This is a genomic window from Sphingobium sp. B2 (assembly GCF_007693735.1).
Lineage (GTDB): Bacteria > Pseudomonadota > Alphaproteobacteria > Sphingomonadales > Sphingomonadaceae > Sphingobium > Sphingobium xenophagum.
In genome coordinates this window covers 3,505-874,274 of record NZ_VDBZ01000001.1, presented here as the reverse complement: position 1 = coordinate 874,274, position 870,770 = coordinate 3,505, and the positions used below count along the sequence as shown (strand labels likewise).

Genomic DNA, 870,770 nt, shown 5'->3' with positions numbered 1-870,770 from the left:
GGGGGGGGGGGGGGGGGGGGGGGGGGGGGGGGGGGGGGCGAGTGCCCGCCCCGACCGCAGGGAGATGAAATGTCCGTGCGGAGCTAGGCTGCATGGGTGCCTCCCGTTGCCGCGCGTCCCAGGTTCTTCAACCTGAGCGCGTAACCGTGGCCCCACTGGTTTTCGATCCAGACGCCCCGAGCCAGTTTCCGGCGCAAACGGCACATCGTCACTTGCAGGCTTCTCATGTTGTCGCGCTCGTCCCAGTAGGGAGCCGCGCGCGATGCAATGGAGCGATAGGAGACGACCCGACCTTCACGTTCTGCAAGGACAGCCAGGATTCGCTCTTCCATCGGGGTGAGATGGACAGACGACAGCGAACGCATCCGAGCGCGCCGCTTCGCTACCGTGAATTCTTCGACCGCCTGCCGACCGAGCGCCCACTCCCTTCGCCGGAGGAGCGCGCCGAGCCGGCCAACGCCCTCCTGTGGCGCCATGGAACAGTGCAGGACGTCGTCGGCTCCGCGTTTGATCAGATCCGCGCTGACCTCGGATGATGCGTCGTTGAGGACCGGGACAATGATCTTCCCAGGAAGGAGCGCACGCACGTCCCGAAGAATCGTATAGATGCGGCGCCGATCATCGCCGCTGATAAGCAGCACGGTGAACGCGTGATCGGCCTGACAGAGATAGCGGACTGCGTCGTGGCTATAGTTGAACTGTTGTTGGCACTCCACCAAGCCGTTCAGCCAGGCGCGGCGTCGGTGACATGTCTTGTCCGCTATTTCGACGAGCCGGAATGTCTCGCCATCATCTATGAGCGATTCCGGTAGCTCGAATAATCGTGATGCGACCGCCCGCTCGATATTGCGGTTCGCAAGAACGCGGGCATGATGCGCAGACAGCGAGACGGACATTCTAGGCCCTCCGTTCGCGCTTGCTGCAGGCAATTGCCGGACGAGACTGACCGCAATTCACCACGCTCGGATCACCCAGATGATGCCGCACCACAGCAAACCGCTCAGCGGCACTCCAAACACCAGGCCTTTGACAATCGAGGCTGCCAGATCGATTTGTTCGTCGCCGACAATCGCGTTCGCCGACAGTTCGAGTTCGGCCTCAGGATGGCGCCACGGCGAGGTCATTGCACAGCCTGCCTGCGATCGACATTCAGCGCAGCATCCTGCAGCGGTGCTGGCACCACGAATTCAACGTGGCGCCCCCGCCAAGGCCGGCAAAGGCTGGGCGCGCCGTGATGGTATCCTTGCTGCCAGAAGGCGCCGGCATCGCGGGCAAGCTTTCTCTGTTCGTCGGTCTGGACTCCCTCCACGACCACGGTCGGGGCAAGAGACTCAGCCAGCCCGACCAGATGCTCAAAGGCTCGCCGGTCGGTGTCGGTGCAAGCTGCCCGATGAAGAAAAAGCGCGTCGATCTTCACGATGTCCGGCCGGAGCGCCAGCAACGTCCGGATGGAGCTATGCCCCACGCCGAAGTCGTCGATCGCGATCGTACAACCAAAAGCACGAAGCCGATCGACAAATGCAACGGCTTCGCTGATCGAAGGAAGCGGCGCGGTTTCGGTGATCTCGACGATCAACCTGCTGGCAAGCGAACGGTCACGAGCCAGACGCGCGAACACTTCGCTCCACCAGAAGCTGCACCTCGCACTCCGAGCGGAAATATTGACGGCGAGACAAACGTCTTGGGAAGACGCTTCCAGTTCGTCGAGCACGTGGGAGACGACGACGCAATCAAGCGCCATAGTCAAGCCTAGCCGCTCGATGGCCTGAAGGCCAATGACGGGCGACATTGGCGTGCCATCGTCATTAACGGCGCGCAGCAGGGCCTCACGATAGAGCATGTCGCAGGCGCTGTCGGCATTCCGTACAGGTTGCCAAGCCAGCACTGGCCCCTCTGCCATCGCCGACAGAAGATCAGCCGCCAAGGCCATATCACTTTCGAACACGGGAGCGGCGGTGGCGGTTACACCAAAGCCGGAGATTCCATTCCCGACGGCAGCGAGTTCGAGGGCTTCATCAGCGGAACGCAGCAGAACAGCATCCCGCTCAGCGCCCTCGGCGGCAAGGTTCGCCGCAGGAAACCCCACCGAAATCACCGGAACAACGGACGCCTTCCCGCATGGAATCGGCGTCGTACCCAATGTCACGCAGCAAGCGTGAACGAGTGACCGCACATCCACCGTGCTGGACCAGAAGATTGCTTTCAGCCTGCCATCGCCATCTGGCAGCACATGAGTGCGCGTCGCCGCGTCCTTCCGCCCGCCCAGCGTAAGCAAGGCGTTGCAAACTTCCGTGACCGCTCGGTCAGCGGCCCATTGCCCGTATACAGCACCTATCTGGAAATAATTGTCGATCTGCAGAGCCAGGTGAACTTCATTTTCGACGGCGGCCCGGCTGTAGCGGGCAACGCGCCCACCATCTTCAGTCCGGGGATGGTGCCCATACCCATTATCTTTGGAAATATGCGCCTGAGCCATCGGGTGCCCCCACCTCCGGAGGACCCAGTTCCTCCGTGCGGGTTACAGACTGTCTCTTATACACATCTAGATGTGTATAAGAGACAGATATTGCGGCCCGGATGTGGCCTGTCTCTTATACACATCTAGATGTGTATAAGAGACAGGTCCCGAGGAGCGCGATATTGCGGCCCGGATGTGGCCTGTCTCTTATACACATCTAGATGTGTATAAGAGACAGGTCCCGAGGAGCGCGATATTGCGGCCCGGATGTGGCCTGTCTCTTATACACATCTAGATGTGTATAAGAGACAGGTCCCGAGGAGCGCGATATTGCGGCCCGGATGTGGCCTGTCTCTTATACACATCTAGATGTGTATAAGAGACAGGTCCCGAGGAGCGCGATATTGCGGCCCGGATGTGGCCTGTCTCTTATACACATCTAGATGTGTATAAGAGACAGATTATATAGCGCATTTGCGCCGCCGCTGCCCTGCGAATCGCCTGTTACACTGTTGGCTAAAGTGTATCGGCTCCCCAAACGTCGACAGCCGCAAACGCACTGCGCAATGGACTGAACCGCGCGAAAACTGCTGCGTGGCGGAGGGAAAGCCCGGGAACAATGGAGACTCTCCGTTTTCCTATTATCAGAACCCGGCCAGCACAGCTTCGTTGCGAAGCGCTCCCGTGAACTCGGAATAATTCTCGCCAGTGAGCCGCGGAATTCTGCTGCCTGGCACCACGCTGATGGCTTGGGCTGTCAAGGCGCATTGTGTAACGCCTGCGTCTTTCCCGCTCGTCTGGCCGCACAGGGGCAACGAGGCAGCGTGAGGTTCGCGTTCGTTGATTGATAGGTCTTATGGACTTTCAGATACTTACCGCGCTCGTGGCAACCCGGCGACGAGCGGACCACGTGGCGTAGCATTGATCCAGCAAGTCGCGTCGGTCTCGGATAGATGATGGCCTGATGACACACGAATCGAAGTGTTCGCACAGATGGACAGCATGTGAGGTCTGCGAAAAAGGCAAATCACGAGAATTCATTCAGAATGCCGCTCGGAACCAGACAGCGATCGCCTGCATCGCCTACACTACTTTATAACTTTCCCGCTATCTCTATCTGACGATGCGACCTGTCTTTCTTCGCCACCCTACTCCCACTTTAAATGGTTGTTGATTCTGCAGTTATTCTGCGTCTCTTAATCATCCCCGTTGCGCCGTGCAGATCGTTCGGTGCCTGGAAACGGGGAAGACGATGGGCGCACTGCCGCATCAATCCGAAGCAAATGCCCGCGGCGCACGCATGCTGCGCACGGCGCTCGGCAGCACCATTGCCGGGTGGCTGGCCGATCCCGCGGTCATCGAGGTCATGCTCAACCCCGATGGTCGCCTCTGGGTCGACCGCCTCGGCGGCGGGATCAGCGACACCGGCGAAACGCTCGCGCCGGCCGATGGCGAGCGCATCATCCGTCTCGTCGCCCACCATGTCGGAGCCGAAGTCCACGCCCGTGCGCCGCGAGTCTCCGCCGAGTTGCCCGAAACGGGAGAACGCTTCGAAGGCCTGCTTCCGCCGGTCGTCACCGCGCCTGCCTTCGCGATCCGCAAGCCTGCGGTCGCGGTCTTCACGCTCGCCGACTATGTCGCCGCCGGCATCATGGCGGAGCATGATGCCGAGGTCCTGCGCTCGGGCGTCGCCGACAGGCTGAACATCCTCGTCGCCGGGGGCACGGGGACCGGCAAGACGACGCTGACCAACGCCCTGCTTGCGGAGGTCTCGCGGACGTCCGACCGGGTCGTGCTGATCGAGGACACGCGCGAGTTGCAGTGCTCCGCGCCCAATCTCGTGGCGATGCGCACCAAGGACGGCGTCGCCTCCCTCTCCGATCTCGTACGCTCCTCGCTGCGCCTGCGACCCGACCGCATTCCCATCGGCGAGGTGCGCGGCGCCGAAGCGCTCGATCTGCTCAAAGCCTGGGGCACCGGCCATCCCGGCGGGATCGGCACGATCCACGCCGGCAGCGCGCTCGGTGCGCTGCGGCGGATGGAACAGCTCATCCAGGAAGCGGTGGTGACAGTGCCGCGCGCCTTGATTGCCGAAACCATCAACCTGGTCGCCGTCCTCGTGCGGCACGGCACGGCGCGCAAGCTCGTCGAACTGGCGCGCGTGGACGGCCTCATCCCTGAGACGGGCGATTACCGCCTTGTCCCCATTATCTCTTGTTCCGGAGAACTCTCATGATCCTCCCGTCCCTGTGCGGAGCGCGCGACCGCACGATCCATGCCTTCGCATTTGTCGCCGCCGCCCTCCTCGTATCGACCACCGCTCATGCGTCGGGATCCTCGATGCCGTGGGAGGCGCCGCTTCAAAGCATCCTTGAATCGATCGAAGGGCCGGTGGCGAAGATCATCGGTGTCCTGATCATCATCTCGACCGGACTCGCTCTTGCATTTGGCGATGGGTCGAGCGGCTTTCGCAAGCTGATCCAGATCGTGTTCGGCCTGTCGATCGCGTTCACCGCGTCGAGCTTCTTTCTGTCGTTTTTCAGCTTCGGCGGTGGAGTGCTGGTCTGATGCTGGAGCCAGCCGAACCGATCGCAGGCTTCTACGCCCCCGTTCACCGCGCGGTGACCGAGCCGATCCTGCTGGGCGGAGCCCCACGCGCGCTCGCCATCGTCAACGGCACTCTGGCCGCCGCCATTGGTCTCGGCTTGCAGCTCTGGATCGCCGGCATCGCGATCTGGATCGTCGGGCACGTGCTGGCCGTGTGGTCCGCGCGCCGCGATCCGCAGTTCGTGGACGTGGCTCGGCGCCACCTGCGCTATCCGACGTGGATGCGGCCATGATGAGCTTGCGCGAATATCGCAATCGCGCTGCCCACCTGGCGGACTTTCTGCCCTGGGTCGCGCTGGTCGACGAAGGTGTCGTGCTGAACAAGGACGGATCGTTCCAGCGCACGGCGCGCTTTCGCGGACCCGACCTCGACAGCGCCACGCCCTCCGAGCTGGTCGCCGTGACCGCTCGGCTCAACAACGCGCTGCGGCGTCTGGGATCTGGCTGGGCGATCTTCGTCGAGGCGCAGCGGGCGCCCGCGCTCGATTATCCCGACGACCCGTTCCCCGATCCGGTTTCCGCACTGGTGGACATGGAGCGGCGCGAACAGTTCCGTGAGGAAGGCGCCCACTTCGAGAGTGCCTATTATCTCACGCTGGTGTGGTTGCCGCCGGCCGAGGAAGCCGCGCGTGCCGAAAGCTGGCTGTTCGAGGGCCGCTCGGGGGCCGGTGTCGATCCGCGGGAACTGCTCAAAGGGTTCACCGACCGCAGCGACCGGGTGCTGGGCCTCGTCGAGGGCTTCGTTCCGGAAATCCGCTGGCTCGATGACAGCGAGACACTCACCTATCTCCACAGCACCGTCTCGACGAAGCGCCAGCGGGTCCGGGTGCCCGAGACGCCCATGCACCTCGATGCGCTGCTCACCGACGAACCGCTGACCGGCGGGATCGAGCCGCGTCTCGGCGACCATTATCTGCGCACGCTGAGCGTCGTCGGCTTTCCCAGCGCCACTTTCCCGGGGTTGCTCGACGAGTTGAACCGCCTCGCCTTCGAATATCGCTGGTCGACCCGCGCGATCATGCTGGACAAGACCGATGCCAACCGGATGCTGACCAGAATCCGGCGGCAATGGTTCGCGAAGCGCAAGAGCATCGGCGCCATCCTCAAGGAGGTCGTGACCAACGAACCATCGACGCTGGTCGACAGCGATGCCGCGAACAAGGCGGCCGATGCCGACATCGCCCTGCAGGAGCTTGGCGCGGATTATGCCGGCATGGCCTATGTCACCGCGACCCTGACGGTATGGGATCGTGATCCGGCCGTTGCGGCCGAAAAGCTGCGGCTTGCCGAAAAGATCATCCAGGGCCGCGACTTCACCTGCACGATCGAGGGCATGAATGCGATCGAGGCATGGCTCGGCAGCCTGCCCGGCCACGTCTATGCCAACGTCCGCCAGCCGCCGCTTTCCACGCTCAATCTCGCCCACATGATCCCCTTGTCAGCGGTGTGGGCGGGGGCGGAACGGGACGAGCACTTCAATGCTCCCCCCTTGCTCTACGGCAAGACCGAAGGCTCGACCCCGTTCCGTCTTTCCCTCCATGTCGGCGATGTCGGTCATACCCTCGTGGTCGGCCCGACGGGTGCGGGCAAGTCCGTCCTGCTCGCGCTCATGGCGATGCAGTTTCGCCGCTATGAAGGCGCACAAGTGTTCGCGTTCGACTTCGGCGGTTCGATCCGCGCCGCCGCGCTTGCCATGGGCGGCGACTGGCAGGATCTCGGCGGCAGCCTCTCCGACGATACCGACGCGGGCGTCCAGCTACAGCCGCTTGCCCGGATCGACGATCCCGCCGAACGTGCATGGGCGGCAGAATGGCTCGCCGCGAGATTTGCCGAGGAAGGCATCGTCGTGGACCCGCAGGCCAAGGAGCATATCTGGTCGGCGCTCGGCTCGCTCGCATCCGCGCCGCCGTCCGAACGCACCCTCACGGGCCTCGCGGTCCTGTTGCAGAGCCAGCAGCTCAAGCAGGCCCTGGCCCCCTATTGCGTCGGCGGGCCGTGGGGCCGGCTGCTCGATGCCGAGGCCGAGAAGCTGGGCGAAGCATCAATGCAGGTGTTCGAAACCGAAGGGCTGGTCGGCGCAGGCTCGGCCGCTGCGGTGCTCTCCTATCTGTTCCACCGGATCGAAGGACGGCTCGACGGTTCGCCGACGCTCATCATCATCGACGAAGGCTGGCTGGTTCTCGACAGCCCCGCGTTTGCAGCCCAGCTTCGCGAGTGGCTGAAAACACTGCGCAAGAAGAACGCCAGCGTCATCTTCGCGACGCAGAGCCTTGCCGACATCGAGACCTCGAGCATCGCGCCCGCGATCATCGAATCCTGTCCGACCCGCATCTTCCTGCCCAACGAGCGCGCCGTCGAACCCCAGATCCTGCGTGTTTATGAGCGCTTCGGGCTCAATGCGCGGCAGATCGAGATTCTGAGCCGGGCGACCCCCAAGCGCGACTATTACTGCCAGTCACGCCGGGGCAATCGCCTGTTCGAGCTGGGCCTGGGCGACGTGGCGCTCGCATTCACTGCTGCCTCTTCCAAGACCGACCAGCGCATGATCGCCCAGCTTGTCGAGATCCACGGCCGCGAAGGGTTCGCCGCCGCATGGCTTGCCCATCGCGGTCTCGACTGGGCCGCCGACATGCTGCCCGAGCCACATCCGCTGACAGCGTTCCAACAGGCCGGCGGCGTGCCCCCGTCCGCGTTCCAGGAGATCCAGCTATGAGCCGCAATTCGCTTCGCCGCGCCCTGATCGTCGGGGCGCTCGGTCTTTCGCTCGGGGGCGGCGTCCTGCTTCCCTCGTCGGCTTCGGCGCAGTTCGGCGGGATCGTCTACGATCCCACCAATTACGCCCAGAACGTGCTGACCGCGGCGCGGTCGCTCCAACAGATCAACAACCAGATTCAGCAAATCCAGAACCAGGCGACGTCGCTGATCAACGAGGCCAAGAACCTTGCAAGCCTGCCGACGTCGACAATCGCCGCGCTGCAAAGCCAGGTGCAGCGCACCCAGCAACTGCTCGGACAGGCGCAGCGCATCGCCTACGACGTCCAGGACATCCAGAACGCCTTCACCGCCCGCTACAAGGGAACCGCGCTTTCCGGCGGCGCGGCACAGATGGTCGCCAATGCCGATGAGCGCTGGAAGGACAGCGTCGGCGCCTTCGAGGACGCCTTGCGCGTTCAGGCCGGCGTCGTCGGCAACATTGAGGGCGCGCGCAGCGCGATCAACACTCTCGTGGGCGCCAGCCAGTCCGCGCAAGGCGCGCTGCAAGCCGCGCAGGCCGGAAACCAGCTCCTTGCGCTTCAGGCGCAGCAGCTCGCTGATCTGACCGCTGCGCTCACGGCGCAGGCCCGGGCGCAGACGCTCGACGCCGCGCGCAGCGCCGCGACAGAAGCCGAGGGACGCGAGCGCTTCCGCCGCTTCCGCAAGGCGAACTGACATGAGCCGGACGGTGAAGATTGCGGGTGCTTGCGTACTGGGCGGCATCCTGCTGGCCGTTGCGGTCGTCTCCGCCCGCCGAGATGCGTCGCGGGAGACGGTCATCGTCCCGGTGCTGGACGAGACTTCGGATGAGCGGTCGACGGCTCACATGGCACGTTGCCGGACCACAACGGCGCCCGACGCAGCTTGCGATGCGGCCTGGGAAGCGCGCCGCCGTCACTTCTTTGGTCAGGACGCCCGGCCATGAACGACACTTCCGTGATCGACCAGTTCCTGGCGGTCTTCACCAGCTACGTCGAATCCGGCTTTGGCCTCCTCGGCGGCGAGGTCGGCTTCCTGTCATCGACCCTGATCGTGATCGACGTGACCATCGCCGCGCTGTTCTGGGCATGGGGCGCGGATGAGGACGTCCTGCAGCGCCTCGTCAAGAAGACGCTCTATATCGGCACGTTCGCCTTCATCATCGGCAATTTCTCGAACCTCGCGACCATCCTCTTCGAGAGTTTCGCGGGACTCGGGCTCAAGGCGTCCGGCGGCGCATTGGCGATCGGCGATTTCATGAAGCCCGGCACGGTCGCTGCGACCGGGCTCGATGCCGGCGGCCCGCTGCTCGATGCGACCGCCGATCTTGTCGGGCCGGTCGGCCTGTTCACGAATTTCGTCCAGATTCTCGTGCTGCTGATCGCCTGGCTGATCGTCGTGCTGGCCTTCTTCGTTCTCGCGATCCAGGTCTTCATCACGATCATCGAGTTCAAACTGGTGACATTGGCCGGCTTCGTCCTGGTGCCGTTCGCCTTCTTCGGTCGCACCGCCTTCATGGCCGAGCGCGTGCTGGGCCATATCATCTCGTCCGGCATTAAAGTGCTGGTTCTCGCTGTCATCACCGGCATCGGCACGACCCTGTTCAGCCAGTTTGCGGCGCTTCAGGGCGTGGCCGAGCCCGATCTCGAACAGGTGATGACGATCGCGCTCGCCGCGCTCACGCTGCTCGGCCTCGGCGTGTTCGGCCCGAGTATCGCTAACGGCATCGTCAGCGGCGGTCCCCAGCTTGGCGCAGGCGCAGCAGCCGGCACGGCAGTCCTCGCCGGCGGCTCGCTCGCCGCCGGCGTCGCGGGCACCCGGCTTGCCGCGGGCGCTGCTGGTTCGGCCGCTGCTGCCGGTGGGCGGATGGCAGCCTCCACCGCGCAGGCCGGTGCCCGTGCGGCTGGCTCCGCTGCCGGCGCTTACAGCGTCGGTTCGCTTGGCAAGACTGGAGCCGATGCAGTTGCGGGCGGCGTCGCAGCTGCGGGCGAGGCGGCCGTTCGCGGTGCGGCAAATACCGTGACCTCGCCCTTGCGCGGCGCTGCATCCAAGGCGTCGGAAGCCCTCAAGAGCAACTTCCGCAGCGGCGCGCGTTCCGGGCTCGGCGTGATCGAGCCGGAAGGCGCCGGGGGATCGTCCACGCGGGCACCTTCAGAATCGACCGCCGCGGCGCCGACGGCCCCACCCAAATGGGCCAACGACATGAAGCGGCGCCAAACCATCGCCGGGGCCGGAAGCATGGCCGCCCATACCCTCAAGAGCGGCGACAGCCACGGCGGCGGAGCCGGTCCCGACATCTCCGAAAAGGATTGATACGCATGTTTCGACGCCCCTCCATCCGCTACGGGCAATCGCCAGAGCCCGTCACGCCCTATCAGCGCGCCGCCCAGGTCTGGGATGACCGCATCGGCTCAGCCCGCGTCCAGGCGAAGAACTGGCGACTCGCCTTCTTCGGTTGCCTGGCGCTGTCGGGCGGCCTTGCCGCCGGCCTCGTCTGGCAGTCCGCGCGCGGGCACATCGTCCCCTGGGTCGTTCAGGTCGACAAGCTTGGCGAGGCGCAGGCCATCGCGCCGGCCGAAGCGGGCTATCAGCCGAGCGACCCGCAGATCGCATTCCATCTCGCCCGCTTCATCGAACAGGTCCGCTCGGTGCCCTCGGACCCGATCGTGCTGCGACAGGCGTGGCTGCGCGCCTACGACTTCACGACGGATAGGGGCGCCTTGGCGCTCAACGACTATGCCCGGGGCAACGATCCGTTCGCCCTGGTCGGAAAGGTGCAGATCGCGACCGACGTGTCGAGCGTCATTCGGGCGTCACCGGGCTCGTTCCGCGTGGCGTGGACCGAGCGCCGCTACCAGGATGGCTCGCTGGTCGAGACCTCGCGCTGGTCGGCAATCCTGACGGTCGTCGTGCAATCGCCGCGCACGCCCGACGATCTGCGCAAGAATCCTCTCGGCATCTTCGTCGATGCCCTCAACTGGTCGAAGGAACTCAGCCAATGACCCTGTCGAAATCCGCCGCGCGACGCGCACTCGCGCTGATGCTGTCTGGCGCTCTGCTCCTGCCGATGGCAACGCTCGACATGGCGATCGCCGCCGATCGCGCGACGCCGGGCGCGAGCAAGAAGACGAACGGCAGCGCCGTCTCGCCTCGCCCGCGATCCTCTGGGACTCGAAAGCCTGCCGATGCGCCGGATCCGCGCACGCGGGTTGGACGCGCCAACGTCGCCGCGCGTGTTCAGCCCGAGCGGTCGGGCTATCAGAACGCGATCCAGCAATATGCCTATGCCGATGGCGCCCTCTATCAGGTCTATACCGCGCCCGGCCAGGTGACCGACATCGTCCTGCAAGAGGGCGAGGAGCTGGTCGGGCCGGGGCCGGTCGCTTCGGGCGACACCGTTCGCTGGATCATCGGCGATACGGTGAGCGGCCAAGGCGCGAGCCGCCGGGTTCACATCCTCGTGAAACCGGTCCGCCCCGACATCTCGACCAACCTCATCATCAACACCGACCGGCGCACCTATCACGTCGAACTGCGGGCAACACCGTCCACCTATATGGCTTCGGTTTCCTGGACCTACCCGCAGGATGCGCTGATCGCTCTGCGCACGGCCAATGCGGAACGGGCGAGGACTGCGCCGCTCTCGTCCGGTCTCGACATGCGCTCGCTCGACTTTCGCTACCGGCTTTCCGGCGACAAGCCGGACTGGCGTCCGCTGCGGGTTTTCGACGACGGCAGGCAGGTCTTCATCGAGTTCCCGGAAACGGTGACGCGCGGTGACATGCCTCCCCTGTTCGTCATCGGCGAAAAGGGCACGGCCGAGCTGGTCAATTACCGGGTCGCCGGGCGCTACATGATCGTCGATCGGCTTTTCGAGAAGGCCGAGCTTCGTCTCGCCAGCGGCAACCGGCAGCGTCACGTCCGCATCGAGCGTGACGCTCCCCGGCGGAGGGGCCGGTCGTGAGCGGGCCGGAACGGGAGCACGAGCGTCCTCCAGTGATGGAAGCCACCTCCACCGTGGCCGCCCCTGTCGCGGGCGCAGCCGCGGCGTTCAGCCTCAGGAGCGAGCCGCCGCGCGTCATGCGCCTGTCGCGCAAGGCCCTCGCCGTGATCGGGGGTGTCGCGGGATTGGGCATCGGCGGCGCGCTGATTTTTGCGTTGCAGAGCCCGCGGCGTGAAGCGGCGCAGAACGTCTACGACACCCAAAGCCGCAACAAGGCGGACAGTGTGACCTCGGCGCCCAAGGACTATTCGCAGGTGCCCAAGCTCGGTCAGCCGCTTCCCGGAGATCTCGGCCGACCGATCCTTTCAGCGCAGAACAAGGGCGAGTTTGCGCCGGTCCCGCCTATGTCGCCCCCTTCCGGCGGGGCGCCGGACCCGCAGGCGACAGCGGCCGACCAGGCGCGTCAGCGGATCGGTCAGGAGCAGGACTCCGCCCGCACGAGCCGCCTGTTCCTCGGCGGCGCCAATGCCGCAACGGCCGCGGCATCGTTGGAACGGACGGTCGGCGGGCCGGGTCCGGCGCCGACAAGTCCGAACGACGCTGCCGCACCCGCGGGCAAGCGCGGGTTCATGACTGCCGGCGCCAATCGCGCCACGGTCAGCGACGAGCGCGTGATTGCGCCGGTCTCCCCCAATATTCTCCAAGCGGGCAGCGTCATTCCTGCGGCGCTGATCACCGGCATCCAGTCGGACCTTCCCGGCCAGATCACCGCGCAGGTAACCCAGAACGTCTACGACAGTCCCACCGGGCGGATCCTCCTCATTCCCCAGGGATCGCGGTTGATCGGCGAATATGACAGCGAGGTGAGCGCGGGGCAAAACCGCGTTCTGCTGGCCTGGGATCGCCTCATTCTCCCTGGCGGACGCTCGATCCTGCTCGACCGGCAACCCGGAACGGATGCCGGCGGCATGGCAGGCCTCCACGACCGGACCAACTACCACTGGGGCAACATGCTCAAAGCAGCGCTCATCTCGACCTTGATGGGTGTCGGTACGCAGCTTGCCACCGACAGCGACGACGAGCTGGTGAAGGCGCTGCGGTATGGAACGCAGGACACGATCAACCAGACCGGACGGCAGGTTGTCCAACGCCAGATTAACGTGCCGCCGACATTGACCGTGCGCCCAGGTCATGTCCTTAGGGTTCTGGTGACGCGCGACATGGTACTCGAACCGCTCCAGTCGGGAGCGCGACGATGAGCCGCCTTCGTCTTGGTCCCATTATCGAGGACAAGCCCCTCAAGCTGACGATCGAGCTGCCAGGTTCACTCGCTCGCGATCTTGGCGCCTATGCAGCGGCTCATGCTGTCGAAAATGGCCTTGAACACCCCATTGTGATCGAGCGGCTGATCCCGCCAATGCTGGAGAGGTTCATCGCCACCGACCGCGGCTTTGCGCGCGGAAGGAACAGCCGGAAGACGTGATGGGATCGGCAGGAGCCCTCAGCTGCGAAAAACACGGCAAGTTTCGGACGAGCGGGCGAGCGTTATGATCAGCCGCTGTCGTATCCGAGTTCGATGTTCGGGTCGACTTTACCCCGAGAACGCTTGAACCGCGCGGAAAAACGATCCTCCTCGGCGTCGTCCATCAGGATGCCCGTGCTCCAGCTCTCTCCCCATTGCTCAAGATACCACGCGGACAAAGGATAGGCAGGACCAAGATCCCAGGCAGGGCTTCTGCCCTCAAGCCAATCCTGCCAATCATGTCGCTGCAGCAGCATCGGCATATGCCCGCTGACCTGCGCGATCAGGGAATTGGCGGGGATCAATATCCCCGCGCACCCGCTCGAGACGTCGGCAGCGCACACCCCTGCCCATGCGGCCAAGGGCTCATCCCAAAGGCCGGCCCAGGCGCGGGTTCGTCCTCCGGCATCTCCGACCGGATAGGCGACCGCCTCAACAACGATCAGGCAGCGCGTGAGAAGGTCGGGGGCAACGAGCGAGCCGCTGCGGGGTGCAAGATCTCGCGCGAACACTGTTTCGCGATGCTCATGGCGATCACCTGTGACGAAACAGGACGAAGGTAAGCCCCACTCGAGCATGTCGAGACGCCGGCCGCCGTCGCAAGATGTCACGACAAGGGCGCGCTCGCCGGGCCAGATATCGCCGTGCCAATGCAAGGCAGAGGCCGGCTGTGCGTCGAAGGCTGATGCGATCTCGGCAAGACCACCCCGGCAGCGAATCAGCTTTGTCATGGCTGCATTATATAGTCGGCCGACGTCTTCGGACGAGACCGATGGCTGCGGGCGCGCGGCCGTCCTGCTCGGCATGTCTCTCGCTCGCGCGTTGAAGATAGCCGTTAAACATGATAAGCGTATAACAGCTTGTGGAGTTTCAATTATGGGCGAAGTTACTCGCTGGACCGTCAACGTGGCACCAGAGACCGATATCGAACTGCGAACCTACCTGGCGCAGCGCGGGATGAAGAAGGGCGATCTGTCCCGGTTCATCGAGGAATCGGTCAAATGGCGGTTGCTCGACCTGACTCTCGCCGAAGCAAGAGCGGGATTCGATGATCTCCCGGTCGAAGAGCTGGAAGACCTTATCGAGGAAGCGGTTGGCGACGCGCGCAAGAACTGACCGATGCGCATCGTCACGGTGCGCCAGTTCCTGATGCTCACTCGGAAACCTTCAGCGCTCGGCCACTGACCCACAACGTCGATCGCTGAGGCGGCGTCACATTTGCGGATCGACCTTATTCGGCGACCGGCATAGGCAGAGCCAATTCCCGCCTGCGCCGCCCCCGCCAAAACGACCGCAGAGTTAATAAACCCTACCCTTGCATTCGAGATGATCGAGTGTATATTGTGGTCACATATGACCACTTTGCACAAGAGTCGAATTGATGCTGACCATCAACCTCAAGGACGCCAAGGCGGGATTTTCGGGACTTGTCGATGAAGCCATCAAGGGTGAAATCGTGACGATCACCCGCCACGGCAAGCCGGTGGCGGCACTTGTGTCGCTCGAAGCTGCCGAAATCGCGCGCAAGGCGATCGAGCGTGATCGCTCCAGTCTCGTATCCTACCTGAGAACCTTCCCGGGCGGAGACTTTGAGCGCAACCGCAAGCCCTCCCGGGATGTAGCGCTTTGAGAGGCTTTCTGCTCGACACCAATGTCGTCTCGATGCTCTCGCCGTCGCGGACCGATACGTCGGCATCTTTCCTCGAATGGCTGGGCGATCGCGATCGGGAAGGACAAATCTTCCTGTCCGTGATTACCGTCCATGAGGTCGAGAAGGGCATTGCCCTGCTCGATCTCAAGGGAGCAACCGCGAAGGCACAGGCGCTGCGCATCTGGAACACCGGTCTCGTCGCAACTTACGACGACCGGATACTTTCGTTCGACGCTCCTGCAGCAGCGATCGGCGGTCGGCTCGAGGCCAAAGCTGCGGCGGCCGGTCATGATCCCGGGATGGCGGATGCTGCCATCGCCGGCATCGCACAGGCCCACGATCTGGTGATCATTACCGCCAATACGAAGCACTTCGTCCCGTTCGGAGTTCCGGTCTTTTCACCGGACGAGGTGATCCGGTCGAATTGATCAATCGGTCTCATATCCGAGACTGATATCGGGATCGGCCTTCCTGCGAGAACGCCGGAAGCTCGCGGCAAAGGCTTTCTCCTGTTCTCCAAATTCGGCCAGGGAAGCGCATGTATCGACCCTGTACCTGAGTAGATGGGAACGGCACCGTCGGCAATCGCTGCTTCCGAAGCCGGGAATAGGAAACTCGAACTCTCCCGAACCATTGAGCAAGTCCGCAATATCGCATTCGGACCGATGCGTCGTGGCCACGGCCGAGATGCCGCGCGCAGCATTCGTCAGATGATCGACATGCCAGTGAGGACGCTTCCCACGACGATAATGATGGCGCAGGCGCGATCGGATACCACCGGGGCCTCGTGCGCTTCCCGAGTAGACATACAAGCCCTCGCCAAGTGAAATGCCGCTGCCGCGCCAAATGAAGTGCAGCGGCGCATCCAGCTCGATCAAAAGGGCATAGGCACCGGGAGTCGTCGGTGCCGAATCGTCCGCGCCCGCAAGGAATGCGAGATCGGCACCCAGCAGTTCCACGATTTTTGCCTGTAGCTCGTCCTGCCTCATTCCTGCACCTCTACGCTGCTGCCTGTCTTTCTTCGCCAGCCTGCGACGATGACAAATCCTTGTTGCCGCCGATGATTTCATGCGTCTCTTGATTGCCCCCGAGGCCGCCGCGCGGTGCCGCGGCCATGGGGACGCAGATGATGACATACCGATTTTCACGCGGTGCCACGACAGCCGCTTCCGCGCTGGCCTGTCTGGCGCTCGCCCTTCCGGCTCATGCCAACAACTATGGTGAAAGCCTTGGCTGGCAGTTCCGCACTTCCGCCGACCGGGTCAACCAGGCAGCGATCCTCGACCTGATCGAGAAGCGCAAAGCCGGTTCCTATGCCGCGCCGGTCTATCAGACCACGATCGAGCGCCAATTCAACTGCGGCATTTCCTCGACCGCGACCGGCAATGCCGACACGCAGACGGCGCTTGCCAATTCCCCCTCGGTGTCGGGTGCGACCGCCACGTCCACCGGCAACGCGAGCGACAGCGGAATCGCCGGTCGGTCGGATCTCGCGAGCAGCACGGATCAGGCCAACAGCGGATCGATCGCTGCCGGCGTCACTGGTGACTCAATCGCCACCGGGTACGGATCGGCGACGCAGGCGCTCAATTCCAGCCAGACCAACAGCGGCGACCAGACTGCCAGTGTCAGCAGCTCGACCGCCTGCAAGTTCGGAGCGCTCAACTGATGGGCGCCGAGGCAAATGCTCGCCGTTTGGCCGGGAAGCGGGGCGCGGCCTGGCCGCGCATCTTGGGGGTGTCGCTCCTGGCGCTGGCCCTGCCCGGCTGTGCGGCGATGGCCGGGCAGCGGCTGGCGCCGGGCGAAGCGCGCACGCTGACCGGACCGGCGGTGCGCGACAATCGCACTCCGATGGACGGCGTACTGCAATGCTTTGCCGGCCACATGGCCGCACGCGGTGACCGTCCGCTAGTGATCGCCGTCGGCGATGTGCGGGATTACACCGGCAAATATTCGGTCAACGAGGGCAATGCGATCACCCAGGGCGGCGCGCTCATGGTCGCTTCCGCTCTCGGCAAGCTGCAAGGACAGGTCCGGATCGCCGAGCGCTTCGACCCGACGATCGGCGAACGCGAGCTGGGTTATACCGATCGTCGACAGCTCGGCGACGGCAACGTCCATGCACTGCCTGGTCCCGCTGGCGCGCAATCGGTCTCCTGGCTTCCCTATTTTGGGGGCAGCATCCAGGCGTCCGACTACTACATCGTCGGCGGGATCACCGAACTCAACTACGACATCCGTTCCGGCGGGGCGGAGTTCGCGGTTGGCAATGTCGGCCCCAAGCACCGGACCTACACCCAGAGCGTCGCCATCGACCTGCGGATCGTCGACACCCGCTCGCTGGTGGTGATGCGAACCATCAGCCTCACCAAGCAGTTCACCGGCTACGAGACCGGCTTCGGCATCTTCCGGTTCTTCGGTTCAAGCCTGTTCGACGTGAACATCGGCGCCAAGGGCCAGGAACCCCTCCAGCTCGGCATTCGCACCGCGCTTGAGGAGGCGACCATGCGCCTGGTCGGTGCGGTCTCGAAGGTCGATCCGGCGCCGTGTATGTCTCAGGCGAGCTGGGCCGCCGCGCCTGTAGCCGCTTCGGCCGCGCCGCTGGCGGAGGCTCGCGGGGTTCTGTCGCGGAATGCCGCTGCGCTCAACGGTCCTGCTCCCATCCCGAGCAGGTCGAGCGAAGTTGTCGCGATCGCATTCGATGTCGGCTCGAGCGAGCTTGGCGGCAGCGCGCCGGCCCTGCTCGACAGGATCGTGACTGTCTCGTCGACGGGCGTCATCACCCTGACCATCGTCGGCCGCGACACAGAAAACCTCGATCCTGCCAAGCGCGAGGCGCTGACCGACCGGCGGATTGCCGCGATTATGGCAGCGCTCAGGCAACGCGGAATAGCTCCGGCCGCCGTCACGATCGACTGGCGACCGGTCGCCACCGACCCCTCCATCATTCCTGACAGTCCCGGCCTGCAGCGCCTCGCGCGCCTGCGGATCGGGACCTGATCAAAGCGACGGAGGCGCCCACCCCCACACGGATTCGGATTCCAAACCCTCAGTTGCAACCCCCAGAACAGGACAATTCTCATGCCCAATGCTTTTTCTTCCCGGCCGCGGCTCCTCCTCGGCAGCGCGATTGCCGTGCTTGCTACCTCAGCATCTTTGCCTGCGCTCGCGTCCTCTCCCGGGGTCTCTGCCACGGGCGCCCGTGTCGTCGCGAGCGATCAATCCCAGATCGGCGCCCCGGTGACGGCGAGCGCAAGCGACCCGGTCATCACGACGACGACCGTGCCGACCGACGCCCGTATCGAGGTCTCCTTGAACGCGATTGCGGCCACGGCGCGCGGCAACCAGGGCGACAACAGCCAGTCGCCCGACGCCCTCGATCTGGCTTCGGCCGAGGGCGGCACCTGGTTGTCGACCGGCTCCTTGGGCGTCGAGGCGTGGGCGCCCGCCCTTGTCGCCTCGTTGCAGCGCACCCAGACCGCGCCCGTTACGGCAGACGTCACTGCATCGCGGATCGCCGCGGACAATGGTCCGGTGACCGGCAGCTCCGTCACCGTGGGCGACAACCGCCAGGAAGCGGTGGCGCTCGCGAATGACGTCACGAATGCGCTGTCGCTGACCGGGATCGTCGGCAGCAACGGCGCCGGCATCGCCAGCCGCCAGTCGCTCGGAACGGCCTCGCGCGTTGCGGCGAGCATGACCGGCAAGACCGAGCTGATCGCCCAGAAGGACGACGCAAGCGCCCTCGGCCTCGACAACAATCTTCAGCGCTCGATCGCCTATGGCAACACGGCCGACAACGCCTTGAACGCCGACGTCGTCACCATCGTGGCGCCCGAGAGCTGGGGCCTGGCATCGCTCGTTCCCTACCAGGGATCGTCCGAGGTGGCGGCAGCCTATGGCGTGCTCAGCGACCAGTCGGCCCAGAGCATGGTGAATGCCGTCACCAAGGGCGGCTATCGGCTGCTGGTCCGCCAGCTTGCCACCGGCTCGGAGATGAGCGCGGACGGCAATGCGATCCTGGCCGCCGGTTACGGCAGTCAGTCGGCCAACAGCGCCTCGCTCGATGCGGTCAATATCGGCGCGGACTATGGCGTCGGCGCCATCGCCAATGTCACCAACGTCCAGCGCGCCAAGAGCGGCGTCACTGCCGAAACCGGCGGAAGCACCAAGGTCTGGCTGGTCAGCGATCCGGTCGATTCCCGGGTGACCGCCGACGGCAACAGCATCCAGGCCATCGCGACCGCCAACCTCGCAACGGGCAATCGGCTCGACGTCCGCGCGACCTCCATCGGCGCTGGCGAAAGCGGCCCGGAGGGCGGTGTGGAGGGCGGCGACTACATCGGCACCGCCCGGCTCGACTATGGGCGCACGCTCACCGTCTCGGCGCCGTTCAGCGTCCAGAATGCGCAGACCTACCTCGCTCCCGTCTCGGCGATCGTGCGGAACAGCATGACCCGGATTACCGACGGCGACATCTTCGTCGCATCAAGCGGCTCGGCCAGCGACAACAGCGTGGCGGCTTCAGCGACCGGCAACAGCGGCGCGAGCAGCCTCACATTGGACGCCGTCTCGCTTTCGACAGCGGCCGACCTCAACTCGGGCCAGTTCGGCGAAGGCGACATCTCTGCGATGGTCGGTTCGGCGAGCGATCGCACCGGCGCGAGCGTGGTTGGGCTGAGCGAGGTGAACGGCTCGAGCCTGACGGTCGGCCGCAATAGCGTGCAAGGCTCGGCAACGGCGAACATCGCCGACAACAGCATGGAGATTTCTGCCACGCAGCTCGCCAACGTCAGCGGCCATGATGACGCACAGGCCGGAGTCGATGGCGGCGACGCTTCCGCCGCAGCCGACTACGCGCTCGCCAATCACCAGCTGCTGGGAACCGCGCGCACCGTCTCGATCGCCTCGGACGTGGTCGGCCATTTTGCGGCGACCGGCGCTTCCGTCGCCGAGTCTTCGCTCTCGATCGCCGACAACAGCCAGTTGTCGATTGCCAGGGGCAATGACGCCGCGAACCGGCTCGATCTCAACGCGACCAATCTCCGCGGCGATCAGCTGGCTCCGGGGACTGCCCTGTCGTCGTATCAGGTGGCTGCCGCCAATGTCGCCGCGACCTCCGACCTCCTGCTCGAGCTGACCGGCACGGCGCAGCATTCGGCCCTCGCGCTTTCGAATAACCGCAATACCGCGTTCGCGCAGATCAATGGCGTCGACAACGCCATGACCATTGATGCGGTCCATATCGGCGCTCTGAGCGGCGACAACGCCGCAGCCGATATCTGGGCTGGCGCGCCGGGCACCGTGGCTGGCGATCATGTCCTGGCGAACAACCAGTCGGCTTCCGGCGAAGCAACCGCCACCGCGCTGACAGCGGCGAGCAATCCTGTTTCGCGGCGGGCGCTGCTCGAAAGCACCTGGTCGGCAACCGGCAATACGACCGTCGCGCAGGCGGGGGCCAACCAGGCGAGCAACACTGTCGCGGTTACCTCCGTTGCGGATCGCGAGGCCAGTGCGGGCGTGCTCAACTCCCAGCAGAGCAATGCCGGCGTCCACGCCGTCGCACGCGCAGATCTCGGTCACAGCGCGAGCGCGCTGACGAGTTCGCAGGCGACGATCGATGGCAATGCCACGGCTGCCGTCGCGCGGGGCAACAGCGCGGACAATCGCCTGACCCTTACCGGCGGTGCCGGCGGCTCGCTGCCCGCCGAGGCGTCTGCCTTCCTCGGTTCGCACGCACAGGCGAGCGCCTCGGCAATGGTGCTCAATGCGCAGACCAATTCCGGTGCGGTCGCGGCCCGGGCCGAAAATGTGCTCCATCAGACCGCGCTGAACGGCGGCGTCTACCAGAGCGGGATCGCGCTGAATGGCAACAGCGTGAGCGCCGCGGCGTCCGGTAACAGCGCTACCAACGCCGTGGCGCTCGCCTCCCTCGACCGGCTTCCCACCGCAAGCCTCGCCAATGTGCAGATCAACAGCGGCCCGGTGAGCGCCCAGGTCATCGGCGCCACCTTCCGCTCGGTTTCTGGCGGCCTGACGTCGAGCAGCCTCACGGCGAGCGGCAATATCGTCTCGGCATCGGCGGCGGGGAACATCGCGACCAACGCGATCACCTCCGCTCGCTGATCCGCCGCGGCGGGAAGGCCAGAGCCCCAGGCTGTCCGCCGCGCGCGGGAAAGGCCGTCACACTCCCCCTGGTGTGGCGGCCTTTCATCGCTGCCGAACGGACTTATTTCACTTCCCCAATTAACCCGATTGCCATCGTCATTTGGAGATCGTCTGGCTCACGTGGCTCGGACCCGCTAAGTCCCGCCTGCGAAATGTCATACTAACATCGAATCTGACGAGGCAAAGACTGTGGCGCTAGGACCGGACGAAGCACATCGGCCAAAACGGAAGACGCCGTATAATGATCGATCGGACCTCGACAAACTGCAGGCCCAATGGAACAAGCTGTCGGGACTTCACCTGCGCGATGAGCCGTCTGCTGCTATCGTTAGATGCTCAACTGCGGCAGAGATTGCGGCGAATTATGCGATTCGGCATGAGTGGGCGCGACAAACCGAGTTTGATGGTGTGATCGTCGATCAGTTCCTAATGTGGGCTAATGGCCTTCGCGGGAAGGTTGAGCGGCTATTTGTCCCGATCTATTTCGCACGACCGAAAAAGAGCAAGACGGCTAAGGCCTTGGTCGCGTCGGCAGAGAAGATCAATAAGATACGCAACGAGGTGGTGCACCAAGGTCGATTCAGCAATGCCAATGAGGCCGGCGAAGTAATCGCCGAGGCGAAGCGTTTCATCGACATGATCGTTGGCCTCTCACAACCTGGTTTCGATATTCAGGACCGACCGAGATCGTGAGACGGGGTATGGCCCAGTTATTGCGCCATTCTTAAATTCGTTATCGACGACAGCACTGAGTTTGCCCAGATGGTATTGCATTCAATGTCGCCATCGCGCTCGAACCAGTGCGTCGCGCCGGGAATGAGATCAAATGGAATGGGATTCGTCGCCAGCGGATTGTGATAGACCTCGAGTTCCTGGCACCAGGCTTCGCCCCAAGGCCAGAGCGCCTCATATTGGGCGCTGAGAACTGATAGCTCGAAGGGGATCGCGTTTACCGCACCCGGCGTTCTATCGAAGAGGATGCCACGTCGAACCATATCCAAGCCTGGCGGGCGCCATCCCGCGAGGAATCCCATTCGATTGAATTTCGAGAGCGTCGCCGCGTTGCTGAACAGAACGACCGATAGGTGAGCAAAGGCGGGATCACGAAAGATGCCGGCTGGTATGCGGTCCTTCCCAATAAGATGAGTGATGCGCGTGCCGATAGCTCGCCGGTCAGCGCCTTCGCCTTCGACATCCGCCCTGACACCGTAGAGGTATGTGGGCAATGCTTCGCGGCTCCAAACCATCGAGCCCGATTCGTGAAAATCAGCTATCGCGATGGCGAATGGCTGGTCCTTAACATGGGGCATCTCGTGATAATCGCGCTGAAGCTTGCTCCGAAGAGTCTTCGCAAACCTTTCCGCAGGTGCTCCGGTAAGCCGCTCGGTACGATGTTCCGGTGCGTGGACCCACGGGCCAATCCCGCCAGAACGGGGCACGGACGAATTGGCAGTTACCGCCTCCACCCAACAGGAAGCGCCGTCGCGCTCAATGTAGAAATCAGGGGAGACATGATCTTGGCGGACCACCAACCCCTGCTCGCGGAAGCACGCCAGCAGGTACAATTCGAACATACGCGCAGCGAAACTGTTGGTCTGGAAATCCCGGACGAAGTTGGGGTCCGGATTGGGAAGCGCAAGATAGCATTCGCCGACTGCGATCAAGGCTGGGAGGTGGGTTACTGTACCGATCAGCAAATCGAACTCGGGCGAGGTCCCACCCGATCCGGTCTTGAGAAGCTCTGCCCGGCGCCGGACCCCGGGTGGCAGCGGCTCAGCGTGCTCGGCGGATAGCATGTTGATCCCGATGCGGTCGAGCGCCGCCCCCGGAGATGGCAAGTTCGACGTCTGGTCAGCCACCACCCAGCAATGATCGACGCGTCGGCGCAGCGTGAGAGCTTTGAACGTCTGCGATTGTGGATCAAACAGGATGCAACCGCTCGCGCTTCCGTCGGCGAGTTTATAACAACCCACCAGGTCAAGAGGCTCGAAGTTGGGTCCACGATCGAGCGAGAGCGCATAGAGATTGAACTCGCGCTCGCTGATCGGCTGGATCAGACATGCCCGGTCTCGCACCATATCGATCAGGCCTGCTCCGCCAGTTCGGCGAGCAAACAGTTGATATAGCTGCGGGTGAAATTGCAGTAGAGATGCGCTTCCCGGATGGATGGAGAGAGATCACGCCCCTTGCGCCCCGCGAATGGTATACCAGACGAGGGTGTCCAGTCATTATCCATATTCATTGAGTCGTTCTAATCGAGGGTGCACGTACCCCTCCATGCGGTGCTACGGTTCGATTGCGGAGCAAGGGCGACGGTCTGAGGGTTCGCCGATGCTAGGCTGCAAGCACGTTTGATAGCATCGGTACTGGATCGTTTCGCCGAACAACTGTCGAAGAGCCTTCAGACCCCAGGGCAAGCGTAAGCCGACTAGCCTCACCCACGCCTAAAACGGGCATACGGCGCGCAAGAAGTTCGGCAAGCGCGGCGTCTTCGACGGCCACAATAACTTGCCTTCCGCTAGCCACGAGTTGGGCTAGCACCTCTGCTAAGTTGACAGTTCTGAAATCGTCGACATGCTGAACCGGGTCGTCAAGCAAGATTGAGCGCCATCGGCTCCACGCTAGGGAAAGGTTGATCGATAACAGGAAGGCGAGTCCGGTCGCTCGTCGCTGACCACTTGAAAACAGGAACTGGGGATTGAGGCCATCGCCCACCTGCAGCGACAGGAATCGTCTGAGATCGCCCCGAATCGAATATTCGATGTCCTGCCACACCGGATGCGGTCGCAGCCGCCCGTATAGCTCCGCCATCAGCGGCAGCACGCGTTCGAGCCGAAGATCAAGCGTCTCCGAACCGGCGCGGCGGGCGGCGTCGTGGAGCGCGCTGGCAATTGTTTCGGCCCGCCGCGCGCGGCCAGCCCGGTCCTGGGCGCGTGCGAGACGCACGCGCGCCTCCTCTGCCTGTGAGACACCGGTCTCCAGTTGACTGTTCTGGCTGAGGGTACTCAGCACGCGCAGGGCGTGGCGCGCGGCCTCAAGCTCCGCAGCGACCTCGTCGCGCGTGTCGAGGACCTCGGCCTTACTGGCATTGGGTGACAGGCCGACACCGCTAAGCAGCAGGCGGCGGGTCTCGAGCGCCCGGCGCTGGCGGTTGGTGCGATCGATCAGCGCTACGAGGGATTTCTGCGCCTCGGCGATTCTCCGCTCAGCGTCGGCAATCGCCACGCGGCGCTTAGTTGCTTCGGCCGCAAGCTCGCTCGCCTGCCTGTCAATTCGCTCGATCGTCTCAGCAGCTTTGGCGAGCCCGACGGCGAAGGAGGTTGCATCGTGATCGGCGGCGCACAGCGGACAGCTTTTCTCGACCAGTCCAATGCGGGTGCCGATGCTTCTCAACTCGTGGAGCTGAGCTACGAGCTCAGCGGTCTCGCCGACGGTCGAGCCTTCGGCTGGTTCGGGAAGTAGGTCGCGGTCAGCCTTGGCGATTTCGACGTCGCCCTTCGCCTTTTCGATTGCGGCTTCGCTCTCTGCCAGCGCAACCGAGTCGCTTTCATACTCTTCCCAGCCCGATAGGATTGACGCCAGGTCGCGGGCGTATCGCTCGCGGACCGCCACGAATTCGCGGCCGGGCGAGATGAGCTGATCCGGCACCGTGGGGCCGAACTGGAGCAGCCGCGACATCGTCGAGCTAGCCTCGGTTATCGCGGCCTCGGGTGCGAGCGCCGCCCGGGCGTCATCGATCTTCCTGTTGGCCTCAGCGACCGCGTTGTTTGCCGCCACGACATCCGCCTTTGCCTGATCGCTGCGCTTGCGCGCGATCGAAGCCAAGCGGTTGCCTCGCTCCGCCCAGGCATCAGCGTCCATCGCCCCGATCGCCTGTCGCAGCTTCGCATATCGCTGCGTCTCAGAAAGATCGAGGCTGAGGCTGGCAATGTTCTCGTCGCGTATGATCGATGCCGCGCAGAGTTGGAGCAACGGCGAAGGCGGTGCCATTCCGGCGTTCACCATGCCAGCCTCGACGCGCAGCAGCAGCTCGGGGGAGGGATCCTCGATCGGCGTCCGTCTTAGAACTATGGCTTCTGCGCCGTCGCGCAAGGTGACCTCGACAAAGCGCTCGCTGGGCGACGGACCGTCACCCTTCCACCAGATGTAATCCTCTACGCTCTCGCCGCTGGCCTTCATGTCGCCGTATTTGCTGATGTGGCCGGTAAGGGCGAACTCGATCGCGTCGAAGAGCGTGCTTTTTCCGACTCCGTTGCGTCCGTCGATCACGGTGAAGCCGGCGGCTATGGGCACGTCTACTTTGTCGCGGAAACCGCGGAAACCGCTGATCAGGATGCGCTCAATCTTCACGCTCGGTCCTCCAGCAGTTGCATTACGACACCCTCTTCCGCGCCGGAGAGGAACGCCGCCACGATATCGGCATCGAGCTCGGTGCTCCGCGACTGAATCTCCAGCCGCATGTCGATGGGGTCGAGCGACGGTGCAGCGCGAAACGGCAGCAGCGGAAGGAGCGCCGCGCGAGCACCCCCGGCGCCGACCACACCAGCTTTGGTGATCTTACGCATCGCCTCAAGGTCCTCCTCGATCTGACCGAGCGCGAGCGATTCGGCGAAGTCTGCGGCGCCGCGCGAGATCAGCACAAGATACGCATTCCAAGCCTTCTGCCGGGCGGCCTGCAGTGCATCACGGTGTCTCATGGCGACGCGGTCGCGGTCTATCTTCCACGACGCGACGAGTTGCGCCGGAGTTTCGTAGGCGACGACGAATCCGAGGATGGTCGCGTCCTCGAACGCCAGCGTCTCCAGCGTGGCGAGCCGGTCGTCCGCCGGTATCTCGGCGAAGCGCGTGGAGAAACCTGCCTCGGCAAGAACTCCAGCGCAGTCGTGCAGCGTCTCGTTCATAGTGTCGCCTCGAAAGTGGCTCTCGTCATCCAGCTCGGCCCCGCGCCGCGCGCGATCGAACCGTCCGGCCGTCGCGCGAGATCCGCGGGCAGCCCGACGTCGTCCGCACCGACAGCCACGACCACATCCGGAGCAGCGACGGGTGGCATGTCCCACCTATATTCACCTTCGAGGGCGTGTAGGAAAGACCCCGAGCCGCGAATTACGCGCACGACCCGACCGCCGACTTTCCAATATGGACCATCAGCTGTCCCGCCCGCCTCGCGGATCTGCAGCAGCGTCAGACCGACTGCAGGCTCGTCGTGCGGCATCGACTGCCTCGCCGGCTTGCTGGGCTTGCAGCCGAGCAGGTCCCGGCGGACCTGCCAGAGCGTGTCGTTGTCAAGATCGGGAGCTTCGAGGCTGGGGGCGGACGGCGGATGGCCGACGAGCAGCTCGTATGCGGCGACGCCCTTCGCGATAGCGCGGTGGATGAAGACCTTAGAGAAGGATAAGCGCAGTTCGTCAAGGAAGTCCGAACCGGAAGTCTGGAGGTGGAATGCCCCCTTCTTGGCGCGGCCAGCTAGGGCGGCGAGGTCGGGCGCTTTCGACGCGAAGTTTGCGGTTGTCGACGGGTCTACCACCAGCACCGAGGCTGGCGAGACGGCACCGAGCGTTTGGGCGATTACCTGGTTAAGGTAGTCCCAGTCCGTCGAGTACCCGACGATCAACAGATCCTTGTCGAGCAGCGCGTTTTGCAGCCAAGTCTCGCTGCTGGCGATGCGCGCGACGACTGGCGGCGCGGTGAGCTGACCCGGTGCCCAAACGGTGTTCTGCCGCTCTTGTACCCAGCAGCCGTGAATCTTCAGCATTGGGGCCGCACCGCCAGGGGGTGATGCAACCGCTGTTCCGTCGATTCCGGTGAAAACTTGGCCGAGCAACGACTGGCCCGCGGTTTCGACGAGGACGTCGACGTTCGTTGTGACAGCAGCCTGCAGCCCGCGCGAAAGCAAAAGGTCAGCGACTGCAATATGGCCGGGATTAGGCTTCGCCGCGAACACGTCGGGATCAATGAACTCGTTCAGATAGACGCCCAGCTCGCCCTTTTGGAAGAACAGTTCCGCTTGGTCCTCGATGTCGACGGGCAGCGGAGGTCGCAGTCCACCATAGCGGGCGTCGTACTCAGTCTTGGCGACCGCCGCGATCGCTGCGGCGCTCGGAAGATTGCTAGGTGCGGCCATCGAGAGGCCCGCGCCGGCAATAAGGACCAAGCGGTTATTCAGTATGCCGTCTAAGGCCAGCGCAAGCGCATCTTGGTTAGTAGTCGGAGTCACTTCTCGTGACTAACCGCATCGCGCCATTCGCGCTAGATGTTCGAAGCGTTCTTTCTGATAGTAATCGGACCGAGCCAGCTTGTCGTGAGACTCAGACACAACTGCCCGCGGGCGACTCCGAACGAGCGTCAGTTGCCGATCTGGGCGGAACGATGAACTTCAAATTGTTATAGGCGCTCGGGCATAGTCTGCAAAACCCCGAGGGTTCCGATTGGATCATTAGCCAAATAGTCAATCGGAAGTGCTTTCGAACCCAACCCACATGCGCTTTACGACCGAAGGCAGGCATGTATCCTGCCGCCAATTGGCCGACCGACTAGCAAGCGCGCTGCTGGATCATTGGTGACACGGGCGGACTGCTAATGAGTCGAGTCGGCCAGAGGAAAACATCTACCGGCTGCTCGTTTGACAACGCCATTGATCGCGTGGTCAAGTGACGAAGGACTGTCGCGGGGGTCGGCCAGCGCCAAGTGACACGCGCGACAGACCTATCGTCATACGGGATCATGCCTATGCTAGGCTGCGAAGCGCTCCACCTTCTTAAGCCCGGTTGACGTTTCGGATTGCGGCGTCAGGAAGCGCGTCAGAGCCGCCTTCCGCGAGCTGCGATCAAGAGCATAGTGCGTGTGAGACAACTCGGCCCCGTCGAGCAGCGCCTGGATGTAGCCCGACACCGTATCTGCCGCCATGACCAGCGCCGCATCGAGCGTGTGGACATAGCGGCTCGTGATCGAGCCGGTTGCGTGACCGAGAAGCGCGGCGATCGTGATTTCGGTGAAACCCAGATCGTTCGCCATGCTGGCAAAGCTGTGGCGCAGCACATGGGCGGTGACGTCCTCCAGCTCCGTTCCGGCGAAGATCTTTTCCCAGTGACGCGGAAAGCTGCCGAATGACCTTTCCGGGTTCCGTTCTCCGGGAAAGACGAATGGACTATCGTCTTCCATGTCGAGCGCGTCGAAGAATTCGAGGACCGGCAGACCCATCGGCCGAACGGATTGGCCTTCCTTCGTGTCCTCGAAGCGTAATGCGCTTCCTGCGAGGTCGATTTCCTTCTTCTGGATTGCGACGATTTCGCCGCGCCGACACCCGGACATGGCCAGCACACGAATGATCTCGACGGTTCGCGTATAGCGGTCATCTTCGGCTGCCTTCGAGAGAATGCGGCCGAGAGCGCGATACTCGTCCTCGTTCAGGCGGCGGGTCCGCGCGACGTCCTTCGGCTTGCGTACCCCGTGCGCGGGATTGACCTCGATGATTCCCAGCTCGTCCCGTGCATAGGTGAAGATACCGCCCAGCAAGCCGACGGTGCGGCTCGCCGCCCCGGCGCCTCCGCGGACAACCGATTTCCCGCGAAGCTTCTTGGTCTTCTCGCTCAGGCGGGTCTTCCCGGACATGATGTCCTTCATCATCGTCGTCACGTCAGCCTTCGTGACGTGAGTGACCTGCTTCTTGCCGAGCAGAGGAACGATGTGGCGCTGTATCCGACCAAGATCGGTGACCTTCGTGGTGGCCTTTTTTGGACGCCCGCCCTTGCCGAGTATGCGGCCGGCCTCGAGTTCCGCGATATAAAGCTCGCACAGTTCCTTGACTGAAATTGCCTTGCGGGCGCTGTTTCGGTTCTCGAGGGGATCATTCCCTTTTGCGACTTCGGCGAGCGCCTGGATCGCGAGCGTCCTGGCTTGCTCGGCGGTGATCTGCCCGTGCCGGCCGAGTTTCATCCGCCGCCGCACGTTATTCACGTTCCGATAGTCGACAAAATATGTCCGCGTACCCGATGGCAACACGAACGCGCCGAAGCCCTTCAGCTCGCTGCACCAGATGGTATATTGGCGCGCCCGCGGCTCGGATTTCTCGACAATTTGCTTAGTCAGTTTTGGCATAGACACCTCGCTAGAGCGTGCTCAAAAAACTCACCAAAATCTCACCACTGAAATGAAAACAGTGGCGCGGTCATGGGTAGCGTAGAGAGCCTTTCACGTCAATAAAATACTGTAATAACAGTATGTTAGCGTGCTCTAGCGTTGAATAGATTTGCCTGTCGTAGCACTGTGTTTCTAGCTCCGAAGGCAAAGGCCAGTGGTTCGAATCCACTTGGGTGCACCACCCCATCAGGGGGCACGCAATTTCCCTGCATTCGCTGGCCTAGGCCCGATAGCTTCGAACCCCCGCCGCCATGCGCCGGGCCAGCACTTCGGACAATAGCAGGGCGGTCAGCGACAGCAGGATCGACGCGATGGCCAGCCGCGTGACAACGGCCTCCGCGCCGGGCGCTTGCAACGCTGCGTAGATGGCGATCGGCAGCGTGCGGGTTTCGCCCGGAATATCGGACACGAAGGTGATGGTCGCGCCGAATTCGCCGATCGAGCGGGCAAAGCCCAATATCACCCCCGCCAGCACGCCGGGCAGCGACAGCGGCAGGGAAATGGTCAGGAACACCCGCAACGGTCCGGCCCCCAGCGTCCGGGCCGCGCCTTCCAGCCGTCGATCCACCGCCTCGATCGAAAGGCGGATCGCCCGCACCATCAGCGGCATGGCCATGATCCCGGCGGCCAGTGCCGCGCCGGTCCAGCGGAACAGCAGGGTGATGCCAAACCAGTCCGCCAGCCAGCGCCCGATCGGGCCATTCGCACCGAACAGCAGCAGCAATAGCCACCCGGTAACGACCGGCGGCACCACCAGCGGCAGATAGACCAGCGCGTCCAGCAGCATCCGGCCGGGGAAACGCCACCGCGCCAATATCCAGGCCAGCGCGAACGCAATCGGCAGCATCGCGCCGACCGCAACCGCGCTGACCTTGATCGACAGGGCGATGATCGGCCAGTAATCGGGCGGCAGGTCCAGCATCACGTCATGCTCCTGTGCTGGGTCCGGCTGGCGGCCATCATGGGAAATCCATCTGGACGATATGCGCGGACAGGCGCTCCGCCTCCGCCAGGTCGTGCGTGACGTACAGGATCGGCACGCCCACCTCGTCCCGCAACCGTTCGACCAGCTGCAATATGTCGGCGCGCCGCGCGCGGTCGATCGACGCCAGCGGCTCGTCCATCAACAGGCAGGATGGGTGCGTCAGCAGGGCGCGGCCAATCGCCACGCGCTGCGCCTCCCCCATCGACAGGGTCGATGGCCAGCGATCGAGCAGCCCCGCTATGCCAAGGAAGCGGGCCATCTCCTCCAGCGCCTCGGCGGCATCGGGCGAACGACGCACACCGTAGAGAAGATTGCCGCGCACCCGCAGGTGCGGGAACAGCCGGGCGTCCTGAAAGATATAGCCCAGACGCCGATGTTCCGGCGCGACATTGATGCCCCGTGCGGCGTCGAACAACGGCACGTCACCCACATGGATATGGCCGCCATCGGGCCGCAACAGCCCGGCGACCATGTTGAGTATGGTCGTCTTGCCCACGCCTGACGGGCCGAGCAGCGCCGTCACGCCCTGCCCGGCATCGATCCTGCACGCGATCCGCCGGTCACCCAGGTCGCGCCAGACGTCGATGCGGAAGGTCGACGCGGTCGCAGGCGGCGATGGATCGGGACGGGCTGGCACAGCGGGGTGGGAAACGGACATTGCCGCCCTTGTGCCCCGATCCGCTCAGCCGATGCAAGCGCGCAGCGATGGCGTCGGGCGATCCATCGCGGCGTCAGCATAACACCCCGCTCAGCCGGGCGCAGCGGCCGATCCCGCCAGCAGCCCGCCATCGATATTCACCTCCGTCCCGGTGATATAGGTCGCCTCGTCGGACGCCAGCATGACCGCGACCGTCGCGACTTCATCGCTCGCGCCGAACCGCTTGAGCGGCGTATCGGCGACCAGCGCCGCCATCCGCGCCTCCCGATCCGGGCCATCGCCGATCATGCTTTCCCACATCGGCGTCAGGATCGCGGCGGGGTGGATCGAATTGCAGCGGATAGCCCAGCCCTGCTGCGCGCAATAGAGCGCGACCGACTTGCTATGGTTGCGGATCGCCGCCTTGGACGAGGCATAGGCCGCCGCCAGCGGAATGCCGACCAGCCCCGACCGCGACGAAATGTTGATGATCGATCCGCTGCCCTGCGCCTTCATCGCGCCGATCGCGTATCGACAACCCAGAAAGGTGCCGTCCAGGTTGACGTGGTGGACCGCCCGCCAGTCGGCCAGCGTCGCATGTTCAGGATCATGGGCGACCATGCCCTGCTCGAACCCGGTCACCCCGGCATTGTTCACCATGACGTCGATCGCAGGAACTGCCTCGGCCAGCCCCGCCCAGTCCGCCTCCTCCCGCACGTCCAGTGCGATGAAGCGGCAGCCGATTTCAGCCGCAGCCGCAGCCCCGGCCCCCTCATCAATATCGGTCAGGATGACGCTCGCGCCTTCGGCATGAAAACGCGCCGCGATCGCCCGGCCAATGCCGCGCGCAGCGCCGGTGACGACGCAAATCTTGTTGGTCAATTTATGCATGATATTCTCGAAACAGAGCCAGATGGGCGGATTGCTCCGCTGCTATAGGTCGTGCCGCTTCAGCGGTTACGCTGGTTCATTTCGATAACTCCTGTTGCCAGTCAGACTAGGCGGATCGCCGCCTTGGCGCAACAGGCTATGGCCCTATGTTCCCAAAACCTGCCGCTCATGCGCGATCAGCCATGTCTTGGCCGCCAGTCCGCCGGCAAAACCCGTCAGCGCCCCGTTACTGCCCACCACCCTGTGGCATGGCGCAAGGATCGACAGCGGGTTGCGGCCATTGGCGGCCCCCACGGCGCGCGATGCGGTCGGCTGGCCGATGGCGCTGGCGATCGCGCCATAGCTGCGCGTCTCCCCGAACGGGATCGCCAGCAAGGCCGCCCACACCCGTTGCTGAAAGGCCGTGCCGCGCATATCCAGCGGCACGTCGAAATGCTGCCGCGCCCCGGCGAAATAGTCCGCCAGTTGCGTCGCGGCCTGCCGCAGGACCGGATGGTCGGGCCGTGCCGCCGTCACCGGCAGGCGTACCCGCGCGGGATCGTCATCCTCCCACAACACCGCCACCAGTCCGGCGTCACTGGCCACCAGCGTCAATGTGCCGACGGGCGAAGGAAACAGGGTCGTCGCAAGGGTCATGAAACAGTCTCCCTATCGGTCCCACCCCATCTAGCAAGGGGCAGGCCCAAATGCCTCCCGCCCCTTGCGATCAAAGCCGCCTTATTTCAGACCACCGCCCATGGCACGATAGAGTTCGACCATATTGGTCGCACGGGTCAGCCGCGTCGCTAGCAGGCTTTGCTCTGCGGTGAACAGCGCACGCTGCGAATCCAGCGTCGTCAGGAAGGGATCGACCCCGGCCCGGAAACGCGCGTCCGACAGCGTATAGGCGGCCCGCGCCGAATCCCGTTGCGATTTCTGGGCTTCCATTTGCTGGGTCATCGTCCCCCGCCTTGCCAGCGCGTCCGCGACTTCGCGAAAGCCCGTCTGGACGCTCTTTTCATAGGTCGCCAGCATCGCGTCATAGGTCGCCCTGGCATAGGCCAGATTGCCCTTATTCTTGCCGAAGTCGAAGATCGGCAGCGAAGCCGACGGTGCGACCGACCAGAACTGGCTGCCCGACCCGAACAGGTTGGACAGGCCCAGGCTCAGCGAACCGAACGCCGCCGTCAGCGAGATATTGGGGAAGAAGGCCGCCCGCGCCGCGCCGATATTGGCGTTGGCGCTGCGCAACTGATGCTCCGCCGCCGCAATGTCGGGCCGCCGCAACAGGACGTCGGACGATATGTCGGCGGGCAGATTGTCGATCGTCGCGCCTGCCGCTGGCAGCGCATCGGGCAGGTCGCTGGCCGGGACCGTCGTACCCGCCAGCAGATTGAGCGCATTCTGATCCTGCGCCACCAGCGTCAGCGTCTCGGCGATCGTCGATCGTGCCGAATCATAGCTGGTCTGCGCCTGCCGTACCTCCAATTCGGACGCGATCCCCTTGGCAAAGCGCGCGCGGTTCAGTTCCAGCGTCTTGCCGAACGCGCTTTCCAGATCGCGCGCGATCCGCAACCGTTCCTGGTCCGCCGCCATCGTCAGCCACGCATCGGCCACCTCCGCAATCAGCGCGGTCTGCGCTGCGTTGCGGGTTTCGACGCTGGCGAAATATTGCTCCTGCGCGGCCTTGCTCAGATTGCGGACCCGCCCGAACAGGTCGATTTCCCACGCCGAAACACCGACCTGTGCCTGATACACGTCCGTCCGGCCCGACCCGGCGAGCGAAAAGGGCGAATCCTGATAGGTCGCATTGCCGCCCGCCGTCACGCGGGGCAACAGGTCGGCGCGCTGTACCCGATATTGCGCCCGCGCCTGCTCCACATTGGCCAGCGCAACACGCAAATCGCGATTGTTGGCGAGTGCCGTGTCAATGACCCGCGCCAGCCGCGCGTCGGTGAAGAAATCGCGCCATGCCGTATCGGCCGGGACGATCGCCGCCCCGTCCGCCGCGCCATAGGCCGGCCCCTGCGGGCTGGTCGCCGGAACCGGCAGTGCGGGCCGCACATATTTGGGCGCCATGTCGCAGGCGGCCAGCGCCAGCGACAAGGTAATGGCGCCCAGCGCCTTGACGTTACGCATCTCTTATGCCTCCTGCGGCGTGGCGGGCGTTGCCTGCTCTTGCGCCGCATCATGGGTCTTATGTTCACGGAACAGCCGCTTCACCACGGTGAAGAATACCGGCACGAAGAAGATCGCCAGCACTGTCGCGGACAACATGCCCCCGACCACGGCCCAGCCGATCGCATTCTGGCCACCGGCCCCTGCCCCGGTCGACAGCGCCAGCGGCAGCACGCCGAAGATGAAGGCAAAGCTGGTCATCAGGATCGGCCGCAGACGCAGCTTGCCTGCCTCCAGCGCAGCCGCGCCCGGCGACATGCCCTCACGCATCTTCTCTTCGGCAAATTCCACGATCAGGATCGCATTCTTCGCCGACACGCCGATCGTCGTGATCAGGCCGACCTGAAGGTAGATGTCGTTGTTCAGCCCCGCCAGCGTGGCCGCGATCACCGCGCCCAAAACGCCCAGCGGCACCACCAGCATCACCGCGATCGGCACCGACCAGCTTTCATACAGCGCAGCCAGGCACAGGAACACGATCAGCATCGACAGGGCATAGACATAGGGCGCCTGCCCGCCGGACGTGCGTTCCTCATAGGAAATGCCGTTCCAGCTATAACCGATGCCGGCGGGCAATTTGGCGGCATATTCCTCCATGGCCTTCATCGCCTCGCCGCTCGACACGCCGGGCGCGGGCGCGCCCTGTATGTTCATCGACGGCACGCCGTTGAACCGCTCCAGCCGGGCCGGACCCGTGACCCATTCCGTCGTGGAGAAGGCCGACAGGGGCGCCATGACGCCGCTGCTGCCCCGGACATGCAGCGCCCCGATCGAATCGGGGGTGGTGCGGAACGGCGCGTCGGCCTGCACGAACACGCGCTTCACCCGGTCGCGATCAATGAAGTCATTGACATAGGCGCTGCCCAGATTGGTGCTGATCGTGTCGTTGACGTCCGCCTGCGCGATGCCCAGCGCACCCGCCGCCGCCTGATCGACGGTCAGCTTCAACTGCGCGCTGTCCTCCAGGCCATTGGGCCGCACCTGCGCCAATCGCTTGTCTTGCATCGCCATGCCCAGCAACTGGTTGCGCGCCTCCAGCAACTTTTCATGGCCCACACTGCCAAGGTCCAGCAACTGGAAGTCGAAACCCGACGCATTGCCCAGTTCCTGCACCGCTGGCGGCACGAACGCGATGACCATGCCTGCGGAAATCTTGTGCAGGGCCGCATTGGCGCGCTCGGCGATCGCCATGACGCTATTGTCCTGCCCCTTGCGCAGCTTCCAGTCCTTCATCGGCACGAAGGCGATACCGACATTCTGGCCCTGCCCGACAAAGCCGAAGCCGGAAATGGTAAAGACCGCCGCGACATTGTCCTTTTCCTGCGTCAGATAATAGTCGCGCACCCGGTCCAGCGTCCGCTCCGTCTCCTCGATCGTCGCGCCGGTGGGCAGCGAAATCTGGTTGATGATGCGGCCCTGATCCTCTTCGGGCAGGAAGCCGGTCGGCAGGCGCAGGAAGATGACCGCCATGCCCACCGTCACCAGGCCAAAGACCAGCATGGTCCGGCCCCAGCGCCGCTCGACCTTCTCGACGCCCTGCCCATAGCGGACAACGCCCTTGTCGAACGTGCGGTTGAACCAGCCGAAAAAGCCCTTCTGCGTCGCATGGTCATGCCGGGCCGGCTTCAGGATCGTGGCGCACAGCGCGGGCGTCAGGATCAGCGCGACCAGCACCGACAGGATCATCGATGAAACGATGGTGATCGAAAACTGGCGGAAGATGACGCCGGTGGACCCGCCAAAGAATGCCATGGGCAGGAACACCGCGGACAGGACGAGGCCGATGCCGATCAGCGCGCCGCTAATCTCGTCCATCGACTTTTTCGCCGCTTCCTTGGGACTGAGGCCTTCATCCTGAATCAGCCGCTCGACATTTTCGACGACGACGATCGCGTCGTCGACCAGCAGGCCGATCGCCAGCACCATGCCGAACAGGGTCAGCGTGTTGATGGTAAAGCCCGCCGCGTGCAGGATCGCGAGCGATCCCAGCAGCACGACCGGCACGGCAATGGTGGGGATCAACGTCGCGCGCCAGTTCTGAAGGAACAGGAACATGACGACGAACACCAGCAACACCGCCTCGATCAGCGTGTGGATAACTTGTTCGACCGACAGTTTCACAAAGGTCGAATTGTCGACCGGGAAGTCATATTTGACCCAGGACGGGAAGTTCCTCGACAGCGTCTTGATCTGCGCCTTGACGTCCGTAACCGTGTCCAGCGCGTTGGCGCCCGGCGCCAGCTTGATGCCGAAACCGGCGGCCGGATGGCCGTTGAACTTCGCGCCAAAACTGTAATTTTCCGATCCCAGTTCGACCCGCGCCACGTCGGACAGCAGGACGACCGACCCGTCGCTGTTGCTGCGCAGGCGGATGGCGCGGAATTCCTCCGGCGTGCGCAACCGCGACTGGGCGGTGACGGTGGCGTTGAGCGCCTGTCCCTTGGGCGATGGCGTACCGCCGATCTGGCCCGCCGACACCTGCGCATTTTGCGCCTGGATCGCGGCCTTCACGTCGCCCGTCGTGACGCCCAGATTGGCCATCTTGTAGGGGTCCAGCCACACCCGCATGGCATATTGCGCACCCAGCAACTGGGTATCGCCAACCCCGGTGACGCGGCTGATCGGATCTTGCAGCGATGACGCGATAAAGTCGCCCGCATCCTGCTGGTCATGGATGCCGTCATCGGAATAGACCGCCATCACCATCAGGAAGCTGGCGGTCGATTTGGTGACGCGCAGCCCCTGTTGCTGCACTTCCTGCGGCAGGAGCGGCGTCGCCTGCGCCAGCTTGTTCTGCACCTGCACCTGCGCGATGTCTGCATCGGTGCCCTGCTCGAACGTCAGGGTGATGTTCAGGTTGCCCGCGCTGTCGCTGGTGGACGAAAAATAGCGCAGATTGTCGATGCCCTTGAGCTGTTGCTCGATGATCTGGGTCGTCGTGCTTTCCAGCGTCTGGGCATTGGCACCCGGATAGCTGGTTGCGATGCTGACCGTGGGCGGCGCGATTTCAGGAAATTGCGCGACGGGCAGCGCCCTGATGGCGAGCAGACCCGCCAGCATGATGACGATGGCGATGACCCATGCAAAGATGGGCCGGTCGATAAAATAGCGGGCCATGATTTACTGCGCCCCGCCGGTGGACGCCGTAACCTGCTGTGGCGCGCCGGGCTTGACGACCGTGCCGGGGCGCAGATTGAGCAGCCCTTCGACGATCAAACGGTCGCCCGGTTTCAGCCCGCCGGTAACGATCCACTTGTCGCCCACCGGGCGGTCGACCGTCACCTGGCGCAATTCCGCCTTATTGTCCTTGCCAACGACCAGCGCCGTCGCGCGGCCGCGGGCGTCGCGGCTGATGCCCTGCTGCGGCGCCAGGATGACCTGACGGCGCTGACCTTCCACCACCCTGGCGCGCACATACATGCCTGGCAGCAACAGCCCGTCGGGATTGGCGAAGGTCGCGCGCAGCGTCACCGCGCCCGACGTCGGATCGACCGACACTTCGGAAAATTGCAGCCTGCCCTCGATCGGATAGGTGCTGCCATTGGGCAGCAGCAACTGGATGCGCGCGCCGTCCACGCTGCTGACGCCGCCCTTCTTCATCGCCTGCTTCAGGTCGATGATCTCCGCAGCGGACTGGGTGACATCGACATAGACAGTGTCGGTGCGCTGGATCGTCGCCAGCGGGTCCGCCTGCCCGGCCTGCACCAGTGCGCCCGGCGTGAACAACGAACGGCCGATACGACCGGAAATGGGGGCGCGAATGCGCGTGAAATTCTGGTTCACCTGCGCCGATTGCAGCGCACCTCGCTGCGCTGCAACATCGGCGCGCGCCTGTTGGGCGGCGGCGTCGGCATTGTCATATTCCTGACGGCTGACGGCATTGATGCCGACCAGATCCTTGTAGCGCTGCGCCTGCAGGCTGGTGGCCCGGATCGCTGCATTGGCCCGCGCCAGCGCACCCTGCGCCTGCGCGACGGCGGCGCGATAGGGGGCGTCCTCGATTTCGTAGAGCAGTTGCCCGGCCCGCACCATGCCGCCCTCGGCAAACAGACGGCGACGGATAACGCCGCTGATTTGTGGCCGAACTTCGGCGGTTTCCACCGCTACGATCCGTCCCGGCAGCTCATTGATCAGCGGCGCGGTGCCGGTTTCGAGCGTTACGACGCCCACGGCGGGTGGCGGCGGCGCAGGCGGCGGACTGTCCCCGCACGCACTCAGAGTCAGCGCCGACGCGCACGCCAGCAGACCGATGAACTTCCCCTTTTGCATCGCGCATATTTCCGTTTTGATAGGATACTGATCGGAATGAACGTTCATTCCGCTTGCGCCGCAGGTAGGATCATGCCAATGTGAATTCAAGAGAGAAAATGTCTAGGAGGGCAAATTGGTTGCAACGCAGCAAAAACAGACCGTACCGGAAAGGTCGGGTAAGGAGCGGATCTTGGAAGCCGCCCGAACGCTGTTCGACAGCCATGGCTTCCATCAATCCTCCATGGCCGAACTGGCCGTAGCAGCCCAGGTTTCGGTCGGGCAGATCTATCGCCTGTTCAAGGGCAAGGAAGACATCATCGCCGCCATCGTACAGGCGGATTATGACGAACGCTGCATGCATATGGATGCGCTGCGCTCGCGGCTCGACGCTGGCGAACTAACGGTCGAACAGACGTTCGAGGAATTGCTGCTGCATGTCGTCGATGAAAAGGACGAAGCGCTGTCCTTCGACATCCTGGCCGAAAGTTTCCGCAACCGGCCGGTCGGGGATATGATCGCGGCGATGTGTGTGCGGTTTCGCGGCTATATTCGCGACTTTGCCTGCGCGGCCAATCCTGACCTGTCAGGCGAAGCGCTGGACGGCGCTGAGGAAATTGTCCTCGCCTGCCTGTTCGGCCTTGGCCATCGCAGCCTTTCGCGCCCCAGCCTCAGCGCAACCGACACCGCCCGCCTTTCCGCACTGATGATCGTCGCGGCGCTGCGCGCCATCTGCTAGACAAAAGCGGGGCGCCGGACCAGCAGCGCCCCCGGCTATTTCGCCTCGACCCCTTCGGGCAGGACAATCGCCGACCAGCTTTTGGCCGGAACCAGATAGCGGGCGGCCAGCGCCTGCAACTGGGCTGGCGTGACAGTCAGCATATCCTGCGCCATCGTCTGCATTGCCGCCACATAGCGCGCATCATGGGTCGCGCCTTCCATCTGGTTCATCCAGAAGGCATTGCCCGTCCCGGCCCGCATCAGCATCTGCCGCATCGGCGCGACCGCGCGCTGCAATTCATCCTCGCTGACCGGCGTTTTGGCCAGATCGGCCGCGGTCGATTTCACCACATCGTAGAAATAGGCGATCCTGTCGGGCCGCACCTGGCTCGTCACCAATATATAGCCGCCACTCTCATAGGAAAATGGCCAGCTATTCTGGACGCTGGGCGAATAGGCCGCGCCCTCGGTCGATCGCAGCCGGTCGAACAGCCGGTCATTGAAAATCTGGGTCAGTATCTCCAGCTGGCGCGCTTCCTTTTGCAGGGTGAAGCCGCCCGATGTCGGCCATGCCATGACGGCGGCGGCCTGTTCCTTGTCGCCCTTGTGCCGTAATACGATCGGGGTTTCGACATGGGCAGGAAAGCGCATCGCCAGGTTGGCAGCGGGCACGGGCGTATCGGCGCGGGGCGGCAATGCGCCCAGCGTCTGCGCCACTGCCGCTATCGCGTCGTCCGGCTTTACCTGCCCGAAAATCTGCACCTCTATCGGTCCGGACGCCAGAATCGGTTCCCATGTCGCGCGGAAGGCCTGCGGCGTCAGCGCGTTGATTTCGGCCAGCGACGGGGTGCGAAACCGCACATCCTTGTCATGCAGCAACCAGCCCAGATCACGCCCCAGCACGGCGTCGGGCGAACGGGTCATGGCGTCATAGGCGACGGTCGCGCCTGCCTTGACCCGTGCGATCGGCGCCGGGTCCCATCCGGGCGCACCCAGCTTGGTCGCGAACAGGCGCAACTGGTCCTTATAGTCGGCCGGGCGCGTCACCGCCTGCAATTCGAACGCATCTTCGTCGATGGAAAAATCCATGCCCATGCGGCGACCATTGGTCAGGTCGTCCAGCTCGCGCTGGCCCAGCGTGCCGATGCCACTGGCCACCAGTGCATAATCCCCCGCCCAGCTCGCCACCGGCTTGACCGGGGAGAAGGCCTGCTGGCCATGCCCGAAGCGGACGTTGATCCGCACCTTTTCCGTCTCTGCATCATTGGCGAACAGGGTCAGCTTCACCCCGTTGGAAAAGGTGATGCTTTCCATCCCGGCGAGGCCAATGGGCGTGCGGGAAACGACCGTGGCCGGCGCACCCAGCTTGGGCAGGTCGGCCATCGTCACGATCTTGTCGGCCAGCCGCGCATTGGTCGCCGCCTTGACCGGCGCGGCGACGGCTGCCGCCAGCTTCGCGTCCAGACCCGGCTGCGCCGTGCCCGTCACCAGCAGGGCGCGGAACACGCCTGCCGAAAACAGCCGGTTGGTCGATTCGACGATCTTGGCAGGCGTCATATTCGCCTTGCCAGAGCGGAAGATGCTGAGGGCCGCGTCGGGGCTGACCGTCGTTTCGCGAATATCGACCGCACTGATCAGGTCGCTCGCCTGCTTTGCGCCCGCCTCCGTATCGGCATTTTCGACCTGGATCGCCAGCGCCGTATCCATCTGCGCATATTCGCGGTTGATTTCGGTCTGGCTGGGCGGCGTGGTCTTGGCGTCCTCCACGATGCCGCGGACATCGGCCAGCGCCTTTTGCCAATTCTCGCCCACCGGGATGATGGTCATGAACGTACCGTCAACCGATCGGCTGACATCCTGCTGCTCGACACTCGATTGCAGGAAGCTGCCACCGCTGCGCGCCGCCTGCTCCAGCCGGCGGCTGATGATCTGCAACGCCAGCATGTCGGTCAGCTTGTCCTGATTGTAGAGGATAGTGTCGGCGCGCGGCTTCCACGGGCGCAGCCAGGCAAGCGTCAGGCCCAGCGGCACGCCCGGCTCCACTGCAACGCGGGTGGCGGGGAATTTGGGATCGGGCGCGCCGAAGTCGGGCATGGGCGCGCCCTTGCCGGGCACGGACCAGCCGCCAAACTGGTCCTTGATCAGCTGTTCGGCCAGCGCCGGATCAATATCCCCCGCTATCGCGATCACGGCGTTTTCCGGGCGATACCAGCGCTCGTGAAACGCCGTCATCTTGGCCGCCGTCGCGGCGTTGAGCGTCGCCACCGTGCCGATCGGCGCACGATCGGCCATGGGTTGCCCGGCGAAGAAATGCTCGCGGCTGACGTCGGAAATCCGCGTCTGCGGCCCGTCGCTCTCGCGCCGTTCGGCCAGCACCACCGCGCGCTCGGCATCGACCGCGCTGTCGACAATATTGGGATCAGCCATCATCCCCGCCAGAATCTTCAGGCTTTCGCCCAGGCTCTGCGGCGTCGCCTGCGGCAGGTCGAGCGCATAGCTGGTGCCGGTCGGCGTCGTCTGCGCATTGCTGTCGCTGCCGAATGTCACGCCCAGCCGCTGCCAGATACGCTTGGATTCGCCATCGGGGACATGGCGTGACCCACGAAAGGTCAGATGCTCCATGAAATGGGCATAGCCCTGCTCGTCGGGCCGCTCCATCAGCGATCCCGCGTCGATCCGCAAACGAACGGACACCTGCCCCGGCGGCACGCCATTGCGACGGATCGCATAGCGCAGGCCGTTGGACAAAGTGCCGAACCGCCATGCGGCATTGATCGGCACATCGCTATTTTCGTAAAGCCACGGCCTCACCTTAGGCGCGAGCGCGCTTGACGTGGCAGCAGGGGCAGATTCCGTCCGGGCCGCCAGCGGCGCAGGCGCCCCCGACAGCAGCAGGGCAAGGACAGTCAGCGAAGCGGCGGCGCGCCGGGGGAAAAATCTCATAGGCCGGGGAGCCTAACGGGATTTTCCTGAATGGCTACTGACAAAGATGGTCATGGGACGCCGCAAAATATCGTTCGCTTCGAGCGTGTCGGAATATGTTTTCCGACCACGCTCGAAACGAACGGAAGACTGCATCAGCGCGGCGCGCCGGTGCGCTGGACCGCGCCCTTGTGCGCGCCGACGCCACCGCCGCTGCGGCGACGGCGGAAGGGCCGCTTCTCGCCACCCTCGGCATCGGTGCGATGCGCCCGGTCGGGGGTGCCGCGCTGCTGGCGCTGGCCATCCTGATATTTGCGCTGCCCTTCGGCGCGACGCGCCTGCTGCTGCGGCGTCTGGCTCGGTCCCTTCTTGGGGGCGGCAGGCTTGGGCAGGTTCCGCACCGCTTCCATGAAATTCTCCGGCAGCGGTTCGATCGCCAGCTTCACCCGCGTCGCGCGTTCGATCGCCTTGAGATAAGGCCGCTCATCGTCCGCCACGAAGCTGATCGCAACGCCTTCGGCCCCGGCGCGCGCGGTGCGGCCAATGCGGTGGACATATTGTTCGGGCACATTGGGAATTTCGAAGTTGATGACGTGGGACACGCCCGACACGTCGATGCCGCGCGCGGCGATGTCGGTCGCCACCAGCAGCTTCACCTTGCCCTGACGGAACGCCTGGAGCGCGGTGGTGCGCTGGCCCTGGCTCTTGTTGCCATGGATGGCGAACGCCTCGATCCCCGCGCCTTCCAGGAAACGCACGACGCGGTCGGCGCCATGCTTGGTGCGGGTGAAGATCAGCGCGCGGTCAATATCCTCGCTCTTCAGGATCAGGTGGAGCAGCGCCTGCTTCTCGGCCTGATTGACGAAGGTGGCGCGCTGTTGGACGCGCTCTGCGGTGGTCGATTGCGGCGCAACGCTGACCTTGACCGGATTATTGAGGAACTGGGCGGCCAGCGCCTCGATTTCCTTGGGCATCGTGGCCGAGAAGAACAGGTTCTGCCGATCGGCGGGCAGCATCTTGGCAATGCGCTTCAATGGCTGGATGAAGCCCATGTCCATCATCTGGTCCGCTTCATCGAGCACGAAGATTTCCGTGTCCTTGATGGTCAGCGCGCGCTGGTCGATCAGGTCGAGCAGACGGCCCGGCGTCGCGACGACGATGTCGACGCCCCCGGCCAGCGCCCGGATCTGCTTGCCGATGGGCACACCGCCGAACACGGTTTCGACCGACAGTCTCAAAAAGCGGCCATAGTCGCGGAAGCTCTGCGCGATCTGCGCGGCCAGTTCGCGGGTCGGGGCCAGCACCAGCATCCGGCAGCCCTTGATCGGCGTCGGCTTGGGGTTGCGGGCAAAATAATCGAGGCTGGGCAGCGCGAAGGCCGCGGTCTTGCCGGTGCCGGTCTGGGCGATGCCGCACAGATCCTTGCCGTCCAGCAGCACGGGAATCGCCTTTTGCTGGATGGGCGTGGGTGTCACATAATTTTTGGAGGCAAGCGCCTTGGTGATCGGCTCGGCCAGACCAAAATCGTTGAATTGCATTTGGAAAACTCACAAGTGGGCCTTTACGCCAACTTGCTCTGCGGACGCAGGAAGGGCGCGAGGCGGGTTACGAAACGACCCGCGTGAAAAGGGAAGCCTCAAGCTTGGCGCAGACTCTCATTGGCCGGTCCGTGATCCTATTGCGGCTGTTCCAGCCACCCAGGTTGCGGACGATCACGCTGCCAATCGCTATGGAACCATCATGGTCCCTCTGCTGCGCTGCAACGCATATGGCGAAGATGCAGGCAAATAGCAAGCGGCCGCGCGATGTAGCGCGGCCGCTTGCCCTTGGGAACGCGCCTTCGCACGCCCATGGGGTTCAGTATATGCCGCTCAACCGCCTTACAGCGCGACCTCGGCATGCTTGGACTTCATCTCCTTGGACACGTCACCGCCGAACATCATCTTGAACACGCCCGTCAGCGACAGGTCGGCCAGCCAGATTTCCGCCGTGCCAAGGTCGAAGCGCAGCATCAGCAGGTTGGGGTCGTTGCGACCGCCCTCATACCAGGCCTCAACCTGCTTGGACCAGTAGCGGTCGATCACCGCCGGGTCGGTCTCCTCGACCAGCGTGCCGTTGATGCAGGCGAACAGGCCATGATCCTTCGCCGCGAACTGGGCCATGGCGGGGCCGCCGGGGGCCAGGCGATTGTCGCGCGATGTATAGAACCAGAAGCAATGATCGGCATCGGGATCTAGCTGGGCCGTCATCGGCAGGCTATGGTCCTGACTATTGCTCAACCCCACCATGACGAAGGGGCTTTTGCTCATATCGCTCCAGAAATGTTCGCGAATATCCTTTGGCGTCGTCATTCTATCTCTCCTGCTGGGTCATTCCCAACAATCGACGGGTGCCAGCGAAGTTCCCGCAGCGCTTGATCTTGCGCCTGCAAATCGCCACATAGCGGCCATGCTGATAGAGACCGAACTGACGCCCAATCCGGCAACCATCAAATTCCTCCCCGGCCAGGCGGTCATGGGCGATGGAACGCGCGATTTCGCAACCCCTGAAGAGGCGGAGGCATCGCCCCTCGCCAACGCGCTGTTCGGGCTGGGCGATGTTACCGGGGTCTTTTTCGGCGGCAATTTCGTGTCGGTGACGATCGCGCCGGGATCGGAATGGCGGGACGTGAAGCCGGACATACTGTCGATCCTGCTCGACCATTTTTCCGCCAACATGCCGCTGTTCGCGCCGGGATCGGCCGCGGGCATAGCCGTGCCGATGGATGACGACGCCCTTGGCGACGATCCGGAAGATGCTGAAATCGTCGCGCAGATCCGCGATCTTATCGACACGCGCGTCCGCCCCGCCGTCGCCAATGATGGCGGCGACATTGTCTATCGCGGCTTCGACAAGGGCACCGTATTCCTCAAGATGCAGGGTGCCTGCGCTGGCTGCCCCTCGTCCAGCGCGACGCTGAAAAGCGGGATCGAACAACTGCTCAAACATTATGTCCCCGAAGTGACGGAAGTCCGCGCGGTCTGATCGGGTCAACCTTCCCTTTCCACCATTTGGCAAATCGCGACAGATCGACTAACCGCAAGAAGGAAGGTTGAGGGGGGTAAGGTTTGCGCCTGCTGGTGATCGACACCGCGACACAGGCTTTGTCCGTCGCGCTGCTGGAAGATGGGGCGCCCGTTGCGCGCTTCCATCAAATTGTCGGGCGCGGCCATGCCGAAGCCCTGTTGCCCGCCATTGCCGCCCTGCCCGGCGGTGGTCGCGCCGATGCCATCGCCGTTAATGTTGGCCCTGGCAGCTTTACCGGGGTTCGCATCGGCATCGCCGCTGCCCGCGCGCTGGCGCTGGCCTGGCAACTGCCACTACGCGGATATAGCGCGCCGTCGCTGATCGCGGCGCAAGCGGCGCAACTCCATGCTGGTGACGGACCGATTGCGGTCACCATCACTGGTGGCCATGGCGAACTATTCTGGCAATGCTTCACCGCCGACGGGCTGAGCGCGACCAGCCCGGTCGCCTCGACCCCCATCGCCGCCCTGGCGACGCAGCTCGACATCGACACGCTCTACGGCACCGGGGCCGAAGCATTGGTGACCGCGCGCGGCCATGGCGCCGCGGTCAATCTCTATCCCGACGCAGCGGACTATGGCCTGATCGCCGCCCAGCCCGCCCTGCCCGCAACGCCCATTTATGGCCGGGGCGCAGACGCGCAAACCATGGCGGAGCGCGCCGCGTCATGATGCCGGGTCTTGTCCTCGATACCTACGACCAGAGCGAACGCAATGCGATGGCCGATGCGATGACGGTGATGGAGGCCGCCTTCGATCCGGTTTTTGGTGAGGCATGGACATTGCCGCAACTGGCCGGCGTCATGATGATGCCCGGCACCTGGCTGACGATCGCGCGCGTGGACGCGGCGGCGCTGGGCTTCGCGCTGGTGCGATCCGTGCTCGACGAATGCGAATTGCTGCTGCTCGCGGTCGACCCCGCCTGGCGTGGACGGGGCGTTGGCGAAGCGTTGCTGCGCGACAGTTTGCGCACGGCGCGTCGCAGAGGCATTACATCCATGAACCTGGAAGTGCGCGCCAGCAACAACGCCGTGCATCTCTATGAGAAAACAGGCTTTGAATACGTGCATCGCCGCCCCGGTTACTATCGCGGCAATGATGGACAACTTTACGATGCTCTAAGTTTTCGCATCGACATGCTTGCTTGATGCCAAATGCTCTTGCGAAATTATCCGGCAAGGTTTAGCGAACACGTACCGTTCCTGAAATGAATCTCGTAGGACGGGTCGCGCAACAATAGCCTTACAGGATACAGGACAATGGAAATAGAATCCGCACAGAGCGAACTGCTCATTACTTTGACATCGGACATTGTCGCCGCGCATGTCTCCAATAACAGCGTGTCTGTATCTGACGTTGCTGCTCTGATCCAGAATGTCCACGCTGCCTTGTCGGGCCTGAGCGAACCGACTGCCGTGCCGGACGTCAAGCCCGAACCTGCGGTTTCGGTCCGTTCGTCGATCAAGCCGGACTTCATCATCTGTCTGGAAGATGGCAAGAAGCTCAAGATGCTCAAGCGCCACCTGATGACCCATTATCAGATGACGCCCGAAGACTATCGCGCCAAATGGGGCCTGCCCGCCGACTATCCGATGGTCGCCCCCAACTATGCCGAACAGCGCCGCTCGCTGGCCAAGAAAATCGGCCTGGGCACCAAGCGCCGCCGTAGCGGCAGCGCCGCAAAGTAATCCGCCCGGCTGACGGAACGGTCTTGTGTAAAGGGGCGCATGCAGCCATGTGCCCCTTTACGCGACAGGAAAAGCCGCTAGGCTTCGTCTGACTGTCCGCACCTCTAAAGCCAGCGAGACTCCATGAACCGCAAGATCGACGTCGAATCCCTGTGTCACGAAAAGGGGCTGCGCATCACCGAACAGCGCCGGGTGATCGCCCAGGTGCTGAGCGATGCGACCGACCATCCCGATGTCGAGGAATTGCACAAGCGATCCGCTGCGATCGACCCAGGCATCTCGATCGCCACCGTCTATCGCACGGTCCGCCTGTTCGAAGAGGCCGGCATTCTGGAACGCCATGATTTCGGCGATGGCCGCGCCCGTTACGAAGCTGCGCCCGAATCGCATCACGACCATCTGATCGATGTCGAAACCGGCAATGTGATCGAATTTGTCGACCCCGAACTGGAACAGTTGCAGAAGCAGATCGCGGAAAAGCTGGGCTTCCGGCTGGTCGATCATCGCATGGAATTGTACGGCGTCGCCCTCGACCGGAAGAATTGACGCGCTGCTGCCGCTTCGTCGCTGGTCGCGCATAGCCGCGCTGATTGCCAGCCTGCTGCTGTGCCTGCCTCCCCACCTGCTCTGGCGCGCCCTTCGTCGCCCGTCGCCCTGGCCGCGCCGCTTTTTGGGCGTGGCCGCGCGCGCCGTCGGCGTGCGGGTGCGGATCACGGGACAGCCGCATGGCGGCGACATGTTCCTGCTGGCCAACCATGTCAGTTGGATCGACATATTGGCCATGGGCGGCGCCACCGGCGCGGCCTTTGTCGCGCATGACGGCATTGCCCGCTGGCCGGTCGTCGGCTGGCTCGCGGCGCAGAACAACACATTGTTCGTCGCCCGTGAGCGGCGCGGCGCGCTGTCGGGCCAGATCGACGCGCTGCGCGCCGCCATGCTGGGGCATCAGCCGGTCGCGCTATTTCCCGAAGGCACGACCAGTGACGGCAGCGGACTGCTGCCGTTCAAGCCATCGCTTCTGGCCGTGCTGCTGCCCCCGCCGCGCGCGGTGCTGATTCAGCCGGTGCATATCGACTATGGCGCGGCGACATCCGCCATCGCCTGGCATGGCGACGAACCGGCGGGCGCCAACGCATGGCGCGTTTTGGGGCGCAAGGGACGGCTGGACGTGACGCTGCGCTTTCTGGCCCCGTTCGATCCCGCCGATTGCGCCGATCGCAAGGTCATAGCGGCAACGGCACGCGGGGCGATCGCGGCCAGCATCGCGCAAAATGCGTCCGATAGCGCCGCATCGCAGCATCGGCCTTCCGCTACCCCCCTGCCGCCTGTATAGCTGGGCCATGAATCGTCCCCTACCGCCCAAGACTCCAGCCACCTTCCACGTAAAATCCTTCGGCTGCCAGATGAACGTCTATGATGGCGAACGCATGGCCGAGATGCTGGGCGAGCGGGGCATGACCGCTGCTGCGGACGGGAATGACGCCGATCTGGTGATCCTCAACACATGCCACATCCGCGAAAAGGCGGTGGACAAGGTTTATTCCGACATTGGCCGGATGACGCGCGAGGATGGCAGCCGCCCGATGATCGCGGTCGCTGGCTGCGTCGCGCAGGCCGAGGGCGGCGAAATCAGCCGCCGCGCCCGGACGGTGGACATCGTCGTCGGCCCGCAGGCCTATCATCGCCTGCCCGATCTGATCGCAAAGGCGGGCCGCGGCGAAGCGGCCGTCGATACCGACATGCCGGCGGAATCGAAATTCGGCGCCCTGCCCGCCCGCGCCAAGCAGGCGCGGCCCACCGCCTTTCTGACGATCATGGAAGGGTGCGACAAATTCTGCACCTATTGCGTCGTCCCCTATACGCGCGGCGCGGAAATCAGCCGGTCATGGGACGCGATCCTGGACGAGGCGAAGGCGCTGGTGGATGGCGGGGTGAAGGAAATCACGCTGCTGGGCCAGAATGTGAACGCCTGGACCGGCAAGGATGACGAGGGCCGGGCACAGGGCATGGACGGTCTGGTCCGGGAACTGGCGAAGATCGATGCGCTCAAGCGTATCCGCTATACGACCAGCCATCCCAACGACATGAGCGACGGGCTGATCGCCGCCCATGGCGACGTCGACAAGCTGATGCCCTTCCTCCATCTGCCCGTGCAATCGGGCAACGACCGCATCCTCAAGGCGATGAACCGCAGCCATAGCGTCGAGGGCTATCTGCGCCTGATCGAGCGCGTCCGCGCAGCCCGCCCGGACATTGCCCTGTCCGGTGACTTCATCGTCGGCTTCCCCGGAGAGACCGAGGAGGAATTTGCCGACACGCTGCGCATCGTCGACGCCGTGGGCTATGCGCAATGCTATTCGTTCAAATATAGCCCCCGCCCCGGCACGCCAGCAGCCGACATGGACGGGCAAATACCCGCCGACGTCATGGACGATCGGCTCGTGCGGCTACAGGCGGCGATCAATCGCCATCAGGTCGGCTTCAACGCCGCCACGGTCGGACGCCGCACCACTATATTGCTGGAACGCGCGGGCCGCTATCCCGGTCAATTGATCGGCAAGACGCCCTGGCTGCAATCCGTTCACGTCACCGCCCCCGACCAGGCGATCGGCGATATGATAGAGGTCGACATCATCAGCGCCGGTCCCAATAGTCTGGCCGGCGAAATTGGCAGGAGGAAAGCCGCTTGAACCAAAGCCTCGTCATTCCCGCAACAGCGGGACGCCATCTCTTCGATCTACGGCTCTGGCCGATCCTAACGAGATGCATGACAGGCAAGGGAGGCTTTTGAATGGGCAAGAAACCGCATCAACCCCGCACCGACATCGCCGAACGCGCGCGGCTCGAAGTCACGTTCGAAAAGCCGCATCTGCTGGGCACCCTGTTCGGGCAATATGACCAGAATCTGGTCGCCATCGAAAATCGGCTGGGCGTCTATATCGCTGCGCGCGGCAACAAGTTGCAGATCGAGGGCGAGGCGGAAGCCGCCGCCCGCGCGCGCGACGTCATGACCGGCCTCTATAACCGCATCGTCGCCGGGCAACAGATTGACACAGGCGCAGTGGAAGCCGTGATCGCCATGTCGTCGGAACCCACGCTGGACGGCATCATCCGCCATGACGTGGCCGAACCGCCCACGGTGATGATCCGCACGCGCAAGAAAACCATCGTCCCCCGCTCCGCCACGCAGGTCACCTATATGGAGGCGATGAACCGGAACGACATCATCTTCGCGCTGGGGCCGGCAGGCACGGGCAAGACCTATCTGGCGGTGGCGCAGGCGGTCAGCCAGCTCATCACCGGCACGGTCGACAAGCTGATCCTCTCGCGCCCCGCGGTCGAGGCGGGCGAGCGGCTGGGCTTCCTGCCCGGCGACATGAAGGAGAAGGTCGACCCCTATCTCCGCCCGATCTACGACGCGCTTTACGACACGCTGCCCGCCGAACAGGTCGAGCGGCGCATCGCGAGCGGAGAGATTGAGATCGCCCCGCTGGCCTTCATGCGCGGGCGAACGCTGGCCAACGCCTTCATCGTGCTGGACGAAGCGCAGAATACCACCATCGCCCAGATGAAGATGTTCCTCACCCGCTTTGGCGAAGGCAGCCGCATGGTCATCTGCGGCGATCCCCGCCAGGTCGATCTGCCGCTACCGGGCGCTTCGGGCCTGGCGGACGCGGTCGCGCGACTGGACGGAGTGGAGGGCATCGCGATGGTGCCGTTCGGCATCGGCGATGTCGTGCGTCATCCGGTCGTCGGGCGGATCGTGCAGGCTTATGAGGGGCCGGATGCGTAAGCAAAAAAATCCGTTCGCACTGAGCGAAGTCGAAGTGCCCAACCGGGCGGAGCGAGGTGCCTTCGCTCCGCTCTGGCAAAGGCTTCGACTTCGCTCAGCCCGAACGGAGGAAAGTTCGTTCCATGATTGACGTCGCCGTCCTCCATGACACTGGCTGGCCCGATACGGACTGGGAAATGCTCGCCCAGCGCGCCGTGTCTGCGGCCATCGCCCACAGCCCCTTTGCGGCCTTCGCCACTGATGCGGCGACCTACGAAGTCGCGGTCAAGCTGACCAGCGACGAAGAAGTCCATGAACTCAACCGCGCCTATCGCGACAAGGACAAGCCGACCAACGTCCTGTCCTTCCCGATGGTGCAGGCCGACCTGCTGGAAAGCACGGCCAATACGGACGATGGCGAAATATTGCTGGGCGACATCGTGCTGGCGGAGGGGGTCTGCGCCGCCGAAGCAGCCGACCGGGGCATCTCCATCGCCGATCATGCTGCGCATTTGATTATCCACGGGACTTTTCATTTGCTTGGATATGATCATATGGACGACAATGAAGCCGAAGTCATGGAAGCGCTGGAAGTCGCGGCGCTGGCCAGTCTTGGGCTTTCGGATCCCTACGGGGATAATATTCTATCAGGGGTGTAGGACGAACTATGGCTGAGGGCAGCCCAAAGGACGGCAACGGTTCCAAGGAATCGGACAGTAGTAATGAAGGCGGTTTATGGAGCGGCATAAAGTCGCTTCTGTTCGGCGATAACGAATCCACGACGCTGCGGCAGGAACTGGAGGAAGCGCTCGACGAATATGACGAGGAGGAGCAGGACGAAGGCGCAACTGCGCCCGCCAAGGGCGACCTGTCGGCGATCGAGCGCCAGATGGTCCGCAACCTGCTTCATTTTTCCGAACATACCGTCGATGACGTCGCCGTACCGCGCGCCGACATCATCGCGATCGAGGAGAAGGCGAGTTTCGCCGATCTTGCCGCGTTGTTCGCCGAAGCGGGCCATAGCCGCATCCCGGTCTATCGCGACACGCTCGACACCATCGTCGGCATGGTCCACATCCGCGATGCTTTCGCGATCCTGGCGGGCAAATCCCCCGTCCCCGACACGCTGGCCCCGCTGATCCGCCAGCCGCTCTATGTCCCCGAAAGCATGGGTGCGCTCGACCTGCTGGCCGAAATGCGTGCCAAGCGGACCCATCTCGCCATCGTGCTGGACGAATATTCGGGCACCGAAGGGCTGCTGACGTTCGAGGATCTGGTCGAGGAAATCGTCGGCGATGTCGAGGATGAGCATGACGATGCCCCCGAAGCGATGCTGGTGCCGCTGCCCGGCGGGCTGTGGGAGGCGGATGCGCGCGCCGAACTGGACGATGTCGCCGAAGAGATTGACGAGAAGCTGGGCGACATTGACGAAGATGTCGACACGCTGGGCGGCCTCGCTTTCATCATCGCTGGCCGGGTGCCGGAACCGGGCGAGATACTCGACCATGAACAGAGCGGCTGGAAACTGGAAATATTGGCCAGCGATGGCCGCCGCGTAAGCCGCCTGCGCCTGCACCCCCCGGTGGAAGCGCTTATGGACGATGAGGATTGAGGCGCATCCGAGAACTCAAAATCCGTTCGGGCTGAGCTTGTCGAAGCCTTGTCCTTTTCTTCGGGGCACTACAGCCGTTCGACACGCTCAGGACGAACCGAACTTCAGCAGGCCCACCCCCTCTCTCACTCCGGAATGGACGCGCCAAACAGCAGCATAGGCTCGCCTGCGGGCGACAGCGCGATCTCGCCGCCTGCATTGGTCACCAACTGCCGTACCATCCATGCCGCTGCCGTGCGCGAAGCCAGTCCTTCGGCGGGCAGCGTCCCTGCCAGCGCCGCGCGCAGATCGGGGTCCAGCACGACCTTTGGCCCTTCGCCCCGCACGACAATCTCGGTCACGCCGGGCCGCTTTTCCGCGCCAATATCCAGCTGCCCGCCCCGCACCAGCGCGTCGCCGACGATCAGCGCCAGGTTCAGCAGCACCTTGACCGGCAGCTTGCCCAGCATCTGTTCCTCGACCATCCAGCCGATCTTGACCCGGCCCGTCCCCGCGAACATCCCCTCGATCGCAACCCGCGCCTCATGCGGCGGCACCGCGTCGCCAAAGCCCCCGGCCGAACCGAATGCCAGGCGGAAGAATTTGAGCTTGTTGGCGGATGTGCGGGCACTGTCGGCCAGCAGGTCCAGGCAGCGCTGACGCATGTCCGGGTCGGTTTCGTCCGCCATCAGTTCCAGCCCGTTATTCAGCGCGCCGACCGGACTCAACAGGTCGTGGCACAGGCGCGAACACAGAAGGCTGGCAAATTCGATGCTGTCGATGGGGTGGGTCATGTCAGGGTCTGCACCGCCGATTTTGTGGAAACTAAGGATGGCCTGATTGGCTAATGCGCTGCTGCGCCGGGCGATGCAACCCCGCCGCGCGCCCTTTCGCTCATACGACCTGCAACGTCGTCGGGGCGAAGCACACGCCGCCCGCGCCATCCCCCTGCGCCACCCAGAGCCGCGCCTCGCCCGCCGCGACGATCAGCCACAGGCTGCCATCCGGCGCTGCGCAGGCCGTATCGGTGGCCGATGGTACCGCCACACCGGACGGATGCGAATGATAATGACCGATGATCGGCGGCCCGCCCGCCCGCGCTGCCCGGTGCGCAGCGATCAGCGCCGCCGGGTCCAGCTCGAAATGGCGCGCGGGGTCCGGCGCGACGTTGGCAGCGGGCGCGATGGCCGCGATTCGCTCCGCCGTGCCGAACAACAGGCCGCACACCTCCGCCCGGTCCGCCGCCGCAATCGACCGAATCTGGTCCAGCAGCGTCCTTGATATTGCAATCGCCATGCCTACATCCCTACCCAATGGGTTCGGGGGTTTCCATCATCGAAGCGACAATCGCGCAGGCGCAGGACGGGATGCGGCTCGACCGGGCGCTGGCCGACCTGCTACCCGACCTGTCGCGCGAACGGTTGAAGGCGCTGATCAACGACGGCCATGTCCGCTCGACCGGCCAGCCGATCAAGATCGGCACCACCATCAAGGTCGCGACCGGCCAGTCTTTCGTCATCACCCTGCCCGCGCCCGTAGCGCTGGACAATGTGGCGCAGGATATTCCGCTCAACATCGTCCATGAGGATGCGGACCTGATCGTGGTGGACAAGCCCGCCGGGCTGGTCGTCCATCCCGCCGCGGGCAATCTGGACGGCACGCTGGTCAATGCGCTGCTGCATCATTGCCAGGGTCAGTTGTCGGGCATTGGCGGCGTCGCCCGCCCCGGCATCGTCCACCGCATAGACAAGGACACGTCCGGCCTGCTGGTCGTCGCCAAATCGGACAAGGCGCATGACGGGCTGGCGCGCCAGTTCAAGGATCACAGCATCCAGCGACTCTATGCCGCGATAGTCTATGGCCACCCCCAGCCCGCCACCGGCACGGTCGACGCCTGGCTCGGTCGTTCGGACGCTGATCGAAAGAAGATGGCGGTTCATCGCGAAGGGCGCGGCAAACATGCCGTCACCCATTATCGCACCGTGGAACGGCTACGCGACGCGGCCATGGTGGAATGTCGGCTGGAAACCGGCCGCACCCATCAGGTCCGCGTCCATATGCACCATATCGGACACCCCTTGATCGGTGATCCGGTTTACGGTAGAGAAAGAAAAGGTTTCAAATCAATACTGGAAACGCTGGGTTTCAAAAGGCAGGCATTGCACGCAAAAAGCCTGGGGTTCATACATCCGGTAACGGACGAACGGCTTATGTTCCAAAGTGCACTCCCTGCCGATATGCAGGAACTGTTAAGCCTGCTCCACGTATAGAGATGAACAAGTTTGCGACGGTGTTTGTGACGCCTCTTCTGGGTCCGACCGCGCATGAAAGGGAAAGGTGAAGCGACATGGCCAAGACGAGCAATGTCCCCGCGGTTCCGGCGCTGGGCGGTGAAGCCAGCCTCAACCGCTATCTGTCGGAAATCCGCAAATTTCCGCTTCTGACCCCTGAGCAGGAATATATGCTCGCCAAACGGTATGAGGAGCATCAGGATCCTGAGGCTGCGGCCCAGCTGGTAACCTCGCATCTGCGCCTCGTGGCGAAGATCGCGATGGGCTATCGCGGCTATGGCCTGCCGGTCAGCGAACTGATCTCCGAAGGCAATATCGGCCTGATGCAGGGCGTGAAGAAGTTTGAGGCTGACCGCGGCTTCCGCCTGGCGACCTACGCCATGTGGTGGATTCGCGCCTCGATCCAGGAATTCATCCTGCGCAGCTGGTCGCTTGTGAAAATGGGCACCACGGCATCGCAGAAGAAGCTGTTTTTCAACCTTCGCCGGATGAAGAACAATATCGAAGCGTTCGAGGATGGCGATCTGAAGCCGGAAGATGTGACCAAGATCGCGACCGATCTGGGCGTGTCCGAGCAGGATGTCGTGTCGATGAACCGCCGCATGGCGATGGGTGGCGATACGTCGCTCAACGTCCCCATGCGGGAGGATGGCGACGGCCAGTGGCAGGATTGGTTGCAGGACACCGATCCGTTGCAGGACGAGCGCGTGGCCGAGGAGCAGGAACGCACCCAGCGCCACGAAATGCTGGTCGAAGCGATGACGGACCTCAACGATCGCGAAAAGCACATCCTGGCCGAACGGCGTCTGGCCGAAGAACCCAAGACGCTGGAGGAACTGAGCCAGGTCTATGGCGTATCGCGCGAGCGCGTCCGCCAGATCGAGGTGCGCGCCTTTGAAAAGCTGCAAAAGGCGATGATGCGCATTGCCGGTGACAAGCTCAGCCACATGGCGCGCTTCGCCGCCGCCTGACGCCAGATACAGGCTAACCGGAAAAGGCTTCGAAGCGATTCGGAGCCTTTTCTGTTGCCCAGGGTCCATCGGACGGCAACTGGCGTCTTGTTGGCCCCTTGCACGTCGGTCATATGGCGGTGATCCGGCTGACGCGCGAAGGGGATGTAGCTTGATGTCGACTGCATTGGCCCGGCGTCTGGCGACCGGCAAAATCCATTATGGCTGGGTCGTCCTTGCCACCACCTTCCTCACCATGCTCGTGGTCGCAGGCGCGGTCGGCGCGCCCGGCGTGTTCATCGTGCCGCTGCAACGCGAATTTGGCTGGACCGCCGCCGACATTTCCGCTGCGCTGGCCATCCGCTTCCTGCTGTTCGGCCTGATCGGCCCCTTTGCCGCGGCTTTCATGAACCGCTTTGGCGTGCGCCGGATGATGCTGATTTCGCTCGGCATCGTCACGATCGGCCTGCTGCTGTCGCTGGGCATGAGCCAGTTGTGGCAATTGGTGCTGCTATGGGGCGTGATCATCGGGCTGGGCACTGGCCTCACTGCCATGGTGCTGGGCGCAACCGTCGCCACCCGCTGGTTTTCGGACCGGCGCGGGCTTGTCATGGGGCTGCTGTCCGCCAGCACGGCGACTGGCCAGTTGGCTTTCCTGCCGCTGCTCGCCGGAATGACCGACACTTTGGGCTGGCGCTCTGCGGTGCTGCTGGTGTGCGGCGCGATCCTGCTGGCGGCGCTGGTCGTACTGCTGCTGATGCGCGATCGCCCGTCCGATCTCGGCCTACCACCCTATGGCGCCAGCGCTATCCAGCCGCCGCCGGTCCAGACGATCGGCTTTTGCGCGTTGCTGATGACGCCGATCACGGTTCTGCGCGACGCGGCCAAAGTGCCGACCTTCTGGTTCCTCTTCCTCTCCTTCTATATTTGCGGCGCGAGCACCAACGGTCTGGTCCAGACCCATTTCATCGCCCTGTGCGGCGATTATGGATTGGCGGCGATCGGCGCGGCGTCGATGCTGGCGATGATGGGGCTGTTCGATTTCGGCGGCACGCTGGCGTCCGGCTGGCTGTCGGACCGATTCGACAATCGCTGGCTGCTCTTTTGGTATTATGGCCTGCGTGGCGCGTCGCTGCTCTATCTGCCGTTCAGCGACTTCTCGCTCTACAGCCTGTCGCTGTTCGCCGTCTTTTACGGTCTCGACTGGGTCGCGACCGTGCCGCCCACGGTCAAGCTGACCGCCCAGCGCTTCGGGCCGGAACGCGCCAACATCGTCTTTGGCTGGATCTTCGCCGGCCATCAACTGGGGGCCGCCAGCGCGGCGATGGCGGGCGGCCTGTCGCGCACGGTCTGGCACAGCTATATGCCTGCCTTCGTTGCGGCGGGGCTGTTATGCCTGATCGGCGCGGGGCTGGTGCTGATGATCAACCGGGGTCGCCCCGCCATCTTGCAGGGCGCTTGAAACACAAGGCCGGGGCGCGTTACGCTGGCGGCATGACCGCCAAAACCCCCTCTGCCCGCCGCCGTTCCCGCTGGATCAGCATCCCGCTCAAACTGTTGATCGGCTTCGTCATCCTCTCGCTGCTGATGGTGACGCTCTACCGCTTCGTGCCCCCGCCAGTGACGATGACGATGCTGCTCGATCCCAATGGCATCACCAAGGACTGGGTGAGCCTGGACGAGATTGACCCGGACATGGCGCGCGCGGCGATCGCGGCGGAGGACGGCAAATTCTGCGCCCATCACGGCTTCGACGTCGACGCCATCGCCAAGGCGGCAATCCATAATGCAAGCGGCGGTCGCGTGCGCGGCGGATCGACGATCAGCCAGCAGACCGCGAAAAATGTGTTCTTGTGGCAGGGCGGCGGCTTCATCCGCAAGGGGTTCGAAGCCTGGTTCACCATGTTGATCGAGGCGATCTGGGGCAAGCGGCGGATCATGGAAGTCTATCTGAACGTCGCGGAAACCGGCATCGGCACCTATGGCGTACAGGCGGGCGCCATCCGCTATTTCAAACATGGCGCCGAACGCCTGACCCGCGCCGAAGCCGCCCGCATCGCCGCCGTCCTCCCCCTCCCCAAACGCCGCGCCGCCATCGCCCCCAGCGGCTTCACCCGCCGCTATGGCAACACCATCGCCGCACGGATCGGCGTGGTACAGCGCGACGGGCTGGATGCTTGCCTGCGTTAAGACCGGAGCGCAAAAAAGGGGCGGATTGCTCCGCCCCTTTCTGACTGGATCTTATCCTCTTGGCTTAGAAGCCAACGATCAGTGAAGCACTGATCGCGCGCGGCGAGCCGAAGTTCACGAATGACGACGACGAACTGGCCAGCGTGTCCAGACCACCGCTGAACGAGCCGACATAGAATTTGTCGAACAGGTTGCTGACGTTGAACTGGATCGCACCCTTTTCCATGCCCAGGCTGGCAAGCGAATAGCGCAGGTCGAGATCGACGATGGTATATCCGGCAAACTTCGCACCCGGGAAGATCAGTTTGGTGACGCCCGTGCTGGTCGTCGCCGTCTGGATTTCGCCATTGATGTCGTTCAGGAAACGCGAGCTGGTCCGCTTTGCCTGAACGCCCATGGTGAAGTCGCCCAGATTGCCCTGAAGGCGACCACCGAACAGATATTTCGGCGCTTCACGCTCACGCTTGCCTGCGGTGCGCAGGAAGGCATCGCCATTCTGCACATAGCAAAGGCCCGCAAGCTGAATGTCGCTGTCAGTAACACAGCTGCCCGTGATCGAGTCGTTCTGAATTTCCGACTTGATGTACGAACCGAACAGATAGGCGGTCAGTTCCTTGACCGGGCTGTACGAAATGCTGCCGTCAATGCCATATTTCTTGACCGGACCAACGTTGGTCGTCGTGCCGTTGCCGTCAATGTCATATGCGGTAATCAAGCGATTTTTATACTTGGAATACCAACCCGTAATCGCCGCCTGGACCTTGGGAGTGGTGTAACGCAGGCTGGCGTCAAAACTATCCGACGTTTCAGCAACGCGCTTTGCCTGAGTGCTGCCTGCCGGGAATGAGAAGGCGTTATACAGAGCATCCGTGCTCGGCACCGACAGGTTCTTGGCATAGCTGCCCGCGATGCTGATTTCCGGCGTGACCTTGAACGTTGCGCCAAGGTTGGGCAGGAACTTGTCATATTTCAGCTTGCGCGACTGCGGCAGCGCGGAACCCGTTGCCCGGCCCGTAGCATCATTGAAGCTATAAGGGTTCGCGGCCGCATATGCTGCGATCTGGTCGCTGGGCACGCAGTTTACGAAACCACCGGTGCTGGTCGTGAAGCAATAATTGTTCAGGTCACGCGTGAAGAACGGCACGCGACCGCCAATCAGCACGGTCAGAGCGTCATCGAAAAACTGACCGCGATATTCGCCGGCGATCTGGTGGAGCGTGGCATAGGAAAGGCGATCACGCTTGGTCAGCGCATTGCCCGCCGCGTCGGTCAGCGGATCGTTGATCGAAAAAACGTCAGTTGGCGAGCCGTCGGCCTTCAGCAGGCCAGCATAGCCGGTCTGACGATGGCGCGCGCGGTCGTAGCTGTAGGACAGACGAACACGGTTGCTGTCATTGATGTCGTAGGCCAGGTTGGCGATGCCGACCCAACGGCGGGTATTGGTCTGGCTCGGCTGAAGAACGGTAACCCTGCCAAGAACGCCGTCACCGTTAAGGTCGCGACCAAAGTAGAAGGAGCCGTTATAGTTGCCAGTGAAGGGCTGTCCACCCGACATGAAGGATGTTTCATTGGCGCTGGTCGTACCACCGCCATTGGCCTTCACATATTGATAAGCACCATCGATCGAAAGCGTCAGGCGTTCGGCCAGCGTGAACTTGGAGTTCAGGCGAACATTGCCCGTGTTGGACGGGTTGAAACGTCGTTCGAAGTCGGTGCCACACGCATTGGGGGTGCTGGTTGTGCTGAGCGTGCAAGGATAGCCGCCGCTGATATTGTAGAAGCGTCCCGACTTGTCGCCGGTAAAGGCACTGGCGCGGAATGGCGAACCACCGAAATTGTTGCGGTTCTGGTTGTAGTGACCGGCGATCGAGATGAAATCGCCGTTGTCGCCAATATCCTGCCAGATCTTGGCATTATATTGCTGCTTATACACATCGCCGTAATTGGCATAAGCCGCCACGTTCTTGGCCCGTGAAGCGGAGAACCAGGCCTTCGTACCATGGCCGGTAATGTCGCCCGTGTTGATGACACCGAACATACGGAAATAGGGGCGGTCGCCCGAACCGTTGGCGACGATGTTACCATAGCTTACGCTGGCGAGGACGCCATAATCGTCGCTGGGTTCCAGCGTGTTGATGTTGACGGTGCCGCCAACCGCTGCGGCGGTCGGGCTGTCGACATCGGTAGAGCCCAGGTTTACGTTGACATTCTCGATCAATTCGGGGTCAACCTGCTGGTTGGTATATACCGCATAATTGCCGGAATCGTTGAGGGGGATACCGTCGAAAGTTTGCGAGATACGATCCGCACCGAAGCCGCGGATCGTGAAGTTACCACCGCTCGAACCCCAGGGATCGTTGTTGGTGAAGCTGACGCCGGGGACCAGGTTGATGATTTCATTGATCGACTGGCCAGGGCGCTGAGCCTGAATGATTTCCTGACCCAGGACGACCTTCGCCTTGGGCGAATCGGGTATCTTGACGCCAGCGATGCCTTCGCTGACCCGTGCGCCCGTGACGATGATGCTATCTTCAAAATCGGCAGAACCCGTCGACTGGGCGAAGGCTGCGGAAGGAGCGGCTACGGCGATCATCGCGGCGCTGCACATCAGAAACTGTTTCATGTGACCCTTTGTCCCTTGTTCAGGAGCGGCGCTGACACGCCATACTGTTATGCTCTTGCAAGCCGGAGCCGCCTGTGACGGCCTCTGGCGACGCCCCTGTGATGCTATGGCTGCACTTTTGTTACAATGTGCAACATACTCTGTCACAGGTGCGAACAGATGAGCGGGATGGCGCGAGATACACGGCGCCCGCATCACTCAAACCATTGCTTTCATTATATTTTATATAAGTTTTTACCTGCTATTTGACGGTGGTGCAATTTTGCAACGCAGCAGGAATATTTGTGTCAGCGTGGAACCGGACCAACAAAATGGGGCCGACGGTCACCCGTCAGCCCCATTTTTGTCTCCGGCCTGGCCTTGCGATCAGGCGGCGTCCTCGGCTCGCTTGCTGTTTTCGCTGAATACGCGAATCGGTTCCTTCTTGCCCGCGACGACATCCTTGTCGACCACCACCTCGCCCACGCCCTGCATGGACGGCAGGTCGAACATGGTGTCGAGCAGGATCGCTTCGAGGATGGAGCGCAGCCCGCGCGCGCCGGTCTTGCGTTCGATCGCCTTCTTCGCGATCGCAACCAGCGCTTCGTCGGTGAAGCTGAGGTCGACATTCTCCATCTCGAACAGCTTGCCATATTGCTTGACCAGCGCGTTCTTCGGCTCGCCCAAAATCTTGACCAGCGCCGACACGTCCAGATCCTCCAGAGTCGCGATGACCGGCAGACGACCGACAAATTCGGGGATCAGCCCGAATTTCAGCAAATCTTCCGGTTCGCTCTGCCGCAGCAGCTCGCCCGTCTTGCGCTCTTCGGGTGCAGCGACATAGGCGCCAAAGCCGATCGACTTGGCCTCCAGACGATCACCGATGATCTTTTCCAGACCAGCGAACGCGCCGCCGCAGATGAACAGGATATTGGTCGTGTCGACCTGCAAAAACTCCTGCTGTGGATGCTTGCGCCCGCCCTGCGGCGGGACGGAAGCGGTGGTGCCTTCCATCAGCTTCAGCAACGCCTGCTGCACGCCCTCGCCCGACACGTCGCGGGTGATGGAGGGGTTTTCCGCCTTGCGGCTGATCTTGTCGATCTCGTCGATATAGACGATGCCGCGCTGCGCCTTCTCGACATTATAGTCCGACGCCTGAAGCAGCTTGAGGATGATGTTTTCCACATCCTCGCCGACATAGCCCGCTTCGGTCAGCGTCGTCGCATCGGCCATGGTGAAGGGCACGTCGAACGTCTTGGCCAGCGTCTGCGCCAGCAGCGTCTTGCCGCATCCGGTCGGGCCGACCAGCAGGATGTTGGACTTGGCCAGTTCGACCTCGCCCGGCTTGCTGCCATGGTTCAGCCGCTTGTAATGGTTATGGACCGCGACCGACAGTACGCGCTTCGCCCGGTTCTGGCCGATCACATAATCGTCCAGCACGTCGCAGATTTCCTGCGGGGTCGGCACGCCGCCATCCTTCTTGCCGACGAGACCGCCCTTGGTCTCCTCGCGGATGATGTCGTTGCACAGCTCGACGCACTCATCGCAGATGAACACGGTCGGCCCAGCGATCAGCTTGCGCACTTCATGCTGCGACTTGCCGCAGAAGGAGCAATAGAGCGTGCTCTTGGAATCGGAGCCGGTAAGCTTAGTCATTCGCCAATCTTTCTTCCCTGCCGGTTCAACAATCACCAAAACCGCATTCCGGCGCGGGTAATCTGGTCCATAGTCATCCTAGACCGTGGCGCGCCGGTTTCACAAGGGGTGAAAGTAGCGCGCCCCGGTAAAGATGGGCTTTAAGTCTCGCTCGCTTCGGGCAGCGCGGGCCGGCTGGTGAACACTTCATCGACCAGACCGAAGGCCTTGGCCTCGTCCGCCTCCAGGAAGGTGTCGCGGTCCATCGCCCGCTCGATCTCTTCCAGCGACCTGCCGGTATATTGGACATACAGGTCGTTCAGGCGACGGCGGATACGCAGGATTTCCTTGGCCTGGATCTCGATGTCGCTCGCCATCCCCTGCGCGCCGCCCGATGGTTGGTGGACCATGATGCGGGCATTGCCCAGCGCGATCCGCTTGCCCGGTTCACCGGCCGCCAGCAGGAAGCTGCCCATCGACGCCGCCTGTCCGATGCACACGGTGCCGACCTGTGGCCGGATATATTTCATCGTGTCGTGGATCGCCATGCCCGCCGTCACCACGCCGCCGGGCGAGTTGATGTACATCCAGATGTCCTTCTTCGGATTTTCCGATTCGAGGAACAGCAACTGGGCGACGATCAGCGAGGCCATATGATCCTCGACCTGGCCGGTCACGAAGATGATCCGCTCACGCAACAGGCGCGAAAAAATGTCGAAGCTGCGCTCGCCACGGTTCGACTGCTCGATAACGATAGGAACCAGCGCGGCCATGGGATCATGCATGATGTTGGTCATTGTACTCTTTCAGTCAGGTGCTTTTGCCCACCCCTACATCGGCACAAACGGCAAATGGTTCAAGGGGGGCTTGCAGGAAGGAAGCCGGTTCAGTCGCGCCGGGCGAAGTCGGACGGCGCGCGAAAACCAAGATAGGACAGCCGCCGCACCTCCCGCCGCCCGCGCACCACGGTGTCCAGGATAAGCCCGCACATGGCCGACAGGGTGGCAAGGATCATCAGGCCGGTGACCAGGATGGCGGTCGGGAAACGCGGCACCAGGCCGGTATGCATATAGGTCACGATCAGCGGCGCGGCCAGCCCCAGCCCCAGCGCGACAAGGAACGCGGCGATCACGCCGAAGAACAGGATCGGCCGCTCGATGCGATAGAGGGTGAAGATGGTGCGCAGGATGCGAAAGCCGTCGCGATAGGTGGAAAGCTTGCTGACCGATCCTTCGGGCCGCGCGCCATAGGCGGTGACGACTTCGGCGACCGGCATGGCGAGTTCGAGCGCATGGACGCTGATCTCGGTCTCGATCTCGAACCCGGCCGACAGCACCGGAAAGCTTTTGACGAAGCGGCGGGAAAAGACGCGATAGCCCGACAATATGTCGGTAAAACTGCGCCCGAACAATTGCTTGAGTAGGCTGGTCAGCGCCCAGTTGCCCAGGCGGTGGCCGGGGCGATAGGCCTCTTCCGCCTCCGACTTGCGGCAACCGACCACCATGTCGAGATTATCGTCGAGCATGGCGGCAACCATCGCAGGGGCGGCGGCGGCCTCATAGGTCGCGTCGCCATCAGCCATGATATAGATGTCGGCATCAACGTCGGCGAACATGCGGCGCACGACATGACCCTTGCCCTGCTGGGTCACGCGGCGGACGATCGCGCCAGCGCCGCGCGCCAGTTCGGGGCTGCCATCGCTGCTGTTATTGTCGAACACATAGATGTCGGCATGGGGCAATGCGCGGCGGAAATCCTGCACCGTCTGCACGATCGCGCCGGCTTCATTATAACAGGGCAGGATGACCGCGATGCGCGGGACTGCCAGCGCGCTGTCGCTGGTCATGGCGGGATATTCCTTCATCGGCCTTCGCATCCTGCTGCCTTCCGTGCCCGAAGGCATGGACCGACAGGGTTAATATTTCCTCTGCCATGGCGCAGGCGAAATGAAAAGCGCCCGCGCCTCCTGTCGGAAGCCGGGCGCTTGTCCATCGCTTTTCAGCCGGGCTTATTCAGCCTTGGCAGCAGCCTTCTTGGGAGCAGCCTTCTTCTTGGGCTTTTCCTCGGCAGCGGCCTCTGCGGCCGGCGCGTCCGCTTCCGCCGCAGCAGGGGCTGCCTTCTTGGCGGCGGCCTTCTTCGGCTTGGCCGGGGCTTCCTCGGCTACCGCTTCGGCTTCGGCGGCAGGTTCGGCAGCGGCCTTCTTGGACGCGGCCTTCTTCGCCTTGGGCTTTTCGTCATGGTCATGGCCGCAATCGGGGCCATGGACGTGGGGCTTGATGTCGCCATCTTCGGCTTCGATCGCCGCTTCCAGCTCTTCCTTGGTCACGGCGCGGTCGGTGACTTCGGCCTTGTCGAACAGGAAGTCGACGACCTTGTCCTCATAAAGCGGCGCGCGCAGCTGGGCTGCGGCCATCGGGTCCTGACGGACATATTGCACGAAACGCTCACGGTCCTGCGGGCCGTACTGCTGCGCGGCCTGCATGATCAGGCGGTTCATTTCCTGGTCGCTGACGGTCACGCCATTGGCCTGGCCGATTTCGGAGAGGAGCAGGCCCAGGCGAACGCGACGCACGGCGATGGCGCGATAATCGTCCTTCTCGGCTTCCATTTCGGCGATCGCGGCGGCCGGATCTTCCTCATGACTCGCTTCATGCTGAAGCTGCTGCCAGATCTGCTCGAATTCGGCCTCGACCATGCTGGGCGGCACGTCGAAGTCATGGGCCGACGCCAGCTGGTCAAGCAGCTTGCGCTTCATGTGGGTGCGGGTCAGGCCATTATGTTCCTGCTCGATCTGGCCCTTGAGCAGATCCTTGAGCTGGTCCAGCCCTTCCAGGCCCAGCGACTTGGCGAAATCATCGTCCAGCTTGGGCTTGTCGCCGTCCAGGATCGACTTCACCTTGATGTCGAAGGTCGCCAGCTTGCCGGCCAGGTGCGCCGCGCCATAATCTTCGGGGAAGGTCACTTCGATGACCTTTTCCTCGCCCTTCTTCACGCCGCCCAGCTGTTCCTCGAAACCGGGGATGAACTGGCCAGAGCCGAGCTTGAGCTTGATGTCTTCAGCAGCGCCGCCTTCAAAGGCTTCGCCGTCGACCTTGCCCAGAAAGTCGATGACCAGCGTGTCGCCGTCCTGCGCGACATGATCGTCGCCCTTTTCTTCCAGCGCGCCCTGCTGCGTGGCGATGCGGCCCGCGGCCTCATCGACCTGCGCATCGGCGACTTCGACGGTCAGCCGTTCCAGCTTGATGCCTTCGATGCTGGGCGCCGCGATGTCGGGCAGCACTTCGAGCGCGACCTTGATTTCCGCGTCCTTGCCGAACTCGAACCCTTCGTCCAGCTCGACCGAAGGCTGCATCGCGGGACGCAGCTTCTGGTCGGCGATCAGTTTCTGGATGCTTTCCTGAATGCTGTTGTTGAGCGCGTCGCGCTGGAGCGCTTCGCCATGCATTTTCTTGACGAGATTGGCGGGCACCTTGCCGGGGCGGAAGCCGGGCATCCGCACCTGCGGAGCCATGGCTTTCACTTCCTTGTCCACTCGCGCGTCGATATCCTTCGACGTGATGGTGACAGTGTAGGCGCGCTTAAGGCCTTCGTTCAACGTCTCGACAGTCTGCATCTCTTCTCTCAAACGCTTTCTTCAGCTGAATTTCGGTGGCGCTGCCGCAGGTGGCATACTGGTGCGGGCGAAGGGACTCGAACCCCCACATCTTGCGATACCAGAACCTAAATCTGGCGCGTCTACCAATTTCGCCACGCCCGCATCGGTCGCCGGTCGGCGCGGCATAGAGAAAAGCGTGGGCAAGGGCAAGGGATAGTGAGTCGGGTCGCGGAACCGGGGCGACGACCCATGCGTAACCTCTCCACCCCCTTAACAGAGAGAAGTAGATATGGCCACCCAGCCCGACCCCACACCCAACCCCGATGGCGTGCCCCCGCCGGACATTATCGACCCGCAGTCGCCGCCCGAAACCCCCGCCCCTGCGACTCCGCAGGAATTGCCGGTGACGGAGCCGGACGAGATCGTGCCGGTCGGCCCCGATTATGATCAGCCAGACAGCGCGCCAGCCGAAGTGCCGCCGGATTGAGCGCAATTTTCGGCCGAGAGGCCAACATATCCACAATTTTTATGTCACTTTGCGGAACCTTTTTGGTTGATCGTTAAAATATGATGGCCCCGCCGCTGGACAGACCCCTGCAAGCATGATTGAATTGTTACAAATAGAAATGACGGAGAGGCGCGGCTGACAAAATAGGGGGTCGACGTGCATAGGGTTCGCGCAAAACTGGATTGGTTCAAAACCGTCATCCTGCCACAGGAAGCAGCATTGCGCGGTCGTTTGCGACGCATTTTGCCCTCCACCCATGAACTGGACGACATGGTCGCCGAAGTCATGACCCGCGCCTATGCGACGGAAAGTTGGGAAAATGTGACGACAGGCCGCGCCTATCTTTTCACCATCGCCCGCAACCTCGTCATCGACACCGCCCGCCGTAACAAGGTGGTCAGCTTCGAAACCATGGCCGACCTGGAACTGCTGGGCGGCGAAAATACGATCGAGGCGCAATTGAACGCCCGCGAAGCGCTGCGTCAGGTGCAGGTCATCGTCGAGTCGCTGCCTGCCCAGTGCCGTCGCGTGTTCATTCTTCGCCGCATCCACGAAAAATCCATGCTGGAAATAGCGGAGGAGATGTCCCTATCCGTTTCTACTGTTGAAAAACATCTGGCCAAAGCCATCGCGATAGTTATGCGGGCCTGGGCAGAACGTGAGGAAACGGATTTCGAACGTGCAGGGGTCGGAGCCAGGATCAAGCTGCGGGACCAGGGCCGCGATCGAAGCGGAAGCAGCGCGCCTGCTGGCTAGGCTTAACAGCGATCCCAGCCCACAGGACGAAGCCGAAATTTGCGCATGGGTAGAGGCTGACCCCAGCCACGCCGTTGCGTTCGCCCGTGCCGAAGCAGCATGGGAAGCGGCCGAGCGACTAAAAAGCGCCGCCGCCGAAGTCACCCTGCCCCCGCTGGCGCAGATCGTCAGCGAAGAACAGCAGCGCCGCCTGTCGCGCAACGTCATGGTCGCCGCCGCCGTTGCGGTCATGCTCTTCATCGTCGCCGCCATCGTCACCGTCCGCACGTTCAGCGGGGTGGAGCGTTTCCAGACCGGCATCGGCCAGATCCGCGACATCGCGCTGGAAGATGGATCGACCCTGCACCTCAACAGCGACAGCGAAGCCGAAGTCCGCTTCACCGACAATGGCCGCAAAGTGCGTATCCTGAAGGGCGAAGCCTCTTTCGATGTCGCCCGTGACGCCGGACGCCCGTTCGACGTCGAAGCACGATCGGCGGTCATCCGCGCGGTCGGCACCGCCTTCAACGTGCGGATGCGCCCCTCGATCGTCGAACTCACCGTCACCCACGGCACCGTCACCGTCCATTCGGGCGACAATGTGCAAAAGCGCGTCAGCGCAGGCAGCGGCGCGGTGATCCAGCCGCGCACCATCGCGCTCACCCGGCTGGACCCCAAGCTGGTTGGCCAGCGCACGGCCTGGCGCGAACAGATGGTCGAACTGGACGGCGAAACCATCGAGCAGGCGGCCGGCGAGTTCAACCGCTACCGCACCGCGCCGATCCTGATTGGCGATACGCGGGTGTCGGCGCTGCGAATCGGCGGCCGCTTCCGCATCAGCGACAGCCGCGAATTCCTCTCTGCCCTGCAACTGAGCCTCCCCATCCGCGCGGTCACGGGCGAGGATGGCTCGGTCATGCTGCTCTATCGCGACGAAGAGCCGGCGATGGCGGACAATGGGGTCGGCTTGTGACGCGCAGGGCGGACCAATATAAAAGCGTGATGCCTACATCTTGATCCGTTCGTTTCGAGCGAAGTCGAGAAACGTGGTGAGCAGGTTTCTCGACTTCGCTCGAAACGAACGGATGTGGGGATTTCGCCCGGGACGCATCAGTTTCAAAACCCGCTCGGGCAATAGCCTGCCCTACCCCAACAACTCCCGCACCATCTCCGGCACCAGCACACTCGCCGGTCCCAGCCGGCTTTCCTCGAAATAATAGCTGCCCGCCGACGGATCGAGATTGAGTTCCAGCGTTCGCGCACCGACATGGCGGGCGGTCTGGACGAAACCTGCCGCCGGATAGACCGCGCCGGACGTGCCGATCGACACGAACAGGTCCGCGCGCCGCAGCGCATCGTCGATCGCGTCCATCTCATAGGGCATTTCGCCAAAGAACACGATGTCGGGCCGCAGCCTGGGCTTGCCACAGCCATCGCATACCGATCCGGGGGGCAGCGATCCGCTCCATGCCACCGCCTTCCCGCACGCCGCGCACAGCGCCGATCGCAGCGCGCCATGCATATGGATCAGCCGCTTCGCCCCAGCCCGTTCATGCAGGTCATCGACATTCTGCGTGACGATCAGCAATTCGCCCGGCCATGCCCTGTCGAGCGCCGCCAGCGCCACATGCGCGGCATTGGGCGCCACCTCGTCCAGCTTCGCGCGCCGCTCGTCATAGAAGCGATGCACCAGCGCGGGATTGCGCGCGATCGCTTCGGGCGTGCAGACATCCTCGACGCGATGCCCTTCCCACAATCCGTCCGGCCCGCGAAAGGTGGCAAGCCCGCTTTCGGCGGAAATCCCCGCGCCGGTGAGAATGACGACATTGCGTATGTCCGGGTTCATGTCGCCCAGCCTAGCCAATGCGCCGCGTCAACGCCATGCTCCTGCTTATCGAAGTCTTTACCCCGTCCGGGCTAGACCCCGACGCATTATTAAAGCCGGAACATGCCCCATGCGTTTTGCCCAGACCCTGCCCATGATCGCCGCCTTCGCGCTGCCGCAGCCGGCCTTTGCGCAGGTCGCCGTCGCCGATAGTGGCGATACCGGCTGGATGATCCTTTGCGCGCTGCTGGTGCTGCTGGCCGCATTGCCGGGGCTGATGCTGCGCCATGCGGGGCTGGTCAATGTGCGCAATGCTCTGTCGGTGATGACGCAAGGCGCGGCCGTGATTGCGATCGTGTCGCTGGTCTGGGCAATCGCGGGCTATTCCATCGCCTATGCGCCCGGCAGCGCATGGCTGGGCGGCGGCGCGAACCTGCTGCTCGCCAATCTGGGCCAATTGCGCGACGGGATGACCGTACCCGAATCCGCCTTCGTCCTGTTCCAGATGGCGCTGGCCCTGCTGGCCGCCAGTCTGCTGATCGGTGCAGTCGCGGAACGGGCGCGGCTGGGCTGGCTGATCGGTTTCGCGCCGCTCTGGCTATTGCTGGTCTATGCGCCGACCGTCCATGCGGTGTGGGGCGGCGGCTGGCTCGCCGACCTTGGTGTGCTGGATTTTGCGGGCGGGCTGGTCGTGCATGGCGTTGCGGGCTTTTCCGCGCTGACGCTGGCCCTGATCGCCGGGCGGCGGCGCGAAGCCTCCGACCCCGGCCATTCGCCCGTACTCGGTCTGGCGGGCGGCGCATTGCTGTGGATCGGCCTGTCGGGCGTGGTCGGCGGCTGGGCGCTGGGCGCGACCGATGACGCCGCGACCGCCATACTGAACTATCATTTTGCCGCCTGCGCCGCCGCGCTGCTCTGGGCCTTGCTCGACCGGCTGCTGGGCGCGCGCACCAGCGCCACCGGCATCCTGTCCGGCGCCCTGGCGGGCATCGCCGCCATTTCCGCCAGCGCTGCTTTGGTCGGCACAGGCGGCGCGATGATGATCGGCGTGATTGCAGCAATTGTCTGCCGCATCGGCGGCGGGCTGGCGGCGCGCTGGATCGACGATCCGGCGGGCGTGTTCGTGGTGCACGGACTGGGCGGCCTCACCGGCGTCCTGCTGCTCCCCATCTTCGTCCTGCCGCTGCTGGGCGGGGTCGGCTATGAAGTGCCGGTCAGCCTGAGCGCCGCGCTGCTCAGCCAGCTTGCCGGTCTTGCCATCGTCGCGCTCTGGGCGATGATCGGAACGGCCATCGCTGCGCTGATCGTGTCGATGGTGCTGCCGATGCGCGTGGGCGCGCAGGAAGAAGCCGACGGCCTCGACGCCAGCCAGCACGGCCAGCAGGGCTGGGATTTCCGCTAAACGCCATGACCGTTGCCGTCGCCATTTTCGCCCATCAGGAAGAAAAGCGCATCGCCACCTGCCTTGGCTCGCTGCCGCTCGACCGGGCGGATACGCTGTTCCATGTGCTGGTCAACGGCACCACCGACGCCACCGTGGTGCGCGCGCGGGAAGCGGCGGGCGGGCGGGCGAACGTCATCGTTCATGACATTGCCGCAGGCGGCAAGTCGCGGACCTGGAACCATCTGGTCCATGACCTGCTGAACGGTAGCGAGCAGGCCGTCGTCTTTCTGGATGGCGACGCGGAGATACAGAGCGGGTCGATCGACGCGCTGGTGGCGGACCTTGCCGCCCACCCCCATGCCAATGCCGCCGCCGGTATGCCGGTCAATGGCCGGATGGCGCAAACCTATCGCCGCAATCTGCGTGCGGAGGGCGGGCTGTTTGGCGATCTCTACGCGCTGTCGGGGCGCTTCGTCGGTGCGATCCGCATGCGCGGCCTGCGCCTACCTGACGATCTGATCGGCGATGATGGGCTGGTCGCGGCCTGGGCGCATACCGATCTGCAAAAGGATAGCGGCTGGGACGTTACCCGTGTGATCGCCTGCGACGGCGCGGGCTTTGCCTGCGAACAGGTCAGCCTGACCCGCCCGTCCACCTGGACGATGCAGTATAAGAGGCTGATTAACTATTCGGTCCGCTTCTACCAGAACCGGATCGTGTCGGACATCATGACCCGGCAGGGACCGGACGGCCTGCCCCCGCGCCTTTCCAGCCTCTACCCCGACTGGCTCCCCCGCTTCCGCCCGCGCGGCGGCATCAGCGCCTGGTTCGACCGCAAGGCATTGGCCCGGATGCGGGACGCGCTCTAAGCCCCGCCGCCCGCCTGGGCTGGCAAACGGGTTAGCGATCCTTGCCCGCCAGTTCCTTGTTCACGAACAGCGCCAGGCCGGTGACGACCGCACCCGACAGCAGATAGGCGCCAGACGCCGCAAGCCCGAACTCCGCAGAAATCGCCAGCGCGACCAGCGGGGCAAAGCCCGCCCCCACCAGCCAGGCAAGATCCGACGTCAGCGCCGACCCGGTATAGCGGGTCGCGGTACGGAAATTGGAGGCTACCACGCCGGACGACTGGCCAAAGCTGAGGCCAAGCAGGATGAAGCCCAGCACCATGAAGGCGACCTCGCCCAAATCGCCGCCATTCAGCAGCAGCGGCGCGGCGACCGCGAAAAAGCCGATGCCGACCGCCGAAAAGCCCAGCAACCGACGCCGACCGATCATGTCGGCGACGAAGCCGGACACGATAATCGCCAGCACGCCGACAAACGCGCCGATCACCTCGATCACCAGAAAGCGCTCCAGCGGCTGGTCGGTGTAGAGCGCGATCCACGACAGCGGAAACACGGTGACCATGTGGAACAGCGCGAAACTGGCCAGCGGGGCAAAAGCGCCGATGACGATGTTGCGCCCTTCGCTGCGCACGGTCGGGATGACCAGCGATGGCTGAAGCTCACGCTTTTCGTAAAGGCGCGAAAACTCCTCCGTCACCACGATCCGCAACCGCGCGAACAACGCCACCACATTGATCGCGAACGCGACGAAGAAAGGATAGCGCCAGCCCCAATCGAGGAAATCGGCGCGCGACAAAGTCGACAGGAAGAAGGCGAACAGGCCCGCCGTCACCATCAGCGCCAGCGGCGCGCCCAGTTGCGGCATCATGGCGTACCAGCCGCGCTTGCTCTGCGGCGCGTTGAGCGAGAGCAAGGATGCAAGACCATCCCAGGTGCCGCCCAGCGCGACCCCCTGCCCCGCGCGGAACAGCGCCAGCAGAACGGCCGACCAATGGCCGATCGTCGCATAGCCGGGCAGGAACGCGATAGCCGCGGTCGATCCGCCAAGCAGGAACAGCGCGATGGTCAGCTTCACCCCGCGGCCATAGGCGCGGTCGATCGCCATGAAGATGACCGACCCGATCGGCCGGCTCACAAAGGCGAGCGCAAAGATGGCGAAGGACCAGAGCGTGCCCTGCAGCGGCGACAGATAGGGGAACACATGGGCGGGAAAGACGATGCAGGACGCGATGGCATAAACGAAAAAGTCGAAAAATTCCGACGTCCGCCCGATGATGACGCCAATGGCGATCTCGGTCGGCGCGATTTTCTTGTCGCCATGCGCATGAAGATTGCGCACGTCATGCTCCGCCTGCGTCTTGTTGGGCGTTGTCGTCGCGGATGTCATGGCGTGAAAAGGGCCTTCATGCTGCGGGAACGATTGTTCGCCCTACTTCGTTGCATGGCGAATCATCGGCTTGTCAAATAGACCCATGCCCTATTTCGCAACCGCACAGGGATAGGACAAAAGGTCCAATGTCGCCCCGGTAACTTCCTGACTAGACGGAGGCCATGATCGCTCGACCGCCCGCCAAAAGCCGCGCAATTCTGCGCCGATTCGCGCCCGTTCTGCTGCTGCCGCTGGGGGCGTGCAACTGGGTGGTCATGGCCCCGTCGGGCGACGTTGCAATGCAGCAACGCGACCTCATCCTCATCGCCACCGCGCTGATGCTGCTGATCGTGGTGCCCGTGATGGGCACGATCGCCTGGTTCGCCTGGAAATATCGCGCAAAGGCGCAGGCCGCCGATTATGATCCCGACTGGGACCATTCGACCAGCCTGGAATTGCTGATCTGGTCCGCGCCGCTGCTGATCATCATCGCGCTGGGTGCGGTCACCTGGACCAGCACCCATCTGCTCGACCCCTATCGCCCGGTCGAACGGCTCGACCCACAGCGCAAGGTCGATCCAGCGGCAAAGCGCCTGCAGGTCGAAGTCGTCGCGCTCGACTGGAAATGGCTGTTCATCTATCCGGAACTGGGGATCGCCACAGTCAATGAACTGGCCGCGCCGATCGACCAGCCGATCGAATTCAAGATCACGTCCGCATCGATCATGAACAGCTTTTTCGTGCCCGCGCTCGCCGGGCAGATCTATGCCATGCCGGCAATGCAGACCAGCCTGCACGCGGTCGCCAACCGGCCCGGCACCTTCGACGGCTTTTCCGCCAACTATTCGGGCGCCGGCTTTTCCAACATGCGCTTCAAATTCCACGCCATGGACCAGCGCGGCTTTGACCAGTGGGTCGCCCGCGTGAAGGCCAGCGGCCAGAGGCTGGACCGCGCCACCTATGTGAAGCTGGAACAGCCCAGCGAAAAGGTAAAGCCGATCTATTTCGCCAGCGTCGAACCCCGCCTGTTCCACGCCGCGCTCAATATGTGCGTGCAACCGGGCAAGCGCTGCATGGACCAGATCATGATGACAGACGCCCAGGGCGGGGCGGGCAAGGAATCGGCCCGCGACACGGCTGGCCTGCGTCATGACGGCACCATCGACGTGGGCGGCTATCACCCGGTCGAACCCGGCAAGAAGGGGGAGATCGCCCAGCCCGCAGGCATGACGCCCGCCGCCGAACGCACCCCCGCCGAGCGCGGCAACCAAGCGCCGGGGCAGCAGGATCATGAGGGGCATGGGGGTGGCCATGGCATGTGATGTTCATTCCTCCCCTGCAAGGGGAGGGGGACCGGCGGAGCCGGTGGAGGGGTGTCGCCCTCACGATAGGGCGACACCCCTCCGTCAGGGCTTCGCCCTGCCACCTCCCCTTGCAGGGGAGGATCAATTCCGAGCCAACACCCCCTTCCCCCTTGCAAGGCCCTAACGTCCATGTCCCCGCATCCCGCCTCCGAAAATAGCGGCATCTGGAAGCTGATCTTCGGTCGGCTCGACTGGAGTTCGCTCCCGCTGCATGAGCCGATCGTCGTCGGCACCTTCGTGATGGTCGCGCTGGGCGGCGCGGTGGTGCTGGGCCTCATCACCAAATATCGGCTGTGGGGCATGTTGTGGCGCGACTGGTTCACCACCGTGGACCATAAGCGCATTGGCATCATGTACATGGTCCTGGGGTTGATCATGTTCCTGCGCGGCTTTGCCGACGCGATCATGATGCGGCTTCAGCAGGCGATGGCCTTCAATGGCTCCGAAGGCTATCTGAATTCCCATCATTACGACCAGATTTTCACGGCGCACGGCGTCATCATGATCTTCTTCGTCGCGATGCCGATGATCACGGGGATCATGAACTATATCGTCCCGCTCCAGATCGGCGCGCGCGACGTCAGCTTTCCTTTCCTCAACAATTTCAGCTTCTGGATGACGACGGCGGGCGCCATCATCGTCATGATGTCGCTGTTCGTGGGCGAATTCGCCCGCACCGGCTGGCTGGCCTATCCGCCCTTGTCGGGCATCGCCTATTCGCCGGGCGTGGGCGTCGACTATTATATCTGGGGCTTGCAGATAGCGGGCATCGGCACGCTGCTATCGGGCGTCAACCTGATCGCCACCATCGTCAAGATGCGTGCGCCGGGCATGACGATGATGAAGCTGCCCATCTTCACCTGGACGTCGCTCTGCGCCAATATCCTGATCGTCGCCGCCTTCCCGGTGCTGACCGCCGTGCTGGCGCTGCTCAGCCTCGACCGTTATGTCGGCACCGCCTTCTTCACCAACGACATGGGCGGCAACCCCATGATGTATGTGAACCTGATCTGGATCTGGGGCCATCCGGAAGTCTATATCCTCATCCTTCCGCTGTTCGGCGTGTTCAGCGAAGTCACCTCCACTTTCTCGTCCAAGCGCTTGTTCGGCTACAGCTCGATGGTCTACGCCACGATCGTCATCGCGCTGCTCAGCTATCTCGTCTGGCTGCACCATTTCTTCACCATGGGTTCGGGCGCCAGCGTCAACAGCTTCTTCGGCATCACGACGATGGTGATTTCCATCCCCACCGGGGCCAAGCTCTTCAACTGGCTGTTCACCATGTATCGCGGGCGCATCCGCTACGAACTGCCGATGATGTGGACGGTCGCCTTCATGCTGACCTTCACCGTGGGCGGCATGACCGGCGTGCTGCTCGCCGTTCCGCCGGCGGATTTCGTGCTGCACAATTCGCTGTTCCTGATCGCCCATTTCCACAATGTCATCATCGGCGGCGTCCTGTTCGGCCTGTTCGCGGCGATCAACTATTGGTGGCCCAAGGCATTTGGCTTCCGGCTGGAAACGACATGGGGCAAGCGCAGCTTCTGGCTGTGGGTCGTGGGCTTCTGGGTCGCCTTCATGCCGCTCTATGTGTTGGGCCTGATGGGCGTCACCCGCCGGATGCGCGTGTTCGATGATCCCAGCCTGCAAATCTGGTTCCAGATCGCGGCGCTGGGCGCGGTGATGATCGCGGGGGGCATCGCCTGCATGCTCATCCAGTTTGCCGTCAGCATCAAGAATCGCGACCAGTTGCGCGACACGACCGGCGATCCGTGGGACGGGCGCACGCTCGAATGGGCGACCAGTTCGCCCCCGCCCGACTATAATTTCGCCTTCACCCCGGTCATCCATGATGGCGACGCCTGGGCGGACATGAAGAAGCGCGGCTATGAGCGTCCGCTGACCGGCTATGCCCCCATCCACATGCCGTCCAACACCGGCACCGGCATCATCATCGCGGGCCTGTCGGTCGCCTTCTCGGTCGGGATGATCTGGTACATATGGTGGCTGGCGGGCCTGTCCTTCGTCGCCATACTGGCGGTCGCGATCGGGCATACGTTCAACTACAAGCGCGACTTCACCATCCCCAAGGATGTGGTCGAGCGTACCGAGGGCGAGCGCAGCGCGCTGCTCGCAACACAGGGCTAAGCATCATGGCCACACGATCCGCAATCGACCCCGCCTTCCTCGACAATGACGGCAATCCGCTCTTCCATCTGGGCGAAGATCCGCATCATCCCGAAGGGTCCAGCACGGCGCTGGGCTTCTGGATCTACCTGATGAGCGATTGCCTCATCTTCGCCTGCCTGTTCGCCATCTATGCCGTGCTGGGCGGCAATTATGCGGCGGGGCCGGGACCGCGCGACCTGTTCGACCTCAATCTCGTCGCGCTCAACACCGCGATGCTGCTCTTCTCGTCCATCACCTATGGCTTTGCCATGCTGGCGATGGAGAAGGACAAGGTCGGCCCGACGCAGGCCTGGCTCGCCATCACCGGCCTGTTCGGCCTGGCGTTCCTGAGCATCGAACTCTACGAATTTGCCCATCTCATCCATGAAGGCGCAACCCCGCAACGGTCGGGCTTCCTGTCAGCCTTCTTCGCGCTGGTCGGCACCCATGGCCTGCACGTCACCTTCGGCATCATCTGGCTGGTGACGCTGATGGTGCAGGTCGGCCAAAAGGGTCTGATCGCCGCCAACCAGCGCCGCCTGATGTGCCTGTCGATGTTCTGGCATTTCCTCGACGTCATCTGGATCGGCGTCTTTACCTTCGTCTATCTCATGGGGATGCTGCGATGAGCGCGCACGATCACGGCCACGATCACGACCATGGGTCTGGCAGTCACGGCACCATGGGCAGCTACATGATCGGCTTTGGCCTGTCGGTGCTGCTGACGGCCATTCCCTTCTGGTTGGTCATGAACCAGACCTTCGCCAATCCGCAGGTCACCGCCTTCGTCATCATGGGCTTTGCCATGGTGCAGATCATCGTCCACATGATCTACTTCCTGCACATGAACACCCGCTCGGAAGGCGGCTGGTCGATGATGGCGCTGCTCTTCACGCTGGTGCTGGTGGTTATCACCCTGTCCGGCTCGATGTGGGTCATGTATCATCTTAACAACAATATGATGCCCCATATGGAGCATGACATGAGCCAGATGCCGTGACATCGCACAGCCAGGGCCGGGCGGGTTTCCCCGTCGGCCTGACGCTGATCGCCGCCTTGCTGTTTGCGGGGCTGTGTGCATTGGGCGTGTGGCAAGTGGAGCGGCTGGCGTGGAAGCGTGACCTGATCGCCCGCGTCGACGCGCGCATCCACGCCGCGCCTGTCGCCGCGCCGGGGAGCGCGACGAACGCCGACGAATATCGCCGCGTGCGCGCCACCGGCACCTTCCTGCACGACCGGGCGACGCTGGTGCAGGCTTCCACCGTGCGCGGCCCCGGCTTTTGGGTGCTGACCCCGCTGCGCCGCCCCGATGGCTCGATCCTCCTGGTCAATCGCGGTTTCGTGCCGCACGACGCCCGCACCCGCTACGCCCGCCCGGCAGGGACGGTCCGCATCACCGGCCTGCTGCGTCTTACAGAGCCGGGCGGCGGCTTCCTGCGGTCGAACGATCCCGCCGCCGACCGCTGGTATTCGCGCGATGTCGCCGCCATCGCCGCCGCGCGCACCCTGCCCGCGACCGCCGATTATTTCATCGACGCCGACGCCGGGCCACAGCCCGACGCCCTGCCCGTCGGCGGCCTCACCGTCATCCGCTTCCCCAACAATCATCTTGTCTATGCGCTGACATGGTTCAGTCTGGCCGCCATGGTCGCGGGCGCCTATATCCTCCTCATGCGTCAAAGCCGCCGTCCATGACCCTGCGCCTGCCGATCGCCGCCCGCTGGCTGCCCAGCCAGTGGCCAGCCGACGCTGCCGGGCGCAAGAATATGGCGCTGCTGGTGCAGTTGCGCTGGATCGCGCTGGCGGGTCAGGTCGCTACCATCCTGATCGTCCATTACGGCATGGGCATCCGCCTGCCGATGGTGCCGATGCTGGTCGTCCCCTGCATCGCGGCCGGCGTGAACCTGGCCAGCCTCGCCATATTGCGGCGGCGCACCGACATCACCCATGCCGAACTGTTCCTAGCGCTGCTGTTCGACGTCCTCTCGCTCACTGCCCAACTCTATATGAGCGGCGGCGCGACCAATCCGTTCATCTCGCTCTATTTGCTCCAGGTCGCGCTGGGCGCGGTGCTGCTCCATCGCTGGAGCGTGTGGGGCATCGTCGCGATCTCCGTGCTGTGCGCCGCCGGTCTCGCCTTTTTCTACCGCCCGCTGGACCTCAGCGACGCGCTGGAGGGCCGCCTGTTCGATCTGCACATCATCGGCACCTGGGTCTGCTTCACCATGATCGCGGTGTTGCTGGTGCTGTTCATGACCCGCGTCACCCGCAACCTGGCGGCGCGCGAAGCCTATCTGGCGCAATTGCGGCAACAGGCGGCGGAGGAAGAGCATATCGTCCGCATGGGCCTGCTGGCGTCGGGCGCGGCGCATGAACTGGGCACCCCCCTCTCCTCGCTCGCGGTCGTACTGGGCGACTGGCGGCACATGCCCGAAATCACCACCCACCCCGCACTGGTCGAAGAAGTGGAGGAAATGCAGGCCGCCGTCACCCGGTGCAAGGCGATCCTGTCAGGCATATTGCTGTCGGCGGGCGAAGCCCGTGGCGAAGCGCCGCAGGTCACCAATGTCCGCGCCTTCATCGACGGCATGGCGCAGGGCTGGCGCGCCGCCAATCCGGGGATGCCGCTGCGCTGCGATTTCGGCCCGCACGATTATCCGCGGATCGTCGCTGATCCCGTCATCCGGCAGGCCATCACCAACCTACTCGACAATGCGCGGGAGGCGGGCGCAACCTATATTGACCTGCTGGTCGGGCGCGAAAGCCAGTGGCTCAACATTGCCGTGCGCGACAATGGACCGGGGTTCGACGCGGACATGCTGGCCGATTTCGGCAAGCCCTATCGCTCCAGCAAGGGGCGCCAGGGCGGCGGGCTTGGCCTGTTCCTGGTCGTCAATGTCGTGCGAAAGCTTGGCGGCTGCGTTAGCGCCAGCAATGGCGCGGATGGCGGCGCGCTGATATTGCTGCGCCTGCCGCTTGGCACGCTCGCGATCGGGGAGGATAGCGATGACCGATAACCGCCTGCTCATGATCGTCGAGGATGACGACGCCTTCGCCAAGACGCTCAAACGCTCGTTCGAGCGGCGCGGCTATACCGTGCTGATCGCCGACAGTCAGGAAATGGTCGTGCAATTGCTGGCGGATCATGATCCGGGCTATGCCGTCGTCGACCTCAAGCTGGGCGGGCAATCCGGGCTGGTCTGCGTCCAGGCGCTCCATGCCCATGATCCCGACATGCTCATCGTCGTACTGACCGGCTTTGCCAGCATCGCCACCGCGGTAGAGGCGATCAAGCTGGGCGCCACCAACTATCTCGCCAAACCGTCCAACAGCGACGACATCGAAGCCGCCTTCGCCCGGTCCGGCGGCGACACCGCCATCCCGCTCGCCCCCCGCCCGACGTCGATCAAGACGCTGGAGTGGGAACATATCCATGAAGCGCTCAAGGACAGCGAGTTCAACATTTCCGAAGCCGCCCGCCGCCTGGGCATGCACCGCCGCACCCTGGCCCGCAAACTCGCCAAGCGCCAGATCGGCTGACGCCCAATCGGTTGACGGCGCATTTCCCGCGTGGCAATGGGCGGTCGAACGCGGGTGTAGCTCAATGGTAGAGCAGCAGCTTCCCAAGCTGACGACGGGGGTTCGATTCCCCTCACCCGCTCCAATCCCACCATCGCGAAATGCCGTGCCCTCGCTTGTGTGGGCGTTTTAGCCCCGGTGCATCATCGCCCCCCTCAATAAGGCGCATCCCCGTCCCGCGCCGGGATCGCGCCGCGACGCCCGATATTCCATCCCGCCAACCGGTGCCCCGCCAGCGCCGCGTCCACGGGGGCAGCGCCCGTCAGCCGCGCATGGAGATAGCCGCCGTTGAACGCATCGCCAGCACCGCTGGAATCGATTACCGGCACCATCTGCGGGACCGGCACGACAACGCCATCGACCAGGCAGCCGTCACCGCCCAGCTTCACCACCACCTCACGCCCCTGCCCCGCGCCCCAGCGGGCGGCGGCGTCCTGCGCGTCGTCGGCTGCGCCCATCTCCACCTCGTCCGCCAGCGTCGGCAACCCCATGTCGCTGACCGCAATCGCCCGGTCGCGCCAGTGGCAGGCGGTTGCGGCATCGCTCCACAGCCGGGCGCGATAATTGCCGTCGAACGCCACCTTGCCGCCCCCGGCCCGCACCCTGGCGCACAGGTCCAGCAACGCCTCCCGCCCCGCGTCGGGCAGGATGGCCAGCGTGATGAGCGAGAAATAGAGCAGGTCGGACTGCGCCGCCTGCGCCACCATGTCCGCGCTGCCGGGCAGATCGAACATCCGCCGCGCGGCCGCCTCCCCCCGCCAATAATGGAAACTGCGCTCGCCGCTCGCATCCGTTTCGATCGCGTACAGGCCCGGCAGCCGGTCGTCTGCGCGCAGCACCAGCGCGGTGTCGACCCCTTCGGCCTCCCATGCCGCGCACAGCTCCGCGCTCATCGGGTCCGTGCCCATGGCGCTCGCCAGCCGCACCCTGTCGCCCGACCGGGCAAGATGGATCGCGGTGTTGATGACATCGCCGCCATAGCCCAGCGTCCAGCCGTCGCCCGTCCCCCGGCTCAGTTCCAGCATCGCTTCCCCGATGACAGTGACGCTCGCCCCCGCTACGCTGACCATATTCCATCCCGTTCCATCTGACGCCGGTTTCGTGCGGAGCGACTGCGCGCAAGTCAAGCCATCAACGGCAAACGGCTTGTTTGCGGTAACAGGGAACTTTCACGCGACACGGACGTTTTGCCTGTGGCAAGGACGCTCTTGATCCATTCGACGTCCGCCTTCGGGGAATTGATGATTAGTGCTGTGCCTGGACGTCCTGACAACTGCTTTGAACTATTGGTCCAGAGTGTTACCGATTACGCCATCTACATGCTCGATCCCACCGGCGTCATCGTCAGCTGGAACGCAGGCGCGCGCCGGTTCAAGGGCTATGAAGCGGACGAGATTATCGGCCAGCATTTTTCCCGCTTCTACACGGCGGAGGATCAGGCGAGCGGCGTGCCTGCCCTTGCCCTCTACACCGCTGAACATGATGGCCGTTTCGAAGCGGAAGGCTGGCGCGTGCGCAAGGGCGACACCCGCTTCTGGGCCAGCGTCGTGATCGATCCGATCCGCGATCCCAGCGGACAATTGCTGGGCTTTGCCAAAATCACCCGCGACATGACCGAACAACGCTCCGCGCGCGAAGCGTTGCGCCACAGCGAGGAACGCTTCCGCCTGCTGGTCGACAGCGTCACCGATTATGCGATCTACATGCTCGATCCCGTCGGCACGGTAACCAGTTGGAACCGCGGCGCGGAACGGTGCAAGGGCTATAGCGCCGACGAGATTGTCGGTCAGAATTTCTCACGTTTCTATAGCGAGGAGGACCGCATCGCCGGCCTCCCCTCCCGCGCGCTGCACACCGCCGAACAGGAGGGCCGGTTCGAAGCGGAAGGCTGGCGCATCCGCAAGGACAGCACCCGTTTCTGGGCCAATGTAGTGATCGATCCGATCCGCGACCCGCTGGGCCAATTGCACGGCTTTGCCAAGGTCACCCGCGATCTGACCGAACGACGCGAAGCGCAGCGCGCGCTGGACGAAGCGCGCGACGCCATCGTCCAGACGCAGAAGATGGACGCGATCGGCAAGCTGACCGGCGGCGTCGCGCATGATTTCAACAATTTGCTGGCGGTGATCGTCGGCAGCCTGGATCTGGCGCGGCAGCGCATGGCGAGCGGCGCGGACATCAGCCGCTATCTCGACAATGCCATGGCCGCGGCCGAACGCGGCGCGACGTTGACCCAGCGAATGCTGGCCTTCGCGCGCAAGCAGGAACTCAAGCTGCAATGCGTCGATTGCATCGCCCTGGTGCGCGACATGGCGGACCTGCTCCAGACGACGCTGGGGTCGGGCATCACCATCGAAACCCGCTTCCCGCTCGCCATGGTCCCCGCTCATGCTGATCCGACGCAACTGGAACTGGCTCTGCTCAACCTGGCGGTCAATGCGCGCGATGCCATGCCGGGCGGCGGGCTGATCATTGTCGAGGCAGCGGAAATCGCGGTCGATGCCGGCGAACGGCCCGATCTGGCGGCCGGTGCCTATATCCGCCTTGCCGTCACTGACGCTGGCGAAGGCATGGACGAAGCGACGCTGCAACGCGCGCGCGAGCCCTTCTTCACGACCAAGGGTGTGGGCAAGGGCACCGGGCTTGGCCTGTCGATGGTCCATGGTTTTGCCCAGCAATGCGGCGGATCGCTGACCCTGTCGAGCGAAGTCGGGGTTGGCACTACCGTCGCCCTGTGGCTGCCCGTCGCCAGCGCCGATACGGCCGAGCCCGCGCCCGCCCGCTTTCAGATGGCCGACGACATCGACACGCCGATGGTCATATTGGCGGTCGATGATGATGATCTGGTGCTGATGAACACGGCGGGGATGCTGGAAGATCTGGGCCATACCGTGTTTCAGGCCAGCAATGCGGTGGATGCGCTGCCCTGCTGGAACAGGGCGCGATCGACCTTGTCGTGACGGACCATGCCATGCCGGGCATGACCGGCGCGCAACTGGCCGACGCGATCGAGGCCTGCTTCCCCGGCCTGCCGGTCATCATCATCACCGGCTTTGCCGAATTGCCCCCGCACGCCAGCGCCCGGCCCCGGCTGGACAAGCCGTTCAAACAGGCCGATCTCGCCCGCATCGTGAAGGCCAGTCGCCCTTCGCGCGCCGGCGATCCGCTGCTCGACGCTACGGTCACGCCGCACGGCGGCTGACACTTTTGGCGGATAGGGGCTTGCAAGCAGCCTGCACTTCGCCAATGGAATAAAAATTCCAACAAAATCGCAGGATTACATGGACACGCCGCTTGCGCCCACACCGACATCGCATTTCTTCACGTCGTTGCGCACCCGGCTGCACTATCTCGACTGGGGCAATTCATCGGCGCCAACGCTGATCCTGGTCCATGGCGGCTTCGACCATGGGCGCAGTTGGGACTGGACGGCGCGCGCGCTGGCGAAGGATTATCATGTCGTTGCGCTCGACCTGCGCGGCCATGGCGACAGCGGCTGGTCGGCTGACGGCGCCTATATGATGACCAATTATGTCTATGATCTGGCGTTGCTGGTCGATCTGCTGGACCGATCGCCGATCAGGATCGTCGGCCATTCGCTGGGCGGGTCGATTGCGCTGCGCTTTGCCGGCCTGTTCCCCGACAAGGTGGACAAAATCGTCGCGATCGAAGGATTGGGCCTTTCGCCCCACCGGATACAGGAAAAGGCGCAGGAATCAGAGCCTGACCGCTGGCGCAACTGGATCGAATCCCGGCGCGCCAGCGCCCGCCGCACTCCCAAACGCTATCCCACGATAGAGGCCGCGGTCGGGCGGATGCGCGAACGCAACGAACATCTCTCGCTGGAACAGGCGCTGCACCTCACCATGCATGGCGTCAATCGCAATGAAGATGGCAGCTACAGCTGGAAATTCGATCCCTATCTCAACGGCGCTGCGCCACAGGCCGGATCGGACGACGATCTGCCTGCCTTCTGGCGACAGATCAGCGCGCCGACCCTGTTGTGCCTGGGCCTCGACAGCTGGGCGTCCAACCCGGTCAAGGACGGTCGCGCCGCGCATTTCACCAACGCCCGGCTGGTCGAATTTGCCGATGCGGGCCATTGGCTCCACCACGACCAATTCAACCGCTTCATCGCGGAATTGCGCGCCTTTTTGTGACTATTAGGTCCTCCCCTGCAAGGGGAGGGGGACCGTTCGCGGAGCGAATGGTGGAGGGGTGTCGCCCTATCGATAGGGTAACACCCCTCCGTCTGGCCTCCGGCCATCCACCTCCCCTGCAAGGGGAGGATGCCGTTACGCCACAAACCCCGCTACCGCCGCCTGATACTCCGCTTTCAGCCCGGCGATAAAATCGCCCGCTGGCTGCACCTTGGTGATCGCGCCGACCCCCTGCCCGCATCCCCACACATCGCGCCATGCCTTCTTGTCGGTCATGGCACCGGCGAAATCCATGTCCGCCGCCTTGGGCAGCGCGTCCGGGTCCATGCCCGCCGCCACGATGCTGGGGCGCAGATAATTGCCATGAACGCCGGTGAACACATCGGAATAGATGATGTCGTCGGCCTGGGATTCGACGATCATCTGCTTGTAGGCCGCATCGGCATTGGCCTCGCTCGTGGCGATGAAGGGCGATCCCATATAGGCCAGGTCCGCCCCCATCATCCGCGCCGCCGCGATCGAGCGGCCCGTCGCAATCGACCCGGACAGTGCCAGCGGCCCGTCGAACCACTGGCGGATTTCCTGCACCAGGGCAAAGGGCGACAGCGTCCCGGCATGCCCCCCTGCCCCGGCCGCCACCGCGATCAGGCCGTCCGCGCCCTTCTCTATCGCCTTGCGCGCGAACCGGTTGTTGATGACGTCATGCAGCACGATCCCGCCATAGCTATGGATCGCCTCATTCACCTTTTCCTGCGCGCCCAGCGACGTGATGATGATCGGGACGCGATATTTGACGCACAGCGCCAGATCCTCCTCCAGCCGGGGATTGGTCTTGTGGACGATCAGGTTGACGGCAAAGGGCGCATCCTTTTCCGTCAATTCGCTGGTCAGCCGTTGCAGCCAGCTTTCGAACACGCCCGAAGGCCGGGCATTGAGCGAGGGGAAGGCGCCGACAATGCCTGCCCGGCACTGGGCGATGACCAGGTCGGGCTGGGATATGATGAACATGGGCGATCCGATCAGCGGCAGCGACAAACGGCCTTGAAGCGATGTCGGCAGGGTCATGATCGTAGCTCTCCTTCTTTGTTCGCCATTCGCGCTATCACTCGCAGCGTCGCAGAAAAAGGCCAAATCAACTGTATTGATGATATAATACAGTCATGCTATGACAGGCCATAATCAATGGTCCGTTGGAGATGGACGATGTATAGCGAGAGTGATCTACAGGATGCCGTAGCGGCGGGGGTTATCCCCGCGCAAAGCGCGCAGGCGCTGCGCGATCATGTCGCCCGGCTGCGGTCCAGCCCGGTGGTGGATGAAGAATCCTTCCGCCTGCTGACCGGCTTCAACGATATTTTCGTGGCGATCGCCGGCATCATCCTGCTGGTCGCGGTCGGCTGGCTGGGCAACAGCATCCGGCTGGGCGCGCCGGAACATCATCCATCGCTGATGTCGGGCCTGCTGGTCGCGGCAGCCAGTTGGGGCCTCGCCGAATATTTCACCCGCCAGCGGCGCATGGCACTGCCCTCCATCCTGTTGCTGGCCGGCTTCGTCGGCGGCGTCGCCTTTTCGCTGGGCGCGCTGGCGGCGCAACTCTTCCCCGATGTCGGCGACCGGGCAGGCGCGCTGATCCTGTCGGGCGTCGCTGCGTTCAGCGCGCTGGCCGCCTTCGCACACTGGCGGCGCTTCATGGTGCCGATCACCGTGGCGGCAGGCGCTGCGGCGGCGGCTGGCGTCGTCGCGGGCCTCGTCATCGCGGCGATCCCGAACAATGTCACCCTGCCCTTCCTGCTGCTGCTGGCTGGCGGGCTTGCCATCTTCGCCTTCGCCATGTGGTGGGACATGTCGGACCGCAGCCGCATCACCCGCCGGTCGGACGTCGCCTTCTGGCTGCACCTTACCGCTGCGCCGATGATCGCCCATTCGCTCTTCCACCTGCTCGGCGTATTCGACGGCGACGACATCAGCGTCGCAAAGGCGGTGATGGTCATCGCCCTCTATGTCGCCTTCGGCCTTGTCGCTCTGGCGATCGACCGGCGCGCGCTGCTGGTATCCAGCCTCGCCTATGTTCTCTTCGCCCTCTATGCCCTGTTCAAGCAGGCAGGCGCAGTCGAACTCTCCGCCGCCTTCACCGCGCTGGTGATCGGCTCCTCGCTGCTGCTGCTGTCGGCGCTCTGGCACCATGCCCGCACGCTGGTGGTCGGCGGCCTGCCCCCGTCCCTGATCGACAAGCTGCCCTATCTCGACCGCGCACCGGCCTGAAAATCCTCCCCAAAGCCTGCCTTGGGGAGGGGCCAGGAGGACTTACCCCTCCACGATCCGCAATAATTTGCGCTCGACTGGGGCCAGGATATTCTGCAAATCCTGGCCTCGTTTCAATATATTGCCCGCTTCACCGACCAGCGCCCACATGCCCTGCCGGTTGCGCAGCGCCGGGCGCTTTTCGATGCGATATTCGGGGCGTTCGGCGGCGCGGCGGAACGCGCTGAAAATCGCGGCCTCACGCCCCATGTCCATGGCATAGTCACGCCAGTGCCCGGCGGACACCATCCGGCCATACAGGTCCATGATCCGCTGCAATTCCTGCCGGTCGAACCCGACCTGCCCCGCTCCACCCTTGGGAAACGGCGTCACATTGGACATCAGGCCCGGTCACGCGCCTTGAACAGCGACTCGTCGTCGGGCAGCTTGGGCCGCTGTTGTTCCGCGATCAGCTCCGCCAGCCGCTTCTGCAACTGTTCGACTTCGCACTGGAGCAGTTCCAGCTTCTGCTTTTCCGGGTCGAAACAGTCGGAGCAAGGGGTGCCATAGGGCACGAAATCGCGCTGATAAGCGGTCACGTCGACCAGCATCGCCCGCGCCGGTATGCCCACCATCGTCGCGCCTTCGGCCACATCCTTGGTCACCACCGCATTGGCCCCGACCCGCGCCCGCGCGCCGACCGTCACTGGCCCTAGCACCTGCGCGCCCGACCCGACGATCACGCCATCGCCCAGCGTTGGGTGCCGCTTGCCCGCAATGCCATTGGCCGGATCGGTCCCGCCCAGTGTCACATTCTGGTACAGCGTCACATCGTCGCCAATCTCCGCCGTCTCCCCGACCACGGTAAATCCATGGTCGATGAAGAAACGCTTGCCGATCTTGGCCCCCGGATGAATGTCGTTCCCGGTCATGAAGCGCGAGAAATGATTGACCGCGCGCGCCAGGAAAAAGAGCCGCGCCCGATACAGGCGATGGGCCACCCGGTGAAAGGCCAGCGACCAGACGCCAGGATATAGCAGGATTTCCGCACGGGACCGGGGCGCAGGATCGCGCGATTTGACCGAATCCAGATAGGCAATGAGGGCGCGTACCATCCACATATCCCCGAACCGGGCGCGCCTGTCCGCACGCCGCTATAGCTAAATCGAAAACCAACATAGCGACCCAGGTCCGATTTTTCCAGAGACGGCGCTATTTCCCCTTCGCCACCGCAAATAGGAACTTGCTTGCCGCGCGCCGATAAGCCAACTATATAAGTAGACAATCAGACCAAAGGCAGACGGATGATCGACGCTCTCACGGCCCATTTCGGCGAAATCCTGCCGTTCATCCTGGTCGGCTTCGGCGCGCAGATGGTCGATGGCGCGCTCGGCATGGCCTATGGCGTCATCTCCAGCACGCTGCTGCTCACGCTCGGCGTGCCGCCCAGCCGCGCCTCGGCCAGCGTCCATGTCGCGGAAACCTTCACCACCGCCGTCTCGGCGATCAGCCACATCCTGCACAAGAATGTCGACTGGAAGCTGTTTTCGAAGCTCATCATTCCCGGCGTCATCGGCGGCGTGACGGGCGCCTATGTCCTGTCCAATATCGACGGCGCCGTCATCAAACCCTATATCCAGGCCTATCTCGCTGCCATCGGCCTCTATCTCGTCTGGCGTGGCTTTCACCTGCCGCCCAAGCAGAAAGACCCCAAATGGGTGACACCGCTCGGCCTGACGGGCGGTTTCATGGATGCGACCGGCGGCGGTGGCTGGGGGCCGATCGTGACCTCCAACCTGTTGTTGCAGGGGTCCAGCCCTCGCCATACGATCGGCACCGTCAACACGGTCGAATTCTTCCTGACCCTGTCGATCAGCCTCACCTTCCTCATCCATCTGGGGTGGCAGGCCTTCACCACCTACACGCTCGGCCTGTTGATCGGTGGCGTATTGGCCGCCCCGGTCGGCGCGATGCTCGCCAAGCATATCCCGCCGCGCCTGTTGTTCACGGCGGTCGGCTTTATCCTGACCCTCACATCCATTGTCGGCCTCGCCAAATATCTTGGATATATCGGCTGAAACACTTATATTCGGCTTTCTGATCGAGGAAGCCGATAGATGTCCAACTACCTCCCCACCCTCAAGCAGCTGCAATATCTGGTTGCGCTGAAGGAACAGGGACATTTCGGCAAGGCGGCCGACAGCTGCTACGTCACTCAGTCCACATTGTCGGCGGGCATCAGGGAACTGGAATCGCTGCTGGGGGTCACGCTGGTGGAGCGCACCCGCCGCGTCGTGCGCTTCACCGCGCTTGGCGATCGCATCGTGGAAAAGGCGCACCGCGTGCTGCGGGAGGCGGAGGAGCTGTCCGCCATCGCCGAAGCGTCGGGCAAGCCGCTGTCGGGCGAATTGCGCATGAGCGTCATCCCGACGATCGCGCCCTTCCTGCTGCCGCGCCTGTTGCCCCGGCTGCGCGCCGACCGGCCCGAACTCAAACTTTATCTGCGCGAGGAAACGACCCAGGCGGCGATCGAATCGCTGCGCCATGGCAATGTCGATTGCGTCCTGCTGGCCCTCCCCTTCGCCACCGGCGAACTGGAAAGCGAAATCCTCTTTCAGGACCGCCTCTATGTCGCCTTCCCGCGCGACGATCCGCGCGATCCGCCCGACTGGATCGGGCCGGAGATGATCGACGAGAGCAAATTATTGCTGCTGGAGGATGGGCATTGCCTGAAGGACCATGCACTGGCCGCCTGCAACCGCCCCGAACTGCGCGCCAGCGCGATCATGATGGGCACGTCGCTGCACACGCTCATTCAGATGGTCGACAATGGCCTGGGCGTCACCATGCTGCCCGAAATGGCGATCGCCAGCGGCATATTGGAACATACCCAGATCGTCGCCCGCCCGCTCCGTTCCGACCGGGCATGGCGTGACATCGCGCTGGTCTGGCGCAAGAACAGCCCGCGCGAAAAGGAATTTCACCTCCTCGCCGGCATTCTGCGCGAAGCGTCCGATCCGCCGACGATGGTGGAGGCGGCCTGAAACCTCCGTTCGTTTCGAGCGAAGTCGAGAAACGTCGCGCGCGGATTTCTCGACTTCGCTCGAACCGCATGGTCGCCTAACCGATCCAGCCCTTCGCCTTCGCCTCATCCTCCGCCCGCGCCTCGACCCATCCCGCCGCGCCGTCGGCGAAATGCTCCTTCTTCCAGAAGGGCGCCTGCGACTTCAGCCAGTCGATCAGGAAGGCGCAGCTTTCCAGCGCGGCGGCGCGGTGGCGCGATGCCGTGCCGACGAACACGATGCGCGCCCCCGGCTCCAGCCGCCCGAAGCGGTGGATGACGCTCAGGCCCAGCAGCGGCCAGCGCGCCATCGCCTCGTCGCAGATGCGGTCGACCTGCGCCTGCGTCATCGCCGGATAATGTTCCAGTTCCAGCGCGACCAGCCCGCCGCCCCCGCGCACCACGCCAGTAAAGCTCGCCACCCCGCCGCCGCCCAGGGCTTCGAGCGCGGCCAGTTCGGTCGCGACATCGAAATCTCCGGCCTGCACCGCGACCCGCTTCATCCCCCGGTCACCGGCGGAAACAGCGCCAGTTCGCGCGCATCGCCGATCGGGCTGTCCAGCGCCACGAACCGCTGGTCCAGCGCCGCCCGCAACCGCGTCGCATCGCCCAGCGCCTCGGCATGGCCGCCGCCCCGCGCCGCCAGCATCGCCACCAGATCGGCAATGCTGGTCCCCGCGTCGGGCCGCGCCACCTGCTCCTCATCCAGCCCGATCCGTTCGCGGACCCAGGCGAAATAGACGATCGTCAGCATGATCCGCGCTCAATCCATATGCTTGATGCCGACGCGCAGATAATCCCAGCCGGTTATCAGCGTCAGCAGCGCGGCAGCCCACAGCGTCACGATGCCAACCGCCTGGACAAAGGGAAATTGCGGCACCGCCCCCGCCAGGATCAGCGCGCCCAGCGCAATGATCTGGAAGGTGGTTTTCCACTTGGCCAGCCGCGACACCGGCACCGACACCTGAATGCCCGCCAGAAATTCGCGCAATCCCGATACCGCGATCTCGCGCAGCAGGATGATCATCGCGGCGACGATATGGATGCCCGCTATGTCGCGCGTCGCGCTCAGCATTAGGATGACAGCCGCGACCATGATCTTGTCGGCGATGGGATCGAGGAAGATGCCCAGCCGCGACACCGCGCCCTGCGCGCGCGCCAGATAGCCGTCGAAATAATCGGTAATGCCCATCAGGCAATAGAGCGCGAAGGCCAGCGCATAGCCCGTGGTCCAGCGCGCGCCCATTTCCGCAGGCCACAGCAGGGCGACCAGCAACGGCACCGTGACGATGCGCGAAAGCGTAAGCAGATTGGGCAGCGTCAGCATCGCCGCCGACTGCCACAGTCCGGCCCAACGCACAAGGCGCGACACAGGGGCGCGACGCATGATTGCGGCAACGGGATTGGACAGCGGCACCGCCAGCGGCTAGACCCCGCTCCGGTCGCTAACGGTAAAGAAGCCCCCTTCATCCATGAAAGCCTCTCTCAGGCTCTTGAACAAGCGCCGTTTCCTGCCGCTTTTCATCACTCAGTTGCTCGGCGCGTTCAACGACAATCTCTTCAAGAACGCGATGGTGCTGTTCGTCGTCTATCAGGTATATAACGACGAACGCTCGGAAACCTGGTTCAGCGCGCTGGCCACCGGCATCTTCATCCTGCCCTTCTTCCTTCTGTCCGCCCTGTCGGGACAATTGGCCGATCAGCGGGACAAGGCGGTCATCATCCGCTGGGTCAAGGGCGCGGAAATCGCGATCATGCTGGTCGGCGCGACTGGCCTCGGCCTCATCTGGGCGGGCATCGCCGTCCACACGCTGGCCATCCCGCTGCTGCTGCTCGCGCTGTTCGCCATGGGGGTCCACTCGACCTTCTTCGGCCCGATCAAATATGCCATCCTGCCCCAGCATCTCCATGACGACGAAGTGCTGGGCGGCACCGGCCTGGTGGAGGCCGGCACCTATATCGCCATTCTGGCGGGCACGATCCTGGCTGGCCTGATCCCGGTGGAGGTCGCCGCGGTCGGCATCGTCATCACCGCGCTGATCGGCTTTGTCGCCGGGCGCAGGGTGCCGTCCGCTCCGTCCCTGCTGGAACGGACGCCGATCGATTTCCACATCATCCGCTCGTCGATTACGCTGGTGCGCGGCACCATGCATATCCGCCGCCTGTTTCTGGCGATCATGTCGATCAGCCTGTTCTGGGCGGTCGGCTCCATCCTGTTCATCCAGTTTCCGCCGCTGGTCAAAAATGTGCTGACCGCCGACAAATCGGTCGCCAGCCTGTTCCTCGCCATCTTCTCGATCGGCATCGCCATCGGCTCGATCGCGATCAACCGGCTGCTCTGCGGCCATGTCTCGGCCAAATACGCCCCGGCATCGGTGATCGGCATGGGCGCCTGCATCGTCGCCTTCCATGTCGTATGCGCGCTGTGGACGCCCGCCCCCGCCGGGCAGATGCTCTCGTTCAGCGACTTCCTCGCCCATCCCATGGCGATGCCACTATCCGCCTGCCTGCTGGGCGTCGCGACCTTTGGCGGCATGTTCGTCGTGCCGCTCTACGCCTTCCTCACCACCACTGTCGAAAAATGCGAAGCCGCGCGCACCGTAGCGGCCAACAATATCGTGAACAGCGGCATGATGGTGGTTGGATCGGTCATCGCGATCGGCCTGACGATCGCCGGCCTGTCAGTCGTGAAGCAACTGCTGCTCGTCGCCCTGCTCTGCCTGCCCTGCGCCTGGCTGGCATGGAAACTGCACAAGGCGTGCGACGGCCCCGTCTGTGCCTGATGCGCTCAGGAAATGAAGCTGTAAAAGGCCGTGAAGAAGGCGCAGAAGCTCAATCCGAACAGCTTCCAGTCGCTATCGTCATCGCCCCGCTTTCGCTTGGCCGCTGGCGCCTGCTCGACAACGCGCAGCACATGCTGCGGCAACCGCTGGCGAAAGGGGTGGCGGGCGGATTCGGTCGTCAGGACAAGGGGGCGTGTTCGCATGATGATGGGTTAACGCATTATTTACCATTTGGGCCATTGCGAAAGATGGTTAACCTGCCCCTGTCCCGGTGCGGGACAGACTTGACTGTATCAGGCGAATAATACAGCATGGCTGAACCGATGACCGATCCGTCCAGCACAGCCGATCCCGCCGCGCCGCCGCCGCGCGAATTCGGCGCAGGGCCGCCCAGCGCCTTCGCCCCGCCAACTCCCTGGCGGCGGCGGTTGCAGATATTGGGCTGGATCATCGCGGCTGGCCTGGCGCTGCTGATGCTGGTGATCGGCTGGCTCGCCGTCACCGCCCCCCTCTCCCGCTCGCTCCGGCCGATCGCGCCGCCCAGCATCAGCCTGATGTCGACGGACGGCCACCTCATTGCCCGGCGCGGCGCGGTGATCGACACGCCGGTCACCATCGCGCAGCTTCCCGCCCATGTGCCCCAGGCTTTCATGGCGATCGAGGATCGGCGCTTCTACAGCCATTGGGGCATCGATCCGCGCGGTATCGCCCGCGCCGCCTGGCACAATCTCTGGTCGGACGGATCGTCGCAGGGCGGCAGCACCATCACCCAGCAGCTAGCCAAGGGTGTGTTCCTCTCCAGCGACCGCACCATGGGCCGCAAGGCGCGTGAGGCGATGATCGCCTTCTGGCTCGAAGCCTGGCTGACGAAGGACCAGATCCTCGAACGTTATCTGTCCAACGTCTATTTCGGCGACAATGTCTATGGCCTGCGCGCCGCCGCGCTCCATTATTTCAACCGCGCGCCCGAACGGCTGACCATCCCGCAGGCCGCGATGCTGGCGGGCCTGCTCAAGGCGCCATCCCGCCTTGCCCCCACCAGCAATCTGAAGGGCGCGCGCGCCCGCGCCGCGCTGGTGACGCAGGCGATGGTCGACGCTGGCTATATCAGCCAGGCCGAACGCAATGCCCTGCCGCCTGTCCGCCTCAACGTCCGCGAAACGCCCGACGCCACCACCGGCACCTATTTTGCCGACTGGGTGCTGCCCGACGCCCGCGACCGGGCGGGCGCGGTCTATGGCCTGTCTCTTATACACATCTAGATGTGTATAAGAGACAGCGCCTGTCCGCCTCAACGTCCGCGAACCGCCCGACGCCACCACCGGCACCTATTTGGCCGACTGGGTGCTGCCCGACGCCCGCGACCGGGCGGGCGCGGTCGATGGCGAACAGAAAATCGACACCACGCGCGACTGGCGCATCCAGCGCCAGGCCGAAGCCGCCGTCCGCCGCGCGCCGCTGGGCGGAGCGCAGGCCGCACTGGTCGCGATGAAGCCAGACGGCAGCGTCGTCGCCATGGTCGGCGGCAAGAATTACGCCAAAAGCAGCTTCAACCGCGCCGTGCAGGCCAGGCGCCAGCCCGGATCGACCTTCAAGCTGTTCGTCTATCTCGCCGCCTTCCGCGCAGGCATGACGCCGGAGGATATGATCGACGACACGCCGATCACCACGGGCAGCTATCGCCCGGCCAATCATGGCGGCAAATATCGTGGCCGCATCAGCCTGCGTCAGGCGTTCGCCGCCTCCAGCAATGTCGCCGCCGTCCGCCTGACGCAGAAGGTCGGCGTCGACAATGTCATCAAGGTCGCCCGCGATCTGGGCGTCACCGCGCCCCTGACCGAGGATTTGAGCCTCGCGCTCGGCACATCGGAAATCCCGCTCATCGAACTGGCCGAAGCCTATGCGGCGGTTGCGGCGGGGTCATATCCCGTGCTTGCCCATGGCCTGCCGCCCGAAGAACGGGGCTGGTTCGAACGGTTGATGGCGCGCCAGCGGGCCTTCGATGACGATGAACTGGCCATGATCCGCGACCTGCTCTCCTCCGCGGCCAATCGCGGCACTGGCAGCGCCGCAGCGCTACGCACCAGCACCTTCGGCAAGACGGGCACGACCCAGGACAGCCGCGATGCCATCTTCGTTGGCTATGCCGGTGGTCTGGTGACGGCAGTGTGGATCGGCAATGACGACAATAGCCCGCTCCCCGGCGGCGCGGCAGGCGGCGGTATCCCCGCGCGCATCTGGCGCAATTTCATGAGCGGCGCGATCAACGAAGCGGTGGAGGACGCCCCGGTCGAAACGCAGGATGCCGACCTCGTCAACGCCATCGCCAATATCAGCGTGGAAACCGGCATCGGCAATGTCGGACTCGGTGTCGACGAAGGCGGCATGACCGTGAATGTCGGCCCGGCCCAGATCCGCCTGCCCACCGACCAGCCCGCCCCGCCAGCCGACACGCCCCCACCGCGCATCGCCCCCACACAACCGCAGCAGGGCGAGGATGGCGGGCCTTAACTCCACCTTCAGGGTCGATCGACATTCAGATGATGACGAGCCGAAAATGGTGGTTTTTCGTGACCCGGAGCGCAGCCTACTAAAAGTAGGTGAGCACCGGAAGCACGGAAAATCGCCATTTGCAGGCCGTCAGGGCTGAATGTCGGTCGATCCTAAACCGCCTGCGCGGCCGCCCATCCGCTAGCCCACGCCCATTGGAAATTATAGCCGCCCAGCCAGCCGGTAACGTCCACCGCCTCGCCAATCGCGTACAGGCCCGGCACCTTGCTTGCCTCCATCGTCCGCGATGACAGGCCCGCCGTCGCAATCCCGCCGACCGTGACCTCGGCCTTGGCATAGCCCTCCGTCCCCGTCGGCGCGAACGGCCAGTCGTGCAGCCGCACGCCCAGTTGCCGCAGCGCCTTGTCGGACAGGTTGCCCATCTCGCCCTGTACCCCTGCCCGCTCCAGCAGCGCATCCGCCAACCGCTCGGTCAGCGCCTGCGCCACTATCTTGCGCAAACTTGCGCGTGGCCGTTCGCGCTTCGCCTCGATCAGCCAGTCCGCGTCATGGTCGGGCAGGAAATCGACATGGATCGGGGTGCGATGCTGCCAATAGGAGGATATCTGCAACATCGCCGGTCCCGACAGACCGCGATGGGTGAACAGCGCCGCCTCCCGAAACCGCACCTTGTTCCAGCGGACCATGACGTCCGCCGATACGCCCGACAGTGCCTGAAACAGCGCCTCGTCCGCCCCCAGCGTGAAGGGCACCAGCGCCGGGCGGGGCTGGATGATCGACAGCCCGAATTGCCGCGCGACGTCATAGGCAAAGCCGGTCGCGCCCATTTTTGGGATGGACGGCCCGCCCGTCGCCAGCACTAGCGCGGGCGCGCGATGTTCCACTCCGCCGACCGTCACCCGATACAGGCCATCGCCATGCGCCACGTCCGCAATCGGCTGCCCCAGTGCCATCGTCACCCCGCCCTTGGCGCATTCCTCCTCCAGCATCGCGACAATCTGTTTGGCCGACCCATCGCAGAATAATTGCCCCAGCGTCTTTTCATGCCAGGCGATGCCATAGCTATCGACCAGCGCGATGAAATCCTGCGCGCCGTACCGCCCCAGCGCGGACTTGGCGAAATGCGGATTGGCCGACAGATAGCGGTCGGCCGCCGTGTCGATATTGGTGAAATTGCACCGTCCGCCGCCCGAAATCAGGATTTTCTTGCCCGGCTGATCGGCATGATCGACCAGCAGCACCCGCCTGCCCCGCTGGCCTGCGACCGCCGCGCACATCATCCCCGCCGCACCCGCACCCAGGATGATCGCGTCCCAATCGGCCATCATCGACCCCGCTTCCCGCGCACCAGCGCCTCGTCCAGCGCCGACAGGAATCGCGAACGGTCAGTCTTGCCAAAGGGCGGCGGCCCGCCAATCTGTTCGCCCCCGGCGCGCAGATCCGCCATGATCGCCCGCGTCGCAATCGCCGCGCCAATCGAACTCAGCGTGAAGGGCTTGCCATTGGGCGCAATCACGATCGCACCGGCTTTCAGGCATCGGTCCGCCAGCAGGATGTCGGCCGTGATGCACACCGCGCCCGCATCCGCCCGCTCGGCAATCCAGTCGTCCGCCGCATCGAACCCGTCGCTCACCACCACCCGGTCGATCAGGTCATGGGCGGGAACCCGGATCGGGCTGTTGCTCACGATCGTGACCGGCACGCCATGACGAAAGGCGACCTTGTAAATCTCGTCCTTCACGGGACAGGCATCGGCATCGACCAGAATCTTCATGGCTCCGGGCGATAAGCGCGGGGACGGCACTTCACAATGGCCCGATTGAAGCGCCCTGTGTTCCCGCGCAGGCGGGAACCCAGTCCCGCCGTTTGAACTGCGTTCCCGCCTACGCGGGAACACGCTGCCTTTGGTCGTGGCCGGAGCTTATTTCCCGCTATGACCATTCCCCGCCTTCACCCCACGCCCATCCTGCCCTACATGGGACGGCAATGAGCGCCCCCCTGTACAACAAAGATATTTTGCGGCTCGCCGCCAGCATCCCGCACCATCACCGCCTGCCTGCCCCGCAGGCGAGCGTGGAGCGGCGCTCCCCCACCTGCGGGTCGCGGGTGACGGTGGATGTGGCGATGGCCCACGGTCGCCTGTCCGACATCGGGCTGGACGTAAAGGCGTGCGCGCTGGGACAGGCATCCGCCTCGCTGATGGCCGCGCAGGCCATCGGCATGAGCGCCGACGAACTGGCCGAGGCGCGCGACAAGCTGACCGCCTATCTGTCGGGTGCCAGCGACGATCTCGATTTCTGGCCCGGCCTTGCCGTGCTCGCCCCGGCGCGCGGCTACCCCGCCCGCCATGCCTCGATCCGGCTGGGCTTTGAAGCCATTGCCGAAGCCGCCCGGATGGCCGACGCCTGATGGCCAAATCCGCCGCTCCCATCACCGCGACCGAGATATTGCTCTCCGACGGCGTCCTCCTGCTGGGCGCGGCGTTGCTGTTCGTCATCATCTTCCGCCGCTTCGGGTTGGGCGCGGTGCTGGGCTATCTCGTCGCGGGCGCGCTGGTCGGGCCGCAGGGGCTGGGGCTGGTGGGCGGCGGCGAATCGAAGCTCGCCATTGCCGAAATCGGCATCGTCCTGCTGCTCTTCCTCGTCGGTCTGGAACTGCATCCCGCCCGGCTGTGGCGGTTGAAGCGGGACATATTCGCCCTCGGCCTGGCGCAGGTGGTGCTGTGCGGCTGCGTCCTGACCGCGATCATCTTCTATTTCACCGGCTTCACCTGGGGCGCGGCAATTGCGCTCGGCCTGCCGCTCGCCCTCTCCTCGACCGCCCAGGTCCTGCCGGGCCTGAAATCCAGCGGCCGCATCAACTCGCCCTTCGGTGAAAAGATTTTCTCGATCCTGCTGTTTCAGGATCTTTCCATCGTCCCGCTGATCACCATCGTCGCCGCCCTGTCCCGCAACCCCGCTGATGCAGGCGGACCGCCCGGATGGATGACGGCGGCCTATACCGTCGCGGCGATCGCGGGCCTGGTTCTGGCCGGTCGCTTCATCCTGCGCCCGCTCCTGTCCCTTGTCGGACGATTGGGCGAGCGCGAACTGTTCGTCACCGTCGGTCTGTTCACCGTGCTGGCCGCCGCCGCGCTGATGCACAGCCTGCATCTTTCCACCGCCCTGGGTGCCTTCGTCGCGGGCGTGATGCTCGCCGATTCGCCCTATCGGCATGAAATAGAGGCGGACGTCGAACCGTTCCGTTCCATCCTGCTCGGCCTGTTCTTCCTGGCGGTCGGCATGGTGCTGGACCTCGCCACCGTCGCCGCCAATCCCGTGTTCGTCATCGGCATGGCGCTCATCCTGGTCGCGACCAAGGCCGCAATCATCACCGGCCTCGCCCGCCTGTTCGGCATGGACTGGCGACCCGCGCTAGGCGCTGGCCTGCTGCTCAGTCAGGGCGGCGAATTCGGCTTCGTCCTCTTCGCCCAGGCGCAGGGCGCGCTGCTGATCGCGCCCGAAGCCGCCAGCCTGTTCAGCGCCATCGTCACCTTCTCCATGGCGACCACCCCCTTCCTGATGCTGTTCGCCCGCCGGTTTGAATTCGCCACGCCCAGTGCCGGCGCCGATCTGCCCGACCCGGACGAAGCGCCGCGCGGCACCGCGATCATCGTTGGCTATGGCCGCTTCGGCCAGACGGTCGCGCAAATGCTGATCGGCCATGGCTTTGCCGTCGTGTCGATCGACAAGAAGCCCGCCCAGATCGAAACGTCGCAGCGGTTCGACACGAAAGTCTATTATGGCGACGGCACCCGCATCGACCTGCTGCGCCGCGCCGGCGCGGAAGAGGCCAGGCTGATCGCTTTCTGCATCGACGATCCCTTGCTCGACAGCCGCACCCTTGAACCCATTGCCGAAGCCTTCCCGCAGGCGGCGCTGATGGTCCGCGCCTTCGACCGGCGGCAATTGCTGGCCTTGCAGAACATCGATCTCGCCGCCGTGGTGCGCGAAGTCTATGAATCGGCCATCTGCATGGGCGTGCAGGCGATGGAGGCGCTTGGCGTCCCGTCGGAGGAAATCGAGGAAGTCGAACGCCAATATCGCGCCAACGATCAGCAAAGGCTGGCGCTCCAGATCGAACATGGCACGCTGCTGGCGGCCAAGGATCTCATGTATCGCCCCGGCAGAGGCATGCGTCTGCTCTCGCGCGGCGACGGAGAAAAGCCATGATCGCCATATTCGCCGCCCTGTCTGCCGCCCTCGCCATCGGCGCGGGCGCGTTCGGCGCGCATGGCGTTGCCGATCCCAAGGCGGCGGAATGGCTGCGCACCGGCGGCCTTTACCAGCTGGTTCATGCCGTCGCCGCGCTGGCGATCATGGGCGTGGCGCGCGGTGCCGCGGCGCTTTTGCTGGTTGGCGCGGCGATCTTCGCCCTCACCCTCTACGCCATGGCGCTGGGCGCGCCCAAATGGCTGGGCGCGGTGACGCCCATTGGCGGCCTGTTGATGATCGCTGGCTGGCTCTGGGCGGCATGGACCTTCGGGCAACGCTGACGCGCGCCCTTGCCCCGGCCATCTACCCGGCCTAGATTGACGTCATGGCCGACCATCACCACCATCATCACGAACCCACCGGCACCCGGTTGGCCGACGCTGCGCGCGCCACGCTGGAAACGCAGGGCGAACAATGGACGCCCATGCGCGCGGCCATTTTCGATGCGCTGGCGGCGGAGGACAAGCCCGCATCGGCCTATGACATTGCCGACACCGTGTCGAAGGCGCGCGGCAAGCGGGTCGCGCCCAACAGCGTCTATCGCATCCTCGACCTGTTCGTGACCAACAATGTCGCGATGCGGGTGGAAAGCGCCAACGCCTATATCGCCAATGCCCATCCCGGCTGCCACCATGACTGCATCTTCCTGGTGTGCCGCACCTGCAAGCAGGCAACCCATGTCGATGATGACAAGGTGACGAACGAAGTCCGCGCCGTTGCCGAACAGGAAGGGTTCAAGCCTGAACGCCCGGTGATAGAAATTTTGGGAACATGCGCCAAATGCGCTGCATAAGTGGATCGTTGCGCTTCGCGACGGAACGGCCTAGCGCCCTGACGAGTCTATGTCTTTCATGAACGATCGCCCCCAAACCCCGTTGCTCGACCAGGTGATCTGGCCGTCCGACCTGCGCGCCCTCAAGCCGGAGCAGCTGCGGCAACTTGCCGACGAACTGCGGCAGGAAGTGATCGCCGCTGTCGGCGTCACTGGCGGCCATCTGGGATCGGGGCTTGGCGTGGTCGAATTGACGACCGCCATCCACTATGTGTTCGACACGCCCAATGACAAGCTGATCTGGGACGTCGGGCATCAATGCTATCCCCACAAAATCCTGACCGGACGGCGCGACCGCATCCGCACCCTGCGTCAGGGCGGCGGCCTGTCGGGCTTCACCAAGCGCGCCGAATCCGATTTCGACCCGTTCGGCGCGGCGCATAGCTCCACGTCGATCAGCGCGGCTCTGGGCTTCGCCATCGCCAACAAGATGCAGGACCGGCCGGGCAAGGGCATCGCCGTGATCGGCGACGGCGCGATGTCGGCAGGCATGGCCTATGAGGCGATGAACAATGCGCAGGCGGCGGGCAATCGCCTGATCGTCATCCTCAATGACAATGACATGTCGATCGCCCCGCCGGTCGGCGGCCTGTCGGGCTATCTCGCGCGGCTCGTGTCCAGCCGCGAATTTCTGGGCCTGCGAGACCTTGCCAAGAAGCTGGCGCGCAAGCTGCCCCGCCCGCTCCACAATGCCGCGCGCAAGACTGACGAATTCGCTCGCGGCATGGCGATGGGCGGCACCTTGTTCGAGGAACTGGGCTTTTACTATGTCGGCCCGATCGACGGCCACAATCTCGACCAGTTGATCCCCGTGCTGGAAAATGTCCGCGACGCTGCCGAAGGGCCGTGCCTGGTCCATGTCGTCACGCAAAAGGGCAAGGGCTATGGCCCCGCCGAAGCGGCCGATGACAAATATCATGGCGTCCAGAAATTCGACGTCATCACCGGCACCCAGGCCAAGGCTCCGCCCGGCCCGCCCAGCTATACCAATGTCTTTGCCCAGGCGCTGATTGCCGAGGCGCAGCGCGATCCGGCCGTCTGCGCCATCACCGCCGCCATGCCGTCCGGCACAGGTCTCGACAAATTCGCGACCGCTTTTCCCGACCGCTGCTTTGACGTCGGCATCGCCGAACAACATGCCGTCACCTTTGCCGCAGGCCTCGCTGCGCAGGGGATGCGGCCCTTCTGCGCCATCTATTCGACCTTCCTCCAACGCGCCTATGATCAGGTCGTCCATGACGTCGCGATCCAGAATCTGCCCGTCCGATTCGCCATCGACCGCGCGGGTCTGGTCGGCGCGGACGGATCGACCCATGCGGGCAGTTTCGACGTCACCTATCTCGCCACCCTGCCCAACATGGTGGTGATGGCGGCGGCGGACGAGGCGGAACTGGTCCATATGACCCATACCGCCGCTTGCCATGACAGCGGGCCGATCGCGCTGCGCTATCCGCGCGGCAACGGCACCGGCGTCGCCATGCCCGCCGTTCCGGAGCGTCTGGACATCGGCAAGGGCCGCATCGTGCGCGACGGGCGGCAGGTCGCCATCCTCTCGCTCGGCACAAGGCTGGAAGAGGCGCTCAAAGCCGCCGAGGCTCTGGAAGCGCGCGGCCTATCCACCACCGTCGCCGACCTGCGCTTTGCCAAGCCGCTCGACGAAGCGATGATCCGCCGCCTGCTCACCACCCATGAAGTCGCCGTGACGATCGAGGAAGGCGCGATCGGCGGCCTTGGCGCGCATGTGCTGACGCTGGCCAGTGACCTTGGCCTCATCGACAATGGCCTGAAACTGCGCACCCTGCGCCTGCCGGACTTGTTTCAGGATCAGGACAAGCCCGAAAAACAATATGCCGACGCGCGCCTGGACGCCGACGCCATCATCGACACGGTGCTGACGGCATTGCGCCACAACAGCGTAGGAACCGAAGCGCGGGCCTAAAAAACCTCCCCTGCAAGGGGAGGGGGACCGTTCGCGAAGCGAATGGTGGAGGGGTGTCACCCTCTCGATAGGGCGATACCCCTCCGTCTGGCCTTACGGCCATCCACCTCCCCTTGCAGGGGAGGATTTCCGGGGGTCTGCCGCGCAACAAAAAAGGGGCCAATCGGCCCCTTTTCCATTCCCTATCACTGCGGCGTTGCGGCTCGTGCGTCCTGACCGTCGCCTTCGGGGGCGGCGATAATGTCGCGGGTGGTCGCACCCTTGTCGACCACTTCGGTGCCCGGATCGCCAGCGGTCGAGCGGATGCCCGCCGCCGCATTGGCGCGACCGGCGGCGTTCAGCGTCGACGTTTCGGTCGCGCTGCGCTGCGCCGGGCCACCGAACATCGCTTCCATCGCCGCCTTGCTCGAATCGACCGCATTGGACGAAGGCGAGCCGGGCGCGGGCGGCACCAGCGCGAAGTCTGGCGGGATCACCAGCGGCGCCTGACGCGACACTGCAAATTCATCGGGACGTTCGCGGTTGAACAGCCCGCCGCCGCCGCCGCAGGCCGACAGGGTGGTGAGCAGACCGGCGGCAAGGATCAGTTTAAGCTTCACTTCAAAGTCTCCGTATTTGCGCCCTTGTCGCGCAGCAGCAACGCCCGCGCAAGCAGGATCAGCACGCCGATGGTGATCGCTGCGTCAGCCAGGTTGAAAATCAGGAAGGGCCGCCAGTCGCCAAAATGCAGGTCCGCATAATCAACGACATAGCCCAGCCTTATCCGGTCGACGATATTGCCGATGGCGCCGCCCAGGACCAGCCCCAGCGCCGCGACATCCTGCCGCGCCTTTTCGCGCCACATCCACACGCCCACAAACCCGGCGATCAATATGGTCATGCCCACCAGCCCCCAGCGCATCAGGTCGGTGTCGGCGTGGAAGAAGCCCATCGACACGCCGCGATTTTCCAGCCAGCGCAGGCGGAAGATCGGCAATATCTCGATCCCCAGATCCGCCCGGCTCTTGAGCGCCAGCGGATAGGTGACGGCATATTTGATGAGCTGGTCGAGCGCCAGCGTCACGATCGCGACGGTCAGGCCCAGCGGGCGGTGGTTGATAGGATTAGTCATCGATCAAACCCAGCGACTGGAAAAAACGTGCTCCCGCGAAGGCGGGAGCCCAGATCGGACGGCACGACTAGGCTCCCGCCTTCGCGGGAGCACGTTGTTCCATGCCTATTCATGGCGCAACCACCGCGTCACACCGGCCGCACAGCGCGCCATCCTCGGTGACTTCGGGCAGCAGGCGCCAGCAACGGCCGCATTTATGCCATTCGCTGGGACGGACGCTGATGCCGTCGCCCTCGCCCATCGTCACCCGCGCGACGATCGCCACTTCGGCGAAATCGACATCGCCCACGGCCAGCACCTGCCCCATGGTGACATCGGCCTCGAGGCTGGAACGCACGATCTTTTCGCGCCGCAACGGCTCGATCGCCTCGTTCACCTGTTCGCGCTGGCTGCGCAACTCGGTCCATTTCTCGTCCAGATGCGCGTTGATCCAGTGATGGTCGATCTCCGGCCATTCCAGAAAATGCACGCTTTCCTCGTCACTTGGGAAGCGGCTTTGCCATACTTCCTCCGCGGTGAAGGGGATGATCGGCGCGGCATAGCGGACCAGCGCATGGAACAGCGTATCCAGCAATGTGCGATAGGCGCGGCGCTTGGGGTCCGACGGCGCGTCGCAATAGAGGCAGTCCTTGCGAATGTCGAAGAAGAAGGCCGACAGGTCGCTATTGGCGAAATCGAACAGCGCGCGGGTATAGCGGCTGAATTCCAGCCAATTCTCGCTGTCCGCCGCCTTGTCGACAACGCTGCGCAATTCCGCGTCCAGCGTCGCCAGCCGGTGGAGCATATAGCGCTCCAGTTCCGGCATTTCGGCGTAGGACACGGCTTCGGTCTCTTGATCATAATCGGAAAGAGCGCCCAGCATGTACCGGAAAGTATTGCGCAATTTGCGATAGGCGTCGGACGATCCGGCCAGCACTTCCTTGCCGATCCGCACATCATCGAAATAGTCGGTGCTCGCGACCCATACGCGCAAAATGTCCGCGCCGCTTTCGCCCATGATCTTGAGCGGATCGACGACATTGCCAAGGCTCTTGGACATTTTGCGCCCGGTCCCGTCGAGCGCGAAGCCATGGGTCAGCACTGCCTTGTACGGTGCCTGCCCGCGCGTGCCGCAGCTTTCGAGCAGCGATGACTGGAACCAGCCGCGATGCTGGTCCGATCCTTCGATATACAGGTCGGCGCGCGCGCCCTCGCCATAGCGGGCCTCCACCACGAAACTATGGGTCGACCCGGAATCGAACCACACATCGAGAATGTCGGTGATGACCTCATAGTCGGCCAGATCATGCTCCGGCCCCAGCAGCGCCTGATGATCCGCCCCGAACCAGGCATCCGCGCCGCCCGCCTTGAACGCTTCGACGATGCGGGTATTGACCGCCGAATCAACCAGATACTGCCCACTCTTGCGATGCACATAGAGCGCGATCGGCACGCCCCAGGCGCGCTGGCGGCTGATCACCCAGTCGGGACGCCCTTCGACCATGGACCGGATACGATTGGTCGACCGCTCCGGTACCCAGCGGGTATTCTGGATCGCATCGAGCGCCACGCCGCGCAGCGTCGGCCCGTTGGTCGGCAGCGCCGTCGCCAGCGCGCCGGTAACCGGCTCCAGCGGCGGCAGCGGATAGTCCATCACCTGACCGCTCGGCTTGTCCATCGGAATGAACCATTGCGGCGTGCAGCGATAGATGATCCGCGCCTTCGACCGCCAGCTATGGGGATAGCTATGCCTGAACTCGCTGGCCGACAGCAGTGCGCCAGCCGCGCGCAGGTCGTTACAGATCGGGCCGTCCGCACCGTTGAACTTGGTGTTGATGACGCTGCCCTGCCCCGGCAACCACTCCCAATCGTCGCGATAGAAACCCGCATCATTGACCGCAAAGACCGGGTCGATGCCCAGCTTCTTGCAGGCGATGAAATCCTCCTCGCCATGATCGGGGGACATATGGACAAGGCCCGTACCCGCATCGGTGGTGACATGATCGGCGGGCAGGAAGGGACGCGGGCGGGCGAAGAAGCCGCCGAGCGCGTGCATCGGATGGCGGGCGACTGCTCCGGCGAGGTCGGTGCCTTTGAAAGTCTTCAAGATTTCAAAGGCTGCAATACCATGATCGGCAACCTGAGACGTCAAATTCGGCACTAACCGATGATAAAAATCTTCCCATAAACCAGCAGCAACCAAATACCGGCGCCGAACATAATCTTGATGCCCAATTTCAACTAAGCCGTATTCAATCCCCTCCCCAAACGCGATCGCCTGGTTCACCGGGATCGTCCAGGGCGTCGTCGTCCAGATCACCGCGTGCGCGCCAACCAGTTCCGGCGCATTGGGCGCTTCCACAATCTCGAACGCCACGTCGATCTGCGTCGACGTAACATCCTCATATTCCACCTCAGCCTCGGCCAGCGCGGTCTTTTCGACCGGGGACCACATCACCGGCTTGGCCCCGCGATACAGCTGGCCGCTTTCCGCGAATTTCAGCAACTCGCCCACAATCGTCGCTTCGGCGTCGAACTTCATGGTCAGATAGGGATCGGCCCAGTCGCCCATCACGCCCAGACGCTTGAACTGCTCCTTCTGCACGCCCACCCATTTGTCGGCATAGGCGCGGCACTGGGCGCGGAACTCGGCGGCGGGCACCTCGTCCTTGTTCAGCTTCTTCTTGCGATACTCCTCCTCGATCTTCCATTCGATCGGCAGGCCATGGCAGTCCCATCCGGGCACATAGGGCGCATCCTTGCCCAGCAGCGATTGGCTGCGGACGATGATGTCCTTGAGCACCTTGTTCATCGCATGGCCCATATGGATGTCGCCATTGGCGTAGGGCGGGCCGTCATGCAGGATGAAGCGTTCGCGCCCCTTGCGCCGCTCGCGCAGCCGGTCGTACAGACCCATCGCCTCCCACTTGGCCGCAATCGCGGGTTCCTTCTGCGCCAGGCCGGCCTTCATCGGAAAGTCGGTGACGGGCAGGAAAACGGTGGACTTATAGTCAGGTGCGTCGGTCATAATGGGTCCGGTATCTGCTAATGACCGTTCGCCCTGAGCGAAGTCGAAGGGCTCGACCGACCGATAGGGAGGTCACTTCGCTCCGCTCAGTAGAAGGCTTCGACTTCGCTCAGCCCGAACGGGTGAGAAAACAAGCCGCCATTAAGCGACGTAAGGCGTTCCCGCAAGGATTTGCCGTGCAGCCTCGCAGTCCAGCGCGATCTGCGCCATCAGCGCGTCCAGCCCGTCATATTTCGCCTCCGGCCGCAGGAACGCGATCAGTTGCACGGCAATGCGCTGGCCATACAGGCTTTCGGCAAAATCGAAGAAATGCGGTTCCAGCAATTCCTTGGGCGGGTCGAAGGTCGGGCGGATGCCCAGATTCGCCGCCCCGTCCAGCACGCGCCCGTCCGGCAAAATCCCGCGCACCGCATAAATGCCATAGGCCGGGCGCAAATAGCTGCCCATATCGACATTGGCGGTGGGAAAACCGATCGTCCGGCCCAGCTTGTCGCCATGCTGCACCTCCCCCTCGATCGCAAAGGGCCGGGTCAGCAGCCGGGTCGCGGTGGCGCAATCGCCCGCCTGCAACGCCGCGCGGATGCGGCTGGAGGAAATCACCGCCCCGTCCGCATCGGTCACCGGCGCAACCGCCTGCGCCCACATGCCCCATGGCGCGCCCAGTTCGGACAGGAGCGCCACGGAACCGGCGCGCCCCTTGCCAAAGGTGAAATCCTGCCCGGTGACGACCCCCGCAATGCCCATATCGGCGGCCAGCAGGCGCACGAAAGCCTGCGGCCCAAGCGCAGCCAGTTGGGGGGTAAAGGCGAACACCATCATCGCGTCCGCCCCGGCTGCGGCGAACAGGGCCGCCCGCTGATCCAGCGTGGTCAGGCGAAAATGGGGCGTATCGGGCCGGAACAACCGCATCGGATGCGGATCGAAGGTCGCAACGATGACCGGGCGCCCCTCGGCACGGGCGCGGTCTATCGCATGGCCGACCACGGCCTGATGCCCGGCGTGAAACCCGTCAAAATTGCCCAGCGCCATGATGGCCCCGCGCAAATGCGCCGGGACCGGGGCGCCGCTAGTCAGCCGCTCCATGGCGCGGCCTATAGGGATGCGCGGGGGGCGTGGCAATGCGGCATCAGGCGCGCCGCAGGGTCACGAAGCTGTAGCCGGGCCGTCCGTCCAGCGCGCCATGCGCTTCCCGCGCCACTTCCACCCAGTCCGCCGGATCGGGATAGGCGATGCTGGCATCCCCCACCGCGTCCAGATGCACTTCGGTCAGCTCGATTCGATGGGCGACGTCCAGAAACAGTCGATACACTTCCGCCCCGCCAATCACCATCACGCCCGGCGCATTGGCCAGCGCCAGCGCGCCCGCGACATCATGCGCAACCTCCGCCCCTGCCCCGCTCCATGTCCGGTCGCGAGTCAGGACGATATGGCGACGCCCCGGCAGCAGTCCCGGCAGGCTGTCGAACGTCTTGCGCCCCATGATCATCGGATGGCCCAGCGTCAGCGCCTTGAACCGCTTGAGGTCCGCCGGCAACCGCCAGGGGAGATCGCCATCCCGCCCGATCACGCCATTGTCGGCGCGGGCCAGGATCAGCACGATCTCGCTCACAGCGTCAGCCGCGTGACATGCCCCATCTTGCGCCCCGGCCGCGCTTCATGCTTGCCATAAAGGTGCAGATGGTTGGCCGGATCGGACAGGATCGTCTGCCAGTCATGCGCCGTCTCGCCGATCAGGTTGCGCATCTCCACCCGGCGCGCCGCCAGCGCGGTGTCGCCCAGCGGAAGGCCGCAAATCGCACGGACATGATTTTCAAACTGGCTCGTCACCGCACCCTCGATCGTGCCATGCCCGCTATTATGGACGCGCGGCGCCATTTCGTTGAACACCGGGCCATCGGCACTGGCGAAAAATTCGCAGGTCAAAACACCGACATAGTCCAGCGCATCGGCAATCTTGCGGGCCAGCGCACGGGCGGCAGGCACCTGCCCCTCGATCAGCGGCCCGGCGGGCGTGATCGACGTGTCGAGGATGCCGTCGACATGGACATTGGCCGAACTGTCCCAGAAGCGCACCTCACCGTCCGCCCCGCGCACCAATATGACCGAAAATTCCTCGGCAAAGGTCACGAAGCCTTCCAGTATCGCGCTCTGCCGGCCGATCGCATTCCATGCGCCGACCGCATCGCCCGGCTCATTGATCCGCGCCTGTCCCTTGCCGTCATAGCCCATGCGATTGGTTTTCAGGATCGCGCGGCTGCCGACCTGCGCGATCGCCGCCTCCAGATCGTCCAGATTCTCGACCGGCGCAAAGGGCGCGGTCAGCCCGCCCAGATCGCACACGAACCGCTTTTCCGCCAGCCGGTCCTGCGCCACGCGCAACGCCTGCGCACCCGGACGCACCAGCCCATGGCTGGCCAGCACCTCGACCGCCGCCGGGTCGATATTCTCAAATTCATAGGTGACGACATCGACGCCATCGGCAAAGGCCGCCAGCGCCGCTGCGTCCTCATAATCGCCCCGCGTCCAGCGCGGCGACACGTCGGCGGCGGGGCCGCTCTCCTCCGGCGCGTAGATGGCGGTGCAATAGCCAAGCTGCGCGGCGGCGATGGCGATCATCCGGCCCAATTGGCCGCCGCCTAGGATGCCGATGGTCGAACCGGGCGCGATGGTCGTCATGGGGCCGCTCAGTCCTCCACCGTTTCGGCGACCGCATCGGTCTGCTTCGTGCGCCAGGCGTCCAGTCGCCCGGCCAGTTCGGGATCATTGGTCGCCAGGATCGCGGCGGCCAGCAGCCCGGCATTGATCGCGCCCGGCTTGCCGATCGCCAGCGTCGCCACGGGAATGCCGCCGGGCATCTGGACGATCGACAGCAGCGAATCCATGCCCTTCAGCGCCTTCGATTCGACCGGCACGCCCAGCACCGGCAGGCGCGTCATGGACGCGCACATGCCCGGCAGATGCGCCGCCCCGCCCGCGCCCGCGATGATGACCTTCAGGCCACGGCTCACCGCGCTCGTCGCATAATCATACAGCCGTTGCGGGGTGCGGTGCGCCGACACCACCTTGCATTCATGGGGCACGCCCAGCGCGTCCAGCGTTTCGGCGGCATGGCGCATCGTGTCCCAGTCGGACCGCGACCCCATGATGATGCCGACCTCGATTGCCCCGCTCATGCCCGTGCTTCCCCTCATGGCGCGGCCTTCACGGTGCCGCCCGGAAAGCAAAGCCCCTTAGCGACCGGGTCGCCGGGGGGCAATGTCGTATTTCCTCCCCGAACCCGGCGTGCTCCCGCGCAGGCGGAAGCCTAGTCCCGCCGTTTCAACTGGGCTCCCGCCTGCGCGGGAGCACACAGCCCTTACCGTTCCGACAGATAATAGCGCTCGATCGCGCTCAGATCGTCGGCCAGTTCGTAAACGATCGGCTGACCCGTCGGAATTTCCAGTTCGGTAATCTCGTCGTCGGGAATGTTCGACAGATGCTTGACCAGCGCGCGCAGCGAATTGCCATGGGCGGAAATCAGCACCCGCTTGCCTGCCTTCAGGTCGGGCGCGATGCGGCTTTCCCAATAGGGCAGCACGCGCGCGATCGTGTCCTTCAGGCTCTCGGTCGATGGAATGGCGATGCCCGCATAGCGGCGGTCCTTGCTCAGGTCGAACTCGCTGCCCGCCTCCAGCACCGGCGGCGGAATGTCGAAGCTGCGGCGCCAGATCTTGACCTGCGCGTCGCCATGCTTGGCCGCCGTCTCCGCCTTGTCCAGGCCGGTCAGCCCGCCATAATGGCGCTCGTTCAGGCGCCAGTCCTTCTCCACCGGCAGCCACAGCCGCCCCATTTCCTCCAGCGCCAGGTTCAGCGTCTTGATCGCGCGGGTCTGGAGCGAGGTGTAGCATTGGTCGAAATCCAGCCCCTTGGCCTTCATCAGCTGCCCCGCCGCCCGCGCTTCGCCCACGCCCTTCTCGGTCACGTCCACGTCCCACCATCCGGTGAAGCGGTTTTCCAGATTCCATGACGACTGGCCATGACGGATAAGGACGAGTGTGGGCATCGGGCATGTCTCCTGCACAAGAGCGGACAATATGAGTTCCCATCACGGAACGGCGGCATAATTCTCCAACCCCATCTCCGTTCGGGCTGAGCTTGTCGAAGCCTTCTCCTTCTCTTGAAGAAGGGCGGCCCTTCGACAGGCTCAGGGCGAACGGGGGTGGATAGGCCGTGATTATGCAACGATCCCCATAGCGGCCAAAATCGACCGCGCAAGCTTGTCCAGCCCGCCTGTACCCCCACATTGCAGTCGACAGGGCGATGGGCTAGCCATGGCAGATCGGGCAGAAGGAACACCCACTTGGCATTTGTGAAGGGCGCGTGGCGCATATTGGTCGCGATCAAGGACGGACTGGTCCTGCTGTTCCTGCTCCTCTTCTTCGGCGCGCTCTATGCCGCCCTTTCCTTCTCGCCAAAGCCCGCCGCCGGCATCAGCGCGGGCGCTCTGCTGCTCGACCTCAACGGCACCATCGTCGAACAGCCGGCGGAGGTTGATCCCTTCGCGCTGCTGTCGGGGTCCGGCCCGCAGATGAAGGAATATCGCCTGTCCGACATCGTCACTGCGCTCGATGCGGCCAGGACGGATGGCAAGGTCAAGGCGGTGGTCCTGAACCTCGATGGCTTCATGGGCGGCGGTCAGGTCGCCATCGCCCGCGTCGGCCAGGCGCTCGACGCCCTGCGCGCCGCGAAAAAGCCGGTGCTGGCCTATGCTACCCTCTATACCGATGACAGCTATCTGTTGGCCGCCCATGCCAGCGAAGCGTGGAGCGATCCGCTGGGCGGCGTTGCGATCATGGGCCGGGGCGGATCAGGCCTCTATTATAAGGGGCTGATCGACAAGCTGGGCGTCAACACCCATGTCTATCGTGTCGGCACCTACAAGAGCTTCGTCGAACCCTTTATCCGGGCCGATCAGTCCCCCGAAGCCAAGCAGGCCAATCAGGCGCTGGCCGACGCGCTGTGGCAAAACTGGCGCGATGATGTCGCCAAGGCGCGGCCAAAGGCGAAGATCGCCGCCTATGCCGCCGACCCGGTCGCCGCCGCCCGCGCCGCCAACGGCAATATGGCGCAGGCCGCCCTGTCCGCGGGCCTGATCGACAAGCTGGGCGACACCACCGCCTTTGGCACGCGCGTCGCGGAGATTGCGGGCGAAGCCTCCGATGCGAAGGCGGGCGGTTTCGCCACGATCGACCTTGCCGCCTATGTCAAGGCGCGCATGCCCGCCAATGACGGCCAGATCGGCGTGCTGACGATCGCGGGCGACATCGTCGATGGCGAAGCCGGTCCCGGCACCGCAGCGGGCGACACCATCTCCGACCTGCTGCTGACCGCGCTCAATGAAAAGGATCTGAAAGCCCTCGTCGTCCGCGTCGATTCGCCCGGTGGATCAGTCATGGCCTCGGAAAAGATCCGCTCCGCCATTCTTCAGGCCAAGGCGGACGGACTTCCCGTCATCGTCTCCATGGGCAATGTCGCGGCCAGCGGCGGCTATTGGGTGTCCACCCCCGCCGACATGATCTTTGCGGAACCGGACACCATCACCGGCTCGATCGGCGTGTTCGGTATTCTGCCCAGCTTTGAAGGCTCGCTGGCCAAGATCGGCGTCACGACGGACGGCGTCGCCACCACGCCCCTGTCGGGCCAGCCCGACCTTGCCGGCGGCACCTCCCCGCAATTCGACGCGATCATGCAGATGGGGGTAGAGGACATCTACCGCCGCTTCGTCGGCATCGTCGCGCAATCGCGCCACAAGACCCCGGCACAGATCGACGCGATTGCGCAGGGCCGCGTCTGGGACGGCGGCACCGCGCGCCAGAACGGCCTTGTGGACCGCTTCGGCGGGCTGGAGGACGCCATTGCCGAAGCCGCCCGCCGCGCCAAAATCGACCCCAAGACCGCCCGCGCCTATCGCATCGAAAAAGTGCCCGACAAATGGGCCGCCTGGATCGAGGCGATGGTGCAGCGCGACGCGGACGACGCAGGCGCGCCGCGCGACATGCTGGCCCGCCAAGCCATGGTCCAGCGCAACTGGGCGATGCAGGCGGTGGCCGACGTCAAGGCCCTAGTCACCGGCGCAGGCGTCCGCGCCGACTGCCTGGAATGCCGCAGCTACGGTGCACCGAAGATGCGCAGCGCAGCGGAAGAACGCGGCATGATGACGCTAATCGCAGGCCTGTGGCGCTAACCCCCTTCTCCCCACGGGGGAGAAGGATATGCAGCCTTACCGAACGCAGTGAGGTTAGGCGCAGTTGGAAGAGGGGGCTTCGACGCAGGTGCGGCGCGCGCCCTTGAAGGCCATGACCAACGCTCAAGCGAGGGGCGATCTCAGCCCCCCTCATCCCGATAGACCGGCAACCCCAGCCCGCGCCATATCGCCAGCGCGCGCAAGCCAAAGCCGGTCAGCGCCGCGATGACGCCCGCGATCGGCACGTCCAGCCCCAGCATCCGCAACCCCACGAACAGCCCCGCCGCCACCGCCGCAGCCGTCACATAAAGTTCCGGCCGCAACAGGATCGACGGTTCCCCCGCCAGCAGATCGCGCATGATCCCGCCGACGCAGCCGGTCACCACGCCCATCATCCCGGCGACGAAGGGCGGCACGCCGAAGCTCATCGCCTTGGCCGCGCCGAACACCGCAAAGGCCGCCAGCCCGATCGCGTCCAGCCAGTCGAGCGCCCGCTCGCTCCAGAAGCGGCGCGGCGTACACCACACGATCACCGCCGCGCACATGCAGGTGATGGCGGGCGCGGCATCCACGACCCAGAATACCGGCGCCCCGATCAGCAGATCGCGCAACGTGCCACCACCCACCCCGGTCACCAGCGCGAAAAAGGCGAAGGTCACCAAAGTCTGCCGCAACCGCGCCGCCGCCAACGCGCCCGACGCGGCAAAGACGAAGGTACCGACGATGCTGAGCGTTTCCAGCACCGGGCCGATCGATGTGGCGAGGAGGGGCGTGGACGGGAGCATGGCTATATACTTACATCCGTTACAGTATTTCCGTGTTCCCGCGCAGGCGGGAACCCAGTTCGGACGGCGGGCCTGGGTTCCCGCCTGCGCGGGAACACGCTGCTCAACTATGCCATGCCCCCTATTTCCGTCCCTTTTCCCCCGCCAGCCGGCTCATCAATATCGCCGCGCGCTTGGCCTGGCGCTTCATGCTCGACAGGTCGGCCTGTTCCGCCGGGCTGTGATCGCCGGTCGACGTCACGCCCAGCCCCACCAGCCCGTCCGTATCCTGTGCGACGAAACTGATGTCGCCCGCGCCGCGCTTCAGCGGATCGAGTTCGGGCATCTGCGCCAGCCCCAGATCGGCATTGACCCGGTTCAACCGCGCCAGCAGCGCGCGATTGCCAGCCGTGGGCGCCATCGACGGATAGCCCATGTCGAATGCAATGCGCGCCGATGTGCCCGGCAGATGCCCCGCCCCGACGATCGCCTCCATCTTCGCCCGCACCCGCGCGGTCTGCTCCTCGCTCAGCGTACGGAAATCGCCCTTTGCCACCGCGATGGGCGGGATGATGTTGGTCTTGCCGGTCACCGCGATCCGTACGCCGTCCTTGTCCACATCGGCGCTCTGCCCGCCGCCGATCAGCCCGACATTGAAGGTCAGATTGGGTTCGGGCAGTTCCTTGCGAAACGCCACGATGATCCGCGCCAGTTCATAGATCGCGCCATCGCCCGCGCTGGCGGAAAAAATCCCCGAACTATGCCCCGACTTTCCGCTCGCGGTCAGCGTCCAGCTATTGGAGGATCGCCGCGCGATCGACCCCATATCCTTGCCGTCCTCCTGGGACAGCCCCTCGAAATCCAGCGCCACATCGGCCCGCTTGCCCGCAGCAATCAGGTCGGACCGCGCGATGCTGATCGGATCGCCCGAATCCTCCTCGTCCCCGGTCAGCACGACCTCGATATTCGCGCCCTTCAGCGTGCCGGCCGCCTGCATCGCCTTCAATGCCAGCAGCATCGTGACGACCCCGCCCTTGTCGTCCGCCACGCCCGGCCCACGCGCCAGATCGCCTTTGCGCTCGAACGTCTGAAACGGCGAATCCAGCTCGAACACGGTATCCAGATGCCCGATCAGCAGCATCTTCGTGGTCCCGGCCCGTCCCTTATGCACCGCGATCAGATGCCCGGCCCGCTTGGCCGCATCCATCGGCTGCCATGTCACGACAAAGCCCAGTCTCTCGAACTCAGGCCGCAGCATGTCGGCCACCGCCTTCACCCCGGCCAGGTTCATCGAACCGCTATTCTGGTTCACCAGTTTTTCGAGCAGGCCGATCGCGGGTTCATAGCCCGCCTCCACGCTGGTGCTGATAGTTCGCGGTTGAACAGCCCGCGCCGCCCCGGCGGGCGACAGCGCCGCCCCGGCGGGTGCCCCCGCCATCAGCATCGCCCCCGCGATCAGGCCTGCCCGCATCCTCACTTGGCCAGTTCCGTCTCGATCGCCGCGACTAGCGCCGCGTCGTCCGGCGCGGTCGTCGGCGCAAAACGCGCCGCCACGCTGCCATCCTTGGCGATCAGGAATTTCTCGAAATTCCACAGTATTTCAGGCACCGGATTGGGGGTCATGCCATAGCCTTTCAGCTTCTCGCGAAACGCATCGCCCTCGCCCTGCGCTTCCGGCACGGCGCTGGTCAGCGCGGCATAGAGCGGATGCTTGTCCGGCCCGGTGACCACGATCTTCTCGAACATCGGGAAATCGACGCCGAAATTGGTGGTGCAAAATGTCGCGATCTCGTCGTTCGTCCCCGGCTCCTGCGCGCCGAAATCATTGGCGGGAAAGCCTGCGACCACCAGCCCCTTGTCCTTATAGTCGGCGTACAGCTTTTCCAGCCCTTCATATTGCGGCGTCAGCCCGCATTTGGATGCGACATTGACCGCCAGCACCACCTTGCCCGCATAATCGGCGAGCGATGCGTCCGCGCCCTTGATGGTCTTGAGCGGGATCTGCTGAATGTCCGTCATCTCGTCGTCTCCTGTGAAATTTGCGTGGACCTTGCCACTATATCGCCGCCCCGAACAGATGCCCCGCGCCCGCCGTCACCGCCATCGCCAGAGCGCCCCAGAACAGGGTCCGGCCCATTGATCGCACCACCTGCGCCCCGCCCAGCCGCGCGCCGACATAGCCCAGCAGCGCCAGGCACAGCAGGCTCAGGCAGACAATCGCCATGATCGCGCTGCCCGCAGGCGCTATCGCCGCGACCAGAACCGGCGGCGCGGCGCCCATGGCAAAGCTGCCCGCCGACGCCAGCGCCGCCTGCACCGGACGGGCGGTCGCAATATCGGAAATGCCCAGCTCGTCGCGGGCATGCGCGCCCAGCGCGTCAGCCTCCATCAACTGTCGCGCCACTTGCCCCGCCAGGTCGGGCGTCAGGCCACGCTCGACATAAATGTCGCGCAGTTCCGCCCATTCCTGTTCGGGTTGCACGGCCAATGCATGCCGTTCCTTGGCCAGGTCGGCGCGTTCGGTATCCGATTGCGCGCTGACGGACACATATTCTCCCGCCGCCATCGACATCGCCCCCGCGACCAGCGCGGCAACGCCGGTCAGCAGGATCGCCTGCCCGTCCGCACCGGATGCGGCGATCCCGGTCATCAGGCTGGCAGTGGACACGATCCCGTCATTGGCCCCCAGCACCGTCGCGCGCAGCCAGCCGACCCGATTCACATAATGAACGGCATGGTGCGACTGGTCGATTGCCGTGTCCATTGGTCAGCCCCCCTTGCGATCAAATCCCATAACTGCCGTTCGCTTCGAAGGAAGTCGAGTGTCCCATGATACGTGCTCCCGCGCAGGCGGGAGCACGACAGACTACCCCGCCAAACCCTCGGCCTTCTCCGCCAGTTCCAGCCAGCGCATTTCCGCCGCCTCTTTCTCGGCCCGCGCCTTTTCGATCGCGCCGGTCAGCGCGTCGAACCGCTTGCGTTCGCGGGTGTAAAGCGCCGGGTCCGCCAGCATATCCTCGTCCCGCGCGATCGCCGCCTCCAGTTCCTCGACCCGCTTGGGCAGCAGTTCCAGGTCGCGCTGGTCCTTGTAGCTCAGCTTTGCCGACACGGGCTTTGGCGGCGGGGGCGCGGCGGCGGCCTTCTTCTCGATCTTGACGGCCTTGCGCGGATCGCGCTTGGCGATCCAGTCGGCATAGCCGCCCACGATCACATCGACCTTGCCCGATCCGTCCAGCCCCAGCGTCACCGTCACCGTGCGGTCCAGAAAGTCGCGGTCATGGCTGACGATCAGCACCGTGCCGTCATAATCGGCAATCACTTCCTGCAACAGGTCGAGCGTTTCCAAATCCAGGTCGTTGGTCGGCTCGTCCAGCACCAGCAGGTTGGATTCGCGCGCAAATTCGCGCGCGAACAGCAGGCGCGAACGCTCCCCACCCGACAGCGTGCCCACCTTCGCCTCGGCAAGGCTCGGATCGAACAGAAAGTCCTTGAGATAGCCATGGACATGCTTGCGCACGCCCCGCACATCGATCCAGTCGCCCCCCTCGGCCAGCACTTCGCGGACCGTCTTGTCGCCCTGCATCAGGCTGCGCTGCTGGTCGATGAAGATCATGTCCAGCGTCTTGGCCTGGCTCACCGTACCGCTGTCGGGCTGCAATTCGCCGGTCAGCATCTTCAGCAAGGTCGTCTTGCCCGCGCCATTGCCCCCGACAATGCCGATCCGGTCGCCGCGCTGCACGCGCAGCGACAGATTGTCGATGATGGTCCGCTGCCCGAACATCTTGCTGGCATGTTCGACCTTGATGACGCTTTTGGTCTTGCTGTCGTCGCTCGCCACCGCGATCTTGGCGACGCCCTGCGGCCCGTTCATCGCCGCGCGCGTCTCGCGCATTTCCCACAGCTTGGCCAGCCGCCCCTGGTTGCGCTTGCGCCGCGCGGTGACGCCCCGCTCCAGCCAGTGCGCCTCGATCTTCAGCTTGGCGTCCAGCTTCTCCGCCGCCCGCGCCTCTTCGGCATAGACCGCCTCCATCCACTGTTCGAAACCGCCAAAGCCGATCTCGTTGCGGCGCATCTGCCCCCGGTCCAGCCACAGCGTCTGGCGCGTCAGCCGCGTCAGGAAGGCGCGGTCATGGCTGATGACGATGAAGCCGCCATTATAACGCGCCAGCCAGTTTTCCAGCCAGTCGATCGCCGCAATGTCCAGATGGTTGGTCGGTTCGTCCAGCAACAGCAGGTCCGGTTCGCTCGCCAGCGCACGGGCGATCGCCGCCCGCCGCCGCTCGCCGCCGCTCGCCGTTTTCGCCTCGCGCGACAGGTCGATCCCCAACTGGTCGGCAATCGCCTCCACCTCATGGGCGGGCGGCGCAAATTCGCCCGCCAGCGCGAAATCATGCAGCGTCGCAAACGCGCTGACGTCCGGGTCCTGCTCCAGCGTGATGATCCGCGCGCCCGGCTGCACCGACCGCACGCCTTCATCGGCCTCGATCTGACCGCCCAGCAGCTTGAGCAGGGTCGTCTTGCCCACGCCGTTGCGCCCGATCAGCGCCAGCCGGTCGCGCGCGCCGACATGAATGTCGATCCCGCGAAACAGCCAGTGGCTGCCCTGCGAAAGGCCAAGATTTTCGAACGAAAGAAGAGGTGCTGCCATGCCCGTGCAGCTAGTCGCAAGATCACGATGGAGCAAGCATATCCTCCCCGGCACGGGGAGTGAGACCGCCGCCAAGCGGTGGTGGAGGGGGCGTGCATCAAGGCGCGTCCCCTGCGTCACCGACACGGAGAGGACACGGAACCCCAACCTGTCTGACGGCTTTCAACGCATGTCAGCGTCCATTCATCGCAGCCGTCCCACCATTACGGCATCCAAACAGGAGTGTTCCCTTCATGAAATCCGCCCTCGCCATCATGGCGCTCGCCGCTTCGTCGCTCCCGATGGCCGCCATCGCCCAGACCAGCGTGACCCTTGCCGAAACCGCGCCGGTGGTCACCCTCAACGTCACCGAAAGCGTCGAGGGGTCGCCCGACATCGCCACCGTGGGCACCGGCGTCCAGACCCGCGCGCCCACTGCGCAGGCGGCTATGCAGGACAATGCCGCAAAGACGGAAAAGCTGATCGCCGCCCTCTCCCGCGCCGGCATCGCCAAGAAGGACATCCAGACCAGCGGCATCAACCTGTCGGCGCAATATGATTATAACCAGCGCGACGGCGAACCCGCCGGCCCGCGCTTCATCGGCTATGAAGCGTCCAACCAGCTCAGCGTCAAACTGCGCGACATCAGGAAGGTCGGCCCCCTGCTCGACGCCATGGTGGCCGCGGGCGCGACCAACATCAACGGCCCGACCTTCGCGATCGACAATCCCGCGCCGATGCTGGCGCAGGCGCGCGGCGCCGCGCTCAAGAGCGCGAAAGCCCAGGCCGATTTCTACGCCCAGGCCGCTGGCTACCGCTCCGCCCGCCTCCTCTCCATTGCCGAAAGCAACAGCGGCGGCCAGCCTCCCATGCCCATGCTGCAAAGCGCCCGCTTCAAGGCCGATGCCGTCGCCACCACCCCGGTCGAACCCGGCCAGGTCAGCGCGTCGGTCACGCTTACGGTGCAATACGCCCTGGAGAAGTAAAAACCTCAATCCTCCCCTGCAAGGGGAGGTGGCAACGCGAAGCGTTGACGGAGGGGTGTCACCCTCTCGATAGGGCCTGTCTCTTATACACATCTAGATGTGTATAAGAGACAGGCAATACGCCCTGGAGAAGTAAAAACCTCAATCCTCCCCTGCAAGGGGAGGTGGTAACGCGAAGCGTTGACGGAGGGGTGTCACCCTCTCGATAGGGCCTGTCTCTTATACACATCTAGATGTGTATAAGAGACAGGCAATACGCCCTGGAGAAGTAAAAACCTCAATCCTCCCCTGCAAGGGGAGGTGGTAACGCGAAGCGTTGACGGAGGGGGGTCACCCTCTCGATAGGGCAACACCCCTCCGTCTGGCCTGCGGCCAGCCACTCCCCCGCCGGGGGAGGATGAAATAGCGCAAACACCTCATCCTCCCCCATTCACCACCTGTTCAATGCCTGTCGCCTATGCCATGCCCATGACAATGATGCGCAAAAGCCTGATCGCCGGAATCATCGCCATGGGGGCCGCAATCGCACTGGTCCCGGTCGCCGACGCTGGCGGACGCCGCGACGAGCAGGACGCCGCGCGCCGGGCCATGCTCGACGGGCAGGTCATGCCCTTTGCCATGATCAAGCGCCGCGTCGATTCGCAGATGAACGGGGCCAGCTATGTCGGCAGCGAATTCGACCCTTCCTCCAACCGCTACCGCCTGAAATATGTGAAGGACGGAAAGGTCATGTGGGTTGATGCGGACGGCCGGACAGGCAATATCATCGGCTGGGCGCGCTGACCGCGCCTGACACAGAAAAGAAACGGAACAGCCCATGCGTCTGCTGATCGTCGAGGATGAACCAAGTCTGGGCCAGCAGCTCAGGAACACGCTGGAGGGTGCTGGCTATGCCGTCGACCTCGCCACCGATGGCGAGGATGGGCATTTCCTCGGCTCCACCGAAAATTACGATGCGGTCGTGCTCGACCTGGGCCTGCCGACCATTGACGGCCTGACGGTGCTGGACCGCTGGCGCAAGGAAGGCCGCGCCTTCCCGGTGCTGGTGCTGACCGCGCGCGACAGCTGGTCGGACAAGGTGGCGGGGCTGGACGCGGGCGCGGACGACTATCTCGCCAAACCCTTCCAGTCCGAAGAACTCATCGCCCGCCTGCGCGCGCTCATCCGCCGCGCATCGGGCAATGCGTCGAGCGAACTTACCGCAGGCGACGTCCGCCTCGACACCCGCTCAGGCAAGGTGACGCTCAGCGGCGATCCGGTAAAGCTCACCGCGCAGGAATATAAATTGCTCTCCTACCTGCTCCATCACAAGGGCAAGGTGGTCAGCCGCACCGAATTGATCGAACATATTTACGATCAGGATTTCGACCGCGATTCCAACACGATCGAAGTGTTCGTCACCCGCATCCGCAAAAAACTGGGCGCCGACGTCATCACCACCATCCGCGGCCTGGGCTACAGCCTGGACGAGCCGGGGCGCTGATACCAAACCCGACATCCGTTCGGGCTGAGCGAAGTCGAAGCCTTCACCTGAACGCAGTGAAGGCACTTCGCTCCGCTCAGTGGACCCCTTCGACTTCGCGCAGGGCGAACGGTAAAGTGGGATACGCATGACCGATCCCATCACCCCTCCCCCCGTCCGCTCCACCGGCTCCATCAGCCGCCGGATGATCGGCATTGCCGCGCTGTGGATCAGCGTGCTGCTGATCGGCGGCGGCGTGGCGCTGGACCGGGTGCTGTCGGACGCCATCACCCGCAATTTCGACGACGGCATGAATTATGTGCTGACCGCGATGATCGCCGCGTCGGAAATCGGCCCGGACGGCGAAGTCCTTTTCAACCGCGAACTGGCCGACCAGCGCTTTCTGGAACCCAATAGCGGCCTCTATTATCAGGTGAGTGCGAAGGGGCATGAGGATTGGCGCTCCCGCTCGCTCTGGGACCGCGCGATCAAGGTGCCGTTCGACCATCATGACCGCCGCCTCCACGTCTATGACAGCAAGCAATTCCCTGGCGAGGATTTGCGCATCATGGAACGCAGCGTGGTCCTGCCCGGATCGAACACGCGCTGGATGTTCATCGTGGCGCAGGCGCGCGCGGGTCTGAACGCCCAGATTCGCACGCTGCGCACCACGCTGGTGCAAAGCTTCGCGCTGCTCGCGCTTGGCCTGTTCGTGCTGGCCACGCTCCAGACCCTCTATGGCCTGCGCCCCCTGCGCAAGGTGCGGCTGGAAATCATCCGCATGCGCGACGGCCTCAAAAGCCGCGTCACCGAACCCATGCCCGCCGAAGTGCTGCCCATGGTGGAGGAACTCAACGCCCTGCTCGCCCACAATGAACGGCAGGCGGAAGAAGCGCGCACCCATGCGGGCAATCTCGCCCATGCGCTCAAGACCCCGCTGACCGTCATCATGAACGCGGCGACGGCCCAGTCGGCCGATCTTGGCGAAACCGTGATCCGCGAAGCCACGACGATGCGGCGGCAGGTCGATCATCACCTCGCCCGCGCCCGCGCCGTCGGTCGGCGGGGTGCCGCCCAAAGCCGCGCCGACGTGTGGGCCAGCCTCACCGCCGTCGAACGCGCCGTCGCCCGCCTCTATTCCCACGTCCGCGTCGACATGGACGGATCGAAGGACGCCGCCGTGCGCGTCGAGCGGCAGGATCTCGACGAAATGCTCGGCAACCTCGTCGAAAACGCCGCCAAATATGGTGGCGGCAGCGTGTTCGCCACCGTCCAGCGCGCGGGCGACATGGTCGAAATATTGGTCGAGGATGACGGCCACGGCATCCCGGCGCAAGAACGCACCCGCATATTCGACCGCGGCGTCCGCCTCGATTCCGGCAAGCCCGGCACCGGCCTTGGCCTCGCCATCGTCCGCGACGTGGCGGAAATCTACGGCGGCACCGTCACCCTCGAAGAAAGCGAGGATCTGGGCGGCCTCCTCGTGCGTCTAAGACTACCAGCGGCCTAACACCCCTTCTCCCCACGGGGGAGAAGTTGGAAGAGGGAGCGGGGCGCCAACGTCACCCTTGCCATCCACCCCAGCCCCTGCGAAGCAATAGCATCGCACGCATCACCCACCCCCGGCCAGAACAGGAACCCCATGCGGCGGCACCTCTACCTCATCGCCGGTTTCGCCTCGCTGGGCCTGGGCACCATCGGCGCCTTCCTGCCGCTACTGCCCACCGTCCCCTTCATGATCCTCGCCGCCTTCTGCTTCGCCCGCTCCAGCCCCGCGCTGGAGGCCAGGCTGCTCGACCACCGGATTTTCGGCCCCCATATCCGCAGCTGGCGAGAACGCGGCGCGATCAGCCGCCACGGCAAGAAAGCCGCGCTCGCCGCCTTCGCCTTCAGCGCCACCCTGGCCCTCTTCCTCTCCCCCTGGCCCTGGTACCTCCTCCCCCTCACCGCCGCCCTGATCGGCGGCACCTGGATCTGGACCCGCCCGGAGGCGTGAGGGGCACAGGCTAGCACCGAAGGCCGGACATCAATTCAACCGTCATGCCGGACCTGATCCAGCATCCAGGGCAGCTACACACCGCCCTGGATCCCGACTTCCGTCAGGATGACGACGGCACTGAACCCTTCTCCCCACGGGAGAGAAGGATACAAAGCCTTACCGATCGCTATGAGGTAGGCGACGTTGGATGAAGGGAACCGGCACTGGCGGCGCACACTACCAAGAGGCCACCACACCCACCTTCGTCACCCTCCGACCGGCGCAGCGCCCGCCATGACCCAAGAGGAGCGACAATAAATTCCTCCCAAGGGGAGGGGAACCACGAAGTGGTGGAGGGGTGTCACCCTATCGAGAGGCTGATACCCCTCCGTCTGGCCTGCGGCCATCGACCTCCCCGTACAGGGGAGGATGATCGGGAACGACCAGTTATTGCTTCTCGAAGCTATTTTAAGCCTGCCCGATAGCGGGCACACTTCCCATATGCTTTAACAGGCTGCGGAAAAAGGCGCTTGCCTTGATGTGGCATTGCTGATTCCAGGATCCCGTAGAGGGATGTTGAAGGGATCGGGATGCGCGGCGGTGATGAACGGAGCGAGGGGCTGTTCTCGTACGTGAGTTGCGAGGCTCGGGTGCCGGCGAACCATGCTCTTCGCGCGATCCGGGCGATTGTCGATGAAGCGCTCGAAGTGCTGTCCGCGGACTTCGACGGCCTGTATTCTCGTATCGGGAGGCCGTCGATCCCACCCGAGAAACTTCTTCGGGCCTTGCTCCTGCAGGCCTTCTATTCGATCCGCTCGGAACGCCAGTTGATGGAGCAGATGGACTACAACCTGCTCTTTCGCTGGTTCGTCGGCCTGGCGATGGATGCGCCGATCTGGGATGTCACGGTCTTCACCAAGAACCGCGAGAGGCTGCTGTCCGGGGACGTTGCCGCCAAGCTCCTGTCGGCCATCATCAACCAGCCACGCGTGCAAGCTCTTCTTTCGGACGATCATTTCTCGGTGGACGGCACGTTGATCGAAGCGTGGGCAAGCGCGAAAAGCTTCAGACCCAAGGATGAAGGCGGCCCCGGAGATGACGATGACGCCGGGTTGGCTTCCAGCCGCAGCGAGCAGGCAGCAGCGCCGACCGACCGTAATGCCGAACGCGATTTTCGCGGCGAGAAGCGCAGCAATGCAACCCATGCATCGACCACAGATCCTGATGCCCGACTATTCAAGAAGGCGCGCGGCCAGGCAGCGAAGCTGTGCCACATGGGCCATGTCCTGATGGAGAACCGCAACGGCCTCGTCGTCGATGCGATCCTCACCCACGCCACCGGCACCGCCGAACGCGAGGCCGCGCTGACCATGTTGGGCCGCATGGAAGGACGCCACCGGATTACACTGGGCGCGGACAAGAACTACGACACCGCCGCCTTCGTCGCGGCGCTGCGCGAGATGGAGGTCACCCCGCACGTAGCCCAGAACAACACCAACCGGCGCTCCGCCATCGACAGGCGCACGACACGCCATCCCGGCTACGGCCTCTCCCAGAAAATCCGCAAGCGGATCGAGGAGGTGTTCGGATGGACGAAGACCTGCGGCACCATGCGAAAGACCCGCCATCGAGGCCAGGACCGCGTCGGATGGTCCTTTACGCTCACCGCTGCCGCCTACAACCTCATCAGACTGCCAAAACTTCTGGCCGCGGCCTAATCGTGTCGCTCACGTCACCACGACCGCGCCAACGTGGCCGGTATCTCCGAATTTCACCCTGAAACGAGCGACAGACCAGTCCCCCTCCTTCGAACGCAGATCGACGGTGACCACTGCGGCGCCTTTTTCCGCAGCCTGTTAATGCAGCAATGGGCAGATCGAGAAACATAATTGTAGTGGCCGCAATGTCCTTCGCGCCCGCATTTCTTAGCGGTTGCACTTCCCCCATTTCCGATCCCGTAATGCTCCGCGCCATAGAAAGCGAGACTCAGTCATTGATGACAGATCGTCCGCTCAGCCCGTCGGATGAATGGGTAGATATTCCGATACGAAGGGTGCCACCAAAGATCGCTAGCCTCAACCCGAAGGCGGTGACAGTCCATCATTGGGGCGTCGATATCATCGTGAAGCGAGGCCTTGATGGTGGCTACGGCTATGCGGTTCCGAAAAGACAGCAAAACCTACCAATGCCAGAAGAATGCTATTCCGACCTTGGGCAAGGCATCTTCTGGCACGGACCCTGTTGATCCCTGTCATTTCGCATAACGACCGGAAGCGCCCGCACATTCCTCCCCTGCAAGGGGAGGGGGACCACGAAGTGGTGGAGGGGTGTCGCCCTATCGAGAGGCTGATACCCCTCCGTCTGGCCTACGGCCATCCACCTCCCCTTGCAGGGGAGGATGATCGGGAACGACCAGAAATTGCCTATAAGCAGGAGGTTTCGTTTGTCTGCTTGCGGACGTCGAAATGAGATGACAGGCTGGCATCATGCAACGTCTTCGTTCGTTTTTCCTTCCACTACTGCTTATTGGCTGTTCTTCCTCGGTCGATGAACATCATGATGAGATAATGAACAGCGTAGAGAATACGCTTGTCATACCTGCGGACGCTCATCCATGGGAGGAGTATGCCCGATACTATGCGGCAGAGCCTGATGGTAAGATCGTGGGCATATTCGTTGTCCCTGATGATCGAGACCGTCAGAATGAGTTCTATAACCTTTCTGCCGGTCAACGCCGCTGGGTGGACGATTATAGAAATTTGCCATCTATAATGGACGGTGGTTGTGATGTGCTGACCGTGACGCTCGACGCAAAATCTCGAAAACGGGAAGGCCCATTCTGTAACGGCGAGGCTTGACGGCTGCTATTCTAAAAACTCTGCGGAAACCCGACAGTCCGCTCCCGTTTAGAGTTTCGGACGCCGAGAGGCGTCGGAAAGTCGGCGGTGCCCGAACCCGCGGGCCCCCTGCGATGGTCTATGGGGATTTCGACTTTGGGCGGCTCTGGGCGGTGGCGGGCGCGGTGGATAAGCGGACGTATTTGAAAGCGGACGGTCTGCTTTCCGGCGGTCGCGAAGGTCGCTCACAGTCGGACGGTCCGCTTTCGGGCAGTTGGCGTCCGCTTTTCGACAGGTGGGAAGCAGACTCCGGCCTTCCCGGGAGCGCGGTCGTCACGGGGTCTGTCGATGATGTGCCGTGCCGGGTCACGACGCCTGTCTCTCGGATGATGCTGCGAAGCATGGGGGCGCGCGAGGCTGGTACCGGCGTTCCAAGATCTCGATGACGATCATGCGTCCACCGCAGCACGAGCACGGCGGCCGGGCATCTGGCGGTTCGGCGGGCATGTCATCGACAGCAGGCGGCGCGACCGCGAGCAGTTGGCGGGCCCGTTCGAGACTGTCCTTGCGCGTACCGCTGGCGAGCAGGCCATAATGACGGATGCGGTGAAAGCCCTTGGGCAAGTCGTGGAGCAGGAAGCGGCGGATGAACTCGTCGGCACCAAGCGTCATCACCTGCTGCCGGTCGGCGCCGCCGCGGCGATAGTCCTTGTAGCGGAAGGTAACGCCGTCCTCGTCGAAGCGGAGAAGGCGGCTGTTCGAGATGGCGACGCGGTGAGTGTAGCGCGACAGATAGGCGAGGACCGCTTCGGGCCCGGCGAATGGCGGCTTGGCATAGACCACCCAGCGCTTTTTGCGGACCGGCGACAGGTGGCGCAGGAATGCGCGCCGTTCGGTGAGATGCGCCATGCTGCCGAAGAAGGCGAGCTGTCCGGCATCGTAGAGCGCGAGCAGTCGTGTGAGGAACAGGCGGCGGAACAGCGCGCCGAGCACACGTACCGGCAACAGGAACGCCGGACGCGCCGAGACCCAACGCGTGCCGTCGAGCGCGATGCCGCCGCCGGGGACAATCATGTGGATGTGCGGGTGGTGGGTTAGCGCCGAGCCCCATATGTGGACGACCCCCTCTTACAAGGTCTTTCTTGGGCATTAATTTGATCAGATCGCTTGCTTCCATATGTCCGGCCTTTTTGCGCGCTCGAGTGAACGCTGGCCAAGATGGTTTCCGCGACGTCGGTTCCAGCCAAGTGTGCGACCTCGAAGGCCATTGGGGCTACCGGATTTTCCTACGTCGGGATCGATCGATCACACCATCTGCTTTTTCCTTGCAAGTTCGGGCATCGGCTCAGCGCGGTTGCATCTCTTTGCTCCCCGCGTTGGCTGACCTCTATGCGGCGACGGCTATCTCGACCGGTGCAGTCTTGCCGGCGTAGCTTTGGCCGGTAACCATCAGCTTCCAGGCTATGCGAGCCATCTTGTTGGCGAGAGCAACGGCGACGAGTTTGGGAGCCTTGCGCTTGAGCAACTGTTCCACCCAAGGCGCGAAGGCATTTTTGCTGGTGCCCGCGGCGACGTGCCTGACGACCGCTGTGGCGCCCGCCACCAGGACGCTGCGCAACCCTTCATCGCCTGCGCGGGTGATGCCGCCATGCCTGACTTTGCCGGCGGTGGAGTGATCTTTCGGTGTCAGGCCGATCCAGGCAGCGAACTGGCGCCCTGAGGCAAACCTCTCTGGTGCCGGCGTCTTCATCACGAGCAATGCGGCGCCGATCGCTGCGATACCGGGGATCTTCGCTAGGCGATTGCAGTGAGGCTCAGTTTTCTGCCAGGCTGCCAGCTTGGCATCGACCTCCGCGATTTTTGCCTGAAGCTGCTTATATTCTTCCGCGTGGGCCGCGAACAATTCGCGGGCCAATGAAGGAAGGCTGTTGTCGGCTTGCAGCTGATCAAGCAATCGACCGAGATGATCGATACCCCGGGCGGCCGTCAGCCCGAACTCTGCAGCAAAGCCGCGGATAGCGTTCGAGAGCTGCGTCTGGTTGCGGATCAACCGGTCACGCACACCCATCAGCATCAACACGGCCTGCTGATCGGCCGTCTTTACTGGCACAAACCGCATAGTCGGTCGGCTCATTGCTTCGCACAGGGCCTCGGCGTCGGCTGCGTCATTCTTCCCACGCTTGACGTACGGCTTAACCAGCTGTGCGGCTATCAGCTTCACCTCGTGACCGAATGAGGTGAGCAGGCGCGCCCAGTGATGCGAGGCACCGCACGCCTCGATCGCCACGACGGTCGGCGGCAGTTTTTCGAAGAACGTCACCATGTCCTTCCGACGCAGCTTGCGACGAAGAACGACCTCCTCGGCCGCATTCACTCCATGAAGCTGAAAAACACTCTTCGACGTATCCATTCCGATTCTGATAAGCTGTTCCACGGGCGGCTCCCTTGTTTGAGCGTTGACAACTCATTCTGGCACATTCGATGCCGCTGGGGGTCGTCCACTCCAACAGGTGTGGAGCACGGCGGTGATGCCGATCCGTGCGCCGAGATGCTTCGGGTCCGCGGCGATGATCTGCATCGTCTCCGACGCTGCGCGGAACAGCAGATCGTAGATCAGCGCCTTGTTGTAAAAGGCGATGGCACCGACCTCGGCCGGCAGGGTGAAGACCACGTGGAAGTAGCCGACCGGCAGCAGGTCGGCCTCGCGGTCGGCGAGCCACGTGCGCGCGGCAGCGCCCTGGCACTTGGGACAGTGCCGGTTGCGACAGCTGTTATAGGCGACACGCCAATGGCCGCAGTCCTCGCAGGCCTCGACGTGGCCGCCCATTGCCGCCGTGCGACACTGTTCGATCGCCGACATGATCTTGAGCTGGTGCAGGCTCAGATGCCCGGCATGGGCCAACCGATACGTCGGCCCTGCAGTTCGGAAGATATCGGCGACCTCGATGGAGGTGCGCACCTCGCCTCAACCGTCGGGCGTTCCCCCGCTCGGGATCATCAGCCGGTCGAGCGGACTGGTCACCGCGCGCATCGTCTTGGTCGCTACCTGGGTGTAAAAGGCGGTGGTGTTGAGCTTGGCGTGACCAAGCAGCGCCTGGATGACGCGGATATCGACACCGTCTTCGAGCAAGTGCGTGGCGAAGCTATGCCGCAGGGTATGCGGGCCGACCCGCTTGGCGATATCGGCTGCCTCGGCCGCCTCGACGACGATGCGATACAGCTGCCGCGTGCTGATCGGCACTGTTGCGTTCTGGCCCGGGAAGAGCCAACCGTTCGGAAGCATGATCCCCTGCTGCCGACCAGCGCGCCACCACTCACGTAGCAACACGAGCAAGCCTTCGGGCAGCATGGCGTTCCGGTAGCGCCCGCCTTTGCCGCGCTCGATCCGTAGCAGCATGCGCTTGCTGTCGACGTCGCTGACCTTGAGCACCGAGACCTCGGAAACGCGCAGTCCGGCACCATAGGCGACCGACAGTGCCGCCTGATGCTTGAGGCAGGTCGTGGAATCGAGCAGCCGCTTCACCTCGGCCAAGGTCAGCACCACCGGGATCTTACGAGCATGCGCGGTGCGGACCAGCTTACGCGCGAGTTCGGGTCGGTCGAGCGTGTGGGTGAAGAAGAACCGCAGCGCCGCGACGATGCTGTTCATGGTCGGCGCCGGAACGCCGGCGTCCTGCTGCTCGATCTGGAACCGCCGGACATCCTCGGCGGTCGCGGTGTGCGGCGAGCGCCCCAGCCAGGTCGCAAACCGCCCGACGTCGCGCAGGTAGTTGCGCTGCGTCTCGCGTGAGAACCGGCGCATCGTCATATCGTCGATCAGCCGCTGGCGTAGCGGGCTGATCGGGCCAACCGGAACAAGCTCGTTCATCGTTCGACTCCTCATGTTGAAGGAGCCAAAAGGGTCGGCCCATTACGGGCACTGCTCAATCCAGGCGGGACGTTCTCGTTGTCATGGATAGCTCACCATGGGCACCACTCCCGCGCAGCGGGTTCGTGCATCCACCCCAGCCCGACATACGGCCCCAGCTGGCACCAGCCCCACACCTGTCCTACACCCCCGCCACCTGCTACACTCGCGCCCGGCTCTTTCCCATCGTCCACCCCAGCACGTCCGCGAAATCCCCCACGCGCGACATGGGCGAAGTTTGCGAAGTTCCGCGCCGCGCCAAACCACCGGCCCGCGTAACATTCTGCCCGCAGCACGCACGAAAATATCACGATCACCGGGAAATATGCGAAGTTAAGCCCCGCACATCCTATTTATCCGTCGCGCCCCAGACGTCCTGCGCCTTCACATAGCCGCGTTGTCCCTTCACGTCGAAGCTGCACCAGCCGCCCGAACAGTCGGACAGGCGCCCAACCACGCCCTTTTGCGCGCGAAACAATGTCCGCGCACTATCGCTGGCCGATTCGCGCATCGGCGCTTCGGCCGCGCGCACCACCCCGGTCGGCGTGTCGCTCAGCAGGCGGACATGCATCCACCCCTGCGCGCCGTCCGGGTCCTCGACCTTGCGCCACAGGCCCAGCACCTGCACCACCTTCACCGGCAGGTCGCGGCGGCGGTAGATCCAGTTGGACGGGTAATCCAGGCTCGGCCCGACCCGCATCCGCGCCTCCGGCTGCGAAATCGAGGCCCAGTACGGCACAGGCTTGCCCGCCGCGATCGCTGCGCCGCCCGCTGCGCCCAGCGCCATGACCACGCCCGCGCCCAGCAAAATGCGCTTCATGCCCGCCCTGTTTTTCCTGTCACCCATGGCCTTCCCATAGCCGCTGCGCCGCCCCCGCGACAACTGCTGACTTGCCCGATCCACCATAAGCGCTTGACCGATGGCGCGGCCAGGCATAGCGGCCTTGGCATGGCCAAAAAACCGCGCCCCGCCAAGCCGCGCGTCATCGTCACGCGACGCCTGCCCCCCAATGTGGAGGCGCGCATGGCCGAACTGTTCGACGCCAGCTTCAATGTCGGTGATCAACCGATGAGCCGCACCGAACTCGCCCGCGCCATGGCCCAGTGCGACGTGCTGGTGCCCTGCATCAGCGACCAGATCGACGCCACGCTGATCGCCGCCGCGCCGGACCGGCTGCAACTCCTGGCCAGCTTCGGCAGCGGCGTCGATCATATCGATCTCGCTGCCGCCCGCGCGAAGGGCATCATCGTCACCAATACGCCCGGCGTCCTGACCGAAGACACCGCCGACATGACGATGGCGCTGATCCTGTCGGTCCCCCGCCGCCTGGCCGAAGGGGAGAAGCTGGTGCGCAGTGGCGAGTGGCGCGGCTGGAGCCCGTCGGGGATGCTGGGCCACCGCATCGGCGGCAAGAAGCTGGGCATCATCGGCATGGGTCGCATCGGCCGCGCCGTCGCCCGCCGCGCCCGCGCCTTTGGCCTGACCATCGCCTATCACAACCGCCACCGCCTGCCGTTCGAGGTAGAGCAGGAACTGGAGGCGGAATGGGTGGGCGACGTGGACGGCCTGCTCGCCGCCTGCGACATCGTGTCGATCCACTGCCCGCTCAACGGCGACACGCGCGGGTTGATCGACGCACGCCGCATCGCACTGATGCGGCCCGACGCCTATCTCATCAACACCTCCCGCGCCGAAATCACCGACGAAGCGGCGCTCATCGCCGCGCTGGACGAAGGCCGGATCGCGGGCGCAGGGCTGGACGTCTACACCCACGAACCCGCCGTCGATCCCCGCCTCTTCGCCCTCTCCAATGTCGTGCTGCTGCCGCATATGGGGTCCGCCACCTTCGAAGGCCGCGACGCCACCGGCGCGCGCGTCATCGCCAACATCCGCAGCTGGGTCGATGGCCACCGTCCGCCCAACCAGGTGCTGGAAGGCTGGGTCTGACCACGGAACCGCTGGTCCCGCCGCTCGTTCGGAAAGTATCGCCTTTCCAACGTCAGGGACATATTACCATGTTGAAACTCGCCCTTATCTCGCTCGTCATCGCCGGCGTCCTCGCCATTCTGGGCTTTGGCGGCGCGGCTGGCACATTTGTCGGCATCGCCAAGATCCTGTTCTTCATCGCCCTCGCGGTCTTTGTTCTCTTCCTTGTCCTGGGCATGCTGGCTGGCAAGGGCATCAAGGACGCGATAGACTGAACCGATGGATATAGCTGGAGCAGAAACAGGCGCGGCTGTGGACGAAACGGGTCGATTGATCCGCGACGCAGCCGGCTTCCTGCTCCAGCGCGATCTGGGCGGCAGCTACCGGCTCGTGCTGCTGCGTGTCCCGGTCGATCTGGTCGAAAAGCGGGTCCGGGTCCGCGGCTACCACGCTGGCGACGACATCGTCGAAGCGGACGGCGTCGCCCCGGCCTGATCCACCCGCCTGATCCTCTTGCCAAACCGGCCGGGACGCGCGATCCCCTGTGCCATGCGCAAGATCATCGCCCTCCTTCTCGCCGTCGCCACACCAGTTCTGGCCCACGCCCAGACGCCCCATGATGCCCTTGGCAAGGTTATGGACGATCATTGGGCCTGGTGGCTGTCGGCCCATCCGGTCGATGCCACCGCGCGCGGCGTGCGCGACTATGACGATCGCATCTACGACATTTCGCTGGCTGGCCGGGCCGCGCAGATCAAGGCGGAACAGACCTTCGTCGCCCGGCTCGACGCGATCGCCGACAGCGGCCTTGGCCCCGCCGACCGGGTCAACCGCGCCGTGCTGTTGTGGATGCTGCGGGACGACATCGCCGGGGAAAGCCATCCCGCCGAACGGCTGATGCTGTTCACCACTTATTATGGCTGGCATCAGGGCTTTGCCAGCATGAGCGACGGCCTGCCCTTCTACAATCGCGCAGACTATGACAGCTATCTGAAGCGCCTTTCGCTCTACCCCCGGCAAAATGCCGACGCCCTTTCCATCACGCGGCAGGCGATCAAGGGCGGTTATGTCCAGCCCTGCTCGGTGCTGGGCAACTATGCCGCCAGCATCAGCGGCATCGTCGCGGGCAAGCCGCAGGACACGCGCTTCTACGAGCCCTTCACCCGCGCCAGGCCCCGCGACATCGGCGAAGCGGACTGGGCCGCGATGCAGGCCCGCGCCGCCGCCCTCATCCGCGATGTGGTCGCGCCCGAATATACCAAATGGCACGATCTGTTCGTGAAGGACTATCTGCCCGCCTGCCGCAAGAGCGACAGCGCCTCCACCCTGCCCGGCGGCGCGGCATGGTATGCCAGCCGGGTTCGCGCCCATACGACGACCGACCTTACCCCCGACCAGATCCACGCCATCGGCCTGTCCGAAGTCGCCCGTATCCGCGCCCGCATGGATGACGTCGCGGCCAAGGCGGGCTATCCCAGCCGCGCCGCCTTCATCGCCCATCTGCGCACCGATCCGCGCTATTATGCCAAAACGGCGGAGGAACTGCTGCAAGTCGCCGCGCGGCAGGCCAAGACGATTGACGGCCTGCTGCCCCGCTATTTCGGCACGCTGCCGCGCCTGCCCTATGGCCTCAAACCCATCCCCGCCGCCGAAGCGGAAGGGACGACGACCGCCTATTACATGCCCGGCGCGCCTGAAAGCGGCATCGCCGGCACCTATTATGTCAACACGTCGAAGCTGGACCAGCGCCCCTATTGGGAACTGCCCGCGCTCACCGCCCATGAAGCGGTGCCCGGTCATCACAACCAGATCGCGCTGCAACAGGAATTGCCGCTGCCGCCATTCCGCAAATATCTGGCCAGCTTCACCGCCTATGTCGAAGGCTGGGCGCTCTACAGCGAATATCTGGGCGAGGAGATGGGCCTCTATGACACGCCCGAAAAGATGATGGGCCGCCTGTCCTATGAAATGTGGCGCGCCTGCCGTCTGGTCGTCGACACCGGCATCCATGCCAAGGGGTGGGACAAGGCCCGCGCGGTCGCCTTCATGAAGGATAATAGCGCCCTGTCCGACGCCAATATCGACGCGGAGGTTAATCGCTATATCAGCTGGCCGGGACAGGCGCTCGGCTACAAGCTGGGCGAGATCAAAATCCGCGAATTGCGGGCCAGGGCAGAGGCCGCGCTGGGGCCGAAATTTAACCTGCGCGCCTTCCACGACGCTGTACTGGCGCAGGGCGCAGTGCCGCTGACGGTGCTCGACAGCCAGATCGACGCCTGGATCGCCACGCAAAAGGCGCGCTAGTCTGCGCCTCCCCTTGTCCGAATTGGCAATTTTTGCTGCGCTGCGGCGACTTGCCAATACCCCTCCGTTCTACTACCGGGGGGCCAACAGCTCCCCAGACCGGGCATAAGTCGGCAAGTGGCGCTGCGCGTCGAGTCCGTACACTTTATGACGTTGGGAAAGAGATGAGCATTTACCTGGATTATCTGGCCGAAATCGACAGCCGCAAGACACAGGGACTTGCGCCCAAGCCAATCGACGATGGCGTCTTGCTTGGCGAAATCATCACCATCATCCAGGACGCAGCAAGCGAACATCGCGCCGACGCGCTCAAATTCTTCATTTACAACACATTGCCCGGCACCACGAGCGCTGCTGCCGTCAAGGCTGCTTTCCTCAAGCAGATCATCCTTGGCGAAGTGACCGTGCCGGAAATCACCCCGGCCTTTGCGCTGGAACTGCTCAGCCACATGAAGGGTGGCCCTTCGATCAAGGTGCTGCTCGACATTGCGCTGGGCGATGATGCCACCATCGCGGCTCAGGCGGGCGACGTGCTCAAGACCCAGGTTTTCCTCTACGATGCTGACATGTTCCGCCTGCGTGACGCTTACGCGGCGGGCAACGCAGTCGCGAAGGATGTGCTGGAAAGCTACGCCAACGCCGAATTTTTCGTAAAGCTCCCTGATGTCGAGGGCGAGATCAAGGTCGTCACCTTCATCGCGGGCGAAGGCGATATTTCGACCGATCTTCTGTCGCCGGGCAATCAGGCGCATTCGCGTTCCGACCGCGAACTGCACGGCCAGTGCATGATCTCGCCGGATGCGCAGCAGCAGATCCAGGCGCTCAAGATCCAGCATCCCGACAAGCGCGTCATGCTGATCGCCGAAAAGGGCACGATGGGCGTCGGCTCCTCACGCATGTCGGGCGTCAACAATGTGGCGTTGTGGGCCGGCAAGCAGCAGAGCCCCTATGTGCCCTTCGTCAACTATGCCCCCGTCGTCGCGGGCACCAACGGCATTTCGCCCATCTTCGCGACCACCGTGGACGTGACCGGCGGCATCGGCATCAACCTTAAAAACTGGGTGAAGATGACCGGCCCGGATGGCAAGCCCATCCTCAATAATGACGGCAATCCGGTGCTGGAGGAAAAATTCTCCGTTGCGACTGGCACGGTGCTCAAAATCGACGTCAAGAACAAGAAGCTGACCGACGAAGCCGGCAACGAACTGGTCGATGTCGCGTCCGCCTTCACCCCGCAGAAGATGGAATTCATGAAGGCGGGCAGCAGCTACGCCATCGTGTTCGGCAAGAAGCTTCAGACCTTCGCTGCTGAAACGCTGGGCATCGAAGCCCCGCTCGTCTTCGCCCCGAACAAGGAAATCTCGGTCGAAGGCCAGGGCCTGACCGCCGTTGAAAAAATCTTCAACCGCAATGCCGTTGGCGTCACGCCGGGCAAGGTGCTGCACGCCGGTTCCGACGTGCGCGTCAAGGTGAACATCGTCGGGTCGCAGGACACGACCGGCCTCATGACCGCGCAGGAACTCGAAGCTATGGCGGCCACCGTCATCTCGCCGCTGGTCGACGGCGCTTATCAGTCGGGCTGTCACACCGCATCGGTCTGGGACAAGAAGGCGCAGGCCAATATTCCCAAGCTCATGTCCTTCATGAACAATTTCGGCCTCATCACCGCGCGCGACCCCAAGGGCCGCTATCATGCGATGACCGACGTCATTCACAAGGTTCTGAACGACATCACTGTCGATGACTGGGCCATCATCATCGGCGGCGACAGCCACACCCGTATGTCGAAGGGCGTGGCCTTTGGCGCGGACTCCGGCACTGTTGCCCTGGCTCTTGCCACCGGCGAAGCGACCATGCCGATCCCGCAGTCGGTCAAGGTCACCTTCAAGGGCAAGATGCAGCCCTATATGGACTTCCGCGACGTCGTCCACGCCACCCAGGCGCAGATGCTCGCCCAGTTCGGCGGCGAAAATGTGTTCCAGGGCCGCGTCATCGAAGTCCATATCGGTACGCTGCTGGCCGATCAGGCGTTCACCTTCACCGACTGGACGGCCGAAATGAAGGCCAAGGCGTCGATCTGCATCTCGCAGGACGAAACGCTGATCGAATCGCTGGAAATCGCCAAGTCGCGTATCCAGATCATGATCGACAAGGGCATGGAAAATGCCGCCGGCACGCTGCAGGGCCTGATCAACAAGGCGGATGCGCGCATCGCGGAAATCCGGTCGGGCGTGAAGCCCGCACTGGCCCCCGACCCCAACGCCAAATATTTCGCCGAGGTCGTGGTCGATCTGGACCTGATCAACGAACCGATGATCGCCGACCCTGACGTCAACAATGCGGACGTGTCGAAGCGCTACACCCACGACACCATCCGCCCGGTTTCCTATTATGGCGGCACCAAGAAGGTCGATCTGGGCTTCGTCGGGTCGTGCATGGTGCACAAGGGCGACATGAAAATCCTGGCCCAGATGCTCAAGAATATCGAGGCGAGCGAAGGCAAGGTCGAATTCAAGGCCCCGCTGGTCGTCGCCCCGCCGACCTATAATATCGTCGACGAGCTGAAGGCCGAAGGCGACTGGGACGTGCTCAAAAAATATGCCGGCTTCGAATTTGACGATGTCGCACCCAAGAGCGCTGCCCGCACCAGCTACGAAAATACGCTGTACCTTGAGCGCCCCGGCTGCAACCTGTGCATGGGCAATCAGGAAAAGGCCGCCAGGGGCGATACCGTCATGGCCACCTCCACCCGCCTGTTCCAGGGCCGCGTCGTAGAGGACACCGACGAGAAGAAGGGTGAATCGCTGCTGGCGTCCACCCCGGTCGTCGTTCTCTCCTCCATATTGGGCCGCACGCCCAGCATGGATGAGTATAAGAGCGCTGTCACCGGCATCGACCTGACCAAGTTCGCGCCGCCCGTCGCCCACTGATCGGGGGTCTGGCAGACAATCCTCCCCTGTAAGGGGAGGTGTCGGCACGAAGTGCTGACGGAGGGGTGTCACCCTAACGATAGGGCGACACCCCTCCGTCTGGCCTGCGGCCATCCACCTCCCCTTGCAGGGGAGGAAATATTTTGTTCGACACGCCAATGATGGCGAACCCGATAGTCTCACGTCGACAGCGGATACCCGACCTCAGCTGCCTCCCAAACATCTGCCTTGACCGACTTGGCAATTGACTTGGCACCGCTAGTTCCTATCTCCCTGCTACATCGGGACATACCTGCTTCGACCCATGGTTGGGGCGCCTCCTGCCCTCAGGCCGTCCGGCTTTTGGGCGGATCATGCGTCATCCTCCCGACCGGGCCGATGCTACCGCGAGGAGACGCATTTTCATGACCGCCATCGGACAGGACACATTGGGCACGCGCGACATTTTGCATGTCGAGGGCAAGGACATCGCCTTTTACTCGCTCAAAAAAGCGGCGGCGAAGCTGGGCGACGTGTCGCGCCTGCCCTTCTCGATGAAGGTGCTGCTCGAAAATCTGCTCCGCTTCGAAGATGGCGTCACCGTCACGATCGAGGATATTCAGGCCATCATCGACTGGCAGAAGGACAAGGGCAAGGCCGAGCGCGAAATTCAATATCGCCCAGCCCGCGTGCTGTTGCAGGATTTCACCGGCGTCCCCTGCGTCGTCGATCTCGCCGCCATGCGCGACGCGATGAATGCGCTGGGCGCCGACGCCAGCAAGATCAATCCGCAGGTGCCTGTCCACCTCGTCATCGACCACAGCGTCATGGTCGACGAATTCGGCACGCCCAAGGCGTTCGAACAGAATGTCGAGATTGAATATCAGCGCAATATGGAGCGCTACGACTTTCTGAAATGGGGCAGCAAGTCCCTCGCCAATTTCTACGCGGTCCCCCCCGGCACCGGCATCTGCCATCAGGTCAATCTGGAAAATATCGCGCAGGCCGTCTGGTCGTCCGTCGATGCGGACGGCAATATCGTCGCCTATCCCGACACCTGCGTCGGCACCGACAGCCACACCACCATGATCAACGGCCTTGGCGTGTTGGGCTGGGGCGTGGGCGGTATCGAGGCTGAGGCGGCGATGCTTGGCCAGCCTGTCTCCATGCTCATCCCCGAAGTCGTCGGCTTCAAGATGGTCGGCCAATTGAAGGAAGGCGTCACCGCCACCGATCTGGTGCTGACCTGCACCGAAATGCTGCGCAAGAAGGGCGTGGTTGGCCGCTTCGTCGAATATTTCGGCCCCGGCCTTGCCAGCCTGTCGCTCGCCGACCGCGCGACCCTTGCCAACATGGCGCCCGAATATGGCGCGACCTGCGGCTTCTTCGGCATCGATGACAAGACGCTCGACTATATGCGCCTGACCGGCCGCAGCGACGAAAATCTCGCGCTGGTCGAAGCATATGCGAAGGAACAGGGCTTCTGGATCGATCCGTCGGCTGAGCTGGTGTTTACCGATACGCTGGAACTGGACCTTGCCACCGTCGTCCCCAGCCTGGCCGGTCCCAAACGCCCGCAGGACCGCGTCTCGCTGCCGCAGGTCGATGATGTGTTCAACGCCGATCTCGCGAACGTCTACAAGAAAGCGCAGCAGCGCGTGGCCGTAGAGGGCAAGGATTTCGACATTGGCGACGGCGACGTGACCATCGCGGCGATCACCAGTTGCACCAACACGTCGAACCCCGGCGTCATGCTGGCCGCGGGCCTGGTCGCCAAGAAGGCGAACGAACTGGGCCTCAGGCCAAAGCCCTGGGTCAAGACCTCGCTCGCCCCCGGCAGTCAGGTTGTCACCGACTATCTGGAAAAGGCGGGCCTCCAGTCGCATCTCGACGCCATCGGCTTCAATCTGGTGGGCTATGGCTGCACCACCTGCATCGGCAATAGCGGCCCGCTGGCCCCGCCGATCAGCGCCGCGATCAACGACAATGGTCTGGTCGCTGCCGCCGTCATTTCGGGCAACCGCAATTTCGAAGGCCGCGTGTCGCCGGACGTGCGCGCCAACTTCCTGGCCTCTCCCCCGCTCGTCGTCGCCTATGCGCTCAAGGGCACGGTGATCGAGGATTTCATCACTACCCCGATCGGCGTCGGCAGCGCCGGGCAGGACGTCTATCTCAAAGACATCTGGCCCACCAATGACGACATCGCATCGACTATGGCGACCTGCGTGGACCGCGCCATGTTCCAGGCGCGCTACGCCAACGTCTATAAGGGCGACGCCCATTGGCAGGCGATCGACGTTACCGGATCGGACACATATCAGTGGCGTGCAGGCTCCACCTATGTCGCCAACCCGCCCTATTTCGAAGGGCTGAGCATGACCCCGGCCCCCGTCACCGACATTATCGAGGCCAAGCCGCTGGCTATATTCGGCGACTCCATCACCACCGACCATATCTCGCCCGCAGGCTCCATCAAGGCATCCTCGCCAGCAGGCAAGTGGCTGTCCGAGCATCAGGTCGCGCAGGCCGATTTCAACAGCTATGGCGCGCGGCGCGGCCATCATGAAGTCATGATGCGCGGCACCTTCGCCAATATCCGCATCAAGAATCTGATGCTGGACGGCGTCGAGGGGGGCATGACCCGCTACAAGGGCGAAACCCTGCCCATTTATGACGCGGCGATGAAGCATAAGGCGGACGGCACTCCCCTGGTCGTCATCGGCGGCAAGGAATATGGCACCGGATCGTCACGCGACTGGGCGGCCAAGGGCACCAATCTGCTGGGGGTTCGCGCGGTCATCGTCGAAAGCTTCGAACGCATCCACCGCTCCAATCTGGTTGGCATGGGCGTGCTGCCGCTTCAGTTCAAAAATGGCGACACGCGCGACACGCTGGGCCTTACCGGTGACGAAAGCTTCACCATCACCGGCGTTGGGAAGCTCAAGCCCCGTCAGGATGTCGAAGTCGCCGTGACCCGTGCCGATGGCTCGACCTTCACCTTCACCGCGCTCTGCCGGATCGACACGGTCAACGAACTGGAATATTTCCTGAACGGCGGCATCCTGCAATATGTGCTGCGAAAGCTGGCTGCCTGACCGGCTGACTGCCTGACACCTCCATCCCGCGCCGATATTTCGGCCGGGATGCGCGGTTTTCAGGCTCAGGGCCGTGCGGTGGCGCTTGCGTCCCGCACCGACTTGAACTCGGACCCCGGCTTCCATTGCGGCCAGCGGGTCGACGTCGCAAGGTCTTGGCCGATCGCCAGCATCAGGTCCACATCCTGCGCCGCGCCGTCCAGTTTCCATGTCGCGTCGACTGCATCACACGCCTGATGGTAGCATTGGCCGGTATAGGCATCGACCCAGGCCTGTCCCGCCGCCCGACCGCCCTCGACCAGATCGGACGCGCCCGCAATCCCCATCATCAGCAGCACCGGCACGCCCCGCTTGGCCATGGAGAAATGATCGGCACGGTAGAACAGCCCGCGTTCGGGCAGGCTTTCGGGCGTCACGACCCGGCCCTGCGCAGCGGCAGCCTTGGCCAGGTCATCCTCCAGCGTCCCCTGCCCCTTGCCCACCAGAATGACGTCCTTCGCCTTGCCAGCGGTCTGGAGAATGTCGATCGTCAGGTTGGCGACGGTTTTGTCGAGCGGCCAGACCGGGTTCTGGGCATAATGTTCCGAACCCAGCAGCCCCCGCTCCTCCGCCGTCCAGGCCGCGAACAGGATGCTGCGGTCCGGCGCGGGGCCAGCCTTGAAGGCGCGGGCAATCTCGAACAGGCCGGCGATGCCCAGCGCATCGTCATTGGCCCCGGCGCGATAGATCCGCCCCTGTGCGTCGGGCGCACCCTTGCCATAGGCATCCCAGTGCGCGCCGTACATGACCGTTTCGTCAGGCCGTTTGGCACCGGGAATGCGGGCAAGGACATTGGCGCTCTTGATGACGTCCTGCGTCACGGGGAAAGCGGCGGAAAAGCTGGCCCCCTTCAACTCCACGGGCCGAAAGCCTTTCGACCGCGCCTTCGCGCGCAAGCCTGCAAGGTCCAGACCCGCGCCTGCAAACAGCCTGGCTGCTGCCCCGCCCTCGATCCAGCCCTGTAGCTGGAGGCTGGTCAGCTTGTCGGGGGCGCGGACCAGATCATAATTTTCGCCGCCCGGACTGACGACCACATTCCAGCCATAGCCAGCGCCGGGCGTGTCATGCACGATCAGCGCGCCAACTGCGCCGCGCCGGGCCGCTTCCTCGAACTTGTAGGTCCAGCGGCCATAATAGGTCATTGTCCGGTCGCCGAACTTGCCGGCTGCGTCATCGCCCTTCGCCGCTTCGAAATCCGGATCGCTGATCAGAAAGACGGCGTCCTTGCCTTTCAGGTCCTGTCTCTTATACACATCTAGATGTGTATAAGAGACAGTCATCGCCCTTCGCCGCGTCGAAATCCGGATCGTTGATCAGAACGACGGCGACCTTGCCTTGCAGGTCCGCGCCCTTGAAATCATCCCAGCCGCGTTCCGGGGCAGAGACGCCATAGCCAACGAACAGCAATGGCGCGCTGCTGATCGCAACCTTGTCGCGCGGCTGGAGGGTGGAAAGATAGACGTCCTTCCCCGCGGTCCATGCCGTCGTGGCGCTTCCCTGCCTGACGCCCAGCACCTCCGCCTGGCCCAGCCGGGTGTGGAGCAGAGGCACGCTCTGCACCCATTGCCCATCCGGCCCGCCCGGCTCCAGCCCCAGCGCCTGAAAGCGGCCGACCAGATAGCCGATCGTGCGCTCCTCCCCAACGGTGCCGGGGGCGCGGCCTTCGAACAGGTCGGACGCCAGAACGCGGACCGATTGTTCGAGTTGCTGCGGCGCGACCGTCTGGGCGTGAGCGGGAAGGGCGAGGAGGCCAAGAGCCAGTAATGCACGGGTCATGGCACAGGCTTACCCGCTACCAGCCCTAAGCGAAAGGCCAGTGACGGGCGAAAGGACTGTCAGAATTCGATGTCGAGTTCTTCCATCTCGTCCGGTTCGATCCGCGCTTCGTCAATCCATTCGCGCATGATGTCCCACCCGTTGATCGTCTGGCAATAGGCCGCCGCCTTCATGGACACCGGCACGGCATAGGTCAGGAACCGTTCGGCCACCGGCGCGAACATCGCGTCGGCGACAGTCGGCTTGTCACCGAACAGCCATGGCCCGCCATAGCTGTCCAGACATTCGGCCCAGATCGTCTCGATCCGTTCGATGTCGGGCTTGGCGCCCGGAAAGATCGGGAATTTGGCGTGGCGGACCTTCAGGTTCATCGGCAGGGCGGAGCGCAGATTGGCGAAACCGGAATGAATTTCCCCCGACACCGACCGGCAATGGGCGCGGGCGATCCGGTCGGCGGGATACATGCCTGCATCGGGATATAATTCATGCAGATATTCCGCGATCGCGAGCGTGTCCCACACGCTCGCCCCTTCATGGGTCAGGCGCGGCACCAGTACGGATGGCGAGAGCAGCAGCAATTCCGCGCGATTTTCCGGATCATCAAGCGCGACCAGCTTTTCCTCGACCTTCAGGCCCGCAATCCGGCAGAGCAGCCAGCCGCGCAGCGACCAGGACGAGTAATTTTTACTGGATAGAGTGAGCTCAGCAACGGGCATGACATTCCCTCCGGTCGGCCTTAACCTACATTTATGATGATGCGGTGCAACATATAATCCGTGTATAGCGTTTTATACCAGAACCGATTCGGATGGACGGATTAAACAAGGCGCGCTTATAATCATGCGGATGCTATACAGTGGTTATCAGGCGTGGAACGATATGCTGGCGCCGGCACGCTTCGGGGCGCAGGTTGCGCTGGGGATGCGCGACAAATTGGGGCCGATGGCCGACTGGGCCATGCCTCGGCGCATGTTCGCGCTGATGGACGTGTTTCAGGGCGCGCGGGTTACGCACAAGCGGCCGCCCTACGCCATTACGTCGGTACGCAGCGGCAATGCCGATGTCGCGGTGCGCGAAGAGATCGTCCTCGACCTGCCCTTTGGCGACCTGCTGCACTTCGTGAAGGATGAGGTAGACACCGCCCAGCCGCGCGTGCTGGTGGTGGCGCCGATGTCGGGTCATTTCTCCACCTTGCTGCGCAGTACTGTGGAGACCCTGCTGCGGGACCATGACGTCTATATTACCGACTGGAAAAATGCCCGCGACGTGCCGCTGGCGGCGGGGCGTTTCGGCTTTGAGGATTATGTCGATTATATAATCCGCTTTTTCCAGACGATGGGGCCCGGCGCGCATCTGCTGTCGGTATGCCAGCCCTGCGTTCCCGCGCTGGCGGCGGTGGCAGTCATGGCGGAGGATAAAGACCCCGCGACCCCCAAGTCGATGACGCTGATGGGCGGGCCGATCGACACGCGAGTCGCGCCCACTGTGGTCAATGATCTGGCCAACGACAAGCCGATCGACTGGTTCGAGAAGAATCTGATCTCCATCGTCCCCTTCCGCTATGCCGGGCGCGGTCGCGAAGTCTATCCCGGCTTCGTGCAACTTTCCGCCTTCATGGCGATGAACATGGAACGGCACGGATCGCAGCATCGCGAACTCTATCAGCTTCTGGCCGACGGCAAGACGGTCGAGGCGGACAAGATCAAGAGTTTCTACGAGGAATATTTCGCGGTCCTGGACATGACCAAGGAATTTTACCTGGAGACGGTCGATCTGGTGTTCCAGCGCACCTTGCTGGCCAAGGGCGAATTGATGCACCGTGGCCGTCCCGTCAATCCGGGCGCGATCCGCAAGACCGCCCTGCTGACGGTCGAGGGCGAGAAGGACGATGTCTGCGCCGTGGGCCAGACGGCGGCGGCCCATGCGCTCTGCACCGGCCTTCGTCCGCACCTCAAGCGCCACCATTTGCAACCGGGCGTTGGCCATTATGGCGTCTTTTCCGGCAGCAAATGGGAAAAGCAGGTCTATCCGCAGGTGCGGAACATGATCCTGTCTATGAACTGACGGCCGCGTAACCGGCAAGCGTTGAATAGGAAATGCGGGGCTTAGCTTCGCATATTTCCCGACAATCATGATATTTTCGTGCGCAACGCGGACAGGATGTTACGCATCCTGCCATGGCTGGCGCATGCGAAACTTCGCAAACTTCGCCCATATCGCTTATGGAAAATTCGGGTGACGTTTGCCGGTCGGCCATGCGGTGCGCGCGGCGGATATGGCGTGTGAACGATGGGAAGGAGCCGGGCGCGCTTATAGCAGGCGGGGCAGGTGTAGGACAGCGAGCGTCCTCCCCCCTTTTTCCAACTGCGGCATAGCGCGCGATGGCTTGACGGTTTTTCTCCACTTCCGTTCGTTTCGAGCGAAGTCGAGAAACACCGAGCAGGTTTCTCGACTTCGCTCGAAACGAACGGGGCCGGGTTGGGGCGGGTATAGGACAGTGAGCGTTCTCCCCCCTCTTCCAACTTCGCCTAACCTCACTGCGTTCAGTAAGGCTCCGTATCCTTCTCCCCCGTGGGGAGAAGGATACGGACGCGGCCCTACCATTCATATGCCTTGGGCAGCGCGCCCTCCTGCGGCGTCGCATAGCGGTCGCGCAGCTTTGTCTGGCGGTTGTCGATGGGTTGCGGCACGCCGTCGATCCACACCGCGATTGGCGCGGATGTCATTTCCAGCGGATCGCCATCCCACAGGACGACATCCCCTGCCCGCCCCGGCTTCAGTGAGCCGATCCGGTCGCCCAGCCCCATCGCTTCGGCCGGGGCGCTGCTGATGGTGCGGAGCGCCTGCCCCCAACTGAGGCCCGTGGCGCCCGGCACCTTGTTCAGCGCCACCATATTGCCCGCCTGCTGGGTCGCGAGGCGCAGTTGCAGCCCCTCGTCCCGGTCCATCAGCCCCATGGAGACGATGACGCCTGCCTTCACCATCCGCCCGACATTGCTCTGGGTCGCGGCCAGCTTTTCAAAGCTGGAGGGCAGGTCGTCGAGGCCGCCCGCGATCACCGGCACCTTGGCCGCCGCGATTTGCGGCGCGACGATCCAGCCATCGGCAGCGCCCGCGATGATGAGTTTGAGCGCAGGAAAATCCTGACGCAGCGACAGGACGGTCACTATGTCGCGCGCGCTTTCGACATGGACCATCAGCGGCATCGCCCCGGTGACGACGGGCACCAGCGCCTGCGCATCGACCCGGTTGAGCAGCGCATCCTTCGAGCGCCCGTCATAGCTGGCAGGCGCCTTGGCAAACTCCTGCGCCTCGCGCAGCATCGTCTTGAAGGTCAGGATAGCGGCGGGACGGCTGCCGCCCGCATCCTTGGCCCCCTCCTCACCCAGTTCGACATATTGGAAGGCGCGCGCCCTGGTGATGGGGTTCATGTCCGCGCCAAGGTCCACCACCGCGCCCTGCCCGGCGAAAATACCGATGCCGGTCGACGGGACGACGACGGCGCGGGTAATGCCCGCGGTGCGGCTGATCGCGATCGGGTTGGCGAGCGGGTTGATCGCCGGAGCGACGTCGATCGCGGCGGAAAAGGGCGACCGCGCGCTGGCGTCATTGGTTTCGTTGACCGCAGGCACCTCTACCAGACCGACGCGCGAGTATCCCGATACCAGACCCGGCGTCACCCATTTGCCGCCCGCGTCGATGGCCTTGATGCCCGGCGGAATGGCAATGCCCGCGCCAGCGGCCGTCACCTTGCCGGCGCTGATCAGGACAGTACCGTTGCGAATGGGCTCAGAGCCATCGCCAATGGCGAGGGTCGCGCCGGTGATGGCGAGGGACTGGGCAAGCGCGGGGGTAGAGAGCAGCGCAAGAGCCACGAAGGCTGCGCGAGCGCTTCTCGACTTCGCTCGAAGCGAACGGATGTTGGATGCCTTCATCATTTCACGTCTCCCGCGCCGATCTGGCCGAGTTCAAAATCGCTGACCGGGCGCAGTTTGGGATTGGCGCTGTCATAGAGCAGCGCCCCATCGATCCACACCTTCTCCGGCCTTGTATAGGTGCTGAACGGGTTGCCGTTCCACAGCACCACGTCCGCCATCTTGCCGACCTTCAGACTGCCGGTCTGATCGGCAATCCCCATCGCCCGCGCGGGGTTGATGGCGAGCCAGGTCCACGCCACCTCGTCAGCGATGTCGATGCCCATCCGGCGGCCAGCCCCCAGCGCCTTGGCCGCCTCCTGATTGAGCCGCTGTATGCCATTTTCATCATCGCTATGGACGATGGTGCAGGCGCCTGCCCGGTGGACCAGCGGGATATTCTCCTTGATCCCGTCATAGGCTTCCATCTTGAAGCCATACCAGTCGCCCCACAGCGCCGCGCAAATGCCATTGTCGCGCAGCAGGTCGGCAATCTTGTACGCTTCGACCGCATGGTGAAATGCCGTGACCTTGTACCCGAACTCCTTGCTCATATCGATGACATTGGCCATTTCGTCGGCGCGGTAGCAGTGGTTATGGACCAGGATCTTGCCTTCCAGCACATCAGCCAGCGTTTCCATGCCAAGGTCACGGGTCTGATCTTTTCCGGCGGCGCGCTTCTTCTGATATTCGCGTGCCTTGATCCAGGTCTGGCGATTGACCGCCATATTGCCCATGCGGGTGGAAGGCTCCCGCCCCTTCGAGCCATAAACCCGCTTGGGATTTTCGCCGCACGCCATTTTTAGGCCATAGGGCGCACCGGGGAATTTCATCCCCTGCATCGTGCGGGCGGGGACGTTTTTCAGCGTGACGCTGCGCCCACCGAACAGATTGGCCGATCCGGGCAGGATTTGCAGGCTGGTGACACCGCCATTGGCCAGTGCCCGGCCAAAGCCCGCATCCTGCGGCCAGATACTATGTTCGGCCCATACATGGGCAGTGACCGGCGACGTCGCTTCATTGCCGTCGGACAGCGCATCCACGCTGGGGCTGGGATAATCGCCCAGATGGCTGTGTATGTCGATGACGCCAGGCGTCACATATTTGCCGGTGCCGTCGAACAGGGCGATGTCGGCAGGGATTGGCGTGTCGGGCCCGCCGATCGCGGTCACCTTACCATCGGACAGGAAGATGACGCCATTGTCGATCCGGCCCCCCTCCCCGTCGAAAATGGTCGCGCCCCTGATCGCCGTGGCGACGCCGGGATAGGCCCTGTAGGTCGAGGGATAGGGGTTGTCCGGCTCGGCCGAACTGCCCTGTGTCGGGGCGGGCGCGTCCCTGTCCTTCTTCGCACCGGCTGGAGTAGCCGCGCTGGCGAGCAGCGCGGCGATCAGGATCAACCTCATGGACGTTCCTCCGCGCCAATCGTGTCGAGATGCATCAGCCGCGTGATCATTGGCGAAACCAGCAATACGATCACGCCGACCCCGATCGAAAACCAGCCGATGCGACTATAGACGTCCAGCACCTGCGCCACGCCGTTTGCATCGCCGCTGCCGGTCGCGCGGGCGATCAGGCCAGCGATGAAATTGCCCGCCGCCATGGCCAGGAACCATGTGCCCATCACCAGCCCGACCATATTGGGCACCGACAGCCGCGTCATCGCCGACAGGCCGACGGGGGAGAAGCATAGCTCCGCCATGGTGTGGAACAGGTAGATGAGGATGACGAACAACAGCGGGGTCAGATCCTGCCCCGCCATCGCCGCGCCCGCCACCAGCACCAGAAAGCCCGCGCCGCACAATATGAGGCCGATGCCGAATTTGGCGGGGGATGAGGGTTCGAGGCGGCGCTTGTCGAGGAAGGTCCACAGCACGGCGAACAAGGGCGCCAGCAGGATGATGAAGATGGAATTGACCGACTGGAACATCGACGCGGGAATATCCCATCCCAGCACGGTGCGGTCGACATTGCGATCGGTAAAGATGTTGAGCGACGATCCGGTCTGTTCAAACAGACCCCAGAATAGCGGGTTGAGCGCGATCAGGAACAGGGCGGCGAACATGCGGTCGCGATCGACCTTGCCCAGCGTGCCGAGCGTGCGCCAGACGATGTAGATGACCGTCAGCGCCGCGAAGGCGAGCAGCGCATAGCCCAGCAATTCGGCATAGCGGATGACGAACCAGATCGCGACGACGCCCAATATCGCGCCCAGATAGATGGTCCATTCCTGACTGACGCCTGCAACCGCTGGCGCGCGCAATTGCTGCGGCGCGGGCGGCTCCCCCTTGCCCAGCAGCCAGGGGGTCAGCCAGACGAACATTACAAGACCCAGCAACATGCCGACCCCGGCCGCGCCAAAGCCCCAGCCCCAGCCCATCGTTTCCCCCAGCAGGCCGCAGACCAGCGGGCCGATCGCCCCACCCGCATTGATGCCCATGTAGAAAATGGAGAAGGCCGGATCGCGGCGGGCGTCATCGCGCGGATAGAGTTCGCCCACCAGCACGGAGATATTGGCCTTCAGAAAGCCGGTGCCGACGATGATGCTGGCCAGCGCCAGATAGAAGCCGTTGAGATAGACCGGGTCTTGCCCCCCCGGCCCCTCCGTCACCGCGATCAGGAAATGGCCAAAGGCGATGAACAGTCCGCCCGCGAACACCGCCTTGCGCGGCCCCAGGAAACGGTCGGCCAGATAGCCGCCGATCACCGGGGTGATATAGACCAGCGAGGTATAGGCTCCGTAGAGCAGATAGGCCCTGTCCTCCCCGAACAGGAAATGTTTGGTGAGGTAGAAGATCAGGATGGCGCGCATCCCATAGTAGGAAAAACGCTCCCACATCTCCGCGAAAAACAGCAGGAACAGGCCGCGCGGATGGCCAAGCCAGGTCTTGCCCGCTGCCGCCGCGCCAGAAATTGAGGTCGCCATCAGCTACCCTTGTCTTTTATGTGTGCCGGTCCGCCGAACGGGGACCAGAGGATGGCGCGAGACTAGAGCCTATTTCGCATCTGTCAAAAGCGCAGGCGGCCCTTGCGTCAAAGCGGGTGCCGCGCCATCTGGATGCGATGTTCAATGACCGCTCGACCCCGCTCACCCTGCTCCAGACCCGCCGATCGGGCAAACCGCGCGACCTGATCGCGCCCGGCCCGGACGATGCGCAACTGCGCCAGATATTGGAGGTGGCGATCCGCACGCCCGACCATGGCAAGCTGGCGCCATGGCGTTTCGTCATCGTGCCGCTGGAAAAGCGCGCGGCGCTGGCCGACCTGCTCGAAGCCGCCTATCGCGCCGAAAAGCCCGATGCCGGTCGGCTGGAGATCGAGGCGATGCACCAGTTCGCGCATCAGGCGCCGACATTGGTGGTCGCCCTGTCCGCCCCGGTCGTAGGCAGCAAGATACCGGCCTGGGAACAGATATTGTCGGTGGGCGCGGCGGTCATGAACCTGCTCAATGCGACCCATGCGCTGGGCTTTGCCGGGGGCTGGCTGACCGGATGGCCGACCTATAATGACAATGTGCGCGCGGCCTTTGGCAAGGATGGCGAAAGCATCGCCGGATTCATATTCATCGGGACGCCCGGCAAGCAGCAGGAAGAGCGGCCAAGGCCAGATTATGACGACATCATATCGATCTGGGACAGATAGTTACGCAAACGACCCGATTCAGCGCAAGCAACTGGCTTGCGCGCATCGCTGTATTATGGCACTGATGCAGTTATGGCCGACGATTCCAAACCCGTCTATCTCCGCCTGCGAGAGATAATTGCCGCATCCATATTGGACGGTGAATTTAGCGATGGCGACATGCTGCCATCCGTCCGCGCCTTTGCCGCGCAGCAGGGGGCCAATCCGCTGACGGTCGCCAAGGCCTATCAAAGCTTTCAGGATGATGGGCTGGTCGTGGTCAAGCGTGGCGTCGGCATGTTCGTCGCCGATGGCGCAACCCGCCGCCTGCGCGTGGCGGAGCGGGCCTATTTTCTGGAAACCGTCTGGCCCCCGGTCGCGGCGCAGATCCGGCGGCTGGGCCTGCGGGTCGAGGAACTGGACGCGCAGAAGGCGTAAGCGGGCCGCGCGCTTTTCCTGTCGTTCCGGGCCCATTCTCCAACGGAACAAGGGACACGCAACGCGACAACGCGACGCAAGGCGGAGGATTTTACAGCGCCGCCAGCGCGTCCACCGCCTCCTGCCGCCCCGCAAAATTGGTAGCCGCAGCCTGCCCCAGCGCCAGCTTCGCATCATCCTTGCGCCCGGCGGCGGCATAGGCCTGCCCCAGATGGAGTTGCAACACCGGGTGGCCGGGCGCCAGCGCCACCGCCTTTTCCAGCAGATCGACCGCCGCCGGCCCCTTGTCGCCGGTGCGCAGCAGCGTCCAGCCATAGATGTCGGCGGTCATCGGGTTGGCGGGCATCAGGCGATAGGCATGGGCGGCATAGGCCAGCGCGGACGGGCGATCCCCCATTTCCAGCGCGGCGCGGGCGAGGTCGGCCATCAGCACCGCGTCGCCATTCCCGGTCTGCGCCCGTACCGCCTGCAACAGGCGCAGCGCAGTGCGCCAGTCCTGCCGCTGCATGGCGACGGTGGCGGCAAGGCGCTGGGCTTCGGCGTCATTGGGATGCTGGATCAGGAAAAGCTGCACGACCTGCGCCGCGCGCACGGCATTGCCCGCCTGCCCCCATGCAGCGGCAAGACGCATGGCGGCGGCCCGGTCGAACCGGATATTGGCAGCAACCTCATAGGCGCGGGCGGCGTCGGCCGGGCGGCCCGCTGCGCCCAGCGCGTCACCGTGGATCAGCCAGGCGTCGGGCGCACCGGGATTGGCGCGGCTCAGCGATTGGGCGCGCGCCAGTGCTTCATCGGTGCGGCCAGTGCTCAGCAGCGCCCGGATATAGGGGATATTGTCGCGCGCGGTGGCGGTGCTGGCGGGCGGCAGCCCGCTGGCCAAAGCCGCGTCGCGGGGGCTGGCGAAGGAATCAGCAGCAGCACGCACCGGCCAGGCGGCGCGGGCCAGCATGTCGGCGGCCATCGCCCGGTCGCCCAATCCCTCCTGCGCACGGGCGGCCAGCGTCAGCACATAGGGATCGGCATCGCGCTGCGCGACGATCGGCGCCAGCATCGTGGCGGCGGCGGCATAATCGCCGGTCAGATATTGGGCGCGGGCCAGCAGGGTGCGGGCGGTGCGATTGTCGGGCTGCGCCGCCACCAGCGGGGCCAGCGCCTCGGTAGCAAGGACGGCGTTGCCCTCCTGCAAGTTCAGCACGCCGCGCAGCAGGCGAGTGGCCGGTTCATCGTCCAGCTGGCCCTGGGTCCGGTCCAGCAGCGAACGGGCCAGATCCGCCTTGCCCGCGCGCGCCGCCATCACCGCCTGCATCATCCAGGCGCGGGCATTGGCAGGGTCCAGCGCCAGGATGCGGCGCGTGAGGGCAAGCATCGCGCTGGCGGACCCGGCATCGGCCAGCGTCGCGGCATATTGCTCCATCGTCGGGATCGAATCGGGCCGAACCGCCAGCGCCCGGTCGAACCAGGGTAGCGACGCCGTCAGGCCATATTGGGCGCGGGTCAGCTCCCCGCGCAGCGTCAATGCCCGCGCATCGGCAGGGTTCAGCGCCACCGCCCGATCAGCCGCCGCAATCGCCCCCGCCTGATCGCCGGTCGCCAGCCGGAAGCGGCCAAGCTCGACCCAGTTTTCCGCATCATCAGGCGCGATCGCCAGCGCGTTGACCAGCGCTTTTTGCGCCCCCGCCATGTCCCCCTGCGCCATGGCGGCCCGCGCGATGACACGCGCAGCCATGTCCAGGTCGCTGTCGGGCACATCGGTGGCGCGCGCTTCCTTCAGCGCAGCGGCGGCATCGCCCTGCAACAACAGCGCCTGCGCCATGACGGCGCGGGTCTGCGACGGCGGCGCACCCAATGCGCGCGCGCGGGCCGCTTCGACCTGCGCCCCTGCCCCGTCGCCCAGTTCCACCAGCGCGCGCGCCTGCGCCTCCCGCGCGACCACGGATCGCGGCGCGCCCTTGATCGCATTCATCAGTTCGATCCGCGCCGTGCGCGCGTCACCCCGGTCGAGCGCCGCCAGCCCGCGCGCCAGCGCGGCGCTGCCGTCCCGTTCATGCACGCGCCATTGCCACAGACCCGCCACGCCCAGCAGCAGGACGATGATCCCGGCGATCAGGAAGATGCGCGTCCGGCTCATGCCTGCATCTGATATTGTTTGAGCAGATCGTAGAGGGTCGGGCGGCTGATCCCCAATATCTTCGCCGCGCCCGATATATTGCCGTCGGTGCGGGCGATGGCGCGGCGGATGGCGCGACGGTCGGCCATTTCGCGCGCGGCCTTCAGGTTCACGACCTCACCCCCGGCGGCGCGTTCCTCGTCCAGGTCCAGGTCGGCCGCCGTCACCAGCTTGCCATCGGCCATGATGACGGCGCGCTTCATGCGATTTTCCAGTTCACGCACATTGCCCGGCCAGGGCCAGGCGTCGAGCGCAGCCAGCGCGTCCGGGGCCAGCCCCTTGACCTGCGGGTTCATCTCTCGCGCGAAGCGCGCCAGGAAGTGGCGGGCCAGCAGCGCCGGATCGCCGGGCCGGTCCTTCAGCGCGGGTATGCGGATGACGATTTCGGCCAGGCGATAATAGAGATCCTCGCGAAAGCTGCCCGCCGCGATCATCTCCTCCAGATTCTGGTGGGTGGCGCAAACGATGCGGGTATCGACCGCTATCGGGTTGCGACCGCCGACCCGTTCGATCGACCGCTCTTGCAGGAAGCGCAGCAATTTGACCTGGAGCGCCAGTGGAATGTCGCCCACTTCGTCGAGGAACAATGTGCCGCCCTGCGCCTGTTCGATCTTGCCGGGCGTCGTCTTGACCGCGCCGGTGAACGCGCCCTTTTCATGGCCGAACAGTTCCGATTCCAGAAGCGTCTCCGGGATCGCCGCGCAATTGATCGCAACGAACGCCCCGTTCCGGCGTGGGCTGGCATCATGCAGCCCCTGCGCCAGCAACTCCTTGCCAGTGCCGCTCGCCCCCAGCAGCAGGACGGAAACCTGCGCGCTCGCAACCCGCTCGATCGTGCGGGCCACCTTCATCATTTCGGGCGCAGCGCTGATCAGGCGGCCCAGCACCCGCCCATCATCCGGCGCGGTGTCGGCCAGCCGGGCATTTTCCCGCTCCAGCGCATGAACATGAAAGGCGCGGCGGACGATCATGCCCAGTTCGTCAATATCGACCGGCTTCTGGTAAAAATCATAGGCGCCGCCCGCAATCGCATCGAGCGCGCTTTCCCGCGCGCCATGGCCGGACGCGACGATCACCTTGGTATCGGGCTTGATCCGCAATATCTCCGCCAGCGTCGCAAAACCCTCGCTGGTGCCGTCCGGGTCCGGCGGCAGGCCAAGGTCCAGCGTCACGACATCGGGCGTTTCCGCGCGCAACATCTCGATCGCTTCGTCCCGGTCGCCCGCTATGAACAGCCGATAATCCTCATAGGCCCAGCGCAACTGGCGCTGGAGACCGGGATCATCCTCGACGATCAGCAATTTGGGGCGGGTGTCGCTCATCAGGCGGCTCTCTCTTGTCTGTCGTTCCGGGGGGCGAGCGGCAGGCGCAGGGTGAACCGGCTGCCGACGCCCATCTTGCTTTCAACGTCGATCCGCCCGCCCATGGCCTGCGCCAGCGCGCGCGCCTCGAACGCGCCAATGCCAAAGCCGCCCGCCTTGCTGGAGGAAAAGGGCTTGAACAGATCGCGGCGGATATATTCCGCGCTCATGCCCCGGCCATGGTCGATAATCTCCACCAGCACGTCGCTGGCATCGGCGGACAGGCGCAGATCGACCGGGCTGTCGGGCGCGCTGGCGTCGATGGCGTTCTGAAGCAGATGGGTGAGTATCTGTTCGACCCGCGCCGGATCGGCCAATGCCAGCGGCGCGGTGCCAACGACATTGACCGGATGCTGGCGCGCGCGGGTGCGGGCGACCTGATCGGCCATGTCGCGCAGGGACAGCGGACGAGGCTCCTCCGCCTTGCCCTTGTTATGCTGCGACAGGCGGGCGAGCATATCGTTCATCTTGCCGACCGATTCCTGCAAGGTCAGGATCATGTCGGCGCGGAAATCCGGATTGTCGGCATGGCGCTGCGCATTGCGGGCGAGCAGCGAAAGCTGGCTCACCAGATTTTTGACGTCATGGATGATGAAGGCGAACCGGCGGTTGAACTCCTCGAACCGCTGCGCATCGTCCAGCGCCTGCTGCCCCTGCGCCTCGCTGATATAGGTTGCGGCCTGCCGCCCGGCAGCGCGCAGCATGTCGAAATCCTCCCAGTCGAGCCGCCGGTCGATCGGCGGGCGGGCCAGCAGGATGGCGGCGATCAGGCGGCCATAATGGACCAGCGGCACCAGCGCCCAGGCGCGCCGGTCCTGCGTCAGCCAGTCGGGGAATATCAGCGCGCCATCGCTGGCGCGGGGCTTGCCAAGATCGATGATCCAGCCGCTCCTTTCCCATGCCGCCACCATGTCAGGCGTCAGCGCAGCGCCATCGGGCAGGCCGCCGTCCCAGTTCCAGTGCGCCTCGAACGTCAGCGCATCCTGTTCGTCGCGCAGCATCAGCATGGCGGCGGGCGAATCGGTGATGTCGGCCACGGCCTTGGCCACGCGCTCGCCCAGTGGCGCGGCATCGTCGCCGGGGCGGCCGATCGTCTCGCCAAAACGCATCCATTCGGTGCGATAGTCATAGCGATGCTGGAAGAAATGCTTGGCGACCTGCACCTTCCACAGCGCGCGCATCTGGGGCGATGGCAACAGCACCAGCGCGGTGACGGCGGTGAAGAATACGGCGCCGATTTCCACCACGCGGGCATAGGGGCCAGCGATCAGTTCGATCAGGATCGCCGCTGCCGTCAGGACGATGACGTAGAGGGCGATGGCGAAGAGCGAGAGCGACTGAAAGGTCAGCGTTCGCGAAAGTTGCAGGCGGCCCGCCATATCCTTGTGCATGCCCACCGCGATCACGGGGGCCAGCAGCGCCATCAACACGCCCCGCAGGGCGTAAAGTTCGCTGACCCTGGCCGGCGCGAAATAGCAGAGCACATAGAGATTGAGGTCATAAGTCCACATCGCCGCCAGCGCGCCGAGCAGCAGCGCCACCCCGACCCGCTCACGCGAGGGCCAGTTGGTGTAGAGATGATGGACCAGCAGCAGGCTGCCGATCGCGGTCATCATCCGCAGCACCAGCGACACGTTGACCAGCGCGCGATGCATCTCGCTGTCGGGCGACAATTGCCGCCAGATCAGATCGGTCGATGTCTGGAGCAGCAGCAGCCCGGCAACAGCGGCGTAAAGCGCGCTGATCGCCAGAATCGGTCCCGCCCGGCCCACCGGCCCGCGCCGCAGCATGACGAACATCGCCAGCAGCCAGGCGGCATTGCGGATGCTTTCGCCGATGCCGCTCAGCGGTTTGGAAACACCGCCAAAAGATATGTAGAGCGCCCAGCAGCTGGTAAGCAGCAGCGCGACCGCCAACATGCGCGGTTCAACGGCCTCTTCCCGCCGCCGCAGGATGAAGATGCCCAGCGCCGCAAACAGCACGGCCGCCAGCGCATGGCCCCAATCGCCGACAAATTGAAGCAGCGTGCCCATATCGAGCGCCTCAGCGCGCGCCGTCGGGCCAAAGGACAACCCGCAGCGTCTGGATCAGGATCAGCAGGTCCAGGAAAGGTGTGTAATTTTTGGCGTAGTAAAGATCATATTCCAGCTTGTGCCGGGCATCCTCGATCGACGCGCCATAGGGATAGTTGATCTGCGCCCAGCCCGTGATGCCGGGCTTCACCATATGGCGCTCGGCATAATAGCGCAGATGCTGTTCCAGATCCTCGACGAACTGGCGGCGTTCGGGGCGCGGGCCGACGAAGCTCATTTCGCCCTTCAGCACGGTCCAGGTCTGGGGCAGTTCGTCGATCCGCAATTTGCGCAGCCAATAGCCAAGCCGGGTGATGCGCGGATCGTCCTTTTCCGCCCAGACCGCCTGTCCATCGACTTCCGCATCGGTCCGCATGGTGCGCAGCTTCACGATCCAGAATTCCTGGCCGAACAGGCCGACACGCTGTTGCCGGTAGAAAGCCGGCCCCTTGCTGTCCAACTTCACCAATATCGCCGCGATCAGGATGACCGGGCCGGTCAGCGCCAGCAGCAGCGCACTGGCCAGAATATCGAACAATCGCTTGGCGAAGCTGGATATGCGGCGACCGGCGGAAAAGCCGTCCGAAAAGATCAGCCAGCTGGGATTGACGCTGGCGAGGTCAACGCGCCCCGTCTCCCGCTCCAGAAAGGTCGACAGATCGTTGACATGGACGCCGGTGGTCTTGATCCGCAAAAGGTCCGCCATCGGAATGGCGTTGCGCCGTTCCTCCAGCGCCAGCACCACTTCGCTGGCGTTCAGGCGGACGACGAAATCGGACAGGTTATAGATGGCGCTGCGGTTGATCGCTTCCTGCACCACCTGCGGCCCGTCATTCATGGCGATATAGCCCACGACGAGATAGCCAGCGCCCTTCTTCTTTTCCAGTTCGCGGATGCGATCGGCGCGATTGCCAGCGCCCAGCACGACCAGCCGCCGCTTGAACGCTTCGCCGCCCAGCATCGAGCCGAGCACCAGCCGGACCGCCAGCAGCAGACCCATCGCCAGCCCCATGGCGTAGAGCGAATTGGAGCGCCACAGCGTCATGCCGGGCAGCAGGAAATAGAGGACGGAGAGGAAAATGACGCCCAGCGACACCGCGACCAGCAAGCGCGCAAAGGCGAATCGGATGGATTGCAGTGCTTCGGTGCCATAGACGCCGACCGCGATCATGCCGGTCTGGATCGCGACGGCGAAGCTGAGCAATGGGCCCATGCGGGTCATCACATGATCGATATCCATGCCGATCTGGCGCGCGCGCAGTATCCAGCCGCCCTCCGCCGCGCACAGCAGCAGCACGAAATCGAGCAGCCCCAGCAGCAGCACGGCATGCGGCACATAATGTTTGAACAGCCTGATCATCGTCGCACTATCGGTCCCGGTGGTGTCGGACTTGGCCTTACAATGACTGTAAGAAAATCCGACAGGGCCATACCCTGCCCGAAAATGGCAAAGAAATCCTGAATCTGTGCGCCGATCGCGGTCAACCCATGTTGAGCCATGGGGATTATCGGCTCTTAAAAGTCTCGCCTTCGCCCCGATCGGCTCCGTCGCAGAATTATGGGCGACCCCCGACTGTGAAGGGACCGGCTTTGTGTGATGGGATGGGGATGGCGCACGCGATGATTGCGCGCTCCACACGCTTTACAGCTTCAGCGCATCGCGCCGCTATTGATCCGCCGCTTTCGATCCGTTGCCGTCGCGTAATTTGTCCGCTGCATTCTTGGCCGCGTCACCGACCAGCTTGGCCGCATCATCGACCGATTGCGCGGCGCTCGTCACGGCTTCGGCCTGGCGATTATCGCGACGATCGTTGGTCAGATAGAAAAAACCGATGGCCAAAATCAGCGCGAGCGCAACCAGCGCAAACACGACCCCGCTGCCACGCGATGGCTCGGTGGTGGTGAAATGAGTCGGCGGATCGTCCCGTTCTAAGGGGGTATCGCCCATAGTGCGTCTCCTTATGCGAGCTACAACGGGCAAGGTCGGGCGATCGTTCCGGTCAGTCCTCCAGCGGGCCATGATCGCGGCCCCGGCTGAGCCGATCAACATCATCCATGATTTCGTCCAGCACCGCCGTTTCGGTCGTTTCCTGGCTGCGGCGCGATGGCAGTTCCCCGCTTTCGAGGATCTGCTCCAGCGCGGCGCGACCGCGGGCCACGCGGCTCTTGATCGTACCGACGGCGACGCCGCAAATTTCGGCGGCTTCCTCATAGGCGAAACCGCCAGCGCCCACCAGGATCAGCGCCTCGCGCTGCGGCTGGGGTAGCTGTAGCAGCGCGCGCTGCATGTCGCTCAGTTCGACATGCTTATCCTGCGACGCAGGTGCCGCAAGGATGCGATCGGCGGTCAGGTCGTCCCAGTCGCCACGAAAGCGCGAACGGCGCATTTGCGACAGATAATGATTGCGCAGGATGATGAAGGTCCAGGCGCGCATGTTGGTGCCAGCCTGAAAGCGCTGCCGCGCCGCCCAGGCCTTCAACAGGGTTTCCTGCACCAGATCGTCCGCCGTATCGCGGTTGCCCGACAGCGACCGGCCAAAAGCGCGCAGATGCGGAATGACCGCGGCAAGCTCACGCTTGAAGTCGGCGTCCGACAGTGGCGCCCGGTCTTCGGCCGACACAATCTCTGCGCCGATAGCGTCGTGGCTGTCGCCAACATGATCAGTCATGGGTACGCCCCCCTTGCTGGTTGCCGTCCTCATCCCATGAACCGACATCGTCAAAGCCATAAATGCGCCCGCATCCTAAATCATGTGCCGTCAAAAAGCAGTTTCCGCAATCCGCGCCGTCAGCGCCAGAGAACGAAGAGCATCACGATGACGGCGAGTGCCAGCGAAATACCCAGCACATACCGCACGACATGCTCCGTCGACCCGCTGCGCGCGTCTTCGGTCGCGATATGCTTTTCAGGTTCAACCATTGCCCGTCTCCCGATCGTTACGCCTCATTAACGCCAGCGATGATCGGGAGTTCCAACATTGCGTCATAAAGGCGGCGCCGTTCAGGCCGGCGCGGTCGCCTCGTCAAAGAATAAAGCCTGCGAAATCGCTGCCTTGACGGTCGATCGCTGGAACGGCTTGGTGATCAGGAAGGTCGGTTCGGGCCGTTCGCCCGTCAGCAGCCGTTCCGGGAAAGCGGTGATGAAGATGACCGGCACGGAGAATTCGGCAAGAATGTCCTTCACCGCGTCGATGCCGCTGCTGTCGTCGGCCAGCTGAATGTCCGCCAGCACCAGCCCCGGACGATCGGCCAGCGCTTCACGCACCGCATCCTCCGCCGTTACGGCGATGGCGGTGACGTCATGCCCCAGATCGCGGACGATGGTTTCGATGTCCATCGCGATGATCGGCTCATCCTCGATGATCAGCACCTTGGCGCGTGTCTGCGCCTCGATCTCGCCCAGCGCTTCTTCGACCAGCGCTTCCACATCGGCGCTGCTCATGTCGATCAGATAGGCTACATCGTCGATGGTGAAGCCTTCCAGCGCAGTCAGCAGCAAAGCCTGACGCGGCAGCGGGGTCAGGCGGGCAAGGCGCGCCTGCGCAATCGCTTCGCGGCTGCCGCCGACCGACATCGGAATATCTTCCAGATGAGAAGAGGACCAGATGGCGTGGAAGGTACGATACAGGCCCAGACGAGGATCGACGTCGGACGGAAATTCTTCCGGCGCGGCGACGATCGCTTCCAGCGTCGCGCGGACATAGGTGTCGCCATGCGCCTGGCTGCCAGTCAACGCACGAGCGTAGCGCCGCAGGAACGGAAGATGGGGGTGCAATTGCTGTCCAAGCGACATCGTCAAATCTTCTCCCTGCCCAAAATGGGCGTAAAATCCCGAAGCATCGGTGCCTGCCTATGGCGGCATGGGAAAGGATGGAATGTCACTGCCGTCATGGCAACCCCCTGCCCCCAAACATAGCCAAAAGCGCGGCCGTAGAAAAAATGCTTCACTCGCCGGAACCATCAACGGGCAGATTTGTTTCGCAGCCATATGGATTTTTCGATTTTATCGTGAATTTTGTATCAATCGCGTAGAACGGCGAATTGACGTTCTATAAGAATCCCGCAAATACGGGCAGACTGGCGTGTCGGATATTGCTTCAGAGGGGCTCATTTTGGTTTCTTCATCGACGGAACGTAAGGCGGCGGGAGGGGGCAAGCCAGATGGCGTGACCAGCCCGGACAGCGGCCAACCTGCCGCTTCGTCACGCCGCAAGCGTGCCCCCAAGGAAGATGGCCATGTGTCCCAGGCGCTCCGCACCGTGTATCAGCGCGCCGTGGATGAAGATATTCCCTCCGAAATGCTCGATCTGCTGAGCAAGCTGGACTGATACAGCCATGAACGGGGGCAGCCTTCCTCCGGCCGCCCGCACCGGAGCCGCCCGATTGCCGGGCGTGCCGTTTGCCGGTCTGCTCCGGTCAACGGGCGTCAAGATGTTCCTCATCCTGACGCTGGCCCTTTTGCCGCTGGGGCTGATCGCGCTGATCGCCTCGCTTCAGGCGATCCGCACCGCCGATCTTGAAAAGGACGCCCTGCTCCGCGTCGCCGTGACGCAGAGCGCGCGCAAGCTGACGGCGGATCTGCTATCGGACCGGACGGCACTGGAACTGACCGTCAACACCCTGGCCAACGACGGTGGCGACCAGAGTATCTGCCAGCGGCTGGAGCTTTTCCTGACCTCGCATGACCGCGATGGCGGGCTGTTTTACATCTACGACCGGCGCGGCAGGCGCCTGTGCGGATCAGCCGCGCCGGAACCGGCTGGCATCGTCTTTGGCGCCCGCTTCAAGGGCAGGGCTGCGCAACTCCTGCCCGCATCGAACGTGCTGGTAAGCCGGGTCCGCAGCCGCAATGGCAAGCTGGTCGGCCTTGCCTATTATTCGCAGGCGCATCTCGAAAGCGTCGCCGATCCTGCAACCGCCTTGCAGAACCGGCAGCTCACCCTGCGGCAGGGCGACGCGCGCATGGTCATCAGCCGTCCCGGCGGTGCGCAGATCGCTGGCCGCGCCAGCAGCCTGTCGGCGCGGCTCGACCCGCCCGACATGGTGCTGACCATGACGGTGCGCGATCCGCCGGCGACCCTGGCGCGGATGCTCTCGCTTTTCCTGCCGCTCGTCATGTGGTTTGCGGCGGCGGCGGTCGGCTGGTTCGTCGTCAATCGCCTGTTGATCCGCCCGCTGGTGCTGCTGCGCCGTTCGGTTGCGGCCTATCATCCGGGCGAAGTGCTGGAGCCGCTGCAAAAGGTGCGCACCCCGGCGCAGGAAATTGTCGCGCTGGGCGAAACCTTCCGCGAAATCAGCGAAGATGTCGCCACCCATGAAGCGGAAATGGCGCAGGGGCTGGAAACGCAGCGCAAGCTGACCCGTGAAGTGCATCATCGGGTGAAGAACAACCTTCAGATCATCGCCAGCCTGATCAACCTGCACGCCCGATCGGCCCATGATCCCGAAGCGGTGGAAGCCTATGCCTCGATCCAGCGGCGGGTCGATGCGCTTTCGGTCGTCCACCGCAATCATTTCGCCGAGCTGGAGGATAATCGCGGCGTGGGCGTGCGCCCGCTGATCAGCGAATTGTCCGCCAGCCTGCGCGGCACAGCGCCCGCGCAGGCGCGCCGCTTCGGCATTCAGATCGACGCGGACGACCTGCATATCAGTCAGGATGTTGCCGTGCCGATCGCCTTCCTGCTGACCGAACTGGTCGAACTGGCGATGATGCTGGACCCCCAAGGCACGATGCGGATCGCGGTACGGGCGGTGGCGGATCGCGATGATCGTGCGCTGCTGAGCGTCCGGTCGCACGGGCTGCGCGGATCGGACGCGATGACGGTCCATCTGGCCGAACGCTATGGCCGGGTGCTGACCGGCCTGTCGCGCCAACTCCGCGCGCCGCTGGACCATGACGCCGAAGAGGGCGGCTACAAGATCGAGATCAGCGTCATTCCGTGAAGTTTGAATGCCTCACCTTGCCCCGTTTGGGACTTTCACGCCAAAATCATCACGCTCAGGCGCGTTGGTAATCGCGGCGGAAATCGGCGGCGAAGGCAGCGAACTGCCCGGCCGCGATCGCGTCGCGGATTGCCTGCATCAGCGATTGGTAGAAATGGATGTTATGCTGCGTCATCAGCATCGCGCCCAGCATTTCTCCGGCCTTCACCAGATGATGGAGATAGGCGCGGCTCCAGGTCGTGCAGACCGGGCAGGTGCAGCGCGGATCGAGCGGCCCTGTATCTTCGGCAAAGCGCGCATTGCGGATGTTGAGCGGTCCCGCCCAGGTAAAGGCCTGTCCGTTGCGGCCCGACCGGGTCGGCAACACGCAATCGAACATGTCGATGCCGCGCTCCACCGCCCCGACAATATCGTCTGGCTTGCCCACGCCCATCAGATAGCGCGGCTTTTCCTGCGGCAGCATGTCCGGCGCGAAATCCAGCGTGGCGAACATCGCCTGCTGCCCTTCCCCCACCGCCAGGCCGCCCACGGCATAGCCGTCAAAGCCGATGTCGATCAGTTGCTGGGCCGATTGCCGCCTTAGCCCTTCGTCCAGCGATCCCTGCTGGATGCCGAACAGGGCCGCACGTTCCGCATGATCGCCGCCAGCATCAAAGCCGTCGCGCGAACGTTTCGCCCAGCGCATCGATCGTTCCATCGAGCGTGCCGCCTCGTCATGGGTGCAGCCATTTTTCGTGCATTCGTCGAACGCCATCACGATGTCGCTGTCCAGCAACCGCTGGATTTCCATCGACCGTTCCGGGGTCAGCATATGCTTGGACCCGTCGATATGGCTGGAAAAGGCGACGCCCTGCTCGCTCATCTTGGTCAGTGCGGACAGGCTCATGACCTGATAGCCGCCGCTGTCGGTCAGGATCGGCCGGTCCCAGCCCATGAAACCGTGCAGGCCGCCCAGCCGCGCCATACGCTCTGCGCCAGGACGCAGCATCAGATGATAGGTGTTGCCCAATATGATGTCCGCCCCGGTCGCGCGCACTTCGGCCGGGCGCATCGCCTTGACCGTGGCGGCAGTGCCCACCGGCATGAAGGCGGGCGTACGGATCTCGCCGCGCCGCATCTGGATCGCGCCAGTGCGCGCCTTGCCGTCAGTAGCGGCGATGGAAAAGGAAAAACGGGGCTGGGTCACGCGCGCCGTTTATGAGCGAACGGGCGCTGGCACAAGGGTTCAGCCCGCCTTGCGCACACCTTCAAACAGCATCAGCGCATCGACGTTGAAGCCTTCGACCCGGCGATAGGGACCGATGAAGCGCAGGCAGTCCGCCGACAGGCGCAACGGCCATGCCGCACCCGTCGCATCGTGGAGGGCCAGCGTGACAAATTTGGAGTCCTGATCGCGGTCGTTCATTCGACCGTTGCTAATTAATAAAGGTTAACAAAGGCCTGAGCGACGATCAACAGAGGCCATGGCAGGTCGATTTGTTGCATTTCCACCACAGCGAGTCGCATTCGGGCCGATTTGTGACGACGCGTTTGCAACAGTGCTGAGCAAAAATAGTTAACGCTCTGTTCATTGATGGAGGGTTCATTGCATCCTCCCTGCGAGCCTGTTCTGTTCAGTCGTAATAGAAAAACGGGGACGCACATGATTGATTCAGGACGGTTTAATCCGGCAAGGGACGTGGTCGAGACCGCGAGTGAGGAGCATTTTGCGCCTGACACCGATCAACCCGCCTTTTCCGTAGCGGAAATTGCGGTTCCAACCAGCCGCTCCACCCTGTTCGATCTGGGCCAGATCGACGTGCGCTGGGACGAGGAGCTGGCAACATTGTGGGCCTTCATGACTCCGCATGAACGACCCAATTCCAATCTTGGCCTGATTCGCGACACGATGGCGTGGCAGCGCGAAAGCAAGCGCGTCTATGGCGGTGCCGACGGCAGCGGCCGCGACGGTCCGCTCAAATTCATGGTATTGGGGTCACGCTTTCCCGGCGTATTCAACCTGGGCGGCGATCTGGAGATGTTCGCCGAGTGCATCCAGCGCCGCGACCGCGCCACCCTGCTCAGCTATGGCGTCGCCTGTTGCGAGATCGTCGATCGCATCTGGCACTGCAACGACATGAGCATCATCAATATCGGTCTGGCGCAGGGCGACGCGCTGGGTGGCGGGCTGGAGGCGCTGATGTGCTTCGACGTCATCATTGCCGAGCGTCAGGCCAAGTTCGGCCTGCCCGAAGTGCTGTTCGGCCTGTTCCCCGGCATGGGCGCCTATTCGATATTGTCGCGGCGCGTCGGCCCGGTGCTGGCGCGCGAGATGATTGCCGAGGGGCGCATCTACAGCGCGGACGAGATGTGCGAGATGGGCATCGTCGCCAAGGTCGTCGAAACGGGCGAGGGTGAAGCGGCGACCGCGCAATGGATTCGCGACCATCGCGCCCATCATGCCGGTTATGTGGGCATCAACCGGGCGGGTCGGCGGGTCAATCCGCTGACATTGGCCGAACTGACCGATATTGTCGAAACATGGACCGACACGGCGCTATCCCTGTCCGACCGCGACCTGCGGATGATGCGTCGGCTGGCGTCGGCGCAAACCAAGCTGCGCTGAAGCAGCCCTGCGGCGGCGGGTCAGGCCTGCCGCTGCGGCCGCTTGCGGATGACGGGGTCGGGGCGCTCCGCCCCTTCCAGCGGGCCGGCGGCAATCATTTCCGCAACTCGCTCGCTCGTCACCGGGCGACTGAACAAATAACCCTGCACGTTGGTAAAGCCAGCCTCGCGCGCATGGAGTAGCTGATCGGGCGTTTCGATCCCCTCGGCCACCGTGTCCATCGCCAGATCCCGCGCCAGATTGCCGATCGCGCGCACGATCGCCCGATCCTCCGCATTGGAACTGACCCCGGCCATGAAGCTCTGGTCCACCTTGAGCGTGTCGAAACGGTAGGAGCGCAAATAGGAAAGCGAACTATAGCCGGTGCCGAAATCGTCGAGCGCCAGCCGCAGGCCGATGCGCTGCAATTCGCGCAGGATCGTGTTGGTCTGGCCGCTGTCGTCCAGGAAGATCGATTCGGTGACTTCCAGTTCCAGCCGCCGGGCCGGTAGCCCCGTCTCCAGCAGCGCCGCAATGACATTGCCGGGCAGCTCGTGCGACTTGAGCGAGGCGGGCGAGATGTTGATGGCGATACGTACCTCGCCCGGCCAGGAGGCCGCAGCGATACAGGCTTCGCGCAGCACCCAGCCGGTCATCGCCTCGATCATGCCCATGCTTTCGGCGATCGGGATGAATTCGCCGGGCGAAATCGGTCCCAGCACCGGATGATCCCAACGCAGCAGCGCCTCACAAGCGTCGATATGGCCGCTTTCCAGATCGACGATCGGCTGGAAGAGCAATTTGAGTTCGTTGGTCTCCAGCGCGCGGCGCAGCCCGGTTTCAACCTCATGGACACGGTTGAAGCGTTCCTTGAGCGACCAGTTGAAGCTGGATGCGCGGTTGCGCCCTTCCCGCTTGGCTTCATAGAGCGCGAGGTCTGCATGCTGCATCAACTCGTCCATGTCGCGCCCATCCTGCGGCGCGACCGCAATGCCGATGGAGGCGGTCACCTGGAGATGATTGTCCGACAGGTCGAAGCCATGGCCGAAATAAGTGATGATTTCCTGCGCGATCGCCGCTGCGGTCACCCTGTCCGTATCGGGGCAGATGATGACAAATTCGTCGCCGCCAAAGCGCGCGATCCGGCCCCGGCCCTGCACGACTTCGTCGAGCCGCTCCGCCACGGCGCGCAGCAACTGGTCGCCGACCATATGGCCCAGCGAATCGTTGATTTCCTTGAAGCGGTCGACATCCATCCACAGGATCGCCACGGCGTCATTGCGCTTCTGGCTGGTTTCGAAGATGTCGCGCAGCCGCATCTGCATCGCCATGCGGTTTTCAAGGCCGGTCAGGCTGTCGAAGCGCGCGAGTCGTTCGAATTTTTCCGCGAGCAGCGATTTGTCGCGCTTGCCGATCAGCGCCTGGACGACGATTCGGTGCGTGGTCGAACTGATTTCGGCAAGACCCAGTACCATGGCGACCATGGCGATCGACAGGACACGATAGCCGGTCGATCCTTCCATCCACAGTCCGGTCGCGGTTGGCAACAGGGCCAGGCACACCTGCCCGATGGCGATCTGGACGCGGCCTGCATTGCGGCCGGAGATACCGCCGGCATAGCCCGTCGCCATCGACACGCTGAGCATGTGGATGACCGGATTGCCCGATCCGATCAGGGTGACAAAGCCCATCAGCCCCAGCAACCCGGCATAGGCCCAGGCGCCCAGCTCATAGGCCAATTCCCAGTTGCGCGACGCTACGGCAGTGCCGCGAACCAGCTGGCGATGAAAGAAAATGGCGGAAACGACGCGAAGTGCGGCAACGACGCACACGGCGATGACGACCGCGTGGATCGCGGCAAAATCGCTCAGGCTGCTGATGGCGATCCCCACGGCGGTGCCGGTGGCCGCGCCGATGGTCAGGGATGCAGGAGACGCATAGAGGGATTCGACCAGGCTCTGCCGCACGTCGGCTTCCTGGCCCGTCCGCTGCGCCATGCGCTTTTCCAGCAATGTCCTCAAAGCGCGCAAATTGGCGGGTCTCCGGTTCCCTGACCCGGTGTCGCATTTTCCCTTTATTTTTTGGTTAATGCCGCAGCAGCAGAGACAGAAAGGGAGAAGCGCGGCTTGAACGGGCCAGTCGGGCTGATATGCCACCCGCATCTTAGCCCATAGCCTGGAGCCTGCCCGATGCACCTGCTTGATCGACCCGTCTGGCACGCGCTTCGCAGCGGTTGGGCGGCGCTGGCGCAGGGCGATGGAGACGCGCTGCGGATCGATCCCGCCTATGGCCCCTTTGCGGCGAGCGCGGATGACGATGCGGACAGGCTGACCGCACTGGCGGCGCTGGCGACCGGCAAGAGCGAGATGTGGCTGGTCGGGCAGGATGTCGCGGTCGCGCCGCCGGGCATGACCATCGCGCGGACCGCGACGCTGGCACAGATGGTCGCCAAGGAGGTCATCCCTGCCCCCGCCCCGCCGCTTGAATGGAAGGTGCTGGACGAAGGCGATGCGGCGGATATGCGCGCGCTGTCACTGTTGACACGGCCCGGCCCATTCGGCCCGCTGACCCACAGGCTGGGCCGCTTCGTGGGGGTACGCGACCATGGGCAACTGGTCGCCATGGCGGGCGAGCGCATGCGCCTGCCCGGCTTTACGGAGGTCAGCGGCGTCTGCACCCACCCCGATTTTCGCGGACGGGGCCTGGCGGGCGCATTGATGCGGATCGTCATGCAGGCAATGCTGGACCGGGGCGAGACGCCCTTCCTGCACGCCTATGCCGCCCATGACCGGACGATCGCGCTCTATGAGACGCTGGGCTTTGCAGTGCGCGCGCAACTGCCGATGACGGTGCTGGTGCGCTGACCGATAGAAAAGGCCGGTGGATCGCTCCACCGGCCTCTTCCTTGTCATAGCGAAAGCGTTGGACTTAGAAGTCCATGCCGCCCATGCCGCCCATGCCGCCGCCGGGCATGCCCATCGGCGCCTTGTCGTCGGCAGGCACTTCGGAGATCGCCGCTTCGGTGGTGATCAGCAGGCCAGCAACCGATGCCGCGTCCTGCAGGGCCGCACGAACGACCTTGGTCGGATCGATCACGCCGGCTTCCACCAGGTTTTCATAGACGTCCGTCGAAGCGTTGAAGCCACGGGTTTCGTCATTTTCGCGCAGCAGGTTGCCGGCAACCACGGCACCGTCAACGCCCGCATTCTGGGCGATCTGGCGCAGCGGCGCTTCGATCGCCTTGCGGATGATGTCGATACCACGGGTCTGGTCGTCGTTCGCGCCCTTCATGCCAGCCAAAGTCTTGGTGGCATAGAGGAGAGCGGTGCCGCCACCGGGGACGATGCCTTCTTCAACGGCCGCACGGGTGGCGTGCAGGGCGTCGTCGACGCGGTCCTTGCGTTCCTTGACTTCGACTTCCGAAGCGCCGCCAACCTTGATGACGGCAACGCCGCCAGCCAGCTTGGCCAGGCGTTCCTGGAGCTTTTCACGGTCATAGTCCGAGGTGGTGTTCTCGATCTGCTGACGGATCTGGTCGGTGCGGCCCTTGATCGAGTCATGGTCGCCAGCGCCATCGACGATGACGGTGTTGTCCTTGTCGATGGTGACGCGCTTGGCCGTGCCGAGCATCGCCAGCGTGACGTTTTCCAGCTTGATGCCCAGGTCTTCCGAGATCACTTCGCCCTTGGTCAGGACAGCGATATCTTCCAGCATCGCCTTGCGACGATCGCCAAAGCCAGGGGCCTTGACCGCTGCGACCTTCAGGCCACCGCGCAGCTTGTTGACGACCAGGGTCGCCAGCGCTTCGCCTTCAATGTCCTCGGCGATGATCAGCAGGGGGCGACCCGACTGAACGACCGCTTCGAGGATCGGCAGGATCGACTGGAGGTTGCTGAGCTTCTTTTCGTGGATCAGAATGTACGGATCAGCCAGCTCTACAGCCATCTTTTCCGGGTTCGTCACGAAATAGGGCGACAGATAGCCACGGTCGAACTGCATGCCTTCGACGACGTCCAGCTCGAATTCGAGACCCTTGGCTTCTTCAACCGTGATCACGCCTTCCTTGCCGACGCGCTCCATGGCTTCGGCGATCTTTTCGCCAACCACGGTGTCACCATTGGCCGAGATGATGCCGACCTGGGCGATTTCCTTGGTCCCGGCGACGGGCTTGGAACGGGCCTTGAGGTCTTCGACAACCTTGATGACGGCCAGATCGATGCCGCGCTTCAGGTCCATCGGGTTCATGCCGGCGGCAACCGACTTCATGCCTTCGCGGACGATCGCCTGCGCCAGAACAGTCGCGGTGGTCGTGCCGTCACCGGCAATGTCGTTGGTCTTGGACGCGACTTCGCGGACCATCTGGGCGCCCATATTCTCGAACTTGTCCTTCAGTTCGATTTCCTTGGCGACGCTGACGCCGTCCTTGGTGATGCGGGGCGCGCCAAAGCTCTTGTCGATGACGACGTTGCGGCCCTTGGGGCCCAGGGTCACCTTGACCGCGTCGGCCAGGATGTCGACACCGCGCAGGATGCGCTCACGGGCGTCGCGGGAAAATTTTACGTCTTTTGCAGCCATGGGAAAAACCCTCTTTCTTGCAAATGGGAATAGTCAGGAAAAGGATCGGGTTAGGCGACAACGCCCAGAATGTCCGATTCCTTCATGATCAGCAGGTCTTCACCGTCGACCTTGACTTCGGTGCCCGACCACTTGCCGAACAGGACGCGATCGCCAGCCTTGACGTCGAGCGGGGTAACCTTGCCATCTTCGGCCTTCGAGCCGGTGCCGACGGACACGATCTCGCCTTCCTGCGGCTTTTCCTTGGCGGTGTCGGGGATGATGATGCCACCGGCGGTCTTAGCTTCCGCTTCGATACGGCGGACGAGAACACGGTCGTGCAATGGACGAAATGCCATGTTGATTGCCTTTCCCTTCTGTTTGGGATCGGTCCGGCGCGCGATCCGGGGATGAATCCCCCCGAAAACCGCACTCGCCTTATCCTGCTCCCGATAAACTGCGTCGCTGTTAGCACTCCTTGAAGGAGAGTGCTAGCGCGCCCTCATATGGTGCAACCAAAAGGCGGGTCAAGGATTAGTAGCGAAATTTTCGCGGTGATTTTTTCGGGCGACATGTCCCGTCTGTTGCGCATTCCGGCGAGATATGTCGCCAGCGCATTCTTTGATGGCGGTCGCATCGCTTTTCCGCGGTCCTCGTTGTCCTGTCATAACAGGAAAGGACAGAGGATGCATTTCGGCACAATCGTCGTCGCGGTCGACATCAACGATCCGGAAAATGCAAAGGCCGCCATTGCCAGGGCTGCCGCCATCGCCGGGCCGCAGGGGAAGCTGCACCTGCTCAACGTGCGCTACCACCTGCCGTCGCGCTATTCCGATCTGCTGGTTGGCGATTTCGATCAGCGGGAAGAAGATGAGGCCATGGCCGCGATGCGGCAATGGTCCATGCAGGCCGGACTGACCGAAGAGCAGGTCAGTTTTTCCACCCGGCGCGGCAGGGTGCGCGACGAAGTCATCAGTGAAGCGGAACGAGCCGGCGCGGATCTGATCATCATCGGATCGCATCAGCCATCCATGTCGTCGAAGCTGCTGGGATCGAACGCATCGGCCATCGTCCATCAGTCGCCGGTCAGCGTGCTGGTGGTGCGACATAGCGGCGGATAGAAAGGCGCAGCGGTTGCGGCACGGCGTTTGGCTTCCTACCTCCCGCGCGTAGAACAAGCTGGAGCCTGCGCGCATGACCGACACCTATACCCCGCCTGCCGTCTGGACGTGGGACAAGGCCAATGGCGGCCAGTTCGCCAATATCAACCGGCCCATTGCGGGCGCCACCCATGACAAGGATTTGCCGGTGGGGCAGCATCCCCTGCAACTCTATTCGCTGGCGACGCCCAACGGGCAGAAGGTCACGATCCTGCTGGAGGAATTGCTGGCGGCGGGGTTCAGCGCTGCCGAATATGATGCCTGGCTGATCAGGATCAGCGATGGCGACCAGTTTTCCAGCGGCTTTGTTGCGGTCAATCCCAACAGCAAGATCCCGGCGCTGATGGACCATAGCGTCTCCCCGCCGCAGCGCGTGTTCGAATCCGGCGCGATCCTGCTTTACCTCGCCGAAAAATTCGGTGCCTTCCTGCCGACCGATCCGGCCAAGCGCACGGCAGCGCTCAGCTGGCTGTTCTGGCAGATGGGCAGCGCGCCGCTGCTGGGTGGCGGCTTTGGCCATTTCTACGCCTATGCGCCGGAAAAATACGAATATCCGATCAACCGCTACGCGATGGAAGTGAAACGGCAACTCGATGTGCTGGACCGGCATCTGGCGGACAATGACTATATGGCGGGCGATGAATATAGCATCGCCGACATGGCCATCTGGCCATGGTATGGCGGCGTCGTGTTGGGCCGCGCCTATGATGCGGTCGAGTTTCTGGACGCGGGCAGCTATACCCACGTCCTGCGCTGGGCCAGGCAGATCGACGTCCGCCCGGCGGTGGCGCGCGGACGGATCGTCAACAAGACAAGCGGCCCGCTGAACGAGCAATTGCACGAGCGCCACGACGCGGGCGACTTTGCAACCAGGACGCAGGACAAGGTGGAGGGGGCGGCCTGACGCCCCCTCGCCTACCCCCGCATCAATAGCCGACGGTAAAGCGCTGGCGGCTGTGGCGCGGCGTTTCGATTTCATCGACCAGCGCGATGGCATAATCGGCAAAGGATATGCTGCTTTTGCCATCGGCGTCGCTCAGCAACTGGTCGGCGCCCAACCGGAAGCTGCCGGTGCGCGGGCCGACGAAGAAGAAGACCGAGGGCGACACATAGGTCCAGTCAATGTCGTCGACGCCGCGCAGATAGTCCAGGAACGCCTTGCCCCGGCTGGCTTCGGGCAGATATTCCTTGGGAAATTCCGGCGTGCTGATCAGCGGCACGCCCGGCGCCACCTCCAGACTGGCGGCGCCGCCCACGACCAGATAGCGCGGCACGCCCGACTGGCGCACGACGTCCACCAGCGAGGCTGGATCGGTATCGGAAAACATCACCGCGCTGACGACGACATCATGGCCGGTAATCGCAGCCACCAGCTCTTCGGGATGGTTGACGTCGCCCGCAACCGCAGTGATCGCGGCATGCTGCACCGCCTTTTCGGGATGACGGGCGATTGCCGTCACCTGATGCCCGCGCCGGGCGAGTTCCGCGCTGATTTCCTGCCCCGCACGACCCGTGCCGCCGATGATCGCTACTTTCATATCCATCTCCATAAGTGGTTACCAATGGAAACCAGATAGATAATTGGCTATCAGGGGTGCAAGAAGGCACTTTGCCTTCACCTGGTTACGTCGAGGATACCGCCCATGAGTGCCACGCCAACGCCGCGCATCGGCGACGCCTATAATCCCAACTGCCCGACGCGGCACATCCTCGACCGGATCGGCGACAAATGGGCGGTGCTGGTGTTGCTGAGCCTGAAGGATGGCCCCGTGCGCTTCAACCTGCTGCGTCGCCGGATCGGCGCGATTTCGCAAAAGATGCTGTCGCAGACGTTGAAGAGCCTGGAGCGCGACGGCCTGGTCAGCCGCGCCGCCTTTGCCACCGTGCCGGTGACGGTGGAATATCGGCTGACCCCGCTGGCAGGCGGGCTGATCGGCATATTGGACCAGATCACCGGCTGGGCCGAAGCCCATGTCGGCGACATCATGGCCGCCCGGCGCGCGCATGATGCAGGGGTGGAGGCGATGGCGGCTTAGGACCGCTCGGAACGAACGGCTGTCGGCTTCATCCCGCCGCCTTCACAATCTCCGCCCATTCCTCTTCGCTGATCACCTTGATCCCCAGCGCCGCGGCCTGCTTCAATTTGCTCCCCGCCCCCGGCCCGGCGACGACCAGATCGGTCTTGGCACTGACCGATCCCGCCGCCTTCGCGCCCAATCGTTCGGCCTGCGCCTTGGCCTCGTCGCGGCTCATCGTTTCCAGCTTGCCGGTGAATACCACGGTTTTGCCGGTGACGGCGCTGGCGGTGGTTTCCACGACATAGGGAGGCGGCTTGACTTCGGACAGAAGATCGTCCCAGGCCGCAACATTATGCGGTTCATGGAAGAAGTCGGCGAGCGCATGGCCCACCGCCGCGCCGACATTTTCCACTCCGATATGGTCGGCGATCGCCTTGTCGCGTTTGGCCGACGTGTCAAATGGCTGGTCGCGCAGAGTCATAATCTCTTCCGCCAAAGCGCGCACGGCCGGCAGCGTCGTATAGCGCTTCATCAGATCGCGCGCCGTCACCGCGCCGACATGGCGGATGCCAAGGCCGAACAGCAGCCGCGCAGCGTCCGGCGCACGCTTCGCCTCGATCGCGGCGAGCAGATTATCGACAGACTTTTCCTTCCACCCTTCCCGGCCGATCAGGTCGGGGCGGTGGCGCTTCAGGCGGAAAATATCAGCCGGTTCGGTAATCCAGCCAAGGTCCAGAAATTCCTGGATCGACTTCTCCCCCAGCCCCTCAATGTCGAGCGCGACCCGGCTGACGAAATGGCGCAGCCGCTCGAACCGTTGCGCCGGGCAGATCAGGCCACCAGTGCACCGATAATCGACCTCGCCCTCCTCGCGCACCGCCTCGCTGTGGCAGATCGGGCATTCGGGCTTGAACATATAGGGCGCGCCGGGGCGATCACGGTCGAGATTGTCGACCACCTGCGGGATGACGTCGCCCGCGCGCTGGACGATGACGCGATCGCCGGGCCGCACGCCCAGCCGGGCGATCTCGTCGGCATTATGCAGCGTGACGTTGGAGACGACGACGCCGCCGACCGTCACCGGGGTCAGACGACCCACCGGAGTCAGCTTGCCGGTGCGCCCGACCTGAATGTCGATCGCCTCCAGCGTCGTCTGCGCGCGTTCGGCGGGAAATTTATGCGCGATCGCCCAGCGCGGTGCCTTCGCAACGAAGCCCAGCCGTTGCTGCCAGTCGAGCCGGTCAACCTTATACACCACCCCGTCAATGTCGAAGGGCAGGTCGGCGCGCGCACGCTCGATGCTGCGATAATGGTCGAGCAGGGCTTCGAGCGTGTCGACGCATACCAGCCGGTCCGACACCGGCAGACCCCAGGCGGCAATCGCCTGCATCACGCCCAGTTGCGTGTCGGCGGGCAAGGCGCTGTGTGCGCCCCAGCCATGCGCCAGGAAGCGCAGCGGGCGGCTGGCGGTGACGGTCGCATCCTTCTGCCGCAGCGATCCGGCGGCGGCGTTGCGGGGGTTGGCGAACTGGCGCGCCTTGTCCGGATCGTCCGCTTGCTCCAGCAGCCGGGCGTTGAGCGCGGTGAAATCCGCCTTGGCCATATAGACCTCGCCCCGCACCTCGAACAGGTCGGGGATCGCGTCGCCCGTCAGCCGCTGGGGTATGTCGGCAATGGTGCGGACGTTCGCCGTGACATCCTCCCCCGTCGCGCCGTCGCCGCGCGTCGCGGCGAGCACCAGCTCGCCCTTCTCATAGCGCAGCGAACAGGACAGACCGTCAATCTTCGGCTCGGCGGTCAGTGCGACCGGCGCATCGTCGGGCAGCGCCAGGAAGCGACGCACACGGGCAAGAAATTCGGCAATGTCCTCATCGGCAAAGCCATTGTCGAGGCTCATCATGCGGACGGCGTGGGGGATTTTCTTGAGCGCGGAGGTGGGGGCCGCGCCCACCTGCGCATTGGGCGAATCGGCGCGGACGAGGTGCGGGAACTGGGCTTCCAGCGCGTTATTCTCGCGGATCAGCGCGTCATAGTCCGCGTCGCTGATTTCCGGCGCGTCCTGATCATGGTAGAGCCGGTTATGCCTGGCCACTTCGCGCGCCAGACGCATCAGACGGTTGGCAGCTTCGGCTTCGGAGAGAGTGGCGGGATCGGTCATAGGGGTGGACATAACCGCTGTTATGCTCCGGTGAAAGCGGGCGCGCGCTGTTTCAGATGCCCGCCACCGGCACCGTCTCGAACCGCTGTCCGAAACCGGCGATGATCGGGCGGGCCTTGGCGATGGCGGCCTGCACGGCGGGCAGTTTGAGCGAGGCCATGTGGTTGTCGCGATTGTCCCACACTTCGGTGATCCACAGCGCGTCGGGGTTGGCGGTATCGAGCGCAATCACATAGGACAGGCAGCCGGGCATCCCGGTCGTGCCTTCGCGCAGACAGGTCAGCAATGCGTCGCGCTTGCCGGGTTTGGCGATCATCTGGCCGATCAGGCCGTAGCGCGGCTGGGCCGATTGCGCGGTGGCGGGGATGGCGCTGGCGGCCATGGCGGCGGCGGTCAGGCCCAGCATGTCTCTGCGGTTATGGGTCGTCATGCTTTCCCCTGCCATGCCATTGTCCGTGTTCCCGCGCAGGCGGGAACCCAGTTCGGAGCTTGGGACTGGGTTCCCGCCTGCGCGGGAACACCGGCACTAAACCCGCTCCAGCAACCGTTCCGCCTGCGCGCGCGCTTCCGCAGTAATTTCCGCGCCCGACAGCATCCGCGCGATTTCCTCGCGCCGTTCCGCGTCGTCCAGCGCATGAACGCCCGTCCGCGTCACTGTCCCATCGCTGGACTTGGCGATCAACAGATGCCCCGCCCCGCGCGCCGCGACCTGCGGGCTGTGGGTGACGACCAGTATCTGGTTGCTGCGCGCGAGACGCGAGAGCCGTTCGCCAATGGCGGACGCCACCGCGCCGCCCACGCCCCGGTCGATTTCGTCGAAGATCAGCGTATCCGCCCCGCCCTGCTCCGCCAGTGCGACTTTCAGCGCCAGGATGAAGCGCGACAATTCGCCACCCGACGCGATTTTCGTCAGCGGGGCGAAAGGTGCGCCGGGGTTGGTCGAAATCTCGAATTCGACCCGGTCCATGCCCTGCCCGCTCCATTGCCCCTCATCCAGCGGGGCGACCACGGTGCGGAAACGGGCGGCGTCCAGCTTCAATGGCGCGAGTTCCGCCGCGACCGCCGCGTCCAGCTTGCCCGCGGCTTGTTGGCGCTCGTCCGACAGCCCCTGCGCAGCGGCGCGATAGGCCGCCGCCTTCTTGGCGACGTCCGCCTCCAGCGCGGCGATATGCTCCTCCCCACCCTCGATCGCGTTAAGGCGCGCGGCCATATCGGTGCACAGGTCGGCCAGATCATCGGGCTGCACCTGATGCTTGCGCGCCAGGCCGCGCAGGTCGAACAGCCGGGTTTCGATGTCGTCGAGCCGGGCGGGATCGAAGCTCAATGCTTCCGCGACCTCGGCGAGCCGGTCCTCCGCCTCGCCCGCTTCCACCACCGCGCGGTCCAGCGCTTCGAGGACAGCAGCCAGTCGCTCATCCTCCGCGGCGATCCGGTCCAGCCGCCGCGCGGCCTGCCGCAACTGGGCAAGGCCACCGTCGGAGCCGGTCAGGCAGTCGGCAATCGCCGACAGATCGTCGGTCAGGCGCGCGCCCTTCTGCATCGACGCGCGTTCTTCCGCCAGCGTCGCTTCCTCCCCCGGTTCGGGGCGAAAGCGGGTCAATTCATCGACGGCATGGGCCAGATAGTCACGGTCGCGCGCCGCTGTATCGACGGTCGCACGGGCTTCGGCCAATATGCTCGCCGCCTTGCGCCAGGCGCCATATGCCGCGCCGACCGCGCCTGCATCGCAGCGGCCATAGGCATCGAGCAGCGCGCGATGCCCCCGCGCGTTGAGCAGACCGCGATCGTCATGCTGGCCGTGAATTTCCACCAGACACCCGCCCAGTTCGCGCAACAGCGCCGCCGAGCAGGCTGAATCATTGACGAAGGCGCGGCTCCCGCCATCGGCCTTCACCGTCCGGCGGATCAGCAGCGGCTCGCCCGGCTCCATTTCGATACCATTGTCCGCCAGCAGCATCGCGGCGCGATGACCGGCGGGCGGTGGGTCGAAGGTCGCGGTGACGCTGGCCTGCGCCTCGCCAGTGCGGACCAGCCCGCTATCGGCGCGGGCGCCGAGCGCCAGTCCCAGCGAATCGAGCAGGATGGATTTGCCCGCCCCCGTTTCCCCGGTCAGGACGGACAGGCCAGCGCCAAAATCCAGGTCCAGCGCCTCGATCAGCACGACATTGCGGATGGACAAGGCGCTCAGCATGACGCGCTTCTACCCGTCAATGCACAAAAGGGGAACAGGCAAGAAAGGCGACTACGCCGTGCCGCCATGTTCCTGCATCAGCTTGTAGCTGCGCGTATACCATTTGGTGCCGGGATAGTTGGCGCCCAGCACGGCCGCGGCCTTGCGCGCTTCGTCGGGGATGCCGAGCGAAAGATAGGATTCGACCAGCCGCTCCAGCGCTTCGGGCGTGTGGGTCGTGGTCTGATATTTATCGATGACGGTGCGGAAACGCAGCGTGGCGGCAAGCCACTGGCCACGCCGCTGGTAGAAACGGCCCACTTCCATTTCCTTGCCGGCCAGATGGTCGTTGACCAGATCGACCTTCAACCGGGCATCGGCGGCATAGCGTGTGTCGGGATAGCGGCGGATCAGTTCGCCCAGCGCGTCGAGCGCCTGCTGCGTGATTTTCTGGTCGCGGCTGACATCGGCAATCTGCTCATAATAGCAGAGCGCGATCAGATAATAAGCGTAGGGCGCGTCCTTGTTGCCGGTATGGATCGACAGGAAGCGCTGTGATGCCGAAATGGATTCGGCATAGTCACTGTTCATATAATAGCTGAACGCCGACATGAGCTGCGCCCGGCGCGCCCAGGGCGAATAGGGATGCTGACGCTCCACTTCGTCGAACAGCGCGGCGGCGAGCTTATACTGGCCGCGATCGAGCCGGTCCTTGCCGCTATTGTAGAGGGTCGACACGTCACGGGCGACATATTGCGTGTCGGCCTTGTTCTTGGACGTCGCGCAACCTGCAAGCAGGGCGGCAAGCAGAAGCGGGGCGGTGGCCGCGCCGATGCGCGTTACGGTTTTCATCAGCATGGGGCGGGTCATAGCCGAGCGGATCGCTGCCGCCAAGCGGCAGAATGGAGTCAGGATCAACAGGCGGTCCGTGCAGGCAGATCGAGCCGCGCCACGGCGCCGCCATTCGCGCCCGGCGTCAGCGAAAAGCGCCCGCCCAGTTGCGCCGCCAGCGCATTGGCGATGCGCAGCCCCAGCGATTCGCTGGAATCATGCTGAAAGTCCGGGGCAACGCCATGACCGTCATCGACGATGCGCAGCGCCAGCGCGCCCTCCACTTCCTCCAGCATCACCGCCACCTTGCCGGGCCGGTCGGGCAGGCCATGTTCGATCGCATTGCTCACCGATTCCGCGACGATCAGCGCCAGCGGCACGGTGACGGACGGCTCGATCGCCAGCCCGTGGGGCGCTGTCACCGCAACATCAATGTCGGTACGGCCACTCGCTTCCAGCACGTCGGCAGACAGCGCGGTCAGGAAGCCGCGAATGTCCTGCCCCTTGCCTGACGGATCATAGAGCGCACGGCTGATGCGGCCCACCAGCGCCAGCCGTGCCGATGCATCGTCCAGCGCCTTGCGCGCCACATCATGATCGACATGGCGACGCTGAAGCGCCAGCATGGCCGCGACGACCTGAAGATTGTTGGATACGCGGTGCTGGAGTTCGTGGAACAGAAGCTCCCGGTTTTCCGCCAGCGCACGGCTGCGCTCGCGCTCCACCGCCAGATGAAAATTGGCGCGCTGCATGAAATGAATCAGCATGATGTCGACGGCCACCACGCCGATATAGAATAGCATGGCGACGGCCACCGCCGGGTTCATGACGAAGCTGTAGAATGGCGCGATAAAGACATACCAGGATAGCAGTCCGCAGAATATCGCCGCAAAAATGCCCGGCCCGATTCCGAACAGGAAGGATGACAGAATGACCGCCGGGAAGAAGGTGACGAACGGATAGCCATTGGGCAGCAGCGGTTCGGCCGCAATCCGCAGCAGCAGCGCCGCGCCGGAAAAGAGCAGCGTCAGTCCATAGGCATAGGCTGGCCGGTCGAGGACGAGCGGAAGGCGTTCGACAAAGCGCGCATTGCTCCGCTGCATGGATGTTCCCCAAATGATCTATCGTTACAGTAGCAGAACTTTGATTCTATGCCTTGATCGAAATTAGTCCATTGCGCGCCCGACATAAAAAAGGGCGCCCGGCTGAACCGGACGCCCCATTTTAACCTCAGTTCGTCGGATAGACGATCAATCCTGGGTCAGGAAGTCAGGCAGACCGCCCGGCGCCGGGCCGTCTTCATTGCCGCCTTCGCTGCGTTCCCGACGCGGACCACGATCGCCACCGTCGCGGCGCGGGCCGCGACCGCGATCACCACGACCTTCGCCGCCTTCGCGACGTGGGCCACGATCACCGCCGCCATCACGGCGCGGACCACGATCACCGCGCGGCTCGCGCGCTTCGCGGGGAGGACGCGTATCCTCCAGTTCTTCGCCGGTTTCCTGATCGACGACGCGCATCGACAGGCGCACCTTGCCGCGCGGGTCGATCTCCAGGACCTTGACCTTCACTTCCTGGCCTTCCGACACGACGTCGGTGGGCTTTTCCACGCGCTCATTCTTCATTTCGGAAACATGGACCAGACCGTCCTTGCCGCCCATGAAGTTCACGAACGCACCGAAATCGACAATGTTGACGACCTTGCCGTCATAAATCTTGCCGACTTCCGCTTCCTGCGTGATGCCCAGGATCCACTTGCGTGCAGCCTCGATCTGCGCCGGATCGGACGAGCTGATCTTGATCAGGCCTTCATCGTCAATGTCGACCTTCGCGCCGGTTTCGGCGACGATCTCACGGATGACCTTGCCGCCGGTGCCGATGACTTCGCGGATCTTCGACTTGTCGATCTGCAACGTCTCGATGCGCGGGGCATGGGCCGACAGTTCGGTCCGGGTCGAAGCCAGCGCCTTGCTCATTTCGCCAAGGATGTGGGCACGGCCTTCCTTCGCCTGGGCAAGCGCGGTTTCAAAGATTTCGCGCGTGATGCCCGCAATCTTGATGTCCATCTGCATCGTGGTGATGCCTTCGGACGTACCGGCCACCTTGAAGTCCATGTCGCCCAGATGATCTTCATCACCCAGAATGTCGGACAGGACGGCAAAATTCTTGCCTTCCAGGATCAGGCCCATGGCGATGCCGGACACCGGGCGCTTCAATGGCACGCCTGCGTCCATCATCGACAGCGAACCGCCGCAGACAGTCGCCATCGAGGACGAACCATTGGATTCGGTGATGTCGGACAGGACGCGGATCGTATAGGGGAATTCGTCCTTGCTGGGCAGCACGGGGTGCAGCGCACGCCAGGCCAGCTTGCCATGACCCACTTCACGACGACCCGGCGCGCCGAAGCGGCCGACTTCACCGACCGAATAGGGCGGGAAGTTATAGTGCAGCATGAAATTTTCATAATGCAGGCCGGTCAGGCCGTCGATCATCTGCTCGGCGTCCTTGGTGCCCAGCGTGGTGGTGCAGATGGACTGCGTTTCACCGCGGGTGAACAGGGCCGAACCATGGGTGCGGGGCAGGAAGCCGACCATCGCTTCGATCGGACGGATCTGCGTGGTCGTGCGGCCGTCGATGCGCTTGCCGTCCTTCAGGATGGCGCCGCGCACGATTTCCGCTTCCAGCTTCTTGGTCAGCTTGATGCCGGCCATGACGGTCTGGGCGTCGAGACCATCGGCAACGAACGACGCCTTTGCCTTGGCGCGGGCTTCGTTCAGCGCGTTGGAACGCGCCGACTTGTCGGTCAGCTTGTAGGCGGCGGTGATGTCCTTGCCGATCAGCTTCTTCAGCTTCTTCTTCAGGTCATCGAGATTGTCGCCCTGCGGCATGTCCCAAGGATCCTTGGCCGCCTTTTCAGCCAGGCTGATGATGGCGTCGACAATCTTCTTGCTCGCGTCATGCGCGAACAGGACGGCGCCCAGCATGACTTCTTCCGAAAGCTCCTTGGCTTCGGATTCGACCATCATCACCGCGTCGTAGGTGGCGGCGACGACCAGGTCGAGTTCACCGGCCTTTGCCTCGTCCAGCGACGGGTTGAGCTGATATTCGCCATCCTTGTAACCGACGCGGGCCGCGCCGATCGGTCCCATGAAGGGCACGCCGGACAGGGTCAGCGCAGCCGACGCGGCGATCATCGCCACAATGTCCGGCTCGCTTTCGCCGTCGAACGACAGAACCTGGGCGATGACGTTGATTTCGTTGTAGAAACCTTCGGGGAACAGCGGACGGATCGGACGGTCGATCAGGCGGGAAACCAGCGTTTCCTTTTCGGTCGCGCCGCGCTCACGCTTGAAAAAGCCGCCGGGAATGCGGCCGGCGGCGGAATATTTTTCCTGATAGTGAACGGTCAGGGGGAAGAAATCCTGGCCTTCCTTCACGCTCTTGGCGGCGGTCACGGCGCACAGCACCACGGTTTCGCCATAGGTCGCCAGCACGGCGGCGTCAGCCTGGCGGGCGATGCGGCCGGTTTCGAGGGTCAGCGTCTTGCCGGCCAGCTCGATCGATACTTTCTTGACATCAAACATAGTTTTTTCCTTCGCCCGCGTCGGCCCTATTGCCGGGCGGGGCCTTTGGCGGAGCCGGTGAGGCTCCATGGGTGAGGAGCGAACTCCTCATATCCGTTCGCCCTGAGCGAAGTCGAAGGGCTTAGCTGAGCGCAGGCGAAGCAAACTTCGCTTCGCTCAGCAGAAGGCTTCGACAGGCTCAGCCCGAACGGTGTGGGGAAGTGTCCCCCGTATCATGAACGCCGTGCCGGATTGCCCGACGCCATGTTTCAGAATCAGAAACGGCCCCGCATGGGGGCCGTCCCGTTGAAGGTCCGCGTTACTTGCGCAGGCCCAGCTTGGCGATCAGGTCGGCGTAGCGCGCCTGATCCTTCTTCTTGAGATAGTCCAGCAGCGAACGACGCTTGTTGACCATCATCAGCAGACCACGACGGCTGTGATTATCCTTGTGGTGACCCTTGAAATGCTCGGTCAGGTTGGTGATCCGCTCGGTCAGGATCGAAACCTGGACCTCTGGCGAACCCGTGTCACCCTCGGCGCGGGCATATTCCTTGATCAGCGCTTCCTTGCGCTCGGCAGTAATCGTCATCTATTCGTCATCCTTCGACATCAGGTTGAAACCGCGCACCACGATGATCTGATGATCATCCGACCGGACCAGCGCGACGGGGATAGTCCCGTCCATCGCCAGATGAAGGCCAGTGGTGGCAGTGATCCCGGTCAGAACCTTCCCCTGTCGGAGCATCAGGGCCTGATCGGGCGAGACGGGGAGAGCCGGGATGTCGTCCAGCCCCGCCGTCAGCGGCAGCATAAGGCTACCGATGGCGCGCTCGTTAGCAGCATGACGCAATTTGTCCAGCGAAATCGCGGAATCGAGGGTAAACGGCCCCGCCTTGATCCGGCGCAGCATGGTCACATGGCCGACCGTGCCGAGCGCCAGCGCAATGTCGCGGGCAAGGCTGCGGATATAGGTGCCCTTGGAAACATGGGCGGTGAGGGTGATGGCCTCAATCCTCTCCCCCTCTCCAAGCTGCGCTAGCCCGCCATGCGGGCAAGCTGCGCTATTCTCTCCCCTTCGGGGAGAGGAGATTTGCAGGCGATGCACCGTCACCCCCCGCATCTTCATTTCCAGATCCGCCCCGGCACGCGCCAGATCATAGGCCCGCTGGCCATCGATCAGGATCGCGCTATAGGCCGGCGGCGCCTGTTCGATCGGCCCGGTGAAGCGCGGCAACACCGCCTCCACCTGTGCCAGCGTGGGCCGCTGATCGCTGGTCGCGATCACCGCGCCTTCCAGGTCGAGCGTGTCGGTCTGCGCCCCGAACGCCACGGTAAAATCGTAAATCTTGTCACTGTCGAGCATCCGCCCGGCGAGCTTCGTCGCCTCGCCGATCGCGATCGGCAGCACGCCGGTTGCCAGCGGATCGAGCGTGCCGCCATGGCCGACCTTGCACTTGCCAGCCCCACCGTCGCGCAACGCGCGCTTGACCGCGCTGACGGCCTGGGTCGAACCGAGGCCATGGGGTTTGTCGAGGATGATCCAGCCGTGCATGGACGCGCGCCTACACCGCGGCAGGCCGCTTGTCAGCCGCCCATCTGTTCCCGATAATGGCGGCGGCAGAGTGCGACATAGCGATCATTGCCGCCAATCTGCGTCTGCGCGCCGTCGCGCACCGCCTGCCCCTGCCCGTCCACGCGCAGGTTCATCGTCGCCTTGCGCCCGCAATCGCACACCGTCTTGATCTCGCTCAGCGTGTCCGCCAGCCCCAGCAGGTGGGCGCTCCCTTCGAACAATTCCCCCCGAAAATCGGTGCGCAGGCCATAGCAAAGCACCGGGATGTTGAGATCGTCGCACAGCGCGGCGATCTGCCATACCTGCGCGCGGGTCAGGAATTGCGCTTCGTCGATCAGAACGCAGGACAGGGGCGTCGCCGCATGCTGGCGCGCAACGGCAGTGAAAATATCGACCGCCGGATCGAACAGATGCGCGTCCGTTTCCAGCCCGATGCGCGACGCAATGCGGCCATGCCCAAAGCGATCGTCGATCGCCGCGGTCCACAACATCGTCGCCATGCCGCGCTCACGATAATTGAAGTCCGATTGCAGCAACGTCGCGGATTTGCCCGCATTCATCGAGCTATAATAGAAATAGAGCTTTGCCATGCCCGACGCTTAGCGGATGGTCGGCGCGACGCCAGAGAGGAAACGGACCAGCGCATCGGCCAGCGCGATCCTCTTGTCCGAAAAACTGTGATCGGTCGGCCAGACCATCAGCCGCGCATTGGGATTGGCCCCCTGCGCATCCGCCGCCACCGTGCGCGCCTCGGCCCCCAACCCCTTCTCCGCGCCAAGGATGGTGAGCGGACGACGCCCATAGCCCGCCAGTCGGCGGCCAAGGTCGAACTTCTCACCATTGCCCTTTATCTCGGCGGTCAGGCTGTCATAGGTCGCGCCATGCAGCGGCGGCAGGTCGCTCTCCACTTCCGCCTTCCACGCCGCTTCGCCCTGCGCGCTCGTCAGCGCGGCGACGGTCTGCGCAGGGTCCCACGGGTCGATCAGGAACAGCCCGGCCACGCGGGGTTCGGCGGCGGCAATGTCCGCCGCCATAAAGCCGCCCATGCTATGCCCGGCCACCACGATCGCGCTGGTGTCGATGCGATATTTGGCGACGGTCGCGGCTTGCTGGAGGAATTGCAGCGCGGCAAAGGCATCGTCTGACGCATTGCCGAAGGAGAAATTGCCCGGACTGCCCCACGACCCGCGATAATGGAGCGTCAGCACATTCCATCCGGCCCGGCGCGCGGCCTGCGCCAGGTCCAGATTCTGCTCGTTACCGGGAAAACCGTGAAGCAACAGCAGCGTGGGATGCAGCCCGGCCCCGGCGGCGGTGTACATGACGGCGTTCATCGCGCCATCGCCCGAAGGCAGGACGAAGGCGCTCATGCCGGCCGGATGGGCGGCGTCCGGAGCGGGATCGCTGATGACGGCGGGGTGGATCGCGGGATCCTTGGCGGCGGCGGGGGTGATGGCGCCCAATGCTGCCGCCACGCCAAACAGCCACATCATCCGCATCGCTCGATCCTCATTCTTGCACATGCGCGGACATGCCATCACATGCCGGTCCGCCTTGGGGAGTGCCATCATGACGAAGAACAATGTGGGCGGCAATCAATCCGCGTCATCATCCTTGACCAGATCCTGCGCAACCTTGGGATCGCGCAGCAACTTGTCGATATGGCTGCCCTCGTCAAAACTGTCGTCGGCCAGAAACTTGATCTTCGCGGCATATTTGAGCCGCGTGCGCGCGGCGACCTCGCGCTGGAAATAGGCGGTGTTGGTCCGCAGCGCCTTCAGCACCACTTCCTCGTCCCGCCCCAGCAGCGGCTTGATGAAGGCGGTCGCGTGGCGCAGGTCGGACGACATGCGGACTTCCGTGACACTCACGACATGCCGCGCCAGCACATCGTCATGCACATCCCCGCGTTGCAGGATGTCGGACAGAATGTGGCGCACCTGCTCCCCTACGCGGAGCGCACGAACGGACGGGCCTTGGGTTTGACTGGACATATATAAACCTCATGGCCCCGACCAAAGCCGGGGCCATGTCTTTCCTATCACAGCGTGCGGACGCGTTCCTCGACCTCGAACAGTTCGAGCGTATCGCCCGGCTTGATGTCGTTGGTGTCCTGCAACACGGCGCCGCATTCCATGCCGGCGCGCACTTCGGACACATCGTCCTTGAAGCGGCGCAGCGAGTGGATGACCGTCTTGGACACGATGACATCGTCGCGGGTAAGGCGCGCATTGAGCCCCTTGCGGATGACGCCTTCCTTGACCAGAAGCCCGGCCGCCTTGTCCTTCTTGCCCGCAGGGAACACCTGCAACACTTCGGCGCGACCCACGATCGTTTCGATGCGTTCGGGGGCCAGCTGACCCGCCATTTCATTGCGCACTTCTTCGAGCAGGTCGTAGATCACGTCATAATAGCGCAGCGAGATTTTCTCGCGGATCGCCAGCGGACGCGCCTTGGCATTGGGACGGACGTTGAAACCGATCAGCGGCGCGCGGCTGGCCGACGCCAGCGTAACATCGCTTTCAGTGATCGCGCCGACGCCCGAGCTCAGGATACGCACCTTGATCTCGTCGGTCGAAATGCGGTTCAGCGCATTGACGATCGCTTCGACCGAACCCTGCACGTCGCCACGGATGACCACCGGATATTCGATGACCTTTGTGCTCAATGCCGAGAACATATTTTCAAAGTTCGTCGGCACCGATGCGGTGCGCTTGCGGGTGATCTGTTCCTGACGATAGGCGGCCACCTCACGGGCGCGCGCTTCATTCTCCACGACCGTCATCTGGTCGCCTGCCATCGGCACGCCCGACAGGCCCAGCACCTCGACCGGGACCGAAGGACCGGCGGACTTGACCTGCTGGCCCTTGTCATTGACCAGCGCACGCACCTTGCCGCTTTCCGCGCCGATGACGAACGTGTCGCCGACCTTGAGCGTACCGCGACGCACCAGCACGGTGGCGACAGCGCCACGGCCCTTGTCCAGCTGCGCCTCGATCACATTGCCTTCGGCAGCGCGATCGGGGTTTGCGGTCAGTTCCATGAGCTCGGCCTGGAGCAGGATCTTCTCGATCAGCTCGTCCAGCCCGGTCTTCTTGAGCGCCGACACCTGCACGTCCTGCACGTCGCCGCCCATATCCTCGACCACGATTTCATGTTCGAGCAGGCGCTCACGCACCTTTTGCGGGTTGGCTTCGGGCTTGTCGCACTTGTTGATCGCCACGATCATCGGCACGCCGGCCGCCTTGGTATGATTGATCGCCTCGATCGTCTGCGGCATCAGCCCGTCGTCGGCCGCCACCACCAGAATGACAATGTCGGTCACGTTCGCACCGCGTGCGCGCATTTCCGAAAAAGCCTCATGGCCCGGCGTATCGAGGAAGGTGATGATGTCGCCGCCCTTGGTCGTCACCTGATAGGCGCCGATATGCTGGGTGATGCCACCGCTTTCGCCCGCGACCACATCGGTCCCGCGCAGCGCGTCGAGCAGGCTGGTCTTGCCATGGTCGACATGGCCCATGATCGTCACGACAGGCGCGCGCACCTTGAGCGATTCGACAGGATCGACATCGCCTTCAATGCCGATTTCGACGTCGGCTTCGGACACGCGCTGGATGCGGTGGCCGAATTCCTCGACCAGCAGTTCGGCGGTATCCTGATCGATCGACTGGTTGAGCGTGACCGCCTGACCCATCTTGAACAGCGACTTGACCAGGTCCGCGCCCTTTTCGGCCATACGGTTGGCCAGTTCCTGCACGGTGATGACTTCTGGCACCACCACGTCGCGCGACTGCTTTTCGCGCGTCTTGGAGCCACCGGCATAATGGGCGCGGCGTTCCTTTTCACGCGCGCGCTTGAGCGCGGCGAGGCTGCGGGCGCGGGCGCTGTCGTCATCGGCCAGCGCCTTGGTGACGGTCAGCTTGCCGGCCTGGCGGCGATTATCCTCGCCCCGCTTGGCGCGTTCGGGCTTGGCCGGTTCGGGCCGCTTGATCGGGGTGACCGGCGTGAAACGACGCGGCGGCGGCGGCGCGGCAGTGGTGGCTGCGGGCTGCTCGTCCGTCGGCGCAGCCGCTTCGGGCGCGGCGGCGCTGTCCTGCGGCGCAGTGGCGGCGGGTGCTTCGGCTGCGGGCGCCGCCTCGGGAGCCTTGGCTTCTTCGACAGCAGGCGCGGAGGCGGCAGCTTCGGCAGCCTGGCGATTTTCCTCGGCCCGGCGCTTTTCATCCTCGGCAGCCGCTATGCGCTCGGCCGCTTCGCGACGGCGCGCTTCCTCCAGCGCGTTCATGCGCGCTTCTTCTGCTTCGCGCAGCAGCTTGGCCTGCAATTCCTGACGCGACATCAGGCTTTGCGGCGGCGACTGGCGCGCGGGGGCAGGCTGCGGCGCGCGCTGCTGCTGCGGCGGCGGGGCGGCGGGACGGGGCGCTGCGGGCGCGGGAGCGGCGGGCACCGGATCGGCCTGTGGCGCAGCAGCGGGCGCAGCGCCGGCGGCTTCGCCCGGCTTGCCCAGGACGCGGCGCCGCTTCACCTCAACCACGACCGTATTCTTGCGGCCATGGCTGAACTGCTGCTGCACCTGGCCGGATTCCACGGTCCGCTTGATGCCCAGCGGCTTGCGGCCCAGAACCGGCTTGTCTTCCTTGCTGTCACTCATACGACTGAACTTAACCCTTCACTTCATCACCGGCCGGTGCAGGCACCGACGCATCATTCCATGCAATCTCGGCACCCTGCGCAGCGGAGGATCGCTCCTCCGCCTGCGCGGGCGCCTCGATAACGCAACCCAGATAGCTTTCCAAGCGGCCCAGGGCCGCACGCAGGCGCAATGCCGCGCGCGAGTCGGTCACCGCAACATGGACGACATTATCGCGCCCCATTGCCATAGATAGGGCCTCGCGGTCCACAGGCAAGACGATACCTGCAAGATCGCTGCCTTCCGCTTCCTGCCCAACGCGCAGCGCCTGGTCCAGCTTGCGATTGCCATCGGCCGCCGCATCGGCGGCATGGAGCAGCAATTTGACCAGCCCCTTGCGGCACGCAGTATCGATTTTTTCCGAACCTGTGAGCAGCATGGAGGCGCGCGCCTCCAGCCCCAGACGGCTGAGCAGATCCTGCCGCAACGCCTGTTCGATCCGTTCGGGCAGGTCCGCCCCGATCTGAAGCGCCCCGTCCTTGAAGGAACGCGCGATCGCACCCTTGAGCTTGCCCTTGGCGAGCGCGGTTTCCAGCTCGGCCCGGCTGACGCCGATCCAGGCGCCCCGCCCCGGCGCCTTGGCGCGGACGTCGGGCAGCACCTGCCCGTCCGGTCCGATCGCCAGGCGGATCAGCGTTTCAGGGTCGGCGCGGTCGCCGGTCAATATGCATTTGCGTTCGGTCATGCGTGCCCCTCCGCCAAAACGGATGGACTGGCAACCCCAACGCTATTGGATAGGCCTAAACGCTCATCGGGGAGTGTCCGCAGCAATGGCGTCCTCCCTATGAGAGGGCGCTGGTGCGCGGTCGGCCAAAAGCTGCCCGCCCGCCGCGTAATTTTCCAGGCTCAGTTCGGTGATATTGATCTGCACGGCAGCCGCCGGCTTCCCCAGCCGCTCAACGAGCGACTGGGTGATGTCGGCGACCAGCGCGGCTTTCTGCTCGCGCGTGACGCTACCGGCCAGACGGATATCAACGAACGGCATGGCGGATCAGGCTTCCTCGTTCTCGAGCCCCGACGCGGATGCGTCATCTTCAAACCAATGCGCGCGCGCGGCCATGATGATCTCATTGCCCTGCTCGTCCGACAGGCCATAGGCGGCCAATATGCCACCCTTGTCCTCGGCGCTTTCGGTCTTGCGGCGGCGCTGGTCGACGCGCTTCTTCTGCACCAGTTCGTCGGTGGCAAGGTCCGCCAGATCGTCGAGCGTCTTGATGCCCGCCTTGCCCAGCGTCACCAGCATCGCTTCGGTAAGGTGCGGCATGTCGGCCAGGGCATCCTCGACGCCCAGAGCCTGCCGTTCTTCCCGCGACGCTGCTTCGCGCCGTTCCAGCGCCTCAAGCGCGCGGCTCTGCAATTCGCCCGCCAGATCATCGTCAAAGCCTTCGATCGAGGCCAGTTCGTCGATGCTGACATAGGCGACTTCTTCCAGCTCACCAAAGCCCTCGGCCACCAGCAGCTGCGACAGCGTCTCGTCCACGTCCAGTTCGTTCTGGAACATTTCGGACCGGGTGACGAATTCCTTCTGCCGCTTCTCGCTGGCGTCGGCTTCGGTCATGATGTCGATCGCCTTGCCGGTCAGCTGGCTGGCGAGGCGGACATTCTGGCCGCGACGACCGATGGCGAGCGAGAGCTGATCGTCGGGAACGACGACTTCGATCCGCTCTTCTTCCTCGTCGATCAGCACGCGGCTGACCTGGGCAGGCTGAAGCGCGTTGACGACGAAGGTTGCCGTATCTTCCGACCAGGGGATGATGTCGATCTTTTCGCCCTGCATTTCCTGCACGACGGCCTGCACGCGGCTGCCCTTCATGCCGACGCAGGCACCGACCGGATCGATGCTCGAATCGCGGCTGATCACGCCGATCTTGGCGCGGCTGCCCGGATCGCGCGCGGCGGCCATGATGGTGATGACGCCATCATAGATTTCGGGCACTTCCTGCGCGAACAGCTTTTTCATGAATTCGGGGTGCGCGCGGGACAGGAAAATCTGCGGCCCGCGATTTTCGCGGCGCACGTTCAGCACGACCGACCGGATGCGATCGCCAACGCGGACGACTTCGCGCGGGATCTGCTGGTCGCGGCGGATGACGCCTTCGGCCCGGCCCAGATTGACGACAACATGGCCGAACTCGACCGATTTCACGACGCCGGTGATGATTTCACCCACGCGGTCCTTGAATTCCTCATACTGACGCTCGCGCTCGGCATCGCGGACCTTCTGGAAGATCACCTGCTTGGCCGACTGGGCGTCGATGCGACCCAGGTCGATGGGGGGCAGCGGATCGACGATGAAATCGCCGACGACTGCGCCCTTCTGCAACTTTTGCGCGGCCTTGATGTCGACCTGCTTGAAATAATCCTCGACCACATCGACCACTTCGACGACGCGCCACAGACGCAGGTCGCCGCTGTCGGGGTCCAGCTTGGCGCGAATGTCATTCTCGGCGCCGTAACGCGCCCGCGCAGCGCGCTGGATCGCGTCCTCCATCGCCTCGATGACGATCGCCTTGTCGATCATCTTTTCGCTGGCCACCGAATTGGCGATGGCGATCAGTTCGGCCCGGTTGGCGGAAATGGCGTTTGCCATGGAAAGAACCCTTATCCTTCGGTTTCGATATCGTCCGCACCCTCGGCAGAGAGCGGCATGGTAGCATTAATCAGCGCGTCCGTCAGCACCAGCTTGGCAGTGTCGATCAGGCCAAAGGGAATGACGACATGCCCGACCTTGGTATCCTTGAACCCAATATTCTCGCCCTCGACCGGGCCAAGCACGCCCTTGAACGTCTTGCGATTGTCAATCGGCTCGGTCACCGTGATCCGCGCTTCGAACCCGCCCCATTCGACAAAATCGTGCAGGCGGGTGAGCGGACGGTCGATCCCCGGCGAACTGACCTCCAGCCGATAGGCTTCCTCGATCGGATCAACCTCATCGAACAGGTCCGACAGGCGGCGCGAGATCGTCATGCAATCGTCGATCACCAGCTGCCGCGTTTCCCGACGCTCGGCCATGATCTGAAGCGTGCGCTCATCGCCCTGCCCAAACAGCTTCACCCGCACAAGGTCAAAGCCCAAAGCCTTGACCTCCGGTTCGATCAGCGCAGTCAGTGCGGCGATGTCCGCCATGCAATCTCCAGACTATATAAACCCGCCGCTGCCGCAGGCGATGTGCCTGCGACCCTGACATGTTTGACGATGTAAGGAAGCAGGCGTCATATAGGCAGGCCGCCGATAATCTGCAACAAATTTAATCTTCACACATTTCCGTTCGGGCTGAGCTTGTCGAAGCCTTGCACTTTCTTTCAGAAGCACAACGGCCCTTCGACATTTGATTGAGGCACGTGACTCGATCAAACGGGGCGAACGGAGACCATATGATGAAGTCTGTTACGCTCGCTACCCTGCCCCTTATCCTCATTGCCTGTTCGGCCGACAATGCCACCGGCCAGAATGCCGCCACGCCGGACAAGCCGTTCAAGGTCGCGACCATCGCCGACTTCGACGCCCCCTGGGCCATGACCTTCCTGCCCGACGGGCGCACGCTGGTGACGGAAAAGGCGGGCGAGATGATCCTGTTCGATCCGAAAAACGGCACCAAAATTCCGGTCGCGGGCATCCCCGCCGTCGACAGCGCTGGTCAGGGCGCGCTGATGGACGTCGTCCTCTCCCCCCATTTCGCGCAGGACAAGATGGTCTATTTCAGCTTTTCCGAAAGCCGCGACGGGGTGAAGGGCGTGGCGCTGGCCAAGGGCGCCTTTGCCCAGGCCAGCGACGGGACAACCCGGCTGGACGGCGTTCAGGTCATTTTCCGCGCCAGCCCCTATGTCGATGGTAATGGCCATTATTCGGGCCGCATCGCCTTTTCGCCGGACGGCAAATATCTCTTCTTCACCAATGGCGAGCGGCAGAAATTCGATCCCGCCCAAGACCCCAAGGCCACGCTGGGCAAGGTGCTGCGCCTCAATCTGGACGGCACGCCCGCGGCGGGCAATCCGCTGGCCGCTCAGGGGTTTAACCCGGCGATCTGGTCCTATGGCCATCGCAACCTGCTCGGCATCGCCTTCGACAAGGATGGGCGCTTGTGGGAACAGGAAATGGGGCCGAAGGGCGGGGACGAAGTGAACCTCGTCAAACCGGGCCTCAACTATGGCTATCCCAAAGTGTCGAACGGCGACCATTATGATGGCAAGCCGATTCCCGACCATGCACCGGGCGACGGATTTGAAGCGCCCAAGGTCAGCTGGAACCCTGTCATCTCACCGGCCGGGCTGCTCTATTATACCGGCGACCTTTTCCCGCAATGGAAGAACAGCCTCTTCATCGGCGGTCTGTCGAGCCAGAGCCTGGTCCGCGTGAAGCTGGACGGCGATAGCGCTGCCAAGGCGGACCAGTGGAACATGGGCGCCCGCATCCGCGAAGTGGAACAGGGACCGGACGGCGCGCTCTGGCTGCTGGAGGATGGCGACCGGGGATCGCAGGGCCGGATGCTGAAACTGACGCCTGCGGGGTGAAACGCCACATGTTCGTCATGCTGACGAAAGTCAGCATCCAGGGCGGCACAAACCCGCCCTAGATGCCGGGTCAGGCCCGGCATGACGACGGATAATTACACCAACCGGCTCTGCTTGACCGCCGCTTCGATGAAGCTGGCGAACAGCGGGTGCGGGTCGAACGGTTTGCTCTTGAGTTCCGGGTGGAATTGCACGCCGACAAACCAGGGATGGTCGGGCCGCTCCACGATTTCGGGCAGCGTGCCGTCGGGCGACATGCCGGAAAAAATCAGCCCGCCCTTTTCCAGTCGCTCGCGATAGCCGGCATTGACCTCATAGCGATGGCGATGCCGCTCGCTGATCTCGTCCGCGCCATAAATGCCCGCGACCACGCTGTTGCCGGTCAGTTTCGCGGGATAGGCGCCAAGGCGCATCGTGCCGCCCAGATCAGTTTCGGCGGTGCGCTTCTGCAAGCCTTCCGCGCTCATCCATTCGGTGATGAGGCCGACGACCGGCTCCGACGTTTCGCCAAATTCGGTTGTCGAAGCATCCGCTATGCCCGCCGTATTGCGCGCACCCTCGATGCAGGCCATCTGCATCCCCAGGCAAATGCCGAAAAATGGCACATTGCGTTCACGCGCGAATCTGACGCTAGCGATCTTGCCTTCCGACCCGCGCACGCCAAAGCCGCCGGGGACCAGAATGCCGTGCATCGGCTCCAGGAACGCGGCGACATCGTCGCCCTTCTCGAACAGTTCGGCGTCGATCCACTTGATCTTCACCTTCACCCGATTGGCAAAACCGCCATGGGTCAGCGCCTCGTGCAGCGATTTGTAGGCGTCGGGCAGGCCGACATATTTGCCGACCACGCCGATCGTGACCTCGCCTTCCGGATTCTGCTGCCGGTCCATAATGTCGTCCCACCGCTCCAGCGACGGCATTGGCGACCCTTCGATGCCAAAGGCGCGCAGCACTTCGGCGTCCAGACCTTCGGCATGATATTGCGCAGGCACCGCATAGATGCTGCTGGCGTCGAGCGCGGGGATGACGGCTTCGGGCCGCACATTGCAGAACAGCGCGATCTTGCGCCGTTCGCTTTCGGGCAAAGGCTGTTCGCAGCGGCACAGCAAAATGTCGGGCTGAATGCCCAGCGACGTCAGTTCGCGCACGCTATGCTGGGTCGGCTTGGTCTTGAGCTCACCTGCCGCCGCAATATAGGGCACCAGCGTCACATGGACGAAGATCGACTGGCCCCGGTCCAGATCATTATGCAGCTGGCGAATCGCCTCCATGAAAGGCAGCGATTCGATGTCGCCCACCGTGCCGCCAATCTCGCACAGCACGAAATCAATATCGTCGGTATCGGCCAGCGCGAACGCCTTGATCTCGTCGGTGACGTGCGGAATGACCTGCACCGTCGCGCCCAGATAGTCGCCGCGCCGTTCCTTGGTGATGATCGTCTGATAGACGCGGCCCTGCGTCACATTGTCGCTCTGGCGCGCGGAAACGCCGGTAAAGCGCTCATAATGGCCCAGATCCAGGTCAGTCTCCGCCCCGTCGTCGGTCACATAGACTTCGCCATGCTGATAGGGCGACATCGTGCCCGGATCGACATTCAGATAGGGATCGAACTTGCGGATTCGCACGCGATAGCCCCGCGCCTGCAACAGCGCTGCCAGGGATGCAGCCATCAGGCCTTTACCAAGCGAGGAGACCACGCCGCCGGTGATGAAAATATACCGCGTCATGGGAGAAGAGGCCTAGCCTTTCAGAACAACAAAGAGCAAGCGCGCGAATCCACGCGCGCTCAAAAAATATTGGAAATGTCGGTGAACGGGTTAGTTGGCGAGCGGAACGGCGCTGTTGCCTGCCGCATTCGCCGCACCCGCCAGCGGGTCAGCGCTGGTGGCCGGCGCGTTCTGCGTGACCGGCGCCTGCTTGACCAGCGACGTGTCGATGTCGCTGGGCGCATGACGCACCGACGCGATCACCGCCATGACAATGGACAAAGTGACGAAGATCGTCGCCAGCACCGTGGTCGATCGCGTCAGGAAATCCGCCGCGCCGCGCGCCGACATGAAGCCCGCCGGACTACCGCCAACGCCCAGCCCGCCGCCTTCCGACTTTTGCATCAGGATGACGGTTACCAGCAGGGCGGCGATGATCGCCTGCACGACGAGAAGAAAAGTGAACATGCGACGGGTTCTGTCCGGAAATGGGATATGTTGCCGCGCACATAGCGACGAAGCGTCGCGGGGGCAACCATGGGTATCGGACTCGATTCCAAATCCGTTCGCCCTGAGCGAAGTCGAAGGGCTCTGCTGAGCCGCGGGCGAAGCTGCTTCGCTCCGCTCAGCACAAGGCTTCGACTTCGCTCAGCCCGAACGGATGTTAGGTTATCCCGCAGCGGCGATGATCGGCGCGAACTTGTCCGCCGTCAGGCTGGCCCCGCCGACCAGCCCGCCATCGACATCGGCGATTCCCATCAATTCTGCGGCATTGTCACCATTCATCGATCCGCCATAGAGAATACGCATCCCCGCTGCCTCGTCGCCGATCCGGCTGGCCAGCGCATCCCGCAACGCCCGGTGCATCGCGTCGACCGCCTCCATCGTCGGTATCCGCCCGGTGCCGATCGCCCAGATGGGTTCATAGGCGATCGCCAGCCAGTCGGCCGCCGCGCCTTCTGGCAGCGACGCCAGCAACTGCGCCGAAACGACCGCTTCAGCGTCGCCCGCGTCGCGCACGTCCAGGCTTTCACCCACGCACAATATCACCTTCAGGCCCGCCGCCTTTGCCGCCAGCGCCTTGGCCGCGACATCAGCGTCGCTCTCGCCCTGTTCCTGCCGCCGCTCGCTATGACCAACGATTGTCCAGCCGGCCCCCGCTTCGGCCAGCATCGCGCCGGACAGGCAGCCGGTATGGGCGCCGCTGGCGTTCATGTGGCAATCCTGCGCCCCAATAAAGGCTCCGCCCCGAACCTGCGCCGCCGCCGCGATCAAAGTCGCTGGCACGCATAGTCCAACATCCACCCCCTGATGATTGGCCGCGATGCCGCCAATTGCTTCGACTTCGCCCAGATGCGCCTTAAGGCCGTTCATCTTCCAGTTGCCGACGACAAGTTTACGCCTGTTCATGGATTATATTTCCCCATATTTGTTTTTGCTGCACGCGTGGTCGCGATGAACGGGGCGGGTGCATTTGTCCAGACTGGCTGCGCCAGACATTGCATGACCGTGGGCGCTTGCCGCCGCGCCTATACCGCCTTAAAGCGACCGCCATCACGCCCGCTGTTCGGACATTTTCATGCTTGCTGTCTTTCGCCGCTTCATTCGCTCCCGGTTCGGCGCGGTCTTTGCGATCCTCTTCCTGGCCGTCATCGCCGGCGCCTTCATTCTGGGCGACCTGTCCAACGGCCAGTTCGGCAGCACCCTGCGCGGCAGCGGGGGCACGGCGGCCAAGGCTGGCGGCCACAGCCTGTCGCAAAGCGAAGTGCAGGATCGCATCCAGCGCGTCTATGAAAATGCCCGCAGGTCCAATCCCGCTTTGACGATCGGCGAATTCTTCGCGCAGGGCGGCGCGACACAGGTGTTCGACCAGTTGGTCGCATCGCTGACGCTGCGCGCCTTTGCCGATGATCAGGGCGTGCATATTTCCAAGCGGCTCGTGGATGCCCAGATTGCGCAGATCCCCGCCTTTCAGGACGCGGCGGGCAATTTCAGCCAGGATAATTTCCGTTCGCTGCTGATCCGCGAACGCATCACCGAACAGGCGCTGCGCGATGACATCAGCCGCGAAATTCTGGAGCGCCAGTTGCTGGGTCCGGTGGGCCTTGGCGTCAAGCTCTCCGACTCGCTGGTGCTGCCTTACGCATCGCTGCTGCTGGAAGCGCGGCAGGGTACGATCGCCGCGATCCCGGCGGTCGCCTTTCTGGACGACAAGGTGCCGACCGACGCGCAACTGACCGATTATTACAAGCGCAACGCGGACCGCTTCACCATCCCCGAACAGCGCCGCATCCGGTATGCGGTGATCGACGCCCAGCGGTTCGCGCAGGCATCGCAGCCCAGCGACGCGGAAATCGCCGCCGCCTATAATCAGAACAAGGCCGCCTATGCCGCCAAGCAAAACCGCAGCGTCGAACAGCTGGTGCTGCCGACGCAGGCCGGTGCCAAGGCGATCGCTGACAAGGTGAAGGGCGGCACCGCGCTGTCCGCCGCCGCAAAGGACGCCGGCCTTGAAGCGCTGACGGTGACCGATCAGAGCCAGGCCGCCCTCACCGGGTCGGCGGGCAAGGCGGTTGCCGATGCCGCCTTTGCCGCCAAGCAGGGCGACATTGTCGGTCCCGTGCGTGGACCGCTTGGCTGGATCGTGCTGCGCGTCACCGCAATCACGCAAACCCCGGCCCGTCCGCTTGCCGCGGTACGCAGCGAGATTGTCGAGACATTGCGCGCGCAGAAGGAAAAGGCGCTGCTCACCGAACTGACCGGCAAGCTGGAAGATCAGATTGCCGATGGCGGCACCTTCGATGAAGTGGCCAAGGATAATGGCCTGAAACTCGAAACCAGCCCGCTGCTGCTCGCCACCGGCAAGCAGGTCGAGGATTCGGCCTATGTCCCCTCCCCCGACCTGCAACCGCTGATCGCGCCTGCCTTCGCCATGAGCGCGGATGACGACGCGCAGCTGGTGCCGATCACCCCGGACAAGCGCTATGCGCTCATCGCTCCCACTGACATTGTCGCGGCCGCGCCGCCGCCGCTGGCGAAGGTCAAGGCGCTGGTGCAGGCGCAGTACCAGCTCAACCAGGGGAATGAGAAAGCCAAGAAGGTGGCCGAGGAGATTCGCGCCAAGGTCGCCAAGGGCATGAAACTGGCCGATGCCGTCGCCGCTGTCGGCGTCAAGCTGCCCGCGCCGCAGGTGCTGGGCGGCCGCCGCGCCGACATCATGCGCGGTGAACAGCGTCCGCCCGCGGAAGTCGCCATTCTCTTCTCGATGGCCCCCAACACAGTCAAGACCCTGCCGATCGGTCAGGATCGCGGTCAGTTCGTCGTCCAGTTGAACGCGATTCAGCGCGGCGATGCCAAGGATCAGCCTGAACTGCTGAAACAGGTGCGCGATCAGCTGAGCGAAGTCGTCGGCCAGGAATATGGCCAGCAGTTCGAGCGCGCGGTCGAAAAAGAGTTGGGCGTGACCCGCAATGCCAAATCTGTGGCAGAAGCCCGCACGGCGCTGACCGCCACCAATAGCGGCGGCCAATAATATGGGCGCAACGGGCGGGGACGGCATCGCTTTCGCGCGAGCGGCGCTGGCGCGGGGAGAATCGGCGCTGGTGTGGCGGCGTCAGATTGCCGACACCGACACGCCCATTTCCGCCGCGCTCAAATTGTTCGAGGCGGATCGCGGCGACTTCCTGCTTGAATCGGTGGAGGGCGGCGCGGTGCGCGGTCGCCACAGCCTGATCGGCCTCGCCCCCGACCTCCTGTTCCGCGCCGATGGCGACAAGGCGCAGATCAACCGCCAATGGGCGACCGACCGCACTGCGTTCGAGCCGCTGGAGGCCGACGCGCTGACGGCGTTGCGGGCGCTGGTCGCCGAATGCCGCGCGGAACTTGATCCCGCCCTGCCCGCCGCGCTCGCCTGCCTTGTCGGCTATTTCGGCTATGAGACGGTCGGGCTGGTCGAAAAACTGCCCCGCCCCGCGCCCAATCCCATCGCCCTGCCCGACATGCTGTTCGTGCGCCCGACCGTGATCCTGATATTCGACCGGCTGGCCGACGCCCTCTATCTGGTCGCGCCGGTGTGGAAGGGCAGCTTTACTGATGCGGAAGGCGCTGCTGATCGGGCGATCGACGCCGCGCTCGAACGGATCGACGCGACCGCTGCGCGCCTCGCCGCTCCGCTGCCCGCCACCCCCGCCCCGGCGGACATGGCCGACATCGCGGTAACCCCGGTTCTGGAGCCTGGCCGCTATGCCGCCATGGTGACCAAGGCCAAGGACTATATCGTCGCGGGCGATATTTTTCAGGTCGTGCTGGCGCAGCGCTTCACCAGCCCGTTCAGCCTGCCGCCGATCGCTCTCTATCGCGCGCTGCGGCGGATCAATCCATCACCCTTCCTTTATTATCTCGACCTGCCCGGCTTTGCGCTGATCGGATCGTCGCCGGAAATATTGGTTCGTGCTCGTAACGGCGAAGTCACGATCCGCCCGATCGCAGGCACCCGCCCGCGCGGCAAAAACGCCGTAGAGGACGCCGCCAACCGCGAAAGCCTGTTGTCCGATCCAAAGGAACGGGCCGAACATCTGATGCTGCTGGACCTTGGCCGCAACGATGTCGGCCGTGTCGCAACGGCTGGCAGCGTGACGGTGACCGACAGCTACACCGTCGAATTCTACAGCCATGTCATGCATATCGTTTCCAATGTCGTTGGCCAGCTGGCGCCGGACAAGGACGCGATCGACGCGCTGTTTGCAGGATTCCCGGCGGGCACCGTATCGGGCGCGCCCAAGGTCCGCGCGTGCGAGATCATCGCCGAACTGGAACCTGAAACCCGCGGCGCCTATGCCGGTGGCGTCGGCTATTTCAGCCCGGACGGCAATATGGACAGCTGCATCGTCCTGCGCACCGCCGTGCTGAAAGACGGCGTCATGCATGTGCAGGCAGGGGCCGGGATCGTTGCGGATTCCACCCCCGAATATGAACAGCGCGAATGCGAAGCCAAGAGCGGCGCGCTATTGGCGGCAGCGCGCGAGGCGGTGGCGCTGGCGCGCGAAAGCGGCTTCGGGCAGTAAAATCCTCTCGTCATCCCAGCGAAAGCTGGGATCTCCCTTCTTTTGCTCAAGCGCCGAAAAGAAAAATGGGATGCCAGCCTTCGCTGGCATGACGTATTTAGCGGAGCAATGTCACCGGCACGCCCGTCCGCCAATTGCGCCGCGTTCCGCCTGATCCAGATGGAAATGATCGCGGTGCGCCTTGTTATAGTCGGGCGACAGCACGGTCGAAAACAGGTCGCACGCCCCGTCCCGCACCGCGCGCAGAAACTCAGCGTCCTTGGCCTTGCCGTCCCAATCGTTCAGCACGCTGATCTGCCGCCCGTCCGCCAGGACAAAGGCAGCGATGTCGATCGCATCGGCGGTCGCATGTTCGCTGAAATCGCCAGCGCTGCGCCCGTACATCCGCCGACAGCTATAGCTGCCAAAATGCCGCAGCGACGCGACCGGCTGGCCATAGATGCGCTGCGCGGCAGGCTGGACCACCTGCCACTCCCATAGCTTGAGCGCAGCCACCACCGGGCAGGAAGGCGCGACCGCCGCCGGGGCGTAGGCCAGCGCCCCGCGTTCGGCTTTCAGCCGTACGGCATCATCATAAACGCACTGCCCCGACCCGCCCGGCTCCATCGCGCTATAGGACACGCCCGCCTGTTCCAGCAGCGCCAGACATTGCGCCCGCTCCCCCGTCAGCGCCGCCAGCTTGCGCCCGGTAAACAGGCCAATCGGCTGATCAAGGTCGATCTTTGTCCAGGGCAGGTCCTGCGGCCGCTGCCGCAGCACGGCATAGGCCAGCAGGATCAGGCAGAGCAAAACGCCCCAGAACAGGATGTGACGCAGGAACAGGTGGATTTGACGCATCCCCTAACCACGCCGGACCTGCCAGAAAGGTTCCGATGTGACGGGATAGCCCAGATGATCCGGGATGCATAAATGCTGTTCGCCGTCGCGATCTTCCACCCATGGCCGTACTTTTTCAACCGGGTGGGCGGCGGCATGGGCGATCATCTCGGCATGGCTTCCCGCCAGCGCCAACCGCTCCAGATTGCGCCGGGTGGGAAAGATGATACGCCCATCCCCCGCATCGCATCGCGCCAGCGTGGCGGTGGCGCTGCTCCAGAACAGATGCACATTCTCCGTCGCGTCGGCGACGGCTTCCTGCGCGTCGGGCGCGCGCGCGATGTAAAAGCGCGTGTCATAGACCCGGATCGCCTTTTCAAACGGTGCCGGATGCCATCGGGCAAAGGGCGTCAACTGATCGAGCGCCAGCGTCAGGCCATGGTTGTCGAGCAAATCGCCCAGCATCGTCCCGGCCAGCAACCCCTGCCGCAACGACAATACCGTCGGCCCGTCGACCGCGTCCGCCAGATCCCCGTTCAAGCCCCCGATCAGGCCAACACCCAGCCCGCTTTCCTCGATCGTTTCGCGGATCGCCGCGATCCGCGCCGCGGCCTCATCCTGTTCAAGCCCATGATCGATCCGTGCCGCCAGCGCATGGTCATGCGCGTCCACCCCGCCGCCGGGAAAGACCAGCGCGCCCGCGGCAAAGGCCATGGTCGATGCCCGTTCCATCATCAATATGTCGGGCGGCCCATCGGGTCGATCGCGCACGATCACTACCGTCGCTGCGGGGCGACCTGCATCATCTTCCATTGTCATGCCCTTGCTCTACGCCCGGCGATGCCAGCCGGTAAAGCCCGCGCCAGCGATCTTCTCATGCCCCTTGTGCCAATTCCAGAAACTGGCGCAATGTCGGCGTCTCATCCTCCCGCCGCCACGCCAGCCCGGTATCCAGCATCGGCGGATCGCCAAGATCGGCATAGACCACGCCCGCCCGCGCCAGATTGCGCAGTGAAGCCGGAACCAGCGCTATTCCCAGCCCCGCCGACACCAGGCTGATGATCGTCTGCATCTGGATCGCCTGCTGCACGATATTGGCCTGCGCGCCGCGCGCCGCATAATAGCCGGTGACCAGATCGTGAAAGGCGGGCGCCACCGCGCGCGGGAACAGGATCAGCGGCAGCGACACGATCGCCGCCGCATCGATCGCCCCTGCCTCTACCCATTGCTCCGGCAGCGCCGCGACCAGCGGCTCGCGGATCAGGCGACGATAGCACAGGTCCGGCGGCAAGGGCGCATCAGCGGGCGGGATCAATATGCCCGCATGCGCCTGCCCCGCCAGCAATGCGGGGATCTGCACGTCGCTGGTCGCCTCCGTCAGGCGGATTTCAACCTGCGGGAACAGCGCGGCATAGCGGCGCACCAGCGCGGGCAGCACGCTATAGTCTGCGGTGCTGACAAAGGAGAGCGCCAGATGCCCGGCCCGCCCCTCGCGCAACTGCCGCGCCGCATCCGGCAGCGCGTCGATCGCGGCGATCGCCGGGCGCACCTGCTCCAGCCATTGCGCCCCGAACGGGGTCAGCGCGACCCGACGCTTGGTCCGCGCGAACAGCGGCGCGCCCAGTTCGCGCTCCAGCATCAGGATCGACTGGCTGAGCGGTGGCTGGGTCATATGCAGCCGTTCCGCCGCCTGCCCGAAATGCAGCGTTTCGGCGACCATGACGAAATGCCGCAACTGGCGGATGTCCATATTTCATATGTCCTGCGACCTAATGGGGCATCAATAATATATTTCACACCCAAACCCAACGGGTATAGAGCCGCTCGCGAGGATTATCTTTTCAGGGACATCGACCATGCCTGCCTATCGCTCCAGAACCACCACCCATGGCCGCAACATGGCGGGCGCGCGCGGGCTGTGGCGCGCGACGGGCATGAAGGATGAGGATTTCGGCAAGCCGATCATCGCCGTGGTCAACAGCTTCACCCAGTTCGTCCCCGGCCATGTCCACCTCAAGGATCTGGGCCAGCTGGTCGCCCGCGAGATCGAGGCGGCAGGCGGCGTCGCCAAGGAATTCAACACCATCGCGGTCGATGACGGCATCGCCATGGGTCATGGCGGGATGCTCTATTCGCTCCCCAGTCGTGATCTGATCGCCGACAGCGTCGAATATATGGTCAACGCCCATTGCGCCGACGCGATGGTCTGCATCTCCAATTGCGACAAGATCACGCCCGGCATGTTGATGGCCGCAATGCGCCTCAATATCCCCGCCGTGTTCGTTTCCGGCGGGCCGATGGAAGCGGGCAAGGTCATGATGCGCGGCAAGGAAGTGGCGCTCGATCTGGTCGACGCCATGGTCGTCGCCGCCGACGAAAGCTATACCGACGAAGAAGTCAAAACCATCGAACGTTCCGCCTGCCCCACTTGCGGGTCATGCTCTGGCATGTTCACGGCCAATTCGATGAACTGCCTGACCGAAGCGCTTGGCCTCTCGCTGCCCGGCAATGGTTCGACGCTCGCCACCCATTCCGATCGCGAACGACTGTTCCGTGAAGCGGGCCATGTCATCGTCGATCTCGCCAAGCGCTGGTATGAACAGGATGACGCCACCGCCCTGCCGCGCACCATTGCCAGCTTCGCCGCGTTCGAAAATGCGATGAGCCTGGACATCGCCATGGGCGGCTCGACCAACACCGTGCTTCACCTTTTGGCCGCTGCCCATGAAGGCGGGGTCGATTTCACCATGGCCGACATCGACCGCCTGTCGCGCCGCGTCCCCTGCCTGTGCAAGGTCGCGCCCGCCAAGCAGGACGTGCATATGGAGGATGTGCACCGCGCCGGTGGCATCATGGCGATACTGGGCGAACTGGAGCGCGCGGGGCTGGTCGACACCTCGCTTCCCACCGTCCACGCCCCGACGATGGCCGCAGCGCTCGCCCGCTGGGACATTGGCCGCACCAACAGCGATGAAGTCCGCGCCTTCTTCCGCGCGGCGCCCGGCGGCGTCCCGACCCAGACCGCCTTCAGCCAGTCCGCTCGCTGGGAAGAGCTAGACCTGGACCGCGAAACGGGCGTGATCCGCTCCGCAGACCATCCCTTCTCCAAGGATGGCGGCCTTGCCGTCCTCTATGGCAACCTTGCGCCCGAAGGCTGCATCGTCAAGACGGCGGGCGTGGACGACAGCATCCTCACTTTCCACGGCACGGCGCGCGTCTATGAAAGTCAGGACGCCTCGGTCGCGGGCATTTTGGGCAATGAGGTCAAGGCCGGCGACGTCGTCGTCATCCGCTATGAAGGGCCAAAGGGCGGGCCGGGCATGCAGGAAATGCTCTATCCGACCAGCTATCTGAAATCCAAGGGACTGGGCAAGGCATGCGCCCTCATCACCGACGGCCGCTTTTCGGGCGGCACGTCGGGCCTGTCGATCGGCCATGTCTCGCCCGAAGCAGCCGAAGGCGGCCTGATCGCCCTCGTTCAGACCGGCGATCCGATCGTCATCGACATTCCCAATCGCGTCATCAAGCTGGACATTGATGACGCCGTGCTGGCCGAACGCCGCGCCGAAATGGAAAAGATGGGAGCAAAGGCGTGGAAACCCTTTGGCCGCAAGCGCGACGTCTCACCGGCCCTGCGCGCCTATGCCGCCATGACCACCAACGCCGCCAAGGGCGCAGTGCGCGACGTCAGCCAGATCGAATGATCAGAATATCCTCCCCTTTAAGGGGAGGTGGCTGGCCGCAGGCCAGACGGAGGGGTGTCCTGCTATCGATAGGGTGACACCCCTCCGTCATCGCTACGCGCTGACACCTCCCCTTACAGGGGAGGATTTTCATGCAGGACTTGCAATGGGTATCAATCGCTTCCCGATATGGCGGGCCTCACCCCACCTGCGCCAGCCAGTCCGCCAGATTATAATGGTTGCTCACCCGCGCGATCCTGCCGTCGCGCATCTCGAAAAACGCGCCGACGCGCAGCCGGTATCGCTGCCCGGCTGCCGCTGGCAAATCGCCGTCGGTCACCAGATATTCGCCCTCCAGCATGAACTCCGCCGCCGCCCGCGTGCCATCGGCCGATGTCAGGAACACAGGCTCGATCACCGTCTCGCTATAGCAGCGGTTCATATGGTCCAGAAATTCGGCAAAGGCCGCCTTGCCGTTGCGCACTGCGCCCTGGCTCGGTTCATGCACCACATCGTCGGTCAGCAGCGCCAGCATCGCGGCGCTGTCCCCGCGATTGAAGGCGGCATAATAGTCGCTCAAAACCCTATCGCTCATGCCCCTTGCCCCAATCTTTCCCCATGCCAGCGCAGATGATCCGCCATGAAGGTGGAGATGAAATAATAGCTATGGTCGTAGCCGTCCCGCACCGTCAGCGTCAGGTCGATCCCCGCCGCGTCGCAAGCCGTGCGCAGCAGGTCCGGGCGCAGTTCCTTGTCCAGAAACCCGTCCGCTCCACCCTGATCGACCAGCAATGCATCGACCCGCGCGCCATCCTCGATCAGCGCGACCGCATCATGCTTGCGCCACGCCGCCTTGTCATCGCCCAGATAGCCTGACAGCGCCTTCTGACCCCATGGCACCTGGCTTGGCGCGACGATCGGCGCAAAGGCCGACACCGCCTTGAACCGATCCGCCAGCGTCAGCCCGATCGTCAGTGCGCCATGCCCGCCCATCGAATGGCCCATGATCGACTGCCGCCCCATGTCGGCGGGAAATTCCGCTGCGATCAGCGCGGGCAGTTCTTCCGTCACATAGGACCACATCTTGTAATGCGCCGCGAAGGGCGCCTCGGTCGCATCGACGTAAAAACCAGCGCCCAGCCCGAAATCATAAGCGCCATCGGGATCGTCAGCCACGCCTTCGCCACGCGGCGACGTGTCGGGCGCGACGAAGATCAGCCCCAGTTCGGCGCAGATCGCGCGAAACTCGCCCTTCTCGGTCACATTGGCATGGGTGCAGGTCAGGCCCGACAGATACCAGACCACCGGCAGCCTCGCCCCCGCCTCATGCGGCGGCACGAACACGGAAAACACCATGTCCGTCCCCGTGCTGGCCGATGCATGGCGATACACGCCCTGCACGCCGCCAAAGGCGCGATTTTCCGAAACGGTCTCCACGCCGTTCAATCCTTCGGCCCGACATTGGGCGCATAGGCGCAAATCTTGTTACCGTCCGGGTCACGCAGATAGGCGCCATACATATTGCCGGGCGAATTGGGCCGGAAGCCCGGCGCGCCTTCGCTCGTGCCACCTGCCGCAACGCCATTGTCGTGAAAGGCGTCCACCTCGGCATAGCTTTTCGCGGCAAAGCCCAGCGTATGGCCGTTGGCAGAGGTCGCGGACGCGCCATCGGCGGGTTTGGCCACCACCACCGCGCCGCTGGCCGACGGATAGATCAGGCCATTGGGATAGGGGGCCGCAGCATAGCCCAGCGCCCCCATGGTCGCGTCCCAGAAGGCGCGCGCCTTTTCAATGTCGTTGGTGCCGAAATAGACATGGGTAAACATGGATCGCTCTCCATTCAGAACACAACGACGCTGCGGATGCTCTCGCCCGCATGCATCAGGTCGAACCCTTTGTTGATCTCTTCCAGGCTCAGCATATGGGTGATCATCGGGTCGATCTCGATCTTGCCGTTCATGTACCAGTCGACGATCTTGGGCACATCGGTCCGGCCCTTGGCCCCGCCGAACGCGCTGCCCTTCCACACCCGGCCAGTGACCAGCTGGAACGGGCGGGTGCTGATTTCCTTGCCCGCTTCGGCGACGCCGATGATGATGCTTTCGCCCCAGCCGCGATGGCACGCCTCCAGCGCGGTGCGCATCACCCCGGTATTGCCGGTGCAATCGAACGTATAGTCCGCCCCGCCATCGGTCAGCGCGACCAGATGCTGGACGATGTCGCCCTCAACCTTGTTGGGATTGACGAAGTGGGTCATGCCGAAACGGCGGCCCCATTCTTCCTTGCTGTCATTGATGTCGACGCCGATGATCATGTCCGCGCCGACCAGCTTCGCGCCCTGAATGACGTTCAGGCCAATGCCGCCCAGGCCGAAGATGATGACGTTGGACCCCGGCGTCACCTTGGCGCTGTTCACCACCGCGCCCACGCCCGTGGTCACGCCGCAGCCGATATAGCAGCTCTTGTCGAACGGCGCGTCCTCGCGGATTTTCGCGACCGCGATTTCGGGCAGCACGGTGAAGTTGGAGAAGGTCGAACAGCCCATATAGTGAAAGATCGGCTGGCCCTTGTAGGAAAAGCGCGTCGTGCCATCGGGCATCAGCCCCTTGCCCTGCGTCGCGCGGATCGCGGTGCACAGGTTGGTCTTGCCACTCAAACAGCTTTTGCACTGGCGGCATTCGGGCGTGTAGAGCGGGATGACATGATCGCCCGGCTGCACGCTCGTGACGCCCGGTCCCACCTCGCGCACGATGCCCGCGCCTTCATGCCCCAGGATCGACGGGAAAATGCCCTCGCTATCGAACCCGTCCAGCGTGTAGGCGTCGGTATGGCAAATGCCGGTCGCCATGATTTCGACCAGCACTTCACCTGCTTTTGGCCCCTCCAGATCGACCTCGACAATCTCCAGCGGCTTTTTGGCTTCAAAGGCGACGGCGGCGCGGGTTTTCATGGGGAAAGCTCCTGTTCTGATACGGCTCCGCCCTAGCAATATCCCACCCGCGCGATAAGGAGGGATTGTTGCAATTCATTATTTCATATCAGGGATAATCCATGCGCGGCTGGGATGGGATAGACGAATTTGTCGCCGTGGCGACCACCGGCAGTTTCAAGGGCGGCGCGGATGCGCTCGGCCTGTCCACCACCCATATGAGCCGCGCGATCGCCGCGCTGGAAAATCGGGTGCAACGCCCGCTCTTTCACCGCACGACCCGCACCGTCCGGCTGACCGACACGGGCCGCCTCTTCTACGACCATTGCAGCCGTATCGTCACCGAACGGGACGAAGCCATTGCGCTGATCAGCGAAGGGGCGGAACCGCAGGGCGACCTGCGCATCACCTGCTCGACCGCCATGGGGGAGCGCTTCATCGCCCCCATCGTCCGCGCATTCGCCGCGCGCTATGTCAAACTCGCTGTCACGATAGAGCTGACCAACCGGTTGGTGGACCTGATCGGCGAGGGGTATGACATGGCGATCCGCACGGGAACGCTGGCCGATAGCCGCCTGATCGGCACGCGCATTGCTTCGCGCACCCTCTATACCTGCGCCGCCCCAGCCTATCTCGCGGCGCGCGGCACGCCCAACGCCATTGCCGACCTTGCCCATCATGACTGCCTGATCGGCACCACAACCAGTTGGCAGTTTCGCTCCTGGGGCCGGATCGAAACCATCCGCCCGCGCGGCCGCTGGCGCTGCAACAGCGGGGAAGCGGTGGCGCAGGCCGCCATCGCAGGCATGGGCATATGCCAGCTGCCCGAATTCTACGTCCTGCCCCATATCGCGTCCGGCGCGCTGGTGCCGCTGCTCGCCAATTTCGCGATGGAGGATGAACCGATCTGGGCCGTCTATCCCCAGCGCCGACACCTCTTGCCCAAGATTACCGGCCTGCTCGACCTGCTGCGCAGCGAATTGCCCGTTGCACTGGCCCGGCGCGACTAACCCTCGTGCCGGAACAGCCGCGCCACCTGCACCGCAATCTCGCGCGGGGTCAGGCGACCGGGCCGGAACCAGTCCGCCGCGGCATTGAGTTGCGACAGGAGCAGATTGCGATAGATCGACCTGTCGATCCCCGCCGGTAAGGGCAGGTCGGCCACGATCGCCCGGAACAGCCCCTCGAAACGGTCGCGCCGCGCCACAAGCTGCATGCGCACATCGTCGGGCACTTCGCGAAAATCATTCATCATCGGCGTCGTCAGCGAATCGGGTGCCAGTTGCACCTCCAGCAGCGCGACGCACGCCGCTTCCAGCCGGGCCCACGGATCGGCCAGGCCCGCCACCGCGGCTGCGATCCGCGCCTCCGCTTCATCGAGCGCGCCATTATGCAGTTCAACGAACAGCGCGTCCTTGGATTTGATATGGTGATAGAGCGATCCGCCCAATACCCCGGACGCCTCGCCAATGTCGCGCATCGACGTGCCACGATAGCCCTTGCGCGCGAACAGCTGCGCCGCGATCGCGAGTATCTCCTCGCGCCGGGACCGCCCGCCTTCCTCGCTTCCCGCCTGCTTGCTCATGCGCGCTGGCCTAGCACAAAATGCCGCCCCGGATCATCCCGGCGTCACGGCAGCAGCAGCGACGAATCGCCATAGCTGTAGAAACGATAGCCCGCCCCGATCGCATGGGCATAAGCCGCCCGCATCCGCTCCGTCCCCATCAGCGCGCTGACCAGCATGAACAGGGTTGATTTGGGCAAATGGAAATTGGTCATCAACCCGTCGACCGCCCGGAACCGATAGCCCGGCGTGATGAAAATCCGGGTTTCGTCGGCAAAGGCACGGATGATGCCATCCTCGCCCGCCGCGCTTTCCAGCAGGCGCAGGCTGGTGGTGCCAACGGCAATCAGCCGCCCGCCCGCTGCCCGCGCAGCATTCAGCCGCTCCGCCGTTGCCGCCTCGATCCGGCCCCATTCGGCGTGCATCCGATGATCGTCGGTATCGTCCGCCTTGACCGGCAGGAATGTCCCCGCGCCCACATGCAGCGTCAGCGTCTCGGTCGCGATGCCGCGCTCCGCCAGCGCCGCCATCAATTCCGGGGTAAAATGCAGCGCAGCCGTGGGCGCTGCCACCGCACCATCCTCCCGCGCGAACATCGTCTGGTAATCGGCCCGATCGCGCTCGTCGGTCGGGCGCTTGCTGGCAATATAGGGCGGCAATGGCATCCGCCCCGCCCGCTCCAGCAATATCTCCACCGGCTCCTCGCCCTCGAAGCTCAGCGTCACCCCGCCATCATCGTCGCGCGGCCCGGCAATGGCCGTGACCCCCGCGCCGAAATCGATCCGGTCACCGTCACGCACCCGCTTGGCATTGCGCAAAAAGGCCTGCCACTGGCGCAGCCCCAGCCTTTTGTGCAGCGTCGCCCCGATCCGCGCATTGCCGCGCATCCCCTCCAGCTGGGCAGGAATGACGCGCGTGTCGTTGAACACCAGCACATCGCCCGCCCGCAACAGCGAGGGCAGGTCACGCACGCTCAGGTCAGCAAAGTCGCCCTGGCCCGGCACCAGCAGCAAGCGCGCACTATCGCGCGGCGACGCAGGCCGCAGCGCAATATTCTCCGGCGGCAGGTCGAAATCGAAAAGGTCTACGCGCATGGTACGGGATGTTTCGTTTGACTGAACCAACCACCGTTCGTGTCGAGCGAAGTCGAGACACGCTCGCGCTGCGCCAGCCGCTTCTCGACTTCGCTCGAAGCGAACGGAAATAGGTGACTTACTTGACCGCTGGCGGCGCGCCAATAATCGACGGCGCAACCGGGGCGACGGGCGCGGTCACCGGCGGCTTGCCGTCGCTCTCGATCGATGCTTGCAGGATCACGGTCGGGTTGGCGGGCGGTTCGCCCTGCGCAATCGCATCGACATAATTCATGCCCTCGATCACCCGGCCGAACACCGTATATTTCTTGTCGAGCTGCATCCTGGGCAACAGCACGATGAAGAACTGGCTGTTGGCGCTATCCTCGCTCTGGGCGCGGGCCATCGACACGGTACCGCGCAAATGGGGCATCGGGTTGAACTCGGCCTTCAGGTCCGGCAACGTCGAACCGCCCGTGCCATCGCCCTTGGGGTCGCCGCCCTGCGCCATGAAGCCGGGAATGACGCGATGGAATTTCAGGCCATTGTAGAAACCCTGCCGGGTCAGTTCCTTGATCCGCTCGACATGGTTGGGCGCGATGTCGGGGCGCAGCTGGATACGCACCCGCCCGCCGCTCGACAGGTCCAGATCCCAGATATTCTGCGGATCGGCCGGCACCACCGCAGGCGGCAGCTTGGGGGTCAGGTCGCCGCCCAGCGACTTGGCATTCTCCGCCGCCCGCGCCGCAGCCTCCGCCTTCTTCATTTCATCGCCCTTGCTACCGCCGCCCTGGGCATAGGCCATGCCGGACGCAGTGAGGGCGATGCCGATCGCCACGGTCTTGAGCGCGCAGGTGAAACGCATGGGACTTACTTTCCTCAATATCTTGGCCGTCCTGATAGCGCGCTGATCGCGATTGGCAACTGAACGCAGGCTGAGCGAGCTTATACGCTGCCCTTGCGCCCCAGTTTTTCTACCCGCGCCACGACTTCGTCGCGCACCACCGGCCCCACAAATTTATGGATCGGCCCGCCATAGAGCGCGATTTCCTTGACCAGTCGCGACGCGATCGGTTGCAGGCACACGTCCGCCATCAGGAATACCGTTTCGACGCGGGCGTTGATCTGCTGGTTCATCCCCGCCATTTGATATTCATATTCAAAGTCGGCGACCGCGCGCAGCCCGCGAATGATGACGCTCGCGCCCTGCGATTCGGCAAAGTCCATCAGCAGCGAGTTGAAGCCGACGACCACAATGTCGGCGTCGATCGCCGCGCATTCGCGCCGGACCATCTCCAGCCGTTCCTCATCGCTGAACATGGGCGACTTGCTGATGTTGGTCGTCACCCCGATCACCAGCCGGTCGACCAGCTTCGCGCCGCGCCGGATGATGTCCATATGCCCCAATGTAATCGGGTCGAACGTGCCGGGATAGACACCTATGCGCTGCTTGCTCATGCCGTTTAGCGATCCCTTTCCACGATATAGTCGGCTATGGCGCGCAGCAGGTCGGCTTCCGCGCCATAGCCATGCAGATGCGCCTTGGCCTGATCGACCAGCATGTGCGCCTGCGCCCGCGCCCGATCGACGCCCAGGAGCGACACGAAGGTTTCCTTGCCCGCCGCCGCATCCTTGCCCAGCGCCTTGCCCGCCAGCGTCGCGTCGCCCTCTACATCCAGCAGATCGTCGGCAATCTGGAACGCCAGCCCGATGTCGCGCGCATAGCCATGCAAGCCGGTGCGCGCATCGACCGGGATGCGGGCCATGATCGCGGCGGCATCGACGCAAAAGGCGATCAGCGCCCCGGTCTTTAGGTTTTGCAGCCGGGTGACGGTGGCCAGGTCGAACCGGGCATGTTCCGCCTCCAGGTCCATCATCTGCCCGCCCGCCATGCCAGCAGGACCGCTGGCCAGCGCCAGCGCGCGCACCAATTCTATCCGCACGAACGGGTCGGGATGGGTTTCCTCGTCGGACAAGATCTGGAACGCCAGATCGTGCAGGCAATCGCCGGCCAATATGGCCGTCGCCTCGTCAAACGCCTTGTGGACGGTCGCCTTGCCCCGGCGCATGTCGTCATTGTCCATCGCGGGCAGATCGTCATGCACCAGCGAATAGACATGGATGCACTCGATCGCCAGGCCGACCCGCAGCGCCGATTCGCGCGACAGATGGAACAGGTCGCTGGTCGCCTGCACCAGCAATGGCCGCAACCTTTTGCCGCCGCCGATCGCGGCATGGCGCATCGCCTCATACAGTCGCGCCCGTGGATCGTCCGGCACGCCCAGCAGATGGTCGAACGCCCGGTCGATCGCGGCCGCGACTTCTGCCGCGCGCGCCTTGACCAATGCCCCGGCGGAGGCCGTCTCTCCCCCGAACATGCCGCTCATTCCGCGCCGAACGGCTGCGCGCCGGTCACGGCACCACTAGCATCTGTCGTCAGCTTGGCGATCCGCGCCTCCGCCGACGCCAGCCGCTCCGTACAGCGTTTGCGCAATTCCTCGCCCTGCGCATAGAGCGAGATCGACTCGTCGAGCGGCACGTCGCCGCTTTCGAGCCGCCGCACGATCGTTTCGAGCGCGCGCAGCGCATCCTCGAAAGAAAGATTGGCCGGATCAAGGGCCGAATTGGAAGGGGCCGTGCTGCTATCGTCTGCCATGTCCCTGCATTGACCGCCACTGCCGCCCCGGTCAAGCCATCACACCGGCTTTCGTGCCCGCTTTCATGACTGTCATCGTGTCGTCATGACGTCATATGATAGCGATGGGGGATTAAGCGCAGTTTTGCGTTGACGCAGGTTGTTGCAGGTGCACATAGAAGGACCGCTATGAAATTTTACATTCCCCTGATCGCCGTTGCCTCGCTCACTCTGCTGAGCGCCTGCAACAAGAATGACGAACCTGAAGTCGTTGGCGGCCCTGCCGATCCGATGGCTGCCGAACTGGCCAACGCCGCGCCTGTCGAGCTGCCCCCGTCGGTCAAGGCCAACAAGCAGTTCCGGTGCAAGGACAACAGCCTGATCTTCGTCGACTATATGAGCGACGACAAGACGGCCCAGCTGCGCACTGAAAAGGGCGGCCCCGCCACCACGCTGAAGGCGGAAGAAGTCGGCAAGCCCTTCACGGCCGAAGGCTTTGAAGTCAGCGGCGCGGGCGACGAAGTCACCATCACCGTGCCCGGCAAAGGCGCACAGGCCTGCCACGTCTAAGACGCACGCAGCTTCCTCATTCCCGGGCCGGACCTTTCCCCAAAGGTCCGGCCTTTTTCTTGTCCCACACATCTTCTTCCCGCTGGGTGGGCGAAGTTGGAAGAGGGGGTTCGACGCTATCGACAGCATCCGACACCCCTACCATTGTGAATCCCGCTTGGCCCCGCTAAAGGCGCGCACATGTCCAGCACCGCTCCCCACATCACCCCGGAAATCGTCGCCGAACATGGCCTCAGCCCGGAAGAATATGACCGCGTTCTGAAAGCGATCGGCCGCGAACCGAACCTCACGGAACTGGGCATATTCTCGGTCATGTGGTCGGAACATTGCAGCTATAAAAGCTCCAAGATCCACCTGATGAAGCTGCCAACCACTGGCCCGCAGGTCATTTGCGGCCCCGGCGAGAATGCAGGCGTGGTCGATATTGGCGATGGTCAGGCGGCGATCTTCAAGATGGAGAGCCACAACCACCCCAGCTATATCGAACCCTATCAGGGTGCAGCGACCGGGGTCGGCGGCATTTTGCGCGACGTGTTCACCATGGGCGCGCGCCCGGTCGCCAATATGAACGCGCTGCGCTTCGGTCGGCCCGATCATCCCAAGATGCGCCACCTGATCAGCGGCGTCGTGCGCGGCATTGGCGGCTATGGCAATTGCGTCGGCGTGCCCACCGTGGGCGGCGAAGTCAATTTCCACCCGGCCTATGACGGCAATATCCTGGTCAACGCCATGACCGTGGGCATCGCGGACACCGACAAGATTTTCTATTCGGCAGCATCCGGCGTGGGCAACTCCATCGTCTATGTCGGCTCCAAGACCGGCCGCGACGGCATCCATGGCGCGACCATGGCCAGCGCCGATTTCGGCGACGATGCCGATGCCAAGCGCCCGACCGTGCAGGTCGGCGATCCCTTCACCGAAAAGCTGCTGATCGAAGCCTGCCTTGAACTGATGGCGTCCGACGCGATCGTCGCTATTCAGGATATGGGCGCGGCGGGCCTCACCTCCTCCAGCGTCGAAATGGCGTCGAAGGGCGGCGTCGGCCTGCTCCTCAACATGGATGCCGTGCCGCAGCGCGAAACCGGCATGACTGCCTATGAAATGATGCTCTCCGAAAGCCAGGAGCGCATGTTGATGGTCTTGAAGCCGGGCCGCGAAGCCTTTGCCGAAGCCATTTTCCACAAATGGGAACTGGATTTCGCGGTCATCGGCGAAGTCACCGACACGGGCCGCATGGTCCTGGTCCATCATGGCGAAACCGTGTGCGACATTCCGCTGGCTCCGCTGGCGGACGACGCCCCGCTCTATGACCGCCCTTCCATGCCGGTGGACGACTATAAGGCCTGGTCGGGCGTCCAGCCGCTCGGCGACATCCCCGAATCCACCGACATCGGCGCGGACCTCATCACGCTGATGGGCAGCCCCGACATCGCCAGCCGCCGCTGGATCTGGGAACAATATGACCATATGGTCGGTGCGGACACCGTCCAGCGCCCCGGCGGCGATGCGGCCGTCGTTCGCGTCCACGGCTCCAGCAAGGGCATTGCGATCAGCACCGATTGCACCCCGCGCTATTGCTATGCAGACCCCTATGAAGGCGGCAAGCAGGCGATCGCCGAATGCTATCGCAACCTGAGCGCGGTCGGCGCAAAGCCGCTGGCCGTGACCAACTGCCTCAACTTCGCCAACCCCCAGCGCCCCGAAATCATGGCGCAGCTGACCGGCTGCCTCGACGGGATGGGCGACGCCTGCCGCGCATTGGACTTCCCGATCGTAAGCGGCAACGTGTCCCTTTATAACGAAAGCAAGGCGACCGGCGGCGGCAGCGCGATTCTGCCTACGCCCGCAATTGGTGGGATCGGCTTGCTGGCGGATGTCGATGTGATGGCGACGGTCGCGTTCAAGAATGAAGGCGACGCCATCTGGCTGATCGGGGGGCCAGAAGGCGCTTTGGGCACGCATCTGGGCCAGTCGATCTGGCTGCGCGAAATCGCCGGTCGTGAAGCGGGTGAAGCACCCAAGGTCGATCTGGCTGCCGAGCGCGCCAATGCCGACATGATCCGTACCCTGGTCGCATCGGGCTCGGTCAATGCCGTTCATGATATTGCCGATGGCGGCCTGATCGTCACGATCGCCGAAATGGCGCTGGCGGGCAAAATCGGCGCGCAGCTCGACGACACGCTCTCCACCGCCGCCGCCTTTGGCGAGGATCAGGGCCGCTATGTCGTCACCGCATCGCCAGGCATCGACATTCCGGGCGCAATCCGCATCGGCACCACCGGCGGATCGACCGTCGCCGGCGTCCCCCTCACCGACCTGCGCGCCGCCCATGAAGGCTTCTTCCCCAAGCTGATGGACAGCGAACTTTAATGACAGGCAGGAATATCGACGCGATCAGCGCCCAAGTTCGGGATCATACACCCTGACTGTGGGCTATCGCGTCACCCGTCCAAACAGAATCTGATAGCTATCATTGCCGCCTTCAGCCTCGAATGCGGCCATCACCCGCCGCAAATCGCCCGGCGATAGCGGCGCGCGTCCTTCGCCCGGCACCACCGCGCCAATCCCGCGCAAATGGGCGATCAGCCCCCGCGCGCCGCCGCAATCCAGCGCATACTCCTCGTCAAAGGCGAAGGCGTCGCCAAAGCGCGCCAGCATCGCGCGCAAATCGTCCAGCGTCGGATAATCCGGCACGCCAGCCACCAGCCCGCAGCGCGCGTGCGCGGCCCGCCAGCGGGCAAAGCTGCCCTGCCCCATGGTCGAGAAAATCAGGCTGCCGCCCGGCCGCAACAGCTCCGCCAGCCGCGCAATGCCGCTCGCCAGATCATCGAACCATTGGAACGCCAGGCTGGACATGATCAGGTCGAACCATGGCCCGTCGAAGATCGGCGCTTCCCCGTCCATCGTCAGGAACCGCCCCGCGACATGGCCTGCGGACGCGGCCTGTTCCAGCATCCCTGGCGACAGGTCGGTCACGACCATCTCTGTGCCCGGCCAGCGCGCCTGAATGTCGCGCGTCAGGAACCCGGTGCCGCAACCAATCTCCAATATCCGCGTGACCCCATCTGGCTTTTGCCGCTGGGCAATGTCCGCCACCAGCGCCGCCGCCAGCCGCTGCGGCCCGGCATGGTCATCATAATGCGCCGCCGCCGCGCCGAAGGCGTCGCTGATCCGTTGCTTGCGCCATTGCCTGGAGCCATCAATCATGGCTACGCGCCTTGGCAGAGGCTTGCGCCGCTGACCAGTCCCCTTCAAGGAAGCGTCATGACATCCCCCCGTATCCCCGCCATGGACGTGCTGCGCGGTTGCGCGGTGATGGGCATCCTGTGGATGAACATCACGGCCTTCGCCCAGCCCCAATCTGCCTATTTCAACCCGGCGGCATCGGGGCCGCTCGGCATTGGCGACATCGCTTTCTGGATGAGCAGCCTGATTCTGTTCGACGGCAAGATGCGCGCGCTGTTCGCCATGCTGTTCGGCGCGTCGATGCTGCTGCTGATCGACCGGGAGGAAATGGCCGGGCGTGACGGCCGCCGCAGCCAGATGATCCGCGCAGGCTGGCTGTTCGTCATAGGCATGGTCCATTATCTGCTGCTCTGGTGGGGGGACATATTGGCGATCTATGCGGTCGTCAGTCTGGTGGCGCTCGGCTTCGTGCGACAGGAACCCATGGCGCTCGTCAAAAGCGCTTTCCTGATCTTCCTTTTTCACTTCCTGATCTGCGCCGCCTTCCTCGCCACTCTCTATGCCTGGGGCCATGCCGCCGCCTTGCCCGACGCGGGAACGGCCACGCGCAACGGCTTTGCGACCTTCATGGCATCGCTGGCGGACCCGGCCAGTCCCGGCGTCCGCGCGGACATCGCCACCTATCGCAGCGGCTTCGGTACGATCCTGTCGCACAAGCTCGCTTCTTTCCCCGGCGAATGGCTCTGGGGTTTCATGTTCACCGCCCTGGACGTGCTGGGCTTCATGCTGCTGGGCATGGCGATGCTCAAGGGCGGCTTTCTCACGGGCCGCTGGCCTGCTGATCAATATTGGCGCACCGCGCGCCATTGCTTCCTCATCGGCCTGCCGCCGATGATCGGCCTTGCCATCTGGATCATCGCCAGTGGCTTTGCCCCGTTACATGCTTTCGGCACCGTCCTGCTCTGGTCCTTCCCCTTCCGCATACCGCTTGCCGTGGGCTGGGCCGCGCTCATCCTGTGGCTGCTTGCCCGTCATCGCGATCACCCGCTGGTCGCCCGCCTGGCTGCCACCGGGCGAATGACGCTCAGCAATTATCTGGGGTCCACCCTGCTCATGACCTCGCTCTTCTATGGCTGGGGGCTGGGCCTGTTCGGCCATGTCCGCCCCGCCCTGCTCCTGCCCTTCGTGCTGGGCGCCTGGGCGTTGATGCTGCTCTGGTCGCCGCTTTGGCTGTCGCGATTCGCCGTTGGCCCGGCGGAATGGCTCTGGCGCAGCCTGATCCGCGGCCAACCGCAAAAGATTCGCAAGAGCAGCTGATTACTATTGCGACCTATTATCATCTGCGCTATCTCTCTCACTATCAGGAGAGTGTCTCGATGGTCGTCTGTGTTTGCAATGCCATTCGTGAAAAGGACTTGAAGGAAGCCGTGCGCGATGGCGCCGACACGCCGTGCAGCGCCTATGCCCGCTTTGGCCGTCGCCCCAAATGCGGCCAGTGCGTTCCCTTCGCCCGCACGATCATCGCCGCGGAACGCGCCTCGGCCTGATAGCATTGCAAATCATCCGCACTTGCCGATCGCGAAGCCGGCGCAATAGCGGACGATAAAATGGCGGAATATCAAGGTTTTTTGGCTTAACAGCAACGAACCCGACGCCTATAGTCCGGCGGTAATCCCCCCAAGCCGGAGTATCCGCCATGAAAGGCGACCCGAAGGTCATCGACTATCTGAACGAGGTCCTCAAAAATGAGCTGACCGCGATCAATCAATATTTCCTCCACTATCGCATCCTCAATCACTGGGGCGTCGAAAAGCTCGCCAAGTTTGAATATGAGGAATCAATCGACGAGATGAAGCACGCCGACAAGTTGGCGGAGCGCATCCTCTTCCTCGACGGCCTGCCCAATTTTCAGCTGCTTGGCCGCCTCAAGATCGGCGAAACGGTCGAGGAAATATTGAAGGCCGACCTGGCGCTGGAATATGAAGCGCTGCCCCCGCTCAAGGATGGGATCGCCTATTGCGAATCGATTCGCGACTATGTGACCCGCGACCTGTTCCAATATATCCTCGAAAGCGAGGAAGAGCATATCGACACGCTGGAAACCCAGTTCGAAATGATCGAGCGGATGGGCATCCAGAATTATGTCCAGCTACAGAGCAAGCCAGCCGAAGGCTGACCCATGCCGTCGGGGAGGGGGCGCCGTCCCCTCCCCCTTAGAGCAAAGCCTCCAATATCCCGATCAGCGGCAGGTCGGCGGGCGGCATGTCCAGCCCGTACATCTGCGCAGGGCGCACCCATTGCAGCGCGGTTGCATGGCGCGCCTGCGCCACCCCTTCCCATTTCCGGCAGACATAGAGCAGCAGCAGCAAATGCCTGTCGCCCAGCGGCTCGCTCGCAAAGGTTGCGGGCGCCAGGCAACTGGCATGGGTGCGGATACCCAGCTCCTCCTCCAACTCGCGTATCAGCGCCGCTTCGGGCGTTTCACCGGGTTCCAGCTTGCCGCCGGGAAACTCCCATAGCCCTGCCATCGCCCGACCAGGCGGTCTTTGCTGCACAAGAACGCGGCCATCCGCGTCGATCAGGGCGGCGGCGACCACCCATAAGGGCGAAAAACTGTCCATAAAGGTCCGATGAAAGGGCTTTGTTAACCGTGCGTCTTTTACAGGTCTATGCGGGACTGTCTGTAGCGAACTGGAAGCCATATGCGCGGGTTCATCGAAATTATCGCCCGCCTGGGGCTCATACGGTGCGAACGTGGGGCGACCGCGGTCGAATATGGCCTGATCATCGCCATGGTCGTGCTCGCCATGATCACTGCCCTGACGAACGTCGCAAACAAGACGACAGGCATGTGGAACAACGTGGCCCATGAAGTAACGTCCCGTTAACCATCAATATCTGACAGCCGTTTGATCCCCATTAACCGTTTTTCAACTGACCTTCTCTAATTCGTTCCTTGCTGACCACATCAATTTGAGCGGGGCGGCCGGGTAGTTAAACGCAGTTTCAAGACAAGGAGACATCACATGCAGTTCATCCGTAAGATGCTGAAGAACGAAAAGGGCGCGACCGCCATTGAATATGGTCTGATCGCGGCACTGATCGCTGTCGCCGCCATTGGCGCGATGACCAGCCTGGGTTCGAAGCTTGGCAATACCTTCAACAACGTTTCGGGCAACCTCAATTAAGCCCGACACATTGTCGAAACAGGGGGCGGCGAAGGCAACTTCGCCGCCCCTTTTCGTTCGGCTTTACCAGGTGACGATCTTCACGCGCTGCCCCGGGCGCAGCGATGCGTTCGCCGCCAGCGCGTTGATCGTCAGAAACCGTTCCAACTGATAATCGCTATAGGCCATGCGCCGGCTGAGCGACTGGACAGTATCGCCCGCCTTGACCGTCAAGACATCGACCCGGCGGGGCTTGATGGCAGCAGCTTCCTGCGGTGACAGGCGCTGGACCGACTGGACCATGGTGTTGAACGGGCCGATGCCCTGTCCCGCTGCTGTCAGCAACAGAAAGTGGTAGGCCTTCCCATCGCCAAAATCATAAGCGAAAACAGTCGCATCCACTGCACCCGACTGGCTGTTGGCGCGCACGGTGCGCCACGCGGCGGGCAGACCGTTGATCGTCGTGCGGCGCGCCTCACCTTCCGGCACGCTGCCATTGGCGCCGCCCAGTTTCGCAAAGACATTGTCGATATAGGCCGCCAGGTTGCCGGTATAGGGCGCCGCGCCAAATTGCGCCTGCCCGCCCGATCCCGTCACCGAAACCGCGTCCGCGCTATTTTCCATACCGAAGCCGGTCGGCGCGGTGAAGCTCAGGCGAAGGTCGGGATGACGAAAGCGGTTACCCTCTATCACGCCCTGCCGGGGATCATCGCCATAGAGCAGGCCGTCAAGCGCATCGAGGAAGGCGTCCCGGTTGCGCACCACGCTCTTCGATCCGCTATTCGCGGCGCCTTTGGACGCGCGCGCGACGCGCGATGCAGGGTCAGGATGGGTGCTGGCCCATTCCGGCATGGTCCGCGCACTGCCCGTAACCCGCGCATCCAGATTGCTCTGCGCCGCCAGTGACGCCAGCATCCCCGATAAAGCGCGCGGATCGTAGCCGCCCGACGCCAGGTAACGAATGCCCAGATCGTCGGCCTCATATTCCTGCGCGCGTGAAAATCGCAGCGTCAGCAACTGGCTGCCCGTGCCGATCCCTTTCTGAATCAGCCCGGCAAAGCCCGAATCGCCCAGCAACGCACCAGTCAGAACGCCCAGCAAGGCGCCGCCGATCGCATTGCGCTGCGCCGCCTGTTGCCGCCGCTGGCCATGGCGGGCCGCGACATGGCCGACTTCATGCCCCAGCACCCCGGCCAGTTCCGCCTCATCATTCATCAGCGCCATCAACTGGCGCGTGACATAGACATAGCCGCCGGGAATCGCGAAGGCGTTGTTGACCGGCGAATTGAGCAGCGTGACGGTAAAATCGCTCTGCGCGTTGGACAGGCCGGATTGCACCGCGATGCGACGTCCCACGGTCTCGACATAGCGCGCCTGCGGCCCTGCATAGGCGCCGCCAAATTCCTTGAGCAGTTCGGGATGCTGCTTGGCCCCGCTCGCCTTGTCCTGCGCGCTGATCGACGACGTGGTGCGTATGGCACGCTGCTGGCCCACAACGGCAGGCGCAGCCGCCAGCGCGGCCATGCCCACTCCGGCGCATGCCAGAGACAACTTCCAGTTCATCCCCTGAATTCCTCCTCGATTACCGCATCGTAACGAGAAGAAAGGCCGGAGCGTTCCCCGTCAAGCGTCGTTCAAGCGCCGATGGCGAGAAATTTGTCCGCCCTGTCGGTGCGCAGCGCCGACGCATCCATCCCGTCGAGCGCCGCCAGTTCCGCCTCGATCGCCGCGCCCAGGCTGGCAATCGCCTCGACCGGATCGCGATGCGCCCCGCCCACTGGTTCGGGCACGATCGTGTCGATCACGCCCAGATTTTTCAGATGCTGCGCCGTCACCTGCATCGCCGTGGCCGCATCGCTCGCCTTGTCGGCGGTGCGCCACAGGATCGACGCGCAACCTTCGGGCGAAATCACGGAATAGACGGCATGTTCGAACATCAGCACGCGATTGGCAGCAGCCAGCGCGATCGCGCCGCCAGAACCGCCTTCGCCCACCACGGCCGACACCATCGGCACCCCCAGCTTCAGGCACGCCTCGGTCGACCGCGCAATCGCTTCGGCCTGCCCGCGCTCTTCGGCCTGCACGCCGGGGAAAGCGCCCGACGTATCCACCAGCGTCACCACCGGCAGGCCGAACCGGTCCGCCAGTTCCATCAGGCGGATCGCCTTGCGATAGCCTTCGGGCTTGGCCATGCCGAAATTGTGCCGCACCCGGCTGGCGGTATCGTCGCCCTTCTCATGGCCGATCACCATCACCCGCCGTTCGCCCAGCGTGGCAAAGCCGCCCAGTATCGCCTGATCGTCGGCAAAGGCGCGGTCGCCCGCCAGCGGCAGGAAATTGTCGAACATGCCCGCGACATAATCCTTGAAATGCGGACGTTCGGGATGACGCGCCACCTGCGTCTTTTGCCAGGGCGTCAATTTGGCATAGGTATCGGCCAGCATTTTCGCCGCGCGCTGTTCCAGCGTCGCGATCTCGCCGTCGATATTGATGTCGCCGACGCTGGCAGTGGCGCGCAGTTCGACAATGCGCGCTTCCAGTTCGGCAACGGGCTTTTCAAATTCCAGAAAGCTGACCATGGCGCATGGCGTTAGGGCGATGAAGCGTCGTCGTCAACGCGCGGCTGCGGCATTTTCGGCACCATCTGCCCCAATGGGTGGCGGCTGTTGACCAGTTCGACGAGGCGGCGGCTGTCCACATGGGTATAGATTTGCGTGGTGCCGATGTCGGCATGGCCCAGCATCGACTGGAGCGCGCGCAAATCCGCGCCGCCCTCCAGCAAATGGGTGGCGAAAGCGTGGCGCAGCACATGGGGGATGACCCGTTCGGGCGCTATCCCCGCCGCCGCCGCCAGCGCCTTGACGATCTGGTACAGCCGGATACGGCTCAAATAGCTTTTCCCCGACGGAAACAGCCAGGCGCTTTCGGACGGCACATGTGTCAGCCAGCTTGCAACCGCGGCCCGCGCCCGGTCGGAAATCGGCACCAGCCGCTCGCGCGCGCCCTTCCCCTTCAAAATCAGGAAGGGCCGGTCTGCCGCCAGCGCCCGGCGCGGCAGGGAGACGAGCTCGGTCGCGCGCAGGCCGGACCCGTACAGCAGCTCGATCAATGCCGACAGCCGCAGATCGCCGGGCGCCGGATGCGCCACCGCCAGCCGCTCGGCGATCAGCGCGAACAGCATATCGACTTCCGCGCTCGACAAAATCTTGGGCAATGGCCGCCGCATCACCGGGCGCGGCAGCGCGCTGGCGGGATTATCCGCGCGCAGCCCTTCTTCTTCCAGGAACCCGTAAAAGGCCCGCAGCGCCGATGCCTTGCGCGCCACGGACGATGCCGCCAGCGTCGCCCATTCGCCCGCCAGCCTGCCCAGCGCCTCCTTGCTGGCCCCGGCCAGGCCGCCAATCAGCGCACCCGCGCCGTTCAGGTCGGCGCGATAGGCCAGCAAAGTGTTGCGCGACGCGCCCCGCTCCGCCGCCATCATTTCCAGAAAACGGTCGATCAGGGCATCATCGTCACCCATCAAAGCCGCGTGATCGCCTCCGCCGCGATCATTCGCGCTTCAGGGTCCAGCCCGACGCGATGAAGCGCGGCGACGATATGATAGAGATGCTCCGGCGGCAGGCGATTCCAGTCGCTCCCCTGCATCCCCACCGCCGCCAACAGCGCGACCGTACCCTTTTCACCATGCTGGGCCGCCGCGCCAATCGCGCGCGCCCAGCGGCTGTTGGCGGCCAGATTGACGCCATTGTCACGCGCCAGGCTCGCCATGTCATTGGCCGACAGCCGCGCCAGACCCGCCAGCGCCGCGATCAGCATCCGGCCCTTCTGCGGCCCCGCTTCGCCAATATAGCTGGTTATCCGGCCTTCGTTGATGTCGACCACCGGGCTTGGCGCACCAACGGCGAGCAGCCCCCAGAATTGCGCCGCGCCATCGCCATTGATCTGGCCCAGCGCCCGCGCCCAGCGCGCCGCATTGCGATCATAACCGGCGGTCATCATCGCCGCGACCAGATTGGCGGCATCGCGCGCGTCGGCCTGCGCGACCGGCAGGGCCGCCGCTGCCCGCGCGGTCGCGATCAGCCCGACATAGTCAGGCCGTGCGCCATTCTGCCACCATGTCTGCATCGCGCCGATCCGCGCGCCCACCGTCGCACCGGTATAGGCGGTGCGCAGCGCGTCGATCCGGTCGGCAATCTCCGTCGGCGCATCGCCATCGGCCGCCAACTGGCTGTAGAAATCAACCAGCGCCGCGTTGGAAAACACGCCAAGCCGCGCCGCGATGTCGACCGCAGGCTGGCGCTGCACCGGCGCCAGCGCGGGCGCACGCGCTTCCCACGCCCGCACATGCGTTCCGACCGTGCCATATAGCGCGTCGGGAATCTCGACATTCAGCGCAGTCGCCAGACCAAAGCGCCAGGCGGTCAGCCGATCGACCCCGTCCCATTCTATCTTCACCGAACGGCGCGCATTGAAGCCGGTGCCGACCAGCTTTTCCGCTAGCCGATAGTCGACGCCGCGCACCACGCCGCGCCGCTGCGCCTGGTTGAGCGCACCGCTGGCTGACCCCTGATCGCCCGACAAGGCCGGGCAGATCGCCCGCGTCATGTCCCAGCCCGGCTCCTTGCTGAAACGCAGCGCCCCTTCCGACAGCGGGCATAGCCCGGCCGGGTCCGCGCTGGCCAGATAGGTCTGCATCGCGATAGCATAGAGGCGCGGGGAATAGCGGTCGGGATCAACGCTCTGCACCAACAGCCGGGCGCTGTCCGCCTCCCCCATGCGCAGCAGCAGCCAGGCGCGCTCGGCCACCCAGTCCGCCCCGTCAATATCGCGCGGCGTATCCACCGCCGACAACAGCGCCCGCCGCAGCAGGATCGCGGCCCAGCGCGACATGATCGGCGCATGGGTCTGCTGCATCAGCGTGGCGAGGAATTTGCCCGACTGGTTGCCAAAGGCGTTCGGCTCCATCCCGCGCGTCGCGGGCGTCAGCGGGCCGATGCGGTCCAGCGAGCGGCGCGCCGTTTCGGGCAAGTCATATTTGGCCTTCTGCGCCGCCAGTTCTTCCGGCGTCAGTTCCTCTTCGGCGGCATTGGCCGCCTCATCCGGCAGCAGCGCCAGGTCGGGCGGGGTCGCGGGATTGAGCGCGGGGGCTGGCACGCCGCCGGGCGTTGGCGCGGGCGCGGGGCGCGCGGGGGCTGGCGCTGGTGTTTCGGGCGCGTCGCCAAAACCGGGCGGCAACAGCGATTCGGGCGCCTGCTGCGCCACGACGGGCAGCGCCAATGCCAGCGCAAAGCTGCCGAAAGCCCATTTCGCCTTACCCCCGGACCTGCGCATGGGCGTTACTGGCCCAGCTTCTCGGCGGGGATGACTTTCTCGACACGCTGCTGCGGCTGCTCGCCACCGCGCGACCACAGGAAGGCCAGCAGCGCGACGACCAGCACCACCAGGATGATGGGCAGGATCGGCAGGCGCGTACCACGACGGCGGCCAGCGCCCTCAAAACTGCTCAAATTGCGGTTGTTCTTCATGAGTCCTTGCTACGGCTGGTCCCGCCATCATGCGAAACGACAGGGAAAGATGCGATTTGCCTCTGTGACGGCTGGCTGTATAGCCCCGGTCGCCATGCAGCGAAACAGCAAATTCCCCGCTACTCACGCCAAGCGCGGTCCCATCGTCCTGGTAGGCATGATGGGCGTGGGCAAATCCACCGTCGGACGGCGGCTTGCCGCGCGGCTTGGCGTCGCTTTCGTCGATGCCGATGAAGAGATTGAAAAAGCCGCCGGGCTCTCCATTACGGAGATTTTCGCCCGCTATGGCGAACCCCATTTCCGCGACGGCGAACGCCGCGTGATAGCCCGGCTGATGGACGGCGCGCCCAAGGTGATCGCGACCGGCGGCGGCGCTTTCATGCAGGATGACACGCGCGCGCTGATCCTGGATCAGGCGACCGCGATATGGCTGGACGCCGACATCGACGTGCTGGTCGATCGCGTGTCGCGCCGCGAAGGCCGCCCCCTGCTCAAGGATCGCGATCCCCGCACGGTGCTGACGGATCTGGCCGCAGTGCGCAATCCGGTTTACGCGCTCGCCCCCATTCATGTGAAAAGCATAGCGGCGCCCCACGACATCACGGTCGACCGCATCATGGAGCATCTGACGGCATGGCAATAGTCCCGGTCGCGCTCGGCGCGCGCAGCTATGACATCATCGTGGAACAGGGCGCGCTCGACCGCGCTGGCGCCATCCTGGCCCCTTATGCGCGCAAGGGCCGGATCGTCATCGTCACTGACGCCCATGTCGCCGCCGCCCAGCTTCCCCGGCTCGACGCCAGCCTGCGCGCCGCAAATGTGACGCTGGAACCGATCATCCTGCCGCCGGGCGAACAGACGAAGAGCTGGCGGCATCTGGAACAATTGCTCGACGCGCTGCTGGCGCTGGAGATTGAGCGCGGCGATCATGTCGTGGCCCTTGGCGGCGGCGTGATCGGCGATCTCGTCGGCTTTGCCGCCTCCATCCTCAAGCGCGGCTGCCACTTCATTCAGGTGCCCACCACGCTGCTGGCCCAGGTCGATTCGTCAGTCGGCGGCAAGACCGCGATCAACACGGCGGCAGGCAAGAATCTGATCGGCAGCTTCTACCAGCCCGCCCTTGTCCTGATCGACCCGTCGACGCTCGACAGCCTGCCCCAACGCGAAACCCGCGCGGGCTATGCCGAAGTCGTCAAATATGGCCTGATCGACGATCCCGATTTCTTCGGCTGGTGCGAAGCCAATGCGCAGGCGTTGCTGGCCGGTGATCCCGAAGCCCGCACCATCGCGATCAAACGCAGCGTCCGCGCCAAGGCGGCGATCGTCGCCGATGACGAGCGCGAAACGTCAGGCCGCCGCGCCCTGCTCAACCTTGGCCACACATTCGGCCACGCGCTGGAGGCCGACACCGGCTTTTGCGATACGCTGCTGCATGGTGAGGGCGTCGCGGCCGGCATGGCGCTCGCCTTCCGCTATTCCGCGCATCTCGGCCTTTGCCCCCAATCCGATGCCGATCGCGTCACCGCGCATCTCAAAGCCGTCGGTCTGCCCCACAATCTCGCCACCGCCCACGTCACCGCCAACGGCACGGCGCTGGTCGGCCATATGCTCCACGACAAGAAAATGGCGGCCGGCACCCTCCCCTTCCTCCTCGCCCGCGGCATCGGCCAGACATTCCTGTCAAAAGATGTCGTACTGGACGACGTGGCGGCGTTTCTGGACGCGGATCGATCAGCCTGAAGACTGCCGCGCTCTTAGAGGGCGCAGAGCGGTTGGACGGGAAGCGACCAGAAGCGCCCGCACATTCCTCCCCTGCAAGGGAGGGGGACCACGAAGTGGTGGAGGGGTGTCGCCCTATCGAGAGGCTGATACCCCTCCGTCTGGCCTACGGCCATCCCCCTCCCCTTACAGGGGAGGATGATCGGGAACGACCATTTGCCGACGCTAAGCAACTTCGCAATTCGGCTCAAAACCGGACGCTCGAAAGCATTGCTGTTCATCACAGCCCTCCGCATAATAAGCTCATGAAAAACATCCAGATCATTGACGGTGCGCTCAATGCGACCTTCAGCCTGTTTCAAGCCACTGACGATGAATTTGGTGCGATTTTTGTCGGGAATAGTGACATGGCAATCATTGAGGACGTGTTTGCGCGTCTTGGGGACGCCGAAGCGGGCCGCGTTATTTCGCCTCTGTGGGATCGCCCCATTCTGAAGAGCGAAGCGCAGGGGATACATGGAACGCTATTCTACGACTATGATGACCGGCGAGAAATCTTCCCGCCATCAATGCGTGAGGTTGATTGGGATGAGCTTTCTATCAATCAGGCGCAAAGAGAACTGTTTCGCGCAAAGCGGTAAGGCTGCTTCCACCTGAAACTGCGAGCGAAGCCGCCAGTCCACTCCCACCCATCACCGCCACCAACAAAAAGGGCGCCTCGCGGGCGCCCTTTTCATTTCTGCCTTTGTAAGGCCGATTACTTCTTCAGCGTCAGGCCGCCAAAGCGCTTGTTGAAGCGCGCCACCTGGCCGCCCTGATCCAGCTGACGCTGGCCACCGATCCATGCCGGATGCGACTTGGGGTCGATGTCGAGCGCCATCTTGTCGCCTTCCTTGCCCCAGGTCGAACGGGTCTGGAACGTCGTACCGTCGGTCATCTGGACGGTGATCATGTGGTAGTCGGGGTGAATATCGGCCTTCATGGCGTCGTGCTCCGTAATGTGCCGGTTCCGACCGGCTGTGGATGCGGGAAAAGTGCGAAGGCGCGCCGTTAGCGGGTTTGACGCCTTGTGGCAATAGTCCGTCATCCCGGCGAAAGCTGGGATCTTACTTTTCCTCGGATGCGACAGAGGAAGCGAGACCCCAGCTTTCGCTGGGGTGACAGGAATAGTTCAATCCTTGGGCGGGTCGCTGATCATCGCGACGAACTGTGCTTCCGCGGCCAGCTTGTCGCCCAGCATCGCCTTGCCCGCAAATTTGCAGATCGCGCCACGATTCTGGGTCACTTCGACATGCAGGTCGAGCAGACAGCCTGGCTCCACCGGCGACCGGAATTTCGCACCGTCGATGCTCATGAAATAGACGAGCTTGCCCGAATCGGCCAGGTTCATCGATTCCACCGCCAGCACGCCCGCCGCCTGCGCCATCGCTTCGACGATCAGCACGCCCGGCATGATCGGCCGGGTCGGGAAATGGCCCTGAAAAAAGGGTTCGTTCACCGACACCGCCTTGATCGCGTGGATCGACTGATTAGGCACCAGCGACACCACGCGGTCGATCAGCAGCATCGGGTAACGATGCGGCAGCGCGGCCATGACCCGACGGACATCCATCGGGCCACGCGCGCTGATCGTTTCAACCTCTCCCGTCATTATCTATCAGCGCGACTTGGGGGCCTGCGCCGGGTTGGCAGGCGCGGCAGCCGGGGCTGCGGCCTGACCCTGACGGCCCGGCTGCCAGCCGGCCGGCGGCGTGATCGACACGCTGGGCACCAGTGCGTTGATTTCGGTCACGACGGCATCGGTAATGTCGACGGTCGGCTGATAGGACACGGTCGCATCGGGGGCCAGCACCAGATCGACCTTCGCCTTCGCCATCGCCGCCTTCAGCGCGTCGGACAGCTTGGCCGTGATCTGTTCTTCGACATAGGCGTTGGCCAGCGCGATCGGCTGGCCCATGCGCTGCAGTTCGGCCTGGGCGCTCTGCTGCGACTGCTGGAACGCCTGATACTGGGTCTCGATCGCCGGGGTCGGCTTGTTGCCCGCTGCGGTCAGCGCCTTCTGGATCGCGTCGCCCTTCGTCTTGAGGTCGGCGTCGATCGCAGTCTTGCGCGCGTTGAACGCATCGATCTGCGGCTTGTAGGTCGTCTGCATCTGGGTGCGGGCGACGGTATAGGCGGCGCTGGTGCCGACCGCGCGCTGCAGGTCAGCGACGGCAATGCCCATCTTGGACTGGGCTGCGGCCGGAACGGCGGTCAGCGCAATGGCGGTCATCGGCGCGAAAACGAGCGCCGCAGCCTTGATAATGGTCTTCATCAGAATTGAGTCCCTACGTTGAAGGTGATGAGCTTGGTGTCGTCCCCTGGTTCTTTCAGCAGCGCCTTGGCGATGTCGATACGGAACGGGCCGAAGGGCGAGTTCCAGTTGACGCCAAAGCCGACCGACAGGCGCGGCTTGAGCGTGTCGCCGAGATATTCTTCCTCGAAATTGCCGCCCGAGAAGGTGAAATTGGTGCCGCAGACCGGCGCCCGCGCCGTGCCGGTGGCGCGTACCCGCGTCGATCCGGTCGGTGCGTTGGTCGTTGGGTCGCAATAGCCGGCGAAGCTGCCATTGCCATTGATCAGCACCGGATCCTTGATGCCGGCCACCGCGCCCGCATCGACAAAGATCGAAGGCCGCAGCCCCATTTCACGCGCGCCCGATCCCAGCGGTATCTCCACTTCGGCCCGCGCCTGGTAATAGATGCGACCTCCCAGCGCGTCGTCGGTGATGTTGTTCCGGCCAGCGACCCGGTCATAACCGGTGATGTTGTTGTTCTCATCGGTCGTGGCCTGGAGGAAGTAACGCTTCACCCGCGGACCCACGCCGCGGATGTTGAAGCCGCGAAACTGTGGTTCGCCAAGGAAGAACCGATCAACCAGCCGGATGCGCTCGGTCGGGTTGCCGTCCGGGTCGAGCCGTTCGCCTTCCAGCGAATGAATGTAGCCGCCTTCACCCGACAGGGAGAAGATGAAGCCCGCGCCCAGCGGCCAGAATTTGGAGGCGTTGACGCGCGTGCGGACATATTTGACGCTGCCGCCCAGACCCGCGAAATCCTGGCTTAGCACCACGTTGTTGCCCCGCGTCGGGCGGATGCGGTTGTCGCGCGTGTCATAAATCAGCGAGTAGCCCAGCGACGATGTCGTGCGCTTGCCAATCGCGTCGCACAGATAGCGACCGGCGAGCAGCGGATCGCAACGCTCGGCCAGCGGACCCGCGCCATCGGGATCGGAATAATAGGTCGCCCTGTCGAGCGTCACATCATCGAAATTGAGGCTGTAACGCAGCGCCAGCGACATATATTCGGTGATCGGCACGCCGGCCCGGATCTGAAAGCCGGTCGTCGTCTGTTCATAGGTCGTATCGCGACTGTTGGTCCCGTTGCCCAGGAACCGGAAGCTGTTGAGATCACGGCGATAGATGTCGCCGCCCAGCGCGATATTCTTGTCCATGAAATAGGGTTCGGTGAACCCGACTTCGACCGACTTGCTATAGGCCGAATAATTGACCGACGTGCGCAGTTCCTGGCCCTTGCCCCGGAAATTGCGCTGGGTAATCGACGCGGACACGATGAAGCGTTCCAGCGACGAGAAACCGGCCGACAGCGACAATTCGCCGGTCGATTTTTCCTGCACATTGGTTTCCAGGATGATCCGGTCAGGCGCGGAACCGGGCTTCTGCTCCACGTCCAGCTTCTCCTGGAAGAAGCCGAGCGAATTGATCCGGTCCTTCGACCGCTTGACCAGGAAGCTGTTGAAGGCGTCCCCTTCCGCCAGACGGAATTCGCGGCGTACCACCTTGTCCTGCGTCAACGTATTGCCGTTGATGTCCACCCGCTCGACATAGACGCGCGGCGCATTGGCGATGCGGAAATTGATCCCCATCGTCAGCGTATCCTTGTCGCGCTGGAAATCGGGCGACACGTCTGCGAACGCATAGCCGAACAGGCCGGCAGTCTCGCTCAGCGTATCGACCGTATCCTCGACCAGCTTGGCGTTATACCAGTCGCCCTTCTTCATCGGCAGGCGCTTGGTCAGCCCATCGCCCGACAGGTCGCGAATGTCGGATTCGACCTTCACATCGCCAAATTTGTAGCGATCGCCCTCTTCCACCACATAGGTGATGATGAAGTCCTGCTTGTCCGGCGTCAGTTCCGCCACGGCCGAAATCACCCGGAAATCGGCATAGCCTTCGGTCAGGTAGAATTGGCGCAGCTTCTGCTGGTCATAGGCCAGGCGATCGGGATCATAGCTGGTGCCCGACGAAAAGATGCGGAACCAGCGCGACTGCTTGGTCACCATCTGGCTGCGCAGTTCGCCGTCCTTGAACTTGTCATTGCCGATGATGTTGATCTGGCGGACCTTGGACTTGGGCCCTTCGGTAATTTCAAAGACAATGTCGACGCGATTCTGGTCGAGCTGCACCATCTTGGGTTCGACGCTGGCGGCAAAGCGGCCCTGACGACGATAGAGTTCGATGATGCGGGCCACATCAGCGCGGACCTTGGAACGGGTGTAGATCTGACGCGGGGCCAGCTTGATTTCGGGCCGGATCTTGTCGTCCTTCAGGCGCTTGTTGCCTTCCAGCACGATGCGGTTGATGACCGGGTTTTCCTTCACCTCGACCGTCAGCGTGCCATTGTCGTTGCGGATCTGGACGTCGGCGAACAGTTCGGTCTCGTACAGGTCGCGCAGACCCTGATCGAGCGTTTCCTGGGTGAAGGGCTGGCCGACGCGCAGCTTGGTGTAGGACAGGATTGTGTCCGGCTCCAGCCGCTGGGTGCCGGTGACATTGATTGCGCGGATCGTACCCGCCGGTGCCGGGGCAACGGGCGGCGCTAGCGTCGGTGCACCGGCCGAGGGAGCGGCCTGCTGCGCCTTTGCCGGAACCGCTGTCAGCCCGGCGATCATCGTCGTCGCCAACAGGGCCGTGACGACCGGGCGCTGCCTCTTGCTGCTCATCATCGCTGTCACCCGCATCACCTCAAACAGTATAAAATTGTTTCCGCCGACACAGACGACGCCAAACCGCGCCTCCCTGCCCCATGCGCGTCAGCCGATCAAGCCGGACAGGCTTTTCCAAAGCCCGAAAGACGACAAATCGTTGAAAGTCACCAGCACCATCATGGTCAGCAGCGCCGCCAGGCCAGATTTATAGGCCCATTCCTGCACCCGTTCGCTGACCGGCCGCCGTTGCACCGCCTCTATCCCGTAAAACAGCAGATGCCCGCCATCCAGCATCGGGATTGGCAACAAGTTGATGAACCCCAAGTTAATCGAGATAAGCGCGACGAAGAAGATGAAGCTTTCCAGCCCCATCGTCGCCGCCTGCCCGGAAACCTGCGCGATCTTCAACGGGCCGCCCAATTCCTTGACCGATCGGCCACCACTGATGATCTGGCCCATCGTCTCGACCATGGTGCGGACGATCTGCCCTGTCCGCTCCACAGCGACCACCGGTGCACGCAACAGGCTTACCGGCTCGACCACCGGATCGCCGGGGGCCAGCCCCAACCGGCCGATCTGGAACTTGTTCCCAAAACCGTCATCCTCGGTCACGCTGCCGATCTTGCCGTCCTTGGCGAACGTCCTGCCATCGCGCTCGATCACCATGGCGACCGCTTCGCCGGGACGGATCTGGGCATAGAGGCGAATATCGTCGAAGGTCGTCATCTCGCGCCCGCCCAGCGACACGATCCGGTCGCCCGGCAATATCCCCGCTGCCGCCGCCGCGCTGCCCGGCTGCACCTGTCCCGCAACCGCCGGAGTCCGGCTTTCGCCATGCACGAAGGCGAACGTCGCCAATATCAGGATCGCGAACAGGAAATTGATCGCCGGCCCCGCCGCCACGATCGCCGCGCGCTGCCACAGCGGCTTGGCGGGAAAGCTCTGCGCCCGCTCGGCGGCGGGCAGTTCCAGCCAGGCCGGGTCAGTCATGCTGGCCGCGTTCATGTCGCCCTTGAAGCGGACATAGCCACCCAGCGGCAGCGCCGCGACACGCCAGCGCGTGCCGCGCTTGTCGACCCAGGCGAACAGTTCCGGCCCGAAGCCGATCGAAAACGCCTCCGCCTTCACCCCGCACCAGCGCCCGACCAGATAATGGCCCAGCTCATGCACGAAAACGAGCGGCCCGATGACCGCTACAAATGCCAGAACAGTCAGCAGAAAACCGGGATTGTGGATCAAACCGTCAATCTTTCCATCACATCGCCCGCCACGGCACGCGCACCGGCGTCCGCCGCCAACACGTCTTCAATCGTGGAGGGCGTCGGCGCGCTATAGCGGTTCAATACTTCCTCCACAATCATGGCGATATCAAGGAAGCCGATCCTGCCGCCCAGAAACGCCGCAACCGCCGCCTCATTGGCAGCGTTCAGGATCGCGGGCATCGCCCCGCCAGCCGCCGCCGCTTCGCGCGTCAGGCGCAAAGCGGGGAAGCGATCCTGATCGGGCGCCTCGAAATCCAGCCGGCCGATCCGGGCCAGGTCGAGCGGCTGGCACGGCGTCGCGATCCGCTGGGGCCAGGCGAGCGCATGGGCGATCGGTATCCGCATATCGGGCGATCCCAGCTGCGCCAGCGTCGATCGGTCGCGATATTCGACCATCGAATGGATCACGGACTGCGGGTGGACCAATATCTCGATCCGGTCGAGGCCGACGGGGAACAGATGCGCCGCCTCGATCAGCTCCAGCCCCTTGTTCATCATCGTCGCGCTATCGACGCTGATCTTGGCCCCCATCGACCAGTTGGGATGCGCCACCGCCTGCGCGGGGGTGATGTCGGCCATCTCCGCCCGGCTGCGGGTGCGGAACGGCCCGCCGCTGGCGGTCAGCGTAATGCGCGCGACATCTTCTAAAGAACTACCGGCAAGGCATTGGAAAATCGCATTATGCTCACTGTCCACGGGCAATAATGTCGTGCCCGAAACGCCAGCCGCCGCCATCATCAGCCCGCCCGCCGACACCAGCGATTCCTTGTTGGCCAGCGCGACCGTGCCGCCCGCCTTCAGCGCCGCCATGGTCGGTCGCAGCCCTGCGCACCCCACGATCGCCGCCATCGTCCAGTCCGCCCCGGCCCCCGCGACATCGACCAGCGCCTGCTCGCCCGCCGCCGCCTCGATCCCCGACCCGGCCAGCGCCTCCTTCAGCGCGCCGTACAGCCGCTCCTGACCGATGACCGCCACCTTGGCGCCCGCCTCCCGCGCCAGCGCCGCCAGACTGTCCAGGTCACTGTTCGCCGTCAGCGCCACCACGTCATAGGCGTCGCGATCCCGCCGGATCAGGTCCAGCGTCGATTGGCCCACCGACCCAGTCGCGCCGAAAATCGAAACCTTCCGCGTCATCGCAGCACCAGCATCAGATAGAGCAGGGCCGCCAGCGGCGCGGCGGTCACCACCCCGTCCAGCCGGTCCAGCACGCCGCCATGACCCGGCAGCAGCGATCCGCTATCCTTGACTCCCGCCCGCCGCTTCATCGCGCTTTCCAGCAAATCGCCCGCCTGTGCCGCCACCGCGAGCAGGCCGCTTGCCGCCGCCAGTTCGATCGGCAGCCCGGCAAAACGGTGCAACAGAAACCCGATCAGCAACGCCGCCACTACGCCGCCACCCAGCCCGGACCAGGTCTTCGACGGGCTGATCCGCGGCGCCAGCTTCGGTCCGCCGATCGAACGGCCCGCAAAATAGGCCCCAATATCCGTCGCCCACACCAGGGCCAGCGCCCAGAGCGCCAGCGTCAGGCCAAAGATGTTCGGCCCCTGCCCGCGCAGGAACAGCAGCGCCATGACCGGCAGGCAGACATACAGGACACCCAGCGCCAGCCGGACGGATCGGGTCGCCCCGATCACGAACAGGAAAGCCGCAACCAGCAGGCCGATCGCAAACCAGGACAGGCCAGCGGCCAGCGGGCATAATATCGCCAGCGGCACCGAAACCGCGTACATCGACAATTTCTTGTGATCGGCCGATGCGCCGCTCAGGTCCGCCCATTCGGCCTGCATCAGCACGCCAGCCACCGACAGCAGCGCCCAGAACAGCAGCCCGCCAGACAGCAACGCACCCAGCGCCACTGCAATCAGTACGACGCCCACGACGGCGCGGGTGCGCAATTCACTGCCCATGCCGCTCACAGCCCGCCGAAACGGCGGTCCCTCAAACGGAAAGCATCCAGCGCCTGCGCCAGCGCCTGAGCGTCGAAATCGGGCCACAGCATGTCGGTGAAATACAACTCGGCATAGGCCGCCTGCCACAGCATGAAATTGCTCAGGCGCTGCTCGCCCGACGTGCGGATCAGCAGGTCGAGCGGCGGCAGATCAGCCGTGTCGAGCGCCGCATCAATATCGCCCACGCCAATCGCGTCGGCGGCAATCTCGCCCGCCGCGACCCGCTGCGCCATAGCCTGGACCGCACGCACCATCTCATCCTGCGCGCCATAGTTGAGCGCGATCGCGATGATCGGCCCGCTATTGCCCGCGGTGCGCGCGACCGCCTCATCGATCAGCGCGACCAGAGAAGGCTCCAGCGCCTTGTAATTGCCGATGATCCGCAACCGCACGCCATTGGCATGAAATTCGTCCAGATCCGCCTTGATGAAATGGCGCAGCAGCCCCATCAGGTCGGCCACTTCGCTAGCGGGCCGCTTCCAGTTTTCCGACGAGAAAGCGTAGAGCGTCAGACACTCCAGCCCCATCTCCCGCGCAGCGCGCGACACGCGCCGCACCGCTTCTACCCCGGCACGATGACCGGCGATACGCGGCAGCAGCCGCTTCTTCGCCCAGCGACCATTGCCGTCCATGATGATGGCGACATGGCGCGCGCCATGGGCGGGCGCGGCCTGGGACAGATCGGGCCGGACTTGCGTCGCCATCAGTCGGTGGGGGTTGCGCGGATCATGGGCGGAACATCCCGGCTTACTGGCCGAGAATTTCCTTTTCCTTGGCCGCGAAGGTCGCATCCAGCTCGGCAATCACGCCGTCGGTCAGCTTCTGGACTTCGGCTTCCTTGCGCTTGCGTTCGTCCTCGCTGATTTCGCCCTTCTTCTCGTCGGCCTTCAGGCTGTCCATGCCGTCGCGCCGCACGTTGCGCACCGCGATGCGCGCCGCTTCGGCATATTTGCTCGCCAGCTTGGCCAGTTCCTTGCGGCGTTCCTCGGTCAGGTCGGGGATCGGCAGGCGCAGCGTCTGTCCATCGACGATGGGGTTCAGGCCCAGCCCCGCAGACCGGATCGCCTTGTCCACCGGCCCCACATTGGTCTTGTCCCACACCTGCACCGACAACATGCGCGGTTCGGGCGCGGATACGGTCGCCACCTGATTGAGCGGCATCGATGCGCCATAGACGGTGACCGTCACCGGATCGAGCAGCATCACATTGGCACGCCCGGTGCGCAGGCCCGAAAGATCGCCCTTGAGCGATTCGACCGCGCCAGCCATGCGGCGTTCCAGGTCCGATTTGTCATATTGCGCCATGTGATCAGCTCTCCTGATTTTGTACGATCGTCGCCACGCCCTGCCCGGCCAGCACAGTTGCCAGATTGCCGGTTTCGCGGATGTTGAACACGACGATGGGAATATGATTGTCACGGCACAGCGCAATCGCGCTGGCGTCCATGACCTTGAGATTATCGTTCAGCACCCGGTCGAAACTGATTTCGTCATATCGGGTGGCGCTGGGCACCTTCTTGGGATCGGCATTATAAACGCCGTCCACGCTGGTGCCCTTGAAGATCGCGTCGCAATTCATTTCGGCCGCGCGCAGGGCGGCGGTCGTGTCGGTGGTGAAGAAGGGGTTGCCCGTGCCAGCCGCGAAGATGACGATCCGGCCCTTTTCCATATGCCGCACCGCCTTGCGCCGGATATAGGGTTCGCACACCGACGCCATCGGAATTGCCGACTGGACGCGCGTATCGCACCCCATCTTCTCCAGGGCATTCTGTACCGCCAGCGCGTTCATGACGGTTGCCAGCATGCCCATATAGTCGGCGCTGGTGCGGTCAAAACCCTTGGCAGCGCCGGCCAGACCACGGAAGATATTGCCGCCGCCCACCACGACGCACAGCTCGAACCCGGCTTCCTTGGCCGCGGCGATCTCCCCTGCGACCCGATCGACGGTTTCGGGGTCTATCCCGAACTGGCCCGATCCCATCAGCACCTCGCCAGACAATTTCAGCAATATGCGCTTGAAGGATGGCCGGGTCATGCGGGGCAAATTCCATCTGGTCGGGGCCCAACTCTGGGCAAGGAAATGGCGCGCACCTTAGCAGTGCGCGCCAGTATGTGAAGCGGGGTTTTGGCGATTCACGCCACCCCCTTGTCCGTTCGCTGCGCGTCTGTCGAGCGAAGTTTCCCGACCGACGCGCCAAAGCGAACCGACTATGCGTCAGGCAACGCCAGCCGCTGCCGCGACTTCGGCGGCAAAGTCGCTGACTTCCTTTTCGATGCCTTCGCCCAGCTGGAAGCGGACATAGCTCGTCAGGGTGATCGACGCGCCCGCTTCCTTGGCGGCCTTGGCCACCACGTCGGCGATCGGGGTCTTGTTGTCCATCACGAACAGCTGCGACAGAAGCGCATTTTCCTTGGCATATTTGGCCACCGCGCCATCGACCATCTTGGCGATGATCTCGGCGGGCTTGCCCGATTCGGCGGCCTTCTCGGTCGCGATGGCGCGCTCACGCTCCAACTGGACCGGATCGATGTCGGCAGCCGACAGCGCCAGCGGGAAGGCAGCGGCGATGTGCATCGCGATCTGCTTGCCCAGCGTTTCCATCGTGTCGGCAGGCGCATCGCCTTCCAGCGCGACGAGCACGCCGATCTTGCCCAGGCCCGGTGCGGCGGCGTTGTGAACATAGGGAACGACGACGCCCTGGTTCACCGACACATGCGCGACGCGACGGACATTCTGATTTTCGCCGATGGTCGCGATGTTGGCGACCAGCTTTTCGGACACGGTGCCGCCCGACGGATAGGATGCCGCCAGCAGCGCTTCAGCATCGCTCACGCCGCTTTCCAGCGCGATGGTCGACACGGTGCGGACGAAATCCTGGAACTGCTCGTTCTTGGCAACGAAATCGGTTTCGCTGTTCACTTCGACGGCAACGCCCTTCGTCCCGGCAACGGCGACGCCGACCAGGCCTTCGGCCGCGGTACGGCTCGACTTCTTCTGCGCAGCGGCCAGACCCTTGGCGCGCAGCCAGTCGGTCGCCGCTTCGATGTCGCCGTTTGTTTCGGTCAGCGCCTTCTTGCAATCCATCATGCCGGCGCCCGAACGGTCGCGCAGTTCCTTGACGGTGGCGGCGGTAATATCGGCCATGTTTCGGCTCCTAATATATTTGTGGTTCAAACAAGCGGGTCTTGAACAAGCACTAGGGCGCGTCTCCAAAGAGCGCGCCCTAGCCTGTCAGTCTTACGGTTGTGCGACGCCTTCAGGCTTCGGCGACAACCTCTTCAGCCATCGGCTCGTCCATCGCGCCCAGGTCGACACCCGAAGCCTGCTGCGCACCACGGTTGCCCTTGGTGGCGGCGGCGGCAATGGCCTCGCAATACAGGCGGATGGCGCGGCTGGCGTCGTCGTTCGCGGGAACCGGGAAAGCGATGCCGTCGGGCGAAACGTTGGAATCGAGGATCGCAACGACCGGGATACCCAGCGTATTGGCTTCCTTGATCGCCAGCTCTTCCTTGTTGGCGTCGATCACGAACATGACGTCGGGAATGCCGTTCATGTCACGGATGCCGCCCAGCGACAGTTCCAGCTTCTCGCGCTCGCGAGTCATCTGGAGCACTTCCTTCTTGGTGAAGCCATGGGTGTCGCCCGACAGCTTTTCCTCAAGGGTCTTGAGACGCTTGATCGAACCCGAAATCGTCTTCCAGTTGGTGAGCATGCCGCCCAGCCAGCGATGGTTGACGAAATGCTGGCCGGACTTGCGCGCAGCGTCAGCGATCGGGTCCTGCGCCTGGCGCTTGGTGCCCACGAACAGCACCTTGCCGCCAGCGGCTACGGTGGACGACACGAAGTCGAGCGCACGGCCGAACAAAGGCACGGTCTGCGACAGGTCGAGAATGTGGATGCCGTTGCGCTCGCCGAAGATGTACGGCTTCATGCGCGGGTTCCAGCGATGCGTCTGGTGGCCGAAATGCGCGCCAGCGTCGATCAATTGGTGCATGGTGACGACAGGTGCCGCCATAAGATATTCTCCTTCCGGTTGTGCCTCTGGGAATCAGGAACCAGGAAGGAGCCTCAAAGACCCCGCCGGCACCGGATATGTCGATTCCCATGTGGAATAGGGCGCGCCTTTAACGGCAGGCGAAACATTGCGCAAGGGGTTGACTTGCCCCAAAGATAGGAACATAACGTGAACAAGCGGAACAAATGGGCCTAACCGCCGTTTGAACCGACATTGTGGGACAAGCCGTGCAAATGGCAAGATAGAAAGTGATCTCCATGTTCACATTCGTTGCAGTGACCCTGTTTACCCTGGCCTTCATGATGGCCATCGGCACGATCGCGTGGATGCTGCTCCACTATCATGACAAAATGGTGGCGGCCTTGCTGTTCCAGCCCATTCCGCAGGACGCGCCCGTCTATCATGTCCGTATCCGCCGCCCGCGCGTCATCCCCTCCGCGCGCAGCGCCAACCGCGCCCTGCCAAACGGCATGCTCGCCGCTTGACGATATTCAGGCGGGGCCGGGATTGGCCTCGCGCTGACGGCGGACCTTGGCGTAGGACAGAATGCCGAACGGGATCAGCGCCACATATATGCCGCAGATCAGCAGCAGCGTCAGCCAGGGATCGGTCGCCAGCGAGGCGGCCAGCAATCCGGCCAGGGCAATCGTTTCCAGCCTGATCCGCTTGCGCAACCGCAAGGCCGACCAGCTATAGGTCGCAATGTTGGAAATCATCAGGAAGGCGATGAACGCGGTCCAGGGCGCCACGACATACCAGGCCTGGAAAATCGGTTCCCCCGTCACCAGCCACAGATAGAGCGGCACGAAGGTCAACCCTGCGCCAGCGGGCGCAGGCACGCCGGTCAGGAAGCCAGCCGACTTGTGCGGCTGCACATCGACATCGATATTGGCGTTAAACCGCGCCAACCGCAGGGCACAGGACAGCGCGTGAGCGAGCGCGAAGATCCAGCCGAATTTGGGCATCGCATAGAGCGACCATAGATACAGGATCAGCGAAGGCGCCACGCCGAACGCAATCGAATCGGACAGCGAATCCAGTTCCGCGCCAAAGCGGCTTTCACCACGCAGCAACCGGGCGATTCGCCCGTCCAGGCCATCCAGCACGCCTGCGAACAGGATGGACAGGACCGCCCGCTCCCATTCACCCGATATGCCATACCGCACGCCGGTCAGGCCAAAGCACAGCGCCATTGCCGTCACCGCATTGGGCGCAACCATCCGCAGGGTGATTCCCCGGCGCAACCCCCGTGGCACGGCGCGGCGCTGCCTCACTGTTGGATGCCCGCAATGACGCGGCGGTCGCCGACCTGGCCCAATATGGTCTCGCCCGCGACCGTTCGTTGCCCCAATATCACACGCGGCGCCGTCCCGGCGGGCAGGTACACATCCACCCGGCTGCCAAAGCGGATCAGGCCGATGCGCTGCCCCGCCGCCACCATGTCACCGGGCTTGACGAAGGGTACGATCCGCCGCGCGACCAGACCCGCAATCTGGGTGAAGCCGATCCGCAGCCCGTCGTGCCGCTCGACCAATATATGCTGGCGCTCATTATCTTCGCTCGCCTTGTCCAGGTCCGCGTTCAGGAACTTGCCCGAAATATAGACCACCGACTTGATTGTCCCGCCGATCGGCGTGCGATTGATATGGACGTCGAACACGCTCATGAAGATGGACACGCGGATCAACGGCTGATCGCCAAGACCCGCCGCCCCCGCCATCTCGCGCGGCGGCGGCACTTTCTGGATCAGCGTCACCAGACCATCGGCGGGCGCAATGATCGCGCCTTCATCCTGCGGCACCGCCCGCACCGGATCGCGGAAGAAGGCCAGCACCCACATCGTCACGATCAGCATCAGCCAGCCGACCACTTCCCAACCCATCAGAAAGAAAACGCCCGTGATAGCCGCAGCGATCAGGCCGAATTTCACGCCTTCCGGATGAACCTGGGGGAAGCGCCATTTTACATTGCCGCCGGCGGCAATCGTGATCTCGTTATTTTCCATAGCCACCGTCTTTAGGGAGAGACCCTCGCCCTGACAACGACCGATGCCGCGCTATGTATCCTTGCCTGTCCGGAACGCCAGAATCCCTGCCAGAACGGTTGAACATTGGCCGCGCTTTGCCTAGGGCGTTTTGCAAATCCACCCAGAATGAAGAAGGCGAACAGGCGCATGGCGAAGATCAAGGTGAAAAACCCGGTCGTGGAAATTGACGGCGACGAAATGACCAGGATCATCTGGCAATGGATTCGCGAACGCCTGATCCTCCCCTATCTCGACATCGACCTGAAATATTACGACCTGAGCGTCGAAAAGCGCGACGAGACCAATGATCAGATCACGGTCGATGCCGCCAATGCCATCAAGGAATATGGCGTCGGCGTAAAGTGCGCCACCATCACCCCGGACGAACAGCGGGTCGAGGAATTCAACCTCAAGCAGATGTGGAAGTCGCCCAACGGCACCATCCGCAACATCCTGGGCGGCGTCGTGTTCCGCGAACCCATCGTCATCAAGAATGTCCCCCGCCTCGTTCCCGGCTGGACCGACCCGATCGTCATCGGCCGTCACGCCTTTGGCGACCAGTATAAGGCGACCGACTTTCTGGTCCCCAGCGCCGGCAAGCTGACCATGGTGTGGGACGGCGACAATGGCGAAAAGATCGAAAAGGAAGTGTTCAACTTCCCGGCCGCCGGCGTTGCCATGGGCATGTATAATCTCGACCAGTCGATCATCGACTTTGCCAAGGCGAGCATGAACTATGCGCTCGACCGCAAATGGCCGCTCTACCTGTCGACCAAGAATACCATCCTGAAGGCCTATGACGGCCGCTTCAAGGATCTGTTCCAGCAGGTGTTCGACGAAGAATTTGCCGACCGGTTCAAGGCGGCGGGCATCGTGTACGAACATCGCCTGATCGACGACATGGTCGCCTCCGCGCTCAAGTGGAGCGGCAAGTTCGTCTGGGCCTGCAAAAATTATGACGGCGACGTCCAGTCGGACACCGTCGCGCAGGGCTTCGGCTCGCTCGGCCTGATGACCTCCGTGCTCCTCTCGCCCGATGGCAAGACGGTCGAGGCCGAAGCCGCCCACGGCACCGTCACCCGCCACTATCGCCAGCATCAGCAGGGCAAGGCGACCTCGACCAACCCGATCGCCTCGATCTTCGCCTGGACCCAGGGACTTGCTTTCCGCGGCAAGTTCGACGGCACGCCCGACGTCACCAAATTCGCCGAAACGCTGGAGCGCGTCTGCGTCAAGACTGTCGAGGATGGCGCGATGACCAAGGATCTGGCGCTGCTGATCGGCCCGGAACAGGCATGGATGACCACGGAACAGTTTTTCGAAACGATCCGCGTCAATCTGGAAGCCGAAATGGCGACATGGAACTGATAGCCGCTTGAGGCTTTCAATTCGCAAACGGAACGAGGCGGCGCCGTGCAACGGAGCCGCCTTTTTCACGACTGGCCAACCGACCGGAAGGAAATCTCTCTCCGTTCGGGACTGACCTTACAGGAGACGCGCAGATGACAACGACAGCCCGCAAACGCCTGGAAGTCCGCACCGCCGTGCCGTCCGACGTGCGCGCCATCCTGCGGCTGATAGCCCGCGTCTATCCGGGCCTGCCCAATTATTCCCCCGCGACAGTCCGGGGCCAGATCAACAATTTCCCCGATGGCTGTTTCGTCGCGCTCTACGACAATAAGGTCGTGGGCTATTGCGCGACCATGCGGGTCAGCAAATCGATGGCCTTCTCCCCCCATGACTGGGACGAAATCACCGCCAACGGCTTTGGCACCCGCCACAGCGCGGCGGGCGAATGGCTCTATGGCTACGAAATGGCGGTCGATCCCAAGCTGCGCGGCCTGCGCATTGGCCAGCGCATCTATGACGAGCGCAAGGAACTGGTCGAACAACTCGACCTGCACGGCATCGTCATCGCCGGTCGCATGCCCGGCTATCTGCGCACCAAGCGCAAAGTGGACGGACCGAAAGATTATCTCGACAAGGTCGTGCAGGGCAAGATCCGCGACCAGGTGGTCAGCTTCCAGCTAAAAAACGGCTTCGAACCGCTCGGCGTCCTCGAAAATTACCTGCCGGAGGACAAGCAATCGGACGGCCATGCCGCGCATCTGGTATGGCGCAATCCCTATGTCGACCCGGACGAAGCGCCCGAAATGCGCGTCCCGCGCGGCGTCGAAAGCGTCCGCCTCGCCACTTGCCAGCTACAGGCGCGCGCCGTGCAGGATTTTGACGAGTTTATCCGCAACATCGAATATTTCGTCGATGTCGCCGCCGACTACCGCTCGGACTTCATCGTCTTTCCCGAACTCTTCACCCTGCCCCTCCTGTCGTTCGAAACGAAAAAGCTCAACCCGATGGAGGCGATCGACAAGCTCACCAACTATACGCCCCGCCTGACCAAGGAATTGGGCCGCATGGCGCTGGAATATAATATCAACATCATCGGCGGTTCCCACCCGACCCGCGCCGATGATGGCGACATCCAGAATATCGCCTATGTCGCGCTCCGCGACGGATCGCTCCACACCCAGGAAAAAATCCACCCGACCCCCAACGAAGCCTTCTGGTGGAATATCAAGGGCGGCGACGCGCTGGACGTGATCCAGACCGACTGCGGGCCGATCGGCGTCCTCATCTGCTACGACAGCGAATTTCCCGAACTCGCCCGCCGCCTGGTGGATCAGGGCGCGCGCATCATCTTCGTCCCTTTCTGCACCGATTCCCGCGCCGGCTATATGCGCGTGCGCTATTGCGCGCAGGCCCGCGCGATCGAAAATCAATGCTATGTCGTCATGTCGGGCAATGTCGGCAACCTGCCCAATGTCGACAATATGGACATCCAATATGCCCAGAGCGCCATCCTGACCCCCTGCGACCTGCCCTTCGCACGGGACGGGATTGCGGCGGAATCATCCGAAAATGTCGAAACCCTGACCATGGCCGACGTAAATCTGGCTGACCTCAGCTGGGCCCGCGCCGAAGGCACCGTCCGCAACCTGCGCGACCGGCGCTTCGATCTCTATCATATCGAATGGGACAACAACCCCGACCACGCCCACGCCCAGAGCGGCGGCCCGGTCCCGGCAGGCGGCCATAATTCGCCTGGGGGTGGGTGATGGACGATAAGGGTGGGTGGCGGCCTGCCGGCTTTCGGAGCATAAAGGAGGCGATTGGGCACGAGGAGCCAACTCGATAATGTCTGGGAATCAAACCCATGGAGGTCGGGCTTTTTGCGATCTCATTCCATGAAGAAGGGGTTTCGCGAACGCGCAAGCTGGCCGCTTGCTTGGCGGCGCGCGGGCTTAAACGACTGGCCCGCGGTATCTGCACTCGGAGACGACCACGATTGGGCGCGAAAGATGGGAATGGGGTTCGTTGCCGAATTCAGCAATGAAGTTTTGTTTTTGATTGATCGGGATTGGTTCGGCTGGCCTGATCCGCCCCGATGGGGACTGGCATCGTTTGATCCGGCCAATGGAAAGTGGAACCTGTGGGGCAACTTTTCAGATTTGCCTTCTGCGTGGACTGTTCCTGCCGCCCTAGATGGACCGGAACGAAACCCTACTTAGTCCGGCTCTGGGCCAGATTTATTTGCAATTGATTGACCGGCTTTTAGTCGTTCCCGATCATCCTCCCCTGTAAGGGGAGGTGGATGGCCGTAGGCCAGACGGAGGGGTGTCCCCCTCTCGATAGGGTGACACCCCTCCACCACTTCGTGGTCCCCCTCCCCTTGCTGGGGAGGAATTTGCGGACGCTTCTGGGCAATTTCCACCCCCGCAACCCCGTTCGCCCTGAGCCTGTCGAAGGGCCGCACTTTCTCCGTGCATTCTTACCCACTGCAAGAAAGAACAGGGCTTCGACAAGCTCAGCCCGAACGCTAGTGGGTGGCAGCTTCCGATCGTCAACTGACCCGGACCCGCATCCCCCGCTCACTCCACCGTAACACTCTTCGCCAGATTCCGTGGCTGGTCCACATCAGTCCCCTTGGCCACCGCGACATGATAGGCCAGCAATTGCACCGGCACCGCATAGACCAAAGGCGCGATCAGCGGGTGGACGTTGGGCATCTCGATCGTCGCCATGCAGCCCTCGCCTGCCAGTGCGATCCCTTCCGCGTCCGAAATCAGTACGACCTTGCCGCCCCGCGCCTGCACTTCCTGCATGTTGCTCACGGTTTTCTCGAACAGAGGGCCTGACGGCGCGATCACGATCACCGGCACCGCCTCGTCGATCAGCGCGATCGGGCCATGCTTCATCTCGCCAGCCGCATAGCCCTCGGCGTGAATATAGCTGATTTCCTTGAGCTTGAGCGCCCCTTCCAGCGCCATCGGATAATCCGGCCCGCGCCCCAGATACAGCACGTCACGCGCCGGGGCGATCAGGTGCGCCATCGCCTCTATGTCGCCATCATGGCCCAGCGCCTCGTTCATCGCGGCCGGGGCTTCGGACAGGTGCCAGACGATCTCGGCTTCTTCCGCCGGGGTCAACAGCCCCTTGGCCCGCGCCAGATTGGCGGCCAGCGCGGCCAGCACCGCCAACTGGCAGGTAAAGGCCTTTGTCGACGCCACGCCGATTTCCGGCCCGGCATGGGTCGGTAGCAACAGGTCGGCCTCGCGCGCCATCGAACTGGTCGGGACATTGACCACCACCGCGATGATCTGGTCCGCGGCCCTGGCATGGCGCAGCGCCGCCAGCGTATCGGCCGTCTCGCCCGACTGGCTGATGAACAGCGCCAGGCCGCCGGGTTCCAGTACCGGGTCGCGATAGCGGAACTCGCTCGCGACATCGATATCGACCGGCACGCGGGCGAATTTCTCGAACCAATATTTGGCGACCATCCCGGCATAGAAGCTGGTGCCGCAGGCGACGATGGTGATGCGCTTCACCGCCCCCAGATCGAAATCCATGTCCGGCATGGCGACCTCATTCTCCATCCGGCGCAGATAGGCGCGCAGCGTCTGGGCGACGACGACCGGCTGCTCGTAAATCTCCTTCTGCATGAAGTGGCGATGATTGCCCTTGTCGATCATCGCCCCCGACACGCCGGAGACCGTCACGGCCCGCTCGACCGGCACATTATCCTTGTCGAAAATCTCGGCGCCATTTTTCGTGATGACGACCCAGTCGCCCTCTTCCAGATAGGCGATCTTCTGCGTCAGCGGCGCCAGCGCCAAGGCATCCGACCCCAGATAGGTCTCACCATCGCCATAGCCGACCACCAGAGGCGATCCCAGCCGCGCGCCGATCAGCATGTCGGGATGGCTGCGGAACAGGATCGCCAACGCGAACGCCCCATGCAGACGCGGCAACACTTGGCGCACTGCTTCCTTGGGCGACGCCCCCTGCTCCACCAGTTCGCTCACCAGATGGGCCACCACCTCGGTATCGGTCTGGCTGTCGAAAATGCGCCCCCGCGCCATCAGTTCGGCGCGCAGCGGCTTGAAATTCTCGATAATGCCATTGTGGACCAGCGCCACTTCGCGCGTCGCATGAGGATGCGCGTTGCTGGTCGTCGGCGCGCCATGCGTGGCCCATCGTGTATGCGCGATGCCGGTCGTGCCGGGCAGCGGCTCGTCGCGCAATTCGGTCACCAGATTGGCGAGCTTCCCCTCCGCCCGTCGCCGCTCGATCGCTCCGTCATGAATGGTGGCGACCCCTGCGCTGTCATAGCCGCGATATTCCAGCCGCTTTAGCCCATCGACCAGCCGCTCCGCCACGTCGCTGTTGCTGATGATGCCAATGATGCCGCACATGAGCCGGGGGAGCCTTTCAGAGTTGATAAGGGACGCGGATGCCCGGCGTCTGTGCCGGATAATCGTTAGTATTGCGTGTCACGGCAATGGCCACTCCCGTCAAGGTGGGGCGCGTTCAGTTTAATATGTTCAGTTCGGTGTCGGCTTTATCGTGATCAACCAGATGTCGGGAGGCGCGAGCAACCGGAACGGCAATCCGCTAGTGCCGATCCCGGCCGCGACGATCATCGTCTTGGCTCCATCGCGATACAGGCCGCAACCATAGCGCGTCCCATATTTCGACGACACATAGACGATCCCGGCAAAGGGCAAAGCCACCTGCCCGCAATGGGTATGTCCCACCAGTGTCAGCGACGGCGTGTTCGGCAGAGCGGGAAACACATCCGGCCCGTGCGACAGGATCAGCCGCGCGCCACCCATTCGCGTCATCGCTGTCATCGTATCGGGCAGGTCGGGCTTTCGCGTATAAATATCCTTCAACCCGCCGATCACCAGCGGCCCGCGCCGCACCACGCCATCCTGCAACAGGGTGATGCCGATCCGCGAGAAAGCCACCGCCCAGTCCCGACTGCTCAACGCAACACGGTTCAATGCGCTACGACTGTCATGATTGCCCAGCACCGCCACCACGCCCAGCGGCGCGCGCAGCCCGGCGAGCGGTGCGATGCTTGCCCGCGCATCATAGGTCGCCCCGCCCTTGTCATCGCCAATATAGTCACCGCCCAGCAGGATAAGGCCCGGGCGCAGCGCGTTGATCTGCGCCACGATCCGCGCCATCCGCGCCGGGCTGTTGTCCGGCCCGGACATATGCGTATCGGTCAGCAGCGCGACGGTAACAGGATCGCGCGCCGCGTCGGCCGGGAAAGGCAGCGCGATCTCGGCCAGCCGAACCTGCGGCATGGCGCTGGCGTTCAGGATCAGCCAGCCAGCCCCTGCCAGAATCAGGATCAGCGTACAGACCAGTCCCGCCAACCAGGGATGCCGCTGGACCAGCTTCATCCCACAACGTGCTCCCGCGCAGGCGGGAGCCCAGTCCCACGCTCCGATCTAGGCTCCCGCCTGCGCGGGAGCACGCAGCCTTTTCTCACTTCGCCGCCTTCTTCGCCATCATCCGCGCACGAAACCGCTTGGCCCAGCCCGGCTTGGCTTCCTGCGCGGGTCGGACCAGACACAGCGCGTCGGCCTCCACATTCCGCGTCACCACGCTTCCCGCCGCCACGATCGCATCATCGCCGATCGTCACCGGCGCGACCAGCGCGCTGTTCGACCCGACGAAGGCGCCCGCGCCGATCTCGGTCTTATATTTGAAGAACCCATCATAGTTGCAGGTGATCGTGCCCGCGCCGATATTGGCCCCCGCACCCACGCTGGCATCGCCAATATAGGACAGATGGTTGACCTTGGCCCCTTCGCCCAGTACCGCCTTCTTGATCTCGACGAAATTGCCGACCTTGGCCTTGACGCCGATCTGCGCACCGGGCCGCAGCCGTGCATAGGGGCCGACAGCCGCGCCGCTTTCAATGCTGGCCCCTTCCAGATGGGAAAAAGCGTGGATGACCACCCCGTCCGCTACCCGCACGCCCGGCCCGAACACGACGTTCGGTTCCACCACCACGTCGCGGCCCAATATCGTGTCATGGGCGAAGAACACCGTCTCCGGCGCCACCAGCGTCGCTCCTTCGCGCATCGCCTCTACCCGGCGGCGCGCCTGCCACATTGCCTCCACGCCCGCCAGTTCGACCCGGCTGTTGACGCCCGCCACTTCCCACGCGTCCGTCTCGATCACCGCACTGGGCGCACCGGGCAGCATGATGATGTCGGGCAGATAATATTCGCCAGCGGCATTATCGTTGCCGATCTGGTCCAGCAGGACGAACAGATCGGTCGATCGCACCGCCATCAGCCCGCTATTACACAAAGTGACTGCCCGTTCGGCCTCACTGGCGTCCTTATATTCCACCATCTTCCCGATGATGCCCTGCCCATCGGCAATGATCCGGCCATAGGCGGCAGCGTCGTCCGGTCGGAACCCCAGCACGACCGCGCGCGGATCGTCCCCCCGGTTCAACCGATCGAGCATCGCCCGCATCGTCGCTCCGCTCACGAGCGGTACGTCGCCATAGAGGATCAACACATCGCCCGCGAATCCCGCCAGGGCATCATGTGCCTGTGCAACGGCATGGCCGGTGCCCAGCTGCTTGTCCTGCACCGCGATCACCGCGCCGGTGCCCGCCACCGCCGCCTCGACCTGTTCCCGGCCAGCGCCGACCACCACGACCTGCCGCTCCGGCTCCAGCGCCGCGACGCTCGCCAGCAGGTGCAGCAGCATCGGGCGTCCCGCAACCGGGTGCAACACCTTGTGCAACGACGATTTCATGCGTGTGCCCTGACCGGCGGCAAGGATGACGACGGCCAATGAGCGGGCGACTGGACGGCTGGCGGTCACGATATCTGTGTCCCTCGAAAATGGGTCTGTGGCCTTCGGCTCTGCCATGTTTGGCTTGCCTTTGCCACCGCGCTCGCGGCATGGCGCGGCCATGGCAAACATAAATTTCGATATTGTTGGTTTCGACCTGGACGGCACGTTGATCGACACGAGCGGCGACCTTGCCGCCGCCGTCAACCACGCCATCGCGACGATCGACCGACCGCCTTTCCCGGTGGAGGCCATCCGCCCCTTTGTCGGCAAGGGCGCGAAGGTCATGCTCGAACGCGCGCTGGGTGCGTCGGGCGGCTATGACGACGCGACGCTCGCCCGACTGCTCCCCGTCCTGCTCGACTATTATCAGGATAATCTCAGCGCCCGTTCCGTCCCCTATCCCGGCTTGATCGCCGCGATGGACGCGCTGGCCGCGGCAGGCGTCAAGCTGGCCATCTGCACCAACAAGGCAGAGCGCTTCACCATTCCGCTGATCGATCAGCTTGGCCTGACCCCGCGTTTCGCCAGCATCGTGGGCGGCGACACGGTGGGCGTCGCCAAGCCCGATCCCGCCCCCATCCGCGCCATGATCGAACGCGCGGGCGGTGGCCGGACAATCTTCATCGGCGACACGATCAACGACATAGCGGGCGCGCGCAATGCGGGCATCCCCAGCGTCGCGGTCAGCTTCGGCTTCCTCGACGGCCCGGTCGAGGATCTGGCGGCCGACGCCGTCATCGACCATTTCGACGATCTCGTCCCGCTCCTGCAAAGCTGGCCCACATGAGCTTGCGGCTGGAGCGGGACGGGGCCATCGCCCGCCTGCTGATCGACCGCCCGGCGCGTCGCAACGCCATGACGCAGGCGATGTGGGAAGAGCTGCCCGTGCTGGTGGCGCAGGCGATGACCGACGACGCCGTCCGCGTCCTGATCCTCAGTTCCGCCACGCCCGGCATTTTCTGCGCCGGGGCGGACATCGGCGAATTTGCCCGGCACAGCAGCGACGAAGCCTGGCGCATAGCCAATCAGGCCGCGATCCGCGCCAGCCAATATGCGCTCGCCCATGCGCCAAAGCCGGTGATCGCGGCCATTGACGGCGATTGTGTCGGCGGCGGTTGCGGCCTCGCCATCGCCTGCGACCTGCGCATCGCCGCCCCCACCGCCCGGCTGGGCATCACGCCTGCGAAGCTCGGCATCGTCTATTCGCTGTTCGACACCAAATTGCTGGTCGATCTGGTGGGTCCGGCCCGTGCCAGACGCATCCTTTTCACCGGCGCGCTGCACGGCGCGAACGATGCCCTCGCCATCGGCCTGATCGACGAGATCGCCGACGATCCCTTCGCCGCCGCAACGGCTTTGGCCCGCACCATCGCCACCAACGCGCAGCACAGCGTACGCGCGTCCAAGGCGATTATCCGTCGCATATTGGACGGTCAGGCCGATGATGACGAGGTGACGCTGGCGATGTTCCGCGACGCCTTCACCCTGCCCGATTTTGCCGAGGGCGTGGCTGCCTTTCAGGCGAAGAGGCGACCTGATTTTTAGAGTCGGATGACTTCACCTTGACCCGTTCGTTTCGAGCGAAGTCGAGAAACCGTGGTGCTACGTTTCTCGACTTCGCTCGAAACGAACGGAGGTTTTATCAGGATCTGCTTCCATCCCGGTCGTGAAAAAGGCCTCCGCAATGCGAAGGCCCTCTTCCTATTTGCCGACTGACGGCAGCAATCACATATGGATAGGCTTGCCGGTCACCGCCATCGCCGCTTCCTTGATCGCCTCGCTATGCGTCGGATGGGCGTGGCAGGTATAGGCGATATCCTCGCTCGATGCGCCAAATTCCATCGCCTGCACGACCTGCGCGATCATGGTGCCTGCCGGTACGGCGATGATCCACACGCCCAGCACCTTGTCGGTCTCAGCGTCAGCAATGACCTTCACGAAGCCGTCCGGCTCATGATTGGTCTTGGCGCGGCTGTTGGCCATCATCGGGAATTTGCCGACCTTGATCGGTCCCTTTTCCTTGGCCTGTTCCTCGGTCAAGCCGACGCCTGCGATTTCAGGCTTGGTGTACACGACACCGGGGATCAGGTCATGGTTCACGATGCCGGTCAGGCCCGCGATATTCTCGGCAACGGCAATGCCCTCATCCTCGGCCTTGTGGGCCAGCATGGGGCCGGGGATCACGTCGCCGATCGCCCAGACGCCGGGCACCTTGGTGGCGAATTCATGATCGGTTTCGATCTGGCCGCGCTTGTTCAGTTCCAGCCCGATCTTGTCGAGGCCCAATCCATCCGTATTGGGGCGACGGCCGATCGACACCAGAACCACATCCGCCTCGATCGTTTCGGCCGCGCCGCCCGCAGCAGGCTCGACGGTCAGGGTCACGCCCTTCTTGCCCGCCTTCGCGCCGGTCACCTTGGTGCCGAGCCGATATTCAAAGCCCTGCTTCTTGAAGATCTTGTTGGCTTCCTTGCGGATTTCGCCGTCCATGCCGGGCAGAATCTGGTCCAGATATTCCACGACTGTGACCTTGGCCCCCAGCCGACGCCACACGCTGCCCAGTTCCAGGCCGATGACGCCGCCGCCGACAACGACCAGATGCCCCGGCACCTTGTCCAGTTCCAGCGCACCGGTCGAATCGACGATCTGGCCGCCGGCATTGTCCACCTCGACACCCGGCAGCGGCATGACCGACGATCCGGTGGCGATAACGATATTCTTCGCCGTCACCGTTTCGCCGCCGACTGCAACCGTGTTTGCGCCGGTGAAGCTCGCCAGCCCCTTGAGCCAGGTCACCTTGTTCTTCTTGAACAGAAATTCGATGCCGCCGGTCAGACCCTTGACCGCGTCGACCCGTTGCCCCTGCATGGTCGGCAGGTCGAGGCTCATCTTGTCGATCTTGACGCCCAGCTTGGCGAGCGTGCCGTTGGCCGCTTCGTCATAGAGTTCCGACGCATGAAGCAATGCCTTGGACGGGATGCAGCCCACGTTAAGGCAGGTGCCGCCCAGCGTCTCACGGCTTTCCGCGCACGCGACCTTCAGGCCCAGCTGCGCCGCCCGGATCGCGGCCACATAGCCGCCTGGGCCAGCGCCGATCACCAGAACGTCATAATCATACTCGGCCATCGTTCTTCTTCCTCATAGTGTTCCTGCGAACGCAGGAACCCAGGGCGTCGTCAGAACAGCGTCTCGAACAAATCCCGCCACTGCGGATTTTCCCGTTCGATCAACTCGATCTTCCAGGCGCGCTTCCATTTCTTCATCTGCAGTTCGCGAAGCCTCGCTTCCTGCAAATCATCATATGACTCAAACCACACCAACATGGTGCAGCCATGTCGCTTCGTAAAGCCTTCAACCAAAGCGTTTCGATGCTGATATGCCCGGCCAGCCACATCGCTTGTAACACCCAGATAGACGGTGCCATTGCGTCGGCTGGCCATCAGATAGACATATCCCGCTTTCGTTGCATTTCTCCGCCCTGGGCTCCTGCGTTCGCGGGAGCACGTGGGAAATAAGCCTTACAGGTCGATCAGCAGACGGGTCGGATCTTCAATCGCATTCTTCACCGCGACCAGGAAGGTCACCGCCTCGCGACCGTCGATCAGACGATGGTCATAGGACAGCGCCAGATACATCATCGGACGCACCACGACCTGACCGTCGCGCACCACTGGACGATCCTCGATGCGGTGGAGGCCAAGCACTGCCGATTGGGGCGGGTTGATGATCGGGGTGGACATCAGGCTGCCGAACACGCCGCCATTGGAGATGGTGAAGGTGCCGCCCTTCATATCTTCCATGGTCAGCTTGCCTTCCTTCGCCTTGCGGCCAAAGTCGCCAATCGTCTTTTCGATCGTCGCCACGCTCATGCTTTCCGCGTTGCGGATGACGGGAACGACCAGACCGGTCGGTGCCGACACCGCGACCGAAATGTCGCAGAAATCGTTATAGACGATCTCGTCGCCCTCGATCTGGGCGTTGACGCCCGGAATGTCCTTCAGCGCCATGCAGACGGCCTTGGTGAAGAAGCCCATGAAGCCCAGACGGACGCCATGCTTCTTTTCGAACAGGTCCTTATATTTGGCCCGCGCCTCGATCACCGCACTCATGTCGACATCGTTGAAGGTGGTCAGCAGCGCCGCATTATTCTGCGCTTCCTTCAGGCGCTTGGCGACCGTCTGGCGCAGGCGGGTCATCTTGACCCGTTCCTGCGCGCGACCGGGACCGGACGCCGGTGCCGTTGCCGTTGCCGCAGGGGCCGAATCCGCCGCCGTCGCGGCCGCCGCCTTCGCCGTGCCAGCCGCTACAGCCGCCGTCACATCATCCTTGGTCAGGCGGCCGTCCTTGCCGGTGCCCTTGATCTTGCTGGGGTCCAGCCCATGCTCCAGCACCAGACGGCGCACGGCGGGCGACAGGGTCAGATTGCCGCCTTCCTCATCGTCCGATGCAGCAGGCGCGGGGGCCGAAGCGGCCGGTGCAGGCGCGGCGGCCTCCGCCTTGGCGGCGGGTGCAGCGGCAGGCGCGGCAGCAGCGGCTGCACCTTCGTTGATCAGCGCCAGCAGTGCGCCGACATTCACCGTATCGCCTTCCTTGGCGATGATGTCGCCCAGCGTGCCTGCGACCGGCGCGGGCACGTCTACCGCGACCTTGTCGGTTTCCAGGCTGACGATAGGCTCGTCGAGCGCGACGGCTTCACCGGGCTTTTTGAGCCACTGGCCCACGGTTGCTTCGGTAACGGATTCGCCCAGGGTAGGGACTTTGACTTCGGTGGCCATGAGCTTGTTCAGCCTTTCTTCTGGCGACGGATTTCTTCACGAACGCTGTGACCCAGCGCATCGGCGACGAGGGCGCCCTGTTCGGCGACATGGCGCTTGGCGAGGCCCGTGGCGGGCGACGCCGATGCCTTGCGACCGGCATAGCGGGCGCGCATCGGCGCCTTGCCGGCACTTGCCAGCGCTTCCTCGATATAAGGCTCCACATGGAACCATGCACCATTGTTGCGCGGTTCTTCCTGGCACCAGATCACTTCCGTCAGATTGGTCATCCGCTTGATACGGATGGCCAGCGCTTCGGTCGGGAAGGGATAAAGCTGTTCGATACGCACGATCTGGGTATTCTTGTCACCCGCCGCATCGCGCGCCTCAATCAGGTCATAGGCGACCTTGCCCGAACACAGGACCAGACGCTCCGTTTCCGCGTCCGGCGCCGGGTTGGTATCCGACAGGATGCGCATGAAGTGCGTATCGCCCTGGAAGTCCTGCGCCTGACTTACCGCCAGCTTGTGCCGCAGCAGAGACTTGGGCGTCATGATGATCAACGGCTTGCGGAACGGGCGCAACATCTGGCGACGCAGGACATGGAAATAATTGGCCGGCGTCGTGATGTTGGCGACCTGGATATTGCCTTCCGCGCACAGTTGCAGGAAGCGCTCCAGACGCGCCGAACTATGTTCCGGCCCCTGCCCTTCATAGCCATGCGGCAACAGGCAGACGAGGCCGTTTGAGCGCAGCCATTTGGTTTCCGATGATGCGATATACTGGTCGAAGATGATCTGCGCGCCATTGGCGAAGTCGCCAAACTGCGCTTCCCACAGCACCAGGCTCTTGGGGTCGGCGAGCGCATAGCCATATTCAAAGCCCAGCACGCCATATTCGGACAAGGGGCTATCCAGCACCTCGAACCGGCCATGGGGCACGGTCGACAGCGGGATATATTTCTTCTCCGTATTCTGGTCGACCCAGACCGAATGGCGCTGGCTGAACGTGCCACGACCGGAATCCTGCCCCGACAGTCGCACGCCATAGCCTTCCGACAGGAGCGAGCCAAAGGCCAGCGCCTCGCCCGTCGCCCAGTCGAAATTCGCGCCCGACTTGAACATCTCCGCCTTGGCATCCAGCACGCGCTGAAGCGTCTTGTGGACGGTGTGGCCCTGCGGCACGGTGGTCAGCGTCTTGCCCAGGCTGTCGAACAGCTTGGGGCTGATCGCCGATTCAACGCTCTGGCGTGCGGTTTCAGCATCGGCAGGCTTGTGCAGCCCCGACCAGCGACCCGCAAACCAGTCGGCCTTGTTGGCCTTATAGCTTTTGGACGCCTCAAACTCGTCTTCCAGATGGTTGACGAAGTCGCCCGTCGTCTTGGTGACATAATCATCGTCGACCACCCCCTGCGCCTTCAGGCGGGTGGCGTAGACTTCACTGACCGGCGGATGCTGGCGGATCTTCGCATACATCAGCGGCTGGGTGAATGACGGCTCGTCGCCTTCATTATGGCCGAAGCGGCGATAGCACCACATGTCGATTACGATGTCGCGATGGAAGGTCTGGCGATATTCGACCGCCAGCTTGCAGGCGAAAGTCACCGCTTCGGGATCGTCGCCATTCACATGCAGGATCGGCGCCTGCACACCCTTCGCCACGTCGGACGGATAGGGCGAGCCGCGCGAAAATTGCGGGCTGGTGGTGAAACCGACCTGGTTGTTGACGATGAAATGGATGCAACCGCCGGTATTGTAGCCCGCAACCCCGGAAAAGCCGAGGCATTCCCAGACGATACCCTGGCCCGCAAAGGCCGCGTCGCCATGGATCAGCACCGGCAAAACCTGCTCATGCTTGGCCAGATCGTCGCGGAACGTCTGCTGCGCACGCACCTTGCCGAGCACCACCGGATCGACGGTTTCAAGGTGCGAGGGGTTGGGGACCAGCGACATGTGGACCTTGACCCCGTCAAATTCGCGGTCGGTCGATGTACCCAGATGATATTTGACGTCGCCCGAACCACCGACATCTTCCGGGTTCGCGGTGCCGCCGGAAAATTCGTGGAAGATGACGCGAAAGCCCTTGGCCATCACGTTGGCCAGCACGTTCAGGCGGCCACGATGGGCCATGCCATAGACGATTTCACGTATGCCCGACTGGCCGCCATATTTGATGACCGCCTCGAGCGCAGGAATCATCGATTCGCCGCCGTCCAGACCAAAACGCTTGGTGCCGACATATTTGCGGCCCAGGAACTTTTCATATTGTTCGCCCTGGATGACCTTGGCCAGGATCGCCTTCTTGCCCTCTGGCGTAAAGATGATTTCCTTGTCCTTGCCTTCCATCCGCTCCTGAAGGAAACGGCGTTCCTCCACATCGGCGATGTGCATATATTCCAGGCCGACATTGCCGCAATAATTGGCGCGCAGGATCGCGACGATTTCGGTCACGGTCGCGAATTGCAGGCCCAGCGTACCGCCCAGGAATATCTTTTTGGCCGGATCGGTCAGGCCATGATATTCCGGTGTCAGATCGGCCGGCAAGTCGCGCTGGGTCAGCCCAAGCGGATCGAGATTGGCGGCGAGATGACCGCGCACGCGATAGGTGCGGATCAACATCTGCGCGCGAATGGCGTCCTCTGCCGCCTGCGCTATGTCGGCGTCCGACACCGACTTGCCCGCAGACTTGGCGGCGGCCTTTACGGCCACCTGCATCTGGGTCGGGTCCATCGCCCCAGTCAGGTCGTCCGTATCCGCCAGCGGCCAGTTGGGTCGCGCCCAGCTTGGACCTTGCTCGACTTCAAAATCCTGGTTTTCGTAACCCATCATCATATCCCATCCGTGCCGCGTGCAGTCGCGGTCGGGCAAAGGACGGCCGGGGTGCAGCCCGGCCGCCTTACAGGCCTGATCAGCCGTTCAGCACTTCCAGCAGGGTCGTGCCCAGTTCGGACGGGCTGGCCGCAACCTTGATGCCCGCCGCTTCCATCGCGGCGATCTTGCTTTCCGCGTCGCCCTTGCCACCCGACACGATCGCGCCGGCATGGCCCATGCGGCGGCCCGGAGGCGCCGTGCGACCGGCGATGAAGCCAGCCATCGGCTTCTTGCGGCCCTTCTTGGCTTCGTCGATCAGGAACTGCGCCGCCTGCTCTTCCGCGTCACCGCCGATTTCACCGATCATGATGATCGATTCGGTGGCGTCGTCGGCCAGGAACAGTTCCAGCACGTCGATGAAGTTGGTGCCATTGACCGGATCGCCGCCAATGCCGACCGCCGTGGTCTGACCCAGGCCAGCGTTCGACGTCTGGAACACCGCTTCATAGGTCAAGGTGCCCGAACGCGACACGACGCCGACGCTGCCCGCCTTGAAAATGCTGCCGGGCATGATGCCGATCTTGCATTCGTTGGGGGTCAGCACGCCGGGGCAGTTCGGGCCGATCAGGCGCGACTTGCTGCCCGACAGTGCGCGCTTCACGCGGACCATGTCGAGGACGGGGATGCCTTCGGTGATGCAGATGATCAGCGGAATTTCCGCGTCGATCGCTTCCAGGATCGAATCGGCCGCAAATGGCGGCGGCACGTAAACGACCGACGCATCCGCGCCGGTCTTGGTCTTGGCTTCCAGCACCGTGTCGAACATGGGCAGGCCGATATGAGTCGAACCACCTTTGCCCGGCGTGACCCCGGCAACCATCTGGGTGCCATAGGCGAGCGCCTGTTCGGTGTGGAAGGTGCCGGTGGCACCGGTCATCCCCTGGGTGATGACCTTGGTGTTCTTGTTCACCAGAATGGACATGCGTGTCCCTTTACATTCTGTGGACGTGGCACTTGGTCGAATGCATCCCGTTTCAGGCTGCGCACTTACCTGAAACGGGATGGTGCAGCTCTGAAGTGTCAGGCGAGCGAGGGATCAATACCCTTGCACGCTTCCAGCAGTTCCTTGACGGCGTCGACCGAAACCTGAAGATTGGCTTTGGCTTCGTCGTTGAGTTCGATTTCGATGACCTGCTCGACGCCATCCTTGCCGATGATGACAGGCACGCCGACATAGAGATTGTCGACGCCATATTGGCCGGTCAGGTTGGCCGCGCAGGGCAGCAGGCGCTTCTTGTCGCCCAGATAGGATTCCGCCATCGCGATCGCGCTGGTGGCGGGCGCGTAGAAGGCAGAGCCGGTCTTGAGCAGCGCGACGATTTCGCCGCCGCCCGAACGGGTGCGCTGAACGATGGCGTCGATACGCTCTTGAGTGGAGCGGCCCTGCTTGATGAGGTCAGGCACGGGGATACCGGCGACGGTCGAATATTCGATCACCGGCACCATGGTATCGCCATGGCCGCCCAGCACGAAGCTGGTGACGTCCTTGGCCGACACGTTGAATTCTTCGGCCAGGAAGTGATTGAAGCGCGAGCTGTCCAGCACGCCGGCCATGCCGACGACCTTGTTGTGCGGCAGACCCGAAAATTCGCGCAGCGCCCAAACCATCGCGTCGAGCGGGTTGGTAATGCAGATGACGAAGGCGTCGGGCGCGTTGGCGGCAATGCCTTCGCCCACCGCCTTCATGACTTTCAGGTTGATGCCCAGCAGGTCGTCGCGGCTCATGCCCGGCTTGCGCGCAACACCGGCGGTCACGATGATGACATCGGCGCCAGCAATATCGGCATAATCGTTGCTGCCGGTGATCTTGGCGTCGAAGCCTTCGACCGAAGCGCACTGGGACAGGTCGAGCGCCTTGCCCTGTGGCACGCCTTCCACGACGTCGAACAGGACGATATCGCCCAGCCCCTTCAGGGCCGCGAGATGCGCGAGCGTGCCGCCAATGTTACCAGCGCCGATGAGCGCGATCTTGTTACGGGCCATATGTCTGTCATCCTCCAAGACGTAAACTCTGGAATTGATGGCCCGCTTAAGCCGATAATGCAGGGGTTTCAACTAACAAAGGCCGTAAGAGCAAATTATCTTTGCAACTCATTCGCAATTGCGATAAGAGCAGCAACACCCTGTCGCTCCCGGCTCCCACCCTGGCCGTCGAGCTGTCCCTGCAGCGGTATCCTGCCGGATGCTTTCCCGACGGAGAGCATCCGGTCTGTTTTTCCCCGTTTTCAGCAAGAAGATTGCGTCATGATGACGGCAGCGCACGGCGGGCCGTGCCCGTTGCGGTACCTATTTGGGACCGTGGCCCAGCGCCAGATAATCGTCCGACTGCATTTCCATCAGTCGCGACACGGTCCGTTCAAATTCGAACGCGCCGTCTCCCTCCGGGTAGAGCCGCGCCGGTTCCGCGTCCGCCGACGCCAGCAACTTCACCTTATACTCGTAGAGCGAGTCGATCAGCGTCACGAAGCGCGCGGCCTCATTGCGCTTCTCCGGCCCCAGGACCGGGATACCGACGATGATCACTGTATGATATTTCCGGGCGATCGCCAGATAGTCGGGGGCGCCGCGCGCCTCCGCGCATAACCGCTTGAACGAAAAGACCGCCACGCCCTTCAGGCTCTTTGGCACATGGAGCGTCCGCCCGCCCTGCACCTTTATGTCCTCCGAGGGCACATGGGCGCGGTCTGACGGGGGATAATCGGTCAGGCGGAAAAATGCCGTGCTGAGCGCGACCGTCGCCGCTTCGCCATTGGGGCAGTGCCACAAGGTCGCGTCGCCCAGTCGGTCGCGGCGATAGTCGGTCGGGCCGTTCAGCGTCAGGACGTCCAGGCGATCCTTGATCAGGTCGATGAAGGGCAGGAAAAGCTGACGGTTAAGTCCATTTTTGTAGAGTTCGTCCGGTTCGCGGTTGGACGTCGTGACGATCGTCACCCGCTTTTCCAGCAGCCCGGTAAACAGGCGGGACATGATCGCGGCATCAGCCATATTGTTGACGACCATCTCGTCAAAACAGAGCAAGCGCGCCTCGTCGGCCAGCGACTCCACGACCGGCGGGATCGGATCGCCCTTCTCCGACTTGCGGGCCTCCGCCAGCCGCGCATGGACGTCGAGCATGAATTCATGGAAATGCGCGCGCTTCTTGCGCTGGATCTTCACCGTGTCGAAGAACAGGTCCATCAGCATCGACTTGCCGCGACCGACCCCACCCCACATGTAGAGGCCGCGCGGCGGCTCAGGCATTTTGCGAAGCAGCTTCCACAGCGTCGAACCGCGTGCGGGAACCGCCTCCAATTGCTGCTGCAAGGTGTCGAGTCGCAACGCCGCCGCGCGCTGATCGGGATCGGCGCGCAATTCGCCAGCCGCGATCAGCGCCTCATATCGGGCAACCACACCTGTCACTTGGCCACAATGACCTTGCGCAATGTAGCGGTAGAGGCCGCGATCAAACCATCGCCCTGCGCGATCGTCATGCGCAGGAACAGCATCTTGCCCGTTTCCTTGAGCAGTTCGACATCGGCGATCATCGTCAAACCGCGCTTGCCCAGTCCCAGATATTGCATCGACAGGTCGATGGTGAGCGCGGCCATCTGATCCTCACGCCCCATCGCCCAGAGCGCGATGAAATAGGCGTGATCGGCAAAGCCTGCGGCAAAACCGCCGTGCATATTGCCAAAGCGGTTCATGTGCTGCGGTCGCACCTCCAGCGCGACCCGCGCCTTGCCCGGGGCGTCGCTGCGCGCATAACCGCTGCCGATCACCGAGGGGAAATCGACGCTGTCCGAATCGCCCCAGCGCCGCCAACCGCTCCAATCCTCCGCCGGTACGGCGGAAGCCATCGCCTCGGTCTTACTCACGACAATCAGAGCTGCCGCTCGACCATCATCTTCTTGGTTTCGGCGATCGCCTTGGCCGGGGACAGACCCTTGGGGCAGACATTCGCGCAGTTCATGATCGTGTGGCAGCGATACAGGCGGAAGGGGTCTTCCAATTCGTCGAGACGATCGCCGGTATATTCATCGCGGCTGTCCGCCAGCCAGCGATAGGCCTGCAACAGGATGGCCGGGCCGAGGAACTTGTCCGAATTCCACCAGTAGGACGGGCAGCTGGTCGAACAGCAGGCGCACAGAATGCATTCGTAAAGGCCGTCCAGCTTCTCGCGATCGGCGGGCGACTGGAGCCGCTCCTTGCCCGACGGCGGCGGCGACACGGTCTTGAGCCAGGGCTGGATCGAATTATACTGCGCGTAGAAATGGGTGAAATCAGGAACCAGATCCTTGATCACATCCATATGCGGCAGCGGCGTGATCCGCACGTCCTTGCCCGAACATTCCTCGATCGCGGTGGTGCAGGCCAGCCCGTTCTTGCCGTTCATGTTCATCGAACAGGAACCGCAAATCCCTTCACGGCAAGACCGGCGGAAGGTCAGCGTCGGATCATATTCATTCTTGATCTTGATCAGCGCGTCCAGAACCATCGGGCCGCAATTGTCGAGATCAATCTCATAGGTGTCGTAACGCGGGTTCTGCCCGGAGTCGGGATCGTAGCGATACACCTTGAAGCTGCGCACCTTCGTCGCGCCTGCGGGTGCGGGGTGGGTCACACCCTTGCCGCTGATCTTGCTGTTTTTGGGCAACGCAAATTCGGCCATCTGAATAAGTCCTGCTATCCCGTTTCCACGCCCCTGAACAATATAGGGACCGCTTAGTCAAGCTGCACCATTGTGTTTACGCACGAGTTCGCATGCCAGGTTTGCTTGCATCTGGTCAATCCAGGCCGCCCGTGGCAAGAGGGCGCCACCCCCTGATACGGCCATTCATGCGCGTCCTTTTCCTGTTCATTGGCGAACCCCATCACCTGTTTCATGCCCTGCCGATTGCAGCAGAAATGGCAGCCGCGGGTCATCGCCCGACCATCGCGCTGGCCAGCGAAGCGCATGTGCGCGTCATGCAACGTCTGGCCGATATTTACCCGGCGTTCGCGCCGGATGTGCATTTGCTGGGTCGGGGCCGGATCACCCGTTTGCTGCGCGCGATCGGCATCGGCCGTCATTCGCGCTTGCTCACCCTGCTGAGCGCGCTTCCCTTTCTGCGCAGGTTCGATGCGATTGTCGTGCCGGAACGTACCACCACCTTGGTCCGCCACCTGCTGCCGCGCCACACCAGCCTGATCTTCACGCCCCATGGCGCGGGCGACCGGGCGATCATGCTGGACCCGCGCGACCGGCATTTCGATTTCGTGCTGGTGTGCGGGAAAAAGAGCGAGCAGCGGTTGCTGGAGGCTGGGACGATCCGCCCCGGCCATTATGCGACCAACGGCTATGTCAAACTGGACCTGATGGCGCAGATGCAGCGACGACGGGTGCCGCTGTTCGACAATGATCGACCAACTGTGGTCTACGCCCCGCATTTCCGCCGCTCCCTATCCTCCTGGGATCGGTTCGGGCAGGATGTCATCGCCTGGTTCAGCGCGCAGGATCGCTACAATCTGGTTGTCGCGCCGCATGTCCGCCTGTTTGCCGATGCGCCGCAATCGGCAAGGGACGCCATCACCGCGCTCGCCATCCCTGGCAAGGTCATGATCGATCTCGATTCGGATCGCCTGTTCGACATGAGCTATATGATCGGAGCGGACATTTATCTGGGTGACGTCAGCAGTCAGGTGTATGAATTTCTGGCCATACCGCGCCCCTGCCTGTTCCTGAATGCCCATGGCGTGCAGTGGCAGGGCGATGCGGATTATCTGTTCTGGACGCTGGGCGACGTGCTGGACGATCTGTCAGACCTGCAACAGGCGCTGGACCGGGCGGCAACGCGGCACCCCCACTATATCGATGCGCAGCGCCTGCGCCTCGCGGAATCGGTTGGGGGCGATCCCACCGGTGCGGCACGACGCGGTGCAGACGCCATCGCCGCATTCCTTGAAAATGACGGCCCAGCCGGTAAGAGCGAAATATGACCACCCCCCTTGCATCGTCGCCCCCCAGCCTGTCGCTGATCGGTGCCAATCCTGCCCTGTTGTGGGGTATGACCAACGCCGAACGGCTGGCAAGACTGGCGCGCGCAGAGGGCATGACGGCTGATCCCGAAGCAACCGACGCGCGCCTTCATGTCAATCTGGACTATGTGTTCGATCCGGTTTGGCTGCGCCATGTTCTGGCTTCGCCGGGGATGGTCGTCATGGACGGCGACGCGCTTGTCATGGCGCACCTCCCCCGGTCGATAGCGCCATCCACCGATCAGATCGCCGCGCACCGGGCCACGCTGACCATCATCGATTATCGGGACGGCCCGCTGATCTACAACCGTCAGCTGCGCAAACTCGACTGCCCCTTCATCCAGCGGCTGACCCCGGCAACCCGGCGCGAGATTGAGCGGCGCAGCTATTTCGGCGCCTATAAGGGCGTGACCGACCTGCTGACCAAATATCTCTGGCCCGAACTGGCGCTGGTGCTGACGCGGATCGCGGCGCAGCTGCGCATGACCCCGAATATGGTTTCGGTGATCGGCGTGACCCTGTGCCTGCTTGCGACATGGCTGTTCGCGCAGGGCATGTACTGGACCGGCTTCCTGTCCGGCTTCATCTTCATGGTGCTCGACACGGTGGACGGCAAACTCGCGCGTTGCACCATCACATCGTCCAAATGGGGCAATGTGATCGACCATGGTGTCGATCTGGTCCACCCGCCCTTCTGGTGGTATTTCTGGGGGACCGGACTGGCCTATTGGGGGCTGGCGCTGTCGACCCGGACCTTCGCGCTGGTGATGGCGGCGGTGATCGCAGGCTATGTGCTGCAACGGCTGATCGAGGGGATGTTTCTCAAGGATTTCGGCATGGACATCCATGTCTGGCAGCGCTTCGACAGCCAGTTCCGCCTGATCACCGCGCGGCGCAACCCCAATATGGTCATCCTGTTCGTGTCGCTGCTGTTCGGGCGACCCGACATCGGCCTGATCGCGCTGGCCTGGTGGACGGTCATTTCCCTGATCGTCCATGCCGTGCGGCTGGCGCAAGCCTATGCCGTCAGGCGGTCCGGGCAGCCAATCGTCAGCTGGATGGAGCAAGCCCGGTCATGAACCCCACGATCGAGAAATTCGGCTGGCCCGCCACGCTGATCGCGGAGTTCACCCACTGGGTCGTGCTGCTCCGCCCGGCCCAGCCGACGCTGGGGTCGCTGATCCTGGCGGCCAAAAGCGACGCGACGGCGTTTGGCGACCTGCCTGGCGACGCCCATGCCGAACTCAAGACCGTCACCGCTGCGATCGAGGCGGCGCTGACCAAGGCGGTGGGCTATGCGAAGATCAACTATCTGATGCTGATGATGGTTGACCCCCACGTCCATTTCCATGTCATCCCCCGCTATGAAGGGACACGCAGCGCGGCGGGTGTGCGTGTGGCGGATGCGGGGTGGCCGGGGCAGCCGGACCTTGGGCCTGCGGTCAAGCTCGACAGTGAGCTGGACAATGTAAAAGCGTGGCTGCAAATTCATTTCGATACCGAAATGAAGTAACCGGCAGTCTCTTTGACGACTGCCGCTCTTATCGCCCGTAGCGCCCCTCGGCGACCCATTTCGCGGTCAATGCCGTCGCCGCCTCGACATCCTGATGGAAGTCGACCTCCTGCCATTCCAGCCCCTCGATCGACACGGTGCCGACCCGGTTGCCCTTGGCGATGATGTCGATCGCGCGCAGATACCAGCGTTCGACGCCTTCGGGGGTACGCATCATCTGGTCGATCTGGTTGCGGAAGATTGCCGGGCCTTCGCCGGTGAAGGCCAGCATGCCGATCGATTCAGCGTTGGTGTCGGGCGGCAGCAGCCGCTTGCCGATATGGTGCAGGCGACCACTCTCGTCGCGGTTCACCTTCATGTCGTCATCGTCATAGTCGGGCTTCACGTCGACTGTCACGGTGATCGCATCCTGCGTCCCGGCTATGAGCTTCGCGACGATTTCGTCCGACACGATGGTGTCGCCGTTCAGGATGATGAAGTCCCGGTCCATCTCCTCCCGCACGATCCAGCAGGTGCCAAGGTTATCGGCCACCTGAAAGAAGGGGTTGAACACGCAGCGGATGCGCGCGCCGGTCTCGCGATACAATTGCAGCGCATGATCCTCGACCCGTTCGGTGCGAAACCCCGTCACCACCACGATGTCGGTCACGCCATTGGCGACCAGCGCGGCGATCTGCCAGCTGATCAGGGTGCGGCCGTTAAAGTCGATCATGCATTTGGGCACGTCGCGGGTCAGCGGCAACAGGCGCGATCCTTGCCCGGCGGACAGGATGATGGCTTTGGTGATGGTCATGGCGCGGGTCTTTAGAAGGGAAATTGGCCGAAAAAAAGGCGGCGTTTGCACTCGGTTCAGTGGGCGCTTAAAGCGCAGCGTGCTCCTGCGCAGGCAGGAGCCCAGATCGGAGCGAGGAACTGGGCTCCTGCCTGCGCAGGAGCACGTCGCGGTCAGTTTGAAGGACCTGGTTGGTTGATGTTCAAGCCCGGCGCAGCACAGGACGGCTTTTCCCGCATATTGGCCAATACCGGCTGGCTGCTGGGGGGCAAGGGCGTGGGCGCGGTCTTGAGCCTGGCCTATCTCGCCATCGTCACCCGCACGCTGGGCGTGGCCGATTTCGGGCGGTTCGCGCTGGTGCTGAGCGCGGCCACCGTCATCAAGACGATCACCAGCTTCGACAGCTGGCAGATCGTCGTGCGCTATGGCCAGACCCATCTGGCAGCGGACAATGGCGACGCGCTCAACCGGGTGCTGCGTTTCTGCATTATGATCGACCTTGCCTCCGCCGCGGTCGGCGGGGCGATTGCCGCAGTCATCATCCTGGCCTTTGGCGGCCTGCTGGAACTGCCGCCGGGCATGGGGTGGCAGGCATGGCTGTTCTGCATGGTGATGATGATCACGATCCGGTCCAGCCCCACCGGCATATTGCGCCTGTTCGACCGGTTCGATTCCGCCGCGCTCGCCGAAACCATGATCCCGGTCGGACGGATGATCGGCGCGGTCGCCGCGCTTTGGCTGATGCCGACGATCACCGGCTTTCTGATCGCCTGGGGCGCGGCGGAGCTATTATGTGCGCTCGCCTATTGGTGGCTCGCTTTGCGCGAAGGGCGCGGGCGGATCGGCGCGTGGCGCGCCGGACGGGCGCTGGATGCGCGGGCAGAAAATCCCGGCATTATCGGCTTCCTGACCGCCACCAACCTCCAGACCAGCCTGTCGTCCATGGGACAGCAGGTCGCAGTGCTGGTGGTCGGGCTGTTCGTCGGACCAGTCGGCGCCGGCCTGTATCGCCTGGCCAACCAGCTTGCCAATTCGCTGACGAAGATTTCCAGCCTGCTGTCGCGCAGCATCTTCGTCGAGCTGTCACGCAGCGGCAGTCAGGGGGGCGAGGCGCTGGGCGCGCTGTTCCGCCGTACGAACCGGCTGGCGCTGGTCGCTGGCGCGGTGATCATCGCGCTGATCCTGACCATCGGCCATCCGCTGCTGGGGCTGATCGCCGGGCGGGAGTTTCTGCCCGCCTATCCGCTGCTGCTGCTGTTGGGCATCGCCGCCTGCATCGACCTGATCGGGGTCAGCTATCGCCCGCTGCTGATGGCGACCGACCGGGCGGGTCTGTCGCTGCGCATCACCTTCATCTCGACCGCGCTCTTGCTGGGGATGCAGGCCGCGCTGTTGCCGCTTTACGGCACGATGGGCGCGGCCAGCGCCAATATCGTCGCAGCCATTGCCGGCTTCGTGATGATGGGCCTGGCCAGCCGCAAGGCTGTTCGCGCGCAGGGGTGAGCGGGCGGCTGGGCGTAGCTTCACCTTCCGCCGTTCGTTTGGAGTGCAGTCGAGAAACGTGGCCCGCGGTTTCTCGACTACGCTCGAAACGAACGGAGGGTGGAAGATGACACCCCGCTCCCGTTCCGTCCCCCCTCATAGCGCGCAACGAAAAAGGGGCCGGAAAACCGGCCCCTTCTCGATCGTCTGACAGTAGCTGAAACGCTTAGCGCTTCGAGAACTGGAAGCTCTTGCGGGCCTTCGCCTTGCCGTACTTCTTACGTTCGACAACGCGGCTGTCGCGGGTCAGGAAGCCTTCGGCCTTGACCGCGCTGCGCAGCGCCGGTTCATACTTGGTCAGCGCCTGGGCGATGCCATGCTTGACCGCGCCGGCCTGACCCGAAAGGCCACCACCCTTGACGGTGCAGATCACGTCATACTGACCGGTGCGGTCGGTGACGCCGAACGGCTGGTTGATCACCAGACGCAGGGTCGGACGGGCGAAATAGATTTCCTGATCGCGGCCATTGACCGTGATCTTGCCGGTGCCGGGCTTTACCCAGACGCGGGCAACGGCGTCCTTACGACGGCCAGTCGCATAGGCGCGGCCAAGATTGTCGATTTCCTGCTGGCGCAGCGGCATGGTCGACACAGGCGGCGCGATGGGCGCGTCGGCGGCAACGTCCGCAGCAGGCGCTTGCGCAGCGGCAGGCGCGGCAGCCGGAGCCGCGGCAGCTTCGGCAGCGATCTGTGCGAGATCAGACAGGGACTGGCGGTTATCGGACATTATGCACCCACCTTGTTCTTGCGGTTGCGCGACGCGAAGTCGAGCACTTCGGGGTTCTGGGCTTCATGCGGATGCTCGGCGCCGCCGAACACGCGCAGGTTGCGCATCTGCTGGCGACCCAGCGGGCCACGCGGGATCATGCGTTCGATCGCCTTTTCCAGCACGCGCTCAGGGAAACGGCCTTCCAGAATCTTGGCCGGGGTGGTTTCCTTGATGCCGCCGGCATAGCCGGTGTGCTTGTAATAAACCTTGTCGGTCAGCTTCTTGCCGGTGAACTTCACCTTGCCAGCATTGATGATGATGACATTGTCACCACAATCGACATGGGGCGTGAAGCTGGGCTTGTGCTTGCCGCGCAGGATGTTCGCCACGGTCGAAGCGAGACGGCCGACCACAAGGCCTTCCGCGTCGATCAGGACCCATTTTTTTTCGACCGTCGCCGGCGTCGCCGACTTGGTGGTCTTCATCAGCGCCTTCATGGTGCCAATTCTCCAGAATGAAAAAGGAAACCGGACGCCGTTGCCGACGCCCGGAAGTGGGGTGCTAATGACGGGTGGCAGGCTGCAAGTCAAGAGATTCGGCGGCTTTGCTGACGGGTAAAATAATACCCGTTGTTAATCGGCAGGCGTCAGATCCCGCTTTTCGGTCACCGCGCGCGTTCCCAGCGCCAGATTGCGCTGCTGCTGCTCGATCAGGCCGGTGCGCCGCGACAGGTGGTAAGTGACGCCGACAGCGATCCCCTGCCCAGCCAATTGTTCATCCAGATCGAGCGCAGCATCCGATCGCGCCGTCACCCGCAGCACGCCTTCGACCGGGACCGGACGGCCAAGCGGCGCGCCAGCGACCGTCCGCACGCCACGCCCCGCGCCATCCTCCACCGTGTCGCCAGCAAACAGGAAGATCGGTCGCAACTCGCCCGCCAGCAACGCCAGCCGCCCTTCCGGCGACAGGCCCGACAGCAAAGCCTGTACGGACAGCACGGCCTTGTGCCGCGGCGTGTCTGGCGCAAAGCTCGCCTGCATCCTTGCCAACCCGGCCTCTACCGCGCCCCAGACCGCATCCATATTGTCGAGCGCTGTAATCTGTCCCCTGGCATCGACATGAAAGCGATGCTCCACCCCGATCAGCGGCGTCAGCGCGGCGGCATAGGGTTCAGCGCCCGATGCAGGCGCATCGCTGTCGATAGTGCGCAAGGTGGCGTGGAGGATATAGCCGTCCGCAACCTTGTCGAACCGCAGGTCGCGCGTCGCGGTGAACCGGCTGACCTTGCCTTCGACGGGGCGGTGTTGCTCGATCCGATAGGTGAGATTGCGATCGACCGGCGGCGCGAAGGGGATGGCGATCGCTTCGGCCTGTGCCACACCCGGCACAAGCAGCGCCAGCCAGAGCGCCGCTGCACGCATCGCCATCATATGCGCCGGGTGCCAATGGCATGCGCGCCCCAGGCTGCCGACGCCACGACCAGAGCGCCGACCGCCTGATGCAGCACGGCGAGCGGCAGGGCGATGCCGCTCAGCACGGTCGCGATGCCCAGCACGATCTGCGTACCGACCGCCGCATTGATCGCGATCGAGGGTGCGCGCTGTCCGGCGCGCCTGGCCTGCCGGGCCAGCAGGATGAGCGCAACGGCAGCGCCCCAGGCCCACCAGCGATGGAGAAAATGGACGAGATAGGGATCACTGGAGACGGTGGCCCAAAGCGAACCCATCCAGCTGATCCCTTCCGGCACCAGATGATCGTTCATCAGCGGCCAGGTGCTGGATACATAGCCCGCATCCAGACCGGCCGTGAAAGCGCCCAACATGAGTTGCACGAACAGCGCCAGCAGCGCGACGAGCGCCAGTGGCCGCAATCGTGCCGGACGGGCGCGGCTGTTGCGCGACAGCGCCAGCAGATCGAGCGCGGTCCAGATCAATCCGCCGATGATGAAAAGCGCCGTCAGCAAATGTACCGCCAGCCGGTAATGGCTGACATCGGTGCGCAAGGTCAGGCCCGACTTGACCATCCACCAACCAATTGCCCCCTGCAATCCGCCGAGCGCCAGCAGCGCCACCAGCCGGGGGCCGTAACCCGCCGGAATGGCGCGCTTCCACGCAAACCATGCCAGCGGCAAGGCGAAGGCGATCCCGATCAGCCGTCCCAGCAGCCGATGCAGCCATTCCCAGAAGAAGATGAACTGGAAATCGGACAGGCTCATGCCCCGGTTGATCTGCTGATATTCGGGGATTTGCTGATAGAGGCGGAAGGCCTCCATCCACTGGTCGTGGGTCAGCGGCGGTATGGCGCCGGTGATCGGCTTCCACTGGGTGATCGACAGGCCCGATTCGGTCAGGCGGGTGATGCCGCCGACCACGACCATGAAGAACACCAGCGCAGCGACGAACAGCAACCAGCGGGCGATCGCCACCGGGCGGGGAGAGGGATTGGCCATAGCCGGTCCATGCCCCCAAGCCGATGGCGTTTCAAGCAGGACAATCGGGACAGATTGTCCCAGACGTCAAAGACAGGCTTTCCAAGCCGCGACCAGATCGCGCCCGCGCGCGCCAACCAGCGCTGCATCTTCGCCGGGGCGGTAGAGCGCACCACCCACGCCGATCCCTTCGCAGCCGCCCGCCAGCCACTCGCCGATCGTGTCCGCGCCGGTGCCGCCCACGGCCCAGACGCCGACATGTGTGGGGAGCACATCCTTGATCGCCTTCACATAGGCCGGGCCGAGCCGGGCAGCAGGAAAGAGCTTGATCCGGCGCGCGCCCGCGGCGATCGCGGCAAAGGCTTCGCTGGGGGTCATGAAGCCGGGCAGCAGGTCAAGGCCCAGTTCCGCGCCGCGCGCAATGACAGCGGGGTTGGTGTTGGGTGTCACCATGATGCGCCCGCCCACGCCATGCAGTTGTTCCAGCGCCTCGACGCTCAGCACCGTGCCCCCGCCAATGATCGCGCGGTCGCCAAAGGCCTGTTGCATCGCGCCAATGCTGACGAGGGGGTCGGGCGAGTTGAACGGGACTTCAAGGATGCGGATGCCCGCCTCCACCAGCGCCGCGGCTACGTCCAGCGCCTCGTCCGGGCGGATGCCGCGCAGGATGGCGGCGATCGGCGGGGCGCCATCGGCCAACAGATCGTCCATCGTCATACCAACATATCTCCAGCATAACCCAGTCCGGCCAGCGCGCAGGCGTCGCCATCCAGACGGTGCGATTCCACGCCCTGCACGGCCAGCGCGCGGGCATAGCGATCCGACAGGCGCGCATCGCCGATCAGCGTCACGCCATGGTCCGCGCGCAGCAAAGCACGCGCTTCGGCTATTTCACCCCCGATCAGCAGGCCCGACAAATAGCCCAGCGCCCAATCGGCGGATCGCCCGGCACGCAGCCGCATCGCCCGCGCGGCGAACAGTCCGGCCAGCACAGCCCCCTCCCCCGCCCGCGCCAGCCCTTCGGCAAAGCCGGCAGCCTCTTCGGCGGCGTCGCCGACGCTATCCTTTGGCCCCAGCGTCGATCCGTCCCGCAGCAAGGCGAACAGTTCGCCGGTGGGCACGGTGCGGAACGCCAGCACCCGGCCATCCTCGACCAGCGCCCATTTGCTGTGGGTGCCCGGCAGCACGATCAGACGACGCCCCTGCGCCAGTGCCGGATCACGCACGCACGCGCCGAAAATCTGCGCCTCCTCGCCACGCATGACGTCGGGGACGCCATCCGCGCCGGTACAGGCAAGTCCCGCCATGATCGCGATGGGCACGCCACGCCAGTCAAAGCCTGTGGCGGCTGCGCGCCAGGCTGCCGCATCGGACGGGCAATCGGCATAGGGCGCCTCCACCCAGCCATCGCGCGCACCAACCATGCCGCACAGGGTGATGGAAAGCGGCATGGCATCGGCCAGCCAGGGGGCGACCGTATCGGCAAAGGCGGCTTCCGCATTCCGCCCGGCGACAGCGATGCCCGGCCCGTCGCGGCGCGCGACGATCCGCCCGTCCTCGACCCGGAACAGGCGCAGATTGCTCGTTCCCCAATCGCCGATGACCCGGTAGCCGTTCATCGCGGACCGGCTTTCGTAAAAATCTCGATCCGCCTCACTTGTCCTCGACACAGCTTCTTGAATTCCTATTTGTCTGAGTATATCAGGAGGCCAAGCGCGTCAACGTGCCATAGTCCATCAAGTGTCAGGATGCCCAATGAGTGATTCGTCCAAGCCAGCCTTCAAATTGCGCAGTCGCGCCTGGTTCGACAACCCCGACAATATCGACATGACAGCGCTCTATCTGGAACGCTATCTGAATTTCGGGCTGAGCCTGGAGGAATTGCGCAGCGGCAAGCCGATCATCGGCATCGCCCAGACCGGCAGCGACCTTTCGCCCTGCAACCGCCATCATATGGTGCTGGCCGAACGCATGCGCGACGGTATTCGCGAAATGGGCGGGATCGCGCTGGAATTTCCGGTCCACCCGATTCAGGAAACCGGCAAGCGCCCGACGGCGGGCCTGGACCGCAACCTTGCCTATCTGGGGCTGGTCGAAGCGATGTATGGCTATCCGCTCGACGGGGTGATCCTGACCACCGGCTGCGACAAGACCACGCCTGCGCTGCTGATGGCGGCAGCGACCGTCAACATCCCCGCCATCGCCCTGTCCGTCGGCCCGATGCTGAATGGCTGGCACAAGGGCGAGCGCACCGGGTCCGGCACCATCGTATGGAAAGCGCGGCAATTGCTGGCGGCGGGCAAGATCGACGATGAAGGCTTTATCAAGCTGGTCGCGTCGTCCGCGCCATCGACCGGCTATTGCAACACCATGGGGACAGCATCGACCATGAACTCGCTTGCCGAGGCGCTGGGCATGATGCTGCCGGGTTCGGCCGCTATTCCAGCCCCTTATCGCGATCGTCAGGAAGCCGCCTATCTGACCGGCAAGCGCATCGTCGAGATGGTGCATGAGGATCTCAAGCCATCCGACATTCTGACCAGGGATGCGTTCCACAACGCCATCATGGTGAACAGCGCCATCGGCGGATCGACCAACGCGCCCATTCATCTGGCGGCGATTGCCCGCCATATCGGCGTCGACCTGCCGCTCGAGGATTGGGAGAGCGTCGGGCACAAGATTCCCTTGCTGGTCAATCTCCAGCCTGCGGGCGAATATCTGGGCGAGGATTATTATCGCGCGGGGGGCGTGCCCGCTGTGGTGGCGCAGTTGATCGCGCAAGGGCTGATCCATGAAGGCGCGATGACCGTCAACGGCAAGACCATGGGCGACAATTGCCGGGGCGTGGAAATAGAGGATGAGAAAGTCATCCGCCCCTATGACCAGCCGCTGGTCGAGGATGCAGGCTTCCTGGTGCTGTCGGGCAACCTGTTCGACGCGGCGGTCATGAAAACCAGCGTCATCAGCGCCGAATTCCGCGACCGTTATCTGTCCAACCCGGATGATCCCAACGCCTTTGAAGGGCTGGCAGTCGTGTTTGACGGGCCGGAGGATTATCATCGCCGCATCGACGATCCGTCGGTCGGCATCACCGACCAGACATTGTTGTTCATGCGCGGCGCCGGGCCGATCGGCTATCCCGGCGCGGCCGAAGTCGTCAACATGCGCCCGCCTGCCTATCTGATTACCGAGGGCGTATCGGCCCTGCCCTGCATCGGCGATGGGCGCCAGTCCGGCACGTCGGGCAGCCCGTCGATCCTGAACGCATCGCCCGAAGCGGCGGCGATGGGTGGCCTCGCGCTGCTGGAAACGGGGGACCGGGTGCGAATGGACCTGAACGCCGGTACTGTTAACGTGCTGATTTCCGAAGAGGAACTGGAATCGCGACGTGCGGCGCTGGTGGCCGCAGGCGGCTATAAATATCCCGCATCGCAAACCCCCTGGCAGGAAATCCAGCGTGCCGTCGTGGGGCAGATGAATACGGGTGCGATCCTTGAAGGGGCGGAGAAATATCAGCGCATTGCCCAGACCATGGGCCTGCCACGCGACAATCACTGACCCCCTATTTCATGAATATGGAGACTATTATGTTCAACGGAGCCATTCTCGTCGGTGCGGGCGAGCGTCAGGGCGGCGATCCATTCCATGCGATCCACCCGGCCACCGGCGAAAAGGGCAGCGTCGCCTTTTCCAGCGCCATGCCGGACGATGTCGCGGAAGCCGCCGCGCTTGCCGACGCGGCGTTTGACAGTTTTTCGACGCTGGCCCCCGACGCCCGCGCCACTTTCCTGGAAACCGTCGCTGACCAGATCGTCGCCATTGGCGACCTGCTGATCGAAACCGCGATGGCCGAATCCGGCCTGCCGCGGGCGCGGCTGGAAGGCGAGCGCGGTCGCACCGTAGGCCAGTTGCGCCTGTTCGCCAGCTATGTGCGGCTGGGTGACTGGCTTGACGCCACGATCGACCCTGCCATGCCCGACCGTGCGCCGCTGCCGCGTGCGGACCTGCGCCGCGTCAACCATTCGGTCGGCCCGGTCGCGGTGTTCGGCGCTTCCAACTTCCCCCTCGCCTTCTCGGTCGCGGGCGGTGACACCGCTTCGGCTTTCGCCGCAGGGTCGCCTGTCATCGTGAAGGGGCATAGCGCCCATCCCGGCACGGGCGAGCTGGTCGCCCGCGCCATCCAGGCGGCGGTCAAGGCGTGCGGCCTGCATGAAGGCGTGTTTTCCTACCTGCCCGGCAACAACCGGGCGTTGGGCGGCGCGCTGGTTGCCGATCCGCGCGTCAAGGCGGTGGGCTTCACCGGATCGCGCGGCGGCGGTGTCGCGCTGATGAAGATCGCGGCCGAACGGGCGGAGCCGATCCCGGTCTATGCCGAAATGTCCTCGATCAATCCGGTCGTCCTGCTGCCCGGTGCGCTGGCCGATCGGGCCGCGGCGATGGGGACGGCCTTTGTCGGGTCGCTGACCATGGGGTCGGGGCAGTTCTGCACCAACCCCGGCCTGGTCATCGCGCTGGACGGGCCGGACCTCGACACATTCGTTGCGGCAGCGGCGGAAGCCTTGTCCGGCGCTGCGCCGCAGGTCATGCTGACCCCCGGCATCCACGACGCCTATGAAAAGGGCGTTGCGGCTCTGGAAAGCGCGGAGGGCGTCACCACCATCGCACGCGGCACGGAAGCGGAAGGCTGCAATCGCGGCAAGGCCGCTTTCTTTGCGACCGATTCGGCGACCTTCGGCGCGAACCCGCTGCTGGCGGAAGAAGTGTTCGGGTCTTCGTCGGTGCTGATCCGGTGCAGCAGCATCGAGGAAGTCATCGCCACGATCGCGGGCCTTGAAGGCCAGTTGACCGCCACGCTGCAACTGACGGACGCGGACAGCGCCGACGCAGCCCGGCTCCTGCCCGTGCTGTCGCGCAAGGTTGGGCGTATCCTGACCAATGGCTGGCCCACCGGCGTCGAAGTGACCCATGCCATGGTCCATGGCGGCCCCTTCCCATCGACCGCCGATGGCCGCTCCACATCGGTCGGCACGCTGGCGATGATGCGTTTCCTGCGGCCTGTCTGCTATCAGGACGTGCCGGATGCGCTGCTGCCCGCGGCCTTGCAGGCGTCCAATCCGCTCGGCCTCAATCGCCGGATCGATGGCAAGCTGGTGGTCGCGGCATGACTATCAGGGCAGGTCTGGTAGGGCTGGGCAAAATCGCGCGCGACCAGCATCTGCCCGCAATGGCCAGGACGGCTGGCATCGATCTGGTCGCCATCGCCAGCCGCAACGCGCAAGGGGACGGGGTGCATAATTATCCCGACCTCGGCGCGATGCTGGCGGGCGAGCCGGATCTGGACGCGATCATCCTGTGCCAGCCGCCCCAGGCCCGCTATCATGCCGCGCGGCAGGCGCTGCTGGCGGGCAAGCATGTGTTTCTGGAAAAGCCACCGGGCGCGACCGTGTCCGAAGTGGAGGCGCTGATCGCGCTGGCCAAGGCGCAGAATGTCACCCTCTATGCCAGTTGGCACAGCCGCTATGCCGCCGCCGTGGCGCAGGCGAAGGCGTGGATAGCGCAGCGCAGGATAGAGCGTATCTCGATCCAGTGGCGCGAAGATGTCCGCCACTGGCATCCCGGCCAACCCTGGATATGGGAGGCCGGTGGCTTCGGCGTGTTCGATCCGGGCATCAATGCGCTGTCGATCCTGACCGAAATCGTACCCGAACCCGTCACCCTGCTGTCAGCCAGCCTGGAGGTACCGTCCAACAAGGACGCCCCCATCGGCGCGACGCTGGCGATGGCGACCGCATCGGGCGCCCCGATCGACACTGTGTTCGACTGGCGGCAGACCGGGCCGCAGACGTGGGACATTGCGGTCGATACCGATAATGGCAGCCTGCTTCTGTCCGAAGGCGGCAATATGCTGCGGTTGGACGGGGAGGTTCAGATGAAGGCCCCGGACGAGGAATATCCCGCCATGTATCGCCGGTTCGTCGATTTGGTCGCCACACGCACGATTGATGCTGACATCGCGCCGCTGCGGCTGGTAGCTGATGCCTTCCTTTGTGGACGGCATTGTCCTACGGCGATATTCGAGGACTGAAACGGGAGAGACTATAGTGGCTAGCGGGCGCAAGGTCGGATCGGAAGAGAGCGGGCTGCGTATCCACCAGACGATCGCGCGCGATCTGGGCACCGCTATCCTGACTGGCCGCTACCAGCCCGGCGAATTGTTCGAAGGCGAGATTGAGGCGTCCGACCGCCTGGGTGTTTCGCGCACCGCCTATCGCGAGGCGGTCCGCATCCTGATCGCCAAGGGAATGCTGGAAAGCCGCCCCAAGGCCGGTACCCGCGTCCTGCCGCGCAATCGCTGGAATGTGCTGGACCCCGAAATGCTCGCCTGGATGTTCGCGGGCGAACCGGATTCGCGGTTCATCCGCGACCTGTTCGAACTGCGCGGCGTGATCGAACCAGCCGCAGCGGAATTTGCCGCACGCCGCCGCACCGACGAGCAACTGGCAGTGATGGAAACGGCGCTCGACGATATGGGGCGCTATGGCCTTTCCACCCCGGAAGGCCGGGCCGCTGATCAACGCTTCCACAATATGATCCTGGCCGCGACCCGCAATGACGCGCTGGAGGCTCTGGCCAGTTCCGTGGGCGCAGCGGTGAGCTGGACCACGACCTTCAAGCATCGCAAGAAATTGTTGCCGCGCGATCCCCTGCCCGATCACCGCGCCGTGTTTCAGGCGATCGCCGCGCGCGACACGGCAGCGGCGCGGGCGGGCATGGCCGAATTGCTGCGGCTGGCGCTCGCTGACATGGACATTGCGCTGGTGGAGCCGAACGGCGAAGGCTGAGCAGTTCCCGCCGATCCCCATACATTTTGATACAAAATTCTTCCTGCGACTCATTTGCAATTGCGAATCGTTCGCGGTATGCGGTCGACATCCATCCTCGCAGGACCAGTCACCCATCCGATGCACGGAACCGCCCGCCTTAAGCAGCAGCAGAAAAAGAAGTCCGCCAAATCCTTCTGGCTCAAGCAGCTGCATAGCTGGCACTGGATCAGTTCGGCGATCAGCCTGATCGGGCTGCTGCTTTTCGCTTTCACCGGCATTACGCTCAACCATGCCGCCGATGTCGAAGGATCGCCCCAGACGATCGAGAAAAGTGCGACTTTGCCCAACGATCTGCGCAAGCTGATCGCGCCAGACGATGCGCCCGATGCCAAAAAGCCGCTGCCTGCGCCGGTCGCGGCCTGGGTTGAAAAGACGACCGGGCAGCGCGGCGGTGGCGAGGCGGAATGGTCTGCCGACGAAATCTATCTCGCGCTGCCCCGCCCCGGCGGCGATGGATGGGTCTCGATCGACCGGAACGACGGGACGGTGACCAGCGAAGCGACCAGCCGGGGTTGGGTCAGCTATCTCAATGATCTGCACAAGGGCCGCAATACCGGCACGGTGTGGAAATGGTTTATCGACATTTTCTCGGTCGCCTGTTTCCTGTTCGCGCTGACCGGACTTCTGCTGCTCCAGTTGCACGCGAAGAAGCGCCCCAGCACCTGGCCGCTCGTCGCCATCGGCCTAGCCCTGCCGGCAGTGCTGGCCATCATCTTCATCCATTAAGGGGAATTTTCATGCAGATCAGCCATCGCCTGCTGCTGACCGGCACCGCCGCGCTGGGCACGATTGCAGCGCCAGCCACCGCGCAGACCCTGAACCTCTCGGTCGGCATACCGCGCCTGTCGGTGGCTGAATATCACCGCCCCTATGTCGCGATCTGGATCGAAAAACAGGGGGCGACGCCGCGCACCCTGTCGGTCTGGTATGATTATGACATGAAAAAGGGGGAAGGCACCAAATGGCTGCGCGACGTGCGGCAATGGTGGCGCGCTTCGGGGCGGACGATGAGCTTTCCAGCCGATGGCGTGACGGGCGCAACCCGCGCACCCGGCGACAACAAGATCGCTTTTGTCGCTGGCAAGGGGCCGCTCGGCGCGCTCAGCCCCGGCAATTACACGCTGATCGTGGAAGCGGCACGCGAAGTGGGTGGCCGCGAAGTCGTCCGCCTGCCCTTCGCCTGGCCGCCAAAGCCCGGCAGCACCGTCAAGGCGCAGGGCAATGCGGAACTGGGCACCGTCGCCCTGAATTTCGGCAAATAGGGGATAAGATGATGAAAGCCAGACTGATGATCGCGGGCGCATTGGCCGCCCTTATGCTCCCCGCCGCGGCGCAGGCGCACCGCCAGTGGATGATGCCATCCTCGACCACCCTGTCGGGCAGCGAAAGCTGGGTTACGGTCGATGCTGCCGTGTCCAACGATCTCTTCTATTTCGAGCATGTACCGATGCGGACCGACGGCATCGTCGTAACCCAGCCGGACGGCAGCATCGGGAAGATCGAGAATGCCGCGACCGGCAAATATCGGTCGACCTTCGACGTGCATCTGACCCAGCCGGGTACCTACCGCATCGGCAGCGTGTCGACCAATATGATGGGCAGCTATAGGCTGAACGGCAAGCAGGAACGGCTGCCGCGCGGCACGACCAAGGACAAGCTGGCCAGTGTCATTCCGGCGGGCGCGACCGACGTGCAGGTCGCTGAAGCGTCCAATCGCAACGAGATTTTCGTGACGCTGGGCGCGCCGACCACCGGGGTGTTCAAGCCGACCGGATCGGGCATCGAACTGGTGCCCGTGACCCATCCCAACGATCTGGTGTCAGGCGAAACCGCCAGCTTCCAGTTTCTGCTCGACGGCAAGCCGGCGGCGGGGCTGAAGGTCACCGTCATCCCCGGCGGCATCCGTTATCGCGATGCGCTGGGCCAGATGGACCTGGTCGCCGATCAGGATGGCAAGGTCGCGATCACATGGCCGCAGCCGGGCATGTACTGGCTGAACGCCAGTGTCGGTGGCGGGCGCGAGGGTGGTGGCCCCGGCGGCCCTGGTGCCGGCGCACCGGGTGCATCGCCTGCGCCTGCGCGCCCCGTCGTTCCGCCGCAGCGGCGGGCATCCTATGTCAGCACGCTGGAAGTGCTGGCGCCCTGACCCACGCAGTCCGAATCGCGATCCCGCCCGACCTGTCGCCCGACCAGTTTGCCGGGCGAGCGCGGGCGGGCCGTATCGTGACGTTGGGCGGACAGACCATGGGGACCAGCTGGTCCGCCATGCTGGTCGATCCGCCCGCCAATTGCCAGGCCGCGATCGAGGATGGGCTGGCCCGCATCATCGACCAGATGAGCAATTGGGAGGCAGACTCCGCGATCAGCCGGTTCAACCGAACGCCGGTGGGCGATTGGATGACCCTGCCGCCGGACATGCTGACGGTGCTGCGGGCCGGGCTGGACATGGCGCGGCTGTCGAACGGCGCCTTCGACCCGGCGATCGGCGCGCTGGTTGATCAATGGGGCTTTGGTCCTGCGGCCCTGCCGCGCCCCGCCCCCTTGATCGACAGCCCGCCATGGCAGGCGATCGAACTGGATGGCGACAAGGCCCGCCGGATCGCCCATGTCACGCTAGATTTTTCCGGCATTGCCAAGGGTTTTGCGGTCGATGCCATGGCGGCTGGGTTGCGGGCATTGGGGGTTATCAATTTCCTCATCGAAATCGGCGGCGAGTTGCGCGGCGACGGTGTGAAGCCCGACATGCAGCCCTGGTGGGTCGATGTGGAGCCTCCGCCGGGTCTGGCGATACCCGTGCTGCGCATCGCGCTGTGCGGGCTGTCGGTAGCGACATCGGGCGACTATCGCCGCTTCCGCATGGAAGGCAATGCGCGCCTGTCGCACAGTATCGACCCGGCGCGTGGCGCCCCGATCCCCCAGGGGGTGGCATCCGTTACGGTATTGCATGAACATGCGATGCTGGCGGACGCATGGGCCACTACGATCACCGTTATGGGCCCGGCGCAGGGCATGGCGTTGGCCACGCGCCACGCCCTGCCCGCCCGGCTGGTGCTGCGGACAGACGATGGCGCGCAGGAATATATGACCCCCGCGCTCGCCGGGATGCTGGAATGAAGGGTGGTGCCTGACGCCAAGGCTGCTATGCGGACGCCCATGCACAATCTTTCCGGAACCGTCTCCGTCGATGGCGACATATATGAATGGGAACTCCGGCGCGAGCCGCAATGGAGCGATGCCGAAGGCTGGAAGGGCATGACCATCGCCCTGTCACAGCAGGATTGCCAGCGCGGCGCGGTGCTGGAATTTCCGCCGCCCAAACGCCTGCTCAAAGGCTTGCAGCGCGGCCGCCTCCAGATCAACGACGCTATTGTCACCAGGGGCATCCGCGCCGCCTTGCTGGCAGGATGGGAGCCTGCGTCGCGCGGCAAGCCGATGATATTCACCGTCGACGCGGACGGTAATTAGGCGTCAGCTTTCGGCCCAGCGGCGCAGCAGATTGTGATAAACGCCGGTCAGGCGGATCACCTCCCCATGCTCCTGCCCAAGCGTCCCGCCCAGTTCCTGTACGCTGCGATCCAGATCGAACAGGATTTGCCGGGCGGCATCGTCACGGATCATCGACTGGAGCCAGAAGAAGCTGGCCACGCGCCGCCCGCGCGTGACCGGCTCGACCCGGTGCAGCGACGATGAAGGATAGAGGACGGCGTGGCCCGCAGGCAGCTTGACGCTCTGCACCCCGAAATTGGTTTCGATCGTCAGTTCGCCGCCATCATAGGCGTCCGGCCCTTCCAGAAAGACAGTCATCGACAGGTCTGACCGGACGCGAAAGCCGGTCCCGGCCTGAATACGCACCGCATTGTCGACATGGACGCCGAACGCCTGCCCACCCGCATAGCTGTTGAACAAGGGCGGGAAAATCTTGAGCGGCAGCGCGGCGGCGATGAACAGGGGCGATCGGCCCAGCGCATCGAGGACCATCTGCCCGGCCTGCCTGGCGGCGGGCGCGTCCTCCGGCAATTGCAGGTTATGCTTGGCCAAAGCGGATTGCGGGCCGGACGTAACGTTACCGTCCACCCATTCCGCACCGTCGATCAGGGTGCGGATCGCGGTGACACCAGCGGCGTCGATCAGGTCGGGAATGGCAATGAGCATGACTGGGGCCGCATTTCAGGCTGCGTCGCTGCGCAGGACGAAGGGAATTTCGACCACGCCCTTGACCCGCATCGGTTGACCGTTGCGGACGACCGGCGACCAGCGCCATTTGCGCACCGCGTCGCGCGCCGCTTCGTCCAGCCGGGCAAAGCCGCTGCTCTGCGATATGGCGATGCTGTCGACCGCGCCGTCGATCCCAAGTGTCAGGGTCAGCACGACCGTCCCTTGCTCCCGCTTGCGACGGCTTTCAATCGGATAGCGCGGCGGTTTGCCCGCGATCATCTGGGCGCTCAGGTCACCGCCCTGGATCAGGCTGGGCGGGGCTGGCGAAACGGCTGCCGGCGATGGGGTGGGCACAGCCACGACAGCGCGTTGGGGCGTGGGCACCGGCACCGGATCGGGCGTAGTCTGCACAGTCTGGGCTGGCGGCACCGGCGTCTGAACGATCGGCGGCGGCGCCACGATTTCCGGAGTCGAAGGCGGCGGTGGCGGTGTTTCGGCGGACGGCGGCGGCGGGGGTGGTGAAAGATTGACCACCGTCAGCTTCGCTTCCTGCATCCGCTGGACATGGCTGCGAACCTGGACCAGCGCGGCGATCAGCAGGACATGGAAGATCAGGATGGCCGCGATGACCGGAATATTGGGGCGCGAACCTGCACCATAGCGACCGGGCGCAGGCCGTTCCTCCGGTTGCGATCGGGCAAGGCCGATGGCGGACGGGCGATCAAAATCATGCGACAGGTCGATCGGGAAATCGTCGGCTGGCCGACTTGCAGCATGGAGCATGGCAGCGCCTTCCTTCCCTTGATCCGATGCCCGTCTCGATAACGCGAACCATAATGCGAATCAATTGCGTTATTTACTTAGTGGCGAACGGGCGGCGACCCGAGGAGGATGGAGTGTATCGCCGCCCGCCCGCTCGCCCCCGGCAAGGGACAAATGCCGGGGGAACGGAGTTTACAATTTATAACCCAGCGTCAGCACCCACGAACGGCCTTCGCCGGGATTGGCCCAGCCATTGTTGCGGATGCTGGTATAATATTTTTCGTTGGTGAAGTTCTGGACATTGAGCTGCGCGCTCAGCTTTTCCGTGATGGGGTAGGACAACATTGCGCGATGGACCAGATAATCGTCCGACTTGTACATCGTCGCGCCAGTGATGTTCGAGAGATACCAGCTGCCCTGATAGGTCAGGCCATAGCCAAGTTCGAGGCCGAAGGGCAGCGTATAGGTGGTGAACAGGCTGCCGGAATGTTTCGGATTGTTGGTCATCGGATTACCCGCCTGGGTATCCGCCACGCCCTGCGATTTCTGATAGTCCGAAATGCTCTGGATCACCTTGGTATCGAGATAGGTGTAGTTGGCGAAGATCGTCCAGGCGTCGGTGATGTTCCCGGTTGCGCCCAAGGTGATGCCGTTCACCCGGTTGCGGCCATCGTTGACCGGCAGGTTCCCGATTAGCGGATCGTTGCTGGCGACGCGGTAATTGGTCCGTTCGTTGCGGAACACCGCGGCGGTCAGTTGCAGCTTTGCATCGAACAGGTCGATCTTGCCGCCAACCTCGTAATTGACGGCCTGTTCGGGCTTTGCCTCGCATGGATCGTTGAACAGGTTGGCCTCCGCCGCCAGCCCGCAGCCAGCACGGACGGTCGTTGCCGTGGGGTTCTTGCTGTTCCCGTAAGCGACGTAAAGGCTGGCATTTTCCGCCGGTTTGTAGACCAGCCCGATACGGTAGGAGAAGAGATTGTCGGTCGCGTTCTGCGACCGGCCAGTGGTATAGGCGCCACCTGCTGCCGGTGTGGCAATCGTGTCCGCACGGAAGCGGGCGCGATTATGTTCGTAGCGGACGCCGCCGTTGAGTTCGAGCTGATCGACGATCTTGACCGCGGCGAAGGCATAGACTGCGATGTTGAACAGGTCGCCATCCTGATGACCGGAACGGATCGCGTTGACAGGACCGGTATAGATGGCGTTCGGATTGCTGATGCTGATCGGGTCCAGCACCGGATTGGGCAGCGCGCCGCCCGCATTGCGCAGGACGTTGCCGTTATCCAGCGCATAATCTTCCTGCAGCATCGAGGTGCCGAGCACGAGCGAATGGCCGCCGGGGATGGTGAAGGTCAGATCGAGCTGGTTATAGAGCGTTTCGTTGACGGAGTTGCGGAAACCACCGCGCGGGCCGCTGGGATAATAGGTGCCGGGCACCTGTCCCGCCGCGCAGGCCACGCCGGTCTGCGTCTGGCCGTTGGCAAGGCAATAGCTGCCCTGTGGCGGATTGACGATCAGCTTCTGTTCGACCCGCTGCCAGCGCGACAGGTTGCGAACGGCCAGGAGATCACTGAAACGATGGTCGAAGATGGCGGTCGCCTGATCAATCGTCTGATCCTGACGATCCAGATTCCTGTAGCCATAATAGCCGCTATAGCGCGCGCCGGGGAGGATGCCGTCATAGAGCGCGTTCTTGTAATAGGGCACGCCGTAGAGCGGCGTATTCTTGTCTTCCTGATGCGTGTAGAGCAATGTCAGCGAGGTCGGGCCATCAACGCCAAGCTTGACCGATGGCGCGACGCCCCAGCGCTTGTAGCGATCGACATTGCGGGCCGGCACGTCGTTCTCATGGTACATGGCGTTCAGGCGCACGGCGATGAAATCGGACGCGCGGACATTGCTGTCGATGGTCGCGCGATAATAGTCGGACGTGCCGACGCCTGCCTGAACCAGCGTTTCGTCATAGCCCTTGGGCCGCTTGGTCACGATGTTGATATTGCCGCCGATCGCACCGGAACCGCCGAATACGGAGTTGGAGCCGTTGGTGACTTCGATCTGTTCGACATTGAAGGGATCGGTACGGCTATATTGCGCGCTGTCGCGGACGCCATCGATGCTGATGTCGGTATTGGCGCTCTGACCACGCAGGTTGATGCTGTCGCCATAGCCGCCGCCACCTTCGCCCGCACCAAAGGTGATGCCCGGAATGGTGGACAGAACGTCGCGCAGCGTCAGCAGATTCTGCTTCTGAATTGTCTGGTTGCCGATCACCGTGATTGTCTGGGGCGTGTCCAGCAGCGGGCGGACATATTTGGGTGATTCCGCCTTCTCGACCTTGACCTGGGATTCATCGATTGCCGTGTCGGTGACGGTCATGCCGCCCAGCTTTGGCGCAGGCGCTTCCTGGGCGTGGGCGCCCGTCGCAAAGGCCATGGCGCTGACACAGCCAAGAGCCAGGAAGGACGAGCGTGACAGTGAGTTGGACATATGCAGCAAATCCCCTTTGAAGTTGGGATGCTGCTATTGCGAACCTTTCTCAGAGTCAACGCTATTGCGAATAATTATTATCTTTGTCGCAAGCGGCCCGCGCGAACAGCCAGCAACGGATCGCGCTCGCCAGATTGGGCGGGTCAGGCGCGCCCATGCGGGCCAGGTCTATGCGGGCGATAAGGGCGTTGAGCGGCAGGCCGTCGCGCTGCGCATGATCGCGCAAGGCGTCCCAGAATATGGGTTCCAGACTGATCGCGGTCTGGTGCCCGGCAATGGTCACGCTGCGCTTGACCGGCGGGGCGAAGGGCGACGCCAAGGGGCCATCATCCGGCCCGTCCAAGGCGTCGCCCGTCATCATCAATACATGTGCTGGCCGCCATTGATCGACAGCGTGCTGCCGGTCACAAAGCCGCCATCCTCACTGCAGAAGAAGGCGACGCCGCGCGCGATTTCATGCGCCTGACCCAGACGTCCGACCGGGATCTTCGCCACGATCTTTTCCAGCACGGCAGGCGGCACCGCGGCGACCATGTCCGTGTCGATATAGCCCGGCGCGATGGCGTTGACGGTCACGCCGACTTTCGCCCCTTCCTGCGCCAGCGCCTTGGTAAAGCCGTGGATGCCCGATTTGGCGGCGGCATAATTGACCTGGCCATATTGGCCCGCCTGCCCGTTGATCGACCCGATATTGACGATCCGGCCCCAGCCGCGTTCGCGCATGCCGGCAAAGGTCGCCTTGGCCATGTTGAAGCAACCGCCCAGATTGATGCGCATGACTTCATTCCAGTCGTCAAAGCTCATCTTGGCCAGCACGCCGTCGCGGGTGATGCCTGCATTGTTGACGACGATATCGATCGGCCCAAGTGCTTCAGTCACCGCGGCGCAGCCATCCAGGCAGGCCTGGTGATCGCCGACATCCCATTTGAAGGCTGCGATGCCGGTGGCGTCGGTAAAGGCCTGCGCCTTGGCTTCATTGCCTGCATAATTGGCGGCCACAGTATAGCCCATGTCACGCAGCGCCAGGCTGATCGCCTCGCCAATGCCGCGTGTCCCGCCCGTCACGATCGCTACTCTCGACATATGCGCATCCTTCCCTACTTAACCGGCCTGGTTTATCCAGCCCGAAAGCTCACGGCCAAACAGCCTCTGATACAAAGTGATAGCCGGGGCAGACGCGTTTAGACAGGGCAAATAGGCAAAATTTTCACCCCCTACGGACAAAAAAACCTCTTTCGCGCGCAGGGCGATTTCCTCTAGAGTTTCAAGGCAATCCGCCGAAAATCCCGGTGTTGCCACAGCAATGTTTCGGACACCTTCCTGTACCAATTTGGCGAGGGTGGATTCGGTCTCCGGCTCCAGCCATTTGGCCCGCCCGAAACGCGACTGAAAGCTCATATGCACGGGCAGCGAAAGGGCTTCGCGCAGCAGGCGGACGGTCTTGACCGACTGGCAATGATAGGGATCGCCCAGATGCAGGGTGCGTTCGGGCATGCCATGGAAGCTGGCGAGCAAGGCGTCGGGGGCGAAGTCGAGTTTTGCGATGCTGTCTTCGATCGAGATTTTGAGCGCGGCGATATAGGCCGGGTCGTCATGATAGGGCGGCAGGGTGCGGATGGCCGGTTGCCAGCGCATGGCCCGGAGCGCGGCAAAGGCGGCGTCGTTGGCGGTCGCGGTGGTCGCGCCGCTATATTGCGGATAGAGCGGGGCGAGCAGAATGCGATCGCATCCGGCCGATTTCATGGCGGCAAGGCGCGAGGCGATCGACGGATTGCCGTAGCGCATCGCCCAGTCGACGACCACGCCCTCGCCCATCGCCGCCTGCATCGCATGGGCGGTATCGCGGGTGTGGAAGGCGAGCGGCGATCCCTGATCGGTCCAGACCTGGCTGTAGGCATGGGCGGATTTTTTGGGCCGGGTCGTGAGGATGACGCCGCGCAGGATCGGTTGCCAGATCAAGGGCGGGATTTCCACCACGCGGCGATCGGACAGGAATTGGGCGAGGTAGCGTCGCACCGATTTCGCGTCGGGGGCGTCGGGCGTGCCGAGATTGATGAGGAGGACGCCGACTTTGGGCGCGGGGATGGCGGGATGGTCCGATGGCAGGGTCATGTCGTTCCCAGTAGCGGCAGGCTGCGCAAACGCTGACCTGTCCATGTGTACAGGGCGTTGGCGATGGCAGGCGCGACCAGCGGCGCGGCAAGATCCGTCACGCCAGCGGGCGGCGCGGTGCTGCGGATCAGTTCCACCGTCACCTCGCCAATGTCGGAAAGGCGCGGCAGGTTCATGCGGCCCAGTATCGCGCGGGTCGGCAGGCCCCGTTCATAGGGGACGGACGCGCCCATGGCATAGGCAAGGCCATAGATCAGCCCGCCTTCTATCTGTTGCCGGGCAATGTCGGGATTGACCTGATCACCGACATCGACGGCGGCGATGATGCGGCCCACGCTCAGCCGGTTGCCGCGCACGGCGGCCTCCACCATCACGGCGGCATAGGCGCCGTTCATCATATGGGTGGCGATCCCCTGCCCGCTGCCCGCTATGCCGCCCTGCCATCCGCCCATGGCCGCAGCGGTGGAAAGGCAATGGGCGAGGCGCGGGTTGCCGCCCAGCATCTGGATGCGGAAGGACATGGCCTCCATCCCCGCCAGATGGGCGAGTTCGTCCACGAAGCTTTCGGTGAAGAAGGCGCTGTGCAGATGCGCGTTGCTGCGGGTGAAGCCGAGCGGAAGGCCGACATCGCAAGGATAATGATCCACCGCCCAGTTGGGGATGGCATAGGGCGGCACCATGCCCGCGACAGCCAGACGGCTGGCCTTGTCCGCCGATGCAGCGGCCGCTTCGTGCGGCGGCGCACCGTCGGCAATGCGTGCCCAGGTCTGCGTCATGGCGCAGGGGGCGGCGACCTTGGCCAGCCAGCCTTCTATCGCGCCGTTGCGGCCAAGCTTTGCCGCCATGCGGGCATGGGCTGGCGCGGCGGGGCGATCCTGAATCACATCTTCCAGCCGCGACCAGAGCAGTTGTACCGGGCGACCCAAATCGCGGGCGATCAGCGCGGCCTGTACCCCGGCGTCCCAATCCATCTTGCGCCCGAAGCTGCCGCCGGCATGGAGCGGATAAAGGGCGACGGCGGTTTCGGGCAGGCCCAGCGCATCGGCGATGGCGGCACGGGCAAGGCCGGGCGCCTGGGTCGCGAGCCAGACTTCCGCGCCGTCGTCGCTGACACGAGCGGTGGCGCAAAGCGGTTCGAGGGCGAGATGCAGTCCGGCGTCGACCTGATATTCGCTGGCCAGGATCGTCGCGCCTTCGAACACCGGCAGCAGGTCGCCCTGCGCATAGAGGCGGCGGCCCGATGCGCTGGAAAATGCGGCCTCCAGCGCGTCGTCGATGGTTGCGCTGCTGACCGGCGTGCCGCGCAGGGTGAATATGGGATCGGCCAGATCGAGCGCCTTGTTCGCCGCCCACCAGTTGGTGGCGACGGCGGCCAGCCAGCGATCCTGACGGAAGAGCTTGATAAAGCCGGTGACGCCGCTGGCGGACCGTTCGTCCAGCCCGGCAAGGATCGCGTCGCCGATCGGCCCCTGCCGGATCGAGGCATAGACCATGTCGGGCAGGCGGATGTCGGCGGCGAAATTATGGCTGCCGTCAATCTTTGACGGGGTATCGAGCCGGGGCAGATCCTGCCCCGACAGCCGCCCGTCCTGCCCCTGCCGCAGCGGCAGGATGGCGGGCAGGTCGAAGCCGACCGCCTGTTCGACCACATCGCCGATCTTCATCCGCCGGTCGCCGCCATCGGATATGAGGCCGTTCTGGATGTCGCAGCTTTCCCAGGGGATGTCCCAGTTCGCCGCCGCCGCCTTGCACAACAGAATGCGGGCAGCGGCCCCGGCGTCGCGGCAGGCGTCGTGGAACATCGGGACGGAGGTGCCGCCGCCCGTCAGCATCAGCGCGTTGCGGGTGGCATATTGGCCCAGCGCCCAATCCCCCGCGTCGCCCAGCAACCGGGTCCAGTCATTCGCCAGCCATTCGCGGGCCAGCAGGCTGTTGGCGTAGAGCGGGCTGACCGGCGCGCTTTGCACCGCGACGGTGCGCCAGTCCGCGCCCAGTTCGTCCGCGACGATCTGCGGCAGGAGGGTGGTGACGCCCTGCCCCGTTTCGGTCTGCGGCACGATGACGATGATCTGGCCCGAACGATCGATCTTCAGGAAGGCATTGATGATCGTTTCGCCGGGCGCGGCATTGAGGTTGGGGGCATAGCGGCGCGGCCAGGCAGCCCAGGCGATGAGCAGCCCGGCCGCCGCGCCGCCGCCGACCAGCAGCGTGCGCCGGTCAATGCCCTTGTTCGGGCCTGTTTTCTTTCGCGGGAAGCGCGCCATAGCCGCCTGATAGAGAGGGCAGCGCGGGCTGGAAAGCGTTATTCCGCCGCGATCGGCGCGATGCCCAGGCGCGGGATTTCGATCGCCGGGCAATGGTCCATCACGACCTTCAGCCCAGCGGCTTCGGCGCGGGCGGCGGCGGCTTCATTGATGACGCCCAGCTGCATCCAGACCGCCTTGGCGCCAGCCGCTATGGCTTCATCCACGACCTCGCCCGCTGCGGCGCTGTTGCGGAATATGTCGACCATGTCGATCGGCACGCCGATGTCCGAAAGGCGCGCCCAGACAAATTCGCCATGAACATGCTCGCCCGCAATCTGCGGGTTGACCGGCAGGACGCGATAGCCATGGTCCTGAAGGACTTGCATGACATGATTGCTGGCGCGGTCGGGCCGGTCGGATATGCCGACCAGGGCGATGGTGCGGGTTGCGTTGAGCAGGTCGGCAATATCCTGAGGGGCGGTCAGCGGCATGGCTATTTCTCCTTTGCGGCTATGACGAAACAGGCGGCAGGGGCGTTCCCAGCGACGGAGGATTATCGCTTAACTTCGCATATTTCCCGGCAAATGCGACATAATGTTGCGCGCGCCTGATCCTATCGCAATGCCAGTCCGATCATACAGCCTGGCCCCGCAGTAGGACAGTCAAACCGTGCGGCCGAGCCAGTCGGCCACCCTCTGCGCAATGGCGCGGAAGGCGTCGGCATGGATGCCTTCTCCAGCGGCCGGGGGATCGCCCGCGTCGGACTGGCGGCGGATGTCGATGGCGAGCGGGACCCGGCCCAGAAAGGGCATGTCCATTTCGCCCGCCGCCGCTTCCGCCCCGCCCTGCCCGAACGGGTCGGAAATTTCGCCGCAATGGGGACAGGCATAGCCCGCCATATTTTCGACAAGACCGATCATCGGCACCCCGACCTGCGCGAACAGGCTGACGGCGCGGGTCGCGTCGATCAGGGCGAGATCCTGCGGCGTGGACACGATGACCGCGCCCGCCGGCTTATGCTTTTGCACCATGGTCAATTGAATGTCGCCAGTGCCGGGCGGCATGTCCACCACCAGCAATTGCGTGTCACCCCAGTCGGCGTCGATCAGTTGCGACAGGGCATTGCCCACCATCGGCCCGCGCCATGCCAGCGCCTTGCCCGGTTCGACCAGATGCGCCATCGACAGCATCGGAATACCCGCAACGCCGGTGACGGGGATCAGCTTCTTTTCGCGCGCTTGGGGCTTCTGGTCCTCGCTGCCCATCAGCCGGGCCTGGGACGGGCCGTAAATGTCGGCGTCGACGAGACCGACCTTGTGGCCCAGCCGATGCAGCGCCACCGCCAGATTGGCCGACAGGGTGGATTTGCCCACCCCGCCCTTGCCCGATGCCACCGCGATGATGCGCAGCGGTCGGCGCTCGGCGGTCTGGGCAATGCGGACGTCCGTGACGCCCGGCACGGTCAGCCCGCCCTCGCGGATCGCGGCAAGGATCGCGTCGCGCTGGTCGGGGCCAAGCCCGCCCACATCGAGCGCAAGGGTCATGACGCCGTCCCTGACGCGCGGGGCGCTGGCGCGGCCATCGGTCAGGGCGGTCAGGCGGGCGGTAAAATCGGCGATATCGGTCATGGCGACGCCCTGTAGGAAATAATCGCAGCCATTGGCACTGTTTTTCGTGGATAAGCCTTCCTATAGAAGGGCCATGAAAAGAATTTTCGGGTGGATGCCCGGCATCATGAGCATGGCTCAAGGGCCTTGGGGCGGTAAGAGCGACGGGCCGGACGGCAATGACGGTAAGGGGTCGGGCGGCGACGGCGGCCCGCGCAACCCATGGACCCAGCCCAACCGACCCACCGGCCAGAAAGGCCCGTCGGCCATCGACGAATTGCTGCGCCGTGGTCGCGAAAGCTTTGGCCAGGGCGGCGGTGGCGGCGGCTTTGGCGGCCTGCCCCCGCGCGCCAATGGCAAGGCGTTGTGGCCCGCCGCGATCGCGCTGCTGGTGATATTATGGCTGGTGCTGACCAGCTTTCATCGCGTCGGCCCGCAGGAACGCGGCGTCGTCACCCTGCTTGGCAAATATAGCCGCACCCTGTCGCCGGGCATCAGCCTGACCCTGCCTGCGCCGTTCGAGACCGTGTCGATCGTGGATGTGGAGGAAATCCGCACCATCGACGTCGGATCGACCAGTGCGGAAAGCGAGAATCTGGTGCTGACGGGCGACCAGAACATCATCGATCTGGCCTATTCCGTGCGCTGGAACATCCGCAACCCCGAACTCTATCTGTTCCAGCTGTCGGACCCGGACGCAGCCGTGCGCGAAGTCGCCGAAAGCGCGATGCGGGCCGTGCTGGCAAGCGTCAGCCTGGACGATGCGCTGGGCGCTGGGCGCACCGCGATCGAGCAGCAGGTCGAGCAGCGGATGCAGGAAATATTGGACGGTTATCGTTCGGGCATCCGCATTCAGGGCGTCGCGATCAAGCAGGCCGATCCGCCAAGCGCGGTGAACGATGCGTTCAAGGCCGTGTCGGCAGCGCAGCAGACCGCGCAAACCTATCTGAACGAAGCGCGCGCCGCCGCCCAGCAGGTGACGGCCAAGGCGCAGGGCGAGGCCGCGTCATTCGACAAGGTCTATGAACAATATCGCCTGTCGCCCGACGTGACCCGCCGCCGCATGTATTATGAAACCATGGAGGGCGTGTTGTCGAACGTCGACAAGACCATCGTCGAAGGCGGCAATGTAACGCCCTATCTGCCATTGCCTGAAATCAAGCGCCGCGCGCAGGCGACCCCGGCCACCGGCTCTGCCGCCAGCACGGGAGGCCAGTGATGCGGGGCATATTGCGCCAACCCATCGCGATTGCGCTGATCGCCCTGTTCCTGCTGATCCTGGTCGGCAGCACGGTGACGATCGTACCGGAAACCCGACAGGGCGTGATCGTGCGCTTTGGCGATCCCAAGGCCATCATCAACCGCTATCAGCCCAACGAGACGTTCGGGAATACCGGCGCCGGCGTCATCCTGCGCTGGCCGTTCATCGACCAGATCGTGTGGATCGACAAGCGGGTGCTGTCGGTCGAGATGGAGCGGCAGCAGGTGCTGTCCACCGACCAGTTGCGTTTGCAGGTGGATGCCTTTGCCCGGTATCGCATCGTCGATCCGCTGCGCATGTATATTGCCGCTGGCAATGAGGAACGGGTGTCGGACGCGCTGCGCCCGATCCTGGGTTCCGCGTTGCGCAACGAACTGGGCAAGCGGCCTTTCGCCGCGCTGCTCAGCCCCGAACGCGGCCAGGTGATGCAGAATATCGAGGCCGGGCTGGACCGGGTCGCGCGCCAATATGGGGCCGAGATTGTCGACGTGCGGATCAAGCGCGCCGACCTGCCCGATGGCACGCCGCTGGAAAGCGCCTTTACCCGGATGCGCACCGCGCGCGAGCAGGAAGCGCTGACGATCCGGGCGCAGGGTGCCAAGCAGGCGCAGATCATCCGGGCCGAGGCGGACGCCAATGCCGCGCGCATCTATGCCGAAAGTTTCGGCAAGGATCCGTCCTTCTATGATTTCTATCGGGCGATGCAGAGCTATCGCTATACTTTCTCACCCGACCGGACCGGACAGACCAATATCATCCTGTCGCCCAATAACGAGTTTCTGCAACAGTTTCAGGGACGCAAATAAGGGTTCACCGATGCTGCGGATCATTTCGGAACCAGCATCATTCAATGAGGGTTAAGGCAAGGCGGCGCATGACCGGCTCTCTATTTGAGAGTCCCGCCTTCCATTTCCTGAAGATCATGAGAGGACCGTCACGAGTGCGTTACGCTTATGCCATTACCGGCGCCCTGTTGCTGGGCGGCACCGCCATTGCCATCACGTCCCCCAATGTCGGGGCGCAGACCGCGCAGAATGAAGGATTGCAGGCCGCTGCCCCGGCGGGCGCGCCCGCGAGCCTGGCCGATATGGTCGAGAAGCTGCAACCGGCGGTGGTCAATATTTCGACCAAACAGCGGGTCGCGGTGCAAAATCCCTTTGCCGGCACCCCCTTTGGCGACCTGTTCGGCCAGGCGCCGGGCGGACGCCCCCAGACCCGGCAGGCCCAGTCGCTGGGTTCGGGCTTCCTGATTTCGGCTGACGGCTACATCGTCACCAACAATCACGTCGTGTCGGCAGGCGCGGAAGGCGCGACCGTCGATTCGATCACGGTCACGCTGACCAACAAGGAAGAATATACCGCCAAGCTGGTGGGCCGCGATCCCGCGACCGACCTGGCGGTGCTGAAGATCGACGCGAAAAAGCCCCTGCCCTTCGTCAAGTTCGGCGACAGCACCAAGGCGCGGGTCGGCGATTGGGTCGTTGCGATCGGCAACCCCTTCGCCCTGTCGGGCACGGTGACGGCTGGCATCATCTCCGCCGTGCATCGCAGCACGGGTGGCGGTTACGAGAAGTTCATCCAGACCGATGCGTCGATCAACCAGGGCAATAGCGGCGGCCCGATGTTCGACATGCGCGGCAATGTGATCGGCATCAACAGCCAGATCCTGTCGCCGTCGGGCGGCAATGTCGGCATTGGCTTTGCCATTCCGTCCGAACAGGCCGCGCCGATCGTCGCGACCCTGCGCCAGGGCCAGAGCGTCAAGCGCGGCTATCTGGGCGTCCAGATCAGCCCGTTGGGCGAGGATCTGGCCGATTCGCTGGGTCTGGCCAAGAATCGCGGCGAATTCGTCCAGGGCGTCGAGCCGGGCAAGGGCGCGGACAAGGCCGGGATCAAGGCGGGCGACGTCATCGTGTCGGTCAATGGTCAGGAAGTGAACCCGGACCAGAACCTGTCCTCCATCGTCGCCAGCCAGCCGATCGGCAGCAAGGTGCCGATCGTCCTGATGCGCAATGGCCAGCGCCAGACGGTGACGGCGGTCGTGGGCGAGCGTCCGTCGGAAGAGGAACTGTCCAGCTTCGCCCCGCAACAGGATGAGGATTTCAGCCAGCAGGATTCCAATCCAGGCCAGGCAGCGCAGCAGTCGCTGGGCATTTCGGCGATCCCGCTGACGCCCGGCATCATCCGCCAGCTGGGCGTGGCCGCCGATACGCGCGGCGTGGTGATTACCGCCGTTGACGGATCGACCGATGCCGGGGCCAAGGGGCTGCGGCGTGGCGATGTGATCATCAGCGCGAATAATCGCCCGATCACCAGCCAGGCCGAACTGGACGCGCAAGTGAAAGCGGTGGCGGCGCAGAACCGCAACGCCATCCTGCTCCAGGTATTGCGTCGCGGCCAGCAGCCGATTTTCCTGCCGGTGCGTTTGCGCGACAAATAAGTGCCTTATGAACATTCCTCTTTCCTTGACGGCTGGAGGATAGTGAAAATGTTTCCGTCATTCCCGCGCAGGCGGGAATGACGGCTTTTTTATGGGGAAGGAACGGGGATGAGCGACGGCATTTTCATTGGTCTTGGCGCGCCGGACAAGGATGGCGGCGTCCGCCAGTTGCTCAACCTGCGCCGGGCCAATCGCCATGGCCTGATCGCCGGGGCGACGGGCACTGGCAAGACAGTGACGTTGCAGGGCATTGCCGAGAGTTTTTCCGCGCTGGGCGTGCCGGTGTTCCTGTCCGACGTGAAGGGCGACCTGTCCGGCATCGCCATGGCCGGTTCCCCGACGGCCAAAAATGCCGACAAGCTGGTCGCGCGCGCAGCCGAGATCGGCCTTTCCGATTATAGCTATGCCGACAATCCGGCGATCTTCTGGGATCTGTATGGCGAACAGGGCCATCCGATCCGCACGACCATCAGCGAAATGGGGCCGTTGCTGCTGGCGCGGCTGATGGGCCTCAACGAAACGCAGGAAGGCGTGCTGTCGATCGCGTTCAAATATGCCGACGAGGAAGGGCTGCTGCTGCTGGACCTGGGCGATTTGCAGGCAATGCTCAGCTTTTGCGCGGAAAATGCCGACACGCTGTCGGCGCGTTATGGCAATGTTACCAAGGCCAGCGTCGGCGCGATCCAGCGGCAATTGCTCCAGCTTGAAAGCCAGGGCGGCGCGCATTTCTTCGGCGAACCGGCGCTCGACATTCACGACATGATCAAGGTGGATGAGCAAGGGCGCGGTTATGTGAACATATTGGCCGCCGACAAGCTGATGCAGAGCCCGAAGCTTTATGCGACGTTCCTGTTGTGGCTGCTGAGCGAATTGTTCGAAACGCTGCCCGAAGTGGGCGACCCGGACAAGCCGGTGCTGGTCTTCTTCTTTGACGAGGCGCATCTGCTGTTCGACGATGCGCCCAAGGCGCTGACCGACAAGATCGAGCAGGTGGTGCGGCTGATCCGGTCCAAGGGCGTGGGCGTCTATTTCGTGACCCAGAACCCGATAGACATACCAGAGGACGTCGCCGGGCAATTGGGCAACCGGGTACAGCACGCGCTGCGAGCCTTCACGCCGCGCGACCAGCGCGCGATCAAGGCGGCGGCAGAGACGTTCCGCATCAATCCCGACCTGAATGTCGAGACGGCGATTACCGAATTGAAGGTCGGCGAGGCGCTGGTGTCGCTGTTGCAAGAGGATGGATCGCCCGGCATCGTCCAGCGCACGCTGATCGCACCGCCGCGATCGCGGCTTGGCCCGGTAAGCCCCAAGGAGCGGGCGATCATCCAGTCGATTTCCCCGGTTGCGGGCAAATATGACGAGGCGATCGACCGCGAATCGGCGGAGGAGATACTGGCCGCGCGCGGCAATGCCGCCGCTGCTGCCGCCGCCGCGAAGAAGGCGCAGGACGAAGCCGAGCGGACTGCCGCCGTGCAGGCCAAGGCGGAGGCCAAGCAGCGCGAACAGGAGATCAAGGCGCAGGCCCGCGCCGACGCTGCCGCCGCGCGCGAGGCGGCCAAGCCGTCCGCGCTGGACAAGGCGATCCAGTCCGCGACGCGCGCGGCCGGCTCATCGGTCGGGCGGCAGGTCGCCAACGAACTGGGCCGGGCGGTGTTTGGCGGGTCGAGCCGCAAATCGTCGAGCGGCGGGATTGCGGGTCGGCTGGTGCGCGGGATTTTGGGCAGTTTGTTCAAGTAAGTGCATTGACATAGCCTGCCAGCCGCCGTTCGGGTTGAACCTGTCGAAGCCTTGTTCTTTTCAACCCTTCGGCAAGCTCAGCGCGAATGGACGATGGAGGATGACGGCAAAAGCCATGGCATGGCGCGGCCAAGAAAAGCTGCGCCCATCACCCCGCGCCATGGTTGCCTGTTTGCCCGCACAGCGGCTAAAGCCGGTCGCATGACAGCCCCCTCCCCGCATCGCCATCCGCTGCATTTCGGCGATTTCCGGGCCTATCTGATCGGTCGGATGACCGCCGTGCTGGCGCAATATAGCATGATGATTGTGCTGGGCTGGCAAGCCTATAATATCGCGCGCGAGACCATGACGACGGCGGGCGCTTCGGCCCAGTTGGGGCTGATCGGCCTGGCGCAATTCTTGCCCCTGTTTTTCCTGACGCCGCTGACCGGATGGGTCGCGGACCATTACGACCGGCGGATGATCACCCGGCTAACGCTGACGATGCTGACCGCAGCGGCCGGATTGCTGGCCTTCGCGACGTTCGAGGGCTGGGTCGGGCTGCCGCTGATATTCGGCATCGCCGTCATCGTCGGCATCGCCCGCGCGTTCAACGGCCCGGCCTATGGCGCGCTGGCCCCCAATCTGGTGCCGCGCGAGGTGTTGCCCAACGCTATCGCCATATCGGGCGTGGTGTGGCAGGCCGGGTCGATCGTGGGGCCAGCGCTGGGCGGCTATGCCTATGCGGCGACACCCTGGGGCGCCTATGCGCTGGCTGCGATACTCTATGGGGTGGCGCTGGGCGCGATGATGCTGATCGGCCCGGTGCCGCAGGCCGCGCGCGACGTCACCCGCCACCCGATCCGCCAGATGATCGACGGGCTGAGCTATGTGCGTTCCAACCGGCTGGTGCTGGCGACCATCACGCTGGACCTGTTTGCGGTGCTGCTGGCGGGGGCGACTGCGCTGTTGCCAGTCTATGCGCGCGACATATTGCATGTGGGATCGGCGGGCCTGGGCCATCTGGCCGCAGCGCCGGGGGTCGGCGCGGGGCTGATGGCGCTGTGGTTTTCGTTCCGGCCATTGCGGAATGAAGTCGGCATCAAGATGCTGGGCGCGGTCATCCTGTTCGGCATCGCCACGATCGCATTTGGCTGCACCGCCTTCCTGCCGCGCAGCATCGCGATGGAATTCGGCATCGGCGCGCTGGTGATATTGGGCGCGGCGGACATGATTTCGGTGTTCGTGCGCCAGTCGCTGGTCCAGCTTCACACGCCGGACGCCATGCGCGGGCGGGTGTCGAGCCTGTCGCAACTGACCATTTCCGCCTCCAACGAACTGGGCGAGGCGGAAAGCGGATTTCTGGCCGCGCTGGTCGGGCCGGTTGCCGCTGTCATTGGTGGCGGTATCGGTGCTATCGTCATCACGCTGTTCTGGGCGCGTCTCTTTCCCGAATTGCGCCTTGCACGCACCTTCGACCCACCCGACATAAGGGCGGCGGACCTCAGCCAGGAGAAAGCCCCATGAAAGCTGCCACGATACTCGAAACCATCGGCAATACCCCGCATGTCCGGGTGAACCGGCTGTTTGGCGATGCGCCCGAAGGCACGGAAGTCTGGATCAAGTCGGAACGCTCCAATCCGGGCGGGTCGATCAAGGACCGGATCGCGCTGGCCATGATCGAGGCCGCCGAAGCGTCGGGCGAGTTGCAACCGGGCGGCACCATCATCGAACCGACATCGGGCAATACCGGCGTGGGCCTGGCCATGGTCGCGGCGGTGAAGGGCTACAAGCTGGTGCTCGTCATGCCCGAAAGCATGTCGATCGAGCGGCGGCGGCTGATGCTGGCCTATGGCGCCAGTTTCGACCTGACCCCGCGCGAAAAGGGGATGAAGGGCGCGATCGAGCGCGCGCTGGAACTGGTGGCGCAGACGCCCGGTAGCTGGATGCCGCAGCAGTTCGAGAATCCCGCCAATATCGCGGTCCACGCCCGCACCACGGCGCAGGAGATACTGGCCGATTTCGCCGACGCGCCGATCGACGTGCTGATCACTGGCGTGGGCACCGGCGGGCACATCACCGGCACGGCCGAAATGCTGAAAAAGGCCTGGCCGGGCATCAAGGTCTATGCAGTCGAGCCGACCCTGTCGCATGTCATCAGCGGCGGCCAGCCCGGCCCCCACCCCATTCAGGGCATTGGCGCGGGCTTCATTCCGGCGAACCTGCACACGCAATTGCTGGACGGGGTGATCCAGGTCGATCCCGCCGATGCCAAGGACTATGCGCGGCGGTCGGCCAGCGAGGAAGGCATATTGGTGGGCATTTCTTCGGGCGCGACGCTGGCGGCGATCGCGCAGAAACTGAAGGATTTGCCAGCGGGCAGCCGGGTGCTGGGCTTCAACTACGACACCGGCGAACGCTATCTGTCGGTGCCCGATTTCCTGCCGGAATGATCATCACGCAATGACGGGTGACTCTGTTTCCAGCGAGCCGCGTCCATGGATGTGGATCGTCTGGCTGGCGCTGTTCGCTGGCCTGCCTGCCGCTGTGGCGGGTTGGGAAGCGCGCGCGCCGCGCGCGGGGGGCGAAGCGCATTTTGCCCGGAGGGGTCTATCCCACGCGGTGCGGCCACCCAGCCCGCCGCCGCCGGTGGAGCCAGTGGCGGTCTATGCCCTGCCCGCCGACCGCGCGCGGGCGCTCAATGCCGCCATCCCCTTTTCCCGGCTGGCCAACCCGGCGGCGCGGCCATTCCGGTTCGAAGGCTCCGAGACGGACCTGGCCCGCGCCGTGGATTGCCTGGCCGCGGCGCAAATCTATGAAGCGGGCGACGATGCCGTGGGCGAGCGCGCCGTCGCGCAGGTCGTCCTCAATCGCGTGCGCCATCCCGCCTTTCCCAAGACGGTGTGCGGCGTCGTCTTTCAGGGGCAGGAACGCACCACGGGTTGCCAGTTCACCTTCAGCTGCGACGGCGCGCTGGCCCGCACCCCCTCCCCGGCCGCATGGGACAGGGCGCGCGCCATTGCGCGCGGCGCGCTGGCAGGCGACGTGTTCAAGCCGGTGGGCTATGCGACCCATTATCATACCGATTGGGTGGTGCCCTATTGGAGCGGCAGCCTGGACAAGCTGACGCGGGTGGGCACGCATCTTTTCTTCCGCTGGCGCGGCTGGTGGGGGACGCCGCCAGCCTTTCGTGCGCGCACCATCGATGGCGGCGAGCCGCTGATCGGGCGGATTGCGCGCCTTTCCCCTGCGCACAGCATGGCGACCCCGCTGCTGCCCGGCGCCATCACGCCAATGGCCGACAGCGCAGACGCGATCGCCGCGCAGGCACGGCAGGCGATCGGTCTTGATCAGATCGGCAAGAGCGTGGGCGGCGTAAGGCTGATCGCTCTGGCTGACATGCGGAGTTTCCTGGTGGAGTTACCACGCGGCAGCAAACCCGACAGCTGGCCGGAAAGCGCCCGCACCTTTTGCGCCGGGCGATCCCAATGCCGGATCATGGGGTGGACGGCAAATGACGCGCCGAAGGAGTTGCCGCTGACGCTGGCCAATCTGGCCGCGATGCGGTTTTCCTACATTCACGACACGCAGAGTGGGTTGCAGCGGGCCTTGTGGAATTGCGACCAGACCCCGCGCGCCGACAAGCGGGACTGTATGCGTCGGCGGGTGCCGGTCGCCATGCCTGCACCGCCAGCGCCGACCGGACTGGCCGGGGTGCGGCGTATGGACCGTTTTGAAACGGTGAAGATTGCGCCAGCGCCGGGAACGCCGCCAGACGACGCTCGCCAACCCTGAAGACCCGCCGATTATTTCGTTGCGAACTGACCGGCTTCTGCCCGGAACGCGTCGCGTGCAAAGGCGCGGACGGCGGCGGCAGTCTTGAACTTCTCGTCCTGAAGCAGCGACGAGGTCAACGGATAGCCTTGCGAATTATAGCGGGTTTCGCGCACGGTGAGGCGGAAATGACCTTCTTCATCCTTGCTGATCAGGAAGGGACGGATTGCTGTACGGCTCATAGGGCCTCCTTTGTGAATGACAGAAAAAAGGGAGCGCCGACCGGCGCTCCCCCGACAATTCCAATATCAGCCCACCATATCCGCAACGATCTGCTTGAGCTGAACCGCGGACAGGGTGCCACCCGGCGTCAGGCCGGGATGAAAGGGCCGCTTCCTGTCGAACATCGAAAGGGTACGGCGTTGAGTCTTGTTTGAATGGGTATGCAAAATGATTCCTTGCGGCCAGTGCCGCGTAACATATGAGTTGGATCGCGCCCGGCACCATGCCGGACCAAGCGACCATACAGGGTGTCGGCCGCGCGAGGGGCGCGACCGGGCCAGGCCGTCAGCGCGCGCCTTTACGGCTCTTGCGCGCCTGATAGCGCGCATCGCGCGCGGCCTTGCGCTCTTCGTCGGTCAATGCCGGCTTGATCGCAGCAGCGGCAGCTTCCGCCTCCAGACGAGCGCGTTCCGCCTTGGCGGCGCGTTCTTCTTCGCGGGCGAGCTTGGCCTGCTGACGCTTTTCCAGTTCGGCAGCCGCCTTGGCTTGCGCCGCGGCAGCCCGCTGGGCCGCCAGCACCGGATCAACCGGGGGCTTGGCCCGCAACTTGGCAAGTGCCTTGTCACGCGCCTGTGTGGCGAGTGCCCTGCGTTCCTGAAAATCGGGTTCCTTATATTTCAGCATTCGTTCCAGTCTGTCCTGCATTGCGCATGATTTGAGGGGGACGCGCGATTATTCGCACATCCCGGCTTTGTGAGGCGCGATAGGGGACAAGAGGAGAAGCCTGAAGGCAGTCCGATATCCGTCAAAAGGCGACGTAAGCAGCTTCCATATAGCAGCTGTTGCCGCAAAAGGGAAGGCGCAGGCGAAAATGGCTCCCTGGCGGCAAGGACGCAGCGGTGCTTACCCCCTTCACAAAGGGGGAGGCCTGCCCTATATGCGACCTTCGAAATCCGGTTCAGGCAGCTTTACGGCATGGCAGGAACCGTCTCCCGAATCGTCCGGGGTACAGGGTCGCATTGCGCACGATCACTGGCAGTATGGGGCGAATTTGGCGGGTTACAAGACGCTGACAGTGCGGTTCGGACAGTCCCGACCCGCACTTTTTTGCGTGGATGCGGAAGGGCGAATCGCCCCTTTTCATTCGCGTTCAGGCTGAATTTTCGCTGCGATGCGAAAAATACGCGACGAACGAAGGCAAGGACAACGCATGGCGACCAAGGCTCCCTCCATCAGCAACACCGGCGCGAAGAAGCGCATCAGAAAGGTGTTCGGCGACATCCACGAAGTGGTGCAGATGCCGAACCTGATTGAGGTTCAGCGCGAAAGCTATGAACAATTCCTGCGGTCGGACCCGTCGATCGGCTATGTGTCGGGTCTGGAAAAGACGCTGCGCAGCGTGTTCCCGATCCGCGATTTCGCCGGAACCGCCGAAATGGATTTCGTCCATTACGAGCTGGAAGACCCGAAATACGACACCGAGGAATGCCGTCAGCGCGGCATCACCTATGCAGCGCCGATGCGCGTTACCCTGCGCCTGATCGTGTTCGAAGTGGATCAGGACACCGAAACCCGTTCGGTGCTCGATATCAAGGAGCAGGACGTTTACATGGGCGACATGCCCCTGATGACGGGCAACGGCACCTTCATCGTCAACGGAACCGAGCGCGTCATCGTCAGCCAGATGCACCGTTCGCCGGGCGTGCTGTTCGATCATGACCGGGGCAAGACCCATTCGTCGGGCAAATATCTGTTCGCCGCGCGCGTCATCCCCTATCGCGGTTCGTGGCTGGACTTCGAGTTCGACGCCAAGGACATCGTCAACGTCCGCATCGACCGCAAGCGCAAGCTGCCGGTCACGGCGCTGCTCTATGCACTGGGCCTGACCGCCGAGGAAATTCTGGGTCACTTCTACAACAAGGTGACCTTCGTGCGCAGCGAAGGCGGCTGGCAGATTCCCTATCTGGCCGAAGCCTGGCGCGGCCTGAAGCCGGCCTTTGACATTGTCGATGGCAATTCGGGCGAAGTCGTGTTCGCCGCCGGTCACAAGATCAGCCCCCGCGCCGCCAACAAGGCGGAAAAGGACGGCCTGACCACGCTGTTGATCCCGACCGAGGAAGTCTATGGCCGCTACAGCGCCTATGACCTGATCAACGAAAGCACCGGCGAAATCTACATCGAGGCCGGTGACGAAGTTACGCCCGAAAATCTGGAAAAGCTGGACAAGGCGGGCGTCGACCGCCTCGAACTGCTCGACATCGACCATGTCAGCACCGGCCCGTGGATCCGCAATACGCTCAAGGCCGACAAGGCCGAAGAACGCGATCAGGCGTTGAGCGACATTTATCGCGTCATGCGCCCCGGCGAGCCGCCGACGAAGGAAACGGCGGAATCGCTGTTCGCCGGCCTGTTCTTCGATCCTGAGCGCTACGACCTGTCAGCGGTCGGCCGCGTCAAGCTGAACATGCGTCTTGACCTGGACGCAGAGGACACCGTCACCACGCTGCGGACCGAGGATATTCTGGCCGTCGTCAAGGAACTGGTGAACCTGAAGGACGGCAAGGGCGAAATCGACGATATCGATAACCTGGGCAACCGTCGTGTCCGTTCGGTCGGCGAATTGCTGGAAAACCAGTATCGCGTCGGGCTGCTGCGCATGGAGCGCGCCGTCAAGGAGCGCATGTCGAGCGTCGACGTATCGACCGTGATGCCCAACGACCTGATCAACGCCAAGCCCGCCGTGGCCGCCGTGCGTGAATTCTTCGGCTCCTCGCAGCTGTCGCAGTTCATGGATCAGACCAATCCGCTGTCCGAAGTCACTCACAAGCGCCGCGTGTCGGCGCTTGGGCCGGGTGGTCTGACGCGCGAGCGTGCGGGCTTTGAAGTCCGCGACGTTCACCCGACCCATTATGGCCGTATCTGCCCCATTGAAACGCCCGAAGGCCCGAACATCGGCCTGATCAACTCGCTGGCGACGTTCAGCCGGGTGAACAAGTACGGCTTCATCGAAACGCCCTACCGCAAGGTCATCGACCATAAGGTGACGGACGAGGTCGTGTACCTGTCCGCCATGGAAGAGGCCAAGCACACGATCGCGCAGGCCAACGCCGAAGTCGATGCCGACGGCCATTTCGTCGAGGATCTCATCTCCAGCCGCGAAGCTGGCGAGTTCCTGATGGCCCCACGCGACCATATCACCCTGATGGACGTCAGCCCCAAGCAGCTGGTGTCGGTCGCCGCATCGCTCATTCCGTTCCTGGAAAACGATGACGCCAACCGCGCGCTGATGGGATCGAACATGCAGCGTCAGGCCGTGCCGCTGGTACGGGCCGAAGCGCCGTTTGTGGGCACCGGCATGGAAGGCACGGTCGCCCGTGACTCCGGCGCGGCGGTCGCGTCCAAGCGGGCGGGCATCGTCGATCAGGTCGACGCGACCCGTATCGTCATCCGCGCCACCGGCGACATCGCGCCGGGCCAGTCGGGCGTCGACATCTACACGCTCCAGAAGTTCCAGCGTTCCAACCAGGACACCTGCATCAACCAGCGTCCGCTGGTGAAGGTCGGCGACCTGATCGAAGCTGGCGACGTCATCGCCGACGGTCCCTCGACCGAATTTGGCGAACTGGCGCTGGGCCGCAACACGCTCGTCGCGTTCATGCCCTGGAATGGCTACAACTATGAAGACTCCATCCTGATCTCCGAACGGATCGTGAAGGATGACGTCTTTACCTCGATCCATATCGAGGAGTTTGAGGTCATGGCCCGCGACACCAAGCTGGGGCCGGAAGACATCACCCGCGACATCCCCAATGTCGGCGAGGAAGCGCTGCGCAACCTCGACGAGGCGGGCATCGTCTATATCGGCGCCGAAGTGGAGCCGGGCGACATTCTGGTCGGCAAGATCACCCCCAAGGGTGAATCGCCGATGACCCCGGAAGAAAAGCTGCTCCGCGCGATCTTCGGTGAAAAGGCGTCCGATGTGCGCGACACGTCGCTGCGTCTGCCGCCGGGCGTTGCCGGGACGGTCGTTGAAGTGCGCGTGTTCAACCGCCACGGCATCGACAAGGACGAGCGCGCCATGGCGATCGAGCGGGAGGAAATCGACCGCCTCGCCAAGGATCGCGAGGACGAACGCGCCATCCTGAACCGTGCGACCTTCAACCGGCTGCAGGAAATGCTGCTGGGCCAGACCGCCACGGCCGCGCCCAAGGGCGTGCGCAAGGGTGTGGAGATCGACGAAGCCCTTCTCGGCGAAGTCGAGCGGCACGAATGGTGGAAGTTCGCGGTGGCGGACGATGTCCGTCAGGCCGGCATCGAAGCGGTCAAGGCGCAATATGACGAAGCGGTAAAGGTCATCGTCGACAAGTTCGAGGACCGGGTCGACAAGTTGCAGCGTGGCGACGAACTGCCGCCGGGTGTGCTGAAGATGGTCAAGGTGTTCGTCGCGGTGAAGCGCAAGCTGCAGCCGGGCGACAAGATGGCCGGCCGTCACGGGAACAAGGGTGTCATTTCGCGCATCCTGCCGATCGAGGACATGCCGTTCCTGGAGGATGGCACCCATGTCGACATCGTGCTCAATCCGTTGGGCGTGCCGTCGCGCATGAATGTCGGGCAGATTTTCGAAACGCATCTGGGCTGGGCTGCCCGCGGCCTTGGCCAGCAGCTCAAGCATGCGCTGGAAGAATGGCGCGAGGCCAATCCCAACCCGTCGGCGGGCGACATGCCCGACGCGGTCAAGGATCGGTTGCTGACCGCCTATGGCCCGCAATATGCCGCCGAGATCGAAGCGCGGACGCCCGAACAGATCGTCGATCTGGCCGAGCATCTGGAACGCGGCGTGCCGATGGCGACGCCGGTGTTCGACGGTGCGCGCGAAGCGGACGTGTCGACCATGCTGGAACTGGCGGGGCTGCATTCGTCGGGTCAGAGCGACCTGTTCGATGGCCGCACCGGCGACAAGTTCGACCGCAAGGTCACGGTCGGCATTATCTACATGCTCAAGCTGCATCACCTTGTCGACGACAAGATCCATGCCCGCTCGATCGGCCCCTACTCGCTCGTTACCCAGCAGCCGCTGGGTGGTAAGGCGCAGTTCGGTGGCCAGCGCTTCGGGGAAATGGAGGTCTGGGCGCTCCAGGCCTATGGCGCCGCCTATACGTTGCAGGAAATGCTGACGGTGAAGTCCGATGACGTGGTCGGCCGCACCAAGGTCTATGAAGCGATCGTCAAGGGCGACGATACGTTTGAAGCGGGCATCCCCGAAAGCTTCAACGTGCTCGTCAAGGAAATGCGCTCGCTGGGCCTCAACGTCGAACTCAATTCGCTGGATGAAATTCCAGAGGATGAAGGCGGCTTCGCGGCGGCGGCGGAGTAATGCTGATCCGGCTCGGCATCGCGGTTCTCTGGATAGCGCTCATCCTCGATGTGGAGCGTAACGGAATGACCGGAACGCCGAGCCGATACGCTCTCTACGTTGCATTGCTGCTGCTACAGATGGGTGTGTTTCTACCATATCCGCGCCACAGCAAAGCTCAGGATTTTTCCCAAGAGGGAACTGAAAAATGAACGAACTGACCAACTTCGCCAATCCGGTCGCCAAGACCGAGACTTTCGACCAGATCCAGATCGGCCTTGCCTCGCCAGAGCGCATCCGCAGCTGGTCCTTCGGCGAGATCAAAAAGCCCGAAACCATCAACTATCGCACGTTCAAGCCCGAACGTGACGGCCTGTTCTGCGCGCGTATCTTTGGCCCGATCAAGGATTATGAATGCCTGTGCGGCAAGTATAAGCGCATGAAATACAAGGGCATCGTCTGCGAAAAGTGCGGTGTCGAAGTCACGGTGAGCAAGGTGCGCCGCGAGCGCATGGGCCATATCGAACTGGCAGCCCCGGTTGCGCATATCTGGTTCCTGAAATCGCTGCCTTCGCGCATCGGCCTGCTGCTCGACATGCAGTTGAAGCAGCTGGAGCGCGTCCTCTATTTCGAAAGCTATATCGTCATCGAGCCGGGCCTGACCCCGCTGGAGAAATATCAGCTGCTCAATGAGGACGAACTGCTCGACGCGCAGGACGAATATGGCGAGGACGCCTTCTCCGCCGGGATCGGCGCCGAAGCGGTCAAGCAGATGCTGATGGACCTCGACCTGGAAGGCGAGAAGCAGGTCCTGCTGGAAGAGCTGGCGACGACCAAGTCGGAGCTGAAGCCCAAGAAGATCATCAAGCGTTTGAAGGTCGTCGAAAGCTTCATCGATTCGGGCAACCGCCCCGAATGGATGATCTTGGACGTCGTGCCCGTGATCCCGCCAGAACTGCGCCCGCTGGTGCCGCTGGACGGTGGCCGGTTCGCGACGTCGGACCTCAATGACCTGTATCGCCGCGTCATCAACCGCAACAACCGCTTGAAGCGGCTGATGGAACTGCGCGCGCCGGACATCATCGTCCGCAACGAAAAGCGCATGTTGCAGGAAGCGGTCGACGCCCTGTTCGACAATGGCCGTCGTGGCCGCGTCATCACCGGCGCGAACAAGCGTCCATTGAAGTCGCTGTCCGACATGCTCAAGGGCAAGCAGGGCCGCTTCCGCCAGAACCTGCTCGGCAAGCGCGTCGACTATTCGGGCCGTTCGGTCATCGTGACCGGGCCGGAACTCAAGCTGCACCAGTGCGGCCTGCCCAAGAAGATGGCGCTCGAACTGTTCAAGCCGTTCATCTACGCCCGCCTGGATGCCAAGGGTCTGTCCATGACCCTGAAGCAGGCCAAGAAGTGGGTCGAAAAGGAGCGCAAGGAAGTCTGGGACATATTGGACGAGGTGATCCGCGAGCATCCGGTGATGCTGAACCGCGCACCGACGCTCCATCGCCTCGGCATCCAGGCGTTCGAACCCGTGCTGATCGAGGGCAAGGCGATCCAGCTTCACCCGCTGGTCTGCTCGGCCTTCAACGCCGACTTCGACGGTGACCAGATGGCCGTTCACGTTCCGCTGAGCCTGGAGGCCCAGCTGGAAGCGCGCGTGCTGATGATGTCGACCAACAACATCCTGTCGCCCGCCAACGGCAAGCCGATCATTGTGCCGTCGCAGGACATGGTGCTGGGCATCTATTATCTGTCGATGGAACGCGAAGGTGAGCCGGGCGAAGGCATGTTGCTGAGCGACATGCAGGAAGTGCATCAGGCGCTGTTCACCAAGTCGGTGACGCTGCACAGCAAGATCATCAGCCGCGTGCCGCAGACCGACGAGGCGGGCAACAGCTACCTGAAGCGTTATGAAACGACGCCGGGCCGCATGTTGCTGGGCGAATGCCTGCCCAAGAACCACAAGGTTCCCTTCGACGTCGTCAACCGCCTGCTGACCAAGAAGGACGTCGGCGACGTGATCGACGAGGTCTATCGTCACACCGGCCAGAAGGACACGGTGCTGTTCGCCGACGCCATCATGGCGCTCGGCTTCCGCCACGCGTTCCAGGCCGGCATTTCGTTCGGCAAGGACGACATGGTCATCCCCGACAGCAAGGTGACGCTGGTCGACGAGACCAAGGCGCTGGTTGCGGACTATGAGCAGCAATATCAGGACGGCCTGATCACCCAGCAGGAAAAATACAACAAGGTGATCGACGCCTGGTCGGGTTGCGGCGATCGCGTCGCAAACGCCATGATGGACGAGATCCGCGCCCAGCCCAAGGATCCGCAGACCGGTCGCCTGGCGCAGATCAACTCGATCTACATGATGGCGCATTCCGGTGCGCGTGGCAGCCAGGCGCAGATGAAGCAGCTCGCCGGGATGCGCGGCCTGATGGCCAAGCCTTCGGGCGAGATCATCGAAACGCCGATCATCTCCAACTTCAAGGAAGGCCTGACCGTCCTTGAATATTTCAACTCCACCCACGGCGCCCGCAAGGGTCTGGCCGACACCGCGCTCAAGACGGCGAATTCGGGTTACCTGACCCGCCGTCTGGTCGACGTTAGCCAGGACTGCACGATCGTCGAGGAAGATTGCGGCACCGACCGCGCGCTGGAGATGAAGGCGATCGTACAGGGCGGTTCGACCATCGCGTCGCTGGGCGAACGTATCCTGGGCCGCACCACGGCGCAGGACATTATCGACAGCAAGGATGGCAGCATCGTCATCCCGATCGGCACGCTGCTGGACGAACCGATGATCGCCAAGATCGAAGCGATCGGCACGCAGTCGGTGAAGATCCGCAGCCCGCTGATCTGCGAAAGCAAGATGGGCGTTTGCGGCAAATGCTATGGTCGTGACCTTGCCCGCGGTACGCCGGTCAATATCGGTGAAGCGGTCGGCGTCATCGCGGCCCAGTCAATCGGTGAGCCTGGCACCCAGCTGACGATGCGGACCTTCCACATCGGCGGCGCGGCGCAGCTCAACGAAACGTCGAACCTGGAAGCGATTGCCGACGGGACGCTGGAACTGCGCGACATGCCGACGATCACGGACAGCCGTGGCCGCCGCCTGTCGCTCGCCCGCAACGGCGAACTGGCGATCATCGACAATGAAGGCCGCGAACGCGCCGTGCATCGCCTGCCTTATGGTGCGACCATCCTGTTCGAGAATAACGCACAGGTTAAGCAGGGCGACCGGATTGCCGAATGGGATCCGTTCACCATGCCGGTGATCACCGAGCGTCCGGGTATCGTCAAATATGTCGACCTGATCGACGGCAAGACGCTGACCGAACAGACCGACGAAGCGACCGGCATCGCCCAGCGCGTCGTCACCGAGCATCGCGGTTCGAGCCGTACCAAGGAGGATCTGCGTCCGCGCCTGACCCTGCTGGACGATGGTTCGGGCGAAGCGGCCCGCTATATGCTGGCCGTGGGCGCGACTCTCTCGGTCGAGGATGGGCAGACGGTGCAGGCCGGTGACGTGCTGGCGCGTGTCAGCCGCGAAGCCGCCAAGACCCGCGACATCACGGGCGGTCTGCCGCGCGTGGCCGAGCTGTTCGAAGCGCGCAAGCCGAAGGACAACGCCATCATCGCCAAGGTGTCGGGCCGCGTCCAGTTCCTCAAGGACTATAAGGCGAAGCGCAAGATCGCCATCAATCCTGAGGATGGCGGCGAGCCGGTCGAATATCTGATCCCCAAGAGCAAGGTGATCGACGTTCAGGAAGGCGACTATGTCAAGCGCGGCGACAATCTGATCGGCGGTTCGCCAGATCCGCATGACATTCTGGAAGTTCTGGGTATCGAGCCGCTGGCCGAATATCTGGTCGCGGAAATCCAGGAAGTCTATCGCTTGCAGGGCGTGAAGATCAACGACAAGCATATCGAAACGATCGTTCGTCAGATGTTGCAGAAGGTCGAGATCACCGAGTCCGGCGACACCACCTTGCTGGTGGGCGAGCAGGTCGATCGTGAGGAAATGGACGAAATCAACGCCAAGCTGGCGCCGGGCTTCCTGCCTGCTGCTGGCAAGCCGGTGTTGCTGGGCATCACCAAGGCCTCGCTCCAGACCTGTCTCTTATACACATCTAGATGTGTATAAGAGACAGATCAACGCCAAGCTGGCGCCGGCCTTCCTGCCTGCTGCTGGCAAGCCGGTGTTGCTGGGCATCACCAAGGCCTCGCTCCAGACCCGCTCCTTCATCTCGGCAGCGTCCTTCCAGGAAACCACCCGCGTCCTCACGGAAGCGGCGGTTCAGGGCAAGAAGGACACGCTCGTCGGTCTGAAGGAAAATGTCATCGTCGGCCGCCTGATCCCGGCGGGGACCGGCGCGGGCATGAACCGTCTGCGCGTCGCCGCCTCCTCGCGGGATGCAGCGATGCGCGCCGCGCTGCGAGCGGCGAGCCAGGTCGACCTGATCGCCCCATCCAGCGCCGCGGCGGAACATGCCGCCGAGCTGCGCCAGGGGCCGGAAGCCGCGATCGGCAACGATCCGCTGGCGACCGTGCAGGGTGATGATTTCACCACGCAGGACATGGACTGACGCTTCGAGGGCGCGGGTGGCTGTTTCCTGTACGGGGAGCGGCCATCCCGCACCTTGCCTTTATGGCAACGCAAAAAAGCCCGCCGGATGCGTGACGCGCACCGGCGGGCTTTTCTTTTCGCGCTTATTCGTTTGGCACATCCGATATTCGTGTGCGGGAAGAAACCATCCTCCCCTTGCAGGGGAGGTGGCTGGCCGGAGGCCAGACGGAAGGATGTAGCGCTATCGATAGGGCGACACCCCTCCACCACCGCTACGCGGCGGTCCCCCGCCCCTTGCAGGGGAGGATTATTGCAGTGTTGGGTTTGCAAAGCGCATAGTCGCCTTCACGTTGCTGCCCGCGTGAGGCCAAAAACCCTCTTGACCTGTCCCTAGCCGCCGCCTATCTGCGGCCTCCCAAGCGGGTCACGGCCCGCCATTGATGCCCGATCCTCTAATGGTAAGAGAGCGGACTCTGACTCCGTCAATCAAGGTTCGAATCCTTGTCGGGCATCCATTTCCAAATAGTCGCGATTTCCAGGGCTGTTAGCCTGGCCGTTGACGTCAGGTGTCGTCGTGCGGGTGATGCTGTTCCATGCGGCGATGGGCTTCGGCCAGTTCGATCTCGCCGATCAGCAGGGCCGCGTCGCCGGTCGTGAAGCCGGTGACGGGATCGATCATGCCGCTGTGGCTGAACCGGCTAACGAAATTCTGGAACCGTTCGAGGGCTATGCGGACGTCGCTGGTCATGACTGTCTCTCCCGATATGCGATTTCGGGGAGAGCATATCGGGTGCGCCGGATTTTGCCAGCCTATCGCATCATTCCCAGCGCAACCGCCTCCGCCACCTTGATGCCGTCGATCGCGGCGGAAAGGATGCCACCGGCATAGCCTGCGCCTTCGCCAGCGGGGTATAGGCCAGCGACATTGAGGCTCTGGAAATCCTTGCCGCGGGTGATGCGGATGGGCGAGGATGTGCGTGTTTCCACGCCGGTCATGACCGCGTCAGGATGGTCGTAATGGCTGATCTGGCGGCCAAAGGCAGGCAGCGCCTCCCGGATGGCATCGACCACATAGTCAGGCAGGCAGCGCGCCAGATCGGTGGGGGTAACGCCCGGCTTGTAGGAGGGGACGACCTCTCCCAAGGCGGTGGAGGGGCGAGCGGCCATGAAGTCGCCCACGGTCTGGCCGGGCGCAAAGTAGGAGGAGCCGCCCGCGACGAAGGCCGCCGATTCCCAGCGACGTTGCAACGCGATGCCCGCCAACGGGCCTTCGGGATAGTCGCGCGCGGGATCGATGCCGACCACCAGTCCTGAATTGGCGTTGAATTCGGCGCGGCTATATTGGCTCATGCCGTTGGTGACGACGCGCCCTTCCTCCGACGTCGCGGCAACGACCCGGCCGCCGGGACACATGCAGAAACTGTAGACGGTGCGGCCATTGGCGCAATGATGGGCCAGGCTATAGGAGGCCGCGCCCAGATCCGGGTGGCCCGCGCAATTGCCGTAGCGGGCGCGATCGACCCAGCTTTGCGGATGTTCGATCCGCACCCCGATGGAGAAGGGCTTGGCCTCTATATGGACGCCGCGGCTGTGCAGCATTTCGAAGGTCGGGCGGGCGCTGTGGCCGACAGCAAGGACGACATGGTCGGCTTCGAGGAAGCTGCCATCCTGCATATGGAGGCCGCGCAGCCGATGGGCGCCCTCGCCCGCTGGCTCCAGCGCGAGATCGTCCACGCGGGTCTGCCAGCGATATTCGCCGCCCAGCGCCTCGATCTGGCGGCGCATGGATTCGACCATGGTGACGAGGCGGAAGGTGCCGATATGGGGGTGGGCTTCCCACAATATGTCGTCCGGGGCGCCCGCCGCGACGAACTCCTCCAGCACCTTGCGGCCGAGGAAGCGCGGGTCTTTGACCCGGCAATAGAGTTTGCCGTCGGAGAATGTGCCCGCCCCGCCCTCGCCGAACTGCACGTTGGAATCCGGGTTCAGTTCGGCGCGACGCCACAGGCCCCATGTATCCTTCGTCCGTTCGCGCACTGGCTTGCCGCGATCCAGGATGATCGGGCGGAACCCCATTTGCGCGAGGATCAGGCCAGCGAACAGGCCACATGGTCCCGCGCCGATGACGACCGGGCGCTGCGCCGGGCCGCCTTCGGGGGCGTGGGTCACGAATCTGTAGCGTGTGTCGGGCGCGGGGCGCACATCCTTGTCACCAACGAAGCGGGCGAGGATGGCGGGTTCGTCGCTGGCGGCGATGTCGAATGTATAGACAAGCTGGATCGCGCTGCGGCGGCGCGCGTCATTGCCGCGCCGCACCAGACTGTGGGACAGCAGGTCGGAGGCAGGGATGCCCAACCGGGCGCAGATGGCGGCGGGGATCGCTTCGGCAGGATGGTCGAGCGGGAGTTGGAGGCCGGAGAGACGGATCATGGACGGGCTGTAGATGATGTGGCCGGATAAGAAAACCGTCCGCCTTGGACGCAAGCCTGCCCCCTCATTCAATCCGTTCGCCCTGAGCTTGTCGAAGGGGAGTCCTTTTCTTTCGAGAAGAAGGACGGGGCTTCGACAAGCTCAGCCCGAACGGGATTTAGGCCGTCCGGCGCTGGCCCATGATCCATTCGCCCAGCAAGGCGACGAGCATGCTGAGGCCGGTCAACGGGAACAGCAGGCCGATGAACAGCATCAACCCTGCCACCATGCGCCGGGCGGCGGGGGTGGCCGCGGGCGGTGCGCTGAGCCGCCCCCGTTGCCGCCGCTTCCACCACAGGACCGGTGCGGTCAGGCACAGGAGGAGCAGGCAGAGGCAAGCCGCCAGCATCAGCAGCCGGTTGACCTCGCCATATTGCTGGCCCTGATGGGTGGCGATGCCCCATTCGACCGCTTTTGCGCCCGGACCGAACATGCGCCAGTCCATATCCTGCACCACCGCACCCGATGCCGCGTCGATGGTGATGGCGCGCGCGTCCTGCGCCTGCGTGACGATGGAGGCGGCGAGATAGGGCGCGCCGGGACTGGCGGGCAGGATGAGCTGCACACCGCCCATGCCATGCGCGGTGGCGATGCGCAGAGCCTGATCAACGCCGATGTCGCCAGCATCGCCCGCGATCGGACCGCCTTCGCGCAGCGTCCATGGCAGTGCATCCTTGGCCAGCGCGCTCCATGGGACGACCGCCATTTTAGGCCGTCCCCAGTCATTGGCGGCCACGACGGCACGCAGCCCGCCGCCCCAGACTTCCGTCCATGGCATCCCCGTCACCGCAAGGAAGAGGATGACACCAGCCGACAGGAAACCCAGCGTGCCGTGCAGGTCGCGCCAAAAGAGGCGACCGGATGCCTTGCCCCGGATCGCCAGTGCGGGCTGGCCGCGCCGGGGCCAGCGCAGATAGAGGCCGGTGATGCAGAGCAGGATCGCCCAGCCCGCGACGACCTCCACCAGCCGGTTGCCGACCGGGCCGGTGAGCGCAAGGCTGTGCAAATCCTTGATGACCTTCATGAAGCCGCCGCCGCGCATCTGACCGAGTATCCGGCCATCGCGCGGATCGACGAAATGGACCGTTGGCGGACCGCCCTCCACCTTGGTCATCACCCGCCAGCTTTCCGACATGGTGGCGGGACGAACGATTTGCGTTACCTGCGCGCCTGTCGTCCGCTCCACCACAGCGGCCAGGCGCGATGGCGGAAGCAACGCGCCGGACGGCGTCGTCGACATATGGACGGGATAGAGCGTCGCCTCTATCTCCGGCTTGTAGAGATAGAGCGCGCCCGTCACCGCCATGAGTGCCAGCACGGGCAGGACGATCAGGCCGGCATAGAAATGCCAGCGCCACATCGCCCGGTAGAAGCCTGTGTCATCCATCGTCCTGCCCCCCGGTTCAGAATCGCGCGCGCACGCCGCCATAGATGGCGCGGCGTTCGAGCGGGTAGAAGGCGACGCTGCCTTCGTCCACTGCCGTAGCCGCGTTGTCGGGCGTGTAACGGACCAGCGCGCTGATGTCGCCGACCGCACGCTTCTGCGTCAGGTTGCGCGCATCGAGGAACAGGGTGACGCCATCGCGCAGCTGCGCCTGTGCGCCCAGATTGAGCAGGGCATAGTTGCCGACCCGCTTGCTGTTGACATAGTCGACCCACGCCCCCTGCGGCAGCCATTCGACCGAGGGCGAGACGCTGAGCCTGTCTGTCCCCAATTTGAGTTCGGCGCGGTAGAAATGGCGCGGCACCACCGGCAGGCGATTGTCGCCATAGATGGCGTCGTTGCGGAAGCGGAAATCGCTATATTGATAGACCTGGCGGAGCGACGCCCATGGGGTGAAGGCGAGGTCCAGACCCGCTTCGACGCCCTGATGACGGGTCTTGTCCGCGTTGAAGGTGGCGGCGGGGATGACGCCTGCGATCACGCTATATTGCAGCATCTCGCCCTTTATGTCGGCGCGATAGAGGCTGACATCCCAGGATGCGATGCCGATGCGGCCACGGGTGCCGATTTCGGCGGTCCACGCCTTTTGCGCGCCGACGGGTGTGAAGCCGGGCGCGCCGCCTGCGGGCGTTTGGCTGAGTTCACTATAGCCGGGCAGTTCGACCGAGCGGTTATAATTGGCGTAGAATTGCAGCGCGTCGTCGGGCTTGTAGAGCAGGCCGATCTTGGGCGAGAAGGCGTCGAAGCTGGCGTCGCCGCTGCGTTGCGGGGCAAAGCGGTTGTCGATTCGCCGTTCGCCATGGGTGTAGAGCCCGCCTGCGATCAGCCACAGGCCGGGCGTGGGGGCGACGCGGACTTCGCCATAGCTGTTGATCGTCTGGGCGCGCTGCTGAACATTGGCGGTGGGCGCGCCGCGCTTGCCTGACAGGTTGATAAACTGGCGCGCGGTGACCTTGCCAAAACGCGCCTGCGTGCCAAGCGTCAGTTCGACCGGCAGGCCGCCAAGGTCGCCCGCCAGATCGAGGCTGGCGAACGCGCCGCGATCTTCCGATTTCTGGTCGATCACCTGAAAGATGGGATGGTAGAGATCCTTGGCATTGAGGAACAGGCCGAACGCCAGTTGGCCGCCACCAAGCTGGATGGTCGTACGGTTTTGCAGGCGGATCGAATCAATGTCGCGCGCCTGGTTGCCGACGAAATTGCCCTTGGTCGGATCGCTCAGCACCGATTTTTCGCTGAGCGAGCCGGACAATTTCTGACGGATGGTCTGGGCGCTGGCGTAGAAGCGGGTTTCGATTGTCTCGCTGATCTTCACGCCGACATTGCCGTTGAAGCGATAGGATTTCCGCTTGCCATGATCGCGGTCGCCATCCGACCGATCGCTGGTGATCGCGGCGAAGGCATCGCCCCGGTCATCGGCATAGCCATAGGCGGCCTTGGTGCGGATCGTGTCGAAGCTGCCGCCATCGATGCGCAGTTCAACGCCCGGCGCGCTGCGTCCGGTCGGGGTGACGGCATTGATCGCGCCGCCCAGCGTCGATCCGCCCAGACGCAGCGCATTGCCGCCGCGATAGACCTCCAGATGCTGAAAGACTTGCGGGTCGAATTCCTGAAAGTCACCATTGTCGTCGGCCAGGTTGATCGGAATGCCATCCTGCAACAGGGTCAGGCCGCGCATGTGGAAGCCGCGCGACAGGCCGGAACCACGGATAGAGATGCGAACCTCCTGCCCGAAGCGGGGCTGGGTGTAGACGCCGGGCGAGAAGGTGAGCGCGTCGCGCAGGGAGACGGCCAGCTTATTCTCAAAATCGTCAGCGGCAACGACATCGACGCCGCCCGGTGTGCGCTCGACGCGGGCGGCGGCTTCCTGGGCAAGCGCGCTGGCGGTGACGATGATGCGGCTCTGGTCGGGGGCTTCGTCGGCGAAGGCAGTGGTAGTCGACAGGGCAAAGGCGATGGCGCACAGCGAAACGCTGCGCGTGGCGTGGGTGATACGCATGAATTTTAACCTATTGATATAGTGTAATTTCCTGACTTTCTTGTCAGGATTGGGGCTGCGCAAATTGCATCCTCCCTACAAGGGGAGGTGGCTGGCCAGAGGCCGGACGGAGGGGTGTCAAGCTATCGAGAGGGTGACACCCCTCCGTCAGCACTTCGTGCTGCCACCTTCCCCTCAGGAGGAGGATGTCGTTAAGCGGTTGGCGGCCCGGATGAAGGCGGTGGGGGCGCGGCGAGGCGCGCGATCAGGCCCGTCTTGAGCGCGAAGGCGATCGGGCCATAGGCCAGTTGCCAGGCAGGCAGCGGCAGGTCTGCGAGCAGCAGTGGGGGCACGGCGGGCTGGACCGAAGCGGCGAAGGCGCAGGGCATGTGCCGGGCCATGCCATCGTCGGGCGCATGATCGCCCTTGCCCGGTGCCAAGTCGCGATCGACCAGCACGTTGATTGCGCCCTGCCCGGTGCAGAGGGTTATGATGACGCCCCGATCCGTGCGGACAGGCATGAAACCCGACGGCACGAACAACTGGACGGCCAGGACGAGCAGCGCCAATGCGGCAAGCAGGCCGCGCGCGGTGCTGGAATGTCTGATCGCCCCCGTCATGTGGGGGCCGCCATAATGACGAGGCGCTGCCTTGTCACTAGGGCAATAAGTCCATCGCGCGCTGCCCTGAACTCACCTTGACGTAAACGTAAAGCTGCGTTACATCATGCGTCATGGACAAGCGCAGCAGCATCGCCGGCATCGAGCTACCCGACCATCGGGACCAGCAGAGCTACAGCATTTCCGACCTCTCCGAAGAGTTTGGCGTCACGGCCCGCGCCTTGCGATTCTATGAGGATGAGGGGCTGATCGCGCCCGAACGGCAAGGTCTGGCCCGCATCTATTCGCGGCGCGACCGCGCGCGGCTGGCGTGGATTTTGCGCGGCAAGCGGGTCGGTTTCAGCCTGACTGAAATTCGCGAGATGATCGACCTGTATGACGCCGATGAAGAACATGAAGAGCAGCGCCGCGTCACGGCCGCCAAATGCCAGGCGCGGATCGAACTGCTGACCCGGCAAAAGGACGATATTGACGCGGCCATTGCCGAACTGGCCAATTTCGTTGCGGCCATCGCCAAAGACTGACGCCCTCCCCTACCCGCCCTTTCCCGATAAGAAAAACGCCCGGAGACGATCATGCCCACTTATACCCCCCCCGTTCGCGACACACGGTTCGTACTGGATCATGTCGTCGGGCTGGAACGCTATGCCAACCTGCCCGGCTTTGAAAATGCGACGCCCGACCTGGTCGAGGCGATCCTGACCGAAGGCGGCAAGATTGCCGCGGAAGTGCTGTTCCCGTTGAACGCGGTGGGCGACAAGGAAGGATGCACCCGTCACCCCGACGGCAGCGTGACCACGCCGACGGGCTTCAAGGATGCGTTCGACCAGTTTGTCGCGGGCGGTTGGACCACGCTGCATTCGCCGGCCGAATTTGGCGGACAGGGCCTGCCGTCCGTCCTGGCGACGGCGGTGGATGAATATGTGCTGTCGGCCAATCAGGCGTTTGAAATGTATCATGGTCTGACCGCCGGTGCGGTCGCGGCGCTGATTGCCAAGGGCAGCGATGAATTGCAGCAGCGCTATATCCCCAAGATGGTGTCGGGCCAGTGGACCGGCACGATGAACCTGACCGAGCCGCATTGCGGCACCGATCTGGGCCTGATCAAGACCAAGGCCGTGCCCAATGCCGATGGCAGCTATGCGATCACCGGGACCAAGATTTTCATTTCGGCGGGCGAGCATGACCTGTCGGAAAATATCATCCATCTGGTGCTGGCCAAGACGCCGGGCGCACCCGACAGCAGCAAGGGCATTTCGCTGTTCGTCGTTCCCAAGATCCTGCTGCATGACGACGGGTCGCTGGGCGAGCGCAACGCCGTGTCCTGCGGTTCGATCGAGCATAAGATGGGCATCCATGGCAACGCCACCTGCGTCATGAACTATGACGGGGCAACCGGATGGTTGGTCGGCGAGGAGAATAAGGGGCTGGCCGCGATGTTCATCATGATGAACGCGGCGCGGCTGGGCGTTGGCCTCCAGGGTCTGGCCCAGGGCGAAATCGCCCTGCAGAACGCAGTTCATTATGCCCGCGACCGGCGGCAGGGCCGCGCGCTGACCGGGCCGAAGGAGCCGGAGGAAAAGGCCGATACGCTGTTCGTCCATCCCGATGTGCGCCGGATGTTGATGGAGGGCAAGGCCATCACCGAAGGGTTGCGCGCGCTGATCCTGTGGGGGGCTTTGCAGGTCGATCTGTCGCATTATGCCGCCACCGAAGAAGAGCGCCAGCAAGCCGACGATCTGATCGGGCTGCTGACCCCGGTCATCAAGGGCTATGGCACCGACAAGGGTTTCGATGTCGCGGTATCCAGCCAGCAGGTGTTTGGCGGCCATGGCTATATCTGGGAAAATGGCGTGGAGCAGTATGTCCGCGACGCGCGCATCGCCCAGATTTATGAAGGCACCAACGGCGTGCAGGCGATGGATCTGGTCGGCCGCAAACTGCCGATGAATGGTGGCCGCGCGTTGCAGGCATTGCTGAAGATCATCGCGACCGAAGTGGCCGATGCCAAGGCCGAGCCGAAGCTCGCCGCCTTCGCCGAAGCGCTGGAAAAGGCGACCGGCCAGTTGCAGGCCGCGACCATGTGGCTGATGCAGAATGCGATGAAGAACCCCGATAATGCGGGCGCAGGCGCGCATCATTATATGCATATCCTGGGCATCGTCGCCACCGGCCTGATGTGGTTGCGCATGGCCAAGGCCGCGACCGGACTGCTGGCGGCGGGCGAAGGCGACGCGAAGTATCTGGAAGCCAAGCTGGTGACGGCGCGCTTCTTTGCCGAGCGGATCATGCCCGACGCGGGATCGCTGCGCCGCAAGATGGAAGGTGGCGCCGAAGCGCTGATGGCGCTGGACCCGGATATGTTCCTGGCGGCGTAACGCCAATCAAGGCGGGTCTGGCCACATGGGTGGCCAAGGCCCGCCACCCGCGATAGGCTGGCCCCTTTCAAGGGGGACGCCAGCCATGACCATCACCGCCAGTCCGGCGCCTGCCCGCACGTTGGGACTTGCCGCCTGCATCGCGCTGGTGATGGGGAATATGATCGGGTCGGGCGTGTTCCTGCTGCCCGCCGCGCTTGCGCCCTTTGGGTGGGATGCGGTGGCAGGTTGGGGGTTTACGATCGCCGGGTCGCTGGTGCTGGCCTTCGTCATCGCCCGGCTGACGGTGGCGCTGCCGGGGACGAGCGCGTCGCAGATGATCGCGCGGGCCTATGGGCCGCTTGCCGGGTTTGCGATTGGCTGGATCTACTGGCTGTCGATCATCATCACCAATGTCACGATTGCGGTCGCGGCGACGGCCAATCTGTCCAGCGTCCTGCCGCTGCTGGCGCGGCCGGGCGTCGGGGCGATAATGTCGATCGGCTTGCTGTGGGCGATGACGGGCATCAACCTGATCGGCGCGCGGGCGGCGGGCATGACGCAGATCGTCACGACGGTCATCAAGCTGATCCCGATCGCGGTGGTGCTGGTCCTGCTGGTCATGACGGTGGGGAACGGCACGGCGCAGGTCGCGCCCTTCCCGGCGCAGGGGCTGACGGGCGCGGGCATTACCGCGTCGGCGGCGCTGACGCTCTGGGCCTTGCTGGGGTTTGAATCGGCCAGCGTGGCGGCGGACAAGGTGCGTGATCCGGCGCGAACGATCCCGCGCGCAACATTGATCGGCACGGCGGTGACGGGGCTTATCTATCTGCTGGTCTGTTCAGGCATAGCGCTGACCCTGCCAGCGGCGGAGACGCAGACCGGATCGCCCTTTGGCGCATTTGTCAGCCATTATTGGTCGCCCGGCCCGGCGCGCTTCATCGCCTTGTTCGTGGCGATCAGTTGCCTGGGGGCGCTCAATGGCTGGACGCTGCTGATGGGCGAGGTGCCGCTGGCGATGGCGCGGGCGGGCGAACTGCCGCGCTGGCTGGCGGGAACCAATGCCAAAGGGACGCCAGTGCGCGGGCTGATAGTGTCCACGCTGCTCGCCAGCCTGTTGCTGGTCGCCAATAGTTTGCAGGAGCTGGTGGCGCTATTTACCGCCATGGCGCTGCTGGCGACATCGGCGACGCTGTGGCTCTATGTCGGCTGCGCGCTGGCGAGCATGCGGTTTCGGGTGGTGGTGCCCGCCGCGGTCGTGGGGCTGGGCTATGCGCTGTGGACGCTATGGGGCGCGGGGATCGTGGCGAGCGGGTCGAGCGTGCTGCTGATGGCGGCGGGGTTGCCCTTTTATTGGTGGGCGCGGCGAGAGCGTGCAGCCTGACGTGACGTACTCCCGCGAAGGCGGGAGTCCAGTTCACAGGGTAGGACTGGGCTCCCGCCTTCGCGGGAGCACCATGATGCCAGCGATCAATCCCCCCACAAATCCTTGATCTTGCCGAAAAATCCGGTCGAGGCCGGGCATTCTTCTCCGGTTTCGGTTTCGCGGAAGGCTTCGAGCAGTTCCTTCTGCTTGGCCGTCAGCTTCGTGGGGGTTTCGACGTCGATCTGGACGACGAGATCGCCCTGCCCGCGTCCGTTGAGGACCGGCATGCCCGCGCCACGCTGGCGGATCTGCTTGCCCGACTGAATGCCGACCGGGATCTTGATGCTGTGGCGCACGCCGTCCAGACCCGGCACTTCGATCGTACCGCCGAGCGCGGCTGTCGTGAAGCTGACCGGGCAGCGGCAGAAGAGCGTGGTGCCATCACGCTCGAACAGCGAGTGACGCTTGACGTGCAGGAAGATGTAGAGGTCGCCCGCAGGAGCGCCACGCGCGCCCGCCTCGCCCTCACCCGACAGGCGGATGCGGGTGCCATCGTCCACGCCAGCGGGAACATTGACCGACAGCGTCTTGGGCTTGTCCACCCGGCCTTCGCCCCGGCAGGAGCGGCAGGGGCTTTCAATGACCTTGCCCGCGCCATGGCAGGATGGGCAGGTGCGTTCGACCACGAAAAAGCCCTGCTGCGCGCGGACCTGACCATGGCCTTTGCAAGTCGGGCAGGTCTTGACGCTGGTTCCCGGTTCCGCGCCGGAGCCGTCGCAACTGTCGCAGACGGCCGAAACCTCGATCTGAATCTCGGTCTGCTTGCCATGATAGGCTTCGTCGAGGGTGATTTCGAGATCATAGCGCAGGTCCGCGCCGCGCCGCTGCTGCTGGCGACCGCCGCCGCCAAAGCCGCCGCCCTGCCCGAAAATCGTCTCGAATATATCGCCAAGGTCGGAAAAACCGCCGGCACCGGCGTGGAATCCGCCACCGCCGCCCTGTTGCTGCTGCTTGAAGGCCGCATGACCGAAACGATCATAGGCTGCGCGCTTTTGCGGGTCTTTCAGAACCTCATAGGCTTCCGACACGGCCTTGAACTTGGCTTCGCTGTCGGTGCATCCCCCGGTCTTGTCCGGGTGATATTTCATCGCCATTTTGCGATAGGCGCTTTTCAGCACGCTCGCGTCGGCGGTGCGCTCGACTTCGAGCAATTCATAATAGTCGATTTCGGTCGTCATTCGGACCCCCGCCCGGCTGTCCCGTCACCCCGCCTGGCGGCGGGGTGACGGGTATAGGGCTTCAGCTTCAAGCCTTGTTGTCGTCCACTTCGGAGAATTCGGCGTCGACGACATCGTCGTCCGCCTTGGGTGCTTCAGCGCCCGGCGCAGCAGCCGCAGCCTGCTCCTTCTCGTAAATGGCCTGACCCAGCTTCATCGCGACCGTGGCGAGTTCCTGCGCCTTGGCCTTCATGGCTTCAGCGTCACCACTTTCGATCGCAGACTTGGTGTCGGCAATGGCGGTTTCGATCTCGCCCTTCAGGCTCGCATCGACCTTGTCGCCATGTTCGGCCAGCTGCTGCTCGGTCGTGTGGACGAGGCTTTCGGCGTTGTTCTTGGCTTCGGCCGCTTCACGACGCTTCTTGTCCTCTTCGGCGAAGCGTTCGGCGTCCTTGACCATCTGGTCGATGTCGGAGTCCGACAGACCGCCCGAAGCCTGGATGCGGATCTGCTGTTCCTTGCCGGTGCCCTTGTCCTTCGCGGACACATTGACCAGACCGTTGGCGTCGATGTCGAACGTCACCTCGATCTGCGGCACGCCACGCGGCGCCGGGGGGATGCCGACGAGGTCGAACTGGCCGAGGATCTTGTTGTCCGCCGCCATTTCGCGCTCGCCCTGGAACACCCGGATCGTCACCGCCTGCTGATTATCGTCGGCGGTCGAATAGACCTGCGACTTTTTCGCCGGGATGGTGGTGTTGCGGTCGATCATGCGGGTGAACACGCCACCTAGCGTTTCGATGCCAAGGCTGAGCGGTGTTACGTCGAGCAGCAGCACGTCCTTGACGTCGCCCTGCAACACGCCCGCCTGGATCGCCGCGCCCATGGCGACGACTTCGTCCGGGTTCACGCCGGTATGCGGTTCCTTGCCGAAAAATTCCTTCACGGCTTCGCGCACCTTGGGCATGCGGGTCATACCACCGACCAGGACGACTTCGCTGATCTCGCTGGCCGAAACGCCTGCGTCGGCCATTGCCTTCTTGCAGGGTTCCATGGTGCGCTTGATGAGGTCGGCGACCAGACGCTCCAGATCGGCGCGGGTGATCGACTTCACCAGATGCTTGGGACCATTCTGGTCAGCGGTGATGAAGGGCAGATTGACTTCGGTCGTCTGGGCCGAGGACAACTCGATCTTGGCCTTTTCAGCCGCTTCCTTCAGACGCTGGAGCGCAAGCTTGTCCTTGGTAAGGTCAATGCCTTCGGACTTCTGGAAGTCGGCGGCCAGGAATTCGACCAGCTTGGCGTCGAAATCTTCGCCGCCCAGGAAAGTGTCGCCATTGGTCGACTTCACTTCGAACACGCCGTCGCCGATTTCCAGAATGGAAATGTCGAACGTGCCGCCGCCAAGGTCATAGACCGCGATCGTCTTGCCGTCCTGCTTGTCGAGGCCATAAGCGAGCGCGGCTGCGGTCGGCTCGTTGATGATGCGCAGCACTTCAAGGCCGGCGATCTGACCGGCATCCTTGGTCGCCTGACGCTGGGCGTCGTTAAAATAGGCAGGCACGGTGATGACCGCCTGGGTGACGGTTTCGCCCAGATAGGATTCGGCGGTTTCCTTCATCTTTTGCAGGATGAAGGCGCTGATCTGCGAGGGGCTGTAATCCTGGCCACCGGCCTTGACCCAGGCGTCGCCATTCGGACCCTTGGCAATCGAATAAGGGACGAGCTCCATGTCCTTCTTGGTCATGGGATCGTCGAAGCGGCGGCCGATCAGGCGCTTGACCGCGAAAATCGTGCTGTCCGGATTGGTGACCGCCTGGCGCTTGGCCGGCTGACCGATCAGGCGCTCGCCATCCTTGGCGAAGGCGACGATGGACGGCGTCGTGCGCGCGCCTTCCGCATTTTCGATTACCTTGGGCTTGCCGCCGTCCATGACGGCGACGCAGCTGTTGGTGGTGCCAAGGTCGATACCGATAACTTTTGCCATTGTGTCCTCTTTGAACCCCAAATTCTATTCAGCGGTTGATGGCCCCATACCTCACGAAAGCGCCAAGGCAAGGCCGGTTTGCAAGGGCGATATAGGGGCGCTTTTGCTTGGCACAAGAAGCTGGGGCGATTACCTATGTACGCTGACCGGAAACGAGACAGTCAGGAATGAGTTGATGCGCGCCCCCTTTGCCCTTTTCGCCCTCTTGGCTCCACTGGCGCTGGCCGCGTGCGGCGACCCGGCGCCGACCTATATCGACCAGGCCTGGGTACGGTTGAGCCCCAACAAGGAAACGCCATCGGCCGGCTATTTCGTCGCGCATGGCGGTGATGCGGGCGGGCAGATACGCGGCGTGCTGACCGATTACGCGCTCAAGGTCGAGATGCATGAAAGCGTCGACAAGGACGGCATGATGACGATGGAGCGAATCGACAGTGTCGATATTCCGGCCAAGGGTGAAGTCGCCTTCGCGCCCGGCGGCAAGCATCTGATGCTGTGGGGTGTGAATGATACCGCGATCAGCCGGGGCAAGATGCAGCTGACCTTCCTGATGGCCAATGGCGACCGCTTGCTGGTCGATGCGGTGATCCGCAAGCCGGAGGCGGCGGGCGCAGGCGCAGCGGCAGCCAAGCCTGCTGGCGAGCATGAGGGCCATTGAGCAGCCGTAGCCTGACGCCCGATGAGGTTGCGCTGGCGCGGGGCGTGTTCGGCGCGGCCATCGATTATGGCCGGGTACGGGTGCATGCGCGCAAATGGTGGCCGTTCCAGCCCAGGGGCGTGACGATGGCGCCCGATGGCGACCTGTGGTTTCACCCGGACGGCGGGCTGTTCTGCGCGGATTTCTGCGAAAGCCCGCTGCATGTTCAGGGGCATTTCATCCATGAGATGACCCATGTGTGGCAGGCGCAGCGGTCGGGGCGGTGGTGGCTGCCGCTGATGCGTCACCCCTTCTGCCGCTATGGCTATGATGTCGTGCCCGGCAAGCCGTTCGAGCGCTACGGCATCGAGCAGCAGGCGGAGATCGTGCGGCACCTGTTCCTGATGCGCAGCGGCCTGTCGGTAACAAACAAGCCACCGCTGGACGTTTACGAAGCGCTGGTGCGGTTCAGTTCAACGCCCGTTTGATGCCATCATGCACCTCGCCAGGCCGTTCCGCTTGCGCGGCAGCAGCCAGCCCGTCCAGGATCGCGAGATGGGATTCGATCGCCGCCGCGATCCCATATTGGCGGGCAATGGCGCGCAGGCATGCCGGTCGTTCGCTATAATCAAGCCCCCGGTCGAGCGCGGCGGCCAGTGCATCGGCATCACCGCGCGGAACGACGGCGCAATGAGGCGCGGCACGCAACATCTGGGCGGCGCCATCGAAACAATCCGTCGTGACGACCGGACAATTGGTGGCAAGCGCCTCGATCACGGCGGCTGGCAGGCCTTCATAATGTGATGACAGGGCGAACAGATCAGCCTTGCGCAGCCAGGGGACCACGTCACTCACAAAGCCGGCCAGTTCGACCCGTTTGCTCAATCCCAATTGGGCGATGAGCCTTTCGATCGCGACCCGCTCCGGTCCTTCGCCGACGATGACCAGTCTATCCTGCCTTCGACGCATGCGCGCGAAGGCCGTGATCAAAAGGTCGAGCCGCTTTTGCGGCATCATGCGCGCGAGTGCGACAATGGTGCGAGGCGCATCGCAGGCAGGGGTCTGCGGCGCAAAGTCAGCGAGCATGGCGTCACTGACATAGGGATTGAGCACCGTTTGCAGCTTGTGCGCATGCTGCGGATAGAGCGCCGTCAAGGTCCGCTGCTCTGCATGTGTCAGCGGCAAGATGCGATCGAAGCGGCTGAAAATGAAGCCGTAGAGCCTACGCCGATACCAGCGCGCAATTTTGCTGCTGTCGCGCGGGCGGATGACGGGATTGGTGGTCTTGAACGCAAACCGGATGCCGGAACGCGGCACAAGGAAAGTGGCCAGTGCGGTAACAAGGCCGATATTGTTACTCGTCGCCAGAACGACATGCGGACGCTCAGCCCAAATTCGACGGACAATCATTGGCAGGCCTCGCGCCAGTTCCAGCTTGCGAGAGCCCAGGGGCTCTCCCGCCGTCGCGAGCTTCACGGCCGGATTGCACAATGATCCAAGAGCAGCCTCACCCTCCCGGTCCGTCCGCATCCGCGCAATAACAACGTCCTTGCCAGCCTCCGCAAAGCCGCTGGCCAAATGCACGGCGACCCGGTCGGCCCCGCCTTGACCAAATTTATGCATGGTCAACAATAAACGGGCGCGGATCATCGATGCACGTCACGCGCCAGGTGTCGACTATCAGAGCGCATTTGTATCTTGGCCTCACCGTAACAGACAGTATCGGCCAAGGCGGTTGGAGCATCTCGTCACGCCCCCGCCGATACGTGCCATAGACGCCGCGATCACGCCTGTCCCATAGTCGATGAGATCAACCGCGCAGAAAAAAAGGCGAACCCTCAGGTCCGCCTTCTTTTCTACCGTCAGCCAGGAATGGCTGGATCAGTACACCCGTGCCTTGGGCTTCACATATTCCGCTTCGTCGGTCATCGTATAGTCGTGGACCGGACGGTAATCGAGCGTCACCTTGCCGCCCGAACCACCCCAGCCTTCGAACCAGCTGATGGTGTGCTTCATCCAGTTTTCATCGTCGCGGTTGGGGAAATCCTCATGCGCGTGGGCGCCCCGCGATTCCTTGCGGGCTTCGGCGCCTTCCATCGTGCAGATGGCCTGGCTCATGAGATTGTCGAGTTCGAGCGTTTCGACAAGGTCGGTGTTCCAGATCAGCGAGCGGTCGCTGACCTTGACGTCCTGAAGCCGCTTGTTGACCGCCTGCATCCGGGTGACGCCTTCGGACAGGAGTGCGCTGTCGCGGAACACGGCGGCGTGCTTCTGCATGGTGCGCTGCATGTCGAGGCGAATGTCCGCCGTCGGCGTGCCGCCCTTGGCATTGCGATAATGGTCGAGGCGACCGAGCGCGAGATCGGCGGCGTCCGACGGCAGCGGCTTGTGCGGTGCGTTGGGCTTCAGATTGTCCTTGAGGAACAGGCCGGTAGCGCGACCGAACACGACAAGGTCGATGAGCGAGTTGGAGCCGAGGCGATTCGCGCCATGGACCGACACGCAGGCCGCTTCGCCGACCGCGAACAGGCCAGGCACGACCACTTCGGGATCATCGCCCTTCTTGGTCACGACCTGGCCATGATAGTTACAGGGGATGCCGCCCATATTGTAATGGACGGTCGGGGTCACCGGCAGCGGCTGGCGGGTCAGGTCGACGCCAGCGAAAATCTTGCCGCTTTCGGTGATGCCGGGCAGCCGTTCGGCCAGCACCTTGGGATCGATATGGTCGAGGTGCAGGAAGATATGATCCTTATGCTCGCCAACGCCGCGCCCTTCGCGCATTTCCATCGCCATCGAGCGGGACACGACGTCGCGCGACGCCAGATCCTTGGCCGAGGGCGCATAGCGTTCCATGAAACGCTCGCCTTCGGAGTTGGTGAGATACCCGCCCTCGCCGCGCGCGCCTTCGGTGATCAGCACGCCTGCGCCGTAAATGCCGGTCGGGTGGAACTGCACGAATTCCAGATCCTGAAGCGGAAGCCCTGCGCGCAGCACCATGCCGCCGCCGTCGCCGGTGCAGCTATGCGCCGAGGTCGCGGAGAAATAGGCGCGGCCATAGCCGCCGGTCGCCAGCACGACCGCATGGCTGCGGAAACGATGGATCGAGCCATCTTCCATGCACAGGGCGATCACGCCGCGGCATTCGCCATTTTCCATGATCAGGTCGATGGCGAAATATTCGATGTAGAAGTCCGCGTCATATTTCAGCGATTGCTGATAGAGCGCGTGAAGCATGGCATGGCCGGTACGGTCAGCCGCCGCGCAGGTGCGCTGCACTGGCGGGCCGGCGCCCATATTCTGCATATGGCCGCCAAAGGGACGCTGGTAGATCGTCCCGTCGTCGTTCCGGCTGAACGGCACACCGGCATGTTCCAGTTCGATGACGGCGGCGGGCGCTTCGCGCACCATATATTCGATCGCGTCCTGATCGCCCAGCCAGTCGGACCCCTTGACGGTGTCGTACATGTGCCAGGTCCAGTGATCGGGCGAATTGTTGCCAAGGCTGGCGGCGATGCCGCCCTGCGCCGCAACGGTATGGCTGCGGGTGGGGAACAGCTTGGTGATGCAGGCGGTCTTGAGGCCCGCTTCGGCGCTGCCCATGGTCGCGCGCAGGCCCGAACCGCCAGCGCCGACAACCACGGTGTCATACACATGGTCGATGATCTTGTAGGCTTGCGTCATTATTCGACGACCCCCGTGAAGGCGATCTTGGCGATCGCAAAGACGCCCGCGGCCGCGCCGCCAAAGGCATAGAAATTGAGCAGCAGGATAGAGAAGAAGGCCAGTCCCTTGTCATGGACATAATCTTCCAGCATCACCTGCATCCCAAGGCGCAGATGCCAGAAAATGCTGACGATCATCAGCATCATCGGCACCGCGACCAGCGGGTTGGCGATCCACAGCACGACGCTTTCATAGTCGAGGCCAGGCAGGGTCAGGAGGCTGAAGATCAGCCACAGCACCAGCAGCAGATTGCCAACGGCGGTGTAGCGCTGCGCCAGCCAGTGATGCGCGCCATGCCGCGCCGACCCAAGGCCACGGACGCGGCCGATACCAGTTCCGTTACCCATCAGAAGGCCTTTCCGAAAATATAGAGCCAGACAAGGGCGGTCACGAGCACCGAAGCGACAACCACCGCGATCGACCAGCTCTTGTTCGTGCGCAGTTCATAGCCCGCGCCCATATCCAGAACGAAATGGCGCAGCCCCGAAAAGAGATGCTGGAAAAAGGCCCAGGTAATGCCGATCATCACCAGATAGCCAAAGGGCGAGGTCGCGCATGTGATGAAGGTCGCATAGGCTTCAGGACCAATCGCGGCAGCCATCAGCCACCAGACGAGGCCCAGCGCGCCAACCGTCGCAAGGCCGTTGCCGGTCACGCGGTGCAGGATGGAAATGGCCATCGCGGGGCCCCATTTCCAGATCGTCAAATGCGGCGAGAGCGGCCGGCTGTTGGTTCGCGCCATGTCTACCCTTGTCCCTGAAATGTCCCTATAAGTGCGATCCCCTTAAGAGCGAACGCGCATGAGGGCAAGCGGTGCAAAGCATGGCTGCCCCAACGATCGTATCCCGCGATCATAAGAAGTGATTAACCAAAGCGCGCTAAGGTCGGCCTGCCAAATAGCATTGCACCAACAGGGGCTGTCCCATCATGTCGTCCTTCGCCGCATCACCAGACAATAGCCGGAACGGCACCGTGAGCCCGGAATTGATCTCGAAAATCGACCCGAATGACAAATTTTCCAAGGGCGCGCAGGAGATTGGCCTGCTGATCAAGGACAGCCTGGCGAGCGTGGGGGACGCCTTTTTCACGACCTATATGCAAAAGACCGGGCTGCGCGAGAAACTGAGTTCCGTAGCGATCAGTGCGATCGAGAGAGAGACGCACCGCTATGTCGAGCAGAAGTTATTGCACTTCAAGGATGCGCTCTGGGCCCAGTCGGCTGCGGATTGCGTACGCAACGCCCGCAAACATGGCGTGTCGGTGCGGTCGGTGCTCACCGCCGTCGCCGCGGCGAACGAAAAGATCATCGCCCTGATATGGGAATATAGTCGCGATGACGCGGAGCGAAGCCAGCGCCTGACGCTCGTCATGCTCCACATCGCCATGATGGACGCAGGCTTCATGACCAATGTCCTGTCGAACGATCAGGCCGATGCGCAACGTGCCGAGCGGCAGCGTTTCGGTTCCTTGTTCGAACAGCGAATCGTCGGTGAAATAGACGGCGCGACCCGATTGGGCGAATCGCTGCGCGAACAGGCCAAGGATGCTTCGGCTGCAACCCGCGGGATGCTGGGCAAGGCATCGGAAGTCGCGGCGGCTGCCGAACAATCCGCCCTGGCGATGCGTGAAGCGGCCCGCACGTCGGCCGGGCTGATCCGCGCCATCGAGGACGCCCGTACCGAGGTTGAGGGGGCAGCCGGGGTTGCCCGGCGCGCCGCGAAACAATCGGGCGACGCGGTCACCATGTCCTCTACCCTGTCCGACCATGCCAAATCGATCGAATCGATCCTGGGCCTGATCCGCGACATTGCCGGGCAAACCAATTTGCTGGCGCTCAACGCCACGATCGAGGCGGCGCGCGCAGGCGATGCCGGGCGCGGCTTTGCAGTGGTTGCGCAGGAGGTCAAAAGCCTGGCCAACCAGACGGCGCGCGCGACGGACGAGATTGCGGGCAAGATTGCCGACATCCAGGCATCGACTCGCCTGTCGGTGGAAACCAACGAACGCATCCGCGACACGGTGGGCGAAGTGCAGGCCAGTGCCGAGCGCATCCGCCATGCGATGGACGCGCAGGCGCAGACCGTCACGATGATCACCGCCGCCGTCGATGAAACCGCGCTCGCCGCCGATTCGATGTCGACCACCATTTCGGCCATCCGGCAGGATACCGAGGTCGTCGCGTCGGAAATCGACCAGCTCGAACGCGGCTTCGTCAGCGTCGAAGGCAAGCTTGCCAGCCTGCGTCACGCATCATCCGATTTCGGTCGACAGGTCGCATAAGATCGGGCTGATGCCGGGCTGCAAATAGCGCCTTTCTGCGCTTCCAGTGCTCACGTGCTTTAAGCACGCTGCGCGCTGGTTCTCGAAAGTCACTATTTTCGCTCCGGCCTGAGCCCAATCTGGCAATTGTGAGGTTCTTCCCCTCCCCTTCTCGCTCGGCTAAAGGCGGCAGCATGACTGCTGCCACACAATCCGCGCAAAGCCGGCCAGCCCTTCAAAGCTGGAAAGTCACCCTGCCCTGCACCCGTATCGAAGCCGAGGCGCTGGACGGGGATATTGCCGCCTTTGCCCTGATGGAGCGGCCGCCGGTGCTGATGACCAGCGAGGCGGCGCCAGACGACGACAATGCATGGCAGCTCGACGCCTATTTCGAGGGCAAGCCCAGCGCCGCCGCGATCAAATTGCTGCGGTCGATGGTTCCCAGCGCCGCGGGAGCCAAGCCGCTGGTCGAGGCGCTGCCGGACGAGGATTGGGTGACGTTGAGCCAGCAGGGGCTGGAAGCGGTCACTGCCGGACGCTTCCATGTCCGCAATCTTGCCAGCGATCCGGAACAGCCGGGCCAGGTCAATATTCTGATTGCGGCCAGCCGCGCCTTTGGCACTGGCCAGCACGAAACAACGGCCGGATGCCTGACGATGCTGGACCGGATGCGTCAGGTGGGCATGCGGTTCAACAATATGGCCGATATTGGCACCGGGACCGGCCTGCTTGCCTTTGCGGCGATGAACCTGTGGCCGCGCGCCCATGCGATCGCATCCGACATTGACCCGGTCGCGGTCGAAATCAGCGCGGAAAATGCCGTGACCAATGGCGTCCCGGTAGGGGCCGGGCCTGGACGACTGGCATTGGTGACCGCCGCCGGGGCCAATCATGCAGCGATTATCGGGCGTGCGCCCTATGATCTGTTGATCGCGAACATTTTGGCCGGACCGCTGATCGAACTGGCGCCGTCGCTCTGCGCACTGGTCGAGGATGGCGGCACGATCCTGCTGGCGGGCCTGCTCGACACGCAGGTCGATGCCGTGCTGGCCGCCTATCGCGCGCAGGGCATGCGCCTGGCTGAACGGACCGACCGGGGCGACTGGCCGACGCTGCGGTTGCGCAAGCGCCCCCGCATCGGATGGAAACGGCCCAAGCGCCTGAACCCCGCCGCGCGTGGCGAAGCGCCCGGCTTTGGCAGTATCTAAGGGGAACCCCATGACCATTACCCGCAACAGCATCGTCCATGAAGGACCAGGCGGCCTGTTCGAAAGCATGGTCGTGACCGATAGCGCCGCCAGCGCGCCGTTGCCCGGCGTGCTTCTCTTCCCCAATGTGCTGGGGACCAAGGAGGCCGATTTCGCCTATGCCGAAAAGGTCGCGGCGCTGGGCTATGCCGTGCTGGTCGCCGATGTCTATGGCCAGGGCAAGCGCACCACCCGCGCCGATCCCGACGCCGCACGCTATATGGCGGAACTGAACGCCGACCGCGCCCTGCTGCGCGACCGCCTTTTGGCCTCCCATGCGCTGCTCAAGGGGCTGGACGCTGTGGACGCGGCCCGCACCGCTACGATCGGCTTCTGCTTTGGCGGCAAATGCGTGCTGGATCTGGCGCGCGCTGGTGCGGACATAGCAGGCGGGGTCAGCTTCCACGGCGTCTATGATGCGCCGCCCTTCCCCAATGCCGCCATCCGCGCGAAACTGCTGATTTGCCACGGCTGGGACGATCCGATCGCACCGCCTGAGGCGACCGTCGCGCTGGCGCAGGAACTCACCGCGGCAGGGTGCGACTGGCAAATCCACGCCTATGGCCGCACCGGCCATGCCTTTACCGACGAGAGCGTCAACATGCCTGAAAAGGGGTTGGCTTATAGCGCGGATGCCGATCGGCGCAGTTTCCGCGCGATGGTGGGGTTTTTGGAAGAAGCGTTGGGACATTGAACACAACCGGCGTTCGTCTCGAAAAGATGACCGGATATTTAGGATTGGGTATTCCCGAGTAGGCGGGAACCCAGCCCCGCCGTTGAACTGGGTTCCCGCCTGCGCGGGAACACATGGCACTACCGCGTCGGAATGCGCCGCGCGCTGGCGAGATGATGGGCGTGGGTGATGGCGACGGCGAGCGCGTCCGCGGCGTCAGGCCCGACGATCTTCACGCCGGGCAACAGGCGTGACACCATGGCATGGACCTGATCCTTCGACGCATTGCCGACGCCGACCACGGATTTCTTGATCAGCCGCGCGGCATATTCGCCGACCTCCATGCCGGAGCGCGCGGCGTTGAGCAGGATCACGCCGCGCGCCTGCCCCAGTTTCAGCGTCGATTGCGGATTGACGTTGACGAACACCTCCTCGACCGCCGCGCCCTCGGGCCGATGTTCGAGGATGAGGTCGGTTAGGGCAAGATCGAGCGCCAGCAGCCGCGTTGCCAGCGGCATCGCGCTATCCGTCTTGATCTGGCCATTGCCCAGATGCGTGAGGCGGTTGCCGTCGGCGGCGATCAAGCCCCAGCCGGTGGTGCCAAGACCGGGGTCGAGACCAAGGAGGATCATTGGGATTTCCTCGCCCTTTCAGGGGAGAGGATAGCAAGGCTTGCCGACATGTCGGCTAGCCGCGCTTGGAGAGGGGAGCGATAGTCGCGGATGGCAGCGCCCCCTCTCCCAGCTTCGCCTAGGCGGCAAAGCCGCCAAGGCTGCGCAACCCTCTCCCCAAGGGGAGAGGGAAAACACATCAACCCAGCTTCTCCATGACCGCGTCGGGCACTTCATAATTGCCCCACACCGTCTGGACGTCGTCATCATCTTCCAGCGCATCGACCAGCTTCATCAGCGTGGCGGCATTGGCCTCATCGACTTCGACGGTGGTCGTGGGTTTCCAGGCGAGCTTCGCGCCATCCGCCGGACCAAGGCTCGCTTCCAGCGCCTTGGCGACTTCGTGGAGCGCGTCCATCGCGGTCCAGATTTCATGTTCGTCCTCATTGGACGACACGTCCTCTGCCCCCGCTTCGAGCGCGGCCTCGAAGATGGCGTCGGCATCGCCCGCGCTGGCGGGATAAGTGATCAGGCCGACGCGGTCGAAGCCATGGCTCACCGCGCCCGATGCACCCAGATTGCCGCCATTCTTGGAAAAGGCAGTACGCACATTGGTCGCGGTGCGGTTGCGATTGTCGGTCAGCGCTTCGACGATGATGGCGATGCCTGCGGGGCCATAGCCCTCATAGCGCACTTCTTCGTAATTCTCGCCACCTGCGGCATTCGCCTTGTCGACGGCGCGCTGGATATTGTCCTTGGGCATGGACTGCGCCTTGGCGGCGTTGATCGCCAGCCGCAGGCGGGGATTCATGTCCGGGTCGGGCATCCCCATCTTGGCCGCGACAGTGATTTCGCGGCTCAGCTTGGAGAACATCGAGGAGCGCTTCTTGTCCTGCGCGCCCTTGCGATGCATGATATTCTTGAATTTGGAATGGCCGGCCACGGCCTTCTCCTGACATTATCTGATGAAACACGAGCGCGCTCTCTAGCGAGCGAGGCGCGCTCGCGCAATGTTACACGAGGATGGCGGTACCAGAGGCCGACACCATCAGCATCGATCCGTTGGAGCCTATCACTTCATAGTCCAGGTCGACGCCGACGACCGCGTTGCCGCCCAGCGTCGCCGCGCGCATCCGCATTTCGCCGATCGCCTGTTCGCGCGCCCGCTGAAGCACATCTTCATAAGCGCCCGACCGGCCACCCACGATGTCCCGCACGCTGGCGAACAGATCGCGGAACAGGTTGGCGCCCACGATCACTTCGCCCGTGACGATGCCCAGATATTCCCTGGCGGGGCGCCCTTCCAGACGGCTGGTGGTGCTGACGATGACTTCGGACATTTCACTCTCCCTCTGATCCCGGTCGGGCCGAGCGCTTAGAACATCTGCCCTGAACGCAGTGAAGGCACCTTGCTACGCCAGGCGCGAACGGCGGTGGAGTCTTATTCCATGCCCAGCGCGGACAGATAGGTCTGGAGGATCGCTTCCATTTCCTGCCGGTCGTGGGGCTGCATTTTCCGCAGGCGGACGATCTGGCGCATGATCTTGGGGTCGTAGCCGGTCGCCTTGGCTTCCAGATAGACGTCCTTGATGTCGTCGCCGATGCCCTTCTTCTCTTCTTCCAGCCGCTCGATCCGTTCGATCAGCAGGCGGAGCTGGTCGGCGGCGACATTGGGTTCGGTCATGAGGGAGTTTCTCCGGTAGATGTGAATCGGTTGGAGGGCGTCCTAGTGGCTGTCGGCGTTCTTCGCCACACTCTCTTTCATCCGCGCGATCTGCTGCGGCGTCGCTTCGCCCTGATAGCGGGATTTCCATTCGGCAAAGGGCATGCCGTGGATGAGTTCGCGCGCCTGATCTTTCGTCAGGCCACCATCCGCCTCCGCCACCCAGTCGGCCAGGCAATTGCGGCAGAAACCCGCCAAACCCATAAGGTCGATATTTTCGACATCGGTGCGCTGCTGCAAATGCGTCACCAGACGGCGGAAGGCGGTTGCGGCGGCGGCGTCTGTGAGTATGGTGTCGCTCATCGGCGGACCCTTTCGCTGATACATCATCCTGTCGTGCAGCACGGATAACCCATAACGACGCGCTGGCAAGACCAAGGGGGGGGAAGCCCAACGGTCGGGCCAGCGGCGATCACGACGGTCAGGAGAATATATGTCACGACTACCGCCCCGCTCACGCAAGGTCCGTATTCTTGCGACACTTGGGCCTGCGAGCGATACGCCCGAAATGATCCGGGCGCTGTTCATTGCCGGGGCCGACGCCTTTCGCATCAATATGAGCCATGGCGCGCATGAGGATCATGCAGCGCGCATCGCCACGATCCGCGCGCTGGAAAAGGAATTTCAGCGGCCGACCACGATCCTGGGCGACCTTCAGGGGCCAAAGCTGCGCGTCGGTACGTTCGAGAAGGGGCTGGCGCTACTGGAAACCGGCGCGCCCTTCATTCTGGACCGCGACGAAACGCCGGGCGATTCGCGCCGCGTGAACCTGCCCCACCCCGAAATCTATGCCGCCCTGGTGCCGGAAACCCGGCTGTTGCTGGACGATGGCAAGATGGTGCTGCGCGTCAAGGCGATCAGCGAGGATCGCATCGATACGATCGTCGAGGTCGGCGGGACGCTGTCCAACCGCAAGGGCGTGAACGTCCCTGATGTCGTGGTGCCGGTGCCCGCGCTGACCGATAAGGACCGCCGCGACCTTAGCTTCGCGATGCAACAGGGGTGCGACTGGATCGCCTTGAGCTTCGTGCAGCGGCCGGAGGATCTGGCCGAAGCCCGCAAGCTGATGGGCGGATATGGGTCGTTGATGGCCAAGATCGAAAAGCCGTCAGCCGTGCAGCGGCTGGAGGAGATTATCGAGATGGCCGATGGCGTGATGGTCGCACGCGGCGATCTGGGCGTCGAACTGCCGCCCTATGACGTGCCGCCGCTGCAAAAGCAGATCGTCGCGACGGCGCGCCGCATGGGTCGCCCGGTGGTGGTCGCGACCCAGATGCTGGAATCGATGATCAAGTCCCCCTCCCCCACGCGCGCGGAAGTGTCGGACGTGGCGACGGCGGTCTATGATGGTGCGGACGCCGTCATGCTGTCCGCCGAAACCGCAGCGGGCGACTGGCCGGTCGAGGCGGTCGCGATGATGGATTCGATCGCCCACAGCGTGGAGCGCGATCCGGGCTATCTGGCGCGACTGCATTTTACCGAGACGCTGCCCGATCCGACCACCGCCGACGCGCTGGCCGAGGCCACCGGCAATATCGTGAATGTCGTGGGCGCGAGCGCGATCACCTGCTTCACATCGTCGGGCAGCACCGTGCGGCGCGTGGCGCGCGAACGCCCGTCCGCGCCGATCCTGGCGCTGACGCCGCGCACCGACACGGCGCGCAAGCTGGGCCTGACCTGGGGCGTCCATGCCATCCGCACCAAGGATATCGGCAATTTCGAGGAGATGATCGGCAAGGCCCGGCGCATGGCGCTGCGCCATGACATGGCCGAAAAGGGCGGGAAGATCGTCGTACTGGCCGGTGTCCCGTTCGGCACGCCGGGATCGACCAATGTGCTGCACGTCGCGGCAGTACGGGGGGACGAACTGAAGGGCCGCGATTATTAGACCGCCACCACCTCCGGCAAGATCGCGTCGAGCAGCAACATGCCGGCCGGCGCGACTTGCAGGCGGGTGCCGGTCAGGCGGATGAGGCCAAGGTCGGTCAACTGGTCGATGGCGCGTTCATCGACCAGATGGCCAAGGCCAACGCCCGACAGCGCCGCGATCCGGGCGAGATCAACCCCCTCGCCCAGCCGCAGCCCCATCAGCAGCGCTTCGCGTGCCCGTTCCTCGCCCGCCAGCGGCTGTTCCAGCTGAAGGCCGTGGCCATTGCGGCTGACGGCGCCGATCCAGTTTTCCGGCTTCTTGTGACGCTGCGTCGCCATGGCGCCGCGCCGCCCATGCGCGCCGGGACCAATGCCGACATAATCGCCGTAGCGCCAATAGGTAAGGTTATGGCGACTCTCCTGCCCGGCGCGGGCATGGTTGCTGATTTCATAGGCGGGAATGCCCGCCGCGCCGGTCATCGCGGCGGTCAGTTCATAGAGAGTCGCGCCATGATCCGGGTCGGCGGGCGTCATCCTGCCCTGTGCAACCAGCGTGGCGAAGCGGGTGCCGGGTTCGATCGTCAGTTGATAGAGGGAGAGATGGCCGGTGCCGAACGAAAGCGCCTGCGCCAGTTCCGCCTGCCATTGGGCTTCGCTCTGGTCGGGCCGGGCGTAGATCAGGTCGAAGCTCACCCGGTCGAACACCGACTGGGCAGTGTCGAGTGCGGCCAGCCCTTCGGCAACGTCATGGGCGCGGCCCAGAAAATGGAGCGCTTCATTGTCGAGCGCCTGCAGGCCCAGCGAGACGCGGTTGACCCCGGCGGCGGCGAGATCGGCAAAGCGCGCTGCCTCGACCGAGTTGGGATTGGCCTCCAGCGTGATCTCGACTTGCGGGGTAAAGCCCCAATGCCGTTGCGCCGCGGCAATGAGGTCCGCCACCAGCGCCGGTGGCATCAACGAGGGCGTGCCGCCGCCAAAGAAGATCGAGGAAAGCGGTCGCCCGCCGGTCAACGCAGCTTCGTGCCCCATGTCAGCGAGCAGAGCGGCGCGCCAGGCATCCACATCTATGCCTTCGCGGACATGACTGTTAAAATCGCAATAGGGACATTTCGATACGCAAAAGGGCCAATGAATATATAAGGCCAGAGCGTCGGCGGGGGCCGGCGCCGATGGGGATGCAGAGTCGGGGGGAATGAAGGCCATGGCTGGGGGCAGCCCTAATCTGTTTTTGCGTGCCGGGCTATGGGCGGCGTTGCTGATTGCGACGGGTGCACAGGCAGCGTCCGACAGCGCGCCGGGGAGCAAGGCGGTGATCGCAGCGCCGGTCAATGTGCCGACCGGCGTAGTCATGCCGGCGGCCTATTACGGGATGGAGGAAGCGCCGAGAGGCGAGCCGCTGCTGCGGGCCGTGATGCTGGACGCGCATAATGGGGAACGGGCGCTGGTCGGTGTCCCAGCGCTGGAATGGGATGAGGCGCTGGCGGCGGACGCTGCGCGCTATGCCGCCGACATGGCGCAGAGCGGGGCGTTTCGCCACAGCCCGCGTGGCAGCCGGACGATACCGAGCGGCGAAAATCTGTGGATGGGACCACGCCGCCTTTATGGCTATGGCGTCATGGTCGGCGCTTTTCTGGATGAGAAAAAACTGTTCCGGATCGAAGGCAAATTGCCTGACCTGAGCACCAGCGGGCGCTGGCAGGATGTCGGCCATTATACGCAGATGATCTGGCGCGGCACGCGCAAGGTGGGCTGCGCGCTGGGTGAAGGGGCGAATTACGAATATCTGGTGTGCCGCTATTTCCCCGCCGGCAATGCGTTCGGGAAAGGCCCGCTGGACGAGGAAGCAGCCCCGGTGGAACTGGCCAGCGGTGGGCAGTGATCCTCCCCGGCGCGGGGAGGAACCGGGTCAGAACACTGCCGCCACCAGCTGTCTGAATGCGTCGGCGCGATGGCTCATGGCGTGCTTGGCGTCCGGGTCCATTTCGCCGAAGCTGATGTCGAAGCCGAGCGGCTGGAACATGGCGTCATAGCCAAAGCCATTGGCCCCGCGCGGTGGCCAGACCAGCGTTCCGTCGACCCGCCCCTCAAACGCTTCGACATGACCATCGGGCCAGGCAAGGGCCAGGGCGCAGATGAAATGGGCGTCATGCCCGGCGTCCGGGCCTTTGGCCTGCACGCCATCCCAGACTTTCTGCATGGCGAGGGCGAAGTCCTTGTCCGGTCCGGCCCAGCGCGCCGAAAACAGCCCCGGATCGCCGCCCAGCGCCTCGACGCACAGGCCGCTATCGTCGGCCAGCGCAGGCAGGCCGGACAGGTCGGCGGCCTGCAATGCCTTCAGTTCCGCATTGGCAATGAAGGTCGTGCCGGTTTCTTCCGGTTCGGGCAGGTCGAGCGAGGCGGCCGAGACCGGATCGATACCATAGGGGCAGAGCAGCGCGGCGATTTCACGCACCTTGCCCGCATTGTGACTGGCGATCACCAGCTTGCCGGGGGCGAGCGTGCGTATTGCCTGTTCCTGTCCGAATTGGTCGGTCATTATTCCACCTCTTTCCGTTCGTTTCGAGCGCATTCGATAAACGCGAAAGTCACGCTATCGGCTTCTCGACTTCGCTCGAAGCGAACGGATAATTGTGATTACCGCCCCGTCGCGGCATCCTGCGCGGCGAAGATTTTGGCACAGCCGATTCGGGCGAGGCGCAGCAGGCGCAGCAGCTCTTCCTCGTCATAGGCCGCGCCTTCGGCGGTCGCCTGCACTTCGGCGAATTTGCCGTCGCCGGTCAGGATCAGGTTCGCGTCCGTCTCGGCATTGCTATCCTCGGCATAGTCGAGGTCGAGGACCGGCGTACCTTCATAGATGCCGCAGCTGATCGCCGCGACCTTCTGGATGATCGGGTCTTCCTTGAGCGCGCCGGACGCCAGCAGCTTGTCCACCGCAATGCGCAGCGCGACCCAGGAACCGGAGATCGCCGCGGTGCGGGTGCCGCCATCGGCCTGGATCACGTCGCAATCGACCACGATCTGGCGTTCGCCCAGCTTCTTCATGTCCACCACGGTGCGCAGCGAGCGACCGATGAGGCGCTGGATTTCCTGCGTGCGGCCCGATTGCTTGCCCTTGGCCGCTTCGCGGCTGCCACGGGTATGGGTGGCGCGCGGCAACATGCCATATTCGGCCGTGACCCAGCCCGACCCCTTGCCCCGCAGGAAGGGCGGCACCTTTTCTTCCACCGACGCGGTGCACAGCACGCGGGTGTCGCCGAAACTGATGAGGCAGCTTCCTTCGGCATGGATGGTGAAGCCAGGCTCCATGATGATGTCGCGCATCTGGTCGGGCGCGCGGCCGGAAGGACGCATATTCTTTCTCCAAATCGATCAGGAGACGGCGCTTAGCGTCCGACAGCGTTTCTTGCCAGTGCCATGCGCGCAATTAGGCGATAAGAGGGGCCATGATGACCAGAATGATAATAGCCGCGACGGTGATGCTGCTGGCAGGATGCGCCACCGCCGACACTGAGCTGGACACACCGCGCGCCGCGGGAGACACGATCCGCTTTACCGCCGGACGCTGCTTTGGCGCCTGCCCCGCCTATAGCGTGCAGGTGACGCCCGATGGATCGGGCCTGCTGGAGCCGGACAAGTTCACAGCCGTGCCGGGGCCGACGCGCTTCACCGTGACCCCGGCGCAATATCGGCAATTGCGTCTGGCGCTGGCCCCGTACAAGCCGCTGGTCGGCACCGAAAGGCGGATCGCCCATGGCGAAAATTGCACCCGCTTTGCGACCGACATGCCCGGCTATCGCATCGAATGGACGCGCGGCGAGGCCAAGCCGACGCGGCTCGACTATCAGTCGGGATGCCTGGACGCGCGCTATGCGAAGCTGCGCACGACGATTGGCGGCATTCCCAAATTGCTGGGGATCGAACCGATGCTGAAAGCCAAAATTGCCCAATAGGGCTGGCCGCCACGCAGGCGTTGAGCCTGGAGGCAATCCATCCTACATTTTGCCGATGACGCCAACGACACCCATTACCGAATTGAACGAGCGCGCCCGCGACGTTTTTCGCCTGGTGGTGGAAAGCTATCTGGGCACTGGTCTGCCGGTCGCATCGCGCACGCTCAGCAAGATCGCATCGCTCAGCCTGTCCCCTGCATCGATCCGCAACGTGATGCAGGATCTAGAGGAACTGGGGCTGCTGGCCGCGCCGCATACGTCGGCGGGGCGGATGCCGACCGAAACGGGGCTGCGGCTGTTCGTCGACGGGATGATGCAGGCGGCGTTGCCGTCAGCAGAGGAACGGCGCGCGATCGAGGCGGGGCTGGCCGAGGGCGGGCCGATCGAGGAAGCGCTGTCCGCCGCCACCGCTGCGCTGTCGGGCCTGTCGGCCTGTGCGGGCATTGTCATGGTGCCAAAGCGCGAACCGATCTTGCGCCAGTTCGGCTTCGTGCCGCTGAACGACCGGCAGGCGCTGGCCGTGCTGGTCGGGCAGGATGGATCGGTTGAAAATCGCGTGCTGGACCTGCCGCCCGGCGTGTCCCCCTCCATGCTCAACGAAGCGGCCAATTTCATGTCGGCGCGCTTTGCCGGGCTGACGCTGCGGCAGGCGGGCGACAGGCTGGCGCTGGAAATGGAGAGCGAACGCAGCGCGCTCGACGGCGCGGCGCGGGAACTGGTGGAACGCGGCGTCGCCATCTGGTCGCATGACGCCGATGACAGGCCAGTGCTGATCGTGCGTGGGCAGGCCCATCTGATCGACGACGGCACGGCGGCCGACCTGGAGCGGGTGCGGCAATTGCTGGAGCAGCTGGAAGGCAAGCAGGAAATATCCCGCCTGCTGGAAAGCGCATTGGCAAGCAGCGCGACCAAAATCTTCATCGGATCGGAAAACAAGCTCTTTTCCCTGTCGGGTTCTTCGGTCATAGCCGCCCCCTACCGTGGCGCGGACGGCCGGGTGGTCGGCGTGGTCGGCGTGATCGGCCCCACGCGCTTGAACTATGCACGGGTGATCCCCATGGTGGATTTCACCGCACAAACGCTTTCGAGATTGATGAGATGAGCGAAGATAATCTGAACGTCGAAAATACCGAAGTCGTGGACCAGTTGCCGGAGGATGCACCCGTGGCAGATGCCAATGCAGAGCGTATCGCCGCGCTGGAAGCGGAACTGGCGACTGCGAAGCAGGACATTCTCTATGCCCATGCCGATACGCAGAATGTGCGCCGTCGGCTGGAAAAGGAACTGACCGACACCCGCGCCTATGCCGCGACCAATTTTGCCCGCGACATTTTGTCGGTCGCCGACAATCTGAGCCGCGCCCTTGCCGCCATTCCGGCGGAACTGCGCGAGGATGAGAAGTTCAAGGGGCTGGTCGTCGGGCTGGAAGCCACAGGCCGCGAACTGGAAGCGGTGTTTGGCCGCAACGGCATATCCAAGGTCGAGTCGGTCGGCCAGCCGCTCGACCCCAACAAGCATCAGGCGATGATGGAAGTCCCGTCCGCCGATGCCGCGCCCGGCACGATCCTGGTCGAAATGCAGGCGGGCTATATGATCAAGGACCGGCTGTTGCGCCCGGCCATGGTCAGCGTGGCCAAAGCGCCGGACTAAGATATGCATCGCCCCTTCCGTTCGCGGGAGGGGCATGAAAAGTGGCCGGGGGGCACAGATTAAAGGATACCCCGTTGCGCCACGACCTGAACCTCACCACCCATCGTCCCACCTTCGTCACCCATCTGGAATGTTCGCTGACGGGCGAACACTATCCGGCAGACAAGCTGCATGGCCTGTCCGCGGCGGGAAAGCCGCTGCTGGTCCGTTATGATCTGGACGGGGCGCGGGCGGCGCTGACCAAGGATGTCCTGGCGCAGCGGCCGATGGACCTTTGGCGCTGGCGCGAATTGCTGCCGGTGCGCAACACCAGCAACATCGTCAGCCTGGGCGAAAATGCCACGCCCCTGGTCGCCCTGCCGCGTACTGCCGCGCGATTGGGGGGCGCGCACCTGATCGCCAAGGATGAGGGCCGCCTGCCGACCGCATCGTTCAAGGCCCGCGGGCTGGTGATGGCGGTTTCGATGGCGAAAGAGCTGGGCGTGACCCAGATCGCGATGCCCACCAACGGCAATGCCGGCGCAGCGCTGGCCGCCTATGCCGCTGTCGCCGGGATGGAAGCGATCATCTTTTGCCCGGATGACACGCCGGAAATCAATGTGCGCGAAATCGCGGCGCAGGGTGCGCGCGTCTATCGCGTCAACGGGCTGATCGACGATTGCGGCGCGATCGTCGGGCAAGGGGCGAAGGAACGTGGCTGGTTCGATTTTTCGACGCTGAAGGAGCCCTACCGGATCGAGGGCAAGAAAACGATGGGGCTGGAACTGGCCGAACAGCTGGACTGGGAATTGCCCGACGCAATCTTCTATCCCACTGGCGGCGGCACCGGGCTGATCGGCATGTGGAAGGCGTTTGATGAGCTGGAGCAGATTGGCTTTATCGGGTCTAAACGCCCCAAAATGTTCGCGGTGCAAGCGGAAGGCTGTGCGCCGATGGTCCGTGCTTTCGATGCGGGCGTGGAATTTGCCGAACGGTGGGAGGATGCCCACACCATCGCGATGGGCATTCGCGTGCCGCGCGCGGTCGGCGACTTCCTGATCCTGCGCGCCGTAAGGGAAAGCGGTGGCGCGGCGCTGGCGGTGTCGGATGCCGCGATCATGGCAGCGGTGCGCGACGTGGCGCGGGACGATGGCCTGCTGCTTTGCCCGGAAGGCGGGGCGACGCTGGCCGCCTACAGCCGCGCATTGGACGAAGGGCTGATCGGACGCGAGGATCGCGCAGTGCTGTTCAATTGCGCCAGCGGACTTAAATATCCGCTGGAGGATCATTCGCGTCGGCTCGACCGGCATATGGCCATCGACTTCGCTGCTCTCTGACAGTCACCCACAAAAGATATATCTTAGCGCTTGACACTAGATATTTTTAAGATATATCTCAGTGCATCTTGAAACGCACTGAAAGATGAATGATGCATTTCCATTACACATATGACGGCCGGGGCGGTCGTCACCATGAGCATGGCCAGCGCGGCCATCGGCGCTTTGCCGGCCCTGAAGGCTTTGGTCGGGGCGGTTTCGGGCGGGGCGACGGTCCCCGTGGGAGCGGGCCATTGGGCGGCGGCGGACGCGGCGGTGGTCGGCGACGCTTGTTCGACAATGACGCGCTCAAGCTGATCCTGCTCAAGCTGATCGCCGACATGCCGCGCCACGGCTATGACCTGATCCGGGAGATTGAAAGCCTGTCGGGCGAGGTCTATGCGCCCAGTCCCGGCGTCGTCTATCCCACGCTGACGCTGCTGGCCGATATGGGCTTGATCGCCGAGCAACCCGAACAGGGCAGCCGCAAGCTGTTTGCGATTACCGACGAAGGCACGGCCTATCTGGACGAACATAAGGCCGGGCTGACGCTGGTGATGGAGCGAATCGCGTCGCTGGCGCAAAAAGCCGAACGCACCGACAGCGCACCCGTGCGCCGGGCCATGCACAATCTGCGCATGGCGATACAGGGCCGGCTGGAAAAGGAAGGGGCCGACGCCCAGACCATGTTCGACGTCGCGTCCCTGATCGACGAAGCCGCCACCAAAATCGAAAGGCTCTGACGCGATGACGCTGACCGCTCATATCCCCACGGCCAATGCCAGCCGTTACCTTCAACAATTGTGCAAGCATTGGAGCCACAAGTTCGAGACCGAGTTCGACCCGCAATCGGGCATCATCGCCTTCCCGATGGGGCCGATCCGCATGGCCGCGCAGGACGACGCACTAGTCGTGACGATTGATCCGACCCCGGACGCAGATGTGGCGGCTTTCAAGAAGGTGGTGGCGGACCATCTCGATCGCTTTGCGTTTCGGGAAGCGCCGCTGACCTTTGACTGGAAATAGGCTGCGTGTTCCCGCCTCCGCGGGAACACTTCATTCCTAGATTTCCCCAATCATCTCCGCCAGCACGGCCAGACAATCCTTGCCCAGTTGCGCGGAACGGGCAGGCGACCAGCCGAAATCGGCGTCGGGCAGATCGTCATTATCCTTGAACGGCATTTCCAGCGTCATCGCCACCGCGCCAAAGCGTTCGGCAAGCTGGTTGGTGGACATGGACAGGTTCGCCCGCCCCTCCCCCGCCACAGGATAGCCAAGCCGCGTCTGGAAATCCGGCGTGCGCGCCGCCAGCGTGTCGCGATAGCGGTGGTAGAGGGTCAGTTGCCGTTCCGTGATGGAAGGGATGCCTTCAAAGCCGGCGATGAATACGGCCGGGATCGCTTCGTCGCCATGTACGTCCAGGGCGACGTCGACGCCGGTTTCGTCCATCGCCGCGCGGACCAGAAACACCTCCGGGCTACGTTCCATCGACGGTTCGTGCCATTCGCGGTTCAGATTCACGCCCGCCGCGTTGGTGCGCAAATGGCCGCGGCGGCTGCCGTCCGGGTTCATATTGGGCACCAGATGGATCGTCGCCTGTTGCCTGAGCAAACGCGCAACTGAATCCTCTTCGTCGCACAGCCGTTCCAGCGCGCCTTCCATCCACCATTGCGCCATGGTTTCGCCCGGATGCTGACGGGCATAGAGCCACACCTGTTTGGGACCGTCGCCTATGGTCAGCAGGTCTAGCGGCTGGCCATCCAGCGTCAGCCCCAGTTCGCGGTGGGTGACGCCCGGCTGGCTGGCGGCAAAGGCGATCAGATCATGGTGGCGCTCCATCGAATAGGGCGCGAAATAGGCGACCCACAGCGCATTGGTGTCCGGTTCCAGCCGGATCGTGAGCGTGCCGTCGGCATAGCTGGTATCGGCCTGGGTCCAGCTTTCGCGATCCTCGCTGATCCGCGCCCTGTAGCCGGTCCAGCCGTCGGGATAGGCCGACCCGGCACAATTGACGATCGCCAGCTCCACCGATCGCCCGGCGGCGTTGGCGAGCCGAAAATGGAACCATTGATAGAAATCGCTCTGATGGTCGGTCACGATTTCCAGCTCGGCGCGAACATGCTCCGGCGTGTCGGTGATGGAAAGGACGCGGATATTGCCGCTGTCGAATGCGCTGGTGATGGATATGGTCATTTGACGGTTATAGTGCGGCCGGATTCGCCCGGATAGCCCTCGATCAGCGCGGCGCTCAGCTTTTGTGCGGCGAGGCCCGGCTGCGCCGCTGGCGTGCCTTCGCGCGCCTCCGTCAGCGCACGCCCTTCCCAGATCATCGTCGAATCGGCGCGGCGGCGAAGCTGGACGTGCAGTTCGGTCGTCACAATATCCTTGGGCTTGCCCGACAGGTTGATGCCGCCGCCCACGCCGACGCTGACCGGCCTGTCACTGCCGCGGTCGACGCCTGACGGGCGAAAGCTGCGGCGGAAAGCGACGCTGGCGACATAGTCGCTGGTCTCCCCTGCCGATACGGGCGTGAAGCCGACACGCTGCCATTCCTGCGCCACGGCGGCGGCATAGGTGCGGAATTCCAGGCTGACGTCGGGATTGCCGCGCATTTCCTCCACCGCGATCGTGCCGCTGCGTGCGGGATTGCCGATATGGAAGCGCGTAACCTCCACCGGGGGAATCGCCGTGGCACATGCGCTAAGGGACAGGGCAAGGCTGGCGGCGAGGATCAGGCGCTTGGACATGGCATCTACTCCAACGGGGGCATATCCGCTAAACGACGCGAACAGCATAATTCCTTCAACGCTCCAAGCCATCAACTTGCTGCATGAAGGATGAACGGGGGCAAAAGTCTTGCCAGTGGACTTGACTTAAGCCCTCTCCGCCCATAGGGGCAGCGCTTCGATTTTCCGCTAAAGCCAGATTCTAAGAAGGCAGACTTCCATGAAGATCCGCAACTCGCTCAAGTCGCTCAAGGACCGTCATCGCGATAACCGCGTGATCCGCCGTCGCGGCCGTACCTATGTGATCAACAAGACCAACCGCCGCTTCAAGGCCCGCCAGGGCTAAAGCCATGCGGTGAGGCCCGCCACCGTCGATCGCGACGGTGCGGCGGCGCCTTTCCAATGTCGGACCTGCGTGTCCTGTCCGAGCGCCTGATCGATGCCGATCAGGCGCTCGACGCATTTGTGCGCCATCGCGCGGTCGCGCCAACGGCCTGAGCTTCCCGCGAAACAAAAAAGCCATCCACGGGCGGACCCATGGATGGCTTTCGCCTGCACAATCCGGGTGACCCGGTCGAACGGGCCGGGTCAGTCCCCCTGCCCGTCAATCTTGGCAATTTCGTCGTCCAGATCGCGCAGCACGTCGGCGCGGACGCGGTCGGTCATGTGCGCGGTCCTTGCGACCTGGGCGCGGGCCGCCACCAGTCCCGCGCGCGCCGCGCGATGGGCCTGCGCTTCGATCTGCGCCTGGCAGATGCGTACGCGGATAGTACGGCGACCGTCACCATCCACGCTTTCACGCTGGCTGACCGTCTGGCTGCCCTCACAGCCGTTGCGGACGTCGACCCGCGGTACCATGCGGCGGATTTCGGCGTCGGTCGGGATATGGTGGCGCTCGACCCGGCCATCGGCATGGGTGACGACGATGGCGCCCTTTTCCTCCCGAACGGTTACGGGCGGCACATGGGGAACGGGCGGGACGGGCGCTACCGGCGCGACCATATCTGCGGCAGGGACGATCGGAGCGGGTGGCGCAGGCGGCGGTGCGACGGCCATGTCGGTGTCGATAGTCGCTGCTGTCGGGACAGCTGCAACGTCGGGAACGTCTGGCGTCGGCGGCACGCTGGCGGCGGCGGGTTTGGCGACCAGATCGGACAGGCGCGCAAAGTCTGCGGTTTCCACCGTGTCACTGATGGCGGCCATCTGCTGCGCGGCGCGGCTGCCCGACGCCGTGAGCGCGAGGCCCGTAGCCGTCACCATCGCGACGGCGGCCATGCCCCAGCTGATCCGGTGGAGTGAAATTTCGTGGCGCGAAAGCATGATGAGCCTCCCCTTCAATGTTGTAATACGAGTGAGATGACAGGCGGCGGCGAACTGGCGGCCACCAGCGGCCTTCAGGATCGCGCGGCCATAAATATGGGCCTGATCCTGGCCATAAAGCGCCAGTACGCGGGCGTCACAGGCCGTTTCCTGATCGGCGCGATAGGCACGATAGGCGATCCAGGCGATGGGATTGCACCAGTGGATGGCGAGCAGCGCGAGCGCGATCATGTTCGCGGCCAGATCGCCATGGGCATGGTGGGCGCGTTCATGCGCAATCGCCATTTCCTGTTCCAGCGCGTCATAGCGCAGGGCAAAATCGGCGGGCAGCACGATGAAGGGTTTGAGCACCCCGAAGGCAAGCGGACCACTGGCATGCGGGCTGGTGATCAGGCGGATACGGCCTTCCTCGCCAATCGGCGTGGCGCCGGTGAGCATGTGCCGCCGGAACCGCGCATAGCCGACCGCCTGTATGACAAGGAAAGCCAGCATCCCGGCAAACCAGACGCCGATGCCGACCTCCAGCCAGGGAAAGCTCGCCTCCGCCGCCACTTGCGGCGCGGGCGCAATGGCCAGCAGATCGGGCAGGCCAGCCTGATCGACGGCGACATGCAAGGGAGAGGGGCTGGCAACGTCGCCGGGCAGCGCGGGCAGCAGCATTCGCGCAAACGGCACCGCCCAAAGGCAATAGGCCGCCCCTGCCCCCAGCCAGCGCGCCACCGGCCGTCGCAACAGCATGACCAGCGCCATCAGCAGCGTCGTGGCAATCAGCGTTTCAACCATCCAGACGCTCATGATTTCAGCCCTTTCAGGATTGCCTCAAGCTCGGCAATGTCATCGTCGCTCAACTGATCCTGGCTCGCCAACTGCGCGACCAGCGGCGACACCCGCCCGCCAAACAGCCGGTTGACCAGCCGTCCCGATTCGCTGGCGACATAATCCTCCCGCGCGACAAGGGGCCGATAGAGGAAGCGACGGCCATCCTGATCGGCAGCGATCACATCCTTGGCCATCAGCCGCGACAATAATGTCTTGACCGTCTGGGCGCTCCAGTCGCGCGCGGCGGTGACGCGATCGGCCACGTCATTGGCGGTGAGCGGCGACTGTTCCCACAGCGCCTCCATCACCACCAGTTCGGCTTCGCTGATCTTTTCACCCACTTGCGCCACGCGAGTCTCGCTTCCTTTTCCAACTACAGATGTAGTCGCATTGATTACGACTGTAGTCAATAGCGAGAAGGCCGCCCTGTAAACGGCGCTCGACGCAGCGTGAAAATGTCGGGATTTTTGACAGAAGCCTGTCGGCGGCGCACGCCGTTAACCCTTGTAACCGCGGATTTGCGCGCTCCGGTCATTATGGCACGGCGGTTGCAACTTTCATTGCATAACCCACCGTGTAACTACCCTGGGGGTGCTGCCAGGTCTCCGTCGGCACCCCCAACCCGGTGAATCCCCCCATAGTCGGTACAAAAAAAGGCGGCCCGATCAACGGACCGCCCTGCATGGCAGCATATTTCGGTCAGGATCAGCTGGCCGCAGCGACCCCCTGGTCCGTCATCAACTGATGCAGTTCGCCAGCTTCATACATTTCCATCATGATGTCGCTGCCGCCGATAAATTCGCCCTTCACATAAAGCTGGGGGATGGTCGGCCAGTCGGAAAAGGCCTTGATCCCCTGCCGCACGGCCTGGTCCTGCAAGACGTCGACCGTTTCATACGCGACGCCGAGATGTTCGAGGATCGCGATGGCGCGGCTGGAAAAGCCGCATTGGGGGAAGAGCGGCGTACCCTTCATGAAGAGCACCACGTCATTGGCGCCCACGATTTCGGCAATCCGCTGATGCACGGCGTCGGTCATGATCGAAAGTCCATTCCTGTCTGGCACCGCTTGTGGGCGCGAATCTGTGATGCGTGTCTAGTTGGGAACCGCGGTGGTCAGTTGCAAGGCGTGGAGTACGCCGCCCATCCGTCCACCAAGCGCCGCGTAAACGGCGCGCTGCTGCGCCACCCGGCTCATCCCGCGGAAACTTTCCGACACCACCCGCGCGGCATAATGGTCGCCATCCCCAGCGAGATCGGTAATTTCGACATCGGCATCGGGAATCGCCGCGCGGATCATGGCGGCAATGTCATCGGCGGCCATTGGCATCGGTCGTGCCTTACTGCGCTTCGATGAACATGCGGCGGGCGACCACCGCTTGTTCTTCCAGCGCGGCGCGCACGCCCGGCTCGTCAATGTCGATACCGGCCGACGTCATGTCGCCTACGAGCTTGCGGATGACGTCTTCGTCACCGGCTTCCTCGAAATCGGCCTGCACCACCGCCTTGGCATAGGCATCGGTTTCTTCCGGCGTCAGCCCCATCTTCGCCGCCGCCCATTCACCCAGCAGGCGGTTGCGGCGCGCCTGGATGCGGAACTGCATTTCCTGATCATGCGCGAACATATTTTCAAAGGCCCGTTCGCGATCGTCGAAAGTCGTCATGCCCAAAAGCCCCACTGAAACCTGATGGTAGAAAAAGAGATAGGAAGAAGCGCGTCGTTACGCAACGACGGGGATGGTCCAGGGGCGATCCTGCGCCATTTTTGCTTCATAGACGCCAATGCCATCGGCATCGCCCAGCGTCAGGCCGATTTCATCCAATCCCCCCATCAGGCAATGTTTGCGGAACGGGTCAATATCGAAGCTGAAACGATCCTGAAACCGGGTCGTGACCGTCTGCTGTTCCAGATCGACATGGATTTCGTCGGGCGTCCCTGCCGGACCTTGCGCGACTTCCATCAGCCGATCGATCGCCTGCTGCGGCAGAACAACGGTCAATATGCCGTTCTTGAACGCATTGCTGGAAAAAATGTCGGAAAAGCTGGGCGCGATCACCACCCGGATGCCCAGATCGTCCAGCGCCCAGGCGGCATGTTCGCGGCTGGAGCCACAGCCGAAATTGTCGCCCGCAATCAGGATCGGGCTGCCGGCATAGGCCGGATCGTCAAAGACGTTGCCGGTCTCCTTGCGCAGCACTTCAAACGCGCCCTTGCCCATGCCGTTGCGCGAAATCGTCTTGAGCCAGTGCGACGGAATGATGATGTCGGTGTCGACATTCTTCATCCCGAACGGATAGGCCTTGCCCTCAACCGTCTTCAGCTTGTCCATCAGCGCGCCTGCTTTGCTTCCGTGGCGGGAATATCCTCGGCCCGACCCAGCGTCGCGGCCATCGCCGCGCTTGCCAGTGCGCCCAGTGTGAGCAGCCAGAAGATCTTTTTCACAGTGCCATCCCCTCTTCTTTTTTCAACAGTTCGCGCACGTCGGTCAGCCGGCCGGTGATCGCCGCCGCCGCCGCCATTGCAGGCGATACCAGATGCGTGCGCGCGCCCGGTCCCTGACGGCCCATGAAATTGCGGTTGCTGGTCGATGCGCAGCGCTCGCCGGACGGTACCTTGTCCGGGTTCATGCCAAGGCAGGCCGAACAGCCCGGCTCGCGCCATTCAAAGCCCGCCTGGGTGAAGATGCGGTCCAGCCCCTCGGCTTCGGCCTGCCGCTTGACCAGCCCCGACCCCGGCACGACCATGGCATGCTTGATCCCGCTCGCGATATGCCGCCCGTCGAGCAAAGCCGCAGCAGCGCGCAGATCCTCGATCCGGCTGTTGGTGCAACTGCCGATAAAGACATGCTCGATCGCCACGTCGGCCAGTTTCTGCCCCGCGGTCAGCCCCATATAGTCGAGCGACTTTTGCGCCGCCGCCCGCTTGGACGCATCCTCGAAACTGTCGGGGTTCGGCACCACGCCCGTCACCGCAACAACATCTTCAGGGCTGGTGCCCCAGGTGACGGTCGGCACGATGTCGGCGGCGTCGATCACCACCGTCTTGTCGAACACAGCCCCTTCATCGGTCGCCAGCGTGCGCCACCAGGCGACGGCAGCATCCCAGTCGGCCCCCTTGGGCGCCATCGGGCGGCCTTTCAGATAGGCGAAAGTCGTTTCGTCAGGCGCGAACAGGCCCGACCGTGCGCCTGCCTCGATCGACATATTGGCGACGGTCAGCCGCCCCTCGATCGACATTTCGCGGAACACCGAGCCGCGATATTCCATGACATAGCCGGTGCCGCCAGCGGTGCCGATATGGCCGCAAATCGCCAGCGCGACATCCTTGGGGGTTACGCCAAAGCCCAGTTCGCCTTCGACCACGACCTGCATCGTCTTCGATTGCTTGAGCAGCAATGTCTGCGTCGCCAGCACATGCTCGACCTCCGACGTGCCAATGCCGAAGGCCAGTGCGCCCAGCGCGCCATGCGATGATGTATGACTGTCGCCGCATACCAGGGTCGTGCCCGGCAGGGTGAAGCCCTGTTCCGGCCCCACGACATGGACGATGCCCTGTTCCACATCGGCGTCGCCGATCAGGCGGATGCCGAATTCGGGGGCATTGCGTTCCAGCGCGGCGAGTTGCTGCGCACTTTCCGGGTCGGCGATCGGGATGCGATGGCCATCGGCGTCGCGGCGCGGCGTGGTGGGCAGATTATGATCCGGCACGGCCAGAGTCAGGTCCGGCCGCCGCACCGTTCGCCCAGCCAGGCGAAGCCCCTCAAACGCCTGTGGCGACGTCACCTCATGCACGAGGTGGCGATCAATATAGATCAGGCAGGTGCCATCCGGGCGGCGCTCGACGACATGCGCGTCCCAGATCTTCTCATAGAGGGTGCGGAGCTTAACCATAGTGGTTCCCCCCCTAGACCCGGAAAGATCGGGGGAAAAGGGGGAAGCGGGCAGCAAACGACACTTTTGTCCATCTGGTCGGCAACAATGTTACACAGCGCGATAATCCGCGACGATCCGTCCGGCGGCGCCGATCTCGGCCTCATGGCCATCTTCACGCCATGTCTCGGCCAATGCGGCCTTTTCCCATGCCTGCATGGCGGGCAATGCGAGCATATGATCGACCCAGGCCTGCCCAACAGGGCCGACATCCAGACCATAGGTGCGTACGCGGAATGCGACCGGGGCGTAGAAGGCATCGACGGCGGTAAAGGCCGAACCGGCCAGGAACGGCCCGCCGAAGCGCGCCAGACCTTCGGACCAAAGCTCCGCCAGACGCGCAATGTCCCGGTTGAGCGCGGGCGAATGCATATGCGGTTCGACCCGTACCCCGACATTCATCGTGCAATCATTGCGCAGGGTCGCAAAGCCGCTGTGCATTTCCGCCGTCGCGCATTGCGCCCAGGCGCGCGCGGCTTCGTCCGCAGGCCAGACGGCCGGATGACGATCGGCCAGATAGAGGGTGATGCCCAGCGAATCCCAGACCGTGCGGTCGCCATCGATCAGCGCAGGCACCTGTCCCGTCGGCGAAAAACTACGGAAAGCGGCATAGTTGCTGGCCTGCGCAAAGGGCTCGATCCGGTCGATAAAGGGGATGTCCAGCGCGGTCATCAACAACCAGGGGCGCAGCGACCAGCTGCTGTAATTGCGGTTGGCGGTGATGAGTGTGTAGGGCATGGCATGGCTCCGCTGATACAGGCAGGTCCAGCCGTATCGCATGGGCATGGGGCCGTATAGCCGCAACCAGCGACGCAAAGCATAAGGCTGGCTTATCTGGTGCAAGACCTAGCCAAGTCCTTGGAAGGGCGGCACAAGGGGGCATCACGGGCGTTACAACATTATCGCCCTTCCCCAGACAGACGGAGTTTCCTGTCGTGAACCGACGCCAATTCCTTGCCACCAGCGGCGCGACCGCGCTGACGGCCGCCGCCACCCCCGCCTTTGCCCAGCCCGCTACGGCCGATGCCCGGCTACGCGCCATGCTCGATGGTTTCTTTTACGAACGGCTGGCGGATTCGCCCGAACAGGCCACCCGGCTTGGCCTCGACACCGGGGAACGCGCGGGGCTGCGGGGCAAGCTGAGCGACACGTCCGCCGCCGGGGTCGCGCGCGATCTGGCGCGCAGCAAGACGCAGGCGCGGCAACTCGCCAGCATCGACCGCGCGGCCTTGAGCGATGCGTCGAAGCTGGACTATGACGTCGTCACTTACCAGCTTGCGCGCTCCATTGGCGGCGAACGCTTCGGCTATGGCGAGACGGCGGGCCGCTATGCGCCCTATGTGCTGAGCCAGCTGACCGGCAGCTATCGCGAGACACCCGACTTTCTTGATTCGCAACATCGGGTCAGGGATGCGGCGGATGCCGATGCCTATCTGGCCCGGCTGGAAGCCTTCCCAACGTCCATGGACGGGGAGCTTGCGCGGCAGAAGGCGGATGCCGCCAAGGGCGTGTTCGCGCCCGACTATATTCTCGACACGACGCTCAAGATGCAGGCTGCGCTGCGCGATCAGCCGGCCGCGCAGACCGTTCTCGTCGCTTCCTTTGCCAAAAAGCTTGCTGCCGCTGGCCTGCCGCCCGGACGTGCGGCACAGGCTGAAAAGATCGTGGCGGAAAAGATTTTCCCCGCGCTCGACCGGCAGCGCGCGCTGGTGCAGGCATTGCGGGCCAAGGCCAGCCATGACGCGGGCGTATGGCGCCTGCCCGACGGCGAAGCCTTTTACGCCGCCGCTGCCGAAGCGGCGACCACCACCGCGCTGACCGGCGATGAAATCCATCAGATCGGCCTGGATCAGGTGGCGCAGATCAGCGCACGCATCGACACGATCCTGAAGGGCGAGGGGATGAGCCAGGGGAGCGTCGGCGAGCGTCTGGTCGCGCTGAACCAGCGTCCCGACCAGTTGTTTCCCAACACCGATGCGGGCCGAGAGGCGCTGCTGGCGCAACTGAACCTTCAGATCATCGCCATGCAAAAGCGGCTGGGCGAAGCCTTCAACACCGTGCCCAAGGCGCCGGTTGAGGTCCGCCGCGTTCCCGTGACGATCCAGGCCGGGGCACCGGGCGGCTATTATCAGAACGCCTCGCTCGATGGGTCGCGCCCCGCCATCTATTATATCAACCTGCGCGACACGTTCGACCGGCCCAAATTCGGGCTGGCGACGCTGACCCATCATGAGGCAGTGCCGGGTCATCATCTGCAAGTGTCGGTCGCGCTGGAATCGGACGCTATTCCGATGATCCGGCGACGCGGCGGCTATAGCGGCTATTCGGAAGGCTGGGCGCTCTATTCCGAGCAGTTGGCGGACGAAATGGGGATGTTCGACGGCGATCCGCTGGGGCAGGTCGGCTATCTCCAGTCGCTGCTGTTCCGCGCGACACGGCTGGTCGTGGACTCAGGGATGCACGTCAAACGGTGGAGCCGGGAAAAGGCGACCGACTATCTGATCGCCACCACCGGCATCACCAGGGGTCGTAGTCAGGGCGAGATCGACCGCTACACCGTCTGGCCGGGACAGGCGTGCAGCTACAAGATCGGCCACACGGTCTGGAACGATTTGCGCGCCGAGGTGAAGAAGAAGCAGGGCGCGGCGTTCGACATCAAGGCGTTTCATGACGTGCTGACGCTGGGCGCGATGCCGCTCGACATATTGAAGCAGACGGTGCGGCAGCGGGCAGGCATTGTTTGACGCCAAGAAGCGATTGAATGCAGCGTGTTCCCGCGCAGGCGGGAATCCAGTTCAGACGGCGGGACTGGGTTCCTGCCTGCGCGGGAATACCAACACCCACTAAAACGAAAAGAACGACCCGACGGTGCGCCGCCGGGTCGTCAAGTCCTTCCACCCAAATCGCGGAGGAGTGTCGAGTACCCCGCGAACTGGCTAGTTCAGCAGCCGTCAGGCCGCAAACTGGTTCATCGTGTTGTGGACGCCGCCCGCCTTGAGCGCCGCTTCACCGGCGAAATAATCCTTGTGATCGTCGCCAATGTCGCTGCCGCTCATATTCTGGTGCTTCACGCAGGCGATGCCCTGACGGATTTCCTTGCGCTGGACGCCCTCGACATAGCCGAGCATCCCTTCTTCGCCGAAATAGGTCTTGGCCAGATTGTCGGTGCTAAGCGCCGCAGTGTGATAGGTCGGCAGGGTGATCAGGTGGTGGAAAATCCCCGCCCGCGCCGCTGCATCCTTCTGGAAGGTGCGGATCTTGTCATCCGCTTCCCGGCCCAGATCCGTGTCGTCATAATCGACACTCATCAGGCGCGCCCGGTCATAGGCGCTGACATCCTTGCCCGCCTCGACCCATGCATCATAGACCTGCTGGCGGAAGTTCAGCGTCCAGTTGAAACTGGGCGAATTGTTATAGACCAGCTTGGCATTGGGGATGACTTCGCGGATGCGGTCGACCATCGAGGCGATCTGCTCGATATGCGGCTTTTCCGTTTCGATCCACAGCAGGTCCGCGCCATTCTGGAGCGAGGTGATGCAGTCGAGGACGCAGCGGTCTGCGCCAGTGCCTTCGCGGAACTGGAACAGGTTGCTGGGCAGGCGCTTGGGCCGCAGCAGCTTGCCATCACGGTTCAGGATGACGTCGCCATTCTTCGCCGTCGCGGGGTCGATTTCCTCGCAATCCAGGAAGCTGTTATACTGGTCGCCAATGTCGCCCGGTTCCTTGCTGACCGCGATCTGCTTGGTGAGGCCGGCGCCCAGCGAGTCGGTGCGGGTGACGATGATGCCATCGTCGACGCCCAGTTCCAGAAAGGCGTAGCGGCAGGCGCGAACCTTGGCGAGGAAGTCCTCATGCGGCACCGTGACCTTGCCGTCCTGATGGCCGCACTGCTTTTCGTCGCTGACCTGATTTTCGATCTGGAGCGCGCAGGCGCCCGCCTCGATCATCTTCTTGGCGAGCAGGTAGGTCGCCTCCGCATTGCCGAAGCCCGCGTCGATATCCGCAATGATCGGAACGACATGGGTTTCATAATTGTCGATCGCGTGGGTCAGGCGCTGCGCCTCGACCGCGTTGCCGCTTTCGCGCGCCTTGTCGAGATCGCGGAACATCAGGCCCAGTTCGCGGGCGTCGGCCTGCTTGAGGAACGTGTATAGTTCCTCGATCAGCGCGGGAACGCTGGTCTTTTCATGCATCGACTGGTCAGGCAGCGGACCAAAGTCGCTGCGCAGCGCCGCAACCATCCAGCCGGACAGGTACAGATATTTCTGCTTGGTCGTGCCGAAATGCTTCTTGATCGCGATCATCTTCTGCTGACCGATGAAGCCATGCCAGCAGCCCAGCGACTGGGTGTAGTTGGCAGGGTCCAGATCATAGGCGGCCATGTCGCGGCGCATGACGCCAGCGGTGTATTTCGCAATGTCGAGGCCGGTGTTGAATCGGTTTTGCAGCTTCATGCGCGCGACGGATTCGGCATTGATGCCGTCCCAGGTGCCGGGATGGCTGCCGATGAGCTGCTGCGCCTTTGCGATATTGTCCTGATAGGTCATGAGCCGTCCTTGCGTGGGAAGTGAGCTGTTGCGGCATGCCCTAATCCCCTCTGTTGCAGTGCGGCAGTCCTGCTGAAGTTCAGTTGTCGATCTTTACAAATTTATGCTGTAAAGTTGTAAAGTCTGCACAGGAGTCGCTGCAATGCGCAAGGATAGCCCGGTTTATATGGGGCCGCGATTGCGGCGGTTGCGCCGCGACCTTGGCCTGACCCAGGCGGATATGGCCGCTGATCTGGACATTTCCGCCTCTTATGTCGCGCTGCTGGAGCGCAACCAGCGACCGCTGACGGCCGATATGCTGCTGCGACTCGCGCGGACCTACAAGCTGGATATGGCGGAGGTGGCGGGCGATGGCGGCGCGGAGCAGACCGCGCGGCTGCATGCGGTGCTCAAAGACCCGATGTTCGCCGATCTGGACCTGCCAACCCTCGCCACCGGGGATGTCGCGGTCAATTATCCCGGCTTTACCGAAGCACTGCTGCGGCTCTACACCAGCTACAGGGAGGAGCATCTGGCGCTCGCCGACCGCGCTGTTGGGCAGGATGCGCCGGAGGAAGTCCCCGATCCGGTGGCCGAATCGCGCCGCTTCCTGGCCGCCCGCCGCAACAGTTTTCCGCTGCTCGACGATGCGGCGGAAAAGCTGGCGGCGGAAGCGGAGGCCGAGGGCGGGCTGACGGCATGGTTGCGCGTCAGACATAATCTGCGCGTCCGCCGCCTGCCGTCGGACGTCATGGCCGGATCATTGCGCCGCTATGACCGGCATCGCGATGCGGTGCTGCTGGACGATACGCTCGACACCGCCAGTTCGCAGTTTCAGCTGGCGCTCCAGATCGCCTATCTGGAGATGCGCAAAAGTTTCGACGCGATCCTGAAGGACGGCCAGTTTGCCGGGGAAAGCGGCCGCAGGCTCGCCCGGCGAGCGCTGGCCAGCTATGGGGCAGCGGCGATCCTGATGCCCTATTCCGCCTTCGCCAAGGCGGTCGAAACGCGGCGCTACGATGTCGAGGCGCTGGCGCGGCAGTTCGGCACCAGTTTCGAGCAGACCGCGCATCGGCTGACCACCTTGAAGAAGCCGGGACAGGAGCGGGTGCCCTTCTTCTTCCTGCGCGTCGATCCGGCGGGCAATGCATCCAAGCGGCTAGACGGGGCAGGATTTCCCTTTGCCCGCCATGGTGGCTCCTGCCCGCTCTGGTCGGTGCATCGGGTGTTCGAGACGCCGCGGGAAGTCGTCACCCAATGGCTCGAACTGCCGGACGGGCAGCGCTTCTTCTCGATCGCCCGGACCGTCACGGCGGGCGGCGGCGGCTGGGGGGCGCCAAGGGTGGAGCGGGCGATTGCGCTCTGCTGCGCGGCCGAGCACGCCCATCGGCTGGTCTATACGCAGGACCAGCCGACGCCGGACCCGACCCCGATCGGCGTCACCTGCCGCCTGTGCCATCGCCCCCAGTGCCTGGCGCGCTCCGCCCCGCCGATCGGGCGGGACATGCTGCCCGACGATTATCGCCGGACGCGCGCGCCCTTCGGCTTTGCCGACGGCTAGGATTCGATCAGGTCGAGATAGGCGACCACGTCATTGTCGGTCGCCAGATACAGGCCGTCCTGCGTTTCCTGCGTCTGCTGTTCGGCCACGCGCAGCGCTTCGCTCAAAGGGCCGTACATCAATGTCGTCGCGCCGCCATCGTCACCCAGATGGTAAAGCCGGACGGTGGCGCTGTCGTAGGTGGTTCGCATGATCGCAGTATCCGACGGCCCATTGCTCGACACAACCCCATATCCCGCCAATCCTGAGCCTGTCGAATAGTCGTCCTCCGGCACGAGAAGGACATGGCTTCGGCAGGCTCAGCCCGGACGAGGGCTGGGACAATCCTCTATCGCCGGTCCTTGACCTTCATCGAGGAGGCAAGGTCATTCGCGCCGATCCGCACCGCGTCGTCGGTGAAGTTGGCGACGAAGGTGCTGTTGCGCTCCAGGCCAGGCACGAAGCCTGCCTTGTTACCTTCGATCACCAGCCCCGCGCTTCCATGTTCGCGGCCTTCGGGGGCGACGGTAATGAAGGCGGACCAATTATCCTTGTCCTTGCCCTGCACCATCTCATTGCCGCTGATGATGCCGCTCGCGCCGTTGGACAGGTCGATCATGTAATTGGTGAGCTTGCCGCCGCTATCGTCGAAGCTGTTGCCGGTGATGGTGACGCGGGCGGTACGGGTCTTGAGATAATGGCCGCCATCGCCAAGGTCGAACCGGCTGTTGGTGACGGTCAGTGCCGCCAGACGCCCGATATAGACGCCATGGGCGCAATCCAGATCGCGGTCGCAACGGCCCAGATGACGGAAGGTCGATTTGTCGATACTGACCTGCCCGCCATCATAATCGCCGGTCAATATGCCTTCCTCGCTATTGCGGAACAGGCTGTTGCGGACGGTCAGGTTGCCGCTTTCCAGGCGAATGCCTGCGCCATTGCCGTCGGGGACGCGGATATTCTGAAAGATGATGCCGTCGACCGTGCTCGCCCGCCCGCGCAGCACCAGGGCCGCCTTGCCCTCGCACGGGACGCCGTCGAAAATCACCGTGCCGGGCGTCGCGGCGCGGATGGTGACATCGCCGCCCTGCTGGACGCCACATTGGTGATAGGTGCCCGGTGCAACGACCACCGTCCCGCGCCCATCGCCGATCGCGCCCAGCGCATCGGCCAGCGAGCCAAAGGCGCGGCCCGATTCGGCAAGCGTGAACGGGGCGGGATTGCCCTGCGCCAGCGCGGTCGAGGCGATGGCGGCGGAGACGAGGAGGCTGGTGGACAGGATGCGCATGGCGGCAAGGATAGGCGCGCGCGACGCAGCGACCAAGGCAGGAACGGGGTTAACGCCGCCCTGCCCCGCTATGGGACAGAGTAGCGGATAAAGGTTGCGATCTGCGGTGAGGCCGTAGCGACGATGGCGAAGGGCGTTATCCCGCCGCGCCCTCGCACAAGGCCTTGAACTGCGCCATCATCTGATCCCAGCCGGGATGGAAGCCCATTGCCTCATGGCGGGCCTTGGCTTCTGCGTCCCAATGACGGGCGATGGCAGTGAAGCGGGTGGCTTCGCCCTCGTCGGCGAAGGTCCAGATGGCGGTCATGAAGGGGATTTGCGGAACCCAGCCTGCGGCATAGGCGTCAGTGGTGACAATCCGCTCGCCCGGCACCACCTCCAGAACGACGCCCTCCATCGGGCCGGTTTCCTCTCCATCGGGTCCGAACATCTGGACCGCGCTGCGGCCGCCGGGGCGCAAATCTTCCTCGATGACTTCGGCCCGCCAGGGTTTGGGACAGAACCATTCCGCCTTGCGGTCGGTCCACACCGCCCAGCATGTCGCGCGCGGGGCTGCGATGGTGCAACTGACCGACAGCTCATGCGCGCCCTCGCTCATGCCGCGTCCGCCCCGCGCGCGCCCACCAGCGCGAACATCGCGCCCTGCGGGTCGCGCGCCTGGATGATCCAGCTGCCGCCGGGCACTTCGGACGGGCCATTGAGAATGGTGCCGCCGCCTGCGGTGACGCGCTGCGCCGCGGCGTCAATGTCGGCCACGACATAGTAGAAGAGCCAGAGCGGCACGGGCATTTCCTTGGGGAGAGGCATGATGCCGCCCGTCATGCTCGTAAAATCGCCGCCGCCCGTCTGGGAGATGAGTTGATAGACGCCCATGTCGCCCATATCCATGGCGTCGCCTTTGGCCCAGCCGAACTGGCCGGTGTAGAAGGCCATGTCGGCGTCAAAATTGCCGCTGTAAAGTTCGTGCCAGCCGACATGGCCCAGCGCCATGGGCGACGGCGCATCCACCCCGTCGGGACTGGAGCCTTTGAGCAGCATGAAGGTCGCGCCGCCCGGATCGCCCACCACCGCGAAACGACCAACGCCCGCAATATCTTCCGCCGGGCGCTTGATCCTGCCCCCGGCTGCGACCAGCCGCGCGGCATCCGCATCGACATCGGCCGAGGCGATATAACCACCCCACCAGGGGGTCATGCCGCGATCCCTGGCCTCATCCGGGATGGCCATCACCCCGCCCAACGCCCCGGCGCTGCCGACGACCAGCGTATAGCCGCCATCCTCGCCGAACGGCATGGTGGTCCAGCCTATGACATCGCTGTAGAAGGCGAGCGCCGCCTGCGGGTCGCTGGTCATCAGCTCGACCCAGAAAAACTGTCCGTTGCGATCAGTCATTGTCCCTCTCCCGCCCGGCGACTCAGGCTTTCTCGTCGACCAGTACCGAAAAGCCGCCATAGATGAGGCGTGCGCCGCTGAACGGCATGTCCTGCCCATCCTCCGGCTTCATCCGCTCGTCGGCCATGACCTTGGCCGATCCGGCGTCGCGGGTTTCCTTGTCGGGCCATTCGATCCAGGAGAACACGACATCTTCCCCTTCCTCGGCCATTACGGCTGTGCGGAAGTCGTTGACCTTGCCCGGCTTTATATCGTCACCCCAGCATTCGACCACGCGGATCGCGCCATGTTCGATGAAGATCGGCGCGGCCATGGCGGCCAGATCGCGATAGGCTTGCCTGTTGCCCTTGGGCACCGGGATCACGAAACCGTCCATATAGGCCATCGTCTCTCTCCTCCTTGGCCCCGCGATGCGCCGGCATGGCGGGCTAACCGTCAAACGACTCGCCGGTCATGATGCGCCCGCCACTGCTCATGCGCAACGGCGGGGACGCTCATTCGGTATTGGTCGGCAGCGGCTGAACCATCAGCTTTGGCCCCGGCGTGGCGGGCTGGGTTGGCGCTGCGGCAGGCGGACGGGCCGGCTGTGCCGCAGGTGCCGCATCGGGCGGTGGCGGCAGGTTTTGCTGGATCGCGCTCGTCACGCTGGGCGCAAAGCCCTGGCGGGGCGCCTCGCCCGGCGGCACGGGTGGTGGCGGCAGCGGGCTGGGCACCGCCCATACGGTCACCGTTCCGCCAAAGCGCGATTGCCATTCGGCCAGCCGCCGCAGATAATCCGCATAGGCCGCGTAGAAATCCTGAAACGGTTTTTCGAGTTCGGCCAGCGCGGTCGGGGCATAGTCCAGCAGGGCGCTGGATGGCATCGCCAACAGCTTGGCCCCCACCGCTTCGGCCACCGGGCAAAAGCTTTTCATGACGGGCGGCAGCGAGAAGAAATTATAGACGGTGGTGTTGAGCCGTTCGCGCGCGCCGAACCCGGCGGCGCCATAGGCGACCTTGTAATTGCGATCGACCGCTTCGTTGGCCTGCGTCAATATGGGGCCGTGAACATGCAGCAGGCGATTATATTGCAGCCGCGCAAGATCGCCAGGGCTGCGGCAGGACAGCGCCGCGACGTTGAGCGCCATGCGGACATGCCATAGCGCCGTGTTCGACGTGACCTTGCGATTGGGGGTCAGATATTTGCCATCCTGAATTTCCGGGATGCTCATATTTTCCACCGCGCCCATGGGCGGACGCGGCCTGACCGTTTCGACCAGCGGCGGCGGCGGCGTGGGTGGCGGGGGCGGCGCGACAGGGGTCGAACAGGCCGCCAGCACGGCCAGCGACACAAGCGAAAGACGGCCATAAAAACGGCGCAGGACGATCATCAATTTCTCCGATGGGCTGCGCACCGTCATGCCGGGCATTCCGGCCGGAGGAAATATGCTGGATTAACCGTTCATCGCGCGAATTCAGGCAGCCCGTCGCTCCAGCGCCACTGCCGCCTCCGCCATCAGTTGCGCGATGATGTCGGCTACGGGTTCTTCCTTGGTCACCATCCCGACCGACTGGCCCGCCATCAGCGACCCGCCATCGACATCGCCGTCGATCACCGCCCGGCGCAGTGCGCCAGCCCAGAAATGTTCGATCTGCAACTGTGCTTCGCCCATGTCGACCGCACCGGCATCGAGCAGGTTGGCGACTTCGCGTTGCTTGGCGGTGAAAGTGTCCATGCCTGCATTTTTGGGCGCGCGCACGGGGATGACCGGCAGGCGCGGGTCGATCTGGACGCTGGCGACAGCATCGCGGGCCGACGCGCGGAAGAAGGCTTTTTTGAAGGCGGGATGGGCGATGCTTTCGGTGGCGCAGGCAAAGCGGGTGCCCAATTGCACGCCCGCTGCCCCCATTTCCAGATAGGCGGCGATCGCTTCGCCCCGGCCAATGCCGCCCGCGACGAACACCGGCAACTGACCGCTCATTTCGGGCAGGATTTCCTGCGCCAGCACGCTGGTCGCAACCGGGCCGATATGGCCGCCCGCCTCATTGCCCTCCACCACCAGCGCATCGACGCCGGACCGGGCCAGTTTCTTGGCCAGCGCCAGAGCGGGGGCGAAGCAGATCAGCTTCGCGCCCTTGGCCTTGATCGCCTCGATACTGCCCTTGGGCGGCAAGCCGCCCGCCAGCACGACATGGGTAACGTCATGCCGGGCACAGACGTCGATCAGATCGAACAGTTGCGGGTGCATGGTGATGAGGTTGACGCCGAAAGGCTTGGCGGTCAGCGCCTTGGTCGCGGCGATTTCCGCATCCAGCAGGGCGGGCGTCATCGCGCCGCAGGCAATCACGCCAAACCCCCCGGCATTGGATATGGCCGCCACCAGATGCCGTTCCGACACCCAGCTCATCGCCCCGCACAAAATGGCGGTATCGCAGCCCAGAAACTGCGTGCCGCGGGCCATGAGGGCAGTGAGTTTGGCGTTGGTCATGTGTCGAACCTAAAGAAGCGCAAAAGCCACCGCCAGTCGTGAGGCCGGGAGATGGATCCCCGCCTTCGCGGGGATGACGATGGAAGTAAAGAGCGAAGCGACTAGGCTGCCGGCGCGTCGAGACCATAAGCGGTGTGCAGCACGCGGACAGCGAGTTCGGTTTCATCCTCGTCGATCAGCACGCTGACCTTGATCTCGCTGGTGGAGATGGCTTCGATATTGATGCCGCGATCGGCCAGCGTCTTGAACATGGTCGCGGCGACACCGGCATGGCTGCGCATACCCACACCCACGACGCTGATCTTGGCGACTTCGGTGTCGGTGATGATGCGGCGGAAGCCGATCGCGTCCTTGTTGGCTTCAAGGATGTCGACGCTGCGCGCCAGGTCAGCGCGCGGGACGGTGAAGGTGACGTCCGTCTCTTCATTATCCTTGGAGTCATTCTGGATGATCATGTCGACGTTGATCGCCGCGTCCGCCAGCGGCGTGAAGATGCTGGCGACCGCACCCGGCTTGTCAGGCACGCGGGTCACGATGATCTTCGCCTCATTCTTGTCATGGGCGATGCCGGTGATGAGCTGACGTTCCATCTTGTTTTCCTTGCGCTTGGCTTCCAGTTCCTCGTCGCTGACGATCAGCGTGCCGGGCAGGTCGGTCTGGGTGGGATCATCGAAGGAGGACAAGACCTGCACGACCACGCCTTCCTTCATGGCGAGGCCGACCGACCGGGTTTGCAGCACCTTCGCGCCGACCGAGGCCAGTTCCAGCATCTCCTCATAGGTGACGAGGTCAAGCTTGCGCGCGCGCGACACGATGCGCGGGTCGGTGGTGTAGACGCCATCGACATCGGTATAGATGTCGCAGCGATCCGCCTTGATCGCGGCGGCGACCGCGACGGCAGAGGTATCCGAGCCGCCCCGGCCCAGCGTCGAGACGCGGCCATCGGCCATCATGCCCTGAAAGCCGGGGATCACAGCCACCTGGCCCGCGCCCATCGCGGCGAGCAGCGCGTCGGTATCGATGCTGCTGACCCGCGCCTTGGCATGGGCCTCGATCGTCTTGATCGGCAGCTGCCAGCCAAGCCAGCTGCGCGCGTCGACATCCATGGCTTTCAATGTCATCGCCAGCAGGCCGCTGGTGATCTGTTCACCGGCAGCGACCACGACATCATATTCGGCCGGGTCATAAAGGGCGGACGCTTCCTTGCAGAAGCCGACGAGGCGGTCCGTCTCGCCCGCCATGGCCGACACGACGACGGCGACTTCATGGCCCTGGGCCACGACATGTTTGACCCGCGCGGCCACGTTGCGAATTCGTTCCATCCCCGCCATGGAGGTGCCGCCGAATTTCATCACGATGCGCGCCATTTGCTTGTCGAACCTGCCTGTCAAAAGGAATAGGAGTGAGACAGAAAATGTCCCAGAAGGGCGAAACGGCGCTTCTTTAGCAGCGGATACGGATATGGCAAGCAACGCGACATCGACCATCGACCCCAAAGAGGCCGCCCATTTCGGCACGATGGCGGCCGAGTGGTGGGACCCGCAGGGTAGCAGCGCGATGCTGCACAAGCTGAACCCGGTGCGGCTGGCCTATATTCGCGCCGCGATCGATGCGCATTGGCCCGGCAAAACGCATGATTTCGAGCCGCTTGCGGGCAAGCGCGCGCTGGATGTGGGGTGCGGTGCGGGGCTGCTGGCCGAACCGCTGGCACGGCTGGGGGCAAGCGTGACAGGGCTGGACGCCGCGCCGGAGAATATCGCGGCAGCGCGCGCCCATGCCGCGCCACAGGGCCTGGCTATCGACTATCGTGCGACGCCGGTGGAAGCGGTGACGGACGGGGGATTTGATCTGGTGACGTCGATGGAGGTGATCGAGCATGTCGCCGATCCCGCGGCGTTCGTTCGCGCACTGGCGGACAAGCTGGCGCCCGATGGCCTCATGATCCTGTCCACGCCCAACCGTACCCCCCTGTCCCGCCTGGCCATGATCACGATCGGCGAGAGCATCGGCGGCATTCCCAAGGGAACGCATGACTGGGGCAAGTTCATCACGCCGGACGAACTGACCGCGTTGCTGGAGCAGGCGGGGCTGGAGGTGATCGACAGTAGCGGCCTGAGCTTCGATCCGGGGCGCGGCTTCACTTTGTCAGAGAACAAGGCGATCAACTATCTGCTGACCGTACGGCACCAAAGATAATGCTGTTGCAGGGAGAGGCTTGATCCGCGCCACCCGATGAAAAGGGTGGTGGACAGGGTTGGGTTCGAACCAACGTAGGGCGTAGCCCGGCAGATTTACAGTCTGCTGCCTTTAACCACTCGGCCACCTGTCCATACCCGTCGCGGTCAGGAAAAAGCTTCTTTCCCGCGCTGGAGGCGGCTCAATGGCGAAAGGAGGCTTGCCTGTCAATGGTCGGATGTGAAAAGAGCGCTTCCATGAAAAGAGGTCATCGTTCCGCCAAGCCCAAGGGCGCGTTCCCGCGCTTCTATGGTCGTCACGCCGTCACCGCGGCGCTGGCCAATCCCAACCGCGTCGTGCGCAAGATATGGGGCACCCGCGAAGCGCTGAGCGCGCTGGATCTGCCCCCGGTGCTGCCGATCGTCTATGCCGATGTGGCCGATATGGGCCGCATGGTCCCGTCCGACGCGCCCCATCAGGGCATCGTCGCGGAAGTCGAGCCGCTGGACGATGTCTGGCTGGGCGACGTGCTGGACGAAGGGCGTGACGACACGCGGCCCATATTGGTGCTGGATCAGGTGACCGACCCGCATAATGTCGGCGCCATCCTGCGCTCCGCCGCTGCGTTCGATGCGCTGTGCATCGTCACGCAGGACCGGCACGCGCCGCCCGAATCGGGTGTGCTGGCGCGAGCGGCGTCCGGCGCGCTGGAAATCATGCCATGGGTGCGGGTGGTCAACCTGGCGCGCGCTTTGGACGAAATTGCCGAGGCGGGCTATTGGCGGATCGGGCTGGATGGCGAGGCCGATACCAATCTGGGCGACGCGATCGGCGAATCGCGGGTGGCGCTGGTGCTGGGCGCCGAAGGCGAAGGGCTGCGCCACAACAGCATGGCGCATTGCGACATTTTGGCTAAACTGCCGATCAGTCCGCGGATGGAGAGCCTGAACGTATCCAACGCCGCGGCCATCGCCCTGTACGCCGCCGCCAGCCGGTAGGCAGCCGACCGGGCGGCCAAGTCTGGGGGGACGTCGCCATGAATCGTCTGTTGCGTTGGATGCTGGCATTGCCGGGGGGTGATGGCGCTGTCGGCGTGCCTGGTGACGCCGGGCAAGTTCGATTCCTCGCTCGATATTCGGGCCGACCGCAGTTTCAGCTTTGCCTATAAGGGCGAGATCATCGCGTCTGACAGTGGCAAGGGGGCGATGGGCATCCCTGAACCGGCGAGCGAGGATGATGAGACCGCGCCAGCGCAGCTGTTGCAAATTGCGGCGGAGAAGTTCGACAGTGAAGCCGACAATGGTGACGATGCGCAAATGCGCGCGATCGCCGAGGCGCTGACGAAAGAAAAAGGTTTTAAATCAGTACGTTATATGGGGAATCGCATATTCGACATCGATTATGCGATCAGCGGTCGGCTGACCCATGCCTTCCTGTTTCCCTTCAACATCGACGCGCAGATCGTGCTGCCCTTCGTCGCGGTGGAATTGCGCGGGGATGATCGGGTGCGGGTGAAGGCGCCGGGCTTTGCCAACGGGTTCGACAAGAGCCAGGGTCCATCGCTGGGCGCTGGCGGGCCGGGCGAAGCGGCGGCCAAGGCGCTGAACGGCAGCTTCACGCTGACGAGCGATGCGGAGATTATCAGCCAGAATCAGGAGGATGGCGCGCAGACGGTGGCCAACGGCAAGCGTATCGTCTGGCGGGTTACCCCGCTGACCAGCGAGGCGCCCGCCGCCACGCTGCGGCTGCAACGGTAAATTTTACGGAACGGAGCCGCACCGGCCCGCACGTCTGCCCGACCTACCGCAATATATACTGAGCGGGAGGCCGGGTGGAGGCGTCAGCCGGTGCGGTCTAAAATCAATCTTCCGGCGCGATGGTGACGCGCAGGCCGTCCAGTGCGTCGGTCAGAACGACCTGGCAGGACAGACGGCTGGTGTCGTTGCGATGGTCCGAACTGTCGAGCAGGTCATTTTCATCCTCGCTCATCGCGGGAAGCGAATCGGCAAAAGCGGGGTCGACATAGACATGGCAGGTCGCGCAGGAGCAGCAGCCACCGCACAGGGCCAGCAGTTCATCAAAGCCGTTGTCGCGGATGACTTCCATCACCGACAGGCCATTGTCGCCATCGACAGCCTGTTCTTCGCCCGCACGGTTGACCACAATCAGTTTCGGCATCTATCCAGTCCCCAAGAATTTTCTTCGCCGCTCTGACGGACAGACGTCGGGAAATCAAGGGTGGAAGGAAACAACAGATGGTGACGACAGCAGAGACGTTGCGCGACAGTCTGGACGCCATCGCCGCGATCGAGCCGGGATTTGTCGCGGCGCTGGCGCGGGTTGGCTATCCTGAGCCGCGCCTGCGGGAGCCGGGCTATGAGACGCTGCTGCGCACGATCGTTGGCCAGCAGGTCAGCGTGGCGGCGGCAGCGGCGGTGTGGCGCAAGCTGGAGGCGGACCTTGGCGCAGGCTGCGCGCCCGATGCGCTGCTGGCGCGCGATCATGACGCGCTGCGCGCCTGCGGCCTGTCGCGGCAGAAGCAGGGCTATGCCCGCAGCCTGGCGGAAATGGTGCTGAGCGGAGCGCTGGACCTGAACGCCCTGCCCGCCGACGATGAGGAAGCGATTGCGCAGCTTATCCAGATCAAGGGGATTGGCCGCTGGTCGGCGGAAATCTATCTGCTCTTTGCCGAAGGACGGCCCGACATCTGGCCTGCGGGTGATCTGGCGGTGCAGATAGAGGTGGGCCGGATATTGGGCCTGCCCGAACGACCAAGCGAAAAGGCGACCCGCCAGCTTGCCGAAGCCTGGCGTCCGCATCGCGGCGCCGCCGCCATCATGGCGTGGCATCATTATAATACAGAGGTTTTGTAATCCATGTCCCCCACCCTGCCCCATGCCCGCTACATCGTCCTGACCCATGAGGGCGTGTGGAAAATCAACCTGAACAACACCTATTATGGCCCGTTCGACACGCAGGCAGCGGCGGTGGAGAGTGCGACGGATACCGCGCGCAAGGCCAGCGAGGGCGGCTATCCAGCCTCTGTCCTGCTGATGAAGGACGCCACCAACTTCGAGACCATCTGGAGCAGTGTGCAGGGGTGATGCCGCCTGTCGGCCCATCGCCAAGGGATTCTTGTCGCCTGGGGGGAACCGCGCGGGCAGCGGAGCATTTCTTGTCCTAAATCATACAGGCCCCAGGAATGAGCAAGAGAGTTTTGATAGTTGAGGACGAGATTTTCGTCGCTTTAGAGATTGAACAGATTGTCGAGGAGACGGGATTCGATGTCAGCGCGATTGCTGCCGATCGTCCGGCTGCGCTGGCCTGCGCGGAATCCTGCGACATAGCTTTGGTCGACCTGAACCTGCGCGATGGGCCGACCGGGCCGATCATCGGCATGGAGCTGGCGAGCCGCTATGGCATTCGCGTTATCTATGTGACCGCCAATCCGTCGCAAATCGGCGAGGCATCGGTCGCGGCGCTCGGCGTGATCACGAAGCCGTTTCGTTCGCAAAGCATTTCCGCCGCGCTGCAACTGGCCGCGGCGGAAGAGCCCGAATTGCACGCCGCAGAGATTGCAGGCTTTATTCCGTTCCTACAGAGCGGCTCATCGAACGGGCTGGTATCCAGAGGCTGAGTTTCAGACCGTCAGCAGACCAGTCCCGCGCGATCCGCCCGCCCAGCTGCCGCTCCACGCTCAAGGTGATGAGACGGCTGCCAAAACCGTCCGGCTGCATCGACTGAACCGCTGGCCCGCCCAATTCCTGCCAGTCGATACGCACATCCGTCCCTTCACGCGCGATATGCAGGGCTATCCGGCCATCCGGCACCGAAAGCGCGCCATATTTGGCGGCGTTGGTCGCCAGTTCATGGAATAGCAGCGCCAGAGGCGTTGCCGAGCGATCATCAATCGGCACATTGTCGCCCGACAGCGCGATGCGCGAGCGTTCCCGCGAATTATAGGGCGCGAAAATCTGGTCCAATATGCCCCAGAGCAGCCCTTGCCCCTGCCCGACCTGCGGCGCGGATTCGGCGCTGTGCGGGCGGACGAAATCATGGGCGCGGCCAAGCGCGAGAATGCGATCGCGCAAATCTTCGGCGACAGCGCCGATTTCCGGGTGCTGGCGCGCCGACAGGCCAATCAGCCCGGCGATCACCGAAAAGATATTCTTGATCCGATGGGATAGTTCATGCGCGATCATCTCGCGCTCTTCCATCATCAATTTCTGTTCGTGGATGTCGGTGCAGGTGCCGATCCAGCGCAATATGGTGCCGGCCCCGTCGCGGATCGGCAGGGCGCGGCCCAGCGTCCAGCGATAGTCGCCGCTATGATGGCGCAGCCGATATTCGATTTCGTAAGGCTCGCCGGTTTCCAGCGATTTGCGCCAGCGGCCCCAGGCGCGTTCCTGATCGTCTGGATGGAACATGTCATTCCACCCTTCGCCATCGGTCGATCCGGCCAAGACGCCGGTATATTCATACCAGCGGGCATTATAATAATCGTGATAGCCATCGGGCAGGGTCGACCAGACCATCTGCGGCATGGTGTCCGCCAAGGTACGGAACATGCGATCGCTGTCGGCAATGGCTGCTGCGTCCTGGCGTTGGCGGGCTATGACATCGCGGTCGCGACGACGCCCCTCCAGTTCGACCATCACCTGCCGCGCCAGCAGGGTCAGCCCCTGCCGCTGGATCGGGGTCAGATCAGCGCGGGGCTGCGTATCGATGACGCACAGAGCGCCCAGCGGCACGCCTGCGCTGTCGATCAGCGGCGCACCAGCGTAAAAGCGGATATGCGGGGGGCCGGTAACCAGGGCATTGTCCGCAAAACGCGGATCCCCGCAGGCATCGGGCACGACGAAAATATCGTCGCCGAGCATGGCCAGTGCGCAGAAGGACACGTCGCGCGGGGTTTCTTCCGCGTCGAGGCCGGTGCGCGCCAGAAAGCGCTGGCGCGCTTCCTCCACGATGCTGACCAGAGCGATGGGCGCATCGCAAAGCGTGGAGGCGAAGGCGGTAATCTCGTCCAGATGACGAAACCCGCCGGCATCCAGATCATAGAGCGCCAGGAGCGCCCCGCGATCGGTGCCCAGACCGCTATGGTCAGCCATCGCTGGCGCGTTCGATATCGGCGCCGACGGCGGAGAGCTTTTCCTCCAGCCGCTCATAACCGCGATCGAGATGATAGACGCGATTGACCTGGGTTTCGCCTTCCGCCGCAAGACCCGCCAGGATGAGGCTCATCGACGCGCGCAGATCGGTCGCCATCACCGGCGCGCCGACCAGCCTGTCGACACCACGCACGACCGCCGTGCGCCCGTTAACCGCGATGTCCGCGCCCATGCGCGCCAGTTCAGGCACATGCATGTAGCGATTTTCAAAGATGGTTTCGGTTAGCACCGATGCGCCGTCCGCCATGGTCAGCATCGCCATGAACTGCGCCTGCATATCCGTGGGGAAGGCCGGGAACGGCGCGGTCGACAGGGTCAGCGGCTTGAGCTTGCCGTCGGAAGAGACGCGAATGCCATCCTTGTGAACGTCCACCTGCACGCCTGCGTCGCGCAGCGCGGCGATGATCGCGTGCATGTCCTCGCCATTGGCGCCGATCAGGTCGAGCGACCCGCCGGTGATCGCTGCGGCGCAGGCATAGCTGCCCGCCTCGATCCGGTCGGGCATGACGCGGTAGGTCGCGCCATGGAGCCGCTCACGACCATGGATGACGAGCTTGTCGGTGCCGACGCCTTCTATATCCGCGCCCATGGCCAGTAACAGGCGGCACAGATCGACGATTTCAGGCTCTCGCGCCGCATTTTCCAGAATGCAGGTGCCCTTGGCCAAAACTGCGGCCATCAAAGCGTTTTCGGTCGCACCGACCGAGACCACCGGGAAGGTGTAGATGCCGCCGGGCAGGCCGCCGTCGGGCAGGCTGGCGCGGACATAGCCCGCCGCAATCTCGATAATCGCGCCAAAGGCTTCCAAAGCCTTGAGATGCAGGTCGATCGGCCGGTTGCCGATCGCGCAGCCGCCGGGCAGCGATACCCGCGCCTCGCCCGCGCGCGCCAGCAATGGGCCAAGCACCAGGATCGAGGCGCGCATCTTGCGCACAATGTCATAGGGCGCTTCGGTCGATGTAACGCGCCCGGCCCGCATGGTCATGACCCGGCCGAAATCTTCCGGCCTTGCCCCTTCGATCATGGTCGAAACGCCCAACTGGTTGAGCAGATGACCAAAGCTGTCGACGTCGGCGAGGCGCGGCAGGTTGCGCAGCGTCACCGGCTCGTCAGTCAGCAAGGCGCAAGGCAGCAATGTCAACGCTGCGTTTTTCGCGCCGGAGATGGGAAGGCGGCCGTTGAGCACTTTGCCGCCGCGGATGATGATGCGGTCCATTAGGTCAGGGTTAATAGCGGCAAACGCGCGCCGTGCAAGGTAACCCGGCGCCGAATTATGGGGCCCTGCCGTAAACCGGAAACAATTAATCAGACCTTGATCGAGTTTAGTGCGGTTAACCAAAATGCAGCCAAAAGGCGCTTCGGGCGTTTTGCCATCGTAACGAGAATTTTTAAGAGGTTTATTGGTGGTAACGAGTTGTTTCGCAGAAAGGCTGGCCAAGCATGTGCCGCTGTCCGACGCGGAAAAGGCGGCCCTGGCCCGGCTGGAGGAAAATCCTCGCAAAATGAAGCGAGGCGGGATGATCCAGCGTGTCAATGATACGGTTACCGAATTGTTCGTGCTGCGCGAAGGACGGGTGATGAGTTTTGTTATCCTGCCCGACGGCAGCCGCCAGATATTGCGCGTCTATTTCCCCGGCGATTTCATCGGGTCGGCCAGCACCATTTACAGCAAGGCCCCCGAATCGCTGGTCGCGCTGACCGACGTGGTGGTGTGCCCGTTCGACAAGCATGCGCTGCGCCGGTTGCTGGAGGAATATCCGCGGGTTGCCGCGCTGTTGTTCCTGCTGTCCAATGCGGAGCGGGTGGCGATGACCGATCGGCTGGCGTCGCTGGGCCGCACATCGGCCAAGGCGCGGGTCGCTTCCTTCCTGCTCGACATGTTCGACCGGCTGCGGGTGACCGACGACAGCGTCAGCGACAGTTTCGACCTGAAGCTGACGCAGGAGGAGATTGGCGATTCGATCGGCCTGACATCGGTGCATGTGAACCGCATGATCCGCCAGATGGAACAGGAAGGGCTGATCAGCCGCTCCAACGGTCGCATCACGCTGCACCAGATGGGGCGGCTGGAGGAAATCGGCCATTATACCAACCGGCACAAGGATATGGACCTGGACTGGTTGCCGGTCGGGTAAAAACAGGCAGCGCGGCAAATGCCGTGCCGTTACGCCAGCAGTTCGACATCCCAATAGAGCCAGTCGTGCCAGCTTTCGTGCAGATAGCCGGGCGGGAAGGCTCGGCCATGCTCCTGCAAATGCCAGCTGGTCGGGCGGATCGGCTGGACGTGGAGTTGCATCCCCGCCTCTTTGGGTGTGCGCCCGCCCTTTTTGAGGTTGCAGGGGGAACAGGCGGTCGCGACATTTTCCCATGTGGTGCGTCCACCGGCGCGGCGCGGCACGACATGATCGAAGGTCAGATCGCTGGTGCTGCCGCAATATTGGCAGGCGAACTTGTCGCGCAGGAACAGGTTGAAGCGGGTGAAGGCGGGATGTTCGGACGGCTTCACATAATGTTTGAGCGCGATGACCGACGGGATTTTCATGTCCAGACTGGGGCTGTGCACCTGCCGCGCGTAGGAGGCGATGATGTCGACCCGGTCGAGAAAAACCGCCTTGATCGCGGTCTGCCACGGCCACAGGCTCAGCGGATAATAGCTGAGCGGCGTGTAATCTGCGTTCAAAACCAATGCCGGACAGTTTTCCGGATGCCGTATAAGGTCGGGATGGTACATAGAAAGCCTCTACCCCCTTGCCGACGTCGCTGATCAACCAGCAACATGACGCCCGCATGACAGCATTAACCAATATCGCCCGTCAAGAGCCTGTATGACATCATCCGTCGCACCACAGCATGTTGTTACCCGCTTCGCGCCAAGCCCCACCGGGCGGCTGCATGTCGGCCATGCCTGGTCGGCGCTGCTGGCGCATGACATGGCACGAGCGGCGGGCGGCACGTTCCGCCTGCGGATCGAGGATATTGACGGCACGCGCAGCCGGGCGGAGCATGTCGCGGGGATCATCGAGGATCTGACCTGGCTGGGAATAGGCTGGGATGGCGAGGTGGTTTTCCAGTCGCGGCGGCTGCCAAGTTATGACGCGGCGCTGGAACGGCTGCGCGACATGGGGCTGCTCTATCCCTGTTTCTGTACGCGGGCGGACATTGCCGCCAGCACGAGCGCGCCGCATGGGCCGGAAGGGCCGGTTTATCCGGGGACGTGCCGGGGATTGAGCGAGGAGGAGCGGACGCGGCGGATTGGCGCGGGGGAGGCGCATGCGTGGCGGATCGATATGCAGGAAGCCGTGGCGCGGGCAGGCACAGTGACATGGCAGGCGATGTCCTTTTCTCCGCTGTCATGCCCGCAGATGGAGGCACAGGCGTTGCACCAGGCCGAGCCCCTCACCCATGGCGACGTGGTGCTGGCGCGCAAGGACGCTCCGGCAAGCTATCATCTGTCCTGCACGCTGGACGATGCCGCGATGGGGATCAGCCATGTGCTGCGCGGCGACGACCTGCTGGGGGCGACGGACGTGCATCGCCTGTTGCAGGCGCTGCTCGACCTGCCCTCTCCAGCCTATATCCATCATCCTTTGCTCGTGGATGCCGATGGCAGGCGTCTGGCCAAGCGAAGCGGGTCGATTGCGCTGGCGGACCTGCGCGCTCAGGGCATGGGCGCGGCGGCACTGGTCGCTGACCTTAGGGGTGGACGCTTTCCGGTTGGCATCGGGCCTGCAAGCGCCTAGGTTACAGGCCATGAACACCGTCCTTGTCATCGCCCTCATCCTAGCCATGGGCGCAACGCTGTTTGCGCTGATCCGCGGCATCATCTCCTTCCTTCAGGTCACCAAGGAGGAATTGAACGCGCCCGAAGGCAGCGGGCCAAGCCCGTCGCGGCTCAAACAGAATAAGATGATGCTGAACCGCGTGCTGTTTCAGGCGGCGGCGATCATCATCGTCGCGATCCTGCTCTTGTCCAAGGGCAATTAGCCGATTCCATGGTCAAGCTGAACAAGATCTACACCCGTACCGGCGATGCGGGGACGACCGGGCTTGTCGATGGATCGCGACTGCCCAAGCATGCGCCGCGCATGCAGGCGGTGGGCGATGTCGATGAGGCCAACAGCGCGATCGGGCTGGCGATCATTGCAATGGGCGACAGGCCGGAAGCGGCCTGGCTGACGACGATCCAGAACGACCTGTTCGATCTGGGCGCGGATTTCGCGACGCCTGTCCCCGACGGTGCGGACGAACCATGGGCCTTGCGGATCATTGCCAGCCAGGTCGAGCGGCTGGAAAACCATATCGACGCGATGAATGCCGATCTGGCCCCGCTCGACAGTTTCATCCTGCCCGGCGGGTCGCCTGCCGCCGCCGCCATCCACCTGGCCCGTGCGATCACGCGCCGGGCCGAACGCAGCGCAACCGCAGCCGCGACGGACGTGGCCCTGAACCCGCAGGCGCTGGCCTATCTCAACCGGCTGTCGGACCTGCTGTTCGTGCTGGCGCGCCGCGTGAATGATAATGGCGCTACCGATATCAAATGGGTGCCGGGCGGATCGCGATGACAATCGCCCCCGTCTGACTCAGCTACGGCACGGCTCGTCCCACCTGGCCAAATTAACCCTGTTTGTTGGGAAAGCATTCAGTCGCCCCCCTGACTTTGCGCACCATTCGCAATTACGGGGCCTTTCATGCATTTCTATCTCGCGACGTCATTCATTTTTCCGCGCTCGCTGCGCCTGCGCCTCTTCACCCTCTGTTTCATCGCCACCCATTTGCCGCTGCTGGGCTATTGTGGTTGGGGGCTAATGACCGGACGGATCGCGCTGACCGAATTTGTCCTGCTGACGCTGATGACGCTGTTTGGCACAGCGATCGCGCTGATTGGCATGGGGGCGTTGCTCAACCCCATTCATGCGCTGGCGGAGACGTTCAACGGCAAGGCGGATGCCGCGCTGCCGGAAGTCGGCGACGTGATCCAGACGCTCTATGCCGGGGTCCATCGCGCCGCCAGCACGACACGGGCGCAGATCGACGACCTGCATGTCGCCGCGCATGAAGACCCGCTAACGGGGGTTGCCAACCGGCGCGGCTTTCTGGCGCAGATCGACGCCCTGCCCCACGACCAGCGCCGCGGCTGTCTCGCGATCATCGACATTGATCATTTCAAGCAGGTCAACGACCAGCTGGGCCATGATGAGGGCGACCGGGTGCTGGCCGCCTTTGCCGACCGCCTGTCCGCGCAGTTGCGCCGCGTCGATCGGGTCGCGCGCTGGGGTGGCGAGGAATTTGTCGTCTTCTTTCATGGCGCGGCAGAGGATGAAGCCTGCTGGTCGCTGGCGCGTATCGCCAACCAGATGCGGCTGGACCCGATCGGCCGGATTCATGGCCGCCCGATCAGCTTTTCCGCCGGTCTGTCCCGATGGGCCGGGGATGCGGTGGACGGCGCATTGAGCGCGGCGGACACGGCGCTCTATGACGCCAAACAGTCGGGGCGCGACCGCATCTGTCGCGCGGGGCCGGTCGTGCAGATGGTGTGACGCCGTCTATTCGACGACGCGCGCGGTCCAGGTCGTGATCCAGTGCCAGGCGCCGCGACATTCGCCCATGCTGGTCGCCTCGATCAGGCGGAAGCGCTGACCGTCCCAGACATAGGCTTCGCTGCCGCCGCAATCGCCCAGGCCACGGCCCTTGGCGAAACTGTCCAGCCGGGACTTTTCCGGGCTCCAGCCGACATTGACCAGCATGGGATGGCCCGCCTCCTCGCTCCAGCCCGGCTTGAAATCGAAAGCGGCAAAGCGAAAGGATCGGCGGCCCGGAACGCCAGTGGCGATGACCGGCACGGACGAGAAATTATAGGCGCCCGATCCGCAGGGGACGAGGATGAGGGTTTCGGTCTTGGAAAGGCGTTGCAGGTCCGGGGTCTGATCGCTGCGCATGTCGTCGGTGCAGCCGGTATATTTGCCGAGCGCGGTCAATTCCTCACGCCACAGGGCGGCGGGCGCTGGACCGGCCGGGACGAGCGCGCGGCGAATGGCGGGTGCTACGGGCGCGGGCTTTACAGCCGTCGGGCCAAGCGTGCCGGTCGCGACCAATGCGGTCGTGGTCCCTGCCCGGCCCTGCCGCGCGTCCATATAGCGCAGCGCCGCGCCTGATCCGGCGAGCGAGGGACGGCCAAGCAGCCTGGCGCCCGCGCGCACCTCCATACTCGTGCCCCGCGCCATGGCGATGGCGAGCGCAGATGCCTGCGGCCCGCGGATCGTGGCTTCGCCGTCGCGGGCAATGGCGCTGGCGATCTTGCGGCCATCGACGGACAGGGTGACATCGGCCTGGCCCTTGCCCTCCCGGCTGATCCAGACTTCGGTCTGGGCATCGGGTCCGGCGGCGCGGACGATGCCGATCATCAACGGTATGTCGGGCAGATCGCCGCCTTCGGGCAACAGCGAGACCGCTTCGCATCGGTTGCGATTGTCGCAGCCGATCGTCCAGTCCTTATAGGTTTCCAACCGGCCCGGCTTTGGCGCCTGCGCCAACGCCATTGGCGATCCGAGCGAAACCGCCAGCGCGGCCGCGAAAACTGTCTTTGCCCCCATGGGGTTAACCATAATAGATTTATGGAGGCAGCGATAGAGTCAAACGTTGCGGGTGGATAATGACCGATCAGCGCAGGCTGAGCATCAGTCCCGCCAGCGCGGCGCTCATCAGGTTGGCGAGGCTGCCCGCGACCAGCGCCTTGAGGCCAAGTTTGGCGATCATCGGGCGCTGGTTGGGGGCGAGGTTGCCGGTCACCGCCATCTGGATCGCGATCGAGCTGAAATTGGCAAAGCCGCACAGGGCGAAGGTGACGATGGCGATGCTGGCCGGGGACAGCGCGCCCTGCACCTGGCCCAGATTGATATAGGCGACGAATTCGTTGAGCACGACCTTCGTGCCGAACAGGCCGCCTGCGACCTGCGCTTCCTCCCAAGGGATATTGAGCAGATACATGACCGGCGAAAAGACATAGCCCAGCAGTTGCTGGAAGCTGAGCGTCGGGTAGCCGAACATGCTGCCAATGCCGCCCAATATGCCGTTGGCCAGCGCCACCAGCGCGACGAAGGCCAGCACCATCGCGCCGACCGCGACGGCGAGTTTCACGCCGGTCTGCGCCCCTTGCGCGGCGGCCATGATGATGTTTGCGGGCTTTTCCTCGTCATGGCTAGCGACCGGCATGGGTTCGCCCGGCGTTCCTTCGGGCAGCAAGGCGGCAGGCCCTGCCCCGCTGATCCGGGTTTCGGGCAGATGAATGTCGGGATCGTCACCCAGCGGCAATTCGCCCTGCACCGGAAGCCGCGTGTCGGGCATCATGATCTTGGCCATTAGCAGCCCGCCGGGCGCGGCCATGAAGCTGGCGGCGAGGAGATAGTCGATCTTGATCCCCATGGAAGCGTATGCGGCGAGGATCGTGCCGGCAACGCCTGCCATGCCGCTGGTCATCACCGTGAACAATTGCGGCGGGGTGAGGCCCGCCAGATACGGGCGGATGACGAGCGGACTCTCGCTTTGCCCCACGAAGATATTGGCGGCGGCGCACAGGCTTTCCACCTTCGACACGCCGGTCACCGCCTCGATCGCGCCGCCAACCCAGCGGACGATGAACTGCATGACCCCCAGATAATAGAGGATCGACACGAGGCTGGCGAAGAAGATGATGACGGGCAGCGCAGCAATGGCGAAGCTGGCCCCGCCGATTTCGGGACTGGCAAGCGGGCCGAAGATGAAATTGGTGCCCGCCTGCGCATAGCCAAGAAGATTGGACACGCCCTTCGACATGCCCGCAATGACCGCGCGCCCGGCAGGAACATAGAGAACCATCAGGGCAATACCCGCCTGCAACAGGAAGGCCGCGCCGACGACGCGGAGCCGGATGGCGCGACGGTCGGACGACAGGGCAATGGCGATGGCAAGGATGAGCAGTATGCCCGCAAGACCGATGAGAAGATGCATGAAAGGCTTTCGCGGGAAGGATGTTGCGCGCGACTATATGAGCGGAGCGCGGGCATGGCCAGCCTGAGTTGAGGGATAGCTGTTCGTCCCGATCGCCCCGGTGGCAGCGAACATCCTCGCAATGCCTGGCAGATGGCGCACGGCGCCGGTGGGCGCGTCAGCCGTTTGCGTCGAACGCGAGCGACGACCAGGAGGACATGGCATCTACCGCCAGCGGCGAAAGGCGCACGGCGCGGCGCCGGCGGCTGTTGGGCGAGGTTTGATGTTCGTCCAGAAGGCCGCGCCTTTCCAGAACGCCGACTTGCCCGACGATGACGCTCATCGACAGGCGCGATTGTTCGCTCAGTTGCTCCAGCGTCAGCGCTTGTCCGTTCAGCCCGGACTGATAGAGGAGGAGCAGTATGTCCCAGGCGGGATCGCTGAACAGGTTCGGACCTAGCAGCGTGGCACGCGCGCGCCGAGCTTCGATATAGCGCGAAAGCGCGGCCAGATGGCCCTCCCCAGTGCCATCCAGAACCGCCGCATCCTCCTGCCGGGCATGCACATTGGAGAGACAGCGTTGCAGCGCGACGATCAGGTCGGCCGCCTCCTGGCTGGGGACGATGCTCTCAGGCGGAATATGCGCGGTCATGGAGCGACTTTCGATCAAGTTCGATGCCGATGATGGCAAACAGCATGAGGGGGATGATCCAGACCGTACTCAGCCCTTCATAGATGCGGTCTGAAAAACTTTGCAGCAGCAGGGTCGCGACATGGGACAGCACCGTCATCAATTGACAGGCGGAGACCCATACCGGCCAGTAGCGCTGGCTGTGCAGCATCAGCCAGAGCAATGCGACAAAGGTGAACAGGTCGACCGTCATCAGCCAATATTGCGTCGCCTGCCACGACCCGGCGAGTTGGGCGGGAATGGTGAGCAGCACCGCCGCCGCCGAAATGACAACGAAGCGCCGCCCGTCCCGCCCCCCAAAGGCCAGTGCGAAGGCGCAGGTTAAAAGCATCAAAAGCCAAAAAGAAGCCGCCAGCATTTGATCACCGTTGAGAGGGGGGAGAAATCAAACGTGTATCCAATGCCGACGGCTCCACCTGGTCAAGCGACCAGGGTCAGGTGGCGCTGCACATCGTCCTGAGCGGGCGCGTCCATTCCCAACGGGCATCCGAAGGCGGTGACTGCATGCTGGCTTTGTTCGATGCAACGGGTCAGCAGGGCCGTCGCGCGGATCATGTCGCTGCGCCCTTCGATAATCTTGGTCGCGCTTTCATGGATGCGCAGGATGATGCGCTGGCTTTCGGCGGCGGTAAGGCCTGAATCCTGAGCGGCAGCGAGAAAAGCGGTCGTGAGGTGCGCGGTATCGACCAGCGCGCCGTCCAGCGAGGCAAAAGCCTGCTTGGTCTGATCGGCGACGGCCTGGGTCTTTGCGGGATCAAGATTGAGCACAAGTCATCTCCTTCGCACGGCGCCATGCGAGGCGGTGCGTTTTCAGCGTGGCGATACAGGAAGGATCAGGCCAGTGCCTTGAAGGCCCCGGCAATGAGCAGCAGCAAAGTGACGACACCAACGCCGGTCAGTACGGCGGCGCGGATCATCGCCAATATGCGGCCATCGATACTCAGTTCATTGATCGATCCCCCTAGCGGTGGGCCGAAGGCGAGGATGCGTCGCAGGAACCCTTTTCGTTCCGTCTGCTCATCCGGCCTGTCCGGCTGAGCGATGGATGACGCAGGAGATGCATCGGACGCAAGCCGCTGCGATTGATGTATCAAAGGCTGATATGTGCCAGTTTGGGGCTGTGGTTGCTCAATCGAAACAAACAGGCGTGCTGCTTCCTTGCGGGACGGGACGCCGAACTTGCGCAAACTGGTGCGGACGCGCTGATCCACCGTATGTTCCGACACATGCAGCTGTCGCGCGATTTCCTTGGAATTGAAGCCCTGCGACACCAGCCGCAGGCACTGCTTTTCACCCTCGCTCAAGGCTGGCAGGGTTTCGGCCACTCCTTCGTTCCTCCTGCGTGGACGCTTTTGCCCGTCAACAAGCTACAGGCATCACAAGGTCCAGCCAAAGCATATCACACCCGCAAGGTTGCGATTCGGTTTGCGCTAGTGGCTAAAGTGACATGAGAGGGTAGTGATATGCAATCTAGTTACGTACGTAGGTACGTGGTCCCGACGATCAGGCGCGCGGTTTGCCATCCTGTTTCGCCTTGTGCGCGGCGAGCAGCGCATCAATCTCGACGATTCGCTGACGTTGGGGCGTGTCCTTGGCCAATCCCTTGAGGCGGCATTCGGCCCATAGAGCGCGGCGCTCGGACGTCAGGGCTTTGAGATAGAGGTCGGCCATGTTCCGGCTCCTTCAAAAATATGGGGGCGGAGCGTTGCCGCCCGCCCCCGTGCCGGTCTGGCCGGTCGGTCCCCCGCAAAGGGGGAGGCTTGATCAGGCTGCCTTGGACCGGCTCATGCGCTTGCGCTCGTTCGGATCGAGGTAGCGCTTGCGCAGGCGAATGGTCTTGGGCGTGACTTCGACCAGTTCATCGTCGTCGATATAGGCGATGGCCTGTTCCAGCGTCATCTTCCAGGGCGGCGTCAGGCGGACCGCGTCATCCTTGCCGCTGGCGCGGAAATTGGTGAGCGCCTTCGACTTCATCGGATTGACTTCCAGATCTTCGGTCTTGGCGTTCTGGCCGATGATCATGCCTTCATACAGCGCTTCCCCAACGCCCACCATCAGAATGCCGCGTTCTTCGAGCGGGCCCAGGGCGTAGGCATTGGCCTCGCCCGATCCGTTGGAGATCAAGACGCCATTCTTGCGGCCTTCGATCGGTCCCTTGTGCGGACCATATTTTTCGAAGAGCCGGTTCATGATGCCGGTGCCGCGCGTGTCCGACAGAAATTCGCCATGATAGCCGATCAGGCCGCGCGACGGGGCGGAGAAGGTGATGCGGGTCTTGCCGCCACCCGACGGGCGCATGTCGGTCATCTCCGCCTTGCGCAGATTCATCTTCTCGACAACCGTGCCGGAAAATTCATCGTCCACGTCGATCATGACGGTTTCATAAGGCTCGGTCCTGTTGCCGTCCTCGTCCGTGTCGAACAGCACGCGCGGGCGGCTGATCGACAGTTCAAACCCTTCGCGGCGCATCGTTTCGATCAGCACGCCAAGCTGAAGTTCGCCGCGGCCAGCCACTTCGAAACTGTCCTTGTCCTCCGATTCCGTCACCTTGATCGCGACGTTGGATTCGGCTTCGCGCTCCAGACGATCGCGGATCATGCGGCTCGTCACCTTGGAGCCTTCGCGGCCGGCCATGGGCGAATCATTGACGGCGAAGCGCATCGACAGGGTCGGCGGATCGATCGGCTGGGCCTGGATCGGCTCGGTCACGGAAACGTCGGCAATCGTGTTCGCCACGGTTGCGACCGCCAGCCCGGCAAGGCTGATAATGTCACCGGCCTGCGCTTCTTCGACAGGCACGCGATCGAGGCCGCGAAACGCCATGATCTTGGACGCGCGACCGGTTTCGATGATCTTGCCGTCCATGTCGAGCGCGTGAATTGCCTGGTTGGCGCGCACCTTGCCGCTGGTGACGCGGCCGGTCAGCACGCGGCCAAGAAAATTGTCGCGATCGAGCAGGGTCACCAGGAAGGTGAAGGGCGCATCGACGTCGAGCGCTGGCGGCGGCACATGGTCGACGATCTTCTGGAACAGCGGGGTCAGCGTACCTGAACGCATCGACGCATCTTCGTTGGCGTAGCCGTTGCGGCCCGACGCATAGAGGACGGGGAAATCAAGCTGCTCATCGGTCGCATCGAGCGACACGAACAGATCGAACACTTCGTCCAGCACTTCCTGAATCCGTTCGTCGGGGCGATCGACCTTGTTGACGACGACGATCGGCTTCAGGCCCAGCGCCAGCGCCTTGCCGGTGACGAACTTGGTCTGCGGCATCGCGCCTTCCGACGAATCGACCAGCAGGACGACGCCATCGACCATCGAGAGGATGCGTTCGACTTCACCGCCAAAGTCGGCGTGGCCGGGCGTGTCGACGATGTTGATGCGGGTGCCTTCCCATTCGACCGAGGTCGGCTTGGCCAGGATGGTGATGCCGCGCTCTTTTTCGAGATCGTTGCTGTCCATCGCCCGCTCTTCAACGCGCTGATTGTCGCGGAACGTGCCGGACTGGCGGAAAAGCTGATCGACGAGGGTGGTCTTGCCGTGATCGACGTGCGCGATGATCGCGATATTACGCAGGGACATGTCTTGCCTTTGGGATATGGGCTCCCCTGGCCGACACAAGGTCACACAGAGGCTTCGGGCGCGCCCCTACAGGAAATGATGCGTTGCGGCAAGGGCGCGTGGCAGGCGCGACATATGGCGCGCTTCCCACTGGACGGCACGGCCCCTATGTTTATCCTGCCGATTGCGCCTTGAAGCGCGGGTGTTCTATATCAATATGACACCAAGGGAGATATCATGGCCACGACCGCTACTGCGACGACGACATCCTCCAGCGATCCGTTCAACCTGACGCCGCCCGATCCGGTGCCTGTCGTGAGCGCGGAGCGGGCAGCGGGGCTGGTGCCGATCGATGCGGAGAAGAAATCCAAGCTGGACGAGAAGGTTGACGCCTTCATCGACGATCTTGTGGCGCAGGATTCCAATTCGCCCGCGTTCGGCGCGCGGGTCGACCAGTTGACCAATATGGGGCGCAAGGAAATTGCCGAGGCCGCGGGGCATAGCAACCGTTTCCTCGACCGGCCGGTGCGGGCGATGGACAGCGACAGCAAGGTCGGCGCGGACCTGGCCGAACTGCGCCGCACGGTCGAGGATCTGGACCCCGGCAAGCGCGGCAGCCTGACCAGCCGCAAAAAGCTGTTCGGCATCATTCCGTTCGGCAACAAGATGCGCGACTATTTCGACAGCTATAAAAGCGCGCAGAGCCACATCAATTCCATCCTGGGATCGCTGGCCAGCGGCAAGGACACGCTGATCAAGGACAATGCCGCGATCGATGTCGAGCGGCAGAATATGTGGGCGACAATGGGCCGTCTGGAACAGATGATCCATATCAGCAAGACGATGGACGCGCGGCTGGAAGCCAAGGCGCTGGAACTGGATTCGACCGACCCGACCAAGGCGAAGGCGATCCGCGAGAGCGCGCTGTTCTACATTCGCCAGCGCACGCAGGATCTGCTGACCCAGATGGCCGTGACGGTGCAAGGCTATCTGGCGCTCGATCTGGTGAAGAAGAATAATGTCGAACTGGTCAAGGGCGTCGACCGCGCGTCGACCACGACGGTCGCGGCGCTGCGCACCGCTGTGACGGTGGCGCAGGCGCTGGTGGGTCAGCGGCTGGTGCTGGAGCAGATCAGCGCGCTGAACACGACGACTGCGAACATGATCGATTCGACCAGCGAATTGCTCAAGAGCCAGACCGCCCAGATTCACGAGCAGGCCGCATCAAGCACGATCCCGATCGAGACGTTGCAGCGCGCGTTCCAGAATATCTACGACACGATGGACAATATCGACACGTTCAAGCTCAAGGCGCTGGAGAATATGAAAACGACGGTGACGACGCTGTCGAACGAGGTCGAAAAGTCCAAGGGCTATATCGCAAGGGCCGAGGGTCAGGCGCAGGCGTCGAAGGAAGCGCGGGCCGACAATCCCCTGCTGAGTGCGATCGAGGGATGAGGATGTTCACCAGCAACACCCGGTGGCCGTTATGAGCCGGTCCGATCGCGTGCTGGCCGATGCCGAAGCGGTGCTGCGGCGTCATAGCGAGCGCGGGCAGAGCCTGACCGCGCGGGCGCGACAGCGGCGCAATGCGGGGCTGATCCGCAAAGTCAAATATGCCTTCTGGGCGGTGCTGGCGGTGATATTGGGCAGCGCGGTCGCGGGCTTTGTCGTGCCGCTGGGGACGACCGGCGTGATGATCGCACTGGGGGTGGTGATCGCTGCATTGTTGCTGATCGGCCTGCTGCCGACGGAAACCCGCGTGCGGACCGAGGCACTGGCGGAAACGCCGCTCACCGCCCTGCCGCTCCAGACCGAAATCTGGCTGGAAAATCAGCGCAAGGCACTGCCGGCCCCAGCAGCAACACTGGTCGACAGTATCGGCACGAAGCTGGAGATATTGTCGCCACAACTGGAAAAGCTGGGACCGCAAGACCCCGCGGCCCTGGAAGTTCGCAGGCTGCTGGCGGATCATCTGCCCGAACTGGTGACAGGCTATCAGTCGATCCCGCAGCCGTTGCGGCGGGAGGAACGCAATGGCCGGGTGCCCGAAAAGCAGTTGGTCGAGGGGCTGGCGGTAATCGACGCGGAGATCGGGCGGATGAGCGAGAGCCTGGCCAGCGGCGATCTGGACAAGCTGGCGACGCAAAACCGCTTTCTGGAACTGAAATATCAGGAGGCGAAGGAATTGGGGCAATAGCCCGATCCTTTCCCGGATGATCCACTTAACCCTTATCATCGTCGATTTCCTGACCGGGTTGCTGGCGGCAGGCGCGTGGGCGCTGGCGTCCGCAGGCGGTGCGATCGCGGCGGTGGTGGGCAGCGGGATATTGGGGGTTTCGTTATTCCGGCGCTGGCGGCGCAGGGACTAAAGGCCGTTTACAAGGCCGGCCACCATGGCGTCGGACAAGGCGATGTCGAAATGCACGCCGAAACGCTTGGCGCGGACCCATACGACATGGGCGACGACCATGATCCCTTTCGTCTCTATCATGACGCGATCCCCGGTGGACGGCGGACGATCGCAATGGGCAAGCGCGCCGGTTGTCGAGAGATCCAATATATGCGCGCGCAGCGGCATACCGCGCAGGTGCAGCACCACCGGCTCGAACATCTTGTGCCGCGCGGCGATGCGGGGTTTGGTCCCGGAGGGGGCGAGCGATGCATGGTCCGTCATGATGGGAATCTCCCCGACACCGTCATATTGCAGTTGCGAGCAACAGCCAATCACCAGAAAGGATCAGGGCGGCGTTAACCCTAATTTTCGCTGCGATAGGCGCATGTGACGATACTGGACGGGTCGGGCCGAGCCGCGATGCGGCGGAAACGGGCGAAATAGCCCCCTGCGCTCGGCTTGGGGATGACCTCTTCCAATCGGAAGCCCATTGCCGTCAGTTCGCAGGCAAGCAGGCGCGGCGGCGTGCCATGCTGTTCGGTCGGCCTGTTGGAATCGACGACGATCAGTTCGCCATCCTTTTTCAGCGCCGGGCTGAGGTGCCAGAGAAAGGCATAAGGTTCGGCAATCTCATGATACATATGCACCATCAAGATGCGGTCGAAGCTGTTGACCGGCAGGCGGGGATCTTCGGGCGCGCCCAGCTTCACGCTGACATTGTCCAGCTTTTCGCGTGTGATGCGGCGCGACAGCGCCTCGATCACTTCCGGCATGATATCCTCTGCCAGCACCCGCCCGTTCTTGCCGACACGGGCCGACAGCCGCACGGTATAATAGCCCTCGCCCGCGCCAATATCCGCGACGGTCATGCCGGGACGGATTCCGGCGCGGTCCATAATATCCTCCGCCTCATTCACCCGGTCGCGGGCCTCCTCGCTCGACCAGCGGGTCGACACGATCGGGGCCACCGGGCGGTCCGCGAGCGGGAAAGGCGCGGCAGCGGGGGAACGCTCCGTTTCGTTACCGGGCGACAGGCGGTCGCAGGCGGTGAGCAAGGCAAGCACGCCCGCCAGAACCGCCCGCATCCTCATGTCAGTCGACATCCTCGACATCGACCTTTTCGCCGGTCACCTTCTGGCTGAGCGCTGCGGCCATGAAGGGATCAAGCGCGCCGTCCAGCACGTCGTCGGGCGCGGTCGAGGTGACCCCGGTGCGCAGATCCTTCACCAGCTGATAGGGTTGCAACACATAGGAACGGATCTGGTGGCCCCAGCCAATCTCCGTCTTGGCGGCATATTCGCCAGCCGTCACGGCTTCGCGCTTGGCCAGTTCCGCTTCGTAGAGGCGCGCCTTGAGCATGTTCATCGCGGTTGCGCGGTTCTTGTGCTGCGAACGGTCATTCTGCGACGCGACGATGATGCCGGACGGGATATGGGTGATGCGGACGGCCGAATCGGTCGTGTTGACATGCTGCCCGCCCGCGCCTGACGCGCGATAGGTGTCGATCTTGAGGTCGGATTCCTTGACTTCAATGTCGATATCATCGTCGATCACGGGATAGACCCAGACCGACGAGAAGCTGGTATGGCGGCGCGCGGCGCTGTCATAGGGGCTGATGCGGACCAGGCGATGGACGCCGCTTTCGGTCTTGGCATAGCCATAGGCATTCTCGCCCTTGATCAGGAAGGTCGCGGACTTGATGCCCGCCTGATCGCCCGCCTGATAATCGACCAGTTCGACCTTGTAACCGCGCCGTTCGGCCCAGCGGCGATACATGCGGCTGAGGATTTCGGCCCAGTCCTGGCTTTCGGTACCGCCAGCACCGGCATGGATTTCCAGATAGGTGTCGCTGCCATCGGCCTCGCCAGACAGCAGCGCCCTGATCTTGTCCTCGTCCGCGCGGTCGGCCAGCGCCTTCAGCGCCGCGATGGCTTCGGACACCATGTCCTCGTCACCTTCGGCTTCCGCCATTTCGATCAGTTCGGCAGTGTCGGACTTTTCCGATGCAATGGCACGGGTCGCGCCGATGGCGCTGTCCAGCCTGGTCCGCTCCCGCATGACCTCCTGCGCCAGCTTGGCATTGTCCCACAAGGTCGGATCCTCGACGCGCGCGTTCAACTCGTCAAGGCGGCGCAGCGCACGGTCCCAGTCGAGCGACTGGCGCAGCAGGGCAAGCGCGGCGTCGATGCGGTCAATATATTGCAGCGCTTCGGCGCGCATGGGTGGTCTCCAGATATGCAGATGCGTCGACTGAGGAACGCCTTAAACGCCTGCCCCTATCCGAGGCCTGCCAATTTGGGAAGATCAATCCTCCCCTGACGGGGGAGGTGGCGGACCCAAGGTCCGTCGGAGGGGTAGCTCTCCCCGCGCCTGGGCGATGATGTGGAGCACAACCGCCTCCAGATCACGCAGGACATCGGCGGCGGGGATGCGGACCACCTTGATCCCCTCGCCCACCAACCAAGCATCGCGCACGGCGTCACGTTTGGGCTGGTCGCCGCGCCCATGAATCTCGCCATCGACCTCAATCGCAAGCCGGTGTCGTGGGCAGAAGAAGTCCAAAACGTAAATGCCTGCGGGATGCTGACGGCGGAAGCGAAGATTAGCCGGGCGCGCGCGCAGTGGCTGCCAGAGCAAGACTTCGGGCAAAGTCATGGTATGGCGAAGCGTTCGGGCGCGGCGTTGCGTGTCTTTCGGGCCGTGGAGCATGGCCGCACCCTACCCCTCCGTCTGGCCTGCGACCAGCTACCTTCCCTGCCAGGGGAGGAATTTCACAGATAGTCCCGAAGCCACATCATGCGGCCATCGCAAAAATATCCGACTTTGGTATCAGTTAGTTCAGCAGAAAGTCGGCCTGTCAAACCTCAATAAATCCCGCCCTGATCGGACAGGAATTCGCTGTCGGTGCGCGCTCTGGTGCGGCTGGCGGCGCGGGTGGCGGCGACCTTGGCTTGTTCCTCAGCCTCTTCCTTGCGGATCGTGCGGCGGGGTTCGGATTCGGGTTTGAAGGCTTCCCAGATGACCGCCGCCTTGGGTTCGCTGGTCGGCCAGGCGCCGTACACGCGCTTGCCCGACCGCCGGTCGATCGCGACCATGCGGATGCCCGCAGGAGCGATGAAGGGCGTCTTTGGCATGGTTTCCAGGATCGGGGCCATCGCCGCCTTCCAGATCGGCGCGGCGATGCGGCCGCCCTGCGCCCAGCCGCCAAGGCTGCGCGGCTGATCATAGCCGATATAGACGCCAGCGACGAGATCGGGCGATCCGCCGACGAACCAGACATTGGTCGGGCCGTTCGTGGTGCCGGTCTTGCCGAAGAGCGGACGCTTAAGGTCGGCCAGTAGGGTGGCAGTGCCGCGCTGGACAACGCCTTCGGCGATGTGGACGACCTGATAGGCGGTCATCGGGTTCATCACCTGCTTGCCCTCAAAACCGAAGCGCGGCATCGGCTTGCCATCCCAATTGGCCATGTTGCAGCCATCGCAGGCGCGCCAGCGTTCGGGCCAGATGACCTTGCCACGCCGGTCCTGCACATAATCCATCACGCGCGAGGGGAATTGCCGCCCCTGATTGGCGAGCGCCGCATAAGCATTGACCATGCGTTCGACCGTGGTTTCACCCGCGCCCAGCGCGAAGGACAGATAGGGTTGATAGTCGCCAATCCCCATGCCCTTGATGGTGCGGACGACCCGCTCCATGCCCGTCTGGCTGGCGGCCCGCACGGTCATCAGGTTGCGCGACTGTTCGACGCCCCAGCGCATCGTCTGCGGTCCGGCGCTGCCGCCGGAGAAATTGCGAAAGCATTTCTGGCCAAGGCCCGCGCCCTGATAGACGCACAGCGGCCCATCGACGATGATCGAAGCGGGGGTCATGCCGCTGTCGAGCGCGGCGGCATAGACGAAGGGCTTGATGGTCGAACCGGGCTGGCGCAGCGCCTGGGTGGCACGGTTGTAGGAGGACAGGCGCGAATCAAAGCCGCCCTGCATCGCGCGGATGCGGCCCGAATGAACCTCCTCCACCATCATGCCGCCCGACACTTCGGGAATGGAACGCAGCGCCCAGTTCGATCCATTGCGCGCAACGACGATCAGGTCGCCGGGCTTCATTGCAGAGAAGGCCGGACCACCTGTCTTGCGATAGGGGCTCTGCGCGGCGCTGGCGGGGAGAGTGCCCGTGCTGCCGTCGGCAAAGCCAAGCTGCGCGTCGGTCGATGTGCGGCTGACGATGACGGCGACGCGCCAATCCGCATAATCGACGTCGATATAGCTGGCGGCCAGTTCCCGCTCCCAGCCATTGTCTATCTTGATATGACCGACCGGGCCGGACCAGCCGCGCCCGGCGTCGAAACGCAACAGCCCGCCGCGCAGCGCATTCTTGGTGCTTTCCTGCACCACCGGATCATAGGGGCTGCGGACCCACAGGCCACCGGCATAGACGCTGTTGGGACCATCGCTCGCCTTTTCGCCGAACAGGCTGATCAGGCGGCGGCGCACTTCTTCCATATAATAGCCGCCTGCCCGCGCGTCGAAGCCGGAGCCGTGCGCGGCAACGGTGCCGAGCGGCTGGGCAACGGCCGCGTCGCGCTGTGCAGGGGTGATCCAATTATTCTTCACCATTTCGCCCAGCGCCCAGTTACGCCGTTCGATCGCGCGGGCATGGCCGGTCGCGCTTTCGGGGCGGTAATTGGCCGGCCCCTTGGGCAGGATCGACAGATAGGCCATTTCGTGGAGCTTGAGGTCCGCGACGTCCTTGTCGAAATAGGCGCGCGCGGCAGCCTGTACGCCATAGGCGTTTCGACCCAGAAATATCTGGTTGAGATAGAGTTCGAGGATTTGCTGCTTGGTCAGCACATTTTCCATGCGCCACGCCAGGATCATCTCCTTCACCTTGCGCGTGGGCGAATATTCGTCGCCGATCAGCAGATTCTTGGCCACCTGCTGCGTAATGGTCGATCCGCCGCGGGCGCGCTGGCCGGACCCCAATTTGCTGGCATAATCAAGCACGGCCCCAGCAAAACCGGGGAAGTCGACGCCATGATGGTCAAAGAATGTCTTGTCCTCCGCCGCCAGATAGGCGTGGATCAGTTGCGGGGGATAATCGCTGAATTGCAACTGGACGCGCCGTTCGCGGGCATAGCTGTGAACCGGCTGGCCATTAATGTCGCGCACGATGGTAGGCAGCGGCGGCTCATATTCCAGCAGCGTCGCCGCGTCGGGCAAGCCGCGCGCGAAGATCAGCCAGAACAGCGCGCAAAAGAGCAGGAAGCCGCCCAGCAAGATCGCGCTCCAGCGAAACAGGCGGCGCTGCCAGAGCGGGCGCAGACGATCCAGCACGCCCCCTGCGTCGCGACGCAGGCGATAGGCAAAGGACGATGCGGGCGGATTGGAACGGGCCTCTTCCATGACGGATCAGGCTCTAAGGTCAAATTGCCGCCAAGGCCAGCGCAGATCGTCGAACCTGCCCCCCTTCCCCGCCAGCGACGCGTTTTGGCGCGGTCAGCCCCCGGCCGCGCCGCCGTGCATCGCAAGCTTGCGGGCGAAGTGAACCTCGATCGCGCGGGCGACGCCGCGGGCGATTTTCTGCTGCCCCTCGCGCGAGGCGAGAAAGGCCGCGTCCTCGGCATTGCTGATATAGCCGGTTTCAAACAGGACCGATGGCGTATCGGGCGCCTTTAGCACCATTAGAGAAGCAAAACGGTGATAGGCGCTGCGGAAGGGCACATAAGGCGATGCTTCGCGCTGGAGCAGGCGCGCGAAATTGGCCGAGATGTTCATCGATTCGCGCTGGGTCAGGTCGATGAGGATCGAGGAGACGTCGCCCGACTGGCCGCCAAGGTTCACGCCATTGATGATGTCCGCCTTATTCTCCCGCGCCGCCAGACGCGCCGCTTCGCGATCGGAAGCGGTTTCGGACAATGTATAGACGGTCGCTCCATGCGCGTCGGCATTTTCCGCTGCGTCGGCATGGATCGAAATGAACAGGTCTGCGCCCAGCTTGCGGGCGATGCCATAGCGTTCCTGAAGCACGAGATATTTGTCATCGTCGCGCGTCAGCGCCACGCGCACGCGGCCCGACTTGACCAACTGGTCGCGGATCGCCTGGGCGATGGCTAGCGTCACATCCTTTTCCCGCTTGCCATTGTCCTTGTTGATCGCGCCCGGATCATGGCCGCCATGGCCCGCATCGATCACGATCAGGGGGCGGGCGCCGTCACGCGCGCCCTCGATCGGCGGCAGCGCGACGCCGCGCGCCATGGACGGGATCGGCACGGTGATCGAATGGAGCCGCTTTCGCGGCCGGGCGCTCATATTGGCGGGCGCGTCGAAATTGGTGCGGCCCCTACCCACCGCCGTGCGAAAGACGCTGTCGGTCGCGCCCTTGAGCGAGAAGCTGAGCGATTTGCCATCGGGCGCGATCTGCGCATCGCCCAGCGTCGCCGGGCTGGCGAGATCGAGAACGACGCGGGCGGTGCTTTCGCTCAACTGGCCCTGACGCACTGCGGCGATCGTGCCATTGCCGGGGGCGAACTGGCCGCGACTGATCTGCGCGCCGCTGATGTCGAGCGCGATACGGCGTGGCGTATCGAGCAGGAAGGCTGACGCGCCATCGACCCGATCGTCGAAACGAACAATGACGCGATCGTCGCGTACATCGACGGCATAAATGCCGCCGGCGCTGCCGGGCGCCGCCATCGTCAGAGTGCTTGCAAGGGCAAGGCTTTGTAACATGCGCCGCTTGTGCATCGCATGGATGCGGGCCGTCCAGCCAAATGTCATGCGCTTATCCGTTCAGCGTCCCCACGCTAAACCCCGGATTAAGCAAAGCCTGTTGTGGCTCCGTAAAATGAGAGGGTTAACGGGATTTTCAGCACGAGCGGCGATACGGGTGCTGGTTTGGAACGGGCTTTGCTCCGCCCATTTTTGAACAGACGCGAACACGACATAATATTTCAGGCAGCCGTTGCCCCGTGGGTCTTTGACTGCTACCCATTCATATTCCCGCAAGACTAGCCTGTTTCACGGTGGCGATGCGGGGAAACAAGAGCGGCATCGGCGCGCACCCTGCGCGCCACAGGATGCCAGTAACAGGTTGACGCTGCATGAGGCATGAATTCCATTCCACGCTTGCCCCGGTAACGGGCGATGCGGCGTGGATGGTCCGGCCCGGCGAATTGTCCGGCCCTGCCGACGCAGCAGACGCGCAATATTTCCTTCAAACCTGGACGATGTCGCAACCTGCGCCCCTTTCGGCGCGCACGCGGCCGTCCCTTCACTATCGCGTGGCGGCGCGGCCAAGTGCCGCAGCCCGTCCACGCCGGAGACTATTACATGACAATGCGTATGCTGATCGATGCGCGCCACCGGGAAGAAACCCGTGTCGCGGTCGTCAAGGGTAACCGGATCGAGGAATTCGACTTCGAGTCCGCTGAGCACAAGCAGCTCAAGGGCAATATCTATCTGGCCAAGGTAACGCGGGTCGAGCCTTCGTTGCAGGCCGCCTTCGTCGATTATGGCGGCAACCGTCACGGCTTCCTCGCTTTCAGCGAAATTCATCCCGACTATTATCAGATCCCGCGTGAGGACCGCGAAGCGCTGTTGCGCGAAGAACGCGCCCATGCCGAGGAAGAGGCTGCGCTGCGCGCCGATCTGGACGATGAAGATGACGAGGACGGCGAAGGCGGCAGCGTCGAAACCGTCGAGGCGACCCATCATCATGATGATGACGATGCGCATGACGAGCAGGAGAGCGGCGAACAGGCCGAAGGCGAAGGCGGGCGCGGCAATGGTCGCGGGCGTGGCCGTAGCCGGGGTGGCGACGATGCCGCCGACGAACTGCGCCGCAAGCGGATGGCGCTGCGCCGCCGCTACAAGATTCAGGACGTCATCAAGCGCCGCCAGGTGCTGCTGGTCCAGGTCGTCAAGGAAGAGCGCGGCAACAAGGGCGCGGCGCTGACCAGCTATTTGTCGCTGGCCGGTCGTTACTGCGTGCTGATGCCCAACACGTCGCACGGCGGCGGCATTTCGCGCAAGATCAGCAATGCGGCGGACCGCAAGCGGTTGAAGTCGATCATCGCCGACATGGCGCTGCCCTCGTCGATGGGCTGCATCGTGCGGACTGCCGGCCTTCAGCGCACCAAGGTCGAGATCAAGCGCGACTTCGACTATCTCGCCCGGCTGTGGGACGAAATCCGCGAAAATACGATGAAGTCGGCCGCCCCGGCGCTGATCCACAATGACAGCGACCTGATCAAGCGGGCGATCCGCGATATCTACAACAAGGATATTGAGGAAGTCATTGTCGAGGGCGAGCATGGTTACAAGGCCGCCAAGGACTTCATGCGCCTGCTGATGCCCAGCCATGCGCGCAAGGTGAAGGGCTATGCCGACCCGGTATCGCTGTTCCAGCGCGCCGGTGTCGAGGATCAGCTGGCCGCCATGTACAACCCGGTCGTGCAGCTGAAATCGGGCGGCTATCTGGTCATCAACCCGACCGAAGCTCTGGTGTCGATCGACATCAACTCCGGCCGGTCGACCCGCGAGCATGGCATCGAGCAGACCGCCGTTGCGACCAATCTGGAAGCGGCGCGCGAGATTGCGCGTCAGTTGCGCCTGCGCGACATGGCTGGTCTGGTCGTCATCGACTTCATCGACATGGAGGTGAACTCCAACATCCGCAAGGTCGAGAAGGCGATGAAGGAAGCGCTGAAGGACGATCGCGCGCGCATTCAGGTCGGCCGGATTTCGGGCTTTGGCCTGATGGAAATGAGCCGCCAGCGCCTGCGCACCGGCGTGCTGGAAGCGTCGACCCGCCAGTGTCCGCATTGCGAAGGCACCGGCCTGGTCCGCACCGCATCGTCGGCGGGCCTGTCCGCGCTGCGCATGCTGGAAGAGGAAGCGGCGCGGGGTCGCGGCAGCATCATCACGCTGCGCGCCAGCCAGGAAGCCGCCTTCTACGTCCTCAACAACAAGCGTCGCGAACTGGACGAGATCGAGCAGCGCTACGGCGTCAGCATCATCGTCCTGCCCGATGGCGAGGTGGAGGGCGCACGCATGTCGGTCGAGCCGAGCGGCCCGCGCCCCGAACGCGTCGTGACCTATGCGCCGATGGATCAGGATGACGACGAACTCGACCTGATCGAGGAAGAAGAGGAAGAAGAAGAGCCGCAAGCCGAGGAAGAGGAAGAGGCCGCCGCCGAGCGCGACCGTTCCGAGCGGGGCGACCGGGGCGAGGATCGCGATGGCAACCGCCGTCGCCGTCGCCGCCGTCGCCGTCGTGGCGGCCAGCGCGATGAAAATCGCGTCGAGGGCGAAGCTGCGGACGAGGCCGGTGAGGCACAGGAAGTGGGCGCCGATGAAGCGGACGAGGACAGTGATGGCGAGGCGGAAGCCGCCGTCACCCCCGTCGAAGCCGAGGAAGAAGGCGCTGCCCGTCGTCGTGGCCGCCGTGGTCGCCGTGGCGGTCGCCGTCGTCGTGAAGGCGGTGAAGCGGCAACCGATGCGAACGTGGAAACCGCCGAGGCGGTGACCGAGGACGCACCTGTCGCCGAAGACGCCGTGGCCCAAGAGGCTGCGGTCGAGGAAGCGCCCGCCGAGGAAGCGCCCAAGACCCGTCGTCGCCCCCGCGCCCGCAAGCCCAAGGCCGACAGCGCGCCCGCAACCCAAGCCGTCGCCGAGGACGCGCCCGCCGAGGTTGCAGCCGAAGCTCCGGTAGAGGTCGTGGCCGAAAAGGCGCCAGCCAAGCCCCGCCGTGGTCGGCGCACCAAGGCGCAGATTGAGGCTGATGCCGCTGCGGCGGAAGCGGCCGCGGCCCAGGCGCCGGTTGCCGAAGAAGCCCCTGCCAAGCCCAAGCGCACCCGTCGCAAGAAGGCCGATGTCGCAGCGGAAGCCGAAGCGGCCGCGCCTGCCGTCGAGGCACCGGCTCCGGCCGAGGAAGCGCCTGCCGCCGAGCCTGTCGCGGCGGAGAGCGAATCCGAAGGCGTCAATGACGATGGCACGCCGCGTCGCGGCTGGTGGCAGCGTACGTTCGGCCAATAAAAGCCGGATCGCTCGCCCATGAACAAGCGCCGCTGCTTATCCGGTCATGCCCGGTCGGCAGCGGCGTTTTTCGTTTGGCGCGCCGCTTCACCGGCGGTTCATGGCCTGCATGGCATGGGCGGCGCGTGATGGTCCGATTGATCCGATGGCTTGCCCTTCTGCTGGGCGTGTTCATGCTGATGGCGCGCCCGGCGCTGGCGCAGAGCATCTTGCGCGATGCCGAGACAGAGGCGTTCATGGCAGACATGTCCGCGCCGCTCGTCAAGGCGGCGGGCATGGCCCCGCGCAATGTCCAGGTGCTGGTCATCAACGATCCCGAAATCAACGCCTTCGTCGCTGGCGGCCAATATGTGTGGGTGCATAGCGGGCTGATCGCGCAAGCCGACAATGTGAACCAGTTGCAGGGCGTGGTGGCGCATGAACTGGGCCATATAGAGGGCGGCCATATCGTCCGCTTTGGCGAAGGGATTCGCGAAGCGACCGGCGTGACGTTGCTCAGCCTGGTGCTGGGGGCCGCCGCCATCGCAGCGGGCGGCGCGGAAGCGGGCATGGGGATTATGGGCCTCGGCCAGCAGGCGGCGATGTCCAAATTCCTGGCTTTTTCGCGCGGTCAGGAAAGCTCCGCCGATCTGGCGGGCGCGCGCTATCTGAGCACGGCGGGCATCAGCGGCCGGGGAAGCCTGGAATTCTTCAAGAAGCTGCAAAATCAGGAATATCGCCTCGCGATACCGCAGGACAACAGCTATGGCCGCACCCATCCCCTGTCGGGGGAACGCATCAATGTGCTGCGCGAGGTCTATACGGTCGATCCAGCGTGGGACAAGCCGGTCGACAAGGCGCTGGAGGCACGGTTCGAGCGGATCAAGGCCAAGCTGGTCGGCTTCGTGTCGGAACCCACCCAGACCCTGATCAAATATCCCGAAAGCGACCAGTCGATCCCGGCGCATTATGCCAGGGCCTATGCCTGGCACAAAAGCGCCTATCCGCAACGCGCGCTCTATGAAGCCGACGCACTGCTGGCGGCGATGCCCGACGATCCCTATTTTCTGGAGCTGAAAGGCCAGATATTGCTGGAAAGCGGCCGCCCCAAGGACGCGATTGCACCGCTGCGGGAAGCGGTGCGGCTGACCAACCAGCCGCTGATTTCCGTGCTGCTGGCCCATGCGCTGATCGCGACCGAGGATGAGGCGAATTTTGCCGAGGCCGAGCAGGTTTTGCGGCTGGCGGTGGCCCGCGATCGGGAAAATCCCTTCGCCTGGTATCAGTTGGGCGTCGTCTATGAGCGGCGGGGCGATACGCCACGCGCGGCTCTGGCGACGGCAGAGCGATACGCGATGATGGGCCAGCATCCGATGGCGCTGCGCAGTGCGGATGCGGCGATGCAGGGGTTGAAGCCGGGCACGGTTGACTATCTGCGGGCGCAGGATATCGCGATGGTATCGCGCGCCGCGATCGAGCAGCAGCGGAAGAAACGATAAAATGACGCAGCACAACCGGCCGACATTCCGCACGGCCCTTTCCAACAGGATGATCCAGATGACCCTTGGCGCTTTCGCCTTTATCGCGGCAGCCGCCGGGACCGCTCTGGCCGTGCAGGCCCCCGCCGCCGTGACCACCACGGACAAGAGCGCGATCGAAAAGATCGTTCATGACTATATATTGGAGCATCCCGAAATCATCCCGCAGGCAATCGAGAGATTGCAGGCGAAACGCATGTCCAGCACGATCGCGGACAATCGCATGGCGCTGGAAAAACCCTATGCCGGGGCGTGGGAAGGCGCGGCCAATGCCGATGTCACCGTGGTCGAATTTTTCGACTATGCCTGCGGTTATTGCCGTGCGTCGCTGCCGGATCTTGCCAAGCTGGTGGGGTCGGACGCCAAGGTGAAGATCGTCTATCGCGAACTGCCGATCCTGTCGGAAGAAAGCAGCGACGCGGCCAAAGTATCGCTGCTGGCGGCCGAGCGCGGCCAATATATGGCCTATCACAAGGCGCTCTATGGCGCTGGAAAGGTCACGCGCGACACGATCGTCGCGGCGGCGGCGAAGGCCGGCATCAGCAAGGCGGACGCGGAAGCGGCGATGGCGTCGAGCAAATATGACGCCGAAATCCAGTCCAACATCGCGCTCGCCCAGAAATTGCAGGCGAGCGGCACGCCAACCTTCGTCATCGGCGATCAGGTGCTGAATGGCGCGGTCGGTTTCGACGCGCTGAAGAGTGGCGTGGCGGCGGCGCGGGGTAAGTAATGGGCCATCCTCCCCTTTAAGGGGAGGTGGATGGCCGTAGGCCAGACGGAGGGGTGTCGCGCTATCGAGAGGGTGATACCCCTCCACCACTGGCTACGCCAGCGGTCCCCCTCCCCTTGCAGGGGAGGATTTCGGTTCCGCAAGATCGGGCTTCGCCCCATTGACTTCCCACCCCCATTTGCCTATCGGACGCCCCCTGACCATGCGGCCGCTGCTTTGGCGGCCCTTTTTTGTCACGCCCGATTCTCTAGTTGTTTTTTGAGGAATGAACGATGAAGCGCACTTTTCAGCCGAGCAATCTGGTTCGGAAGCGCCGTCACGGTTATCGCGCCCGCATGGCGACCCCCGGCGGCCGCAACATCATCCGCGCCCGTCGTGCGCGCGGCCGCAAGAGCCTGAGCGCCTGATCGAAGGGCCGCCTTCGGCTGCGCCTGCCATCATGGGCAAGCGGGCCGATTTCCTGGCGGCCAATCGCGGCAAGCGCGCACCCATGCCGGGATTCGTCCTGCTGGTGCGCGACCGCGACGATGGCGATCCGGCGATGCGATTCGGCATCACGGTCACCAAAAAGATTGGCGGCGCCGTCATCCGTAACCGGATGAAGCGCCGCTTTCGCGTTCTCGCACGGGAATTGCTGCCGCTGCATGGCTATGCCGGTGCCGACCATGTGCTGATTGGCCGCGATGGCGGCAAGGAACGCGATTTCGCCTTGCTGCGCACCGAGCTGGAAAAGGCGCTGCGTAAGATTGCGCGCGCGCCGCAGGCCGGTGACGCGCCGCCGCGCCATGGCGCGCGGGCCGGTCATGGTCGGGGCAAAGGCAAGGTCGGCGCATGATGGCCCGCCTGCTCATCCTGATCGCGCGCTTCTGGCAGATCGGCCCTTCGCGCATCCTGCCCCCTTCCTGCCGCTATGCCCCATCCTGTTCGGAATATGCGATCCAGGCCGTGCGCAAATATGGCGCGATCAAGGGTAGCTGGCTGGCAGGGAAGCGGCTAATGCGATGCCACCCATGGGGCGGTTCGGGCTACGACCCGGTCCCCTGACACAGATATAAGACGGCGGAGCCGAACAACGTGGACGACAAGAAGAATATCATTCTGGCGGTGCTGCTGACCGCTGCGATCCTGTTCGGCTGGCCCTATGTGTCCACCTATTTCTTTCCGGCGGCCAATCCACCCGCGACGAAGATCGAAGGTGGCAAGACGGCGCCGGTCGCCAACCCTGCGGCCGACCCCGCCGCCGACAGCGTCGCGGCGATTCGCGATCGCGCCGTGGTGCTGAAGGAAAGTCCGCGCATCCCCATCCGCACGCCCAAGCTGGACGGGTCGATCAACCTGAAAGGTGCGCGCATCGATGACATCGTGCTGCCGACCTACAAGGAAACCATCGCCAAGGATTCGCCCGACGTCCGCCTCTATTCGCCCGCCGGTACGCAGGACGCCTATTTCGCCGGTTTCGGATGGCAGGGCGAAGGGCTGAAAACGCCGAACAAGGATACGGTCTGGACCGCGCAGGGCAGCGAACTGACCCCGACCAGTCCCGTTACCCTGACCTGGAATAATGGCGTTGGCCAGACGTTCGAGATTCGCCTGAGCGTCGATGAAAATTACATGATCACCGCCGCGCAGAAAGTGTCGAACAGCGGCGCCGGTACGGTCGGCGTAAAGCCCTATGGCTATATCAGCCGCAGCAGCATTCCCAAGGACCCCGATACCTGGACCATCCATATCGGCCCGATGGGCGTGTTCAACGACGCGGCCAATTATGACGTGAATTACAAGGATCTCGACAAAGGTCCGTCCACCCGCGATTTCCAGTCCAAGGGCGGCTGGATCGGCTTTACCGACAAATATTGGCTGTCTGCGCTGGTGCCTGGCAAGGATGCCGATGTCGCAGCCCAGTTCCGCAAGGGTGCTGGCACCCAATATCAGGCCGACGTCGCGCTTGATTCGACCATGCTGGCGCCGGGCAAGTCGGTCACGCAGACGCTGCGCCTGTTCGTCGGGGCCAAGGAGGTCAAGACGCTCCAGGCCTATGAGCGTGGTGGCGTCAAGCTGTTCGACCGCGCGATCGACTGGGGCTGGTTCTACTGGTTCGAGCAGCCGATCTTCGCCCTGCTGCACTGGCTGTTCGAGACGCTGGGCAATTTCGGCGTGGCGATCATCTGCCTGACCTTCGTGGTCCGCGGCCTGATGTTCCCGGTTGCCCAGCGCCAGTTTGCCAGCATGGCGGCGATGCGCGCGGTGCAGCCCAAAATGAAGGCGCTGCAGGAGAAGTATAAGGACGACAAGCCGCGTCTCCAGCAGGAGATGATGGCGCTGTACAAGACGGAGAAGGTCAACCCGCTGGCCGGGTGCCTGCCCATCTTCATCCAGATTCCGATCTTCTTCGCGCTCTACAAGGTGTTGATGCTGACGATCGAAATGCGGCATCAGCCGTTCGTGCTGTGGATCAAGGATTTGTCCGCGCCCGATCCGCTGCATATCCTGAATCTGTTCGGCCTGCTGCCCTTCACCCCGCCATCCTTCCTGGGGATCGGCGTGCTGGCGCTGCTGCTGGGCATCAGCATGTATTTCCAGTTCAAGCTGAACCCCGCGCAGATGGACCCGATGCAGCAGCAGATCTTTTCGATCATGCCGTGGATGATGATGTTCATCATGGCCCCGTTCGCGGCTGGCCTGCTGGTGTACTGGATCACCAACAACTGCCTGTCGATGGCCCAGCAATGGTGGCTGTACCGCCGCCACCCCGTGCTGAGCACGGCAGTCGCGAAGTAAGTATCATCCTCCCCTGCAAGGGGAGGTGGCTGGCCGCAGGCCGGACGGAGGGGTGTCCCCCTATCGCGAGGGTGACACCCCTCCACCACGCCCTTCGGGCGCGGTCCCCCTCCCCCTGTGGGGGAGGATTTGAAAGGTGAACGACATGGAATCCCCTGACCTGATCGAAGAAGCGCGCAAGGTCTTTTCCGGGCCGATCACCTTCCTGAAGTCCGCGCCGACGCTGGAATTTCTGCCCGATATGGCGGTCAATGAGGTCGCCTTTGCCGGCCGGTCCAATGTCGGCAAATCATCGCTGCTCAACGCCCTCACTAACCGCAACAATCTGGCGCGGACATCCAACACGCCGGGGCGGACGCAGGAACTGAACTTCTTTGACGTGGGCGATCCGCTGCGCTTCCGCCTCGTCGACATGCCCGGCTATGGCTATGCAAAGGCACCCAAGGATGTGGTGCGCAAATGGAAGTTCCTGGTGAACGACTATCTGCGCGGGCGGGCCGCGCTCAAGCGCGCGCTGGTGCTGATCGACAGCCGCCATGGCATCAAGGAGGTCGATACCGACATGCTGGACATGCTGGACGGCGCGGCGGTGAGCTATCGCATCATCCTGACCAAGGCGGACAAGATCAAGGCGAGCGAACTGGCCGCCGTGACCGAGCAGACCGCGCAAGCGATCCGCAAGCGTCCCGCCGCCCATCCCGACATCATCGCCACGTCCAGCGAGAAGGGCATGGGCATTCCCGAACTGCGCGCGGCAGTGCTGGAAGCCGTGACGATCGGCTGATCGCTGGCGCTTGATGGCGCGAGCGCCTATGGACGGCGCAACGAACAGGAGCGCATGACCATGGCCGACGATGAATATGTCTATGACGAAGCGACCGGCGAATGGATCAGCGCCGCCGATGTGAAGCAGGCCGACAGCGAGCCGAACAGTGTCGAAGTGCGCGATTCGGTCGGCAACCTGCTGGCCGACGGCGATCAGGTGACGTTGATCAAGGATCTGACGGTCAAGGGCGCTGGCCAGACGCTGAAGCGCGGCACGCTGATCAAGTCGATCCGGCTGACGGGCGATACGCAGGAAATCGACTGCAAGTTTGACGGGATCAAAGGCCTGGTGCTGCGCGCCGAATTTGTCCGCAAGCGGTGAGTGAAAGCCGCCCCCGGCGGATCGCGCGATGGGTGCTGGCGCTGGCCTATCTGGTCGCGGGGATCGCGCATTTGCGGTCGCCCGGCGGCTTCATCGCGATCACGCCGAGTTGGGTGCCCTTCCCCGCCACGGTGATTTTCCTGACGGGACTGGCTGAACTGGCGGGAGCCGCCGGATTGATGGTGCCGGCGTTGCGCAAGGCGGCGGGGATCGGCCTGGCGCTCTATGCGCTGTGCGTCTGGCCTGCCAATATCAACCATGCCGTCCATGATATAGCCATTGGCGGCGTGCATCTGGGCTGGGCCTATCATGCCCCGCGCCTGGCGTTGCAGCCGGTCATCATCTGGTGGGCGCTGTGGGCGGCCCATGTCATCGACTGGCCCTTTGCCCGGCGGCATTAGCGAAAGATTGTCTTTCCGGTCCAGCGCCCTACTGTCGTCTTTTCCTGCAGACGAGCGTGAGAGAGCATGATGACCCGGCATCTTCCCTGGATAGCGATGGCCGTGATCGGCGCGGTAGCGCTGAGCGTCGTCGCGGTGTCGCGGGGCGAAGCCGTCAATGCGCTGTGGATCGTCGTCGCGGCGGTCAGCTGCTTTCTGGTCGCCTATCGCTATTATGCGCTGTTCATTGCCAGCAAGGTGATGCGGCTCGATCCTTCGCGCCCAACCCCGGCGCTGCGCCGCGCCGACGGGCTGGACTATGTCGCGACCGACCGCACGGTCCTGTTCGGTCATCATTTCGCAGCGATTGCGGGCGCGGGACCGCTGGTCGGGCCGGTGCTGGCGGCGCAGATGGGCTATCTGCCCGGCACATTATGGATCATCGTCGGCGTCGTGCTGGCAGGGGCGGTGCAGGATTTCATGATCCTGTTCGTTTCGATGCGCCGCGACGGCAAATCGCTGGGCGAATTGATCCGCATGGAAATGGGGCAATGGGCCGGGACGATCGCCCTGTTCGGCGCGTTCATGATCATGGTCATCATTCTGGCGGTGCTGGCGCTGATCGTGGTCAAGGCGCTGGCGGAAAGTCCCTGGGGCATGTTCACGGTCGCGGCGACCGTGCCGCTGGCCATGATGATGGGCGCCTATACACGCTGGATCAGGCCGGGGCGGATCGGTGAAGTGTCGCTGCTGGGGCTGGTCGGGCTGCTGGCGGCGATCGTCTATGGCCAGTCGGTGGCAGCATCGCCCTTCTGGGGGCCGATCTTTACCTTCACGCCGCTCACGCTCTGCTGGATATTGATCGGCTATGGTGCGGTAGCCTCCATATTGCCCGTATGGCTGTTGCTGGCGCCACGCGACTATCTGTCCACCTTCCTCAAGATCGGGGCGATCGCGGCGCTGGCGGTCGGCATCGTCATCATGGCGCCGCCGCTGAAGATGCCGGCGCTGACGCAGTTTGTGGAGGGCGGCGGGCCGGTCTGGTCAGGCGGCCTTTTCCCCTTCCTGTTCATCACCATCGCTTGCGGCGCGGTGTCGGGTTTCCATGCGCTGATTTCCAGCGGCACGACGCCCAAGCTGATCGCCAGCGAAGGGCATGCGCCGATGATCGGCTATGGCGCGATGCTGATGGAAGCCTTTGTGGCAATCATGGCGCTGGCGGGCGCGTCGATCCTGGACCCCGGCATCTATTTCACGATGAACAGCCCGGCAGCGCTGATCGGCACCGACGCCGCCAGCGCGTCCGCCGCCGTGACAGCGATGGGTTTTCCGATCTCGCCCGACCTGATCACCCAGACGGCCAAGGATGTCGGCGAACATAGCATCATCAGCCGCGCGGGCGGCGCGCCGACGCTGGCCGTCGCTATGGCGGAGATATTCAGCCACGTCGTCGGCGGTCCGGCGATGAAGGCCTTTTGGTATCATTTCGCAATATTGTTCGAGGCGCTGTTCATCCTGACCGCCGTGGACGCAGGCACCCGCGCCGGGCGCTTCATGTTGCAGGATCTGATCGCGCTGGCGGCGCCGAGCTTCAAGGAAAGCAAGAGCATGGTCCCCGGCATCGTCGCCACCGCGCTGACGGTCGCTGCCTGGGGCTTCTTCCTGTATCAGGGGGTTACCGATCCGCTGGGCGGGGTGAATACGCTCTGGCCGGTGTTCGGCATTTCCAACCAGATGCTGGCCGCCATCGCGCTGATGCTGGGGACGGTGGTGCTGTTCCGCATGAAGCGCGACCGGTTCGCCTGGGTCACGATGATCCCGACCGCCTGGCTGCTGGTCTGCACCCTGTCGGCGGGATGGCTGAAGCTATTTTCCGCTGACGCCAAGGTCGGCTTTCTGGCGCATGCCGCCAAGTTCAGCGCAGCGGCGCAGGCGGGCGAAGTGCTGGCCCCGGCCAAATCGATGCCGGAAATGCAGCGAATCATCTTCAATGACCGGGTCGATGCGGCGCTGGTCGCGCTGTTCCTGGCGGTGGTGCTGGCGTTGCTGTTCTTCACCATCCGCACCTGCATCGCCGCGCGGCGAATCGCGGCGCCGACGGCGCGCGAAATCCCGGCGCAACTGGTGCCCGCGGAATGAGCGGATTTTTGAGCCTGTTGCGGCAGACCGCGCGGCTGATGGTCGGCATGCCCGACTATGACGCCTATCTGCGCCATATGCTGACGCACCATCCCGACCAGCCGGTGATGGACCGGACGCAGTTTTTTCGCGATCGGCAGGAAGCGCGATATGGCGGCAAAAATGGCGGAAAATGCTGCTAGGGCGAGTAATAATACTATTGTAAAATTTCAATATGGGACATAAAGTTACCGATTGATTATATATTATGATTGATCTGTACGGTCAGCTTGCTAGGGCGCGACGTCCTTTGTGCCCGACAGCTTGAGGGATATGTCCCCTGCCCGATCCCTTGCGGCAGGGGGCATTCTGTTTCAGCGGCGCGCGTTGAAGCCCGCGACCATGCCAGCGGTAATCGACAGCGCGATTTCCGCCGCGCCGATGGCGCCGATGTCCAGCCCCGCCGGACCGTCAATGCGCGCCAGATCGGCTACATCAAACCCCTGTGCCGCCAACCGATCCAGCCGCGCGGCGTGGCTCTTGCGCGATCCAAGTGCGGCGACATAGCCGGTCGGTGCGCGAAGCGCCGCTTCCAGCGCCGGATCGTCAATCTTGATGTCGTGGCTGAGTGTCACAACGGCAGTCGATTCGCCGGGGAAGCGCGCGGTGATGGCTTCGTCGGGCCAGCGATCGTCCAGCTCGACGCCGGGGAAACGCTCGGCCGTCAGGAACCGCCCGCGCGGGTCGATCACCACCGGCGTCACACCGATCGCCTGCGCCAGCGGGACCAGCGACTGGGCGATCTGGACTGCGCCGACGATCAGCAGGCGGCGGGGCGGGTCATAGCGGTTGAGGAAATCGCCCTCGCTTGCCTGTTCGCGGGTGACCCCGGTCGCAAGGTCGGTCGCCAAAGTCAGCGCCCGGCCCCGCGCGCTGGCGGCCTCGATCCGGTCGAACAGGTCGGGCGCAAAACCGTCTGCGCCCACCGGCTGGATCAGGACAGCGATTTCGCCGCCGCAGGGCAAACCGACGTCCCAGGCATCGCCATCGGCCACGCCATAGGTGGCGACATGGGCAGCGCGCCCGGCAATCACTTCGGCAGCGCGGTGCAGTACATCGCTTTCGACGCAGCCGCCGGAAATGCTGCCTTCAAAGCGGCCATCCTGATGCACGATCATGTGGCTGCCGCGCGGGCGCGGCGCGGACCCCCAGGTCGATACCACCGTCGCCAGCGCCAGCTTTGCACCGCGCCATTCGACGCCCTTGCGGATCACCGCGCCATTGTCGTTCAAATCGGGACTCCTTTGGCGCCAAGATAGGTAGGCTGCCCGCGCTAGACCAGACGCCTGCCAGTCCAGACGACGCGACCGACAATATCCACCAGCGCCGGATCAATGTCAGTCCAGTCGGGATAATGGAGATTGTCGCTGACCACGCTGAAGCGGCCACGCAACGGCCCCATCGCGATCCGTTTGACCATCAGCACGCCGTCGAGCCGCAAGACATAGACGCCATCGCGCAACCGGGTGGCGTCATCGTCATGATCGACCATGATGTCATCGCCATCGCTGAGCGTGGGCGCCATCGATTCGCCATCGACCCGGATGATCGAAACGCGCTGCGGCCGCACCCCCAGATGACGCAGCCAATGCGCGTCGAACGCCATCACACCGGCTGTGCGCTCATCTTCGTCCAGCGTGCCGACGCCTGCCGACGCGCCCAGCGCCAGGCGCGGCACTGCCACGACGGCGGGCATGCCGCGCGTGCGGGCGGGGACCGTCACCGGCGCGGCGCTGCCACCCAACATCTGTTCAGCGACGCCGAAATAGCGGGCCAGCACATGCCGGTCCGCCTCATCCAGTTTACGCGGCGTGCCACGTTTGATGAACTGCTGGATATAGGCGGGGTTGCGACCGATCAGCCGGGACAGATCGGCATAATTTTCCCCCCGTTCGGCAATCAGCCGATCCAGCGCAATCCGGGCGTTCTGCGATTCATCCATATCCAATCCATAAAGATAGGAATTTTCCTAGAAAAGTAGGAAATGGCTTAGAGATAGGAATATGCCTATCGACTTGCAGCGGGTGAGTCGGACCGAAAGAGGAGAAAGAAGCCGATGCTGTTGCACGCGATCGAACGATTCCTTCGCCAACATGACATGCCGCCGACCACCTTTGGTCGCGCCAGCACGCGCGATCCACGGCTGGTTTTCGACCTGCGCCAGGGGCGCGAGCCGGGCGACCGCGTAAGGAGACGAGTAGAACATTTCATGAACACATATCGCAGGAGCATCAGCCAATGACAAGCGTGCATCATGGATTTGGCATCAAGAATCTGGTCCAAAACAAACCGATAGGAAAATCCCATCGCGATCCCCTGCCGCGGCTGCTGGAGCAGCTGCTCCAACGGGCGGGCGCGCCGACGATGATCGAGCGTGCGGTGAGTCGCCCCTGGGCGAGCGCCCTGTTCGAAGGACGCCGCCACATCGTCACTCTACGCCTGTCCGGCGCCAGAGCGGCGACGCGCTTCCGCGCCTTTGCCGAGGGGATAGAGAGCGCGGAATGGCAGGTACCGGGCCATTTCGTCGCCGACATCATAATCGACGATTCGCGACAGGAAGCCGATGAATGGTGGATGGAACTGTCGGCGCTGACGATCGAGGACTGGTAGGGGCTTAACGCCCCTGACCAGCCATGCTGCGCAACGCGCCCAGGGCCGCGCGCAGGGCATCGTCGGCATCCTGCGCCACCATGTCCCGCACCGGCACGGCGGGCGCAACCGGCATATCGGCGATAACCCGCGCCGTGCCGGCATCCGCCGCCGGCGCGCGGCTGCGCAGGGCAAGGCCGCGCTCCAGCCGCTGGGTCAATTCGGTGATCGACAAGCCCTGGGTCGGGATGGGATCAAGCCGCGCGGGCATGACCGGCGCGGTATCCTGCGATGCATCCTTGGCGACATCCGGCTCGACGGCCGGGGCGGCCAGGCGTTGAAAGGTCGGCTGGGGCAGGTCTTCATCGGCCATCGGCAAGGGCGCACTGGGCATGACCAGACCTTCGGACGGGACGACGGCATCCTGTTCAGGTTCGGAGCGCGTCGCCAATGGCCTGCGCAATGCATCGGGACGGCCGAAAATGTCGAGGCCGTTGAAATCGCGACTCGCAAAAATGGGCGCGCGGGCGGGTGCATCGGGATGGGCATCGGCGCGACGCAGCGATGGCGTTGCGTCATCGACAGGGGCAATACGTCCCCGCGCCAGCGCGGTCAGTTTTGAAAAAGCGAAACCCATTTTTCTTGCTCCCTGGACGCGCACCATGCGTCCTTCCTGTTCAGCCTGCCGGTCCTGCCGACGCATCATTCCCACAAATCCCACGGCCATCAGCGCGGTAAAGCCGGCCAGCAGCAGCCGGGCTTTCAGCCCCAGCGGCGGGGCGGCAGCGGGCAAGCTTTCCGACAGGCCGCTCGACGCCACGACCATTTCGATCAGCCCGACCGGAATCCACAGCACCAGCAGCGCTGCGGCCAGGCCGACCAGCGCCATGATGGCGATCCCTCTTGTCCGTGCTGCCCTGATGGCCACTTCGATTGTCCAACCTTGCCTCAGGCGGCCGCGCGCGTCCGGGCGGGACGCGCCAGCAGCCGCTGGTAAACAGGTTCATAACGCAAAATGTTTGACGACCAGTTACGCTCACGCTCGACAAAGGCGCGGGCAACCGCGCGCCGTTCTTCCCAGATGCCGCGATCGGCAAACAGGCCCGCCAGCGCAGCGGCCATGCCCGCCGGATCGTCGGGCGGAAACAAGGTTCCGGTGACGCCATCCTCTATCAGTTCACGATGGCCGCCCACGCTGGAGGCGGCGACCAGTTGGCCTTGCGCCATGGCTTCGAGCGGCTTCAATGGCGTTACGAGATCCGTCAGCCGCATCGCCTTGCGCGGATAGGCCAATATGTCGATCTGGGCGTAATAATGTTCGACCTGATCGTGCGGCACCCGGCCCACAAAGACGATATGGTCGGCAAAGGGCGAGGCGAGCGCCTGATCGCGCAGCGCCTGTTCGCGCGGGCCGCCGCCAACCAGCAGCAGCTTGGCCCTGGGCCGGGCGCGGACGAGTCGCGGCATGGCTGCGATCAGATCGTCCAGCCCTTCATAATCGTAGAAGCTGCCGATGAAGCCGACGACGTCAGCCCCTTCAAGACCGAGTTGCGCCGTGAGCGCGGGGTCGCGTGGCACGGGCGTACCGAACTGGTCCATATCGACGCCATTGGGCGACACGATGATCTTGGCCGGATCAATCCCGCGCGTGGCCAGATCGGCGCGCAGACCTTCGCAGATGACCGCGACCGCATCGGCATTACGCACCGCATGCGTTTCGAGCTGGCGGGTGAGCCAGTAACGCGGGCTGCCCTCCGTCCCGGTGCCGTTGCCGACCGCTGCATCTTCCCAGAAAGCCCGGATTTCATAGACCAGGGGAATGGCGTGGCGTTTGGCCACGCGCTGCGCGGGGATGGCGTTGAGCACCGGCGAATGGGCGTGGATGATGTCCGGCCGCCACTGCTGCACCAGCGCCTCGATCGCGTCGGCATGGGCGGCAATGTCGCGCCACTCGCGCAGCACCGGATTACCCGTTGCGGGCTTGCCGGGGGTGCGGTGGAAGTGAAGGCCGTCGACCAGTTCCTCCAGCGGGCCTGATGCGCTGTGGCGATGCCCGGTTATGCCGCGCACCTCCCAACCCCTGGCCATCTGCGCACGCAGGATGGCGCGCGTGCGGAAGGTGTAGCCACTGTGCAGCGGCAGGCTGTGATCCAGCACATGAAGAATATGGGTCATAGCCCATATACTTAGGCGCAAAAGGTTTAACGGCCCGTCAACTGTGTCGCGTTAGGGAGGAGCGGTAGCCAGTGGAACCACCAAGACGCAATGATCGACACCCTGTCCCTGCTGATCAGCCATGGCGTGATCCTGCTCGCCGCGTGGCGGCTGTTGCCGCGCGCGGATCTGGATCGCGATCCGCCAGCAGAGGAGGGCGCGCGCGATGCGTGACCTGTTCTTCGTCGCCTTTCTGGGCGTCTTTTTCCTGATGGGGCTGAAGCGCCCGTTTCTGCTGGTCGCCGTCTACGCCTATATCGACATCGTCTCGCCCCAGCGCCTGTCCTATTTCCTGCTCAATTCGATCCCGATTTCCGCCATTGCCTTCGCCGCGATGGTGGGCGCCTGGCTGGTCGTCGACGACAAGAAGGATTGCCGCTTTTCCGCGCGGCAGGCGCTGCTGCTGATCCTGCTGCTCTGGTGCGGCTATACCACCGCGACCGCCGATTTCCCGGTCGAGGCGATGACCAAATGGAATTGGGTGTGGAAGGCGATCATTGCGGGCGTTTTTCTGCCGCTCACGCTGCGCACGCGCCTGCGAATCGAGGCGATGACCGTTTTCATGATCCTGTGCGCCAGCACCATCATCATCAATGGCGGCATGAAAACCGCGCTGTCGGGCGGTGGCTATGGCGTGCTGAACCTGATGGTCGAGAATAACAGCGGTCTGTATGAAGGATCGATCATCAGCTGCGTCGCCATTTCGCTGATCCCGTTGATCCTGTGGCTGTCCAGGCATGGCACCATATTCGCGCCGGACGACTGGCGGGTGAAAGCCTTTTGCTACTGCCTGTGCCTGGCCTGCATGCTGATGCCGATCGGCACCGAAGCGCGTACGGGCCTGGTCTGCATCGTCATCCTGGCGGGATTGATGCTGGTGCGTTCGCCGCGCCGCTTCGTCTATGGGCCGCTGATGCTGCTGGCGGCGCTCATATCCATCCCCTTCCTGCCCGCCAGTTTCACCCAGCGCATGCAGACGATCGAGAATCATCAGGGCGACGAGAGCGCATCGACCCGCGTGGCGGTGTGGATGTGGACGCTCGACTATGTGAAAACCCATCCGGGCGGCGGCGGCTTCGACAATTATCTGCAGAACAGCTTTACCTATTTCGCCCAGAGCGAAGTGGGTGACGGCGATACGAAGCGGATCGAGCGGCGGCTGGTGACCGACAAGGGCCGTGCCTATCACAGCGCCTATTTCGAGATGCTGGGCGAGCAGGGCTATTTCGGCTTCCTGCTCTGGGCGTTGATCCACGGCATCTGTTTCATCCGCACCGAAATGATCCGCCGTTTGTATCGCAAACGGACGGGACCGGACGAAGCCTGGATCGCGCCGTTCGCGCTGGCGCTGCAACAAGGGCATATCGTCTACATGGTCGGATCGCTGTTCGTGGGCATCGCCTATCAGCCCTTCATCTTCATGATGCTGGCGCTTCAGATCGGCCTCGACACCTATCTGAGCCGAAGGCGTAAGGCCGCAGCGCGAGCGGACCTGAACGCGGCGATGAACCGGCCGCGCGGGGCGCTGGCATGAGCGGCGAGCTGCGCGCATTGGGGCTGGTCCATGGGTTGCTGCTGGGCCTGCTGCTGGCGTCGCCACTGATCGCCCCCAGCCTTATGCCATGGGGGGTCGAAGCCCTGTTCATCATCGGCGGTTTTCAGTTAAGGCTGGCGGACCGGCGATGGTCCATGCGCAACGGCTGGAGCAACTGGATAAGCCATATCCGCATGGCGCCGGCGCGGCTGATCCCATGGGCAGCGGCGGCGACGGTGGCTCTGATCGCAGGCGATGGCACGCGAGCGCAGGCGATCCTGGTCGCCGCGTCGCTGTGCGAATTGCTGATATATCCGATCTGCACCCACATATTGGCGGGGCTGTCGCGGCGCTCGGCTGGCGCGGTGCTTGTGCTGCTGGTGATGGTCGGCCTTGGCGCTGCGGGGGAAGCGATCCGTTACATGATCGGCTTCATGACCGGGATCAGCGCGTGTCTATTCTGGTTGCGCGGTCCCGATGGGGAGGCACATGCGTTGGGACTGGCGCTGACCGGACTGGTTGCGGCGGCTGTAACGGCTGTTCTGCTGCCTCCCGTCCTGCCGGTAGCCTTGCCCGCGACCATCGTCTGCGCGACGCTGGCTCTGGCGCATGTGTCGACGCTGCGCCGCCGCCCGATCCCGTGGCGGGTGGGCGGCGGCTTGCGGGTCAGGCCGTAACGGCTTCGGTTTCCACAACGGCCTTGATCAAGGCTTCAACAAAGGCGGGAATGTCGTCGGGCTTGCGGCTGGTGATGATATTGCCGTCCACCACGACCGCATGATCGACGACCTCGGCACCCGCGTTGCGTAGGTCCGTACGTACCGACGGCCAGGACGTGACCGTCCGTCCGTTGACGACGTCGGCCTCCACCAGCAGCCATGGGCCGTGACAGATGGCCGCGACTGGCTTTCCCGCGGTCACGAAGGTGCGCACCGCCGACACCGCCGTCGCATTGGTGCGCAGCGTGTCGGGGTTGGCGACGCCGCCGGGCAGTAGCAGAGCGTCATAATCCTCCATCCTGACGGCGTCGAGGCGGATGTCGGGGGGTATGGTGTCGCCCTTTTCATCATGCTTCATGCCTTGGATCGGATCGAGACCGGGCGAAGCGAGGGTCACGCTGGCTCCCGCCTCGATCAGGGCGTCGCGGGGGTCGAACAATTCGGACTGCTCGAACCCGTCGGTCGCGATGATGAGGATGCGGCTGTTATTAATGGCGGGCATGGGGCTTCTCCTTGCACCTGTATGGAAACAGGCAAACGGACCACGGCCCGACACGTTGCGGAACGAAGCGATGAAAGGTGGGTTTTTGGCCATGAGAAGGAAAATATGGCCAGCCAACCCCTCATCCATGTGGATGACAGCATCCCCGGCATTTCGCGACGCGCTCTCAAAAATGGCTGGGGCTATTATCAGCCCGACGGATGCCGCATCGCCGATCGCGAAGAGATTGATCGGCTGAATGCCATCGCGCTACCGCCCGCCTATCGCGACTGCTGGTTCTGCCCGATGCCCCATGGCCATATATTGGCGACGGGACATGACGAGCGGGGCCGCAAGCAATATCGCTATCATCCGGAATTCCGCGCCGGGCGGGACGCACAAAAATATGAAGGCTGCGCCGCGTTCGGTCGCGCCCTGCCGAAATTGCGGGCGCAAATGGAGGCGGACCTGTCGCGGCGCGGATTGCGCAAGGAGCGGACGATCGCCGCGGTCGTGCGGCTGCTGGATTTGGGCCGGTTGCGCGTGGGTAATGAATATTATGCCACTACTAACAAGAGTTTCGGCGCGACGACGCTGCGCCGCCGTCATGTCGACCTGACCGGCAAGGCGCTGACGCTGCGCTATCGCGCCAAGTCGGGCAAGCAGCATCTGGTGACGCTGACCGACAGGCGGCTGGTGCGCTTCGTACGGAATGTGCAGGATTTGCCCGGCCAGCATCTCTTCCAATATCTGGATGAGGATGGCGATGCCCGCCCGATCACGTCGAGCGATGTGAACGCCTATATTGCGCAGGCCATGGGCGGTGCCTTCACCGCCAAGCATTTCCGCACCTGGGGCGCATCGACCATTGCCTTTGCCACTTTGGCCGCAGGGCCGGTGTCGATGAAGGCCCTGTTGGAGCCAGTGGCCGCCGCGCTCGGCAACACGCCAGCGATCAGCCGCAAAAGCTATGTCCACCCTGCGCTGCTGGAATTGTGCAAGGATGGACAGGACGAATGGCGCGCCGGGCTTCGCCTGCCGCGCCGTACACGCTATCTGTCTCGCGAAGAGCGCGGACTCATCGCATTTCTCGACACGCTTGCCGGATAAACGCTAACAGGACCGACATGGCCAACACGACTGAACCCGCCGCCGTAAAAGTGCATACCCCCGATCTTGTCGAGATGTGGCGATCGACCAGCGAATGGCTGTCGGTCCATTATGTCCAGATCGCCATCGCCATTGGCGCAGGCATTCTCATCTATCTCGCGCTGACCGCCCTGCGCCAGTTCGGCAAAAGGTGGCGCGGCGACTTTGGCGACCCGCTTGGCTATACCAATGTGCTGGGCCGTGCTGTTGCGCGCACCACCCATTTCTTCATGCTGATGGTCGCGGCCAAGCTGGTCGCTGGCTATGCCGATCCGCCCGCCGCGCTGTTCAAGACCATCGCCTTCCTGTTCACCATCGCGGCCGTGTTGCAGGGCGCGATCTGGGCGCGGGAAATCATATTGGGGCTGATCGAGCGCAAGACGCTGGCTGAGGATGGTCAGGGCGAAACGCTGGCCAATGCGATGGGCCTGATCCGCGTTCTGGTGACATTCGCCCTGTTCGCGATCGCCACCATCGTCGTGCTGGACAATCTGGGTGTCAATGTGACCGGCCTCGTCGCGGGTCTGGGCATCGGCGGCATCGCCATTGGTCTGGCCGCGCAGGGGATTTTTTCCGACCTGTTCGCCGCGCTGTCGATCATTTTCGACAAGCCGTTCCGCCGGGGCGAAACGATTACCTATGACACCACAACCGCGACGGTCGAAAAGATCGGCCTGAAATCCACGCGGATGCGCGCCATAACGGGCGAAAAGAAAGTGATGTCCAACGCCAATCTGTTGCAGAAGGAAATCACCAGCTATTTCACGCTGGATCACCGCCGCATCAAATTTGCCATCGGCGTCATTTACCAGACCCCGCCTCAACTCGCTGCGCAGATCCCCGACATTCTCAAGGAGATCATCGAATCCCATGGTGGCAATTTCGTCCGATCCGGCTTTGTCAATTTCGGCGCATCCAGCCTGGATTTCGAAGTAGATTTCGACGTGTATCTACCGGACTGGGATTCGATCTACCAGGTGCGGCACAAGGTCGGCCTGGCCATATTGCAGCGGTTCAATGATGCCGGGCTGGAATTTGCCTATCCGACCCAGACGACCTTCACCGCCGCACCGGACGGACAGATGATCATGCCCTATGCAGAAGTGCAGCCGGTACGTGGTGTCTGAACTGCGGCGTCAGCCCGCGCCCCACAGGCTGCCGGGCTGAAGCAGGCCATCGGCCAGCGTCAGCGCCCCGTCGCGATCCCGCGCCAGAAGCAGCGCGCCATCAAGGTCGATCCAGTCCGCCCCCTGCGCCACCAGCGCGGCGGGCGCGATGCCAAGCGAGGTGCCAAGCATACAGCCGACCATGACGCGAAACCCTCGGTCCCGCGCCGCCTGACGCAGCGCCAGCGCTTCGGTCAGGCCACCGGCCTTGTCCAGCTTGATGTTCACCGCGTCAAAGTCGCCAAGCCGCTCAAGGTCCGCGCTGGTATGGCAGCTTTCATCCGCGCACAGCGGCAAGGGCGCACGGACCCCGGCCAGCGCCACCTCTTGACCATGGATCACGGGCTGTTCGACCATTTCGACGCCAAGGTCGGCCAGCGCCTGCGCCTCCGCCGCAATATCGAGATCATGCCAGCTTTCATTGGCATCGACGATCAGTCGCGCGTCCGGTGCGCCCGCCCGCACGGCGGCGATGCGCGCCCGGTCGCCCTCGCCCGTCAGCTTGCATTTGAGCAGGGCAAAACCGCGCCCGGCCGCCGTCCTGGCGGCAGCCTCCATCGTTGCCGGATCGCCCAGGCTGATGGTGAAAGCGGTCGGCAGCGGCGCGGGCTGGCAAAGGCCGGCAAGTTGCCAGACCGGCGCACCCGCGCGCTTTGCCTCCAGATCCCATAGCGCGCAATCGAGCGCATTGCGCGCCGCGCCGCGTGGCATATGCGTCAGCAACGACTGCCGGTCGAGCGGACCGGCATAGGCGCGGATCGCCGCCGCACACCCTTCCGCCGTCTCGCCCTCATAATAGATTGCCGTTCCTTCGCCGCGGCCGACATAGGTGCCATCGCCAACGGTGCAGACGACCACGTCCACATCGGTCTTGGCCCCGCGGCTGATGATGAACGCGCCTGCGACCGGCCAGCGTTCGACGGTCGCGGACAATAGGTGGATCATTGGCGGCTCCAATGCGTGAACGGATCGCCCGCCTATGCGCGAAAGTCGCGCGCGCCACCAGCCCCGCCCCATTGAGGCATTGCGGGCAGCCTGCTAAGCGCCGCGCATGGAGGACACACCCACCCCGTCGCCGCGCGCCAGCGGCCGTCCCGCGCTCGGCAGCCTGACAATGCTGTGGGGTTTCGCGAAGTGCTATCCGGGGCGCATTGCAGGCGCGCTGATCGCGCTGATCGTGTCGTCGGCGGCGACGCTGGGCATCCCCAGCGGCTTCCGGCTGGTGATCGACCGGGGCTTCATGGGGGGCGGCGACATCAGCCGCTGGTTTGAATATCTGCTGCTGATCGTCATCATATTGGCGGTGGCGAGCGCGCTGCGCTTTTACTTCGTGTCCTGGCTGGGCGAGCGGGTGGTCGCGGATATTCGCAGCGCGACACAGGCCAATCTGCTGCGACAGGCGCCGCGCTTTTTCGAGGAAAACCGCCCCTCCGAAATCGCATCGCGCATGACCGCCGATACGGCTGTCGTCGAACAGGTGGTCGGATCGACCGTGTCGATCGCGCTGCGCAACATGGTCACCGGCGTTGGCGGCCTCATCTATCTGTTCGCGCTTGCGCCCAAGCTGGCGGCGATGCTGCTGCTGGGCATCCCCGTCATCCTGCTGGTGCTACTGAGCCTGGGCCGCAAGGTGCGGGCCCTGTCCCGCGCCAGCCAGGACCGGCTCGCCGATGTAGGCAGCGTGACCAATGAAGTGCTGGCGGCGATGAAAATCGTTCAGGCATTCGGGCAGGAACGGCGCGAGGCGGCGCGATTTGACGCGACGGTCGAAAAGGGGTTCGACACGGCGCGCCGCCGCATCCGGTTGCGGGCGATCATGACGGCGGTGGTGATATCGCTGGTGTTCGGATCGATCACGGCGGTCATGTGGCAGGGCGCGCTGGATGTCGCGGCGGGCAAGCTGTCCGGGGGCAGCATCGCAGCGTTCGTGCTGACTGGCGGGCTGGTGGCGGGCGCGTTCGGCTCCTTGTCTGAAAGCTGGGGCGATCTGCTGCGGGGTGCTGGCGCGGCCAGCCGCCTGCATGAGTTGATGACAGCGACGCCCGACATTTTGCCCCCCGAAAGCCCGACGATCATTCCGACCGCCGTGTCCGGCGCGCGGCTGACATTTGATGATGTGCGTTTCCATTACCCCACCCGGCCCGATCAGGCGGCGCTCAATGGCGTGTCGATCGACGTTGCGCCCGGCGAGACGGTAGCGGTGGTCGGGCCTTCTGGCGCCGGCAAATCGACGCTGATCCAGCTGGCTTTGCGATTCTACGATCCCACGTCCGGTACTGTCCGGCTGAATGATGTCCCCTTGCCGCAGGCCGACCCGGCTGCATTGCGCGCGATGATGGCGATGGTGCCGCAAGACAGCGTGATTTTTGCGGCATCGGCCCGCGACAATCTGCGTTATGGGCAGTGGGACGCGACCGACGATCAGATCTGGGACGCGGCGCGCGCCGCCAATGCGGAGGGATTCCTGCGCGCGCTGCCACAGGGGCTGGACAGTCCGATGGGGGAAGCGGGTACGCGCCTGTCGGGCGGGCAGCGGCAACGACTGTCGATCGCACGTGCGCTGTTGCGCGACGCGCCGATCCTGCTGCTGGATGAAGCCACGTCTGCGCTGGACGCCGAATCGGAACGTTTGGTGCAGGATGCGCTCGGTCGGTTGATGGAGGGGCGCACGACTATCGTCATCGCCCATCGGCTGGCGACCGTGCGCGCCGCCGACCGGATCATCGTACTGGACGAAGGACGGATCGTGGAACAGGGCGATCATGCCGCGCTGGTGGCGCAGGGCGGCCTATATGCGCGTCTGGCGAGCTTGCAGTTTCAGGATGCGCCCTCGGCCTGATCCGGGGCGCCCTGCTCAGGCGAGAGCGGAGCCGCTGCTCAGCTTGACGATATGATCAAGGATTGCGGGATGCAGCGGGCGTTCGAAGGCGCAACCCGCTTCATGGCCGCGCGTCCACAAGACGCGGGCGCGACGCCCTTCAAAGCCCGGCAGCATGACCCATAATTCACTGCCACAGGTCAGTTTCATGAAGCTTTGAAGGCGAAAGCCAGTGACGGATACGTCGGCTATGCGGCTGCTGAACCAGGTTTCGCCAGGACGACGAATACGCACACCGATCTGCACATAGCTGCGCTCTGCCAGCCGTGCCTTTCGGTCCACATCAGTCTGTCTGTCGGCGCTCATGGTTCGCTATCGCCCGCCCTTCCACTGCCATTATCGACGATCGGCGTAAGCAAAGCGTTAATAAGTCCGCCTTGAAGCGGGCGTGCTCGCGGGTCGGCCTGGCGGGTCCGAGCGCACAAAAAAGGGGCCACCCGAAGGCGACCCCTGAAATATCGGCAATATCAAAACTCGGATGCCGCCCTGCCCGCCCGGAAAAACGGGAAGTCTTAGTGCAGGCGGACAGACACAGGCAATCAGCGTTTAGAAGTTGCCATATTGTTCGTTGCCGACAAAGCCCAGCTTCGTCACGCCCGCACGCTTGATCTCCGCCAGCACCTCATCAACGGTGACATAGCGGGTCTGCGCGTTCGGCTGGAACTGAAGTTCCGGCTCGACCGGCAGGCGCAGCGACTGCTGCAGATATTGACGCAGGGTCAGCAGATCGATCGCCGAACCGTTCCAGGTGATGACCCCGGCAGAATCGATGGCGACCTTGTTCTTCACCGGATCGATCGGGGTGTTCGTCGGCGGTGCGTTCTGCGGCAGGTCGATCTTGACCGCGTGGGTCTGGATCGGAATCGTGATGATGAACATGATGAGGAGAACGAGCATGACGTCGATCAACGGCGTCGTGTTCATTTCCATCATCGGTTCGCCTTCATCGGAACCCATGCTCATGGCCATAGCGAAATCTCCTTAATCAGCCGGTCAGAGGCGGGTCGTCGTCGTGCCGGGTTCCGGCTCGGAGATGAAGCCCACCTTGGGGAAACCGGCGCGCTGCATCGTATAGATCGTACCGCCGATGCACCGGTAGGGGGTGTTGATGTCGCCACGGATATGCACTTCGGGCATGTCTTCGGGCGTCATATTTTCGACGCCGCCTGCCTTCTTGATGTCCGCTTCGAGCTTCGCCACCGCGCGGTTGAGCAGATCGCTGGAATCAACCTTGGTCAAATTCCAATACACTGCGCAGCTGCCGTCCGAACCGGTCGTGACCGAGAGGGAGACATTTTCCGGCTTCGTCGTGGTCGGCTCGAACGCCACCTTGGGAAGTTGCAGTTCGACCGTCTGGACGACGACCGGAACCGCGATAAGAAAGATGATGAGCAACACCAGCATGACGTCGACGAGCGGCGTCGTGTTGATGTCGGACAACGGTTTGTCGTCACCGCCGCCGGGGCCAACACTCATTGCCATTGATAATATCCTAACATTGGTGTCGATGGCGCCTCACCATCGCGAGGGCCATGGTCGGCGGGGAACCGGGTAGTCGCAGCGGCCACCCGGTTCCCACGCCGGCATCTCAAGACAATCAGGCCTTGGTCGGCGCAGCAACCGGCTTGGCAGCAGGTGCGGCGGGAGCCGGAGCAACGCTGGGCTTAACCGCGCCGTTCGACACCAGATAGGCCAGCAGATCGACCGTGAAGCCGTTCAGCTGTTCGGCGATCGACTTGTTGCGGCGCTGCAGGAAGTTGTAGGCGAGCACCGCGGGAACGGCCACGGCCAGACCCAGGGCGGTCATGATGAGCGCTTCACCGACGGGACCGGCGACCGCGTCGATCGACGCCTGACCGGCTGCACCGATCTTGATCAGCGCGCGATAAATGCCGATAACCGTACCGAACAGACCGATGAACGGCGAGGTCGAACCAACGGTTGCGAGGAAGGCGAGACCGCCGCCCAGCGACGAGTTGATCGCGGCTTCCGAACGACCGAGCGAACCGTGCAGCCAGTCATGGGCTTCGACCGGATCGGTCAGCTTGGTATGTTCTTCCTGCGCCTTGATGCCGTCATCGACGATCTGCTTGTAGGCAGAGTTCTTTTCCAGCTTGGCCGAACCTTCCTTGATGTTGGCGGCGCGCCAGAAGGTCGCGCGGACCTTCTTGCCCTGGTTGATCACCTTCTGCTGTTCGATCAGCTTGGTGAACAGAATGTAGAAAGTGCCGACCGACATGCCGCACAGAATGATGAACACGGTCCAGGCGATGGTACCGCCCTGTTCCAGAGCTTCCATCAGGCCATAGGGGTTTTCCGGCTTCGGCGCCGCAGCTGCGAGATACATCAACATGTTCAAGACTTCCCTCTCAATGAGATCAAGCTAGAGCGAGGCGGCGCCGGGCGCACGCCTTGCCCGTTTGGATTATTCCGGCAGACGCCAGGTGATACGGCCATTGTACGTATCGGGCATTTCCGCACCATCAGACCCCTTGGCCGGCTTGAACCGCGCACGACGCGGCAGCAGGCGGCAGGTCGCCTCATCGAGATCCGGGTGGCCGGTCGAGGAGGTGATGGTGCAGTCGGTTACCCGACCGTCCGCACCGATTTGCAGGCGGAACCCGGCCGTACCCGAGCGTTCTTCGCGCTGGGCGCGGCTCGGATAGTCCGCATCGCTGAGCCAGCTGCCGGGCGAACTGCGCGGCGTTGCGCGGGTTGCGGCGACAGGCGGCGGCGGTGGGGCCGGCGGCGGGGGCGGGGCTGCGACCGGGACGGGGTTGAACACCGGAGGAGGCGTCCTAACTACAGTCATGGTCGGCGCAGGCGCCGGGGTCTGCACGATCGGCGGCGGGGCCACGACCGGCGGCGGCTCGACCGGCTGGTCTGGCGGCGGCGGTGGCGGCTCCTCGTCCGGTGGTGGCGGCTCTTCCTTCACGTCGATCACGTTCAGCTGTTCTGCCGCCTTTTTGACATATTTCATGCCAAGACCGGTGACGAAGGCATAGCCAAGAACAGCGTGAATCAGGGCGACGATGATGATCGAGACGGTCCGACTCGATCCTTGCGAGTGGTCAGCATAGGCCATTCGGCAACGACACTCCTTAACTCATCTTACCAGTGGTTTATACAAATCAGCCAAAAACGACCCAAGCCGACCGGGCTATCCCGGCCACCTTCGGCCACTGTCCGTCCAATTGCTACCGCACAAACTCCTATCGCGGCACATCGTGGCACGCAAACGCTTTATCGATATGTTCATTTGCGGTTACCATTTCATAGCGGAATGACTTGCCTGTGACATCCTTGCCACGAGCCAAAAATATAGGACGAAGCTGATCATGAAATCCTCCACCCTGCTTTACCGGCTCGCGCTGCCATGCCTCATTTCAGCCGTAAATCTCCCGGTTTTCCCTGTTTTAGCGCAACATCTTCCGATGACAACGCGCTCAGCGCCCGCCGCCACCGGCTTGTCCTACGCCGACATTGTCGACCTGGCGGACACCGCGCCGCTAGTGGCCCATGTGCGAATCCGCAACATCATTCCGTTGAATCCCGAACAGGCCGGGGACGTCCCGGCGGGCCATAAACGGCTGTTTGTGGAAGGCGACGTCATGGGTTTGATTCGCGGCGAGGCGGGAATCGCACCCCTTGTAAGCTGGCTCTACGATGCGCCTGTCGACGCCCGCGGCAAATTGCCGAAACTGAAAAAGGCGCAGGTCATCCTGTTCGCACGGCCCGGCGGGCGGCCCGGCCAGATCCAGTTGGTTGCCCGCGACGCGCAGATCCCGGCTACGCCCGCAGAAATCGAGCGGGTGAAAACCATATTGTCCGCGCTGGTCGCACGCGATGCGCCGCCCCGCATCCTGGGATTGGGCGATGCTTTCCATGTTGCCGGCACGGTGGCTGGCGAGGGCGAGACCCAGATTTTCCTGCGTACCGAAAATGGCGACCCCGTCTCGCTCTCGATCCTCCGTCGGCCCGGCGAGCAGCCCCGCTGGGCAGTGGCGCTGGGCGAGATTGTCGACGAAGCGGCGAAGGCGCCGGCGCCGGGCAGCCTGCTCTGGTATCGCCTGGCCTGCACGCTGCCCCCTGCCCTGCCCGCCCGCGCGGTGCGGACCCTGTCCGTGCAGGACGCCGAAGCGGCCCGCGCAGACTATCGCGTGGTGATCGACGCGCTTGGCCCGTGCGGACGGACGCGGACGCCCGCCTGATACAGCTTTTGCTTGGACCCACGCGCACCTGTCGCTATCAGCGCGGGCTTCATCATCCGCGCTGATTATAGAGAAAGACGCCCCTATGACCAATCTGCACCGCCATGCCCCGCTGCGCGTCGCGCTCGTCGGCCTAGGCACGGTGGGCGGAGGCGTCATCCGGCTGCTCAACACCAATGCGGCCCTGATTGCCCGGCGTGCGGGTTGCCCGGTTCAGGTCGTCGCGATTTCGGCGCGCGACCGGAACAAGGATCGCGGCGTCGACCTGTCCCCCTATGAATGGGTGGACGATATGAACAGCCTGGCGACGCGCGACGATATTGACGTCGTGGTCGAACTGATCGGCGGGTCGGATGGTCCGGCGCTGACGCTGGCGCGCCACTGCCTAAATGCGGGCAAGCCGTTCGTCACCGCGAACAAGGCGATGCTGGCCCATCATGGGCTGGACCTTGCCCGGCTGGCCGAAAAGGGTGGCATTGCGCTCAAATATGAAGCTGCGGTTGCTGGCGGCATCCCGGTGATCAAGGGCATGCGCGAAGGCGCTGCCGCGAACGAAATATCGCGCGTCTACGGCATTCTCAACGGCACCTGCACTTACATCCTGACCACGATGGAAAAGGAAGGCCGGGGCTTTGACGAGGTACTGAAGGAAGCACAGGAACTGGGCTATGCCGAGGCCGACCCCAGTTTCGACATTGACGGCGTCGATGCGGCGCACAAGCTGACCATCCTCGCCAGCCTGGCCTTTGGCACCGAACTGGATTTCGCCGCCGTCGCCACGACCGGCATTCGTCATGTCATCGCCGCCGACATTGCCGAGGCCGCTGCGCTGGGTTTCCGCATCCGGCTGGTCGGCATGGCCCAAAACGGCGCGGACGGGCTGTTCCAGCGAGTCCACCCGATGCTCGTGCCGCTCGACCATCCGCTGGCCCATGTCGATGGATCGTTGAATGCCGTGGTGGCGGAGGGCAATTTTGTCGGTCGCCTCTTCTTCCAGGGCCGTGGCGCGGGCGATGGGCCGACAGCATCGGCCGTGGTCGCCGACCTCATCGATGTCGCGCGCGACGAATATGGCGATGCCTTCGCCATGCCCGTCGCCGCGCTGACGCCGCAAAATACCGCTGATGCTGGCGCAAGGGTGGGCCGCACCTATTTGCGCTTCATGGTGCAGGACCGCCCCGGCGTGCTGGCGGAAATCGCAGCCGCTACCCGCGACGCAGGCGTGTCTATCGAAAGCATGATCCAGCGCGGCGCGCATCAGGATGATGGCGTGCTGGTCGCCATCGTCACCCATGCGGGCGAGGAACGCTGCATCCGCGACACGCTCGATCGCCTGGCCGGATCGGACAGCCTGATCGGCACGCCGATGGTGATGCATATTCTGGATTGAACGACGCTAATGTTGCCCGGCGCCCTCAAAGCGATCGGGCAGTGGCGGTGGCGGCGCGAGATCCGCGTCAGGATCGATGATGGCGGTGATAGTCCTGGCCATGACATCCGCCACCTTGAACAGCGACAGGCCGCCGACGCAGCCTGTCCCCTGTCCGCCAACCACGCCGCAACTGCCTTGCCGCACGGCCGCCGCCGAAGCCCGTGGCGCATCCCCCCGCACGATGCCGCCATTTTGCGCCGGGTCGCGCGGCAGGGGCAAGCGTTCGCGGGCATTGCGCTCGGCCCGGTTGCCGCACACGACGATCGCATCGCCGCTGCGGTCACAGGGTTTTATCACTTGGGTCTTGCTGCGATACGCGGCCATCAATTCTTCATCCGCCGCATGGGCGGTTACCGGTGCGGCGAGAAGGAGGATGCTGGCCAGAGCTTTCATCGCCCTGCCTGTTCATCATGCAATCATGGCCGCATGATGACCGGCCTCCTTCGTCGCTCGACAAGGACGGGGCAACGGCCTATCCGCTCTGGCCATAAGGATAGGCAGAGGGATGAAGATGGTACAGGCAAGTTCGACGCTGGATCGCGTTCTGGTGCTGGAAATGGTCCGCGTCACCGAAGCGGCGGCCATTGCCGCTTCCAAGCTGATCGGCCGGGGCGATGAAAAGGCAGCCGATGCTGCCGCCGTAGAAGCCATGCGCCTGGCCTTCAACGACCTCTATATGGACGGCACCGTCGTCATCGGCGAAGGTGAGCGCGATGAAGCGCCGATGCTCTATATCGGCGAGAAGGTCGGCAATGCGATCGGCACCGGACCCAAGATCGACATCGCGCTCGACCCGCTGGAAGGCACGACCATCACTGCCAAGGCCGGTCCGAACGCGCTGGCGGTACTGGCGATTTCCGAAGAGGGCGGACTGCTCAACGCGCCCGACGTCTATATGGACAAGCTGGCGGTAGGGCCGGGCTATCCCGACGGCGTGATCGACCTGAGCCGGTCAGCCAAGGAGAATGTCGAGGCGGTCGCCGCTGCAAAGGGCGTGGAACCGTCCGACATCATCGTGTGCGTGCTGGACCGGCCGCGCCATGAAAAACTGATTGCGGAACTGCGCGCGATCGGCTGCGGCATCATGCTGATCCCCGATGGCGATGTCGCGGGGGTGATCGCCACGACCGATCCTGAAACCACGATCGACATCTATATGGGGTCGGGCGGCGCGCCCGAAGGCGTGCTGGCCTGCGCCGCGCTGCGCTGTGTCGGCGGGCAGTTCAAAGGGCGGCTGCTGTTCCGTAACGAGGATGAAAAGCAGCGCGCCCGCAAATGGGGCATCACCGATCTCGACAAGATTTATGACCTGAAGGAACTGGCCAAGGGCGACTGCATCTTTGCCGCCACCGGGGTTACTGACGGGTCGTTGCTCGACGGGGTCAAGCGGCTGCCGGGTGGCAAGCTGACGACCGAGAGCGTGGTGATGCGCGCCAGCACCGGCACGGTACGTTGGGTGAAGGGCGAACATCGGCTGAACCACAAGCCGGTTTGAGCGACAGAGAGCCGAACATAGGGAAAGGGAGTCGGATGGCTCCCTTTTTTGTGGGCCTAGCGCCCGGCGCGGTGGTTGAGATCGTGCCCTAGTGCCAGGATGCCGACGCCGATCAGCGTGTAGACGCTTTCCTGCCAGCCATGGTCCATGGTCAGCGCGCCTGCCATCACCCCAAGACCGAGCGCTCCGATCGCCGCGGGCATCATGAACCGATGGACCAGCGCGCCATGGCCGAGCGCGATCGCGCCCATCAATATGGCCAGCACCAGTCCCGCTTCGTGAAAGATCGGGCTTTCAAAAATACCGCCCGCCGTCGCCAGCAGGCCCAGCACGACAGCCGTGATGAAGCAATGCGCCAGACATAGGCCCGACAGCGCGATCGCAAAGCGATCGAGACGACCGGACATCAGAAAGTGGCGAATGGTCTGCGACATGCTGGTCGCTACATAGGCCAAACCGTTATAAGTTACAACATATCATCATGATTTATGCGCGATGGCCCCAAAAGCAGCTAAGCCGCCAGGCGCAGGCAGTTCCGGCCGCTATGCTTGGCGCGATAGAGCGCCTTGTCAGCGGCCTCCAGCATCGCCGATCGCGTTGACCCACCGTCCAGTCGGACCAGTCCGGCGCTGAAGGTCACGGAGATGGCTTCGCTCCCCGCCTCCCCCACAGGAATCGGCGCGACCATGCGAGCGCGCAGCCGTTCACAGATCATGCTGGCCCGATCAATGTCGCTATCGACGAGCAGTATCGCAAATTCCTCGCCACCCAGACGTCCGATGCTGTCGATGCCCCGCAATCCCGGCCGCAGCCGTTCGACAAAAGCGCTCAACACCCGGTCGCCGGCGCCATGGCCATAGCGGTCATTGACCGCCTTGAAATGGTCTATGTCGATCAACAACAGACAGGACCGCGCGCCATGGCGTGCGCGCAGGATTTCCGCTTCCAGCTTTTCGAGGAAGGCGCCGCGACTATCCGCACCGGTCAGCGAGTCATGCGATGCGACGTCTTGCAGGGCCTGTTGGCGCGCCTTGTGCCGGGACATGTCGCGGATCATGCTTACGACGCCACTGGCGACGCCCCGTTCGTCAACCACGGCGCGGCTCACCATTTCGCACCATTGCGGATCGCCGCCGGACAGCAGGGACCGGAATTCGACGGTGTGGCTGACGCCGGGATTGGCCAGCGCGCGGCGATGCGTGGCGATGACGATCCTCCGGTCCTTTGGATCGACCAGATGGGCAGCGGACTGGCCGATCAACAGGTCCGGCGCGCAGCCAATCTGTTCAGCGGCCGATGGCGAGGCGTAACGGATGATACCGTCCACGCCGATGTTGAGCACCACATCGCCGCTATGTTCGGCAATGGCGCGATACCGCGCCTCGCTGTCGTGCAACATCAGGAACAGGCGGCGACGGCTGTTGAGTTCGGCCGTGATCAGCATGCTGAGCAGAAAACTGAGCGCGATGTAGAATTGGAAATATTGCACCCGCGCGCCGACCGTTCCGGGAACGAGGTTCAGCGGGCCGAGCCCTTGCACGGTCGCCGCTCCCCCAACCACCGCCAGGATGATGATGGAGGCCGCCGCACCCACCTGCCCGGTGCGAAAGGCAATCAGGACCAGCGGCAGGAGTGGCGCGAACAGCAGCGGATAGCTGGCCCAGAAAAACACATGGACGATGGCCAGCGTGAACAGCGCGAGCAGCACGATGGCCTCGACCTTGACCCGCTTCGGCGTATCCCGCAGCCAGCGCCCGCATTCGCCCTGCAACAGCAGGATCAGGATCGGCGCGAATGTCAGCCCGCCCAGCACATGGCCGCTGTACCATTGCAGCCAGGATGCACCGAACGGCACGGACGTGACGAAGGAGGCGACCGTCGCCGCCATAATTCCGGCAACGACATTGGCGACGCCGCATAGGGCGATGATGAACACCACGAGGGGACGAATCGCGCCGATGATCCGGCGATCCGGCACGAAACGGCGACAGATGATCGCCACGATCAGCGATTCGACGACGTTGATCGCCGCCATGGGGATCGCGGCCAATGGCCCCATGCCGAACAGCGCAGTCGCCAAAGTGCTGGCGATGGCGCAGGCCATGATCGCGCGCGGCCAGTAGCGGGTGCGCGACGTCAGCAACTCCGCCATCAAAAAGGCATTGGCGCCCCAGATGAAGGCAAGGCCGCCTTCAAAACGAGAGATCAGCAACGCCATTGTCGCCACGATGAAATAGACGCTGCCAGTGACAACAGGCGCGAAGATCGAGGAGGAGTGACGAAGAGCGGACCGTTGCATATTGGCGGGGAGGCTAGCGCGGCATCCTTAATATTTGCTCACCATGAATGCCCGCGATCGGGGAAAGCCCCTGTAATAGCGACGCAAAACCCCGGCACGTGTCAGGCGCCGGGGTCGATCGTCATGCAAATCTGGCCGCGCCGTCAGGCCGATGCGTCGGACAGCAATTCATCGGTTGGCGCCGAGATGGACGGATTGCGATCCTTGATCTTCGCGCGCGCAGCCCGCACGCCGGCCCCATAATCGGGATGGACGGCGTCAAACAGCTTGCACTGGCGTTCCTCGATAAAGTCGGGAATGTCGCCCATGGCCGCGGCGATATTGGCGAACAGCCGGTCCTTCTCGCCCGCATCGAACAGTTCGAACAAGGCGCGGGGCTGGCTGAAATCGTCATTGCCCTCCCTGTGGTTCCAACGGTCTGCATCACCGGAAATCCGCAGCGGCGGCTCCAGAAACTTATTGTCCTCGACCGGTCCGCCAAAGCTGTTCGGCTCATAATAGGCAGCCGGATTGGGATTATTGGGGGTGAAGCGCATCGCCCCATCCTTGTGATAATGATGCACCGGGCATTTGGGAGCATTGACCGGCAATGCCTCATAATGGGTGCCGATGCGGTGGCGATGGGCGTCGGCATAGCTGAAGATTCGCGCCTGAAGCATCTTGTCGGGCGAAAAGCCGATGCCTGGCACGATGTTCGATGGCGACATCGCCAGTTGCTCGATTTCCGCGAAATAATTGTCTGCGTTGCGGTTCAGCTCCATCACGCCAATGTCGATCGGCGGATAGTCCGCATGCGGCCACACCTTGGTCAGGTCGAACGGATTGTAGGGCGTCTTGTCGGCATCCAGTTCGGGCATGATCTGCACCTGGACCTTCCACTTCGGAAACTCTCCGCGCTCGATCGCCTCGAACAAATCCTCCTGCGTCGATTCACGGGTGCGGCCCACGACCTGCGCCGCTTCCTCATTGGTCCAATGCTTGTGGCCCTGCATCGTCTTGAAGTGGAATTTGACCCAGAAACGCTCATTGGCGTCGTTGATCAGGCTGAAGGTATGGCTGCCATAGCCGTTGATGTGGCGCACGTCCGTCGGCAGACCGCGATCGGACATCAGGATCGTCACCTGATGCAGCGATTCCGGGCTGAGCGACCAGAAATCCCACATCGCTGTGGGAGAGCGCAGATTGGTGCGCGGGTGGCGCTTTTGCGTGTGGATGAAATCGGGGAATTTCAGCGGATCGCGCACGAAAAAGACTGGCGTATTGTTGCCGACCAGATCCCAATTGCCTTCGGGCGTGTAGAATTTCATCGCAAAGCCACGCACGTCCCGCTCTGCATCGGCCGCGCCCGCTTCGCCAGCGACAGTCGAAAAGCGCAGGATCATCGGCGTTTGCGCGCCCGGTTGCAGCACCTTCGCCTTGGTATATTTGCTGATGTCGCCGGTGATGGTCAGCGTGCCATGTGCGCCCCAGCCCTTGGCATGGACGACGCGTTCGGGGATGCGTTCGCGATTCTGGTGGGCCAGCTTTTCCAGCAACTGATAGTCCTGCAACAGCAGGGGGCCGCGCGGGCCAGCGCTCAGGCTGTTCTGATTATCAGCGATCGGCGCGCCGCCGCTGGTCGTCATTAGGGGCTTATCGGCCATGGTCATCATCCTCATATTGCGAATGATGAAAGGATAAGCGGCGCTCAGGTTCCAGAGAAATTGATTAAAACATGCTGACTGATCGAATTTTACGGTAAATCGGGCGCAGGTCGGCGATCAGGCCTTTTCCAGCGTGCATTGCAGCGGATGCTGGTTCTGCCGGGCGAAATCCATCACCTGATTGACCTTGGTTTCGGCCACTTCATAGCTGAAAATCCCGCATACGCCCACGCCGCGCTGATGGACGTGCAGCATCACGCGAGTCGCCTGCTCCATATCCATGCGGAAAAATTGCTGGAGGACGTGCACGACGAATTCCATCGGCGTGTAATCGTCGTTGAGCATGAGCACTTTGTAGAGAGACGGCTTTTTCGTGCGGGTCCGGGTGCGCGTGGCGATGCCGACGCTAGGACCGGTGCCATCGCCCGGATCGTCCCGATCCTCCCCCGTCATCGTCGCGGGGATCATAGATGCTGTCAAAATGCTGGTCATGATGGTCGAGGATATGGCAATTTGCCAGCCCATGGCAAGGGGCCGCCATGGCTGGATGCGATGGTAACCATCAATTTTGCAGACCGCAAAAAGGGCGCGCCCCCCGATATGGAGAGCGCGCCCTGATGCTGTTCGTCCGATCGCTTAGGCAGCGAGCGACTTCACCTTGTCGGTCACCACGGTCACGCGGGCGGTCAGCGGGCTGGCAACGTCGCTGGCCAGCTTCATCATCGCTTCGCTGCTCTTGGCGGCTTCCTTGGTGAAATCGTCAAAGCTGCTCGAAAACATCTGGCTTTGCAGCTGGAAGAATTCGGTCGGGGTCTTGACGGTCGCGAAGGACTTGAAAGAGGCGGTCGCCTTTTCGAAGCTCTTGCGGCTGTAATCGACAGCTTCCTGGCCCAGGGTTTCCATGCCCTTGGCTGCGATCTTGCCGGATTCGACCATCGCTTCGACATTGCCCTTGGCGATGTCGCTGAATTCTTCGATGGCCTTGGTCGACTTTTCGACGCTGGCCTTCGCCTTTTCGTTCATGTCGGCATAAACGGTTTCCAGCTTCGCCTTGGCGTCTTCAGCGAACTTCTTGCCGGTTTCGATTACGTCGTTCATCGTTTTGGTTCCTTCTATGGCGGACAGCGTCTTGAGTGCGAACGGTTCGGCCTGCTCGGGCAAGCTCTTGGTCATTTCGGGTTCGGCCGGAGCCTCAGGCGGCGTGGCGTCTACGGGCGCCTGCGCCTCTGGTTCGGCAACCGGTTCCGGAAGCGGCGGCGCGTCGACGGCGGTCGTCGCTGCAACAACGGCAGCGGGATTGGCGTCGATTGCTTTCACGCTGGACGCCGCCGCCTTACGCGGGGGCGCTTTCTTGGGTGCGGGGGCAATCGCCGCTTCGGCAGCCTTGAGCGCTTCGCTGGCCGACAAGGTCGTCGATGCGCTTTTAGCGCGCGGGGCGCTGCGTCCGGTCTTGGGTGTTACGGCCATGGACTTTCCTCCATTTGTTGCAGTGCACAATAGTCGCTTTGCGATGTGATTGCAAGACTTATTGTGCGCTGCAACAAAAGCGTCACGCGGCAGGGCGGAGGAGGCGTTCCAAGGTCTGGAAAAAGCGCGATTACCGCGCTTTTACATAGCGTCCTGGGGCATCTTCCACCGCCTTCAGCCGGCCCTTGCCCGGCACACGCGCCCCTTTGACCGGGACAGTTTGCGGATCGAGTCGTTCGATCCAGGCGCGCCAGTCGGGCCACCAGCTGCCCTTGGTTTCCTGCGCCGCGGTCAGGAAGGCGTCGAGCGTCGGCTGGCTATCCTCGCACGCCCAATATTGATATTTCTGCGCCGCCGGAGGATTGATGACTCCGGCGATATGCCCCGACCCTGCCAGCAGGAAGCGGACCGGCCCAGACAGATTTTCGGTAAGCTTCCACACGCTTTCCAGCGGCGCGATATGATCCTCTTTCCCCGCCTGCACATAAGCGGGCGTCGTGACTTTCGTGAGATCGATCGGCGTGCCGTCTACCGTGATGGCGCCGGGCACCACCAGCAGATTGTCGCGATAGAGCTGGGTCAGATAATCCCTGTGCCAGCGAGCGGGCAGATTGGTCGTGTCGCCATTCCAGTAGAGCAGGTCGAACGGCGGATAATCCTGCCCCAACAGATAATTGTTGACGACATAGTTCCAGATCAGGTCGCGACCGCGCAGCAGGTTGAAGGTGAGCGCCATATAGCGTCCGTCCAGAAACCCCTGCGATGACAATTGGTCGACCAGCTTCATCTGTTCATCATCGATGAACAGGGTCAGGTCGCCTGCCCGGCTGAAATCGACCTGGGCGGTGAAGAAGGTCGCGCTCGCCACCTTGCCCCCTTCCCCGCGCGCGGCCAGCAGCGCCAGCGTTGCCGCCAGCGTGGTGCCCGCGACGCAATAGCCGATCGTATGTACGCTCGGCACGCCCAGCAGATCGCGCACCGTATCGATCGCGTCGATCTGGCCGCGCAGGATATAATCGTCCCAGATCAGATCCTTCATCGATGCGTCGGCGGATTTCCAGGAGACCAGAAACACGCTGATCCCCTGATCCACCGCCCATTTGACAAAGCTTTTCTGCGGGCTGAGGTCGAGGATATAGAAGCGGTTGATCCATGGCGGGAAGATGATGAGCGGCGTCGCCAGCACATCCGGCGTGGAAGGCGCATAATGGATAAGTTGGTAGAGCGGGGTTTCGTGGATGACCTTGCCAGGCGTCGCGGCGATATTGACGCCCAGTTCAAACTGGGTGCCGTCGGTATGGGTCAATTGGCCCTTTTCCAGATCGGCCAGCATATGCTGCAAGCCCTTGACCAGATTTTCGCCACCGCTCTCGATCGTCTTTTCCACCACGGTCGGGTTGGTCAGCGGGAAATTGGAGGGCGAAAGCGCATCGAGCATGCCGCTGGTCGCAAAGCGCAGCTTCGCCTTCTGCTTGGGATCGACGCCGTCAACGGCATCGGCCAGTTGCAGCATATAGTCCGAAACGAGCAGATAGCTTTGCCGGATCAGGTCGTAAAAGGGGTGCTGGGTCCAGGCGGGATCGGCAAAGCGGCGGTCCTTGCGCGCGGCCGGGCTGTCGGCGGGCACAGGTTCGGGCTTGTCGCGGAACATACCGCCTGAATCGATGAAGCGCTGCCACATCGCCAGCCCTTCGTCAGCGAAACTCGTCTGGATACGCGCCACCGTTTCGGGCGAAAAGGGGAGCGTCTGGCCCGCAGCGCCCGCCGCCTGTTCCAGCATCAGTTGCTGGGCCTGACCAATTGCGTGGGTCCATTGCTGCATCTGTTCCAGCGTAGGCAGATGCGGCTCCATGATGTCGGCTTTATCCATGGCCACTCTCCTGTTCCTGGCATCGTTTCATCGCATCGCTTTTTCTGGCGCGGCGCAAGCTGGCCGGTTATAGCCAGATTGTGACGCGGCAACGGCGCGACACGCACTATTCCCTACCGAGCGCTTTCAGGAAAGCCCCCAAAATGTCCGAAGAATTCTACCGCATGAAACGCCTGCCCCCCTATGTCATCGCCGAAGTGAACGCGATGCGGGCGGCCGCGCGCGCGGCGGGAGAGGATATTATCGACCTGGGCATGGGCAATCCCGATCTGCCGCCGCCGTCCCATGTCATCGACAAGCTGGTCGAGGTAGCGCGCAAGCCCGACGCCCATGGCTATTCCCAGTCGAAGGGGATTCCGGGCCTCCGCAAGGCGCAGGCCAATTATTATGGCCGCCGCTTCGGCGTGGATGTCGACCCGGAAACCGAGGTCGTCGTGACCATGGGATCCAAGGAAGGTCTGGCGAGCCTGGCCACCGCGATCACGGCGCCGGGCGATGTCGTGCTGGCCCCCAACCCCAGCTATCCGATCCATATGTTCGGCTTCATCCTGGCGGGCGCGACCATCCGGTCGGTGCCGACGACGCCGGACGACAATTATTTCCGCTCGCTCGACCGCGCCATGGCCTTCACCGTGCCGCGCCCGTCGATCCTGGTGGTCAATTATCCATCCAACCCGACCGCCGAGACGGTGGACCTGGCCTTTTACGAGCGACTGGTCGCCTGGGCGAAGGAGAATAAGGTGTGGGTCTTGTCCGACCTTGCCTATTCCGAGCTATATTATGACGGCAACCCGACCCCCTCCATTTTGCAGGTGCCCGGCGCGAAGGACATTGCGATCGAGTTCACCTCGCTCAGCAAGACCTATTCCATGGCGGGCTGGCGGATCGGCTTTGCGGTCGGCAACAAGCAACTGATCGCGGCGATGAGCCGGGTGAAATCCTATCTGGATTATGGCGCGTTCACGCCGATCCAGGCGGCGGCCTGCGCCGCGCTCAACGGGCCGCAGGATATCGTGCAGAAGAATCGCGAACTGTACCACAAGCGCCGCGACGTGCTGGTCGAAAGCTTTGGCCGCGCCGGATGGGACATCCCCGCCCCGCCCGCGTCCATGTTCGCCTGGGCGCCGTTGCCGCCCGCGCTCAAGGATATGGGCAGCCTGGAATTTTCCAAGCAATTGCTGACCCATGCCAAGGTCGCGGTTGCGCCGGGCGTAGGCTATGGCGAGGATGGCGAAGGCTATGTCCGCATCGCCATGGTGGAAAATGAACAGCGCCTGCGGCAGGCGGCCCGCAACGTGAAGAAATATCTTCAGTCGATGGGCGTCAATACGCCAGCCAAGGGCGCGGCTTGACGATCGCAGTCGCGCCATGATCCCCCTTCCCCAGGTTTCGCTGGTCTCTCAGACGATCCAGCTGGCGCTTGCCCCGGTGTTCCTGCTCGCCGGGATCGGCGCGTTCCTGAATGTCTCCGTCAGCAGGCTTGCGCGGATCATCGACCGGGCGCGGACGGTGGAGGCGGCGATCCTGACCACGCGCGGGCGCGAGCATGACCGGCTGGTGCATGAAATCCGTGTCCTCGACCAGCGGATGAGCGTCGTCAATATGGCGATCTTCCTGTCGGTTGCGTCCGCCTGCGCCGTCTGTCTGGTCGTCATCCTGCTGTTTGCGGGCAATTTGTTCGACGCCCATCTGGGGACGCCGATCGCCATATTGTTCAGCCTGGCGATGCTGTTGCAGGCGGGCGGTTTTGCGACCTTCATTCAGGAGATCCGGCTGGGATCGAAGATCATCCACGTCCGCAACGAAGTCCTGTACCACAAGGCCGAGATGGAAGAGCCGGACGCCGAATGACGCGCTTCACCGTCAATGACCGGCCAGTCCAGTATCGCATGGACCCGGACACGCCGCTGCTATGGGCGCTGCGCGACGCATCGAACCTGACCGGCACCAAATATGGCTGCGGCACGGGCGATTGTGGCGCCTGTACGGTGGATATAGACGGGGAAGCGGTACGCTCCTGCCAGGTGACGATCGGCAAGACCGAAGGGCGTTTCGTCACCACGATCGAAGCGCTGTCGCCCGATCGCGGTCATCCCCTGCAACAGGCGTTCGCCGCCGACAATGTGTCGCAATGCGGCTATTGCATCCCCGGCATGATCATGGCGGCGTCAGTGCTGCTGCGCCGGACCAATGATCCAAGCGACGCGGAAATTGACGCGGCGATCACCAATATCTGCCGGTGCGGCATCTATCCCCGGCTGCGCGGCGCGATCCGCCGGGCCGGGCGGATCATGCGGGGCGAAGATACGGGCACGGGCGATCAGGGCGCCGCCGCGCCGCCGCCGGGCATCACCCCGGAGGAGGCGGCCCGTACGATCCCGGCACTTGGTCGACCAGCGCCTGCGCCCAAGCGATAGCGCTGCCCGACTAGGCTGCGTCCCCGATCAGCGGCGTCATCGCCTGCGCCAGCGTCGCACCCGAATAGGGCTTCTTGACCAGTGTGACATCGGCGAAGCGATCCGGCAGTTCCAGTCCGTCACCATAGCCGGTCGCGAACAGAAAGGGGATGCCCTGCTCCGCCAGCAGATCGGCCACCGGCATGCTGGTTTCCGCGCCCAGGTTGAAATCAAGCACCGCCAGATCGACCGGATGCTGCTGAAGGGCTTCGCGCGCGCGGGCGGTGGTGGCGGCGGTCGTCACATCCGCGCCCAGATCGCGCAGGGCGTCCTCCCCGTCCATGGCGATGATCATATTATCTTCCACCAGCAGGACGTGTCGCCCCTTGAGCAATGCAGGCGTCACGGCAATGACGGGGCGCGCACGATCCGTGCCGACGACGTCGGGCAGCACCGACACGACATGGGTCGATGGGATGCAGAAATGCGCCTCCAGCCCGGTCAGCCGGTAGTGGATTTCGGCGCGGCCATCCAGATCATAGGGGATGGATCGTTCGATCACGGTCGATCCAAAACCCCGCCGCGTGGGCGCGACCACCGCCGGACCGCCGCTTTCGCGCCAGTCGATCAGCAGGCTGCCATCCTGATCCACGCGCCAGTCGATCGTCACGGTGCCATTGTCCGACAGCGCGCCATATTTGGCGGCATTGGTCAGCATTTCGTGGATCACCAGCGCCATGACCGTGAAGCAGCCAGGCGTCAGCAGCACATTGGGGCCAGACAGCCGGACCCGGTCGCGCCGTTCACCCAGATACACGCCCGCCTCTACCTCTATCAGGTCATAGAGGCGCGCGGGGCTCCAGCGGTCGGCAGTGATCTGGTCATGGGCGCGGGCCAGCGCGTGGATGCGGCTTTCCAGCGTGCCGATGAAATCCTCGACCGACACGGCGCTGCTGCGCGTCTGGGACAAAAGCCCGCGAATCAGCGCCAATATGTTGCGGACCCGGTGATTGAGTTCCGCGATCAGCAATTCCTGCTTTTCATGCGCGCGCTGCCGTTCCGCATCCGCTGAATCGGACAGGCGCAGCACGACCTCAAGCAGCGCAGTGCGCAGGGCTTCGGCGACGCGCAATTGCGCGGGGGCGAAAGGCAGTGCCGTTCCCTTCACCAGTTCCGACCATTCCTCGAAACTTTTGCGCGGGGTGAGCCGCGGGCCGTTGGGGCCATATTCGATATGCTTGTCCTGATTCCCCGCCCAGCGCACCGCACGCAACTGTTCGGCACGGAACAAGACCACATAGTCGCGCGGTCGGCGCGACAGCGGAATGGCGAGCAGTCCGGAAACGCGATCGGCATAGGCGGCCGCTTCGGGCAGGACGCGGCCAAGCGCATCGGTCGTATAGACCTGACTGGCGGCGACGCGGTTGAGCATCGAGACGATGCCGGCAAACGCCGCCGTGTCAGGGGTCAGCCCCGACAGGCTGATCTGCCCGTCAATATAGACACCAACGCCATCGGCCGGAATCGTGTCGAAGATGATGTCGCCCAGCCAGCGCGCGTTGGACAGCAGGTCATGATCCTGCGCCACGGCCGACATGAGCCGGTCGGCAACCTGTCTCGCCTTGCCCTCATAGTCGGCTGTCTCCGCGCGTTCGCGGCTTTCCAGCATCATCGAGAATATCTGGCCGAACAGTTCCGCCGCGCTGCGCTGGGCAAAGGTCGGCAGGCGCGGGGCATAGTGGTGGCAGGCGAACAGCCCCCATAGCCGCCCTTCGACGATTATGGAGATGGAGAGCGACGCCCCCACCCCCATGTTGCGCAGATATTCGATATGGATGGGTGATACCGCGCGTGTGAGGCAGAGCGACATGTCGAGCGCCGCGCCGGTCGGATCAAGCGTCGGGACGATAGGCACGGGCTGCGCATGAACATCGGCGATCACGCGGAAAATGTTGCGCAGATAGAGCGCGCGCGCCTGCACCGGAATGTCGGAGGCGGGGTAATGCAGGCCAAAGAAACTGTCGATGCCGGGCCGCAGTGCTTCGGCCACGACTTCGCCATCGCCGCCATCGGCGAAGCGATAGACCATCACCCGGTCAAAGCCGGTCAGCGCCCGCACCTGTCGCGCACCATCGCGCAGGAAAGCCGTCATGCCATCGGCCTGCGCCAGTCGCGCGACCATGGAGCGAACGGTGCTGCTCGCTTCCATCTCGTCGGCGCTGGCGGGTTCGGCCTCTATCACTACCAGCGGACCGGAAAAATGGACGGCGACATCGAACGGCGCGCCGCCGGACATCAGCGGCAGGGAGAAGATGCGCTCCACCGAGTCGGCGCCGCGCAGCAGGGTGATGCGGTTGCGCAGCGCATGGATGGCATCGGCATCCAGCAGGTCGCTGACCGGCTTGCCCAGCATGTCGTCCGGGGACAGGCCAATGAAGGCAGCGCTGTTGGCCGATACGCGCGACACGAGCCAGTCGGCGGTCAGCGCGATCAGGAAACCGAAAGGTTGAACCGTGCCCAGCACATGGATCGGTTCCCGATCGCAATTGGTCAGATTGACGGCGAAGTCCGCGCCTGTACCGCCGCCATCAGCCATGGGCAGTGGCCAGTTCAGCGCGGGTTGCGGCGGCAAAAAGGGCGAAGGCGGCCTGCGCGCCCTGCACGGCGTCGTCCAGCCAGTCTTCGCCGCCGTCAGCGGCTGCCCGATCGAGCGCCTGCTGAAACGCGACCCAACCGCCCTTGCCATGGACGGCGGACAGATAGGCATGTGGCAGGCCGGGTGCGACCCGGCGCGCGAGCATCGCGCCACCTAGCCGCGACCCTTCCAGCGCATAAAGCAGCCCCCAGCGATAGCCATCGCGATCGGGATCAGCGAGTGAAAGGGGCGCGGGCATAGCCATATCCATCGCCGCGAGATCCGCCGCGATCATGGGCAGGCGCGGCGATTCGGGGCGCGCAACCGATTCGAGCGCGCCCAGCGCGCGGGCATGGGCCGTCAGGAACGCAGCATAATCGCTTTCTGAATCAAGCCGATAGGCTGAAAATAGGCCATCAACATGGCTATGACTGTCGCTGGTAGCTTCGCGCAGGGCCTGACGGACGCCGCTGACATGGGGAGATTTATTCACTCGGCAGTCCTATAGAGGGGGCAAGCACCCTGCACTGATCTGGATCAGCATTTGATCCGGGTCCGGCCGTTTTTAGCGGACAGACCGATACGAAAACGAAATAACGCGCGAGGCGGGATTTGGGTTCATTACGTCCCGCGATTCTTTCAAATGGCTGACGGACAGGTTCAGACTTGCGACATCGCGCGCGTCCTAGAAAGGCGGCATGAGGGGACAGGAGGTTCCCGCGCAAAGAAAGTCACGATGATGTTCAGGAAGATGATGCTGACGGGACTCATGGCCGCAACGCTGCTCAGCGGTGTCGCCCCCGCTTATGCCCAGAGCAATGAGAATGGCCGTGGCAATCGCGGCGATCGTGCAGAACGTGGCGGCGGTGACCGTCAGGCCTATCAGTGGCGCGGCAATGGGCAGCGCCCAATGGGCGGCGAAGGGCAGCAGGCGCAGCGCTGGCAACAAAGAGAGAGCCGCGCGGTTGCGCAGACACCGGCGCCCCAGGCCCCGGTACAGCAGCCCCGCGCCGACCGCCCGTGGCGGAATCCCGGCAGCTCTGCGGTAGTATCCGCGCCTGATCGACAGGATGCGCGGCAGGACAGGCGCTGTCTCTTATACACATCTAATCCCGGCAGCTCTGCGGTAGTAGCCGCGCCTGATCGACAGGATGCGCGGCAGGACAGGCGTGGCGATCGCCGCAATGACTGGCAGGATTATCGCCAGGGCCAACGCGCCGATCGCCAGGACTGGCGCAACGATCGCCGCGACGACCGGCGGGATTATCGCCAGGATCGGCGCGATGACCGGCGCTGGAACGACAATCGGGGCGTGGTGGGCAACTGGAACAATGGCCGCCGCTATGACGATCGCACCCGCTGGAGCAACCAGCAGCGCTGGAATCAGGGCTGGCGGCAGGACAGGCGCTATGACTGGAACAGCTATCGCAACCGCTACGGCAACCAGTACCGTCTGGGCCGCTACTACGCGCCGCGTGGCTGGGACTATGGCTATCGCCGTTTCTCTGTGGGTATCGTGCTGAGTAGCCTGCTCTATTCCAACAGCTATTGGCTGAACGACCCCTATGCCTATCGCCTGCCGCCCGCTTACGGCACGCTGCGCTGGATCCGCTATTATGACGATGCGCTGCTGGTCGACATTCGGGACGGCTATGTCGTCGACGTGATCCATGACTTTTTCTGGTAATCGCGCTCCCTGAAGTGGCCTTCAGGAATACTGGCCCCGGTGCGGTGACGCGCCGGGGTCTTTTCATGGCCCCGGCCGCTGTGGCAAGGTGACGGAATGACAGACAGTGACGATGATGGCGGCATCGCCTCCCCCGCCCGCGCGGCGATCGGGGCGCAGGTGCAGGCCCGGCTGGAGCGCAACCCGATGGTCAGCCGGATCGAGTCGCCCCATCTCGCCATCTACGGGCGGCAGGATTTCCTCAGCCCCGAAGAATGCGCCGATCTGCGCGCCATTATCGATGCGGGGGCGCAGCCTTCGACCCTATTTTCGGGCAGCGCGAACGCCGACTACCGGACCAGCCACAGTTGCAATCTTGATCCCTTCGATCCGCTGATCAAGGCGATCAGCGACCGTATATGCGCGCTCACCGGCCTGCCTGCGGATCACGGAGAAACATTGCAGGGACAGCGCTATACCAGCGGCCAGGAATATCGGCTGCATTGCGATTATTTTCCGGTCACCGCCAACTATTGGCCGGCGATGCGCGTCACCGGCGGGCAGCGCAGCTGGACGACCATGATCTATCTTTCCCCGGTCGCGGCGGGGGGCGAGACGCATTTCCCCCATTGCGAATTCATGGTGCCGCCGGTCGAGGGGATGATCCTGATCTGGAACAATATGGATGCTGACGGCGCCCCCAATAATTTCAGCCTGCACGCCGCCCGGCCAGTCGAACAGGGCACCAAATATGTCGTCACCAAATGGTTTCGCGAACGGCCCTGGACGCCGAGATCTGTTTGAGAATGGGCCTTCGCCCATTCGTGCGGGAAAGGGCCGGTGCGGCGTCGATATGCGCCCTGCCACGCATTGTCGACCATCCCCAGCGATACACTTTGCGACATAAATGACTGAAAACTGACAGCTTCATTTTCAGGCCGTTCAGGCGCGCTGCGCCATATCTCCCTGTGTTGGCGACAGGGAACCCGGTCCAGCCGGACAGGGTTCAGCCGCCAAGGAAATAGGAGATATGCTATGCGTAAACTGATCATCCTGGGCCTGCTGGCCGCCACGGTCGCGCCTAGTGTCGCGTCCGCACAGTCCTATGGCGAAGTGCGCCGCAGCGAACGCAATCTGCGTGAAGAGAAGCAGGAATTGCGCCAGGCCCAGCGTTATGGCGATCGTCGCGACGTGCGCGATGAACGCCGCGATGTCCGTCAGGCCCGCCAGGAGGTTCGTGAGGATTGGCGCGACTATCGCCGCTCGCACCGCGACGTCTATCGCGGCGGCAACTGGCGCGCGCCGTTCCGTTACAACCAGTGGAATGTCGGCGTCCGTCTACGCCCGGCCTATTACAACTCGCGCTATTATATCGCCGACCCCTATCGCTATCGCCTGCCCCGTCCGGGCGTGAACCAGCGCTGGGTCCGCCATTATAATGATGTGCTGCTGGTCAATGTCCGCAACGGGCGTGTGATCCAGGTGCATCGCGGCTTCTTCTGGTAAGAGGCCAGCCCATAGGGAAACGGCCCCGGACAGCGATGTCCGGGGCCGTTTTCATTGCATTTCCGCCCAACTTGGCCGCGCCGCCCGTTGCCAGACAAGCGCGGCCGATGGCACGCAGAACGCACCATCAGTCCGAAAGGGGGGTGGACCGTTGCGCAGAACGCGCGCTTGCCCGAAAAGTTCCGCTTTTCCGGTAAAATCCGCCGATTCAGGCTGCCAGCGCCTGCCCAATCAGCTTACGACTGTTATCGATACCATAAAGCGCGATGAAACTGCCCATGCGCGGCCCTTGGTCCGCGCCCAACAGCGTCTGGTACAGCGCCTTGAACCAGTCCCGCAATTCGGCAAAGCCGAACGCCTCATCCTTGCCGATGGCATAGACGATATTCTGGATGTCCTCCGCTGATGCGTCGGCAGGCAAAGCAGCGAGTTCCGCGTCCAGCCTGCGCAAGGCCGCAGCCTCATTGGCGTCGGGCGCGCGGCGCTGGAGGGTGGGGGCGACGAAATCGCGATGATAGGCCAGCGCATGGCCAATCAGCGCGTCAAGATCAGGATAGGTTTCCGGCGAGGCATCCGCGACATAATTGGTGAGATAACCCCACACCTGATCGCGGCTGGCATCGCCCATGACGCCGACCAGATTGAGCAACAGGCCAAAGGTCACCGGCAACCGGCCTTCGGGCAGCTTGCCGTCATGAACATGGTGGACCGGATTACCCAATTGCTGTTCGACCGGCTGGCCCGGATAATTGCCCCGGAACTGCCAATATTCGTCCACCGCGCGCGGGATGACGCCCATGTGCAACTGCTTGGCCTTTTTGGGTTCGCGATAGGCGTAGAAGGCCAGGCTCTCTTGCGGGCCATAGGTAAGCCATTGCTCAAGGCTCAGGCCATTGCCCTTGGACTTGGAGATTTTCTCGCCCTTTTCGTCGAGGAACATCTCGTAATTGAAGCCCTCGGGCGGCCGGGCGCCAAGCGCGCGGCAAATCTTCGACGATTGCGTGACCGAATCGATCAGATCCTTGCCCGCCATTTCATAGTCGACGCCCAGCGCGTACCAGCGCATCGCCCAGTCGACCTTCCATTGCAGCTTTGCGCCGCCCGACAGGATCGACTGTTCGACCATTTCGCCTTCATCCTCGAAACGGACGATCCCGGCTTCGGCGTCGACGACTTCCACCGGCACCTGAAGGACGATGCCGCTCTTGGGCGAAATGGGCAGGACCGGGGAATAGGTCGCCTGCCGTTCCTTGCGCAGAGTGGGCAGCATGATGTCCATGATCGCCTGATACCGCCGCAACACTTGCTTGAGCGCCTCGTCAAACGCCCCGGCCCGATAGCGTTCGGTCGCCGAGACGAATTCATAGTCGAAGCCGAAGCGGTCGAGAAATTCGCGCAGCATCGCATTATTGTGATGGGCGAAGCTTTCGAACTTTTCGAACGGATCGGGCACCTGCGTCAGCGGCTTGCCCAGATGCTGCGTCAGCATCGCCTGATTGGGCACATTGTCAGGCACCTTGCGCAGCCCGTCCATATCGTCGCTGAACGCCACCAGGCGCGTGGGAATATCCGACAGGGCGTGATAGGCGTTGCGCACCATCGTCGTGCGCAGCACTTCGTTGAACGTGCCGATATGCGGCAGGCCCGAAGGTCCATAGCCGGTTTCAAACAGGATATGGCCTTTGTCCGGCGCGCCATCGGGATAGCGCTTGAGCAGCTTGCGCGCTTCTTCATAGGGCCAGGCCTTGGCCGCCAGGGCGGCGGTGCGGAATAGATCGGTCGCGGTCATGACATGCCCCTAGCTCCGGACAGGCCGAAAAGAAACGCTCTTTGCGGGCAAATCTGCGTTAAGAACCGTTCGCATATTAGAGCTTCATTAACCCTATCGAGGGATAATCAGGCTTCTGGAGGCATCATGCAGATCTTGCGCACCCGCGAACGCATCGTGGTCGACATCGCCATCGTCGTCACGACCGTACTCGACAGCCTGGAAGGCACGATCGTCGACCTGAGCGAAGGCGGCGCGCAAGTGGTCGGCTGCACCCTGCCTGCCGGTTCATCGTGCCAGATCGATCTGGACGGCCACATCACCTTTGGCACGGTGCGCTGGTCCGAAGAAGATCGCATGGGCATTCGCTTCCCCTATGAGTTGAACGAAGGTCCGCTGTACGACCAGCTGGAACTAGCCCGCGCGGCGCGGCGCACGCCCGTCGCCTTCCAGCCGCGCGCCCGCATTATGGCCGCGGCCACCGGCGGTGGCGGTTTTGGCCGCCGGACCAGCTGAAACAGGTTTTCCTTTTGTTCCCACTCGCTTAAACGGGGCGGGTGATCGATCCAGCATCCCTGCCAGCCCTCCACGCCAGTCATGGCGGCATCTGGTTGCGCGAAGGCGGTCGGACGCAAGGGCTGGCCAAGGGGCAGGCGATCGGTCGCGCGGCAGAAACGCCGGTGCTGCTGCTCAATGCGCCGCTGACCGGCCAGCGTCTGGGCTATCCCGACCTTAACGGCCTCGACCTGCTGGAACTTTGGGCATTTCTCCACCCTGCCCGCTTCCTTGTCCCCACGCCCAAGGGGCTGGCGCAAGCGCTTGGCCTGCCGGTACCGGGCGCGGAAGCGGACATTCCCGCCTTGCTCCAGAATGCGACGCAGGCCCTGCTCGACCGGCTCGAATCGCCGGACTGGCGTGAGCGGGAAGGCGCTTGGACGTCGGCGCAGACGCTGCACCGGCTGCGCTGGCCCTGGTCGCCGCTGGTCGCGCCGCGCATCACCAAGCCGCGTGAGGCCGAGCGCTGGCTCTTTTCCAAATTGCCCGAATGGGAGGAAGCGCAGCCTCGCCCTGCCCCGCGCACCGTGATGCTGGACGAGGCACAGGTGCTGGACCGGCTCGACACGCTGACCGGCGTCGGAGCGGAGGCGCGTCCGGGCCAGCGCGCCTATGCCACCGCCGCGATCGGCCCGTTCCGCCCGCGCGCGCACCGCGACCAGCCCAACATGCTGCTGGCGGAAGCGGGCACCGGCATTGGCAAGACATTGGGGTATCTTGCGCCCGCCTCGCTCTGGGCGGCGCAAGCGCAGGGGACGGTGTGGGTATCCACCTATACCAAGGCGCTGCAACGCCAGCTCGACCGCGAATCACTGCGGCTGTTTCCCGACGCGGCGGTCGCGGCCCGGCGGGTGGTGGTGCGCAAGGGGCGGGAAAATTATCTCTGCCTGCTCAATCTGGAAGATGCGTTGCAGGGGGGCTTTAGCGGCCGGGCCGCGATATTGGCGCAACTGGTCGCGCGCTGGGCGGCTTTCAGCAAGGATGGGGATATGGTCGGGGGCGACCTGCCCGGCTGGCTGCCCACCCTGTTCCGCCGCAACGGCTCCACCGCGCTGACAGACCGGCGCGGCGAGTGCATCTATGCCGGCTGCCCGCATTATCGCAAATGCTTCATCGAGCGGTCGGCCCGCGCGTCCGCCGATGCCGACATCGTCATCGCCAATCATGCGCTGGTGATGATCAACGCGGCGCGCGGCCGCGAAACCGGCCAGCGACCCCAGCGGATCGTCTTTGACGAAGGCCATCATCTGTTTGACGCTGCCGATTCGACCTTTTCGGTCGCCTTGTCGGGACAGGAGGCGATCGAGCTGCGCCGCTGGATCATGGGGCCGGAGGGCGGATCGCGCGGGCGACGGCGCGGCCTGTCGGCGCGCCTGTCCGACCTCGCCAGCTATGATGTGGAGGGCGGAGAGGCGATCCGCGCCGCCGCCGACGCGGCGCTGGCCCTGCCAGCCGACGAATGGCTGAAGCGCGTCGTGGCCGATGAGCCGTTCGGACCGCTTGAAGCCCTCTTTACGGCCGTGCGCGGCACTGTCTTTGCGCGTGCCGCGGACACGGGCGAGGCGGATGCGGGCTATGGACTGGAGACCGAACTGGCCGCCCCGGATGGTCCGCTGGTCGAGGCGGCGCAAGAGGCCGCGCTGGCGCTCGATGCTTTGCTGCGCCCGCTGACGCACCTGTCGCGACGGCTGGAGGCAGTGATCGAGGATGCACCCGACTGGCTGGACGGCGCGGCGCGGGCGCGAATCGAGGGGGCGGTGGCCTCGCTCGGCTGGCGGCGCGACCTGATCAGCGCATGGCTGGCGCTGCTGGCGCGGATCGGCGGCCCGGCCGATCCCGACTATGTCGACTGGATGACGGTCGACCGGGTCGAGGGGCGGGAATATGACATTGGCATCCACCGCCACTGGCTGGACCCCAGCCGACCGCTTGCCGAAACCGTGTTGAAACCCGCACAGGGCGTGATCGTCACCTCAGCGACGCTGAAAGGTGGGGGCGACTGGGGCGATGCGGAAAGCCGCAGCGGCGCTGTCCACCTGCCCCACGGCGCCGGACGGTTCGAAGCTGGCAGCCCGTTCGATTATGCCGCGCGCGCGCAAGTGCTGATCGTCACCGACATCAAGCGGGGCGATCTCGCCGCCTTGTCGGGCGCCTATGGCCGCCTGATCGAAGCGGCGGGCGGTGGCACGCTGGGGCTGTTCACCGCGATCCGGCGATTGCGCGCCGTCCATGCCCGCATCGCCGACCGGCTGGCGCGCGCGGGGCTGCCGCTCTACGCCCAGCATGTCGATCCGATCGACACGGGCACGCTGGTCGACATCTTCCGCGACGATCCGCGCGCGTCGCTGTTGGGGACGGACGCGCTGCGCGACGGCGTGGACGTGCCCGGCCACTCGCTGCGCCTGGTGGTGATGGAGGGGGTGCCATGGTCCAAACCAACCGTGCTGCACGCGGCGCGGCGGCTGGCCAATGGCGGTAATGCCTATGACGACCGGCTGATTCGTGCGCGGCTGGCACAGGCGTTCGGCCGCCTGATCCGCCGGGCCGAAGACAAGGGCTGTTTCGTCATCCTGTCGGCCGCCATGCCCAGCCGCTTGCTCAGCGCCTTTCCACCCGGTACGCCGATCCGTCGGGTGACGCTGGACGAGGCAATCATAGCGGTCAGTGTCGCTTCGCGACGCGAAACCCTTGGCGAAACTGCGTCCTTAGGGCATCAGGGACACGAATCCGGCCACAGCCATCTGGAGAGAGAATGAAGCGGCTGACCCTGTTGCGCCACGCCAAGTCCGACTGGGACGATCCGGTGGCCCGCGACTTCGACCGGCCCTTGAATCATCGGGGCGAGAAGGCGGCGCTGTTGATGGGCCAGTTTGCCGCCCAGCGGCAGATGCAGTTCGACATGCTGGTGGCGTCGCCCGCCGTGCGGGTGGTGCAGACGCTGGAGACGTTTTTCACCGGCCTTGGCGAATCGCTCGATGCGCGTTGGGACAGGCGCATCTATCTCGCCTCCTCCCCCACATTGTTCGATGTCATCCGCGACCTGCCCGAAAGTACCGACAGCGCCCTGCTGGCCGGTCATAATCCGGGGCTGGAGGAGTTGATCCTCGATCTCGTCCCCGACGATGGCGCCAATCCGCTGCGCGAGGATGTGGAGGTCAAGTTCCCGACCGCCAGCATCGCGGTGCTGGACCTCAAGATCGACCGCTGGAGCGAGGCGCGGGAGAATGTCGCCACGCTGGTCAGCTTCACCCGCCCGCGCGATCTGGACCCGGCGCTGGGTCCGGGGACGCGCTGACGGGGCTGGCGGGCATGACGCCCATAATCTGGCGCGTCGCGCGGGCCGACGATGCCCCTGCGCTTTCCATCCTCGGCGGGGCGACCTTCCTGTCCAGCTTCGCCCACGACCATCCCGGCGCGGCGCTGGTCAGTCATATCCGCACCGCCCATGGCATCCCTTATTATGATGCCGCACTGGCCGATCCTGAGCAGACCGTCCTGATTGGCGAGACGCCACTTGGCGCGCCGGTGGGCTATGCGATGATCACGCCGCCTGACCTGCCGATCGCGACCGATCCGGCCTGCGACCGGGAATTGAAGCGGCTCTATCTGCTGTCGGGCTGGCAGGGTGGCGGGCATGGCGATAGGATCATGGACCTGGTTGCGCAGGAAGCCCGGCGGCGCGGAGCCAGGCGCCTGCTACTGGCCGTCTATCCCCAAAATGACCGGGCGCGGCGCTTCTATGCGCGGCATGATTTTGTTGAGGTCGGATCGCTGACCTTCATGGTTGGCGACGTGCCGTTCCGCGACCTGATCTACGCGCGGCCGCTATAGCCGAATGGCGCGGGCCAGCTGGTCGCGTATGCCCTCCAGCCGCGCCAGCACATCATCGTGCGTCCTTGGCTCCGGCACATCCGGCGATACGGTCCCATTGCCATCGACCAGCATCTTCTGCGCGCCCTTCACAGTGAAGCCTTCGATGTTGAGCAGATCATGGATGCGACGGGCCAGCGCTACGTCGGCGGGACGGTAGTAGCGGCGATTGCCGGAGCGCTGGAGCGGGCGCAGTTGCGGGAAACGCGTTTCCCAATAGCGCAATATATGCTGGGGCAGGCCCAATTCATCAGCCAGTTCACTGATGGTCAGCAATGCACCCTCTGCCTTTTTCATGACAGCAATGTTGCACCCTAAGACCCATCAAGGTCAATCACGGTAAACTACGGGTTAGCGCGGAAAACATGCAACTGCACAGCATCGAGGCCCGGCGATCGAACGCCCGCCTGCAAGATGGTGACCCCTACGGGCACCCGGCTGCCGTGGCAAGGTATTGATTTAACGTCGCTATTTGCCTTTAGTGACGTTTGCATACCATCAGACATGCCATCTGTCCACTAGGATTATGTGGGTTTGAGTGACACCATTCGGGAAGCTTGCGGCGACGTCGTCCAAGTCGAGCAATGGTCGCTGTTGACATCGCCGGAAGGCTGCATCATTTGGCTTGGAGAGCAAGGGGCGAGGGTACGCCTAACGCTCTGGCAATACGGCCTAATGCATCAATGCGGGTCCCACTTAGATGCGGCGCTCGTTCCATCGTATCGTAAGCCAATAACTATTGTGTCATAGCCATTCCATCGCTGGATCGCTACTGAGTAATACTGATATCTTTGACGTAATAGCGTGCAATATATGGGAGAAGAATGACCAATATCCTTCGCCTTCAAAAATCCGCTGTGGGATCGATGACTGACGAAGAATTGAATCTCGCTATCATGAGGATCGTGAAAAGTTCACAATGGTCTCTCAGTCGCAAATCGCTTGAGTTGTCGGTCCATGGGCCGGGAAGCGAGCATCATCGTGCCGACCCGGACCTGGCCTCGGTTCTCAGCCAGTTCGAGGGCGGACAGGCATCCTCCGCGCCTTTGTCATTCGCCATCGCGAAAGAGGTTTTCGACCTTTGCCTGGAAGACAATTGGACGGGCATGTTTGTTGCCCGCGAGATTGCCGGTTGGGACGACGAGGAACCTTTGATCCTCGTCCATCTTGATGACCATACCGATATGATGCCGACCTTGTTAGAAAATAACGGACGCACGCTGATAGATCCCGTCACGGGGAACGCATTCGATCCAGCCGCCTCGGCAGACTGGCAAGCGGTCATAGCATCAGGTGCGATAACGATCGGATCATACATCACCGCGCTCTTTCATCTTCCAAGGCCGATGCACGTTCGTCATCTCAACAACTTCTCGACGAGCCATCACGGTCTCTTCCCGGTATTCGCGGTGCAGGACCGGTTCCCGCTTCTTCCCGGGCGAACTTTCGCAGCAATCCGCAAGCGGACGCGCAACGGAGCGGACTGCCTTGGCAGTTATCGGGGCGGACCGAATGCAGCCAGGGTGCTTGCCGATCTCCCTCCGGGGCGCGTGATTGTCCATATCGATCTCGATTACTTCATAAATGATTTCAATGGCAACATCGGCGTTGAACCGCCGAATATCGACGAAGTGCGGGAGCAGGCGTTGCGGCGGATGGATGATTTCTTCCGGGCATTAAAGGGCACGGGGCGCCCGATAGAACGCTGGATTATGGCAACTTCGCCCGGATTCTGCGCGGCCCGACACTGGGAATGGTTGCTGGATCATCTTACTGTGCGGATTGTCGACAATGGTTATGGTCCGGGACGAACGCAGTGAAGCTCCATCTGTTCGCGAACATTGCCGCCGTTCAGCCCCTTCTCGATTGGTTGCAATCGCAATGCGGCATCGGCGCGGATGGGATCGGCCATATGATCCATGCCGACGATGAGCATGTCGCCATGACCGCAAGGTTCCCCAGTGCCCAATTGCAAGCCGCCGGTACGCTTCCCGGCAACATAGCGGCGGATGATGCTATTATCGTTGCGGGAGAAGACATCGCGGCAAAGATTGCGTTTCTGTTCAATCTCGGCCTGACCCACGTATACGATGGAAATTTGGCAATGAAGTGCGAGGATCCCGTGCGCCGATTGCAGTCGGTGGCTCGGCAGACTTTCGTTGGCAGCATCCCTCCCACTCAGTTCGACCCAGGCGCGAGTGATGCCTTGCGTTTTCATCGCGAGGCGATTCGCTCAGGCCAGGTTGGCCGGCACCTGCTGTTCATCGTCAACAGTCTGCCCAAATCTGGATCAATGTGGCTGGCCGGCATGCTTGCGCACGCGATGGGTCTGCAATCAGCGGATCAGATGGTTGTCTCGCACGTTGCGGATATCGAAAGCGACGCCGCCAAGTGGAACGTGCACGGCGCCGTGGTGCTAGTCCGCGACATGCGTGATGTCGTGGTTTCATGGTATCATGACGTACAACGGAACGATCTGCGAAGCGGCTTTGCCGTTCCGCGCTATGCTGATCTCGACTCATTCTATCGCGAATTTTTTCTGGGTACGATGCGATCCTCGGATCGATACTATCGTGGTGACATTCTGAGCTGGGTGGACCGGGCCTGCGCGAGCTATGTTCCCCTCATCCGTTACGAGGATATGCTGGCAGACCCCGCGCGGGCCGTGGGACGCATACTAAATGCCTGGCGGGTTGACCACGGGCCGGAGCAGATCGTCGCGGCCTGTTCGGCCTGGAATGCCGATAGCATGAGGGCAAGCCCGCCGCAGGATGGTGATCGGATCAGTCTGGCCTTCGGCGCAGGGCATTTGCGTCGAGGCGTTAGCGGTGCATGGAAGGATGAATTACCGGCAGCCATTGCTCGCGACATAGAAGTCCGCTTCCGCGATTATCAGGAACGGCTCGGCTATGGTTGAGCGCGGTTATCGGCCGCCGACGCGTAACAGCCGGTAATAGCGATGACGCGTTCCCCCGGCCGCAGGTGTGGACGCTCATGCCAATAGCGCGACCCATATCCGAGAACGATTGTTCCCGTCCGTGTGGGGATAATCATTGTAGCCGATTGGCCGGGCTCGAAGGCGCTTCCGTAGATGCGCAGATTCAACCCGCTGTCCGACGCTTCGGGCATTGAGCTTTCAGCGTTAAGATAGACCAAAATGGTAACTACACAACGATTCGCCGGTTCATCGAGATGTGGGCCGAGGTGGTCGCCGGAGCCGTAAAAGGTGACGCAACTCACCTCCTGGGCAAGCGTAAATGGACGGTCGAACACCGTACTCAGCAGAGTTCGCACTTCGGCGCTCGACAGAAATGTCATCATCTGGCGGCCGCACGAACCTATGCTGGCCCGATAACTCAGAGCCTCCGATTGCTCTGCGTGCTTGGCGTTGGGGAGTGCCCTTTCAGCCTCTTGCCGTAGCTTCTCCAATGCCTCTGGCGCAAATGCCTGTTCCAGATGACCAAAGCCAAGTTTGGATACGTCTCGCCTGAGTCGCTCGACCGCAGACTGTTTCACGTTGAGCCATCGGATGTCCTCCTGAAAAGCAGATTGTGTATTCAGCCCCTTCAATCGACATGCTCCAAATGCTCGGAAATGTCCGCTATCATCGCATCGATCAATGTCTTCACATGTGTCGCGCACTCTATCGTCTCACCGGCGTCGAATCGACCATGTTTAAGCCGCTTGGTGATTTCGAACCCACCTGTGCAAACATCGAAATAATCGCAATTCGTTTCACAATAGCGTGTGCTGACCGCGAAATCGTTGATCATTCTCTCAAGCTTGTCTGACGAAAGCATCTCTGAGAGCGAAAGCTGATTCAGATTACCTAAACCAAACCCGTTGCCATCGCCATAGAGATCGGCAAGCGTATCTACACTGAGGCCAGCGTAGAAAGTGGTAACGTTGCCAAGCGCATCGAGATTGAGCTGGCGTAACGGCGCAGTGCCTTCCGCGACATAGCGGGGGCGATCCTCGCCTTCGGCCGCGAGGATACGACCGAGTGTATGCGAGAAGTTACGAATCTGAAGCTTGTCCTCGCCTTCCTCCCTGCGAGACAGGGTTAACAACCTTCGGAAGAACTCAAAATAGCGATCGCGATCATCAGCGCCGTAGCCGACACCTTCGCCGCCATCCTCTCCGTTGGCGAGCACGTTGAAATGAAAACCGGTGAGTTGTTTCCTTCGCTTGGCAAAAAACTCATAAAAAGCGTCTGGTTGGCTTAGGGTGTCGGCGGTCACGACAGCTATAATATTGTATGGAATTCCGTGGAGTTCCAGCAGATCCATCCCGCGAACCGTTTGAGCATGAGTTCCGCGTCCTCCCCAGTTGGTACGATGACGGTCGTGCAAGTCCGCAGGTCCGTCGCAACTCACGCCGAGGTCGAGATGGTGCCTATGGCGCGCGAAAAATTCGCACCACGCCTTGTCGATGAGAACACCGTTGGTCTGAAAATCGAAGTGCAGACGCGGCGCGCCCGATCCGCCTTCCTGAGCCAAGCGCATAAGCCGGCTGATCGCTTCTTCGTAATATTCTGGAGGCAGGGTTAAGGGTTCGCCAGAATGCCACACGATTGTCAGCTCGGCCGAAAGAAGCCTGCCATCGCGCAACTGACAAAAGAGGCGTTCGATAAGTTCGAACGGCATTACCTGTTTCGATCTTCGGCTGGTCGCGCTCAGATCACAATAATGACAGTTCAGGTTACAAAAGGGCGTGCCTTGAAGAACCAGAAGTTCGACCGGTCGCAAGGAAGATTGCATGACCTTGTTCGACTGCATGGGGAACAGGCGGTCCTTGGCTAAGAGCTCATCCCAAGGACCAAATACGCCCTGAATCAAGCAAGATTGCTCCAGGTGGAGTTCGTTTATGTTCCCATGGAAGTAAGTAGGGGGGCGTTAACGACGCGCCCCCCAAGACATAATTTCAGAAACTTAGCGGCGCATTGCCGGACCCCAGCTACGCTGAACGCTTTCGTCGGTCTTGGTGACCGACTGATACGATGCCAGCCGTCCGGTGCGTGCTGCTGCCTGCACTTCGGCGATGCTGGCAAAAACGCTCTTATTCATTCCGATCCCTTTCATGCTGCGGATAAGCATGATTAAACTATCTTCGGCAAGCTCGCAGTCAAGCCGGATTCGTAACAACCGCGAATTGACATGCGAAAATGTGGCGACTGACATGTCCGCGATGCAGGCATTGGCGGCGCGTGCTCACCTAGGTGTGAGGCCGTTTTGGAATAGGGGTGGCAGATGTTTGTCGATGCGCGTGATATGTCGATTGGACTGGACCGGGAAGCTGACGTGGCAATCATCGGCGCCGGCGCAGCGGGCATCACGCTAGCGCGAGAGCTTAGCAAAAAATTCGATGTCGTGGTCATAGAGGCAGGGGGGGCTGAAGCTGGTGTCGGCGAGTTGCACAACGGTTTCATTACGTGTGCGGGGCTTCCTTATCCCATCGAGGAAACCCGTCGTAGCGGCTTTGGTGGTTCGACGAGCATTTGGTCAGGATATTGCGCCCTGTTCGACGAAGGCGATTTTTGGGACAATCCCGGGCAACCGCTGGGCGGATGGCTGATTACGCGCGACGAACTGATGCCGTATTACCATGCCGCCTGTGCGTTGCTGAACTTGCCGGATTTCGATTTCAATGCGGCGGAACTCGCCACGCGTGGTGGCATGCGCTACGGTTTTTCCGCCGATTTTGCGATGGATGTCTGGCGCTTCGGGCAACCGACAGCCCGGTTTTCCGAAAAATTCTCCGACGCGGTCAGCACGTCGTCCAGAATCAGAACGCTCACATACGCGACGGCAGTCGATCTCCGCCTTGCTCCTGACGGAAGCAACGTCTCTGAGGTCGTTGTGCGAACGGCGCAAGGTCGGAGTGGTCATATTCGCAGTCGCATCGTCGTCATTGCTGCGGGAGGACTGGAGACGGCGCGGCTGTTGCTGAACGCAGACAGCCAGGTTGCGGGAGGCCTGGGGAATGCCGGCGGCATGGTAGGGCGTTGTTTTATGGAACACCCCCACCTGCCGGTTCCGGGCATTCGAGGAACCCAAGACAAGCGTCTCGCACAGTGGACAACGCGATTTCGTGTTTCGCCCGAGCTGGAGTTTGAATTTCTTCTGGGCATTACTCCGCAAGCCCGTCGTAAGGAGGGGCTGTTGAATGCCCGGGCCCATGCGTTTCATACGCCGCAGATGGAACTTGATGAGCCCGCACGGATAGGGTTGTTTCTTGAGCAGGAGCCCAATCCGGCAAGCCGCTTACGGCTTACTGGAAACCGTGACGCGATCGGGCTTCGTCTTGTCGAGCTCGATTGGCAGTTATCGCCACGCGACTGGCGGAGCTACCGCAGAACTGCACAGAGGATCGGTCTGGAACTGATTCAGGCGGGTCTCGCCATCGGGGAACCCGAACAATTGATCGATGCGATCGATGATAGTTCGGTGCTTCATTCCAACCATCACCTGGGAACTACGCGAATGTCTTCTGACACTCGAACCGGCGTGGTGAATGATCAATGTCGCGTGCATGGCACCGACAATCTTTATGTCATGGGTGGAAGCGTTTTCCCTACTGGCAGTTGGGCCAACCCTACGATGACGGTTTTGGCGTTGACCCTTCGGCTTGCCGCACATCTCAGGCAGTTGTTATCTCATCGGACTGCATTCGCAACAGTATAAAAGGGAAATGCTCAGTGAAAAGAATGGGTTTCTCTCATGTCGGCGTTTCCACGCATGACATGGAAGCGACGATCGCTTTCTATGAAGGATTGCTGGGTTATCCTCGTGTTGTCGACGAAAAAACCGGCATTCGAGAAGGCGGGGTGCTACGGCAAGTTTATTTCGATCTCGGTGAAGGCCAGTTCATCGTTTTTATGGAAGCAAAAGGCGTCGCGGGCATCCCTGAAAGCTATGACACAGGGATTAACGGTGCCCTCGGCACACCCGGCGGCATGTATCATTTTGCTTTCAGAGTGGATACGCTCGCGCAACTGGAAGCTATCCGCTGCCGCCTGGCCGAAGCCGGCACCGACGTTTCGGGGGTGATCGACCTTGAAGCGGCCAAGTCGGTATTCTTGTCTGACCCGAACGGCCTGCAGATCGAACTGTGCTGGCATTTCCGGGAGTTCGACGAAGCCGATTTGAGGCGCACTTCCCAAGCCAGTCTCGCGACCGGGGGGTAACGATGCGATCGGACCGCACGGCGCGTGACGCGGCGACCTTTATGCTATCGCGGCTATCGAACGGAGCTGTCGCAGATTTCCGCGATCGGGAAGGACTGTCCAACGAAATATCAGGCAGGTTCCTCCGTGCCTTGATGCTGGGCCTGCCGGTTGAGGCTCAGCCTAAATCATGCCCGTTACCGGCTGGCTTGCGTATACGCGGTGCCATTATCAGGGGAGCGATCGACTTGCGTGATTGCACCGTGGACGGTGCCAGCCTTCCGACTTTGGCGCTGATGGAATGCCGCTTCGAGCCTGAAGACACGGCAAGCTGCGACCTGCTCGAACAGGATCCTATACCGTCGCTGGATCTCTCTGGCGCGCGTATTGCTTCGCTTTCGCTGGATGGCTCTCGCTTCGGACTGGTGAAGGCGACGGGTTGTATCGTTGATGGCGACGTTGATGTCAGCAACGTCGCTGCCCTTCAGCCTGACCCGGGATCGACTCGTGTCGAGGCCTGCTGCTGGATGAACTTTGCAGGGTGCCGGATCGCGGGAAGGATGTTTGCCCGCGATCTGGACCTGCACGTCCCCAATTGGTCGCAAACGCGCGCTTTCGATCGGCGGCAGCCGCGATATGCCCTGTCACTGGCGGCTGCTACGATCGGTGGTACGGTTGACCTGTCCGGCGGCAAAGTATCGATTGACGGAGGTGTTTCGCTATATCTGGCCAAGATTGGCGGCGACTTGTGGCTGGGGGGATGCAAACTAATCAGCAATGGCGGCGGAGCTCTTTATGCGCAGGGTCTTTGCGTTCGGGCAATTTTTGCAGAACGTTTGCCGTCGCTCAGGGCAAAAGGCATGATCTCGTTCAGCGATGCTCGCATCGAGCATGGGATAAGTTTTCCCGGCGCCTCCATTATCGCCGAGACCAACGGCGACGATGGTAAATTGGGGACTGCGATACGCGCCAACGGTCTGACAACGGGTAGCGATGTGTCGCTGTGCAGGATTGATTGCAGGGGATCGATCCGGCTCGACCGGGCAAGAATAGGCGGCAGCTTGAATCTGGAGGCGGCGCGGCTGAATGGCGAGGGGCGCGATGCCCTCCATGCTCCGGGAGCGAACATTGGAGGCAGCCTTCTTCTCGCCTTTGGGAAAGCGCGTAATGATGACCAGGCGCGCGGATTTCAAGCGGACGGCTGCTTGTGGCTCTATGGAGCCTCGATCGGCGAGCATCTCGATCTGCGCGGCGCATCCTTGAGGGGTTCGCGACCCGATACCGACAACGCTGGTGTCGGTAGCCAGTATGTCAATGCCCTTTCCGCGACAGACCTCACTGTCGGCGACTGTATCTTCCTCGGCGATAGCGAAAATGATAAGCTGAAATTCAAAGCCGAAGGTGCGGTGCGCATCCAGCGCGCCCATATCGCCAAGCATGTCGAAATCGCATGCGCATCAATCACGGGCGGCGTTGCGCCGGCGGGAGCATCCACCGATGACCATGCCCCCAAGGACACGGCGCTGGACCTTGGCTGGACGAGGATCGAAGGCTCGTTGAAGCTTGAACGCAATGAGATTTGCGGCTCAGTCAACCTGACCCACACCAATGTGACGATCCTTTCGGACAAGCTTGATGGCTATCCCTCTGCACGAGCAGACAAGGCTTTTTGCATCGAGATCGATGGATTCGAATATCAAACCTTGCAGTCGCCCGCATTGTTGCTTTCGGCTGAGGCCGGTAGCGCCACGAACTTGTCCGCCAATGAGATTGCCAGGACGAGGCTCGACTGGCTTGAGCGCAGCGGAGGAAACAGGAGAACGCCGCATGACTATGCTGTGCTCGCTCGTGCGCTTCTGCGACAGGCGCTGCCCGATGTGGCGCGCGCGGTGCTGATCCAGCAACAAAGGCTGGACCACCCGTTGACGGACGCGACCTGGCGCCGCCCCGGATCGCTGATCGCAAATGCCCTGATGCGCCTGTTCGGCCTTGCCTTCGGTTTTGGTTTCAGTCCGCGAAGAGCCACGATAACCCTGCTTGTCTGCTGGGGCTTGGGAGCGGCATTTTTCTGGTGGGCCAATCATCGCGAGGCGATGGTGATCGATCAGCAGCCAGTGGCCATCGCAATCGGACGACAGAAGCCGGCCACGATCGAAATCGCCGATCAGCAGACTGTGCTGGGCGAGCGCGCGGCAAGCGATATTCCTTGCCGTGGGCACATGAACGCCGCAGTGTATGCACTGGATGTTTTCATTCCCTTGGTCGACCTTCGTGAGGAATCGAAATGTGATATCGGTCAAGCTGCCGGACGTCAGCTTATGCGAGCAGAAGAAACAACATATCGCCTGCTCAAGACGGCTTATGCCTTGCTAGGCTGGCTGATAATATCGCTCTCGATTCTCACTTATTCGGGTTTTATCGAGCGGAGACGTATAACGGGATCTTGAGGTATGGGAGTGGACTCGTCCTGACGGTCAACCGGTCAGGATAGGAATCATGGTTTTTACGTGAGCATCGATGCGATCCAGCACGGTCCGGGGAATGGTTTTACGCTCTGGCAATGTCCACCAGCGGGCGTCGATGCGCCGCCACGGCTTTGAGGACGGCGGGCGAGGGAAGTCTACACGCTCGCGGTGCGCGGCGACGGCCAGAGCCGCGCTACCGTGATCGCGGGCGGGCTGACCTATGATTGCCCCATCAATCTGCAAAGTGACATTCACAACGCACTCGCGCGGTTCGGCGCGGCGGATTGAAGGGAAACGGAGCGCAGCCATGCGCGCGCAGCGCAGACAAGACGCGGAGCGGATGAAGGCGCGGGCACGCCGGGTCATGGCTCTGTGGAGCCGTGGCCTGTCCGCCGATGTGCCGCCGTCACCGCGCGCCGTCGGCAAGCTCGCATCGACGTACGGGCGCGTGCTGGCTGTGCAGCAGCCGCAAGGATGTCCCACCGAAGCGGGAACGCGGTTTCGATTACGGCGGTCGGGTTACTTAATCAGTTCGGCAATATTGCCGCGAAAATCGGCGGGCATGTCCCGCTGCTCGCAAAGGCGCGCCTCGTGCTCCCATCCTTCGCTGTCCTTGAAAGAAAAGGATCGGCGGTCGGTAATCGTCCATTCAGCGGTCGCCGCCGATGCCAGAAATTCAGCGGGTATCGGCGTAGGCGGCACCCCATAACGGATGTCGCCGCCAACCTGAAGGGTGCGGAAAGTCGTCGGCCCTGTTTGTTCGATCTTCGCAAACTTGGTGAACGAACTGCTCCAATACAGCCCGTCGCGGCGCAGCAGCGCGGCGGTGGCATTCGAGGCGGTCGCGCAAGTCGCGTCCGTGCGGACATAGTAACCGCGATCAAGGGGTAACTCGCTGATCGTTTGCGTTACGGGAGCGGATGTGGGGGCGCCCCCGGCCTCCGCTTCGGCCGCGCCACTACCCGACCACAATGCGAAGGCACCGCCTGTCGCGACAACGCCGACGATGGCCAGTAACCGAATAGGCAAAATGCTCATGTGTTCGCCCCCTATAGATGTATGCAATCGCTACAGCCTCTTGAATGGTTAAAGCAGATGTAGACTGAACGCCAGATGATTGGCGGCGTTGAAGCGCAAAAGCTTCCTCTCGCCAACGCTGCCCGCTTCACTCAAAGTTGCCGGTTCCTTATTCTGATCGTGCATCGCACCGGCTGCTTGGTCTTGGCGGCCTGTTGCTCGCAAGCGTCGATGGCTTCGTGATTGTCGCGACGCAGTTCTGCGGCGTCGGCTATGGACTGCCATGCGTGCGGACTGTCGGCGCGCATGATCCGGGTTCCCGCTTCCCATAGGGTCGGCTCGCGCACGGTGCGCGAGGCGAGGCGTTCGGGCCAATGCCAATCGGTCGGCGCGATACGCGCGACGAAACCGGGAAGCGCCGCCCATAAAAGGCACCCGGCGACGAACCCGCCGCCGCACCACCACCGGCGCGCGCGCTCCTGCTGGTCGATAGTGGCGGCGGTGCCGCTGATCGCGCGCAAGCTGTTGCGAGTGTCGGCAAGCTCGCGCTTCAACTCGGCAAACGCGGCCTGATCCTCGCGCCGCGCCAGCGCCGCCGCCGCCGTGATGCGCCTCTGGAAGTCCTCCGGCGTCATTTGCAGGGCAGGTGCGCTCTCAAGGGCGATCACCGCCTTCGCCAGCTTGGCAAGCGTGTTGCTGTAGTCGGGTATCTCTATATCGGCTTTCTCGGCCGCGACATGCTCGATAGCGCGGCGGAGCAGCGCCAGTTCGCCCTTAAGCTCGGTGAAGGCCCGTGTCGCCGGGTCCATCGGCGGCGGTGCGTCGGGGAGTGTGCCGGGTAGCTGTATGTCGTCCATGTTGTTCTTCTCCTATCGGCTCATGCCAAGGTCGCGGCCATGATCGAACGGCACGGAGTCCGCCAAATCACTGGCAAGGCTGCGGCCCATATCCACGTCGATGCCCAATTCCTGACGCCGCCCGGACAGCAGCGATTCCACCTGCGCGTCGCGCTCAAGGCTTTTCGCCATCCCGGCCATGTCCTGACCGACGCGCTTCGCGCCCCGGAAATCCCCGTCGCGGCGCAATTCGTCCTGTGCCTGCCGGAGCTGCTGCCAGCCCTCCACAAAGCGGTCGGCGCGGCTGTAGGGATCGGCGCGCAATTCGGCCTCTTGGCTCATCGCCCGCAGCGCGACCTGGCCGCGCCCCTCCGCGGCCTCGTGGACAAGCGCCGGCTGGCGCTGGAAGGCCGCGCCAAGGTCTGCCGATGCGTTGGGCCGGATCGCGTCCAGTGCCTCCCGTGCGCGGTCGAACGCCTCGCGCTGGTGGGGCATGGCGTCGATGCCCTGCGCGCGGGTCTGGTGGATCGCGTCCAAGGCCCGCGCATAACGCTCGACCGCGCCGCGCAAGCCGCCTGCGCGCATCGGCTGCGGGTCGTGATCCCGCTGCTGCTGGCGGGCGGGGTCGCGGTCGGCCTTGGGCATCGTGCCGCTAAGGTCCAGCCCGTCGAAGATGCCGCGCCGGGGTTCGGGTGTGGGCGCTGCCCCGCGATCCTGACCGGCGAGCGAGAGGCGCAAGCCGTCGAAGATCCCGCGCGCCTTCTCGGCCACCGGCCGGACGATTTCCGCGATGCGCTCGCCAAGGCCGATGCCGCGCCGTTCGGCAAACTCCTTGGCCGGATCGGCGCGGGCATAATCGCTCGCCATATCCTTGGCACGCTCGCGCGACAGGACGCCGACAAGGCGGGACTGGTCCTTGAAGTCGTCGCGGCCGTAGTGGAGCGCCATGCCGTCCCGGTGACGGGACATGCCGACATAAGCGCCGTGGCGATCCATACCGGGGGTTGCAAGCATGTGCGCCCGGTCTACGGTCATGCCCTGCGCCTTGTGGATGGTGGCGGCATAGCCGTGATCGACATGGGCATAATCCTTCGTATCGAAGGATACGGAACGCCCGTCATCGGTGTGGACGGCGACATGCTCCGGGCTGACCTTCTCGACCGTGCCTAGCGTGCCGTTCTTCACCTCAAGCCCGCGCTCGTTGCGAAGGAACATGATGCGGTCGCCAGTGGCGAAAGCCCGCGCGCCTCGCTCGGTTTTCACGCGCACATCGTCGCCAAGCTGGCCTGCCGCGTGCATCCGGTCGCGCGCCGCCTCGTTGAGTTCGCGCACCTCGTCATTGGTATGGGTGAGGATGATCCGCGATTGATCCGGGGCGGCGATGCGCTCGCGGTCCCACCGTTCGACAAGATCGGAACGGGCCTGCTCGCGCGTCTCGGCCGCGTGGACCATGCCGCGCTCGGCATAGGCCCGGATCGCTTCGCCGGTCCTGCCGGTGGCAAGGTGCCGGGTGGCGTCGCGCTGCCAGTCGTGAACCTGCCGCCGCACCTCCGTAATCTCGACGCCGCCATGCCGTTCGTGGATCGCACGGAACGCCGCGCCCGCCTCGATCGCCTGCAACTGCTGCGGGTCGCCCACCAGCACGACCTTTGCGCCCGCGTCGGCGGCATGGGAAAGAACGCGCTCCATCTGGCGCGTGCCGACCATGCCAGCCTCGTCTATCACCAGCACATCGCGGGCGGTGAGCATATCGCGCCCCTGCGCCCAACCATGCTCCATGCTGGCGATGGTGCGTGACGCGATGCCCGAACCATTCTCCAACCCTTCGGCGGCGATGCCGGACAACGCCGCGCCGCGCACTTCATACCCTCCGCGCTCCCACGCCTCCCGCGCCACGCCAAGCATCGCGCTCTTGCCGGTCCCGGCGTAACCGACGACGACGCTCAAACCGCGCTCGCCCGTCACATGCTCGAACGCCGCGCGCTGCTCGCCGGCCATCGCAAGCCCGCGCTGCTCGGCCTGCGCCAAGGCGGAGGCGCGGTCCTTCTCAGCCACGCGGTGCCGTTCGCGCTCGGCCATCAACTCGCTGGCGCGCTGCAGCCGCTGCTCGGTGTCGATCATCTCGCGGCTGGTGAACCTGTCATCGCCGCGCCCGTCCTTGCCGAGAGCGATCAAGTCGGGCGACGTGCGAACGGCGCTCATCGCCCGGTCGAACTGCTCCTTGCCGTCCGTATGGCGATGCACGAACATCGCCACGTCGCGCTTGGTAAACGTGGCTTGCTGGTGGGTGATGGCGTCCAGCGCGACGCGCGGCTCCGCGATGATACGTTCACCGTTGCGCTGCGCGGTGGCGCGGTGATCCTCGATGCGCTCGGATTCAAGCCCGCGCTCGCCCATGCGCGATGCGGCGGGGCCGATCTTGTCTTGCGGCTCAAGGTCGATCCCCTGCGCCTCCAAGGATCGGTGATCTATGCGGGCATCAATATCCAGTTCCGTAAGCCGGGTGTTGACGTGATCGGCCCAACGCTCGCGCCACTGCTCGACAAGCTCGGTGCGGTTCCAGTCGCGTTCCTTCGCGCCGAAACCCTGCTCGTTCACTTCGCGCATGGTGAGCATGACATGGGCGTGCGGCTTCGCCAGCCCATCCGCGCCAATGTCCCAATGGACATTCAAATCCGCGATCATGCCGCGCTCGACAAATTCGGCGCGCACGAAATCCTGTGCAAGCTCGATGCCCTGCGCCTTGGTCATCTCGCGTGGAATGGCGAATTCGACTTCGCGCGCTAGCTGCGCGTCCTTGCGCTTCTCGAACGCCTCGACATCGTTCCAGAGGCGTTCGCGGTCGCGCCATTGTTCGGGCGCGCCTTCGGGCAGGAAGATTTCGCTATGCTCGACGCCCGACTTGGCGCGGAAATCATGGTCGCGGTCCAGCCGCTCGTCGTGCAGGCGTTCGCCCGCCCGATAGGCCGCCGCGCTTACGGCGCTGCGCCCGCTGGCGCGGCCGATGACCTGAACGGAGAAGTGATAGATTGCCATGACGGCAATCCATCTACGCCACCAAGCGCACGTCGGCACGACGTATAAGCGCGCCCTTCTCGAAAATTTCTCGGACGGGACTAGGCGGTGTCATCCTGTCCTGGCGACTCTACTGCACTTGCGGAGGGATCATCTTATCATAGCGCCATCGTCACTCAATGGAGACTTTGCGATGCGTAAACCACGGGATTTTGATTCGGAACTGAAGGCGCTCGCCGACAAAGCGAAGGCGATCAAGGAACGGCGCGTGCGCCAACTCGGCGAACTGGTCGCGGCAACCGGGGCCGATGCGCTCGACGCCGATCTGTTGGCCGGGGCGCTGCTCGGTGCCGTCGCCCTGAAAGATGCCGCCACAAAGGAGGGCTGGCGCAAGGCGGGCGCGGCCTTCTTTCAAAACAAGGCACATCGGCCTGCGCCGCGACCTGAACAACGGGCGGAGGGTACTCTCCCGCTCGACGGCGGCGCGGCACCGCGCTGAGGCCCAAAAGGCGAGAACCGACATGCGCGAATGGATGGTCGAGCGCAGGGCGCGCACGAAGCGATTGATCGAACTGGGCGGTCTCGTCGTAAAAGCGGGCCTCGTCGATCTCACCGACGATGATCGCACGACGCTTTATGGCGCATTCCTTACGGTCGCGGAGAGGCTTCGGGGTGAGGAACGGACGGCGGCGTCGATGCTGTGGAAGCGTAAGGGCAAACGTGCGTTCGAGACGGAGGAGCAAATGTCCCGGAATGAAAAGGCGTGACGAGCATCAACGGTCATCCACCAATGCAAAGCGAATGCGCAACGAGCTACGCAAAATATGTCTGCACGATTTGCGTAGGCAATGGCAGGCGTGCGGTCAACCCGCCCCGGCACATTGGCTATTGTCGAACATCTCAAGATATTGCTCAACAGTCTGGTTCATACCGATTGATTTGCGCCGCTCATTGACGCTGGCCGGGTCTTCAAGATCGTTCGGCGTCCATTGGCCAGAAATGCACTTGACCTGCGTACCATATCGCTGGAGCCGATGGTCAAATTCCAGTGCGATGCGATCATACAGCATTGCATAGGCTTGCCCTTCTGCGTCACCCTCCGCGACGAATTTTTCGAGCCGGGTAAGAGTGTTTCGCATCAATTCCTGATCGTTGACGGCGTGTTGGACGATCAGGAACGCGGCTCGGGCGGCTTCCTTCCCATAAACGCTTGTTCGAAACCAACCTTCGGCGGGCATCAGCTTTTTCAGTTCATTCTGATACTGGAGATCGTGCCGCCCGATCTCCGCGAAAATCTGGTGCCGTACGGATGCGCGGCTCGCTTCGGGAAAAACGGAAAGATCCACCTTCATAAAGGCCATACGGCCCGCCTGGTCGAGCTTTCCAAGTCTTATCAACTTTTCGGCAACGGTGGTCGCTGGCGGCAGCTTTGCATTTTCTGCTTCCACATCTTTATAAGCTTCCTCAATTTGCCTCACCAATTGTTCCACGGGCGGGGCCGAAGGAGGCGATGAGACTGCAAGCAAGAGGGACAAGGCGAAAATCATGGTTGATCCTCCGTCTATCGTGTTCGGAAGTTACGCGTCATCTCGCACGGTCAGGACCACGCCATGGCGCGCATCGGTGATCGAGGCTCGGCCAAGGCCCCAAAGTTCGCCCGATCAGGGCAATATGTTGCAGACCCGAGGAGCGGAAGTTCCCCAGTTTCAGTTCGCTTGCCTGCGTGGCACTTCGCTGCGTCACCACTGCATCGCAATAAAGGCGGTCCTCTCTGAGATAGATGACCTGCGGGTCGACCTCCATTGTCGTCCCGTTGTAAGCCCAGTTCACACATAACCTCTGTTTGATTGCTTGGGTGACCAGGGCGAGCGCATCCACTTCCTTTTCTTTGGGAGACTTCGCATCGGCGGCCGGGTTCGGGATGACCTGTGCCTGAGCCTCTTTGTTTTTCGGCGTACGCATGTTCAGGCGAAGAGTTTTGCGTGGCCGGTCTGTCATGCTCAAATCATTGTCGGTTCGACAGGCTGGGGCAAGCCTTCTTCTCGCCATGCCTGTATTCTTATACTGCCCCGGCTTGGACCGAACGTGATACAGGTCGGCAATGCTGATTGATCCCGCCTTTCCCATGGTCCTGCGCAATGACGCCGTGCGCGTCCATCGCAATGCCGTTCGGCGGGATTTCACGATCAGCGCGGATACCTATGACCTCTACTCTTTGTCGGGACTTACCAGAGGAGAGGAAAATCTCTGGGAGAAATTCGCTACGCTGGGACAGGACAAGGCCCGGTATGACCTGTTGCAGAAGCTGATTGCACGTCAGCCTGCTCTTCGGCTGGGGTTGCTGCTCGACGATCTCGCCGAAGCCTTGCTCCTTGTCGGCGTCGCCGATCTGCGCACGCGCGAGGGCGCGCTGCTGGTGCTGGAATGGATCGATGACAATTTCGGCGCGCCGCTGCTCCCACCATCGGTTTTAAATGATTTCAGGCCCAAATTGCGGGCGCTTCGGCGGCGACGTTTTGGCTGGGTTGTGCCGCCGCAAAGCGGGGGCAAGGACCATGGGGCGGCAAGGCAAGGCGATGGCCCGATGGAATATCCCCGCGTGTGGCTATCGGAAGCGCAACTCGAACATTATCGCGCCGATGCCGATTGGGCCGCAATTTTTGATGACGACGCTTCGCCCGGTGCGTCGTGCCATACACCATGGACGAACATATGCAGGCGATCATTCTCGCCGTAGTGGAACGGGCGCCGCAATGGGTACGGCGCGATCTCGAAGCGAAGGATATCGGGGTTCGCGCGCGGGCGGAAGAGACGCTGGCGGCGATGATTACCGCTACGCTCAAGGGTGAAACGGCACAAGCGACCCGAACGGCCGCGACCACAGCGGACTGATCGCCCTCTACAACGCCGTGACGTCTGCTTCTCCACGCTATATCATGTTGCCCGATACCCTCTGGAGGCAGGGCATGGATGATGCGGACATCGACATCGACCGGATCGACGAAGCGGTCCTGGCACTGATGTTTCTCACGCTGCACGAGGAAGGCCGGCGGTCGGGCATGGCGAGAGCCTGGAAGTCCTTCGATTGGGACGCACTGGATCGCCTGCATGCGCGGGACCTGATCCTCGATCCGGTGGGCAAGGCCAAGTCGGTCCTGCTGACACCTGAAGGCCGCCGCCGCAGCGAGGAACTTTTCTACCGGCTGTTCGCCAAGGGCGGCTGATGTTTCAGATGTCAGCGCCCAGCGTTCGCAACCAATCCTCAAAGCGCTTTGGGCCAATCTCGATTCTGTCGAGCACGCTCGACATGCGCTTGACGACGGTCTCCCTCGTGGTCTCCATCTTCGCGGCGATCTGATCCAGGGTCAGTTTATCGGCAGAGAAAAGAAGGACGGTTTCCCGCAACGATTCCGGCAAGGCTTCGATCAGCACGATGGCGACCGCAACGTCATCGTCCATCCGTCGCTTCCACACGACCGGTCTGTCGATGCCCATGGCGCGCAAATGATCAGCGCAATAGTGGCGATGCCGTTCGCGCAATGCCCGCTCTGCGGGACTGATCTGGGCGGTGCGCCAGCGCCTTGGTCTGTCGCCATCCAGCATGGCGACGATCATCGCCAGCGCCTCCGACAAACAGGCCATGACAGCCGTCATCTCGATGGACAGGCGGCGGGCTATTTCTTCAAAAGCGAGATCGTCGTTCTGATGCATCCTTAGTATCACGCGGGAAAGCACCGGCAGGCGCTTAACGGCATCAAGATAGGCCGCACGCATTTCCGCCGTGGGGTCGCAGGTGGCGTCAGGCGAACTGCACATGGTCCGCCTCCTGCGAATTCTCATCCAGCGCCTCCAGCCGTTCGACGCAGACCGTCTGCACCAGCTTGTAGAGAGCGGCAGTGCAATCCATCGCCCACGCCACCTCTTCAGGCGCTATCCGGTATGTGCGCCCGTAGCGCACCTCGACATAGGCGCGCCGGATACAGCCGAAGACACGCCGCTCGAACGGCGTTTCCTGCGGCCATGCGAGGGCAAGACGGCTGTCGAGATATTCGGCAACCTCGCGCAGTTCGTCGAGGGCGTGCGTGCGTAGCCCATTGAGGGTCAGCGACCATGCGACGCACTGGTAGAGATGCTCGTTGGCCTGATGCAGCAGGAGCGCCGCCATCGGCGCATTGCCGCGCTGTTCGAAGAAGGCCGCGCCCATGAGAAAATCACCGGCCCGTTCGTACCAGCGTGTGAACTCGGCATGCCCGCGCTCCCGCTGCCGTGCGGCAGGCAGCCTTCGCGGCGCTTCGAGGCGCGCACTGCTGGCCTGATAGAGCGCAATCCCGTCGGTCGCGATCGTGACGAACCAGGGGACTCCATGAACGAGGGCGTGGTTCACATGGCTGAGCGTGTGAACGCACAGCCGCACCGGGTGGGCTATCTCGCCCACTTCCCATGCCCGCCGCAGGCGGTCGCGGATCGGCGCCCAATCATCCCGGCGCGCAGCAATCCGGTTATGGTTGACGATGACCATCAGCCGGATCGGCGCAGGCGTAAGTACAGGGTTTGCGCCCTGATCCCGGACCGCATGCGCGCCGTAGAGGACCAGCTTGTCGATGCGGGCCGTCTTGTAGCGCTGCGCGCGCTTTTGGGCGCACAGGTCGTCGAAGCCCTCGAACAACAGGGCCGTGACCCGGCGTAGCTCCTCTCGCATGGAACCGGAGAGATGGTCGAGGTCGGTGTGCAGCATCATGCTTCCTTCCCCGGCAGACCGGCATAGCCGGTGATGGTCCCCACATCGGCAACCAGCGTCGCCGCCGTTTCGACGATTTCGGCGGGAGGGAGTGCAACGAGAACGGCTTCTGCCTGATCCGGCTGTCTGCCGCCGTGATGATAGTCCGATAGCGGCGTGATCAGCCGTTCGAGTTCTGCGCTCGGCGGACCGAGCCCGTTCGCGCAAGCATGTTTCAGCGCGGCTTCCAGATCGAGCCCGATATGCCTTCGGTTCCTGTCATCGCCGTAGCCTGCATGGAGCAGCAGGGCTTTGAGCGCGAACTCCGTGGCATAGGCGGCCTCCTGCACGACCTTCGAGGCACGGTCGCGCGCATGCGCCTCGACCATCATCCCGACATGATCCACGGCGCGGCGGTAGAAAGCGACGGCAAGCAGGAGGTCGAAGTCGCCGGGGCGGTGGTAGAGGTCGAGATTGTGGCGCGGATGGTTGCCAAGGTGGGAACGCAGGGATCGTGGCCGCGCCTCGTCGCCAATCTCGGCCAGAAGCGTGCCGAATGCCTCAGCGAGTATCATTCGAGCCTCGGCGTCGCTGGTGCGCAGGGGGCGGGATATTCGGCCAAGGTCGAGGCCGTAAGCACGGTAGCGCTGGAAGGCGATCCGTTGCGGCTCGTTCAGAATTGTCAGAGCCGCTGTAATGCGGTCGTAGGCCGCCAGGCCTTCAGCATTTCGCGGCGGGTCCATCGCCCGGTCGAACAGGACGATGCCGCCCTCGTAGCGCTCCGCCAGCCATGGATTGGTCAGGGCAAAGCGCTCGGCCTCATCGATGGCGAAAACCGATAGCTCGACTTCTACGGCCCGTATGAGTTGGGACTTGAGGACGGCCTGGGCGCGGCCCCAATAGCGCTCCTTTCCCTTGTAGGCCTCATGGTCGACGAAGGCCCAGATTTCCAACAGAAGTGGATCACGGCCCCATGTAATCCTTGCTGATGCATCGGCATTCTTGCCCACCAACATCAAGCCTTCGAGCGTGCCGCGCCGGGGTGCGCGGTCGCGCCGATCGATGAAATAGGCGCGCAGCACGCGCACGGCGCGCTCGATCGCCAGTCTGGGATAGGGATCGAGATGCAGCACGCGGGCGACAACGCGGTCTCGCATCTCATTGTAATCGGACATCTCACGATCATGCTTCGCCTCAGCGGAAAGCGGCAGCGCATGTCCGTCATGGTTCTCGTCCATGGGAACCTCCGGTCCGCATCCAGGCGGATGAGGCGGAAGGAACGGGGCGGATGCGGTATACGGTCCCGAAACTCCCGCGCACTGGGCACGGGAGTCACCGGGGCTGCGAACATGATCCGAAGACATGCGCCGCCGTTTTTAGCCCGAAGGCCTGGACATATACGACGGCACCCCGAAAACGATCTGTTTTCGAGGAAGTCTATTTCGGATCAGGATTCGCAGTCCCGGCGCTGCCCTGTGCGCAACGCATGGGCAGCCTATCAGAAAATGACCATGAAACAAAGAGTCGGCTGAAGCGATGGACTTTGGTTCGGTTTCAAAGAGAGCCGATCGTCAATGCCACTTGTCGCACTATTTGCGCCAGCGGATGGACGCCTATCCGTCAAAAACGCTGGCCTTTAGCGCAACCCGGTAGTTCAATTTCTTCGAATCGCAGTGGGAGGCCCAATTGATCCTGTTTGCCACTTTACTAGCCGTCAGTGTCGCTACACCGATTCAAGCAGAAGGGTTGGATGGAAACTGGGCCTCGGATTGCACCCCAATCGGTAAGGGCGGCCGACATGGGATCATCACCCGGATCGCCATCAAGGACGGGGCGATAGAAGCCAGTGCTCGATTATATGCCAAGAATGACTGTCAAACGCCCACGCTGGACGTGGACTATCGTGGCATAGACCTCCAAGCGAACAAGAACGAGGACGGCATCCTGTTTCATCATACGGTGGCATCGATCACGCTGACGCCACTGTCCGAGGCTGTCGTAGCCCAGTATAATCTGGTCGATGGGGAGGTGCATGGCTGCGGATTGAAGGGGTGGGCGCTCAATGTCCCAAAATCTGTTGCGGGGCGGACATGCGATCCGTTCTACTTCGCACAGGAGCAAACAACGCTGTATGATACGGCCTGGATCGCTGACGGCGCGGTTCAGTTTGCAAGTCTGCCTATGATTTGGACCAACACCGACGCGGGTCGGCGCACAAGTCAGCCGCTTCCCATCCGTTACAGCCGGACAGCTTCGAAATGACCGTTGCGAGAGGCATTCTATGGCCCAGTAGTTGGGCAGCAGTGAAATATTCCGTTCGTCGCAAAACCGCTCCTCCGGCATTTTGGCTGTGGAGCGGTTTTTCAAATGTGCGTTCGTCAGGCTCCTCCTTGGTGGCTCTTCCCGCCGAGCGGTAGAAACCCCGGAGGCGATACCGCCTTCGGGGTCATGCAAGGTCAAGCGGCTTGCGCCATCGGCTGATCCACGGTTTCTGCGGTATCAAGCAACGAGGCAATCTCGCTCCACCGCTCGACGCTGCCAACGCCGCCTCGCACCGTGTAGGTGGACGGCTGAAAGGCCATCCAGCGCGGAACCCAGCCATCCACCTTCGCCCGCTCATTCGCTCCGGCAAGGCAATCGCGCACGATCTGCCGCTGCACCTTCACGCTCTCCCCGGCGTTGGCACTGGCAACCGCGTTGCCCGCCACGTCCGCAACGATCCTGCCGATAACCTCCTTGTCGCGGATGCTGTCGAGCAGGGCGTCGTCGGCCTGCCAGACTGCCGCCATATCCACCTTGAGCAGCGTGCCCAGCAATTCGACCGTCGCGCTTCCCGCTGCCAGCGTCTCCCCCATGACGACAGTGAGCACGGACATGACCGTTTCGTCGGGAAGGCCCATCAGATGGTTGAATAGCCCCGGCAAGCCATGATCGCCTGCATAGCCGTCCGTGACGGTGGGCGTCTCGGGATCGAAGCCGAGCAAGTCCAGAACCGCGCGGCGCTCAGCGTCGAAGATGGCTTCCGATGCGCTGGCTTCCACGCTCTCCGCGATGGCATCCGTATTGGCCCGCTGCTTCTCCACATCCACTCGCCACAGGGGCGAACCGATAATGGCATGGGCCAGCATCAGGCGAAGGGCCATGGCAGGCTGCGAAATCAGGGAAGCGCGCACGGCGGCATGCCGGTGAAAGTCGATATAGTTCTGGATAGGAGCGCTGATCTCCGGACGCACGGGCTTCGGCAAGGTTTCGCCCGCCTCGCGCTTACGGGCTTCCTTCCCGGTGATGTAACCTTCATGGAAGGTCACTTCGCCGCGATGGCTGATCGCCACATAGACCCGACCGCCTTTCTTCTTCTGGCAGCGCTCACGCTCCCATGTGTGGAAATATTCGCCGCGCCCCATCACGACGACCTCCGGCCAGCCCGCCTCCCGGTAGGCGTCCGCCCGTTCCTCGATCGCCGCCATCTGCGCGGTCCAGAAATCGGCGGCACAGGCGAAATATTTGTCCTCGCCGAACAGATCGGAGACGATTTCGCCGGAATAGCTCCCGACATCGAACAGCGCGACCTCGGTGGAAATGGCCGCACCGCCCATGAGCCACGCCTTAAGGTTCTGGCCCAAGGGGGTTTGGTCGCTCTCGCTGTCAAGCAGTGCCAGCCATTCACGCTGCTGCGCCTTGGTGGCGAGGGTCAGGTGCCGCACGGTGACGGCATCGATACGATCAGCCCGATAGAGATTGCGGATGCGCGGCATCAGGTTGCCCAGCGCGAGGGTCCGCTTCACCTGTAGCGCGGTCAGCCCAAAGGTCAGGGATATATCCTCCACGCCGCCCCCCTCTCGGACAAGCCGGGTGAAACTTTCATGGCGGGTCATCTCGTCGGGGGCCAACCTCGCGATATTCTCGATCAGCGAGGCTTCCAGCGCCGCTGCGTCGTCACCTGCTTCCATAACTGCACAGGGCAGTGGATCGATGCTCCCGCTTTCCTCGGCAACCGCCAGTGCGGCATGATAGCGCCGTTTACCTGCCACGATCTCGTAGGCGTCGGGCGAACCATTTTCCCGCACGATTAGCGGCACGAGGACACCTCGCGCGCGCACCGAAGGCAGGATGTTGGTTAGGTCTGGAGCCTTCTTTCCCCCGCGCATGTTGGCGGAAGACACCGAGAGGCGGGCGATATCGATATGCTTGAGTTCCATGTTGCTTCACTCCTCTTCGCATCATCCCGGCCCCGGAATGCGGGGTGGGCGGCAAGAGCGCACCGGCAGGCGCGGCGGCAGAGGCGGGTTGCACCCGCAGGGCTGGAACGAAGAGAAAGACCCGGCTTGCCGGGTTGCGGCCCGCCGCGACGCGCCTAAAGGGGAGCGACGCCCACACCGCTTGTCGGAGCCGGTCCACGCCATCGTGCGCATGCGCGATGTCTACATGGAAGTGGCGCAGCCACTTCCTCCGCGTCATGCGATCGTCACGCCGGGAGGCGACGAGACGGCGCACCGCGCTGGCTCGGTGGAGCGAAGCGGAATAGAGCGCGGTTTGCGCAAAAATGCGCGAAGACGCTCATTTGCCTCTCTGCTTCAAATGCGCGATGGAAGCCAACGACATGCAACGCCGCTTGCGCCAACGAGCAATAGGGAAAGTCTGCAATTTTGCACTTGCGAAATGACCTTCGCAGATGCAATATAAAAATGCCTTTCAGGCATCCTCTCCTAACTTCAGGCTGGCTGCGCGCCAGCCTTTTTTATGGGGCAAAGCGTCCAAGCATCAGAAAGACCCATGGCGACGGCTTCGATCAAGAGATGCGAAAAATCCGCCAGCTTGCGTGAAGCCGCCAGCCTCCTCGTCGCACGATCAGGCGCGGGATGGTCCCGGAGGGCGGCAAAATCCGCTGATATCGCCGAAATCGCGTGCATCGTTGGTGGTGCTGCCGATCAGCTTCAGATATTGCGAGGCGACCGAGCGAGCACGGTCGGCGTGCTCGCTATTGAAGGAGCGTCAGGGCATGCGGGATACCCATTAACCTCCCGTCGGCAATCTTTGCAGTCGGTGGACAGGCAATGGTCCACGACGATGCAATCCCGGCCGGCCCGCTTGGCGGCATAGAGGAGGCGATCGGCTCGTCCGATGGCGTCGGCTATGGACTCTTGATCCTTTACAAGCGCCAAGCCAAAGCTCGCGGTAAATTGATCATCCGTTTCAATGTGTAGCCAGCGCTCCAATGCGAACGCGCGTTGCATCCTGCTTGCGGTTGCAACGGCATTATCCAGCGAGCTGCCGGGGAGAAGGACGGCAAACTCCTCGCCACCAAGGCGAACGACACAGCCTTTGGGTCCGGCCTGGGCTTCGAGTATTGCACCAAAGCGCGTGATCACATGGTCGCCGAAAGGGTGGCCGAAGCGGTCGTTGATGGCCTTGAAACGGTCGATGTCGGCCAGAATGACGGCGGTTGATCCATTCTGGAATAGCCTCCCACGGGGCGACGCGAGCAAGGCATCCAGGCCTCTCCGGTTGAGCAGGTTGGTCATGGGATCGGTGTTAGCATGGGCGCGATATTTTTCGATTGTGTCCCAGGATGTGGCGGCCATCACGGCAAACGCCAGCATAATGCTGCCCATTAGCCCCGTGTACTGGATCAGGTTGCCCCAGATGGAGGATCTCCAGGCGCCGACGACATGATCGATATCCGGGGCCGCGATGAATAGGAGGCACTGGAATGTCAGCAACATCGAAAAAAGCAGGAATGTTGCGGCTAGGAGCCGATCCGCTCTTGTTCTTGCCAGTTTGGAAAATGGTAGGGCGCTTGTCCAGAGAGCAAGGGCGCAGCAAGCCTGAACGAAAAATGTCTCCAAACGGACGCTTTGGAATATGACCAATGAAATGGCGATCATCGTGGTCGATGACACCATCAAGGCAACATCGAATGGCACGCTGCTTTTGAGATTGAGGCGCTTCTGGAGTGCGCGACACGTCAGGAGGATGCCCAGCAGAATGAAATTATCTTCGACAATCTGTTTGAACGGGGTGAAGCGATCAGTCTCGAACAGCATCAAGGCGTAGCCGACGGCAAGGACACATAGGGCGTGGCCCCATCGGGCGGTGGTGAACCCCAAATATCCGATCGAGATCAAGCCCGCTCCACAAAGCAGGATGGTAACGGGAACAATCCAATTGAGCAGGGTTACAGGCATGGCGCGACCAGAATAGTCCGGCGGCAATCTCTATGCTTGCTCCCGGAACAGGGGGAAGCCGACCCTATAGCCTATGAACCTTAACGATATTGCGACGTCCAGTTTCCCGCAACTCCGGATCTATCATGACCTCGGGGACGAATGCTGCTGGCGATGCGGAAGAGTGGCAAATCGTGCCGCATCTACGGCAGCTACGCCATTAACAAATTTTTAACGATGATGCGGGAAGTTGTGGACGCGTCTTGATTACCGCCTCCACCATCGAGACGTGCTTCGATCGGCCCCGGCGCCTCCCCCAATCATGCGTCGGGGTCTATCGGGCAGTTCAGGCGACGGCTCGCCAGTTGCGACCTTCGTAGAATGGGAAATATGATAATCGCGCTATCTGCGCTGCCGGGACAATTTGAGAAACTCCCATGTTTGAAGAAGCCGCATTGCGGTAGAGATGGGCGTTGTCGGTCCCAGCCCGCGTCGCCTGACCGCACAAGCGCACAGCCAGTGCCATGACGGCGAACTGAGACATGGGAATGGATCGGCGTCGCGGAAGAGGGACATTCGCATTGCAGCGAAAATGTCGTAAGCGGTGGCCGCAATTATGGCGATGAAACCAGAACCTATTGTCAGCATTGCTTCCTCCGAATGGAGGGGATGGCGCCTTTCGCCTTGCCTGACCGGAGATTTGAATTGTCAAATATCAGCCGGCGACCCAAACATGCGCCACAGGCTCAATGCACCGTCTGCGGGCGGCGCATGGCGGGTAAGTGGATCAAGCTGGTTAGCGTCCGCGCTCGTGGTGTAATTTCCGGTGTAGATTGAGGTTGTCGCATGGGGTGGGGCCTGTCTCTTATACACATCTAGATGTGTATAAGAGACAGGTTCTGGCCCTTGGGTACATAGGCCAGGGCCTGTCTCTTATACACATCTAGATGTGTATAAGAGACAGGTTCTGGCCCTTGGGTACATAGGCCAGGGCCTGTCTCTTATACACATCTAGATGTGTATAAGAGACAGGTTCTGGCCCTTGGGTACATAGGCCAGGGCCTGTCTCTTATACACATCTAGATGTGTATAAGAGACAGGTTCTGGCCCTTGGGTACATAGGCCAGGGCCTGTCTCTTATACACATCTAGATGTGTATAAGAGACAGGTTCTGGCCCTTGGGTACATAGGCCAGGGCCTGTCTCTTATACACATCTAGATGTGTATAAGAGACAGGTTCTGGCCCTTGGGTACATAGGCCAGGGCCTGTCTCTTATACACATCTAGATGTGTATAAGAGACAGACGCAAGTCTGGCGTCAGGTCGCTGATCAGTTGCGCGCCCGCTGGCCAAAGCTGGGCGCGTGCATCGACGATGCCGAGCATGACGTCCTCGCATACATGACCTTCCCCGAGCAGCACCGGGTCAAACTCCACAGCACCAATCCGCTGGAAAGGCTGAACAAGGAAGCGAAGCGCCGCGCCGACGTCGTCGGCATCTTCCCCAACGAGGACAGCATCCTCCGCCTCGTCGGCGCCGTCCTCCTTGAGCAGAACGACGCATACCAGCTCCAGCACCGCTACATGCAAATCGAGCGCATGGCCGCCCTTACCACACCAACAATCGAGGAGGTTCAGCCGCTACAGATTACACCCAAGGCCGCCTGAAAATGCAGCCCGCTGGCGACACCCGAATTTACACCACATTGACGGACGCGACCTCAAGCTGGATGGAGTGAAGACCCTCATCCCTCGTTTCCACAGCAGGATTGGAGGACGCGCCTGCCCTGGCGCCCGGCAAGCGGCGATCCTCCTCGATCAATCCGCACTCCTATGAAGTGGCCACCTTTGGTGCCGCATGGCTCCAATTTGGAAAATGTCGAGGATGACGACGATCAGGTATTTCGCACGGGGGCAACTACGCTACCGCTTCCAATCCCTTACGTTGGATAATCGATAGAAGGCGAAGGGCGGGGCCACTGGGCCGCTTCACGCCACGCTCCCAATCGGACACCAGATTGCGGGAGACGTTAAGATAGGCAGCGAACACCGGCTGCGAGACATTCTCACGCTCGCGGATCGCCCGAATTTCATCGCCAGCCAGCGCGAGCGCGGGGGCAAGGCATGCCTCATCAAAGGTGCGCAGCGTCGCGCGCGACACCACGCCCGCGTCATGGGCGTCGCTCATCATTTCGTGGATCGCGCCCGCTATCTCGCTACGATAGCCCTTATCCTTCACCGTCGTTCCCATCGTCTATCTCCACCAGCGTTCCCGACGCTATCAGCCGGTCAAGTTCCTCGCCGCTCCATTCCAGCGCCTCGCTCGCGGCCTTGCGGAGCAAGGCCAGGTCGGCCTTCGATATGTTCGCCTGCGCATTCTTGGCGAACCCAAAAGCGAATATCGCCCTGTCACCCTGTTTGAACAGGATCAGCGTGCGATAGCCGCCAGACTTGCCTTGCCTGGTGCGCGCGACCCGCTGCTTGATGACGCCGCCGCCAAGATCGGCATCCACCAATCCGCTTTCCGCGCGCTCCACCGCCTCACGAAGCGCGGCATCGGCAATCCGCTCCTTCCGCGCAAAGCGCTCGAACCATCCATTCTTGAAAATGCGGGTGATGGCGGTTCTCCTGCTCTTCGCCATATATAACACTTAGCGTTATAGTTCAACGCCGACGGGATGGGACGATACACCATCGGTCTTCTTGACAGCGGATGTGCTGCGGTTGAGCATGGGTCCTTGCTTCATGACGCTGCGAAGGTGGTCCTTTCGAAGGAGCATCCCATGACCGACTCGGCCTAGCGCCTTCTGGCTGCCCCTCGGAACGGGGCGGTTGCGAAGGCTGCGCATGAGATTTTGGTACAGGCTGGGAAAAAATCTGCGCTGATCCTCGTCAGTGAAGAGCCTGCGCCAAATTCCGCCGTCTTCCGCCGCTGACCGCCGATTGCCGCCAGCGTCCACCATAACCTCCGAGCTTGGCTGCTTGTGCGCCCGGAACGCTCTTGTCCGGGACGGCAAGGCATTCAATGCTCGTGGCCGGGGGCGCGTGCAACATCCTGATTTGAAGAGACTGCCCCATGAACAATAGCGATCGTATCATCCGAATGAAAACCGTTCTGGCCCGCACCGGGCTTTCCCGCACGACGCTCTATCGCAAGATGGGCGAAGGCACTTTCCCACGGCAGGTGAAGATCAGCGTCCACGGCGCTGGTTGGCGGGAGTCCGCCATCAACCGCTGGATTGCCGATCCGGCAAGCTATCGAGAAGAGTTGGGCGTTTGATCCTGCCGCCGTGCCCTTGTCTCTTTTTGGCGAGGGCACGGTGACATTGGATGGCTGCGATCAGGCCGCTTGGCATTTCGCCTTCCCGAATTTGCCCGTGACGACCTTCTGGCCATCACGGAGGAAGTCGAGATGGTCGGACCAGTGCTGCATCATGCGGACCCGTTCGTCCCAATATTCCCCGCGCGTATAGGCGCGGCGCACCGCATTGTTGTCGCAATGGGCAAGCTGGCGCTCGATCGCATCGGGATGCCATAGCCCCATTTCATTGAGCAGCGTCGCCGCCATCGCCCGGAAGCCGTGGCCGGTCATCTCGTCCTGCGCGAACCCCATGCGCCGCAGAGCGGCGTTGATGGTGTTCTCCGACATGGGCCGATCCACCGAGCGGAGCGACGGGAACAGGAAGCGGCTATAGTCCGCGTCATGCTCGATGGTTTCGAGGATCGCCAGCGCCTGCCGGGAGAGGGGGATGGTGTGCGCGCGACGCATCTTGGTCTTGTGTGCCGGGACCGTCCACAGCGCCTTGTCGAAATCAAAGTCCGCCCATTCAGCATAGCGGAGTTCGCCCGGACGGACGAACACATGCGGGAGCAGTTGCAGCGCCGCCTTGGTGTTGGCGAAGCCCTCGAACGCCTCAATGGCGCGCAACAGTCCGCCCGCATTGTCGGCGCTCGTGATGGCCGCCCTGTGGACGGGCTGTGGCGCAATGAGAGCGCCGCGCAAGTCGGCGGCCACGTCGCGCTCGGCGCGCGCCGTGGCGATGGCATAGCGGAAAATCTGGCTGCATGTGCTGCGCAGGCGCTTCGCCGTCTCGTAGCGGCCCTTGCCCTCCATCTTGCGCAGCATAGTCAAGACCTCCTGCGCGGTGATGGCGGTGACAGGGCGCTTGCCCAGCGATGCATTGATGAAGGCCAGCAGCCAGCGCAGCTTCTTCATCGTGACGACGGAGCGACCTTCGCGCTCGACCTTCACCAGCCATTCGTCGGCCACGGCCTTGAAGCTGTTGGACGCCGCCACGGTAGCGGCAATGCGATCCATCTTGATCTTCTCGGCAGGGTCGTCGCCCTTCGCCAGCACCTTTCGGGCGGCGTCGCGCTGCCCGCGGGCATCGGCAAGGCCGGTATCGGGATAGACCCCGAAGGCCAGCGTCTTTTGCTTGCCCATATGGCGGTAGTTCATGCGCCAGTAGCGCCCGCCATTGGGCGTCACATAGAGGAACAGGCCATCGCTATCGGTGAGTTTGTAGGGCTTGGATTTGCCCTTAGCGTTTTTGAGCGCAGCGGCGGTAAGCGCCATGATGGTATCTCCTTTTAGAGGAGGGCCGCGCTACCATCAGACATACCATCAACGTGCTGGTATCCGGTGGTCCGAGACCGCTCCGTATGGGATACCTATACCACAAAAAACCGCAGAAATCCGCCGTTCCCGGCACTTCCTGATACTCTCTGGGAGAGTATTTTGGTGACCCCTACGGGAATCGAACCCGTGTTTCAGCCGTGAAAGGGCCGCGTCCTAACCGCTAGACGAAGGGGCCGTTGGCGGCGCCACCGGATGGCGCTGCGAAGCGAGGCGGGCATTAGGAGGAGACGGCGCAGGGGTCAACCCCCCTTTTTCCTGTGTCGGATTTCTCCGCCCTCAATCCGCCCAGGCCGCGTCCTCCAGATGGAGTTCGGCGGCCGGGCGGCTACCCCAGTCGTCGATCTTCGCCCGACCCGCGACCCATAGCCGCCGGTCGCGCGGCGCGCCCAATATCGCCTGCCCCAGATCGGTCTCGGCCTGACGGAAGGCGATGGTCTTGAACGAGCGGCCATCCTCCCCGCCCATGATCGCGCGCAAATGGCCGTTGCCCACGACATCGGCCTTGATCACGCGCATCGGTCCGGCAGCGATGCGGGGGGCTGGCCAGCCCGCGCCATAGGGCCCGCCCGCCTCGATCGCGGCAATAAAGTCGGGATTGACCCCGGCGGGGGCCAGCACGGCGTCGATCAGCAGCGCCCGGTCGTCGCGGGCGCGGGCGACGGCACCTGACAACCGATCGTCAAGGAAATCGGCCAGCGCATCGACCCGGTCCGCCGCTACGGTCAGTCCCGCCGCCATCGCATGACCGCCGCCCGCGACCAGCAGGCCGCTATCCTTGGCCGCCATCACCGCCGCGCCCAGATCGACCCCGCTGATCGATCGGCCCGATCCCTTGCCCACGCCATCTTCGTCCAGCGCGATGACGATGGCCGGGCGGCCTGCCTTTTCCTTGATCCGCCCGGCGACGATGCCAATGACGCCGGGGTGCCATCCCTGCCCGGCGATCACCGCTATGGCGCGATTGCCCTGGGCCGCCAGCAATGCCTCGGCCTGTTCCTGCACCGCCGCCTCGATCGCGCGCCTTTCTTCATTATACTGGTTCAATTGTTCGGCGATCCGCGCGGCTTCGGCAGGATCCTGCGTCGTCAGCAGGCGCACCCCCAGATCGGCCTGCCCGACACGCCCGCCCGCATTGATTCGCGGTCCCAGCGCAAAACCCAGGTCGTGGCATAGCGGGGCGCGGGTCAGGCGGCTGGCGTCGATCAACGCGGCCAGGCCAATATTGCGCCGCCGGGCCATCACCTTGAGCCCCTGCGCCACGAAGGCGCGGTTCAGGCCTTTCAACTGCGCGACATCGGCCACCGTGCCCAGCGCGACGATGTCCAGCAACTCCATCAGCGCCGGTTCGGCCCGCGTTGCGAACCAGCCGCGGGCGCGCAGCACCCGCACCAGCGCCGCGCCCAGAAGAAAGGCGACGCCGACCGCCGCGAGATGACCATGGGTTGCGGCCTCGTCCCCTTCATCCAGCCGGTTGGGATTGACCAGGGCCAGCGCCATGGGCAGCGCCGCGCTGCATTTATGATGATCGACCACAACGACATCGACTCCGGTGTCGCGTGCCATGGCCAGCGCCTCGAATGCCTGTGCGCCGCAATCGACGGTGACGATCAGGGTCGCGCCCTCGCCCGCCAGCCGCACCAGTGCCTCACCGGACGGGCCGTAGCCTTCCATCAGCCGGTCGGGGATATAGGGTTTCGCCGTCAGTCCCAGGTCGCGCAGCAGGCGGATGAGCAGGGCCGCACTGGTGGCGCCATCGACGTCATAATCGCCAAAAATGCGCACATCCTCGCCCCTCTGCACCGCGTCGGCCAGCCGTTCCGCGGCGGCATCCATGTCGCGGAACAGGCTGGGGTCGGGCATGAAGGCGCGGATCGTGGGGTTGCGGTGCGCATCCAGCGCGTCGCGCGGACAGCCGCGCGCCAGCAGCAATTGCGTCACCAGATCGTCGGGCGCATAGCCCGGTTCGCGCGCATCCGCCCCCTCCCCCCGCCATTTCCAGGGCTGGCCAGTGATGGAGCGGGAGATGTTGAGCGCAAATGTCATGCCGCCGCTCTAGTCGCTTGCATGCAGGGATGGAAGCGCGGGCCGTCGCGGCGAATTGCCCGCCGGACGGAACCGCGGCAACTGCTTGAGCGTATTGCTGCTTTGTGGCCGCCTTCATGGCTGGCGACCAGAGGGGCGTGACGGACATATGATAATAAGACAGGCGCATCATGTCCGGCACATGTTGGGCCTTCTTATCGCGACCGCATCCCCCCTGCCGCTGTTGGCGCAGACGACGCCGCCCGCCACCACGCCTTCCTTGCCCTATGATGCGACGCAGGCTGAAGAACCGATCCTGCCGGACGACCAGTTCGAGGCGCGCCTGCCGCAGATGGAGGGAAGCGACCCCGCCAAGCCGCTGCCGTCGATCGACAGCTGGATCGACCAGCAAATGCCCTCGACCGGCGCGGAGGCGGAACTGCCGCCTGCCATCGAGCCGGCTGAGGAACAGGAACTTGCGCAACCGCTGCCCCCGCTGGACAGCGTAACCGTACCCGCCAACGTCGCGGCCGACAGCGACCCGAACGCAAAGCTGCCCGACGTCCGTTATGCCACCCGGATCGAGGGCTTTGGCAAGACGGGCCTCGAAGACGAATTTCGGGATGCATCCGCGCTGATCGACGGCGATGGCAAGGCAGAGACCGCCGCGATGGTGCAGGCACGGGCGCAGGAGGATGAGAAGCTGGCGGTACGGCTTTTCTATTCCGAAGGCTATTATGACGCGACCGCCCTCGCCAGCCTCGACCAGACCGGCGATGGCACGTTGACCGCCGTGATTACCGTGACGCCGGGCAAGCGCTACAAGCTGGGCGACATCATCGTGCAGGCCGGGCCGACCGTGCCGCCGGGGCTGGTGCGCGACAGCCTGCCGCTCAAGACCGGGGACTATATCGTCGCGACGACGGTCGAAGGCGCGGAGGCCAATGTCGCGTTGCGACTGCCCGAACAAGGCTATGCTTTCGCCAAGGTGGGGGAGCGCGACATATTGCTCGACCCCGCGACGGTGACGGGCGCCTATACCCTGCCCGTCGACACCGGGCCGCGCGGTACGTTCCGCAAGATTACCACCAGTGGCGACAAGCAGGCGTTCGGGGCCGATCATATCGAGGTGATCCGCCGCTACAAGCCGGGCGAGATCTATGACAGCCGCAAGGTCGATGATTTGCGCAAGGCGCTGGTCGCGACCGGCCTGTTTTCCAGCGTCGCGGTCGATCCCGTTCGCACCAACGAGGCAGGACCGGACGGGACCGAATATGTCGACCTGCACGTCGAACAGGCTGCCGGGCCGCCGCGCACGCTGGCGGGCGAGGTGGGATATGGCACCGGTCAGGGTTTCCGCGCCGAAGGGACATGGACCCACCGCAACCTGTTCCCGCCCGAAGGCGCGCTGATCGCTGGCGTGGTCGCGGGCACGCAGGAACAGGGCGTGTCGGGCACGTTCCGCCGGTCCAACGCGGGCAAGCGCGACAAGACGTTTCAGGCCGGCGCGCTGATCAACCATCAGAAATATGACGCCTATGAAGCCTTCACCGCCGGGCTGAACATCAGTTGGGCGCGGCAATCGACGCCGATCTTCCAGAAGCGCTGGACCTATACCTATGGCGCGGAAATCCTGCTGTCGAACGAACAGACGACGATCGATCCGGCAACCGGCCAGAACAAGCGGCTGACCTATTTCATCGGCGCGCTGCCGGTGCAGGTCGGCTATGACCGGTCCGACGATCTGCTCAACCCGACCAAGGGATTCCGCGCCAGTGTCCGCGTGTCGCCCGAAGCGTCGTTGCAGGGCAATGTTTCGCCCTATGTGCGCGGCACGTTCGACCTGACCGGCTATTATCCCGTGTCGGATTCGCTGGTCATCGCGGCGCGCACCCGGCTTGGCACGATCAGCGGCGTGTCGCGCGACGATGTCGCGCCATCGCGGCGCATCTATGCGGGCGGCGGCGGATCAGTGCGTGGCTATGGCTATCAGGAACTGGGGCCGAAAGATGTAAACAACGATCCCATCGGGGGCCGATCGGTCAATGAATTTGCGGTCGAGGGCCGGTATCGTTTTGGCAATTATGGCGCGGTGGCCTTTGTCGATGCAGGTCAGGTCTATAACAGCGCGATCCCGAAATTTTCCGACATGCGCTATGGCGTAGGCATTGGTGGGCGCTTCTACACCAATTTCGGCCCCTTCCGCGCCGACATTGCAATGCCGATCAACCGGCAGCCGGGCGAATCCAAATTCGCCGTCTATATCGGTATTGGGCAGGCCTTCTAATGACTCAGGATGACACCCCCGCCCAGACCGTCCCTAGCGAGGCCGTGATCGTGCGCGAAGGTCGCCCCTTGTGGCAGAAGATCGCGATCGGGGTCGTCGGCCTGATCGTGGCGCTGATCGTGCTGGTGGCGGGCCTGCTGCTGGGCCTCAACACCCAGCCGGGCAAGCGATTCCTGATCCAGCAGATCGCGGCGCTGAAACTCGAATCGGGCATGGCCATCGAAGTCGGACGGATCGACGGGTCGATCTATAGCGACATGGTGATTCACGATCTTGTGCTGCGCGATCCCAAGGGCGTGTTCGCGGTGTCCCCGCGCGTGCATGTCGTGTGGAAGCCGTTTCGTTATGTGAACAACCATATTTCGGTCAGCCTGCTGGAAACCCCGCTGGTGGTGCTGGCGCGCAGCCCGCAGTTCAACGCCACCCCGACCGATCCCAATGCCCCTATCCTGCCGGATCTGGACATTGACGTCGACCGGCTGAAGATCGGCAAATTCGTGCTGGCGAAGCCCGTCATCGGCCAGAAGCGCGAAATCGCGATCGACGGCGTGACCCATATCGCCGACGGCCGCGCGATCCTGTCTGCGGACGCGATCGTCGACAGCGGCGACCGGTTGCAGGCGAAGCTGGACGCGGTTCCGGCGCAAAATCGGCTGGCCATGAGCGGCACGCTGACCGCGCCAAAGGGCGGCGTCATTGCCGCCATGTCGGGCCTGACCGACGGGATGATCGCGACCCTGGATGGCAAGGGGACATGGCAGGCCTGGAACGGGCGCATCGTTGCGACCAGTCCCAAGGGCGAGATCGCCAACATCGCCGTCGCTGCGCGTGATGGCGCATTTACCGCCAAGGGTCCGATGCGCCCCGGCCTGGTCATGGCCGGCACGGTCGATCGCCTGACTGCGCCGCAGCTGGACGTCGACCTGTTTGCAGGCCTGAACGAACGGCGCGTCAACCTGAAGGCGACGCTGCGTTCCCCTGCCCTGTCCGCCGATGCGCAGGGCCTGGTCGATCTGGGCACGAGCCGGTTCAGCGCGCTGAAGATCAATGCGGCGCTGCTGACCCCCGGCGCGATCATGGAGAAGGTCAAGGGTCGCGACGTGCGCGCCGCCATTGTTCTGGACGGGCCGATGGCCACGCCGTTCATCGATTATGACATCAGCGCCAAATATCTGGCGTTCGACGCCACCGGCATCGAAAATCTGAAAGCCACCGGCCGTGCGGTGATCGACGCCGACCGCATCCGCATTCCCGTCAACGCCACCGCGAGCCGGGTGACCGGCCTTAACGCCGCGGCTGGCGGGTTGATGAACAATCTGCGGGTGAAGGGCGATTTCGCCTATGCCAGTGGCAGGTTGATCAGCGACAACCTCAAGATCGACAGTGACAAGATCGACGCGACCGCAATAGTCCTCGCTGATCTGGACAACGCCCTTTATCGCGGGGCGCTGAAAGGACGGGTCAATGACTACCGGATCGACGGCGTCGGCATCGTCAATCTGAACACCGATATAGAGCTGGTCCCCGGTCCCAAGGGCGGCTTTGGCCTGTCGGGCCGCTTTGGTGTGCGAACAGCGCGCTGGGACAATGCGTCGGTACGCGATTTCCTGGGCGGCAACGCCATCGCCACCGGGCGGATCGGCATGACGCCGGAGGGCAAGTTCACGCTCGCCGGGCTGAAGGGCGCGGCGCCCAATTTCACCATCCAGTCGGGTTCGGGCAGCTACGACACAAACGGCCAGATCGCGTTCGACGCTACCGCCGCCTCGCGCCAATATGGGCCGCTGGTGTTGACCGTCCGCGGGACGATGGAGCGACCGCAGGCGGTGTTGCGCGCGGCACGGCCCAATGTCGGCGTGCAGCTGAATGATGTGGTCGCGAAGCTGAACGGAGAGGCCGCAGGCTATCGGCTCGAAGCGACTGGCGGATCGCCCTATGGCCCCTTCTTCGCCAATGTGCTGATCCGCACCGCCGCTGGCCCGTTGACGATCGACATCGCCAAGGCCCGCTTTGCCGGGGTCGATATGGCAGGCACGCTGCGGCAGAGCGCGGCCGGTCCCTTTGCCGGTCAGCTGAGCCTGAACGGGTCGGGCATTACAGGCGCGGTGCGGCTGGCGGCGGTTGGCAAAGCGCAGGGCGTGGATGTGAACGCCACCGCCAATAACGCCAAGCTGCCGGGCGACGCAGACGTGATCATCGGCCGCGCCATCGTCAACGCCTCCATGGTGCTGACCGATCAGCCCCGCATCCTGGCCGACGTGCAGATCGCCAATGCTGCCTATGGCGACTATGTGGTACGCATGGCGCGCGCCAAGGTCGATTATCAGGGTGGGCGTGGCAAGGCGCAGCTGGTGGCCGATGGCTCCAGCGGCGTCCCCTTCTCGATCGCGGCCAATGCCGCGCTGCGCCCCGATCTTTATGCCGTGGCGTTACAGGGCAAGGCGGGCAATATACCCTTCCGCCTCGCCAACCCCGCGATCATCCGTACGGAGGCGGGGGGTTATCGACTGGAGCCGGCCACGCTGATCCTGCCGCAGGGCAAGGTCGATCTGGCCGGACGGTCTGGCGACAGCACGGCCATGCAGATGCGGTTCAAGGATTTTGACCTGGCGATCATCAACATGGCCTCGCCAGGACTGGGTATTGGCGGCAAGGCGACCGGGACGATCGACTATGTGCAGACCGGCAATGCTTTCCCGACCGCAACCACGCGGCTCGCCATCTCGGATTTCCGGCGCTCCAGCCTGACCGCCGTGTCCGATCCCGTGTCGATGAGCATGGAGGGCAAGCTGTCCAGCGCGGGCGGCGACCTGCGCGGGCTGATCCGGCGCGGTTCGTCGACGCTGGGACGATTCGTGGCAACGCTCGCCCCGCCCGGCCCCGGCAACAGCTGGAGCGAGCAGTTGCAGGCGGCGCCGCTGGGCGGTGGCATCCGCTATGCCGGACCGGCCGACATTCTCTTTTCCTTCGCGGGTCTTGCCGACCAGCAACTGACCGGCGGGCTGGCAGTCGCGGCCGATTTCAGCGGGCGACTGGCCGATCCGCGTATCAACGGCGTCGCCCGCGCCAATGCGCTGACCTATGAAAATGAGACGTTCGGCACGCGGGTCACCCAGATGAGGCTCGATGGCCGCTTCACGAACGACCGGCTGGAGTTGCGCGACTTTTCCGGTCGGGCAGGCGACGGCACGGTCCAGGCGTCCGGCACGGTGGGCCTTGCCGCCGACAGCGGGTTCCCGATGAATATCGCCATCAAACTCGACCGCGCCCGGCTGGCCCGAAGCGAAGCGATCACCAGCGTCGTCAGCGGGACGCTGGCCATCACCAACAGCGCGGCCAATGGCGGCCTGATCAAGGGCGACCTGCGCCTGCCCGAAACCCGCTACAGGGTCGCCTGGCAGGGTGGCACCGAGATTCGCCAGTTGCAGGGCGTGCGGCGCAAGGGCGAAGGCGCGGACATTCTGGACCAGCGCCAGGCCGCGCGTCAGGCGGCGGCAAAGCCCGCTGACTGGAAGCTCGACATCCGGGTGCGGGCCGACAATGAAATCTATGTCACCGGCATGGGGCTGGATTCGGAATGGAAGACAGCGATGCGGGTGACCGGCACCACCGCCAATCCGCGTGTGGTCGGCAAGCTGGAAGTGCTGCGCGGACGCTATAGTTTTTCGGGCAAGCAGTTCGACCTGGAACAGGGCGTCGTCACCTTTAACGGACCGATGCTGAACCCGGTGCTGGCGATCAAGGCGCAGACGCGGATCGACACGGTGACGGCGGGCATACAGGTGACCGGATCGGCGCAGCAGCCCGACATCGCGTTCATTTCCAATCCCACCCTGCCGCAGGACGAAATCCTGTCGCGCATATTGTTCGGCGATAATGTCGCCAACCTGTCGGCGATGCAGGCGGTGCAGCTGGCGGCGGCGCTCAACGGCTTGCGCGGCGGCAGCGGCGGGTTGAACCCGATGGGCAAGTTGCAGGGCGCGTCGGGAATTGACCGCATCGGCATTGTCGGCGGCGATGAAACGACCGGGCGCGGCACGAGCCTGGCGGTGGGGCAGCATATCTCCAACAATGTCTATGTGGAGGTGATCACCGATTCCAAGGGCTTTACCGCCACCCAGCTGGAGATTGCGCTGTCCAGGACGCTGAGCCTGTTGTCGAAGACCGGGACCAATGCCGGATCGTCGGCGAACCTGCGCTATTCCAAGGATTATTGAGGGGAGCGCGGGCATCGCGCTCTTGAGATTGCCGGTTCTGGCCGAACCTGTCGAAGCCCTGTCCTTACATCAAGCAGGACGACGCTTCGACAGGCGCAGGGCGAACGGGGATGGGCTGCCTAGCCCTCGTCCACGTGCGAGACGAGGATCGACTGGGCGTTCATCATGGCGTTGCCAAAGGCGGTCATGAAAGCGATGTCGGTGGCGTCGCGGCCGACCGCAATGCGGACCATGGTTTCGACCGGGGCGAGGCCGGTCGAATCGACGATGTGCCACGCGCCGTCGAGCCAGACTTCGACAACGGCATGGAAATCCGGCGGATCAAGGTCGAGGGCATAGACCGAGACGAGCCGGGCCGGAATATCGCGGGAGCGGATCAGCGCGGCGGTCAAATGGGCATAGTCGCGGCAGACACCCTGCTGGGCAACGAAGGTATCGGCGGCGGTGGTCGTGCCGTCGGAACTGCCGGGCACATAGATGAGATTGTCGTGCACCCAGTCGCGCAGCGCCGCGACCAGCGCGCCGCCCTCCAGATCGGGGAAATGGCCGCAGACGAAGCTGACGAAGCGGTCAGCCTCGCAATAGCGGCTGGGCCAGATGAAGGGCAGCACATCCTCCGGCAGGCTGGGCAGCGGGCTTTTGGCGAGGCTGGCAAGGTCGATCGTTGGCCGGTCGACATCGACGGTGGCGCGGTAGGTGCTGAGCATCCGTCCGGTGCCGGTGCGGGTCCAGGTGCGTCGGCCAACGCCGCTGCCGCCCACCTTGTTGGTCAATGGCCCGGCATTGTTGATGATGTGGGACTGGCTGACGATGCGCTGATCCGGCAGCGCGGCGGCTTCCACCGCCAGCAGCACATCGGTCGGTTCGGCGAAGTCATAGTCCAGTATCGCCTCGATCGCGACGCGCATCAGGGGAGCCTTTCAAAAGCGGGAAGGAGACGCGGTAACGCGCCAGCCGCCATTAGGGTGCAGAGCATTGCGAGGGCGCAGGCACGGCGCAAGTGCCGGACGCACTGAACCGCTTAACTTCGCATATTTCCCGGCAAATCGGACATTATCTTGCGCTGGCCCGATCCTATCGGAAAGTCGGCGTTGATGGAGCCGGACGGTAAAAGGCCCGCTGCGCAGGGGGTGCGCGGCGGGCCTTTTCAGTGCGTGAAGCGAGGGGCGGACGAGTTGCGCCAGAGATCGTTCCGGCTGATCGGGCCGGACGAGCATCTGCGCTTATTCGTCATCATCCTCCGCTTCGGATCCGGCCATCAACGCTTCGGCAACCTCTTCGGTCTTGCCCCGGATCGCCTTTTCCAGACGATCCGCCATCTCAGGGTGCGTTTTCAGAAATGTCTTGGCGTTTTCACGACCCTGGCCGATGCGGACAGAGTCGTAGGAGAACCAGGCGCCCGATTTCTCCACGATCCCGGCCTTGACGCCCAGATCGAGGATTTCGCCGATCTTGGAGATGCCTTCGCCATACATAATGTCGAATTCGACCTGCTTGAACGGCGGGGCGACCTTGTTCTTGACCACTTTCACGCGGGTCGCATTGCCGACAATATCTTCGCGATCCTTGATCTGGCCGGTGCGGCGAATGTCGAGGCGGACCGAAGCGTAGAATTTGAGCGCATTGCCGCCAGTCGTGGTTTCCGGATTGCCGTACATCACGCCGATCTTCATCCGCACCTGGTTGATGAAGATCACCATGCATTTGGAGCGCGAGATCGAGCCGGTCAGCTTGCGCAGCGCCTGGCTCATGAGGCGCGCCTGAAGGCCGACATGGCTGTCGCCCATTTCGCCTTCGATTTCCGCCCGCGGCACCAGCGCGGCGACCGAGTCGACCACCAGCACGTCGATGGCGTTGGAGCGCACCAGCGTATCGACGATTTCCAGCGCCTGTTCGCCCGTGTCAGGCTGCGACACGATCAGTTCGTCAATGTCGACGCCCAGTTTCTTGGCATAGCCCGGATCGAGCGCATGTTCCGCGTCCACAAAGGCGGCGGTACCGCCATTCTTCTGCGCTTCGGCGATGGCGTGCAGCGCCAGCGTGGTCTTGCCCGAACTTTCCGGGCCGTAAATCTCGATAATCCGCCCCTTGGGCAAGCCGCCAATGCCAAGAGCGATGTCGAGGCCGAGCGAGCCAGTCGAGATGGCTTCAATCTCGATCTTTTCCCGGCTGCCCAGCTTCATCGCAGAGCCTTTGCCAAAGGCCCGGTCGATCTGGGCAAGCGCGGCGTCCAATGCTTTTTGTCTGTCCATAGTCCCGTTCTTCTTGGAATCGATGAGTGTGAGCATAGCGGACATCGGCCTAATCCCTGTCAAGCGGACTGCGTCGATTCTCTCGGCGCCTGGCGATGATGTATCCTGTTTGTTCTAATAGAACAAGAGGGGAACGGAAATTTCCTATTCGCCCAATATTTTTCCCAACGCCCGCTCGACCGCGCCGATGGTGAAGGGCTTGGCAAGCGTGGGGCGGTCGGCATGATGGGTCGGCCGATCGTCGGCCATGCCGCCCGTCGCAAAGACGCAAGGCACGCCTTTCTGGACCAATATGTCAGCGACGGGCCAGCTTTTCTCACCCTGCAAATTGCAGTCGAGCAAGGCCGCGTCAAAGCCGCCGTCGCGCGCATGGGCGCAGGCTTCGTCGACCGAAGCGGCAACCGCATGCAAGCGATAACCCAGCGCGTCGAGATAATCTTCCAGCATCATGCCGATCATCGCTTCATCCTCGACGATCAAAATGCTCTTGCCGTCCGACATGCCGTGGCGATCCCCTGTTGATACGCGCATGCGCTAACCCATCGGTGCGGGAATGGACAGGATAATTACCTTGATCAAGCACAACTTATTCGAGGGTCATTCCGCCACGGGTCGTGTCGCCAGTGCGTCCCGCGCCGCTTCGGCCAGTTGGTTGACCGAGAAGGGCTTGGGGAGGAAAGCGACGTTGGCGATGTCGATCGACTTGCGCAATTGCTCCTCGGCATAGCCCGACATGAACAATACCGGCAGGTCGGGGAAAGCGCGACGCGCCTGCGCCACCATGGCGGGGCCGTCCATATTGGGCATCACCACGTCGGAGATCAAAAGGTCGATCGCGACATCGCCCGCCAACACTTCCAGCCCCTGTTCGCCGTCGCTGGCGGTCAGCACGGTATAGCCCTGCCGCACCAATGCCCGTTCCGCGACGGCACGGACCATGTCCTCATCCTCCACCAGCAGGATGGTGCCGGTGCCCCATGTCTCGCTGCGTCTGACCGGCGGCTTGACCGGCGCGACGTCATTCGCATCGGACCCGGCATAGACAGGCAGGTAGATGACGAAGCTGGCGCCCCGCCCCAGTTCGGATTCGGCAAAGATGTAGCCGCCCGACTGCTTGACGATGCCATAGACGGTGGACAGGCCAAGGCCGGTCCCCTTGCCCAGTTCCTTGGTGGTGAAGAAAGGCTCGAAAATCTTGGCCAATATGTCGGGCGGGATGCCAAGCCCGGTGTCCGACACGCGCAGCGCGGTATAGTCCCCCGCCGGCAGGATTTGCTGGCGCATTTCGCGCACCTTGATCGTGGGCACGGCATAGGTCTGGATATTGAGCGTGCCGCCTTCGGGCATGGCATCGCGGGCATTTACCGCCAGATTGACGATCACCTGTTCCAGCTGGCCGGGATCGGCGCGCACCGCGCCCAGATTGCGCCCATGGCTGACGTCCAGCTTCACATTTTCGCCCAGCAGGCGTTTCAAAAGATTGGAGACGTCCGCCACGATGTCGGGCAGTTGCAGGATCTGGGGCCGCAGCGTCTGCTGGCGCGAAAAGGCGAGCAACTGCCGGGTCAGGCCAGCGGCTCGATTGCTGTTCGATTTGATCTGCTGAATATCGTCATAGTCGCTGTCGCCGGGCGTGTGGCGCATCAACATCAGGTCGCAATGGCCGATGATGGCGGTCAGGATATTGTTGAAATCATGCGCGACGCCGCCCGCCAGCTGGCCGATCGCCTGCATCTTGGTCGCCTGCGCCACCTGCCGCTTAAGCTTGGATTCTTCGCTATTATCCTTGAGCGAAAGGAGTACCGCCGCCTCGCCCAGCCCGCGCACGCCAGCCAGGCTCAATGCGATCGGCTCGTCAGGCTGGTCCCGCATACGCACGGCTATGTCGCCCGACATTTGCGGCCCCACGGCAAAGCGCCGCACCGCGTCGGCCACCGCCGCCTGATCCTCCCGCACCACCAGATCGCCGGGATAGCTGGGCTTGTCACCGGGTTTGAGGCCCGCGACCCGCGCAAAGGCATTATTGAGGAACAGCACCCGCCCGTCGCGGTCGGCCATGGCCAGGCCAAAGGGCAGCAGCGACAGCAAGGTTTCGATGTAGGAAAGCGCCGACGTGCCGCCGCCGCCCGCCGGTTCGTCGATCAGCAGCAGCAGCATCGGCCCGTCCTGCGCGCTAACCTGCGCCGACATGCCGTTGCCCTGCGTCACCCGCTTCAACGGCACCTGTAGCAGGCGCAGCGGCAGGCCGCCCTGCTCTTCGCGCGCCAGGAACAGCCGCCCCTTGTCATCCACGCGCATATGGCCGGCGAAATCGCGCCCGGTGATATTGGCGTCGATCCGCCCGGCGGCGCGCAGCAGGAAGGCGCCATTGGCGGCGCGGATGCGACCTTCGCCGCCGATCATCACCGCCATCACGCCCGCCTCGCCCAGCTGGCGGCCCGCTTCGCCGGTCAGGAAGCGGTTGACGTCGTCCAGTGCGCTGGGCTGGCGCACCGGGGCAAAGCGCCAGAGCAGATAATCCTCGGCCCGGCCGGTACGCACCACCTCCGCATCCAGCCGCAGCGCGCCCTGCGCGATCCCGCCGACCTTCGCCTCCCCATCGCGCCAGGCGGCACGGGCAGCGACCGACAGGCTTTCGGTGAGCGCCGGATCGCCGGTGATGCCGGGCGGGGTGGGATAGCCGGCGAACCATTCGCCAAACAGATCGCTGGCACAGACCAGCCGCCCGGCGCGATCGGTAACGGCGATCGCCATGCTGGATGCGTCAGCGGCGGCGCGGGCGACCGTCCAGTCGGGGATCGCTTCCTTGTCGGAAAGTTGCGGCGGATAAAGGCGGCGATACCAGGCCATGAGCGCCGCGATGGTGAGGACAGTGGCCGCAAATCCGCCGGCCAGCAGCCAATTGTCGATCGCATAGAAAATCAGCCCGGCCGAAAGCGCCGCCGCCAGCAGCAACAGCGGCAGGGCAAAACCCGATCGCGACTGGGTCAGCCACGCATCCCCATTGCTGTTCACCCGCGCGGCCATGGGCGGCCCTTCCCCTGCATCGACACTGTCAAACCCGCTTGCCCATCCTAGAGGACAGGAGCTGGTTTCTCCAATGCGCTGCTTTTATGGGCCTTGCCAATCCTCAATTTGCGCGCCTGCCATTTGCGGCCCATGCGGTGACGCCAGACCCAGTCGGCGATGACATAGCCGATGGCGGCCGCAACGATCGAGATGATCGAGAGACCCAGCAGCAAGGCGGGCGCTGCTTCGGACACCAGCCAGGCGGCCCATTGGCCAATCGTGGCATGATGATCCACCAGCGTCATGAAGCCCGATGCGTCCGCGCTGCGGCCCAGCATCCAGTTGCCGATATAGACCGACAGCCACAGGATCAGCGGCGTGGTCGCGGGATTGGACAGGAAGGTCATGGCGGCCGCGACAGGAATATTGGCGCGGAAGGGCAGCGCCAGCAGCGCCGCGCCTGCAATCTGCACGCCAGGGATCAGCAGGAAGATGCCGACCAGCAGCCCCAGCGCCACGCCGCGCGGTACGGAGCGACGGGTAAAGCGCCACAGCGAGGGTTCCAGCACGCGATGCGCGACGGGCGCGAGGAACCTGTTATGCTCCAGGCTTTCGCGCGTCGGCGCATTGGCGTGCCACCAGCGGCTGAGGCGGTTGTCCATGGCTCAGCCCTTGTCCCGCATGATGCGCTGCTGGTCGCGCTTCCAGTCGCGGTCCTTGATCGTTTCGCGCTTGTCGTGGTTCTGCTTGCCCTTGGCCAGCGCCAGTTCGATTTTCGCGCGGCCCTGGCTGTTGAAATAGACCATCAGCGGCACCAGCGTCATGCCCTGCCGCGACACGGCGCTGTGCATCTTGTGGATCTCCCGCTCGTGCAGCAGCAGCTTGCGGGGGCGTTTGGGCTCGTGATTCTGGCGATTGCCGTGGCTATATTCAGGGATGTTGCTGTTCACCAGAAACACCTGATTGCCCTTCACCTCGGCATAGCTTTCGGCGATCGACCCTTCGCCGCCGCGCAGCGCCTTCACCTCTGTCCCCTGCAGGGCGATGCCCGCTTCGAACACATCTTCGATGAAATAGTCAAAGCGCGCGCGCCGGTTTTCGGCGACGATCTTTTTCTTGTCGAAGGTAACGGGACGGGGGCGGGCCATTAATCTACTTTTTCATCCGTTCGGTTCGAGAATCCTGAGCCTGTCGAAGGGCGAGAAGCCTTCCCGCGCAGTTCTCGACAAGCTCGAACCGAACGGAGATGGGCCTTCTATACCAGCCCCGCAATTTCCAGCGCGCGGTCGACCGCGGCCCGGCTGGATTCCGACGGCCAGGTGATTGGCAGGCGGACGTCGCCGGGCATGTCGGGCCGCACGCGCGTAAGGGCATATTTAACAGGCCCGGGTGAAGAATCGCTGAACAGGGCATCATGCAAGGGGTAAAGACGATCCTGCAACGCCAAGGCACCATCCCAGTCATGCGCAGCGCAGGCCGCCTGGAAATCGGCGGCAAGGCGCGGCGCGACATTGGCGGTGACGGAGATGCACCCCTTGCCACCCATGGCGTTGAATCCCAATGCGGTTTCGTCATTGCCGGAAAGCTGGCAGAAATCCGGGCGGCAGGCGAGACGCTGTGCGCTGACCCGCCCCAGATTCCCGGTGGCGTCCTTGATCCCCACGATCGTCTGAAATTCTTCCGACAGGCGGTGGATCACCGGCACGCCGATGTCGGTGATGGTGCGGCTGGGGACGTTGTAGAGGACGATCGGCAGCGAGCAGCGTTCGGCGAGATAGGCGAAATGCTGATAGACGCCGTCCTGATTGGGTTTGTTGTAATAGGGCGCGACCACCAGTGCGGCATCCGCCCCAGCCCCTTGCGCGGCATACATATGATCGAGCGCGATCCGCGTGTCGTTGGAGCCGCAGCCCGCGATCACGGGCACGCGCCCGGCAGCCTGATCGACGCAGATGGCGATGACGCGATTATGCTCCTCGACCGTCATGGTCGCGCTTTCGCCGGTGGTGCCGCAGGGGACGAGCGCGCTTGATCCTTCGGCGATCTGCCAGTCGACCAGCGCGCGAAACGCCGCCTCATCCACCGATCCGTCGCGAAACGGGGTCACCAGAGCCGGAATCGAGCCGGAAAACATGATTAACCTCCTTCAATTCTCCGGCCGGCCGGGGCATGATCAGTCAAGCGGCGCGCTATAGCGCGTCATTCAGGCGCTGATAAGGATGCATTTGCGATAATGTCCAGCATGGCGACGCCCCGAATGATTGAAAGTTACATTATCCGTATGCCCCTTGTTGCACTGTTGCTGTTTACCGCCGGCGCAAGCGCCCAGACCGAAGGCCCAGCCCCTGCGTCAGCGCCCGTCGACGCGCCCGGTGCCGTGGTCCAGCCGCTGCCCGCGCAGGACACGCCGGGGGCGCAATGGAACAGGGTGGCGTCCCGCGTCGGCATGGCCAGCGACGGCACGATTGGGGCGACGATCGACCAGTGGCGCGCGCTGCAGCAAAGCGACGGCTTGGGCTTTTCCACCTATGCAAGCTTCATCACCGCCAATCCGGGCTGGCCGGGTGAGGACAGGATGCGGCGGCTGGCCGAAACCGGCATCAATCCCGACAGCTACGATCCCCGGCAGGTCACGGCCTTCTTCGCCCGTTTCCCGCCGCGCACCGCGACCGGCCACGCCCGCAACGCCACCGCGCTGATGCAGATGGGGCGGATGGACGAAGCGCGGGTCGCCGCGCGCAATGCCTGGATTAGCGGCAGCCTGAGCGCTGCGGACGAAGCGCGATTGCTGTCTCTCTTCGGGTCCGGCCTGACGCCTGCCGATCACGACCTGCGCGCCGACATGCTGCTGTGGGCCAACGACACGGTCGGGGCGACGCGGATGCTGGCCTATGTCTCGCCGGGCAGGCGCGCCGTCTATCAGGCGCGCATCGCCTTCCGCCGCAAGTCGGCCGACGCTGCGATGCTGATGCAGGCCGCCGAACCAGTCGGCGCGAGCGATGCAGGCTTTATCGCCGACAAGGCGTTGTGGCTGCGCGACAGCGGCAACTGGGTCGCGGCACGCCAATATCTCGCCAATCGCGGCCCGCTCAGCTACCGCCCGACCAACGTCGAGAAATTCTACGAAATATTGCTGGGACAGGCGCGCGCCGCGGCCAATGACAGCCAGTGGAGCTTTGCCTGGGGCATCGCCAGCAAGATTGACGATGCCGTGCCGCCGGGCGTCGACCTGTCCGACCAGCCGATCGGGGTACGGGACGACTATACCAGCCTGGCCTGGCTGGCCGGGACGACCGCCTTCTACAATCTCAATCGTCCGACCGACGCGGTGGCGATGTTCCGCCGCTATGCCGATGCGGCCAAATCGCCCCAGACCAGGTCGAAAGGCTATTATTGGGCCGGTCGCGCCGCGCTTCAGGCAGGCGACGCCGCCAGCGCCAACGGCTATTTCACGCAGGCGGGCGTCTATCCCGACCAGTTTTACGGTCAACTGGCGCTCGAACGGCTGGGCCGCCCGATCCCCGCACCCGCCACGGTCGAGCGCCCGGTGCCGATTTCCGCCGCCGAACGCGCCGCGTTCGACCAGCGATCCGTCGTGCGCGCGGTCAAGGCGCTGGGTCAGATGGGCTATTGGCAGGATCAGGGCAAATTCGCCCGCGCCATCGCGAACAATGCCGACAGCGACACCGATCATTATCTCGCCGCGGAACTGGCCGAAAAGATCGGCCGCACCGACATGAGCGTCATGGTCGGCCGTCGCGCCGTTTCCAGCGGCCTGACCGGCTATGGCGAAAGCGCCTTCCCGCGCGTGCCCGTGCCGCCAACGGCGCAATATAACTGGACCATGGTGCATGCCATCGCCCGGCAGGAAAGCCAGTTCGACAAGCAGATCGTCAGCCATGCAGGCGCGCGCGGGCTGATGCAGCTGATGCCCGGCACGGCGCGCGAACAGGCGGGCAAGCTGGGTCTTGGCTATAATCCCGCCTCGCTCAACGATCCCAGCTACAACATCATGCTGGGTTCTGGCTATTTCCAGCGGATGCTGGATTATTATGGCGGCAGCTATCCGCTGGCGGTCGCGGCCTATAATGCCGGGCCGGGCAATGTGAACAAATGGATCGCCGCCAATGGCGACCCACGCCTGCCCGGCGCGGACATGCTTCGCTGGATCGAGCAGATTCCGATTTTCGAGACCCGCAACTATGTGCAGCGGGTGCTGGAAAATGCCGTCGTCTATGAAGCGATGAACCCGGAACGGGCGAAATTCCGCGGGACCAGCGCGGTGCTGAGCCGCTATCTGGGGAAACAGACGCCGGGGTAATAGCCCTATCGCCGCCCCCTTCGCCCTGAGCAAAGTGCAAGGCTTCGACAAGGTCCGCCCGAACGGTTATGGGATCGAGGGATGACGACCCCCTATCCCAATTATATCTCGCCCGAAGGCTTCGCCAAATTGCGTGCGGAATATGACCATTTGCTGGGCGTCGAGCGGCCCGCCATCGTCGAAGTCGTGAGTTGGGCGGCGGGCAATGGCGACCGCAGCGAAAATGGCGACTATCTCTATGGTCGCAAGCGGATGCGCGAGATCGACTTTCAGCTGAAGCGCCTGTCCAAGAAGATGAAGGACGCCAAGGTCGTCGACGCGCGGCAGCAGGGCGACAAGAGCCGCGTCTATTTCGGCGCGACCGTCACCATCGCCGATGAGGATGACAATCACCGCATCGTCACGCTGGTCGGCAATGACGAAACCGACATCGAGGCAGGCCGGATCGGCTGGTCCTCCCCCATTGCCCGCGCTCTGCGCGGTGCAGCGGTGGGCGACTTGCGCCGCGTGATGCTGCCGTCGGGCGAGAAGGAATATGAGGTGATGGCGATCCGCTATCCGGACTGAGCCGCGCTTGCGCGGTGCAAGGCGCGCGTCCACCGCCCGATAGCAAGCCACCCATGGCGGGCGTCACGACAGGATGCCGCGCCGCCCGGTCATGGCGAACAGAAGCGAGATGGCGTCTAGTCGTGCGGGCGCAGCGAGCGGTTGAGACTTTCGAGCACTTCAGCGATCGGTTCGGTCACGGTCACGCTGCGGCCTTCGCCAAAGCGGATGCGCGTGCCGTCATTGACCGACGAGACGAAGGTGACTTGCGACGCGTTGACGGCGGTTTCAGTGCGGTCAGTGCCCACGAACATGACGAGCATGGCTTCCTCTCCTTTTTATGGACGCACAGCCTATCGCCATTTGCGCGCGACGCCAGAGGGATTTCTACGGATCGTCAGGTCGCGCCGATCGCCATGATGAAACCGCCCGCGCGCGCTTCCAGCCGATGAGCCTCCCCGGCCAGTCTTTGCGCCACCGACTGCATCGCGCGCGCACCCAGCACGGTCGCGTCCGCATTGCCGCTGATCGCCTGCGCGCCGGAGCGGATATGGTCGCTCGACGACCCTGCCTCCGCCACACTTTCGGCGATGGCGCGGCTGAAAGCGGCCTGGCGGGCAACCGCGTCGAACAGCGAAGCCGACAGACGGTCGGCGCGGGCCATGGCCGCATCCATATGCATATGACCCGCCGCCACATCAGCGACCGTCGCGCGGACATGCGCGATCCGCCCGGCGATGCCCGCCGCGGCATCGCGCGTCTGTTGGGCCAGCGACTTTACCTCGCGCGCGACCACGGCAAAGCCGTTGCCCGCATCACCCGCCCGCGCCGCCTCTATACTGGCATTGAGCGCCAGCATCGCCGTCGCGCCCGCGATGCTGTCGATCAGGGCGACGACTTCGCCGATATTCTCCGTCTCGCTCCGCAGCGCCTCGCCCTGCGCCATGCCTGCGCGGCTGCGCGCGGCGGCATCGCGCATCGCTGCGCCTGCATCGCGCGCCTCGCTCTCCATCGCCTGGAAAATCTGACCCAGTTCGACGCCGCCCGCCGCGATGCTCGCCAGCCGATCGGCCGTCTGCGCCGCGGCGACCGCCATCGCCGCACTGTCCGCGCCATCGCCCGCCGCGCGCTCCGCCGCCTGCGTTGCGAGCTCCGACAACTGGTCGGCCATGGCCACCATGTCCGCGATCAGCAGCGCGACATCGCCCTGAAAGCCAGCACTTTCGCGCCGTATCTGCTCGACCCGTTCCGATCGCGCCAGCGCCACCTGCGCGTCGCGCTGCGCCGTCAGGCGCAGCAGCAGGGTGCCGTCCAGTACGCCTGCATAGCGCCCGTCGTCCGTGACGATCAGCCCTTCGCACCCGGCTCCCTGCGCGGCATAGAGATCGACCAGCCGATCAAGGCCCGCACCCCGGTCCACAAGGGCGCAGGGGCGGACATGATCGTCCAGCCGCCCGCCGAAACTGGGGTTGCGCAGCAAGGCATGGCCGAAGGGGTTGAACAGGATGCGGCGCATGTCGCGCTCGTAGATCGCGCCGACGGGCCGGTCGCGCGCGTCCAGCACCGGCAGCAGGCGCAGGGCGGCATCCCGCTGGAAGCAATCGACCGCCTCACTGAGCGGACGCCCCAGCCAGATAACCGGCTTGTCCTGCGCCAGGGGCAGGCTGACCAAGCCGGGCGCGTCCGGCGGGATTATGGGGGCATGAAACATGGCCAGAGCCTTAGCCGCCCAATGGTAAACGAGCCGTTAGAATTTCATGACAATTTTGTTACAAGTGACTGTTTTTACTGAATTTTATACGGATTTGGCGGGGCGATAGCCAAAGGCGTCCTGCGCGAGCTTGACGACCGCCGGGTCCGCCGCCGGGAAATCCATCGGGACGAGCGCTTCCAGTCGTTCCGCCACATAGGTCAGCGCGGCGATGCGACCGCTCTTGCGATGATTATTGTCAATGACGTGCCAAGGCGCATGTTTCGTGTCGGTCTTTTTGAACATGGCGTGCATCGCATCCAGATAGTCCGCGCGCCTGGCCCGGTTGCGATAGTCGTCCGCGCCGGTTTTCCAGCGCTTCCACGGGACGTCCAGCCGCTCGGCCAACTGCTTGTCCTGCGTTTCCTGAGTGATGTGGACGAAGAGTTTGACGATGTTCATGCCCGCGTCGATCTGCTGCTTTTCGAACGCGTTGATTTCGTCATAGCCGCGCTTCCAGTCGGCCTTGCTGCAAAATCCCTCGACCCGCTCCACCAGCACCCGGCCATACCAGCTACGGTCAAAGACCCCGATGTTGCCGCTGGCCGGCAGGCGCGTCCAGAAGCGCCAGAGGAAATGATGGTCGCGCTCTACTTCATTGGGGGCAGCGATGGGATGGACATGATAGTAGCGCGGGTCCCAGTCGGCCGACATCCGCTTTATGATGCCACCCTTGCCCGCTGCGTCCCAGCCCTCCAGCAGGATGACGCTGCGGCGCTTGTGCAGGATATGGGCTACCTGAATCTTGGCGAGGCGCTGCTGGAGCGCAGCCAGCGCCGCGTCATAATCGCCGTCATATTTCGGCGCATCTTCGTAAGTCGCGAGGTCGATGGTCATGGGCAGCTATCCTCAATCGTCATGCCGGACCTGATCCGGCATCCAGGGCGACAGGGACAGTGTCCGACACCCTGAATGCTGAAGCAAGTTCAGCATGACGAAAAAGGAAAACTCAACCCTTCGCCTGCGGCTCCACGACGCGCACATGCAGTTCGCGCAGCTGCTTGAATTCGGCGGCGCTGGGTGCGCCCATCAGCAGGTCTTCCGCCTTCTGGTTCATCGGGAAGAGCGTGATTTCGCGCAGATTCTGCGCCCCGCACAGCAGCATCACGATGCGATCGACGCCCGCGGCCATGCCGCCATGGGGCGGCGCGCCATATTGGAAGGCGCGGTAGAGGCCGCCGAAGCGATCCTCCACATCCTGCTGGGACAGGCCGACCAGTTCGAACGCCTTGACCATCAGTTCGGGCGACTGGTTGCGGATCGACCCCGACGCAATTTCAAAGCCGTTGCAGACCATGTCATATTGATAGGCGTTGATCGTCAGCGGGTCTTGCGTGTTCAGCGCCTCCAGGCCGCCCTGCGGCATGGAGAAGGGGTTGTGCGCGAAATCGACCGACTTTGTGTCCTCATCATATTCGTAGAAGGGGAAGTCGACGATCCAGCACAGGGCGAACCGATCCTTGTCGATGAGGTCCAGCGTTTCGCCCACGCGGGTGCGGGCAAGGCCAGCCAGCTTGGCGGCCTGCGCTTCCTTGCCAGCGGCGAAGAACACGCCGTCATTATCACCAAGACCAAGCGCCGCGATCAGCTTTGCGGTCGCTTCCTCGCCATGATTTTTGGCGATCGGGCCGCCAGGCACGCCATCCTTGATGTTGATATAGCCAAGGCCCGAATAGCCCTCGCCCCGCGCCCAATTGTTCATTTCGTCGAAGAATTTGCGGCTGCCTGCGCCAGCACCGGGTGCCGGGATCGCGCGAATCCGGGCGCCGCTTTCGACCAGCGACGCGAAGATGCCAAAGCCGGAGCCGACGAAATGGTCGGTCACATCGACGATTTCGATCGGGTTGCGCAGGTCCGGCTTGTCGCTGCCATATTTCAGCAGCGCTTCGGCATGCGGGATGCGCGGGAAGCTGCCTGCCGGGGTGACGGGCTTGCCGTCGGCAAATTGTTCGAACACCTGGGCGATCACCGGCTCCATCGTGTCCCACACTTCTTCCTGGGTCACGAAGCTCATTTCCAGGTCGAGCTGGTAGAATTCGCCCGGCAGCCGGTCGGCGCGCGGGTCTTCGTCACGGAAGCAGGGGGCGATCTGGAAATAGCGGTCGAAGCCTGCGACCATCAGCAACTGCTTATATTGCTGGGGCGCCTGGGGCAGAGCGTAGAATTTGCCGGGATGGATACGGCTGGGCACCAGAAAGTCGCGCGCGCCTTCCGGGCTGGACGCAGTCAGGATCGGCGTCGAATATTCGGTGAAGCCCGCGCCTTCCATCCGGCGGCGCATGTCCGAAATGATCTTCGTGCGCTTGACGATATTGGCGTGCAGCGTTTCGCGCCGCAGGTCGAGGAAGCGGTAGCGCAGGCGGATGTCTTCGGGATAGTCCTGCTCGCCCGCCACCGGCAGCGGCAGTTCGGCGGCGGTCGACAGGACGGTGACGGCATCGGCCACCACTTCGATCGTGCCGGTTTCCATCTTGGGATTGGTCGCTTCGGGACCGCGCGCCACGACCGTGCCGTCGATCGTCACCACCGATTCGAGACGCAGCCCCTCCAGCACGCGCAGCGCTTCGCTATCCGCCTTCGCCACCATCTGGGTGATGCCATAATGGTCGCGCAGGTCGACGAACAGCACGCCGCCATGATCGCGCTTGCGATGCACCCAGCCGGACAGGCGCACGGCCGTGCCGACATCGGCTTCACGAAGGGCGCCGCAAGTATGGGTGCGATAGGCGTGCATGGCGTTTTGGTCTTTCAGCTTCGTTTTACGGAAATGACAAAGCCCTGACGGCAGGCTATGGGCATAAGGTCACTACGACCAGCCCGCCAGGGAGCGGGCCTGCCCATAATAAGATCGATGACCATATGCAAATCCATCCGCTGATTACCGACAGCAAGACACTTTCCGATTTCTGCGCCCGCATCGCCAAATCCCCCTATGTCGCCATCGACACGGAATTCATGCGCGAAAACAGCTATTGGCCCGAACTCTGCCTGATCCAGGTGGCCGACGCGGACGAAGCTGCCGCCATCGACCCCAAGGCGCCGGGCATCGACCTGAAGCCCCTGCTCGACCTGATGGTCGACAATGAGGATGTGCTGAAAATCTTTCATGCCGGCGGACAGGACATAGAGATCGTCTATAATCTGACCGGCAAGACTCCGCACCCGATGTTCGATACCCAGATCGCGGCGATGGCATTGGGCCTTGGCGAGCAGATCGGCTATGGCAATCTGGTCGAGGCGTGGCTGGGCGTACAGCTGGACAAGGGCGCGCGCTTTACCGACTGGGCGCGCCGCCCGCTCGACAAGCGCCAGATCGACTATGCCATCGGCGACGTCACCTATCTGATCCAGATTTTCCCCAAGATGCTGGAAGAGTTGCGCAAGACCGGGCGTGGCGACTGGCTGGACCAGGAAATGGAGCGGATCAGCGATCCCAGCCATTATGAAACGCTGCCCGAAGATGCGTGGAAGCGCGTCCGCATCGCCAGCAAGAAAGCCGATGTGCTGGGTCGCCTGAAAGCGCTGGCGGCGTGGCGCGAGATCGAGGCGCAGGACAAGAATCTGCCGCGCGGCCGCATCGTCAAGGATGAGACGCTGGCCGACATTGCCAGCCACCCGCCGCGCACGCAGGATGATCTGGGCAAGGTGCGCGGCCTGTCCGCGACCTGGCGCACCAATGACATCGGCGCGCGGTTGATGGCGGCGCTGGGCAAGCAGCAGCCGCTCAGCAAGGATGAAATGCCCGACCGGGAGCCGCGGCGTCCGGGGCTGGGCAAGGATGGCGCGCTGGTCGCGGACCTGCTCAAGCTGCTGCTCAAGATCCGGTCGCGCGACATCAATGTCGCATCGCGCCTGCTGGCGCGCAGTGATGACATTGAAGCGCTGGCAGCGGGCGTGCGGAACGACCTGTCGATCCTGGAGGGGTGGCGTTACGAACAATATGGCCGCGACGCGGTCGATCTGGTCGAGGGGCGGCTGGCCTTTGCGGTCAAGGGCGGTCGGCTGAAGATGACGCGGACGGAGTGATTTCCTACTCTTGTTCGAGCTGAGCCTGTCGAAGGGTCAGGCTGAGCGAAGAATGGAATTTGAGCAAGGAGAATAACCCCATGCACCGCATCCTGTCTCTGACCGGCGCGCTTGCGCTGACCGCCTGCGCCACCACCGCGCCGCCGCCAGCGGCGGCTGGCCCGTGCAATCATGACGCCCTTGCAGGTTTTACCGGGCAAAAGGCGAGCGCGGAAACCGGCGCGGCGCTGCTGGCTGCATCGGGGGCCAGAACGCTGCGCTGGGGCGGCCCCGGCATGGCGATGACGATGGACTTTCGCCCCGACCGGCTGACCGTCAGCTATGACGAAGCGATGACGATCACCTCGGCGCGCTGCGGTTGAACCCATCCCTGTTCCCGCGCAGGCGGGAACATGGAGCGATGAGATCGAAAGCCCTGCCATGAGCGCCACCGCAGACATCGCCATCCGCATGGCCCGCGCGACCTTCAATCGCGCGCTGGCCGACGCGAATCTGGCCGCGATCGGCCCGCTGCTCGCGCCCGACGCCGTGCTGGTCGCGGGCACCGACAGCGCGCTCATCACCGGGCGCAAGGCGCAACTGATTGCCTGGAAACGCGAATTCGCGGCAGCCGAGCGGCTGATCTACACCCGCACGCCCGACACGATCCTTGTTTCCCCGGTAGAACCGATCGCCATGGAGCAGGGCCATTGGCAGGGCGTGGCGAGCGGCAGCGGCGAGGCGCTGGCGTCAGGCACCTATAGCGCCAAATGGCGAAACAGGGGCGGCGCGTGGATGATCGAGGCGGAGATTTTCCTGACCCTGGCCTGACCGGCATGGAGCGCGAATTGCCTGTTGGCCGCCCGCAATAGGGGCGAGGCATGGCGTCGGCTTCCCGTCACGCCATCAACCCGCCCTCCCCTGATCATGCCCCTTTGCGCTGTTGCGCCCGGCGGGCAAAGATGTTGAGGCACTCCACCAGCGTCGAGAAGGCCATCGCCGCGTAGATATAGCCCTTTGGCACATGCACGCCGAAGCCATCGGCGATCAGCACCGCGCCGATCATCAGCAAAAAGCCCAGCGCCAGCATAACAACGGTCGGGTTCCTGGCGATGAAATTGGCGAGCGGATCGGCGGCCAGCACCATCGCGCCCACGGCGACCAGCACAGCAATGACCATGACCGCAAGATTATCGGTCATGCCCACGGCAGTCAGGATCGAATCGAGCGAGAAGATCATGTCGAGCAGGATGATCTGCACGATCGCGCTGCCGAAGGTCAGCGTCGCCACGCTCTTCTTGTCCAGCATATCGTCGCCGCGTGCGGGATCGACATTATGATGGATTTCCTTGGTCGCCTTCCAGATCAGGAACAGCCCGCCCGCGATCAGGATCAGGTCGCGCCAGGAAAATTCAGTTTCAAAGGTCGGCGCGCCATATTGGTTGGGCGGGCCGATGATCCCCAGGTCGAACACGGGCGCGGTCAGGCCGACGATCCAGGCAATCATCGACAGCAGCACCAGCCGCATTCCCAGCGCCAGGCCAATGCCGATACGGCGCGCCTTTTGCCGCTGATGTTCGGGCAGCTTGTTGGTCAGGATCGAAATGAACACCAGATTGTCGATGCCCAGCACCACTTCCATCACCACCAGCGCGACGAGCGCAGCCAGGGCGGCGGGATCGGTAAAGGCGGTAAGCAGGCTGTCCATCATGATCCTTCCGTCCGGTCTTTCGGCACGCCAGCGCAACGACAGGAAGGCCCGCTGGTTCCAACTGACACACTTTGTCACATGGGTGCGCTATCATCGGTAAAAGCCCGGTCCAAGCGACTGGACTGGACGAGACCAGTCGCATAGCGAAGGCGCGTTCTCCATTTCACGCGGCAGCCCCCGGCTGCGGCGCACCAGTCCCAAGCGAAAGGCAGCCCATGGCCAGAACCACCCTCACCCGTTTCCTGATCGAACAACAGCGGCTGGCCAATGCGCTGCCCGCCGAATTGCGCCTGTTGATCGAAACTGTGGCGCGCGCGTGCAAGACGATCAGCCATTCGGTGAGCAAGGGTGCGCTGGGCGAAGTGCTGGGCAGCCTGGACAGTGAAAATGTGCAGGGCGAGGTGCAGAAGAAGCTGGACGTGATCGCCAACGAACTGCTGCTCGACGCCAATGAATGGGGCGGACATCTGGCGGCGATGGCGTCGGAAGAGATGGAAACGATCCACCGCATCCCCAACCGCTATCCCAAGGGTGAATATCTGCTGCTGTTCGATCCGATCGACGGGTCCAGCAATATCGACGTCGATCTGTCGGTCGGGACGATCTTTTCGGTGCTGAAAGCGCCCGACGAATGTGCCGGTCGCGAAGTGACGGAAGAGGATTTCCTTCAGAATGGCCGGGCGCAGGTCGCAGCGGGCTATGCCATTTATGGCCCGCAGACGCTGCTGGTGCTGAGCGTCGGGACCGGCGTATATGAATTCACGCTGGACCGCGAAGTCGGCAGTTGGGTCATGACCGATCCCGACATGAAGATGCCGCAGGGCAAGTGCGAATTCGCCATCAACATGTCCAACCGCCGCCAATGGTCGCCCGGCATCGCCCGCTATATCGAAGAACGGGTGATGGGCGCGCAGGGGCCGTGCGGGGTGGATTACAATATGCGCTGGACCGCTTCCATGGTCGCGGACGTCCACCGCATCCTGAAGCGCGGCGGCATCTTCATGTATCCCGCCGACCATCGTACGCCCGGCAAGGCCAAGCTGCGCCTGATGTATGAAGCCAATCCGATGAGCTATCTGATCGAGCAGGCCGGCGGCGCGGCCACCGACGGCTTCATCCCGATCATGGATGTCGATGCCACCAGCCTGCACCAGCGCGTCGGCGTGATTCTGGGCGACAAGGCGGAAGTGGAAATGGTCACGGCCTATGGACGGGAATAGCCGATCGGCGGCGTTCCTGTTCAGCGATGGTCAGAGATAGGAAAAGTGGGGGAGAGCGGAGCGCCGCTCAATCCCCCTTGCTATGGCCTCGCCTGCCGGTCTTACCGGCGGCCCCTCTCCAGAAACATTTTATATGGCGCGGCTGTAGCGCATTTCGCCTAGACCAAGCCGGAGCCAAAAAAAAGGGCCGATCCGCAGACCAGCCCAAAAAGTTTAGGAGAGGATGCCTGAAAGGCACAGTTCTTTTGCAGCCGGGGCAGAATTTTCGCAAATGCGAAGGATGAAAGCGCGGTTGCGCCAAACGCAATCGCTTGCTGCAATTTTAACCATCCCCACGTCCGTTCGAGTCGCCGGTAAAGCAAATGTCAGGGCTTTGCCCCTAAGCGGGGCCGATGCATTATCGCCGCGATATCGACGGACTGCGCGCCCTGGCGATTCTGCCGGTGCTGCTGTTCCACGCCCATGTGCCGGGATTTGATGGCGGCTATGTCGGCGTCGATATATTCTTCGTCATTTCAGGCTATCTGATCACCGGCATCATCGCCCGCGAAGTCGATGATGGCCGCTTCTCGCTCGCACGCTTTTACGAGCGGCGATTCCGGCGGATCGTCCCGGCGCTGGGGCTGATGATATTGGTGGTGCTGGGGCTGAGCGCCTGGCTCTATCTGCCCGGTGACCTGGAGGGGGTGCCGCGGTCCGCGCTGGCCGCCACGCTGTTTGCATCGAACCTGTGGTTCTTTACCGACACCGGCTATTTCGCGGGGGGCGCGGACGTCAAGCCGCTGCTCCACACATGGTCGCTGGCGGTGGAGGAACAATATTATATCGGCTTCCCCATCCTGCTGATGCTGATCGTCCGCTTCGCCCCCCGCTGGCGAACGGCGGTGGTGATGGCGATTGCGGCAGGATCGCTGCTGCTGTCGATCGCGATGCAGCGCGATACCAGTGGTTTCGCCTTCTACCTGTTGCCGACTCGCGCCTGGGAATTGCTGGCGGGGGCATTGTTGGCGCTGGGCGTCGTGCCCGCGCTAAAGGCGCGCTGGTTGCGCGAACTGGTAGCTTGGGGCGGGATCGCCGGAATTGCGTTCGCGGTCGGCTGTTATGATCGCGACACGCTGTTCCCCGGCATCGCCGCCCTCGCCCCGGTGCTGGGCGCGGCGGCGCTGATCCACAGCGCGCCGGGAACGAGCGCGGGACGGTTGCTTGGCTGGGCGCCACTGGTGGGCGTGGGTCTTGTCTCCTACTCGCTCTATCTGTGGCACTGGCCGCTGATCGTGTTCACCGAATATGCGACCGACATGCCCGTTACGGGCTGGACGCGAATCGCGGTCATTGCCGGATCATTTGTCGCAGCGATCCTGTCCTGGCGCTTTGTCGAGCGCCCGTTCCGCGATTCGCAGGCGATGCCAGCGCGCACCATATTCCGCTTCACCGGCGCGACCATGGCGCTGCTGTGCAGCCTGTCGCTGGCCTTGATGGCGGCGGGACCATGGCCATCGCGTTTCGCGCCGACGGTGTTGGCGCAGGCCGCCGGGCGCGACGACATCAGCCCCGAACGCAAGCGCTGCCACGACATATTCGCCCGTGGCGCGACGCCATGCGTGTTGGGCGCGGCGGTCCCGCCCGATGCGATGCTGTGGGGTGACAGCCATGGGGTCGAACTGGCCTATGCGCTGGCGCTGGAGGCCAGGGCGCAAGGATGGGCGCTGGTGCAGCGCACGACATCGAGTTGCCCGCCGGTGCTGGGCTATGATGCGCCCAGGGATGCGCGGTGCGCGGCGGCCAATCGCGCCGCCTTTGCCGCATTGCGCGCAAACCCCGCCATCCGCCGCGTCTATCTGGCCGCCTTCTGGGCCAATGGCGCGTTTGACGATCCGGCATTCGTGGCCAAGCTGGACCGCAGCATCGCCGCGATCCGGGCCGAAGGGCGGGAGGTCGTGCTGATCGGCGCGGTGCCTCCGCAGCCCTTTGACGTGCCGCGCCGCCTTGCCCACCTCGCACGCGCCGGGCGACTGGCAGAGGCGCAAGGCGTCGCGCGATCCTGGCTGGATGCCCGGACCGTCCATTTGCGCGCGCTATTTGCGCGATGGCAGGCACGGGGCGTCAGGCTGATCGATCCGGCAGTCGCGCTGTGCGATGCCCGGCACTGCGCGATCGAGCAGGACGGCAAGCCGCTCTATTTCGATTCGCACCATCTGAGCGTAACGGGCGCGCGGTTGGTCATCGCGCGCGGCGGCTGACGCCTATTCGGCCGCCAGCGCATAATCGGCGCGCGGCAATTCATTCGCCAACGCCTGGGCGATGGCCATGATGATCCCCTGTATCCGGGCGAGGCCCGGCCCCGGCTGATCCAGCACGTCATCCAGATAGAGGCTGCGATCCACCTCTATCTGGATCGCGTGCAGGCCGCTTTCGGGACGACCATGGCGTTCGATCAGATGATCGCCGGCATAGGGATGGTTTTGCGCCGCGACGACGCCATGGCCCGCGGCGACATCGGCCGCGAGCGTCATCAGCCGGGTGGAGGCGCTGCGCCCGAACCGATCGCCCAGCACGATTTTGGGTGCTTCCTGCCCGGCGGCGGGCGGCGGCAGCGGCGGCATGGAATGCAGGTCGATCAGGATCGCATGGCCAAAGGCGTCGCGCGCTGCCCTCATCAGGCGGGTCAGTTCGGCATGATAGGGCCGGTGAATCGTTTCGATCCGGCGCTGCGCCTCGCTCCACGCCACAGGCTTGTGCCATAGTTCATGCGCGCCGACCATGCGGCGGGGAAAAAGGCCCAGCCCGCCGCGCAGCTTGACGCTGCTCTGAAACGCGGCGTCGCGCGGCGCGCCGACGAGCATGGCCGGGTCGATTTCGCGCTCGTGACGGTTAAGGTCGATCAGTGCGCGCGGCGCGCGGGCAAGGACGACGGTGAAGCCGCGCGCGATGAGCGGATGGACCAGCAGGTCGGCCCAGCGATCTTCCAGCCGTTGCAATTGTTGCCGCCGTACCCGCGCTTGCGCCAGCAGTTCGGGCGGATAATCGCGCCCGGCATGGGGTACGGAAAGGATGATGGGCCGGTCGGGATTGACGGGGCCGAACTGGTCGAAACCCGCCTCGGTCCGGGCGGGAGGACATGGCGCGGGACGATCCAATAAGGCTCCTTTCACCGGCCATATGACTGGCCGCACCAAAAATGGTTACTTGGCTGGATAATGTTTACACCTTGTCGCATATATCGGACAGGGACGCCACCCTGACGGGGGCATGGGGGACAGGCCGGAAACGGCAATGAGAGTAGCTGGCGCAATGGTTCGCATATTATTGGCGGAAGATGACGAGAGTATGCGGGTCTATCTGGCCCGTGCGCTGGAACGATCCGGCTATGAGGTCGTGGCCGTCGCGACCGGCACCGAAGCCCTGCCCCATATCGCGTCCGACCGGTTCGACCTGTTGCTGACCGACATCGTGATGCCCGAAATGGACGGGATCGAACTGGCGCAGCACGCGGCGTCCGTGGCCCCGGACATGCGGATCATGTTCATTACCGGCTTTGCCGCGGTGACGCTGAAGGCCGGGAAGGCCGTGCCGCAGGCCAAGGTATTGTCCAAGCCCTTCCACCTGCGCGACCTGGTGCTGGAGGTTGAACGGATGTTCGGCAGCGAGAGTCTGACCGGGCTGAACTGACCCCGCCCGTCAATCCTCGATCACTTCTTCCATATCGGCCGTGGGGTTGAGCGGGATGCCGGCCATCGCGGCGGTGAGCCTTTCGCGGTCCAGCCCCTTTTCCCACGCTGATACGACGATGGTGGCGACGGCGTTGCCGACAAAGTTGGTGAGTGCCCGAACCTCGCTCATGAAGCGGTCGACCCCCAGAATCAGCGCCATGCCCGCGACCGGCACCGACGGCACGATCGACAGCGTCGCCGCCAGCGTGATGAACCCCGCGCCCGTCACGCCCGCCGCGCCCTTGGACGAAATCATCGCGACGAGCAGCAGCAACACCTGCTGTTGCAGGGTCAGGTCGACATTGCATGCCTGCGCGATGAACAGCGCCGCCAGCGTCATGTAGATGTTCGTGCCGTCGAGGTTGAAGCTGTAGCCGGTCGGCACGACCAGCCCGACCACCGACTTGCGGCAGCCCGCCCGCTCCATCTTCTCGATCAGGCTGGGCAGCGCGGCTTCGGACGAGGATGTTCCCAGCACGAGCAGCAATTCCGCCTTCAGGTAACGGATGAGGTGCAGGATGTTGAAGCCGGCCAGCCGCGCGACCGTGCCCAGCACCACCAGCACGAATAGCAGCGAGGTCAGGTAGAAGGTCGCGACCAGACCGACCAGATTGGCAAGCGTGCCCACGCCATATTCGCCGATGGTGAAGGCCATCGCCCCGAACGCCCCGACCGGCGCCGCCTTCATCAGGAAGGCGACCAGTTTGAATACGGCATGGCTGGCCGATTCGAGGACCGCCATCAACGGCGCCGCCTTGTCGCCGATCATGGTCAGCGCGATGCCGAACAGGATGGCGACGAACAGCACTTGCAGGATGTTGCCATCCGCGACCGCCGACACCATGGTCGACGGGATGATGCTCATCAGGAAGCCCGTCAGCGTGGTTTCATGCGCCTTGTGCGCGAAGTCCGCGACCTTGCCCGCGTCGAGGCTGGCCGGATCGATATTCAGACCAGCGCCCGGCTGGACCAGATTGGCGACAATCAGCCCGACAATGAGCGCGAGCGTCGAAAAGGTCAGGAAGTAGGCAAAAGCCTTGGCCGCGACCCGGCCGATCGCGCCCAATTCCTTCATTCCGGCAATGCCGGTGACGATGGTGAGGAAAATGACGGGGGCGATGATCATCTTCACCAGTTTAATGAAGGCGTCCCCCAGCGGCTTTAGCTGCACGCCCATGTTGGGGAAGAAATGGCCAATGCTGACGCCCAGCGCGATCGCGATCAGTACCTGAACATAGAGTTGGCGATACCATGGCAGACGCGGTGTCGTCTGGATCGGCGAAGATGGCGATGGCAGCATAGGTCTGGCGTCCCCTGTTTGCACCGCAGCATATGGGCCGTCCCTGCCCTGTCCAGAAGAATGTCGCACCCCTGCAATTTCCCGCTTGCGCAGGTCCGGTCCCCCGGCTATTGGCCCAACTCCCGTGGGCGTATAGCTCAGTGGTAGAGCACTGTGTTGACATCGCAGGGGTCGCAAGTTCAATCCTTGCTACGCCCACCATGACAAAGCCCGTCGCCTGGTTTCAGGTGGCGGGCTTTCTCTTTTGCTACAGGCGGAGGATGATATGATCCCGGTTTGCGAGACGATTTCGGGGCAGCGCCTGTTGTTCGTGATGGCGGCCGACGCGGAATATGGGCCGCAACTGCGTGCCCGATTCGCGCCGCTGATGACCGGGGTTGGCCCGATCGAGGCAGCATTGGCCACCGGCATTGCCCTGCACGACATGGCGCGCGCAAACGCCCTGCCCGATCTGGTCGTCTGCCTGGGATCGGCCGGATCGCGGATCTGCGGGCTGGGCGAAGTGGTGCAGGTGGCCAGCGTATCGTGGCGCGACATGGATGCGTCGCGACTGGGGTTCGTGAAGGGGGTGACGCCGTTCGCCGATCATCCGGTCGATCTGCCGCTGGTAACGCCCCTCACCCTTCCGAGCGCGCGGCTGTCGACCGGCGCCAATATCGTGGGCGGCGATGACTATGCGGCGATCGACGCCGACATGGTGGACATGGAGACATTCGCCGTGGCACGCGCCTGCGCCCGTTATAGCGTCCCGCTGATGGGGCTGCGCGGCATTTCCGACGGGCCGGGCGAACTGGCCCATATCCATGGCTGGACGGCGTTGCTCGGCCTGCTGGACGAGCGGTTGGCGATGGCGGTGGACGGGTTGGCGGCCGCGCTGGCAAAATAGCGACGTGCGAAGGTCGGCTACTCGCCCGCAAATGCCATGATCGCCCGCGCGGCGACGCCTTCGGCGGCGAGCGCCGCCATGCCGCCGAGATCGGGCAGGTCGATCGCGAACAGGGCCATGAGCACGCTTGCCCCCTGTTCGCGCAGCAACTGCGCCGCAGCCACAGCCGTGCCGCCAGTGGCGATCAGATCATCGACAAGCAACACGCGCGCGCCCTTGGGCACCTGGCCTTCATGCAGTTCCAGCCGGTCGGTGCCATATTCCAGAACATAATCGATGCCCACGGTCTTGCCGGGGAGTTTGCCCTTCTTGCGCACCGGCACGAAGCCCTTGCCGAGCGTGAACGCCAGCGCCGCGCCCAGGATGAAGCCCCGCGCCTCTATGCCCACGATCAGGTCCGGGTCCAGCGGACGGGCAATGTCGGCCAGTCGCGCGGTCAGGTCGCGCAGCCCTTCCCCATCGGCCAGCAGCGTCGTGATGTCGCGAAACTGGATGCCCGGCTTGGGAAAGTCGGGAATGGTGCGAATGAGGTCGGTCAGGTCGCTGGTCATCGCGCCCCTATAGAGAAAGGGCGCGGCTTCCTCAAGAAACCGCGCCCTTTGCTATGCTTGTCCTGTCGGACCGGACGGTCAGGCCGCCTTTTTCTTGTCCGCCCAGATATTCTGATAGGACATATAAGCCAGGCCCGTCGCGATCAGCAGGAAGATCAGCGTCGCCAGACCCGCGCGCCGACGGTTTTCCAGCTTGGGTTCGGCGGTCCAGGTCAGGAAGGCCGAGACGTCCTGCGCCATCTGGTCGACGGTCGGCTTGGGCTGGCCCGGACCATAGGTCACCTGGCCATCAGCCGTCAGCGGCGGCGCCATGGCAAGGTTGAGGTTAGGGAAATAGGGGTTGTAGTGCAGCCCTTCCGGCGTCTTGGCATCCGGGAACTCCTTGAGCAGTTCAGCCGGCTGCGCCTGGAAGCCCGTCAGCAGCGAATAGACATAGGCGCTGCCATGGTGGCGGGCCTTGGTCATCAGCGACAGGTCTGGCGGGATCGCATTGTTGTTCGCCGCCGCCGCCGCGACATTGTTCGCGAAAGGCAGGGGGAAATGATCCGCGGGCACAGGATCACGGCTGGACGCCTCACCAGTGGCCGGGTCGACCGACGGGGTCTTGATCGCCCACTGCTTGGCGATCGCCTTCACTTCGGCTTCGTTATAGCCAAGCGCCTGAAGATCGCGGAAAGCGACGAATTTCAGGCTGTGGCAAGCCGAGCAGACTTCCTTGAACACCTGGAAGCCGCGTTGCAGCTGCGCCTGGTCATATTTGCCAAGCGGCCCGTCAAACGAGAAGGACACATGCTTTACCGGCTTGTGGAATTCATGCTCCACGGTCGGCTGCGGCGGTTCGGAGACATAAGCCACCGCACCAACCAGGAAGGAGATGAACAGCCAGCCTGCAAAAAAGAGGCCGACGAGGAATGCGCCAATGCGAACCATGGTCTTATCTACCCCTTATTCGGCCGGAACCGCGACGGTTTCGCCGTCGGTCTTGCCATATTTGGCCAGCACAGCCTCGGTAATCGAGCCAGGCAGCGGGAGCGGCTTTTCAAAACGCGAGATCAGCGGAAGGATGATCAGGAAGTGGGCGAAATAATAGGCGCCCGCCAACTGGCTCATCATGACATAGGGTTCTTCCGCCGGCGCGCCGCCCAACCAGCCCAGGATCAGCACGTCGAGGCACAGGATCCAGAAGAACTTGTTGAAGGTCGGCCGATACTTGCCCGACCGCACCGGCGAGGTGTCGAGCCAGGGCAGGAAGAAGAGCAGCAGGATCGACGCGAACATCGCCAGCACGCCCAGCAGCTTTGCGGGCACGAAGAAGAAGTCCACGGTGAACGCGCGCAGGATGGCGTAGAAGGGCCAGAAATACCATTCCGGCACGATGTGCGCGGGGGTCGAGAGCGGGTTCGCCTCGATATAGTTATCCGGGTGGCCCAGGAAGTTGGGGGCGAAGAACAGCAGCGCGCAGAAGGCGATGAGGAACACGCCCGCACCGAAGCCATCCTTTGCGGTATAATAGGGGTGGAACGGCACAGTGTCCTGCGGCCCCTTCACTTCCACGCCGGTCGGGTTCGAGGAACCGGGAATATGCAGCGCCCAGATGTGCAGGATGATGACACCGGCAATCACGAAGGGCAGCAGGAAGTGGAGCGAGAAGAAGCGGTTGAGCGAAGCGTTACCAGGGGCAAAGCCGCCCAGCAGCCAGGTCTGGATCGGTTCGCCCACGACCGGGATCGCGCCGAACAGGCCGGTGATCACCTTTGCGCCCCAGTAGGACATCTGGCCCCAGGGGAGGACGTAGCCCATAAACGCGGTCGCCATCATCAGCAGGAAGATGACGAGGCCGAGCAACCACACCATTTCGCGCGGCGCCTTGTAGGAACCGAAATAGAGGCCGCGGAAAATGTGGAGATAGACGACGATGAAGAAGAAGCTTGCCCCGTTGGCGTGAGCATAGCGCATCAGCCAGCCCGCGTTCACGTCACGCATCGTCTGTTCGACGGTGCTGAACGCGACGAGATCATTGGCGCCGTAATGCATCGCCATGATCACGCCGGTGACGATCTGGATCACCAGCGCAAGACCGGCGAGAACACCGAAGTTCCAGAAATAGTTGAGGTTGCGCGGCACGGGATAGCCCGCGCCAACGGCGTTATAGGCGAGACGCGGAAGCGGCAGCTTCTCGTCGATCCACACCATGACCGGATTTTTCGGCGTATATTGCTCAGCCCAGGGAAAGCTCATCGTTTCTTACCTCAGCCTACGAGAATGGCGGTGTCGGAAGTGAAGGCGAACTTCGGCACTTCCAGGTTCTTGGGCGCGGGGCCTTTGCGGATGCGCGCGGCGGTATCGTAGGACGAACCATGGCATGGGCAGAAATAGCCGCCATATTCACCCCGATTCTCACCTTCGCCCGCGCCCAGCGGCACGCAGCCCAGATGGGTGCAGACACCCATGGTCACCAGCCACTGCTTCTTGCCATCCACGGTGCGCTCTTCCAGCGTCTGCGGATCGCGCAGCGTGGAAGGGTCCACCTTGTCGGCTTCGGCGATTTCCTTTTCCGTCAGCTGGCGCACGAAAAGCGGCTGGCTGCGGAAGGTGGTCTTGATCGCCTGACCCGGCTGGATGGCCGAAAGATCAACTTCGGTCGATGCAAGCGCCAGCACGTCGGCGCTGGGGTTCATCTGGTCGATCAACGGCAGGACGACGGCAACAGCGCCGACTCCTGCAAAACTCACCGCAGCGATGTTGATGAAATCGCGACGACGCACCCCATCATCGCCGGATAGACCCGTGCTGTCTGTATGTTCAACGATCGCCATGCACCTTAACCCTTGCAAGAACGTCCCTGATCCCGCCGGAGCGCCGTTTCCGGCGCCTTTATGTCAAGGAATTCGGATGGCCATGCGAAACGGCCCCGCCTTCCCCCCGGCGTGGTTCGCGGGCCTGATAACCTCAGTGCGCGCTCTTTGCCAACAGCAAAGTCACTGACCCTATGACAATTTGCCCCGCTGCATTATGGCGCGGGTCATGCGTATAGCCCTTTATCAACCCGAAATAGCGGGCAATGTCGGCGCGATCCTGCGCCTGGCCGCCTGTTTTGCCGTGCCGGTGGATATCATCATGCCAACCGGATTCGCCTTTTCCGACGCGCGCCTGAAGCGCGCCGCCATGGACTATGGCGCGTCGGCCGATGTCACCCGCCACGCCAATTTCGCGGCCTTCGACGCCGAACGCCGCGCGCAGGGCCGCCGCCTGCTGCTGATGAGCGCCCATGCGTCGGAACGGCTGCCCGACGTTGCCTTCCACGCCGACGACGTGTTGCTGATGGGATCGGAAAGCGCCGGCGTACCGGAGACGGTGCGCGATATGGCCGACATCCGCATCCGCATTCCGATGGCGGCGGGGTTTCGATCCTTGAACATCGCCGTTTCCACGGGCATCGCCGTCGCCGAAGCCCTGCGCCAGACCGGAAAGTTCCCGCAATGACCCCTGCCCCGATAACCCCAGCCCCCGTGCCTACCGTCCCCTTCGCCCTCGATTCCCGGCAGCAGGCCGCGCGCGCCTGGTTCGAATCGCTGCGCGACCGAATCTGCGCCGCGTTCGAGGCGATCGAGCGGGAGGCCGGCAGCGACGCCCGCTTTGCCTACACCCATTGGGACCGCGAAGCCGAAGGGCAGGCGCCCGGCGAAGGCGGCGGCGGCGTGCGCGGGGTGATGAAGGGCAAGATTTTCGAGAAGGTCGGCGTCAACGTCTCCACCGTCGGCGGGGAATTCGCCCCCGGATTCGCGCAGACGATCCATGGCGCGGCCGAAAACCCCGCCTTCTTCGCCACCGGCATCAGCCTGGTCGCGCATATGGCCAATCCCCACGTTCCCGCCGTGCATATGAACACGCGCTATCTGGTGACGACCAAAAGCTGGTTCGGCGGCGGCGCGGACCTGAACCCGCCCTTGCCGCGCGAGGAGGATACGGCCCATTTCCACGATGTGCTGAAACGCGCCTGCGATGCGCATGACGGGGACTATTATCCCCGCTTCAAGGCGTGGGCCGACGAGTATTTCTACATTCCCCATCGCAGCGTGCATCGCGGGGTCGGCGGGATTTTCTACGATCATCTGGAATGTGCCGACGATGCCGGGTTCGACGCCAACTTCGCCTTTACCCGCGCGGTGGGCGAGGCTTTTCTGGAGGCGTATCCGCCGATCGTAAGGCGGCGCATGAGCGACGAATGGAGCGAGGCGGACTATGCCCAAATGCTGGAATGGCGCGGCCGCTATGCCGAATTCAATCTGGTGCATGACCGGGGGACGCTGTTCGGCCTCAAGACCGGAGGCAATATCGAGGCGATCCTGATGAGCCTGCCGCCCATGGCCAGCTGGAGCTAAGGCGCGATGGGGTCGATCCCGGTCGAGCCGGGGATGGTGGCGGCGGTCGTCACTCATCTGGAAATGCGGGCGCGCCCCCGCCCCGCGCCGATTCCACCCGCCCCGCTGCAACTGGTGCGATGGAAGGCGCCGAAGATCGACACCTATCGCGCCCTGTTTCGTCGGGTGGGCGAGCCATGGCTGTGGTTTTCACGGCTGGTGATGAGCGACGAATCGCTCGCTGCGATCATCCATGATCCGATGGTCGAGATTTACGCCGTTGCTGATCCACGTGGGATCGAGGTCGGATTGCTGGAGCTGGACTTCCGCGCGATGCCCGATTGCGAACTGGTCTTTTTCGGGCTGGTGCCGCAACTGAACGGCAAGGGCCATGGCAAATGGCTGATGGCGCAGGCCAAGGCGCTGGCATGGCGCAAGGGGGTGGAGCGATTCTGGGTCCACACCTGCACGCTGGATAGTCCCGTAGCGCTGGGATTCTATATGAAGGCCGGGTTCGTGCCGACCAGGCGCGAGATCGAGACATTCGCCGACCCGCGCCTCGCCGGTATTCTACCGCGCGACTGTGCGCCGCATGTGCCGTTGCTGGATCAGTCCGCCAACGCCTGACGATAGAGGCGGGCGATCATGACCAGCATATAGACCTGGATGGCTGTCGAAATGACAGCGCCAGCGACTCCGCCGATCAGCCGCGCCGCTTCCGCGCCGCCGATGAGGCCGCCGATCAGACCGAAGATCGCCTGCGCCGCCGTGCTGGCGATCGCCGATACAATCAGGGTGATGAGGATGAAGGCCAGCAGCCGCCAGAAATGGCCGCGCGTGAGCGACCATGACTGACGCAGCGAGGGCATGACGCCAGCGCTGCCGTCAATCACGACCGGATTGAGCAGCATCAGCCGGATACTGGCGAAGAGCGCCAGCCCGACCAGCCCGAACCCCAACAGAACCCCGCCGCCCGCTGCCAGCGGCTTCGACACCAGCGACAACAGGATCATGACGGTAACCAGCACCATCGCAGCCGCCATCAGCGCCCCGATCACCACCAGGGCCGTACCGATCAATACGGGCAGGCGATTGAGGCCCAGGCGCAGCGCTTCGCCGACGCTGATACCGGGACGCAGGGCCAGCGCGAACAGGGTGAGCGATCCGAACCAGACCAGAAGGACCGCCACTATCAGTCCCAGCCAGTAGCTGAGGGGAACCGCAGGCATAGTCGATGCGGTGGGCGAGAGCGACCAGGCGGCGAGTTCCGGCGGGGTCATTTCCTGCAGGATCAGGCCCGGCAGCGCCACGAACAGCAGCGCGACGGGGAAAAGCAGCGTGGCTTCGCGCGCGACGAAGGCCACGGCCTCCTCCCATGCCTTGCCAATGGACATCGTTGCCATATCTTGAACTGCCTGCCTGATCGCTGCGTAAAACCGGGTCGAGACTTGATCGCTCGCCCGGCCCAAGTCAAGGAAGGGTCATGAGCCAAATTTTGCCCTTTCCCCCTGACGTCGAATGGCGCGTGGACAGATCACCTGTCGCTTACCCGCAAGCGCTGGCGGACATGGAGGCGCGCGCCGCTGCGATCCATGCGGGCGAAGCGGGCGAGCGGGTCTGGCTGATCGAGCATCCGCCGCTCTACACCGCCGGGACGAGCGCCGATCCGGCGGAACTGATCGACCCGCGCTTTCCGGTCCATGATGCCGGGCGCGGCGGGCGTTATACCTATCATGGGCCGGGGCAGCGGATCGGCTATCTCAACATCGACCTTGGCAAACGCGGCAAGGATGTCCGCAATTTCGTCCATCATCTCGAAGGCTGGATGATCGCGGCATTGAGCGATCTGGGCATTGCCGCGCGGCGGGCGGAAGGGCGGATCGGCATCTGGACCGACGACCGCGACGGGCGGGAAGCGAAGATCGGCGCGCTGGGCATTCGGGTGCGGCGCTGGGTGACGCTCCACGGCTTTTCGATCAATGTCGATCCCGACCTCACCCATTTTACCGGCATCGTGCCATGCGGGATCAGCGAATATCCCGTCACCAGCATTGCGGCGCTAGGCGGCAACGCCTCCATGGCCGCGCTGGACGATGCTTTACGGGCGCATTTCCCTGCTTTTCTCAATCGCTTGGGCCGATGCGGCACGGGGGTTGAGCAATGCGGAACGGACCGCTAGGGTCTGGCCTTTCGCCGGGCGAGGCTGCCGGGCCTGAAGGAGACCCGGATGCGCCGTAACGCAATGACCGTAGCTTTCGCCATGCTGTTTGCGCTTGCCGCCTGTGGCAGTGCCGACAAGGGCGGCAACAAGGTCGAGATGAAGGATATGGAAGTGGTGGACGGCACCGCGACCGATGCCATGACCGATCTGGACGGGGTGCAGAGCGAAGGCACGGCGGTCGCGATGCCGAATAGCAATGCAGCCGACAATGCGGCGGCCGCTCGCCCCAAGCCAGCCGAGCAAAAGGCTCAGGCCGAAGATGCGGAGGTTCTGGCCGATCAGTGACGGTTCAGCCCTGATATAGTTTGTCGAGAGAATAGGTGGGGGACGCAGGACGTCCCTTTGGAGAATATCGTTTCATGAGCTTCCGTTCCTCGTTGCGCCCTATCCTTGCGGGTTTCGCACTGGCCGCCGCGCCGATAATGGCGCAGCCCGCCGCCGCGCAGTTTTTCTGGTCGCCGCCCGACCTGTCGGCCCCGCCGCTGACCGATGCGGCCGCCGCGACCGCGATGGGCCTGCCCGGCGCAACGGCAGCGGAGATCAAGGCCGGGCTGGTGTGGAACCTGCGCGCGGCGCTCAATATCGCCGCATTGCAATGCCAGTTCGAGCCGACGCTCCTGGCGATCAGCAATTATAACGCGATGATCGCCCATCATGATGCGGAACTCGATTCGGCGCAGTCCGTGCTATTGGGCTATTTCCAGCGGACCGTGGGCAAGGGACGGCCCGGACAGGCCGCGTCGGACCAATATGGCACGCGCATCTATTCGGGCTATTCGACGGTGCAGGCGCAAAAGGGCTTTTGCCAGGCGGCCACTGTGGTCGGGCGGCAGGCGATCTTCGCCGATCGCGGCACTCTGCATGAAGTGGCGCGCAATGGGTTGGCCTCAATCAAGAAGTCGCTCGTGGTCGCGGGCGAGCAATATTATGGATCGCCCGGCTACGACTATCGGGTCGCCATGCCCTCCCTGGCCGCCAATTGCTGGAAGAAGGGCGTTTTGCAGCCCGAGTGCCAGCAGCAATGGAATGCGCAGAAGGGCGAGACGCAGCCCTGACCGGCGTTACCGCAGGCCCAGATATTTATGGGCCTGCACCGTCAGCCGCCAGCGTGGGCGATCCATGACCAGCGCGATCGCAGCGCGGGCATTATCCTGTGCATGGGGATCATCGAGCGGCTGAAGCAGATGATGGGCGAAGGCCCATTGCTCCATCGCCGCCACGTCGGCGATGCTGTGTCCGCCACCGGGCTGGGGCCAGACCAGTTTCAATTCATGGCCTTCGCGCTGAACGACATCGCTGCCAGCCTTGGGGCTGATGCAGATCCAGTCGATGCCGGGATGGACGGCCAGCGTGCCGTTGCTTTCGATCGCGATGGTGAAGCCGCGGGCGTGGAGCGCGTCAACCAGCGCATCATCGACCTGCAACATCGGCTCGCCGCCGGTCAGGACGATATAGCGGCCAGCATCGCCCGCGCCCCAGAAAGCCAGGGCTGCATCAGCCAGCGCATCGGCATCGGCGAATTTGCCGCCGCCATCGCCGTCGGTCCCGACGAAATCGGTGTCGCAAAAGCGGCAGATCGCCTGTGCGCGATCCTGTTCGCGCCCGCTCCACAGGTTGCAGCCGGCAAAGCGCAGGAATACCGCGCGCCGCCCGGCCTGCACCCCTTCCCCCTGCAGGGTCAGGAACATTTCCTTGACGGCATAGCTCATCGTCCGCCGCCGTTCAGGGCCGGGCGGCGTAGATGGTGGGATCGGGCAGGCCAGCTTCCTCAAACCCCTTGGACCGCAGACGGCAACTGTCGCACAGGCCGCAATGCTTGCCGTCGGGGGTGGGATCATAGCAGGACCAGCTGACCCCGGCATCCAGCCCCAGACGATGCGCTTCACGCACGATGTCCGCCTTGCTCATATGTTGCAGCGGCGCGTTGATGCGAATCGGATGGCCCTCCACCCCCGCCTTGGTCGCTAGGGCCGCCATGGTCTGGAAGGCGTCGATAAATTCGGGGCGGCAATCGGGATAGCCCGAATAGTCGAGCGCGTTGACGCCGATGAAAATGTCGCTGGCCCCGGCCACTTCGGCCAGCCCCAGCGTCAGCGACAGGAAGATGGTGTTGCGGGCGGGTACATAGGTGACGGGAATATCGTCACCTACTCCGCCCTTTGGCACAGCGATGTCGGCCGTCAGCGCCGACCCGCCAAACGCCGTCAGATCGAGCGGGAGGACGATGTGGCGCATGGCGTTGAGCGCCTGCGCGACCCGTCCGGCCGCGCGCAATTCGACGCGATGGCGCTGGTTATAGTCGATCGACAGGGCCAGCAGATGATAGCCGGCTTCCCGCGCCAGACCGCCCGCGACCATCGAATCAAGGCCGCCCGATAGCAGGACGACGGCGAATTTTCGTTCATTGGAAGCCATGGCCCCGCGCTACCGCCCGTGACGCGCCAGTGCAAGCGGCGCAATCATGGTCCGATTACTGGCAGTCGCCGATGCGCCGGGCTTCCATTGTAAAGGCGAAGGGTGCGCCATCGGCAATCCCCTGCGAATTGATCTGGACCAGCCGGGGCGTTTCGACGCGCAGGTCGGTGCGGCCATTGCCCGCAGCGGCGCAATCATAGGTGATGGTCGCCATGGTCGGGGCGTCGCTGACCACGAAGCTGCGGCACAGCGTGCGGCCATGGCGGACCTGAAGCAACTGGCGCAGATCGGTGATGCACAGCTTGCGGGTCTGGCCGTCTTCGCTGCCCTCCCCGCGTTCGTGCAATTCCCATTGGCCAGGCTGCAACGGACGCAGCGCCGCGAGCGACGGGCCCTGGGCAGCCCCGGCCCAACTCCCCGTCATCATCGCCGCCGCGACGGCCAGCGTCCGCAGTCCGTTCCTTGCCATGATATTACCTATGTCCCGCCATGGATTACGCGCCCGATGGGCCGCAATCCGCCTACCCGACAGATGAAGCCCAATTGCGGCATTTTGATAGCGCGCGCGGGCGAGTTTGCCCAAATTACAAATGTCGTTAGCGTAACGATCCGCTCAATGCGCCGTAAAACTGTCGAGCGCGAGCGGGAAAATGCGCGAGCAAAAAGCGCAATCGACCCCGATAATGCCATCGCTGCCCGCCATTTCAACCCGCTCTTCCGCCGGAAAACGGCCGATCACGTCACGGATATGGGCGATGTCGCAGCGGCAGCCCTTGGCCAGCGGCGACGGCTCCATGACCCGTACTTCGGGCTCCTCATGGAAAAGGCGCCAGACGATGTCGGTCAGCGGCAGCGTCTCGTCGGTCAGTTCCGCCTGGCCCAACGTGATGCCCAATGCCTGGACATGCTCCCATTCCGGGTGATCGTGACGGACATGCAGTCGTTCCCGCCCCACTTCGCCTTCGGGCAGATGCTGGATCAGCATGCCCCCGGCGATGCAGCCCTGCCCCGCGTCGTGGCGGGTGCCCATGCGAATGATGCTGGGGATCTGTTCGGACTGGAAGAAATATTGCTCCGCCGCATCGGCCAGCGTTTCGCCGTCAAGCGGCACGATGCCCTGATAGCGTTCGCCGGTGAGCGACTGGTCGAACGTGATGGCGAGATAGCCCTTGCCGAACAGGCCGAACAGCGTCGGGTCCGGCCCAAGCTCGGCCAGCCGGTCAGCGTCGAACTTGGCGTATCCGCGCAGTTCGCCATTCTTATAGTCAGCGACCAGCAGCCGGACGACGCCGGTTTCGGTCTGCGCCTGTAGCGTCAGCTGCCCGCCCGCCTGCTTGAGCGTGCTGCCCAGCAACGCGGCAAGCACCAGCGCCGACGCCAGCAGCCGCTCGATCGGCGGGGGATAGGCGTGGGCGGCAAGAACCTGATCCAGCACCGGCCCCAGCCGCACGATTCGCCCGCGCGCATGACGCGACGGAATGGTGAAGCCGATGGCGTGGTCGATATGAGGAGGCAGAATGACGATTCCTTGTGATCCGCCCGACCCCGGTTGCAGGATCGGGCGGCAATGCATTCACCCGAATATAGGGCGGCTCTAGAGCTTTCCAAGCGCCCAGAGCAGGACCGACTTCTGGCCATGGATGCGGTTTTCCGCTTCGTCCCAGATCAGCGACTGGGGACCGTCGATCACGTCTGCGACGACTTCCTCGCCGCGATGGGCGGGCAGGCAGTGGAGGAAGCGGGCCTGCGGCTTCGCCTCTGCCATCAGCGCGGGTGTGACCTGATAGGGCATCATCGCCGCCAGCTTTTCTTCCGCATGGGACTGGCCCATCGAAATCCAGGTATCGGTCACGACCACGTCCGCGCCGGCCACCGCCGCCACGGGATCGCGGGTCAGGGTGATGCTGGCCCCCAGCGCCTGCGCCGCTGTCGCAAAAGCGGGATCAGGATCATAGCCCTGCGGCACGCCGATGCGGACGTCGAACTTCAGCAGGCCAGCCGCCTCGATAATCGAATGGAGGACGTTATTGCCGTCGCCCAGCCAGGCCCATTGGCTGCCCGGAAGCGCCAGCCCATGTTCCACCACGGTCAACAGGTCCGCAACGATCTGGCACGGATGCGACAGGTCGGTCAGGCCGTTGATGACCGGGACGGTGGCGTAATGGGCCATTTCCTCGATCTTGGCATGATCATCGGTGCGGATCATGATCGCGTCGCACATGCGGCTGAGCACGCGGGCGGTGTCCGCCACCGTCTCGCCGCGGCCGAGCTGGCTGGTCGCGCCGTCGAGGATCAGCGATGTGCCGCCCAGCTGGCGGATCGCCATGTCGAACGACACGCGCGTGCGGGTCGAGTTTTTTTCGAAGATCATCGCCAGCGTGTGGCCCGCCAGCGGCGCGTCAGCATCGGCGCGGCCCTTGGGCCAGCTGGCCCGCGCAGCCTTGCGGTCGATGGCATCGGCAATCATCGCGGCAATGGCATCGCCGCCTGCGTCGGACAGGTTCAGAAAATGTCTGGTCATTGGTAACAACCCCCTCGACCGTTCGGGCTGAGCGAAGTCGAAGCCGCTTCCTTTCTTGCGGAAGAAAAACGACGCTTCGACAGGCTCAGCGCGAACGAAGGTAAAATCAGGCCGCCTGGGCCTCCGCATAGCTGCGCGCGCCCGCGGACAGCTTTTCGACACATTCGGCGATATGGCTTTCGTCAATCACCAGCGGCGGCAGGATTCGGACGACATTCTGCCCCGCCGACACGGTCAGCAGACCATGATTGTCGCGCAGATGGGCGACGAAGCCGCGCGCTTCGACACTGTCGTTGAGCTTCACGCCCAGCATCAGCCCCATGCCGCGCACGTCCTGGAACAGGCCATCATGATTGGGGATCAACTGTTCCAGCGCAGCGCGCAGGCGCGCGCCGATCGCCTTGACACTGTCTCTTATACACATCTAGATGTGTATAAGAGACAGGGCGACGAAGCCGCGCGCTTCGACACTGTCGTTGAGCTTCACGCCCAGCATCAGCCCCATGCCGCGCACGTCCTGGAGCAGGCCATCATGATTGGGGATCAACTGTGCCAGCGCAGCGCGCAGGCGCGCGCCGATCGCCTTGACATGGTCCATGAAACCGTCGGCCATGACCTCTTCCAGCACGGCCAGCCCCGCCGCCATGGCGAGGGGATTGCCGCCATAGGTGGTGCCATGGGTGCCAAATACCATGCCCTTGGCGGCTTCCTCCGTCGCCAGGCATGCGCCCAGCGGAAAGCCTGCGCCGATGCCCTTGGCCACCGACATGATGTCGGGCGTAATGCCATATTGTTCATGCGCGAAGAAGGTGCCGGTACGGGCATAGCCGCACTGGACCTCATCCAGGATGAGCAGCAGGCCATGTTCGTCACATGCCTTGCGCAGGCCGGTCAGGAATTCCTGCGTCGCTGGCGTCACGCCGCCTTCGCCCTGCACCGGCTCCAGCAGGAAACCGGCGGTATTGTCGTCGATCTGCGCCAGCGCGGCGTCCAGATCGTTGAACGGCACCACGGCAAAGCCGGGCAGCAACGGTTCGAACCCGTCGCGCATCTTGGGCTGGCTGGTGGCCGAGATCGTCCCCAGCGTCCGCCCGTGAAACGCGTTGTCGAAGCTGATGATCTTGTGCCGGTGCGGCTGGCCATTGACATAATGATAGCGGCGCGCGGTCTTGATCGCGCATTCGACCGCTTCCGCGCCCGAATTGGTGAAGAACACGGTATCGGCAAAGGTCGTATCGACCAGCTTCTGCGCGAATTTTTCCCCCAGCGGCATGCCATAGAGGTTGGACACATGCATCAGCGTCGCGGCCTGATCGGCAATGGCCTTCACCAGCCTGGGGTGGCCATGCCCCAGCAGGTTCACTGCAATGCCGCTGGCAAAGTCGAGATAGCGCTCACCGCGCTCACCGATCAGATAGCAACCTTCGCCTCGCACCGGACGAACATCGCACCGGGGGTAAACGGGCATGAGCGGCGTAATCGACATGAGCCTTCCCTTTCTGGGCTTGATGCGCGTCCTTGCACGAAGGACTGGTGGTACAACGCAAAAAGGCGGCCCCCGCCGGGCCGCCCTTTGCGAGCATCGCCTATACAGACGCCATGTTTGGGGTGCAACCCCGCAACACGGGCCAGTCAGACCATGCTGGCATTCTTGAAAATGCGCGAAAGCGCGCATGTCATAGGCCGCATCTTATCCGATCTGATTCCAGGCGTCGGCGATTTCCGCAATCAGTTCACGCGCCTGATCAACCGGCTCCGCCGATCTTTCCTTGGCGCCGACGAGCAGCAGGCGGCGCGCTTCGCGATAGATTTGCGCCAGCCCGACGGAAATGTCGCCGCCCTTGTCGAAGTCCAGGCTCGATTCGAGCGCGAACAGGATCGACATCGCCCGCGCCTGCTTGTCGGATACTTTCATCCGGTCGCCCTGGCGTTCCGCCAGCGCCGCCGCTTCCATCGCGATCAGCAGTTCGTCGAACAAGATCTTGACCAGCGCATGAGGGGTCGCGCCTTCCGTCCGGCTGCCCGAATGGACCGCTGCATAGCGCCGCGCCGCCATATTGCCTGCATAACCCTGATTGTAGAACATCGTCCTGCCGTCCCCGATTAATTCTTGCTGTTGTTCCAGATTTCAATCTGCTGATCGAGATAGCTCTGCGTCGCCTTGAGCGCGGTCAGTCGCGTTTCCATCTTGGAATAGACGCTGGTGAGTTGCGCTTCGTAGCTGGCCATCTGTGTGTCGAGCTTTTCCAGCTGCTTGGTCAGCGTTTCGCCCAGGGTCTTATATTTGGCCTGGGATTGCGCGAAGGAGCCGTCCTTCAGCTGGATCTTGTCCCGTACGCTGTCCATCAGCCCCGCCAGCCCCGGATTGGTCGCCGACGCGACCGCAGGGTTGAGCAATTGCGTGATCGCGGAAGGATCGGCCGCGATGGCCTTGTCCAGCGTGTCGGTATCAAGTTTGAGCGTGCCATCGCGATTGGTGGCGACGCCGATGTCCGACAGCGTCCTGTAGGTGCCCGTGTCTGACAAGGAAGTGGAGGTCATCGCCGACAGTTGGCGGCGCATGTCGCGGATCGAGGCTTCGCCGTTCAGCACGCCTGCGGACGATGAGTCCGCGCCGGTCGCCGTCGCCGTGTTCAGCGCCTTGACCAGCGTATTATAGGCATCGACAAATTCGACCATCAGGTCGCGCATCGACGTGGTCGGCTCGGTCGTCGCCAGCGTGACGGTGGTGCCGGGCGCGGCCTTGTTCAGGTCGATGCGCAGATTGGCGATCGCGGTGTCGATGGTGTTGGTGGCGTAATGCTGCTCCACCCCGTCGAGCTTGATGATGGCATTTTGCGGGCTGGCCTTGGACTCCATGGTCAGGCTGTCGGCGCCATTCCAGGCGAAGGCAGCCAGATCATCGCCGCTGACCGATGTCAGCGAAAAATCATTGGCCGCGCCGGTCGCGCCCTTCATCACCAGCCGCGTCCCCTGCACGTCGGTCACGACCGATGCGGTGACGCCCAGTCCCGATGCGTTGATGGCGGCGGCAAGGCCGGTATAGCTGTTATTGCTGGCGTCGATCGTGATGGCGGCGGAAGAGCCGCCGACCGTCAGCGTCAATTCCCCTTCGCCGACCGCGCTGGCGGCGGTCGCGCCCGACACCGGGATCGACGCCAGGGTACGGCCGGAAGCGAGTTGCTGCACTTCCAGCTGGGCGGGCAATCCCTTGGGCACGCCCCCCGGCAGCGGGCTGACCGAGGCAATGCTGGTGTCGTTGGATGCGGGCACGCCCGCATAGCCAGTGCCCGACAACAAGGTGGTCAGCGCGTCGGCAAAAGTGTCCAGCGAACTGGAGGCAGACGCCAGCGCGGAAATCCGTGCGCTGTTCAGGCTCTGGCGATCGGTGATCACCTTTTCCTTCGGATCGCGCGTGGCGGCGACCAGGCTCGATACGAGCGACTTGGTGTCGATGCCCGATCCAATGCCGAGTGCGGTGGTGATATTGGAGGTGACCGATGCCATTGCGCCGTCCTTTCAGAGGAAAGAACGGCGCTAGCGGCAAGACCTTTAGGAATGATTTTCGCGCGATGTCCCGCGCGGATTATCCGTTGGCGGACGCCAGCACCTGATCGACCGTGGCGCGGCTGATCGCGCCCTGGGCAGCCTTGGCATAGGCGGCCTGTTCCACCATGCGCCGGGCGATGACGGTGGCGTGTTCGACCGCTTCCTTGCTGGCGGGCGGCAACGGCACAAGAATGATAGGCACCGGCATCAGCGCCTGGATCGCGCCCGCAGCCGCTTCGACGCTGGGCGGGTTGGTCGCTGATCGCAGGTCGGCCAATATGTCGGCAATTTCGACATGAACCTTGGCATATTCGGCAACGCTGGCGACATCCTCGTCAATCGAGGCAAGGTCGACCTGCGACGCGGCGCCACGCGCGCCGGGCGCTTCGCGACCCGACCGGCCGAGCGACGCAGGCGGGACGGCCTGCACCGGGGACAGCGCGCGCGTTGCGGCCCTGTCTATCGGCGATACTTCGCTGCGTGAACCATAGTCGTTCATGACGCACCATCATAATGCGTCCCCGTGAAGAGATTACGGACGAGTGCGGCTAAACTTTAATTCACCACGATGTTTTTTTGCTGGCCCGACAGATGGAAGGCGAGAAGGATGGGGATGAGGCCCGGCCCCGGCAGCCCGGCCATGCCAGCGACGATCTGAAGCAGGGGGAGGAAGAAGGCGAGCGATGGCCCGATTCGCCCCTCCCCCGCCGCCAGAGCCAGCACCGCGACGGCAGCCAGCGCCAGCGTGTCGTAGGAGAGCATGTAGGGCGTGGCCGAAACGGCGCAGGCGAGGAACAGGAGATTGGCGCGCAGGTCGTCAGGCGCAGGGCGCTGCCGGAAACGCAGCCAGACCAGAATAGCGGCGAGCAGCGCCAGCGCCGTCTGGAGCGCGCTCGCAGCCGGGACGGGCACGCCGATGACGCGCAGGTTCATGAACAGGGTGGGCATGAACGGCCCGGCGAGATGATCGGGATCACTGAGCACCAGCGACTGGTTGGCGATGCCGGTGGCGATATAGATGTGCCAGATGTCGATGCCCCAGATCAGCGCGACGACGCCCGCCAGCGTGACGCTGGACAGGGTGGCGGCGGCAAAGGCGCGCCAGTTGCCGGTCGCGACGAACAGCAAGGGGATCAACAGGGCAAGCTGGGGCTTTACCAGCAGCAGGCCGACCAGCGCACCAGCCAGCCAGGGGCGGCGTTCGCGCCAGCGCAGCACGGCCAGCAGGATGGCGGCGGCCAGCAGCGCGAACTGGCCCGACATGAGGCCGATCAGCGCGGCGGGCGCGGCCAGAAGCAGCGCGATGATGCGCCAGTCGCGGGTCCATAGGCGCAGGGCGACAGTGAAGCCGACAATGCCGCACGCCGTCCACAGCAACAGGGCGGGAAGATAGGGAAGCAGGCCGAAAGGGGCAGCGATCAGCAGGGCAACGGGCGGATAGGACCAGAGCTGGCCGGGATAGCCCGCGCCGACCACGGGGCCGAGCGCGGCAAGATAAGTCGGCATGTCATAATAGCGGGCCGGGTCGGCCTGCCAGGCGGCGCGGCCATACATCCAGATGTTGAGGAAATCGCGCCCGACGACCAGCGATGTGCCATCACGCGGGATGGCAGGACCCAAGGACAGGGTCAGACAATAGGCCGGAACGAATATCAGCAGCGTAAGGCCCGCGCCGATCCATAGCAGGCGGAGCCTGTCCATGGAGGCGTTATTGCTTCTTGCCGTCGGCGTCGAAGCGCAGGTCTTCAGGAACCGTGATGAACGGCCGGTCCATCTCGCTCGCCATGCGGTTTTCGACCCGGAATACGAAGGCCAGCACGGTCGCGACCGCCATGTAGAGGCCTTCATTGACGATCTGCCCGGTGCGCGAGGTGAAATAGATGGCGCGGGCGAGTTCGGGATATTGGAGGACGGTCACGCCATTCTGGTCGGCCAGTTCACGGATGGCCGCGGCGATCGCGTCGCTGCCGCGCGCGACCACGACCGGGGCGGCATCGACGCCGGGCTTGTAGCGCAGCGCGACGGCGAAATGGGTCGGGTTGGTGATGATGACGCTGGCTTCCGCCACGGCCTGCCGGGTGGAGCCATTGAGCGTTTCATATTGGCGGCGGCGGATCTGGCCCTTGAGTTCAGGCGAACCTTCGCTTTCCTTATGTTCGTCCTTGATTTCCTGCTTGGACATGCCGAGCCGCTTGGCCCGCTGCATGATCTGCGCCGGCACGTCGATGCCCGCGATCAGGAACAGACCGCCCGCCATCACCAGGCAGGTCAGGATGAACATATTGCCAAGGTCGGCCATGGCGGGTGCGATACCCTGCTTGCCAAGACCGATGATCGCGGTCAGCCGGTCCCAGATCATCCACACGCCGATGCTGCCGAGCAGCCCGACCTTGGCGATCGACTTGAGCAGTTCGATAAGCCCCTGAGTGCCGAAGATTCGCTTGAGGCCCGCGCCGGGATTCAATTTCGACGCCTTGGGCGCGAAGGCGCCGGGGCGGAACCCAAGCGACCCCAGCAAGGCGGGCGCGGCGATGGCGGCAAGGAAGGTCGCCAGCATGACGCCAGCCACCGGCAGGGCGATGCCGGTCAGCAAGTCCAGCCCGCGTTCGGCGGGCGAAAAATCGACAATATCGTCCCGCCTGAAGCGCAGCGCCTGTGTCAGCATGTCGGACAAGGCGTCGATCATCGAGGGACCGGTCACCGCCAGCCAGCCGATACCCGCCATCACCACCAGCGCCGTGCCCAGTTCGCGCGACTGGAGAATGTCGCCCTTCTTGGCGGCGTCCTGCAATTTTTTGGGTGTCGGTTTTTCGGTCTTTTCGCCGCCGCCGGGACTGTCCGCCATGGTCTAGCGCCCTTCCGCGATCGACTGGGCATGATCCAGCCCTGCCTTGAGCGCGACCGTCAGCCCTTCGCCCATGATCGGCGCGGCAATCGCCAGCAGGACAAGGCCCGCCATCATCGCCATCGGCATGCCGACCGCGAACAGGTTGAGCGAGGGCGCGGCGCGCGCCAGCATGCCCATGACGATCTGCACCAGCACCAGCGCGAAGCCGACCGGCAGCGCAACGGTGACGCCAGCACCCAGCAACGCGCCGCCAAATTCGACCAGATGCCAGACCGCATCGTTGGACAGCATCGCCGCGCCGGGGGGCAGCGCCTGATAGCTTTTGACGACATAGGCCGCGAGCAGCAGATGCCCGTCCATGCCAAGCAGCAGGAAGGTCGCCAGGATGGAGAGGAACTGCCCCACCACCTGCGTCCCCTGCCCTGACGACGGATCGACCATCGCCGCGAAATTGAGGCCCATGGCGTTGCCGATCGTTTCCCCCGCGACGAAAGCGGCGGCATAGCCGATCTGGACCGCAAACCCCATGGCGAGACCAGCCAGCACTTCGCCCGCGACCATCATCACGCCTTCAAAACTGGCGATGCCATCGGGCGGCAGGACGATGGTGACGGTGTTGAGCGCGGCAAGGCCGAGCGCGAGGCTGAGGATCAGGCGCAGTTGCAGCGGCACGGCGGGCGCGCCGAATACCGGGGCCGCGATGAAGGCCGCGCCGGGGCGGATCATGGCGATCAGCCAGATCCACAACTGGGCCTCCACGCCAGCGAAGCCCGGTGCGATCATTGCAGCAGGTCCGGTATCCGCTCGAAAATCTCGCGGGTGAAATCGGCGATCAGCACCATGATCGAACCGCCGAACAAAGCCAGCATGCCGCCGACGACGATGATCTTGGGAATGAAGCTCAACGTCTGTTCGTTGATTGAAGTCGCGGCCTGCACCATGCCGATCACCAGACCCGCGACCAGCGCGGGCAGCAAAATGGGAGCCGCGGCCAGCGCCGTGATCCAGAGCGCCTGCTGGGCCAAGCCCATGAAGAAATCGGCGTTTTCCATCAGCCGGGCAACCCAACGCCGTTCGTTTCGAGCGAAGTCGAGAAACCTGCGCACAACCGTTTCTCGACTTCGCTCGAAACGAACGGAAGGGGAGTAAGCACGCCAATCATGTCGCGAACGACCCCGCCAAGCTCCCCATGGTCAGCGCCCATCCGTCGACCAGCACGAACAAGAGCAGCTTGAAGGGCATGGAGATGATCGTCGGGGACAGCATCATCATGCCCAGCGCCATCAGCGTGGAGGCGACGACGAGGTCGATGATGAGGAAGGGCAGAAAGATCATGAAGCCGATCTGGAAGGCGGTCTTGAGTTCGCTGGTGACGAAAGCGGGCAGCAGGATAGTGAAGGGGATGTCGGCGGACGTGCGGAAGGGCGGAGCTTCGGCCAGACCGGCGAACAGCTTGAGGTCGCTTTCGCGCGTCTGCTTGGCCATGAAACCGTGCAGCACCTTGCCCGACCGACCGACCGCTTCCTCTATGCTGATCTGCCCCTTGCCATAGGGGTCGAACGCCAGCTGGTTGATCTGGTCGATGGCAGGCCGCATCACGAACAGGGACAGGAACAGGGACAGGCCCAGCAGCACCTGGTTGGGCGGGGTCTGTTGCAGGCCCAGTGCCTGCCGCAGCAGCGACAGGACGATGATGATGCGGGTGAAGCTGGTCATCATGAGGATCAGCGACGGCAGCACCGTCAGCAGGCTCATGAGGATCAGGATTTGCAGGCTGAGCGAGAGCGAGCGGCCATCGCCCGAAATCTGACCCATGGCGCGGCTCAATGCGCCGCCATTGTCGACCGGCGCAGCGGGTGCGGCCTGGGCGAAGGCGGGGGTCTGTCTCTTATACACATCTGTATAAGAGACAGGGCCCAGCAGCACCTGGTTGGGCGCTGTCTCTTATACACATCTGTATAAGAGACAGGAGCGAGAGCGAGCGGCCAGCGCCCGAAATCTGACCCCTGGCGCGGCTCAATGCGCCGCCAGTGTCGACCGGCGCAGCGGGTGCGGCCTAGGCGAAGGCGGGGGAGGAAAAGAGCAGGATCGCAAGAAAGGCGGCCGGCAGCGCCAGCGCAATTCTGATCCCGTCATTCCGGCGCAGGCCGGAATCCGGGGTGGCATAAGCTGCGCGCCAACGCCCTGGACCCCGGCCTTCGCCGGGGTGACGATTGTCAGGTAGCAGGAGCAAGTCAGCGAACACGGACATGATCGCCTTCCGCGATTTTTTCGATGCGGCCGCGGGTGACCGAAAGGAGGATTTTCTTGCCCTCAAACTCCACGACGGCAAGCTTGCCGAACGCCCCCATCGGCAGGGCTTCGAGCAGTTTGAGCGAACGGTCGCCCTGCGCGCCGATCATGCCCGGCTGATATTTGCGCCACAGCCACAGCGCGCCAAAAGCCATGCCGCCGACCAGCGGCAGGAGGATCAGCAATTTGACGAAATACCAGACCATCATGAAGCCGCCCGCAGATTATGGTTAATGCCCTGCGTTCCGCAGTTTCGGCCGTCAAGGCAAGCGTAAAATCCGATGCGTGCGATCAACCGCGCCGTTCGATGCCGGCCAGCCGGTTTTCGGTCGCGGCAATGTCGATGATGCGGATGCCATAACGGCCATTGACCGTCACCACCTCACCCTTGGCGATCAGCGCGCCGTTGACCATGATGTCGAGCAGATCGTCGGCCTGCCGGTCCAGTTCGACGATCGAGCCTTCGGCCAGATCCATGACTTCGGCAAGGCGTAGCGAGGTGGAGCCGACCTCCACCGACATGCGCACGGGAATGTCGGCCAGCAGTTTGAACTGATGGTTATTGCTCATCCGCCCGACCGGATCATCTCCACGCTCCATGCGGGGGGCTTCGCTCATGTCACTCATTGGTCGGGTCCTTGTACAATCTTTTCAATCTGGAAGGCGGCGCGGCCATCCTGTTCGCCGATGCTGCCGCGCGCGACGATGCGGTTACCCACGATCAGCGGCAGGCTGCGGCTGATGGTGACGGGAATGACGTCGCCAACCTTGAGCTGCATCAGTTCGGCGAGCGACAGGTTGGGACGGGCCAGCACGGTGCGGGCGGGAAGGCGGATGTCGCGCATGCGGCGGGCAATGCGCGCCTGCCAGACGGGATCCTTCTGATCATCGTCGGCGGGCAATCTGGTGCCCATCAGCGGTTCGACGGCACGCAGGGCGGCCAGCGGAAAGACGAGATCGACCGGCCAGAGCTGATCGCGGGTGATGCCGATCATGAAGCGCTGGACGACCATCTGGTCGCCCGGCTGGGCGGAGGCAGCAAAACCGACGCCGGTTTCGCGCACGATCAGCGCCGGTTCCAGCGGCAGGATGTCGGACCATGTCTCGACCAGGCGGGAAAGGAGGGATTCAGACAGCCGGGCGATCAGCCGGTCCTCTGTCGGCGTGAATTCGCCGCGCGGGGGCAAGGGACGATTGCCGATACCGCCATAGAAACAGTCAACCAGGGTGGAAATCATCGCTGCGTCCATGCGCAACAGCACCTGCCCCTTGAGCGGGGCCACACGGTAGATGGAAATGCTGGTAAAGGCGGGCACCTGGGCGGACCAGGCGGAAAAATCGAGCAGTTGCGCGTCCTGCGCCTCCACTTGCGGGCGCACGCCGCAGATCGGTTCCACCAGCGCACGGATGCGCCGGCCGAGCTTTTCGCCCAGCCGGTCCAGCCCCGACAGCATCATTGGTGCCTGCGATTCCCCGCGCCCGAAGGCGTAGGTTTGAACGTCGTCCATCTTGGTCCCCTGCCCTTCGGGTCAGGGGATTTCCCGACCTTTCAGACAGGCCTATTGAATAACGAAATTGGTAAAATAAACGTTATCAACGCCGCCATAACCCGTTTTTTGCTTCAATATATCGTTGATAATGCCCTTGATCTTCCCCTGGAGCGCCCGCTTGCCTTCGGGGGTGGACAACATCTCCTCCGGCTGCTGCGCAAGCATCATGAGCACCTGGCTGCGGATCGCCATTTCGTGCGTCTTGATCGCGTCGATCACGCGCAGGTCGTAATAGGTCGATACCGCGACCGAAATCTGGGCGAAGGCGTCCGTATCGGACATGTTGGAGGTGAAGGGGGTCTGAAGCTGGAAATAGGTCGCCTGATAGGCGGCCGGGTTGGCAGGCGCGGGCAGGTCTATGCCCTTGCCATGCGCGCCATGGGCCGCAGCTGCGGCTTCACCATGCGGCGCGGCATGGGCCTTGGCGATCTCCTCGGCGCTTTCGCCGGCCAGCACCAGCACGGGCTTGTTGGGATCTTCCTTGGGCCCTTCTTCCTTGGGGCTGAAGAAACCGGCGGCGTAAAGACCACCGGCCGCGCCTGCGCCGCCGACCACCATGGCGACGACGATCAGCAGGATCATTTTCATGCCCCCGCCTTTTTTCTTCCTCTTGGCCTTAGGATCGTCGCTCATCGTTCATATCCCCCAGGATAGCGCTGGTCACGCATAGCGCGCGCGAATGGCTTGGCTGGCGGTATCACCAGTCTGCTCATGGTTAAGAACGGCCGGATCGCCGCCCGCTTTATGGGCGAGTGCGATATTTTCACGTTGTTGCCAGCGGCCCTGCTGCTGCGACTGGCCCATGCCCTGTCCGGCGCCCTGCCAGTTGGCGGACGGGCCGTTGTGCTGGCCCTGTTGCTGTTGCGAGGGTTGCTGCTGCGACGACGGGTCGGATCGCGCCGCATCGCCGACATGCGGCGCGCGTTCGATCTTCACCTCGCTGATGCGCACGGCAGACAGACCCGCGTCCAGGCGCAGCCGGTCGCTGTCCTGTCGCAGGGCGGCTTCGGCGATGTCGCTGGAGACGGTCAGGCTGACCGCTGCGCCGTCAATGCCCTGGCGGATGCTGACGTCGATCGGGCCGAGCTGGTCGCTGCTGATCTGGAACCGGCCCTGCGCGCCATTGGCGGACAGGCCCGCAATGTCGCGCGCCAGCGAATCGATCCACTGGCCCGACACGCCCATGTCGACGACCTGCGCGCCAAGCGTGGCGGAGAGATCAACCGCGGGAAGCGCGGGGGCGACGGTCGGGATCGTCAGCGGCGGCGCGGCGGGCGCGGGGACGGCGGGGTCAATGGCTCCGGGCATCGCGTCCGTTATCGCGGCGACGGGTGCATCAGCGGGTGCCGTATCACCCCCGGCAGCAGGCGATGGTGCGGACTGACGGGCCATATGCTGACGCGCAAGCTGGAGCAGTGACAGGGCTTCTGCCCTGGCCGACAGTGAGCTGGACATATTGGCGGCGTTTATGATGGGTGCTGCGTCCGAAGCGGGTTCGGGAAGCGTCGGCGCAGGATCGGGCGCAAGAATGGGGCTGGGCACGGTCACCGTTCCGGTTGGCGTCGCTGACGCGATGGGGGTAACTGGCTGCTCCGCGATCAAATCAGCAATCGATTGCGGTTGATCGCCGACAGGCTGGATTGTTACGGCTGGCGCGACGGCGGGCTGGACCGTGGCGGGAGAGGAAGCCGACGGCGCGTCAGGGGATTGTTGCGGGGGCGTAGCGGGTAGCGGCGCAGCAGGCGGCGGCAACATCACCATGGTGGACGGTTGCGGCGGGGCGTCGGGCTGTTCCGGACGCTCCGTTTCGATGTCGGATGGCTCCACGTCCGCGTCTGTCACCGGCGTTGCGTCGGACGGCGCGACGGTGGGCGCGGGCGCAGGCGTCAGCGCGCCTTGTTCCGGGATCACATGATGCTCGGCCTTGGGGGCCGGTTTGGCGGGCGTATCCGACACGGGCGTAGCGGGCAGAGGTGCCGCAGGCAGCGGCATCGTCGCCATGGCGGGCGGTTGCGGCGGGGCATCGGGCTGTTCCGGACGCGCCGCGTCGATGTCGGATGGCTCCGCGTCCGCGTCTGTCACCGGCATTGCGTCGGACGGCGCGATGGCGGGCGCGGGCGTTTGCTGAGGGGCGATAACGGCCGCCTCGGTAGGCGCGATGTGCGCCGCGACCAGCAACTGCGCCACCGACTGCATGGGCGCAGCCGGTGCAGGCGGGGCCGTCTGGGGATCGTCGGATTGCTGGGTGATGGGCAGCGGGCCTGGCGCGTGCGGCTTCGGCGCGGCGGCGATCGGCGCGCTGGGGCTGGGCGGCACCGCCGGGGCGGCGGCTGGAAGCGGCAAGGCGTCGCCATCTGTCGGAACCGGCGTGTTTACGGCGGGGGCATCGGGCAGAGGCGCATTGTCGCCAGGGTCGGGCATGCTGGCCTGGGGCATCGCCAAAGGCTGCGCGCCATGGCCTTGCGGATCACTGGCGGCGGCTGGCGATCCGTTTGGCGCGAGCCTGGCGGCGTCGATCATTGCGGCAAAGTCGGCCGTGCCGTCCGGCACCGCTGAGGTATCGGCCTTGCCGGTCGCGCCAACGGGCGTGCTGGCGAAGAGTAGCGCCTTGAGGCTGGCGATCATATTCATGTCAGACTTCCCCGTTTCGCTGCATCCGGCGATAGCTCGGCAGTGCCGCCAGCTTGTTTTCGCGCCATTCCTCCAAGGTCGCGCGGGCGCGGTCCTTGAGGCGGGTGGCGATTTCCTTCTCGCGGTTCGCTGCAAGAGTCATGCCTTCCTTGGCCTCCACCTTGCGCCGGGCGTCATAAAGGGCGCCGTCCAGCTGTCGCCCGGCCTGTTCCAGCCGGGTGGCCAGTTCCTGCATCGCGGCGAAGGACGCGCCGGTCGCCGCTCCTTCGGTCTCGAACAATTCGCCGCGCACCTTGTTGAGGCGCTCGATATTGCGGGCGAGCCCGTCCGCTTCGTCACGCGCGCGGGCGGTTTCCGCGACGGCCATGGCATGCTGGACGTGGCGTACGCGCAGCACGCGCTGGCGGCGGGAAACAAGCCCCTTCATGCGCTAAAGCTCGCGACGAGCGCGTTGGCGCTGGTATCGAGATCGATACGGCTCTTCTGGTCCTGCCGGATGAAGTCGAGAATTTCCTGACGGCGCTGGACCGCTTCGTCGATCACCGGATCATTGCCGGGGCGATAGGCGCCCATCAGGATGAGATCGCGATTTTCCTCATAAGCGGCCCACAGGCGGCGATAATTGGCGGCGGCCATGCGATGGTCGTCAGGCACCACGTCGGCCATGACGCGCGACAGGGACTTGCCAATGTCGATGGCCGGGAAGATCGCCTGTTCGGACAGATGGCGCGACAGGACGAAATGGCCGTCCACAATGGCGCGAGCGGCGTCGACGATCGGATCGTCGGTATCATCGCCATCGGCCAGCACGGTGTAGAGCGCGGTGATCGACCCGCCGGTGCGGGAATCCACCCCTGCCCGTTCGACCAGACGGGGGATGAGCGCGAGCGCGGAGGGCGGATAGCCCTTCATCGCGGGGGGTTCGCCAAGGGCAAGGCCGATTTCGCGCTGGGCGTGGGCGCAGCGGGTCAGGCTGTCGATCAGCAGCAGCACCTTCTTGCCACGGGCGCGGAAATATTCGGCGATGGCAGTGGCGCGCGCAGCGGCGCGCAGGCGCAGCACCGGGGGATGATCGGCAGGAACAGCAACGACGATGCTCTTGTGCATCATGTGCTTCAATTTGGTTTCGAGAAAATCGCTGACTTCGCGGCCCCGTTCGCCGATCAGACCGACAACGACCACATCGGCTTCGGCCCCGGCAATCATCTGGCCCATGAGCACCGATTTGCCGACGCCCGACCCGGCGATGATGGCGATGCGCTGGCCGCGCCCGGCGGTCAGCAGGGCATTGACGGCGCGGACGCCAAGGTCGAACGGTTCAGTGACGCGGCCACGATCCAGAACATTGCCCTTGACCCCGTTCAGCGGCCAGACGCCGCCCGCGATGATCGGCCCCTTGCGGTCGAGCGGCTGGCCCATGGCGTCGACCACGCGACCGATCAGCCCTTCCCCGACCTGCACCATATTGGCCTGGCTATCGGGTTCGACCCGGATGCCGTTTTCCAGCGGCGCGTCGGCGTCGAGCGGCACCAGCAATGTGCGATCGCCGCGAAAGCCGACGACTTCGGCGCGGCAGATCGATCCATCGCTGGCCATGACGCGCGCGCCGGAGCCGATCGGACGGCGAAAGCCGGTGACTTCGAGCATGCCCGCGTCATGGCTGACCAGACGGCCCACGCGGCGGGGCGTGCGATTCTGGACCTGAAGATGATCGAACAGGGTTTCGGCCTGCGCCAGCGCGGCGCGGATCATGACTTGCCCTCCATATCGTCCATCAGCGCGCGCAGGCGGGACAGGCGAACGTCCGGGCCATCCTCCACCCAGCCGTCGGCGGTTTCGAGCCGGACGCAGCCGCGGTGCAATGCCTTGTCGGGAACCAGCGACACGCCGATCGATTCGCCTTCGAGCAGGGCGATGTCGTCGGGATGCAGGTGAAGGGCGCTCTTGCCCTGATTATCCTCGATAAAGGCGGCAACGGTATCGCAGCGCTGCACCAGCCGTTCGATGTCGATCTCCACTTCGCCGACAATCTGTTCGACCAGCCGCACGACCGTGGCCGAGAGCATGGTGGATAACATGCCGCTGGGCGCGGGGCTGAGCATTTCGAGCGCCTGCGTCAGCCGTTCATGCGCCTCAGACGCATCGGCATGGGTCTGGGCGGTGACGCGACAGCCTTCGTCGAAACCCATGGTGAAGGCTTCCAGCCGGGCCTCCTCCAGCGGATCGGCCTCCGGCTCCATTTCGATGACGCCATGGCGCATCATGGCGGTATGCTGACCGGGGACCGAGGTATAGAGGCTGCGAAAGCCGCCGCTTTCGACCTGGCGCACGCCTGCCATAGACACTGGCGCGACATCCTGCACTGCCTCTGCGCCCCAGATTCTGGAGCCGCTTCCGCTGGCGCGGCGCGGCTCCAGAATCCTGGTTGCCGCATGTTCCGAGCCGTCGGCAAAGGGCCGACTTGAAAATGCTTCAGACAAAGTCATTCCCCTTGCCACCCAGCATGATGGTGCCCGCGTCGGCCATGCGGCGCGCGGTGGCGATGATGAGTTTTTGCGCGTCGATCACTTCGGCAAGGCGGATCGGGCCACGTTCCTCGATCTCGTCGGCGATCGATTGCGCCGCGCGGGCCGACATGCAGCCAAAGATCTTGGCCTTGAGCAGGTCGTTGACGCCCTTGAGCGCCACAACCAGCACGGCGCTGTCGACGGTGCGCATCAGCGTGCCGAGATTCTTGTCGTCCATGTCGATAAGGTTATCGAACACGAACATCTCTTCCTCGATGGTCTGGGCGATCATCTTGTCGCGCTTGGCCACCGCCTTCATGATCCGCTGCTCATTGTCCTTGCGGACATTGTTCATGATCGCAGCCGCCTCGATCGTGCCGCCGCGCTGCGATGCCGCGCCCTGCTTCTTGGCCGGGCCGCGCAGCAGCAGCTGTTCCAGATCATCGAGCGCCTCGTTCGACACCGGGCCGAGCGTGGCGATGCGGTAGACAATCTCTTCCTGATATTCGACCGGCAGCAATTGCAGCACGTCGGCGGCAATAGGCGCTTCGAGATGGGCCAGCACGATCGCCATGATCTGCGGATGCTCCGCCTCGATACGCGCGGCGATTTCCTTGGCGTCCATCCATTTGAGCATTTCAAGCTGGGTGGAGCCTGTCTCTTATACACATCTAGATGTGTATAAGAGACAGGCCATGATCTGCGGATGCTCCGCCTCGATACGCGCGGCGATTTCCTTGGCGTCCATCCATTTGAGCATTTCAAGCTGGGTGGAGCGGGTCGGCGGGGTGATGCGCGCGAGGATGGTTTCGGCCCGCTCCTCGCCCAATGCCTTGGTCATCGCGCCGCGAATATGGCGGGTCGCACCATAGCCGATGGTGGTGCGCTTCTTCGCCTTGGTCACGAAATGATCGAGCGCCTCGTTCACCTCTTCAGGATCGACATCGGCGACGTCATACATGGCATAGCCCAGCTGGCGCACTTCTTCAGGCTCCAGGCGCGCCAGGATCTGCGCGGCCTCATCCTCATCGAACAGCATCAGCAGGACGGCGGCGGCGGCGCTGCCCTTGAGCGCCTCTGGCCGACCGGGAACGATCTCAGGCATTTTCCTTCTTCCCCTCCTTCAGGAGGTCGCGGACGACCAGGGCGGCACGGTCGGGGTCCTGCTTCACAAAGTTGCGAATGAGGTCGGCGCGCTGGGCATAGTCATAGGTGGAGGAAATCATATCGAGCGTGATCGGACGGGCCGGATCGGGCGCCTCGACCGCCTGCCGGGTCAGCTCGCCGGAAATTTCGCGGCCGATGCGCTGGCCATTCTGGGCCGTGTCGGCGGCGATCGCTTCCTGTGCCGCGGCGCGGCGCTTGAGCAGCGGGCGGCCGATGCCGAAGATGACGAGCAGCGCGACCAGCAGGGCCGAGACGTTGCGGATGAGGGGCGAGACCCAATCCGCCTCATACCAGAGGGGCTGTTCTTCCGGCGTCTTGAGGAAGCTGCGCGAGGAGAGCGCGACCACGTCGCCACGGGCCTGGTCGAAGCCGATCGCACCCTTTACCAAGGCTTCGAGAGCAGCGATTTCCTGCGGCGTGCGCGCCTTGCCATCGGGTGCATTGTCGAGCGCCACGGCGACCGACAGGCGCTTGACGGTGCCGACCGCATCCTTGGTAACGGACACTTCACGGCCCAGTTCAAAGCTGCGGTTGAAGGTTTCCTCGGTCTTCATCAGCGGATTGGGCGGAGTGCCGGGCGTCTGCGCGGCGGTCTGCCCCTGCTGCACGGCCTGACCATTGGGATTGGTCTGGGTCACGGTCGGGTTGACGGGCGCCTGATTGCTGAGCGCGCCGGGGATGCCCGATGCTTCGCCCGCGCCCTGACCACGCGGGTCGGAGGCCCAGGTGCCCTGTTCGGTGCGCAGCCGGGCTTCGTCCTGCGGATAGGTTTCACGGGTCGCCTGCCGCTCGGCGAAATTGAGTTCGGCATGGACTTCGGTCGAGAAATTATTGGCCCCCAGGATCGGGGTGAGCAGCGCGACGACCGACTGGCGATAGCGGTCCTCGATCCGGCTCTGGATCGCGAGCTGGCGATCGTCGCCGGAGTCGCTGTCATTCTTGCTGAGCAGGCGGCCATTCTGGTCGACCAGTGAAATCTGGTCGGGCGAAAGTTCGGGAATGGACGATGCCACGAGGTGAACGATCGCGCTGACCTGCGCATCGGTGAGCGTGCGGCCATTGGCAAGGCGCAGCATGACCGAGGCGGACGGCTTGGCCCGGTCGCGCAGGAATACGCTGGGCGGTTCGACGGCGAGGTGGACCTTGGCGCTTTCGACGCTGTCGATCGCCTCGATGGTGCGGGCCAGATCCATTTCGCGGGCAGAACGGAGCTTTTCGCCCTCGACCGCGCGGCTGGCGCCCATGGGCAGGCTGTCGATCATGCTGTTGCCGTCGGGCGCGCTCTTGGGCAGGCCCTGCGCGGCGAGCATCATCTTCGCCTTGAAATAATCGCCCTCGCCCACGGTCATCGCGCCGTTATTGTCGAAGTCGTAGGGAATGCCGTTCTGGTCGAGAACCTGCGCCACGGCGGACTTGTCACCGTCGGGCAGGCCGCGGAACAGATCACGCTGCGGCGGTTCGCGCAGCGCCATCCAGGCGAGGCCGGCGACGGCAAGGACGCCGAGCAGGCCAAGCAGCGGCAGGCTCTTGGCTACCGCTGGCTGTTTCATGAAGCCGGTGAGCCGCGCGCGCAGCGCGTCGACCCCCTTGGCCGAGCCGAAGCCGGACGAAGCGGTCGCCGGGAGGGCGGGCCGGGCGGCAGCGCCGCCATCGATGGTGAGTGCGTTCTCGCTCATGATTTAGACCGGCATGCTCATGATGTCCTTGTAAGCGGACAGAAGTTTGTTGCGGACTTGAAGGGTCGCTTCGAAGCTGACCGACGCCTGCTGCTTGGCCAGCATGACGGCGGCGATGTCGGTGGTTTCGCCCCGCTCGAACGCGGCGGCGGCCTCACCGGCCTTGCCTTGCAGGCCATTGACCTGTTGCAGCGCGCTGTTGAGCGCTTCGGTAAAGCCGCCGGGCGCGGTGCCGGGTGTGGCGTTCGCGCCGCCGACCGATCCGGTCGCGGCGACGTCGCGCAGCGCGGCGTTTTTTTGCAGGATGGCGTTGCGGATCGCCATCACATTGTCTGTCGGAGAAATGCCGGTCATGCCCTATCCTCCCTTCAAGCCGCAGCCAGATCGCGCATTTCGGCAAGCCGATAGCGCAGCGTGCGTTCGGAAATGCCGAGCTTGCGCGCGGCGGCGGCGCGGTGGCCGTCGGTTTCGCGCAGCGCGGTGCGGACCGCTTCCAGCTTGCTGTGATGGGCAACGTCGCGCAAGCGGACGGGTTCGGCCGGTTCGGGCGAGACGATATGCAGGCCCTGGGGCCGGGGCGCGCTCGCCAGATGCAGGTCGTGCGCGTCGATCCGATCGCCATCGCGCAGCACCAGGGCGCGCTGAAGGACGTTGCCCAGTTCGCGGGCATTGCCCGGCCAGGCATGGGCGGCCAGCTTGTCGAGCGCAGCGGCGGTCGGCCAGACAAAGCCTTCCTTGGCCATGTCCGAAAAGCGCAGCAGCATGGCGGCGGCAATGGCGGCGATGTCGCCGGGGCGTTCGGCCAGCGGGCGCAGGTCGAGCGGCATGACATTCAAGCGCCAGTAGAGATCCTCGCGGAACCGTCCGGCGGCGCATTCGGCCGCCAGATCGCGGTTGCAGGCGGCGATGACGCGGACATTGACCGGGACGGCGTGGGTCTGTCTCTTATACACATCTAGATGTGTATAAGAGACAGACCCACGCCGTCCCGGTCCTGTCTCTTATACACATCTAGATGTGTATAAGAGACAGGACCGGGACGGCGTGGGTCGCGCCGACGGGCAGGACTTCGCCTTCCTGCAAGGCGCGCAGCAGCTTGGCCTGAAGTGCGATCGGCAGTTCGGCGAGTTCGTCGAGGAACAGCGTGCCGCCGTCCGCCGCCAGGAACAGCCCTTCGGACGCATTGGCCGCGCCGGTGAAGCTGCCCTTGCGATGGCCAAACAGCATCGCTTCCATCATGGTTTCCGGCAGCGCGGCGCAATTGACGGCGATGAAATCGCCCGACGTGCGGCCCGACTGGGCGTGGAGGAAGCGCGCCATGCCTTCCTTCCCGGTGCCGGTGTCGCCCTGAATGAGAACGGTGGCTTCGCTGCGCGCGACACGACCGGCAAGCGTCATGAGGCGCGCGCTGGCGCTGTCGCCCACCGCAGGAACAGCCGCGGGACGGGCCAGTTCGGCGATCAGGGCGAAGGCGAAGCCCATATCTTCCAGCCCGAAGGCGACACGGGCGGGCAGGCCGTTGGCGGCAGCGACCAGCGAAGGCGCGCCGTCGACAAGCGAGATCAATATATCGCGGTGCGTCGCGTGGCCGATTTCGGTCGCCAGCAGCACGCGGCGGCTATCGCGTTCGCGCGGTGCGGCGGCATCGACGACCCGGACAGCGAACAGGGCATTTTCCAGCCAGTGCTGCAACCCTGGAACGAGCGCACAGACGCCTCGGCTCATATCGAGCGATGACATTAGTTGGTCCCCAAATGGCTGGCCAGCTTGTACCCCCGTACGCCCTGGCCTTCTTCGATGGTCCCAATGTGCGCTACCGTGGTTAGCAATTGGTTAATTGCCGGCAGGACTTGCCGCATGGCGGCAATTATTTTCCGCCACGGCAACGGCCCAAACCGACTTAATATATAACGCGCGCGCGTGGAGGGCCGGTAAGCGACGGGCAAAACACGAAAAATGCAGAAAATTCGACAGCGCCCCTAAAAGCCCGCCGCACCCCGCCGTTATCCCCTTTCGAGGCCGCAAGCGCTCTAACGGATGGCAGCGACCTGATTGACACGGAAAGGGAAACACCATGACTGTTATCGGAACCAACACCGCCGCTCTGCGCTCCGCCAACGCTTCCTCGATGGCCAGCAAGGGCCTGAGCACCGCGATGGAACGCCTGTCGACCGGCAAGCGCATCAACAGCGCGAAGGACGACGCCGCTGGCCTGGCGATCGCTTCGACCATGACCTCGCAGATCCGCGGCATGACCCAGGGCATCCGCAACGCCAATGACGGCATCAGCCTGGCCCAGACCGCTGAAGGTTCGCTCGGCGAAGTCACCAACATGCTGCAGCGTATGCGTGAACTGACCGTTCAGGCGCTGAACGGCACCAACGACACCAACGCCAAGGCGAACATCACGTCGGAACTGGACCAGCTGTCCACCCAGATCAGCACCACGATGACCAATTCCAAGTTCAACGGCATCTCGCTGTTCCCGACCACCGCTGCGACGGTTTCGATCCAGGCCGGTGCGACCGCGAACGACACTGTCTCGCTTTCGCTGGGTGGCATCGACCTTTCGCCGGTCGTCGGCGCGGCGGCCGCCACGGTCAGCGCCGGCACCGCCACCACGGCGACCCTGGCGCTTTATGACACGGCCCTGTCGGCCGTATCGACCGCCCAGGCCAAGCTGGGTGCCGCGCAGAACCGCCTGGAATCGACGGTCAACAACCTGACCGCCAACGTCACCAACCTGACCGACGCCCGCAGCCGCATCGAGGACGCCGACTTCTCGGCCGAAACGACCGCTCTCGCCAAGTCGCAGATCCTGAGCCAGGCGTCGACCGCGATGCTGGCACAGGCCAACCAGAGCCAGCAGGGCGTGCTGAAGCTGATCGGCTAAATCAGGCCAACCGAATTGGTCGGCTGAGGTCCTGGTCACCGGACAGCCACGCCAAGTAGCCCCCGGCACATCAACAGTCCCCACCGTGCCGGGGGTCACAACTTCGATCTAACGACCAGCATATGCGAAACCCTCGTCCCCCCGGGCGGGGGTTTCGTCGCGTTCCTGAAAATGCGCGAAAGGGCGCATTTTGTGAGGCCGCACCGGCCCGCTCCCCCACCCGGCCACCCATAGGATACTGACGTTGGATGGCCGGGTGGGGGAGCGGGCCGGTGCGGCGGCATGTCCATCGCATAGGGATATAAGGATACGCCCTTGGCTTTGGCGGTTATGCCTTCCATGATGAAAGCCATGACCCATATCAACCGGCGCGCGATGATCGCCGCCACCAGCGCTGCGCTGATCCTTCCCCACAGGCTGATGGCGCAGGCCGCCAGCGAGCCATTTTCCTGGGACCGGCTGATTGCGCGAGCGCAGCGGCTGGCCCGTGCGCCATTTGCCGAAACACCGCTCTATCCCGGTGCGCAGGCGATCGACTATGACGCGCTGCATCAGGCGCGCTTTGCAGAGGATCGCACCATCTGGGGCGATTTGCCCGGCGATACCGGCGTCCGCCTGTTCCCGCTCAGCCGGACGGCGGCGCAGCCGGTGCAGATCGCGCTGGTCGACAAGGGGCGCGCGACGCCGCTGCGCTATGATCCGGCCATGTTCGATGCGCCGGACAGCAATCCGGTCAAGAAACTGCCCCCCGACGCGGGCTTTGCCGGGTTCCGCATCATGAACGCCGCGCGCGACGGCGACTGGCTGTCCTTTCTGGGGGCCAGCTATTTCCGCGCGCCCAGCCCGCAAAAGCAGTTCGGCCTGTCGGCCCGCGCGATCGCGATCAATACCAGCCTGCAGGGGAAGGAGGAATTTCCGCGCTTCACCCATTTCTGGCTGGAGCGGACGGGCGACAGCAGCGTCACCATCCACGCGCTGCTGGATGGCGCGTCGATCACCGGCGCGTTCCGGTTCGTCAGCAGCCTGGGCAAGGACGGCGTGCGGCAGGATGTGACCGCCGCGCTGTTCCCCCGTCGCGCGATCCCCGAACTGGGGCTGATGCCGATGACCAGCATGTTCTGGTATGATCAGGCCAACCGCCGGCAGGGAACCGACTGGCGACCGGAAATCCATGACAGCGACATGCTGTCGATCGCCAGTGGCGATGGCAGCGTCCATGCCCGGCCGCTCGTCAATCCCGCCATGCCGCAGATCAGCGCCTTTGCCGAGCGCGATCCGAAGGGCTTTGGCCTGCTCCAGCGGGACCGCGATTTTGCCCATTATCAGGATGATGGCGTCTTTTACGACCGTCGCCCCTCGCTTTGGGCGACCCCTGCCCGGCCGCTGGGCGCGGGACAGGTGCGGCTCTACAGCTTTCCGACGGACAGCGAATATACCGATAATGTCGCGGCCTATTGGACGCCCGATGCGGCGCCGGTGCCAGGGCGGCGGATCGACCTGGCCTACCGGCTGGACTGGTCGGCGGCGCAAAATCCGGCCGGAACCGCGCTGGCAAGAGTCGCCAATGTCTGGCGCGGGCGTGGCGACCAGCCCGACGCGCAGCGACTGGTGGTCGATTTTGCCGATGTGCCGGATGGCGTGCGGCCGGATGTGTGGACGGACGTGACCGGGGGCAGGCTGATCAAGGCGGCGGGGTATCCCGTGCTGGGGCAGCCGGGCCTGTACCGCGCGGTCATCGATCTGGCGGCCAATGCGGGCATCCAGTCCGAAGTTCGGCTGCAATTGCGGAGTGCAGGTCGCGTTTTGAGCGAATATGTGCATTATCCAATCACAGGATGAAGGGAACCGCCAGCGTAACGAGCGGTTCTGTCCTTTGGGTCAAAGCTAATCAGGTCTGGAACGCAAGTGACGGGAGGCGTGCTGACGGCGGATGCCGTCACCGGAGAAAAGCCCATGCCAAGGGCATTTGAGCAGGTGCCGGCGGAAACGCCGATCGCTATGCCGGTGCAGGATTTTGCCGGTCGTCCGCCGATGATCGCGCGGCGGCGGTTCAATATCGATCTGTGGGCGCGCCGCCTGCTGGTCGTTCTGCTGGCATTGCTGCCCGCCGCCATGGCCGCGCATGAAATGCGCCGGTCGATCGGGCTGGACGGGATTTCGGCCTGGGAGGGCGTCTATCTGGCGCTGTTCATCCCGCTTTTCGCCTGGATCGCTTTCGGTTTCGCCACCGCGTCAATCGGCTTCCTGCTGCTGACCGTGGGCAAGGGGCGCGCCGTGACGCCGCATGCACTGACATCCGCCACCGCGCTGGCGGGAAAGACCGCGATCCTGCTGCCGGTCTGTAACGAGGATTTTCTGGGCGTGCTGGGTCGCCTGTCGATCATGGAGCGATCACTGGCGCAGGTGATGGGGGGTGAACGGTTCGAATTTTTCATCCTGTCCGATTCCAACCCCGAAAATGGCGAGGTCGAGCGTCGCGCCTATCTGGAATTGCGCGAATCCTTTTCCCGCCCCGTCCATTATCGCCGCCGGGCGCTGAATATCGGGCGCAAGCCGGGCAATATCGCCGAGTGGGTGGAGCGGTTTGGCGGCGGCTATGACTATATGGTCGTGCTGGACGCGGACAGCGTGATGAGCGGTCAGACGATGGCGCGGCTGGCCGCCGACATGGAACGGCATCCGCAGGTCGGGCTGATCCAGACCGTCCCCACCGTCGTCGGCGCCGCGACGCTGTTTGCGCGCTGGCAGCAATTTGCCAGTCGGCTGTTCGGGCCGATTTCAGCGGCGGGCATGATCTGGTGGGCCGGGTCCGAAGGCATGTTCTGGGGCCATAACGCCATCGTGCGGGTCAAGGCGTTCGCGCAGAGCTGCGGCCTGCCGGAACTGCCGGGCCGCGCGCCCTTTGGCGGGCATATCATGAGCCACGACATGATCGAGGCGGCGCTGCTGCGGCGGCGCGGCTGGGACGTGCACATGGTGAACGCGGACGACAGTTTCGAGGAATTTCCGCCCGCCATGCCCGACCTGTTCACGCGCGACCGGCGCTGGTGCCAGGGCAATATCCAGCATGTGCCGCTATTCATGAAGATTGCCGGGCTGCATCCGGTCAGCCGTTTCCAGTTGCTGGTCGGCGCGTCGGCCTATTGCACGTCGCCGCTGTGGCTGGCGCTGATGCTGGTGGTGCTGGGCGGCGCGCTGGCGGGTGTGTGGCCGCCGAGCGCGGTGCTGCCGTCTGGCGGGCTGCTGGCAGTGACGGCGACATTGCTGTTTGGACCCAAGCTGCTGGCGATGATCTGGGCGATGATCGACCCGGCGCGGCGGATCGGCTTTGGCGGCGCGGCGCGGATGACGCGCGGGGTGATGGCCGATATCGTGCTATCCATCCTGATGGCGCCGGTGGCCATGCTCACGCAGACGATCAATCTTTTCGGCATATTGATGGGACGCAAGAGCAGCTGGAACGGGCAGACCCGCGACCGTGACGGCATGGGCGCGCTCGATGCGATCTGGCTGTTCAAATGGCATATTCTGCTGGGGATCGGGCTGACCGCCATGGCCGTGCAGGCCGGTGGGCTGGGCTGGATCAGCCCGGTGGTGGCGGGATTGTTGCTGGCCCCCGTGCTGGCGGCGCTGACCGCGCGCAAGGATCTGGGGCGGAGAGCCGAGCAAGGCGGCCTGTTCGTGGTCGCCGATCCATGGTGGCGCACGCAAAGCTATCGCCCGCTGCGCTTTCGCTGGCCAAATGGCGACGAGCGGCGGATGGGGCCGTTTGCCGCGAATGACGAGTGAGGCAGGCTACGGCCAGAACCGTTCGGGCTAAGCTTGTCGAAGCCTTGTTCTTCTTCGCAAGAAGGACAACCCTTCGACTTCGCTCAGGGCGAACGGAGATTGTGTGTGCTCAGTCCCAGTCGCGCAGTTTTTCGCGCAGGCGGTCGAGCGCGGCTTTCTTGATCTGGCAAACCCGCGCCGCGCCAATGTCGAGCGTGTGGCCGATCTCCTCCAGATTGAGTTCCTCGACAAAATAGAGTTGCAGCACCAGCGCCTCGCGCTCCGGCAATTCGCCGATGCCGCGGGCGATCGCAGCCTTGAGCGATTCGCGTTCCAATATGTCGTCGGCGCGATCCTCCACATCGGCGAACCACATCGACTGGTCGGAATAGACTTCGTCCATGCTTGTGTGCTGGACCATTTCCACGCTGTCGGCGATTTCGCGATAGGCGGCCGGTTCCAGCCCCATGTCGGCGGACATTTCCGCTTCGGTCGGGAGGCGCCCCAGCTTCTGTTCCAGCCGATTGCGCACCTTGGCCAGATCCTTGCGCCTGGCCATGGCGGACCGGCAGATCGTCGCCTGCCGCCGCAAATGGTCGATCATCGCGCCACGCACGCGCAGTTGCGCATAGGCGGCAAAACCCAGCCCGCGATCCTCAAAACCATTGGCGGCTTCGACCAGCGCGACCATGCCGATCTGAAGCAGATCCTCCACCTCGATCGCGGTGGAAACGCGGCCATGGACGTGCCAGGCGATCTTGCGGACCAGCGGCATATATTGGCGCGCCAGCCGTTCCGGGCTGTTGTCCCCCGGCCTGCCATAAGTGTGGGCGCCGGACGTGATCTTGTTCATGTACATCGGTCAGCCTCTCCTCAAGCGACCCGTTCGCGCTGCATCATGGGATCATGACGGGGCGCTGGATCGTGGCGCGGCGTGGGACGTTGTTCGCCACCGACGACGGCGGCCACCTCCACACCCTTGCCGTCCGGTATTTCCAGGAAGGACAGCACGGGCGTTTCGGGCAGATGCGGCTTGAACAGCCGCGCCATCGCCCGGCGCGCGACCGGCGAGGTGACGATGGCGAAATTGCGTGCCTGCCCCAGCAGGGGCCGCGCGGCCTGCACCACGGCTTCGACGATCCGGTTGGCGAGCGCGGGTTCGATCGGGTGGCGCGCATCGCCCGCCACGCGCATGGCCTGCGCCAGCAAGGCTTCGAGATCGCCGTCGAGCGTGATGACCGGCAGCGGCATCTTGACCGGAACAAGCCCCTGGATGATCAGCGCGCCGATGCGCTGGCGGACCGCTTCGACCAGTTGCTCGTGGCTCATGTCCGGGCGGGCGGCGTCGACCATCGCTTCGCAGATGCGGCGGAAATCCTTGAGCGCGATGCCTTCGGACAGGAGGGCGCGGCAGAGCGCGCTGATCTGCGTAAGGCTGAGCGTCGCGGGCGTCAGGCCATCGACCAGCTGGGGCGCCACATCCTTCAGATTGTCGAGCAGCTTGCGCGCTTCATCGAGGCCAAACATTTCCGCCGCGTTCATGGCGATCAGCTGGTTGAGATGCGTCGCCACGACCGTCGGCGGATCGACCACCGTATAGCCCGCGACTACCGCCTCGCTGCGCTTGGCCTGCGGAATCCAGACCGCGTCGAGGCCGAAGGTCGGGTCTTTCGCCGCGCGCCCTGCGACCGTGCCTTCCAGCGCGCCGCTGTCCAGCGCCAGCAGGTCGTCCGGCCAGATTTCATCCTCGCCGACCACGACACCCGCGATGGTGATGCGATATTGATTGGGTTCGAGCGCCAGATTGTCCTTCACCCGAACCATCGGCACGACAAAGCCCAATTCCTTGGACAATTGGCGACGAATGCCGGTGATCCGCGCCATCAGCGGCGCGCCCTTGCGTTCGTCGACCAGGCTGATGAGCCCATAGCCGATTTCCAGGCCGAGCAGCGCGCCGTCCGACACATCGCCCCATTCGATCAGCGCAGGGTTGACGGGCGGCGGCGCGGGTTCAGGTTCGGCCGCCTTTTTCTGGCTGGCCTTGCGCAGGTTCCAGGCGATCAGCCAGGAAACGGCGGCAGCCGGCAGGATGATCATGTGCGGCATGCCGGGCAGCATGCCCAGAAATGTCAGGATCGCCGCGACCGGCACCCAGGCGCGGCCGGAGCCGAACTGGTTGGCGATCTGGCCAGACAGGTCGTCCTCGCTCTTGACGCGGGTGACGATGGAGGCTGCCGCGATCGACAGCAGCAAGGCAGGGATCTGCGCGACCAGCGCATCGCCGATGGCCAGAAGAATATAGGTTTCCGCCGCCTGCCCCATAGTCAGGCCGTGGCTGACGACACCCAATATGATGCCGCCGATAATGTTGATCACCAGGATCAGGATGCCCGCGACCGCGTCACCCTTCACGAATTTGCTGGCACCGTCCATCGAGCCGTAGAAATCCGCTTCGGTCGCGACTTCCGCGCGGCGCAGCTTGGCTTCTTCGGGGGTCATGAGGCCCGCGTTCAGATCGGCGTCGATCGCCATCTGCTTGCCGGGCAAGGCGTCCAGGGTGAAGCGGGCGCTGACTTCCGACACGCGCCCCGCGCCCTTGGTGATGACCACCAGGTTGATGATCATCAGGATGGCGAACACGAAGATGCCGACGACATAGTCGCCGCCGATCAGGAAATGGCCGAACGCCTCGATCACCTGTCCCGCCGAATCGGACCCTTCATGCCCCTGCACCAGCACGACGCGGGTGGACGCGACGTTGAGCGCGAGGCGCAGCAGCGTCGCGAACAGCAGCACGGTCGGGAAGGCCGAAAAATCGAGCGGCTTGGCGGCGTTGAGCGCCACCATCAGCACGGCGAGCGAGATCATGATGTTGGTGATGAACCCGATGTCGAGCATGATCGCCGGGACCGGCACCATCATGAACAGCACGACCATCAGCGTCGCGAAGGGCAGCACCGCCCCCTTGGCGGCGCTCATCCAGATCTTCGCTTTGATTTGGTTGGGAGACATGAGGAGCCGTTACCTTCCGAGGGTGGCAAGCATGAGATAGGCGAGACGTGCGGTTTGCGGCTGGGGCCGGATGCCGACATCGATTTGCTGTTCAAGGCGCTGGGTTTCGATCCGCACATAGTCGGCGGGCTGCACCGTCTTTGCGCCGCCGGGCAGCGAAGCGTCGGCATATTGGACGGGACCGCCCAGGCTATCGACGCCCTTCTGCAATTTGGAGGCGAAGCGATCGCGAATGTCGGCGAAGCTGCGAGGATGGCCGGCGCGATCGTAGAAGATCGAACGGTTGGCGCGCGCCGCCGACGGGAAGAGCGAGGCTGCCGTGGCATCGGGCGCGCGGTCATGGACCGACAGGAATTTGCTCGCGCCGCCTACCCCCAGGAAATGGGCAAGATAGAGATCGACCGGCTCGGCCTCCCGGCCAAGGCGCTTTTCCAGAAAAGCCTTGTTGTCGGCGGCATGTTCCGCCGCCATCACCGACGCGGTTTCAGGATGCTTGCGCAGGTCGAGTATCTGCTGGCGCAATTCCGGGTCCGACACATAATAGCGGCCATTGCTGCCCTGGCTGATCGCGTCGGCCGCCCAGCCGAGGCCATATTGGCTGCCATGCTGGTCGATGACCGCCAGCCAGCTCTGGTCGATGAACTGGTAAAGGCCCGTTGCGGACGATGTCGTCGCGCGCGCGGTGGGGTTCATGCTGGATTCGATTTTGGCCTGACCCAGCAGATAGGCGAAATCCACGCCCGTACGGCGGCTCGCCATGGCGATCGCGTTCGTGACGCGATTGCCTGTCGATGTCCCCGTCGCTGTAATGTCTGCAAAAGCCGACATTGGTCCATGTTCCCCACTTGGTTCTGGGGAGCATTAGAGCAAGGCTTATGCCAAGATTTGGTTAATGCCGGCGCAACTATTTGCTTTTCTGCGATTGCGGTTACGCAGACGGAGCAGGTGCGCGGCATCGATAGGGCGACACCCCTCCACCGGCTGCGCCGGTCCCCCTCCGCTTGCAGGGGAGGATTTTGATGGCGCGAACATCCGCCAAAAACGAAAAACGGCGCCGATGGGCGCCGTTTTTTCGTCTTGGCGTTTGGTCGCCCTTTTTAGCGGCTGTAGGTCAGCGGGGCGTTGCGCGCGCCATGGGCAGCGAGCATCGCCAGCCGCTGATTCGCATGATCGGCGAGCAGATTGACCCGTATCCGCGCGCTGTCGATCAAAGGGAGCATCGCGCTCAGCCGCGCAACGGTCTGGGGTTCGGAACGCCATGCGCCGATGGCGCGGATGGCGGCGGCGCTGTGGCTTACCCGGTTGCTGGCGACCTCGATCGCCGCGGCATCATTGCCGTCCAGCACGTCGCGCAGATCCTCGAACGCTTCGAACAGATCGTCCAGCGCAGCAAGGCCAAGCGACATCTGCCCGGTCCCTTAACCAGCGACCGGCAGGTCAAGCGCGACCATGCGCTCGGCAATGGCCGATGGGTTGACGGGGTAGTTGCCCGACGCGATCGCGGCCTTGATGGCGGCGACACGATCCATGTCGATCGGCGCGCCTTCCGCCGCCATGCGCGAAGCTGGGCTGGCCGACGATGCCGACGATGAAGCGGTGGTCGAGCCGGTGGCCGACGACGCGCGCGTCTTGCCCCCCTCACGCAGGCGGTTCGCCTCTATGGCGGCGCTGATGCTTTGGCCGACGGACTTAATCATGGGTCTAATCCTTCACTCGTCCCTTACACCTATAACGGACAGGTTCAGAAATCCTTAAATCCAGGAATACGCACAAGTCCCATTTCCACGACTTGCGCAAAAATCGGTGCGGACTTCTTGTCCTCGCGCACCCGGATGGTTTCGCCGACCGCGCCGTCTTCATCCGCGATCATCACGCGAGAGACGCTGAAGGCGGCGTTGCCGGCCATCAACTGCACCGGATCGCCGCGCTTGACGACATGTTCCGCCGGGGCCGGGCGGGCAGCGGGGGTGAAACGGTTGGCGGCAGCGGTGCGCGGCACAGCGCCCGACGTGGTGGCGGATGCTCCCGCAACCAGCGGCACGCGAATGCGCCAGCCCAGCGCGTCGCATTTGACGATCGCAGCGCCGAACATGGGGCCATCGACCGCAGGGGTGGTTGGGCAAGCGGCAAGCTTCAAGCGGCGGTCGACCGGCGCGACGGGGCCGCCCGGTTCACCCAGATTGGCGCCTACGGTCATCGCCACCAGACTGTCGATCCGGTCCAGCTTCTCGAACTTCTGCTGCGCCAGCGCGGGTTGCGCGGCTACAAGGGCAATGGCGGCAAGAAGGATTGGCTTGGCTCGAAACACATTCTGTCTCCTGAAAAGACGGAGGGTCTTTCCGGGGAATTCAGCAATATCAGTGCCAGTTTGGGCTGTTATTCGGTCTTGGCGCCCGGTGCGATGCGGATCACCTGCCCCTGCCCGCCCCTGCCATCGGCCTGATCGAGGCCGCGAATCCGCAGCCGATCCTGCGATATGCCGTCCAGCTTGAGCGCGCGGGCGACTGCGCCGAGACGGGCGGCCGCAAGATCCCAGTCGTCGAAGCGCTGTCGCGCGCGGTCGCTGCCATGGCTGCGAATTTCCACGCCACCGGCTTGCCCGGCATATTGGCGGGCAATGACGGACAGGCGGGCGCGGCCCTGATCGGTGAGCATGGCTTCACCCGGCACGAACAGTTCGACTGCGCGAATCTCCACGCCCGGCCGCATGACGCGGCCGCCAAATTGCTGCGCGACCTGCCCCAGCATGGCGTCGCGGCGCGATCCGCTGGCCTGCAACAGGACGAAGAAGGCCAGGAGCAGAAGCAAAAGATCGGCGAAGCTGACCGCCCAGCGGTTGCGCCGCGCGGCGACGGTGGTGGACGCGCTCATGCGACTTCGCGGATCGACGCCCGGCGCAGCGGGGCATTTTCGCGCCGCGCGATGCCCAGCATCCGGGCGACGACCTCCTGCTGCCAGGCCAGTTCGCGTTCGGACAGGTCGGCCAGGCGCGCGGCAATGGGCGCTGCGATCATATTGGCGATGACGACGCCATAAAAGGTGGTGAGCAGCGCCAGCGCCATGGCGGGACCGAGAGCGGCGGGATCATCCATCGCCGCGAACATGCCAATAAGGCCGATGATCGTCCCGGCCATGCCCAGCGCGGGCGCGGCATCAGCAATCGACAGCCATACATTGCGCGCGCCGGCATGGCGCTGCGCCCGGTCGGCCAGCGCTTGCGCCGCCCATAGTTCGAACAGGTCGGCGCGATCGCTGTTGGCGAGCCTGCGGGCGGCTTCGGTCAGGAAGGGATTGGCGGTCTTGACCCGGTCAGTGCAGGACAGGCCGCGCAGCTGCGCCACCTGATCGATCTTGAGCATGGCGACGCGCGCCGCATCACGATCCCGCGTCGGATCGGCAGTGACCAGCGGCACGAGCGCCGCGATCGCCCGGCCAAGCGCCGCGACCCCGTTCTGGAACAGCGCGACCAATATTATGCCCGCGACCATGGCCAATAATGTCAGCGGGTCGAACAGATGGCCCATCATCGCGATCATGCAAATTCGTCCCCATTTTGGCCGTCACCGGACAGCGGCAAGGCAGTGCCGCCGACCGGCAATTTCTTGCCGCCCTTGCCGCCCCTATCCGCCAAAGCCCCGTATTCCGGGGATTTTCGCCCTACCCCTGCGTCACCTGCGCAAATTGGCACGGCTCTTGCGAATATCAGGCTGGATCGCCCGTATCGAACGCCATCAGGCATAAGAACGGCAGCGGTCGACCAACTTTTAGGCCTGGCAAAGGGCAATAGGCATGTCGGTGGAAGAAAGTCTGTTCGGGATCCATGGAAAGGCGCTGGCGCTTCGTTCGCAGCGTCTGTCCCTGCTCGCGTCCAACATCGCCAATGCCTCCACCCCCGGCTACAAGGCGCGCGACATCGATTTCGACGCCGCGCTGAAGCAGGCGACGACGCAGGCAAGCGGCGGCGCGGCTGACGTGTCCAAGGCCGTCGACGATGCCATGGGCTATCGCGTCCCGCTGCAACCCAGCCTGGACGGCAATACGGTGGAACTGAGCACCGAACAGACGCTGTTTGCGGAAAATGCCGTCAAATATCGCACGACGCTCTCCTTCCTTGAGGGCCGCATCAACACCATCAACCGCGCACTGAAGGGAGAATGAGCATGAGCGGCTCTGGCCCCATGAATGTTTTTGACATTGCCGGTCGCGCCATGAGCGCGCAGCTGGTGCGTCTGAACGCGACGGCTTCCAACATGGCGAACGCGGGCAATGTCACCGGCAGCGCCGCCGAAGCCTATCGCGCGATCAAGCCGGTTTTCCAGTCAGTCACCGACAGCCCAGGCGTGTCGACGGTCAAGGTCGACAAGGTGGTCACAACCGACGCGCAGCCGACCAAACGGCACGATCCCAATCACCCGCTGGCCGATGCCAATGGCGATGTGTGGGAAGCGGCGGTCGATAGCAATGCCGAGATGATCGACATGATCGAGACGGCGCGCATGTACCAGAACAATGTGCAGGTGCTCAACACCGCCAAGTCCCTGATGCTCGAAACCATAAGGATCGGCAAATGACGACCTCTACCGTCACCGACAGCGCCGGGCTTTCGGTCTATAATCCGACTGCCAAGGTCGGCACCGGCAAATCCGAAATGGGTCAGGGGGATTTCCTGCGCCTGCTCACCGCGCAGATGCAGACACAGGACCCGTTCGAGCCGGTCAACAACGCCGAAATGGTGTCGCAGATGGCGACCATCACCAATTCGAGCGGCATTGCCGAAATGAACGCCAATCTGGCGTCGATCAAGGAACAGCTGTCGGGCACGCGCCTGGGCGATGCGGCGAGCTGGATCGGCAGATGTGTATAAGAGACAGGGACCCGTTCGAGCCGGTCAACAACGCCGAAATGGTGTCGCTGATGGCGACCATCACCAAGTCGAGCGGCATTGCCGAAATGAACGCCATTCTGGCGTCGATCAAGGAACAGCTGTCGGGCACGCGCCTGGGCGATGCGGCGAGCTGGATCGGCAAATCCATGCTGGTGCAGAGCAATATCGCAGCGCCTGACACAAGCGGCATCTATGCTGGCCAGATCACCCTGCCTGCCGCAGTCGATGGCGCATCGGTCGATCTGGTCGATGGCAATGGCAATGTCGTCAAGTCGATCGATCTGGGCGCACGGCCCGCAGGCGATGTCAGCTTCTATTGGGATGGCAAGGACGACACCGGCGCAACCGTCAGCAACGCCGCGCTTCAGGTCAAGGTCAGGGGCGCGACCCCCAGCAAGGTCGCGACCTGGGCGACGATCGCCGCCGTCCAGTCTCCGGCGGACGGCTCCGCATCCAAACTCATCACCGCGCTTGGCACCTACAGCCCGTCGGACGCCATCAGCCTCAGCTAATTTAGTCGCTTTCACCCCTTCATTTCACCCCCATTTACCGTTCACCTAGGGAGTTACGCCATGTCCTTCTATGTTTCCCTGTCCGGCCTCAAGGGCGCGCAGGCCGATCTGTCGGCCATTTCCAACAACGTCGCCAACGTCAATTCAACGGCCTTCAAGAAGAGCAAGGCGCAGTTCGGCGACATTTTCGCCGCCGCGCCGATGCAGACCACGCATCAGGTCGCTGGCCAGGGCGTGCGCGTGCAGGGCATCACCCAGCAATTTACCCAAGGCACGATCGAAACCACCGACAAGACGCTGGACATGGCCATCACCGGCGAAGGCTTCTTCACCGTCAAGGCCGAAGACGGCACGATCAGCTACACCCGCAACGGCGCTTTCTCGGTCGATGACGATCGCTACGCGGTCGACACCACCGGCGCACGCATGCAGGTGTTCGCGGTCGATCCCGATACAGGCGTTCCGACCACGCCTCCCACGTCTGCCAGCACGCCTGCCGATCTGGTCGATCTGCAGGTGCCGACCACCTATCAGGGTCTGCCCGACGGCGCGCAGCTGACCAGCGTTGGCGTGGCCAAGGACGGGCTGGTATCGGCCATCTATGCCGATGGCAGCACGGTCTATCTGGGTCAGGTCGCCATGGCATCCTTCAACAGCCTGGAAGGCCTGCGCCAGCAGGGCGATGCGCACTGGTCGTCCACCGTCGCCAGCGGCAGCCCGATCCTGGGTCTGGCCAATGAAGGCATGTTCGGCGCGGTCAACACCGGGTCGCTGGAGCGGTCCAACGTCGACATCACCGACGAACTGGTGTCGCTGATCGCGGCGCAGCGCAACTTCCAGGCGAACAGCAAGGCGATCGAGGCGGCCAACACGCTGACCACCACCATCGTCAACATCCGCACCTGATAAGCGAGCCGTGCCGGTCTCTGCCTACAGGGTGCGGACCGGCGCGACTTTCCAGCGAACGTAGGAATTTTCCATGGACCGGCTCGTCAATACGGCACTTACCGCGATGCGCGGCGCAATGGCCCGGCAGGCGTCGATCGCGAACAATCTCGCGAACGCCAATACGGTGGGCTTTCGCGCCGAAATCGCCAATGCCGAGACGCGCTGGATCAAGGGCGATACGTTCGACACCCGCGCACAGGCATCCGAACAGGTGATCGCCGCCGACATGGCGCAAGGCGCGGTCACCCAGACGGGCAATGCGCTCGACGTGGCCCTGAACGGTGATGCATTGCTCGCGGTTCAGGGCGCCGACGGCAGCGAAGCCTATACGCGGCGCGGCGACCTGAAGATCAGTGACAGCGGCCTGCTGACCACCGGCGACGGCATGCCCGTACTGGGTGAAGGCGGGCCCATCACCTTGCCCCAGCTCGACAGCGTGTCGATCGCGCAGGATGGCAGTATCTGGGGCGTGCCGCAGGGTGGCGACGCGGCCAATCCGCAGCGGATCGATGCGCTCAAGCTCGTCAATGCGACGGGTTCCGGCATCGCCAAGGGCACGGACGGCCTGTTCCGCGAAGTCAATGGCGGCGCATTGCCGCAAGACCCGCTGGCCACCGTCACCAGCGGATCGATCGAAGGATCGAACGTCAATCCGACCAGCGCGCTGGTCCAGATGATCGAGGCGAGCCGCGCGTTTGAAACGCAGGTCAAGCTGATCGACACCGCCAAGCAGCTGGACGATGGCGGCGCATCGCTGATGCGGCTTGATAGTTAATCTGGCACGAACCTTGCTTTTATTGAGGCATCAGGCGTCCCTTCACTGCGACGCTTTACGGAGATGAGACGATGAGCAACGCCGCCCTTCATGTCGCCCGCACCGGCCTCGATGCGCAAAACACCAAGATGCGCGTGATCGCCAACAACCTGGCGAACGTCAACACCACCGGATTCAAGCGCGACCGCGCCGATTTCGAAACGCTCGCCTATCAGCAGATGATCGCGGCGGGCGCCAATTCGGACAGCGAAAACAAGTTCGCAACCGGCCTCAACCTTGGCTCCGGCGTGTCGTTGCAGGGGACGAGCAAGATCAACACCCAGGGCACGCTGACCGAAACCGGCAATGCGCTCGACATGGCGATCGAAGGGTCCGGCTTCTTTCAGGTCCAGCGCCCGGACGGCTCCATCGCCTATACCCGCGCAGGCAATTTCAGCGTCACCGCCGAAGGCACGGTCGTCACCAGCGACGGCCTGCCGTTGATCCCGCAAATCACCGTGCCGGAAGGCGCGACGTCAGTGACGGTCGGCAATGACGGCACCGTGTCCGCGACGCTCCAGGGTGAAGCGACGCCGACCCAGCTTGGCCAGATCGAACTGGCGACCTTCATGAATGCAGCGGGGCTTTCCGCGATCGGCGGCAACCTGCTGGTCGAAAGCGCCGCCAGCGGTACGCCGCAGGTCGGCGTCGCGGGCCTTGAAGGACGCGGATCGATCCGGTCGGGTAGCCTCGAAACGTCGAACGTCAATGTCGTCGAGGAACTGGTCGACATGATCGAGACCCAGCGCGCCTATGAGGTCAACAGCAAGATGATCAAGGCGACGGACGAGATGCTCCAGTACGTCAACCAGAATATGTGATCGGACTGATGCGCACCCTCCTCATCGCCTTCACCGCCACATCACTGGTCGCTTTCGCCGCCGCCCCTGCTTATGCGGGCAAGAAGCGCGATACCGAGCGCGCACTCTATGCGCCGACCGTGGTGGCGCAGCCGGTCGCGCCGCCATCCAATGGTTCGATCTTTCAGGCATCCATGGGCTATACCCCCCTGACCAGCGGCGCGCGGGCGACGGCGGTGGGCGACATCATCACCATCGTGCTGGTCGAGCGGACGCAGGCGACCAAGAGCAACAGCGCCGACACCAGCCGCGACGGCAATCTGGGCCTGACCCCGCCATCGACCGGCCTGCTGTCCAAGCTGTTTTCGGCCAGCGACGTCGCCATGGGCGGCCAGAACGGCTTTAACGGCAAGGGCGGGGCAACCCAGTCCAACGCGCTGTCGGGCGAGATTACCGTGACGATCGCGGCGACATATCCCAATGGCACCATGCTGGTGCGCGGTGAAAAGGCGCTGACGCTCAATCGTGGCGACGAGTTCATCCAGATCAGCGGTCTCGTCCGCCAGGCCGATATCGGCCCGGACAACCGCATCGCATCGACCCGCGTGGCCGATGCCAAGATCATCTACACCGGCAAGGGCGAGATCGCCCGTGCCAGCAAGCAAGGCTGGCTGCAGAGTTTCTTTTCAAAGATCAGCCCGTTTTGATGGAGCGTTTCGTGACCCTAGCCTCGCGCCCGACCTTCATCCTCCCTTTCAAGGGGAGGTGGCTGGCCAACGGCCAGACGGAGGGGTGTCGCCCTATCGTTGGCGGGACACCCCTCCACCACGCCCTGCGGGCGCGGTCCCCCTCCCCGTCCAGGGGAGGATGGCATAGCCGCATTCTCCTCGCGCTGATCCTGCTGCTAGCCTCCTTCGCCGTGCCCGCGCAGGCGGAACGGGTGAAGGATCTGGGCACGTTCCAGGGCGTTCGCCCCAACCAGCTGACCGGCTATGGCATCGTCGTCGGGCTGGCAGGCACGGGCGACGACAGCCTGCAATATGCTACCGAGGGCATGAAGGGCGTGGTTTCGCGCTTTGGCCTGACGCTGCCGCAGGGGATCAATCCCGCGCTCAAAAATGCGGCGGCCGTGCTGGTCACCGCCGATCTGCCCGCTTTTTCCAAGCCCGGCCAGCGGCTGGACATCACCGTGTCGGCGCTGGGCAAGGCCAAGTCGCTGCGCGGCGGCACGCTGATCCTGACGCCGCTCCGCGGTGCGGACAATGAAATCTACGCCATGGCACAGGGCAACCTTGCCGTCGGCGGTCTGGGCGTGTCCGGCGCCGATGGCAGCCAGGTGTCGGTCAACATCCCCTCGGCCGGGCGCATCCCCGGCGGCGCGACGGTAGAGCGCGCAGTGGCGACCGGGTTCGATACCGCGCCCACGCTGACCTTCAACCTTGCCGAAGCGGACCTGACCACGGCGCTGCGCGTAGCCGACGGCATCAACCGCGCCTTTGGCGATCGCCGCGCCCGCGCCATGGACGCTGTATCCGTGACGATCGACGCCATTCCGGGGGCGGAGGACCGCATCCTGATGATGGGCATGATCGAAAATATCGAGATTTCGCCCGCCGATGCACCGGCCAAGGTCATCGTCAACGCGCGCACCGGCACGGTCGTCATCAATGGCGCGGTGCGTATTCATCCCGCCGCCGTCGCGCACGGCAAATTGACCGTCAGCGTCAATGAAAGCCCGCGCATCGTCCAGCCCGCGCCATTCAGCCGGGGCCAGACGGCGCAGGAAGAGTCGAGCAACATCAGCATCGACGAACAGAAAAAACCTATGGTTAATTTTAAAGGCGGGGCGTCGCTGGCCGATATAGTCAAGGCGGTCAACGCCATCGGGGCATCTCCTGCCGACATGGTCGCGATCCTGGAAGCGCTCAAGCAGGCGGGCGCAATGAAAGCGGAACTGGTGGTATTGTGATGCAGATCAGCGCGACATCCTCCGCGACCGCCCCGTCGGGCGCTACGCCCGCGAACAAGGCCAGTCTGGAAAAGACCGCGCAGCAGTTCGAGGCGATTTTCCTGCGCCAGATGATCGGCGCGATGCGATCCGCCAGCCTGGCCGAAGGCATTTCCGATTCCAGCGCGACCGAGCAGTTTCAGTCGATGGCCGATTCGCGCACCGCCGACGCCATGGCGAGCGGCAACAGCCTGGGCATCGCGCAATTGCTGATCAAGCAGTTCGGCGCCAAGCCTGCGCCTGACGCACTCGCCGGGACGACCGCGCCATGAGCGACCTGTTCATCATCGGCGCTTCGGGCACCCGCGCCTATCGCACCGCGATGGCGGCGATTGGCGAGAATATCGCCAATGCCAGCACCGATGGCTATGCTCGCCGGTCCGTGACGACGGCCGAATCCGGCGCGTCCACATCCACCATGGCCATGTATGTGTCCAAGGCGAATTTCGGCGGCACGCAGGTGACGAGCATCAATCGCGGCACCGACCCCTATCTGGACGCCACGGTGCGGTTGACCGGCATGGGGCTGGGCAGTTCGACCGCGCGGCTGCGCTGGCTGAGCGACGCTGAAAATGCGCTCAACGACACGGGCACCGGCATCGGCGCGCTGATGACCGGCATGTTCCAGAATATGGAAAAGCTGGCCGCCAGCCCGTCCGACACATCGCTGCGCGTCACCACATTGGACAGCATTTCCCGCGTCGCGCAGGCCTTCAACCAGACCGCCGCGGACCTGGAAGCCGTGTCGGAGGGCATTGCGACCGAAGCGCAGGCGTCGGTCAGCACGGTCAACCGTTCGCTCGAAGCGCTGGCCGACATCAACAACAGCCTGTTGCGCGCGCAGCCGGGCACCTCTGCTTATTCGCAGTTGCTCGACAGCCGCGACGCCGCCTTGCAGGACCTGACCGAAAATCTGAACGTCACGATCAGCTTTGGCGCACATGACAGCGCGCAGATCAGCTATGGCGGGCAAACGCTGGTACAGGGCAATGTCGCCGCCAGCCTGGTGGCGAACAGCAATGCCGACGGCACGCTGGCCCTGACGCTGGCCGACGGCACGGCGCTCGCCACGCCAGCCAATGGCGCGCTGGGCGGCCTGTTTTCCGCCGCCAGTACCGTCACCGGCCGCCGCGCAAGCCTCGACACGATTGCCGGGCAGTTCGTCACCGACATGAACGCCTGGCACGCGCAGGGCGTCACCGATGCCGGCAATGCCGGCGCGGCGCTATTATCCTATGGCGGCAGCGCGGCCAGTGTCGCGGCGTTGATCACCGATCCGGCGGAACTGGCCACCCGGTCATCGAACGGCACGCTGAACGGCAACCTGCTGACCGTCACGTCCACCCTGCGTGGCAATGGCAGCGTCGAACAGGCCTGGACCGCGCTGATCGCCACCCATGGCAATCTGCTGGCGGCGACAAAGTCGGAAAACACCACTGCGCAAAGCCGCAGCGACCAGGCGGTCGCGGCGCGCGAAGCGGTGAGCGGCGTCGATCTGGACATGGAAGCGGCCGACCTTCTGCGCATCCAGCAGGCCTATTCGGCCAGTGCCAAGATCTTGCAGGTCGCCAAGGAAACCATCGATTCCATTCTTCAGATTCTCTGAGCCGCGAAAGGGCTGAGCCATGGTAGGTATCACCAACAAGATCATGCTCGCCGAAATCCGCCGGCAGCAGCAATTGTCGCAGAATATCGTCGACGGACAGACCGCCATTTCCACCGGCGTCACGCTGAACAAGCCGTCAGACGACGCGCTTGCCTGGGTGCAACTGTCCGACGTGGGCCGGGCGCAGGCGCAGCAGTCCGCGTGGCAGACCAATATCAGCTATGGCAAGACCCGCGCCGCCAATGCCGAAGCCAATCTGGACGAGGTCAACAATCTGTTGACCCGTGCGCAGGAACTGGTGTCGTCATCCCGCAACGGATCGGTCAATGATACCAGCCGCGTCGCGATCTACGAGGAAATGTCGACCATCCGCGCGACCATCAGCGAACTGCTGAACCAGACGGACTATCAAGGCGTATCGGTTTTCGACGATCAGCAGAGCGTGCTGGTGCCGGTCAGCCGCGGCCTCAACCTGGCCGTGGTTGCGACGAGACAGGAAGTTTCCGAAGGGATCGACGTCAACGGCACGCCAATGTCGATCGACGACATGCTGGGCCAGAGCATCGCCGCCCTGCAAAGCGGGGACGATGATGCGGTTGCGACGAGCCTGGACGCGATGAAGATCGGGCAAAACCATATCACGGTGGAACTGGCGCGGCAGGGCGTGCGCAGCAACCGGCTGGATGTGGTCGGCGACCGGCTGACCGACATCGACCTTGATCTGACCGAACGGCGCTCCGCGCTGGAATCGACGGACCTGACCGAAGTCATTTCCAATGTGAAGGCGCAGCTGATGCAGCTGGAAGCCGCGCAATCGGCCTTCGCCCGGATCAACCAGCGGACATTGTTCGACCTGATCAGCTGATCCGACGAAATTAAGTCGTCGTCCTAAACCGGACGCTAACCAGTCCGTATTAACCAGATGACAGGGCGTCGCATGGGACGCCGCCGGGGGCGAAACGCCGCCGGATCGTTTATATCGGGGAATTTCGCATGTTCGCAGCCATCGGACTGGTCGTCCTGCTTGTCATGGTGTTTGGCGGCTTCGCCTTCACCGGCGGCGATCTTGGCCCGGTGCTTCACGCGCTGCCGCACGAAATGCTGATCATCGGCGGCGCGGCAGTCGGCGCGCTCATCATCGGCAACAGCGGATCGGACCTCAAGGCGCTGGGCGGTGGCCTGGGCAAGGTGTTCAAGGGCGCCAAGTACAAGAAGCAGGATTTTCTGGACTGCATCTTTCTGGTGAGCAAGCTCATGAAAACGCTGCGGGTCGAGGGACCGGTGGCACTGGAGCCGCATATCGAGGACCCTTCGACCTCCACCATCTTCACCGAATATCCCAAGCTGATGAAGGACAAGGCGCTGATCCACCTGATCAGCGATACGCTGCGTCTGGTCGTCATCTCGTCCGGCACGCTCGATCCGCATGCGGTGGAGGAGGTGATGGATAACAGCCTCAAGACCCATCATCATGAAGCGATCAAACCCGCCGACAATCTTCAGGGGCTGGCCGACGCGCTGCCCGCGCTCGGCATCGTCGCGGCGGTGTTGGGCGTGGTCAAGACCATGGGGTCGATCGACCAGCCGCCCGCCATTCTGGGCGCAATGATCGGATCGGCGCTGGTCGGCACCTTCCTTGGCATTCTGCTAGCCTATGGCATGGTCAATCCCTTCGCCAACCGCTGCCGCTCGGTTATCGAGGCGGACGGGGCGATCTACCATGTCGTCAAGCAGATCATCATCGCATCGCTGCACGGCCATCCGCAGCCGCTGGTGATCGAGGCGGCCCGGTCCGGCCTGACCCATGCCAATCAGCCCGGCTTTGCCGAAGTGTTCGACGGCATGCGGGGCAAATAAGCCATGGCGGAAAAGAAGCGCGGCGCGAACGAGCCGGAACCCCGGCCAATCATCGTCAAGAAGATCATCGTCGATGGCCATGGCGGCCATCATGGCGGCGCGTGGAAAGTCGCCTATGCCGATTTCGTGACCGCGATGATGGCGTTCTTCCTGCTGATGTGGCTGCTGGGCGCGACCACCGAAAAGCAGCGCAAGGCGCTGGCCGACTATTTCACCCCGACCCTTGTCGAGCTGAAAATGGCGTCGGCTGGCTCCACCGGGCTGATGGGGGGCGACAGCATCACGGGCAAGGAAAACTACCCGACCACCGGCGGCCAGGGCAACCTGTCCATCACCATCCCGCGTGACGCGACCGGCACCAAGGATCAGGGCGGCAAGGCGATGCGCGCCGCCGACCGGCAGAAGTTCGAATCGATCAAGAAGGATCTGGAAGCGCGCATGGCGCGGCAGAAGGGCATGGCGAAGCTGCGCAAGAATGTGCGCTTCACCGAAACCCGCGAAGGGTTGCGCATCGACCTGATCGACGAAGCGGATTTCGCGATGTTCGCGATGGGCACCGACCGGCTTGTGCCGCAGGCCCGCGCGCTGATCAGCGAAGTCGCGACCGTGCTGCAAACCATGCCCAACCCGCTGATCGTGCGCGGCCATACCGACGGCCTGCCCTATGCGTCGGGCCGGACCATGAACAACTGGCTGCTGTCATCGACCCGCGCCGAATCGACGCGCAAGGCGCTGGCCGACAGCGGCATCCCCAACAATCGCTTCGCCCGGATCGAAGGCGTCGCCGACCGCGAACCCTTTATCAAGAACGACGCCTATGACCCGCGCAACCGGCGCATGTCGATCATCCTGGGCTGGACCCGTGGCGGCAACAATGCGGACGATGCGGATATGGACGCGGAAACCAGGGCGGCGATCAAGGAACGCGACGACCCGACCCGCGTGGCGAAAAAGGCGGCGCTGAGCCTGGACATGGGCGGCACCGGCCTGCCCGGCGGCGCGACGCTGCTGAACCCGACCGCGCCTGGGACTTCGGGGAAGCCGGGGAAGCATTGAGGATGGTGGGGTGACCGGAGGGGTAGGAAGCTGACTGGCAGGTTTCGGGAGTGATCGGCGATAGCTGATGTTCGGCAGTGAGAGCGCCACCCGACAGCAATCGCCCCTTGCTGACGTTTAGCGTAGTTGACAGTTTGCCGACATGACGACCCTTTTCATCGAGGCCGACGAGCCGCTCCTTGTGTTCGCTTCCATCGAAATGGCCGAGCAGCATCTTGAACCGCTTGATGTTGAGAGCGGAGTCTACACGCGCGCCTTTGGCCCAACGGGTGAACTTTTTTCGATCGAAACAGATGGCGAAAGCGTCACTATTCGCAATAGCAAACAGCCAGCGGACCCTGATAGCCTGTGTGCGCTTCTTCGACGCTCATTGCAGCAGATTGGCGAGTTGGTTCCAATGGACGCGGATCTCCCTACGCTGGTTGCTTTTACCGAAGATGTGTGGACGAGGCGTCAGCGCGATGTAACCACCAAGTTCAAGTCGGGCGGCATGCTCGTGCTCGTCATATTGGGAGGCTTAGCCGCTCTTTATCTCGGCTTGCGCTAGGCGCGGCAATCAGGAACGCCGCAGATAGCCTCCATGGTCAAAAAAGGTCATTGATGCCAGCGGCAGGGGATCGAACCCGCACCTCCACCTCGCGGTGAGGATCGCAGTAGCGATGCGTCTACCAATTCCGTCACGCTGGCACGGTCATTTAGCGAATCGATAGCCGTCCCGGCGATGCCCGGTCTCAAGCTGGCCTATTACTGATGTGAATAGCAACAAATAGTCGCTTGCAGACTGACACCTTGTACCTCTCCCTTGAGGGAGAGGGATGCGCAGACTTGGCAGCTGGCTGCCTAGTCGAAGCTGGGAGAGGGTGTCGCGCTCTCAAGGCGGCATGCGCCACCAGCGTCGATCCCCCTCATCCAACTTCGCCTAGACGACTTCGTCGCCAAGGCCTCGTATCCCTCTCTCCCAAGGGGGGAAGGGAGCCTTGCTTCGCGCCGCCATCATCCGCCCGGCGCACAAAAAAGGGGCCGTTTTGGCGGCCCCTTTTGTCTCATCGGCTTTGCCTGTGATCAGCGTGGCGGCTGGGCGCCTGCTGCGCCTTGCTGTTGCTGCATCATCTGCTGCATCTGCATGATTTCGGCGCGCGACTTGAAGTCGTGCAGTTCGACGTCGAAGACCAGGATCGAACCGGCGGGGATCGGGCCTGCGGCCTGATCGCCATAGCCAAGCTGCGGCGGGATCCAGAGGCGGTATTTGCCGCCCTTCTTCATCTTTTGCAGGCCTTCGGAGAAGCCGGGGACGACGCCGTCGATCGGCATCGGCGCCTGCGGATTTTCGTCGAACACGGTGCCGTCGAGCAGCGTGCCCTTATAGCCCACCAGCGCCACGTCGGCGGTGGTCGGGCTTGGACCAGTGCCTTCTGCCAGCACCTTATATTGCAGACCCGACGGAGTGGTGATCACGCCTTCAGCATCGGCATTCTGCGCCATGAAGGTAGCGGGCGAGGCTTTGACGCCCTGCTGCCCGGCCCAGGCCAGACCACCAGCCGCCAGCGCAAGCGCGGCGACACCAATCCAGAGGCGCGTCAAAGACCCCCTGGCGATAGGACGAAGGGGAACGGCCGTTGTGGACATGGCGACGCTTCTCGCAATTCAGGGGCAGGCAGGCAGCAGGAAAGCGGGACGGCACGGGCCGCCCCGGCGGCGCTTACTTCGCGCCGTCGCGCTCGGCGCGCTTGCGATCCATCTTGCGGGCGCGGCGCACGGCGGCGGCCTTTTCACGGGCGCGCTTTTCCGACGGCTTTTCGTAGTGACGACGCAGCTTCATTTCGCGATACACGCCTTCACGCTGCAGCTTCTTCTTGAGCGCGCGGAGGGCCTGGTCGACATTATTGTCGCGAACGATGATCTGCATAAGTCCGTCAATCTCCAATCGAAAACGAGCCTTTTGCCGGGATTTTTCAATCCGTCCCGACAGCCCGTCGCAATAGCAAAGCCTGTGAGTCGTCGCAGGTCACCCTACGCCGTGTGGGGCGCGCCCTACCAGCAGAGTCGCAGCAATTCAACCCTAAAGCCCGCACTATGGACTAACGGGCGCGGAAAGCGGATAGTCCTGGCCATGATATAAGAGAGGATCGCCCATGGCCAGCGCCGCAAAACGCCCCGATATGTCCGCCGCCGAATGGGAGGCGCGCCAGCAGCTGGCCGCCTGCTACCGCATATTCGACCATATGGGCTGGTCCGAGCTCATCTATAACCACATCACCGTGCGGGTGCCCGGAGAGGAGAGCGCGTTCCTGATCAACCCGTTCGGCCTTGGCTATCATGAAGTGACCGCGTCCAATCTGGTCAAGATCGACATTGACGGCGCGGTGCTGGATGGCAGCCCCTATCCGGTCAACCGCGCCGGATTTGTCCAGCATAGCGTGTTCCACCGCCATCTGCCCGACGCCCATTGCATCATCCACACCCACACGACGGCGGGCATGGCGGTGAGCGCCACCGCCGAAGGACTGCGCCCGATCAGCTTCTATGCTGCCGCCTTTGCCGGGCAAATCGCCTATCATGATTTTGAGGGCGTCACGATCCGCAGCGAGGAGGGCGAGCGGTTGATCGCCAATCTGGGCGACAAGCGGGTGATGATGCTGCGCAACCATGGCACGCTGGTGATGGCGCAGAGCCTGCCAGAGGCGTTTCTGAAACATTGGCTGCTCCAGCGCGCGTGCGAGATTCAGGTGGCGGCTGGCGCGGCGGGAACGCCGGTGGAACTGAGCGCGGAAGTGATCGCGGTGCATCAGCGCGATCTGGCCGGGGTGCAACTGCCGGTGGGGCCGGGCGTGCCGGATTTCCAGGCGATGGTGCGGCTGATCGACCGGGTGGACCAGAGCTGGCGGGATTAAGCCCCTGTTCCACAGGCTTCAAGGCGGCGGGCAGCTACTCCCCTCATCCGCCAGCCGTCGCACTTCCTGCGCCGCGACCTGGGCCAGCCAGGCGCGGCGTTCGGCCTTGTCGGCATTTTCCTCCGCCAGCTTGCGCGCGGCCTGCGCTTCATTGCGCTGCTGCACCGCCATGCGGGCATAGGTGAAGGCGGCGATCGACAGGCCGCTCAGCAGCAGAATCAGCAGAAAGGCAAAGGTGCCAAGCGCCACGGCGATGCGGCGGCTGCGGCGCTGGTCGCGGCGGTAGAGGCTGGCATAGGGCGTACCGAGCAACCCGGCGATCAGCTTGAGCTTGACGATATTGCGGTCGTTTTTCTGAAGGTCGGGCGCAAGCGGTTCGAGCGGCTGGGCGCGATCCAGCTGGCCCTGGGCATCCAGCGCGAACAGCAGGGGCGCGGGGAAACAGTCCGTATCGGGATCGCCGGGCTTGCCCGCCGCAATCAGCGCGAACACCGGCGCGTCCGGATTGATCGTCTTGAAGCTGCGAATTTCCTTGTCGACCCAGACCGACCGGGCGGCAGTGGGCGAGCAGATGACGATCAGCGCGTCGGATCGGGCAAGCGCGCCCAGCAATTTGGGGCCGAGTTCGGCTGCGCCCGCCAGTTCATCCTCATCGCGGAAAATCGGCCGCAGCCGGGCGGGGATCGGGCCACGATCGCCCGCCGTGCCGACCAACGCCTTTGGCACGCGATAATTTTCGATCGCGCGGTGGAGCCAGCGGGCGACCTTCATGTCGGCATGGCTGTAACTGATGAAGGCGGCATAGCGCCCCGCCCCCGCCCCGCCCACCAGCGCGGTCAATTGTTTGGCCAAGTCCGCGCCGCCGCTCAGCACTGGCTTTCCAACGGCCGTGGCAGTATCCACGGGAATGGAGATTATCTTGCTGAAAGGGTTGGACATGAAGCGTAAAATCCTAGTCGCAAGCGCTGCGATGATGCTGGCACAAGGTGGCGCGATGGCGCAGCAGGCCGCGCCCGCCGCCCAGCCCGCCGCAGTCAAGCCCGCCGATCCGTTCGCGCAGGCGATTGCCGCGCGGCAAGTGGCCGACTTCGCCCGGCGCGAGGGTGATCCCTATGCGATGCTGACAGCCGCACGGATGCTGAAGCAGGTGCCGATGAGCGAAGGCGAAGCAGCGGCAGGGGACGACGCGGCCTTTTCCCCCGACGCGCTGTTTGCCGAGGCAAAGGCGCTGGCCCGTGACGATCAGGCGTTGCTGTTGCAGATTCGCCTGTCCCAGTCCGCGTCGGGGCGCGGGGTGATGGCGTCGGCGTTCGGCAAGGGGCTGGTGCGGCGGGTACAGGACGTCAATCCGCGCAACGCCTATCGCTTCACCGTGATCGCCAAGGGTGGCGAGCCGCTGCGCATCGGCGCGATCGGCGACATCGGCACCAGCATGTATATCCGCCTGCTCGATGCGTCGGGCAAGCAATTGTGCCTGGACGACAATGCCGATTACGCGCCGGTCTGCGCGGTGACGCCCCGCGCGTCGGGAGAATATCGCATCGACATCGGCAACAAGAGCGCGGCCAAGAGCCGGACGGTGATTTTGAGCAATTGACCGGACGGGCGCGACAGGCATTGCGTCAATTGCCGGTATAAAGCTCGCCGATCGACAGGCTCGCCTGCCCCGGCGACTTGGCCAGCAATTCGCGGATCGGCGCGACAAGCCAGTTTGCGGCGCGCTGATTTTCGACCGTGCGCAGCAGGACGCGGAAGGCTTCCGGCGGCTGGGGCGTCACTAGGGCAACGACATGGTCCGCGCCATAGGGAGCGATGACCTGGCTTTCGAGGACCGGCAGCGACTGGCCGGGGGCGAGGCGACCGTCGCCGTCCGACGGCGCGACCGGGAACAGGCGCTGGACCGTGCCGTCCGACGCTATGTTGAACACAGTGGCATATTGTGGCGCGGCGACACGCTGGCCGTCCGCCTGTAGCGCCAGCGTGACCGGCGCGCCGGACGGATAGCGCGCACCATTGTCGAGCGGGCCGACGACTAGCCGGGCGCGCCGTTCGGACAGGAGCGGTCGCATCGCTTCGACCGCGGCCCATTTGTCGATGACGCCGCGCAGCTGCGGCAGGGTTTTGACATTTTGCGCGACCACGTCGCCCGTGCGGCGGAGCATGACGTGGCGGACATTGTCCCAGACGAAATCCGCGCCTTTGCCATCGGTCAGGACACGCCAGGGATGGTCAGGGCCGGCGACGCTGGCCCGCGCCTTCACATCAGCGACGTAGAGGCCGGGCAGCGGCGGCGCGACCGGGGGCGCGGGCGGCGGCGGCACGGTGGCGAACAGCCCCTGCCCTTCGCGGCCCGGCGGGATGATGATGCTGCTTTCCTGCCGCTGGCCGCTCAACATGCGGACCTGGACATTGAGATAGGTGCCCAGTTCACCGATGGTCAGCTTGCCATCGCCATCCTGATCCGCCGCCATGCCCCTGCCATCGGCTCCTGGCGTGGTCAGCCCCTGTTCGAACGACCATGTGAGGAAACCGCGTGTCGGCGCGCCTTCGACCGGCAGGGCATTTTCCCATGCGATCTGATCGTCGCGGGCAGCGCCGATATAGAACAGGTTGGGCAGATCCTCCCGCGTGGCGGTGAGCGCCGCGCCCTCGACCGAAGCCAAGGTGCTGGCGAAACGCGGCGCGGGACGAGAGCCCAGTTCGACGTTGCGGCCACCCAGCGTCAGGCGCGGGGTCATGCCCATCGCGCGCGGATCGACCGATCGGTGCAGCGTGCCCGAATGGCAGGTGTCCGCCATCATCAGCACCTGCACACCGCGCGGCACGTAGAGGGCCAGCCAGGTGTAGAAATCCTTGTCGACGATGAAACGTTCGGCGTCCTTGCTGTCAGGATCGAAACCGGGCAGCGGCAGGAACTGGTCGGTATCGCCGTCTCGCGTCCCCTTCACGCTGGCTTCGGCCAACGCGCCATGGCCGGTATAGTAAAGGAATATCCAGTCGCCCGGTTTGGAACGTAGCCCCAAAGCATGGAGCGCGGTTTCGACCGTGGTGCGACTGACACCTTCATTGCGCAATATTGTGACATCGCTGGCGCCCTGGCCGCGAATCACTGTTTCCATCGCTGCAAGATCATTTTCGGGACCAGCAAGATCCATGATCTGGGACGAGTGGAACTGCCATGTGCCCACCAATAGGGCGCGGGTTTCGGCTTTAGCGAGCGAAGGAGATACCATTATTGTGACAAAAGCGGTTAATACTGTTGCCCAGAGTCCACGAAGCCCCTTCCCCACTTGGGATCTCCTGCGATTTTTTGTTGCCTGTTCAGTTATTACCCCATAATCTCATAATGGTTTGGGGAGCAATAACTATATCATGACGCGGGGTGGGACGATGATAATAGTCAGAAGCTTCTTAACCATTGCTGCGGCGGGGTTTTTGTTAGGATCTTCCTCCGCCGCACTGGCGCAGGCCAACCCGACCGAAACACCTGCGCAAGGCGGGGCGGGCGACGCGACCGATGGCGCTGCCGGGCGCGGCGTGCGCATCCTGCAACCCGAAACGTCCCCCGCGAATATCGTTACGAATGGGCAACAGGCTGCGCCTGCCAATGCGTCACAGCCGGTCGCCCCTCCCGCGGCCAATGCCATCGCGCCGGCAAAGCAGCGCCCGACCGCCCCGGCCGGCGCGGGACCAGTCCCGGCGCGCGCGCCGGTTCCGGTTCCTGCCGTGCTGAAGTCGTGCGACCGTCCCTTCGCCAAGCCCACGCTTCGTTTTGCCAACCCGGCCCGGTTCGACCGCGCGCTCAAAGGCGCTCTGCGGCGGGGCAAGACGGTGGTGGTCGATATCGAATCGCCCTATCCGGTCGCCAATGAAGCGCCCGCGCCGCTGGGCGCCTGGCTGAACGAGGTCGAAAAGAGCGGCGGCATGGTCACCGTCAGCCCCTATTGCCAAAAGGGTCGAGGTTTGGGGGGCTTCCTTGCCAAGCTGTTCGGCGGCGGCCCGGCTGAACCCTATAAGGCCGCGCGCGCCTATGACGCGGTGCTGCATGTTGATTCGGTCGACCAGATCGTCACTCAAGTAGAATTCGCGCCGCGCAAGGCATCCAAATGACCCCACGCCCCGTTTTGTTTCCCGCGCTCCTGTTCCGCGCCATGGCAGCGCTGAGCCTGTTCGTCGCTCTGCTGGCTGGTGGCGGCGCGGCGCAAGCGGCGGACGAACCCCGGCTGGCGCTCGTGATCGTCAATGGCGCGTATCAGTCCTTCGACAAGCTGGCGTCCACCTATGCCGATGGCGACAAGATCGCCACTGCGCTCAGCGCGACCGGCTTTGTCGATGCGAATGGCAAAGGGCCGGTGCAGGTGCGGCGTGACCTGTCGCGTGAAGCTATGCTGGCCGCGATTGCCGATTTCCGCGCGAAACTGACCGCCGCCGGACCCAAGGCGTTCGGGATGCTCTATTTTTCCGGCCATGGCGCGGCGCTGGGCAGCTATGGCGACGTCATGCTGCTGCCGGTGGATGCCGGGCGCGACGTGACGGCGGAAACGGCGACGCTGACCCGCGCGGCGCTGACCCGCAACCTGCTGGGGTCCGGCGCGAAAACGATGCTGATCGTACTGGACATGTGCCGGAACGTCCTGGCCGCGCCGCCGCCGTCACTGGCGCAGATGATCGCCGACCAGACCGGGGTCGAAACGAGCGCCGTGGGTGAACTGGCCGGGAGCAAAGGTCTGCGCCGCATGGTGCGCGCGCCCGCCGCCGCGATCCGGCCCGATCAGGGTTATCTGGTCGCCTTTTCCACCAGCGCGGACCAGTTCGCGTTCGACGACGGTATCTTTTCCAAGGTGCTGGCCGAGGAAATCCGCCGCCCGCAGCAGAATATCGCCGACGCCCTGAAGCGCGTGTCCGATCGGGTCGCGCTGTCATCTGGCAAGAATTTCCAGAAGCCGACCTTCGACTATGGCCTGCAAGGTGCACCGCCCTGCTTCATTTCGTGCGATCGGGCCGCGAATGACCGCTTCTATGATTGCGCCAATTGCCCGTGGATGCGCGCCATCCCCGCCGGCACCACGCCGTTCGGGTCGCCAGCGTCGGAACCGGGGCGCGGCAGCGACGAGCCGGTGCAGGCCGATGTGCGGATCGAAAGGCCCTTCGCGATCGGCGTCTATGAAGTGACGATCGCGGAATGGAATGGCTGCGTGCGCGACAATGCCTGCGCGAAGCTGGGCAATTGGGCAAAGGAAAATCCCAACCCGCTGATCCCCGCGACCGACATCAGTTATGAGGATGCGCAGGCCTTCCTGGCCTGGCTGACCGTCAAGTCAGGCCGCACCTATCGCCTGCCGACGGAGGCGGAATGGGAATATGCCAGCCGGGGCGGCGCGCCGACCGCTTTCCCCTGGGGTGACGATATTGCGCCGAGCCAGGCCAATTATGACCATACCGCCCGCTATCGCGGATCGGACACCGCGCCCTATCGCGGTTATCCCGAAAGCGTGAATGCCTATCCCGCCAACGCCCTGGGCCTCAATCAGATGCAGGGCAATGTGTGGGAATGGACATCGGGCTGCACCGACCAGTCGTGCCGGATGCGGGTGATCCGGGGCGGGTCGTTCGAAAGCGCGCCCGATGCGCTGCGATCGGCCAACCGTTTCACCGTGCCGCCGACCAAGCGACGGCAGGATGCAGGGCTGCGGGTCGTGCGGGATCTGGACCCGGACGAGATATTCGCCGCGTCCTGACAATTTTTCATGTGGGTTTGGCACCGGACGGGGAAACCGGTGCCGCAAAGGGGGTAAGAGAATGAGAATATATCTGGCGACGGCAGCGCTGATCGCGATTGTGCCGGGAATGGCGCAGGCCGCGCCCTATCTGGCGACGGTGGGCAGTCCCAACAGTCTGCAACATAGCGCGGTATCGACGGCGTTGAACCTGAATGACCTGGACTATGATGACGATCCGGACACGCCGGGTTTCGACATGGAGGGGGATGCCGACACGATCGGCGCGGCGATCACCTATTGGGGCGCCTATGGCAATGAAGGCCAGCGCTATGAGCTGCGCTATCAAAAGGCGCTGCGGCCATTCGAGGGCAGCCGCGCCCGCGTGCTGATCGACCCGGTGCTGAACGTCCTGCACGTCAACAATGGCGCGACCGCGACGATGGGGACGCTGTCCACCGGGATCGAGATACCCGTCCAGCCCAACTGGCTGATCACCCCGCGTGTCGCCTATGGCGTGACCGACGCGGGCGCCTTTTTCGGATCGACCAGCAGCGACCTCATTACCCTGTCGGCCAGCAGCCGCTACAAGATCGCACAGGTAGGGCGCGGCGACCTGACCATCGGCAATATGATCGGCTGGTCGACCACCACCGATTGGGGGCTGGGGCGCGATCCCGCCTTCTATCTGAAGGAAAATGTCTTCACCTTCCGCAACGGGCTCGCCTATCAATTGCCGTTCAAGGGACGGATGTTCGGCGGGCGACAGGGATCGCTGCGCGCCAGCTATACCTGGACCAAGCTGACCGACGATCCGCAATCCTATGAAAATGTGCATGAAGCGGCGCTGAGCATCGGCGTACGTACCCGCGAAGCCGAGCAGAAGAGCAAGGCGGAGCAACTGCGCATCGGCCTGATCTACACCCATGGCACGAGCAGCTTTTCGCATGATTTCGATTATGACGCGGTGACGCTGACCATCGGCTATCGCTTCTAGAACCAGAAATTTCGGGAGGAACGGGTGATGACACGTCGTTTCGTCACATGGGGCGGTCCGGCATTGCTGGCGCTCTGTGCCGCGGGATCGTCCGCGCAGCAGGGCAATGACAGCCAGTTCATGACCGGCGCTGAACCTGTTTCTCCCGAAGATTATGCCAAGCTGCCCAAACAGGGGCGGTTCCGCGCCTATCTGCCCAAGCGGGTGGACCTGTCCAATGCCTATCCTCCGCCCGGATCGCAGGGACCGCAGCCCAATTGCGTCGCATGGGCGACCACCTACGCCGCGCGCACCTTCCTGAATTTCCGCGACAAGGCTGTACAACCGGCCACCCCTGCCGACCAGATGAGTCCGGCCTATGTCTATAACAGGCTGCGTCCGGCCGGATCGCCGTGCGCGGGGACGATCAGCATCGTCCAGGCGCTGACATTGCTCAAGAATGAGGGGACGGTCAGCCTGGCCGACTTTCCCGACGACATGACCAAATGCGCGATCCCCGCGCCCGAAGCGCTGAAGGCCAAGGCGGGCAATTACCGCCTGCTCGACTGGCGCGCGGTCGATCGTGAGGTCAAGGACGACTGGCGCACGCCGATCATCCTGGACGATGTGAAGGGTGCGCTGGCGCGCGGCGCGCCAGTGATATTCGCCATGCCGGTTTCTGCCGATTTCAAGGCCCATCGCGGCGATGGCATCTACAGTCGCGCGGAAAAGCCCGAACATGCCAGTTATCACGCCATGGCGATCGTGGGCTATGATGAGGAGCGGCAGGCGCTGCGCATCATGAACAGCTGGGGCCCGATCTGGGGTGACAAGGGCTATGCCTGGATCGACTATGAGACCTTCCGGCTGCTGACGGGCGAAGCCTATTCGCTCGAAGCGCCGGTCGTGCCCGTCGCGCCTGGTGCGCCTGGTGCGCCGACACCAGCGCCCAAGAGCGCGGCGCAGGTCCTGCGCGAACAGGCCGCCGCCATGCCATGCGGCGGCGTCAGCGTGAAAGGCGGCGCGGTATCGGGCTTTTCCGGCGACCTGAACGCCATTGCGGCACTGCGCGAGGCGACGTTGAAGGCGGACCCGAATGCGAAGTTCGAGGTGCGCCATCTGCCATGGCCGCAATGTGAGGCGGCGCTGACTCTGGCGGCGCCGCTGGCCCGCGCGGGAACGCGGATCGCGGCGCTGACCGAGGCGGGCGCGCCGCGGGACGGCGATCCGGTGACGATGAAGGAGAATGAAATTTTCGGCGTCAGCGCCACCACCACGGCGGCGCGGCCCTATATCAGCATCATCTACCTCCAGGCCGACGGCAGCGCGGTGGAACTGCATCGCGGCCATCCCGAACCCGATGGCAAGGGGGTGCGGCAGGTGATGATCGGCCTGTCCAAAACCGCGCAGCGCTATGCGGTCGCCCCGCCCTTCGGCCCGGAGATGATCGTCGCGCTGGCGTCCGACAAGCCGCTGTTTGGCGATGATGAAGTGATCAATGGCACCGAACGGCAATTTTTGACGCGGTTGCGCGCCAAGCTGGTCGGCCAGTCCGGCGACGGCGTGTCCGCCGCCTTCGTCCGCCTGCATACCAGCAACTGATCCTGGCGATGCACTGGCGCAAGGGAGCATGGCGACCGCCCGTCGCGCCGATCGTGCGGTTCGGGGCGCTGGGGATCGCCTTTCTGCTGGGAATCTGGGGTTTTTCCCAGGCCTGTGAACAGGCAGGCATCGCCTCTACCCTGCTGCAGGATGCACTCCGGTCGCTAGGGTTGGTCGTCGGCCATTTCCCGCAGGCGCTGGAGGACCGCGACCTGCCCGTCGCGCTGCATATCGCGCGCTGGGCGCTGCCGCTGCTGACTGTCTGGTCCATGGCTGCGCTGGCGTGGACGCAGATACGCAATCCCTGGCGGCTGGCGCTTGTCCGGGCGCGCGGCGACCATCTGGTGATTTCCGGCGACGCCGATAGCGAACTGGCCGCGCGGGCGGCACTCGGCGCGCTGAACGAAGGGCGGCGGGTGCTGCTGTGGCCACGCGATCGACGCGCCGTCTGGGTCACCGACGCGATCGAAGCCGGGGCGGCGGAGGTCGAGCAGGCGGCGACGGACGAAAGCGTACAGGCGCTGGCGCTGGACAAGGCGCGGGCGGCGATGCTGCTGAGCCGCGAGGCGCGGACCAACATCGCGCTGGCCGCCATCCTGATGGCTGAGGCGGCGCGGGTACGCGCCGCCGGCGATCCGCTGGACGTCATCCTGCGCGTCGATGATCTGGACCTGCGACGCAGCGTCGAGCAGCGATTCGAGCAGGGCGACCGCAAGACCGCGCGGGTACGGATGGCGGCGCTGCCGGACATCGCCGCGCGACAGCTGGCGCTGGCCCGCCCGATCGACGCTTTTGCCCGTGCGGGACAGGCGGGGCGCGGGGTGCTGGTCATCGGCTTCACGCCGCTGATCGAACGTTATGTGCTTCGTACGCTGGCGGGCGGTCATTATCGCGATGGCGGCAAGCCGGGCTTTGTCATTCATCTGGCCGATGCGGCGAAGGCCGAAGCGGGTTTCCGCGCGCGCAATCCGGGCGCAGACACACTGTCGCCGTTGCGCTTTGTCGAGGCGCGCGCCGACCCGGCGGGGATTGGCGCGCTGATCGACCAGCATGTCGCGGTACATGGGGAGCCCGTCGCGATCCTGATCGATGCGGGCGGCGACGATCGGACGCTGGCGATCGCGCTGGCGGTCGATGCACGCTATCGGACCGCTGCGCTGGTCGCGCCGCCGATCCATGCGCGCATGGATAGCGGGTATGACGCGCGGCTGGGCGCAGGAATATTGCCGTTCGGGGCACTGGCCGATCTGGCCGATCCCGACATGCTGTTGCAGGACCGGCATGACGTGCTGGCGCGGTCGATCCATGATTTCTATCTGGAGGGACGCTTTGCCGAAGGCGAGCGGATCGGCGTGCGCGCGTCGATGCAGGAGTGGGACGATCTGCCCGAATCCTTTCGCGACGATAACCGGCTGGTCGCCGACTGCTATAGCCTGAAGCTGCGCGACATCGGCGCGCGGCTGGTGGAAGGGAGCGGGCCGTCGCTGGTGCTGACGCCCGACGAGCTGGAGGAATTGTCACGCGCCGAACATGATCGCTGGATGGCGGCCAAGCTGGTGCAGGGCTGGACATTCGGGGCGGTGCGCGACGATGCCAAGCGGCTGCACCCGGACATCATTCCCTATGACGAGTTGAGCGAGGTGATCAAGGATCTGGACCGGGAGCAGGTGCGGATCATGGCGCGGTTGTTGGGCGCGTCGGGGCGGCGGGCCTTGCGGGTGCTGCGCGTGGCCATCCTGCCCGGCGGCGATGGCACCTGCCCCGATCCGGGCGCGCTGCTGGCGGCGCTGTACGCGCAATATCCCGACCGGGTGCCATTGTTCGCGGGCGATCTGGCCGATGGCTGGGCGCGCGCGATGATGGGCGCGCTGCATCAGCGGGGACATTTGGTCCAGTTGCTGCTGAACGCCCATGTTCAGGCGATCATCGACAGGCTGGACGGTGCGGATGCGCGGATGGCGGTAGCACTGGTGCGCGCGGCGGACAGCCTATACGCGACGACCGATCCGGGGGACATGCCCGATGCGCAACTGGTCCTGACGCCCGGCCCGATCGAGGATGATCGCGCCGTGCAACTGGGCGGCGGCGGCACGATCGTTCGGGCACCATGGGCACGTTGAGGGGCAGCCGCAAGATCGTCGCCGCGGTAGGCGCGGGACTGTGGCTGATCGGGCGCGCGGCGCGCGGCATGGCGCGGCGGCTGGTGGCGGGCGACCGGCTGGCGCAGCGACAACTGGCCGATAGCTTGCCGCTGCATGTGTGGCGCCCCTTGCGCACGCTGCTGCCGCTCGCCACGCTGGCGGGGATGATCGCCGGGATCGGCGCAGCGCGGCTGCTGGCATTGTATAATGCGCAGATTCCGGTCCAGTCGGCGCTGGCCGAAACGCTGCTGCGCGACATCGTGCCGCTGCTCGTCGGGCTGTTCGCGTCGGGCAGCGTGTCGGTGGCGCTGTCATCGCGGCTGGGGGCAATGTCGCTCAACCGGGAGATTGACGCGCTGGAGGCGCTGGGGCGCGATCCGGTCGGCCATGCCCTGGGTCCGGCGCTGGTTGCGGTATTGCTGTCGGTGCCGATCCATATGATGCTTGCCGGTCTGGCGGCGCTGGTCGGCTGTGCGCTGCCGCTGCGGTTGATAGCCAATATCGGCTGGGCGCAGTGGGCGGGCTTCGCCTTTTCCCATGAGGCGGCGGGCGCGATGCTGACCGGCATGGCCAAGGTGCTGGTCTATGCGCTGATCGCCTTTGGCGTGGGCGGCGCGGTGGGGGCAAGGCCCGTGCGGTCCCCCGCCGATATTGGCCGTCGCGCGACCACGGCCTTTACCGCCGGGTTGCTGGGAATTTTTGCCGCAGCGGTCCTGTGGACAGCCCTGGCATGAGCGAGATGCTGGCATTTGAGGGCGTCAGCCTGGTGCTGGGCGGCGCGCGGGTGCTGGACCGGATCGACCTGCACATCGGCGCGGGTGAGCGGGTCGCCATCGTGGGGGAGAGCGGCGCGGGCAAGGGCTGGCTGTTGCGGCTGGCGGTCGGGTTGGCGGAACCGGGCAGCGGCATGGTGCGGCTGATGGGAGTCGCGCTGGACGAGGCCGATACCGACCAGCGCCGCTTGCTGCGCGCCCGGTGCGGGCTGGCGATGCAGGGCGGGTCGTTGCTGGGCGACCTGACCGTCGAGGAGAATATGCGGCTGGCGCTGGGGCGCATGGGCGGGCGCGACGCGCGAGCAAGACGGCGGATCGACCGGCTGTTGCTGGAATATGGGCTGGAGCAGGCGGCGGACATCCGCGCCGACATGCTGTCCATCGGCGAACGGCGACGGGCGGAACTGGCGCGGGCCTTCACTGTCTCTTATACACATCTAGACGTGTATAAGAGACAGCAAGACGGCGGATCGACCGGCTGTTGCTGGAATACGGGCTGGAGCAGGCGGCGGCCATCCGCGCCGACATGCTGTCCAGCGGCGAACGGCGACGGGCGGAACTGGCGCGGGCCGTCATGCGCGATCCGGACCTGTTGATTTGGGACGAGCCGTTCGAGGGCGCCTCTGCGCGCGGCGCGGCGCTGGAGGAACAGGTGCGGCGGCGGACTGTGCCGCATGGTCGCGCGCTGCTGCTGCTGACACAGGATGCGGCGCTGGCGGAACGCTGTCTCTTATACACATCTCCTATGCGCGCGGCGCGGCGCTGGAGGAACAGGGGCGGCGGCGGACTGTGCCGCATGGTCGCGCGCTGCTGCTGCTGACACAGGATGCGGCGCTGGCGGAACGATTGTGCGAGCGTGTCTATCGGCTGGAGGCGGGGCGGTTGGTATGAGCCAAGCACTATGTGTTCCCGCGCAGGCGGGAACCCAGTTCAAAGGGTGGGACTGTGTTCCCGCCTGCGCGGGAACACATAATGTTGTTCAACAGGAAGCAGTAGTAACCCTGCCCGACACGGCATCCTCGACAAAGGCCGCAACTGCCTGTTCGATCGCGCCCTGAAACGCGGCGGCGCGCGCCGTGCCTGCCGCCGAGGTGATCGGCTGGGTCGCGCAGTAGCGGCCGGTCCAGACCGCCTTGCCCTGCGCCACTTGCGTCACGTCGAAGGCGATGACAGCTTGCGCTGTGCCCGCGCCGGTCACTTCCTCGAACCGGTCGAGCGTGGCGACGATACGGCGATCGGCAGCCAGCGACAGGTCCGGCCCGGTGACGGCGGCAAAGCGGGTGCGCAGCCCGGCGACCAGCGCGCGGGCAAGCATGGTGGCGGGCGGTTCTTCCCAGAACAGGGTCGCGGCCTGGCGGATTTCGCCGGGCGTGGCGGCATCGACATAGGCATAGCGCGCCCCGCCGCTCAATCCCCGCGCCTGCACCGGCGCGACGGCGATGGTGGGCACGGGCTGGAGCGGGCCGACGGCAAAGCGCGGGGAGAGGCGCATGGTGACGGGGGCGTCCCCGCCTTTCAGCGCAGCGCAGGCCGGGAGCGTCAGGAGCAGGAGGATCGAGGCGAGGCGGATCATTTCTTTCCTCCCGGCGGTGGCGGATCGGCGTAGCGCTGGCCCCGGATCGCGAAGGTCGGATCGCCCGCCAGCCGCTCGCTGAGATTTCCAAGGCTGGCGCTGGTGCGTTCCAGATTGGCGCTGGTGGCGATCAGCGAGGCGGATGCCCCTTCGAGGATCATCCGTGCTTCGCTGGCGCTGCCCTTCCCTTCGGCCAGCAACCCGGCGATGCTGGTCTGGTTCTGCGCCACCATCGCCTGGGTTTCGCGCAATATGCCGTTGAGCGCAGCGACGTCGATTTCGGATGCGCGCCCGGTCGCCTTGCGGACATGGGAGAGGGTGAGCGCGATGTCACCCTGCCCCGGCCTGAAGCTGCGGTCGAGTTGGGTGCTGAGCGAGTTCAGCGCCGCCAGCGTTTCCGTCGCGTTGCGGGCGACCTTTGCCATATCGACCGCGCTGCCCGTTCCGTCGCCCTGCAACATCGTGGAAAGCCGCTGCGCCATGGCGTTGGCGGTGCGGGCGACGGCAGCAGCTTCGCCGATCGCGACCGATGCGGTTTCGAACAGGTCGGCGGGGCGGCGGCATCCGGCAACGGCGTCAGCGCGCTTCGGCCCGGCGACAGGATCACAGCCATAGGCGCGGCGGGCGTTGGCGCATTGGGCAGTCGCGGTTTCCAGCGCGACCAGTTCGATGCGCGGGGCCGTCAGCGGATTGGCGGCGGCGACGGTGGCAAAGGCGCAGGGGGATGGCCGCCAGTCCTTCGCCACGCCCATATGGACCGCGAAGGTGCGGCTGGGGCCGTCCAGTTCGACCGAGCGGACCTGCCCGATCGGCGCGCCGCGAAAATAGACCTGCACGCCGGGGGAAACGCCCTCCACATCATCCAGCGTCGTGGCGATCACCCGCTGGCGAAAGAAGGGATCGGGGACCAGCGCGAGGATCGCGACCAGTGCCACGGCAAGGATCGCGGCCCCGACGCCCCATCTGATCTGCGTTGCTGCGTCCGGCGTCATTCACCCCTCCCCCTGCCTGTGACAACAGCCCCGCGCGGGGCTGTTGTCAAGCGGGATCGGAAGCGCCGAAGCCGCCGCCACCGGGGGTTTCGATGACGAATATGTCGCCTGCCCGCATGGCCGCTGTGGCGGTGGAGCCAAGCGGTTCGATGCCCCCGTCCGCCCGTTCGATCGCATTGCGGCCGGGACTGCCCGGCGCGCCGCCTGCAAGGCCGAAGGGCGGGACGGTGCGGCGGTTGGACAGGATGCCTGCGGTCATATCCTCCAGAAAGCGGATGCGGCGCAGCGCGCCGTCGCCGCCGCGATGCACGCCCTGCCCGCCGGAGCCGGGCCGGATCGAAAATTCTTCCAGCAAGACCGGGAAGCGGGTTTCGAGGATTTCGGGATCGGTAAGGCGGCTGTTGGTCATATGGGTCTGGACCACCGGCGCGCCATCGAAGTCGGGGCCAGCGCCCGAACCCCCGGCGATGGTTTCATAATATTGGTGCCGGGCATTGCCGAAAGTGAGGTTGTTCATCGTCCCCTGTGCGCCCGCCATGACACCCAGGGCGCCAAACAGCGCGTCGGTGACGACCTGGCTGGTTTCGACATTGCCCGCGACCACGGCGGCAGGATGGCGGGGGCGGAGCATCGAGCCTTCAGGGACGATGATGGTGATGGGCTTCAAGCAGCCGTCATTCATCGGCACCGCTTCGTCGATCAGGGTACGCACGACGTAGAGGACGGCGGCGCGGACGACCGAAGCGGGGGCGTTGAAATTGCCGGGAAGCTGGGCTGACGATCCGGTGAAATCGACCGTGGCCGATCCGGTGCCCTGGTCAAGCTGAACAGTGACCTGAACAATCGCACCATTGTCCATCGCATAGGTGAAATGGCCGTCGGACAGGCGACCGATAAGGCGGCGGACCGCGGATTCGGCCTGATCCTGCACATGGCCCATATAGGCGGCGACAGTGGCCGCGCCATAATCATTACTTATCCGTAACAATTCCTGACTGCCGCGTGCGCAGGCAGCGATCTGGGCCGTGAGATCGGCGATATTCTGGTCGATATTGCGCGCAGGCCATGGCCCCGACGCCAGCAGCGCGCGCATGTCGGCTTCGCAAAATGTGCCGCGATCGACCAGCAGCACATTGTCGAGGATGACGCCTTCCTCCTCGACCGAAACACTGCCGGGCGGCATCGATCCGGGGGTGATGCCGCCAATGTCGGCATGATGGCCGCGCGCCGCGACATAATAGGCCGGGACGTCGCCGCCGACGAATACGGGCATGACCACGGTGACATCGGGCAGATGGGTGCCGCCATCATAGGGGGCGTTGAGGACATAGACGTCGCCCGGCTTCATCCCGCGCCCGTCGACCGGCATCCCGTCCGGGCCGATGCCGCGCCGCGTCATGATCGTACGGATACTGTCGCCCATGCTGCCCAGATGGACGGGCATATGCGGGGCGTTGGCGACCAGATTGCCCGCCGCGTCGAACAGGGCGCAGGAGAAATCGAGCCGTTCGCGGATATTGACCGAAGAGGCGCTGTTCTGGAGCGCCGCGCCCATTTCCTCCGCAATGGCCATGAAGAGGCCGCCCATGACTTCAAGCCGGACGGGATCGACTGCGCTGGCGTCCCCGGTCTGCGGCGCAGGGCGCGGGGCATGGCGGGTGAGGATGAGATTGCCGATGGCGTCGAGCCGCGCGCGCCAGCCCGGTTCGACGGCGGTCGTGGACACAGGGTCGATGATGAGCGCCGGTCCGTCGATAATGCTGGCAAGGGCCAGGCCCGCCCGGTCATGGACCGGCGCGGCTTCGCCCGCATAATCGACATGGGCGAGCGGCGGTGCTGGTTGCGCGGCGATGGCGGCGATGTCGGTCATCGCTTCGCTCGCCCCGGCAATCGCCTCTACACGGGCCATGTCGATGAGGATGCGCCCCTGCCCGGCGAACCCGAAGCGGGCGTTATGCTGGGTCAGGAAATCCGCGCGCATGGTGTCTATGTCCGCCAGGGGCACGTCGAACAGGCTGTCGGTGCCATCATAGCGCAGCCGCAGCAGCGTTTCGATCCGGTCGGCCTGGGGCAGGTCAGCGCGGGCGTCGGCGGCCAGGGCCGTCAGTGCATCATCGAGGTCCGCCATGGTCTGCGCGTCCAGCGGCAGCGCCAGCGTGCGTTCGCGCACCGCGCGACGATCGGCCAGCCCCATGCCATAGGCCGACAGCACCCCGCCCAGCGGATGGATCATCACCCGGTCCATGCCGAGCGCATCGGCGACCAGACAGGCATGTTGCCCCCCTGCCCCGCCAAAGCTGGCAAGCGTGTAGCGCGTCACGTCATGGCCCCGCGCGACCGAGATGCGCTTGATCGCATTGGCCATGCTGGCGACGGCGACGGCAATGAAGCCCTGAGCGGCGTCGCGCACGCTCAGGGTTTGGCCGGTTTCCGCCTGCACCTGCGCGCAGATGGCCGTGATGCGCGCCTGCGCCGCATCGGCATCGAGCGGCTGGTCGCCATTCGGGCCGAACAGGCTGGGAAAATGATCGGGCTGGATCTTGCCGAGCAGCAGGTTGCAGTCGGTGACGGTAAGCGGTCCGCCGCGCCGGTAGCAGGCTGGTCCCGGCACCGCGCCAGCCGATTCCGGCCCGACGCGGAAGCGGCCATCGACGAAGCTGCAGATCGATCCGCCGCCCGCCGCGATGGTGTGGATACGCATCATCGGCGCGCGCAGTCGCACACCGGCCACCTGTGCCTCATTGTCGCGCTCATAGGCTCCGGCATAGTGGGACACATCGGTCGAGGTGCCGCCCATGTCGAAGCCGATCACCTCGCGAAAACCGGCCTGTTCTGCGGTCCGGGCCAGGCCGACGATGCCGCCCGCCGGGCCGGAGAGGATCGCGTCCTTGCCCCGGAACAGCATGCCGTCGATCAGGCCGCCGCTCGATTGCCTGAACAGCATGTCGGCCCGATCGCCCAGCGCATCGCGCAGCCCGTCGACATAGGCGCGCAGCACGGGCGAAAGATAGGCGTCGGCCAATGTGGTGTCGCCGCGCCCGATCAGCTTGATGAGCGGCGCGACGTCATGGCTGGTCGAAATCTGGGTAAAGCCGATTTCGGCGGCGATCGCTGCGATCGCCTGTTCGTGCGCGGGATAGCGATAGCCATGCATCAACACGATGGCGATCGCGCGAAGGCCGCCGTCATAGGCCGATTGCAACGCCGCGCGGGCGGCGTCCCGGTCCAGCGCGGTCAGGACCGTGCCATCTGCCATGACCCGTTCATCCATCTCCGCCACCTGCGCATGAAGCGGGTCGGGCAGGATGATGTGGCGCGCGAACAGGTCTGGCCGGTCCTGATAGCCGATGCGCAGCGCGTCGCGAAAACCGTGCGTGATGGCGAGCAGGGTCGGCTCGCCCTTGCGCTCCAGCAGGGCGTTGGTGGCGATGGTGGTGCCGATCCGCAGGCGACAGGGCGGGATCGGCCCTTCCCCTGCCCCCGTCAGTCGGCGCACCGCCTCTACCGCCGCGTCGGCATAGCGTTCCGGGTCGCTGGACAGCAGTTTGGCGGTGCGCAGCCGCCCATCGGGGCCGCGCGCCACCACATCGGTGAAAGTACCGCCGCGATCGATCCAGAATTGCCAGTGCATGGCGCGGGTGATGGCGCGATGCTGGCGCGATGGCAAGGCTTTGGGGATTGCACGCTTTGCATTGGGGCTTGCCCTGCGCGCTGCATTTAACCATGAAAGGCGCCATGCCTGCCATCCGCCCCGAACGGTCGATCATCCTGTTATTGCTTGCAATGCTGGTCGTCATGATGGCGGTGACCGGTACATTCTGGCTGTATCGCAGCCAGCAGACGAGCGCCAATTGGGTCGCACATACGTTGCGGGTGGAAAGCCGGCTGTCGGCGATGATGGTGCAGGTCCAGGCGGCGGAAAGCAGCCAGCGCGGCTATTTGCTGACCGGACGGCCCGAATTTCTGGACAGCTATAATGGATTCGATCGCCAGTGGCGCAGGGATTTGGCGACGCTCAGCCAGGATGTGAGAGACAATCCCGTGCAGGCGCAAGCGGTCGACGGGCTGGATGATCTGATCGCGCGGCGCAGCGCCTATCTGGAACGAGCGATAGCCCGCAAGCGGGCGGGGCTTCCCATCGATCCCAGCATTTTTACGCGCGGCCAGATATTGATGGCGGGCATCCGGGCGCGGATCGCCACGATGAAGGCGCGCGAGGAAGCGTTGTTGCGCGAGCGCACGGCAAACAATGACCGGCTGAGCATTTTGGTGTCCGGCGGCCTTGCGGTCAGCGCTGCGCTGGCCATTCTGCTGGGCCTGATGGCGCTGCGCACCGCGCAGCGGCGCATGGGCGAAGCGGTCGCGCATGGGCGGGAACTGGAACAGGCCAACGAACGGCTGATCACCGAGGCGCAGGAGCGCGAGGCCGCCGAAGCGCAGTTGCGCCAGATGCAGAAGATGGAATCGATCGGCCAGCTGACGGGCGGCATCGCCCATGATTTCAACAATATGCTGGCGATCGTCATCGGTTCGCTCGACATGGCGCGGCGGCGGCTGGGTGACGATGGCGACCCCCGCGTCATCAAGGGCATCGACAATGCGACCGAAGGGGCGCAGCGCGCCGCGCAGCTGACCGCGCGGCTGCTCGCTTTCTCGCGCCAGCAACCGCTCGACCCGCAACCGACCGACGTCAACAAGCTGGTCGGTGGCATGTCCGAACTGCTGCGCCGGACGATCGGTGAGGATGTGCGCGTGGAATCCGTGCTGGCAGGCGGCCTGTGGCGCGCGAGCATCGACGCCAACCAGCTGGAAAACGCCATCATCAACCTGTGCGTCAATGCCCGCGACGCGATGCCGGGCGGCGGCAAGCTGACGATCGAGACCGGCAACGCGCATCTGGACGATGCCTATGCCGCGACCCATGACGAGGTGACGCCGGGCCAATATGTGATGGTATCGGTCACCGACAGCGGCACCGGCATGCCGCCGGACGTGGTTGCGCGCGCGTTCGACCCTTTCTTTACGACGAAGGGCGTGGGCAAGGGCACCGGGCTGGGGCTGAGCCAGGTGTTCGGTTTCGTAAAACAGTCGCGCGGCCATGTGAAAATCTATTCGGAGCCCGGCCAGGGGACGATCATCAAAATCTATCTGCCGCGCCATTATGGGCCGGACGCGACCGGCAGCTATGTCGCCCCCCTGTCCGACAGCCTGCCCCGCGCACAGGGCGAGGAAATCATCCTGCTGGTCGAGGATGAAGAGCGGGTGCGGCATATGTCGGTCGATTCGCTGCGCGAACTGGGCTATACCGTGGTGCAGGCGTCGGACGGCGAACAGGCGTTGGCGATGCTCACGATCCAGCCGCGCATCGACATGCTTTTTACCGACATCGTCATGCCGGGCATTAACGGCCGCATCTTGGCCGACCGGGCGCGCGAGGCACGGCCGGGGCTGAAAGTGCTCTACACCACCGGCTATACCCGCAACGCCATCGTCCATAACGGGATGCTGGACCCCGGCGTTTCCTTCCTGGCCAAGCCGTTCACGCTGGACCAGCTGGCGGTCAAGGTACGGCAGGTGCTCGACGGCGAAGTCTGATCCGCCCACCGGTTGATCGAGGTTGTGGACAGGGGGCAATTTAGAACATATCAGGAACGATATGGTCGCCCTTTCCACCCGTCAAAAGCTCGAAATCCTGGCCGACGCGGCCAAATATGATGCGTCCTGCGCGTCATCGGGCACGGCGAAGCGGGATTCGCGCGGGGGCAAGGGGATCGGATCGACCGAGGGTATGGGAATATGCCATGCCTATGCGCCCGATGGCCGCTGTATCTCCCTGCTCAAGATATTACTGACCAACAGCTGCATTTTCGATTGCCACTATTGCATCAACCGGCGGTCGAGCGACGTCAGGCGGGCGCGCTTCACGGTGCAGGAGGTGGTCGACCTGACGCTCAGCTTCTACCGGCGCAATTATATCGAGGGGTTGTTCCTGTCTTCGGGGATCATCGCCTCTTCCGACTATACGATGGAGCAGATGGTCGCGGTGGCGCGCAGCCTGCGCGAAGAGCATGATTTCCGCGGCTATATTCACCTCAAGACCATACCCGATGCAGACCCCGAATTGGCGCATCAGGCCGGGCTGTTTGCCGACCGATTGTCGATCAATGTCGAATTGCCGACACAGGCGGGGCTGGAGCGGCTGGCGCCGGAAAAGGATGGCGTGCGGATCGAAGGCGCGATGGCGGGCATGCGCCATGCGATGGAGGATATGGGCGAGGCGCGGCGCAAATATCGTCATGCGCCGCGCTTTGCCCCCGCCGGGCAATCGACCCAGATGATCGTGGGCGCGGACGATGCCAGCGACAGCGCGATCATCACGCGCGCCAGCAGCCTGTATGACCGGCACAGGTTGCGCCGGGTCTATTACAGCGCCTTTTCGCCAATCCCATCGCCCAGCGCCGTGCTGCCGCTCAGGCGACCGCCGCTGCTGCGCGAACATCGGCTCTACCAGTCGGACTGGATGATGCGCTTTTACGGCTATGGCGCGGAGGAGGTGGCGAGCGCGACCGATCCGGTGACGGGCTGCCTGCCGCTCGACATCGACCCCAAGCTGGCCTGGGCGCTGCGCCATCGCGACATTTTCCCCGTCGATGTCAACCGCGCCCCGCGCGAAATGCTGTTACGCATACCCGGACTGGGGGTGAAGGCGGTCAACCGCATCCTCGCCAGTCGGCGTCACCGCCGGTTGCGGCTGGACGATGTCGCGCGACTGACGACATCGATCAAGAAGCTGCGCCCGTTTCTGATTGCGAGCGATTGGCGCCCCGTGCAGCTTTCCGATCAAGCGGACCTGCGCAGCCAGATGACCCCTGCCCCCGCACAACTTGATCTTTTTTCATGAAAATGACGCATTTTCCGGTTGATCGCAGGAATGGATCATGAAACTCTTGACACTCAGTCATCCAAGGGGGTCAGGGTCTTGGCGACAATGTTCGACGGTCATGCCATCGCCAGCCGGAAGGTCGGTTACGCAAAGCGGATCAGCACGCATCTCGCTGCGGCGCTCGTCACCTTCTGCCTGTTGCAGATTTTCATCGTTGCCAAAATGGGCGGATCGCTGGTGCTGCACCTGGGCATCATCGTCGCGATCGCGGGCTTTGCCGTTGCAGCGCGCGGGCTGGAACGGCGCTGGCAGATGCTGGAGAGCAGCGACCTTTCGCGCAACGGGCTGGCGCTGCGGTTCCGCCGCGACCTGCTCCAGCTTTGGGCCGCCAGTCTGGTCGGCGCGATGCTGTGGATACCGGTGGCGATCATCTTCCGCTTCCTGTTCGGCTGACGCGGACCTTATTGCCGGTTTCGCCGTTCTCCTCCCGAACCCAAGAGGAGGATAGGTGATGGCCGACCGCACGATTTTCGACCGTCTGAAACAGGATCATGACGCGCATCGTCAGCTTTTCGCCAAGATGGCGGACGCGAAAGACGATTCCGACCGGCTGAAAAAACTGTTCGATCAGTTCAAGGTAGAGGTCAGCGCCCATGCGGCGGCGGAGGAAGAGACGCTCTATGCGACCATGCTGGCACGCCCGGACCTGCGCGAGGATGCGCAGCACAGCGTGTCCGAGCATAAGGAAATCGACGATTATCTGGAAGAGCTGGACGACCTGAAGTTCGACGGCGAAGCATGGCGCAAGAAATTCGCCAAGATGAAGGAACGCTACCTCCACCATATCGAGGAGGAGGAAGAAGAGATGTTCCCGAACGCCGCCAAGGATTTGACGGCTGACGAGGAAAAATCGCTGGCCGCCACCTTTGCCAAGCGCAAGCCCGCCGAACTGGCGCGCGCAGAGGCCGACAGCTAAAACGCCCATGTACCGCGCGTCGCTGGCCGCCCCGGATGATTTTGACGGATGGCGGGCAAAGGCGCGCGGCTTTGCGCTGGCTGGGGTCGATCCGGCCGACATCGTCTGGCAGGTCGGCAGGGATGACGGCGACCTGTTCGCCAGCGATGCGCCGCCGCCCGTTGCGGCTGAAGGCACCTTTGGCGTGCCGCGCGCCTTCGTCGATCTGGCCCAGAGCGCGATCCTGCATCGTGACCCCCAACGCTTCGCCCTGCTGTACGCGCTGCTGATGCAGTTGCGCGATCGGCCTGGCACGATGGAGGACAAGGCCGATCCGCTGCTGCGCCGGATCGAGGGACTGGCCAAGGCGGTGCGGCGTGACATCCACAAGATGCGCGCCTTTGTGCGCTTTCGTACGCTGGAGGATGCGGATGGCACACGCTTTGTCGCCTGGTTCGAGCCGGAACAGCATATCGTGCGCGCCAATGCGGGCTTCTTCGTGCGGCGCTTCGCGACGATGCGCTGGTCGATCCTTACGCCCGAATTGAGCATCCACTGGGATGGCGAGACGCTGTCCGAAGGACCGGGCGCAACGCGCGGCGATGCGCCGGGGGACGACCCGGTAGAGGATATATGGAAGGGCTATTATGCCGCCATCTTCAATCCGGCACGGTTGAAGATCGGGGCGATGCTGTCCGAAATGCCGAAAAAATACTGGCGCAATCTGCCCGAAGCGGCGCTCATCCCGGCGCTGGTGGCGGGCGCGCAGGCACGCGAGGCGACGATGATCGGAACAGCCCCTTTACCTGAAAAACGGCCCGGCAACGCCATGGCGGCCTGGACCGCGCTGCGCGAGGATGCGCGCGGCTGCACCCGCTGCCCGCTCCATGGCCCCGCGACCCAGACGGTGTTTGGCGAAGGGCCGGTCGATGCGCCCCTGTTCTTCATTGGCGAGCAGCCGGGCGATCAGGAGGATCTGGCCGGGCGGCCCTTTGTCGGCCCGGCGGGGCAATTGTTCGACGCCGCGCTGGCGGAGGCCGGGGTGGATCGGGCGCGGGCCTATGTCACCAATGCGGTCAAGCATTTCAAGTTCGAGCCGCGCGGCAAACGCCGCATCCACCAGACCCCGCAGGCGGGCGAGGTGCAGGCGTGCCGATGGTGGCTGCAACAGGAACTGGCGCTGGTGCGCCCGCGCGTGATCGTGGCGCTGGGCGCAACCGCGGCGCGCGCCCTGCTGGGCAAGGTGGTGACGATCGGCAAGCTACGCGGCACGGCGATCCCACTGGCGGACGGCGCTGAAGGCTGGATCACGGTGCATCCGAGCTATTTGCTGCGACTGCCCGACGCGGCGAAAGCGGCGGAGGAGCGGGCGCGGTTTGTGGCGGAGTTGCGCGTCGTAGGAGAGCGGGTGCGGGCGTTGGCGTGAGGTGGGGATGGGTGGATTGCGGACCGTCGGGTTATGAGGCGCAAAGGTCGGTTAGCCGACACGAGCGTGCCCATCTCAATCCCACCACAAATACCACCACTCCGATGACATGAGCGTCGCTGCAAGCGCAGACACCGTGCCGACACCTTGGTCTACGATGTCGGGGCAGTATGCATATTGATCTTTGGCGAGTGCCGTTGCTCGTTGGCGGGTGCTCGGTCGCCTTCCCGCCCGCAAGTTCATCGTGTCGCCGTTGAGGCCAACCAGCTCCACGCCGAATTGTTCATGCCATGCCCGCAATGCTGCGACATGATATTCTGGAGGCGGGCAGGCGTTCCAGTCCCCCCATCGCAGATAGGCTGGAACCTCCCAACTCGACCTAGTCGGGATGAGTATAATGTGGACCCTGTCGTGGAATTTGCCGGAGACGATGTCGGTTGCGATGGTCGGCCCCGAAGGATCATTGTCCACCCTCGATGGCCACGAGCCTATCGGCGCGGTCAGGTCTTCAGGTTTGTATGCGCCTGACCACTTTTGCAGATCGGTGGGAAACCGTAGCGTTGTGGCTGCTGTCAAAATCTCATCGGGCGAACGCAACGACAGACCCGGTATAGTTGCACCTGAAACAGCAGGGTCAGCTATTGTAAACTGGCCTGCGATTTGTTCGAGGTCTTCATCGTCACCGACGATAACCGGCCACCCTCGACCCGCCCCTTTCAACTTCTCCCACTCTATCAACGCCGCTGCGCCCGGAACAGTGATCCGTTCATACTTGAACGCTGCCATCATTCGAGCATGCATGGCTTCATATTCCGCCCGCTGCTTAGGCGTTAGATGGCTGAGGTCAGGGTTCATCTGCTGAGCTTGGCTCCCCCGTGCGCCGAACAGACCCACAGCCGCAATTCCGCCAATCACTGATCTTCGCGTCAATGTCATGCTGGCAGCATCGCACACGATCTTTAATGTCTGCAATGGGCGTGGCAAAGATTGATAACAAAGGGCAAACATTGGTCGTTAGCGGACGCCCCCCTCTTCCAACTGCGCCTAACCGCACTGCGTGCGGTAAGGCTTCTATCCTTCTCCCCGGCGGGGAGAAGGGCACGCACCTCTACACCAGCCCCAGTTTCGCCAGTTCCCCCAGCAGTGCGGCGGGCATGGCGGCGTTGGCATCTTCCTCCCCTTCGCCCAGGTCGCGCGGGGCATCCTCCTGCGCCAGATAGCGCCAGCCCTGATGGGCGCGCTTTGGTATGGGATGGACCGGGATCAGCGTCGGCGCGAGGCGGATCCAGTGGCGGCCCTGCCCGGTTTCGGCGAAGCCAAGGATCGGGCTGCGGCCGACGATGCGGTGGCCGTGAATCCAGTAGAGCGATCCGCCCGCCATTTCCTCGACCCGCTTGGGCAGATAGCGGGTGGTCAGCCGCGCTTCATCGGCATGGCTTTCCAGCCAGGCTTTCAGGCTGGCGGGACTTTCGCTCTGGAAGGCGATCTTGGTCATGTGCAACGGCATGGCGGCGATCTGGGGACGCGCGCGTCGTGGTTCAACGCAGGAACAGGGTCGCCAGCCCCAGGAAGCTCAAAAAGCCCAGCGAATCGGTCATCATCGTCACGAACACGGCGGACGACACGGCGGGATCGACATTATTGCGTTCCAGCGTGATCGGCACCAGCACACCCGCCAGCCCCGCGACCAGATTATTGGTCAGGATCGCCGCGCCGAACACCAGCGACAGGTCGATCCGCCCGTAGATGATGTAGGAGCCGATGCCGATCAGCGTCCCCAGCGCCGCGCCATTGGTCGCGGCGATGCGGAATTCCCGGCCGATCATCCGCACCGTGTTGGAACTGGTCAGCTGATTGGTGGCAAGCGCGCGCACGACCACGGCCAGCGTCTGCGTCCCCGCATTGCCGCCCATGCCCGACACGATGCCCATCAGCGCCGCCAGCATCGCGAAGCGCGCGATCGTCCCTTCAAACAGGCCGACGACCGAAGCGGCGAGCATGGCGGTGCCAAGGTTGACGACCAGCCAGATCAGGCGCGCGCGCACGGTCATCAATATCGGTTCGTTGATGTCGCCCTCGCCCGCGCCCGACAGGCGCAGAATATCCTCGCCCGCTTCTTCGGAAATGATGTGGACGACGTCATCGACGGTGATCATACCGACCAGCCGCCCGCTGCCATCGACGACGGCGGCGGAGATGAGCGCATATTTCTGGAAGCGCAACGCGACTTCCTCCTGATCCATGTCGACCGGGATCAGCGTCTGTTCGCGCTTCATCAGGTCGGCCATGGCGACGCTGCGCGGGCAGGTGAGAATCCAGCTGAGCTGGCAATAGCCGATCGGCCGGTGCATGGCGTCGACGACATAGATTTCCCAGAAATCGGTCGTCAGGTCGCCATTGTCGCGCAGATAGTCGATCACCTGACCCACGGTCATATGTTCGGGCACCGCGACCAGATCGCGCTGCATCAGGCGACCGGCGGACTCTTCCGGGTAGGACAAAGCGCTTTCGATCGCGGCGCGATCTTCCGGGTCGAGCGCCTCAAGGACGGCCTGCTGGTCGGCCTCCTCCATATCCTCGATCATGGCGACGGCGTCGTCGGTATCGAGTTCGGAGGCGAATTCGGCGACCTGTTCGGGCGCCAGATCACCGATCAGGTCGTCGCGGACATAGTCATTGAGTTCGGACAGGACTTCCGCGCCGACCAGATCGCCCAGCGCCGTCGCCAGCTCGCCGCGCCGGTCGGCCGGGGTGAGTTCGAGAAGGTCGGCGATGTCGGCGGGATGGAGCGGCGAGACAAGGTCGCGCGCATGTTCGGCGTCGCCTTCCTCCACCGCGTCCAGCACGGCGGAGACGAATTCGGGCTTTAGCCGATCATCCTCATCATGGCGCGATTCCGCCGCAGCGGCGATCGCTTCCTCTACATCATCCCCGTCCAACAGGGGCTGGGCTATGTCGCCGCGCTCGCTCATGGCGCCCCCTACTGTCCGGTTCCTGTTGCATTCCGATCCTTTCGCCCATGCACAATATAATTGCAATGGCGCAGACGGGCCAGAAGCCCAAAACACGGGCTTCCATCGTGACTTACAGCCTCTATATGGGTGCCAGCACTACCCCATCCCCCAAAGAGAGGATTTTTCATGGCCGACGATACCCTGACCCTTAGCCTCGACAGTGGCGGCGACGTCGTCATCAAGCTGCGGCCCGACCTGGCGCCCGGCCATGTCGCCCGCATCGTGGAAAACGCCAAGGAAGGCTTTTACGACGGCGTCGTGTTTCACCGCGTCATCCCCGGCTTCATGGCGCAGGGCGGCGACCCGACCGGCACCGGCATGGGCGGCCACCCCGACAAGCCGGACCTGAAGGCCGAATTCAGCCGCGAAAAGCATCTGCGCGGCGTCTGCTCGATGGCGCGTTCGTCCAACCCGAACAGCGCCAACAGCCAGTTCTTCATCTGCTTCGACGATGCGACCTTCCTGGACGGCCAATATACCGTCTGGGGCGAAGTGACGTCGGGCATGGAGCATGTCGACGCGCTGCCCAAGGGCGAGCCGCCGCGCACGCCCGGCAAGATCGTCAAGGCAAGCGTCGCCTGACTTTGCGGAATAAAAAGCCCGCCTCCAGACCTTGGAGGCGGGCTTTTTTTATGGGCGCGATCAGAGGCTTCGCTCCGTCGAGGAACGAGCGGCCCGCGCGAGCGTCATGAATCAGCGCTTCGCCGCCATCCCGTCGGTTGGGGAGACGGACTGTGTCGCCTGCGCCGCATTATCGGCTGCGTCGACAGTTGGCGGCGTATAAGGCCCGAAACTTTCTATATGCCAGCGGCGCTGTTCAGCGGTTGATCCGGGGACGTCATTCACCCGGCGCAATATGGCCTGCCGCAGCGCGTACCAGGGTTTGCCATTGGCCGCGAGCCTGCCGTAAATCTGCACCGGCACGCTGACATAGAGCGATCCTGCCGCACCCTCCGGCTCGGTCGGCGCGCCGATATTGGCGTGGATTTCACTAAAGCCACGGAAGCGCGCGACGAAATGCGCGTCGTCCTGCTGGCCGATTGCACCGGTCGGATTCCACAAATCCTGTGCGTCCTCGAACCGTTTTTCCTCCAGCAGCGCGAAATAACCCTGCACCACCTGCGCCGCCCCCTGGCCGCTGCCGGGGTCGATCGCCCCTTCTTCCAGCGGCGTACGGTCGTCGGGCAAGCCGCCCGGCGTGCCCGGCGCTGGCGGGTTGAGCGGTTCCATGACCGCCATCGCCTCAGCGCGGACATTATTTTCCACCTGGGTCGCATTGGCGCCATTGGCGAGATTGTCGATCGCACTCTCCTCCCGCCCGTCGCAGGCCGCGACGAACAGGAGGGGGAGCAGCATGATAGCCTTTACCGAACCCCGCATCAGTCAGGACGTTCCTGCCGCGAGGCGCCGGGCGCGCGTGAGCGAACGGCGCGTTCTGACGGCGCCGGACGGGCACCCCAATTACGTTGCGGACGAGGCTGGTTCATTTGCGGGCGGCCCTGCGGCTGGCGCAGACCCGGCTGCGGGGTCGGGCGCACAGCATCATTGCCGCGCCAATTGCCGCGACCGCGCGGACTGTCCCTGCCCTGCGACGGGCGGGGACGATTAGTCCAGTTACCAGTGCCCGGCGTGCCCGGCTGGCCATCACGGCCCTGCCAGCGGCCATCGCGCCCGTCACGATCCCGCCCGCGCCACTGACCATAGCGTCGGTCGTCACGCCGGTCATCGCGCCGCTCGGCACGGCGGCCTTCCCAGTAGCGGCGCTGGCGGTCGTTCCAGCGCTGGCGGCGGCCATTGCGGTCGTAGACATAATAGCCGGTGCCGGGATAATAGAAATTGTCATACCATCCATTGTAGAAGCCGGGCTGATAATAGCCAGTCGGGCCATAATAGCCATCGCCATAATAACCGCCACCGCCGTAATAGCCGGTGCCGACACTCACGCCGCCATAACCATAGCCATCATCATAGGCGCAGCCACCCAGTGCCAGCGCGCCTGCCAGTCCGATCACGGCCAGAATCCGATGTCGGAAGCCCGTCATCGTCTTTCTCCTCTTTCCCATCTGATGATGACGTAACGCCCGGCGGTTGAATTGGTTGTGAATGGATTTGGCAGGGCAGCCGCGTGTTTATCGCAGGTTCAGATAAGTGGCATTTCGTTCATCGGGGTGACAGAAAGCGTGTTTTTTCCGCCACATAATCGCCTTTTGCGCGATATTTATAATCCGTTCAGGAAACCTTCGGGCAAGGCCGGCCATTTATCCCGCGTCGCCTGAGCCGCTTGTAGCGCTCGTTCGTGCGACCCGGCGGGTCCACACCGTCGCACCAATCCACAACAGAAAAGGGTCATACCCATGAAGACACTGCTTTTGACGGCAGTTGCTGCCGCGTCCTTCGTTCCCGCCGCCATGGCGCAGGATCAGGCTGGTTCCCCCAGCCGCATCGAGCCCTATGTCGGCGTGATGGGCGGTGTGCATAATTTCGATAGCGAAACCGGCAAGGAAGGCATTCCTCCGGTCGGCTATAAGGGCCGGATGGTCGAAGGCGTCGCTGGCGTGAACTATAATGTCGCTGGCCCGCTGGTCGTCGGCGTCGAAGGGTCCGCGTCCAAGGGCGTTTCGGGCGACATCGACTGGGAATATGGCGCAGCTGGCCGGGTTGGCGTCAAGGCGGGCAAGGACAGCCTGATTTTCGGCAAGGTCGGTTACAAGTGGGTCAATTTCGACGCGCTTGGCCCCGATAGCCCGGATTTCCATGGCACCACCTATGGCGCGGGCGTCGAGCTGTCGGCGGCTGACATGGGCGGTTCGGCCGCCAGCAGCAACATCCGTTTCCGGGTGCAGGCAGACACGCTGGGCAATTTCCGGTCGATCCGCCCCATGGCGGGTGTCGTCGCGAAATTCTAAAGGATCGGGCGGGCTGTAACGGCCCGCCCCACCAGCCGATCCCCGCTCAGGCTTCGCCCTGATCAGGGACTGGGTCCGGAACGGCGCATTGGACTGCCGCCGTTCCGGATTTCCATTTCATCCGCTGTTGCGCAGCGCCGTCGCGATGGCGTTGATCGACAATTCGATGCCTTCCTTGATCCGCGGATCATCCTCGCCCGCGCGGTGGCGCTTCAACAGTTCGACCTGAAGCAGGTTGAGCGGTTCGATATAAGGCAGGCGGAGCCGGATGGACGTTTCCAGCGTCGGGTTCTTTTCTAGCAGGCGGCTCTGCCCGGTCGCGGCCATCAGCCCGTCATGGGTCAATGCCCAGCCTTCACGGATACGGCCAAACAGCCGTTCGGCCATCGCCTGGTCTTCGACCAGCGGCAGATAGCGCGCCGCGATGCCTAGGTCCGATTTGGCCAGCACCATTTCCAGATTGCCCATGGCCGACTTCAGGAAAGACCAGCTTTGCGCCATGTCGGCGAGCAGCGCCTTGTCCTCGAAGGCTGCGATCGCATGGCCAACGCCATACCAGCCCGGCAGCATGACGCGCGCCTGCGCCCAACTGAACACCCAGGGGATGGCGCGCAAATCCTCGATCCGGTCGCTTTTGGTGCGGCTGGCGGGGCGGGAGCCGATCTTGAGACCCGCAATCTCCTGAATCGGGGTTAGCTGCCGGAAGAATTCCTTGAAGCCCTCCGTCCCGTAAACCAGATCGCGATAGGCATTGAAGGCGTTTTGCGACAGTTCGTCCATGGCGCCTGCAAAACGCGCCGCATCCTTGTCCGAAATGCCTTCAGGTTCCAGACTGGCGAGCAGGGTCGCGCTCGTCATCGCCTCCAAATTGGTCATGGCGACGTCGCGCGATCCGAATTTGGCGGCGATCATCTCCCCCTGTTCGGTGATGCGGATGCGCCCCTGCACGGTGCCGCGCGGCTGAGCCTGGATCGCGGCGAAGGCGGAACCACCGCCGCGCCCGACCGCGCCGCCACGCCCATGGAACAGCTGCATTGCCGCGCTGGCTTCGGCAAAGACCGGCTCCAGCGCCTTGCTTGCCTTGAACAGGCTCCAGGTCGATGTGATGTAGCCACCATCCTTGTTGCTGTCCGAATAGCCGATCATCACTTCCTGATGGCCGCGCTGCTTCACGACGCCAGCTATTTCGGGCAGGCCGAAATAGGCCGACATGATCTGCGGCGCAGCTTCCAGATCGGCGATGGTTTCAAACAGCGGAATCGACATGATCGACGCCTGGGGCGGCGAACCTTCCGCGCCGGCGCGCCACAGGCCGGCTTCCTTGAGCAGGATGTTGACCTCCAGCAGGTCCGACACGCTTTCCGCCTTGGAAATGATATAATGGGTGATGCAGGCGGGGCCATAGATGCGGTGCGCTTCGGCGGCGGCATGGACGATCGCGAGTTCAGACGCGGTTTCCTCCGAATAGTCGGAAAAGCGCGACCCCAGCGGGCGGTTATTGGCCAGTTCCCGGCGCAGCAGCGCGATACGGGCATATTCGTCGAGCGCGGCATAGTCCGGCTCGACCCCCGCGACCTTCAGCAGTTCAGCGACGACGCGCTGATGCACGTCGCTATTCTGGCGCATATCGAGCGTGGCAAGATGGAAGCCGAAGGTTTCGACCGCGCGGATCAGACGGCCAAGCGCGCCCCCCGTCGCCAGCGCGCCATTGCCCTCGCTCGCCAGCCCTTGGGCAACGGTGACGAGATCGCGGCGGAAATCGGCGGGGCTGGCATAGGCCTGCCCTTTCAGGCTGGAGGGACGTGGAGGCTGATCCCCGGTCAACGCCACATAGGTGGCGACGAGCCGGGCGTAGATGCCCGAAATGGCGCGGCGATAGGGTTCGTCCTGCCGACTGGGCGACTCGTCTCCGCTGGCGTCGGCAATATCCAGCACCGCCTGCGGCACATGGGCGAGTTCGGTCGACAGCGAGAGTTCCGCGCCTAGCGCATGCAGCGCATCGAGATAATAAGCGAGCGCCGCCTGCGCCCCCCGCTTGAGCGCGAATTCCAGTTGGGACGCCTGCACGAAGGGATTGCCGTCGCGGTCGCCGCCGATCCAGCTGCCGACCCGCAGGAAGCTTTGCGGGCGCGCGCCCAGCACCCGCTCCCACCGCGCATAAAGGGCGGGCAGGACAGGCAGGAATATGTCGCGGAAATAGGTGAGCACATTGTCGATCTCGTCCGCGACGAACAGTTTTTCACGGCGCAGCGGACGGGTTTGCCACAGCAGGGCGATCTGGCGAAAAATCGCCTCATCCAGATTTTCGCCGTGAGCCGTTTCCTGGCGACCCGCATCCTTGAGCAGCATCAGATCGGCAATGCGATTCTTGTGATCGATCATGCTCTTGCGCCGCACCTCGGTCGGGTGGGCGGTGAGAACGGGGACGATCAGCGAATGCGCCAGCAGCCCCAGCACCGCGTCACGATCGATTCCGTGCGAATCGAGCCGGGCGATCGCTGACGCCACATCGGCCCCTGGGTCCGCCGCGACCCCCTGCCGGTCCTCGGCCAGATTGGCGAGCATCGAAAACAGCATGAAGCCGCGGGTGAAGTTGAGCGTGTCGTCGAGGCTGAGCGCGTCCAGCCCGGTATCGACAAGGTCCGCGCCCTGTATGCCGCGCGCCCGATCGACCGAGGCGGAGCGGATATATTCGGTCTGGCGATAGAGGCTATCCCCGCCATAGGCGCGAATCACATCGCCCAGCAGGCGCCCCAGATAGCGGATGTCGGGGTTCTGCGTGATCGCAGGAGCGGACGGTGATGAGGAGAGAGTCGCCATGGAAACGATGCTGCATTGCAACAGTAAAAGGGTCAAGCATTTCCCATCGTTTGCGCTGCGCGATTCAAGCCGCCTTCAGCGCCTCGATCAGCCGGCCGAATTCTGCCTGCACCTGTTCCACCCCCTGTCGTACGGCCGCGCCCTGGGCACGGGTGGCAGCGGCGGCCTGCGCCGAATGCCGCAGGGCATGGGAAATGGCGTCGACCGCTTGATTGGTGGCGCCCGCATCCAGCGCGACCGAACGGGAAACGCGCTGAATATCCTCCACCGAAGCAAGCTGTTGCTGGGCGGAGGAGGCAGCCGCACCGATCGTTTCGACCAGACTGGCCAGGACCGTATCGACCGAGCCAACAAGCGCGAAGGTCTGTTCCGCCGCCTGTTCGATCCCATCCGCGCGCGCCTGAATCTCCCGCGTGGTCTGGGCCGTCTGGGCAGCCAACGCCTTGACTTCGTTGGCGACGACCACAAAGCCGCGCCCCGCCTCTCCGGCGCGGGCCGCCTCGATCGTGGCGTTGAGCGCCAGCAGGTTGGTCTGGCCGGTAATCTCCGCGATCAGCTTCGTCGCTTCGTTGACGCTGCCGACATGGCGACGCAGATTATCATTGGCGTGGTGGGCGGCGGCCGACTGTCCGCTGGCGCTCGCCGCCGATTCGCGGATGTCATAGGCAGTGCCGGTGAAAGCCCCGATCGATGCCGTCAGATCATCAATGGTCGCGGCGATCGCCTGGGCCGATCCGGCGGTATCGCGCGCGCGCGCCGTCACGGTATCGACATGCCGCTGCTGCTCGTCGATCGTGCGCATCGTATCGTCGGCGCTATGTTCCAGCGCGGCAGCCGTTTCGAACAACTGCGTCACCAGCAGGGCCATGGATCGTTCCAGCGCTTCGGCTATCACGCGCCCGTTGCGCCGCAATTCTTCCTGATGTCGCCGTTCCTCCGCCGCGACCTGATCGGCGCTGGCGGCCAACGCCTGCCGGGCCGCTTCAGCCTGCACCAGCGCCTTGCTGGCCTGTTCGGCGGCGGAGCGCGCTTCACTTTCCGCATCGCGCGACAGCTGGACCTGCTTGCGCAAGGCCCGATGCGCCGCCATCAGACGCCATGCCAGCCAGCCCGACATCGCCAGGAATGTCAGGACGATGATGGCGACGGCGGGCATGATCTGGCGCAACGCCTTCGCCCCCGAAGATGATCGGCGCCATTCCACCTGCCCCAGCACCCGCCCGGTGACATCCTTGCCCCGAATACCGTTTTCGGTGTCGCCGGTAGTGCCGACATTCCAGCGCAGCGGCAATTGATTGGTGCGGCTCATGTCGGCCAGCAATTTGGCGTCGATCGGTTTGGTCAGCACCAGATAACGCACATCCCCGGACGGCAAGTGAGCGACGTCTGTCCACGGCGTGATCGCGCGGACGCCCAGGATCGCCGCCTGACCCTGCAACCGCACGAAGCGGACAACGGCCTTGCGCTCATCCAGCGCGGCGCGATGGCCCTGCGGCAGCGCCGTCATCAGTTCATGCAGTACCGGCAGGTCCAGCGCCTGGTCCAGCGGCAGGCGGCGCGCGCGCCGGGGCAGTTCGCTGCCCGCCGCCGACCAGATCGTCCGTCCACGGACGTCGAGCACGTAGGAATCGGCCACTTCCGTCGCCAAATTGCTTTCGGCCCATTCGCTGTCGAAATCGCCATAAACATGGCCTACCGCATCGTCCCAGCGCGCCGACGCCATGACAGCATCGCCCACCGCGGCCCGTTCACGCAGCAACGCACCATTGACGACGCGATGCAGATAGGCGTCGGCATTGCGTTCGATCTGGGCGCTGAGCAGGCCAAGGAGAATGGCCGTGCCGATCAAGGCCAGCATTATGACGCCGCCAAGCGGCACCATCGTATCCCCCAGATTGTTGCTACCCGCCAGCAATGCACGTTTGCGCATCATGTCGCGGACACGAACGAGGAGGGGATTCTTAACCATCCTCCCCGGTTAATGGGCACAGGTTGAAAATTGGTGAGCAAGTTCTTGCGCCAACCCGGTCCGCTGGGCCAAAGGACGAGCGTGACCGCCAGCATCAGCATAGGAACCGACAGCCACGGCAAGGACGTGCTGGTCGACGTGGAGGAATTGCTTGCCACCCGGCTGCTCGTCCAGGGCAATTCGGGGTCGGGCAAGTCGCATCTTCTGCGCCGCCTGCTGGAGGAAAGCGCGCCGCTGGTGCAGCAGGTGGTGATCGACCCGGAAGGGGATTTCGTCACGCTGGCCGACCGCTACGGCCATGTCGTGATTGACGCGGGCGACTATAACGAGCGCGAGATCGTCAAGATGGCGACCCGGATACGCGAACATCGCGCGTCGGTGGTGCTGAGCCTGGAAGCGCTGGAGATCGACGCGCAGATGAAATGCGCCGCATCTTTCCTCAACGCCCTGTTCGATGCGCCGCGTGACCATTGGTATCCTGCGCTGGTGGTGGTCGACGAGGCGCAGATGTTCGCGCCCGCCGCCGCTGGCGACGTATCGGACGAGGCGCGCCGGGTATCGCTGGCGGCGATGACCAATTTGATGTGCCGGGGGCGCAAGCGCGGGTTGGCAGGGGTTATCGCAACCCAGCGGCTGGCGAAACTGGCCAAGAATGTCGCGGCGGAAGCCTCCAACTTTCTGATGGGGCGCACCTTTCTGGACATCGACATGGCGCGCGCAGCCGACCTGCTGGGGATGGAGCGGCGGCAGGCGGAGCAGATCCGCGATCTGGAGCGCGGACGGTTCCTGGCGCTGGGTCCGGCGATCTGCCGCCGTCCGGTCGCGGTAAAGATCGGCGCGGTCAAGACCAGCACTCGCGGCGGCACCCACAAGCTGATGGCGCCCCCCGTCACCAGCGGCGAGGATTTTCAGGAATTGCTGTTCGCCCCCGAAGCGGCGGACGCCGTGCCGGTCGCGCCGCCCCGTGCCGATCCCCCGCCCCGCGCCGCCGAGGACATCATCCGCGCGCTGGCCGATTCGCCACAGGCCCGACCCGCCGCGCCTGAACTGGATTTCGGCCAGAATGAGCCGGTGGTGATGGCAGTGCTGGAGGAAATCGTCGCCGATCTGGGCGATGCAGCGCCCAGCATAGCGACGCTGTATCAGGATTTTGGCGTCCGCTGCCGGATGAAGGGGCTGCGTACCCCGCCGCTGGACCTGCCAGCCTTCCGCAAGCGTTTTGCCATGGCACAGGCGGGGATGATGGATGCAGCCGACGTCCGCTGGGAACCGGCGATGCGCGCGGCGGACCCGTTGCCGGAGGATATGCTGGCCCCCTTCCTGCTGATCGCGCGCGCCGCGATGCAGGGCCAGCCCTGCCCGGACGATGCGGCGCTGGCGCGGGCCTATGGCACCAGTTCACCGGGGCGAGTGCGCCGGTTGATCGACTATATGGAGAAATTGGGCGTCATCGTCGCACGCACCGATTTTTCGGGCAAGCGCTCCATCGGCGTACCGGGACTGGGCCTGTCGACGGCGGTGGCGGAGGGATGACGGGCCCAACCATGTCATCCGTCCTTTTCATGTGCCTGGGCAATATCTGCCGGTCGCCCCTGGCCGAGGCTGCCTTGCGGGCGGAGGCGGAACGGGCCGGGCTGGACATCATCGTTGATTCGGCGGGAACGGGCGACTGGCATGTCGATTGTCCGCCGGACCCGCGCGCGGGGCGGCAGGCGCAGCGCCACGGCATCGACATATCGGGCTATCGTGGGCGTCAGGTGCGCGCCGCCGATTTCCGCAGCTTCGCGCATATTTTCGCGCTGGATGGCGATAATCTCAAAAATCTGCGGCGTATCCGGCCATCCGATGGAAGCGCGACGCTGGCGCTGTTGATGGATATGGTGCCGGGACGGGAGGGGAGCGGCGTAACCGATCCCTATTATGGCGACGAGGCGGGCTTTGCGCAGACGTGGGACGATGTAACGCGCGCGGCGCAGGCCATCGTCGCGAAACTCAGCACCCAGCCATCCTAGTGGTCCGATTCTGACATTTGCAGACCCATCCCAGCCGCCAGGGGATGCAAATGTCAAAATCAATCCACTAGCGCCCGTCAGTCGCCTGCGACGCGATCCCGCATCGTCTGGCTGGCGCGGAAGGTCAGGACGCGGCGTGGTTCGATCGGCACTTCCACCCCGGTCTTGGGATTGCGGCCCATGCGCTGGGTCTTGTCGCGCAGGACGAAAGTGCCAAAGCTCGAAATCTTCACATTTTCGCCGCGTTCCAGCGCGTCGGACATATGGCCCAGGATCGATTCGATCAGCGCTGCCGCTTCGGCCCGCGACAGGCCGACGTGGCGGTTGACGCTTTCAGCAAGGTCTGCGCGCGTTAATGTGCCTGTGCCGATCATCGGATTCCCCATTTCCACCCCTTGGGCCACCATAGTCGGATGGCCTTTGCGGGAATGTGCGGGATTCGCAGGGCTTTGGCAAGGTTGCGTGATTTTGCGGGATCAGACCCGCAGGACGCAGGCACCCCAGGTGAAGCCGCCGCCCATCGCTTCGAGCACGATAAGGTCGCCCGGCTTGATCCGGCCGTCGCGCACGGCGCAATCGAGCGCCAGCGGCACCGACGCAGCCGAGGTATTGGCGTGTCGATCGACGGTCACGACAACCCGATCGGGCGAGAGTTTGAGCTTGCGCGCGGTAGCGTCCAGAATGCGGGCATTGGCCTGATGCGGCACCAGCCAGTCGATATCGCTGTTGGACAGACCCGCCGTCGCCATGACTTCGTTCAGCACCGAGGCGAGATTGACCACGGCGTGGCGGAACACTTCCTGCCCCTTCATCCGCAGCTTGCCCACGGTCTGCGTCGTGGACGGCCCGCCATCGACATAGAGCAGGCCGTTGTGGCGGCCATCGGCGTGCAGCTTGCTGGCCAATATGCCGCGCGCGCCATCCGCGCTTTCCTCCGCGCCCAGCACGACTGCGCCAGCGCCATCGCCAAAGAGGACGCAGGTGGTGCGATCTTCCCAGTCGAGAATACGGCTGAAGGTTTCCGCACCGATCACCAGCGCGCGCCGGGCCGCGCCGGAGCAGATCATGCTGTCGGCAACGGTCATGGCGTAGAGGAAGCCGGAGCAGACGGCCGCGACGTCGAACGCGACGCAATCATCAATGCCCAGCGCGGCCTGCACCCTGGTAGCGGAGGCGGGGAAGGTCTGGTCCGGGGTCGCTGTCGCCAGAATGATGAGGTCGATGTCCTGCGCCGCAACGCCCGCGGCATCGAGAGCGGCCTGCGCCGCGTCGGCCGCCAGCGAGGCGGTGGTTTCACCCTCGCCCGCGATATAGCGATTGCGGATGCCGGTGCGCTCGACAATCCATTCGTCGCTGGTATCGACGGTCTGTGCCAGTTCCGCGTTGCTGACCGCACGCGCCGGCAGCGCCGATCCGGTCCCCAGGAGAATCGCACGACGGATCACTTGACGGGCTGCTCCAGCTTCGACGAGGCAATAAGCGCCTGAACGGCGGCCATGTCGGCCGCGATGCGGCGGGTGATGTCTTCTTCCAGCAGGCGGGCGGCGACATGAACCGCATTCGCTATGCCCTTGGCGTCCGCGCTCCCGTGGCTTTTGACGACCACGCCATTGAGGCCCAGAAATACCGCGCCATTATGATTGTTGGGATCAAGATGATGCTTGAGCAGGTGCATCGCGGGTTTCGAGATCAGGAAGCCGATCTTCGAACGGATCGAACTGGTGAAGGCGTTGCGCAGCACGTCGGTGACGAAGCGGGCCGTGCCTTCGATCGTCTTGAGCGCGACATTGCCGGAAAAACCGTCGCACACGATGACGTCGGTATCGCCCCGGCTGATCTTGTCGCCTTCGGTAAAGCCGTCAAAGCTCATCGGCAGGACGTCCGCAGCGCGCAGGATGGCCGCAGCGTCGCGGATTTCGTCCGTACCCTTAAGCTCTTCGGTACCAATGTTGAGCAGGCGCACGCGCGGCCGCTCCAGATCGAATGCGATGCGGGCATAGGCTGCCCCCATCACCGCGAACTGGACGAGATTGCGGGCGTCGCATTCGGTGTTCGCGCCCAGATCGAGCATGACGACGTCATTGTCGCCACGCGTGGGCAACAGGGCCGACAGTGCGGGCCGATCAATGCCAGGCATGGTGCGCAGCGCCAGCTTGGCCATGGCCATCAGCGCACCGGTATTGCCCGCCGACACGGCTGCACCGGCATCACCCGACTTCACGGCCGCTATGGCCATACTCATCGAGCTGCTCTTCTTGCGAATCGCAACGCTCGGCTTGTCAGCGCCATCGACGACGGTATCGGCATGGACGACGTCGGACGCCGCGCGCAAATTGGGATGGTTGTCGAGCGCCGCCTTGATGCGGGTTTCGTCACCGAACAGGGTGAAGCGCAGCCCGTCATGGCGGTGACGGGCGAGCGCCACACCCGCCATCATCACGCGCACGCCTTCATCCCCGCCCATCGCGTCTATGGCGATTCGCGGCTGGCTGGACACCCTAGATCACCCCTTTGCGGAGATCGAAAAGTCGTTACGCCCCGACGGCGACGATTTCGCGGCCGTTATAATGGCCACAGGCGCCGCACATATTGTGGGGACGCTTGAGTTCACCGCAGTTGGAGCATTCCTGGAACGCTTCGACGCGCAGCGAATCGTGGCTACGGCGCATACCGCGCTTGGAGGGGGACGTTTTCCTTTTGGGGACAGCCATATCGGCACCTTGTTCCGTAAATCTATCAGGTTGTGCGAACGGCCAGATCCAACATGAAAGCTGACGCCACAGGCGCCGCAGACCCATGCGGCCCTGGGTGATCGCGAAGCCCTGCGCCTATAGCGCTTTTTGATCGGGGCGCAAGTCCTTCCTTGCCTGCCAAGCCGCAGCAGCTAGGGTGCAGGGCATAGAAATGAAGGGAAAATCGATGCTCCTGCCGATCACGCTGACCTTCGCCGCGGCCTGCGCGCTGCTCAATCTGTGGATAGCGACGCGATGCGCGCGGATTCGTATTTCGGGCAAAATATTGCATGGCGATGCGGGCAATACGCTGCTGGCCAGGCGGATGCGGGCGCACGCCAATTTTGTCGAATATACCCCGATCGTGCTGATCCTGTTCCTGGTGGTCGAACTGGCGGTTGGCGCTTCGCTATGGCTGTGGATCGGTGCGCTGGTCTATATCGTGGCGCGCGTGGCCCATGCGTTTGGCATGGATGCCGAAGCCCCCACCCCCTGGCGGGCTGGCGGTGCGCTGCTGACATGGCTGGTGACGGCCGGCCTGGCGATCACGGCGCTGACGATCGCCTATACCGTCACGCGCGAGATGCCGGCGCCGCCCGCGCTATCCGCCCATGTATAAAGGATGGAGCGCCTGACTGCGGGCGCCCGTCACATCCCCATATCCGCGAGGATCAGCCCAGCACCGAATCGGCGACGAAGGGATTCGTGCGGCGTTCATGGGCAAAATTGCTCATCTGGCCATGGCCGGGGACGAAGGCTGTATCTCCGCCCAACGGCCAAAGCTTGCCGGTGATCGCGTCGATCAATTGCTGATGGTTGCCGCGCGGGAAATCGGTGCGACCGATCGACCCCTGAAACAGCACATCGCCGACGATGGCGAGCTTGCTGGGGGCGTGGTGGAACACGACATGGCCGGGCGTATGGCCGGGGCAATGGAGGACGTCGAGGGTCAGATCGCCCACGGTCACCTGATCGCCATCGACCAGCCAGCGGTCCGGCTCGAAACTTTCGCCCGGCACGCCCCAGCGCGCGCCATCCTGCGCCAGCTTGTCGATCCAGAAGCGGTCATCCTCATGCGGTCCCTCAATAGGTACGCCAAGGTCGCGGGCCAGCACGCCCGCCTGCCCGCAATGCTCGATATGCCCATGGGTCACGAGCAGCTTTTCAATCGTCACGCCATGCTGCGCCGCTGCCTGCTTCAACACCGGCAGGTCGCCACCCGGATCGACGAACGCGCCGCGCATGGTGGCGGTGCACCAGAAAAGCGTGCAGTTCTGCTGGAGCGGGGTGACCGGGATCAGCGTTGCCCTGAGCGGGCGGTCCTGCTGGGACGTAGCTTGCGGGGATGTCGTCATAGGCCCGATGTGGCGAAGCGACGCGGTCGGCGCAAGGCCTATGCCTCGCCCAGCGCCGCGAACGGCTCGGCCAGGCTGATCCCGTCCAGCACCCGCGCGGTTTCATCCCGCACGCGAAGCATCACCCGGTGCAGGCGACATTCCGATTCGGGCAGGCAGTTGGTGCAGCTTTCATGCGCAAAGCGGCTGGCGCAGGGGGTGAGCGCGAGCGATCCGCGGGTCAGGCGGACAATGTCGCCATAGCTGATGTCGACCGGCGCGAGCGCGAGCCAATAGCCCCCGTCCCTGCCCCGCTGCGTCGCCACCAGCCCTTCGCGCGACAATTCCGACAGGATCACCGTCAGGAATTTGCCCGGAATATTCTGGCGCGTGGCAATCTCGTTCAGCGGCACCGGTCCCTGACGATAGCGGTCGGCCAGATGCTGGAGCGCGCGGATGGCATAACGGGTCTTTTGGGACAGCATATTTCCGTTATTCGCTCAGCCGATGCGTTTGACAAGTCAGGGCGCGGCTTTCTCCAGCGCGGCGCGCGCCTGGGCGGGGAAATCGGTAAAGACCTGTCTCTTATACACATCTAGATGTGTATAAGAGACAGGCGTTTGACAAGTCAGGGCGCGGCTTTCTCCAGCGCGGCGCGCGCCTGGGCGGGGGAATCGGTAAAGACCGCGTCCACACCGGGCGCCGCCACGGCGCGAACATAGCCCGCAAAATCGCCCCGTCCTTCCGGGTCGTCGGTCCGCTGATACTGGGCGGGCAGGAACATATTTTCCATCCGCAAGGTCCAGATATGGACCTGTAGTCCGGCATCATGCGCCTGCCCCACCAGCGCGGTGGCGCCGCTGTCGGCCAGTACGCGATTGGTGGAAGGACCGATGCCGTCCGCATAGTCGGCGATCGCGCGCAGCCCCTCGACGCTCATCATGCCGTCATAGCTCAGGTCAGGCCGGTCGGCCGGGCCAGCGGTGCTGTCGATCAACTGGATCAGCCGCAGCCGGGTGGCGGCGCGCAAAGCCTGAAGATTGCCGACCTCGAACGACTGGATAAAGACCGGGTCGGCCTCCGTCAGATAGCCATATTGTTCCAGCAGCGCGAGCATCGGCGCCTGATGCGGCAGTCCGATCCCGGCGAAATAGCTGGGATGCTTGGTTTCGGGATAGAGGCCGATGCGGCGACCCGCTTCCGCCTCCTTGGCGCGGACCAGCTTCAATATCTCCTCGAATGTCGGGATGAGATAGAGATCGTTGAAGCGGGTGTTGGCGGGGCGCAGCATGGGCAGCCGTTCGCGCGCACGCAGGGTCCGCAGTTCGGCCAGGGTAAAATCTTCGGTGAACCAGCCGGTGACCGCTGCGCCATCAATGGTCTTGGTCGTCTTGCGATCGGCAAATTCGGGGTGATCGGCAATATCGGTCGTGCCGCTGATCTCATTTTCGTGGCGGGCGACCAATATGCCGTCCTTGGTCAGCACCAGATCCGGCTCGATAAAGTCCGCGCCCTCGTCAATCGCCCGCTCATAAGCGGCGAGCGTATGTTCCGGCCGCTCGCCGCTGGCCCCGCGATGGGCGATCAACAAGGGTTCGGCCATGGCCATCTCCACCGGCAACAGGAGCAACAGGAGCGTCAGGCAGGCGCGGATCAGGCGCCGCCCGGTCATGCTATGGCACCTGCCAGGGCGTTCTCATAGGTCGTCGCCTTGAAACCGACGATGGTTTGCTTGCCCGTGTCCAGAATCGGGCGCTTGATCATCGACGGGTTGGTCATCATCAGCAGGATGGCCTTGTCCGCGTCGATATGCGCCTTGTCCCCGGCATCCAGCGCCTTGAAGGTGGTGCCGGAACGGTTGAGGATGGTTTCCCAGCCATGTTCCATCACCCATTCCTCCAGCTTGGCCTTGTCCACGCCCGACACCTTATAGTCGTGGAAGCTGTAGGAGACGCGCTCATTGTCGAGAAAATTGCGGGCCTTCTTGATCGTGTCGCAATTTTTGATGCCGTACATCGTGATCATGGCGGCTTACCCTTTGAATGCGGTGACTTCGATTTCGATTTTCATGTTCGGCTTGATCAGTCCGGCGACGACGCAACTGGCGGCGGGGCGGATGGTGCCGAATATAGGAGCGGTCGCCTGCCCCAGTTCGTCCCAATAGGCAGGGTCGGTGATGTAATAAGTGACGCGCACCACGTCCGAAAAGGCAAAGCCCGCCTCCTCCAGCGCCGCGCCGATGACCTTGAGCGCGTTGGCGGCCTGTTCGGCCACGCTGTCGGGCATGGTCTTGGTTTCCGGATCGGTGCCGGTGGTGCCGGCGACGAAGCACCAGTCACCCTGGACGACGGCACGGGAATAGCCGACCTGCGCCTCAAAGGGCGAGCCGGACGAAATAAGCTGGCGGGACATGATGGATTCCTGCTGCAGTGCGAAAGGATCGCGCTCGCCCTTGCCCCCTTGGCCTGATGCTGTCCAGTGGATTCAGCGACGGCGACGCGGAACGGCGTGCCGTGCGGACCGTTGGGACGGGATTGAACCAGCTACAGGAGAGCGTCCATGGCCGATCCGATCCCCGATAATGACATTGATGAGAATAGCGAACAGAATGAGGCGGGCACGCAGGCGCAGGATGTAGCGGAGTCCGCGCGGACGCGGACGACGGACCTGAGCGAAGAGAGCGAGCATGGCGGACATGGCAATCCGGCCCAGATCATCCCCGACGACGTACCCGACCTTGTCGACACGATGAACGCCATGAACCGGTCCGGCCAGATCGACATGGACGCCTATGCCGGCGAACCGGCAATGGATGATGAGGACGGGGCGGAGAGCAGCGAGGACTGATCGGGTCGATCAGGCCGCCTCACTGCTGCCGTCGAGCGCGAAATTGATCATGCCGCGCGCCATGTGACCCAGTGCCTGCGCCATTGCGTCGCCGATCGCTGGGTCCATATCCTGCTGACCTGCAATCGCGCATGTCATCGCCAGCGCCCAGTCGTCGGCAAGCGCGGGCGTGATGGGGAAAGCGCGGTGCAGCGACATGACGCACTGACCGCGCGCGAACCAGTCGCGCGGCCCGCCCAGCCAGCCCGACAGGAAACGGGTCAGGCCCAAACGCACCGGCCCCAGATCGGCGGCGTGAACCGCGCGCAGGTCAGCGTAGAGGCTGTCCTGTTCGATCAGGTCATAGAAGCGGTTGACGATCGCCGCGACGACCGGTTCGCCGCCGATGCGGACATAGGGGCTGGGCGGCGCGGCGGCGTTCATCGACTGGCTCCGTTTCGGATGATGGAATGGCCAGCATGACGCATTGGAACCGCGCGTCATTGATCCGCGTCAAACTCGATCCTCACCGGATTGGCGAGAGGTTGGACCGGCTTTAACGCCCCCTTTGCCAATAGCCGCCTATCGTCGCGGCATGGCGAGACAGAGATATGGGCGCGCGCGACGGCGCAGCGCGGGCTTCAGCGGCCCGGCGCTGATCTACACATTATGTCTGGGCCTGTTGCTTGGCTGGTACGGGCCGATATGGATGGATCGCGGTGCCTGGCCGCCCCTGGAGCACCCCCGGCAAAGCGTCGCCGCCGATGCGCTGTCTGCGCAATTCGGCTTTTGCCATAGCGGGGGCGGTGTGAATTGCGTCGTCGATGGCGACACATTCTGGTTTGGCGGCGAGAAATATCGGATTGCCGATATCGACACGCCCGAAACCCACGGGCCGCGCTGCGCCGCCGAGGGCGCCTTGGGCGCGCGGGCGACGGAGCGGTTGCAGGCCCTGATGAATGCGGGGGCGTTCTCGCTGGAGAGCGGGGACCGGGATACGGACCGCTATGGTCGATCGCTGAGGGTCGTGACACGCGGCGGCGAATCGATCGGCGGGATGCTGGTCGCCGAAGGGCTGGCACGCGAATGGGACGGTGCGCGACACGGATGGTGCTGAACGGGGCGAACGCGCAGCGCCCGCCCCTTCGTCCCGCTTAGCGGCAGTTCAGGCTACCCCGGTCGATTTCACGGCCGAGCAGCGCACCCGCGCCGCCGCCGATCAATATGCCCGCGACATTGGATTGGCCGCGATCAATCTGGCTGCCGAGAAGGCCGCCCAACGCAGCGCCGACGATCAGGCCAGTAGTGCCGTCCGACCGGCGGCAATAATAGCGGTCATCATAGCCACGATAGATGCGGGTGCGGCGATCGACACGGATCGGCGCATAACCGGCGCGATAATAGCGGTCGGGCCGGTAGCTGCGGCCATAACGCGGATCGGGGCGGTTCCAGTCATAGCGGTACACCACGCGACCGGGCCGACGATAGGCAACACGGCGGTCGTCCCGACGATCCCGGCGCCAGTCACGGCGATCATCGCGCCGATCTGCGCGTCGATCAGCGCGTCGGTCCTGGCGATCATCCCGACGGTCGGCCCTGCGGTCCTGGCGATCCTCGCGCCGTTCGCGATTGTCGCGGCCCGGCTGGGCGAAAGCGGGCGTTGCGGCCAGGCCGGTCAGCGTCATCGCGCCGAGCGACAGGGCAGCAATAGCCTGTCTGAAAGTGAACGTCATGGCAGAGTCCTTTGCATGGGCATATTCGTGAATGTCAGAACCCATGACGATAGAGCTTGTTGCATGAACGACACAAAACCACCCGTTCATCGTGGAGCAGGATGAGGCGGGGAGCAGGGCGAAGATGGTGCAATCGGAAGAATGGCGGGATCGTGCAGCGACGATCCGATAATCGCTGCCTCAGCCCTGATCCTGATAGGCCATCTGGAGTATGCCCCAGTGTCGGCCCTTTACATGGATCGACGCGATCACCTGTTTGAGCAGGATGACATCGCCTGCCGCGGTCAGGCGGCGATACGCCTTGATGCAGAAGGGCTGCGTCGTGCGGCATTGTTCGCGCGTATCGGCGAAATCGAAGATCAGGCCCTGCCGCGAATATTCCGCATTCCATACATCCTCGCCCGGCCGCTGCGGATGGGCGCGTTCGGGCATGGCGATCGCGCCAAAGGCATTGCGGTCGGTGAAGGTCATGCCGAACAGGCCAGTGAAGGCGCGCGCCTTTTCCTGCTGCGCGCGCGCGGCGGGCAACATCACATCCTGTACGGGATGGCTATATTGTTGCGGATTGGTGCCGGGAATAGGGGTTGGCAGATCGCCGAACAACGCCGCTTCGCTGATCTGCCCGCTGTCGATCGCCTGCTCCATCGCGCGACTGACGATCTCGGCCGATTCCAGGCTGAAACTGATATAGGGCGAATCGGGAATCGCGACCCCGCTTTCGGCCAGATATTGCAGCAGCATGTTCGTATCGTCGCTGGCGGTCGATACGCGGCCCGACAGGCGTTGCAACCCGCCCGCATTGTCCGCCGATGTGCTGGCCAGCGCGGCCAGGCCAGTGCGGATTTCCCCCGCCGATCCCACGATCGACGCGATCCGTTCGGCCACGCCCTCCGTATTGCTCGACAGGTCGACCATGAGCGAGCCAAGCCGCTCCACCAGCGCCTCGATGTTGCGCGTGTCCGATTGCGCGGTGCGCGCGGTCTGCGCGCCGCGGTTGATGCTGTCGAGCATCCCGCCCGCCTCGCTGGTCAACGCCGCGATCGATTGTTCGATCGTGTGCGTGGCCGCGCCGGTTTCCTGCGCCAGTTTCTTCACTTCGGCGGCGACGACGGCACAGCCGCGCCCGGCATCGCCCGCGCGTGCCGCCTCTATCGTGGCGTTGAGCGCCAGCAAATTGGTCTGCCGCGCGATGCCGCTAATCACATTGGTGACATGGGCGACGGTCTTGAGCGCTTCGCCAAAGCCGTCCAGCCGCTCATGGATACGGCTGACCTGATCGATCAGATCGACAAAGACATGGTGGGCGGCGGAGAGTTGCCGCCCGGAATCGTCGATGATGGAACGGGCCGCCACCGCCTTGGCGCGCGCATCCTGCCCGGCATTGGCCACGCTTTCGCCATCGTGCGACAATTGCGTCGCCGCGCCGCTGATCGCCTCGATCGTGCGCGCCTGCTGCGTTACGCGGTCGGCCAGTTCGCTGATGTCGGCCTGTAGATCGAGCGTGCGTATGCCCAGGTCGCCCGACAATTTGGCCACCTTCATAACCGCTCTTGCAACGGTTTCGGATTTCGCTTCGCTACCCACGGATCGAGGGCTAGCTCAACATGGTAAAGGAAAGATTAGCGATGCGTCAGAGCGATCCGGCCAGCGCCAGCACCACCCCGGACACCACCAGCAGCAGCCCGATGGCCTCGCTCCGCTGCATCTGTTCCCGCAGGTAAAAATGCGCAAAACCCATGGTGAAGGCGACCTCTATCTGCCCGACGATCCGCACCAGCGCGACCGGCGCCGTTGCAAAGCCGGTGAACCAGCAGGCCGATCCTAGCGCCGAGAGCATCCCGACCTGTCCCGATACCCGCCAGGTGGCGAACACGCGCCGCATTTCGCCTGATTCGCGCGCCAATAGCCAGCCGCCCTGCATCAGGGTCTGAAGCGCGACTGTCACGACCAGCACGACCAGCGCCGCCAGGATCGCGTCGCCCGTGTCCACCTGCTGCGTTGCGCGGCGGATGCCGATCGCGGTCAGGGCGAAGAAAAATCCCGACGCTATGCCGCACAAGGCGGCGGGCTGGCCCAGCGCGCGGACGAAATCCATCACCCCCATGCGCCTGCCCCCGGTCGACAGCAGCATCACGCCCACCACGCCGCAGCCGATCCCGCCCCAGGCCAGCGGCGAGAGACGCTCGCCCATCAGCAGGAAGGACAGTAGCGCGCCCTGGACCGCCTCGGTCTTGGAATAAGCGGTGCCGACGACGAAATTACGGTATCCAAATGCCAGGATCAGCAGGTTGGTCGCAACGATCTGCGCCAGCCCGCCGCCGATGCAGAAAAGCAGGAACAACGGCCCGAGTGCAGGCAGGGGCGCTGGATTGACCAGCCAATATCCGCCCAGCAGCACAATAGCGAACGGCAGTCCGTAAAGGTAGCGCACCAGCCCCGCCGCATTGAGCGACAGGCTATGACTGACGCGCCGCTGGACGGCGGTGCGCCAAGCCTGCATCCCGCCCGCCATCAGCGTCGCGGGCAACCAGATCGGGGACGTGATCATCGCGCTGCTATGGCCGCCGGACGCCCGGCGTCATCCCATCATCACCAGCATGGTGAAGAACAGCGCCAGCGCGACGCAGGCGAACATATAGAGCAGGGGCAGCCGCCACATCGCGCCAAAGCGCGACAGGCTGTAGGCGTCCTTCATCTGCCGATACATATGCCAGGCAGCGTAGAGCAGCAGCGCCGTCGTCACCAGCCCGGCGGTGACATGCAGCGCCGACAACAGCATCGACAATGAAAAGAGCAGGGACATGAAGGCGATCGAATAGGTGACGTAGATCGCATGGTCGTACATTTTGAAGCGGCGGTTGAACGGGAAGAGCAGCCATACGAACGGCATGGAAAACAGGATCAACGCCCAGGAGAATTTATAGGCATTGGCCTTGAGCTTGTAATAGGCCAGTTCCGGGTCTTTCGCCGCCGCGCTGACGACCTCTCCCACTGTGGCCGCTACTCCGCCATTCATGCCCTGTCTCTTATACACATCTAGATGTGTATAAGAGACAGGGCCTTGAGCTTGTAATAGGCCAGTTCCGAGTCTTTCGCCGCCGCGCTGACGTCCTCTCCCACTGTGGCCGCGACTCCGCCATGCATGCCCTCGCCACGCAGGGTTTGCGGCATGTTGGCGGCGAGCGTCAGGCCCTGTCGCTCCTCGCGCGCCTCGCTCAAATCCTCGTTCAGCTTCTCGCGCCGCTTCGGCGTCAGGCCGGGCTCTTTCAACCCTGTTTCGATCTTCGCAATCCGCGCGTCGGCCCTGGCCTCTTCGGCGCGCAGTTCCGCGATGGCGCCATCGTCCATCTGCACCATCTTGCCCGCGCCGGCGCCATGGCCGCTGGTGAGCGAGAAGATGGCGTACATGAGGAAGGCGCTGAACAGGAACAGGGCGAAAGGCGACACGAATTTCGCGCGCTCGCCATGGATATAGCGCCGCGTCAGCTTACCCGGACGCAGCGCCAGTTCGGGCAATGTCCGGAATATCTTGCCTTCAAAATGCAGCACGCCATGGGCCAGATCATGGCCGATCGCGCCGAAGCTGCGATGGAGATGCGCCGCCTGCCCGCATTGCGCGCAATAGGCGCCGGTCAGTTCCGCGCCACAGTTGAGGCACTTGCCATGGCCATCATGATCGGACTCGCCATGCCCCGGCTCGACCGCGCGCGCGATCATGCCTCCGGTGATGGCGTCCCCCGCCGCGTCGATTTCCCCCGTCATGGGGGACAGGATAACAGCGGTGTATGGCGCTTGCCAGACAGTTGTTTGCGTTTAGCTGGGCTGGACGCCTGGCGGTACATGGTGTGCCAGGTTCCGCCCCATCGTCCAGTTCCCCTCCAGCCGCACCAGCGGATTGGGCGCGCACCAGATTTCGCCGCTATCGGACAGGCCGGTGACCCAGATCAGATTATGTTCCTGCCCATAATCGATGACGGCAAAGGCATAGCCCTTCCCCTTGCCCTCCACATGGACGGGCAAGGGTGGGTCGAGTTGCGTGAAGGACATGGGACTGGCTCCAGCATGAAGGTGCGGAGACAATGCCGTGTAGCGGCCGGGGTTCCGGCCCCTTGATCCAGGTTGGTGCGATTAGCTGATCCCCCCCACGCACGGCATGGGGGGCGGCTTGCATCAGGCGTTTTCGAGCAACCCTTCGCGCTTGATCTTTTCCTGCCAGACCAGCGGGGCGAGATGGTGGACATTCTGGCCTTCGCTATCGACCGCAACGGTCACGGGCATGTCCTGCACATCGAATTCGTAGATCGCTTCCATGCCCAGATCCTCAAAGCCCACGACCTTGGCCCCCTTGATCGCGCGGGCGACCAGATAGGCGGCACCACCGACCGCCATCAGATAGGCACTCTTATGCTTGGCGATGGCTTTGGTCGCCGCGACCCCGCGCTCGGCCTTCCCGACGCAGCCCAGCAGGCCCTGTTCCAGCATCATGTCCATGAAGCTGTCCATGCGCGTTGCGGTGGTGGGACCGGCAGGACCGACCACTTCGTCGCCGACCGGATCGACCGGGCCGACATAGTAGATGACGCGGCCCTTGAAATCGACCGGCAGGCTCTCGCCGCGGCTCAGCATGTCCTTGATCCGCTTGTGCGCAGCGTCGCGCCCGGTCAGCATCTTGCCGTTCAGCAGCAGCCGGTCGCCATGCTTCCAGCCCTGGACGATGTCCGGCGTCAGCGTGTTGAGATCGACGCGGATCGCTTCCTTGCTCGGCGTCCAGTTGACGTCGGGCCATTCGGACAGCTTGGGCGCTTCCAGATAGGCGGGGCCGGAGCCGTCCAGCGTGAAATGGGCGTGGCGGGTGGCGGCGCAATTGGGGATCATCGCCACAGGCTTGCCCGCCGCATGGCAGGGATAGTCGTAAATCTTGACGTCCAGTATGGTGGACAGGCCGCCCAGACCCTGCGCGCCGATGCCCAGCGCATTGACCTTGTCGAAAATCTCGACCCGCATCTTCTCGATCTCGGTCTGCGGTCCGCGTGCCTTGAGCTCGCCCATGTCGATCGCGTCCATCAGGCTTTCCTTGGCCAGGGCGACCGCCTTTTCCGCGGTGCCGCCAATGCCGATGCCCAGCATGCCGGGCGGGCACCAGCCGGCACCCATTTGCGGCACCATCTCCAGCACCCAGTCGACGATCGAATCGCTGGGGTTCATCATCTTGAACTTGGTCTTGTTTTCGCTGCCGCCGCCCTTGGCCGCGACGTCGATCACCACCTTATTGCCGGGCACCATTTCGACCGACAGGACGCAGGGCGTATTATCCTTGGTATTCTGGCGGCTGAACGCGGGATCGCGCAGGATGGAGGCGCGCAGGCGGTTTTCGGGGTTGAGATAGGCGCGGCGCACGCCTTCGTCGATCACCTCCTGCATCGACCGGCTATTGTCGTCCAGGCGGCATTCCATGCCCCATTTGACGAACACGTTGACGATGCCGGTGTCCTGGCAGATCGGGCGATGCCCCTCCGCACACATGCGGCTGTTGGTCAGGATCTGGGCGATGGCGTCCTTGGCCGCCGGGCTTTGTTCAGCCTCATAGGCTTTGCCCAGCGCACGGATATAATCCATCGGGTGATAATAGCTGATGAACTGAAGCGCGTCGGCGACGCTCTCGATCAGGTCGGCGGTCTTGATGAGCGTCATCTTACCCAAATCCCTTATGTCTGCGGCCCGGCCCTGCACGGCGGGTTCCTGCTCGGGCAGCGGCTAATCAGGAATCGCCCGCCTGTCCAGAGAGGGGAAGCCTAGCCGTTCGCAAAGGGGAACATCGGCCACCATGGTTCCTTCTCCATCAGCACCCGCGCGAAGCTGGGCCGCGCGACGAGCCGGGCGAGATAGGCCGCGAGGCGAGGATGATCGCGGCCGATCGGCGCGATCCTGTCGGCATAGAAAAGCGCGGGGGCCGCCGCGCAATCGGCCAGGGTGAAATTGTCCCCCACCGCCCATCCCTGCGCGCCGATGCGCGTTTCCAGCAAGGCATAGGCCTTTGCGATCAGGGCGCGCGCTTGATCGACGCCATAAAGGTCGCGCGAGTCGGCCGGGCGCAGCCGGTCGGCGACGATCGCCTGCATCGGCGTCATCACATAATTGTCGAACAGCCGGTCCATCATCCGCACCTTTAGCGCAGCGTCGGGGTTGAGCGGTATCGGCCGGAAGGTGCCCGGCTCATGCGTCGCCAGATATTCGATGATGATGCTGGCTTCGGCGACGGTCATGTCGCGGGTCGAATCGCGCAATACGGGAAATTTGCCAATCGACCACAGCGCCAGCCATTCCTGCGCCACACCCTCGCCCTCCAGCATGCGCGGCGTGAAGGGCGTGCCATTTTCGTAAAAGGCGATCAGCACTTTCCAGCAATAGGAAGAGAGCGGGTGATAATAGAGAATCATCGGTCGGCCTCTGCGTAGGGGGAACGGGGCAGTCAGTCGGAGGCGACACCATAGCCCCTTTTGCGTGCGCCCACGCATTTGCGTGGCAAGCCAAAATTATTTTTTATTCCGCTTTTCTCTCTTGTCTTTCGGGGGAACGAGGAAAGTCCACGCGTCGCTGCGTCGCAACGGGTAGAAACAGCGATGAACGGAATCGGAACAGCGACGAATTGAGTCCCTAAACCGTCATTTACCCTCTTGCGCGCAAAACAGGCTATGGCACTATCTGTGGTATCGGGTAAACGGGGGTCACCCAACAGATAGTGATTGCGTCGCTGGACCGGTTTTCAGCGCAAGGGGGATTTTGTCCCTGCAATCCCGTCAGTTGGTCCCATTTCGACCCCGTTGCGATACGGTATCTGCTAGGGTGTTGGCACCTGCCGAACACCGCTTGACCGAATCGAACGGAACGGGAACATTCGGGGGCGTACATGGATTTTCGTGATAGTGGACAGGGTGGTACAAACGACGTGGCGACTGTGATGGATGATGTGATGGACCGGGTGAGCGAACAGCCTGTCGCGCCGACCAAGGCCGAACCTTTGTCCTCTTCCTCGGTGCAGGAACGACGCTTCGACGTCGTGACCGATCCGTCGCGCGACGCGCTGCTGACGGAGTTTGGCAAGGACACGCTGAACGACCGCTATCTGCTGCCCGGCGAAAGCTATCAGGATCTGTTCGCCCGCGTGGCAGCGGCCTATGCCGATGATCAGGCGCACGCCCAGCGCGTCTATGACTATATCTCCCGTCTCTGGTTCATGCCCGCCACCCCGGTCCTGTCCAACGGCGGCACCGGACGCGGCCTGCCGATCAGCTGCTATCTCAACAGCGTGGACGACAGCCTGGAAGGCATCGTCAACACCTGGAACGAGAATGTCTGGCTGGCCTCACGCGGGGGCGGCATCGGCACCTATTGGGGCAGCGTGCGCGGCATTGGCGAGCCGGTTGGCCTCAACGGCAAGACCAGCGGCATCATCCCCTTCGTCCGCGTCATGGATTCGCTGACGCTGGCGATCAGCCAGGGCAGCCTGCGTCGCGGCTCCGCCGCCTGCTATCTTGACGTGTCGCACCCGGAAATCGAGGAATTCCTTGAAATTCGCAAGCCCAGCGGCGACTTCAACCGCAAGGCGCTGAACCTGCATCATGGCGTGCTGCTGACCGACGAGTTCATGGAAGCGGTGCGCGACGGCAGCGATTTCAACCTGCGCAGCCCCAAGGACCAGTCGATCCGTGGCACCGTCAACGCCCGCGCGCTGTTCCAGAAGCTGGTCGAAACCCGCCTGGCCACCGGCGAGCCCTATATCGTGTTCAACGACACGGTGAACCGCATGATGCCCAAACATCATCGCGACCTGGGCCTTAAAGTCTCGACATCGAACCTCTGCTCCGAAATCACCCTGCCGACGGGTCGCGACCATCTCGGCAATGACCGCACCGCCGTGTGCTGCCTTTCCTCGATGAACCTGGAAACCTGGGACGAGTGGAAGGATGAGAAGCTGTTTGCCGAGGATATCATGCGTTTCCTCGACAATGTGCTGCAGGACTATATCGACCGTGCGCCGCCCGAAATGGCGCGCGCCAAATATAGCGCGATGCGCGAACGATCGGTCGGGCTTGGCGTCATGGGCTTCCACAGCTTCCTGCAGGCGCGCGGTATCCCGTTCGAAGGGGCCATGGCCAAGTCGTGGAACCTGCGCATGTTCAAGCATATCAAGAGCCAGGTTGACGAAGCCTCGATGCAGTTGGCGATCGAGCGCGGCCCCTGCCCCGATGCTGCCGATCAGGGCGTGATGGAGCGTTTCTCCTGCAAGATGGCGATCGCGCCGACCGCGTCCATCTCCATCATCTGCGGCGGCACGTCGGCCTGCATCGAACCGATCCCGGCGAACATCTATACCCACAAGACGCTGTCGGGCAGCTTCTCGATCAAGAATCCCTATCTGGAAAAATTGCTGGTCGAAAAGGCCAAGGATTCGACCAATGTCTGGAACTCGATCCTGGAGCATGGCGGCTCGGTCCAGCATCTCGACTTCCTGAGCCAGGAAGAAAAGGACACGTTCAAGACCAGCTTCGAAATCGACCAGCGCTGGCTGCTCGAACTGGCCGCCGACCGCACACCCTATATCGACCAGGCGCAGTCGCTCAATCTGTTCATCCCCGCCGATGTGGAGAAATGGGATCTGCTGATGCTCCACTTCCGCGCGTGGGAACTGGGCATCAAGTCGCTTTACTATCTGCGGTCCAAGAGCGTGCAGCGCGCGGGTTTCGCGGGCGGCGTGGAAGCCGACAACACGATCGACGCACCCAAGTTCGAACTGGCCGGCGGCAGCACCGATTATGACGAGTGCCTGGCCTGCCAGTGACATATTGTGATCGGCCGGTTGATGCGCCCAGGCGCGTTCCGGTCGATCATGCTGTTTTTTAGTTTGCGGTCATTGCCGCAGGAGTAACCCCCATGTCCCTTCTCCAAGCCTCCAAAGTCTACAAGCCGTTCGAATATCCATGGGCCTATGAGTTCTGGAAGCGGCAGCAGCAGCTGCACTGGCTGCCCGAAGAAGTGCCTTTGGGCGAGGATTGCCGTGACTGGGCGCAGAAGCTGTCCGATCATGAGCGCAACCTTTTGACGCAGATTTTCCGCTTCTTCACCCAGGCGGACGTGGAAGTGCAGGATTGCTACCACGAAAAATATGGCCGCGTGTTCAAGCCGACCGAGATCAAGATGATGCTGACCGCGTTCAGCAACATGGAAACCGTCCATATCGCCGCCTACTCGCATCTGCTCGACACGATCGGGATGCCCGAAAGCGAATATTCGGCCTTTCTCCAATATAAGGAGATGAAGGACAAGCACGACTATCTGCAACAGTTCGGCGTCGACACGGACGAGGATATTGCCCGCACGCTGGCCATGTTCGGCGGCTTTACCGAAGGGTTGCAGCTCTTCGCCAGCTTCGCGATGCTGATGAACTTCCCGCGTTTCAACAAGATGAAGGGCATGGGGCAGATCGTCACCTGGTCGATCCGCGACGAAACGCTGCATTGCGAGGGCATCATCAAGCTGTTCCACGCCTTCTGCGCCGAACGCCAGTGCCTGACCTCTTCGGTCAAGGACGACATCATGGACATGTGCCAGAAAACCGTTCGTATCGAGGATGCGTTTGTCGATCTGGTGTTCGAAATGGGTCCGGTGCCGGGCATGACGCCCAAGGACATCAAGAAATATGTCCGCTATATCGCCGACTGGCGGCTGGGCCAGCTGGGCCTGAAACCCATCTACATGATCGACGAGCATCCGCTCCCCTGGCTGACCCCGATGCTCAATGGCGTCGAACATGCCAACTTCTTTGAAACCCGCGCGACCGAATATTCAAAGGGCGCGACGCGCGGCCAGTGGAACGAGGTCTGGGACGCGTTCGACCGCCGCAAGACCCGCGCAACGCCCGCCAATGCGGACGAAGCAACCGATCCCGACATGTTCAAGGCGGCGGGCATCGCGGCGGAGTGATTGCCAAATTCGTGAAGGGCATCGGGGTGACATTGCTGTTTGCAATGGTCGCCCTGTGCCTGGCCGTTACGATCGTGCCGCCCTTCCTCGACCGCATCTATTATGAAGGGCCGGTGAGCCGTCATTATGACGGCGCGCATTTCTTCAATCCCGATGGCGTGATCGACGTGCCCGCCCCGCCGGGGACGAGCCGACGGGGCTTTATCGCCAACTGGCTTCTGGGCCATGACGACCGGCCACAATGGCCCGACGCAATCGTCGTCAAGCCCGCCCGCCCCGCGCCCTTCGCGGCGCCGCGCGGGATGGTGGCGACATGGGTGGGCCATGCCACGGTGCTGGTGCAGGCGGCGGGCATCAACATATTGACCGATCCGATCTGGTCGGACCATGCCAGCCCCCTGCCCCCCTTCGGCCCCAAGAGGATCGCCCCGCCGGGCGTCCGCTTCGATGATCTGCCCCGGATCGACCTGATCGTCCTGAGCCACAATCATTATGATCATATGGACCTGCCGACCCTGAAGCGATTGTGGGAGCGCGACCGGCCCAGGATCGTCACCAGCCTGGGCAATGACACCATATTGAAGGCGCACGGCATCCCGTCGACCGCACTTGACTGGGGCCAGTCGGTCAGCGGCGTGGCTCTCAACGGGCTTGCCCCGCAGGCAGTGATCCAGTGCGGCAATTACGAACATTGCCCCGACTATCGCGTCCATGTGACCCGCAACCATCATTGGGGCAGCCGCTGGGGCACGGATCGCAACCGCGCGCTCTGGTCCAGCTTTCTGATCGAGACCCGCGCGGGCAACATCTTCTTTGCAGGCGACACCGGCGCGGGCGACATGGGCTGGCCCTATGAAGCCGCACGCTTCGGCCCGATCCGGCTGGCCCTGATCCCCATCGGCGCGTTCCGCTTCTGGAAAGGGCAGATGGCGTCGGACGCGCATATCGGCCCGCAACAGGCGGTGGAGGTGTTCAAACGGCTGGGCGCGTCGACCGCGATCCCGATCCATTGGGGGACGTTCCACCTGTCCTACGAACAATGGAATACGCCGCCCCGTATGCTGGACCTGTTCCTGGCGTGCGAAGGCATAGAGCGCCAGCGCTTCGCCCCGCTGCGGATCGGCCAGTCGCTGCTGGTGCCGCCCTACGCCGCCGTGGCGCAGGACAAGGGATCAAAGCGCAAGCGACAGTGCGACTGGCGCGCGATCAGGGCGCTGGAATAGCGCCCTGCCCGGCGTCAACCCTTGGGACAGTCGCCTACCCGCTTGCCCGACAGGTCATAGGTCGCGCGCAGCACCGCGCCGCCGCCTTCCGACTGCGTCATGGTTTCGCCCAGCGTCAGCGTGTCAGCGGTATAATTGCCTTCCAGCGCAATTTCCGACGTGCCCTTGCCCGCCGTACAGGCCAGGGTTGCGATCATGCGGCCCTTGCGGACCATCTTGTCCTTATAGGTGCAGTCCGTGCCATCCTTGCCCGCCATTGCCGCAACGTCCGGCAACCCTTCGGCATCGACCGAAAGGCAGACCTTATCCTCGCTCGTCTGCTTGAGCGCCGCCTGATATTGCTCCGGCGTGACGGTCGGCGTGTTGTAACCGGTGGTCTTGCGGGTCAGCACCCACTCGCCCGCCTGCATCAGGATCGGCGTTTCCTCGACTTCCGGCGCCGGGGCCGGTTCGCTACAGCCACCAAGGGCCAACATCGTTACGAGCGGCATGATCGCAAGCGGCATCCCCGCCAGCACGGTCTTTCGCATAACCTCTCCCCTGTTCTCTTGGTCGGAACAGGCCAGAGGCTCTACCCGTCGCGCACAAAGCGCAAGCGGAAATGCGTGGAGACTTATTCCGCCTTGGTGCAGTCAGGGCCGATCCACTTGCCTTCGGAACGTGCCTTCATCGCCATGGCCGCGCCATTGGGGCCACCCGCCATCTTCATGTCCATGTCCATCGAATAGGCCTCTTGCCCATAGGTGCCCGACATGCTGGCCTGCATCGTGCCGCCATCCGCCTTGCACGACACCTGCCCCTTCACGCTGCCACCGCTGACGGCAAAGCCCTGATAGGTACAATCCTTGTTTTCCTGACCGGAAAACATCTCGCCACTGGGATTGGCCGCTTCTTCAGGCGTGACGCAATATTTGAGCGACGTCTGGCTCATCATGCTCTTCATCTGGTCCTTCATGCCAGCGGGCGCGCCGGGCATGTTGGACAGGTCGATATCCTGCACGGTGAAGCGCCCTTCCCACTGGCCCGCCTTCAACTGCACCTTGTCGACCGCAGCCTTGACCTCTTCCTTGGTCATGGACGCGCCGCCATTGGCTGGCGCGTCGCCGGGCTTGTCGCCGCAGGCAGCGAGCAGCAAGGTCATGGTGGCGGCGGCAAATACAGCTCTGATCATCGCTTATCCCCTCATCGCGTCGGCATGGGCTGGGCCGTGGATAGCCGAGCATATCAAGCCGGTGCGACATTGCAAAATTTTCCCCGAAATGGATGGGCATCAGGCCTATCTGGACGCCGGACGGGCCGCCAAGAACCAGTTTCTGGCCTTGGCGCATTATATGGATACGCATGGCGGACAATCACCGCCAGACCCCGCTGATCCACCGTCGCTGGAAAGCCAGATCCTCGACAACAACTGGCGCAAGGAGACGAAGAATGGCTATGATTTCCATATTGATGTCATTGCGCGACCGAGGGAAGTCGTCGCTGAGCTTACAGACGGCCCGATTGCCGCGCGCTCACGGCGTGCTCAGGCTCAGGCGGGTCAGCCAGATCGCCGTCCGGGCGATGATGGCGGTCATTTTATCGCTGCCCGCTTCAACGGTCCCGGCGACAGCGTCAACCATTTCGCCCAGGACCGGAATTTCCACCGTGGCGCCTATCGCGCCATGGAAGATGGCTGGGCCAAAGACTTACGGGCGGGAAAGAAAGTCACCGTAAATATCGTTCCGCTATATGACGGAACATCCAAACGACCCTATAGCCTTACCGTCAAATGGTATGTGGACGGAGAGCCAAATATTCAACACTTCGACAACGAAGCGAAAGGCAAAGCACATGCCGGAAGATAAATTGGATTTGCTCGGACCAATTATGAACGACATTGGGCACGAGCTTGCTCATATCGTTGGTGGTGATCCTGACGGCATATTCCTCTATGCGGAAATTGGTGACGGATGGGTCAGACCCAGTATTTTCAAGGATGAAGGCGATCTGGTGCGCTGGTATGATCCCACAGATGCCTATTTGTCTGACCTTCTCTTTAAGGCCTGGTATCTCGAACCGGAAGCGCCAAATATGCGCTGGTCGGTTCTGGAATATGCCATCGTCGACAAAAAATTTCACGTCAGCATGAAATATCCAGAAGAAGTGAATGTTGACAAGATTGATCCAGAGCGCCGCCGCAAAGCCCTGCGCGCGCGTTTCGGTGACAAGCCTGTCATCTATCCACCCCCGCCCAATGGCGCGTTCGAGTTGAAGCCCTGACGTCAATTGCGTCCTGACGCAAACACCCCATATTGCCCCCATGGCCATCCAGATCCGCACCACGCTCGACGAGCCCGACACCGAAACCAGCTTCGTGCCGCATCGCCCCGCGCGACCGGACAAGAGCGAGGGCGGGCGCCCGTTCAAGCTGGTGAGCGATTATGAGCCATCGGGCGACCAATGCACCGCGATCCCCGAACTGGTGGAACAGGCACTGGCAGGCGAGCGCGATCAGGTGCTGCTGGGCGTTACGGGCTCCGGCAAGACCTTCACCATGGCCAAGGTGATCGAGGCGTTGCAGCGCCCGGCGCTGATCTTGGCTCCCAACAAGATCCTCGCCGCGCAGCTTTATGGCGAGTTCAAAAGCTTCTTTCCCGACAATGCGGTCGAATATTTCGTCAGCTATTATGATTATTACCAGCCCGAAGCCTATGTGGCGCGGTCGGACACTTATATCGAGAAGGAAAGCAGCGTAAACGAGAGCATCGACCGGATGCGCCATTCGGCCACGCGGTCGCTGCTGGAACGGGACGACTGCATCATCGTCGCGTCCGTTTCCTGCCTCTATGGCATCGGCTCGGTCGAAACCTATTCGGCCATGACCTTTTCCATGAAGAAAGGCGGGATAGAGGATCAGCGCGAGATCATCCGCAAGCTGGTCGCGCTCCAATATAAGCGCAACGACGCAGGTTTTGCGCGCGGCAATTTCCGGGTGAAGGGCGACAATCTGGAAATCTTCCCGTCCCATTATGAGGATACAGCCTGGCGCATATCCTTTTTCGGTAACGAGATTGAGGCCATCGTCGAGTTCGACCCGCTGACCGGCAAGAAGGTCGCCAGCCTCGATTATGTGAAAGTCTTTCCCAACAGCCACCATGTCACCCCCGGCCCGACGCTGAAGCAGGCGATGGAGGCGATCCGCTTCGAACTTGCCGAACGGCTCAAGGAGCTGGAGAGCGAGGGCAAGTTGCTGGAGGCGCAGCGGCTGGAGCAGCGAACCAATTTCGACCTGGAGATGATCGCAGCAACGGGATCATGCGCGGGGATCGAAAATTACAGCCGCTTTCTGACCGGCCGTCTGCCCGGCGAACCCCCGCCGACCCTGTTTGAATATCTCCCCGAAAACGCGCTGCTGTTCGTGGATGAAAGCCACCAGACCGTGCCGCAGATCGGCGCGATGGCGCGCGGCGACCATCGGCGCAAGATCACGCTGGCCGAATATGGCTTCCGCCTGCCGTCCTGCATCGACAACCGTCCGCTGCGTTTCAACGAATGGGACGCCATGCGGCCCCAGACGGTCAGCGTCTCCGCCACGCCCGGCAAATGGGAAATGGAGCAGACCGGCGGCGTGTTCAGCGAACAGGTGATCCGCCCCACCGGCCTCATTGACCCCCCGGTCGAGATCAAGCCGGTCGAGGATCAGGTGGACGACCTGATCAACGAATGCCGCAAGGTCACGGCCAATGGCTATCGCACTCTGGTCACCACGCTGACCAAGCGGATGGCCGAAGACCTGACCGAATTCATGCATGAGGCGGGAATCAAGGTCCGGTACATGCATAGCGATGTCGAGACGCTGGAGCGGATCGAACTGATCCGTGACCTGCGGCTTGGCGTTTATGACGTGCTGATCGGCATCAACCTGCTGCGTGAAGGGCTGGACATTCCCGAATGCGGGCTGGTCGCCATTCTGGACGCGGACAAGGAAGGCTTTTTGCGTTCCGAAACCTCGCTGATCCAGACCATCGGGCGCGCGGCGCGGAACGTGGACGGGCGGGTGATCCTCTATGCCGACCGGATCACCGGCAGCATGGAACGCGCGTTGAACGAAACCGGGCGGCGGCGTGAGAAGCAGGAAGCCTATAACCGCGAACATGGCATCACGCCGACGACGATCAAGCGCAACATCGGCGACATCATCGCTCATGTGGCCAACAAGGACAGCGTGCTGGTGGAAACCGGCGATGCCGACCGGCCCCACATGGTTGGCCACAATCTGCGCGCCTATATCGAGGATCTGGAAAAGAAGATGCGCGCCGCCGCCGCTGACCTGGAATTTGAGGAAGCGGGACGGATCAGGGACGAAATCCGCAAGCTGGAGGCGGAGGAATTGGGCCTGCCGCACGATCAACAGGTGGCAGCGCCCAAGGGACGCGCGACCGAAGGCAAGCCGGGCACGCGGAAGTTGCGCTATGGCAAGACCCAAAAGAAATTCGGGCGGTAGGGGTATGCCGTTTCCAAACTAGCCGTTCGTTTCGAGCAAAGTCGAGAAACGCTGTGCATTGCTTTCTCGACTTCGCTCGAAACGAACGGAGGAGTGTGTTATCGCACCCTCTAAACCACCGCTGGATAATCTGGCGCCGCGCTCTACATAGCGCCTATGCCGCCTGACATGCCCACATCCGCGCCATTGCCTCCCGTCTGGGCGACGCTCCGGCGGTTCCTGCCCTATTTGTGGCCGGCAGATGCGCCCGCTTTGCGACGGCGGGTGGTCGTCGCCATGCTGTGCGTGCTGGCGGCCAAGGTCATCAGCCTGGCCATGCCCTTTGCCTACAAGGCCGCGATCGACCGGATGGTGCCGGGGATGGAACCGGCCGCCAGCCTGGCGATCGCGCTGGTCGCGGTCTATGCGGGCGCGCGTTTTGGCAGCGTGTTGTTCGATAATCTGCGCAATGCGGTGTTCGAAAAGGTCGGGCAGGAAGCCGGGCGGCGGCTGGCCGACGATGTGTTCGTTCACCTGCACCGCCTGTCGCTGCGCTTCCATCTCGACCGGCGCACGGGCGCGGTCACGAAGATTGTCGAGCGCGGGACCAAGAGCATCGATACGATGCTCTATTTCCTGCTGTTCAACATTGCGCCCACCGTGCTGGAGCTGATTGCGGTCTGCGTCATTTTCTTCGTGAAGTTCGGTGCATGGCTGGTCGTCGTGACGCTGGCCATGGTCGCGCTTTACATCTGGTTCACCCGCACCGTGACCGAATGGCGCAACCAGTTGCGCCGCGACATGGTCGACATGGACACCAGCGCTGTCGCCCATGCCGTCGACAGCCTGCTGAATTTCGAAACGGTCAAATATTTCGGCGCGGAAGAACGCGAAGCCAGCCGTTACGGCACGGCGATGCGCCGTTATGCGCAGGCGGCGGTGAAGAGCGAGAATAGCCTGGCCTGGCTCAATATCGGCCAGTCGCTGATCACCAACCTGATGATGGCGGGCGCGATGGCCTATACCGTGTGGGGGTGGAGCCGCGGGCAGTTCACCACCGGCGATGTCGTGCTGGTCAATACGCTGCTGGCGCAGTTATTCCGGCCATTGGACCTGCTCGGCATGGTCTATCGCACGATCCGGCAGGGCCTGATCGACATGGAAGCGATGTACAGGCTGATGGACACGCAGCAGGAGATTGCCGACATGGACGGCGCGCCTGCCCTGATCGCATCGGGCGGCGAAGTGCGGTTCGATCATGTACGCTTTGGCTATGATCCCGAACGCGAGATATTGCACGATGTCAGCTTCACCGTGCCTGCCGGGCGGACGCTGGCGATCGTGGGGCCGTCGGGCGCGGGCAAATCCACCATCGCGCGCATCCTGTTCCGTTTCTACGATATTCAATCGGGCCAGGTCAGCATAGACGGGCAGAACATAGCCAGCGTGACGCAGGCGTCGCTGCGCGCGGCGATCGGCATCGTGCCGCAGGACATGGTGCTGTTCAACGACACGGTAGGATATAATATCGGCTATGGCCGCGAGGGCGCGAGCCAGGCGGAGATCGAGGCCGCAGCCAAAGCCGCGTCGATCCACGACTTCATCCTCGGCCTGCCGATGGGCTATGATACGCGCGTGGGCGAACGGGGCCTCAAACTGTCAGGCGGGGAAAAGCAGCGGGTGGCGATCGCCCGCACGCTGCTGAAAGACCCGCCAGTGCTGGTACTGGACGAAGCGACCAGCGCGCTAGACAGCCGGACGGAGAATGAAATTCAGGATGTGCTGCGCAACATTGCGCGCAAACGCACCACCCTGATCGTCGCGCACCGCCTGTCCACGGTGGTCGACGCCGACGAAATCATCGTGCTGGACCAGGGCCGCATCGTCGAACGGGGCCGCCACGCCGATCTGGTGCGGGCGGACGGCCTCTATGCCGTGATGTGGAACCGGCAGGCGGCCGAGCGGGACGATATGCCGGTCGAACCGGGGGTTGGGGATGTGTTTGAGGTGGTGCGGGAATAAACCTTTTATCCGTTCGTTTCGAGCGAAGGCAGTGGCCCCCCGCCCATCAATCCACAAAATTCGCCGCCACCTCCGGCGGCACGCGCAATATGCGGCCCGTGCTTTTGTCCACGATCGCCCAGGTGGATCTGGCCGTGACCTTCACCTTGCCATCAGGGCCGCTGAATTCGATCAGCCGGTCGAAGCGCGCGCCGCGGGGGGCATCGGGAATCCAGGTACGGGCCGTCACCGTCTCGCCCTCCGCCACATTGCCGCGATAGTCGATTTCGTGACGGGTCACGACCCAGACATAGGCTTCGACATGCGCCGGATCAGCATCATGGGTCCAATGTTCGGTCGCGACCTGCTCCATCCACTGGACCCAGACCGCATTGTTGACATGGCCGAGTATGTCGATGTCGGCCGGCTGGGCGGTGATCTGGGTGGTGTAGGACGAAGCCATCTCTATCCTCCGTTCTGTTCAAGCCTGTCGAGAACAATTCTCGACACCTTTGTTCTTGTCGGGCGCTTCTCGACTTCGCTTGAAGCTGCCCGAACCGAACGGATTTGGAAAAATATCACGCTCCAGCCATCCCCATCTGCCACAGAATGAAGGCAAACTCCTCCGCGCTTTCGTGCAGGCTCTCGAACCGCCCGGATTTGCCGCCATGGCCCGCGCCCATATTGGTCTTGAGCAGCAGGACATTGTCGTCGGTCTTGGTCGCGCGCAGCTTGGCCACCCATTTGGCCGGTTCCCAATAGGTGACGCGCGGATCGTTCAACCCGGCGGTCACCATCAGCGGCGGATAACTCTGCGCCTTCACATTGGCGTAGGGGTCATAGGCCAGGATCGTCTCGAACGCTGCCTTGTCCTCGATCGGATTGCCCCATTCGGGCCATTCGCCCGGCGTCAGCGGCAGCGTTTCGTCCAACATGGTGTTGAGCACATCGACGAAGGGCACATGCGCCACCACCGCGCCCCACAGATCGGGATCACTGTTGATGACTGCGCCCATCAGTTCGCCGCCCGCCGAGCCGCCCGAAATGCTGATCCGTCCCTTGCTGCTATAGCCAAGGTCGATCAGCCCCCTGGCCACATCGACAAAGTCGGTGAAGGTGTTGTTGCGTTTGTCGAGCTTACCGTCGAGATACCATTGCTGGCCGAGATCATCGCCGCCGCGAATATGGGCGATGGCGAAGGCGAAGCCGCGATCCAGCAGCGACAGCCGCCCGGTCGAAAAACCCGGCTCCATCGCCATGCCATAGGCGCCATAACCATAGAGGTGCAGCGGCGCGCTGCCATCGCGCGGCAAACCGGCGGGATAGACGATCGACACCGGAATCTGCGTGCCGTCGCGCGCCGGGATCATCAGTCGCTCGGTCGCATAGCGGCTTGCGTCATAGCCTGACGGAATTTCCTGTACCTTGAGCAGCTCGAACCGCTCTTGCGCGATATGATAGTCGAAAATCGTGTCGGGCGTGACCATCGATTCATAGCCGATGCGCAGAACCGTCACGTCATATTCGGGATTGTCATCCAGCGACGCGGAATAGCTTGCCTCCGGGAATGGCAGTCGCTTGGGCATGTGCGTCGCATAATCGCGCAGCTCGATCTGATCGAGGCCGTCCAGCCGCCCTTCCGTGACGTAGAAGCGTTTGAACAGGGTGAAATCGGTCAGGTAGAAATGTGCATCGGGCGCGATCACCTCCGTCCATTGACCGGGCGCTGCCAGCGTGGCTGTAACCAGTCGGAAATTGGGATGGGTGTCGTTGGTCCTGATGTAGAGCGTGCCTTCATGTTCATCGACATCATATTCCCGGCCCGCCTGCCGCGCGGACACGAGCAGGGGCGGCGCGGTCGGATTGTCGGCGGGAATCAGCCAGGCTTCGGTCGTCACATGATCGCCCGTCGCGATGACGATCCATTTTTCCGACGAGGTAAGGCCGATCGAGACGCGAAACCCCTCATCGGCCTCGTGGAACAGTTCGACGTCGGACTCGACGCTCTGCCCCAGCCAGTGCAGCCGGGCGTTGTCGGTCCGCCAGTTTTCATTGGCGAGGCCGTAGAGCAGCCCCTTGCTATCGGACGTCCACACCAGCGATGACAGGGTGTCGGGGATCGACTCCGGCAAAATCTCGCCGGTAAAAAGATCCTTGATCCGCGCCTCGAACCGTTCCGACCCGTCATTGTCGATCGCATAGGCCAGATAGCGGCCATCCGGGCTGACCGACATCGCGCCCAGCCGGAAATAGTCATGGCCCTGCGCCAGCGCCGGTTCGTCCAGTATCAGCTGGTCAGCGCTTCCATCGTCCTTGGCGGCCACGGGCCTGCGATACCATTTGCGATATTGCGCGCCGGTTTCGAATGCGCGCCAGTAGATATAGTCGCCATCCTTTTGCGGAACGGAACTGTCATCTTCCTTGATGCGCCCCTTCATCTCGGCAAACAGCGCGTCGGTCAGCCCCTTGTGCGGGGCCATCGCCGCCTCGAACCAGGCATTTTCCTGCGCCAGATAGTCCAGCACGTCCGCGTCCTTGACATCGGGATAGCCCGGATCGCGCAGCCAGGCATAATCATCGCTGACGGTGATGCCATGATGGGTAATGCTGTGCGGCCGCGCTAGTGCGACGGGAGCGGCAACGGGCGACATGGTGTTTACGGTCATTCACTATCCATCTGCGAGAACAAGGCGAGCGCTGGCATATAGGCCACAGCCTGCTTATGTTGTTGTCATTATGGCCTGCGCAAGAGGGCCGATACGCAAGGAAGCATGAATGTCCACCTATCAAGACCGTCTCAACGCCCTGCGCGACCAGCTTGCGCGCGACCGGCTGGACGGCTTCGTCGTGCCGCTGACCGACGAGCATATGAGCGAATATGTCGGCGCCTACGCCCAGCGCCTCGCCTGGCTGACCGGGTTCCAGGGGTCGGCGGGCAGCGCCGTGGTGCTGCCGGAACAGGCCGCAATCTTCGTCGACGGCCGCTATACGTTGCAGGTGCGCGAGCAGGTTGACGGCGCGCTGTGGCAATATGAGAGCGTCCCGCAAACCTCCATCGCGGACTGGCTGAAGGCCCATGCCCCGGCGGGCGGGCGGATCGGTTATGATCCCTGGCTCCATACCCGTGCCTGGGTGGAGCAGGCGAGCGCGGCACTGGCGGACAAGGGCGCGACGCTGGTGGCGGTGGACACCAACCCGATCGACCTGGTGTGGCCCGACCGCCCTGCCCCCAGCGACGCGCGGCTGGTCGTCCATGACGATCGCTATGCCGGGCAGAGCGCGGCGGAAAAGCGGCAGGCGATGGCTGACTGGCTAGTCGGGAAAAAGGCGGATGCCGCGGTGCTCTCCGCGCTGGATTCCATCGCCTGGACCTTCAACATCCGGGGCAAGGATGTGGACCGGACGCCAGTCGCGCTCGCCTATGCCATCGTCCATGCCGACGCGACTGCGGACCTGTATGTCGCGCCCGAAAAGATGGACGAAGCCGTCGCCAAGCATCTGGGCAATGCCGTGCGGGTGCATGATCGCGCCGCTTTTGCCGATGCGCTGGCGGGCTTTGCGGGCAAAAGCGTGGTGGCCGATCCCGAACGGGCGGTGGCGGCGATCTTCGAGGCGCTCGACAGCGGCGGCGCGACCATATTGCCGCTGCGCGATCCTGCTATCCTGCCCAAGGCGATCAAGAACCCGATCGAGATTGCCGGGCACAAATCAGCGCAGGCCCGTGACGGCGCAGCCTTGAGCCGCTTCCTCCACTGGGTGTCCGTGGAAGCGCCCAAGGGCGGCCAGACCGAAATGACCGCTGCCGACCGGCTGGAAGCGTTCCGCAAGGAAACCGGCCTGCTGGAGGATCTGTCCTTCGACACGATCAGCGGGGCCGGCCCGAATGGCGCGGTGGTGCATTACCGGGTCGAGGAAAAGACCAACCGCCCGATCGAGACGGGCACGCTCTATCTGGTCGATTCGGGCGGCCAATATCGCGACGGCACGACCGACGTGACCCGCACGCTGGCGATCGGCGCGCCTAGCCGCGAGATGCAGGAGCGTTTCACGCTGGTGCTGAAAGGCCATGTCGCCCTGGCGCGCGCGGTGTTCCCGGTGGGGACGCGTGGCGGGCAGCTCGACATATTGGCGCGGCAGTTCCTCTGGGCGCAGGGTCTGGATTATGCCCATGGCACCGGCCATGGCGTTGGCAGCTTCCTGTCAGTGCATGAAGGACCGCAGCGGATCGCGACGTTCGGCGGCGGCGACGAGCCGTTGCAAGCAGGCATGATCCTGTCCAACGAGCCTGGCTATTACAAGACGGGCGAATATGGCATCCGCATCGAAAATCTGGTGCTGGTGGAGGAACGGGCCATTGCGGGCGCGGAAAAGCCGATGCTGGGCTTTGAAACGCTGACCTTCGCCCCGATCGACCGTCATCTGATCGCGCTCGATCTGCTCAGCCCCGGCGAGCGGGCATGGGTCGATGCCTATCATGCCAAGGTGCTGTCGGTCGTCGGGCCGCAGCTGGATGGCGATGCGAAGGCGTGGCTGGAGAGCGCCTGCGCGCCGCTTTAATCCTTGGGGCCATCGGGCGCGGGCGGCGAAGGCAGGATTTCCCGCGCCTGTGCCTTGCGCCGACGCAGATTGGTGCGCAACGCCTGCGCCAGCCGCGCCTTGCGGTCATCCTGTTCGCTCGTCATGGCATGGCCTTAAGCAAAATGTGGCATCCGCCGCAACCCGCCTTGACAAGGGCGGCGCGCACAGCCATAGGCCCGGCTCCGCAGGCCGAACAGGCCCGCGGACATGAAATAGTGCTGCCGTAGCTCAGTGGTAGAGCGCATCCTTGGTAAGGCTGAGGTCGTGAGTTCAATCCTCACCGGCAGCACCATTTCTCCCCCGGACATCGACATGAACTTGCCGTCAGGCGGGCGGCGGTGCGCTCGATTCCGCGATCAGCAGCGGCAGGTCGACCTCGATCAGTGTGTCGACAGACCGTTTGGCGATGATATCGAACAGACAGCGGGCGGCCATCTGCGCCATCTCCCCCATGGGCCGCTGCACCGTCGTCAGCGCCGGGACGATCATCCTGGCCAACAGGCTGCCATCAAATCCTATGACGGTCAGGTCACGCGGCACCACCAGACGGCGCGAGGCAGCTACCTTGATCACGCCTGCGGCCATGATGTCATTGGCGGCAAAAATCGCGGTCGGCATCGGGTCGATCGACAGCAACCGCTCGGCCGCCGCCACGCCTGACTCAAAGCTGTAATCGCCTGCCTCCTCGCCCACCAACGCCACGCCCGCAGCCGCCAAGGCGGACCGGAAACCCGCGCGTCGCTCTTGCGCCGAAAGCATTGCGGGTGGTCCCGACACATGCGCCACGCGCCTATGGCCTAGCGCCACGATATGTTCGGCCACGCGCACGGCCGCATGGCGTTCGCCCGATACCAGCATGGCGTCGAATCCGGGCAGGCGGACCGATGCAAGCGCCACCGCCGGGATGCCCAGGGTCCGAAGGGCGTCAGCCAGGCCCGGCACACCGGAGACCGGCGCCAGAATGACGACGCCATCGACGCGGGAGCGCCGCACGAAATCGAGCACATCCTCGACCGAACCGTCCTGACCCGTCAGGGTTGCGTGGGCAATGACTTCATAGCCTTGTGCGGTCGCTTCGTTCGCGACGCAGCGATGCACGTCGCCCAGCACCAGCACATTCCCGTCATTATGGATCATGCCGATCAGATAGGAGCGTCCGGTCGCCAGTCCCCGCGCACGCGCGCTGGGGCGGAAACCCAGCGCCGCGATCGCGTCCACTATCTTCGCGCGGGTTTCGGCATTGACCTTGGGCGATCCGTTGATCACGCGGGAGACCGTGCGAATGGATACCTGCGCCCGGTCGGCCACGTCCGCGATCGTGACGTCGGCCCCGATCGCCCAATTGCCCTGCTCTGTCATGACACAGCCATAGCCGGTCTGCCGACGCAGACAAGATCATGCATGATTGCCGTAAGACCGGCTTGTCAGTTGGCGAAACTGATGCCGATCCACAGCGTGCGCGGCGTGCCCAGGTCCATGGACCCGCCCGCATTGCGGGTCACAACCTTCTCGTCGAACAGATTTTCGCCCCGTGCCACCAGCGTCACGCCATGGCCGACCGGCAGCCGTGCGATGGCATCGAGCGTCAGCGCGTCAGGCAGCACGTCGCTTTGCAGGTCATCCTCATATTGTTTGGCAACATAGCGCAGCGTGGTCGACAGGGTCGGCCCCTGCGCCGGACTATAGGCAATGGTCGCGCTGGCGGCATGGCGGGGGCTTTGCGCCGGGGTCAGGCCGTCAAATGGCTCACCGGTCGCGTGCACGCTGCTATGGCTATAGGCGTAGGAGGCGGACAGGCGCATGTCCCCCAGCGCCGCTGCCGCCGTCAGTTCGATCCCCTTCGCCACGATGCGGTCGACATTGCGACGCTGGCGGGTGGTCGCATTGATGGTGACATTGGCGATGGCGTCGTCCAGCCGGTTATAGAAGGCGGTGGCCGACAGGGTGACGCCCGGTGCGGGCGTAAGGTCGATGCCTGCTTCCGCCCCCTTCAGCTTTTCCGGGGTCAGCGCGGCATTGGCCTGCGTCGTGATCGGAAAGACTACGAACGGACGGTAGAGTTCATTCAGCGTCGGCAGGCGGAAGCCGCTATAGGCCGCGCCGCGCAACGCGATCGCCTCGGTCACCCGGTAGAGCGCGCCGACCCTGCCCGACACTTCCCAGTCGGACCGGTCGGCAAAGGCGCTGTTGGTGACTGCCCCGGTCGTCGCACTGACCTGCCGGTAAAAGCCGTTGCGGATCGACCAGCGATCGGCCCGCACCCCGCCGGTCAGGACCAGCTTGCCAATCGTCCAGTCATCCTCGACAAAGATACCGCTGGTCAGTTCCTTACCCCCGGCATGGCGGCGGAAGGTCGCCGGGTTGCTGGCGATATTCGCGTTGAAGGCGTCCTCGAACATGTCGCCGGTGGCGAAGCGGGTGTCGACACCGACGCGCAGCAGATGGTTGCCACCGACGGGCGGGCGCAGTTCGATCTTGCCGCCAAGGCCGGTCGAGGGCGTGTTGCGCTGGTCTAGCGACTTGCGGAAGGTCGAGGACGACATGACGATGTTAGAAAAATTGCGCGCCTGTATGTAGGCCAGCGCATCGACCTGCCACGGCCCGCGATTGATATAGCGGATGCTGGCGTCCTGCCCCTGACTCATACTGTCCGCACCGGCGAAACGCAGCGTGCGCTTATCTTCAAACAGGGTTGCGCGAAATTGCAGTTCGGCGTTCGCGGAGACAGGCGCGACCGCGCGGATGTTGGTGGACCATCCGTCATAGGCGGCGGGCACGGTTGCGGCGACGCGCTGTCCCTTGGGTGTGGTCTGGAACCCGTCGCCCCTGTCCCACCGCCCGGACAGCGACACATAGCCGCTGCCAAGATCCGGCGTCAGGCTGGCGGACAATTCGGTCGAATCGCGGCTGCCATAAAAGGCGCTCGCGGCAAAGGTCGGCAGTTGATCGCGCGTGGCGCTCGCCAGTTCGATCGTGCCCGCGACCGCCCCTGCACCAAATGCGCCGATACCCCCGCCGCGCGTCACCCGCACGACCGACAGCCGATCAGGCACCAGCGCGTTGAACGGAATATAGCCGAAGAAGGGATCGGCCATCGGCACGCCGTCCAGCAGGAGCAACGTCCGGCTGGACGCATTGCCGCCCAGCGCACGCAGGGTAGCGCCTTGCGCCGAAGGGTTGGCGGACCGGCTGTCGGACCGGCGGAACTGCTGGAAACCAGCGACATCGCCCAGCACGCTTTCGATCCGGCCCGACGCGCTGTCCTGCAACCGGGCGCGGTCGATCACCACAGACCCATAGGCCGGAGTGCCGGGCGGCAGCGACAGGCCCGTGCCAGTGACGATGATCGACGGCGTATCCCCCGCATCGTCCGGCGCCTGCGCCAGCGCGGCTGTAGGAATGGACAAGAGCAAGGCGGGCAGAATGGTGGTTTTCATGACAATCCCCTCGGCGCCCCCTGTCCTGATTTTTCAGCATTTTTGCAAACGGAAAGGGACCGCACCCTTTCTAGGATGCAGTCCCCGCCCCGTGACATTGTTCCTTGGGTCGACCAGTCTGTCAGAAGAACAGGATCGCCCCGGCCGCCAGCGCGTCGGAACTGGCCTCATTGCCATTATGCGCTTTCGACGTCGTGTGAACATATTCGCCCAGCAGCGTCACCCAGCTGTTGAGGCCGTAACGCACTTGCCCGACCCAGCTGCCATTCTTGTCCACGAGCAGCGGATTGGCCAGTGCATCTGCGGCATTGGCATAGTCGAGATGGCTTTCACCGTAGCTGCCGCCAACCGAGATTTTGCCGAACGTCGCCAACCCCTGCAGATAGAAGCCATGGCTGTCGCGCCGGTTACCAAGACCATCGGTATCGAACAGGTTGAGCGCGGTCGTGCCCAGGCCCGACGCATCATAATAGGTGCCGACCAGCGTGACCGGCCCGAACGTGACCTTGGCACCCGCGTCCCAGCCCCAGCCGGTATAGTCCGGACCCGCAATCACATTATGCTTTTGGCTGATCCCCGACAGCCACAGCCGCGTCGCAACATCGCCCAGCTTGCCGTCATAGACGAACTTCGCCTGAAAGCCCGGCTGCTTGTTCGATTCCGCCGGGCCGGTGAGCGAGGACAAGGGCTCGAAAATGCCGACACTGGCGGTGAAGCCGTTGAAATTGGGCGTGGTATAGGTGATCTGCGGCTGGAAATCGGTGTAGATATAGCCAGTGCCGATCCGTCCCAGCGTCGTGTTGGACGGGGCGACATTGCCTGCCGGCGTGCCCGACGACAGCAGGGTGATGTCGTTGAGGATCGCTTCGGACCCGAACAGGCCGATGTCGCGGCCGATCTTCACTTCACCAAAACCGGCCCGACCAAAGGTCAGATAGGTCTGGCGAAAGTCGATCCCGGCGGTCTGGAGCGCGCGGGGATTGCCGGGGCTGTTGGCCCCGCCGCCCGCGGCATAATTGACCGAATTGATGCCGGGATACATGCCGAAATGCGCGCCGACGTCCCAGCCGCCCTGCGTCGTCATCGCCTCGACCTTCAAGAAGCCGGGCAGCAGGCCATTGCGGATCGCCGAGCTGTTGCCGCCCACCGTCGCCACGCCGCCGACGACGGTGTTGGTCGCATTGGGCGCCTCGCCATTGTCATGGACGTAAAAGCCATTGACCGAACCGGAGAATTTGAGCGTGACATCGCCCATTTGCAGCCCCACACCGCTGTCGGCCATGCGGACCAGCGGCTTGCCGCCCGACGCATCCGGGGTGACTGGCGGCGCTTGCGCGGCCTCTGCGCTCTGGCCCTTCAGCAGCTCCTGATATTCCTCATCGGTCAGGATGCCCTTTTCATGCAGGCGCTTGAGCAGATCGGCCGTGGTGCCGGCCATGGCCGGTGCAGCGGTGGCGGCGAGCAGCAGCGCTCCCGCCGCGCTCATCAGGCGCAACGTCCCTTTCATATCATCCTCCCGTTCGTGACGCCGGTTTCCCCCCGGCCGAAGCAGGAGAGTGGCGGGTCCGAACGGACAGGAAAATTAGACTTAGGTTCTCATCCCTTCGGACAGTGCAGGCGCGCCGAAAGGGATGCCGTCAATGGCTGATCAGGCCGACGATCCGCACAAGTTGCGACTCCCGGCGACATCCGGTCTTGTCGTAGATGCTGCGCAGTTGCACCTTCAACGTCTCGGCCGATACGCCGCGCGCCGCCGCGATGTCGGCGCGGGACTGGCCCGCCGCCAGCCGGATGGCGATGTCTGCTTCGGCCGGGGTCAGGCCGAATGTCCGCATCAATAGCTGGACGTGCCGGTCCGTCGGCGCGCCAACCCGCGCGATCATGATGGCGCGCGGCGCGAAAGGCAGTGCCCAGGGTCGACTGGGCAAGGGGTAGCATTCCAGCATGATGCCCACGCCCCCGCTATCATCGCGCAGCGCGACCGGATCGGCAGCGCGGCCAGGCGGGTCTATCACGGCGCGAACCGCGCGGGCGATGGCGCGGCTTTCATCGGGCCGTTCGCTGGCCAGCCAGCCATCACGGACGCGAATGCGGCTGGTGGCCAGCAGCGCGTCGGCGCGCGGGGTTATGCCCCCAACCCGCCCGGTCGCATCGAGCAGCCAGCAGGCGCGGTCCATCGCCTCGAACGTACCGGACAACAGCGCAAATCCCTGCTGCTCGATCGCGCGCTGAAGCAACACGGCCGTGCGGACGTGCGGGGCAATCGCGCCAAACAGGTCGCGCTGCTCCTGGGTTGTGCGCCCATCCTTGCTGTCGCGCAGCAACGCCAGCCCGATCATCCCTTCCCGTCCCGCCAGAAGGCGGGTCTGACAGCCATTGAAAATGTCGAAATCGGCGCAAAGGTCGAGATAGTCGTCCGCGCGCAGCGACTGGCGCGCCACATCATATTGCGCTTCGTGGACGATGGTCGGACTGTCGCGCAAAGCGTCAGCCGCGACGCGATAATTCAGGTCAGGTCGGGACTGGTCGATCGTCGCGGTCTTAGCGACGATGCTGTCATCAATGTCGCTGATCCAGTTGAAACTGCTGGCGCCGGGACCAAAGCCGATCAGTTGGCCATGACGCGACCCGGTCGCGGCGGCCATCGCCCTGATCGCCCTGTCCCAGTTTTCCGGGTCCAGCGCGGCGGACAGAAACAGGTCTGCCCATTCATCCCCATTCGTGGCGCGTGACGCCATCCCCCATAACCCCCACAGTCGAGCAGGCATCCGATACGCAATATTTGGTTTAAGTCAAATAAACGTAAGGAAAAGGGGCAAGTGATTCTGGGCGTTACTGTTCTGGATTAACCCAGATCAAGCCGCTTGCGCCAACGCTTCTTCCCGCATGGCGCAGAACATCCAGCAAGGCGGAATATTGCGCCATTCCCGTCCTTCACGGACATGCGCGAATAACGGGTCCAGCAGACGGCGAACATAGCGTGAATATTGATAGACCAGGAAAGCGCCGCCCGGCCGCAATGCGGTGCGTGTTTCAGCACAGATGGACGCGCCCACCGTGTCGGGCAATGTCGAAAAGGGGATACCGGACAATATATAGTCCGCCTGGACATGACCCGCTTGCCGGATAAAGCGCCGCACGTCGGCAGCCGACCCATGCACGACCTTCAGCCTCGGATCGTCGAATTGCGCCTCCAGATAGGCGACGAAATCCAGATTGAGGTCAATCGCCAACAGGGTCGCGTCGGGGTGCAACCGATCAAGTATCGCCTGCGTGAAGGTGCCTACCCCCGGCCCATATTCCACGAACAGCCGCGTATTGTGCCAATCGACCTGATCCAGCATCCGGTCCACCAGCGTCGCAGAGGAAGGAATGATCGATCCGATCATGCCGGGATGCCTGACGAACTGGCGGAAAAACATGCCCCATTGCTGGAGAAACCGGCCAGCACCTGGTTTGCCGCCCGGAATATTTTTCTTTTTCAAGGGAATGGAGGCCATCACTATCCGTCTGTCTATGATCGTGGTCGGGCGTCGCAAATATCAGTGCGACTGGCAAGCCGCTTTGCATTTACATGACAAGGAACGCGCAGGCGGCATATGGTTTCCCTCGCCGCCTGCTTGTCCCTTCAACTCGCCCCTCGCAACATGCCGGGGGAAACGAAGCCGATCGGGTCGACCTGCAACGCCTTCTGCTTCAGTGTCGCCTGGATCTTTTCATATTCATGCTCCATTTCCGGCGTCACCGATGCGCGCGTTTCCTCCAGCGCCGCTTCGAAATGGGCCATCGTCACCTTGTCGACCGACAGGGACTGGCGCAGCGCGAACAGGCCGGCCCGTCGCGCCAGATCCTCCAGATCAGCGCCAGTGAAGCGTTCGGTCCGTGCCGCCAGTGAAGCCAGATCGACATCATCGCCCAGCGGCATCTTGCCGGTATGGATCGACAGGATGCGCTGACGGCCCGCCCGATCGGGGACCGGCACATAGATGAGTTCGTCAAACCGCCCCGGCCGCAGCAGCGCCGGATCGACCAGCGTGGGCCGGTTGGTCGCGCCGATGACCACCACCGACTGCAATTCTTCCAGCCCGTCCATTTCGGCCAGGATGGTATTGACCACCCGCTCGGTCACTTGCGGTTCGCCCATGCCATTGCCCCGCGCGGGGACCAGGCTGTCCAGCTCGTCAATGAAGATGACGGTCGGCGCCACCTGTCGTGCGCGGGCAAACAGCCGGGCAATCTGCTGCTCGCTCTCGCCATACCATTTGGACAGAAGGTCGCTCGATTTGGTGGCGATGAAATTGGCCTGCGCCTCCCGTGCCACAGCCTTGGCCAGCAGGGTCTTGCCCGTGCCGGGCGGGCCGTAGAGAAGGAAGCCCTTGGCCGGACGAATGCCGATGCGGCGGAAGGCATCGGGGTCTTTCAGCGGCAGTTCCACCCCTTCCTTCAGCCGCATCTGCGCGTCATCCAGCCCGCCAATGTCGGACCAGCCGATATTGGGCGCCTGCACCATCACTTCGCGCATGGCCGATGGCTGGACGCGCTTGATCGCGGCCATGAAATCGTCGCGGGTGACCGACAATTCCTCCAGCACGTCAGGCGGGATCGTGCCGTCCTCCAGATTGAGGCGCGGCATGAACCGTCGCACCGTCTCGATCGCCGCCTCGCGAGTCAGCGCGGCCAGATCCGCGCCGACGAAGCCGTAGGTCATACGTGCCAGTTCCGACAGGTCGACCGTATCGCCCAGCGGCATCCCGCGCGTATGGATGCCCAATATCTCGCGCCGCCCACGCTCGTCGGGCACGCCGACGACGATTTCCCGGTCGAACCGGCCGGGACGCCGCAACGCCTCGTCAATCGCTTCGGGACGGTTGGTCGCCGCGATCACGACCAGATTGGTGCGTGCCTCCAGCCCGTCCATCAGCGTCAGGAGTTGCGCGACCAGCCGCTTTTCGGTCTCGCCGGTCACTTGCCCCCGTTTCGGCGCGATCGAATCAATCTCGTCGATGAACAGAATCGACGGCGCAGCCTTCGACGCCGCCTCGAAAACCTCGCGCAGCTGCTTTTCCGATTCGCCATAGGCAGACCCGACGATTTCCGGCCCGTTGATCAAGAAGAATTCGGCTTCCGATTCATTGGCAACCGCGCGCGCCAGCCGGGTCTTGCCCGTACCCGGCGGGCCATGGAGCATCACCCCGCGCGGCGGATCGACGCCCAGACGCTGGAACAGTTCGGGATAGCGCAACGGCAATTCGACCATTTCGCGCAACTGGTCGATCGTATCGGCCATGCCACCAACATCGTCATAGGTGACGTCAGCACGGCGCGCTTCCTTGGGTTCCTCATATTCCGGGCGCAGCTCGACCTCGGTCTCCGCGTCGATATGAACGATGCCCTTGGGTATGGTCGATACGACGACGAGCCGGATTTCCTGCAGGGCGTAAGCCGGCGCGGCCAGCATCTGCCGCAACTGGGGCGGCATGTCGCCGGGTGGCACCTGCTGCTGCCCCGCCGTCGCGACGACATCGCCTGCGGTCAGGGGACGCTGAAAGAAAACCCGCTTCAACGCTTCGGGATGCCCCTGAAGCCGCAGATTATTTTGTGCAGGCGCGAACACGACACGCTGGGCTGCGCGGGACTCCAGCTTGTCGATATGGACGAAATCGCCGGAGCCGACACCGGCATTGGCCCGTTGCAACCCGTCCAGGCGCAGCACGTCCAGCCCTTCATCTTCCTTATAGGGGCGCACTACCCGCGCAGCGGTCGATCGCTTGCCAATGATCTCGATCACATCGCCTTCAGCCAGGCTCAGCTGCGCCATAACCGCCAGTGGCAGCCGCGCCAGCCCGCGTCCGGCATCTTCGGGCCGCGCATTGGCAACCTGAATCCGCCGTCCCGTTACGTCATCTTCCGCCATTGCGGACCCCTCCTTGTCGCTCAATCACGAAATAGGAAACGACGCGGCCAAGGAAAAGGGGCAGGCGGCGAAGCCCTGCGCACAAAAAAAGGGCCGGCCCAAAGGCCAGCCCGGAAAGTTTTAGGAGAGGATGCCTGAAAGGCACCCCCTATGTGCACCGCGGCAGAATTTATTGCAAGTGCGAAAAGAAAAGGGGAGTTGCAGAAAATGCATCTTGCCATTTTGGAGATTTTCCTGCTGAGTGTGGACAGGATGCTTGAAACCGGCTGCCGCTGCGATCGACAAAAAGACATGATGCGACGCAGCGCACCGGCTTCGGATTAGTGAAGACAGATGCGCAGATTGCCGCCCCTTACGGCCCTGGAGGCCTTTGTTCAGGTTGCGCGCCTTGGCTCGGTCAAGGCTGCGGCGGAAGAACTCGCGCTCTCGACTCCAGCGCTCAGCCGCCGCGTTCAGGCGCTGGAGCGCTTCATCGGCCGCCCCCTGTTCGACCGCAAGCATCAGGCGCTTGAGATCAATGCCGAGGGGCAGAGGCTGCTGGACGATATTGCGCCAGCCCTAGATTCCCTTGCGCAGGCGCTGGAAAATATCCAGAGCGGCGGCAACCAGTTGCGGCTTCGACTGGCGGTCATGCCCCTGTTCGCAACCCAAAGGCTGTTTCCCCATCTGGGTGCGCTGCGCGCGCTGCACCCGCAATTGCACATCGACATCGAAACCACGCCCCATGCCGTCGCCCGGCTGGGTGAAGGGCTGGACGCGGCGATCGTGCTGGCCAAGGATATCGACGCCGCGCTCTATGCGCATGAACTGGACCATGACGAAGTCTATGTCATCGGCGCGCGATCTCTGCTCGAATCGCCCCATGCGCTGACGTCGCCGGGGGAACTGGCGCAGCATACCGTGCTGCTCCACCGCGACATGCCGTTGGCGTTCGATGCCTGGAAGGAAGCGGTCGGCCTGCCCGACCTGCAACCGCTGGCGACGGACAATTATGATTCAGGACAGTTGATGCTGGAAGCGGCAGCACAGGGGCTTGGCGTCGCCTTCATGCACGCCAGCCATTTCAAGGAAGCCGCCGACAACCGGCTGGTCCGCCTGTTTCCGATCCGCGTCGAGAGCCCCTATCGCTATTATTTCGTCTGTCGCCCCCGCGCGCTTCAGACCCGCGCCGTGCGAATCTTCCGCGACTGGTTGATCGCCGCCGATATCTGATGGGACGCCGAGCGAATTTTTATCTGTCCTGGCTCTTAACCTTAATCCGCGACCGCCGTTATAGCCCTCATGAACGGGGCAACTTCACCTTCCGCTAGCCCGCAACATGGGCTGACCGACCGCTTGGCGCGATGGGCGAAAGGCCTGTCGGGCAAGGCCGATGACGACGAGGGTGGCGCGGAAGATCAGCGCCCCCGCGCGGGGTCCGCCGCGAACCGCGAAGTGACGCGCCGCCGCCGCCTTTATGAAGAGATTGGCGACTTCCTGTTCGCCCATGATCTGGACCTGACGCCCATCAATTTCAGCGTGGCGCTCGATTATCTGACCGGCGCGAATATCGGCGTGGAAAAGGCGATCAAGGCAGTGCTGATGGAGCGCGGCAAGATCACCAACGGCTGGATCGAATCGGTCGCGGCCAGTCAGAACCCGGATGAAGTCACGCCCGATTCGCTCGCCACGATGCTGGACAAGGTCGAGGAAAATCTGACCCAGTTTACCGGCCTGATGCACGAATCGCGCAATTCGGCCAAGGATTATGGCGCCGCATTGCAGGAGCAGGCCAAGGGTCTGGCCGAGGGCGGTGATGCCGAACCCGTACTGGCGCGCCTTGTCGGGCTGACCCGGTCGATGGTGGAAAAGACGCGACTGGTCGAAACCCAGCTACGCGAAAATCAGAAGCAGACGCAGGCGCTCAAATCCAGCCTAGAAAATGCCCGCCGCGCGGCCGAACATGATCATCTGACCGGCCTGCCCAACCGCCGCGCCTTTGAAGGCGTGCTGCGGGAGGAAGTGAAGCTGGCGCAGGACAATGGCGAGACGCTGTCCGTCGCCTTTTGCGACATCGACCATTTCAAGCATGTCAACGACACGCATGGCCATGAAACGGGCGATCGGGTGCTGAAATTCGTCGCTGGTCTGCTGGCCAAAGTATCCAACGACCATTGCCATGTCGCCCGCCATGGTGGCGAGGAGTTCGTCATGCTGTTCCGCGGCAAGACCGCTGCCGAAGCATGCGAGGCCGTCGATGCCGTGCGGGAGGATCTGTCCACCCGCAGCCTGGTCAACCGCACCAATGGCGAACGGATGGAACGTGTCAGCTTTTCCGCCGGCGTTGCCAACGTGCTGGCCTATGAAGACCCGCGCAGCGCCCTGAAGGCCGCCGACCGCGCGCTCTATCTGGCCAAGGAACATGGCCGCAACCGGGTCTATCTGGCGGCAGAGACGGACTGAAAGGGGCGCGCGTCGGGCGTTCCTTAGAAATCCGGCTTTTCATAATGGGGCGGGGGCGTAATCACCTCCATCCTTTCGGACAGAAGCGGCCGGAAGGACGGGCGGGATTTGAAACCTGCATACCAGCGCCGCACCGGCTCATGGCCCTGCCAGTCGATGCCGCCCAGATAATCCGCGACCGACAGGTGCGCCGCCGCCGCAATGTCCGCCAGACTGAGCGTACCGCCCCCCATCCAGCTGCGATGGTCGAGCAGATAGTCCATATAATCCAGATGGACATTCGCCCGCTTCATGGCCTCGCGCAGGATGCGCGCGTCGGGCGGAGCGCGCTCGATCAGCCTTTTCTTCATCCGCTCGTGCAGCAGCGGGCCGACCACGTCGCCATAGAAATTCTGGTCGAAAAAGGCGGTCAGCCGCCGCACTTCCGCCCGGCCAGCAGCCGAGCCGGAGATGAGCGGGAACTTCTCCACCGTTTCCTCGAAATATTCGCAGATCGCCTGGCTGTCGATCAGGGTGATGCCCTTGGCCTCGTCAATCAGCACCGGCGTCGTCCCGGCCGGGTTCCGATCGAGAAATTCGTCGCGCATCTCCCAGGGCGATTCGCGTACCAGATCATAGCCGACACCCTTCTCCCCCAGCAGCAGGCGGACCTTGCGAGAGAAAGGGCAGAGCGGAAATTGATAGAGAAGCCACATAGGCGATTCCTGTTAGGCGTGCCGGAGCGCCGGGGAAAGCGGCAAAATGAAAGACGGTCGATCTGGCGCTCCGGTCATATCGACCAAAAGGATGATGATAAACGGCATGAACAGCGCTTCCGATCCTCGTGTCAGGACGATAGAAGGCCATCCAAACAACGGTTTCGCTACGGAAGGGGTGCCCGATGTCTGATGATTTTTTCCCGGTGCCGGAAGATTGGGCCAAGAATGCGCTGATGGATAAGGCCGCGCGCGCTGCCGATTATGCCCGCTCGATTGACGATGCCGACGCCTATTGGCTGGAACGGGCGCAGCGGCTCGACTGGATCACGCCGCCGACCCGCGCCAATGAAAGCAGCTTTGCCGAGGCCGACTTCGGCGTCAAATGGTTCGCCGACGGCGTGCTGAACGTCAGTGCCAACTGCATCGACCGCCATCTGGCGACGCGCGGCGATCAGACCGCGATCATCTGGGAACCCGATTCGCCTGATGCGGAGCCGCGCCGCTACAGCTATGCACAGGTGCATGAACAGGTGTGCCGCCTGGCCAATGTGCTCAAAGCCGCTGGCGCCAGGAAGGGCGATCGCATCACCCTCTATCTGCCGATGATCCCCGAAGCCGCCTTCGCCCTGCTCGCCTGCGCTCGGATCGGCGCGGTTCACAGCGTCGTGTTCGGCGGCTTTTCCCCCGAAGCGCTGGCCGGGCGCATCATCGATTGCGATTCCACCCTGGTCGTGACCGCTGACGAGGGTCGTCGCGCGGGCAAGACGGTGCCGCTCAAGGCCAATGTCGATGCCGCGCTGAAGGATTGCCCCAGTGTGAAGAAAGTGGTGGTCGTGCAGGCCACCGGCGGCACTGTGGCCATGACGCCCGGTCGCGACCTTTGGTTGCATGAGGAAGCCGCGAACGTCTCGCCCGATTGCCCGCCCGAACCGATGAATGCCGAAGACCCGCTGTTCATCCTCTATACGTCGGGATCGACCGGCAAGCCCAAGGGCGTGCTGCACACGACCGGCGGCTATCTGCTCTGGGCGAGCCTGACGCACGAACTCTGTTTCGACTATCGGCCCGGCGACATTTACTGGTGCGCGGCCGACATCGGTTGGGTCACCGGCCACAGCTATATCGTCTATGGCCCGCTGGCGAACGGCGCCACCACGCTCATGTATGAAGGCGTGCCCAACTATCCGACGCCAGCGCGCATCTGGGAAGAGGTCGACCGGCATCAGGTCCAGACCATCTTCACCGCCCCCACGGCGCTGCGCGCGCTGATGAAGGAAGGCGACGAATTCGTCCATTCGACCAGCCGCAAATCACTCCGGCTGCTGGGCACCGTGGGCGAGCCGATCAACCCGGAAGCGTGGCGCTGGTATCACAGCGTTGTCGGTGAAGGGCGCTGCCCGATCATCGACACATGGTGGCAGACGGAAACGGGCGCGGCGATGATCGCGCCGACGCCCGGCGCCACCGACCTGAAGCCCGGCTCCGCCACTCTGCCGATGCCCGGCGTGGTGCCGCAGATTGTCGATGCGGAAGGCCATGTGCTGGAGGGCGCGACCGAAGGCAATCTCGTCATCGCGCAAAGCTGGCCGGGTCAGATGCGCACCGTGTGGGGCGATCATGATCGCTTCTTCCAGACCTATTTCACCACCTTCCCCGGCAAGTATACGACCGGCGATGGCGCGAGGCGGGATGCGGACGGCTATTACTGGATCACTGGCCGGGTGGACGACGTCATCAACGTGTCGGGCCACCGCATGGGCACCGCAGAGGTTGAAAGCGCGCTGGTCCTGCATGAAAGCGTTGCCGAAGCCGCCGTCGTCGGCTTCCCCCATGATATCAAGGGCCAGGGCATCTACGCCTATGTGACGCTCAACGCGCATGACGAGCCAAGCGACGAGCTGCGCAAGACGCTGATCAAATGGGTCCGATCCGAAATCGGCCCGATCGCCACGCCGGACGCCATCCAGTTCGCGCCGGGCCTGCCCAAAACCCGGTCGGGGAAGATCATGCGCCGCATCCTGCGCAAGATTGCAGAGGGCGAAGTGTCGGCCCAGGCGCTTGGCGATACCAGCACGTTGGCCGATCCGTCGGTGGTCGACAATCTCGTCGCAAACCGGCAGGGTTGACGCGCCCGCCCAAGGAGTTGCCATGGACCGCTATACATCCGTCGCCCGCGCCCTGCACTGGATTCTGGCGGTCCTGATCATCGTCAATCTGGTCCTTGGCATCGGGCATGACGCCCTGCCCAAGGATTGGGCGGTGATGCCGGTTCACAAGTCGATCGGCCTCACGGTACTGGCGCTTACTCTGGTGCGACTGGCCTGGCGCGTCGGCCACCGCCCGCCATCGCTCCCCAGCGCGATGCCGGGTTGGGAAAAGGCGGCGGCGCACGCCACCCATGGCGTCTTTTACGCCTTCATGATCCTGGTCCCGCTGACCGGCTGGATCATGACATCGGCGGGTACGCGGCCGCTCAACTGGTTCTTCCTGTTCGACGTGCCGAAATTGGCGGTGACCAAGGGCGACGCGATCGTCGGTCTGTCCCGTGAGGGGCATGAGGTGATGGGTTTTGCCTGGGCAGCGCTGATCATCGTCCATGTCGCCGCTGCGCTGCGCCATCATGTCGTGCTGAAGGACAATGTGCTGCGGCGGATGATATGACGGTTACGATTGCTGGATGAACGGCCTGATCACCCTGCCCTGCCACCAGCGCAGGGCATGCCAAACGAATGACTAGACCATCTCGCCCGTCAGCAACCGTGGCAGCGCGCCTGATTGACCGCGCGCTTCTGCCATGAAGCGCCCCTTGAGCAGCGACGTCCGCTGCACCGCGGCCAGTCCCGCGCGCCGCGCCAAGGCAGGCAAACGCCCCGGCACATCGAACAGCCGTACCAGCCCGTCCATCGCCACGCTGACCGACAGCGAATCCAGGCTCCGCCAGCGCTGGTAGCGCGCCAGCAATTGCGCGTCGCCCGGATCAAGCCCCAGCCTCTTGCCCTCCACCAGCACCTCCACCAGCGCGGCGACATCACGGAAGCCCAGGTTCAGCCCCTGCCCGGCAATCGGGTGGATGGCGTGGGCGCTGTCGCCGACCAGCGCCAACCGCGTATCGGTAATGCGCGCGGCGTGGTGGAAGCCCAAAGGATAGGAGGAACGCGGCCCTGCCAGACGGATTTCGCCCAGAAAGCCGCCGATCCGCTTCTGCGCTTCGGCCAGCCAGGCGCGCTCGGACAGTTTGAGCATGGCGGGCGCCTGCTGCGTGGGCACGGTCCACACGATCGCCGATCGCGTGCCAGGCAGCATCGGCAGCAGCGCGAATGGGCCGCCGACATAGAAAATCTCATAGGCCGTGTTGGCGTGCGGCACTTCATGGTCGATCGCCGTGACCATGGCGGTATGTTTATATTGCCAGCGCGTGGTGCGGATGCCCGCAGCCTCGCGCGTCGGACTGTTGCGCCCCTCCGCCGCGACCAGCAGCGCGCCACAGATCACGGCCCCGCTCGCCAACGTCAGCGTCACGCCATCGCCGTTCCGGTCGACATGGATGGCGCGGTCGGGCTGGAAGCGGGTGAGATGGACGGCATCGGCCGCCGCCTGCGCCAGCGCAATGCGCAGGTCGCGATTGGGGATCATCGTCCCCATCACGCCATCGTCGGCATCCGGCACGAAATCGAGCGCCCCCGGCTCCAGCCCGTCGCTGACCCAGATCCGGTCGATCGGGCAACCCTTCCCTTCCAGAAACGGCGCGACGCCGATCGCCGACAGCATCGCAAAACTGGTCGAACTGATTGCCGATACGCGGCCGTCAAAGCCATTGGCGGTCGTGTCCACCGGATCGGCAGGATCGATCACGGCGCAGCGCACGCCATGGCCGGAAAGGGCGATGCCAAGGGTCAGGCCGACAAGGCCCCCACCCAATATCACGACGTCGAAGCGTTCCATGACCCGCTATCTAGGCGCTTGGGGGACGATTGGGAAGCGACCTGAACCAAATAGCATAGTGCTCCCGCCAGCGCGGGAGCACTATGCGTCCAAATATCAAACCATCCGTACCCAGCCTGCCGGATCGGCGACCGTTCCGCGCTGGATGCCGGTCAGTTCCGCCCGCAGGGTTTCGGTGACGATGCCACCATCGCCATTGCCGATGGTGAAATCGCCATCCACGCTCTTGACCGTGCCGATCGCCGTGACGACCGCCGCCGTGCCGCAGGCAAAAGCCTCGCGCAGCTTGCCGCTGGCCGCATCGGCGCGCCACTGAGCAAAACTGTAGGGTTCTTCGCGCACGTCATGCCCCTTGGCGCGGGCCAGGGTGATGATCGAATTGCGGGTGATGCCGGGCAGGATGGTGCCGCCGAGCGGGGGGGTGACGATCGATCCGTCATCCATGACGAAAAAGACGTTCATGCCGCCCAGTTCCTCGACCCATTTATGCTCCGCTGCGTCCAGGAACACGACCTGATCGCAGCCATGGCCGATCGCTTCCTTCTGCGCGATCAGCGATGCGGCATAGTTGCCGCCGCATTTGGCAGCGCCTGTGCCGCCCCGCGCAGCGCGGGTGTAATGTTCCGATACCCACAGGGTCACGGCCTTCTTGCCGCCCTTGAAATAGGCACCGGCGGGCGATGCGATGACGCAGAAAATATAGTCGTTGGACGGGCGAACGCCCAGGAAATTCTCGCTCGCGAACAGGAAGGGGCGCAGATAGAGGCTGCCTTCGCCGTCCGGAATCCAGTCGGCATCGATCTTGACCAGCGCCTCGGCCGCTTCGAGAAAAACCGCCTGCGGCAACGCAGGCATCGCCATGCGCTCGGCCGATTCGGCCAAGCGACGGGCATTTTCCTCCGGGCGGAACATGGCGATGCTGCCATCCGCCAGCCGATACGCCTTCATCCCTTCAAAGATTTCCTGCGCATAGTGCAGCACGGCACAGGCCGGGTCGATCTGGAACGGCTCACGCGGCCCGACGGCATGGCTGTGCCAGCCCTGCCCTTCGGTGTAGCGGATCGTCACCATATGATCGGTAAAGATACGCCCGAAACCGGGGTCCGCCAGCAATTGCTCACGCTCGTCCGCCGACAAAGCCCTGGGGCTTGGCGTGACGGTGAAGCGGGATGTCTGCTCGACGTCCATAGTCTGTCTCCTTGGGTTGGAGGGCGAGCCTATGTCACAAATAGACGCGCGAAACAACGTCAACTATACTGACCCATCAGGCCAGTATTGCCATGCTGGCCTCTTGGCGCTCCCCTGTCCGCCCGCTATCGCTTGGCCATGCACTTTTTTTCCGACAATGCGACCCCGCTATGCCCGCAGGTGATGGCGGCGATAGCCGCTGCCGACCGGGCCGATCATGGCTATGATGGCGACCAGTGGAGCGCCCGGCTGGATGACGCTTTCTCGGCCCTGTTCGACACGCGTGTCCGGGCGCTGTGGATCGCGACCGGCACGGCCGCCAACAGCATCGCGCTGGCGACGCTCTGCCCGCCCTATGGCGGCGTGATCTGCCATGAGGAAGCGCATATCGTCGTCGACGAATGCGGCGCGCCCGGATTCTTCACCCATGGCGCGAGCCTCATGGCTTTGCCCGGCGAGGGCGCGAAACTTCATCCCGACATGGTCAGCGCGCGGCTGGCGGCGATCCGCCCGGACGTGCATCAGGTGCCAGCCCGCGCGATCAGCATCACCAACGCCACCGAATATGGCCGCGCCTACACGCCCGACGAGGTCGCAGCGCTGGGCGACATCGCGCGCACCCACGGCCTGGGCTTCCATATGGATGGCGCGCGTTTTGCCAATGTGGTGGCGCATCTGGGCTGCGCGCCCGCCGATCTGACATGGCGCGCCGGCGTCGACGCGCTCAGCTTTGGCTGCGTCAAGAATGGCGGGATGATCGGCGAGGCATTGCTCTTTTTCGGCCCGCAGGCAGACGCCCGCGCCGCCGAGGCTGCCCGCTGGCGCAAGCGGTCGGGGCATCTATTCTCCAAGGGCCGCTATCTTGCCGCGCAGATTTTGGCGATGGTCGAAGGCGACCTGTGGCTGGCCAACGCCCGTGCCGCCAATGCCGCGGCGCAGGCACTGGCGCAGGCCGTGCCCGCCCGCCTGCTCCACCGCGTCGAAGCGAATGAACTGTTCATCCGCCTCACCGGCGCCGATGCAGCGGCGCTGCGGGCGCAGGGTTTCGACTTTTACGACTGGGGCGAAGGGGCCGCGCGGCTGGTCACCAACTGGTCGCAGGACGCCGCCAGCGTCGCGCCGCTCGTCGCCGCGTTGCGGGCACTCGACCATGGCTGAACCGACTGCGAAAGGCGGCATACTCGTCCCCTTCGCGCTCGTCACGCTGATCTGGAGTTCGACCTGGATCGTCATTCGCGACCAGATTGGCAGCGTGCCGCCCAGCTGGTCGGTCTGCTACCGCTTCGCGCTGGCGGGGGTCGCCATGGCCATTTTTTGCCGGATGCGCGGCGTGTCCTTGCGGATTGGCGGCGCGGGGGTGGCCTTTGCCGCGTTACTGGGCACGGCGCAGTTCGTGCTCAATTTCAACTTCGTCTATCGTGCCGAACTTACCCTGACGTCGGGCGTCGTCGCGGTGATCTACGCCATGCTGCTCATCCCCAACTCCATCCTGGCCTTCCTGATTTTCCGTCAGCCCGTCAGTCGCGCCTTCATTGCCGGGTCGGTGGTGGCGACGACCGGCATCATCCTGATGCTGACCCATGAATATCACACCGCCGACATAGCGCCGGGCGACGTGCTGGCGGGGGTCGGCTTTGCACTCGCCGGGTTGCTCAGCGCTTCTGCCGCCAATGTCATGCAGGGGATGGATATTGCCCGCCGCCTGTCGATGATCGCGGTGCTAGCCTGGGCAATGCTGATCGGCGCGGCGGTGGACGCCGCCTATGCGCTTGCCACGGTCGGCCCGCCGGTGGCCGAATGGCGTACGGGCTATTGGCTGGGCGTCGCCTGGCTGGGCCTGGTCGGGTCGGTCATTACCTTCCCGCTCTATTTCCGCCTGATCCAGCGCATGGGCGCGGGTCGCGCGGCATATACAAGCGTCCTCATCCCGGTAATCGCGATGCTGATCTCCACCTTGCTGGAGGGCTATCGCTGGACGGGGCTGGCAGCTGGCGGCGCCATGCTGGCGGTGGCTGGCATGGCGATCGCGCTGCGGGCGAAGGCGGGCTGAACCCGCCCTCGCTCCATCCTATCCGCGCAGCACCCCGCCCAGCTTCTGCGCCGCCTTGACGATGGCCGCGCTGATCGCGTCCAGCTCCTCTTGGGTAAAGCTCTTCTCGCCCGGCTGGAGCGTGACTTCGATGGCGAGCGACTTACTGCCTTCGTCCACGCCCGGCCCGGTAAAGACGTCGAACAGGCGCGCGTCCACAATCGCCTTCTTGTCCGCGCCCTTGACGGCGCGAACCAGCGCATCGGCCTCGACCGAGTTAGCCACGACAAAGGCGAAGTCGCGCTTCACCGCCTGCAAGGCGGGTGGCGCATAGGGCGCGCGCATGAAGCCCGACTTGCGCTTGCCCGGTATCGCATCGAGGAAGATTTCACCCGCGACCACCGTGCCGCTCAACCCGAATTGCTTGGCAAGGCCGGGATGCAGCACGCCATATTCGGCCAGCACCACCTTGGGGCCAAGCCGCAGCGTGCCTGACTGACCGGGATGATAGGCGGCAGACGCCTCGCCGAAATTCTGGAGGTTGGCGACCGGTGCACCCGCCGCAGCCAGCAGCGCCGTGACGTCCGCCTTGGCGTCATAGGCGGTGAAGGGCTGGGCCTTGCCATCCTGCCAGCTGCGCGGTTGCTTTTCGCCCGCCAGCACGAAGCCAACGGTCGCCCGCTCTCCCTGTTTGAAATAGCGCCGTCCCAGCTCGAACAGCCGCACCGACGCAGCACCGCGATCCATGTTGCGGCGACTGGCCGACAGCAGGCCCGGCAGCAGCGAAGGGCGCATGACCTTCAAATCTTCCGAGATCGGATTGGCCAGGGTCCACTGCCCCCCGCCCACGGAAGCGGCTTCCTTTTCCGACAGGAAGGACCAGTTGATCGCCTCGGCAAGGCCGCGCGCCGCCGCCGAGCGGCGTACGCGGCGCTCGACCAGTTGCTCCGCCGTCGCGGTCGGGCGGGCGACGCCCGGCATGCGCGGCAACGGGGTGGATGGCACATGCTCCAGCCCGACGATCCGCACTACTTCCTCGACAATGTCGGGCCAGCCATCAATGTCGCGGCGCCAGCTCGGCACTGTGATCGACCAGATGCCCGGCACGGTCACCGGCACGCCATCCTCATAATCGGTGCGATTGTCCTGCCCGCTTACGACAAAGCCCAGGCTTTCGAGGATGCGCTTCTGTTCGTCCGCCGCCACATAGACGCCCGCCAGCGTCAGGCACTGGTCGGGCCGGTAATCCACCAGCTTGGGCGTCACAGGCGGCGCGCCCGCATGGGTCGCTTCGCTGGGCGTACCACCGCACAGATGCGTCACAAGGCTGGTCGCGATCGACAGGCCATCGTCCAGAAAGGCCGGGTCAACGCCGCGCTCGAACCGTCCGCGCGCGTCCGATGTCAGGCTGAGCTTCTGGCCTGTCATCGCGATCCGTTCGGGCGTGAAATAGGCGCATTCGATCAGCACGTCGGTCGTGCCGTCCTGCGCGCCCGAATGTTCGCCGCCCATGATGCCGCCAATGTCATGGACAGCTTCGTCGTCTGCGATGACGGTCATCGTCTCATCGACGGTGTAGGTCTTGCCGTTGAGCGCCAGCACCTGTTCGCCCGCCTTGCCCTTGCGCGCGACCAGGCCGCCTTTCAGGCTTGCCATATCATAGACGTGCAGCGGTCGGCCCAGGTCGATCATGATATAGTTGGTGATGTCGACCAGGGTGCTGATCGGCTTCTGCCCGATCGCCTTCAGGCGCTTGGCCATCCATTCGGGCGACTGGCCGTTGGTGACGCCGCGCACGGTGCGTGCGAAAAAGGCCGGACAGCCTTCCATATCTTCGGTCCGCACGTCCGGACCCGGCCCCACGCCCGCAATATCCGGCACGATGATGGCGTTCAGCGTACCCAGCCCAGCCGCCGCCAAATCGCGCGCGATGCCGCGCACACCCATGCAATCCTGCCGGTTGGGTGTGATCGACACGTCGATGACCGGATCATTTAGGCCCGCCCAGTCGGCATAGACCTGCCCGACCGGCGCGGCTGCATCCAGTTCGATGATGCCGTCATGATCGTCACCCAGCTCCAGTTCGCGGGTCGAACACATCATCCCGTTGGATTCGACGCCCCGGATCGCGGTCTTTTTCAGCACCATGCCATTGGCGGGAACGACAGCACCCTCGATCCCGAACACGCCGACAAGACCCGCGCGCGCATTGGGCGCGCCGCACACGACCTGAAGCGGTGCGCCATCGCCATGATCGACGGTCAGAACCTGCAATTTATCGGCCTGCGGGTGACGATCGGCGGTCAAGACCTTCGCGATCTTGAAGCCACCCAGCTTTTCTGCCGGGTTTTCGACACCGTCGACCTCCAGCCCGATGGCGTTGAGCGTCTTTAGGATGGTGGCCAGGTCCGCATCGGTCGTGAGATGCGTCTTGAGCCCTGTCTCTTATACACATCTAGATGTGTATAAGAGACAGGGTCGCGACCGAAAAGCCCAGGTCCTGTCTCTTATACACATCTAGATGTGTATAAGAGACAGAGCCAGCTCAGTGTGAACTTCATGCGCCCACTCCTCCGCTCAGCGTGGGTACGTCCAGCGCCGAAAAACCATAATGTTTGAGCCAGCGCAGGTCGCCGTCGAAGAAGGCACGCAAATCGTTCATCCCATATTTGAGCATGGCGAGGCGATCGACCCCGGTGCCAAAGGCAAAGCCCTGCCATTCGTCAGGGTCCAGTCCGCATGCCTCGATCACGCGACGGTTCACCATGCCGCTGCCCAGCACCTCCAGCCAGCCGCCATCTGCTGCATCGCCGTCGCCGCCAATCACGCGCTGGCCGTTCACCAGTGTATAGCCGACATCGACCTCGACAGAGGGTTCGGTGAAGGGGAAATAGCTGGGGCGCAGCCGCAGCACGATATCCTCGCGCTCGAAAAAGGCCTTCAGGAAGGTCTCCAGCGTCCATTTGAGATGGCCGAGGGTGATCCCCTTGTCGATCACCAGCCCCTCGATCTGGTGGAACATCGGCGTGTGGGTGGCATCGCTGTCGCTGCGATAGACGCGGCCGGGCGCGATGATGCGGATCGGCGGCTCCTGCGTCATCATCGTGCGAATCTGCACCGGCGATGTATGGGTGCGCAGCAGCATCCGTTTCTGGCCTTCCTCGTCGGGGAAGTAGAATGTGTCGTGCATCGCACGCGCCGGATGCGTCTCAGGAATGTTGAGCGCGGTGAAATTATGCCAGTCGTCCTCGATCTCCGGTCCGGTCGCGACCGAAAAGCCCAGGTCCGCGAAGATTTCCGCCAGTTCGTCCATCACCTGCGAAACCGGATGCACCGACCCTTGCGGCCCCACATCGGCGGGCAGCGTCATGTCGATCTTTTCCGACGCCAGACGCGCATCCAGCGACGCCTGCTCCAGCGCCGCCTTCTTCGCGACGATCGCGGCGGTCACGGATTCGCGCAGATCCTGGATCGGCGGCCCCTTTTCCAGCCGCTCGTCCGGCGACATGGCCCCCAGCGTCTTGAGCAGCCCGGTCACGACCCCGTTCTTGCCCAGCGCGCCGACGCGGAGCGCTTCCACCGCGTCCAGCGTGTCTGCGGCATCAATGTCGGCGATCAGCCCGGCTTTCAATGCGCTAATGTCTGTCATAAATCTTCGTCACCACCATCTCGTCATTCCCGCGAAAGCGGGAACCCATCTCCCGACCTTTCGGTCAGTCGCTGCGTAGGGAGGGCAATGGCTCAAAGCCAAAGCCCAATGCCAGATCATCCCAATCGGGATTTTCCGCTTCTATCAGCCCGATCTTCCATTGCCTGTTCCATTTCTTGATCCGCTTTTCACGTAGGATGGCACTTTCCAAACGGTCATGCGGCTCGAACCAAACAAGACGTTTCACGCCGTAGTCTTTGGTGAAGCCGTCGATCAAGCCGTTTCGATGCTCATAGAGACGCTTTACAAGGTCGACCGTCACGCCGGTATATAATGTGCCGTTCCTGCGGCTCGCCAGAATATACACCGATGGGCTGATCTCGCGCTTCATTCACACCGCCGGAGATGGGTCCCCGCATTCGCGGGGATGACGCTGGATACAGAAGGGCTTACGCGCGCGCGCCCAGCAATGCGCCGCCAAAGCCAACGAACATCACGCCGCTCGCCCGGTTGAACAGGCGCTGGCGGTTCACCGGCTCCAGCCAGCGGGCCAGCTTGACCCCGCCGAGCGCGTAAATGCTGTACCAGAAGCTTTCGATCACCACGAAACTGACCACCAGGATCGCCAGCTGCACCCCGAACGGACGGTCCGTGTCGATGAACTGCGGAAACAGGGCCGCCGCAAAGATGATCAGCTTGGGATTGGACAATCCGGTCAAAAGCCCGGTCGCATAAAGCGCATGATGGGACCGTGCGGGCGCGGCGGTGGCGGCAAGGCCGACTGGCGCGCGCCATGCCTTGATCCCCAGCCAGACCAGATAGGCGACCCCGGCATAGCGCAGCACGTCGAACAGGCGCGGCGAAGCCTTGAGCAACGCCCCAAGCCCCAGCGCCGACGCGATCAGGCACAGCAGCACCGCACTCATCAGACCCGCCATGGTCGCCAGCGCGCGGCGCGGACCATGGGCAATGCTCTGCGTCATCACATGCAGCATGTTCGGCCCCGGCGTGGCGGAGATCAGGAACACGGCGGTCACATATAGCCACCAGAGATGCAGCGACATCGAGTTGGTCCTTATGATCTACAGCTACCCCCAAATCCGTTCGGGCTGAGCTGTCGAAGCCCCCGCCTGAGCGTAGCGAAGGCACCTCACTCCGTTCGGTGATGCCCTTCGACTTCGCTCAGGGTGAACGGAGCATTGGCAACAAACAAAAAGGGCGCCGGAAGCATCTGCCCCGGCGCCCTTTTGACGATCTTGCGACCGACCGGCCTTATGCTGCGGGCAGCGCAGCCTTGGCCTGGGCGATGATGGCGCTAAACGCCTCGCCTTCGTGCATCGCAATGTCGGCCAGAACCTTGCGGTCCAGCTGCACGCCGGCCAGCTTCAGGCCATGCATGAATTGCGAATAGGTCAGGCCTTCAGCGCGAACACCCGCGTTGATGCGCTGGATCCACAGGCCACGGAAGCTGCGCTTCTTGACCTTGCGATCGCGGTAAGCGTACTGGCCGGCCTTTTCGACCGCCTGACGGGCGACGCGGATGGTATTCTTGCGACGGCCATAATAGCCCTTCGCCTGTTCCAGAATCCGCTTGTGCTTGGCGCGGGTGGTTACACCCCGTTTTACGCGTGCCATTGTCCCTTACTCCTTACTTCAGGCCGTAGGGTGCCCAGAGGCGGACGTGAGCCACGTCGGCATCGGACAGCACGGAAGTACCACGGTTCTGGCGAATATATTTGGCGTTGTGGCTGATCAGGCGGTGACGCTTGCCAGCGACGCCGTGCTTGACCTTGCCGGAAGCGGTGAACTTGAAGCGCTTCTTCACACCGCTCTTGGTCTTGAGCTTGGGCATTTTCGTCTCCTTTGCGTAGCGCGACGATTGCAGACAGCCCCGGCAGCCCTAGTTAGCCGGGCGGTCCCACTGAATCGCGAAGGGCGCGCATAGGCGGGTATGCACGGAAAGGCAAGCGATTCGCGGAATTTCAATGATGATGATGGTCTGTCGCCGCCGCCATCGCTTCCAGCACATCTTCCAGCCGGGCCGGATCGCCCAGCGCCAGAACACGCCCATCGCTGTCCGCCGTCAGCGGCTCGCCATTCCAGTCGCACATCAACCCGCCCGCGCCCTCGACCACCGGCACCAGCGCGGCAAAATCATAGGATTGCAGACCCGATTCGATCACGATGTCGAGGAAGCCGGACGCGACCAGACCGTAATTATAGCAATCGCCGCCATAGACCGGCCCCTGGCGCGGCGATCCACCGGAAACCGCCGCGACCAGCGCCATATAATAAGGCACATCGCCATCGTCGAAGAGGTGCGGGCTGGTCGTCGCAATGCCCGCCCCTTCCAGTGCGCGGCAGACGCGGGTGCGAACCGGCTGGCCATTGAACGTCGTCGGCTGCCCCGCCATCCCGGCCCAGCGTTCCTTGGCGATCGGCTGGTCGATGACGCCGATCGTCGGCCAGCCGCCCTGTGTCAGCGCGATCAGCGTGCCAAAGATCGGCCGCCCGGCGATGAAGCTGCGGGTGCCGTCGATGGGGTCGAGTATCCATACCCGCTCGGCGCCTTCCCGCACCGATCCATATTCCTCGCCAATGATGCCGTCGCCCGGACGCTCCTTCTCCAAAATCGCTCGAATCGCCGCCTCTGCTGCGCGGTCGGCCTGCGTCACCGGCGATTTGTCCGCCTTATATTCCATGTCATAGCGGGCGCGGAAAAAGGGGCGGATCGCCGCGCCGGCGGCGTCGGCAAGGTGGTTGGCCAAGGCCAGATCATCACGGGTGGTCATGCCCTTCGCCTAGCGGCTGCGCGGCCGTTGCGCTAGACTGCGGATCTATGGAGAAGGAGGGAAAAATGCCCGGTTCGCCCGTTATCCCATGCCTGCGCTACGCCGATGCCCCCGCCGCTATCGACTTTCTGTGCGAAGCCTTCGGTTTCGTGCGCCACGCCGTCTATGCCGATGATGCCGACCCCCGCATCATCCACCATGCCCAACTGGTGCTGAATGACGGCATGGTGATGCTGGGCAGTGTGCAGGACATGGCCGCCGAATCGCTCTACACATGGTCCACCGCGCGCGACCTGGGCGGGGTGACGGGGTGCGTCTATGTCGTGGTGCCCGATGTCGATGCCCATTGCCTTCATGCCCGCAACGAAGGCGCCGTGGTGGTCGATGAGCCGCACGATAATGACGGTTATCCGGGGCGCGGATACAGCGCGCTCGACCCGGAAGGCAATGTCTGGAGCTTCGGCAGCTACGATCCCTGGGCCGCTTAAGCCTTCGGCAACCTCGTCGCGCTAGTCTTGGGGACTGGATGACGGGAGCGGGCGCATGGCGCTGATCGGCTGGTTTTTGAGTTTTGTCGGCCTGTTCGCAGGGCTTGCGCTGCGGCAGGACATGCCGGTCGGCGGCGCGGCCACCCTGTCCAACCTGCTGATCGCGCTCGCAGTGCTGGCTTGCCCCATGATCTGGCAGGGCAAGCCGCTCGGCATATCACGCGGCCAGCGCGTCGTGGCCGCGCTGATCATGATCCTGTCCTTGCCGCTGGTGCTGCTGCCAGCGGGTTAGACCGCTCAATCGAATAGGCTGGACACCGAACTTTCGTCCGCAATCCGCTTGATCGCCTCGCCCAGCAACGGGGCGATCGGCAGGTGGCGGATATGGGCGGCATTGTTGACCGCGTCCGTCCCCTGGATCGAATCGGTGATCACCAGTTCCAGCAGGTCCGACGCCTCGACCCGCGCGACCGCGCCGCCCGACAGCACGCCATGGCTGACATAGGCGACGACTTCCTCTGCCCCTGCGGCTTTCAATGCGCTCGCCGCGTTGCACAGCGTCCCCGCCGAATCGACGATGTCGTCGATCAGCACGCAGAAACGGCCCGACACGTCACCGATGATGTTCATAACTTCCGATTCGCCCGCGCGCTCGCGGCGCTTGTCGACGATGGCAAGCGGGGCATTGTCGAGCCGCTTGGCCAGCGCCCGCGCGCGCACCACGCCGCCGACGTCGGGCGACACGACCATGATGTTGCGATCGCCAAAGCGCGCCTGAATGTCGGCCGACATGACCGGCGCACCGAACAGGTTATCGGTCGGAATGTCGAAGAAACCCTGGATCTGTCCCGCGTGCAGATCGACCGACAGGACGCGGTCGGCACCTGCCTTGGTAATCAGGTTGGCGACCAGCTTGGCGCTGATGGGCGTGCGCGGGCCGGGCTTGCGGTCCTGCCGGGCATAGCCGAAATAGGGGACGACCGCGGTGATACGCTTGGCCGATGCGCGCTTGAGCGCATCGATCATGATCAGCAATTCCATCAGATTATCGTTGGTCGGATAGCTGGTGGACTGGATCACGAACACATCCTCACCCCGGACATTTTCGTGGATTTCCACGAACACTTCCTCATCGGCGAAGCGGCGGACGCTGGCGTCGGTCAGGGGAATTTCGATATAATCGGCGATGGCGGCCGCGAGCGGCTTGTTGGAATTGCCGGTCATGAGCTTCATGGCCAAGTTCCCCTGCTATTTGGCGGCGTGACGAATTGATGACGCTGCGTGAAAACGCCGCCCCTTTAGCCGCGTCCGTTCCTGCTGGAAAGGCGCTTTTGCGCGTGGCGGCAAAATGCTCTAACGGCCCGACCATGACCGACAAACTCGTGAGCGCCCTTGCCCAGATGACCCAATCGGTGGGCGACCTTGCCGCCAATGCCGACGCGATGCTGGCGTGGCGGGACAGGGCCGTGGGCGCGGACCTGATCGTCTATCCCGAATTGCAGCTGATCGGCTATCCGCCCGAAGATCTGGTGCTGAAACCCGCTTTGGTCGAGCGCGCGAATCAGGAGCTGGACCGGCTGGCGCAGGCGACGGCGGATGGCGGCCCGGCGATGCTGGTCGGCACCGTGGTTGCCGCCCAGGGCGTCCTGTTCAACGTCGTCGCGTTGCTGGAAGGCGGCGCAGTCACGCAGATCCGGCAGAAGCGCGAACTGCCCAATTATGGCACGTTCGACGAAAAGCGCCTGTTCGCGCCCGGCCCGCTGCCCGCGCCGATCGCCTTTCGCGGGGTGAAGATCGGCGTACCGATCTGCGAGGACATCTGGTTCCCCTTCGTCACCGCGCATCTGAAAGCGGAAGGGGCGGAGATTTTGATCAGCCCCAATGGAAGCCCCTATGAGGTGGACAAGGATGACCGCCGCCAGACCATGGTGGCGGGCGCACGGGTGCGCGAAACCGGCCTGCCGCTGGCCTATCTCAACCGCGTCGGCGGGCAGGACGAACTGGTGTTCGACGGCGCGTCCTTCGTGATGAACGCCGATTTCGGCATCGCCCAGCAAATGCCCGACTGGGAAGAAGCACTGGTGCTGACCCATTGGGAGAAATGGGACGGCCAGTGGGTCTGCCTGCCCGGCGAGGTCCATGTTCTGGATGAGCGTCCCGCCGACATTTATAATGCGATGGTGCTGGGCCTGCGCGACTATGTGAACCGCAATCGCTTTCCCGGCGTGGTGCTGGGCCTGTCGGGCGGGATAGATTCGGCGCTCTCCGCCGCGGTCGCGGTCGATGCGCTGGGGGCCGATCGCGTTTGGTGCGTGATGATGCCGTCGCGCTTCACCAGTCAGGAAAGCCTGGACGATGCCGTCGAATGCGCGCGGCTTCTGGGCGTGCGGTACGACACCATCCCCATCGAACCGGCAGTCGGCGCGTTCGACACGATGCTGGGCGAGGTGTTTGCGGGTCGCCAGCGCGACCTGACAGAGGAAAATATCCAGTCGCGTATCCGGGGCGTGACGCTGATGGCGCTGTCCAACAAATTCGGCCACATGCTGCTGACCACCGGCAACAAGAGCGAGATGTCGGTCGGCTACGCCACCATTTATGGCGACATGGCGGGCGGCTATTCAGTGTTGAAGGACGCCTATAAGACAACGGTGTTCGACCTCTGCCGATGGCGCAACGACAATGTCCCGACGCTGGGCGAAGGCTTTGGGCCCGCCGGCCCGGTCATGCCCGAAAGGGTCATCACCAAGCCGCCAAGCGCCGAACTGCGCCCCGACCAGCGCGACGATGACAGCCTGCCCCCCTATGAGGTGCTGGACCCGATCCTCTATGGCCTGGTGGAGGAAGAATTATCGGTGGAGCAACTGGTCGCGCGCGGGTTCGATCGTGATACGGTCGCGCGGATCGAACGGCTGCTCTATGTCGCGGAATATAAACGCCGCCAGTCCCCGCCCGGCGTCAAACTGGGCAGCCGCAATTTCGGCCGCGACCGGCGCTATCCGATCACCAACGCATTTCGCACCCTTTAAAAACCTCCGTTCGAACCGAACGGGGAATGAGTGATAAACATGACCGTCATCACCCGCTTCGCCCCCTCGCCCACCGGCCACCTTCATGTCGGCAATATCCGCGCCGCGCTGCATAACTGGCTGTGGGCGCAAAAGAGCGGCGGGCAATTTCTCCTGCGGCTCGACGATACCGACCTCGAACGCTCACGCACCGAATATGCCGACGCCATCCGCGCCGACCTGCAATGGCTGGGGCTCCGTTGGGACGCCGAAGCGAAGCAGTCCGACCGCTTCGCCCTTTATGAAGCGCGGTTCGAGGCGCTCAAGGCGTCGGGCCATGTCTATCCCGCCTATGAGACGCAACAGGAACTGGAGCTTCGGCGCAAAATCCTGCTGGGGCGCGGCCTGCCGCCGGTCTATGATCGCGCCGCGCTGACGCTGACGCCGGATCAGATCGCCGCTTATGAAGCCGAAGGACGCGCGCCCCACTGGCGTTTCAAGCTGGACCATGACCAGCCCATCGTCTGGACCGACCTCATCCGTGGCGAGCAGCGTTTCGACCCCAAAACATTGTCCGATCCGGTCATTCGCCGCGCCGATGGCAGTTGGCTCTATATGCTCCCGTCAGTGATCGACGACATTGACATGGGCGTCACCCACGTCCTGCGCGGGGAGGATCATGTGTCCAACACCGCGACCCAGATCCAGATGTTCACGGCCTTGGGCGCGCCGCTCCCGGCCTTTGCCCATGAAGCGTTGCTGACGGGAAGCGAGGGCAAGCTGTCCAAGCGGCTGGGTTCGCTCGGCGTCGCCCATTTCCGCGAAATCGGGCTGGAGCCTGCCGCCATCGCCTCGCTGCTGGCGCGGCTGGGCAGTTCGCAACCCATCGAGCCGTTCGCGGACATGCAGCCGCTGATCGACAGTTTCGACTTTGCCCATTTTGGCCGCGCCCCCGCCCGCTTCGATGAAGGCGAACTCGCCACCCTCAACCAGAAGATCGTTCATCTGCTGCCCTATGACGCGGTTGCCACTCGTCTGCCCGATGGCATGGATGGCCGGGCATGGGACGCCATCCGTCCCAATCTGGAGACGGTTGCGGGTGCCGCCGACTGGTGGCGGATCGTCACCGGCCCCGTGGACGCACCCGCGCCGGATGCGGAGGACCGCGACTTCCTGACCCGCGCCCGCGCCATCCTGACGGACGCCCCCTTCGACGCCGACATCTGGCGCACGCTGACCCATACGCTGAAGGAGGAAAGCGGTCGCAAGGGAAAAGCGCTGTTCCTGCCGCTGCGTCGTGCGCTGACCGGACTGGATCACGGGCCGGACATGGGACAATTGCTGCCGTTGATCGGGCGGGACGAAGCCCTGGCCCGGCTGCGGACCTAAAGGCGATCCGCTCTACGCGGGCCTGGATCGCCTCAGGCGCGCGTCAAGGCCAGCGCCTTGCCCACGGCGGCGATGCCTTCCGGGGCGGCCGCGAAACCCATATGGGTGCAATCCACCTCGATCGCGCTATCCCGCTCCCCCCGGCGCCCCTTGGCGCATTCGGGCAGGACCACCCCGTCGCGCCGCGACCAGAGCGCCACGGTCGGAACGGGCGGCTTGACCTCCCGCATGCAGGGAAAGGGCGGGCGATCGACCGGCGTACCTGACACCAGCTGATACAGCCGCCAGGCATGATTGGCGCGCGGGTCTCCGGAAAAAGGCGTGCCCAGCGTCACCACGCCGCCGACCTTGGCCGTCGCCAGCTTGGCATATTCGCGCGCATATAGTCCGCCAAGGCTCCAGCCGACCAGCGTCACCGGCCCGCCGGTCGTCCGCCTTATTTCGTCCACCCGCCGGTCGATCGCGTCCAGGCTGTCCGGCTTCGGGCCATAATTGCGCCCCATGCCCCAATGATGGGCATCAAATCCGGACTTGTTGAGGATCGCGCGCATCGGCTCCATTCGCGCATCCGATGCCAGCAGGCCTGGGATCAGCAGCAGCGTGCGACCATCGCCCTGGATCGTCCGCGCCAATATATCGGCCTGCGCCCGCGTCCGCGCCAGATCGAAGGGTAGCGCCATATTGCCGACCAGATGCTGAATCGAAGGCCGGGCGGCACGGGGGCCGGACGCCAGGCGATCCTTCCAGAAAGTGGTGACGGCAGCATAAGGAGGCACGACGACAAAATCCCTTTGGCCTGAAGGCAAAGATGACACTGTCGTGACAAACGCCGTCCGCGTCCATCGGTTTCGTCGCAACTGATAAACTGTTTATCGCAATATCGGATCAGGGGGCAAGCGGCGACGTCTGCGCGACCGGCGCGCCCTCCGCACTGCGCAACACGCGCGGTTCCAATATGGCTGCCGTTTCGATCAGGTCAAGAGCCCGACGCGCCTCCAGATAGCGGCGGGCAAGCTGGATCCAGCGATCAGCGGCCGCACGGCCTGGCAGCCGCTCGACCTCTGCCAGCGCGGCATTGACGCGCCCGCCGTCAAGATAGTGGATTGCCCGGTCGAACCCGGCCTGCGGACGGGGCGAAGGAGACGACGCCCGGCGGATCGTCACCAGTTCGCGCGCTTCATGCTCCAGCGCGCTCCACCAGCTCGCATTGGCAGGCGGCGTTGTGGCCCGCTCGCCAATGTCGATCAGCCCGCCGCGCAGGTCGGCCAGTGTCACCGGCTCCCGCGCGGCATTGATGATGGTCGCGACCGCGCGCGGCTGGGCCTGGCCGAAGCGGAGCCGCAACTGCCCTTCGATATAGCCCAATGGCGTCCCGCTATCGAGCGCCCGGCGCGCGGCAAAGGCGACCAGCAGCCCCTCTGCTCGCGCAGCATTGCCCGATGCCGCCTGCGCCTCCACGGTGATGCGCGTCAACCGCTCCTCCAGTTGCACCACGCGCGCGTCGAGCATCCGCGCGGCGTCGATAGACAAGGAGCGCTGCGTCAGGGTCCGTGGGACAGTGCTGGCCTGTGGCGGGGCCATGCTGGCCGCCTGTGGCTGCGGTTCGTCCATGCGGCTCTGGATTTGCGGCCAGGCCCAGATGGTGACGCCAACCCCCACCACAAAGGCCAGAAGGATCAAAACCAGCAGCGGCACCATGCTCCGTCGCCGGGCGGAAGGCGGGGTCGGGGTCATGCTGCCAAGGCCATCCTCGTCGCTCATGCTGCCCCTCTTGCCTGTCATGACATCCGTCATTCGCACAAACCGCGCAAGAGAGCCAGCATGTCGTCATCCCCCGGCTGGTCGGGCGCATGGCCGCTGGCCCAGCCGCTTCCGCACGCCACCAGCGCATTGGGGCTGATGGCGACGATATGCAGCGCAGCGCGCGCAGTCGGCGCGACCTGCTCCGCCAGCCGCTCGCCCGCACGCGGGGAATGGACCAGCAGCACCGATCCCGGCATCGCATCATCCAACAGCGCAGGATCGGGCGGCAGACTGGTCATGCTATACACCGCGATCCGCCTGACATGCAGCGATCCTGTCGCCATGGGCGCAACCGTCGTACCCGCCAGATGCAGCACCGTGCGATGGCCGTCGGTTGCGATCCGCGCGGCGATCGTGCTGGCGTCGGCATCGCCTGCGCTCACCCCGTCAAAGCCCTGCGCTCGCATGGCCGCCGCCGTCGCGCTGCCTACGGCATAAGCGGGCAGTCCGCGATAGGCCGCCAGTGCCGGACCCGCCAGCCGCGCCGCATGGGCGCTGGTCATCAAAAGCGCGTCGAAATCCCCGGCAGGCGGCGGCGTCCATTCCAGCGCCTGAGGCGCGAACAACGGATGCACGACCGCCTCCAGTCCCAGCTGCGCCACGGCCTGCGCCGTCCTGCCTGCCCCCGGTTCGGGCCGCAGGACAATAACCCGCCTCATCCCTCGAACAGGGACCGCAGCGCCGGGCTGGCCCGGTCCAGCAGCGATCGACCCATCGCCTGCGCGGTATCGCTGTCATGCCGGTCGATCCGCGCTTCATCGCGCACGGTCTCCTGCCCGCTGGGGCTGATGATCTCTGCGCGAAGGTGCAGCCGGTCGCCATCCACCAGCGCCAGCGCGGCGATCGGCGAATGGCAGGTGCCGCCCAGACCCATCAGCACGTTCCGTTCGGCCATGACGCAATCGAACGTATCGGCGTCACTGATCGCGGCCAGCGCCGCCAGCACGGCTTCATTGTCGGCCAGCGTCTCTATCCCCACCGCCCCCTGCGACGGGGCGGGCAGCATCGTGTCGACGGGAATCGTGATACCGACATCCCCCTGCCCCAGCCGGTCCAGCCCCGCCGCCGCCAGCAGCGTCGCATGAACTTCGCCGGCTGCCAGCTTGGCGAGCCGCGTCGCGACATTGCCCCGGAACAGCGTGATGGTGGCGTCCGGTCGCAACCGCGCCACCTGCGCGGCGCGGCGCGGCGAACTGGTGCCGACCACCGGATTGTCGGGCAGCGCATCGAAACTGTCTGCCCCGACCAGCCTGTCGCGCACATCGGCGCGCGGCAGCATTGCGGCGATACGCATCGCGGCAGGGCGCAGCGTTTCCACATCCTTCATGCTGTGGACGGCGAAATCTATGCCTCCCTCCGCCAGCGCACGGTCCAATTCCTTGGTCCATAACGCCTTTCCGCCAATTTCCGCCAATGCGCGGTCCTGTATCCGGTCGCCACTGGTCTGGACGGTGACGATGGCCACGGCGCTATCGGGCCAGCCATGGGTGTCGCACAAAGCGCGGGCGGTCATGCGGGCCTGGGCCAGCGCAAGGGGCGAACCCCTGGTGCCGAGGCGCAACGGTCGGTCGAACAAAATCATATGCGGCTTGCTCTAATGGGCGCGGGCATTAGATGGAAGCGGCAATGACAATCATCCTTGGCCTGGAATCGAGCTGCGATGAAACCGCAGCGGCACTGGTAACGGCCGACGGCAGGATATTGGCGCATCGGCTGGCCACGCAGGAAGAGGCGCACCGCCCCTATGGCGGCGTCGTGCCGGAAATCGCCGCCCGCGCCCATGTGGAGGCCTTGGCGCCCCTGATCGAAGCCGCGCTGACGGATGCGGATATGACACTCGATCAGGTCGATGTGATCGCCGCGACCGCCGGGCCGGGCCTGATCGGCGGGGTGATGGTGGGTCTGGTGACGGCCAAGGCGCTGGCCCATGCGGCGGGCAAGCCGTTGATCGCGGTCAATCATCTGGAGGGCCACGCCCTTTCGCCCCGCCTGTCCGACCGGACGCTGCAATTCCCCTACCTACTCTTGCTGGTGTCGGGCGGCCATTGCCAGATTTTGCTGGTGCGCGGCCCCGGCGACTATGCGCGTCTGGCCACCACGATCGATGATGCGGCGGGCGAAGCGTTCGACAAGACCGCCAAGCTGCTGGGGCTTGGCTATCCCGGCGGCCCGCAGGTGGAAAAGGCGGCGGCACAGGGCAATCCCAGGGCCGTTCCCCTGCCCCGCCCGCTGCTCGGCACGGCGGAACCGCATTTCTCCTTCGCGGGCCTGAAAAGCGCTGTCATGCGCGCGGTCCAGTCCGGGCAATATTCGAAACCGGACATTGCGGCGAGTTTCCAACAGGCGGTGATCGACTGCCTGATCGACCGCACCCGCCGCGCGCTGACGCAGGCGGATGGCATGACCGCGCTGGTCGTGGCGGGCGGCGTCGCAGCCAATCAGGCGATCCGCGCCGCGCTCGAACAGCTGGCGGCGGACCATGGCCTGCCCTTCGTCGCGCCGCCCTTGTGGCTGTGCACCGACAATGCAGCGATGATCGCCTGGGCCGGGGCCGAGCGCTTCGCCGCAGGACTGATCGACGATCTGACCGTTCCCGCCCGGCCGCGCTGGCCATTGGATCCCGCAGCGGAAAAGGCGCGTGGCGCCGGAGTGAAAGCATGAATGGGCAAGGCATGAAGGCGGGCGTCATCGGAGCCGGCGCATGGGGCACAGCGCTGGCGCAGCTGCTCACCGCCGACGGGCAGGCCGTGACGCTGTGGGCGCTGGAGACCGAAGTGGTCGACGCGATCAATGGCGGGCACGAAAATCCGCTCTATCTGCCCGGCATCAAGCTGGCCGCGTCGATCCGGGCGACCGGCGCGATGGCCGACCTTGGCGATTGCGACATGGTGCTGGTCGTCAGCCCGGCGCAACATCTGCGCGATGTCGTCCGCCAGGCTCCAGCCGGTGTGCCGCTCGTCCTGTGTTCCAAGGGGATCGAGGCCGGCTCCGGCCTGCTGATGGGTGAAGTGGCGCGCGCCGTGCAGCCGACATCGCCCATCGCCGTCCTGTCCGGCCCGACCTTCGCCCATGAAGTAGCCAAAGGCTTGCCGACCGCGATCACATTGGCGTGCGACGATGCCGTGCTGGGCGCGCAACTGGCGGCGCGGATCGCCCGCCCGGCGTTCCGGCCCTATCTGTCCGACGACGTGACCGGCGCGGAAATCGGTGGCGCGGTCAAGAATGTGCTGGCGATCGCCTGTGGCGTGGCGGACGGCGCGGGTCTGGGCCTTAATGCCCGCGCGGCGCTGATCAGCCGGGGCTTTGCCGAAATGACGCGCTTTGGCCTGGCGCGCGGGGCGCGGGCAGAGACGCTGGCCGGACTATCGGGGCTGGGCGATCTGGTGCTGACCTGTTCGTCCACCAATTCGCGCAACTTCTCGCTGGGCAAGGGGCTGGGCGAAGGGCGTAGCGCCGCTGAACTCCTGTCCAACCGCCGTACCGTGGCCGAAGGGGCGTTTACCGCCCCGGTGCTGCGCGATGCGGCGCGCGCGGCAGGGGTCGAAATGCCGGTGGTCGAAGCGGTCTGCGCCCTGCTGGCCGACTCTGCACCGCTCGGCACCGTGATCGACGCGCTGCTCGCGCGTCCGTTGCGGCCCGAATAAGCCATCGCGCGCCCGCACCATCATGGCTACATTTGGGTCAACAGACGCGACGACAGAGGGGAATCGATTGGCCGGGCAGCATCCTGCGCCTAAGGACGAGGATGACATCGCCGCCCTGGCGAAGGGCGGGCGGACCAATGTGTTCGGCTTCCTTCTTCGCCTGGCCGCGCGGCTGCCCTTCCTGTTCATCGCCGGTCGCGTCTATGGCGCCGAAGCGCTGGGCCGCTTTGCCTATGCCGTGCTGGTGGTGGAATTTGTCGCGCAACTCGCGACGCTGGGCCTGAAACGCGGGCTGGCGGGGGCGCTCAGCCAGACCGAACGGCCCCACGCGCATGTCGTCACCGACGCAATGCTGGTGACGATGATCGCCGCGCTGGCGGGCGCTGGCCTGCTGGTCGCCTTTCCGCAGGCCATGTTCCCCAATAGCGGCATCAACGGCCTCGACCGGCTGCTGGCGCTGGTCGTCATCGCGGTCGCCGGGTCGGACGTGGCGCTGGCCGCCTGCGCCTATAAATTCGACGTTGGCGCGACAGTGCGGGCGCGCTCTATCATAGAACCCTGGGCCATCAGCATCGGCGCCTTCGCCTTCGCCTTTTATTCGACCCGTGACGGGCTGATCCTGTCCTACGCCGTGTCGATGATCGCCGCCTTCATCGCCTCCATCATTCCGATGGCGCGTCATTATGGCCTGCCTGTGGGCTGGCGGCCTGATTCTGGCCGACTGTGGCGGCTGGCGCGGCGCAACCTGCCGCTAGCGGCTGCCGACGGGGTGGAATGGGGATCGCGGCGGCTCGACATGGCCATATTGGGCCTGTTCGTCAGCCCGGCGGTCATCGGCATCTATTATGTCGCGCAACAGGTCGCATCGCTGCCGCAGAAGCTCAAGACCAGCTTCGACCCGATATTGGGCCCGGTCATCACCCGCAATCTGGCGGAGGGCAATCTGGCCGGGATCGCGCGGCAGGTCAGCCAGGTCGGGTTCTGGATCATCGCCGCGCAGGCCGGAATTGCGCTTGCGCTCGGCATCCCCGGCGAAGCGGTGATGGGGCTGGTTGGCCCGCATTTCGTCAGCGGCACCGGGGCGCTGGCTTTCCTGCTGCTGGCCGAAGTGATCGCCGCCACCGCGGTCGTCAGCGAATCAGCGCTGGTCTATATCGCGCGCCACCGCAATCTGATGATCTCGCTCGGCATGATCGGCTGTCAGGCCGTTTTCAGCTTCGCGCTGATCCTGCTCGCCCGTCGACTTGGCCTCCCGGTCATGGCGGTCGCCGCCGCCCCGGCGCTGGCGCTGTGCCTTGCGCTGGCGGTCGGCGCCTTCGTCAAGGCGCGGCTGCTCGCGCGACTGCTCGATGCGCCGATCAACGCCTGGCGCTGGCCATTGCTCAGCGCAGCAGGCGTTGCCTGCATCGTCGGCGCGGCCTTCGTCGCCCTGCCGCCGCGCCTGGAATGGGTCGAACTGGTCGTCGGCGTCTGGGCGATATTGGGCGCTTATGGCGTGGTCATCTGGCGCTGGGGCTTTGGCCCCGATGACCGCACCCTGTTCCGCAAGCGCAAGGCGGACTGATCAGGCGAACAGCCTGTCGCGGATCACGCCCAGATCATCCTCCGGCCGCGCGCCCCAGTGGGAGATCACCTCGGCCGCCGCCGCTGCACCCAATGCCAGGCAATCAGCCACGCTGCGCCCGTCGATATGGGCGGCAAGGAAACCGGCGGCGAACAGATCGCCAGCGCCCGTCGTGTCGATAATCTGCGCGACCGGCGCAGCGGGTGCCTCGTAACGCATGCCATCGACGATCGCGACCGCGCCCTTTTCGCTGCGGGTCGACACCAGCACTGGCACCTTGGCCGCCATCGTCGCCACGGCCTTGTCGAAATCGTCGATCTGCGCGAGCGACTGGATTTCGCCTTCATTGGAAAAAAGGATGTCGATCTGGCCATGATCGATCAGGTCCAGAAAATCGGCGCGATGCCGGTCGATGACGAAATTGTCGGACAGGGTGAAGGCGACCTTGCGTCCCGCGCCGCGCGCCGCGTCGATCGCCGCCCGCATCGCCGCGCGCGGCTGCTGCGGGTCCCACAAATAGCCTTCCAGATAGAGGATGCCCGCCGACCGGATCATGTCGAGGTCAAGCGCGGCTTCGGGCAAAAATTGCGATGCGCCCAGAAAGGTGTTCATCGTACGCTGCGCGTCGGGGGTCACCAGAATCAGGCAGCGGGCGGTAGGCACGTCGCCAGTCATCGCCGGTGTGTCGAACCGGATGCCGAGCGCGCGAACGTCATGGGCGAATACCGTGCCCAGCTGATCGTCATTCACCTGGCCGATAAAGCCGCACGTCTTGCCCAGCGCGGCAAGCCCCGCCAGCGTGTTGGCGGCTGATCCGCCGCTGATTTCCTTGGCCTGGGGCATGTCGGCATAGAGCGCTTCGGCCATATCGGCATCGATCAGCTGCATCCCGCCCTTGGTCAGCGCATGTTCGGCCAGAAAGGCGTCATCGCTGCGCGCGAGAACATCGACAATGGCGTTGCCGATGGCGATGACGTCAAGCGTCGGGGCCGAAACTGAAGCGGAAGCGGTCACGCAAAATCCTTATGGTACGGGGAATGTCCGGGTGCCGTCTCTATCGGCGCGCGTGTCGCCATGCAACAGCGTGCGATTGACGGGCCTCGCGACAGGCGGGATAAGGACGCGATGGTCCTGACCGCCGCGCTGCGCGCCTTCCCGCTGATCTTCCATGCCGCCGCCAGGCGGCTGCTGGTCAAGACATTGCTGCTGACGCTTCTGGTCTTTGCCCTGCTGGCGGTGGGGCTGTGGGCAGGATTCCATGCGCTGCGCCTCCATTATGGCTGGGGCGGCGGCGGCCTGGCGGAGGCGGCGGCGACCGCGCTGATCGTCGTCGCGGCAGGATGGCTGCTGTTTCGCGCGACTGCGATGGCGGTGATGGGCCTGTTCGCCGACGACATTGTCGCCGCCGTCGAGAGCGACAGTTACCCGGACGCTGCGGCCCATGCGCGCCCGGTCGGACCGGCGCGCAGCATCCGCTATGCGCTGGCCTCGGTCGCGCGGACGATCGGCTGGAACCTGCTGGCGCTGCCTGCCTATATCGCATTGCTGGTGACAGGCGTGGGGACGATCGGTCTGTTTCTGGCACTCAACGCCTATCTGCTGGGCCGCGATCTGGCCGACATGGTGGAGCCACGCCATCCCGGCCATCCGCCGATCCCGCGCGGCAGCCGATGGCTTCTGGGGCTCGCTTCGGCGCTTCTGTTCCTTGTCCCGCTGGTCAACCTGCTTGCGCCGATCTGGAGCGCGGCTATGGCGGTCCACATGCTGCACGGCGTCAGAAGGAAGTCTGTATGAACGCCCCCCGCCTTACCCTGATCGCGCTGCTGTCGCTGCCGCTTGCCGCCTGTGGCGCTGGCAGCGTGGTGCCGCAGACCGGGATCGCCCCCCCGCCCGCCGGTCCCCCGGCCAGCGCCTTTGGCAAGCCCGGTCCCTTGATGGGCGCGGACGCGCGCGCCCTGACCCAGATGTTCGGCACGCCCCGGCTCGACATTCGCGAGGCAACGGTGCGCAAGCTGCAATTTGCCAATGGCCGCTGCGTCCTAGACACCTATCTCTACGCCCCCGCGCGCGGCAAGGAGCCGGTGGTCACCCATGTGGACGCGCGCTCGCCTGCTGGCACGGATGTCGATCCGTCGGCTTGCGCGACGGCGTTGCGGGCGCGCTAGACCGACAGCCGCCCGATCGCCCAGGTCGCCACTTCCGCCACGACCGGATCGTCATCGCCCGCCAGCACCTGCAACCGGCCGAGCAAGCGCGCGTCGCCGCTATTGCCCGCCGCGATCGCCGCATTACGCACCATGCGATTGCGGCCGATGCGCTTGATGGGGGAGCCGGAGAAGATTTCGCGAAACGCGGCATCGTCCAGCGCGAGCAGGTCGGCAAGGGCAGGCGCGGCGAGTTCGGCGCGGCCCACGAACGCCTTGTTGGCCGCCGCCTGATCGGCAAATTTGTTCCAGGGGCAGACCGCCAGGCAATCGTCGCAACCATAGATGCGGTTGCCTATGCCTTCGCGCAGTTCGTGCGGGATCGGCCCCTTATGCTCGATCGTCAGATAGGAAATGCAGCGGCGGGCATCGACGACATAGGGGGATGGGAAGGCATCGGTCGGGCAGGCCGTCTGGCAGGCGGTGCAACTGCCGCAATGGTCGACCTCCGGCGCGTCGGGTTGCAGCGCGATTTCGGTGTAGATGGCCCCCAGGAACAGCCAGCTGCCATGCTGGCGGCTCACCAGATTGCTATGCTTGCCCTGCCAGCCCAGTCCCGCCCCCTGCGCCAGCGGCTTTTCCATGACCGGCGCTGTATCGACGAACACCTTGAGCGCGCCGGGTTGCTGATCCACCAGCCAGCGGGCCAGGCTTTTCAGACCCTTCTTGACGACATCATGATAGTCCTTGCCCTGCGCATAGACGGATATGCGCGCGCGGTCCGGCACGTCCGCCAGCGCCAGCGGATCGCGCCCCGGCGCATAGCTCATCCCCAGCATGACGACGCTGCGCACGTCCGGCCACAGGCCGCGTGGCGATCCACGTTGTCCCGCGCGCTCCTCCATCCACAGCATGTCGCCATGATGGCCCGCATCCAGCCATTCGCCCAGCCGCTTCCCGGCCTGCGGCGCCACGTCAGCAGGCGCGATGGCACAAGCGGCAAAGCCCAGCGACGCGGCCTGCACCTTCAGACGGGTTTCCAAGCTTTCCATTTGCGTTGGCATGGGGGGACACTATCAGGAGCGGATGAACGGCGACACTCCGGCCCCGCCCCTCCGCTATGCGCTCGAAGGCCATGGCCTTGTCAAGACATTCGGCAGTTTCCGCGCGGTTGACGGCGTCGACATCGCCGTGCCTGCCGGGTCCATCTATGGCGTGCTGGGGCCAAATGGCGCGGGCAAGACGACGTTGCTGCGCACCCTGCTGGGCATCATCGACCCGGACGAGGGCACGCGGTCGCTGCTGGGCGACCCCGCCCCGCTGCGGATGGCGCGGCAGGTCGGCTATCTGCCGGAAGAGCGCGGGCTTTATCCGTCGATGAAGGCGTTTGAAGCGATCGCCTTCATGGGCGCGCTGCGCGGGTTGCCGCTGAAGCAGGGCCGCGAACGGGCGCGGGCGATGCTGGAGGGGCACGGCATGGGCGGCGCGATCGACAAGCCGATCCGCCAGCTGTCCAAGGGCATGGCGCAGACGGTGCAATTGTTCGGGACGATCATCCACGAACCCCGGCTGATCCTGCTGGACGAGCCGTTTTCCGGGCTGGATGCGATCAATCAGGAGAAGCTGGAGGCGCTGATCCGTGAGCAGGCGCGTCGGGGCGTCACCATCGTCTTTTCCACCCATGTCATCGCCCATGCCGAACGGCTGTGCGAACGGATCGCCATCGTCGCGGGCGGACGCATAAGATTCGAGGGGACATTGGCTGACGCGCGCGACAAGCCGCGCCCGCAGGTGCGGCTGCGCACCAAAGCCAGCGACGGGGCGTGGCGGCGCGCGCTGCCCGCCGATACCGTCGTGGAGGATGGGGCATGGCATTTCACCCTGCCTGAAGACGGGATCGAGCCGCTGTTACGCGCATTGCTGGATGGGCAGGCGGGGATTGAAAGCCTGTCGATCGAACGGCCGGGCCTGCACGACGCCTTCGTCGCCATCGCCGGTGCCGCGACCGCGCGCCAGATGGAAGAAGCGCAGGCACGGGAGCAGGACGCATGAGAGAGATGCTGCGCGCCGCGCTGGTCATCGCCCGGCGGGACTTCACCGCCGTCGTGCTGTCGCGCACCTTCATCCTTTTTCTGCTCGGCCCGTTGCTGCCCATTCTGATCGGCATGGCCCTTGGCGGCTTGGGCGAGAAGATTGCCAGCACAGACCTGCGCCCGCTGGTGGGCATCGCCATGCCAGCGGGCGAGGCCGCGAAGCTGGAGCGTGCCCATGCCCGTCTGACCGAACGGATGGGGGATCAGGCGCTGGTCAGGCTGCGGCGCGTGCCGCTGACCCCGGCACCGCGCGAGCAGTTGGCGCGCCCTGATTCGGCGGTGGTGGCGATCCTTTCCGGATCAGTCGCGCACCCGATCCTGACCGGCAAAGCGGAAGATCTCGACAAGTTGCAGGGCGATATGAGCCTGATCGCCAGCGCGGCGCAAGCGGAACATACGCTGCGGTTGGTGCAGGTGGAGCGGCAGGAGGTCGCCAAGAGCCTTGGCGCACAGGCGCAAGCGCGGTTGCTGATCGGCCGTATGGCGCAGGTGGTGATGTTTTTCCTGACGATCCTGCTGGCGGGGATGATCCTGTCCAATCTGGTTGAAGAAAAGACGAACAAGATCATAGAGATATTGGCGGCTGCCGTGCCGATAGACGCGATTTTCCTGGGCAAGCTGATGGCGATGCTGGCGATGAGCTTTGTTGGCATCGCCTTTTGGGGCGGCACCGCCTTCGCGATCTTCCTGGCGCTGCATGGGGGCGAGTCCAGCCTGCCAGCCCCCGCGGTGGGCTGGCCGATATTCCTGATCCTTGCCACCCTCTATTTCGCCATGGCCTATACGCTGCTGGGATCTCTGTTCCTGGGGATCGGCGCGCAGGCGGCTACGGTGCGCGAAGTGCAGACACTGAACATGCCGGTGACCATGGGGCAGATGCTGATCTTCTTTTTCGCCAGCTACGCCGTCGATCATATGGGATCGCCTGCGGAGGTCGCGGCGACGATCTTTCCGTTCAGTTCACCCTTCGCGATGATCGCGCGCGCGGCGCAATCCGATGCGCTGTGGCCGCATGTGCTGGCGCTGCTGTGGCAGGCGGCGTTCGTGGCGCTGATCATCCGCGTGGGTGTGCTGCTGTTCCGCCGCCATGTCATGCAATCGGGCGGCAGTTGGTGGAAACGCCTGTTCAGGAACACGACAGGCTGAACCATGTTTAATGGCGTCATGAACCGGCGATTCTTCCTGGGCGGCATAGCGACCGGCGCGATGGCGCTGGGCTGGTGGCGGCTGGGCCTTGGCACGGCGGAGGCCGCCTATCCCTATGCCCTGAGCGATGCGGAATGGCGCAAGCGGCTCTCGCCTCTCGCCTATAATGTGTTGCGCAAGCAGGCGACAGAGCATCCCTTCACCAGCCCGCTCAACAAGGAACATCGCGCGGGCATTTTCGCCTGCGCTGGATGCGGACAAAAATTGTTCAGCTCCAAGACGAAGTTCGACAGCGGCACTGGCTGGCCCAGCTTCTACGCCCCACTGCCCAAGGCGGTGGGCACCAGTCGCGATTTCGCGCTGGGCTATCCCCGGACCGAGGTCCATTGCGCGCGCTGCGGCGGGCATCTGGGCCATGTGTTCGACGATGGGCCAAAGCCCACGGGCCTGCGCTATTGCATGAACGGCGTCGCGCTCAGCTTCGTGGCGGCCTGATCCGGTAGATTTTCAGCGGACCTTTGGTCGGCAGGGGTTCCAGCCATTGCGGTATCGTACCGCGCGCCAGCATCGCCGCCAGACCCTTGCCATTGGCTTGGCCATAGAGACGATATTCGTTGAGGCCGTCACAGGTCACGACATAGCGCGCGCTGGTTGCGCCGATCACTGTTCTTGCCTGGTCCGGTGCATCGACAAAGCCTTCGATCACCGCCGTAATCCCCGCTGCATTGCGGTGATGGGCCGTGCCGATGACGCTATGGCGGGTCTGGACGAGAATGTCGGGGCCAAGGTCGATCGGCGCGAACAGGGTCGTGGGCGCCAGGGTGCGCAGCGGGGCCAGCACCGTGGCCGCGCGGCAATTGGCGCTGGCATTTCGGGCCTGTTCGGGCGTCGCGGCCAACGCCACCCACAGTGCGCAGAGACCAGCCGGGGTCAGCAGCACGAGTGCGACTGAACCGGCTATCCGCACGATCGCGCTGGCGGACGCCTGCACCCGGCGGAACAGGGCGAACAGCAGCCAGGCGGTGCCGGGCAGGGCGAACAGATGCGCCACGGACACGGCCCGCATGACCATGATCGCCACCAGCATCGCCCCGGCCAGCAGCTGCGCCATTGTCAGCCAGCGCATCCGCACCGGGCCGCTAGCCGCGCGCGCCGCCAATAGCGTTGCAATCAGGCCGAATAGCGAGGGAAGCAGGATGACGCCCACCATCAACCGGCTCTGTTCCCAGATCGGCCGCCCCTCCATGACCTGCAAATACCAGAGCTTATAGGCCAGCGGTCCCAACGCCGCGAAGGGATCACCCGACAGGCACGCCCCGCCGATCAGCAGGAAGGTTGCCAGCGCCGCGACGCCCCCGATCGCGCCGATCAGGCAGCGACTTAGCGCGGTGGACGGCCCAATCAATCTTGCGGCGGCAGGCGTCGCAACCGCCAGCGCGACCAAGGGCCAGACATAGACGAAGGAGAGCGCGTCGCACTGGCGCGCCAGCACGGCAGATGGCCCACGCAACAAGATGAGCGGGATCAGCGCGCCTGCGCCCAGTGCGACAGTGAAGCCGACGAAGCGCGGCGTTTCGGCCCGGTCGATCCAGTGGCGCAGGGCAAACAGCGCAGCGAACAGCGCTGCATAGGGCAGCCCTTCGCTCGAAATCTGGAGCCAGAGCGACAGTGCCAGTCCCGCAACTATGCCCCCGCGCACCGGGCGCAAGTCCATCGCCCCGCCCAGTGCCAGCGCGGCTGCCATGATCTGCCAGCCATGATGGTCGATCCTGAGCGGCGTGAACTGGACCAGGATCGACGGGGCAGTCAGGAGCAGGATGACGGCCAGCAACGCCACGATCGTACCGGCAATCCGGCGCGTGGCGACGCCCAGCGCTGCGGTCAGCCCGCCCAGCAGCAGCAGCGGCACGACGGCGCAGGCGACCAGTTCCGCCATGGCCATGCCCAGCAACGGGCGCAGCAGCAGGATCAGCGCCGCGATCGGCATGTCGACGATCCGCGACCAGTGCATCGGCCCGCCTATGGGCGGGTTCACGCGATGCTGGCTGACATCCCAGAAGGCCTGCCCGCCGATCCAGTCGCGGACCTGCACCAGACGCATGGCGTCATCGGGATCGCGAAAGCCAAGCGTGGCGAAATCGCCCCGGAACAGCCACAGCATAGCCGCGCTGCACAGCAGCCAGGCAAGCAGCGCAAGCAGCGCCGCCCGCTTTCCGTCAGGCGCGGGCAAAGACGCCATATTTGCGGATCGCATAAACGGTGAGGAAGCTGACCGGCACGGACAGCAATTTTGCGATCGCCGGCGCAACGCCGATCAGGCTCAGCCCGCCGACCATGGAAAGGGTAATGCCCATCCCCAGCAGGGCGCTCGCCACGAACCCGGCGCGCTGCGCGTGGGTCGGGCCGGTGCCGGTATCGAACACGAAACGGACGCTGATGGTCCAGTGGACAATCAGACCGACGGCATAACCGCCAAACGCCGCCAGCATGGGGGCGGCGCCGACATGGTCGAGCATCAGGAAAAGCGCCATGTCGCTCGACAGCGCGCAGATGCTGGCCAGCAGATAGCGGGCAAACATCAGACGCGAAACCAGCGCCACCAACATGCCCACCGGATCAGGCAGCCTTCAGGCGCGACGGGACGGCGCGGGTGCTGGCAAGCGCAGCCTGCGCGTCGGCGTCCTGACCTTCTTCGCCGGCCTCATGATATTCGGCATCTTCATTGACCGACCAGACGTCATGGATGCGCGCGCCCGCAACGATGTTGCGCACGGTAAGCATCGCCGTCATCATCGCATGGTCCTGATTATTATAGCGGTGCATGCCGTTGCGACCGACCATGTGCAACGTGGGGTAGCGCGCTTCCAGTTCGGTGCGCATCGCCTGCACATTGGCGGCATAGGCGTCGTCATAGACCGGATAGGCCTTTTCCTGCCTTACCACCGCGCCGCCAACGACATCGCCGGGGTTGCACAGGCCCAGCTGCGCCATTTCCTTCGTCGCCAGCGCGACCAGATCAGCGTCGGACGAAGCCCACAGGCCGTCCCCTTCAAAACAGAAATATTCCAGCCCCACGCAGGCGAGCGTCGGGTCCGGCACCATCTCCGGCGACCAGCTGCGGAAATTCTGGATACGCCCGACCTGCACCTTGCTGTCGTGGATATAGATCCAGTTGTCGGGGAAAATATCATCCCCCTTGACCATCAGCGCCACGGTCAGGAAATCGCGATATTTAAGGTCCATCGCCTCAGGCAGGGTCGCAGGCAGCGGATGGATGCGCCCGGCCAGTTCGCGCATGGGCGCGGACGAAATGACATGCGCGGCGTTGATGATGACCTCACCCTCCGGCCCCTGCGCCACCAGCCGCCAGCGATCGGTGCCCTGGTCCTGCTCCAGCCTTTTGAAGCTGTGCGCCATCAATACCTGATTGCCGCCATCGACCACATGATCGCGCGCCTTTTCCCACATCATGCCGGGGCCAAGGCGGGGATAGCGGAATGTTTCCAGCAGCGTCTTTGTCGCCATGCCGTCATTGGGCTTCTTGTTGAGGCCAAGCGAGCGTTTCAGCCCGTCGGTGACCGCGCCCCAGAGCGACAGGCCCTTGATCCGCTGCGCTGCCCAGTCCGCCGACATTTCATCGCACGGCATCCCCCACACCTTCTCGGTGTAAGTCTTGAAGAAGATCGAGAAAAGCTTGTACCCGAACGCATTGACGGTCCAGTCCTGAAAGGAGCGGACATTGCGGTTGGGCAGCAGCTTCGCCTTGGCAAAGCTCGCCATGCAGAGCGTCGAGCGCCAGACGCCCAGATTCCACAGCGCCTCGAACGCGCGCAGCGGATAGCTGTAGAATTTGCCCTCATAATAGATGCGGCTCATCCGCGGGCGCTGAATGAAGTCGTCAGGCAATATCTCGTTCCACAAGTCCACGACCTGCTGCGATTTCGAAAAAAAGCGATGGCCGCCAATATCGAAGCGGAAACCGTCCAGCTCGACCGTGCGGCTGATGCCGCCGACATAGACAGGGTCTTTTTCGATCACCGTGACGCTATAACCCTGCTTGGTCAGCAGATAGGCGGCAGTCAGGCCCGCCGGGCCTGCGCCAATGATGGCGACGTCCACGCTTTGGTCGATACGCGGCATGACAGGCAATTCCCCCGGATGGTCATTCGTGACCCTGGGAGTGAAGGAAATATTCTAAGGAGTGGTTAATGCGCGGTAAGGATCAGGCAGCAAACGCGCCATCGGGCAACAACAGAAAGGGCCGCCCCGCGACGCGGAACGGCCCCCTGCAGTCCCCTTCGTGAGGGGAACCGGGCAGATGATCAGCCTTGGCGCTGGGCCATGGCGTTAAGATCGCTGCGAGCGCCGGTCAGTGCCTCGCCAAAGCAATTGCGATAATCCTGGGTCACGGGGATGATCGAGCCATTGACGAAACCGCAGACCTGCTTGGCGGCGCGGGTGACGCGATAGTCGGCGCGGCGCAGACCAGCGGTGCTGGCCAGGTTCAGGTCAGCGACCGAAACGGCAATCGAGCGGGTTTCCGTACCCGCACGGCCATCGACGATCACATCCATATTGTCATTGCCCGCACTTGCCACGCCGGGCAGCGCGAGGGCCATCGTGGCGGCCAGCGCCACCAGCGTCTTTGCAGTCATCCTGTTTCTCCTGTCGAACATTTTTCTGTTCTTTGCCCAACACCTGACTTGGGGCACCGGGTCCACGCCTAAATAGGCCTGCCCGAATAAAATGAAAAGAGGCCAATTGGCGAAAAGTGGCGGAAAACCGTTATTTTGCGCGTGCGAAAGGATTTGTTTCGCACGCGCAGATCAATTTGCGTATTGGCCGCCGGTACGGCTGAACAAGCATCAATGCCGGAAGTGGCGCATCCCGGTAAAGACCATGGCAAGGCCCGCTTCATCGGCGGCGGCGATGACTTCATCGTCGCGGATCGAGCCGCCCGGCTGGATCACTGCGGTCGCGCCCGCCTCGACTGCCGCCAGCAGGCCGTCGGCGAAGGGGAAGAAGGCGTCGGACGCGACTGCCGATCCGATGGTGCGCGGTTCGCTCCAGCCTGCTTTTTCGGCGGCATCCTTGGCTTTCCATGCCGCAATGCGCGCGGATTCGAGGCGGTTCATCTGGCCTGCGCCGACACCGGCAGTGCTGCCACCCTTGGCATAGACGATGGCGTTGGACTTCACATGCTTGGCGACGGTCCAGGCGAAGAGGCAGTCGGCCAGTTCCTGTTCGGTCGGTTCGCGCTTGGTCACGACTTTCAGCGCGTCGCGGCTGATCCGGCCATTGTCGCGGCTCTGCACCAGCACCCCGCCCGCGATCGTCTTGAGCTGGAGGCCGGGGCGCGCGGGATCGGGCAGGTCGCCGGTCAGCAGCAGGCGCAGATTCTTCTTCTTGGCAAAGATGGCGCGCGCCGCGTCATCGGCATCGGGCGCGGCGACGACTTCGGTGAAGATACCGCTGATCGCTTCGGCAGTCGGGCCGTCGAGCGGGCGGTTGACGGCGATGATGCCGCCAAAGGCCGACACGCTGTCGCACGCGAGCGCAGCCTCATAGGCCTCGATCAGGGTCGCGCCGGTCGCCACGCCGCACGGGTTGGCATGCTTGACGATCACCACGGTCGGCGGGCCGTCGCGAAATTCGCTGACCAGCTCCAGCGCGGCGTCAGCATCGTTGTAATTGTTGTAGGACAGTTCCTTGCCCTGAATCTGCTTCGCCTGGGCAATGCCGTTGGCCGACGGACCAGTGGGCAGATAGAGGGCGGCGGACTGATGCGGGTTTTCGCCGTAGCGCAGCGTAGTGCCAAGCGTGCTGGCAACGGCCAGCGTTTCGGGGAAGGTCACGCCCTGATCGGCAAAGGCGAACCAGCTGGCGATCATCGAATCATAGGCGGCGGTCGCCGCATAGGCCTTGGCCGCCAGCATCCGGCGGAAGTCGTAGCTGGTCGCCCCGCCCTTCTCATCCATTTCCGCGATCAGCCGGGCATAATCGGCCGGGTCGGTGACGATCGCCACGCTCTCATGATTCTTGGCCGCAGAGCGCACCATGGACGGCCCGCCAATATCGATATTCTCGATAATCTCCTCGCGCTCCGCCCCCTTGGCGACGGTCGCGGCGAAGGGATAGAGATTGACCACGACCAGATCGATCGCACCAATCTGATACTCGTCCATCGACGCAACATGCTCAGGGTTGTTCCGCACGGCCAGCAGCCCGCCATGCACCTTGGGATGCAGCGTCTTGACCCGGCCATCCATCATTTCGGGGAAGCCGGTCAGATCGGAAATATCCATGACGGTCAGGCCCGCATCGCGCAGCGCCTTGGCCGTGCCGCCGGTCGACACCAGCTCCACCCCATGCTTCCCCAGCGCCTGCCCCAATTCGATAAGGCCAGCCTTGTCCGACACGGACAACAGGGCGCGCTTGATGGGATAGTCGGCGGGGGTTGCGGTCATGGGCGGTATTTCCGTTGCGGGATTGGCGTTGAACTTGCGCTAGCCCCATAATCGGCTGTGAAGGAAAAGGACAGCCCCCGAGAAGCGCCCGGATTACCATGTTTTGCTAACCGCTCAGTGCCCGAGCGAATTGTAGCTTGGCGATACAGATTCTCCTTTGATCGAGCCTCAACCCTTCGCGTGCGCGCTGATTAACAGGCAGGAACGTCGAGGCGTGATGCGACCAATTATAATAAAATATCTCAGCATTGCGTTGAACTTTCAGCAGCGCATGGAAATCCCAATGCACGCCCTTGTCGCCCGGACTCAGGATTTTCAGCCCGACGAGGTCACCATTCCGATGAACCTGCCCGTCATGGGTAGCTATGCAATAAGGCGCAACACCCGCAATATCACGGGCGGCCTCAATGACTTTGGATGGCGTCTGGTTAGCCCAGTAGTTCAACCCAGCCCACCATCCCGCCGTCAACGAGGTGAAGGTTAGAAATCCCGCCAAAGCTGCTGGCTTGATTGAATGATTTTGTAGCTTTGCGGAGAATGCAATGATGATTGCGCACGTCAGGGTATAGGCAATTATGCCTTCCCGGCCCAGCAATAGCCCATCACCCACCGCGCCCGCACCCCCACGTCCATGAAAATCCCCAGCGATGGAAATAAACACGCCAGTAGCGGCTAGCGCAGCGCAAAATACGGTCGATCGCCGACTGCACTTTTTAATACATATAGCCAAAATTAACCAAGGAATGAGCAGCCACAATAAGGCGGCCGGCTGGACTATCGCGCTAAATGCTGGACGGCCCAAAACACCCGTGGCGCAGAGCGTAATGACACAGGTTGCGAGGAAAAGGCCTATGCAGGCAACAATGATCGCACCGACAGATCGTCCCACTGCCAGCACTCACCCCACCCGCTTGAACAGCCACCCGATGCTCGATCCGCCGGGCAGCGCCTCGCTGGTCACCACCATCTGCTTGGTCGGATGCGGCCTGCCGTCGCCATCGACCCACAGGCTGTCTTCGACGGTCAATATGCCGGTGCCGGTGCGGAACTGCCACAACGCGCCCATGTCGATGCGCAGCAGCGCACCCTGATTGTCCGCGGTCAGCGTCGGTTCGACGCCCGGCGCCAGGTGAAAGCGCAAAACGGCCGGAAGTTTGGCGGGCTTGCGACGACGCTGCGCCGGGGTCAGCATATCCTCGCCGCGAATTTCCTTGCCATCGCCGCTGACCAGCAGCAGGCGGCGGTGGACATAGCCGATGCGGCGGACATAGCCGTCATGGGACAGGTCGACCCGGCTGCCATTGTCCAGTTCCTGCCGGTTCAGTTCCACTTCGGTAACGCCGCGCCCCAGCGTGCCGTCGGGCATCAGCGCCGTGCTGTTGCAATCGTCCAGCACCAGCGTGCTGTGCGCGGCGGTCGTGCGCAGCCCCTGCGCCAGATCGCGGGGTATCCATGCCCCCTCAAGTCCCGCGCCGCCGCAATTGACGATCAGGCGATGGGGGCCATCGCTGATTTCGATCGCGCCGGTCGAGGCGCAGCCTGCGTCGGCCAGCCGCGCGACCGGCGGCGGCGCGGCGTCGATCTGGACCACGCTCGCGCCCGCCGCGATCCGCTGATAACCCCAGTCGCGCGCCTGCCGCAGCGGCCGGGCGCGCACCCGGCTGGCCGCGATGACGGCATTGACGATCGCAGGATCGATCGCGCCCGCGCCCTGCCAGTTGCCAAGGCCGCCATCGCCATGGGTCAGGCCCAGCAAGGCGGGGACGATGCGGTTCAGCCCGTCATAGAGGAAGCCGGGAGCCGTTTCGCGCCGTACGTCATAGACCGCACGCAGCATGGACAGCGCCATGACAGCCTCTATCTGCGCCAGCGGTGACCGGGAAACGATGCCGCCATCGGGGTAGAATCCGCTGTCGATCGCGCGTTTCAGGCCCGCTTCGCCGAACAATTTGCGCGCCGCGCCGCCAGGCATCAGCATGGAAGCAGCGACGATCGCGCTCCAGCCGACGATGCGCGGCAGGCCCATGGGCGCCTTGTCGGCGATACGGTCCAGATGCCGCGCCGTGCGGGCGATGCAGGTGAGGACCAGCGAACGATAGACCAGATCGCTCGACGAGAGGATCAGCGGCGCATGGGCAGTCCAGAAGAAGAGCCGCCAGCCCGCATTGTCCGCGCGCCAGGCCTGTTCGCTGGGCGTTTCGGCATGCACGGCCAGCCATTTGCGCATGACGCTTTCGGCGATCGGCGCGGCCTGTTCGCGACTGGCGACGCTCGCCAGATCGCGCAGCCAGCGGAAACTGTGCAGATAGTCGGCAAAGGCGGGATCAAGGTCCAGCCGTGCGAAATCGAGCGTGTCGATAATCTGCTTCTTGCCGCGAAACAGGAAATAGCCCGCGCGGATCGCCTGCCCCGCGCGCGTGTCGCCGGGCAATTCGTCATCGGGAACGGCAAGCAGCTTGAGCGGATATTTGCCGCGCAGCTTGCGGCCGTGGATCGGCGTTTTCCAGCTGAGCAGATAGAAATGATTGGCGATCTTCTGCGCCAGCGACAGCCCCTTGTCATCCGCGACGCGGATGAGACGCTTGCCCTGTTCGATGCCGTCGTCGCTGCTTTCCGGAGCGGCGGGTTCGGGCACCTTGCGGGCGGACATGCGCCGGACCTCGTTCACCCGCCCCGCAGCTTCCGGATATTGTCGGCATAGGCCGATGGCCCGCCGCGGAATGTCGCGGTGCCCGCGACCAGCACGTCGGCCCCGGCGGCGATCGCCTTGGGCGCGGTGGTGAAATCAATGCCGCCATCGACCTGCAACCGTATGTCGCGCCCGCTCTTGTCGATCATCTTGCGACAGGCTTCGATCTTGCGCAGCTGGCTTTCGATGAAGCTCTGCCCGCCAAAACCGGGATTGACGCTCATGACCAGGATCAGGTCGACATCATCGATCAGATAATCGAGCATCTTGGCGGGCGTACCGGGGTTCAGCACCACGCCAGCCTGAACGCCCAGCGACTTGATATATTGGATCGAGCGGTGGATGTGCGGCCCCGCTTCGGGATGGACGGTCAATATGTCCGCGCCCGCCTGCGCAAAAGCGTCGAGATACTGATCGACCGGGGAAATCATCAGATGGACGTCGAACGTCTTTTTCGTGTGCGGCCGCAACGCCTTGACCACTGCCGGGCCGATCGTGATGTTCGGCACGAAATGGCCATCCATCACGTCGATATGGACCCAGTCGCAGCCCGCTTCGTCAATCGCGCGGACTTCCTCGCCCAGACGGGCGAAGTCGGCAGAGAGGATGGAGGGCGAGATCAGGATCGAGGGTGTCATTAACCGTTCGCCTTAGCTATGCCTCGGTCCAAGGGCAACGGGTGATTTGGATGCGGCGCAAGGAACGCGCCCAAGCCGCTATAACATAACGAAAATCGTTGGATCTAGCCGGTGCGAAGGGGTGGTCCCGTGCGGCAGCATCTGTTTGACGCCGTGCAGGCCGATCACCTCCTGCCCATCGTCCAGTACCGGCGCGGCGATCAACCGCATGGCGCACGCCCCCATCCCGTCGGCCTGATGAATGTCGACATCCAGGGTGAAGCCCCGCTTGTGGCGAATGGCATAGGTGCGCAGCCGCTCCATGGCTTCGCGCGAATCCGGGGCATAGAGCGATACGGACAGGGCGCGTGGCACGGGAATATGCCGCTCCAGCCCGAAAATATCATAGACGCCGGCCGTCCAGGTCAGGCTGTCATCGGTCAGGTCGCAATGCCAAAGGCCCAGCCCCCGTTCCGCCAGCGCCGCATCGTTGCGCGCCAGCGATGGGTCCAGCATCACCGGGGCGAGATGTTCGTGCAGGTCGTAGAGCGGCCAGCTATGGTGCAAAGGCAAGGGTTCGATCGGACGCACGGCGCACCTTCCAGACAGGGAATGGTCATCCTAAGCGCTCCATGGTTAAGGCTTAGTTCGTTGCTTTTGCAAGGCGCGCGATAAAAAATCCGTCCGCGCCGCCCTGGGTCGCCAATGTGTCGGGCAGCGTGCGCAGCCAGCCTTGCGACGTGGGGGTCATGCCGTCGGGCAATTCGCCCGCCTGCGCCGGCACCAGCGCAAAATCCGGGCGGGCGGCCAGCAATCGGGTGATCTGTTCCTCCCCTTCCGCCTGTTCCAGCGAGCAGGTGGCGTAGAGCAGCACCCCGCCAGGCTTCAGCCAGTCGGCGGCGCGGGCAAGCAACGCGCCCTGCAACTCCGCCAGCTCGGCAATCTGACGCGGGCCGATACGGTGCAGCACGTCAGGATGACGGCGATAGATGCCGGTCGCGGTGCAGGGCGCGTCGAGCAATATGGCGTCGACCGGCTGGTCCGGCTGCCACTGGCGCAGGTCGGCTTGCACGACATCGGCAGACAGGCCGGTGCGGGTCAGGTTTTCGGTCAGCCGCTCCAGCCGCTTTTTCGACTGGTCGATCGCGGTCACGCGCCATCCGGCCGCCGCCAGTTGCATCGTCTTGCCGCCGGGGGCTGCGCACAGGTCCAGCACATGACGCCCTTCCCCGGCACCCAACAGGCGTGCCGGGCAGGATGCGGCAACATCCTGCACCCACCATGCGCCATCGGCAAAGCCAGGCAGATCGGGAATATTGGCCCCGTCGGGCAGGCGGACATGGCCGGGAGCCAGGCTGACGCCGCCCAGTTGCGCGGTCCATTCGGCGGTGGCGGCCGGATCGCGCAGGCTCACGTCCACAGGCGGACGGATGGCATAGGCGCGCGCGGCCGCCTCCACCATCGCGCTGCCCCATTGCCCGGCCCAGCGATCGGCGACGGCGGCGGGCAGGGTCGGCGGATCGGGCAGCACCGGCGCGCTGCGCGTCACCGTGCCGAACACGCCATGGACCAGCTTGCGCGGCCCGCCATCGACCAGCGGCAGCGCCGTGGCGATCGCGGCGTGCGGGGCGGTGCCCAGCACCAGCACCTGCACCAGTGCGATGCGCAGCACCATCCGCGCCTTGGCATCATCGGGCAGCGGCAGCCGTGTCGCGCCGTCGATCAGCGCGTCCAGATCGGGCAGGTGGCGCAGCACTTCCGCAGCAATGGCATGGACCAGCGCCCGGTCCGCGCGGTCGGCCAGCCCCTGACAGGCGCCATGCAGCGCGATTTCCAGCGGGTCGCCGCGCCGCAACACGGCATCGAGCAGTTTGAGGGCGGAACGACGCGCAGGCAGGCCGGGGACGTCAGCGGGGCGGGAAGATTGAGCCATGGGGCAGCGCCTAGGCGATTTTGGACGGATAAGATAGGTTCGCCATGCCACCCCGCCCTTGCGCTTGGATCGGCGGTCGCCCAAATGAAAGCACTGGCACAGGGCGCTGCCGTAGCGCTCCGCAATCGAAAGGCGGCTTGATGGGACATTATAATGGCAAGCGCCCCGCGCATGTGCAGCCGCCCGCCCACCTGTCCAAAAGCCCGCCCGTGCCGCAGCCGGACCCGATCGACAGCCCGCCCCAGCCTCAGGAAGAGTTGAGCCCGGTTCGCTACGGCGATTGGGAACGCAAAGGCTTAGCGATTGATTTCTAAGCGATAGGCCAATCGGCTCGCCGCCAATATTGCACAATTTCCGATGTTCCGTGCCACCGCCACGAGCGATGGCGCCTGCCGCTCTGGCCTATCCGTCTCCGTCTGCGCAGGACAGGGATGAATAAGGAGAATGGGGCGTGGGCGTACATTTGGTTGCGGACGTGAGTGGAAAAACAGTGTCGGATTACGCGCCGGAGGATGCGGCGCTGCTATGCGCGGTCGGGCGACTGGTATGCGCTTGGACGATGCTGGAACAAAGCCTGGAAACCAAGATCGGTCTGATGCGCGAAAAGATGGGCGACGTTCGTACCGTGGGTGCGCGCACCCGCCCGTCCATGGCCAAGCTGATGACCGAATTGCGCACGATGGTGGCGATGCGCGACCGGCGCAACGCCAGCGCGCTGACCGAAATCGCCGCCATCGAACGCGACATCCAGCGGATCGACAGGTTCCGCGCGCTCATCATCCAGGGCTTTCACCAGCCGGAGCCGGGCGGCTTTATTTGCCGTGACCATCGCAATATCCACCAATTCGTCACATTTGAGCAATTAGATCACGAAATAAGCGATCTGGAAACGATCGCTAACCGGCTGCTGGCAGTATAGGGTGCAGCGCACACGGGAAATTCCGCCCCTGTGCTTGACCTTTTTCGCATGTGCGGCAAATCATGTCGGGCCGTGGGGGCCTTGGGGTTAAGGGGAGTCCAACTTGAACAAGCCGATTCGCAAAGCTGTTTTTCCTGTCGCGGGACTGGGCACGCGCTTTTTGCCCGCGACCAAGGCGGTGCCCAAGGAATTGCTGCCGGTGGTCGACCGTCCGCTGCTCCAATATGCCGTGGATGAGGCGCGCGAGGCCGGGATCGAGCAGATGATCTTCGTCACCGGTCGCGGCAAGGGCGCGATCGAAGATTATTTCGACATGGCCTTCGAATGCGAAACCTTGCAGCGCGAACGCGGCAAGGATCTGTCCGCGCTGGAAGGAACGCGGCTCGCGCCGGGCAATGCGGTGTTCCTGCGCCAGCAGGAATCGCTGGGCCTTGGCCATGCCATCTGGTGCGCGCGCGACATTATCGGTGACGAACCGTTCGCCATCCTGCTGCCCGACGAATTCATGAAGGGCGCGCCGGGCAATGGTTGCATGAAGCAGATGGTCGACGCCTATGAAAAGGTCGGCGGCAATCTGGTCTGCGCGCTGGAAATCCCGATGGAGCAGACGCCCAGCTATGGCGTGATCGATCCGGGCGCGCGCGATGGCGTGCTGACGGAGGTGAAGGGGCTGGTCGAAAAGCCCGCCGCCGGGACCGCGCCGTCCAACCTGATCCTGCCAGGCCGCTATATCCTGCAACCCGATGTCATGAAGATATTGGAAACGCAGGAAAAGGGCGCTGGCGGGGAAATCCAGCTGACCGACGCGATGGCAGCGTTGATCGGCAAGCAGCCTTTCCATGGCGTGACATTTGACGGCCGCCGCTTCGATTGCGGGTCAAAGGCCGGCTATGTCGAGGCCAATCTTGCACTGGCGCTGGAGCGTGAAGATCTGCGCGACCATATCCGGGGATTTGCGCTCACCGAACTGGGCATCGACAGCGTGGCGACGGCGGCTTAGTCGTCCTGTTCTGACGTTCGACATCGTTGGATGCCGGGTGGCATGCGAATGTCGAAATCAGTCCGCTAAGGACTGTACCTGCGGCGATACATAGTTGGCGTCATGCGCGAAGGGCATATCGGTCCCTTCGCGCAGCGCCGCCAGCACAGACCCGAAATCCGTTTCGCAGCGAAAGCCCATGATCCGTTCGGCGCGGCTGGCGTCATAGACGCGGCCGATGCTTCGCGGCAGGTTCCAGCCCTGTCGGGCATAGAGGCTGGCCGCATCGGGAAAATGGCGGGCAATGACCGCAGGCGCGTCCTGCTTCAACCCCCGCACCTCGTCGCGCGAAAAGGGCGTCGGCGCGGACAGGATGAATGTTTCGCAGCCCAGGGCCGGCGCCTGTTCCAGTGCCATCAGATGCGCGCGTGCCGCGTCCTCCACCGTCAGGCGGCGATGCAGCAGTTCGTTGGCCTTCATGTTCGGGCCGGACAGCAGCTGATGGGTGTCATCATCTTCGGGAAAGAAACGCCCGGTACGCAGGATGACGCAGCCGATGCCATGTGTCAGGTGGTGGATGCGGCACAGCCCCTCCGCCGCCAGCTTGGTCACGCCGTAGATGTTGCGCGGCGCCAGCGGCCCGGCACTTTCATCCAGCCAGATCGCCGCGTCCCCGGCTTCGTCGCGGATGCGCTGGTCAATCATCAGCGACGTGGTGGATGTCATGACGAAACGATCATGCCCAGCTGCAACCGCTGCCTCCAGCAGGTTGAGCGTGCCGGTTACATTGACATCGACAAAGCGCTGGGCCGGATAGCGGATGATGTCCGGCTTGTGCAGCGCGGCACCGTGAATCACTGCCTCGATGCCGCGTTCGGCAAAGACCCGGTCGATCAGGGCGCGATCGGCGACCGACCCGACGATGTCGGTATCGGCACCGGACGCCACGTCCAGGCCAGTGACATCATGGCCCGCCCTGCGCAGCAGGGGCGCCAGAAAGCGCCCCAGCCATCCTGAAGATCCGGTCAAAAGAACCTGCATTGGACTGGATTCTTTCTTGCGGACAGAGGCCGGTCAGAACGGCACTTCGTCGTCCAGATCATTGTCGAAATTGGGGCTGCCTGCGCTGCCGCGACCACCGCTCGACGAGCGACCGCCAAAGCCGCCGCCACTATTGCCGCCGCCAAAATCGTCATAGCCGCCCGACGACGCGCCCCAATCGCTGACTCCCTGCTGCGATCGGCCACCGCCGCCCTGACCGCCACCACCGGGCGCGCCATCCAGCATGGTGAGCACGGCCCCCGGCCCCTGCACCATCACTTCGGTCGAATAGCGGTCATTGCCGTTCTGGTCCTGCCATTTGCGGGTGCGCAGCTGGCCTTCGATATAGATTTTGGACCCCTTGCGCAGGAACCGCTCGGCCACGCCGACCAGCCCTTCGCCGCCGATCACGACGCTGTGCCATTCGGTGCGCTCCTTGCGCTCGCCGGTGTTGCGATCCTTCCAGTTTTCGGACGTAGCGATGCGCAAATTGCATATCTTGCCGCCATTCTGGAAGCTCTTGACCTCCGGGTCGGCGCCCAGATTGCCGACCAGAATGACCTTGTTGACCGAGCCTGCCATGATTCCTCCGAAAGCCTTAAAGCGGCCCTTATAGTCCAGCTGCGGTCGCGGTCCAGTAGGTCAGGCCAGCTGCGACATAAGCCAGCACGAACAGGTATCCGACCATGAACAGCGGCCATTTCCAGCCGTTCGTTTCCCGCCGCGTCACGGCGATGGTCGATATGCATTGCGGCGCGAAAATGAACCAGGCCAGGAAGGCCAGCGCGGTCGGAAGCGGCCACTGGTCCTTCAGCCGATCGCCAAGGCTGCGCTCCAGCAACGCCTCATCATCGCCAGCATCGATCGAATAGACGGTGGCCAGCGCCGACACCGCGACTTCACGCGCGGCCATCGCCGGGATGAGGGCGAGGGAAATGTCGCGGTTGAAGCCGATCGGCTCCAATATGACATTGAGCCCGCCGGCGATCCGCCCGGCAATCGAATAATCGACCTGGCTGACCGCGCTGCCTTCGGGCGGCTTGGGGTAGGACAGCAGCAGCCACAATATCACGGTGGACGTGAAAATGATCGTGCCTGCGCGCTTCAGGAAGATGACCGCGCGCTGCCATAGGCCCAGCACTATGTCCTGCGGCCGGGGCCATTGATATTTGGGCATTTCCATCAGGAAGCCGCCGCTCGCGCCCTTGGTCACGGTCATGCGCAGGATCAGCGCCACCAGCATCGCGCCGATAATGCCTGAGATATAGAGGCAGAAAAGGACGAACCCCTGAAGCCCCACCCCCGGCAATATGTCGCGCGCGGGGATGAAGGCGCCGATGATGACGGCATAGACCGGCAGTCGCGCCGAACAGGTCATCAGCGGCGCGATCAGGATGGTGGTGAGGCGGTCCTTGGGATCAGCGATCGTCCGCGTCGCCATGATGCCGGGAATGGCGCAGGCGAAGGAGGAGAGCAAAGGAATGAACGCGCGCCCCGACAGGCCGACCCTGGCCATCAGCCCATCCATCAGGAAAGCGGCGCGGACCATATAGCCGGTCGCCTCCAGCATCAGGATGAAGAAGAACAGGATCAGGATCTGCGGCAGGAACACCACCACCGATCCCACGCCGTTGATGACGCCATCGACCAGGAAGGACCGCAGCATTCCGTCAGGCAGCGCATCGCGCACACTGTTGGCGGCGGCCTCCGCCAGCCCCTCGATCATGGCGATCGGCGCTTCGGACCAGGCATAGACCGCCTGGAACATGACGAACAGCAGGCCGAGCAACAGCAACAGCCCGAACACCGGGTGCAGCGCCACCCGATCGACCGCGGCGGTCAGACGGCGCGAGGGGGTTTCGCGCACGATGGCGGCGCGGGCGATCCGCCGTGCCTCATCGCGCACCGCATCGAAATCGCGCTCCGGCAGCGGCGCTTTGGCTTCGGGCGCGACGCTGCCCAGCAAGCCAGCCAGTTCCTCACGCAGATGATCAAGCCCCCGCTTGCGCACCGCCACGGTGGCGATCACCGGCACGCCCAGTTCGCGCGACAGGACGGCAGCGTCCAGTTCCAGCCCGTCGCGCGTGGCAAGGTCCACCATGTTGAGCGCGACGATGGTCGGCAGGCCAAGGGCGATCAGCTCCAGCGCGAAACGCAGATGGTTGTCGAGGTTGGACGCATCGACCACGATCACCAGCGCATCCGGCTGCCTTTCCCCGGCCTGCCGCCCCATCACGACGTCGCGCGTGACTTGTTCGTCCGGGCTGGCGGCGTTCAAACTGTATGTACCGGGCAGGTCGACCAGTTCGACCGGGCGACCATCGGCCAGCGCCAGCCGCCCCGCTTTGCGCTCGACCGTGACACCCGGATAATTGCCCAGCTTCTGCCGCGCGCCGGTAAGGGCGTTGAACAGCGCGCTCTTGCCCGCATTGGGGTTGCCGACCAGCGCGACGAGCGGCAGCACGCTCATGGCGCAGCGTCCGGTCCGGTGCGGACAGTGACGGCGGCGGCGTGATTGCGACGCATGGCGATGGTCATGCGGCCCACCTTGCAGGCGATCGGCCCCTTGCCCCATAGGCCGCCATGGTGCAGCGCCTCCACGCTCGCGCCTTCGCACAGGCCAAACTCGCGCAGACGCTGGCCTTCCGACGCGGAAAGCGCGGACCAGTCGATCAGGTCAACATAGGCGGGCTGGCGCAGGGGCAGTTCGGTCAGACGCACGGAATGGATACTCACAGGTCAGTTGCTGCGAGTGACTATCAATACCGATTAGGAAAGGCCAGAAGGAAATGTTCGCCAGCGCGACAGATCACACCGCCGGATAGCGCAGTCGCCCGATGAAGCGCGCCAGGCTGAGCCGCTCGCCGCCGCCCACGCCCTTGACCTGCGCCTTCAGCTTTTCGAACCGCATCACGCCTTCGATCCGCCGGGCCAGGAAAGCGCGGCTATCGGCATGGGCCTCGCTTTCGTCGTCCACGAACACCAGCAGCGTGGCGGCATAGACCCCGGCCAATGTCATCCGCTTGGTATAATGGGCAAGGTCCGTGGCAGTGTCGCCCGCCGCGCGCCACATGACATCGGCCGCGCGCCAGCCCAGCCGGGTCGCGCGCGCCGCATTAGTGGGCAGGGCAAGGATGGCGATGGCGCGGCGCAACGCTTCGCGGTCGGGCGCCAGCAGGTCCAGCCGTGCCTCCACCAGCGCGATGATCCTGCGCCGGATCGACAGCTCGCCAAGCGTGTCGGCTGGCAAAGCGTCCAGCATCCGCGCATCGATGCTGGCGAACCAGGCATCGATCATGTCGACCGGGCCGTCGGCAAAGGCCAGCGCGGCAATATCCGCGTCCACGCCCTTTTCCGCCGCAGCCATGGCGACCGCTTCCTTGCGCCACCCGTCAAAGGCCGCATGGCGCGCCAGCACGGGCGCCAGCAGGACGCGGATTTCATCGAGGGTCATGTCGGCAATATCGTCGCTCATGCCATCAATCTAGGCGCGCGAGGGCAAGCGCACAAGCACCAGCGCGGCAGCGACCGCCATCGTCCCCACCATATCGGTGATGCTCAGCCATTCGCCAAACAGCACCCAGCCCAGCACCGCCGACACGGCCGGTTGCAAAAGCAGGCTCAGGCCCAGCACCAGCGGCGTGAACCAGCTGATCGCATAGGTCAGCAGCCCCTGCCCGACCAGCTGGCTGCTGAGCGCCAGCACCACCAGCGGGGTCCAGTCGCCCGGCATGATCCGTTCGCCCAGCCACAGCGCGCACAGCAGCAGCGGCGGGATGCTGAACAGGGTCGACATGGCCAGCACCGACCAACTGTCGAGCCGCACCCGCGCCCGCTGCACGATCAGCAGATAGCCGGTATAGGTCGCCCCGGCGAGCAGACAGAGCAGATCGCCATGAAGGTAACGCGGCGAAAGTTCATAGCTGCCCCCCATCATCACCGCCGCACCTGCCGTCGCCAGGGTGAGGGCGATCGCCTGCATGGCCCTGGGCCGTTGGCGCAGCACGACCATCCCCCATATCGGCAGCATCAGACCGCTCATATTGCCGAATATGGTGGCGTTGGTGACTTTGGTGTAGAGAATGCCGATATGCCACGCCGCCAGATCCGCTGCGAAGAAAAGCCCCGACCAGATCAGCGCCGACCATTCGCGAATCGTCGGCATCGTGCGGCGCAACCGCGGCAGGGCGAGGATCAGGAGAAATGGCAGGGCCAGCGTCAACCGCCAGAATGCCGCCGCTACCGGCCCCACATCGGCCATCCGCACCAGCACCGGGCCGAGTGGCAGGATGAGATTGGCCAGTATCAGTGCTGGAAATGCAAATTTGGGCATGCCTGCACGGGCACTGGGGGTTGAACTGACCATCGCGGCTCCCTAGCTGGCTTTCAGCTTTACGTCCCGTTGCAATTTGCAACTTTTATAAAGGGAATTTTCATGTCCAAGCTGTTCGAGTCCGTCCAGATCGGCGCCATTGGCGCGCCCAACCGCGTCGTCATGGCGCCGCTGACGCGTGGCCGCGCGACTCGCGATCATGTGCCGACCCCTATCATGGTTGACTATTATCGCCAGCGCGCGGGCGCTGGGCTGATCATCAGCGAAGCGACGGGCATTTCCCGCCAGGGTTTGGGCTGGCCCTATGCACCGGGCATCTGGTCGGACGAACAGGTCGCGGCCTGGCAGCCGGTGACGCAGGCGGTGCATGACGCGGGCGGGCGGATCATTGTCCAGCTGTGGCATATGGGGCGGCAGGTCCATAGCAGCGTCACGGGCGAACAGCCGGTGTCGTCCAGCGCCACCGCTACGGCGGGAGAGGCCCATACCTACGAGGGCAAAGCGCCGTTCGAAACGGCCCGTCCATTGACGCTTGAGGAAATTCCCGGCCTGATCGACACCTATGTCACCGCCGCGCGCAACGCGATCCGCGCCGGTTTCGACGGCGTGCAGATCCACGCCGCCAACGGCTATCTGATCGACCAGTTCCTGCGCGACAATGCCAATTTCCGCACCGATCAATATGGCGGCAGCATCGAAAACCGCGTGCGCTTGCTGGCGGAAGTCACACAGGCGGTGGTCGACGCGATCGGCGCGGACAAGGTGTCGGTACGCCTGTCGCCCAATGGCGACAGCCAGGGCGTCAATGACAGCAATCCCGGCCCGCTTTTCGCCCATGCCGCCGAAGTCCTGAACGCGATCGGCATCGCGTCGCTCGAACTGCGCGAACCGGGGGAGAAAGGCACGTTCGGCGCAACCGACGTGCCGCGCCAGTCACCACTGATCCGTCAGCATTTCAAGGGTCCGCTGATCCTGAACAGCGATTATGACAAGACACGGGCGCAAGCGGATCTGGACAGCGGCCTTGCCGACGCGATCAGCTTCGGTCGCCCGTTCATGGCCAACCCCGATTTGGTGGAGCGGCTGGAAAGCGACGCGCCGCTGAACCCGATCAAGGGGATGGAAACCTGGTATGGTCCGGGCGAGGATGGCTATACCAACTATCCCGCGCTGGAGCAGCAACGGGCCACCGCCTGATCGAAAAGAACCCGTCGCCCCGTGGGGGACGACGGGTATTTCCCGGCCTTCGGGGGCCATGGTCCATCTGCTCTGTCATTGCGCCTCCCGCGTGCGGGGGCGCAAACAGCCTAGGCCCCGAAGCGCTCGCGCAGGGCCAGCATGGCGATGGCCGCCTTGGCCGCCTCGCCGCCCTTGTCCTTTTCGGTCCGCTTGGCGCGGGTCAGTGCCTGCGCTTCATTCTCGACCGTCAATATGCCGTTGCCGATCGCGATCGCATCCATGCTGAGCGCCATCAGGCCGCGCGCGCTTTCGTTCGACACGACCTCGAAATGATAGGTTTCGCCGCGGATCACGACGCCGATGGCGATGAAGCCGTCATAGCGGCCGCTTTCCGCCGCCAGCGCGATCGCGCCGGGGATTTCCAGCGCGCCCGGCACCGTCACCACCTCATATTTATGCCCTGCATCGTCCAGCGCAGCCTTCGCGCCCTCGATCAGCAGGTCGTTGAGATGGTCGTAGAAGCGGGCTTCGACGATCAGGAACTTGGCCATGATAAATCCTTTACAGCTCGATCGGACGCTGCCCAACCACGGCCAGGTCATAGCCGTCAAGCGCGATCAGGCTGCGATGGCTGTTGGTCAGCAGGACCATGTCATGCACGCCCAGTTCGGCCAATATCTGCGCGCCCGCGCCATAGTTGCGCAATTCATCCATATCACCGACGGCAATGCCGGCATTTTGCTGGAGGATACGCGTCAGTATGTCCGGTTCGTCGCCGCGCAGCAGGACGATGATGCCCGCGCCTTCCGCGCTGATAATCTCCATGCACCGTTGCAACAGGCCGGCGCGCGGACCCTGCTTCCCAAACGTATCGGTCAGCGGCGCGAACTGGTGCATCCGCACCAGCGTTGGCGTGTCCGGGTCGACATGGCCCTTCTGCAAAACCAGTTGCTCGGTCCGCGTCGCCTTGTTGTAGAAGCTTATCGCCTTCCAGTCGCCGCCCCACTGGCTCTGGAACGTGGTTTCGGCGCGGCGTTCGACGATATGGTCGTGGCGGCGGCGATAGGCGATCAGGTCACGGATCGTGCCGATCTTCATCTTGTGCCTGGCGGCAAAGGGGATCAGGTCGTCCAGGCGCGCCATCGTGCCGTCGTCCTTCATCACCTCGCAAATGACGCCGGACGGGTTCAGGCCCGCCAGCCGCGCGACGTCCACCGCCGCTTCGGTATGGCCCGTACGCACCAGCACGCCGCCATCCTTGGCCACCAGCGGAAAGACATGGCCCGGCGTCACAATATCGCCCCGGCCCTTCGACCCGTCGATCGCGACGGAGATGGTGCGCGCGCGGTCGGCTGCGCTGATCCCGGTCGTCACCCCCTCGCGCGCCTCGATCGATACGGTGAAGGCGGTTTCATGGCGGGTGCCATTGTTGCGGCTCATCAGGCTCAGCCCCAGCTCATCGACCCGCGCCTTGCTCAGCGCCAGGCAGATCAGGCCGCGCCCATGGGTGGCCATGAAATTGATCGCGTCGGGCGTCGCCATCTGCGCCGGGATCACCAGATCGCCCTCATTTTCGCGATCCTCGTCATCGACCAGAATGAACATGCGGCCATTGCGCGCTTCGTTGATGATTTCTTCCGGCGACGCGAGCGCGGTCCCGCCCTCGCGCTTCAACAGATAGGCTTCCAGCTTGCCCAGCGTATCGGCGGTCGGGTTCCAGTCCCCCTCGCCCAGCTTGCGCAGCGAATTGGCGTGCAGCCCCGCCGCACGGGCCAGGCCGGATCGCGACATGCCACCATCGGTGACGAGGCTGCGGACGGTATCAATCAGGGTAGAGGACATGGCAGCGGACTCCTTCCCGAACGCCGGGATGATCCGCATATCACATTACAATGTGATTATTTCAAGAGGCAATCACATTGCGCGCGTGCGAAGGCTCATCATCCGGTCGAGATAACGGGCCAGCACGTCAATCTCCAGATTGAACGCACGCCCCTGCGGCAGCGCATCCAGCGTCGTTTCAGCGGCGGTGTGCGGAATGATGTTCAGGCCGAAATGCACGCTGCCATCCGCCTGATCCTCGACATTATTCACTGTCAGCGAAATGCCGTCGAGCGTGATCGATCCCTTGGCCGCCAGCGCTGCGGCCAGCGTGGAAGGCGCGGCAATGACCAGCCGGGTCGAATCGCCTTCGGACGTGGCCGACACCAGATGACCCACGCCATCGACATGCCCGGTGACGATATGCCCGCCCAGTTCGTCTCCGACCTTGAGCGCACGTTCCAGGTTGAGCCGGCCGCCTTCGACCCACAGGCCCGGCGCGGTGCGCGCGACCGTTTCCGCCGACAGGTCGACCGCGAACCAGTCCGCGCCCTTTTCCACTACGGTCAGGCACGCGCCCGAACAGGCGATCGACGCGCCGATCGCCACCGACTCCATGTCATAGGCGCTGCCGATCACCAGCCGCAGGTCGCCGCGCTGTTCCGCCTCGCGGATGGTGCCGATGTCGGTGATGATGCCGGTGAACATAGGTAGAAATCCAATTGTCCGTTCGCCCTGAGCGAAGTCGAAGCCTTCGCTCAGGGCGAACGGGATGAGTTGGTCGTTCCTCTAAGCGCTCGCCACCGCCTCGTAAACCTCCAGACGATCAACGCCCAGCCGCCGTTCGTCGGTCAGTCGCCAGCGGCCATGCGCGTGGGCCAGATCCGCAAGGCCGATGTCGCCGATTCCCGCCAGCCCCGCACCGATCAGGATCGGCGCGCGATACAGCAGCAACCGATCGACCAGCCCCGCCCGCAAAAAGGCCGCCGCCGTTTCCGCGCCCCCCTCCACCAGCAGATGATCGACCCGATCGAGCGCCGCTATCTCTTCGGGCGCGCCGATACGCTCCCAACCGACAGGCGCGTCGCTGCGGCTCAGCAGCACCCGGCGCGGCGAGCGATCCTCCAGCCCCGCCAGCCGCACGTCCAGCCCCGGCGCATCGGCGCGCAACGTGCCGCCGCCGACCACGATCGCATCATGCCGGGCGCGTTCGACATGGGCGTGGGCGCGCGCGTCAGGCCCGGTGATCCAGCGGCTGGACCCATCCGCCAACGCGATCCGCCCATCGAGCGACAGGCCCAGTTTCAGCGTCACATGCGGCCGCCCCCGCGTCTGGCGCAGAACGAAGCCCGCCATCGCGCGCGCCGCTTGCTCCGCCATCAGCCCCATCTCGACCGTCACACCCCGCTCGCGCAGCCAGGCCGCACCCTGCCCATCGGTGCGCGGATCGGGATCGCGCAGCGCGATCACCACCCGCGCGACGCCTGCGCGCGCCAGCAGGTCGGCGCAGCGCGGCCCGCGCGGGGACAGATGAAAACAGGGCTCCAGCGTCACATAGGCGGTCGCGCCATGGGCTTGCTCCATCGCCTGCGCCAGCGCTTGCGCCTCGGCATGGGGGCGCCCACCCTTCTGGGTCCAACCCCGCCCCACGATCCGATCGTACCGGACGATCAGGCAGCCGACATTGGGATTGGGGGTGGAAAGGCCACGCCCGCGCCCCGACAAGGCGATGGCGGCGGCCATGTAGCGCCGGTCGGCGGTAGACGTCGACGTCTGGCTCAGGGCTTGGCGACTTCCTGTTCGGATGAAGGCTTTGGCTGGACCTCCGCCTCTGCCTTCACCAGCCGCTGGTCGAGCATGGCGTTGATCTGCTTGACCGCTTCCTTGCGCCGCGCAGTGTTGCGGGCCTCGTCAGCGCGCCAGTCGATGCCGAACGCATCGGCAATCTTCTGCATCTCCACCTGCTTTTTCTGCAGGATGGCGTCGCGCCGGGCCAGGTCCATTTTCTGTTGCAGGATGATCGCGGCATCGCTGCGATTCGCGTCCCAGCTCTGAAAATAGATGATCTTGTTGCGCGTCGGCATGGTGTTGGTGTTGGCATCGGTGATGAAAGCCCACACGATGACCCAGGTGAACGCCATGGAAACCCCCAGCAGCGGCCATTTATGCTGGCGCGGCTGCCGGAAATAGCCCCACAGATCGCCTAGCGCGCTCTTGGGGGAAACGGGACGGGGAAATATCGCCATGTCGCCCATATAGTGCAGGCCGCGCCCGGATGCAAAAGGGGGAAGGCACGGCAATTGCCGTCGCGCTTCCCCCACCCCCTCCCGCTGGCGGGCGGGGCGCAAAAAAATCTATCGGTCCGTCAATGTGAACCGCACCGTCATTATCTTCGTCGTCGCCACCGGCACGCCGTCCCGCGTGGCGGGGCGGAAGCGCCATTTGCGCAGCGCATGGCGCTGGGTCGCCAGCCAGAAGCTCTCATCCGTTGCCGAAACCCGCGCAATGTCGGTCACGCGCCCTTCGGCGTTGATCGTCACCCGCACCGTCACCGATCCTTCCAGCCCCTGCCGGATCATGGCACCGGGATAATCGGGCTGGAACTGGGGCAGCGCGCGCGGATCGATACCCGCGTCGACCAGCACCGGCGCACGGGGCGGATCGGCAGGCGGCAGGATGATGGTGGGACCAGGATCAATCCCCTCCCCTGTCCCGGCGCTGCCGATCACGACCGGATCGCCCTGCGCCCCAGTCACGATCGGGTCGGCAGTTGTCGGCTGCTGCTGGGTCGGGCGAGTCCTGATCGGCTGCTCGATCGTCGTTTCGACCGGCTCTGGCGGCGGCGCTTTCTCCTCCGGCACGGCATAGGTCTCGAACGGGCGCGTGATCACCGTATCGATCACCTCTTTGGGGATCAGCAGCCACGCCCCGATCACCAGCGCGTGAACGGCGATCGCGCCGCCAATGCCAACCGATGATCCGGTGCCGCCGCGATAGCCCGACGGTGCCGGCTTGTCGCCTCCGCCTGCTATATGCCTATGTCCGATAGCTGCCTGCATGATGCTCAAACGCATTGCCCGACTCCTCTCCCGCCCGTCCGCTTTTGAACGGTGCGTGACATGTTACATCATATTTCTATGATATGATGCAACATGATTTTTAGCGATACATAGTCGCCGGATCAGCGCGTTCAGAACAGCGTGTCGACAGTGTGGATCACCAGGCCGACCAGCCCGCCGACCAGCGTGCCGTTGATGCGGATATATTGCAGGTCGCGGCCCACCGCCCCCTCCAGCCGGTTGGTGATGGTGCCCGCGTCCCAGCCACGCACCGTGTCGCTCACCAGCCGGACGATGGCGTCGCCATAGGTCGCGGTCGCCCCCACCGCCGCGCGCCGGACAAAGCGGTTGATGACATGGCGCAGCCGTGCATCCCCCTGCAACGTACCACCCAATTGGCGCAGCGCCTCGCCCAGCCGCCCGGCCATCGCCTTGCCCGGATCGCGCACCGCACGCAGCAGGCCGCCGCGCGCCTGTTCCCACAATCCGTCGATCCAGCGCTGCATCGCCGGATTGTCGAGAATCTCGTCGCGGATCTGCGCCGCCTTCGCCTGCATCTCGATGTCGAACTGCAAGTCGAAAGCCAGCTTCGCCATCCCCTCCTCGGCCTTCAAGCGCAGGCTGTGCCCCGGATCGGCCGCCATTTCCGCCAGCATCTTGCGCAGCCCGTCGATGATCGCATTGGCCAGATTTTCGTCCAGCCCCGTCCATCGCAACAGCTTGCCCGCTTTGTCATGCACCATCTGGCGGATCAGATGGTCGTTCGCTTCCAGCGTGCGATCGGCCCAATGGATGATGCCGTCCATCACCGGCGCATGGCGACCGTCGCGCATCGCCGCCTCGATCGCCTGCCCCACCAGCGGGCCGACATTGATGCCGCGCAGCCGCTGGCCGATCGCGCCCTTGACCATGCCGCCCAACCGTTCCTGGTCCAGCGCCTCCAGCATGTCGGCGATCAGGCGCGACGCACCCTCGCGCAGCCGCCCGTCGCCCGCCGACGGGCTGGCCAGGAACCGCCCCGCCGCCGCCGCGACATCCATGCCGCGCATGCGCCGGGCGACCACGGCGGGGGTCAGGAAATTGTCGCGCAGGAACAGGGCCAGCGTATCGCCAATCCGGTCCTTGTTGCGCGGAATGATCGCGGTGTGCGGAATGGGCAGGCCCAGCGGATGGCGGAACAGGGCCGTGACCGCGAACCAGTCCGCCAGGCCACCGACCATCGCCGCTTCGGCAAAGGCCTGCACGAAGCCGATGGCCGGATGCAGATGCACGGTGCTGCGCGCGGCGATGAACAACGCCGCCATCGCCAGCAACATGCCCGTCGCCAGCAGCCGCATCCGTCGCGCGGGATTGGGCTGGCTTTCGCCGATGGACCGGGGGACGCGGAGCAGCTTCATGGCTCCCCAACGGTTACGCCGCCGTTTCGTTCAGGCAAAGCGTTCTTTTGGGAAGGGCACCGCGCGCGTCATTCCGCCGGTTGCACGTGCCCCGGCGTCTCCTTGTCGTCGCCCGGCTTGTAGGTCAGCAGCCCCCGGCCCAGGCGCGGCCCGACCCAGCTTTCGATCGCGATCGCCAGGCTGAAGGTCGCCGGCACGATCACCAGCGTCAGCACGGTGGACAGGATCAGCCCGCCGATCACGGTAATGCCCATCGGCGCGCGCCAGGCGCCGTCACCCGACAGCGACAGGGCCGTGGGCACCATGCCCGCGACCATCGCCACCGTCGTCATGACGATCGGCTGGGCGCGCTTGTGACCTGCATCCATGATCGCCTCGAACTTGGGCACGCCCTTCTCCATCTCCTCCAGCGCGAAGTCGATGACGAGAATGGAGTTTTTGGCCACGATCCCCAGCAGCATCAGCAGGCCGATGAACACCGGCATCGACAGCGGTTGCCCCGCGACATGCAGCGCCAGCGCGCCGCCAAGGGGCGCAAGCAGCAGCGACCCCAGATTGACGAAGGGCGGCATGATCCGCTTGTAGAGCAGCACCAGCACCGCCAGCACCAGCAATATGCCCGACACCACGGCGATGGCGAAATTCTGGAGCATTTCCAGCTGCCACTTGGCGTCACCCGCATTGATCTTCTGCACGCCCGGCACGCGGCCTTCGTTGATCGCCTTCATCAGCGGCAAAGCGTTGAGCTTGGCCATGCCTTCGCTGGTCACGATGCCCGGCGCCAGATCGGCGCCCACGACGATGCGCCTGATCTGGTTGTAACGACGGATCTGCGTCGGTCCCGCGCCAAAGCTGATGTCGGCGACAACCTTCAACGGCACCGATCCGCCATTGATGGTGGGTACGGGCATATTTTCGATCGTGCTGAAATCCTTGCGGCTATCCTCTGCGATCGACACGCGGATCGGAATCTGGCGGTCCGACAGAGAGAATTTCGCGCTGTTCTGGTCAATCTCACCGATCGTGGCGATACGGATCGTCTGGCTCAGCGCCGCAGTGGTCACCCCCATGCTGGCGGCCAGGTCCAGCCGCGGCTTGATGATGATTTCGGGACGCTGCATGTCGCCCTGCACGCGCGGCGCGCGCAGTTCGCGGATCTTGGACATTTCCGCGACCAGTTGATTGGCCACCGACTCCAGTTTTACCGGATCGTCAGAGCCGAACATCAGGATGATGTCGCGACCAAAGCCGCCGCCCGACTGCGACTGGAAATTCACCCGCGCGTCCGCAATCGTCTGGAATTTGGGCGCAACCTTGCGTTCCCATTCCACCGAAGAGATGGGGCGATCCTTTTTCAGCGTCAGGAATATGTCGGCACTGGTGGTTTCAATATCGGCAAAGGCAGCTTCCACCACATCGCTGTCGGCGGCCAGCATATCGGCCACCTTGCGCGTGATGGCGGTGGTCTGCGCCAATGTGCTGCCCGGCACGGTTTCGATCTTCACCTGGCTGAAATCGGTGTTGATGACCGGCTGGAACGTCATCGGCAGCGTGGCGAAGGCGGCGATCGTGGCGATGAACGCCAGGAAGCCGAAGCCGACCGTCCACATCCGGTGGTCCAGGAAAACACTGGTGAAACGACGCCAGCCGCCGCGTGCGCGATGGGCGATGGCGCGGCGTTCGTCGAGCGACCAGCGCAGCACCGCCATATAGCGATCCATCAGCCACCCCTCGCCATGACTTGCCGCGCCATGGGCCTTGAGGAAATAGGCGGCGATCATCGGCGTGATCAGGCGCGCGACCGCCAGGCTCATGAGAACCGATACGACCACGGTCATGCCGAACTGGATGAAGAACTGCCCGGAAATCCCCGGCATCAGCGCGACGGGCAGGAACACAGCGACGATCGCCATCGTCGTCGCCAGCACGGCAAGGCCGATTTCGTCAGCCGCATCGATGGACGCCTGATAGGCGCTTTTGCCCATCCGCATATGCCGCACGATATTCTCGATCTCCACGATCGCATCGTCGACCAGCACGCCGGCCACAAGGCTGAGCGCCAGCAAGGAAATGCCGTTCAGCGTAAAGCCCAGCATGTCCATGAACCAGAAGGTCGGGATGGCCGACAACGGGATGGCCAGGGCCGAAATCATCGTTGCGCGCCAATCGCGCAGGAACAGGAACACGACGACCACGGCCAGCACCGCGCCCTCGATCATCGCGGCCATCGCGCTATGATATTGCTCCCTGGTATAATCGACGCTGGTATAAAGCTGCTTATAGGTAACCTTGGGGTTTTCCTTTTTCAGCTTTTCCAGTTCCTTCATCGCATCGTCATAGACAGTGACGTCGGACGATCCCTTGGCCTTTTCCAGGCTGAAGCTGGTGACCTGGCGCCCGTTCATCAGCGACAGGCTGCGCTGTTCGGCATACATGTCGCGCACATCGGCGATGTCGGCCAGCTTGACCGTCCGGCCGCCGCTGATGGCGATCTGCGTCGCGCCCAGGTCGCGCGCATTGGCGGCGTTGCCCAGCACGCGGATCGACTGTTCGGCGCCTGCGATTTCGGTGCGCCCGCCCGCTGCGTTCAGATTGACCTGATTAAGCTGCTGGTTCACCTGCGCCGCGGTGATGCCGAACGCCTGCAATTTGGCCGGGTCCAGAATGACCCGGATTTCGCGGCTCACCCCGCCGCCGCGGTTGACCGCCGCCATGCCGCCGACCGACCGCAATCGTTTTGCGACCGTATTGTCGACATACCAGGACAGTTCCTCCAGCGTCATGTCGGTCGCTTCGGCGCTGAAATAGGCGATCGGCCCGCCGTCGATGTCGACGCGGGTAACCTGCGGTTCCAATATGCCGTCGGGCAAGTCGCTACGGATCTGATCGACAGCGTTCTTGACGTCATTGACCGCCCGGTCGACGGGCGTACCGATCGCGAACTGGATGTTGCTGAGCGATCGGCCTTCGGACACGAAGGACGTGATTTCATCGACCCCGCTGATGCCGCGCACCGCCGCTTCGACCCGCTGGGTAACCTGGGTTTCCAGTTCGGTCGGGGCCGCGCCGGGCTGGCTGACGACCACGCTGACCATCGGGAAGCTGACATCGGGATTATTATTGATGTCCATCCGGCTGAAGCTGACCAGACCAGCCAGCAACAGCGCCGCGAACATGACGAGCGGCGTCACCGGATTGCGAATGGCCCAAGCCGATATATTGCGAAAATTCATGGGCTACAGCTTCCTTCGCCGGACGCGATCCGTCCGTTCATTCCGTCGCACAGCCGCCCCGATGCGGGCCGCCGAATATTCTTACGAAGCCTTCAGGCGCTCCGGCTTGACCTTCTGTCCCGGCGTCAGGAAGGCGCCGGCCGACGTCACGATCTTTTCATTGCCCGTGATGCCGCTCGTCACGGCAACGCCGGCCTCCGACACCTGACCCACGGTCACGTTGCGCCGTTCGACTTCATTCTTGGCATTGACGACATAGACATAATTGCCCTTGGGATCACTCTGCACCGCCGATTCCGGCAGCAAGGGCGCGTTGCCCGATCCGCTGGTGATCGTGACGGACGCAAAGCCGCCCGGCCGGATCGCGGGCTGATAGGGGAGCGCGATGCGGGCGATGCCCTGCCGCGTCTGCGGATCGACCACAGGCGACACCTGCCATACCCGTCCGGCAAACTGGTCCTTGCTACCCACGGGGGTCACAATGGCGCTGTTGCCCGCACGCAGCGTTGCCAGGTCGCCCTCGGCCACCTGCGCCAGCAATTCCATCTCGCCATCCTTGGCCATGCGGAACAGTACGCCGCTGCCAGATCCCACAATCTGCCCCGGCTCGACCGCGCGGGTCAGCACCAGGCCGTTGGCGGGCGCGCGAATATCCAGTCGCCCGGTGCGGGCGCGCTGTTCGGCCAGCTGGGCGACGGCGACATTGACGCGGGCCACGGCCGCGTCGCGCGTCGCGGTGCGCTGGTCGATATCCGCTGCGCTGATGAAACCACGCCCGACCAGCGCCTTGGCGCGATCCAGCTGCGCCTGCGCCAGCTTGGCGTCGGCGCGGGCCACATCGACCTGCGCGGCGAGCGAATTGCCCTGCTGCGCCTGCACCTGTCTCTTATACACATCTAGATGTGTATAAGAGACAGGATGAAACCACGCCCGACCCGCGCCTTGGCGCGATCCAGGTGCGCCTGCGCCAGCTTGGCGACGGCGCGGGCCACATCGACCGGCGCGGCGAGCGAATTGCCCTGCTGCGCCTGCACCGCCCGTTCGATCACGGCCAGCACCTGCCCGGCGCGAACCCAGTCGCCCGGCTGCACCAAGACGCGGGTGACCATGCCGCCTTCACCCACGACGCCGACCGGCATGTCGATCCGCGCAGCAAGTGATCCGGTGGCGGTCACGGTGCGTGCGACGGTCGACTGACCGGGGCTGTTGACGGTGACGACGGGCACCTGTGCCGTGACCGCAGGCGCAGCGGCGCCGCCACCCCTGGTCGAAATCCATACCGCACCGCCGACCAGCGCCACGATGACCACCGCCGCGACCAGCAACAGCCGCCGCTTGCGCGCACGCGCATCCTCATCGTCGATGACGACCGCTGAGTCGGCCGTGACCTGGGTTTCGTAATTCATGCGATTCTGTCTCTCCGGCGCTTCGCCATCCAGCAACTGTATTATATCAATATAGCACCGGCCTCAACCCCCAATATCATGGGTCAAAGGGGGAGGGCAAAGCGATATTGCGCGATTGTATAAACCGGAACGGTGGAAAGGGCAGGCGGCATTGTTAGCGCAATCATTTGCAATTTCCGCCCGTCAGCGGATTCATTTGCCAAAAGCGCCCGATTATGGCGCTATGCGCGTGGGCGCGAAGATCAACAGGGAGGAGCGGGCCATGGACTTGCTGGGTTGGATCATCATCGGCCTGCTGGCGGGGGCAATCGCAAAGCTGATCATGCCGGGGCGCGATCCTGGCGGCTGTATCGTCACGATCCTGCTGGGCATCGCCGGTGCCCTGCTGGCGGGCTTCGTCGGCCGACTCGCGGGCTTCTACGCGCCGGGTGAGCGCGCAGGTTTCATCGCCGCCATATTGGGATCGGTCGCGGTGCTGGCGCTCTATCGCTGGTTCGCCGCGCGACGATAGGCGGGACATAATGAAAAGACCGCGCCCGGTTGGGGGCGCGGTCTTTTGGGTGGTCAGTCTTTCCGGGGGTGCGGTTAGCGCACCGACCCGCGACGGACCAGATTGACGATCGCCAGCAGGATGACTGCGCCGACCAGCGACACCAGGAAGCTGTACAGCGACAGGCCGGCATTGTTGATCGAACCGCCGCTGAAAATCATGCCGCCGATGAACGCACCGACGACGCCGACGACGATATTGAGCAGGATGCCCTGCTGCGCGTCGGTCCGCATGATCATGCTGGCGAGCCAGCCGATAATGCCTCCGACGATAAGCCACATAATGATGCCCATGTTACTCTCCTTGACCACGCCCCCAGCGGGTTGGGTGCTGCGGGATTAACGGTGCACGGGGCGGAGCGTTCCATGAGCCAAAAATGATTCCGGGCGGGAAACCATCCCCGTCCCGCGTCGTTACAGGCGGTTTTGCCGCCGCCGACCATTTCAGCGCCACCCGGCCGCTATCGGTGCGGCTGCGCAAGGGCGCGTTTCGGGACCGGCCCTCGCGCAAAAGGGGCCGCCGGATGCTGTCCGGCGGCCCCTTTTCATGCTGCATCAGCGATGCCTGGGCGACAGATTAATATTTCTGCTGCCGTTCATAGAGGGATTTATAATATTGGATGCGCGTCACGCGCAGGCCATGCATGCCTGACCGGTCGACCGCCCGCTGCCAGCCGGCAAATTCTTCCAGCGTCAGATTATAGCGCGCGCACGCTTCATCCACGGTCAGCAACCCGCCGTTGACGGCCGACACGACTTCGGCCTTGCGCCGCACGACCCATCGGGTCGTGTCCGGTGGCGGCAGGCTGTCCAGCGTCAGCGGTTCTCCGAGCGGCCCGACGACCTGGGCTGGTCGTATTTTCTGGTTTTCAATCATTACTACCCTCAAAAGCGGCGCTGGCGTTGTCAAATCCAGCAGCGAAACCTTGATATATGTTCAGCCCTGAAGAACGGCTAAAGCGCCAAGGTAAACGCCACCTTCATCATCCTTTCCCCACAGCTAAACGGTTCGCGATCAGCGGATTAAAGCTTCCTGCAAGCCGAACGGCCTCGATCATGCCGCTGGAACGTGGCGCGAAAATTCCCGACAGTTCCTGAATCCAGTCTTCCGTTCCATCCTGCCCCCGCAGGACGCCCGCAACCGCCCGCGCCGTCGGGCTGGCCGCCTGCTGTGCCGCACAGGCGGCGCGCAGGAACGGCCAGACCGGCACGCGTCCGCGGCCAAGGGGTCTGGCATGGGCGGGGGTAAGCCCGCCTGTCCTAAGAAAACTCAAATCCATGACGCTGCTTCTACACGGCAATGGATAAGGGTCGGTAAATGCGCGCTCGCTTCGTCGCAAAGCTGAAACACTGGCACCCGACGCCCATCATCCCTATAGGCACAGCCATGCAGCCAGAGTTTCAGCTAGCCCAATTCCAGTTGACAGGTCCGCTTGACGCGCGGCGCATCGTCGTTGCCATGTCCGGCGGGGTCGATTCCTCCGTCGTCGCCGCGCTCGCCGCCAAAACCGGCGCGGAAGTGATCGGCGTCACGCTCCAGCTTTACGATCATGGCGCGGCGGTTGGCCGCACGGGAAGCTGCTGCGCCGGGCAGGACATACGCGACGCGCGCGCCGTGGCGGACCGGATCGGCATCGCCCATTATGTGTTCGATTATGAAAGCCGCTTTCGCGAATCCGTGATTGCCGACTTTGCCGACGAATATATGGCCGGGCGTACCCCCATCCCCTGCGTCAAATGCAATATGGGGGTGAAATTCACCGACCTGTTCCAGATCGCGCGCGACCTTGGGGCCGACTGCCTCGCCACCGGCCATTATGTCCGCCGGGTGGAGGGGCCGCAGGGTGCAGAGTTACACCGCGCCGCCGATCCCGCCCGCGACCAGAGCTATTTCCTCTTCGCCACCACCCAGGCGCAGCTTGATTATCTGCGCTTTCCCTTGGGCGCCCTGCCCAAGCCGCAGGTGCGCGAAATCGCCGCCGAACTGGGGCTGGCCGTAGCCTTGAAGCCCGACAGCCAGGACATCTGCTTCGTCCCCGACGGCGATTATGCCAAGATCGTGCGCAAACTGCGCCCCGACGCAGACGAAGGCGGCGATATCGTCCATGTCGATGGCCGGGCGCTGGGCCGGCACAAGGGGATGATCCATTTCACCGTCGGCCAGCGCAAGGGGCTGGAAATCGGCGGCCAGCCCGATCCGCTCTACGTCATCCGCCTGGATGCGGCGGGCAAGCGCGTGATCGTGGGACCAAAGGCCGCACTGGCGGTATCGGGCGCGACCCTCACCGACATAAACTGGCTGGGCCGCGACTTTGCCGGGCCACTGACGGCCAAGGTGCGGTCTATGGCGAAACCCGTGCCCGCGCGGCTGATGGACGGTCAACTCCTGTTCGACGCCCCCGAATATGGCGTCGCGCCGGGACAGGCGGCGGTGCTCTATGACGGCGACCATGTGCTGGGCGGCGGCTGGATCGCCAGCACGCAGAGCGCGATGGCGGAAGTGGCCTAACCTCCACCACCTCGTCATGCCGGGCTTGACCCGGCATCCCGCTTTTCTTCGCGAGCCACACAAGAAGCGGGATCCCGGCTTCCGCCGGGATGACGGAAGGGAAGGCAATCAGGCCGCTGCCAAAATCGCCGCCAGCCCCAGCAATGCCAAGCCCAAAATAGCAATTAGCTTCCAGCCCACAGACAGGTCGCTCGTGAAGAAACCTGCGATAATGTCAATGAGTATGGACATCGCGCCACCTTATGCCCTTTTCGATCGCTGGCTAGTAGCAACGCCCCAAATCCTTGCCCTGCCCCCCCGGCCCCGCTAAGGCCCGCGCGTCATGACTCGCACCCTCACCTTCGCCATTCCCAAGGGCCGCATCCTCGATGAAGCGCTGCCCTTGCTCGCCAAAGCCGGTATCGAGCCGGAGGCGGAATTTCATGACAAGAAGAGCCGGGCGCTCCGCTTCGCGACAAATCACGCCAATGTTTCGATCATCCGCGTGCGCGCGTTCGATGTCGCCACCTTCGTCGCCCATGGCGCGGCGCAGATCGGCATTGTCGGCTCCGACGTGGTCGAGGAATTCGACTATTCCGAACTATACGCGCCGGTCGACCTCGACATCGGCCATTGCCGCCTGTCGGTCGCGCAGCCAGCCGATCTGGCCGATGAAGATGAAGCCGCGATCAGCCATGTCCGCGTCGCCACCAAATATCCGCACCTGACGCGCAAATATTATGAAGCGCGCGGGCTTCAGGCGGAATGCGTCAAGCTGAACGGTGCGATGGAACTGGCCCCATCGCTTGGGCTTTCGCGCCGCATCGTCGATCTTGTCTCGTCGGGCGCGACGCTCAAGGCCAATGGCCTTGTCGAAACCGACATCATCATGCCCATTTCCGCCCGCCTGATCGTCAACCGCGCCGCCTTCAAGATGCGCTCGGCCGAACTCGCGCCGATGGTGGAGGCGTTTCGCAAGGCCGTGGGGGTCAAGGATGCGGCGTAACCGGAACTACCGTGCTCCCGCGCAGGCGGGAGCCCAGCTCCGCCCTGTCGACTGGGCTCCCGCCTGCGCGGGAGCACGCGGTTTTCTGGCGTTAGGATCACGTCCATGACCCAGCGCCTCACCACCACCGCGCCCGATTTCGCCGCCGCCTTCACCGACCTGGTCGACGCGCGCCGCGAAGCCGATGAAGATGTCTCGCGCGATGTCACCGCGATCCTGAAAGCCGTGCGCGCAAACGGAGACGCGGCGCTGGCCGACTATACGCAGCGTTTCGACCATCATGACCTGAACGTCACCGGATGGGCCGTGACGGCGGCGGAAACCCGCGCTGCGCTCGACACGCTCTCGTCCCCGCTGCGCGACGCGCTCGAACTCGCCGCCGCGCGCATCACCGCCTATCATGAAAAGCAGCGGCCCGTGGACAGCGACGGCGTGGACAGCGCGGGCGTGCGCCTGGGCGCGCGCTGGAGCGCGGTCGACGCAGCGGGCCTCTATGTACCGGGCGGGCGCGCCGCCTATCCCAGTTCGCTGCTGATGAACGTCATCCCGGCCAAGGTCGCGGGCGTGCAGCGCATCGCGATGGTCACACCCACCCCCAATGGGGAGATCAACCCGCTGGTGCTGGCCGCCGCGCAGATTGCGGGGATAGAGGAAATCTGGCGCGTCGGCGGGGCGCAGGCCGTCGCCGCGCTCGCCTATGGCACAGACCGGATCGCCCCGGTGGACGTCATCACCGGACCCGGCAATGCCTGGGTCGCCGAAGCCAAGCGCCAGCTTTACGGCGTGGTCGGCATCGACATGGTCGCCGGGCCTTCGGAAATCGTCGTCGTCGCGGACGGCAGGAATAATCCCGACTGGATCGCCGCCGACTTGCTCAGCCAGTCGGAACATGACCCGACCAGCCAGTCGATCCTGTTCACCGATGACGCGGCCTTTGCCGATGCGGTCGATCGCGCGGTCGACGGGCGGCTTGGCCAACTCGCCACGGAAAAGGTCGCCCGCGCCAGCTGGACCGCCAATGGCGCGATCATCATCGTGCGTGATTTTGAAGAGGCGATGCCGCTGGTCAACCGTCTCGCCGCCGAACATCTCGAACTCGCGGTGGACGATCCCGACGCGCTGTTCGCCAAGGTACGGCACGCCGGATCGGTTTTCCTGGGTCGCATGACGCCCGAAGCGGTCGGCGATTATGTCGCCGGGCCGAACCACGTCCTGCCCACGGGCCGTCGCGCGCGCTTCTCGTCGGGCCTGTCGGTGCTGGACTTCATGAAACGCACCAGCTTCCTCAGCCTCGACGATGCCGCGATCCGCGCGATCGGCCCGGCGGCTGTGGCGCTGGCGCAGGCCGAAGGCCTGCCAGCGCACGCGGCGTCAGTATCTCTCCGTTTAACATAAATTCCGTTCGTCCTGAGCGAAGTCGAAGGGCTGGGCAGAGGCGAAGCCGCTTCGCTCAGCAGAGGGCTTCGACATTTTTCGAGGCAAGCGACTCGTAAAAACAGCCCGAACGGCTAAGGAAGACATTATGAACGCACGCTCCAAATCCCGCTCCGCCGCGCGCCTTGCCGCGGTCCAGGCGCTGTACCAGCTCGAAATGGAGGGTACGCCCGTCCATGTCCTGCTGCACGAATTCCATGCCCATCGCCTGGGCGCCACGATCGAGGATGTCACCTACGCCCCGGCGGAGGAGCCGTTTTTCGATGATATCGTGTCCGGCGTGGACAAGCGCCGGGACGAGATCGACGCGCTGATCGTCGCCCGCCTGTCGAGCGGCTGGAGCCTAGACCGGCTCGACAAGCCGATGCGCCAGATCCTGCGCGCGGGCACCTATGAACTGCTGGCCCGCGCCGACATCGCGACCGCGACGATCATCAGCGAATATGTCGATGTCGCCCACGCCTTCTACGACAAGCGCGAATCCGGCTTTGTGAACGGCTTGCTGGATGCCGTGGCCAAGGACGCGCGGGGGTCATAACCCCCCTCCGTTCGTTTCGAGCGAAGTCGAGAAACCTGTGCGCGGCGTTTCTCGCCTTCGCTCGAAACGAACGGAGGGGGGTTATGACCCTGTCTCTTATACACATCTAGATGTGTATAAGAGACAGGGTCATAACCCCCCTCCGTTCGTTTCGAGCGAAGTCGAGAAACCTGTGCGCGGCGTTTCTCGACTTCGCTCGAAACGAACGGATGAAAGCATTTCGGATTGATGGTCAGAAGGCTAGACTCCTGCCATGTCCGCCGAATCCCGCTTCCTCGCCCTGCTGCGCCTGCTGGCCAACCATCCCGCCGCGCAGGGGTTGATGGACGACGTCGCAATCCTGCCGGTCGGCGACACGAAACTCATCCTCACCAGCGACACGATGGTGGAGGGGGTCCATTATCTCCCCACCGATCCGCCCGCCGACATTGGCTGGAAACTCGCTGCCGTGAATCTGTCCGACCTCGCGGCCAAGGGCGCACGGCCGGTCGGCTGCCTGCTCAACTATGCGCTGTCGGGCGACGAAGCGTGGGACGCCGCCTTTCTCGACGGGCTGGGCGAGGCGCTTGACCGCCATGGCCTGCCGCTGCTGGGCGGCGATACGGTCAAGATGCCCGATGGCGCGCCACGCAGCTACACGCTGACCGCGATCGGCGAGGCAGGCGGCCCCATCCCCACCCGCGACGGCGCGCAGCCGGGGGACATGCTCTATGTCACTGGCCCGGTCGGCGACGCAGGCATCGGCCTCACCCTTGCCCGTGCCGATCCCGGCGCGTCCGGCCCGCTGGTCGACGCCTATCGCCGCCCCCGTCCCCGCCTGTCCGAAGGCGCGCTGATCGCCCCGCTGGCCAGCGCGATGATGGACCTGTCGGACGGCCTGCTGATCGACGCGCAGCGGATGGCGCAGGCCAGCGGCGTCGCCATCACCATCGACCATATCCCCTTGTCCCCCGCGCTGGAGAGCGTGCGCGGGGCCAGCACCGCGGTGCAGATCGCCGCGGCCCAGGCCGGGGACGACTATGAACTGCTCTTCACCCTGCCGCGCGGCGAAACGCCCCCCGTCCGCGCCATCCGCATCGGCCATGTCAGTGCCGGGACGGGCCTGACCCTTATGATCGACGGCGCAACCGTGCCATTACCGGCCACACTTGGCTGGGAACACGGATAGTCCCCCAACCCGCTTGACGCGCGCTGCCGGGCCTGTAGCTTCATCTCACCCTATTCTCAGCCCGGTTGGACCGCTTATGTGCGTGTGCCTGTTGCTGATTGACGCGGTGCCAGATGCCGGACCCCCTCCGTCCGGCCGCCCGCCTATGCGCCCTTCGTTCGCCCGTCATTCCCTGCGGAGCGGCCGATGAAAGTCATAAACGGGGGAGAGGAACGTCTATGCCAATCGTCATCATCGCCATAGGGTGCGGCCTGCTGGCCGTGCTCTACGGCCTGTTCACCAGCCGGCAGGTGCTCAATGCGCCTGCGGGCAACGCCACCATGCAATCGATCGCCGCCGCCATTCAGGAAGGGGCGAAAGCCTATCTGGGCCGCCAATATACCACCATCGCCATTGTCGGCGCGGTCGTCGCGCTGCTGGTATTCTATTTTCTGGGGCTGACCTCGGCGGTCGGCTTCCTGATCGGCGCGGTCCTGTCGGGTGCGGCGGGCTTTATCGGCATGAATATTTCGGTGCGCGCCAATGTCCGCACCGCAGAAGCCTGTCGCGGCACGCTGCAAAGCGGCCTCACCGTCGCCTTCCGCGCCGGGGCCATCACCGGCATGCTCGTGGCGGGCCTTGCCCTGCTCGCGATCAGCCTGTTCTTCTGGTATCTGACCGGCCCGGCCGGCCATGCGCCCGACGATCGCCTCGTCATCGACAGCCTCGTCGCGCTGGCGTTCGGCGCGTCGCTCATCTCCATCTTCGCGCGCCTTGGCGGCGGCATCTTTACCAAGGCCGCCGATGTCGGCGCGGATCTGGTGGGCAAGGTCGAAGCCGGCATACCGGAAGACGACCCACGCAACCCCGCCGTCATCGCCGACAATGTCGGTGACAATGTCGGCGATTGCGCGGGCATGGCCGCCGACCTGTTCGAAACCTATGTCGTCACCGTCGGCGCGACCATGGTGCTGATCGCGCTGCTGGTCGCGGGCGTCGACAACGCCTTCAAGATGAGCCTGATGTCGCTCCCGCTGATCGTGGGCGGGGTGTGCATCATCACCTCCATCATCGGCACCTATTTCGTGCGGCTGGGGTCCAGCCAGTCGATCATGGGGGCGCTCTACAAGGGCTTCTGGGTCACCGCGATCCTTTCCATCCCGGCCATCTATTATGTCAGCTGGCGCACGCTGGGCGACATGAACGCGGTGTTCGGTGCGGATCTGGACGGGGTCGGCGGCTATACCGGCATGGACCTGTTCTGGTCGATGATGGTCGGGCTGGCCGTCACCGGGCTGCTCGTCGTCATCACCGAATATTATACCGGCACCAATTATCGCCCGGTCCGCTCCATCGCCAAGGCGTCCGAAACCGGCCATGGCACCAACGTCATTCAGGGGCTGGCCGTCAGCCTGGAATCGACCGCCTTGCCCACGCTGGTCATCGTCGCGGGCATCATCGTCGCCCATCAGCTGGCGGGCCTGATCGGCATCGCCTTTGCCGCAACCGCCATGCTGGCGCTTGCCGGGATGGTCGTGGCGCTCGATGCCTATGGCCCTGTTACCGACAATGCCGGCGGCATTGCCGAAATGGCGCATCTCGATGACAGCGTCCGGGTCAAGACCGACGCGCTCGACGCTGTGGGCAACACGACCAAGGCGGTGACGAAGGGCTATGCCATCGGCTCGGCGGGGCTGGCCGCGCTGGTGCTGTTCGGCGCCTATACGGAGGATCTGAAATTCTACAATTCGGCGCTGGGCCTTACCGCCCCGGTCGATTTCAGCCTCTCCAACCCTTATGTCATCGTCGGGCTGCTGCTGGGCGCTTTGCTCCCCTATCTGTTCGGGGCAATGGGCATGACGGCCGTGGGCCGCGCCGCCGGTGACGTGGTAAAAGACGTCCGCGCGCAGTTCGCGGAAAACAAGGGCATCATGGACGGCACCAGCAAGCCCGATTATGCCCGCACGGTCGATCTGGTGACGAAGGCGGCGATCAAGGAAATGATCGTCCCCTCGCTCCTGCCCGTCCTTGCGCCCATCATCGTCTATTTCGTCATCGCCGCTGTCGCGGGCGTCTCCAACGGCTTTGCCGCCCTTGGCGCGCTGCTGCTGGGCGTCATCGTGTCGGGCCTGTTCGTCGCCATCTCCATGACCAGTGGCGGCGGCGCATGGGACAATGCGAAGAAATATATCGAGGATGGCCATCATGGCGGCAAGGGCAGCGAAGCCCATAAGGCCGCCGTCACCGGCGACACGGTGGGTGATCCCTACAAGGACACGGCCGGCCCGGCCGTCAACCCGATGATCAAGATCACCAACATCGTCGCACTGCTGCTGCTGGCCGCGCTGGCGCATGGGGGCATGTAGTCCCCACAACGGACTGAAACGATAACAAAAATATCGTGACGAAGCGCCAACCCCGCCCTATTTCCCAGGGCGGGGTTGGTCGTTTCGGGGGCATAGGAATGAAAGCGTTTTTCACATGGCTGGCAAGCAGCGCCCTGCCTTTCGCGGCGCTGGCGCAGACCGACGCCCCCGTTGCTCCGGCCCAGACCAACGCACCGGCCTACACGCTTAAGGATTTCGCCGCGCTGCCGCTCATGGATGCGCCGGCCCTGTCGCCCAACGGCCTGCATATCGCCAGCCGCGTGGCGGTGAACGGCGAACAGCGACTCGTCATCGCCGACGTTCATGAAGGCGCCGACCGTATCCGATCGATAGGGTTGAGCGACAACGACCTCAACTGGTGGCAATGGGTCAATGACGACTGGCTGATTGCTGGCGTGGGCGCTGAAAGCAATGTGCAGGGGACGCCCTGGTATATCAGCCGCGTCGTCAGCATAAAACGTGATGGCAGCAAGGTGATCCTGCTGGCGAAAAAGGACGCTGCGCAAAATGCCGACGATGTCATCTGGATGGCGCGCGACGGCACGCCGCGCATCATGCTCTCATACCAGACCGCCATATTTTATAACGAGCCGGGTTTCTGGCCAAGGGTCGATGAAATTGACGTCAGCACCGGACGGATGCACAGCGTCGTCGCCCCGAAAACGTTCGTGCGCAGCTGGTTTGCCGACGCAGCCGGCACGGTTCGCATGGGCGTGGGCTATAGTGATGCGACGCGAACGGCGAAACTTGTCTATCGACCGGACGGGAAAGCATCGTTCCGAACGATCGATCGCGCCGATCGCCGCCGTGGCGAATCCCTTGTCTCGCCACTGCTTTTTACCGCAGATCCGAACAAGGCGATTGCAGAAGATGATCGCGAGGGCACCGATGCCCTCTACGAACTGGACCTGACCACGCTGGAGTTGGGGAAGAAGATTTTTTCCGCTCCGGGTTTCGACATAGGCAGCATATCGACCGACAGCAGCGGAATGGCGCTCGCCGGTGTGGCCTACACCGCAAACGGGCCGTCGGTCCATTGGTTCGACGCCACTCTGGCCAAGATTCAGGCGGATCTGGACAAGGCGGTTCCCGATCGGCGCGCGCGTATCATATCGCTCAGCCGCGACCGGCAAAGGATGATCGTCCATGTCGGCTCGGCCGATCAGCCGGGCGCCTATTATTATTATGATACCAATGCAGGCGCGATGAGCCTGTTGTCCAAGGTCAGCAGCCGGTTCAGCACGAAAACCCATCTCGGCCCGGTCAAGACCATCCACTACAAGGCGCGCGACGGGCTGGACATCGCAGCCGTCCTGGCCCTGCCGGTCGGATCGGCGGCGAAGGATCTGCCGCTCATCCTGATGCCCCATGGCGGCCCGTTCGCCCGTGACAGCGAAGATTGGGACTGGTGGGTGCAGTTCCTCGCCTGGCGCGGCTATGCCGTGCTGCAACCCAATTATCGCGGCTCGTCGGGCTATGGCACCGCCTTTGCGGAAAAGGGCGAAGGGCAATGGGGCCTTGCCATGCAGGACGACCTGAACGATGCGGTCGACTGGGCGGTCAAGCAAGGCATTGCCGATCCCAAACGCATCTGCATGGTGGGCGCTTCCTATGGCGGTTATGCCGCCATGCGCGCGGCCCAGCGCGATCCGGCGAAATATCGCTGCGCCGTCTCTTATGCCGGGGTATCGGACCTGGCGGCGATGATGCGCTATGATCGTCGCTTCCTCAACCATAGCACGCGCCAGGACTGGCTGAAGGAACAGGCTCCCGATTTCGCGTCGGTCTCGCCAGTCCATTTTGCCAGCCAGTTTGCCACGCCCATCCTGCTGATGCACGGCAAGAAGGACCGGCGCGTTCAGGTCAGCCAATCCCGCGAAATGGCCGAAAAGCTCAAGGCCGCAGGCAAGGTCGAGGGGCGCGACTATATCTATGTCGAACAACCGCTTGCCGATCATCATTTTTCCCGTGAAGCGGACCGGCTGGAGTTTCTCGAACAGATGGACGCCTTTTTGAAAGCGCATAACCCGGCGTGACAGCCTCGCCTGGCAACATTGTGTCACAAAACCGCAATTTTTCAGTCACCACATTGTAACGTAACGGTCATAGAGGCGCCGCACCGCCACGCAGGCGGTGGAGATGATGACCCATGCGCCTGTCCCTTATGCTTCTGCCCCTGCTTGCCGCGCTGGCACTGCCCAATGCCGCCCGCGCCAGCGAGGATGAACAATTATGGACCACCGCCAATGCGACGGTGAAACTGGGCGACAAATGGCGGCTGTCGCAGGAAGTCGTCCTGCGCTTCAGTGACGACCGCAAGGGGCTGTATGAAGTCGAATCCAATACGCTGGTCGGTTACAGGATCAGCAAGCAGGTCACGCTATGGGCGGGCTATACCCATGATCCGCAATATGCAGGGGGCGACTTCACCGTCATGGAGCATCGCGGCCGCCAGCAGATCACCGCCGACAATATCCTGAAAATCGGTCGCGGCTCGCTCAGCGCACGGATGCGGATGGAGGAGCGCTGGCGCGACGGCGTCGATGGCACGGCCTATCGCCTGCGTCCCTATGTGAAGTTCGTGCTGCCGTTTCAGGACGGCAAAAAGACCGCGCTGGTGCTCAGCCATGAAAGCTTCTTCGATCTCAACAAGACCAATTTCCAGCGGGTCCAGGGCAAGGAACGGATGCGCAACCTGATCGCCATCACCACGCCGCTCGCCAAAAATGTGAATATGGAAATCGGCTATCTCCACCAGCACGGCTTCCGCCCATCCGCCGACGACAGCAATGACCATGTCGCGTCTGTGTCGCTGGGGTTCAGCTTCTAGGTGATGATTCTGGGCAAGACGCCCGACCTCCGTTTCACGGCGACATCAATCTGCCTTGGCGATCGGCGTTGAAGGGTCGCCCTGTCCTACACCACCCCCTCCTGCTATAGTTCCGCCCGTCCCGCTCTTTCCTATCGTCCGTTTCACCCCCGCCGCCGCGTCTGGGGCCGCGCAAGGTTTCGCCTGAAATTTGCATATATGAATATGGGCGAAGTTTGCGAAGTTCCGCCCCCGCGCCTATAGCCCCGGCCATGACCGCCGAACCCTTTGCCAGACAGCTGGTCGCGCTCGAATCGCGTGGCCGGTTGCGCCGCCTGATCCCCCGGACGGGCCGCGATTTCGCTTCCAACGACTATCTCGGCCTGTCGGGCGATCCAATCATTGCAGGCGCTGTTGCCGACGCGATCGGGCGCGGCGTGCCGGTCGGGTCCGGCGGATCGCGGCTGCTGCGCGGCAATGCCCCCGAACATGAAGGGCTGGAGGCGAAGGCCGCTGATTTCTTCCGCACCCAGGCCACCCTGTTCGTCGCCAATGGCTATGTCGCCAATCTGGCCCTGTTCGCTACCCTGCCCCAGCGCGGCGACCTGATCGTTGCCGATGAACTGATCCACGCCAGCGCCCATGACGGCATCCGCATGAGCAAGGCGACCGCCGTGTTCGCCCGCCATAATGACGTGCAGAGCTTTGCCGACCTGATCGCCGCCTTCCGCGCAGAAGGGGGCAAGGGGCGCATCTGGATCGCGGTTGAAACGCTCTACTCCATGGATGGCGACATCGCCCCGCTCGCCGATCTCGCCAAATTGGCGGCCAGGCATCACGGCATGCTGATTCTGGACGAAGCCCATGGCACCGGCGTATTCGGTCCGGGCGGGCGCGGTCTGTCTGCCGGGCTAGACGGGCTGCACAATGTCATCACCCTGCACACCTGCGGTAAGGCGATGGGCGTCGAGGGCGCGCTGATCTGCGGCCAGCGCATCCATATCGACTATCTCATCAACCGCGCCCGCGCCTTCATCTTCTCCACCGCGCCATCGCCGCTGATGACGGTCGCCGTGTCCGCGGCATTGGACCGGATCGAGGAAGCGGACGACCTGCGCGACCGGCTGGCGACGTTGCGGCAGGACGCCGCCGAATCGATCTGCGGCCCGCTCGGCCTGCCCACCCCGCGCAGCCAGATCGTGCCGGTCATATTGGGCGACGACGCCCGCACGATGGCCGCCGCCGCCGCCCTGCAGGAAGCCGGCTTCGACGTGCGCGGCATCCGCCCGCCCACCGTCCCGCCCGGCACCAGCCGCCTGCGTATCTCGCTGACGCTCAACGTCAGCCGCGCCGACATCGCCGCGCTGGGCCGCGAATTGCAAAGGATCGTGCGATGAGCATCCATGTCGTCACCGGCACCGACACCGGCATTGGCAAGACCGTGTTCGCCGCTGGCCTGGCGGCGGCGCTGGGCGCACATTACTGGAAGCCGATCCAGGCCGGCGTGGAACCCGACGGCGACAAGGAGGAGGTTGCCCGCCTGTCCGGCCTGCCCGCCAGCCACATCCTGCCCGAAGCCTATCGCCTCAACACCCCCGCCTCCCCCCATCTCGCCGCCCGGATCGACGGGGTGGAAATCTCGCTCGACCGACTCGCCCTGCCGCAGGTCGATGGCCCGCTGGTCATAGAGGGCGCTGGTGGCCTGCTGGTGCCGGTCAACGAACAACTGCTCATGGCTGATCTGTTCGCCCATTGGGGTCAGCCCGTCATCCTGTGCGCCCGCACCGCACTCGGCACGATCAACCACAGCCTGCTCAGCATCGAAGCGCTCCGCGCCCGCAACGTGCCGATTGCGGGCATCGCCTTCATCGGCGAACCGCATGAGGAAAATGAACGGATCATCCCGCAGCTGGCCAATGTCCGCAGCCTTGGCCGCCTGCCCTTGCTCGATCCGCTGAACCCCGCCACGCTGGCCGCCGCGTTCGCCAGCCACATCCGGCTTTCCGATCCTTTCAACGGTCGATAATATTCGACCAACGACATGGACAGGACTGTTGGACAGGCGTTCAACGTCCCGTCATGCCGGGCGCGCTACGTTGCGCCTACTGCCAAGCAAGGGATGCTTTGATGAACCACCTTTTCCTGCGCGCCGCCGCCTCCGCGCTGGCGCTGACCGCCGCTATCGCGCACGCGCAACAGCCTGCCCCCTCGACCGCGACCCCCGCCACCGCCAAGCCGACTTATGGCAGCTACGGCTTCGACGCCGCAGGCATGGACCCGTCGGTAAAGCCCGGCGATGATTTCTACCTCCACGCCAACGGCACATGGGCGAAGAACACCCCCATTCCCGCCGACAAATCCAACTATGGCGCGTTCAACACGCTGGACGAACTGTCGCGTGCCCGCACCCGCGCGATCCTGGAAACGGCCAAGGACGATCCCGACAGCAAGATCGGCGCGGCCTATGCCAGCTATCTGGACACCGCCGCGGTAGAGGCCAAGGGACTGACCCCGATCAAGCCCTGGCTGGGCGAAATCAAGGGCGTGAAGGACAAGGCCGGCTACGCCCTTGTCGCCGCCAAGGCCGCCCGCGCGGGGATCAGCGGCCCGTTCCGCTTCTATGTCGGGCAGGACGATAAAGACCCCGAAACCTATATCCTCTCCATGAGCCAGGGCGGCCTCGGCCTCCCCGACCGCGATTTCTATCTGGATGAAAAGCCGGAAATGGCCAAGATCCGCGCCGCCTATGTCGCGCATCTGGAGAATATGCTGACACTGGCGGGCGAAAGCGACGCCAAGGCGCGCGCAGCCGCGCTGATGGCGTTCGAAACGGAGATCGCCAAGGTTCACTGGACCCAGATCGACAGCCGCGACGCGGACAAGACCTATAACAAGCTGACGCTGGCCGCGCTGCAAAAGGCCGCACCCGGATTCGACTTTGCCGCCTATTTCAAGGCCAACGGCCTGACCCCGACCGAACTGCTTGTCGCCCAGCCATCCGCCATTACTGGCGAGGCCGCGCTGATCGCCAAGGCGCCGATCGGCGTTTTGAAGGACGCGCTGCTGCTGCGCAGCCTGCACGCCTATGCCGACAAGCTGCCCGACAGCATCGCCAATGCCGACTTCGCCTTTTACGGCACTACCCTGTCCGGCACGCCGGAACGTGAGGCGCGCTGGAAGCGCGGCGTCGATTTCCTCAAGGATTCGCTCGGCGAAGAAGTCGGCAAAGTCTATGTCGCGCAATATTTCCCGCCCGAAACCAAGGCGGCGATGGACGTTCTGGTCAAAAATGTGCTCGCCGCCATGGGCCGCCGCATCGACGGCCTGCCATGGATGAGCGACACCGCCAAGGCGCGCGCGCACAAGAAGCTGGCCGCCTTCACCCCCAAGATCGGCTATCCCGACAAGTGGCGCGATTATACGGGCCTGACCATCCAGCGTGGCGATCTACTGGGCAATGCGATGCGCGCCAACCAGTTTGATTTCGATTATAATATCGGCAAGCTGGGCAAGCCCATCTATCGCTGGGAATGGGGCATGACCCCGATGGAGATCAACGCCTACGCCAATTTCGGCATGGTCGAGATCGTCTTCCCGGCCGCCATCCTGCAACCGCCCTTCTTTGATCCCCATGCCGACCCGGCAGTCAATTATGGCGGCATCGGCGCGGTGATCGGCCATGAATTGAGCCATCATTTCGACGATCAGGGCGCGAAATATGACGAGACCGGCAAGCTCAACCAGTGGTGGACCGAAGCCGATGTCGCCAAGTTCAAGGGGCTGACCGACAAGCTGGTCAAGCAATATGACGCCTATGAGCCCTTCCCCGGCGTGCATGTGAAGGGCGCGTTCACGCTGGGCGAGAATATCGGCGATCTGGGTGGCCTCGCGGTCGCGCTCGACGCCTATCATGCTTCGCTGGGCGGCAAGCCGGCCCCGGTGATTGACGGCATGACCGGCGACCAGCGCTTCTTTCTGGGCTGGGCGCAGGTATGGCGGCGCAACTATCGGGAGGCGAACCTGCGCCAGCGACTGGTTACCGATCCCCACGCCCCGTCCCAGTATCGCGCCGACATCGTGCGCAATTTCGACGCCTGGTATGACGCCTTCAAGCCGGCACCCGACGGCAAGCTGAGCCTGAAGCCGGAAGATCGGGTGAAGATCTGGTAAGGGCCGCACGGGGGATGGTCATGGGCAAGGGCTTGGCCTAAAGCCGCGCCATATGACCTCCCCCGTCTGGCACCCCTTCACCCAGCATGGCCTGAACGAGCCGATCCCCCATGTCGTGCGCGCCGAAGGGGCGTTGCTGCATCTGGCCGATGGCAGCAGTCTGATCGACGCGATTTCGAGCTGGTGGGTGACGACCCATGGCCATTGCCATCCGCGCATCGCCGCCGCCATCGCGCAGCAGGCCGGGCAACTCGATCAGCTGATTTTTGCCGGTTACACCCATGAACCAGCCGAAACAGTCGCCCGCGAATTGATAGAGATTACTCCACGATCGCCCGATAGCGACCCACTGGCTTACGTCTTTTTTTCCGACAGCGGCTCAACGGCAGTCGAAGTCGCGCTCAAGATGGCGCTGGGCTATTGGCACAATCTGGCACTCGATGGACAGGCAGAGGCGCGCAGCCGCATCCTGGTGCTGGAACATGGCTATCATGGCGACACGATCGGCACGATGTCGGTGGGTGAACGCGGCGTCTATAATGCCGCCTGGACGCCGCTTTTGTTCGATGTCGGCACAATTCCCTTCCCTGCGCCTGGCAAGGAGCAGGCCAGCCTTGACGCGCTCGAAGCGGCCTGCCGCGACAAGCCAGCGGCCTTCATCGTCGAGCCGCTGATCCTGGGTGCGGGCGGAATGCTGCTCTATCCGCCGCATGTGCTGCGCGACATGGCCGCCATCTGTCGTCGCCATGACGTGCTGTTCATCGCTGACGAAGTCATGACCGGCTGGGGCCGCACCGGCACGCTGTTCGCCTGCGAACAGGCTGGAGTAGTGCCGGACATTATGGCGGTGGCGAAGGGCATAACCGGCGGCGCGATCCCGCTCGCCGCGACACTGGCGACGGCGCGCATTTTCGAGGCACACAGGTCGACCGACCGCGCCCGGCTCTTCTACCATTCGTCCAGCTACACCGCCAACGCCATCGCCTGCGCCGCTGCCGTGGCAAATCTGGCCATCTGGCGCGAAGAGGATGTGCGTGGCCGACTCGCCGCGCTGGCCGATGGCATCACGACGCGGCTCGCTTCCTTGGCGCAGCATCCCGCCTTCGCCAATCCGCGCCAGCTGGGTACGATCGCGGCGATCGACATCGTCACACCGGATGCGGGCTATCTGTCGGACCTCGCGCCGCGGTTGCGCGCCTTCTTCCTGCAACATGGCCTCTTGCTGCGGCCATTGGGCAACACCATCTATCTGATGCCGCCCTATTGTGTCGACGAACAGCAGCTGGATCGCATCTTTGCCGCACTCGTCGCAGCAGGCGATCATTTCAGCGCATGAAGCCGCCTTTCATTTTGCATGAATTGGCGCTATGGCGACGCGATTTTTTGAATTCGGGATATTATGGCCAAAGAAGAACTGCTTGAAATGCGCGGACAGGTTGTGGAGCTTCTCCCCAACGCCATGTTCCGCGTCCGGCTTGAGAATGATCATGAGATCCTCGGCCATACCGCTGGTAAAATGCGCAAGAACCGCATCCGCGTCCTCGTGGGGGACGAGGTGCTGGTCGAACTCACGCCCTACGACCTGACCAAGGGTCGGATCACCTACCGCTTCAAATAAGCCAACGGGTGTCAGGCCCGATGCGGCTCATTCTTGCTTCCGCTTCCCCCCGGCGCCTGGCGCTGCTGGGGCAGATCGGCGTTGCGCCCGATGAGGTAGACCCCGCCGATTGCGACGAAACGCCGCGTAAGGCGGAATTGCCGTCCGTCTATGCCGCGCGGGTTGCCGCGGACAAGGCAGCGATTGTCGCGGCGCGGCATCCGGGCGCGTTGATCCTGTCAGGCGACACGGTCGTTGCCGCCGGTCGCCGCATATTGCCCAAGGCGGAAACGGCCGAGGAAGCGCGCGCCTGCCTCACCTTGCTGTCCGGGCGGCGACATCGCGTGCTGAGCGCGATCACGCTGATCGACACAACGGGGCACGCACGGCATCGCCTGTCGACCAATATCGTTACCTTCAAGTCGCTGGAACGCAGCGAGATCGACCGCTATATTACCAGCGAAGAATGGCGGGGCAAGGCGGGCGGCTACGCCATACAGGGTCGCGCTGCTGGCCTGATCCGCGCAATTCAGGGCAGCCACAGCGCGATCATGGGCCTGCCGCTTTACGAAACCCGTACGCTGCTGAAGGCGGCGGGTTATGCTCTCGATTAGGAATAGACATGGCCGAATGGCTTTATGAAGAAGGCATTGGCGAATCCCGTGCCGCGCTGGTGGAAAATGGTCGCCTGGTCGAGGCGCTGATCGAGCGGGAAACTGGTGGCGAGCGCGCAGGTGCGGTAGCACAAGGGCGCCTGACCCAGACGCTTATCCCCAAGAAGCGCGGCGTTGTCCGGCTGACAAGCCAGGAAGAGGTGCTGATCGAGCCAATGCCGCCGCGCACGTCGGAAGGGTCGACCGTGCTGGTCGAAATATTGCGCGAGGCGATCCCCGAAGAGGGCCGTCCCAAGCGCGCCAAGGGCCGGATCGCCCAACCAGGCAGCAAGCCGCATGCCGGGCCAAGCCTGCTGCAACGGCTGCGCGCCACCGGCGTCCCCGTCGTCCCCTGCCCCGCGCATGAGGAGGACCGACTGGAAGCGGTCGGCTGGACCGAATTGATGGAAGAGGCGATCAGTGGAGATGTCGGCACGGAAGCCGCCGCGCTGCGTCTTTACGTTACGCCCGCCATGCTGCTGATCGACGTTGACGGGTCGCTGCCACCTGCCCAGCTTGGTCCCAAGGGCGCCAAGATCGCGGCGCAGACGATTCGCCGCATGGGACTTTCCGGGTCGATCGGCATCGACCTGCCGACCATGAACAACAAGGATGAGCGGATGATCGCCGCGGCGCAGATCGACAAATATCTGCCGCTGCCATTCGAGCGCACGGCGGTTAACGGATTTGGCTTCCTCCAGATCATCCGCAAGCGCGAGCGGGCCAACCTTATCGAACTGCTGCGCGCCGATCCGGTCGAGACGGCGGCACTGGCGTTGCTGCGCCGGGCGGAGCGGCACGGCAATGGCGGCGCAGTGACACTGACCGCTGCTCCTGCGATCATCGACCTGCTCCATCGCAAGAGTGACTGGATCGAGCAATTGGCCAAGCGGCGCGGCGGTGCGATCACCCTGACGGCCGACGCGACGCTGGCGTTGGGGGCGGGCCATGTCGCCTAAAGCCGCCGCCTGCCCGGTCTGCCGCCAGCCCGTAAAGCCCGAAACCCGCCCGTTTTGCAGCCCCGCCTGCCGCGACCGCGACCTGCTGCAATGGCTGGGCGAAGGCTATCGCGTGCCGGGGCCAGCGGCAGACGAAGGGATGCAAAAAAGCAGCGATTATGGGCTAGACAGCGACGCAGATTGACGACTATAGGCACGCTTCCATCGGGCGGAGCCATCCGCAGTTGGCCGTGCCTGGATAGCTCAGTTGGTAGAGCAAGCGATTGAAAATCGCTGTGTCGGCGGTTCGAATCCGTCTCCGGGCACCATTTTTTCCTCATCTTCATCACGCCAACCGCAGCCAATAGGGTAGTGGGCGATTGCGCTGACCATGCGGCGGCTTTAGCCTTGGGCTTGCCCCCTTCTGCCGCGAGTGTTTGTCTGTCGATGCGTCTGTTTGCCCGTTGTCTTGCCATTCTGTCGGTCCTGCTTTCGTCCAGCTTTGCCAGTGCGGCGCCCACGAACCGAGCGACGCCCGGCTATATCCGGGTGGCGATCGAGACGTCGGTGGGGACGATCACCGTGGCACTCGATACGAAGCGCGCGCCGCGGACGTCGGCCGACTTCCTGACCTATGTGGATGACGGGCGGTTCGATGGCGTGACCTTCTATCGTGCGGCGCGGCGCAAGAGCGATCCGAAACAAGGACTGATCCAGGGCGGGATCGATATGGACGTGCGGCGATCGCTGCCGCCGGTGGTGCATGAGCCGACCAGCCAGACCGGGATTCGCCACCTGGACGCCACCTTGTCCATGGCGCGGCCCAATCGGACCAATTCGGCGATGGGCAATTTCTTCATCACCATCGGCGCGACCCCAACGATGGATGCGCGCGACGGATCTATCGGCTATGCCGCGTTCGGCCATGTCGTCGGCGGGATGGACGTGGTCAAAAAGATATTGGCGGTGCCGACCTGTTGCGGAACCGGACCGATGCGGGCGCAGATGATCATAAAGCCCGTCAAAATCCTGCGAGCGCGGCGGATCGACGGGAAGCCGAAACCGACGCGCGGGGTCAAGCCGTGGCTGATCGGGTTGAAAAGGCCGACAGTGAGATAGACATAGGTAGCGCAATTTTGAGCGGGAGGTCGGGATGGCGGGACGGATCAGGATCGGCATTGGCGGCTGGGTGTTCGAGCCGTGGCGCGGGACTTTCTATCCCGCCGGGCTGCGGCAGAAGGATGAACTGGCCTATGTCGGGCAACATCTGACCGCGACCGAGATTAATGCGACCTATTACAGCACGCAGAAACCGGCGACTTTCGCGGGTTGGGCGAAGGCGGTCCCGGACGGCTTCCAGTTCGCGGTCAAGGCTTCGCGCTATTGCACCAACAGGCGGGTGCTGGCGGAAGCGGGCGAATCGGTCAGCAAATTTGTCGGGCAAGGCATAGCCGAACTGGGCGACCGGCTGGGTCCGATCTTGTGGCAGTTCATGCCGACCAAGGCGTTCGATCCCGACGATTTCGGCGCGTTCCTGAAGCTGCTGCCCGCCAGCGTCGATGGCGTGCCGCTGCGCCACGCGCTGGAAGTGCGGCACGCCAGTTTCGACGATCCGGCCTTTCTGGCAATGGCGCAGGACGCGGGAGCGGCGATCGTACTGGCGGATCATGAGACCTATCCGGCGATCCGGGGTGCCGATGTCGGCTTTTCCTACACGCGGCTGATGCAGACATTGGACGACGAAAGCACGGGCTATAGCGCGGCGGCGCTGACGGACTGGGCGGAACGGTTGCGGACGCAGGCCGCGGCAGGCGATGCCTTTGCCTTCTTCATCAGTGGCGCGAAGGTGCGCAATCCTGCGGCGGCGCTGGCGCTGAGTGCGGCCATATAGTCACAGTCTGTTGCATTTGTTGCAATCGAAATGCCGTGCTTTGCGATTGTTACAAAATCATGACGGGCGCATAGGCCCGGTCCGCCCATATGGGGCGGCAATGAACGATCATATTGGAGTTAAATATGCGACAGGCTTTTCAGGGCGCTGCGCTGGTGGTTGCGGTTGGCGTGCAGATGCTGACCTTCTATTCGGTGCTTTACGCCTGAGCGCTATCCGCGCTCTTCTATATCCCCAATCATCGGGATGATAAAAAGCCGCCCAGGGCCAATGCCGGGGCGGCTCTTTTATTATGGAACGACTGTGATCCAACTTGGCGTTGGCTCAGCCTTCAGCAAGCCAGCCAGCGAGCAGATAAGCCACAACGCCGACCGGGCCGAGTGCGCAGAGCGTCAGCAACACAGTGGCGACGCGGATCAGCGTGACGTCAATTCCCGTGCGGTTGGACAAGCCCGCGCACACGCCCATGATCTTGCCGTGGCGACGGTCGAGGGTGAAGCTGTTGTTCATGAATCTGGCCTTCTGGTAATGCAGTTGAAAAATACGGGTCGATCAGGCGATCGGCAGGACCGGCACGGCAGCACTGACGAACAGGCTGGCGACGAGGAAAGCGCCGACAAGAGCGACGGCGGCGTTGTGGACCTTGGCGATGGACATGGTAGAAACTCCCTGATTTTTGGCTGGTCGGATGATCCGGCCTTGATGCCAAACAGGATTGCAGGAGCCGTGCCAGTTTCACTTTTCCCCGGAAATCCGCGATTTTCAGGCGCCATATCGGCAATTTCGCCCGCGTTCATTTCCATCAGTTGGGGAAATTTCCCGTTTATCGGTATAATTTTCACAGGAGCGGCATGAGCAGCCCCTTGCTTTTCGTCTATGGCACGTTGCGCCCCGGCTTCGACGGGCCGATGGCGCGCTGGCTGCGCAGCATGGCCCCCGCCGTCGGTTTGGCCACGGCGCGCGGCTCGCTATATCGGGTGGAAACCTATCCGGGCTTCGTGCCCGATGATGCAGGCGAGGTGATGGGTCACCTGTTCGCCCTGCCCGACCCGGCAGCGCTACTCGCCCGACTGGACGAATATGAGCAATGTACCGTGCATTTCCCCGAACCGCATGAATATCGGCGGGAGAAGGTGACAGTGCAGACCCCCGATGGACCTATCGAGGCCTGGACCTATATTTACACGCGCGACGTGACCGGGCTGGAGCGGATTGCGAGCGGGGATTTTCTGGCCGGATAGTCCGGCACCCGTTCGCCCTGCGCTGGTCGACGCCCTATCCCCCTTCGCGAAGGAAAGGACTGTCTTTTGGCAGGCGCGCGAACGGGTGTCAGCAGGTTCGCCTATTTCTGCTTCATCGCCTGCACCGCCGCCAGGGTGGATTTGACATGTTCGGCATAGTTCATTTCCGAATGGACGAAGGCGATGCGGCCAGACGGGGCGATGACATAGGAGGTACGGTCGGTCATGCCCGGCCGCATCTTGAGCGCGACGTCATAGCCCGACACGATCCCTGGCCCGGCGGAAGCAACGGCGAACTTGCCCGCGCATTCCTTGGTCGAAAACGCCACCAGATCATCAACCGGGTCTGCCGACATGCCGATGACGGTCGCGCCGGCTGCCTTGAACTTGTCGATATTCTCGGCAAATTCGCGCGCTTCGGCCGAACAGCCCGGCGTGAACGCCTTTGGGAAGAAATAGAGGACGACCGGGCCGCGCTTCAACTGATGCGACAGGGTCAGGGTAAACGTCTTGCCCGCCTGCGCACCGCGCGTCGTGAAATCGGGTGCCTTGGCCCCGACGGCAAGGGCAGCCATGGCCCCGCTCGATCCCAGCAGGGTGGCGGCGGCGGCAAGCAACAGGGTTAGACGCTTCATCATCAGGCTCCTTAAACGGACGGTCAGGCGGCGGGCGCGGGCGGCTCCCACAATTCGATGGCATTGCCTTCGGGATCATGAATGCGGGCAAAACGCCCGACATCGGGATGATCCCATTCCGCATTGGTGATGACGGCAATGCCCGCGTCCCGCAAGCCGGTCAGAAGGGAATCGAGATCGGAAACGCGCAGATTGATCATGAACGCCTTGTCCGCGGCAAAATAATCGCTGTCGGCCTTGAACGCGGCAAACACCATCGGTCCGCCCAATGTTCGCCAGGTCCATTCGTCAGGCTGGGCGTCGGGATCGGACACGCAGCCCGCACCCACGCCCAGATGGGTGCGATACCAGGCATTGAGCGCATCCGGATCATGCGCGCGAAAAAATAGTCCGCCCATTCCCAGCACCGGCATGCCATGCTTTCCTTCCTTCATGATCGGGCCGGAGGATAGCATGCCCGCAAAGGTCCGTCACGGCAGGAGACAGGAACCGCCGGGCGTTTCGCCGGTTCTTGCAGGATGCGCCCTGCCCTTGCCCTGCTGCCGGTGATCGCCCTTGCTGCCTGCGACAAGCCTGCCGACAAGCAGACGTCGCAACCGGGCGTCGTGGCCAATATCAATGCTCCGATCGAGCCTGCGCCGGAAGCGCCGCCGCCAGCCAATGTTACGGCGCCAACACCATCGCCCGACCAGGCGACATCGGGGAAGATTCCGATCGATCTACAGGGTCGCTGGACCGGTGTTAGCAATCAGTGCGGGGACAGGGCGGCCGATCTGGAACTGAACATCCTGCCCGACCAGCTGGTTTTTCATGAAAGCGTCGGTACGGTCGAAGCGGTAACGCCCGGCGCGAAAGCCGAAGTCGCGGTCAAGGCGGCATTCACTGGCGAAGGTCAAAGCTGGACCCGCACGTTGACGTTGCGACCGGCGGCGGACGGTGCGACGCTGACGATCGTCAATGACGGGACGGCGGTGACGCGCAAGCGCTGCTAAACGCTTTCCCATGGCGATGGACCGGGCTACAGCCGGACGATGATCGGCCGCCTGACCCTGAGCGATTTCCGCAATCATGCGGACGGGCTGATCGTGCCCGATCATGGCTTCATCCTGCTGACCGGCGACAATGGCGCGGGCAAGACCAATATATTGGAGGCGGTGTCGATGCTGGCGCCCGGACGCGGGCTGCGTGGCGCGGCGTTGCGGGCCATGGCGCGGCAGGACGGGCCGGGCGGATTTGGCATCGCGGCAGAGGTGGATGGGGTCGTGCTGGGCACCGGCGTGGTCGCTGCGACGCCCGACCGACGGCAGGTGCGGATCGGTGGCGTAGCATCATCGGCCAATGCACTGGCCGACCATCTGTCGATCGTCTGGCTGACCCCGGCGATGGACCGGCTGTTTCTGGACAGTCCCGGCGGGCGGCGGCGTTTTCTGGACCGATTGACGCTGGCGCTGCATCCAGCCCATGCCGCCCACAGCGCGCGTTATGATGCAGCGATGCGGGCGCGCAACCGGCTGCTCGCCGACCAGCGCCGGGCCGATCCGGCGTGGCTGAGCGCACTGGAGGCACAGATGGGCGAGCATGGCGCGGCGCTGGCGGCAGCGCGCAGCGATCTGGTCGCGCGGCTGAACCTGGCCCTGGCGGGGCAGCCCGACGCACCCTTTGCCCGTCCGATGATCGCGATAGAAAGCGAGGAGGATGGCAGCGACCTGCCCCTGGCCGAACGGCTGGCGCGGGAAAGACGGCGCGATGCCGCGGCGGGGCGCACCTTGTCCGGGCCACACCGGCACGACCTGTCGGTGCTCCACATCGCCAAGGGCCAGCCAGCCGCCCTGTGTTCGACCGGTGAGCAAAAGGCTTTGCTGCTGTCGATCCTGCTGGCTCATGCCACGCTGGTCGCCGAACATCGCGGCCAACCGCCCGTGCTGTTGCTCGATGAAGTGGCCGCGCATCTCGACCCGTCGCGACGGGCCGCCTTGTTCGACCGATTGGAACATACGGGCGGGCAGGTATGGATGACAGGCACGGAATCGAGCCTTTTCAACGAATTATCATCTGCAACCCGGCTGACTGTAACGGCGGGTCATGTTTTTCGTTCCGCGATATAACCCGCCACCGCAACGACTCGTCGCCCGGCACTTTTCAACGCGCCTTGGCTCTGCCCTAAAGCATCTCAACGGGGCAAAAGCCTGAATCAAAGTCGGGGTCGCATTCGCATGATCGTTAGTTTTCAACGGCTTATCGCCGCTGCTATGCTTGCGCTCTCTTTCCTGATCGTTACGCCTGCGACCGCTGGTGTTCTGCAATGCGTTCCGTTTGCCCGTCAGGTGTCGGGCATCCAGCTCCACGGCAATGCCAATACCTGGTGGGACCAGGCGGAGGGCCGTTATGATCGCGGCCATGAACCGCGTGTCGGCGCTGTCCTGTCCTTCGCCTCCAGCCGCGCCATGCCGGTCGGTCATGTCGCGATGGTGAGCAAGGTGGTCAGCCCGCGCGAAGTGCTGCTGACCCATGCCAACTGGTCCTATCGCGGCGGCATCGAACGCAATGTCCGCGCCGTGGACGTGTCCGCCAACAATGACTGGTCGGATGTCCGCGTATGGTATGGCCCGATCGGCAATCTGGGGCTGCGCTCCAATCCGGCAAACGGCTTCATCTATGCCGACCAGCCCAAGGACATCGAACAGCCGGTGCAGGTCGCCATGGCTGACGCCGTCACCGACGCCAGTGTCACCGGCGCTGCCCGTTCGGCTTTCTGAACGGTTTAACCTCTTCATAAAGGGTCCGATCTAGGATCGATCCCGGTGGGGCGATTCTTTAGGTTTCGGAATCGCATATGGTTCGACAGTTACGCTGGGCGGCAATGTGCCTGCTGTCTGGTCTGAGCGCGGCACCCCTGTTGGGTGCGAGCGCACTGCAATGCGTGCCCTATGCGCGCATTGTGTCAGGGGTAGAGATTCGCGGCGACGCGCTGACCTGGTGGGACCAGGCAGCGGCGCAATATCAGCGCGGGCATGAGCCGAAAAAGGGTGCTGTGCTGGCCTTCCGTCCAATCGGGCCGATGACATTGGGCCATGTCGCCGTGGTCAGCCGCGTGCTGGACGACCGGCGCGTGCTGATCCGCCATGCCAACTGGTCAGCGCCGGGCGCGATCGAGGAGGATGTGCTGGCAATCGACGTGTCGGATGCGGGCGACTGGAGCCAGGTGCGGGTGTGGCATAGCCCAACCGCGCAGATGGGTGCGCGCACCAATCCGACATTCGGCTTCATCTACCCGGCCAAGGCGAAGCTGCACGAATTTACGCCCGACCCGGCGCTGGGTAGCAGCGTCCGCTTTGCCCGTGTCGATCGCGACCAGTGGGACGATGTACGCCTGCCTGCCGGAGTGACGCCGTCGCGCAGCACGCCAACTTATACACGCGGTCAGCCAGCGGCGCCGAAAATGGCACAGGCCAGGGCGACGGCGCGCAAGGCCGCGCCGAAATTGGAGACCGACCCCTTCATCGTCGAATATGCCGACAGCACCCCATCGCAACGGACGCTGAGCGCGATCATCGCCGATGTGAAGCGGGAAACGAGGCTGAACTGACCGACGCTAATGCGCCGATGCCGGTCATTCGGCGTCGGCGGATTTCTCTTCGGACGGTTCCGCTGGGTTCTGGAACCAGGCTTCGACCGGCCCGCTCAGCTTGATCGTCAGCGGATTGCCGTGGCGGTCGCGAGTCTTGCCGGCGGCGACGCGAATCCAGCCTTCGGAAATCGAATATTCCTCGACATCATTACGCTCGCGTCCCTTGAAGCGAATGCCGATCCCGCGCTGAAGGACATCCATGTCGAAATGCGGGCTGCGCGGGTTGGTGGAAAGATGATCGGGGGGCGTATCGCTCATGGTCAAATGCTTCCTGCAATGTTGCGCCCGCGCCTAGCCGTTTGCCCGCGATGCTGCAACCCGCCTCCGGTTGGCGACGGGTTGCTGGCTGGTCATGCCATTAGCGGCAGATGCGCACGCGCACATCGCGGCGGCGATAATAGTCGTAGCGCCATTCGGTCCAGCAGCGCTGGCGATAGCCACGATAATAGCGGCGATTGTCGCGCCAGTCGCGCCGATGGCCGCGCCAGTGGCGGCGATTGTCCCACCGGCCATTGTTCCAGTGGTGCCCACGGTCGCCGCGCCAGCCGTCACGATAGCCGCCATGATATTGTGCCTGCGCCGGGACTGCCATGCTCAGCCCCGCCACGGTCAGGCCAAGCGCCGCGGCGCCTTTCCAGATGATGTTCATATCCTGCTCTCCTCACTGCCCCGCCGCTCCAGAGGCAGGACGATGAGGGGACAATGGCCCAAGCCGACTGAACCGTCCGCGAACGCGCCATTTAGCGGCGGTTCAGCCAGTCAGCGGCCCTGAAGCGCGGCTTCCGTTTCCTGCATATAATCGCGGGTGATCGGCAGGGTGCGCCGGTTGCGGGCATATTGAACCTGGTAATTGACCATGCCGCCATGTTCGAACACCGTCGCCGCGCCCGCCAGATAGAAGGTCCAGAGGCGAAAAAATCGTTCGTCGTACAGCGCGATGATATCCGCCCGGTGGGCCATCGCCCGCTTGTACCATTGGCGGATGGTCAGGCCATAATGGATGCGCAGGACCTCCACATCCGTGACCATCAGCCGCGTACCCTCGCTGCCGGCCACCATTTCCGACAGGGCCGGGATGTAGCCGCCGGGGAAGATATATTTCTGGGTGAAGGCGTCGGTCGTGCCCGGCCCGCCCATGCGGCCGATTGTATGGACCAGCATCACCCCGTCCGGTGTCAGCAGATCATGGCATGTGTTGAAGAAGGTGCGGTAAGGGGCCGTGCCGACATGTTCGAACATGCCGACCGATACGATTCGGTCGAACGGGCCGGTCATGTCGCGATAGTCAATCAGTTCGAAGCGGACATGGTCTGAAACCCCCGCGTCGGCCGCCCGCTGCCGTGCGATCTTGAGCTGTTCTTCCGACAGGGTGATGCCCGTCACATCGACGCCGCAGGTGCGGTGCAGGTAGAGCGCCATGCCGCCCCAGCCACAGCCGATATCCAGCACCCGCATCCCCGGTTTGAGCAGCAGCTTGGCGGCGATATGGGCCTTCTTGTCCTCCTGCGCCTGATCCAGGCTGATGCCCGCTTCATTGTCCGCGTCGGGCCAATAGGCGCAGCTATATTGACGGTCGCGGTCGAGGAAGAGGGCGTAGAGCGCGGCGGACAGGTCATAATGATGGGCAACATTGGCCTTTGCCCGCGCCTTGTGATTGGCGCGCCACAATTTTTGCCGGACGGTGCCAAGGCCGCGCGCCAGCACATTCTTCGCGTCGATGGAACGGCCGCTTTCCCATGGATTATTGGCGCGGACCATGGAGAGAAATTCCATGATGCCGCCACCTTCGATCGTCACCCGCCCGTCGATATAGGCTTCGGCCATGCCCAGTCGCGGATCGCGCACAATGTCGAAGGCGACCCTTTTGTCCTGCAACCGCAACGCCAGATCGGGAAAGGCCGGATCGGCTTTTCCGACGGTGAAATGCGCGCCATCTGGGGTGAAAATGGTCAATTGGCCACGGGTGACCAACCGCCGCAATATTCGCTCGAACAGTGTCATGACGATACCTTGTCACTCACAGGAACGCAGATCAAATCCCCGCATACCAATCATAACCGGCATAGTCCTCCCAAAAGCCGCCCTTGCCCTTGCCGATGCCGTCCAGGGTCGCGACGGCCTCGATCCCCATCAGATATTTGGCCTGCTTATACCCCAATTGCCGTTCGACACGCAGACGGAGCGGGGCGCCGTTGGCGACCGTCAGCGGGCGATCGTTGAGCGCATAGGCAAGGATCGTCTGGGGATGGAAAGCGTCGAACCGGTCGATACTTTCATAATAAGGCCGCCCCCCGCCCATATCGTCGGCACAGCGAAAGACGAGATAACGCGCGCGGTCACTCAGTCCCGCGGCCTCCAATATCGGTTTGAGCGGGACGCCGCGCCATTTGCCGATCGCGCTCCAGCCTTCGACGCAGTCATGGCGGGTGATCTGGGTGCGGTGGGGCATCGCCTGCAACTGGGCCAAAGACAGCGACAGCGGGCGCGCCACCAGTCCGGTCACAGGCAGTCGCCAATCGGCAAAGCCGCTGCGCCACAATGCCTTATAGGCGGGCGTATTGGGATTGGCCGTACCGTTGGCGCGGAAGATAGGCGAGATCTGATCGGGCCGGAATTCTTGCGCCAGCGCGTCGCGCGCCATCAGGCTGCGCTGCGCCCAGCGATGGAAATTTTCGGCCGAGAAGAGGGCTTCCCGCACGGCCTCGTTACGGCCAAGCCGGTCGCATCCCGCCAGCGTCGCTGTGGCGCCCAACAGCAAATGGCGGCGAGTGAGAATCATGGGCGTTCCTCCGGCACGCGATAGCGGCCCGTGATCATCGATCGCACCTCGTTCACCGGCCCGGCAAGAAGCACCATCAGGATATGGACGAGGAAAAAGGCGACCAGCGCGAAGGCGGCGATAAAGTGGAGAGAGCGCGCCGATTGCCGTCCGCCGAACAGATCGACCAGCCATGGCCACGCCGCATTCATGCCCGGCGCCATGGTCAGCCCGGTCAGGATGATCAGCGGCAACAGAATGAAGATGACGCCGATATAGCTGGCCTTTTGCAGCACATTGTAGCGCAACGCCGCGTCGCCGGTGGGAAAGCGCAGCCGCGCGTGGTCCTTGATGTCCTGCCAGATATGTCGCGGGGCGAGATCATCGCGACGGAAGGCGAGATCGCGGGCGATGTGCCTGTTGGCGAGGCTCCAGAGCATGTAGAAGAGCAGCGCAAAGGCAAAGATCGGCGCGGCGGTCAGGTGCCAGTGGCGCGACATGGCCAGATTATAAAGCGCAGGCAGCGTAAGCCATCCGGGGAAGCGATCCAGTTCGAGCCAGGCGGCATCGAAATTCGCACCATATTGCCCCCAATAGAGACGGGGATGGGCGTTGAAGATGCCCAGCCCGCTGGTGAACAGCGTGTAGAGCAGGGCTGCGTTCAGCCAGTGCCACAGCCGCGTCGACAGGCGGTGCCGCTTGACTGTGCCGGTTGCCTTCTTGGGGGTCTGGCTGGCCATGGTCCCTATCCTAACCGGTCGCGCGGCCCAGTCCACGGCTGTTCGCAATGGCGCGCCGCCTGCCATTCCATCATGTTGTTACACTTTTGCAACAGACAGTTGAAATCATTTGAAATAAAGACCTTGCCCCTTTGCAAACGAAAAGAGCCAACCTAGATGGCGATTGCGCGACGCCGATGCCGATCGCAACCATATAATCCACTGACAAGGTGGATATATGGACAAGAGGAACCATGTTATTTTTGTCGTTATTTCTTTGCATCGAACCTGAACGCCGGATGAATTAGCCATTCGGCCATGAATATATATTGAGGACTTTATGAAAACTGTGATTTTCGCAGCGATCGCTGCTGCCTGTGTTTCGGCCCCTGCTTTCGCTCAGGATGCTGCGCCCTTCACCGGGCCGCGCGCGGGCGTGACGCTGGGCTATGACAATGCGGGTGACGAGGACGGCTTCGCCTATGGCGTGACCGCCGGCTATGACCTGGCGCTCGCACCGCGCATCACCGGCGGCGTCGAAGTCAGCCTGGGCGACACCACTGTCGGCGATTCCGGCGTGGAAATCAGCCGTGATCTCGCCGCGTCGCTGCGCCTCGGCTTCGTCGCCACCCCGCGCGTCCTGGCGTTCGGCAAGGTCGGCTATGCCACCACCCGCATCGAAACGCTGGGCGTTGGCGCGGCGTTCGAGGGCGTGCGTTTCGGCGGCGGTCTGGAATTTGCCGCGACCCCCAACACTTATATCTCGGCTGAATATCAGCGCACCGAATATGAGCAGAATATCGGCGGTCGTGACGCCGCGATGGTTGGCGTCGGCTTCCGTTTCTGATCCTTGTCGATCAGTTTGGAATAAGGGAAAGGGCGGTCCGTGGGGCCGCCCTTTTTCTATGCAGGCAGAGGTTTGAGGTCCGGTGCGACCCAGCCCCTGCGCGCCGCAACCGACATCAGCGTCGCCCGCGACCAGTAAGCGAACAGCCAGTCCTTACTTCCCAGCGGCGACGCCATCAGCGCAGCGAAGGCGCTGGCGGGCGTTGAGCCCGGCGGCAGGGCGGCGAGCGTCATGCGAGTCATGTGCAACGATGCCTGGGTGATGGTTTCATGATAGCCGCCCATGTCGCTGTTCACCCCGCCCACACTCTCATTATAGCGGCGGATCATGTCGGGCATATCGCGTTCCGGCACGATGTCGGGACGTTGGAGGATCAGCCAAAGAGCGGTCGCAAAATGCGCGCCGTGGGTCCAGGCCGCCTTGGGCAGGGTGCAGGCGCAAAAGCCTGTCGCCAGCCGCTCAATCTCTTCATCTGTCATCGTCCGTCCCCCACAATGAAAAGCCCCGCCGTTGCGGGCGGGGCTTGCTGCATCCTGTCGCCGTGGGGCGACGATCAGCCGAGCGCCGCCTGCTTTTCTTCTGCCAGCCGGTCGAGTTCGGCGCGGCTTTTCTTTTCGCTGGCCGATTTGAGTTGTCCGCAGGCCGCCATGATGTCGCGCCCGCGCGGGGTGCGAACCGGGGCCGAAATGCCGCCTTCGAACACGATGCTGCTGAACGCGCGAATCCGGTCGGGCGTCGAACATTCATAGTCCGTGCCGGGCCAGGGGTTGAACGGGATCAGGTTGACCTTGGCCGGCAACTTATACTTACGGATCAGGCGGACCAGTTCCCGCGCATCCTCATCGCTGTCATTCTTGTCCTTGATCATCACATATTCAAAGGTGATCCGGCGCGCATTGCTGGCCTTGGGATAATCGGCGCAGGCCTGGAGCAGTTCCTCTATCCCATATTTCCTGTTGATCGGGACCAGTTCGTCGCGCACTTCCTTGGTCACGGCATGCAGCGAGACGGCCAGATTGACGCCGATTTCCTCGCTGGCGCGCGCCATCATCGGAATGACGCCACTGGTCGACAGGGTGATGCGGCGGCGCGAGAGGGCAAGGCCATCGCCGTCCATGACGACTTTCAGCGCATCGCGGACATGCTCGAAATTATAAAGCGGTTCGCCCATGCCCATCATGACGATATTGGTCAGCATCCGCCCGTCGGGCGAATATTGCGGGGCGTCCTCATCTTCATCATCCGGCACCGCGGCGGCGCTGCCCATATTCCCCTTGGGCCATTCGCCCAGCGCATCGCGCGCCAGCATGACCTGACCCACGATTTCGCCGGGCGTCAGGTTGCGGACCAGTCGCATCGTGCCGGTGTGGCAGAAGCGACAGTTGAGGGTGCAGCCCACCTGGCTCGACACGCACAGCGTGCCGCGATCGGCATCGGGGATGAACACCATTTCATAATCCTGCCCGTCGTCCGACCGGAGCAGCCATTTGCGCGTGCCATCGTTCGAAACCTGCGCCTCCACCACCTGCGGGCGACCGACGACAAAGCGCTCCGCCATCCAGCCGCGCATTGGCTTGGCAAGGTCGGTCATCGCTTCAAAGTCCGTCTCGCCGCGATGATAGAGCCAGTGGAACAGCTGTTTGGAGCGCAGCTTGGCCGCTTTTGCGTCCAGCCCCGCTTCCTCCAGCACCGACTTGATCTGCGGGCGCGACAGGCCGAGCAGGTCGGTGCGGCCATCGGCGCGCGGGGTCACGGCGCGCGGCACGGGCACAGGGTCTACAAGGCCGGGAATCGGCATGATGGGGTTGGCGGCTGATTGCATGATCGCGCCCATAGTCGATTTTCGCCGACGATTAAAGCGTTGCCGCGTTACCGCAGCCGCGCGCACCCCAGCGCGGCCGCGTCGATCGCGGTCGCCGCGCCGCGCAGGGCGTAGGCGTCGGCAAAGGCGCGGCCCTGCGCGTCTCTGGTCTGGATGCTCATGCTGCTGGCGGATCGCATGGCGGCGATGATCGTGGCGTCGCCGCGGGCGTCGGCGGCCCAGGCGTCGCTGCGCCCCGCGACCAGGGTGAAGCGGCGTTCGCCGACGGTGAGCGTCACTGGCGCCTTGTCCGCACGGTTGCGGCTCAGGCGGAAATGGACCTGGCCGCGCACCTTCTGCCGTGGCCAGGTGCCGACCGCCGCGAAGCCCGGACTGACCCGCCCGGCGCGCTTGACGGGGCGGGCAATCGCGTAACAGCGCGGCGTGGCGGGATCCCGGAACGCCCCCCAGGTTTCGAACATGCCCAGCGAATCACGCGCGAACGCAGGCGATGCGACCAGCAGCAAGATCATCAGACAGGCGGCGATGCGGCTCATCTGCCAAGGCAGAGCGCACCCTGTCCCGTTTTGCAAGGGTGCTGCTGCGCGAAAGCGCGAGCGAGTGCTTGCCCATGCCGCAACAGCGGTTATGAAGAACCATCCATCATAGTCACCCGGATTCGACTGCATCCGGGCACTTGCAGAAAAAGAAACGGACAGAACAGGGACATGAAGGCCACCATCGAACGCGCGACGCTGTTGAAGAGCCTGAGCCACGTCCAGTCGGTGGTCGAGCGGCGCAACACGATTCCGATCCTGTCCAACGTGCTGATCGAAGCGTCGGCGGACGGCGCTATCAAGCTGATGGCGACCGATCTGGACCTGCAGGTGGTCGAAAGTATTTCGGCGCAGGTGGAGCAGGCGGGCGCGACCACCATATCCGCCCACACTTTGTTCGACATTGCCCGCAAGCTGCCCGAAGGCAGTCAGGTGTCGCTGGCGGCGGCCGATGGCAAGATGCTGATTCAGGCCGGACGCGCGCGCTTCAACCTGTCCACCCTGCCCCGCGACGATTTCCCGGTGATCGCCGAGGGCGACCTGCCGACCAGCTTCGAACTGCCCGCCGAAACATTGAAGCAGATCATCGACAAGACGCGCTTTGCGATCTCGACCGAAGAAACGCGCTATTATCTGAACGGCATCTATTTCCATGTGTCGGATGATGGCCAGCCAGTGCTGAAAGCCGCGGCGACCGACGGCCATCGCCTGGCGCGTGTCACCGTGCCTCGTCCCGATGGCGCGGACGGGATGCCCGGCATCATCGTCCCGCGCAAATGTATCGGCGAACTGCGCAAATTGCTCGACGAGGTCGAAGGGTCGGTGCAGATTTCGCTGTCCGCCAGCAAGATCCGCTTTGGCCTGGGCAGCGCGATCCTGACCAGCAAGCTGATCGACGGCACCTTCCCCGACTATAGCCGCGTCATCCCGACCGCCAACGACAAGCTGCTCAAGATCGACCCGCGCAGCTTCGAGGAAGGGGTTGATCGCGTTGCGACCATCGCGACCGAAAAGACCCGCGCGGTCAAGATGAGCCTGGACCGCGACAAGATCACCCTGTCGGTCACCAGCCCCGAAAATGGCACCGCCGCCGAAGAAGTGTCCGGCGTGTTTCAGGGCGAGGGTTTCGACATCGGCTTCAACGCGCGCTACCTGCTCGACATATTGGGGCAGATCGACAGCGAAACAGTGGAACTGCATCTGGCCGATGCCGCCGCGCCTACGCTGATCCGCGAGAATGACCGCAGCCCTGCGCTCTATGTATTGATGCCGATGCGGGTGTGACCAAAGCCATGTCTAACGAGCGCGTTTAGTGTCGTTAAACATGCAAAAGTCCCCTTATTTGAAGTAATTCTATGTAAAGGAACGGACGTTAAACAACGCGCATGTCTCGATTGCGCGCGTCCCTGTCCGATACTCCCTCCCGCTCCATGTCCCTCATGGTCGCGCTGGGGCTGGCAGAGAGCGGGACCGAGGTGGCCGCGTCCTGGATTTCAGGCGCTTTCGTCCAGATCGCCCGGCTATGGCCGCTGATCCTGCTGTCCAAGCTGTGCGTGATAAGCCTGCTGGGCATTCCACTCTTCCGTCCCGATGATGCGCAGCAGTTCGGCGTCCTGCTCGTGATGCTGCTGGTGGACGGCGCGTTGATGCTGGTGCCGCGCTGGCCGGTGTTTCAGGAGCGGATGCCCCACATCCAGAATTGGCTGATGCTGCCAATGCTGTTCCTGTCCGGCCTCAGCTTCAGCCTGTGGTTAAAGCATGATCCGAAAACGGTGTCGGACTCGCTGTTCCTGGCCGCCGTGCCGGAACTGGCGGTCGCGCTGCTGGCGGTATGCATCGTGGGCGACCGCCGTTTGTTGGGGATCAGTTATTTTCTGGGTGCGCTGCTTGTGTCGGTGGCGGCAAAGGCGGGCCCGGCGCAGATCGGTCTGCTGGTGAGTTGTATCATCGTCATGGCGGTCGCTACCCTGCGGCAGGCGACGGCGGACCGCGAGCGGGCCATCGAACGCCAGCGGCAGGATTTGCGTGCGCAGCGATCTGACCGGCTTTTGCAGGAGCATGAGCGCACCGGGCGTGGCTGGTTCTGGGAAACCGACCGGCAGGGTTGCCTGACCTATATTTCCGATACGCTCGTTCGCACATTGGACGCGCCCAAGGGTGGGCTGATCGGCCGGCCGATCACTGAAATGATCCGACCCGGCGACAAGCAGCAGGGCGATGGGGAGCGCACGCTGGGTTTTCACCTCTCCGCACGCACTGGCTTTTCCGACATTTCCGTCCGCGCCGCCATGGCGAAGGAGGAACGCTGGTGGTCGATTTCCGGCCAGCCGGTATTCAATGAATATGGCCAGTTCCACGGTTTTCGCGGATCAGGCACCGACCTGACCGAAATGCGTCGCAGCCAGGCGGAAGTCACGCGGCTGGCCCAGTTCGATTCGCTGACTGGCCTCGCCAACCGCATCCAGATGCTGCGTTCGTTGGAGCAGGCTGTGGCGGACCGGCATGGCAAGGCGGGCGATTGCACGCTGATGATGCTGGACCTGGACCGGTTCAAGAGCGTCAACGATACGCTGGGCCATCCGGCAGGTGACGCGCTGCTGCGGCAGGTGAGCCAGCGATTGCAGCGGGTCGTAGGCGACCGGGGACTGGTCGGGCGTCAGGGCGGTGATGAATTCAAGATATTGTTGCCGGGTCGCCAGGATCAGGCGCAACTGGCGCAACTGGCGCAGAACATCATCGCCACCGTGTCGCAACCCTATTCGATCGAGGGAACGGCGGTCGTCATCGGCGTGTCGATCGGCATTTCATCTTGTCCGCAGGACGGGGTGACAGCCGACGCGCTGATCCGCAACGCCGACCTGGCTCTCTATGCGGCCAAGGGCAATGGCCGCGGCGTCCACCGTTTCTATTCGTCGGACATGCATGCCGATGCCGAAGATCGCCGCCAGCTGGAGGAGGATCTGCGCCACGCGCTGGCCGCCGATGGGCTGCATCTGGTCTACCAGCCGGTGGTGTCGTCCAAGACGGAGCAGATTGCCGGCTATGAAGCGTTGCTGCGCTGGGAACATCCGGTGCGGGGGCCGATTTCCCCCGCCCTGTTCATCCCGATCGCCGAGGATACCGGCCTGATCGCGCAAATCGGCGAATGGGTGCTGCGCACCGCGTGCCGCGACGCCGTCCAGTGGCTCGATGACATCCGCGTTGCGGTGAATGTGTCGCCGACACAATTTGCCAATCCCGGTTTTCCGTCCACCGTCATGAATGCCCTGGCCAGCGCGCAATTGGCGCCGGAACGGCTGGAGCTGGAAATCACCGAAAGCGTATTCCTGAACGACGATGACGGCACCGACGCCATGTTTGCGCGGCTCAAGGCACTGGGCGTGCGGCTGGCGCTCGATGATTTTGGCACCGGCTACTCCTCGCTCGGCTATCTCAAAAAAGCGCCCTTCGACAAGATCAAGATCGACCAGAGCTTCGTGCGCGGAGCCGCGACCAAGGGCAGCCGCAACAGCGCGATCATCAAGGCGATCGTCAGCCTGGCCGAAGCGCTGGGCATGGATACGACGGCCGAAGGCGCGGAGACGCAGGATGAACTGGCGTTGATCCGGCAATTGGGGTGCAGCCATATCCAGGGCTATATCTATGGTCGCCCGATGCCTGCCGCCGACGTTCTGGCAAGTCAGCGCGTCAATGGTTCGGCTGCGTCGGCGGACGGCTTCCAGTCCAGTCGTCCCGCGCGCAAGACCATGTTGCGCACGATAGCCGTGCATCATGACGGCCATGTCTATACCGGACGGGTCCGCAACATATCGTCTACCGGCGCCCTGATCGAAGGGTTGTGGAACGTGCCGCTGGGCACATTGTTCGCGATCGAACTGAGCGAAGGCCAGTTCGTCAACGCCACAGCCCGCTGGTCGAAGGACGACCGCATGGGCGTAGAGTTTGCCGGAGCGGTGGACATTGGAGCGCTGCGCAACGCGCCCAAGGCATTGGCATCCTGACGGCGTCGCAACTGTCGGTTTCAGCAATAAAATATCACGAAATCAGGCTGGAACTGCACATCTGAGCGGAGATTATCATCGGCACACCAACTCAATGGAGACTGCCGATGCGTTATAGGGATGATCGTGATGGACAGAAGCGGACCAGCAGCAGCGGGCATAACGGCCTGGCGGTTATTGGCGCGGCGCTGTTTTTGGGCATTGCGACGCTGAGCGCCTATATCCTGTCCAACAATCACACGACCATAAAACCCGCCAGCGGGACGGCGCAGGCAATGGCGTTGGCCAGTTCCAATTCATCCAGCCCAGACTGATGGACAAGGAAAAGGGGGACGGAAGCGATATGCTTCGGCCCCCCCTTTTCCTTGTCCATATCTGGTCAGGCGGCGATCGCGACCGGTTCCGCTTCCGCCTCGATCAGGCCGCGCGCCACGCTCTTGATCAGGGTCACGAAGCGGGTGGCTTCCCGCACGATCATCGCCTTGTTGAAGCAGGCCGCAGCGCCCCGGTCCATCGCTTCGGCGACGATCGGCGCGCCGTCGCGCATCAGGCTGGACAGCATGATCACCGGGCATGGTTCCATGTCCATGATCTCGTCCAATATCGTCATGCCGTCCTTGCCTGGCATAGCGATGTCCAGCGTCACCACATCGGGCTTTTCGGCCCGGATCATCTCTATCGCTTCCACCCCGTCGCGCGCGATGCCGACCACCTCAACCCGGCGGTCGCGTTCGAGCAGCGTTTCGATCATCGCGCGGATGGTGAGCGAATCGTCGACCACCACAATTCTGATAGGCTTCATCTGCCGTCTCCCCGAACCGTTTATGAGCATCATAACGACCGGGGCGGACCATGCTTTAGACGTGGCTAACACCCATTTAACTACGTGGCCCATTATTGGCGGCAAAATTGGGGAAGAAGAGCTTGCGGAAGCTGATGGTGACCGCGCGGCCCAGCGGGTCGAGATAATCCTGCTGGTAGCGCAGCGGCGTCATTCCGCTTGCGTCGGTGACCTCGCGACGCTGGTTGAAGATATTGTCGATACCGATCGACAATCGCGCGCCGCGCAGGAACGGCACGGATTTCACCAGTTGCGGCATCTGGCCCAGATTGGCGAACAGACGCAGATTGACCGTCGCCAGACTGCCAAAATCGAGCCGCGAACTGCCGCCAAGCGCGCCATCGACATGGGTGCCGCTTTCCCAGTCCAGGCCCAGCCGCGCGCCGATGCCGTTATTCATATAGCCGATCCGCCCTTCCAGTTCATGACGCGGCTGGCCGCCTGACGATCCGGTCGCGTCGCCATCCAGCAGGTTGAGTTGCGGCACGCCGGGCGCAATGGTGATGCTCTCGGTCAGATGCCAGGTGTGATAGAGGCTGAAGCTCAGCCGCCCGCTACCGCCGCCGGGGCCACGCGAACCGCCAAAGCCACCAGAGCCGCGACCGCCGGAACGTCCAGCGCCAGTACCCATGCCACCTTCGCCGCGTGGCCGGTCGCCGCCTTCGCCCGGTGGGCGGGCACCTTCGGGCCGGGGTTGGCGATTGCCAAACAGGGCCTGCAATTCGGGCGGACGGTCTTCCGGCTTGGCGCCTGCCGCGCGCCAGGCTTCGACGACCTTCTGGATATGCGACTTGATCGGGATCGACAGATTGAAACCCCAACGCAGTTGCTCGCTTTGCGCCGCCAGGAAATTGGGCGGGCGGGTGTCGATTTGAAGCCTGTCTCTTATACACATCTAGATGTGTATAAGAGACAGCGTCAATCCCTATGGCCTGTCTCTTATACACATCTAGATGTGTATAAGAGACAGCTTCTGGATATGCGACTTGATCGGGATCGACAGATTGAAATCCCAACGCAGTTGCTCGCTCTGCGCCGCCAGGAAATTGGGCGGGCGGGTGTCGATTTGTAGCAGATTGCCGTCCGCGTCACGCAGGAAGCGTTGGGGGAACGCCGCCTCGATCGCCGGGGTGGGTGAAGGAAAAGCGGCGATCGGGTTGCTGGTGCGGCTGTTGAGATAGGTGGCGGTCAACGTCAGATTGGGCTTTTCGAACGGCTTGATATTGGCGCTGAGGCGGAACTGGTCTCGCACGCTTTCGCGCAGGTTCGCATTGCCGCCCGACAATTGGGTGACGAACACGCTCTGTCCGGTCGCATAGTCGAACACGGTGACATTGGGGGTCGCGACCAGCGGGTCGGTGATCTGCGTGCCGGTTGGCGCGGCGCGATCCTGATTGGCGGACATCAAAAGCTGCACCGCCTTGACCGGCTGCCAGCGCAGACCATAGCCGAGCGTCGAAAGGGTGCCGAAGTCGGAAAGCTGCTGCGCGGCGAGGTTGAGGTTCACGCCAATATCGCCGATGCCGCCCAGCACATGCCTAGACCGGCTGGTGAGCGGCAGGTCGATGCTGACCTGCCCGCTGCCGATTTCACGGTTATAGTCGGACCGGCTTTCTATTCCGGCGCGGGTGGAGCGGCTTTCAAAGCCATTGGCCGATGCACCGATCCGCACGGACGTCATCGCCTGCCCGGCTGGCAGGTCGAACAAGGCGCCGCTGATCAGCAGGTCGCCCTGCACCGCCTGCGACTTCGCCCGTGCGCGGTCGGTCAGGCGGGTGGCGAGCAGGTCGGGCGCGAAGCTGCCATAGGGATTGACGCTGGCGTCGCCGGCATCGAGCGCCGCCTGGATCGCGCCGGTCGCCACGCCCCTGTCGGTGCGGGTACGGGTGATCGACAGGTCGCCATTGCCGGTGAAGGACCATTGCCAGCTACCCGCCAGCCGCCCGTTCAGCGTGACGCCGACATGCGCCGTCGTGCCGCGCACCTGCTGCCCCAATGCGCCGGGTTGAACCAGATAGCGGGAGAGCGCGACGTCATTGGCAAAGGGGGAGAAGGGGCTGCCCGCAGGCAGGGTCAACGCGGCTCGCGACAGGCCTTGCAGCGAATCGCTGTCGGACAGTTCCAGCCGCCCGTTGATCGTCGCCGACACGCCGCCCAGGGCGCGGGCCAGGGTCGCATTGGCGCTGAAATTTTCGGTCGCGGGGCTGAGCGTGCGATAGGGGGTGAGGTCGACCGCGTCGCTTGTCGTTGCGCCCGGCACGAAACTGGCCAGCGTCGGCAGGGCCGTCGCGGCGCTGGCGGGAACGCCGGTCTGGGTCACGATCGCGCCTGCCAGTGCGGAGAGCGCCGGGTCGATTTCCGCGCCGCGCGTGGTGGCGGTGAGGCGGGACGCGCCGGTGTTGAGAATGCCGCGCTCGCTTTCCAGCAATTGCGCGGCGCGGCGATATTTGACGTTCAGGGTGAAGCGATTATCGCCCCGGATGCGCAGGAAGCCGCCCTCCGCCTGGCCATTGTCGCGCCCGCCATCGGTGGTGGTGCCGCCGCGCAGATCGACGGTTTCGGCGCGAAAACGCTGACGCAGGACGATATTGACGACCTTTTGCGTCGCGGCGTAGCCGTATGAGAGCGCGACCTGTTCGGGCAATATGTCGACCCGCGCGACCGCTTCGGAGGGCAGGTCGGAAATTTCCGAAAAGCTGGAAATCCGCTTGCCGTTGAGCAGGATGACGGGCGATCCGTTGGTCTGGGGCGACAATTCGGTGAGCAGTTCGGAAATGGAGGTCACGCCCAGCGCCCGTACGTCCGCGCTGCTAAGCTGTTGCTCAGGCTCGATCTTGCCCGGCACCGCGCCGCGCTGCGGCTGGCCGGTGACGACAATTTCCTCGCCATCGTCCATTTGCGGATCGGCCTGCGGCGCGCCTTGCGCCCTCAGCGCGCCGGGCGCGGCCCCCAGCATTAGCGACAACAGGACGAACGAAGTGGATCGGCGCACGCATTTACCCCCGGACAATGTCTCTTGCCTCTCCTCTAGCGGGCAGTTGTCGCAAAATATTGGCAATGGCCAGCGGGAATTGTCGCAAGATGTAATCGGCGCGGAAGTTCGCAAACTTCGCCCATGTCGCGCATGGAAATTTTGCCCAAAGTCGGCGGACGAGCAACGCGAGGGTGCGCTGTCGGGGCAGGAAAAGCAGACGGTGGGAAGGAGCCGGGGCGCAGGTTAGCAGCAACCGGCGCCGTAGGACAGGCGCGGGCTTCAGGCGGCGGCGATATGCTGGCGGAACCAGTCGGCCAGGTCGGTTTCGGTGAGATTGCCGGCGGCAAAGGCGATCATCGTGCGGGTGGCGTCGGTGGGATCGAAGGTCAGCGCCACCTGATTGAGCGCAAGGAACAGGCGCGCCAGCACCCAGCCGGTGCGCTTGTTGCCATCGACAAAGGGATGGTTGCGGACGATGCCGAACGCATAGGCCGCGGCCAGCTGACAAGGATCATCATCGCCATACGCCCATTGGTTGAGCGGACGGGCCAGCCCCGATTCCAGCAACCCGTCATCGCGTACGCCGGTGCCGCCGCCATGTTCGGCCAGCTGGCGGTCATGAATCGCCAGCGCCACGGACTTTTCGATCCAGACCGGTTCGCGCCGGTCCCCATCGGGATCAGCCATGCGCGCTTACTTCGCCAGAACGCGCAATATATCGCGATCTTCCCGCATAATCTGTTCGGCCAAATCCATCTTGGCCCCGAAATCGGGGTCGGCGGCGGTCAACCGGATACCGTCGGGCGCTTGCGTGACATAGAGCATGTCCCCCGGCCCGACGCGCAACTGCGCCAGCAACTCCTTGGGCAGGATGACCCCGGCGCTATTGCCGATTTTCGTGATTTTGAGGGGGGTGTTCATACGGGAGTTATAACGCAATATGTCGCGATTGCCAATTTAATCGGAATCGATCTGATCGCCCAGTCCTGCCCTTCTTAAATGCTCCGCCCAATCGGGGCGGCAATTCCGCGCTCTGATACAATCCACTTCACCAACGTGCATTGCGTCCATCATCCGACCAAACTCATCCTCGGTTTCTGGCTGATGGGAAACATAGCAATGTGGCGTTTCTCCATCGGGTACCCAAGCCAGCAGATCGGGGGCCACATCTTCCCAAACGCCACAGGATATGCAGCAACCATCCTCAACATAGAATGTGCCCGGCACATTGGCTGGATGCGGCGGCAACGGAGAGTAATTAGCTACAGCCAACGGTTGCCGGACCGATCGTCCCAAAAATCTGTTCAGCCAATACCGGATCATCCTACCCCTCAATCCCGTTCCCTGTCCCCAGCGCCCATATATAGCTCGCTGCCGGTTTCCCTGAACACCCGGCTCATTTCCGCCATACCCTTTTCAGCGGTGGCGGCGTCCAGCGGTGCGCGCCCTCCACCGTTCGGCTGCGCCGGACGGTCCCCTTCCCCGTGCCGGGGAGGATTGGCGGCGATGAAGGTGTCGGCGTCCTGATTTTGCTTTGCGGCGAAATCGCGGACCTCCTGCGTGATTTTCATCGAGCAGAATTTGGGGCCGCACATCGAGCAGAAATGGGCTGACTTCGCGCCTTCGGCGGGGAGCGTCTGGTCGTGATATTGTTCGGCGGTGTCGGGATCGAGGCTCAAGTTGAACTGGTCGCGCCAGCGGAATTCGAAGCGGGCGCGGCTCAGGGCGTCGTCGCGGACCTTGGCGGCGGGGTGGCCCTTGGCGAGATCGGCGGCGTGGGCGGCCAGCTTGTAGGTGACGACGCCGACCTTCACATCGTCGCGGTCGGGCAGGCCCAGATGCTCCTTGGGCGTGACATAGCAGAGCATCGCCGTGCCGTACCAGCCGATCATGGCCGCGCCGATGCCGCTGGTGATATGGTCGTATCCCGGCGCGATGTCGGTAGTGAGCGGCCCCAGCGTATAGAAGGGGGCTTCGCCGCAGGCTTCGAGCTGCTTGTCCATATTCTGCTTGATCTTGTGCATGGGGACATGGCCCGGCCCCTCGATCATCACCTGCACATCCTGCGCCCAGGCGCGTTTGGTGAGTTCGCCGAGCGTGTAGAGTTCGGAAAACTGCGCTTCGTCATTGGCGTCGGCGATCGAGCCGGGGCGCAGGCCGTCGCCCAGGCTGTAGGCGATGTCATAGGCTTTGCAGATTTCGGTGATCTCGTCGAAATGCTCGTAGAGGAAGCTTTCCTTGTGATGGCTGAGGCACCATTTCGCCATGATCGAGCCGCCGCGCGAGACGATGCCGGTGACGCGCTTCGCCGTCATCGGGATATAGGCGAGGCGGACGCCCGCATGGATGGTGAAATAATCGACGCCCTGTTCGGCCTGCTCGATCAGCGTGTCGCGGAAAATATCCCAGGTCAGTTCCTCGGCCACGCCGCCGACCTTTTCGAGCGCTTGATAGATGGGGACGGTGCCGATCGGCACGGGCGAGTTGCGGATGATCCATTCGCGCGTGTCATGGATGTTGCGGCCCGTGGACAGGTCCATCACCGTGTCCGCGCCCCAGCGGATCGACCAGACCAGCTTGTCGACTTCGGACGCGACGTCGCTGGCGACGGCGGAGTTGCCGATATTGGCGTTGATCTTGACCAGGAAATTGCGGCCGATCGCCATCGGTTCGGATTCGGGGTGGTTGATGTTGCTGGGGATGATCGCCCGGCCGCGCGCGACTTCGTCACGGACGAATTCGGGCGTCACATAATCGGGGATGGCCGCGCCCCAATCCTGCCCGTCGCGGATATATTCGGCGAGGCGCGCGCGGCCCAGATTTTCGCGTTCCGCGACATATTCCATTTCCGGCGTGATGATGCCGCGGCGGGCATAGTGCATCTGGCTGACATTCGCGCCGGGTTTGGCGCGCAGCGGACGGCGGTGATGACCGGGGAATTGGGCGACGCCGCCGGAGCGATCCGGGCCTTTGAGGCCGTTATCTTCGGGCTTTACTGCGCGCGGATCATAATCCTCCACATCGCCGCGCGCCATGATCCAGTCGCGGCGCAATTGCGGCAGGCCCGCCATGATGTCGATCTGCGCATTGGGATCGGTATAAGGGCCGGACGTGTCATAGACCCGCACCGGCGGCTCGCCGCTGCCCGGTTCCAGCGTGATTTCGCGCATTGCGACGTTGAGCGGGCCGACATGGATTTTCTTCGATCCACGGATAGCGCCAGTGGTAACGTTCATTGCCGCCTGCCGGCGGATGAAGCCTTCGGCTTCGGGCATCTCTGTACGGGCGGGGACGTCTGCCATAAGTCACTCTCCTTGCAGCGAAAGAGAGAGAATGCGGGCGGTGTGAGTGCGCGCTTAACCCTCCCTACGCCGGTGTTAGCCGGATCAGGTTCAGCGGGTCGCGGCCACAAAGCCGCCTCTCAACCGTCTGCGGACGGTCCCCCGGGGATGGCGGCAAGGGTAATGGGTTTGGCGGGCGGGGTCCAGTGACTTGTCGCTGCATCGCCGGGGCGGGCCGGAGCCGCGCAGATTCTTTGCCCCCCGAACCATTTGCATATTGCATTGCAACAGGGGGTAGCGTTTGATCCCGCCATGCTCAAAGCCGCGCTCCACCACCGCACTGCCTATCGCTACAGCCGCCCGATCCGGCTTGGTCCGCAGGTCATCCGCCTGCGCCCCGCGCCGCACAGCCGGACCAAAGTGCCCAATTATGCGCTGAAAATCGAGCCGGCGGGGCATTTCCTGAACTGGCAGCAGGACCCGCACGGCAACTGGCTGGCGCGCATCGTCTTTCCAGAGCCAGTCGATCATTTCACGATAGAGGTCGACCTGCTGGCCGATCTGGACATCATCAACCCGTTCGATTTCTTCGTGGAGCCGTACGCGGAAAATTATCCGTTCGCCTATGACGAGCAGCTGAAAACCGATCTGGCCGCCTATTTCGATGTCGAGCCACAAGGGCCGCTGTTCGAAAAGATGGTGGACCAATATGCCGGGCATGAAAGCCGTACCGTCGACTTCCTGGTCGAGGTGAACCGCCGCCTGCAACAGCAGGTCGGCTATGTCATCCGCATGGAAGCGGGCGTCCAGACGCCGGAGGAGACGCTGGAGATCGGCACCGGGTCATGCCGCGATTCCGCCTGGCTGCTGGTGCAATTGCTGCGTCGGCTGGGCTTTGCCGCGCGCTTCGTGTCTGGCTATTCGATCCAGCTGGTCGCGGACGTCGAGCCGATCGAGGGGCCAAAGGGGGTCAGCCAGGATGTCGTCGACCTGCACGCCTGGGCAGAGGCCTATGTGCCGGGCGCGGGCTGGGTGGCGCTGGACGCGACCAGCGGCATGTTTGCGGGCGAAGGCCATATCCCGCTCTGCGCGACGCCGCACTACAAGTCCGCCGCGCCGATCAGCGGCATGGCCGAACCTGCCGAGGTCAATTTCGATTTCGCGATGACCGTCAGCCGCATTGCCGAGGCGGTGCGGATCACCAAGCCCTTCACCGACAAGCGATGGGACGCGGTAATGGCGCTGGGGGCGAAGGTGGACGCGGATTTGCAGGCGCAGGACATGCGGCTGACGATCGGTGGCGAGCCGACCTTCGTGGCGGTGGATGGCGGCGATGCGGGCGAATGGAATGGCGATGCGGTCGGCCCGACCAAGGCGGCCTATGCCGACCGGCTGATCCGCAAGCTGCGCGGCCAGTTCGCGCCGGGCGGCCTGCTGCATCATGGACAGGGCAAATGGTATCCGGGCGAAAGCCTGCCGCGTTGGGCCTATGCCGTCTATTGGCGGACGGACGGCACGCCGATCTGGCACGATGAAAGCCTGATCGCGCCCGACGATGCGCCCGACGGCGCGCGCAGCGTGACGCCCGACGACGCCCGCGCTTTCCTGAGCCATATGGCAGCCCATATGGGCTTTTCCGACGACTATACCCATGCGGTCTTTGAAGATCCGGCGGTCTGGTCGATCAAGGAATCGGAACTGCCGATCAACGCCACCACCGACGATCCCAAGATCAGCGATCCCGAAGCGCGCGCGCGGATGGTCAAGACGTTCGAGCGTGGCCTGGACCAGCCGGTCGGCTATGTCCTGCCGGTGCAGCGCTGGCAGTCGCAGGCGAGCACGCCGCGCTGGCAGAGCGAAATCTGGCAATTGCGGCGCGGCAAGCTGTTCGCGGTGCCGGGGGATTCGGCGCTGGGGTATCGCCTGCCGCTGGGGTCGCTGCCTTATGTCCCGCCGTCGGACTATCCCTATATCCACCCCCGCGACACCAGTGAGCCGCGCGAGCCTTTGCCCGATTTTCGGGCGCAGGTGATGCAGCAGGCCGATGTCGAGGAGGTGCGCGCGCAGCAATCGCAGCGGGTCGCCGGGCCGGAGGGCGGCATGGCCGCGCAGGACCTGTCTCTTATACACATCTAGATGTGTATAAGAGACAGAGCCGCGCGAGCCTTTGCCCGATTTTCGGGCGCAGGTGATGCAGCAGGCCGAGGTCGAGGAGGTGCGCGCGCAGCAATCGCAGCGGGTCGGCGGGCCGGAGGGCGGCAGGGCCGCGCAGGACCGGGGGGAACAGGTGATCATCGAAGCGGCGGTCCGTACCGCCGTGACGGTGGAGCCGCGCGGCCATTATCTGTCGGTATTCCTGCCGCCGGTACAGGCGCTGGAAGATTATCTGGAGCTGATCGCCGAGGTCGAGGCGGCAGCCGAAGCGTTGCGGATTCCGGTGCGGATCGAGGGCTATTCGCCCCCGCCCGATCCGCGCATCGCGGTGCTGAAAGCCACGCCCGACCCCGGCGTGATCGAGGTGAATGTCCATCCCGCATCCAGTTGGGACGAAACGGTCGCGATCACCGAACAGCTATACGCCTATGCCCGCGAATGCGACCTGACCGCCGACAAGTTCATGGTCGATGGCCGGTCGGTCGGCACCGGCGGGGGCAATCATATCGTGCTGGGCGGCCCGACGCTCAACGATTCGCCCTTCATCCGGCGGCCCGACCTGCTCAAGAGCTTCGTCCTCTACTGGCAGCGGCACCCTTCGCTTTCCTACCTGTTTTCGGGCCTGTGCATCGGGCCGACGAGCCAGGCGCCGCGCATCGACGAGGCGCGGCATGATGGCCTCTATGAACTGGAGATCGCGCTGGCGCAGGTGCCCAATCCCTTTGCCGGGGAAGGCGCACCCCCGGCCCCCTGGCTGGTCGATCGGCTGTTCCGCAACCTGCTGGTCGATGTGACGGGCAACACCCACCGCACCGAAATCTGCATCGACAAGATGTTCTCGCCCGATGGGCCGACCGGACGGCTGGGGCTGCTGGAGTTTCGCGGTTTTGAAATGCCGCCCGAAGCGCGGATGAGCCTGGCGCAGCAATTGCTGATCCGGGCGCTGGCGGCGTGGTTCTGGCGGCAGCCGCAGCAGGGCAATCTGGTGCGCTGGGGGACGACGCTGCACGATCGCTTCATGCTGCCCCATTTCGTCTGGGCCGATTTTCTGGAAATCCTGTCCGACCTGCGGGCCGCGGGTTATGATTTCGATCCCAACTGGTTCGAGGCGCAGCGGCAGTTCCGCTTCCCCATCCATGGCAGTGTCGACGCGGGCGGCGTGGGGCTGGAGATCAGCCATGCGCTCGAACCGTGGAACGTGCTGGGCGAAACCGGGGCGATCGGCGGCACGGTGCGCTATGTCGACAGTTCGACCGAGCGGTTGCAGGTCCGCGCCACGGGTCTGGTGGCCGGGCGGCATATCGTTGCGTGCAATGGACGGCAGGTGCCGATGACGGCGACGTCGGTGCCGGGCGAAGGGGTTGGCGGTGTCCGCTACAAGGCATGGGCGCCCGCCAATTGCATGCACCCCAACCTGCCCGTCAACGCGCCGCTCACCTTTGACGTGCTGGACAGCTGGAGCGGCCGGTCGCTGGGCGGCTGCGTCTATCATGTCGCGCATCCGGGCGGGCGCAATTACGACACGCTGCCGATCAACGGATATGAAGCCGAAGCGCGGCGCAAGGCGCGCTTTCAGGACCATGGCCACACCCCCGGCCCGGTCGATATGCCCGCCGCCGAACCGGCCGGTGAATTTCCGATGACGCTCGACCTGCGTTTCAGGCATCCGGGCGCGTAAGGGCGACCGGGTGGAAACCGCCATATATGCGAACTGGGCCGACGCCTATCTGGCCAATGCACCGGCGGGCGACCTGTTCGCCGGTGCATCGCCCGCCATGCAGATACGCTGGCGCACGATGCTGGACCGGCTGTCGGCGCAGGCGCAGGGCGACCCGGCCATGCTGGCGGACAATGTCGCGCGGCAGGCGATCGACCTGGGCATGGCGTTCCGCCTGACCGGCGACGAACAGGAACGATCCTGGCCATTGGGGCCGATCCCGATGCTGATCGATGCGGCCGAGTGGGCGCATATCGAGCAGGGTCTGGCCCAGCGCGCCGAATTGCTGGAACAGGTGATAGGCGATATTTACGGGAGCCAGTCGCTGGTCCGCGACGGCAAGCTGCCCGCCAGCGTGATCACCGGCAGCCCGCATTATTGGCGGGTGATGAACAGCACCCCGCCCCCGCGCGGCCATCACCTGCATTTCTATGCCGCCGACATCGGGCGCGGCCCGGCGGGCGAATGGCGCGTGCTGGCCGACCGGGTACGGACGCCGGTGGGCGTTGGCTATGCGCTGGAAAACCGGCTGGCCTGGTCGCGTGCGACCGGCGACCTGCTGGGCGCGATGAACACGCGGCGGCTGGCCCCCTTTTTCGACGATCTGCGCCGGGGACTGGCCGCCGATTGCGAACGATCGGACCCACGCATCGGCCTGCTGACGCCGGGTCGTTTCAACCAGAGCTATGCCGAACAGGCGCATCTGGCCCGGTATCTGGGGTTGTTATTGGTCGAGGGCGACGATCTGATCGTCACCGACGGGCAATTGTTCGTCCGCACCATCCAGGGGTTGAAGCGCATCGATGGTTTGTGGCGCTGGATGGACAGCCGCTTCATGGACCCGCTGGCCTTCGACAGCAAGTCGCGCATCGGCGTGCCCGACCTGTTCGACGCCTGCGCGCGCGGCGGATTGGTGCTGAGCAACTGGCCGGGCGCGGGCGTGATCGAATCGCGCGCCTTCGCTGCCTTCCTGCCGCAACTGAGCAAGGCGCTGCTGGGCGCGGACCTGATCCTGCCCAATATCGCAACCTGGTGGTGCGGGCAGAGAGGGGAGCGCACCTATGTGCGCGACCGGCTGGATCAACTGGTCGTCGGATCGGCCTTCGACCAGGATGTGGCGGGCCTGCCCGATGCGCGCTTCACCCCCGGATCGGCGCTGGACGCGCCGCAGCGCGCCATGCTGGCCGAAGCGATGGCGCGGCGGCCGATGGATTATGTGGGACAGGAAGTGGTGAAGCTGTCCACCACCCCGGCGGTGGTCGACGGGCGCCTCACCCCCCTGCCCTTCACCCTGCGCGTGTTCGTGGCGCGCGACGCGCAGGGCCAGTGGCGGGTGATGCCCGGCGCCTTTGCGCGGCTGGCGGGCCATGGCGACATCCGCGCCGCGCTGATGGGCAAGGGCGACATGTCCGCCGACATGTGCGTGGTCGATAGCGTGGCCGTGCCGCCCGACACCCTGTTGGGCGGCGGCGCGCCCGCGATCCGGCGGATCGGCGGGATGTTGCCGGCCAAGGCGGCGGACAATCTCTATTGGCTGGGCCGCTATATCGAGCGGACGGAAATGACGCTGCGGCTGATCCGCGCCATCGTCGGCGGATCGATAGAGGCGGACCTTGGCCCGTCGGTCGCGTCGCCGACGATGAACCGGCTGGTCGGGCAACTGGTGCTGTGGGGCGCGATCGCCCGTGATGGCGGCGGCCCCATCGGCCCGATCTGTGCGACCGCGCTGGGCGATGCGCGCCAATCGGGTAGCGTCCGGGCGCTGATGGCCAGCGTCGGCAATATCGGCGAAGGGCTGCGCGACCGGCTGGCAAGCGACTTCTGGCGGCTCGTTCGCCTGCCGCTGCCGACATTCGACGGCGCGGTGACCGAAACCCTGCTCGACGCATCGTCGCGCATGATCGAGCGGATTTCGGCGCTGTCGGGGCTGGCGGCGGAAAATATGGGCCGGAGCGAGGGCTGGCGCTTTCACGATATGGGCCGCCGGATGGAGCGAGCGATCAATGGCTGCCGCCTGCTTGGCCTGTTCGGCGGCGAAGGCGCGAGCGCGGACGACCTGACCGTCCTGCTGGACCTTAATGATAGCCAGATCAGCTATCGTACCCGCTATCTGACCGGCCCGGCGCTGCCGCCGGTGCGCGATCTTGTCGCGCTGGAGCCGTATAATCCGCGCGCCATCGTCTATCAGGCGCAGCGTCTGGCCGACCATGTCGCCGCCCTGCCGACCCTGCGCACGGACGGGATGCCGGAGGAACCCAGACGCCTGGCCGATGCACTGGTCGCCCGGCTCAGCCCGCTGACCGGCGACATGCTGACCATCGGTGACATTGACGACGTCGAAAGCCGCCTGCTGGCCCTGTCCGACGCCATCGGCCAGCGCTATTTCCTGCAAGTGCGCAAGGCGGAAAAGGCCGATGGAGCGGACCTGCTGTCATGATCTACCATGTCCGCCACCAGACCATATTGCGCTATGCCGCGCCGATGCGGCTGGCCCGGTTCAACCTGCGCCTGCGCCCCGCGCCCTGGGCCGGACAATGGACGTCCGACTATGCATTGACGGTCGATCCCGCCCCCTCCACCATCGAATCGCGGCCCGGCGCCTGGCCGGTTCATGTCGCCCGACTGGTGATCGAAAGCCCGATCCGCCAGTTGACGATCGAGAGCCGTTTTCGTGTCGGCGTGGCTGACAGCGCCCCGCCCGAACCCCAGCCCGATGACCCCGCCATCGGCGCGGTGGCGAACGCCGCGCTGGCCGATCGCGACATGAGCGCGTCGGCCCCGGCCCTCTATCTCTACGCCTCCACCCGCGCGCCGTTGCTGGCGGACATTGGCGACTGGGTCGGCGACGGGCTGGACCCGGACCGGCCAGTGGTCGCCGCCGCGCTGGCGCTGGCGCTGCGCATCCGGGCGGAGTTCGCCTATGATCCCGGCGCGACCGACGCCAGCACGCCTGTCGCCGACGCCTTTGCCGCGCGCCATGGCGTATGCCAGGATTTCGCCCATGTCATGGTGGTCGCGCTGCGGCTGGCGGGGCTGCCCGCCGCCTATGTCAGCGGCTATCTGCGCACCGATCCGCCGCCCGGCCGCCCGCGGCTGATCGGCGCGGACGCGATGCATGCCTGGGTCATGCTGTGGTGCGGGCCGACGCGCGGCTGGATCGGCTTTGATCCCACCAATGGCTGCATCACCGGCAACGGCCACATCTTCGTCGCGATGGGCCGCGACTATGCCGATGTCGCGCCTATGGACGGCCTGTTCGTGGGCGGCGGGGGGCAGAGCATCCAGGCGATGGTCGATGTCGTGCCGGAGGAAGAGATGGCGTGACGGCCAACGGGGGTGGGGTCAAACGCCAATCTTCTCGAACATCAGCATCATCCCCTTGCGCGGGCGCACGGTCAGGCGGCTAATCGGTTCGGGCTTGTAGCCGGGCCGCACCGACAGGCGATAATGGCGCAGCACGTCGGCGATCACGGTCATCACCTCCTGCTGGGCAAAGCCGGCCCCCACGCACACGCGCGGGCCGCGGCTGAAGGGCAGCCAAGCCTGCTTGATCATGTCGGCATTGGCCGGATCGTCGAACCGATCAGGATTGAAACTGTGCGGGCAGGCCCAGTTATCCTTGTTGCGCTGGGTCAGCCAGGGGGCGACGACCAGCATCGCGCCGGGGACGAGATTCTTGTCGCGCATCTGCATCGGGCAGGGCACTTCGCGCGGAAAGAAGGCGAGCGGGGGATAGAGGCGCAGCGTTTCCCTGAACACGTTGCGCACCACGCCCATGTCCTTGAGCATCGCTGGGGTCAGTGGCGCGTCGCCCGCCACCGCCATCACTTCGGCCCGTGCGCGTTCCTGAACATGGGCGCATTCCGACAGGAGGTAGAGCGCCCAAGTCATGGTGCTGGCGGAGGTTTCATGGCCTGCCAGGAAGATGGTCGCAACCTGATCCATCACCTCCTTCAAGGTGAAATGCGCGCCCGTCTGCGGATGCCGCGCCTCGATCAGCGACTGGAGTATGTCCTTGTGCGGCGCGGGTTGCCCGGCATGGAAGGCGTTGAACCGTTCCTCCACGATCGGCGCGAACACGCCGCGAATGGCGTTGGCGGGCCGTTCCGACCAGCGTTCGAACCAGCGGCTGGGGAAGCCATAGAGGCTCAGCATGGAGGCGGAATGGGAATAGCGCTGGAACCGCCCAAACGCCTGATGGATGATGAAGGAGCGCCTGGTATCCAGCGTCTGGGAAAAGAGCGTGCGAAAGATGATGTCGGCGGCCACATGGGTCATCATCGCGTCGATGTTGATCGCCTTGCGGCGGTCCATCCCGTCGATCCGCGCCAGGAAGGCTGCGACCGCCTCCACCATCAGCGGCATCGTCTTGTTCATCGCGGTATGGGCGAAGGCGGGATTGATCATCGCCCGCTGATTTTCCCAGTCCACGCCATTGGCGGAAAAGACGCTGTTGCCGATCAGCGGCGACAGCCCCTTGACCAGTTCGGCATGTTTGGGAAATTCGGTCCCGCCCTTCAGGATACGGTCCACCAGCGGCAATTCGTTGGCGATATACATGAGCTGCCCGCGCCCGCGCACCTCGCCCATCTTCATCGTATAGCTTTTTTCGAACAGCACATGAATCCAGCTGTGCCAGCCGATGAAGAAGCGCCGCAGCATCGTGCGCTTGTTGCGCGTGGGCTGGGGGAAAGGCGGGGTGAAGAGCGGTTCTGTCATGGAATCGTCCGGAAAGCGGCGATGGCGTCGTCCAGGGTGCGGCGGCCCGCGGTGAGGCTGAGAAAATCGACCGGCGACAGGCGATCGCCTACCCGCAAATAGTCGAAATGCGCCTCATATTTGTTCGACCAGCCGCCATGATAATTTTCAGGATCGTAGAACAGGTGGAAGCGCGGCGAGAGCATGTCGACCCGCGCGGCATGCGTGTCGCTTTCCAGCAGTAGCGGATTGACGTTGAAATAGGCCGCGCCGTCGGGCGGGAAGCTGAGATCCACATAGCGGAAATGCTTGTCCGCCAGCGCGCGCAAATCAGCATGATACCAGTGTGCGTCCGTCCGTAGCGCCACGACCGGCACCACCTGCCCCATGCCCACCATCGCGAAATGATCCGGCAGCGCCATGCCGCGCAGGTCGAACAGGCGCCGCATCACCGACATGCCCAGGATCGTGCCCGCGCTATGGGTGAGGAACAGCACCTCGTCCCACGGTTCGTCCAGTTCGTCGGCTATGCGCCGGGCAAAGGCATCGAGCCGCGCGTCCAGCGCGTCGCCTGGTCCGCCAGCGGCGAGCGTGTGGTGATAATAGGTAAAGCGCAGCAGCCATGGCACGACCAGCTTGTTGAGCCATTTGCCCGATGCCATCGCGCTGATGCCGATCCCCGCCAGCGCCGCCGCCCAGAATGGCAGCACGCTCCACAGCAGCAAAGCGGAGAGCAGCGCGAACAGCAGCGGGATCATCACTGCCAGAAAGGGCGGATAACAGATGGGCAGCACCGGACCGGGGCGCAGCGCCTTCATCCGTTTGAACTGCATGAAACGGCCATGGCCGACATAGGTGGCGATGGAGCGGAAGGCGAGCGTGAGCGGATTGCGAATCCACACCTTGCCGACCAGATCCTCCCAGCGGAGAAATTCATAGTCGGTCTCAACCCCGGCCTGTTCATTGTCGACCGACCAGATTGTCGAGACGACCGATCCCGCAGGCCCGGCGCGGCGTCCGCCCACGGTCACGCCCTCGCCCGTCAGCCGGTCATACCGACCGGCCTGGTCGCGATAGAGCTGGTGGTAAAAACGCACGCCGCGCGGATCAAAACCGCCAAGATAAAAGACTTTACGCTTGAATTTTTGCACTGCCCCGGCCCTAATCGGGTCATGAGCACACCCGAACGCGACTACTGCTATTTCATAGACCACCGTAAATACAACCGAAACATCGGCTGTAGGAAGCATGACAATGTCTATGGCATCAACGGGGGCGGCAGCGAGCGGGACCGGTGGCGCGCGGACATGGCCTTTTACCGCCATATGAAGGCCAATGGCGATCCGATGGCGCTGCCTTCGCTGATCGCCTGCCTGTGCTTCGGCTGGTTCTGCTGGAATTATCATCCGGGCAAGGGACTGTGGCGCGGCCAGCTCTTGCGGCGCTTTGCCAAAGCGCCCAAGTGACTGGCATGACTGTTCCCCACCATGTGAAGGTCGGCCCGATCACCATCGGCAACGACCTGCCCTTCGTCCTCATTTCCGGCCCCTGCCAGATCGAAAGCCGCGACCATGCGCTGTTCATGGCCGATGCGCTGGCGCGGATCGCGGGGCAGGCGGGCGTGCCGTTCATCTTCAAATCCTCGTTCGACAAGGCGAACCGGACATCAGTGTCGGGCCAGCGCGGCGTCGGCATCGACGTGGGGCTGGCGATCCTAGCGGAAGTGAAGGCGACATTGGGCTGCCCGGTCCTGACCGACGTGCATGATGCGGGACAGGTCGAGGCCGCTGCGCAGGCGGTCGACATCCTCCAGATCCCCGCATTCCTGTGCCGCCAGACCGACCTGCTGCTCGCCGCCGGACGCACCGGCGCGGTGATCAACGTCAAGAAGGGGCAGTTCATGGCCCCGTGGGACATGGCGGCGGTGGCGCAAAAGGTCGCCTCGACCGGCAATGACCGCATCCTGCTGACCGAACGCGGCGCGAGTTTCGGCTATAACACGCTGGTCAGCGACATGCGTGCGCTGCCGGTGATGGGTGAGACCGGCTATCCGGTGATATTCGACGCCACCCATTCGGTCCAGCAGCCCGGCGGCCTGGGTTCAGCATCGGGCGGCCAGCGCGAGTTCGCGCCGGTGCTGGCGCGCAGCGCGGTGGCGGCGGGCGTCGCCGCGATCTTCGCCGAAGCGCATCAGGACCCGGACAATGCGCCGTCCGACGGGCCGGTCATGCTCCCGCTCGACTGGGTCGCGCCGATGCTGGCAAAGCTCAAGGCGATAGATGCGGTGGTGAAGGGGTAGGCCTCACCGTCGCCCCGGACCCTTGGGCGGACGCATGACAGGCTTATGTGGCCCCCGCTATCTGGGCGAAGAAAAGCGGGATGCCGGGTCAAGCCCGGCATGACGAAAAGGGAGTGGTAGTGAACGATCAAGAAATTGCCACTGGAATATGCTGCACCCTGACTTGGAATCGGCCATTTTCTTCATCGTCACCCCAGCGAAGGCTGGGGTCTCAAGCGTCAGAAGAAAACGTCTGACATATCCCGCCAATCTGGATTGGCTTCTTCCACAAGCTGGAGCCAGTGTCGTTTCGAATTTTTTCAGTGCCCGCAGCGATGTCGGCTGTGCGGCCGATATAGAGAACGCCCTTGGCTTATTGGTCATCACATAGGTGTAGCCGCCCCGCGCCAGAGCGGACTGTAGCGCATCTACGCCTGAGACCCCAGCCTTCGCTGGGGTGACGGTGAGATTCATGTCTCCTTTACGATGCTTGCTCCCGTAAAGCCGACAGTCCGCTTCCCACCCTTTACGGTCGAACCTGCCCCGTTCCGCGGACGATCCATTTGTAGGTCGTCAGTCCCTCCAGCGCGACCGGGCCGCGGGCGTGGAGGCGGCCGGTGGAGATGCCGATTTCCGCGCCCAGGCCGAATTCGCCGCCATCGGCAAATTGGGTGGAGGCGTTCCACATCACGATTGCGCTGTCGACCGCGTTCAGGAAGCGCGCCGCGGTTTCGGCATCTTCGGTGATGATCGCGTCGGTATGGTGGCTGGCATGGGCGGCGATATGGTCGATCGCGCCGTCGACGCCATCGACCAGCCGGATCGACACGATCGCTTCGAGATATTCGGTGTCCCAATCCTGCTCGCTCGCCGCGATGACGCGCGCGTCCATCGCCTGCACCGCTTCGTCGCCGCGCACTTCGCATCTGGCGTCTAGCAGCGTCTTCACCAGCGCGGGCGCGTCGCCATAGGCGCGGTCGATCAGCACCGTTTCGGTCGCGCCGCACACGCCCGTCCGGCGCATCTTGGCATTCACGACCAGCTGCCGCGCCATCGCGGGGTTGGCCGCGCCATCGACATAGCTGTGGTTGATGCCGTCCAGATGGGCCAGCACCGGCACCCGCGCTTCTTCCTGCACCCGCGCGACCAGGCTCTTGCCCCCGCGCGGCACGATCAGGTCGATAAATTCGCTGGCCCGCAGCAGCGCGCCCACGACGGCGCGGTCGGTCGTGGGAATGAGTTGCACGACATCGGCGGGCAGGCCAGCGGCCACGATCCCCTCTGCCATCGCGCTCAGGATCGCGCGGTTGCTTTCCCTGGCTTCGCTGCCGCCGCGCAGAATGACGGCATTGCCCGCGCGCAGGCAGAGCGCCGCGGCATCCGCCGTCACATTGGGGCGGCTTTCATAGATGATGCCGATCACGCCCAGCGGCACGCGCACGCGGCTGAGTTCCAGCCCGTTGGGGCGCACGCTCCTGTCGATCACGCTGCCCAGCGGATTGGGCAGGCCCGCGACCTGCTCCACGCCGTCGGCGGTGGCGGCGACCCGGCCCGCATCCAGCTTCAGCCGGTCGAGCATGGCGGGCGACAGGCCATTGGCGGCGGCATTATCCATGTCGCGTGCATTGGCGGCGATGATCGCCGGTGCCTCGTCCCGCAACGCCTGTGCCGCGCGGCGCAGCGCATCGGCCTTTTGCTCGTCGCTTGCCTGCGCGAGGATGTGCGCCGCGCGACGGGCGCGCGCGCCCATCATCGCGATCAGCATTTCAGGGGTCTGGGTCAGGTCGTTCATCATGGGTCTCGCCACTATATGGACGGCGACCTAGCATGAAAGCATGGTGAAGCGAAGGCAGGACGTGACTGACGAACGTCTGTCTCGAAATGCGCGAAAGAGCGCATTGCGGTTGCCGCACCGGTCTGACCCATGCGAACCAAGGGCCGATGACCAGACCATGGGTCGCAAATGATCCAGTCATCGGCAGGCAGTCAGACCACCTTCCATCGTCTCTATGCAGCCGGTGGGATGCCCGCATACCCCCAGGGGGTTATGGCGAGGAATATGCTCAGCTTGTGATCTTGCAGCCCTTGCTCGTCGCCATGCCGCGCAGATAGCCGCGTCTGGCGATCCCCGCCGTGATCGCCGCCTGCAAACGCCGTTCCTGCGGCGCGGCGCCGCTGATTTCCCGCACCAGCCCGCGGAACGGGATGAGCGAATTGACGATCGTCTTGCCGACCGCCTCGGCAATCTTGCCCGCGCGATTCTCGTTCGCCTTGGCGCCGACGGTGAAATCCTCGCCCAGCACCGCGTTCAGTTCACCCAGCGATGCTTTCAGCCCCTTGCAGCTGCGCGATGGAGGAGGCGCATAGGGATTTTCCACTGCCTTCACCAGCACCGGCGGTATTTCGTCCTTGTCCAGGCCAATGTCGCGGACCGGCTGGCTGGCGATATTGCCCGCCTTCTTGAACGTCTCATCCTTTGGCTTTTCCGCTTCCTGCGCCAGCGCCGATGTCGAACAGAATAGTAGCGCGGCCATTGCGTATAGTTTCATGATCATGTCTCCCGCCCGACAAAACCAGCGATGCAATCTTTCGGTTCCCTTGCGAAACGAGCGCGCGTCGGGGCGAGACAGGCGACGGCATCGGCGTTAAGGCAGGCCCGCTTCAACAGGAGGACAGCAGGACGTGACAGACGCACCGGTCGGCATCGCTTCGAACCAGCTTGACGCCACCATATCCGCCCAGGGCGCGGAACTCTGGTCGCTGCGCGATGCGCAGGGGCGCGAGTTGATGACCGACGCCGACCCGCGCTGGTGGACGGGCCATGCCCTGTCTCTTATACACATCTAGATGTGTATAAGAGACAGGCATCGCTTCGAACCAGCTTGACGCCACCATATCCGCCCAGGGCGCGGAACTCTGAACGCTGCGCGATGCGCAGGGGCGCGAGTTGATGACCGCCGCCGACCCGCGCTGGTGGACGAGCCATGCCCCCTTGCTCTGCCCCTTTGTCGGGCGGTCGCGCGGCGATGCCTATCGGCTGGACGGGCGCGATTATGCCATGCCCCAGCACGGCTTTGCCCGCCGCAGCACTTTTGCGCTGGTCGAACGCAGCGACAGCGCCGCGACCTTCCGGCTGGAAGCGGATGCGGCGAGCCTGCTTGTCTATCCCTTCGCCTTCCGGCTCGACATGGGTTTCGCGATCGAGGGCGCGCGCTTGTGCATGACCGCGACCGTGACCAACCGGGGGGAGGCTGTCATGCCCTTTTCCTTCGGCTATCATCCCGCCTTCGCCTGGCCCCTGCCCTATGGTGGCGCGCTGGAGGATCACCGCATCATCTTTGAAAAGCCAGAGCCCGCGCCGATCCGCAAGGTGGGCGCGGAACCCGGCCTGATCGCGCGGGAAGCCGTGGCGTCCCCGGTCGATGGCGACACGCTGGTCCCCAGCCATGCCATGTTCGAAGGGGATGCGCTGATCTGGGACGATCTCGCCAGCCGCTCCTTGCTCTGGGGCGTGCCGGGCCAGACGCGCCTGAAGATCGACTTTCCCGATACGCCATGGCTGGGCCTCTGGCAGAAGCCGGGCGCCCATTATCTGTGCGTCGAACCCTGGGCGGGGATGGCCGATCTGGTCGGGTTCGAAGGCGATGTGTGGGCAAAGCAGGGCATCATCGCGCTGCCACCGGGCGAGAGCCGCGCCTTCCGCATGGACGTCAGCCTTGTTGACGTGTAACGGCGCAACCTAGATTCCGTTCGCCCTGAGCGAAGTCGAAGCCCTCCACTGAGCGAAGCCGAAGTGCCTCGCCTCCGCTCGGCATGGCCCTTCGACTTCGCTCAGGGCGAACGGCTTTATTACTCCCGACCCAGAAAATCATCATGACCATTCCATCCCGCCGCACCTTCGCGATCATTTCCCATCCTGACGCCGGCAAGACCACGCTGACCGAGAAGCTGCTGCTGGAGGGTGGCGCGATCCATCTGGCCGGTGAGGTCAAGGCGCGCGGTGCGAACCGGCGTGCGCGTTCGGACTGGATGAAGATCGAGCAGCAGCGCGGCATTTCCGTAACATCATCGGTCATGACGTTCGAGCGGACGCGCGATGGCGAGACGATCACGTTCAACCTGCTCGATACGCCGGGTCACGAAGATTTCAGCGAGGACACCTACCGCACCCTGACTGCCGTCGATTCCGCCGTGATGGTGATCGACGCGGCCAAGGGTATCGAGCCGCAGACGCGCAAGCTGTTCGAGGTGTGCCGTCTGCGCAACCTGCCCATCATCACCTTCGTCAACAAGGTGGACCGCGAGGGCCGCGAGACGTTCGGCCTGCTCGACGAGGTGGCGGACCAGTTGCAACTGGACGTATGCCCGATGAGCTGGCCGGTCGGCATGGGCGGCGAGTTTGAGGGCATATATGACTTTGCCACCAACCGGCTGATGCAGCCCAGCGGGCCAAGCCGCGAATTTGACGGCACCCGGCACCAGTTTACCGGGCTGGACGATCCGAAACTCGCCGATTTCCTGTCGCCCGACGGGCTGGAGAAATTGCGCGAGGAGGCCGAATTGTCGCAGGGCGGCTATGCCGAATTCGACCTTGCCCGCTATCGTCAGGGAGACCTGACGCCGGTTTATTTCGGCTCCGCGCTCAAATTGTTCGGCGTTACCGAGTTGATCGACGCGCTGGCGGCCCACGCCCCGCCGCCGCGCGCGCAGCCCGCAGAACCTGCCGCCGTCGAGCCGGAGGGCAGCGAAGTCACCGGCTTCATCTTCAAGGTGCAGGCCAATATGGACCCGATGCACCGCGACCGCATCGCCTTCATGCGGCTGGTGTCGGGCAAGTTCCGGCGCGGCATGAAGCTGACGCCCAGCGGATCGGGTAAGGCGCTGGCGGTCCATTCGCCGATCCTCTTTTTCGCGCAGGACCGCGAACTGGCGGACGAGGCCTATCCCGGCGACATTATCGGCATTCCCAACCATGGCGCGCTGCGCGTGGGCGATACGCTGAGCGAAAAACCGGGGCTGCGTTTCACCGGCCTGCCCAATTTCGCGCCGGAAATATTGCGCCGGGTCCAGTTGAAAGATCCAACCAAGACCAAGCAGCTGCGCAAGGCGCTCGATGACCTGTCCGAAGAGGGCGTGATCCAGGTATTCTACCCGGAAATCGGCAGCAATTGGGTCGTCGGCGTGGTGGGGCAATTGCAGCTGGAAGTGCTGATTTCCCGGCTGGACGCGGAATATAAGGTCGCCGCCGCGCTGGAGCCGTCACCCTTCGATACGGCCCGCTGGATCAGTGGCGATGAGGGTGCGATCAAGGATTTCGTCGGCTTCAACGCGGCCAACATGGCCAAGGACCGCGATGGCGCGCTGGTATTCATGGCCCGCAGCGCATGGGACATCGGCTATCAGCAGGAACGCCACCCCAAGCTGAAGTTCAGCGCGACCAAGGAGCGGTAATCCCCCCGGTGGCTAGGCGCTGACCCAATCCTTGCGCAGCGCCCGGCCCGCCAATGCCATGAACAGTCCGGCCAATAGATAGAAGCCCAGCGCCGCGACGATGGCATAGCGCAGCGCCTCCACGCCATAAGCGGGCGTCAGCGCGTCCGACAAAGCCCCCACGCTCCACGATCCCAGCCCCAGCCCGACCAGATTGTTGATCAGCAGGAAACTCGCCGCGGCGCTGGCGCGCATATGGGCGGGGACGAGATGCTGAACGGCGGTCAGCACCGGGCCGAGCCAGACATAGACCAATGCCTGCGGGATCAGGAACAGCGCAAAGGCAAAACCGACATTGTCGGACAGCACGCCGACCACGAACAGGGGCATTCCCACGACATAGCTGATCGCGGGTACCCAGGCATAATAGGCCTTGTCCCTGTTACCCATGGCATCGCCCAGCCAGCCGCCCAGCAGCACGCCCGCGACGCCGCCGATCAGCAGCAGCGCCCCCAGAAACTGCCCCGCACCCAACAGGTCCAGGCCAAAGCTGCGCATCAGCAGGCTGGGCAGCCAGAAGGCGACGCCATAGCCGCACATCGAACTGCACGCCGCGCCCAGCGCCAGCAGCCAGAAGCTGCGCTTGGCCGCCAATATGCCGAACACAGCGCTGACCGGCACCGCATCGTTCGCCAGTACCGGGCGTGCTGGTTCGCGCACGACCAGCCGGAACAGGGGCGCGATCAGCAGGCCAGCCACGCCGACCGCGATGAAGGCGGTGCGCCACTCGACCGCCTGCGCGATATAACCGCCCAGCAGCACGCCGCCCGCCGATCCCAGGGGGATGCCCAGCGAATAGATGGACAGCGCCCGCGCGCGCTGGTGCGTCGGGAAATAGTCGGAGATCACGGCATAGGATGGCGCGACGCCGCCTGCCTCCCCCACGCCCACGCCCACGCGAAAAGCGAACATCTGCCAGAAGCTGCCCGCCATGCCGCACAGCGCGGTAAAGCCGCTCCATACCGCAAGGCTGACGGTGATCACCCAGGTCCGGCTGGTCCGGTCGGCCAGCAATGCCAGCGGAATCGCCAGCGTCGAATAGAGCAGCGCAAAGGCGATCCCGCCCAGCGCGCCCAATTGCCCGTCGGTGAGGCCCAGTTCCGCCTTGATCGGCCCGGCGAGGATGCCCAGAATCTGCCGGTCGAGGAAGTTGAAAGTGTAGACGAGCAGCAGCATCGCCAGCACGACACCGCGATAGGCGGGGGAAACGGAGGGAGAGGCGGAGGGAACCGTTCGGTCTGTCATATATGCTCCTTACGCCCCTTGCCGCACAGCAAAAGCGTGTTCCCGCGCAGGCGGGAACCCGGTCCCGCCCCCGGAACCGGATTCCCGTCTGCGCGGGACTACCGAACCTAGAACTTCACCGTTCCGGTCACGAACACCTGCCGCGGATTGCCGTAGAACGCGGTCAGCGTGCCTTCGCGGCCCAGTGAAGGGGTCGGGAAGCCAGCGGCATTGTTGATGATCGCGCCGGTCGTCGCATTGGCCGCGACGAAGGTATAGCCCGACGTCTTATATTCCTTGTCCAGCAGGTTCTTGCCATGCAGCCCCAGTGTCCAGCGGTCGTCCGGCGCGGTGTAAACGATGCTGGCGTCCCACAGGGCATAGCCCTTCTGGTCGATATAGGGGTTGGGAATTTCAAACTGATAGGTCTTGCTGCGCCATGAAAGAGTGCTGCCCGCGTAGAGGCTGCCGTCGCCGACCGGCGTGGTGTAGCCGAGCGTGCCGCTGGCCGTCCATTTGGGGGTGTTCTGCACCTTGCGGAACGCGGCCACATCGGTCGGCACCCCGCCGATATTGGTCACATATTCGCGATATTCCGCATCGATATAGCCGACCGCCGTGGACAGGCTCAAACGGTCACCACCCGTCAGGAAATCCTGCGCCAGCCGCGCGTTGCTTTCAAATTCCAGCCCCTTGAACCGCGCCTTGCCAGCATTGGACACGACACCGCAGAAGGATGGCGTCGGCACGCCGCCCACGCTGACGGTGCAGGCGACCGAGCCGGGGATCTGCACGTCGTTATAGTCGGCATAGAAGCCCGCGACCGCGACATAGAGCGCGCCGTTCATGAAGTTGCCCTTATAGCCCACTTCATAGCTTTTGACGCTTTCGGGACGGAAGCTCAGGAAGGACGCGATCTCGCTATCTTCGCGAATGCCGTTGCCGTTGAGGTCGGGCGCATTGGTGCCCACCCCGCGCGGATCGAAGCCGCCGCCCTTGAAGCCCTGCGCATAGCTGGCATAGATATTGTGATCGGGCGTCGGCTTGTAGCTGATCGAGACACGGGGCGTGAATTTCTTATATTCGCGCTGGCCGTTGAAATCGGTGCTGGGCGCGCCGAACGCCACGCCTGCGCCGCCAAAGACGGGCGATCCGCCACCCAGATAATTCTGCCGCAAAATGTCGGCGCGGCGCTTGTCCCAGGTATAGCGACCGCCCGCCGAAATGCTCAGCTGCTGCGAAATGTCGAAGGTGAAGTCGCCGAACACGGCATAGGTTTCCGTGTCGACATCGGCCTGGGTAAAGGCGGTCAGGCCAGCAACGGTCGTGAACAGCCGCACGTCGAACGCGGTATCGGCCTTGGCATCCAGATAGTAGAAGCCAAGCATGCCATGCAGCGGGCCGCTGTCATAAAGAAGCTGGAATTCCTGGCTCAGCTGCTCGTTGAAGTAGAAGGCCGGTACGTCGACATCGACGGCGGGCAACGCGTCGAAATCGATCGGCGATGCGCTGTCATCCTTGCGCCACGCGCTGATCGACCGCAGCGTCACCGCGTCGGACAGTTCAGCCGTGATGTTCATCGAAAGCCCGTAGGACTTCACATATTGCTTGGGGTCGGCAAGGCCGCCGCGCGTGTCGAACACGTCGTCCAGCACCGGCGCGCCCGACAGCTGGCCGGGAATCAGGCGGTGGCCGCCGCGCGCATTGCTGTTATCCTTGGTATAATCGCCGGTGATCCGCATCAGCACCGGCTGGCCATAGCCGCCCATTTCGAACGTGCCGCGCGCGGCCCAGACATCCTTGTTGTAATTATCTTCGCCGGTGGTCAGATTCTTGCCAAAGCCGCCGCGCGACAGGCGGGCGAGTGCGCCGCCGACCCGGATCATGTCGCCGACCGGGGCCGACACGCTGATGATGCCATCGGCCTGATCATAGGTGCCGTAGCTGCCCTTGATCTTGAGCGCGAAGTCCTGCGGCAGCATCTTGGTCACATATTTGACCGCGCCGCCGATCGTGTTGCGGCCATAGAGCGTCCCCTGCGGCCCGCGCAGTACCTCGATCCGATCGACATCATAAATGTCGAGGATCGCGCCCTGCGGCCGGTTCAGGTAAACATCGTCCAGATAGATGCCGACGCCCTGTTCAAAGCCGGACACGGGGTCCTGCTGACCCACGCCGCGGATGAAGGCGGTCAGCGTCGAATTGGTGCCGCGCGATGCTTCCAGCGTGGTGTTGGGCGTGAAGTTGGCGAGATCGGTAATATCGATCGCGCCCTGGCTTTCCAGCTTCTCCCCGGAAAAGGCGCTGACCGCGATCGGCACGCTGACCAGCGTTTCCTCGCGGCGGCGGGCGGTGACGACGATCGCGCCTTCGCTGTCGTCCACGGCGGCCTGCGGCGCGTCCTGCGCGACCGCGGGCAGGGCCAGCGCCCCGGTCCAGGCGGCGGAGGCAAGGGCGAGAGCGCGGATGCTGTGATGAGCCTTCATGAGCGGAACCTCTCCTGAATGATGCGCCCGTTTGGCGGGTCGCCATGTGTCTTGACCGATTCGATAATGAAAGTTGAACCAGCTTTCAACTTCAAATATGGAGCAGGCTATCGATGCGACCAGATTGCGCTAAAAAGAACACAGCGACGGGGAGAGACTATGACCGACCAGGGGCCAGGCAGGGACGACAAGACGCCCCGCACGGCGCGCGGGGAACGCACCCGCCGCGGCCTGCTGGCGGCGGCTGCGCAGGAATTTGGCGAAAAGGGATTTCACGAAGGATCAATCAGCGGAATCACCCGCCGCGCGGGCTGTGCGCTGGGCAGTTTCTACACCTATTTCGACAGCAAGGACGATATTTTCCGCGCGCTGGTGGCCGATATGTCGGGGCAGGTGCGCGACTATGTGTCACCCCGGATCGCGCAGGCGCGCGACGGCATCGACGCCGAACGAATCGGGCTGCTCAGCTTTCTGGAGTTCGCCCGGTCGCACAAGGAACTCTATCGCATCATCGACGAATCGGAATTTGTCGATGCCGCCGCTTACCGCGCCCATTATGAAAATACCGCAGCCCGCATGGCGACGCGCCTGGCCAGGGCAGCAGAGCGGGGCGATGTGCGCCCGGACGTGGAGGAGGTGCATGCCTGGGCGATCATGGGCATGAATGTCTTTCTGGGGCTGCGCTACGGCGTCTGGGACGACAGCCGCCCGGCGGACGAGATTGCCGCCATCGCCAACGCGCTGATCGAAAAGGGCATTGGCCGCCCGCAATAAGCGGAGCAAAACAGGCGCTGGCGCTTTGTGGCGGTTCACCCACCGGAGCATTGCCGCCATGATTACACCGACCGACCGCCAGTGGATGCAGCGCGCCATTGCCTTGGCACGCAGCAAGGGCAGTACCCCTGCCGACACGCCGATCGCCGCCATCATCGTGATCGACGGCCGCGTCCTGGCGGAACAGGTCAACCAGACGGAGGAGCATAAGGACGCCACCGCGCATGCGGAAATCATGGCCATCCGCGCCGCAGGGCCAGTTCATGGCGACATGGACCTGCGCGGCGCCACGCTTTATTCCACGCTCCAGCCATGCGGCATGTGCACCATGGCGTCGATCTGGGCGAAGGTTGGCCGGATCGTTTACGGCGCGGGCCGGGACGATGTGCATCGCATGTATTTCGAGGATCGCCATCTCGACACGATGGATTTCGTGCGCGACGCGTGGCGCGACGATCTTGTGCTGGAAGGGGGATGCGAGACGCAGCTTTGCGCCAGCCTCTATTACCGGCCCCAGGACGATGTGCCGATCGAGGAACAGGGCAATATCTGACCCGGCCTATTTCCGCAGCAGAAACACCGCATGTTCGGCAAACAGATTGGCGTTGGCGTGGGTGGTTTCCCTGTCGCCCTTCAGAAACCATTGCCCGTCGATGGTCCAGCCGCGATCCTTCACCAGCGCGCGGAAATCGTCCACGGTCACATGATGGATGTTGAGCGTGTCATACCATGTGTCGGGCAATAGCCGCGTCACCGGCATCCGCCCGCCCCACAGCAGCGAAATCCGCCCGCGCCAATGGGCGAAATTGGGGAAGGATACGAAAGCCTGGGCGGCGATCCGCAGCAATTCCTCCACCACCAGATCGGGCCGCCGGGTCGTCTGGAGCGTCTGGCTCAATATCGCATAGTCGAAACTGGCGTCGGGATAATAGCCCAGGTCCGTGTCGGCATCCCCCTGCACAACCGACAGGCCGCGCCCGACCGCATCGGCGACGTTCGACCCGTCAAGCTCCAGGCCGCGCGCGTCCACCCCGGCATTGTCGCGCAGCGCCGCCATCAGCGCGCCGTCGCCACAGCCGACGTCCAGCACCCGCGCGCCCTGCCGCACGGTGCGCGCGATCAGCGCCAGATCGGGGCGCAACTGATCGCTCACGCTCGCCCACCCTTCAGAAAGCCATCGACCACCCGGTTGAGTTCGGGACATTCCAGCAGGAAGGCGTCATGGCCGAACGGGCTGGACAGTTCGACGAAACTGGCCTGCGCCCCGCCCGCATTCAGCGCATGGACGATGATCCGCGATTCCGCCGTGGGATAGAGCCAGTCGGTATCGAAACTGACAAGGCAGAAACGCGCCTTGCTGGCCGTGAAGGCCATGGCCAGCGACCCGCCATGATCCTCTGCAATGTCATAATAGTCCATGGCGCGGGTGATGTAGAGATAGGAGTTGGCGTCGAACCGTTCGACAAAGCTCAGCCCCTGATGGCGCAAATAGCTTTCCACCTGAAAATCCGCATCGAAGCCGAAGGTCTTGGCATCGCGGCCCTGGAGGCGCCGTCCGAACTTCTCGGTCAGCCCCGCTTCGGACAGATAGGTGATATGCGCCGCCATCCGCGCAACGGCCAGACCCGCGCTCGGCACCTGCCCGTCAGCATAATAATCGCCCCCGCGCCAGTTGGGATCGGCCATGATCGCCTGCCGCCCGACTTCATGAAAGGCGATATTCTGCGCGCTGTGCCGCGCGGTCGAGGCGATGACGATGCAGCGTTCCACCCGGTCGGCGAACAAGGTCGGCCAGGTCAGCGCCTGCATGCCGCCCATCGACCCGCCGATCACGGCGTAGAGCCGGTCGACGCCCAGATGGTCGAGCAGCATCGCCTGCGCCCGCACCATGTCGGCAATGGTCAGAACGGGAAAGCGCATGGCGAAGGGCAGGCCGGTCGCCACGTCCAGGCTCGCCGGGCCGCTCGACCCCATGCAACTGCCAACGACATTGGCGCAGATGATGAAATGGCGTGCCGGATCGACCGGCTTCCCCTCTCCCACCAGCCGCCACCACCAGCCAGGCTTGCCCGTCACGGGATGGTCGGACGCGACATATTGGTCGCCGGTCAGGGCATGGCAGATCAGGATCGCATTGGATCGATCCGGGTTCAGCGTGCCATAGGTTTCATAGGCGATGTCGACCGGCCCCAGCGCCGCGCCGCTATCTAGCGGCAATGGCCCGGCAAGCCGAACCTGTCGGCGCAGGCCGAAACGACTATCATCTGTCATTGAAAGGCTGGCCATGGTCGCGCCGGGCTAGGACCACGGCGGAGCGCTGTCAATCTGGACGGGCGCTTTGCCTTTGGCGCGGAAGCCGCTAAAGCCCGTCGCCATGACAGAGACACTTGCAAACACCCTGACAAAGCCATCGCCCAAGGACTGGATTCTTGGCATTTCGCCCTATGTGCCGGGCAAGGCGGCGGCCGATGATGGCCGCCCGCTGATCAAGCTGTCGGCCAATGAAAACCCGCTGGGGACGGGCGACGCCGCGCGCGCCGCACTGGTGGCCGCCACCGCCGATCTAGCCACCTATCCCGATCCGAGCGCGACGAAGCTGCGTGAAGCGATCGGCGCGGTGCATGGGCTGGACCCGGCGCGGATCATCTATGGCACCGGGTCGGACGAACTGCTCCACATCGCCGCCAGCGCCTATGCCGGGCCGGGCGATGAAGTCGTGTATGTGCGCTATGGCTTTGCGGTCTATGACATCGCCGCCCGCCGGGTCGGGGCGACCCCGGTGATCGCGCCGGACAAGGATTACGCCACTGACGTCGACGCGCTGCTGGCAGCCGTGACCGAGAAGACGAAAGTCGTGTTCCTGGCCAACCCCAACAGCCCGACGGGCACGATGACCAGCCGGGAAGAGATTGCCCGGCTGCATGCGGGCCTGCGCCCCGACATCTTGTTCGTGCTGGATCAGGCCTATGCCGAATATCTGGACGAAGGCGAGGATGATGGCGGCCTGGAACTGGCCAGGACCGCCGGCAATATTTTCGTCACCCGCACCTTCTCCAAGATTCACGGGCTGGCGGCCGAACGGATCGGCTGGGGCTATGCCAGTGCGGAGGTGATCGAGATTCTCCACCGCATCCGCGCGCCGTTCAATGTCACGACCGCGGGCCAGGCCGCAGCCATCGCCGCGATCAACGACAGTGCCTGGATCGAATCGAGCCGCGCCCATAATGCGCGCTGGCGCGAATGGCTGAGCGGCGAAATCGGCGCGCTGTCCAATCACGGCCTGCGCGTCGTGCCCAGCAAGACCAATTTCCTGCTGATCCTGTTCGATGGCAAGCTGACCGCCGAGGCCGCGATGAAGGGATTGTGGGAGGCCGGTTACGCCACCCGCTGGCTGCCGGGCCAGGATCTGCCCAACGGCCTGCGCATCACCATCGGCACCGAAGCGCAGGTCCGCGTCGTGGCCGACTCATTGCGCGCCATGGCGGAATCGGCCTGACGCGATGCTGCCTTTCGCCCGGATCACCATCATCGGCCTTGGCCTGATCGGCTCTTCGCTTGCCCACGCCATCCGGGCGGAGATGCCCACGGCGCGCGTCACTGGCCATGATGCCGATCCGGCGGTGCGCGAAACCGCACGGCGGATAGACCTGTGCGACGACATCACCGACACGGCCGGGGCTTCGGTCACCGACGCGGATCTGGTGGTGCTGTGCGTGCCGGTCCGCGCCATGGGCGCGGCGGCGGCGGAGCTAGCCGACGATCTGCCCGCCGACGCGATCATAAGCGATGTGGGATCATGTAAGGCGGACGTGCTGGCGCAGCTGGTCGCCGCCCTGCCGGGGCGGACGATCATTCCGGCGCATCCCGTCGCAGGCACCGAAAATAGCGGACCGGAAGCGGGTTTCGCCACCCTGTTCAAGGGGCGCTGGTGCATCGTCACCCCGCCCGCTGACGCTGACCCCGTGGCGGTCGAGCGCGTCGCCGAACTGTGGCGGCGGGTCGGCGCGGACGTCGAGACGATGGACCCCGCGCATCATGATCTGGTGCTGGCGGTGACCAGCCATTTGCCGCATCTGATCGCCTACACCATCGTCGGCACGGCCAGCGATCTGGAAAATGTGACGCAATCGGAAGTCATCAAATATTCCGCTGGCGGCTTTCGCGATTTCACGCGGATCGCGGCGTCCGACCCGACGATGTGGCGCGACGTGTTTCTGGCCAACAAGGACGCGGTGCTGGAAATGCTCCAGCGCTTTTCGGAGGATCTGTCAGCGCTGCAACGGGCGATCCGCTGGAATGACGGCGACACGCTGTTCAACCTGTTCACCCATACCCGCGCCATCCGCCGGTCGATCATCGAACAGGGTCAGGACGACGCCAAGCCCGATTTCGGCCGGGCGCATTAGGCTAGTGGTCCGATTTTGACATTTGCAGACCCATCCCAGCCGCCAGGGGATGCAAATGTCAAAATCAATCCACTAGCGCAGAGGGCGGGTTCAGCGCGTTGATCGCGGCATGGACCCGCGCTTCGGCCTCCCGCCGGTCCAGCCCGGCGGGCACGACCTCACCGACTTTATAGGTTATGACGCCCGCTTTCTTGAGGAAGCTGCCCTTGGGCGACACCAGCCCGCTGTTGAGCGCAATCGGCACCACCGGCAGCCCCAGCAGCGTATATAATCCGGCAAAGCCAGCCCGTAATGGCGGCGCTTCGCCATGGGGAACGCGGGTGCCTTCGGGAAAGATGCAGACCGCCCTTCCGGCGGCGTTCGCCGCCTTGGCCTGGGTCCGCAACGTCCGCATCGCGCTTGCCCCGGCGGTACGCTCGATCGGGATCAGGCCATAACGGTCGGCAATGGTTCCCCACAGCGGAATATCGAACAGTTCCCGCTTGGCGGCGATGACCGGCCGGTCGAACACGCACAGCATATCGATCGTCTCGAACATCGATTCATGCTTGACGATATAGAGATAGGGACCAAGCGGCAGATCGCCCTCTATCACCACCTTCTGCCCCAGCAGCCAGCGGGCGCAATAGCGATGGAACCAGCCCCACAGGGTCGACACCCATCGCAGCGCGGGCGGCGAAAACTGGCCGACGATCAGGGCGATCAGCACCAGCAGCAAGCTGCCGGGATAGAAAATGAGGGAAAAGAGGGTGGAGCGCAGCAAGGTGATCATCGGGGCGCTATGCCATCAAATGCCAAGAAGTGCAGCGGCGCGGCGCAGCAGATATTTATTATATTCCCGCGCCAGCATCGTCAGGCTGGGGCGGCTGGGCACCGCGTCATAGACGATCGCGACCCGGCCGGGCAGCGCCTGCCGCAATTCCAGCGCGGCACGGCGCATATGCCAGTCCGTCGTGATCAGCCGCACTGTCTTGTAATCGCGCCGTTCCAGCCAGCGGGCGGTTTCGATGGCGTTGGACCGTGTGTCGATCGCTTCGCGGCCCAATGTGATGCAGCAGGCGAATAATGTTTCGGGCGCCTGATATTGCGCCGCCAGTTCGACCGGACGGACCGACCGGTCGACGCCGGAAATCAACATGCGTTTGGCCGCACCGCCCTCCAGCAAAGCGATGCCCCGGTCGATCCGCCCCGCGCCGCCGGTCAGCACGACGATCGCGTCGGTCTGCCGACCGTCGAGCGGCTGGGGCAGGAAGATCGCGAACCATGCAAAGCCCAGCATCCAGCCCAGTATCGAGACGGCGAACAGCCGGACGATCACAGCGCTCGCCCCAAGGCGCGCAACACCGTCCAGCGCGCTGCCAGCGTCGCCAGCAGAACGCCTGCTATCGGCAGCAGCCCAAGTACCGCCCAACTGGCGGGCGGCAGGCGCACCGCGCCCAGCAGTTCCGACCCGGTCGCACCCAGCCGCAGGCCGATCAGCAGGATGACTAACGCGGCGAAAGCAAAGCCCAGCGCGCTGCCCAGCATCGCGTCGAGGCCGATGCGGCGCTGAAACAGGCGGGCGATCTGGACGTCGGTGGCTCCCATCAGGTGCAGCACCTCTATCGTGCCGCGATGGCTGTCATGCGCGCCCCGCGCAGCCAGCACTACGACCGCGCCCGTCGCCAGCGCCATCAGCAGCACGACACCGGCAGCCAGCCAGCCCAGGGCGGAGAGCAATCCGGCAAGCGGCAGGAGGAAGGCGGCATGCGGCTCGATCCGCAGGGCGGGCGACAATCCCCCCAGCAGGCGGCGCAAGCGCGCGACCTTCGCATCAGCATCGCCCGGCGTCAGCGTCACGTCGATCAGCGCGGGCAGCGGCAGGTCGCCGCTCGTCGCCTCCTCGCCCAGCCAGGGGCGGACCTGATCGGCCAGCAGCGCGGGATCGACGGGCGCGGCGGCCTGCACCCCGTCCGCGCCGCGCAACGCGGTCAGCGCTCGCGCCGCCAGTTGGTCGCGTAGTTGCGGGTTCGCCTCGACCACCTGCACGCTGGCGCGTCCGGCCAGGTCCGCGCTCATGGAGCGGACGGCAGCGCCGAGGCCAAGGCCCGCGGCGGCGGCCAGCACGGTCAGGAACATCATGATCGTGATGATCCACAGCATCGGCCCCGCGACCCGCCCGCCCGGCAATAGGCGATGACGCGCAGCGGCGGCGGCGCGGCGGTCGGTGCGCGACGCCATCACTCGCCGCCCTGCGGGCGCGGCGGATAGCGTAGCGATCCGGTCGGGTCAGCCAGCCGCCCCTTGTCCAGCCGCATCATCTGCGCGCCCGATACCTGCGCGATCAACGGCAGGTCGTGGGTGGCGACGACGATGGTGGTGCCCAGGCGATTGAGCGCTTCGAACAGGGTCATGAGGCGGCGGGCCATGTCCGCGTCGACGTTGCCGGTCGGTTCGTCCGCCACCAATATTTCGGGTCGCCCGATCACCGCACGGGCGATGGCGACGCGCTGCTGCTCCCCACCCGACAGGGTCGCGGGCCGCGCCTGCCCACGGTCGCCAAGCCCCACCCAGCCGAGCATTTCAGTGACGGGGGCATCAACCTCCCCCTCCTCCATGCCCGCGACGCGAAGCGGCAGGGCGATATTGTCATAGGCGGACAGATGGGGGACCAGGCGAAAGTCCTGAAACACGACGCCGATGCGACGGCGGAAACCCGGCAGGCGTTTGCGCGGCAGGGTCACCACATCCTCGCCGAACAGCCGTATGACGCCGCGACTGGGACGCTGGGCCAGATAGAGCAGTTTTAGCAGCGATGTCTTGCCCGCGCCCGACGCGCCGGTCAGGAAATAAAAGCCACCGCCTGCCAGCGTGAAGCTGACGTCGGACAGGGTCTCGCTGTCCAGACCATAGCGCAGACCGACATTCTCGAACTGGACGATGGCCGACATGTCTTGAAATATGGCGCTCGCGCGCTCCCTGCTTCCCCGGAGTGACAGCCATGGCACAGTGGGCGGGCAGCCGTAAAGCCCGGCCCGCATCCGACCGCGAGTCGCGACGGAATGACGTCAACATAAGTTGACCGCTTGCGCGCGAGTCCATGCCATGCCTATGAAGCGACATGATACTGGTGTGCCCCAATTGCGCGACGCGCTATGTCGTGCCGGACAGCGCCGTCGGTCCGGCCGGCCGCCAGGTCCGCTGCGCCGCGTGCAAGCATAGCTGGTTCCAGCAGCCTGCCGCCCTGCCACCGCGCGAAAGCGGGCCGGACGAGGTGCCTGCTGAGCCGCCGGTCCAGGCTCCCACTCCGCCGCCGCCGGTCGCAGAGCCGGTCGAAGCGGTCGCCGCGCCCGCGCCTGAACCCGTACCTGCCCCCGCACCGGACGCCCCCCCGGCTGAAACCGTCGTGCCGGAGGAAGCGGCCCCCGTCGCGCCGCCGATCGCTGCGCCTGCGGACAACCGTATTGACGACATTTATGCCGGTGCGCCGGTCGATCCGGCACAGGACAGCCAGTTCGCGCCCGCGCCGCCGTTCAAGCCGCGCCGCAATCCGATCAAGCTATGGACCTATGCCGCGATCGCCTTTGCCCTGGTCGTCGCGGCGGCGGGCGGCGCCTTTTATTATTTCGGCCCGCCCGGATGGGCGGTCAGCCTGGGACTGGTCGCCGAAGAGGGCGATCCTGACCTGCTCTTCTACCTGTCCAAACCCGCCGAGCGGCGCAAGCTGCCGACTGGCGAGGAATATTTCGCCTTTGGCGCGCGGATCGTGAACAGCGGGACGCAGGCGCTGCCGGTGCCGCCGGTACTGGTGCAGTTGCGCGACCGGCAGAACCGGCTGGTGTTCAGCTGGACGACGAAGGCGGACAAGAACCGCCTGAAGCCGGGTGAGGAAGCGTCGATCAACGAAAGCCGGATCGACATCCCCAAAAATGCCGAGAATCTGTCGCTGGCCTTCGTGCAGTAGGGCAAGGGAGAGTCAGGCCTACCACCCCCTCCTTCATCGTCATGCTGAACTTGTTTCAGCATCCATTTCGCGTCTCCAGCCACGGCTTTTGGGGCATGATGGATCCTGAAATAAATTCAGGATGACGTTGTAGGGATAACGAAAAGTCATATGCAATTCCCCTCCCCGAAACGGGGAGGAATTACGGATAGCTGACCGTCTTGGGCCGGCCCTGCGGGATGGGGATGAACTCCTGATCGTCGCCGGGGATCAGCGGGAAGCGGAGGGCGTCCCAATCCTCGCGCGCCTGCATCAGCCGGTCCTGGCGAGAGGACACAAAGTTCCACCAGACATGGCGCGGCGTTTTAAAGGCTTCGCCGCCGCACAGGACGACCCGGCCACCATCGACGCTCATCAGCGTGGCGCTGGTGCCGGGACGCAGGACGTAGAGCGTCTGGGGGGCGAGCATCATCCCGTCGAGCGCGGCATCACCGCCCGACACATAGATGGCGCGCTCGTCGGCTGACGGGTCGATCGGTACGCGGCCGCCGGGCGACAGCTGGATGTCGGCATAGATGGTGTCGGCATAGGTGGTGACGGGCGAGCGTTCGCCCCAGAGCGACCCCATGATGACACGGGCGCGCACCCCATGCGCCTCGATCACCGGCAGGCCGCCTTCGCCGACATGCTCGAACGCCGGGTCCATTTCCTCTTGGCGGTCGGGCAGGGCGAGCCAGGTCTGGATGGCGGAGAGTTTGGAGAGCTTGGCGCGTTCTTCGTCGGGGGAACGCTCACTATGGACGATGCCCTTGCCCGCCGTCATCAGATTGACCGCGCCCGCCTCGACAATCTGTTCCGTGCCCAGCGAATCGCGGTGGAAGAAAGCGCCTTCATACATATAGGTCACGGTGGCGAGGTTGATGTGCGGATGGGGGCGGACATCAATCCCCTGCCCCGCTCCTATCTTCGCTGGCCCGGCCTGATCGAAGAAGATGAACGGGCCGACCATCGTACGCCCCTTGGCAGGGAGCGAACGGTGGACCTTGAAATCGCCCAGATCATGGGTGGTCGGGCTGATCGTCTGGATGACGAGTTCATCGAGGGTCATCAGGCTTCTCCGGGTGCGCGGGCCTTGATCGCAAGGGCGTGGACCTTGTCGCGCAGCAGGTCGGCGAGCGCTGCGTTGACCATGCGCTGGCGGGCGACGCGGCTCTGGCCGGTGAAGCGATCCGACACGATGTCGACGGTGAAATGGCTTTCGCCAGAGCCGTCATGCCCCGCATGGCCGCGATGTTTTTCGCTGTCGTCGATCACGGCGAGCTGTTGCGGCGCCAGGGCATTTTGCAGCCGCGTTTCGATTTCGGTGGCCACTGGGCCTTTCAGAATCTGGGTCATGCCGCCTATATAGTCGCTTTGCCGCGACTTGCATCAGGACAACTTTGTCGACCGACCCTTTCTCGACCCGCCGCTTCAACCGCTTCCATGGCCGGGTGGAGGGCGACCGCCCCTGCTGGGTGAGTGGCTGCCCCGAACCGGGCGAGTTCCGCGCGCCGCCGCTGGAGGGCAGCGCCCGTCCCGGCGATGAAGGGCCGCGCTGGCGCTGGCTGTGCCTTGACCATGTGCGCGAATTCAATCAGGGCTATAATTTCTTCACGGGCATGTCGCCGGAGGAAATCGCCGCCGCCCAGCGCCCCTTTGCCGGGTGGGAGCGGGAGACGCGCGCCTTTTCGTCCAACGCCCACAGCCCGCCGCCCAAATGGTCCGACTTCTCCGACCCGCTCGACGCCATCGGCGCGAAGTTCAAGGAACGGGTGGCCAAGGCGCGGGCCGATGCACAGATGCGGCAGGACGGCCAGTTTCTGTCGGCGGAGGACCGCAAGGCGCTGCGCGTCATGGAGCTGGACATTGACGCGGATCGCAAGGCTTTGCGGATGCGCTACACCGCGCTGCTGCGCCGCTATCACCCCGATCATAATGGCGGCGACCGCAGCCACGAACGCGCGTTGCAGGCGGTGATCGAGGCCTATGGCCATCTGAAGAAGGCAGCGGTTTTCGCCTGAAATTCAGGCCATACTGTCCTTTGGAAACCCAATATTGGTGGGTTGAACCATGCTAGCGGAGTGGCAGGGCGCAGACCTGACCAGGATGTACGCCCTGTCGAGAGGGTGATACCCCTCCACCACCGCTTCGCGGCGGTCCCCCTCCCCCACAGGGGGAGGAATTTGGTAGCGAATTTGCAGTCTTCATGATTGCCGAAATTCAGCCAGGTTTCGCGCGCGCAAGTTCGCAAACTTCGCCCATGTTGCGCATGGCAAGTTTTTCGCAAGATCAACGATCGGAAAGAGCCGTGGCCGAGCATGGCAGCATAGTCGCGTGTAGGACAGCCTTGTCCCGATGCGATGGCGATGCCATAGGGCGCGGCCCCCCTTCCCCGGAGACAAAAGCATGCAGGATGTGCCGCGCGCGCTGGGCCTGGATTTCGGCACGACCAACAGCGTCGTGGCGATTGCCAACGGCCAGCAATCCGATCTGGTCGAATTTGCCGGTAGCCAGGCGACCGGGGCGGTGTTCCGTTCCGCGCTCTGTTTCTGGCATGAGGAAGGCGTCAAGGGCGGCCTGGCGCATGAGGCCGGGCCGTGGGCGATCGCGGAATATATGGAATATCCCGAAGACAGCCGCTTCCTCCAGTCGTTCAAGTCGGTCGCCGCCAGCGCGATTTTCGAGAGCGCCAACATATTCGAAAAGCGCTACCGCTTCGAGGAACTGGGGGCGATGTTCCTGGCGCATATGGTCGGACATGCGGGTGGGGCATTGGACCAAAGGCCGGAGCGGATCGTCGTCGGGCGGCCAGTCACCTATGCCGGGTCGCGGCCTGACGAGGCGCTGGCGCGCAAGCGCTATGACGCGATGTTCGCCGATTTCGGCGTGGACATTCATTATGTCTATGAGCCGCTGGGCGCGGCATTCAGCTATGCCAGCCGCCTGACCCAGGCTGCGACGATCCTGGTCGCGGACTTTGGCGGCGGCACCAGCGATTTTTCGATCGTGCGGGTGGAAGCGCCCAACCAGACGGCGGGTGCGGCGCAGCGGGCGACCCCGCTGGGATCGGCGGGCATCGGTATTGCAGGCGACCGTTTCGACTATCGGATCATGGACCATCTGGTGCTGCCGATGCTGGGCAAGGGCGGCAGTTACCAGTCGTTCGGCAAGACGCTGGAGATACCGCGCAGCTATTTCGCCGACTTTGCCGACTGGTCGCGCCTTGCGCTGATGCGCAACCGGCGGACGATGGACGAGCTGACGCGGTTGCAGAAATCGGCTGACGACCCCGCCGCGATCGGGCGGATGATGACGGTGATCGAAAAGGAACTGGGCTATCCGCTCTATGATGCGGTGGGCAGCCTGAAGCGGGCGCTGTCGACACAGGACAAAGCGGATTTCCGCTTTGCCGGTGGCGGGCTGGAGATCGAGACGCAGGTGCGCCGCGCCGATTTCGAGCGCTGGATCGCGCCCGACATCGCCCGGATCGAGGGATGCGTGGACAAGGCGCTGGCGACCGCCGGGGTGGCGCCGCACGCCATCGACCGGGTGTTCCTGACCGGCGGATCGTCGCTGATTCCGGCGATCCGGGACATATTCGACGCGCGCTTCGGGGCGGAGCGGATCGCGACCGGGGGCGAACTGACATCTATCGCGCACGGGCTGGCCCTGATCGGGCAGGAGGCCAATCTGGCCCAATGGGCCGCTTGATCCGACGCGCCCTTGCCCCCACTCTATCGACACGCCGTTGATGGATCGGCTACGGCAGGCGTGACTCGCAGGAAGATGAAGACCCGATGACTGATATTTCCAACGTTCAGCCCGATACGCGCGCCGAAACGCTGATGGATGCCCCCGACCGGTTCGTGGACGCCCGCGATGTGTTCGGCATCGACATCGACATGCAGATCCCCGCCTTCAGCGAAGCCGACGAGCGGGTGCCTGACCTTGATCCCGCCTATGTGTTCGACCCGGACACCACGCTGGCGATCCTGGCGGGCTTTGCGTTCAATCGGCGCGTCATGGTGCAGGGCTATCATGGCACCGGCAAGTCGAGCCATATCGAGCAGGTCGCCGCGCGCCTGAAATGGCCGTGCATCCGCATCAATCTGGACGCGCATATCAGCCGTATCGATCTGGTCGGACGCGACGCCATCGTTCTGAAGGATGGCCAGCAGGTCACCGAATTCAAGGAAGGCCTGCTCCCCTGGTCGTTGCAACGCCCGGTCGCGCTGGTGTTCGACGAATATGATGCCGGCCGCCCCGACGTGATGTTCGTCATTCAGCGCGTGCTGGAAACCGACGGCAAGATGACGCTGCTCGACCAGAATCGGGTGATCCGCCCCAATCCCTATTTCCGGCTGTTCGCGACCGCCAATACGGTTGGCTTGGGCGATACGACGGGCCTGTATCATGGCACGCAGCAGATCAACCAGGGCCAGATGGACCGGTGGAATCTGGTGGTGGCGCTCAACTATCTGCCCGCCGCGACCGAGGCGCAGGTGGTGCTGGCCAAGTCGGGCGAATATGATCATGAGGGCGGCCGCAAGGAAGTCGAAAATATGATCAAGGTCGCCGAATTGACGCGGCAGGGCTTCATCAACGGCGATATTTCCACCGTCATGTCGCCGCGCACCGTGATCAGCTGGGCGCAGAATGCGCTGATCTTCAAAAATGTCGGCTTCGCCTTCCGCCTGTCCTTCCTCAACAAGTGCGACGAGGCGGAACGGGCGCTGGTGGCCGAATATTATCAGCGCGTGTTCGGCAAGGATCTGCCGGAAAGCGTGGTCGGGAAAGCGGGGTAAAAGTCGCAGGAGTGTCATGGACAAGCAGACAGCCATTGCCCGCCTGAAAGCCCATGAAGCAGAATTGCGGGCCATGGGCGTCGTGAGCCTGTCGCTGTTCGGATCGACCGCGCGCGGGGATGCGCGGTCGGATTCGGACGTGGATGTCGCCGTGACCATCGACGATGCCGCCCGCATGGACCTGTTCCGCTTTGCGGCCATGTCGAGCTGGCTGGGAGACTGGCTGGACGTTCGGGTCGATCTGGTCAGCGAACCGGCGCGAAAAGCGCGCTTCCAGGCGGAAATCGACAAGGATCGGGTGCGTGTCTTCTAGTCGGGAACAGCATCGGTTGCTGGACATCGTTGAAAATTGCGATGCGATTGCAGTCTATATCGACGGGATGGACTATGCGCGTTTCGCCGCCGATCGCAAAACCATCGACGCGTCGGAACGCTGTTTGCAGCGGATCACCGAAGCGGTGATCAAGATCGGCAAGGACCGGATGACGGCAATTGCCCCATCCATTCCGGCCGACGCCGTCCGGGGATTGGGAAATATGTTGCGGCACCATTATGATGCGCTGGATTTGAGGATCATTTTCGCCACGATGACCGACAGCCTGCCTGTTTTGCGCGCGGCCTGCCTTGCAGCGCTGAAGGATCTGCCATGACCGAACGCTCCCCTCTCGACGCTTTCAAGGACGTGCTGTCGGGGACGGCGCGGTCGATGGCGCGCGACATGGAAGTGGAGGTGGGCTTTACCGCCGACGCGCCGCATCTGGCGGGCAAGGCGATCAAGGTGCCGACGCCTGCGCGCACTTTACCCGCCGATCAGGTGGCGCTGGCGCGGGGCTTTGCCGACGCCAATGCGCTGAAATTGCGGCATCACAGCGCGAAAATCCATGCCGCCTCCGCGCCGGGCGAGGCCGTAGCGCGGGCGGTGTTCGACGCGGTCGAGCAGGCGCGGGTCGAGTCGATTGGCTCCAGGCAGATGGAGGGGGTACGCGCCAACCTCAACCATGCGCTCGACATGCGGTTGAAGTCCGACGCGATCCGCCGGGCGCGGTCTGCGGACGAGGTGCCGCTGTCCACCGCGCTGGCGCTCAAGGTGCGTGAGCGGCTGACGGGCCAGGCGATCCCCAAGGACGTCGCGGCGGGCGTGGCGCTGGTGGAGGAATGGATCGAGGACAAGGCCGGGTCTGACCTGGACGCGCTGGCGCTGGCGATCGACGACCAGCGCGCCTTCCAGAAGCTGACCACCGCGATGCTGGAGCATCTCGCGCTGATCGACGCCGACGTGCCGCCCGATACCGAAGAGCCCGAAGCCCAGGATGAGGGCGACGATGAAGAGGATCAATCCGAGGACGGCGATTCGGGGCAGGACGAGGCGGGCGACAGCGATGTGAATGCCGAGGCCCGCGCCGAGGACCAGGGCGGCGATACCGAGGACGGCGAAACCGAATATAGCGACGATTTCGACGCCGACAGCGAAGCGGGCGCGGACGATATGGGCGAGGAAGGCATGATGCCGGTCCGCCCCAACCGGCCGACGTCCGACCTGCCGCCCGGCTTCGATTACAAGGCCTATACGCTCAAGCATGACGAGATCGTCACTGCCGAGGAGCTGTGCGACGAGGATGAACTGATCCGGCTGCGCGGTTTCCTCGACCAGCAACTCGTCAGCTTGCAGGGGGCGGTGACCAAATTGGCCAACCGGCTGCAACGGCGGTTGATGGCGCAACAGTCGCGATCCTGGGATTTCGACCAGGATGAAGGGATGCTGGATGCCGCGCGGCTGGCGCGCGTCATCATCGACCCGACCCGGTCGCTGACCTACAAGATCGAACGCGATACCGAGTTTCGCGATACGGTGGTGACGCTGCTGATCGACAATAGCGGCTCCATGCGCGGACGGCCGATCAGCATCGCGGCGATCAGCGCCGACATCATGGCGCGCACGCTGGAACGGTGCGGGGTCAAGACCGAGATATTGGGCTTTACCACGCGGGCGTGGAAGGGCGGGCAGGCGCGCGAGGAATGGCTGGCCGCCGGACGCCCGCCGATGCCGGGGCGGCTCAACGACCTGCGCCATATCGTCTATAAGAAGGCCGACGAGCCATGGCGGCGGGCGCGCAAGAATTTGGGCCTGATGATGCGCGAAGGGCTGCTGAAGGAAAATATCGACGGCGAAGCGCTGCTTTGGGCGCATGGCCGGTTGATCGCCCGCAATGAAGAGCGGCGCATATTGATGGTGATTTCGGACGGCGCGCCTGTGGATGACAGCACTTTGTCGGTCAACAGCGGCACCTATCTGGAACGCCATTTGCGGCAGGTGATCGACTGGATCGAGAATCGATCGCCGGTGCAGCTGGTCGCGATCGGCATCGGCCATGACGTGACCCGCTATTACAAGCGGGCGGTGACCATCATGGACGCCGAGCAACCTGTCTCTTATACACATCTAGATGTGTATAAGAGACAGTATTGATGGTGATTTCGGACGGCGAGATGTGTATAAGAGACAGTATTGATGGTGATTTCGGACGGCGAGATGTGTATAAGAGACAGGTGATCGACTGGATCGAGAATCGCTCGCCGGTGCAGCTGGTCGCGAGCGGCATCGGCCATGACGTGACCCGCTATTCCACGCGGGCGGTGACCATCATGGACGTCGAGCAACTGGGCGGGACGACGGTGGAGCAGCTGGCCGGCTTGTTCGATGAGGATTGACCCCCAATATCGTTCGGGCTGAGCGACCGTCGAAGCCTTGTCCGTTTCTTCACCTTCGACGTCGCTCAGGGCGAACGTATAATAATGTCTAGGAGAGCGTCATGAGTGTCGCCTTTCGTCGCGAGGGCGATGATGAGCATATGGAACCCAAGTTCGAACTGCCGATCCCGCCGGGACCCAATTGGGTAACGGCGCGCGGATTGCGGCTGACGCGGGAGAAGGTCGAGGCGCTGGAGGCGGTGGACCTGAGCGGCATGGCCGAGGAGGATGCCAAGAAGCATGGCCGCCTGTTGCGCTATTGGCGCACGCGGCTGGCGACGGCGGAACTGCGCCCGGTCGCGACGGGCGACGCCGTGGCGTTCGGGTGCCGGGTGACCTATCGGATCAATGGACGGGACAAGACGGTCGTACTAGTCGGCGATGATGAGGCCGATCCGGCGGAAGGGCGGATCAGCTTCTCCGCCCCGCTGGCGCGCGCGATGATGGATGCGACGGTCGGCGAGACGGTCGATTTCGCGGGCAAGCCCGATGCGGTGGAGATTGTCGATATTGCGGTTGCCGTGGAACCCTGACCCCCTCCTCCGTCCGGTTCGAGCCTGTCGAGGGCGCGAACCGAACGGCTGAGGAATGGAATCAGGCGCCCCGACCCGCTTCGAACAGGAACCAGGCGCGCTGTTCGGCCTGATCGGTCCAGTCGTCGACAATGCCTTCGGTGGCGTTGTCGCCCGCTTCGGTCGCGGCAGCCTTGACCGCGCGGAAGGATTCGACCAGCGCCAGATTGTCGTTGCGCAATTCCATCAGCATGTCGGCGGGGCTGACAAATTCGGCGTCATTGTCGGTCAGGCTCTGGTGACGCGAAATATCGCCGATCGAGCGCAGGGTGACATTGCCGGTCTTGCGCACGCGCTCGGCAATCAGGTCCGTGGTGGCCAGGATTTCGGCGGCCTGTTCATCGAACATCAGATGATAGTCGCGGAAATGCGGGCCGGAAACGTGCCAGTGAAAATTCTTGGTCTTGAGATACAGCGCATAGCTGTCAGCCAGAACGCCGTTGAGCGCTTGCGCCACGGTCTTGGTAGCATTGTTCTTAAGGTCGGTGGGGGTCTTGAGATCGGCGGCGGTCATATGTCCTCCTGGGCAGTGCGAATTGGTTTCGGACATATAATGATTAAAGGCCGATATGGTGCCACGGAAAAACGCGATCAGCCTGATGGAAGAAAGCGATCAGACCAGCGCCAGTGCCGACAGCGCCAGCATCGCGCCCACCAGCAGTAGCAGCGCGGCGCCGCCCAGCCGGATCGCGCGGATGGGCAGGACGGCGAAAATTCGGTCCCGCAGCAGCACGACGGGCACGGACGCCGCGATCACGCCGATCGCGCCGCCCATCGCCGCCAGCACCGGATTGCCGCTATGGGTGGTGATCCCCAGAATCAGAAATTGCGGGCCATCGCCAAAGCCCAGGATGAACAGGCCCAGCATCGTGGTGACGAATGCGCCGGTCGGCCAGCTGGCCAGCGGATCGGGCGATGTGACCGGCCATAACAGGCCGATCCCCAGAAACAGGACGGAAAGCGAGAGGAAGAGCAGGCGCGGGTCCGAACCCAGCATCGGGCCGATCCAGGCCCCGGCGGTGGCGGACAGCGCCGCATTGGCGATGGCGGCGACGATGATGCCCGCGATCACTGCGCCATTGCGCTGAAAGCGGGTTGCGAGCGCAAGGACGAACAACTGGCTCTTGTCGCCGATTTCGCCAAGCAGACAGCCGAGCAGGGCAAGCAGCAGGGCATCCATCGGCGGCGCTGGTTCAGGCGCGCAGGGTGACGATGGGGGCGGGCGAGCGCTGCGCGATGATCGGCACGATGTCGGCCGCGCGCATGTCGCTGCTGATCGCGTCGCGCATCAGATCGAGATAGGACAGGACCACCGGACCAAGGCCATGAAGCGAGAGCGCCGATTCGAGCGTCCCGGCCAGTCCTTCGACCACATCGAGGTGGAAGGCGCGGGCGATGTGGCGAATCTGGTCGACTTCATCGTGCAGCCGGACGACCGACAGATGACCGCGCTGGCCCGCCAGCCCGTCGACCCGGCGCATCAGGTCGGCCAATATCGCCAGCATCGGATCATGTCGCATGGGAAAGCCCCTTCCCTGTCCTGTCGTCCCCATGGGCATGATGCGCCTGTCTGGTTAAGACCGGGTAAACCGGCCAAAACCGGCGTGCCAACCTTGACAGCGCGGCGAATCTGCCCCATGGGCCACCGCTGAAACGGGGCGGTCCTGACATTTGGCGGGCCGCTCTTACTTTTTTTATAGTTCACGACCGGGGACACAAGGCCATGGCCAAGCCAGCAACTGTCAAGATTCGCCTCGTCAGCACCGCTGACACCGGCTTCTTCTACGTCACCAAGAAGAATCCGCGCACCCAGACCGAAAAGTTCAGCTTCAAGAAGTATGACCCGGTCGTGCGCAAGCATGTCGAGTTCAAGGAAGCCAAGATCAAGTGACGGCAAGGCGGCGTTAGCCGCCGGTCGTCATCCCGGCCTTGCGCCGGGATCCAGGGTTCCAGGCGTTATGCCGGAATTGTAAAAGGCCCGTTCCACCACTGGAACGGGCCTTTTGCTGTTTGCCGGGATTATCCACCGTCATTCCGGCAAAAGCCGGAATGCCGGTGGAACAGGATCAGCGATCAGTTACCGACCGGCTGGCTGTCCGTGCGGCGAACCACGATCGTCGAGGAGCGCGGCTGCTGGCCGGATACGGGCCAGTTGCCGGTGGGATGCTGGATGTTGACGAAGAAGGTCTTGAGGTCCGGCGTATAGGCAAGGCCGGTAATCTCGCACCCCTTCGGGCCGACCAGGAAGCGCTTGGACTCCTTGGTCGTCTGGTCGATGTAGAACATGGCGTTCTGGCCGAAAATATCCTCGATCGACTTGCCGGTCACGCCGGACGTGCCCGGAATGCTATGGTCGGTCTGGACCCACAGGCGACCCTTGGGGTCGATACGGATGCCATCGGGGCTGGAGAAAGTGTCGCCCTTGATGTCGCCGACCAGATTGGCGCCGCCCGACGCCAGCGCCGGATCGCCCGCCAACAGGAAGATTTCCCAGCTGAACTTGGTGGCGAGCGGCGAATTGCCCTCTTCCTTGAACTTGATGATGTGGCCGTGACGGTTGGTGACGCGCGGGTTGGCCGGATCGGTGACGCGGCGGCCGCTATTGTTGGTGAGCGTCACGAACACGGCGCTGTTGTCGGGCGCGACCGTGATCCATTCGGGACGGTCCATGATGGTCCCGCCCGCAACGCGCGCCGCCGACTGGCAGTTGATCAGCACGTCGGCCTGATTGGCGAAATTGACCGTCGCGGGGGCGGGCGGCGTGGTGGACTGGCTGACATTGCCAGGATCGGACGCACCGGCGATCAGGCCGTTCTGGCCCTGCACCAGCGCGCGCCATTCGCCCGTGCCATCGCCGTTGAAGCGGGCGACATAGAGCGTACCATAGTCGAGCAGGTCGATATTGGCCGCCCGGTTCGCGGTGGAGAAAGCGCGGTCGGGGATGAATTTATAGATGCAGCCAGGCGTCGAATCGTCACCCATGTAGAATGCGACGCGGCGGTCGGCATTGGCCATATAGGCGACATTTTCATGGCTGAAGCGGCCCATGGCGGTGCGCTTGGTCGGGGCGGCCAGTTCCTGATAGGGGTCGATTTCGACCACCCAGCCATAGTCATTTTCAGGCTGGACCGGATCGAGATAATTGTCGGTCGTTTCCTCGCAGGTGAGGTAGGTGCCCCAGGGGGTGCGGCCCGACGAGCAATTGTTGAGCATGCCCTTGATCGACGCCGACAGCAGGCCCGCAGCCGGACCACCGGCGCGATAGAGGCTGTTGCCGGTATAGCGCTTGTTGAAGCGCGAACCCGCCTTGACCGCCCATTTGCCGTCGCTGCCCTTGGCGATTTCGACCACGCCGATGCCCACGGCCGACAGGGCGATCTTCTTCTGGTCGGCGGTGGCGGTGGCCGGATCGTAGGAACCGGACATCAGGATGTTGAAGTCGGGATATTCGAAGTTGAGCGCCAGCAGGCCGCCATTATTGGCGTCCACGCCCGACAGATCGAAATATTCCATGCCGTCATGGTTGCCGCCCGCCCATTTTTCAGCGTCGGCCGGGGTGGGGAAGCTGCCCGAATAGGGGGTGCCGGTTTCCACCGAATCGCCCGCCTTCAGCAGCACGTCGACGGTGTAGCCGGTCGGCACGGTGACGGTGTCGTTCATATTGGCGGCGACGGGGGCGAAGCTGACGGTGTAGCTGTCGGTCGGCGTCGGGGTCGGCGTGGGGGTGGGCGTGGGGGTGGGCGCGCCGTCATCATCATCGTCGCAAGCGGCCAGCGTGCCCAGCATCGGCAGGATCGACAGGCCCAGCAGGCCGTTCTTCAGAATCGTGCGGCGCGCCGGATTGGCCGCGACGATGGCTTCCAGGCTGTTGTCGCCCATGGAAATGGTCGGCTGCGCATCGCGATAGGGCGCGCGCGCTTCGTCGGTCAGATGGGACATGATGATTACCCTTATTGCGGTTCCGGGCCGTCGGCAGAGCGCCGCGCCCCTGTGGCCGTCGGGCAGTGCCAGTCAGGGATGACAGGCGGACGGCGGCACCGGGTCAGGGTGATGAAAGCGACATGACAGGCTTGTTACAGCAGGCTGTTCACCTGTTCGACAAAGCGCAGCACCGAAATGGGCTTGGAAACATAGGCCTGCGCCCCGGCGGCGCGAATCCGTTCCTCGTCCCCTTTCCCGGCATAGGCGGTGACCGCCATGATCGGCACGCTGGACAGCCGATCGTCGGCCTTCAGGGAAATGATGAGGTCCAGCCCGCTGACATGGGGCAGGTGAATGTCCGTGATGACAAGGTCGGGCAGAAAGTCGCGCGCCTGCGCCAGCACGTCGCGACCGTCACGCATCGGCAACACTTCATGGCCATGCGCACGCAGCAAATCGCAAAAAAGTTTCAGATTGAGTTCGTTGTCCTCGACAACAAGCACGCGCTTTGCCACCAGTCACCCATAATTTCCAAGCAGCCCCGAAGCGCGCCACATCCTGGCCGCACCCCCGCCGAGACCCGATCATGCGACCCGACACCCATAATGGCAAGCGAGATAGCGGCGCAGACCCCGCGACGCTGGCGCTGATGGCGCTGGGCTGGATCCTGGCCGACGGGCAGCGGGCCGACCGGCTGCTGGCGCTGACCGGCCTGGACAGCGACACCCTGCGCGCGGGGATCGACAATCCGGCGATATTGGGCGCGGTGCTGGCCTTTCTGGCGGATCATGAGCCGGACCTGATCGCCTGTGCCGAGGCGATCGACACATCGCCCGACATCTTGATCGCCGCGCAGGAGAGACTGAGCCGATGAACCGCCCGCTGATCATCACCGATTGCGACGAGGTGCTGCTGCACATGGTCGTGCCGTTCCGCGACTGGCTGGACGAAACGCATAATGTGCATTTCGACATGCATGATCGCGGCTTTGCAGAGGCGCTGCGGCACAAGGATAGCGGGCAGGTCGTCGAGCGCGAACTGGTATGGGGGTTGCTGGTCGCGTTCTTCGATACCGAAATGCACCGGCAGACGCCGATCGCGGGCGCGGTCGCCGCGCTGGGGCGGCTGGCGCAGGTCGCCGACATCGTCGTGCTGACCAATATCGGCGAGCGCCATCACCAGTTGCGCGTCGAGCAGCTGGCGGCATTTGGCCTCGACTTCCCGGTCCAGTGGAATCACGGGCCGAAGGGCGAACCGCTGGCCGCGATCGTCGCCGCGCATGATGCCAGCGTCGCGCTGTTCATCGACGATCTGGCCGAACATCACACGTCCGTCGCGCGCCATGCGCCCGGCGTGTGGCGGCTGCACATGGTCGGCGAGCCGGAGATCGCCATAACCGTGCCTGCCGCGCCGCACGCCCATGCGCGGATCGACAATTGGGCAGCGGCTGAACGCTGGATCATGGAAAAGCTGGCCACCGGACCGGCACCAATCGAAACATCCTACACTGACGGAGCCTTATCATGAGCATCGACGCCCGCCTTGCCGAACTCGGCATCACCCTGCCTCAGGCCGCCGCCCCGGTCGCCGCCTATGTGTCGAGCGTGGAGGCCAACGGCCTGCTGCATATTTCCGGGCAGATTTCGCTGGCCCCCGACGGTCTGATGACCGGACGTCTGGGCGAGGACAGGGAACTGGATTATGGCGTCGCCGCCGCGCGCATCTGCGGCCTCAACCTGATCGCGCAGATGAAGGCGGCGCTCGGCAGCCTCGACCGGGTCGAGCGGGTGGTGAAGCTGGGCGCATTCATCGCCAGCGCGCCATCCTTCACGGACCAGCCCAAGGTCGCCAATGGTGCGTCCGAACTGATGGTCGAAGTGTTTGGTGAGGCAGGCAAGCACACCCGCAGCGCCGTGGGCGTGCCGGTGCTGCCGCTGGGCGCGGTCGTGGAAATCGACGCCGTCGTGCTCGTCCGCGCCGCTGACTGACGCGACGGACCTTGCGCAACAGCCGGGGCGACACAATGTCCCCGGCTGTGAATGAAGCAGCCAGACCCGATCGCGTGAAGGCACGCCGATGACTGATGTGGTGGCGCGTATCGCGGCAGGCGTGGCGGAGCTGCCGCGTGCGCAGTGGGATGCCTGCGCAGGGGCCGACAACCCGTTCGTCAGCTGGGATTTCCTGAGCGCGCTGGAGCGGTCGGGCAGCGTGGGCGAAGGAACCGGCTGGCAACCCCTGCCGCTGATGATCGACGGGGCGGACGGGCGCATCGCCGCCGCCGCGCCGCTCTATGCCAAGAGCCACAGCCAGGGCGAATATGTGTTCGACCATGGCTGGGCCGATGCCTGGGAACGGGCGGGCGGGCGCTATTATCCCAAGATCCAGATCGCCGCGCCTTTTTCTCCCGTGCCCGGTCCCCGGCTGCTGCTACGCGACCGCAGCCTTGCCCCGGCGTTGATCGCGGGGATCGAGACGCTGGTGGCGCGCAACCACCTGTCGTCCGCCCATGCGACCTTCGTGGCGCCGGACCAGGTCGCTGATTTCGAGGCGGCGGGCTGGCTGATTCGTGAGGACAGCCAGTTTCACTGGTCCAATCGCGGTTATGGCAGTTTCGATGATTTCCTGGCCGACCTGTCGAGCGCGAAGCGCAAGAATATCCGCAAGGAACGCGCACGGGCGGTCGAAGGGCTGGACATCGTCCACCTGACCGGGCCGGATCTGACCGAGGCGCATTGGGATATATTCTGGGATTTCTATCAGGATACCGGCGCGCGCAAATGGGGAACGCCCTATCTGACGCGATCCTTCTTCTCGCTATTGGGCGAGACGATGGCCGACCGGGTGCTGTTGATGCTGGCGCTGCGCGACGGACGGGCGGTGGCAGGGGCGCTCAACCTGATCGGCGCGGATACGCTATACGGCCGCTATTGGGGCTGTAACGAGGAGGTGCCGAACCTCCATTTCGAGCTATGCTATTATCAGGCGATCGACGTCGCGATCGCGCGCGGCCTTGCTCGCGTCGAAGCGGGCGCGCAGGGCGGGCACAAGCTGGCGCGCGGCTATGCCCCGGAACCGACCTTTTCCGCGCATTATATTCCCGATGCCGGGTTTCGGCGCGCAGTGGCCGATTTCCTGACCGCCGAGCGGGCAGGCGTACAGCAGGACCGGCTATGGCTGGCCGGGCGGACGCCGTTCAGAAAGGCTGATTAGGCGGCGCGCGCCTGCGTCAGGGCGATCCATGCGCGGGCCTGACGCTGGGCCTCGGCGATTTCGCGGGCGGTCATTTCCTCGGCAATTTCGGCCCGCATCGCCTGGCCTTCTTCGCTGCCGCCAAGGGCCGCCAGGTTGAACCATTTATGCGCTTCGATCAGGTCGATCGGCATGTCGCCGGTGCCGCAGCTATAGGCGACGCCCAGATCGAAACAGGCCTCTGCCGATCCGCTGGCCGCCCGCGCCATGCGGCTCTCGATTAGAAACTGCGCACTCTTGATACTATTGCCCATGACCCTGTTCCCTTTTCCAACGCTAACCCAATGGTCGACAACCCTTGTTCTTTTTCCACGAAGAGCAGGTTGGACCGGCAGCCGCTAAAAAATGGTTAACGGCTTTGACCGTTTGTAGGGCCGGACTCGCGCGATTGCGGGGGCGGGCAAGGTTAATGGGTGCCGCGCGGAGCAGCGAATAGTAGCATTTTAGGACTGGCATCGGCGCATCTTAGTCCCCATAGCCGGACCCATGGCCCAAAATCCCCCTTCCCCGCCAGCAGGCAAGGACATCCAGTTTCGCGAATTCGTGCTGCTATGCGCCTGTCTCATGGCGATGAACGCCCTGTCGATCGACCCCATGCTGCCTGCCCTGCCCGCCATCGGCCGCGATCTGGCGATCGCGCAGCCCAATGACCGGCAGTTGATCATCAGCGTCTATTTTCTGGGGCTGGGCATCGGGTCGCTGCTGTTTGGCGTCCTGTCCGACCGTTATGGCCGCAAGAAGGTGCTGGGCTGGGCGATGCTGTTGTTCATCCTCTCGTCCATGGCCTGCGCAGCGGCGCAAAGCTTCCCGGTCATGCTGATCGGCCGCGCCTGCGCCGGCTTTTTCGCCGGAGCGAGCCGCGTCATCACCGTGGGAATCGTGCGCGACCGTTTCCGGGGCGATGCGATGGCGCGGGTCATGTCGCTGATCTTTGCGGTGTTCATGCTGATCCCGGTGATGGCCCCCAGTTTCGGCCAGGCGATCCTGTGGATCGCGCCGTGGCGCTGGATCTTCTGGGCGCTGGCGATAATGGCGAGCCTGATCCTGCTATGGCTGATGGCGCGGATGCCCGAAACATTGCGACCGGAAAACCGGATGCGAATCACGGTCGGCGGGCTGTTGCACACGGTCGGGACGATCATGCGCACGCGCAGTTCGATCGGCCATATGCTGGCCAGCGGCGTGGTGATGGGCGGATTGATCGGCTTCATCCTGTCGGTGCAGCAGATATTCTTCGACGTGTTCAAGGCGGAAGAAATTTTCCCGATCGCCTTCGCCCTGATGGCGGCCGGCATGGGGGTCGGCAGCCTGGTCAACAGCCGGCTGGTATCACGCTTTGGCGCGCGGCGGCTAAGCCAGGCGGCGCTGATCGCCTTCATCCTGATCGCCATCGTCCATGTGAGCGTCATCCTGTCGGGGCGGGAGACGATCGTCACCTTCATGCTGCTGCAGGGGATAACGATGCTGACCGTCGCCTTCACCGCGTCCAATTTCAGCGCGATCTCGATGGAGCCATTTTCGAAAGGTGCGGGCGTCGCTTCCTCCTTTCAGGCGTTCCTGACCACCGCCCTGTCCGCGACGCTGGGCAGCATCGTGGGCCGCGCGTTCAATGGCACCACCTTGCCGCTGGCCATGGGGCTGCTGGTGTTCGGCTCCTTAAGCTTCCTGATCGTGATCTGGGCGGAGCGGGGCAGGCTGTTCACCCGGCCCAACAATAGCGGGCTGCGCGACGTAGAGTTTGAAACGGTCCACTGAACGACAAACGGGGCGGTGTTACCCGCCCCGTTCGATGTTCGATCAGGCGTCTTGCTTGATCAGGCGTCCTTTCCGCCCGGCGTATGCGCGCCGGGCAGCGGCGGCACCGGCTGGGGCGGGATGCCCGCATCCAGTTCCGGCACGTCGCTGATCCCGCGCCCCACATGGCTGCGGTTGCGGCTATAGGCGAAATAGACGATCAGGCCGACTGCCGCCCAGCCCACGAACATCAGCTTGGTTTCGACGCCCAGGCTCCAGAACAGATACATGCAGCCCAGAATCGCGATCGGCGCGGTGATCATGATCGCCGGGGTGCGGAAGGGCCGCCTGCGTGCCGGGTCGGTACGACGCAGCACCAGCACCGCGATCGACACGGCGGCAAAGGCGAACAGGGTGCCGGAGTTGGAGATGTCCGCCAGGATGCCGACGGGGAAGAAGGCGGCGAACAGCGCGACGAAGATGCCGGTCAGGATGGTGATGACATAGGGCGTCTTGTAGGTCGGATGGACTTTGGAGAACATCGCCGGCAGCAGGCCGTCGCGGCTCATGACGAAGAAGATGCGGGTCTGGCCGAACATCATCATCAGGATGACCGAAGGCAGGGCGAGACCAGCGGCCAGGCCGAGCAGATTGCCGATCTGGGGCCAGCCGATTTCACGCAGGGTCCAGGCCAGCGCTTCCTTCGAGCAGGTGACGGCTTCGGTACCGGCAGCAGCCAGCGCAGCGCATTGTTGCGACAGCGCGGTCGATCCGGGTGCCAGGGCAATGCCGCCCTGCGCGATCGGGATGCCGCCTTCGGTCACCGGCTGCGCACCCACGGTGCCGATGACGCCTGCGGCAACCAGCATGTAGAAGATGGTGCAGATGCCGAGCGAACCGATCAGGCCGATCGGCATGTTGCGCTGGGGGTTCTTGGTTTCTTCAGCAGCCGTGGACACGGCGTCGAAGCCCACATAGGCGAAAAAGATCGAGGCGGCGGCAGCGGAAATGCCCGAAAAGCCGAGCGGGGCGAAGGGGGTGAACTTGTCCATGTTCATGACCGGCAGCGCCAGCACGATGAACAGCGTGAGCGCCGCGACCTTGATCAGCACCAGCACGGCGTTGACCGACGCGCTTTCCTTGGTGCCGATGACCAGCAGCCAGGTGACCAGACCGGCGATCAGCATCGCGGGCAGGTTGACCACGCCGCCATCGAACGGTCCCCGCGTCAGCAGATCGGGAATGTCCATATGAAATGTATGTTCGATCAATCCCACGACATAGCCGGACCAGCCGACCGACACCGCGCCCGCCGCGACCGCATATTCCAGGATCAGCGCCCAGCCGACCATCCAGGCGATCAATTCGCCCATCACGGCATAGCTATAGGTATAGGCGGAACCGGACACGGGCACCATCGCCGCCATTTCTGCATAGCAGAGCGCCGCCACGGCGCAGACGAAGCCGGCGATGACGAAGGCGATCATCATGCCCGGCCCGGCCTTTTGCGCGGCTTCGGCCGTCAGCACGAAAATGCCGGTGCCGATAACGGCCCCGATGCCGAGCATGGTGAGCTGGAATGCGCCCAGCGAACGATGCAGCGATTTCTTCTCTGCCGTCGCCAATATGGCGTCGAGAGATTTTACGCGCCCGAATATCATGAATGGAAACCCTTTTATCTTGCGATGTCTTGCCCCGGCGGCCGGATCACCCGCCCCCTTTTGCTATGGGATCGGAGACTATCGCCTAATCACGCGCGCGCAAGTATGTTGCGCAATCAAGACATGACCATCCACGGTCGAATGATGAGGAGTGATGATGATCGACCTGCTGACAGCCCCCGGCCTGCATGACGTGCCCCATGGTTTCGCCGGGCGGCGCGGCGGGGTGTCGGAGGGTGTTCATGCCGGGCTGAATGTCGGCCTGGGGTCGCAGGATGATCGCGCGGCAGTGCTGCGCAACCGCGAACTGGCGCGTGACGCGGTGATGCCCGGCGCGCCGCTGGTGACGGTGCATCAGGTGCATTCGCCCGATGTCGTGATGGTCGGCGCGGCGGTGCCGGATACGGAGCGCCCCGCCGCCGACGGAATGGTGACGGATCGACCGGGCCTGTTGCTGGGCATATTGACTGCGGACTGCGTGCCTGTCCTGTTTGCCGACCGGGCGGCGGGCGTGGTCGGCGCGGCGCATGCCGGATGGAAGGGCGCGCTTGGCGGGGTGACCGATGCGACGATTGCGGCAATGACGGCGCTGGGGGCGCAGCGGGAACGGATCGGCTGTGCGATCGGTCCCTGCATCGGGCGCTCCTCCTATGAGGTGACGCTGGATTTCGCCGAGCGGTTCGAGCGGGACGATGCCGATAATGCGCGCTTCTTCACGGCGGGACGGCTGGGGCATGTGCAGTTCGACATTGCCGCCTATGTCGCGTCCCGGCTGGCGGCGGCCGGGGTCGGACGGATCGATCTGCTGGATGAGGATACGTACAGCCAGCCGGACCGCTTTTTCAGCTATCGCCGGTCCTGCCATCGCAGCGAGCCGGACTATGGCAGGCAGTTGTCGATGATTGGCTTGGGCGCGTGATGAAGGTGGAGCGGATGTTCGGCCATTGGAGCGACGCCGCCGCCAGACTGTGCTGTAGAAGAGCGATTGCTCAATAGCGCCCGAGTTAGGAGACCTGTGCGTGGGTGGGGGTAGAGCTATGAAATCGCGGGGGACTGTCAGGAATTTCGTGTACGGCGAGGCATAATGGGGAACAAGGAGACCCAGTATGTCACGACGCAAAGAACCTTCGATACCGAACGACATTCTCGACCAACTGCTTGCCGGCACTGACGCGGCGGCGGCGCTCAGCCAGGGCGGCCTGCTCGATACATTGAAGAAGGCATTTGCCGAACGGGCCCTCAACGCGGAGATGGATCACCATCTTGGCCAGGAGGAGCAAGGGGCCAACAGCCGGAACGGCTATGGTCGCAAGACGGTGACGACCGAGGGGGGACGGATCGAGATCGAGGCACCGCGTGATCCGGCCGGCAGTTTTGATCCGCAGCTTATCGCAAAATATCAGCGCCGTTTCCCCGGTTTTGATGACAAGATCATCTCTATGTACGCGCGCGGCATGAGTACCCGTGAGATCACCGGGCATCTGCGCGACCTGTATGGCATTGAGGCCTCGCCCGATCTGATCAGCACGATCACCGACGCAGTCCTGGAGGAAGTCGCGGCCTAGAGCAGTTTGTGATCATACGGCCTGTCTCTTATACACATCAGATGTGTATAAGAGACAGGTTCCACAGACCTTCGCGTGATCGCTCACCAGCTTTTCGCAGGAGGTGTTTGAGCCTGTCTCTTATACACATCTAGATGTGTATAAGAGACAGATGTACGCGCGCGGCATGAGTACCCGTGAGATCACCGGGCATCTGCGCGACCTGTATGGCAATGAGGCCTCGCCCGATCTGATCAGCACGATCACCGACGCAGGCCTGGAGGAAGTCGCGGCCTCGAGCAGTTTGTGATCATACGGCAGCATATCCGGCATGTCGGAAGTAGTTTTTGCATTGCCGTGGAGGGAAGTCGTCGAGGAGTGCCCCGACGCGGTTCCACAGACCTTCGCGTGATCGCTCACCAGCTTTTCGCAGGAGGTGTTTGAGCCTGTCTCTTATACACATCTAGATGTGTATAAGAGACAGCGCCAAGGCCCCGCGCCGCCCTTGCCGCAATGCCTAGAGCCACCGCACCGCCGCTGCATCGCTGATCCGGTAACGCCGCGCGGCCTCCCGCCGCGACCAACCTTCAACCTCAACCGCTGCGATCACCCGATCGCGCAAATCCGGGGAATAAGCTCTGGTCATCCGTGCCAACCTCCAACAGCCAGCATAGCGAATCAGAAGTCCCGCGCCTTGGAAATCCACCACGATTCCGTCAGATCACAATCAGCTCTAGCAGCAACGCCCACTGGACCCGGCCTATCCGCTGGTTTTCTTCGATGCGATCCGGGTCAAGATCCGCGATGAGGGCATGGTCCGCAATAAAGCTATCCACATCGCCCTGGGCGTCATGGCCGATGGCACCAAGGTGGTCTTGGGGCTATGGCTGGAACAGAATGAAGGCGCCAAATTCTGGCTGCGCGTCATGAATGAACTGCGCAACCGCGGCGTCGAGGACATCATGCTGGCCGTCGTCGATGGCCTCAAGGGCTTTCCCGACGCCATCACTGCGGTATTCCCCGAAGCGATGGTGCAGACGTGCATTGTCCATCTGCTGCGCAACTCGATGGATTTCGTGGCGTGGAAAGACCGTAAGGCGCTCGGAACGGCCCTGAAGGCCATCTACCGTGCCGTCGATGCCGCGGCCGCTGAGGAGGCACTGACGGCCTTCGAGACCAGCTTCTGGGGCCAGCGCTATCCCGCTATCGGCCAGAGTTGGCGCCGGGCATGGCCCGAGGTCATCCCATTTTTCGCCTTTCCTGATGAGGTCAGGCGGATCGTCTACACCACGGATGAGATGGACAAGACCTGCCGCAGAAAATTGTGCTATGCAGGTGGTGCGCGGGCGACTCCGTGGCGAAGAGCGGAACCCAGGCTGCGAGTTCCGTCAGGCCGCCTTTTCACAACCCTGCCGGTTTGGAGCGTCCGCGCACCTTTGGCCTTGTCTCCCACTGGGCAACGAACTGCTCATAGGCCTGCTCGGCATGACGGGCGATATCCATTTCCTGATCGCGCAGTGCCTTGACGTTGTAGGCGTAGGCTGGGCCGGGTTTGTTGCCTTTCTTCTGCGGTTTTCCGGCCTTGAGTTCCATGGCCCGTCGCTTGTTGGCGATCAGCGCAGGACGCGCCCAACGATAATCGGTCTGTTTGGTCAGCAGATGCCAGCACAGAACCGTCAGCTTGCGCGCCAAGGCGACGGCCGCCACTTGATGGCCGCGCTTGGCCCGGATGCGGACGAAGAATGCATGCAGCGGCCCAGGCGTTTTGGCGGCCGCCCATGCCGCCTCGACCAGCATCGCTCTGGCGTGGCTGCGGCCGACCTTGCTGATCCGCCCATGGTGGGCTGCTCCAAGCCCCGACTGGCGCACCCGCGGGTTGAGGCCGAAGTAGCTCACCAGCTTTTGCGGGCTCGAGAAGCGGTTGATGTCGCCGATTGCTGCCACGATCCCCGCTGCCACGGTCAGGTTGATGCCCGTGATGGTCAGCAATCTGGCAATCGCGTCATCGTCGAGCGCGTCGCCGGCGATCTCCTTGTCGATGGTTGCCAAATCATCGGTCAGCCGGTCGAGCTCGCGGATGTGCCGTTCGATAGCACCACGCTCGTCTTCTGGCACGGGCTGGCGCAAGAGCCAGGCACGGCCAACACCGCTGAACAGGTCGGCATGCGGACAGCGCGGGATCAGGTGAGCGTGCAGGATGGAATGCACTTCGTTCTTGATCCGCGTACGGTGTCGGACAATTTGAAAGCGCCGCGCTGCCAGGCGGCGCATACGCTCCGTCGCCGCATCAGGCGTCCAGATCTCAGGTAGATATCCGGCAGCGTAAAGGCTGGCCAACGTGCCCGCATCGATCTTGTCGGTCTTTACGTGCGCGTGGGCGATCGCCTTCACCTGAAGCGGATTGGCGATCACCACTCGGGTCACGAACGGCGAGAGCACCCGCGATACCGCCATGCAGTTGCCCGTTGCCTCGATCACGACCTCGTCAGTAGATCGCAGTCCTTTGCCGAAACCCTCCAGCGCCGTCCGGGTCATATCGACCCGTCCGGCATTCCTGAGCCGGCCTTCTTCCCAAATCACCACCTCGCCAAAGGTCCGGTGGATATCAATGCCAATGACGCGTCGCATAAGCGCCTTCTGTCAGCCAAAGTGACGGGAGCGGCGGGCGACACGACAACTACGGATCCGCGCTCGCAGCGCAACCGGGTGAGTCGCAGAGGCGGCCAGCTACTAACGCGAGCTCGCAGCTCATGATGTACATCGGCCTGCCCGCACATTCGTGCTCCCGGTGCCTCTGTCCCGGATGGTCGCACCATATGCCGCAACCCGTGAGTCGCAGAAGGAACTTCGGCACCGACAGCCTCATACCGGTTACAAATTCGATAGAAGCCTTGAACTCCAAGCTTCGCCGCGCTGTTCGTGCCCGGGGCCATTTCCCCAATGATGAGGCCGCCACCAAGCTGCTCTATCTGATCTTGAACCGATCGGAAAAAGAGTGGAAAATGCCGCCGCGCGAGTGGAACATGGCGAAGGCTCAATTTGCCGTACTCTTCGGCGAACGCTTCATCAGGGCTATGACGGCCTGATGGTCAACTGCCTCGCCGCACACGAAATTCCTGACAGTCCCAATCGCGCAGATATTCGATGAGTTATCGATCCGGCCTGCGCTTTGCGATCGGAGGCGATATCATGCTGGGACGGAGAGAATATTCATCGTGCGCTTGAGGTTGTAGGCAATGGCGGTGAGGCGGACTTGGACGGCGGCTTTGGCGAGACCTCGCCATCGCATTCGGCGCAGACCGTAGCATCGCTTCCATGTACCGAAGATCTTTTCGATACGGGCGCGCACGCGGTGGATCGGTTGATTCCATTCATGGAGCTTGCGGAGCGTTTCAGCTTCGTCGCGGCCCCACATGCCGGTAGCGACGATCCGGGGAAGACTGCCCTTTGCCAGCACGGCATCACAAAAGTGATTGCCGCGATAGGCGCTGTCGGCAAACACCTCACCGGGATTGTCGGGCAAGGCTCCGGGACCTGCTTTGCCGTCATTGATATTTGCCGATGTGATCGACACTTCCTCGACCAACGCGGTATCGGCGTCGGCACCCACGTGGGCCTTGAAGCCGTGCACCGCCCGTTTTCTTTTGTGCTTCACCCAGCGCGCATCATCATCGTCTTCACTAGCCGAGGCAATGATGGTGGCATCGACCAGAGTTCCGGTCTTGACCGTCACCGCTTTGGCCTTGAGCTGCATGGTCACGGTTTCAAACAGCGATCGGTCAAGTTGGTGCGCGACCAGCAGCCGACGGAACCTGACGAACGCGGTACGCTCTGGCGTCGCCTCATTCGCGGAAAACCCACAGAAGCGGCGAAAAGAGGCGCGGTCGTCCAGGGCTTCAGCCAGCTTCACATCGGACAGATCATACCAGATCGACAACAGAAGTGCTTTGAACATTGCCAGGGGCGGCCAGGCGGGCTCACCTTTGGAGGCCGGATAAAGCGGATCGAGAAGAACCGCGACCGCGTGCCAATCAATCAGCGATACAAGCGCGTCCAGCGATGACGTCGTGCGCTCGGACCCTGAAAACCCAAACCGCTCCTGACCAATCGAACGCTGCGCCACGGCCGTTCTCCTCCCTGGAAAGCCCATAGAATCAGCATTTGACGCGCCTGTCTACGCCCACCCACGCACAGGTCTCATAGCTGAGCCGGCTGCAGTCGATAGCCGGTATGCTATCATAGCAAGTTGAAATGAACATTCGCAATACGCCATTTCCGCAGTTATTATCCAACACTCTCAGTGGTTTCCCACGTTAATAAGCATTCTTATGAACCACGACTAAAAATGTGCGCAGCAAGATGGTGACGTCGCCAACAAGCGACCAGTTAGAAACATATTCCAGATCTGCTTGCAACCTCTGCATAAGGTCGTTTCTATGATCTGTTGCTCCACGGAACCCACGCACTTGGGCAAGACCTGTGATACCTGGTTTGATCGCGTGACGCTGCCAGTAGCGCTGGTCGATGCGCCAGAACAATTCATCCCCCGCCAGCGAACCAAGAGCATGCGGACGAGGCCCTACCAAACTCATATCTCCCTCCAGAACGTTGAAAAGCTGGGGCAGCTCGTCCATACTTGTCTTCCGAATAAAGCGTCCAACTGCCGTAATGCGATTATCGTCACGCGACGCAGAACGACTGCCAGCATCATCTGTGGCTTCAGTCCGCATGGAACGAAACTTATAAACGTGGAACAGGCGATTGCCTCTTCCCATACGAACTTGACGAAATAATATCGGACCTGGACTGGAGACCTTGACTGCAAATGCGATGATCAGCAGCAGGGGTGTCAGCGCGATGATAGCGGGTACCGTAAGGCACAGATCGAATGCCCGCTTTAGAATTCGGCTGCGGATATCGAGCGGACCGGTCGATACCGGAATGCCAACAAGGCTGGAACCGTCCGAGGCATGGAGCTGCCCAATACTGTGAAGTTCAGGAACCAGCAATTCCCCATTGCAGCCGATGCCCTTGAGATACAAGGACCAGCTTTCCCGGCGTTCGACTGCAGAAGAGACGACCACCCGGTCGGCCCCGAGCAAGAGGTTCGATATCTGATCCAAGACACGTGGATCGTTGACGTCAGGAGTTACACCATAGTCAGCAATATCTATAACATCAAAGCCGTCAGGCACCGGAATCGGCTGATCGTCAATGACTAGTAGCAGCTTCATGAAGCGAGCGCCTAGCCGGAATCTGATGAACCGAATCAGCAATAGGCGCTGCACCACAAGCAGAACGGCCGCCACGCCAATGCCCGCGAATATGTAGGTGCGCGATAGTGTCGGCGCTTCCTTGATGGCGAACCGCACAAGAGCATAAAAGGCAAAAGCGATCGCAAGCGCGGTGAGAACCCGGTGAATTCCCTCGCGCGACACAACGCCTTCATAGGAATAGGCGCCTGCATAAGAGCTTATGACGAGGAAGATCGGCAAGAGACTTTGCAGAGCGGTCGCGTCGAAGACCAGCATACCGTGGCGAATCAATCCGGCGATACCGAAGCCAACGATCAATGCCGCAAGATCGAAAAGCATCTGGAGCAGATAGACGGTCACTCGAACTGATTGCGTGGACAAGGAGCCCCAACACCTTGATTGGGGCAACCGGACAGCAGCTTCTACCTCCACCGTCAATCTCTAATTCCTATATTCAGACGCAGTCACATGGCGATTTAACTCGCCAGATGCAGCTTCTTCTGCAACCAACCCAAAACTAACCAATTCTACCTAAAGAACAAGCTTTCCCAAAGAAACTTTTGGCCGCGTGCATTTATATTGCGACGAAATGCAAGATAGCCAGTTTAAATCTGCTACATTAAAATCACAACCCCGCTTGCGACGATTGCACCACCTAGTGCAACGTAACCGACAGCTCGCGAAACCCAATGAAGCACGGATTCATAGGTCGCCATCTCATGAGGGCGAGAACAATTCTTAGGTAAATCTACCGAACGTGACAACAAACACACCTTCATCACACATCCTCCATTTTTTATTTTTTAAACTGCTCGAGGACGTATTTTATCATAAATTTGTTTCAAAGTGGTACAAAATTTGCGCAAACGCCGCTGTTTTTTACAGAGGAGCGCCATTGCCATCCCGCCTTCATCGAGGCGTACCCACCGATTCGCTATGCCGGCGATGGCTGATGATCGGTTTGGTAGCGGTTTGGTAGTTTTTTGCCCGCATAAACAAGCCTCAACTGGAGCAAAAGAATGCGTCCCGAATCCAGCGTTCCCCGTTTTGACGAGTTGCATGCCTTCAATGGCACAGCGCCGCGTGCTACCGTTGCGAATAGCGGTGTTGTCGCCGACTGGCAAAGCCTGATTGAGAGCCGGTTCAGCGCGAACAGCCCGAACCAGCCCCTCGACGCTACGTTTTGGTTGATTTCGCGGCTGGCCGGCTACACGGCGCTTGTCGTGGGATACTGTGTGGTCGGTGGTATTATCCTGAGCTGATTTGGTTCATCATTGCGAATATGCATAATATCGAAGATCACTAGCTGTCTGGTTGTGGCTCATTGGCATAATATAGCACGTCGTCGACGCTAGCACTACTTTGGCAGAAGTGTGATTTTTAGGATTGAACAAACCCACTGACGCGGGAGATGTGTAGGTATAGGCTGGAATAGCCTCCTGATGAGAAGGTTTGGTTGCTGAGACCAACCCCCTGATCGGGAGACCAGCTCATGGCTGATACCACAACAGCGGTTAGCCCGCTGCGCCGTCGTATGATTGACGATATGATGTTGCGCAACTTGTCGCCGGCTACCCAGCGTTCCTACCTTCACGCCGTCACGAAGTTCAGTCGTCACTTTGGACGTTCACTGGATCGGCTTGGGTTGGAGGATGTCCGGGCATTTCAGGTCTATCTCGTGTCGCAGGGGATTTCGTGGCCATCGCTGAACCAGACCGTGTGCGCATTGCGCTTTTTCTATGGGGCGAGATACCCGAGCGGATCGCCTATGCGCGCACGCGTCGCAAGTTGCCCGCGATCTTGAGCCCCGACGAGGTGGTACGCTTTCTTGAGGCGGTGCCGTCGTTGAAGTCCCGTGCCGCACTGACCACTGCCTATGCTGCGGGACTGCGCGTATCGGAAGCGGTGAACCTGAAGATTGGCGATATCGACAGCGACCGGATGCTGCTGCAGGTTCGCCACGGCAAGAGGAAATGGCAAGTTCACTTCCGCACGCCGCCCGCACCATGTTCCGATTGATGCTGGATTTGCTGGCGGATCCAGATGCCAAGATCGTCGAACTCGACAAGAAGATCGCAACGCGCGCCTGAGGATGAGATAGCGCGCAGGCTGATGACCATTCCTGGTATAGGGCCAATTACGGCCACCGCGATCGCCGCGCTTGCACCACCAGCCGAAACATTCACCAAGGGCCGTGGCTTTGGCGCCTGGCTTGGCCTTACGCCTTTGCAGAAATCGAAGGGCGGCAAGCAGAAGCTCGGCGCCACATCAAAAATGGGCGAGCGAACGATCAGACGCCTGCTTATCATCGGCAGCAGCGCCGTCGTCCTCCAGGCAAGCAAGAAAGGAGCTCCCAAGGGCTCCTGGCTGGAGGGGATGCTGGCTCGCAAGCCGCGAATGCTGGTGACGGTCGCGCTTGCGAATAAAATGGCACGCATCGTATGGGCGCTGCTCACCAAGCAAGAGAATTACAAAGCTCCGGTCGCAGCTATGGCGTGAGCCTGGCGGGCCGCGATGCAGGGATGAGCGCGTCAGGTGTGCGATCATGGCCTGCAAGGCGTAGAGGCAATCATCCAGTGGCAGCAGCGTGTGCTTGCGGAAGGCAACGATGATCGCCTCCTCTTCGATATTCAGTACAGAGGAATGAATATCGGTGGGACTAAACACCTAGCTATGACATGATGGGTCCAGCATCATTCAAGCGGCCCGGCACCATAGCTCCGGGCGGAAGGGTATGTTAGCGACGGGCACGGTATAGACTATATCCAGCACAAGTGTAGGACGATGTTTTTCCAGTCGCAAATTGGTCATGAAAGCACCGCCTTGGGTGCAATAGGGGAATGATAGAGGATGAAGACCGTATTAGTTACGGGCGGCGCCGGCTATGTCGGGTCGCATTGCTGCAAAGCCTTCGCCGCCGCCGGATGGCATGTCGTGACGCTCGACAATCTGTCACGCGGCTGGCAGTCCGCCGTCAAATGGGGACCGCTGGTTGAAGCGGACATTGCCGACAGGGTGGCCGCGGAGGCCGCGCTACGGCGCTATGCGCCCGATGTGGTGGCCCATTTCGCAGCTTATGCCTATGTCGGCGAATCGGTTGAACAGCCTGATATCTATTATCAGAATAATAGCGCTGGCACGTTGGCCCTGCTGGAGGCGATGCGGGCGACCGGCCATGGCAGATTGCTGTTTTCGAGCACCTGCGCCTCTTACGGTCATCCGGTTCGCCTGCCCATCGACGAAAGCCATCCGCAATCGCCGATCAATCCTTATGGCTGGTCCAAATTCATCATCGAACGGATGCTGGAGGACTATGCGCGAGCCTATGGCTTTGCATCGATCGCGTTGCGCTATTTCAACGCCGCGGGCTGCGATCCCGAAGGCGAGATCGGCGAGCATCATGAGCCGGAGACCCATGCCATTCCCCTCGCCATCGCGGCGGCGCTGAACGGCGGATCGTTCAAGATATTCGGAACGGATTTCGATACACGCGACGGCAGCGCCATCCGGGACTACATCCACGTCTGCGACCTGGCGGATGCGCATGTGCTGGCGGCCGAGCGGCTGTTGACGATAGCAAGCGGGGCGGACGTGTTCAACCTGGGCACGGGTCACGGAACAAGCGTGCTGGAGGTCGCGGCAGCGGTCAATCGCGCCACCAGCGACCGGCTAAAGGTGGAGCATGCTCCCCGCCGAGAAGGCGACCCGGCCCTGCTGGTCGCATCGGCCGACAAGGCGCGCGACATATTGGGCTGGACCCCGAAGCGATCACATATCGACAACATCATCGAAACGGCGCTTGCCTGGCAGGTCCAGATGTCGCGGGCCCATATCATGGCGGGATCGCCTCTAGTAGTCGGCAAGGCTTGAAGTAGAAGTCCGCCTGCGGCACAAGCGATGTTGACGTGCGGCATGAGCGGTTCGATTTAAGTCCGTTCTCCTCGACCGATCCCAATTTAATGAGGTGTTCCGTGAATACGGTGATGGTGCAGTTTTTCCAGAGCCTCGACAATTACGGCACGGGCATGATGGGACTGGTGACACTGGACCGTCTCCAGCGCGCGCTGGGCGAACCGATCACCGTTGAATGCGATTTCTTCGCGTCGACCGACATGACCGAAATTCAGGACGAACTGGGCGTCGGCGAGGATCGGATCAAGCTGAAGCGCTATGTGCGCACTGGCACTTACACGATGAAGGATAAGCTTAAGAAACTGGTCCATCATGCCCGTGCGGGAGACGTGCGGGGGCGCGATATGGTGATCGTGCTGGGCGGGGACGACCTGTCCGAATATTATTCCCGCGACGTCTGGAAGACACTGGTCAAGCTGCGGCTATGGGCATCGCATGCGCCGATCGTGCTGTTGGGCCAGACTGCCGGACCGTTCAACCTGAAGCGCAACCGCCTCGCGACCAAGGCGCTGTTTCCCAAATTCCATATGTTTCCGCGCGACGAGTGGTGCACACAATATCTGCATGGTGAGTTCGGCCTGCGATCGTCGGTGATCCAGAGCGCGGACCTGGCCTTTTCCGATCTGCCGCGCCAGCATGACAAGGCGATCGAGCGCGAGGTGCTGACGCGCTACGGCCTGGCGCCTGACGGCTATGTCACGCTGGTTGCTTCGGCGATGCAGAAGACGGGCTATTATACGAAGGACGAGGTCGCCTATCTCGACAACTGGCGCGTGATCGCGGAGACGCTGCTGCGCTCGGACGCGATGGCGGGCCGCAAAATATGCCTGTTCGCCCACACGTTCACCGACTGGTACGGGCATGAGCCGGACTATGTCGACAAATTGCTGGCGTTGATCGACCCCGCATTGCGTGATCGGGTCGTTCCGGTGCGCGAACGTGTGCTCCAGACGCGCGCGCGCTTCATTCTGGGCAATGGCCTGCTGACGATCACCGGGCGTATGCACCCGGCGATCTCCACCTTCCAGATGGGTAAACCCGCCATCTCCCTGTCATACAGCAAGAAATATGAAGGCATCATCGGCACCATGCTGGGCCGGTCGGACCTGATCATCGAGGCGAACGACCCCGCGCTATGGGCCAACGGCGATATCGGCCGACTGGCGCTGGAGCGCGTCGATTATGTCATGGCGAACCAGGACAGGCTACGCGCCGAGATCCGCGGCGCAGTGGACCGGCAGAAGGCGATTATCGACGATACGTTCGACCGGCTGCGCAAGATCATCAAGGGCTGAAACCTATGTCCGCGTTCCGCACCTTCAAGATCCGTGCCAAAGCGCTCGTGCCCGAAGCGCCCAAACGCTGGTTCCGCACCATGCGCGACATGCTGAAATGCGGCCAGGGCTGGCTGTACGACGCCAGGCGCTATGCGCGGTATTCGGGCACCCTGCTGAAGAACGATGTCCCGTCGGCCATGAAGGCCGACGTCACCAAATATTATCATATGATCGAAAAGGGGCTGGCCCTACCCCAGCCACGGCCCGGCTTTGGCCAGCACGCCATATTGGACCTGTCCAAGAAGATGCAGCGCGCTTTCGACCGCAACGTGCTGGACCAGGAGATGCAGTTCGCCGTCGATGCTTTGGCCGGCTACCAGCAGTTCAACGAGCGGGTCGGCGTGGCATCTGCCCCCTTCGTCGGCTCCACGCTGGATGCGGCGAAGGCAAGGGGTCTGTCACCGCGGGCCGAGCCGACCCTGGCACGCGAACGGCCGGTCGGCGTCGACGCACAGGATATGCTCGCGATGATCCGGTCGCGTCATTCCGTTCGCCAGTTCGCCGACGCACCTGTACCGGACGAGGTACTGCAACAGGCCGCGATGGCGGCCCAGGCGGCACCCTGCGTGTGCAACCGTCAGGCGAGCAAGGTCTATTTCGTGCGCGATCCGGCGCTCAAGGCGCGACTGCTCGCCTGCCAAAACGGTAATCGGGGCTTTGGCGACACCGCGCCGGTGCTGGCCATCGTGACCGTCGACCTGCACGAATTCCTGGAGCCGTCGGAGCGATACCAGCCCTGGATCGACGGTGGACTATTCGCGATGAACCTGCTGCTGGGCATCCACGCCCAGGGCTATGGCGCGTGCTGCCTGAATTGGTCGGCGCTGCCCGCGCAGGACCGCAGCGTGCGCAGGATCGGCCTGATCCCGGACAATGAGAATGTGGTCATGATGATGGCCATCGGCGCGCTGCCCGACGCATTCAGCGTGGCGCGGTCCGGCCGCAAGCCGCTGGCGGAGGTCATGCGGATTGTCTGATGCCCGCGTGATCACTGGTCCTTGATATAGGCGACGACCGCGTCGGCATCCTCGGGCGACATGGGTGAAATCACCATCCGGCCTTCGGGATACATTTGCAGCGGCCCCATGACGAAGCTCTTGATCCGTTCGTCGCTCCAGGTCGACGCCGCGTCCGCCTTCATCGCATCGGAATAGGCAAAGCCGGGTGCGCTGCCGACATGACGACCGATGATGCCCTTCAGGTCCGGCCCGACCCGGTTGCCGCCCCCAATCGCGTGGCAGGCTGAACAGACGCGCTCGAAAACCCGCGCGCCCTTCTCCACCTTGGCCGATGCCGCCTTGTCAACGCCATCGCCGCCGCAGGCCGCCAGTGCGAAAGGCAGAAAAAGCATCGCTCTCTTGAACGTCATGGACGGCTTTCCTCAGTGAGTTGATGACACCACGCGCGAGCGGCGCGGCCGGAAAAGAATGATGACGGCCGCCAGCACGGAAGCGAGCGCGCAAAGAAGAAGGCCCGGCCCTGCCCACAGCAACCAGCAAACGGCCATGCCGGCCAGCCACAGGATCGACAGCAACAGCGTCGCACGATCACTCCCGCGCCACAGGAGCAGGCCGAGCGGCGGGAGGATGAGGGCCAGGAGCGCCGCCAGGATACGCATCACGCCTTCCCCAGCCCGCCGCTCAGATGTTCGGCGAGACGGACCGACAGCGCGATCAGCGTCATGGTAGGCCCGGAATAGCCGGTGGTCGGAAAGACGCTGGAGCCGCCGACATACAGATTATCCACATCATGCACCTTCAGATTGGCGTCGACCACGCCATCGCTGGGATTTTCCGACATGCGCGTGGTGCCGGTGTGATGATAATGGCCGAGCACCCGCTGCTTGAGCATGTCCATGGTGATCGACTCCACCTCGAACCGGCCCATGTTGAGCGCGCTCAATTCCCGCACGATGATGTCCTGGCCGACATTGATCGTCTTCACGTCGAGGTCCGACAACGCCCAGTGAAAGGTGACGGGACGCTGGCCCAGCTTGTCGCGTTCGGCACCGATCGTAACGCGCGAATCGCGGTTGGGCGCCTGTTCGATGCGATGTTCGAGTTGGTAGTAAAGCGGCGCGCGTTCCTGATCGAACTGGCGCAGGACCGAATTGGTCGTGCCCGGCAGGTTCGACAGCAATTTGGCCATGTCGCGGAACAGACCGAATGTAGCAGGTTTCATCATTGCCGCCGGCAGCTTGCGGGCGGCGCGAAGCTGCTCACTGTCGCGGAAGGAGACCGGGTTGAAACGGCAATAATAGTTCATGATGCCGTGCTTGCGCAGTTCCGCTTCGGTGATGCCCAGATTGGCGTTCAGGCCATAGCGTTGCAGATAAAAGCGGTCATAAGCGCGCGGAAACTTGTCTGAAGGGATCATCCGCGACGCGAAGACATGGGGATGTTCCATGAAATAACGGCCGACATGATCGTGGCGATTGCCGATCCCGCCCGGCATCCTGCTATCTGAGGACAGCAGGATGCGGGCATTCTCGATCGCATGGCAGCAGAGCGCGAACGCCTTTGCCCGGACCTGCGTGGTCTTGCCATCGGTGGTGGTGGCCAGAAGATGATCGACGCGCTTGCCGCCTTCATCCAGCTTGATCTCGACCACGTTGAGATTTTCGACCGGATGGATGTTCGGATTACCTTCGATATCCTTGCGGAACAGGGTCCGAAACCGGATGTTCTTGGCGAGCTGAAAATTCTTGGTGACAAGAACCTTGGAATGGCGGTCCATCAGCAGTTCAGGATCAAGACCCTTCGCCTTGAACTGGTCGTAAGAACTGAAGAAATTGCTCTGAATGCCCAGGATCGTGGCTGCCCTTTCAAGATAAGGCAGCAGCGCGTCATGCTGTACCGGCCAGGCGGGCAGACCTATTTCTGGCCTGCCTTCGTAATCGATCGGATCGTTGGCGCGGCAAAAGCCGCTCCAGTGATTGGTTGTGCCGCCGAAATAGCGCAGCCGGCAGGCGGCAAGATCATAATAGGGCACGCCCGTATTGGGCGCGACGTACAGCGCCTGGGTCTTGCCCTCTATCTCATAGGCGCCGGCCTCGACGAGCAGAACCGAGCGGTTGCGCGCCGCCATTTCTAGCGCCAGCGTGATGCCCGCTGCGCCAGCGCCGACGATGCACAGGTCGGCGACGGGCAATTGGGCAATGTCGGCCTGCCGGGCGTCGATGAACGCCGTCACGAAAAGCGGCCCTCGCGATGGAGCAGGTCGAGCGCGGCGGCCGCCTCCGCTTCGGACACCAATATGCCCCCGATGGTCAATGTGCGCCCCATGCGGAAATCGGCGGCGCTCGATTGTGCGAGTGCACTACCTCCCTCACGAAGCGCCCCCAAGCGAGTACGGTTGCGATCGTACAATGCCTTCGCGCCCGCACTGCCCAGGCTGTTCAGCGCATGACCAGCCAAGGCCCAGAGTGGGTCGGCCGCGCCGCCCGCAGACGCGGTGGCAACGGTCGCGGCTGGAACGCTCAATGCGAGCAGAAGGGCCGTGCGGCGATCAATCCTGCCGTCGTCGATCATCTTAGGATTATCCCGAATGTGGCCTTACGCGGCGATTACCCTGACATTGCGATGCACAAAAACGATGCAACATTCTGAAGCGGCAGGCAATGCCATTTATCGATCCGCGCGGGGCCATGTCAGCCGCGCGCCCACCCGCATGCGCAGCAGCTTGCCAACCAGCCGGCTTACCTGACCCACAACGCGCGTCTCGGCACCTTCGGGGCGACCGGCCATCATCCAGAGTAGTCCGTGCGTCCCCAGATAGACGATGGCGCAAACCCCGCCACGCACGATCAACTGGACGGCGAGCATGGGTTCGGACATCGTTTGGAACGCCGCATCGGGCAGCAGCATCGCGACGGCGGACATCATGGCGGCGCTTGCCAGGCTGCGCCAGGATGCCTGAAACGGCGCGAACAGGTTCCGCCGGGTGAGAACCGCCGCTAGCGAAAGCCCATAAAAAGACTGGAAAATGCCCGACACGGCGCGCCCCACCAGCAATCCTACCAGCCCGCCATAATAATAGCCCACCAGCATCAGCGCGGTTCGCAGGATCATGTAAAGGACCGACCGCATGGCGAGCATCCTGACCTTGCCCATGGCCATGGCGAGCGCTTCGACGCCCGCCCCCACCGTCTGAAGTGCAGACACCGGCGACATGATCTGGACAACCAGTATCGCCAGTTCCCAGCCATGGCCGAACAACAGGTAGATCAGAGGCTCGGCCACCAGCGCGAGGCCGAAGCCGATCGGCAGGGCAATTGCGAGTCCGGCCGCCTGCACCTGCACATAATTACGGCGGACCCGTTCCGGATCGTCGCCCATGATGGAAAAGGCCGGGAACATGGCACGGGTCAATGTGGGGATAACGTCGCCTGTGGCCATCGTGTTAACCTGGTTGCCGATTGAATAGGCGCCCACGGTGTTGGCGTCCAGAACCTTGCCGATGAAGAATATCTCGATCCGCAGGGCTAGTTGCAGGAAAAGATTCTGGATCAGCAGCCAGAAGCCGAAGCCCAGCATTTCGCGATGATGCTTCAGCGAAACGCCTGGCCGACCGGGTACGCGCCAATATGACAGTGCCAGGATCACGATCGCCTGCACGACCTGCCCGATAACGAGTGCCCAATAGGTCCGCAGCAGCAGCGCCAGCAAGATGGAGGCGATATTGCCTGTGAGCGCACTAAGCATCCGCCGCTGCGAATCCTTACGAAAGTCCAGATTGCGCGAATAGAGCGTAAAATAGGGATTATTGAGGCCGTTGAGAATGGTCGGAATCGTCAGGACGTAGAAAATTGCCTCCAGACCGGGCGCTTCCATGAAGCGGGCAAGGGGCGCGGCCGCGACCGCCAGCAGCCCCGCCATCGCGAAGCCGCGCAGCATGTTAAGGGTAAAGGCCGTAGCCAGGTGGGAAGCGTCCAGTTCGCGGGCACGCACCAGCGCGCTGCCGATCTGGACGTTGGTCAGCACTTCGAGGATGATCATGACTGTGGTCGCGATCGCCACCACGCCGAAATCCGCCGGCGTAAGCACGCGCGCCAATATCGCCAGCGTCACGAGTTGCAGACCGCGCATCGCCATGTTGAGCGACCAGAGGATGAGAGCGCTGTTGACGACGCGATGCCCTAGATGGGCGCCGCTTCTTTCCGTATTAAGCGGCGATGATGGATCAGTCATTCATATTCCCTGCCGCTTGCTTCACACCTGCGAAAGGCTTTACAACGCAGCATCGGACTGCGCGACAAAAATTACAGCAAGAACGGGAAACGCCGTTGCGCAGCGGCCAACGTTCATGGGAACGTCACCTTCTCGGGTCCATAACTTGATTAGAATATCGTTTCGGCCCTTTTGGGTATATAGGTGGGGCACCGGTCGCCCCTTTTCCGCTTATCCCCGCCAAGATTTAGGATTCGCATGATTGATCGCATGAACGACGGGAAGAAGAAGGGGGCTTTTTTCACCCGCCGACGCGCCACTGTCATGGTGGGTGTCACTGCCCTGCTGGCTGTCGGCGGCGCAGGGTTGGGATATGTATATTCTCGATGGGATATGCTCGGGTTTCCGGCCGCCATCGCTGCGGTTGCGAACGAACGGGGCGCCCCATCCAGGATCACCGACGCGGCGAGCCTTTCGGGTGCCGTCCGGTTCGCGCGTGATGGCGGCCGCCTGCTGCTCGAACCGGGGCGCTACGATATCGTGACGATCAAGGGCAAGAAATTCGGCAAGCCATTGGTCGTGGCATCGCGCGACCCGCAACGCCCCGCCGTGCTGACCGGATTGCGAATGTCGAACAGCAGCGGCATCATTCTCGAAGACCTGGAATTCAACGCGCCTGCCGAACAAGGCATGTTCGCCTTTACCATTCAATCCAGTTCCAACATTACCCTGCGGCGAATCGATGTGCATGGGTCGCTGGATGGCAATCCGGGCAACGATGTTTCCCCGATCATGATCCGGGGATCGCGCAACATCACAGTGTCGGACAGCGACTTTCACGAAGTGTTTCACGGCATATCCTTTCTGGGCGGGGATGGTCTGACTTTCAGCGGCAACTCCTTCCAGTTCATCCGTACGGACGGCATCCGTGGCGGGGGGGCATCCAATCTGGTCATTCGCGGCAACGTCTTCACCAATTTCAAGCCCAAGCCGAAGGATCATCCCGACGGCATCCAATTGTGGACGACCAATACGAAGGCGGCAGCACGCAATATCCTGATCGAAGCTAATCTGGTGATGCGGGGCAGTGGGGCGACGGCACAGGGAATTTTCATCCGCGACACGTTCAATCAGTTCCCGTTTGAAAATCTGGTCGTCAGGAACAATGCCGTGCTGGGCGCCATGTACAACGGACTGGCCGCAGGCGGCGTAACGGGCGGCGCTTTCGAGAATAATGTAGTGATCGGTTTTCCGGGGCAGAAGTCATGGATTCGCATCGGCATTGCCAATGATGTTCGCCTGACCGGCAACCGCGCCACCGCCTATGTGCTGTCCCCGTCGGCGCATCTTCAACAAAGCAACAACCGCACCGTCGCCATGGCGCGCGACAACGGCGCCGCTGCACTGCGAGACTGGCTGGGTCGGGGTGACAATGCACGGTTGTTGGCACGGCCGCTCAAGGCGACCGGGCTGAAATAGCCGTTCATGTTCCAGAAACCTTATAATCGACGACGGTAATTGTCCAATGGATGCCGCCAAGCTAAACCTGTTCCACCCGATCACCAGGGAGCATGATCTCGGCAATGCGCGTTTCAGTTCTGATTCCGAGCTATAATGTTGCAGATACCATTGCACGGGCCGTAGAAAGCGCGTTGGCACAAACCCTTTCGCCGTTCGAGATCCTGGTGATCGACGACGCGTCCACCGACAATACGCGCGATGTCGTGCGCGCGATCGCAGCGCGGAACGACCGCGTGAAATTATTGCCGCTGACGCGCAATGTTGGGCCGTCGGGCGCGCGCAACCATGGACTCGACGCGACGCAGGGCGAGGTCGTCGCGCTGCTGGATGCTGATGACGGCTGGAAGCCGGAGCGGCTGGAACGGCTATGCGCCATCATGCGCGAGCAAGGGGCCGACCTGGTCGCCGACAATCTGGTGCTATACGACAGCGGCCAGGAGCAGGAGGTTCGCCTCGCCCATCAGCCGGCAACGCCGCTGGCGGCGTTGGACGCGCGCTGCTATTTCGAGCATAATATCTTCAACGGCGGTTTCACTTTCGCCCTGCTCAAGCCGCTCATGCGTACCGATTTCCTGCGCGGGCACGGCATCCGCTACATGGAATCGCTGCGCTATGGCGAGGATCTTGTATTCATGGGCCAGCAATTGCTGGCCGGGGCCAAGGCTTATTTATCGGATGAGGGCCTTTATCTTTACACCATGCGTGTGGGGGAATTGAGCGGGCAGCATTCCCCCCATTCGCGGTCGCAACCCGACTTCGTCAGCGTCATCGCCGAACTGAAGAAGCTGATGCATCATGCCGACGCCCTGACCCGCGATCAGATCCAGCGATGCATCGACAGCTTCCGCGTCGCCCACAAATCCAATACGGCCCGATCGCTGCGGCGGCAGGGACGTTATCTGGGCTATATCCGCGCGATGGTCGACTATGACATCGTCCAGTTGCTGGCCCGCCAGCGCATCCGCAAGCTCAAGGCGCGGTTCAAACGATTGAGTTAGACTGTGGGGATACATGCCTGGAGATTCGAAGAACTACTATTATGGCATCGATCTCGTTCGTTTTTGCTCGGCATTTTTAGTCGCGATATTTCACATCGGTTTCGCCTGCTGGGCATCGCCCACAAGTGGCGGGCAAGCCATGCTAAGAAACGCCTATGCCATACCGGAATTGGCGGCGTTCAGTTGGTTCGGTTGGGTCGGAGTTGAAATCTTTTTCGTTATTTCCGGCTTTGTCATCAGCAGTTCGGCCGAGAACGCCACGCCTTTCTCCTTTTTCAGAAGCCGCATTTTGCGGCTTTATCCGGGCGTATGGATATGTGCCACGATAACCGCGCTGGTGTTGCTGATCAACGACCTGATCCACGGGGTTGGGCGCTATCTGTTTTCCATGGCACTGGTCCCCACCGGGCCGTTCATCGACGGCCAATATTGGACATTGGGGGTCGAGATCGTCTTCTACACGATCATATTTCTGTTCGTCGTGTCGAAGGCGATGGACCATGTCCGACTGTTGGCGGTGGTCATGGCGCTGCTCAGCTTTATGGCGCTGGCAATCATGACGGTGAGCGGGCGGTTTACTTTTCTGGAAGCCGGCATCTGGCGACTGACCCTGCTGAATTATGGCGTTTATTTCGCGCTCGGCATGTTTATCCGGCAATATTTCAGGAATGGACTGGATGGACTTTCCCTGTTTGGCGTCCTGCTTTCGCTGATCGGGTGTATTCTCGAAACGCGCCTTCACGCTACCGGCATGAGCGAGAGAGTCACGAACAGCCCGATCATCCTGGCGCAGGTTTGGCCAGTAGCGACGGCGGTGCTGGCCATCGGCATTGCGGCGATTTTCCTGTCGGTGAAATATAATAGCGTTTTCATGCGCCTGCCACCGCGATTTCTGCCGATCATCCGCGGCCTTGGTCTGGCAACATATCCGCTATACCTTATCCATTTTTCCGTCGGCATCTGGATAACGCGCGAACTGGTTGGCATTGGCTTCCCTCCCATACTCGCGCTGGGCACCACACTAGGCGCGCTCAGCATGTTCAGTTGGGTGATCGCTCTCTATGGCGAGCCGCCAATCCGGAGGACGTTACGCGCCGCGATAGCTTGGCGTATGCATGATCGCGCTGAAGCCGCAGGATAATATCAACCAGCATCGCGCATGATTCATTACAGCTTGGTGTAAGCTCCCATCGGCCAACGCGCGCCACGATTATGACAGCCGCTGGCCGCGCGCAAACCGATCAGGCCGCGGTGGGACCGGTGCGATTTTTGAGATCATCAATCCACTTGCGCGCCAGACGCGACGTCTCCTGCTCCACATGGAGATAGGATTGGTAGGCGAGTGGTATCGTGCAGATAAAGGCCAGCGGTAGGATCACGGCGAACTTCTGCACCGGCGAAAGACCGCCGAGCGGCAGAAAAGTGACCAGTCCCTTGATCACCAAGAAGTGCAGCAAATAGGCCGAATAGCTGATGCGGCCCAGCAAGATGGTCGCGCGGTTGACGATGGCCGGCCAGGGAACCAGCGCCAGCCCCGAGGCGAGGAACAGGAATGCCAGCGCCATCTGATAATGGGGGGCTTTGGGAACCAGGCGCAAAAAGACCGCGGCCGCGCATAGCGCTGAAAAGCCTAGGAGAATGAGGCTTACAGCTCTTTTCCGGTCCAGCCCGGCCAGCACCGGTTGCAGATAGAACAGGATCATACCGAAGCCGAAACATGCCAATTGGCTGGGATAGCTGCGATAGAAATATTCCGCCTTGAGAGCCGGACTGACGCCGGGCAGCGTAAGATAGGTGACGCCCAATTTCGTGATGACCAGCCCGGCGGCCATCGCCAGGATCGTGAACGTGATCGCCTGCCGCAGATTGCGTACAAGCAGGAACCACAGCGGCACCGTGAAATAGAACATCACTTCGACGCTGATCGACCATCCGCCGGGCACCACCGAACTCATTGCTGTCGGCGAAAATATATTCGTCAGGGTCAAATGCAGGGGATAATGCCAAAGCTCCGGTCCATCGCGCCAGCCCCTTGAGCCAAGCCCGAAAAAAGCGGTGTAGAGAAAGATCCCGAGCCAATAGACGGGAACGATACGCATCAGTCTTCGGATGAAGAAATTGCGCACCGGATGATCTTCACGCTCGACAGCCCGCGAATAGGTCAGGAAAATGGTGAAGGCACTGACGACGAAAAAAAGCTCAACGCCCATGCCGCCAAGATAGGTAACCTGTCTCAGGGGACCGCTGACCTTCGTGATCGATGCTGCATGTGCCAAAATGACACCGGCGATGGCAATGCCTCGCACTGCATCAATATAATCGAACCGTCGATCTGCCATAAGTCCCCCAAACATGACTTATGATAACGACAATGCTGCAATGCGGCAAGCCAGAGAGATGATCTTTGTTTGGCTCTCGCGTTAACGATCCCGCAATGCACACATCAGGAATACATACTTACGCGGTCGCCCCACCGGGCTGGACATAGTGGAAACGCGTCTTCTTTTTCATGAAAGGCCGCTCGACGAAATGCCAGGAGGCGGAACCCAATGCGATGGTCGCCCCGGAAAGTAGGAAGAAGCGCAGAGCGCCGACGGGCAGGATGGGGATACCCAGGGCCGGTCCCCACTGATAATAGGCCGCCAGCAGGAAATAGTGATAGAGATAGACGGCGTAGCTTATCTTGCCCAGGTACACGAGCGCCGGATTGGACAGCAGCCAGCCCGCTGCCCCGGTCATGCCCCGCGCCGCCGCCCAGACCAGAGCCGCCATGGGCAACAGTGCCAGCCCTTGCGTCGCGACATAGACAAAGGCGCCACTGACCGGCCAGATGAGCGTGCTCGCCAGCCCGATGGAGACGGCTATGGCAGCGATATTCATCGCCTTTGCCCGCGCCACGGTCATCCAGCCAGAATCGACTGCGAGGGCAAGAAACGCCCCCGCCGCAAGCGCATCGAACGACAGCGGCGTGGGCGCGAGAAGCCGCGCGCCGTCCTGATGCGCCAGCATCATGCCCAGCCGACCGCACAGCGCGATCAGGATCATCCCGATCAGGAACCGCACAAGGCCCCGTCGCGACAGGAACAGCACTGCCCATGGCCACAACAGATAAAATTGCTCTTCAACGCTGATCGTCCACAGATGCGCCGCCGACCATGGCGTGAACGCATCCCTGATCGTGAACAGGATGTTGGAGGCGAAGAGGAAGTGCCAGGGCAGCGTTTCGGCGAGGCCATCTATGCCGCATAGCCAGCCCAGGACGAGGACCAGATAGAGCGCGGGAACGATCCGCAGCACGCGGCGGACGTAAAAGGTCGTGAGCAACTGGCGGACACCATGCCCCTGCCGCAGCTTTGCGCTTTCCCGCAGCAGAATACCGGTGATCAGAAATCCGCTGATGACGAAGAACATGCGCACGCCGAGCGGGCCGTAAATTGCGTTCAAATCCCAGAAATGGGTGAATAGCATGCCGATGAGCGACAGGGCGCGCCACGAATCGAGTTGATTGCTGTGCCCCCGGGGCATGTCGAGCGGAGCCGCGTCATGTTGAAGCGTGGAAGAGGCGGGCAGCACCGATGCGGGAACCGGCCCGCCCGCGGACGTCATCGGCCCGTCGCCCGACGGAGCGCGATTTCCAGCCGGTCGCCCCAGGCCCGCCAGTTTAGCCTCCGTTCATAATCCTGGCGCGCGGCGTGACACAGGCGGGTATAGGCGGCTGAATCCGACCAGACGCCCAGAATCCGGTCGGCATAGGCTTCGGCGGACGACCCCGGCGGCATCAGCAGCCCGGTTTCGCCATCACGCACGATCGTGGTGACGCCGCCGGTGCTTATCCCGACCGCCGGGCGGCCGAAAGCCGCCGTTTCGCAATAGACAAGGCCGAAGGCTTCCTGCCGGCTCGGCATGAGGAAGAAAGAGGATTGAGCGAACAAATCCACGAACCGGCGATATTCCTGCGGCACCGACTTGCGCAACAGGCCGTGGACATGGACGCCATCCAGCCCTTCGGCCTCGGGCGGGCGGCACCCGACGATATGAAATTCCGCGTTGCCCGTTCGTTCCCGCAGCTTTCGCCAGATTTCCAGCACCAGCGGCCCCCCTTTTCGTTCCCAGGCATAACCCGCGAACAAGAGTCTGAGCGGCCCATCCGTCACCGGCGACTGAAAGCCGGGGTCCACCTCCAGATTGGCGCCGTAGGGCGTGGGCATCAGCCGATCGGCAGGAATCCCATAATCAGCGGCCGCCATGTCGGCACCCCATTGGGACGTCATCATCAGGATATTGTTGGGCCGATTGACCAGCGCGCGCTGCATATCATCGCCCACCCGCCGGGTCCGCGCGCTCAAGGTCCGATACTGGTCATAATAGTTGATGATCGTCCCGAACAGCGCGTCGGCGATATAGACCATCGGCCATTTGGGATTGATATAGGCCAGCTTATGCGCCGCGCCGACCGCCACGATCACGTCCGGCGCGATCGCATCGAGCTGTCGGTCGACATAACGGCTGAACGCCTTTGCGATCAAAGGTTCCCGGCTGACGAGTATGCCCGCGCGCGCAAGCGGTGCGAGGCGCGTGACAACCTTGTCCAGACGCGGCGTGTCGATGACATGCGTGTCCGTAAACCGCCCCTTTACCTCATTATGGCTATACCAGGGAACGCCGCTCCATGATGCGCGGTCGAAAGGGCTCGCGATAGATATGTATCCAATGCGCAAACTGGACTTTCCTCATGGGCTTGCTGGGGGCTATATGGCCCGGCAATTGACATGTCATCTATGACCCATGTCGAATAGACAGGCTTCGACACCTTAGGCAATGGTGGACCTCATATCAATCATCATCCCGGCGTACAATGCGGCGCACACGATAGGTCGCACGCTGGCGTCCGCTCAGGGGCAGGTAGCCGTCGAATGTGAAATCATCGTCGTCGATGACGGATCGACGGACAGCACCCGGGTGCTGGTAGAGACGATCGCGACACGCGATCCGCGCATAAGGCTACTGGCCCAGGACAATGGGGGTGTGGCGCGGGCGCGCAATCTGGGCGTATCCAAAGCCAGGGGTAATTTCATAGCCCCGTTGGACGCCGACGACCTGTGGCATCCCGAAAAACTGTCGCGCCAGTTGGCGCGGTTGAACGAATCCGGACCGGACGTTGCGCTCGCCTATAACTGGTTCCGGCGGATCGACCATAATGACATGGTGATTTCCGGATCGCCGCACCCCAGGCTGGAAGGCCGCGTGTTCCACCGCCATCTCGCCTGGAATTTCATTTCCAACGGCAGTACGCCTCTCATTCGCAGCAAGGCGCTGGACAGCATCGGCTATGACGCATCGCTACGCGACCGCGGGTTGCAGGGCTGCGAGGATTATATGCTGCAACTCCAGCTCTCGCGACGCTTCAATTTCGCGTGTGTGCCAGCTTTCCTGACCGGCTATCGCCGATCGCCGGGCGCCATGTCCACCCATGTCGAGCGGATGATCCGGTCGCATATAGCCATGTTTGAAATCGTCGCGGGCGAGGTTGGCGGCAACGCGCTACCGATCATCCACAGGCAATTGGCGCGATTGCATGTCGAACTGGCGCGAAACTGTCTCGGCAAGCTGAATGTCAGGGGGGCCGCGATACATTTGCGGCGGGCGTTGGCGCAGGACGGTGCCGGCACGGCCCAGAGCCTGAAGCGGGAGTTGCGCCGGTCGGTAAGCAGCACGCCTTACGCGCGGACGTCCGGCAAACCTTTCCATGCGTTCACACCGGAGGCGCTTGATGGTCCCTGGATCGCCATGCGATCGACCGAGGCCCTGGGCGAACTGGCGGCACTTGATCTGGGAGGTTACCCGGCCAGCGGCCAGGGGCAGAAAGAATAGCCTTGTTAACTGCGCCAGCAGCTTAAGGCAGACAAAAAACGCAGCGGGAATATCCCGCTGCGTCTTCATTCATAACTGCAATGATGCGTGACGAAACCCTCAGGCAGGCGTCGACGCAGCCGCCGCATAGGCATCCCAGCCGCCAGTGATGTGAATCGACTGGATCTGGTCATGGCCGTTGTTGATGGTCAGGATCAGCACATTGGTGTTGCCCTTTTCGGAAACCGAGATCGCCCCGCCCGATTCGGAAACGGCCTTCGCCAGGCCAGCCCATGTGCTGATCTGTGCATCGGCGCCGCCGTTGAATGCATTGATGCCGCTACCGTCGGTGAAGTTCAGATTGGCGTAGTTGCCGAACACCAACGTATCGCCTTCGCTGAAATCAAGATCATAGATCTTGTCGAGATCAGACGCGCCGCCGATGTTGTTGCCGAAGAAGCGGAACTGGTCGGCGCCGTCGCCACCCCAAAGCTGGTCGTTACCCGAACCACCGGTCAGGATATCGTCGCCCCGGCTACCGCGCAGGATGTCGTCACCGGAAAGACCGTTGAGGATCGTGCCGTTGCGGCCCGAAGATTGAATGTCGTTGTCCGCGGTGTTGCCGCCTACATAGTTCTGATCAAGCATCGAAATACTCCCTTGATTGGATGGACATAATGAACTTGCCGCTCGCGATCCCGATGCGATTCGCTTTTTATTGTTCTGGTTGACTGTCTTTAGCCGCCCCCCGAATCAAAAGCAAACGACCGATTAAGAGAAATAGTTTGCGATAGGTTAATAGAAACCGCAACATGGTTATTGCACCACGGCACGGTTTCCCGCGAACGCGCCGTGCGCTCCCCCAATTCGTGCGCGACCGGCCAGACGCGGCCGTGCCATTTTGAAGCGTTTTTCTTGCAAAAGCCGCCAAATTCTTGGTGCAGGGCGCGAATCGCCGGCCTTGGCGCTGTGCGTGCGACTTGTCGCGACGAATAGGGTTAAGTCCGCATGTCGCATTGCAACAGCGAGACAGGCCACGACCGCCGCGCAAATGTGACGGTTAATAGCATAGATACCAATCTGCCACATCTAACCGCAACTCTCGGCCGGTAAACCTAAGCTTATGAAGTCACTGGGAAGCATCCCAATGGCAGAGGTTGGGGCGGTGAGAATATCATCCATTAACGGTTAGTCGAGTGTCGTTGGCATCATGCCCTCGACCAAATTCGCACGATCTCCAATGCGAGACGGCGATATGCGGGGTTGTAAAAAATGGCTAATATAGTTGTTGATAGTTCTGTTTCTCTGATTTCTGCGGTGAAATTGGCAAAGGATGGCGATGTCATACTGCTGAAGGCAGGTGACTATAAGTCCGTCAACTTCTCCAACATCCACGTCAACGGCAATGTGACGATCACATCGGCCGATGCAGGCGCCCCTGCCAGATTGCTCGATCTTGCGATCAAAAGCAGCAGCGGCCTAAGCTTCGACAACGTCCATTTCGCGCCACAAAGCGTCGATCGCGCCTTCACTTTTCTTGTCGCCAATTCGTCGGACGTCCATTTTTCCTCCGTCCAGGTGAATGGGCCTGAAGGCGCCATGGGCTACAAATCGTCGCCCTTCATGATCCGCAACAGCCAGAATGTGTCGGTCACCAACTCCGAATTCGCGCATCTCCAGCACGGCATTTCGGTTCTCGACAGCAAGGGCATCAGCCTGACCGAGAATTATTTCCACGATATCCGGACCGATGGCATCCGCGGCGGCGGCGTGTCCGACCTGACGATCAGCGGCAACTATATGACCGACTTCCGTCCGGCCGTCGGCGACCATCCCGACGGTATCCAGTTGTGGACGACCAATACGAAGGCATCGGCCACCAATATCGTCATCACCGACAATATCATCACACGCGGAACGGGCGATCCGATCCAGGGCATCTTCATGCGCGATCAGGTCGGGACTTTGCCCTACCAGAATGTGACGATTTCGGGCAATATGGTCGTAGGCGGCATGTATAACGGCATCGCGGTCGGCCACCTGGAAAATCTGTCGGTGACCAACAACATCGTCGCTGCACTGCCGGGACAGAAATCCTGGATCGGCGTGAATTCGGCGAGCGACAGCGTTGTGTCGAACAATATTGCGACCACCTATAATTTCGGGGTGTCGAACGTGGAGCTCGTCACCAGCCAGAACACGACAATTGCCACGCCCATCGACGGCGGCGCGGCGCTGCTCGATATTTGGCTGCGCGCCCACCAGGGCATGTTGGCCGACCAAGGCAGCCTGCTCACCTCTGTGCTGAACCTGTCGGGGACGCCCCCCATCGCATCGCCGCCGGTTGTTTCCGATCCGGTCACGCCCCCGATCGCGACGCCGGAAAAGGTCGAGCCTCCGGTCGCCCCCGTGGCGCCAGCGATCACCGACATCACCGGCACGTCGGGCGCCGACACGCTCAAGGTTTCGGGCAGCGGCGAGAGCAACATCTACGCCGGTGAAGGCAACGACACCCTGCATGGCGGCAGCGGCAAGAACCAGCTCGTCGGTGGCAACGGCAATGATATCTATCATGTGAAGGGCACGGGCGACACGGTGGTCGAGGGCAAGGATGGCGGCAGAGATACCGTCTATGCCTATGTCAATCACATGCTGGCCGCCAATGTCGAAACACTGCGCATGGCCAAGGAAGGCCTGGTCGGCGAAGGCAACGCGCTGGGGAACCGGATGATCGGCTCGGCCGGCGTCGACACGCTGTACGGCCATGCCGGAGACGACAACATCCAGGGCGAAGGCGGCAACGACATCCTTTATGGCGGTGCTGGCCAGGACACCCTGTTGGGGGGCGACGGCGACGATCGCCTGTATGGCGGCGACGGCAACGATATATTGTCGGGCAATGCAGGCAACGACATGATCGATGGCGGCGCGGGCAATGACAGCATCGAAGGCGGTGCAGGCGACAATCTGCTGACCGGCGGCGCAGGCAGCGATGTGTTCATCTTCCGCAGCATCGACCCGCTCAGCAACAATATCATCACAGACTTCAATGCTGCGGAGAAGGACAAGATCGGTTTGTCTTTGATCGACGCGAACGCTAAAACGGCGGCTAATGATGCCTTCAAGTTCATCGGTGCCGCCGAGTTCACGAAAACCGCAGGCCAGCTTCGCTACGAAGTGGCCGATGGGCACAGCTATGTGTCGGGCGACATCAACGGCGACGGCGTCGCGGACTTCACGCTGGTCCTTCAGAATGTCGACATGGTGCGGGCGAGCGATTTCATACTGTAACTACCACCACATGTCGCGACGCGCCCATGACATTGTGTGACGGTGCAGCGTTCCAGCGGTGGATCAACGAAATTGGCGATCCTGGGCTTTTGCCTTGGGTTGCCGTTTTCCTGTATCTGGGCGCGGCCTGGGCGAGCGGCAGGGCGGCCGGCCGGGCGCGAAGCAACGCGGAACGGATATTCTGGATCGGCGTCTCCACAGTCGCCTTCCTGCTGGCCGTCAACAAGCAATTTGATATCCAGACGCTGGTAATGCGGTGCGGCCGCGTTGCGGCGAAAACAGCGGAGCTGGGCGCGGACCGGCGGCTCGCCCAAAAGATAGCGGCGATCGCCCTGGTCGGGGGCGTGACCACGCTCTTCGCCTGGCTCCTGCTATCCATGAAGAAACTGGACCAGGCGATGCGCGTGACGCTGGCCGGCGGCGCACTGGTCGCCCTCTACATCCTATCGCGCAGTGGCAGCATCCTGCACCTGCCCGCGCTCAGCCCGCTGTTGCCGCGCCTGTTGTGGCCGCTTATCGAAGCGCTGGGCGCTATGCTGATGCTGCTGGGTGCGCTGCGGGCAGCGCGCCCTTCTCCAGACGGTTCAGTAGATCACGGAGATAAGCGATAAGCGCGCTGGGATCGGTCGTGGCGGATACCGGCTTCCGGTTGCGCACTAACGCCAGCGCAGCCAGAAATTCCTCATCCGTGTCGGCCACGGCCACCAGGCCGCGATTGGCGAGCGCGCGCGTGATCTCGCTCTGGTGATCGTCATAATGTTCGCCACGGTCTAATCGACGCGGGACCGTGATGACCCGGCATCCTTCCCGAAGCGCGGTGATCAACGAGCCGGTGCCGCCATGACAGACAACGATGTCGGCATCGCGCAGAAACTGCTTCATTTCGTCGAACGGCATGGTTTCGACCGTCTTGATGCCTTCGGACCGTGCGCCGCCCACGCCGATCTGGGCGATCACCTCCTCCGGAACCGATCCGTTGGCCTTCGCATGGGCGACCATATTGGTCAGCCGGTCGAACGGCAATGTTGCTCCGACCGTGGCGAACAGCAGCGGTTTTTTCGCCGGGCGGGGACCATCGAGCAGCCGGAAGGGATCGAAGCACAGCGCGTCGCCCCATTGTTTCGCCGATTCGGCAGACTGGGCTATGCGGACATAGGCGATTGGCCCAACGATCCGGGCGAACATGGAAGGTCCGCGAAAGCGCGCAAACGAATCGATCGCGATGATCCGGGCGCCCATGATCCGCGCCCAAAGAGCGGTGAAGAATACCGATCCCGCACCGGTGGTGATGACGATGTCCGGCCGTTTGCGCCATATGATCGACGCCGACCGCGCCATGTTGCGGACCGCCGCCGCCATCATCCGGAACGGCGCGCCCAGCCGCGCCTGCCCCAGGGCGACATGCGGGACCAGCACCGCTTCATGGCTGGCCGCGATCGACTGTCCGAGCGCTGTATCCTCCGTCACGAAAAAATAGTCCCGCCCAGCCCATAACGGTTCGAGGTCGAGAAGTTGACGGACATGGCCGCCGCCCGATGCGGCCAGACAAATTCGGAAGGGTCGCTTCGCCATCAAGGATACTCCGGAATCTGCGGCTCCACCTGCTGTGGCCGCAGATGGTTAAGTGCCTGTCGCATACAGTTGAAATAGGATATGGCTATTTCGCAAGTGCGAAGTTAAATTTGTCCTCGCAAAACTGGGATCGAGAGAGCGTTCGCATGTATTTTCTGTCTTTCCCACGAGCTTTTGATTCGTCGCCATGCGTCAGATACGAAATATCCGCGGTATATACCATACGGCGGGTACGGCATGAGCAACGGGCCTATCCCTTCCCCTTTGAAACAGGTCCATCGCTGTAATGCTAGACCATCGCGAACCGTTGGCGAATCGTTCCATGGGGCGTGACCCGCCATTTCGCATCGCTCTGCTGTGGCACTCGCTCAGTTCCGGCAATTTGGGCGTGGGCGCGCTCACGCTGGCCAATCTGGCTCTGGCATCTGACGTTGCCCGATCGATGGGGCTTTCACCGCAATTTCTGGTGATGAGCATGCGCGATGGCGACGCGCCGCGAATCGGCGGGGCCGATATCGACAGTTTCACCATCGATAGCAGGCGGTTGGTCCAGCCCGGCGGGTTCTGGAAAGCGGTCGGCGGCGTCGACTGCGTACTGGATATCGGCGCAGGTGACAGCTTCGCCGATATCTATGGTCCCAAACGCTTCGCCTTTCTGTGGCTCACCAAGATGATGGCGCTCGCACGCGGCAAACCGTTGCTATTGTCGCCGCAAACGATCGGTCCGTTCACGAAGCCGATTTACCGGTTCCTGGGCGCATGGGCCATGAGGCTGTCGGCGGGCGTGGTGGCGCGGGACGACATGTCGCTGGACATGGCGACCGCGATGGCCCCGCGGTCCCGCATCACCCGCGCGGTGGATGTCGCCTTCGTGCTGCCCTACGAAAGCCAGCGGGCGCGGGCAGGACAGGAAAAGCTCCGGGTTGGCGTCAACGCGTCGGGCCTGCTGTTCCATGAGGCGGAGACGGGGCGCAATCGATTCTGGCTGGGCTACGATTATGCCGCGTTCACCCGCAGGCTGATCACTGCCCTGCTCGCGCGCGGGGCGGAAGTGCATCTGGTGCCGCATGCGACCAGCAAGAGCTGTCTCTTATACACATCTAGATGTGTATAAGAGACAGCGATTATGCCGCGTTCACCCGCAGGCTGAGCACTGCCCTGCTCGCGCGCGGGGCGGAAGTGCATCTGGTGCCGCATGCGACCAGCAAGAGCGATCCGACCGATGACGACGGCAGGCTGGCGGATCGACTGATCCAGGAATTCCCGGCCGCCATCCGCGTACCCGAATTCGCCGGGCCGAGCGAAGCCAAATCCTATATCTCCGGCCTGGATTTCCTTGTCGCGGGACGGATGCACGCCTGTATTGGCGCCTATTCGGCCGGGGTGCCCGTGGTGCCGGTGGCCTATAGCCGCAAGTTCGGCGGGCTGTTCGGCATGCTGGAGCATCAATGGATGGTTCCTGTCACCGGGATGGATGCCGATGCGGCGGTCGCTTACGTCCTTGCCGCGCTGGACGAGCGAGACGGCATAGCCGCCGCCCAGCGGGAGGGGATGAAACGAATAGATGCCATGCTCGACGTCTATCGCGATGAATTGCGGCGAACTTTTACAGCAGCACTTACGGGAAACGGCCAATGATATCCTCATCGCCAACGCTACGACGCGTAGCGCGGGGCCAATTATGTTCCGGCTGCGGCTTGTGCGCGGGCATATCCGGTGGCGCTATTGAAATGGAGACGGCAGCACCGGGATACAGCCGCCCCCGTCAGGTAGCGCCACTGAACATCGTTACCGAGCAGACAATAGAGACCGCATGCCCTGGCGCGACCATAGCGCCGTGGCAGGATGCGCCGCATCGCCATCCTAGCTGGGGGCCGTGGTATCAAACATTATCGGGGCATTCCAGTGACGAGACCATAAGGCATGCCGCGTCCTCGGGCGGCGCATTGTCGGCCCTGCTGATAGTGGCGCTGGAGACTGGTCTTGTCGAGCGGGTGTTACATGTCATGGCGGACCCCGATCATCCCACGCGCAACATCATGACGTGGTCGGAAAGCGCATCGGACATAATAGAGAATGCAGGATCGCGCTACGCAGCGTCATCACCTCTGGCCCTCATCGAGAACGCCCTACAGGATGGACGCAAATTCGCCTTTGTGGGCAAGCCCTGCGATGTTTCGGCGCTTCGTCAACTAGCGCGCACTGATGATCGAGTCGCTTCGCAAGTGCCAATCATGCTATCCTTCTTCTGCGGCGGCGTGCCAAGCCACGCCGGCGCCGACAGGATCGTGACTGCTATGGGGCTGAAGCCAAACGATCTGGTTGAATTTCGCTATCGTGGCAACGGGTGGCCAGGCATGACGCGGGCAGTAACCGCCGGCGGGCATGTCGGCGAGATGCGATATGCCGATAGTTGGGGGCGTTATCTGTCGAGCGAGGTGCAGTTCCGCTGCAAAATATGCCCTGATTCAGTCGGGGGTGTTGCCGATATCGCTTGTGCGGATGCTTGGTATGGCGGGGAGTCAGGCTACCCACAATTTGAGGAACAGGCCGGGCGCAGTCTGATCATGACCCGAACGTCAGTGGGCGAAGCTTTGTTGAATCGGGCGATCCAAATGCGTGCCCTGGTAACGGAACCTCTGGGAATCGCAAACGTCGATTTGATGCAGCCTGCCCAGGCGCGTCGCAAGCGTTTGGTGGCGGCGCGCCTCATGGCTAGCGCCATCCTGGGACAGCCTCGCCCTCAAACCCGTGGCCTTGACATCGGAACGGCGTCACGCGCAGCGAGCTGGAAGGAACAATGGCAAAATTTCGCTGGCACCGCCCGCCGTATCATGATGGGACTGCGATGACCGACGGGCTTTGCGGAAATAACTTGCTGCACTATGACAAGCCGGAAATCGGGGCGGGAACCATGACTGGAAGAACCATGAAAAGGGCAAGTATCGCGACATCCGCGATTGGCGCGCTGTTATCCACGATCGCCGCACCGGCCCATGCACAACAGGGCAAGATGCTGCAATTCGATCTTAGCGGCTCCCTATTATATGACAGCAATGTCGCACGCGGCAGCGATGCGGCAGCAGCATCGCGCGGGCTGGAAAAAGAGGATATCCGTCTCTCTCCGGCCGTGGGCGTGACGCTGAACAAGACACTGGGCGTTCACCAGGTCGCCCTGACCGGTTCTGCTGGCTATGATTTCTATACCCGCAACGAGCGGCTGAATCGCGAACGGGTGGCGCTCGACGCGAGCGCCACGCTGCGGCTGCCCATCTGCACCGTCGACCTGCGCACCAATTTCAGCAGGCGGCAGAGCGACCTGGGCGACCTGTCGGTCATCCCCGGCGATCCCGTCAGCAGCTCCAAGAATGTGCAAACGGCAAAGGGCGCAGGCGCGACGGCAAGCTGCGGCGGAGCGGTCGGCCTGCGTCCCACGGCGATGGTCGACTGGTCCGACGCGCAAAATAGCGCCGAGGTGCGCAAGGCGTCCGACAACCGATCCTTCACCTATGACGGCGGCGTGCTATATACGCATCCCTCAATCGGCAACATCACGCTCTACGTCGGCAAGCGCGAGGTCGATTATCCCAACCGCATCCCCTCGCCCACCGGCGCGCTCGACAGTTTCGACGCCAATCGGTATGGATTGATATATAGCCGGGACATCGGCGCACAGCTTACCGTGGGCGGCGAGATCCAGTATACCGACGTCAAGCTGGGCAATGGCCGCGACGGTTTCAGCGGCACCAACTGGCGCGTTAACGCCACCTTATCGCTGGCACAGTTGCAGATAACGGGTGAAACGCGCCGCGCGGTAGAGCCTTCGCTGGGTTTCGACGCCAATTTCATCTTGCAGAGCAATCATAGCCTTACGCTGCGCTATGCGCTTTCTCAACGGTTGACTACCAGTCTGAACGGCACGCTGGCCGTGCGCGATTACGACTATGGCATCGGGGTCGTTCCGGGTCAGATCGTCCACGACAATATGAAGCGCGCATCCGTTGGGCTAAGCTTCCTTGTTTCCAATCGCATTACGCTCAGCACGGAAGGCAGCTATCAAAAGCGCAATGCCAATGGCAGCCTGTATGATTATGACGGTTATCAGGTCGCTTTGCGCTTAAGCACTAGCTTCTAACGTGCATTTAGAGGACGATAGAGTCGGAGGTATTATGTATCTGAAGGGATTATTCCGTCTCGGCTGGCTGATGCTCGCATCGCTGCTGATGACACCGGCGATCGCCCAGCAACGCCCAGCACCTGCGTCGGCAGTTGCCGGAGTCCCCGGCGAATCACTAGCGGACGGTTATGTGCTTGGTTCGGGCGACGTGGTCGAGGTCAGCGTTCTGGGTCGTGAGGACTTCCGTTCGCGCGTGCAGATCCAGTTCGACGGCACAATCGAACTGCCCTTGATCGGCAATATCGATGCCGGCAACAAGACGGTCCTCCAGTTGAAGGAAGAGATTCGCAGCAAGCTGAAGAATGGCGGATTTTTTTCCAACCCGGCCGTCAACATCTCGATTGCCACGTATGCCAGCCGCTATGTCGTCGTCCTGGGTGAGGTCGGCGCGCCCGGCATCGTGCCAATCGACCGCGCCTATCGCGTGTCGGAAATCCTGGCCCGCGTTGGCGGCACCAAGGGAAGCGGTGCCGACATATTGACCATCACCCGCGCCACGGGCGAGGAAGTAAAACTGGACGTAAGGCAGATTTCCACCGGGTCGGGCGACGCCGACCCCTTCGTAAATGCGGGCGATAAAATCTTCGTGCCCGCCGCCCCGACCTTTTACGTCTATGGCCAGGTGAATTCACCTGGCGCCTATCGGATTGACGCCAACATGACGGTGCGTATGGCACTGGCGCGCAGCGGTGGCCTGACCGCCCTAGGTTCTGCCAAGCGCATCAAGGTCACGCGCGAAGGCAAGGATCTGAAAATGAAGCTGGACGATCCGATCGGCGACAAGGATGTCATCGTCGTCGGTCAAAGATTCTTTTAACCCCACATCCACGAGGGCATATTATGAGCTTCATACAGTTCTTCCGGATATTGTGGGCATACAGGTTGCTCATAATCCTGATCACCCTGGCCTGCTTCGCTGGTGCCTTCGTAGTGGCCAAGCTGATCCCGGACCGTTATGAAGCTCATTCTCGCGTAATGCTGGACGTGATGAAGCCCGATCCGATCACTGGCGAAGTCATCTCGAACAGCTTCGCGCGGGCCTATACCAAGACCCAGATCGAACTCATCACCGACTACCGGTTTGCCGGCGCGGTCGTCGATCAGTTGGGATGGATCAACGTACCGAGCTTCAAGACCGCCTATGAGGCGCAGGCGCGGCCCGGCGATGGCGGGTTCCGTCGCTGGCTGGCGCAGATCATGATCGGCAGCACGGCGGTCAAGCTGATCCCCGGCACCGCCATCCTCGACATCTCCTATTCATCCAGTTCGCCGGATACCGCCCGCAAGGTGGCCGACGGTATCCGCAAAGCCTATGTCGATCAGAGCGTGGCTTTTCGGCGGGAAAGCGCATCGTCCAACGCGACCTGGTTCCGTCAGCAGGGCGAAGACCTGCGCCGCCAGCTTACCGAAGCGCAACAGCGCAAGACCGCCTATGAAAAAGCGAACGGCGTCGTCCTCCAGGATGATTGGTCGGACGCCGACACTAGCCGGTTGAAGGCGCTGTCCAGCCAGATCCCGGTCACGACTATTGGCGGCGCGGGGTTGCCGGTATCGTCACCTGCCCAAGCACAACTGGCCCAGATCGACGCCCAGATCATCTCCATGTCACAGACGCTGGGACCGAACCATCCCGACCTCGTCGCCCTGCGCAACAGCCGGGCGTCGATGGCCGCTACCGCCGCCCAGGAACAAGCGCGCGCGCTCGCTGCCGCGCGAGCCGGCAGCGTAGGCGGTCCTTCGATCGACGGACAAGTCGCAGCGCAGCAGGGCAAGGTGCTCGCCAATCGCGAGAAGATTGACGAACTGCGCAAGATGCAGGCCGTCATCGACGTCCTGCGTGCGCAGGCCCAGAAGGTCATGGGTCGCGCGACCGAACTGGGCGTCGAATCAGGGTCTAATGAAAGCGGCCTGACCATGTTGGGCAGTGCCGTTGCGCCGGCCAGTCCTACTTGGCCTAATGTTCCCATGATATCAGGCGTCGCCCTGATCGCCGGCTTCATATTGGGCATCCTGGTCGCTCTGGCGAGCGAATTGCTAGGCCGCCGGGTTCGCGGGCCCGAGGACTTGGCGCTGACTGGCGTTCCGGTCATCGGCGTGGTGGTAAGCCAGCACAGGCAGTCAGGCAAAAAATCGCCGCTTGAATGGTTGGGCCTGCGCAAAGCGCAAACGACCTGATAGCGACCATGAATCATAGGATGCAGGTGTTTCGATGAATGATGGCGTAAGTGATGCGGCCGCTGCCAGGCCCGATGGGGAGGTTGGACCTGGTATGAACAGCGATGCGCCAGTGCCAGCGGCGTTCCAGTTCACACAGGACGTGGTGATGATCCACGGCATTGATTATTCTGCGGAAGTGGAGTCGCTCGGCTCATTGAGAACGCAGATCATGGCGCAGCATCTGCGCGAAGGGCGGCGTGCCCTGACGATTTTGTCGCCCAACAAACGCGGAGGCACGACATTCGTCGCCGTGAACCTGGCAGTTTCGCTCGCACAGGCGGGCATCAAGACGTTGCTGATCGACGGCAATATGCGCGATCCGTCGGTGCAGCAGATGATCTTGCCGCCCGAACCCGTGCCCGGCCTGAAGGAATTCCTCGAATCCGAGGTCGAACTGGGCGAGATCATCCAGGATGAGATCCTTCCGCTCTTGTCCGTCATATACGCTGGTACGCCTACAGCCAACGCCCAGGAACTGCTGGCGCGGCCGCAGCTCAACCAACTGGTCGATCTTTGCCTGCGCGAATATGAGGTAACGATCGTAGATACTCCCGCCGCCAATAGTTGCGCGGACGCCCAGCTTCTGGCGACGCTGTTGCGCTACGCCCTGATCGTCGTGCGCAAGGATGAGAGTTATGTGAACGACGTCTGGACGCTGATCAACGACCTTAAGTCCAACCGCGTCGAAATGATCGGGACGGTCCTCAATGAACATTGAGGCAAGACGTCGCCTTCCCCGTCACCCCCTCTTCTTCGGAATGGGGGAAGAGCGCTTGCCGAACTCCCCCTGCTCAGGCCGTAGCCGCAGGCAGCAGATGCGGGACCAGTTTCTGTTTCGGCCCGTAAGCGTGAACGCGGCCTTCCCGCATGAGCAGGACTATATCGACGGCCGCGAGGATGGAGGGCCGGTGGGCGACGACAATGACCACCGCCCCCCGCGCCCGCGCCATGGCAACCGCATCGCCGAGCGCCTCTTCACCATAGGCGTCCAGATTAGAATTCGGCTCATCAAGTATAAGCAGGAAGGGATCGCGATAGAGCGCTCTTGCCAGCGCAATCCGCTGCCTCTGCCCGGCCGATAGCCGCGAACCGTCGATGCCGACATGGGTATCATAGCCTTCGGGCAGATGCAGGATAAGGTCATGAACACCGGCCTGCCGGGCAGCCTCCATTATAAGTTCGGACGGCGCATCCAGTTCAAAACGACAGATATTCTGGGCGACGGTGCCGGACAGGAGTTCGACATTTTGCGGGACATAACCGATATGGCGGCCCAGTTCCTCGCTGTCCCACTGATCGAGAGCGGCGCCATCGAGGCGTATGCTGCCCGTGACAGGAGCCAGTATCCCAACAAGGCCGCGCACGAGGGTCGATTTGCCGCAGCCGCTGGGACCAAGAATTGCGACAGCCTCGCCCGCCTGGGTCAGGAAGGACACGTTCAGCACGGTACGCTGGTCTGATCCGGGTGGGCAGAGCGAAAGATCTTCAACCGATAGGCCGCGACGGGGCGGGCGCAAAGCGAGCAGCGGACGCCTGATCATCACGGCTGGCAAGGATCCTTCAAGCCGCCGCCAGCTATCGCGCGCAGCGACCAAGGCGCGCCAATTGCCAATCACCAGCTCCACGGGGCCAAAGGCCCGTGCGGACAGGATCGAACTAGCGAAGATCACGCCGCCGCTTGCTTCGCCGTTCATGACCAGCAGCGCGCCGACCGTCAAGACGAGCGACTGCAACAGCAGGCGCACCATCTTGCTGATCGTGCTCAGGGTCGTGGTGATATTGTTAACATTCTGGTTGGCGTGCAGATATTGGCTGCTCACCTTTGTCCACAATTCGCGGATGCGGCCTTCCATGCCCATGACGTACAGCGCCTCGGCGTGACGGCGGGAGGTGTCGGCGAGGCGGCTACGGACATTGCTCACGCCGGTCATCTGCAAGGTATTGGCTGCGGTCAGATAATTGGTCAGCGCCGTGAGGCCGATCAGGACGGCCGCACCGACCAGAACCGTCAGGCCGAGCAGCGGGTGCAAAAGGAACAGGATGCCGATGAAGAAGAACATCCAGGGCAAGTCCATCAGCGCCATGGGACCAGCGCTGGAGAGGAATGTGCGTATCTGTTCCAGATCGCGCATCGGCTGAAGCGGATCGCGCCCAGGTGACGAGCGCGCGATCGAGCCGACCAGTCGGTGAATGAAGGCGCTCAGGTCTACTTCCATCGACGCGGCCAGATGCATGAAGATGCGCGCGCGCACGATTTCTAGAAAGCCCTGATAACAATAGGCCATGACGACCATCAGCAGCAGGCCCAGCAGGGTCGGCACTGAACGGCCGGGCAGGACCATATCATATACGAGCATCATGTAGATGGAGCCGCTGAGCAGCAAGATGTTGAGAACTGCGCTGAGCGCGCCGACCCAGATCATGCCGTGCCGCACCCTGGCCTTAAGTTCGGCCAAAGGCGCGGAAGGACTCTCCTGCACAGCGAGGGAGTTGACTGTCATGCCGCTCTATCCATCAATCTCTATATAGGAAGCGGATGGCACCATATGGTTAACAATGGTTCACCGCCAATTTTGACGCACATTCTGGTCCGCGGACCGGAGCCGACCGTAGGGACCGACATCCGCATTGCTGCGCAAAACCTGCGCCGGATTGCCGCCCACGATCGAATAGTCGGGGACATCTGCCAATACGACGGATCCAGCACCGACGATCACACCGTCGCCGATCCGGACTCCTGGCGCGATCAGGCTGCCCCCGCCGATGAAGCAGTGACGGCCGATATGGACGGGCCGATGTTCGCCTGTCGCACTATCCTGGGAATAGACCAGAGTCTTGAAGGCCACAAGCGTCTGCGGACCTATGACGATATCGTTACGACGCCCCGCAATGAAGCGGCTGGACAGGGAAATGCTGACACTCGGGTCGATCGATATGCCCTTCACACGTACAAGCCATGCGCGGCGCATCCCGATAAGGAATTGCCGGAGCGCCTTCAATCTGTTCAGTGAATGAATGGCCATGAAGTTTCTCCTCTTTGACGGATAGCAGAGGTTGAAAGGGTCATGAAATGAATTTAAACAGTCTTATGCCCCCGATAGTCTCCCGATCCAGTTATTCTTACAAAAGGTTGTTGGGGCAGTTGATACGGAGATTCCTGTGGGGAATGGATATCGCGCATGACGTGCACATCGCCGACACCGCTCTAATCGACCGCACATGGCCCAAAGGCGTCCATATTGCGCAGGGCTGTGTCTTTGGCGAGGAATCGGTATTGCTGACGCACGACATGGTGCGCGGCGTGTATCGCGATACGCGGGTCGGCGCGAGGACGATCGTTGGTCCTCGCGCCATCATCATGCCGGGCATATCGATCGGCGAGGATTGTGTCCTGGAGCCGGGCGCCGTAGTGACCAAGGACATGCCCGACCGGAGCAAGGCCGTCGGCAACCCCGCACAAGTCATGCCCCTATGACACCGCCTTTCCGCCCCGTCACCTGTCGAGGATATGCGGCCGTGCCCACCCCGGATCGTGGATACGAATTTTGAACAAAGTGCAGGCGCCGAAGCCGGTCCCCTTCGTCATGGGCGGCTATATGCCCCCAGCCGCCCGCGGATGGCGGCGCGAACTGAAGGCCGCGCTGCTGATCGACTTTGCGGTCATCTATGGCGTGTTGCTGGCAATGTTCGCCTATAATTTCCTGGTCGAACTGCTGGCGCCCCTCGCAATCTTCGCGCTCCTCATTATCTGGATGCTGCCCGACACTGAAAATCCGCCCCGGCGGTTGCTGTTCGGATTGATGTGGGCCTTGCTGGTGGCACAACTCGTCTGGCCTGACTATCTCGCCGTCGATGCGATGGGCTTACCTTGGATCACGGCGCTGCGACTGATCACCTTGCCGCTGGGTCTGATTTTCCTCATATCCCTGTCGGTATCGCCATCGATGCGGTCCAACGTCAAGCAGATCATCGCCAGCGCGCCAAAGGTCTGGCAGTTCCTTGTCGTCTTCATGGTCCTTGCATTCGTGTCGGTGGGATATTCCAGCAGCCCAGCCATTTCCATGGACAGGTACGTTATCGCCCTTCTTTACTGGACACTGCCCTTCTTCGTTGGCGCCTATGTCTTCGCGCAGCCGGGTCGGGCGATGGCGCTCATCTGGCTGCTGTGGGCTACGATCCTATTCCTGTGCGCGATGGGCCTTTGGGAAGAACGGCTTGGTCAGGTTCCGTGGGGTCCGCACATACCGTCCTTCCTGGCGATCCAGGATGAGAGCGTTCTGCGCATCCTGACAGGCGCGGCCCGCGCCGCAACGGGCATCTATCGGGTGCAGAGCAAGTTCAGCACCAGCCTGGGCTTCGCCGAGTTTTTGGGCCTGACCACCCCGTTCATCGTCCACATGCTCGTTGCTGCCAAGAACTGGATCGTACGGATCGCGGCTCTGGCTACCCTGCCGCTCATGTTCTACTGCATCGTGGCGACCGATTCCCGGCTTGGAATAGTGGGATTTTTCCTATCCTTCCTGTTCTACCTGTTTTTCTGGGGCTTTCTGCGCCGGGCGCAGGATAAGGAGAGCCTGATCGGTACGGCCGTGATTGTCGCCTATCCGGCGGTGTTCATCGCCTTTCTCGCGTCTACGATGGTCGTGCCGCAAATCAGTGCGATGGTTTGGGGCAGCGGCGCGCAGCAGGCCAGCACCGAGGCGCGGCAAGAACAGTATCGGCAGGGCATACCGATGGTGATCGCCCGGCCATGGGGATATGGCATAGGCCGCGGTGCCAGCCAGCTCGGCTTCGTCAATCGCGCCGGCATAGGAACGATTGACACCTATGTGCTGGCGATCGCGCTGGAAGTGGGGATATTGGGCCTCATCACCTATTTCGGCATGTTCATCGCTGCCATCTATGCCGGTGCGATCGCAGTGCAGAGCGCACGGGACCGAGAGACGAGGTTGCTGATCCCGTTGGTGATCGCGCTGGCCATTTTCATCGTCATCAAGACAATTCTCAGCCAGCTCGATAACCACCCGCTCGTCTTCGTGCTCCTTGGCGCGACGGTGGCGCTTACCTACCGGGTCCAGCAATCGCAAAAGGATGGCGATTATGCACTTTACAAACCATGTGTTATAACACCCTGTACGATTCGGGGGACATGGGATGATCGGTCTTAGTTTAAGCCTGTCTTTAGGTAGCCAGCGCGGGCAATCTGCACCAGCGAATCCGCTGTGCAATGCGATTAACGCGAAGGTTCTGGTTGCAGCAAAAGATGGTGACACTGTTCTCAAGCTAGCGCCGCATATTGTCTATAAGTGGACCAAGAAGGAAACCCCGGTGTTAGATGCCGTCCTTTTGGAACGCGACGGCAAGTCAGTGAACAAGACTTCGCTGCGCCGCTACCCGGTTGAGGCACTGTCAGAGATTACTATTTTGGATGAGGGGTTCACCGTCGATCCCGACTTTGACGCCAACGATCCTGCATATTCGCGCGGTGCGTTCTGCGTCGTCGAGTCTGTCTAGGAAGTTGAGGATAGACTGAAACTCTAAGAGCGCCATTTCAACCGCCTCATTGGCGGGGAAGCGCTCACATGAATCTACGCCCAGAACCGCATGATGGCGGATGCGTCGTCTTACGGTTTCTGGCGTAAAATGCTTACTCATGCTCCACCTCTTTCAGCGCAGCATGGATAGCACGGGTATTCAGACACCTGCAAGCTATTCCGGCTTCTCCACCGGCTTATGCTTCACGACCTTTGCAAGCCTCTCCTTGAAGTGCTGCGGATCGTCGTCCGTCTCTAGCTCGCGGGCCGCTTCCTTGAACTTGTCTAGTTGACTCATGGGGTCAATCTGGGCTGACATGGCGCATGTACCTTTGCTTCATAGACGAGTCACAAACGCCACCTAAGCCGGGGCAGCGCGGCAGACCGCCTTACTTTATCATAGCTGGCGTCATCATACACGAAGCACAATGGCATGACATCGCCAACGAATTGAAAGCCTTGAAAGCGCGCCCCGATTTTAACGTTCGGGGAGAAATAAAGTGGCGGTTTTTCGGACCCACAAATGCCGACCCGGAGAATAGCGTTGCCCATTTGAATCAAGCCGCGAGAGACAGTTTTAGAGACGCGATGTATGCAATTCTCACAAAGCGGAAAGCGGTTAAAATCATATCCTGCGTGTCAAGCGTCGAGGTGGGATATGCGCAAGCATATTGCAACACACAAGATGACCTTTACCTCTATACTTATAAGACTGTCTCAGAGCGATTTCAGTATTTCTTGCAGGACATGGAGCGAACAGTCGGCAGTCGGCAGTCGGCAGTCGGCAAATGGGGATTATGATCGCAGACCATAGAGGCAAAGCGCAAGATGAAAACTTGAGGTCACGACATCATAATTTAATTGATGGAAACGCACCGGTTTTTAGTAGCTACCCAAACTATATCGAGACGCTGTTTTTAACGCCATCTCATCATAGCGTTGGAATCCAATTTGCAGATATGGTTGCGGGGGCGCTGGGACGTAAATTTAATTCAACTGACGATCGATTTTATAACCGGATCGAGCCTGCGTTGCGAAAATCCGCAGCCGGAAAAATTGATGGCTTCGGGATAGCCAAATTTCCAACTAGAGGATGGCGCTAGCAAAGCCACCGGGCGGGGTGTTGCCACCCCACAGCACGATTCCGACGCGCCCCCGGTGTATTACTCATATAAAGCATTCTTTATGTTTTGTCAATCTTACGCCGCAGCTGGGTTATAGGTCAGGCGCTTGCCAACGATGCCCTTCAAGCCTTCCACTGCGCGCTGGCGATCATTCACTCCGTTGGCAGTGCGATTGTTATAGCGGAGCTCAAATTCAGCCAGATAGCGGTGCAAATGCTGCTCGCCGCAATGCTGATAGACGCCCTTCATGCCACGCTTGAAGATCGAGAAGTAGCCTTCCACGGTGTTGCTATGGATGGTGCGGTCGGCCAGATCGACATACTGTCCCTTGCCGTGGCTGGTGGTGTCATGGCTGATGAAATGGTCCTTCATCGAACGATAGCCGCTGTGTTCGTCGGTCATGATGCGGGTTTCGCGGGCAACATTCTCCAGCACGATCGGCATCAGGGTTTCGGCCTTCACATCGTCAATAACCATCGTGCGAGCCTTGCCGGTCTCGCGATCCACCAGCGCCAGCACCTTCATCTTGTGATGGAAGGCGCGCTTCTTCTCGACGCCTTTCAGCTTGCCGATGAAAGTCTCGTCCACTTCCACGATGCCACCGTTGCCGCCGAACGGAGCAAGGTCGCCCGAACGCATGGCTTCGCGAATGCGATGCGCGAGGAACCACGCGCTCTTATACTGGACTTCGAGAACCCGGCTAAGCTGATGGGCGCTGATGCCCTTCTTGCTGGACGCGATCAGGTGAACAGCCTGGAGCATCTTGAACAACGGCATACGTGCATGTTCAAATACGGTGCCAACCTTGACCGTGAACTGCTTACGGCACTCACCGCACTTTTTCAGGCCGTAGCGAATCGCACCTTCCGGGTTCTTCACGCTCTTAGAGCCGCGAACACCCGACAGGTCATAAACGCGACCGCCGACTACGCCACAGTGCGGACAGGTCACGCCATCCGCCCATATGACGCTTTCCAGATACTCAAAAGCCTTGGCTTCGTCGTGGAAATGGGGCTGCGAAAGAACGGACATGACGGCTTAACTCCTTGGCCTCATTCCTACCGTTTCAGCTTGGGTTTGCAAAGTGCATAATCGCCAAAAGGATGCGGCCGCCCAGAGCAGTTTGCCAGACGTTTCCGCCTGATTGGTAATTACATTCGCCTGCCTAGGAACCCGAATACGCGATTGGTGAAGGATAATGTCCTGCGAATATTCGTGGTTAACATAGGTTCGCGGTGATGATTGTACCTTACCATCGTCCGAATTACTCGATAACGTCATCAGGCGCGTAGGCATGGGCAGCCGCGGACGAATTGATCGTAGATTTCCGGGCAGGGACGGCAATTTCAGAATGGCTAGCAAAACCTATCGTCGCAAGCGTATCCTCGTAACCGGAGGCGCAGGCTTTCTGGGGTCACATCTGATCGATCGCCTGCTGGGACGCGGCGACGAAGTGCTGTGCGTGGATAACCTGTTCACCGGCGACAAGCGCAATCTGGACCATCTCTACAACCATCCCCGCTTCGAGTTCATGCGGCACGACATATGTTTCCCTCTCTATGTCGAAGTGGACCATATCTATAATCTCGCCTGCCCCGCCTCGCCGATCCATTATCAGCATGATCCGGTGCAGACGACCAAGACGTCGGTCATCGGCGCCATCAATGTGCTGGGACTCGCCAAGCGGCTGCGCGCGCGCGTATTTCAGGCATCGACGAGCGAAGTCTATGGCGATCCGGCCATCCATCCTCAGGTCGAAGGCTATTGGGGGAATGTAAACCCAATCGGCCTGCGCTCATGCTATGATGAGGGCAAGCGCTGCGCCGAGACATTGTTCATGGACTATCGGCGCCAGCATGGCCTGGATATCAAGATCGCCCGCATCTTTAACACCTATGGTCCGCGAATGCACCCGAACGACGGACGGGTCGTCTCCAATTTCGTGATCCAAGCGCTGGAAGGGCGACCCATCACCATTTATGGAGACGGATCGCAGACCCGGTCCTTCTGCTTCTATGCAGATCTGATCGAAGGCTTCCTGCGATTGATGGATACGGACACGGATTTCACGGGGCCGGTCAACCTGGGCAATCCGGTCGAGTTCACAATCAAGGAACTGGCAGAAACGGTGATTGAACTCACCGGCGCTAAATCAGAGTTGGTCTACATGCCCCTGCCCAGTGACGACCCCACCCAGCGCTGCCCGGACATCAGTGTGGCAAAGGCGAAGCTGGACTGGACGCCCCAGACACAGCTTCGTCAGGGTCTGGAAAAGACCATCGCTTATTTCCGTGAGCTTCGCGTCACGATGGAAGATGAAGCCGCCTGATCGGCGGAATGGACCATCTAGATGTTTGATCCCAGGTTTTGATGGTGCATTATTCACCGTCAGCTGGAAGGAAGCGCTATGGGCCAGATACTCCACGGGAGCGCCACAACGACTGAGGCAGTCCGTCGAGCGATACAGCATAGTCAAGCGAGCTTGAGGGTGCTGGCTAAGCGTCATGGGGTTAATCCCAAGACCATCGCCAAATGGAAGAGGCGCTCTTCGACGGCCGACCTGCGGACGGGGCCGAAGGCCCCTAAATCGACGACGCTGACGATCGAGGAGGAAGCGGTGATAGTGGCGTTCCGGCGCCACACACTATTGCCGCTGGATGATTGCCTTTATGCCTTGCAGGCCACGGTCCCGCATCTGACGCGTTCGGCGCTTCATCGTTGCCTACAGCGGCACGGCATCAACCGGTTGCCGGAAGTCGATGGTGACAAGCCCGCCAGGAAGAAGTTCAAGGCCTATCCGATCGGATACTTCCACGTCGATCTGGCCGAGGTACGGACCGAAGAGGGCAAGCTTTACCTGCTGGTGGCAATTGATCGGACCTCGAAGTTCGCATTCGTGGAACTGCACGAGAAAGCCACCCGCAGGGTAGCAGGCGACTTCCTGCGTCATCTCGCCGCAGCCGTGCCGTACCGGATACACACTGTACTCACCGACAATGGGACGCACTTCACCGACCCGACAGGCGATGGCTGGACGCCTGAGGACATCAAGGAAATGCGGGTACAGAAGCTGCCGTTCCGGTGTCATTCGTTCGAGTTGGCCTGTGCCGATCTCAACATCGAGCATCGCCTGACCAAGCCACGGCACCCATGGACCAACGGCCAGGTCGAACGGATGAACCGGACGATCAAGGAGGCGACCGTCAAGCGTTACCATTACGAGACGCACGACCAACTCCGACAGCATCTCACCGACTTCGTCGCCGCCTACAACTTCGCCCGCCGCCTAAAGACCTTGCGAGGGCTCACACCTTACGAAGCCATCTGCAAAGCATGGACAGAGGTGCCCGAACTATTCATATCAAATCCGCACCATCAATCACTGGGACTAAACAGCTAGCCAGGATGTCATAGCTGAGCGGGCTTTGCCTGCGTCTACCTCATGCACGCGCTATCCGGCGCCGGTGCAAAAAGTCGCTGTCCTACACGTCCAGCATGAATTGGAACATATCAGGAGCAAACGAAAGGACTTTGTTAGTGGGCAGCTTTTCCAAACATATCGATTCGCCCTCCTCTCCCGCGCGCCGCTGTTTTGCCATCACGCCGCACGACACCCAAGGCTATCGATCCCCTTCCCAAGGCAATTCGTGCGGCCGGCGCTGGCGTGATCACGTTCCGGGGGTACAGCGCCGTCGATCGCATACGCCTGATGTCGGCTATGGCTTTGGCGCGGCGAAGGGACGCCGCGAGCATTCGCGGGCCGCGGGCGGGGGTGTCGCCGCACCCATGTCCAGCATATCCGCCGACGGCTGGCGTGCGCAATGGGCGACAACGCCCTGAATCGCGTCGCCGTCGCCTTTCACCGTCGCCCGTCCAGGCTTTGACAGTGCCGGTAACGCCGTCACCATCAGTGAAACCATGTCTTGCACGACCCGCGTGCGGCAGATCTATCCCAACCAGGCGAGTCTGACTGCCGCCGATGTGGCGCTCATCGACTATCTGCTGGCTACAGACACGATCGCGGGGTCACCAACAATAGCGCCGAGACCAGCCCGGCGATGATCGCCGGTTTCGTGACGCCTGACCGGCAACTGGTCGGCAACAGCATCGGCGGCAGCGCCATGCCGATCGAGCTGGTCGCCTTCCGCTATTATATGCGCGCGGGCCAACAGGTCGCCGTCGTTAAGTTCATGATCAGCGATGGCACCACCACGATTCCGGTGCTGGTGTCGATGCCGACCGTCTTCCCGCGAGCGACGGACCAGAATGCGGTCATCATCCATGCGCTGCCGACGGCGGACATCAGCGCGCTGACCGATGGCCTGATCACGGTCAACACGGAGGTCTATCCGCATATCGGCGATGCCGGGTCGATCCTTGCCAGCGCAGCCGTGTCGCGCAGCAAGGCGTTCAGCCCGCGCTATTTTCGCAATGACGTGGCGCGCACGGCCGCGCCTCCGCTAGTCTATGTCGGCGCGGCGGGGAACAACACGACCGGTATCGTCTCGACCAACGCCGCGTCAACAAAAGCCCTGCCATTCTTGACGATGACCACGGCGATCGACGCCATCTCCACCGGCTACGGAGCAAGCGGCAGCGGGATCGACGGCTGCATCATCCGCTTCATGGCCGGGGGCGATATCGCATGGGGCAGTGGTGCAGCCGTCGCCAAAAGCCAGAAGATCGCGGCGCTCATCATCGAGCGCAATCTTGACGAGGTAATGGCGAACGTGCAGCTCACCTTTTCGACGCCGCCCATGCGGCTGGGTTCCGGAGGCACGCTGGTGTCGCCGCTGTCGACCGGCTGCATCTATATCCGCAATATCCGCGTCCAGCGCACCTCGACGCTCGCGATCATGGGCGAGGCGGCAAACAGGCTGGAAATCTTCTGGGAGAATGTCGAGTTCGATATCAACGCGCAGAACAGCGCGTACCTGTCCAACGCCGATGATTATTTCTACGGCGGAACCATGCTCAACCCGGCGGCAAGCGCGATTGCTACGTCGACCAATGGTTAGCATCGGCTGTGGCGCGGCCTCTACTTGCCCGACACGACCGGCGTTCGCGGCTTCGACGGCTATCTCATGTTGGGCTGCATAGCCCGCCGATCGAGTGCGATGGCTGGGGCTTGGATCCTCGCTTTCAACAAGTTCTTCGGTATCGAAAACCTCGCCTCCCCCTTCGGCGTCGCCGGCGCTGACAAGGCGTGCATGCAGAACATCTTCGAGTTCGTCAGTGCGACCAGCGCGTCGATGACGGGGATCAAGCCCGACAATGCGTCGGCCGGTGCGACGAATATACTGTTCTGCAATAACAGCCTTGCGGGTCTCAACGACCATGGCCGGTCGAACCACGTTTATGATGAAGGTGCGACGCCGCGCGCCAGCAAGTTCATCCGCCAGCACGGCACATCTTTGTCCAGCTCTATTGCAAGGGCGACACGTTCGTGCTGGACGGCACCCGCATCGGAAATCTCGCTTACAAACATGGCGTCGGCTGCACGGATAATTTTACCCAGTTCAAGTCAGCCAACGGCGACCCGGTCGGCCAAGGGCCGGTTTCGCGCAAGACTATGCGGGGTCGGGCGCGATCTTCGACATATCCAATACTGTCCGCAACGACCCGCTTTACACTGCGCCGGCGGTCACCAGCAGCGGCTCGACCGACGGGATCGGCGGGGAACCTATACGCTCCAGACCGGCAGTCCGTGCAAGGCGAGCGTGACCGCCATGCTGAGCCATGATCTTGCCGGGAACATGCGGTCCCTGGGCGCGCTTGCCGAACAGCAAGGGAGCATATATTTAGGCGCTGTTTCGCGCCGCAACAAATTCACAAAGCTTCCTTAAGTTTTCTCTAGCAGAAGACGATCGCACCGGACATATGTTGTAGCATTCGGGGATCGACGAGATTGGCCATGGCATGGGTGGAATGCAGATGGTCTGTTGATGGTCTCGACGGATCGACCATGCAGGTTCTGTCGTGTCCAAGTCGTGTGGGTCTCAGTGCAGGAGCTTGAGTTTGACCTGGTTCTCTAAAATGCGGAAGGGTTCCGCCCGCCCGTCGGGCCGCGTTATGCGTCCCCTGATTCGCAGCATTGGCGACGCCGGGGACGGGGCGCATGACGCCCATCCCCAATTCAAGGTGCTGGCCACCGATCAGTTACGCCTCGGGCGCGGGGCTACCGCCGACAAGGCGCGGGCCAGGCTGCGGGAAGCGTTCACACCGTCACAGCCGGTATCGCGCATTTCGATGTTCGCCGGCCGCAAGACCGTTCTCACCCGGCTGATTCGTGCGATCGAGGACCAGCAGTTGCATGTGGTCGTCTATGGCGAACGCGGCATCGGCAAGACGTCGCTGCTGAGCATATTGTCTCAATTGGCGGATGAAGCGAAATATATCGTTTGCTATACCTCCTGCGGCGAGAATAGTTCGTTCACCGAGATATTCCGAAATATAGCCGCATCCATCCCCCTGCTGTTCCATGCCGACTATGCGCCCACGCAGACCGAGATCGAGAGCGGCGGGACGCTCGCCGACCTGTTGCCGCCCGGCGATGTGACGCCCCACCAACTCAGCGATCTCTTCGCGAAGCTGTCTTCCACCCGCGTCCTGGTGATCCTAGACGAGTTCGATCGCAGCCCCAGCGGCGCGTTCCGCAGGATGATTGCCGAACTGGTCAAAAACTTGTCCGACCGATCAACCCGCGTACAGATCGTGATGGCAGGCGTTGCGGGCAATCTGGCAGAACTGGTCGAGCATATCCCCTCGATCCGTCGCAACATCCTGGGCATCCAGGTGCCTAACATGACGTCCGAGGAGATGGACGAGCTGATCGGCCTGGGCAGCGCGACCTGCGGCCTGCCTTATGACGCGGCGGCTGTTGAGTTGATCACCCATATTTCATGTGGTTTGCCCTATATCGCTAGCCTGCTAAGCCAGCATGCCGGTATCGGGGCGCTGGACCGGCAGAGCGCGGTGGCGGAGCGCCAGGATGTGGCCAACGCCCTGGAACTGGTCGTCGACGAGACGCGACAGCGGCTTTCCGATCGCAGCCTGCGCGCGATCAAGCGCTTGCAGATCGATGGCGAAGCGGGCGCGCTGGAGAAACTGAGCGACAGCGCGCTGCATCATGCGGGCGTGATCGACCTGATCGGCGGCGACATCGACTTGGCGAATGCGGTCAAAACCGGCCTTCGCAGCCAGTTGCTGGAAGCGATCGGTGACGAGGTTGGCGAACGTTTCCGCTTCGTGGAGGAGGGCGTGCCCGTCTATCTGCGGATGCAGTCCATCGACGACGTATTGAAGTCGGGCAAGGCACCGACGCACGCACAATCACAATGATGGCTCCGACGCGCGGCGGACCCATGTTCGCCATCCGCGACGCCTGCCCTGGCGCTATTGGTCAAGGGGCGGCAACATGAGCCTGCTGAGCACCATCATCGAACGGGGCAAACTCTGGCTCTGGCGCAGATCCCAGCATGACAATGCGAAGCTGCGCGCGCATTTTCGCGATCGTTACCGGATCAATGTCGGCATGTATTCTTATGGCTGCTTCGATCGCTGGCGCATGCCCGGCCCAATAGAAATCGGCCGCTATTGCTCCATCGCGAGCAGCGTACGTTCAGTTCCGATCAACCATCCATACGATGCAATGACGACCCATCCGGCCCTTTATGAACGCAAATTCGGCGCGGTGGACGAGGATATCCACTGGGACGACGTGCTGGTGATCGAGGATGACGTGTGGATCGGCCACAACGTCATGATCTTACCCGGCTGCAAGTTCATCGGCCGGGGCGCCATCATCGGTGCCGGCGCCATCGTCACCAAAAATGTCGATCGTTACGCGATCATGGCCGGCAATCCGGCCCGCAAGCTGCGCGATCGCTTCGATCCCGTGCTCGCCGAGGCGCTGGACGCCAGCCGCTGGTGGGAAATGGACATCGCCACGTTGCGACAATTGATCGCAACGCAGCGCGATCTGGTGTTCCATCCCGCGCCGGACGCGGTGGCGCGAAGGATCGAGGCGTGGCGAACCGGGAGCCAAGGCGGCCAGCCATGACCGCGCCGCAGATCAGCGTCATCATCCCCCATTATAATGATTTGGCAGCGCTTAACCTATGCCTGGCGGCGATCGAGGCCCAGACCCAGCTCCGCGGGACGTTCGAGGTGATCGTCGCCGACAATGCGTCGCCGCTATCGCGCGATGAGCTGGAACGAACCATAGCGGCGCGGGCAACGCTAGTAAATGTAACGGAGAAGGGTGCGGGGCCAGCCCGCAACGGCGGTGTCGCGGCGTCGCGGGGCGACATATTGGCCTTTGTCGATTGCGATTGCATCCCAGAGCCGGCCTGGCTGACGGAGGGCGTTGCTGCGTTGAGCCACCATGATTTCGTGGGCGGTGCGATGGTCGTCCTGATCGATCGGAGCCGGGCTATCACCGGCCCGGAAGCGTTCGAAAGCGTCTTTGCCTTCGACAACCGCGAATATGTCGAGAAAAAAGCCTTTACAGTTACGGCGAACCTTTTCTGCACCCGCGACATTTTCGATGTGGTCGGCGGTTTCCGCAACGGTGTTTCCGAGGACAAGGACTGGTGCCACCGCGCCCGCGATATGGGCTATCGCATCGGCTATGCGGACAGGGCGGTGGTAGGGCATCCAGCGCGCGTCAGCTGGGAAGACCTGCGCAAAAAGTGGCAGCGGCTAAATGCCGAAACCTATGGACTTTACCGGCTTCGACGGTTCGGCAAGGTAAAATGGCTGGTACGAACCTGGTTGCTTCCCCCATCGGTCCTGGCCCATATCCCGGTCGTGCTGAACAGTCCCGCACTGATGTCGGGCGTCGAACGGCGTGCGGCGTTGGCTACGCTAGCGCGCATCCGCTGGTGGCGCTTCATCCATGCCCACCGGCTGCTGGCAGGAACGGATTGATCCCATGCATGTCGCCATCAGCATCGTCGGCTTTCGCAATGCGGAAGAGATACGGACCTGCATACAGGCGCTGGACCACTGCACGCATGGGGATTTCGAGATCGTCATTTGCGAAAATGGGGGTTCCGACGCCTATGATGCCCTGACCGCGATCCTGCCCACGAGGCTGGTGCGCGGGCAGAAGGTGACGGTCCTGCTCGCGTCGGGCAACCTGGGCTATGCCGGCGGCGTCAATCATTGCATCAGGGCGGCGCGGGAGGCCGATGCATGGTGGGTAGTCAATCCCGATACGCGGCCCGAGCCGGGCGCCTTATCCGCCCTGGTCGAACGCCTGTCGCAAGGCGACTGCCATGCGGCGGGCGGCATACTCTATCATCAGGATGGCAAGATACAGGCATATGGCGGCCGCTGGCGGTCTTGGATGGCGCGGGCAGTATCGATCGGCCATGGCGGCGCCTTAGCCGACGCGGTGGACCCGCAGGCGATAGCGGCCAGTATGGACTATCTGCTGGGCGCATCAATGCTAATCAGCGCGCGCTTCGTCGAGGTCACAGGGCTGATGCGCGACGATTATTTTCTCTATGGCGAAGAGGTGGAATGGTGCCTGCGCGGCAGGGCGCTGGGCATGCGCCTGGGCTTCGCGCCGGCAGCGCGGGTCATGCACGGACAGGGCGGCACGACCGGCTCCGCAGATGCGATCAACCGGCGACCGCGCCTGCCCATCTATCTAGACGAGCGCAACAAGCTGAACGTCGTGCGCGATACGACGCCAGCACGCCTGCCCGTCGCGATCGCCCTGTCCTTCGCGCTGCTGTTCATGCGCTTTGCGCGGCGGGGCGCATGGCGACAGTTGGGCTATGGCCTTGCAGGCTGGGCAGCAGGCGTGCGCGGCGCGCGTGGCTTTCCGCCCTGGATGCGCTGAACCCGGCGCCGTTCAGGGCTGCGCAGCGCCGAACAACGCCGCAAATTTTGGCGAGCGCGCCATCAGTTCAGCAGGGGCACCAGCGCCCCGGACCTTGCCCCCGTCGATCCATACGATATGATCGACCGACCGTACCGTTTCGAGGCGATGGGTGATCATCAGCAGCGTCCGTCCCTGCATATGAGTGTCAATCGCCGTGCGAACGCGATCCTCCAGATTACGGTCGAGCGCGCTCATCGCTTCGTCCAGGATCATGAAGGCAGGTTGCCGCAGGATGGCCCTAGCCAGCCCGATGCGCTGGCGCTGTCCGCCCGAAAAACGCAACCCTTCCTGCCCCACCCATTCCTCAAAGCCATAAGGCAGGTCCTCGACGAATTCGGCGACGCCTGCGCTGCGCGCCGCCGCCACCACATCCTCTTCCGCCGCGCCTTCCCGCGCCATGCGGATATTGTCAATCACTGTGCCTTCGACCAGATCAACATCCTGCCCCGCGACGCCAATCATGCGTAGCCAATCCGTGCGCCGGCACTGATCCAGCGGAACGCCGTCCACGCTGATCTGCCCCCCTACCGGCGTATGGAGGCGCAGCAGCAGATTGACGATCGTCGTTTTGCCGGCCCCGCTGGCCCCCACCAGCGCCGTCGTCTTGCCTGCGGGAATGTCGAACGAAACGGCGTCCAGCACTTCGGGCTGATCGGGTCCGTAGGCGAAGCTCACATCGCGAAAAGCAACGCCCGTGCGCAGATCCTGTACCGGGACCGTCCCGGCCAGGGGATAATCCTTGTCTTCATCCTGGATCATCGTGCGGACCGAACGAAGCTGTGTCTGCACCTGCGCGATATAGAGGAGATTGGCCTCCAGTTCCCTTATATGTGGCTGTAGCCGATAGAGCAGGACGACCGCCCCCAGCGTCACCGCGAAACTCGTCCCCCACCAGCCGGCGGCGGCGATGATCGTGCACAGGATGGCCAGATAGCCGATCTCCGTCAGCGGGCCGATCCAGGCCGACAGCCGCAGCATCGCCAGCGAGCTTTCGCGCGCGATGGCGGATGCCGCGACGAAGCGGCCATGATGATATTCCTCCTGCCCATAGGCGCGAATCGTGCGCATCCCCTGCAAGGTGACGAGCATATGTTCGCCAAGTTCGCGATGCGCATTCTTAACCTGTCCGCCAAAGGCGCGGGCGGGATTGGCGAAGAAGCGCAATATCGTGGCGATGACGAGCGTACCGACGATCGCGGTCAGCGTGATCGGCACCGACAGCCCCATGAGGAAGGCGAGGAACACCAGGATCGAGCAACTGTTGATGATGAGCCGCGTAAAGGCGGCATAGGCGCTGGCGATGACCCAGGATTCGGTCCCCAGCACCTCCATCAGTTCGGCCTGCTCATGCCTCCGGACGAATGCATAGGAGACAGTGAGATATTGCTGGTGGATGCGATTGCGCACCGATTCGCTGATCTGCTCCCCAATCGCAGAACTGATCCGGGTATAGAGCAGCGCCAGCAGGCCACGCGCGATGATCAGGACCATGATCAGCAGGGCAAGTTCCGTAGTGCTGCCGAACCAGCCGACCGCATCCCGCAATATCTCTCCCATCATGCCGTCGCCCTCGGCGGCTGCGACTTGGCCACTGGCGGTGTAGAGGAACAGCAGGATGAGCGTGATGCCGATTGTCTCAGCCAGCGAGGAAACCAGCCCCAACGCGATCAACGCCGGGGTCGTCCAGCGCGGCTTGCCGACGATCGCCAGCAATTTTCGCAGGTCGCGAAGCGAGGACAGGGCCGCGCTCGGCTCGCGCGCCCCATCGCCCGCCTCGTCAGTATCGAGCGGCGCGGCGACGGGGGTGATGGTCATGACGGGAGATCGCCTATGGGAAAGGGATAGGGGGCCGACGGGGTAACGGGACGACGATGCCGCAACCCCCGGAGACGACGGCGCGCGCGTTGCTTGGCCCCCCGGACGAGTTGAACGCACGCATCGGGTATATCACGCATCATGACCCCGGCTGCCACCCTGGGATGGGCACGGAACAGCAGTGCGAGAACGCCCCATAACTGTCGCAGATCGCCAAGATAGATAGCCCGGCGGACGAGCCAGCCGCCATAGGCCCGCAAGCCTTCGATCAGGATCGGCCGCTTGGCCGGATGACGATCTGCCATCTCCTCGACGACCATCAGCCAGGACCGCAGCATCCGCCGCATGTCGCTCGACATGTTGTCCGGCAGGTAACGATAGCCAACCAGATAGTCGGGCACGACCGCGAAGCTGTGCCGTTCGGCGACGCGGGCGTAAAATAATATGTCCTCGCACCCCTGCGCGCCGGCGCGCCAAAGGCTACATTCAAAACCCCGCGCGTCAATCAGCGCCTGTCGCCGGACCAGCGCGGCGCTGCCGTTGCCGACGAAATTGCCGCGAAACAGATGGTCGAGCACCTGCCCCTCGCGCATCGGCCGCTCCCGATTGTCGGTAACGTGGCTCAGCGCATCAATCTTGGCATGCCAGCAATAGACGAGGCCGCATCCCGGTCCCGCGGCGTCCAGTGTCGCAAGCTGACGCTCGATCTTCAAGGGCGCCCACAGGTCGTCGGCGTCGACGAAGGCGATGAGATCGGCCTTCGCCTCCTGCCAGCCGCGATTGCGCGCTGCCGCAACCCCGCCATTCTGCGTCTCGATCAGCCGAATGCGCGGATCAGCGACGGCATGGGTGCGCACGATGGCGGCTGTTTCGTCGCGGGAACCGTCATCGACGACGATGATTTCCAGTGCGCCATGCGTCTGCGTGCGTACGCTGCGCAACGTCTCATCGATCGTGGCGGCAACATTATAGGCGGGGATGACGATGCTGACGAGCCTGTCATCGATCACAGCAGAGCCTCCATCATACCCGTGAAGTCGGCAAGAGAGTGGTCGCCGCGCACTTCCATGCGCGTCAGGTCGAACGGCGACTGACCCAGCGTCACCGCCCCCTGCCCGCCGCCAATCGCAAGCGTGTAGCCGCATTGCGACGCCAGCCTGCCGAAACGCTCGTCGATGGCGCCGTACGGCGCGGCGAGCGCTGCGGGTGCCCAGCCGATCCAGCGCTCGATCATCGCGCGGGACCGGAGCATCTCGTCTGCCAGCGCCGCCGTCGACAGGCCGTCGGCGGCGCTGTGGCTCGCCAGGTGCGAACCAAAAAAGACGCCTTCTCCCGCCAGCCGGGCGATCGTCGCCGCATCCATCAGCGGCGCTGGCACCCCGAAACGCGCATCCCATTGCGCACGCCCGCCGACATGATCGGTGACGAGGAAAATTTCGGCGGTCATGTCGAGCGCCTGGAGCAACGGCCAGCCATGGTCCGCGAAATCCTGAAGCCCGTCGTCGAAGGTGATCCATACGGGCCGTCCGGTGAAAGGTTCGTCATGGGCCAAGTGCCACTGCACCTGATCGGCCGTTACCGTATGATAGCCATGGGATCGCAGCCAGCGCATCTGGTCGCGGAACATCCCAGGCGCCACGCGATAACGGCGCAGCTCATCCGATCCACCTTCGGCAACCGCATGATACATCAGCACGGGCAGCGTCGCGCGGCGTTCGTCAGCTGCTTCGGCACGCAAGGTTGGCGCACTGTTCCAGATGACCCGTCGCGCGACGGACAGTTCGAGCGGCGCCATCAACGCATGATCCTGGACTAACGGAGACGGATGCACGGCGTCGTCGGCGACGCGACAGAAACGGTCGACCCGGTAGAGTTCTGTCTGGATCGAATGATCGAGCGCAAGGCCGGGCGTTGCTGCAAGCACGTCCGCGATTACCTTGACGCCAAAAGGGTTGGACCAGTCGAAACCCGTGCGGCTGCGGTCGTCGGCGATCATGTGCGCATGGGCAGTGACAAGGGTGCCGCCCGGCCCGAGCGCAGCGGCTAGCCGGGCAGCAACGGATGCCAGTTCCGCCTCGTCGTCGAGATAATAGAGGACTTCGGAACAGATGATGAGGTCTAACCCGATAGGTAACGCATCACGGGCAAGATCCAGCACCGCAAAATCTATGTTGGTCCGGTCCGCCAGCCTGTGTCGCGCCCGCGATACCGCCGGTTCGGCGATATCGGTGGCGAGCAGGTGATCGACACGATCCGCCAACTGGGCAGTGAACACCCCCTCGGCGCAGGCGAGTTCCAGCGCGCGACCCAGCGGCCGATCGGGCAGCAGGGAAAGCTGGAGCCGATATTTTTCTTGCTCATAGGGCGAACCGTAATTCCACGGGTCTTCATGCGCAAAATAGCTGTCCCAAAATGCCTTGCGATCGCCGCTTCGTTCTGCCTCCGCCGGCGTTTCGCGCAGCGCGACCGTGGGCATGACGGGCCGGGGCGTCGCCAGCGCCCTTGCGCGCGCCTCGACCGCCCGCCGGGCCAGCGCGTGATTGTGGCCGCCGGCAGGATAGAGTTCCGGCGCGCGCGCGATCACCGCTTCACCCTCCGCCAGCGCGGCTGCATAGGGTGTCGGACCTACGCCAAAAAGCGTGCCCAGCTTGCGCGACATCCGGGCCTGCAAGGGCGGCGCCTGCCAATCGAGGCCATGCGCCGACAGTGCATGGCTGATAGCGACCGGCGCCGCCAGCCAGCGGATGAAGCCGCCGATCGCCTCGCGTGACTGATCTGGGAAATGAATCTGATCGACCCATTCCAGCGCGCCAAAGCCGCCCAGTGCGCCCGGCTCGGCGATCGAGCGCACTTCGTCTTGCCACACGATATAAGCGTGCAACCGATCGATCCCCGGCGGCAGCGCGACGTCGGGCGGCGCGTCCATCGCCACGCGCAGCCCCAGCGTCAATCCAAGCATACGCGGCTCCGCCAGGCTATCATAGGCGATCAGCTTGCGGTCGAGTGCATAGCGGATACGCCGCTCTGCCCCTGCATCGTTCCACAGCCTGCCCAATTCGGCGAGGAATCGGTCGATGATGCCGGCATAAGCCGCCCAGTGCGCCGCGAGTTGCGCGGGCACCAGGCGCAGGCCGACCACCAGCGCTTCGATGATATTGTCGGCGATCGCTTCGGCGCGGTCGGGTCCGTGGCTCAGATGGGCCAGCGGCTCTACATCGACCGGCGCGCCAACGCCCCCGACTTCAGCCACGATGATGTTCCAGAAGGCGAACCAAGCATAGGCTTCCTCCATCGACAGGCCGCGGGCGTCCGTAATGCCCTGGGCGTAGGCAGGCAGCGGATGCGCGACACGCGGGTCGGCATCGAAGGCGCGCCGGATCACCGTCCGTCCATCCGCCAGCATCTGCCCGCTGTCCCTTGTCAGCGATCCTGTGGACGAACGATAATAGGACAGCGCCTCGTCCACCATCAGCCACCGAGCGCCGGCGCGCGACAGCCGCTGCCACAGATCCCAATCTTCACAGGTGCGCAACCCGGTGTCGAACCCGCCGGCATCCACCACCATCTGCCGATCGACCAGCAGGCAATTGATGGTTACGACGGCGCATGTCCGGGCGAATGTCTCGAACGGTTCGTCGCGCACCCGTGGATCGGCGAAACCATCGGTCATCGACCCGTCCGGCATCACGCGGCGATAGGCGCAATAAGCGATCTGATGATCGGGCGCGGCCTTCAGCGCATCCAGCATCTTGGCCAGGAAAGCCGCATCGACCCAGTCGTCCGCGTCCAGAAAGGCGAGCCATGGGGCCTGCGCCGCCGCGATGCCCCGGTTGCGCGCGCCCGCCGCGCCTTCGCCGCCGCCAAGCATATAGCGAATACGTGGGTCCGCCAGCGCCATGCGTTGCAAGATGGCGGCGGTGTCGTCGGTCGACCTGTCGTCCACGACCAATGCTTCCCAATCGATGACGCTCTGGACCTTCAAGCTTTCCAGGGCCGCCTCGATCGTCGCTTCCGCATTTCGGGCCGGCATGATGACCGAAACAGAAGGTCGATCAGCCATTGGGGCGCTTCTGCCTATAATAGAAAAGGAGGCCAGCAAAATAGCCGGTGACTTCCTGGCGCAGAAAGCGGTCCTCCACCGTCCAGCCCCGCCCCAGCCGCCGCCACAGCCGCCCGATATACCAGCGCGGCATCACCCACAGCGCCTGGCGCCGGTTGCAGCCAAGCCCGGTGCGCTCATTTTGCACCATCAACGCCGCAGCATGGCCCCGCATATAGGAATAAATCTGGTGGGAAAGCCCGTCCATCGCGCGGCGATGAAAATGAAACGCGACGGATGTCGGCTCGTACCGGCAATCCACACCCGCTGCGAGCAGTCGATACCAAAATTCCGAATCGCCCGAACAACCGGCCTGCCCCACATCCAGCCGTTCATCGAAATAGCCGACCTTGGCAAAGACGTCCTGGCGGAACGCCATGCTGGCGCCCGCTCCCACCTTCCATGCCGGAAACACCGTCTCGGCGGAGATGGCGGCGAAGTCACCGGCTTTGAAATCGACCCGGTCATAGCCCTGACTGAAGCTCCAGTAGCTCTCGAAATGGCGTTGCGCGTCAGTTTCCAGTTCGCCCGGCAGCACGAGGCCGGTGACGGCGCCTATTGCGGGATCATCGAAGGCGGCGACCAAATGTTCCAGCCAGCGCGGATGCAGGAGCACGTCGTCGTCGGTATAGGCGATGATGTCCGCCGTGGCGTGCGTTGCGCCGGTGTCGCGGGCAAGATCCAGCCCCGGCCGATCTTCCCGCACGTAAACAACGCCCGCAGCCAGCGCCACCTCACGCGTGCGGCCGTCGCGTGAGGCATTGTCCACGACGACGATCTCGTTCGGGGCGAAGCTCTGCTGCGGCAACGAAGCGAGGCAGCGCCGCAGTTCATCCGGCCGGTCGCGGGTGCATATGACGACGCTGGCGGTCGCTGGCGGCAGGACGGCGGGCGGGGCTGCGGGCGGCACGGACGCTTCGACCCGTCGTTCGCCTCCACCCTCCAGCCGCAACAGATGGCCGACAGGATAGCCGCCCCGCCAGAAAACGGTCATGGCGACATTCTGGGCCGCTGGTGCATCCCCGGCGTCCAGATCGATATGATGCATACCGCCTAGCCCCTTAAGGGCCGCCAGAGGTTGCGAATGGGCGCCTGACACTCTACCCCGACCGAATTACCTTTGCCCCGACAGTGAGACTATTGTTCAATGCAATAAAGTCGGCGCATTCGCAACTGTTGCTGTGGAAGGACTTGACCCATGATGGGCCAACGCCAACGCTCCGCCTACGGCGGATCCGCCATGATGCGGGCCCTACTCCTGTCCCTGTCGTTGCCAGCCCCGCTTCGCGCGCAACTGGCGGCGGACCCCACACGGATCGAACAGCCCCAAAAAATCGGCGTGGGCACCTGGCCCGTCTACGGCCAGGACCGGATGATCGAGGATGTCGACGCGCTGGGTGCCCACTGGTTCTATAGCTGGAAAGACAGCGGCGAGGTCGTGGATGCGCGTCATGTGCCGATGGTGTGGGGCCGCAATGACAGGCTGGATCGCGCCGTTCCCGTGCTGCTGGGCTTCAACGAGCCGGACGAGTCGCAGCAGGCGGCAATGTCAGTGAAGCAAGCGATCCATCAATGGCCTAAATTGATGGCGTCCGGCGAACGCCTGTCATCCCCGGCGACGTCGCGGCCGGGGACGCTGGGACCAAGATCCTGGCTGGGCAAGTTCATGACGGAGGCTGATCGCAGGGGATATCGCGTCGATTTTATCGCTGTACATTATTACGCGACGAATCGCGATATCGGCGAATTCAAACGCTTTCTGGAGGCGGTGCATGCGCGTTACGGACGACCTATATGGGTCACCGAATGGGCGCTGGCCGATTGGCATCACCGCGACCGCTTCACCGTTGCCCAGCAGCGCGCCTTCCTTGAAGCGGGCGTTCAGATGATGGACGACTTGCCTTTTGTGGAACGGCACGCCTGGTTCGGCAGCTATGCTAGCCTGGGTGGGGCGCATATCAATTCGGAACTGGTCGATCCGGCCGGCGGGTTGACCGCCATCGGTGAAACGTTCCGCGCGGCCGCCGGCGCGATGCTCGTGTCGCCTATTTGCGATGCCGCGTCCGGTGCACCAGCCGACGCAACATCTCCACCAGCCACCTGCTGAGCCCGAAGCAAAAGGCCAACATATGGTTCAACAGGGGCTTGAGCGCCAGATAGGCAGCCGCATGAGCCGTGGGGTTGAGGATCAGGACCAGCAGATAGGGGTAAACGCCCGCGGGAAAGGGAAAGAAGTTAGTCAGCATCGGCCACAGGGCCGCGATCATCCAACCGTGCAGCAGCAGAAACTGCGTCGATGCACGACCGAACCATTGTATCGCCCACGGAATATGCGGAATGAAGCGAAGCTGCGACACCCATAGCAGGAACAGCAGAAAAGCGATTTCCGATGCCAGCGCCAAGGGCAGGAAACCTTGGGCGCCCACCATCGGGAAGGGCAGAAATTCGATGTTGCATGTCCAGCAAAGGCCGGTCGCCATGATGTCGGGACCATTCAGCCATGCCGCCGCCAGCGACGCTGCCAGACCGCCCACGCCCAGCCAGGCGGGAACTTGGCGCCTGCGCGGGACGTGCATTCCGATCATGAAGAACAGCAGGGCGAACGGCCAGTTGCGCCATTCGTAGAGGTTGTGCGGCAGGTGGAGCCACTGCCCGATCAGGATAAGGAGGGTGATCGCAACCACGGCTATTAGGAACCGGAGCCTGTTCCGCTCGAACAGCCAGGCAAGCGGACGGACCACCGACAGCACGATGAAGAACCACGCCACGAACGTCGAATAACCCGTGCCATAAACGATGGGACGCACCAGCACCCGGAACAGATCGCGCCAGCTTTCCGGCAGACCATAGATGATCGCACTGATCAGGACACCGCCAAGATGCGACAGGGCGGCCAGCGCGAGCAGCGTGACGGACTGAATGGCCACCGATTGGGCCGAACGCCGCTTTAATCCCGACGCACCCATGCCGCTAAGGAAAAAGAAGACCGAGACGTGCCCGGCCAACAATTTCACCTGGATCAGCGCAGCGGGGACCGCCATCGGATCAGGAACCACCTTCAGCATGGCGAACAGCACATGCAGGTAGAAGACGCCCATCAGCATATAGCCGCGCGCGAGTTCACTTCGTTGATCGAGCGTCACGCGGAGGTCGTCACTCGGCAGACGCGGCGGAAAATGCGAGCACCGCGTTCAACCCGCCAAAGGCGAAGGAATTGCTCAAGGCGTGGCGCAGGGGCGCCTTGCGCGGCCCCTCGGTCACGAAGTCCAGCCCCAGGCTTTCGTCGGGGTCCGTGCAGTTGGCGGTGGGCGGGACGATCTGTTCATACAGCGCCATGGCGGTCACAAACGCTTCCATCGCGCCGGTGGCGCCCAAGCTGTGACCCAGAACCCCCTTGGACGACGAGACCAGAGGCAAAGGCGCGTCGGCGAACACGGCGCGAATCATATCGCTTTCAAGTTTGTCGTTCATCATCGTACCCGTGCCGTGGGCATTGACATAGTCTATCTGCGTCGGCGTCAGGCGGGCGTCGGCCAAGGCCATCTGCATCGCTTCCGCCGTGCTCGCCGGGTCGGGCGACGTCAGGTCGGCAGCGTCAGCATTGGCGCCAAAGCCGGTCAATTCGGCATAGATGGTCGCGCCGCGCGCGACCGCATGATCCCATTCCTCCAGGATCAGCGTAGCGGCGCCCTCCCCGATGACCAGGCCTGATCGATTGCGCGAAAAGGGGCGGCAAGTGTCCGACGCCAATACCCGCAGCGCTTCCCACCCCACCATTGTCCCGGCGGTGATGCAGGCTTCCGCGCCACCGGCCACCGTGACCTTCGCCTCGCCTGACCGCACCATCTTGAACGCGACCCCCACGGCGTGCGCTCCCGATGCACAGGCGCTGGCGATGGCGAACGTCATGCCGCGCAGGCCCAGATCCATGCTGATCTGACTGGCGGGCGCATTGGCCATCAGCTTGGGAATGGAAAAGGGATGGACGCGGGATTTCCACTCGCCATAGATATGGTGGAAATTGTCATCGAGCGTGTTCATGCCGCCCACGCCGACACCGATGATGGTCGGTGCATTCACCCGAGCGGGGTGCGAAGGTTCAAGGCCGCTGTCTGCCAGCGCCTCGCGCGCGCTGATGACCGCAAACTGTGATGTGCGATCCAGGAAGGACAATTGTTTCGACGCGAAATGATCGGTCGCAACATAGTCGCGCACCTGCGCTGCGATCGGGCAGGCGACCAAATGGCCGCGCAAAATGTCGATCGGGCCGATCCCGCTGATGCCGGCCGCCACCGCCCGCCAACTGTCGGGCGCGGTCTTGCCGACCGGGGAAATCGCTCCGAGCCCCGTGATGGCGACACGCTTCATGCCGGCTTTTGCTTCGCCAACGCCTTTTCGACCAGAATCACGATATCGCCGACTGTCCGCATTTCCATTTCTTCAGCGGCATTGGCGTTGAACGGGATGTCGATCTTGAACGCCTCTTCCAGGGCGAACACCGTCTCGATCACGTCGAGCGACTCGTAGCCCGCCTCGGCAAGGTCGGAATTCTCATCGAGGGTCGACGGCTCCCGGTCGAGTTGCTTGGCAACGATGGCCTTGATCTGTTCCAGCATGGACATCAATATTTCCCCCGTCAGGCATCCGGAACGGCATACCATTCGCAGGTGCAATATGAAACCTAATCAACGCAATCTCAAGCGATTTGCCGTCCCGATCCGGAGCCGATCAATTCTCGCGGAACGCCCGGTTGAATTGGTCGCTGAGCGGCTTGACAATATAGGATAGAAGCGACCGCTTCTCGGTCTGGACGAAACATTCCACGGGCATGCCCGGCCTTAGCTCCAGCTCGCCCAGTCGGCGCAATTCCTTATCGTCCACCTCCACGCGCAGCTTGTAATAGCTGTTGCCGGTGCGTTCGTCCGTCGTGCGTTCCGGGGCAATATGATCCACCGTTCCGTTTAGCTCCGGCGTCGTCTGAAGGTTGAAGGCGGTGAAACGCACGACGGCCTTCTGTCCGATATGGAGCTGATCGATATCATAAGGGCTGGCGCGTAGTTCGACACTGAGGCGGTCGGAATCGGGTACGATCTCCATGATCGTCTGCATCGGCGGCACCGTGCCGCCGATGGTCGTGAAGGCCAGCTTGTCGACGATCCCGTCATGCGGCGCGCGGACCACGCTGCGATCGAACGTGTCGCCCGCAGATACGGACCGGATTTCCTGTTCGTTCAGCCGCGACTGGACATCGGCAAGCTGCATGCCGGCCTCGCTGCGCGCAGCCTGCGCCGACTGGATGGATAGCTGCCGCAATTCGGCGATCTTGGCGTGAGTCTGGGCGATCTGCGCCCTAAGGGCGGCGGACGTGCCTTCCAGGTCCACGGCCGTGCGTTCAAGTTGGTTGAGACGCGAAACGGTGACGAGCTTGCGTTCATACAGCGAGCGCAAGCCGTCGCGTTCCGGCACGATCAGGCTGGTTTGTTTGCCCGCGGCAGTCAACTGCGCCTGCAACGCGGCAATTTCCTGACCGGCCTGCTGGATGCGTTCGGAATATTGCGCCTGTTCGCCGGCACGCGCCCGACGGCGCACCTCGTACAGGCTTGCCTCCTCCGCCATCGCCGCGGTGGCGGCGGGAGTCGGCTCAATCGTCATTTCGGATGGAAAGCTTAAAGGACGGCCATCACGTTCGGCCAACAGGCGTGCACGCGCCGCCAGAAGCTGGTCGACGCTTTCGCCGGTCTTGGTCTTGCTGGCTTCAGACACGGTGCTGTCCAGCCGCATCAACATCTGGCCCTTGCGCACCCGGTCGCCTTCCTTGACGAACACTTGCGCGATCACACCGCCCGTGGGATGCGCGATCTTTTTGACGCGGCTCTCCACCGCAACCTCGCCCTGGCCGACCACGGCGCCACGCGTCTGGATGACCGCTGCCAGCACAAACAGCATGACGAACAGGCCGCCGATCGCGATGATCCCGATGCGGACGCTGCGTCGCAACCCCATCTGGGGATGCTCGAACAGTTGATCCGCATCCTCTGCCACCAGGAAATTGCTGGGCAATTGATAACTCACGATTCTACTCCTCACCGCCCTTAGGCGGCGTTTGTTCCTGGGCGGCCTGGACAGGCTTGCGGCCTTCAAGCAGGCGTTGGCGAACATCCTGCTTGGGGCCGAAATCCTGCATAGCGCCATCGCGCAACACCATGATATAATCGGCAACGTCGACGGTGGCCGACGCGTTGCCCACGATGACGACGATGGCGCCGCGGGCGCGCGCCGCCACGATCGTCTGGCCCAGCGCCTGCTGGCCCTTGCCGTCGAGATGGGTCGCGGGCTCGTCCAGCAGGATCAGGAAGGGATCGCCATAAAGCGCGCGGGCAAGCGCGACGCGCTGCCGCTGGGCTACCGACAGCTTGACGCCCTCTTCCCCCACCGGCGTCGCATAGCCCTGCGGCATGCGAACGATCATGTCGTGTGCATTGGCAGCCGTGGCTGCAGCGATCACCTCTTCGGACGTAGCGGACGGCGCGAAACGCGCGATATTCTCCGCGATCGTGCCGCTGAACAGGTCGATCGTCTGCGGCAGATAGCCAATGTGGCGGGTCAGTTCGTCGTCGGACCACTGGTCCAGTGCGGCGTCATCGATCCGCACCTTGCCGGCGACCGCAGGCCAGATGCCAGCCAGCGCGCGCAGCAACGACGATTTGCCGGCGCCTGCCATGCCGATCACGCCCAACACGGTGCCCGCGCCCAGCTTGAGCGAGACGTCGCGGATGACGATGGTGCGTGTGCCCGGCGGGCCTACCGCGACATTTTCGACGCTCAGGCTCTGCGTAGGCGCGGGCAGCGACAGCTTCCTGTCCGGCCAGGGGCCGATATCCAGCAACTGGCGCAGATTGCGCCAGGCTTCACGCCCCTCCGCCAGTTCCTGTAGATGCCCCGCGACAGTGACGAAAGGCCGCAACGCGCCCATGCCCAGCACCGCCGCAGCCAGAACGACGCCGGGGCTGGCCTTGTCGGCGATCGCGAGCCAGGCACCGATGGCCGTCAGGATGACGAACATCGCGATCATCATGGCCTGTCCGCCGATGACGCTGGCAGTTTCGATCTGGTAGATCTGCTGGTCCAGCATGGCGTAGCGCCGCGCGCTGCGACGCCGGGCCATGACGACGTCGGACCGCATGCCGAGCGCGCGGACTAGGTCCGCGTGACGGCGGTGAGTCTCCGCCATCACGTGCCGTTCGCCCAGCGCGGGAAGCAGGTCCACCATCACGCCCAGAATTCGGCGCCAGGCGCGATAGAGCAGCGCCGCCATGACGACCCCGCCAACGAACAGCCCCAGCGCCATCCATCCGCTCAGGATAATCATTACGATCAGCAACGGCACGAACGCGCCGATGTCGAGCAAGCCAGACACCCCGTTTCCCGCAATCGCCCGGCGCAGGCGGTCCAGCGCATAAGTGATCTGCATGTCTTCAGCCAGGCTGCCGTCGGGCGCGGTGAAGCGGCTGCGTGCTTCTATCGTCGCCTTGCCCAGACGGATGTCCAGGCCGTTCGCAAACTGCATCAGGATGTGCGCGCGCATATAGGCGAAGGCCGTCATGAAAACCAGCGCGACGATTGTCAGCGCCACGACGCCGAGCAGGCTTTCGGCGCTGCGCCCGACCATCGTGACATCGAACACCAGAATGGCAAAGATCGCGAGAATGACCGGCAACAGCGCAAGCGCTCCGCTGAGCAGCAGCAACGCTGTCAGGGTTCCGCGCGGACCGTCCATCAATTGACGCATCGCGTAAGACCCATCACCATGCGGTTCCTGCATTTGCCTTTTGATTCCTTTGAGGCCGTTACTCTAATAGGCTCAAAGTTAAGCAAGTTCTAATCATTCTTCGACATGTCGCATTTTCGTTGCAAACCATGACCAACCGAGTGCCAAAGGATTTTGCATGACCATCGACGATGATCTTCTGAAGCCCGAGCGGAACAATCTGACTTTGGTTCGCCTGGTGTTGGCGTCGGCGGTCATCCTCACCCATTGCTATTGGCGCGTCCACCATGTTGGGGGGCAGGACCAGTTCAGCACCTGGCTCGGCGTGCCCCTATCCGTCTATGCGGTGGACGGTTTCTTCTTCCTCAGCGGTTTCCTAGTCTATGGCAGCCTCCGCCGCCGCGCCCATGCCGGGCGATTCATGGTGGCGCGGCTGGCGCGCATGATGCCGGCGCTGGTCGTTTCGGTGCTGCTGACCGTACTGATCGGTGCCTTCTTCACCCGCCTGCCGCCGATCGGCTATCTCGGCGGGGAGACGGCGCGTTTCGTCGGCAATAATCTCAGTCTGATGGGCGGGCACTATAGTCTGTCGGGCATCATGTGCGGCGCGCGGCCCTGCGTCATCAACGGTTCGCTGTGGACCCTTCACTGGGAAATGCTGTGCTATTTGCTGCTGGCGGCAGCGGCGCTCGTGGGACTGTCACGGGCGCGCCCGATGCTGATGCTGGTGATCCCGGCGACGGTGCTGGTCGCGCTGCTGGTCCATCTTCCCTTCGTGCATGCGATACTGGGCAAGATCGGCGGCAAGGGCGGACTGTATTTCGTGGAATATGCCGATCGCCTGTGGACGCTGTTCGCCGCCGGCATCGCGGCCCAACTCCTGCGCGATCGCATCCGGCTGTCCTGGGCGGTCCTTCTTCTGTTGACGGTGGCGAACCTGCTCGCGCATCGCTGGAACATCAATTATCATGTCCAGACCCTCTTCGTGGGCTATGCCGTGCTTTGCCTTGGCTTGCTGTCGGCGAAGAATGGCGCGATATCGGGGCGGTGGCCCGATTACAGCTATGGCATGTATATCTATGCCTTCCCGGTTATGATGCTGGCCGCTGGGCTGATGCGCATCGACAATTATCTGTTGCTGGCACTCATGAATTTCGCCTTCACTCTTCCCCTCGCAGCCCTGTCATGGCATTTTGTGGAAAAGCCCGTGTTGGAACTGGTCCGCAACCGCCGCCAGCGCGCGACACAGGATCACCAGCCCACAATCGCCACGGCAGGCTGAGCGCGCCGTCCCGCTTGAGTGCCGCGTGAAATTAGGCAATAGTTTTTAAGCATTGTCCATCACCGGTGCAAGGGCGGCGTCCGACCGGGCCTCCTGGGTGGCAAGGATCGACCAATTGGGGGAAATAACATGCGGCACATCTCCTTGACATCCATTTGCAGCGCCCTGCTGTGCGGCGCGGCGCAGGGCGCGTGGGCGCAAGGGGAGGGGGTACCCGCTCCGCGCGAGGCGCCCCTCGTCTTCGTGTCACCGCGGCCCGTCGCCGCGGGCGAAACCCCGGCCCCGACCGAAATCCGCAACCTAGCGCAGGCGATCAGGCTGGTTTACTGGAGCAACCCCAGCTTGCTGGCCCAGCGGGCGACTGTCCGTTCGTCCGACAATCGTTATCCCGCCGCGCGCGCCGCCTATGGCCTGACGCTCAGCGCAGAAGGTTCGCATGCTTATCAGCGCGACCGGTTCAACACCCTACTGGGATGGGCCGGCAATCAGGGCTGGGCATCGACCGCGTCAGCGATCCTAAACCAGCCGCTTTTCACATTCGGGCGCAGCGCCGGCGGAGAACGGGTCGCTCTGGCCCAGGTCGCCTTCGCCCGCGACACGCTCCGGCTAGTTGAAACGCAGATCCTGCTAGATACCATTAACAGCTATATCGCGGTCATCCGGGATCGCGAGGCGGTGGTAATCGCGCAGGAGAATCTGGGCCTGCTCGATCGCCAGTTGAACGAGAGCCGCGCGCGCTACGAAGTGCGCGACATCACCGATTCCGATTGGCGGCAGATCGAAACACGCGTCGAACTGGGTCGGGCGCAATTGCTGCTGGCCGAAGGGCAACTTAGCGGCAGCGAGGCGCAATTTGTCCAGCTCGTCGGGGTGCGTCCAGGCGAACTGACCCCGCCGGTCGAACTGGTGGTGCCGTTCACGTCGATCGAACAGGCCTATGACCTAGGCGACAGCCACAGCCCGGTAATCCGCGCTGCCCAATCGCGCGAAAAAATCTCGCGCGCATCGACCACCGCGCTGCGGGCCGAATTTGGTCCCCGCGTCGATCTGCGCGGTACGGCCAGCTATGGTACGGTGTCCTCGTACAGCAATGACCTGCGATCGACCCAGCTACGCGGCGAGGTCGTGCTGTCGATGCCGCTGCTGGATGGCAATCTGAGACTGTCGCGCCTGCGCGAGGCGGAGGAAGCCAACGCCTCCGATTGGCGGTTAATCGACCAGTCGGTGCGCGAAACCCATGCGACGATCGGGTCAAGCTGGCAGCAATTGGTACTAACGCGGAAGTCACTAGTCAATTATAGTCGTGCCGTCGAGGCGGCGCGCCAAGCCTATAATGGTGCCGTCGAGCAGGAGATTGCGGGAGACCGTACCAAGCTCGACGTACTCGATCTGGCGCGCGACCTGCTCAATGTTCGGATTGGATATATCTCTGCGCAGGCCAATGAATATATTTTTCGCGCAGCGCTTCTCGCGGCGATCGATGGGCTGAATGCGAGCCAGTTGGTGCCGGACATTCAGCGGTACGATCCCACCGATCATTTTGACAAGGTTCGCGGACGTGGCGACCTTCCGCTCATCACCGACAGGTTGTCCGGACTCGACAGGATCACGGGTGGCGATATCTCGACGGATCGTCCCGTCAGGGATGCGGTCGCGGCTGTCAGGCTAGCTCCTGCAGCGCCCATGCCGCTACCGGAATAAGGAGGGCATCCACCTAATCGTGCTAACGATTTGTTTTTGGAAAGTATCGTGCCGTGTCTTGATTTAAATGTTTAGACCCGGCATTTGATTGTACGGATTGATGATATATCGTTCGGCTCGTTCACCGACATTGTTCAGATATACTTGTAGGATGTAGAGTCCGATCCAGCCACTGGGCGAGGTGGTGCCTAAAGCCAGTAGCCGACTGGACACCTCTAAGAACCGGGCGAATTTGGCGTGCTCGGGTAGCGGCGGCTATAACGGGCGCAATGGATCGGATCGCCCGCCTGCTTTCGGGCTGACTTTGCAGCCCTTGCGGGGGTTTCTTCGCCGTTTCGGGATCAGGCGGGCGCGGTTCTCCCTTCGTGCCAGACGAGGCGTTTGAACTTATAGGCCAGGTTGGCCATGCCGATTTTCATCCTGGCGCGCTCGATACCGATGGTGCGGACGAACAAGGCCATGCGCGATTTCTGGGTGGCAAAGACATGCTCGACGACCGACCGCACTTTGGATCGGGCGGCGTTGGCCCGTTGGTGCCGCCGGTCCATCGGCTTGCCTTTGGGCTTGCGGAAATGAATCATCGACTTGAGCCTGGCACGACGGATCGCGGCCTCGTTCTTGGCCGAGCGATAGGCCGTATCGGCCCAGACCGACTGCGCGATGTTCCCGGTGTCGAGCACGTCCTCGAACGCGCCGCTGTCGTGGCGTGCCGCGTGGGTCACCGCCCATTTACGGATGAAGCCGAAGGTGCGGTCGATCCCGGCGTGATTCTTGTAGCCGAACATCGGCACCATGATCTGCGCCGGAACCGCCGCGCGCGCCTCGCCGGTTTCGCTGCGCTTGAGGCTGCCGCGCTTCATCGTCCAGCGCGCGTCGATGTCTTTCTGGCTCGCCTTGGCCGATTCGTCCGGCCAAATCTCTTCCGCCGCCTTGCCTTCCTTGATCAGGGCCTTCTCCTCGTCGGTCATATGCTGGCGCGGTGCGGCGATCACCGTCGCATCGATGATCTGACCGCCCTGCGCCAGATAGCCGCAGGCCTTCAGCCGCGCATCGAACAGCGCGAACAGCTGCTCTATCGACCGGGCTTGCACCAGATGCTCACGGAATAGCCAGATCGTCTTTGCATCGGGGCTCGGTGCATTAGGCGTCAGGCCCAGAAACCGCAGAAACGACAGCCGGTCCCGGATCTGGAACTCCGCCTGATCGTCGGACAGATTATACAGCGCCTGGAGGACCAGCACCTTGAACATCTTAACCGAATCATAGGGCGGTCTGCCGCCCTTCGCCCCATCCGAACGCTTCAGCGCCTTCTCCAGCGCGCACCTCAGGCGCAAACTTGTTCGTCGTCTTGCTCATATCGGCTCCATCTACTCAAGAGTTGGAGCCTCCGGCAACCCCGGCGCGTGTGTGGATGCCCCCGGTTTTGCAAGGTGATTTTCGGACGGCTGTAACGGCTCGGCGCTTCTATCGCTCGTGTGTCAGGCCTCTTGCTGTGGCCTGATTTCGCCACGGGCCGGTATGCAGTTCGAAGAACGAGGTCCACATCGGTTCAGAGAGCTTTATTGCTCGAGCGCCGGGACTGGTTTGCTCGTCCTGGAACATTGAAGTCCTTGCCGCATAATCGTCTGTCGATCTCCTTGTCGGGGCTATCAGCCCCTAAGCGCTCCCCGCTTTGCCCTTATGTGGGGGCAAGCGCGTCACGCCATCCGGTAATTCTGTTCGTGCGTCATCATCGCCCAGATCATGCGTGCCATTTTGTTGGCTAGCGCGACGGCCGCTACCATGCGGGGCTTGCGCCCCAGCACGCGGCCGAGCCAGTTGTCGGGCAATACGCCGCGCCGGATGATCCAGCGGATCCTGCTCATCGCGCCAACGATCGGCAGCTTGCGGATATCGGCCTGGCCCATCTTGCTCACGCCGCCCAGCCGTGTCTTACCGCCGGTCGATCGCTGGCGAGGCACAAGTCCGAGCCATGCAGCGAAGTTCCGGCCGCTGGCAAAGGCCCGTAGGTCGGGTGCAAACGCCATTATCGCGCCCGCCGTCACCGGGCCGACTCCCGGCACTGTGCAGAGCCGACGCATCGCGTCATCGACCTTGGTCGCTGCGCGCAACTTAAAGTGCAAATCGTCGATCTTCTGCGTGAGCACCGCGATCTGGTCGAGGTAAAGACGAACGATATCGCACACAGCGTCAGGGAGTTCGGTCTCATCGGCGTCGATCATGCCGGCGACGGCCTCGAGACCCGTCGGCCCTTGCGCAACGACCAGCCCAAACTCGCCCAGATGCCCCCGCAGGGCGTTGATCAGCTGGGTGCGTTGCCCGACAAACAACTGGTGGGTCCGGAATGCGACTGCTCGGGCCTGATGCTCCGCACTCTTAACCGCCACATAATGCAGGTTCGGTCGCAGAGCGGCTTCGGCGATCGCAGCCGCGTCCGCCGCATCGTTCTTCTGTCGTTTGACGAACGGCCTCACGTAGATCGGCGGGATCAGCCGCACCTCGTGGCCAAGGCCTTGCGCGAGCCGCCCCCAGAAGTGGCTCGTTGCGCACGCCTCCATCGCTACAATGCAGGGTGTCTGCTCGCGCAAAACCGTCTCGAGCTTCGCGCGAGAAACCATCCGGTTGAATAGAACCGCCCCTCCTGCGGCGGTCGCACAGACCTGGAAGCTACGCTTGGCAAGGTCGATCGCGAGAATGTGAACGTCAGTCATGTGCTCCTCCTTCTCCAGCGCAACATCGCGCCGGTCAGGCAGCGGCACGCCTTCGCGGGTGAAACGCTCGGCCTGGCGGTTGAGAGGCTGGTGCTGTCCATACTTCTCGAACAGCAGCATGGCGAGGAAGCTTGGGCCGGCCCAGCCACGCGGCACGACATGGAAGGGCGCGGGCGGCTGCGTGATCTTCTCGCAATCTCGGCAGGAGAACTTCTCGCGTACGGTCTGGATGACCTTCCAGGTACGCGGGATCACCTCCAGCGTCTCGGTTACATCCTCGCCCAGCTTCGACAGGCGCATGCCGCCACAGGCCGGGCAGGAACAGGGCGCCGGAACGACGCCGCGGTCGCGGGGCAACTGGTCGGGGAACGGCTTTCTGACCGACCTCTTGCGCTCAAAGGCGGTGACGTTCGTCGCCTTGGTCGCGGCGGTCTCGGCGGCCAGATCGTCTTCGGCGGCGTCGGCCTCCAAATCTTCGAGCTCAAACTCCATCTGCGCAAGAAGCCGGCGGGTGCGTCCGGCGCTGGGGCCGTATTGCTCGCGCCTGAGCTTGGCGATCTGCAACTTGTAGTGCGAGATCAATGCCTCGGTGGCGCTCTCCCGGGCACGGGCATTGGCCAGTTCGGCCTCGGCGCTGGTGGCGCGCTGTTCGGCCGCATCGGCGCGTTGCGTGCTGCGCCGGACCAGCGCCTTGAGCGCTTCGATATCGGCAGGCAGGGGCGAAACGGCGGCGTCCACAACCCGGATGGAATCACAGAAAACCGCCCGGATGAAGCGGAAAATGCGACCTCGGCAAAAGAAAATCCGTGCCTTATCCCGCGCTCTGCGGACGCCAGCTATATTGCGGGTTCCGCCAGTCCACGCCGTCGAGCAAACAGGCCAGCTGTGAGCTCGTCAGCGACACTACGCCATCCTTCGCGGAGGGCCAAATAAACTTCCCTCGTTCCAACCGCTTCGAATAAAGCGACATCCCGAGACCGTCGTGCCAGATTATCTTCACCAGCGACCCGTTACGCCCGCGAAAGACCCAAAGATCGCCGGCAAATGGGTCTCGCGAAAAACTCTGCTGTACCATCGCCGCGAGGCTCTGCATGCCGCGACGCATATCGGTATGGCCCATTGCGATCCACACCCGTGCGCCTGCTGGGATCATCGCAAGGCCTTCAGCGCCGCCGACACCAATGCAGGTGATGCCGCAGCTGATACGTTCACGCGTCCCTTGGCGCCGAGATCGATGATGATCACCGGCATCCCGGCCTGTTGCCAGCCTTGCTGGGTGCCATCGTCTACCACCGCCTCGGCGAACTCGGTCAGGGCGGGCGGTTGTCGCAGCTTGCTGCGCCATGTGTAGATCCGCGCCGTGGAAATGTCGTGCCGTCGCGCCACGGCCGAAACGCTGGATCCCGGCGCAAAGGCTTCCGCCAAAATCTGCAGCCGTTCCTCGTCGCTCCACCGCCGCCGCCGTTCCGGCCCGGTCATTACCGTTATGTGCCCCATGAACCGTAGGCATTCGGTGAAGGCCGCGGATCAGGCGGCTTCGCGTTGATCTTCGGCTGCGCGCCAATTCCATGGCAGCAGTTCGTGGAGACGGTTTTGGGGGATGTCGGCGATGCGGCTGAGCACATCGGCGAGCCAGGCCTGCGGATCGATATCGTTGAGCTTTGCCGTGGCGATAAGGCTCAGCATGAAGGCGGTGCGCTGGCCACCACGATCTGAACCAGCGAAGAGCCATGATTTTCTGCCCAGGGCTATGCCTCGAAGCGCCCGTTCCGCCGCGTTGTTCGTCAGGCAGATGTGGCCATCGTCGAGGAAGGCTGCGAAGGCGGGCCATGCCTTGAGCATGTAATCCATGGCCTCGGCCACATCGTTGTTCTTTGACAGCTTTGACCGGTTGTCGCGCATCCATTCTTCCAGATCGGCAACCAGCGGTGCGCTGAGTTCCTGTCGAAGGGCGTGACGCTCCTGGGCCGTTCTGCCGTTGATGGCGCGCTCAATGTCAAAGATCGCGTCGATACGGCGGACCGCCTCCACCGCCAGCGGCGAGATGACGGGTGCCTTCTTGCGGCGCTTCTTGAGCTGCGCGGCGATATCGGCCAGCTCGAAGAAATAACGGCGCGCATGGCTCCAGCAAAGGGCGCGGGTCAGCGGTGCCGGCAGGCGGTCGCCATGGAACAGGGCATTATAGCCGGCATAGGCATCAGCCTGAAGAATGCCTCTCCAACCGCGCAGATGGCCCACAGAATGCTCGCCCCGCCGGTCGCGGGAATAATGGAAGATCGCCGCGGGAGGCGCGGGCCCGCCAAAAGGTCGATCATCCCGAACATAGGTCCAGATCCGGCCCGTATCGGTCTTGGTCTTGGCCAGCACCGGCACCGTTGTATCGTCGCCATGCAATCGCTCGGCGGCAAGGACGTGGGCTTCGATCAGCAGATAGAGCGGCATCAGCGCGGCGGCGCAGGTGCCGACCTGATCGGCCAGAGTGGAAAGGCTCAGGTCCACGCCTTCCCGGGCATAGCGATCACGCTGGCGGTTAAGCGGTTGATGCGCACCGAACTTCTCGAACAGCAGCATCGCCAGGAAGCTGGGGCCAAATAGCCCGCGGGGCGTCACATGGAACGGCGCTGGCGGTTGGGTGATCTTCTCACAGGCTCGGCAAGAGAACTTCTCCCGCACAGTCTGAACCACCTTCCACTGTCGCGGCACGACCTCAAGCGTCTCGGTGATATCCTCGCCCAGCTTGCACAGCCGATCCGAGCCGCAGCAGGGGCAGGCATCGGGCGCGGCGATGACGACGCGCTCGCGCGGCAGATGCTCGGGCAAGGCCTTGCGGGCGGGCCGCTTGCGCTCGAACGGCGCGACGTTGGTCTTCGCCGCTGCCAGGGCAGCCAGAAACTCATCTTCGCTGGCAGCGGTCTCGCACTCCTCGAAGGTCAGTTCCATCTGGTCGAGCAGATGGCGCGTGCGCTCGGAGCGCTGGCCAAAAAGGGTGCGGCGCATCTTCTCGTT

Annotated in this window: 841 protein-coding genes, 9 tRNA genes, 28 pseudogenes and 1 riboswitch; of the genes and pseudogenes, 397 read left to right on the top strand and 481 right to left on the bottom strand. The window is 63.6% G+C overall.

Annotation, left to right across the window (positions count from 1 at the left end; all coding sequences use genetic code 11):
* Positions 1-83 precede the first annotated feature (83 nt).
* Genes FE851_RS04340 through FE851_RS04335 form a run of 3 tightly spaced genes read right to left on the bottom strand, consistent with a single transcriptional unit; the run spans position 84 to position 2,476 of the window.
* Complete coding sequence (locus FE851_RS04340) at positions 84-896, bottom strand: winged helix-turn-helix domain-containing protein (RefSeq protein ID WP_145200101.1); 813 nt, start codon at positions 894-896, stop codon at positions 84-86.
* A gap of 57 nt (positions 897-953) precedes the next feature.
* Positions 954-1,124: a hypothetical protein gene (locus tag FE851_RS25985; RefSeq protein ID WP_186378741.1), complete on the bottom strand. Its 171-nt coding sequence runs from the start codon at positions 1,122-1,124 to the stop codon at positions 954-956.
* Positions 1,121-2,476 carry an EAL domain-containing protein gene (locus tag FE851_RS04335; protein WP_145200098.1) on the bottom strand — a complete coding sequence of 452 codons (1,356 nt, stop codon included), beginning with the start codon at positions 2,474-2,476 and terminating at the stop codon, positions 1,121-1,123. Before FE851_RS04335 ends, FE851_RS25985 begins: the two co-directional genes overlap by 4 nt.
* 3 nt (positions 2,477-2,479) lie before the next feature.
* On the opposite strand from FE851_RS04335, the gene FE851_RS26650 reads away from it, so the two are divergent.
* The 12 genes from FE851_RS26650 to FE851_RS04280 all read left to right on the top strand — a co-directional run bounded on the left by FE851_RS26650 (position 2,480) and on the right by FE851_RS04280 (position 13,224).
* A complete protein-coding gene (locus FE851_RS26650; RefSeq protein ID WP_261370846.1) occupies positions 2,480-2,605 on the top strand; it encodes a hypothetical protein in 126 nt (41 codons plus the stop codon).
* A gap of 1,153 nt (positions 2,606-3,758) precedes the next feature.
* A complete protein-coding gene (trbB, locus tag FE851_RS04330) occupies positions 3,759-4,694 on the top strand; it encodes a P-type conjugative transfer ATPase TrbB (protein ID WP_145204105.1) in 936 nt (311 codons plus the stop codon).
* On the top strand, positions 4,691-5,026 hold the full coding sequence (locus tag FE851_RS04325; RefSeq protein ID WP_145200095.1) for a TrbC/VirB2 family protein: 336 nt from the start codon (positions 4,691-4,693) through the stop codon (positions 5,024-5,026). The genes trbB and FE851_RS04325 overlap by 4 nt, the downstream gene beginning before the upstream one ends.
* Positions 5,026-5,298, top strand: a complete 273-nt coding sequence (locus FE851_RS04320; RefSeq protein WP_145200092.1) for a VirB3 family type IV secretion system protein — start codon at positions 5,026-5,028, stop codon at positions 5,296-5,298. The genes FE851_RS04325 and FE851_RS04320 overlap by 1 nt, the downstream gene beginning before the upstream one ends.
* On the top strand, positions 5,295-7,778 hold the full coding sequence (gene trbE / locus FE851_RS04315) for a conjugal transfer protein TrbE (protein WP_145200089.1): 2,484 nt from the start codon (positions 5,295-5,297) through the stop codon (positions 7,776-7,778). The genes FE851_RS04320 and trbE overlap by 4 nt, the downstream gene beginning before the upstream one ends.
* On the top strand, positions 7,775-8,494 hold the full coding sequence (gene trbJ / locus FE851_RS04310) for a P-type conjugative transfer protein TrbJ (RefSeq protein ID WP_145200086.1): 720 nt from the start codon (positions 7,775-7,777) through the stop codon (positions 8,492-8,494). The genes trbE and trbJ overlap by 4 nt, the downstream gene beginning before the upstream one ends.
* Position 8,495: 1 nt before the next feature.
* Positions 8,496-8,744: a putative entry exclusion protein TrbK-alt gene (gene trbK-alt / locus FE851_RS04305; protein WP_145200083.1), complete on the top strand. Its 249-nt coding sequence runs from the start codon at positions 8,496-8,498 to the stop codon at positions 8,742-8,744.
* Positions 8,741-10,111: a P-type conjugative transfer protein TrbL gene (gene trbL, locus FE851_RS04300; RefSeq protein WP_145200080.1), complete on the top strand. Its 1,371-nt coding sequence runs from the start codon at positions 8,741-8,743 to the stop codon at positions 10,109-10,111. The genes trbK-alt and trbL overlap by 4 nt, the downstream gene beginning before the upstream one ends.
* 5 nt (positions 10,112-10,116) lie before the next feature.
* Positions 10,117-10,800, top strand: coding sequence for a conjugal transfer protein TrbF (gene trbF / locus FE851_RS04295; protein ID WP_145200077.1), 684 nt, complete (start codon positions 10,117-10,119; stop codon positions 10,798-10,800).
* Positions 10,797-11,762 (top strand): P-type conjugative transfer protein TrbG, encoded by a 966-nt coding sequence (gene trbG, locus FE851_RS04290; RefSeq protein WP_145200074.1) that lies wholly within the window; start codon positions 10,797-10,799, stop codon positions 11,760-11,762. The genes trbF and trbG overlap by 4 nt, the downstream gene beginning before the upstream one ends.
* Before the next feature lie 35 nt (positions 11,763-11,797).
* Complete coding sequence (locus FE851_RS04285) at positions 11,798-13,000, top strand: TrbI/VirB10 family protein (RefSeq protein WP_145204103.1); 1,203 nt, start codon at positions 11,798-11,800, stop codon at positions 12,998-13,000.
* Complete coding sequence (locus tag FE851_RS04280; RefSeq protein WP_145200071.1) at positions 12,997-13,224, top strand: DUF2274 domain-containing protein; 228 nt, start codon at positions 12,997-12,999, stop codon at positions 13,222-13,224. The genes FE851_RS04285 and FE851_RS04280 overlap by 4 nt, the downstream gene beginning before the upstream one ends.
* Positions 13,225-13,292: 68 nt before the next feature.
* Here FE851_RS04280 and FE851_RS04275 read toward each other — a convergent pair whose 3' ends face one another.
* Complete coding sequence (locus tag FE851_RS04275) at positions 13,293-13,994, bottom strand: SOS response-associated peptidase family protein (RefSeq protein ID WP_145200068.1); 702 nt, start codon at positions 13,992-13,994, stop codon at positions 13,293-13,295.
* Between the two features lie 145 nt (positions 13,995-14,139).
* Here FE851_RS04275 and FE851_RS04270 point away from each other — a divergent pair, with 145 nt between their 5' ends.
* The 3 genes from FE851_RS04270 to FE851_RS04260 all read left to right on the top strand — a co-directional run bounded on the left by FE851_RS04270 (position 14,140) and on the right by FE851_RS04260 (position 15,342).
* Positions 14,140-14,379 carry a ribbon-helix-helix domain-containing protein gene (locus FE851_RS04270; RefSeq protein ID WP_145200065.1) on the top strand — a complete coding sequence of 80 codons (240 nt, stop codon included), beginning with the start codon at positions 14,140-14,142 and terminating at the stop codon, positions 14,377-14,379.
* A gap of 265 nt (positions 14,380-14,644) precedes the next feature.
* Positions 14,645-14,893 (top strand): type II toxin-antitoxin system Phd/YefM family antitoxin, encoded by a 249-nt coding sequence (locus FE851_RS04265; protein WP_145200063.1) that lies wholly within the window; start codon positions 14,645-14,647, stop codon positions 14,891-14,893.
* Positions 14,890-15,342 carry a type II toxin-antitoxin system VapC family toxin gene (locus tag FE851_RS04260; protein ID WP_145200060.1) on the top strand — a complete coding sequence of 151 codons (453 nt, stop codon included), beginning with the start codon at positions 14,890-14,892 and terminating at the stop codon, positions 15,340-15,342. The genes FE851_RS04265 and FE851_RS04260 overlap by 4 nt, the downstream gene beginning before the upstream one ends.
* Here FE851_RS04260 and FE851_RS04255 read toward each other — a convergent pair whose 3' ends face one another.
* Positions 15,343-15,903 (bottom strand): GIY-YIG nuclease family protein, encoded by a 561-nt coding sequence (locus tag FE851_RS04255; protein ID WP_145200057.1) that lies wholly within the window; start codon positions 15,901-15,903, stop codon positions 15,343-15,345.
* Positions 15,904-16,040: 137 nt separating this feature from the next.
* On the opposite strand from FE851_RS04255, the gene FE851_RS04250 reads away from it, so the two are divergent.
* The 4 genes from FE851_RS04250 to FE851_RS04235 all read left to right on the top strand — a co-directional run bounded on the left by FE851_RS04250 (position 16,041) and on the right by FE851_RS04235 (position 21,775).
* Positions 16,041-16,583: a hypothetical protein gene (locus tag FE851_RS04250; protein ID WP_261370844.1), complete on the top strand. Its 543-nt coding sequence runs from the start codon at positions 16,041-16,043 to the stop codon at positions 16,581-16,583.
* Positions 16,583-17,914 carry a CsgG/HfaB family protein gene (locus FE851_RS04245; protein ID WP_145200054.1) on the top strand — a complete coding sequence of 444 codons (1,332 nt, stop codon included), beginning with the start codon at positions 16,583-16,585 and terminating at the stop codon, positions 17,912-17,914. Before FE851_RS04250 ends, FE851_RS04245 begins: the two co-directional genes overlap by 1 nt.
* An 81-nt stretch (positions 17,915-17,995) precedes the next feature.
* The gene (locus FE851_RS04240) at positions 17,996-21,040 is read left to right on the top strand and encodes a beta strand repeat-containing protein (RefSeq protein ID WP_145200051.1); all 3,045 of its coding nucleotides are present in this window, start codon (positions 17,996-17,998) and stop codon (positions 21,038-21,040) included.
* A gap of 231 nt (positions 21,041-21,271) precedes the next feature.
* Positions 21,272-21,775: a hypothetical protein gene (locus FE851_RS04235; RefSeq protein WP_261370843.1), complete on the top strand. Its 504-nt coding sequence runs from the start codon at positions 21,272-21,274 to the stop codon at positions 21,773-21,775.
* Positions 21,776-21,792: 17 nt separating this feature from the next.
* Here the strand turns inward: FE851_RS04235 and FE851_RS04230 are convergent, their stop codons facing one another.
* The 12 genes from FE851_RS04230 to FE851_RS04175 all read right to left on the bottom strand — a co-directional run bounded on the left by FE851_RS04230 (position 21,793) and on the right by FE851_RS04175 (position 38,157).
* Positions 21,793-23,160 (bottom strand): hypothetical protein, encoded by a 1,368-nt coding sequence (locus FE851_RS04230; protein ID WP_145200048.1) that lies wholly within the window; start codon positions 23,158-23,160, stop codon positions 21,793-21,795.
* Positions 23,161-23,416: 256 nt separating this feature from the next.
* Positions 23,417-25,432: an AAA family ATPase gene (locus tag FE851_RS04225; protein WP_145200045.1), complete on the bottom strand. Its 2,016-nt coding sequence runs from the start codon at positions 25,430-25,432 to the stop codon at positions 23,417-23,419.
* Positions 25,429-25,983: a hypothetical protein gene (locus tag FE851_RS04220; RefSeq protein ID WP_145200042.1), complete on the bottom strand. Its 555-nt coding sequence runs from the start codon at positions 25,981-25,983 to the stop codon at positions 25,429-25,431. The genes FE851_RS04225 and FE851_RS04220 overlap by 4 nt, the downstream gene beginning before the upstream one ends.
* Entirely contained in the window at positions 25,980-27,233 is a 1,254-nt protein-coding gene (locus FE851_RS04215) for an SIR2 family protein (protein ID WP_145200040.1), read from the bottom strand. Before FE851_RS04215 ends, FE851_RS04220 begins: the two co-directional genes overlap by 4 nt.
* A 578-nt stretch (positions 27,234-27,811) precedes the next feature.
* Positions 27,812-29,176 carry a tyrosine-type recombinase/integrase gene (locus FE851_RS04210; RefSeq protein ID WP_145200037.1) on the bottom strand — a complete coding sequence of 455 codons (1,365 nt, stop codon included), beginning with the start codon at positions 29,174-29,176 and terminating at the stop codon, positions 27,812-27,814.
* A 262-nt stretch (positions 29,177-29,438) separates the two neighbouring features.
* Positions 29,439-30,140, bottom strand: a complete 702-nt coding sequence (gene modB / locus FE851_RS04205) for a molybdate ABC transporter permease subunit (RefSeq protein WP_019052671.1) — start codon at positions 30,138-30,140, stop codon at positions 29,439-29,441.
* Between the two features lie 37 nt (positions 30,141-30,177).
* Entirely contained in the window at positions 30,178-30,861 is a 684-nt protein-coding gene (locus FE851_RS04200; RefSeq protein WP_145200034.1) for an ATP-binding cassette domain-containing protein, read from the bottom strand.
* Positions 30,862-30,951: 90 nt separating this feature from the next.
* Positions 30,952-31,731: an SDR family oxidoreductase gene (locus FE851_RS04195; RefSeq protein ID WP_145200031.1), complete on the bottom strand. Its 780-nt coding sequence runs from the start codon at positions 31,729-31,731 to the stop codon at positions 30,952-30,954.
* Positions 31,732-31,875: 144 nt separating this feature from the next.
* Complete coding sequence (locus FE851_RS04190) at positions 31,876-32,367, bottom strand: methylated-DNA--[protein]-cysteine S-methyltransferase (protein WP_145200027.1); 492 nt, start codon at positions 32,365-32,367, stop codon at positions 31,876-31,878.
* 81 nt (positions 32,368-32,448) lie between these two features.
* Positions 32,449-33,849: an efflux transporter outer membrane subunit gene (locus tag FE851_RS04185; RefSeq protein ID WP_145200024.1), complete on the bottom strand. Its 1,401-nt coding sequence runs from the start codon at positions 33,847-33,849 to the stop codon at positions 32,449-32,451.
* A gap of 3 nt (positions 33,850-33,852) precedes the next feature.
* A complete protein-coding gene (locus FE851_RS04180; RefSeq protein WP_107125217.1) occupies positions 33,853-37,005 on the bottom strand; it encodes an efflux RND transporter permease subunit in 3,153 nt (1,050 codons plus the stop codon).
* A gap of 3 nt (positions 37,006-37,008) precedes the next feature.
* Positions 37,009-38,157: an efflux RND transporter periplasmic adaptor subunit gene (locus tag FE851_RS04175; RefSeq protein WP_107125280.1), complete on the bottom strand. Its 1,149-nt coding sequence runs from the start codon at positions 38,155-38,157 to the stop codon at positions 37,009-37,011.
* 172 nt (positions 38,158-38,329) lie between these two features.
* Between FE851_RS04175 and FE851_RS04170 the strand changes: the two genes are divergently transcribed.
* Positions 38,330-38,875 carry a TetR/AcrR family transcriptional regulator gene (locus FE851_RS04170; RefSeq protein ID WP_017184199.1) on the top strand — a complete coding sequence of 182 codons (546 nt, stop codon included), beginning with the start codon at positions 38,330-38,332 and terminating at the stop codon, positions 38,873-38,875.
* 35 nt (positions 38,876-38,910) lie between these two features.
* Here FE851_RS04170 and FE851_RS04165 read toward each other — a convergent pair whose 3' ends face one another.
* The 3 genes from FE851_RS04165 to FE851_RS04155 all read right to left on the bottom strand — a co-directional run bounded on the left by FE851_RS04165 (position 38,911) and on the right by FE851_RS04155 (position 44,129).
* Positions 38,911-41,799 carry a M16 family metallopeptidase gene (locus tag FE851_RS04165; protein ID WP_145200021.1) on the bottom strand — a complete coding sequence of 963 codons (2,889 nt, stop codon included), beginning with the start codon at positions 41,797-41,799 and terminating at the stop codon, positions 38,911-38,913.
* A gap of 134 nt (positions 41,800-41,933) precedes the next feature.
* Positions 41,934-43,316: a DEAD/DEAH box helicase gene (locus FE851_RS04160; RefSeq protein ID WP_017184201.1), complete on the bottom strand. Its 1,383-nt coding sequence runs from the start codon at positions 43,314-43,316 to the stop codon at positions 41,934-41,936.
* Positions 43,317-43,658: 342 nt separating this feature from the next.
* Positions 43,659-44,129, bottom strand: coding sequence for a pyridoxamine 5'-phosphate oxidase family protein (locus FE851_RS04155; RefSeq protein WP_017184203.1), 471 nt, complete (start codon positions 44,127-44,129; stop codon positions 43,659-43,661).
* Positions 44,130-44,226: 97 nt separating this feature from the next.
* On the opposite strand from FE851_RS04155, the gene FE851_RS04150 reads away from it, so the two are divergent.
* From FE851_RS04150 to FE851_RS04105, 10 genes are all read left to right on the top strand, one after another.
* A complete protein-coding gene (locus tag FE851_RS04150; RefSeq protein WP_145200017.1) occupies positions 44,227-44,802 on the top strand; it encodes a NifU family protein in 576 nt (191 codons plus the stop codon).
* 83 nt (positions 44,803-44,885) lie between these two features.
* Entirely contained in the window at positions 44,886-45,515 is a 630-nt protein-coding gene (gene tsaB / locus FE851_RS04145) for a tRNA (adenosine(37)-N6)-threonylcarbamoyltransferase complex dimerization subunit type 1 TsaB (protein ID WP_145200013.1), read from the top strand.
* Positions 45,512-45,991 (top strand): ribosomal protein S18-alanine N-acetyltransferase, encoded by a 480-nt coding sequence (gene rimI, locus FE851_RS04140; RefSeq protein WP_107125213.1) that lies wholly within the window; start codon positions 45,512-45,514, stop codon positions 45,989-45,991. The genes tsaB and rimI overlap by 4 nt, the downstream gene beginning before the upstream one ends.
* A 111-nt stretch (positions 45,992-46,102) precedes the next feature.
* A complete protein-coding gene (locus tag FE851_RS04135; protein WP_017184207.1) occupies positions 46,103-46,531 on the top strand; it encodes a MucR family transcriptional regulator in 429 nt (142 codons plus the stop codon).
* Between the two features lie 123 nt (positions 46,532-46,654).
* Positions 46,655-47,077 carry a Fur family transcriptional regulator gene (locus FE851_RS04130; protein ID WP_145200010.1) on the top strand — a complete coding sequence of 141 codons (423 nt, stop codon included), beginning with the start codon at positions 46,655-46,657 and terminating at the stop codon, positions 47,075-47,077.
* 4 nt (positions 47,078-47,081) lie between these two features.
* Complete coding sequence (locus tag FE851_RS04125) at positions 47,082-47,864, top strand: lysophospholipid acyltransferase family protein (RefSeq protein WP_145204095.1); 783 nt, start codon at positions 47,082-47,084, stop codon at positions 47,862-47,864.
* Positions 47,865-47,871: 7 nt separating this feature from the next.
* The gene (gene miaB, locus FE851_RS04120; protein ID WP_145200007.1) at positions 47,872-49,221 is read left to right on the top strand and encodes a tRNA (N6-isopentenyl adenosine(37)-C2)-methylthiotransferase MiaB; all 1,350 of its coding nucleotides are present in this window, start codon (positions 47,872-47,874) and stop codon (positions 49,219-49,221) included.
* A 101-nt stretch (positions 49,222-49,322) separates the two neighbouring features.
* The gene (locus FE851_RS04115) at positions 49,323-50,324 is read left to right on the top strand and encodes a PhoH family protein (RefSeq protein WP_017184211.1); all 1,002 of its coding nucleotides are present in this window, start codon (positions 49,323-49,325) and stop codon (positions 50,322-50,324) included.
* A 122-nt stretch (positions 50,325-50,446) separates the two neighbouring features.
* Complete coding sequence (ybeY, locus tag FE851_RS04110; protein ID WP_145200003.1) at positions 50,447-50,962, top strand: rRNA maturation RNase YbeY; 516 nt, start codon at positions 50,447-50,449, stop codon at positions 50,960-50,962.
* An 8-nt stretch (positions 50,963-50,970) separates the two neighbouring features.
* Complete coding sequence (locus FE851_RS04105; protein WP_145200000.1) at positions 50,971-51,915, top strand: hemolysin family protein; 945 nt, start codon at positions 50,971-50,973, stop codon at positions 51,913-51,915.
* Between the two features lie 125 nt (positions 51,916-52,040).
* Here the strand turns inward: FE851_RS04105 and FE851_RS04100 are convergent, their stop codons facing one another.
* A complete protein-coding gene (locus tag FE851_RS04100; protein WP_017184214.1) occupies positions 52,041-52,688 on the bottom strand; it encodes a histidine phosphotransferase family protein in 648 nt (215 codons plus the stop codon).
* A gap of 100 nt (positions 52,689-52,788) precedes the next feature.
* Positions 52,789-53,190, bottom strand: coding sequence for a Mov34/MPN/PAD-1 family protein (locus tag FE851_RS04095; protein ID WP_145199997.1), 402 nt, complete (start codon positions 53,188-53,190; stop codon positions 52,789-52,791).
* A gap of 17 nt (positions 53,191-53,207) precedes the next feature.
* On the opposite strand from FE851_RS04095, the gene FE851_RS04090 reads away from it, so the two are divergent.
* The 4 genes from FE851_RS04090 (at position 53,208) to mtgA (ending at position 57,325) form a co-directional block, all read left to right on the top strand.
* Complete coding sequence (locus tag FE851_RS04090) at positions 53,208-54,164, top strand: RluA family pseudouridine synthase (RefSeq protein ID WP_145199994.1); 957 nt, start codon at positions 53,208-53,210, stop codon at positions 54,162-54,164.
* Positions 54,165-54,241: 77 nt separating this feature from the next.
* Positions 54,242-55,156 carry an RNA polymerase sigma factor RpoH gene (gene rpoH, locus FE851_RS04085; protein ID WP_017184217.1) on the top strand — a complete coding sequence of 305 codons (915 nt, stop codon included), beginning with the start codon at positions 54,242-54,244 and terminating at the stop codon, positions 55,154-55,156.
* A gap of 151 nt (positions 55,157-55,307) precedes the next feature.
* A complete protein-coding gene (locus FE851_RS04080; protein WP_145199991.1) occupies positions 55,308-56,597 on the top strand; it encodes an MFS transporter in 1,290 nt (429 codons plus the stop codon).
* A 32-nt stretch (positions 56,598-56,629) separates the two neighbouring features.
* Positions 56,630-57,325 (top strand): monofunctional biosynthetic peptidoglycan transglycosylase, encoded by a 696-nt coding sequence (gene mtgA, locus FE851_RS04075; RefSeq protein ID WP_145204092.1) that lies wholly within the window; start codon positions 56,630-56,632, stop codon positions 57,323-57,325.
* Positions 57,326-57,389: 64 nt separating this feature from the next.
* Here mtgA and FE851_RS04070 read toward each other — a convergent pair whose 3' ends face one another.
* The 6 genes from FE851_RS04070 to FE851_RS04045 all read right to left on the bottom strand — a co-directional run bounded on the left by FE851_RS04070 (position 57,390) and on the right by FE851_RS04045 (position 65,319).
* The gene (locus FE851_RS04070; protein WP_145199988.1) at positions 57,390-59,948 is read right to left on the bottom strand and encodes a TonB-dependent receptor; all 2,559 of its coding nucleotides are present in this window, start codon (positions 59,946-59,948) and stop codon (positions 57,390-57,392) included.
* A 366-nt stretch (positions 59,949-60,314) separates the two neighbouring features.
* On the bottom strand, positions 60,315-61,583 hold the full coding sequence (gene clpX, locus FE851_RS04065) for an ATP-dependent Clp protease ATP-binding subunit ClpX (RefSeq protein ID WP_017184221.1): 1,269 nt from the start codon (positions 61,581-61,583) through the stop codon (positions 60,315-60,317).
* A 140-nt stretch (positions 61,584-61,723) separates the two neighbouring features.
* Positions 61,724-62,359, bottom strand: a complete 636-nt coding sequence (gene clpP, locus FE851_RS04060; protein ID WP_017184222.1) for an ATP-dependent Clp endopeptidase proteolytic subunit ClpP — start codon at positions 62,357-62,359, stop codon at positions 61,724-61,726.
* Positions 62,360-62,448: 89 nt separating this feature from the next.
* The gene (locus FE851_RS04055; RefSeq protein WP_145199985.1) at positions 62,449-63,426 is read right to left on the bottom strand and encodes a glycosyltransferase family 2 protein; all 978 of its coding nucleotides are present in this window, start codon (positions 63,424-63,426) and stop codon (positions 62,449-62,451) included.
* 144 nt (positions 63,427-63,570) lie between these two features.
* Positions 63,571-65,175, bottom strand: a complete 1,605-nt coding sequence (gene tig / locus FE851_RS04050; protein ID WP_145199982.1) for a trigger factor — start codon at positions 65,173-65,175, stop codon at positions 63,571-63,573.
* Positions 65,176-65,234: 59 nt separating this feature from the next.
* Positions 65,235-65,319, bottom strand: a tRNA-Leu gene (locus FE851_RS04045).
* Between the two features lie 127 nt (positions 65,320-65,446).
* On the opposite strand from FE851_RS04045, the gene FE851_RS04040 reads away from it, so the two are divergent.
* From FE851_RS04040 to FE851_RS04030, 3 genes are all read left to right on the top strand, one after another.
* Positions 65,447-65,644, top strand: a complete 198-nt coding sequence (locus FE851_RS04040; RefSeq protein WP_017184225.1) for a hypothetical protein — start codon at positions 65,447-65,449, stop codon at positions 65,642-65,644.
* A gap of 177 nt (positions 65,645-65,821) precedes the next feature.
* Positions 65,822-66,421, top strand: a complete 600-nt coding sequence (locus FE851_RS04035; protein WP_145199979.1) for a sigma-70 family RNA polymerase sigma factor — start codon at positions 65,822-65,824, stop codon at positions 66,419-66,421.
* Positions 66,345-67,373, top strand: a complete 1,029-nt coding sequence (locus FE851_RS04030; protein ID WP_145199976.1) for a FecR family protein — start codon at positions 66,345-66,347, stop codon at positions 67,371-67,373. Before FE851_RS04035 ends, FE851_RS04030 begins: the two co-directional genes overlap by 77 nt.
* A gap of 171 nt (positions 67,374-67,544) precedes the next feature.
* Here the strand turns inward: FE851_RS04030 and FE851_RS04025 are convergent, their stop codons facing one another.
* Positions 67,545-68,246, bottom strand: a complete 702-nt coding sequence (locus tag FE851_RS04025) for an NAD-dependent deacylase (protein WP_145199973.1) — start codon at positions 68,244-68,246, stop codon at positions 67,545-67,547.
* Between the two features lie 109 nt (positions 68,247-68,355).
* Here FE851_RS04025 and FE851_RS04020 point away from each other — a divergent pair, with 109 nt between their 5' ends.
* Positions 68,356-69,627, top strand: a complete 1,272-nt coding sequence (locus FE851_RS04020) for an ammonium transporter (protein ID WP_145199971.1) — start codon at positions 68,356-68,358, stop codon at positions 69,625-69,627.
* A 5-nt stretch (positions 69,628-69,632) separates the two neighbouring features.
* Positions 69,633-70,478, top strand: a complete 846-nt coding sequence (locus tag FE851_RS04015) for a glycosyltransferase (RefSeq protein ID WP_145199968.1) — start codon at positions 69,633-69,635, stop codon at positions 70,476-70,478.
* A 31-nt stretch (positions 70,479-70,509) separates the two neighbouring features.
* Here the strand turns inward: FE851_RS04015 and FE851_RS04010 are convergent, their stop codons facing one another.
* Positions 70,510-71,844: an MFS transporter gene (locus FE851_RS04010; protein WP_017184231.1), complete on the bottom strand. Its 1,335-nt coding sequence runs from the start codon at positions 71,842-71,844 to the stop codon at positions 70,510-70,512.
* A gap of 164 nt (positions 71,845-72,008) precedes the next feature.
* Between FE851_RS04010 and cyoA the strand changes: the two genes are divergently transcribed.
* From cyoA to FE851_RS03970, 8 genes are all read left to right on the top strand, one after another.
* Positions 72,009-73,148 carry a ubiquinol oxidase subunit II gene (gene cyoA / locus FE851_RS04005; RefSeq protein WP_145199965.1) on the top strand — a complete coding sequence of 380 codons (1,140 nt, stop codon included), beginning with the start codon at positions 72,009-72,011 and terminating at the stop codon, positions 73,146-73,148.
* A gap of 171 nt (positions 73,149-73,319) precedes the next feature.
* Positions 73,320-75,338, top strand: a complete 2,019-nt coding sequence (gene cyoB / locus FE851_RS04000; RefSeq protein ID WP_145199962.1) for a cytochrome o ubiquinol oxidase subunit I — start codon at positions 73,320-73,322, stop codon at positions 75,336-75,338.
* Between the two features lie 5 nt (positions 75,339-75,343).
* A complete protein-coding gene (gene cyoC, locus FE851_RS03995; protein ID WP_145199959.1) occupies positions 75,344-75,988 on the top strand; it encodes a cytochrome o ubiquinol oxidase subunit III in 645 nt (214 codons plus the stop codon).
* Complete coding sequence (cyoD, locus tag FE851_RS03990) at positions 75,985-76,359, top strand: cytochrome o ubiquinol oxidase subunit IV (protein ID WP_019053820.1); 375 nt, start codon at positions 75,985-75,987, stop codon at positions 76,357-76,359. Before cyoC ends, cyoD begins: the two co-directional genes overlap by 4 nt.
* Entirely contained in the window at positions 76,356-77,054 is a 699-nt protein-coding gene (locus tag FE851_RS03985) for an SURF1 family protein (RefSeq protein ID WP_145199956.1), read from the top strand. Before cyoD ends, FE851_RS03985 begins: the two co-directional genes overlap by 4 nt.
* Complete coding sequence (locus tag FE851_RS03980; protein WP_107125198.1) at positions 77,051-78,376, top strand: ATP-binding protein; 1,326 nt, start codon at positions 77,051-77,053, stop codon at positions 78,374-78,376. Before FE851_RS03985 ends, FE851_RS03980 begins: the two co-directional genes overlap by 4 nt.
* Entirely contained in the window at positions 78,366-78,899 is a 534-nt protein-coding gene (locus FE851_RS03975) for a response regulator transcription factor (RefSeq protein WP_017181375.1), read from the top strand. Before FE851_RS03980 ends, FE851_RS03975 begins: the two co-directional genes overlap by 11 nt.
* Positions 78,900-78,949: 50 nt before the next feature.
* Positions 78,950-79,023, top strand: a tRNA-Gly gene (locus FE851_RS03970).
* 70 nt (positions 79,024-79,093) lie between these two features.
* Here the strand turns inward: FE851_RS03970 and FE851_RS03965 are convergent.
* Positions 79,094-80,008, bottom strand: a complete 915-nt coding sequence (locus FE851_RS03965) for a sugar kinase (RefSeq protein WP_145199953.1) — start codon at positions 80,006-80,008, stop codon at positions 79,094-79,096.
* 171 nt (positions 80,009-80,179) lie between these two features.
* On the opposite strand from FE851_RS03965, the pseudogene FE851_RS03960 reads away from it, so the two are divergent.
* Positions 80,180-82,140, top strand: a pseudogene (locus FE851_RS03960) (PAS domain S-box protein).
* A gap of 79 nt (positions 82,141-82,219) precedes the next feature.
* On the top strand, positions 82,220-83,098 hold the full coding sequence (locus tag FE851_RS03955; RefSeq protein WP_145199950.1) for an alpha/beta fold hydrolase: 879 nt from the start codon (positions 82,220-82,222) through the stop codon (positions 83,096-83,098).
* A gap of 135 nt (positions 83,099-83,233) precedes the next feature.
* Here the strand turns inward: FE851_RS03955 and FE851_RS03950 are convergent, their stop codons facing one another.
* On the bottom strand, positions 83,234-84,163 hold the full coding sequence (locus FE851_RS03950; protein WP_145199947.1) for an NAD(P)H-dependent flavin oxidoreductase: 930 nt from the start codon (positions 84,161-84,163) through the stop codon (positions 83,234-83,236).
* Positions 84,164-84,301: 138 nt separating this feature from the next.
* Between FE851_RS03950 and FE851_RS03945 the strand changes: the two genes are divergently transcribed.
* Positions 84,302-85,360: a hypothetical protein gene (locus FE851_RS03945; RefSeq protein WP_017181369.1), complete on the top strand. Its 1,059-nt coding sequence runs from the start codon at positions 84,302-84,304 to the stop codon at positions 85,358-85,360.
* A 42-nt stretch (positions 85,361-85,402) separates the two neighbouring features.
* On the opposite strand, the gene FE851_RS03940 is transcribed toward FE851_RS03945, so the two are convergent.
* A complete protein-coding gene (locus FE851_RS03940) occupies positions 85,403-85,741 on the bottom strand; it encodes a DUF2794 domain-containing protein (RefSeq protein ID WP_017181368.1) in 339 nt (112 codons plus the stop codon).
* Positions 85,741-86,454 (bottom strand): serine O-acetyltransferase EpsC, encoded by a 714-nt coding sequence (epsC, locus tag FE851_RS03935; protein WP_026002086.1) that lies wholly within the window; start codon positions 86,452-86,454, stop codon positions 85,741-85,743. Before epsC ends, FE851_RS03940 begins: the two co-directional genes overlap by 1 nt.
* A gap of 189 nt (positions 86,455-86,643) precedes the next feature.
* Here epsC and FE851_RS03930 point away from each other — a divergent pair, with 189 nt between their 5' ends.
* Both FE851_RS03930 and FE851_RS03925 read left to right on the top strand, forming a co-directional pair.
* The gene (locus FE851_RS03930; RefSeq protein ID WP_017181366.1) at positions 86,644-87,417 is read left to right on the top strand and encodes a sulfite exporter TauE/SafE family protein; all 774 of its coding nucleotides are present in this window, start codon (positions 86,644-86,646) and stop codon (positions 87,415-87,417) included.
* 39 nt (positions 87,418-87,456) lie between these two features.
* On the top strand, positions 87,457-88,383 hold the full coding sequence (locus FE851_RS03925; RefSeq protein ID WP_017181365.1) for a hydrogen peroxide-inducible genes activator: 927 nt from the start codon (positions 87,457-87,459) through the stop codon (positions 88,381-88,383).
* Between the two features lie 76 nt (positions 88,384-88,459).
* Here FE851_RS03925 and FE851_RS03920 read toward each other — a convergent pair whose 3' ends face one another.
* From FE851_RS03920 to pgsA, 3 genes are read right to left on the bottom strand one after another with little or no spacing between them, the layout of a single operon-like run.
* Positions 88,460-88,903, bottom strand: a complete 444-nt coding sequence (locus FE851_RS03920) for a molybdenum cofactor biosynthesis protein MoaE (RefSeq protein WP_017181364.1) — start codon at positions 88,901-88,903, stop codon at positions 88,460-88,462.
* Complete coding sequence (gene moaD, locus FE851_RS03915) at positions 88,900-89,154, bottom strand: molybdopterin converting factor subunit 1 (RefSeq protein ID WP_019051792.1); 255 nt, start codon at positions 89,152-89,154, stop codon at positions 88,900-88,902. The genes FE851_RS03920 and moaD overlap by 4 nt, the downstream gene beginning before the upstream one ends.
* A 9-nt stretch (positions 89,155-89,163) precedes the next feature.
* Positions 89,164-89,727, bottom strand: a complete 564-nt coding sequence (gene pgsA / locus FE851_RS03910) for a CDP-diacylglycerol--glycerol-3-phosphate 3-phosphatidyltransferase (RefSeq protein WP_026002085.1) — start codon at positions 89,725-89,727, stop codon at positions 89,164-89,166.
* 145 nt (positions 89,728-89,872) lie between these two features.
* On the opposite strand from pgsA, the gene FE851_RS03905 reads away from it, so the two are divergent.
* Complete coding sequence (locus tag FE851_RS03905; protein ID WP_145199944.1) at positions 89,873-91,183, top strand: MFS transporter; 1,311 nt, start codon at positions 89,873-89,875, stop codon at positions 91,181-91,183.
* 5 nt (positions 91,184-91,188) lie between these two features.
* On the opposite strand, the gene FE851_RS03900 is transcribed toward FE851_RS03905, so the two are convergent.
* A complete protein-coding gene (locus FE851_RS03900; protein ID WP_145199941.1) occupies positions 91,189-91,386 on the bottom strand; it encodes a hypothetical protein in 198 nt (65 codons plus the stop codon).
* Between the two features lie 108 nt (positions 91,387-91,494).
* On the opposite strand from FE851_RS03900, the pseudogene FE851_RS03895 reads away from it, so the two are divergent.
* Positions 91,495-92,424: pseudogene (locus FE851_RS03895) on the top strand (transglycosylase domain-containing protein); the annotation flags it as partial.
* Positions 92,425-92,464: 40 nt separating this feature from the next.
* Positions 92,465-93,694 (top strand): annotated as a pseudogene (locus FE851_RS03890) (transglycosylase domain-containing protein); the annotation flags it as partial.
* Positions 93,695-93,846: 152 nt separating this feature from the next.
* On the opposite strand, the gene FE851_RS03885 reads toward FE851_RS03890, so the two are convergent.
* Together FE851_RS03885 and FE851_RS03880 are read right to left on the bottom strand one after the other, a co-directional pair.
* On the bottom strand, positions 93,847-95,019 hold the full coding sequence (locus FE851_RS03885) for an NAD(P)/FAD-dependent oxidoreductase (RefSeq protein ID WP_145199938.1): 1,173 nt from the start codon (positions 95,017-95,019) through the stop codon (positions 93,847-93,849).
* Positions 95,019-95,468, bottom strand: coding sequence for a YaiI/YqxD family protein (locus tag FE851_RS03880; protein ID WP_019051787.1), 450 nt, complete (start codon positions 95,466-95,468; stop codon positions 95,019-95,021). Before FE851_RS03880 ends, FE851_RS03885 begins: the two co-directional genes overlap by 1 nt.
* 212 nt (positions 95,469-95,680) lie before the next feature.
* On the opposite strand from FE851_RS03880, the gene FE851_RS03875 reads away from it, so the two are divergent.
* From FE851_RS03875 to dxs, 5 genes are read left to right on the top strand one after another with little or no spacing between them, the layout of a single operon-like run.
* Complete coding sequence (locus FE851_RS03875) at positions 95,681-96,103, top strand: iron-sulfur cluster assembly scaffold protein (protein WP_145199935.1); 423 nt, start codon at positions 95,681-95,683, stop codon at positions 96,101-96,103.
* Positions 96,103-97,905: a cation:proton antiporter gene (locus FE851_RS03870; RefSeq protein WP_145199932.1), complete on the top strand. Its 1,803-nt coding sequence runs from the start codon at positions 96,103-96,105 to the stop codon at positions 97,903-97,905. The genes FE851_RS03875 and FE851_RS03870 overlap by 1 nt, the downstream gene beginning before the upstream one ends.
* Positions 97,902-98,228 carry a DUF423 domain-containing protein gene (locus tag FE851_RS03865; protein ID WP_145199929.1) on the top strand — a complete coding sequence of 109 codons (327 nt, stop codon included), beginning with the start codon at positions 97,902-97,904 and terminating at the stop codon, positions 98,226-98,228. Before FE851_RS03870 ends, FE851_RS03865 begins: the two co-directional genes overlap by 4 nt.
* Positions 98,229-98,272: 44 nt before the next feature.
* Positions 98,273-98,740, top strand: a complete 468-nt coding sequence (locus tag FE851_RS03860) for a Fur family transcriptional regulator (RefSeq protein WP_017181353.1) — start codon at positions 98,273-98,275, stop codon at positions 98,738-98,740.
* A gap of 49 nt (positions 98,741-98,789) precedes the next feature.
* Positions 98,790-100,718 (top strand): 1-deoxy-D-xylulose-5-phosphate synthase, encoded by a 1,929-nt coding sequence (gene dxs / locus FE851_RS03855; protein ID WP_145199926.1) that lies wholly within the window; start codon positions 98,790-98,792, stop codon positions 100,716-100,718.
* Positions 100,719-100,903: 185 nt separating this feature from the next.
* Here the strand turns inward: dxs and FE851_RS03850 are convergent, their stop codons facing one another.
* The 8 genes from FE851_RS03850 to gpmA form a co-directional block, all read right to left on the bottom strand.
* Complete coding sequence (locus FE851_RS03850) at positions 100,904-101,317, bottom strand: DUF3035 domain-containing protein (protein ID WP_017181351.1); 414 nt, start codon at positions 101,315-101,317, stop codon at positions 100,904-100,906.
* A complete protein-coding gene (gene lspA / locus FE851_RS03845; protein WP_019051782.1) occupies positions 101,314-101,829 on the bottom strand; it encodes a signal peptidase II in 516 nt (171 codons plus the stop codon). Before lspA ends, FE851_RS03850 begins: the two co-directional genes overlap by 4 nt.
* A gap of 109 nt (positions 101,830-101,938) precedes the next feature.
* A complete protein-coding gene (ileS, locus tag FE851_RS03840) occupies positions 101,939-104,836 on the bottom strand; it encodes an isoleucine--tRNA ligase (RefSeq protein WP_145199923.1) in 2,898 nt (965 codons plus the stop codon).
* 141 nt (positions 104,837-104,977) lie between these two features.
* Positions 104,978-105,919, bottom strand: coding sequence for a bifunctional riboflavin kinase/FAD synthetase (locus FE851_RS03835; protein ID WP_145199920.1), 942 nt, complete (start codon positions 105,917-105,919; stop codon positions 104,978-104,980).
* Between the two features lie 43 nt (positions 105,920-105,962).
* On the bottom strand, positions 105,963-106,445 hold the full coding sequence (locus tag FE851_RS03830; RefSeq protein WP_145199918.1) for a dihydrofolate reductase: 483 nt from the start codon (positions 106,443-106,445) through the stop codon (positions 105,963-105,965).
* Positions 106,442-107,512, bottom strand: a complete 1,071-nt coding sequence (locus FE851_RS03825; RefSeq protein ID WP_145199915.1) for a 5-(carboxyamino)imidazole ribonucleotide synthase — start codon at positions 107,510-107,512, stop codon at positions 106,442-106,444. The genes FE851_RS03830 and FE851_RS03825 overlap by 4 nt, the downstream gene beginning before the upstream one ends.
* An 8-nt stretch (positions 107,513-107,520) precedes the next feature.
* Positions 107,521-108,009 (bottom strand): 5-(carboxyamino)imidazole ribonucleotide mutase, encoded by a 489-nt coding sequence (gene purE, locus FE851_RS03820; RefSeq protein ID WP_017183666.1) that lies wholly within the window; start codon positions 108,007-108,009, stop codon positions 107,521-107,523.
* Positions 108,010-108,191: 182 nt separating this feature from the next.
* Positions 108,192-108,878, bottom strand: coding sequence for a 2,3-diphosphoglycerate-dependent phosphoglycerate mutase (gene gpmA / locus FE851_RS03815; RefSeq protein WP_019051776.1), 687 nt, complete (start codon positions 108,876-108,878; stop codon positions 108,192-108,194).
* 297 nt (positions 108,879-109,175) lie between these two features.
* Between gpmA and sppA the strand changes: the two genes are divergently transcribed.
* Positions 109,176-111,059, top strand: coding sequence for a signal peptide peptidase SppA (gene sppA / locus FE851_RS03810; protein WP_145199912.1), 1,884 nt, complete (start codon positions 109,176-109,178; stop codon positions 111,057-111,059).
* Between the two features lie 140 nt (positions 111,060-111,199).
* On the opposite strand, the gene FE851_RS03805 is transcribed toward sppA, so the two are convergent.
* From FE851_RS03805 to FE851_RS03785, 5 genes are all read right to left on the bottom strand, one after another.
* The gene (locus FE851_RS03805; RefSeq protein ID WP_145199909.1) at positions 111,200-111,844 is read right to left on the bottom strand and encodes a trimeric intracellular cation channel family protein; all 645 of its coding nucleotides are present in this window, start codon (positions 111,842-111,844) and stop codon (positions 111,200-111,202) included.
* A gap of 121 nt (positions 111,845-111,965) precedes the next feature.
* Entirely contained in the window at positions 111,966-113,294 is a 1,329-nt protein-coding gene (locus FE851_RS03800) for a M20/M25/M40 family metallo-hydrolase (RefSeq protein WP_145204088.1), read from the bottom strand.
* 2 nt (positions 113,295-113,296) lie between these two features.
* Positions 113,297-113,842: a glutathione peroxidase gene (locus FE851_RS03795; RefSeq protein ID WP_130752544.1), complete on the bottom strand. Its 546-nt coding sequence runs from the start codon at positions 113,840-113,842 to the stop codon at positions 113,297-113,299.
* A 37-nt stretch (positions 113,843-113,879) separates the two neighbouring features.
* Complete coding sequence (locus FE851_RS03790; protein ID WP_107125175.1) at positions 113,880-114,587, bottom strand: VIT family protein; 708 nt, start codon at positions 114,585-114,587, stop codon at positions 113,880-113,882.
* A 102-nt stretch (positions 114,588-114,689) separates the two neighbouring features.
* A complete protein-coding gene (locus tag FE851_RS03785; protein WP_145199906.1) occupies positions 114,690-116,471 on the bottom strand; it encodes an ABC-F family ATP-binding cassette domain-containing protein in 1,782 nt (593 codons plus the stop codon).
* A 233-nt stretch (positions 116,472-116,704) separates the two neighbouring features.
* On the opposite strand from FE851_RS03785, the gene FE851_RS03780 reads away from it, so the two are divergent.
* Complete coding sequence (locus tag FE851_RS03780) at positions 116,705-117,436, top strand: SIMPL domain-containing protein (RefSeq protein WP_130752542.1); 732 nt, start codon at positions 116,705-116,707, stop codon at positions 117,434-117,436.
* Positions 117,437-117,494: 58 nt separating this feature from the next.
* Here the strand turns inward: FE851_RS03780 and FE851_RS25980 are convergent, their stop codons facing one another.
* Positions 117,495-117,665: a hypothetical protein gene (locus tag FE851_RS25980; protein WP_186378740.1), complete on the bottom strand. Its 171-nt coding sequence runs from the start codon at positions 117,663-117,665 to the stop codon at positions 117,495-117,497.
* A gap of 215 nt (positions 117,666-117,880) precedes the next feature.
* Here FE851_RS25980 and FE851_RS03775 point away from each other — a divergent pair, with 215 nt between their 5' ends.
* From FE851_RS03775 to FE851_RS03750, 6 genes are all read left to right on the top strand, one after another.
* Positions 117,881-118,219, top strand: a complete 339-nt coding sequence (locus tag FE851_RS03775; protein WP_017182725.1) for a hypothetical protein — start codon at positions 117,881-117,883, stop codon at positions 118,217-118,219.
* Positions 118,220-118,253: 34 nt separating this feature from the next.
* Positions 118,254-118,919, top strand: a complete 666-nt coding sequence (locus FE851_RS03770) for a response regulator transcription factor (RefSeq protein ID WP_006953141.1) — start codon at positions 118,254-118,256, stop codon at positions 118,917-118,919.
* A gap of 184 nt (positions 118,920-119,103) precedes the next feature.
* Complete coding sequence (locus tag FE851_RS03765) at positions 119,104-120,408, top strand: sensor histidine kinase (protein ID WP_017182726.1); 1,305 nt, start codon at positions 119,104-119,106, stop codon at positions 120,406-120,408.
* Positions 120,409-120,540: 132 nt separating this feature from the next.
* Positions 120,541-120,894 carry a YbaN family protein gene (locus tag FE851_RS03760; protein ID WP_145199903.1) on the top strand — a complete coding sequence of 118 codons (354 nt, stop codon included), beginning with the start codon at positions 120,541-120,543 and terminating at the stop codon, positions 120,892-120,894.
* 572 nt (positions 120,895-121,466) lie between these two features.
* Positions 121,467-122,594 carry an IS5 family transposase gene (locus tag FE851_RS03755; protein WP_103098074.1) on the top strand — a complete coding sequence of 376 codons (1,128 nt, stop codon included), beginning with the start codon at positions 121,467-121,469 and terminating at the stop codon, positions 122,592-122,594.
* A gap of 768 nt (positions 122,595-123,362) precedes the next feature.
* Positions 123,363-123,734 (top strand): hypothetical protein, encoded by a 372-nt coding sequence (locus tag FE851_RS03750; RefSeq protein WP_145199901.1) that lies wholly within the window; start codon positions 123,363-123,365, stop codon positions 123,732-123,734.
* A gap of 345 nt (positions 123,735-124,079) precedes the next feature.
* Here FE851_RS03750 and FE851_RS03745 read toward each other — a convergent pair.
* The 5 genes and pseudogenes from FE851_RS03745 to FE851_RS03725 all read right to left on the bottom strand — a co-directional run.
* Positions 124,080-124,835 (bottom strand): annotated as a pseudogene (locus FE851_RS03745) (transposase); the annotation flags it as partial.
* 265 nt (positions 124,836-125,100) lie between these two features.
* On the bottom strand, positions 125,101-126,147 hold the full coding sequence (locus tag FE851_RS03740; RefSeq protein WP_066521554.1) for an IS110 family transposase: 1,047 nt from the start codon (positions 126,145-126,147) through the stop codon (positions 125,101-125,103).
* A gap of 75 nt (positions 126,148-126,222) precedes the next feature.
* Positions 126,223-126,672: pseudogene (locus FE851_RS03735) on the bottom strand (transposase zinc-binding domain-containing protein); the annotation flags it as partial.
* Positions 126,673-126,678: 6 nt separating this feature from the next.
* The gene (locus FE851_RS03730; protein ID WP_145199898.1) at positions 126,679-127,581 is read right to left on the bottom strand and encodes a tyrosine-type recombinase/integrase; all 903 of its coding nucleotides are present in this window, start codon (positions 127,579-127,581) and stop codon (positions 126,679-126,681) included.
* A 388-nt stretch (positions 127,582-127,969) separates the two neighbouring features.
* Positions 127,970-128,440: an SH3 domain-containing protein gene (locus tag FE851_RS03725; RefSeq protein WP_261370842.1), complete on the bottom strand. Its 471-nt coding sequence runs from the start codon at positions 128,438-128,440 to the stop codon at positions 127,970-127,972.
* 129 nt (positions 128,441-128,569) lie between these two features.
* On the opposite strand from FE851_RS03725, the gene FE851_RS03720 reads away from it, so the two are divergent.
* The 6 genes from FE851_RS03720 (at position 128,570) to acnA (ending at position 137,855) form a co-directional block, all read left to right on the top strand.
* A complete protein-coding gene (locus tag FE851_RS03720) occupies positions 128,570-129,568 on the top strand; it encodes a 2-hydroxyacid dehydrogenase (protein ID WP_017184338.1) in 999 nt (332 codons plus the stop codon).
* Positions 129,569-129,636: 68 nt separating this feature from the next.
* Positions 129,637-129,822 (top strand): DUF1328 domain-containing protein, encoded by a 186-nt coding sequence (locus FE851_RS03715; protein WP_017184339.1) that lies wholly within the window; start codon positions 129,637-129,639, stop codon positions 129,820-129,822.
* A gap of 4 nt (positions 129,823-129,826) precedes the next feature.
* Positions 129,827-130,042 carry a DUF5818 domain-containing protein gene (locus FE851_RS03710; RefSeq protein WP_145199892.1) on the top strand — a complete coding sequence of 72 codons (216 nt, stop codon included), beginning with the start codon at positions 129,827-129,829 and terminating at the stop codon, positions 130,040-130,042.
* A 54-nt stretch (positions 130,043-130,096) separates the two neighbouring features.
* Entirely contained in the window at positions 130,097-131,851 is a 1,755-nt protein-coding gene (locus tag FE851_RS03705; protein ID WP_145199890.1) for a DUF885 domain-containing protein, read from the top strand.
* Between the two features lie 164 nt (positions 131,852-132,015).
* The gene (locus FE851_RS03700; protein WP_107125168.1) at positions 132,016-134,781 is read left to right on the top strand and encodes a bifunctional aconitate hydratase 2/2-methylisocitrate dehydratase; all 2,766 of its coding nucleotides are present in this window, start codon (positions 132,016-132,018) and stop codon (positions 134,779-134,781) included.
* A gap of 404 nt (positions 134,782-135,185) precedes the next feature.
* A complete protein-coding gene (gene acnA / locus FE851_RS03695) occupies positions 135,186-137,855 on the top strand; it encodes an aconitate hydratase AcnA (protein ID WP_145199887.1) in 2,670 nt (889 codons plus the stop codon).
* Positions 137,856-137,920: 65 nt separating this feature from the next.
* Here the strand turns inward: acnA and FE851_RS03690 are convergent.
* Positions 137,921-139,670, bottom strand: a pseudogene (locus FE851_RS03690) (M20/M25/M40 family metallo-hydrolase).
* 59 nt (positions 139,671-139,729) lie between these two features.
* Entirely contained in the window at positions 139,730-140,386 is a 657-nt protein-coding gene (locus FE851_RS03680; protein ID WP_145199884.1) for a glutathione S-transferase, read from the bottom strand.
* A 124-nt stretch (positions 140,387-140,510) separates the two neighbouring features.
* Between FE851_RS03680 and FE851_RS03675 the strand changes: the two genes are divergently transcribed.
* Positions 140,511-141,734, top strand: a complete 1,224-nt coding sequence (locus FE851_RS03675) for a polyhydroxyalkanoate depolymerase (protein WP_019051756.1) — start codon at positions 140,511-140,513, stop codon at positions 141,732-141,734.
* Between the two features lie 533 nt (positions 141,735-142,267).
* Here FE851_RS03675 and FE851_RS03665 read toward each other — a convergent pair.
* From FE851_RS03665 to FE851_RS03655, 3 genes are read right to left on the bottom strand one after another with little or no spacing between them, the layout of a single operon-like run.
* Positions 142,268-143,608, bottom strand: coding sequence for an amidohydrolase family protein (locus tag FE851_RS03665; RefSeq protein WP_261370841.1), 1,341 nt, complete (start codon positions 143,606-143,608; stop codon positions 142,268-142,270).
* Entirely contained in the window at positions 143,605-144,990 is a 1,386-nt protein-coding gene (locus FE851_RS03660; protein ID WP_145199878.1) for an amidohydrolase, read from the bottom strand. The genes FE851_RS03665 and FE851_RS03660 overlap by 4 nt, the downstream gene beginning before the upstream one ends.
* A complete protein-coding gene (locus FE851_RS03655; RefSeq protein ID WP_145199875.1) occupies positions 144,987-146,510 on the bottom strand; it encodes a peptide MFS transporter in 1,524 nt (507 codons plus the stop codon). The genes FE851_RS03660 and FE851_RS03655 overlap by 4 nt, the downstream gene beginning before the upstream one ends.
* 137 nt (positions 146,511-146,647) lie before the next feature.
* Here FE851_RS03655 and FE851_RS03650 point away from each other — a divergent pair, with 137 nt between their 5' ends.
* On the top strand, positions 146,648-147,226 hold the full coding sequence (locus tag FE851_RS03650; protein WP_145204082.1) for a nitroreductase: 579 nt from the start codon (positions 146,648-146,650) through the stop codon (positions 147,224-147,226).
* A 72-nt stretch (positions 147,227-147,298) separates the two neighbouring features.
* Complete coding sequence (locus FE851_RS03645; protein WP_130752528.1) at positions 147,299-147,643, top strand: GntR family transcriptional regulator; 345 nt, start codon at positions 147,299-147,301, stop codon at positions 147,641-147,643.
* Positions 147,644-147,734: 91 nt separating this feature from the next.
* On the opposite strand, the gene FE851_RS03640 is transcribed toward FE851_RS03645, so the two are convergent.
* The 8 genes from FE851_RS03640 to FE851_RS03610 form a co-directional block, all read right to left on the bottom strand.
* On the bottom strand, positions 147,735-149,771 hold the full coding sequence (locus FE851_RS03640) for a tetratricopeptide repeat protein (protein WP_145199872.1): 2,037 nt from the start codon (positions 149,769-149,771) through the stop codon (positions 147,735-147,737).
* Positions 149,768-151,132: a PEP-CTERM-box response regulator transcription factor gene (prsR, locus tag FE851_RS03635; protein WP_017184353.1), complete on the bottom strand. Its 1,365-nt coding sequence runs from the start codon at positions 151,130-151,132 to the stop codon at positions 149,768-149,770. The genes FE851_RS03640 and prsR overlap by 4 nt, the downstream gene beginning before the upstream one ends.
* Positions 151,132-153,204 carry an XrtA/PEP-CTERM system histidine kinase PrsK gene (prsK, locus tag FE851_RS03630; RefSeq protein WP_145199869.1) on the bottom strand — a complete coding sequence of 691 codons (2,073 nt, stop codon included), beginning with the start codon at positions 153,202-153,204 and terminating at the stop codon, positions 151,132-151,134. Before prsK ends, prsR begins: the two co-directional genes overlap by 1 nt.
* A gap of 10 nt (positions 153,205-153,214) precedes the next feature.
* Positions 153,215-154,603: a TIGR03013 family XrtA/PEP-CTERM system glycosyltransferase gene (locus FE851_RS03625; RefSeq protein ID WP_017184355.1), complete on the bottom strand. Its 1,389-nt coding sequence runs from the start codon at positions 154,601-154,603 to the stop codon at positions 153,215-153,217.
* A 306-nt stretch (positions 154,604-154,909) separates the two neighbouring features.
* Positions 154,910-155,191 carry a hypothetical protein gene (locus FE851_RS03620; protein ID WP_145199866.1) on the bottom strand — a complete coding sequence of 94 codons (282 nt, stop codon included), beginning with the start codon at positions 155,189-155,191 and terminating at the stop codon, positions 154,910-154,912.
* Positions 155,192-155,243: 52 nt separating this feature from the next.
* Positions 155,244-155,912: a sigma-70 family RNA polymerase sigma factor gene (locus FE851_RS03615; RefSeq protein ID WP_019051748.1), complete on the bottom strand. Its 669-nt coding sequence runs from the start codon at positions 155,910-155,912 to the stop codon at positions 155,244-155,246.
* A gap of 119 nt (positions 155,913-156,031) precedes the next feature.
* Positions 156,032-156,163 carry a hypothetical protein gene (locus FE851_RS26645; protein ID WP_017184358.1) on the bottom strand — a complete coding sequence of 44 codons (132 nt, stop codon included), beginning with the start codon at positions 156,161-156,163 and terminating at the stop codon, positions 156,032-156,034.
* Positions 156,164-156,244: 81 nt separating this feature from the next.
* The gene (locus tag FE851_RS03610) at positions 156,245-157,036 is read right to left on the bottom strand and encodes a response regulator (protein WP_019051747.1); all 792 of its coding nucleotides are present in this window, start codon (positions 157,034-157,036) and stop codon (positions 156,245-156,247) included.
* Between the two features lie 289 nt (positions 157,037-157,325).
* Between FE851_RS03610 and FE851_RS03605 the strand changes: the two genes are divergently transcribed.
* Positions 157,326-157,571 (top strand): NepR family anti-sigma factor, encoded by a 246-nt coding sequence (locus tag FE851_RS03605; RefSeq protein WP_130752523.1) that lies wholly within the window; start codon positions 157,326-157,328, stop codon positions 157,569-157,571.
* Between the two features lie 103 nt (positions 157,572-157,674).
* Entirely contained in the window at positions 157,675-159,186 is a 1,512-nt protein-coding gene (locus FE851_RS03600; protein WP_145204079.1) for a sensor histidine kinase, read from the top strand.
* 55 nt (positions 159,187-159,241) lie between these two features.
* On the opposite strand, the gene tgt is transcribed toward FE851_RS03600, so the two are convergent.
* Positions 159,242-160,372 (bottom strand): tRNA guanosine(34) transglycosylase Tgt, encoded by a 1,131-nt coding sequence (gene tgt, locus FE851_RS03595; RefSeq protein ID WP_145199863.1) that lies wholly within the window; start codon positions 160,370-160,372, stop codon positions 159,242-159,244.
* A gap of 39 nt (positions 160,373-160,411) precedes the next feature.
* A complete protein-coding gene (locus FE851_RS03590; RefSeq protein ID WP_017184363.1) occupies positions 160,412-160,591 on the bottom strand; it encodes a hypothetical protein in 180 nt (59 codons plus the stop codon).
* A gap of 237 nt (positions 160,592-160,828) precedes the next feature.
* Between FE851_RS03590 and FE851_RS03585 the strand changes: the two genes are divergently transcribed.
* A complete protein-coding gene (locus FE851_RS03585; protein WP_026002618.1) occupies positions 160,829-161,791 on the top strand; it encodes a crotonase/enoyl-CoA hydratase family protein in 963 nt (320 codons plus the stop codon).
* A gap of 20 nt (positions 161,792-161,811) precedes the next feature.
* Here the strand turns inward: FE851_RS03585 and FE851_RS03580 are convergent, their stop codons facing one another.
* Positions 161,812-163,767 (bottom strand): putative bifunctional diguanylate cyclase/phosphodiesterase, encoded by a 1,956-nt coding sequence (locus tag FE851_RS03580; RefSeq protein WP_019051741.1) that lies wholly within the window; start codon positions 163,765-163,767, stop codon positions 161,812-161,814.
* A 192-nt stretch (positions 163,768-163,959) separates the two neighbouring features.
* Here FE851_RS03580 and FE851_RS03575 point away from each other — a divergent pair, with 192 nt between their 5' ends.
* Complete coding sequence (locus FE851_RS03575; RefSeq protein ID WP_145199859.1) at positions 163,960-164,634, top strand: GNAT family N-acetyltransferase; 675 nt, start codon at positions 163,960-163,962, stop codon at positions 164,632-164,634.
* 64 nt (positions 164,635-164,698) lie between these two features.
* Here the strand turns inward: FE851_RS03575 and groL are convergent, their stop codons facing one another.
* Together groL and groES are read right to left on the bottom strand one after the other, a co-directional pair.
* The gene (groL, locus tag FE851_RS03570) at positions 164,699-166,345 is read right to left on the bottom strand and encodes a chaperonin GroEL (RefSeq protein WP_017184367.1); all 1,647 of its coding nucleotides are present in this window, start codon (positions 166,343-166,345) and stop codon (positions 164,699-164,701) included.
* A gap of 50 nt (positions 166,346-166,395) precedes the next feature.
* On the bottom strand, positions 166,396-166,683 hold the full coding sequence (gene groES, locus FE851_RS03565; protein ID WP_007704439.1) for a co-chaperone GroES: 288 nt from the start codon (positions 166,681-166,683) through the stop codon (positions 166,396-166,398).
* A gap of 327 nt (positions 166,684-167,010) precedes the next feature.
* Here groES and FE851_RS03560 point away from each other — a divergent pair, with 327 nt between their 5' ends.
* On the top strand, positions 167,011-167,445 hold the full coding sequence (locus FE851_RS03560) for a universal stress protein (protein WP_130752521.1): 435 nt from the start codon (positions 167,011-167,013) through the stop codon (positions 167,443-167,445).
* 73 nt (positions 167,446-167,518) lie between these two features.
* Entirely contained in the window at positions 167,519-168,388 is an 870-nt protein-coding gene (gene yghU / locus FE851_RS03555) for a glutathione-dependent disulfide-bond oxidoreductase (RefSeq protein ID WP_145199856.1), read from the top strand.
* 22 nt (positions 168,389-168,410) lie between these two features.
* Here yghU and FE851_RS03550 read toward each other — a convergent pair whose 3' ends face one another.
* Positions 168,411-169,022, bottom strand: coding sequence for an NAD(P)-dependent oxidoreductase (locus FE851_RS03550; protein WP_145199853.1), 612 nt, complete (start codon positions 169,020-169,022; stop codon positions 168,411-168,413).
* Positions 169,023-169,127: 105 nt separating this feature from the next.
* Between FE851_RS03550 and FE851_RS03545 the strand changes: the two genes are divergently transcribed.
* Positions 169,128-169,520, top strand: a complete 393-nt coding sequence (locus FE851_RS03545) for a winged helix-turn-helix transcriptional regulator (protein ID WP_019051735.1) — start codon at positions 169,128-169,130, stop codon at positions 169,518-169,520.
* Positions 169,521-169,548: 28 nt separating this feature from the next.
* Here the strand turns inward: FE851_RS03545 and ligA are convergent, their stop codons facing one another.
* From ligA to rimP, 16 genes are all read right to left on the bottom strand, one after another.
* Complete coding sequence (ligA, locus tag FE851_RS03540) at positions 169,549-171,660, bottom strand: NAD-dependent DNA ligase LigA (protein WP_145204076.1); 2,112 nt, start codon at positions 171,658-171,660, stop codon at positions 169,549-169,551.
* Positions 171,661-171,712: 52 nt separating this feature from the next.
* On the bottom strand, positions 171,713-172,066 hold the full coding sequence (locus tag FE851_RS03535; RefSeq protein ID WP_145204073.1) for a putative quinol monooxygenase: 354 nt from the start codon (positions 172,064-172,066) through the stop codon (positions 171,713-171,715).
* Positions 172,067-172,186: 120 nt separating this feature from the next.
* Positions 172,187-173,851, bottom strand: a complete 1,665-nt coding sequence (gene recN / locus FE851_RS03530; protein WP_145199850.1) for a DNA repair protein RecN — start codon at positions 173,849-173,851, stop codon at positions 172,187-172,189.
* A gap of 51 nt (positions 173,852-173,902) precedes the next feature.
* The gene (locus tag FE851_RS03525) at positions 173,903-174,688 is read right to left on the bottom strand and encodes an outer membrane protein assembly factor BamD (RefSeq protein WP_026149419.1); all 786 of its coding nucleotides are present in this window, start codon (positions 174,686-174,688) and stop codon (positions 173,903-173,905) included.
* 56 nt (positions 174,689-174,744) lie between these two features.
* Entirely contained in the window at positions 174,745-175,764 is a 1,020-nt protein-coding gene (locus FE851_RS03520) for a sensor histidine kinase (protein ID WP_017184377.1), read from the bottom strand.
* Positions 175,765-175,911: 147 nt separating this feature from the next.
* The gene (pnp, locus tag FE851_RS03515; RefSeq protein ID WP_017184378.1) at positions 175,912-178,248 is read right to left on the bottom strand and encodes a polyribonucleotide nucleotidyltransferase; all 2,337 of its coding nucleotides are present in this window, start codon (positions 178,246-178,248) and stop codon (positions 175,912-175,914) included.
* 298 nt (positions 178,249-178,546) lie between these two features.
* A complete protein-coding gene (gene rpsO, locus FE851_RS03510) occupies positions 178,547-178,816 on the bottom strand; it encodes a 30S ribosomal protein S15 (protein ID WP_017184379.1) in 270 nt (89 codons plus the stop codon).
* Positions 178,817-179,779 (bottom strand): tRNA pseudouridine(55) synthase TruB, encoded by a 963-nt coding sequence (gene truB, locus FE851_RS03505; protein WP_145199848.1) that lies wholly within the window; start codon positions 179,777-179,779, stop codon positions 178,817-178,819. It abuts the gene before it with no gap.
* Between the two features lie 32 nt (positions 179,780-179,811).
* Positions 179,812-180,390: a thymidine kinase gene (locus FE851_RS03500; protein ID WP_145199845.1), complete on the bottom strand. Its 579-nt coding sequence runs from the start codon at positions 180,388-180,390 to the stop codon at positions 179,812-179,814.
* A 9-nt stretch (positions 180,391-180,399) separates the two neighbouring features.
* Complete coding sequence (locus FE851_RS03495; protein WP_145204069.1) at positions 180,400-181,323, bottom strand: alpha/beta fold hydrolase; 924 nt, start codon at positions 181,321-181,323, stop codon at positions 180,400-180,402.
* A 72-nt stretch (positions 181,324-181,395) separates the two neighbouring features.
* On the bottom strand, positions 181,396-181,794 hold the full coding sequence (gene rbfA, locus FE851_RS03490) for a 30S ribosome-binding factor RbfA (protein WP_017184383.1): 399 nt from the start codon (positions 181,792-181,794) through the stop codon (positions 181,396-181,398).
* Between the two features lie 47 nt (positions 181,795-181,841).
* Positions 181,842-184,448 (bottom strand): translation initiation factor IF-2, encoded by a 2,607-nt coding sequence (gene infB / locus FE851_RS03485; RefSeq protein WP_145199842.1) that lies wholly within the window; start codon positions 184,446-184,448, stop codon positions 181,842-181,844.
* A gap of 10 nt (positions 184,449-184,458) precedes the next feature.
* Positions 184,459-185,172 (bottom strand): DUF448 domain-containing protein, encoded by a 714-nt coding sequence (locus FE851_RS03480; RefSeq protein WP_107124088.1) that lies wholly within the window; start codon positions 185,170-185,172, stop codon positions 184,459-184,461.
* Positions 185,173-185,235: 63 nt separating this feature from the next.
* Positions 185,236-185,472 carry a tautomerase family protein gene (locus FE851_RS03475; protein WP_017184174.1) on the bottom strand — a complete coding sequence of 79 codons (237 nt, stop codon included), beginning with the start codon at positions 185,470-185,472 and terminating at the stop codon, positions 185,236-185,238.
* A gap of 6 nt (positions 185,473-185,478) precedes the next feature.
* The gene (gene nusA / locus FE851_RS03470; RefSeq protein WP_017184173.1) at positions 185,479-187,077 is read right to left on the bottom strand and encodes a transcription termination factor NusA; all 1,599 of its coding nucleotides are present in this window, start codon (positions 187,075-187,077) and stop codon (positions 185,479-185,481) included.
* Positions 187,078-187,088: 11 nt separating this feature from the next.
* Complete coding sequence (gene rimP / locus FE851_RS03465; protein WP_019051723.1) at positions 187,089-187,613, bottom strand: ribosome maturation protein RimP; 525 nt, start codon at positions 187,611-187,613, stop codon at positions 187,089-187,091.
* 248 nt (positions 187,614-187,861) lie between these two features.
* On the opposite strand from rimP, the gene FE851_RS03460 reads away from it, so the two are divergent.
* Positions 187,862-188,998, top strand: a complete 1,137-nt coding sequence (locus FE851_RS03460) for a PQQ-dependent sugar dehydrogenase (RefSeq protein WP_186378739.1) — start codon at positions 187,862-187,864, stop codon at positions 188,996-188,998.
* 95 nt (positions 188,999-189,093) lie between these two features.
* On the opposite strand, the gene FE851_RS03455 is transcribed toward FE851_RS03460, so the two are convergent.
* From FE851_RS03455 to tpiA, 3 genes are all read right to left on the bottom strand, one after another.
* Positions 189,094-190,725 carry a CTP synthase gene (locus tag FE851_RS03455; RefSeq protein ID WP_145199840.1) on the bottom strand — a complete coding sequence of 544 codons (1,632 nt, stop codon included), beginning with the start codon at positions 190,723-190,725 and terminating at the stop codon, positions 189,094-189,096.
* A gap of 90 nt (positions 190,726-190,815) precedes the next feature.
* Positions 190,816-191,172 carry a preprotein translocase subunit SecG gene (gene secG / locus FE851_RS03450; RefSeq protein ID WP_017184169.1) on the bottom strand — a complete coding sequence of 119 codons (357 nt, stop codon included), beginning with the start codon at positions 191,170-191,172 and terminating at the stop codon, positions 190,816-190,818.
* A 201-nt stretch (positions 191,173-191,373) separates the two neighbouring features.
* Positions 191,374-192,114, bottom strand: a complete 741-nt coding sequence (gene tpiA, locus FE851_RS03445) for a triose-phosphate isomerase (protein ID WP_145199837.1) — start codon at positions 192,112-192,114, stop codon at positions 191,374-191,376.
* A 169-nt stretch (positions 192,115-192,283) separates the two neighbouring features.
* Between tpiA and FE851_RS03440 the strand changes: the two genes are divergently transcribed.
* Both FE851_RS03440 and trpE read left to right on the top strand, forming a co-directional pair.
* A complete protein-coding gene (locus tag FE851_RS03440; RefSeq protein ID WP_145199834.1) occupies positions 192,284-194,236 on the top strand; it encodes a peptidylprolyl isomerase in 1,953 nt (650 codons plus the stop codon).
* A gap of 1 nt (position 194,237) precedes the next feature.
* Entirely contained in the window at positions 194,238-195,767 is a 1,530-nt protein-coding gene (trpE, locus tag FE851_RS03435; RefSeq protein WP_145199831.1) for an anthranilate synthase component I, read from the top strand.
* A 111-nt stretch (positions 195,768-195,878) separates the two neighbouring features.
* On the opposite strand, the gene FE851_RS03430 is transcribed toward trpE, so the two are convergent.
* From FE851_RS03430 to FE851_RS03420, 3 genes are read right to left on the bottom strand one after another with little or no spacing between them, the layout of a single operon-like run.
* On the bottom strand, positions 195,879-196,604 hold the full coding sequence (locus tag FE851_RS03430) for an extensin family protein (protein WP_145199828.1): 726 nt from the start codon (positions 196,602-196,604) through the stop codon (positions 195,879-195,881).
* Positions 196,605-196,607: 3 nt separating this feature from the next.
* Complete coding sequence (locus FE851_RS03425; protein WP_145199825.1) at positions 196,608-197,402, bottom strand: NUDIX domain-containing protein; 795 nt, start codon at positions 197,400-197,402, stop codon at positions 196,608-196,610.
* 55 nt (positions 197,403-197,457) lie between these two features.
* A complete protein-coding gene (locus FE851_RS03420; protein WP_145199822.1) occupies positions 197,458-198,333 on the bottom strand; it encodes a LysR substrate-binding domain-containing protein in 876 nt (291 codons plus the stop codon).
* A 106-nt stretch (positions 198,334-198,439) separates the two neighbouring features.
* Between FE851_RS03420 and ilvD the strand changes: the two genes are divergently transcribed.
* Positions 198,440-200,287, top strand: coding sequence for a dihydroxy-acid dehydratase (gene ilvD / locus FE851_RS03415; RefSeq protein WP_145199819.1), 1,848 nt, complete (start codon positions 198,440-198,442; stop codon positions 200,285-200,287).
* A gap of 178 nt (positions 200,288-200,465) precedes the next feature.
* Here ilvD and FE851_RS03410 read toward each other — a convergent pair whose 3' ends face one another.
* From FE851_RS03410 to FE851_RS03395, 4 genes are read right to left on the bottom strand one after another with little or no spacing between them, the layout of a single operon-like run.
* The gene (locus FE851_RS03410; RefSeq protein ID WP_145199817.1) at positions 200,466-200,861 is read right to left on the bottom strand and encodes a ketosteroid isomerase-related protein; all 396 of its coding nucleotides are present in this window, start codon (positions 200,859-200,861) and stop codon (positions 200,466-200,468) included.
* Positions 200,858-201,703, bottom strand: coding sequence for an S-formylglutathione hydrolase (gene fghA / locus FE851_RS03405; RefSeq protein WP_145199814.1), 846 nt, complete (start codon positions 201,701-201,703; stop codon positions 200,858-200,860). The genes FE851_RS03410 and fghA overlap by 4 nt, the downstream gene beginning before the upstream one ends.
* A 5-nt stretch (positions 201,704-201,708) precedes the next feature.
* A complete protein-coding gene (locus FE851_RS03400) occupies positions 201,709-202,092 on the bottom strand; it encodes a VOC family protein (protein ID WP_145199811.1) in 384 nt (127 codons plus the stop codon).
* A 14-nt stretch (positions 202,093-202,106) separates the two neighbouring features.
* Positions 202,107-203,216 (bottom strand): S-(hydroxymethyl)glutathione dehydrogenase/class III alcohol dehydrogenase, encoded by a 1,110-nt coding sequence (locus tag FE851_RS03395; RefSeq protein ID WP_019051711.1) that lies wholly within the window; start codon positions 203,214-203,216, stop codon positions 202,107-202,109.
* Between the two features lie 101 nt (positions 203,217-203,317).
* On the opposite strand from FE851_RS03395, the gene FE851_RS03390 reads away from it, so the two are divergent.
* On the top strand, positions 203,318-204,205 hold the full coding sequence (locus tag FE851_RS03390; protein ID WP_017184157.1) for a LysR family transcriptional regulator: 888 nt from the start codon (positions 203,318-203,320) through the stop codon (positions 204,203-204,205).
* Here FE851_RS03390 and FE851_RS03385 read toward each other — a convergent pair.
* From FE851_RS03385 to FE851_RS03360, 6 genes are all read right to left on the bottom strand, one after another.
* Entirely contained in the window at positions 204,202-204,780 is a 579-nt protein-coding gene (locus FE851_RS03385) for a TetR/AcrR family transcriptional regulator (protein WP_145199809.1), read from the bottom strand. The genes FE851_RS03390 and FE851_RS03385 overlap by 4 nt on opposite strands.
* A 44-nt stretch (positions 204,781-204,824) precedes the next feature.
* Complete coding sequence (gene queA, locus FE851_RS03380; protein WP_145199806.1) at positions 204,825-205,853, bottom strand: tRNA preQ1(34) S-adenosylmethionine ribosyltransferase-isomerase QueA; 1,029 nt, start codon at positions 205,851-205,853, stop codon at positions 204,825-204,827.
* A 118-nt stretch (positions 205,854-205,971) separates the two neighbouring features.
* Entirely contained in the window at positions 205,972-206,697 is a 726-nt protein-coding gene (locus tag FE851_RS03375; RefSeq protein ID WP_145199803.1) for a peptidylprolyl isomerase, read from the bottom strand.
* A gap of 80 nt (positions 206,698-206,777) precedes the next feature.
* The gene (gene coaD / locus FE851_RS03370; RefSeq protein WP_017184153.1) at positions 206,778-207,290 is read right to left on the bottom strand and encodes a pantetheine-phosphate adenylyltransferase; all 513 of its coding nucleotides are present in this window, start codon (positions 207,288-207,290) and stop codon (positions 206,778-206,780) included.
* 5 nt (positions 207,291-207,295) lie between these two features.
* Positions 207,296-208,210: a polyprenyl synthetase family protein gene (locus FE851_RS03365; protein WP_409994472.1), complete on the bottom strand. Its 915-nt coding sequence runs from the start codon at positions 208,208-208,210 to the stop codon at positions 207,296-207,298.
* A gap of 5 nt (positions 208,211-208,215) precedes the next feature.
* Positions 208,216-208,488, bottom strand: a complete 273-nt coding sequence (locus FE851_RS03360) for an exodeoxyribonuclease VII small subunit (RefSeq protein ID WP_019051707.1) — start codon at positions 208,486-208,488, stop codon at positions 208,216-208,218.
* A 168-nt stretch (positions 208,489-208,656) separates the two neighbouring features.
* Here FE851_RS03360 and FE851_RS03355 point away from each other — a divergent pair, with 168 nt between their 5' ends.
* Together FE851_RS03355 and purL are read left to right on the top strand one after the other, a co-directional pair.
* Complete coding sequence (locus tag FE851_RS03355) at positions 208,657-209,037, top strand: hypothetical protein (RefSeq protein WP_017184150.1); 381 nt, start codon at positions 208,657-208,659, stop codon at positions 209,035-209,037.
* Positions 209,038-209,217: 180 nt separating this feature from the next.
* Positions 209,218-211,407, top strand: a complete 2,190-nt coding sequence (purL, locus tag FE851_RS03350; RefSeq protein WP_017182819.1) for a phosphoribosylformylglycinamidine synthase subunit PurL — start codon at positions 209,218-209,220, stop codon at positions 211,405-211,407.
* 63 nt (positions 211,408-211,470) lie between these two features.
* Here the strand turns inward: purL and FE851_RS03345 are convergent, their stop codons facing one another.
* On the bottom strand, positions 211,471-212,244 hold the full coding sequence (locus FE851_RS03345; protein ID WP_145199797.1) for a methyltransferase domain-containing protein: 774 nt from the start codon (positions 212,242-212,244) through the stop codon (positions 211,471-211,473).
* 57 nt (positions 212,245-212,301) lie between these two features.
* On the opposite strand from FE851_RS03345, the gene FE851_RS03340 reads away from it, so the two are divergent.
* The 3 genes from FE851_RS03340 to bfr all read left to right on the top strand — a co-directional run bounded on the left by FE851_RS03340 (position 212,302) and on the right by bfr (position 214,399).
* On the top strand, positions 212,302-213,540 hold the full coding sequence (locus FE851_RS03340) for a DUF418 domain-containing protein (protein WP_261370840.1): 1,239 nt from the start codon (positions 212,302-212,304) through the stop codon (positions 213,538-213,540).
* 59 nt (positions 213,541-213,599) lie between these two features.
* Positions 213,600-213,770, top strand: a complete 171-nt coding sequence (locus tag FE851_RS03335; protein WP_017182815.1) for a bacterioferritin-associated ferredoxin — start codon at positions 213,600-213,602, stop codon at positions 213,768-213,770.
* A gap of 149 nt (positions 213,771-213,919) precedes the next feature.
* Positions 213,920-214,399: a bacterioferritin gene (bfr, locus tag FE851_RS03330; RefSeq protein ID WP_017182814.1), complete on the top strand. Its 480-nt coding sequence runs from the start codon at positions 213,920-213,922 to the stop codon at positions 214,397-214,399.
* Positions 214,400-214,436: 37 nt separating this feature from the next.
* On the opposite strand, the gene FE851_RS03325 is transcribed toward bfr, so the two are convergent.
* Positions 214,437-214,844: a (deoxy)nucleoside triphosphate pyrophosphohydrolase gene (locus FE851_RS03325; protein WP_017182813.1), complete on the bottom strand. Its 408-nt coding sequence runs from the start codon at positions 214,842-214,844 to the stop codon at positions 214,437-214,439.
* A gap of 81 nt (positions 214,845-214,925) precedes the next feature.
* On the opposite strand from FE851_RS03325, the gene FE851_RS03320 reads away from it, so the two are divergent.
* Both FE851_RS03320 and FE851_RS03315 read left to right on the top strand, forming a co-directional pair.
* Entirely contained in the window at positions 214,926-215,111 is a 186-nt protein-coding gene (locus FE851_RS03320; RefSeq protein WP_017182812.1) for a Flp family type IVb pilin, read from the top strand.
* Positions 215,112-215,249: 138 nt separating this feature from the next.
* Positions 215,250-215,411, top strand: coding sequence for a Flp family type IVb pilin (locus tag FE851_RS03315; RefSeq protein ID WP_145199794.1), 162 nt, complete (start codon positions 215,250-215,252; stop codon positions 215,409-215,411).
* A 63-nt stretch (positions 215,412-215,474) separates the two neighbouring features.
* Here FE851_RS03315 and FE851_RS03310 read toward each other — a convergent pair whose 3' ends face one another.
* From FE851_RS03310 to FE851_RS03290, 5 genes are all read right to left on the bottom strand, one after another.
* Positions 215,475-216,953: a M48 family metalloprotease gene (locus FE851_RS03310; protein WP_261370839.1), complete on the bottom strand. Its 1,479-nt coding sequence runs from the start codon at positions 216,951-216,953 to the stop codon at positions 215,475-215,477.
* 71 nt (positions 216,954-217,024) lie between these two features.
* On the bottom strand, positions 217,025-217,969 hold the full coding sequence (locus FE851_RS03305; RefSeq protein ID WP_145199792.1) for an acetyl-CoA carboxylase carboxyltransferase subunit alpha: 945 nt from the start codon (positions 217,967-217,969) through the stop codon (positions 217,025-217,027).
* An 11-nt stretch (positions 217,970-217,980) separates the two neighbouring features.
* Positions 217,981-218,910, bottom strand: a complete 930-nt coding sequence (locus FE851_RS03300; protein WP_145199789.1) for a tyrosine-type recombinase/integrase — start codon at positions 218,908-218,910, stop codon at positions 217,981-217,983.
* Positions 218,910-220,721, bottom strand: coding sequence for a hypothetical protein (locus tag FE851_RS03295; RefSeq protein WP_145199786.1), 1,812 nt, complete (start codon positions 220,719-220,721; stop codon positions 218,910-218,912). Before FE851_RS03295 ends, FE851_RS03300 begins: the two co-directional genes overlap by 1 nt.
* Positions 220,722-220,726: 5 nt before the next feature.
* Positions 220,727-220,915, bottom strand: coding sequence for a hypothetical protein (locus FE851_RS03290; protein ID WP_017182806.1), 189 nt, complete (start codon positions 220,913-220,915; stop codon positions 220,727-220,729).
* A gap of 94 nt (positions 220,916-221,009) precedes the next feature.
* Between FE851_RS03290 and FE851_RS03285 the strand changes: the two genes are divergently transcribed.
* The 3 genes from FE851_RS03285 to FE851_RS03275 all read left to right on the top strand — a co-directional run bounded on the left by FE851_RS03285 (position 221,010) and on the right by FE851_RS03275 (position 223,275).
* Complete coding sequence (locus tag FE851_RS03285; protein ID WP_017182805.1) at positions 221,010-221,558, top strand: shikimate kinase; 549 nt, start codon at positions 221,010-221,012, stop codon at positions 221,556-221,558.
* Positions 221,549-222,655, top strand: coding sequence for a 3-dehydroquinate synthase (aroB, locus tag FE851_RS03280; protein WP_145199783.1), 1,107 nt, complete (start codon positions 221,549-221,551; stop codon positions 222,653-222,655). The genes FE851_RS03285 and aroB overlap by 10 nt, the downstream gene beginning before the upstream one ends.
* 284 nt (positions 222,656-222,939) lie before the next feature.
* Positions 222,940-223,275: a hypothetical protein gene (locus tag FE851_RS03275; protein ID WP_107124111.1), complete on the top strand. Its 336-nt coding sequence runs from the start codon at positions 222,940-222,942 to the stop codon at positions 223,273-223,275.
* Positions 223,276-223,391: 116 nt separating this feature from the next.
* Here FE851_RS03275 and rpmE read toward each other — a convergent pair whose 3' ends face one another.
* The 12 genes from rpmE to rpsB all read right to left on the bottom strand — a co-directional run bounded on the left by rpmE (position 223,392) and on the right by rpsB (position 234,844).
* Positions 223,392-223,616, bottom strand: a complete 225-nt coding sequence (rpmE, locus tag FE851_RS03270; RefSeq protein ID WP_006954711.1) for a 50S ribosomal protein L31 — start codon at positions 223,614-223,616, stop codon at positions 223,392-223,394.
* Positions 223,617-223,805: 189 nt separating this feature from the next.
* Positions 223,806-224,285, bottom strand: a complete 480-nt coding sequence (gene fabZ / locus FE851_RS03265) for a 3-hydroxyacyl-ACP dehydratase FabZ (RefSeq protein WP_130752492.1) — start codon at positions 224,283-224,285, stop codon at positions 223,806-223,808.
* A 6-nt stretch (positions 224,286-224,291) separates the two neighbouring features.
* Positions 224,292-224,948 (bottom strand): OmpH family outer membrane protein, encoded by a 657-nt coding sequence (locus FE851_RS03260; RefSeq protein ID WP_017182801.1) that lies wholly within the window; start codon positions 224,946-224,948, stop codon positions 224,292-224,294.
* A complete protein-coding gene (gene bamA / locus FE851_RS03255; RefSeq protein WP_186378738.1) occupies positions 224,948-227,635 on the bottom strand; it encodes an outer membrane protein assembly factor BamA in 2,688 nt (895 codons plus the stop codon). Before bamA ends, FE851_RS03260 begins: the two co-directional genes overlap by 1 nt.
* 87 nt (positions 227,636-227,722) lie before the next feature.
* Positions 227,723-228,856: an RIP metalloprotease RseP gene (rseP, locus tag FE851_RS03250; RefSeq protein WP_017182799.1), complete on the bottom strand. Its 1,134-nt coding sequence runs from the start codon at positions 228,854-228,856 to the stop codon at positions 227,723-227,725.
* Entirely contained in the window at positions 228,853-230,013 is a 1,161-nt protein-coding gene (locus tag FE851_RS03245; RefSeq protein ID WP_145199777.1) for a 1-deoxy-D-xylulose-5-phosphate reductoisomerase, read from the bottom strand. The genes rseP and FE851_RS03245 overlap by 4 nt, the downstream gene beginning before the upstream one ends.
* Positions 230,010-230,786, bottom strand: coding sequence for a phosphatidate cytidylyltransferase (locus tag FE851_RS03240; protein WP_017182797.1), 777 nt, complete (start codon positions 230,784-230,786; stop codon positions 230,010-230,012). The genes FE851_RS03245 and FE851_RS03240 overlap by 4 nt, the downstream gene beginning before the upstream one ends.
* Positions 230,787-230,791: 5 nt before the next feature.
* Positions 230,792-231,532, bottom strand: a complete 741-nt coding sequence (locus tag FE851_RS03235) for an isoprenyl transferase (RefSeq protein ID WP_019051688.1) — start codon at positions 231,530-231,532, stop codon at positions 230,792-230,794.
* 43 nt (positions 231,533-231,575) lie between these two features.
* A complete protein-coding gene (frr, locus tag FE851_RS03230) occupies positions 231,576-232,133 on the bottom strand; it encodes a ribosome recycling factor (RefSeq protein ID WP_017182795.1) in 558 nt (185 codons plus the stop codon).
* A gap of 4 nt (positions 232,134-232,137) precedes the next feature.
* Positions 232,138-232,863 carry a UMP kinase gene (pyrH, locus tag FE851_RS03225; RefSeq protein WP_017182794.1) on the bottom strand — a complete coding sequence of 242 codons (726 nt, stop codon included), beginning with the start codon at positions 232,861-232,863 and terminating at the stop codon, positions 232,138-232,140.
* A 180-nt stretch (positions 232,864-233,043) separates the two neighbouring features.
* Positions 233,044-233,973 (bottom strand): translation elongation factor Ts, encoded by a 930-nt coding sequence (tsf, locus tag FE851_RS03220; protein WP_017182793.1) that lies wholly within the window; start codon positions 233,971-233,973, stop codon positions 233,044-233,046.
* 112 nt (positions 233,974-234,085) lie between these two features.
* Positions 234,086-234,844: a 30S ribosomal protein S2 gene (gene rpsB / locus FE851_RS03215; RefSeq protein ID WP_017182792.1), complete on the bottom strand. Its 759-nt coding sequence runs from the start codon at positions 234,842-234,844 to the stop codon at positions 234,086-234,088.
* A gap of 257 nt (positions 234,845-235,101) precedes the next feature.
* On the opposite strand from rpsB, the gene FE851_RS03210 reads away from it, so the two are divergent.
* On the top strand, positions 235,102-235,329 hold the full coding sequence (locus tag FE851_RS03210) for a hypothetical protein (protein WP_017182791.1): 228 nt from the start codon (positions 235,102-235,104) through the stop codon (positions 235,327-235,329).
* Between the two features lie 6 nt (positions 235,330-235,335).
* On the opposite strand, the gene FE851_RS03205 is transcribed toward FE851_RS03210, so the two are convergent.
* Complete coding sequence (locus tag FE851_RS03205; protein WP_019051686.1) at positions 235,336-236,064, bottom strand: CDP-alcohol phosphatidyltransferase family protein; 729 nt, start codon at positions 236,062-236,064, stop codon at positions 235,336-235,338.
* Positions 236,065-236,114: 50 nt separating this feature from the next.
* A complete protein-coding gene (locus tag FE851_RS03200) occupies positions 236,115-236,849 on the bottom strand; it encodes a phosphatidylserine decarboxylase (RefSeq protein WP_017182789.1) in 735 nt (244 codons plus the stop codon).
* A 168-nt stretch (positions 236,850-237,017) separates the two neighbouring features.
* On the opposite strand from FE851_RS03200, the gene FE851_RS03195 reads away from it, so the two are divergent.
* From FE851_RS03195 to FE851_RS03185, 3 genes are all read left to right on the top strand, one after another.
* The gene (locus FE851_RS03195) at positions 237,018-238,238 is read left to right on the top strand and encodes an NADP-dependent isocitrate dehydrogenase (protein ID WP_017182788.1); all 1,221 of its coding nucleotides are present in this window, start codon (positions 237,018-237,020) and stop codon (positions 238,236-238,238) included.
* Between the two features lie 134 nt (positions 238,239-238,372).
* Complete coding sequence (locus tag FE851_RS03190; RefSeq protein WP_017182787.1) at positions 238,373-239,986, top strand: bifunctional GNAT family N-acetyltransferase/carbon-nitrogen hydrolase family protein; 1,614 nt, start codon at positions 238,373-238,375, stop codon at positions 239,984-239,986.
* Positions 239,987-240,115: 129 nt separating this feature from the next.
* A complete protein-coding gene (locus tag FE851_RS03185; protein ID WP_145199774.1) occupies positions 240,116-240,439 on the top strand; it encodes a hypothetical protein in 324 nt (107 codons plus the stop codon).
* Positions 240,440-240,799: 360 nt separating this feature from the next.
* On the opposite strand, the gene glmS is transcribed toward FE851_RS03185, so the two are convergent.
* The 3 genes from glmS to glmU form a co-directional block, all read right to left on the bottom strand.
* On the bottom strand, positions 240,800-242,623 hold the full coding sequence (glmS, locus tag FE851_RS03175; protein WP_145199768.1) for a glutamine--fructose-6-phosphate transaminase (isomerizing): 1,824 nt from the start codon (positions 242,621-242,623) through the stop codon (positions 240,800-240,802).
* 129 nt (positions 242,624-242,752) lie between these two features.
* Entirely contained in the window at positions 242,753-243,622 is an 870-nt protein-coding gene (locus tag FE851_RS03170) for a metallophosphoesterase (protein ID WP_145199765.1), read from the bottom strand.
* Between the two features lie 85 nt (positions 243,623-243,707).
* Positions 243,708-245,000, bottom strand: a complete 1,293-nt coding sequence (gene glmU, locus FE851_RS03165) for a bifunctional UDP-N-acetylglucosamine diphosphorylase/glucosamine-1-phosphate N-acetyltransferase GlmU (protein WP_261370967.1) — start codon at positions 244,998-245,000, stop codon at positions 243,708-243,710.
* Between the two features lie 160 nt (positions 245,001-245,160).
* Here glmU and gph point away from each other — a divergent pair, with 160 nt between their 5' ends.
* Both gph and FE851_RS03155 read left to right on the top strand, forming a co-directional pair.
* Positions 245,161-245,829 (top strand): phosphoglycolate phosphatase, encoded by a 669-nt coding sequence (gene gph, locus FE851_RS03160; RefSeq protein ID WP_186378736.1) that lies wholly within the window; start codon positions 245,161-245,163, stop codon positions 245,827-245,829.
* Positions 245,826-246,587: an enoyl-CoA hydratase/isomerase family protein gene (locus tag FE851_RS03155; protein WP_145199760.1), complete on the top strand. Its 762-nt coding sequence runs from the start codon at positions 245,826-245,828 to the stop codon at positions 246,585-246,587. Before gph ends, FE851_RS03155 begins: the two co-directional genes overlap by 4 nt.
* A gap of 180 nt (positions 246,588-246,767) precedes the next feature.
* Here FE851_RS03155 and lpdA read toward each other — a convergent pair whose 3' ends face one another.
* The 9 genes from lpdA to FE851_RS03110 all read right to left on the bottom strand — a co-directional run bounded on the left by lpdA (position 246,768) and on the right by FE851_RS03110 (position 257,314).
* Positions 246,768-248,168 (bottom strand): dihydrolipoyl dehydrogenase, encoded by a 1,401-nt coding sequence (lpdA, locus tag FE851_RS03150; RefSeq protein WP_145199757.1) that lies wholly within the window; start codon positions 248,166-248,168, stop codon positions 246,768-246,770.
* A gap of 50 nt (positions 248,169-248,218) precedes the next feature.
* Positions 248,219-248,482: a GIY-YIG nuclease family protein gene (locus FE851_RS03145; protein WP_145199754.1), complete on the bottom strand. Its 264-nt coding sequence runs from the start codon at positions 248,480-248,482 to the stop codon at positions 248,219-248,221.
* A gap of 78 nt (positions 248,483-248,560) precedes the next feature.
* Positions 248,561-249,817 carry a 2-oxoglutarate dehydrogenase complex dihydrolipoyllysine-residue succinyltransferase gene (odhB, locus tag FE851_RS03140; RefSeq protein ID WP_145199751.1) on the bottom strand — a complete coding sequence of 419 codons (1,257 nt, stop codon included), beginning with the start codon at positions 249,815-249,817 and terminating at the stop codon, positions 248,561-248,563.
* Between the two features lie 8 nt (positions 249,818-249,825).
* Positions 249,826-252,621: a 2-oxoglutarate dehydrogenase E1 component gene (locus FE851_RS03135; protein ID WP_145204052.1), complete on the bottom strand. Its 2,796-nt coding sequence runs from the start codon at positions 252,619-252,621 to the stop codon at positions 249,826-249,828.
* 82 nt (positions 252,622-252,703) lie between these two features.
* Positions 252,704-253,588, bottom strand: a complete 885-nt coding sequence (gene sucD / locus FE851_RS03130) for a succinate--CoA ligase subunit alpha (protein ID WP_145199748.1) — start codon at positions 253,586-253,588, stop codon at positions 252,704-252,706.
* 98 nt (positions 253,589-253,686) lie between these two features.
* On the bottom strand, positions 253,687-254,649 hold the full coding sequence (mdh, locus tag FE851_RS03125; protein WP_017182653.1) for a malate dehydrogenase: 963 nt from the start codon (positions 254,647-254,649) through the stop codon (positions 253,687-253,689).
* Positions 254,650-254,952: 303 nt separating this feature from the next.
* Positions 254,953-256,065 carry a cell division protein ZapE gene (gene zapE, locus FE851_RS03120; protein ID WP_145199745.1) on the bottom strand — a complete coding sequence of 371 codons (1,113 nt, stop codon included), beginning with the start codon at positions 256,063-256,065 and terminating at the stop codon, positions 254,953-254,955.
* On the bottom strand, positions 256,062-256,502 hold the full coding sequence (locus FE851_RS03115) for a PaaI family thioesterase (protein ID WP_130752754.1): 441 nt from the start codon (positions 256,500-256,502) through the stop codon (positions 256,062-256,064). Before FE851_RS03115 ends, zapE begins: the two co-directional genes overlap by 4 nt.
* Before the next feature lie 23 nt (positions 256,503-256,525).
* Positions 256,526-257,314: a succinate dehydrogenase iron-sulfur subunit gene (locus FE851_RS03110; protein WP_017182650.1), complete on the bottom strand. Its 789-nt coding sequence runs from the start codon at positions 257,312-257,314 to the stop codon at positions 256,526-256,528.
* A 167-nt stretch (positions 257,315-257,481) separates the two neighbouring features.
* On the opposite strand from FE851_RS03110, the gene FE851_RS03105 reads away from it, so the two are divergent.
* The 3 genes from FE851_RS03105 to FE851_RS03095 are packed head-to-tail and all read left to right on the top strand — an operon-like array spanning position 257,482 to position 260,173.
* Complete coding sequence (locus FE851_RS03105; RefSeq protein ID WP_145199742.1) at positions 257,482-258,621, top strand: hypothetical protein; 1,140 nt, start codon at positions 257,482-257,484, stop codon at positions 258,619-258,621.
* Positions 258,618-259,739 carry a CDP-alcohol phosphatidyltransferase family protein gene (locus FE851_RS03100; RefSeq protein ID WP_145199739.1) on the top strand — a complete coding sequence of 374 codons (1,122 nt, stop codon included), beginning with the start codon at positions 258,618-258,620 and terminating at the stop codon, positions 259,737-259,739. Before FE851_RS03105 ends, FE851_RS03100 begins: the two co-directional genes overlap by 4 nt.
* Entirely contained in the window at positions 259,736-260,173 is a 438-nt protein-coding gene (locus FE851_RS03095; protein WP_145199736.1) for an HIT family protein, read from the top strand. Before FE851_RS03100 ends, FE851_RS03095 begins: the two co-directional genes overlap by 4 nt.
* 28 nt (positions 260,174-260,201) lie before the next feature.
* Here FE851_RS03095 and FE851_RS03090 read toward each other — a convergent pair whose 3' ends face one another.
* Positions 260,202-260,966, bottom strand: coding sequence for a sugar phosphate nucleotidyltransferase (locus FE851_RS03090; RefSeq protein WP_017182646.1), 765 nt, complete (start codon positions 260,964-260,966; stop codon positions 260,202-260,204).
* Positions 260,967-261,143: 177 nt separating this feature from the next.
* Here FE851_RS03090 and FE851_RS03085 point away from each other — a divergent pair, with 177 nt between their 5' ends.
* Positions 261,144-262,448 (top strand): lipopolysaccharide biosynthesis protein, encoded by a 1,305-nt coding sequence (locus FE851_RS03085; RefSeq protein WP_130752753.1) that lies wholly within the window; start codon positions 261,144-261,146, stop codon positions 262,446-262,448.
* A 205-nt stretch (positions 262,449-262,653) separates the two neighbouring features.
* On the opposite strand, the gene rpsI is transcribed toward FE851_RS03085, so the two are convergent.
* The 6 genes from rpsI to FE851_RS03055 form a co-directional block, all read right to left on the bottom strand.
* Positions 262,654-263,214 carry a 30S ribosomal protein S9 gene (gene rpsI, locus FE851_RS03080; protein WP_017182644.1) on the bottom strand — a complete coding sequence of 187 codons (561 nt, stop codon included), beginning with the start codon at positions 263,212-263,214 and terminating at the stop codon, positions 262,654-262,656.
* A complete protein-coding gene (gene rplM / locus FE851_RS03075; RefSeq protein WP_017182643.1) occupies positions 263,214-263,693 on the bottom strand; it encodes a 50S ribosomal protein L13 in 480 nt (159 codons plus the stop codon). The genes rpsI and rplM overlap by 1 nt, the downstream gene beginning before the upstream one ends.
* A 135-nt stretch (positions 263,694-263,828) precedes the next feature.
* Positions 263,829-264,626 (bottom strand): hypothetical protein, encoded by a 798-nt coding sequence (locus FE851_RS03070; protein WP_409994471.1) that lies wholly within the window; start codon positions 264,624-264,626, stop codon positions 263,829-263,831.
* Positions 264,623-265,645: a COX15/CtaA family protein gene (locus FE851_RS03065; RefSeq protein WP_145199733.1), complete on the bottom strand. Its 1,023-nt coding sequence runs from the start codon at positions 265,643-265,645 to the stop codon at positions 264,623-264,625. Before FE851_RS03065 ends, FE851_RS03070 begins: the two co-directional genes overlap by 4 nt.
* A 66-nt stretch (positions 265,646-265,711) precedes the next feature.
* Positions 265,712-266,341: a 2-dehydro-3-deoxy-6-phosphogalactonate aldolase gene (locus FE851_RS03060; RefSeq protein WP_145199730.1), complete on the bottom strand. Its 630-nt coding sequence runs from the start codon at positions 266,339-266,341 to the stop codon at positions 265,712-265,714.
* Positions 266,338-267,243, bottom strand: a complete 906-nt coding sequence (locus FE851_RS03055; protein WP_145204048.1) for a 2-dehydro-3-deoxygalactonokinase — start codon at positions 267,241-267,243, stop codon at positions 266,338-266,340. Before FE851_RS03055 ends, FE851_RS03060 begins: the two co-directional genes overlap by 4 nt.
* Positions 267,244-267,379: 136 nt before the next feature.
* On the opposite strand from FE851_RS03055, the gene FE851_RS03050 reads away from it, so the two are divergent.
* From FE851_RS03050 to FE851_RS03010, 9 genes are all read left to right on the top strand, one after another.
* Complete coding sequence (locus FE851_RS03050; RefSeq protein WP_145199727.1) at positions 267,380-269,182, top strand: IlvD/Edd family dehydratase; 1,803 nt, start codon at positions 267,380-267,382, stop codon at positions 269,180-269,182.
* A gap of 29 nt (positions 269,183-269,211) precedes the next feature.
* Positions 269,212-270,789: an aldehyde dehydrogenase (NADP(+)) gene (locus FE851_RS03045; RefSeq protein WP_145199724.1), complete on the top strand. Its 1,578-nt coding sequence runs from the start codon at positions 269,212-269,214 to the stop codon at positions 270,787-270,789.
* Positions 270,786-271,709 carry a Gfo/Idh/MocA family protein gene (locus tag FE851_RS03040; RefSeq protein WP_145199721.1) on the top strand — a complete coding sequence of 308 codons (924 nt, stop codon included), beginning with the start codon at positions 270,786-270,788 and terminating at the stop codon, positions 271,707-271,709. Before FE851_RS03045 ends, FE851_RS03040 begins: the two co-directional genes overlap by 4 nt.
* 16 nt (positions 271,710-271,725) lie before the next feature.
* The gene (locus FE851_RS03035; RefSeq protein ID WP_017182635.1) at positions 271,726-272,466 is read left to right on the top strand and encodes a FadR/GntR family transcriptional regulator; all 741 of its coding nucleotides are present in this window, start codon (positions 271,726-271,728) and stop codon (positions 272,464-272,466) included.
* A gap of 78 nt (positions 272,467-272,544) precedes the next feature.
* Positions 272,545-273,234: a PepSY-associated TM helix domain-containing protein gene (locus FE851_RS03030; RefSeq protein ID WP_145199718.1), complete on the top strand. Its 690-nt coding sequence runs from the start codon at positions 272,545-272,547 to the stop codon at positions 273,232-273,234.
* Positions 273,235-273,245: 11 nt separating this feature from the next.
* Positions 273,246-273,770, top strand: a complete 525-nt coding sequence (locus FE851_RS03025) for a DUF2271 domain-containing protein (RefSeq protein ID WP_019051660.1) — start codon at positions 273,246-273,248, stop codon at positions 273,768-273,770.
* 11 nt (positions 273,771-273,781) lie between these two features.
* Positions 273,782-274,654, top strand: a complete 873-nt coding sequence (locus tag FE851_RS03020; RefSeq protein WP_145204045.1) for a DUF4198 domain-containing protein — start codon at positions 273,782-273,784, stop codon at positions 274,652-274,654.
* 98 nt (positions 274,655-274,752) lie between these two features.
* On the top strand, positions 274,753-275,622 hold the full coding sequence (locus FE851_RS03015) for an FAD:protein FMN transferase (RefSeq protein WP_145199715.1): 870 nt from the start codon (positions 274,753-274,755) through the stop codon (positions 275,620-275,622).
* Between the two features lie 27 nt (positions 275,623-275,649).
* Positions 275,650-275,973: a hypothetical protein gene (locus FE851_RS03010; protein ID WP_017182630.1), complete on the top strand. Its 324-nt coding sequence runs from the start codon at positions 275,650-275,652 to the stop codon at positions 275,971-275,973.
* Between the two features lie 3 nt (positions 275,974-275,976).
* Here FE851_RS03010 and FE851_RS03005 read toward each other — a convergent pair whose 3' ends face one another.
* From FE851_RS03005 to FE851_RS02965, 9 genes are all read right to left on the bottom strand, one after another.
* Entirely contained in the window at positions 275,977-276,660 is a 684-nt protein-coding gene (locus FE851_RS03005) for a Fe2+-dependent dioxygenase (RefSeq protein ID WP_145199712.1), read from the bottom strand.
* A gap of 15 nt (positions 276,661-276,675) precedes the next feature.
* The gene (locus FE851_RS03000) at positions 276,676-277,446 is read right to left on the bottom strand and encodes an energy transducer TonB (protein WP_145199709.1); all 771 of its coding nucleotides are present in this window, start codon (positions 277,444-277,446) and stop codon (positions 276,676-276,678) included.
* Positions 277,447-277,617: 171 nt separating this feature from the next.
* Positions 277,618-279,915, bottom strand: coding sequence for a TonB-dependent receptor (locus FE851_RS02995; protein WP_145199706.1), 2,298 nt, complete (start codon positions 279,913-279,915; stop codon positions 277,618-277,620).
* A 61-nt stretch (positions 279,916-279,976) separates the two neighbouring features.
* A complete protein-coding gene (locus tag FE851_RS02990) occupies positions 279,977-280,276 on the bottom strand; it encodes a ribbon-helix-helix domain-containing protein (RefSeq protein WP_145199703.1) in 300 nt (99 codons plus the stop codon).
* Positions 280,276-280,998: an acetoacetyl-CoA reductase gene (gene phbB / locus FE851_RS02985; protein WP_145199700.1), complete on the bottom strand. Its 723-nt coding sequence runs from the start codon at positions 280,996-280,998 to the stop codon at positions 280,276-280,278. Before phbB ends, FE851_RS02990 begins: the two co-directional genes overlap by 1 nt.
* A gap of 18 nt (positions 280,999-281,016) precedes the next feature.
* A complete protein-coding gene (gene hemH, locus FE851_RS02980; protein ID WP_145199698.1) occupies positions 281,017-282,027 on the bottom strand; it encodes a ferrochelatase in 1,011 nt (336 codons plus the stop codon).
* Positions 282,024-284,291: a molybdopterin cofactor-binding domain-containing protein gene (locus tag FE851_RS02975; protein ID WP_145199696.1), complete on the bottom strand. Its 2,268-nt coding sequence runs from the start codon at positions 284,289-284,291 to the stop codon at positions 282,024-282,026. Before FE851_RS02975 ends, hemH begins: the two co-directional genes overlap by 4 nt.
* Positions 284,292-284,329: 38 nt before the next feature.
* Positions 284,330-284,764, bottom strand: a complete 435-nt coding sequence (locus FE851_RS02970; RefSeq protein ID WP_130752463.1) for a CoA-binding protein — start codon at positions 284,762-284,764, stop codon at positions 284,330-284,332.
* 171 nt (positions 284,765-284,935) lie between these two features.
* Positions 284,936-285,901 (bottom strand): Mrp/NBP35 family ATP-binding protein, encoded by a 966-nt coding sequence (locus FE851_RS02965; RefSeq protein ID WP_019051649.1) that lies wholly within the window; start codon positions 285,899-285,901, stop codon positions 284,936-284,938.
* 73 nt (positions 285,902-285,974) lie between these two features.
* Here FE851_RS02965 and hflK point away from each other — a divergent pair, with 73 nt between their 5' ends.
* The 7 genes from hflK to FE851_RS02930 all read left to right on the top strand — a co-directional run bounded on the left by hflK (position 285,975) and on the right by FE851_RS02930 (position 295,095).
* Positions 285,975-287,099, top strand: coding sequence for an FtsH protease activity modulator HflK (gene hflK / locus FE851_RS02960; RefSeq protein WP_174302219.1), 1,125 nt, complete (start codon positions 285,975-285,977; stop codon positions 287,097-287,099).
* A complete protein-coding gene (gene hflC, locus FE851_RS02955) occupies positions 287,099-287,947 on the top strand; it encodes a protease modulator HflC (RefSeq protein ID WP_107124150.1) in 849 nt (282 codons plus the stop codon). Before hflK ends, hflC begins: the two co-directional genes overlap by 1 nt.
* A gap of 134 nt (positions 287,948-288,081) precedes the next feature.
* Positions 288,082-289,581, top strand: coding sequence for a Do family serine endopeptidase (locus FE851_RS02950; RefSeq protein ID WP_107124151.1), 1,500 nt, complete (start codon positions 288,082-288,084; stop codon positions 289,579-289,581).
* Positions 289,582-289,689: 108 nt separating this feature from the next.
* Positions 289,690-291,321 (top strand): helicase HerA-like domain-containing protein, encoded by a 1,632-nt coding sequence (locus tag FE851_RS02945; RefSeq protein ID WP_017182617.1) that lies wholly within the window; start codon positions 289,690-289,692, stop codon positions 291,319-291,321.
* Between the two features lie 201 nt (positions 291,322-291,522).
* Positions 291,523-292,827 carry an MFS transporter gene (locus tag FE851_RS02940; RefSeq protein ID WP_026002297.1) on the top strand — a complete coding sequence of 435 codons (1,305 nt, stop codon included), beginning with the start codon at positions 291,523-291,525 and terminating at the stop codon, positions 292,825-292,827.
* Complete coding sequence (gene cysK, locus FE851_RS02935; RefSeq protein ID WP_145199693.1) at positions 292,824-293,753, top strand: cysteine synthase A; 930 nt, start codon at positions 292,824-292,826, stop codon at positions 293,751-293,753. The genes FE851_RS02940 and cysK overlap by 4 nt, the downstream gene beginning before the upstream one ends.
* A gap of 10 nt (positions 293,754-293,763) precedes the next feature.
* Positions 293,764-295,095 (top strand): cell wall hydrolase, encoded by a 1,332-nt coding sequence (locus tag FE851_RS02930; RefSeq protein WP_409994470.1) that lies wholly within the window; start codon positions 293,764-293,766, stop codon positions 295,093-295,095.
* Between the two features lie 11 nt (positions 295,096-295,106).
* Here FE851_RS02930 and FE851_RS02925 read toward each other — a convergent pair whose 3' ends face one another.
* The 3 genes from FE851_RS02925 to FE851_RS02920 all read right to left on the bottom strand — a co-directional run bounded on the left by FE851_RS02925 (position 295,107) and on the right by FE851_RS02920 (position 295,980).
* The gene (locus FE851_RS02925; protein ID WP_017182613.1) at positions 295,107-295,316 is read right to left on the bottom strand and encodes a hypothetical protein; all 210 of its coding nucleotides are present in this window, start codon (positions 295,314-295,316) and stop codon (positions 295,107-295,109) included.
* Positions 295,317-295,382: 66 nt separating this feature from the next.
* Positions 295,383-295,523, bottom strand: coding sequence for a hypothetical protein (locus tag FE851_RS25975; RefSeq protein WP_165418723.1), 141 nt, complete (start codon positions 295,521-295,523; stop codon positions 295,383-295,385).
* 118 nt (positions 295,524-295,641) lie between these two features.
* The gene (locus FE851_RS02920) at positions 295,642-295,980 is read right to left on the bottom strand and encodes a DUF6481 family protein (RefSeq protein WP_229380596.1); all 339 of its coding nucleotides are present in this window, start codon (positions 295,978-295,980) and stop codon (positions 295,642-295,644) included.
* A 526-nt stretch (positions 295,981-296,506) separates the two neighbouring features.
* Between FE851_RS02920 and rpoB the strand changes: the two genes are divergently transcribed.
* The 5 genes and pseudogenes from rpoB (at position 296,507) to FE851_RS02895 (ending at position 305,731) form a co-directional block, all read left to right on the top strand.
* Positions 296,507-300,670 carry a DNA-directed RNA polymerase subunit beta gene (gene rpoB, locus FE851_RS02915; protein ID WP_019051643.1) on the top strand — a complete coding sequence of 1,388 codons (4,164 nt, stop codon included), beginning with the start codon at positions 296,507-296,509 and terminating at the stop codon, positions 300,668-300,670.
* Positions 300,670-300,861 carry a hypothetical protein gene (locus FE851_RS02910; protein WP_145199690.1) on the top strand — a complete coding sequence of 64 codons (192 nt, stop codon included), beginning with the start codon at positions 300,670-300,672 and terminating at the stop codon, positions 300,859-300,861. Before rpoB ends, FE851_RS02910 begins: the two co-directional genes overlap by 1 nt.
* Positions 300,858-304,751 (top strand): annotated as a pseudogene (gene rpoC, locus FE851_RS02905) (DNA-directed RNA polymerase subunit beta'); the annotation flags it as partial. The gene FE851_RS02910 and the pseudogene rpoC, both read left to right, overlap by 4 nt.
* Before the next feature lie 79 nt (positions 304,752-304,830).
* Positions 304,831-305,235, top strand: a pseudogene (locus tag FE851_RS02900) (hypothetical protein); the annotation flags it as partial.
* Between the two features lie 422 nt (positions 305,236-305,657).
* Positions 305,658-305,731 (top strand) — tRNA-Gln (locus FE851_RS02895).
* Positions 305,732-305,778: 47 nt separating this feature from the next.
* On the opposite strand, the gene FE851_RS02890 is transcribed toward FE851_RS02895, so the two are convergent.
* The 5 genes from FE851_RS02890 to FE851_RS02870 all read right to left on the bottom strand — a co-directional run bounded on the left by FE851_RS02890 (position 305,779) and on the right by FE851_RS02870 (position 311,727).
* A complete protein-coding gene (locus FE851_RS02890) occupies positions 305,779-305,964 on the bottom strand; it encodes a hypothetical protein (protein WP_107124183.1) in 186 nt (61 codons plus the stop codon).
* Positions 305,965-306,026: 62 nt separating this feature from the next.
* The gene (locus FE851_RS02885) at positions 306,027-307,646 is read right to left on the bottom strand and encodes an NAD(P)/FAD-dependent oxidoreductase (protein WP_145199687.1); all 1,620 of its coding nucleotides are present in this window, start codon (positions 307,644-307,646) and stop codon (positions 306,027-306,029) included.
* 157 nt (positions 307,647-307,803) lie between these two features.
* Positions 307,804-309,072 carry a PepSY-associated TM helix domain-containing protein gene (locus tag FE851_RS02880; protein WP_261370837.1) on the bottom strand — a complete coding sequence of 423 codons (1,269 nt, stop codon included), beginning with the start codon at positions 309,070-309,072 and terminating at the stop codon, positions 307,804-307,806.
* A 16-nt stretch (positions 309,073-309,088) separates the two neighbouring features.
* The gene (locus tag FE851_RS02875) at positions 309,089-311,128 is read right to left on the bottom strand and encodes a TonB-dependent receptor family protein (protein WP_145199684.1); all 2,040 of its coding nucleotides are present in this window, start codon (positions 311,126-311,128) and stop codon (positions 309,089-309,091) included.
* A 191-nt stretch (positions 311,129-311,319) separates the two neighbouring features.
* Positions 311,320-311,727, bottom strand: coding sequence for a hypothetical protein (locus tag FE851_RS02870; protein WP_145199681.1), 408 nt, complete (start codon positions 311,725-311,727; stop codon positions 311,320-311,322).
* 113 nt (positions 311,728-311,840) lie between these two features.
* On the opposite strand from FE851_RS02870, the gene FE851_RS02865 reads away from it, so the two are divergent.
* The 3 genes from FE851_RS02865 to FE851_RS02855 all read left to right on the top strand — a co-directional run bounded on the left by FE851_RS02865 (position 311,841) and on the right by FE851_RS02855 (position 315,468).
* Entirely contained in the window at positions 311,841-312,251 is a 411-nt protein-coding gene (locus tag FE851_RS02865; protein ID WP_017180887.1) for a MerR family transcriptional regulator, read from the top strand.
* A gap of 51 nt (positions 312,252-312,302) precedes the next feature.
* Positions 312,303-314,105: an acyl-CoA dehydrogenase C-terminal domain-containing protein gene (locus FE851_RS02860; protein WP_145199678.1), complete on the top strand. Its 1,803-nt coding sequence runs from the start codon at positions 312,303-312,305 to the stop codon at positions 314,103-314,105.
* 85 nt (positions 314,106-314,190) lie between these two features.
* A complete protein-coding gene (locus tag FE851_RS02855; protein ID WP_145199676.1) occupies positions 314,191-315,468 on the top strand; it encodes an amino acid permease in 1,278 nt (425 codons plus the stop codon).
* Between the two features lie 86 nt (positions 315,469-315,554).
* Here FE851_RS02855 and dnaJ read toward each other — a convergent pair whose 3' ends face one another.
* Positions 315,555-316,688, bottom strand: a complete 1,134-nt coding sequence (gene dnaJ, locus FE851_RS02850; RefSeq protein WP_019051626.1) for a molecular chaperone DnaJ — start codon at positions 316,686-316,688, stop codon at positions 315,555-315,557.
* Positions 316,689-316,755: 67 nt separating this feature from the next.
* Entirely contained in the window at positions 316,756-318,654 is a 1,899-nt protein-coding gene (dnaK, locus tag FE851_RS02845; RefSeq protein WP_017180891.1) for a molecular chaperone DnaK, read from the bottom strand.
* A gap of 175 nt (positions 318,655-318,829) precedes the next feature.
* Here dnaK and FE851_RS02840 point away from each other — a divergent pair, with 175 nt between their 5' ends.
* Both FE851_RS02840 and FE851_RS02835 read left to right on the top strand, forming a co-directional pair.
* Positions 318,830-319,312, top strand: coding sequence for a copper chaperone PCu(A)C (locus FE851_RS02840; protein ID WP_019051625.1), 483 nt, complete (start codon positions 318,830-318,832; stop codon positions 319,310-319,312).
* A complete protein-coding gene (locus FE851_RS02835) occupies positions 319,309-319,779 on the top strand; it encodes a vgr related protein (RefSeq protein WP_145199674.1) in 471 nt (156 codons plus the stop codon). Before FE851_RS02840 ends, FE851_RS02835 begins: the two co-directional genes overlap by 4 nt.
* On the opposite strand, the gene FE851_RS02830 is transcribed toward FE851_RS02835, so the two are convergent.
* From FE851_RS02830 to sdhC, 4 genes are all read right to left on the bottom strand, one after another.
* Entirely contained in the window at positions 319,760-320,914 is a 1,155-nt protein-coding gene (locus tag FE851_RS02830; RefSeq protein ID WP_186378735.1) for a glycosyltransferase, read from the bottom strand. The genes FE851_RS02835 and FE851_RS02830 overlap by 20 nt on opposite strands.
* 258 nt (positions 320,915-321,172) lie before the next feature.
* Entirely contained in the window at positions 321,173-322,975 is a 1,803-nt protein-coding gene (gene sdhA, locus FE851_RS02825; protein ID WP_017180895.1) for a succinate dehydrogenase flavoprotein subunit, read from the bottom strand.
* Entirely contained in the window at positions 322,975-323,364 is a 390-nt protein-coding gene (gene sdhD, locus FE851_RS02820) for a succinate dehydrogenase, hydrophobic membrane anchor protein (protein WP_017180896.1), read from the bottom strand. The genes sdhA and sdhD overlap by 1 nt, the downstream gene beginning before the upstream one ends.
* Positions 323,364-323,759, bottom strand: coding sequence for a succinate dehydrogenase, cytochrome b556 subunit (gene sdhC, locus FE851_RS02815; protein WP_017180897.1), 396 nt, complete (start codon positions 323,757-323,759; stop codon positions 323,364-323,366). Before sdhC ends, sdhD begins: the two co-directional genes overlap by 1 nt.
* 185 nt (positions 323,760-323,944) lie before the next feature.
* Here sdhC and FE851_RS02810 point away from each other — a divergent pair, with 185 nt between their 5' ends.
* The 3 genes from FE851_RS02810 to FE851_RS02800 all read left to right on the top strand — a co-directional run bounded on the left by FE851_RS02810 (position 323,945) and on the right by FE851_RS02800 (position 327,217).
* Positions 323,945-325,297, top strand: coding sequence for a methyl-accepting chemotaxis protein (locus FE851_RS02810; protein WP_145199668.1), 1,353 nt, complete (start codon positions 323,945-323,947; stop codon positions 325,295-325,297).
* A gap of 173 nt (positions 325,298-325,470) precedes the next feature.
* Positions 325,471-326,484, top strand: coding sequence for a 50S ribosomal protein L11 methyltransferase (locus FE851_RS02805; RefSeq protein WP_145199665.1), 1,014 nt, complete (start codon positions 325,471-325,473; stop codon positions 326,482-326,484).
* A 10-nt stretch (positions 326,485-326,494) separates the two neighbouring features.
* On the top strand, positions 326,495-327,217 hold the full coding sequence (locus tag FE851_RS02800; RefSeq protein ID WP_145199662.1) for a dienelactone hydrolase family protein: 723 nt from the start codon (positions 326,495-326,497) through the stop codon (positions 327,215-327,217).
* A gap of 119 nt (positions 327,218-327,336) precedes the next feature.
* Here FE851_RS02800 and ruvC read toward each other — a convergent pair whose 3' ends face one another.
* The 5 genes from ruvC to FE851_RS02775 form a co-directional block, all read right to left on the bottom strand.
* Positions 327,337-327,828: a crossover junction endodeoxyribonuclease RuvC gene (gene ruvC, locus FE851_RS02795; protein ID WP_145199659.1), complete on the bottom strand. Its 492-nt coding sequence runs from the start codon at positions 327,826-327,828 to the stop codon at positions 327,337-327,339.
* A 178-nt stretch (positions 327,829-328,006) separates the two neighbouring features.
* Positions 328,007-328,750: a YebC/PmpR family DNA-binding transcriptional regulator gene (locus tag FE851_RS02790; protein ID WP_145199656.1), complete on the bottom strand. Its 744-nt coding sequence runs from the start codon at positions 328,748-328,750 to the stop codon at positions 328,007-328,009.
* 70 nt (positions 328,751-328,820) lie between these two features.
* A complete protein-coding gene (locus FE851_RS02785; protein WP_145199653.1) occupies positions 328,821-329,147 on the bottom strand; it encodes a heavy metal-binding domain-containing protein in 327 nt (108 codons plus the stop codon).
* Positions 329,148-329,248: 101 nt separating this feature from the next.
* Positions 329,249-329,491, bottom strand: coding sequence for a DUF2312 domain-containing protein (locus FE851_RS02780; protein ID WP_006956223.1), 243 nt, complete (start codon positions 329,489-329,491; stop codon positions 329,249-329,251).
* 42 nt (positions 329,492-329,533) lie between these two features.
* Entirely contained in the window at positions 329,534-329,833 is a 300-nt protein-coding gene (locus FE851_RS02775; RefSeq protein WP_145199650.1) for a DUF1244 domain-containing protein, read from the bottom strand.
* Between the two features lie 130 nt (positions 329,834-329,963).
* On the opposite strand from FE851_RS02775, the gene pyk reads away from it, so the two are divergent.
* Positions 329,964-331,418 (top strand): pyruvate kinase, encoded by a 1,455-nt coding sequence (pyk, locus tag FE851_RS02770; protein ID WP_026002091.1) that lies wholly within the window; start codon positions 329,964-329,966, stop codon positions 331,416-331,418.
* Here pyk and hemW read toward each other — a convergent pair.
* Positions 331,415-332,602 (bottom strand): radical SAM family heme chaperone HemW, encoded by a 1,188-nt coding sequence (gene hemW, locus FE851_RS02765; RefSeq protein WP_145199647.1) that lies wholly within the window; start codon positions 332,600-332,602, stop codon positions 331,415-331,417. The genes pyk and hemW overlap by 4 nt on opposite strands.
* On the opposite strand from hemW, the gene FE851_RS02760 reads away from it, so the two are divergent.
* A complete protein-coding gene (locus tag FE851_RS02760; RefSeq protein ID WP_145199644.1) occupies positions 332,601-333,278 on the top strand; it encodes a CAP domain-containing protein in 678 nt (225 codons plus the stop codon). The two genes, hemW and FE851_RS02760, sit on opposite strands and share 2 nt — an antisense overlap.
* 27 nt (positions 333,279-333,305) lie before the next feature.
* Here the strand turns inward: FE851_RS02760 and rdgB are convergent, their stop codons facing one another.
* Both rdgB and rph read right to left on the bottom strand, forming a co-directional pair.
* Positions 333,306-333,935 carry an RdgB/HAM1 family non-canonical purine NTP pyrophosphatase gene (gene rdgB, locus FE851_RS02755; RefSeq protein ID WP_145199641.1) on the bottom strand — a complete coding sequence of 210 codons (630 nt, stop codon included), beginning with the start codon at positions 333,933-333,935 and terminating at the stop codon, positions 333,306-333,308.
* A gap of 98 nt (positions 333,936-334,033) precedes the next feature.
* Complete coding sequence (gene rph, locus FE851_RS02750) at positions 334,034-334,750, bottom strand: ribonuclease PH (protein WP_017181391.1); 717 nt, start codon at positions 334,748-334,750, stop codon at positions 334,034-334,036.
* A gap of 92 nt (positions 334,751-334,842) precedes the next feature.
* Between rph and FE851_RS02745 the strand changes: the two genes are divergently transcribed.
* The 6 genes from FE851_RS02745 to FE851_RS02720 all read left to right on the top strand — a co-directional run bounded on the left by FE851_RS02745 (position 334,843) and on the right by FE851_RS02720 (position 339,320).
* Positions 334,843-335,349 carry a DUF6438 domain-containing protein gene (locus tag FE851_RS02745; RefSeq protein ID WP_026149397.1) on the top strand — a complete coding sequence of 169 codons (507 nt, stop codon included), beginning with the start codon at positions 334,843-334,845 and terminating at the stop codon, positions 335,347-335,349.
* A gap of 55 nt (positions 335,350-335,404) precedes the next feature.
* Entirely contained in the window at positions 335,405-336,451 is a 1,047-nt protein-coding gene (gene hrcA, locus FE851_RS02740; RefSeq protein ID WP_019051609.1) for a heat-inducible transcriptional repressor HrcA, read from the top strand.
* Positions 336,448-336,999: a nucleotide exchange factor GrpE gene (grpE, locus tag FE851_RS02735; RefSeq protein WP_017181394.1), complete on the top strand. Its 552-nt coding sequence runs from the start codon at positions 336,448-336,450 to the stop codon at positions 336,997-336,999. Before hrcA ends, grpE begins: the two co-directional genes overlap by 4 nt.
* Before the next feature lie 74 nt (positions 337,000-337,073).
* Positions 337,074-338,315 (top strand): threonine synthase, encoded by a 1,242-nt coding sequence (locus tag FE851_RS02730; protein WP_145199637.1) that lies wholly within the window; start codon positions 337,074-337,076, stop codon positions 338,313-338,315.
* An 89-nt stretch (positions 338,316-338,404) separates the two neighbouring features.
* Entirely contained in the window at positions 338,405-339,037 is a 633-nt protein-coding gene (locus FE851_RS02725; RefSeq protein WP_145199634.1) for a PadR family transcriptional regulator, read from the top strand.
* 4 nt (positions 339,038-339,041) lie between these two features.
* Entirely contained in the window at positions 339,042-339,320 is a 279-nt protein-coding gene (locus tag FE851_RS02720; protein ID WP_017181397.1) for a DUF2218 domain-containing protein, read from the top strand.
* Positions 339,321-339,356: 36 nt separating this feature from the next.
* On the opposite strand, the gene FE851_RS02715 is transcribed toward FE851_RS02720, so the two are convergent.
* Both FE851_RS02715 and FE851_RS02710 read right to left on the bottom strand, forming a co-directional pair.
* Positions 339,357-340,487, bottom strand: a complete 1,131-nt coding sequence (locus FE851_RS02715; RefSeq protein ID WP_130752432.1) for a M14-type cytosolic carboxypeptidase — start codon at positions 340,485-340,487, stop codon at positions 339,357-339,359.
* Positions 340,484-341,041, bottom strand: coding sequence for a hypothetical protein (locus FE851_RS02710; RefSeq protein ID WP_145199632.1), 558 nt, complete (start codon positions 341,039-341,041; stop codon positions 340,484-340,486). The genes FE851_RS02715 and FE851_RS02710 overlap by 4 nt, the downstream gene beginning before the upstream one ends.
* Before the next feature lie 199 nt (positions 341,042-341,240).
* On the opposite strand from FE851_RS02710, the gene ykgO reads away from it, so the two are divergent.
* The gene (gene ykgO, locus FE851_RS02705) at positions 341,241-341,366 is read left to right on the top strand and encodes a type B 50S ribosomal protein L36 (protein ID WP_003046794.1); all 126 of its coding nucleotides are present in this window, start codon (positions 341,241-341,243) and stop codon (positions 341,364-341,366) included.
* A 242-nt stretch (positions 341,367-341,608) separates the two neighbouring features.
* Here ykgO and FE851_RS02700 read toward each other — a convergent pair whose 3' ends face one another.
* The 8 genes from FE851_RS02700 to FE851_RS02665 form a co-directional block, all read right to left on the bottom strand.
* A complete protein-coding gene (locus tag FE851_RS02700) occupies positions 341,609-343,135 on the bottom strand; it encodes a M56 family metallopeptidase (RefSeq protein WP_145199629.1) in 1,527 nt (508 codons plus the stop codon).
* Complete coding sequence (locus tag FE851_RS02695; protein WP_026002094.1) at positions 343,132-343,500, bottom strand: BlaI/MecI/CopY family transcriptional regulator; 369 nt, start codon at positions 343,498-343,500, stop codon at positions 343,132-343,134. The genes FE851_RS02700 and FE851_RS02695 overlap by 4 nt, the downstream gene beginning before the upstream one ends.
* A gap of 364 nt (positions 343,501-343,864) precedes the next feature.
* Complete coding sequence (grxD, locus tag FE851_RS02690; RefSeq protein WP_017181403.1) at positions 343,865-344,197, bottom strand: Grx4 family monothiol glutaredoxin; 333 nt, start codon at positions 344,195-344,197, stop codon at positions 343,865-343,867.
* Between the two features lie 57 nt (positions 344,198-344,254).
* The gene (locus FE851_RS02685; RefSeq protein WP_026002095.1) at positions 344,255-344,488 is read right to left on the bottom strand and encodes a BolA family protein; all 234 of its coding nucleotides are present in this window, start codon (positions 344,486-344,488) and stop codon (positions 344,255-344,257) included.
* Between the two features lie 10 nt (positions 344,489-344,498).
* A complete protein-coding gene (locus tag FE851_RS02680; protein ID WP_017181405.1) occupies positions 344,499-344,822 on the bottom strand; it encodes a DUF1476 domain-containing protein in 324 nt (107 codons plus the stop codon).
* A gap of 57 nt (positions 344,823-344,879) precedes the next feature.
* The gene (leuD, locus tag FE851_RS02675) at positions 344,880-345,488 is read right to left on the bottom strand and encodes a 3-isopropylmalate dehydratase small subunit (RefSeq protein WP_145199626.1); all 609 of its coding nucleotides are present in this window, start codon (positions 345,486-345,488) and stop codon (positions 344,880-344,882) included.
* 109 nt (positions 345,489-345,597) lie between these two features.
* Positions 345,598-347,049: a 3-isopropylmalate dehydratase large subunit gene (gene leuC, locus FE851_RS02670; RefSeq protein WP_145199623.1), complete on the bottom strand. Its 1,452-nt coding sequence runs from the start codon at positions 347,047-347,049 to the stop codon at positions 345,598-345,600.
* A 90-nt stretch (positions 347,050-347,139) separates the two neighbouring features.
* Positions 347,140-347,826 carry a glutathione S-transferase family protein gene (locus FE851_RS02665; RefSeq protein ID WP_145199620.1) on the bottom strand — a complete coding sequence of 229 codons (687 nt, stop codon included), beginning with the start codon at positions 347,824-347,826 and terminating at the stop codon, positions 347,140-347,142.
* Positions 347,827-348,023: 197 nt separating this feature from the next.
* On the opposite strand from FE851_RS02665, the gene FE851_RS02660 reads away from it, so the two are divergent.
* Positions 348,024-349,832: a DUF885 domain-containing protein gene (locus tag FE851_RS02660; protein WP_145199618.1), complete on the top strand. Its 1,809-nt coding sequence runs from the start codon at positions 348,024-348,026 to the stop codon at positions 349,830-349,832.
* Positions 349,833-350,039: 207 nt separating this feature from the next.
* Here FE851_RS02660 and FE851_RS02655 read toward each other — a convergent pair whose 3' ends face one another.
* The gene (locus FE851_RS02655; RefSeq protein WP_145199615.1) at positions 350,040-351,635 is read right to left on the bottom strand and encodes an isocitrate lyase; all 1,596 of its coding nucleotides are present in this window, start codon (positions 351,633-351,635) and stop codon (positions 350,040-350,042) included.
* Positions 351,636-351,777: 142 nt separating this feature from the next.
* Here FE851_RS02655 and FE851_RS02650 point away from each other — a divergent pair, with 142 nt between their 5' ends.
* Positions 351,778-353,175, top strand: a complete 1,398-nt coding sequence (locus tag FE851_RS02650; RefSeq protein WP_145199612.1) for a short-chain fatty acyl-CoA regulator family protein — start codon at positions 351,778-351,780, stop codon at positions 353,173-353,175.
* Here the strand turns inward: FE851_RS02650 and FE851_RS02645 are convergent.
* The 8 genes from FE851_RS02645 to FE851_RS02610 all read right to left on the bottom strand — a co-directional run bounded on the left by FE851_RS02645 (position 353,172) and on the right by FE851_RS02610 (position 359,669).
* Complete coding sequence (locus tag FE851_RS02645) at positions 353,172-353,366, bottom strand: hypothetical protein (protein WP_107124289.1); 195 nt, start codon at positions 353,364-353,366, stop codon at positions 353,172-353,174. The genes FE851_RS02650 and FE851_RS02645 overlap by 4 nt on opposite strands.
* Before the next feature lie 137 nt (positions 353,367-353,503).
* On the bottom strand, positions 353,504-354,442 hold the full coding sequence (locus tag FE851_RS02640; RefSeq protein WP_145199609.1) for a right-handed parallel beta-helix repeat-containing protein: 939 nt from the start codon (positions 354,440-354,442) through the stop codon (positions 353,504-353,506).
* A gap of 136 nt (positions 354,443-354,578) precedes the next feature.
* On the bottom strand, positions 354,579-355,040 hold the full coding sequence (locus FE851_RS02635) for an SRPBCC domain-containing protein (RefSeq protein WP_145199607.1): 462 nt from the start codon (positions 355,038-355,040) through the stop codon (positions 354,579-354,581).
* Positions 355,037-355,834: a VOC family protein gene (locus FE851_RS02630; RefSeq protein ID WP_145199604.1), complete on the bottom strand. Its 798-nt coding sequence runs from the start codon at positions 355,832-355,834 to the stop codon at positions 355,037-355,039. The genes FE851_RS02635 and FE851_RS02630 overlap by 4 nt, the downstream gene beginning before the upstream one ends.
* A 22-nt stretch (positions 355,835-355,856) precedes the next feature.
* Entirely contained in the window at positions 355,857-356,219 is a 363-nt protein-coding gene (locus FE851_RS02625) for a DUF1428 domain-containing protein (protein WP_019053500.1), read from the bottom strand.
* Positions 356,220-356,328: 109 nt separating this feature from the next.
* Positions 356,329-357,243, bottom strand: a complete 915-nt coding sequence (locus FE851_RS02620; RefSeq protein ID WP_145199601.1) for a hypothetical protein — start codon at positions 357,241-357,243, stop codon at positions 356,329-356,331.
* A gap of 45 nt (positions 357,244-357,288) precedes the next feature.
* Positions 357,289-358,302: an NAD(P)H-dependent flavin oxidoreductase gene (locus FE851_RS02615; RefSeq protein WP_145199598.1), complete on the bottom strand. Its 1,014-nt coding sequence runs from the start codon at positions 358,300-358,302 to the stop codon at positions 357,289-357,291.
* A 101-nt stretch (positions 358,303-358,403) separates the two neighbouring features.
* The gene (locus FE851_RS02610) at positions 358,404-359,669 is read right to left on the bottom strand and encodes an aspartate kinase (RefSeq protein ID WP_019053502.1); all 1,266 of its coding nucleotides are present in this window, start codon (positions 359,667-359,669) and stop codon (positions 358,404-358,406) included.
* Between the two features lie 94 nt (positions 359,670-359,763).
* Here FE851_RS02610 and ubiG point away from each other — a divergent pair, with 94 nt between their 5' ends.
* Entirely contained in the window at positions 359,764-360,498 is a 735-nt protein-coding gene (gene ubiG / locus FE851_RS02605; protein WP_145199596.1) for a bifunctional 2-polyprenyl-6-hydroxyphenol methylase/3-demethylubiquinol 3-O-methyltransferase UbiG, read from the top strand.
* A 46-nt stretch (positions 360,499-360,544) separates the two neighbouring features.
* Here the strand turns inward: ubiG and FE851_RS02600 are convergent.
* Positions 360,545-360,631 (bottom strand) — tRNA-Tyr (locus FE851_RS02600).
* Between the two features lie 103 nt (positions 360,632-360,734).
* Here FE851_RS02600 and FE851_RS02595 point away from each other — a divergent pair.
* Both FE851_RS02595 and FE851_RS02590 read left to right on the top strand, forming a co-directional pair.
* Positions 360,735-361,475, top strand: a complete 741-nt coding sequence (locus FE851_RS02595; RefSeq protein ID WP_017181423.1) for a TrmH family RNA methyltransferase — start codon at positions 360,735-360,737, stop codon at positions 361,473-361,475.
* A gap of 81 nt (positions 361,476-361,556) precedes the next feature.
* A complete protein-coding gene (locus FE851_RS02590; RefSeq protein ID WP_145199593.1) occupies positions 361,557-362,234 on the top strand; it encodes a hypothetical protein in 678 nt (225 codons plus the stop codon).
* A gap of 103 nt (positions 362,235-362,337) precedes the next feature.
* Here FE851_RS02590 and FE851_RS02585 read toward each other — a convergent pair whose 3' ends face one another.
* The gene (locus FE851_RS02585) at positions 362,338-362,655 is read right to left on the bottom strand and encodes a 2Fe-2S iron-sulfur cluster-binding protein (RefSeq protein ID WP_017181425.1); all 318 of its coding nucleotides are present in this window, start codon (positions 362,653-362,655) and stop codon (positions 362,338-362,340) included.
* Positions 362,656-362,732: 77 nt separating this feature from the next.
* On the opposite strand from FE851_RS02585, the gene FE851_RS02580 reads away from it, so the two are divergent.
* From FE851_RS02580 to FE851_RS02570, 3 genes are all read left to right on the top strand, one after another.
* On the top strand, positions 362,733-363,350 hold the full coding sequence (locus tag FE851_RS02580) for a DNA-3-methyladenine glycosylase family protein (RefSeq protein ID WP_145199590.1): 618 nt from the start codon (positions 362,733-362,735) through the stop codon (positions 363,348-363,350).
* A 3-nt stretch (positions 363,351-363,353) separates the two neighbouring features.
* Positions 363,354-363,581 carry a DUF2188 domain-containing protein gene (locus FE851_RS02575; protein ID WP_017181427.1) on the top strand — a complete coding sequence of 76 codons (228 nt, stop codon included), beginning with the start codon at positions 363,354-363,356 and terminating at the stop codon, positions 363,579-363,581.
* A gap of 98 nt (positions 363,582-363,679) precedes the next feature.
* Positions 363,680-364,114 (top strand): response regulator, encoded by a 435-nt coding sequence (locus FE851_RS02570; protein WP_145199585.1) that lies wholly within the window; start codon positions 363,680-363,682, stop codon positions 364,112-364,114.
* Here FE851_RS02570 and FE851_RS02565 read toward each other — a convergent pair.
* Both FE851_RS02565 and murA read right to left on the bottom strand, forming a co-directional pair.
* Entirely contained in the window at positions 364,062-365,588 is a 1,527-nt protein-coding gene (locus FE851_RS02565) for a PAS domain-containing protein (RefSeq protein ID WP_145199582.1), read from the bottom strand. The two genes, FE851_RS02570 and FE851_RS02565, sit on opposite strands and share 53 nt — an antisense overlap.
* Positions 365,581-366,864: a UDP-N-acetylglucosamine 1-carboxyvinyltransferase gene (gene murA / locus FE851_RS02560; protein WP_017181430.1), complete on the bottom strand. Its 1,284-nt coding sequence runs from the start codon at positions 366,862-366,864 to the stop codon at positions 365,581-365,583. Before murA ends, FE851_RS02565 begins: the two co-directional genes overlap by 8 nt.
* A gap of 184 nt (positions 366,865-367,048) precedes the next feature.
* Here murA and FE851_RS02555 point away from each other — a divergent pair, with 184 nt between their 5' ends.
* Positions 367,049-367,783 (top strand): Crp/Fnr family transcriptional regulator, encoded by a 735-nt coding sequence (locus FE851_RS02555; protein WP_019053509.1) that lies wholly within the window; start codon positions 367,049-367,051, stop codon positions 367,781-367,783.
* 29 nt (positions 367,784-367,812) lie between these two features.
* On the opposite strand, the gene FE851_RS02550 is transcribed toward FE851_RS02555, so the two are convergent.
* Positions 367,813-368,379 (bottom strand): HNH endonuclease, encoded by a 567-nt coding sequence (locus FE851_RS02550; protein ID WP_017181432.1) that lies wholly within the window; start codon positions 368,377-368,379, stop codon positions 367,813-367,815.
* A gap of 94 nt (positions 368,380-368,473) precedes the next feature.
* Here FE851_RS02550 and gluQRS point away from each other — a divergent pair, with 94 nt between their 5' ends.
* The 4 genes from gluQRS to FE851_RS02530 all read left to right on the top strand — a co-directional run bounded on the left by gluQRS (position 368,474) and on the right by FE851_RS02530 (position 371,185).
* Positions 368,474-369,388 (top strand): tRNA glutamyl-Q(34) synthetase GluQRS, encoded by a 915-nt coding sequence (gene gluQRS, locus FE851_RS02545; protein WP_145199580.1) that lies wholly within the window; start codon positions 368,474-368,476, stop codon positions 369,386-369,388.
* Between the two features lie 10 nt (positions 369,389-369,398).
* Positions 369,399-369,632, top strand: a complete 234-nt coding sequence (locus tag FE851_RS02540) for a twin transmembrane helix small protein (protein WP_017181434.1) — start codon at positions 369,399-369,401, stop codon at positions 369,630-369,632.
* A gap of 8 nt (positions 369,633-369,640) precedes the next feature.
* Positions 369,641-370,210 (top strand): cob(I)yrinic acid a,c-diamide adenosyltransferase, encoded by a 570-nt coding sequence (locus FE851_RS02535; protein WP_019053511.1) that lies wholly within the window; start codon positions 369,641-369,643, stop codon positions 370,208-370,210.
* A gap of 126 nt (positions 370,211-370,336) precedes the next feature.
* Complete coding sequence (locus tag FE851_RS02530; protein WP_145199578.1) at positions 370,337-371,185, top strand: GGDEF domain-containing protein; 849 nt, start codon at positions 370,337-370,339, stop codon at positions 371,183-371,185.
* Positions 371,186-371,191: 6 nt separating this feature from the next.
* Here FE851_RS02530 and FE851_RS02525 read toward each other — a convergent pair whose 3' ends face one another.
* From FE851_RS02525 to typA, 8 genes are all read right to left on the bottom strand, one after another.
* Positions 371,192-372,238: a DUF1176 domain-containing protein gene (locus FE851_RS02525; RefSeq protein ID WP_130752405.1), complete on the bottom strand. Its 1,047-nt coding sequence runs from the start codon at positions 372,236-372,238 to the stop codon at positions 371,192-371,194.
* Positions 372,239-372,305: 67 nt separating this feature from the next.
* Positions 372,306-373,631, bottom strand: a complete 1,326-nt coding sequence (locus tag FE851_RS02520; protein WP_145199575.1) for a NupC/NupG family nucleoside CNT transporter — start codon at positions 373,629-373,631, stop codon at positions 372,306-372,308.
* A gap of 157 nt (positions 373,632-373,788) precedes the next feature.
* A complete protein-coding gene (locus FE851_RS02515) occupies positions 373,789-374,262 on the bottom strand; it encodes a hypothetical protein (RefSeq protein WP_019053514.1) in 474 nt (157 codons plus the stop codon).
* On the bottom strand, positions 374,240-374,632 hold the full coding sequence (locus FE851_RS02510; protein WP_145204036.1) for a hypothetical protein: 393 nt from the start codon (positions 374,630-374,632) through the stop codon (positions 374,240-374,242). Before FE851_RS02510 ends, FE851_RS02515 begins: the two co-directional genes overlap by 23 nt.
* Before the next feature lie 89 nt (positions 374,633-374,721).
* Complete coding sequence (locus tag FE851_RS02505; RefSeq protein ID WP_017181441.1) at positions 374,722-375,069, bottom strand: hypothetical protein; 348 nt, start codon at positions 375,067-375,069, stop codon at positions 374,722-374,724.
* A gap of 65 nt (positions 375,070-375,134) precedes the next feature.
* The gene (locus tag FE851_RS02500; RefSeq protein ID WP_017181442.1) at positions 375,135-375,626 is read right to left on the bottom strand and encodes a response regulator transcription factor; all 492 of its coding nucleotides are present in this window, start codon (positions 375,624-375,626) and stop codon (positions 375,135-375,137) included.
* A gap of 178 nt (positions 375,627-375,804) precedes the next feature.
* Positions 375,805-375,972, bottom strand: a complete 168-nt coding sequence (locus FE851_RS25970) for a hypothetical protein (protein WP_019053516.1) — start codon at positions 375,970-375,972, stop codon at positions 375,805-375,807.
* A 93-nt stretch (positions 375,973-376,065) separates the two neighbouring features.
* A complete protein-coding gene (typA, locus tag FE851_RS02495) occupies positions 376,066-377,883 on the bottom strand; it encodes a translational GTPase TypA (protein WP_017181444.1) in 1,818 nt (605 codons plus the stop codon).
* Positions 377,884-378,099: 216 nt separating this feature from the next.
* Between typA and FE851_RS02490 the strand changes: the two genes are divergently transcribed.
* Genes FE851_RS02490 through FE851_RS25965 form a run of 3 tightly spaced genes read left to right on the top strand, consistent with a single transcriptional unit; the run spans position 378,100 to position 380,234 of the window.
* The gene (locus tag FE851_RS02490; protein ID WP_145199572.1) at positions 378,100-379,320 is read left to right on the top strand and encodes a toxic anion resistance protein; all 1,221 of its coding nucleotides are present in this window, start codon (positions 378,100-378,102) and stop codon (positions 379,318-379,320) included.
* Between the two features lie 31 nt (positions 379,321-379,351).
* Complete coding sequence (locus FE851_RS02485; RefSeq protein ID WP_145199569.1) at positions 379,352-380,062, top strand: hypothetical protein; 711 nt, start codon at positions 379,352-379,354, stop codon at positions 380,060-380,062.
* Between the two features lie 16 nt (positions 380,063-380,078).
* On the top strand, positions 380,079-380,234 hold the full coding sequence (locus tag FE851_RS25965) for a hypothetical protein (RefSeq protein WP_017181447.1): 156 nt from the start codon (positions 380,079-380,081) through the stop codon (positions 380,232-380,234).
* On the opposite strand, the gene FE851_RS02480 is transcribed toward FE851_RS25965, so the two are convergent.
* From FE851_RS02480 to FE851_RS02455, 6 genes are all read right to left on the bottom strand, one after another.
* Positions 380,231-380,539 carry a PilZ domain-containing protein gene (locus tag FE851_RS02480; RefSeq protein ID WP_145199566.1) on the bottom strand — a complete coding sequence of 103 codons (309 nt, stop codon included), beginning with the start codon at positions 380,537-380,539 and terminating at the stop codon, positions 380,231-380,233. The two genes, FE851_RS25965 and FE851_RS02480, sit on opposite strands and share 4 nt — an antisense overlap.
* Before the next feature lie 80 nt (positions 380,540-380,619).
* On the bottom strand, positions 380,620-381,348 hold the full coding sequence (locus tag FE851_RS02475) for a class I SAM-dependent methyltransferase (RefSeq protein WP_409994469.1): 729 nt from the start codon (positions 381,346-381,348) through the stop codon (positions 380,620-380,622).
* A gap of 1 nt (position 381,349) precedes the next feature.
* On the bottom strand, positions 381,350-382,477 hold the full coding sequence (gene prfB / locus FE851_RS02470; protein WP_145199564.1) for a peptide chain release factor 2: 1,128 nt from the start codon (positions 382,475-382,477) through the stop codon (positions 381,350-381,352).
* Positions 382,478-382,561: 84 nt separating this feature from the next.
* Complete coding sequence (locus tag FE851_RS02465) at positions 382,562-382,912, bottom strand: endonuclease domain-containing protein (protein ID WP_315850615.1); 351 nt, start codon at positions 382,910-382,912, stop codon at positions 382,562-382,564.
* Between the two features lie 209 nt (positions 382,913-383,121).
* The gene (locus FE851_RS02460) at positions 383,122-385,656 is read right to left on the bottom strand and encodes a penicillin-binding protein 1A (RefSeq protein ID WP_145199558.1); all 2,535 of its coding nucleotides are present in this window, start codon (positions 385,654-385,656) and stop codon (positions 383,122-383,124) included.
* A 93-nt stretch (positions 385,657-385,749) separates the two neighbouring features.
* A complete protein-coding gene (locus FE851_RS02455) occupies positions 385,750-387,030 on the bottom strand; it encodes an N-acetylmuramoyl-L-alanine amidase (protein WP_145199556.1) in 1,281 nt (426 codons plus the stop codon).
* Positions 387,031-387,582: 552 nt separating this feature from the next.
* Here FE851_RS02455 and FE851_RS02450 point away from each other — a divergent pair.
* The 12 genes from FE851_RS02450 (at position 387,583) to FE851_RS02395 (ending at position 399,161) form a co-directional block, all read left to right on the top strand.
* A complete protein-coding gene (locus tag FE851_RS02450) occupies positions 387,583-390,288 on the top strand; it encodes a ribonuclease E/G (RefSeq protein ID WP_409994468.1) in 2,706 nt (901 codons plus the stop codon).
* A 128-nt stretch (positions 390,289-390,416) separates the two neighbouring features.
* A complete protein-coding gene (locus FE851_RS02445; protein WP_145199553.1) occupies positions 390,417-391,766 on the top strand; it encodes a M48 family metalloprotease in 1,350 nt (449 codons plus the stop codon).
* 1 nt (position 391,767) lies between these two features.
* Entirely contained in the window at positions 391,768-392,535 is a 768-nt protein-coding gene (locus FE851_RS02440) for a DsbA family protein (protein WP_145199529.1), read from the top strand.
* A gap of 272 nt (positions 392,536-392,807) precedes the next feature.
* Positions 392,808-392,942: a 50S ribosomal protein L34 gene (gene rpmH / locus FE851_RS02435; protein ID WP_006959075.1), complete on the top strand. Its 135-nt coding sequence runs from the start codon at positions 392,808-392,810 to the stop codon at positions 392,940-392,942.
* A 32-nt stretch (positions 392,943-392,974) separates the two neighbouring features.
* Positions 392,975-393,370 carry a ribonuclease P protein component gene (gene rnpA, locus FE851_RS02430; RefSeq protein WP_026149781.1) on the top strand — a complete coding sequence of 132 codons (396 nt, stop codon included), beginning with the start codon at positions 392,975-392,977 and terminating at the stop codon, positions 393,368-393,370.
* Positions 393,367-393,579, top strand: coding sequence for a membrane protein insertion efficiency factor YidD (gene yidD / locus FE851_RS02425; RefSeq protein WP_017181459.1), 213 nt, complete (start codon positions 393,367-393,369; stop codon positions 393,577-393,579). Before rnpA ends, yidD begins: the two co-directional genes overlap by 4 nt.
* A 30-nt stretch (positions 393,580-393,609) precedes the next feature.
* On the top strand, positions 393,610-395,313 hold the full coding sequence (gene yidC / locus FE851_RS02420) for a membrane protein insertase YidC (protein WP_145199526.1): 1,704 nt from the start codon (positions 393,610-393,612) through the stop codon (positions 395,311-395,313).
* A gap of 145 nt (positions 395,314-395,458) precedes the next feature.
* Positions 395,459-396,097: a ribosome biogenesis GTP-binding protein YihA/YsxC gene (yihA, locus tag FE851_RS02415; protein ID WP_017181461.1), complete on the top strand. Its 639-nt coding sequence runs from the start codon at positions 395,459-395,461 to the stop codon at positions 396,095-396,097.
* A 60-nt stretch (positions 396,098-396,157) separates the two neighbouring features.
* On the top strand, positions 396,158-396,460 hold the full coding sequence (locus FE851_RS02410; protein WP_145199524.1) for an alkylphosphonate utilization protein: 303 nt from the start codon (positions 396,158-396,160) through the stop codon (positions 396,458-396,460).
* Positions 396,457-396,861, top strand: a complete 405-nt coding sequence (locus FE851_RS02405) for a DoxX family protein (protein ID WP_261370836.1) — start codon at positions 396,457-396,459, stop codon at positions 396,859-396,861. Before FE851_RS02410 ends, FE851_RS02405 begins: the two co-directional genes overlap by 4 nt.
* 69 nt (positions 396,862-396,930) lie before the next feature.
* Entirely contained in the window at positions 396,931-398,979 is a 2,049-nt protein-coding gene (locus tag FE851_RS02400) for a carbon starvation CstA family protein (protein ID WP_145199521.1), read from the top strand.
* Complete coding sequence (locus tag FE851_RS02395) at positions 398,976-399,161, top strand: YbdD/YjiX family protein (protein WP_019053532.1); 186 nt, start codon at positions 398,976-398,978, stop codon at positions 399,159-399,161. The genes FE851_RS02400 and FE851_RS02395 overlap by 4 nt, the downstream gene beginning before the upstream one ends.
* Positions 399,162-399,332: 171 nt before the next feature.
* Here FE851_RS02395 and FE851_RS02390 read toward each other — a convergent pair whose 3' ends face one another.
* Positions 399,333-400,250: an XdhC family protein gene (locus FE851_RS02390; RefSeq protein ID WP_145199518.1), complete on the bottom strand. Its 918-nt coding sequence runs from the start codon at positions 400,248-400,250 to the stop codon at positions 399,333-399,335.
* 41 nt (positions 400,251-400,291) lie between these two features.
* Positions 400,292-400,960: a S24 family peptidase gene (locus FE851_RS02385; RefSeq protein ID WP_017181467.1), complete on the bottom strand. Its 669-nt coding sequence runs from the start codon at positions 400,958-400,960 to the stop codon at positions 400,292-400,294.
* A gap of 114 nt (positions 400,961-401,074) precedes the next feature.
* On the opposite strand from FE851_RS02385, the gene FE851_RS02380 reads away from it, so the two are divergent.
* Both FE851_RS02380 and FE851_RS02375 read left to right on the top strand, forming a co-directional pair.
* The gene (locus tag FE851_RS02380; RefSeq protein WP_026002103.1) at positions 401,075-401,260 is read left to right on the top strand and encodes a hypothetical protein; all 186 of its coding nucleotides are present in this window, start codon (positions 401,075-401,077) and stop codon (positions 401,258-401,260) included.
* Positions 401,257-401,628, top strand: a complete 372-nt coding sequence (locus FE851_RS02375) for a hypothetical protein (protein WP_145199515.1) — start codon at positions 401,257-401,259, stop codon at positions 401,626-401,628. The genes FE851_RS02380 and FE851_RS02375 overlap by 4 nt, the downstream gene beginning before the upstream one ends.
* A 4-nt stretch (positions 401,629-401,632) precedes the next feature.
* Here FE851_RS02375 and FE851_RS02370 read toward each other — a convergent pair whose 3' ends face one another.
* The gene (locus FE851_RS02370; RefSeq protein ID WP_145199512.1) at positions 401,633-402,496 is read right to left on the bottom strand and encodes a hypothetical protein; all 864 of its coding nucleotides are present in this window, start codon (positions 402,494-402,496) and stop codon (positions 401,633-401,635) included.
* A gap of 59 nt (positions 402,497-402,555) precedes the next feature.
* On the bottom strand, positions 402,556-403,782 hold the full coding sequence (locus tag FE851_RS02365) for a TIGR04063 family PEP-CTERM/XrtA system glycosyltransferase (protein WP_145199509.1): 1,227 nt from the start codon (positions 403,780-403,782) through the stop codon (positions 402,556-402,558).
* A gap of 90 nt (positions 403,783-403,872) precedes the next feature.
* Between FE851_RS02365 and FE851_RS26640 the strand changes: the two genes are divergently transcribed.
* From FE851_RS26640 to FE851_RS02355, 3 genes are read left to right on the top strand one after another with little or no spacing between them, the layout of a single operon-like run.
* Entirely contained in the window at positions 403,873-403,995 is a 123-nt protein-coding gene (locus tag FE851_RS26640) for a hypothetical protein (protein ID WP_019053538.1), read from the top strand.
* Complete coding sequence (locus FE851_RS02360) at positions 403,988-405,355, top strand: putative O-glycosylation ligase, exosortase A system-associated (protein WP_107124239.1); 1,368 nt, start codon at positions 403,988-403,990, stop codon at positions 405,353-405,355. The genes FE851_RS26640 and FE851_RS02360 overlap by 8 nt, the downstream gene beginning before the upstream one ends.
* Positions 405,352-406,032, top strand: coding sequence for a hypothetical protein (locus FE851_RS02355; RefSeq protein ID WP_145199506.1), 681 nt, complete (start codon positions 405,352-405,354; stop codon positions 406,030-406,032). The genes FE851_RS02360 and FE851_RS02355 overlap by 4 nt, the downstream gene beginning before the upstream one ends.
* Here the strand turns inward: FE851_RS02355 and FE851_RS02350 are convergent.
* Complete coding sequence (locus tag FE851_RS02350) at positions 406,022-406,576, bottom strand: type 1 glutamine amidotransferase domain-containing protein (protein ID WP_145199503.1); 555 nt, start codon at positions 406,574-406,576, stop codon at positions 406,022-406,024. The two genes, FE851_RS02355 and FE851_RS02350, sit on opposite strands and share 11 nt — an antisense overlap.
* A gap of 105 nt (positions 406,577-406,681) precedes the next feature.
* On the opposite strand from FE851_RS02350, the gene FE851_RS02345 reads away from it, so the two are divergent.
* Together FE851_RS02345 and FE851_RS02340 are read left to right on the top strand one after the other, a co-directional pair.
* Positions 406,682-407,665 (top strand): DNA topoisomerase IB, encoded by a 984-nt coding sequence (locus FE851_RS02345; protein ID WP_026002104.1) that lies wholly within the window; start codon positions 406,682-406,684, stop codon positions 407,663-407,665.
* A 17-nt stretch (positions 407,666-407,682) separates the two neighbouring features.
* The gene (locus tag FE851_RS02340; RefSeq protein WP_145199500.1) at positions 407,683-408,831 is read left to right on the top strand and encodes a mechanosensitive ion channel family protein; all 1,149 of its coding nucleotides are present in this window, start codon (positions 407,683-407,685) and stop codon (positions 408,829-408,831) included.
* 9 nt (positions 408,832-408,840) lie between these two features.
* Here the strand turns inward: FE851_RS02340 and dgcA are convergent, their stop codons facing one another.
* Positions 408,841-409,815, bottom strand: a complete 975-nt coding sequence (dgcA, locus tag FE851_RS02335) for an N-acetyl-D-Glu racemase DgcA (protein ID WP_145199497.1) — start codon at positions 409,813-409,815, stop codon at positions 408,841-408,843.
* A gap of 106 nt (positions 409,816-409,921) precedes the next feature.
* Between dgcA and FE851_RS02330 the strand changes: the two genes are divergently transcribed.
* Complete coding sequence (locus FE851_RS02330; RefSeq protein WP_145199494.1) at positions 409,922-411,709, top strand: ABC transporter transmembrane domain-containing protein; 1,788 nt, start codon at positions 409,922-409,924, stop codon at positions 411,707-411,709.
* A 15-nt stretch (positions 411,710-411,724) separates the two neighbouring features.
* Here the strand turns inward: FE851_RS02330 and FE851_RS02325 are convergent, their stop codons facing one another.
* The 5 genes from FE851_RS02325 to FE851_RS02305 all read right to left on the bottom strand — a co-directional run bounded on the left by FE851_RS02325 (position 411,725) and on the right by FE851_RS02305 (position 414,833).
* Positions 411,725-412,054, bottom strand: a complete 330-nt coding sequence (locus FE851_RS02325; protein WP_019053545.1) for a PilZ domain-containing protein — start codon at positions 412,052-412,054, stop codon at positions 411,725-411,727.
* Positions 412,055-412,294: 240 nt separating this feature from the next.
* Entirely contained in the window at positions 412,295-412,717 is a 423-nt protein-coding gene (locus FE851_RS02320; protein ID WP_017181480.1) for an ExbD/TolR family protein, read from the bottom strand.
* Between the two features lie 24 nt (positions 412,718-412,741).
* Positions 412,742-413,230, bottom strand: a complete 489-nt coding sequence (locus FE851_RS02315; protein WP_026002105.1) for an ExbD/TolR family protein — start codon at positions 413,228-413,230, stop codon at positions 412,742-412,744.
* 115 nt (positions 413,231-413,345) lie between these two features.
* On the bottom strand, positions 413,346-414,101 hold the full coding sequence (locus FE851_RS02310; RefSeq protein WP_174302239.1) for a MotA/TolQ/ExbB proton channel family protein: 756 nt from the start codon (positions 414,099-414,101) through the stop codon (positions 413,346-413,348).
* A gap of 72 nt (positions 414,102-414,173) precedes the next feature.
* Positions 414,174-414,833 (bottom strand): energy transducer TonB, encoded by a 660-nt coding sequence (locus tag FE851_RS02305; protein WP_107124247.1) that lies wholly within the window; start codon positions 414,831-414,833, stop codon positions 414,174-414,176.
* A gap of 349 nt (positions 414,834-415,182) precedes the next feature.
* Here FE851_RS02305 and FE851_RS02300 point away from each other — a divergent pair, with 349 nt between their 5' ends.
* Both FE851_RS02300 and FE851_RS02295 read left to right on the top strand, forming a co-directional pair.
* Positions 415,183-415,959 (top strand): hypothetical protein, encoded by a 777-nt coding sequence (locus tag FE851_RS02300; RefSeq protein WP_145199492.1) that lies wholly within the window; start codon positions 415,183-415,185, stop codon positions 415,957-415,959.
* 85 nt (positions 415,960-416,044) lie between these two features.
* Positions 416,045-417,349 (top strand): homoserine dehydrogenase, encoded by a 1,305-nt coding sequence (locus FE851_RS02295; protein ID WP_145199489.1) that lies wholly within the window; start codon positions 416,045-416,047, stop codon positions 417,347-417,349.
* Between the two features lie 6 nt (positions 417,350-417,355).
* On the opposite strand, the gene FE851_RS02290 is transcribed toward FE851_RS02295, so the two are convergent.
* Positions 417,356-417,784 (bottom strand): hypothetical protein, encoded by a 429-nt coding sequence (locus tag FE851_RS02290; protein ID WP_145199486.1) that lies wholly within the window; start codon positions 417,782-417,784, stop codon positions 417,356-417,358.
* A 118-nt stretch (positions 417,785-417,902) separates the two neighbouring features.
* On the opposite strand from FE851_RS02290, the gene glpX reads away from it, so the two are divergent.
* Positions 417,903-418,886 carry a class II fructose-bisphosphatase gene (gene glpX / locus FE851_RS02285; protein WP_026002107.1) on the top strand — a complete coding sequence of 328 codons (984 nt, stop codon included), beginning with the start codon at positions 417,903-417,905 and terminating at the stop codon, positions 418,884-418,886.
* 56 nt (positions 418,887-418,942) lie between these two features.
* Here glpX and FE851_RS02280 read toward each other — a convergent pair whose 3' ends face one another.
* The 6 genes from FE851_RS02280 to FE851_RS02255 all read right to left on the bottom strand — a co-directional run bounded on the left by FE851_RS02280 (position 418,943) and on the right by FE851_RS02255 (position 426,165).
* Positions 418,943-419,320 (bottom strand): MerC domain-containing protein, encoded by a 378-nt coding sequence (locus FE851_RS02280; protein ID WP_026002108.1) that lies wholly within the window; start codon positions 419,318-419,320, stop codon positions 418,943-418,945.
* 77 nt (positions 419,321-419,397) lie between these two features.
* On the bottom strand, positions 419,398-421,185 hold the full coding sequence (locus FE851_RS02275; RefSeq protein ID WP_145199483.1) for a sensor domain-containing diguanylate cyclase: 1,788 nt from the start codon (positions 421,183-421,185) through the stop codon (positions 419,398-419,400).
* A 143-nt stretch (positions 421,186-421,328) separates the two neighbouring features.
* Positions 421,329-422,828, bottom strand: a complete 1,500-nt coding sequence (locus FE851_RS02270) for a catalase (RefSeq protein ID WP_107124296.1) — start codon at positions 422,826-422,828, stop codon at positions 421,329-421,331.
* Positions 422,829-422,945: 117 nt separating this feature from the next.
* Positions 422,946-423,296, bottom strand: coding sequence for an ATP-dependent Clp protease adapter ClpS (gene clpS, locus FE851_RS02265; protein ID WP_409994467.1), 351 nt, complete (start codon positions 423,294-423,296; stop codon positions 422,946-422,948).
* A gap of 168 nt (positions 423,297-423,464) precedes the next feature.
* Positions 423,465-424,295 carry a phasin family protein gene (locus tag FE851_RS02260; protein ID WP_017181492.1) on the bottom strand — a complete coding sequence of 277 codons (831 nt, stop codon included), beginning with the start codon at positions 424,293-424,295 and terminating at the stop codon, positions 423,465-423,467.
* A 130-nt stretch (positions 424,296-424,425) separates the two neighbouring features.
* On the bottom strand, positions 424,426-426,165 hold the full coding sequence (locus FE851_RS02255; RefSeq protein WP_145199477.1) for a PHA/PHB synthase family protein: 1,740 nt from the start codon (positions 426,163-426,165) through the stop codon (positions 424,426-424,428).
* A 143-nt stretch (positions 426,166-426,308) separates the two neighbouring features.
* On the opposite strand from FE851_RS02255, the gene FE851_RS02250 reads away from it, so the two are divergent.
* From FE851_RS02250 to FE851_RS02240, 3 genes are read left to right on the top strand one after another with little or no spacing between them, the layout of a single operon-like run.
* Positions 426,309-427,517 (top strand): LL-diaminopimelate aminotransferase, encoded by a 1,209-nt coding sequence (locus FE851_RS02250; protein ID WP_017181494.1) that lies wholly within the window; start codon positions 426,309-426,311, stop codon positions 427,515-427,517.
* Between the two features lie 16 nt (positions 427,518-427,533).
* Positions 427,534-428,016 (top strand): DUF2721 domain-containing protein, encoded by a 483-nt coding sequence (locus FE851_RS02245; protein ID WP_017181495.1) that lies wholly within the window; start codon positions 427,534-427,536, stop codon positions 428,014-428,016.
* Positions 428,013-428,582: a (2Fe-2S)-binding protein gene (locus tag FE851_RS02240; protein ID WP_145199475.1), complete on the top strand. Its 570-nt coding sequence runs from the start codon at positions 428,013-428,015 to the stop codon at positions 428,580-428,582. The genes FE851_RS02245 and FE851_RS02240 overlap by 4 nt, the downstream gene beginning before the upstream one ends.
* Positions 428,583-428,592: 10 nt before the next feature.
* Here FE851_RS02240 and FE851_RS02235 read toward each other — a convergent pair whose 3' ends face one another.
* On the bottom strand, positions 428,593-431,157 hold the full coding sequence (locus FE851_RS02235) for an HWE histidine kinase domain-containing protein (protein WP_145199471.1): 2,565 nt from the start codon (positions 431,155-431,157) through the stop codon (positions 428,593-428,595).
* Entirely contained in the window at positions 431,150-431,689 is a 540-nt protein-coding gene (locus FE851_RS02230) for a biliverdin-producing heme oxygenase (RefSeq protein ID WP_017181498.1), read from the bottom strand. Before FE851_RS02230 ends, FE851_RS02235 begins: the two co-directional genes overlap by 8 nt.
* A gap of 243 nt (positions 431,690-431,932) precedes the next feature.
* On the opposite strand from FE851_RS02230, the gene FE851_RS02225 reads away from it, so the two are divergent.
* From FE851_RS02225 to FE851_RS02215, 3 genes are all read left to right on the top strand, one after another.
* Positions 431,933-432,883 (top strand): RcnB family protein, encoded by a 951-nt coding sequence (locus FE851_RS02225; RefSeq protein WP_145199468.1) that lies wholly within the window; start codon positions 431,933-431,935, stop codon positions 432,881-432,883.
* Between the two features lie 96 nt (positions 432,884-432,979).
* Entirely contained in the window at positions 432,980-433,666 is a 687-nt protein-coding gene (locus FE851_RS02220) for a 2OG-Fe(II) oxygenase (RefSeq protein ID WP_145199465.1), read from the top strand.
* Positions 433,667-433,897: 231 nt separating this feature from the next.
* Positions 433,898-434,368: an RcnB family protein gene (locus FE851_RS02215; RefSeq protein ID WP_017181501.1), complete on the top strand. Its 471-nt coding sequence runs from the start codon at positions 433,898-433,900 to the stop codon at positions 434,366-434,368.
* Between the two features lie 208 nt (positions 434,369-434,576).
* On the opposite strand, the gene FE851_RS02210 is transcribed toward FE851_RS02215, so the two are convergent.
* Positions 434,577-436,157, bottom strand: a complete 1,581-nt coding sequence (locus tag FE851_RS02210) for a lysine--tRNA ligase (RefSeq protein WP_130752371.1) — start codon at positions 436,155-436,157, stop codon at positions 434,577-434,579.
* A gap of 126 nt (positions 436,158-436,283) precedes the next feature.
* On the opposite strand from FE851_RS02210, the gene FE851_RS02205 reads away from it, so the two are divergent.
* From FE851_RS02205 to FE851_RS02190, 4 genes are read left to right on the top strand one after another with little or no spacing between them, the layout of a single operon-like run.
* Positions 436,284-436,652 (top strand): PilZ domain-containing protein, encoded by a 369-nt coding sequence (locus tag FE851_RS02205; RefSeq protein ID WP_017181503.1) that lies wholly within the window; start codon positions 436,284-436,286, stop codon positions 436,650-436,652.
* Between the two features lie 41 nt (positions 436,653-436,693).
* Positions 436,694-439,447, top strand: coding sequence for an ATP-dependent DNA helicase (locus tag FE851_RS02200; RefSeq protein ID WP_145199462.1), 2,754 nt, complete (start codon positions 436,694-436,696; stop codon positions 439,445-439,447).
* Entirely contained in the window at positions 439,444-439,986 is a 543-nt protein-coding gene (locus tag FE851_RS02195) for a SixA phosphatase family protein (RefSeq protein WP_145199459.1), read from the top strand. Before FE851_RS02200 ends, FE851_RS02195 begins: the two co-directional genes overlap by 4 nt.
* 14 nt (positions 439,987-440,000) lie before the next feature.
* Positions 440,001-440,522 (top strand): GNAT family N-acetyltransferase, encoded by a 522-nt coding sequence (locus FE851_RS02190; protein WP_145199455.1) that lies wholly within the window; start codon positions 440,001-440,003, stop codon positions 440,520-440,522.
* On the opposite strand, the gene FE851_RS02185 is transcribed toward FE851_RS02190, so the two are convergent.
* Positions 440,517-440,858: a MerR family transcriptional regulator gene (locus FE851_RS02185; RefSeq protein ID WP_107124260.1), complete on the bottom strand. Its 342-nt coding sequence runs from the start codon at positions 440,856-440,858 to the stop codon at positions 440,517-440,519. The two genes, FE851_RS02190 and FE851_RS02185, sit on opposite strands and share 6 nt — an antisense overlap.
* Positions 440,859-441,385: 527 nt before the next feature.
* Here FE851_RS02185 and FE851_RS02180 point away from each other — a divergent pair.
* Both FE851_RS02180 and FE851_RS02175 read left to right on the top strand, forming a co-directional pair.
* Complete coding sequence (locus tag FE851_RS02180) at positions 441,386-442,381, top strand: hypothetical protein (RefSeq protein WP_145199452.1); 996 nt, start codon at positions 441,386-441,388, stop codon at positions 442,379-442,381.
* The gene (locus FE851_RS02175; RefSeq protein WP_186378734.1) at positions 442,378-443,478 is read left to right on the top strand and encodes a sulfotransferase domain-containing protein; all 1,101 of its coding nucleotides are present in this window, start codon (positions 442,378-442,380) and stop codon (positions 443,476-443,478) included. The genes FE851_RS02180 and FE851_RS02175 overlap by 4 nt, the downstream gene beginning before the upstream one ends.
* On the opposite strand, the gene FE851_RS02170 is transcribed toward FE851_RS02175, so the two are convergent.
* The 3 genes from FE851_RS02170 to FE851_RS26635 form a co-directional block, all read right to left on the bottom strand.
* Complete coding sequence (locus tag FE851_RS02170; protein ID WP_145199446.1) at positions 443,469-444,131, bottom strand: 2OG-Fe(II) oxygenase; 663 nt, start codon at positions 444,129-444,131, stop codon at positions 443,469-443,471. The two genes, FE851_RS02175 and FE851_RS02170, sit on opposite strands and share 10 nt — an antisense overlap.
* Positions 444,128-445,399: a radical SAM protein gene (locus FE851_RS02165; RefSeq protein WP_145199443.1), complete on the bottom strand. Its 1,272-nt coding sequence runs from the start codon at positions 445,397-445,399 to the stop codon at positions 444,128-444,130. The genes FE851_RS02170 and FE851_RS02165 overlap by 4 nt, the downstream gene beginning before the upstream one ends.
* A gap of 93 nt (positions 445,400-445,492) precedes the next feature.
* Positions 445,493-445,627 (bottom strand): hypothetical protein, encoded by a 135-nt coding sequence (locus FE851_RS26635; RefSeq protein ID WP_261370835.1) that lies wholly within the window; start codon positions 445,625-445,627, stop codon positions 445,493-445,495.
* Positions 445,628-445,810: 183 nt separating this feature from the next.
* Between FE851_RS26635 and FE851_RS02160 the strand changes: the two genes are divergently transcribed.
* The 3 genes from FE851_RS02160 to FE851_RS02150 are packed head-to-tail and all read left to right on the top strand — an operon-like array spanning position 445,811 to position 450,173.
* Positions 445,811-447,244 (top strand): GMC oxidoreductase, encoded by a 1,434-nt coding sequence (locus FE851_RS02160; RefSeq protein ID WP_145199440.1) that lies wholly within the window; start codon positions 445,811-445,813, stop codon positions 447,242-447,244.
* 23 nt (positions 447,245-447,267) lie between these two features.
* Positions 447,268-447,747 carry a VOC family protein gene (locus tag FE851_RS02155; RefSeq protein WP_186378733.1) on the top strand — a complete coding sequence of 160 codons (480 nt, stop codon included), beginning with the start codon at positions 447,268-447,270 and terminating at the stop codon, positions 447,745-447,747.
* Positions 447,748-447,749: 2 nt separating this feature from the next.
* Positions 447,750-450,173 carry a hypothetical protein gene (locus tag FE851_RS02150; protein WP_145199434.1) on the top strand — a complete coding sequence of 808 codons (2,424 nt, stop codon included), beginning with the start codon at positions 447,750-447,752 and terminating at the stop codon, positions 450,171-450,173.
* 27 nt (positions 450,174-450,200) lie between these two features.
* Here the strand turns inward: FE851_RS02150 and FE851_RS26630 are convergent, their stop codons facing one another.
* The 4 genes from FE851_RS26630 to traA form a co-directional block, all read right to left on the bottom strand.
* Positions 450,201-450,557 carry a hypothetical protein gene (locus FE851_RS26630; protein WP_261370834.1) on the bottom strand — a complete coding sequence of 119 codons (357 nt, stop codon included), beginning with the start codon at positions 450,555-450,557 and terminating at the stop codon, positions 450,201-450,203.
* A gap of 153 nt (positions 450,558-450,710) precedes the next feature.
* Complete coding sequence (locus FE851_RS02140) at positions 450,711-451,229, bottom strand: hypothetical protein (protein WP_222422927.1); 519 nt, start codon at positions 451,227-451,229, stop codon at positions 450,711-450,713.
* 131 nt (positions 451,230-451,360) lie between these two features.
* Positions 451,361-452,065, bottom strand: a complete 705-nt coding sequence (locus tag FE851_RS02135) for a DUF6118 family protein (protein ID WP_145199431.1) — start codon at positions 452,063-452,065, stop codon at positions 451,361-451,363.
* Between the two features lie 12 nt (positions 452,066-452,077).
* Entirely contained in the window at positions 452,078-455,080 is a 3,003-nt protein-coding gene (gene traA, locus FE851_RS02130) for a Ti-type conjugative transfer relaxase TraA (RefSeq protein WP_145199428.1), read from the bottom strand.
* Between the two features lie 172 nt (positions 455,081-455,252).
* Here traA and traD point away from each other — a divergent pair, with 172 nt between their 5' ends.
* Both traD and FE851_RS02120 read left to right on the top strand, forming a co-directional pair.
* Entirely contained in the window at positions 455,253-455,558 is a 306-nt protein-coding gene (traD, locus tag FE851_RS02125) for a conjugal transfer protein TraD (RefSeq protein WP_145199425.1), read from the top strand.
* Positions 455,559-455,580: 22 nt separating this feature from the next.
* Positions 455,581-455,826, top strand: a complete 246-nt coding sequence (locus tag FE851_RS02120) for a conjugal transfer protein TraD (protein ID WP_145199422.1) — start codon at positions 455,581-455,583, stop codon at positions 455,824-455,826.
* 96 nt (positions 455,827-455,922) lie between these two features.
* Here the strand turns inward: FE851_RS02120 and FE851_RS02115 are convergent, their stop codons facing one another.
* Positions 455,923-456,606, bottom strand: coding sequence for a DUF6624 domain-containing protein (locus FE851_RS02115; RefSeq protein WP_145199419.1), 684 nt, complete (start codon positions 456,604-456,606; stop codon positions 455,923-455,925).
* A 37-nt stretch (positions 456,607-456,643) separates the two neighbouring features.
* Complete coding sequence (locus FE851_RS02110; protein ID WP_145199416.1) at positions 456,644-457,057, bottom strand: hypothetical protein; 414 nt, start codon at positions 457,055-457,057, stop codon at positions 456,644-456,646.
* A 103-nt stretch (positions 457,058-457,160) separates the two neighbouring features.
* On the opposite strand from FE851_RS02110, the gene FE851_RS02105 reads away from it, so the two are divergent.
* The 3 genes from FE851_RS02105 to FE851_RS02095 all read left to right on the top strand — a co-directional run bounded on the left by FE851_RS02105 (position 457,161) and on the right by FE851_RS02095 (position 458,283).
* Entirely contained in the window at positions 457,161-457,796 is a 636-nt protein-coding gene (locus FE851_RS02105) for a hypothetical protein (protein WP_145199413.1), read from the top strand.
* Entirely contained in the window at positions 457,760-457,951 is a 192-nt protein-coding gene (locus FE851_RS02100) for a DUF6771 family protein (protein WP_145199409.1), read from the top strand. The genes FE851_RS02105 and FE851_RS02100 overlap by 37 nt, the downstream gene beginning before the upstream one ends.
* Positions 457,952-458,025: 74 nt before the next feature.
* Entirely contained in the window at positions 458,026-458,283 is a 258-nt protein-coding gene (locus FE851_RS02095) for a DUF6429 family protein (protein ID WP_145199407.1), read from the top strand.
* Positions 458,284-458,287: 4 nt separating this feature from the next.
* Here the strand turns inward: FE851_RS02095 and FE851_RS02090 are convergent, their stop codons facing one another.
* From FE851_RS02090 to FE851_RS02080, 3 genes are read right to left on the bottom strand one after another with little or no spacing between them, the layout of a single operon-like run.
* Entirely contained in the window at positions 458,288-458,875 is a 588-nt protein-coding gene (locus FE851_RS02090) for a hypothetical protein (protein WP_145199404.1), read from the bottom strand.
* Complete coding sequence (locus tag FE851_RS02085; protein WP_145199401.1) at positions 458,859-459,797, bottom strand: HEPN domain-containing protein; 939 nt, start codon at positions 459,795-459,797, stop codon at positions 458,859-458,861. Before FE851_RS02085 ends, FE851_RS02090 begins: the two co-directional genes overlap by 17 nt.
* Positions 459,794-461,014, bottom strand: a complete 1,221-nt coding sequence (locus tag FE851_RS02080; RefSeq protein WP_145199398.1) for a hypothetical protein — start codon at positions 461,012-461,014, stop codon at positions 459,794-459,796. The genes FE851_RS02085 and FE851_RS02080 overlap by 4 nt, the downstream gene beginning before the upstream one ends.
* Before the next feature lie 448 nt (positions 461,015-461,462).
* Between FE851_RS02080 and FE851_RS02075 the strand changes: the two genes are divergently transcribed.
* The gene (locus tag FE851_RS02075) at positions 461,463-462,038 is read left to right on the top strand and encodes a hypothetical protein (RefSeq protein ID WP_145199394.1); all 576 of its coding nucleotides are present in this window, start codon (positions 461,463-461,465) and stop codon (positions 462,036-462,038) included.
* Between the two features lie 194 nt (positions 462,039-462,232).
* Here the strand turns inward: FE851_RS02075 and FE851_RS02070 are convergent, their stop codons facing one another.
* The 3 genes from FE851_RS02070 to FE851_RS25960 all read right to left on the bottom strand — a co-directional run bounded on the left by FE851_RS02070 (position 462,233) and on the right by FE851_RS25960 (position 467,293).
* A complete protein-coding gene (locus tag FE851_RS02070; RefSeq protein WP_145199391.1) occupies positions 462,233-463,975 on the bottom strand; it encodes a ParB/RepB/Spo0J family partition protein in 1,743 nt (580 codons plus the stop codon).
* A 735-nt stretch (positions 463,976-464,710) separates the two neighbouring features.
* Positions 464,711-465,961 carry a GGDEF domain-containing protein gene (locus tag FE851_RS02065; RefSeq protein ID WP_145199388.1) on the bottom strand — a complete coding sequence of 417 codons (1,251 nt, stop codon included), beginning with the start codon at positions 465,959-465,961 and terminating at the stop codon, positions 464,711-464,713.
* A 1,194-nt stretch (positions 465,962-467,155) separates the two neighbouring features.
* On the bottom strand, positions 467,156-467,293 hold the full coding sequence (locus tag FE851_RS25960; RefSeq protein WP_186378862.1) for a hypothetical protein: 138 nt from the start codon (positions 467,291-467,293) through the stop codon (positions 467,156-467,158).
* Here FE851_RS25960 and FE851_RS02060 point away from each other — a divergent pair.
* A pseudogene (locus FE851_RS02060) lies at positions 467,248-467,607 on the top strand (transposase); the annotation flags it as partial. The gene FE851_RS25960 and the pseudogene FE851_RS02060 overlap by 46 nt on opposite strands.
* A gap of 250 nt (positions 467,608-467,857) precedes the next feature.
* Here the strand turns inward: FE851_RS02060 and FE851_RS02055 are convergent.
* Positions 467,858-468,190 (bottom strand): helix-turn-helix domain-containing protein, encoded by a 333-nt coding sequence (locus tag FE851_RS02055; protein ID WP_186378732.1) that lies wholly within the window; start codon positions 468,188-468,190, stop codon positions 467,858-467,860.
* Entirely contained in the window at positions 468,168-468,581 is a 414-nt protein-coding gene (locus FE851_RS02050; protein ID WP_145199385.1) for a type II toxin-antitoxin system RelE/ParE family toxin, read from the bottom strand. Before FE851_RS02050 ends, FE851_RS02055 begins: the two co-directional genes overlap by 23 nt.
* 434 nt (positions 468,582-469,015) lie before the next feature.
* Between FE851_RS02050 and FE851_RS02045 the strand changes: the two genes are divergently transcribed.
* Entirely contained in the window at positions 469,016-469,219 is a 204-nt protein-coding gene (locus FE851_RS02045) for a helix-turn-helix transcriptional regulator (RefSeq protein ID WP_145199382.1), read from the top strand.
* A gap of 60 nt (positions 469,220-469,279) precedes the next feature.
* Here FE851_RS02045 and FE851_RS02040 read toward each other — a convergent pair whose 3' ends face one another.
* The 3 genes from FE851_RS02040 to recJ form a co-directional block, all read right to left on the bottom strand.
* Positions 469,280-470,515, bottom strand: a complete 1,236-nt coding sequence (locus FE851_RS02040; protein ID WP_145199379.1) for a tyrosine-type recombinase/integrase — start codon at positions 470,513-470,515, stop codon at positions 469,280-469,282.
* 163 nt (positions 470,516-470,678) lie between these two features.
* Positions 470,679-470,753 (bottom strand) — tRNA-Glu (locus tag FE851_RS02035).
* 101 nt (positions 470,754-470,854) lie between these two features.
* The gene (gene recJ / locus FE851_RS02030; protein ID WP_145199376.1) at positions 470,855-472,621 is read right to left on the bottom strand and encodes a single-stranded-DNA-specific exonuclease RecJ; all 1,767 of its coding nucleotides are present in this window, start codon (positions 472,619-472,621) and stop codon (positions 470,855-470,857) included.
* A 148-nt stretch (positions 472,622-472,769) separates the two neighbouring features.
* On the opposite strand from recJ, the gene FE851_RS02025 reads away from it, so the two are divergent.
* Both FE851_RS02025 and FE851_RS02020 read left to right on the top strand, forming a co-directional pair.
* Positions 472,770-474,887, top strand: coding sequence for an autotransporter assembly complex protein TamA (locus tag FE851_RS02025; protein ID WP_186378731.1), 2,118 nt, complete (start codon positions 472,770-472,772; stop codon positions 474,885-474,887).
* Positions 474,887-479,104 (top strand): translocation/assembly module TamB domain-containing protein, encoded by a 4,218-nt coding sequence (locus FE851_RS02020; protein ID WP_145199374.1) that lies wholly within the window; start codon positions 474,887-474,889, stop codon positions 479,102-479,104. Before FE851_RS02025 ends, FE851_RS02020 begins: the two co-directional genes overlap by 1 nt.
* Positions 479,105-479,223: 119 nt before the next feature.
* Here FE851_RS02020 and FE851_RS02015 read toward each other — a convergent pair whose 3' ends face one another.
* The 7 genes from FE851_RS02015 to dapA all read right to left on the bottom strand — a co-directional run bounded on the left by FE851_RS02015 (position 479,224) and on the right by dapA (position 486,499).
* Positions 479,224-480,012 (bottom strand): transglutaminase-like domain-containing protein, encoded by a 789-nt coding sequence (locus FE851_RS02015; protein ID WP_145199372.1) that lies wholly within the window; start codon positions 480,010-480,012, stop codon positions 479,224-479,226.
* Positions 480,013-480,327: 315 nt separating this feature from the next.
* Positions 480,328-481,401: a recombinase RecA gene (gene recA / locus FE851_RS02010; RefSeq protein ID WP_145199369.1), complete on the bottom strand. Its 1,074-nt coding sequence runs from the start codon at positions 481,399-481,401 to the stop codon at positions 480,328-480,330.
* Between the two features lie 99 nt (positions 481,402-481,500).
* Entirely contained in the window at positions 481,501-481,857 is a 357-nt protein-coding gene (locus FE851_RS02005; RefSeq protein WP_145199368.1) for a response regulator, read from the bottom strand.
* 96 nt (positions 481,858-481,953) lie between these two features.
* Complete coding sequence (locus FE851_RS02000) at positions 481,954-484,383, bottom strand: ATP-binding protein (RefSeq protein WP_145199365.1); 2,430 nt, start codon at positions 484,381-484,383, stop codon at positions 481,954-481,956.
* Positions 484,384-484,430: 47 nt separating this feature from the next.
* Positions 484,431-485,027, bottom strand: coding sequence for a DUF2062 domain-containing protein (locus FE851_RS01995; RefSeq protein ID WP_017182832.1), 597 nt, complete (start codon positions 485,025-485,027; stop codon positions 484,431-484,433).
* Positions 485,028-485,030: 3 nt separating this feature from the next.
* Complete coding sequence (smpB, locus tag FE851_RS01990; protein WP_017182833.1) at positions 485,031-485,513, bottom strand: SsrA-binding protein SmpB; 483 nt, start codon at positions 485,511-485,513, stop codon at positions 485,031-485,033.
* A gap of 107 nt (positions 485,514-485,620) precedes the next feature.
* A complete protein-coding gene (gene dapA / locus FE851_RS01985; protein ID WP_145199362.1) occupies positions 485,621-486,499 on the bottom strand; it encodes a 4-hydroxy-tetrahydrodipicolinate synthase in 879 nt (292 codons plus the stop codon).
* 99 nt (positions 486,500-486,598) lie between these two features.
* On the opposite strand from dapA, the gene FE851_RS01980 reads away from it, so the two are divergent.
* Together FE851_RS01980 and greB are read left to right on the top strand one after the other, a co-directional pair.
* The gene (locus FE851_RS01980) at positions 486,599-488,686 is read left to right on the top strand and encodes a lytic transglycosylase domain-containing protein (RefSeq protein WP_145199359.1); all 2,088 of its coding nucleotides are present in this window, start codon (positions 486,599-486,601) and stop codon (positions 488,684-488,686) included.
* An 81-nt stretch (positions 488,687-488,767) separates the two neighbouring features.
* The gene (greB, locus tag FE851_RS01975; protein WP_145199356.1) at positions 488,768-489,253 is read left to right on the top strand and encodes a transcription elongation factor GreB; all 486 of its coding nucleotides are present in this window, start codon (positions 488,768-488,770) and stop codon (positions 489,251-489,253) included.
* 116 nt (positions 489,254-489,369) lie between these two features.
* Here greB and FE851_RS01970 read toward each other — a convergent pair whose 3' ends face one another.
* From FE851_RS01970 to aspS, 4 genes are all read right to left on the bottom strand, one after another.
* Positions 489,370-489,555, bottom strand: coding sequence for a hypothetical protein (locus tag FE851_RS01970; protein WP_017182837.1), 186 nt, complete (start codon positions 489,553-489,555; stop codon positions 489,370-489,372).
* A 74-nt stretch (positions 489,556-489,629) separates the two neighbouring features.
* Positions 489,630-490,943: a methyl-accepting chemotaxis protein gene (locus FE851_RS01965; protein WP_145199354.1), complete on the bottom strand. Its 1,314-nt coding sequence runs from the start codon at positions 490,941-490,943 to the stop codon at positions 489,630-489,632.
* Between the two features lie 84 nt (positions 490,944-491,027).
* The gene (locus FE851_RS01960; protein ID WP_145199351.1) at positions 491,028-491,819 is read right to left on the bottom strand and encodes a polyphosphate kinase 2 family protein; all 792 of its coding nucleotides are present in this window, start codon (positions 491,817-491,819) and stop codon (positions 491,028-491,030) included.
* A gap of 112 nt (positions 491,820-491,931) precedes the next feature.
* Positions 491,932-493,716, bottom strand: coding sequence for an aspartate--tRNA ligase (aspS, locus tag FE851_RS01955; protein ID WP_019052980.1), 1,785 nt, complete (start codon positions 493,714-493,716; stop codon positions 491,932-491,934).
* A 125-nt stretch (positions 493,717-493,841) separates the two neighbouring features.
* Between aspS and rnd the strand changes: the two genes are divergently transcribed.
* The 3 genes from rnd (at position 493,842) to FE851_RS01940 (ending at position 495,818) form a co-directional block, all read left to right on the top strand.
* Positions 493,842-495,008, top strand: coding sequence for a ribonuclease D (gene rnd / locus FE851_RS01950; protein WP_017182841.1), 1,167 nt, complete (start codon positions 493,842-493,844; stop codon positions 495,006-495,008).
* Positions 495,009-495,088: 80 nt separating this feature from the next.
* On the top strand, positions 495,089-495,370 hold the full coding sequence (locus FE851_RS01945; RefSeq protein ID WP_145204015.1) for an I78 family peptidase inhibitor: 282 nt from the start codon (positions 495,089-495,091) through the stop codon (positions 495,368-495,370).
* Between the two features lie 58 nt (positions 495,371-495,428).
* On the top strand, positions 495,429-495,818 hold the full coding sequence (locus tag FE851_RS01940; RefSeq protein ID WP_145199349.1) for a nuclear transport factor 2 family protein: 390 nt from the start codon (positions 495,429-495,431) through the stop codon (positions 495,816-495,818).
* A 94-nt stretch (positions 495,819-495,912) separates the two neighbouring features.
* On the opposite strand, the gene FE851_RS01935 is transcribed toward FE851_RS01940, so the two are convergent.
* Positions 495,913-496,698 (bottom strand): TerC family protein, encoded by a 786-nt coding sequence (locus tag FE851_RS01935; protein WP_017182844.1) that lies wholly within the window; start codon positions 496,696-496,698, stop codon positions 495,913-495,915.
* A gap of 215 nt (positions 496,699-496,913) precedes the next feature.
* Here FE851_RS01935 and FE851_RS01930 point away from each other — a divergent pair, with 215 nt between their 5' ends.
* A complete protein-coding gene (locus tag FE851_RS01930; RefSeq protein WP_017182845.1) occupies positions 496,914-497,918 on the top strand; it encodes a class 1 fructose-bisphosphatase in 1,005 nt (334 codons plus the stop codon).
* Between the two features lie 392 nt (positions 497,919-498,310).
* Complete coding sequence (locus tag FE851_RS01925) at positions 498,311-500,158, top strand: acyltransferase family protein (RefSeq protein ID WP_145199346.1); 1,848 nt, start codon at positions 498,311-498,313, stop codon at positions 500,156-500,158.
* 3 nt (positions 500,159-500,161) lie between these two features.
* Here FE851_RS01925 and FE851_RS01920 read toward each other — a convergent pair whose 3' ends face one another.
* Complete coding sequence (locus FE851_RS01920) at positions 500,162-501,055, bottom strand: N-formylglutamate amidohydrolase (RefSeq protein WP_145199343.1); 894 nt, start codon at positions 501,053-501,055, stop codon at positions 500,162-500,164.
* 154 nt (positions 501,056-501,209) lie between these two features.
* Here FE851_RS01920 and cpdR point away from each other — a divergent pair, with 154 nt between their 5' ends.
* Positions 501,210-501,587, top strand: a complete 378-nt coding sequence (cpdR, locus tag FE851_RS01915) for a cell cycle two-component system response regulator CpdR (protein WP_017182848.1) — start codon at positions 501,210-501,212, stop codon at positions 501,585-501,587.
* Positions 501,588-501,596: 9 nt separating this feature from the next.
* Here the strand turns inward: cpdR and FE851_RS01910 are convergent, their stop codons facing one another.
* A complete protein-coding gene (locus FE851_RS01910) occupies positions 501,597-502,928 on the bottom strand; it encodes a dicarboxylate/amino acid:cation symporter (protein WP_145199340.1) in 1,332 nt (443 codons plus the stop codon).
* 126 nt (positions 502,929-503,054) lie between these two features.
* Here FE851_RS01910 and FE851_RS01905 point away from each other — a divergent pair.
* Positions 503,055-503,129 (top strand) — tRNA-Val (locus tag FE851_RS01905).
* Positions 503,130-503,193: 64 nt separating this feature from the next.
* Complete coding sequence (locus FE851_RS01900; protein ID WP_145199337.1) at positions 503,194-503,814, top strand: 5'-methylthioadenosine/S-adenosylhomocysteine nucleosidase; 621 nt, start codon at positions 503,194-503,196, stop codon at positions 503,812-503,814.
* A 17-nt stretch (positions 503,815-503,831) separates the two neighbouring features.
* On the opposite strand, the gene FE851_RS01895 is transcribed toward FE851_RS01900, so the two are convergent.
* The 4 genes from FE851_RS01895 to petA all read right to left on the bottom strand — a co-directional run bounded on the left by FE851_RS01895 (position 503,832) and on the right by petA (position 507,181).
* Entirely contained in the window at positions 503,832-504,365 is a 534-nt protein-coding gene (locus FE851_RS01895) for an adenine phosphoribosyltransferase (RefSeq protein ID WP_017182851.1), read from the bottom strand.
* A 78-nt stretch (positions 504,366-504,443) separates the two neighbouring features.
* Entirely contained in the window at positions 504,444-505,295 is an 852-nt protein-coding gene (locus FE851_RS01890; RefSeq protein WP_017182852.1) for a cytochrome c1, read from the bottom strand.
* 15 nt (positions 505,296-505,310) lie between these two features.
* Positions 505,311-506,603: a cytochrome b gene (locus FE851_RS01885; protein WP_017182853.1), complete on the bottom strand. Its 1,293-nt coding sequence runs from the start codon at positions 506,601-506,603 to the stop codon at positions 505,311-505,313.
* Positions 506,604-506,614: 11 nt separating this feature from the next.
* Positions 506,615-507,181 carry a ubiquinol-cytochrome c reductase iron-sulfur subunit gene (gene petA, locus FE851_RS01880; RefSeq protein WP_017182854.1) on the bottom strand — a complete coding sequence of 189 codons (567 nt, stop codon included), beginning with the start codon at positions 507,179-507,181 and terminating at the stop codon, positions 506,615-506,617.
* 196 nt (positions 507,182-507,377) lie between these two features.
* Here petA and FE851_RS01875 point away from each other — a divergent pair, with 196 nt between their 5' ends.
* From FE851_RS01875 to FE851_RS01865, 3 genes are read left to right on the top strand one after another with little or no spacing between them, the layout of a single operon-like run.
* Positions 507,378-507,848, top strand: a complete 471-nt coding sequence (locus tag FE851_RS01875; RefSeq protein ID WP_107124437.1) for a tRNA (cytidine(34)-2'-O)-methyltransferase — start codon at positions 507,378-507,380, stop codon at positions 507,846-507,848.
* Positions 507,845-508,747, top strand: a complete 903-nt coding sequence (gene hemF / locus FE851_RS01870) for an oxygen-dependent coproporphyrinogen oxidase (protein ID WP_145199334.1) — start codon at positions 507,845-507,847, stop codon at positions 508,745-508,747. The genes FE851_RS01875 and hemF overlap by 4 nt, the downstream gene beginning before the upstream one ends.
* Positions 508,748-508,753: 6 nt before the next feature.
* Positions 508,754-509,353, top strand: coding sequence for a GNAT family N-acetyltransferase (locus tag FE851_RS01865; protein ID WP_145199331.1), 600 nt, complete (start codon positions 508,754-508,756; stop codon positions 509,351-509,353).
* Here FE851_RS01865 and FE851_RS01860 read toward each other — a convergent pair.
* The gene (locus FE851_RS01860; protein ID WP_107124434.1) at positions 509,335-510,129 is read right to left on the bottom strand and encodes a hypothetical protein; all 795 of its coding nucleotides are present in this window, start codon (positions 510,127-510,129) and stop codon (positions 509,335-509,337) included. The two genes, FE851_RS01865 and FE851_RS01860, sit on opposite strands and share 19 nt — an antisense overlap.
* An 80-nt stretch (positions 510,130-510,209) precedes the next feature.
* Between FE851_RS01860 and lipB the strand changes: the two genes are divergently transcribed.
* The 3 genes from lipB to FE851_RS01845 all read left to right on the top strand — a co-directional run bounded on the left by lipB (position 510,210) and on the right by FE851_RS01845 (position 512,002).
* A complete protein-coding gene (gene lipB, locus FE851_RS01855; protein ID WP_145199328.1) occupies positions 510,210-510,905 on the top strand; it encodes a lipoyl(octanoyl) transferase LipB in 696 nt (231 codons plus the stop codon).
* Between the two features lie 48 nt (positions 510,906-510,953).
* On the top strand, positions 510,954-511,232 hold the full coding sequence (locus tag FE851_RS01850) for a hypothetical protein (protein WP_026002334.1): 279 nt from the start codon (positions 510,954-510,956) through the stop codon (positions 511,230-511,232).
* 74 nt (positions 511,233-511,306) lie between these two features.
* Positions 511,307-512,002, top strand: a complete 696-nt coding sequence (locus FE851_RS01845; protein ID WP_145199325.1) for a hypothetical protein — start codon at positions 511,307-511,309, stop codon at positions 512,000-512,002.
* Positions 512,003-512,008: 6 nt separating this feature from the next.
* Here FE851_RS01845 and queE read toward each other — a convergent pair whose 3' ends face one another.
* From queE to FE851_RS01700, 29 genes and pseudogenes are all read right to left on the bottom strand, one after another.
* The gene (queE, locus tag FE851_RS01840; RefSeq protein WP_130753619.1) at positions 512,009-512,656 is read right to left on the bottom strand and encodes a 7-carboxy-7-deazaguanine synthase; all 648 of its coding nucleotides are present in this window, start codon (positions 512,654-512,656) and stop codon (positions 512,009-512,011) included.
* 13 nt (positions 512,657-512,669) lie between these two features.
* Positions 512,670-513,362, bottom strand: a complete 693-nt coding sequence (queC, locus tag FE851_RS01835; protein ID WP_130753621.1) for a 7-cyano-7-deazaguanine synthase QueC — start codon at positions 513,360-513,362, stop codon at positions 512,670-512,672.
* A 55-nt stretch (positions 513,363-513,417) separates the two neighbouring features.
* Complete coding sequence (locus FE851_RS01830) at positions 513,418-513,831, bottom strand: DUF3617 domain-containing protein (protein WP_145199322.1); 414 nt, start codon at positions 513,829-513,831, stop codon at positions 513,418-513,420.
* Between the two features lie 144 nt (positions 513,832-513,975).
* Positions 513,976-514,935, bottom strand: coding sequence for an Hsp33 family molecular chaperone HslO (locus FE851_RS01825; protein ID WP_145199319.1), 960 nt, complete (start codon positions 514,933-514,935; stop codon positions 513,976-513,978).
* 21 nt (positions 514,936-514,956) lie between these two features.
* Positions 514,957-515,883, bottom strand: a complete 927-nt coding sequence (gene argF, locus FE851_RS01820; RefSeq protein WP_145199315.1) for an ornithine carbamoyltransferase — start codon at positions 515,881-515,883, stop codon at positions 514,957-514,959.
* 106 nt (positions 515,884-515,989) lie between these two features.
* A pseudogene (locus tag FE851_RS01815) lies at positions 515,990-516,289 on the bottom strand (aminotransferase class III-fold pyridoxal phosphate-dependent enzyme); the annotation flags it as partial.
* Positions 516,290-516,328: 39 nt separating this feature from the next.
* Positions 516,329-517,369: pseudogene (locus tag FE851_RS01810) on the bottom strand (aspartate aminotransferase family protein); the annotation flags it as partial.
* Positions 517,370-517,573: 204 nt separating this feature from the next.
* Positions 517,574-517,969 (bottom strand): flagellar export chaperone FliS, encoded by a 396-nt coding sequence (gene fliS / locus FE851_RS01805; RefSeq protein WP_017182868.1) that lies wholly within the window; start codon positions 517,967-517,969, stop codon positions 517,574-517,576.
* Between the two features lie 17 nt (positions 517,970-517,986).
* Positions 517,987-519,390: a flagellar filament capping protein FliD gene (gene fliD / locus FE851_RS01800; protein WP_145199312.1), complete on the bottom strand. Its 1,404-nt coding sequence runs from the start codon at positions 519,388-519,390 to the stop codon at positions 517,987-517,989.
* A gap of 79 nt (positions 519,391-519,469) precedes the next feature.
* Positions 519,470-519,931 carry a hypothetical protein gene (locus tag FE851_RS01795; protein WP_086485763.1) on the bottom strand — a complete coding sequence of 154 codons (462 nt, stop codon included), beginning with the start codon at positions 519,929-519,931 and terminating at the stop codon, positions 519,470-519,472.
* A 56-nt stretch (positions 519,932-519,987) separates the two neighbouring features.
* Positions 519,988-521,133: a glycosyltransferase family 87 protein gene (locus tag FE851_RS01790; protein WP_145199309.1), complete on the bottom strand. Its 1,146-nt coding sequence runs from the start codon at positions 521,131-521,133 to the stop codon at positions 519,988-519,990.
* Positions 521,134-521,140: 7 nt separating this feature from the next.
* Positions 521,141-522,277, bottom strand: a complete 1,137-nt coding sequence (flhB, locus tag FE851_RS01785; RefSeq protein ID WP_145199306.1) for a flagellar type III secretion system protein FlhB — start codon at positions 522,275-522,277, stop codon at positions 521,141-521,143.
* Positions 522,278-522,280: 3 nt separating this feature from the next.
* Positions 522,281-523,063 carry a flagellar biosynthetic protein FliR gene (fliR, locus tag FE851_RS01780; protein ID WP_026002336.1) on the bottom strand — a complete coding sequence of 261 codons (783 nt, stop codon included), beginning with the start codon at positions 523,061-523,063 and terminating at the stop codon, positions 522,281-522,283.
* Positions 523,060-523,332: a flagellar biosynthesis protein FliQ gene (gene fliQ, locus FE851_RS01775; RefSeq protein ID WP_017182874.1), complete on the bottom strand. Its 273-nt coding sequence runs from the start codon at positions 523,330-523,332 to the stop codon at positions 523,060-523,062. Before fliQ ends, fliR begins: the two co-directional genes overlap by 4 nt.
* A gap of 106 nt (positions 523,333-523,438) precedes the next feature.
* Positions 523,439-524,206, bottom strand: coding sequence for a flagellar type III secretion system pore protein FliP (gene fliP / locus FE851_RS01770; RefSeq protein WP_261370832.1), 768 nt, complete (start codon positions 524,204-524,206; stop codon positions 523,439-523,441).
* Positions 524,169-524,300, bottom strand: coding sequence for a hypothetical protein (locus tag FE851_RS27210; RefSeq protein ID WP_409994466.1), 132 nt, complete (start codon positions 524,298-524,300; stop codon positions 524,169-524,171). Before FE851_RS27210 ends, fliP begins: the two co-directional genes overlap by 38 nt.
* Before the next feature lie 214 nt (positions 524,301-524,514).
* Positions 524,515-524,778: a FliO/MopB family protein gene (locus FE851_RS01760; protein ID WP_026002338.1), complete on the bottom strand. Its 264-nt coding sequence runs from the start codon at positions 524,776-524,778 to the stop codon at positions 524,515-524,517.
* Between the two features lie 85 nt (positions 524,779-524,863).
* Positions 524,864-525,199, bottom strand: a complete 336-nt coding sequence (gene fliN, locus FE851_RS01755) for a flagellar motor switch protein FliN (RefSeq protein ID WP_026002339.1) — start codon at positions 525,197-525,199, stop codon at positions 524,864-524,866.
* Positions 525,196-526,080, bottom strand: a complete 885-nt coding sequence (locus FE851_RS01750; protein WP_017182878.1) for a flagellar motor switch protein FliM — start codon at positions 526,078-526,080, stop codon at positions 525,196-525,198. The genes fliN and FE851_RS01750 overlap by 4 nt, the downstream gene beginning before the upstream one ends.
* A gap of 51 nt (positions 526,081-526,131) precedes the next feature.
* The gene (gene fliL / locus FE851_RS01745) at positions 526,132-526,755 is read right to left on the bottom strand and encodes a flagellar basal body-associated protein FliL (protein ID WP_145199303.1); all 624 of its coding nucleotides are present in this window, start codon (positions 526,753-526,755) and stop codon (positions 526,132-526,134) included.
* A gap of 27 nt (positions 526,756-526,782) precedes the next feature.
* On the bottom strand, positions 526,783-528,753 hold the full coding sequence (locus FE851_RS01740; RefSeq protein ID WP_145199299.1) for a flagellar hook-length control protein FliK: 1,971 nt from the start codon (positions 528,751-528,753) through the stop codon (positions 526,783-526,785).
* A 1-nt stretch (position 528,754) separates the two neighbouring features.
* Positions 528,755-529,180 (bottom strand): hypothetical protein, encoded by a 426-nt coding sequence (locus FE851_RS01735; protein WP_107124421.1) that lies wholly within the window; start codon positions 529,178-529,180, stop codon positions 528,755-528,757.
* Positions 529,177-530,505: a FliI/YscN family ATPase gene (locus tag FE851_RS01730; RefSeq protein WP_019053011.1), complete on the bottom strand. Its 1,329-nt coding sequence runs from the start codon at positions 530,503-530,505 to the stop codon at positions 529,177-529,179. The genes FE851_RS01735 and FE851_RS01730 overlap by 4 nt, the downstream gene beginning before the upstream one ends.
* Positions 530,502-531,092 (bottom strand): FliH/SctL family protein, encoded by a 591-nt coding sequence (locus FE851_RS01725; RefSeq protein ID WP_186378844.1) that lies wholly within the window; start codon positions 531,090-531,092, stop codon positions 530,502-530,504. Before FE851_RS01725 ends, FE851_RS01730 begins: the two co-directional genes overlap by 4 nt.
* A 133-nt stretch (positions 531,093-531,225) precedes the next feature.
* Positions 531,226-532,365, bottom strand: a pseudogene (locus FE851_RS01720) (flagellar motor switch protein FliG).
* The gene (gene fliF, locus FE851_RS01715; RefSeq protein ID WP_145199296.1) at positions 532,358-534,103 is read right to left on the bottom strand and encodes a flagellar basal-body MS-ring/collar protein FliF; all 1,746 of its coding nucleotides are present in this window, start codon (positions 534,101-534,103) and stop codon (positions 532,358-532,360) included. The pseudogene FE851_RS01720 and the gene fliF overlap by 8 nt, the downstream one beginning before the upstream one ends.
* Before the next feature lie 3 nt (positions 534,104-534,106).
* Complete coding sequence (gene fliE / locus FE851_RS01710; protein WP_145199293.1) at positions 534,107-534,457, bottom strand: flagellar hook-basal body complex protein FliE; 351 nt, start codon at positions 534,455-534,457, stop codon at positions 534,107-534,109.
* 14 nt (positions 534,458-534,471) lie between these two features.
* Positions 534,472-535,032: pseudogene (locus FE851_RS01705) on the bottom strand (helix-turn-helix domain-containing protein); the annotation flags it as partial.
* 111 nt (positions 535,033-535,143) lie between these two features.
* A pseudogene (locus FE851_RS01700) lies at positions 535,144-535,843 on the bottom strand (sigma 54-interacting transcriptional regulator); the annotation flags it as partial.
* Positions 535,844-536,177: 334 nt separating this feature from the next.
* Between FE851_RS01700 and FE851_RS01695 the strand changes: the two are divergent.
* The 3 genes from FE851_RS01695 to mdoH all read left to right on the top strand — a co-directional run bounded on the left by FE851_RS01695 (position 536,178) and on the right by mdoH (position 540,785).
* Positions 536,178-536,996, top strand: a complete 819-nt coding sequence (locus FE851_RS01695) for a flagellin (protein ID WP_017182887.1) — start codon at positions 536,178-536,180, stop codon at positions 536,994-536,996.
* A gap of 351 nt (positions 536,997-537,347) precedes the next feature.
* Positions 537,348-538,835: a glucan biosynthesis protein gene (locus tag FE851_RS01690; protein WP_145199290.1), complete on the top strand. Its 1,488-nt coding sequence runs from the start codon at positions 537,348-537,350 to the stop codon at positions 538,833-538,835.
* A gap of 114 nt (positions 538,836-538,949) precedes the next feature.
* On the top strand, positions 538,950-540,785 hold the full coding sequence (gene mdoH, locus FE851_RS01685) for a glucans biosynthesis glucosyltransferase MdoH (RefSeq protein WP_145199287.1): 1,836 nt from the start codon (positions 538,950-538,952) through the stop codon (positions 540,783-540,785).
* Positions 540,786-540,894: 109 nt separating this feature from the next.
* On the opposite strand, the gene FE851_RS01680 is transcribed toward mdoH, so the two are convergent.
* The 8 genes from FE851_RS01680 to FE851_RS01645 all read right to left on the bottom strand — a co-directional run bounded on the left by FE851_RS01680 (position 540,895) and on the right by FE851_RS01645 (position 547,312).
* On the bottom strand, positions 540,895-541,623 hold the full coding sequence (locus tag FE851_RS01680; RefSeq protein ID WP_145199284.1) for a sigma-70 family RNA polymerase sigma factor: 729 nt from the start codon (positions 541,621-541,623) through the stop codon (positions 540,895-540,897).
* A gap of 14 nt (positions 541,624-541,637) precedes the next feature.
* The gene (gene flhA / locus FE851_RS01675) at positions 541,638-543,776 is read right to left on the bottom strand and encodes a flagellar biosynthesis protein FlhA (protein WP_145199281.1); all 2,139 of its coding nucleotides are present in this window, start codon (positions 543,774-543,776) and stop codon (positions 541,638-541,640) included.
* 9 nt (positions 543,777-543,785) lie between these two features.
* Complete coding sequence (locus FE851_RS01670) at positions 543,786-544,604, bottom strand: hypothetical protein (protein ID WP_019053021.1); 819 nt, start codon at positions 544,602-544,604, stop codon at positions 543,786-543,788.
* A 269-nt stretch (positions 544,605-544,873) separates the two neighbouring features.
* Positions 544,874-545,182 (bottom strand): hypothetical protein, encoded by a 309-nt coding sequence (locus tag FE851_RS01665; protein WP_145199278.1) that lies wholly within the window; start codon positions 545,180-545,182, stop codon positions 544,874-544,876.
* Between the two features lie 12 nt (positions 545,183-545,194).
* Positions 545,195-545,473, bottom strand: a complete 279-nt coding sequence (gene flgM, locus FE851_RS01660; protein ID WP_017183008.1) for a flagellar biosynthesis anti-sigma factor FlgM — start codon at positions 545,471-545,473, stop codon at positions 545,195-545,197.
* Positions 545,474-545,517: 44 nt separating this feature from the next.
* Positions 545,518-546,084: a flagella basal body P-ring formation protein FlgA gene (locus FE851_RS01655; RefSeq protein WP_145199275.1), complete on the bottom strand. Its 567-nt coding sequence runs from the start codon at positions 546,082-546,084 to the stop codon at positions 545,518-545,520.
* A gap of 68 nt (positions 546,085-546,152) precedes the next feature.
* Positions 546,153-546,647, bottom strand: coding sequence for a flagellar motor protein MotB (locus tag FE851_RS01650; protein WP_130753655.1), 495 nt, complete (start codon positions 546,645-546,647; stop codon positions 546,153-546,155).
* A complete protein-coding gene (locus tag FE851_RS01645) occupies positions 546,644-547,312 on the bottom strand; it encodes a MotA/TolQ/ExbB proton channel family protein (protein WP_145199273.1) in 669 nt (222 codons plus the stop codon). The genes FE851_RS01650 and FE851_RS01645 overlap by 4 nt, the downstream gene beginning before the upstream one ends.
* A gap of 253 nt (positions 547,313-547,565) precedes the next feature.
* Here FE851_RS01645 and flgB point away from each other — a divergent pair, with 253 nt between their 5' ends.
* From flgB to FE851_RS01570, 15 genes and pseudogenes are all read left to right on the top strand, one after another.
* Complete coding sequence (gene flgB, locus FE851_RS01640; RefSeq protein ID WP_017183003.1) at positions 547,566-547,934, top strand: flagellar basal body rod protein FlgB; 369 nt, start codon at positions 547,566-547,568, stop codon at positions 547,932-547,934.
* Positions 547,935-547,936: 2 nt separating this feature from the next.
* On the top strand, positions 547,937-548,347 hold the full coding sequence (gene flgC / locus FE851_RS01635; RefSeq protein WP_026002365.1) for a flagellar basal body rod protein FlgC: 411 nt from the start codon (positions 547,937-547,939) through the stop codon (positions 548,345-548,347).
* Positions 548,344-548,631 (top strand): annotated as a pseudogene (locus FE851_RS01630) (flagellar hook assembly protein FlgD); the annotation flags it as partial. The gene flgC and the pseudogene FE851_RS01630, both read left to right, overlap by 4 nt.
* Positions 548,631-549,173, top strand: a complete 543-nt coding sequence (locus tag FE851_RS01625; RefSeq protein ID WP_145199271.1) for a flagellar hook assembly protein FlgD — start codon at positions 548,631-548,633, stop codon at positions 549,171-549,173. The pseudogene FE851_RS01630 and the gene FE851_RS01625, both read left to right, overlap by 1 nt.
* 60 nt (positions 549,174-549,233) lie before the next feature.
* Positions 549,234-550,079, top strand: a complete 846-nt coding sequence (locus FE851_RS01620; RefSeq protein ID WP_145199268.1) for a flagellar hook-basal body complex protein — start codon at positions 549,234-549,236, stop codon at positions 550,077-550,079.
* A gap of 73 nt (positions 550,080-550,152) precedes the next feature.
* Entirely contained in the window at positions 550,153-550,896 is a 744-nt protein-coding gene (locus tag FE851_RS01615; RefSeq protein WP_017182999.1) for a flagellar basal body rod protein FlgF, read from the top strand.
* Positions 550,897-550,967: 71 nt separating this feature from the next.
* Positions 550,968-551,756 carry a flagellar basal-body rod protein FlgG gene (gene flgG, locus FE851_RS01610; RefSeq protein WP_017182998.1) on the top strand — a complete coding sequence of 263 codons (789 nt, stop codon included), beginning with the start codon at positions 550,968-550,970 and terminating at the stop codon, positions 551,754-551,756.
* An 8-nt stretch (positions 551,757-551,764) separates the two neighbouring features.
* A complete protein-coding gene (locus tag FE851_RS01605; RefSeq protein ID WP_130753661.1) occupies positions 551,765-552,442 on the top strand; it encodes a flagellar basal body L-ring protein FlgH in 678 nt (225 codons plus the stop codon).
* A gap of 173 nt (positions 552,443-552,615) precedes the next feature.
* Positions 552,616-553,704 (top strand): flagellar basal body P-ring protein FlgI, encoded by a 1,089-nt coding sequence (locus FE851_RS01600; protein ID WP_107124472.1) that lies wholly within the window; start codon positions 552,616-552,618, stop codon positions 553,702-553,704.
* Positions 553,704-554,015 carry a rod-binding protein gene (locus tag FE851_RS01595; RefSeq protein WP_145204006.1) on the top strand — a complete coding sequence of 104 codons (312 nt, stop codon included), beginning with the start codon at positions 553,704-553,706 and terminating at the stop codon, positions 554,013-554,015. Before FE851_RS01600 ends, FE851_RS01595 begins: the two co-directional genes overlap by 1 nt.
* Positions 554,012-555,349 (top strand): flagellar hook-associated protein FlgK, encoded by a 1,338-nt coding sequence (gene flgK, locus FE851_RS01590; protein ID WP_145199265.1) that lies wholly within the window; start codon positions 554,012-554,014, stop codon positions 555,347-555,349. The genes FE851_RS01595 and flgK overlap by 4 nt, the downstream gene beginning before the upstream one ends.
* A 19-nt stretch (positions 555,350-555,368) precedes the next feature.
* The gene (locus tag FE851_RS01585) at positions 555,369-556,214 is read left to right on the top strand and encodes a flagellin (protein ID WP_145199262.1); all 846 of its coding nucleotides are present in this window, start codon (positions 555,369-555,371) and stop codon (positions 556,212-556,214) included.
* Between the two features lie 128 nt (positions 556,215-556,342).
* Entirely contained in the window at positions 556,343-557,206 is an 864-nt protein-coding gene (gene motA / locus FE851_RS01580) for a flagellar motor stator protein MotA (protein WP_017181939.1), read from the top strand.
* A gap of 3 nt (positions 557,207-557,209) precedes the next feature.
* Positions 557,210-558,262: a flagellar motor protein MotB gene (locus FE851_RS01575; protein ID WP_145199260.1), complete on the top strand. Its 1,053-nt coding sequence runs from the start codon at positions 557,210-557,212 to the stop codon at positions 558,260-558,262.
* Between the two features lie 142 nt (positions 558,263-558,404).
* Complete coding sequence (locus FE851_RS01570; protein WP_145199257.1) at positions 558,405-558,809, top strand: hypothetical protein; 405 nt, start codon at positions 558,405-558,407, stop codon at positions 558,807-558,809.
* 54 nt (positions 558,810-558,863) lie between these two features.
* On the opposite strand, the gene FE851_RS25955 is transcribed toward FE851_RS01570, so the two are convergent.
* From FE851_RS25955 to rpsU, 3 genes are all read right to left on the bottom strand, one after another.
* Positions 558,864-558,949, bottom strand: a tRNA-OTHER gene (locus FE851_RS25955).
* Between the two features lie 375 nt (positions 558,950-559,324).
* Positions 559,325-559,888 (bottom strand): FKBP-type peptidyl-prolyl cis-trans isomerase, encoded by a 564-nt coding sequence (locus FE851_RS01565; RefSeq protein ID WP_026002186.1) that lies wholly within the window; start codon positions 559,886-559,888, stop codon positions 559,325-559,327.
* Between the two features lie 73 nt (positions 559,889-559,961).
* On the bottom strand, positions 559,962-560,168 hold the full coding sequence (gene rpsU, locus FE851_RS01560; RefSeq protein ID WP_006957190.1) for a 30S ribosomal protein S21: 207 nt from the start codon (positions 560,166-560,168) through the stop codon (positions 559,962-559,964).
* A 226-nt stretch (positions 560,169-560,394) separates the two neighbouring features.
* Here rpsU and FE851_RS01555 point away from each other — a divergent pair, with 226 nt between their 5' ends.
* Complete coding sequence (locus FE851_RS01555) at positions 560,395-561,153, top strand: class II aldolase/adducin family protein (RefSeq protein WP_130753669.1); 759 nt, start codon at positions 560,395-560,397, stop codon at positions 561,151-561,153.
* An 18-nt stretch (positions 561,154-561,171) separates the two neighbouring features.
* Here the strand turns inward: FE851_RS01555 and FE851_RS01550 are convergent, their stop codons facing one another.
* On the bottom strand, positions 561,172-562,092 hold the full coding sequence (locus FE851_RS01550) for a toll/interleukin-1 receptor domain-containing protein (protein WP_145199254.1): 921 nt from the start codon (positions 562,090-562,092) through the stop codon (positions 561,172-561,174).
* Here FE851_RS01550 and FE851_RS01545 point away from each other — a divergent pair.
* On the top strand, positions 562,091-562,750 hold the full coding sequence (locus FE851_RS01545) for a hypothetical protein (protein WP_261370830.1): 660 nt from the start codon (positions 562,091-562,093) through the stop codon (positions 562,748-562,750). The two genes, FE851_RS01550 and FE851_RS01545, sit on opposite strands and share 2 nt — an antisense overlap.
* Before the next feature lie 25 nt (positions 562,751-562,775).
* On the opposite strand, the gene FE851_RS01540 is transcribed toward FE851_RS01545, so the two are convergent.
* On the bottom strand, positions 562,776-564,386 hold the full coding sequence (locus FE851_RS01540; RefSeq protein WP_261370829.1) for a DUF4384 domain-containing protein: 1,611 nt from the start codon (positions 564,384-564,386) through the stop codon (positions 562,776-562,778).
* A gap of 202 nt (positions 564,387-564,588) precedes the next feature.
* Between FE851_RS01540 and FE851_RS01535 the strand changes: the two genes are divergently transcribed.
* The 8 genes from FE851_RS01535 (at position 564,589) to FE851_RS01500 (ending at position 573,182) form a co-directional block, all read left to right on the top strand.
* Complete coding sequence (locus FE851_RS01535) at positions 564,589-565,263, top strand: hypothetical protein (protein WP_145199245.1); 675 nt, start codon at positions 564,589-564,591, stop codon at positions 565,261-565,263.
* Complete coding sequence (locus FE851_RS01530; RefSeq protein ID WP_145199242.1) at positions 565,260-566,891, top strand: SUMF1/EgtB/PvdO family nonheme iron enzyme; 1,632 nt, start codon at positions 565,260-565,262, stop codon at positions 566,889-566,891. The genes FE851_RS01535 and FE851_RS01530 overlap by 4 nt, the downstream gene beginning before the upstream one ends.
* A 61-nt stretch (positions 566,892-566,952) precedes the next feature.
* Entirely contained in the window at positions 566,953-567,867 is a 915-nt protein-coding gene (locus FE851_RS01525; protein ID WP_017181947.1) for a hypothetical protein, read from the top strand.
* A 27-nt stretch (positions 567,868-567,894) separates the two neighbouring features.
* Positions 567,895-569,448, top strand: a complete 1,554-nt coding sequence (locus tag FE851_RS01520; RefSeq protein ID WP_145199239.1) for a C1 family peptidase — start codon at positions 567,895-567,897, stop codon at positions 569,446-569,448.
* 8 nt (positions 569,449-569,456) lie between these two features.
* On the top strand, positions 569,457-571,568 hold the full coding sequence (locus FE851_RS01515) for a RyR domain-containing protein (RefSeq protein WP_145199236.1): 2,112 nt from the start codon (positions 569,457-569,459) through the stop codon (positions 571,566-571,568).
* Positions 571,556-572,323, top strand: coding sequence for an ABC transporter permease (locus FE851_RS01510; RefSeq protein WP_145199233.1), 768 nt, complete (start codon positions 571,556-571,558; stop codon positions 572,321-572,323). Before FE851_RS01515 ends, FE851_RS01510 begins: the two co-directional genes overlap by 13 nt.
* Positions 572,320-572,958 (top strand): ATP-binding cassette domain-containing protein, encoded by a 639-nt coding sequence (locus tag FE851_RS01505; RefSeq protein ID WP_261370828.1) that lies wholly within the window; start codon positions 572,320-572,322, stop codon positions 572,956-572,958. Before FE851_RS01510 ends, FE851_RS01505 begins: the two co-directional genes overlap by 4 nt.
* On the top strand, positions 572,844-573,182 hold the full coding sequence (locus FE851_RS01500; RefSeq protein ID WP_261370827.1) for an ABC transporter ATP-binding protein: 339 nt from the start codon (positions 572,844-572,846) through the stop codon (positions 573,180-573,182). The genes FE851_RS01505 and FE851_RS01500 overlap by 115 nt, the downstream gene beginning before the upstream one ends.
* Positions 573,183-573,341: 159 nt before the next feature.
* Here the strand turns inward: FE851_RS01500 and FE851_RS01490 are convergent, their stop codons facing one another.
* Genes FE851_RS01490 through FE851_RS01480 form a run of 3 tightly spaced genes read right to left on the bottom strand, consistent with a single transcriptional unit; the run spans position 573,342 to position 578,558 of the window.
* Entirely contained in the window at positions 573,342-573,935 is a 594-nt protein-coding gene (locus tag FE851_RS01490) for an ABC-type transport auxiliary lipoprotein family protein (RefSeq protein ID WP_107124398.1), read from the bottom strand.
* Entirely contained in the window at positions 573,932-574,927 is a 996-nt protein-coding gene (locus FE851_RS01485) for an MlaD family protein (RefSeq protein WP_145199231.1), read from the bottom strand. Before FE851_RS01485 ends, FE851_RS01490 begins: the two co-directional genes overlap by 4 nt.
* 46 nt (positions 574,928-574,973) lie before the next feature.
* Positions 574,974-578,558 (bottom strand): hydantoinase B/oxoprolinase family protein, encoded by a 3,585-nt coding sequence (locus tag FE851_RS01480; RefSeq protein ID WP_145204003.1) that lies wholly within the window; start codon positions 578,556-578,558, stop codon positions 574,974-574,976.
* Between the two features lie 104 nt (positions 578,559-578,662).
* On the opposite strand from FE851_RS01480, the gene FE851_RS01475 reads away from it, so the two are divergent.
* The 5 genes from FE851_RS01475 (at position 578,663) to FE851_RS01455 (ending at position 584,191) form a co-directional block, all read left to right on the top strand.
* A complete protein-coding gene (locus tag FE851_RS01475; protein ID WP_145199228.1) occupies positions 578,663-580,522 on the top strand; it encodes a CHASE3 domain-containing protein in 1,860 nt (619 codons plus the stop codon).
* 61 nt (positions 580,523-580,583) lie between these two features.
* Positions 580,584-581,828, top strand: coding sequence for a putative DNA modification/repair radical SAM protein (locus FE851_RS01470; protein WP_145199226.1), 1,245 nt, complete (start codon positions 580,584-580,586; stop codon positions 581,826-581,828).
* Positions 581,829-581,906: 78 nt separating this feature from the next.
* Positions 581,907-582,263 (top strand): hypothetical protein, encoded by a 357-nt coding sequence (locus tag FE851_RS01465; RefSeq protein WP_026002191.1) that lies wholly within the window; start codon positions 581,907-581,909, stop codon positions 582,261-582,263.
* 58 nt (positions 582,264-582,321) lie between these two features.
* Entirely contained in the window at positions 582,322-582,786 is a 465-nt protein-coding gene (locus FE851_RS01460) for a hemerythrin domain-containing protein (RefSeq protein WP_017181958.1), read from the top strand.
* Between the two features lie 7 nt (positions 582,787-582,793).
* The gene (locus tag FE851_RS01455; RefSeq protein ID WP_145199222.1) at positions 582,794-584,191 is read left to right on the top strand and encodes a UdgX family uracil-DNA binding protein; all 1,398 of its coding nucleotides are present in this window, start codon (positions 582,794-582,796) and stop codon (positions 584,189-584,191) included.
* 75 nt (positions 584,192-584,266) lie between these two features.
* Here the strand turns inward: FE851_RS01455 and FE851_RS01450 are convergent, their stop codons facing one another.
* The 3 genes from FE851_RS01450 to mgtE all read right to left on the bottom strand — a co-directional run bounded on the left by FE851_RS01450 (position 584,267) and on the right by mgtE (position 587,163).
* Positions 584,267-585,046, bottom strand: a complete 780-nt coding sequence (locus tag FE851_RS01450) for a DUF4253 domain-containing protein (protein WP_186378730.1) — start codon at positions 585,044-585,046, stop codon at positions 584,267-584,269.
* 253 nt (positions 585,047-585,299) lie between these two features.
* Complete coding sequence (locus tag FE851_RS01445; protein WP_145199216.1) at positions 585,300-585,698, bottom strand: DUF1489 family protein; 399 nt, start codon at positions 585,696-585,698, stop codon at positions 585,300-585,302.
* 31 nt (positions 585,699-585,729) lie between these two features.
* Positions 585,730-587,163 carry a magnesium transporter gene (gene mgtE, locus FE851_RS01440; RefSeq protein WP_145199213.1) on the bottom strand — a complete coding sequence of 478 codons (1,434 nt, stop codon included), beginning with the start codon at positions 587,161-587,163 and terminating at the stop codon, positions 585,730-585,732.
* Positions 587,164-587,331: 168 nt separating this feature from the next.
* On the opposite strand from mgtE, the gene FE851_RS01435 reads away from it, so the two are divergent.
* Positions 587,332-587,787: a peptidylprolyl isomerase gene (locus tag FE851_RS01435; RefSeq protein ID WP_017181962.1), complete on the top strand. Its 456-nt coding sequence runs from the start codon at positions 587,332-587,334 to the stop codon at positions 587,785-587,787.
* A gap of 111 nt (positions 587,788-587,898) precedes the next feature.
* On the opposite strand, the gene FE851_RS01430 is transcribed toward FE851_RS01435, so the two are convergent.
* Together FE851_RS01430 and FE851_RS01425 are read right to left on the bottom strand one after the other, a co-directional pair.
* Positions 587,899-588,585, bottom strand: a complete 687-nt coding sequence (locus tag FE851_RS01430) for a hypothetical protein (protein WP_107124389.1) — start codon at positions 588,583-588,585, stop codon at positions 587,899-587,901.
* Complete coding sequence (locus FE851_RS01425; protein ID WP_145199211.1) at positions 588,585-589,247, bottom strand: peptidase; 663 nt, start codon at positions 589,245-589,247, stop codon at positions 588,585-588,587. Before FE851_RS01425 ends, FE851_RS01430 begins: the two co-directional genes overlap by 1 nt.
* A 312-nt stretch (positions 589,248-589,559) precedes the next feature.
* On the opposite strand from FE851_RS01425, the gene FE851_RS01420 reads away from it, so the two are divergent.
* The gene (locus tag FE851_RS01420; RefSeq protein ID WP_017181965.1) at positions 589,560-590,111 is read left to right on the top strand and encodes an outer membrane protein; all 552 of its coding nucleotides are present in this window, start codon (positions 589,560-589,562) and stop codon (positions 590,109-590,111) included.
* A 117-nt stretch (positions 590,112-590,228) separates the two neighbouring features.
* On the opposite strand, the gene ppc is transcribed toward FE851_RS01420, so the two are convergent.
* Positions 590,229-592,931: a phosphoenolpyruvate carboxylase gene (gene ppc / locus FE851_RS01415; protein WP_145199208.1), complete on the bottom strand. Its 2,703-nt coding sequence runs from the start codon at positions 592,929-592,931 to the stop codon at positions 590,229-590,231.
* Between the two features lie 64 nt (positions 592,932-592,995).
* A complete protein-coding gene (locus tag FE851_RS01410) occupies positions 592,996-594,900 on the bottom strand; it encodes a methyl-accepting chemotaxis protein (RefSeq protein ID WP_261370826.1) in 1,905 nt (634 codons plus the stop codon).
* Between the two features lie 81 nt (positions 594,901-594,981).
* Between FE851_RS01410 and FE851_RS01405 the strand changes: the two genes are divergently transcribed.
* Together FE851_RS01405 and FE851_RS01400 are read left to right on the top strand one after the other, a co-directional pair.
* The gene (locus FE851_RS01405) at positions 594,982-596,433 is read left to right on the top strand and encodes an ATP-binding protein (RefSeq protein WP_145203997.1); all 1,452 of its coding nucleotides are present in this window, start codon (positions 594,982-594,984) and stop codon (positions 596,431-596,433) included.
* Positions 596,434-596,444: 11 nt separating this feature from the next.
* Positions 596,445-596,912, top strand: a complete 468-nt coding sequence (locus FE851_RS01400; RefSeq protein ID WP_145199205.1) for a low molecular weight protein-tyrosine-phosphatase — start codon at positions 596,445-596,447, stop codon at positions 596,910-596,912.
* A gap of 77 nt (positions 596,913-596,989) precedes the next feature.
* On the opposite strand, the gene ihfA is transcribed toward FE851_RS01400, so the two are convergent.
* From ihfA to rpmF, 4 genes are all read right to left on the bottom strand, one after another.
* A complete protein-coding gene (ihfA, locus tag FE851_RS01395; RefSeq protein WP_017181970.1) occupies positions 596,990-597,286 on the bottom strand; it encodes an integration host factor subunit alpha in 297 nt (98 codons plus the stop codon).
* Positions 597,287-597,388: 102 nt separating this feature from the next.
* Entirely contained in the window at positions 597,389-598,357 is a 969-nt protein-coding gene (locus FE851_RS01390) for a beta-ketoacyl-ACP synthase III (protein ID WP_130753711.1), read from the bottom strand.
* The gene (gene plsX / locus FE851_RS01385) at positions 598,354-599,376 is read right to left on the bottom strand and encodes a phosphate acyltransferase PlsX (protein WP_017181972.1); all 1,023 of its coding nucleotides are present in this window, start codon (positions 599,374-599,376) and stop codon (positions 598,354-598,356) included. Before plsX ends, FE851_RS01390 begins: the two co-directional genes overlap by 4 nt.
* Positions 599,377-599,443: 67 nt before the next feature.
* Complete coding sequence (gene rpmF, locus FE851_RS01380; RefSeq protein WP_026002194.1) at positions 599,444-599,623, bottom strand: 50S ribosomal protein L32; 180 nt, start codon at positions 599,621-599,623, stop codon at positions 599,444-599,446.
* Positions 599,624-599,831: 208 nt separating this feature from the next.
* On the opposite strand from rpmF, the gene FE851_RS01375 reads away from it, so the two are divergent.
* Complete coding sequence (locus FE851_RS01375) at positions 599,832-600,263, top strand: MAPEG family protein (RefSeq protein ID WP_186378729.1); 432 nt, start codon at positions 599,832-599,834, stop codon at positions 600,261-600,263.
* A 52-nt stretch (positions 600,264-600,315) separates the two neighbouring features.
* On the opposite strand, the gene FE851_RS01370 is transcribed toward FE851_RS01375, so the two are convergent.
* The 5 genes from FE851_RS01370 to FE851_RS01350 all read right to left on the bottom strand — a co-directional run bounded on the left by FE851_RS01370 (position 600,316) and on the right by FE851_RS01350 (position 603,390).
* Positions 600,316-600,999 (bottom strand): MBL fold metallo-hydrolase, encoded by a 684-nt coding sequence (locus tag FE851_RS01370; protein WP_145199199.1) that lies wholly within the window; start codon positions 600,997-600,999, stop codon positions 600,316-600,318.
* A gap of 38 nt (positions 601,000-601,037) precedes the next feature.
* Complete coding sequence (locus FE851_RS01365) at positions 601,038-601,463, bottom strand: RrF2 family transcriptional regulator (protein ID WP_019054237.1); 426 nt, start codon at positions 601,461-601,463, stop codon at positions 601,038-601,040.
* A gap of 143 nt (positions 601,464-601,606) precedes the next feature.
* On the bottom strand, positions 601,607-602,650 hold the full coding sequence (locus FE851_RS01360; RefSeq protein WP_145199197.1) for a glycerophosphodiester phosphodiesterase: 1,044 nt from the start codon (positions 602,648-602,650) through the stop codon (positions 601,607-601,609).
* On the bottom strand, positions 602,647-603,003 hold the full coding sequence (locus tag FE851_RS01355) for an ArsC family reductase (RefSeq protein ID WP_017181978.1): 357 nt from the start codon (positions 603,001-603,003) through the stop codon (positions 602,647-602,649). The genes FE851_RS01360 and FE851_RS01355 overlap by 4 nt, the downstream gene beginning before the upstream one ends.
* A gap of 6 nt (positions 603,004-603,009) precedes the next feature.
* Entirely contained in the window at positions 603,010-603,390 is a 381-nt protein-coding gene (locus FE851_RS01350; RefSeq protein WP_017181979.1) for a RidA family protein, read from the bottom strand.
* Between the two features lie 147 nt (positions 603,391-603,537).
* Here FE851_RS01350 and FE851_RS01345 point away from each other — a divergent pair, with 147 nt between their 5' ends.
* The gene (locus FE851_RS01345; protein ID WP_019054235.1) at positions 603,538-603,825 is read left to right on the top strand and encodes a hypothetical protein; all 288 of its coding nucleotides are present in this window, start codon (positions 603,538-603,540) and stop codon (positions 603,823-603,825) included.
* A gap of 9 nt (positions 603,826-603,834) precedes the next feature.
* Here FE851_RS01345 and FE851_RS01340 read toward each other — a convergent pair whose 3' ends face one another.
* Positions 603,835-604,248 (bottom strand): hypothetical protein, encoded by a 414-nt coding sequence (locus FE851_RS01340; protein ID WP_019054234.1) that lies wholly within the window; start codon positions 604,246-604,248, stop codon positions 603,835-603,837.
* A 151-nt stretch (positions 604,249-604,399) separates the two neighbouring features.
* Between FE851_RS01340 and FE851_RS01335 the strand changes: the two genes are divergently transcribed.
* Complete coding sequence (locus FE851_RS01335) at positions 604,400-604,921, top strand: thermonuclease family protein (RefSeq protein ID WP_261370825.1); 522 nt, start codon at positions 604,400-604,402, stop codon at positions 604,919-604,921.
* A 37-nt stretch (positions 604,922-604,958) separates the two neighbouring features.
* Here FE851_RS01335 and FE851_RS01330 read toward each other — a convergent pair whose 3' ends face one another.
* From FE851_RS01330 to FE851_RS01295, 8 genes and pseudogenes are all read right to left on the bottom strand, one after another.
* Entirely contained in the window at positions 604,959-605,537 is a 579-nt protein-coding gene (locus tag FE851_RS01330) for a glycine zipper 2TM domain-containing protein (protein WP_186378728.1), read from the bottom strand.
* Positions 605,538-605,717: 180 nt separating this feature from the next.
* A complete protein-coding gene (locus FE851_RS01325; protein ID WP_145199191.1) occupies positions 605,718-607,079 on the bottom strand; it encodes a methyl-accepting chemotaxis protein in 1,362 nt (453 codons plus the stop codon).
* 88 nt (positions 607,080-607,167) lie between these two features.
* Positions 607,168-608,085, bottom strand: a complete 918-nt coding sequence (locus FE851_RS01320) for an EamA family transporter (RefSeq protein WP_145199188.1) — start codon at positions 608,083-608,085, stop codon at positions 607,168-607,170.
* A 30-nt stretch (positions 608,086-608,115) separates the two neighbouring features.
* Positions 608,116-608,553 (bottom strand): hypothetical protein, encoded by a 438-nt coding sequence (locus FE851_RS01315; RefSeq protein ID WP_261370824.1) that lies wholly within the window; start codon positions 608,551-608,553, stop codon positions 608,116-608,118.
* Between the two features lie 131 nt (positions 608,554-608,684).
* A pseudogene (locus tag FE851_RS01310) lies at positions 608,685-609,299 on the bottom strand (DUF3667 domain-containing protein); the annotation flags it as partial.
* A gap of 51 nt (positions 609,300-609,350) precedes the next feature.
* Positions 609,351-609,584, bottom strand: coding sequence for a hypothetical protein (locus FE851_RS01305; protein ID WP_019052309.1), 234 nt, complete (start codon positions 609,582-609,584; stop codon positions 609,351-609,353).
* Positions 609,585-609,707: 123 nt separating this feature from the next.
* Entirely contained in the window at positions 609,708-611,228 is a 1,521-nt protein-coding gene (locus FE851_RS01300; RefSeq protein WP_017181988.1) for a fumarate hydratase, read from the bottom strand.
* Between the two features lie 101 nt (positions 611,229-611,329).
* Positions 611,330-611,974 carry a glutathione S-transferase family protein gene (locus FE851_RS01295; protein WP_145199185.1) on the bottom strand — a complete coding sequence of 215 codons (645 nt, stop codon included), beginning with the start codon at positions 611,972-611,974 and terminating at the stop codon, positions 611,330-611,332.
* Positions 611,975-612,444: 470 nt separating this feature from the next.
* On the opposite strand from FE851_RS01295, the gene FE851_RS01290 reads away from it, so the two are divergent.
* The 3 genes from FE851_RS01290 to FE851_RS01280 all read left to right on the top strand — a co-directional run bounded on the left by FE851_RS01290 (position 612,445) and on the right by FE851_RS01280 (position 616,741).
* Positions 612,445-614,376 (top strand): ribonucleoside-diphosphate reductase subunit alpha, encoded by a 1,932-nt coding sequence (locus tag FE851_RS01290; RefSeq protein WP_037514163.1) that lies wholly within the window; start codon positions 612,445-612,447, stop codon positions 614,374-614,376.
* Positions 614,377-614,468: 92 nt separating this feature from the next.
* Positions 614,469-615,518, top strand: coding sequence for a ribonucleotide-diphosphate reductase subunit beta (locus tag FE851_RS01285; RefSeq protein WP_145199182.1), 1,050 nt, complete (start codon positions 614,469-614,471; stop codon positions 615,516-615,518).
* A 44-nt stretch (positions 615,519-615,562) separates the two neighbouring features.
* Positions 615,563-616,741 (top strand): MBL fold metallo-hydrolase, encoded by a 1,179-nt coding sequence (locus FE851_RS01280; protein ID WP_186378843.1) that lies wholly within the window; start codon positions 615,563-615,565, stop codon positions 616,739-616,741.
* 14 nt (positions 616,742-616,755) lie between these two features.
* On the opposite strand, the gene FE851_RS01275 is transcribed toward FE851_RS01280, so the two are convergent.
* Entirely contained in the window at positions 616,756-617,271 is a 516-nt protein-coding gene (locus FE851_RS01275) for a DUF3617 domain-containing protein (RefSeq protein WP_145199175.1), read from the bottom strand.
* Between the two features lie 83 nt (positions 617,272-617,354).
* Positions 617,355-617,912, bottom strand: coding sequence for a DUF3617 domain-containing protein (locus FE851_RS01270; RefSeq protein WP_261370823.1), 558 nt, complete (start codon positions 617,910-617,912; stop codon positions 617,355-617,357).
* On the opposite strand from FE851_RS01270, the gene FE851_RS01265 reads away from it, so the two are divergent.
* From FE851_RS01265 to FE851_RS01250, 4 genes are all read left to right on the top strand, one after another.
* The gene (locus FE851_RS01265) at positions 617,881-618,585 is read left to right on the top strand and encodes a DNA/RNA non-specific endonuclease (RefSeq protein WP_145199172.1); all 705 of its coding nucleotides are present in this window, start codon (positions 617,881-617,883) and stop codon (positions 618,583-618,585) included. The two genes, FE851_RS01270 and FE851_RS01265, sit on opposite strands and share 32 nt — an antisense overlap.
* Positions 618,572-619,000 (top strand): hypothetical protein, encoded by a 429-nt coding sequence (locus tag FE851_RS01260; RefSeq protein WP_145199169.1) that lies wholly within the window; start codon positions 618,572-618,574, stop codon positions 618,998-619,000. Before FE851_RS01265 ends, FE851_RS01260 begins: the two co-directional genes overlap by 14 nt.
* 40 nt (positions 619,001-619,040) lie before the next feature.
* Entirely contained in the window at positions 619,041-621,224 is a 2,184-nt protein-coding gene (gene uvrB / locus FE851_RS01255; RefSeq protein WP_017184280.1) for an excinuclease ABC subunit UvrB, read from the top strand.
* Between the two features lie 156 nt (positions 621,225-621,380).
* Positions 621,381-623,225 carry an ABCB family ABC transporter ATP-binding protein/permease gene (locus FE851_RS01250; RefSeq protein ID WP_145199166.1) on the top strand — a complete coding sequence of 615 codons (1,845 nt, stop codon included), beginning with the start codon at positions 621,381-621,383 and terminating at the stop codon, positions 623,223-623,225.
* Between the two features lie 46 nt (positions 623,226-623,271).
* On the opposite strand, the gene FE851_RS01245 is transcribed toward FE851_RS01250, so the two are convergent.
* Positions 623,272-623,667 (bottom strand): acyl-CoA thioesterase, encoded by a 396-nt coding sequence (locus tag FE851_RS01245; protein WP_019052298.1) that lies wholly within the window; start codon positions 623,665-623,667, stop codon positions 623,272-623,274.
* A gap of 115 nt (positions 623,668-623,782) precedes the next feature.
* On the bottom strand, positions 623,783-625,870 hold the full coding sequence (locus FE851_RS01240; protein ID WP_145199163.1) for a S9 family peptidase: 2,088 nt from the start codon (positions 625,868-625,870) through the stop codon (positions 623,783-623,785).
* Between the two features lie 109 nt (positions 625,871-625,979).
* Between FE851_RS01240 and FE851_RS01235 the strand changes: the two genes are divergently transcribed.
* Complete coding sequence (locus FE851_RS01235) at positions 625,980-627,761, top strand: aminopeptidase P family protein (RefSeq protein WP_145199160.1); 1,782 nt, start codon at positions 625,980-625,982, stop codon at positions 627,759-627,761.
* Here the strand turns inward: FE851_RS01235 and FE851_RS26625 are convergent.
* On the bottom strand, positions 627,758-627,886 hold the full coding sequence (locus tag FE851_RS26625) for a hypothetical protein (RefSeq protein ID WP_261370822.1): 129 nt from the start codon (positions 627,884-627,886) through the stop codon (positions 627,758-627,760). The two genes, FE851_RS01235 and FE851_RS26625, sit on opposite strands and share 4 nt — an antisense overlap.
* A 113-nt stretch (positions 627,887-627,999) precedes the next feature.
* Between FE851_RS26625 and FE851_RS01230 the strand changes: the two genes are divergently transcribed.
* Positions 628,000-628,074, top strand: a tRNA-Thr gene (locus tag FE851_RS01230).
* A 32-nt stretch (positions 628,075-628,106) separates the two neighbouring features.
* Here FE851_RS01230 and FE851_RS01225 read toward each other — a convergent pair.
* The 6 genes from FE851_RS01225 to FE851_RS01200 all read right to left on the bottom strand — a co-directional run bounded on the left by FE851_RS01225 (position 628,107) and on the right by FE851_RS01200 (position 637,133).
* The gene (locus FE851_RS01225) at positions 628,107-629,141 is read right to left on the bottom strand and encodes a LacI family DNA-binding transcriptional regulator (protein WP_145199158.1); all 1,035 of its coding nucleotides are present in this window, start codon (positions 629,139-629,141) and stop codon (positions 628,107-628,109) included.
* A 65-nt stretch (positions 629,142-629,206) separates the two neighbouring features.
* A complete protein-coding gene (locus FE851_RS01220) occupies positions 629,207-631,219 on the bottom strand; it encodes a TonB-dependent receptor plug domain-containing protein (protein WP_145199155.1) in 2,013 nt (670 codons plus the stop codon).
* A 121-nt stretch (positions 631,220-631,340) separates the two neighbouring features.
* Positions 631,341-632,726, bottom strand: coding sequence for a porin (locus FE851_RS01215; protein WP_019052292.1), 1,386 nt, complete (start codon positions 632,724-632,726; stop codon positions 631,341-631,343).
* 130 nt (positions 632,727-632,856) lie between these two features.
* On the bottom strand, positions 632,857-633,957 hold the full coding sequence (locus FE851_RS01210; RefSeq protein WP_145199153.1) for a helix-turn-helix transcriptional regulator: 1,101 nt from the start codon (positions 633,955-633,957) through the stop codon (positions 632,857-632,859).
* A gap of 117 nt (positions 633,958-634,074) precedes the next feature.
* A complete protein-coding gene (locus tag FE851_RS01205; RefSeq protein WP_145199150.1) occupies positions 634,075-634,719 on the bottom strand; it encodes a class I SAM-dependent methyltransferase in 645 nt (214 codons plus the stop codon).
* A gap of 128 nt (positions 634,720-634,847) precedes the next feature.
* Positions 634,848-637,133 (bottom strand): CDC48 family AAA ATPase, encoded by a 2,286-nt coding sequence (locus FE851_RS01200; protein WP_019052289.1) that lies wholly within the window; start codon positions 637,131-637,133, stop codon positions 634,848-634,850.
* A 150-nt stretch (positions 637,134-637,283) separates the two neighbouring features.
* Here FE851_RS01200 and FE851_RS25950 point away from each other — a divergent pair, with 150 nt between their 5' ends.
* The 3 genes from FE851_RS25950 (at position 637,284) to FE851_RS01190 (ending at position 639,575) form a co-directional block, all read left to right on the top strand.
* Positions 637,284-637,457 (top strand): hypothetical protein, encoded by a 174-nt coding sequence (locus FE851_RS25950; RefSeq protein ID WP_165418778.1) that lies wholly within the window; start codon positions 637,284-637,286, stop codon positions 637,455-637,457.
* Positions 637,458-637,466: 9 nt separating this feature from the next.
* Positions 637,467-638,345: a LysR substrate-binding domain-containing protein gene (locus tag FE851_RS01195; RefSeq protein WP_017184267.1), complete on the top strand. Its 879-nt coding sequence runs from the start codon at positions 637,467-637,469 to the stop codon at positions 638,343-638,345.
* Positions 638,346-638,414: 69 nt separating this feature from the next.
* Entirely contained in the window at positions 638,415-639,575 is a 1,161-nt protein-coding gene (locus FE851_RS01190) for a sensor domain-containing diguanylate cyclase (RefSeq protein ID WP_107124365.1), read from the top strand.
* Between the two features lie 23 nt (positions 639,576-639,598).
* Here the strand turns inward: FE851_RS01190 and FE851_RS01185 are convergent, their stop codons facing one another.
* Positions 639,599-640,270 (bottom strand): glutathione S-transferase family protein, encoded by a 672-nt coding sequence (locus FE851_RS01185; RefSeq protein ID WP_017184265.1) that lies wholly within the window; start codon positions 640,268-640,270, stop codon positions 639,599-639,601.
* A 185-nt stretch (positions 640,271-640,455) separates the two neighbouring features.
* Between FE851_RS01185 and acs the strand changes: the two genes are divergently transcribed.
* On the top strand, positions 640,456-642,399 hold the full coding sequence (gene acs, locus FE851_RS01180; RefSeq protein WP_145199146.1) for an acetate--CoA ligase: 1,944 nt from the start codon (positions 640,456-640,458) through the stop codon (positions 642,397-642,399).
* A gap of 22 nt (positions 642,400-642,421) precedes the next feature.
* Positions 642,422-642,934, top strand: a complete 513-nt coding sequence (locus FE851_RS01175; RefSeq protein WP_145199143.1) for a cytochrome b — start codon at positions 642,422-642,424, stop codon at positions 642,932-642,934.
* 72 nt (positions 642,935-643,006) lie between these two features.
* On the opposite strand, the gene FE851_RS01170 is transcribed toward FE851_RS01175, so the two are convergent.
* Positions 643,007-644,215, bottom strand: coding sequence for an FAD-dependent monooxygenase (locus FE851_RS01170; protein ID WP_145199140.1), 1,209 nt, complete (start codon positions 644,213-644,215; stop codon positions 643,007-643,009).
* 96 nt (positions 644,216-644,311) lie between these two features.
* The gene (locus tag FE851_RS01165; RefSeq protein ID WP_145199137.1) at positions 644,312-645,403 is read right to left on the bottom strand and encodes a branched-chain amino acid aminotransferase; all 1,092 of its coding nucleotides are present in this window, start codon (positions 645,401-645,403) and stop codon (positions 644,312-644,314) included.
* 138 nt (positions 645,404-645,541) lie between these two features.
* Between FE851_RS01165 and FE851_RS01160 the strand changes: the two genes are divergently transcribed.
* Positions 645,542-646,561 (top strand): threonine aldolase family protein, encoded by a 1,020-nt coding sequence (locus FE851_RS01160; protein ID WP_145199134.1) that lies wholly within the window; start codon positions 645,542-645,544, stop codon positions 646,559-646,561.
* Complete coding sequence (locus FE851_RS01155; protein ID WP_145199130.1) at positions 646,554-647,453, top strand: DMT family transporter; 900 nt, start codon at positions 646,554-646,556, stop codon at positions 647,451-647,453. Before FE851_RS01160 ends, FE851_RS01155 begins: the two co-directional genes overlap by 8 nt.
* An 18-nt stretch (positions 647,454-647,471) precedes the next feature.
* Here FE851_RS01155 and pheT read toward each other — a convergent pair whose 3' ends face one another.
* The 7 genes from pheT to FE851_RS01120 form a co-directional block, all read right to left on the bottom strand.
* Positions 647,472-649,838, bottom strand: a complete 2,367-nt coding sequence (pheT, locus tag FE851_RS01150) for a phenylalanine--tRNA ligase subunit beta (protein WP_145199127.1) — start codon at positions 649,836-649,838, stop codon at positions 647,472-647,474.
* Positions 649,839-649,989: 151 nt separating this feature from the next.
* Entirely contained in the window at positions 649,990-651,081 is a 1,092-nt protein-coding gene (pheS, locus tag FE851_RS01145; protein ID WP_145199124.1) for a phenylalanine--tRNA ligase subunit alpha, read from the bottom strand.
* 64 nt (positions 651,082-651,145) lie between these two features.
* Complete coding sequence (locus tag FE851_RS01140) at positions 651,146-651,472, bottom strand: GIY-YIG nuclease family protein (protein WP_019052278.1); 327 nt, start codon at positions 651,470-651,472, stop codon at positions 651,146-651,148.
* A 58-nt stretch (positions 651,473-651,530) separates the two neighbouring features.
* The gene (locus FE851_RS01135; protein ID WP_017184256.1) at positions 651,531-652,145 is read right to left on the bottom strand and encodes a LysE family translocator; all 615 of its coding nucleotides are present in this window, start codon (positions 652,143-652,145) and stop codon (positions 651,531-651,533) included.
* 208 nt (positions 652,146-652,353) lie between these two features.
* Positions 652,354-652,716 carry a 50S ribosomal protein L20 gene (gene rplT / locus FE851_RS01130; protein ID WP_017184255.1) on the bottom strand — a complete coding sequence of 121 codons (363 nt, stop codon included), beginning with the start codon at positions 652,714-652,716 and terminating at the stop codon, positions 652,354-652,356.
* A gap of 13 nt (positions 652,717-652,729) precedes the next feature.
* Positions 652,730-652,933 carry a 50S ribosomal protein L35 gene (gene rpmI, locus FE851_RS01125; protein WP_004208916.1) on the bottom strand — a complete coding sequence of 68 codons (204 nt, stop codon included), beginning with the start codon at positions 652,931-652,933 and terminating at the stop codon, positions 652,730-652,732.
* A 130-nt stretch (positions 652,934-653,063) separates the two neighbouring features.
* The gene (locus FE851_RS01120) at positions 653,064-653,873 is read right to left on the bottom strand and encodes an inositol monophosphatase family protein (RefSeq protein WP_130753769.1); all 810 of its coding nucleotides are present in this window, start codon (positions 653,871-653,873) and stop codon (positions 653,064-653,066) included.
* Positions 653,874-653,938: 65 nt separating this feature from the next.
* Here FE851_RS01120 and FE851_RS01115 point away from each other — a divergent pair, with 65 nt between their 5' ends.
* Positions 653,939-654,361 carry a VOC family protein gene (locus FE851_RS01115; RefSeq protein WP_145199121.1) on the top strand — a complete coding sequence of 141 codons (423 nt, stop codon included), beginning with the start codon at positions 653,939-653,941 and terminating at the stop codon, positions 654,359-654,361.
* Positions 654,362-654,416: 55 nt separating this feature from the next.
* Positions 654,417-654,653, top strand: coding sequence for a hypothetical protein (locus tag FE851_RS01110; protein WP_017184252.1), 237 nt, complete (start codon positions 654,417-654,419; stop codon positions 654,651-654,653).
* 5 nt (positions 654,654-654,658) lie between these two features.
* Here FE851_RS01110 and FE851_RS01105 read toward each other — a convergent pair whose 3' ends face one another.
* Positions 654,659-655,594 carry a ribose-phosphate pyrophosphokinase gene (locus tag FE851_RS01105; RefSeq protein ID WP_006952279.1) on the bottom strand — a complete coding sequence of 312 codons (936 nt, stop codon included), beginning with the start codon at positions 655,592-655,594 and terminating at the stop codon, positions 654,659-654,661.
* A gap of 134 nt (positions 655,595-655,728) precedes the next feature.
* Here FE851_RS01105 and FE851_RS01100 point away from each other — a divergent pair, with 134 nt between their 5' ends.
* Complete coding sequence (locus FE851_RS01100; RefSeq protein ID WP_145199119.1) at positions 655,729-657,390, top strand: NAD+ synthase; 1,662 nt, start codon at positions 655,729-655,731, stop codon at positions 657,388-657,390.
* A 39-nt stretch (positions 657,391-657,429) separates the two neighbouring features.
* A complete protein-coding gene (gltX, locus tag FE851_RS01095) occupies positions 657,430-658,758 on the top strand; it encodes a glutamate--tRNA ligase (protein ID WP_145199116.1) in 1,329 nt (442 codons plus the stop codon).
* Positions 658,759-658,790: 32 nt separating this feature from the next.
* Here the strand turns inward: gltX and FE851_RS01090 are convergent, their stop codons facing one another.
* The 4 genes from FE851_RS01090 to hemC all read right to left on the bottom strand — a co-directional run bounded on the left by FE851_RS01090 (position 658,791) and on the right by hemC (position 662,143).
* On the bottom strand, positions 658,791-659,534 hold the full coding sequence (locus FE851_RS01090; protein WP_145199113.1) for an esterase/lipase family protein: 744 nt from the start codon (positions 659,532-659,534) through the stop codon (positions 658,791-658,793).
* A gap of 109 nt (positions 659,535-659,643) precedes the next feature.
* Positions 659,644-660,552: a hypothetical protein gene (locus FE851_RS01085; protein ID WP_145199110.1), complete on the bottom strand. Its 909-nt coding sequence runs from the start codon at positions 660,550-660,552 to the stop codon at positions 659,644-659,646.
* Complete coding sequence (locus FE851_RS01080) at positions 660,549-661,220, bottom strand: uroporphyrinogen-III synthase (protein WP_145199107.1); 672 nt, start codon at positions 661,218-661,220, stop codon at positions 660,549-660,551. The genes FE851_RS01085 and FE851_RS01080 overlap by 4 nt, the downstream gene beginning before the upstream one ends.
* Complete coding sequence (gene hemC / locus FE851_RS01075) at positions 661,217-662,143, bottom strand: hydroxymethylbilane synthase (RefSeq protein WP_145199104.1); 927 nt, start codon at positions 662,141-662,143, stop codon at positions 661,217-661,219. The genes FE851_RS01080 and hemC overlap by 4 nt, the downstream gene beginning before the upstream one ends.
* 44 nt (positions 662,144-662,187) lie before the next feature.
* Between hemC and tsaD the strand changes: the two genes are divergently transcribed.
* From tsaD to FE851_RS01060, 3 genes are read left to right on the top strand one after another with little or no spacing between them, the layout of a single operon-like run.
* The gene (gene tsaD / locus FE851_RS01070) at positions 662,188-663,222 is read left to right on the top strand and encodes a tRNA (adenosine(37)-N6)-threonylcarbamoyltransferase complex transferase subunit TsaD (protein ID WP_145199101.1); all 1,035 of its coding nucleotides are present in this window, start codon (positions 662,188-662,190) and stop codon (positions 663,220-663,222) included.
* An 11-nt stretch (positions 663,223-663,233) separates the two neighbouring features.
* Positions 663,234-664,205: an NAD(P)H-dependent glycerol-3-phosphate dehydrogenase gene (locus FE851_RS01065; protein ID WP_145203994.1), complete on the top strand. Its 972-nt coding sequence runs from the start codon at positions 663,234-663,236 to the stop codon at positions 664,203-664,205.
* 22 nt (positions 664,206-664,227) lie between these two features.
* The gene (locus tag FE851_RS01060) at positions 664,228-665,769 is read left to right on the top strand and encodes a lipopolysaccharide biosynthesis protein (RefSeq protein ID WP_370569440.1); all 1,542 of its coding nucleotides are present in this window, start codon (positions 664,228-664,230) and stop codon (positions 665,767-665,769) included.
* On the opposite strand, the gene FE851_RS01055 is transcribed toward FE851_RS01060, so the two are convergent.
* A complete protein-coding gene (locus FE851_RS01055; RefSeq protein ID WP_145199098.1) occupies positions 665,770-666,783 on the bottom strand; it encodes an adenosine kinase in 1,014 nt (337 codons plus the stop codon).
* Between the two features lie 111 nt (positions 666,784-666,894).
* Here FE851_RS01055 and FE851_RS01050 point away from each other — a divergent pair, with 111 nt between their 5' ends.
* Together FE851_RS01050 and FE851_RS01045 are read left to right on the top strand one after the other, a co-directional pair.
* Positions 666,895-667,563 carry an EI24 domain-containing protein gene (locus FE851_RS01050; RefSeq protein WP_145199095.1) on the top strand — a complete coding sequence of 223 codons (669 nt, stop codon included), beginning with the start codon at positions 666,895-666,897 and terminating at the stop codon, positions 667,561-667,563.
* Positions 667,560-667,934 carry a hypothetical protein gene (locus FE851_RS01045; RefSeq protein ID WP_017184292.1) on the top strand — a complete coding sequence of 125 codons (375 nt, stop codon included), beginning with the start codon at positions 667,560-667,562 and terminating at the stop codon, positions 667,932-667,934. The genes FE851_RS01050 and FE851_RS01045 overlap by 4 nt, the downstream gene beginning before the upstream one ends.
* Here FE851_RS01045 and queG read toward each other — a convergent pair.
* Complete coding sequence (queG, locus tag FE851_RS01040; RefSeq protein WP_145199092.1) at positions 667,931-668,965, bottom strand: tRNA epoxyqueuosine(34) reductase QueG; 1,035 nt, start codon at positions 668,963-668,965, stop codon at positions 667,931-667,933. The two genes, FE851_RS01045 and queG, sit on opposite strands and share 4 nt — an antisense overlap.
* A gap of 34 nt (positions 668,966-668,999) precedes the next feature.
* On the opposite strand from queG, the gene FE851_RS01035 reads away from it, so the two are divergent.
* From FE851_RS01035 to msrB, 3 genes are read left to right on the top strand one after another with little or no spacing between them, the layout of a single operon-like run.
* A complete protein-coding gene (locus FE851_RS01035) occupies positions 669,000-669,965 on the top strand; it encodes an ABC transporter ATP-binding protein (protein WP_145199089.1) in 966 nt (321 codons plus the stop codon).
* Positions 669,962-671,152, top strand: a complete 1,191-nt coding sequence (locus tag FE851_RS01030) for an ABC transporter permease (protein WP_186378727.1) — start codon at positions 669,962-669,964, stop codon at positions 671,150-671,152. The genes FE851_RS01035 and FE851_RS01030 overlap by 4 nt, the downstream gene beginning before the upstream one ends.
* A gap of 18 nt (positions 671,153-671,170) precedes the next feature.
* A complete protein-coding gene (msrB, locus tag FE851_RS01025; RefSeq protein WP_019052262.1) occupies positions 671,171-671,647 on the top strand; it encodes a peptide-methionine (R)-S-oxide reductase MsrB in 477 nt (158 codons plus the stop codon).
* Here the strand turns inward: msrB and FE851_RS01020 are convergent.
* The 10 genes from FE851_RS01020 to FE851_RS00975 form a co-directional block, all read right to left on the bottom strand.
* On the bottom strand, positions 671,628-673,391 hold the full coding sequence (locus FE851_RS01020) for a hypothetical protein (protein WP_186378726.1): 1,764 nt from the start codon (positions 673,389-673,391) through the stop codon (positions 671,628-671,630). The two genes, msrB and FE851_RS01020, sit on opposite strands and share 20 nt — an antisense overlap.
* Positions 673,369-673,758, bottom strand: coding sequence for a GtrA family protein (locus FE851_RS01015; RefSeq protein ID WP_145203985.1), 390 nt, complete (start codon positions 673,756-673,758; stop codon positions 673,369-673,371). The genes FE851_RS01020 and FE851_RS01015 overlap by 23 nt, the downstream gene beginning before the upstream one ends.
* Positions 673,759-673,768: 10 nt before the next feature.
* Positions 673,769-675,292: an NAD(P)/FAD-dependent oxidoreductase gene (locus FE851_RS01010; RefSeq protein ID WP_145199086.1), complete on the bottom strand. Its 1,524-nt coding sequence runs from the start codon at positions 675,290-675,292 to the stop codon at positions 673,769-673,771.
* Between the two features lie 182 nt (positions 675,293-675,474).
* The gene (locus FE851_RS01005) at positions 675,475-675,807 is read right to left on the bottom strand and encodes a UrcA family protein (protein ID WP_017184300.1); all 333 of its coding nucleotides are present in this window, start codon (positions 675,805-675,807) and stop codon (positions 675,475-675,477) included.
* A 210-nt stretch (positions 675,808-676,017) separates the two neighbouring features.
* Positions 676,018-677,619: a bifunctional phosphoribosylaminoimidazolecarboxamide formyltransferase/IMP cyclohydrolase gene (gene purH / locus FE851_RS01000; RefSeq protein ID WP_145199084.1), complete on the bottom strand. Its 1,602-nt coding sequence runs from the start codon at positions 677,617-677,619 to the stop codon at positions 676,018-676,020.
* Positions 677,620-677,725: 106 nt separating this feature from the next.
* Positions 677,726-678,280: a hypothetical protein gene (locus FE851_RS00995; RefSeq protein ID WP_145199081.1), complete on the bottom strand. Its 555-nt coding sequence runs from the start codon at positions 678,278-678,280 to the stop codon at positions 677,726-677,728.
* A 237-nt stretch (positions 678,281-678,517) separates the two neighbouring features.
* Positions 678,518-680,269, bottom strand: a complete 1,752-nt coding sequence (locus FE851_RS00990; RefSeq protein WP_145199079.1) for a heparinase II/III family protein — start codon at positions 680,267-680,269, stop codon at positions 678,518-678,520.
* Positions 680,270-680,283: 14 nt separating this feature from the next.
* Positions 680,284-680,946 carry a ribulose-phosphate 3-epimerase gene (gene rpe, locus FE851_RS00985; protein WP_017184304.1) on the bottom strand — a complete coding sequence of 221 codons (663 nt, stop codon included), beginning with the start codon at positions 680,944-680,946 and terminating at the stop codon, positions 680,284-680,286.
* A 78-nt stretch (positions 680,947-681,024) separates the two neighbouring features.
* Positions 681,025-681,516: a diguanylate cyclase gene (locus FE851_RS00980; RefSeq protein WP_145199076.1), complete on the bottom strand. Its 492-nt coding sequence runs from the start codon at positions 681,514-681,516 to the stop codon at positions 681,025-681,027.
* A gap of 52 nt (positions 681,517-681,568) precedes the next feature.
* Positions 681,569-682,858, bottom strand: coding sequence for an RsmB/NOP family class I SAM-dependent RNA methyltransferase (locus FE851_RS00975; RefSeq protein ID WP_145199072.1), 1,290 nt, complete (start codon positions 682,856-682,858; stop codon positions 681,569-681,571).
* Between the two features lie 140 nt (positions 682,859-682,998).
* Here FE851_RS00975 and FE851_RS00970 point away from each other — a divergent pair, with 140 nt between their 5' ends.
* The 3 genes from FE851_RS00970 to FE851_RS00960 all read left to right on the top strand — a co-directional run bounded on the left by FE851_RS00970 (position 682,999) and on the right by FE851_RS00960 (position 684,777).
* Positions 682,999-683,172: a DUF1674 domain-containing protein gene (locus FE851_RS00970; RefSeq protein WP_017184307.1), complete on the top strand. Its 174-nt coding sequence runs from the start codon at positions 682,999-683,001 to the stop codon at positions 683,170-683,172.
* A 176-nt stretch (positions 683,173-683,348) separates the two neighbouring features.
* Complete coding sequence (locus FE851_RS00965; RefSeq protein WP_017184308.1) at positions 683,349-683,777, top strand: hypothetical protein; 429 nt, start codon at positions 683,349-683,351, stop codon at positions 683,775-683,777.
* 103 nt (positions 683,778-683,880) lie between these two features.
* Positions 683,881-684,777, top strand: a complete 897-nt coding sequence (locus tag FE851_RS00960; protein WP_019052250.1) for a UTP--glucose-1-phosphate uridylyltransferase — start codon at positions 683,881-683,883, stop codon at positions 684,775-684,777.
* Between the two features lie 57 nt (positions 684,778-684,834).
* Here the strand turns inward: FE851_RS00960 and FE851_RS00955 are convergent, their stop codons facing one another.
* The 6 genes from FE851_RS00955 to FE851_RS00930 all read right to left on the bottom strand — a co-directional run bounded on the left by FE851_RS00955 (position 684,835) and on the right by FE851_RS00930 (position 690,163).
* Positions 684,835-685,797, bottom strand: a complete 963-nt coding sequence (locus FE851_RS00955; RefSeq protein ID WP_145199069.1) for an NAD-dependent epimerase/dehydratase family protein — start codon at positions 685,795-685,797, stop codon at positions 684,835-684,837.
* A 33-nt stretch (positions 685,798-685,830) separates the two neighbouring features.
* Positions 685,831-686,379 (bottom strand): single-stranded DNA-binding protein, encoded by a 549-nt coding sequence (gene ssb / locus FE851_RS00950; protein ID WP_017184311.1) that lies wholly within the window; start codon positions 686,377-686,379, stop codon positions 685,831-685,833.
* A 28-nt stretch (positions 686,380-686,407) separates the two neighbouring features.
* Positions 686,408-688,267: a ferrous iron transporter B gene (locus tag FE851_RS00945; protein WP_145199066.1), complete on the bottom strand. Its 1,860-nt coding sequence runs from the start codon at positions 688,265-688,267 to the stop codon at positions 686,408-686,410.
* Positions 688,264-688,518 (bottom strand): ferrous iron transport protein A, encoded by a 255-nt coding sequence (locus FE851_RS00940; RefSeq protein WP_017184313.1) that lies wholly within the window; start codon positions 688,516-688,518, stop codon positions 688,264-688,266. The genes FE851_RS00945 and FE851_RS00940 overlap by 4 nt, the downstream gene beginning before the upstream one ends.
* 88 nt (positions 688,519-688,606) lie before the next feature.
* Positions 688,607-689,272: a COQ9 family protein gene (locus FE851_RS00935; protein WP_145199063.1), complete on the bottom strand. Its 666-nt coding sequence runs from the start codon at positions 689,270-689,272 to the stop codon at positions 688,607-688,609.
* A 9-nt stretch (positions 689,273-689,281) separates the two neighbouring features.
* Positions 689,282-690,163 (bottom strand): DMT family transporter, encoded by an 882-nt coding sequence (locus tag FE851_RS00930; protein WP_145199060.1) that lies wholly within the window; start codon positions 690,161-690,163, stop codon positions 689,282-689,284.
* A gap of 69 nt (positions 690,164-690,232) precedes the next feature.
* Here FE851_RS00930 and FE851_RS00925 point away from each other — a divergent pair, with 69 nt between their 5' ends.
* Positions 690,233-691,327 (top strand): alkene reductase, encoded by a 1,095-nt coding sequence (locus FE851_RS00925; protein WP_019052246.1) that lies wholly within the window; start codon positions 690,233-690,235, stop codon positions 691,325-691,327.
* Between the two features lie 110 nt (positions 691,328-691,437).
* On the opposite strand, the gene ribH is transcribed toward FE851_RS00925, so the two are convergent.
* The 10 genes and pseudogenes from ribH to FE851_RS00875 all read right to left on the bottom strand — a co-directional run.
* On the bottom strand, positions 691,438-691,860 hold the full coding sequence (ribH, locus tag FE851_RS00920) for a 6,7-dimethyl-8-ribityllumazine synthase (RefSeq protein WP_017184317.1): 423 nt from the start codon (positions 691,858-691,860) through the stop codon (positions 691,438-691,440).
* Positions 691,861-691,870: 10 nt separating this feature from the next.
* The gene (ribB, locus tag FE851_RS00915) at positions 691,871-693,151 is read right to left on the bottom strand and encodes a 3,4-dihydroxy-2-butanone-4-phosphate synthase (protein ID WP_130753815.1); all 1,281 of its coding nucleotides are present in this window, start codon (positions 693,149-693,151) and stop codon (positions 691,871-691,873) included.
* A gap of 72 nt (positions 693,152-693,223) precedes the next feature.
* Entirely contained in the window at positions 693,224-693,838 is a 615-nt protein-coding gene (locus FE851_RS00910; protein ID WP_145199057.1) for a riboflavin synthase, read from the bottom strand.
* A gap of 81 nt (positions 693,839-693,919) precedes the next feature.
* Entirely contained in the window at positions 693,920-694,912 is a 993-nt protein-coding gene (gene ribD / locus FE851_RS00905) for a bifunctional diaminohydroxyphosphoribosylaminopyrimidine deaminase/5-amino-6-(5-phosphoribosylamino)uracil reductase RibD (RefSeq protein WP_261370966.1), read from the bottom strand.
* Complete coding sequence (locus FE851_RS00900; RefSeq protein WP_145199052.1) at positions 694,909-695,385, bottom strand: hypothetical protein; 477 nt, start codon at positions 695,383-695,385, stop codon at positions 694,909-694,911. Before FE851_RS00900 ends, ribD begins: the two co-directional genes overlap by 4 nt.
* 99 nt (positions 695,386-695,484) lie before the next feature.
* Positions 695,485-696,204, bottom strand: coding sequence for an energy transducer TonB (locus FE851_RS00895; RefSeq protein WP_145199049.1), 720 nt, complete (start codon positions 696,202-696,204; stop codon positions 695,485-695,487).
* A gap of 116 nt (positions 696,205-696,320) precedes the next feature.
* The gene (locus FE851_RS00890; RefSeq protein WP_130753825.1) at positions 696,321-697,586 is read right to left on the bottom strand and encodes a DUF445 domain-containing protein; all 1,266 of its coding nucleotides are present in this window, start codon (positions 697,584-697,586) and stop codon (positions 696,321-696,323) included.
* Between the two features lie 68 nt (positions 697,587-697,654).
* Positions 697,655-700,819 carry an efflux RND transporter permease subunit gene (locus FE851_RS00885; protein WP_145199047.1) on the bottom strand — a complete coding sequence of 1,055 codons (3,165 nt, stop codon included), beginning with the start codon at positions 700,817-700,819 and terminating at the stop codon, positions 697,655-697,657.
* An 81-nt stretch (positions 700,820-700,900) separates the two neighbouring features.
* Positions 700,901-701,677: pseudogene (locus FE851_RS00880) on the bottom strand (efflux RND transporter periplasmic adaptor subunit); the annotation flags it as partial.
* A gap of 159 nt (positions 701,678-701,836) precedes the next feature.
* Positions 701,837-702,225 (bottom strand): annotated as a pseudogene (locus FE851_RS00875) (efflux RND transporter periplasmic adaptor subunit); the annotation flags it as partial.
* 262 nt (positions 702,226-702,487) lie between these two features.
* Between FE851_RS00875 and FE851_RS00870 the strand changes: the two are divergent.
* Positions 702,488-702,736, top strand: a complete 249-nt coding sequence (locus FE851_RS00870) for a GlsB/YeaQ/YmgE family stress response membrane protein (RefSeq protein WP_026002607.1) — start codon at positions 702,488-702,490, stop codon at positions 702,734-702,736.
* 74 nt (positions 702,737-702,810) lie between these two features.
* Here the strand turns inward: FE851_RS00870 and FE851_RS00865 are convergent, their stop codons facing one another.
* The 3 genes from FE851_RS00865 to FE851_RS00850 form a co-directional block, all read right to left on the bottom strand.
* Positions 702,811-703,068, bottom strand: coding sequence for a GlsB/YeaQ/YmgE family stress response membrane protein (locus FE851_RS00865; RefSeq protein WP_017184327.1), 258 nt, complete (start codon positions 703,066-703,068; stop codon positions 702,811-702,813).
* 283 nt (positions 703,069-703,351) lie between these two features.
* Positions 703,352-703,651 (bottom strand): DUF1153 domain-containing protein, encoded by a 300-nt coding sequence (locus tag FE851_RS00855; RefSeq protein ID WP_006952381.1) that lies wholly within the window; start codon positions 703,649-703,651, stop codon positions 703,352-703,354.
* 106 nt (positions 703,652-703,757) lie between these two features.
* A complete protein-coding gene (locus FE851_RS00850; protein WP_165418780.1) occupies positions 703,758-704,054 on the bottom strand; it encodes a hypothetical protein in 297 nt (98 codons plus the stop codon).
* A 107-nt stretch (positions 704,055-704,161) separates the two neighbouring features.
* Between FE851_RS00850 and mnmA the strand changes: the two genes are divergently transcribed.
* Positions 704,162-705,283: a tRNA 2-thiouridine(34) synthase MnmA gene (mnmA, locus tag FE851_RS00845; protein WP_145203982.1), complete on the top strand. Its 1,122-nt coding sequence runs from the start codon at positions 704,162-704,164 to the stop codon at positions 705,281-705,283.
* A gap of 108 nt (positions 705,284-705,391) precedes the next feature.
* Here the strand turns inward: mnmA and FE851_RS26620 are convergent, their stop codons facing one another.
* A complete protein-coding gene (locus FE851_RS26620; protein WP_261370820.1) occupies positions 705,392-705,514 on the bottom strand; it encodes a hypothetical protein in 123 nt (40 codons plus the stop codon).
* 91 nt (positions 705,515-705,605) lie between these two features.
* Between FE851_RS26620 and hisG the strand changes: the two genes are divergently transcribed.
* The 18 genes from hisG (at position 705,606) to FE851_RS00750 (ending at position 723,832) form a co-directional block, all read left to right on the top strand.
* On the top strand, positions 705,606-706,268 hold the full coding sequence (gene hisG / locus FE851_RS00840; RefSeq protein ID WP_017184332.1) for an ATP phosphoribosyltransferase: 663 nt from the start codon (positions 705,606-705,608) through the stop codon (positions 706,266-706,268).
* A 105-nt stretch (positions 706,269-706,373) separates the two neighbouring features.
* Entirely contained in the window at positions 706,374-707,663 is a 1,290-nt protein-coding gene (gene hisD / locus FE851_RS00835; protein WP_145199041.1) for a histidinol dehydrogenase, read from the top strand.
* Positions 707,664-707,790: 127 nt separating this feature from the next.
* Complete coding sequence (nusB, locus tag FE851_RS00830; RefSeq protein WP_145199038.1) at positions 707,791-708,240, top strand: transcription antitermination factor NusB; 450 nt, start codon at positions 707,791-707,793, stop codon at positions 708,238-708,240.
* A 253-nt stretch (positions 708,241-708,493) separates the two neighbouring features.
* Positions 708,494-709,408, top strand: coding sequence for a thiamine-phosphate kinase (gene thiL / locus FE851_RS00820; protein WP_145199032.1), 915 nt, complete (start codon positions 708,494-708,496; stop codon positions 709,406-709,408).
* Positions 709,409-709,626: 218 nt separating this feature from the next.
* On the top strand, positions 709,627-711,753 hold the full coding sequence (locus FE851_RS00815) for a sodium-translocating pyrophosphatase (RefSeq protein WP_019052233.1): 2,127 nt from the start codon (positions 709,627-709,629) through the stop codon (positions 711,751-711,753).
* A gap of 98 nt (positions 711,754-711,851) precedes the next feature.
* Positions 711,852-713,810, top strand: coding sequence for an alpha/beta hydrolase family protein (locus FE851_RS00810; protein WP_145199029.1), 1,959 nt, complete (start codon positions 711,852-711,854; stop codon positions 713,808-713,810).
* A 113-nt stretch (positions 713,811-713,923) separates the two neighbouring features.
* The gene (locus tag FE851_RS00805; RefSeq protein ID WP_145199026.1) at positions 713,924-714,604 is read left to right on the top strand and encodes a DUF2490 domain-containing protein; all 681 of its coding nucleotides are present in this window, start codon (positions 713,924-713,926) and stop codon (positions 714,602-714,604) included.
* A 251-nt stretch (positions 714,605-714,855) separates the two neighbouring features.
* Positions 714,856-715,980 (top strand): 8-amino-7-oxononanoate synthase, encoded by a 1,125-nt coding sequence (locus tag FE851_RS00800; protein ID WP_017181116.1) that lies wholly within the window; start codon positions 714,856-714,858, stop codon positions 715,978-715,980.
* Positions 715,977-716,609, top strand: a complete 633-nt coding sequence (gene bioD, locus FE851_RS00795) for a dethiobiotin synthase (protein ID WP_145199023.1) — start codon at positions 715,977-715,979, stop codon at positions 716,607-716,609. The genes FE851_RS00800 and bioD overlap by 4 nt, the downstream gene beginning before the upstream one ends.
* Positions 716,610-716,710: 101 nt before the next feature.
* Positions 716,711-718,753, top strand: coding sequence for a M13 family metallopeptidase (locus FE851_RS00790; protein ID WP_145199020.1), 2,043 nt, complete (start codon positions 716,711-716,713; stop codon positions 718,751-718,753).
* Between the two features lie 52 nt (positions 718,754-718,805).
* The gene (locus FE851_RS00785) at positions 718,806-720,089 is read left to right on the top strand and encodes an adenosylmethionine--8-amino-7-oxononanoate transaminase (RefSeq protein ID WP_145199017.1); all 1,284 of its coding nucleotides are present in this window, start codon (positions 718,806-718,808) and stop codon (positions 720,087-720,089) included.
* Between the two features lie 63 nt (positions 720,090-720,152).
* The gene (infA, locus tag FE851_RS00780; protein WP_003049127.1) at positions 720,153-720,371 is read left to right on the top strand and encodes a translation initiation factor IF-1; all 219 of its coding nucleotides are present in this window, start codon (positions 720,153-720,155) and stop codon (positions 720,369-720,371) included.
* Between the two features lie 20 nt (positions 720,372-720,391).
* Positions 720,392-720,964 (top strand): Maf family protein, encoded by a 573-nt coding sequence (locus tag FE851_RS00775; protein WP_145199014.1) that lies wholly within the window; start codon positions 720,392-720,394, stop codon positions 720,962-720,964.
* 8 nt (positions 720,965-720,972) lie between these two features.
* Entirely contained in the window at positions 720,973-721,962 is a 990-nt protein-coding gene (locus FE851_RS00770; RefSeq protein ID WP_145199011.1) for a ribonuclease, read from the top strand.
* Positions 721,952-722,146 (top strand): DNA gyrase inhibitor YacG, encoded by a 195-nt coding sequence (locus FE851_RS00765; RefSeq protein ID WP_019052225.1) that lies wholly within the window; start codon positions 721,952-721,954, stop codon positions 722,144-722,146. Before FE851_RS00770 ends, FE851_RS00765 begins: the two co-directional genes overlap by 11 nt.
* Positions 722,147-722,194: 48 nt before the next feature.
* A tRNA-Phe gene (locus tag FE851_RS00760) sits at positions 722,195-722,270 on the top strand.
* A 118-nt stretch (positions 722,271-722,388) separates the two neighbouring features.
* On the top strand, positions 722,389-723,060 hold the full coding sequence (locus FE851_RS00755; protein ID WP_145199009.1) for a peptidylprolyl isomerase: 672 nt from the start codon (positions 722,389-722,391) through the stop codon (positions 723,058-723,060).
* A gap of 34 nt (positions 723,061-723,094) precedes the next feature.
* Positions 723,095-723,832: a DUF72 domain-containing protein gene (locus FE851_RS00750; RefSeq protein WP_145199007.1), complete on the top strand. Its 738-nt coding sequence runs from the start codon at positions 723,095-723,097 to the stop codon at positions 723,830-723,832.
* 324 nt (positions 723,833-724,156) lie between these two features.
* On the opposite strand, the gene FE851_RS00745 is transcribed toward FE851_RS00750, so the two are convergent.
* Positions 724,157-724,342, bottom strand: coding sequence for a PspC domain-containing protein (locus FE851_RS00745; protein WP_017181125.1), 186 nt, complete (start codon positions 724,340-724,342; stop codon positions 724,157-724,159).
* Positions 724,343-724,683: 341 nt separating this feature from the next.
* Here FE851_RS00745 and FE851_RS00740 point away from each other — a divergent pair, with 341 nt between their 5' ends.
* A complete protein-coding gene (locus tag FE851_RS00740; RefSeq protein WP_145199004.1) occupies positions 724,684-725,073 on the top strand; it encodes a gamma-glutamylcyclotransferase in 390 nt (129 codons plus the stop codon).
* Positions 725,074-725,174: 101 nt separating this feature from the next.
* Here FE851_RS00740 and FE851_RS00735 read toward each other — a convergent pair whose 3' ends face one another.
* Together FE851_RS00735 and FE851_RS00730 are read right to left on the bottom strand one after the other, a co-directional pair.
* Entirely contained in the window at positions 725,175-725,708 is a 534-nt protein-coding gene (locus tag FE851_RS00735) for a peroxiredoxin (protein WP_017181128.1), read from the bottom strand.
* 23 nt (positions 725,709-725,731) lie between these two features.
* On the bottom strand, positions 725,732-726,121 hold the full coding sequence (locus tag FE851_RS00730; RefSeq protein WP_026002055.1) for a VOC family protein: 390 nt from the start codon (positions 726,119-726,121) through the stop codon (positions 725,732-725,734).
* A gap of 105 nt (positions 726,122-726,226) precedes the next feature.
* Between FE851_RS00730 and FE851_RS00725 the strand changes: the two genes are divergently transcribed.
* The 4 genes from FE851_RS00725 (at position 726,227) to FE851_RS00710 (ending at position 729,294) form a co-directional block, all read left to right on the top strand.
* A complete protein-coding gene (locus FE851_RS00725) occupies positions 726,227-726,700 on the top strand; it encodes a hypothetical protein (RefSeq protein ID WP_145199001.1) in 474 nt (157 codons plus the stop codon).
* 39 nt (positions 726,701-726,739) lie between these two features.
* On the top strand, positions 726,740-727,813 hold the full coding sequence (gene recF, locus FE851_RS00720) for a DNA replication/repair protein RecF (RefSeq protein WP_145198998.1): 1,074 nt from the start codon (positions 726,740-726,742) through the stop codon (positions 727,811-727,813).
* Positions 727,814-727,921: 108 nt separating this feature from the next.
* Complete coding sequence (locus tag FE851_RS00715; protein ID WP_186378725.1) at positions 727,922-728,464, top strand: CHAP domain-containing protein; 543 nt, start codon at positions 727,922-727,924, stop codon at positions 728,462-728,464.
* 77 nt (positions 728,465-728,541) lie between these two features.
* Positions 728,542-729,294 carry a CHAP domain-containing protein gene (locus FE851_RS00710; RefSeq protein ID WP_186378724.1) on the top strand — a complete coding sequence of 251 codons (753 nt, stop codon included), beginning with the start codon at positions 728,542-728,544 and terminating at the stop codon, positions 729,292-729,294.
* A 24-nt stretch (positions 729,295-729,318) separates the two neighbouring features.
* Here the strand turns inward: FE851_RS00710 and FE851_RS00705 are convergent, their stop codons facing one another.
* From FE851_RS00705 to FE851_RS00685, 5 genes are all read right to left on the bottom strand, one after another.
* A complete protein-coding gene (locus tag FE851_RS00705) occupies positions 729,319-729,594 on the bottom strand; it encodes a DUF3297 family protein (protein WP_017181134.1) in 276 nt (91 codons plus the stop codon).
* Positions 729,595-729,694: 100 nt separating this feature from the next.
* On the bottom strand, positions 729,695-729,985 hold the full coding sequence (locus tag FE851_RS00700; RefSeq protein ID WP_017181135.1) for a hypothetical protein: 291 nt from the start codon (positions 729,983-729,985) through the stop codon (positions 729,695-729,697).
* A 110-nt stretch (positions 729,986-730,095) separates the two neighbouring features.
* On the bottom strand, positions 730,096-731,337 hold the full coding sequence (locus tag FE851_RS00695) for an SAM-dependent methyltransferase (RefSeq protein ID WP_145198995.1): 1,242 nt from the start codon (positions 731,335-731,337) through the stop codon (positions 730,096-730,098).
* A gap of 31 nt (positions 731,338-731,368) precedes the next feature.
* Positions 731,369-732,115: a molybdopterin-binding protein gene (locus FE851_RS00690; RefSeq protein WP_107124301.1), complete on the bottom strand. Its 747-nt coding sequence runs from the start codon at positions 732,113-732,115 to the stop codon at positions 731,369-731,371.
* Positions 732,112-732,834, bottom strand: a complete 723-nt coding sequence (locus tag FE851_RS00685; protein ID WP_145198992.1) for a cytochrome b/b6 domain-containing protein — start codon at positions 732,832-732,834, stop codon at positions 732,112-732,114. The genes FE851_RS00690 and FE851_RS00685 overlap by 4 nt, the downstream gene beginning before the upstream one ends.
* Before the next feature lie 319 nt (positions 732,835-733,153).
* On the opposite strand from FE851_RS00685, the gene FE851_RS00680 reads away from it, so the two are divergent.
* Positions 733,154-733,660, top strand: coding sequence for a porin family protein (locus FE851_RS00680; RefSeq protein ID WP_017181139.1), 507 nt, complete (start codon positions 733,154-733,156; stop codon positions 733,658-733,660).
* Positions 733,661-733,716: 56 nt separating this feature from the next.
* Here FE851_RS00680 and FE851_RS00675 read toward each other — a convergent pair whose 3' ends face one another.
* The 3 genes from FE851_RS00675 to FE851_RS00665 all read right to left on the bottom strand — a co-directional run bounded on the left by FE851_RS00675 (position 733,717) and on the right by FE851_RS00665 (position 736,018).
* A complete protein-coding gene (locus FE851_RS00675) occupies positions 733,717-734,139 on the bottom strand; it encodes a hypothetical protein (protein WP_145198989.1) in 423 nt (140 codons plus the stop codon).
* A 74-nt stretch (positions 734,140-734,213) separates the two neighbouring features.
* Positions 734,214-735,482: a 23S rRNA (adenine(2503)-C(2))-methyltransferase RlmN gene (gene rlmN / locus FE851_RS00670; RefSeq protein ID WP_026002059.1), complete on the bottom strand. Its 1,269-nt coding sequence runs from the start codon at positions 735,480-735,482 to the stop codon at positions 734,214-734,216.
* Between the two features lie 47 nt (positions 735,483-735,529).
* Positions 735,530-736,018 carry a hypothetical protein gene (locus FE851_RS00665; protein WP_017181142.1) on the bottom strand — a complete coding sequence of 163 codons (489 nt, stop codon included), beginning with the start codon at positions 736,016-736,018 and terminating at the stop codon, positions 735,530-735,532.
* Between the two features lie 171 nt (positions 736,019-736,189).
* Here FE851_RS00665 and dnaN point away from each other — a divergent pair, with 171 nt between their 5' ends.
* The 3 genes from dnaN to FE851_RS00650 all read left to right on the top strand — a co-directional run bounded on the left by dnaN (position 736,190) and on the right by FE851_RS00650 (position 740,333).
* On the top strand, positions 736,190-737,302 hold the full coding sequence (dnaN, locus tag FE851_RS00660) for a DNA polymerase III subunit beta (protein WP_017181143.1): 1,113 nt from the start codon (positions 736,190-736,192) through the stop codon (positions 737,300-737,302).
* Between the two features lie 101 nt (positions 737,303-737,403).
* The gene (locus FE851_RS00655) at positions 737,404-740,019 is read left to right on the top strand and encodes an EAL domain-containing protein (protein ID WP_186378723.1); all 2,616 of its coding nucleotides are present in this window, start codon (positions 737,404-737,406) and stop codon (positions 740,017-740,019) included.
* A 107-nt stretch (positions 740,020-740,126) separates the two neighbouring features.
* Positions 740,127-740,333: a hypothetical protein gene (locus FE851_RS00650; RefSeq protein ID WP_019052205.1), complete on the top strand. Its 207-nt coding sequence runs from the start codon at positions 740,127-740,129 to the stop codon at positions 740,331-740,333.
* A gap of 65 nt (positions 740,334-740,398) precedes the next feature.
* Here FE851_RS00650 and FE851_RS00645 read toward each other — a convergent pair whose 3' ends face one another.
* The 6 genes and pseudogenes from FE851_RS00645 to thiC all read right to left on the bottom strand — a co-directional run bounded on the left by FE851_RS00645 (position 740,399) and on the right by thiC (position 747,136).
* Positions 740,399-740,821 (bottom strand): response regulator, encoded by a 423-nt coding sequence (locus FE851_RS00645; RefSeq protein ID WP_026002061.1) that lies wholly within the window; start codon positions 740,819-740,821, stop codon positions 740,399-740,401.
* Positions 740,822-740,897: 76 nt separating this feature from the next.
* A pseudogene (locus tag FE851_RS00640) lies at positions 740,898-741,656 on the bottom strand (TonB-dependent receptor); the annotation flags it as partial.
* A 192-nt stretch (positions 741,657-741,848) separates the two neighbouring features.
* Positions 741,849-743,852: pseudogene (locus FE851_RS00635) on the bottom strand (TonB-dependent receptor); the annotation flags it as partial.
* A 261-nt stretch (positions 743,853-744,113) separates the two neighbouring features.
* Positions 744,114-744,521: a type II toxin-antitoxin system death-on-curing family toxin gene (locus tag FE851_RS00630; RefSeq protein ID WP_145198986.1), complete on the bottom strand. Its 408-nt coding sequence runs from the start codon at positions 744,519-744,521 to the stop codon at positions 744,114-744,116.
* 6 nt (positions 744,522-744,527) lie between these two features.
* Positions 744,528-744,755: an AbrB/MazE/SpoVT family DNA-binding domain-containing protein gene (locus FE851_RS00625; RefSeq protein WP_145198984.1), complete on the bottom strand. Its 228-nt coding sequence runs from the start codon at positions 744,753-744,755 to the stop codon at positions 744,528-744,530.
* A 410-nt stretch (positions 744,756-745,165) separates the two neighbouring features.
* Complete coding sequence (gene thiC, locus FE851_RS00620; RefSeq protein WP_409994465.1) at positions 745,166-747,136, bottom strand: phosphomethylpyrimidine synthase ThiC; 1,971 nt, start codon at positions 747,134-747,136, stop codon at positions 745,166-745,168.
* A 44-nt stretch (positions 747,137-747,180) separates the two neighbouring features.
* Positions 747,181-747,290, bottom strand: a riboswitch (TPP riboswitch).
* Between the two features lie 137 nt (positions 747,291-747,427).
* Between thiC and FE851_RS00615 the strand changes: the two genes are divergently transcribed.
* From FE851_RS00615 to FE851_RS00600, 4 genes are read left to right on the top strand one after another with little or no spacing between them, the layout of a single operon-like run.
* Positions 747,428-749,251 carry a transglutaminase family protein gene (locus FE851_RS00615; protein WP_409994464.1) on the top strand — a complete coding sequence of 608 codons (1,824 nt, stop codon included), beginning with the start codon at positions 747,428-747,430 and terminating at the stop codon, positions 749,249-749,251.
* Between the two features lie 31 nt (positions 749,252-749,282).
* Positions 749,283-750,947, top strand: a complete 1,665-nt coding sequence (locus FE851_RS00610) for a transglutaminase family protein (protein ID WP_261370819.1) — start codon at positions 749,283-749,285, stop codon at positions 750,945-750,947.
* A gap of 10 nt (positions 750,948-750,957) precedes the next feature.
* The gene (locus tag FE851_RS00605; protein WP_145198981.1) at positions 750,958-753,423 is read left to right on the top strand and encodes a circularly permuted type 2 ATP-grasp protein; all 2,466 of its coding nucleotides are present in this window, start codon (positions 750,958-750,960) and stop codon (positions 753,421-753,423) included.
* Positions 753,420-754,310, top strand: a complete 891-nt coding sequence (locus FE851_RS00600; protein ID WP_019052198.1) for a transglutaminase domain-containing protein — start codon at positions 753,420-753,422, stop codon at positions 754,308-754,310. The genes FE851_RS00605 and FE851_RS00600 overlap by 4 nt, the downstream gene beginning before the upstream one ends.
* An 18-nt stretch (positions 754,311-754,328) precedes the next feature.
* Here the strand turns inward: FE851_RS00600 and FE851_RS00595 are convergent, their stop codons facing one another.
* Positions 754,329-755,705 (bottom strand): cytochrome P450, encoded by a 1,377-nt coding sequence (locus FE851_RS00595; protein ID WP_145198978.1) that lies wholly within the window; start codon positions 755,703-755,705, stop codon positions 754,329-754,331.
* Positions 755,702-756,835, bottom strand: coding sequence for a hypothetical protein (locus FE851_RS00590; protein ID WP_145198976.1), 1,134 nt, complete (start codon positions 756,833-756,835; stop codon positions 755,702-755,704). Before FE851_RS00590 ends, FE851_RS00595 begins: the two co-directional genes overlap by 4 nt.
* A 21-nt stretch (positions 756,836-756,856) precedes the next feature.
* Between FE851_RS00590 and FE851_RS00585 the strand changes: the two genes are divergently transcribed.
* Both FE851_RS00585 and kdsA read left to right on the top strand, forming a co-directional pair.
* Positions 756,857-757,150, top strand: a complete 294-nt coding sequence (locus FE851_RS00585) for a hypothetical protein (protein ID WP_017181156.1) — start codon at positions 756,857-756,859, stop codon at positions 757,148-757,150.
* 5 nt (positions 757,151-757,155) lie between these two features.
* Positions 757,156-757,983, top strand: coding sequence for a 3-deoxy-8-phosphooctulonate synthase (gene kdsA / locus FE851_RS00580; protein WP_145198973.1), 828 nt, complete (start codon positions 757,156-757,158; stop codon positions 757,981-757,983).
* A 57-nt stretch (positions 757,984-758,040) separates the two neighbouring features.
* Here kdsA and FE851_RS26615 read toward each other — a convergent pair whose 3' ends face one another.
* The 3 genes from FE851_RS26615 to FE851_RS00565 all read right to left on the bottom strand — a co-directional run bounded on the left by FE851_RS26615 (position 758,041) and on the right by FE851_RS00565 (position 760,511).
* Positions 758,041-758,436: a hypothetical protein gene (locus FE851_RS26615; protein ID WP_261370818.1), complete on the bottom strand. Its 396-nt coding sequence runs from the start codon at positions 758,434-758,436 to the stop codon at positions 758,041-758,043.
* A 52-nt stretch (positions 758,437-758,488) separates the two neighbouring features.
* Entirely contained in the window at positions 758,489-759,754 is a 1,266-nt protein-coding gene (locus FE851_RS00570; protein WP_145203966.1) for a glutamate-5-semialdehyde dehydrogenase, read from the bottom strand.
* Positions 759,755-760,025: 271 nt separating this feature from the next.
* Positions 760,026-760,511 (bottom strand): hypothetical protein, encoded by a 486-nt coding sequence (locus FE851_RS00565; protein WP_026002066.1) that lies wholly within the window; start codon positions 760,509-760,511, stop codon positions 760,026-760,028.
* A 133-nt stretch (positions 760,512-760,644) separates the two neighbouring features.
* Here FE851_RS00565 and FE851_RS00560 point away from each other — a divergent pair, with 133 nt between their 5' ends.
* The 3 genes and pseudogenes from FE851_RS00560 (at position 760,645) to FE851_RS00550 (ending at position 763,413) form a co-directional block, all read left to right on the top strand.
* Entirely contained in the window at positions 760,645-760,809 is a 165-nt protein-coding gene (locus FE851_RS00560) for a hypothetical protein (protein ID WP_409994463.1), read from the top strand.
* Between the two features lie 19 nt (positions 760,810-760,828).
* Positions 760,829-761,692, top strand: a pseudogene (locus FE851_RS00555) (aldose 1-epimerase family protein).
* Positions 761,693-761,835: 143 nt separating this feature from the next.
* On the top strand, positions 761,836-763,413 hold the full coding sequence (locus FE851_RS00550) for a peptide chain release factor 3 (RefSeq protein ID WP_017181161.1): 1,578 nt from the start codon (positions 761,836-761,838) through the stop codon (positions 763,411-763,413).
* Between the two features lie 12 nt (positions 763,414-763,425).
* Here the strand turns inward: FE851_RS00550 and FE851_RS00545 are convergent, their stop codons facing one another.
* Positions 763,426-764,697 (bottom strand): spinster family MFS transporter, encoded by a 1,272-nt coding sequence (locus FE851_RS00545; protein WP_145198970.1) that lies wholly within the window; start codon positions 764,695-764,697, stop codon positions 763,426-763,428.
* A 107-nt stretch (positions 764,698-764,804) separates the two neighbouring features.
* Entirely contained in the window at positions 764,805-767,162 is a 2,358-nt protein-coding gene (locus FE851_RS00540; protein ID WP_107125756.1) for a TonB-dependent receptor, read from the bottom strand.
* 159 nt (positions 767,163-767,321) lie between these two features.
* On the opposite strand from FE851_RS00540, the gene FE851_RS00535 reads away from it, so the two are divergent.
* Both FE851_RS00535 and FE851_RS00530 read left to right on the top strand, forming a co-directional pair.
* Positions 767,322-767,936 carry a TetR/AcrR family transcriptional regulator gene (locus tag FE851_RS00535; RefSeq protein WP_107125757.1) on the top strand — a complete coding sequence of 205 codons (615 nt, stop codon included), beginning with the start codon at positions 767,322-767,324 and terminating at the stop codon, positions 767,934-767,936.
* 58 nt (positions 767,937-767,994) lie between these two features.
* On the top strand, positions 767,995-768,489 hold the full coding sequence (locus tag FE851_RS00530; RefSeq protein WP_165418783.1) for a nucleoside deaminase: 495 nt from the start codon (positions 767,995-767,997) through the stop codon (positions 768,487-768,489).
* A 6-nt stretch (positions 768,490-768,495) separates the two neighbouring features.
* Here the strand turns inward: FE851_RS00530 and metW are convergent, their stop codons facing one another.
* Together metW and FE851_RS00520 are read right to left on the bottom strand one after the other, a co-directional pair.
* Positions 768,496-769,089, bottom strand: a complete 594-nt coding sequence (gene metW, locus FE851_RS00525) for a methionine biosynthesis protein MetW (RefSeq protein WP_145198968.1) — start codon at positions 769,087-769,089, stop codon at positions 768,496-768,498.
* Positions 769,086-770,222, bottom strand: coding sequence for a homoserine O-acetyltransferase (locus FE851_RS00520; RefSeq protein ID WP_026002069.1), 1,137 nt, complete (start codon positions 770,220-770,222; stop codon positions 769,086-769,088). The genes metW and FE851_RS00520 overlap by 4 nt, the downstream gene beginning before the upstream one ends.
* A gap of 88 nt (positions 770,223-770,310) precedes the next feature.
* On the opposite strand from FE851_RS00520, the gene FE851_RS00515 reads away from it, so the two are divergent.
* Together FE851_RS00515 and FE851_RS00510 are read left to right on the top strand one after the other, a co-directional pair.
* Complete coding sequence (locus FE851_RS00515) at positions 770,311-771,432, top strand: pyridoxal phosphate-dependent aminotransferase (protein ID WP_145198965.1); 1,122 nt, start codon at positions 770,311-770,313, stop codon at positions 771,430-771,432.
* Between the two features lie 4 nt (positions 771,433-771,436).
* Entirely contained in the window at positions 771,437-772,342 is a 906-nt protein-coding gene (locus FE851_RS00510) for a prephenate/arogenate dehydrogenase family protein (RefSeq protein ID WP_145198962.1), read from the top strand.
* Positions 772,343-772,406: 64 nt separating this feature from the next.
* On the opposite strand, the gene FE851_RS00505 is transcribed toward FE851_RS00510, so the two are convergent.
* Genes FE851_RS00505 through ftsE form a run of 4 tightly spaced genes read right to left on the bottom strand, consistent with a single transcriptional unit; the run spans position 772,407 to position 775,272 of the window.
* On the bottom strand, positions 772,407-773,114 hold the full coding sequence (locus FE851_RS00505; protein ID WP_017181170.1) for a lysophospholipid acyltransferase family protein: 708 nt from the start codon (positions 773,112-773,114) through the stop codon (positions 772,407-772,409).
* A gap of 15 nt (positions 773,115-773,129) precedes the next feature.
* Complete coding sequence (locus tag FE851_RS00500) at positions 773,130-773,660, bottom strand: YdcF family protein (RefSeq protein WP_019052183.1); 531 nt, start codon at positions 773,658-773,660, stop codon at positions 773,130-773,132.
* A complete protein-coding gene (locus tag FE851_RS00495; protein ID WP_145198959.1) occupies positions 773,657-774,562 on the bottom strand; it encodes a cell division protein FtsX in 906 nt (301 codons plus the stop codon). The genes FE851_RS00500 and FE851_RS00495 overlap by 4 nt, the downstream gene beginning before the upstream one ends.
* A complete protein-coding gene (gene ftsE, locus FE851_RS00490) occupies positions 774,562-775,272 on the bottom strand; it encodes a cell division ATP-binding protein FtsE (protein ID WP_017181173.1) in 711 nt (236 codons plus the stop codon). Before ftsE ends, FE851_RS00495 begins: the two co-directional genes overlap by 1 nt.
* 170 nt (positions 775,273-775,442) lie before the next feature.
* Between ftsE and FE851_RS00485 the strand changes: the two genes are divergently transcribed.
* Positions 775,443-776,285 (top strand): zinc-ribbon domain-containing protein, encoded by an 843-nt coding sequence (locus FE851_RS00485; protein ID WP_145198956.1) that lies wholly within the window; start codon positions 775,443-775,445, stop codon positions 776,283-776,285.
* Positions 776,286-776,466: 181 nt separating this feature from the next.
* Here FE851_RS00485 and FE851_RS00480 read toward each other — a convergent pair whose 3' ends face one another.
* Positions 776,467-777,372, bottom strand: a complete 906-nt coding sequence (locus tag FE851_RS00480) for a pirin family protein (protein ID WP_145198953.1) — start codon at positions 777,370-777,372, stop codon at positions 776,467-776,469.
* Complete coding sequence (locus tag FE851_RS00475; RefSeq protein WP_019052180.1) at positions 777,372-777,659, bottom strand: BolA family protein; 288 nt, start codon at positions 777,657-777,659, stop codon at positions 777,372-777,374. Before FE851_RS00475 ends, FE851_RS00480 begins: the two co-directional genes overlap by 1 nt.
* A 44-nt stretch (positions 777,660-777,703) precedes the next feature.
* Here FE851_RS00475 and FE851_RS00470 point away from each other — a divergent pair, with 44 nt between their 5' ends.
* The 8 genes from FE851_RS00470 to FE851_RS00435 all read left to right on the top strand — a co-directional run bounded on the left by FE851_RS00470 (position 777,704) and on the right by FE851_RS00435 (position 784,389).
* Positions 777,704-778,324 carry a J domain-containing protein gene (locus FE851_RS00470; RefSeq protein ID WP_017181177.1) on the top strand — a complete coding sequence of 207 codons (621 nt, stop codon included), beginning with the start codon at positions 777,704-777,706 and terminating at the stop codon, positions 778,322-778,324.
* Between the two features lie 385 nt (positions 778,325-778,709).
* Complete coding sequence (locus FE851_RS00465; protein ID WP_145198950.1) at positions 778,710-780,014, top strand: Hsp70 family protein; 1,305 nt, start codon at positions 778,710-778,712, stop codon at positions 780,012-780,014.
* A gap of 86 nt (positions 780,015-780,100) precedes the next feature.
* Positions 780,101-781,108, top strand: a complete 1,008-nt coding sequence (gene cobS / locus FE851_RS00460) for a cobaltochelatase subunit CobS (protein ID WP_107125767.1) — start codon at positions 780,101-780,103, stop codon at positions 781,106-781,108.
* A 16-nt stretch (positions 781,109-781,124) separates the two neighbouring features.
* Entirely contained in the window at positions 781,125-781,421 is a 297-nt protein-coding gene (locus FE851_RS00455) for a nucleotidyltransferase family protein (RefSeq protein ID WP_145198947.1), read from the top strand.
* On the top strand, positions 781,411-781,758 hold the full coding sequence (locus FE851_RS00450; protein WP_261370817.1) for a DUF86 domain-containing protein: 348 nt from the start codon (positions 781,411-781,413) through the stop codon (positions 781,756-781,758). Before FE851_RS00455 ends, FE851_RS00450 begins: the two co-directional genes overlap by 11 nt.
* Positions 781,755-783,575 (top strand): cobaltochelatase subunit CobT, encoded by a 1,821-nt coding sequence (gene cobT, locus FE851_RS00445; protein ID WP_145198945.1) that lies wholly within the window; start codon positions 781,755-781,757, stop codon positions 783,573-783,575. The genes FE851_RS00450 and cobT overlap by 4 nt, the downstream gene beginning before the upstream one ends.
* A complete protein-coding gene (locus tag FE851_RS00440) occupies positions 783,575-783,817 on the top strand; it encodes a cobaltochelatase CobT-related protein (protein WP_409994462.1) in 243 nt (80 codons plus the stop codon). The genes cobT and FE851_RS00440 overlap by 1 nt, the downstream gene beginning before the upstream one ends.
* Positions 783,818-783,918: 101 nt before the next feature.
* Positions 783,919-784,389, top strand: a complete 471-nt coding sequence (locus tag FE851_RS00435; RefSeq protein WP_130753931.1) for a GreA/GreB family elongation factor — start codon at positions 783,919-783,921, stop codon at positions 784,387-784,389.
* 61 nt (positions 784,390-784,450) lie between these two features.
* Here the strand turns inward: FE851_RS00435 and FE851_RS00430 are convergent, their stop codons facing one another.
* The 3 genes from FE851_RS00430 to FE851_RS00420 form a co-directional block, all read right to left on the bottom strand.
* The gene (locus FE851_RS00430) at positions 784,451-784,942 is read right to left on the bottom strand and encodes a Dps family protein (protein ID WP_017181185.1); all 492 of its coding nucleotides are present in this window, start codon (positions 784,940-784,942) and stop codon (positions 784,451-784,453) included.
* A gap of 99 nt (positions 784,943-785,041) precedes the next feature.
* Positions 785,042-785,608, bottom strand: coding sequence for a TMEM165/GDT1 family protein (locus tag FE851_RS00425; RefSeq protein WP_145198942.1), 567 nt, complete (start codon positions 785,606-785,608; stop codon positions 785,042-785,044).
* Positions 785,609-785,621: 13 nt separating this feature from the next.
* Positions 785,622-785,948, bottom strand: coding sequence for a hypothetical protein (locus FE851_RS00420; RefSeq protein ID WP_145198940.1), 327 nt, complete (start codon positions 785,946-785,948; stop codon positions 785,622-785,624).
* 203 nt (positions 785,949-786,151) lie between these two features.
* Between FE851_RS00420 and rpmG the strand changes: the two genes are divergently transcribed.
* Entirely contained in the window at positions 786,152-786,319 is a 168-nt protein-coding gene (gene rpmG, locus FE851_RS00415) for a 50S ribosomal protein L33 (RefSeq protein ID WP_017181188.1), read from the top strand.
* Positions 786,320-786,501: 182 nt separating this feature from the next.
* Here the strand turns inward: rpmG and FE851_RS00410 are convergent, their stop codons facing one another.
* Both FE851_RS00410 and FE851_RS00405 read right to left on the bottom strand, forming a co-directional pair.
* Positions 786,502-788,367 carry a PhoX family protein gene (locus FE851_RS00410; protein ID WP_145198937.1) on the bottom strand — a complete coding sequence of 622 codons (1,866 nt, stop codon included), beginning with the start codon at positions 788,365-788,367 and terminating at the stop codon, positions 786,502-786,504.
* 134 nt (positions 788,368-788,501) lie between these two features.
* Positions 788,502-788,864, bottom strand: coding sequence for a response regulator (locus tag FE851_RS00405; RefSeq protein ID WP_017181190.1), 363 nt, complete (start codon positions 788,862-788,864; stop codon positions 788,502-788,504).
* A gap of 71 nt (positions 788,865-788,935) precedes the next feature.
* On the opposite strand from FE851_RS00405, the gene FE851_RS00400 reads away from it, so the two are divergent.
* The 4 genes from FE851_RS00400 (at position 788,936) to FE851_RS00385 (ending at position 791,559) form a co-directional block, all read left to right on the top strand.
* On the top strand, positions 788,936-789,223 hold the full coding sequence (locus tag FE851_RS00400) for a DUF3572 domain-containing protein (RefSeq protein ID WP_019052169.1): 288 nt from the start codon (positions 788,936-788,938) through the stop codon (positions 789,221-789,223).
* On the top strand, positions 789,220-789,876 hold the full coding sequence (locus FE851_RS00395; protein ID WP_145198934.1) for an HAD family hydrolase: 657 nt from the start codon (positions 789,220-789,222) through the stop codon (positions 789,874-789,876). The genes FE851_RS00400 and FE851_RS00395 overlap by 4 nt, the downstream gene beginning before the upstream one ends.
* Positions 789,873-790,337 carry a RidA family protein gene (locus FE851_RS00390; protein WP_017181193.1) on the top strand — a complete coding sequence of 155 codons (465 nt, stop codon included), beginning with the start codon at positions 789,873-789,875 and terminating at the stop codon, positions 790,335-790,337. Before FE851_RS00395 ends, FE851_RS00390 begins: the two co-directional genes overlap by 4 nt.
* An 88-nt stretch (positions 790,338-790,425) precedes the next feature.
* Positions 790,426-791,559 (top strand): GNAT family N-acetyltransferase, encoded by a 1,134-nt coding sequence (locus FE851_RS00385; protein ID WP_145198931.1) that lies wholly within the window; start codon positions 790,426-790,428, stop codon positions 791,557-791,559.
* Here the strand turns inward: FE851_RS00385 and FE851_RS00380 are convergent.
* A complete protein-coding gene (locus tag FE851_RS00380) occupies positions 791,556-791,852 on the bottom strand; it encodes a hypothetical protein (protein ID WP_017181195.1) in 297 nt (98 codons plus the stop codon). The two genes, FE851_RS00385 and FE851_RS00380, sit on opposite strands and share 4 nt — an antisense overlap.
* 232 nt (positions 791,853-792,084) lie before the next feature.
* Here FE851_RS00380 and FE851_RS00375 point away from each other — a divergent pair, with 232 nt between their 5' ends.
* Positions 792,085-793,353 (top strand): multidrug effflux MFS transporter, encoded by a 1,269-nt coding sequence (locus FE851_RS00375; RefSeq protein ID WP_145198927.1) that lies wholly within the window; start codon positions 792,085-792,087, stop codon positions 793,351-793,353.
* Positions 793,354-793,412: 59 nt separating this feature from the next.
* Here FE851_RS00375 and FE851_RS00370 read toward each other — a convergent pair whose 3' ends face one another.
* Complete coding sequence (locus FE851_RS00370; RefSeq protein WP_017181197.1) at positions 793,413-794,993, bottom strand: amino acid permease; 1,581 nt, start codon at positions 794,991-794,993, stop codon at positions 793,413-793,415.
* Positions 794,994-795,150: 157 nt separating this feature from the next.
* On the opposite strand from FE851_RS00370, the gene pgeF reads away from it, so the two are divergent.
* The 4 genes and pseudogenes from pgeF to FE851_RS00355 all read left to right on the top strand — a co-directional run.
* Positions 795,151-795,912, top strand: coding sequence for a peptidoglycan editing factor PgeF (pgeF, locus tag FE851_RS00365; protein ID WP_145203961.1), 762 nt, complete (start codon positions 795,151-795,153; stop codon positions 795,910-795,912).
* Between the two features lie 187 nt (positions 795,913-796,099).
* Positions 796,100-796,549 (top strand): annotated as a pseudogene (locus tag FE851_RS00360) (transposase); the annotation flags it as partial.
* A 17-nt stretch (positions 796,550-796,566) separates the two neighbouring features.
* Complete coding sequence (locus FE851_RS26610) at positions 796,567-796,692, top strand: hypothetical protein (protein WP_261370816.1); 126 nt, start codon at positions 796,567-796,569, stop codon at positions 796,690-796,692.
* Between the two features lie 17 nt (positions 796,693-796,709).
* Positions 796,710-796,826 (top strand): annotated as a pseudogene (locus tag FE851_RS00355) (transposase); the annotation flags it as partial.
* A gap of 228 nt (positions 796,827-797,054) precedes the next feature.
* Here FE851_RS00355 and FE851_RS26605 read toward each other — a convergent pair.
* Entirely contained in the window at positions 797,055-797,183 is a 129-nt protein-coding gene (locus FE851_RS26605; protein WP_261370815.1) for a hypothetical protein, read from the bottom strand.
* A gap of 91 nt (positions 797,184-797,274) precedes the next feature.
* Between FE851_RS26605 and FE851_RS00350 the strand changes: the two are divergent.
* Positions 797,275-797,841: pseudogene (locus tag FE851_RS00350) on the top strand (IS256 family transposase); the annotation flags it as partial.
* A gap of 97 nt (positions 797,842-797,938) precedes the next feature.
* On the opposite strand, the gene FE851_RS00345 reads toward FE851_RS00350, so the two are convergent.
* Positions 797,939-799,147 carry an IS110 family transposase gene (locus FE851_RS00345; protein WP_186378841.1) on the bottom strand — a complete coding sequence of 403 codons (1,209 nt, stop codon included), beginning with the start codon at positions 799,145-799,147 and terminating at the stop codon, positions 797,939-797,941.
* A 254-nt stretch (positions 799,148-799,401) separates the two neighbouring features.
* Between FE851_RS00345 and FE851_RS00340 the strand changes: the two are divergent.
* A pseudogene (locus FE851_RS00340) lies at positions 799,402-799,623 on the top strand (transposase); the annotation flags it as partial.
* A gap of 101 nt (positions 799,624-799,724) precedes the next feature.
* Here FE851_RS00340 and FE851_RS00335 read toward each other — a convergent pair.
* Both FE851_RS00335 and FE851_RS00330 read right to left on the bottom strand, forming a co-directional pair.
* Positions 799,725-800,660, bottom strand: coding sequence for an IS5 family transposase (locus tag FE851_RS00335; protein WP_145198921.1), 936 nt, complete (start codon positions 800,658-800,660; stop codon positions 799,725-799,727).
* Positions 800,661-800,850: 190 nt separating this feature from the next.
* On the bottom strand, positions 800,851-802,152 hold the full coding sequence (locus tag FE851_RS00330) for a sugar transferase (RefSeq protein ID WP_261370814.1): 1,302 nt from the start codon (positions 802,150-802,152) through the stop codon (positions 800,851-800,853).
* 659 nt (positions 802,153-802,811) lie between these two features.
* On the opposite strand from FE851_RS00330, the gene FE851_RS00325 reads away from it, so the two are divergent.
* From FE851_RS00325 to FE851_RS00315, 4 genes are all read left to right on the top strand, one after another.
* Positions 802,812-803,054, top strand: coding sequence for a hypothetical protein (locus FE851_RS00325; RefSeq protein ID WP_145198918.1), 243 nt, complete (start codon positions 802,812-802,814; stop codon positions 803,052-803,054).
* Between the two features lie 230 nt (positions 803,055-803,284).
* Positions 803,285-803,596 (top strand): site-specific integrase, encoded by a 312-nt coding sequence (locus FE851_RS27205; protein ID WP_222422926.1) that lies wholly within the window; start codon positions 803,285-803,287, stop codon positions 803,594-803,596.
* A complete protein-coding gene (locus FE851_RS27145; RefSeq protein WP_315850553.1) occupies positions 803,488-803,811 on the top strand; it encodes a tyrosine-type recombinase/integrase in 324 nt (107 codons plus the stop codon). Before FE851_RS27205 ends, FE851_RS27145 begins: the two co-directional genes overlap by 109 nt.
* A gap of 93 nt (positions 803,812-803,904) precedes the next feature.
* A complete protein-coding gene (locus FE851_RS00315; protein ID WP_409994493.1) occupies positions 803,905-804,291 on the top strand; it encodes a transposase in 387 nt (128 codons plus the stop codon).
* 12 nt (positions 804,292-804,303) lie between these two features.
* On the opposite strand, the pseudogene FE851_RS00310 reads toward FE851_RS00315, so the two are convergent.
* A pseudogene (locus FE851_RS00310) lies at positions 804,304-804,435 on the bottom strand (IS481 family transposase); the annotation flags it as partial.
* 207 nt (positions 804,436-804,642) lie between these two features.
* On the opposite strand from FE851_RS00310, the gene galE reads away from it, so the two are divergent.
* The 3 genes from galE to FE851_RS00295 all read left to right on the top strand — a co-directional run bounded on the left by galE (position 804,643) and on the right by FE851_RS00295 (position 808,018).
* Positions 804,643-805,662: a UDP-glucose 4-epimerase GalE gene (gene galE / locus FE851_RS00305; RefSeq protein ID WP_145198915.1), complete on the top strand. Its 1,020-nt coding sequence runs from the start codon at positions 804,643-804,645 to the stop codon at positions 805,660-805,662.
* Positions 805,663-805,763: 101 nt separating this feature from the next.
* Positions 805,764-806,999, top strand: a complete 1,236-nt coding sequence (locus tag FE851_RS00300; RefSeq protein WP_186378721.1) for a polysaccharide pyruvyl transferase family protein — start codon at positions 805,764-805,766, stop codon at positions 806,997-806,999.
* Between the two features lie 5 nt (positions 807,000-807,004).
* Positions 807,005-808,018 carry a nitroreductase family protein gene (locus FE851_RS00295; RefSeq protein ID WP_186378720.1) on the top strand — a complete coding sequence of 338 codons (1,014 nt, stop codon included), beginning with the start codon at positions 807,005-807,007 and terminating at the stop codon, positions 808,016-808,018.
* Positions 808,019-808,029: 11 nt separating this feature from the next.
* Here the strand turns inward: FE851_RS00295 and FE851_RS00290 are convergent, their stop codons facing one another.
* The 5 genes from FE851_RS00290 to FE851_RS00270 form a co-directional block, all read right to left on the bottom strand.
* On the bottom strand, positions 808,030-808,410 hold the full coding sequence (locus FE851_RS00290; RefSeq protein WP_145198906.1) for a c-type cytochrome: 381 nt from the start codon (positions 808,408-808,410) through the stop codon (positions 808,030-808,032).
* A 12-nt stretch (positions 808,411-808,422) separates the two neighbouring features.
* Positions 808,423-808,659 carry a cytochrome c-type biogenesis protein CcmH gene (locus tag FE851_RS00285; RefSeq protein ID WP_145198903.1) on the bottom strand — a complete coding sequence of 79 codons (237 nt, stop codon included), beginning with the start codon at positions 808,657-808,659 and terminating at the stop codon, positions 808,423-808,425.
* On the bottom strand, positions 808,659-810,233 hold the full coding sequence (locus tag FE851_RS00280; RefSeq protein WP_145198900.1) for a GMC oxidoreductase: 1,575 nt from the start codon (positions 810,231-810,233) through the stop codon (positions 808,659-808,661). The genes FE851_RS00285 and FE851_RS00280 overlap by 1 nt, the downstream gene beginning before the upstream one ends.
* Complete coding sequence (locus FE851_RS00275; RefSeq protein ID WP_145198898.1) at positions 810,230-810,571, bottom strand: hypothetical protein; 342 nt, start codon at positions 810,569-810,571, stop codon at positions 810,230-810,232. The genes FE851_RS00280 and FE851_RS00275 overlap by 4 nt, the downstream gene beginning before the upstream one ends.
* Positions 810,572-810,667: 96 nt before the next feature.
* Entirely contained in the window at positions 810,668-812,230 is a 1,563-nt protein-coding gene (locus tag FE851_RS00270; protein WP_145198895.1) for a lipopolysaccharide biosynthesis protein, read from the bottom strand.
* Between the two features lie 249 nt (positions 812,231-812,479).
* Here FE851_RS00270 and FE851_RS00265 point away from each other — a divergent pair, with 249 nt between their 5' ends.
* The 3 genes from FE851_RS00265 to FE851_RS00255 all read left to right on the top strand — a co-directional run bounded on the left by FE851_RS00265 (position 812,480) and on the right by FE851_RS00255 (position 815,869).
* Positions 812,480-813,688: a right-handed parallel beta-helix repeat-containing protein gene (locus FE851_RS00265; protein ID WP_186378719.1), complete on the top strand. Its 1,209-nt coding sequence runs from the start codon at positions 812,480-812,482 to the stop codon at positions 813,686-813,688.
* Positions 813,689-813,780: 92 nt separating this feature from the next.
* Entirely contained in the window at positions 813,781-814,728 is a 948-nt protein-coding gene (locus FE851_RS00260; protein WP_145198889.1) for a glycosyltransferase family 2 protein, read from the top strand.
* Positions 814,729-814,741: 13 nt separating this feature from the next.
* The gene (locus FE851_RS00255) at positions 814,742-815,869 is read left to right on the top strand and encodes an acyltransferase family protein (protein ID WP_145198885.1); all 1,128 of its coding nucleotides are present in this window, start codon (positions 814,742-814,744) and stop codon (positions 815,867-815,869) included.
* A gap of 100 nt (positions 815,870-815,969) precedes the next feature.
* Here FE851_RS00255 and FE851_RS00250 read toward each other — a convergent pair whose 3' ends face one another.
* From FE851_RS00250 to FE851_RS00240, 3 genes are all read right to left on the bottom strand, one after another.
* Positions 815,970-817,067 (bottom strand): acyltransferase family protein, encoded by a 1,098-nt coding sequence (locus FE851_RS00250; RefSeq protein WP_186378717.1) that lies wholly within the window; start codon positions 817,065-817,067, stop codon positions 815,970-815,972.
* Between the two features lie 118 nt (positions 817,068-817,185).
* Complete coding sequence (locus FE851_RS00245; protein WP_145198879.1) at positions 817,186-818,334, bottom strand: acyltransferase family protein; 1,149 nt, start codon at positions 818,332-818,334, stop codon at positions 817,186-817,188.
* Positions 818,331-819,446: a glycosyltransferase family 4 protein gene (locus tag FE851_RS00240; protein ID WP_145198876.1), complete on the bottom strand. Its 1,116-nt coding sequence runs from the start codon at positions 819,444-819,446 to the stop codon at positions 818,331-818,333. Before FE851_RS00240 ends, FE851_RS00245 begins: the two co-directional genes overlap by 4 nt.
* Before the next feature lie 103 nt (positions 819,447-819,549).
* Between FE851_RS00240 and FE851_RS00235 the strand changes: the two genes are divergently transcribed.
* Positions 819,550-820,599, top strand: coding sequence for a glycosyltransferase family 2 protein (locus tag FE851_RS00235; RefSeq protein WP_186378716.1), 1,050 nt, complete (start codon positions 819,550-819,552; stop codon positions 820,597-820,599).
* A gap of 99 nt (positions 820,600-820,698) precedes the next feature.
* Here the strand turns inward: FE851_RS00235 and FE851_RS00230 are convergent, their stop codons facing one another.
* Positions 820,699-821,226 carry a calcium-binding protein gene (locus FE851_RS00230; RefSeq protein ID WP_145198870.1) on the bottom strand — a complete coding sequence of 176 codons (528 nt, stop codon included), beginning with the start codon at positions 821,224-821,226 and terminating at the stop codon, positions 820,699-820,701.
* A gap of 669 nt (positions 821,227-821,895) precedes the next feature.
* Here FE851_RS00230 and FE851_RS00225 point away from each other — a divergent pair.
* Entirely contained in the window at positions 821,896-823,869 is a 1,974-nt protein-coding gene (locus tag FE851_RS00225) for a right-handed parallel beta-helix repeat-containing protein (protein WP_186378715.1), read from the top strand.
* Between the two features lie 26 nt (positions 823,870-823,895).
* Positions 823,896-824,480, top strand: a complete 585-nt coding sequence (locus FE851_RS00220) for a hypothetical protein (RefSeq protein WP_145198864.1) — start codon at positions 823,896-823,898, stop codon at positions 824,478-824,480.
* Here FE851_RS00220 and welK read toward each other — a convergent pair.
* A complete protein-coding gene (gene welK / locus FE851_RS00215; RefSeq protein ID WP_145198861.1) occupies positions 824,401-825,441 on the bottom strand; it encodes a beta-1,4-glucuronosyltransferase WelK in 1,041 nt (346 codons plus the stop codon). The two genes, FE851_RS00220 and welK, sit on opposite strands and share 80 nt — an antisense overlap.
* Before the next feature lie 322 nt (positions 825,442-825,763).
* On the opposite strand from welK, the gene FE851_RS00210 reads away from it, so the two are divergent.
* The 7 genes from FE851_RS00210 to FE851_RS00180 all read left to right on the top strand — a co-directional run bounded on the left by FE851_RS00210 (position 825,764) and on the right by FE851_RS00180 (position 832,553).
* Positions 825,764-826,555 carry a polysaccharide pyruvyl transferase family protein gene (locus FE851_RS00210; protein ID WP_186378714.1) on the top strand — a complete coding sequence of 264 codons (792 nt, stop codon included), beginning with the start codon at positions 825,764-825,766 and terminating at the stop codon, positions 826,553-826,555.
* Entirely contained in the window at positions 826,546-827,079 is a 534-nt protein-coding gene (locus FE851_RS00205) for a polysaccharide pyruvyl transferase family protein (protein ID WP_145198855.1), read from the top strand. The genes FE851_RS00210 and FE851_RS00205 overlap by 10 nt, the downstream gene beginning before the upstream one ends.
* A gap of 92 nt (positions 827,080-827,171) precedes the next feature.
* Positions 827,172-828,293: a Coenzyme F420 hydrogenase/dehydrogenase, beta subunit C-terminal domain gene (locus FE851_RS00200; RefSeq protein WP_186378713.1), complete on the top strand. Its 1,122-nt coding sequence runs from the start codon at positions 827,172-827,174 to the stop codon at positions 828,291-828,293.
* A gap of 77 nt (positions 828,294-828,370) precedes the next feature.
* Entirely contained in the window at positions 828,371-829,576 is a 1,206-nt protein-coding gene (locus FE851_RS00195) for an outer membrane beta-barrel protein (RefSeq protein WP_186378712.1), read from the top strand.
* Positions 829,577-829,610: 34 nt separating this feature from the next.
* Entirely contained in the window at positions 829,611-830,435 is an 825-nt protein-coding gene (locus FE851_RS00190) for a polysaccharide biosynthesis/export family protein (protein ID WP_261370813.1), read from the top strand.
* Between the two features lie 23 nt (positions 830,436-830,458).
* Positions 830,459-831,793 carry a GumC family protein gene (locus FE851_RS00185; protein WP_145198846.1) on the top strand — a complete coding sequence of 445 codons (1,335 nt, stop codon included), beginning with the start codon at positions 830,459-830,461 and terminating at the stop codon, positions 831,791-831,793.
* A 94-nt stretch (positions 831,794-831,887) separates the two neighbouring features.
* Positions 831,888-832,553, top strand: a complete 666-nt coding sequence (locus FE851_RS00180) for a CpsD/CapB family tyrosine-protein kinase (RefSeq protein WP_186378711.1) — start codon at positions 831,888-831,890, stop codon at positions 832,551-832,553.
* 73 nt (positions 832,554-832,626) lie between these two features.
* Here the strand turns inward: FE851_RS00180 and FE851_RS00175 are convergent, their stop codons facing one another.
* Together FE851_RS00175 and FE851_RS27140 are read right to left on the bottom strand one after the other, a co-directional pair.
* On the bottom strand, positions 832,627-834,336 hold the full coding sequence (locus FE851_RS00175; RefSeq protein ID WP_145198840.1) for a type I secretion system permease/ATPase: 1,710 nt from the start codon (positions 834,334-834,336) through the stop codon (positions 832,627-832,629).
* A gap of 135 nt (positions 834,337-834,471) precedes the next feature.
* Positions 834,472-834,804, bottom strand: a pseudogene (locus tag FE851_RS27140) (DapH/DapD/GlmU-related protein); the annotation flags it as partial.
* A gap of 197 nt (positions 834,805-835,001) precedes the next feature.
* Between FE851_RS27140 and FE851_RS00165 the strand changes: the two are divergent.
* From FE851_RS00165 to FE851_RS00155, 3 genes are all read left to right on the top strand, one after another.
* Positions 835,002-835,310, top strand: coding sequence for an acyltransferase (locus FE851_RS00165; protein ID WP_186378710.1), 309 nt, complete (start codon positions 835,002-835,004; stop codon positions 835,308-835,310).
* 79 nt (positions 835,311-835,389) lie between these two features.
* Positions 835,390-837,003: an O-antigen ligase family protein gene (locus FE851_RS00160; RefSeq protein WP_261370964.1), complete on the top strand. Its 1,614-nt coding sequence runs from the start codon at positions 835,390-835,392 to the stop codon at positions 837,001-837,003.
* Complete coding sequence (locus FE851_RS00155; RefSeq protein ID WP_145198828.1) at positions 836,990-837,349, top strand: hypothetical protein; 360 nt, start codon at positions 836,990-836,992, stop codon at positions 837,347-837,349. The genes FE851_RS00160 and FE851_RS00155 overlap by 14 nt, the downstream gene beginning before the upstream one ends.
* 195 nt (positions 837,350-837,544) lie before the next feature.
* On the opposite strand, the gene FE851_RS26595 is transcribed toward FE851_RS00155, so the two are convergent.
* Positions 837,545-837,667, bottom strand: coding sequence for a hypothetical protein (locus FE851_RS26595; RefSeq protein ID WP_261370812.1), 123 nt, complete (start codon positions 837,665-837,667; stop codon positions 837,545-837,547).
* Positions 837,668-837,693: 26 nt separating this feature from the next.
* Between FE851_RS26595 and FE851_RS27200 the strand changes: the two genes are divergently transcribed.
* Positions 837,694-838,170, top strand: coding sequence for a DUF3800 domain-containing protein (locus FE851_RS27200; RefSeq protein WP_145198825.1), 477 nt, complete (start codon positions 837,694-837,696; stop codon positions 838,168-838,170).
* On the top strand, positions 838,167-838,472 hold the full coding sequence (locus FE851_RS00145) for a DUF3800 domain-containing protein (protein ID WP_186378709.1): 306 nt from the start codon (positions 838,167-838,169) through the stop codon (positions 838,470-838,472). The genes FE851_RS27200 and FE851_RS00145 overlap by 4 nt, the downstream gene beginning before the upstream one ends.
* 96 nt (positions 838,473-838,568) lie before the next feature.
* On the opposite strand, the gene FE851_RS00140 is transcribed toward FE851_RS00145, so the two are convergent.
* Positions 838,569-839,525 (bottom strand): IS1595 family transposase, encoded by a 957-nt coding sequence (locus tag FE851_RS00140; RefSeq protein ID WP_145198819.1) that lies wholly within the window; start codon positions 839,523-839,525, stop codon positions 838,569-838,571.
* 319 nt (positions 839,526-839,844) lie between these two features.
* Between FE851_RS00140 and FE851_RS00135 the strand changes: the two genes are divergently transcribed.
* The 7 genes from FE851_RS00135 to FE851_RS00105 all read left to right on the top strand — a co-directional run bounded on the left by FE851_RS00135 (position 839,845) and on the right by FE851_RS00105 (position 848,346).
* Complete coding sequence (locus FE851_RS00135; RefSeq protein ID WP_145198816.1) at positions 839,845-840,822, top strand: UDP-glucuronic acid decarboxylase family protein; 978 nt, start codon at positions 839,845-839,847, stop codon at positions 840,820-840,822.
* Positions 840,823-840,900: 78 nt separating this feature from the next.
* The gene (locus FE851_RS00130) at positions 840,901-841,893 is read left to right on the top strand and encodes an IS481 family transposase (RefSeq protein ID WP_145198813.1); all 993 of its coding nucleotides are present in this window, start codon (positions 840,901-840,903) and stop codon (positions 841,891-841,893) included.
* A 658-nt stretch (positions 841,894-842,551) separates the two neighbouring features.
* Positions 842,552-843,511: a hypothetical protein gene (locus tag FE851_RS00125; RefSeq protein WP_145198810.1), complete on the top strand. Its 960-nt coding sequence runs from the start codon at positions 842,552-842,554 to the stop codon at positions 843,509-843,511.
* Between the two features lie 1,054 nt (positions 843,512-844,565).
* The gene (locus FE851_RS00120) at positions 844,566-845,834 is read left to right on the top strand and encodes an ATP-binding protein (protein WP_186378708.1); all 1,269 of its coding nucleotides are present in this window, start codon (positions 844,566-844,568) and stop codon (positions 845,832-845,834) included.
* A 76-nt stretch (positions 845,835-845,910) separates the two neighbouring features.
* Positions 845,911-846,555 carry a CatB-related O-acetyltransferase gene (locus FE851_RS00115; RefSeq protein WP_145198804.1) on the top strand — a complete coding sequence of 215 codons (645 nt, stop codon included), beginning with the start codon at positions 845,911-845,913 and terminating at the stop codon, positions 846,553-846,555.
* Positions 846,552-847,424, top strand: a complete 873-nt coding sequence (locus FE851_RS00110) for a glycosyltransferase (RefSeq protein ID WP_145198801.1) — start codon at positions 846,552-846,554, stop codon at positions 847,422-847,424. Before FE851_RS00115 ends, FE851_RS00110 begins: the two co-directional genes overlap by 4 nt.
* Positions 847,393-848,346: a glycosyltransferase family 2 protein gene (locus tag FE851_RS00105; RefSeq protein WP_261370811.1), complete on the top strand. Its 954-nt coding sequence runs from the start codon at positions 847,393-847,395 to the stop codon at positions 848,344-848,346. The genes FE851_RS00110 and FE851_RS00105 overlap by 32 nt, the downstream gene beginning before the upstream one ends.
* 12 nt (positions 848,347-848,358) lie before the next feature.
* Here FE851_RS00105 and FE851_RS00100 read toward each other — a convergent pair whose 3' ends face one another.
* From FE851_RS00100 to FE851_RS00085, 4 genes are read right to left on the bottom strand one after another with little or no spacing between them, the layout of a single operon-like run.
* Positions 848,359-850,203 carry an ABC transporter ATP-binding protein gene (locus tag FE851_RS00100; RefSeq protein ID WP_145198798.1) on the bottom strand — a complete coding sequence of 615 codons (1,845 nt, stop codon included), beginning with the start codon at positions 850,201-850,203 and terminating at the stop codon, positions 848,359-848,361.
* Positions 850,200-851,213 (bottom strand): glycosyltransferase family 2 protein, encoded by a 1,014-nt coding sequence (locus FE851_RS00095; RefSeq protein ID WP_145198795.1) that lies wholly within the window; start codon positions 851,211-851,213, stop codon positions 850,200-850,202. The genes FE851_RS00100 and FE851_RS00095 overlap by 4 nt, the downstream gene beginning before the upstream one ends.
* Entirely contained in the window at positions 851,210-854,263 is a 3,054-nt protein-coding gene (locus FE851_RS00090) for a trifunctional glycosyltransferase/class I SAM-dependent methyltransferase/polysaccharide deacetylase (protein WP_145198791.1), read from the bottom strand. Before FE851_RS00090 ends, FE851_RS00095 begins: the two co-directional genes overlap by 4 nt.
* Complete coding sequence (locus tag FE851_RS00085; RefSeq protein WP_261370810.1) at positions 854,256-855,350, bottom strand: glycosyltransferase family 2 protein; 1,095 nt, start codon at positions 855,348-855,350, stop codon at positions 854,256-854,258. Before FE851_RS00085 ends, FE851_RS00090 begins: the two co-directional genes overlap by 8 nt.
* Before the next feature lie 150 nt (positions 855,351-855,500).
* Between FE851_RS00085 and FE851_RS00080 the strand changes: the two genes are divergently transcribed.
* Positions 855,501-856,409 (top strand): glycosyl hydrolase, encoded by a 909-nt coding sequence (locus FE851_RS00080; RefSeq protein WP_145198789.1) that lies wholly within the window; start codon positions 855,501-855,503, stop codon positions 856,407-856,409.
* On the opposite strand, the gene FE851_RS00075 is transcribed toward FE851_RS00080, so the two are convergent.
* The 5 genes from FE851_RS00075 to FE851_RS00055 all read right to left on the bottom strand — a co-directional run bounded on the left by FE851_RS00075 (position 856,348) and on the right by FE851_RS00055 (position 862,124).
* Positions 856,348-857,445, bottom strand: coding sequence for a hypothetical protein (locus tag FE851_RS00075; protein ID WP_145198786.1), 1,098 nt, complete (start codon positions 857,443-857,445; stop codon positions 856,348-856,350). The two genes, FE851_RS00080 and FE851_RS00075, sit on opposite strands and share 62 nt — an antisense overlap.
* A gap of 10 nt (positions 857,446-857,455) precedes the next feature.
* On the bottom strand, positions 857,456-858,670 hold the full coding sequence (locus tag FE851_RS00070) for a beta-ketoacyl-[acyl-carrier-protein] synthase family protein (protein ID WP_145198783.1): 1,215 nt from the start codon (positions 858,668-858,670) through the stop codon (positions 857,456-857,458).
* Positions 858,667-858,918 carry an acyl carrier protein gene (locus tag FE851_RS00065; RefSeq protein WP_145198781.1) on the bottom strand — a complete coding sequence of 84 codons (252 nt, stop codon included), beginning with the start codon at positions 858,916-858,918 and terminating at the stop codon, positions 858,667-858,669. Before FE851_RS00065 ends, FE851_RS00070 begins: the two co-directional genes overlap by 4 nt.
* A gap of 112 nt (positions 858,919-859,030) precedes the next feature.
* Positions 859,031-860,374 (bottom strand): HlyD family type I secretion periplasmic adaptor subunit, encoded by a 1,344-nt coding sequence (locus tag FE851_RS00060; protein ID WP_186378707.1) that lies wholly within the window; start codon positions 860,372-860,374, stop codon positions 859,031-859,033.
* A gap of 4 nt (positions 860,375-860,378) precedes the next feature.
* Complete coding sequence (locus tag FE851_RS00055; protein WP_145198774.1) at positions 860,379-862,124, bottom strand: type I secretion system permease/ATPase; 1,746 nt, start codon at positions 862,122-862,124, stop codon at positions 860,379-860,381.
* Positions 862,125-862,248: 124 nt separating this feature from the next.
* Here FE851_RS00055 and FE851_RS00050 point away from each other — a divergent pair, with 124 nt between their 5' ends.
* Both FE851_RS00050 and FE851_RS00045 read left to right on the top strand, forming a co-directional pair.
* Entirely contained in the window at positions 862,249-863,352 is a 1,104-nt protein-coding gene (locus FE851_RS00050; RefSeq protein ID WP_145198771.1) for an acyltransferase family protein, read from the top strand.
* A gap of 129 nt (positions 863,353-863,481) precedes the next feature.
* Entirely contained in the window at positions 863,482-865,053 is a 1,572-nt protein-coding gene (locus FE851_RS00045; RefSeq protein WP_145198768.1) for a TolC family protein, read from the top strand.
* A gap of 341 nt (positions 865,054-865,394) precedes the next feature.
* Here FE851_RS00045 and FE851_RS00040 read toward each other — a convergent pair whose 3' ends face one another.
* The 6 genes and pseudogenes from FE851_RS00040 to tnpC all read right to left on the bottom strand — a co-directional run.
* Positions 865,395-866,303 carry a transposase gene (locus FE851_RS00040; protein WP_145198765.1) on the bottom strand — a complete coding sequence of 303 codons (909 nt, stop codon included), beginning with the start codon at positions 866,301-866,303 and terminating at the stop codon, positions 865,395-865,397.
* A gap of 447 nt (positions 866,304-866,750) precedes the next feature.
* Entirely contained in the window at positions 866,751-867,764 is a 1,014-nt protein-coding gene (locus tag FE851_RS00035; protein WP_145203944.1) for an IS110 family transposase, read from the bottom strand.
* Between the two features lie 39 nt (positions 867,765-867,803).
* A pseudogene (locus FE851_RS00030) lies at positions 867,804-868,502 on the bottom strand (IS66 family transposase zinc-finger binding domain-containing protein); the annotation flags it as partial.
* A 73-nt stretch (positions 868,503-868,575) separates the two neighbouring features.
* On the bottom strand, positions 868,576-868,917 hold the full coding sequence (gene tnpB, locus FE851_RS00025) for an IS66 family insertion sequence element accessory protein TnpB (RefSeq protein WP_031286377.1): 342 nt from the start codon (positions 868,915-868,917) through the stop codon (positions 868,576-868,578).
* Positions 868,914-869,243, bottom strand: coding sequence for an IS66-like element accessory protein TnpA (gene tnpA, locus FE851_RS00020; protein WP_229710707.1), 330 nt, complete (start codon positions 869,241-869,243; stop codon positions 868,914-868,916). Before tnpA ends, tnpB begins: the two co-directional genes overlap by 4 nt.
* A 48-nt stretch (positions 869,244-869,291) precedes the next feature.
* Positions 869,292-870,770, bottom strand: a 1,479-nt coding sequence (gene tnpC / locus FE851_RS00015; RefSeq protein WP_145203942.1) for an IS66 family transposase, incomplete at its 5' end; no start/stop codon positions are given.

Coding starts and splice junctions, on each gene's coding strand:
- FE851_RS04340 (WP_145200101.1), bottom strand. CDS start 896: ATGTCCGTCTCGCTGTCTGCGCATCATGCCCGCGTTCTTGCGAACCGC.
- FE851_RS25985 (WP_186378741.1), bottom strand. CDS start 1,124: ATGACCTCGCCGTGGCGCCATCCTGAGGCCGAACTCGAACTGTCGGCG.
- FE851_RS04335 (WP_145200098.1), bottom strand. CDS start 2,476: ATGGCTCAGGCGCATATTTCCAAAGATAATGGGTATGGGCACCATCCC.
- trbB (WP_145204105.1), top strand. CDS start 3,759: ATGCTGCGCACGGCGCTCGGCAGCACCATTGCCGGGTGGCTGGCCGAT.
- FE851_RS04325 (WP_145200095.1), top strand. CDS start 4,691: ATGATCCTCCCGTCCCTGTGCGGAGCGCGCGACCGCACGATCCATGCC.
- FE851_RS04320 (WP_145200092.1), top strand. CDS start 5,026: ATGCTGGAGCCAGCCGAACCGATCGCAGGCTTCTACGCCCCCGTTCAC.
- trbE (WP_145200089.1), top strand. CDS start 5,295: ATGATGAGCTTGCGCGAATATCGCAATCGCGCTGCCCACCTGGCGGAC.
- trbJ (WP_145200086.1), top strand. CDS start 7,775: ATGAGCCGCAATTCGCTTCGCCGCGCCCTGATCGTCGGGGCGCTCGGT.
- trbK-alt (WP_145200083.1), top strand. CDS start 8,496: ATGAGCCGGACGGTGAAGATTGCGGGTGCTTGCGTACTGGGCGGCATC.
- trbL (WP_145200080.1), top strand. CDS start 8,741: ATGAACGACACTTCCGTGATCGACCAGTTCCTGGCGGTCTTCACCAGC.
- trbF (WP_145200077.1), top strand. CDS start 10,117: ATGTTTCGACGCCCCTCCATCCGCTACGGGCAATCGCCAGAGCCCGTC.
- trbG (WP_145200074.1), top strand. CDS start 10,797: ATGACCCTGTCGAAATCCGCCGCGCGACGCGCACTCGCGCTGATGCTG.
- FE851_RS04285 (WP_145204103.1), top strand. CDS start 11,798: ATGGAAGCCACCTCCACCGTGGCCGCCCCTGTCGCGGGCGCAGCCGCG.
- FE851_RS04280 (WP_145200071.1), top strand. CDS start 12,997: ATGAGCCGCCTTCGTCTTGGTCCCATTATCGAGGACAAGCCCCTCAAG.
- FE851_RS04275 (WP_145200068.1), bottom strand. CDS start 13,994: ATGACAAAGCTGATTCGCTGCCGGGGTGGTCTTGCCGAGATCGCATCA.
- FE851_RS04270 (WP_145200065.1), top strand. CDS start 14,140: ATGGGCGAAGTTACTCGCTGGACCGTCAACGTGGCACCAGAGACCGAT.
- FE851_RS04265 (WP_145200063.1), top strand. CDS start 14,645: ATGCTGACCATCAACCTCAAGGACGCCAAGGCGGGATTTTCGGGACTT.
- FE851_RS04255 (WP_145200057.1), bottom strand. CDS start 15,903: ATGAGGCAGGACGAGCTACAGGCAAAAATCGTGGAACTGCTGGGTGCC.
- FE851_RS04250 (WP_261370844.1), top strand. CDS start 16,041: ATGATGACATACCGATTTTCACGCGGTGCCACGACAGCCGCTTCCGCG.
- FE851_RS04245 (WP_145200054.1), top strand. CDS start 16,583: ATGGGCGCCGAGGCAAATGCTCGCCGTTTGGCCGGGAAGCGGGGCGCG.
- FE851_RS04240 (WP_145200051.1), top strand. CDS start 17,996: ATGCCCAATGCTTTTTCTTCCCGGCCGCGGCTCCTCCTCGGCAGCGCG.
- FE851_RS04230 (WP_145200048.1), bottom strand. CDS start 23,160: ATGGTGCGAGACCGGGCATGTCTGATCCAGCCGATCAGCGAGCGCGAG.
- FE851_RS04220 (WP_145200042.1), bottom strand. CDS start 25,983: ATGAACGAGACGCTGCACGACTGCGCTGGAGTTCTTGCCGAGGCAGGT.
- FE851_RS04210 (WP_145200037.1), bottom strand. CDS start 29,176: ATGCCAAAACTGACTAAGCAAATTGTCGAGAAATCCGAGCCGCGGGCG.
- modB (WP_019052671.1), bottom strand. CDS start 30,140: ATGCTGGACCTGCCGCCCGATTACTGGCCGATCATCGCCCTGTCGATC.
- FE851_RS04200 (WP_145200034.1), bottom strand. CDS start 30,861: ATGTCCGTTTCCCACCCCGCTGTGCCAGCCCGTCCCGATCCATCGCCG.
- FE851_RS04195 (WP_145200031.1), bottom strand. CDS start 31,731: ATGCATAAATTGACCAACAAGATTTGCGTCGTCACCGGCGCTGCGCGC.
- FE851_RS04190 (WP_145200027.1), bottom strand. CDS start 32,367: ATGACCCTTGCGACGACCCTGTTTCCTTCGCCCGTCGGCACATTGACG.
- FE851_RS04185 (WP_145200024.1), bottom strand. CDS start 33,849: ATGCGTAACGTCAAGGCGCTGGGCGCCATTACCTTGTCGCTGGCGCTG.
- FE851_RS04180 (WP_107125217.1), bottom strand. CDS start 37,005: ATGGCCCGCTATTTTATCGACCGGCCCATCTTTGCATGGGTCATCGCC.
- FE851_RS04175 (WP_107125280.1), bottom strand. CDS start 38,157: ATGCAAAAGGGGAAGTTCATCGGTCTGCTGGCGTGCGCGTCGGCGCTG.
- FE851_RS04165 (WP_145200021.1), bottom strand. CDS start 41,799: ATGAGATTTTTCCCCCGGCGCGCCGCCGCTTCGCTGACTGTCCTTGCC.
- FE851_RS04160 (WP_017184201.1), bottom strand. CDS start 43,316: ATGCAATTCAACGATTTTGGTCTGGCCGAGCCGATCACCAAGGCGCTT.
- FE851_RS04155 (WP_017184203.1), bottom strand. CDS start 44,129: ATGACGACGCCAAAGGATATTCGCGAACATTTCTGGAGCGATATGAGC.
- FE851_RS04150 (WP_145200017.1), top strand. CDS start 44,227: ATGCTGATAGAGACCGAACTGACGCCCAATCCGGCAACCATCAAATTC.
- rimI (WP_107125213.1), top strand. CDS start 45,512: ATGATGCCGGGTCTTGTCCTCGATACCTACGACCAGAGCGAACGCAAT.
- FE851_RS04135 (WP_017184207.1), top strand. CDS start 46,103: ATGGAAATAGAATCCGCACAGAGCGAACTGCTCATTACTTTGACATCG.
- FE851_RS04130 (WP_145200010.1), top strand. CDS start 46,655: ATGAACCGCAAGATCGACGTCGAATCCCTGTGTCACGAAAAGGGGCTG.
- miaB (WP_145200007.1), top strand. CDS start 47,872: ATGAATCGTCCCCTACCGCCCAAGACTCCAGCCACCTTCCACGTAAAA.
- FE851_RS04115 (WP_017184211.1), top strand. CDS start 49,323: ATGGGCAAGAAACCGCATCAACCCCGCACCGACATCGCCGAACGCGCG.
- ybeY (WP_145200003.1), top strand. CDS start 50,447: ATGATTGACGTCGCCGTCCTCCATGACACTGGCTGGCCCGATACGGAC.
- FE851_RS04105 (WP_145200000.1), top strand. CDS start 50,971: ATGGCTGAGGGCAGCCCAAAGGACGGCAACGGTTCCAAGGAATCGGAC.
- FE851_RS04100 (WP_017184214.1), bottom strand. CDS start 52,688: ATGACCCACCCCATCGACAGCATCGAATTTGCCAGCCTTCTGTGTTCG.
- FE851_RS04095 (WP_145199997.1), bottom strand. CDS start 53,190: ATGGCGATTGCAATATCAAGGACGCTGCTGGACCAGATTCGGTCGATT.
- FE851_RS04090 (WP_145199994.1), top strand. CDS start 53,208: ATGGGTTCGGGGGTTTCCATCATCGAAGCGACAATCGCGCAGGCGCAG.
- rpoH (WP_017184217.1), top strand. CDS start 54,242: ATGGCCAAGACGAGCAATGTCCCCGCGGTTCCGGCGCTGGGCGGTGAA.
- mtgA (WP_145204092.1), top strand. CDS start 56,630: ATGACCGCCAAAACCCCCTCTGCCCGCCGCCGTTCCCGCTGGATCAGC.
- FE851_RS04070 (WP_145199988.1), bottom strand. CDS start 59,948: ATGAAACAGTTTCTGATGTGCAGCGCCGCGATGATCGCCGTAGCCGCT.
- clpX (WP_017184221.1), bottom strand. CDS start 61,583: ATGACTAAGCTTACCGGCTCCGATTCCAAGAGCACGCTCTATTGCTCC.
- clpP (WP_017184222.1), bottom strand. CDS start 62,359: ATGACCAACATCATGCATGATCCCATGGCCGCGCTGGTTCCTATCGTT.
- FE851_RS04055 (WP_145199985.1), bottom strand. CDS start 63,426: ATGAAGGAATATCCCGCCATGACCAGCGACAGCGCGCTGGCAGTCCCG.
- tig (WP_145199982.1), bottom strand. CDS start 65,175: ATGCAGACTGTCGAGACGTTGAACGAAGGCCTTAAGCGCGCCTACACT.
- FE851_RS04040 (WP_017184225.1), top strand. CDS start 65,447: ATGGCCACCCAGCCCGACCCCACACCCAACCCCGATGGCGTGCCCCCG.
- FE851_RS04025 (WP_145199973.1), bottom strand. CDS start 68,246: ATGAACCCGGACATACGCAATGTCGTCATTCTCACCGGCGCGGGGATT.
- FE851_RS04020 (WP_145199971.1), top strand. CDS start 68,356: ATGCGTTTTGCCCAGACCCTGCCCATGATCGCCGCCTTCGCGCTGCCG.
- FE851_RS04015 (WP_145199968.1), top strand. CDS start 69,633: ATGACCGTTGCCGTCGCCATTTTCGCCCATCAGGAAGAAAAGCGCATC.
- FE851_RS04010 (WP_017184231.1), bottom strand. CDS start 71,844: ATGACATCCGCGACGACAACGCCCAACAAGACGCAGGCGGAGCATGAC.
- cyoA (WP_145199965.1), top strand. CDS start 72,009: ATGATCGCTCGACCGCCCGCCAAAAGCCGCGCAATTCTGCGCCGATTC.
- cyoB (WP_145199962.1), top strand. CDS start 73,320: ATGTCCCCGCATCCCGCCTCCGAAAATAGCGGCATCTGGAAGCTGATC.
- cyoC (WP_145199959.1), top strand. CDS start 75,344: ATGGCCACACGATCCGCAATCGACCCCGCCTTCCTCGACAATGACGGC.
- cyoD (WP_019053820.1), top strand. CDS start 75,985: ATGAGCGCGCACGATCACGGCCACGATCACGACCATGGGTCTGGCAGT.
- FE851_RS03980 (WP_107125198.1), top strand. CDS start 77,051: ATGACCCTGCGCCTGCCGATCGCCGCCCGCTGGCTGCCCAGCCAGTGG.
- FE851_RS03975 (WP_017181375.1), top strand. CDS start 78,366: ATGACCGATAACCGCCTGCTCATGATCGTCGAGGATGACGACGCCTTC.
- FE851_RS03965 (WP_145199953.1), bottom strand. CDS start 80,008: ATGGTCAGCGTAGCGGGGGCGAGCGTCACTGTCATCGGGGAAGCGATG.
- FE851_RS03955 (WP_145199950.1), top strand. CDS start 82,220: ATGGACACGCCGCTTGCGCCCACACCGACATCGCATTTCTTCACGTCG.
- FE851_RS03950 (WP_145199947.1), bottom strand. CDS start 84,163: ATGACCCTGCCGACATCGCTTCAAGGCCGTTTGTCGCTGCCGCTGATC.
- FE851_RS03945 (WP_017181369.1), top strand. CDS start 84,302: ATGTATAGCGAGAGTGATCTACAGGATGCCGTAGCGGCGGGGGTTATC.
- FE851_RS03940 (WP_017181368.1), bottom strand. CDS start 85,741: ATGTCCAATGTGACGCCGTTTCCCAAGGGTGGAGCGGGGCAGGTCGGG.
- epsC (WP_026002086.1), bottom strand. CDS start 86,454: ATGGTACGCGCCCTCATTGCCTATCTGGATTCGGTCAAATCGCGCGAT.
- FE851_RS03930 (WP_017181366.1), top strand. CDS start 86,644: ATGATCGACGCTCTCACGGCCCATTTCGGCGAAATCCTGCCGTTCATC.
- FE851_RS03925 (WP_017181365.1), top strand. CDS start 87,457: ATGTCCAACTACCTCCCCACCCTCAAGCAGCTGCAATATCTGGTTGCG.
- FE851_RS03920 (WP_017181364.1), bottom strand. CDS start 88,903: ATGAAGCGGGTCGCGGTGCAGGCCGGAGATTTCGATGTCGCGACCGAA.
- moaD (WP_019051792.1), bottom strand. CDS start 89,154: ATGCTGACGATCGTCTATTTCGCCTGGGTCCGCGAACGGATCGGGCTG.
- pgsA (WP_026002085.1), bottom strand. CDS start 89,727: ATGCTGACGCTGCCCAATCTGCTTACGCTTTCGCGCATCGTCACGGTG.
- FE851_RS03905 (WP_145199944.1), top strand. CDS start 89,873: ATGAAAGCCTCTCTCAGGCTCTTGAACAAGCGCCGTTTCCTGCCGCTT.
- FE851_RS03900 (WP_145199941.1), bottom strand. CDS start 91,386: ATGCGAACACGCCCCCTTGTCCTGACGACCGAATCCGCCCGCCACCCC.
- FE851_RS03885 (WP_145199938.1), bottom strand. CDS start 95,019: ATGGCCGATTGGGACGCGATCATCCTGGGTGCGGGTGCGGCGGGGATG.
- FE851_RS03880 (WP_019051787.1), bottom strand. CDS start 95,468: ATGAAGATTCTGGTCGATGCCGATGCCTGTCCCGTGAAGGACGAGATT.
- FE851_RS03875 (WP_145199935.1), top strand. CDS start 95,681: ATGAGCGCCCCCCTGTACAACAAAGATATTTTGCGGCTCGCCGCCAGC.
- FE851_RS03870 (WP_145199932.1), top strand. CDS start 96,103: ATGGCCAAATCCGCCGCTCCCATCACCGCGACCGAGATATTGCTCTCC.
- FE851_RS03865 (WP_145199929.1), top strand. CDS start 97,902: ATGATCGCCATATTCGCCGCCCTGTCTGCCGCCCTCGCCATCGGCGCG.
- FE851_RS03860 (WP_017181353.1), top strand. CDS start 98,273: ATGGCCGACCATCACCACCATCATCACGAACCCACCGGCACCCGGTTG.
- dxs (WP_145199926.1), top strand. CDS start 98,790: ATGTCTTTCATGAACGATCGCCCCCAAACCCCGTTGCTCGACCAGGTG.
- lspA (WP_019051782.1), bottom strand. CDS start 101,829: ATGACTAATCCTATCAACCACCGCCCGCTGGGCCTGACCGTCGCGATC.
- ileS (WP_145199923.1), bottom strand. CDS start 104,836: ATGACCGACGCACCTGACTATAAGTCCACCGTTTTCCTGCCCGTCACC.
- FE851_RS03835 (WP_145199920.1), bottom strand. CDS start 105,919: ATGGAGCGGCTGACTAGCGGCGCCCCGGTCCCGGCGCATTTGCGCGGG.
- FE851_RS03825 (WP_145199915.1), bottom strand. CDS start 107,512: ATGACGACCATCGCGCCCGGTTCGACCATCGGCATCCTAGGCGGCGGC.
- purE (WP_017183666.1), bottom strand. CDS start 108,009: ATGAGCGGGGCAATCGAGGTCGGCATCATCATGGGGTCGCGGTCCGAC.
- gpmA (WP_019051776.1), bottom strand. CDS start 108,878: ATGCCCACACTCGTCCTTATCCGTCATGGCCAGTCGTCATGGAATCTG.
- FE851_RS03805 (WP_145199909.1), bottom strand. CDS start 111,844: ATGCTCCCGTCCACGCCCCTCCTCGCCACATCGATCGGCCCGGTGCTG.
- FE851_RS03800 (WP_145204088.1), bottom strand. CDS start 113,294: ATGCGGGCAGGCCTGATCGCGGGGGCGATGCTGATGGCGGGGGCACCC.
- FE851_RS03795 (WP_130752544.1), bottom strand. CDS start 113,842: ATGACGGACATTCAGCAGATCCCGCTCAAGACCATCAAGGGCGCGGAC.
- FE851_RS03790 (WP_107125175.1), bottom strand. CDS start 114,587: ATGGACACGGCAATCGACCAGTCGCACCATGCCGTTCATTATGTGAAT.
- FE851_RS03785 (WP_145199906.1), bottom strand. CDS start 116,471: ATGGCAGCACCTCTTCTTTCGTTCGAAAATCTTGGCCTTTCGCAGGGC.
- FE851_RS03780 (WP_130752542.1), top strand. CDS start 116,705: ATGAAATCCGCCCTCGCCATCATGGCGCTCGCCGCTTCGTCGCTCCCG.
- FE851_RS25980 (WP_186378740.1), bottom strand. CDS start 117,665: ATGTGTATAAGAGACAGGCCCTATCGAGAGGGTGACACCCCTCCGTCA.
- FE851_RS03775 (WP_017182725.1), top strand. CDS start 117,881: ATGCCTGTCGCCTATGCCATGCCCATGACAATGATGCGCAAAAGCCTG.
- FE851_RS03770 (WP_006953141.1), top strand. CDS start 118,254: ATGCGTCTGCTGATCGTCGAGGATGAACCAAGTCTGGGCCAGCAGCTC.
- FE851_RS03765 (WP_017182726.1), top strand. CDS start 119,104: ATGATCGGCATTGCCGCGCTGTGGATCAGCGTGCTGCTGATCGGCGGC.
- FE851_RS03760 (WP_145199903.1), top strand. CDS start 120,541: ATGCGGCGGCACCTCTACCTCATCGCCGGTTTCGCCTCGCTGGGCCTG.
- FE851_RS03755 (WP_103098074.1), top strand. CDS start 121,467: ATGCGCGGCGGTGATGAACGGAGCGAGGGGCTGTTCTCGTACGTGAGT.
- FE851_RS03750 (WP_145199901.1), top strand. CDS start 123,363: ATGCAACGTCTTCGTTCGTTTTTCCTTCCACTACTGCTTATTGGCTGT.
- FE851_RS03730 (WP_145199898.1), bottom strand. CDS start 127,581: ATGAACGAGCTTGTTCCGGTTGGCCCGATCAGCCCGCTACGCCAGCGG.
- FE851_RS03725 (WP_261370842.1), bottom strand. CDS start 128,440: ATGAAGCGCATTTTGCTGGGCGCGGGCGTGGTCATGGCGCTGGGCGCA.
- FE851_RS03720 (WP_017184338.1), top strand. CDS start 128,570: ATGGCCAAAAAACCGCGCCCCGCCAAGCCGCGCGTCATCGTCACGCGA.
- FE851_RS03715 (WP_017184339.1), top strand. CDS start 129,637: ATGTTGAAACTCGCCCTTATCTCGCTCGTCATCGCCGGCGTCCTCGCC.
- FE851_RS03710 (WP_145199892.1), top strand. CDS start 129,827: ATGGATATAGCTGGAGCAGAAACAGGCGCGGCTGTGGACGAAACGGGT.
- FE851_RS03705 (WP_145199890.1), top strand. CDS start 130,097: ATGCGCAAGATCATCGCCCTCCTTCTCGCCGTCGCCACACCAGTTCTG.
- FE851_RS03700 (WP_107125168.1), top strand. CDS start 132,016: ATGAGCATTTACCTGGATTATCTGGCCGAAATCGACAGCCGCAAGACA.
- acnA (WP_145199887.1), top strand. CDS start 135,186: ATGACCGCCATCGGACAGGACACATTGGGCACGCGCGACATTTTGCAT.
- FE851_RS03680 (WP_145199884.1), bottom strand. CDS start 140,386: ATGCCCGTTGCTGAGCTCACTCTATCCAGTAAAAATTACTCGTCCTGG.
- FE851_RS03675 (WP_019051756.1), top strand. CDS start 140,511: ATGCGGATGCTATACAGTGGTTATCAGGCGTGGAACGATATGCTGGCG.
- FE851_RS03665 (WP_261370841.1), bottom strand. CDS start 143,608: ATGATGAAGGCATCCAACATCCGTTCGCTTCGAGCGAAGTCGAGAAGC.
- FE851_RS03660 (WP_145199878.1), bottom strand. CDS start 144,990: ATGAGGTTGATCCTGATCGCCGCGCTGCTCGCCAGCGCGGCTACTCCA.
- FE851_RS03655 (WP_145199875.1), bottom strand. CDS start 146,510: ATGGCGACCTCAATTTCTGGCGCGGCGGCAGCGGGCAAGACCTGGCTT.
- FE851_RS03650 (WP_145204082.1), top strand. CDS start 146,648: ATGTTCAATGACCGCTCGACCCCGCTCACCCTGCTCCAGACCCGCCGA.
- FE851_RS03645 (WP_130752528.1), top strand. CDS start 147,299: ATGGCCGACGATTCCAAACCCGTCTATCTCCGCCTGCGAGAGATAATT.
- FE851_RS03640 (WP_145199872.1), bottom strand. CDS start 149,771: ATGAGCCGGACGCGCATCTTCCTGATCGCCGGGATCATCGTCCTGCTG.
- prsR (WP_017184353.1), bottom strand. CDS start 151,132: ATGAGCGACACCCGCCCCAAATTGCTGATCGTCGAGGATGATCCCGGT.
- prsK (WP_145199869.1), bottom strand. CDS start 153,204: ATGGGCACGCTGCTTCAATTTGTCGGCGATTGGGGCCATGCGCTGGCG.
- FE851_RS03625 (WP_017184355.1), bottom strand. CDS start 154,603: ATGATCAGGCTGTTCAAACATTATGTGCCGCATGCCGTGCTGCTGCTG.
- FE851_RS03620 (WP_145199866.1), bottom strand. CDS start 155,191: ATGGGCGATACCCCCTTAGAACGGGACGATCCGCCGACTCATTTCACC.
- FE851_RS03615 (WP_019051748.1), bottom strand. CDS start 155,912: ATGACTGATCATGTTGGCGACAGCCACGACGCTATCGGCGCAGAGATT.
- FE851_RS26645 (WP_017184358.1), bottom strand. CDS start 156,163: ATGGTTGAACCTGAAAAGCATATCGCGACCGAAGACGCGCGCAGCGGG.
- FE851_RS03610 (WP_019051747.1), bottom strand. CDS start 157,036: ATGTCGCTTGGACAGCAATTGCACCCCCATCTTCCGTTCCTGCGGCGC.
- FE851_RS03600 (WP_145204079.1), top strand. CDS start 157,675: ATGTTCCTCATCCTGACGCTGGCCCTTTTGCCGCTGGGGCTGATCGCG.
- FE851_RS03590 (WP_017184363.1), bottom strand. CDS start 160,591: ATGAACGACCGCGATCAGGACTCCAAATTTGTCACGCTGGCCCTCCAC.
- FE851_RS03585 (WP_026002618.1), top strand. CDS start 160,829: ATGATTGATTCAGGACGGTTTAATCCGGCAAGGGACGTGGTCGAGACC.
- FE851_RS03580 (WP_019051741.1), bottom strand. CDS start 163,767: ATGGCGCAGCGGACGGGCCAGGAAGCCGACGTGCGGCAGAGCCTGGTC.
- FE851_RS03575 (WP_145199859.1), top strand. CDS start 163,960: ATGCACCTGCTTGATCGACCCGTCTGGCACGCGCTTCGCAGCGGTTGG.
- groL (WP_017184367.1), bottom strand. CDS start 166,345: ATGGCTGCAAAAGACGTAAAATTTTCCCGCGACGCCCGTGAGCGCATC.
- groES (WP_007704439.1), bottom strand. CDS start 166,683: ATGGCATTTCGTCCATTGCACGACCGTGTTCTCGTCCGCCGTATCGAA.
- FE851_RS03560 (WP_130752521.1), top strand. CDS start 167,011: ATGCATTTCGGCACAATCGTCGTCGCGGTCGACATCAACGATCCGGAA.
- yghU (WP_145199856.1), top strand. CDS start 167,519: ATGACCGACACCTATACCCCGCCTGCCGTCTGGACGTGGGACAAGGCC.
- FE851_RS03550 (WP_145199853.1), bottom strand. CDS start 169,022: ATGAAAGTAGCGATCATCGGCGGCACGGGTCGTGCGGGGCAGGAAATC.
- FE851_RS03545 (WP_019051735.1), top strand. CDS start 169,128: ATGAGTGCCACGCCAACGCCGCGCATCGGCGACGCCTATAATCCCAAC.
- ligA (WP_145204076.1), bottom strand. CDS start 171,660: ATGACCGATCCCGCCACTCTCTCCGAAGCCGAAGCTGCCAACCGTCTG.
- FE851_RS03535 (WP_145204073.1), bottom strand. CDS start 172,066: ATGCTGGGCCTGACCGCCGCCGCCATGGCCGCCAGCGCCATCCCCGCC.
- recN (WP_145199850.1), bottom strand. CDS start 173,851: ATGCTGAGCGCCTTGTCCATCCGCAATGTCGTGCTGATCGAGGCGCTG.
- FE851_RS03525 (WP_026149419.1), bottom strand. CDS start 174,688: ATGCTGATGAAAACCGTAACGCGCATCGGCGCGGCCACCGCCCCGCTT.
- FE851_RS03520 (WP_017184377.1), bottom strand. CDS start 175,764: ATGCAGCGGAGCAATGCGCGCTTTGTCGAACGCCTTCCGCTCGTCCTC.
- pnp (WP_017184378.1), bottom strand. CDS start 178,248: ATGTTTGATGTCAAGAAAGTATCGATCGAGCTGGCCGGCAAGACGCTG.
- rpsO (WP_017184379.1), bottom strand. CDS start 178,816: ATGACGATTACTGCCGAGCGCAAGGAAGCGCTGATCAAGGAATATGCC.
- truB (WP_145199848.1), bottom strand. CDS start 179,779: ATGCACGGCTGGATCATCCTCGACAAACCCCATGGCCTCGGTTCGACC.
- FE851_RS03500 (WP_145199845.1), bottom strand. CDS start 180,390: ATGGCAAAGCTCTATTTCTATTATAGCTCGATGAATGCGGGCAAATCC.
- FE851_RS03495 (WP_145204069.1), bottom strand. CDS start 181,323: ATGTGCAAGAATGAGGATCGAGCGATGCGGATGATGTGGCTGTTTGGC.
- rbfA (WP_017184383.1), bottom strand. CDS start 181,794: ATGTCCAGTCAAACCCAAGGCCCGTCCGTTCGTGCGCTCCGCGTAGGG.
- infB (WP_145199842.1), bottom strand. CDS start 184,448: ATGAGTGACAGCAAGGAAGACAAGCCGGTTCTGGGCCGCAAGCCGCTG.
- FE851_RS03480 (WP_107124088.1), bottom strand. CDS start 185,172: ATGACCGAACGCAAATGCATATTGACCGGCGACCGCGCCGACCCTGAA.
- FE851_RS03475 (WP_017184174.1), bottom strand. CDS start 185,472: ATGCCGTTCGTTGATATCCGTCTGGCCGGTAGCGTCACGCGCGAGCAG.
- nusA (WP_017184173.1), bottom strand. CDS start 187,077: ATGGCAAACGCCATTTCCGCCAACCGGGCCGAACTGATCGCCATCGCC.
- rimP (WP_019051723.1), bottom strand. CDS start 187,613: ATGGCGGACATCGCCGCACTGACTGCGCTGATCGAACCGGAGGTCAAG.
- FE851_RS03460 (WP_186378739.1), top strand. CDS start 187,862: ATGATGAAGTCTGTTACGCTCGCTACCCTGCCCCTTATCCTCATTGCC.
- FE851_RS03455 (WP_145199840.1), bottom strand. CDS start 190,725: ATGACGCGGTATATTTTCATCACCGGCGGCGTGGTCTCCTCGCTTGGT.
- secG (WP_017184169.1), bottom strand. CDS start 191,172: ATGTTCACTTTTCTTCTCGTCGTGCAGGCGATCATCGCCGCCCTGCTG.
- tpiA (WP_145199837.1), bottom strand. CDS start 192,114: ATGAACAGGCGTAAACTTGTCGTCGGCAACTGGAAGATGAACGGCCTT.
- FE851_RS03440 (WP_145199834.1), top strand. CDS start 192,284: ATGCTTGCTGTCTTTCGCCGCTTCATTCGCTCCCGGTTCGGCGCGGTC.
- trpE (WP_145199831.1), top strand. CDS start 194,238: ATGGGCGCAACGGGCGGGGACGGCATCGCTTTCGCGCGAGCGGCGCTG.
- FE851_RS03430 (WP_145199828.1), bottom strand. CDS start 196,604: ATGCGTCAAATCCACCTGTTCCTGCGTCACATCCTGTTCTGGGGCGTT.
- FE851_RS03425 (WP_145199825.1), bottom strand. CDS start 197,402: ATGACAATGGAAGATGATGCAGGTCGCCCCGCAGCGACGGTAGTGATC.
- FE851_RS03420 (WP_145199822.1), bottom strand. CDS start 198,333: ATGGACATCCGCCAGTTGCGGCATTTCGTCATGGTCGCCGAAACGCTG.
- ilvD (WP_145199819.1), top strand. CDS start 198,440: ATGCCTGCCTATCGCTCCAGAACCACCACCCATGGCCGCAACATGGCG.
- FE851_RS03410 (WP_145199817.1), bottom strand. CDS start 200,861: ATGAGCGATAGGGTTTTGAGCGACTATTATGCCGCCTTCAATCGCGGG.
- FE851_RS03400 (WP_145199811.1), bottom strand. CDS start 202,092: ATGTTTACCCATGTCTATTTCGGCACCAACGACATTGAAAAGGCGCGC.
- FE851_RS03395 (WP_019051711.1), bottom strand. CDS start 203,216: ATGAAAACCCGCGCCGCCGTCGCCTTTGAAGCCAAAAAGCCGCTGGAG.
- FE851_RS03390 (WP_017184157.1), top strand. CDS start 203,318: ATGCGCGGCTGGGATGGGATAGACGAATTTGTCGCCGTGGCGACCACC.
- FE851_RS03385 (WP_145199809.1), bottom strand. CDS start 204,780: ATGAGCAAGCAGGCGGGAAGCGAGGAAGGCGGGCGGTCCCGGCGCGAG.
- queA (WP_145199806.1), bottom strand. CDS start 205,853: ATGCGCGTAGACCTTTTCGATTTCGACCTGCCGCCGGAGAATATTGCG.
- FE851_RS03375 (WP_145199803.1), bottom strand. CDS start 206,697: ATGCGTTTCACCTGCGCGCTCAAGACCGTGGCGATCGGCATCGCCCTC.
- coaD (WP_017184153.1), bottom strand. CDS start 207,290: ATGAGCAAGCAGCGCATAGGTGTCTATCCCGGCACGTTCGACCCGATT.
- FE851_RS03365 (WP_409994472.1), bottom strand. CDS start 208,210: ATGTTCGGGGGAGAGACGGCCTCCGCCGGGGCATTGGTCAAGGCGCGC.
- FE851_RS03360 (WP_019051707.1), bottom strand. CDS start 208,488: ATGGCAGACGATAGCAGCACGGCCCCTTCCAATTCGGCCCTTGATCCG.
- FE851_RS03355 (WP_017184150.1), top strand. CDS start 208,657: ATGAAATTTTACATTCCCCTGATCGCCGTTGCCTCGCTCACTCTGCTG.
- purL (WP_017182819.1), top strand. CDS start 209,218: ATGTCCAGCACCGCTCCCCACATCACCCCGGAAATCGTCGCCGAACAT.
- FE851_RS03345 (WP_145199797.1), bottom strand. CDS start 212,244: ATGATTGATGGCTCCAGGCAATGGCGCAAGCAACGGATCAGCGACGCC.
- FE851_RS03340 (WP_261370840.1), top strand. CDS start 212,302: ATGACATCCCCCCGTATCCCCGCCATGGACGTGCTGCGCGGTTGCGCG.
- FE851_RS03335 (WP_017182815.1), top strand. CDS start 213,600: ATGGTCGTCTGTGTTTGCAATGCCATTCGTGAAAAGGACTTGAAGGAA.
- bfr (WP_017182814.1), top strand. CDS start 213,920: ATGAAAGGCGACCCGAAGGTCATCGACTATCTGAACGAGGTCCTCAAA.
- FE851_RS03325 (WP_017182813.1), bottom strand. CDS start 214,844: ATGGACAGTTTTTCGCCCTTATGGGTGGTCGCCGCCGCCCTGATCGAC.
- FE851_RS03320 (WP_017182812.1), top strand. CDS start 214,926: ATGCGCGGGTTCATCGAAATTATCGCCCGCCTGGGGCTCATACGGTGC.
- FE851_RS03315 (WP_145199794.1), top strand. CDS start 215,250: ATGCAGTTCATCCGTAAGATGCTGAAGAACGAAAAGGGCGCGACCGCC.
- FE851_RS03310 (WP_261370839.1), bottom strand. CDS start 216,953: ATGAACTGGAAGTTGTCTCTGGCATGCGCCGGAGTGGGCATGGCCGCG.
- FE851_RS03305 (WP_145199792.1), bottom strand. CDS start 217,969: ATGGTCAGCTTTCTGGAATTTGAAAAGCCCGTTGCCGAACTGGAAGCG.
- FE851_RS03300 (WP_145199789.1), bottom strand. CDS start 218,910: ATGGGTGACGATGATGCCCTGATCGACCGTTTTCTGGAAATGATGGCG.
- FE851_RS03295 (WP_145199786.1), bottom strand. CDS start 220,721: ATGCGCAGGTCCGGGGGTAAGGCGAAATGGGCTTTCGGCAGCTTTGCG.
- FE851_RS03290 (WP_017182806.1), bottom strand. CDS start 220,915: ATGAAGAACAACCGCAATTTGAGCAGTTTTGAGGGCGCTGGCCGCCGT.
- FE851_RS03285 (WP_017182805.1), top strand. CDS start 221,010: ATGCAGCGAAACAGCAAATTCCCCGCTACTCACGCCAAGCGCGGTCCC.
- aroB (WP_145199783.1), top strand. CDS start 221,549: ATGGCAATAGTCCCGGTCGCGCTCGGCGCGCGCAGCTATGACATCATC.
- FE851_RS03275 (WP_107124111.1), top strand. CDS start 222,940: ATGAAAAACATCCAGATCATTGACGGTGCGCTCAATGCGACCTTCAGC.
- rpmE (WP_006954711.1), bottom strand. CDS start 223,616: ATGAAGGCCGATATTCACCCCGACTACCACATGATCACCGTCCAGATG.
- fabZ (WP_130752492.1), bottom strand. CDS start 224,285: ATGACGGGAGAGGTTGAAACGATCAGCGCGCGTGGCCCGATGGATGTC.
- FE851_RS03260 (WP_017182801.1), bottom strand. CDS start 224,948: ATGAAGACCATTATCAAGGCTGCGGCGCTCGTTTTCGCGCCGATGACC.
- bamA (WP_186378738.1), bottom strand. CDS start 227,635: ATGATGAGCAGCAAGAGGCAGCGCCCGGTCGTCACGGCCCTGTTGGCG.
- FE851_RS03245 (WP_145199777.1), bottom strand. CDS start 230,013: ATGACGCGGAAGGTTTCGATTTTCGGCGCGACTGGGTCGGTGGGCCAA.
- FE851_RS03240 (WP_017182797.1), bottom strand. CDS start 230,786: ATGGGCAGTGAATTGCGCACCCGCGCCGTCGTGGGCGTCGTACTGATT.
- FE851_RS03235 (WP_019051688.1), bottom strand. CDS start 231,532: ATGGCGACGCAAGTCCGGCCCGATCTGTCCCAGGCCGCGCCCGCCCAT.
- frr (WP_017182795.1), bottom strand. CDS start 232,133: ATGGCGCAATATGACAAATCGGACCTGGAACGCCGCATGGCTGGCGCG.
- pyrH (WP_017182794.1), bottom strand. CDS start 232,863: ATGACCCGGCCATCCTTCAAGCGCATATTGCTGAAATTGTCTGGCGAG.
- tsf (WP_017182793.1), bottom strand. CDS start 233,973: ATGGCCGATATTACCGCCGCCACCGTCAAGGAACTGCGCGACCGTTCG.
- rpsB (WP_017182792.1), bottom strand. CDS start 234,844: ATGGCGGCACCTGTCGTCACCATGCACCAATTGATCGACGCTGGCGCG.
- FE851_RS03210 (WP_017182791.1), top strand. CDS start 235,102: ATGTTCACATTCGTTGCAGTGACCCTGTTTACCCTGGCCTTCATGATG.
- FE851_RS03205 (WP_019051686.1), bottom strand. CDS start 236,064: ATGGTTGCGCCCAATGCGGTGACGGCAATGGCGCTGTGCTTTGGCCTG.
- FE851_RS03200 (WP_017182789.1), bottom strand. CDS start 236,849: ATGGAAAATAACGAGATCACGATTGCCGCCGGCGGCAATGTAAAATGG.
- FE851_RS03195 (WP_017182788.1), top strand. CDS start 237,018: ATGGCGAAGATCAAGGTGAAAAACCCGGTCGTGGAAATTGACGGCGAC.
- FE851_RS03190 (WP_017182787.1), top strand. CDS start 238,373: ATGACAACGACAGCCCGCAAACGCCTGGAAGTCCGCACCGCCGTGCCG.
- FE851_RS03185 (WP_145199774.1), top strand. CDS start 240,116: ATGAAGAAGGGGTTTCGCGAACGCGCAAGCTGGCCGCTTGCTTGGCGG.
- glmS (WP_145199768.1), bottom strand. CDS start 242,623: ATGTGCGGCATCATTGGCATCATCAGCAACAGCGACGTGGCGGAGCGG.
- FE851_RS03170 (WP_145199765.1), bottom strand. CDS start 243,622: ATGAAGCTGGTCCAGCGGCATCCCTGGTTGGCGGGACTGGTCTGTACG.
- glmU (WP_261370967.1), bottom strand. CDS start 245,000: ATGAAATCGTCGTTGCACAAGGTGTTGCACCCGGTTGCGGGACGCCCG.
- gph (WP_186378736.1), top strand. CDS start 245,161: ATGGCAAACATAAATTTCGATATTGTTGGTTTCGACCTGGACGGCACG.
- FE851_RS03155 (WP_145199760.1), top strand. CDS start 245,826: ATGAGCTTGCGGCTGGAGCGGGACGGGGCCATCGCCCGCCTGCTGATC.
- lpdA (WP_145199757.1), bottom strand. CDS start 248,168: ATGGCCGAGTATGATTATGACGTTCTGGTGATCGGCGCTGGCCCAGGC.
- FE851_RS03145 (WP_145199754.1), bottom strand. CDS start 248,482: ATGGCCAGCCGACGCAATGGCACCGTCTATCTGGGTGTTACAAGCGAT.
- odhB (WP_145199751.1), bottom strand. CDS start 249,817: ATGGCCACCGAAGTCAAAGTCCCTACCCTGGGCGAATCCGTTACCGAA.
- FE851_RS03135 (WP_145204052.1), bottom strand. CDS start 252,621: ATGGGTTACGAAAACCAGGATTTTGAAGTCGAGCAAGGTCCAAGCTGG.
- sucD (WP_145199748.1), bottom strand. CDS start 253,588: ATGTCCATTCTGGTGAACAAGAACACCAAGGTCATCACCCAGGGGATG.
- mdh (WP_017182653.1), bottom strand. CDS start 254,649: ATGGCCCGTAACAAGATCGCGCTCATCGGCGCTGGTAACATTGGCGGC.
- FE851_RS03115 (WP_130752754.1), bottom strand. CDS start 256,502: ATGGCTTCCGCCGTACCGGCGGAGGATTGGAGCGGTTGGCGGCGCTGG.
- FE851_RS03110 (WP_017182650.1), bottom strand. CDS start 257,314: ATGGCCGAATTTGCGTTGCCCAAAAACAGCAAGATCAGCGGCAAGGGT.
- FE851_RS03105 (WP_145199742.1), top strand. CDS start 257,482: ATGCGCGTCCTTTTCCTGTTCATTGGCGAACCCCATCACCTGTTTCAT.
- FE851_RS03100 (WP_145199739.1), top strand. CDS start 258,618: ATGACCACCCCCCTTGCATCGTCGCCCCCCAGCCTGTCGCTGATCGGT.
- FE851_RS03095 (WP_145199736.1), top strand. CDS start 259,736: ATGAACCCCACGATCGAGAAATTCGGCTGGCCCGCCACGCTGATCGCG.
- FE851_RS03090 (WP_017182646.1), bottom strand. CDS start 260,966: ATGACCATCACCAAAGCCATCATCCTGTCCGCCGGGCAAGGATCGCGC.
- FE851_RS03085 (WP_130752753.1), top strand. CDS start 261,144: ATGTTCAAGCCCGGCGCAGCACAGGACGGCTTTTCCCGCATATTGGCC.
- rpsI (WP_017182644.1), bottom strand. CDS start 263,214: ATGTCCGATAACCGCCAGTCCCTGTCTGATCTCGCACAGATCGCTGCC.
- rplM (WP_017182643.1), bottom strand. CDS start 263,693: ATGAAGGCGCTGATGAAGACCACCAAGTCGGCGACGCCGGCGACGGTC.
- FE851_RS03070 (WP_409994471.1), bottom strand. CDS start 264,626: ATGATGGCGATGCGTGCAGCGGCGCTCTGGCTGGCGCTGCTTGTGCCG.
- FE851_RS03065 (WP_145199733.1), bottom strand. CDS start 265,645: ATGGCCAATCCCTCTCCCCGCCCGGTGGCGATCGCCCGCTGGTTGCTG.
- FE851_RS03060 (WP_145199730.1), bottom strand. CDS start 266,341: ATGACGATGGACGATCTGTTGGCCGATGGCGCCCCGCCGATCGCCGCC.
- FE851_RS03055 (WP_145204048.1), bottom strand. CDS start 267,243: ATGAACGGCTACCGGGTCATCGGCGATTGGGGAACGAGCAATCTGCGC.
- FE851_RS03050 (WP_145199727.1), top strand. CDS start 267,380: ATGAGTGATTCGTCCAAGCCAGCCTTCAAATTGCGCAGTCGCGCCTGG.
- FE851_RS03045 (WP_145199724.1), top strand. CDS start 269,212: ATGTTCAACGGAGCCATTCTCGTCGGTGCGGGCGAGCGTCAGGGCGGC.
- FE851_RS03040 (WP_145199721.1), top strand. CDS start 270,786: ATGACTATCAGGGCAGGTCTGGTAGGGCTGGGCAAAATCGCGCGCGAC.
- FE851_RS03030 (WP_145199718.1), top strand. CDS start 272,545: ATGCGGTCGACATCCATCCTCGCAGGACCAGTCACCCATCCGATGCAC.
- FE851_RS03025 (WP_019051660.1), top strand. CDS start 273,246: ATGCAGATCAGCCATCGCCTGCTGCTGACCGGCACCGCCGCGCTGGGC.
- FE851_RS03020 (WP_145204045.1), top strand. CDS start 273,782: ATGAAAGCCAGACTGATGATCGCGGGCGCATTGGCCGCCCTTATGCTC.
- FE851_RS03015 (WP_145199715.1), top strand. CDS start 274,753: ATGGGGACCAGCTGGTCCGCCATGCTGGTCGATCCGCCCGCCAATTGC.
- FE851_RS03010 (WP_017182630.1), top strand. CDS start 275,650: ATGCGGACGCCCATGCACAATCTTTCCGGAACCGTCTCCGTCGATGGC.
- FE851_RS03005 (WP_145199712.1), bottom strand. CDS start 276,660: ATGCTCATTGCCATTCCCGACCTGATCGACGCCGCTGGTGTCACCGCG.
- FE851_RS03000 (WP_145199709.1), bottom strand. CDS start 277,446: ATGCTCCATGCTGCAAGTCGGCCAGCCGACGATTTCCCGATCGACCTG.
- FE851_RS02995 (WP_145199706.1), bottom strand. CDS start 279,915: ATGTCCAACTCACTGTCACGCTCGTCCTTCCTGGCTCTTGGCTGTGTC.
- FE851_RS02990 (WP_145199703.1), bottom strand. CDS start 280,276: ATGATGACGGGCGACGCCTTGGACGGGCCGGATGATGGCCCCTTGGCG.
- phbB (WP_145199700.1), bottom strand. CDS start 280,998: ATGTCGAGAGTAGCGATCGTGACGGGCGGGACACGCGGCATTGGCGAG.
- hemH (WP_145199698.1), bottom strand. CDS start 282,027: ATGACCCTGCCATCGGACCATCCCGCCATCCCCGCGCCCAAAGTCGGC.
- FE851_RS02975 (WP_145199696.1), bottom strand. CDS start 284,291: ATGGCGCGCTTCCCGCGAAAGAAAACAGGCCCGAACAAGGGCATTGAC.
- FE851_RS02970 (WP_130752463.1), bottom strand. CDS start 284,764: ATGCCGCTGACCGCCCCTCAGGATATTGCCGACCTGCTCAACGCAACC.
- FE851_RS02965 (WP_019051649.1), bottom strand. CDS start 285,901: ATGACCGATATCGCCGATTTTACCGCCCGCCTGACCGCCCTGACCGAT.
- hflK (WP_174302219.1), top strand. CDS start 285,975: ATGAAAAGAATTTTCGGGTGGATGCCCGGCATCATGAGCATGGCTCAA.
- hflC (WP_107124150.1), top strand. CDS start 287,099: ATGCGGGGCATATTGCGCCAACCCATCGCGATTGCGCTGATCGCCCTG.
- FE851_RS02945 (WP_017182617.1), top strand. CDS start 289,690: ATGAGCGACGGCATTTTCATTGGTCTTGGCGCGCCGGACAAGGATGGC.
- FE851_RS02940 (WP_026002297.1), top strand. CDS start 291,523: ATGACAGCCCCCTCCCCGCATCGCCATCCGCTGCATTTCGGCGATTTC.
- cysK (WP_145199693.1), top strand. CDS start 292,824: ATGAAAGCTGCCACGATACTCGAAACCATCGGCAATACCCCGCATGTC.
- FE851_RS02930 (WP_409994470.1), top strand. CDS start 293,764: ATGACGGGTGACTCTGTTTCCAGCGAGCCGCGTCCATGGATGTGGATC.
- FE851_RS02925 (WP_017182613.1), bottom strand. CDS start 295,316: ATGAGCCGTACAGCAATCCGTCCCTTCCTGATCAGCAAGGATGAAGAA.
- FE851_RS02920 (WP_229380596.1), bottom strand. CDS start 295,980: ATGCTGAAATATAAGGAACCCGATTTTCAGGAACGCAGGGCACTCGCC.
- rpoB (WP_019051643.1), top strand. CDS start 296,507: ATGGCGACCAAGGCTCCCTCCATCAGCAACACCGGCGCGAAGAAGCGC.
- FE851_RS02910 (WP_145199690.1), top strand. CDS start 300,670: ATGCTGATCCGGCTCGGCATCGCGGTTCTCTGGATAGCGCTCATCCTC.
- FE851_RS02890 (WP_107124183.1), bottom strand. CDS start 305,964: ATGACCAGCGACGTCCGCATAGCCCTCGAACGGTTCCAGAATTTCGTT.
- FE851_RS02885 (WP_145199687.1), bottom strand. CDS start 307,646: ATGATCCGTCTCTCCGGCCTCCAACTCCCGCTCGACCATCCTGCCGAA.
- FE851_RS02880 (WP_261370837.1), bottom strand. CDS start 309,072: ATGGATGACACAGGCTTCTACCGGGCGATGTGGCGCTGGCATTTCTAT.
- FE851_RS02875 (WP_145199684.1), bottom strand. CDS start 311,128: ATGCGTATCACCCACGCCACGCGCAGCGTTTCGCTGTGCGCCATCGCC.
- FE851_RS02870 (WP_145199681.1), bottom strand. CDS start 311,727: ATGACGGGGGCGATCAGACATTCCAGCACCGCGCGCGGCCTGCTTGCC.
- FE851_RS02865 (WP_017180887.1), top strand. CDS start 311,841: ATGGACAAGCGCAGCAGCATCGCCGGCATCGAGCTACCCGACCATCGG.
- FE851_RS02860 (WP_145199678.1), top strand. CDS start 312,303: ATGCCCACTTATACCCCCCCCGTTCGCGACACACGGTTCGTACTGGAT.
- FE851_RS02855 (WP_145199676.1), top strand. CDS start 314,191: ATGACCATCACCGCCAGTCCGGCGCCTGCCCGCACGTTGGGACTTGCC.
- dnaJ (WP_019051626.1), bottom strand. CDS start 316,688: ATGACGACCGAAATCGACTATTATGAATTGCTCGAAGTCGAGCGCACC.
- dnaK (WP_017180891.1), bottom strand. CDS start 318,654: ATGGCAAAAGTTATCGGTATCGACCTTGGCACCACCAACAGCTGCGTC.
- FE851_RS02840 (WP_019051625.1), top strand. CDS start 318,830: ATGCGCGCCCCCTTTGCCCTTTTCGCCCTCTTGGCTCCACTGGCGCTG.
- FE851_RS02830 (WP_186378735.1), bottom strand. CDS start 320,914: ATGCATAAATTTGGTCAAGGCGGGGCCGACCGGGTCGCCGTGCATTTG.
- sdhA (WP_017180895.1), bottom strand. CDS start 322,975: ATGACGCAAGCCTACAAGATCATCGACCATGTGTATGACACCGTGGTT.
- sdhD (WP_017180896.1), bottom strand. CDS start 323,364: ATGGGTAACGGAACTGGTATCGGCCGCGTCCGTGGCCTTGGGTCGGCG.
- sdhC (WP_017180897.1), bottom strand. CDS start 323,759: ATGGCGCGAACCAACAGCCGGCCGCTCTCGCCGCATTTGACGATCTGG.
- FE851_RS02810 (WP_145199668.1), top strand. CDS start 323,945: ATGTCGTCCTTCGCCGCATCACCAGACAATAGCCGGAACGGCACCGTG.
- FE851_RS02805 (WP_145199665.1), top strand. CDS start 325,471: ATGACTGCTGCCACACAATCCGCGCAAAGCCGGCCAGCCCTTCAAAGC.
- FE851_RS02800 (WP_145199662.1), top strand. CDS start 326,495: ATGACCATTACCCGCAACAGCATCGTCCATGAAGGACCAGGCGGCCTG.
- ruvC (WP_145199659.1), bottom strand. CDS start 327,828: ATGATCCTCCTTGGTCTCGACCCCGGTCTTGGCACCACCGGCTGGGGC.
- FE851_RS02785 (WP_145199653.1), bottom strand. CDS start 329,147: ATGTCCGAAGTCATCGTCAGCACCACCAGCCGTCTGGAAGGGCGCCCC.
- FE851_RS02780 (WP_006956223.1), bottom strand. CDS start 329,491: ATGACCGAACCCAATGTCGCCGCCGACCAGCTCCGCCTGCTGATCGAA.
- FE851_RS02775 (WP_145199650.1), bottom strand. CDS start 329,833: ATGAGCGACACCATACTCACAGACGCCGCCGCCGCAACCGCCTTCCGC.
- pyk (WP_026002091.1), top strand. CDS start 329,964: ATGTCACGACTACCGCCCCGCTCACGCAAGGTCCGTATTCTTGCGACA.
- FE851_RS02760 (WP_145199644.1), top strand. CDS start 332,601: ATGGCTGGGGGCAGCCCTAATCTGTTTTTGCGTGCCGGGCTATGGGCG.
- hemW (WP_145199647.1), bottom strand. CDS start 332,602: ATGGCCTTCATTCCCCCCGACTCTGCATCCCCATCGGCGCCGGCCCCC.
- rdgB (WP_145199641.1), bottom strand. CDS start 333,935: ATGACCGACCAATTCGGACAGGAACAGGCAATACGCACGCTCGCCCCC.
- rph (WP_017181391.1), bottom strand. CDS start 334,750: ATGCGTCCTTCCGGCCGCGCGCCCGACCAGATGCGCGACATCATCATG.
- FE851_RS02745 (WP_026149397.1), top strand. CDS start 334,843: ATGATGACCAGAATGATAATAGCCGCGACGGTGATGCTGCTGGCAGGA.
- hrcA (WP_019051609.1), top strand. CDS start 335,405: ATGACGCCAACGACACCCATTACCGAATTGAACGAGCGCGCCCGCGAC.
- grpE (WP_017181394.1), top strand. CDS start 336,448: ATGAGCGAAGATAATCTGAACGTCGAAAATACCGAAGTCGTGGACCAG.
- FE851_RS02725 (WP_145199634.1), top strand. CDS start 338,405: ATGATGCATTTCCATTACACATATGACGGCCGGGGCGGTCGTCACCAT.
- FE851_RS02720 (WP_017181397.1), top strand. CDS start 339,042: ATGACGCTGACCGCTCATATCCCCACGGCCAATGCCAGCCGTTACCTT.
- FE851_RS02715 (WP_130752432.1), bottom strand. CDS start 340,487: ATGACCATATCCATCACCAGCGCATTCGACAGCGGCAATATCCGCGTC.
- FE851_RS02710 (WP_145199632.1), bottom strand. CDS start 341,041: ATGTCCAAGCGCCTGATCCTCGCCGCCAGCCTTGCCCTGTCCCTTAGC.
- ykgO (WP_003046794.1), top strand. CDS start 341,241: ATGAAGATCCGCAACTCGCTCAAGTCGCTCAAGGACCGTCATCGCGAT.
- FE851_RS02700 (WP_145199629.1), bottom strand. CDS start 343,135: ATGAGCGTCTGGATGGTTGAAACGCTGATTGCCACGACGCTGCTGATG.
- grxD (WP_017181403.1), bottom strand. CDS start 344,197: ATGACCGACGCCGTGCATCAGCGGATTGCCGAAATCGTGGGCGCCAAT.
- FE851_RS02685 (WP_026002095.1), bottom strand. CDS start 344,488: ATGCCAATGGCCGCCGATGACATTGCCGCCATGATCCGCGCGGCGATT.
- FE851_RS02680 (WP_017181405.1), bottom strand. CDS start 344,822: ATGACGACTTTCGACGATCGCGAACGGGCCTTTGAAAATATGTTCGCG.
- leuD (WP_145199626.1), bottom strand. CDS start 345,488: ATGGACAAGCTGAAGACGGTTGAGGGCAAGGCCTATCCGTTCGGGATG.
- leuC (WP_145199623.1), bottom strand. CDS start 347,049: ATGGTTAAGCTCCGCACCCTCTATGAGAAGATCTGGGACGCGCATGTC.
- FE851_RS02665 (WP_145199620.1), bottom strand. CDS start 347,826: ATGCCCTACACACTCATCACCGCCAACCGCAATTACAGCAGCTGGTCG.
- FE851_RS02655 (WP_145199615.1), bottom strand. CDS start 351,635: ATGACCTATCAGGACAATATCGCAAAGGCGCAGCAGCTCATCGGCAGC.
- FE851_RS02650 (WP_145199612.1), top strand. CDS start 351,778: ATGCGCAAGGATAGCCCGGTTTATATGGGGCCGCGATTGCGGCGGTTG.
- FE851_RS02645 (WP_107124289.1), bottom strand. CDS start 353,366: ATGCGAACCACCTACGACAGCGCCACCGTCCGGCTTTACCATCTGGGT.
- FE851_RS02640 (WP_145199609.1), bottom strand. CDS start 354,442: ATGCGCATCCTGTCCACCAGCCTCCTCGTCTCCGCCGCCATCGCCTCG.
- FE851_RS02635 (WP_145199607.1), bottom strand. CDS start 355,040: ATGAGCGAGGGCGCGCATGAGCTGTCGGTCAGTTGCACCATCGCAGCC.
- FE851_RS02630 (WP_145199604.1), bottom strand. CDS start 355,834: ATGACTGATCGCAACGGACAGTTTTTCTGGGTCGAGCTGATGACCAGC.
- FE851_RS02625 (WP_019053500.1), bottom strand. CDS start 356,219: ATGGCCTATATGGACGGTTTCGTGATCCCGGTGCCCAAGGGCAACAGG.
- FE851_RS02620 (WP_145199601.1), bottom strand. CDS start 357,243: ATGCCCGGCATGACGGTGCGCAGCCCATCGGAGAAATTGATGATCGTC.
- FE851_RS02615 (WP_145199598.1), bottom strand. CDS start 358,302: ATGACCAACGCCAAACTCACTGCCCTCATGGCCCGCGGCACGCAGTTT.
- FE851_RS02610 (WP_019053502.1), bottom strand. CDS start 359,669: ATGGCGCGCATCGTGATGAAATTCGGCGGCACCTCCATGGCGGGGATG.
- ubiG (WP_145199596.1), top strand. CDS start 359,764: ATGGCAAGCAACGCGACATCGACCATCGACCCCAAAGAGGCCGCCCAT.
- FE851_RS02595 (WP_017181423.1), top strand. CDS start 360,735: ATGAAAAGAGGTCATCGTTCCGCCAAGCCCAAGGGCGCGTTCCCGCGC.
- FE851_RS02590 (WP_145199593.1), top strand. CDS start 361,557: ATGGCGCTGTCGGCGTGCCTGGTGACGCCGGGCAAGTTCGATTCCTCG.
- FE851_RS02585 (WP_017181425.1), bottom strand. CDS start 362,655: ATGCCGAAACTGATTGTGGTCAACCGTGCGGGCGAAGAACAGGCTGTC.
- FE851_RS02580 (WP_145199590.1), top strand. CDS start 362,733: ATGGTGACGACAGCAGAGACGTTGCGCGACAGTCTGGACGCCATCGCC.
- FE851_RS02575 (WP_017181427.1), top strand. CDS start 363,354: ATGTCCCCCACCCTGCCCCATGCCCGCTACATCGTCCTGACCCATGAG.
- FE851_RS02570 (WP_145199585.1), top strand. CDS start 363,680: ATGAGCAAGAGAGTTTTGATAGTTGAGGACGAGATTTTCGTCGCTTTA.
- FE851_RS02565 (WP_145199582.1), bottom strand. CDS start 365,588: ATGGCTGACCATAGCGGTCTGGGCACCGATCGCGGGGCGCTCCTGGCG.
- murA (WP_017181430.1), bottom strand. CDS start 366,864: ATGGACCGCATCATCATCCGCGGCGGCAAAGTGCTCAACGGCCGCCTT.
- FE851_RS02550 (WP_017181432.1), bottom strand. CDS start 368,379: ATGTACCATCCCGACCTTATACGGCATCCGGAAAACTGTCCGGCATTG.
- gluQRS (WP_145199580.1), top strand. CDS start 368,474: ATGACATCATCCGTCGCACCACAGCATGTTGTTACCCGCTTCGCGCCA.
- FE851_RS02540 (WP_017181434.1), top strand. CDS start 369,399: ATGAACACCGTCCTTGTCATCGCCCTCATCCTAGCCATGGGCGCAACG.
- FE851_RS02535 (WP_019053511.1), top strand. CDS start 369,641: ATGGTCAAGCTGAACAAGATCTACACCCGTACCGGCGATGCGGGGACG.
- FE851_RS02530 (WP_145199578.1), top strand. CDS start 370,337: ATGCATTTCTATCTCGCGACGTCATTCATTTTTCCGCGCTCGCTGCGC.
- FE851_RS02525 (WP_130752405.1), bottom strand. CDS start 372,238: ATGGGGGCAAAGACAGTTTTCGCGGCCGCGCTGGCGGTTTCGCTCGGA.
- FE851_RS02520 (WP_145199575.1), bottom strand. CDS start 373,631: ATGCATCTTCTCATCGGTCTTGCGGGCATACTGCTCATCCTTGCCATC.
- FE851_RS02515 (WP_019053514.1), bottom strand. CDS start 374,262: ATGACCGCGCATATTCCGCCTGAGAGCATCGTCCCCAGCCAGGAGGCG.
- FE851_RS02510 (WP_145204036.1), bottom strand. CDS start 374,632: ATGCTTTTAACCTGCGCCTTCGCACTGGCCTTTGGGGGGCGGGACGGG.
- FE851_RS25970 (WP_019053516.1), bottom strand. CDS start 375,972: ATGGCCGACCTCTATCTCAAAGCCCTGACGTCCGAGCGCCGCGCTCTA.
- typA (WP_017181444.1), bottom strand. CDS start 377,883: ATGTCCCTGCGTAATATCGCGATCATCGCGCACGTCGATCACGGCAAG.
- FE851_RS02490 (WP_145199572.1), top strand. CDS start 378,100: ATGGCCACGACCGCTACTGCGACGACGACATCCTCCAGCGATCCGTTC.
- FE851_RS02485 (WP_145199569.1), top strand. CDS start 379,352: ATGAGCCGGTCCGATCGCGTGCTGGCCGATGCCGAAGCGGTGCTGCGG.
- FE851_RS25965 (WP_017181447.1), top strand. CDS start 380,079: ATGATCCACTTAACCCTTATCATCGTCGATTTCCTGACCGGGTTGCTG.
- FE851_RS02480 (WP_145199566.1), bottom strand. CDS start 380,539: ATGACGGACCATGCATCGCTCGCCCCCTCCGGGACCAAACCCCGCATC.
- FE851_RS02475 (WP_409994469.1), bottom strand. CDS start 381,348: ATGAGGATGCGGGCGGTTCTGGCGGGCGTGCTTGCCTTGCTCACCGCC.
- prfB (WP_145199564.1), bottom strand. CDS start 382,477: ATGCGCGCCGAAGCGCTGCAATATATTGACCGCATCGACGCCGCGCTT.
- FE851_RS02465 (WP_315850615.1), bottom strand. CDS start 382,912: ATGACTTTGCCCGAAGTCTTGCTCTGGCAGCCACTGCGCGCGCGCCCG.
- FE851_RS02460 (WP_145199558.1), bottom strand. CDS start 385,656: ATGGAAGAGGCCCGTTCCAATCCGCCCGCATCGTCCTTTGCCTATCGC.
- FE851_RS02455 (WP_145199556.1), bottom strand. CDS start 387,030: ATGACATTTGGCTGGACGGCCCGCATCCATGCGATGCACAAGCGGCGC.
- FE851_RS02450 (WP_409994468.1), top strand. CDS start 387,583: ATGACAATGCGTATGCTGATCGATGCGCGCCACCGGGAAGAAACCCGT.
- FE851_RS02445 (WP_145199553.1), top strand. CDS start 390,417: ATGGTCCGATTGATCCGATGGCTTGCCCTTCTGCTGGGCGTGTTCATG.
- FE851_RS02440 (WP_145199529.1), top strand. CDS start 391,768: ATGACGCAGCACAACCGGCCGACATTCCGCACGGCCCTTTCCAACAGG.
- rpmH (WP_006959075.1), top strand. CDS start 392,808: ATGAAGCGCACTTTTCAGCCGAGCAATCTGGTTCGGAAGCGCCGTCAC.
- rnpA (WP_026149781.1), top strand. CDS start 392,975: ATGGGCAAGCGGGCCGATTTCCTGGCGGCCAATCGCGGCAAGCGCGCA.
- yidD (WP_017181459.1), top strand. CDS start 393,367: ATGATGGCCCGCCTGCTCATCCTGATCGCGCGCTTCTGGCAGATCGGC.
- yihA (WP_017181461.1), top strand. CDS start 395,459: ATGGAATCCCCTGACCTGATCGAAGAAGCGCGCAAGGTCTTTTCCGGG.
- FE851_RS02410 (WP_145199524.1), top strand. CDS start 396,158: ATGGCCGACGATGAATATGTCTATGACGAAGCGACCGGCGAATGGATC.
- FE851_RS02400 (WP_145199521.1), top strand. CDS start 396,931: ATGACCCGGCATCTTCCCTGGATAGCGATGGCCGTGATCGGCGCGGTA.
- FE851_RS02395 (WP_019053532.1), top strand. CDS start 398,976: ATGAGCGGATTTTTGAGCCTGTTGCGGCAGACCGCGCGGCTGATGGTC.
- FE851_RS02385 (WP_017181467.1), bottom strand. CDS start 400,960: ATGGATGAATCGCAGAACGCCCGGATTGCGCTGGATCGGCTGATTGCC.
- FE851_RS02380 (WP_026002103.1), top strand. CDS start 401,075: ATGCTGTTGCACGCGATCGAACGATTCCTTCGCCAACATGACATGCCG.
- FE851_RS02375 (WP_145199515.1), top strand. CDS start 401,257: ATGACAAGCGTGCATCATGGATTTGGCATCAAGAATCTGGTCCAAAAC.
- FE851_RS02370 (WP_145199512.1), bottom strand. CDS start 402,496: ATGGCGCTGGTCGGCCTGGCCGCAGCGCTGCTGGTGCTGTGGATTCCG.
- FE851_RS02365 (WP_145199509.1), bottom strand. CDS start 403,782: ATGACCCATATTCTTCATGTGCTGGATCACAGCCTGCCGCTGCACAGT.
- FE851_RS26640 (WP_019053538.1), top strand. CDS start 403,873: ATGATCGACACCCTGTCCCTGCTGATCAGCCATGGCGTGATCCTGCTC.
- FE851_RS02360 (WP_107124239.1), top strand. CDS start 403,988: ATGCGTGACCTGTTCTTCGTCGCCTTTCTGGGCGTCTTTTTCCTGATG.
- FE851_RS02355 (WP_145199506.1), top strand. CDS start 405,352: ATGAGCGGCGAGCTGCGCGCATTGGGGCTGGTCCATGGGTTGCTGCTG.
- FE851_RS02350 (WP_145199503.1), bottom strand. CDS start 406,576: ATGCCCGCCATTAATAACAGCCGCATCCTCATCATCGCGACCGACGGG.
- FE851_RS02345 (WP_026002104.1), top strand. CDS start 406,682: ATGGCCAGCCAACCCCTCATCCATGTGGATGACAGCATCCCCGGCATT.
- FE851_RS02340 (WP_145199500.1), top strand. CDS start 407,683: ATGGCCAACACGACTGAACCCGCCGCCGTAAAAGTGCATACCCCCGAT.
- dgcA (WP_145199497.1), bottom strand. CDS start 409,815: ATGATCCACCTATTGTCCGCGACCGTCGAACGCTGGCCGGTCGCAGGC.
- FE851_RS02330 (WP_145199494.1), top strand. CDS start 409,922: ATGGAGGACACACCCACCCCGTCGCCGCGCGCCAGCGGCCGTCCCGCG.
- FE851_RS02325 (WP_019053545.1), bottom strand. CDS start 412,054: ATGAGCGCCGACAGACAGACTGATGTGGACCGAAAGGCACGGCTGGCA.
- FE851_RS02320 (WP_017181480.1), bottom strand. CDS start 412,717: ATGGCCATGAGCATGGGTTCCGATGAAGGCGAACCGATGATGGAAATG.
- FE851_RS02315 (WP_026002105.1), bottom strand. CDS start 413,230: ATGGCAATGAGTGTTGGCCCCGGCGGCGGTGACGACAAACCGTTGTCC.
- FE851_RS02310 (WP_174302239.1), bottom strand. CDS start 414,101: ATGTTGATGTATCTCGCAGCTGCGGCGCCGAAGCCGGAAAACCCCTAT.
- FE851_RS02305 (WP_107124247.1), bottom strand. CDS start 414,833: ATGGCCTATGCTGACCACTCGCAAGGATCGAGTCGGACCGTCTCGATC.
- FE851_RS02300 (WP_145199492.1), top strand. CDS start 415,183: ATGACAACGCGCTCAGCGCCCGCCGCCACCGGCTTGTCCTACGCCGAC.
- FE851_RS02295 (WP_145199489.1), top strand. CDS start 416,045: ATGACCAATCTGCACCGCCATGCCCCGCTGCGCGTCGCGCTCGTCGGC.
- FE851_RS02290 (WP_145199486.1), bottom strand. CDS start 417,784: ATGAAAGCTCTGGCCAGCATCCTCCTTCTCGCCGCACCGGTAACCGCC.
- glpX (WP_026002107.1), top strand. CDS start 417,903: ATGGTACAGGCAAGTTCGACGCTGGATCGCGTTCTGGTGCTGGAAATG.
- FE851_RS02280 (WP_026002108.1), bottom strand. CDS start 419,320: ATGTCGCAGACCATTCGCCACTTTCTGATGTCCGGTCGTCTCGATCGC.
- FE851_RS02275 (WP_145199483.1), bottom strand. CDS start 421,185: ATGCAACGGTCCGCTCTTCGTCACTCCTCCTCGATCTTCGCGCCTGTT.
- FE851_RS02270 (WP_107124296.1), bottom strand. CDS start 422,828: ATGGCCGATAAGCCCCTAATGACGACCAGCGGCGGCGCGCCGATCGCT.
- clpS (WP_409994467.1), bottom strand. CDS start 423,296: ATGATCCCCGCGACGATGACGGGGGAGGATCGGGACGATCCGGGCGAT.
- FE851_RS02260 (WP_017181492.1), bottom strand. CDS start 424,295: ATGGCCGTAACACCCAAGACCGGACGCAGCGCCCCGCGCGCTAAAAGC.
- FE851_RS02255 (WP_145199477.1), bottom strand. CDS start 426,165: ATGGATAAAGCCGACATCATGGAGCCGCATCTGCCTACGCTGGAACAG.
- FE851_RS02250 (WP_017181494.1), top strand. CDS start 426,309: ATGTCCGAAGAATTCTACCGCATGAAACGCCTGCCCCCCTATGTCATC.
- FE851_RS02245 (WP_017181495.1), top strand. CDS start 427,534: ATGATCCCCCTTCCCCAGGTTTCGCTGGTCTCTCAGACGATCCAGCTG.
- FE851_RS02240 (WP_145199475.1), top strand. CDS start 428,013: ATGACGCGCTTCACCGTCAATGACCGGCCAGTCCAGTATCGCATGGAC.
- FE851_RS02235 (WP_145199471.1), bottom strand. CDS start 431,157: ATGGCTGATGGCGGCGGTACAGGCGCGGACTTCGCCGTCAATCTGACC.
- FE851_RS02225 (WP_145199468.1), top strand. CDS start 431,933: ATGATGTTCAGGAAGATGATGCTGACGGGACTCATGGCCGCAACGCTG.
- FE851_RS02220 (WP_145199465.1), top strand. CDS start 432,980: ATGACAGACAGTGACGATGATGGCGGCATCGCCTCCCCCGCCCGCGCG.
- FE851_RS02215 (WP_017181501.1), top strand. CDS start 433,898: ATGCGTAAACTGATCATCCTGGGCCTGCTGGCCGCCACGGTCGCGCCT.
- FE851_RS02210 (WP_130752371.1), bottom strand. CDS start 436,157: ATGACCGCGACCGATCTATTCCGCACCGCCGCCCTGGCGGCCAAGGCC.
- FE851_RS02205 (WP_017181503.1), top strand. CDS start 436,284: ATGCAGATCTTGCGCACCCGCGAACGCATCGTGGTCGACATCGCCATC.
- FE851_RS02195 (WP_145199459.1), top strand. CDS start 439,444: ATGAAGCGGCTGACCCTGTTGCGCCACGCCAAGTCCGACTGGGACGAT.
- FE851_RS02190 (WP_145199455.1), top strand. CDS start 440,001: ATGACGCCCATAATCTGGCGCGTCGCGCGGGCCGACGATGCCCCTGCG.
- FE851_RS02185 (WP_107124260.1), bottom strand. CDS start 440,858: ATGAAAAAGGCAGAGGGTGCATTGCTGACCATCAGTGAACTGGCTGAT.
- FE851_RS02180 (WP_145199452.1), top strand. CDS start 441,386: ATGACCAATATCCTTCGCCTTCAAAAATCCGCTGTGGGATCGATGACT.
- FE851_RS26635 (WP_261370835.1), bottom strand. CDS start 445,627: ATGAATAAGAGCGTTTTTGCCAGCATCGCCGAAGTGCAGGCAGCAGCA.
- FE851_RS02160 (WP_145199440.1), top strand. CDS start 445,811: ATGTTTGTCGATGCGCGTGATATGTCGATTGGACTGGACCGGGAAGCT.
- FE851_RS02155 (WP_186378733.1), top strand. CDS start 447,268: ATGGGTTTCTCTCATGTCGGCGTTTCCACGCATGACATGGAAGCGACG.
- FE851_RS02150 (WP_145199434.1), top strand. CDS start 447,750: ATGCGATCGGACCGCACGGCGCGTGACGCGGCGACCTTTATGCTATCG.
- FE851_RS26630 (WP_261370834.1), bottom strand. CDS start 450,557: ATGACCCGGCGTGCCCGCGCCTTCATCCGCTCCGCGTCTTGTCTGCGC.
- FE851_RS02140 (WP_222422927.1), bottom strand. CDS start 451,229: ATGAGCATTTTGCCTATTCGGTTACTGGCCATCGTCGGCGTTGTCGCG.
- FE851_RS02135 (WP_145199431.1), bottom strand. CDS start 452,065: ATGGACGACATACAGCTACCCGGCACACTCCCCGACGCACCGCCGCCG.
- traA (WP_145199428.1), bottom strand. CDS start 455,080: ATGGCAATCTATCACTTCTCCGTTCAGGTCATCGGCCGCGCCAGCGGG.
- traD (WP_145199425.1), top strand. CDS start 455,253: ATGCGTAAACCACGGGATTTTGATTCGGAACTGAAGGCGCTCGCCGAC.
- FE851_RS02120 (WP_145199422.1), top strand. CDS start 455,581: ATGCGCGAATGGATGGTCGAGCGCAGGGCGCGCACGAAGCGATTGATC.
- FE851_RS02115 (WP_145199419.1), bottom strand. CDS start 456,606: ATGATTTTCGCCTTGTCCCTCTTGCTTGCAGTCTCATCGCCTCCTTCG.
- FE851_RS02110 (WP_145199416.1), bottom strand. CDS start 457,057: ATGACAGACCGGCCACGCAAAACTCTTCGCCTGAACATGCGTACGCCG.
- FE851_RS02105 (WP_145199413.1), top strand. CDS start 457,161: ATGCTGATTGATCCCGCCTTTCCCATGGTCCTGCGCAATGACGCCGTG.
- FE851_RS02100 (WP_145199409.1), top strand. CDS start 457,760: ATGGACGAACATATGCAGGCGATCATTCTCGCCGTAGTGGAACGGGCG.
- FE851_RS02095 (WP_145199407.1), top strand. CDS start 458,026: ATGGATGATGCGGACATCGACATCGACCGGATCGACGAAGCGGTCCTG.
- FE851_RS02090 (WP_145199404.1), bottom strand. CDS start 458,875: ATGTGCAGTTCGCCTGACGCCACCTGCGACCCCACGGCGGAAATGCGT.
- FE851_RS02085 (WP_145199401.1), bottom strand. CDS start 459,797: ATGATGCTGCACACCGACCTCGACCATCTCTCCGGTTCCATGCGAGAG.
- FE851_RS02080 (WP_145199398.1), bottom strand. CDS start 461,014: ATGGACGAGAACCATGACGGACATGCGCTGCCGCTTTCCGCTGAGGCG.
- FE851_RS02070 (WP_145199391.1), bottom strand. CDS start 463,975: ATGGAACTCAAGCATATCGATATCGCCCGCCTCTCGGTGTCTTCCGCC.
- FE851_RS02065 (WP_145199388.1), bottom strand. CDS start 465,961: ATGCCTGTAACCCTGCTCAATTGGATTGTTCCCGTTACCATCCTGCTT.
- FE851_RS02055 (WP_186378732.1), bottom strand. CDS start 468,190: ATGGGAACGACGGTGAAGGATAAGGGCTATCGTAGCGAGATAGCGGGC.
- FE851_RS02050 (WP_145199385.1), bottom strand. CDS start 468,581: ATGGCGAAGAGCAGGAGAACCGCCATCACCCGCATTTTCAAGAATGGA.
- FE851_RS02045 (WP_145199382.1), top strand. CDS start 469,016: ATGAACAATAGCGATCGTATCATCCGAATGAAAACCGTTCTGGCCCGC.
- FE851_RS02040 (WP_145199379.1), bottom strand. CDS start 470,515: ATGGCGCTTACCGCCGCTGCGCTCAAAAACGCTAAGGGCAAATCCAAG.
- recJ (WP_145199376.1), bottom strand. CDS start 472,621: ATGACATTTGCGCTCAACATCTCCCGCTCCATCACTGGCCAGCCCTGG.
- FE851_RS02025 (WP_186378731.1), top strand. CDS start 472,770: ATGATAATAAGACAGGCGCATCATGTCCGGCACATGTTGGGCCTTCTT.
- FE851_RS02020 (WP_145199374.1), top strand. CDS start 474,887: ATGACTCAGGATGACACCCCCGCCCAGACCGTCCCTAGCGAGGCCGTG.
- FE851_RS02015 (WP_145199372.1), bottom strand. CDS start 480,012: ATGCGCGTCGCGATCGAGGCGATACTGGACTATGACTTCGCCGAACCG.
- recA (WP_145199369.1), bottom strand. CDS start 481,401: ATGTCCGCTATGCTCACACTCATCGATTCCAAGAAGAACGGGACTATG.
- FE851_RS02005 (WP_145199368.1), bottom strand. CDS start 481,857: ATGTCGGACGGCAAGAGCATTTTGATCGTCGAGGATGAAGCGATGATC.
- FE851_RS02000 (WP_145199365.1), bottom strand. CDS start 484,383: ATGGCCGCGCGGGTGAACAGCAATGGGGATGCGTGGCTGACCCAGTCG.
- FE851_RS01995 (WP_017182832.1), bottom strand. CDS start 485,027: ATGGACAACCGCCTCAGCCGCTGGTGGCACGCCAATGCGCCGACGCGC.
- smpB (WP_017182833.1), bottom strand. CDS start 485,513: ATGGCCCGCCCCCGTCCCGTTACCTTCGACAAGAAAAAGATCGTCGCC.
- dapA (WP_145199362.1), bottom strand. CDS start 486,499: ATGTTTTCCGGCTCGATTCCGGCTCTGGTGACCCCGTTTCGCGACGGA.
- FE851_RS01980 (WP_145199359.1), top strand. CDS start 486,599: ATGTCCAGCATGGCGACGCCCCGAATGATTGAAAGTTACATTATCCGT.
- greB (WP_145199356.1), top strand. CDS start 488,768: ATGACGACCCCCTATCCCAATTATATCTCGCCCGAAGGCTTCGCCAAA.
- FE851_RS01970 (WP_017182837.1), bottom strand. CDS start 489,555: ATGCTCGTCATGTTCGTGGGCACTGACCGCACTGAAACCGCCGTCAAC.
- FE851_RS01965 (WP_145199354.1), bottom strand. CDS start 490,943: ATGTTTCATGCCCCCATAATCCCGCCGGACGCGCCCGGCTTGGTCAGC.
- FE851_RS01960 (WP_145199351.1), bottom strand. CDS start 491,819: ATGACCATCGACCTCGCGACTTACGAAGATGCGCCGAAATATGACGGC.
- aspS (WP_019052980.1), bottom strand. CDS start 493,716: ATGCACGCCTATCGCACCCATACTTGCGGCGCCCTTCGTGAAGCCGAT.
- rnd (WP_017182841.1), top strand. CDS start 493,842: ATGCAAATCCATCCGCTGATTACCGACAGCAAGACACTTTCCGATTTC.
- FE851_RS01945 (WP_145204015.1), top strand. CDS start 495,089: ATGCACCGCATCCTGTCTCTGACCGGCGCGCTTGCGCTGACCGCCTGC.
- FE851_RS01940 (WP_145199349.1), top strand. CDS start 495,429: ATGAGCGCCACCGCAGACATCGCCATCCGCATGGCCCGCGCGACCTTC.
- FE851_RS01935 (WP_017182844.1), bottom strand. CDS start 496,698: ATGATGGACAGCCTGCTTACCGCCTTTACCGATCCCGCCGCCCTGGCT.
- FE851_RS01930 (WP_017182845.1), top strand. CDS start 496,914: ATGGCCAGAACCACCCTCACCCGTTTCCTGATCGAACAACAGCGGCTG.
- FE851_RS01925 (WP_145199346.1), top strand. CDS start 498,311: ATGCATTATCGCCGCGATATCGACGGACTGCGCGCCCTGGCGATTCTG.
- cpdR (WP_017182848.1), top strand. CDS start 501,210: ATGGTTCGCATATTATTGGCGGAAGATGACGAGAGTATGCGGGTCTAT.
- FE851_RS01910 (WP_145199340.1), bottom strand. CDS start 502,928: ATGCTGCCATCGCCATCTTCGCCGATCCAGACGACACCGCGTCTGCCA.
- FE851_RS01900 (WP_145199337.1), top strand. CDS start 503,194: ATGATCCCGGTTTGCGAGACGATTTCGGGGCAGCGCCTGTTGTTCGTG.
- FE851_RS01895 (WP_017182851.1), bottom strand. CDS start 504,365: ATGACCAGCGACCTGACCGACCTCATTCGCACCATTCCCGACTTTCCC.
- FE851_RS01890 (WP_017182852.1), bottom strand. CDS start 505,295: ATGGTTCGCATTGGCGCATTCCTCGTCGGCCTCTTTTTTGCAGGCTGG.
- FE851_RS01885 (WP_017182853.1), bottom strand. CDS start 506,603: ATGAGCTTTCCCTGGGCTGAGCAATATACGCCGAAAAATCCGGTCATG.
- petA (WP_017182854.1), bottom strand. CDS start 507,181: ATGGCGATCGTTGAACATACAGACAGCACGGGTCTATCCGGCGATGAT.
- FE851_RS01875 (WP_107124437.1), top strand. CDS start 507,378: ATGGCGCGGGTCATGCGTATAGCCCTTTATCAACCCGAAATAGCGGGC.
- hemF (WP_145199334.1), top strand. CDS start 507,845: ATGACCCCTGCCCCGATAACCCCAGCCCCCGTGCCTACCGTCCCCTTC.
- FE851_RS01865 (WP_145199331.1), top strand. CDS start 508,754: ATGGGGTCGATCCCGGTCGAGCCGGGGATGGTGGCGGCGGTCGTCACT.
- FE851_RS01860 (WP_107124434.1), bottom strand. CDS start 510,129: ATGGCAACGATGTCCATTGGCAAGGCATGGGAGGAGGCCGTGGCCTTC.
- lipB (WP_145199328.1), top strand. CDS start 510,210: ATGAGCCAAATTTTGCCCTTTCCCCCTGACGTCGAATGGCGCGTGGAC.
- FE851_RS01850 (WP_026002334.1), top strand. CDS start 510,954: ATGCGCCGTAACGCAATGACCGTAGCTTTCGCCATGCTGTTTGCGCTT.
- FE851_RS01845 (WP_145199325.1), top strand. CDS start 511,307: ATGAGCTTCCGTTCCTCGTTGCGCCCTATCCTTGCGGGTTTCGCACTG.
- queE (WP_130753619.1), bottom strand. CDS start 512,656: ATGAGCTATGCCGTCAAGGAAATGTTCCTGACCCTGCAGGGGGAAGGG.
- queC (WP_130753621.1), bottom strand. CDS start 513,362: ATGGCTTCCAATGAACGAAAATTCGCCGTCGTCCTGCTATCGGGCGGC.
- FE851_RS01830 (WP_145199322.1), bottom strand. CDS start 513,831: ATGGCAAGGAACGGACTGCGGACGCTGGCCGTCGCGGCGGCGATGATG.
- FE851_RS01825 (WP_145199319.1), bottom strand. CDS start 514,935: ATGCATTGCCGCCCGATCCTGCAACCGGGGTCGGGCGGATCACAAGGA.
- argF (WP_145199315.1), bottom strand. CDS start 515,883: ATGACCAGACATTTTCTGAACCTGTCCGACGCAGGCGGCGATGCCATT.
- fliS (WP_017182868.1), bottom strand. CDS start 517,969: ATGTTCTACAATCAGGGTTATGCAGGCAATATGGCGGCGCGGCGCTAT.
- fliD (WP_145199312.1), bottom strand. CDS start 519,390: ATGGCATCGGTCACCTCCAATATCACCACCGCACTCGGCATTGGATCG.
- FE851_RS01795 (WP_086485763.1), bottom strand. CDS start 519,931: ATGAACGACTATGGTTCACGCAGCGAAGTATCGCCGATAGACAGGGCC.
- FE851_RS01790 (WP_145199309.1), bottom strand. CDS start 521,133: ATGGACAGGCTCCGCCTGCTATGGATCGGCGCGGGCCTTACGCTGCTG.
- flhB (WP_145199306.1), bottom strand. CDS start 522,277: ATGGCGGACAGTCCCGGCGGCGGCGAAAAGACCGAAAAACCGACACCC.
- fliR (WP_026002336.1), bottom strand. CDS start 523,063: ATGATCGCACCGGGCTTCGCTGGCGTGGAGGCCCAGTTGTGGATCTGG.
- fliQ (WP_017182874.1), bottom strand. CDS start 523,332: ATGGAAAACGCCGATTTCTTCATGGGCTTGGCCCAGCAGGCGCTCTGG.
- FE851_RS01760 (WP_026002338.1), bottom strand. CDS start 524,778: ATGGTCTGGTATTTCGTCAAATTGCTGATCCTCCTGCCGCTGGTCGGC.
- fliN (WP_026002339.1), bottom strand. CDS start 525,199: ATGAGTGACATGAGCGAAGCCCCCCGCATGGAGCGTGGAGATGATCCG.
- FE851_RS01750 (WP_017182878.1), bottom strand. CDS start 526,080: ATGGACGACGTTCAAACCTACGCCTTCGGGCGCGGGGAATCGCAGGCA.
- fliL (WP_145199303.1), bottom strand. CDS start 526,755: ATGAGCGACGATCCTAAGGCCAAGAGGAAGAAAAAAGGCGGGGGCATG.
- FE851_RS01740 (WP_145199299.1), bottom strand. CDS start 528,753: ATGAATATGATCGCCAGCCTCAAGGCGCTACTCTTCGCCAGCACGCCC.
- FE851_RS01735 (WP_107124421.1), bottom strand. CDS start 529,180: ATGAAGGGGCTTGTTTCCCGCCGCCAGCGCGTGCTGCGCGTACGCCAC.
- FE851_RS01730 (WP_019053011.1), bottom strand. CDS start 530,505: ATGATCCGCGCCGCGCTGGCGCAGGCCGAAACCCTGTTCGATCATCTT.
- FE851_RS01725 (WP_186378844.1), bottom strand. CDS start 531,092: ATGGCAGGCGTGCGCCAGGTCGAAAGCGGCGGCTTTCGCAGCCTCTAT.
- fliF (WP_145199296.1), bottom strand. CDS start 534,103: ATGAGCGAGAACGCACTCACCATCGATGGCGGCGCTGCCGCCCGGCCC.
- fliE (WP_145199293.1), bottom strand. CDS start 534,457: ATGACCGGCATTTCTCCGACAGACAATGTGATGGCGATCCGCAACGCC.
- FE851_RS01695 (WP_017182887.1), top strand. CDS start 536,178: ATGACTGTTATCGGAACCAACACCGCCGCTCTGCGCTCCGCCAACGCT.
- FE851_RS01690 (WP_145199290.1), top strand. CDS start 537,348: ATGACCCATATCAACCGGCGCGCGATGATCGCCGCCACCAGCGCTGCG.
- mdoH (WP_145199287.1), top strand. CDS start 538,950: ATGCCAAGGGCATTTGAGCAGGTGCCGGCGGAAACGCCGATCGCTATG.
- FE851_RS01680 (WP_145199284.1), bottom strand. CDS start 541,623: ATGTACATGAACAAGATCACGTCCGGCGCCCACACTTATGGCAGGCCG.
- flhA (WP_145199281.1), bottom strand. CDS start 543,776: ATGTCTCCCAACCAAATCAAAGCGAAGATCTGGATGAGCGCCGCCAAG.
- FE851_RS01670 (WP_019053021.1), bottom strand. CDS start 544,604: ATGTCGGCTTTTGCAGACATTACAGCGACGGGGACATCGACAGGCAAT.
- FE851_RS01665 (WP_145199278.1), bottom strand. CDS start 545,182: ATGTCGCTTGGCCTTGCTGCGCTGGACGATCTGTTCGAAGCGTTCGAG.
- flgM (WP_017183008.1), bottom strand. CDS start 545,473: ATGATTAAGTCCGTCGGCCAAAGCATCAGCGCCGCCATAGAGGCGAAC.
- FE851_RS01650 (WP_130753655.1), bottom strand. CDS start 546,647: ATGAGCGCGTCCACCACCGTCGCCGCGCGGCGCAACCGCTGGGCGGTC.
- FE851_RS01645 (WP_145199273.1), bottom strand. CDS start 547,312: ATGATCGCGATGATGGGCCATCTGTTCGACCCGCTGACATTATTGGCC.
- flgB (WP_017183003.1), top strand. CDS start 547,566: ATGTCGGTGGAAGAAAGTCTGTTCGGGATCCATGGAAAGGCGCTGGCG.
- flgC (WP_026002365.1), top strand. CDS start 547,937: ATGAGCGGCTCTGGCCCCATGAATGTTTTTGACATTGCCGGTCGCGCC.
- FE851_RS01625 (WP_145199271.1), top strand. CDS start 548,631: ATGTGTATAAGAGACAGGGACCCGTTCGAGCCGGTCAACAACGCCGAA.
- FE851_RS01620 (WP_145199268.1), top strand. CDS start 549,234: ATGTCCTTCTATGTTTCCCTGTCCGGCCTCAAGGGCGCGCAGGCCGAT.
- FE851_RS01615 (WP_017182999.1), top strand. CDS start 550,153: ATGGACCGGCTCGTCAATACGGCACTTACCGCGATGCGCGGCGCAATG.
- flgG (WP_017182998.1), top strand. CDS start 550,968: ATGAGCAACGCCGCCCTTCATGTCGCCCGCACCGGCCTCGATGCGCAA.
- FE851_RS01605 (WP_130753661.1), top strand. CDS start 551,765: ATGCGCACCCTCCTCATCGCCTTCACCGCCACATCACTGGTCGCTTTC.
- FE851_RS01595 (WP_145204006.1), top strand. CDS start 553,704: ATGCAGATCAGCGCGACATCCTCCGCGACCGCCCCGTCGGGCGCTACG.
- flgK (WP_145199265.1), top strand. CDS start 554,012: ATGAGCGACCTGTTCATCATCGGCGCTTCGGGCACCCGCGCCTATCGC.
- FE851_RS01585 (WP_145199262.1), top strand. CDS start 555,369: ATGGTAGGTATCACCAACAAGATCATGCTCGCCGAAATCCGCCGGCAG.
- motA (WP_017181939.1), top strand. CDS start 556,343: ATGTTCGCAGCCATCGGACTGGTCGTCCTGCTTGTCATGGTGTTTGGC.
- FE851_RS01575 (WP_145199260.1), top strand. CDS start 557,210: ATGGCGGAAAAGAAGCGCGGCGCGAACGAGCCGGAACCCCGGCCAATC.
- FE851_RS01570 (WP_145199257.1), top strand. CDS start 558,405: ATGACGACCCTTTTCATCGAGGCCGACGAGCCGCTCCTTGTGTTCGCT.
- FE851_RS01565 (WP_026002186.1), bottom strand. CDS start 559,888: ATGTCCACAACGGCCGTTCCCCTTCGTCCTATCGCCAGGGGGTCTTTG.
- rpsU (WP_006957190.1), bottom strand. CDS start 560,168: ATGCAGATCATCGTTCGCGACAATAATGTCGACCAGGCCCTCCGCGCG.
- FE851_RS01555 (WP_130753669.1), top strand. CDS start 560,395: ATGGCCAGCGCCGCAAAACGCCCCGATATGTCCGCCGCCGAATGGGAG.
- FE851_RS01545 (WP_261370830.1), top strand. CDS start 562,091: ATGAAGCGTAAAATCCTAGTCGCAAGCGCTGCGATGATGCTGGCACAA.
- FE851_RS01550 (WP_145199254.1), bottom strand. CDS start 562,092: ATGTCCAACCCTTTCAGCAAGATAATCTCCATTCCCGTGGATACTGCC.
- FE851_RS01540 (WP_261370829.1), bottom strand. CDS start 564,386: ATGGTATCTCCTTCGCTCGCTAAAGCCGAAACCCGCGCCCTATTGGTG.
- FE851_RS01530 (WP_145199242.1), top strand. CDS start 565,260: ATGACCCCACGCCCCGTTTTGTTTCCCGCGCTCCTGTTCCGCGCCATG.
- FE851_RS01525 (WP_017181947.1), top strand. CDS start 566,953: ATGAGAATATATCTGGCGACGGCAGCGCTGATCGCGATTGTGCCGGGA.
- FE851_RS01520 (WP_145199239.1), top strand. CDS start 567,895: ATGACACGTCGTTTCGTCACATGGGGCGGTCCGGCATTGCTGGCGCTC.
- FE851_RS01515 (WP_145199236.1), top strand. CDS start 569,457: ATGCACTGGCGCAAGGGAGCATGGCGACCGCCCGTCGCGCCGATCGTG.
- FE851_RS01510 (WP_145199233.1), top strand. CDS start 571,556: ATGGGCACGTTGAGGGGCAGCCGCAAGATCGTCGCCGCGGTAGGCGCG.
- FE851_RS01505 (WP_261370828.1), top strand. CDS start 572,320: ATGAGCGAGATGCTGGCATTTGAGGGCGTCAGCCTGGTGCTGGGCGGC.
- FE851_RS01490 (WP_107124398.1), bottom strand. CDS start 573,935: ATGATCCGCCTCGCCTCGATCCTCCTGCTCCTGACGCTCCCGGCCTGC.
- FE851_RS01485 (WP_145199231.1), bottom strand. CDS start 574,927: ATGACGCCGGACGCAGCAACGCAGATCAGATGGGGCGTCGGGGCCGCG.
- FE851_RS01480 (WP_145204003.1), bottom strand. CDS start 578,558: ATGCACTGGCAATTCTGGATCGATCGCGGCGGTACTTTCACCGATGTG.
- FE851_RS01475 (WP_145199228.1), top strand. CDS start 578,663: ATGCCTGCCATCCGCCCCGAACGGTCGATCATCCTGTTATTGCTTGCA.
- FE851_RS01470 (WP_145199226.1), top strand. CDS start 580,584: ATGGTCGCCCTTTCCACCCGTCAAAAGCTCGAAATCCTGGCCGACGCG.
- FE851_RS01460 (WP_017181958.1), top strand. CDS start 582,322: ATGGCCGACCGCACGATTTTCGACCGTCTGAAACAGGATCATGACGCG.
- FE851_RS01455 (WP_145199222.1), top strand. CDS start 582,794: ATGTACCGCGCGTCGCTGGCCGCCCCGGATGATTTTGACGGATGGCGG.
- FE851_RS01450 (WP_186378730.1), bottom strand. CDS start 585,046: ATGAACCCTGACCTCAGCCATCTAACGCCTAAGCAGCGGGCGGAATAT.
- FE851_RS01445 (WP_145199216.1), bottom strand. CDS start 585,698: ATGCCGTTGCACATGACCAAGATCGCCTTCCAGAGCGAAAGTCCCGCC.
- mgtE (WP_145199213.1), bottom strand. CDS start 587,163: ATGAGCGAGCGCGGCGACATAGCCCAGCCCCTGTTGGACGGGGATGAT.
- FE851_RS01435 (WP_017181962.1), top strand. CDS start 587,332: ATGGCCGACGATACCCTGACCCTTAGCCTCGACAGTGGCGGCGACGTC.
- FE851_RS01430 (WP_107124389.1), bottom strand. CDS start 588,585: ATGCGGGGTTCGGTAAAGGCTATCATGCTGCTCCCCCTCCTGTTCGTC.
- FE851_RS01425 (WP_145199211.1), bottom strand. CDS start 589,247: ATGACGGGCTTCCGACATCGGATTCTGGCCGTGATCGGACTGGCAGGC.
- FE851_RS01420 (WP_017181965.1), top strand. CDS start 589,560: ATGAAGACACTGCTTTTGACGGCAGTTGCTGCCGCGTCCTTCGTTCCC.
- ppc (WP_145199208.1), bottom strand. CDS start 592,931: ATGGCGACTCTCTCCTCATCACCGTCCGCTCCTGCGATCACGCAGAAC.
- FE851_RS01410 (WP_261370826.1), bottom strand. CDS start 594,900: ATGGTTAAGAATCCCCTCCTCGTTCGTGTCCGCGACATGATGCGCAAA.
- FE851_RS01400 (WP_145199205.1), top strand. CDS start 596,445: ATGTCATCCGTCCTTTTCATGTGCCTGGGCAATATCTGCCGGTCGCCC.
- ihfA (WP_017181970.1), bottom strand. CDS start 597,286: ATGATCGGCACAGGCACATTAACGCGCGCAGACCTTGCTGAAAGCGTC.
- plsX (WP_017181972.1), bottom strand. CDS start 599,376: ATGGGCGGGGATGAAGGCGTGCGCGTGATGATGGCGGGTGTGGCGCTC.
- rpmF (WP_026002194.1), bottom strand. CDS start 599,623: ATGGCTGTCCCCAAAAGGAAAACGTCCCCCTCCAAGCGCGGTATGCGC.
- FE851_RS01375 (WP_186378729.1), top strand. CDS start 599,832: ATGCTCCTGCCGATCACGCTGACCTTCGCCGCGGCCTGCGCGCTGCTC.
- FE851_RS01370 (WP_145199199.1), bottom strand. CDS start 600,999: ATGACGACATCCCCGCAAGCTACGTCCCAGCAGGACCGCCCGCTCAGG.
- FE851_RS01365 (WP_019054237.1), bottom strand. CDS start 601,463: ATGCTGTCCCAAAAGACCCGTTATGCCATCCGCGCGCTCCAGCATCTG.
- FE851_RS01360 (WP_145199197.1), bottom strand. CDS start 602,650: ATGACCGGGCGGCGCCTGATCCGCGCCTGCCTGACGCTCCTGTTGCTC.
- FE851_RS01355 (WP_017181978.1), bottom strand. CDS start 603,003: ATGATCACGATGTACGGCATCAAAAATTGCGACACGATCAAGAAGGCC.
- FE851_RS01350 (WP_017181979.1), bottom strand. CDS start 603,390: ATGTCCCGCCAGCTTATTTCGTCCGGCTCGCCCTTTGAGGCGCAGGTC.
- FE851_RS01345 (WP_019054235.1), top strand. CDS start 603,538: ATGGCCGATCCGATCCCCGATAATGACATTGATGAGAATAGCGAACAG.
- FE851_RS01340 (WP_019054234.1), bottom strand. CDS start 604,248: ATGAACGCCGCCGCGCCGCCCAGCCCCTATGTCCGCATCGGCGGCGAA.
- FE851_RS01335 (WP_261370825.1), top strand. CDS start 604,400: ATGGCGAGACAGAGATATGGGCGCGCGCGACGGCGCAGCGCGGGCTTC.
- FE851_RS01330 (WP_186378728.1), bottom strand. CDS start 605,537: ATGACGTTCACTTTCAGACAGGCTATTGCTGCCCTGTCGCTCGGCGCG.
- FE851_RS01325 (WP_145199191.1), bottom strand. CDS start 607,079: ATGAAGGTGGCCAAATTGTCGGGCGACCTGGGCATACGCACGCTCGAT.
- FE851_RS01320 (WP_145199188.1), bottom strand. CDS start 608,085: ATGATCACGTCCCCGATCTGGTTGCCCGCGACGCTGATGGCGGGCGGG.
- FE851_RS01315 (WP_261370824.1), bottom strand. CDS start 608,553: ATGAATGGCGGAGTAGCGGCCACAGTGGGAGAGGTCGTCAGCGCGGCG.
- FE851_RS01305 (WP_019052309.1), bottom strand. CDS start 609,584: ATGTCCTTCACGCAACTCGACCCACCCTTGCCCGTCCATGTGGAGGGC.
- FE851_RS01300 (WP_017181988.1), bottom strand. CDS start 611,228: ATGACGCTCATCAAGACCGCCGACCTGATCGAGAGCGTCGCCGACGCG.
- FE851_RS01295 (WP_145199185.1), bottom strand. CDS start 611,974: ATGATTCTCTATTATCACCCGCTCTCTTCCTATTGCTGGAAAGTGCTG.
- FE851_RS01290 (WP_037514163.1), top strand. CDS start 612,445: ATGGATTTTCGTGATAGTGGACAGGGTGGTACAAACGACGTGGCGACT.
- FE851_RS01285 (WP_145199182.1), top strand. CDS start 614,469: ATGTCCCTTCTCCAAGCCTCCAAAGTCTACAAGCCGTTCGAATATCCA.
- FE851_RS01280 (WP_186378843.1), top strand. CDS start 615,563: ATGGTCGCCCTGTGCCTGGCCGTTACGATCGTGCCGCCCTTCCTCGAC.
- FE851_RS01275 (WP_145199175.1), bottom strand. CDS start 617,271: ATGCGAAAGACCGTGCTGGCGGGGATGCCGCTTGCGATCATGCCGCTC.
- FE851_RS01265 (WP_145199172.1), top strand. CDS start 617,881: ATGGTGGCGGCGGCAAATACAGCTCTGATCATCGCTTATCCCCTCATC.
- FE851_RS01270 (WP_261370823.1), bottom strand. CDS start 617,912: ATGATCAGAGCTGTATTTGCCGCCGCCACCATGACCTTGCTGCTCGCT.
- FE851_RS01260 (WP_145199169.1), top strand. CDS start 618,572: ATGCCGGAAGATAAATTGGATTTGCTCGGACCAATTATGAACGACATT.
- uvrB (WP_017184280.1), top strand. CDS start 619,041: ATGGCCATCCAGATCCGCACCACGCTCGACGAGCCCGACACCGAAACC.
- FE851_RS01250 (WP_145199166.1), top strand. CDS start 621,381: ATGCCGCCTGACATGCCCACATCCGCGCCATTGCCTCCCGTCTGGGCG.
- FE851_RS01245 (WP_019052298.1), bottom strand. CDS start 623,667: ATGGCTTCGTCCTACACCACCCAGATCACCGCCCAGCCGGCCGACATC.
- FE851_RS01240 (WP_145199163.1), bottom strand. CDS start 625,870: ATGACCGTAAACACCATGTCGCCCGTTGCCGCTCCCGTCGCACTAGCG.
- FE851_RS01235 (WP_145199160.1), top strand. CDS start 625,980: ATGTCCACCTATCAAGACCGTCTCAACGCCCTGCGCGACCAGCTTGCG.
- FE851_RS26625 (WP_261370822.1), bottom strand. CDS start 627,886: ATGACGAGCGAACAGGATGACCGCAAGGCGCGGCTGGCGCAGGCGTTG.
- FE851_RS01225 (WP_145199158.1), bottom strand. CDS start 629,141: ATGACAGAGCAGGGCAATTGGGCGATCGGGGCCGACGTCACGATCGCG.
- FE851_RS01220 (WP_145199155.1), bottom strand. CDS start 631,219: ATGAAAACCACCATTCTGCCCGCCTTGCTCTTGTCCATTCCTACAGCC.
- FE851_RS01215 (WP_019052292.1), bottom strand. CDS start 632,726: ATGAAAGGGACGTTGCGCCTGATGAGCGCGGCGGGAGCGCTGCTGCTC.
- FE851_RS01210 (WP_145199153.1), bottom strand. CDS start 633,957: ATGGCGTCACGCGCCACGAATGGGGATGAATGGGCAGACCTGTTTCTG.
- FE851_RS01205 (WP_145199150.1), bottom strand. CDS start 634,719: ATGGCCTCCATTCCCTTGAAAAAGAAAAATATTCCGGGCGGCAAACCA.
- FE851_RS01200 (WP_019052289.1), bottom strand. CDS start 637,133: ATGGCGGAAGATGACGTAACGGGACGGCGGATTCAGGTTGCCAATGCG.
- FE851_RS25950 (WP_165418778.1), top strand. CDS start 637,284: ATGTGCACCGCGGCAGAATTTATTGCAAGTGCGAAAAGAAAAGGGGAG.
- FE851_RS01195 (WP_017184267.1), top strand. CDS start 637,467: ATGCGCAGATTGCCGCCCCTTACGGCCCTGGAGGCCTTTGTTCAGGTT.
- FE851_RS01190 (WP_107124365.1), top strand. CDS start 638,415: ATGAACGGGGCAACTTCACCTTCCGCTAGCCCGCAACATGGGCTGACC.
- FE851_RS01185 (WP_017184265.1), bottom strand. CDS start 640,270: ATGTGGCTTCTCTATCAATTTCCGCTCTGCCCTTTCTCTCGCAAGGTC.
- acs (WP_145199146.1), top strand. CDS start 640,456: ATGTCTGATGATTTTTTCCCGGTGCCGGAAGATTGGGCCAAGAATGCG.
- FE851_RS01175 (WP_145199143.1), top strand. CDS start 642,422: ATGGACCGCTATACATCCGTCGCCCGCGCCCTGCACTGGATTCTGGCG.
- FE851_RS01170 (WP_145199140.1), bottom strand. CDS start 644,215: ATGGAACGCTTCGACGTCGTGATATTGGGTGGGGGCCTTGTCGGCCTG.
- FE851_RS01165 (WP_145199137.1), bottom strand. CDS start 645,403: ATGGACGTCGAGCAGACATCCCGCTTCACCGTCACGCCAAGCCCCAGG.
- FE851_RS01160 (WP_145199134.1), top strand. CDS start 645,542: ATGCACTTTTTTTCCGACAATGCGACCCCGCTATGCCCGCAGGTGATG.
- FE851_RS01155 (WP_145199130.1), top strand. CDS start 646,554: ATGGCTGAACCGACTGCGAAAGGCGGCATACTCGTCCCCTTCGCGCTC.
- pheS (WP_145199124.1), bottom strand. CDS start 651,081: ATGACAGACATTAGCGCATTGAAAGCCGGGCTGATCGCCGACATTGAT.
- FE851_RS01140 (WP_019052278.1), bottom strand. CDS start 651,472: ATGAAGCGCGAGATCAGCCCATCGGTGTATATTCTGGCGAGCCGCAGG.
- FE851_RS01135 (WP_017184256.1), bottom strand. CDS start 652,145: ATGTCGCTGCATCTCTGGTGGCTATATGTGACCGCCGTGTTCCTGATC.
- rplT (WP_017184255.1), bottom strand. CDS start 652,716: ATGGCACGCGTAAAACGGGGTGTAACCACCCGCGCCAAGCACAAGCGG.
- rpmI (WP_004208916.1), bottom strand. CDS start 652,933: ATGCCCAAGCTCAAGACCAAGAGCGGTGTGAAGAAGCGCTTCAAGTTC.
- FE851_RS01120 (WP_130753769.1), bottom strand. CDS start 653,873: ATGACCACCCGTGATGATCTGGCCTTGGCCAACCACCTTGCCGACGCC.
- FE851_RS01115 (WP_145199121.1), top strand. CDS start 653,939: ATGCCCGGTTCGCCCGTTATCCCATGCCTGCGCTACGCCGATGCCCCC.
- FE851_RS01110 (WP_017184252.1), top strand. CDS start 654,417: ATGGCGCTGATCGGCTGGTTTTTGAGTTTTGTCGGCCTGTTCGCAGGG.
- FE851_RS01105 (WP_006952279.1), bottom strand. CDS start 655,594: ATGAAGCTCATGACCGGCAATTCCAACAAGCCGCTCGCGGCCGCCATC.
- FE851_RS01100 (WP_145199119.1), top strand. CDS start 655,729: ATGACCGACAAACTCGTGAGCGCCCTTGCCCAGATGACCCAATCGGTG.
- gltX (WP_145199116.1), top strand. CDS start 657,430: ATGACCGTCATCACCCGCTTCGCCCCCTCGCCCACCGGCCACCTTCAT.
- FE851_RS01085 (WP_145199110.1), bottom strand. CDS start 660,552: ATGACGGATGTCATGACAGGCAAGAGGGGCAGCATGAGCGACGAGGAT.
- FE851_RS01080 (WP_145199107.1), bottom strand. CDS start 661,220: ATGAGGCGGGTTATTGTCCTGCGGCCCGAACCGGGGGCAGGCAGGACG.
- hemC (WP_145199104.1), bottom strand. CDS start 662,143: ATGATTTTGTTCGACCGACCGTTGCGCCTCGGCACCAGGGGTTCGCCC.
- tsaD (WP_145199101.1), top strand. CDS start 662,188: ATGACAATCATCCTTGGCCTGGAATCGAGCTGCGATGAAACCGCAGCG.
- FE851_RS01065 (WP_145203994.1), top strand. CDS start 663,234: ATGAAGGCGGGCGTCATCGGAGCCGGCGCATGGGGCACAGCGCTGGCG.
- FE851_RS01060 (WP_370569440.1), top strand. CDS start 664,228: ATGGCTACATTTGGGTCAACAGACGCGACGACAGAGGGGAATCGATTG.
- FE851_RS01050 (WP_145199095.1), top strand. CDS start 666,895: ATGGTCCTGACCGCCGCGCTGCGCGCCTTCCCGCTGATCTTCCATGCC.
- FE851_RS01045 (WP_017184292.1), top strand. CDS start 667,560: ATGAACGCCCCCCGCCTTACCCTGATCGCGCTGCTGTCGCTGCCGCTT.
- queG (WP_145199092.1), bottom strand. CDS start 668,965: ATGGAAAGCTTGGAAACCCGTCTGAAGGTGCAGGCCGCGTCGCTGGGC.
- FE851_RS01035 (WP_145199089.1), top strand. CDS start 669,000: ATGAACGGCGACACTCCGGCCCCGCCCCTCCGCTATGCGCTCGAAGGC.
- FE851_RS01030 (WP_186378727.1), top strand. CDS start 669,962: ATGAGAGAGATGCTGCGCGCCGCGCTGGTCATCGCCCGGCGGGACTTC.
- msrB (WP_019052262.1), top strand. CDS start 671,171: ATGAACCGGCGATTCTTCCTGGGCGGCATAGCGACCGGCGCGATGGCG.
- FE851_RS01020 (WP_186378726.1), bottom strand. CDS start 673,391: ATGGCGTCTTTGCCCGCGCCTGACGGAAAGCGGGCGGCGCTGCTTGCG.
- FE851_RS01015 (WP_145203985.1), bottom strand. CDS start 673,758: ATGTTGGTGGCGCTGGTTTCGCGTCTGATGTTTGCCCGCTATCTGCTG.
- FE851_RS01010 (WP_145199086.1), bottom strand. CDS start 675,292: ATGCCGCGTATCGACCAAAGCGTGGACGTCGCCATCATTGGCGCAGGC.
- FE851_RS01005 (WP_017184300.1), bottom strand. CDS start 675,807: ATGACTGCAAAGACGCTGGTGGCGCTGGCCGCCACGATGGCCCTCGCG.
- purH (WP_145199084.1), bottom strand. CDS start 677,619: ATGACCGCAACCCCCGCCGACTATCCCATCAAGCGCGCCCTGTTGTCC.
- FE851_RS00990 (WP_145199079.1), bottom strand. CDS start 680,269: ATGTCCGCCCGCAAGGTGCCCGAACCCGCCGCTCCGGAAAGCAGCGAC.
- rpe (WP_017184304.1), bottom strand. CDS start 680,946: ATGACACCCTCGATCCTGATCTCGCCCTCCATCCTCTCTGCCGACTTC.
- FE851_RS00975 (WP_145199072.1), bottom strand. CDS start 682,858: ATGGCTCAATCTTCCCGCCCCGCTGACGTCCCCGGCCTGCCTGCGCGT.
- FE851_RS00970 (WP_017184307.1), top strand. CDS start 682,999: ATGGGACATTATAATGGCAAGCGCCCCGCGCATGTGCAGCCGCCCGCC.
- FE851_RS00955 (WP_145199069.1), bottom strand. CDS start 685,797: ATGCAGGTTCTTTTGACCGGATCTTCAGGATGGCTGGGGCGCTTTCTG.
- ssb (WP_017184311.1), bottom strand. CDS start 686,379: ATGGCAGGCTCGGTCAACAAGGTCATTCTGGTCGGCAATCTGGGCGCC.
- FE851_RS00945 (WP_145199066.1), bottom strand. CDS start 688,267: ATGAGCGTGCTGCCGCTCGTCGCGCTGGTCGGCAACCCCAATGCGGGC.
- FE851_RS00935 (WP_145199063.1), bottom strand. CDS start 689,272: ATGAGCGACGATATTGCCGACATGACCCTCGATGAAATCCGCGTCCTG.
- FE851_RS00930 (WP_145199060.1), bottom strand. CDS start 690,163: ATGGTCAGTTCAACCCCCAGTGCCCGTGCAGGCATGCCCAAATTTGCA.
- FE851_RS00925 (WP_019052246.1), top strand. CDS start 690,233: ATGTCCAAGCTGTTCGAGTCCGTCCAGATCGGCGCCATTGGCGCGCCC.
- ribH (WP_017184317.1), bottom strand. CDS start 691,860: ATGGCCAAGTTCCTGATCGTCGAAGCCCGCTTCTACGACCATCTCAAC.
- ribB (WP_130753815.1), bottom strand. CDS start 693,151: ATGTCCTCTACCCTGATTGATACCGTCCGCAGCCTCGTCACCGATGGT.
- FE851_RS00910 (WP_145199057.1), bottom strand. CDS start 693,838: ATGTTCACCGGCATCATCACCGACATCGGCACCATCCGCGAGGCGGAA.
- FE851_RS00900 (WP_145199052.1), bottom strand. CDS start 695,385: ATGGGCGACATGGCGATATTTCCCCGTCCCGTTTCCCCCAAGAGCGCG.
- FE851_RS00895 (WP_145199049.1), bottom strand. CDS start 696,204: ATGCGTTTGAGCATCATGCAGGCAGCTATCGGACATAGGCATATAGCA.
- FE851_RS00890 (WP_130753825.1), bottom strand. CDS start 697,586: ATGAAGCTGCTCCGCGTCCCCCGGTCCATCGGCGAAAGCCAGCCCAAT.
- FE851_RS00885 (WP_145199047.1), bottom strand. CDS start 700,819: ATGAATTTTCGCAATATATCGGCTTGGGCCATTCGCAATCCGGTGACG.
- FE851_RS00870 (WP_026002607.1), top strand. CDS start 702,488: ATGGACTTGCTGGGTTGGATCATCATCGGCCTGCTGGCGGGGGCAATC.
- FE851_RS00865 (WP_017184327.1), bottom strand. CDS start 703,068: ATGGGCATCATTATGTGGCTTATCGTCGGAGGCATTATCGGCTGGCTC.
- FE851_RS00855 (WP_006952381.1), bottom strand. CDS start 703,651: ATGATTGAAAACCAGAAAATACGACCAGCCCAGGTCGTCGGGCCGCTC.
- FE851_RS00850 (WP_165418780.1), bottom strand. CDS start 704,054: ATGGATTTGAGTTTTCTTAGGACAGGCGGGCTTACCCCCGCCCATGCC.
- mnmA (WP_145203982.1), top strand. CDS start 704,162: ATGCAGCCAGAGTTTCAGCTAGCCCAATTCCAGTTGACAGGTCCGCTT.
- FE851_RS26620 (WP_261370820.1), bottom strand. CDS start 705,514: ATGTCCATACTCATTGACATTATCGCAGGTTTCTTCACGAGCGACCTG.
- hisG (WP_017184332.1), top strand. CDS start 705,606: ATGACTCGCACCCTCACCTTCGCCATTCCCAAGGGCCGCATCCTCGAT.
- hisD (WP_145199041.1), top strand. CDS start 706,374: ATGACCCAGCGCCTCACCACCACCGCGCCCGATTTCGCCGCCGCCTTC.
- nusB (WP_145199038.1), top strand. CDS start 707,791: ATGAACGCACGCTCCAAATCCCGCTCCGCCGCGCGCCTTGCCGCGGTC.
- thiL (WP_145199032.1), top strand. CDS start 708,494: ATGTCCGCCGAATCCCGCTTCCTCGCCCTGCTGCGCCTGCTGGCCAAC.
- FE851_RS00815 (WP_019052233.1), top strand. CDS start 709,627: ATGCCAATCGTCATCATCGCCATAGGGTGCGGCCTGCTGGCCGTGCTC.
- FE851_RS00810 (WP_145199029.1), top strand. CDS start 711,852: ATGAAAGCGTTTTTCACATGGCTGGCAAGCAGCGCCCTGCCTTTCGCG.
- FE851_RS00805 (WP_145199026.1), top strand. CDS start 713,924: ATGCGCCTGTCCCTTATGCTTCTGCCCCTGCTTGCCGCGCTGGCACTG.
- FE851_RS00800 (WP_017181116.1), top strand. CDS start 714,856: ATGACCGCCGAACCCTTTGCCAGACAGCTGGTCGCGCTCGAATCGCGT.
- bioD (WP_145199023.1), top strand. CDS start 715,977: ATGAGCATCCATGTCGTCACCGGCACCGACACCGGCATTGGCAAGACC.
- FE851_RS00790 (WP_145199020.1), top strand. CDS start 716,711: ATGAACCACCTTTTCCTGCGCGCCGCCGCCTCCGCGCTGGCGCTGACC.
- FE851_RS00785 (WP_145199017.1), top strand. CDS start 718,806: ATGACCTCCCCCGTCTGGCACCCCTTCACCCAGCATGGCCTGAACGAG.
- infA (WP_003049127.1), top strand. CDS start 720,153: ATGGCCAAAGAAGAACTGCTTGAAATGCGCGGACAGGTTGTGGAGCTT.
- FE851_RS00775 (WP_145199014.1), top strand. CDS start 720,392: ATGCGGCTCATTCTTGCTTCCGCTTCCCCCCGGCGCCTGGCGCTGCTG.
- FE851_RS00770 (WP_145199011.1), top strand. CDS start 720,973: ATGGCCGAATGGCTTTATGAAGAAGGCATTGGCGAATCCCGTGCCGCG.
- FE851_RS00765 (WP_019052225.1), top strand. CDS start 721,952: ATGTCGCCTAAAGCCGCCGCCTGCCCGGTCTGCCGCCAGCCCGTAAAG.
- FE851_RS00755 (WP_145199009.1), top strand. CDS start 722,389: ATGCGTCTGTTTGCCCGTTGTCTTGCCATTCTGTCGGTCCTGCTTTCG.
- FE851_RS00750 (WP_145199007.1), top strand. CDS start 723,095: ATGGCGGGACGGATCAGGATCGGCATTGGCGGCTGGGTGTTCGAGCCG.
- FE851_RS00745 (WP_017181125.1), bottom strand. CDS start 724,342: ATGAACAACAGCTTCACCCTCGACCGTCGCCACGGCAAGATCATGGGC.
- FE851_RS00740 (WP_145199004.1), top strand. CDS start 724,684: ATGAGCAGCCCCTTGCTTTTCGTCTATGGCACGTTGCGCCCCGGCTTC.
- FE851_RS00735 (WP_017181128.1), bottom strand. CDS start 725,708: ATGAAGCGTCTAACCCTGTTGCTTGCCGCCGCCGCCACCCTGCTGGGA.
- FE851_RS00730 (WP_026002055.1), bottom strand. CDS start 726,121: ATGCCGGTGCTGGGAATGGGCGGACTATTTTTTCGCGCGCATGATCCG.
- FE851_RS00725 (WP_145199001.1), top strand. CDS start 726,227: ATGCGCCCTGCCCTTGCCCTGCTGCCGGTGATCGCCCTTGCTGCCTGC.
- recF (WP_145198998.1), top strand. CDS start 726,740: ATGATCGGCCGCCTGACCCTGAGCGATTTCCGCAATCATGCGGACGGG.
- FE851_RS00715 (WP_186378725.1), top strand. CDS start 727,922: ATGATCGTTAGTTTTCAACGGCTTATCGCCGCTGCTATGCTTGCGCTC.
- FE851_RS00710 (WP_186378724.1), top strand. CDS start 728,542: ATGGTTCGACAGTTACGCTGGGCGGCAATGTGCCTGCTGTCTGGTCTG.
- FE851_RS00705 (WP_017181134.1), bottom strand. CDS start 729,594: ATGAGCGATACGCCCCCCGATCATCTTTCCACCAACCCGCGCAGCCCG.
- FE851_RS00700 (WP_017181135.1), bottom strand. CDS start 729,985: ATGAACATCATCTGGAAAGGCGCCGCGGCGCTTGGCCTGACCGTGGCG.
- FE851_RS00695 (WP_145198995.1), bottom strand. CDS start 731,337: ATGACACTGTTCGAGCGAATATTGCGGCGGTTGGTCACCCGTGGCCAA.
- FE851_RS00690 (WP_107124301.1), bottom strand. CDS start 732,115: ATGATTCTCACTCGCCGCCATTTGCTGTTGGGCGCCACAGCGACGCTG.
- FE851_RS00685 (WP_145198992.1), bottom strand. CDS start 732,834: ATGGCCAGCCAGACCCCCAAGAAGGCAACCGGCACAGTCAAGCGGCAC.
- FE851_RS00680 (WP_017181139.1), top strand. CDS start 733,154: ATGAAAACTGTGATTTTCGCAGCGATCGCTGCTGCCTGTGTTTCGGCC.
- FE851_RS00675 (WP_145198989.1), bottom strand. CDS start 734,139: ATGACAGATGAAGAGATTGAGCGGCTGGCGACAGGCTTTTGCGCCTGC.
- rlmN (WP_026002059.1), bottom strand. CDS start 735,482: ATGCAATCAGCCGCCAACCCCATCATGCCGATTCCCGGCCTTGTAGAC.
- FE851_RS00665 (WP_017181142.1), bottom strand. CDS start 736,018: ATGAGCCGCATCGCCGCCTGTCTGATGATCTTGCTGCTGGTCGCATCG.
- dnaN (WP_017181143.1), top strand. CDS start 736,190: ATGAAGGCCACCATCGAACGCGCGACGCTGTTGAAGAGCCTGAGCCAC.
- FE851_RS00655 (WP_186378723.1), top strand. CDS start 737,404: ATGTCTCGATTGCGCGCGTCCCTGTCCGATACTCCCTCCCGCTCCATG.
- FE851_RS00650 (WP_019052205.1), top strand. CDS start 740,127: ATGCGTTATAGGGATGATCGTGATGGACAGAAGCGGACCAGCAGCAGC.
- FE851_RS00645 (WP_026002061.1), bottom strand. CDS start 740,821: ATGAAGCCTATCAGAATTGTGGTGGTCGACGATTCGCTCACCATCCGC.
- FE851_RS00630 (WP_145198986.1), bottom strand. CDS start 744,521: ATGGCTGATCCCGATGGGGACCGGCGCGAACCGGTCTGGATCGAAAAG.
- FE851_RS00625 (WP_145198984.1), bottom strand. CDS start 744,755: ATGAACACCCCCCTCAAAATCACGAAAATCGGCAATAGCGCCGGGGTC.
- thiC (WP_409994465.1), bottom strand. CDS start 747,136: ATGGCAGACGTCCCCGCCCGTACAGAGATGCCCGAAGCCGAAGGCTTC.
- FE851_RS00615 (WP_409994464.1), top strand. CDS start 747,428: ATGCTCAAAGCCGCGCTCCACCACCGCACTGCCTATCGCTACAGCCGC.
- FE851_RS00600 (WP_019052198.1), top strand. CDS start 753,420: ATGATCTACCATGTCCGCCACCAGACCATATTGCGCTATGCCGCGCCG.
- FE851_RS00595 (WP_145198978.1), bottom strand. CDS start 755,705: ATGACAGAACCGCTCTTCACCCCGCCTTTCCCCCAGCCCACGCGCAAC.
- FE851_RS00585 (WP_017181156.1), top strand. CDS start 756,857: ATGAGCACACCCGAACGCGACTACTGCTATTTCATAGACCACCGTAAA.
- kdsA (WP_145198973.1), top strand. CDS start 757,156: ATGACTGTTCCCCACCATGTGAAGGTCGGCCCGATCACCATCGGCAAC.
- FE851_RS26615 (WP_261370818.1), bottom strand. CDS start 758,436: ATGAATCTCACCGTCACCCCAGCGAAGGCTGGGGTCTCAGGCGTAGAT.
- FE851_RS00570 (WP_145203966.1), bottom strand. CDS start 759,754: ATGAACGACCTGACCCAGACCCCTGAAATGCTGATCGCGATGATGGGC.
- FE851_RS00565 (WP_026002066.1), bottom strand. CDS start 760,511: ATGAAACTATACGCAATGGCCGCGCTACTATTCTGTTCGACATCGGCG.
- FE851_RS00550 (WP_017181161.1), top strand. CDS start 761,836: ATGACCATTCCATCCCGCCGCACCTTCGCGATCATTTCCCATCCTGAC.
- FE851_RS00545 (WP_145198970.1), bottom strand. CDS start 764,697: ATGACAGACCGAACGGTTCCCTCCGCCTCTCCCTCCGTTTCCCCCGCC.
- FE851_RS00540 (WP_107125756.1), bottom strand. CDS start 767,162: ATGAAGGCTCATCACAGCATCCGCGCTCTCGCCCTTGCCTCCGCCGCC.
- FE851_RS00535 (WP_107125757.1), top strand. CDS start 767,322: ATGACCGACCAGGGGCCAGGCAGGGACGACAAGACGCCCCGCACGGCG.
- FE851_RS00530 (WP_165418783.1), top strand. CDS start 767,995: ATGATTACACCGACCGACCGCCAGTGGATGCAGCGCGCCATTGCCTTG.
- FE851_RS00520 (WP_026002069.1), bottom strand. CDS start 770,222: ATGGCCAGCCTTTCAATGACAGATGATAGTCGTTTCGGCCTGCGCCGA.
- FE851_RS00515 (WP_145198965.1), top strand. CDS start 770,311: ATGACAGAGACACTTGCAAACACCCTGACAAAGCCATCGCCCAAGGAC.
- FE851_RS00510 (WP_145198962.1), top strand. CDS start 771,437: ATGCTGCCTTTCGCCCGGATCACCATCATCGGCCTTGGCCTGATCGGC.
- FE851_RS00505 (WP_017181170.1), bottom strand. CDS start 773,114: ATGATCACCTTGCTGCGCTCCACCCTCTTTTCCCTCATTTTCTATCCC.
- FE851_RS00495 (WP_145198959.1), bottom strand. CDS start 774,562: ATGGCGTCGCGCACCGACCGCCGCGCCGCCGCCGCTGCGCGTCATCGC.
- ftsE (WP_017181173.1), bottom strand. CDS start 775,272: ATGTCGGCCATCGTCCAGTTCGAGAATGTCGGTCTGCGCTATGGTCTG.
- FE851_RS00485 (WP_145198956.1), top strand. CDS start 775,443: ATGATACTGGTGTGCCCCAATTGCGCGACGCGCTATGTCGTGCCGGAC.
- FE851_RS00480 (WP_145198953.1), bottom strand. CDS start 777,372: ATGACCCTCGATGAACTCGTCATCCAGACGATCAGCCCGACCACCCAT.
- FE851_RS00475 (WP_019052180.1), bottom strand. CDS start 777,659: ATGACCCAGATTCTGAAAGGCCCAGTGGCCACCGAAATCGAAACGCGG.
- FE851_RS00465 (WP_145198950.1), top strand. CDS start 778,710: ATGCAGGATGTGCCGCGCGCGCTGGGCCTGGATTTCGGCACGACCAAC.
- cobS (WP_107125767.1), top strand. CDS start 780,101: ATGACTGATATTTCCAACGTTCAGCCCGATACGCGCGCCGAAACGCTG.
- FE851_RS00455 (WP_145198947.1), top strand. CDS start 781,125: ATGGACAAGCAGACAGCCATTGCCCGCCTGAAAGCCCATGAAGCAGAA.
- cobT (WP_145198945.1), top strand. CDS start 781,755: ATGACCGAACGCTCCCCTCTCGACGCTTTCAAGGACGTGCTGTCGGGG.
- FE851_RS00440 (WP_409994462.1), top strand. CDS start 783,575: ATGGTGATTTCGGACGGCGAGATGTGTATAAGAGACAGTATTGATGGT.
- FE851_RS00435 (WP_130753931.1), top strand. CDS start 783,919: ATGAGTGTCGCCTTTCGTCGCGAGGGCGATGATGAGCATATGGAACCC.
- FE851_RS00430 (WP_017181185.1), bottom strand. CDS start 784,942: ATGACCGCCGCCGATCTCAAGACCCCCACCGACCTTAAGAACAATGCT.
- FE851_RS00425 (WP_145198942.1), bottom strand. CDS start 785,608: ATGGATGCCCTGCTGCTTGCCCTGCTCGGCTGTCTGCTTGGCGAAATC.
- FE851_RS00420 (WP_145198940.1), bottom strand. CDS start 785,948: ATGCGACATGATCCGATGCTGGCGATATTGGCCGACCTGATGCGCCGG.
- rpmG (WP_017181188.1), top strand. CDS start 786,152: ATGGCCAAGCCAGCAACTGTCAAGATTCGCCTCGTCAGCACCGCTGAC.
- FE851_RS00410 (WP_145198937.1), bottom strand. CDS start 788,367: ATGTCCCATCTGACCGACGAAGCGCGCGCGCCCTATCGCGATGCGCAG.
- FE851_RS00400 (WP_019052169.1), top strand. CDS start 788,936: ATGCGACCCGACACCCATAATGGCAAGCGAGATAGCGGCGCAGACCCC.
- FE851_RS00395 (WP_145198934.1), top strand. CDS start 789,220: ATGAACCGCCCGCTGATCATCACCGATTGCGACGAGGTGCTGCTGCAC.
- FE851_RS00390 (WP_017181193.1), top strand. CDS start 789,873: ATGAGCATCGACGCCCGCCTTGCCGAACTCGGCATCACCCTGCCTCAG.
- FE851_RS00385 (WP_145198931.1), top strand. CDS start 790,426: ATGACTGATGTGGTGGCGCGTATCGCGGCAGGCGTGGCGGAGCTGCCG.
- FE851_RS00380 (WP_017181195.1), bottom strand. CDS start 791,852: ATGGGCAATAGTATCAAGAGTGCGCAGTTTCTAATCGAGAGCCGCATG.
- FE851_RS00375 (WP_145198927.1), top strand. CDS start 792,085: ATGGCCCAAAATCCCCCTTCCCCGCCAGCAGGCAAGGACATCCAGTTT.
- FE851_RS00370 (WP_017181197.1), bottom strand. CDS start 794,993: ATGATATTCGGGCGCGTAAAATCTCTCGACGCCATATTGGCGACGGCA.
- pgeF (WP_145203961.1), top strand. CDS start 795,151: ATGATCGACCTGCTGACAGCCCCCGGCCTGCATGACGTGCCCCATGGT.
- FE851_RS26605 (WP_261370815.1), bottom strand. CDS start 797,183: ATGACCAGAGCTTATTCCCCGGATTTGCGCGATCGGGTGATCGCAGCG.
- FE851_RS00325 (WP_145198918.1), top strand. CDS start 802,812: ATGCGTCCCGAATCCAGCGTTCCCCGTTTTGACGAGTTGCATGCCTTC.
- FE851_RS27205 (WP_222422926.1), top strand. CDS start 803,285: ATGGCTGATACCACAACAGCGGTTAGCCCGCTGCGCCGTCGTATGATT.
- FE851_RS00315 (WP_409994493.1), top strand. CDS start 803,905: ATGACCATTCCTGGTATAGGGCCAATTACGGCCACCGCGATCGCCGCG.
- galE (WP_145198915.1), top strand. CDS start 804,643: ATGAAGACCGTATTAGTTACGGGCGGCGCCGGCTATGTCGGGTCGCAT.
- FE851_RS00295 (WP_186378720.1), top strand. CDS start 807,005: ATGTCCGCGTTCCGCACCTTCAAGATCCGTGCCAAAGCGCTCGTGCCC.
- FE851_RS00290 (WP_145198906.1), bottom strand. CDS start 808,410: ATGACGTTCAAGAGAGCGATGCTTTTTCTGCCTTTCGCACTGGCGGCC.
- FE851_RS00285 (WP_145198903.1), bottom strand. CDS start 808,659: ATGCGTATCCTGGCGGCGCTCCTGGCCCTCATCCTCCCGCCGCTCGGC.
- FE851_RS00275 (WP_145198898.1), bottom strand. CDS start 810,571: ATGATCGACGACGGCAGGATTGATCGCCGCACGGCCCTTCTGCTCGCA.
- FE851_RS00270 (WP_145198895.1), bottom strand. CDS start 812,230: ATGACTGATCCATCATCGCCGCTTAATACGGAAAGAAGCGGCGCCCAT.
- FE851_RS00265 (WP_186378719.1), top strand. CDS start 812,480: ATGAACGACGGGAAGAAGAAGGGGGCTTTTTTCACCCGCCGACGCGCC.
- FE851_RS00260 (WP_145198889.1), top strand. CDS start 813,781: ATGATCTCGGCAATGCGCGTTTCAGTTCTGATTCCGAGCTATAATGTT.
- FE851_RS00255 (WP_145198885.1), top strand. CDS start 814,742: ATGCCTGGAGATTCGAAGAACTACTATTATGGCATCGATCTCGTTCGT.
- FE851_RS00250 (WP_186378717.1), bottom strand. CDS start 817,067: ATGGCAGATCGACGGTTCGATTATATTGATGCAGTGCGAGGCATTGCC.
- FE851_RS00245 (WP_145198879.1), bottom strand. CDS start 818,334: ATGACGTCCGCGGGCGGGCCGGTTCCCGCATCGGTGCTGCCCGCCTCT.
- FE851_RS00230 (WP_145198870.1), bottom strand. CDS start 821,226: ATGCTTGATCAGAACTATGTAGGCGGCAACACCGCGGACAACGACATT.
- FE851_RS00220 (WP_145198864.1), top strand. CDS start 823,896: ATGACATTGTGTGACGGTGCAGCGTTCCAGCGGTGGATCAACGAAATT.
- welK (WP_145198861.1), bottom strand. CDS start 825,441: ATGGCGAAGCGACCCTTCCGAATTTGTCTGGCCGCATCGGGCGGCGGC.
- FE851_RS00210 (WP_186378714.1), top strand. CDS start 825,764: ATGGGGCGTGACCCGCCATTTCGCATCGCTCTGCTGTGGCACTCGCTC.
- FE851_RS00205 (WP_145198855.1), top strand. CDS start 826,546: ATGTGTATAAGAGACAGCGATTATGCCGCGTTCACCCGCAGGCTGAGC.
- FE851_RS00200 (WP_186378713.1), top strand. CDS start 827,172: ATGGAGACGGCAGCACCGGGATACAGCCGCCCCCGTCAGGTAGCGCCA.
- FE851_RS00195 (WP_186378712.1), top strand. CDS start 828,371: ATGAAAAGGGCAAGTATCGCGACATCCGCGATTGGCGCGCTGTTATCC.
- FE851_RS00190 (WP_261370813.1), top strand. CDS start 829,611: ATGTATCTGAAGGGATTATTCCGTCTCGGCTGGCTGATGCTCGCATCG.
- FE851_RS00185 (WP_145198846.1), top strand. CDS start 830,459: ATGAGCTTCATACAGTTCTTCCGGATATTGTGGGCATACAGGTTGCTC.
- FE851_RS00180 (WP_186378711.1), top strand. CDS start 831,888: ATGAACAGCGATGCGCCAGTGCCAGCGGCGTTCCAGTTCACACAGGAC.
- FE851_RS00175 (WP_145198840.1), bottom strand. CDS start 834,336: ATGACAGTCAACTCCCTCGCTGTGCAGGAGAGTCCTTCCGCGCCTTTG.
- FE851_RS00165 (WP_186378710.1), top strand. CDS start 835,002: ATGGATATCGCGCATGACGTGCACATCGCCGACACCGCTCTAATCGAC.
- FE851_RS00155 (WP_145198828.1), top strand. CDS start 836,990: ATGATCGGTCTTAGTTTAAGCCTGTCTTTAGGTAGCCAGCGCGGGCAA.
- FE851_RS26595 (WP_261370812.1), bottom strand. CDS start 837,667: ATGAGTCAACTAGACAAGTTCAAGGAAGCGGCCCGCGAGCTAGAGACG.
- FE851_RS27200 (WP_145198825.1), top strand. CDS start 837,694: ATGTACCTTTGCTTCATAGACGAGTCACAAACGCCACCTAAGCCGGGG.
- FE851_RS00145 (WP_186378709.1), top strand. CDS start 838,167: ATGATCGCAGACCATAGAGGCAAAGCGCAAGATGAAAACTTGAGGTCA.
- FE851_RS00140 (WP_145198819.1), bottom strand. CDS start 839,525: ATGTCCGTTCTTTCGCAGCCCCATTTCCACGACGAAGCCAAGGCTTTT.
- FE851_RS00135 (WP_145198816.1), top strand. CDS start 839,845: ATGGCTAGCAAAACCTATCGTCGCAAGCGTATCCTCGTAACCGGAGGC.
- FE851_RS00130 (WP_145198813.1), top strand. CDS start 840,901: ATGGGCCAGATACTCCACGGGAGCGCCACAACGACTGAGGCAGTCCGT.
- FE851_RS00125 (WP_145198810.1), top strand. CDS start 842,552: ATGATCGCCGGTTTCGTGACGCCTGACCGGCAACTGGTCGGCAACAGC.
- FE851_RS00120 (WP_186378708.1), top strand. CDS start 844,566: ATGCGTCCCCTGATTCGCAGCATTGGCGACGCCGGGGACGGGGCGCAT.
- FE851_RS00115 (WP_145198804.1), top strand. CDS start 845,911: ATGAGCCTGCTGAGCACCATCATCGAACGGGGCAAACTCTGGCTCTGG.
- FE851_RS00110 (WP_145198801.1), top strand. CDS start 846,552: ATGACCGCGCCGCAGATCAGCGTCATCATCCCCCATTATAATGATTTG.
- FE851_RS00105 (WP_261370811.1), top strand. CDS start 847,393: ATGCCCACCGGCTGCTGGCAGGAACGGATTGATCCCATGCATGTCGCC.
- FE851_RS00100 (WP_145198798.1), bottom strand. CDS start 850,203: ATGACCATCACCCCCGTCGCCGCGCCGCTCGATACTGACGAGGCGGGC.
- FE851_RS00090 (WP_145198791.1), bottom strand. CDS start 854,263: ATGGCTGATCGACCTTCTGTTTCGGTCATCATGCCGGCCCGAAATGCG.
- FE851_RS00085 (WP_261370810.1), bottom strand. CDS start 855,350: ATGCATCATATCGATCTGGACGCCGGGGATGCACCAGCGGCCCAGAAT.
- FE851_RS00080 (WP_145198789.1), top strand. CDS start 855,501: ATGATGGGCCAACGCCAACGCTCCGCCTACGGCGGATCCGCCATGATG.
- FE851_RS00070 (WP_145198783.1), bottom strand. CDS start 858,670: ATGAAGCGTGTCGCCATCACGGGGCTCGGAGCGATTTCCCCGGTCGGC.
- FE851_RS00065 (WP_145198781.1), bottom strand. CDS start 858,918: ATGCTGGAACAGATCAAGGCCATCGTTGCCAAGCAACTCGACCGGGAG.
- FE851_RS00055 (WP_145198774.1), bottom strand. CDS start 862,124: ATGCAGGAACCGCATGGTGATGGGTCTTACGCGATGCGTCAATTGATG.
- FE851_RS00050 (WP_145198771.1), top strand. CDS start 862,249: ATGACCATCGACGATGATCTTCTGAAGCCCGAGCGGAACAATCTGACT.
- FE851_RS00045 (WP_145198768.1), top strand. CDS start 863,482: ATGCGGCACATCTCCTTGACATCCATTTGCAGCGCCCTGCTGTGCGGC.
- FE851_RS00040 (WP_145198765.1), bottom strand. CDS start 866,303: ATGTTCAAGGTGCTGGTCCTCCAGGCGCTGTATAATCTGTCCGACGAT.
- FE851_RS00035 (WP_145203944.1), bottom strand. CDS start 867,764: ATGACTGACGTTCACATTCTCGCGATCGACCTTGCCAAGCGTAGCTTC.
- tnpB (WP_031286377.1), bottom strand. CDS start 868,917: ATGATCCCAGCAGGCGCACGGGTGTGGATCGCAATGGGCCATACCGAT.
- tnpA (WP_229710707.1), bottom strand. CDS start 869,243: ATGACCGGGCCGGAACGGCGGCGGCGGTGGAGCGACGAGGAACGGCTG.